We start from the raw sequence: 770,638 nt of genomic DNA, 5'->3' as shown, positions 1-770,638 counted from the left end.
TCCACGGGGTGGACAAGCCTGGCCAAAACAACCAATCAATAAAACAATTGGTATCAACAAACTTGGCACACTATTGAGTTCTCAAACAACAGACACATTCGAATATCTCTCGAAACAATTCATATTCAATGAATTCTTTTGTTTCGCTATTTCTTCGCTGCGATGTTTATAGCTTATTTCATTCTTATTCACTTTGCAAATCCGGGTTATTTTCCCGATATTCACTCTGTGGAACGAATCCGCCCATCAGAAAGTGAAGCTTTTCATCATTTTCGTGCTTGGCACACGATGAATCGCTTCTCTTGTGAAGGGGGTTTGTCGCCACTCAGCGGCGGCGACTCAGAAAACAATACACGCTCCCCCGCGGCCGTGCAAATCGGCTGCGGAGGAGCGTGAATTGGGGTCTGGGAAGGCTAAGGAACGAGCACTTCTACAGTCGCCAGATTCTTCTTGCCGCGGCGCAGGAGCAGGTATTGGCCATGCAGCAGCTCCGACTCGGGGATGACAGCTTCCGGGTCGGACACCTTCTCGTTGTTTACATAGGCGCCGCCTTCGCCGACAGTTCGCCGGGCTGCGGACTTGCTCTCCGACAGGCCAGACGCCACCAGCAGGTCAATGATCCCGAGGCCATCCACCTGGATACGGGCGGACGGAAGCTCGAATGTGGCTGCTTCCAGTGTTGGCCTGTCCAGGACGGTCAGGTCACCGTTGCCAAAGAGGGCAGCAGATGCCGCGATGACTTTCTCTGTGGCCTCCACACCATGGACCAGGGAAGTCACTTCGAACGCCAGCTTCCGCTGGCCTTCCCGCGCGAAGGGACGCTCGGCCACGGCGGCTGCAAGCGTTTCGATCTGCGCGCGGCTGAGGAAGGTGAAGACTTTGAGCCGGTCCACCACATCAGAGTCGGCGGTGTTCAGCCAAAACTGGTAGAAGGCGTACGGGCTGCACATGCCGGCGTCGAGCCAGATGGCGTTGCCTTCGCTCTTGCCGAACTTGGTGCCGTCCGAATTCGTGATCAGCGGTGTGCCCAGGGCGTGCACACTCTTACCCTCAACCTTGCGGATGAGTTCGGTGCCGCTGGTGAGGTTGCCCCACTGGTCCGAGCCGCCGGTCTGCAGCATGCAGCTGTAGTCGCGGAACAGTTGGAGGTAGTCCATGCCTTGCAGGATCTGGTAGCTGAATTCGGTGTAGCTGATGCCTTCGTCGGAACCGAGGCGGGAAGCGACAGCATCCTTGCGAAGCATGGTGCCGACCCGGTAGTGCTTGCCGATCTCGCGCAAGAAGTCGATGGCGCTCAACGGCGCGGTCCAGTCGAGGTTGTTAACCATTCGGGCCGCGCTGGGGCCATCGAAGCTGAGGAAGCGGCGGACCTGGGCCTGCAGGTAGCCCACCCATTCGTTGACGGTGTCCTTGGTGTTCAGCGTGCGCTCGGCGGTGGGCCGTGGATCGCCGATTAGTCCTGTGGATCCGCCCACCAGGCCCAACGGCTTATGCCCGGCGAGCTGCAGCCGGCGCATCACGAGGAGTTGGACCAGGTTTCCCAGGTGCAGGCTCGGCGCAGTGGGGTCGAATCCGCAGTAATAGGTGATCGGATCACCGGCAAGGAGCTTTTCCAGTTCCTCTTCATCGGTGGAGACGTGGACCAGGCCGCGCCACTTCAGCTCCTGCCACACATTGGCGAAGGTGGGGTCGTTCTGCTGGGATTCGAGATCGTTGAGTTCTGACACGACTTCTAAGTTAGCAGGATCGGCGACGCCCGGCGCCGAAATGAACAGCGCCAGGCGTCAACGGGTAAAGAGGACCGGGTCAGCCTTCGATCCCGGCCGGAATACCTTCGGCGGCGATCAGCCGGAGCCGCTGGGTGGGCCGGGTCATAGCAACGTACAAATCGCCCACGCGGCCGTGCTCGTGGTTGAGCATAACGGAGGGCTCGAGGACCACAACGCCGTCGAACTCCAGGCCCTTGGCCTCGCGCGGGCTGATGACCACGATGTCCTGTTCATAGCTGCCTGCCCCGTTGCCGATGCGCCGGCCGTAAACGGCACGAAGGGCTGACGTTGCTGCCGGCAGAAGGTCGCCGTCGGCAATCACGGCAAGCAGGCCGCCGTCGAGCGCTGCCAGTTCCTCAGGGAGTACGTCCACTAGGCGGCTCACCACCTGGCCGGGGCCAACCTTGTCTATCACCGGAGCCCAACGCCCCTCGCGGACGGCCTTCGGTGCGGAAACGACGAGTCCGGCGGCGTTGGCCATGCGGGCGGCGGCTTCGGCGATCTGGGAGGGGGTCCGGTAGTTGACTGTCAGCTCCTCCAGCTGCCAGCGGTCACCGAACATGGGCGCCAACGCTCCCTGCCAGGAGTTTGCGCCGGCAACAGAACTGGTCTGCGCGATATCGCCCACGATGGTGAAGGATTTCAACGGGCAACGGCGGACCAGCAGGCGCCATTGCATCGGCGAAAGCTCCTGCGCCTCATCCACCACGATGTGGCCGAAGGCCCAGGTGCGATCGCTGGTGGCGCGCTCTGCGGCCGTCTGGCGGTTCTCGCGCTCCTGGTTCTGGTCCGCGAGTTCCTCGGCGGTGATGAGTACGTCGACCCCCATGTCCCCCATATTCACCAGCGTCTGCTTGGCGTTGGCAAGATCGCGGGCGCGGTCATGCTCCTGCTGTGCAAGCCCGCGGCCGGCAGCCGGATCCAGATCGCCAAGGAGCTCGGCGGCTTCGTCCAGCAGCGGGACATCGGCCTCGGTCCAGGGAGCATCAGCGGGGCGCAGCAGCAGCGACTGCTCCTTAAGGGACAGCTGTGGCGTGCAGGCGGCCAGAACTGCGGGCTTGCTCAGAAGCTCCGTGATCAGCTTCTCCGGAGTCATCGGCATCCAGCACAGGTTCAGGATGGTCCGGACGTCGCGGGCCGTGCGGACATCTTCGGCCAGGTAGGAGCGGTCGGCATTGTTGCCGATGCTCCCGGCCTCCACGAGGTCCGTCATCTGCTCAGTCAGTTCGCGGAGCAGAATTTTGATGAACGTCAGGCGTGCCTCGTTGTGGGGCTTGCCGGTGGACCGTGCCCGTTCGCGCGCACGGCTTACCTGCCGGCGCGTCAGCACCAGCTTGCGGCCGTCGACGTCGAGGACGCGGTCTTCGGCAGGGATCCGCTGCCGGTTCGCCACGGCATTGGCCACAACCTTCACCATGTCCAGCCGCCCCTTGAGGGCCGCGACGTCTGCCTCGGGTTCAGCAACAGCCTTGATCCCCGGCATCAGGCGACCCACGCTGGCCATGACCACGCCGGTCTCACCCAGCGAGGGAAGGACACGTTCGATGTACTTCATAAACGACGACGACGGGCCCACCAACAGCACACCGGCAGTCTTCAGCCGTTCCCTGTGCGTGTAAAGGAGGTATGCGGCCCGGTGCAGCGCCACAGCAGTCTTGCCGGTACCGGGACCACCCTGTACCACCAGGGCACCGGAAATGGAGGACCGGATGATGCGGTCCTGCTCGGACTGTATGGTGCCGACGATGTCGGACATCCGGCCGGTGCGCTTGGAGTCCAGAGCCGCCAGCAGTGCGCCTTCGCCCTGCAGCGATGCATCGTCCGCGAGCATGTCCGCATCAAGGACGTCATCCTCGATGGCTTTGACTTCCCGGCCTTGCAGAATCAGGTGCCGCCGGCGGCGGACGCCCTGCCGGTCAAACGCCGTTGCCTGGTAAAAGTGGCCGGCTTCGGGCGCGCGCCAGTCCACCATGAGCCGCTGAAGGTCATCGGTGGTCAGGCCGATGCGGCCAATGTACTGGGCCTCACCGGAATCCAGGTCGAGGCGGCCGAAGACCAAACGGTCATCGACGGCGTCGAGCTGGGCGAGGCGGTCCTCGTACAGCGCGGCAAAGGCGTCGCGTTCGGAGACATTCTGCATGGTGCCCACGGCACCGGCCCGGCGGACCTGTGCCAACTGCAGGCGCTTTTCCGTGCGGAGCTCTTCCAGCCGCGCGTACAGGCCGGCAACATAGTTCCGTTCGTGGGCCAAATCGGCGTCGAGCATTAAACGTTCCCCTATCGCAAAAGACAGACCGTCCATTCTACAACCATTTCGGTTAACGCGCCCGCCGATCCCCGGCCCCGGAAGTCACCCACTGTTCATCTTCCGGCCGCCCACATCCGTAGCAGCGCCGCCCCGTGAGTGATTCAATGCTGCAATGCACCACGAAAGCGTCCTGACCGGGTACGGGCTGTCTCTCCTCCCGTTGGCTCCGCATCATGCCGAAGGGCTGTTTGACTTCGTGGACGCTGCGATGTGGGCAGGGATGGCGGCGCCTCTGCCGGCCACAGCGCACGAGCTTGCAGGACTGTTCGCGGCCAGGATTGAGGACCCGGCCAGCCTCGCCTTTGCCGTGACGGACCAGCGGACGGGAGCCCTCCTGGGCACCACCGCCCTGAATGCATTCGAGCCCGCCCAGCAGCGCGTGGAGGTGGGCGGCACCTTCTTTGGGCGGCAATTCTGGGGCACGCATGCTAACCCCGCCAGCAAGTACGCCCTGCTGGCCTTTGCGTTCGAAGTCCTACAGGCGCAGCGGGTTGCGTTCCGCTGCGATGCACGCAATGCGCGCAGTGCAGCAGCCATCGAACGGCTGGGGGCAACGTTCGAGGGTGTACTGCGCAGCCACCGCATGGCACCTGATGGCACACGCGCGGATTCCGCGGTGTTCTCGATCCTGGTGCAGGAATGGCCCGCGGTGCAGCAGCAACTCCAGCGTCGGCTGGCGCCGTTCGCACTGGCCGGAGACCTCACCGACAGGACAGACTATTCCCGGCGTACCTTCGCCGCCTTGTAACGGGACACGGTGGGATCGCCGGGCAGCCAGAAGCGCCACGGATACTCTGCGGAGCCGCCGTCGCCGGAGACGCCTACCCTTGGTCCGGAACTGAACGCGGGAACCGGTGCCGACGGCAGCCGCAGCTCGAAGGGGTCAGCCAGCGCGTCCCGGCCGCTGTCGGCAGTGGTGAGGGCAAGCGTGGTGGCCAGCCGGGCCGGGCCGCTCGCCAGGTCGTTGGCCGATTTCGACGTCGGACGCCGCACCAGCGCGAGGTGCTGCCCCTCCACCACCTCGCCCGCCCGCAGCAGGACGGCTGACGCGGCGCCCGCCGGGCCGCAGACGATGTTGGCGCAGTAGTGCATGCCATACGTGAAATAGACGTAGAGGTGGCCGGCCGGGCCGAACATGGGCGCGTTGCGTGCCGTGGGGCCGCGGAACGTGTGGGAGCCGGGATCGGGATGCAACGAGTCGCCTGGACCCATGTACGCCTCCACCTCGGTGATCCGCACCGCCACCGTTCCCTCGTGGCTGTGGTGCGTCAGGACGGATCCCAGCAGCTGCGGAGCGATCCCCCGGGCGTCGCCCAATAGCAGTTCGCGGAGCTGTTCCGGAGCCGTGGGGCTACTGCTGACGGTCATGGTCTGACTCTACCCAACGCCCACGGCCGTGTCCGATTTCCGCTAGCAGTCCCGGCGGCCGGCTGGCAGGATGGAGGACATGGACTTCTGGCAGCGCTACCGCGCGATTGACGCGCGGGACACCCGGTTCGACGGGCAGTTCTACACCGCTGTCCGGACCACCGGCATCTACTGCCGTCCGTCCTGCCCCGCCCGGACCCCTAAAGCGGCCAACGTCACCTTCTACGAAACCTCAGCGGCAGCCCACGACGCCGGCTACCGGGCGTGCAAGCGTTGCCTCCCCGAGGCGGTGCCCGGCACTCCTGCGTGGAACATCCGGCAGGACCTCGCGGGCCGGGCGATGCGCCTGATCAACGACGGCGTGATCAACCGGGACGGGGTGGAGGGCCTCGCCGCCAGGCTGGGATATTCCTCCCGCCAGCTCAACCGGATCCTCAGCCACGAGCTCGGCGCCGGCCCGCTCTCCCTGGCCCGGGCCAGCCGCGCCCAGACCGCCCGCACGCTGCTGGTGTCCACGACGATGAAGCTGGCGGACATCGCGTTCGCGTCCGGCTTCAGCAGCGTCCGCCAGTTCAACGACACCATGGTGGAGGTGTTCGCCATGACTCCCACTGCCCTGCGCGCGACCACCAGGCACCCCCACGCCCCCGCCGCCGCGACGTCCCTGACATTGAGCCTGCCGTACCGCGAACCGTTCGATCCCGGCATCTTTTCCTTCCTGGCTGTCAGGGCGATCCCCGGGATCGAGGCGGGGACACCGACGTCGTACGCGCGTACCCTGCAGCTTCCGCATGGTGGTGCCCGCTTCAGCGTGACGTACGACGGCGGCGCGCCGGGACGGCCGCTGACCCTCACCATCGGTGCGGTGGACCTCCGGGACCTGCCCGCCCTGCTGAGCAGGGTACGCCGGCTCTTTGATCTTGACGCCGATCCGGTGGCCATCGACAGTGCCCTGTCGCAGGAGCACCGCCTGGCCGCCTCGGTTGCCAGTGCGCCAGGAATCAGGATGCCCGGGGCCGTGGACCCGCAGGAGCTGCTCATCCGGGCGATGATCGGGCAGCAAATCACGGTGGCCGCGGCCCGGACCGCACTGACGCAGCTGGCCGCCGCAGGCAGTCCCAGCCCGGTCTCCGTCGAGGGACTTGACCGGATGTTTCCCACGTCGACCGAAATAGCCGAGGCCGGCTACTCGCTGCTGCGCGGGCCGCAACGCCGGATTGACGCCATCCGTTCAGCTGCTTCGGCCCTCGCTGGCGGCCACCTGGAGTTTGGCTACGGGGACGATCTGCCCGGGCTCGGCGCCAAGCTGCTTCCCCTTGCCGGTGTGGGCCCGTGGACGGTCGGCTACGTGGCAATGCGTGTGCTCGGCGCCCCGGACGTGTTCCTGGCCAACGACGCCGCGGTGCGCAACGGCATCCGGGCGCTCGCCCCAGCCCCCAGCCAGGACGGCCGCGGTACTGAGTTGCCCGGTGTGGCCGCCAGCCCGGACTTCCGCGAGGTCAGCCCGTGGCGGTCCTACGCCACCATGCACCTCTGGCGCGCCGCCGCGGCGCCCAAATCCACCCAACGTGCACAAGCCGTTCCAGAGAAAGCGATGCTATGAAAGCCCAGCTGTTAATGATGTCCACGCCGGACGGTCCGTTCACCATCCTTGCCCAGGACGGCGTGGTCCTCGCGTCGGGCTGGACCGCCGAGCCGGGCGAGCTGACGGGCCAGATCCACCCCGAGCTGCGCCCGGGCGACGTCGAAGCGGTGACGGATCTGGGCAGCATCTCCCGGGCCGTGGAATTGTTCTATGCCGGCGACCCCGTACCCGCCATGACCGTTCCGGTGCGGCAGAAGTCGGGGCCGTTCCGGTCGCACGCCTGGGATGTGCTGAGGACCGTCCGCCCCGGCTCGCCGGTGACGTACACCGAGTACGCCGAACTTTCCGGAAATCCGAAAGCGGTCCGGGCCGCGGCCAGCGCCTGTGCCTTCAACGCGGCAGCCTTGTTTGTGCCGTGCCACCGCGTCATCCGCACCGACGGTTCCCTGGGTGGTTTCCGCTGGGGCCTGGCCATCAAGGAGAGCCTGCTGGCCCGCGAAGCCGGCTAGGGGCTAACGCGCCGCGGGTGTCCCGGACGGTGTGGCTCCGGCTGCGGGTGTCCCGGATGGCCAAGGCAGCAGTTCCGGGAGGTCCACGCCGTCAGCGGCGGCTGTGGCACGCAGGCTGCCGAGCGACGGTTCACGGCCGGCCAGCCAGGCGGCGATGTCGGTGATCATGCCGCTGATGACGGTGGAGCGGCCGCCGCCAAGGGTCACGGGCGGCAACCCAAGCGGCTGCAGCACCAGTTTCTCCCCCGCCGGCACGCGGGCCGCCAGGAAGTCGAAGAGGTGCTCACAGAATTTCCGGCTCCACGTCTCGGGGCCGAGGCCAGTGTCCAGATCGGCAGTGTGGATCACCAGTTCCCGCCAGAGCGCCAGGCCGCCGTCGAAGACCACTCCGCCCCGGTAGGCAATGGGTGCCTGCCAGCCGGAGTCGGCTTCCAGCGAGTCAAAGGCCTGCAGCGCCCTGTCCAGGCCTGCCTGTACATCGGCCCGGTGGACATCCGCGGTGTGGCCTGCAGCCATCTCGATGGCCTTCGTGCGCCCGTTCTGGCCTCCGTCATACAGCTCAACGGTGGCACCGCGGGCAGCATATTCCAGCTGCCGGGCCATGGCGTTGGAGATGCCGGCAAGGTGCGCCAGGACGTGCCCACGGGTCCAGCCGGGGAGTCCTGACGGCGCCTTGACATCCCCATCGGTGAATTTAGCGGCGGTGGAGGCCACGGTGTGGGCGGCCTTATGCAGTTCGGCGAGCAGGTCAGCAGGTGCGGGAGCTGTCATGGCGCCCATCCTAGCGGAGCCAAGATGCCGTCCGGTCCGTAGCGGTGCCGAATGTGCCGGCGGTCGTGGCGGGCCTGCCAGAACTCCAGTTCCGTCGGCCTGACCGCGTAGAGCTGCCAGTCCGGATTGTCGCTGCCATCGGCTGCCGGGCGCCCCTGCCAGTCGCCCGCCGACGCTTCGGCGGACAGCTCAACCACCGGGCCGGCGACCCGGACCTGCCGGCCCTGCTGCGGCCAGTAGAAGTTCAGGGCCGCGCTCGGGTTGGCGGACAGCTCCCTGCCTTTCCGGGACGTGCGGGACGTGGCGAAGTGCCAGCCGTCGTCGTCGATGTTCTTCAGGATCAGCATCCTCGCAGAGGGCTGGCCGTTTCCGTCCGCAGTGGCCAGGCTGCAGGCATGCGGCTGCAGCACGCCGGCAGCGAGGGCCTCGTCCAGCCACAGTTTGAACAGGGCCACCGGGTCTGCCGGGGCTTTGGCCGGGTCGAAGTCGGGCAGGTCGGCGGGAAAGTCGGGCAGTGCCCGGAGTTGGCTGCGGAAGGCATCGCTCATGTGCCCAGCCTAAACGCACAACGCTCTCTCAGTTATTGCATGGATATCGCCAACGCTCTCTCACTTTCTTGAGGAAAGTGAGAGAGCGTTGGCCGAAATCGCCTCAAAAGTGAGAGAGCGTGCGGCTGTTAACCGGCGTATCCGCGCACCCCGGCAAGCTCGCCTTCGAGGGCAAGCAGCTGGCGTTCGACGGCGGCGGGCGCGGTGCCGCCCTGGGAGTTGCGGCTGTTGAGCGACCCCTCCGTGGACAGCACTGTGCGGACCTCCGGCGTCAGGTGCTCGGAGATGGCAATGTACTCCTCATCAGTCAGGTCCCACAGTTCTACGCCGCGGCTTTCGGCCTGCTTCACGGCCGCTCCGGAGAGCTCGTGTGCCTCGCGGAACGGAACGCCCTGACGGACCAGCCATTCGGCGATGTCCGTGGCCAGCGCGAAGCCCTGCGGTGCCAGCGACTCCATCCGTTCCGTGTTGAACTTCAGTGTCGCGATCATGCCGGACACTGCCGGGAGCAGGACCTCCAGCGTGTCGGCTGCGTCGAAAACCGGCTCCTTGTCCTCCTGCAGGTCGCGGTTGTACGCGAGCGGCAGGCCCTTAAGCGTGGCCAGCAGCCCGGTCAGGTTGCCAATTAGGCGCCCTGCCTTGCCGCGGGCCAGCTCGGCGACGTCAGGGTTTTTCTTCTGCGGCATGATCGAGGAACCGGTGGAGTAGGAATCGTGCAGGGTCACAAAGGAGAACTCCTTGGTGGCCCACAGGATGACTTCCTCCGAGACTCGGGACAGGTCCACGCCGATCATCGCCGTGACCCACGCAAATTCGGCGAAGACATCGCGGGAGGCGGTGCCGTCAATCGAGTTGTGCGTGGCGGAGAAGAAGCCCAGGTCCGCCGCGACGGCCTCCGGGTCGAGGCCCAGCGACGAGCCCGCGAGGGCGCCGGAGCCGTACGGCGAAACCCCTGCGCGCTTGTCCCAGTCCTGGAGCCGCTGCACATCGCGCAGCAGCGCCCAGGCGTGGGCCAGCAGGTGGTGGCTGAGCAGGATGGGCTGGGCATGCTGCAGGTGGGTGCGGCCGGGCATGGCCACACCCTGGTGTGCCTTGGCCTGGTCCACCAGCGCCTCGATGGTTGCCAGCACGCCGCGAGCGATGATCCGGGCGTGGTCACGCAGGAACATGCGGCCCAGTGTGGCCACCTGGTCGTTGCGGGACCGGCCGGCGCGGAGCTTGCCGCCCAGCTGGGTGCCGGCGCGCTCGATCAGGCCGCGTTCCAGTGACCCGTGCACGTCCTCATCGGATTCCGCCGGCAGGTACGCGCCTGAGGCGACATCGTCATCCAGCCGGCTCAGGGCATCCAGCATCCCGTCGAGTTCGGCGTCGTCCAGCAGCCCGGCCTTGTGCAGCACACGGGCGTGCGCTTTCGAGCCTGCGATGTCGTAGCGGGCCAGCCGCCAGTCAAAGTGCGTGGATTTGCTCAGCGCCGCGAGGGCATCCGCGGGGCCGCCGGCGAACCGGCCGCCCCACAGTGCGCCGGTGTTCGTCGAGCCGGTGGTTGAGCCTGTCGAAACCGGGGTCTGCTCAGCCAACGGTTTACTTTCCTGCGACGCGGATATCGCGGCCGGAGGCAACCTTGGCGGACATGCCCCACAGTTCGATGAAGCCGCGCGCCATGGACTGGTCGAACGTGTCGCCGGTGTCGTAGGTGGCGAGGTCGAAGTCGTAGAGCGAGGTCTCGGAGCGGCGTCCGTTGACGATCGCCTGTCCGCCGTGCAGCACCATGCGGATATCACCGGTGACGTACTGCTGGGTGTCTTCGATGAAGGCGTCCAGGGAGCGCTTGAGCGGTGAGAACCACTGGCCGTCGTAGACCAGTTCGGCCCAGCGCTGGCCAACAGAGGCCTTGAAGCGGGCCTGCTCGCGTTCGACGGTGATGTCCTCGAGGTGCTTGTGCGCGGTGATCAGCGCCATGGCACCCGGGGCCTCGTAGATTTCGCGGGACTTGATGCCCACGAGGCGGTCTTCGACGACGTCGATGCGGCCCACGCCCTGCGCACCGGCACGGCGGTTCAGTTCCTTGATGGCCTGCAGCGGGGTGACCCGGACGCCGTCGATCGCTACCGGCACGCCGGCTTGGAAGGAAATGGTGACCTCATCGGGGGCCGGCGGGAATTCCGGCGTGGCCGTGTAGTCGTAGATGTCCTTGGTGGGCGCGTTCCAGATGTCCTCGAGGTAACCGGTTTCGACGGCGCGTCCCCAGACGTTCTGGTCGATCGAGTACGGGTTCTTCTTGGTGGTCTCGATCGGCAGTCCCTTTTCCTCGGCGAAGGCGATGGCCTTGTCGCGGGTCAGGGCGAGGTCACGGACGGGTGCGATGCACTTCAGGTCCGGGCCGAGGGTCTGGATGCCCACCTCGAAGCGGACCTGGTCGTTGCCCTTGCCGGTGCAGCCGTGGGCCACGGTGGTGGCGCCGAATTCACGGGCGGCCTTGACCAGGTGCTTGACGATGACCGGCCGGGAGATGGCCGAAACCAGCGGGTAGTGGCCCTGGTAGAGGGCGTTGGCCTTCAGCGTGGGCATGCAGTATTCGTTGGCGAACTCGTCGGACGCGTCGGCCACATAGGCCTCGACGGCGCCGCAGCCCAGTGCACGCTGGCGGATGGTCTCCAGCGACTCGCCGCCCTGTCCGACGTCAACCGCCACGGCGATGACCTCGGCACCGGTGGCTTCACCGATCCAGCCGATGGCTACGGAAGTATCGAGGCCACCGGAGTAGGCCAGAACAATGCGCTCAGTCACGAGAATGCTCCTAATTGGGGTTATAGATATTGTCGGGGGAAATTCTTCAGGGAAAAACGTTCTGGGGAAAGCCTGTCACACCGGGAGGGTGTTATGGCGTGGGCTTACTGGCTGCCGCCGGCTTCCTCGGCAAGCTGCAGGAACCGGACGGCGAGGTCCTGCCCGCCCTGCGGATCCCGGGAGACCAGCAGCACGGTGTCGTCGCCGGCGATGGTCCCCAGGATGGATGGCATCACCGAGTGGTCGATGGCCAGTGCCAGGAAGTTGGCCGCACCGGGCGGGGTCCGGAGCACGGCGATGTTGGCCGAGGCTTCCGCCGTGACCAGCAGCTCGCTGCACAGCCGGGCAAGCCGGGCATCCAGGATCTCCTGGCTGACGCCGGTCTTGGCCGCACGTTCGCCGCCTTCGCCGGGGACGGCGTAGACCAGTACGCCTTCCTTGCCGCGGACCCGGACCGCGCCGAGTTCCACGAGGTCCCGGGACAGCGTGGCCTGGGTGACCTGGACGCCGTCGTCCGCCAGCAAAGCGGCAAGCTCTGCCTGGGAGCGCACCGATTCACCCGTCAGGATCGCGGTGATGCGCGCCTGGCGGGCTGTTTTGGTGGCCGGGCTGGAGCTCGGCGATGCCGGCGGGACGGACACTAGTTGCCAACCTCCGGCGCCAGCCCGTCCACGGGCTGCAGTCCTTCCACGACGGCGAGTCCGGAGCGGTGCATCAGCCATGCCATCAGGGCCTTCTGCGCATGCAGCCGGTTCTCGGCTTCGTCCCACACGATGGATTGCGGGCCGTCGATGACGCCGGCAGAGATCTCGTAGCCGCGGTAGGCGGGGAGGCAGTGAAGCACGACGGCGTCGTCCGCCGCATGCGCCATGGCCGCCTCATCGACGGAGTACTCCCGGAACAGCTGCAGCCGGGCTTCCTTTTCGGCCTCCTGGCCCATGGAGACCCAGGTGTCCGTGGCCACAACGTCAGCGCCCTTGAGGGCCTCGGCGGCGTCGGTGGTGACCAGTACGGAACCGCCGGTCTGGGCAGCGCGTTCCTCGGCCGCGGCAACGATCTCTGCTGCCGGGAGGTAGCCTTCCGGCCCGGCGATGCGGACGTGCATCCCGGCGGTGACGCCGGCCAGCAGGTAGGAGTTGGCCATGTTGTTGGCGGCGTCGCCGAGGTAGCTCATGGTGAGGCCCGCCAGTTCGCCCTTGTGTTCCTTGACCGCGAGCAGGTCCGCGAGGAGCTGGCAGGGGTGGTAGTCGTCACACAAGGCGTTGATGACGGGCACCTTGGAGTTCTCCGCCATCGCCACCAGGCCCGAGTGCGCGCCGGTGCGCCACACAATGGTGGAGACCATACGTTCCAGGACCTTGGCGGTGTCCTCGACAGACTCCTTGTGGCCGATCTGGGCCTCGCCCGGGTTGATGATCAGGGCGTTGCCGCCCATGTCCGCGATGCCGGTGGCAAAGGAAACCCGGGTACGGGTGGAGGTCTTGTCGAAGATGACGGCCACGGTCTTGCGGCCGTTGCCCTCTGCGGCGAACGGCTGCACGCTGTAGGGCGCGGCCTTCATCCGGACGGCCAGGTCCAGGACCTCCGCCTGCTCGGCGGGGCTGAGGTCCGTGTCCTTCAGGAAGTGGCGGGTGGTGCTGGCTGTGCCGGCGGAAGAAACTACGGGTGTCACTGCGCGTCCTTAGCTGTCTGGAGGATTGCCGGGAGGGCGGCGAGGAAGGTGCCGGCCTGGTCCTTGGTGAGGACCAGCGGCGGGGCAAGCCGGATGGTGTGCGGGCCGGGGCTGTTGACGATGAAGCCGGCGTCCAGGCCTGCGGTCACCACGGCGGGGGCCACATCGGCGTCCAGGTCGAAGCCGATGAGCAGGCCTTCGCCGCGGACTTCGGTGACGCCGTCGACGGCGGCAAGCCCGGTGCGGAGGTAGTCCCCCACAGCTGCAACGTTGTCCAGGACCCGCTGGCTTTCGATCGCGTGCAACGTGGCCAGCGCGGCCGCCGTCGCCACCGGGTTGCCGCCGAAGGTGGTGCCGTGCTGGCCTGCGCTCAGGAGCGACGACGTCTGCTCACCGAACGTGAGCAGTGCGCCAATGGGGAAGCCGCCGCCGAGGCCCTTTGCCAGGGTGATGGCATCCGGGACAATCCCGGCGTCCTCCGTCGCGAGCCATTTGCCGGTACGGCCGATTCCGGTCTGGACCTCGTCCAGGATCAGCAGTGCGCCGGCCTTTGTGGTCGCTTCGCGGGCTGCCTTCAAGTAACCAGGAGGCAGTGGACGCACCCCGGCTTCGCCCTGGATGGGCTCCAGGAAAACGGCGGCCACCGTTTCGTCGATGGCTGCTTCCAGGGCCGCGACGTCGCCGAACGGGATGTGCACCACGCCGCCGGGCAACGGCTCGAACGGAGCGCGGTAGGCTTCCTTGGCGGTCAGGGCCAGGGCACCCATGGTGCGTCCGTGGAAGGCTCCTTCCAGGGCGATGATCTTGGTCCGTTTGCCCGTGGTGCCGTCCGGGCTGGCTCCGTTGCGCCGTGCCAGCTTAAACGCGGCTTCGTTGGCTTCGGTGCCGGAGTTCGTGAAGAACACCTTGGAACCCGCCGGGGCGTGCGTCAGTGCCAGCAGCTTTTCGGCCAGTGCGATCTGGGTGGGGCTGGTGAAGAAGTTGGAGACATGGCCAAGGGTGGCCAACTGGCTCGAAATCACGGACGTGACAAACGGGTGGGCGTGGCCCAGGGCGTTGACGGCAATACCGCCGAGCAGGTCCAGGTATTCCTTGCCGTCGGCGTCCCAGACCAGGCAGCCGGCACCGCGGACCAGGACCCGCTGCGGGGTACCAAAAACGCCCATCAGGGACGTGGAGTAGCGCGTGAGCCAGTCCGCGCCGCTGGTGTGGCCTTGGGTTTCGACAAGCTCAACCACCGGGCTCTGGTGATCGAGCTTGTCCAGATCTTCAACGTTAGTCATGATGCGTTCACCTCTTCATCAGGGACGACCTGCGTGCCGATGCCCGCCGTCGTGAATGTTTCCAGAAGCATCGAGTGCGGCAGGCGGCCGTCCACGATGTGCGCGCGTTCCACTCCGCCGTCAATCGCCTTGAGGCATGCCTCCATCTTGGGGATCATGCCTGATTCCAACGACGGCAGGAGCTGGCGCAGCTCCGAGGCCGTGAGGGAGGAGATCAGTGAGGACCGGTCCGGCCAGTTGGCGTAGAGTCCTTCGACGTCGGTGAGGATCACCAGCTTGGAGGCCCCCAACGCTTCGGCCAGGGCCGCCGCGGCAGTATCCGCGTTGACGTTCAGGACCTGGCCCGTGGTCTGGACCTCTCCGGCTGCCGTCTCGACGCCGTCGGACTCGATTTCCGGGGCCACTGTGGAGATGACCGGGATGCGGCCGGCCGCCAGGATGTCCAGGATGCCCTCGGGGTTTACGCCGACGACTTCGCCCACCAGGCCCAGATCCACTTCCACGCCGTCAATGACGGTGCCGGTCCGGACGGCGCGGAGCAGGCCGCCGTCTTCGCCGGACATTCCCACGGCGTAAGGTCCGTGGGAGTTGATCAGGCCCACCAGTTCGCGGCCCACCTGGCCGGTGAGGACCATGCGGACCACGTCCATGGCTTCGGGGGTGGTGACGCGGAGGCCACCTTTGAACTCGGACTCGATACCCAGCCGCGCCAGCATGGAGTTGATCTGCGGACCGCCGCCGTGGACCACCACGGGGTGGATGCCCACATGGTGCAGGAACACCACGTCTTCGGCGAACGCACGGCGCAGTTCGTCATTAACCATGGCGTTGCCGCCGTATTTGATCACCATGGTGGTACCGGCGAACCGCTGGATCCAGGGCAGCGCCTCGATCAGGGTGCCGGCCTTGCTTTGGGCGTCACTCATGGACGTCGTTTCACGGGTCTGGGTGTTCATGCGTGCAGTATCTCCAGGGTTGCTGGTGGGATCCGGCGTGAGGATCAGCTTGAGTAGGCGCTGTTCTCGTGGACGTAGTCGTGGGTGAGGTCGTTGGTCCAGATGGTGGCTTCGGAGTCACCGGACCGCAGGTCAATTTCCACCCGGACTTCGCGGGGTTCCAGGTCCACGAGGTTGCGGTCGTCACCGATGCTTCCGTTGCGGCAGATCTGGATGCCGTTGATGGCCACATTGAGCTGGTCCGGTTCGAACACGGCGTCCGTGGTGCCCACGGCGGACAGCACGCGGCCCCAGTTGGGGTCCTTGCCGAAGATGGCCGCCTTGAACAGGTTGGACCGGGCCACGGAACGGCTGACCGTTTCGGCGTCCCGCTCGCTGGCCGCGTTGAACGTGCGGATGGCGATGTCGTGGCTGGCGCCTTCGGCGTCCCCGATCAGCTTGCGCGCCAGTTCGGCGCACACCTGGGTGAGCCCGGCACCAAAGGTCTCCGCGGACGGGACGGCGCCGGACGCGCCGGACGCCAGCAGCACCACGGTGTCGTTGGTGGACATGCAGCCGTCCGAGTCAGCCCGGTCGAAGGTGACACGCGTGGCGTCGCGGAGGACGACGTCGAGCATTTCCGCTTCGACGTAGGCGTCAGTGGTGAGGACCACCAGCATGGTGGCCAGGCCGGGTGCCAGCATGCCGGCGCCCTTGGCGATGCCGCCGATGGTGAACTCCTGGCCGTCGGCGTCCGTGCCGATGAACAGCGCGGACTTGGGCACCGAATCTGTTGTCATGATGGCGTTGGCCGCGTCCGGCCCGCCGTCCATGCTGAGCGCTGCCGAGGCAGCTTCGACGCCCGGGAGGATCTTGTCCATCGGCAGCTGCTCGCCGATCAGGCCGGTGGAACAGACAAACACGTCCGTCGCCGAGATGCCCAGGACAGCGGCCACTTTTTCGGCCGTGCTGTGGGTGTTCTGGAACCCCTGGGGGCCGGTGCAGGCGTTGGCACCGCCGGAGTTGAGGACCACTGCGTCCACGCGGCCGTCCGAGACCACTTGGCGGGACCAGTGGACGGGAGCCGCGGCCACCCGGTTGCTGGTGAAGACGGCGGCCGCGGCCTTGGACGGGCCATCGTTGACCACCAGGGCGAAGTCCGGCTTGCCGGAGGTCTTCAGGCCGGCGGTGACGCCGGCGGCGCGGAATCCCAGAGGGGCGGTAACGGTCACGGTGCAACTCCCTGCAGGTTGAGGCCGTTGGTTTCCGGCAGGCCTAGGGCAATATTCATGGACTGCACGGCGCCGCCGGCAGTTCCCTTGGTGAGGTTGTCAATGACGCACGTCACAATCACGCGGCCGGTGTGTTCATCCAGTGCCAGCTGCATGGCCGCGCGGTTGGAGCCCTGCACGGACTTGGTGGCGGGCCACTGCCCTTCCGGCAGGAGGTGCACAAACGGTTCGTCGTCGTAGGCATCCGCCCACGCCTGGCGGAGGTCCGCCGCAGTGGTGCCGGGTATGACCTTCGCGGTGGCGGTGGTGAGGATGCCGCGGCTCATCGGCGCGAGAGTCGGGGTGAAGGACACGGTGACACTCTCGCCGGCAGCATTGGAGAGGCCCTGTTCAATCTCGGGGGTGTGGCGGTGGCCGCCGCCCACGCCGTAGGGGCTCATGGAGCCCATCACCTCAGAACCGATCAGGTTCACCTTCGCAGCCTTGCCCGCACCCGAGGTGCCGGAGGCGGCAACGATCACGACGTCGTCGGGCTGGAGCAGTTTGGCGGCGAACCCGGGCGTCAGGGCAAGCAAGGCCGACGTCGGGTAGCAGCCCGGGACGGCGATCCGGGTGGCGCCTTTGAGGGCTTCGCGCTGGCCGGGGAGTTCCGGCAGGCCGTAGGGCCACGTTCCGGCGTGGGCCGAGCCGTAGAACTTTTCCCACGCGGCAGGATCTTCGAGGCGGTGGTCCGCGCCGGCGTCGATCACTACGGTGCCCTCCGGAAGCTGTGCCGCGATCTCGGCGGAAGCGCCATGCGGGAGCGCCAGGAACACCACATCATGCCCGGAAAGATTCTCCACCGTGGTGTCTTCCAGGATGCGGCTGGCCAGTCCGTGCAGATGCGGCTGCAGTTCGCCGAGGCGGGAGCCCGCATTGCTGTGCGCTGTGATGGCACCGATGGTTACGTCCGGATGTCCTGCCAGGAGGCGCAGGACTTCTCCTCCGGCGTAGCCGCTGGCTCCGGAGACGGCAACAGAAATAGTCATGCCCTGAATCTTACAGCAAAAGTATTCAGTGTGCCCGATATTTATGCATCTGGCGTTTCGTCGTTTCCCAGATCCGCTGGACAGGCAGGCGTAAGCTGGGGTGAGGGTGATCCTGACCGTGCAGTCCGAATGTCGGCTGCAGCGTTGCCCGAAACAGTTACGAGGCCCCGCTCCATGACCACCACCCTCCCCACGTCAGAGCGCCCCAAATCGCGTGTCCGGCAGCCCAACGCCGTTGTCCTGAGCTATTCGGAGCTGTTGAAGAGCGTCAAGGCTGAAGGCCTGCTGGAACGCCGCGTCGGTTTCTACATCACTCTCTTTGCCAGCCTGGTGCTCCTGATGGCCGCCACATGGTTCGGCTTTGCCCTGATCGGCGACAGCTGGTTCCAGCTCCTCATTGCCGCAGCTGTCGGGGTTCTTTGCACGCAGCTGAGTTTCCTGGCCCACGAGGCCGGGCACCGCCAGATCTTCGCGTCGCGCCGGGCCAACGACTGGACCGCCCGGATCCTGGCCACCTCGGTGGCAGGCATGAGCTACTCGTGGTGGGAGCAGAAGCACGGCGCCCACCACAACCACCCCAACGTCATTTCCAAGGATCCGGACATTGCCACCGGGGCCATCGCCTTCCACCCCGAAGGTGCCGCCACGCGGCAGGGCCGGTTTTCTTTCCTGACCCGCAAGCAGGGCTGGTTCTTCTTCCCGTTGCTGTTCCTTGTTGGCCTGGGCCTGCAGATCGACTCGGTGAAGTTCGTCTTCCGCCGGGCCAAGGTGACGCACCGCTGGGTAGAGCTCCCCATCCTGTTGGTCCGCCTCGGCGCCCTGCCCGTCCTGGCCTTTACGTTCCTGCCCCTGGGAATGGCGTTCGCCTTCATCGGCGTGCAGCTTGCCGTCTTCGGTTTCTATATGGGCGCTTCCTTCGCACCGAACCACAAGGGCATGCCGGTCCTGCCCGCGGACAGCCGCGTTGACTTCTTCAGCCGCCAGGTCCTGACGTCACGGAACATCTCCGGCGGCCGGTTTATGGACATCCTGCTCGGTGGCCTGAACCGCCAGGCTGAGCACCACCTCTTCCCGGACATGGCACGCCCCCAGTTGGACAAGGCTGCCAAGATCGTTCGCGAGTACTGCAAGAAGCACCAGGTTCCCTACACGGAGACCACGCTGCTGCAGTCCTACGGCATCATCGTCCGCTACCTCAACGACGTGGGCCTTGCCGCAGGGCGCCACTTCGAGTGCCCGATGGCAACGGTCACCCGGCGGTTCTAGCCCACACTGCTGGACAGGCGTCCCACGCGGCTCCCCCCGCATGATTCTTCCCCCCTGTGACCCGAAGCGACGGCCGGCTACCGGCCGTCGCTTCGTCGTCAGCGGCGGTATCCCTAGGATGGTCAGGGAGACCGGCTGCGGGAAATCCCCGCCCGGAGAGGAGACCCTCTATGCAAGCCATCGTTGTCCGTCAGCCCGGAGGCCCGGAAGTCCTTGAGCTTTCCGAGGTGGACCGACCGACGCCCGGCCCCGGCCAGTTGCTCATCAAGGTGGCGGCTACGGGCGTCAATTTCATTGAGACGTACCAGCGCGGCGGCATGTACAAGGTTGCCCATCCGTTCATACCGGGCGCCGAGGCAGCGGGCATTGTCGAAGAAATTGGCGAGGGTGTTGAGGGTTTCTCCGTAGGGAGCCGGGTTGCAACGGCCGAGGGCCAGCAATGCTACGCAGGCTACACCGTGCTGGACGCTGCGAAGGCCCTCCCCGTGCCGGATGGCGTGGACCTTCTAACGGCCGCGGCGTTGCCTCTCCAAGGCATGACCGCCCACTATCTGATCAACTCATCCTTCAAGGTGGAGCCCGGCCAAACCGTCCTGGTCCACGCCGGTGCCGGCGGCGTGGGCCTGCTGATTACCCAGCTCCTGAAGGCCCGCGGAGCCCGGGTTATCACCACGGTGTCCACCGACGAGAAGGAAGCCCTGGCCAAGGGAGCCGGCGCCGACGTGGTGCTGCGCTATGAAGGATTCGCCGAAGCAGTCCGCGACCTCACCGACGGCGCCGGCGTCCAGGTGGTGTACGACGGCGTGGGGAAAGACACGTTCGACGGCTCGCTTGCCAGCCTGCGCACCCGCGGCTTCCTCGTCCTGTTCGGGGCGGCCTCCGGGGCCGTGCCGCCGGTGGATCCGCAGCGGCTCAACGCGGGCGGGTCACTTTCCCTCACACGGCCAACACTGGCGCATTTCCTCGCTAATCCGCAGGAACGGCGGTGGCGCTCCAGCGAGGTCTTTGGGGCGGTAGCCGACGGAAGCCTGAAGGTCCGGATCGGCGCCACGTACCCCCTGGCCGAGGCGCGACGTGCCCACGAGGATCTCGAGGGCCGGCGCACCACGGGCAAGGTCCTCTTGGTTCCCTGAGACCCTCAACGAGTCCGGATGAACAGAATATGAAGCTTCAACCAATCTTGGACACCTTCCGTTCACCTTGCCGGGGCAGAATCCGACCGTGAGTGAGCACCAGTCGAACGTCGTAGCATCCCCTCCGGATGCCGTATACCGTCCCCAGCTGGCCGGTTTGCCCCTGGCCCCGCCTGAGCGGACGCTTATGGCCATCCTGGCGGAATCGGCCACCCGCTTCCCCGAGGCATCGGCGCTCGATGACGGCCGACGGTCCCTGAGTTACGCCGACCTGATGGCCGCGGTCCGGGCCAAAGGGCGGGAGCTCCAGGCCGCCGGACTGGGCGCCGGCGACAGGATCGGCGTGCGGATTCCGTCTGGGACCAACGAACTGTACATCTCGATTCTTGCGATCCTGGACATCGGCGCCGCCTACGTGCCTGTGGACGCCGATGACCCCGAGGAACGTGCACGGCTCGTCTTCGGCGAGGCAGGCGTGGCCGCAGTCCTCACCGGTGGGGACGCGGTCGTTGTGCCGGCCTCCCGGCCCGCCGAAGAACACCGGCCCGCGGAGGACGGCCGTGCCGCCGAGCACCCTTCTGCCGCGCACCGTAAAGCCGAAAGCCGTGCTGCCGAGCCCGCCGATGATGCGTGGGTGATCTTTACCTCCGGGTCCACCGGAACGCCCAAGGGCGTCGCCGTCCAGCACCGCTCCGCCGCTGCCTTTGTCGACGCCGAAGCCCGGATCTTCCTGCAAGAGGAGCCCCTCGGCCCGCAGGATCGGGTGCTGGCGGGGCTCTCCGTCGCCTTTGATGCCTCGTGCGAGGAAATGTGGCTGGCCTGGCGCCATGGCGCCTGCCTGGTGCCCGCGCCGCGTGCCCTGGTCAGGACGGGAACGGACCTCGGCCCGTGGCTTATCAGCCACGGCATCACCGCGGTGTCCACTGTTCCTACCCTTGCGGCCCTCTGGCCGGCCGAGTCCTTGGAAAGCGTCCGGCTCCTGATTTTCGGCGGCGAAGCCTGCCCGCCCGAGCTCGCCGAACGGCTTGCCGTCCCGGGCCGGGAAGTATGGAACACCTACGGCCCCACGGAGGCCACGGTGGTGGCCTGCGCGGCCCCTTTGGGTGGTCCCGGTCCCGTCCGGATCGGGCTGCCGCTGGACGGCTGGGACCTGGCCGTGGTGGACGCTGAAGGACTGCCGGTCGGCGAAGGGGACATTGGCGAGCTGATCATCGGCGGGGTGGGACTTGCCCGTTACCTGGATCCGGACAAGGACCGGGAGAAGTACGCGCCGATGCCGTCCTTCGGCTGGCAGCGCGCCTACCGTTCCGGCGACCTGGTCCGCTATGAAGCCGCCGGCCTGATCTTTATGGGCCGCGCCGACGAACAGGTCAAGCTCGGTGGACGCCGGATCGAACTGGGCGAAATTGACTCCGCCCTGCAGGCCCTCCCCCACGTTGCCGGAGCTGCGGCGGCCGTGCGGACAACAGCGGCGGGCAACCAGATCCTGGTGGGATACCTGGCCGCAGCTTATGCGGACCTGGATCTGGTGGCAGCCCGCGAACTCCTGGCGGCGAGCCTTCCCGCTCCCCTCATTCCGCTATTGACCGTCGTCGACTCCCTCCCGACGAAAACCAGCGGCAAGGTGGACCGTCACGCCCTGCCCTGGCCGTTGACCGGGACCGGCGCGGCGGAGGCCGACGCAGCTCCGTTGAACCTGCCGGAAGATGCCGCCTGGGTGGCCGAACAATGGACGGCCGTCCTTGGCAGCCCCGTATCAAGCCTCGACGCCGACTTCTTCGCCTACGGCGGCGGCTCGCTTTCCGCTGCCCAGCTTGTCTCCGCTCTCAGGCGCCGGTACCCCACCATCACGGTCGCTGACATCTATGCCACTCCCAGGATCGGGGCCCTGATTGACGCGGCCCGCCAGACGCTTCCCGACGGCGTGGCCGCCGGACCGGCGCCGTCCAGGACTGTGCGCCCCACCGCGTTCAAGTCCCAGGTCTTCCAGACGCTGATGGGCATTCCCTTGCACATCCTGGTGGGGATGCGCTGGCTGACCTACCTCATGGCGGCCAACAACGTGCTGGCCTCCTTGGCAGGGTTCAGCGCCGCCCCCACCGTTTCCTGGTGGTGGGTGGCCGCGTCCTGGCTGGTCTTCGTCTCCCCGGCCGGCCGGATGCTGATATCCGTGGCCTCGGCCCGGATCCTGCTCCGGAAGGTTGGCCCGGGAACGTACCCGCGCTCCGGGCGCGTGCACCTGCGCCTCTGGCTGGCGGAACAGATCCAGGACCTCGCCGGTGCTATCAGCCTCGCCAGCGCACCGTGGGTGCCGTATTACGCCCGCGCGCTGGGCGCCAGGATCGGCAACAACGTCCAGCTGCACTCGCTGCCGCCTGTCACCGGGCTGCTTTCCCTCGGCAGCGGCTCCAACATTGAGCCTGAAGTGGACCTTTCCGGTTGGTGGATCGACGGGGACATCGTCCACATCGGAGCCGTCCACATCGGGGCAGGAGCCAGCATCGGGGCGCGCAGCACGCTGATGCCCGGCGCGTCCATCGGCGCCGGAGCCCAGGTGGAGCCGGGCTCGGCCGTCCTCGGCAAGGTGAAGGCCGGCCACCACGTGGCAGGGTCCCCGGCCGAGCGCCGGGGCAAGGCCAAACACTCGCTGCCGGACACTCCCGCCGAACATCGGCTGATTGGCCGGCTCTGGTTCGCCGGATTCGCCGTGGCTTCGGCCGTGCTGGCCCTGATCCCTTACGCCTCGGCGGCCGCCGCTGCACTGGTGGTCTTTGGCTTCATCCGGGGCAGTGAATCGCTCGCCGCCGCCGTCCCGCAGATCCTGCTCGCCCTCGCACCCGCGGCCTTTGTATGGTTTGTCGTCAACCTGCTGCTCATTTTGGTCACCACCCGGTTGCTCGGCATTGGCCTGGCCGAGGGCTACTACCGCGTCCGGAGCCGGATCGGCTGGCAGGTCTGGGCCACGGAACGAGTACTGGACCTGGCACGCGACCTGCTCTTCCCGGTCTACGCCAGCCTTTTCACCCCGGTCTGGCTGCGCCTCCTCGGCGCCAAGATCGGCAAGAACGTCGAAGCCTCCACTGTCCTCCTCATCCCCAAGATGACCACCGTGGGAGAGGGCGCCTTCCTGGCCGACGACACCATGGTGGCCTCCTACGAGCTCGACGGCGGGTGGCTGCGGATCGCGCCAGCAAAGATCGGCAAGCGCTCCTTCCTCGGCAACTCCGGCATGACCGCCGCCGGCCGGAACGTCCCCAAGAACTCGCTCGTGGCCGTCCTGTCCGCCACACCGGCCAAGGCCAAGTCAGGAACCTCGTGGCTGGGCAGCCCGCCTGTTCGGCTCCGGCGCACCGCCATCGCCTCAGATGACACGCGCACCTTCCAGCCGCCGCTGCGGCTCAAGATTGCGCGCGGCCTCTGGGAACTGGGCCGCTTCGTCCCCGTGGTGGCAACGGTAGCGATCGCCGCAGGCGTGATGCTTGCCTTCGACCGGCTGGCCGCCATGTACAACTACGGAATTGCCGCGGCCCTGGGCGGCGTCGTGATGCTGCTGGCGGGCGCGGTGGCCGCGGGCAGCGCCGTCGTCGCCAAATGGGTCCTCGTGGGCCGGATCCGCGCCGGCGAGCACCCGCTCTGGAGTTCCTTTATCTGGCGCAACGAAGTGGTGGACACCTTTATCGAAATGGTCAGCGCCCCCTGGTTCGCCCGCGCAGCAACCGGCACTCCGGCCCTGGTCTGGTGGCTCCGGGCGCTCGGCGCACGGATCGGTCGCGGGACGTGGTGCGAAAGCTACTGGCTCCCCGAAGCTGACCTTGTGTCGCTCGGACGGAACTCCACCGTCAACAGGGGCTGCGTGGTCCAGACGCACTTGTTCCACGACCGGGTCATGAGCCTGGACACTGTTACCCTCGAAGACGGAGCAACCATGGGGCCCCACGGTGTCATCCTGCCGCAGGCGAGCATCGGCAGCGGCGGCACGGTAGGACCGGCCTCGCTGGTGATGCGGGGCGAATCGGTTCCAGCCGCGACCTATTGGATGGGCAACCCGGTGAGCCCCTGGAGCGGTCCGGCAGCGTCCGCTCCCAAACCACGGTAGCCCCGCACCAGCTGTCCTGCCGCCCTACGCTGATCGGAAAGACCGTCTTATGAGTTCCCCCGCACCGAGCCCGACGGCCGCGAATAACGGCCCTGCCCGCACGTCGGAGCAGGATGCCTCGGCACCTGATCCCTACATGCCGGGCCATGGCACGAACGCGTACAGGGTCAGCCGCTACGAACTGGATCTCGACTACAAACTCAGCAGCAACCGGCTGAGCGGGCGTGCCCTTCTTCATGCCGTTACCCGGTACGCGACGGCGGCCCTGGTGCTGGACCTGATCGGGCTCCGGGCCACGAAGATCCAGCTCAGTGGGCGCCGGGTTAAGAAGTTCAGCCAGCGCGCGGGACAGCTGGTCATTGTGCCCGAGGCCGCACTGCCGGCGGGCGAGGAATTTACCCTGGACATCCGGTACGAAGGCAACCCTGGTCCCCGGCGCGGGTTCTGGGGTGATGTGGGCTGGGAGGAACTCACCGACGGCGTCCTCGTGGCTGGCCAGCCGAACGGTGCCGCCTCCTGGTTCCCCTGCAACGACCATCCCGGCGACAAGGCCAGCTACAAAATCAGCGTGACCACCGACGCCAACTACCGGGCCGTGTGCAACGGCATGCTGATCTCGCACACCAGCAGGGCCAGCCGCGAGACCTGGGTCTACGAGCAGGCCGAACCCATGGCCACTTACCTTGCCACGGTCCAGATCGGCCGGTATGAGTTCCTCGCCCTGACTCCCTTCCCCGTGGATGGGCAGGTTCCTCAGTTCGCCGCCGTCCCTGCCATGTTGGTCGATGCTGCCCGCGACGGCCTGGCCAGGCAGCCTGAGATGATGCGCGCCTTTGCCAACTGTTTCGGACCCTACCCGTTCCCGGAATATTCCGTGGTGGTGACCGAAGACGAGCTCGAAATACCGCTTGAGGCGCAGACGCTTTCCATTCTGGGCCGGAACCACCTGACGCAGGAGTGGGAGTCCCAGCGGCTCATCGCCCACGAGCTTGCGCACCAGTGGTTCGGAAACTCCCTCACTGCCTCATCCTGGGCGGACATCTGGCTCCACGAGGGCTTTGCCTGCTATGCGGAGTGGATCTGGTCCGAGGAAGCGGGCGTCCTGCCTGTCGCGGACCGGGCCGCCGCAGCCTGGCGGAAGCTTGCTGCCGGCAGGCAGGACATCATCGTGGGCGACCCCGGGCCGGAGCTGATGTTTGATGACCGCGTCTACAAGCGCGGAGCCTTGGCCCTGCATGCCCTGCGGGTCCGCTGCGGCGACCTGGCATTTTTTGCACTGTTGCATGAGTGGACGGATGCCCACCGCCACGGTTCGGTGTCCACGGCGGCCTTTATCCTCACCGCGGACCGGGCCACCGGCCTGGACACTGAGGCCCTGCTGCACCCGTGGCTGCTCGAGGCAGCCCTTCCGCCGCTGCCTGTGCGCTAGCTGCCGGCGCGCGAAACCGCGACGGCGGCGCGGAAGTTGAGCGGGAGGCCCGCCTCGCCGGAAGCAAGGTCCCTGATCTCCGGGCGGGACAGCACATCGAGGGTGTCCGGGGCGGTAGCGAGGCCGTCGCCCGTCATCTTGAGCCAGGCTTCCTTGCGCGCCCAGAGCCGTGCCCGCTCCTGCAGCAGCTGAGGCCCGGCCAGCCCGGCGAGGGCCGCGCGCTCGGCGGCGGTGAGGGCCACACCGTCGAACCCTTCAAAGGCCATTCCGGAAGGGTCCGCCAGGTCCACGCCCATGGTGACTCCGGCCGGCGGCTCCATCACCGCGCCCAGCAGGATCCAGCCCGAACTCCGGGACAGGCTCAGCGCGAGCGGCACCGGCTCTCCCCTGAGCGTGTAGCCCGGCCTGCCGTGCGATAGCCCGGCGCCGGCACCGCACCGGGGGCAGCTGAAGTGTGTGGTGAGGTCCGACGCCGGGACGTCCAGCAGTTCTGCCGCGAACGTTCGCAGGGCACGCCGGCCCGCCAAAAAAAATGCCCGGGGGCCAGGCGCCAGGGCCGCGGCACGGACGAGCTCGGCAGGCCCGAGCACTACTGGCTGTCCACCCGCCGTCGGATCCTGCCCTCCCGGTAATCCGGGAGAGCAGGAACGCAGGACGGGCACCGAAGAGCCCGGCCCCGCCATGCCTGGTGCTGGCCTTGCCCCCACCGGCCCCGCCACCCCGGATCCGGGCTTAGCGCTGGACGGCGCCGAAGCGCTCTGCAGCCAGGGCAACTGCGCTTTCGCGCGCAGCCGAGGCTTCATCGGCGGTCAGCGTCCGGTCCGTTGCCCGGAAACGCAGGCCGAAGGCGAGCGATTTTTTGCCTTCTTCAATGCCCTTGCCGGCGTAGACGTCGAACAGCGCCACATCCTCCAGCAGCTCGCCGGCGCCTTCGCGCAGGGCCTCAAGGACCTGGTCCGCCGGAATGTCCTGCGGCACCACCAGGGCGACGTCCTGGGTGGCTACCGGGAACGTGGAGATGTGGCGGGCCACAATCACATCCGCGGCTGCCTCGAACAGCGCATCGGCGTTGAATTCCAGCGCCACCGAACGGGCCGGCATGTCGTGCGCGGCCAGCAGCTTCGGGTGCAGCTCGCCGGCGTAACCCACCACCTCACCGGTCCGCAGCGAGAGCTGTGCGGCGCGGCCCGGGTGGAACGCCTGGTGCGCACCCTGGCTGACCACGATCTCCACGCCCAGGACGTCCCCGGCGAGCCGGGCAATGTCCAGCGCGTCGGACCAGTCCCACAAGCGCGGTGTGTGGCTCGCTGCAGCGGGTGAATCGTGGCCCGTGAGGACAGCGGCGACATACAGCGGCTGGTCCGGAACGCCGTCGTACAGTGCATCCAGCACCTCGTCGGAAGGCCTGACGCCCAGCGGCGGGATGGACGGCGTACCCACAGTCCCGCTTGGCAGGAACACCAGGCCGGACTCGAAGAGTGCCAGATCGCGGAAGCCGCGGGAGTGGTTCCGTTTGGCCACCTCGATGAGCCCGGGGAGGATGGACGTGCGCAGGAAGCCGTGTTCCTCGCTGATCGGGTTCGCCAGCTTGACCGCGCTCCGGGCAGCACCTTGCTCGGCGACGCCGAAAGTGTCGTTGGCGGCCTTGGAGACGAACGGGTAGGCCAGGACTTCGGTCAGCCCGGCGTCAGCCAGTGCCTGGATGAGCCGACGGCGCTGCTGCTGCACGCGGGTCAGGCCACGTCCCGGAGGGGCCACCGGCAGGGTGGCGGGGATGTTCTCGTAGCCCACCAGCCGCGCGATTTCCTCGGAGAGGTCTTCCTTGGTTTCCAGGTCGTTGCGCCAGCTGGGGGCGGTCACGGTCCAGCCGCCGTCGGATTTTTCCACCGCGGCACCGAGGTCCACCAGCGCGGTGGTGATCTGTTCTTCGGTGAAATCGATGCCGATCCGCTGGGCGGCGAAGGCTGCAGGCAGCGCGATGGTTACGGCGTCCGGCGCAGTCCCGACGTCGGTGCCCGCCTGGTCAGCAACCCCGCCGGCGAGTTCCACCAGGAGGTCAACAACACGCTGGGCGGCGATGTCCGCCACGTGCCAGTCGACGCCGCGCTCGAAGCGCTTGGACGCTTCGGACGGCAGCTTGTGCCGGCGGCGGGATCGGCCAATGGACACCTCGTCGAAGTGCGCCGCCTCCACCAGGACGTTCGACGTCGAGTCGCTCACCTCTGTGGCTGCACCGCCCATGACGCCGGCAATGCCGATCGCGCCGGAACCGTCGGTGATAAGGAGGTCCTCGACGTCGAGCGTGCGCTCCTTGGCGTCCAGGGTGGTGATTTTCTCCCCCGCCACGGCGCGCCGGACCACGATGTCTCCGGACAGTTTGTCCAGGTCATAGCAGTGCGTGGGCTGGCCAAGCTCGAGCATCACGTAGTTGGAGATGTCCACCGGCAGGGAGATGGAGCGGATCCCGGCGAGCCGGAGCCGCGAGGTCATCCACGGGGGCGTCGGCTTGGTGGCGTCGACACCGCTGACGGTGCGGGCCACAAAACGGTCGCAGCCGGGCTTGCCGTAGATGGGCGCGTCGTCGTTGAGCTTGACGCCGTAGCCGCCGGAAAGCTGCGCCGGGGCCAGGACCTCTGATGCCGGGTCCGTGAAGGAAGTTCCAGTGGCGTGGGCGTATTCACGGGCCACACCACGAATGGAGAACGCGTAGCCGCGGTCCGGAGTCACGTTGATCTCGGCTGCCTGGTCATAGAGGCCCAGGAGTTCCATGGCGTCGGTACCGATTTCCGGATCCAGCCCGATGCGGGACAGAACCAGGATGCCGTCGTGGTCTTCGCCGATGCCCAGCTCGCGGACCGAGGCGATCATGCCGGCGGACAGGTGGCCGTAAGTTTTCCGGGCGGAGATGCGGAAGTCGCCGGGCAGGACCGCGCCGGGCAGGGTGACCACTACTTTGTCGCCTTCAACGAAGTTGTGGGCGCCGCAGATGATCCCCTGCACACCGGATGGGTCGATGCCTTCACCGGTGAGGGGCTGTTCCTGGCCCTCGGGGACAACCCGGACCTGGCACCAGTTGATGGTTTTGCCGTTGGTCTGGGGTTCCTTGACGATGCTCAGGACCTGGCCCACCACAACCGGACCCTGCAGGGTGTCCGTGGGGCGGTGGACGTCCTCTTCTTCAAAACCAACCTTGACCAGTTCGGCCATCACGTCTTCGGCCGTTGCTCCGGCCGGTACTGCTGCGAATTCACGCAGCCAGGAAAGTGGGATACGCACTGTTAGATCTCCATCCCGAAGTGCTCGCTGAAACGTACGTCGCCTTCGATCATGTCGCGCATGTCGCCCACTTCGTTGCGGAACATCAGCGCGCGCTCGATACCCATGCCGAAGGCAAAACCTGAATAGATGTCCGGGTCGATGCCGGCGGCACGGAGGACATTGGGGTTGACCATGCCGCAGCCACCCCATTCGATCCACCGCGGGCCGCCCTTGGCGCCCGGGTGCCAGATGTCCAGTTCCGCGGACGGCTCGGTGAAGGGGAAGTAATTCGGACGCAGCCGGACCGACGCCTCTTCCCCGAACATCTGCCGGGTGAAGTGCTCCAGCGTGCCCAGGAGGTCGGCCATGCTCAGGTTCTTGTCGATGGCCAGGCCCTCGAACTGGTGGAACACCGGGGTGTGGGTGGCATCGAGCTCATCGGTGCGGAACACCTTGCCGGGGCACAGCACGTAGATGGGTACTTCGCGTTCCAGCATGGAACGGACCTGCACCGGGGACGTGTGCGTACGCATCACCAGGTGGGCCTCGGGCGGCTCCACGAAGAACGTGTCCTGCATTTCGCGTGCGGGGTGGTCCGGCTTGAAGTTCAGGGCGTCGAAGTTGAACCACTCGGATTCCACCTCGGGGCCTTCGGCGATTTCCCAGCCCATGCCAACAAAGATGTCCGCCACGCGGTCCTGCAGCGTGGAGAGCGGGTGCCGCGCTCCTGCCCGACGACGGCGGGGCGCGGCTGTGACGTCCACTGTCTCTTCCAGCAGGATCCGGGCGTCGTTCTCGGCTTCCAGCTCGGCGGTGCGGTCCGCGAGCGCCTTGTTGACCCGGCCCCGGGAGGAACCCATGAGCTTGCCGGCTACGGCTTTCTGGTCTTTCGGCAGTCCGCCGATCTCCCGGTTGGCCAGGCTGAGCGGTGACTTCTCACCAGTGTGCGCCAACCTCACCGCCTTGAGCTCGTCAAGGGAGCCTGCGCCGGCAATGGCGGCGATGGCCTGGTCTACAGCGGCAGTGATGGCGGCTTCATCCGTAGGGTTCGGGATGGCGGCGCCCGGCAAAGTTTCAGTCATCTACTGTTCTTAGCTACGAGTAGGGGCTGCCGGTGAGGGGTGCAGCCGCGCGCGGTTTCCCGGCAGCGCATCCGTCACTGGCAGGTCATTCCGTGAATCCATGCTTGATGTATGCACTCGATGACCAGGTCAGGGCACACCGGTCAAAACCGGCGGCCACTATCCTCCAGTCTAAGTGAAGGCTCCGGCTACCATGGCCTCATGACACAAGGGCAGGGCCGGGCAGCAGCGCAGCTGTTGACGGCAGGGCAGTTGGGGGCCGGGCCGTTGAGGGCCGGGCCGTTCGCGGCGGGGCAGGTGACGGCAGGGCAGCGGGTACGGCAGCTTGCCAACCTGGCCAACGGCACCACCCTGCTGGGCCTGGCCGTTGCCGCAGCGGCGGGGACAGCCGTCAGCCAAGGCCCCCGTGGACTGGTCATAGCGTCCGGCTACCGGTGGCGTATTCCGTATGCCGGGGCCTTCACGCTGGGCAACGTAGTTATCTGCAGGATCAGGACTGAGGATCTGAACGCCAATCCGGCGCTCTTGGGTCATGAGGAAAAGCACTGCAGCCAGTACGCCTACTGCCTGGGCCTGCCCTTCCTTCCGCTGTATTTCCTGGCTGCAGGCTGGTCGCTGCTCCGGACCGGCAATCCGGCGTCGGAGAATTTCTTCGAACGGCAGGCCGGCCTGGCGGCCGGCGGCTACGTTGACATCAGGACAACAAGGCCGGCGCCAACTGGGGCCGGCGGAATCGAGGGCTGACAATGACGGACGAACCCAACACCAGGACCAACAACAGGACCCTCACCGTGACCGGAACGGGGACGGCCGAGGCGCCACCTGACCTGCTGACCATTTCCGTGGGCGTCGAGTGCCGGCGTGACACCGTAGTCGCTGCCTATGCGGACGCGGGAACAGCGTCCGCGGCTGTATCCGGCGCGCTCCGCCAGCACGGCGTGGCCGACGCGGACATTCGGACCTCCGGTCTGAACGTCCGGCCGGAGTTCGTCTGGCGCGACGGCGGCGGCCAGCAGGTGACCGGCTATGTGGCCTCCAGCGTGCTCACCGTGCGCCTGCGGCAGCTGAGCGCAGTGTCCGGTGTTATTGCCGCCGCGGTTGATGCCGGCGGCGATGACGTACGCCTGAACGGACTGGACCTTGGCTTCGCGGATGAGTCAGCCGTCGCCTCCCTTGCCCGGGAAGCTGCCTGGCAGGATGCCGTTGACAGGGCTGAACAGTTTGCATCCCTGGCGTCCGCGCGGCTCGGCGCGGTGACCTCAATTGCCGAACACTCCGATGCAGCCGGGCCTGTTCCGGTGGCCCGGATCCAGCGCGCCGCCGCCAGCGAAGCCATCAGCGTGGAAGCGGGCCACGCCACCATTAGCACCAGCGTCACCGTGGTCTGGGAACTGCAGGCCTGACGGTTTCCGCAGCCCGCACCGAGCCCGTACCGAGCCCGGCGCGCGGACTTCCCAAGTGTCCGGTCCTTGACTTAAGTTCGAACATATCTTCGAATAGAGGACATGAGATGGGATGCACAAGCACTGATGCCCCGGCCCGCCGATGACCTCGGAAGTGGCCCGTCACCTGCCCTGCTCCCCCTTGCCGGGTTGGTCCGTTCGGTCACCACCCCCGAATTCGCCGGCATCACCTTTCATGAGGTCACCGCCAAATCGGTGCTCAACAAGGTGGTGGCCGGGTCGCGGATGCCGTTTGAGTGGACCGTGAACCCGTACCGCGGCTGCAGCCATGCCTGTGTTTACTGTTTTGCGCGCAAGAGCCACACGTACCTGGATTTTGACGCCGGGCTGGATTTTGACAGCCAGGTGGTGGTGAAGGTCAATGCCGCCGAGGTCCTCCGGAAGGAGTTGGCTAAGCCGTCCTGGGGGCGCCACCAGGTGGCGCTTGGCACCAACACGGACCCCTACCAGCGGGCCGAGGGCCGCTACCAGCTGATGCCGGGAATCATCACGGCGCTGGCTGACTCAGGAACGCCGTTATCCATCCTCACCAAGGGGACGTTGCTGGCCCGGGACATTCCGCTCCTGAAGCGCGCTGCCGCCCAGGTGCCGGTAGGAGTTGGCATTTCCCTGGCCATGACGGACGAGGCACTCTCGGAAGCCGTGGAACCGGGCACGCCAGGACCGCGTGCCCGGCTGAAGCTGGTCTCCCGCTTGCGCGATGCCGGGCTCCCGTGCGGTGTGATGGCGATGCCCATCCTGCCCTGGCTGTCCGACAGCGACGAAGCACTCGATGCCCTCTTCGGCTCCCTGGCCGCCGCAGGAGCCACCGGGGTGACGGCCGGCGCCCTTTACCTGAAGCCGGGTACCCGGGAATGGTTTATGGAGTGGATTGCCAGGAACCACCCGGAACTGGCCGGCCGCTACCGGAGGCTCTACGGCACAGGCTCCTATGCCTCCAAGGAATACCGCACGTGGCTCGCCGCGAAAGTCCGCTACTTCAAGCAGCGGCACGGCTTCACCAGCGGCCACGGTTTCAGCCACCGCGACCTCGAGGACGATCCCCGCGGCGAGGAAGCCCAGTATCCGGCCGGGAGTATCCCGTCCGTCCCCGGCGCACAGGAACGCCCGGCTGGGGAATCCCAACCGGCCGCCGCCGGGCCGCGTCAGCAGCCCACCCTGTTTTAGTGGCAGTTTCCTAGCTGGCCGGAATAACCAGGCCCACGTACTTCTCCTGCAGGAAATCCTTCATGTCCTGTCGTTCGAGTACAGGGCCATCGGCGGCAGGTAGACCTTGCCACGCTGACCAGGTTTTTGCCGGACGTTGGGCCGCCCCAAAACTCAGCGCGGAGCAGTCGAAGCAACGGGCGTGCCCAAAGATTCAAGGAGTGCCCGGACAATCGGGAAGTCGGCCGGGATCCACGGAAGGCTGAGAGCTTCATCACGGTTCGTGGTGCTGATCCATTTTAGCTGGTCGTGGTCTTCGAGCGGCTGGGGATCACCGCTGGAAATCTCCGCCAACCACACCCGCATACTGGCCCGCTCGTTCAGCCGCCAGCCAGCCGCCATCCCGGCGGGAATTTCCGGCCCCAGGCGAACCTCTACACCCAGTTCCTCCCTGAGTTCCCGGTGCAGCGCAGCCTCGCATTGCTCCCCCGCCTCCACCTTGCCGCCGGGGAACTCCCAGAGCCCCGCGAACTGCTCGGGAGCAGTCCGCCTGGCCACCAGCATGCGCACAGGGTTTGCCAACGAGTCCACTATTGCTCCGCCAACTACCTGTATCTGTCCACTCACCGCACCAGTCTATGAGGGAGAATGGTTTGCGGGCATTCCCCCAGCATCCCTTTGAAAAGCAGGCACATGAGCAGCGTCATCCATACATCCACCGCGTCCAAAGCGAAGACTCCGCACGTTGGCGCCGCGATCTTCGCACTGGCCATGGGCGGCGTCGGAATCGGTGTCACGGAGTTCACCATGATGGGCCTGCTCAAAGAGGTGGAACAAGGACTCAGCATCAGCACCCCGGAGGCGGGGCACCTCATCTCCGCTTACGCCCTCGGAGTGGTGGTGGGCGCGCCGCTGCTCGCAGCAGTCGGGGCCAAACTGCCGCGCAAATACCTCGCGCTCGGCCTCATGCTGTTCTTCACGCTGGCCAACCTGACGTCCTATCTTGCTCCCGATTACGGCAGCATGCTGGTTTCCCGGTTTGCGGCCGGGTTGCCGCACGGCGCATTCTTCGGAGTCGCGGCCGTAATCGCCGCTTCCCTGGTTTCCCCCACCCGCCGCGGCTGGGCAATTTCCATGGTGATGGCGGGCCTGTCCGTTTCGAACGTTATCGGCGTGCCGGCAGCCACCTGGGTTGGCCAGACCTTCGGCTGGCGGCTCCTGTTCCTCCTCGTGGGAGGTATTGGTTTACTGACCCTGGTCCTGCTGTGGCGCTATGTTCCCTACCAGGCACCTCATCCTGACGCGAGCATCCGACGCGAACTCGGTGCGCTCAAGCGGCTTCAGGTGTGGCTGGCCATCCTGATCGGCATCGTGGGCTTTGGCGGCTTCTTCGCAACCTACACCTACATTGCGCACACCATGACCCTGGTAGCCGGGATTCCGGCGTCGCTGCTGCCCATTGTGGTCGCTCTCTACGGACTGGGCATGGTCGCGGGAACCGTCGTGGGCGGCAGGCTCGCCGACAAGTCGGTGATGGGCACACTGTACTGGGTCCTGCCCGGTATCGCTGTCGCCCTGGTGGTTTATGCGGTGGCTGTGCACTGGCCCTGGTCAGCCCTCGTGATGGTCTTTGTGGTGGGGGCGTCGGGCTCCATGCTGATCCCGGCCCTGCAGACCCGGTTGCTGGATGCCTCGCCGGACGCCCCCTCCCTCGCCTCTTCGCTCAACCACGCCGCACTCAACGTTGCCAATGCCTTAGGCGCCTTCCTGGGCGGCGTAGTGATCGCCTGGGGCTGGGGCTTCGTGGCGCCTGCGCTCGTGGGGGCCGTGTTGGCTGTCCTGGGCTTTGGCATCGCCGTGGCCAGCGGCCTCCTGGAACGCAAGAAGCCGCTGTCCGCCTGATCCTGGGGAACGGGCGGTCAGCGGCTTCACCGATGCATCCGGTGCGCCGGGTAAGCACAGTCAGGCCTGCGGGTCCTGAACACCGGCCTCAGCGGAAACGTGGCCCGCGCTTGAAACCTCTCCTGCACCTGAAATCTCGTCCGTGCGACCGTCTTCGCGGTGCAGATCCGGTTCGAGGTAGATCACCCGGGCCATCGGAACGGCCATGCGGATACGGGACTCGGCCCCGTCAATCGCCGCGGCGATCTCCCGGCCGGTTTCGGCGGCACCCACGGAGATTTTGGCGGCCACCAGCAACTCCTCCGGTCCGAGGTGAAGGGTTTTGAGGTGGATGATGCGGTTGTGCCCCCCGGCCTCGATGGCCTCGCTGATGCGGGCAACGTCATCCCGGGTGGCAGACTCGCCCAGCAGCAGGGATTTGGTTTCGATAGCCAGGACCACCGCGATGGCCACGAGCAGCAGGCCGATCATGCCGGTGCCTGCGGCGTCCCAGATCCCGTTGGCGGTGACAAGGGTCACGCTCACACCGACGAGTGCAAACACCAGGCCGAGAAGGGCCCCGAGGTCCTCCAGCAGGATGACCGGCAGTTCCGGTTGTTTGGCTGTCCGCACAAAACTTACCCAGCCTTGCTTGCCACGGACGTGGTTGGACTCCATGATGGCCGTCCGGAACGAGTACGACTCAGCCGCGATGGCGCCGATCAGCACAGCCAGGGGAACCCACCAGAAGTCTCCTTCGATGGCGTGCGGGTGCTGCAGCTTCTCCCACGCTTCGAAAAGAGCAAAGAGCCCGCCCACACTGAAGAGCACGATCGAGACGATAAAGGCGTAAATGTAGCGTTCCCGGCCATAGCCGAACGGGTGCTCCGCGCTGGCTGCCTTCCTGGCGCGCTTGCCGCCGATCAGGAGCAGCAGTTGATTGCCGGAGTCGGCAACCGAGTGGATGGCTTCGGCCAACATCGACGAGGAAGCCGTCAGAAAAAAGGCCACGAATTTCAGGACAGCGATGGTCAGGTTTGCGGCTAGGGCCGCCACAATCGCCTTGGTACCGCCATTAGCAGCCACGGAGGCTTCTCCTCTTCACAGGGTTCAGGAACAAGCAGGGATATTCGCGGCGCCGCAGTCGGCGCCGCCCACGAACACCGTACCTTTACGGCCATAAAACACGCACCTCTGACATGCACTAAGCCTGCTGACATTGGGGGAACCGTATGTTAGCTTGAACACTAATCGGGACGTTTAATCCCGACGAATATGAAGGAGGAGACATGGGTTTTCTTGCTTGGATTATTCTCGGCCTCATCGTAGGGGCCATCGTCAAAGCGGTAATGCCCGGCAGGGTCGGCGGCGGCTGGGTGACGAGCCTCGTGCTCGGCGTGGTCGGCGCAATTGTAGGCGGCTGGATTGGCAGCCTCCTGTTCGGCAAGGGTGACCTTGCCTTCTTTGATCTGGGTACCTGGATCCTGGCTATTGTAGGCGGCCTGGTGGTTGCCGGCGTGTACGGCGCCATCACGGGACGCAGCAAGAGCACACGGGCACCCTGATTACCCCTACCTCATCTGATTCATACAGCAAGGGCCCCGGAGAACTTCCGGGGCCCTGCCTTTTAAGTCTTATGTCCGGGTAAGTCAGACGTCCGGATGAGCCAGCTCGGGAGGTCCGTCATGCCTTCTGGGACCTGGCACTCGCATAGAGGCACACCGTAGCCGCCGTGCCGAGGTTCAGGCTTTCCGCGTCGCCGTAAACGGGCACGGCCACCCGGTGGTCGGCCAGGGACAGTTCATCTTCCGAGAGCCCCTGGGCTTCGTTTCCGAACAGCCAAGCTGTAGGACCCTCCAGGGCGAACAGCGATTCGACGCCGGGTCCTGCGATCCGGCGGGCGGCGTTTTCGTCCTGAAGCGTGTCCAGGTTGACGTCACCGGCGCCGTCGGCGGCCAGCAACCCAATCCCCCGCGCTCGGCAGGCCGCCGCTACTTCCGCAAGATCGGCGCCCAGGACCACGGGCAGATGGAACAGGGAACCGGCGGTGGATCGGACCGCCTTGGGGTTATAGATGTCAACGCTGGATGCAGTCAGGATGACGGCGTCCGCCCCGGCCGCGTCAGCTGCCCGGAGCACGGTGCCGGCGTTGCCGGGGTCCCGGACCTGACACAGTACTGCGAGCAGCCGCGGCCCGGCGTCGAGGACCTGCTCAAGACTCACGTCCAGGAAACCGCAGACGGCGAGAATGCCTTGCGGGGTAACGGTGTCCGCCATCGCGGCCAGCACTTCATCGGTAGTGAGGTATGCGTCGATGCCCTCCGCGAGTGCCTCCAGGTCCGGGTGCCGGTCCAGGCATGCCTCGCTCGCGTAGACCTCGTAGACGACGCCGGGCTCCCCCGCGGCAACCCTTTTCTGGTGCAGCGTCAGGGCCTCGCGGACAGCCTGCGGACCCTCTGCCAGGAACTCGCTGCGCTTTAAACGGGCCGGGCGCCCGGCAAGTTGTGCCACCTTCCTCACCCGATCAGCTCGGGGATTGGAGAGTGGAAAGTCTTGCGGGCGCCCGGTTTCGTTCATATAAGAACCTTAGTGGCTTCAGCCACCAGTCCTCGAACTGGCGTGGGTGCTACTTGGCAGCCACGTCAGCGGCAGGCTTTGCAGCCTTGGCCTTCGGTGCCTTGGCAGCCTTGGGGGCTGCGGCTTCAACGGCCGGAGCGGACGTGTCGGCAGGCAGGGAATCCTTGGCGATCTTCACCAGCGCGGCGAATGCGTTGGCATCAGAAACGGCCAGCTCGGCAAGCATACGGCGGTCAACCTCGACCTCAGCGGCCTTCAGGCCCTGGATCAGACGGTTGTAGGTCAGGCCGTTGGCGCGGGATGCAGCATTGATGCGCTGGATCCACAGGCGGCGGAAGTCGCCCTTCTTCTTCTTGCGGTCGCCGTAGCTGTACACAAACGAGTGCAGCAGCTGCTCTTTGGCCTTGCGGTACAGGCGTGAACGCTGTCCGCGGTAGCCCTTTGCGCGTTCAAGGATAACCCGGCGCTTCTTGTGGGCGTTGACCGCCCTCTTCACACGTGCCACGTGCGTACTCCTTAGAAAATTCTGATCCCAAGCATCTACTGCCGGAACAACCGGCTGGCCTGAGAAGCCTTTTTGGTAGTTGACTGCTGCCAGGTGGCATCAGTCAGAGAACTTGGAACTTAGATGCCGAGCATCTTCCGGATGACCTTGGCGTCACCCTTGAAGACGATCTTGTCGCCGGCGAGGCGACGGGTCAGCCTGGAGGACTTGTGCTCAAGGTAGTGGCGGCGGTTGGCCTGCTGGCGGCGCAGCTTGCCGCTGCCGGTCAGCTTGAAGCGCTTCTTAGCACCACTGTGGGTCTTCATCTTCGGCATGGGAACCGATCTCCTTACGTGTCCACAGACATTGTCTGCAGTTCTTTCGAGCAGCCACCCCTGCAGGCGGCATGCTGGTTGCGTACTGCAGGAGGATAACCTCCCGCAGCTGTGAACTAGGTAGTCTTCTTGGCAGCCGGCTTCGGAGCTGCCTTGGGGGCAGGCCTTGCAGCAGGCTTCGGAGCTGCCGGCCGGGCGATCGGCTTGGGCATAGGCACCGGGGGCCGCGGAGCTGCCGGAGCAGCTGCTTCAGCGGGCTTGACGGCGGCAGGAGTCTTGACCGGCGCCGGAGCCGCCTTGGGGGCCTCACGCTTGGGAGCAGCGGTCTTCGGGGCTGCCTGCTTGGGCGCCTCCTGGACGGCTGCTTCCTTGACGGGCGCTGCCTTCGGGGCGGTTTCCTTAGCAGGAGTCTCCTTCACCGGAGCTTCCTTGACAGGGGCTTCGGCTTCCGGAGCTGCTTCAACAGGCGCTTCAACCTCCGCCGGAGCTTCGGTTTGCGGCTCTGTCGTGATGGCGAAACCTTCCGGAAGAAGGTCAGCCAGCGACTGCGTCAGCGGTGCCTGGTCGTCGCCGGAGACGTCGATGCGGCCACCGCCCGAAGCCTTGGCTTCGTTCTGCGCCTTTGCATCTGCACGCTGCGATGCGCGGCGTGCCTCAGCCTTGGCTTCGGCCTTGTTCTTCAGCGGGCCCACAACCATGACCATGTTGCGGCCATCGATACGGGGACTGGACTCAACGACGCCCACTTCGGCGACATCGTCAGCGAAGCGCTGAAGCAGTCGGATGCCCATTTCCGGACGCTGCTGCTCACGACCGCGGAACTGGATCATGGCCTTGACCTTGTCACCGGCACCGAGGAAGCGCAGTGCATGGCCGCGCTTGGTCTCGTAGTCGTGGGTGTCAATCTTGAGGCGGAAACGGATTTCCTTCAGAACAGTGTTCGTCTGGTTCTTCCGTGCTTCACGTGCCTTGACGGCGGCCTCGTACTTGTACTTGCCGAAGTCCATCAGCTTGCACACCGGAGGCTTGGCCTGCGGTGCAACTTCAACGAGATCAAGATCGGATTCCGCAGCCAACCGCAAGGCATCGTCAATACGGACGATTCCTACCTGTTCACCTGCAGGACCGACCAACCGCACCTCGGGGACGCGGATACGCTCATTGATTCTTGGCTCGCTAATGTTAAAACTCCTGTGATTGATGTGGTATTCCACCGGCAAATAGAGAAGGCCCCCAATTGCCGGAGCAATCGAAGGCCTCGATGATCGGATACACGGTCCTCAGTAGAGGCTGTGCGCACTTCCCCAGGCTTGACGCCTGAAAGAACTGTCCGACCGGTACCCGGCAACCTTGCTTCCTCAGGAATGACTTCCAACGGGAAAACGGCTGACGCGGGTGGGAGAGATCTCCGCTTGCAAACTGCATGTCATTCTACAGAACAAATCCCGCCAAACGCTGCTAGGCATTGGTGGGACCTTCCACAGCGAATAACGACATCCAGTCGGTCTGTGACAAGCTTACCAGTATGAGCACCCCAGACAGCAATTCACACGTTTTCGAGGCCCCTGCCGCCAAGGCTGACGTGACCCAGCAAATCCGCGATATCTCGGAGGTGCCGGCCATCGAGGTCATCACCACGGCCGCAGTGCACCTGATGAGCGCCGCCGCGGTCAAGCTGGGCCTCGCCGCCGAGGACAACGCGGAGGAACTCAAGGATCTGGACGAGGCCCGCAAGCTCATCACCGCCCTTGCCGGACTGGTGACGTCAGCGGCTCCCGAAATCGGATCCCAGCACGCCGGCCCGTTGCGCGATGGCCTGCGTTCCCTGCAGCTCGCATTCCGCGAGGAGTCCATCATCCCGGATGCTCCGGGCAAGGGCCCGGGCGAGAAGTACACGGGCGCCGTCAACTAGACCCAAACAGCAACTTCACAAAGTACGACGACGGCGGCTGACGGTCCACACGGACCTCCAGCCGCCGTCGTCGTTCAGGCAGCGGCGCGGCGGCGCCGGAAGGCCTGAAGCAGGAGTCCCACGACGCAGAGCAGAACACCTGCCACGCCCACGGAGACAAACCCGCCGGACGGACCCATCCCGTCGATGAAAATTCCGGCAAGTGGTGCCCCGAGCGCAACGCCGGCAGTCAGCGCAGAGCCGTACCAGCCCATTGCTTCGCCGCGGCGGTCCTCCGCCACCAGGTCTGCCACCTGTTCGGAGGCGGCAGACAGGACGGGGGCGCACAAAAGGCCCGGAAGGATCGAGACAATAGCCAGCGTCCAGGTGTCTTGGGCGAAGCCCATCGGGATGGTCAGGGCCGCCATGCCCAACAGCAGCAGGATCGGCGAAACCTGACGGTGCATGGCCCCGTACAACAGCCCGCCAACCACCGATGCGGCGCACCAAAAGAGGAACACAATGCCGATTTCGGCCTGGTGGCCGCCGGTTTCCAGGGCGGCAACAATGCCAACGTCGGTGCCGCTGAGCACCATGCCGGTTCCAGCAGCCACGGCGAAGACGGCCGCGACAGTGGCCGTGAACCAGCCGAAGTTGTGGGCCACCTTGCCGCGCAGCCCCGCCGGCCCGCTTCCGACGCGTTCTGCCGCGGCCGGGACGAGGTCTGCGGCCGCTTCCTGGAGATGGGCCGGTGCGGCGGAAACCACAGCCACTTCCGCGGCATGGCGTTGGTCCGCCCCGCCTTCTTCAGTCTGCGTGGCACTTCGCGTGGGCGGGTTAAACCACATGAGGAACAATCCGGCCAGTGACGTGGAAACACCCACCACTGTGAGTCCCAGAATGGTGAAGCCACTGGTGGCCACAACGGCTCCGGCGGCGGGCCCGATCATGAACACCATCTCCGTGGCAATCGAGTCCAACGCAAAGGCGGTCCGCCGCTGGTCGCCGTCCGCGAGGACGCCCAGTGACTGTCGCACAACGCTGAAGATGGGCAACGTGAGGAGGCCGCCGACAAACACCAGCGGAAGCAGCCACTGGTAGGACACGTGCGGCACCACGGACCAGATGACCGCCTCGGACACCACCGATGGAATAAGCGCGCGGCGCAGGCCTACAGTGTCAACGCGCCGGCCGCGCCATGGTGCGCCAACTGCGATGCCGATGGTCATAACGGCCGCCGCGGCACCGGCAGCTGCATAGCCCTGGTCCAGGGTGAGGACGATGTGCAGGGTCAGCAGCATGCCGGCTGCCGAGTGGGGAATGCGGGCAATCATGCCGACCAGCAGCAAGCGCCGGATGGGCTGGACGGCCAGCAGCTCCCGGTACAGAGCGAAGTTCACGGAAAAATCCTTAGGGTCTGCCCACGGCAGCCGGGGATCTCCCGCGCCAACCGTCAGCTAATGTGCTGCGCGCCGCAACTTGATTTCGATCGAGTCAACACGCTCTCCAAACAATACATTCCGGGACCATGCCTGTTGGAGACCGGACACCAAGTCCTGGACTGCCGGGGCGTCCAGGCCATCCTCAAGGTGGAGAAGCACTTGCAGTTCCGGTCCGGCACCGCCACCGGGGAGCCTGACACCGGTACGGGAGACGGTCGCGATGCCGGAACCCGGGAGGACGGCAAGCCGGCGTACCGCGGGGAATGCGGCCGTTGCCTCAGCCATCTCGGCTGCCAACGCGGCATCATTGTAGGAAGGGATCCAGTCCTGTTGCTTGGCCAGTGCCCAGACGGCGGGCCGCCGGACAACAAACGTTACCTCCGAGCCCGGATCGAGGACCAGCAGCTCGGCTCCCTCGGCCACGGCCGAGAGGGCAGCCCGGGCGGCGTACACTGCCACCGGCCGGGCTTCGGGGTGCCAGGCGGATAAGGCATCCGCCGAGGTGAAGGCCGGCATTGCCGTCCGTCCGTCGGCAGCTTTCAGAGTGACCAACGCCATGTTCGCCTGCTTGTCCGCCGTCAGGCCATCGACGCCTGCCGCTTCCTCGCCAACCTGCGCGATGATCGGGATAAACACGCGGGCGCTGGCCAGCGAGGCCACCACAGCCGCTTCGTCACCGGCTCCTTCAACCAGGGCTGCGACGGCGGCGAGGTAGCCGGCGTCGGCCGTTCCGTCATCGTCCTCGAAGTTGTGGATTTTACCGTCGTCCCCGGCAAGGCTCCGGCCTTCCCACGGCCGGCCGGCCGAGTCAGTACGGCCACCCGCGCCCGCCAGTGCCGCGGCAATGTGCCCGGGCAGATGGCGCGGTGCTGGGGATTCCGCAGCCGGACCGGCGCTGTGCGTGCTGTCCACGGAACCTGCCTAGCGGCGTCCGGCGACGTCGAGGGCTTCGGGGAGCGTGAAGGCACCCGCATACAGCGCCTTGCCCACGATCGCGCCTTCCACGCCCAGCGGCACCAGGGAGCGCAGCACTTTCAGGTCATCCAGGCTGGAGATTCCGCCGGAGGCGACCACCGGCTTGCCGGTTTTCTCCACCATCTGGCGCAGAAGTTCTACGTTGGGGCCCTGCAGCGTGCCGTCCTTCGTGACGTCAGTGACAACATACCGGGAGCACCCGGCTTCTTCGAGCCGGCCCAGGACTTCCCAGAGGTCGCCGCCTTCTTTGGTCCAGCCGCGGCCTGCCAGCGTGGTTCCGCGGACGTCGAGGCCGACGGCAATCCTGTCACCAAAGCGGTCGATGGCACTGCGGGTCCACTCGGGGTTCTCCAGCGCCGCCGTGCCGAGATTGACGCGGGCCACGCCGAGGGCCAGCGCCGCCTCGAGGGATTCGTCGTCCCGGAGTCCGCCGGAGAGCTCAACTTTGATGTCCAGCCGGCCCACGACCTCGCGGAGCAGTTCGGCATTCGAGCCTCGGCCGAACGCGGCGTCAAGGTCCACCAGGTGCACCCATTCGGCGCCCTGCTCCTGCCAGTTGAGGGCCGCCTCCAGGGGCGTGCCGTAGCTCGTCTCACTACCGGCCTCCCCTTGGACCAGCCGCACGGCCTGTCCGTTTACGACGTCGACGGCGGGCAGCAGTTCAAGAACCGGCAGATCGGTTGCGGTGGTCATCTCAAATCCTCTTGGGTGTTGGGTTGCTCGTGGAAGCGGAACTTGTGAATGCGTGGGCTAGGTTCCAGGAAGCGTCAGCAGGTAGGCGGCCAGCAGCGCCATGCCGGCCAGGATGTAGAAGCCCACCTGGGTCCACAGCGGTTTGTGCTGCTGCCTGAACGACAGTGCGCCGCCCACCAGGATGCCGGCCAGGCCCATCAGGACAATCGACCACATCTAGGCGGCGTCCGTGGCAGCTGGCTTGCGAAGGCCGTCTACCCAGTTGCGCAGCAGCCGGGCACCGGCGTCGCCGGATTTTTCGGGGTGGAACTGGGTAGCGCAGAGCGGTCCGTTCTCCACTGCGGCGATAAATCGGGCGCCGTGCTCTGACCAGGTCACCAGCGGTGCGGTCATCCGCGGCTGGATCACGTCGAAGTTCCACTCCTGGACGCCATAGGAGTGAACGAAGTAGAAGCGCTGATCCGCGACGCCGGCGAAGAGTTTGGATCCTTCCGGAACGTCCACTGTGTTCCAGCCCATGTGTGGCACCACCTCGGCGGGAAGGAGTTCCACCTTGCCCGGCCACTCCCCCATGCCTTCAGCCTCTGTCCCGTGCTCAACCCCGGCCTCGAACAGGACCTGCAGGCCGACGCAGATTGCCAGCACAGGCCTGCCTCCGGCCACGCGCCTGCCGATCAGCCGGATGCCGTCCACGGCCTTGAGTTCGCGCATAACAGTTTCGAACGCGCCGACGCCCGGTACTACCAGGCCGTCGGCGTTAAGCACGTCCTCAGGCTTGGAGCTGAGGATAACCTCGGCCCCTGCCCGTTCCAGGGCGCGCACGGCCGACCGGACGTTTCCGGAACCGTAATCCAGGACAGTGACCGTGGGCTTGCCTTCGGGCGATGCAGGCTTCATACCGGCGGCCGGATCTATGACGGCTCCGTCCCGGAGGATTTGGCCGCTCACAGGGCACCCTTGGTGGAGGGGATTCCCTCCACGCGGGGATCGGGTTCAACTGCAGCACGCAGGGCGCGGGCGAAGGCCTTGAACTGCGCTTCCACGATGTGGTGCGGGTCCCGGCCTGCTACGACGTTCATGTGGAGGCAGATGCCGGCATGAAGCGTGATGGCCTCAAAGACGTGGCGGGTCAATGACCCCGTGAAGTGGCCGCCGATGAGGTGGTACTCCTGACCGGCAGGCTCGCCGCCGTGCACCAGGTAGGGGCGGCCGGAGACATCGACGACGGCGTGCGCCAGGGCTTCGTCGAGGGGCACGGTGGCCTCACCGAACCTGCGGATCCCGGCCTTGTTGCCCAGGGCGGTTCGCAGCACCTCGCCGAACGTGATGGCGACGTCCTCCACGGTGTGGTGGACGTCAATGTGGGTGTCACCGGTGGCCTTGACCGTCATGTCAATGAGCGAGTGCTTGCACAGCGCCGTCAGCATGTGGTCGTAAAACGGGACGGATGTGTCGATGTCCGATACTCCCGTGCCGTCGAGGTTGATCTCCACGAGCACTGACGATTCACTGGTGGCACGCTCCATGCGTGCGGTCCGGGGCGCGGCAGCGTTCGATCCGGTGGAACTCATGGTCATACGTCCTTTAGGCGAAGTCAGTGATGCGTAAGCGAAGGAGATGTGACGGCGCGCGGCGGCGCCGATACTTCAAGTTTAGGCGGGCAGCTTGGCTTGGCTGGCCAGGATGCGTTCCAGCGCCGTCAGGAACGCTGTGGTCTCCGTCTCAGTTCCTGCCGTGACACGCAGGTGGCCGGGGATGCCGACGTCACGGATCAGCACGCCCTCGTCCAGCAACTGCTGCCAAACGTCATGCGGGCTGTCGAGGCCGCCGAAGAAGACATAGTTCGAATCGGAGGCGGCAGGCTTGAGGCCCATGCGGGTCAGCTCGGACACAATGCGGTCGCGCTGCTCCTTGATGTCCTCGACGTCGGCCATCAGTGCCGTGCGGTGCTGGAGGGCGGCGAGGCCTGTCGCCTGGGTGATGGCCGAAAGGTGGTACGGCAGCCGGACCAGGCGAAGTGCGTCCGTGACTTCAGGAGCGGCGGCCAGGTAGCCCAGACGGGCGCCCGCGAGGGCGAACGCCTTGCTCATGGTGCGGGACACGATGAGTCGTTCCCGGCCGGGCAGCAACGTCAGTGCGCTGGGCGTCCCGTCGTGGGCGAACTCGTGATAGGCCTCGTCAACGATCACGATTGTCTGGCTGGCCTCGCCAGCCGCGTACACGGCCTCGACAACATCCAGGCCCAGGCCGGTGCCGGTGGGGTTGTTCGGTGAGCACAGGAAAACGATGTTGGGCTGAAACTCTTTGACCTGCAAGGCAGCCGATTCGGCACTGAGCCCGTAGTCATTGGCGCGCTGTCCGGTGATGTACCCGGTGTCCGTGCCGCTGGCAAGGAGCGGGTACATGGAATACGTGGGCGGGAATCCCAGAGCCGTGCGCCCGGGTCCGCCGAAAGCCTGGAGAATCTGCTGGAGGACCTCGTTGGATCCGTTGGCTGCCCAAATGTTGGTGGCGTCAAGGCCGTGGCCGAGGTATTCGGCCAGCGCTTCGCGGAGTTCTGTGAACTCACGGTCCGGGTAGCGGTTGAGACCTGCCGCCGCTTCCGTCACCGCGGCACTGATCGCGGCCCGGACGTCTGCCGGGACCCCATGGGTGTTTTCGTTGACGTTCAGCAGGATGGGCACATCCAGTTGCGGGGCACCGTACGGGGTCAGCCCGCGGAGGTTGGTCCGGAGGGGGAGACTGTTCAGACGCTCTAGCTGGTCATTCACCTGAACAGTTTAGGTCCGAACCAGACGGCCGGAAAATGTGACGGGCTGCGGCGGCACGTGTCTGGGCCTGAATTCTCCCTATTTGGTAGGGACGAAGAGCTGCTGTCCGGGGACCACGCCGCCGGCGGAAAGGTTGTTCAACTGAGCAATATCTGCGATGACATCCCGGGGATCACGCTCGGGCGCAACGGTACCGGCGATGGCCCAAAGGGACTGTCCTGCCTGCACGGTGAACGAGACTGTTGGCGTCAACGACAGGTCTGCGGCAGAGTCGGCAGCCTTGGCTGGGGCGTTGAGGAAACCTGCCAGCGAAAGCAGGATTGCGGCAAGGATCACCAGCGGGATGCCGATGAGGACAATCCGGCCCCGGCGGGTCAGACGCAGCGGCGGCAGGGATTCCCTGTGCTGCCTGGGCGCCGAACCCGACGTTGGCCCGGGCGCGGACCACTGCCGCGAGGTGAGGTCCTGCACGGAAACGAGCTGCGGACGCGAGTCCTGCGAAGCAGATATAGCTGACATGAAATGAGCCCTCCTGGACCATACTGTGCTGCCCGGCGCGCCCTCCGCGTCCACTTGCCGGTGCCGGCCTGGGCCGTCCATGAATTCGAATATTCGAATCCGCAAGCAACGAGTAGAACACATGTTCGAACTTTGCTTCTTCAGTTTTAGCACTTATCAACGAATATTGTCGAGACTCGCTAGAACAAATGTTTGAAAAAGCCTTATGGCTGGCCTACGTTTGGATCAAAGAACAACCACCTCTGTAGTTGATCAGCAGGGTCTGACAATCAACTCCGACACCAGCCCCGGGGCGTTCCAGGCACCAGCGGCCGGAGCGGATCCGGGCAACCGAAAGGCATTGGCGAACATGGCAGCACCAGCCGCCGAGGGCAAGGCGACACCGCGCCGTCAGCCCCAACGGACCCCCAAGGGGCTCACCGCCCGCCAGAAGAAGATCCTTGAAACCATCCAGCGCTCGGTGAATGACAACGGCTATCCGCCGTCGATGCGTGAAATCGGCGACACCGTGGGCCTGGCGAGCTTGTCCAGCGTGACCCACCAGTTGTCGCAGCTGGAGAAGCTGGGATACCTGCGCCGGGACCCGAAGCGTCCGCGCGCCATGGAGGTCCTGATGCCGTTGACGCTTGACGGCGGGTCGGCCAAATCCAACGGGGCAACGAAGCCCTCAGTCCTGCACAGCATCGGCGGAACGGTCACCGAGCTTCCCTCTGCCATGGACACCGCCATGGTGCCGTTGGTGGGCCGGATCGCGGCCGGCGGGCCCATCCTTGCTGATCAGGTGGTGGAAGACGTGATGCCCCTGCCACGGCAGCTCGTGGGCCAGGGTGAGCTTTTTATGCTGCGCGTGGCCGGCGACTCCATGGTGGACGCGGCCATCTGCGACGGCGACTGGGTAGTGGTCCGCCGCCAGGCCGACGCCGCCAACGGCGATATCGTCGCGGCCCTGCTGGACGATGAAGCCACCGTCAAGACCTTCCGCCAGCGCGATGGCCACACGTGGCTGCTGCCGCAGAACACGCAATACGAGCCCATTCTGGGCGATCACGCCACGATTATGGGCAAAGTCGTCTCAGTCCTGCGGTCTTTGTAGTACCGCGCTTCGTCAGGCGCTCTTCCCGGCAAGCCTTTCCAGGGCAGCAAACGCTGTCTTGCGGTCCGTAGTTGGCCAAAACGGCGGCAGCGCGGCGCGGAGGAATCCGGCGTAGCGCTCGGTGGCAAGCCGGGAATCAAGCACGGCCACCACGCCTTTGTCTCCGGTGGAACGGATCAGCCGGCCCGCGCCCTGCGCCAGGCGGATGGCCGCGTGGGTCGCCGATACCGCCATAAAGCCGTTTCCACCGGCCTGTGCAACTGCGCGGGACCGTGCGGTCATCAGCGGATCATCCGGCCGCGGGAATGGAATGCGGTCGATCACCACGAGCCGGCATGATCCGCCTGGAACATCAACACCCTGCCAGAGGGACATGGTTCCGAAGAGGCAGGTATCGGGCTCGTCCGCGAACTGCTTTACGAGGGCAGTCATGGTGGAGTCGCCTTGGCAAAGAATGCTGAGGCCGAGCCGGGGACGCATTGCCTCCGCGGCCTCCTCGGCGGCACGGCGCGATGAAAAGAGACACAGGGCGCCGCCACCGGACGCCCGGATCAGCGCTTCGAGTTCATCGAGTGCCTCCGGCGACGCCCCGCGGCCCGGCTTGGGGAGGTGCCCTGCGACGTAGAGGATCCCCTGCTTGGGATAGTCAAAGGGCGATCCGACGTCGATCCCGGTCCAGCTTGGCGCCCCCTCCCCCACCAGACCCAAGCCGCCGGCCGCAGGTTCAAAGGCCGAGCCGACGGCAAGCGTGGCCGACGTCAGCACCACGGTGTGGCCCGCGAAAAGCCCTTCCCGGAGCTTTCCGGCAACGCTAAGCGGCGCGATGTTCACCAGTGCGGGCGCAGACTCATCGGGCTGTGCATAGCCCTGTTGCGGATCGAAGGAACTCGCACGGGAAAACCACACCACTTCACGGTTTTCCCGTGCCACGATAAGCCGTTCACAGAGTTCCAGGATCAGCATCAGGCGTGAGCGCGCGAGCTGCCGCCCGCCGTCGGCCGTTTGGCTGCCGTCCCCCTTGGAGTCGGACAGGGCAGCGCGGCAGGCTTCACGCAGCTGGTCCACGCAGTCCAGCTGTTCGTCGTTGAGGCCATTGGGGAGTAACCCGTTGGGCACCCCGGCCAGGGCGAGTTCCAAGTTGGCGGCCGCCGCGTTGAGGGCATCCACGGTAATGGCCGTGTGCTTCCGCGCGCCCGATGCCGCAGCGTGGACCATTGCCACGGAAAGTTGCCCCGACACCGCGCCGGTGACGCGGTCCTGAAGTTCGTGGGCCTCGTCCACCACCACAACGTCGTATTCGGGAAGCACTGCGAGGCCTTCAAAGGCGCTGACGGCGAGCATGGCATGGTTGGTGACCACAACGTCGGCCTCGGCGGCGTCGTGGCGTGCCAGTTCGCTGAAGCATTCGGCGGCCATGGGGCATTTTTGGGCCCCCAGGCATTCCATGGACGTCACTGAAACCTGCCGCCAGGCCCGGTCCGTTACCCCGGGAAGCAGTTCATCACGGTCACCCGTTGTGGTCTTTTCCGCCCACTCGCGCAGGCGCACCACTTCCTTCCCCAGCTGGGACGAGGGCCCGCCCAGGGCGGCGGCGAAATGCGGAACACTGGTGTCCTCGCCGAGGGAGAACAGCTGGCCCTCGGCAGGTTCCTCAGAAGGGAACCCGCCTACGAGCTTGTGCTGGCACACATAGTTGGAGCGGCCCTTGACCAGGGCCACCTTGACCGGGCGGTCCAGGGCGGGGGTGATGGTCTTCAGCAGCCGGGGAAGGTCGCGCCCCACAATCTGGGTCTGCAGCGCAAGCGTGGCTGTGGACACCAGGGTGGGCTTGTTGCTCACGAGCGAGTGCGCAATGAGCGGAATCAGGTAGGCCAGCGATTTTCCGGTCCCCGTCCCGGCCTGCACCAGAAGGTGGTCGCCGGTTTCGATGGCCCTCGCCACCTGCCGGGCCATCTCGTGCTGCCCGCTGCGGCTTTGACCGCCCATGCCGGCCACGGCGCGGTCGAGCAGTTCGATCACGAACTGCTCGCCGGCCGTACCTTTGACTTCCCCCGCCACAACCTCAGTCATGGTTGATGAAGGATTCCAATTCAGCCGCAAGGCCCTCGCGCACCATCACCAAAGCGCGGGTACCGTGCTCGCCGTGATCCAGGCTCAGGATCTCGGCATCGGTCTCGTGCAGTTTGCTGATCAGGTCACCGCGGTCGTAGGGAATAAGGAGCTCCAGCTTCACGCCGGGCCGGGGAATCCCGTCACTGATGGCCTGCAGCAATTCGGCGATGCCTTGGCCTGTACGGGCCGAGACCACCACGTGGCGCGGCTCGCGCTGCTTAAGGCGCTCCACCACAAACGGATCAGCGGCATCTGCCTTGTTCAGGACAATAATCTCCGGCACCTTGCGGGCATCCACTTCGCTGAAGACCTTGCGGACTGCAGCAATCTGGCCCTCCGGGTCCGGATGGGACACGTCCACCACGTGCAGGATCAGATCCGCGTCAGCCACTTCCTCCAACGTGGAACGGAAGGCCTCCACCAACTGCGTGGGCAGCGAACGCACAAAACCCACGGTGTCTGCCAACGTGTACCCGAGGCCATCGGAGGTCTCGGCCTTTCGCACAGTGGGATCCAGGGTGGCGAACAGTGCGTTCTCCACCAGCACACCGGCGTCGGTCAGCCTGTTCAGCAGCGATGACTTCCCGGCGTTCGTGTACCCGGCAATCGCAACGGACGGCACTGAATTACGACGGCGGTTGGCCCGCTTGGTTTCCCGTGCCGGCTTCATCGCCGCAATCTCGCGCCGCAGTTTGGCCATGTGGGTCCGGATCCGGCGACGGTCCAGTTCGATTTTCGTTTCACCGGGTCCGCGCGAACCCATGCCGGCACCGGCGCCGCCCACCTGGCCACCGGCCTGGCGGGACATCGAGTCACCCCAGCCGCGCAGGCGCGGCAGGAGGTATTCGAGCTGCGCCAGCTCCACCTGTGCCTTGCCCTCACGGCTCTTCGCGTGCTGGGCGAAGATATCCAGGATCAGGGCCGTGCGGTCAATGACCTTGACCTTGACGATGTCCTCAAGGCTTCGGCGCTGGGACGGTGCCAGCTCGGCGTCCACCACAACGGTGTCAGCCCCTGTGGCCATCACGATTTCCTTGAGCTCCAGGGCCTTTCCGGAACCCAGGAACGTGCCCGGATCCGGTTTGGCACGGCGCTGCACCATCCCGTCCAGGACTTCCGAGCCTGCTGTTTCGGCAAGGGCGGCGAGTTCACGCAGGGAATTTTCCGCGTCCGCCAAGGTCCCTTCGGACCATAGCCCGGCCAGGACCACACGTTCGAGCCGCAGCTGCCGGTATTCGACTTCGGTGACGTCCTCGAGCTCGGTGGACAACCCGGCCACGCGCCGCAGTGCCCGGCGTTCCTCCCGGTCCTGCTGGTCGCCGTCGTAGCTGGTGTGTTCGTCGTCCAAGCGGGAAATCGCCTGAGCCCTGCCGAACACGGCCTTGTCACCGTCAGCGGCGGTGACATTCCTGGCCGGTACGTCCTTGGCGAGAATCCGGTCGATGACAGCTTGGATCTCCTCGGGACTCATGTCCTGGGCTGCTGGATCGGAACCGGTGTTGGGCTGGCTGGTCATGGTCTCCTTTGAAGATTCGGCATTTTCAGAATAGTGCTGATCGTTGGTCTGTGGTGAAGTATTCGCGCTGGGCTGACGGCTTGCAGTCATCCGGGCCTCCTGGTCTGCTGCGCGCGCTGGTCGGGACCGTGGCGTGCAGGGAGTCTTCGCATCCGGGAGATGCGTGGAGTGGTGGAAAGCGCGGGCAAATAGCAAGGGACCGGCGTCGGCAGATCACTCGAGTATTGCCCGGCGGCATAACAGCTACGAACACCTGTTATGTGGCGCACTTGCGGAAGGTTGATACCTGCATCGCTGCGGGGCACGGCTTCGGGACAGGCGGCGTCGCGGGCCCTGTCGGGCAAGACGCTGCCCGTGCCGGCTACTCGAAGATCAGGAACATGGTTTCAAGATTAGCAGAAGCGGTGGCCGCGGTTTCGCATTGTCCACCCCGGCCAACTAATCTGGCCAGTTATGGAGTCCGCACACTATTTCAGCGCATCGCCCGCCGGGCCGTTCACCCGCAAACCGCTCACCGTGGAACTGGCCGGAGAGACGCGCAGGTTGCAGACGTCCGGCGGCATCTTCAGTCCCGACGGCATTGACAAGGGGACGGCGGTGCTCCTGGCCGAGGTCCCGGCCCCGGACCCCACAGGCAACCTCCTTGACATCGGCTGCGGCTGGGGGCCCATTGCCCTGACTCTCGCACTGCGCGCGCCGCATGCCAAGGTGTACGCCGTGGACGTCAACGAACGCTGCATCACGCTGACCAACGAGAATGCTTCCCTGCTGGGCTTGGACAACGTGCAGGCCAGCACTCCTGACGCCGTGGACCCGGAACTGCGCTTCGACACGATCTGGTCCAACCCGCCGATCCGGATCGGCAAGGATGAACTCCACAGCCTCCTGAAGATGTGGCTGCCGCGGCTGGCGCCGGGCGGTTCCGCATGGCTGGTGGTCCAAAAGAACCTGGGCTCGGATTCGCTTCAACGCTGGCTCTCGACGGAGCTGGATGCATCGTTCACCGTCAGCCGGGAGTCCACGTCCAAGTCTTTCCGGGTCCTTCGGGTCAGGAAAGCGTCCCAGTAGCGACAATTACGGCGGGCCCGCTAAGCTCGACGTGCTCGTGCCCGCCGGCCCCGGCGAAGAACTTAACGCCGACGACACCGCCCGGCACGTTGACCTGCCAGGAGTCCGGAGCTTCTGCCCCTGCCCAGTGCCGGATGGCCACTGCGGCCGCGCACGCGCCTGTACCGCAGGACTGGGTTTCACCCACGCCCCGCTCGTGGACGCGCATGGTGACGGTGCCGATCCCGTTGTGGACCAGCGGTTCAGCAGGCACCACGAATTCAACGTTGGTTCCATTGGCGGGCACCGGATCGACCTGCGGAGCCGTGTAGAGCCTGGTGGACTCCAGCTCGGACAGTTCAGCCAGCGCCACCACGGTGTGCGGGTTGCCCATGCTGACGGACAGTGCCGGGCGGGGCACCTCCAGGCCGTCCGCGGTGACCAGCGAATCCATGGCCTTGGCGGTCGCGTCGCCGGGGAAAATAAACTCCCACGGCCCCATGTCCACCGCGTAGCTGTCCCCGGTCCGGACCACGGTCTTGACGCCGCCGCGCGTCCCGATGGTGAGTGCGCCGCCGTCGGGCAGGTGTACCAGTCCCTCGGCACGCAGGAAGTGCACAAAAACGCGGACCCCGTTGCCGCACATTTCTGAGAGCGAACCGTCGCCGTTGCGGTAGTCCATGAACCACTCCGCCTCGGGGCTGCTCAGCAGCAGCTCGCGCCCTTCGGAGAGGTACCGGGAGGGGACGGCACGGATCAGGCCGTCGCCACCGATTCCGCGGTGACGGTCGCAGAGGGCGGCTACCTGGCCGGCATCGATGGTGTGGACGCCGTCGGGGTCAGCGATCAGCACAAAGTCGTTGCCTGTGCCGTGTCCCTTGGAGAAGCGGAGTCCGCCCAGGGTGCGGAAGGCGGGCTCTGTGGTCTCTGCGGGAGTTACGTCCATGGTCCTAGATTACCGGCTGAGCGCCACGGACTGGGCCGCAAGGTCCGGCGCCTGCCAGTCCAGCCAGCTGATGCGGGGATCGGCACGGAACCAGGTGAGCTGGCGCCTGGCGAACTGCCGGGTGGCCACGATGGTGTCCTCGGCTGCCTCGGCAACTGTTGAGCCGCCGTCGAGCACTTTCAGGAACTGGGCATAGCCCAGGGCCCGCGGGGCAGTTTTACCGACACGCAGACCGGCCGCATCCAGCCGGCCCACTTCCGCCAATAACCCCTGGTCCACCATGGTGTGGACGCGCTGGGCCAACCGTCCACGGAGGACGTTGCGGTCCACCGCCAACCCGATCTGGACAGCAGGCTGGAAATACTCGCGCTGGGGCATAAAGGAGCTGAACGGCCGGCCGGTGAGCTCGTGGACTTCGAGCGCCCTGATGATCCGGCGCGAATCGGAGACACGGGCCGCTGACACCGGGTCAACCTCCCGAAGCCGCGCCAGGAGGGCATCCAGGCCGGCTTCCTCGAGCTCCGCCTCAAGCTGCCCCCGGAGGACAGGATCCGTGCCGGGAAATTCGAGGATGTCGAGGGCAGCCCGCACATAGAGACCCGAACCGCCTGCCAGAATGGCGCGCTTGCCGCGTGCGTGGATATCGCTGACGATGCTCCGGGCCTGCTGCTGGAAGTCTGAAACGCTGGCCTCCTCCGTGACGTCCAGGATGTCCAGGAGATGGTGGGGAACCCCCTTGCGCTCTGCCTGCGTGATCTTGGCGGTGCCTATGTCCATCCCGCGGTAGAACTGCATGGCATCGGCATTGATGACCTCGCCGTCCAGTTCCAGGGCAAGGTTCACGGCCAGATCGGACTTACCGGACCCCGTGGGACCAACAACGGCAATAACCGGAGGCCGGACCACCGGTCAGCGGCTCCGGACCGGCAGCGTGGGCATACCCAGCGAGACTCCGCTCCGGCCGGGGCCGCCTGCGGCAGCCGGCACGGGAGCACCGCACGAGTCGGCCTGGGACCTGTCCCAGGCATCCCCCGCGCGGGAGCGCCGCAGGCTGTAGTCCTGCACCGACGGATCGGCCACGAGGTGGAAGGCTGCGGCTTCGGTGATGGTCACGGTGACCAGGTCCCCGGGACGCGGCGTCTCCGCCCCCTCGGGAACAGAGAAGTGCACCAGCCGCTGGTCCTGGGACCGGCCGGACAGCCTGTGGGTTTCTTCGGACTTGCGCCCTGAATGGGCAGTGACCATCACCTCTACCCGGCGGCCAAGCTGCGTGGCGTTTTCCTCGGCGGCAATCCTGTCCTGCAGTGCGGTCAGGCGTTCAAAACGTTCCTGGACCACGGCTTTGGGAAGCTGGTCCGGCAGGTCGGCAGCCGGGGTGCCCGGACGCTTCGAATACTGGAAGGTGAAGGCGGTGGCGAAGCGTGACTTCTCCACAACGTCGAGGGTGGCCTGGAAGTCTTCCTCAGTCTCGCCGGGAAAGCCGACAATGATGTCGGTGGAGATGGCGGCGTGCGGGATCTTCTCGCGGACCTTGTCCAAGATGCCCAGGAACTTGGTGGACCGGTAGGACCGTTTCATGTCCTTCAGCACTTTGTCGGACCCGGACTGCAGCGGCATGTGCAGCTGCGGCATCACGTTGGGGGTTTCGGCCATGGCGTCAATGACGTCCTCGGTGAAGGCGGCGGGGTGGGGGCTGGTGAAGCGGACCCGCTCCAGCCCGTTGATTTCGCCGCAAGCGCGCAGGAGCTTGGAGAACGCCTGCCGGTCACCGAACTCCACGCCGTACGAGTTCACGTTCTGGCCCAACAGGGTGACTTCGATGGCGCCGTCATCCACAAGGGCCTGGATTTCCGCCAGGATGTCCCCCGGGCGGCGGTCTTTTTCCTTCCCGCGCAGGGCCGGGACAATACAGAACGTGCAGGTGTTGTTGCAGCCGACCGAGATGGACACCCAGCCGGAATACACCGAATCACGCTTGGTGGGCAGGGTGGAGGGGAAGACGTCCAGGGATTCGAGGATCTCCAGCTGGGCTTCATTGTTGTGCCTTGCCCGGTCCAACAGTGCCGGCAGCGCCCCGACGTTGTGGGTGCCGAAGACAGCGTCCACCCAGGGAGCCTTCTTGAGGATGGTCTCGCGGTCCTTCTGGGCCAGGCAGCCGCCGACGGCGATCTGCATCCCCGGGTTGGCCGCCTTGACCGGCGCCAGCATGCCCAGGTTCCCGTAGAGCTTGTTGTCCGCGTTTTCCCGGACCGCGCAAGTGTTGAAGACCACGACGTCGGCCTGCTCACCGATAGCCGGCACGTAGCCCGCGGCCTCGAGCATGCCGGCCATCCGCTCCGAATCATGCACGTTCATCTGGCAGCCGAACGTGCGTACCTGATAGGTACGGGGCTGCTGCAGGGCAGGGTCGGTTGACGGGGCGGTACCGGATGCGGGGGAAGGAATGGTCAAACTCACCTGTTAAGGGTAGCGGGTCGCCCAGGTTGCTGAATCGCTCTGGTTGCCGGATCGGCGAGGTCGCCGCTTCGGCGGGCCTATGGATCCAGCAGGTTGTCCGGTGCGTCTGCTTGGGTCTCCGTATGTGCGTCCAGCACTTCACCGACGATCCGGAACGCCTGCGACGGCTGATAGCCCTTGCGGGCCAGCATGGACGCCAACCGCCGGGTGATCTTGTCCCGCTCGGCGCGGTCGGACAAATCCGTGCCTGCCCGGAGCTTGCGTTCCACCAGGAGCCGGGCAGCCACTTCCTCGTCCGCGTCAGAAAGCTGTTCCAGCGCGGCGGCGGCGGTGTCCGCGTCAATCCCCTTGTCCGCCAACTCGCGCCGGAGGGCCCCTTTGGCGAGCTTCCGGGACTGTGACCGGCTGCGCACCCACATGTCGGCGAACTCGGCGTCGTCAATGAGGCGGACCTCCTGGAAGCGGTCCAGGACGGCTTCCGCCACATCATCCGGGATGTTCCGCTCGGCCAGTTTCCGCGCCAGCTGTAGCCGGCTCTTGGCCGAAGTGGTCAACTGCCGGAGCACGATGGCCCGCGCCACGGACGCGGGATCCGGTTCGGCATCTGCGTTTGCGCCGGCTGCGATGGCAGCCTCCGGATCGGGTCCGTCCGGCCCGAACCCGGGGCGTCCGCCGCCCCGTCTCTTCTGCCGTCGGCCCGATCCGGCGTCCTGCCCGGCCGCACGCCAGCCGGCGCTCCGCCCGGCCGTCAGGTCAGCGGCGTCCCTAGAAGCCGTCAACAGCCTTCAGCTTCGGGGTCTCTTTGGCATCGTCTTCGGCGGGCTTGACTACCCCGACACCAAGCTTCTCCTTGATCAGGCGTTCCAGTTCGGTCGCCAGCTCGGGGTTGTCGCGCAGGAACCTGCGGGAGTTCTCCATGCCCTGGCCCAGCTGGTCTCCGTCGTACGTGAACCACGAACCCGACTTCTTGATGATGCCGTGCTCCACGCCCATGTCGATGATGCCGCCCTCGCGGGAGATGCCCTGGCCGTAGATGATGTCGAATTCGGCGATCTTGAAGGGCGGGGCCATCTTGTTCTTGACGATCTTGGCCTTGGTGCGGTTACCGACGGAGTCGGCACCTTCCTTGAGAGTCTGGATCCGACGGACGTCGATGCGGATAGACGCGTAGAACTTCAGGGCCTTACCGCCGGTGGTGGTCTCCGGGGAGCCGAAGAACACGCCGATCTTTTCACGGAGCTGGTTGATGAAGATGGCAGTGGTTTTGGTCTGGCTCAGGCGGCCGGTGATCTTACGCAGCGCCTGGCTCATGAGGCGGGCCTGCAGGCCCACGTGGCTATCGCCCATGTCGCCCTCGATTTCCGCACGCGGCACCAGGGCAGCAACGGAGTCAATGACGATGACGTCCAGCGAGCCGGAGCCGATCAGCATGTCCATGATTTCCAGGGCCTGCTCGCCTGTATCCGGCTGCGAGACCAGGAGGGCGTCCGTATCCACGCCCAGCCGGGCGGCGTATTCGGGGTCCAGTGCGTGCTCGGCGTCGATGAAGGCGGCAATGCCGCCCAAGCGCTGCGCGTTGGCAACAGCGTGCAGGGCCACGGTGGTCTTACCCGAAGATTCCGGACCATAGATCTCCACTACGCGGCCGCGGGGCAGGCCGCCAATTCCCAAAGCCACGTCCAACGCAATGGATCCGGTGGGGATGACCTCGATGGGGGCACGGACTTCATCGCCCAGCCGCATAACCGAGCCCTTGCCGAACTGCTTGTCGATCTGTGCCAGCGCTGCGTCGAGCGCCTTTTGCCGATCCGGGGCTGCCGCCATGGTTCACACCTCTAATGCTTTCTCGCTTTGGAGTGGCCTCAGCGGCCATTTCTTGGTCATCTCTGACGCTAATGGCACCCGCTGACATTCTGGCCGGATGACATCGCCTATGTGGATAACCCACTACGAAAAGCATAGCTTTACCCGAACAGATATTCGAACAGTTCCGGCGGCGTGTCAGCCCAGAAAGGGGCGCACATGAGCCTGGAGAACGCGGACGCGTTGGTGGCGGCGTCAGTCGCGCAGGGGTTTGACGTCGCGTCCCAGGCGCCGCTCCGGCGGCACATCCTGGACGTCGCAGACGGCCAGCCACACCTGTCGGGGGCTCAGCCCGGCCGCGAGGGCCTGGTCCGCGGTGCGCCCGCCGGCCCCGGCCAGGACCAGGGTGCTGCTCAAGACCCGGGAGTAGCCGGCCCCGAATTCGTCGTCCATAAGCCGCCAATAGTCACTGATCCGCACCAATAGAGTCTCTCACGGTCCCGGACCCTAGAATTGTTGCCATGAGCAACCCTGCCGACGGCCCCCCTGCGACAGGCCTTCCTGAGACCGGCGTTCCCGCGACGTCCCCTGCGGAGACAGGTGCCGCCAAGGACACCGTCGATGAAGCCCTGAACACCGTGGAACACCAAATCAGTCTCTTTTGGCGGCGTGCCCGGTCGGTGTCCCATCAGCTCTCGCGGCAGGTGCACCCGGACATGGAACCGGCAGCCTACGGGCTGCTTTCGGTCATCCGGCGCGAGGGACCCATCCGGTTGACGGACCTGGCCCTGAACATCGGTGTGGGCAAGCCTTCCGTCAGCCGCCAGATCGCTTTCCTGGAGAGCATCGGGTTGGTGTTCAAGGAAGCTGACCCCCTGGACGGTAGGGCGCAGTCGATCCGCCTGACCGAAAAGGGCGAGGAAAAGATGCATCAGGTCCAGGATGCGCGCCGCCAGGATTTCCGAGAGCGGCTGGGTGAGTGGCCGGTCGGGGAACTGCAGACCCTCGCCGAATACATGGCAAAGCTTAACTCCATGTTTGAGCTCGACGGCTTCGTGAAGGACCCGTCCGCCGGCGACACGGCAAAATAGCCACCACACAGCAAAGCCTCCGGCCATTGGCCGGAGGCTTTGTTGCACTTCCTGTCTGGCTCCTGCGGACGGCTTACCGTGCGCCGGAAAGCAGGCCCTTGGACAGTTCGTTGTTGAGTTCAGCGTTCAGATCGCGATCAAGGTCGCGGCCGTAGCGCTGAGAGAATTCCTGGGGAACGGTGTCCGGAACGGCTACGCCCTCGGCGACGGCGACACGGTCGCTGACTTCCCTGAGCATGCTGGACAGCGGCACGTCCAGGGCTGAGCAGATGGACGAGAGGAGCTCTGATGAAGCTTCCTTCTGGCCGCGTTCTACTTCGCTGAGGTAGCCCAAGGAAACACGGGCGCTGTGCGAAACTTCGCGGAGCGTGCGTCCCTGGCGCTGGCGTACATCGCGCAGGACATCACCGATTTCGTGACGAAGTACAACCATCTTGCGCTCCTTCTGTTCGCTCTTGGCCTGATCGGCGAGGCCCACATCCTTCCAGCGGACAACGCCGTTTATGGATACGGGCTGCTTTACCATCTGTATCGCCTTGCTCCCTCATAAGTGCGGTCCGCCGTGGAGCGAACCGTGCTGGTTTATTCATCCTAGGCGCCTCCGCTCTCCGGAAGCGACACAATGTAATAACTAATGGACACCGGGATTTGTTCCCGGCAACTTTACGCCCGGTAGCTTCAGGAAGACAGGGCCTCGATCAGGCTTTCCAGCGCCGCACCACAAGCCTGTCCGCGGATCTCTGCCCGGTTACCCGTGAAGCCGTACTCGACGTGGGACGCACCGGCCGCTGTGGCAATCCCGATGTACACCGTCCCCACCGCCTTGCCGTCGTGTTCCTCCGGGCCGGCAACCCCCGTGGTGGCGATACCGATGTCAGCCCGCAGCGCAGTCCGTGCCCCGGCCGCCATGGCGGCTGCGACGGCACCGTCAACGGATCCGGCAGCAGCCAGCAGCCCTGCCGGAACGCCAAGGACGTCCACTTTGACGGAGTTCTGGTAAGCCACCACGCCGCCCTGGAGCATGCCCGAAGCTCCGGCTGTGTCGGCGAGAACGGCACTGACCATTCCTGCAGTGAGCGACTCTGCGGTCGCTACGGTGCGGCCCATTTCCAAGGCCGTTTTGACTGCCTGTTCCGCCAGGTGGTGAAGGTTGGTCACGTCGGCTCCCTAGTTTCCAGCTGTAGTTGTTCCCGCCCGTTTGCCCTGTGACCGAATTCGCAGGGCTTCAATGACGTACTCGACGCCGGTCCATACCGTGATCAGCACAGCCACCATCATGACGGCGAAAGCCACCCACACAAGCCATGGCGCCAGTGCACCGAGTGGCAGGAGGTACAGGAAGATCGCGGCCGTCTGAACGACGGTCTTAAGCTTGCCTCCGCGGGAGGCTGGGATGACACCGTACCGGATGACAAAGAAACGGAGTGCGGTGATGCCCCATTCCCTGACGAGGATGACGATGGTGACCCACCACGGCAGTTCATTCAGGACGGAGAGCATCACCAGGGCTGAGCCGATGAGGAGCTTGTCGGCGATGGGGTCTGCAATTTTGCCGAAATTGGTGACGAGTCCACGGCTCCTGGCGATGTCGCCGTCGAGCTTGTCAGTGTAGATGGCGACGGCGAACGCCGCCACCGCGGCCCATCGCCAGGGCCCTGACTCGCTGCTCAGCCCTGGGGCATCGGCGAGGAGGAACCAGACAAAGAACGGCACCAGGGCGATGCGCAGCATGGTCAGGATGTTGGGAAGATTCCAGATTCCTGGGCTGCTGGAGCCAGCGGCAGTTGCTTCGGTACTAGTCACACTCCTAGGCTACCGTCCGGTGAGTGACCACGCGTCTTCGGAACCGTCCTCGTCGTCGCCCGACGTGCCGTCGGCGCCGTCGAAGTACTCAACCTTCTGGCTGCGCTGGTCCAGGTCCGCCTGCACGAGGTCCTCCGCGTAACCGCCCTGGGCGATGTTCGAGTTGGCGTTGTCGCTGAGCGCCGCAGTCTGCGAGTCAGCAACTGCGGGCGCGTCCTGGCCCTTCATGGCCGCGAGCACCGAAGCGAGGTCGTCCGGTTTTACCAGAACGTCGCGCGCCTTGGACCCTTCTGAGGGGCCAACCACTCCCCTGGACTCGAGCAGGTCCATCAGCCGCCCGGCCTTGGCGAAGCCTACCCGGAGCTTGCGCTGGAGCATCGACGTCGAACCGAACTGGGTGGTGACCACCAGTTCGGTGGCCTGCAGCAGCACTTCGAGGTCGTCCCCGATGTCGTCGTCGATCTGCTTTTTTGGCGCCTCGGGGGCGACATCGTGGCGGTAATCGACTTTGAGCTGGCCCTTGACGTGTTCCACGACCTTGTGGATTTCGGACTCCGTGACCCAGGCGCCCTGGACACGCATGGCCTTTGAGGCACCCATCGGCAGGAACAGAGCATCGCCCTGGCCGATGAGCTTCTCGGCGCCGGGCTGGTCAAGGACCACGCGGGAGTCGGTGACGGAGGACGTGGCGAAGGCCATCCGGGAGGGCACGTTGGCCTTGATCAGGCCGGTGACGACGTCCACGGAGGGCCGCTGGGTGGCCAGGACCAGGTGGATGCCGGCGGCGCGGGCCAGCTGGGTGATGCGGACGATGGAGTCTTCGACGTCGCGCGGGGCCACCATCATCAGGTCGGCGAGCTCGTCAACAATCACCAGCAGGTACGGGTAGGGCCGGATGACGCGCTTGGAGTCCACGGGCGGCTGGACCTTGCCAGCACGGACTGCCTTGTTGAAGTCATCGATGTGCTTGAAACCGTAGTTGGCGAGGTCGTCGTAACGGGCGTCCATCTCGCGGACTACCCACTGCAGGGCCTCGGCAGCCTTCTTCGGGTTGGTGATGATGGGCGTGATCAGGTGCGGGACGCCTTCGTAGGCGGTCAGTTCCACACGCTTGGGGTCCACCATGACCATGCGGACCTCATCCGGGGTTGCCCGCATGAGGATCGAGGTGATCATGGAGTTCACAAAGGAGGACTTACCGGCGCCTGTGGCACCTGCGACGAGCAGGTGAGGCATCTTGGCGAGGTTCGCCACGACGTAGCCGCCTTCGACATCCTTGCCGACACCCATCACCATGGGGTGGTCGGTCCGGCGCGCGTTCTGGCTGCGAAGGACGTCGCCGAGGGAAACGGTCTCGCGGTCCGTATTGGGAATCTCGATACCGATGGCGGACTTGCCCGGAATGGGGCTAAGGATCCGGACGTCGCTGGAAGCGACGGCGTAGGAGATGTTCTTGGACAGGGCGGTGACGCGCTCCACCTTGGTGCCCGGGGAGAGCTCGATCTCGTACCGCGTGACGGTGGGCCCGCGGCTGAAGCCGGTGACCTGCGCTTCCACATTGAACTGGTTGAGGGTCTCGGTCAGGGAAGCAACAATGGCGTCGTTCGCTTCGGTGCGCTCCTTGGGGATGGAACCCGGGGTCAGAACGTCCGACGGCGGCAGGGTGTAGGTGACGTCGCCCGCCAGTGAGAGTTGCTCTGTCCGCTGCGGAATCGGAGCCGGAAGGGGCATGGGCGTGACGGGCTTGGCCGGCACCTGCGCAACGGCGGCAGGTGCAGCGTTCAGTGAACCGGCGGCGACCATCCCGGGGGTGACCAGCGGGATGGCCTCGGTGGCGTTGTCCTCTGCCGGAGCCCTCCCTGCAGTGCCGATGCCCTGGGCGGCTTTGATTTTCTCGACGGCGATCTCCGCCTTCGTGGGGCGGCGCACGCCGGGAGCGGGGCGCGATCCACTGCCGGCGTTTGCGTCGGCCTCGTCGTCGTCGATAACGGCGTGCTCGAAGGCTTCGTCGCCCACGTAGCCTTCCAGACCGGCGTCGGACTCGTCGTCCTTGCCGAAGAAGCGCCGCTTCTTCTTCCGCGGCGCAGCGGCGGCCTGGGTTTCCTCGAGGTAGCTGCGGTCGTGGCTGTCCCCGTCATCGCCGGGTTCCTGCAGGTCCAGGCCCATGAGGTGCTCATAGGCCCCCCGGAGCCGGCGTGGAATGGCCCCGAAGGGGGTTGCGGTAATGATGAGCAATGAGATGAAGGCCAGCAGCCCGTAGACCACGACGGGCACTGCTGCATGGATGGCCGCGAGAGGTGAGGCGGCCAGGAAACCGAGCATACCGCCGGCCTGGCGGAGGCCGTCGAAGCCTTCGGCGACGGTGGGCTGCCCGCCCACAACGTGGGCAAGGCCGCAGCCCGCAAAGGTCATGATGAGGAAACCGATCCCCACCCGGTTGTTTCCCCGGCCATCGTCGGGTTGCCGGAAGAGCCGGAAGGCACAAACAAACAACATCAGCGGCAAAAGCAGCGACATCCAGCCGAAGGTGCCGTTGACCACGCTGTAGACGGCGTCGGGGAACCAGCCGGTCATTCCCCACCAGGCGAAGGTGGCAATGAAAACGCCCAGGGCAAGGTTGAACAGGGCAGCACCGTCGCGGCGTTCTTCTGCCGGCAGGTCGCTGACATCGGAGCCGATCCTGCGGACTCCACCGCCGACCAGATGGCCGACGCCCAACCAGGCGCCGCCCACAACGCGAAGGAGCCAGGGCTGCCGCTGTTCGACGGCGGGAAGCTGGCGGGTGCGTGCGGTGCCCGTCGATGAACCGGCCCGGCCGCCGGTGCGGCTGGATCCTGTGGCGCCTGCACCGCGGCCCGCAGGGCTGCCGGATTTGGCGCTGGACTTGCCGCCAGCGGTGCCCCGGGGCGCGGGAGTAGTACGAGTGGCCATACGTGCCACGGTACCGGAACTGACGCGGTTTTCCGCGGATTTCCGGCTGTTCCCGGCCTCATGTTGCAGATGCGAAAGGCCCGGTTCCAGAAGAACCGGGCCTTTGCCATTCCGCTTGCCTTCGGGGCTGTTACGCCTCGAGGACCACCGGGATGATCATGGGCTTGCGGCGCAGCTTGCGGTTGACCCAGGTGCCGACAACGCGGCGGACAACCTGCTGGAGCTGGTGCGTGGTGTGGTCCGTGCGGTTGAGCACGGCTTCTTCCAGGGCGGCGTTGATCTTGGGAATGATCTCGTCGAAGACCGAATCCTCCTCTGCCACGCCGCGGGCGTGGATCTCGGGTCCGGAGACCACCTTGCCGGTGGTGCGGTTGATGACGGTGATGATGGAGATGAATCCTTCATCGCCCAGCGTCTGGCGGTCCTTGAGGTCCGCTTCCGTGACCTCGCCGACACTGGAGCCGTCCACGTAGACGAAGCCCACTTCAACCTGGCCCACGACGTCTGCGCGGTGGTCCTTGAGGTCGATCACGGTGCCGTTGTCGGCAAGGATGACGCTGGCGGTGGGGACGCCGGACTCGATGGCGATCTTGCCGTTGGCGATCAGGTGGCGGGTCTCGCCGTGGACGGGCATGGCGTTGAGCGGCTCGAGGATGTTGTAGCAGTAGAGCAGCTCGCCCGCGGCCGCGTGTCCGGAGACGTGCACCTTGGCGTTGCCCTTGTGGATGACGTCCGCGCCGAGCTTGAGCAGGCCGTTGATGATGCGGAAGACGGCGTTCTCATTGCCCGGGATGAGGCTGGAGGCAAGGATCACGGTGTCGCCGTCGCCCACCACGACGCGGTGGTCGCCGTTGGCCATGCGGGAAAGCGCGGCCATCGGTTCGCCCTGGGAGCCCGTGGACATCAGGACCACGCGGTTGTCCGGCAGGTTGTCGATGTTCTTGATGTCCACAAGGAGGCCCTCGGGAACGTCAAGGTAGCCGAGCTTGGCGGCGATGGCCATGTTGCGAACCATAGAGCGGCCCACGAAGGCCACCTTGCGGTTGTGCTTGGCGGCGGCGTCGAGCACCTGCTGGACGCGGTGGACATGCGAGGAGAAGGACGCCACGATGATGCGCTTGGTGGCCTGGCCGAAGAGCCGTTCCAGCGTGGGGCCGATTTCCTTTTCGGCGGTGGTGAAGCCCGGTACGTCGGCGTTGGTGGAGTCGGACATAAAGAGGTCAACGCCCTCTTCACCCAGCTTGGCGAAGTGCCGGAGGTCGGTGATCCGGCCGTCCAGGGGCAGCTGGTCCATCTTGAAGTCGCCCGTGTGCAGGACAGTGCCGCCGGCCGTGCGGATGAACACGGCCAGTGCGTCGGGGATGGAGTGGTTGACCGCGACGAACTCACATTCGAAGGGGCCAAACTTTTCGACCTGGCCCTCCTCAACGGTCATCGTGTACGGACGGATCCGGTGTTCCTGCAGCTTGGCCTCGATGAGGGCCAGCGTCAGCTGTGAGCCCACCAGGGGGATATCGGCGCGCAGCCGCAGGAGGTAGGGAACGGCACCGATGTGGTCCTCGTGGCCGTGGGTCAGGACAACGGCCACGATGTCGTCGAGACGGTTCTCGATGTAGGAGAAATCGGGCAGGATCAGGTCAACGCCGGGCTGGGTCTCCTCCGGGAAGAGGACTCCACAGTCCACGATGAGCAGTTTGCCGTCGATTTCGAACACGGCCATGTTCCGGCCGATCTCCCCCAGTCCGCCCAGCGGAACGATCCGAAGGGTGCCTTGCGGCAGGCGTGGAGGCGTGACAAGGCCAGGAAGGGCGGTTTGGGTCATAGTGCACTACTTTCCAGGCGGAAGGTTGCTGGTCCCTCAGGGAAAGACCAGCCCCGCTTCCGCCAAATCCTCGCGGATGGATACGATCTCGGCTTCGTCCGGCTCCACGAGGGGCAAACGGACAATCGAGTTGGGCAGGACTCCCTGCCATTTAAGAATTAGTTTGGCTGCAACGGCTCCCTGGATGCGGGTCATCGTTGCCCTTACAACGGGCAGCAGCTCGAAGTTGATCTTACGCGCGGTTTCGAAGTCGTTCGCATTGATGGCGTCGATCAGTTCGCGGAAGCGGCGCGTTGCGATGTGGGTTGTGACACCCACGAGTCCGACGGCGCCCAGGGACATCCACGGAAGGGTCAGGCCGTCGTCGCCAGAGTAGAAGTACAGGTCCGTCTCTGCCATCACGCGGCTGGCTGCCACGAAATCGGCTTTGGCATCCTTGACCGCGACGATGTTCGGGTGCTGCGCCAGGCGGATCATGGTTTCGGGCTCGATCGCGATGGACGAGCGGCCCGGAATGTCATAGAGCATAACGGGCACATCGGTTGCAGACGCGACGGCCTCAAAGTGTGCCCGGACCCCGGCCTGGCTGGGCTTGTTGTAGTAAGGCGTGACGAGCAGCAGGCCGTCGACGCCGAGCGCTGCCGCCTGCTGGGAGAGGTGCACCGAATGTGCGGTGTCGTTCGTCCCGGTGCCGGCAATGATGGCGGCGCGGTCTCCCACGGCCTCCTTGACAGCGCGGAACATGCCAAGGTTTTCTTCATCCGACAGGGTGGACGTTTCGCCGGTAGTCCCGGTGACGACCAAGCCGTCGCAGCCATCGTCCACAAGTTTGGTGGCCAGTTCGGCTGCCTGCCTGTAGTCCACGGCGCCATCCTTGGTGAAGGGCGTGACCATGGCGGTCAGGAGCGTACCAAGGGCAGGAGCGGTGGCGGATTTGTGAGGCATGGAAAAAACGTTACCCTGTCGGCGGCTGGTTAGGACAATGGGGGCGGCGTGATACGCGTCAAACAGGGGGCCGGGATGCCACCGGGACCGCGGTCAACACGCACTGCGGATCGGCTCCCGGCAAGGTCAGCGGAATTTCCGCAATGCACTCCTCTGCAGGATGGCGGTGACTACTTCCGTGCCGGTTCCGGCCGCTTTTTGGAGCTCCAAGCCGTCCGGTCCCCAGAACCCGCTGAGGCCGCAGGAGGGACCCAGCGACGTGGATCCGCCGAGGTTCGCCAGGACGGCGAACATCCGGTTGTCCATGGCTCTGGCTCCGAGTTGCAGGCGAAGCCGCTGCTCTTCAGCCAACGTGTACAGGGCCGACACGGCATAGATATCCGCGCCGGCCTGGGCTGCCCCGGTGGAGTGGGCCGGAACCGCGGCGTCAAAGCAGATGGCTAGCGCGATCTTCCAGCCATCCAGCTCGATCATGACGGCCCCGTCGCCCGCGGTGAAGACCTCCCCCTCCGGTCCATGGAGGTGCGTTTTGAAGCCGAGCTCGGTGGTGCCGTTGGGATGGATCACGAGGCTGGCTAGTCGCGGCGTGCCATCCGGTTCCCGATAGGCAGCACCGGCCACGGCGGTGATCCCGGTCCGGCGGCAGATTTCGTGGAGATCGCCCAGGCGTGGGTCATCGCGTTGAAGCCACGGCTCGTCAGCAGCCAGTAGCGCCAGGTTGTACCCCGTCAACGACAGCTCAGGGAACACCACCAGCCGGGCGCCGTGGGATTTTGCATCTTCGATCAGCCGGATGTGTTCTTGTACATTCGGGACAATCCCGCCTTCCAGCGCCTGGTACTGCACGGCAGAGACGGTCAGGGCATCAGTCACCTCTTTATCCTAGGGATGCCGCCTAGCCGAGGGAACTACGCCATCCTGCTGATTCCCCGGCTGGCAGTACCGGTCCACTGCAGCCTCCCGCAGCCCCTCGGCCCAGGCTGCGAGCCGCTGGGCCGCCCGGACGTAGTGGAACAGTTCTGTGGGCGTCAAAGCGTCGAGGTCGGTGTCGGCCAATCTGCGGGCCAGCTCGGCCCCCGCCGGCTGGGCGGCGAGTGTCACGCCTTCGTCCTGCCACTGGATGTCCACGGGAGGCCGACCTGCCACGAGCTGCCGGAAAAGAAAGTCCACCACTCCTGGACTCATCGCTTTCATCAGCCCTGCAGGATGTGCCGGAGCTGCGTCCTGGGCATCCCGGGCGGGGCGCACAGATCCGCCGGCGGCTGGGGATTCCGGAAAGGGTCGCGGCTGGGATGGGGTTTGCATGGTGTCCATATTATTCGAACATATATTCGAACACAAGGACTTCAGGACCGTGTTTCAGGCCGGCCCTTGACTGCCGTCACAAAGCTTGGTGTGAGAACATCGCCTCATGACCTCCCGTGCCCCCGCAAGACCCTCGCGGGTGCCTCGAACCTCACAGGCCGCGGGCCGCCTCCGCGGTATTGACGCCGCCAGGGGGCTGGCGCTCCTTGGCATGATGGCCACTCACCTGCTCCCCACCTTCGAGGCAAACGCCGACCTCACGCCCACCTGGATCGGCCTTACCTTCTCCGGCCGCGCGGCCGCGCTGTTTGCCGTACTGGCTGGCGTGGGACTGGCACTGTCCACCGGAAAGCAGGTTCCGCCGGAAGGTACTGCCCTGAACGCAGCCCGCCGCGGCATCGCACTGCGCGCCCTGGTGATTGCCGCCGTCGGGCTCTCACTGGGCGGGCTGGAAGTAAACCTTGCGATCATCCTGGTCCACTACGCCCTGCTGTTCCTGTGCATCCTGCCGTTCCTTGGCCTGAAGCTGAAGGCGCTGTGCCCGTGGGCCGTCGGCTGGATCGTGGTTTCCCCGGTGCTCGCGTATCTTCTCCGCCCCTGGCTGATGGCGGCCAACCCGCCCCTTAACCTGGGGCACAACCCGTCCTGGGAAGACCTCTGGACCCCTTTCCCCCTGCTGGGAGACCTGTTCCTGACCGGCTACTACCCGGTGTTCCAGTGGCTGTCGTATCTGCTGGTGGGCCTGGTGATCGGCCGGCTGGCCCTCACCAAGGCGATGGTTCCCGTCCTGCTACTGTGCGGCGGGGCGGCGGTGGCCGCACTGGCCAAGGCTTTGGGTACCGCCGCGATGGAGAACTGGGGCGGACGGGCCGCGCTGGAGGCAGTCCTGAACGCCCCCGGCTACCCGCTGGACAGTGTCCTCCAGGTCAATCTCACGGGAATCCGGCAGGAAGGATCATGGTGGTGGCTGGCGGCCGCGGCGCCGCATTCGGCCACCACACTGGACCTTCTCCACACCTGCGGCGTGGCAGCCGCCGTGGTGGGCGTGTTCCTCCTGCTCGGCAGGCTGGCTGACTGGCTGGACCTGGACCTGTTGCTGCCACTGCGCGGCGCGGGTGCCATGACGCTCACGCTCTACTCAGCGCATGTCTGGGTGGTTTCGGCGTTCTACCTGAAGCCGCTGCCCGCGGGCTGGACCGAGGATGGGATGTACTGGGCGCATGCCGCCACGGCCATCATCGTGGGTGTTGTGTTTGTGCTCCTGAAGTGGCGGGGCCCGTTGGAGCTGGTGGGCCATGCGGCCAACCAGCTGGGGCGCGGCGACCGGGCCAGCCTCCGCTGACCCGGCCAGCCTGCGCTAGGCCGGAACGTTGCCGCGGAACAGTTTCTCGGCGTCGCGCATGGTCGCGCGGGCACGCTTGCGGTCCCCGGCAGCGTCATAGGCGCAGCTGAGCCGGAACCAGGAACGCCAGTCACCCGGCGCGGCTTCCGCCTCGGCCTTGTACTTTTCGAATTCCAGATCCGCCGCTGCGCGGACGATCCGGCCGGCGGGGGTGCGCGGCAGCTCGTCGACAGGGAGCCCACCTTCGGCTTCAAGGACCTTGGCCATCTGTTCCGTGCGTGCGCCGAACAGCAGTTCACGGATCATGGCCCAGGCGCCGATCGCCGGGAGGACCAGGTAGGCAGCTCCGATGGCCTTGGCGGCGGGATTGCTGTCCAGCAACAGGAGCACGGAGCGCTGGAAGGACACCACCAGGTAGAAGACCAGCAGGAGCGTTACGGCACCCACCCAGATCTTGGTGCGGTTCTTCCGGAACGCGGCAAAAAACCCGCCCACGGCCTAGAGTCCCAGGTCCAGGTAGCCGTCCAGGCCCACCGTCAGTCCCGGATGGGCGGCAACATTGCGCACGCCAAGCAAAACGCCGGGCATAAAGGAGGCACGGTCAAAGGAATCGTGCCGGAATGTCAACTGCTCCCCCGGACCGCCGAGCAGCACCTCCTGGTGGGCCACCAGCCCGCGCAGCCGGACGCTGTGAACGCGAACTCCCTCAACGTCGCAACCCCGCGCGCCGGCGAGTTCACTGGTGGTCGCATCAGGACTGGAGGGAACGTCCGCGGCCTTGCGCTCGGCGGCAATGAGCTGGGCGGTCCGGACAGCGGTCCCGGACGGTGCATCAACCTTTTCCGGGTGGTGCAGTTCGATGATTTCGACGGACTCGAAATATTTGGCGGCCTTGGCGGCAAAGGCTGAGGCCAGTACGGAGCCGAGGGCAAAATTGGGGGCGATCAGCACCCCGATTTCCGGGTTCTCTGCCAGCAGCGCTTCGAGTCCGGCGAGCCTGGTGGCATCCCAGCCGGTGGTCCCCACAATGGCATGCATGCCATGCTCGACGGCGTAGCGCACGTTTGCTTCGGTGCTTTCGGGAACGGTGAGGTCCACCACGATGTGGGCGCCCGACGCGGCCAGCTGGTCCAGCGAGTCGCCGCGTCCCAGGGCGGCTACGAGCAGCAGGTCGGAGGCAGCTTCAACGGCCTTAACGGCTTCGGCGCCCATGCGCCCGTTGGCGCCCAGGACCGCCACGCGGGTGGGCACGGAGAGTTGTTCGATCATGCCGTTAACCCTACCGTCGGGCCGGGTGCGGGATTGAACCGAAGGCTGTGCGTTACCTCGCACGCGCGCGGCACCACCCGGACTGGTCCAGGAGAAGGGAAACCGGTACTGCTCAGCTGCCTGCGCCGACCCACTCCACCGTGCCGTCGGCGAAGAACTGTTCCTTCCAGATGGGAACCTGCTCCTTGATGCGGTCCACCAGTTCGGAACACACGGCAAAGGCCTGTCCGCGGTGCGCAGCGGAGACCGCACAGACCAGCGCCGGATCGCCGATCTCCAGCATGCCGATGCGGTGGGCAGCCCAGATCCGTACGGGCTGCGTAGCGGATCCGTCGCCGGCATGTTCGGCGGCCAGGCGGGCGACGACGTCGGCCATTACCTGGTGAGCGGTGGGGTGCGCGCTGTAACTGAGCCGCTCCACTGCCTTGCCGCCGTCGTGATTCCGCACCACCCCGCTGAAACTGACCACGGCCCCCGCGGTGTCAGACTCCACGGCAGTGATGGCCTGGTCCACGGAGATGGGCTGCGGGCTGAGTACCGCGTGGACAACTTCGAAAACGGATTCAGTGCCCATGGCCGCCCTCCAGCTGGTCGCACAGATGCCCGATCAACGGGTCAAGCACGGACAGTCCGTCCATAACTCCCTTGGGTGAGCCAGGCAGGTTGACAATAAACGTCTGCCCCGCAGCTCCGGCGTGCCCGCGGCTGAGCGCCGCAAGCGGCGTCTTGGCCGCGCCTTCGCGCCGGATGGCCTCCATGATGCCCGGAATCTCCCGGTCCAGGAGGGGCAGGGTGACGTCGGGTGTGCGGTCGTCCGGGCTGAGCCCGGTACCGCCGCTGGTGATCACGACGGCGGGATGCTGGGTCAGGAGGGCGCGGATCGCCGCACCGACGGGCGCGCCGTCCGGCACCACCATGGCGGGGTACGCCTCGAAACCGTGCTCGGTAAGCCAGTCGATAATGACGGGCCCGGTTTCATCCTCATAGATGCCTGCGGCTGCCCGGGTGGAGGCAATGACAACCCCGGCCTTCCGGCCCTGCACCTCGCCGTGCGTGTGCGGCTCAGGCGCATGCGGTTGAGGCGCAAGCGGCTCCGTGTTGGGCTCCGGCAGGATAGTGCTCTCGGTGCTCATAGTGTCCAGTCCCCGCTCTTGCCGCCGCTTTTCGCCAGCACTTTGATGTCAGTCAGCACGGCGTGCTTGTCGACTGCCTTGATCATGTCGTACACGCTGAGGGCAGCCACGGAAACCGCCGTCAGTGCTTCCATTTCAACCCCGGTGACCCCGCGGGTTTTGACCGTGGCCAGGATGGCCACGGAATCGCTTCCGAGCTCGAAGTCCACGGTGACTTTCGAGAGCGGCAAGGGATGGCAGAGCGGGATGAGGTCGGGCGTCTTTTTTGCGGCCATAATGCCGGCGACCCGCGCCACGGCCAGGGCATCGCCCTTGGGCAGGCCGCCGGATCCGAGCAGGCCCAGCACTTCGTCTGTGGTGCGGACTGTGGCAGTGGCGGTGGCTTCCCTGGCGGTTTCGGCTTTCGCTGACACGTCCACCATCTGGGCGCTTCCGTCCTGGCGCAGATGGGTCAGCGCGGACGGGCTATGTTCTGGATTCACAGCATCCATACTTCCACCTCGTCACCCTCGGCGAGCTCCGAGACTCCAACGGGCACGTGAACCAGCGCGTTCGAGCCGGCGAGGGCGTGCATCAGGTGGGAGCTTTCGCCCCCTTCCAGGCGGACGGTTCCGTCCCCCTGGAGCGTTCCGCGCCGGACCTGATGCTTGTGTTCAGGCGACGACAGGCTGTGGCCCAGCCGTGCGCGGGCCGTGATCCGCGGGGCAGGTGAGCCAAACAGGTCGGCCAGCACGGGCCGCAGAAACATTTCGAAGGAAACGAGGCAACTGACCGGATTTCCCGGGAATCCCAGGAACGGCACGCCGTCGAACGTCCCGATGCCCTGCGGTCCGCCGGGCTGCATGGCGACATGCAGGAACTCGGTGGCCTGGCCCTCCATGGCTTGGCGGACAACTTCGTAGGCTCCCTTGCTGACCCCGCCCGTGGTGACGATCAGGTCCACCGCACCAACATGACTGCGCAGCAGTGCCCGGAATTCGTCAGGATGGTCGGAGGCAATGGCCGGGCGCACCACGGCCAGGCCCGCCTGCCGCATGGCGCTTTCGAGAAGGGTTCCGTTGGAATCGTAGATCTTGCCGGCTGGCAGGGGCTGGCCGGGTTCCACCACCTCGTCGCCTGTGGTGGCCAGGAGGACGGTCACCGGCCTGCGCACCGTGACCTCGGCGATCCCCAGGGCCGCCAGCAGCCCCAGCTGTGCCGGGCCCAGGAAGGTTCCTGCGGCCAGCGCCCGGTCCCCCGCTGCAATGTCGCTGCCAGCCGACCGCACGAAGGTGCCGGCCGCCGTCGCCGGCAACCACACAACGGTGGTTTCCCCCGGGGCGGGGAACCGGTCCGGAATGGCACGTTCCACGGGCACGACGGCGTCAGCACCGGTGGGAATCATCGCTCCCGTCATGATGGGGGCGGCGGTGCCACGGTCCAGGGCCGCCGGCACGGCACCTGCCGGAACAGGGACAACCACAGGCAGCTCCGCACCGCCGTCGGGGACGTCCGCGCTGTTGACGGCAAAGCCGTCCATTTGGGAATTGGCGAACGGCGGAAGGCTCAGTGGGGCCATCACGTCCTGGGCGAGGCCCTTGCCCAGTGCCTCGCGAAGGGACAGCGTGTCCGTCCTTCCCTGGGCCAGCAGGGGCGTCAGCAGCTCGGTGACGGCGGCCCGGTGCAGGGCAACGGACCGTGCCTGGTGGTGCGTGTGGCCTGGCGTTTGGCTGTGCCCGGCGTGGACGTCTCCGCTGCTGTTCGGAGTGTGGCCGTGCTGGTGCGGAGGGCTGTGCATGGTCCTGCCTTCGGTCCGGGCCGTCATGGATTCACGTCAACTCTAATCGTGTGGAAGCCGGTGGCCCCGTCGGGAGCAACCGGCCGGCGTTCCTCCACCTGCGGCTCGCCGTTGAGGTCCGTGGCGCGGACCTGGACCTCATACTGGCCCGGAGTCAGCTCGATGCCCAGCTGCCACTGGTACCACGTGTCCAGTGAAATCCCGGGTGCAAGGCGGGCCGCCTGCCACGGACCGCGGTTGACGCGGAGTTCCACCGCGCCAATTCCGGTGTGCTGGGCCCATGCCACGCCGCCGAATGTGACCGTTCCAGCAGCCACCCGCCTGCCGGTACGGGGCACGTCGATCCGCGAGGACGTCTTGATGGGGCCGCGGTCAGACCAGCCGCGCGGCGTCCAGTAGCCGACATCGTCCGCGAACCTGGTGACGCGGAGTTCCGTGAGCCATTTGGTTGCGGAAACGTAGCCGTAGAGTCCGGGCACGATCATCCGGACCGGGAAGCCGTGTTCCAGCGGCAATGGTTCGCCGTTCATCCCCACCGCAAGCAGGGCGTCGCGCTGATCAGTGAGAGCCTCCAGCGGGGTGCCCGCCGTCCAGCCGTCGGAGCTCCGGGACAGCACCATGTCGGCACCGGCCTGCGGCCGGGCAAGGGCCACGAGTTCCCGCACCGGCCAGCCAAGCCAGCGGGCGTTGCCGATCAGGTCACCGCCCACTTCATTGGAGACACAGGCGATGGTCACATGACGTTCGATCAGGGGCTTGGCCAGCAGATCAGCCAGGTTCAGCTCAATCTCCTGCTCCACCATTCCTGTGACGCGGAGAACCCAGGAGTCGGGGTCGAGGGACGGGACGATCAGGGCGGTGTCGATCCGATAGAAGTCACGGTTGGGTGTCACCAGCGGCTGCATTCCGTCCAGGCCCACCTCGGCGCCGGCGGGAATGGCGGGCGCTGCGGATACTGCGGCAGGCAGCTGCAGTTTTTCGCGGGCGGTGCTGATCCCTGCGGCCGCCCCTCGCCAGACCCCGGCGACAATGCCACCCACGGCGGTAGCCCCGGCGCTCGCAGCCAGGACTTGCAGGAACGTGCGCCGTCCGGCGGTCTTTGCTGTCCGCGCGGGAACTTGCGCGTTCGCGGCGTCTGTCCCCGCTGCTGTCCCCGCTGCGCCAGCCGGGAGTCCTTCGTGGAGCCGGCGGATCAGCCCTCCCAGCAGGAGGGCGCCAGCCAGGGCAGCGGCCGGCGGCACAACAGCCGCGGCCGGGGTCAGCTGGGCGCGGGTAAGCACGGCAGTGAGCCCGACGAGCCCAAAAACAGCAATCACCGCCACACCGGCAAACCGCCTGCGCTCTTCCAGGATCCCGGCCAATGCCCCGACGGCTGCGATGACCAGCAGCATCCCAGCCACGAACACTGTTTTGTCCGCAGTGCCGAACAGGGAGACTGCCCAGTCCTTCACACCTGGCGGAACAGCATCGATCATGACCCCGCCTACTGCCGTCAGCGGCGACAGGGATGGACTGAACAGGCCTGCCAACAACTCACCTATGACCACGGCGGCGCCGGCGGCCACGGCTCCCGATGCGGCGGCCCGGCGGCGGCTGCGTTGAGCGGAACCGTCGGTTCCCGGGCGCCCGGGAGAGGTGGCGCCGTCGTCGGACGATTCCTGCAGAGGCTGGGGGCTGTTCACCTCTCCAGCATAGGTTCGCCGGAGCCCGGCAGCGCCGGACTCCGTCACCGTTCGGAGGAACTTCCGGCGCCGTACCCGATCCCGGGCGTCGCGGGCGTGATCCCGGGGGTAAAGGTGGCGTAGCCTGAATTCATGAGTGTTCAGCTAGGCATGCCGCAACCCCGCGAAGGTGCAGGGCCGGGCCTGCCGCCTGCCCGCCCTGTCGGCACGCCGTCGGGGCTGCTGGACCAGTACGGCCGCCGGGCCACGGACATGAGGCTGTCGCTGACGGACAAGTGCAACCTGCGCTGTACGTACTGCATGCCAGCCGAGGGGCTTGAGTGGCTGTCGAAGCAGGCCGTGATGTCCGCCGAGGAGATCGTGCGGATTGTCCGGATCGGCGTGGACCTGCTCGGTGTCCGCGAACTACGGCTGACCGGCGGGGAGCCCCTGGTCCGGGCTGACCTGATGGACATCATTGCGGCCCTGCGCAGCAATCATCCGGAGCTGCCGATCTCCATGACCACCAACGGCGTGGGCTTGGACAAAAAGGCCGCCGCGCTTAAGGCTGCGGGCCTGACCCGCATCAATGTCTCGCTGGATTCGCTGCACGAAGAGACCTTCACCAAGCTGACCCGGCGCCCGTTCCTGGACCGTGTCCTGGCCGGCGTCGACGCCGCCTGGGCGGCCGGGCTGGGCCCCGTCAAACTCAACGCCGTGCTGATGCGGGGCATCAACGACACCGAGTCGCCGTCCCTGCTCGCGTGGGCGCTGGACCGCGGCTACGAACTCCGCTTCATCGAGCAGATGCCCCTAGACGCGGACCACGGCTGGACGCGGCGGAACATGATCACGGCGGCGGAGATCCGCGCCCTGCTCTCGCGCGACTTTGTGTTGAGTCCCGATCCCCGTGCCCGCGATGGAGCACCGGCAGAACGCTTTGAAGTACGACGCCGGGTGGCCGGTTCCGTGGGGCCGGATGGTGCCGTGCTGGGTACTGTGGGACTTCTGCCGGCCGATGACGGGCCCAGGCCGGAGGTCGTGGAGCCGGCGCCGGAAGCCCATGGCCCGGTGCTAGGCACAGTGGGGATCATCGCTTCCGTCACGGAGCCGTTCTGCGCTGACTGCCGTCGCACTCGGATCACCGCTGAGGGAAAGATCATGAGCTGCCTGTTCTCCCGTGAAGAGTTCGATCTTTTGGGTTTGCTGCGGGAGGGCGCCAGTGACGAAGCCCTGGCCGAACGCTGGCAGGACGCCATGTGGGTCAAGCCAAAGGCCCACGGTATGGACCACACAGGTCTCGGCGCAGCGGACTTTGTCCAGCCGGACCGCAGCATGAGCGCCATCGGAGGCTGAATTCTTGAACGTACGTTACTTCGCTGCCGCACGCGCCGCAGCGGGTCTGGACGAGGAGTCCTATGATCTCGCGTCCGGGACCACAGTGGCCGGCTTGCTGCAGGCAGTCCTGGCTGTGGACCGCGCCGAGCCACCAGCCGGCACTCCTCCCCTGCAACGGATCCTGTCCCGGAGCAGCTTCCTGCTCAACGAGGTGGCCGTCCGGGACCGCACGACTGTGTTAAATCCGGGCGATGTGGTTGACGTACTGCCGCCCTTCGCCGGCGGGTAGGACACGCTTCAGACAGCGCGAATGGTCAGTTAAGGCCCCGGATCTGAAGGCCACGGAAGTGTCCCCTCGTGCCGACTTGCAGGGCACCAAATTAGCTCCTCGCTCCGATACGGCCGGGCACCAAGCGGCTCCACGCTCCGATACGGACGGACCCTTCACGTTGATTCCTTCGATGGAGGCCAACGAGGCCGCAGGGTTATCCACATAGCCGTTCAGCCTCGCGGTCATTGTCATACCCTCGCGGGATGATTTGAGTATGGATAGCAGAGCAGCTGTGGCGACGGCGGAGGCCCTTTCGGCGTCTTTCGCTGAGCTTGCTGCGCGGCTTCGTGGCGGGTCAGGCTGCAATGGTTCGGGTGCTGATCCGCTGCGGCGGGCGGCGGATGATTTCCTGGACGGGCTGGCTGCGATCTCACGGTTGGACGCGAAAAGTGCCGCCCTGAAGGTCTGGCTGGCTGCCGGCTACAGCGCCGCTGCCGAGGCCCTGGCGGGCCCTGCTGAGTCCCCGCAGGACCACAGGGGCCAGGAGATGGCCGTGGTCGCCGAGGTCGCCTGCGCCATGACCGTCAGCGAACGCTCCGCAGGCGCCCTGCTCGCCGAAGCCCACTCCCTGACCACGGCTCTGCCGCTGACGTTGTCCGCGTTGCAGGCCGGAACCATTTCGTGGCAGCACGCCAGGATCATGGTCGACGAAACCACCAACCTGGACCCCGCCGGCTCGCAGGCGCTGGAAGCACATTTCCTGGACCCCGAGGTCGTGAATCCGGCACGTGGCCCGGCCGGGGAACTTATCCCCGGCCGGTTCCGGCACAAGGCCAGGACCTGGCGGGAACGCCACCACCCGGTCAGCATCGAAAAACGCCATGCACGTGGTGTCCAGGATCGGCGGGTGGAGTATGCCCCGGACCGGGACGGGATGGCCTGGCTCTCCGCCTACCTCCCCGCCGACCAGGCGGCAGGGATCTGGGACCGCACCACCACCGCCGCCCGAGCCCTCCAAGGACCGGACGAGGACCGGAACCTCACCCAGCTCCGCGCCGACACCGTTGCCACCTGGCTCCTCACCAACAACACCGCCGGTGCCGGAACCTCTGGCATGACGGGCATGGACGGGGTGACAGGCGGGATCGGCGAAATCGGCGGCACGGTTGTGGGCGAGGGTGTCCCCTCGCCGCGGGCCCAAGTCCTCGTGACCGTGCCGGTGTTCGCACTGCTGGGCCTCACCGACGAACCCGCCATGCTGGACGGGTACGGGCCGATCCCGCCCTCGATGGCCCGGCAGCTGATCGCCGGCGGTGCCGAGTCGTTCCACCGCGTCCTGATCGATCCGCGTGATGGGGCTCCGCTGGAGATCGGGCGGAGCAGCTACCGGGTCACGAAAGCCCAGCGCCAATGGCTCCGGCTGCGGGACGGGAAATGCCCGTTTCCGGGCTGCAGCAACCACTCCCTCGACAACGAAGCGGACCACCTCCTCGCCTGGGCCCACGGCGGCACCACCGGGATAACGAATCTCGGCCAGCCCTGCCACAAACACCACAGACTCAGACACACCACCGGCTGGACACCCAAAGCAGCCACCAAGAACGAACCACCCGGCTGGACATCACCCACCGGACGCCACTACACCAGCGAACACCCCGACTGGGAACCACCCCACTGGCCATCAAACCTCCCCATGCCCATGCCCGGCACTGCTATCAGCACCGGTTCGGTCTTAGACAAGCGCCCGGACCTGGAAGTGGCCCTGGCCCTGGACCTGGACCTGGACCTGGACCTGGACACAAGCCTGCCACCGGCACAGAGTTGAAGGCCGGTTCGATTACTGGGCCGTTCCCATTGCCATGGCCAACAACGTCGCGCGGCTGTGGACGCCGCACGTCTCAAAAATCTGTTTGAACTGATCCTGGACGGTGTAGGCCCCAATTCCCAAGGCGTCGGCCATGGCGTTGGTGTCGGCGCCGCTGGCGGCAAGCTCAAACAATTCCCGCTGCCGTGTTGTCAGCCCAAAGCTCCGGGCGAACATATCAAGCCTCGCCTCCGGAGGACATGCCTGGATGGTCACGGCCAATGGCGGAATGGCCGCTGTGCCGGCGGAGTCCATCCGGCTGGCCTGGAGTAAGGCCCACTGGCCCGACTCTATGTGCACACGGGCGGACGCAGGATGACGATCCACGCCCGCCTCATACGCCAGCAACTGGGCAGCGACGTTGAGGACCTCGGCCGGTACGCGTTGAAACGGACGCGGGCCAGCCTGAAGCAGTCCAAGCCACTCCTCCACTGATGCCGTTCCACCCACCACCGCCATATCCGCATCCAGAGTCAGCACAGCCTGCTGAGGCAACTCCGGCCTCGGACTTCCGCCGATGGCTGTTACCCCCGCACGGATAGCCTCGTGTCCTCCGGGGTCCCGTCCGCCGGGCAGCTCCACGAGAAACTGCCGGGCTATCGAACGACGCAGGGTGGGCGTGACCTCCCGCGTCACGGCAGCGATGTATTCCACTTCGTCGGCAGTAAAGGGATCGTTCGGCGCCGTTCGCCAGAGGTCAATCCAACCCCAGCAGCCGTGTTTGTCCGCCAGGACCGCGAACAGGACATCGGTCACTCCATAGCGCCCCATCACGCCATTCCACACCAGGCTCCGTGCTGGATTGCCAGCGGTTTCGCGGAGCAGCGTCGTCACTGGCGACGGACTCACCGCCAACTGCGTCCAGCGACCTGCCTGCGTCAGATACTTGAGCCGGATCAGCAACGGCAGTTCGTCCGGGCACGGAATCCGGGCAATGGGCGAAATGCCCGTCGCCGTGAGCGGATCTGAGAGCGGCCATACGAAGCCACTGAACGGCAGCACGCGGCCCAACTCAGCGAGCACTGCGGTGCGTAGCGAGTGGTGATCCGGGCCGGAATCGCCGATCAACCGGATCCGTTCAAGGCTCCGGTTCCAGGGCCCGCCAGCGGTCATTCCCCCAGTATGCGCTCTGCTGCCGGCGCAGGCGCTTACCGTCCCAGGGCTCCAGATTTCTGGGATACCGGCCACAGCGGCCAACAGTTACTGTGACGATACGCAACGCAACTGTGCCGCCGTCCCCGAAGTGGAGCAAAGGTTGGGGCACGGAGGCAACAAGTGCGATCAACTAACGCGATGAACTAAGGAGAATCAGCAATGTACACACTGCAGATAGAACATGGCATCAAGGACTTTGGCATGTGGAAGGCGGCCTTCGACCGGGATCCGGTGGACCGCGCGGCGTCCGGAGTCGTCGGCCACCGGATTTCCCAGCCTGTGGATGACACCCACTACGTGGTGGTGGAACTCGATTTCAAGGAACGCGGCCAGGCCGAGCAATTGCTGGCGAACCTGAAAGATAGGGTGTGGAATTCCTCCTCCGCAGCGCCAGCCCTGAACGGCGCGCCACGGACAAGGATCCTGGAATCAGCCGGCTGACGGTCGGAATTCTGCAGGGCCGCAAGTGCCCGCTCGCGCAGAGGCAGGGCCGGAAGTGCCCGTTCGCGCGTGGCAGGTGGAACGCACGACGCGATGGGGTCAGACGCGGCGGCACTCGGAGTTCATGAACGGGACAAAGTTCTGGCCGTCGCCGAGGCGCAACTCGGCGGTGTGGATCAGCACGTCATTGTCCACGCGGAAAGTATGGCGCGCAGTCCCCCGGTCATGGTGGCGCTCAACGCGCAGCACACCATCCACCCACGTGCACCGGGCCGGGGCTCCCGGCGGCAGTCCCATGCTGTCCACGTGGTACCAGAGGATGTCGTTGTGGTCACGGTCGACAGTGAAGACGCCGTGGCCTTCAATGTGCGTGCCATCGGCTTCGGTGTGCCTGTAACTTTGCACCACGGCGTAGCCTCCGGCGGCCCTGGTGTAACTGACTTCCGCCGAGGCCGTACGCTTGGGTCCCCAGGCCGACGCGTCCAGCCGGGTGGTGCCGCGCCAATGCCCCAGGAAGTTCTCGAGTACGGCCTGCACCGTTCCCGGCTGCGGAAGGTTCATAGGATCATTATGGCGGGCGCAGGCCTACCCGTCAGAGACCGAAGGTCTCGGTTTCCTCGAACGGACCCACCACAGTGACAGTCCGCGGCGCGGCTGCCAGTTCCCTGGCAAGGTCCTGGACCTCCTGCGCGGTAACAGCCTTGATCTGCCGCAGGGTCTCGTCGATGTCCTGGTATTCACCGGAGACCAGTTCAGCGCGGCCCAGGCGGGACATGCGGGAGCCCGTGTCCTCAAGTGCCAGGACAATTCCGCCGCACAGCTGGCCCACGGCCTTGCGCAGTTCGTCGTCGGAGATCCCGCCTTCGGCAAGCTTGTCCAGCTCCAGCCCCAGCAGGTCCAGCACCTGGCGGACCTTGGACGGAGTGCACCCTGCGTACATCCCGAAGTAGCCGGCATCCGCGTAAGAGGAGGCAAACGAGTACGTGGAGTACACCAGGCCACGCTTTTCGCGGATCTCCTGGAACAGCCGCGAGGACATCCCACCGCCGAGGACGGCGTTGAGGACACTCATGACGTAGCGGCGTTCATCGGTGGCCACAATCGTGGGGCAGCCCATGATGATGTTCGCCTGCTCAACGGCACGCTTAACCACATGCAGCCCGGCAGTGCCGGTGATGTCGGCCCGCGCGGTGGAGCGGCGATCCACGGGGGCGGCGTCCGGCTGAAGTGACCACCCTGCAGTGTGGAGGGCGTCCACCACAAGCCGGCAGACGACGTCGTGCTCCAGGCCCCCGGCGGCGGTGATGACCAGCTCATCCGGGCGGTAGTAGCGGCGGTAATGCTCCCAGACGGAGTCGCGGGCGACGGCGCGGATAGCGGCGGGAGTGCCGCCGATGGGGCGGCCCAGCGGATGGGTGCCCAGGACGGCAGCCACAAAGTTTTCGTGTGCAACGTCAGTGGGGTCATCGCTGTCCATGGCGATTTCCTCCAGGATAACGTCGCGTTCCTGCTCCATCTCGGCCGGATCCAGGACGGCACCGGTGATCATGTCGGCAATGACGTCGATGGCCATGGGCAGGTCCGTGTCCAGCACGCGTGCGAAGTAGCACGTGCTCTCCTTGGCCGTAGCGGCGTTGGACTCCCCACCCACTTCATCAAAGGCCGAGGCGATTTCCAGGGCGGTGCGGCGCTTGGTTCCCTTGAACAGGAGGTGCTCCAGGAAGTGCGTGGAGCCGTGCTGGCCCGGGGCTTCATCGCGTGACCCGACGCCCACCCAGAAACCGATGGTCGCCGAACGCTGGCCCGGCATCGCTTCGGTGAGCACCCGCACGCCGCCCGGCAGCACCGAACGCCGGACAACGGAGCCGCCGTCCGAGCCGTGGACCAGGGTGTCGCCGGGCTGGTTCTGCTCAAGCGGCAGGGGTACAACAGTCATTGAAGCCTTTCAGGAGCGGCAGCCGGATCTGGCTGCCATCGTAACAGCGGCGGGGCCGGTGGATCATCCACCGGCCCCGCCGATTCATGCTGAGTGACGGAGGATGTTGCTCCGCGTCAGTGGACTACTCCGCTTCGGAAGCGCCCTCTGCGGCGGAAGCGTCAACGAGCTCGACGCCCTCTTCTTCAGCCACTACGGGGGACAGCGACAGCTTGCCACGGTCATCGATCTTGGTGATTTCCACCTGGATCTTCTGGCCGACGGAAACCACGTCATCAACGTTGTCCACGCGCTTGCCGTTGGCCAGCTTGCGCAGTTCGGAGATGTGCAGGAGGCCGTCCTTGCCCGGGGTCAGCGAAATGAAGGCACCGAAGGTGGTGGTCTTGACGACCGTACCCAGGTAGCGCTCGCCGATGTCCGGGATCTGCGGGTTGGCAATGGCGTTGATCGCGGAGCGTGCTGCGTCAGCAGACGGACCGTTCGTGGCGCCAATGTAGACCGTGCCGTCGTCCTCGATGGAGATGTCAGCGCCGGTGTCTTCCTGGATCTGGTTGATCATCTTGCCCTTGGGCCCAATGACCTCGCCGATCTTGTCTACCGGGATCTTGACCGCGATGACCCGCGGCGCGAACTCAGAGAGCTCATCCGGGGTGTCGATCGCGGAGTTCAGGACGTCCAGGATGTGAAGACGGGCTTCGCGGGCCTGCTTCAGTGCTGCTGCCAGCACGGAAGCGGGGATGCCGTCGAGCTTCGTGTCCAGCTGGATGGCCGTCACGAATTCGGCGGTGCCGGCAACCTTGAAGTCCATGTCGCCGAAAGCATCTTCGGCGCCGAGGATATCGGTCAGGGCTGCGTAGCGGGTCTGACCGTCAACCTGGTCGGAGACCAGGCCCATGGCGATACCGGCAACAGCTGCCTTCAGCGGCACACCTGCGTTGAGCAGGGACAGCGTCGAGGCGCAGACTGAACCCATCGACGTCGAACCGTTGGAGCTGAGAGCCTCAGACACCTGGCGGATCGCGTAGGGGAATTCCTCGCGGGACGGCAGCACCGGCATGATGGCGCGCTCTGCCAGGGCACCGTGGCCGATTTCGCGGCGCTTGGGCGAACCCACGCGGCCGGTCTCACCGGTGGAGTACGGCGGGAAGTTGTAGTTGTGCATGTAGCGCTTGCGCGTGACCGGCGACAGCGAATCGATCTGCTGTTCCATCTTGAGCATGTTCAGCGTGGTGACACCCATGATCTGGGTTTCGCCGCGCTCGAAAATTGCCGAGCCGTGCACGCGGGGCAGAACCTCAACCTCGGCGGTGAGCTGGCGGATGTCCGTCAGGCCACGGCCGTCGATGCGGATCTGGTCCTTGAGGATGCGCTGGCGCACAACCTGCTTGGTGACCGAGCGGAATGCTGCGGACAGCTCCTTGTCGCGGCCTTCGAACTGGCCGGCCAGGGAAGAAGTGACTTCGTCCTTGAGCGCATCCGTTGCAACGTCGCGTTCCTGCTTGTCAGCGATCTGGAAGACAGCGGCCAGCTTCTCAGCGGCAGCGGACTCAACAGCGGCGTAGACGTCATCCTCGTAGTCCAGGAAGACCGGGAACTCAACGGTGGGCTTGGCAGCGCGTGCAGCCAGGTCAGCCTGGGCCTCGCAGAGTGCCTTGATGAACGGCTTGGCAGCCTCGAGGCCCTCGGAGACAACCTCTTCGGTGGGAGCGGTGGCACCCTGTTCCTTGATGAGGTTCCAGGAGTTGTCGGTTGCTTCGGCCTCGACCATCATGATGGCGACGTCGTCGTTCTTGACGCGGCCGGCAACGACCATGTTGAAGACGGCGTTCTCAAGCTGGGAGTGCTTCGGGAACGCAACCCACTGCGAACCGTGCTCGTCGGCGATCAGAGCAACGCGGACGCCGCCGATGGGGCCGGAGAACGGCAGGCCGGAGAGCTGGGTGGACATCGAGGAAGCGTTGATGGCTACCACGTCGTAGAGCTCGTCCGGATTAATGGACAGCACGGTCACCACGATCTGGACCTCGTTGCGCAGGCCCTTGACGAAGGCCGGACGCAGCGGGCGGTCCATGAGGCGGCAGGCCAGGATGGCCTCGGTGGACGGGCGGCCTTCGCGGCGGAAGAACGAGCCCGGGATACGGCCGGCGGCGTACATGCGCTCTTCAACGTCAACCGTCAGCGGGAAGAAGTCGAAGCCTTCGCGCGGGTGCTTACCTGCGGTGGTGGCGGACAGCAGCGCGGTGTCTTCGTCGATGTACACCATGGCTGCGCCGGCTGCCTGCTTGGCAAGGCGGCCGGTTTCAAAGCGGATTACACGCTTGCCAAAGCGGCCATTGTCAATGACTGCTTCTGAGAACTGGATTTCGGGACCCTCCAAGAGAGTCACCTCCGTTTCTTGTTTCACGGAGTCCAGCCGCATCAACCCAGTCCAGCATCTGTCTACTGGCCTGCACTGCACCCGGTCATCGATCGAGACCCACGGGCCGAGGGCTTCATTCTTCGAAGCCGTTCCCGGGGATCACTACCGAGGACCGCGAATGCGTGATGCGGTTGATCCTCCTGTTTAATTTTCGTCTGAAGAAGGCGGCCCCTTCCGTCACGGAAGGGGCCGCCCCTTAAAGCTGACTAGCGGCGCAGGCCGAGACGCTCGATGAGCGCACGGTAGCGGGTGATGTCAGTGTTCTTGAGGTAGGTGAGCATACGCTTGCGACGACCAACCATGGCCAGCAGACCGCGCTGGGTGTGGTAATCGTGCTTGTGCACCTTCATGTGCTCAGTCAGATCCTTGATCCGCTGAGTCAGGACTGCAACCTGGACCTCCGGCGAACCGGTGTCGCCCTCGGACGTTGCGAAATCCTGGATGATGGACTGCTTTACAGCGGCTTCAAGTGCCACAATAACTCCTAGAGATGTGCCGTGAGGCCCGAATCAGTACTTCACTGCCGGGTCTGCCCGCGCGAGAGTTCCCCGGAAACCAGGGACTTTCCACACATGGCAGGAACCAGCCGCCACGGACTGCAGCCGGAACCAACCCTTAGTTTACCGGCCCCGCCGCAATCTTGTCGAAACAGCCCCGCCGCCGCCAAGCCCCCTCACCAAAATGCCGCGCCCAAAGGCCGCCAGCAAAGGCCGTCAGCAAAGGCCGTCAGCTTAGCGGCGCAGCTGATCCCGAATGGCAGCCATCCCCCGGAACAGCTCAGCGAAGCTGGTGCTCAGAGGCGACAGCCCCACGCGGATCCCGTGTGGCGCGCGGAAGTCCGGGATGACGTCCTGTTCCCACAATGCCGCCGTCACGTTCCGGAACGCCGGATGATCCAGGGTGATGTGGCTCCCGCGAAGCTCCGGATCGCGCGGCGATGCCAGTTCCACGCCCGCCGGCTCCAGCCATTCGTTATACAGCTGCACGGCGTACGCGGTGAGTTTCAGCGACTTCTCCCGGATGGCAGCCATGCCGGCCTCTTCGATGAGGTCAAGGGTCCCGCGCATGGCCAGCATCCCGAAGATGGCCGGCGTGCCGCTGAGGAAACTCCGGATGCCGGGCGCCGGCTCGTAGCCCGCTGCCATCTCGAACGCGTCCTTGCGTCCCATCCAGCCCCAGATGGGTTGCTGCAGTCCGGGCAGGTGCCGGCGGTTGACGTAGGCGAACGCCGGCGAGCCCGGTCCCCCGTTAAGGTACTTGTACGTGCAGCCCGCGGCAAAATCCACGCCTGCCCCGTCCAGGTCCAGCTCCACCGAGCCGGCGGAATGGCACAGATCCCAGACCACCAGTGCCCCTGCGCTGTGCGCAACTTCCGTGATGCCCGGAAGATCGGCCAGGAAGCCTGAGCGGTAGGCCACGTGGCTCAGAAGTACGACGGCGGTGGCCGGGCCGGTTGCGTCCCGCACCTGTTCAACGGTGACGCCAGACGCTGGATCGGCTTCGATCCACCGCAGGGTCAGGCCTTCCTCTCGGGCGATGCCCTCGACCAGGTAGCGGTCCGTGGGGAAGTTGTCCGTGTCCAGGACAATTTCTGTGCGGGCCGGGTCAGCCACGGTGGCCAGCGCAGCACGAATCAGCTTGTAGAGCACCACAGTGGTGGAGTCGGCGATCACGGTCTGGCCCGGGGCTGCACCGAGGACAGCCCTGCCCAGTTGATCGCCGATGGCCTGGGGCAGGTCCAGCCATTCCTCGTCCCAGCCACGGATGAGCCGGCCGCCCCAGCCTTCCTCGATGAAGGCGCTGATGTCCCGTGGGGTCCGCTTCAGTGGGCGGCCCAGGGAATTGCCGTCGAGGTAGGAAAGGTCCGTGTCCGTCCCGATGAAGAGGCCGCGGTAGCGTGCCAGCGGGTCATCGGCGTCCAGTCGTGCTGCCTGCTCAAGGAGGGTGGCGTCGTCGTGATTTTCCATTTTCGCGTCCATCGCATTGCTCATTGGCCGATCTCCGTCCGTACCGCAAATAATTCGGGGAAGAAGGTGAGCTCGAGGGCCTTCTGCAGGAAGGCAGCCCCGCTTGATCCTCCGGTTCCCGATTTCATCCCGATGGTCCGCTGGACGGTGCGAAGGTGCCGGAACCGCCAGAGCTGGAAATTGTCTTCAAGGTCCACGAGTTCCTCGCAGGCCTCGTAGGCGCCCCAGTTATCGGCGGCGTTCTCGTAGATGTGCTTGAACAGCGGCACCAGTTCGGGGCAGAACTCGTGGGCGCGGGTGACATCCCGCTCCAGGATGGACTGCGGCACGTCAAAACCCTGCCGGGCCAGGTAGGCCAGGAACTCGTCGTAGATGCTGGGCGCGTTCAGCAGCTCCGCCAGCATGGCGTGCGCTTCCGGGTCCGATTCGAACACCGGCAGCATTTTGCGGTTCTTGTTGCCGAGGACAAACTCGACGGCCCGGTACTGACTGGACTGGAAGCCGGAGGAGTTGCCCAGGAAACCGCGGAACTGGGAGTACTCCGTGGGCGTCAGCGTGGCCAGGACGGACCACTGTTCCGTCAGGGTTTTCTGGATGTGCTTGACCCGGGCGATGCCCTTGAGTGCAGAGCCGAGATCGTCTGTGCGCAGCCAGGCCGCGGCGCTGCGGAGCTCATGCAGGACCAGCTTCAGCCACAGCTCGGTGGTCTGGTGCTGGATGATGAACAGCAGTTCGTCGTGGTGTTCGGGTGTGCTGACCGGCTGCTGTGCACTGAGCAGGGTGGGTAGCTGGAGGTAGGAGGCGTAGCTCATCCGGGAACTGAAATCGCGGACTATGCCTTTGTCCAGTTTGCGGGTGTTCTTCTCGACGGCCACTGTGCTGCCTCTCAGGCTGTTCGTTGCGGGTGGATCCCGGTCAGCGCCGTACCAGTAGATCGTGGGCCTGAACTACGTCCAGACGCATCTGGTCCACAAGCGCTTCCGGCCCACGGTATGCCACCATGCCGCGGAGCCGCGCCACAAATTCGACCACTACTGTCTGGCCGTACAGATCGAAATCCTCCACGGCCTCGTGCGGACGGTCGATCACATGGGCTTCGACCTGGCGGCTGACGCCGTCGAACGTGGGATTGGACCCCACCGAGATGGCCGCCGGCCAGCGCGTGCCGGCCTGGTCCACCAGCCAGCCCGCGTAGATTCCGTCGGCTGGGATGAACCCGCTGGCCTGGTGGGCAAGGTTTGCGGTGGGGAACCCGAGCACACGGCCGCGGGCGGCACCGTGGACAACCTCGCCGCGCATACGGTGCGGTCGCCCCAGCACCGCGGCGGCGGTGGCAACATCGCCCTCTTGCAATGCTTCGCGCACCCAGGTGGAGGAACAACGGCGGTCCGTGCCGCCGTCGTTATGCAGCGGGTAGCCTTCCGAACCGAACTCACTGATGACCTGGACGTCGAAGTCGAACTTTTCGCCCAGCTGCTTCATGGTGTCGAGGTCACCGGAGTTGCCGCGGCCGAACCGGGAATCGTGACCGATCACCACGTGGCTGGCGTGCAGGCTGTCCACCAGGACCTGGCTCACAAATTCCTCAGGCGTGAGGCTGGCCAGGTTCAGCGAGTACTTCATCACCAAAATGGCATCCAGGCCCAGCTCCCCCAAGGCCACCAGTTTGTCCTGCAGGCCCATGATCATTTCGGGCGCGGACTCCGGGCGGTGGATCAGGGCCGGGTGCGGGTCAAAGGTGACGGCAACGGCTTTTGTCTTGTTGAGCCGGGCCGAGCGGGTGAGCTCGGAGAGCACCTGCTGGTGCCCGCGATGGACGCCGTCGAAGTTGCCGATAGTGACAACGGAGGGACCAAAGTCCGACGGGACCTCGGACGGATCGTTCCAGATGTAGACCATCACCCTCGCCTTTTACTGCCTTTAACTGACATCTCTCCGGACGCACCGGCGCCGGAACTATCTAAGATTACCCGCATTCAAGATGGCTTCCGGACGGCGCCGGGCCAACTGGATGGCAGACGCGGACCTACCCGGAGGAGGCTCACGGCCGGTGCGGCCGGCGCCGGTAAAGCCACAGCAGTCCCAGGATCGGCAGCAGCAGCGGTATGAACGCGTACCCCCGGCCAAAAAGGGACCAGACGGTCTCATGCGGGAACGCCACCGAATCAAAGACACTCAATGCGCCCACCACCAGCACACCGACAAGTTCCACCAGGACGGCGGCCAGGGAGATCCTGAACCAGGTGCGGCCGGGCTTGGCCAGCGACACTGTTGCCACCACGTAGACCAGCGCCGCGAAGGCAGACAGCAGGTATGCGAGCGGAGCCTCGGAGAACTTCGTCAGGATCTGGTAGCCGGCGCGTGCGGTGGCCGAAATGGCAAACACTGCATAAACGGCGATGAGCAGGCGCCCGGGGCCGGTGTTCCGGGTGTCCTTGCCGCCGGCCTTGGCATCTGCCTTTGCCCGGGTTGCTTCGTCACGAGGTGCTTTCACGTTGCGTGCTTCTTCCATTTCAGTACCAGATCTGGTTCATGCGGGCGGCCATCACCAAAGCCGTGACACCGACGGCGGCGAGGACGAAGTTGCTCCAGCGGGTCCGTTCCAGGATGGACCAGTACACGGCAGCCGGCGGCAGGAGCATCGCAGTGGCCAGGTATCCCCAGAATTCCCAGGCTTCGCCGGCAATCGGTTCGCCCGCGATAACCCTCACAATCGAGCCCACCAAGTAAACCAATAGTGCCAGCTCGACGGCGGCAACGGAGAGGATGGTGAAATCGTTGGGGGCCTTTTTGAGGATGCCGGCACCGAGGCAGATTCCGCTGGAGAGCAGCCCGACTACCAGGATGATATAGAAATAGGCGTCCATGCCTACGCGTCCCCGGACGCGGCATCTTCGGGTGCGGCACTTTCGGACGCAGCACTTCCGGACACAGTTTTCCCAGCCGCAGTCTTTCCGGCCGCACCGTTGCCGGGCGCGAACACCAGGACGGGCTTGGCAAAGTTACCGGAGTCGGCCAGGAGCGCCACGAGGCTGCCGTCCGGCGCGAACGCTGCCGCGGGGTGTTCAGCGGTGGCGGCCGTGGGATCGCCTGCTTCCGCTCCGGCTGCAATCCGACGCCCGAAGGAAATCTCGGTGGTCTCCTCCACTGTGAGTTCGCGGTTAGGCATCAGCGCCCGGGCAGCCTCGGACATTTCCAGGACATTCAGTTCCTCGGCGAGCTGCTCCAAGGTCCGGGCCTGGTCCAGTGAGTACGGGCCAACGTGGGTCCGGCGGAGGGCGGTCAGGTGGCCGCCCACTCCCAGCCCGTCGCCGAGGTCGCGGGCGAGGGCCCGAATGTAGGTACCGGAGGAGCACTCCACCGTGACATCAATGTCCACAACGTCGCCGCCGGCTTCCCTGTTGATGCCGTGAACTTCGAAACGGTGGATGGTGACCGGTCGCGCCGCGAGCTTTACTTCTTCTCCCGAGCGGACCCGGGCATAAGCGCGTTCACCGTTGACCTTGATGGCGCTGACGCTGCTGGGCACCTGCTGGATTTGACCCGTGAGGGCGGCGACGCCGTCGTGGATTGCTTCGTCGGTGACGGCGGCGGCACTGACGGCGGCAATCACGTCACCTTCGGCGTCGTCCGTGATGGTGGACTGGCCCAGCCGGATGGTTGCCGTGTACGTCTTGGACGTGCCCACGATGTAGGTCAGGAGCCTGGTGGCCTTGTTGATGCCGACCACCAGGACGCCGGTAGCCATGGGATCGAGGGTACCGGCGTGCCCCACTTTCCGGGTCCCGGCGAGACGCCGCATCCGACCAACCACATCATGGCTGGTCCATCCCTGCGGTTTGTCCACTATCACCAGTCCAGAAAGCACGCTTCCCAGTATATCGGCGCCGGTCACCGCCCCTGCCCACAAGCCCTGCCCCAACTCCGGTGGCAGCTAGGATGGCATCCATGCCTGAGCTTGCGGCGCACGCGCGCGACGTCCCCGTCAACCAGATCCGCGAAATCACCGAGGCCGCCTGGCATACCCCCGGGGCCATTGTCCTGAGCATCGGCGAGCCGGGCTTCGCGCTCCCCCGCCACGTCCTGGAGGCCGGCATGGCGTGCCTTGACCGGGACGAGACGAACTACACGCCCAACGCCGGCATCCCGGCCCTCCGTGAAGCGTTCGCCGCCAGGTTCCGTGAACGAGCCGGACTCAGCGCCAGCTTCGGTGCCGAGCGCGTCTACGTGGTGGACGGCGCCCAGCAGGGCCTGCACTTCGCCATGAGCCTCCTGCTCTCCCCCGGCGACGAGATCCTGATTCCCAACCCCGGCTACCCCACATTCGCCATGACCAGCCGGCTCCTGAATGCCGTGCCCGTGGGCTACCCGCTGTATCCCGAACATCACTTCCAGCCTCGCATCCAGGACGTTGAGGCGCTCATCACGGACCGGACCCGGGTGCTCATCCTGAATTCTCCGTCCAACCCGCTGGGCGCCGTCCTCGGCGAGGACCTGACGCGCCAGCTGGTGGACCTTGCCCGCAAGCACGATCTCTGGATCATTTCCGACGAATGCTACGAGGCCTTCACCTACGATGTCCGCCATGTCAGCCCGGCCCGGTTCGACAGCGACGTCCCCGGCGAGGCGCGGGTGTTCACGTCACTGACTCTCTCCAAGACGTACGGCCTGACCGGCCTGAGGATCGGCGCACTGGTCTGCCCGCCGGGGGCTGGAACAGAAGATGAACAACGTGATGGAGGCGATTGTCTCCTGCGTTGCCTCTCCGTCACAGTATGCTGCCCTGGCAGCGCTGACAGGCCCGCAGGACTACGTCCGGCACGCCCATGCCCACTACCGGGCCAACCGGGACGCCGCCTCCGCAGTGCTGGATGCCAAAGGAATCCCGTACCTGAGTGCCCAGGGAGCCTTCTATCTTTGGGCCGACGTCTCCCACGTCAGCGACGGGGACGTGCGGAGCTGGACCCGACGGTTCCTCTCCGATTCCGGCGTTGCGCTCGCGCCGGGAACTGCCTTTGGCTCGATCGGCGAGGGCTGGGTGCGGATCGCGCTTTGCGGTGCCCGGGAGGATCTGGTCAACGGCATAGGCAGGCTGCCTGAACGTCAGGGTTACTGACCCGTCACCTGGTCAGTAATCCTTGCGTTTCGCGTTGCGGCGCCACGCGTCAAACGGAGCGTCCGACGCCGGCATGGCGGTTTGGGAGACCGGCAGCAGTTCCGGACGGGTGCCGTTGAAATACTCGTAGAACACGGCGTCGTCGAAGCCGGCCGCGGCTGCACCATGGCGGTCGGCCGCAAAATAGACACGATCAATCCGCGCCCACAGCGCGGCTGACAGGCACAGCGGGCACGGCTCGCAGCTCGTGTAAAGCACGGCGCCGCTCAAGTGGAACGTTGCGCCTGCGGCTGCCGCAGCGCGGATTGCCACCACTTCGGCATGCGCGGTGGGGTCGTGGTCCCGGGTGACCCGGTTTATGCCTTCGTGGATCCGGCCGTCCGGGGTGACCACCAGCGCACCAAACGGTCCGCCGCCGTCGGAGACGTTCCGGACAGCCAGCTCAATGGCCTGCGCCAAGTATCGCGTGGCCTCGTGGTTGTCGCTCGCCTGCGTCATAACTAGATCCTAGCCATGACCCGGGATTTCCGGTTCAAAAATAGGGGGCACACAAAGGGAAATTTCCGTCGACGCAGCCCGCCCGGAGGACTAGTCTGGCGCCCGGGGGGCTGTTTAAATTCATATCTACTTTGGTCTCATTGCCCAGCCCCGTCCGCGGGGTGGTGCACCTCAATTGCGGAGGATGCAATGAAGAAGAAGTTTTCCCTTGCCGCGTGCTTTGCCGCCGCGGCGTTAGTCATTCCTATCGGGCCGGCCGCGGCGGGCTCCTCATCGCCAGAGCCGAAAATCCTGGCCGACGGGCTGGTCACCCCCTTGAGCCTCGCCGTCGGCAGGGACGACTCCGTCCTGGTCACCCAGAATTTTGTGGGCCGGCTTGACCGCGTGGAAGAAGATGGCCAACTCGCCAACGTCTACACGAGAGCGGACTGGGACGTCGGCGGTGTCTCAACCACACGCGGGACGACCTACTTCGTGGAGAGCGTAGGCGCCGGCGGAGGTAATCCCGATGCGCTCGAGGGCTACCTGAAGTCCATCGACCGGTCAGGCGACGTGCGCACCATTGCCGACCTCGCCGCCTATGAAGGTGCGAATAATCCGGACGGCGACCAAGACTATGGCTTCGGTGACGCGGTCTCTGAAGAGTGCCTGAAGGACTGGCCCGTTTTCCCGCCCGCCCGGTACAAGGGCGCCCTTGATTCCCATCCCTATGCCACTGCAGTCAAGGCGTCCACCGTCTATGTTGCTGACGCCGGCGCGAATGCCATCCTCGAAGTCGACGTGGATTCCGGTGACGTCTCGACGCTCGCTGTCCTGCCTCCAAGGCCGGCCGCCATCCCTGCCGGCACAAAGATCCCCATCGATATGGCTGGAGGAACGGTGGATGCCCCTGCATGCGTCGTTGGCGAGGAGTATGCCTTTGAACCTGTGCCAACGGACGTGGAGATCGGCCCCGACGGCTGGCTGTATGTCTCCTCGCTCCCAGGCGGTCCCGAGGATCCGTCCCTCGGCGCCCGTGGTGCCATCTTCCGGGTCAATCCCTGGACAGGACACACACGCCTGTGGGCAGATGACATTCTGAGCCCCACCGGCATCGCAGTCTCCGACCACGGGGACGTCTACGCAGCCTCGATGTTCGGCAACGAGATTGTGAAGATCGACGCCTGGACCCGAGAGGCTTCACAGTTCCTGGCTGTCGACGGTCCTGCGGCGGTCGAGCTGAGCGGGGAAACCCTCTACGCCACGGCCGGCTTCAGCTTCGGGCAACCGACTGGAACCGTCCTCAAGGCCCACATCAGGTAGGTCCTGCCGGGAGTCCAACCCGGCAGACGAACGAAGGCCCGGCCCCGCAGGTCAGTTGCGGGTCCGGGCCTTCGCCTCGTGTCAGTTACTTGTTGGCGTCTTCGTCGAGGTCTTTGTCGTCGGTGAGGTCAATGTCCTCTTCGTCAAAGTCGTCCTCGTCGATCTCCACATCGGCGGGAACGTCGCTCTTGTACGGATCGGCGTCACCGGCGTGCTTGGCGTTTTCAGCCAGCGCAGCCACCTCGGCGTCGCGCTTCTTGGCGGCCCGGAGCAGTTCCTCCAAGTTCGAGGCAACGACCGGGATCTGGTCCGCGACAAATTCCAGCGTCGGCGTCAGGCGGACAGTCACGTTGCGCCCTACCTCCTGGCGGAGCACGCCCTTGGCCTTCTCCAGGCCCTTGGCAGCATCAGCCTGGATCGCCTGGTCGCCGAAAACGGTGTAGTAGATCGTGGCGTGCTGCAGGTCATTGGTCACCCGGGCATCGGTAACAGTAATGCCCTCCAGCCGAGGATCCTTAACCTTCCGGCCCAAAGCCTCCGCAACAACAACCTTAATCCGCTGCGCCAACTTGGCAGCCCGTGCGGGATCAGCCATTTCCACTCCTAAAAATTTTGGATGTACGACGGCGCGCTAGCGGCTTGCGTACACACGTTTGGTTGGTTGCCACGCGCCTAAGGCGAGTCTACGACGGACTCCCGTTGGGTTTTTTCCGGCGGCCTGGGAGTGGCATCGGGCCTGCCGAAGCTGGGCGGCAAAGGATCGCAGATCCTATGCCGCCCAGCGAAGGGGCGGGGCCGCCGGGAAAACCCAACGACCCCGACCCTGTAGAACTAAACCGACTTATACTCGCGGCTTTTCGCGCATCTCGAAGGTCTCGATGATGTCGCCCTCGGTGATGTCGTTGAACGAACCAAGACCGATACCACACTCGAAGTCCGTGCGGACCTCAGTGGCGTCGTCCTTGAAGCGCTTGAGCGTCTCAACGGTGAGGTTGTCACCGATGGTCTTGCCGTCGCGGCTGATGCGGGCCTTCGTGTTGCGTCGGATGATGCCCGAGCGAACGATGGAACCGGCGATGTTTCCGAACTTGGAAGAGCGGAAGACTTCGCGGACCTCGGCGGTGCCCAGCTGGACCTCTTCGTACTCCGGCTTGAGCATGCCCTTGAGGGCCATCTCGATGTCATCGATTGCTGCGTAGATGACGGAGTAGAAGCGCATGTCCACGCCTTCGCGGTCTGCCAGTTCGGCAACCCGCTCGGCAGGCTTGACGTTGAAGCCGATGATAACGGCGCTGTCGACCGTTGCCAGGTTGACGTCGTTCTGCGTGATAGCACCAACGCCGCGGTGGATGACGCGCAGCTGCACGCCTTCGCCGACGTCGATCTTGAGCAGTGCGTCTTCGAGGGCTTCCACGGCACCGGACACGTCACCCTTGAGGATGAGGTTGAGGGTGTCGATCTTGCCGTCGGCCACGGCCTGGTCGAAGTCTTCCAGGCTGATGCGCTTGCGGCGCTTGGCGAGGGCGGCGTTACGGTCGGCTGCTTCACGCTTCTCGGCGATCTGGCGGGCGGTGCGCTCGTCAGCGGTCACAAAGAAGGTGTCGCCGGCGCGCGGCACGTTGGACAGACCCAGAACCTGCACGGGGCGGGACGGGCCGGCCTCGGTCAGGACACTGCCGTCGTCGTCGAACATGGCGCGCACACGGCCGTGAGCCGTACCGGCCACGATCGTGTCACCGACACGCAAGGTGCCGGACTGCACCAGGACGGTGGCCACGGAACCGCGGCCCTTGTCCAGGTTGGCTTCGATCGCGATACCGCGGGCGTCCTTGTTCGGGTTGGCGCGCATGTCCAGGGCGGCGTCTGCGGTAAGCAGGACAGCCTCGAGCAGCTCGTCAATGTTGAGGTTCTGGCGGGCAGAGACCTCCACGAACATGGTGTCGCCACCGTATTCTTCGGGAACCAGGCCGTACTCGGTCAGCTGGCCGCGGACCTTCTCCGGGTTGGCGCCTTCCTTGTCGATCTTGTTCACAGCCACCACGATCGGCACATTTGCTGCCTGCGCGTGGTTGAGTGCCTCAACGGTCTGCGGCATAACGCCGTCGTCCGCTGCGACCACCAGGATGGCGATGTCGGTGACCTTCGCACCACGGGCACGCATGGCGGTGAACGCCTCGTGGCCCGGAGTATCGATGAAGGTGATCTTACGATCAATGTCTTCGTGGGTGTGCGTGACCTGGTAAGCACCGATGTGCTGCGTGATGCCGCCGTGCTCGCCCGCCATAACGTCGGACTTGCGGATGGCATCGAGCAGGCGGGTTTTACCGTGGTCAACGTGGCCCATGACCGTGACAACCGGAGGACGTGCCTCGAGGTCGTCGTCGCCTTCGGCTTCGAGCTCTGCTTCGAAGTCGATGTCGAAGCCGGAGAGCAGCTCGCGCTCCTCGTCCTCCGGCGACACAACCTGGAGCTTGTAGCCAAGCTCCTCGCCGAGCAGTGCGAAGGTCTCTTCATCCAGGGACTGCGTGGCCGTGGCCATCTCGCCGAGGTGGAAGAGGACCGTCACCAGTGCTGCCGGGTTTGCCTCGATCTTGTCGGCGAAGTCCGTGATGGACGAGCCACGACGAAGCCGGACTACGGTGTTGCCGTCGCCGCGGGGTACGCTCACGCCACCCAGCGACGGAGCACTCATCTGCTCGAGTTCCTGGCGCTTGGCACGCTTCGACTTGCGCTGCTTGCCACGGCCTGCGCCACCCTTACCGAAGGCACCCTGGGTGCCACCGCGACCGCGGCCACCCTTGCCGAAGCCGCCGCCGGCCGGAGCGCCGCCACCGGCACCCGGTGCGCCACCTGTACCTGGAGCGCCACCCGGACGTCCGGGGCCACGTGCGCCGCCACCGGGACGTCCTGCACCAGCAGGTGCGGGACGCTCAGTGCGGTTGGGCATCATGCCCGGAGTAGGCCGGTTTCCACCGGCACCCGCGGGACGGGGTGCACCCGGGCGGGGTCCACCTGAGCCAGCAGCCGGACGGGGGCCACCAGCACCGGCTGCGGGACGCGGACCACCCGGACGGGGGCCACCTGCACCGGCCGCGGGACGCGGACCACCGGGACGGTCGCCGTCGGGACGGCCACCGGAGCGGGGCATGCCCTGCGAAGGAGCGAACGGGTTGTTACCCGGACGGGGAGCGCGCTCGCTGTCGCCGCCGCGGCCGCGGGGCATGCCCTGGGACGTGGCGAACGGGTTGTTGCCCGGACGGGGACCGCCGGGACGCGGTGCGGAGCCGCCCTGTGAACCGCCCTGCGCTGATCCGCCGGAGCGGGTCGGTGCAGCCGGGGCTTCAGCCTTCGGTGCCGGACGGGCGCCGGGCTTGGCGCCGGTGGACGGTGCACTTGCAGCCGGAGCAGCTGGTGCCGCCGGGGCTGAAGGAGCTGCGGAAACGGGAGCGGGTGCAGCCGGAGCCGCAGCAGCTGGTGCTGCCGGGGCGGAGGGAGCTGCGGGACCCGGAGCAGGTGCTGCGGGTCGTGTGTCGGCCGACGGGGCAGGCGCCTTAGGCGCGGCTGCCGGAGCTGCGCTCTTAGCAGCGGCGTCGGGGTAGGCGTTGCGGAGTTTCCGCACCACCGGGGCCTCAATGGTTGAAGAGGCGGAGCGAACGAATTCGCCCAGTTCCTGCAGTTTGGTTACTGCATCTTTGGAAGTAATACCGAGCTCTTTAGCAAGCTCATGTACGCGGACCTTGGCCACATTTCTCCTGTCTCGGTCCGCACCGAGCCAGGCACGAACCGTCTACTTCTTACTGCGGGCCCCAGCCGCGGGTGCAACTAAAGGGCCCATTGCAGAGCGCAACAAAGTTGTCATCGTTGCGCACTCATCGCTGGGAACTCATCGGGTTTCCATCAGTTTTCTGACCCGCTTTCAGGTTGGACGGTTTTTGCTGCATCTGCCAGAGGCAAGTGCTGAGGTATTTGCAGCGGGCCGGCGTCCTGCTTGCCTGCCATGATCCGGCGTTCGACGGCGGTGGACCCGGTTGCGCCGTTGAGGGCCCTTCCGAATGCTCGCCGTTTGACCGCCAGGGCCAGGCACGCTTCGCTGGGGTGCAGCCATGCACCCCTGCCAGCCATCCGGCGTCGTTCGTCTACCAGCACTGCGGTGGAACCGCTGCCTTCGGCGACGAGCCGGAGTAACTCAGACCGCGCAGCCTTTTTCCGGCATCCGATGCAGGTACGCTGCGGTTGATCCTCGATGTGAAGCACTTCTGCCACGGTGAGTATCTTCCTCACGTTCATAACTGCCGGCCCTAAGGTCCCAACCGCACATCGGCGGAACGGGAATACTCAGGGCACACGAATACCGGCCGTTAGGCGCGGTCTTGTCTATTCTAGCCCCTCGGGGCAGTTCTGCCCGAAACCGGGGCATCGGCCGACAGTGTCCGCCGTTGGCCGTTGCCCCGGAACGGGTTCAGCTTTCGCGCGCCGGGGCGGCGTCAGAGACAATATCGATCCGCCAGCCGGTCAGCTTGGCCGCCAGCCGGGCGTTCTGGCCCTCTTTGCCGATGGCCAGCGAGAGCTGGTAGTCCGGGACCACCACACGCGCGGAGCGGGTGGCTTCATCCACGATGGTGACGGAATTCACACGCGACGGGGAAAGTGCGCTGGCAATAAACGTTGCCGGATCCTCGCTGAAGTCGACGATATCGATTTTTTCGTCGTTGAGTTCCGTCATAACAGCGCGGACGCGGGAACCCATTTCACCGATGCAGGCGCCCTTGGCGTTGATGCCCTGGGTGTTGGCCTTGACGGCGATCTTGGTGCGGTGACCGGCCTCGCGGGCCAGGGCCACGATCTCCACTGAGCGGTCCGCGATCTCCGGGACTTCCAGTTCGAAGAGCTTCCGGACGAGGCCCGGGTGTGAACGGGACAAAGTGACGGACGGGCCCTTGGTGCCGCGGTGAACATCGATAACGATGGCGCGGAGCCGGTTGCCGTGGATGTACTTCTCCCCCGGCACCTGTTCGGGCGGCGGCAGCAGGGCCTCCACCGAACCCAGGTTGACCTGGATCATGTGCGGGTTGTTGCCCTGCTGGATCAAGCCGGCCACAAGTTCGCCCTCGCGGCCCTTGAACTCACCCAGGATGGCGTCGTCCTCGACGTCGCGCAGGCGCTGCAGGATGATCTGCCGTGCGGTGCTCGCTGCAATACGGCCGAACCCGGCGGGGGTGTCCTCGAACTCGCCGATGGGGTCGCCGTCGTCGTCGATCTCCACGGCCCAGATGGTCACGTGGCCGCTCTTGCGGTCCAGTTCGGCCCGGGCCTTCTCGAAGGCGCCGGGTGATTTGTGGTACGCCACCAGGAGCGCCTGCTCGATGGTGGGGATCAGGAGGTCCAGCGGGATTTCGCGCTCACGCTCCAGTAGTCTCAGCGCGCTCATGTCAATATCCATCAGGCCTCCTCAGAAGGTCCATTGTGCTCAGGTTCCAGACCAGCTTCTTCGAGGTGGCTGAATTCGATCTCGACTTTTCCGTTGCGGATCCTGTCGAAAGGAAGAATCTGGGGCTCGCCCTGCTTGGGCTTCATGCCCTTCTTGACGGCGATCTCCGGGATGATGGTGACGCCGGAATCGTCCACGGACTGGACCCTGCCGGTGACATTTTCGCCCTGGATGACGTTGACCTTGACCATACGGCCCCGGGCACGGTGCCAGTGCCGGACTTCGGTGAGGGGACGCGCGACACCCGGGGAGGAAACCTCGAGGTCGTAGGGGCGCCCGTCGTCCGCTGGATCGTTGTCCAGGACATCGGAGAGGACCCTGGAGATGTCCGCAATGACATCAAGGTTTACGCCGCCGGTTTCCTCCTGCGGCAGGTCAACCACCACGTGGACCACGCGATGCGAACCCGCCATGATGGATACGTCCTCGAGGTACAGGCGGTTGGCCTGAACTGCCGGTTCCAGCAGCGCCCGAAGCCTGATGGCTTCGGGATTGTTGGCGGGCGCAGCAGCAGCGGTACCCGTTCCGGTAGCGTCTGATGAAGTCGTGGCTTCTGCATTACTCACGATGCCGGCCGCCTTCCAATAGATGATGTTGTGACTACTAGCGTAACGATTTTCCGGCCGCAGTGGTGCACGTAGATTCGCGTCAGGCGTGAGAACATGGTCTGTTGTGAAAGACGACACGCAGGAAACAGGCCGCCGCAGGCGCTATTTCCAGTACGCCGTTTTTGCGCTGGCCGCCCTTCTGGTGGTGAGCCTGGGAGTGGTGCTCATACCCCGCGAACCGTCCCCGCCTGCGGCGCCGCCGTTTTCCGAGCAGGCAAGGGCATCCGCGTTCGCGGATTCCCTGAGCCTTCGGGCCGCGGGCTTGGACCTGCAAGGCGCTGCCGACGCCACTGCGCCGGCTTCGCAAGCCTCCGCCCTGGCCCGGATTGTGACTTTGCTGACTGTCCAGGCCCGGGCGTTAATCCTGCCGGCTGGTAATTCTGCCCTGGACAGCGCGGCTGCTTCGCCGGCCACGGCGCTTGCCACCGTCACGCCGCCCTCGACCACCGCGGACTTGGCCGCTGCCCTCCAGGCAAGCGGGGCTCAGCGGCTCCAGGACGCGGAAACGGCCGACGGCGGCATGGCCCGCCTTCTCGCCGGCGCTGGCACTGCCCAGCTTCTGGCCGCGGAGGACCTGGCCTCGGCGACCGGGATCTCGTTGGCACCGCTTCCAGGGGCTGGCTCCTCCACCGCATCGCTGGCACCCACCCCGCCTGATACGGCTTCAGCCGCCGTCAGCTGTGCCAGCAAAGCGGCGGTCGCCGACGCAAGCACTGGCGCGGACCTCGGCTCGGCCTTTGCCTCAGCCGTTGCCGCCGAGCTGGAACTGGTCTATGCGTACCAGGCCGCACTGACCAGGCTTAACTCCGGGTCAGCTGCTCCGGCGTCGAACTTCCTGGCCCAGCATGGCATCCTCCGAAACGAAGCGGAGGCCATGGGCAGGTCCCACTGCGCCGCGGTACCCCAGAGGCAACCAGGTTATGCCCTGAGCGAGGTGTTCCTGGCGGACCCTGCAGCCGGGCTCCGAACCCTGGAAGCGGGGACACTTCCGGTGCTCGGCGATCTGGTGGCCCTCAGCGAGGGGCGCGAACGTGAATGGGCACTCTCGGCCCTTCAGTCGGCGGCCCGGCGGACCGCCCATTGGGGTGCATCGCCGGGCCCGGTTCCCGGCATGGTCCTGGACGAAGCTCTCCTGCCTCCGCTGCCGGAGCCTGTACCAAGCCCGGGACCTTCCACAACCAGCGCCCGTCCCGGCAATTCGTAGCCAAGGCCCGGCATACTGGCCAGCCGCAGGCACTAATGCTTTGCTGTAGGCATGGACAGTGCCGGCGCTCCCGCCCTTCACGAGAATGAGCCCCACCAAAACGACATAGCGCAGCGCCTGAACTGGCTTCGCGCCGGCGTCCTGGGTGCCAATGACGGCATCGTCTCGGTCGCCGCAATCGTGGTGGGCGTCGCCGGTGTCACCACACAGGCCGGCCCGATTCTCGTCGCCGGCACGGCCGGGCTGGTGGGTGGTGCAATATCCATGGCCTTGGGCGAATATGTCTCCGTCAGCAGCCAGAAGGACAGCCAGGAGGCCTTAATCGAAAAGGAACGCCTGGAACTGCAGGAAGAACCGGAGGAAGAGCTGGAGGAACTCACTGCGATCTACCAGGGCAAGGGCCTAAGCCTGGACACAGCAAGGAAAGTGGCCAGGGAGCTGACAGCCCACGACGCCCTGGGCGCACACCTCTCCGCCGAACTGAACATCGACGAGGCAGACATCGTCAGTCCTTGGCACGCCGCTATTGCCTCCGCCGTCGCGTTCCTCATCGGCGCCATCCTTCCGATGCTCGCCATACTGCTGCCGCCGGAGAACATCCGGGTTCCCCTGACCTTCGCGGCCGTGCTGGTGGCCCTTGCTGCCACCGGGGCTCTGGGTGCCTGGATCGGTGGCGGCTCGAAGCTGCGGGCCGCCGTCAGGGTGGTGGTGGGCGGGGCCTTGGCCCTGGCTGCCACGTACTCCATCGGCAACCTGCTCGGCGCAAGCGGCGTCGTATGAGTGTCCAGATTGGCGTGCCGATCCCGCCGGCCCTCAGCATGCGTTACAGCCACAGCAGTGCGGGACGGGCCTGGCTTTCCTCCCTCCCGGGACTGGTCCAGGGGCGGCTGGAGCATTGGGGGCTGGCCGTTGACCTGGCAGTCGGCGCGCTCCCCTGGCATGGCCACGGCGGCGTTGTGGTTCCGGTCCGCCGGACGGACGGGACTCCGGCGGCGCTCAAGATCGCCTTTCCGCACGACGAAGCCCGGATGGAACGCCATGCGCTGACACTCTGGGGCGGATCGGGCGCCGTCCGCCTTTTGGAATCCGACGCCGGAACGTGCGCCATGCTGCTCGAACGGCTGAATGCGGACTGCTCGCTCCAGACCATCCCGCTGGATCAAGCGGCGGTGGCCTGGGGCAGCACCATGCGGCAGTTAGGCCTGGTGCCGGACGGACGTCCGCAGTGGCACGAATTCGACCACATCGCCGCGCGGGCCGAACAATGGAGCGATGACCTGCCCGCCGATTGGGAACAGCAGGGCCGCCCGTTCCCGCGCTGGCTCCTGGAGGCGGCCCTGGAAGTCTGCCAGACCCGCGGTGCCGTGGGCCGCCGCTCGGGCCGCGATGTCCTGGTCCACACGGACCTGCATTTCCTGAACATCCTGGCCCGGCCCCAGACCAACAGCGGAGCCCTGCCCGGGCAGGGCTTCGTCGCCATCGACCCGCAGCCCATGATCGGCGAACCGGAATTCGCGGTGGCACCGCTGCTGTGGAACCGTCTCGGCGACCTGCCCCGGAGCGATCCGGCCGGAGGCTTGCGCCGGCGCTGCCAGGAGTTCAGCGTCGCGGCCGGCCTCGATGCCGAAGCCGCGCGCCAGTGGGCCGTGGCACGCGAAGTGGAGAACGCCCTTTGCTACGCCGCTGTGCCGCGCCACCAAGGAGATCTGGCCCGCTCCCTCTGGGTGGCCAGCACCCTTGCCGGGCGGACCCTCGACGGTCTCCCCTCGGCGCACGCCCTGCCTGAGCCGGGTCAGGGCGACAGCTGAGCGACAATGACTCCCGGTCAGGACGGGCCCCTGGGCGGCGACGGCTGCCTTCCGGGCGGGAAGGCGCCTCCCCGGTGGAACGGTGCCTCCCCTGTGGAACGGTGCCTCCAGGTGATCAGCCGGCAGCCCGCACAGCCGCCAACGCCGAACTGACCGCCTCGACGGCAGTGCCGACGTCGTCCGCGTCCGTGCTCCAGTTGCTGACCGAGACCCGCAGGACATCCCTGCCCTGCCAGCGTGAACCGGACATCCAGACCTTGCCGTCCTCGATCACCCGGGCTGTCACGGCGCGCGTGGTGGCGTCGTCCCCGAAGGCGAGCGACACCTGGGTGTAGTCCACCGTGTTGAGCACCTCGACCCCGTCCACGTCGGCGAGGCGGCTGCCGATCTTCGACGCAGCGTCGGCGAGCCCGCGGACCTGGGCCGCCACGCCGTCCCGCCCCAGGTAGCGGAGGGCGGCCCACACAGGCACGCCGCGGGCCCGGCGCGAGAGCTCCGGGACTTTTTCAAGCGGGTCGGCCGCACCGTCAGCGGCCCGGATGAGATAGCTGGCATGCACGCCCATGGCAGAGCGCAGGGCGGCTGGGTCCCTGACCACTACAATCCCGCAGTCGTAGGGAACATTTAGGGTCTTGTGCGCGTCGCTTGCCCAGGAGTCCGCCAGGGCCATCCCGGCGGTAAGCGCGGCAAGCTCGGGCACTGCCGCAGCCCAGAGCCCAAAAGCCCCGTCCACGTGGATCCAGGCGCCGTGAGCCTTCGCGATGCCGACGGCCTCGACGAAAGGATCGAAGGCGCCCGAATGCAGGTTTCCGGCCTGCAAACATACGAGGGCCGGACCGGAGCCCGCGGACAGCTGCCGGTCGAGCTCGCCGGTTCGGATCCTGCCCTGCCGGTCCGACGGCACGGCCTCCGGTCGGCCCAGCCCCAAGTATCGCAGAGCCAGATCCACTGAGTCGTGGCGTTCCTGTCCGACGAGGCAGCGAATGCGCGGTGCGCCGAATAGCCCGTCGCGCTCCAAGTCCCAGCCGGCGTCGGCGAGCAGGCTCCAGCGGGCAGCGGCCAATCCGGCGAAGTTAGCCATCGTCGCTCCGGTGACAAAGCCCACGTCGGATTCGTCCGGGAGGCCCAGGAGGTCCACGAGCCAGCGCCCGGCCGCGTCCTCGATGGCCGCCATGGCAGGTGCGGAGACGCGGAGCACCGCGTTCTGGTCCCAGGCGCTGACCAGCCAGTCCGCGGCCAGGGCGGCAGGGAGCGTCCCGCCGATGACCCACCCAAAAAAGCGCCCGGAGGGCATCGCCATCAGGCCCGGCTCGGCTTTGTCCGCCAGGTACTCAACCACAGCTGCGGCCGGCATGCCCTGCTCGGGAAGGGGACCGCCGAAGTCAGCCGCGAGATCGTGGGCGCTTTGGGCGGGCCCGACGTGCCTGCCCGGCAGGCTCGCCAGCCACTCGGCGGCGCGCCGTGCCGCGGCTGACAGTGCTTCCGAATAGGGTTCCCCGCCTGCGGACATACCTGCATGGTACGCCCGGCCGGCCGGGCCTGCGAGGGATAGTGCTGCGAGGGTTTCCGCTGCCCTGTCAGGCGAAGTTGTCCTGCCAGACGTCGGCGCCGAGTTTGATGATCAGGACTCCCACCACCAGCAGGAATACAACGCGGATGAAGCGGCTGCCCTGCTTCACGGCGGTCCGCGCGCCCAGGTAGCCGCCAGCCATGTTGGCCAGGCCCAGCAGCAGGCCAACACCCCACAGGATTGACCCGTGGGGCAGGAAAAACAGCAGGGCACCGGCGTTGGTGGCCATGTTCACAATCTTGGCTTTGGCGCTTGCCTCCAGGAAGGCGTAGCCCATTGCCGAAACGAGCGCGATGATGAGGAAGGACCCGGTGCCCGGACCGATCAGGCCGTCATAGAAGCCGATAACGGCCCCGATCAGGCACGCCACCACGTAGTGCGTGCGGCCATCGTGCCGTAGCACGGTGATCTCACCGACATTGGGCTTCAGTGCCGTAAAAAGCGCGACGGCGACCAGCGCGGCCACGATGATGGGCTTGAACACGCTGGCGGGGAGGTTGGCCGCCAGCACGGCGCCGCCAAAGCTCCCGGCCAAGGCGATCACCGCCATGGGCACAGCTGTCCGAAGGTCCGGCTTCACCCGCCCGTAGTACGTCACAGCACTCGTGCTGGTGCCGAAAATAGACCCCATCTTGTTCGTGGCCAGGGCCTGGACCGGCGTGATCCCCGGTACCAGCAGCATGGCCGGAAGCTGGAGCAGGCCGCCGCCGCCCACCACGGCGTCCACCCAGCCGGCAGCAAATCCAGCCACCACAATCAGGATGATGGTGGTGAGCTGGATCGACTCAAACCCGGAAATCATCACCTAGAACGGCGCAGCATCAGCTGCGGACGGCGGTGACCACATAGTCAACAGCCTTGTCCACGGCCACGTTCTCCGCCTCGCCAGTGCGGCGGTCCTTGATTTCCACAACGCCATCCACCAGGCCGCGGCCGACGGCCAGGATGGTGGGAACACCGACGAGTTCCGCGTCGCCGAACTTTACGCCCGGGGAGACCTTGGGCCGGTCGTCGTAGATGACGTCCAGGCCTGCGGCCTCAAGTTCCAGGGCCAACTGCTCGGCGGCGGCAAAGATCTCCTCGCCGCGACCGACAGCCACCACATGGACATCCGCCGGGGCGACGGCGCGGGGCCAGATCAGGCCTTTCTCGTCGTGGTTGGATTCGGCCAAGGCCGCGACGGCGCGGGTGACACCGACGCCGTAGGAACCCATGGTCACCACGACCTGCTTGCCGTTTTGGTCCAGGACCTTCAGGTCCAGGGCCGCGGCGTACTTGCGGCCCAGCTGGAAGATGTGGCCCATTTCGATGCCGCGGGCGGTCTCCAGCGGACCCGAGCCGTCCGGAGCCTCGTCGCCGGCGCGTACGTCGGTGCACTCGATGACGCCGTCCCACCCGAAGTCGCGTCCGGCGACGAGGCCGAAGACGTGCTTGCCGGCCTCGTTGGCACCGGTGACCCAGGCGGAGCCGCTGACAACGCGGGGATCCACGAGGTAGAGCAACTTGGCGGTGCCCTCAGTGCCAAGCAGTGGTGCGTCCAGGGACATACCGGGGCCGAGATAGCCCTTCACGATCAGGGGCTGCTTCTTGAGGTCGTCGTCATTGGCGGCTTCGAGCGTGATTTCGCCGGCAACCGGCAGGAAGGACCCGATGTTCGCTTCGACGCGCTTGAGGTCAACGCCGCGGTCGCCGGGGAGCCCGATGACGACGAGCTGGCGCTCGCCGGTGGGCAGCGTCACGGCAAGAACGACGTTCTTGAGCGTGTCACCGGCAGTCCAGGCGCCGCCGTCGGCCGCTGTCCGCGGAGCGAGCTGGTTGGCAGCTTCCACGAGCGTATCGATGGTGGGGGTGTCCGGCGTGTCACGGACCTCCGCGGCAGGGGCGCCGGTGAAGTCGATGTCCGCGGGAACCACCGTGGTGACGGCTTCAACGTTGGCTGCGTACCCTCCGGCGGAGCGCACAAACGTGTCCTCACCGATCTCGGTGGGGTGCAGGAATTCCTCGCTCTTGGACCCGCCCATAGCACCGGCGGTGGCCGCAACGGGAACAACTTCCAGGCCCAGGCGCTCGAAAATCTTGAGGTAGGCGACGCGGTGGGCGGCGTAACTGGCGTCCAGGCCGGCGTCGTCCACGTCGAAGGAGTAGGAGTCCTTCATGATGAATTCGCGGCCGCGGATCAAACCTGCCCGGGGGCGTGCTTCGTCGCGGTATTTGTTCTGGATCTGGTAAATGCTCAGCGGCAGGTCCTTGTAGGACGAGTACAGGTCCTTGACCAGCAGGGCGAACATTTCCTCATGTGTGGGTGCCAGCAGGTAGTCGTTGCCCTTGCGGTCCTTGAGCCGGAAGATGCCCTCGCCGTATTCCGTCCAGCGGTTGGTGGCCTCGTAGGGCTCTTTGGGCAGCAGCGCCGGGAAGTGGACTTCCTGGGCGCCGATGGCCGCCATCTCCTCGCGGATGACCTGCTCCACCTTGCGCAGCACACTGAGCCCCAGCGGCAGCCAGGTGTAGATACCCGGAGCGGCCCGGCGGATGTACCCCGCCCGGATCAGGAGCCGGTGGCTGGCCACCTCGGCATCGGCGGGATCTTCACGCAAGGTGCGCAGGAAAAGCTGGGACATTCTTGTGACCAAGGGTGGGTATCCGTTTCTGGGACTAGCTGCTGGAAATGCAGGACAGGGCAATTCTTCTGGGTACTAATCTACCGGCAATCCACGCCCCGCCCGGCGGCGGAACCTGAGCCGGGCCAGAGGCAGGGGCCAGCGACAGGCGCGGAGCCGGATGCGGGGTTCTGCTGAGGCCTTGACGGGGCGGAACGCAATAGAGCCACGCCCGGCGTGCAAAGCCCCTGGCCGTAAACGGCTGGTCATTACATGCGGACGTGGCTCCATGGCCATTGACGCCTAGGTACTGGTGAGGACTGGTGAGACCGCCCACCCACTCCAGCGCAGCTAGATTGAACCTATGTGATAGGCGACACATCCACAAGGGTTTTTTCCGCTCGAAGTTGTTGACGGTCACCTCCGGCAGGTCTAGGTTGAATTCATCATCTGGTGAATTCAACGAGGACTTCCAGCATTTCGGAGGGCACATATGTCCCATTCAGCAGCAACTGCCCCGGCCGGCGCTGACGTTGCCGTCGCCGCCAGCTCCCTGCACGTCACCAGGGGAAAGGTTCCCGTTCTTCGCGGCCTGGACTTTTCCATCCACGCAGGCCAGATCACCGGGCTGTTGGGTCCGTCCGGCAGCGGCAAGACCACCCTCATGCGGGCCATCATGGGCGTCCAGCTGCTCACCTCCGGCTCCGTCCAAGTACTGGGGCTGCCCGCCGGACACCCTGACCTGCGGCACCGGGTGGGCTACGTGACCCAGTCCCCCAGCGTGTATCCGGACCTCACTGTCGAAGCCAACGTCCGCTACTTCGGCGCCATGCACCGCAAGGGCCGCGCCGGAGCCGCGGAAGCGATCGCCGCCGTCGGGCTTGAACCGCAGGCCAGGCAGAAAACCGGCGACCTCTCCGGCGGACAGCTGAGCCGGGTGTCGCTAGCCTGCGCCCTGGTGGCGCGTCCCAGCCTGCTGGTCCTGGACGAGCCCACTGTGGGCCTTGATCCGGTGCTCCGGGCTGACCTGTGGGACCGGTTCCGGTCCATGGCCGAATCCGGGACCACCCTGCTGGTTTCCAGCCATGTGATGGAGGAAGCCAGCCATTGCGGCTCACTCCTCCTGCTGCGGGAAGGGAAGCTCCTGGCGCAGCTGACGCCGGCCGAATTGAGTCAACGCGGGCACAGCGCCGATCTGGAGAAGGCCTTCCTGCACATCATCCAGGACACTGCCGCAACGGAGTCCACTGAAAGGACGGTACGGTCATGAACCTGATGATGCTGGTGGCCACCACCCGGCGCGTCCTGGACCAGCTCCGGCACGACCACCGAAGCATCGCGCTGATCCTGGTGGTCCCCGCGCTGCTGCTCACCGCCGTGTACTTTCTCTATGAGAATGAAACGCTGCCGCCAGGCGTACCCAGGACTTTTGACCGCGTTGGCCTGATGATGCTGGCGATCTTCCCGTTTGTGGTGATGTTCCTGGTTACGTCCATCACGATGCTGCGCGAACGCACCTCCGGGACCCTGGAACGGCTGCTGACCACTCCCATCCACAAGGCGGACCTGCTGTTCGGCTACGGGCTCGCATTTTCCATCATGGCCGCGCTGCAGTCGCTGGTGGCTACCGCCGTGGCCTACTGGATTTTCGGGCTCGACATCCAAGGCAGCCCGGGTCTGGTGGTCATGATTGCCGTGATCAATGCGGTTCTTGGAGTCGCCCTGGGGCTGCTCTGTTCGGCCTTCGCCCGGACGGAATTCCAGGCCGTGCAGTTTATGCCGGTGGTGGTGGTCCCGCAGATCCTGCTCTGTGGCCTCTTTGTGGCCCGCGAGAGGATGAACGAGGCCCTGGAGGCTGTGTCGAATGTCCTGCCCCTGACCTTTTCGGTGGATGCGCTCCAGGAGATCGCCACCAACACCGAGGCCACAGGCCAGCTGTGGATGGACGCCGGCGTCATGGTGGCCATTGTCCTGGCGGTCCTGGTCCTCGCGTCGTTGACCCTGCGGCGGCGGACTGCGTGAACGGACAGTATGATCCGGCGGGCGCTGGTGATCCGGCAGGCGCGCAGGGTCCTGCGGGCGCCGCGGATCCCGCGGGCGGCGCGGCCGGTCCGGGCCGGCGGGGCAGACGCGGCGGGGCAAGTGAGTCGAGGGACCAGATCCTGGACACAGCCCGGAGACTGTTCGCCGAACACGGTTTCGAGGGGACCAGCCTGCGCCAGATCGCCCGGGAAACCGGAGTGGACCCCGCCATGGTGCACCACTTCTTCAAAGGCAAGGACGAGCTCTTTGCGCTGAGCGTGGCACTGCCGGCCGACCCGGAGAAGGTCCTGGCGGGCGTCAACGGCTACTCGCCGGAGGACCGGGCCGAGGCGATTGTGCGGGCGGTCCTGCACTTGTGGGAGAGCCCGGCCCAGCACAGCCTGGTGGCCTTCCTCAGGGGAACCATCGGTTCGAAGGCGAAGACCCTGCTGCTGCGGGAACTGGTCCAGCGCACCATCCTCAGCCGGATCATGGCAGGAGTCCCCGGACCACCCGCAGAAGTGGCCATGCGCGGAAATCTTGTGGCCACGCAAATGGTGGGCGTGACGCTGGTCCGGTACGTGATTCGGCTGGAACCGCTCGCGTCCGCCTCCGCCGACGACGTCGTGCGGCTTGTGGCGCCTAACGTCCAGCACTACCTGACGGGTGACCTGAAAGCTGAAGGGGTGACCTGAATGCTGAGGGGGTGACCTAAGGCGACGTCCTGGAGGCTAGAACAGCACTGTGGCGAAGGTGCCGACCTGGCGGAAGCCCACGCGCTCGTACGTGGACCGTGCCCGCAGGTTGAAGCCGTTGACGTAGAGGCTGGTGACGGGGGCAAGCGTGCGTGCCTTCTCCACTACAGCAGCCATGTAGCCTGCGCTCAGACCCTGTCCGCGGTAGCCGGGGTTCATCCATACACCCTGGATCTGCGTGACGTCCGCTGTCACAGCTCCCAGCTCGGCCTTGAACACAACATCGCCGGATTCGTTGACGTGCGCCAATGAATGGCCTTGCCGGATAAGGCCTTCCACCCGGCGGCTGTAGAACTCTTTGCCTCCGAGGAACGGCGAATAGCCCACTTCCTCTTCGAACATGGCCGCGCAGGCGGGAAGGATCCGGTCAAAATCGGCCAGCCGGCCAAGCCCCAGGTCCGCGTTCGGCTCCACCAACGGCGGCCCGCACAGGGTCATCAGCGGCTGTTCATCCCGTACCTCATGGGCCGCATGCCCCAGTTCGGCCAGCTCAGCATGAAGCGCAAGGACGGCATCTGCGGGGCCAAAGGCGGAGGCGAAGCGGCGGCCGGACGTGCTTGCTGCCGCAGCGACAACCCCGGCGAATTCGGGGTCAAGCTGGACGGGGACCAGGTTGGCGCCTGCCCAGCACGCGCCCGCCAGAACGCCGTCGTCGAAAACTCCCAAGACGCCGGCACCACCACTGGTGGGCGCTGCGGAACCAGCCGCCCGGAGGTGCGCCAGGATAAAGACATTGGCTACGGGGTCCTGCGACGCGAGGCGCCGCAGGGCAGCGGTATCCGCGCCCGCGAGGGTCCTGACGGATATCCCCGCCGGCGCGGCGTCCTCTTTATGAGACGCTAACCACGGGGCTACCCTTGACAGCATCTTCGCCATCGGCCTCCCCCATCTCTTCAGCTATGCGCATGGCCTCTTCGATCAGTGTCTCAACAATCTCGCTCTCAGGCACAGTCTTGATGACTTGGCCCTTCACAAAGATCTGGCCCTTGCCATTGCCGGACGCCACACCAAGATCGGCTTCGCGGGCTTCTCCCGGCCCGTTCACAACACAGCCCATCACTGCCACGCGGAGGGGAATTTCCATGCCTTCCAGCCCTGCGGTGACCTGCTCGGCCAAGGTGTAAACGTCCACCTGGGCACGGCCGCATGACGGGCAGGAGACGATTTCCAGTTTGCGCGGGCGCAGGTTCAGTGACTGGAGGATCTGGTTGCCCACCTTGATTTCCTCGACGGGCGGCGCCGAGAGGGAAACCCGGATGGTGTCGCCGATGCCCTTGGCCAGCAGCGCCCCGAAGGCCGTGGCGGACTTGATGGTGCCCTGGAAGGCAGGCCCGGCTTCGGTCACGCCCAGGTGCAGGGGCCAGTCACCCTGCTCGGCCAGCATTTCGTAGGCAGCAACCATGATGACCGGGTCGTTGTGCTTGACCGAGATCTTGAAGTCGTTGAAACCGTGCTCTTCGAACAGCGAGGCTTCCCAGACTGCCGATTCCACGAGGGCCTCGGGGGTGGCTTTGCCATACTTCTTCAGGATTCCGGGCTCCAGCGATCCGGCGTTGATGCCGATCCGGATGGAGGTTCCGTGGTCCTTCGCGGCGCGGGCGATTTCCTTAACCTGGTCATCGAACTTGCGGATATTGCCCGGATTCACGCGCACTGCCGCGCAGCCGGCCTCAATCGCCGCGAAGACGTATTTGGGCTGGAAGTGGATGTCCGCTATGACGGGGATCTGGGACTTGCGCGCGATGATGGGCAGGGCCTCCGCATCATCGGCCGACGGGCAGGCAACGCGCACTATGTCGCAGCCTGAGGCGGTGAGTTCCGCGATCTGCTGCAGGGTGGCGTTAATGTCCGTGGTGGGCGTGGTGGTCATGGACTGCACGCTGATGGGCGAGTCCGAGCCGACCCCGACGGAACCCACTTTGATCTGCCGCGTCTTGCGGCGGGGGGCGAGGACGGGCGGCGGTGCTGACGGCATTCCCAGGCTGACCGAGGTCACGTGGACTCCTTGGATAGGTGTTTCAGTAGTGAAAAAGGTCCGGGAATCAGGATGCGTGTGCGGCCAGGAGGCCGATCACGGGAGTCCACTCAGTGGTCCGGATCCCGGCAATGGCGCCAGCGATGGCGAACGGGTCCTGCTTGAGGAGTTCGTTCAGCTCGGTTTCGTCCTGGACCTTGAAGATCAGCAGGGCACCAGCCCCGTCACCGTATGGTCCGCTGGTCAGCAATTGGCCCTCGTCGGCGAGACCAGCCATCCAGGCGCGGTGCGCGGGGCGGTGCTCATCACGGACGGCGGAGGAATCGGCGGCGTACACATACTCAACGGCAAAAACAGTCATAAGGACACCCTATCCCCAGGCGTGGGCTGGCGCCGATCCGGGCAGGCAGCAAGACTCACTGCAGGAACACGACCTTGATGACTGCCGCCGTTCCCGCGGCCCACAGCATGGATGTGAGCGTTCCGATGATGAACCGCTCCGCAGCCACGGGGGTCTCCTTCAATTCTGCGAACCTGCCCAGGCCTTTGATGGCCACGATGTAGGCAATGGCCACTGGCTGTCCGGTCAGGATAGCCAAGCAGACGCCCAGGCGTTCCAGGACTCCGATGATTGCCCCGCCGCGCAGGATCCGCTGGGCCGGCAGTGCGGGTGCCGGCTGAGGAGCGCCCGACGCCGGCTGACCGCCACTCGCTGTCAGCTCGCCGTCAACGGTTTGGCCGCCTTTGTTGTGATCCGTACCGGCCCGTGGGGCTTCCAGAACGGTGTCCACCGTGACATCGGCTGAGGGATCCTGGGCTGACGCGTCCTGGTCCGACTTGGTCGCCGCATCCGCTTTGTCGTCGATGGTCCTGGCGAGCCGGAACACCAGTGCGGTCACGGGCCATCCTGCGAATCCGGCCACCAGCAGGGCAACTGCGATCCATAGTGCGTTCACCGGTCTCCTTCAATCTGGGAATGCGCGTACTCGAGGAGCATTGCAGCGGCGGGCCTGGCGGCCCATTCTTCCTGCCAGCCGGACCTGAGCACAGCACGGCTCACCGACTGCTCCGTGATTCCCAGTTCCTGGGCTACGTGTTTCTGGCTGCCGTGCTTTCCATCGCCGCCCTGGAGCGCGCGCAAGCGGTCCACCACCCGCCACTGGGCTGGTGTGCGTTGCTGCACCAACCGTCCGATCAGGCGCAGCACCGCCTGGGCATTTGCGCTGGTCATGGCTCCTTCCTTGGCGTGGGTAGGCATCTCCCGTCCACGGCCAATACTGCCGGACACCACCGACAACGGCACCTGGCCAGCCGCGCCCTTGGCGAGTTCCACGGCCTTTCGCGCTGCCACAAAGCCACTCCCTGAACCTTCCCGGGGGCTGCCGCCCGGGGCAAGGTGCACGGCACCGATCCCGACCCCGACGTACCAATGCCCGCTCCGGAGTGCGTACAAGGCGACGTCCACCACGTCCTCAGCATGTTCCACCACGCCCTGGAGTTCATCACCCACCGAGCGCTCAAAGGGCGCCGGCGTGAGGCTGCGCAGCGCGGCGATCAGATCGGGAACGCGGTCGACGTCGGCAGTGCTGCCTCGTTGATCGATGGTCAAAACGTACATGCCTTAACCGTACGCGGATGATCACGTATAATCAATCAAAAATAGCTGATTATTAAATATCAGCCAATAAGGGCTGATCGATGAGAATCACCCGGTCCTGTCCGGCACTGCCGTGGCCTGCCGGGATCCGCTCCAGGCGATCCATCCAGCGGCGACTGCCATCAGCAGGGCGCCGGCGGTCTGGGTGGGCAGGCTGCTTCCGGTTGTTGCCAGCCCAAGGACCACGCCCAGGACGTAGAACACCACAGCGCCGGCCGCCCAGAGTATCCCGGCCCAGCACGGCAGCACGTGGGAACGCCATACCGTGATGCCCAGGAGCACGCTGCCAACGAATGCGAGCAGGAGGCCCAACAGGAACGCCCCGGTCATGGACCCCGGGAATTCCAGCTGCATCACGTCCTGGTTTCCGCCGAGGTATGCCTTTCCGATGGCGGGGGTGGCAAACGTGGAAATCACGGCAGGCACCAGCAGCAAAGCCGTACCCGCAACGGCGATGACCATCGAGGCCAGCGCCAGGCGCCCCGACCGGCTGTTGGCGATGGAGCAGCCCAGTGCGAAGAGACCGAACAGGGCCAGGATGGTGCCTGCGGTACTGCCGAAAAGATGGCTGAACTGGTACGAATCGGAGCTGACAAAACGGGCCCACGCCGCCGGGTCCTTCACCTGATCCGGCTGCGGCTCGAGCGTGGACAAGGCGGTGATGAGCCACGCGACAGGCAGCGCCCACAACCCTGCCCGGATCCAGCGGCTGATGCTCTGCGATTGGACTGCGAACGTGCCCATGGTTCATGGTAGATCCGGGACGTCCGTCCAGCCATGCATCCGCAGGAGTCAGCCGAACAGGTTCACCGGTTTGACGATGTCGGCGTAGATCAGCAGCGCGCTCATGCCCATCAGCAACGCGGCCACCACGTAGGTCACGGGGAGCAGTTTGGCGATGTCGAAAGCACCCGGGTCCGGTTTGCCGAACAGCTTGGCCACCCGCCGCCGCGCCCCCTCATACAGCGCTCCGGCTACATGGCCGCCGTCGAGCGGAAGCAGTGGGATCAGGTTAAATACCGCGAGCGCGAAGTTCAGGCCGGCGAGCAGCCCTACCAGGGCGCCAATCCTGGACTGGAGCGGCACTTCCTCCATGGCCGCCACTTCGCCAGCCACGCGCCCGACGCCCACCACGCTGATGGGGCCGTTGGGGTCGCGCTCTTCTTCGCTGAACGCAGCCTTGGCAACGCCCACCACCCTCGCGGGCAGGTTGAAGACGACGCCAGCCACTTGTTTGATGTTTTCGCCCGCCATGGGCAGGACGGACGACGCCGGTTGGGGAACCAGTTCGGTCTGCGCACCGATGCCCAGGAAGCCGACGTCCTGGTAGAGGAGGGTGCCGGCGTCGTCCTTTGCCTGGCGTCCGTCCACGCCTACGACGGGGCGGGCGGACAGCACCGGTGTCACCGTGGTGGTGACGGGCGCGCCGTCGCGCTGCACGGTGATGCTGACTTCCCGGCCGGCGGAGGCACGGATCCATTCGGTCATCTGGTCCCAGCCGGTGACAGCTTTCCCGTCAAAGGAGGTGACCACGTCGTTGGGCAGGAGACCGGCAGCGGCCGCGGGCGTCAGCTGGCAGTCCGGGGAATCGGGATCAACCGTTTGGCCGGCCGCCACCTGGCATTTGGAGACGTCCGCGATGGTGGTGGTGGCTGTGGCCATGCCGAAACCCATCAGCAAGACGGCCGTCAGGACCACGCCAATCAGCAGGTTCATGGCCGGACCCCCCAGCATCACGATGATTTTCTTCCACACCGGCAGCCGGTAGAACACGCGGTTCGCGTCCTCCGGGCCCACTTCCTCGTGTGCCATGGACCGGGCTTCCGTGGCCAGGGTCTGGAACATCCCGGTGCTGGAGGGACGGACGGTTCCGTCGTCCTTGTTGGGTGGATACATGCCGATCATGGACACGTAGCCACCCAGCGGGATCGCCTTCACACCGTATTCAGTTTCGCCCTTCCGCTTCGACCACAGGGTGGGGCCGAAGCCGATCATGTACTTGGTGACGCGCACCTTGAACAGCTTGGCGGGCAACAGGTGCCCCACTTCGTGCAGCGCAATGGACACGGCAATGCCGAGCGCCACAAAGACGACGCCGAGGATAAAAAGGAGGACGGGGCTCATGCGTGGATCTGCTGCTTCCTAGAGACTGCTGACTGCTAAACGTTCGTGGGCGCGCGTACGTGCCCAGTTTTCAGCATCCAGTACCGACTCCAGCGTCAGCCCGGAGGATCCTGAATGTTCGCTGAGGACAGCATCGATGGTGTCCACGATTTCGGTGAAGCGGATGCGCCCCGCGTGGAACGCCATGACCGCTTCCTCGTTGGCCGCATTAAAGACGGCTGGAAAGGTGCTCCCCTGCTTGGCGGCGTCCTTGGCCAGGTCCACCGCTGGGAAGGCTACAGTGTCCAGCGGTTCGAACGTCCAGCTGGTGGCCTTGGTCCAGTCGCACGGGGAGGCCGCCTTGGGGACTCTGTTGGGCCAGCCCATCCCCAAGGCAATGGGGAGGCGCATGTCCGGCGGGGATGCCTGGGCGATGATGGACCCGTCAATGAACTGGACCATGGAATGGACCACCGACTGCGGGTGGACCACAACGTCGATCCGGTCCAGCGGCACGTCGAACAGCAGATGGGCTTCGATGAGCTCCAGGCCCTTGTTGACCAGCGTGGCCGAGTTGGTGGTGACCATCAGTCCCATGTCCCAGGTGGGGTGGTCCAGGGCCTCTTTTGGCGTTACGTTGTGGAGCTGCTCCCGCGTCCGGCCGCGGAACGGCCCTCCGGACGCGGTCAGGATGAGCTTGTCGACCTCGGCCGCGGTGCCGGAGCGCAGGCACTGCGCTATGGCTGAGTGCTCGGAGTCCACCGGCACGATCTGCCCCTCACGGGCGGCCGCCTTCACGAGCGCTCCGCCCACGATGAGCGATTCCTTGTTGGCCAGAGCCAGTGTTGCACCTGACTTCAGGGCGGCGAGGGTCGGGGCGAGCCCGATGGACCCGGTAATGCCGTTGAGCACCACGTCCGCCTCCACTGCGGCGATGCGGGACGAGGCGTCCGGGCCGGCGATGATTTCGGGGCGGTAGTCCTGCCGTCCGGCGAGCCGGGCGGCCTCGGAGATCAGGTCCCGCAGCTGCCGTGGATCCCCCGTTGCGATGCCCACGGCGGCGGCACCGGTGTGGACAGCCTGCCGGGCAAGGAGCTCCAGGTTTCCTCCGCCGGCACTGAGCGCCACCACCTCAAAAAGGTGGGGAGCGCCGTCGACGACGTCAATCGCCTGGGTGCCGATGGAACCAGTGGATCCGAGGAGGACGATTCTGCGCTGCATTGGTTAAGTATCCCGCACCTGGCCCGCGGTCCGCGGCCCGCGGTCCGGTCAGGCTTCAGGTCAGGCCGCTGCCAGCTCGATGAAACCCTTGGCCAGCGTGGACACGGCTCCAATGTAGGCGATGGCCACAACGATCCGGCGGACAGCGGCCGGTTTGACCTTGCCGGAGAGCAGATCGCCCGCGATGATTCCGGTCACCATGGCGGCCAGGATGCTGAGCCATTGCCACCCGTCCAGGCCGGGAACATGTCCACCGGAGAGTATGTATTTGCTCACCAGCGATGAGAGTCCGGTGGTGACGAAATAGGGCTGGAGTGTGGCGCTGAAGCTCTTCTGCTCCCAGCGGGTGGCGATGGCGTAGGCAGTGATGGCCGGTCCGCCGACGCCTGCAGCCGCGTTCATCAGTCCGCTGGTGAAGCCGAGGGAGACCATGGGGACGGGGCCACTGGCACGCCATGAGCTGCGGGTCAGCCGCTGCGAAGCCAGCAGGGCGACGATGAGGAGGATGCCGATGCAGATCTCCAGCGGGGCTTCGGCCACGTTGCTGGCGAGCCAGGCGCCCGGCAGTACCCCTGCGAGGGCGGCGAGCGCCAGGCCAAAGTAGCGCTTCCAGTCCACATGCCGCCAGACCCTGGAAAGGATCAGCAGGGACGAGGCTGCGCCGCATAGGTTGATGATCATGACGCCGTCGAATGGGCCGAGCAGCACCACCAGGACGGGAGAGACGAGGAGGCCGAATCCGAGGCCGGCCAGCCGCTGGGCCAGTGCCCCTGCAACCACGACAATGAGCACGAGTGCAAACACCATCCGATCCTAGTGGGCGGACTGCGTCGCCGGGCGTAACGTGGATTGCGTGGACTGGGTTTCCTGGTTCGATGCGCCGGAGTACGGATTCGCCCGGCAGGTGCTGCAGCGAGGTGTGGCGGCACTGTTCTTTGTTGCGTTCCTGTCCTCCCTGAACCAGTTCCCTGCGCTGCTGGGCGAACGCGGCCTGTTACCGGTTCCGGACTATCTGGAAGCGTCCAGCGCGCGCCGACGGCCCACCCTGTTCCGTTGGCGCTATTCGGACCGGCTGCTACGTGGTGTCTGTGCCACCGGACTGGCAATTTCAGCCCTCCTTGTGGCCGACATCCCCCAGCTCGGCCCGCCGTGGGTTCCGCTGATCGCGTTTCTGGCCCTGTGGCTGCTGTACATGTCGATCGTCAACGTGGGGCAGACGTTTTATGGCTTCGGCTGGGAGATGCTGCTGCTGGAGGCAGGGTTCACGGTGGCGTTCCTTGGCTCGGACCAGACGGAGCCTCCCCGCACCATCCTGATCCTGCTGGCGTGGCTCGTGTTCCGGCTGGAGTTCGGCGCCGGGATGATCAAGATCCGCGGCGGCCGGGAGTGGCGTGACCTGACCGCCCTCTTCTACCACCATGAAACGCAGCCCATGCCGGGGCCGGTGAGCCGCCAGGCGCACCTCATGCCAAAACCCTTCCATCGGCTGGAGGTCCTGGGGAACCACGTCGCCCAGCTGGTAGTGCCGTTCTTCCTCTTTGCACCCCAGCCCCTGGCAAGCGCCGCGGCCGGCATCATCATCTTCACGCAACTGTGGCTGGTGGCCAGCGGTAACTTCGCATGGCTTAACTGGATGGCCATTGTGCTGGCCTTCGCCGCGGTCAGCGACTCCGCGGCCCACGCCGTAGTGCCGTTCCTGCCGCTGGCTGGGAATCCCCTGGAAGGCAGCCGCGGCAATCCCCCGTACTGGCTCGCCATCACCATGGTGGCCACGTTCCTGCTGTTGGTCCTCAGCTACTGGCCGGTGCGCAACCTCCTTTCAAGGGGGCAGCTGATGAATGCCAGCTTCAACCGCTGGCAACTGGTCAACACGTACGGCGCATTCGGCACGGTAACGAAGCACCGAGTCGAGATCGTGGTGGAAGGCACCCTGGACGAGGCACCTGGGGACTCGGCGGACTGGCGTGAATATGGGTTTAAGGGCAAACCCGGAGACGTGCGCCGGCTGCCGAGGCAGTGGGCGCCGTACCACCTGCGGCTGGATTGGCTGATGTGGTTCCTGCCGTTGCGCACGGTCCACGAGGTTTGGTTCTACACTTTCCTCACCAAACTGCTCGAAGCGGACCAGCAGACGCTGCGGCTACTCCATGCCGACCCGTTCGACGGCGATCCGCCGCGTTGGGTGCGTGTCAGCAGCTACCTGTACCGGTTCGCCACCCGGGCTGAGTTCCGGGAGAACGGCGAGCGCTGGGTCCGGATGCCACTCTCTGAGGTCATCCCGCCGCAGTCCCTCCGCGGTTCCCGCGGGCGGCAGCCGTAGTCCCTGAGGTGATTCCTGCCCGGTAGCCCTAGGAGGGGATGCCGGCCCGGCGGATGGTGGCTTCCGCGTGTTTGAGGATGGGGCCATCGATCATTTTGCCCCCGTGCTGGAACACGCCGGATCCGGCGGCAGCTGCGACCCGCAGCAGTTCCGTGGCGGCGGCGACGTCGGCCTCTGACGGGGCGTAGGCTCCCCTGACAACCGCCGCCTGCGTGGGGTGGATGCAGGCTTTGGAGCCGAATCCTGACGCTGCGGCATCGGCTGCCTCCAGCGCCAGCCCGTCAAGGTCCGGGATGTTGACGTACACAGCGTCCACGGCTTCTTTTCCGAAAGCCCGTGCGGCGAGCAGCACCGCTGACCGGGCGTGCAGGGCCACGGCGCGGTAGCCGCCGTCGTCCGTTCTGCTGGACGTGCCGCTGAGCGAGGCCAGGAGGTCCTCCGCGCCCCACATCAGGGCCACCACGTTGGGGGCTGCCGCGATGGCGGGCGCGTTGAGGACCCCGGCGGCCGTCTCGCACAGGGCGATGACGTGGTAATCCGCCAGGGCTTCGAGCTGGGCCGCGCTCTCCGCCTTTGCCAGCATCACCGTGCGGTACGGCGTGTGGGCCAGGCAGTGCAGGTCCTTCTCGAATTCGTCGGTTCCGGCCGGGTTGATCCTGATGATGGTGCGGCTGGGATCGAGTTCCGGCCCTTCCCCGGCGCCGCCCAACTGGGCCAGGATCGCGCCGCGCGCCCGCTGCTTGTCCGCGGGTGCCACGGCATCCTCGAGGTCAACGATGACGGCATCCGCGCGTTGGGCAGCCTTGGGGAAACGCTCGGGACGGTCTGCAGGGCAGAAGAGGAGGGCGGGACCCATCACAAATGTCATACGGACATTGTCCTCTTTTCGGGGCCCTGATTGCTCCCCTTTTCCGCTCCTGCTGGCGGCACCTGTTGTCCGGCAGACTGCGCCACATGGGCGTCCCGGGTCCACATCAGGCAGCTCCGGGTGGCCAGCGCCACCACTGTCCCGTCCTGGTTCCTGCCGGTGTGCTGCATGGTCACGATCCCCTGCCCGGGACGCGATCCCGAGAGCCTTTTCGCGGTGATCACGGTCTCGGTGTAGAGCGTGTCGCCGTGATACAGCGGGTGCGGGAAAGAGACGTCCGTCAGCCCCAGCTGGGCGATGATGGTGCCCTGGGTGAGCTGCGATACGGACTGTCCCACCAAGGTGGACAGCGTGAACATGGAGTTGACCAGCCGCTGGCCGTACGGCTGCCCTGCGCTCCAGGCGGCGTCCAGGTGCAGGGCTTGGGTGTTCATGGTGAGCGTAGTGAACAGGACGTTGTCCGCCTCGGTCACGGTGCGGCCGGGCCGGTGCGCATAGACAACGCCTGCTTCGAGCTCGTCAAAGTACAGGCCGCGCTGTTCTATGACCCTGGGGGCGTTGGCCGTTGGGCCGGGGGCATCGGGGATCGGAACCCCGCTCATACGGTGAGCTCCTGGTCTTCTTCGAACAGTTCGGCCCCGGTGGCCGCCGCCACGTCCTCCACGGAGACGTTGGGGGCCAGTTCGCGGAGCACCAGCCGGGACCGCCCGCCTTCGGTGACGACGTCGATCACGGCGAGGTCGGTGATGATCCGGTCCACGCAGGCCTTGCCGGTCAGCGGCAGCGAGCAGTTCTCCACGATTTTCGGGTTGCCATTGCGGTCCACGTGCTCCATCATCACGATCACGTTCTTGGCGCCGAAGACCAGGTCCATGGCCCCGCCCATGCCTTTGACCATCTTGCCCGGGATCATCCAGTTGGCCAGGTCGCCGTTCTGCGCCACTTCCATGGCGCCGAGCACCGCCACATCCACATGCCCACCGCGGATCATGCCGAACGACGAGGCCGAATCGAAGAATGCGGCACCCTTGTTAACCGTGACGGTTTCCTTGCCTGCGTTGATGAGGTCCGGATCCACTGCATCCTCGCTGGGGTACGGTCCAACGCCCAGTATTCCGTTCTCCGAGTGCAGCACCACCTCCACGCCTGCCGGGATGTAGTTGGGAATGAGCGTGGGCATGCCGATGCCGAGGTTCACGTACTGCCCGTTGCTGAGTTCCCGGGCCACCCGGGCGGCCAGTTCGTTGCGCGTCCACCCTTTGGCTTCCGGGTTGGCGCCTTCCGGATGCCCGACGGCGGCACGCCGGTATTCCGGCCGGACGGCTTCGGGGCGGGGAGGGGCTCCCTGCGTGCTGCTGGACTCCATGGCTACGCTCCTGCCTGTTCGGTGGCGCTCTGGGTTCCGGCGGCCTGGGTTGCGGCGGCCTTTGCAAGGGCAACTGTCCGCTTTTCGATCCGCTTCTCCCCGGCGGGCACAACCACCACCCGCTGGACAAAAATGCCGGGCGTATGGACGTGCTCCGGGTCCAGTTCCCCCGGTTCCACAAGCTCCTCCACCTCGGCGATGGTGATTTTCCCAGCCATGGCGCAGAGCGGGTTGAAGTTCATGGCCGTGGCATGGAAGACCAGGTTGCCGTGACGGTCGCCTTTCCAGGCGTGGACCAGCCCGAAGTCCGGTGTCAGGGATTCCTCCAGGACGTAGTCCACGTTGTTGAACGTCCGCACTTCCTTGGCGGCGGAGGCAATGGCGATGCCGCCGTCGGCGTCGTACTTCTGCGGCAGGCCGCCGTCGGACACCTGCGTGCCGACCCCCGCCTTGGTGTAGAACGCGGGGATCCCGGCGCCGCCGGCTCGCAGCTTCTCCGCAAGCGTTCCCTGCGGGGTCAGCACCACCTCAAGTTCACCGGACAGGTACTGGCGCGCGAACTCCTTGTTCTCACCGACATAGGAACTGACGGTCCGCCGGATCCTGCCGTCGCGGAGCAGGACGCCCAGACCCCAGTCGTCCACGCCGCAGTTGTTGCTCACGGTTTCGAGGTCCCTGGTACCGTGCCGATGCAGGGCATCGATCAGCGCTACCGGGATTCCGCAGAGGCCGAACCCTCCCACCGCGAGCGACGCGCCGTCGGGAATGTCCGCAATGGCTTCCTCGGCGCTGGCAACAACCTTGTTGATCATCGTTGGTCCTTTCAAGGGACTCGACAGGCTCGACCACCGCGCAGCAGACTCGACCACCGCGTGGCATTCCCGACCAGCGGGCTTGTTACAGTCCGAGTTCGCGGGCGATCAGCATCAGCTGGACCTCCGTGGTGCCCTCCCCCACTTCAAGGATCTTGGAGTCGCGGTAATGGCGTGCCACGGTGAATTCGTTGATGAAGCCATAGCCGCCGAATACCTGGGTGGCATCCCGCGCGTTGTCCATGGCCGCCTCGCCTGCGACCATCTTAGCGATGGCGGCCTGCGTCTTGAACGGCTTCCCCGCCAGCATCCTCGACGCGGCGTCGTAGTAGGCCAGACGGGCCGTATGGGCCCGGGCCTGCATGCGGGCGATCTTGAACGAGATGGCCTGGTACTTGCCGATGTGGTGGCCAAACGCACTGCGTTCCTTGGCATATTTCACCGACAGATCAACACAGCCCTGCGCCGCCCCCGTGGCCAGCGCGGCGATGGCAATCCGGCCCTCGTCCAGGATGGAGAGGAAGTTCGCGTAGCCCCTGCCTTCCTCGCCGAGCAGGTTCGCCTCCGGCACCCGGACGTCCTTCAGCGTCAGCGGATGCGTGTCCGAGGCGTTCCAGCCCACCTTGTTATACGCCTTCTCCGCCCTGAAACCCGGAGTGGTGGTGGGCACCAGGATGGTGGAGATCTCCTTCTTCAAGCTCCCGTCCTTGCGCTCCTTCTGACCCGTCACGGCGGTGACCGTGACCAGGCGGGTGATGTCCGTGCCGGAGTTGGTGATGAATTCCTTGTTTCCGTTGATCACCCACTCGCCGTTCTCGCGATGGGCGTGGGTTTTGGTCCCGCCGGCGTCCGAGCCTGCTTCCGGTTCGGTGAGCCCAAAGCCGGCGAGCGCCTCGCCCGAGGCGAGCACCGGCAGCCACTCCTGCTTCTGGGCTTCGGTGCCGAACCGGTAGACGGGCATCGCACCGAGGGAGACGCCGGCTTCCAGCGTGATGGCCACGGACTGGTCTACCCTGCCCAGCTGTTCGAGGGCGAGCGCGAGCGCAAAGTAGTCACCGCCCATCCCGCCGTATTCCTCCGGGAACGGCAGCCCGAAGAGGCCCATGTCTGCCATCTGCTTCACGATTTCGTAGGGGAAGCTGTGTTCCTCATCGTGCTTGGCGGACACCGGGGCCACCACGTTGTCCGCGAAGTCGCGGACGGTGTCGCTGAGGTCCTGGTATTCCTCGCTGAGTTCAAAATCCGTCATGGCTAGGCTCCCTTGCCTGTGGTGTTGGAATCGGTGTTGGAATCCCTGTTGGAATCCTGAAGTGAATCCGCGGGTGAATCCGCGTCTGAATCGGTGGGTGAAGGGTGGATGGTGGCCAGAACCTGGTCCGCCTTGACCGGCTGACCGGCCTTGATGCTGATGTGGACCGTGCCTGCCACCTCCGCCACGAGCTGGTGTTCCATCTTCATGGCTTCCACGGAGAGGAGGACCTGGCCGGTTTCCACGGTGTCGCCGTTGCCCACGGCAACGGAAACCACCGTGCCCGGCATGGGCGAGCGCACCTCCGGGTCCGCGGTGCCTTCCTCGCGCTCGACGGCGGCGAGCACCCGGACGAGCCGCGACTCCCGTGTCAGCATCTCCAGCCGGCAAGCCCAGCCGCCGTTGCCGAGGAACAGTTCCGCGGGAACTCCGGGGGCGGGGTTGCCCGGCGTGAGGTTGACCGGTCCCGCGTCCGCCAGCAAGTACTCCGTGGTTTCGCCGTCGAGGGTAAGGACCAGGCTCCCGCGGCCCGGCAGCCGCAGCGAAGCCGTCCGCCATGGCCCCTCGCCGACGCGGACCTGGACCGGGCCGGCGGCCACTCGGCCTGTGAGACTTACTGTTGCGATACCGCCGTCGGGCGTTCCCAGGCTGATCCGGCGGGGCGCCGGCGCTCCGATCCGCCAGCCGTTGCTTGCCTGCCACGGACCGGAGGGCGTCACTGTACTGTCCTGTTCGCCGCTCACGACGGCGTACAGGGCGGCCGCGACCAGTTCGGCGTCGTCAGTCCGCCGGAAGGCTAAGTCCGGCATCCTGCGCTCGATCAGGCCGGTGTCGAGACGCCCGGCGCGGACGTCGGGGTCATTGATCAGCAGCCGCAGGTACTCAACATTCGTGTCGATGCCAAGTGCGGTATACCCGGCGAGCGCCGCGTCCAAGGTGTCCAGGGCAACGGTGCGGTCCGCGCCCCACGCGATGACCTTGGAAATCATGGGATCGTAGCTGGAGGAGATCTCCAGTCCCTCCAGCAGGGCCGAGTCCACGCGGATCCTGCCGGCTGAGTGATCCGGCATTTCGTCCAGCAGGAGCACGGTCCCGGTGGACGGCATGAAGTTCCGCTCCGGGATTTCCGCGTAGACGCGGGCTTCGACGGCGTGCCCGTTCAGTTCGACGTCGGCCTGGCGGACGGTCAGTTCCTCACCGGCGGCGATGCGGACCTGCCATTCGACCAGGTCCACGCCGGTGACCATTTCCGTAACCGGGTGCTCCACCTGGAGGCGCGTGTTCATCTCCATAAAGAAGAACTCGTCCGGGGCCTCGTCGGAGACCAGGAACTCCACAGTTCCCGCGCCGCTGTAGTGGACGCTGCGCGCGGCGTTGCAGGCGGCCTCGCCGATCCGCGCCCGGGTGGCGCCGCCGTCGTTCAATGCCTCAAGCAACGGCGACGGCGCTTCCTCAATGACTTTCTGGTGGCGGCGCTGCAGCGAGCACTCGCGCTCCCCCAGGTGGATGACGTTGCCGTGGTTGTCGGCCAGGATCTGGACCTCGATGTGCCGCGGGGTGCGGACCAGCCGTTCCAGGAAGAGGGTGTCATCGCCGAAGGCGCTGGCCGCGACGCGGCGGGCGGTGGCCAGCGTGGCTTCGAGGTCCTCGTGGCGTTCCACGATGTGCATGCCCTTGCCGCCGCCGCCCGCCGAAGGTTTGATGAGCAGCGGGAATCCGACGGCGTCCGCGGCCTCGATCAGCTGCGCGTCCGTCATGCCCGGCTCGGCGATGCCCGGCACCACCGGAACCCCGTAGCCTGCCACGTGGTTCTTCGACCGGATCTTGTCACCCATAACGTTCAGGGACTCGACGCCCGGGCCGATGAAGGTGATGCCGGCCGCTTCGAGGGCGCGGGCAAAATCGACGTTCTCGCTGAGGAAACCGTAGCCGGGGTGGACGGCCTCCGCGCCGGTGTCGCGGCAGGCCTGGAGGATGGCCTCGATCTTCAGGTAGCTCTCTGCGGCAGCGGCAGGGCCGATCCGCACGGCCGTGTCAGCCTCGCGCACGTGCCGCGCCCCGGCGTCGGCGTCGCTGTAGACGGCAACGGAACGGATGCCCAAGGCACGCAGGGTGCGGATGACGCGGCAGGCGATCTCGCCGCGGTTGGCGACAAGCACGGTGTTGAACAGCGGCTTGTGCCGGGTTGTTGACGGAACGGCGGGCAAGGAAACGGTCATCGCTGGCTCACATCCGGAAAAGACCGAAGGAGGTCTCCGGCAGCGGGGTGCGGGAGACGACGTCGAGCGCCAGTCCCAGGACGGTGCGGGTATCGGCGGGGTCGATCACGCCGTCGTCCCAAAGGCGGGCGGTGGAATAGTACGGGCTGCCCTGGTCCTCATACTGCTGTTTGATCGGGGCCTTGAAAGCTTCCTCATCCTCTGCGGACCATTCCTGGCCGGCCGCTTCGAACTGGTCACGCTTGACGGTGGCCAGGACGCCGGAAGCCTGGTTCCCGCCCATCACGGAGATACGGGACGCCGGCCACATCCACAGGAAGCGCGGCGAGTAGGCCCGCCCGCACATGGAGTAGTTGCCCGCGCCGAAGGACCCGCCGATCACCACTGTCAGCTTGGGCACCCGGGCGGTGGCCACCGCGGTGACCATCTTGGCGCCGTTCTTGGCGATACCGCCCTGTTCCGAGTCCTTGCCCACCATGAACCCGGAAATGTTCTGCAGGAAGACCAGCGGAATACCGCGCTGGTCGCAGAGTTCGATGAAGTGCGCGCCCTTGAGCGAGGACTCGCTGAAGAGCACTCCGTTGTTGGCCACGATCCCCACCGGGTGCCCGTGCAGCCTGGCGAACCCCGTGACCAGGGTGGTGCCGTACTCCTTCTTGAACTCGTGGAACCGGCTGCCGTCCACCAGCCTGGCAATGACTTCGTGCACGTCGTACTGCGCGTTGACGTCCGTGGGCACTGCCCCATACAGCTCGGCGGGGTCCGCAACGGGTTCGACGGCGGTGTCCACATCCCACGCGGGGGCGGCCGGCCTCGGCAGGGTGGCCACGATGTCGCGGACGATCTGCAGGGCGTGTTCGTCGTTCTCGGCGAGATGGTCCGTGACCCCCGAGATCCTCGAGTGCACGTCGCCGCCGCCGAGCTCCTCCGCGGTCACGATTTCACCGATGGCGGCTTTCACCAGCGGCGGACCACCCAGGAAGATGGTGCCCTGGTTCCGGACGATGACTGTCTCGTCGCTCATGGCCGGCACGTAAGCGCCGCCGGCGGTGCAGGAGCCCATGACGGAGGCGATCTGGGGGATCTTCGCGGCAGACATCTTCGCCTGGTTGAAAAAGATCCGGCCGAAGTGCTCCTTGTCCGGGAACACCTCGTCCTGCTTCGGAAGGAACGCCCCGCCCGAATCCACCAGGTAGATGCAGGGCAGCCGGTTCTCCAGGGCGATCTCCTGGGCGCGGAGGTGCTTTTTCACCGTCATCGGGTAGTAGGTGCCGCCCTTAACGGTGGCGTCGTTGGAGATCACCAGCACCTGGCGGCCGTGCACCAGGCCGATCCCGGCAATGACCCCGGCACCCGGCGACTCATTGTTGTACATACCGTTGGCCGCTAGCGGAGCGATCTCCAAGAACGGGCTGCCGTCATCGAGCAGCCGGTCGATGCGTTCGCGGGGCAGCAGCTTCCCGCGGCCCACATGTCGCTCCCGCGACTTCTCCGGCCCACCCAACGCGGCGTCAGCCAGCCTGGCCCTGAGTTCGGCGGCTAGCGCGAGCTGCGCAGCATTGTTTGCAGCAAACACTTCACTTGCGGCATCAAGCCGGCTGGCGAGGGTCTCCATCGACTGCGTCCGTTCATTATCTTCGTGAAAGCCACCAAGGCTCCGGCGAGAGCTGCAAAAGCCGTGCTCGGTTAATGCTTTATAACTGGAAATCAGGTTAGTCTTTATTAACTGTGATGTCCAACACAACAGGACGTTGCTAGAATTTGCTGGTCCTAGGAGGAAAAGCGTGCCCACCACCCGACCGGTCAAGCCGTCCACACCGGCCATGGCAGCCCAGCCGGATTCAGCAACGCTGCCCGTTCCCGGTACCCCACGGAGCCAGGCGAAGGAGATCCGACGCCAAGCGTTGCTGGCTGCCGCTGCTTCACTCTTCGCCGTGAACGGATTCAACAAAGTGTCGCTGGAAGACCTGGGCGCCGCGGCAGGCGTCAGCGGCCCGGCCGTCTATCGCCACTTCCAGGGCAAGCAGGCTGTGTTGGGGGACCTGCTGCTCACCGTCAGCCGTGATCTGCTTGACGGCGGCCGGCGCGTTATTGCCGAGACCACGGACCCCCTCGCAGCGCTCCGCAGGCTGGTGGGGTTCCAGGTGGAGTTCGCACTGGGAAAGCCGGACGTGATCCGCGTGCAGGACCGGGATTTCAGCAACCTCAGCCAGAAGGACCAGTCCGAGGTCCGTGCGCTGCAGCGGAACTACGTGGAGATTTGGGTGGAGGTCCTGGCTCTGCTGCATCCGGGCACCGACGCCGTCGAACTGCGGATGCGGGCCCACGCCACATTCGGTCTGATCAACTCCACGCCGCACTCGGTACGGAACCACGGCCGCAAGATCGCGCATAAAACGGCCCGGCCGCTTCTCGAGAGTATGGCGCTGGCAGCACTGACGGTGGACGTTCCCGAGACCGCCCCCCAGTAGTTTTGTCCAGATACAGCGAAGTATGCCGCCTCCCAGTCGCTGTACCTGGACAAAACTCAGGTGTTAGACCATGGTGAGCACCATGCCGGGTTCAGCCAGGATGGCACCAATATCGGCAAGGAACCGAGAGCCCTGCTCCCCGTCCACCAGGCGGTGGTCAAAGGACAGGCTCAGCGTCATGACCTGACGCAGCGCCACCTCATCCTGGAATTCCCACGGCATCTTCCGCACGGCCCCCATGGCCAGGATGGCGGCCTCACCGGGGTTCAGGATGGGCGTGCCCGCGTCGATGCCGAAGACCCCGATGTTCGTGATCGAGATGGTGCCACCGGACAGGTCGGCCGGGGCGGTCTTGCCGGCCCGCGCCGTCTCGGTCAGCCCGGTCAGGGCTTCCGAGAGTTCCAGCAGCGACAGGGTATCCGCGTCCTTGATGTTCGGCACGGTGAGCCCCCGGGGTGTCGCTGCGGCGATGCCCAGGTTCACGTAGTTGAACTGCACGATCTCCTGGCTTGCCTCCTCCCACCGCGAGTTCAGCGACGGGTTCCGCCGCAGCGCGATCAGCACCGCCTTGGCCACCAACGTCAGCGGCGTGAGCTTGTAGCCGGAAAAGGCCCGGCTCGTTTTCAGCTTGGCCAGCAGGTCCATGGTGGGCGTGACGTCCACCGTGAGGAATTCCGTCGCATGGGGAGCCGTGAACGCACTCGCCACCATCGCGGCCGCCGTAAACTTGCGGACGCCCTTGATGGGAGTGCGTACTTCCCGGCCGCCCTGTGCCGCCAGTCCCGCGCGGGACGGCGTATCCGAAACTGCGGATAGGTGGCGCACCGGCGCCGACCGCCCGCCGCCAACAAAATTCTGGACGTCCTCCCGCGTGATGAGTCCGCCGGCTCCGGTGCCCGCCACCGCGTTCAGTTCGACGCCGAGGTCCTTGGCCAGTTTCCGGACCGGCGGCGTGGACCGTGGCCGCTCGGAGGTGTCGGCGGGATTGGTTTCGACCGGCAGGGTTTCGAGCGGCAGGGTTTCGACGGGCTCAACCATCGAACCACGTACAGGCTCAAACACCGGGGTTGTGAAGGTGCGGGCCCGGCGGGCGGGCCGGCCTGAGCTTTCGACGACGGCGCCGTACCCCACCAGGTTCGGCTCGCGTTTTGCGGCGCCCGCCACAGCAGTGGCCGCCCCCGCGGGCGCAACCCCAGCGGGCGCAACCCCTGAAGGTGGGGCGCCGCCGTCGTCCGCTACTTCGAAGGAGACGATCGGCTTGCCGACCTCCACGATTGTTCCGGGTTCTTCATGGAGCGCAGCGATCACGCCCGCGAAAGGTGAGGGCAGCTCCACTACGGCTTTTGCGGTTTCCACCTCGGCAATGACCTGGTTCAGGGTCACGGTGTCCCCCACGGCCACTTTCCAGCTGAGGATTTCGGATTCCGTGAGGCCTTCGCCGAGGTCCGGGAGCCTGAATTCCTTGATCATGGTGGCGCTCATCCTTCCAGCCCGCTGAGGGAGTTCGGGCGTCCGAGAGCGCGGTCCACGCCGTCGAGGATCCTGTCCAGGCCAGGCAGGTGGTGCATTTCGAGTTTGGAGTACGGGTAGGGAATATCGAACCCGGTGATCCGGACGGGGGCGGCTTCGAGGTGATGGAAGCACCGCTCCGTGATGCTGGCTGCAACCTCGGCGCCCGGGCCACCGGACTGGCCGGCTTCATGGGTGACTACCAACCTGCCCGTCTTCCGGACGGACGCTTCAACGGTGGCGTAATCCACGGGTGCCAGCGAGCGCAGGTCGATGACCTCGATGGAGATGCCTTCGTCGGCGGCGGCGGTTGCTGCGTCGCGGGCCGTCTTCACCAACGGGCCGTAAGCCACGAGCGTCACGTCAGTGCCCTCGGTGACAACGCGGGCGGTGTCCATCGGCAGCGCGGTGCGCGGATCGATGCCCTCATCCACTTCACCCTTGTCGTGGTAGCGGCGCTTGGGTTCGAAGTACAGCACCGGGTCATCGGACAGGATGGCCTGCTGGATCACCGTGTAGGCGTCCTGCGGGTTGGAGACACTGACCACGCGAAGCCCCGATGTATGTGTGAAGTACGCCTCGGGCGATTCGGAGTGATGCTCGGGCGAGCCGATGCCGCCCCCGAACGGGACCCGGATGGTGATGGGCATCTTCACGGCCCCCTGCGTGCGGTAGTGCAGCTTCGCCACCTGGCTCACGATCTGGTCGAAGGCAGGATAGATGAAGCCGTCGAACTGGATCTCCACCACCGGGCGGTAGCCGCGGTACGCGAGGCCGACGGCGGTGCCCATGATGGCCGACTCGGCCAGCGGCGTATCCACCACACGGTGGGTGCCGAAATCCTTCTGGAGGCCGTCGGTCACCCGGAAAACACCGCCGAGAGTGCCGATGTCCTCGCCCATGAGGATGACTTTCGGATCATTTTCGAGGGATTTGCGCAGGCCGGAATTGATGGCACGGGCAAAGGTCATCTGGGTCATCAGCGTGCACCTTCTTGTGAGGTGGCTCCCGCGGGATCGCCGAAGGAAGCCAGGTAACGGGCGTAGTGGTCCTGCTGCCGGTCAAGCCACGAGTTGGGCTCGCTGTAGACATGCTTGAAGATGTCCATCGGCTCCGGATCCGGCATGCCGATGCAGCCCGACCGGATGTCGCGGGCCACGGCCTCTGCCTTGTTGTGAACGTGCTGCTGGACCTGATCCGTGAGCAGGCCCTTGCGTTCCAGCAGGGCCTTGACGCGCTGGATGGGGTCCTTCGCGGCCCAGTCCTCCAGCTCGTTGGCGTCACGGTAGCGGGTGGGATCATCGGCAGTGGTGTGCGGTCCCATGCGGTACGTGACGGCTTCGATGAACGTGGGTCCGCCGCCATGCCGGGCACGGTCCAATGCCACGCGGGTGGCTGCCATAACGGCCAGGACATCATTGCCGTCCACCCGGAGGCTCGGAATGCCGAAACCAATGGCCCGGTCCGCGATCTGGATGTGGGACTGCAAGCGCACAGGCTCCGAAATGGCCCAGTGGTTGTTGGAGCAGAAGAAGACCACGGGCGCCTGGAAGCTGGCGGCAAAGACCATGGCCTCGTTGACGTCGCCTTCGCTGGTGGCACCGTCGCCGAAGTACGTCACCGCCACCGAGTCCGCGCCGTCGTTCTGGATGCCCATGGCGTAACCGGTGGCATGCAGCGTCTGCGCGCCGATAATGATCTGCGGGGTGGCCATATTCACGGTGTACGGATCCCAGCCTGAGGAGGCCGTGCCACGCCATACCCGGGTGATGTCCGTCAGGTCCACGCCGCGGCAGTACGCCACACCGTTTTCCCGGTAGCTGGAGAACACAAAGTCGTCCTCGCGCAGGGCCCTGCCGGAACCGACCTGCGCCGCCTCCTGCCCCAAGAGCGGGGGCCACAGACCGAGCTCGCCCTGACGCTGGAGGGCGGTGGCTTCAACATCGATCCGCCGGATCACCGTGAGGTCCTCGTAAAGGGAACATAACTGCTCATCCCCGATGTCCTTTACCCAGGGATCGAACTCCGGGTGGCTGATCCGCTCCCCTGCCGGGGTAATGAGCTGGATCAGGTTCCTGTCTGTAGACACGATGGCACGCAACCTTCTCACGTCGTTTGACCGGAGCCTGGGGACTTGTGGTCCCGCCCGCCGCCGGCCGCCCGGGCGCCGTTGCCCCGGATATTTGTGACCCTACTCACAATGCTCAATGGGTACAACCACCGCGCCGGATACTGCGCATAATGCCCTGTCTGGGCGGTCCCCATCGTGCTAACGTTGCGCATTATGCAAGCTTTGGATGGCACAGACACGCGGCTGCTCTCGGCCCTGGCCCGCGACCCCCGGCGGACGGTGGTGGCGTTGGCCCAGAAGCTGGGGCTCTCCCGGAACACCGTGCAGGCGCGCATGGCCCAGCTGGAGAAGAAGCACGTCTTCCTGTCCTTCGAACGGCGGATCAACCCGGTGTCACTGGGCTATCCGCTGATGGCGTTCATTTCCGTCCATGTCCAGCAGCAGAAACTGGGGCAGCTGGCCCATGACCTCGCCGGCATACCGGAAATCCTGGAAGGCTACGGCCTCACCGGCTCCGCTGACCTCCTGCTCCGCGTGGTGGCACTGGACGCCGAGGACCTCTTCCGGATCAACGGGAAAATCCTGGCGTGCGATGGAGTGGAACGGACGGACACCGCACTCGCCATGGGCGAACTCATCCCCTTCCGCATCCAGCCGCTGCTTGAGCGGGGATCCGGAGACGCCTAGGGCCGGCAGCCCTTATTATTACTCCGATACCCAGCCCCGGCGGGGTGGGTTATAGGCTGTTCCAAGGTGAATCCATGGGTGCCGTTCAGCGGCTCCCAACAATAAGGCAGTGCCAGTGCGTTGCCGGAAAGGCTCCATCGTGAGCAATCCTCAGGAACCGTACCAGCCGGTCCAGCCGGCGGCCTGGCCCGCACAACCAGCAGGGCAGCCCGGCAACCCCGGACAGCATGGCGCCCCACCACTGCCCGGTAACCCGCCACATTGTGCGCCGGGGCAATACGGTCCCCCGTCGCAGTTCGGGCCCCCCGCACAGTACGGGGCACCTGGCCAGTACTCGTCAGAGGGGCCGTTCGGCCTGCCCGGACAGGAACCCCCGGCGCGAAACCGCCGGAGGCTGTGGACCATCCTCGGCATTGTGGGCGGCGTCCTGCTGCTGGCGGTCGTCGGTATGCTCATCCTGGTCACCGTTGTCAACGGAGCCACCAACCATGCACGGGGCCTGGCTGACGGCTTCACGAAGCTGGTGATTGCTGGCGACAGTTCCAAGGCCTACGACGACTATCTTGACCCCGCCCTCCACGAACAGCTGACCAAGGAAGAATTCATCGCCGGCATCAAGACGCTGAAAATGGACAACACCTGCAAGCCGGCCTACAACGAGGTGAAGGCCAGCACCGAGAACGGCACGAAGGCGGCCGATGTGGCCGGCCTCATCACCTGCGACGGCGACAAGAAGATCGACCTCGCCTACCGCTTCGAAGGCGCCGACGAGCTGAAAATGATCAACATCAAACTCAAGCCCCAGGCCTAGGACCGGGGACCAAGACCGAAAAGAGCCCCCGCAGGTGCGGGGGCTCTTTTCGTTGCCACGATCAGCTGCGACGATCGGCAGCAGGATCGGCCTCAGCGCGTCAGTGGTCCATGGCCTTCTCCGCACCCACACCGGTCAGGGACCGTACTTCCATTTCCGCCTGCTTGGCGGTGTCTTCACGCTTCTTGTCCAGGACCGTACCGAGCCAGCCCAGCAGGAACGCCAGCGGGATGGACACAATGCCCGGGTTGCTCAGCGGGAACAGCGCGAAGTTGGCGTCCTTGATCATGGAGGTAGCCCCGCCGGAAACAACCGGCGAGAAGATGATCAGGATGATGGCCGAGCCCAGGCCGCCGTACATGCTCCAGACCGCGCCCTGAGTGGTGAAGCGCTTCCAGAACAGGGAGTAGACAATGGTGGGCAGATTGGCCGACGCCGCCACGGCGAAGGCCAGGGCCACCAGGAAGGCGACGTTCTGGCCGTTGGCGAAGATGCCGCCCAGGATGGCCATGACGCCGATGACCACCACCGTACGCCGCGCCACCTTGACCTCGGTGTCGGCGTCGGCCTTGCCCTTGGAGATGACGCTGGCGTAGATGTCGTGGGCGAAGGACGCTGCGGCTGTAATGGTCAGCCCCGCCACCACCGCAAGGATGGTGGCGAATGCAACTGCGGAGATGAAGCCCAGCAGCAGGGGCCCGCCGAGGTGGAAGGCGAGCAGCGGGGCCGCGGAATTAACGCCACCCGGAGCCGACTTGATGGTTTCGGCACCCACGAGGGCTGCGGCGCCGTAACCCAGTACCAGGGTGAACAGGTAGAACAGGCCGATCAGCCAGATGGACCACACCACGGACTTGCGGGCTTCCTTGGCGGTGGGCACGGTGTAGAAGCGCATCAGGACGTGCGGCAGGGCAGCGGTACCCAGGACCAGTGCCAGCCCAAGGGACATAAAGTCCAGTTTGGAGGTCCCGGTCTTGCCGTACTGCAGGCCGGGGTTCAGAACCGCCGGGTTGCCGGAAGTCTCCACGGCTGCACCGAGCAGGCTGGAGAGGTTGAAGCCGTAAATTGCCAGGACCCAGAAAGTCATCACGGCCGCGCCGGCGATCAGCAGAATTGCCTTGATGATCTGGACCCACGTGGTGCCCTTCATGCCGCCGATCAGCACGTACGTGATCATCAGGGCGCCGACGACGATGATCACCAGGGCCTGTCCGCCCCAGTCGCTGATACCAAGGAGCAGGGAGATGAGGCTGCCGGCTCCGGCCATCTGCGCGAGCAGGTAGAAGAAGCAGACGGCGAGGGTGGAGATGGCCGCCGCGATGCGGACCGGGCGCTGCTTGAGGCGGAAGGACAGGACATCGGCCATGGTGAACTTTCCCGTGTTCCGGAGGAGTTCGGCCACCAGCAGGAGCGCCACCAGCCAGGCCACCAGGAACCCGATGGAGTACATAAAGCCGTCATAGCCGTTGATGGCGATGGCACCGGTGATCCCCAGGAACGACGCGGCAGACAGGTAATCGCCGGCAATGGCCGTTCCGTTCTGGGAACCGGTGAACGATCGGCCGGCCGCGTAGTAGTCCGCGGCGGTCTTGTTGTTCCGGCTGGCCCGCAGCACAATCACCATGGTGACGGCGACAAACAGGCCGAAGATGCCCATGTTGAGCAGCGTGGTTTCTTTCAGGTCCGCAACGTCTACGGCCGTGGCAATCCCGATCATTTGGTCACTCCAGTCACGGGCTTGCCGTCCTTATCAAACTCATGGCCTTCGATTTCGTGGCGGATCTCGGCCGCGATGGGGTCCAGCTTCCGGTTGGAGTAGCTGACGTACCAGCCTGTGATGGCGAATGTGGAGACGAACTGCAGCAGGCCCAGGATCAGGCCGATGTTGATGTTGCCCCACACTTTGGTGGACATAAACTCGACGGCGTAGTCAGCCAGCAGGACATACGCGAAGTACCACAGCAGGAATGCCACGGCCATGGGGAACACAAAGCTGCGGTGACGTTTGCGCAGTTCCTGGAACCGCGCTGTCGACTGGACCTGTTCGAAGTCCACGGACGCGGCTGCGTCCGGACTGTGGGCATCGTTACCCATCGTTCCTCCTCATTGAGAGTTGATGGCCACACCGGCCGGGTCCTGCAGGCAGGATACGGACACTGTGACTGCAATCACTCTGCGCTGCGGTAGGCGTCCATTCCAGAGCCATGGCCGGAACGGTCGCTCAACGGTTACGATGCTGCGACTAACGGCACCCGGCGCTACGCTGGGCACCATGCCGGACTCCCCCCTCCTGACCGCCGCCGCCGTTGCGGTAATCACCCTGGCGATCGCCGTCGTCGTCGGCGCTGGCATCAAGCTGCTCCGGTCCTTCCGTGAGTTGGGCACCGACGCCGAGCGGGCCACGTACAAAACCCTCCACGCGGCATCGAGTGCCGGGCAGCACCTGCGTACGGGCCTCAATCCGGCAGGCGCCGCCAAAGCGAGCCGGCAGCTAAGGACCTTGCTGGGCTGTGATGCGCTGGCCATCACCGATACGGCCGGCGTGCTCGCCTGGGACGGTGCCGCCGAGGAACTGAAGCCCCTGTTGATGGACCTCGCCGCCGACGTCCTGCTCGGCGGCCGGACCGCGGTACTCCAGGCGCGGGACCTCGGTGCGGGCTTTGCCTCCGGAAACCTCGGGGCCGTCATCGCTCCGGTCCGGGCCGGGTCACGGGTGGTGGGCGTCGTGGCGGCGTTTGCCCCGTCGGCGGGCGCAGGCCTTGTCCGGGCCACCAGCGAAGTGGCGGACTGGGTGGCCGTCCAGGTGGAGCTCGCTGAGCTGGACGCGTCCCGGACGCTGCTGATGGAAGCCGAAGTGCGGGCTCTGCGTGCCCAGATCAGTCCGCATTTCATCTACAACTCACTGAACGCCATCGCCTCGTTCATCAACACGGATCCGGAGCGGGCGCGCGAACTCGTGGTTGAGTTCGCCGATTTCACGCGGTACTCGTTCCGGCGCCACGGAGACTTCACCACTCTGGCGGAGGAACTGCGCTGCATTGACCGGTACCTGCTGCTGGAGCGTGCCCGATTCGGTGAGCGCGTCCAGGTCAGCCTTCGGATTGCGCCCGAAGTCCTGAGCACCGTCATCCCGTTCCTGAGCCTGCAGCCGCTCGTGGAGAACGCCGTCAGGCACGGCCTGGAGGCCAAAGAAGGGGCGGGCCACATCACCATCACCGCCAACGATTCGGGCGCCTACGCGGAAGTGACAATCGAGGACGACGGCGTGGGGATGGACCCTGCCGAGCTCCAGTCGATGCTGGCCGGGCACCACGACGGCGACCACGTGGGGCTGCGCAACGTGGACGCCCGGCTCCGGCAGGTCTATGGGGACCAGCACGGCCTGGTGATCGAGACGGCGCCGGGCGAGGGCACGTTGATCACCATGCGCGTGCCCAAGTCCCAGCCCGGCCACGACGCCTGAACGACGCAGCCTGATCCCCTCCGACTGATCCCAACCGCCTGATCCCAACCGCCTGCGGCGGCTAATGTAGGACCATGATTAATGTCCTCGTCGCCGACGACGAGCTACCCGCCGTGGAGGAACTGGCCTACCTGCTGGGCAAGGACGACCGGATCGGGGTCATCCACCGGGCTACTTCCGGCGCCGAAGCATTGCGGGCCCTGAACACCGAAGCGATTGACGCCGTCTTCCTCGATATTCACATGCCCGCCGTGTCCGGCCTTGATGTGGCACGCGCCATCACGCGCAGCAGCAAACCTCCGGCAGTGGTGTTTGTGACCGCGGACGAGGACTGTGCCCTGGAAGCCTTCGAACTCGCCGCCGTGGACTACCTGCTCAAGCCTGTACGGGCGGAGCGGCTGTCCCGGTCGGTGGGCCGGATCAGCGAGTTGCTGCGCGACGGGGGCGGCGCCGCCCCTGAGATGATCACCGTTGACCAGGGCGGCACCACCAGGATGATCAGGCGCGACGACGTCACGTACGTCCAGGCGCAGGGCGACTACGCCCGGCTGCACACCGCGGATGCCAGCTACCTTATCCGCGTGCCACTGGCAGACCTTGAGCAGCAGTGGGCGGAAGCCGGGTTCATCCGGACGCACCGGTCCTACCTCGTGGCACTGAAGCATGTGCAGTCCATGAAGCTGGCGGCGGACAAGCCCAGCGTCTCGGTGGCCGGCGCCGGTCTTCCCATCAGCCGCCGCCATCTTCCCCTGGTCAGGGTAAAGCTGGAAGCCACCCGTATCCGGCCGCAGGCATGACCCGGGTCCGCGTTACCGCCCCGCGCTCTGCGCCCCGGCCCGCCGGGGAGTCCCGCGAGGCGGCCGAGGATTCAGACGTGGGACAGGTCTTCGTTCGCTCCCTGATCCGTTCCCAGTTACGGCTGGCCCTGGTGGTGGCCATCGGGTTCCTGCTGATCCTGTCTGCGTTCCCGTTGCTGCTGGCTGCCATCCCGGGCCTTGCCGAAACCCGGATTGCCGGTGTCCCGTTCGACTGGATCCTGCTGGGTGCCGGCATCTATCCCGTCATCGGCCTCAGCGCCTGGCTTTTCATCCGGTCCGCCGCACGGAACGAGGCCCGCTACCGCGACCTGGCCGGGGACAAGTGACGGCCTGATGAATCCCGCTGTGGGTGTGATAGCTCTTGTCATTGTTTCGCTGGCAACAGCCGCCATCGGGTTCTATGGGCTGCGGATTTCCCGGACCACCGGAGATTTCTATGTGGCCTCCCGGACGGTCAGGCCATGGTGGAACGCCTCGGCCATCGGCGGGGAGTACCTCTCCGCGGCGAGTTTCCTCGGCGTAGCCGGGCTGATCCTGCTTTCCGGTACCGACGCGCTGTGGTTTCCGGTGGGCTACACCGCCGGCTACCTGATGCTGTTGCTCTTCGTGGCCGCACCGCTGCGCCGGTCCGGCGCCTACACGATCCCGGACTTCACCGAGGCCAGGCTGGATTCGCGCGCAGTCCGCCGTGTGACCAGTGTGGTGGTGGTTGTGGTGGGCTGGCTCTACATCGTGCCGCAGCTCCATGGTGCGGCCCTGACCATCCGGATCGCCACGGGGCTGCCGGCCTGGGTGGGTTCCGCGGCCGTGGTGGTTGTGGTGTGCCTGACCGTTGTGGCCGGCGGCATGCGCTCCATTACCTTTGTGCAGGCCTTCCAGTTCTGGCTGAAGCTCACCGCCCTTGCCGTGCCCGTCCTGTTCATCGTGTTTACACTCGCCGGTGACGGGACAGCCGCCGTGGCCCCCGCCGTAGTGAATCCCACCGGGCTGGCCCCGGCCGGGCCCTACCAGAACATCTCGCTGCTGGTGGCGCTGCTGTTCGGCACGCTGGGGCTCCCCCACGTCCTGGTCCGCTTCTACACGAACCCGGACGGACATTCGGCCCGCCGGACCACCCTGATCGTGCTCGGGCTGCTCTCGGTGTTCTACCTGTTTCCCACCGCCTACGGGCTGATGGGGCGGATGTTCGCGCCCGAACTCGCCCGGTCAGGGCAGCCGGACGCCGTGGTTCTCCTGCTGCCGGGGCAGCTGATCGGTGGAACCGCCGGCGACCTGCTCTCCGCATTGGTGGTGGCCGGAGCGTTTGCCGCCTTCCTGTCCACCACCTCCGGCCTGGTGGTCTCCCTGGCGGGCGTGATCAGCCAGGACGTGCTGGGCGGCGGCGTGCGGGGATTCCGGCTCGCCGCCGTCGTCTCCGCCGTGGTTCCGCTGGGATTTGCCGTGACGACTGATTCCCTGGCGCTGGCCGGCAGCGTGGGCCTGGTGTTCGCGTTTACCGCCTCCACCGTATGCCCGGTGCTCCTGCTGGGCATCTGGTGGCGCGGGCTCACCGATGCCGGCGCCATCGCCGGCATGATGACCGGCGGCATCCTCTGCGGTGGCGCCATGGTGTGGGGAACCGTCCTGGGCGCCGCCGGCACGCCGTTCTGGCTGGCCCAGCCGGCGGCGTGGACGGTCCCCACCGCCTTCGCCGTGACAGTGCTTGTCTCCCGGGCGACAAAACATCGGATTCCGCGGACCATGGCGCGGGTCATGACCCGGCTTCACACGCCGGAGCGGCCGTTGGCCACCGAACGCTGATCCTGCCCGCACGTGCGGTCCGGGCTCTCGCGCCCGGCGGCTGGAGGGAGGACAATGACGGCATGTCCATGCAGGAGGGAAGCATCCCCAACGAGGCGGGCGGGGTCCCGTCGTCGGTCCGGGCGCAGTTGCTCGCCACCGAGCACTGGAGCCTGCTTGCATCCCGTAGCACCACACAAGGGGAAGTACTGACCCGCATCAGCATGTTCCTGATGTTCACTTCTGCCAGCCTGGTGAGCCTTGCGCTGGTGGGCCAGGCCACCAGGTTCACGGACATGTTCCTGGTCCTGGCCGGAGTGGTGCTCTTTGTGGACGTGGTCATCGGCTGCCTCACGCAGGTCCGGGTTTTCAACGTTGCGTACGAGGACCTGATGTATGTGCTCGCGATGAACCGACTGCGGGCGGCCTACGTTGACCTTGACCCAGGCATCGCCCGTTACTTCATGGCCTCCGTGCACGACGACATGGCAGGTTCCGTCCAGACGTACGACTTCCTGGGGAACCGCAACCCGCGGAGCCATGTGGCGGGAAGCAGCATGACCTTCATCAGCACAGCGAACTCGGCGCTCATCGCCATCATGGCAGGGCTGCTGACATCGTTATTCGGGACCGGCCTCGCTGCTGCGGCCGCCGTAGGGGCAGTGTTCGGACTGGCTTTTTTCACCGGTTCGTCCGTCTACGGCTACAGGACGTACATGGCAGTTTGGCGCCAATTCACGCCTGTGTGTCCCACACCCCGGGAAAGTCCCTAGAACCTGGTATGTGGACTGTGCCGGAACCTGTCAGTCGATGGCCGCCATGAGTTCAACCACCCGGTCCAGGAAGGCATCAACCTGGGTCTCTTCGTAGCCGTCCTTCCCGACGGCGGGACGGAAGACCACCCTGCGGACGTTGTCCACGCTGAGCGGCTTGTCCTCTTCGAGGTAGCCGATCAGGTCGTAGCAAAGGTTGTCCACGTCCAGGATGTTGTAACTGCGTGCCTTCTTTTTTGACGGGCGCCGGAAACGCTCGCCGTCAGGCCGGTGGAGGCGGCCGCGGAGGATTCCGCTGAGGCTGCCGATCTCCCGCAGCCAGGCATCCTCGCCCTTGGCAGCGATCAGTTCGTCGCGTTCGCGGCGCGCGAAGGCGTCTTCGAGCCGGTCCAGGGCTGCGTCAACGACTGCGGCAGCGTAGCCGCCCTTAACCGGATCAAAGGAGACGCCCCGAACATCGGCGCTGGTGACGGCGTGGATGGCGGCCTTCGGCGTTTCGAGTGCCACCTTGGCCCGCTGGAGGAACTGGTCCACCTGTTTGGCGTTGTACCCGAATTCGTTGCCCCGCACGCGCTCAAACGACGCGGGAATTTTGCGTTGAAAGTCCAATGCCACTGTTGTTCCTTTGTTGCTGTTCAGCTGGGTCAGGTTACGCACCAGTCTATTGGCGCTGCCGGCTCTCCGGCGGAGATGGGCCGTAAAGGTCGAGTCAGACGCCCGCAACCAGTGCGAACAACACAAATGCGACGGGACAGGCGAAGACGATGGAATCCAACCGGTCCATGACGCCCCCATGTCCGGGCAGGATGCTGCTCATGTCTTTGATCCCAAGTTCACGCTTGACCATTGACTCGGCCAGGTCTCCCGCGGTGGACGCTGCAACGACGCCCACAGCGAGGATCACACCCACCCACCAGGGTCTGTCCAGCAGGAAAATGCTGGCAAGAATTCCGATCAGCATCGCACCGGCAATGGACCCGGCGAAGCCCTCCCATGATTTTTTGGGGCTGATTTTCGGGGCCATGGGGTGTTTGCCCAGCGACGCGCCCACGAGGTAGCCGAACGTGTCGTTCGAAACCACCAGCAGGAGCATTACCACCACCTGCCAGGCCCCGGGCGGCACGGTTCCGCCAGGCCACAGACCCACGGGGGTGGCCACTCCGACGGCGTGTAGCGGCAAGGCTGCGAAACTGATGAAGAACGGCACCCAGCCCAACGTGAAAACACCGGCAAAGATGCTGTTCGCCGATCCGGCAGGGCTTTCCACTGAACGCCAGAGGAGAACCGCCACACAGCTCAGGAGCATGGCGAAAAGCAGGCTTTCCAGGCCGCCGAAATAGGCGGCGAACGGCATGCCGATGGTACCCACCATGACCGGGACAATGGGCATCCTGGTTCCGTTAGCCTCCAGGGCGCGGAAGATCTCCCAGACTCCGAAGACCGCGAACCCGGTGGTGACCGCCACGAATCCGAGCGGGAGGAACACGAGGCCGCCCAGCACGCCGATCAGCATGGCCAGGCCCACCACGATGGCGGCCGGAAGATTCCGGCCGGCCTTGGGTGTCGGATTACTCCGCAACTGTTTCCCCCTGGTGCGCGCCCTTTGGGTGGGGGCCTGCTCTGCCTGGCTCATCAGACTTCGAGCAGCTCTGCTTCCTTGCGCTTGAGCAGCTCGTCAATGCCGTCCACATGCGATTTGGTCAGGCCATCCAGTTCCTTTTCAGCGCGGCTGCCTTCGTCCTCGCCGGCTTCGCCGTCCTTGACCAGCTTGTCCAGCGTCTCTTTGGCCTTGCGCCGGATGTTGCGGATGGAGATCTTCGCGTCCTCGCCCTTGGTCTTGACGATCTTGACGTATTCCTTGCGGCGTTCCTGGGTCAGGTCCGGGATGGTGATCCTGATGACGTTGCCGTCGTTTGAGGGGTTGGCACCCACCTCGGAATCACTCAGGGCCCGCTCGATGTCGCGCAGCGCGGTCTTATCGAACGGCGTGATGAGAATGGTGCGCGCGTCCGGAATAGCGAAGGAAGCGAGCTGCTGCAGCGGGGTGGGCGAACCGTAGTAGTCCACCAGGACTTTGTTGTACAGGCCCGGGTTTGCCCGCCCGGTGCGGATCGAGGCGAAGTCTTCCTTGGCTACCTCTACTGCCTTGTCCATCTTCTCTTCGGCTTCGAGCAAGGTTTCTTCGATCACGGTCTCTCCTCAGAAATCAGTGCAGTCCGGATACCGGTTCCCTGCACAATCTTGGTTCAGTGTTCCTGGTTCCATTGATCCCGGCCGCGGGCATGGAACCGTGCTCAGATCATCCTAGCTGCAGCTACGGGGTCACCAGGGTACCGAGCTTTTCGCCCAGGATGGCGCGGGTGACGTTCCCTTCGCCTTCCATCCCGAAAACCACCATGGACAGGTTGTTGTCCTTGCACATGGTCATCGCCGTCTGGTCCATGACCCTGATGTCGCGGCGCAGGGCGTCGTCGTAGCTCAGGGTGTCCAGCTTCTCGGCAGTGGGGTCCTTCTTTGGATCCGCAGTGTAGACGGCGTCCACGCCGCTCTTGGCCATCAGGACAACGTCCGCGTGGACTTCCAGGGCCCGCTGGGCCGCCACGGTGTCCGTGGAGAAGTACGGCAGGCCGGCACCGGCACCGAAGATGACCACGCGGCCCTTTTCCATGTGGCGGATGGCCCGGCGCGGAATGTACGCCTCGGCGACCTGGCCCATGGTGATGGCGCTCTGCACGCGGGTTTCCACGCCGGCCTGCTCCAGGAAGTCCTGCAGCGCCAGGCAGTTCATGACGGTTCCGAGCATGCCCATGTAGTCCGCGCGCGAGCGGTCCATGCCGCTCTGGGACAGTTCCGCGCCGCGGAAGAAGTTACCGCCGCCGACGACGATTGCGACCTCGACGTCGGGGACCGCCGCGGCGATCTGCTTGGCGACATCGCGGACGGTGTCGGGATCAACGCCCAGCTTGCCGCCGCCGAAGACCTCGCCGGACAACTTCAGGAGGACGCGGCGCCTGCTTTTCTCTGGCTGGCTTGAAGAATTGACGGCTTCCATGGGTGCCTTCCCGTTGGTGAACTCTGAAAAAGGTTATCGTGCCGGGTGGCCAAAGGTCTCATCGGACGTTTAGCCGGTGCATGCAAAAGGGGCGGCCACCGAAGTGGCCACCCCTTTGCGGATTCGACTAGGAGCCGACGCGGAAACGTGCGAAGGACGTACCCTTGACGCCGGCCTCTTCGAGGACCTGCGCCACAGACTTCTTGGCGTCCTTGGCGAAAGCCTGGTCAACCAGGACTTCACCCTTGTAGAAGCCCGTTACGCGGCCTTCAACAATCTTGGTCATTGCAGCCTCGGGCTTGCCTTCAGCCTTGGCAGTCTCTTCGGCAATGCGACGCTCGGACTCGACCAGGTCGGACGGAACGTCTTCACGGGTCAGGTAGTTCGGGGACATCGCTGCGATGTGCACTGCAATGTCGTGTGCGGCGGTGGCAGCTGCTTCGCCTTCACCGTCAACAGCGAACAGGACGCCGACCTGGGCCGGGAGATCCTTGGACGTCTTGTGCAGGTAAGCGTCAACCGTGCCGCCTTCAATGCGGGACAGCTTGCGGACAACAACCTTCTCGCCGAGGATTGCGCCTTCTTCGACAACAACCTCGGACAGCGGCTTGCCGTCAACGTCGATGGCCAGGAGGGTGTCGAGATCGGCAGCGCCGGACTCCACAGCCACGGCCAGGACCTTGTCAGCCAGCTGGATGAACTTGTCAGCCTTGGCGACGAAGTCGGTCTCGCAGTTGACTTCGATCATAACGCCGACGCCGTTGCTGACCTTGGCGGCCACCAGGCCTTCAGCGGTGGAGCGGCCTTCGCGCTTCGTAGCGCCCTTGAGGCCCTTGATGCGGATGATCTCGATGGCCTTTTCGGCGTCACCGTTGGCTTCGTCAAGAGCCTTCTTGACATCCATCATGCCGGCGCCGGTGCGCTCGCGCAGAGCCTTGATATCGGCGGCAGTGTAGTTCGCCATGGGAACCCCTCTGTCTAGAAAATGTATGTGGTGTACGGACCGACAGGACAGCGGCTCACCTGGTGAGCCGCCATCCTGTCAGGTACTCCGGCGCTGCGGGCAGCGCGGAGAATCCGGATTTACTTGTTTTACTTGTCAGCGTCGGCGGCGGGAGCCTCGGCGGCTGCCGGAGCTTCCTCGGCAACCGGGGCCGCTTCTTCGGCTGCCGGAGCGGCAGCTTCTTCAGCAGCCGGAGCAGCCTCAGCAGCAGGAGCTTCTTCAGTCTTGCTGCCTTCGAGGAGTTCGCGCTCCCACTCAGCCAGCGGCTCTTCCGGAGCTTCCGTGGTGCCCGTAGCGCGGTTGTGGCGGGCGATGAGGCCCTCCGCAACGGCGTCGGCGACAACGCGGGTCAGCAGGTTGACGGAGCGGATGGCGTCGTCGTTGCCCGGGATCGGGAAGTCGACTTCGTCAGGATCGCAGTTGGTGTCCAGGATGGCCACAACCGGGATGTTCAGCTTCTTGGCTTCGTCAACGGCCAGGTGTTCCTTCTTGGTGTCCACGATCCAGAGCACGGACGGTGCCTTGGTCAGGTTGCGGATACCGCCGAGGTTGGTTTCCAGCTTGGTGAGTTCACGGCGAAGGAGCAGCAGTTCCTTCTTGGTGTACGCGGAACCGGCGACGTCGTCGAAGTCGATCTCTTCCAGTTCCTTCATGCGCTGGATGCGCTTGGAAACGGTCTGGAAGTTGGTCAGCATACCGCCGAGCCAGCGCTGGTTCACGTAGGGCTGTCCAACGCGGGTAGCCTGCTCAGCGATGGATTCCTGGGCCTGCTTCTTGGTGCCGACGAAGAGTACAGTGCCGCCGTGTGCAACGGTGGCCTTGACGAACTCGTAGGCGCGGTCGATGTAGGACAGCGACTGCTGAAGGTCAATGATGTAGATGCCATTGCGCTCCGTGAAGATGAATCGCTTCATCTTCGGGTTCCAACGGCGGGTCTGGTGTCCAAAGTGGACGCCGCTGTCAAGCAGCTGGCGCATAGTTACGACGGGCATGCCGGCGCTCCTTCCGGCAGGTCATTCATGAGAGAGCCTTTTCAGGCGCTCTTACCCTGCCAATAGTTGACGGTTATTTAGCGTGGCCCAAGGCGGGCCGTGCTCCTGGCATCCATTGTGACTCTTACCAGGACCGCGAGGCCCTGACCGCAAGAGACACAATCCTCCGCATACAAAGCCGGGGCTTCGGATTTGGAGGGCTGGATACGCGTAGTCAGTTGCTGCTCCCCCGCATTCCTGAATGAGGCGTGCCGACGCAAGCGTTGAGGGCACAGCAAACTGCTCCACCTAGTGTACTACAGGAGCCAATAACCTCTGGACTACCAGGGGACCTTCGGCGGGCGTTTTCCACATGGCCAAAGCGGGGACTCCCCATCAGGGATCCGGCACGTAAAGCTGGGGCTATGAAAGCATCACTTGTCCTCGCCGCCGTGCTTCTGCTTCCGGCAGCGGTGGCTCCAGCGGATACGGCGCCGCGGGCTTCCTGGGAGTGGCCACTGTCCCCCGGCCCCGCGGTGCTGCGCGCCTTTGACCCTCCGGACAAGCCGTGGATGAGCGGGCATCGGGGCGTGGACCTGGAGGCAACGCACGACGGCGTCCCGGTCACCTCGCCGGAGTCCGGCACCGTCAGTTTTGTGGGAGTGGTAGTGGACCGCCCCGTGATCACCATCGATCACGGGGGCGGTCTCCGCAGCAGTTTTGAGCCGGTCGAAAGCCCACTCACGGCCGGAACCGTGGTGGCGAAGGGCGAAACCGTGGGAACGCTGCAACCCGGGCACTGCGGCGCCCTTGCCTGCGTCCATTGGGGCGTCCGGCGCGGGGACGCCTACATCAATCCGCTGGAATTCGTCACGGACCTCCGCCCGTCCATCCTGTTGCCCCTGGGGCCGGACACCGGCTGACGGCTGACAGCTCTAGACGATGGCCGAGATCCCGGTGATGGCGCGGCCGGTTACGAGGGTATTGATCTCGTGGGTTCCCTCGTACGAGTAGATGGCTTCAGCGTCTGCAAAAATCTTGGCCATCTCGAAGTCCGTCACGATGCCGTTGCCGCCCAGGAGGCTGCGGCCGATCGCAACGCTCTCGCGCATCCGGGCGGTGGTGAAAGCCTTGGCCAGGGCGGACTGCTCATCCTTGGCCTGGCCGGCATCCTCCAGCTGGGAAAGCCGGACCATCATTCCCATCGAGCTGACGGCATTCCCGAGGATCTGCACCAGCTGGCTTTGGACGAGCTGGAACGACGCCAGCGGACGGCCGAACTGGTGGCGCTCCACGGCGTAGCGGCGGGCCACGTCGAAGGCTGCCAGTTGCTGGCCAACAGCCTGCCAGCCGACGGACAGCCGCGTGACCTTCAGGACCTTGTTGGTGTCGCGGAAGCTGTTGGCGCCTGCCAGCTTGAAGAAGTCCGGAACCACGACGTTCTCCAGGGTGATGTCTGCGTTCTGGACGGTCCGGAGGGAGATCTTGTTTTCGATCTTGGTGGCGCTGAAACCGGGCAGCGCCGTATCCACGAGGAAACCCTTGACCTGGTTGTCGGCGAGATCCCGGGCGTAGATAACCACCCAATCCGAGAAGGTGGCGTTGCCGATCCAGCGCTTGGCTCCGTTGAGGATCCAGGTGTCGCCGTCGCGCCGTGCTGTGGTGCGCGTGCCGCCGGCTACATCGGAACCGCCCAAAGGTTCGGTGAGCCCGAACGCGCCGATCTTCTTCAGCGAATAGATGTCCGGGAGCCAGGCGTCCTGCTGTTCCTGCGAGGCAAGGGCTTCGATGGAGCCGGTGAACAGTCCGTCGTGCACGCCCATGAAGGTGGCGATGGAGGTATCGGCGCGCGTGGCCTCGGCGTGAACCAGGCCGGCGAACAGGTTGGAGTAGCCCTGGCGCCGGACCGGGCTCACCAGATCGATTTCGGCCAGCTTGGGAATGAGTTCCATCGGGAACTCGCCGCGGTTCCAGCAGTCCACGGCAATCGGCCGGACTTCGCGGGCCAGGAAACCCCGGATCTCGGCCAGCCGGTCCTGCTCCTTGGCGGTGAGAAGCTGCTCGAAGGCGAAGAAATCGCCGTCGGCGTACGGAAGGTTGTTGATGTCAACAGAGGCTTTGGACATTGGTTCCCTCACAAAGATCAGCAGCGCCGGCGGGCCCGCCATGGCAGGACAGGCCGGGACTCAGCGGCAGCGGTAAGTTACTGGTGAGTAACATACCGCAGATGGCAGGAAAACGAAAGAAACCGCGGCCGACGATCTTTCGTCGGCCGCGGTTCCACGATGGTTTGGTTCCTGCAGTGTCGTGCTTCGGTAGGGCTACTCGGACTTGAACCGAGGACCTTAGGATTATGAGTCCTTGGATAGTTCAGCGCCAGCACTAAGAAGTAGCAGGGATAACTATCCACCAGCTATCCATCAGCTAGAACGACAGGATGGCATCCAGCCTCGCCGCGCTCTCGTGCAGGTCATCGTCAAAGAGCCCCGCGTAGGTATCCAGCGTAAGGACGGCCGTAGCGTGGCCAGCTATCCGCTGCACCACTTTCACGTTTGAGCCTACGCGGATATGCAAACTGACGGCAGTGTGCCGCAGGTCATGCGGAGTCAGAACCGGGAAGCCCTTTAGATCAGCGCGTGCTGCCTTGACCAGCGGAGCGAACACGTCACGGCGGAAGTTCTCAGCGCGGAGTGTCAGCCCTCGCGGCGACGTAAACACGCGCTCGTCAGGCCTGCGGCCTTCCACCGCAACCTCTAGACGCTTGGCCAGCTTGGCAGGCAACGGCACAACCCGCGCCTTGCCACTCTTAGGCGCTTTCTCAACGCGGCCGCCTAGATCCTTGGGCACGTCCGAGATGGACGCCTCAACGCTCATGGACGGGTTGCTGCCTAGGGTGAGGTTTCCGACCCGGAGCGCTGCCAACTCACCGAACCGCAAGCCACAAAGGCCAGCCGTCAGAATCATGTCCTCATACGGACCCGCCTTTCCGGCGAAGGCGGCTAGCTGCTCCAGTGACAGGTAGACGTGATCCGTCCGCTTCTCCACCCGGGGCATGTAGTCGATGGAACCATCGCGGAGCTTGGCGGGATTGGCTGGCAACAGGTTCAGCCGCACCGCATAGCCGAGTAGCTGGGAAAACATCTTGGCCACCTGGCGCTTAGTGCTGGCCCCTGCGGGGCCGTCGTCAGACTCGAGGCCGTTGATCCAGTCAGAGACGTTCACATAGCGAATGCTGGCCAGCGGAGTGTGGCCCCAGCGTGGCTCCACGTACTTTGCGTACTGCGCACGGTGCTTAGCATGCGTGGCCGGCGCCCAGGGCTTGCCGCGAGCGCTGACACTGAGCTTGAACGTCACGAACTGCTTATTGAGCTGGTCAACGGTCATTACCTTAGCTCGCGACATATCAACATGCGTGCCGCTGGAAACGGCGAGCGTCTGCTCCCGGTAGTGAGCTTCAGCCTCCTTCTTGGTCCGGAACCTCGGCTGCCGCCGAGCCCCGGAGGTGTCGCGGAAGTCAGCAACCCACGGCTTGACGGTGGGCTTGTCGGGGAATCGTTCGCGTGCGTCGTAGACGGCCATGGACGCTATCCTACGGGGCGAATATCCAAAAGGCCTGCCGTCATTGCCAGTTTCCGGCCGTTTGATGCGTCTAGTAAGACCGATACGCGTTTGCAGCCCATTTCACAATAAAATGCTCTTATCACGCTTTGCGTTCCCTAGGATGCCTAAGCGTGCATTCCCTTCCTAATCACCTGGAGTTATTTTGACGCTCGACATCACCCCACCGCGCAGTAGACACAACGCATTCCGCCGTTGTGCTACACCGCAAGGCCCTATGGCCCTGCATGCGCACTGGGAGTCCGATGAACGAGGAACTGCTCGAACCTGAGTACCTGAACCGCAAGCAGGTTGCTGTCCTGCTTGGCGTATCTGAGAAGTGGCTTGCCCAAACCGGCAAGGAATCAGGCCCGCCCCGCTTCCGCTTCGGCGGAATGATCCGCTATCACGTGGCCGACGTCAGGAACTGGGCGAAACAGCAGCGGGTGGCCGCATGACCGGCCCGGTCAGGGAACGCTCTGTACAAGCAGAGACGGCGCCGGCTGCAGCTCTGGAGGGCGTACGTCAGGCAGCGGCGCGGCGGGAATTGCCATACTTCCGCAAGGACACCTACCTGTCAGCGATAGCCGCTGCTCCCCTGCTGGATTCCGAGAAGCGCACGATGGCGGCGCTGCTGGAGACAGTGAACCCCGACGGCTTCACCACAGTGGACCGCGATACAGTGGCCGTCGATACGGGGCAGACCGTCAAGACGGTCACGCGGCACTGGCAGCAAGGCAGGGCTGCCGCCCTGCTGGCCAGTAAGGCCCGGTTCAACAACTCGAGCGTGCACCTAGCGACTGTGCCGGGTTCGGGCGCTGCGTTCCCTCAGGGCTGGGCAGTTGCCCCGCCGCTGCAAGGGCACTTCTGGACGGAAAGCGAGGTCGCATGGTGGGACTCTGACGCCTCCCTCGACGGCAAGAATGCGCCGTGGGGAAGCAATCATCCACCCTTCTAGCAAATGTCCTTCTATATAAGGGCTAGCTGCTGAACACGGCTCCGCCGGTTCAGCTCCAGAGGGGACGAACTAGGGAAGTTGCAGAACCACCCCTCCAACTACTTCACATGTCGCCAAGCAACAGGCGGCAGGCTCCGGCCCTTTAGGGGTCCGGCTTGCCGATAGTTGCCGGGCGAATATCTGACTCCATTGAATCGCTACACGTCAGGGCGTCGGCGCAAGCCGTAAGCCCCTTTGCCTCATTCGACGAGCCCGCCCTTATCCTCCGCCGCAAATATCCTTGGCTTCGGGGCTTCAACTTCGGCCACGCCAGCGCACTGGGCCACAGCCGTGTGGCGCCGCGCTCATTCCCAGACTTGAATCCCCTAACGGTTGGGGCTTACGTGCGTTGACGTATGATCGACCGGTGCAGGCAGAATCTAGGGAGGCCCTCGTAGCGCGGGGAGGAATCAATCGAGATGCTGCCAAACTGCTGGAACACATCTTGGATAATATCTACTCCAGCAACAAGGCCGTTGTTTCTGTATGTTGCAGTGACCGAGAACCTGACGAAACGAATGAAGACTGGCAGGTGCGAGTCTGTCGGGCGGGTTGGCTGAAAAACGGACAAATACAGTGGACAACTCTCGGAAGGCTGAGAGCTCTCGGATTCTCCGTGGTGTCGGAGGTGGCGAGTGGTGAGGCCCCCAATCATCATCATGTTTATTTTCAGGAACCTGTGACAGAATCACAGGTCAGGGCGTTTGTCGAGTGCTTCAGCGAGCCTCAACCAAACCCCGTACCCAAGGAGGAGCGAGGGAAATGATTACTATCCCAGTGGACACGAACTCAATTGCCCACGACGGGCTTGTTGTGGCGTCGACTCGGAGAGTCAAGGGCACTGTGCGGGTCGGGGACAAGGTTCGTGTCGACGATTCTGCTGAGGGGGCATTCTTTGATGCTGTAGTCGCAGCAGTCGAGGATCGACGCATCTACCTCGAAATTGACTGGGAATCTCAATTCCGGGAAGTGAAACTGCACGGCACTGTACTCGCGTGGCCGACGTTCAAAGATTACGTGGCGTCCGCGTACACTTCGGTAACTTCCCTAGCCCCGACGTATTCCGCCCCACCGCTACGCCATATGGGAAATGCTGACTTCACGTTGACGGGCGTCCCGGTTTGAGCGCCTTAGATCAAGTCATTTCCGCGGATATCATCTTGGCAGATTATGTAGGTATAGATGGTGCAGGAAAGCTGAATATCATTGGCGGTGGCATAACGGCGCTCGGGAGCAGCCCCGACGGCATGAGTTCCCCCTTCTCCGTTCTTGCCATTTTAGATTTTAAGCCGGAGTTTGACGGACAGGTGTTTCAGTTTGGGCTGGAGTTAGTCGACCAAGCCGGCCTGCCTGTTGAGCTCGAAGGACCGGAAGGCAAGTCACGCGTTCAATTATTCCATGAGCAGACGGCAGGAATTGAACCAAATTCTCCCGAGATTCAGCGTCGACAAGGCGTTCCCCCCGGAGTGCTTCCAGTAGGGGTGCGTTCCGTCGTAAACCTGGCGACTGGACTGCCCTTGGTTCCCGATAACTTCTACTTTTGGCGTTTAACCGTCGATTCTCAAGAAGTGCCCGGAGGGAGCCGGTTTTTCTACGTGAAGAGCCCAGAGCAGTCGGCCTCCTAATCTCAGTTGAGCCTGCGGTAAGGCCGTCGCGGATAGTTCTCTGACCGCGACGGCCTTACCTCTTAAAATCCCTTGCAGTACGTCCTCAGCCCGCTTATGGCGGGCTTTTTCGTACCCGGAAGGTGACCGGGAATCAGCGAGTGTACTGAGCGCGCCTTTGGGAAGCCGCTGGTTAGTCATTCGTTCTCGTCGGCCGTCATCCCCCCAGATAAGTACTCCCTGCCCCGTGCGGTCGCCGGTCCTCTTAGGAGCGTCTACGAAAAGAGAGCCAGGCGGACGACGGATTACGGCGCGAGCGGGGCCGCCAGCCAAGCCCTCGAAGCGTCCAACGCGGATCGAAGTGGGTGGTTGATCCAATGGGACCGCCTGCATGCGCCGTCATCCCTTCGGGTAGGGAGTTATACCCTTCTTGCAGGCTTCCGGTGGAATCGTGCGTGATGTGGTCATTCCGCGTGACTTGGCGTCTGCGGACGCCGAATTGGTCCGTCCACTCGATATGTATGTGCGGGTCCTTAAGACTCACGGGATCATGCACGGTCCCCAGCGTCCTTGCGTTATGGTTCAGGATTGCTCGCAGCGCCTGACCGGGTTGCACGGGCCCCGAAGCGGTTTCCCTGAAACCCAACAGCCGGCCAGGATCGCCGCTCAGCATCACACTGAGGTCATAAGCGCCAGCGGTGCCCGCGTTGTGAAGAATCAGGATGCCCCAGTTACTGCCGCCCACGAGATCTGAGCTGAACCACGACAGTTCGAAGCGCGCCTGGTCCTTCAGAAGAGCTTGGTGATGATTTAGATGCCCTCGGACTGCTTGGAAAACTGAAATCAAGGCCGCGAACGAGGCTATTGAAAACGTCACCCAGTCCTGCTCTTCGAAATGGCTAAAGAATCCCACTATGCCGTCAAACAAGAATCCCCCTACGTCGTCCTACGGGCTTGCCACGCAACTCTATCCGTCGGGATAGCGGTCCTTCGACGGGAGGGCTGCTCCCTGATCGAGACCGTCGAGGCCACGGGGCTGTGCCCCTGGCCATATACACACTCGAGACTACGGGGACAGCAAACCCCGCTAGGCCTCTTCTTCTTTCGCCGCCTGAGCCTGCCGCTGCTGCGCAGCCTTCTTAGCAGTAAACTTCTCAGCGAGCACGGGCGGCTCAAAGTCGCCGCTATTCCTTGCGGGAGCCTCTTTGTCCCACTGCTCCAAGATCGCTGAGTCTTCCGTTTGTTTCGTCTTGCGCTCGTCATTAGTCATGAGAGATATCGTGCCATGCCCTCGGCTATGCCAACGGTTCGTCAGGTGTCTCGCCGGCAGCTATCAGGACGGTCTACTTAGAAACGCCGCCATGCCAAGAACAGGCGCCACGTTTGCCCCCAGACTGGGACACGGTGCCGTCGTTGCACATGGTGGAATATCCGGAACCGGAGGACCCGCCCGTGTAGCCGCCGGAACCGGAACCGGATGATCCGCTGCCTGAGTAGCTGGAGCCAGGGTCCGATCCACCGTAAAGCGCGCTGGCCCCCGAGCTGGGAGAGGCAAGGCCCGCGGCCGTTAGGCGACTCTGGTACTCGGGGGCGAGCTCCACCAGGAAGTCAACCATGGCTTCCATGTCCGCATCACTGTGAACGTAGGCATCCGGGTAACACGACTGAGCGAAGACCAGCCACGTGGACCTGGCGAGATTTTCCTTGCCGGACTCCGACAGGCGACTTACGTCCCCAATGGTGAAATACCCGTCGCCGCCCTTCCTCATGTCCGTGCAGACATCGTCGCTCAGACGGTCGTAAGCGCCTCTGTCCAAGGGCACGCCAACAGCTCCATATTTGGCACTTATGGTTTCGAACATGAGGTCGTCCAGGATGCTGAAGCTGGTCTTCTTTGCCGGCGGAGTCACTGCAATACGGGAAGGAGCTTCAGCTTTGAAAGTTGGTGCGGCAACAAACCCCGACATCGCGGGAGCCGTTGAGGGCGTGGTGGCATATGTGCTGTTCGTGCCCTGCTGGACGCTACAGCCGGACAACAGGAAGGCCGCTGCCAAAGCGACCGTCAGGCTACGCCTCACGTGATCTCCCAAGTTGATTCAGTAGGCGAAACCTATCAGAACCAAAAGGCAGGACCAATACGCACGAGGTGTGAGGGCTTGTTAGCGCCCTGAGGGGGCCTGTGGTTGCGGCGGATAGTGTCCCTGCCACTGAACAGCCTGGGGCTGGGGCAACGGAATCACCAGTGCGTCGATCTTGGATAGCGCCCTATACACGGCAACCGATATCAGGACACACCCAGCAATAGCCGCAGCTGCCGAGACGAGTGCCAACAATACGCTGAACCCGCTTGGCCCTGAGGAGTAGAGCGAAGATGAGGAAGACCCCATACTGGCAATACCCACAAAGCCAACCGCCGAGCCCCCAATGGTCAGCCAAGCTCCAGTAACGAACAGTCCCGCTGAGCGGCTAAAGCGCATTTCTCCCCCTACTTTGCAATGTCTAGGTCAGACTACACACGGGATGCCCATTGTGAAGAGCCTTTAGAGTGTCCCAACCACGTAAAAACGAGCAAAAGTTGAAAACGGGATGCTTTCGACTGATTTGTCGCCTTTGCGAGTAGCAAAAGGGGTCTCCGACCCCGCATTTGGCGAAATTACTCCTCAGCACATGCTTTTCGGCTCTCAGTGCCCTGATGGGAGCAAACAAAGCGCCAGCAAGCCGTTTTAAGAGCCTCTGGTCGCGGGAAGCTCCCAGCCTCAGCCTGGAGCCTTTTATGGCCTTAAAAGCTTGATTACCGTCCTTTAGCAGGCATCCAGCGGCAGTGACCCCCGCTATCAATGCGGCTGGGCGACGATCTTGGCGCTATTTCGCTTTTGAATCAGAGAATTCTCAATCCTCGTAGGCGTGACCCTAGGAGAGCTTCCACTCGAGTATCGAATTTGACCCGGTATACCGAATCTTGGTCATCGCGGTTCCGGTCTGGCCCTGAATAATGACCCACCCTCTCACACAGTCACCCCAGGCGAGCTTTTCTTGAAACGGGTACGCCGGCTGCGCGCCCTCGTGTCGCCAAGTGGTTGATGCCGACGTATATCTCCGGTTCTCGGCATCGAGAAGAGCCCACGGCTGATTGCTGACAACCGGCGCTTCGGCCATCGCCGAAGGCGGTGTTGCCGACGTGCATACCTGCACGTCGATTGCTTCCTGGTTGGGGTCCTGAGGCTCAACATTTTTCCGATGCTCAAAAACGGTGACAGCGGAGCCATTCTTTGCGGTTTGCGCTTCGCCCATAACGGCAGGGGCCGTGCCCGGAGTGGGGGCTGGCGGAGTGGCCGTTACGGTGACAGCCGGCTGTGTAATTGTCATTGTGACAGTCGGTGAGGCACTGCCCTCGCCGGGAGTGCTGCACCCCGCTAGAGCTAGTGCCGTGACCGCGAAAACGGCAAGATTCTTTCTCAAGTTGTCCCCCAAATAACAGTCGGCGCCATTGGCGCCAGAGCAGGTAGTTATTGGAACTTAGCAGGACTACCTTCGATGCGAACAAACGTCACCGCCCGTCCGCGAACAGGCTTGCAGCATTTTTCCGGAGGTCCACGAACTATCTAGTCAAATGGCGATTCACTAGAAGATGCCGGCAAATGTTCCAGCGGACTAGAACTGTTCGGGGCAAAGCGTAACGTAAACGTACTCCAAAATGGCATCCTGGTCAGCCTTGGAGAGGTCGGCGGCGCTGGCACGGACAGCCATTCGAGTCATCGCGCTTTTGTCGCTCATTGAAGCCAGATCGTCGCAATATTGCTTGGCCATTGTGCGGCCTTCCGATGCGCTGATGCTGGATACCTTCAGGACGGGCGGCGCTGCCTTCGGCGCGCCGCATCCAACCAGACAGCAGGTGGCAATCAGCACAGCGACGGCACCGCGCTTCACGTTGAGAGTCATGCGCTGAAATCTACACGCGCCAGCATTCCCACCGGGCAAATGCTGCTAACAGCCCTAATTCGTCTCACTATGTGGGAGCTTTCCCGCTGACGTCCGGTTTCAGGCGATACGACACCCTTATGAGGGTGAGGGACAAAATAGTTCAGATGTCCACCTATCTAAATCCGAAAAGATAGCCCCTTTACAATCTGAGACCACGTTTAGAAATGCCTGCCTTGATGGCGGGCCTTTCTGCGTTCCGGCACAGCGTCACCGTCTCAGTATCTGAGATTTTCTGACGCGATTGGACGAACGCGGGATATTTACACCCTCTCCTCTATTGAGAAGAAGTTTTTGAAACGCCGAGTCCCCCAGGCCGCATTTCAGAACGCCTCTCCAAGCAAGGCATCGACCACCACCCCGGTCGATGCCTTGCTCGTTCCCTGCATCAGTTCACATCAGGCCATATCAGGCCATATCAGGCCACATGAAAGGCCCACTCCATGTCCCGACTTCGAGGGGAGCAGCATCCCCGGCACAAACTGACCGATGAAGACGTGCTGACCATTCGTGCCAGCTACGTTCCCGGTGCCACTCGCATGGCCGATCTGGCCAGGTGCCATCACGTTTCCAAGACGACTGTCAGCCTCATCCTCAATGGCAAAACCTGGCAGCACCTCTACGAAGGGATTTCCTCATGACCGAATCCGTAGCCAACCACTTCAAAGCCCACTGGCTCGCCGCCGTGCGGGCAACTCCCGGCCTCTCGCAGGATGACCACCGCGTAGCCCATTGGCTCGCGAACCAGCTTGAGGACGGCGGCACGATGGCACGTGGCATGTGGTCCCAGCTACGCCGGGAAGTGAGTCTCGCCGATCACGCGGCGGGCGTGCACCTGACAACCCTTGTCCGCCTCGGACTCATGGGCGAGCGTATCCGTACCGGACCTGACCAGGGCTTCCCACTGGTGATCCCGGTAGCTGATCGCTCGGCACCCACCTACGAGACGCGAGCTCACTTAGAGGCGAAGAACGCGCGCCGCGCTGCCGCAAGACGCGCTGCAGACCTCGCGGCCGACGCCAAGTGGCTGGCCAGCAAGTAGTGGAGTGCGGGTTAGCCGCCAACGACTACGGCCACGACCGATATTCCGACCATGACAACCTGCGGATTGAGATTGATCTGCATGCGGTAGCCACCCATGAATACCTATGAGCCCTTCGCCTTCGGCAGGGCTCTTTCTGCGAGTGAGCTAACCACTAAAGCCAAGATCACTGGCTTCTGTCTGTCTGTCCATGCGGACGGTAAGACAGGCTACTGCTACCCCACGCAAGAGCAATTGGCAGCCGCCACTTCGCAGAGCGTGCTGACGGTTACTCGTGCCCTCGCAGAGCTGGCAGCGGCGGGGTTTGTGACAGTGGCCAAGAACGAGCGCAAGCGGTTCAATCGCAACAATCTCTATTGGCTCCGCGTCCCGAAGGGAACGCGTACGCCCGCCAGGGCAGTGGATGAACAGCCGCCACCAAAGCCAGAGCCGCAACCGCCCAAGGTCGACGAGCCAATGCCACTGCCCACGGTTCCGCCGCCGATCAAGAAGCCACCTGAAACAAATGCTTCACCTGCTCCGGTGCCACCCCTGCCTGCCTTCCCGCAGGAACCAGCGTGGCTACGTGGCTAGAAAAACACTACAACCTCTGAAGGGTATTTATTGCTCGATGGTCCAAACACCTATCAGAGGTTGTAGCAACACCCTTCAGAGGTTGCATCTAACAAACCAATACCTACTAGTGAGAGGCCGTGGGCGGAGCCCGTAGGCCTCTCTACGTAGCTGGCCATTGATAGCAGTAATGAAGCCGTTGAGCTGGCGCTCACGGCTTCTTCCTTTTCCCTCGCAATACCCACCGCCGAACGGCTGCCGCCGTCGGCATCTTCTATTTAAGGATTCGTCTTGACTTCCTCCGCACTTACCGCCGCCAAGGCCGCTGCTACCGCTACCGCTGCTGATCTTGAAGCCGTTGCGCACAAGCTCGACGTGGCTACCGCTGCCCATGCTGACACCTCCGCTGAGCTCTCCATCGTCCTTGCGAAGGACGCGGCCGGCGAAGCCGTGGCCGTGGCCCATGACGTTGCCGTACTGCGGTCTGAGCTTGACCTCCGCGCCTCACGCGTGGCCGCGCTGAAGGCGAATCTTGCCAGCGCCACAGCCGCCAATACTCAGGCCAGCTTCCGCCTGCGTGCCGAGACGCTGAAGGCTGACCGCTCCATCCTGTCCACTACCGCCGTGGATGCCCTTGTGGCCGCCGCAAGCAACGAGGTAGCGGGAATCCTCCGCACTCTGGGCGCGAAGTTGACAGAGGGCAACGAGGCGAACGGGGCTGCACTCGCAGAGGCAAAGGCTTTGAACGAGGCCGGCTTCAGGGTCGATGGCATTCAGGTTTCCGGCGCCACGATGTACCCCACTGTCGCTATCAATCACGTGCAGCTCGTGGACTTCATCAACGTCACGCCACGGCTTGAAGCTGTAGGCCAGACCGCCGCTGCGGCGATCACAGACGAACTACTGGCACCGTCCCGCGCCGCCCGTATCGCCAAGGAGCTCGCACAGGAGGAGCGGGACGCCAAGTACAAGGCGGACCTGCGCGACATGCAAGCCAGGAACACCACCCGCGTGGATTTTTCCGCGCTATAACCCACCACCATTTAGGGGTGACAGCCAATGGCTGATCTCAAACTGATAGGGGCCGTCGCAGTCAAGGTGCGGCCCGATGCCAGCGGATTCAAAGAGAGCACAAAGCGTCAGGTGCTCAAGGAATTGGCTGGCCAGGAGTACGACGTAGTCGTAAACCTGGACCTCGACGCTACTGGCGTCAGGGAAAAAGCAAAGCGGATAGTTGCTCAGGTCAAGCGTGAAGCCGACGAGTCAATCGGCCTGAAGGTAGGCGTTGACCCCGACGCACTGCGCAGAGCGTCTGCTGACATCAACAAAGTCCTGAAGGACTTCAAGATGGGCGACGTCAAAGTCGTGATGGACCGCGAGTATCTGCGGAAGGCAGGGGCTCAGCTCAACTCGGCGTTGAATGCCGCCGCCTCAGCTGGCCTGAAGGTCGACGTGTCGACCAGCGAAGGACTTGAGCGGGCCAAGCTCGACATAGACAAGTTCCTGCAGGGCGAGAACGGCCAGGAAGTCAAGCTCAACACCTTTCTAGCTGGCCTCCAGATTGCCGCTGCTCAGCTGAAGTATGCGACCCGTGACCGTCAGGTGAACTTCTTTGTCAACGTGAACCAGAAGAGTCTGGCAGTTGCCGAGGGTCTGATTAAGTCGCTCGCTGGCCTGGGCGTACTGACCACCGTAGGCCAGCGCCTTGAGTCACTGATCACCAACTTCGACAAGTTCAGCCTCAAGTCTGCTGGCTGGGCAACTGCCATTGCCGCCGTCGCTAACACGCTGGCATACGTTGGCACTGCCGCATTCACTGTTGGTGAAGGTGTCGTGCAATCTGTCGGGCTATTGGCCGCGCTGCCCACTGCGCTGGCGGCGGTTGCGGCAGGCGTCATCATCAACGTCGCAGCATTCAAAGACTTCAAGGCAGCCATGGACGGAGACGCCGAAGCGCTGGCGGCTCTGCCGCCACAGGCGCGCGCAGCAGCCAGGGCGCTGCAGGGCACGTGGACCTCTATCCAGCGACCCGTGCAAGCGGCCTTCTGGGAGGGCATGGGCGACTCCATACAGCGGTTCGCGGCCACAGCCATTCCAGTTCTCCGCAACGGCCTTACGCGGGCGGCTGACGACGTTGGCCGCTTCAATGCTGGCATTCTTGACAGCTTTGATGAGATTGCCCGCAACGGGACCATGGGCAAGATGTTCGCCAATCTGGAGGGTTTCTTCCAGCAGGCAACCGCAGCAAGCAAGCCCTTCGCCGACGCACTGAACGTGCTGGGGCTGCGCGGCTCCGACTACCTGCCCCGCTTCGGTGGCTTCCTGGCCGACATCAGCCAAGGTTTCCGTGACTGGATTGTTGAGGCCGACAAGGCCGGCAAGATCAACGTCTGGATCGAAGACGGCGTCCAGTCGCTCAAGGACATGGGTTCCGTAGGTGGCTCAGTCATTGACATGTTCAAGGGGATTACCAGGGCGGTCAATGACGCTGGCGGCGGCGGACTCCCCGAGTTCCGTGACAACATGCGCTCGATTGCAGACGTGATGCTTGCCGAGCCCTTCCGCTCGCGCATGGCCACCATCTTTGCTGGAGCCCGTAAGGGCGCGTCTGAGTTGAACGTCGGTGTCAAAGACCTTGGCGAGACGATTGGCGCGTCGGCTGGCTACGTGAGCCAGCTGCTGACGGGTCTGGGCAAGCTGGGCGGCGGCCTTCTCTCGGGTCTGGCCAAGACCATCGGGCAGCTGCAGTTCCAGGCAGGCACGCTCGAGGGTATCCGCGACATGCAAGACGCTTTGGGTAACCTTGGCCCCAGCTTTGAAGGTCTCGGGCGCATCGTCGGCAACATGAGCCGCGTAGCTGGCGAAATCTTCAAGGGTGTTGCTCCGGTAATCAATACCGTTGTCGGCTTCTTGGATAAGAGCGTGGCCAAACTCGCCGGCAACCTTGAGAAGGTGGCTGGGCCACTGACTGGCTTGGTTAATGCTCTCGTTACGGCGGCCTCCGGCCCCCTCACGATGGTTGTTGACCTGCTCAGCGCCACGCTGGGCTTGTTTGGTGACCTACCTCAGCCGGTGCAGATTGCAACGGGTGCCTTCCTGGGCTTCCTGGCAATGCGCGGCCAGTTGGGCGGCTTTCTGACTACGGTTCAGGGCTCACTGGGCAAGATTGCAGGCGCGTTCACTGGCGCTGCCAGTGCTGCCGAGATTGGCAGCAAGCGCATCGGCGACATGGTCTACTACGCGGACGGAACCGTGCGCCGGTTCGATGCGCGGCCAATGGTCAAACAGCTTGATTCCATCGGGGACAAGGCGGCCGCCGTTGGCAAGTGCGTAGGCGGCGGGCTGCTGGCTCTGGCTGGCGGTCCCTGGGGTCTGGCCTTGGCCGGCGCTGCTGCTGCAGTCGCCCTCATGGGCGAAGCCGCTGCCAAGCAGAAGTCAAAGCTTGACGACTTGCGCACGGCAATGGACGGCCAGAACGGCATCAACGCGGCGACGCAGAACGTCATCGCCGCTCAGTTGCGGGCCAAGGATTCGTTCCTCTGGATGGAATCTGACTCCACCGTTGATTCTGCAAAGAAGATCGGCATCAGCCTTTCGGAACTGCAGAAGGCCGCCGAAGGCGTGCCGGATTCGATCAAGGCCGTAAATACGGCGCTCGACAATGCGTATGGTGCGCGTAACCCGTTCGAGAAGATTACCGACACCCTGAAGACGTTGGGTTCGACGGGCGTATTCGGCAACATTCTCGGTGGGCTGACCGACATCCTGCAGTTCTCCCCCGGGGCGAACGTAGCCAAGGGGCTGCAGGAACAGGCCGCTGCACTGGCTGCGATCCGCACGGAAAACGGCTTGATCGCCAAGCAGTTCGGCGTTCCGGTGAACACGTCAGCCGGCCTTGTCGCGGCCATCGACACGCTGGTAGACAAGGCGTCCACCGCCGAGCAGAAGCTGAAGAGCATCAACGACATCATTCGCATCATGAACGGTGCAGATGGTGCTGCAGCTGACGCTGCACAGCGGGCCAATGACTCGGCGCGTGACCTGCGTGGCAGCCTGAAGGAAATCTTCGACGCGGCCACCAAGGACGGCGCGGCCCTGCCTGACCTGTTCAACGAGACCACGGGGCAGATGGACACCGTTACGAAGACAGGCTCTGACCTGCGCACGGAGTTGAAGCGCGTAGCTGAAGATGGCCGCACGTCGGCCATTGCCCTGGCATTGGCGCAGAAAGACCCGCAGAAAGCTGCGGAGACACTGCACGCGGAGATGAAGAAGACCCGCGAACTCATTGCCGAGGAACTGAAGATTGGCAAGGTTCCACAGGAAGAGATTGACGCGATTCTCGCGTCGCTCCAGCTGGACCCGGCGAAGATTGACATGCTGCTGAATCCTGAAACACGGGACCAGGCACTAAAGGATCTGAGCATTGCCAACGGGCTGGCACAGGCAGAGGTCAAGCCCATCGGGCTCGACGTCGATGCATCCAAGGCGAGCGACAAGCTGAAGGGTGCCACCTTCGAGATTGGCACGTTCAGCAATCTCAAGCCGACACCCAAGCTTGACGCTGACAAGGGTCCGTTTGACGGCGTCATTGCGCAGGCTAAGGGCACTGGTGCCGGGCTGGAGGGTACGACATTCAAGCCAGCACTCGACGCTGACAACGGCGGATTCAATGACGTTGTGAATACGACCAAGGCCGCTGGCGAAGAACTCGGCCGCAAGATATGGACCGCCCAGGTCAACGCAACTGGCAACGCGCTCGCCAACGTGACAAGCATCGTGGAGAAGCTGTTCAGCATTGACGGCAAGGTGTTCAGCGCAGGTATCAACGTCCTGGGCAAGGTGCTGGGCGGCTCTGCTGACGGCTCCATGCATGACGGCCTCAACTGGGACCGGCGTTTTCAGCCGAAGTTCTACGCGAACGGTGGGATTGAGAACCACGTTGCACAGATTGCCAAGCCGAGCGCAACGTACCGCGTCTGGGCGGAGCCCGAGACGGGCGGTGAAGCGTACATACCGCTAGCCGCCTCCAAGCGGTCACGCTCCACCGCAATCCTCGATGAGGTTGCCGGCAAGTTCGGATACGAACTGTATGCCAACGGTGGGACGCGCGGCGGCGCTGGCGGCGAAAGCTCACCCGGTGGCATTCACTACCACAGCCACGTTGACGCAGCACCCGGCGTCAACTACCTGTACGCGCAGGACATTGCCCGCGAGGCAACCCTCAGGCAGAAGGACATGGCCGCCGTCTTCGAGCTCGTCTAACCCCAACCCCGGCAACAACCAGCGCGGCGCTTTCGGGCGCCGCGCTGCACCCCCTGCTACACCCCACCCTCAGCAGCCCCGCCGACGTTCCTCGACGTCAGCGCCCGAAAGTGAGCAACCCAATGGCCGACCATCCATACCCAGACGTACTGTCCGTAATCCTGACCGACGGATCGGACTTCCCAGTCCTCGCCAAGGAGGGCATTACCGACATCTCACTGGACGAAGACGGAACTCCGTTTCTCGATCCGGGGTCAAGTGCCGTCCCGCTTCTCGCCGACACAGATGGCGAACCCTACTTCAACTCTTAGGAGCAACATATGACACAACCCACTAACCGACGCATCGTCACCGAGGCGGCCATCGCCGGTCACGTTGCGGAGGAAATCTCCACGCCAGGCAGCGCAGCTGCGGTGGCACTTACTTCCACTTATGGTCGCAAGGTCTACACCTCCCCGGTGGAGCTTTTGGCGGTGGGCGACGGGGTAGCGAACGATTACGCGGCGCTGGCTGCCACCATGACGGCGGCAGTTGCGGGTGACGTGATCGACCTTGGCGGACGGACATTCAAGGTTGGTCAGACGTGGAGCGTCAGCAAGGCCGTGACGCTCCGCAACGGCACGCTCACGTCGTCCGTGGACAGGGTTGCTATCGTGTCGGCTGCCGGGGTTCGCCTGGAGAACGTGAAGTTCATCCGCACCGGCCCGGCCACAGCAAGCAGTGGAGCGCTAACTCTGAATGCTGCGGGCTGTGTCCTTATCGACGTTACTGCGACCTCCACCTACGGCGAGGGCCTGCGGATGGGTAACGGCACCTGCAACGGCACCCTTGTCCGGGGCGGTTACTACGCCAGCTCAGACCCGAACGAATCGTTCGCTATCCAACTACTGTCAGGCAACGCGCACACCTACGACGTGAAGATCAGCGGAGCGACGATCCGGAACAGCGGCTACGGCACTGGCGTAGGCCTATACAACTGCTCACGCTCCACCGTCGAGAAGTGCGACGTGCGCGGCATCCGCCGCTCTCCGCTTGTTACGGTTACCGGCTGGTCGCTGGTGTCTGGCACTGTTTACCGGGCGTTGGACCGCACGGATGTGACCAGTAACGCGGTCTACGTCAACGATGTGGAGTTCAGGAAAAACGCAGACGCCGCCACGACCGCACCGGCTCTCAATTACTACACCACCCCCGGCGACGGCTTCCTCTACATCAACACTGGCACGAACCCCTCGACCCAAACCGTGAGGACCACCCGGACCAACGGCTACGGCATCATGTTCTACTCCACAAGCTCCGAAGCACTCGGCATGCGTGACAACCTGGTGGCCCACAACTACGTGGAAGACACTGACGGGTTCGGGATCTACTACCAGATGCTCATGAACGTCCCCCGCAATAACCGCACCCTGCAAAACACCCTGCGCAGTGTCTGCCTGACAGGTGTCACCGTGAATGACCTGCCCTTCGCGGGCATCGGCGTGTTCGGTGGGTTGGATGTTCAGCTTGATGGCGATCTGATCGATGGCGTCGGCTCTGCAGCAACCCCCGCACCTGGCATTGACATCAAGGCGAGCGTTGGCGTTCCCAGCGTGACAGGTTCCATTCGGGGCGTGTCTGTTCTGAACGCCAAGGGCCACGGCATTAGCCTGTGCGTTGGCACCTGGAAACTCTCTGACGTGTCAGCGAACTACAACGCCGGCTCGGGGATCACTCACGGGACCATCGTCAACTCCACGGACATCATGGACGTGACCCTGACCGGGTGCGTGGCGACGTACAACACCCTCAGCGGCGCATCGTTTGACACGTCCACAGGTGATGCTGAAGTGCAGATTCTTGGCGGGCGGTACACCAACAACACCGTCAGGAACATCAACCTCGTCCGGTGCCGCAACAGCTTCATCGGTGGTGGCGTACTCAGCGGCTGGGCCGGAAACACTGGCATCAACATTGGCGGCACCAACCAACGTGTAATTGTCGATGGGGTGTTCCTCCGCTCAGGCGTTGGCATCAACGCAGGCGCCGGCATCTCCGACCTGACCATAAACAACGTCATCAACGACGCGTCATCCGGAACCAAGCTGAACGTGAACGGCCAAGCCTACAAGACGGGCGGCAACACCGGTTACGGCACCCGATGGGTATGCGCAGGCACCCCTGAGGGGCAGGTTGCGGCCGTAGTCGGTTCACGGTGCGCCCGCACGGACGGCGGCGCTGGGACCTCGTCCTACGTCAAAGAGTCGGGGACAGGAAGCACCGGGTGGGTCGCGAAGTAGGCTAGCGCTCCGTCGCAGCGGAAGCGCGACCTAATCGCCTTATCGCAAGCTGCTCCAGATTTTCTTTCGATGGACCCCCAGGGCGCCAGGCCGCTTCGGCTATCTCCTTGGGGGTCATCGAATTCAGGCGTGTCGTTGCCAGCGCATGAGCTCTCCCGGCCCTAGCTATGCACGCGTCGAAGATTGGGTGCTGATCTTCCGATAGGTCATCACGGTATGCCATGGCCTCTTACTTTAGGTCTAGGGATGTGACCACCTTGAACACGCCTGGCCATTGCTGGTGACGGTCAATGATCCGCGCCAGCTCGAAGACCTCGTCCGCCGCCGCTTGGAGGTCCATGTGCGCACCAAACACTGACGCCCTTTTGGTTGCCGGGTCAAACCTGCGGGCTATATCTCCGGACCCGACGCCTCCGAAGTCTTCTGCAGATCCTATGTAACGATCCACGATTATGCCCCGCGCCGAGGTTCGGTGCCATGAATCCAGGCGTTCATCGAAATGAACAAGGCCGTTTCGAACATCATGCAAAGCCAGCAGACTGGTCTCTCCGACCCCCAGTATCTCGCGAAGCAGGGCCGCTCTTTGTTTTGACATCTTCCTCGCCTGGGCGGGCCAAAGAATATTACCGATGTTAGCCATGGCGCCCAGCGCTGCCGTGCTCGCGTACCAAAACCGGACCATGCCGACATTCGTCTCTGGATTCTGTAGGCACTCGTTCATGTCATGAATCGCGAGCTCCACAAGCGCGCTCTGGAACTTGATTTCTCGAAAAAAGACTCCCACTAGGTGCTGGTCTAGTGCCGGCGCTTGCTTCAATGGGCCCCCAATTAGTACAGGTCGAGTAACCGCGCAATATTCTCCCTTTGCGTGCGCGGTTGGTGAGTTCAGCAGCAGAGATCAGCTTCTCATGTTCCTCCATCCACCGAGCGCCATAATGGGCGCCGCACTGGGCAAGTCACGTCCCAGCGCGGAAGCATACTTCGCTGCTCTGGAGGTAGGCGCAGAGCGCCGAATCAAGGGCCGATAAGACCGGTGCCGTCAATCGAACCACCGACCCCCAACCCATTGGAGACATCATGACACGCGATCAACTTGAGGAAGCCCGGCGCTTAGCAATTGCGGGGTGGGTGGCCGCATCCTCCCTTGAAGCGGCCGAGGTTGGCAACGGATCGACCATCGAAGAACGCGACCTATGCATCCCGATCAAAGCCCCAGCGTGGCTGGTTGAAGGCATCAAGGCTTGCGTGGGAAGTCACGTCTCGGATGTTCCCATCGGCAAATACGATCACGCCTTGTAGGTGCCCGAGAGACCGGCCTTCTTCACTAACTGAGTTGTGCCCGTGGCAGCTTTCTCGGAGGCTGCCAGGGGCTTTCTGTATTAGTCGTTCGCCTTGTCCGTGGGGGGCTTTCCCACTAGGCCCGAAGCGCTTCGCCGTAACCACCCTTTAGCCAGATGTCCTTCTAGATAGACAGCTAGCTGCTGAACACGGCTCCGCCGGTTCAGCTTCAGAGGAGAAGAACTAGGAAACCAGAGGGGTTACATAGCAATCTGCTCGCATTCGCACTTCGCGATACGGCGGCGGGCGCGGCCCTCCTGGCGTCGGCCTTCCGTGCGTCGCCCTGTGCAGAGGCGACATTATTGCCCCCTGACCGGGCAGGCGTCGGCCGCCGCCAGCCGTAAGCCCTGTTGCTCAGTCTGACGTGCCCGACTCGGCATGCGTGCCCACGTTCGACCCTCCGCATTACCCCTACAGCACAGCCCTTTTCGGGCGCGCGCATTACCCTGCCACGACTACCAAGGGATTGCCCCACATGACCACACAAGCCGAATGGCTCTCCACTGTCTGCACCGTCGACGGATGCGAGCGTAAGCGCATCGGCGTCTACCACACGTGGTGCTCCACCCATTACGAGAAGCAGCGGCGGGCTAGGCAGACAGAGCTTGCCCCGCTGGGCTATGGCAAGCGCTGCAGCGTAGCGGACTGCGAGCGCATGCACCACGCCAAGGGACTCTGCCGCCTGCACTACAACCGCAAGATCACGACGGGCTCAACGGAGTCGAAGCCCAGGGCACGCAAGCCGGCGACTCCACGCGGTGAATGCGAAGTCGATGGATGCACGGTGCTGAAGAAGTCACCAGCCGTTGCCTACTGCGGACGGCACTACTCCAATTTCCGCAGGATTGGCGCACCCGTCGCCCCAGGCGATCACGGCCCGCGTAATGAACCGAAGCTAGACAAGTTCGCGCGGCATCTGACGGCAGACGATGAAGTGGGCTGCTGGATTTACACCGGCATCCTGACCTTCGACGGCTACGCGCGGTTCAACCTGGGACAGGGGCGCGGCGAAGTCCGCGCACACCGCTGGCTGTACGAGCAACTGACGGGCAAGACGCTGACGCCAGACATTCAGCTGGACCATGACTGCATGAACTGGGACAACGACCCCAAGCGCAGGCGCTGTGTCCGCCCGAGCCATCTGCTGGAAGTTGACCAAGCGCAGCACACGGCCAACACGGCGGCCCGCAAGGCAGCGCCCGAGGGTATGTGGCACCGGCCTAACGAAACGCCGCGCTCGATGTCCGAGATTGAGTACGCGATCACTCACAAGCTGCCCATGGTCTGGAACCAGTAGAAATTAGCGACACGGGGAGGCCTTCGGGCCTCCCCTTTTCTATAGCAACCGAGTTACTCTGACGGGTTCATGGACCTGACAACCCGAGAGCTACCTCACGCGCTGTTACGCCCGGGGAGAGGGCCGTGCAAGATCGGGGGGCACCCCCCACCCCCTATGCCTTGGCAGCGCTGCAAAGCCCTCACTGTCAGCCCTGCGGCTTAGTGTGCGGGGCATGGTGAAGATAGACGTTGATGCAGTGGGCAAGATGTTGGATGAGTTACTGGCACCCATTGAGCAGTCCTCCTATGAGGACTGTGAGCCCGACTATGACTTCCTAATGCCGGCGGCTCACTGCACCTGCTCATGCCACTAGGCAGCCAGCTACAGCCCTGCGCCTGACCACCTGCATGACAAGAGGCCAGGTGCGTAGCTACCTGGCCTCTTGATCAATCGGTATGCGGTTGTGTGTGGCTTGCGTCTAATCGTCTGCCACGTCAGTGAAAGCCACGGCCCGCAATGGACGCCTTGCACCCTGACTAGTCGAGTCCGCCTCTTTCACCTGTCCAGTTCGCGTGCGCCTCGCAAGCTCTTCGACAAGTGCGGTGAATGGAATCTCCGCGAGCGCGGCTGTAGCTGGCTTGCTGGCACTCTGCGCTCTTGATGACGCCCCAGCTCCGCCGGCCAGCTTTTCTAGCATGACTAGACGAGCATCGGGCATCGGCGCATAGCCGTGCTCATACTTGCGAAGCATGGCCACGGAGACCCCCAGCGACTCGGCCACTATTTGTCGAGTGACGCCGGTCCTCTCGATTAGCTCGGAAATCTTTTTTGCTTCCATAAACCCCTACTTTACGCGCTACTAGCGCAACTATGCAGGATGACCTGGAAAGAACTTTCGGTCGCAGGTTGCGCTAGTAGCGCTATTTATGTAATAGTTGATTTATCAGCACGGCGCAGCAGGTAGACGCTAGCTGAATAACTGAATACCAACTGAATAGGAACTAACGAATATGCGGTATCCAACGAATCGCCGGCTTGACCGGTTGTTATTAGGCGGCAGGTGGGGCAGTGAGAGTTGCCCCACCGCGCCGGCCTAGAGGTCCAGAAAGGACACAAAGCCATGTTTGATCTTGTAGATTTCGGCGGCCACTACATCTCCTTGAGCAGCATCTACGCAGTACAGGATGAGACGGAAGATGGGGAAACCACTGGCGTGGTTTCCATTGAGTACGGCCCGCACGGCGCTCGAGCTAACTTTGAGGGAACCGCGAAGGACGTCATGCGAGTTATCGCGGCATGGCAGCGGGACAACGCGCCACGCGCCGCCGGTCAGCCCCTCTTGGCAACGGCCTAAGCCAAGTGACCACAGAAGAGTTGCCCGCCCACGCGAAAACACCGTGGAGCCGGGACGATGAATTGAATTGGGCCGCTGACCGGACGGCACTCCGCCGGCTGAAGAGGCGCGACGAGCAGCCGTCCGAGTGGCTGACGAACGAATACCGCGAGCTAAGCGCACGCCGTAAAGCGGCAGCACTGGAGAAGGCGATACGAGCCCACGCAGAGAGATCGGTGGCCCTGATGGCTACTCAGCTCACCGCTGAGCATTGCCAGGAGATAGCTGACATTCTGAGGCCTCAGCCGGAGCGATGGAACGCGAGCCGATGACTAAAGAAGAACTGCGGGCCTATGCACAAGCAAAAGTTGCCCAGCTCCCCAAGCTGACCGAACAGCAGTGTCGGCTGATTGCCCAGATACTAAGGAAGTAGGCCGCCATGCCGAAGATCACCAACGAAGAGCTACATGCCATGGCTCAGCGCATCGTAGATGCAATGCCTGACCCTTCACCGGAGCAGTGCCGCAAGGTTGCCGCCGTTCTCAATGCGGCTAGAGTGCCGCAGATTGCGCCCCATGAGGATGCCCGCGTGATGGCCGAAGAGGAATTACGCGCCGATGCAGAGGCGTGGCTGGCGAAGCCGCCGCCTCTGACTGAAGAGCAGAGTCGCATCATCTATGAAGCACTGCGGAAGTAGCCGGCTATGGCGAAGGTAACCACCGATGAGCTGCAGGCCATGGTAGACCGCGCGGTTGACGAGCTCCCAGAGCTCTCTGCCCAGCAGTGCCGCAGGGTCGCCGCCGTCCTGCATGCGAGTGGAGCGCTGCGCTGATGGCCGATAACGCTATGCTAAGCCGCCAGGAAGTCGCAGACAGGCTAGGAGTCAGTAAGCAGTGGCTCATTCGCAACGCGGAACAGGGACCGGATTACTACAAACTGCCTGGCGGAACCATTCGGTACGGCGAGGCTGATCTAACTGCCTGGCTAAAGCAGCGGAAGGTGAGCAGCTAATGACCTTGCTGACAAGGCAGGAGGTAGCGGAGCGCCTAGGAGTCAGCACGAGATGGCTTATCCGCAACGCCAGCGACGGTCCGACCTACTACAGGCTGCCAGGCGGGATGATCCGCTACCGTGAAACCGATCTGGAGGACTGGCTAAAGCAGCGGCGGGTTGCCGACTAGCTCGCGTTTGGAGCTGAAGACAGGGGACCCGACCAACAGTCTGGAATGATGAAAGGCATGGATAGCTTAATCACTTGGGAAGGCATCGTTGCCACAGCCGCACTGGTCGTCTCCCTATACAACTTGAGACAGGCGAAGCGCGCTCCGCTAAGAGCCCGACAGCGGGAACTGCGAGACCAGCTCCGGCTTATGCTCGAGGACTTTGCAGCGCAGGTGAAACTGCTGATGAACGGCATCCGAGCCGGCCAACCCGACCTCCCCAACGGTGTGGAGATACACGCCTCCACACAAAAGATGACAGAGCTCGCCAAGCGAATGACCAATAACCACGATGGCAGGATCGGCATGGTTGTCGCTGAACTAGTTTCGGTATCGGCTGGATTGTCCGTACTAGCCTCAGCGCGCGTGCTCCACGCTGTCCAGGAACACAGTGCGCCACCGCCTGCTGTCAGCGTGGATATGGCAATTAAAGACCTCGACGACGCGTGCAAGGCCGCTGCAGCCGTGATCGCCAAGGAGATCAAAGAACTGAACCGTCTTGAATCGGCGTAAGTGACGGAACGACAGAACGCTCCACTACTCCGCTAGCTCGTTAGCTGGAGCCTCGCTGTTTCACAGGCGCTTAGAACGGCTGCGTCAAGCATGCGAGCGCCGTCACAACTCGGGGCCGAGCCCCGGAGTTGAAAATGATCACGGGCAGCCTGAGGACCATTCTTGCCGCGTCCATGTACCCGCTGAATGTGACGCTGTTCATGTAGAGACAGTCTCATGAAGCTCGATGACCAGTGACACCGCATGCACCGCATCTTTCGGATGCGCTGTGCGCCGTTCTAACGGCCTTAGAATCAATAAGGCTCCAACTACCCGCCTAGGGCCTCCTGAGCCGTCAGGGGCCATTTAGGCGGGCTAAGGGCCAAGACTCCTGCGTCAGGCTCAGGTCACACTCGACTTCGCCCCTACAGCCCCAGGCAAAATGCGGCGCTTCGAGCCTCTGGCATGCGCTGAACGAAGTATTGAGCGCTGCATGCGTAGCCCATGGCCGACAATTCGTCTATATGACGCGGCGGAAGGCGTCTGCCTCCCCTTGCCCCCGCTATCCAATAACTATCCACTATCCGAGGAATCGCTAAGAAAAGCAGGGAATGCACAGCGGCTGATTTCTGTCAATCAGCCTCTTCTGACTGTCAATGAAATAGGCCCGATTCCCTTTGTTTGCAAGGGAACCAGGCCTATTTGTACAGGTAGGGCTACTCGGACTTGAACCGAGGACCTTAGGATTATGAGTCCCGCGCTCTAACCAGCTGAGCTATAGCCCCCCGCCCTTGCCAGCGTGGTCCGAAGAGGACTTCAGCTTCAGCAGGGCAAAAACACTCTAGCAAACAGTGGCGGGCATCAAGACCACGCAGCCAGGACGCCGGACCCCGGCCAGGCTGGAGCGGGCAGCCGCCAGATCGCTGTCAGACGGCCTTGTCGTCGTAGGTTGCACCCCGGTAGAGGTCCTCGAAGGTCTGCAGCGTTCCCTCGATGCTGTGCGGTTCAACCATCCGCCGGCTGGCCTGGCCCATGGCCGCCCGTTCGTCGGCCGGAAGCTGCAGGATCCGGGTGATCTTGGCTGCGAGGTCGTCGCTGTCGTTGGGGGTGAACAGATAACCGTTCTCGCCGTCGCGCACCAGGTGCGGCAGCGCCATGGCATCCGCCAGCAGGACGGGCGTGGAGGCAGACATGGCCTCAAGGGTCACCAGGGACTGAAGCTCGGCGGTCCCCGGCATGCAGAACAGATCCGCCTTGATGTAGGCCTCTCGGAGGTCTTCATCGCTGGCCAGTCCCAGGAATTTAACCCGTTCCCCCAGTCCGAGCCGTTCTGCCTGCGCTTCAAGAGCCGCGCGGACTTCGCCGCCACCCACGATCTGAAGGTGGACGTTGAGCTCCGCGGGCGTCTTGGACACGGCATTGATCAGCACGTCCACGTGCTTTTCCTCGGCCAGGCGCCCCGCGAAGACCACTGTTGGATGGGCGTGCGGTTCGATAACTTCGCCTGGCTGCAGCTCGTAGGCTGCGGAGTCGATGCCGTTGGAGAGGGGCAGTACCTTATGCAGGAAAGCGTGCTGGTGCATGGCCTTGGCAGCCAGGGGTGTGGGCGTGGTGACCACGTCAGCCTGGCCCATGACCTTGCCCATGTCCTTCCAGGAGATCTTGCCGATGATGTCCTTGAACCACTGCGGGAACGGCAGGAACGGGTTGAGGTTTTCCGGCATGAAGTGGTTGGTGGCCACAATTCTGATGCCCCGCTTCGCCGCTTCGTAGAGGACGTGCTCGCCGATCATGTAGTGGCTCTGGATGTGCACTACATCGGGCTTGATCCGATCGAAAAGGAGGCCGATTTCCTTCTTGATTTCCCAGGGGAAGCAGATGCGGAAGTATTCGTGGGTGAAGACCCCGTGCGAGCGGAGCCGGTGCACGGTCGCCTCGGAGCGGAACTCGGTGAAGCTCGCGCCGTTGTCCGCGCGGCAGGCCAGCACATGCACATTGTGGCCTCGGGCTGTCATACCCTTCGCGAGCCGGTAGCTGAACTGGGCGGCCCCGTTGATGTGGGGCGGATAGGTATCCGCGGCAATCAGTACCGTCAAGGGTCGCTGGTCAGAGGGCGTTGTCACGTGGAGAGCTCCTGAAGGTCACGGTGCGGGCAGCTGTCGCTGGCTTCACCGGTGGGCCGCCAGCGCGGTAGCGCGGGGCCTCTTAGTGAAAATCGGCTGGTCATAAACATGGTCTAGTCGGGAAAACAGGCTAGTGGGACGCCCTGCCCGCCGCCTTCCGCGCTTCTTTCCTGCGCTTGGTGACCTCGGGATGGTGCCTGGAAAGGGCGATCACCCCCACGATAGCAAGCGAAGCAGCCGTGGCCATGGCAATCGCCATCACGGCGTGGACGTCCGGGCGCAGCTCACCCAGGATCACGATGCCGATGGCGATGCCCACGATCGGGTCGATGACCGTCAGCCCGGCGATGACCAGGTCCGGCGGGCCGCCCGAGTAGGCGCTCTGCACAAACCAGGAACCCAGGCCGCCGGCCGCCACGATGGCTACCACCGAATACCACTGGACATTGAGCAGTGCCAGCCCGTTGGGATCCAGCAGGTGCTTGCCGATGATGCGTGTCAGCACCGCGACGAAGCCGAAGAGAACGCCGGCGCCGAGGATGTAGACAAACGCGCTCATCCGGTTCCGGAACATGGCTGCCAGGGTGCCGAAAACGCCGACGGCCAGTGCCAGCAGCAGCACAATGGTGAGTTCGTCCTCCTGGCTCACGTGGTGGTTTTCCTGGGTCACGTTGACGGCGAGGAGAACAAAAAGTGCGGAGCCGGTAACACAGCCGGCAATGGACACCATGGTGGCCCGGTTGATGGTGATGTCCTGGTCCCGGGCGTTCACTACGGTGGTAATGACCAGGGCAATGGCACCGATCGGCTGCACTACCGTCAGCGGCGCGGAGACCAATGCCACCGCGTTCATTCCCATCCCGACGCACAGCAGGAGAAGTCCCAGCACCCACCGCGGATTGCGCAGCAGACGGAGGAAGCCGTTTGAACTCAGTGCCAGCCCGCCGGTATCGGCTTTGACTGCACTCCCCTGCTTCTGCGCTCCGAAGGCAAGGCAGAACGCACCAAGCACCGCTAGCAGAACCGCCACCCACACCATCAGGCGGTGCCGCCGTTGTGATGGGACTGCTGACGGCCCTTCCGCAGAATGGCCCAGAAATAGTTGTACGCGGCAATCCAGTGGCCGGCGAGCCCAAGTCCCAGCACGATCCAGGCCGCAATGTACAGCGGCCCGGCAAAGGGGGTGTCCAAACGCGACAGGACCAGCAGTGGAGTGCCCAGAAGCAGGAGTCCGGTGCGGACCTTGCCCACGCGGCTCACCGGCAGGTCCGGATGGCCGCCGAAGTAGGTGAGGGTCAGTACCAGGAGCACGGCGTCGGGCACCAGGAGTGCGGCCAGGTACAGCCAATGGACGACGCCGGCAATCACCAAGGTGACCGCCACCGCGATCAGGGCAAGCCGGTCAGCCAGCGGGTCCATGACCCGTCCCAGCTTGGACGCCTGGTCGAAGCGGCGGGCCACATAGCCGTCGATCCAATCGGTTCCCGCCATAACCACCAGAACCACAACGGCGGTCCCGTACTCCTTCTGGGCCAGGACCAGCCAGACAAAAAGCGGCACGCCCATAAAGCGCAGCACCGTCAGGGCATTGGGAATTGTGAAGACGCGGTCATGATCAATCTGGGGGCGGCCGGGCCGCGCGCCAGCGCCGATGAACCTCAATCCGTCCCCCCTTCCATAGCGCCCAGTGTGATGTGTGTGTTGTTAGGGGTTCCGCAGCAGCCTGCGCAGGAGCACCACAAAGATCGTTGCGGAGGCCGCAAGGGCGGCAAGCGGCTTCCAGCGCGCACCCGCGCCGTCCGGGGAGCCGGAGAAGGCAGCGAACTTCTGGCCGGCCGCGGCCGCGCCGTGCTCAACGGCGGCCTTGCCTTCCTCCAGTTTTTCCTTGGCAGCGCCCAGCAGGAACATGGCCTGCGGCTTGAGGTCGAGTTCGGTATCCAGTTCGTCGCGGACCTGGGCCAGGTGGCGACGGCGCTGGTCCAGGCGGCGGTGAAGCTCGGGCTCGGACGCATGCGGGAATTCCTGCTTGTGCGCCGCGGCCTTGGCTTCCTTCTCGGCCTTGGCCTTCACGGCAGCTTCGTCCTTAGCAGCCTTGGCGGCCTTGGCCTCCGGGCTTGCCGGATCGAGCAGCGCGACGTTAAAGTCAGAGCCTTCCTTGGCGATGCCGAGATCGTGTTTGATCCCGCGGATGGTCTCTGCAGGCAGCAGGGGCATGGCCTGCTTGAATTTACGGAGGCCGATCAGGGCACCGATGAGGGCGATGACCAGGAACAGGGCGCAAACCAGCAGTGCGGCCAGCCACGACGGCATGATGGTGGCCAGGCCCATAATGGCGGCCACGATCAGGCCAACCACCAGGAATGCCACAAAAATAAGCGCGACGGCGAAGAAAGCGGCGGCGACGCCTACCTGGACGCCCTTGCGCTTAAGCTCGATCTTGGCAAAGGCGATTTCGTCGTTGAGTTGGCGGGGGGCCAGGCGAAATAGCAGTTTCAGCGTCCTGGGCAGCGCGGTGATCCGCAATCCCTGGCTGGTGCGCCCGGTGTGACGTCCGCTCATCGGTTCCCGCCTAACTTGTTGCGTAGTCTGCTGCCTGGTCGATTCGGCATTCGTGTGTTGCGGGAGCCCGCGGCAGCACGGTCCCGCCCTCAAAACTATCATTCAGGGTCCGGGCAAAGTTCCGGGTTGGCCGCACGGCGCGCCCGCAACCCGGGAAAGTTGGTACTTCCGGGCCTAGGATTGATCTCCGTGACCATTCACTCGAATCCGGGCGATGCGCTGACTCGCCGCCGGAAACTGCTGTACATCCTCCTCCTCGGTGCGCTCACCGCATTGGGCCCGTTCACGATCGACCTGTACCTGCCTGCGTTCCCGGCCCTGGAAGCGAGCCTCGGGGTCACCGAGGCCCAGGTCCAGCTGACCCTGGCCGGCACCACCGTGGGCTTTGCCCTCGGCCAGCTGGTGGTGGGCCCGTTCAGCGACAAGTTCGGCCGCCGGCTCCCGCTGATCCTGGCGACGGCCCTGCACATCGCCTCCTCCGTGGGAGCAGCCCTGTCCACAGACATCTCCACACTGGGCCTCTTCCGTGTCCTTATGGGCGTGGGCGCTGCCGGCGGCGGTGTGGTGGCCATGGCAATGGTGCGGGACTTGTTCTCCGGCTATGCCATGGTCCGGATGTTCTCGCGTATGGCCCTGGTGAACGGGCTGGCGCCTATCCTTGCCCCAGTGATCGGCTCGCAGCTGCTCCTGGTAATGCCGTGGCCGGGAATCTTCGTGTTCCTGGCCGGCTACGGCACCCTGGTGATCATCGCGGCCCTCGTCCTGGTCCGCGAAACGTTGCCACCGGAGAAGCGCGGCCTGACCGGCATGACCGCCGGCCAGCGCTACAAGGTTCTGTTCACAGACCGGATCTTCGTGGGCCTGCTGGTGGTGGGCGGCATGAACTTCGCAGGCCTCTTCACGTACCTGTCCGCGTCACCGTTCCTGTTCCAGGACATCTTCGGGTTCTCGCCGCAGGAATACGGCCTGTTGTTCGGGATCAATTCCCTGGGCATTGTGGCCGGCGTCCAGATCAGCTCCAGGCTCATCCGCGTTGTCCCGCCCCAGTGGATCCTTGCCTGTTCCACTGCCTGGATGTTCCTCATGGCCCTGCTGATTGTGGTCTTTGACCAGGCCGGCCTGGGTCTTTGGGGCGTGATGGTCCCGCTCTGGTTCTACATCATGGGCGCAGGCTTCACGTTCCCCTGCGTCCAGGTGCTGGCTTTGAGCAGCCACGGCGCCCAGGCCGGGACAGCGGCATCCCTCCTGGGTGCCGCGACCTTCCTGATGGCCGGCCTGGTGTCACCGGTGGTGGGGTGGCTGGGCATCACCAGCTCCACCCCCATGGGCGCCGTGCAGGCCGCATGCATACTGGTGGCGATAGCGGGGCTATGGCTGGTCGTCAGGCCCCGCACCGTGCCCTCGATCCATTGAACCCCTTCGGTCACTGATGAAACGCATGCAACGCAAGCCGCACCGCAACCCCCGGGGACTGTTCCTCGGGGCGGTGCTTGGCGGCGTCGCCGGTTACTTCCTTGGGCGCGTGTTCGGCAACGGTGCCATCGGCATCATCCTCGGTGCGCTGGCGGGTGCTGCCCTGCTGTACCGGGTTAATCCGGGGCCCTGGAACCGCCCCTAGCTGCAGGCACTAAGACCCGGCGCCAAATCCCGGGCCACAGGGAGGGGCCCTCCCCCTCCCGCCCTGGAGCTTTCCCACGATAAAATAAATCTGTGCCCAGCTGGCAGTTCTCCTCGCCGCCCCCGGCCACATGGCAACGTTGCGACTCAGGCATTTTGCCCATGTGGTGGGACCGGTTGTGCGCCCAAACCGGCCAGCAGTCTGCGGCCCTCTACGCTGCCGGACTCTTCACGGAAGACCGGCGGCGGCCCATCGCGCAGTGGTTCAACGCCGCCTTCAACGCTGCCCTGCTGGTGGCCCCGGAGACGTCGCCTGAATGGCCGGTGCAGCGGTTCGGCATCTTCTACGCGCCGCCGGCCTCCGGCTTCGTCCGGGTGCACTCAGCACCCCATGAGTGGCATCCGCGGGAACCCCGCAAGTTCCCCACCGAACAGGACGCCTTCCGCGCGGCCATTGCCGAGGCTGAGTGCTTCCTACAAGTGGAAATGGACTTTGTCTGAGTGCAAAAGATCCCCGCCCTCACAGAGAGGACGGGGATCTTTTGTTTGTTTGCTCCTCCTGCTGGACTTGAACCAGCAACCCTTCGATTAACAGTCGAATGCTCTGCCAATTGAGCTAAGGAGGAATGAAGCAGGTATGACCTTAGCAAAGGTTTCCCGGGAATGGGAAATCGGCGGCAGCACAGTCTCAAATACCCTCCCCGGGTATAAAAAAATCCCCGTTCCGGAGACCCGGAACGGGGATTGTGCGCTCCTCCTGCTGGACTTGAACCAGCAACCCTTCGATTAACAGTCGAATGCTCTGCCAATTGAGCTAAGGAGGAATGAAGCGGGTACCAGCCTAGCAAACACCCAGCGGGGAAACGAAATCGGAGTGAAGTCGGCGCGTTCTAGGCGTCCGAGCGCAGTGCCCGGCGCTCCATTTCGAGCATCATCAGTTCACGCTGCAGCTGCTGGATCCGTTCGTGTTCGGAGCCTGGGTCAAGGCGCTGAAGCTGGCTCATCTTGTCCGCCTTCACGCGCGTAATCTGGAGTTCAAACAGCGCCGTGAGAATGCCTTTGCCGTACTTCTGGACTCCCTCGACGGTGCTCGCGGGCAGCGGCACCACGGACAGTTCGGACACCAGCGGCCGCAGGGGTTCCGGGACTTCCTCCATCACCTGGCTCACCCAGCGCGCGGGGTCGCCGATCAGCTCGGGGCCGGAGGCACGCATCGCATCGTGCACGGCCAGGAAGGCGGGCGTGATGAACCGGGCCCCGGAAAAGCGCTCCCAGATGCCGCCGCCCAGGAGGGCGGGCTCCTGCAGCGCCACTTCCAGTGCCTGCCGCTCCATGGAGGCCACAGGGTCCCGGGGGTCGGGCCGCTGGTAGGAAGGGACAGCACCCGACGTCGGGCCGGCAGCCACGCCGGGCCCGCCCGCCTGCCCGGACCCCGGCTGGGCGGACCCCAGCTGAGCCGCCGTACCGGCTCCTGAGGGCGTCCCAGGTGCAGCCGGCCCGCCTGCGGCGGCACGCTTCATGGCGACGCCAACGGCCCGGCTGACATCTTCAACCGAGATGCCCAGCCAGCCGGCCAGTTCCCGGGCATACTCGGGCCTGATGGCTGCGTCGCGGATCTGGGCCACCACCGGAGCCGATTCCCGCAGCGCGGCCACCCGGCCCTCCACGGTGTCCAGGTTGTGGCGCCTAAGCGTGGCCTTGATGGCAAACTCGAACAGCGGCCGGCGCGTGGCGATCAGGTCCCGCACGGCGGCGTCGCCCCTGCTTTGGCGAAGGTCGCAGGGGTCGGCCCCGGTGGGCTCCACAGCCACATAGGTCTGGGCAGTGAAGCGCTGGTCTTCCTCGAAGGCGCGCAGTGCCGCCTTCTGACCGGCGGCGTCACCGTCAAAGGTGAAGATGACCTCTCCCCCGCTGCCGTCGTCGGAGAGCAGGCGCCGGGCGATCTTAATGTGCTCGGTGCCGAACGCCGTCCCGCAGGTGGCCACCGCCGTCGGGATTCCCGCCAGGTGGCAGGCCATCACGTCCGTGTATCCCTCCACCACCACGAGTTGGCGGTCCTTGGCGATACTGCGCTTGGCGAGGTCGATCCCGTAAAGCACCTGGGACTTCTTGTAGAGCGTGGTCTCGGGGGTGTTGAGGTATTTGGGGCCTTGGTCGTCCTCATATAGCTTGCGGGCGCCGAAGCCGATGGTGTCGCCGGCGATGTCGCGGATGGGCCAGATCAGGCGGCCCCGGAAACGGTCATAGATTCTCTGCTGGTTACCGGGTCCCCCGGCGGAGAACATCCCCGTCAGTTTCAGCTCCTGGTCCGTGAAGCCACGTCCGCGCAGGTGCTTCAGCAGCGCGTCCCAGCCCTGCGGCGCGTAGCCGACGCCGAACTGCTCCGAGGCGGCGCGGTCAAAGCCGCGGCCGAACAGGAAGTTCCGGCCTTCGGCGGCGCCGGGCGTCAGCAGCTGGGCGCGGAAGAATTCATCGGCGATTTTATGGGCGTCCAGGAGGCGCTGGCGCTTGCCTACTTCCTCGCGGTTGGGGCCGGTGCCGCCATCTTCATAGCGCAGCTCGTAGCCGATGCGGGCAGCCAGCTTCTCCACAGCCTCATGAAATGAGGTGTGGTCCTGTTTCTGCACAAAGGCGATGACGTCGCCGTCTTCGCCGCACCCGAAGCAGTGGTACCTGCCCACCTGGGGGCGCACGGTGAACGACGGCGACCGTTCGTCGTGGAAGGGGCACAGGCCCTTGTAGGTTCCCAGCCCGGCACCCTTGAGGGTGACGTAGCCGTCAACCACTTCCTTGATGTCCGTGCGCTGGCGTACTTCGTCTATGTCTTCACGTTTGATCAGGCCAGCCACAGAGCCATCCTAGTCCCGGGGCATAACAGTGAAGGCCGCCGTATGGCGTCCGTCACCACAGCGACGGCAGGCTCCCCACGAGTCGCTCGTACATTGCCAGCGCCGACCCGTCTGTCAGCGACGCCACCTGGTCGATGACCACCCTGAGGCGTGCGCCGTCGTCGGGCGCGTCCCGCCAGTCAGCCGCGAACATCGGCTCCAGATGACGGTCCCCCGTGGCGCTCAGGGCCGTGACCAGCGCGTGCAGCACCTCGCGCTGGCGCTCGTAGATGGGCTGGCGGTGCTCAGTGGTCATCACAAACGTGGTGGCCAGGCCCTTCATCACCGCGATCTCCATGACCGTCTCGTCCGGGACCATCAGCTCGGCGCTGTACCGGGTGAGGTTTTCCGGGCCGTAGACGGCGCGGGTGCTCTCCAGGGCGCTCTGGCAGAACCGGCCGATCAGCTGGCTGGTCATGTTCTTCAGGGCCGCCATGGATTTGCGGCTGCCGTCGGCCTCGCGGACCCACACGTCGGTGGCTTCCAAACGGGCCAGGGCGGCGTCGATCGCGGCGGGGTCGTTGTGCGGGAGGTACCACTGCTTGGCGTAGCCCACCACACGGGCCCGGTGGTCCGGGTTATCCATCCAGCGCAGCTGGAAGTGCCCGGCCACGATCGCGTCCTCGACATCGTGCACGGAATAGGAAATGTCGTCGGCCAGGTCCATGACCTGCGCCTCCAGACACGAGCGGCGCTCCGGCGAACCCTCCCTGATCCAGTTGAAGATGGGCAGATCGTCCTCGTAGGCGCCGAATTTACTGGTGCGCTGCCCGTGGATCACCGGCGCGTTCAGCGCGGACCAGGGGTATTTCGCCGCCGCGTCCAGGCTGGCCCTCGTGAGGTTCAGGCCGGCCGGGCGTCCGTCGGCGGCAAGTACCTTGGGCTCCAGCCGGGTGAGGAGCCGGAGGGTCTGGGCGTTGCCTTCGAAACCGCCGATGGCATGTGCCACCTCGTTCAGGGCGGACTCGCCGTTGTGGCCGAAGGGCGGGTGTCCCAGGTCATGGCTCAGGCAGGCGGTGTCCACCACATCCGGGTCACAGCCCAGGGCGCGGCCCAGTTCCCGGCCCACCTGGGCAACTTCGAGGCTGTGGGTCAGGCGGGTGCGGACGAAGTCATCCGTATCCGGGGCCACCACCTGCGTTTTCGCGCCGAGCCGGCGCAGTGCCGAGGAGTGCAACACGCGGGCGCGGTCCCGCTCAAAATCGGAGCGGTAGTTGTTTTTGGGTGGTTCCTCCACCCAGCGGGCGGAATCGTGGGCCTCGTAGCCGGGCAGGGCCTGTGCCGTGGTGCGCGTCTCAGCCACCGGAAACATCCAGTTCCGCGGCGGAGATGTCCTGGGACTGCGCGGCGTTCAGCGCACGGGATTCCAGCCAGTCCTTGGGCAGCGCCGGCTTCTTGGGCGATCCTGCCCTGCCGCGGGGGCCTTCGGCATCCACCCCGGGGTACGGCGAGTCCAGGTCCAGCTGGTCCAGGGTCCCCCGCAGCACCTCCAGGCTGGTCACCATGGCCAGTTTGGTCCGTAATTCGCTGCCCACCACATACCCTTTGAAGTACCAGGCCATGTGCTTGCGGATCTCCCGCAGGGCCTTGCCCTCATCACCGAAGGTTTCCACCATCAGCTCAGCGTGCCGGTAGACGCTCTCGGCCACCTTGTGCAGGTCCGGTTTGTGGCGGACGTCGCTTCCTTCGAAGGCCGCCATGAGGTCGCCGAACAGCCACGGGCGTCCCTGGCAGCCGCGGCCCACCACCACGCCGTCCACGCCGGTTTCCCGGACCATGCGGACGGCATCTTCAGCGGACCAGATGTCGCCGTTACCCAGGACGGGGATGTCCGGCAAGGCTTCGCGCAGGCGGGCGATCGCAGACCAGTCGGCCTGGCCGGAGTAGAACTGCGCCGCGGTGCGGCCGTGAAGCGCGACGGCGGCCACCCCGGCATCGCGGGCGATCCGGCCGGCGTCGAGGTACGTCAGGTGGTCATCGTCGATGCCTTTGCGCATCTTGATGGTCAGCGGGACATTGCCCTTGGACGCTTCCTTGACCGCGGTCTGGACGATCGAGGTGAAGAGATCGGTCTTCCAGGGCAGGGCGGACCCGCCGCCGCGCCGGGTCACCTTGGGGACGGGGCAGCCGAAGTTCAGGTCGATATGGTCGGCACGGTCTTCCTCCACCAGCATCCGGACGGCGGCGCCCACGGTCACCGGGTCAACGCCGTACAGCTGGACGGAGCGGACTTTTTCGTCGTCGCCGTGCGAGATGATGCGCAGCGATTCGGGGGTGCGTTCCACGAGGGCGCGCGAGGTGACCATCTCCGCCACGTACAGGCCGCCGCCGTATTCACGGCACAAACGACGAAAAGCGGAGTTGGTGATGCCCGCCATAGGAGCCAGGATCACGGGGGTGTCCACCGTGATGGGGCCCAGCTTCAGGGGCGGGAGTTCCAGCTTGGGGGCGGGAGGCGTTGCGGTAACAGTCACCTGTCCATTGTCGCAAAGGCGGGCAAATCGGCGGGCCACACGGTTCTTGGGTCCCTGGCTTCGGCCAGCTGCGGTTCAGCCGCGGTCTGCCCGGCGTCCCCTCCGGGTGATGGCGGGATCGGCGGAATCCTCCGTGGACTGCCGTGACCGCCTCTCGAAGGCGGCCGCTGCCAGCGCACCGGTATCGCCGACGTCGTCCGCGTTGATGGCGGCGGCGCCCGAGGTGCCTCCGGGGCGGGGGCGGTCTTCGTCCGGGACGCCGACGGCGGGCTGACCCGCCGTCCGGACGCCGGTGGCCTTGACCACCAGCACGGCGATCAGGGTGGTCACAGGGATGGCGAGGACCAGGCCGATGGAGCCGACGAGCGTGCGGATGACTTCCTCGGACAGCTCGGCGCTGGTCAGGGTGTCCCCCAGCGGCCGGTCATACAGCATCACAATGATCAGGATGGGCAGGGCTGCGCCGGCGTAGGCGAACGCGATGGTGTAGACCGTGGAAGCAATGTGGTCCCGGCCGATCCGCATGGCGGAGGTGAAGAGCTTGCGGGCGCTGGTGCCTGGAGCCAACTCGTAGAGTTCCCAGACGGCGGACGATTGCGTGATGGTGACATCGTTCAGGACACCGAGCCCGGAGATGATGAGGCCGCAGAGGATTACCCCGGAAATGGAGATGTTGGCCGAGGTATTGATCAGGGTGGTTGCATCGTGGCTGCCCACGCCGGCCAGGTTGGCGGCGTCGGTGGCCCAGGCCGCGAGCAGCGCCGTGATGCCCAGGCCGAACATGGTCCCCAGCAGCGCCGTTGATGTCCTGGCGGAGAAGCCGTGGGCAAAATACAGGACCCCGATCATGATCACCGTTGATCCCACCAGGGCCAGCAGCAGCGGAGGCTTGCCCTCCACCAGCCCGGGCAGCATAAAGCCGGCAAGCACGAAATACGCGCCCACCAGCCCCAGCAGTGCCCGGAGTCCACGCCAGCGCGCCACCGCGATGACCACCAGGGCGTAGAGGAGCGCCAGGAACACGATGGGCAGGGTCCGGACGAAGTCAACGAAAATGAAGGCCGGGGAGCCTTGCGACGCCGCGGCGCCCGGGGCGTTGGAAAGGTTCAGGTACCTGATCTGGTCACCCGGTTTCACGCCGTGGGATTGTGCCACTTCCGGGTTGATCACCACTTTGACGGGGCTGCCGCCCTGGTCCGGCTGCGTAAAGGCAAACATGCACTCGGAGCCGGCCGGGGCGGGCTGGCCGCTGGTGTCCGGGGACTGGCCGGGGGCGGTGGTGCCCTGCATGCAGCTTTCTTCCACGACACTCTGGATCTTGCCGGTATCGAACGTGACGCCGGGGGCCGCCGAATAGGGGCTGGCTAGGGAGATGCCGTCCCTGGACCCGGACGGCCACAGCATGGCCATGCCAACCAGGGTCAGAAGCGTCAGCGGCACCAGCACGGCTGCCAGGATGCGGTTTGCTTTCCGCCGGGCAGCAATCGCCTGGGCCGTCGGCTCCGAATGATCTGTTGAAACGTGGGTGTGACCGGAGCCCATCAGCAGTTGAACCTCATACGTTGAACTCTACGTCCGGCGCCTTAGGGTTAATAAATGGCAGGAACCGGGAGGAACTACGCGTGACGGACCGCAGCACTGAATTCCACACCAACGAACCTGCTGCGAGGCGGGAGGCGGCGCTCACTGTGCTGCCGGCCGCCGGGCCAACGCGGGGCGTGGCGCTGGTCCTGCACGGGGGCAAGGCACACAGCTTTGAGCCCGTGGAGGCCCGCCATCTGAGCCCGCTGCGCATGGTCACGTTCGCCCGGCACCTGCACCGTGCCGGCAAGGACCATGGGCTCGCCGTGTGGTCCTTGCGGAACAGCGTGCGTGGCTGGAACGGGCCGGACATGTCTGCGCTGCAGGATGCCCGCTGGGCCCTCCAGCAGATCAGTGCGCAGCACCCTGGGGTTCCGGTGTATCTGGTGGGCCACTCCATGGGCGGCCTCACCGCCGTGACTGCCGCGGACCATCCGCACGTGGACGCCGTAGTGGCGCTGGCCCCGTGGCTCAGCCCGGAAACCCCCGCCACCACGCTCACGGGACGCAAGGTCCTGATTGTCCACGGCACCGGAGACCACATGACCAGCCCGTCCCAGTCCTTGGCGTTCGGGCGCCGCGCCGCGGGTGTGGCAGCGTCCATGCAGTATGTTTCGCTGCACGGCACCGGGCACTTTATGGTCCGCCGCGGCGGGCTGTGGCACGCGTTGGCCACCGGTTTCGTGATGAAGGCTTTCGCCGAGCGCACCGGATTCACAGAATCGGCCTCGGGCACGCTGGCCGAACTGGTGCCCCGCTCCGCCGCTGAAGTGGCCCTGTGAGCACTTTTCCCTGGCCGGAGTTCGCCGCGTCACTTCCCTGGACGGCGCTGGCGGTCCTGGCGGTCCTGGGGCTGACGTTTGGTGTGGCCGTGCGGCAGGGCCGGCATTCGGTGATGGACGTCGCGTGGGGCCCGGGCTTCGTCGCCGTGGCCGTGGTGTCCTGGTTCCTGTCCGCCGGATCTGGCGATGACACCCGCAGGTTCCTGTTGCTTCTCCTGACGGCCGTTTGGGGGTTGCGGCTCGGTGGCCACATTGGGTGGCGGGCGCGCGACGGACACGAGGACCCGCGGTACAAGGCCCTGCTGGATCCTGCGCCCGGATCCAGGAACGCCTATGCGCTCCGCCGTGTCTACCTGCCCCAGGGTGTGGTCATGTTCTTTGTGTCCCTGACGCTGCAGGTGGGTATGTTTTCCACCGGCGCTGTGGGGTGGGTGGCCGTGCTCGGCATCCTGCTGTGGGTGACGGGGTTTGTGTTTGAAACCGTGGGCGACTGGCAGCTGTCCCGGTTCAAGAAGGACCCGTCCCGCCGCGGCACGGTGCTGGATACCGGTTTGTGGCGGTACACCCGGCATCCCAATTATTTCGGTGATGCAGCTATCTGGACGGGGCTGTTCCTCATCGCCGCAGACTCCTGGCCGGGCATCCTGACCATCCTGGCACCGGCGCTGATGGTGTGGACGCTGGCGGGGAAGACCGGGAAGCCCTTGACGGAAAAGGCGATGTCCGGCCGGCCCGGTTACCGGGAATATGTCGAAGCGACCAGCGGCTTCATCCCGTGGCCGCCCAAACGCCGGTGACCGCCTCCGACCAAAACTGGGTCGCAGAAGGTGTCGTTATGAGCGCTCAAAACGACACCTGCTGCGACCCAGTTGGGAGGGGCTGTGCGTCAGTCCGAGACGACCAGCGTGTCAGCGCCGGCCTGGCGAGCCTTGCCGGATTCCAGCAAGGGCTCGACGGCGGCGCGCAGCGCGGCCATCGAATCGTCCAGTTCCAGCATCACCGGGTGCTGGTACGCGAGGAGCGAGAGCAGATCACGGACCGCGGCTGCGGCGTCCTCCGCTGCCAACGCGGGTTCGTGGCCGACAAACACATCCGTGGCCTTGGCGCCCTGGGCCGAGGCGTCCGCCGCCGGGTCCTGAGCCGCTTCCGCATAGCTCACCGCAAAGGCGCGGATCCGGCCCTTCTTGCTGGGCGAAACCCCGGCGCCGAAGGCGGATCCGGGCTCGGCGCGCAGCACAAGCGCACCGTGAGCGCCGGTGAGGTCATCCAGGAACAGCTTCTGGACCTGCCCCACCGACAGCACACCCGGCGAATCCCAGCCGTGGATCGACGTGTAGTACCGCCCCACAACGTCTGTCAGCTCAACCGAGCCGGTAGCGAGGTCCATCACGACGTCGGAACCGGCGTTTTCGTCGTTGGCCAGCCCGCCGCCGTCGTTCTTCGCAGGGAACACCGGCAGTTTCAGGGCTCCCGGCTCCACCACCACGAGGCGGGAACGCTGGATGGGCGCGAGCCCGAACGCCTCAGCGAACGCGGCGCCGGGAGTGCCTGGCTGCACCTTCGCGCGGAGCCTGGTAGCGCCCGACGGCGCCTGCTCGGCTTCGCGGCGCAGCATGGTCAGTAGCGTGGCACCGATGCCGGCGCGGCGGTGATCGCGCGCCACCTCGATGTAGGTCCACAGCCGCTCCGGGTGCAGCGAGGCTTCGTAGACGACGCCCGCCGCCACCGGAATGCCGACGCCGTCAACGACGTCCTCGGCCACGATGCAGCGGCGCCACGGGGTGCCGTCCGTACCGGCCGAGGAGACGGCCAAGGCGCCGCGGAACTGCCGGGCCTGTTCGGTCTCCGGGCCGCCCCAGACTTCCAGCAGTGTCAGGTCATCGCCCTCAAGCCATTCGCGGTATTCGATGGCCATGCTCAGGCGCCGATCAGGCGGGCGGCCAGGTAGCCTTCCACCTTGTCCAGCGAGACGCGTTCCTGGCTCATGGTGTCGCGTTCGCGGATGGTCACGGCCTGGTCCTCGAGGGTGTCGAAGTCCACGGTGATGCAGAACGGGGTGCCGATCTCATCCTGGCGGCGGTAGCGGCGGCCGATCGCGCCGGCGTCGTCGAAGTCGATGTTCCAGTTCTTACGCAGCTGCGCGCCCAGGTCCTTGGCCTTCGGCGAGAGGTCCTCGTTGCGGCTCAGCGGCAGCACCGCAGCCTTGACGGGAGCCAGGCGCGGGTCAAGGCGCAGGACGGTACGGACGTCGACGCCGCCCTTGGCGTTGGGTGCCTCGTCTTCGGTGTACGCATCCACCAGGAACGCCATGAAGGAACGGGTCAGGCCGGCGGCCGGCTCGATCACGTACGGGGTGTAGCGCTCGTTGGTGGCCTGGTTGAAGTAGCTCAGGTCCTGGCCGGAAGCCTTGGAGTGCGTGGAGAGGTCAAAGTCGGTGCGGTTGGCGATGCCTTCGAGCTCGCCCCATTCGGAACCCTGGAAGCCGAAGCGGTATTCGATGTCCGTGGTGCCCTTGGAGTAGTGGCTCAGCTTTTCCAGCGGGTGTTCGAAGAAACGCAGGTTCTCCTCACGGATGCCCAGGCCGGTGTACCAGGACATACGCTCCTTCATCCAGTACTGGTGCCAGTCTTCATCCGTGCCAGGCTCAACGAAGAATTCCATTTCCATCTGCTCGAACTCACGGGTGCGGAAGATGAAGTTGCCGGGCGTGATCTCGTTGCGGAAGGACTTGCCGATCTGGCCGATGCCGAACGGCGGCTTCTTGCGGGATGTGGTGAGGACGTTGCTGAAGTTCACAAAAATGCCCTGGGCCGTTTCCGGGCGCAGGTAGTGCATGCCTTCCTCGTTGGCCACCGGGCCGAGGAAGGTCTTGAGCAGGCCGGAGAATTCCTGGGGTTCGGTCCATTCGCCGCGGGTGCCGCAGTTGACGCAGGCAATGTCCTTGAGGCCGTTCTCGGCGGGGCGGCCCTTCTTTTCCTCGTACTCTTCCTCGAGGTGGTCCGCACGGTACCGCTTGTGGCAGGAAAGGCACTCAACGAGCGGGTCCGAGAAGACGTCAACGTGCCCGGAGGCCTCCCATACCTGGCGGGGCAGGATGACTGAGGAATCCAGGCCCACCACGTCCTCGCGGCCGCGGACCATGGACTGCCACCACTGGCGCTTGATGTTTTCCTTCAGCTCAGCGCCGAGGGGTCCGTAGTCCCAGGCAGAGCGCGAGCCTCCATAGATTTCACCGGCCTGGAACACAAAACCCCTTCGTTTGGAAAGGGAAATGACCTGGTCGAGTACGGATTTTGCTGCCATGGTGGACTCCAATTTCTACAGGGCCGCTGGGTGCGGTCCGCGGGTATCTGGCCCCGCTGCACGTGCGTGCGTCACCGCTGGGTGCGGGCGGGGCGGGCGAAGGAACAAGATGCAGAGAACTGCGTGTCCTAGCCTACCGGCCGCTGCCTCGGGAAGGCGCCCGGCGAAGGCGCTTACCTCCGGAAGGCTCCCCGCGGCCACGGCAGTGTGGCCAGGATGATGGCCGCCAGGGTAAGCATTGTGCCCAGGACGGTGGCCGGGGCCACGATGCTCCCGGGGGCCGGCACCAGGAGGTCCAGCCCCAGCGAGCCCAAAAGCTGTCCGGCGATCATGCCGAGCCCGGTCACCAGCACTCCCAGGCTGCGCACCAGCAGCGCACCCAGGCCGATGAACACGCAGCCCATGGGCCCGCCCAGGTAGTACCACCACTCGGCCGGCAAGGGATTGCCCGGCCCAAACGCAGCCACCTTGATGGCCAAGGCAATCCACAGGAACACCGCGCCGGCCACGAAGTTCACCAGCGTGGCTGCGATCGGCGACCCGTAGTGGACCGTTGCCGTCCCGTTCATGGCCTGTTGAAAGCTCATCAGGAACCCCGCCAGGACAGGGAGGATCAACGGCAAGATCAAGGTCTCCACCCCTCCGCCGCCCCCAGCAGAAGCGCCCGGGGAACCCGGCGAGCCGGCCAGCCGCGGCGAAACCGCCCAGGCGACGGCGGCAACCGTCAGCACGCAGCCAATGACCCGCATGGGAGTCACGGCCCTCTTGCCGGCAGGCCCGATGCCCAGCCGGTCCACCAACAGCCCGCTCAGCGTTTGCCCGGTCACGGCGGCGACGGTAAACAGCGCAACGCCCAGGATGCCCACTGTGAAGGACTGCGCGAAGACAAAAAGGGCACCGATGCCGCCTGCCAGCACATACGCGGGCGGGAACGCCCGGGTCCGGACCGCCGGCAGGATCCTGGCCAGGCCGGCACGGCCGCTGGGCAAGATCAGGGAGATCAGGATCATCACTACCAGGCCGGTACTGAACCCCACCACGGCCGCGGCGATGCCGTCGTTGAGCCGGACGCCCAGGGCGCCGTTGATCCGGCCCTGGACCGGAATTGCCAGCCCCGCACCGACGGCCAGCGGGAGCCCCGCGAACCGCGGCAGCCGTGGGGTGTGGGTCATTGGATTCACCTTCCGTCAGGCATTATTACTTGTATGAGCAACCAGGACATTCAAGAGATCCCCATCCGCGACAGCATGATCCGGCTCGGCCAGCTCCTGAAGCTCGCCAGCCTGGTGGAGGACGGCGTGGAGGCCGCTGAGCTGATCAAGAACGGACTCGTCAAGGTCAACGGCGAGATCGAGGACCGCCGCGGACGCCAGCTGCACAACGGCGATACCGTCACCGCCAACGGGCAGACCGTCAAGGTCGTGGCCCCCGAAGCCTGATCCTCGGGCCTGACTCGGCGAGTACAACATCAGCGGCCGGCGGCACTGTGGCGCCGGCCGCCGTCGTACGTTTATTTGTTCAGCACCTCGTGCGTCAGGAACTCGGAGACGTGCCCGATTTCCTGCTGGTTGATGCCGTGCCACATGCCCGCGTAGAGCACCTTGGTGAGCTTGACGTGCCCACGCACCCAGCCCATGGTGTACTCGATTTTGTCCGCGGTGATCACGGGGTCCTGCTGGTCCCGGCCCCAGAAGAGCGGCACTGTGCCGTCCAGTTCGCCATCCTTGAAGGTGGGGTCGCCGTCCGCGTTGACCACAAAACCTGAAAGCCCTACGACGGCGGCATAGCCAGCGGGGCGCTGCCGGAGCAGCGTGGTGGCCATGGCCATTCCCATGGAAAAGCCGAGCAGCGTCACCGTCGGGTGGTCGGCTTTGACGGTGTCAATCCAGTCCTGCACGTACACGGCTGCGGCTTTGACGGCACCGAGCGTGTATTCGATGGAGGCCGTCAGGGGGAACCACATAAATCCGGGGCCGGTAACAAGGGGCGCCCGGAGTGAGGCAACAACAAAATCCTCGGGAAGCATATCCGCCAGGCTCAGCAAGTCCTGCTCGTTGGCGCCGTAGCCGTGCAGCAGCACCAGCAGCGGCTTTCCGGAGCGCTGGTCCTCCGGCCGGGACCACAGGACAACAGGGGCGGGAAATACTTCGGCGTCAGTCATGGTTTCCATTCTTACAGCTACCCGGTGGTAACTACCTACGGTGGCGTAGCTTGTGAGGGAAGAGGCAGGATAGGACCGTGAATGACGTGAAAGCCATGCAGAGTCCGCCCACGGCCACGGAAGCCCACCCCTGGAGCCGCTACGTAGCGATGGGAGATTCGTTCACGGAGGGCATCGGCGACCCGGACCCAACCAGCCCCGGCGGTTTCCGTGGCTGGGCAGACCGTGTGGCCGAGGAACTGGGCCGGGGCCAGGCAGACTTCGCCTACGCCAACCTGGCCGTCCGCGGCCGGCTCCTTCAACAGATCGTGGACCAGCAGCTTGCCCCGTGCCTGTCCCTTAAACCGGACCTGGTCACCCTGTCCGCCGGCGGCAACGATCTCATCAGGCCCGGCGGCGACCCCGACGCCCTCGCCGAAAAACTTGATTCAGTGGTCCAGATCCTGGCCATGGGCGGCGCCACGGTGGTGCTGTTCAACGGTCCGGATACCGGTTCCTCGGTTTTGGGACGGATCCGCAGCAAGGTAGCGATCTACAACGAGAACCTGCGCACCGTGGCGGCCCGCCATGATGCCATCATCGCCGACATGTGGTCGCTCAAGCAGCTGAACGATCCGCAGATGTGGGGCGAGGACCGCCTGCATTTTTCGCCGTTGGGACACCACACCATCGCCGCCATGGTGCTGGAATCGCTTAACGTGAACCACACGCTCGAACCGCTACGGCCCAAGCCGGTGCCGGTCCGCACCTGGCGGGCAGCCCGCTCCGAAGACCTGGTGTGGGCCCGTGAGTATTTCGTCCCGTGGGTGGTGCGGCGGTTGCGCAAGCGTTCCTCCGGCGACGGAATCACCGCAAAACGTCCGACGCCGGGCCCCGTGTTCGGCCCGGGCGTTCCGTTGGGTTCCGGCGAGGGGCCGCTGGGCACCACCGACGCCCGGCGCTAGGGGTGCCGCGGCGTGAGCGGCGGCCCGGCGTGACACACGGACAGCTGCCCCGGACGGCCATGGATCCGGATGAGGTCGTGCGGCGGCGGCTTCACGCCCAACAACTGCGCGGGCCCGGATTGGACTCCCCGGCGGACGCCGTCCGGCACCTCCTGGCTGTCCAGGCGCAGGAGTTCCCTTACGCCCGCTGGAGCCTGGCGCAACGGACCGGCCTTGGTTCTGCGTCCAAGGCCTCCGCTGATCGTGGCGCTGCCGCTGCTCACGTGCCCACTGCCATGGACGTGGAGCAGGCGGTGTCCGACGGACTCATCCTGCGCACCCATATCCTGCGGCCTACCTGGCATTTTGTGCATCGGGAGGACCTTCGCTGGCTGACGGCATTGTCCGCGCCGCGGCTTCACCAGGGCAACGCCGGCATGTACCGGCGGACCGGGATTGATGCCGACGCCGCTGACCGGAGCGGGCAGGTCCTGGCCGAAGCCGTCCGGGGCGGGCGGCACCTGACCCGGGAACAGCTGGCCGTGCGGCTTCAGGACGAAGGGTTCGCGGCCACCGGCTTCGGGCTGGCCTACCTGATCATGCACGCCGAGATCGGCGGTGTCCTGGCCAGCGGGACGCCGGTACACAGCCGGGGTGGTGCCCTGAAGCAGACCTACGCCCTCTTTGACGAGCGCGTTCCTCCCGGCCCGGCCATGCCGCCCACCCGGGCCGAAGCGCTCGGCGAACTCGTCCGGCGCTACTTCACGAGCCGCGGGCCGGCCACGGTCAAGGACTGCGCCGACTGGTCCGGACTCACCATGGCCGACGTGCGGCTCGGCCTTCAACAGTCCCTGGCGGCGGCTCCCGAGACGCTGGCGACGGTGGTGATCGACGGCGTCGTGCATTATTTCGACGCCCCGGCGGACGGCGGCGATGCCACGTCAGCGGCAGGACCGCGGATCGACCTGATCCAGTGCTACGACGAATACGTGATGGGCTATTCAGCCACGCGGCATTATCTGGGAGGCACCGCCCCGGCGTTTCCGGTGGCCGGGGCGCCGATTCATGTGGTGCTGCTCGACGGGCGGATGGCCGGCTGCTGGAGGCACACCATGTTCGCCGGCCGCTGTGAGCTGGATATCCGTCTGTTCGCTGGCGCGGACCCGGCTCTGGACGCCGCCGTGCAGGACGCCGTGGACCGGTACGGGGCCTTCCTGGGGATCCCGTCCGTCCGTGTGGGCGCCGGGGTTAAGCTGGAAGGACACATATGAGAGGCGCTACACCGTGAACAGCTTGTTTTTCTGGATCATCATTCTGTCGTTCGTGGTACCGATGGCGATGCGGATGTACCGGAAATCCGTGAACAAACGGAACCAGGACCAGAGCTTTTCCGGGCGCTACCCCGAGCAGTTTCCAGGCGGCGGGCAGTACCCGGGCAGCGAACAGTACCCGGGGCCGCAGAGCAAGCAGCCCCGTGACGGCTACACGCAGCAGGACTACATGAGCGGCGGCTACCGCGAGATCATGAGCCCGCAGCCCCTGCCGCCGAGCCAGCCGCTGCCGCCCATGCAGCCGATGCCGTCCGCGGACCAGCAGTTCCCGCCGTATGGCCAGCCGCAACCTGACGGCCAGCCGGCGCCGGAGCAGCGCGCGGAAGCACCGCAGCAGCCTGCCGCCCCCGGCATTCCCCTGCCGCCGTCGGGCCCGCAGGGGTACCGCGCCCGGAAATTGGCCGAACTCGACCAGCAGTACAGCAACGGCGAGCTGGCCATGGAGGACTACATGAAGCGCCGCTCCGACATCATGAACGGCTGAACGCCTAGCGCGAGAGGACATTTGTGGCCCCGGACCCAAGAGGGCCACAAGTGTCCTCTCGCGCTTAAGGGCAGGGGCTCGCGCTTAGACCAGGAAGGTGTTCCGGAGCTGGACGCCGAGCTGGCCGATCTCGGTCAGGAAGCCGTCGTGGCCGATCGGAGCCTCGATAACGTGCACATCCACGTTACCCGGGAGCGCGTCAGCCAGCTCACGTGACTGGGACGGGAAGTACAGCCGGTCGCTGTCCACCGCAGCCACGAAAAACCGGGCGGTGGCACGGCCCAGGGCCTCGTTGAGGGAACCCCGCCCGCGGCAGACGTCGTGGCTCATCAGGGCATCGGTGATGGCGATGTAGCTGTTGGCATCAAAACGCCGCACCAGCTTTTTGCCCTGGTGGTCCAGGTAGCTTTCCACCTGGTAGCGGCCCCGCTCCCCCAGCGCTGCCGCCTGGAGCGGCGATTCCGGGTGCTGGGCCGCACGGCCGAAGCGGCCATCGAATTCCTCGGCGGAGCGGTAGGTAATGTGCGCAATGCGGCGCGCCAGGGCCAGTCCGTCCTCCGGCAGCGGACCGCCATAGTAGTCGCCGTCGTTAAAATTGCTGTCCTGGCGGATGGCGAGCGTCTGAGCCTGGGCGAATGCGATCTGTTCGGCCGTGCTGGCGGCACCGATCGAGATAATGGCGCACCGCTGGACCCGTTCCGGGTAAGTGACCGCCCATTCCAGCGCCCGCGCGCCGCCCATGGATCCGCCCAGCGCGGCGTACCAGCTGGGGATACCCAGCTGGTCAGCCAGCCTGGCCTCAGCCGCCGTGGTGTCCCGCAGTGTTACCAGTGGGAACCGTGACCCCCACGGCTTGCCGTCCGGGGCAACCGAGGACGGCCCGGTGGAGCCGTAACAGCCACCCACTATGTTGATGGAGACCACAAAGAACCGGTCCGTGTCCACCGGCGCCCCGGGTCCGGCCAGCTGTTCCCACCAGCCGGGCTCGTCACTGTCGCCGCGTGTCACGTGCGTACTGCCGGTCAGGGCGTGCTCAATCAGGACCGCGTTGGAGCCGTCCGCGTTGAGGGTTCCCCACGTTTCATAGCCAAGGGTGACGTCCGGGAGGTAACCGCCGGCTTCGAGCTCGAGGCCACCAATGCTGGCGTAACGGACCACGCCGTTTCCGGGTGCTGCAGTACGGGAAATGGTAATCGTCATGGAAGGACCTTTTCTGTGCGCTTGCCCACCGTCAATTGACCGGCAGGCCAGGTCCTCACCCGGGGCACCCCGCCGCAAAAGAGGGTTGCCGGCCAGCAAGCCGGGGCTGTCGCTGGCACTCATGACCTGCTTCGAGTGTACGAACAGCCCCGGCCTATCGCTAAGCGTGTGACTGGTTGTGACTTCGCGGGAGCCCTACTGCTGCTGGCTTGCCGCGTCTTTGTCAGGTTCCGCCGTGCCCTTCGCCGCCCGGAACCCGGCCTCAAGGTCGGCGAGAATGTCATCGATGTGTTCGATGCCCACAGACAAACGGACGAGTCCCGGGGTGACCCCGGCGATAGCCTGCTGCTCGGGCGAGAGCTGGCTGTGCGTGGTTGATGCCGGGTGGATGACCAGTGAACGGACGTCCCCGATGTTGGCCACATGGGAGTGCAGCTCCAGGGCATCCACGAAGCGCTTCCCTGCCTCTGCGCCCCCGGCCAGGTTGAACGCCACCACCGCACCGGTGCCCTTGGGGCCGTATTTGCGGCCGCGCTCGTACCATGGGCTGGAGGGCAGCCCCGCATAGGCGACGGATTCGACGTCGTCCCTTGCCTCAAGCCACTGGGCGACGTCGACGGCGTTGGCCACGTGCCGCTCCACCCGCAGGCTCAGCGTCTCCAGGCCCTGGGCGATCAGGAAGGCGTTGAAGGGTGACACGGCCGAGCCGAGGTCGCGCAGCAGCTGGACCCGGGCTTTCAGGATGTAGGACAGGTTGGCGCCGAGGGCTCCGTCTGCCCCGAGGTCACGGGCGTAGACCAGCCCGTTGTAGGTGGGGTCCGGGGTGTTGAAGCCCGGGAAACGTTCCGGGTCCGCGCCGAAATCGAAATTGCCGGAGTCCACAATCACGCCGGCAATGGCCGAGCCGTGCCCGCCGAGGTACTTGGTGGCGGAGTGGACCACAATGTCGGCGCCCCATTCGAGCGGGCGGATGAGGTAGGGCGTGGAGAGGGTGTTGTCCACCACGAGGGGCACGCCGGCGTTGTGGGCGGTCCGGGACACACCCTCGATGTCCAGCACGTCCTGGCGGGGGTTGGAGACCACTTCGGCGAAGAAGAGCTTGGTATTGGGCTGGACGGCGTCGCGCCAATGGTCCAGGTTGTCAGGGTCGGCCACGAACGTAACGGAAATGCCGAACTTCTTGAGGGTGTGCGCCAAGAGGTTATACGTCCCGCCGTAGAGGCTGGGGCTGGCCACGACGTGGTCACCGGCTTCGGCGATGTTCAGGATGGCAAACGTTTCAGCGGCCTGTCCCGAGCTCAGCAGCAATGCCGCGAGCCCGCCCTCCAGGCTGGCAATCCGCTGCTCCACAGCATCCTGTGTGGGGTTGCCGATGCGGGTGTAGATCGGTGCGAGCTCGGCGAGGGCAAACCGGTTGGCGGCACTTTCGGCACTCGGGAAGACGAACGACGTCGTCTGGTAAATCGGGAGCGCCCGCGCGCCGGTGGCGCTGTCCGGTTCCTGGCCTGCGTGGATCTGGCGGGTTTCGAAAGACCATCCGTTCGACATTCAATGCTCCTTGACGTGGCGTGGCACTGCTCGGTTGCGTTCAGTGTAGGAAGACTTTCCCTGACGGGAACAGGATTGTGACGAACGTGGTCAGCCGGCCGCTTCTTCGCCCTGCTTTCCTGCGGAATGTCCACTCGTGACGCGACAGATTCCGGTAAGGCTACCCTTAGCTGAGAGCCGGATCACAAAGTGCCAAGATGAGGGCATGCGCATGGATCACGTCTCTTACGCCTGTGAACAAGATGGCCTAGTTGCCACCACCGAACGTATTTCGTCCGCCCTCGGCGTTGAAGCCGTGAAGGGTGGCGTGCACCCCCGGTTTGGAACCCGGAACATGATTATTCCCCTAGCCGGCCACAAGTATCTGGAAGTGGTGGAGGTTCTCAACCACCCGGCATCGGACAAGGCTCCCTTCGGGCAGGCTGTCCGGGCGCGGTCCGAAGCCGGCGGCGGCTGGATGGGCTGGTGCGTCGAAGTGGACGACCTCGCTCCGTTTGAAAACCGCCTGGGCCGTGCCGCCGTCAACGGCAACCGCAAGTTCCCGGACGGCCGCGAGCTGGTCTGGAAGCAGATCGGCATCCTGGGCCTGATCGCGGACCCCCAGGTCCCGTACATGCTCAAGTGGGAGGGCGACCCCGCCCTCCACCCGTCCAACGCCTATGAGAGCCACGTTAAGATGAGCTGCCTGACCATAGCCGGTTCCGCTGAACGCGTGACGGAATGGCTGGGTGAGCCCGTCGAGAAGCCGTTGGAGGATGTAGCTGTTGACTGGGTGGCTCCGCATGGAACCCCGGGCATCCTGTCAGTGACCTTCGAAACCGCTTCCGGAGCAGTCACCATCTGATTGCACCTTCAATAGCTTCGGCCGCCATCAGCGGGTGCCAATGATGCCACCCACCGATGGCGGCCGAATTCTTTTAAGTCTGACTTGCAGCCGGACCCGACTGAAGACACCTGTGCTGCACGGGAACCATAGCCGTCTTACCCCAGGCCCACCGCCCGGCCAAAGAGGCTGAAGCCGACGAAGGCAACAATGTCCAGCAGGGCATGCGCGATGACCAGCGGCATCACCCGCTTGGTCTTTGTATAGAGCCAAGCAAACACCACCCCCATCACGGCGTTGCCGATGAACGGCCCGAAGCCCTGGTACAGATGGTAGCTGCCACGGAGCATCGAGCTGGCGAAGATGGCCAGCGGCATGCTCCAGCCGAACTTGCCGAATCGGTCCAGGAGGTAGCCCACCACGATGACTTCCTCCACCACGGCGTGCCGCAGCGCGGACAGGATCAGGACCGGAACGGTCCACCAGTACGAGTCGAGTGCGCTGGGGATGATGGCGGTGGTGATCCCGAGGGCACGTCCCGCGGCGTAAAGGCCCAGCGACGGGACCCCGATCAGGGCAGCGAGGCCAAAACCCTGTAGCAGGTCACGGCCCGGCCTGGCGAAGTTGAACCCCAGCTTCCGGAAGGCCGAACTGCCGTGGGCACTCACGCCGGCACCGGATTGCCGCTGGTCCGTGAGGAAGTAGATGACCAGCAGCACTGGCACCAGGGCGAAAATAATGTCGAGCAACTGATAGGTGAGGTCGAAATATTCGCGCGGGCTCTGTGACCGGTTCAGGGTTGACGTGCCTTCGGCCAGCGGTGCACGCGTCATCTTGTCCAGCAGCTGCACCACCGAGTAGACGGCGGACTGCCCCAGGGAAAGACCCAGCACAATCCAGACTTCAATCCGCAGCCGACGGCGGGAGGGAACCAACATGGTTCCATCTTGCCTGTAGTTTCTGGTTCTTCGCTGATTAGGGTGGCCAGCTCGCCGGAACTCATCAATAGTGCGAGAGCGTCCGCCAAAAACGCACCAAAAGTGAGAGAGCGTCCGGGGTGGGGCACCTATGCTTGGGGCTTATGAGCGCGCCAGGGAAAATCTTCATGATCCGGCACGGCCAGTCCGCGGCCAATGTTGATACGTCCATCTACAACAGGGTCCCGGACTACCGGATTCCGCTGACGCCCCAGGGCCTGGCGCAGGCCACGGCGGCCGGGGAACGGATCCGCCGCGAGCTGGACGGGCGCCAGGTCTGCGTCTACGTTTCCCCCTACCTTCGGGCGCACCAGACACTGGAGGCGCTCAACCTTGGCGATCTCACGGAACGGGTCATCGAAGAGCCGCGCCTCCGTGAGCAGGACTGGGCCAATTTCCAGATCACCGGCGACATCGAGGACCAGAAGGAACTCCGCAACGCCTACGGCCATTTCTTCTACCGGTTCCGGGAAGGGGAATCCGGCTCCGACGTTTACGACCGGATCTCTTCCTTTATGGAGACGCTCTACCGCCACTGGTCCAAACCGGACTACGCCCCCAACACCTTGCTGGTAACCCACGGGCTCACCATGCGGCTGTTCTGCATGCGTTGGTTCCACTGGTCCGTGGAGTATTTCGAATCCCTCAACAACCCGGACAACGCCGCCGTGCGGACCCTCCACCGCACCGACCTGGGCAAGTACGAACTCGATATACCGTTCAGCCAATGGGTGGACCGCCGGGTGGACGAGACCGTCCTGGACGCGCCGCCAGTGATCTTCTAGGGGTTGTGGCTGGTCACCTAGGGCGCTTAGTGCGGGGCCACAATCACTTCGGTGCCGTTGGCTTCGAACGCGGCTTTGTCCTCGGCGGAGATACCGGAGTCGGTGATCAGGCGGTTGAACGCGTAGCCGTCCATGGTGGCGAACGCGCGAACACCCACCTTGGAGGAGTCAGCCAGCACATAGGAGATCCGGGCCCGGCTGGCCAGCAGGGCATTGACGGACGCCTCGCCCTCCCCCGTGTTGGTGGGACCGACCTCGGGGTCGATGCCGTTCACGCCGATAAAGGCAATGTCCATGACCACCTTCTGCATGATGATGTCGGTGTACGGTCCCACCAGTTCGTACGAGCGTGGGTTCAGGATGCCGCCGGTCACCATGACTTTGATGTTGGGCCGGACAGCCAACTGCGCAGCGATGTTGATGGCATTGGTGACCACCGTCAGGGTGGACTGGTGGGCGGGAGCATTGAGGTCCTCGCGCGTGGCGAGGATCTGCGCCAACGCCGTGCTGGTGGTGCCGCCGCACAGCCCGATCACCGCGCCGGGAAAAATCAGTGCCGAGGCGGCCTGGGCAATCTGTTCCTTGGCGTCGGCGTGGTCGTCACGGTTGTACCGCCCGGGGAGGTCGTAGGCCAAGGCCCCGGTGGTGGCCCCGCCCCTGGTCCGGGTCAGGAGCCGCCGCTTGGCCAGGCTGTCCAGGTCCCGCCGCGCCGTGGCCGGCGAGACCGCAAGCTGCGTCACAATTTCGTCCACCTCCACCTGACCGGTCTTGGCCAGGATGTCCAGGATGGCCGTCAGGCGGTCAGTGCGGGTCATGGGGGGCCTCTCAGCATCGATCAGTAAAGCGTCAAACAGTCACCAAATATGACGCGATTTGATCATAGCAGGCACAAGTGATCACTTTACGATCACCAAGCGCGTTCCCTGCTAGCGTGCCCTCGCGCCGGCCCGCCACACGGCGTACGTGAGCGGCATGCCCGGGCGGTAGGCGAGATGCGTTGCCGAGGGGGCGTTGAGCATGTGCAGGTCAGCACGGTGCCCGACGGCGAGCGAACCCACCGCCCGTGCGCCGTCGGCGTCGTGCCCTGTCTCCCGGTGCAGCGCCAGCGCGCCGCCATACGTGGCGGCACGCACCGCTTCGTGGACGCTGAGCCGCATCTGCAGCACGGCCGTCGCCACGTTGAACGCCATGGAGCTGGTGTACGAAGTACCCGGGTTGCAGTTGGAAGCCAGCGCCACCTGCGCCCCGGCATCCAACAGTTCACGCCCCGGGGCCAGCGGCTGCCGGGTGGAGAGATCGCAGGCCGGGAGGCAGGTTGCCACGGTGCCACGGGTCCCTGTGCCGGTTCCCGGGTTCCAGCCGAACCAGCTGTCCGCCAGGGCCGCCACGTCACGGGCAGACAGGTAGTTCACGTGGTCCACGCTGGCTGCCCCGAGTTCCACCGCGAGCTGCACACCGGGACCTTCGCCGAGCTGGTTGCCGTGGACGCGGATCCCCAGTCCGGCGGCCCGGCACGCCGCCAGCACACGGCGGGACTGCTCGGCAGTGAAGGCGCCTTCCTCGCAGAACACGTCCGCCCACCGGACGTACGGGCGGACGGCGTCAAGCATGGGCCCGCAGACGAGATCTGTGTAGGACTCCGCGTCCGTGCCCGCGGGGACAAGGTGGGCGCCCAGGTAGGTGACTTCGTCTGCGACCGTGGAGGCGATCCGGGCACTCCGGGCCTCATGCTCAATATCCAGTCCATACCCGGTCTTGGTTTCGAGGTAGGTGGTGCCCTGCGACACCGCTTCGGACACGCGCGCCATCGCCAGCCGGGTGAGGTCGAAATCGGACGCGCGCCGCGTGGCGTCCATGGTGACGGCGATACCACCAGCCGAATAGGACTCCCCGGCCATCCGCGCCTCGAACTCCGCAGTGCGGTCGCCGGCGAAGACCAGGTGCGTGTGCGAATCCACCCAGCCCGGCAAGACGGCCCGGCCGCCGGCGTCCACGGCGTCATCGGCCGCCGGCGCATCCGCGGCGGAACCGAGCCAGGCAATCCGTTCGCCCTCGATCACCACGGCGGCCTTCTTCAGGACGCGGTGGTCCAGGTCCTGGGTCATCAGCTCGGCGATGTTGGTGATCAGGGTGCTCATGGGTTCCATTGTTCAGCGCCGGATGGACCAGCGCGTGGCCGCCAGCGCCTCCGCTGTCCGGGATGCCGGACGGTGGGCCGGAGCGGGACCGTGTCCCGCGCTGTGCCCGGCACTGTGGCCGGCACTGTGGCCGGCGCCCTGTCCGGCCAGGATCTGCGCGGCGGCCAGCTCCGCCATGGCCGATGACGTCTGGAAGCCATACCCGCCCTGACCGGCAAGCCAGTAGAACCCCGGGGCTTCGGCGTCGAACCCGGCTACCGGGACGCCGTCAGCCGCCTCGGTCCGGAGCCCCGTCCACGCACTCCGGACTCCGCGGATTCCCAACGTGGTCAGCTCGTTCAGCTTCACGATCAGCCGCTCGACATCGCCGGGCCGCGGCCGGGCGTCCTCGGGCCCGCTGGGCACCGTTTCCGACGGCGAGATCAGCACCTCGGTGCCTTCCCGGCGGAAATAGAACGTATTGTCCGCTGCAGCCACCATGGGGCTTTGCTCGGGAAGGGGATGTTCGACGTCGACAATCGCCGCGGTGCGCCGGTACGGCTGGAGCCCGAGCTTCTCCACGCCGCTGATCACGGCGAGTTCGTCGGCCCAGGCGCCGGCGGCGTTGACCAGCACACCGGTTTCGAAGGCTTCCTGCCCGGCGCCGATCTCCCAGCCGGAGCCGAGCCGCTGGGCGGAATATACGCGGGCGCCGGTGATGATGTCGACGCCGGCGGCCGCAGCCCGCTGCCGGTGGTCGGCAAGCAGCAGCGGGGCGTTGCAGCCGAAGGATCCGGTGTCCAAGCCTGCTGCGGAGAAGGCCTCCGGGACCAGGGCGGGGCACAACTCCAACGCCCGTTCGTGCGGGATGGCACGCATGTGGCCGCTGGCCTCGGCGCGGACGGACTCTTCCGTGCCGATGAGCATAAAGCTCCGCGGTGTCAGGACAGGTTCGGGCAGTTGCGCGTCCCGGGCCGCCATCAGTTCCAGGGTCCGGACTGTGAGCTCCTGGACCACCTCAGGGCCGTAGCTTGGAATCAGCTGGCGGGCGGAGCGGGAGGACGTGTGATACGCCAGCTCCTGCTCCGCCTCCACCAGCGCCACGCTGCAGCTCCCCGCGAGCGCGGATGCCAGGGACAGGCCGGCGATGCCGCCGCCCACAATCAGGACGTCGTAGTGTGCTGCCATGGCTCCATCCTTGCAGAGTTGACCTGCGGCCGCGCCGGGCACCCGCCAGGGGGTTTAGCCGCGCTGGTTTAACCCGGCTGGGTTAGCCTGCTACCGCCGTGCGGCTGGCGACGAACGCACCCACGCACGCTTCGACGTCGTCCGCTGAGTGCGACGCCGAAAGCTGCACGCGGATCCGGGCGGCGCCGCGCGGGACCACCGGGAAGCTGAACGCGGTGACGAAAACGCCGTGCTGGAGCATTTGGTCCGCCACCTTGGCGGCCATCACGGCATCCCCGAACATCACGGGAACAATCGCGTGTTCGCCGTCGAGGAGTTCAAAACCCTCTTCGGTCATCCGGCGGCGGAACAGCCGGGCGTTCTCGAACAGCCGGGTCCGCAGGTCACCGGAATTCTCCACGAGATCAAGGGCCTTGATAGTGGCGGCGACAATCGCGGGGGCCAAGGAGTTGGAGAACAGGTACGGGCGGGCCTTCTGGCGGAGCATGGCCACCACTTCGCTGCGGCCGGACACATAGCCGCCGGACGCTCCGCCCAGGGCTTTGCCGAACGTTCCGGTGTAGATGTCCACACGCTGGGACACGCCGGCATGCTCGGGGGTTCCGGCGCCGGTGGCACCCATAAAGCCGACGGCGTGGGAATCGTCCACCATGACCAGGGCGTCGTGCTTCTCGGCGAGGTCGCAGATGGCTTCCAGCGGTGCCAGATAGCCGTCCATGGAGAATACGCCGTCGGTGACGATGATCTTGCGCCGTGCGGGCTTGTCCTGTGTCGATGCCTGCACCAGCTTGGCCTCGAGGTCCGCCATGTCCCGGTTGGCGTAGCGGAACCGCTGTGCCTTGCAGAGCCGGATACCGTCGATAATGGAGGCGTGGTTGAGGGCATCGGAGATGATGGCGTCCTCGGGGCCGAAGAGGGATTCGAAGACGCCGCCGTTGGCATCAAAGCAGCTGGAGAACAGGATGGTGTCCTCGGTGCCGAGGAACCTGGATACCCTGGCTTCCAGTTCCAGGTGCAGGTCCTGGGTGCCGCAGATGAAGCGGACGCTGGCCATGCCGAAGCCTCGTGAGTCCATGGCCTCTTTGGCCGCGGTGATGATGTCCGGGTGGTCCGCGAGGCCCAGGTAGTTATTGGCGCAGAAGTTTAGGACGGTGGCGCCCGGTTCCCCAATCTGCCCGGCCGTGATGTGGCTGGACTGGGCGGAGTTGATGCTGCGTTCCGTTTTGAAGAGACCGGCAGTGCGGATGTCGTCCAGCTCAGCCTGCAGCTGGTCCTTGATGGAGGTGTACATGGTGCTCCTTAGAGTTCGGTCCAGTCGAGGACAACTTTTCCGCCGACGCCGGCGCGGGCGGTGGCAAAGCCTTTTTCCCATTCTGCGGCGGGAAGCTTGTCCGTCACTACAGCTGAAATGCCGGCGTGCAGCACGGGGTTGGAGGAGAGCATGGCGCTCATGGCGTACCAGGTCTCGTACATTTCCCGGCCGTAGATGCCCTTAAGCGTCAGCATGTGCGTGACCACTTTGCCCCAGTCGATGGTGATGTCCTGGCTGGGCAGGCCGAGCATGGCGATGCGGCCGCCGTGGTTCATGTTGTTGATCATCTCCGGCAGGGCGGTGGGGTGGCCGGACATTTCCATCCCGATGTCGAAGCCCTCCCGCATGCCGAGTTCACGCTGGGCATCCTTGACGCGCGTGGTGGAGACGTCGATGGCCAGGTCCACGCCGAGCTGGCGTGCCAGGTCGAGCCGGGGCTGGGAGACATCAGTGATGGCAATCTTGCGCGCACCGGCGTGGCGGGCCACCGCAATGGCCATCAGGCCGATGGGACCGGCCCCGGTGATCAGCACGTCCTCGCCCACCAGGGGAAAACTGAGGGCGGTGTGCACGGCGTTGCCGAACGGATCGAAAATCGCGCCCAGTTCCGGGGTGATGGAGGGATCGTGGTGGACCCAGACGTTGGTCTCGGGGATGACCACATACTCGGCGAACGCGCCGTCCCGCTGCACGCCGACACTGACGGTGTGAATGCACATCTGGCGGCGCCCCGCGCGGCAGTTCCGGCAGATCCCGCAGACCACGTGGCCCTCGCCCGATACGCGGTCCCCTACCCTGACGTCGCGGACGCCGTCGCCGATTTCCACTACTTCACCGTAGAACTCGTGGCCGGCGATGAGCGGCGCCTCGATCATGCTTTGTGCCCAGGCGTCCCAGGACTGGATGTGCAGGTCCGTGCCGCAGATCCCGCTGGTCATGACCCGGATCTTGACGTCGCTGGGGCCGGCCTCGGGCTCGGGGCGGTCAACCAGCTCGAACCCGGCGTGTGCACCGGACTTGTAGAGTGCCTTCATTGGCTTCCTGACTGTTGGCAGCGGCCCGCGGCCTGCGGGTGTGGTCTCCCTTTATTAGAGCCATTCCGAAGCATTAGCACAAGGAGAATTCTCTCAATCGACGATGAAGCATTCGCTTATGCATAGACTGGGCGGATGGAAATTCATCAGCTGGAAATCCTCCGCGAACTGGGCGCCCTGGGCAGCGTGAAGGCGGTGGCGGAGACGCTCATGGTCACGCCGTCCGCGGTGTCCCAGCAACTGGCCCTGCTGCAGCGCAACATTGACGTTCCGCTGACTCGGAAAGAGGGCCGCAACCTCGTGCTGACGGAGGCCGGCCAGGTGCTCGCTGACGCAGGTGCCGCCGTCGTCAGTGCCATGGCGGACGCCCGGACCGCGATCGGCGCCTATCACGGCTCGCCCGTTGGCCCCGTGACCATCAGCGGTTTCCACAGTGCGGGCCAGGCGCTGTTTGCGCCCCTGGCGCGCATGCTGGACGCGCCCGGCCAGCCGCGGGTCCAGCTCTCCGATGAGGACGTGGCGCAGCACGATTTTCCGGCGCTGACGGCGCGGTACGACCTGGTGCTGGCACACCGGATGGACCACAGCCCGCGCTGGCCCGAGGAGCGTGTGGCGGTGATCCCGCTGGCACACGAACCGCTGGACGTTGCCTTGCCCGCCGGGCATCCCCTGGCGGACCGGGACACCGTTACGGCGGCCGACGTCGTGGGCGAATCATGGGTGACCAGCCACACCGGTTACTCCCCCGCGGACGTCCTCTCCGCCGTTGCGGCCGTCTCCAGCAGGGAACTGAACATCGTCCACCGGATCAACGACTACTCCACCGTGGCCGCTCTGGTCGCGGCGGGCGGGGTGGTGGGCCTGCTGCCACGGCATACGGCGCGGCCCGTGCTCAACCCGGGCATTGTGCTGCGGCCGCTTGAGGGCATCAGCACCCGGCGGCGGATCGACATCCTGGCCCGCCCGGAGAACCTGAAGCGCCGCTCGGTGATGATTGTGTGCGAGGCGCTGCAGGCGATCATGACCGGACTGGTGGAGCAGGGCTAGGTGGCGCTTACTTGGGGGCAAGCCGCTTGGCGTGGCCGAGGCCCTTGCCCAGCCCCTGGCCATGTCCCTTGCCAAGGCCTTTCCCTAGGCCCTTGCCCGGGCCGGTGCCGGCGCCCTCAACGATCTGCCGGGCGGTGGTGTTGTCGCCGCTCTTTACACCGGAGACCCTGACGGCCTCACCCGTGGCGATTTCCGCGATGGTGACCTCTGACCGCTTCAGCCGTTTGCCGTCGTCGCCCGTTGCCGGCGAACCGTCCGCCGCCGGGGCAGGGAACTTGATGATCTTCGTCTCCGCGTTGACTGCGTAGGTCTGGGAGAAGCCGTCCTCGCTCTTGACGGTGACCGAAGTTTCACTGACGGCATCCACCGTGCCCTGTTGCGTCAGCACGGTTTCGAACGTCCCGTCGGCCTTCTTCACCACACTTTCACTGTGCAGGTGCTGCGGGCGCTGGGCCTTGGCCGGCTTCTCCTGGCCCGGCGCCTTGTCCGATTTCCCCGGTGCGGAGTCCGACGGCGACGGGGACGGCGTGTCCGTCGCGGACCAGGCGATGGCGACGCCGGTGCCGGTCAGTGCCAGCGCCACAACGCCGGCCAGCAGGACCTTGCGGAATCTCAACGGTTCTTGGACCGACATGGCCATTCCTCCCACAGCACCGGCAGGGCTCGGGCGCCCTGGATCTTCAGTCTAGATCCGGCAGGCCACACTGAACACGCGTACTTTGCGGGCGGGAAGTGAGTACTGAAAGACCAACTGGGTCGCAGTAGATGCCGTTATGAGCGCTCATAACGGCATTAACTGTGACCCAGTTGGGTTAAATCAGGCGGCTTAGCCTGCGACTCGGCTCTCGGCTAGCCCTCAACGCCGAGCTTCGCCAGAATCAGCTCCTTGACGCGGCCGGCGTCGGCCTGCCCGCGGGTGGCCTTCATAACGCCGCCCACGATCGCGCCGATCGCCTGGAGTTTGCCGGCTCGGATCTTGTCTGCGACGTCCGGCTGGGCGGCGAGGGCCGCGTCGATGGCTTCCAGCAGGGGGCCGTCGTCGGAAACGACGGCGAGGCCGCGCTTCGCCACGATCTCCGCCGGGGTGCCTTCGCCGGCGAGCACGCCGTCCAGGACCTCGGTGGCCATCTTGTTGTTGATCTTGCCGTCCTCCACCAACTGGTTCAGCTCCACGATGGTGGCGGGCTGCACGCCCAGCTGGCCGGGATCGACGTCGGCGTTCTTGGCACGGCCAACGATCTCGCCCATCCACCACTTGCGGGCGACAGAGGCCGAGGCCCCTGCGGCGATGGTTTCCTCGATCTCGTCCATCACGCCGGCGTTGACCACGTCGCGGAATTCCAGGTCCGAGTAGCCCCAGTCGGCCTGCAGGCGCTTGCGGCGGGCCGCCGGCGGCTCGGGCAGGGTGGCGCGGAGTTCCTCCACCCATTCGCGGGACGCAACGATCGGAACCAGGTCCGGCTCCGGGAAGTAGCGGTAGTCATCGGCGTCGGACTTGGGCCGGCCCGAGGTGGTGGTGCGGGTGTCCTCGTGCCAGTGGCGCGTTTCCTGGATGACCGGGTTGCCGGCGTCCAGGACGGCTGCGTGCCGCTGGATCTCGTAGCGGACGGCGTGTTCGACGGCGCGCAGCGAGTTGACGTTCTTCGTTTCGGAGCGGATGCCGAAGCGTTCGCGGCCGTGCGGGCGCAGCGACACGTTCGCGTCGCAGCGGACGTTGCCGCGTTCCATCTTCGCGTCCGAGACGCCCAGGTTCTTGACGATCTCCCGGACAGCGGCCACGTAGGCCTTGGCCAGTTCCGGGGCACGGGAACCGGCACCCTCGATGGGCTTGGTGACAATCTCCACCAGCGGAACGCCGGAACGGTTGTAGTCCACCAGCGAGAAGTCGGCACCCTGGATACGGCCGGCGGACCCGCCCATGTGGGTCAGCTTGCCGGCGTCCTCTTCCATATGGGCGCGCTCGATCTCGACGCGGAAGATGGTCCCGTCCGAGAGTTCGATGTCCAGGTAGCCGTCGTACGCGATCGGGTCCTCGTACTGTGACGTTTGGAAGTTTTTGGGGGTGTCCGGGTAGAAGTACTGCTTCCGCGCGAACGTGCAGGACTCAGCGATTTTGCAGTTCAGGGCAAGGCCGATTTTGATCGAGGACTCGATCGCGATCCTGTTGACCACCGGCAGCACGCCGGGCATGCCCAGGTCCACCTCGTTGACGTTGGTGTTCGGCTCGTCGCCGAAGACGTTGGGCGCGGAGGAGAACATCTTGGTCTTGGTGTTGAGCTCCACGTGGACCTCGAACCCCAGGACGGGATCGTACTTCTCCATGGCCTCTTCGAAGCTCAGGGTTGCGTCAGTGCTCATTATTTTGCCTCCTTGGCTTCAACAAGGGTCTCAACCAACGCCGGTGCACGGTCCAGGAGCGGTCCGCCCCACTGTGCCTCGAGCAGGGATTCCAGGACAGCACCCACGCGGTAGAGCCGGGCATCCTCGCGGGCCGGAGCCAGCAGCTGGATGCCGACCGGAAGGCCGTCCTCGTCAGCCAGGCCACCCGGCAGGGTCAGCCCGGGCACGCCTGCCAGGTTGGCGGGGATGGTGGCGACGTCGTTGAGGTACATCGCCAGCGGGTCATTCAGTTTCTCGCCGAGCTTGAACGCCGTGGTGGGCGCCGTGGGCGAGATCAGGACGTCGGCCTGTGCGAACGCGGCCTCGAAGTCACGCTGGACCAGTGTGCGCACCTTCTGGGCAGAGCCGTAGTACGCGTCGTAGTAGCCGGCGCTCAGGGCGTAGGTGCCCAGGATGATGCGGCGCTTGACCTCGTCGCCGAAACCGGCGGCGCGGGTCGCGGCCATAACCCGTTCGATGGTGAGCGGCGGGTCGGTGGGCAGGACGCGCAAACCGAACCGGACGCCGTCGAACTTGGCCAGGTTGGAGGAGGCCTCGGACGGCATGATCAGGTAGTAGGCACCGAGGGCGTACTGGAAGTTGGGGCAGGACACCTCAACGATTTCCGCACCGGCCTGCTTCAGCAGCTCCAGGGATTCGTTGAAGCGGTTCTCGACGCCGGCCTGGTAGCCCTCGCCGTGGAGCTCCTTGATGATGCCGATCCGCATGCCTTCGACATTGCCCACGCGGGCAGCGGCGACGAGGTCTGCCAGGGGGTCGGGTAGTGACGTGGAGTCAAACGGATCATGGCCGCCGATGACCTGGTGCAGGAGCGCCGAGTCCAGGACGGTGCGGGACACCGGGCCGATCTGGTCCAGCGAGGACGCCATGGCGATGGCACCGTAGCGGGAGACACCGCCGTACGTGGGCTTGACTCCCACGGTGCCGGTGACGGCGCCGGGCTGGCGGATGGATCCGCCGGTGTCCGTGCCGAGAGCCAGCGGGGCTTCGAAAGCGGCAACGGCCGCAGCCGAACCGCCGCCGGACCCGCCCGGAATCCGGTCCAGGTCCCACGGGTTGCGGGTGGGGCCGAATGCAGAGTGCTCGGTGGAGGAACCCATGGCGAATTCGTCCAGGTTGGTCTTGCCCAGGATGGGCATTTTGGCGGCACGGAGGCGTTTGACCACCGTGGCGTCGTAGGGGCTGTGCCAGCCCTCGAGGATCTTGGAGCCGGCCGTGGTGGGCTGGCCGATGGTGACGATGAGGTCCTTGACCGCGATGGGCACACCGGCGAGGACGTGGAGTTCCTCGGCGGCGGCACCGCCGGCGGCACGGATGGCGTCCACCTCGGCGGCGACGGCGAGCGCTTCTTCGGTGTTGACGTGCAGGAACGCGTTCACACCGCGTTCGCCGCCGTCGACAGCTGCGATTCGGTCCAGGTAAGCCTGCGTGACCTCGACCGAGGTGACCTCGCCGGCGGCCAGCATGCCGGCCAGCTGCGCGGCGGACATGCGGATGAGTTCGTTGGTGTCAGTCATGGTTATGCCTCATCCAGGATTGCCGGGACCTTGAAGCGGTTCTCATCGGAATCCGGAGCTCCCGAGAGTGCCTGCTCCGCGGTGAAGGTGTGGCCCACAACGTCCTCGCGGAACACATTGGTCAGCGGGATCGGGTGGGAGGTTGCCGGGACGTCGTCACCGGCGGCTTCACTCACGGACTTCACTGAATCAACGATGACGGCGAGTTCGCCGGCCATCCTGTCCAGCTCTTCAGCACTCATCTCGATGTGAGCGAGCTGCGCGAGGTGCGCAACATCGTCACGGTTGATCGCAGCCATGGATCTCCCCTGCAGGTTCGGATTGTTTTCCGAACCAGTCTAGTGGGGAAACGTCAGTGCCCGTCTGACGACCCCCAGCGGGCGTCAGACGGGCACATCGGTGCCGTGGTCCCGGCCACAAGGCCAGCCACAGGCAGCTACAGACTAGCCGATCCCGATGGCTCCCGTCAGCATTCCCACACCCAGCATGACGAGGCAAACGACGGCGGCCCGCCACAGGACCTTTTTGTGGTGATCGCCCAGGTCAACCTTGGCCAGGGAGACCAGGAGCAGGATGGCGGGCACCAGCGGGCTCTGCATGTGAAATGGCTGTCCGGTAATGGAGGCACGGGCCATCTCTGCGGCACTGATGCCGTAGTGCGCGGCCGTCTCGCTCAGGACGGGAAGCACACCGAAGTAGAAGGCGTCATTGCTCATGAAGAATGTCATCGGGATGCTGAGCACGCCGGTAATGACGGCCATCAGCGGGCCCATGTTGGACGGGATGATCTGCACCAGCCACGCGGACATGGCCTCAACCATGCCTGTGCCGGTCAGGACGCCGGTCAGGACTGCGGCAGCCATGACCATGCTGACCACTGCGACGATCGACGGTGCGTGGGCCACGATCTGCGCGGCCTGGTCCTTGACGTGGGGGAAGTTCACCAGCAGGGCGATTGCGGAACCCACCATAAACACGTAGGGCAGGGGAACGAGATCGGCGATGAGCATCGCCATGACGGCCACGGTGAGGCCCAGGTTGAACCACTGCAGCTTGGGTCGAAGGGTCTTGCGGTTGGGGTCCAGGGCGGTGTCTGCCATGGCAGTGTCGTTGTCGTCTACGAGGTCTTCAGTGCGCTCCAGCACAGCGACGCCAGTCATCGAAGCTGTACTTCCGACGGCGGGGCCTCCCGTTGCGGGAACAGGTGCGGAACCTCGGCCGGAAGCATTGCCGGAGCCGCCGTTGCCGCCAGCCGGAGTGCCGCCGTCGAACGCTTCAGCGGTAAAGGGTTCTGCCGAGGACGGCACTCCCCAGATTTCCGGCGCCGTGGCCCGGAGGCGGTTGCGCTCCTGCAGGCCGAGCACCCAAGCAAAGACCAGGACGACCGCCAGGCCTGCGATGAGGGACGGGATCATGGGGACAAAGACGTCATTGACGTCGATTTTCAGGGCGCTGGCGGCGCGGGCGGTGGGGCCGCCCCACGGAACGATGTTCATGGTGCCGTTGGCCAGGCCGGCCACGCAGGTGAGGACAACCGGGCTCATCTTCAGGCGGAGGTAGATCGGCAGCATGGCTGCGGTGGTGAGGATGAACGTGGTGGAGCCGTCACCATCCAGGGACACCGCGGCTGCCAGGATGGCAGTGCCGAGAACCACCTTGGCGGGGTCGTTGCCCAGCTTGCGGAGGATGAACTTCACCAGCGGGTCGAACAGCCCGACGTCGATCATCAGGCCGAAGTAGATGATGGCGAACATCAGCAGCGCCGCGGTGGACGTCATGGCCTTCATCGAATCCAGCACCATGTCTCCGATGCCCAGTCCGGCGCCGGCAAAGAGGCCAAAAACGGTGGGGACGATGATCAGCGCCAGTACTGGCGTCAACTTCTTCGTCATGATCAGCACCATGAATACCGCGATCATTGCGAATCCAAGTAATACCAGCACGGCCGGCTCCTTCATGTGAACAACGCCACCGCAGTGTGACGCGTGCTACAGACATTAGGGTGGTGGACGTCACGGCAGTGCCTTTGCCTCAATTGATTGGCATACTGCTTATTCGGAGCATTTTGCGCATTGTGCTCACACTCAGGCCCAAGGAAGGGAGGACCATGCCGCGTTCGTCACGCACACGGGCATTGCGGTTCTCCACCCAGACGCTCCTCCTTCAGTTGGGCGTAGTCCTGCTGGTGGTGCTGCTCAGCGCCACTGTCCACGCCTGGCTGACGTACGACCGGGTGGGCCGAGAGGCGGAAAACCAGGCACTGACGCTGGCCCGCGCCGTCGCTGCGGACCCTTCGGTGCAGGCCAATGTCCTGGCCATCAGCGAGGGCGCGGGCACTCCCCCGCCCGCCGTGCTCCGCGCCGGACCGCTGATGGCGGCCGCCGAGTCGATCCGGACCCGGACCGGGGCACTGTTTGTGGTGATCACCGACGAGACCGGCCTGCGACTGGCGCACCCAGACCCGGACCGGCTGGGCGAGAAGGTCAGCACCGATCCGTCAGAGGCCCTCGCCGGCCAGGAGGTCACCACCAGGAACACCGGGACACTGGGCCCGTCGGCCGGCGCCAAGGTTCCTGTTTACGCGCCCGGCACCGGCACCAGCACCAGCACGGGCACCGTCGTGGGCGAGGTCAGCGTGGGCTACTCCATGGAGAGCGTGGGCCAAAGCGTTGCCCGTGACGTCGGACCCGTGGGGTTGACCGCCGCGGGTGCGCTGCTGGCAGGCGTGCTGGCCTCGTTCCTGCTGCGGCGGCGGCTCCAGCGGCTGACCCTGGGGCTGGAGCCCGAGGAAATCAGCACGCTGGTGCACGACCAGGTGGCCGTTTTGCAGGGCGTGGACGACGGCGTCATCGGCGTTTCGGCCGACGGCAGGATCAGCGTGTTCAATGCAGCCGCGCAGCGCCTTCTGGAGCAGCCGGACCTTTCGGGGACGCCGTGGGCCGACGCTCCGGTACCCGGGCAGCTCAAAGCACTGACCCGGCCGGACGCCGCGGAGGCGGACGCCATTGAGCTGGTGGCCGGCGGCAGTGTCCTGGTGGCCAGCGCGCGCAAGGCCCTGCACCGAAGCGAGGACCTGGGCTGGGTGGTGATGCTCCGGGACCGCACCGAACTCCAGCAGCTCACCCGGCAGCTCGACGCCGTCGGCACCATGTCCACGGCCCTGCGCGCGCAGCGCCACGAATTCGCCAACCAGCTGCACACCATCGCCGGCCTGATGAGCATCGGGCAGCACCAGCAGGCCCGCGATTACCTGGCCGGCCTGGCCGCCACGGGGCCGCTGAAGTTCCCGGTGGACCAGGCGGAACTGTTGCAGGACCCCTACTTGCAGGCCTTTGTGGGTGCCAAGGGGGTGGAGGCCGATGAGCGCGGCGTCACGCTGCGGATCGGGCCCGAAACCCTGGTCCGCGGCCAGGTCACCGAGCCGCAGGACGTGACCACGGTGCTGGGCAACCTGATCGACAACGCGGTCAACGCCGCCGTCGCCGGCTCCTCCCCGGACCGCTGGGTGGAGCTGGAGGTGCTGGATGAACCGCACGACGACGGCGGGACCCTGCACATCGTCGTCGCCGATTCGGGTGACGGGCTCGCCGCCGGGACGGTTCCGGAAGGGGTCTTTGCCGAAGGATTTACGACGGCAGCTGGCCCTGGACTGGCGGCTCCGGCTACTGCCGGCGGACGGACTATTGGTGCACGGACCAGTGGCGGGCAGGGGCTGGGCCTTGCCCTGGCCCGGAAGCTGGCCCGGCGCCGCGGCGGGGACGTCCGATTGCTGGAGCCGGGGACACCGGGCGGACCCGGGGCCGTGTTTATGGCGTCCCTGCCACGCACAACGGCGGGGACAACCGCCGGGACACCAGCGGGGACCACGGATTTGGTTGGAAAGGACAAAGATGCCTGAAGATTTCAGGGTGCTGATTGTGGATGACGATTTCCACGTGGCCAAGCTCCACGCCGCCTACGTGGATTCGGTGGCGGGGTTCCTGGCGCTGGCGCCGGTGGGGTCGGCCTCCCTGGCCCTGCAGGCGATCCACAGCCTCCGCCCGGACCTGGTGCTGCTGGATGTTTACCTGCCGGACGCGTCAGGGCTCGACCTGCTGCAGCAGCTCGACGTGGACACCATGATCCTCAGTGCCGCGTCGGACGCCGAGTCGCTGCGGAAAGCATTCCGCCGCGGTGCCCTTGGCTACCTGTTGAAGCCCTTTACAGCCGAGTCGCTGTCGCAGCAGCTGCGTTCGTATTCCCGGTACCGCAGGCTGCTGGCCCAGCCCGGGGCCCTGGACCAGGGCGCCGTGGAGCGGGCCAAACGGGCACTGATCCCCGGGGACGTGGCGCCGTCGGTCAAGCCCCGCTCCGCCACCGAGGCCGCAGTGCTGGAATCGCTGGTCGCCGGCGAGCAGTACTCGGCGGTGGAAGTGGCCACCCGGGTGGGGGTTTCCCGGGCGACGGCGCAAAGGTACCTGTCCTCGCTGGCCGACGACGGCGCCGTCGACATCCAACTGCGCTACGGAACCACCGGACGCCCCGAGCACCGCTACAGCCTCCCGGCCCAGTAGTCCCCCACCCCTTAAGCGCGAACGTACACTTGAGGCCCCAAATCCACCGATTTTAGGGCCTCAAGTGTACGTTCGCGCAGGCTGCGGGCGGATGTCTGTCCCGCGCGAGGCCTTCTAGCTGGCGCTCTTCTGGGCCACGAGCTCGATTTCGACGAGCATCTTCGGGTCAAGGAACGGCAGGACGTGCACCAGGGCAAGGGTGGGGCGGATCTCGCCGAAGACCTCGCCATGGGCGCGGCCGGCCTCTTCCCACTTGCTGATGTCCGTCAGGTACAGCTTGGACTGGACCACGTCTTCGAAGCTGAAGCCGGCCTCGGCCAGGACCACGCCGAGCTTCTGCAGGATGTACTGGGTCTGCGCGTAGAAGTCCTCGCCCACAATGCCGTCCTCGCCGCTGGCGGCCGTGGCGGAAATGTACAGCGTGTTGTCCACCTGGACGGCGCGGGAGTAGCCGAGGGTCTGCTCCCAGACGGAGCCGGTGCCGAATGTTTTGCGCATGGTGGGCCTTTCAGTGCCGAAAATGAGTCGGCACCACTTTAGGTTGGCTGGACGTCAAGCCGGTAAACCAGCAGCTTTATGTCGGTACCCGGAATCAGCCAGTCGCGCTCGGGGACACGTTTGAAGCCTGTCTTCCGGTAAAGGCCATGGGCACTCTCCCAGGTCCCGCCGGTGGTGAGGGCCACGCCGGTGATTCCCGCCAGCGACTTGGCATGCTCAATGATGGCTTCCACCATGGCCTTGCCGGCGCCGCTGCGCTGCACCGCGGGATCCACCACCAGCATCCGGAACTCCAGCTCATCCGGAAGGGCAATATCGGCGAACGGTTCGCCGGCGAGGGCCAGCGTCACGGAACCCACCACTCGCCGGTCACGCTCAGCAACCCAGATGGTGGCCTTCGCCGCCCGGGCGGCAACATCCTGGATCTGCTGCATATAGGGATGGTCCGCGCTGCCGAAATACCCTGCTGCCAGGTACGAGTCCACGGTGATCCTGGCTATGGCCTGGAAGTCTGCCTCAACGGCCGGTCGGATGGTTATTTGCGATTGCACCTGACAATGCTAGTGGCGCAACGGAGTCACAGCGGAAACTTGCCGGACAGCGCCAAAGTCCCCGCGCAGGTCCACGCGGCGAGCCTGTCCTCGTCGGCGGGTCCACCGTCCAGCGGACTGGCCAGCCGGGGACGCCGGACCCAGCAACCGGCTTCCTCTGCAATCAGCGCACCGGCGGAGAAGTCATGTTCGTTAAGCCCGCGTTCTCCGTAGGCGTCGTGAGTCCCGTCAGCCACCATGCAGAGGTCCAGCGCTGCGGAGCCCAGCCGCCGGACGTCCGCGAATCCGTCCATCAGGCTGCCCAGCAGTGCAGCCTGCTCGGAGCGTATGGCGGGGTCGTAACTGAAGCCGGTGGCGAGGATCTGCCCGGCACGGTCCGGCGCCGGTCCCTCGAGCTGGGTCACCCGGCCGCCCTCTTCCAGCCACGCACCCTGGCCGCGGGCAGCGTAGTAGACGCGGCCCAGCGCCGGGGCGTTGACGACGCCCGCCAGCCAGACGCCGTCGGAATCCGCCACGGCCACGGAGGTGGCGTAGTAGACAATGTTCCGGATGAAGTTGGTGGTACCGTCCAGCGGGTCGATGGACCAGCGATATCCGGTGGGGGCAGCGGGCCGTGTGGTCCCATGCTCCTCGCCCGTGATGGTGTCCTGTGGACGGGCGGCCATGATGGCATCCCGAACCGCGTTCTCCGCGGCGACATCAAAGGCCGTAACCCAGTCGCCGGCGTCGCCTTTGTTGCTGACGTCCAGCGCTTCGCCATTGCGGGACGCCAACACGGCGGCGCCGGCGGCGGCTGCTTGCCGGGCCACAGCAAGCAGCTCGGTGTTGAGATCCGGATGGCTCATTCGGCTGCCTCTTCTGATTCCGTGGACGTCGGTATGGGCGTGGCTTCGGCAGCGGGCGCCGGGCCGTTGGCAAGCAGCTCGCGGAACCCGTCCTCGTCCAGGACGGGAATTCCGAGCTGTTCGGCTTTGTCCAGTTTGGTGCCTGCGCTTTCGCCGGCGATGACGTAGCTGGTGTTTTTGGAGACTGATCCGGCCGCTTTTCCGCCCCTGATGAGGATGGCTTCCTTGGCCTCGTCCCGGCTGAAGTTCGGCAGGGAACCGGTAACCACAAGGGTCAGCCCTTCCAGTGTCCGCGGCATGGAGTGGTCGCGCTCGTCCTCCATACGGACTCCGGCGGCGGTCCAGCGGTCAACGATTTCCACGTGCCAGTCCTCGGCGAACCACTCCTTCAGTGCGGCCGCGATGGTTGGGCCGACACCGTCCACGTGGGCCAGATCTTCCTCGGAAGCGTTCCGGATGCCGTCCATGGTGCCGAACGCTGTGGCCAGGGCCCTTGAGGCGCGGGGACCAACGTGCCGGATGGACAGGGCAACCAGCACCCGCCACAGCGGCTGCGCCTTTGCCTTCTCCAGCTCCACTAAAAGCTTCGCGGTGGTCGCCGTAGGCTTGGACGGCGTCTTGGCGGTTGCCTTTGTCCAGAAGTACGGGACCAGCTCGAAGACACCGGTGCCCACGCCCTTGGAACGTTTCTCGCGCAAGATCCGCACGTGTTCCAAGTCCGCCGCGGTCAGGGAGAAGAGCTCAGATTCGCTCACCAGCGGGCCCGGCTTAGGCTCGGCCGGATCCGTAAGTGCAACAGCAGCTTCCCCGCCGAGGGCCTCGATGTCGAAGGCACCACGGCCGGCCAGGTGCGCGACGCGCTCCGTCAGCTGGATGGGGCAGGATCTGGAATTGGGACAGCGGATGTCGATGTCGCCCTCTTTGGAGGGGGCAAGCTCCGTGCCGCAGGACGGACATACAGCGGGCATCACGAAGTCACGCAGTTCATCCTCGCGGCCTACACGCAGCGCCATCACCGGACCGACGATCTCCGGGATGACGTCCCCGGCCTTGCGCAGCACCACGACGTCGCCGATCAGCACGCCCTTGGCCTTGACCACGTCCTGGTTGTGCAGCGTGGCACGGGCAACGGTAGACCCTGCAACCTTCACCGGCTCCAGCACCCCGAACGGGGTCACACGGCCGGTGCGGCCCACCTGGACCTGGATGTCCAACAGTTTCGTGTGGACTTCCTCCGGCGGGTACTTGTAGGCCACGGCCCAGCGGGGAACGCGTGAGGTGTAGCCGAGGGCACGCTGCGTTGCGAAGTCGTCGATCTTGACCACAATGCCGTCGATTTCGTGCATCAGGCTGTGCCGTTGCTCACCATAGCGCTTGATGAAGGCGAGGATCTCCGGCAGGCCGCCGAGAACCTCGAAGTACGGGCTAATGGGAAGTCCCCACTGTTCCAGCACGGCATAGGTCTGGGACTGGCTCAGGGTTTCCAGCCCTTCGCGCGCACCGATTCCGTGGACAAACATCCGCAACGGACGCTTGGCGGTTTCCGCAGGATCCTTCTGCCTGATCGAACCGGCGGCGGCATTCCTGGGGTTGGCCAGCGGCGCCTTGCCGGCTTCGATCAGTGCCTCATTAAATTCCGCGAAGGCCTTGGACGGGATAAAGACCTCGCCCCGGATTTCCACCTCGGCGGGAAATCCAGTGCCCGTCAGTTCGGTCGGGATTTCCTTGATCGTCAGGACGTTGTGGGTGATGTCTTCACCGGTGGTTCCGTCACCCCTGGTGGCAGCCCTGACCAGTTTCCCGTCTCGGTACAACAGGTTGACCGCGAGGCCGTCAATTTTCAGTTCCGTGAGCCACGCCAGCTGGGCGGTGTCCCCCAGCTTGCTGACGCCGGCCTCGGCCTTGGTGATCCAGGCTTCCAGTTCCTCCAGGGAAAAGACGTCCTCGAGGCTGTACATCCGCTGCAGATGTTCGACGGCGGCGAACGCGGCTGAGACTTCCCCGCCAACCTCCTGCGTGGGCGAGTCATTGGCTACCAGCTCCGGATGCAGTGCCTCGATCTCCTCCAGGCGCCGGAACAATTCGTCGAATTCAGCGTCCGATACCAGGGGTTCGTCCTCCTGGTAATACGCAAACCGGTACTTCCTGACCTGATCCGTCAGGTTTTCGTATTCTTCGCGCACTGACCCGGCGGGGACGGCGTCCGGCTCGGTAAGTTCCTCAGTGCTGTTTTCTGTTTCCTCTGCGGGGACCGGTGCTGTGCTCACAGACCTATCTTGCCCTACCGCCCCGACAATGCGCCCAAACGCCCACTGCGCCGCCTTGGCCCCTGTTGTTAAATGCCGCGGGGGCCCGGACACTGTGATGTGTCCGGGCCCCCGCGTCAGAGCTTCCGCGGTTAGCGTGAAGCCTGGTCCTGCTCGTTGGCGTTCTTGGTGGCCTTCTGGCCGGCATCCTTCAGCGCCTGGATGACCTGGTTCAGCGCCGCGGTGTGCGTGCCTGACCATTCGCCACGGAAGTGGGTGGCGTCCGGGCCTTCCCAGTTGGTGCTGTCCAGCACGCGGGAGAGGTTGGATCGCTGCTGCTCAATCTCGCCGGCACCGGCCTGCAGCTTGCTGCCAAGAGTCCTGAGCTGTTCTACATCTGCGCCCCAAATAGCCATCAGTTTTCTCCTCGTTGTCTTGGATCCGATCCAGATCGGCATCCCCAGTGGCCTCCGGCTGATCCGGAAGATCCATTACCTAGAACCTATCCCGGCCCAAAAATACTGTCGATGGGCACCGCTGCCCATGCACCACTCCCCACGCCGCGGAACCTGGTCAGTGTGAGGCGAGGCGGTTCCGGCTCCACCACGCGAAGGCCAGGCCGGCCACGCCCACCAGCAGCACGCCTCCCATGATCGCCAGCAGTCCGAGCCCGCCGAAGAGGCCTGAGTCGTCGTTCCGGGTAACGGCGGCGGCCTGGGTGGGCTTGGCCGACTTGGTGATGGGCTTGTTCCAGTTCGATTCCGTGGAGGCAGTCGCGGACGACGACGACGGCGGGCTGGGGATGGTGGTGGTGGGCGCGGCCGACGTCGATTCCTCAGTCGGCGAAACGCTTGGTACCGGGGCGAGGGTGGGAACCGGTTCCGGGGCGGGCACCACGGGCGCGGGCGGCGGGGCCGGAGGCTCAATCACCGGGGCCGACGGTGAGGGCGTCTCCGTTGGTTTGACCGGACGGGACGGCGTCGGGTCATCGTCCGGGCCGCACAGCACCACACAGGGCATTTTGCTACTTTGACCGTCGTCGGCCTGCGCCGGAGCCGCCGCCGAAAAGCCAACCAGGAGCGCCAGCACCGCAACGGCCGCAGCAGCGGACACGTCGCGGAGCACGGATGAAGATCGGATCATGGTTACCTTTTCGACAGCACGCGGCACCCCCTTGCCACAGCGAACAGTGTTTCCGGTAGTCTCCTACAACGCGCCACGGGCCCGCAAATCCCTTGGATCTACGGGCCCGTGGGAAGCAACGGCTCAGCCCCTGTTTTCCGGTGGCAAGGCAATCTGCAGTTTGCGTGCCTTGCCGCGGCCCACAATGTAGCCTCGGCCCGGTATGAACTCAGGACTGACGCGCCCCAGCGACGTGTTGAGCAGGCTGTCCCCTTCGATGTCGCCCGGGTTGATGAGCAGGCCCCGGCGTCCGGATTTGAAGGGCTGGGCGAGAGACCAGGCCGAGGACCAGGTTGACGTTTCCGATTCGCCGACGACCCACTGGTCGGCCTTGATGGACGCCGTCACGAGCTGCGAAACGCCAGATTCCGCAACGGTATCCGTGAACTCGGTCAGGCCTTCGATGAAGATCGCCAGTTTCCCGGGGTTCCCGGAGGAGTGCTCCGTGAGGTCCTCGATGATCTCGGCCAGGTCATCTGCACCCACCACCGAGCGGTTCCAGAGCGGCAGCGAAGCCACTGCAGAGCGCCGCGAGCCGATGTACACCAGCTCCGTGTCCGGATTGGATCGGCGCAAGGCGTAGGCCAGGGTCACCAACGCCACTGTCCTGCCCGCCCCCGGCGGACCGGCCAGCAGCAGCGGGCCCTGGGCCATGATCTCGGCCGGCTGCAGGGTCTCGTCGTCGACGCCGATGACGGGAAGGTCCGGGCTGCCCGCAGGCAGCACGTCCAGGTCCACCTGTTCGGGAAGCCGCTGGATTTTCGGAGCCGATTCCAGCCCCTGGCGCAGCATCGCCTGGCTGAGCTTGTGGACCTCGCGGGCCTGCAGCGCCAGGTTGGAGTTGCCGCCCAGGACGGCCAGCTGGACCTCGTAGCCGCCCAGCATGCCGCGCCCCGGCGGTGAGGAGCTGGTGAGGACATCCTTGGCGACGTCCATGGACATGTAGTCGTCCTCGGACGTCAGCCGCAGCACCAGCCGGCGCTGGATGGAAGCCAGCAACGTCGCGGGTACGGCATTGGGCCGGTCACCGGTAACCACCAAGTGGATCCCCAGGGGACGGCCGTCGGTGGCCAGCTGCAGGAAGATGTCCCAGAGCGCGGACAGGCGGCTGAATTCATACGTCTCGCGGAACGCCGACATGCCGTCCAGCAGCACGAAGATCCGCTTCTCGTCCGGGCGGTTGGCCAGGGTCCGGTACTCGACGATGGTGGAGGCCCTGACTTCGGCGAACCGGGCGGACCTCTCGTCGGCGATGTCCCGGAGCAGGCGGAGCAGGCGGCCGACGCGTTCAACGTCGTCACCGTTGATGATCTCGCCGACGTGCGGCAGCTCTTCGAGCATCTTCAGTCCGGAGGAGCCGCAATCTATCCCGTAGATGTGCACCGGTCCGCCCCGGGGCGTGACGGCGGCGGCAATCGCAATGCCGCGCAGGGCAGCGGACTTGCCGGAGCCGCCCGTGCCGTAAATGGCCATGTTGCCGTCCTGGTCCGGCTCGTAGAACACCGTGGGCTGTTCCTGGCGGGCAGGATCATCCGCCACGCCCAGCAGCAGCCGTTCGTCCGTCCGGGGGTTCGGGAGCTTGGAGAAGTCGTACGTCTTGGCCAGCTCGTCCAGCCACGGTTTGCGCGGCGGCCGGATGGCCAGCGACTCCGCTGCCCTGACGATGTTGGTGGTCATCCTGGCGATGTCGTTGGGTCCGGCGGGGGCTTCCTTGACGGGTTTTTCCGGGGCCGGCGCCTCCCAGCTGGGTCCTGACCCGAAGGCCATTTCCACGATGTCGATCTGTGGACGCTGGGGCTTCTCCGTGGTCCAGCCGCCGGCATAGCCGGTCTGGAACCCCTGGATGCGGCCGGGCCCGGTCTTGGCGGCGCCGCGGCCCGGGATGGACGGGTCGAAGTATGCCGCATCAGGCACGCCGAGAATGTCGGTGGCGTCATCCTCGTCCGCCATGCGCAGGGCAACCCGGAGGTTGGTGTTGGCGCGCAGGCTGTCCTTGATGACACCGGCTGGCCGCTGCGTGGCAAGGATCAGGTGCAGGCCCAGGGAACGGCCACGGGCCGCAACATCAACTACGCCGTCCACAAATTCGGGGACTTCGGTGGCCAGCGCCGCGAATTCGTCCACAACGATGATGAGGTACGGCGGTGCTTCCGGGTCGGCTTCGCGCTGGAGCCCGAGCAGGTCTTTGGCTTTCTTGCGGTTCAGCAGGTGCTCGCGGTAGTGCAGCTCTGCACGGAGGGAGGTCAGGGCGCGGCGGACCAGGTGCTGGGACAGGTCGGTGACCAGGCCCACGGTGTGGGGCAGGCTGAGGCAATCGGCGAACGCCGCCCCGCCCTTGTAGTCCACAAACAGGAAGCTCACGCGGTCCGGGCTGTACGCGGCAGCCATGCCCATGACCCAGGACTGCAGGAACTCTGATTTGCCGGCGCCGGTGGTGCCGCCGACCAGGGCGTGCGGGCCCTCGTTCTTCAGGTCCAGGTAGAGCGGCTCGATGCCCTTGGAACCCACCAGCGCCCGGAGGGTGCCGTTGTCCTTCCGGTTGGGAACCGCGGAGGCATGGACTGAATTGTTCTCGACCCACCGCTCCGCCACGGCCTGCGGGTTGTCCAGGAAGTCCTTGCCGATCAGGGTGGCGTAGGAGACCGCACGGGGCAGGTCGGAGTCGTCGCTGACCGGCTTGCCAACGTCCACCACGGGCGCCAGCATCCGGGCCAGCTGGGCGGCCAGTTCGGCGTCGAGGCTTTCGCAGCTCACGGGGTAGGTGTGCCGTCCCAGCCGCACCTGCCCGGTGGTGGTGCCGTTTTCGCCGTCCACCACCATAAAGTCCCGGCAGGCGGCAGGCAGTGCCTGGATGTCGGTGGCCACCCACATCACGTGGACGCCGGAATCCGGCCCTCGCTCGGCAAGGCGGGTCAGCCTGCCCCGGTCCACCGGAGCGTCGTCCTCGACGATGACCAGGACCGCCGGCAGCACCGGCGACGGGATCTCGTCCTTGGCCGGGTCCACGGATCCCCGGTGTTCGGGAGTGGAGCGCTTGGCCATGGCTTCCCGTGCGTCGAGCAGGTCCTCGAGCCTGGCCACCAGGGAGGAGCCGCTGGCTGAACCGGCGGCGAGGTGGTCGCCGTTGAGGGGACTGTGGCCGGAGCCCACGTGGGGCAGCCACTGCAGCCAGTCCCAGCGCTGCCGGGACTGCGCCGACGTAATGGCTGTCACCACGGCCTCCGCGGGCGAATGCAGCCCCACAAACTGCAGGACCATGCCGCGGGCAACGTCGTCCACCAGGCCCCGGGCCCCGGCCACGCCGAAGGACCCGGCGGTGCGCAGCTGGGAGACCACCGGGACACCCTCGATGTCCCTGAACTGCTTCAGGCAGTCCTGGATCTCGCGCATGAATTCAGCTTCGGTGTCGTTGCTGTTGGGTTCCTCGAACAGGATGCGTGACGTTCCGGTGCCGAGCCCGAACCGCAGGCCCAGGAAACCGGTGTGCTCAGGGCGGTGGGTCCACAGCAGCGGACCGAGTTTGTAGATGGAATCCACGGTATCACTGACCGACGGCGCTTCCTGCAGGCGGACCGCGCGTTCCACGTGCTGCAGTTCGGTGATGTCCTGCCGGAACGCGGCCATGGACTCCCGGAACTGTTTGAGCTGTTCCTTCTGCTGGCGCCTGGTCTGCATCTTGTGGTCCACATAGTGACCCACAATGAACAGCGGCATCATCATCATGAACACCACCGACAGGATGTTCCGCGTGACCGCGAACATAATTCCGCCCATCAGCAGCGGCGCCATCAGCATGATGTACGGGAACGGCTGGTGGTCCGGACGCTTGGGTCCGGCCGGTGGCACGCGCTTGGGCGCCTCAAAGCGGGGAACCACCCGCGGGGAGCGGTTGAAATCGACAAGGGGCGACGTCGGTGCTGCCGCCTGGTTGCGGCCCAGCGGCACCACGGTGACGGTGGTCTCCCCCAGTGTCACCGTGTCGGAGGAGTTCAGGGTGGCACGGGTGACCGGCAGGCCGTCCATCAGGAGGCCGTTGGCGGAGTTCGTGTCCACGATCTCCACGCTCTCGCCCACGGTGATGCGGGCGTGGCGCTTGGAAGTCAGGGGGTCCGTGAGCCGGATGTCAACGTCCCGGTCGCGGCCGATGTAGCTGGTGCCGGAAGGCAGCGAAAATTCCTGGCCGACGTCGGGCCCGGAAAGGATCCGCAGGGTGGCTGCGGCGGGTCCGCGGTTGGCGCCGGGGGCGTCGAAAAGTTCGCTGACTTCGGTCAGTGACACCACGGAACCGGGGCGCAGGCCCGATTCCAGGAGGTTGTCCGCGCGGGTCAGGACGCTGCCGCGCATGCCGCCGCCCACAAATGCCTCGTCGATGCGGAGCGATAGGTTTTCCGGTGCCGGCGATCCCTTGCGGTCGGGGTCCGCGACCCAAAGCTGGGTGGCGATATCCGCCACAGTGGCCAGGCCGTCGACGGTCACGGCCAGGTCCTTGGTTTCCGCCGGGTCCCGGCGGAGTGTCAGCCGGATCCTCATCCTTCGTCCACACCCCTCATCTTTTCCAGTAAGTGCAAATCGTCGGGCGTGACCAGGTGGGACGTGACGGCGTGTTCGACGAGCCTCGCCCGCCGGTTCGTGGCCAGTTTCCCGCCGCCGCCGCGGAGGCCCACCACGCCCACACGGTCAAGTTTGTCGCAGACGTTATCCAGCTTCCGGTTAAACCGGGTGAGTGCCCAGCCCAGGGTCTTGGCCGCTGCAGCGGAGGACGGGATGGCGCTGAACCCGGTCCCTTCGCGCCGGAGCATGGGTTCGGCCAGAGCCACGATGAGTGCCCGCTGGGAGTCGGTGAAGACCACGGGCCCGATGGTGGTGTCGCCGTTGCTGTCGTCCTCGCGTGATTCCTGGCGGAAGGACGGCGTCTTAAGGTGCACGGCGAACTCATACGTGGTGGGCCCGGCGGTGAAAATGACGTTCGTGTGGCTGAACACCAGCGGGATACGCGCTCCCGGCGACAGCCAGGCCTGCATCCCGCCGGAACCGTCGGCGACGGTGGCGGACAGCATCCCGCCCACATTGCTTAGCCACCAGATCCCGTCGTAGCGGGCCACCTGCAGGAACTGACGGTGAAGGTATGGGTTGTCGTCCACTTCCAGGTCGCCTTCGCGGCCGATGTTGAAGATTTCCTCATCGGACGGTTCGTACCACTCACCACAGAAATCTATTGCTAGATCCCCCATTTTCCGTGCCTCCTCGTCGGGCGGTGCCCGCGTTCACTAACGATTCCGGTCTGCTCTGCCGTCACTTGCGGATGCAGGCGATCGAGTCTTCTTCCAACGGTGAGAACGCGCCGTCGCTCCTGACGATCATCACCTGGATACAGGTGGGTTCCGTCGGATTCAACGCCACCTGGGCGGTTGGCTCGGCAGTGGACTGGTACTCGCCGTTGCTGCCCAACGCGTAGACCCGCCACTTATAGGCGTCACCCGATTTTGGCTGCGGATTGGTCCACGTGAAGGTCGCCTTACCGGAGGCATCCACTCTCCCCGCCAGATCCGCGACGTCGGGAACTGTCCCGTTGTCCAGGGCATCCACCGGGGGTTTGCTGACTTGGCCGGTCTCTTCGACCTTTGGCGCCGGAGCCGAGGACGCCAGCACGATTCCGACAATGATGGCGAGGACCAGCAGCGTTCCGCCCGCGGCGGCGAGCCACACGTTGCGCTTGCCGTGATCGGGCGCCACTTCAGGGGCGGTTTCCGTGACCGGGGCGGGACGGCTGATCGTCGCGTCGATCTCGGGCTCGGCCCCCGCCGCCTGGTTGCCCTGCGCGCCGGGGCGGCCGGCCTGCTGGCCGGACTGTGCAGGAAGGAGCCCTGGGCGCTGGACAGTTGCGTCCGGCGCTGACCCGTACTCCGCCGCCGGTGCACTGCCGCGGAGCATCGTGGCATGGGCCCACTCCCCCGTGGGGCTGTTGCCGTCCTGGCTGCCGCCGACGCGCTGGCCGGCCTGCTGGCCGGCAAAGAGGTTGCCCGGAACCTGGGGCCGGGGCCCTTCCGAGGCCGCAGTGGCCGGGGGAAATCCGACGGCCGGAATGCCCGACGGCGGCGCACCGGTTCCGGGCCGTTGCGGCCGGGTGCGCGCCGGGAAAGTAGGGGCGCTGCCGGTCCGCTCCGGATCGATGGCCGCGATACTCCGGACGCGGGTTTCCTCGAAGCCGTCATCGGGGTGGTTTTCTTCCAGTTGCTGCTCTTCGAGTACCTCGAAGGGCGTGACCGAAAGGTTCAGTTCGGCCTGGATCCGCTGCAGGGCGAGGGCAAACGCGTGGGCTGAGGAGTACCGGGACGCCGCGGACTTGGCCATTGCCGTGGAGAGTGCCCGCTCCAGTGACTCCGGAACGTCGGCCCTGCCCAAGCGCGGCAGCGCCGCGCTTGTTATCCGCGAGATCAGTTCGCGCTGGGAGTTATCAGTACCTGGCATCACAAACGGCGACCTGCCGGCCAGCAGGGTGTACAGCGTGGCGCCCAGTGCCCAGACATCCACCATCACGCCGTCCACGGGGCCGTCCGCGAACTGTTCCGGCGGGGACCACGGAATGGACATCCCGGCGTCGTCGTCGGCGTCGCCGCCCAAGGTGCCCGAGATCCCGAAGTCCGTCAGTGCCGGCCGGTTGTAGTCGGTCACGAGGATGTTTGCGGGCTTGATGTCCCGGTGGGCGATGCCGGCCCGGTGTGCGGTCTCGACGGCGGAGGCCACCTGGATGCCGACGGCCAGGACCTCATCAACGCTGAAGCGCTGACGGCGGTACCGGACGTCCAGGCTGGGCCTGGAGCAGTACTCCATGGCCAAGTAGGAGTGGCCGGCCTCGGTCACCTCGGCCTCGAAGATGGTCACGATGTAAGGGTGGGAGGAGAGCTGGGCCATCAGGTTGGCCTCGGACTCGAACCTGCGCCGGGCACCCTCGGTCTTCAGGTCCGACAGCAGGACCTTGACCGCCACTTTCCGGCGCGGCCGGTCCTGTTCGTAGAGGTAGACGTCGGAGAACCCGCCGGAGCCGAGCAGGCTGATGTACGTAAACCCCGGGATGGGGGGCGGCGGCGCAACAGGCCGTTTGGAACTCAAAGAATCTCCTCAAAACGCAATGAGATGTCGTCACCCAATTCGGCGATGTCGCCGTCGAGCAGGATGGCCATCTCATTCTGGGCCAGGCGGCGGGGCGGCTGGCCCTCGCGGACCAGGACCGTGCCGTTGGTGGCCTTCAGATCGCAGAGCATCACGTGCCAGCCTTCCAAACGCACTTCCACGTGGGAGCGCGAGATGTCGCCGCTGGGGCTGGCCACCTGGACCAACCTCGGCATAACTCCACCGTGAACCCGGGAAACAGACGGCTGCCGCCCAATGACCAGCGACTGGTCCAGGTCAACCAGTGCACCCGTCGAGACCCGCATCCGGCCCAGCCGTGGCCGGGCCACCTGGACAGCATCGGCGGGCAGCGGCGAGCCGCAGGCAGCGCACTGTGCGTGGGTGGGCGGGTTGGCGTGTCCCTGGTCGCAGACCCGGGCCAGCACCAGTGGGCCGGCTGCGGAATCCGGCTCGGGAGCGGGGGCCGGATGCGCGGCCATTCCGGCGAGGTCGCTCTTCATGATCGTGTGTCCGTCATGGTCCCCATCCACGGCGTCCGGGTCTGCTGCATTTGCTTCTGCCGGCACGTCCGCCGGGGGCGGATTCGAAGGGGGCAGATTCGACGGCGGCAGATTCAACTCCGGCAGCCCGGACGACGGCGCCGCCTGGGCCGCAGGTGTGCTCCCGCCGGTCCGCCACGGGACCGAGTCGATGAGTCCGCCGATGGTCCGGGCGGCCGCCGCGGCTGCAGGCGTTGGGGCGGGTGCACCTGCCAATTCGGGGGCAGGTGAAGCCGGGGCCAGGCCGGCCGCTGCGTCCGGCTTCCCGTCAGCGTCCGCATCTGCCGCACCGACCGGCGCCTGAGCAGCGTCGATTGGTGCCGCAGGGGCGCCGTGATCTTCCTCGGGTTCGTCCCGGACCGCCGCGTCCTCGATGCGGCGGACCACAGTCCGTTCCCAGAGGTGGTCATAGCTGCCGGTCATTTCGTGGGCCGGGACCTGGTCAGGATGGGCGGTGGGCTCCGGATCCGGCTCGGGTTCAAGGTCTGTGTGGGGCTCCGGCGCTTCGGCGGCAAAGCTGGAGTCATCGTCCATAACCCCCATCACCGTTTCGTCCGAGACCTCCCGGTCCGGTTCCGGTTCGGGTTCAGGTTCAGATTCAGGCGCGGGTTCCGGTTTAGGTTCAGCTTCCGGCGCGGGTTCGGGTTCTGCTTCAGTTTCAAGGGCCGGTTCAGGGTCGGCTGCCAGGACGGCACCGACAGGCTTAGGTTCGGCGTCCGCCACGAGGACGACGGCGGCGGCAGGGGTGGGTGCCTCATCCTCAACGGGCAGGCCGGACGAGGCCATAACCTCGTCCACCGGACTGGCGGTGAGCGACACTGTCAGCGACTCCAGCAGGACCACGCCTTCGCTGAGCGGCAACACTTCTCCGTGCTGGCCGTTCCCGGCTACGGTGAGGCGGTACCACTCGGGGGTGTCAAGGCGTCGCTCCGTCCAGGTGGTGACGTCCCGCCCGTTCAGGTCCAGGGGGCCGCCGGGCAGCTGCACGGTCAGGTCCAGGTCGCCGCGGAGGAAGACCCGGAGCGCGTCACCGGAATCGACTATCCCGAACGACGGTATCTGAGCCAGCGAAACGCCGAAACTGCTGGTGACGGCGTGGAGTACTTCGTGGACTTCCGGGGCATGCTCCAGCAGTTCCCACAGGGACTTGACCAGGGCGGGCGGGGTTCCGGGCCCAAGGAGGACTACAGTGTTGGCCCGGACAACACCGAGCCAGGTGCCCGCGGCGTACGTTGCGATGGCCATGTCAGCGTTCCCCGCTTCGATCGTCCTGGCCGGCCGGCCGGCTGGCGTCAACAATCTGTCCCCTGGGCAGTGTCACTTCCTCCGCCGCGTCAGCGGCGGGGCGGGGCGCAGTGACGGCGATGCCGCCGTCGTTCATTACGTTCCTGGCGTCCACCACAATGACGGTGACGTTGTCCCGTCCACCGTTGCGGAGCGCAGCCTGGATCAGGGCATCCACGGCGTCCTGCGGGTGTCCGACGGTGCTGAGGATCCGGGAGATGTGCTCGTCCGTAAGTTCGCCATTGAGTCCGTCGGAACAGACCATGATCCGGTCGCCCTCTTCAACGGGCAGGAGCCAGTAATCAGCTTCGATCTCGTCCCCGGTCCCCAGCGCCCTCGTCACGACGTGGCGGCGGGGATGGACGGCGGCTTGCTCCGGAGTGATTTCACCGGCGTCCACGAGTTCCTGGACCTCCGAATGGTCCACGCTGACCTGCTCAAAGCGCCCTTGGCTCAGCCGGTACGTGCGAGAATCCCCGATGTTCATGACCAGCCAGTACGGCATGCCCATCTGTTCCACCACAACGGCACCGGTGAGTGTGGTCCCGGCGCGGGCGCCGGTCACCTCCCGGATGGAACTGTCGGCGCGGAGCAGGTATTGCTGGAGCACTGCCGCCGTGACACTCCGCTCCCCGGTGGCGAGCTGTGGCATGGCAGCGAGGGCGCGCACGCACATGCCGCTGGCTATCTCGCCGGCTTCGTGTCCGCCCATGCCGTCTGCCACGGCGAAGACGGGGTCGGAGGCGATGAAGGAATCCTCGTTCAATTCGCGGCGCAGCCCACGGTCCGTGCCGTAGCCGTAACTCAGGCTGAGGCCGGTTCCGTGGTCTGCGTCAGCTGAGTCGCTGGCGGGCTGGGAGTTCATGCCTGTCCTAGGTGGAAGGAGCGGTCACCAAAGTGGACAGTGGATCCCGGGCTGACAAAAGCGGGCACGCCCGGCTGCAGCGGCGTGCGCAGGCCGTCCGGCGTGGTGACGGCGCTGCCGTTGGTGGAGTTCCGGTCAGTCACCCAAATACCGGCACCGTCGGTCAGCACGTGGAGGTGCGTCTTGGAGATCGAGCGGCCGGGATCAGTGATCGCCAGAAGCTGGGCCTGCTGCTCCCCCGCCTGGCCCAGGGGGTTCCGGCCCACCAGGACGTTGCGGTCGAGCTGGAAGTCCCGGCCGTCGTCGAGCTTAATCCGCAGCACTGCGACGGGCGCCGCATACGCTGCGCCGCCGCGCATCTGCGTACGGTCGAGGTCGTCATCGGGATGGGACTGGGTGCCCGGCGCGGGAACCGCCGGGGCTGCGGCCTGCGCCTGCGGCGCCTGAAAAGGAGCGGACGACGGCGGCACGTACGGCTGGGGTGCAAACGACGTAGGTGCGGATGCCGGCGGCGCGTCCGGCTGCGGAGCGTCTGGCTGCGCGGGCTGTTGTACCGGCGGCTGCCACTGCTGCGCCGGTGGCTGGGCCACGGGCGCCTGGGCGTTCCCAACCTGCGGCGGCTTCGCGGCCCCCGCCACTGGCGAGGCGACCTGCTGGACAGGCGGGAGGTCCAGGGGCGCGAAACTGTACGGCCCCTGGATGCCGCCGGAGGTGATGGGGTTGCGGCCGTCCTTAACGTCGAACACCAGTGTTTTCGCCGCGGTGTCATGCCAGCCGCGGAGCCTTCCATTGCGGTCCCAGGTGTTGGAAACCACCACCAGCACAGCCCACACGGTGCCGATCAACAGCAGCGGGCCGAGGATGAAGACGGCCACATCAAACCATTTGAAGATGACGACGGCCACGGCGGCCAGGAGCGCCAGGATGATGCCCGCGCCCGTGATGAGGCCGCGCAGGAACACTCCTCCGCCGCCGGGGGCGTAACCATCCTTGTCAGCGCTGCGGATGCCCATGACATGGTTGCCGAGGGTCTTCCCGGAGCGGCCTTCCATGCCCGACAGCACCACCAGATACACCAGCGTCAGCCCCAGGCCGATGCTGCCGAACAGGACCAGCGAACCGGTGTCATAGATGATGAAGCCGCCGCTTTGCGTGCGGGTGATGCCCGCGAACCCGATGGCAAAAGTCACCACCAGGACCGCGACGGGGGCCAGCCAGTCGAGCACTGCTGCGCCGAGCCGTTTTCCCGCCGTGGCCGGAACAAGCTCAAGATTGGCTGCCATTCCCGTTCCTCCCCCTGGAGCCGTTTGTACTACCGGGATAGTACCGGGATTCTGGCTGGCGTGCGCCGCCGCACGGTCCATCACAGCCCGCTGCGCGTGGTCCACGTTGCGTCCGCTGCGTGCTGCCCTGTTGGGCAGCGGAGCACCGCATGCCGTACAGAACGTGGCGCCGCCCCGGATCAGTTGCTGGCACCGCTGGCAGCGCTCGGCCTCGTTCATCATGATTCAGTGGGATTCTTCCTGCCAGGGTTCCGCAGAACGGTGGACTCATCAGGCTCCGACGCCGCCGTCCCGGTTCCGCTTTCCTGAGTTGCCGGGTTCGGGGTTCCGGCAGCGTCCGGGCCGGTCTCCACCCTACCGGGGGCCGACCGCCATCCGGCGGAACCCTGGCCCGACGGACGCACCAGCGGACCCAGCCCGAGCCTGGCGCCACGCAGCTTAAGGGCGTTCCGGCCATCGGCCAGCAGCGACCGGGGCGAGAAGCGGGCCTGCTGGCGCCGCCAGAACCCTACAGTTCCGGTCATCTCCTTCAGCGAGCCGTCCACGATGGTCCAGTACTCCCGGACCTCCTCCTCGCTGGGCTGGCCGGCACCGAAGATGGAGGCATCCGCCCGGTGCGCGAGCATGGTGGTGGTCTGACCGGTTGCGGGGAACGAGTCAGCGAGCACCACTGCGCTTTCGCGACGGGTGGCGCGCGTGTCAATGCCGGCACCCATGTCCGTAGCGAGGCTCACCACTTCGTTCCAGCCGCCTCCCACACGCTGTGCGGGGTGCCCCTCCGTGAGGCGGGCCTTCCGGCGCCGTGATTTCAGGAGCGCGATCAGCAGCAGCGGCAGCGCCAGGATGGACAGCGGGATCAGGGCAATGCCAAGGGCACCGAGGAGGGCACCCCAGAAGAGCCACGGATTATTTTTCTTGTCGTCGGCGTCCAGGGCGTCCGGGGAGGAATCCGGCGGAAGATCGGCCGGTTCCTGCGGCGGGGGCGGCGGCTGCAGCACCTGTGGCTTGGGTTTGGACTTGTTCTCAGGGTCCGGCGGGATGGGGACGTTGTCCTTGGGCGGCGTAGGGTCGAAGCTGACCCAGCCCACCCTGTCGAACGCCACCTCAACCCAGGCGTGGACGTTTTTGCCCAAGATCTTTACCTCGCCTGCGCCGTTCTCCGGGCTAGTCGGATCGGGGTAGAAGCCCATGACCACGCGTGACGGGATCCCCAGGTGGCGGAGCATCAGCGACATGGACACGGCATACTGCTCGTCATCGCCGAGCATCTGCTTGGCGGTCAGGAGGTTCCTGATCCGCGACGAGCTGTGGCCGGACACGCTGGGCAACTGACCGTCGGCGACCAGGCCGTTGCTGAAGGCACCCGTCTTTTGGAAATGTGCCTCAACCTGGCGGACCCGGTCAATCGCGGTGGGTGCATCGGCTGAGAGGTCGTTGGCCTGTGACCCCACCACCGGCGGGACCTCGACAGCGTCCGGCAGCGTAACTTTCGCGAAGTCGTACTGGGTCAGCTGGCCGTGTTCTAGCTTCACGGGATCGGACACCTGGACACTGTAGGAATCGCCCTTGGAAAGGCCCTGTGTGGTCACTGCGGTATCGGTGCCCGCGTTGAAGTACAGGCCCGACGCCGCCGCGGAGGCACTCTGGTCAAAGCTCAGGCCGGTGGTCTTCCGGCCGCCCGGGACAAAGTAGCCCTGGTAGTCCTCGATGGTGATGTCGATGGAGTAGTCATTTGAGGGGACGATGCCCGAGGTGTCGGCCAGGGTGTTGATGGATTCGGTGTCCCCCACCTTGCTGAAGCTGCCGGAGCCGTTGGGGTCCATGTTGTAGTTGGTGCCGTTGAAAGCATCCAGGGCCCCCAGCCGGACACGGCCGTCCCGGGGCAGTCCTTTGACCACAAACAGGGTGTCGTCCTTCTTGTCCTTGACGAACGTCCGGAAGCTTGCCAGGGGCGTGATGTAGTCCTTGGGATCGAACGGCGGAACCACTACGTTGCGCAGGACCTTGCGGTCACCGCCGGCGGTTACCAGGGGCGCCGCCACCGCGGTGATGGCGACGCTGGCGGCGATCACGGCGGCGGCGGTGCCCAGCCGGCGGAGCTTGGCCCGCTGGGCTGTGGCGGCATCGGTCTGAGGACGGTTGACTGACACTTTGCGGGTGTCGCTGCGCCGCAGCGCGTCGCGGCGGAAGGTGGCCCAGGTGATCGCTATGACGGTGAGCCCGATGCCGCGCTCCACCGTGAGGAAGGCTGCATTGGTGCTGAAGGCGATGCCCGTGACGAACAGCACCAGCACCGGAAGCAGCGGCCAGTAAGGGGTTTTCAGCCGCCAGGTGAGGATACCGCCAACCAATGCGGTGAGCAGCGAACTCAGGAAGGGGACGATCAGGACGCCGCCTGCAGACCCCACCGGAACGCCCACCGTCAGCATGTCCTTCCAGGCGAACACCACGCCCAGGAGCAGGGTCCGCAAGGAGTCAAGGCTGGGCGCAAAACCGGCAATCGCCGCGTCCGGGACTGCGAGGAGCGTGCCGAGCACCAGGTAGGCCCCCAGCGCGAGGGCTGTGGTGATCAGCAGACCCAGCCGAAGGTGCGCGTTGGCGGCGGCGATGCCGAGGCCCAGAAGGATACCGCCGAAGCCCGAGACCAGGTAGTACGGGTCGCCGCCGAAGCTGAGGCTGAAGCCGAGCAGGCCCAACCCCAGCAGGACGGTGAGTGCGCCGGCGTCGAGCACAAAATGCCAGACGGGCTGGCCGTCGGCGAACGAGGATTCATGCTGCCGCTGCTGCGGGCGGGGCCGGAGGCCCGGTGCGGAGCTCATGCGGCCGCCTTTCTGAGGACGATGGCGAGGTCAGCGAGGTCGCCGAGGGTCAGCACGGTCAGGTCCGCGATGTTGGCGCGGCCCGGTGCGGCACCGATCTGGAGGCGCACTGCCAGGCTCCTGACGCCCAGCGGCACGGAGGCCGCGGCCGAACGGAGCTGGGCGGGTGTCACGTTGCTGCCCACCACAAAAAAGACAACTGACGCGTTGGGAACCGTGTCGGCCAGGGTGCGGGCGAGGTCGACGGCGGTCCGGCGCATGGGTGCCCCGGCGATCCGGGTCATGTCGTCCAGCATGTTCCGCCCGGTTTCGCAGCGCAGCGGGCCCTTTTGGGTCAGGACGTCCAGTTCGCGCTGCTCGCGGATGGCTTGCCGCCCGATCGAGGCAGCCGCTGAAATGGCCATTTCGAATTCCTGCTCTGACGCGTACTCGTCCGTGTTGATGGACAGCGAGATGGCCAGGTGGGCGCGCCGGGTCTCCTCGAACTGGCGCACCATCAGCTTGTTGGTCCGCGCGGTGGTCTTCCAGTGGATGTGCCGCCTGTCATCGCCCGGTACGTAGTCGCGCAAGGCATGGAAGGACACGTCCGCGCTGGAAAGGTCAGTGGTGGGCATGCCCTCGAGGTCGCGGATGAATCCGGCGGCGGAACCGGCCAGGGCCACCGTCTTCGGGTGCACAAAGAGGTCCTCCGGTTCCGTCCACAGCACCTGGCGGCGGAGGAGGTGAAGGGGGTCGGCCCGGACGGAGCGGACAGGGCCCACCACGATGACGGCGCGGCGGGCGGTGGGAATGGTGAAAAGGTCCTCGTGCACCTGTGCAGGCTTCATCCTCGGCAGGTGGAACACGGCGGTGGCGTTTCCCACCGGCAGCTCCAGGGCAGCCGGCAGCAAGGGCCGGGCCGACGTGTTGGAGACGGCGATGCTTCCTACCGCGCTGTCCCCCACCGCAACCCGGGTCCGGGCAAGGTCCAGGACCACGCCGTAGGAGGACCGGCCCAGGATGAACCCGATGGCGATCAGGAAAAGGACAAAGGCTGCGATGGCAGCGGCTTTGGCCTCTTGCCAGCCGAAGGCCTGGCCGGCGGTCCACAGCAGGATGGAGGCGGCCAGGACAGACCAGCCAAGGACGCTGACCACCGACAGGACAGGCCACACGTAGCGCAGCCACAGGCCACGAACCTTCTCCCACGCGGGTGTGAGGGCGAGGGCGGCCGTGCTCGTGGCCTCGGCCCACACTGACGAAGGATGCAGCCTGGTGGGTCTGCCGTTCCGGTGGAAAGGTTGCCGGAGACGTTCAGCAAGCCGGGTCAACGGAGTGCTGGTGGACATAAATGTGCCTTTGTTCGCGCTGGTCAGTGGTGGTCTGGAACTCCGTCGGAGCGTCAGACGGCGGCGCGCTGCTGCGGTGCCGCGATGTCGGACAGGACCCGGGCCAGGACAGCCTCGGGGGTGGCGCCGGAGAACTCAGCCTCCGGGTCCATCACAAACCGGTGCGTCCACACAACGGCGGCCAGTTCCTTGATGTCGTCCGGCAAGACGAAGTTCCGTCCTTGCCCCGCGGCCCAGACCTTGGCGGCGCGGACCATGGCGATGGCGCCACGCACGGAGACGCCCAGCCTGGTTTCAGGCGCACTGCGGGTCTCTTCGCAGAGCCGGGAGATGTATTCGAGGACCGCCGTGTCCACGTGCACGGTGGCAGCGAGGTCGGCCATGTCCGCCACGGCCTGGGTGGTGATTACTGCGGAGATCTCTTTCGAGCGGTCCTTCAGGTTCGAGCCGCCGAGCAGCTGGACCGTGGACGCGTGGTCCGGATAGCCGATGGAGGTCTTGATCAGGAAGCGGTCCAGCTGCGCCTCCGGCAGGCGGTACGTACCGGCCTGCTCGATCGGGTTCTGCGTGGCCATCACCATAAACGGCCGGCCGGCCTCGTACGTGACGCCGTCCACGGTGACCCGGGATTCCTCCATGACCTCCAGAAGTGCCGACTGGGTCTTCGGCGATGCACGGTTGATCTCATCGGCCAGGACGATGTTGTTGAAGATCGGGCCCTTGTGGAATTCGAACTTCTGCGTTTTCTGGTCGTAGATGGTCACGCCCGTGACGTCCGAGGGCAGGAGGTCGGGGGTGAACTGGATGCGGTTATTTGAGCCCTGGACCGTGGCGGCCATGGCCCGGGCCAGCATGGTTTTACCGGTGCCGGGAGCGTCCTCGAACAGCACGTGCCCCTCCGCCAGCATCGCGGTGAAGGTCAGCCGGATGACGTGGTCCTTGCCCAGGACGGCTTGTCCCACGTTTGCAACGAGCTTGTCGAAAGTGCCTGCAAACCATTCGGCCTGCTCGGTGGTCATGGTCATGAAGTTAAGTCCTTTTCTGTTCTTGGTGGAAAATCATCGCGGCCCCGGTTCCGGTCCCGCAGTGTCCGTCGGTCAGCCCGGTGGCCAGTATCAGCAGCCTCCGGGCCGCGGTCCGTAGATATCCACGGTGGTGGATTTCACGAACCAGCCGGGGTGGCTGCCTTCGGTTACCCGGAACCAGGGCGTTCCGTTGCCGTAGATGTCCTTGGTGCAATTGATAGTGAGCCGGCCCTCGGTACTTTTCACCCAACCCGCGCCACATGATGGACCGCTCGGATTGTACGTATCCGTTTGGCCGGGTTTACCGGGGCACGTACTGTTGTGCGCCTGGATCTGGGATGCCGGCGGCGGGGGTGTGGGGTCGGCGCCGGACGTGGAGGTGGCAGGTCCGCCAACGGCACCAGCCACTACAGTCACGGCACGGACCCGCAGGTTGTGGCCATTGCTCCAGCCTCCAGCGCCGGCATCGAAGCTGTTGGCCTGGCCCACGTTCTGCCAGCCACCACCGTTCATGCTCACTTCATAGCGGTTGAGCGGACGGCCGTTGGTGTTGGGGTTGTTCCAGGTCCAGTGCACCTGGCCATCACCCTTGGCTGAGGTCCGGCCGTCCACGTTGGGCGCGTTCGGCGGACCGTAGGGGTTTCCGGAGCCAATGTTCTTGGCATCCCCGGAGACGTTGTTCTTGGTGGACGTCGCGATGATGGTGACCGTGATGTCCCGGCCGTTGGTCAGGCCACCGATGGTTCCGCCGCCGGCCGGAATGCCTCCCGACTTGCCGTCCGCGTTGTACGTGTACTGGATTTCGGTGACCGTCGAGCCATTCCGCTGGGCCTGGGTCAACGGCGTAAACGTCACGCGGAGCTGACCGCTGGTGCCGGTGTCTGCCACAGTTCCGCTGCTCACCTGGCCTGGCTTGCCGGCAGCCCGGATCTGGGCTGACGGGCTGCTGGTGCCGCTGGTGCCTGCCTTGTTGGTGGCGGAGACGGTGAAGGTGTAGTTGCTCTCGGAGTTGTCCACGGTGACGTTCTGCGTGGTGCCGGAAGCTACCGGCTGCGTGGCCACCACGGCCCCGCCCCGCAGGGTGTTGAGGGTGTAGGAGGAGATCGCATCGCCGTTGTTGTTCGGCGCGGTCCAGCTGACACGCAGCTGGCTTTGGGTCCCCACCGAACCGGCATCTGCAGCGGCGGGCGCAGCAGGGGTGGCAGGTACACCGGCAGGCACTTCCGCCGAAGAATACGGGCTCCACTCGGACGGATCCTTGGCATCATTTCGGGCCAGGACCCGCACCTTGTAGGACACGCCGTTCTGGAGGCCCTTCCAGACGTAGCTGACGGCGGTGAGGTTCTGGATCTGGGCGTTCTGTCCCGGCGGGGCCGGTGAGATCTCAAGATCGTAGGTTTTGACGGGTGAGCCCTTGCTGGCCGGTGCCACCCAGTTCACGGCAAGCTGTTTGTCGCCGAATTTCAAGGTGGGCGCCAGCGGCGTATCCGGTTTGACGTCCGGGCGGACCTCGGCGGAGGCCGGGGAACGGTCAGATTCGCCGAATTCGTTCGTGGCGGTCACTTCGAAGTGGTACTTCGTATTGTTGACCAGCCCGGTCAGCGTGCAGGTGTTCGCGGGGCAGTCCTGCCTGAAGCCGGATTCGCCGTAGACCGAGTACTTGGTGATGGGCGCGCCACGGTCTGCCGGGGCAGACCAGGTGAGCAGCGCGGTCTTGTCTCCGACACTCTGCGCCTGCGGAGTTGTCGGCGCGAGGGGCTTGTCCTTGACGGTAAGCCTGATGCGGGCCGTCGCATTGCGGGAATCGTCCCCGGTCTTGTCTGCCACCGTGTAGGCAACCACCATGGTGCCGGTGAAACCGGCCGACGGCGTCACCGTCACCGAATCCCCGGACACCGTTGCGCCGCCCTGGCCCGTCTCGGTTGACGCGGAAATAATTTTCAGGGCGGTCTCGGGGAAGGGGTTCGAGTCGTTGGCCAGGACCTTCACGGTGACCGGTTTCCCCGCCGCCGAGTTCGGTTCGAGGTCGTCGTTCGCCACCGGTTTGGGCCGGTTGGAGGCCGTGACGGCCATCTGGTAGGTGGCCGTGGCCTCAAGTCCGCGCGAATCCTTAGCCTTGATCTGGACCGCACCGGAAGTGCCGGTGGCAGTGGAGCCGTCCACGGATGTCTTAAGGACCTTGCCGTCTATCCGGGCATTGAAGCCGGCCGGGCTACCGCCCACCAGTTCGTATTTCATGTTGTCCAGATCGTCCCTGTCGGGGTCCGAGGTCAGCCGGCTCAGGTCCAGGTCTGCAGACTCGCCCTTGGGTACCTCAACGTTCGCGCCCAGCAGGGTGGGAGGGTTGTTCCGGTTAGGGTCCGGCAGAACTTTCGTGCGGATGCTCAGGGTGGATTTCAGCCCTGCAGGATCGTCGACGGCGGTGCCGTCGGTAACCTCGAAGCTCAGGGAGCCAGGGCCCACATAGTCAACGCCAGCCGTGTACTTCAGCGCCGTTCCGTCACCGGAAACCGGGTTGCTGCCATCTGAACCGATGAGCTTGATCCGGTCCTTCTGGGTCAAACGGGGTGAGCGGGCTTCCCGGACTTTAACCCACTCCTTGAGGTCAACGTTGACGGATTGTCCGGCGATGACCTCAATGACCTCGTCTTTGGCCAGGGTGGGAACCTGCTGTCCCAGACCCGGCGCCCAGATGATGGCTGTAGACTTCTGGCCGTCCACGTCTTCGACGGTGTATGGGATCAGCTGCGGCTGTTCGGTCAGGTCTACAAGGATGGTACCGTCAGGCCCCGGGCGGGCAGTGAGGGCCTCGGTGCTCAGCTTAAGGTTCTCGCCGACGCCGTCGGGGTCTTCATCGTTCTTCAGAACCGGTACGTCCACCGCAGTCTTGCCCATCGCCTGGGCTGAGGTCACCCGGTCATCGCGGGCAATGGGTGCCTTCAGTGGAACCTCGTTATCCACTACCACGCGGATCGTGGCTTGGGCGATCGCGTCGCGGTCGTCGGCGATCGAGTACCGGACGTTGACCGTCCCGGCAGCGCCGGGAGCGGTCAGGATAATGCGGCCGCTGGTCCTGCTGACGGTGGCCTGGAGGGCGTCATCTGCCTCGATACCGTCCGTGAGGATGCGGATGATGTCGCCGTCGGGATCAGTGTCGTTCCCGGTGGCGTCGACGGCGATCTGCCGTCCCGGCCGGACCTTGACCTCATCATCAACGGGGGTGGGGTTCTGATTGGTCTCACCCCGCGGGGCGATGCCCACCGTCACGGTTCCGGTATTAACCGCGCCCTGTCGATCCACCACCTTGTAGCGGAATGTATCGGTTCCGGCGCCGTTACCGGCAGCGGTGAAGTCGATGAAGTTGCTGCCCACCGTGGCGGTTCCCATCGACGGGCTGCTGTCGATACCGGTCAGCTGCACGGAGTCGCCGTCGGGATCGATGCCGTCCAGCGGGACCGGGATACGAACGGAGCCCGCGGCCACCACCCGCGCCGTAAGGTTCGGGGGCTGCGGCCGGGAGTTCTCGGCGCCTTCCAGGGGAAGGATGTGGATGGTGACGGCGGCTGCGCTCTTCTGGCCCTGGGGGTCCACCGCGTTGTAGATGGCGCGAACGGTCTTTGGCTGGGGCCCGGCGATGAAGCGCAGGGTGTTTTCGGAGACGAAGCTCTTGCCGTCCAGTTCATCCACTCCCTGCGGCAGGACCGGGTCCACCGTCAATTGCTGCCCTTGTGGGTGGGTGTCGTTGTCCAGCACGGGGATGGTGACGACGTCGTTGACCCGGACGTTCACTTCGTCCGGCTTGGGCTGGGGTGCTTCGACGACGGCGGGGGCCGGGACGGGGACCACTGAGACGCTGCCGGTGGCTGACTTCTTGCCGTTGGACATGGTGTATTCAAAAAGGAACGGGTCCTTGGTGCCGAGCACATCAGTGATGCGCAGGACGCTGTGGTCGATCACGCTGACTGAGGCCGTGGTGTTGTCCGGGAGTTTCACGGACTGAAGCACCAGCACGCCGCCCGACGGATCCGAGTCGTTGGCCAGCGGATCCAACAGAACGCTGCCGCCGGTGGGCATCAGTGCCACATCGTGCACGGCCACGGGATCACCGGCGTCCTTGCCGGATTCCACGTCAACGCGGATCAGGCCCTGGCTGCTCTGCGGGCCGTTGCTGGCAATGTAGGTCAGGTAGACGGGACCGGGTGTGGTGCTGCGGAACGTGAAGGTTCCGCCGTCGGTGACGGGGCCCAATTCGGCGGGACCGTTGGCCTCCACCTGCGCCAGGCGGAGGGCACCGCCGTTGGGATCGACGTCGTTCTTCAGGGGCGCGATGACGAGGTCCTGGCCCACCACGGCAGTGACGTGGTCGGCGTTGACTACCGGGGCCAGGGCACCCGGCGGCTGGACGTTCACCACGACTTTTCCGGTGACGGTCGCCCGGCCGTCCCAGATGGTGATTTCCACGTTTTTCTTGCCGGCGGTGGCTCCGGAGTCCTGGAACGTCAGCAGTCCGTCACGGCGGACTTTGACCTGGTCCTGGTCATTGTCTGCCTTGGCGTCCAGCAGGACGAGGTCGTCTCCGTCGGGATCCACCCAGTCGGTGAGGATGTTCTGGCTGACCGTTTTGCCCTGCTCCACCAGCATGGTGGTGGAATCTCCGCCGCGTTTGAAGACAGGGGCCCTATTTTCTTCAGGCCTGACGACATTGAGGGTGACCTGCCCGCCTGCTGAAAGTCCCCGGCCGTCGGCGGCGTTGTAGCTGAACGTCTCGGTCCCGGGCCGTGCGTCCGCGGGCACGGACATCTGGAACGCGGTGCCGCCGTAGATGCTCTCCAGAGTGCCGGATTTAGGCCCTGAACCACCAACGGCGGCGGTCAGGACGTCGCCGTCGGGATCTGAATCGTTGTCCAGGACGCTGAGGATGGTGGTCCGTCCCGGGCGAACGCCCAGGGTTTCCGGTTTGGTTTCCGGCGGCCGGTTCGGTTTGGTGCGGTCCGGCAGGACATTGACTGTGTTGTTGTCCGCCGATTCCTGGTCCTGCTCATCGGATTCGTTTTTGGGCGGAACCACGTCGTCCCAGTTGTTCACCAGCTGCATGTTCTGGTTCACCAGCCACACATTCCCGGAATTCACATCGTTCAGGACCACCAGGTCCCGGTTCACCCGGAAAACATACGACGGCGACGCACTCGCCTTAGGCACGTCAACGTTCTTATCATCAGCATCATTGACACAATCCCGGACGTACTTATTCGCCCCGGACCACGCCGCATGCACACACCCGGCCAACTGCACCGGCGCCGCCGGAACACCCTCACCATCAAAGGCCACCGTCTTCGCCGTCGAACCATCCAACGGCTGCTTCAACAACGCCTTCTGCGTCGACACCGCCACAAAATCACTCGCCGGACCACCCTGCTGCAGCTTCGCATCCCGCGCGTTCTCCAACTGCAACCGCTTACCACCGGGCAGGAAAAGCTTCCCCGCAGCAGCATCCAACACCACCGGCTTATCCCCCATTACCGTGATCTGCAGGTCCCCGGCACCCTTCAACTCACCCCAGGTGCTCGAATCGCTGGACACAACTGCCCCGTCCGCGTTCACCGCCGTGACAGTCACCGCGCCGGATTTGGGGTCCGCACTGTAGATCCGGTCATCGGTACCCACCGCGGAGACCAGGCCTTCGGACCCCACCATCACGGGCTCAGATGCTTCCTGGTCGAAACCATTAACGGTGGAGGGCGACACGGCCCAGACCTTGCCGGATGCTGCGTCCGTCACTGAGATGACGCTGGCGCCGAAGCTCACCTCCGCTGAGCCCGGAAGCTGTTTGTCGCCGCCCAGGCGCATGTTCGCGGGTGAAACCTGGTTCAATGTTGAACCCGTCTCATCATCCACAAACACATCCCCGGCGTTCTGGAGAATATCGAAAGTGGTACTCGCCGGCGTGACCGCACCATCCAAAACCCGCGACGGATAATTCAGCCGACCCACCGCATTCTTGGACTTCGACACCACCCACACACCGCCGTCGTTCAACTCCACCTCAGTGGTCTTAAACCCCGGATAGATGATCGCACCGGCGACCAACACGGCGCCGGCCGCGGCAAAGGCCGACCCGGTAACGATCTTGTTGTGGCGCTTCTTGAGACCGAACTTCCCCAGCAGTGATGTCACAGCGTTACTTGTCCCTCAATTGTGTGGCTGCCCCCGTGGCGACCCCTCCAAAGACCCGATACCGGGCTCTCTGTTCCCCGCGCCAGCCTACCCAACCCGAGCCAGCACCGCGATGGGGAGCGCTCCCCTGCGGCCTGACCTGCACTTTCTTCTGTCATCCAGCTCAGCACGGCGGCACTCCCGAGTTCCCAGGCTCCCCAAGGGTGGTGGATCCTGCCACCACGTAGCGGCCCACGTTGCTGGCGGAGCCTGCCTCGATCCGGTACCAGGTCCGGATAGGGCTGGGGGTCCAGTGGTCGCTCTGGACGATGTAGCAGCGCACGATCAGGTTGTGGTTGTCGGCAACGTAGAGCCATGGCTGGCGGTGCGCATTGACGCCGTCGCAGTCGTAGTAGGGCGCTGGCCGGTAGTTCGCCCCGCCCAGGGTGTAAGTACAGGACCGGACAAAGTTCGGGTCTGCCGAACTGAGCCGGGTGGTCCACTCGCCGCGCTTACCGGAGGTGGCGCTAGCGCTGACCTGCGCGCTCCCGGTGCCTAGAGAGTTGAAGGTCTGCACCGTGATGGTGCGTGACTGTTCCCACCCGCCGGTGTTGATGGTGCGGCTTCCGGACGGCGCAACACTTTCCCACCCACCACCGCTAATGAGGATGCGGGTTTCCGCGACGTCGTTAGTGGACGTGGACGGTGAGGACCAGTTGAGGGTCACAGTCTGGTCGTTGAGGGCACCGTTCCGGCCGCTGGCCGACGGCGTGCCAGGCGAGCCATAGGGGGTCGCGGTTGCCCGGGCACTGGCATCGGAGCTGGGGGCGACGCTGGAGTTGGCCACGACCGTGATGCTGACGGCGGAGCCGTTGGCAAAGCCGCCCACCGTCTGGCCCGGGACAACCGGTCCGGTGGTCCCGTTGCTGGCGTTATAGCTGTAGCTGACTTCTTCCCTGGCAGAGCCATTGCGTTCGGCCGCTGTGAGCTCCCGAAAGTCGATCGTCAACTGCCGTCCTGCTCCGCCTGTGCTGGCAGGTGTGGCGCTGACGCCCGAGACGGTGGCGAGTTTTCCGGTGGCGCGGCGAGGGGCCGAGGGTTGGCTGACGGCGCCCTTGCCGGCCTTGTTTTCAGCTTGGACAGTGAAGCTGTATCCCGTTTCGGAGTTGTCGGCCGTGAACGTCGCAGCCCGGAGAGTACCTGCAACGGCCTGTGTCTGGGGCGCCCGTCCACCGCCGGTCATCGTGACGTAGTACTTGCTAATGGGATCGCCGTTGGTGTTCGGCTCGGTCCAATTCACGCGGAGCTGGTTCTGGGTGCCCACCGAGGATGCCACAGCCGAAGTGGGGGCTGCGGGGGCTGCAGGAACACCTGCAGGGTTGTCTTCCGCTGAGTATGTTCCCCAATCGGAGGGACCCAATTCATTGACAGCCTGAGCACGGACCTTGTACTTCACGCCGTTGGTCAGTCCGGGCCAGGTGTAGTTCAGCCCCGCTACCTCGTTCTTCATGGCGATGCCGTTCGCGGGCGGAGGGGAGATTTCAAGGTTGTAGTGCTTGACGGCCGAGCCCTCGGATTTGGCGGCCTGCCAATTGATCACCATGTTCTTGTCGCCGGCCTTAACATTGGGAGCCTCCGGTGGGGATGGCTTCTCGTCGGGCCGGATTTCGTTGGACTGCGGGGAAGCCTGGGAGTCACCCACCTCGTTCGTCGCAGTGACCGTAAAAACGTACTTCACATCGTTGGTCAGCCCGGTCAGTGTGCACGTGGTGGTGGCACATTTTTGCTCGAAGCCGGTGTTGGACCGGACGGTGTAGCCGGTGATGGCCGCGCCGTTGTCCGACTGTGGTGCCCATTTGAGCACAGCAGTCCGGCTCCTGACGTCCGTCGCGGACGGGGCTGACGGCGCGTCCGGTGCGTCGCGGACTGTCAGCCGGATCCGGCCAGCGGTCTGCCGGGACACGTCGCCGGTTTTATCCACCACGGTGTAGCGGACAACCATCACACCCTTGGAACCCGCGGCTGGGGTGACGGTGACCGAATCGCCGGCGAACGTCGGCGAACCGGCAGCCGATCCCGTTTCCACAGTGGCCGCCACGATTTTGAGCGCGGTATCGCTGAAAGGATTGACGTCGTTGCCCAGTACGTTGACGGTCTCCGTCTGTCCTGCGTTGGCCTTTTCAACGATGTCGTCATTGGCCACGGGCATTGGCCGGTTGGAAGCGACGTGGCGTGCGGCGATTGTGGCTTTGACGGCGGGTGATCGTCCGTCGGTCACGCGCACTGGGATGTTCCCCGTAAACCCTGCCGGTACCGTGTTTTCGGCACTGACCTTCAGAGTGGTTCCTTCGAGGCTTGCGGAGAACCCGGAGGGAAGTCCGCCGTCGAGCTCAAACTTGAGGTTTCCCTGGTCCTTTTCATCCACGTCCGCAGCGAGGGGCCGCAAATCCAGGGCTGCAGTTTCTGCCTTCGGAACGTCCAGGGATGCACCGCTCAAGGTGGGCGGGTGGTTTGCGTTGGGATCGGGCAAAACCCGGGTCATGATCACCAGTGTGGATTTCAGGCCCTCCGGGTCATCAGGCCCGTTGCCGTCAGTGACTTCAAAGGTCAGCGAACCGGGGCCAACGTAGTCGGCCTTGGCCGCATACCGTAGCGCTGTCCCGTCACGGCCGATCACGCCTTCCGGAGATGCGCCCTGGACTTTGACGGAGTCCGCCACGGTGATGCGGGGACTTTTGCCGTCGCGGACGCGGACGTACTCGTTGAGGTCCAGGGTAATTTCCGTGCCCGCCATGATGTCCACGGTGTCTGTTCTGGCCAGCGTTGGGTACGGCGCACCCTGGCCTGGAATCCACATGACCGCACTGGAGGCCAGTCCGTCCGCGTCAGTGACGGTGTAGGGAATGATCTGATCACCGGGAGCGAGAGTCACCACAACGTTTCCCGAGCCGCCGTCGCGGGCATTGGGGTTGCCGTCGGGCAGGGTAATACGCAGCTCTTCGGCCACGCCGTCGGGATCAGAGTCGTTTTTCAGGACGGGAACGTCTACCGCTGACTTGCCCAGCGTTTCAGCCAGGGTGACCGTGTCGTCCTTGGCAATGGGGCGCTGAAGTTGGGCATCGGGGCTGACCCGGATGCGGATGACCGCACTCCCCTGGGCCTCCTTGTCGTCCCGGATTTGGTAACGGATGCTCTCGTTGCCCGTCACCGCAGGGGCTCGGAAACGGACCTTGGAAGACTCTGTGGCTTCAACCTGAAGCTCCGGTTTTGCTTCAAACGCATCCGACAGCAACGCAATGGGGTCACCGTCCGGATCGGAATCATTGGATAGCGCCTCCACCGCCACGTTCCGGCCGGGCCTGATGTCCACGGCGTCGTCAACGGCGATGGGCTTCTGGTTATTGGGTTCAGGCGGTGCGATGCCGACAATAACGGTCCCGGTGTTTTCCGCCCCGATCCGGTCACGGACGCGGTAAGTGAAGGTGTCAGTTCCCGCTCCGTCGCCGGCAGCGGTGAACTCCAGGTAGCCGTCTTTGACCACTGCCGTTCCCATGCCGGGCGCTTTGTCGATGCCAAGGAGCTGGACGGAATCGCCGTTGGCATCGATACCGTCCATTGGCACCGGAATCTTCACCACCATGCCGGCCACAACCCGGGCCGTCAGGTTCCGCGGCTCCGGCCGGGAGTTGCGTTCATCATCGCGGGCCTGGATGCGGATAGTGACCTGTTGTGAGTCCACCTGGCCGGACTCGTTCTGGACTTTATAGATGGCGTAGACGGTTTTTGGCTCCGCACCCGCCACGAACCGCAGGTAGTCCCCGGAAACGAACATCCTGCCGTCCGCGGTGTCCGGCTGCTGCGCGAGGTCGTGGACGAGCGTGAGCTTGCGGCCGCTAGGGTCCGTGTCATTGGCGAGCACCGGGATGCTGACCACGTCGTTTGTCCGAACGGTGGCTTCGTCCGGTTTGGCCTGGGGCGCCTGGAGCTTCGTGGGCGCCGGGACCACCAGGACGGAGATCTCCCCGGTGGCGGAGGAACGCCCGTTGGAGACGGCGTACTTGATGCTCAACTGGCCTTCGGCACGGACATCCGTGATCCTGACCACGGAGTGGTCCAGTACGGCCACACTCACCGGAAGGTCTGCATCCGCGGTCACGGACTGCACCACCAGGACTCCGCCGGAAGGATCCGAATCGTTGCCCAGCACGTCCACCAGGACATTGCCGCCGGTGGGGAGAAGTGCAATGTCACGGACTGCCACGGGCGCGCCCTCATTGTTGCCGGCGACGACGTCCACGCGAACCAGTTGTTGGGCGCTGGCGGGCCCGTTCGTCACAAGGTAGGAGACGTAGTGGGCACCGAGGGAGCTGGAATTGAAGGTAAAGGTCTGCTGGTCAGGATTCAGGGTCGCCGACGACTGGGCATCCGGCGTCGCCTGGGCCAGCCTCAGCACTCCGCCTTGCGGGTCCGAATCGTTCTTCAGCGGCGTGATCACGGTGTCCGCACCGGCGACGGCAATGACGTGATCCGCGTTGGCGATCGGCGGCAGCGCGCCCGCGGCACGGACATCAACGGTGATCTTGCCTTCGGTGGCGGCCTGCCCGTCCGAGACTGTTACTGTCAGGACTTTGCGTCCCGGCGCGGTGCCTGAGTCCTGGAACGTCAGTTGGCCGTCCGGGCGGATCCTGACCTGGTCCTGCGGGTCCTGGCTCGTGGCGGATACGGCGAAGAGGTCGTCGCCGTCGGGGTCAATCCAGTCGGTGAGGATGTTCTGGGTGATGCTCTTCCCGGCCTGCAGCACCAGTGTGGTGTTGCGGTTCGGCTTCTGCCGCGGAGCAGAGTTCTCCCCCGGCGGCACGATGTTCAGGGCAACGTCCGCGGTCCCTGACAGGCCGCGGCCATCGTCCACCGTGTATTTGAAGGTCTCAGTACCGGTTTTGTCAGCCGGCACCGCGATCTGGAAGCCGGTGGCACCGTAGATCGGCGACAGGGACCCGGACTTCAGGTCCGCGTCTGCACGAACCGTCAGGATGTCGCCGTCGGGATCGGTGTCGTTGTCCAGGACCGGGAGGATTGTGGTCTTTCCGGCGCGGACGCCGAACGCATCGGGGTTGGCCACCGGTGCGCTGTTGGGCTTGGTGCGGTCCGGCAACACTGTCTGCTGGACTTCGTCGGCGGAGTCCTTGTCCGCATCGTCGGAGGTTTCCTTCGGCGGGATGACGTCGTCCCAGTTGTTCACCAGCTGCATGTTCTGGTTCACCAGCCACACATTCCCGGAGTTCACATCGTTCAGGACCACCAGGTCCCGGTTCACCCGGAAAACATACGACGGCGACGCACTCGCCTTAGGCACGTCAACGTTCTTATCATCAGCATCATTGACACAATCCCGGACGTACTTATTCGCCCCGGACCACGCCGCATGCACACACCCGGCCAACTGCACCGGAGCCGCCGGAACACCCTCACCATCAAAGGCCACCGCCTTCGCCGTCGAACCATCCAACGGCTGCTTCAACAACGCCTTCTGCGTCGACACCGCCACAAAATCACTCGCCGGACCACCCTGCTGCAGCTTCGCATCCCGCGCATTCTCCAACTGCAACCGCTTACCACCGGGCAGGAACAGCTTCCCCGCAGCAGCATCCAACACCACCGGCTTATCCCCCACCACCGTGATCTGCAGGTCCCCAGCACCCTTCAACTCACCCCACGTACTCGAGTCAGTGGACACTACTGCGCCGTCCGCGTTCACCGACGTGACAGTCACCACGCCGGATTTGGGGTCCGCACTGTAGATCCGGTCATCGGCACCAACCGCGGAGACCGTGCCCTGCGAAGCAGCCAGCACGGGCTCGGTGGACTCCTCGTCGAAACCGTTCACTGTGGAGGGTGAAAGCGCCCAAACTTTGCCCTTCGCCGCGTCCGTAACGGAAATGACTGCCGCGCCGAAGCTCACCTCCGCCGACCCCGGCAACTGTTTGTCGCCGCCCAGGCGCATGTTCGCAGGAGAAACCTGGTTCAACGTCGAACCCGTCTCATCATCCACAAACACATCCCCGGCGTTCTGGAGAATATCGAAAGTGGTACTCGCCGGCGTGACCGCACCATCCAAAACCCGCGACGGATAATTCAGCCGACCCACCGCATTCTTGGACTTCGACACCACCCACACACCGCCGTCGTTCAACTCCACCTCAGTGGTCTTGAACCCCGGATAAATGATCGCACCGGTCACCAGGAGGACGGCGGCAGCAGCAAGCGCCGTGACCGCAACGGCGCGGGAACGCAGAATGCCGCGGCGGGTGGTCCAGCCACCGCCGTCTCCTGCGGGCAGGTTTGTGGCGCGCGGATTTGTGGCGCGCGCCGTTCGGCGAAGCTTCATGGCCGGTTTCTCCCCCAAGTAATACTCCGGCCGGGCCGATATACGGTCCGCTGCAGCCGGGCACAACCGACTATAGCGGCATTCACCATCAAGTGGATAAATACGTGGCGACCGTAACGCCCTAGTCGAGGACCAGGCCTTTTCCTTGTCCGCGGGCCAGGCGTACCGGGTGGATTTCGCCGAACCCCCGGACATTCTCCGCGGGCTGCGGAACGAGAACGAATCGCTTGTCCTGGTCCAGTGCGGAAGCAGTCATTGAGTCGATCAGGACCGTTCCCGGATCCGCCAGCGTGGTGAGCCTGGCGGCGAGGTTGACGGTGGGGCCGTAGATGTCCCCCAGCCGGGACAGGATCCTGCCCCAGACCATCGCTACCCGCGCTTCCGGCAGGATCTCGTCTTCGGTGAACGCCTGCGCCAGGGCCAGCGAGATCTCGGCTCCGGCAGCCGGCGTTTCCGCGATATACAGGACTTCGTCGCCTACTGTTTTGACCAGCCGCCCTCCCCCGACGGAAATGATCTCTGCGCATTTGTTCTCAAAGCGCTGGACCAGCCGGGCGAGGGTCTTTTCATTCATCCGGCGGGAGAGGCTCGTATAGGAAACCAGGTCGGCAAAGCCGACGGCGCGGGCCAGCGGCAGGGGGGCATCGTCTTCATCGCCGTCGCGGCCTTCTTCGCTGGCCTGCAGGCCGGCCTCCGCACGCACGGCAAGGCGTTGAACGCCGGCATTGAGTTGCCGCCGCCACGAATAGACGAGCATCTCCTCCAGCGCGTCCAGCAAGGACGGCAGTTCCTTCACGAGGCGCTTGCGGGCCACAGCGTCAGTGACGCCCTGTTCGTGGACCATGTCCTCCACCAGGGCCTCGATCTGCCAGACCACCATGCGGTCTGTCATCTGTCCGATGGACCGGGTCACGGAGATGGCGGCTTCTTCGGTGAGCACCCCGGTGCGGACCAGGTCAACCACGGTGGACAGCGCGGCCTGATCCCTTTCGGTGAAGGCGACGTCCTCGTCACCGAAGTTGGGGAAACCGAGGGCACGCCACAGCTTCCGGGCCGAAAGGAGGGACAGCCCTGCCCCGGCGGCCACCTCACGGCGGCGCAGCTTCCGCTCGCCGCCCAACAGGCGGGTTTCGAGGGCCTTGGCAGCTACCCGCTCGGGAGACAGTGTGCCTGTTGCCGGGTGGGCCGTTTCGGGCACGGCGGGAACCGGCAGGTCCATTTCTTCCCGCTGGTCCTCATCGTTCATCGTCTCCACCTTCTCTCAACTCCCACGGCAACGCTTCGTCTGTGTAATCCGGTATCTCATCATTCTCCGGGCCCCCGCCGGCAGGCAGTTCATCGATTGCATCAAGCACGAAGTCCCGGAACCGTACGGCTTCCGGGACGTCCTGGATGCCCATCACGCCTTGGTACCCGGTTTCCAAGGATATATTCCCGGAGCGCAATATGCGCTGCAGCACCGACTGGTGGACCGTCACGTTGCGGATCGCGGCGAGATTGACCTGCTCATCCCGGCGCCGCACCATGCCGTAGCGGGCGATAATCCGCCTGCTCGTGAGGATGTACCGGGTTGCCTGCCACCGCAACAGCCGAGGCAGGCAATACGCCAACCATATCCACGCAGCGGCCAGGACGCATGCCAGGACGATCCACGGCGTCCAGTCAGCGGAAGCCAAAGGCAGCAACCGGGTAGCCTCGCCCCGCACGGTCCAGGCACTGACAAAGGCTGCAGCGGCGGGCGCCGCAATAAAAGCTGCGGCCGGGCCGGCCAGCTTCCTCGGCTGCGGGCGGGTAATCGTAACGACCTGCTCGCCCGGCACGAGGCCTTTACGCATAGCCGCTTTCAGCGCCCTGGCCGGGCGGGGTCCACGGGCGCAGGTGGACCACATCGCCGGCGGTGACCACATGCTCCCGGCGGTCCTTGTCCACCACCAGGAGTGAGCCGTACTCGTCCAGCCTGGATGCGTGCCCAATGATCTCGTGGTCACCGGGCAGCTGGGCGCGCACTTGTTTCCCCAGCGTCACCATGGCGGACTCCACCCGCTTGTGGAGCGACGCACCACCGGCCAGCCCGGTGGTGGGGTCGCCGTCGGCATTGCAGAAGCTACGGTAGAGCACCGTGAAGTGGGCAAGGTAGCTCTTAAGCAGCAGGGTCCGATCCACCGTCAGCGGCTCTTCCAGCGCAACGGAAGTCGCTGTGGGCACCGGGAGTTCTGATGCGGTCAACGTCACGTTCAGGCCGGTCCCCAAAATGACCGGCGGAACGGAACCGTCCTGCATAGGCCCCAGCTGGGCCAGGATCCCGGCGATCTTGCGGCCACGGACCAGCACGTCATTGGGCCACTTGAGCTCGGCCGGGATGCCCGCGGCCTCAAGCAGTGCGTCCCGCAGCGCGAGTGCGCCCAGCAGTGACAGCCACGAATACGTTTGGGTGGGCAGGGGCCTGCCCTCTGCGTTGGCGGGCCGCAGGACCAGCGACACCGACACCGAGCTCATCGGTGGCGCTTCCCAACGCCGGTCCAGGCGTCCCCGGGCGGCGGTCTGGTACTCGGCCGTCAGCACTGACAGGTCCGGCCACTCTTTGGGCTCAACGGTCACCGAGCGCAGGAGGTCGGCGTTGGTGGAGCCGGTGGAGTCCACCACCACCACCTTGGCGATGCCCGTGGCGGCAAGGAAATCCTGGTCCGCCAAAGCTCCGCGATTCAAAGGATTTCCTGGGGTGTGTGAGTCATCCATGGTTGAATCCTATCGACCCGGGCGCCGCCGCTGGCTGTTCCCGAAGCCACATGACTGGAACCGCGGCTCAGAGGAAGATGTCCGGAACCAGCCGATCCTCCGCCGCCCCGAGGCTGTACGGACGGAAGTCGGTGACACCCGCCGCGCGTAGCACCTCTTCGTCCGTGTAGAAGTTGCCGCTGGGCGCCCCCGCGCTGTCCCCGCTGCTTCCGGCCGGGTGCGCGCCGGCGAGGTTGCTGCCGGTCAGGACGGCATGGGCTGCGTCGGCCATGATCTGCGGTCCGCGGGCAGCCTGGACAATTTCCTGGCCGCCGGGCATATTCCGGATGGCCGCGGTATCGATAAGGGTGCACGGCCAGAGTGAGTTGACGTGGATGCCGTCGGCCTTGAGTTCTTCGGCAAGGCCAAGCGTAGTGAGGCTCATCCCGTATTTGGCCATGGTGTACGCCAGGTGCCTGCCCGCCCAGTGGGGGTCAAGGTTCAGTGGCGGCGACAGCGTCAGGATGTGGGCGTGGGCCGATTTGCGCAGGGCGGGCAGTGACAGCTTGGACAGCAGGAATGTCCCGCGGACGTTGATGTCCTGCATCAGGTCGTAGCGTTTCATGTCCACATCGTCTGTGGTGGACAGATCGATGGCGGACGCGTTGTTGAGCACGATGTCGATTCCGCCGAAGCGTTCGACGGCGGCCGCCACGGCTCCTGCGACGTCGTCGTCATTGCGCACATCACCCACGATTGCCAGGGCATGGCCCCCGGCGGCCTCCACCAGCTCGGCGGCGCTGAAGACAGTACCTGCCAGCTTGGCGTGCGGCTGGCCGGTCTTGGCCATCAGGACAATATTGGCACCGTCCTGTGCCGCCCGGGTGGCAATGGCCAGCCCGATGCCGCGGCTGCCGCCGGACATCAGAATGGTGCGGCCCCGAAGGGACCCGGTGGCCTGGTAGGGGGTTGCGGCGGCGGCCCGGTACGGAGTCGCGGGATCGTTGCTGGAAGTCATGGGACCACTGTAGCCGAGCTATGTTACTGGCGGGTAACATAGCTCAGCTCGCTGGAAAGTGCGGAAAATTGTAGGTTTTCTACAGTCGTCCCACGCAGATGCGTCATTAGACTAGCCAGCAGGGTTCGTCCTTTGTGTGGAATCTACTTAAATCCCGCACCTGACCTACCAGGCACCACCGCACGCAGCACCACATTGTTACAGCACCAATCTGCTACAGAGCCGGAGACAATTGATGAGCCACGATCTGACAACGACAGCGGGAAAGATCGCCGATTTCCGCGACCGCCAGGCCCGTGCAGAACAACCCTCCGGCCCCGAAGCCATCGAAAAGCAGCACGCCCGCGGCAAGAACACCGCCCGCGAGCGCGTGGACCTCTTGCTGGACGAGGGCTCGTTTGTGGAGCTTGACGCTCTGGCCGTGCACCGCTCCACCGCTTTCGGGATGGAAAAGAAGAAGCCGCTGGGCGACGGTCTGGTCTCCGGCTACGGCACAGTGGACGGGCGTCCCGTCGCCGTCTACAGCCAGGATTTTTCGGTGTACGGCGGATCGCTGAGCCAGGTCAACGGCGAGAAGATCGTCAAGGTCCAGGAATTCGCGCTGCGCAACGGCTGCCCGGTCGTGGGCATCCTCGATGGCGGCGGTGCCCGCATCCAGGAGGGCGTGGCCTCCCTGGCCATGTTTGCCGACATCTTCCGCAATAACGTCCACGCGTCCGGTGTGGTGCCGCAGATTTCGCTCATCATGGGACCGTCCGCCGGCGGCGCGGCGTACTCCCCCGCCCTCACGGACTACGTGGTGATGGTGGACAAGACCTCGCACATGTTCATCACGGGACCCGACGTCATCAAGACCGTTACGGGCGAAGACGTGGACATGGAAACCCTGGGCGGCGCCCGCCAGCACAATGCCAACACGGGCACGTCCACGTACCTGGCCTCCGACGAAGCCGATGCCATCGAGTTCGTCCGCGAACTGCTGGATTTCCTGCCGTCCAACAACCTCGCCGAGGCCCCGGTGCTGGAGCACCAGCAGGAGCTCGAGATCAACGACGACGACCTCGCGCTGGACACGCTCGTCCCGGACTCGGCCAACCAGCCGTACGACATGCGTACGGTCATCGAGCAGATCGTTGACGACGCGCATTTCCTGGAGATGCAGTCCCTCTATGCACCCAACGTCATCATCGGCTACGGCCGGGTCGAGGGACACACCGTGGGGATCGTGGCCAACCAGCCGCTGCAGTTCGCCGGGACGCTGGACATCGCAGCTTCGGAGAAGGCCGCCCGCTTCGTTCGGAACTGCGATGCCTTCAACGTCCCCATCATCACCCTGGTGGATGTCCCCGGCTTCCTGCCGGGCAAGGACCAGGAGTTCCAGGGCATCATCCGCCGCGGCGCCAAGCTGCTGTACGCCTACGCCGAAGCCACCGTCCCCAAGCTGACGGTCATCACCCGCAAGGCCTACGGTGGCGCGTACATCGTGATGGGTTCCAAGAAGCTCGGCGCGGACCTGAACCTGGCGTGGCCCACGGCGCAGATCGGCGTGATGGGCGCCCAAGGCGCCGTTAATATCCTGTACCGCCGCGACCTGGCCGCAGTTGCCGAGGCCGGCGGGGACGTTGAGGCACGGCGCACCGAGGTCATTCGGCAGTACGAAGACGAGCTGCTGAACCCCTACCAGGCCGCCCAGCTTGGGTACGTGGACGCGGTCATCGCACCGTCGGACACCCGGGGCCAGATCATCAAGGGCCTTCGCGCCCTCCGCGACAAGCGGGCGAGCCTGCCCACCAAGAAGCACGGGAACATCCCGCTGTGATGGCGCCGGATCCGGCGGTCGAAGCCGCGTTGGTTGAGCCGGGGAGCGAAACCCTTGTGCCCGCACTCCCGGTACTCTCTGTGGTCAAAGGGCAACCGTCGGCCGAGGAGCTCGCGGCGCTGACCGCCGTCGTGCTTTCCCTGGGCAGCGCGGACTCCGTGGCCGCCGGAAAGCCCACTGGCCGCGACTGGATACGCCGCCAGCAGCTGCGGCTCGCCCCGACGCCCGGTCCCGGCGCGTGGAGGCGGAGCCGGGGTTAGGCTCGTGGGGTGACTATCGAAGCCGCTCCTGCCGCCCGTCCGCACTCCGCCATCGATGCCGTGTCGGATGACTACACCGACACACTCATCCGACTTGACCCGTCGCTTGCCACCACGTTGGGGCTGCCGGGGCACGAGAGCGAGTACCCGGATTACTCCCCCGCCGGCATCGCCGCCTTCGCAGCAGCGGCCCGGAACGCCCTTGCTGCCCTGGAGGGCCTGGCGCCGCAGGACGGCGTGGATGCGGTCACCCTGGACGCCATGCGGGAACGGCTGGGCCTCCAGCTGGAAATTCACGAATCAGGCTGGGACGCGGCGTCGCTGAACAACATCGCCTCGCCCGCACAGGACATCAGGGCCATTTTCGACCTGATGCCCACCGAAACCGATGAGCATTGGGAGCACATCGCCGGCCGTGCCCTGAACGTCCCCGGCGCTCTCCGCGGCTACATCGAGTCCCTACGCCACGCCCGGGACGCCAGCAAAGTGGCGGCCGAACGCCAGGTCTCCATCGTCATCGAGCAGACCACCAAATACGCCGCCGACGACGGTTTCTTCGCCAAGCTCGCCGCCGGAGCCCGGAAGGCCGGTAGTCCCCTGCCGGCTGAAACGCAGGGAAGGCTCGACGCCGGTGCTGCAGCCGCCCGGGGTGCCTACCGGGAGTTCGCGGAGTTCCTCCGCACGGAACTGCTGCCTTCCGCCCCGCAGCAGGACGCCGTCGGCCGGGAACGCTACGCACTGGCTTCGCGCTCCTTTCTGGGCGCCGCCGTCGACCTCGAGGAGACCTACGCCTGGGGCGTCCAGGAACTGGACCGGCTCATCGCCGAGCAGGAAAAGGTCGCGTCCGCGATCAAGCCAGGGGCCAGCATCGCGGAGGCCAAGGAGGTCCTCAACAATGACCCGGCCCGCCAGCTCAAGGGCACGGAGGCCCTCAAGGCGTGGATGCAGGAACTTTCGGACAAGGCGGTTGCCGAGCTTGCCGGGGTGCACTTCGAGATCCCGGACGTGATGAAGAAGCTCGAATGCCTCATTGCCCCGACCGACGAGGGCGGCATTTACTACACCGGCCCCTCTGATGACTTCTCGCGCCCGGGCCGGATGTGGTGGTCGGTTCCGGCCGGCGAAGACACTTTCACCACGTGGGCCGAAACCACCACGGTGTTCCATGAAGGCGTTCCCGGGCACCACTTGCAGGTGGCCACCGCCACGTACCGGCGGGAACTGCTGAACAAGTGGCGGCGCAACATCTGTTGGACGTCCGGCCACGGCGAAGGCTGGGCCCTCTACGCCGAAAAGCTTATGCAGGAACTCGGCTACTTGGCCGATCCCGGCGACCACATGGGCATGCTGGACATGCAGCGGATGCGGGCAGCCCGCGTGGTATTCGACATCGGTGTCCACCTGGAACTTGAAATCCCCGAACGCTGGGGCACCGGAACATGGACCCCGGACGCGGGCTACGAATTCCTCAAGGAGAACCTGCCCATCAGCGAAGGCCAGCTCAAATTCGAGTTCACCCGCTACCTCGGCTGGCCCGGCCAGGCCCCGTCCTACAAAGTGGGCCAGCGTCTCTGGGAACAGATCCGCGCCGACCTCGAAACCCGGCCCGGCTTCGATTTGAAGGCCTTCCACACCAAGGCACTCAATGTCGGCTCCGTAGGCCTCGACACCCTCCGCCGGGCACTGCTCAGCTAACCAGGCCTGGGGCCCGGGGTGAGGTTTGGCACAGTGCCGGTGGGAATAACTTCACAATTGCCTTGTCTGACGGCGGATTTGCGCGGATTTACGGTCTTTGACCGTACGGGGATCGCGTAACATTTCTCAACATCCGTTCGCCGTGATACAAAACCCCGGCCTAGCGTGTTCTGGTGAGCACTCAAACCCGCACCCCCGAATCCGCAGGAAAGACCGGCTTCCAGCTGCCCAAGTGGGCTGGCTCGTTCGGTTTCCAGATCATCGCCGCCCTCATTGTTGGGCTGGGCCTCGGCCTGCTGGCCAAATACACGGGCAGCACCAAGGAGGCCCCCAACGGCCTTGGCGCCACGCTGCAGACCATTGGCTCCAGCTACGTTTCGCTGCTGCAGACCGCGGTGGTTCCGCTGATCTTCACCGCCGTGGTGAGCTCCATCTCGAACCTGCGCCAGGTCTCCAACGCCGCCAAGCTGGCCTGGAACACCCTGCTCTGGTTCGCCATCACCTCCCTGATCGCCGTGGTGATCGGCATCGGCCTCGGCGTGCTCCTGCAGCCCGGCGCCAACACCGGCATTACCCAGGAAGCCAAGTACGCCGGCAAGTCCGGTGACTGGTGGTCGTTCCTAATCGGACTGTTCCCCAAGAACTTCCTTGGCCTGGGTGCCAGCTCCACCGTGACCGAAAGCGCCACCGCGGCTACCACCGTCAGCACCTCTGTGAGCTTCAACGTGCTCCAGATCCTGGTGATTGCCATCGCCGTCGGCGTCGCCGCGCTCAAGGTGGGCAAGGCTGCTGAGCCGTTCCTGAACCTCAACGCCTCGGCGCTTGCCGTCATCCAGAAGGTCCTCTGGTGGATCATCCGCATCGCCCCGCTCGGCACCGTGGGCCTGATCGGCAACGCCGCAGCCGTCTACGGCTGGGACACCATCGGCGCGCTCGGCAAGTTCACCTTCGCCATTTACGTGGGCCTGGCCCTGGTGCTGTTTGTGGTTTACCCGACCCTGATCCGCTCGCACGGCCTGTCCGTGAAGCAGTATTTCTCCGGCGTCTGGCCGGCCGTGCAGTTGGCATTTGTGTCCCGCTCCTCGATCGGAACCCTGCCGCTGACCCAGCGCGTCACGGAGCGCAGCCTGGGTGTTCCCCGCGCCTACGCATCCTTCGCTGTACCGCTGGGCGCCACCACCAAGATGGACGGCTGCGCCGCGATCTACCCCGCGATCTCCGCCATCTTTGTGGCCCAGTTCTTCGGCGTCCAGCTGGACGCCAGCCACTACGTGCTCATCGCCCTCGTCTCGGTCCTCGGATCCGCCGCAACGGCCGGCACCACCGGCGCCGTGGTGATGCTCACCCTGACGCTCTCCACGCTGGGACTGCCCCTGGCCGGCGTCGGACTCCTGCTTGCGATTGACCCGATCCTGGACATGGGCCGCACCGCGGTAAACGTCGCGGGCCAGGCCCTCGTGCCCACCATCGTGGCCAAGCGCCAGGGCATCCTCGACGAGACGCTCTACAACGCACCCCGCAACGGAACTCCGTTCGTGGACGACGACGCCGACTCCGCCGCTGCGGATCCCTCCGCCATCGCCGGAGCTACTGACGCACCGGAAGCCGGACGCACACTGGCCGATGCGAAGGCCTGACGCACAGGCCTGACGCCGGCGCGCGAACAGCAGACAGGGAAGTCCCCGGGAAGTGCTCCCGGGGACTTCCCCTGTTCTGTGCCGCATGGCGCTCAGCCCAGCCTTTCGTTAGCGGCCGCCACCTCCAATGACTCCGTTCTGGACAGCTTTGGTCACGGCGTCCGCCTCGGCCTGGGTCAGCTTGCCGTCAGTGACGGCCGCATCCAGGCGCGTCTTCAGAGCCGCGGCGCGATCCGCCTGTTCAGCCGTGCGCAGCTCTTCGAGCGCCGCCGTGACCTTGGCCTCGTCAATGCCCAACGTCGCCGCGAGGGACTTCGCGAGTTCAGCCTGCTTCACGGCCGGGTCCGGCCGGGTTCCTTCAGTTTTTGTTCCGTCGGCCGGCGGAGCGGCGGGCTTGTTGGCGTCGCGGTAGGCCTTCAGGGCCTCCGTCACCTTGGCCTCATCCACACCCAGCTTGGTGGCGAGTGCCGCGGCGTCCGTACCACCGAAACCTCCGTAGCCGCCGTCGCCGTGACCGCCTCGCATGCCCTTGCCGTCGGCGGGCGCGGTGCTGGTGCTGCCGTCCGCGGAGGCGCTCGAGCTGGCGCTGGGTGTGGGCGTCGTGGTTGCCGACGCCATCCCGGCGACGCCGATCCCGGCGCCAAGTGCCAGCGCAGTGGCCGTGAGGCCAACCGCAATTCTCTTTGTGCGTACCATTCTTGTCTCCTGGATCTGCCGCCCGGTGACGGCTGGTCAAGATGTCCCAGACGGGACTCTTTCAGTCTCCGGCGGCAGCCTCAGGCTCAGCTGTCGGGAACCTTTCATCTTCCTGTGAATCAACTTGCGCGGCGTGCAAACTTGCACGTAGTGTAATTTTATGCCGGAACTTCTCTCGCGCCGTGAGCTGAACAAAGCCGCCACGCGCCAGGCCATCACCGATGCCGCGTTGACCCTGCTGCGCGCCCAAGGACCCGGGAATTTCACCGTGGAAGACATTGCCGAATCAGCCGGGATCTCGCGCCGCACCTTCTTCAACTACTTCAGCAGCACCGAGGCCGCACTGGCCTCCATGACCCACGGGTTTCTGGACAACGCCCTTCAGCAGTTCCGGCAGCGGCCAGCCGACGAGCCCATCCTCGAGTCCGCGCGCGCAGCCCTGATGCAGCTGGCCGACCCCATGACGGTGGCTCCGCTGGCCGAACTCTTCACCCTCACCCAGGACAACGCCGTCCTGTCCCGGTCCGAACTTGAGGCGTGGGACCACTGCACCGAAGAGATCATCAGCGCGGCCCGGGAACGCTTCGCCGGAACCCCCGGCGCCGCCGTCGACGAACTGTACCTGCGCGCCCTCGCCGGCTCCGTCATCTCCTGCGGGAAGGCGGCCATGGACGTGTGGTTCGCCCAATGCGGCGCCGATCTCTCCCCCGCATCGCTCGCCGTCCTGCGGCAACTGCTCATTGACGCCATGGGCCACCTCGGCTCCGGCTTCGGCAGCCCACTTCCAGCAGCCGGCCCCACCCCTACTCCACTAGCTGCCACCACCCACCCCCTCAAAGAACGGCTCTGACATGGCCCTGCTGCTCTACCGCCTCGGCAAGTTCTCCTACCGCCACCGCTGGCTGGTCGTTTCCCTCTGGCTCGCGGTACTGGTGGCTGTCGGCGGCTCCGCAGCAGCCTTCCACGGCACACTGTCCAACAACTTCCAGATCCCGGGCACCGAGACCCAGCGCATCGCGGACAAGCTGAAGCAGGAACTGCCGGCAGCGTCGGGCGGCTCTGCGACCATCGTCTTTGAAGCCCCGGACGGCGGCTTTACGGACGGGAGCCGCGCCGCCGTCACAGCCGCGCTGACCAAGCTTGGTGACCTGCCGGACGTCAAGGCCACGGTGGATCCGTTCGCCACACAAGCCCAGCTGGACCAAGCCGGGCAGGCCATCGCCGACGGCGAGCAGCAGCTTGCCGGTGGCCAGGCCCGCCTAGATGCCTCACGCGCCGAGCTCGACGCCGGCGCGGCGCAGTTGGCAGCCGCGGAGCAGCAGATGGCCGCCGGCGGCGCAACCCCAGCCATGATCGATGCCCGGCTCGGAGCCGAGAAGGCCGCCCTGGCCCAGGGCCAGGCGCAGTTCGACGCCGGCACCCACGACCTGCAGGCGGCCAAGGCCAAGCTGGACCTGGGCAAGCGGCAGGCCGAAGCTTCCGCCGGAATCCGCTTCGTCTCGACGGACGGACAGGCAGCGGTGGCACAGGTGCAGTTCAACACCTCCATCAATGCCCTGACCCCCGCAGTGCGCCAGCAGGTGCAGGACGTCGCGCATGAGACATCGTCCGCGGGTGTGACGGCACTGGCCAGCAAGGAAATCACCGAAGACATTTCAGAACTCTTCGGCACGGCCGAAATCATCGGCATCGGGGTAGCGGCCCTGGTCCTGATCCTGATGCTCGGCACGCTCATCGCCGCGGGCCTGCCGCTGCTGATGGCCGTGATCGGCGTTGGCGTCGGCGTGGGCATCACGTTCGCCCTGTCCGGCGCCTTCGAGATGAGCTCCATCTCCCCCATGCTCGCGCTGATGTTGGGCCTCGCCGTGGGCATCGACTACTCGCTCTTCATCGTCAACCGGCACCGGACCCAGCTGCTTGCCGGCATGGACCCCGAGGAATCCGTGGCCCGCGCCACCGGAACCTCGGGCAACGCGGTGCTTTTTGCGGGTCTGACGGTCATCATCGCCCTCGCCGCCCTGGTGGTGCCCGGGCTGCCGTTCCTGAGCGTGATGGGCCTGGCCGCGGCCGGCACAGTCGCGGTGGCCGTCATGGTGGCGCTCACCCTGACACCCGCCATGCTGTCCCTGATCGGCCGGCGCATCATTTCCCGGCGGGCCTGGGCCAAAGCCGATGCCCACAACGCCGAGGCCGGCCACGAGGTTGCCGACCAGGCCAAGGACGAGGAAAAGAGCACCCGTGGCTGGGGCGGCCTGGTCACCAGGCACCCCGTCGTGGCACTCGTCGCCGGTGTGCTCCTGTTGGGGACGCTGGCCCTGCCTGCCGCTCAGCTTCAGCTCGCGCTGCCCGACGGCGGCTCCGAACCTGTGGACTCCGAGGCCTACCAGGCCTATGACGTCACCGCGCGCAGCTTCGGCGAAGGCGTCACCGGACCCATTGTGGTGGTGGGCGAATTCCCGGCCGGGCTGGACGAAACCCAGGCCCAGGAACTGCAGTATGACGTCGCGGACCTCATCCGTGGCGTGGACAACGTGGTGGCAACAGTGCCGGTAGCACTGAGTGCAGATCGCCGCACGGCCGTCTTCCAGGTCATCCCGGAGGAGGGGCCCGCCAAGGCCGGCACGGTGCAAGTGGTCAGCGAACTCCGCGAACGCGGCATGCAGATCCAGGCCGAAACGGGGGTGACCATCGGCCTGACCGGGCAGACCGCCGGCAACATCGACGTCTCTTCAAAGCTTGGTGACGCCCTGCCGCCATATCTGGCGATCGTCGTCGGGCTTTCCCTCATCCTGCTGCTGCTGGTGTTCCGCTCCATTGTGGTTCCGCTCCTGGCAACCGGCGGTTTCCTGCTGTCACTGGCCGCCGCGTTCGGCCTGGTGGTGGCCGTTTACCAGTGGGGCTGGCTAGGCGGGGTGTTCGACGTCGCCAACCCCGGCGCGGTGCTGAGCTTCCTGCCGATCATCCTGATCGGTGTGCTGTTCGGCCTGGCCATGGACTACCAGGTATTCATCGCCTCCGGCATGCGCGAGTCCTACATGCACGGTGCTCCCGCCAAAAAGGCCGTACGCATCGGCTTCAGCCACGCCGGTGCCGTGGTGACCGCCGCCGCGATCATCATGGTCAGCGTATTCGCCGGCTTCATCTTCAGCCACCTGACCATGGTCCGGCCGCTGGGCTTCGCCATGGCGTTCGGTGTGCTGCTGGACGCCTTCGTGGTCCGCATGACCATCGTCCCGGCCGTGATGTACCTCCTCGGCGAAAAGACCTGGTGGCTGCCGACGTGGCTGGACCGGATCCTGCCGGATGTGGATGTGGAGGGCGCCCGGCTGGAACGCCACGAAAACAAGCCGCAGAACCTGACCGAGCCCGTCCATTAGGCTGAAACGGTGACCCGCCTCATCCTCGCCTCCCAGTCCCCCGCCCGCACCAAGCTCCTGACCGACGCCGGCATCCGGCACTCCGTGCTGGTCTCCGACGTGGACGAGGACGAGGTCCAGGCACGCTACGGCGTCACGGATCCGCACGATACCGCGCTGCTGCTGGCACGCGCCAAAGCCGAGGCGGTGGCCGCGTTGCCGGAAGCCGAGGGCGCGCTGGTCATCGGCTGCGACTCCGTCTTCGAGTTCGACGGCGAGGCGCACGGCAAGCCGTACACGGCCGCCGTCGCCCGCGAACGGATGCTCCGAATGAGCGGCAACAGCGGGGTCCTGCACACCGGGCACTGGCTGGTGGACTGCCGCGCGACGGCAGCCGATGACGAACCGGCCGCCGCGGAAGGGACCGAGGCAGCGCCCGACGCCGGCATCACGGCCCTGGGATCCGGCGCCACGCTCGGGGCGGTCGCCTCAGCCGAGGTCCACTTCACGGACATGGATCCCGAAGAGATCGACGCGTACATCGCCACCGGCGAACCGCTGCACTGCGCCGGCTCCTTCACCATTGACGGCCTGGGCGGCGCGTTCATCCTGAAGGTGGACGGGGACCCGCACGCCGTTGTGGGCCTGTCAGTCTCCACGCTGCGCAGTCTCCTCGGGCACGCAAACGTACGCATCACGGAGCGGTGGTCCGCCGAATAATTCCGGCGATTTTCCGGCCAGTTGTAGGTTCCCTACAAAGCCGTGCCCGTTTACACGCGGAAACCGCAAGTAATATCGGCGGAACCCACAAAATCGCGCTAGGCTCCCTGAAGGAAAGAAGGAGACGCCTTGTCAGCAAATTTGGAGCAGTCCGCTAGTCCCGTGCAGTCGAACCTCACCAAGGTGCTGATCGCAAACCGGGGCGAAATCGCCGTGCGCATCATCCGCGCGGCACGCGACGAAGGCATTGCCTCCGTGGCCGTCTACGCCGATCCGGACCGCGACGCGCTCCATGTCAGGCTTGCCGACGAGGCCTACTCCCTGGGTGGCAACACCGCCGCGGAGTCCTACCTGGTGATGGATAAGATCATCGACGTCGCCCGCCAGTCCGGCGCCGACGGCATCCATCCCGGTTACGGCTTCCTCGCCGAAAACGCCGAGTTCGCTGCCAAGGTCATTGACGCCGGGATCACCTGGATCGGCCCTTCCCCTGCCGCCATTTCCGCGTTGGGCGACAAAGTCCAGGCCCGGCACATCGCCGAGAAGGTCGGCGCGCCCCAGGTCCCCGGCACCGCCGATCCTGTGCAGTCTGCCGAGGAAATCCTCGAGTTCGTGGACAAGTTCGGCTTGCCGGTGGCCATCAAGGCAGCCTTCGGCGGCGGCGGACGCGGCATCAAAGTGGCCCGCACCCGCGAAGAAATCCCGGAGCTCTTCGAGTCAGCCGTCCGTGAGGCCATCGCAGCCTTCGGCCGCGGCGAATGCTTCATTGAGCGCTTCCTGGACGCCCCGCGCCACGTCGAGACGCAGTGCCTCGCGGACGCCCACGGCAACGTCGTGGTCATCTCCACGCGTGACTGCTCGCTGCAGCGCCGCAACCAAAAGCTCGTTGAAGAAGCACCGGCACCGTTCCTCACCGAGGAGCAGAACCGCCGCCTGTACGAATCCTCCAAGGCGATCCTGAAGGAAGCCGGTTACCTCGGCGCCGGAACCTGCGAGTTCCTGGTGGGCCAGGACGGCACCATCTCCTTCCTCGAGGTCAACACCCGCCTGCAGGTGGAGCACTGTGTCTCCGAGGAAGTCACGGGCATCGACCTGGTCCGCGAACAGTTCAGGCTGGCTCGCGGCGAGGAGCTCGGCTACGGCGATCCTGAGGTCCGCGGCCACTCGTTCGAATTCCGCATCACCGGCGAGGACCCGGGCCGCAACTTCATGCCCGCCCCCGGGACTATCACCACCCTGAAGAACCCCACCGGCCCTGGCATCCGGATCGATTCCGGCGTGGAGGAGGGCGATGTCATCAGCGGCAACTTCGACTCGATGCTCTCCAAGCTGATCGTCACCGGCGCCACCCGAGCCCAGGCCCTGCAGCGTTCCCGGCGCGCCCTGGAGGAAATGGTGGTGGGAGGCATCCCCACCGTTATCCCCTTCGACCTCGCCGTTGTATCGGACCCCGCCTTTGCGCCCGAGGAAGGGCCGTTCAGCATCCACACCCGCTGGATTGAAACCGAATTCGTCAACAACATCCCTGCCTGGACGCCGGACGGAACCGCTGACGCCGGCGGCGACGCCGGTGAACGCCAGCGTGTGGTGGTTGAAGTAGGCGGCAAGCGCCTCGAGGTTGTCCTGCCTGCCTCCCTGGGTTCGATCGGGGCGGGTTCCGCCGCCGGGTCCGGAGCTAAGTCGGGCAAGTCCAAGAAGCGCGTCCGTTCAGGCGGTGCGGCCGCGGCCGCCGCCGGGGACGCGCTGACCTCCCCGATGCAGGGCACCATCGTCAAGGTTGCCGTGGCCAACGGCGACGTTGTGGCCGAGGGCGACCTTGTGGTTGTGCTCGAAGCGATGAAGATGGAACAGCCCCTGACCGCTCACCGTTCCGGAACCATCACCGGACTCAGCGCAGCGGCCGGTGAGACGGTTTCGGCCGGCGCCGTTATCGCCACGATCGAAGACTAGACCCTGCCGGAGGCACCCCATGCTTGCACCCAGTTTTGAAGAAGAAGTAGACCGCTACCACCTGGCGGTTCCGGAAATCACCCGCGGGAATCCCGGTGCCGTCAAGGACCTGTATTCCAGGCTCGACGACGTCACGCTGGCCAACCCGTTCGGCGGCATCGCACGCGGTTGGGCCCAGGTGGAGGCCCGGCTGGACCAGGCGTCCCGCCAGTTCCACGACGGCGAGATGCTCGGGTTCGACACCATCACGTCCTACACCGCACGTGACACGGCCTTCCTGGTGGAAACGGAACACTTCCGGGCCCGCCTGGAGAGCGCCGCGGCGCCGGAGGAATTCGCGCTTCGCGTGACCAGCATCTTCCGGCGCGAAGAAGGCTACTGGAAGCTGGTCCACCGCCACGCGGATCCGGCCGCACAGCCGCAGTCCCGGCGATCGCTCGCGCAGCCGGCCGGCCACTGACATCAGTGCCGGTGCCGTTTTCCGTCATGATTTGCACGCCGGCGTCGGACAGCGCTCTGGCGCTGGCTGCACTCTGGCGCTGGGCTGAAGCCAACGGCACACTTAGCGTGTGAAGCCTTTCCTGCTCCTGGCCTCCCGGGCCGAAGATGCCGCCGCTGACGACGAGTACGCCGCGTACCTGAGGTATGGCGGCCTGGCACCGGAACAGCTCCGGCGCGTCCGGCTTGAGGCCGCTCCCCTGCCGCACCTGGACCTGGCCGACTACTCGGGCGTGATCGTGGGCGGCAGTCCCTTCACGTCCAGCGACCCGGCAGAGAAGAAGAGCGACACCCAGCACCGGGTGGAGCGTGAGCTTGCCGGGCTGCTGGACCGGATCGTCGCTGAAGACTTCCCGTTCCTTGGCGCCTGTTACGGGGTTGGGACGCTGGGAAGGCACCAGGGCGCCCTCATCGACAGGACCTTCGGCGAACAGTTGGGCGGGGTGGAAATCGAGCTTACGCAGGAAGGGCTCGCGGATCCGCTCCTGCGCGGGATGCCGCGCCGCTTCACCGCCTTCACCGGACACAAGGAGGCCTGCACTAAATTGCCGTCCCACGCCGTGCTGCTGGCATCCTCCCGGGCTTGCCCCGTCCACATGTTCCGGATCAAGCAGAACATGTACGCCACGCAGTTCCACCCGGAGCTGGACGCGGAGGGCCTGGTCACCAGGATCGACATCTACCGGCACGCCGGCTACTTCCCGCCGGAGTCCGCCGAGGAACTCATGGCGGACGCGCGGCGGTTCACAGCCACGGAGCCCATGAAGATCCTGGCGAATTTCGTGGAGCGCTACGCCAGCTGAGCCTGCGCACGGGTGGCGGGCGCCGCCGTCGTACGTTCCACTGTGTCCTGCGCAGGTGCGCCTCCCCCGGACACAGCAATGCCCGGCGCGCTCCCCGGAATTTCGGGGAACACGCCGGGCAGTTCTGTCAGCAACCGGGCTGGAACGCCCGACGGCGGAGCGTCAGGCTACGTTGTTCTCGTAGTCCAGGTCGCGGGTTTCCTTGCTCACGAACAGCGCGATCAGCGTCAGCACCGACATCGCGGTCAGGTAGACACCCACCAGGACCGGGCTGCCGTCAGCCAGCTCCCACAGCGCCACGGCAATGAACGGGGCCACCGCAGCACCCAGGATGCTGGACACGTTGTAACTGACGGCGGAGCCCGTGTAGCGCACATTGGTGGGGAACAGTTCCGGCAGCAGCGCACCCATAGGACCGAAGGTGAGTCCCATCAGCGAGAAGCCGATGATCAGCAGCGCCATGGTGCCCACGAAGCCGCCGCTGAACAGCGGAACGAACAGCAGGCCAAAGACGAAGATGCCGCCGGTAACAGCCAGCAGCATCTTGCGGCGGCCGTACTTCTCCGCCAGCGGTCCGGAAACCAGGGTGAAGATGCCGAAGAAGACGACGCCGGCAATGAGCATCCAGAGGAAGTCGTTGCGGGTGAAGCCCAGGCCGGGAACAAACGCGGCGGCGGCTGCCTCGGACATCGGCTTGCCGGCCTTCTCGGCGGCAGCCTTGGCTGCATCCAGGCTGGAGGCGCGGGTGCCGTAAGTCAGCGTGAACGTGGTCATCAGGTAGAAGAGCACGTACGTGGCGAGCATGATGAACGTGCCGAGGATGAGCGGACGCCAGCTGGTGTTGAAGACCCGGGCCAGCGGCAGCTTGGCCACCTCATTGGATTCGAGCACCTTGGTGAAGGCCGGGGTTTCGATCAGCTTGAGTCGGACATAGAGGCCGATGATCACCATAACGGCGCTGAGCAGGAACGGCACGCGCCAGCCCCAGGCCAGGAAGTCCGCCGGCGTCAGCGCGTAGCTGGCCACCAGGAAGATCACGTTGGCGATAATGAAGCCGATGGGCGCACCCAGCTGCGGGAACGTGCCGTAGATGGCGCGCTTGTTGGCCGGGGCGTTTTCGGTGGCCAGCAGGGCCGCGCCGCTCCATTCGCCGCCAAGGGCAAGGCCCTGGGCGAAGCGCATGACCACCAGCAGTGCCGGGGCCCAGAACTGCCAGCCCGGGACAAGCGCCGTGGGCAGGCAGCCGATCAGGAAGGTGGCAATGCCCATAGTCAGCAGCGAGGCCACCAAGGTGCCCTTGCGGCCGAACTTATCGCCGAAGTGGCCAAAGACGATGGATCCCAGCGGGCGGGCCACAAAGGCCACCCCGAAGACAGCGAAGGAGCTGAGCAGCTGGGTGGTCTCGTTCTGGTTGGGGAAGAACAGGGACGGGAAGACCAGCACAGCGGCGGTCGCATAGACGTAGAAATCGTAGAACTCAACGGTGGTGCCGATCAGGCTGGCCACAATCACGCGGCCGCGTGAGTTCACCGCCTTGGGGGATTCTGACTCCGCGGTGGTTTGACTGGATGACATATGAACACTTTCCTGAGGACCGGCCGGGCCCGGTAAGGTCCGGCATGCAGTAGTTAGAGTTCAATATTAGTTCCGGCCGTCCAGTCAATGGACAAAAGGTCCACCATGCGGACCTGTGGGATATGTCCCATCCTTCGGTACGTTAACTCTCCTCACGCCGCCGGCGGGCTGCCGATAGGCAAATGTCACAGCGCGTTAACAAACCGCGACCGTCCACGAAACGCACCTTCTCTACCTTGGAAGAACAACATCCCCCATGAGGAGGTCCACCGTGACTGTTGACCGCAGCGCAAATGCCGGCCCCGGCAATTCCGTAGATATTGACACCGACCCGCTGCACGGAGGCATGTCCTCATCCGCCAGCGCTCAGCCCTCCACCGGGACAACCGACGCCCCGGCCCTTGAATTCCGTCCCGGCCGCTGGATCGCCAACTGGAACGCCGAGAACAAAGAGCAGTGGGAGTCTGGCGGCCGGGCCATCGCCCGCCGCAACCTGAACTGGTCCATCTTCGCCGAGTTCCTCGGTTTCGTGGTCTGGCAGCTCTGGTCCATCGTGGTGGTCCAGCTCCCCGCTGCAGGCTTCACGTTCAGCACCTCGGAAATCTTCTGGCTGATCTCGATGCCCAGCCTGGTAGGCGCCACGCTCCGCATCCCCTACACCTTTATGGTTCCCCGCTTCGGCGGCCGGAACTGGACCATCGTGTCCGCGCTGCTGCTCCTGATCCCCTCCGTCGGTTTGGGACTCTGCGTCTCCAACCCGGAAACCCCGTTCGGTGTCATGCTCTTCGTGGCAGCACTCGCAGGCTTCGGCGGCGGCAACTTCGCCAGCTCCATGGCCAACATCACGTTCTTCTACCCGGCCCGGGAAAAGGGCTGGGCCCTTGGCCTGAACGCTGCCGGCGGCAATATGGGTGCCGCCGTCGCACAGCTCGCCGTCCCGATTGTGATCACCCTGCTTGCCGTCGGCAGCGTCAACCTGCCCATGGCCGGCTGGATGTGGATCCCCTTCATCCTGATCGCCGCGTTCGGTGCCTGGAAGTACATGGACAACCTCACCAGCGCCAAGGGTGATGTGGCCGGTTCGGTCGCAGCACTGAAAGAACCGCACCTGTGGATCATGGCACTGCTGTACATCGGTACCTTCGGTTCGTTCATCGGTTTCGCCGGCGTGTTCCCCAAGCTCATCAAGGACTACTTCCCGGCGTTCTCCTCCATCGGAGTCGGCACCGTGGCACTCTCGCTGGCCTTCCTCGGCCCGCTGGTCGGCTCGCTGGCCCGCCCCTACGGCGGACGCATGGCGGACCGCATGGGCGGCGCCCGGATGACTGTCGCAGCGTTTGCCGCCATGGCCGTTATCACCCTGACCATGATCTGGACCCTGCCGCTGAAGAACTTCTGGCTCTTCCTGGTCCTGTTCCTGATGCTCTTCACCGCCAGCGGCTTCGGCAACGGGGCAACCTACCGGATGATCCCCATCATCTTCGCCACGTCCAGCCGGGCAGCAATGTCCGGTGCCAGCACGGTCCAAACCCAGCGGCTCGCGTCCTCGGCCCTCGGCCTCATCTCGGCCATCGGCGCCTACGGCGGCTTCGTTATCCCGCAGGTGCTGAACGCCTCCAACACCGCCAGCGGCTCCTACACCCCGGCCTTCTACGGTTTCGTCGGAGCCTACGTCGTCATGCTGGCGGTCTGCTGGTTCTTCTACATCCGCAACGCCAACCGAAACGCGATGGGACACGTCTAACATGACCAAAAGCGCCGACACGCACTGCCCTTACTGCGCCCTGCAGTGCGCCATGACGCTCACGTCACCAGCGGAACTGACCCCGGCTTCCGAGCCGGGGTCAGTCCCCGTGCCGGCTGAATCCGCAGCGCTGGCCGCTGCGGATGCCACCCTGAAAGCCCCCCTCCTCGAAGTCAGCGGACGCGATTTCCCCACCAACCGGGGCGGCCTCTGCCGCAAAGGCTGGACGTCAGCCACGCTCCTTAACCACCCCGGACGGGTCACCGAACCGCTCCTCAAGGGCTCCGACGGCGTCCACCGCCCCATCGGCTGGGACCAGGCCCTGGCGCTGGTCACCACCGCCGTGAAGGACACCCAGGCACGCTACGGCAAGGACGCCGTCGGGGTTTTCGGCGGCGGCGGCCTCACCAACGAGAAGGCCTACATGCTGGGCAAGTTCGCCCGCCTGGCACTGGGCACCTCACGCATCGACTACAACGGCCGCTTCTGCATGTCCTCCGCCGCGGCCGCCGGGATGCGCGCGTTCGGCCTGGACCGCGGCCTCCCGTTCCCGCTTACGGACCTGGACACGGCCAGCACCATCCTGATGCTCGGCTCCAACGTGGCCGAAACCATGCCGCCGTTCGTGCAGCACCTCCAGGGCGCGCGCGACGCCGGCGGGCTGATCGTGGTGGATCCCCGCCGTTCAGCCACGGCAAAGTTCACGGCCGACGGCGGCGGCCTTCACCTCCAGCCCCTTCCGGGCACGGACCTCACCCTCCTGCTGGGGCTCTCGCACGTGATCATTCACGAAGGCTTGGCAGACGAAGACTTCATCGCAACACGCACCACCGGCTATGACGCCGTGGTCCGCAGCGTCAACTCTTTCTGGCCCGAGCGCGTCCAGTCCCTCACCGGCGTCCCGGCGGAGCTCATCCGGGAAACCGCCCGCAGGCTCGCCGACGGCGCAGGCAAGGGCGGCAGTTACATCCTCACCGGCCGCGGCGTGGAACAGCACGTGGACGGCACAGACACCGCCACCGCTGCGATCAACCTTTCCCTGCTGTTGGGCCTTCCCGGCTCACGCCGCAGCGGCTACGGCACCCTCACCGGCCAGGGCAACGGCCAGGGCGGCCGCGAGCACGGCCAGAAGGCCGACCAGCTCCCCGGCTACCGCAAGATCACCGACCCCGCCGCCCGCGCCCACATGGCCGGCGTCTGGGGCGTCCCGGAGGAAACCATTCCCGGGCCCGGACTGCCCGCCGTCCAGTTGCTGAAGTCGCTGGGACAGCCCGACGGCGTCCGGTGCCTTTTTGTGCACGCCTCCAATATCGCCGTGGCCTCCCCGGACGCGAACGCCGTCATCGCCGGGCTCCGCAGCCTGGACTTCCTGGTGGTCTGCGACTTCTTTATGTCCGAGACCGCCGCCGAGGCCGATCTCATCCTCCCGGTCCTGCAGTGGGCCGAGGAGGAAGGCACGCTCACCAACCTGGAGGGACGCGTCCTCCGCCGCCGCCGGGCCCTGCAGCCGCCCGCCGGCGCACGGAGCGAACTGTGGATCATGGCCCGGCTCGCCGAAGCGCTTGAAGCCCCGTCCACATACAGCGAGGATCCGGAAACGGTCTTTGAGGAACTGCGCCTGGCTTCGGCCGGCGGGCACGCCGACTACTCCGGCATTGACTACGCCATGCTGGACCGCGGCGAAGCCGCCTACTGGCCCTACCCCGCGGGGAGCACCGGCACGCCCCGGCTCTTCCTGGATGCGTTCGCCCACGCCGGCGGCAAGGCGGTCATGACCCCGGTGACGCCCCGCCGTCGTCGTACGCCCGAGGCCAATCCGGACCCGGCGGCAAAAACCATGACCCTCATCACCGGCCGCCTGCTGGAGCACTATCAGTCCGGGGCGCAGACCCGGCGGGTATCCGAGCTGTTGGCCACCCAGCCCGAGGCGAAAATGCAGATCCACCCCGCTGCTGCGGCCGCCATGGGCATCACCGAGGGTGCGTTTGTCTCGGTGGCCAATGAACGCGGCGAGGTTTTCTGCCGGGCGGAACTCAGCACCGAGATCCGTCCCGAAACCGTCTTCCTGCCGTTCCATTTTCCGGAACTCGAAAGCGCCAACCGCCTCACCGAGGCGGCAACGGATCCCATTTCCGGGATGCCCGAATTCAAGTTCAACAAGGTGTGGGTCCGGGCGGTCGCAACCGGACTTCAGAACAGTGTTCTTCAGACATCGGAGGCCTCATGAGTGAGCAGATTGTCGTTGTTGGTTTCGGTCCCGTGGCTGCCCGCCTGATCGATGAGCTGCTGCCCGCAGTCCGCGACGGGCACGTCAGCCTGACTGTGGTGGGCGAGGAGGCCGAGGCCGCGTACAACCGTGTGCTGGTGGCGGATCTGGGGGTCGGCCGCACCACTGCCGAGGCGCTGGCGCTGTCCGACGCGGCAGCCCTGGCCGCCGACGGCGTGGACGTCCGGCTTGGCGTCCGGGTCCGCCGCGTGGACCGCGCCCGCCAGCAGGTGCTCCTCACGGACGGCACGTCCGCCCACTATGAGCGGCTGGTCTTCGCCACCGGTTCCCGGCCGGTCATCCCCAACCTGACCGGCATCAACCCGGACCCCGCCTCCCCCGTCCTCCCGGCAGGTGTGACCGCGCTCCGCGACCTTCGCGACGCTGCGGTCCTGCGCGCAGCGGTCGACGGCGGCAAACGCGTGGTGGTGCTGGGCGGCGGTGTGCTGGGCCTTGAAACTGCCCTCGCAGCGGCCGAGGAAGGCGCCACCGTCACGGTGGTGCACAACGGGCCGCACCCGCTGGGCCGCAACATCGACCGCGGCGGCGGAGCGGTCCTCGCGGCCAGCCTGCGCCGGTGCGGCGTCCGGATGGCCGGCAACGCACGGTCCACCGGCGTGGAACACAACGCGCCCGACGGCGGGTTCTCGGCGCTGCTGCTCAATGACGGTTCGGCGATCGACGGCGATCTCCTGGTCCTCTCCTGCGGTGTCCGTCCCCGGACCGAGCTCGCCGAAGGCTGCGGCCTGTCCACGGGCACCGGCATCCTGGTGGACCACCGGCTGCGGGCCCACCACGAGCCGCACATCTTCGCGATCGGCGACTGCGCCGAGGTCCGCTGCCCGGACCCCGCCTGCGGTGAGTGCCGCACGGCAAAGGGCCCGTCCGGCCTGGTGGGTCCCGGCTGGCGGCAGGCCGAATGGCTGGCCGAATACCTGACCCTGCTGGCCTCCGGCACACAGGAGGACGCCGACGCGCTGCAGGAACTGCCCCAGGAACAGGCCGGCGTCATTGTGCTCAAGGCCCGCGGCATGAACATGGCTGTGGCCGGTGACAACGGCGCCGAGCCGTGGGATGAGGAGGCGCTCACCGCGGGTGCCGTGAACGGCCGGCCGCGGCTGCAGATCGCCCAGTGGGCCGATCCGGAACACGGCCGCTACGTCAAGATGACCACCCGCGGCGGAGTGCTGGAAGGCCTGGTGTCCGTGGGCATGCCGCGGACCGCCGCCGAGCTCGTAGGCCTGTTTGAGCGCGGCGCGGAACTCCCGGCCGACAGGTCCCTGCTGCTGCGCCTGGACGGTCCGGACCAGCTGGCCGCTCCCGGTCCCGCCGATCCTGCGGGAACGGTATGCCGCTGCGCCGGAGTCAGCGGCACCAAGATCCAGGGTGCCGTGGAGGACGGCTGCTCCACGGTGGCCGAGGTGTCCAAGGCAACCCGCGCCGGCACCGGCTGCGGCGGCTGCCACGAGGACATCAAGGGGCTCATCGAAAAACACTTCCAGGCGGCTCCCGCCGCCTGAAAATGCCGTTGGTTGAGCCCGGGCCCACGGCCGCAGGGTCCCCTGGCCGAGCTTGCGAGGTTAGGGAGCGGTTGGGGACGAAACCGGAAACCCGGAGTTGTGCTCGTAACGCGAATCGGGCCGGAGGCTTGCGGCAGGTAGCATCGGGGCCATGAATGCCGACGAAGAAGACGACATCACCGAAGACCTTCTGGCCGACGCCGGGAAACTGACGGGACTGAGCCTGGAACTGCTGGGCCTTGACCCGCACCCGGAGGACATGACTCCGGAACAGCGGCTGCAGTTCGAGCCCGAAGACCTGGAAGAAATGGCCGCAGTCTCGCCGGAAGACCGGAAAACAGCTGTGAGCCAGACACTCCTGCTGGCAGGACTCCTGTGGAACTCGTCGGGCGTTCTCGTAGACCAGCTCTTCCGCGATCTGGGGACCCTGACCGCCCTGGATGTGGTTACTCCGTCGGACGTCGCCGGTACCTCTGTGCTGTCCTCGCTGCCGCCTCAGTTCGCCGCCAGTTACGACGCGACGTTCACCCGGAAGTTCCTCGTGGTCGCTTCCGACGTGACGGCATCGCTGGTCCGCGGCTGGACAGCCCCCGGATGCCTCGCGGCCGAACTCGCCGTCCGCTGCCTGCTCGATCAGGCGGAAATCACCGAGGACATCTATGAACTCGATCTCCCCGAAGACTGGCGGGCACAGGTCGAGGACATCCTGTTGGAAGAAGCCGAGAGTCCAGCTCTCTACTCCGACAGCCCCGACCTTCCGGAAATCGGCGCCAACAAGCTGAGTATCGAGGGCTGGTTCACCCCGTTTACGGCCGGGAGCACGGTCCCGCCCTACGCCCTCGCTTAGGCGTTGAGCCCGCGAATCCGGGCGGTCCTTAGGCCGGGGCCTTGGGGATCATGATCCACAGCGCGATGTAGACCAGCTCGCCGATCCCCACCAGGCCAAAGATCACAAAGCCAAGCCTGACCAGGAACTTCGGGAGCCCGAACCGGGCTGACAGCGCGGCACAAACGCCGCCGATGATTTTTCCGCTGCGTGGCCGCTCAAGTGCTGTAGTCATGCGGCCACGCTACCCGAGATTGCCGGTAGTTGGGCATGATCCCCCGGGATTCGCTCCCCAACCACCGGGCAACCTACATGTGGACGTGCAGGCGCCGCGCGGCTTCCGAGATGGACCCGCTCAGCGACGGGTACACCGTAAAGGTGTTGGCTACGTCGTCGACGTGGAGCTTCTGGGTGACCGCAAGGGAGATGGCGAAAATCAGCTCGGAAGCGTTCGGCCCCACCACAACACCGCCAATCACGGTGCCGGAGCCCTTACGGGCGAAGATCTTGACGAAGCCGTCCTTGTGATTGCGCATTTTGGCGCGGGCATTGCTCTTGAGCGAGAGCTTGACGATGTCGCCCTGGTATTTGCCGGACTGGATCTCGGCTTCGGAGACGCCCACGTTCGCGATCTCGGGTGAGGTGAAGATGTTGGACGCCACCTGGTGAAGCTTGAGCGGCATAACGCTGTCGCCCAGGAAATGGGCGATCGCGATCCGGCCCTGCATTGCGGCAACCGAGGCCAACGCCAGTACACCGGTGCAGTCGCCGGCGGCGTAGATGTTCGGCGCCGTGGTGCGGGAGACGCCGTCGACCTTTATATGGCCGCTCTCGGTGAGGGCCACGCCGGCCTCTTCAAGGCCGATGCCGGCGGTGTTCGGGATGGACCCCACGCAGACCAGGCAGTGGCTGCCGGTGACTTTCGATCCGTCACCAAGGGTGACCACCACGCCGTCGTCGGTCCGCTCGACGGTCTCAGCGCGGGCGCGGGACAGGACCCGCACACCACGGCGCTCGAAGACTTCCTCCAGCACCTCCGCGGCGTCAGTGTCCGAGCCGGGCAGCACCCGGTCCCGGCTGGAAATCAGGGTGACTTTGGAGCCCAGGCCGTTGTAGGCGGAGGCGAACTCGGCACCGGTCACGCCGGAGCCCACCACAATCAGTTCCTCGGGAAGCTCGTCAAGGTTGTAGATCTGCGCCCAGTTCAGGATGCGTTCGCCGTCCGGCCGCGCCGTGGGCAGCTCGCGGGGGTGCGCGCCGACGGCCAGCAGAATGGTGTCCGCTTCCACGATTTCGGTGCCGTCAGCGGTCAGCACTTCGATGGTGTGGTTGTCCAGGAGCCGGCCGGAACCCAGCAGGATGCGGACGTTCTGGTGCTCCAGCCCCGTGGAGATGTCGGTTGACTGTTGGCGGGCCAGGCCCAGCAGGCGGTCGTTGATGTGTTTGAGATCGGCGCGCATCGCCGGCACAAAGTCGCCGCCGTCGACGTCGAACTTCACTCCCAGCTCGCCCGCCTCACCGACGCGGGTCATCAGATCCGCCGTCGCGATCAGGGTCTTGGAAGGCACGACGTCGGTCAGCACGGCCGAGCCGCCCATACCCGCGCGTTCGATGATGGTGACCTGCGCTCCCAGCGAGGCAGCGACCATAGCGGCTTCGTATCCGCCGGGGCCACCTCCGAGGATTGCGATCCGGGGTGAGCTGAAATCAGGGTGCGTAGTCACAATCAACTATTCTCCCGCATCTGCACAGGGACCACCAATAAAAGAGTGGCCCGTCACGATGCGGGCCGCGGCCCGGAGTGACTCCGTTGCCACTGTGCACAGCAGCAACGGCACGATAACTTGTACCAGTGAGTAATACAGATTTCCAGAACATGGACCCCTTCGCCGCCGCGCGCTCCGCCGCTGACTACATCGCCCAGGAGACCGGGGTGGACAGCCACGATGTCGCCCTCGTCCTGGGCTCAGGCTGGGCCGAAGCCGCCGACCTCATCGGCGAGACCACCGCCACCCTGACCGCTGATACCGTCCCGGGCTTCCATGCCCCGGCCGTGGAAGGTCACGTGGGCACCATCCGCTCCGTCCTGACCAAAGAGGGCAAACGTGCGCTGGTCCTGGGTGCGCGGACGCACTACTACGAGGGCAAAGGCGTCCGCGCCGTGGTCCACGGCATCCGCACAGCCGCGGCCGCCGGCTGCAAGACCCTGGTCCTCACCAACGGCTGCGGAGGACTGAACGAAAACTGGACGCCGGGCACCCCGGTGCTCATCAAAGATCACATCAACCTCACCGCCGCGTCCCCGCTGGAAGGCGCAACGTTCGTTGACCTGACAGATCTTTACAGCTCGCGCATCCGTGCCCTCGCCCGTGAAGTGGACGCCTCGCTGGAGGAAGGCGTCTATGCCCAGTTCAGCGGGCCGCATTACGAAACGCCGGCGGAGGTCCAGTACGCCAAACGGATCGGCGCGGACCTGGTGGGCATGTCCACCGCATTGGAAGCGATCGCCGGCCGCCACGCAGGCATGGAAGTGTTCGGAATTTCGTTGGTCACCAACCTCGCGGCCGGCATCAGTGCCATGCCGCTCAGCCACCAGGAAGTCATCGAGTCAGGCCAGGCAGCCGGACCGCGGATCTCCAAACTGCTGGCGGGCATCATCGCCAAGCTTTAGGTCAACGCGGGGTCACTTAGCGCCCGTCCGAGGCCTTCCAGCGGGCGCTAAGTGACCCCGCGTTGCCGATGGATTGGTCAGGATTTGGTGCCCACGAGCTGCAGGACGGTGGCCTCCCTGGCCTCGGGAAACCGCTGCTCGATGGACTGGGCGATCCCGGCAATGCTCTGCCGGGACAGCTCAGTCCGCCAGGTGACTTCGGCGTGGCGCATGGTCTGCGAGATAAGGCACGTGCGGGCGTAGTCGGCATCCATGCTCCCGCCCGGGGCGTCCTTGGCGATGCCTTCGCACCGGAAGGCATGGTCATTCCCTTCGATGGCGAGGACCACGTCGAGGACGGAAATCCGGTCAGGACGCCTGGCCAGCGAGAAGCCGCCCCGCGGACCGGACACCGATGTCAGGATCCCGGCCCGCACCAGCGCTTGGAGCTGTTTGTTCAGGTATGCGGCGGGAAGCTTGTAGAACTCAGCCAGCCGTGCACTGCTGACGGCCTCGCCCGGCGCGGTCCAGGACATGTTGACGCAGCTATGCAGCCCCCACTCGACCCCCTGCCCCAGTTTCATATTCGCGACATTACTTGTCCAGAAAATTTCCTGCAAGGATTTCGCTGTTTTCCCCTGTCACAGGCGAGTGTTCAGGCACAGTTCCTGAAGCAATGACGATAGCGTTGACCGCATGACGTCCCCCGATGCCGCTTCCTTGTTCAGCCAAGCCCGCGAATGGGCGGCCAAAGATCCGGATCCCGCCACAGCCGCAGACCTCACAGATCTGCTGCGACTCGCGGAGGAGGGCTCCCCCGCAGCGTCACAGGAGCTGGCCGACAGCTTCAGCGGCACCCTGCAGTTCGGCACCGCAGGCCTCCGCGCCGCCCTGGGCGCCGGGCCGAACCGGATGAACCGTGTGGTGGTGCGTCGCGCCGCCGCCGGTTTCGCCGACTTCCTGGTTGCGGCGGTGGGTGCGGCCTCACCCGGCACCCGGCCACGCGCCGTCGTCGGCTATGACGCCCGCTATAACTCCGACATCTTCGCCGAGGAAACAGCGGCCATCTTCACGGCCGCCGGGATTGAAACCTTCCTGATGCCGTCCGCGCTGCCCACCCCGCTGCTCGCTTTCGCCGTGCGTGCCCTCGATTGCGACGGCGGCGTGATGGTGACTGCCAGCCACAATCCGCCGCAGGACAACGGCTACAAGGTGTACCTGGGCCGTCATGCTGTGGAGGACAGCGGCCGCGGAGCGCAGATCGTGGCGCCCTACGACGCCCGGATCGCCGCGCGGATCGATGCCGTGGGCGCACTGGAATCCATCACCCTTGCCGCGGACGGCTGGACGGTCCTGGGCCCGTCGGTGGCGGCGGATTATGAACGCGCGACGGCGGCACTCGCCGATGCGGCCCGCTTCCCGTCCCGTGACCTGCGGATTGTCCTGACGCCCATGCATGGCGTCGGCGGCGAAACTGCCGTGGCCGTCCTGACTGCTGCCGGCTTTGCCGATGTCACCCTGGTGGCCGAACAGGCTGAGCCCGATCCCGACTTTCCCACGGTGAACTTTCCCAATCCGGAAGAACCCGGTGCGCTGGACCTGGCCCTGGAGACTGCCGTTCGCGTCGACGCCGATATTGTCCTGGCCAACGACCCGGATGCGGACCGCGCTGCCGTGGCGGCGAAGGATCCTGACACCGGCGCGTGGCGCATGCTCCGGGGCGACGAGGTAGGTGCGCTGCTGGGAGCACACATTGTGACCCGGCGGGCGGCCGGCACTGACGGCGCATCGGGCAGTGCTGACGAAACCGCCAGTGGTGCGGGTGCCGGCGTCTTCGCCAATTCGATTGTCTCCTCGCGGCTGCTCTCCCGCATCGCCGCCGCGGCCGGATACGAGCATGAGGAAACGCTCACCGGGTTCAAATGGATTTCCCGGGTGCCGGGGCTGGTCTACGGTTACGAGGAAGCCCTGGGGTATTGCGTTGCACCGGGTCTGGTCCGGGACAAGGACGGAATCTCTGCCGCGGTCCTCATTGCGGAAATGGCTGCCGCCGCCAAGGCGGACGGAAAAACCATCTTCGACACCCTGGACGAGCTCTACCTTCAGCACGGGCTCCACGCCAGCGACCAGCTGAGCATCCGGGTGGCGGATCTGGGCCTGCTGGATGCCATGATGAACCGGCTCCGGGTGAGCCCGCCCGATTCGTTCGGGTCCTCAGCCGTTGAAACACTTGTGGACCTGGCCGAAGGGAGCGAGCACCTGCCGCCCACCGACGGCCTGCTGTATCTGACCCGGGACGAAACCCGGGTCATCATCCGGCCCAGCGGCACCGAGCCCAAGCTCAAGTGCTACCTGGAGGTCATCCTCCCGGTTGAGTCGGCGGCCGAACTGCCGGAAGCCCGGCAGGCAGCCCGGACCGCCCTCGACAATGTGCTCAGCGACGTCCGCGAGGCCCTCGGGCTCTAGCGGGACACTAAACCTCGACTTCGACGAAACCGTCGGAAATGCGGGTGCTGAACGTTTCCAGGCGCACCGCGGCGGTTCCGAAACATTCACCGGTTTCCAGGTCGTAGACCTCTTTGTGCAGCGGCGAAGCGATGGTGGGGCGCGTGCCGCGTGAACCCAGAATGCCGCGTGCCATCACGTGGGCGCCGGTGGCCGGATCTTCGTGGGCCACTGCAAAAACCTCGCTGGGCCCGGTCCGGAAGAGTGCCACCTGGCGGCCCGAAATGAGTGCTGCTTCGCCCCAGGCAAGCTCAAGCTCGTCCACGGCGCAGACCCGGTGCCAGGTAGCGGTGTCGGCGGCGAGCGCCCCAAGTTCCAGTGTTGCCGTCATGTCCGGCTCCTCTCCCCGTGTTTGATTGGCCACCTCTATGGCCGTACTAAACAACTTAGGGAACGGGTGTTTCAAAGGCGTGCAGTGAATGTGTCCGGCGCGTAAAAGAGACCTCACCCGATCGGAAACGCGTTCGTGATGCAGAAGTTAAGCCTACGAAACAAAAGGGAAACTGAAGCGAAACTGCGGCTACCTAGTCTGAATGGACACACCTCGTCAGAGAAAGCCGCAGAACACCGTCTGCGGCGCATGCGAAAGGCCCACAGTGACCGAACAGACTTCACGCCAGACGGCACCGCGCCGGATCGTCGTCGCCGGTGGCGGCCCTGCTGCCCACCGCTTCGCCGATGCCATGCACACCCGGGGCCTTGAGGGCTGGGACGTCACGGTCCTCACGGAAGAAGCCCACCTCCCCTACGACCGGGTGGCGCTCTCCAAGGCACTGACGGATAGCAGTGTGGACCTCACCTTGGGTTCTGCCTCAATGTGGGATCACGCTTCCCTGTCATTGAAGACCGGCGAGCGCGTGGTCAAGATCAATGCCCAGGCGAAGACGGTTGAGACCGCCGCCGGCAGCACCTTTGAATACGACGACCTGGTGGTCGCCACGGGATCGAATGCCGCACGCCTGCCCATCCCCGGTGCCGAGCACACGCACGTCTACCGCACGCTCGAAGACGTCTGGGCCATCAACGAGGCCATTACCGGGCTCACGGAGAAGCTGGGCCGCAAGGTCAACGCCGTCACTATCGGTGGAGGCCTCCTCGGACTCGAATCGGCCGCCGGCACGGAGCAACTGGGCGCCAACCCGATCGTCATCGACGGATCGCAGTGGTTGATGGCCACACAGCTGGACGAAGGCGCTGGCCAGGCAATGGGCCGGCTCATCAAGGCCAAAGGCTTCGCGGTCCACGGTGGCGTGTTCCCTTCGGAAGTATTGTCCGACGACGACGGCCAGGTCACCGGTGTCCTCATGGCAGACGGCCGCATCATCGACGCCGACCTCGTGATCGTCGCCATCGGCGTCCGGCCGCGCGATGAACTCTTCCGCGCAGCTGAAGGGGAAGAGCAGGTGTTCAGCCTGGGCCAGCGCGGCGGCGTGGTCATCAACGACTTCTGCGCCACCGAGGTGGAAGGCATCTGGGCCATCGGTGAGGTCGCCAACTACGGTGGCATGTGCCTGGGCCTCGTTGCGCCGGCCAACACCATGGCGGAGATCGTGGCAGACCGTCTCCACGGCGGCCAGGCCACGTTCCCCGGCTTCGACACTGCCACCAAGCTCAAGCTCTCCGGCGTGGACGTTGCCAGCTTCGGAGACGGGTTCGCCAAGACCGAGCACTCGCTCGAGATCGTCTATGCCGACCCCGCCCGCGGCGTCTACCAGAAGATCGTCACCACCGATGATGCCAAGACCCTGCTCGGCGGCATCTTCGTGGGCGACGCATCCCCCTACATGAGCCTGCGCCCGCTCCTCGGCCGCGAACTCAGCGCCGAGCCCGGCGCTTACTTGAGCGCGGCAGGCGGCGGCGACGCTCCGGATTCTGAACTGCCGGACGACGCCATCCTGTGTTCCTGCAACAACGTGTCTGCTGGCACCATCCGCGACACCGTCAACGGCTGCGGCGCCTGCGACGGCAACGCCCCCGTCCAGGAGCTCGGCGAGCTCAAGGGCTGCACCCGCGCAGGCACCAGCTGCGGTTCCTGTGTGCCGATGCTCAAGAAGCTGCTGGAGACTGAACTCACCAAGTCCGGCGTCGAAGTCTCCAAGGCACTCTGCGAACACATCGAACTGTCCCGCCAGGAACTCTTCGACGCCATCCGCGTCCTGGAACTGACCTCCTTCGAAGAGATCATGGCCAAATACGGCACGGGCGCCGGGTGCGACATCTGCAAGCCCACCATTGCCAACATCCTGGCCAGCCAGAACAGCGCCTACGTCCTGGACGCCGGCCGCGGCACCCTGCAGGACACCAACGACCGTGCCCTCGCCAACATGCAAAAGGACGGCACCTACTCGGTGGTCCCCCGCATCGCCGGCGGCGAAATCACCCCCAAGAAGCTCGGCGTCATCGCCGCCGTGGCCGAGAAGTACAACCTGTACACCAAGATCACCGGCGGCCAGCGGATCGACATGTTCGGTGCCCGGCTGGAAGAGTTGCCGGAAATCTGGAAGGAACTGGTGGACGCCGGCTTCGAATCCGGCCAGGCGTACGGCAAGAGCCTGCGCACCGTGAAGTCCTGCGTCGGCTCCACCTGGTGCCGCTTCGGGGTCCAGGATTCGGTGGCCATGGCCATCCAGCTTGAGCTCCGGTACCGCGGCCTCCGCAGCCCGCACAAGCTCAAGATGGGCGTCTCCGGCTGCGCCCGCGAATGCGCCGAGGCCCGCGGCAAGGACGTCGGCGTGATCGCCACGGCAGACGGCTGGAACCTATACGTCGGCGGCAACGGCGGCGCCACCCCGGCCCACGCCCAGCTGCTGGCCAAGGACCTCGACGACGAAACCCTGATCAAGTACATCGACCGCTACTTTATGTACTACATCCGCACCGCCGACCGCCTGCAGCGCACCGCGCGCTGGCAGGAAGAGCTCGACGGCGGCATCAAGCACGTCGAGGACGTGGTGGTCAAGGACACCCTGGGCATCGCCGAGGAGCTCGAAGCCGCCATGGCTAAGCACGTTGACACCTACGTGGACGAATGGGCGGACACCCTCACGGACCCCGAGCGCCTGCGCAGGTTCCGTTCCTTCGTCAACGCCCCTGACCAGAAGGATGACTCCATCACCTTCGTCTCCGACGAGCGTGGCCAGATGCGCCCTGCCACTCCGGAGGAAAAGGCCCGCGCCAGCGAACAGCCGGTCCTGATCGGAGCCTCCATCCCCATGCGGCCCCGCGCCGAGAACGAGGTATAGCCATGCAGCTCAGCATCGATCTCACTGGCCGCGAAGTCCTGATCACCGGCTCCGACCACGCGGCCCGCCAGGCGGTCCGCCGCTACGAGGCCGCGGGCGCCGTCGTCTACCGCCTCAGCACCCCTGCGGGAGCAGCGCATGACGGCCCGCTCCCCGAGCGTCCCTTCCTGGTCGCAGCGGTCGACGACGGTCAGACCGGCTGGGAGTCCCTGCTCGAGCGCTGCGACGCCACCGGCATCCCGGTGGCGGCCGAGCCGGCCGCCGGACCGGTGGGCCATGTCACCCTGGTGGGCGGCGGGCCGGGCACCACGGAACTGCTGACGGTCGCCGCCGTGAAAGCCCTTCGCGATGCTGACGTGGTGTTCTTCGACCGGCTGGCTCCCTGCCAGGACCTGCCGGACCTGACCTCCGCCGAGCTGGTGGATGTGGGCAAGAAGCCCGGCCACCACAAGGTGGGCCAGGCCGACATCGAGAAGCTGATGGTCGAAAGCGCCCTCGCCGGCAACAACGTGGTCCGTCTCAAGGGCGGTGACCCCTACGTCTTTGGCCGCGGCGGCGAGGAAGTGGCCTCCTGCGTGGCGGCGGGCGTGCCCGTCCGTGTCATCTCCGGTGTCACCAGCGCGATCTCCGTGCCGGCGGCCGCCGGCATCCCCGTCACCCACCGCGAGGTCAGCCACATGTTCACCGTGGTCTCCGGCCACGCGCCGCTGACCGAAAAGGAACACACCCACCTGGCCGGACTGGGCGGCACCATTGTGGTCCTGATGGGCATCGGCACCCTGCACCAGCTCGCCGCCGGACTCCGTAAAGCCGGCATGCGCCCCGACATGCCCATGGCCGTCGTCGAACGCGGTTACCGCCCCGGCCAGCGCACCACCATCGCGGACCTGGGCACCATCACCTCCGCCGCTGCCGGGTGCAGCAATCCCGCTGTGCTGGTCATTGGCGAGGTGGTTCGCGTGGCAGAAGCCAACCGCGGCCATGCTGAGGCCGCCGCAGACCTCGACCGCCTGGCGGCCTCGCTGCTCGGTTCATGAAAGGATTGACCCCCATGAACGCACTGGCACCAGCTGAACCTGCCCAGCTTGAAGAGACGCCCGGGCCGGAGGCAGCTGACTCCCCGCTGGAGGGCTTCCGCATCGGAGTCACCTCGCACAGGCGCTCCCGGGACCTTATCGAGGCCCTGGAACGGCGCGGCGCGGAAGTTCTGCACGCGCCAGCACTCAAGATCGCCCCGGTGCAGGAAGACATCCGCCTGATCGAGGACACGAAGGCCATCATCGACGCGCGCCCGGACTTGTGCATCGCCACCACGGCGTACGGCATGCGACGCTGGTGCGAAGCTGCCGATTCCTTTGGGATCGGTGAGCAGCTGCTGGAAACCCTCGGCGCATGCCGGATGTTCGTTCGCGGCCCCAAAGCCCGTGGCGCCGTCCGCGCGGCCGGACTGGCCGACGTCGGAATCAGCAGCGACGAAACCACCGCAACGCTGGTGGATATGCTGCTCGCCGAAGGCGTGCGCGGCAAGACCGTAGCCGTGCAGCTGCACGGCTACACGGATGTCCGGCAGCTGGAACGGCTCCGCATGTCCGGCGCCACCGTCCTGACGGTCACCCCTTACCGCTGGGTAAAGCCCGACGGCGAAGACCGGCTTCCGCGCCTCATTGAGGCTGTGTGCAGTGGCAACCTGGACGTCCTCACCTTCACCAGCGCCCCCGCGGTCGATGCTGTGTGGAGCACCGCCCACGAAATGGGCGTCTACAAACAGCTCATCGAAAGCCTGAAAACCAACGTCACCACGGCAGTGGTGGGGCCAGTCACGGCCCAGCCCCTGCTCGATGCCGGTATCTCACCGCTTATTCCGGAGCGGTTCCGGATGGGTGCCCTCATCCGGCTGGTGTGCGAGCACCTCGCCCTGAACCACGTGCGGCGGCTGGACACCGCATCCGGCAACCTTGAGCTGCGGGGACGCAGCCTGCGGGTAGACGGAGCGCAGGTCGAGTTGGCGCCTGCACCGCTGCTGCTGCTGCGTGCCCTGTTGGGAGCAGGTGGCGCGGTACTCTCCCGGGAATCGCTGTCGGAGCTGCTCGAGCTCAAGGGCTCGGTCCACGCCCTGGACATGACGGTCAGCCGCCTGCGGTCATCGCTGCCGGACGGCCGCCTGGTGGAGACTGTGGTTAAGCGGGGTTACCGGATCCGCGTCTAGTGACGCGGGCTCCGGCCGCCTTTGTGTCATTGCGGAGCGCAGTGAGAAGTGCGTCACAGGTTTTGTTACCGGCCGGTGAACGTTGGCGAACAAAGGGCTTTTTCCCAGCAACAGCGGGGAAACACGCCTGAAAAGCCCGCCGCCTACGCTGGGATTCATCACGAATTCCCGGCCGCTCCTGCGGCCGCCAGCGAAAGGGCCAGCACATGTCCGCTCCGGCACCGTCCACCTCAGTTTCCCAGGCTCCGCGCATCGTCATTGCCGGAGCAGGGCCCGCCGCACAGGCGCTGGTCCGCCAGCTGGACGGTGCACGCTTCCGCGGCACGGTCACCGTCCTCAGCAACCGGGACGACGCTCCCGCTGAACTCCTTGACCTCGCAGAGCTGCCCCAGGTATCAGTCCGCTTCGGCCAGCCAGCCAGCTTCATCGACACGGAGAACCGTTCCGTCACCACCGCCGACGGTATGGAACTGAGCTACGACGAACTGGTCATCGCCACCGGGTCAGCGCCCGTCGCGTCCCCCGTAGCGGGCGCCGGCCGCTGCCTGAGCTACTCCACAATCGACGACGCCGCCAGGATCGGCGACGCCGTGAAGGAAGTAACGCGGGAACTGGGCAGGCGGCCACTGGGGATCCTCGTGGGAACCGGCGCGGCAGCGGGCCAGGCCGAAGCGGTGCTGCGTGCCCGCGGCGTCCGGCCCATCCGCACAACTGTCCGGCCGGCCGCCGTGGTGCACTCCATCGCCGGCTCGGGCCTGACCGCCTCCGGGGTTGTCTTCGAAGACGGCAGCAGCATGAACGGGGACCTCGTTGTCCTGGCCGAAGAGCGGGTTTCCCGCGATGGACTCGCCGCCAGCGCCGGACTCGCCACCGCCCCCAACGGCGGAATCGCCATCAACAAGGACTTCAAGACGTCGGTCGCCGGCGTCTGGGCCATCGGCGACGCCGCCGCGTTCGACGGCGTGCGGCTGGGACTCTTGGTCGCAGCGGCCTCTGCCGCTGGCGCCTGCGCCGCGCAGCTGATGACCGCTACATCAGCTGCGGAAGGTGTGGCTGCGGAACAACGCGTTGCCGTGGCTGCCTGACCTCCTGCTCACAGCAACGCGGGGTCACATCCGGCCCAATATGGCAGGTTTTTTGGGCCGGATGTGACCCCGCGTTGGCCTGGTCTGCTGGCCCATGGAGGATGCGGCTGTGACAGGATGGTCACCTGAACAGCCACGCACCACGTGGCTCCGGCGGCCCACAAGGCCACATGGAAAGGACCATCATGAGCAACGCAGCCACTCCTGTCGACCAGACTGGAGCCGGTACGGTCTCAGCGTCAGGCAACATCGCCTCCTACATCGACCACACACTCCTCAAGCCCGAGGCCAGCGAAGCGGAAATCCTCAAAGTGTGTGCCGAGGCCGCTGAGTACCACTTCAAGTCAGTCTGCGTGAACCCCCTCTGGGTCAAGACAGTCAAGACCGCGCTCAAGGGGTCCGGTGTTCTGACGTGCTCGGTGATCGGCTTTCCCATGGGTGCCACGCCCAGCGACGTGAAGGCCTTTGAAGCCCGCGGCGCAGTCCTGGACGGTGCGGACGAAATCGACATGGTCATCAACATCGCGGCAGCCCGTGCCGGTGACAAGGGCGCGCTGGTGGACGACATCTCCACCGTCGCGGAGGCGGTCCACGCGAGCGGGGCCATCCTGAAGGTCATCATCGAAACCGGGTTGCTCAGCGACGACCAGAAGGTCCTCGCCTGCCAGGCGTCCGTTGAAGCGGGGGCAGACTTCGTCAAGACGTCAACGGGGTTCAATGGCGGGGGTGCCACGGCCGAGGACATCGCCCTGATGCGCCGCACTGTAGGCCCAGATCTCGGCGTCAAGGCGTCCGGCGGCGTACGTTCCCTAGCCGACGCGCAGGCTATGATTGCTGCAGGTGCAACACGTATTGGTGCCAGTTCCGGCATTGCCATCGTCAAGGGTGAACAGGGTTCAGCCAGCTACTGACGCCGGCCCGGAACCGCCACAGTTTGAGCCCCGCGGGGCCGAGGAGGAAACAATGTCCAGCAAGACCACCGAGTCCGGCAACGCCACGGTACAGACCCCCCAGAACGAGAACAGCCTCCTGGGCAGCATCCTTCTGTTTGTCCCCATGATGGCGCTGTTCCTAGGCTCCATCTACTCCCTGTCCTTCCTCACGCTCGGCAACCCGTGGCCCATGGCCGTCTGCCTGGGCCTGTTTTTCTTGGCGTTCTGGATCCCGCAGACCATCACCGGCCGCTCCGATTCAGCCGGCGGCAAGTAAGAACCCTCAGTAACTTAAGAGGCTGCGGCCCCGGATATTCCGGGGCCGCAGCCTTTTAAGCCATGGACTGCACCAGCCGTGTCAGCCCACGCCAAGCAATCGGCCGACCGTGGTCTTTCCGATCGCAATCGCGGCGGGGAAATGTGCCTTCGCCAACGACCACGCCGCTACGCACATGCCCACCATCGCGTAGGCGCTGACCGGGATCAGGACCAGCCACTCGCGCTTGGAACCGGCGCGGCCCAGCAGCGGCAGGGAAAAAGCGCCGTTGGCTTTCCAGATGTCGTTGAGCCCTGGCAGCTTCCGGAGGAACTTCGGTGGCTTGATGACGATCGGCCAGAGCAGCGGCACACCTCCGGTGGTGATCATGTCCCCCACGATGTGGACCACTACCCCGGTCAGCATCGAGACGGGCAGCCAGGTCCACTGTTCCGGCGCGAACCAGGTCACCAGTCCGGCCATGGCCAGGGCAAAGATCCAGTTGCTGATAAATCCGGATTTGGGAAACAGCTTCAGCGCCTTGGCCGCAATGTTGATCATGAACATACACAGCAACCCGGCGCCCACCGACAGCAGGCCCCAGTCCGTCTGCAGCTGGAACTGCCCGGCCATCATGGCCAGCAGCACAAAGCACACCGCCCCGAGCACCGAGTGGGTGCCTTGCCGGTGCCCGCCGCTGGCGTTTTCAATACCCACGGCAATCAGGTTGGAGAGCGGCGGCAGTGAGTTTGCCACCGTGCTGTGGCGGTGGTCCCAATCGCAGACAAGCGCCGTCCCAGCCGTCGCCATCCCGCCGATGAGGATCCCGGTGGCGTCCAGCGGATACCAGCCCAGCGTGTACGGTCCCGTTGAAGCAATAGCTACCCACGCCGCGGCTCCCGACGCGGCGTGATGTCCTCCCATCAAGCTCTAACCTCTTACTGCCGGAGCGGCGAGAGGCGCGTCAGAGAAAATGTTGCGGATGACCCCGTTGGCCCATTCAAGGATTTCGGCATCCTGCAGGTCGCGGCCGCCGATCCTCGCTGTCTTGGGCTTCGGAATCAGCACCGCGTCCAGGGCAGGCTTGGACTGGGAACCCGGGTACATCCGGGTTAGCCGCATCAGTTTCGATTCCGGCAGCTGCGCCGGCGAGAACTTGATGAAGTTCCCTTGCAGCGCGACGTCGGACAGGCCGGCTTCGCGGGCGCCCACCCGGAAGCGGGCCACGGCGATGAGGTTCTGTACCGGCAGCGGCGGTTCGCCGTAGCGGTCCACAAGCTCGGCCAGGACCTCGTCGATGGCCTCATAGGTCACCGCGGAGGCCAGCTTCCGGTAGGCCTCCAGGCGAAGCCGCTCCCCGGGCACAAAATCGTGCGGGAGGTGGGCGTTGACCGGCAGCTCGATCTTCATTTCGGCGGCCTTTTCCTCGGCGTCGCCGCGGAAGTCGGCCACTGCCTCACCCACCAGGCGGATATAGAGATCGAAGCCAACACCCTGGATGTGGCCAGACTGCTCGCCGCCCAGCAGGTTGCCGGCACCGCGGATTTCAAGGTCCTTCATGGCCAGCTGCATGCCGGCGCCGAGCTCGTTGTGGGTGGCGACGGCTTTGAGCCGTTCCAGGGCCACCTCGCCCAGGGGCTTCTCGGACGGGTACAGGAAGTAGGCATAGGCGCGTTCACGGCCGCGGCCCACCCGGCCGCGGAGCTGGTGCAGTTGGGAGAGGCCGTATTTGTCCGCCCCGTCCACGATCAGCGTGTTGGCGTTGGAGATGTCCAGGCCGGTTTCGATGATGGTGGTGCACACCAGGACGTCGAAGCGCTTCTCCCAGAAGTCCACAATGATCTGCTCCAGCCGGCTCTCTGACATCTGCCCGTGTGCCACCTCCACGCGCGCTTCCGGAACCAGTTCACGGATCTTCGCGGCCGTCCGTTCGATGGTGGACACCCTGTTGTGGACAAAGAACACCTGGCCTTCGCGCATCAGCTCACGCCGGATCGCCGCCGAGGACTGCTTGTCCGTGTACGGGCCCACATAGGTCAGCACGGGGTGGCGTTCCTCCGGCGGCGTGGCCAGCGTGGAGGTTTCGCGGATGCCCGTCAGGGACATCTCCAGAGTCCGCGGAATCGGGGTGGCGCTCATGGCCAGCACGTCCACGTTCGTCCGCATCTTCTTCAGGGCTTCCTTGTGCTCCACGCCGAAGCGCTGTTCCTCGTCCACAATCACGAGGCCCAGGTCCTTGAACGCGAAGTCCTTGGACAGCAGCCGGTGGGTGCCTATGACCACGTCAACGGAGCCGCTCTTGACGCCCTCCACGGTTTCCTTGGTTTCCTTGGTCCCCTGGAACCGGGACAGGGCCTTGACGCGCAAGGGGAAGCCGGAGAAGCGCTCGGTGAACGTTTCGTAGTGCTGCTGGGCCAGCAGGGTGGTGGGCACCAGGACCGCCACCTGCTTCCCGTCCTGGACCGCCTTGAACGCGGCCCGGACGGCGATCTCGGTTTTGCCGTAGCCCACGTCGCCGGACACCAGGCGGTCCATGGGGATTTCCCGCTCCATGTCCGCCTTGACTTCGTTGATGGTGGTCAGCTGGTCCGGCGTCTCCACGTACGGGAAGGCCTCCTCCAGCTCACGCTGCCACGGGGTGTCCGGCCCGAAGGCATGTCCCTTTGAGGCCATCCGCGCGGAGTACAGCCGGATGAGTTCGCCGGCGATCTCCTTGACGGCCTTGCGCGCCTTGGATTTGGTGCTGGCCCAGTCGGAGCCGCCCATCTTGCTGAGCACCGGGGTGTCTCCGCCGACGTAGCGGGTCACCTGGTCCAGCTGGTCCGTGGGGACAAACAGGCGGTCCCCGGGGGCGCCTCGCTTGGACGGGGCGTATTCCAGGACCAGGTATTCGCGGACGCCGACTGAATCCTTCGAGCCGCCGACTGCGATCTTACGCTGGATGAGTTCGATGAAGCGGCCAATGCCGTGCTGTTCGTGCACCACGGAATCGCCGTTGACCAGCTGCAGCGGGTCCACGGCGTTCCGCCGCTTGGACGGCATGCGCCGCATGTCCTTGGTGGAGCCCGCGGACGTCCGTCCCAGCAGGTCCGCTTCGGTGAGCAGCCCCAGCTTGAGGCTGTCCAGGACAAAACCGCGTCCGACGGCGGCAGTAGTCACCTCGATGATGCCCGCCTGCGGCTCCTTCTCAAGGGTGTCCACCCTGGCACAGGGGATGTCGGCGTCGTGGAACAGTTCCGCCAGGCGCTGCGCCGGTCCGGGTCCCTCCGTGGCCACCACGATCCGCCACTGGTCCCGGACGTGGGAGCCGATGAAGTCCATCATCTCGGCCACATCGCCCTGGTACCCGCGCGGTTCCCGGGCGCGGAGGTTGAGGACGTCGATCTCCGGCAGCAGCTCCTCGTCCGTGGCCAGTGACGAGATGGACCACCAGGACACCTCGTGCTCCAGCGAGAAACTCCGGGTTTCGGCCAGGGAACGGAAACTGGCGGAGTGCAAGGCTTCTGACGCCTGCGAGCTGAGGTCCAGTGGGGCCGTGCCCCCATCGGATGCCGTGGACCAGGCAGCTTCCAGGAACTCCTCGTTGGTGGCCGCAAGATCATGTGCGCGCCGGCGGACCTTTTCCGGTTCTATGATCACCGAGATGGACCCGGCGGGCAGCTGCTCCACGAACGGGACCATGGCATCCACCAGCACCGGGGCCAGGGACTCCATCCCTTCCACGGCGATGCCGCCGGCGATTTTCTCCAGCATGTCCGCGGCCGCGGGAAGCTGCGCCTTCAGCGTGGCCGCGCGCGACATCACTGAAGGCGTGATCAGGATTTCGCGGCAGGGCGGGGCATGGAGTTCTGTGGGGTGATGCAATCCGGGCGCCGACAGCGAGCGCTGGTCGGCCACCGCGAACCAGCGCATCTGGTCCACCTCGTCGCCGAAGAACTCCACCCGGATGGGATGGTCCTCGGTGGGCGGGAAAACGTCGATGATGCCGCCGCGGACGGCAAACTCGCCACGGTGGGTGACCATGTCCACGCGTGCGTAGGCCGCGTCCGCGAGGCTCCGCACCACATTGGAGAACGGCATGTCCTGTCCCACCCTCAGCGTGACCGGAACCAGCTCACCCAGCCCGGCGACGATCGGCTGGACCACCGCCCGCACCGGCGCCACCACCACACGCAGCCGGCCCGCCGTCGAACTTTCCGGGTGCGCCAGGCGGCGCAGGACGGACAGCCGGCGGCCCACCGTGTCCGAGCGGGGTGAGAGCCGTTCATGCGGCAGTGTTTCCCAGCTGGGGAACTCGGCCACCGAATCGGCCGGCAGGTAGGCGCGCAGGGCGGCCGTCAGGTCCTCTGCCTCGCGTCCTGTCGCGGTGACTGCCAGCACCACTGGGGGGAGCCCGCCGTCGGGAGTTCCTTCTTCGGCAGCGGCGGCCAGGCCGTCTGCCATTTCCGCCAGCAGGACGGCGCGGAGTCCTGCCGGCGCGCTGATCTGGTAATCCTGTCCCCGGACGTCAAACCCCCTGGCCGCCTCCGCCTGCACCCTGGCGAACGTCTGGTCTGCTGCCAATACACGGCGCAGTCCGGCAAGCGAGGGACCGGCGTGGGGCGGGCCAGGATGGGACGGGCCAGTGGGGCTCATGGCGGAAACTCCTGTGGGTTCAAGGGATCGCAGGCAACACGAAAGCCCGAAATTCTCTTCGAATCCCGGGTCTTCCCAGCCTACCCCCGCGGCACGGCAGATTAGGCTTTCAGGACCAGGGCCGTCCGAACACCCCGCCGCTCCGAATCTCAGTATGACAAGAAGGAGTCAACATGACCGGCACACCCGAGACATCCCAGCCCGGCGCAGCCAAAACTGTCCTGGTGACCGGCGCCACCGGCTACATCGGTGGCCGCCTGGTCCCCCGACTGCTGGAGGCCGGCCACACCGTAAAGGTCATGGTCAGGACACTGGCCAAGATCGCCGGCGTGCCGTGGCTGGGCAAAGTTGAGGTGATCCAGGGCAGTCTCGACGACGGGGCTTCCCTGCGCCAGGCCCTCGGCGGCGTCGACGTGCTGTACTACCTCGTCCACTCCATGGCCGCCGGCGCCGGGTTCGAATCCAAGGAAAAGGCCATGGCGGAAACGGCCGCGAGGGCTGCTGCCGCCACCGGCGTGAGCCGGATCGTCTACCTGGGCGGCCTGCACCCTGCCAACGTGGAACTGTCCACCCACATGCGCTCCCGGGAAGCCGTGGGGAAGGTGTTCCTTGACAGCGGGGTGGACGCAGTGGTGTTCCAGGCCGGGGTGGTGATCGGTTCCGGGTCGGCGTCCTTCGAAATGATCCGCCACCTGTCCGAGACGCTCCCGCTGATGCCGGCACCGAGCTGGGTGCGGAACAAGATCGAAGCGATCGCCGTCCGGGACGTGCTGCACTACCTTGTGGGCGCTGCCTCCATGGACGGGCCGGTCAACCGCACGTTCGATATCGGCTGCCGGCAGATCCTGAGCTACGCGGGCATGATGAAGGAATACGCCGCCGAGGCCGGGCTGCCGTATCGGGTGGTCCTGGCGCTGCCCATTCCTGCCCCGAAGCTTGCTGGCATGTGGGTGGCCCTGACCACGCCTATCCCGCTGTCCATGTCGCTGCCCCTGGTCGAGTCGCTGCAGCACGATGCCGTGTCCCGCGAGCACGATATTGATGCCCATATCCCCGTACCGGCCGGCGGCCTGACTCCGTACCGGCGGGCGGTTGCCCTCGCCCTGGGCAAGGAGCGCGACGGCCAGGTGGAAACCACGTGGTCAAATGCCGGGGCGGACGCCGATCCGCTGCCCAGCGATCCGGACTGGGCAGGCCACACGGTCTACGTGGATGAGCGGACGTTCCACGGGGATGTTGACCCTGCCCATGTGTGGACCATCATCGAAGGGATCGGCGGCCGGAACGGCTGGTATTCCCTGCCGCTGGCCTGGCGCGTGCGTGGCTGGCTGGACAAGCTCACCGGCGGCGCGGGCCTGCTGCGGGGACGCCGGCATCCCGGCACCCTGGCCTCTGGTGAAGTGGTGGACTGGTGGCGTGTGGAGCGGATAGAGCGCGGAAAACTGTTGCGCCTCCGCGCGGAGATGCGTGCCCCCGGACGAGCCTGGCTTGAGCTGTCCGTGGAACCTGACGGGACGGGCAGCCGCTACCGGCAGCGGGCCATTTTCTTCCCCAAGGGCCTCAGCGGAAAGCTCTACTGGCTGGCCGTACTGCCGTTCCACAGCCTCATTTTTCCGGCAATGGCACGGAACATCACCACGGCGGCGCAGAAGATCGCCAGCGCCGACAGCGCGGGGGCCGGTTCCAACAACCAGCAAGGCTCCCCGTAGGATGTGGGGAGCAAAAGCGTTCTGACCTACACATCACTGGAGGACCCATGGCACTGAGTGCAACCACCACCCTTCCGCACGCCGTCGGCAGCGTCGCTGCTGTCTTTATCAACGAGGACTTCCAGCGGCACACCAGCCAATTCGTTGGCGGCACCCTGGAGTCCTTCGAAGTGGCCGGAGACGTTGACGGAGCATTCAGCACCACCTCGGTCCGCACCCTGCCCACCACGCGACTCCCGGAGATCGCCCGTAAGTTCGTGGGCGAAAAGCTGACCGTGACGCAGGTTGAGAACTGGGAGGCCCCCGCGGCCGACGGTTCCCGACAGAGCAACATCACGCTGAAGATCGCCGGTGCCCCGCTTGATGTGACCGCTGTCCAGCGGCTCGTCGCCGAGGGCAGCAGCACACGCATTGAACTCGAAGGCAACGTCACGTCCTCTGTTCCCTTCCTGGGCGGCAAGATCGCCGAGGCGGCCGAGCCCATGGTGTCAAAAGCCCTGAACATCCAGTCCCAGCAGGCCCAGGCCTGGCTCGAAAGCCACTAGGCCGTGCAGCTCCCCTTGATTGCGGGCTGCCTGCTGATCGTTGCCGGCGTCTGGTCCCTTGTGGTCTGGCCGCAGTTCCTGCGCCGCGTGATGAAGGACCCCAGGGCGCGGGACGCCGCCGGCAAGGCCACAAAGTTCCTCACCGTCCACGTGGTGCTGGTCAGCATCTCGATGGTGTTGGGAGCTGCCACCGCGGTGATCGGGGTTATGGGCCTGCTCGGGTAGGCTGGTAACAGGTGCGCCGGGAAGTCTGGTCGGCAATATTTTTGTCGACCCCTTAATTCCAGGAGCCAGTCATGGCCAAGCACCCTTCCCGCCCCGCCTTCGCCGCTAAGGTCCTCAGCCGCTCAAGCTACCCTGAATTCCTACGGATCTCCGCGATCCTCAGGCTGGAAACCGCCGGCGGCGCCCTCCTGTTGTTGGCGACTGCTGCGGCACTCCTCTGGGCCAACTCGCCGGCGGCTGAGGGCTACTTCGCACTGCGGGACCTGAAAATCGGATACGAACCCTGGCACCTCCGGCTCTCCCTGGGGCATTGGGCCTCCGACGGTCTCCTGGCCATCTTTTTCTTCCTGGCCGGCCTGGAACTCAAGCGGGAGTTTGTCTCAGGCGAACTCCGCAAGGTGTCCAAGGCGGTGGTTCCCGTGGCCGCGGCCGTCGGAGGGGTTGCAGTTCCGGCTCTGATCTACACGCTGGTGAACCTGGGCCAGGGCGCCGAGGGCCTTCGTGGCTGGGCAATTCCGACAGCCACCGACATCGCCTTTGCCCTGGCCGTCCTGGCCGTCATTAATACGCACCTGCCTGCCGCCCTCCGGACCTTCCTGCTGACCTTGGCCGTGGTGGATGACCTGCTGGCCATCGGCATCATCGCTTTCTTCTACTCGTCCGGGCTGCAGCCGCTCTTCCTGTTGGCGGCACTGGTTCCGCTGGGGCTGTTTACCCTGCTGGCCCAGCGGAGGGTCCGTAGCTGGTACCTGTTGGTGCCGCTGGCCGCCGCCACTTGGGCACTCGTGCACGCCTCCGGCATCCACGCCACCGTCGCAGGTGTGCTGCTCGCCTTTGCCGTGCCGGTCCTGGCGTCACGGAAACGCGGTGAGTCGGGTTCCGGCATGGCTGAGTCCTTTGAACACCGGCTCCGCCCGCTTTCGGCAGGTTTCGCCGTCCCGGTCTTCGCCTTCTTTTCCGCCGGAGTAGCCGTGGGCGGCCTCGACGGCTTCCGGTCGGCTCTGGCGGATCCGGTGGCACTGGGAATTGTGGCTGCCCTGGTAGCCGGCAAGACGATTGGTGTGTTCGGCACTACCTACCTCATCACAAAGACCACCAGGGCAAAGCTCGACGACGGCCTCGCCTGGATCGATGTTGCAGGCCTTGCAATGTTGGCCGGAGTGGGCTTCACGGTGTCGCTGCTGATCGCCGAGTTGAGCTTCGGTGCAGGCTCGGCGCACGATGACCACGCGAAGGTGGCCATCCTCACCGGATCACTGGCGGCAGCCCTCCTGGCCACCGTGGTGCTCCGGCTGCGGAACCGGCATTACCGCGCAACGGAAGAGGCGGAACGACGTGATGCTGACGGCGACGGCGTCCCGGACGTTTTCGAGCAGCGGGGCTGACGGCCGCTGCCCGGCCTCGCACGGGATCCGAGCCGGCTTCGGACCGTGCCGGCCTAGGTTGCCTGGTTCAAAGCGTCCTCGGCAGCCACCCAGGAAATCATGGCGCACTTAACGCGCGCGGCGTAGCGGGCCACACCTTCGAAAGCCGCGGCGTCGCCGAGGATCTCGGGATCGGCTTGGATCTTCCCGCGTGAGCGGAGCAGTTCGCGGAAGTTGCCGATGACGGCGCGGAGTTCGTCCACGGTCATTCCCTCCGCGAGCTCGCTGAGGACCGACGCCGACGCCATCGAGATGGAACAGCCTTCGCCGTCCCAGGAAATCTGTGCCACCTTGCCGTTTTCCACGGCCACCCGCAGCGTGACTTCGTCGCCGCAGACCGGGTTGAGCTGGTGGGACTGGCCCGTGGACGCCCCCGCGGGCGCTGCGACTCCCGCCAGTCCACTGCCGTGGCGGACCTTGGAATGGTCAAGGATGATCTGCTGATACAGCTGGTCAAGGCTCATGGAGGTCTACCTTTGGTGATCGCGCTAGACGCGGAAGTAGGAGCGGACGCCGGCGACGGCTTCCAGGAAGGCGTCGACGTCGTCCGTGGTGTTGTACAGGTAGGCGCTTGCCCTGGTGGTGGCAGTCAGGCCCAGGCGCCGGTGCAGCGGCTGAGCGCAATGGTGACCCACCCGGACGGCGATGCCCCGGGAATCCAGGAACTGCCCGACGTCGTGCGCGTGCACCCCGTCGACGTGGAACGCGGCAAGGCCGATCCGTTCCTGTCCTGCGGCGGGCCCCAGGACCCGGATGCCGGGAATGGACTCCAGCCCTGCCACCATCCGCTGGCCGAGCTCCGATTCCCAGCGGTGCACGCGGTCCAGGCCGGTTTCCGTGAGGTAGTTGGCCGCGGCGGCCAGGGCAACGGCCTGCGAGATGCGCTGGGTACCGGCCTCGAAGCGCTGCGGCGCGGGCAGGTACTCGGCCCGTTCCATGGTCACGGTGGTGATCATGGAACCTCCGGTGAGGAACGGCGGCAGGACGTCCAGGAGGTCCTGCTTGCCGTAAAGGACACCGATTCCGGTAGGCGCCAGCATCTTGTGGCCGGAGAAGACGGCGAAGTCGACGTCAAGCTCCTTGACGTTCAACGGCATGTGCGGTGCGGACTGGCAGGCGTCCAGGACCACCAGGGCCCCTGCCTGCCGCCCCAGCGCGACCAGTTCCTGGACGGGATTAATGGTGCCCAACACGTTGGAGGCGTGGGTGAAGGCCAGGACCTTGGTTTTGCTTCCCAGGATTTCGGCCGCAACGTCCATCCGCAGGGTACCGGAGTCGTCGATGGGGATGTAGCGCAGTGTGGCGCCGGTGCGGAACGCCAGTTCCTGCCAGGGGATCAGGTTGGCGTGGTGCTCCATTTCGGTGACCACGATCTGGTCACCCGGGCCCACTGCGAGGTCTTTCAGCCGGGCGTCACCGCGCCCGTGCGCGGCCCAGAGCGCGGCGTTGGACAGTGCGTAGCTGACCAGGTTCAGGCCTTCGGTGGCGTTGGAGGTCCACACCGTTTCGGTGTAGTCGGCACCGATGTAGTCCGCGATGGTCTGGCGGGCATCTTCGAAGACTTCTGTTGCTTCCACGGCGAGGTAGTGGGCACCGCGGTGTACCGCAGCGTTGCGCTGTTCGTAAAACTCCTGCTCAGCTTCGATGACGCTCAGCGGGTTTTGCGAGGTGGCGCCCGAATCGAGGTACACCAGGGGCTGGCCGTTGACCAGCTGGCCAAGTACGGGGAAGTCGTTTCGAATCCTGAGGACTTCGGCGTTATCCATGGCCGGCACTGCGCGTTCCAGCGTGGCAGGCGTTGATACTAGGGCCAAAGCTAACTCCTTGAGATGCCAATGGATTGACACTCAATTGTCCCACAACACCACTGTGGCGGCGGCCCGATGGGCTACCGCCACAGCAGCTCCGGGCTTCAGCCCGCGGAAGTGAGGGCCGGCGACGGCTGGGGGGAGAGTCTCGGTCTCAGAAGACTCTGACGTCGCCGACCCCGTTTCGATCCGGCCGCGAGGGCCGGAAGCTTGCGTCAAAAAGAGGCCTAAATGCCTGGCCGGTCCGCGGTTCGGTGATTCCGGGTTTTCCTGCCGTACTAAGTCAACCGCATACGCAAGCCCCGCACACGAGTAGGCAGTACTCTACTTTTTTGCGCCTGGGCTACGGGTTACGCCCCGCGGCTACGCGTATCTGGAAGTCTGTACGCAGGGGCCCGGACGGACGGCGTCGGTGCGCAACGTTCCAAATGCACGACGTCCGCACGCAGGCCTAGTGCGGAAGGGCTGTAGCCAGTTCGTCGCGGCTCCGCACGCCGAGCTTGACGTACGTGCGGTAAAGGTGGCCCTCCACAGTGCGCACGGACACCATGAGCTTTTGTGCGATCTCCCTGTCGGTGAGGCCTTGCACAGCAAGCTCTACGATGTCCTGTTCCCTGCGTGTGAGGTGCACGCTGGGGGCTGCCGCGATGAAGTGGCCTTCCCGGAACCGTTCCCCCAGTTCGTGGTCGCACTTCTCCCGCAGGGCCACTGCCTGCCGGGCCCGCCGGCGCTCCCCAGAGCTCTCAAGGACGGTGCTCGACCGGGCATAGGCTTCCCGCGCAAGGTTGACGAATCCCGAGCCTTCGAGCATTGCCGCCGTGTCCATGATGGAATCCGCGTCAGCGGACTCCCAGTGCTCCGCCAGGGTCAGCATGGCAGCGGCCCACCGGCCTTCAACGTTCCCCGCCAGGGTGTGGACCAAAGGGATCACGGAATGATCGCCGAGGTCCCAACAGAGAGCCAGGAGCTCCAGAAGTGTCCCGGCTCGGCTGGTCACCCCGGGCGTGGTGGACAGTGTGTGGAGGGACGCCAGGCCTTTCCCGTCATGCGCCACATACTCTGATGCTGCAGCGGCGTAGGCCGTCGCAAGGAGTCCGAAGCCGGTGGAGCCCAACGGTGAATCCTTGTAATCCAGCTCAAGCCGGCCGGCCTGGGCGGAGTCACCGAGCCTCGCCGCCACATAGAAGGCCAGCCCGGAACCAAACCGGAACAGCTGCAACGGGTCGTTGAGCCGCAAGGTCTCCACAGCTGGCAACAACGTTTGGTAGGCGCGTTCCATCCGCCCCTGCCGCAGCAACGAGTAGCCACGGAGTACCTCGAGGCTGCCGCTGAAATACGCGACACCCCGCGGCTGTCCGGCGGCGTAGTTCGCCAACTCCCGTTCCGCCGAGTCCCACTCCCCCATGGCCAGGTAATCCGCCACCAGGCGGCCGAGGACAAATTCATTGAAGAAAAACACGCCACCCTGCAGGGCCGGAAGTTCCGAGGCCGCCAGCAATGCCGCTTCCAGCCCCTGGACGGCACGTCCGGCCGAGGCGTGGGCATGGGCCAGCAGCGCGAGTCCCACAGCACGCAGGGCGTCCTCCGTGGCATCACCGGCGCGGCTGCTACGAAGTTCCTGGACCTCGGCCTCCAAAGCCTGGAGGTTGCCGGCTTCGCCGAGTTCCAACAGGCGAAGCAAGCACTCCTGCCAGAGCTTGGCAGGAGCACCTGGTACCTGTTGTGAATCCGGCGGGACGGCCAAGGGGCCGGCCGTCATGGCGCCGGCGCTCATAAGCGCTTCGCGGGAATCGGCCGCGAATACTGTCAGCGGCGTCCCCAGAGCCTGGTGAGCCATCGCCCTGAGCATCAGGACCGGTACAGCCCAGGGCCCCTTCCCCAGCTGCAGCCAGCACCCGTCCAAGAGCCTGGCCGCACCACCGAAGTCGCCCTCATTGAATAGGGCCCTTGCCTGGACAGCCTGTGCCTGCGGCACGAGGTCCGGATCTGCGACCTTTGCCGCCATCATCCGGGTGCTCCAATTTCGGGAGTGGACCAAGGCGGTGCCAGCGGCCTCGAGCAGCTCGGGATCGGATACTTTCAATCCACATTCGAGGGCCCATTCCACGGCCCTCATCCTGCCCTCAGACCCATCGGGTGCGGTTCCCAGCTGATCCCTGATCTTTTCAAGCAGCTGCAGGCTCCGCGACACCGAGATGCTGGTTCGGAGCGCCTCTCCGAAGACGGAGTTCCAGATCCGGAGTTCGGCCGGACTGCCGGAATCTTCGACGATCATCTGCTGGTCCAGAAGCGTCCGTACCAACTCGGCGCCAAAGGTATCCTCGATCACCTTCCGGCTCACCGGCCCGGCGAGGGCAACAAGTTTCAAGACTTCCTGCTCTTCCGGGCCGCGGCGGATCATATCCTTCACCACTACCTCGGTGAGCCTGGGGCCGTCGGCAGGCAAGGGGCCCAGCAGCATCCAGATCCCGTTCCGCTTCGCGAGTTGGCCCCGTTCTGCGGCATCGTGCAGCAAGGCATCAAGAATCCGCGGATTTCCGCCGGATGCACTCCAGATAGTGTCAATGGTTCCAGCGGGGACTGTTCCATCTAGTGCATGGGAGAGGACTTCCTCGATCTGCTCCCGGTTCATGGGACGCAGATCCACACGGTCAGCCAGGCCGTCGTACCAGAGCTGCGCGAGCGGCTGCGGCAGCCCGGGCCGCGGCCTGCCGGCAGCAAGCACCGTTGCCCAGCCGGCCGAGATCATGTCGGCCACAATGCTGGCCGTTGCCTCGTCCAAGTGATGGGCGTCATCCATCATCAGAAGCAACGGGGTCTCTTTGCCGCCTTTCAGCGTCTCGAAGTACCTCCACACCGACCGCAGCACAGCCACCGGAGACACCGAGTCCTCGGCTGTGAGCTCCGCGGTATAGGGTGCCAGAACTCCAAAGGGAACGCCGGACAGCGACGAGCTTCCATGGATCTGAACAATAATCATCTCCTGGGCAAGCCGCTCGGTGACGGCCTCGGTCAGCGTTGACTTCCCGATGCCCGGGCCAGCCATGAGGAACACTGCCTGGCTCGTGCGGCTGCGGATGATGTTGCAGATCCGGTCCAGCGGTTCACGCCGGCCCGTGAGCAGTCGGTACGGCGGTCCAGGTTTGGCTGCGTGGCCGTTATACGAGTCCAGTCAGATCACCCCTGGATGTCACTCCGAGCTTGGTAAAGACCTGGTAAAGGTGTCCTTCCACAGTGCGCACGGACACTCCCATCTCTACGGCAATATCACGGTTGGACGCGCCCCGGCCTGCCAGCCGCGCGATCTGCCTCTCCCGGGCGGTCAGGAGCGGGCTGCCGCTGCTCGGTACGATCGGCAGGCTTGCAACGGTGGCCGCGAGGATGTCGAGCCGGGCCTGTGCAGTCCTGGCGGAGATCGAGTCACCGGCCTGCCGGGCGTAGTCAACGGCCAGCGCCATGCAACGGGCCTCAACGGCATCCAGTTCAAGGGTGGCCGCCAGTTCCCCGCCAGCAAGCAAGGTTTTGGCATCGCGGGTCCGGCTGCCCACGGCGATCAGCCGAGAAATTTCCGCCAAGGGGCCCTGGCGATGCCCGGCCACTTGTTCCATCAGCCGGAAGTCAGCTTCGGTGCCGTTGACTGTGGCTCCGAGCAGGCTGATGCCGGCAAGGGTGAACGTGCCTGTTGAGATGTCGCGGCGGGCGGACTGCTTAAGTCGGGCGGCTGCGTCGCTGTCCCCCAGCCAGCGGGCGGCCATATGAGCACAGAATTCAGTGCGGCTCCGGGTGGCATGGTCAGCGGCACCTGCTGTCCGCTGCAGCCTGTCAAGATACTTCCGGGACTGCCCGGCATTGCCGATCTGCGCATATGCCAAGGCGATGGCAGCGTAGGCTGCGCGGAGCATGCTCTGGACGGGCCGCAACTCCAGCTGCGCGGCGGCCGAGAGCAACGAATCGAGGGCCACGGCGCCGCGGCCCGAGTACACGTAGGCGATACCGGCTGCGAGCTCCGCGGCGGCGCTCCGGTAAGGGAGCCGGTGGAATTCGCGCGCGGACGGCGGATCCAGCAGGTCGATGCACCGGCGCCACTGCCCTGCCATCAGGAGCACGTTGTACGCCCTGCCGGCGAAGTTCTCACGCAGCCCCACGATCTCGGCGGCGTCCGAGATCTGCCCGCCCAGCTGCCTCATCAGGCTCAGTGCGTCCATTTCCCGCCCCGTCATGGACAGTGCGCTCATAAGGATTACCGCTGAGTTCATCCTGAACCAGGTGTCCGGATTCTGCCCGGGGTCCGCCGCGGCTTCCAGCGCCGGCAGGGCGGCGGCATAGTCCCCCACGAAGGCCTGGAACTCGAATTCGCTCAGGCTGATCCGGTTGGCCGCAGCAGCCAGCGGCTCCGGCCAGCCCTTGGCGATTCCCGGTTCCACGCCCAGCCGCTCCCGTGCCGCCTGCAGTAGTGCCGGCACCCGGGCGGTGTGTTCGGGGAGCCAAACCATAACCCGTGATTTGGCCGCGACCACCCGGGCGAACTCCTCAACGTCCAGGTTGTCCAGCTGGGGCTGGGAAATATCGTCCAGTGCCGCCATGGCCTGCACCGGGAGGTCCAAGAGCAGGTACGCTGCCGCCTTCTGCCGCTGGGCTGGCACCCACTGAGGGTCATTCCGCTTAAGTGCGTCGGCGTACTTGAGGGCAAAATGAGGGTCAAAGAGCTGCACTGCGGCTGCGGCAGCGGCCAGCGCCATGACCGGACTCAACTCAGCCTCGCATTCCTGGGTCCAGGCGGCGAACGCCATCAACTCCTCCACCGTCATCACGGCAGGGTCAGGCTCGTTGCCGCCCAGGAGGAGGCTCCGCAACTCCCGTCGCCGAGTGATGCTCAGCCAGGACCGGACCACGTCGCCGAGGTATTTTTCGCGCAGCGAAACCCATCGGTGGTCCGAAGAATCGATCTCCAGCAGGCCAGAATCCTCCATGTCCGCCACCACACTGGCACCGTAGACAGTGGTCAGCCTGGACAGTTCCACGCTGCGGGCGCAGGAGAGCATCTCAATGACATGCCGTTCCTCCGGAGACTTCCGCGTCCACTGGGATCGGACGATGTCGTCAAGGCTGGCCGCGCCGTCGAGCACCACCTTGTCCCGAAGCGTCCAGACGGAGTCCGAAAGAACCAGGTTCCCCGAATGCTGCTGCTCTGTGACAAGCGCTTTCAGGAGCAGCGGGTTTCCGCCGACCATGGTGTGGAAGGTGCTGACCAGGGAGGCCGACACCCGGTGTCCCAGCAGGGAGAGCAGCACCTGGCGGGTCTGCAGTTCATTGAGGTTGTCCAGCCTGACCTCGGTGAGCCGGCGGTCGCTGAGGAGCCAGTGGAAGTCGGCCGGAAGGTCGCTGATCGAGGGTGCCACGGCCACCATGCGGGCTGTACCTGTCAGAAGGATGTTAAGCAGGACGCCTGCGCTCATGTCATCAATGCCGCCGGCGGTGTCCAGGGTGATGACACACTGGCGCCCCGCGGCATCACTTTTGATGAGGGATGTAATGCCGCGGAGGATTGCTGTGGGCGAACCCATGTACGCCTGGGGAAGGCGGGCCAGCAGGAAGGCCAGGCAACCGTAGGGCGTTGTTCCGGACGACGGTCCGCTGCGCAGCTGCATAGTCCAGATATCCGGGCCCAGCTCGGACACGGCTGTCCGGGCCAACGAGGACTTGCCGACGCCGCGTCCGCCGGTGATGACGACCCCCAGGGAGTCGAGGCTGGTCAGGGCCGTACGAACCGCTTCGAGGTTGGCGCTCCGCGCAGGCACGGACCATCGCTGCGGCTCTGATACGCCAACAGTGTCGGTGCGCAGCTCAACGTCGTTGAGCGGTGACCCACGTCCCCAGCTGAGTGGCTCGATTGACATGAACTTGTCCCCTACATCCCACTAAAGCGGGATAAGCCCCATCGCTCCCCCGCTTAGGAAGAAGACTACCCCTTGGCACACGCAGGTAAACAGGGACAGGCGGTTTTAAGTTTTATTGCTGAACGTCTGACCTGGCCGGATGGAACTTCTGCTGGGCCGCGGTCAGGCCCTCCCTGACCAGTAATTCCACAGCATCGGCCGCCTCATCGAGCAGGAACGGAAGGTCCTTGCGCTCTGCAGTGCCAAAATCGCGCAGGACATAGTCTGCAGTGTCCATCCGTCCTGGCGGACGGCCCACACCCACCCGTACCCGCAAGTAGTCCTTGGTAGCCAATGCCTTGGACATGTCCCGGAGTCCGTTGTGGCCGCCCTCGCCGCCACCGCATTTCAGCTTGATGGTGTTGAACGGGATATCAATCTCATCGTGCACCGCAACAACATGGTCAGGAGCAATGCCGTAAAAGTTCGCCAAGCCTGCCACCGGGCCGCCGGAAACGTTCATATAGCTCATCGGCTTGGACAGCACCACCCTGGGGCCGCCAATCCCCAGCCGCCCCTCGAGCACCTGGGCGCGCGCCTTGTGTGTTTTGAACTTGCCGCCCATCCGGGCCGCGAGTTCGTCCAGGACCATCTGGCCGACGTTGTGCCGGTTGCCCTTATATTCAGCCCCGGGGTTTCCGAGGCCAACGATCAGCCAGGTGTCAGTCATTATTCAATCCTAAGGTGGTCCGGACATGGCTGTGGCCGGACCCTGACAGGGTCCGGCCACAAATCAAACTGTGCCGTTATTACTCGGCTGAGACTGCGGCTGCGGAATCAGCCTGTGCCTCTTCGTCAGAGACCTCAGTGGCCTCGGAGATGTGGACAACCAGTGCGTCGGCGTCGGCCAGCAGGACCGAACCCTTCGGCAGGACCAGGTCGGAAGCGTGGATGTGCTGTCCGGCGGAGCGGCCTTCGATGTCGACCTCGATGGCGGTGGGCAGGTGGGTTGCCTCGGCCTCAAGGGAGATGACGGTGAGTTCCTGGTTGAAGACGCTGCCCGGAGCCAGTTCGCCAACGATGTGGACCGGGATGTCCACGGTGACCTTCTCGCCCTTGATGACGGTCAGCAGGTCGATGTGCTCGATGATCTGCTTGATGGGGTCGCGCTGGACGTCCTTGACCAGGGCCAGGTGCTCTTCGCCGTTGACGTCCAGGGACAGCAGGGCGTTGGCTTTACGGACTGCCAGTGTGGTGGCCTTGGCCGGAAGCGTGATGTGGAGCGGCTCTGCACCGTGGCCGTAGATGACGGCCGGGATCAGGTTGGCCATGCGGGCGCGGCGGGCGAAGCCCTTGCCGAATTCGGTGCGGATTTCTGCTGCGAGCTTCTGCTCAGACATGTGTATCTCCTCGAAAGACTAAATGGTGTTCAGCAAGGGCGGAGGTCCGTTACGACCTTCAACGCCGGGCGGCCGTGAGGCGGCCCTTCCAGAAGGGAGATTCAGACCCAGTCGATAACGGAGACCTGCAGTCCGGTTTTCCGGTTGCTCTCCCTCGCCAAGGTGTCGTCAAACAGCTTAGCAGCGCCGGGCCCAATTATTGAAAAGAGCGGTGGTTGAGCCTGTCTGGTTTCGACGGGCTCAACCACCAAGAGCGTCAAAAATCAGGCGTTGCCGTCGAACAAGCTGGTGACCGAACCGTCGTCGAACACTTCGCGGATGGCGCGGGCAATCAGCGGCGCGATGGACAGCACCGTCAGCTGCGGGAACTGCTGGTTCGCTGTGAGGGGCAACGTGTTGGTGACCACCACTTCTCGGGCGCCGGACTCTGACAGCCGCTGTGCCGCGGGCTCGGAGAACACAGCGTGCGTCGCGGCGATGATGACGTCCTTCGCCCCGGCGTTCTTCAGGACCTGGACCGCTCCGGAAATGGTGCCGCCGGTGTCGATCATGTCATCGATGAGGACGCAGGTCCGGCCCTCGATCTGGCCCACGACAGTCTTGGAGACGGCCTGGTTGGGAACGGTGAGGTCACGGCTCTTGTGCACAAATGCCAGCGGCGCTCCGCCCAGGCGTTCGGCCCACTGCTCCGCGACGCGCACCCGGCCGGTGTCCGGGGACACCACGGTGACGTTGTCCGCGGCGACGCGGGTGCGGATGTAGTCCGCCAGGAGGGGGATGGCCATAAGGTGGTCCACGGGCCCGTCGAAGAAGCCCTGGATCTGCGAGGTGTGCAGGTCAACGCTCATGATGCGGTCAGCACCGGCGGTCTTGTATAGGTCCGCTACCAGGCGGGCGGAAATGGGTTCGCGGCCGCGGCCCTTCTTGTCCTGCCGCGCGTACGGGTAGAACGGGGACACCACCGTGATCCGCTTGGCGGAGGCCCGCTTCAGCGAATCGATCATGATCAGCTGTTCCATGAGGTGGTTGTTCAACGGCGCCGGGTGGGCCTGGATGACGAACGCGTCCGTTCCCCGGACACTTTCGCCGGCGCGGACGTAAATCTCCCCGTTGGCGAAGTCATAGGCATCAACCGGCAGCAGCTCGGTACCCAGCTCCTTGGCGATTTCCCGCGCCAGTTCGGGGTGCGCCCGCCCAGCGGCAAGCACCAGCTTCTTCTCGCCGCGTGCCGTAATTTCGCTCATTATCGCTGGTCCTCTTCTGTCGATGCTGGGGTATGTGAGGAATCTGAGGCGGCCGCCTGCGCCAGTTCAGCCGAGCGTGAGCCGGGGCGGTTGGCCACAACCCATCCCTCGGAGTTGCGCTGTGCTGCAACGGACAGGACGAGTGCCCCTGCCGGGACGTCCTTGCGGATCACCGCGCCGGCGCCGCTGTAGGCACCGTCCCCCACGGTGACCGGTGCAACAAAGACCGTGTTGGAACCTGTGCGGACGCCCGAGCCGATCACCGTGCGGTGCTTCTTCTCGCCGTCGTAATTGGCCGTGATGTTGCCGCAGCCAATGTTGGTGTCCTCGCCAATTTCGGCATCGCCGGCGTAGCCAAGGTGGGAAAGTTTGGAGCCTCGGCCAATCGTGACGTTCTTGGTTTCGTAGAACGCACCGATCTTGCCGGTGTCACCGAGCACGGTGCCGGGACGCAGGTACGTGAAGGGGCCGACGGCGGCGTCCGCACCGATCACGGCACCGGAACCGTGTGTGCGGGTCACTTTGGCACCCTCGCCGATGCGGACATCGGTGAGGGTGGAGTCGGGGCCGACGACGGCGTCCCTCGCCACGGTGGTGGCTCCGTGCAGCTGCGTGTTCGGCAGGATACGGACGTCCTCGTCCAGTATCACGGTGGAATCGATCCAGGTGGTGGCAGGGTCAACTACGGTGACCCCGGCGCGCATCCAGGCTTCAACGGTGCGGCGGTTCAGTTCCGCGCCAAGGGCGGAGAGCTGCACCCGGTCATTGGCGCCCTCCACCTGCCAGCGGTCCTCGGTGACGACGGCCGCAACGCGGCCGCCCGACTGCCGCGCGAGGCCCAGTACATCGGTGAGGTACTTCTCGCCCTGCGAATTGTCAGTGGTGATGTGGACAAGCGCGTCACGGAGGACATCGGCGTCGAAGGCGTAGATCCCGGAATTCACCTCGCGGATCAGGCGTTCGGTTTCCGTTGCATCCTTGTGTTCGCGGATGCCCGTCACGGACCTGTCATCACCGCGGAGAATGCGCCCGTAGCCTGTGGCGTCATCCAGCAGGGCGGTGAGCACCGTGACGGCATTGGCCTCCCGCTCATGCGTGGCCACCAGGTCCGCCAACAGGCTGCCGGTGAGGAGCGGAACATCGCCGTAAGTGACCACCACGGTGCCTGCGAGCTTTTCCTGGGCATCCAGCGCTTGCACGGCCACCTCGACGGCGCGGCCGGTGCCGGGAACGTCGTCCTGGTCCACAATCAGGGCTTCGGCGTCCAGCTCGTTCAGGTGGCGGGCAACCAGGTCCCGCTCGTGGCGGACCACCAGGGCCAGCCGTCCGGGATTAATGCTGCGGGCCGCCAGGAGGGCGTGGCCCACCATGGACCGGCCGCCGATCTCGTGCAGGATCTTCGGGGTACGGGATTTCATCCGGGTACCGGCGCCTGCTGCCAGAACAATGACGGCGGCTGGGCCGGTAGTCTCGGGGATCACGTACGGGTTCTCCTTGCTTGGTTGCGCGTTGCGCTGGGCGCGGTGCCTGCCCGGCCAAATCGCTGGCGGGGCACCGTGTTCATCCTACTGGACGGTCTTCGCACAGCAGTTCCGCCCATAGGATTCGAACCTATACTCCACGGCTCCAAAGGCCGGGGTGCTGCCATTACACCAGGGCGGACCATGCCAGAGGCGCAAAGGCCAAGGCACAAGTATTTATTTTGCCATGCCTTCAGGGCAGCCCGCGACATTGGCAGGAATCACGGCCGCCGGGCCTCTGTCCCGCCACCGGTTCCAACCGTTTCAGCGGCGCTAGGGCATGATGGAAAATGTGAGCAATAACCCTCCCCGGACCCGGATGACCGGCGTGCAGCGGCGCAGCCAGCTCGTCGACGTCGGCCGCGGCCTTTTTGCCGCGCGCGGGCTCGACGGGACCACCATTGAGGAAATTGCGGCCTGCGCCGGTGTGTCCAAGCCCGTGATCTACGAACATTTCGGGTCCAAAGAGGGCCTCTACACGCAGGTGGTGGACTTCGAGTTCCACATCCTGCTGGACTCGATCACCGCTGCCCTCACCGAAGAAGGAAAACCACGGGTCCTGGTGGAACGCGCCGCCCTGGCCCTCCTCACCTACATCGAGGACCGGGCGGAGGGTTTCCGGATCCTGATGCGCGACGCACCGCCGTCGCAGCCCGAAGGCGCCTTCTCCACCCTGCTGTCCCAGGTCACCGCACGCGTGGAACACATCCTGTCCGACGAATTCCACCGCCGCGGCTTCAGCGCCCAGGACGGCGCCATGTACGCCCAGATGCTCGTGGGCATGGTGGCCATGACCGGCCAATGGTGGCAGGACAGCCGCCAGCCCGACAAACACACCGTGGCCGCGCACCTGGTCAACCTCGCCTGGAACGGCCTCACCGGCCTCCAAAAAGACCCGGAGCTGAAGTCCGAGGTCTGAGCCTGGTTGCGGTCCTTGTGGTTACCTTCGCGGCGCAGGAGCCCTTCGCCGTCGCTTAGCGCGTAGGTCCCTTCCCAACACTCGCAAGCTCGCGTCGGGGCCCTCGGGACGACGCTTACAGCGCAAAGGTGACGCTACGGTCGCTGGGCGACCTACACGCCACGATGCGCCGCAATGCGCGACTACGCGAAGGCCCCCCGCACCGCTATTGCCGCCACCTCTGTTCGAGCGTCCTCGGCCGCGCCGCCATAGCCGACACCTCTGTTCGGGCGCCTCCACAAGTTACCCTGCCGAACGTTCCGCTAGTTGCCTGCTGTTCCACGGCGGGAGGTGAGGTACGTTGCCGGAGGTGGTCTATCGGGAGGTGACGTACCTCGCCGGAGGCGGTCCTTCCGAAAGGAGCGCATCGCAGGGCATCGGGGCGCGGAGGTCGCCAAGCGACCGGAGCGGCCCATTTGCCCTGTGTCTAAGCGACGCGGAAGGGCCGGTTCCGGCGCCCAAGCCGCGCAAACAACGAAGGGCCGGCTCCGGCACCCAAGCCGGAGCCGACCCCTACTCGACAGGTTACTCGCCGAGGACTTCCAGGGCTTCCATCCATTCGAGTTCCAGGGCTTCGCGGTCGGTGGCGAGGTCCTTGAGTTTTTTGTTCTGGTCCGCGAGGGCGTCGAAGTCGGATTCTGCGGTGCTCTTGACCATCTGGTCGTGAACCTTTTTTTCCTGCTGCTCCAGTTTGCCCAGCTGGCGCTCGATCCGGTTCTTGGCCTTGCGGGCGTCGCGCTTTTCGGCTTCCGAGGAGCCGGAGGTTGCAGGGGCGGAGCTGCCGCTCGGGCCGGTGACGGGGTTGCCGCCGCCGGTGATGGTGGAGCCGGCAAGTGCGCCTTCGCGGAGTTCGAGGTACTGGTCCACGCCGCGGGGCAGGGCGCGGATCTTGCCGTCGCCCAGCAGTGCCATCTGGTGGTCCGTCACGCGCTCCAGCAGGTAACGGTCGTGGCTGACCACCACAAGCGTGCCGGGCCAGCCGTCAAGGACGTCTTCGACGGCGGCAAGGGTGTCGGTGTCGAGGTCGTTGGTGGGCTCATCGAGCATCAGCACGTTCGGCTCCCCCACCAGCAGGCGCAGCAGCTGGAGGCGCCGGCGCTCACCACCGGAGAGGTCCCTGACCGGGGTCCACTGCTTTTCGTTGGTGAAGCCGAGCTGCTCTACCAGCTGGCCCGCCGTGAATTCCTTGCCGCCCACGTTGAAGGACCGCTTTTCGCGCTCGATGACTTCGATCACGCGCAGGTCCGAGACGTCGTCGAGTTCTTTGACTTCCTGGGTCAGCACGGCGGTGACCACGGTCTTGCCGCGTTTGACCTTGCCGGATGACGGCTCAATCTCGCCGTTGAGGAGTTTCAGCAGGGTGGTCTTGCCGGCGCCGTTGACGCCCACGAGGCCCAGCCGCTCACCGGGTGCAAGCCGCAGGGTGATGTTGTCGAAGAGTTTCTGTCCGGGGTCGCCGCCGAGGAAGTCCAGTGAGAGGTTCTCGAGGTCCAGGACGTCCTTGCCGAGCCGGGCGGTGGCCATCTTGCTCAGGGCTGTGGAGTCGCGCGGCTCGGGGACGTCGGCGATGAGGGCGTTGGCGGCCTCGATGCGGAACTTCGGCTTGGCCGTGCGGGCCGGAGCGCCGCGGCGCAGCCAGGCGAGCTCCTTCTTCACGAGCATCTGGCGCTTGCCTTCCATAACATTCGCCGCACGGTCACGCTCGGCACGGGCCAGGACGTAGGCCGCGTAGCCGCCGTCGAACGGGTCCATGATGCCGTCGTGGATTTCCCAGGTCTTGGTGCAGACTTCGTCCAGGAACCAGCGGTCGTGGGTGACCACCAGGAAGGCGCCCTGGTTGGCCCGCCAGCGGGTCTTCAGGTGCCTGGACAGCCACGCGACACCTTCGACGTCGAGGTGGTTGGTCGGTTCGTCGAGCATGATGACGTCGTGGTCCTCGATCAGCAGCTTGGCCAGCGCCACCCGCCGCTTCTGCCCGCCAGAGAGGGCGTGGACGTTGGCATGCCAGTCGACGTCGGACACAAGCCCGCCCATGACTTCGCGGATCTGGGGATTGCGGGCCCATTCGTAGTCGGCCTGGTCACCGACGATCGCAGCGCCGACCGTGAGGTCGCCGTCGAGCACGTCGCTCTGGTCCAGGTATCCGATGTTGACTTCGCTGCGCTTGGTCACCCGGCCGGAATCCGGGGTTGAGCGCATCGCCAGCAGGCGCATCAGAGTGGACTTGCCGTCGCCATTCCGGCCCACCATGCCGATCCTGTCACCTTCCTCGAGTCCGAGGGTGATGCCGTCCAGGACGGTGCGCGTTGCGTACGAAACCGAAAGGTTTTCGCCGCCAAGAAGGTGTGCCAAGAGGACTGCTTTCTGCTGCTCTGTAAGGAAGGGGGCTCTTAAAGGAGGGTATCGGAGATGATGCGGGCGCCGTGCACTGGCCCGTGGACAGCCAGCGCTGTCAACCCGTAGTGCCGCAGGTCCTCCGCCAGGTTTTCGGCGGCAGCGGGATTGTGGGTCAACAGCGCCACGGTGGGTCCGGAACCGGACACGATTCCGGCCAGGGCGCCGAGCGCTTCACCTCGTCCCAGCGTATCGCGGAGCGCCGGGGAAAGTTCAATAGAGGCCCGCTGCAGGTCGTTCACCAGGACCCGGCCCAGGGCATCCGCGTCCCCGCTCCGCAGCGCCTGCAGGATCTTGGGATCCACGGCCGTAGGCTCGGCGACGTCCAGTCCTTCGGCCTCGCGGAGCCGGTCCAGGGTGCGGAAGACTTCGGGGGTGGGCAGTCCATAGTCCGCGGCCACGAGGACCCAGTCGGTTTGGGCTTTGGCCAGGGCCGGCGAAAGGTCGTCGCCAACGCCGAGCCCGACGGCGGTTCCGCCGAGGAGGGAGAACGGGACGTCGGCACCCAGTTCAGCGGCCAGGTGAGCCAACTCGTCCCGCGACAGCCCGCTGTTCCACAGCGCATCGCAGGCCAGCAGGGTGGCCGCGGCATCGGCCGAGCCGCCGCCCATGCCCCCAGCCACGGGGACCCGCTTGGTGATTTCAAGGTGCACCCCGGTGGAATGCTCGGAGACATCGGCCATGATCGCTGCGGCCTTGTAGGCGAGGTTCCTCTCGTCCAGCGGAATATCCACGTCGTCCAGGTCCAGGGTGCTGTCAGGGCTGATGCTGACAGTGATTCCCGGCGTTTCGGTGCTGGTGGCAGCCACCTCCTCATAGAGGGAAACGGCTAGGTAAACGCTGGCAACTGAATGGTAGCCGTCCGCGCGCAACGGTCCCACATCCAGGGAAACGTTGACTTTGCCGGGTGCCTTCACGCGGACCGTCCGTGCGGGAAACTTCCCGGCGGCTGCCTTCACGACCCGGCCTCGCGGGCTTCGGCAATCCGGGCGAAGGCGTGGATGTCAAGGACTTCACCCCGGGCTGACGGAGCGACTCCGGCGGCGATGAGGCAGCGCTCGGCCTCGGGTGCGCCGCCGGCCCAGCCGGCCAGGGCGGCGCGCAGCGTTTTCCGGCGCTGGGCGAAGGCGGCGTCGATCACAGCGAACACCTGTTCACGGGTGGCGGTAGTTTCAGGCGGTTCCCGCCTGGTGAAGGACACGAGTCCGGACTGGATCTTCGGCGCAGGCCAGAAGACGTTCATGCCGATCACGCCTGCCTTGCGCATGCTGCTGTACCAGGCCGCTTTGACGGAGGGCACCCCGTAGGTCTTTGATCCGGGCCCCGCAGCCAGGCGGTCGGCAACCTCGTCCTGGACCATAACCAGACCGTGCTGCAGGCTGGGGAAGTGCTGAAGCAGGTGCAGGACCACCGGCACGGCAACGTTGTAGGGCAGGTTTGCCACAATGGCGGTGGGCTCAACCGGGAGGGACGTCACCTTCATGGCGTCCGCCTGGACCAGATGGAATGAGTCCGCCGCTTCAGGGCGCCAGGCCTTGACGGTTTCGGGCAGCTTCGCAGCCAAGACGGGGTCGATTTCAACGGCGACCACCGTCTGCGCGGCGTCCAGAAGGCCCAGAGTGAGGGACCCAAGTCCGGGCCCGACTTCCAGCACGGTCTCGGTTGGCCCGATGTTGGCAACCGAGACGATCCGGCGGATGGTGTTGCCGTCGATGACGAAGTTCTGGCCCAGGGTCTTGGTGGGCCGGATTCCGATTTCTTCTGCCAGCCGGCGTATGTCGGAGGCACCGAAGAGGGGTGCGGGCGCGGCGGCAGTCGGTTCAGTCACCTAGGTATCCTATCCCGCTCGCCGCGGCGGGCCATCCGCTTCCCGGGCGGATCATGCGTGTTACGCGGCGCGTATTTCCGCTTAACGGCAGCGGCCGGCCCCGGGAAAATCCGGGACCGGCCGCTGCCTCACTGCTCATCTGGCGGTCGTGGTCAGCTGCCGCCAGCGCAGATGCGAACTGGCGCCTAGCTTGTAGCGGCCCAGCCACAGCCCCAGGGCTGGAGGCCTCGCTGTGCGTACACGCGGTTGGCGATGTCGATCTGCTGCGCCTTGGTGGCGAGGCTGGCGTTGGGGGCGTAAGCGCCGCCGCCGGAGCCGATCCAGGTCTGGATGTTGAACTGGAGGCCGCCATAGTAGCCGTTGCCCGAGTTGATGGACCAGTTTCCGGTGGACTCACACTGGGCGATCTTGTCCCACATGGCCTCGTTCATCATGGCCGGGGCTGCGGCGCCGGTGTTCACAGCGGCCGCGGCCGCGGCCGCTGGCTTTGCCTTGGTGCCTACCGTGACCTTTTCCGTCACGGGCTGCACGGAGACTGTTTCAGAGACCAGGGTCCGCGAGGCTTCACGGCCGTCAACCATCACCAGTTTGAAGCTCTTGTCCACCTTGCCGGCCACGCCGGCCTGGGTGACCTCTTTCTCGCCCTTGAAGAGCTCGGCGCTCTCGGTGGTCAGGCTGTCGAAAGCAACATCTTCAGTGGTGGCTGCGGTCTGGCTGGTATCCACCCGGGAGACCTTGACCACCATGTTGTTGACCACGTGCGCGTTGCCCGGCTGGGAGGTGCGATCGTCGACGCCGAGGGTGATGCCAGCGTCCTCCAGGACCTGGGCTACGGTTCCAGCGGTGGTGGTGGCCGTGGCGGCCTTGCCGTCGGCAACAATGCTGACGGTCTTGGGCGTGGAGATGGAAACAAAGGATCCGGCCACCGCGAGCTGGGCGTCCTTCGGGACGGAAACGGAGGAGGAGCTGGCTACCCCGAGTTCGGTAACGAGGCCGGCAACATCCGGCGCCGTGGTGTTGATGGTCTTTTCGGAACCGTCCAGGCTGACCTTTACGGCCTTGGCCATGTTGACGTTGATCACGGTGCCGTTCTCCACTTTGGCGTCCGCCGAGGGCGAGACGCGGTCAGCCGACTTCAGTTCTACGTTGGCGCTTTTCACTACCTGGCCCACGGTGCCGCCGAAGGACTGGAGTGAAGTCACTTTTCCGTCGACGTTGAGGGTAACGGTTTTGTTATTTCCGACGAAGGCCACGAGGCCCAACACCAGCGCACACAGCACCACCAGTTGGGTGCCCACCTTGATAAAACTGAACTTGCCGTCCGTTGTGAAGAGCTTGACCACGATTGCCCGTAACTTTAGATCGATCCGGGCACGGGGAAAAACGCAGTGAAATAGCCGGCGCGTGACCCTGGGGACAAGCTCCGGGCACCGTTGCGCCGCCACACTCCGCGCGGCAGGCAGGCGGCATCAAAGCCCTGCTTGGTCCTGCTGCGAATGAAGTGAAATTATCCGAAGGCCTTCCCCGACCCCGGCTAATAGTTCTCCACTGTAACCGTAGCGTTATAAAGCGGCCAAGAATTTTACATACGTGGTATGCGTAGCAAGCATTCCGACGAGACCCAAATCACTCCCACGATCCGTACGCCCGCACGGTATTTTCGCTGATCCGGGTGCAGAGTTCGGCGAGGTCAGTTCCTGTCAATTCGGCCATGGCACGGACGGTGTACGGCACCATATAGCTGGCGTTGGGACGGCCACGATGCGGGTGCGGTGTCAGGAACGGAGCATCCGTTTCCACCAGCACGAGGTCCGGGTCTGCCACCGCCAGCGCGGCGCGGAGGTTGGCCGCATTCTTGAACGTCAACGTGCCGGCGAAGGACATGTTCCAGCCCGCCGCGTTGCAGATCCTGGCGAGCGCCTCATCACCTGAGAAGCAATGAAACACCACCCGCTCCGGAGCCCCCTCCTCGCGCAGGACCTGCACCACGTCGTCGTGCGCGTCGCGGTCGTGGATCTGCAGCGTCAGGTCCAGGCGCTTGGCGATATCGATATGCCGCCGGAACGAATAGCGTTGGTGGGCCAGCCCTTCCCCTTCTGTGCGGAAGAAATCAAGGCCGGTCTCGCCGATGGCCCTGATCCGGGGATGGGCGGCCAGTTGCTCGATCTCCGTCAGCGCATCCTCCAGCTCGCCGCGCCTGGCATAGTCCGGGGCGTCGTTGGGGTGCAGGGCCACGGCTCCCAGCAACCTGCTGTCCAGGTCAACGGCCCGGACCGTGAACCGGGAAGACTCCAGGTCGCAGCCCACCTGGACGGCCCCCTGCACTCCGACGGCCTGGGCCGCATCCATCGCCGCGGCGATGCCCACGGGGCTCTCGCCGTCGGGGAAATCCAGGTGCGTGTGGTTGTCCATCACGGGGACCGGCAGCGGCTCCGGCACCGGCGGATAGTCCGGCCGCGCCTGCCGCCCGGAGCCGGCTGGGGTGCCGGCTGCAGCCTCAGCGTGGTCGGCATCTGCAGGGTCCGCCCCGACTGCGCGGTAGGCGGCGGGAATCAGCGAATTGCACATCCCTCCAGCCTAGCGGCGGCCGATCCTGTGCAGAATTCCCGGAACTCTCTGTCAGCCAGGGCAGTTGTGTTAGTAGGCTGGTATGAACAGATGCGAACGCCCACCGCCGGGCGAAGGCAGGCCTGCTGTCCCGTTCCGGGTGATCCCCGGGCTGAAAGGTTGCAGATGGACTCCCACCGCCGCACCGCCGTCAACGAGGTAACCCCTGCCAGCCGGAACCTTACCGCTGTGACGGGGCCGGTGGGCCACCTCAACGGCCACAAGGCAGCTGCCATGGACGCCGAAGCGTTCCACGCGGCCAGCCAGCGGATCCTGGCCTCGATCAACACTGTCATCGACGGAAAGTCGGATGCGGCCAGGCTCGCACTTACGGTGTTGCTGGCCCAGGGCCATCTGCTCCTGGAGGACGTGCCAGGTGTGGGCAAGACCCTCCTGGCCAAAACCCTCGCCCGGACCATCGACTGCACGGTCAGCCGCATCCAATTCACTCCCGACCTGCTGCCCTCGGACGTAACGGGCGTGTCCATCTACAACCAGGCATCGCGGCTGTTCGAGTTCCGCCCGGGTGCCGTGTTCGCCAACATCGTCATTGGCGATGAAATCAACCGCGCTTCAGCCAAGACCCAATCCGCCCTCCTGGAGTGCATGGAGGAACACCAGGTGACCGTGGACGGGGACTCATACAAACTCGACGAACCGTTCATGGTGGTGGCCACCCAGAATCCGATCGAGATGGAAGGCACCTATCCGCTCCCGGAAGCACAGCGCGACCGTTTTATGGCGCGGATTTCCATGGGCTATCCGGACAAGGACTCCGAGATCGAGATGCTGGAGACCCATCAGGCAACGTCCCCGTTGGCCAAGGTCTCCCCCGTGGTCACCGCGGCGGACGTCGCAGCGATGATCGCCACCGTCCAGCAGGTTTACGTATCCCAGGCCATCAAGGAATATACCGTCTCAGTAGGCCGCGCAACTCGCGAAAGCCCCCTGCTGCGGCTGGGCGCCAGTCCACGCTCCATGCTCCAGCTGCTCCGTGCTGCGAAGGCCACGGCGGCCCTGGACGGCCGCGATTTTGCGCTCCCCGACGACGTCGTCAGCGTGGCGGAATCCGTGCTGGCCCATCGGATCATCCTGGACCGCAAGGCGGCCGGTGCCGGCGAGACCCCACACAGCGTCATCCGGGGCATCCTCTCCCGGCTCCCGGTGAACCAGGACCCGAACAGCCCGGCCCGGGCATCGGCCCCGCCGGCCGGATTGCGCCGGAACCACTAGGCAGGGCTGTCACATGGCGCTGCGTGACCGACTGCCCCGGCATCTGTTCAGCCAGCGCGGCTGGGGGCTCCTGGCCGCAGGCGCCGTCTGCCTGTTGTCTGCGCAGATCATGGGGCGGCGGGATCTGCTGAGTTTGAGTGTCCTGCTCATCGTCCTTCCCCTGGTTTCGCTCGCCGGAATCAGGCTCCTCAAGCCCCGGTTCCAGGTTTACCGCGAGTTCAACCCGTCCCCGGTTGAGACTTCCGCTGCCACCACGGTTCGGCTCGCCGTGGCACGGACGGGTTCCGGTGGCGGCCGGGCCATCATGGAGGAACGGCTGCCGCCACGGTTCGGCGAATCCCCGGCCTTCCACTTTCCCGCCCGCTCCGCCAAGGGCGGGACCAGCAGGTACGAATACCATTTACGTTCCACCAAACGCGGCCAGTACCTGATCGGCCCGGTAACAGCTGAGTTCACTGATCCGTTCGGGTTGTCCCTGCACCGGCGGTCAATTGACGACGGCGACACCCTCACCGTAACTCCGGCCGCCGTCGAGCTTCCCGTGACGGGCCTCGCGGGAGCTCGCGGGAACGACGGCATCACAGCTACGCGTACCCGCGCCAACCCCAGCGACGATGACGTCATGACCCGCGAGTACCGCCCCGGCGATCCCATGCGCAGGGTGCATTGGGCGGCCACCGCCCACCACGGCGCCCTGATGGTACGCCAGGAGGAATCTGTCACGACGCCGGAGGCCACCCTCATCCTGGACCAACGGTTCGCGGCGTTTTCCGGGGGACACGGTTCCGGTTTCGTGGGCAGTGCGGCCGTGGACGGACACGAGATGATCACCAGCGGCACGTTCGAGTGGGCCGTGGTGGCCGCGATCTCCATCTGCACGCACCTGTCGGAGCGGAACTACGCCCTCCGCCTCCTGGACCCCCGCGGCGAACCCGCATTCCTCCGTTCCCCGTCCGCACCGGAACCGGACGCGGAAGAGTTCAGCGGAGTCTCCGGGCTCCAGTCGATCGCGGAAAGCCTCGCTGCCATCCACCTGTCCGGTCCGCACCACGTTGCCCGGGACCACGGTGGCCAGGATGCCGGACCGGCCGATTTCGACGATCACCTGATGGACAAACTCTCCGCCCACCGGATGCGGGGGCCCCTTATTGCCGTGCTCGGCAGGATCTCGCCGAGCGAGGCCAGAGCCCTCGCTCCGGCGGCAGGTTACGGCGCGAATGCCTTCGCCATCATCGTTTCCGACAGGCCGGCGGATGCCGAGGACTCTTTGGAGGCCCTCCGCCGGGGCGGCTGGAGGGCAGTGGCCGTGCCAGCCTCTGTTTCAGTCCCGGATGCCTGGACCCATTTCGACCAGGGTGGTGCGGCGCCTGCCACTGCTGCGGCAGACGTGCGCCGAGGTGCGGGGGTGGGGCGGTGACGCTGGCACCGGAACGCAACGCTTCCCGCGAGAAGGCAGCCACTGGTACCCCGGGACAGGTCCCGGTACGGATGCGGGTCGGGGTGTACCCCTGGGCCATGGCCGGTGCCGTAGCCCTGTCGGTGGCGGGCGCCGCGATTTCCCTCAACGGCGTCCTGCGCGGTTGGGCCTGGTACTTGCCCATCCTGACCACGGTGGTGATGGTCTGCCTGTCCATTGCCACGCTCCGCGCGCTGCGGGCCCAGCCTCTTGTGGTGGCTGTGGGCGGCTTTGCGTCCCTGATCGCGGTTCTCACACTGACGTTCTTCCGGAGCACAGGCATTGCCGGATTCATCCCGTCCGGGGCAACCCTGGGTGAAGTGGACAGGTTGGTCCTCCGGGCTAGCGAGACGGTCCTGGCGGAAAGTGCCCCGGTGGCTCCGAACGCAGGAATCGTGATGGTGAGCTGCGCAGCCCTGGGCCTGACCGTCATCCTCATCGATGCGCTGGCAGTGCCGCTTGGCATGCCGGCAACAACCGGTCTGGGCCTGCTGGCGATCCTGGTGGTCCCCGCCACCGTGAAGCCCCAGAGTGTGGGGATTTGGGGTTTCATTGCCACGGTGGCCGGGTATCTGCTGATCCTCGCGTGCAGCCAGTGGTTTGCACCGGATTCCCGCACATCAGCCGACAGCGGCCGGAATCCCGGCCAGCTGCGGCGGGCCGCGCTGACGGGAACCGTGGCGCTGGTGGCAACACTGGCGGTGCCGGCGGCAATTCCCGGTTTCGACCACGGCACGTTTCCGCAGGGCTCCCGGCTGAACCCTTGGGGCTCCGGTACCGGCCTGAATCCCATGATTACCTTGGGAAACAGCCTGCGGGCGCCAGCCGGAAGCGGACGGATCACCTATGCCACCAATGCGGCCGGGTCGCTGTATCTGCGGTCCGTGACTGTTGACAATTTCGACGGCGAATCTTGGGGACCTGATGACCGGGACGCCGAGCGCCGCCCCTTGGCAGGGCAGCTTGAGACGGGCTACGAGATCGTCGCCGAGGAGCAGCTCCGCCAGGTGACTGCCGTGGATACGGGGACGTTCACCAGCGCGTACCTGCCGTTGCCGTATGCGCCCGAGTCAATCCGCGGGCTCAACGGTTCCTGGACGTGGGACCCGGCCACGCTGGCCGTCAAGGGATCCAACACTAACTCGCGGGCACAGCAATACGTTGTGGTGTCCTCCGCCCCTAAACTCACGGCCACCCTGCTTCAACAGTCTTCGCAGGCCGTGCGGGGAATCCGTGATGATTTCACCAGGGTTCCCGGCAACGTCCCGGACATAGTCCGAAGCACCGCTGACACGGTAACGGCTTCCAGTGACACGCCCTTTGCCAAGGCCATGGCCATCCAGAAGTACCTTCGGTCTGGGGAGTTCACCTATTCCCTCCAGTCACCTGTCCAGGGCGGCTACGACGGTAACGGACTCTCGGTGCTGGCCGATTTCCTCACCCAGAAGAGCGGATACTGCATCCACTACTCGTCCGCGATGGCCGTAATGGCCCGCTTGGAGGGAATCCCCAGCCGCATCGCGGTGGGCTATGCGCCGGGCCGCACCACCGGTTCCACGGTTTCCGTGGCCGGGCAAGGTGCACTGCCGGAGTATGAGGTGGACGCCCGGGATGCCCATGCCTGGCCCGAACTCTACTTCCAAGGACTGGGGTGGGTGCCGTTCGAACCCACGCCGTCACGTGGTGTAATACCCGCGTACGCCACGGAAACCAGCACCTCAGGTAGCCCCGGATCGCTTGAAAACAACGACGACCTCCTTCCGGGCACAACAGCCCCGGCCCCCACACCAAGTGCCACGGCCGCGCCCCTCCCCGGTGCAGGTGGCGGCGAAGGGGACGTGGGGCAGGTGCTTCTGCCGTGGCTGCTCGGGACAGGGGCCGCGCTTGGCCTTGTCCTCCTGGCGGCATCGCCACGGCTGGTGAGGATGGGGCGGCGTGCCCGGAGGCTCCGCACAGAGGACCGGTCCCGGGAGGACGCGGTTCCGCTGGCGTGGGCTGAAATCCGCGACCTCGGAACCGACTACGGCCTGCCACCGGAATCCAGTGAAACAGCACGGACATACTCCGCACGGCTCCGCCATTCATTCCTGCTCGGCGAGAGTGGCGGCATGGACGACGCCGGGCACCAGGCCATCCGCAGCCTCACCTCCGACTTCGAACGCCGGCACTACGGGCCGCCTGTCCAGGACACAGCAAGCCGCGGCAGGACTGGGGCGATTGCCCCGCGTGTCGCGGCGGTACAGCAGTCCTTGCGTGCCAACGCCTCACTCCCCCGACGCCTCCGGGCCGACTGGCTCCCGCCGTCGGTTCTGGGCCGGTGGGCATGGCTCCTGACTGCCCCGTTTAGGGGGCTCAACAAGCTGGCACGCCGAACGGCAAAAGCCGCCGCACGCTCCGGGTCGAGGGCGCGCGACGGCTTGTTCCGGCCACGGGGTAGCCAATAGCGGCTCGCTGCAGTGGCTACAGGCAGGCGCTGCAGGAACCGGCTGACCGGAGGATGATCCTGTCAGCCGGAGGACTGTCCGTTCAGCCGGCGTAGGGGTCCGCGATGCCGATGTACTGGGTGTAGAGGTATTCCTCGATGCCCTCAAGGCCGCCTTCACGTCCCAGGCCGGACTGCTTGACGCCGCCGAACGGCGCGGCGGCGTTGGAGATGACGCCAGCGTTCAGCCCAAGCATGCCGGTCTCGAGGCGTTCGCCCATCCGGATGCCGCGGTTCAGGTCCCTGGTGAAGACGTAGGCCACGAGCCCGTATTCGGTGTTGTTGGCCAGACGGATCGCTTCGTCCTCGGTGCCGAAGGTGATGATCGGGGCGACGGGGCCGAAGATTTCCTCGGACAGGATCCGGGTGCCTTCGGTGACGCCGGTGAGGATGGTGGGCGGGTAGAAGTAGCCTGGACCCTCGGCCGGGGCGCCGCCCAGGACAGCCTTGGCACCGGAGGCCACGGCGTCGGTGACGAGCTCGTGGACCTTGTCCCGGCTCTTCGCGTCGATCAGGGGGCCCACCTTGGACTCCGGCTCGGTGCCGCGCGCCGTGGTCATGTCCGTCATTTTCGCGGCGAACTTTTGGGCGAATTCGTCGGCTACGGATTCGTGGACGATGAACCGGTTGGCTGCGGTGCAGGCTTCGCCCATGTTCCGCAGCTTGGCCAGCATGGCCCCGGCGACGGCGGCATCAATGTCGGCGTCCTCGAAGACCAGGAACGGGGCGTTGCCGCCGAGTTCCATGGAAGTCCGCAGGACGGTTTCGGAGGCGTCGGCGAGCAGGCGGCGGCCCACTTCGGTGGAGCCGGTGAAGGAGAGTTTGCGCAGGCGCTGGTCTTTGATCAGCGGACCCGTGGTGGCTCCCGCTGTGGACGTGGGAATGACGTTCAGGACTCCGGCGGGCAGGCCGGCTTCCTGCATGACCGCGGCGAACAGCTGCGAGGTCAGCGGCGTGAGGTTGGCGGACTTGAGCACCATGGTGCAGCCGGCCGCGACAGCAGGGGCGATCTTGCGGGTGGCCATGGCCAGCGGGAAATTCCACGGCGTGATGAGCAGGCACGGTCCCACCGGCTTCTTGGTCACCAGGAGGCGGGACTTACCGTCCGGTGAGACCGAGTAGCGGCCGAACGCACGGACGGCCTCCTCGGAGAACCAGCGCAGGAACTCCGCGCCGTAGGTGACTTCGCCCCGGGCTTCGGCCAGAGGTTTGCCCATTTCCATGGTCATCAGCAGTGCGAAGTCCTCGGCACGGGCCGTGACCATCTCAAAGGCACGGCGCAGGATTTCACCGCGCTCCCGGGCGGGGACCTTCGCCCAGGACTCCTGGGCCGCGGCGGCCGCGTCCAAAGCAGCCCTGCCGTCCTCCGGGCCCGCGTCGGCAATGCTCAGCAGCACTTTGCCCGTGGCGGGGTCCTCGACGTCGAACGTCTTGCCTGAAGCCGCCGGGCGCCATTCGCCGTTGATCAGCAATCCGGTGGGAACAGAGGCCAGCAGCGCGCTTTCGCGCTCCGCGGTAACAGCTGGCAGTGCGGTGACAGTCACGTTGACTCCCTCGTCAGTAAGGTTTGGTTCAGCCACGTCACAGGCCTCGTGGCCTGCCTTCCCGGCTGATTAACTGTCAGACTACTGCCGTGGCCGCCAGAGGGTCTACGCCTGGACGCACTACAGCTACCGGACAACGTTGTGCAGCTGCACAGCAGAGATTTACGCTCGCTCAGCGTGCCGCGAGGACCGCGGAGTACAGCTCCCGCTTGCTGACGCGGACGTCCTCAGCGACGGCGGCCACGGCTTCCTTCAGCCGGATTCCCTGGGCCACCAGCTCGTTGACGGCCGCTACGTGGTCTTCGGGAGTGCCCGGCGCCTGCTCGGGGGCGCCGCCGAGCACCACGGCAATCTCGCCGCGGACCTCGTTGCCTTCGGCCCACAGCAGCAGTTCCCCGACCGTCCCGCGGATGACTTCTTCGTAGGTCTTGGTCAGTTCGCGGCACACAGCGATCCGCCGCTCGGCACCGAAACGCTCGCGCAGCGCCCGCAGCATCGATTCCAGTCGGTGCGGCGCCTCAAAAAACACCATGGTCCGGCGTTCGGCCGACAGGTCCGCCAACCGTGACGCCCGTTCGCCGGCTTTCCGGGGCAGGAATCCCTCAAAACAGAAACGGTCGGTGGGCAGGCCGGACAGTGCCAGTGCGGTCAGTACGGCGGACGGGCCCGGGACGGCGGTCACGGTGAGTCCTGCTGCCACAGCCCCTTCCACCAGCCTGAACCCCGGGTCCGAGACCGAAGGCATTCCGGCGTCTGTGACCATAACCAGGGTTTTGCCGGACCGGACGTGCTCCAGCAGCTCCGCGGTCTTGGTCGCCTCGTTGTGCTCGTGGTAGCTGATGACCCGCCCGGCGACAGTGACTCCAAGGTTCTGGACAAGGCGGTGCAGGCGCCGGGTGTCTTCGGCGGCCACGATGTCTGCGGTCCCCAGGAGTTCGATCAGGCGGGCCGATGCGTCGCCGGCATTCCCGATGGGCGTTGCGGCCAACACAATCCGGCCTGGCCCCGCGGCAACCGTTGCCGCTGCGTCCACTGTCACCGGCGACTTTGTCACTGGCCCCTCGTCGGCGGCAACGGAAGGTTCTGCAGGGCGGGAATCGGCGAAGGTGCTGGGGTTAGGGTCCACTCCCCCAGCGTACTGCTGGCAGGAGGCCCAAGCTGCAAAAGGTAGCATGGGGCTCGTGACGCAGACCTCCATGCGGCCTGCGGAGGCCGGCCAACCCAACCCGCCGGCACGAGGCCCCTGGATCGCCCGTCCGGCCGTGGCCTTCTCTGCTGCAGTCCTCCGCGAGCGCCTGATCGGAAGCACCCGCAGCTGGCGGGATTACCCGCCGTCGCTCCGTCTATGGTTCTGGCTGGTACCTGCCCTGACCACGGCGATCGGCGGCGTCCTGCGGTTTGTCCGGCTGGACACGCCGCACAGCCTGGTCTTCGATGAAACGTATTACGTTAAGGACGCTTACTCCTACGTGGTCAGCGGCTACGAACGGGGCTGGCCGGACAAGGCCAACGATTCCTTCAACGCAGGCAACCCGGCCATCCTCCTGGACACACCCGAATACGTAGTCCATCCGCCCGTGGGCAAGTGGATGATCGCGGGTGGCATGTGGCTGTTCGGCGCCGATAATCCATTCGGCTGGCGGTTCGCGGCCGCACTGACCGGGACCCTGTCCATCCTGCTGCTCACGCTCATTGCGTTGAAACTGTTCCGCTCACTGCCGCTGGCTGCCGCCGCGGGCCTGCTGCTCGCCGTCGACGGCCACCATCTGGTGATGTCACGGACATCACTCCTGGACATCTTCCTGATGTTCTGGATCCTGGCGGCCTTCGGGGCATTGCTGCTGGACCGCGATGACGGTCGACGGCGGCTGGCAGCACGGCTGGGACGGCTCGCAGTCGCGTCCCGGAACGGCATGCCCTCAACCAGCCAGCTACTGGCGGGACCGTGGCTGGGTATCCGCTGGTGGCGCCTCGCCGCGGGCGTATGTATGGGCCTCGCTGTGGGCACCAAATGGTCGGGCCTGTTTTTCCTCGTCGGCTTCGGCGTGCTGACGGTCCTCTGGGACCTCAATGCACGGCGTGTCGCGGGAATCCGCGGTTGGGTCAGCGCCGGAATCATCAAGGATGGACTGCTCGCCTTTGCCAGCATGGTTCCGGTTGCAGTGGTGGTCTACACCGCCACCTGGACGGGTTGGTTCCGTTCCGAGGGCGCCTACTTCCGGCGGTGGGCCCAGGCCAACCCATCAGCGGAATGGGGCTGGCTGCCTGACTCCCTGCGTTCCCTGGCGCATTACCACCTGGAGGCCTACAAGTTCCATCAGGGACTGGGCTCCGAACACCCCTACGAGGCAAGTGCCTGGAGCTGGCTGGTCATGGGCCGGCCGACGTCGTTCTTTTACCAGAAACCGGAGCAGGGCGTTCCTGGCTGCGACGTGCCCAACTGCGCCTCAGCCATTCTCTCGGTGGGGAACCCGATGATCTGGTGGGCAGCGGCCATCTCGCTGGTGGTTCTGCTGTTCTGGTGGGCCGGGCGCCGTGACTGGCGTGCTGGGGCGATCCTTGCGGGTGTGGGCGCCGGCTATCTGCCGTGGTTCCTGTACCCGGAGCGGACCATGTTTTTCTTCTACGCAGTCTCCTTTGAGCCTTTCCTGGTGCTCGCGCTGGTGTATTGCCTGGGCCTTGTCCTGGGCCGGGACACCGACCCGCTCTGGCGCCGGCGCTCCGGTGTCTACCTGGTGGCACTCTTCGTCGCCGGGGCAGTCCTGTTGTCCGCTTTTTTCTACCCGGTGTGGACGGCGGAGATAATCCCCTACCAGGAATGGCGCTTCCGGATGTGGATGCCATCCTGGATCTAGGGCAGGATTGCATCAGACCCTGACCAGCCGCGAACTGCGTTGAGGCAGCGGAACGGAGAGGCCACCCGTGCGAGAAGCAAGCACAAAACTCCTGGTGGAGCTTGAGCCCGGCAGCAATGTCACCGATCTCCTGCGCCGTCGGGAGGCCGCCAACCCGGCTCACGCCCTCTACGCGCGCAAAGGTCCCAACGGCTGGACCGACGTTCCGGCTCGAAAGTTCCTGCACGATGTATGCGCCCTGGCCAAAGGACTGATCGCCGGCGGCCTTGAGCCGGGCGACACCGTGGCCGTGATGTCCGCCACCCGCTATGAGTGGGCGCTGGTGGACTTCGCCATCTGGTTTGCCGGCGGCGTGAGCGTTCCCATCGAGGAGACTTCGACGCCCGGCCAGGTGGAGTGGATCCTGCACCACTCCGGCGCGCGGCGGGTGTTCGCCCAGGACCGCGGCAAGGTGGCAATGGTTGCAGCCATACTGGAGACGTCCGCCCTGCTCCGGGACCGGCTGGTCGCCGTGGTGCGGATGGATAACGACGGCGAGGCCCCGGACCTCGCCAGCCTCTCGGCTGCCGGAATGGGCGTCACAGATGCCGAGCTGGAACGCCACCGCTCCGCCGCGGGTCTGGACGACGTCGCATCCTTGGTCTATACCTCCGGAACCACCGGACGTCCCCAAGGCTGCGAGATCACGCACGGCAACTTCGCGCTCGTGGCCGTCAACGTCGTCGCCTTTCTCCCGGAGATCCTCAGGGGGCAGAATGCGCGCACGCTGATGTTCCTGCCGCTGGCCCAGGTGTCCGCACGCGCCGCCCAGGTGGCGTGCCTCCATGCCGGCGCCACCCTTGGCCATGTCACCCGGCCTGCTGATCTGCCGGTGGATCTGGGCACGTTCAAACCCACGTTCCTCGTGGCGGCGCCCCGGATCTTCGGGAAGGTCCGGGCGGACGCCGCGCACCAGGCTGCCGGGTCAGTAAGAGCCAGGGTCTTCACGGCAGCGTCGGCCGCTGCCGTCCGCTTCTCCACAGCACGGGACCATGCTGCCCGCGGCCGGGGCAGCGGACCGGGACTGGCGCTGCGGGCGCAGCATGCCGTCTTTGACCGGCTGGTGTACCCGAAGCTCCGCCAGCTTCTGGGGGGCCGGGTCCGCTACGCGGTATCGGGGCAGGGCACCCTGGCGCCTGAGGACGCGCACTTCTTCCGCGGCGCCGGGATCCGGGTTCTTGAGTGCTACGGGCTGAGCGAAACAACGGCACCGTGCACATCCAACACGCCGGCCCGGACCAGGGTGGGCAGCGTGGGCATTCCCCTGCCGGGCACCACTATCCGCGTGGCCGAGGACGGCGAAGTGCTGGTCAAGGGGATCGGCGTGTTCAAGGGTTACCATTCCAACGAGGCCGCCACCGCCCGGGCCTTCGTGGACGGTTTCTTCAGGACCGGAGACCTCGGGGAGCTGGACCCTGAGGGCTTCCTGACCATCACGGGCCGCAAGAAGCAGACCGCTAAAGCCAAGGACTGAACAGCCGCTTAGGGCTGCACTTCAGTGGCGTCCTGGTCATCCTTGGCCAGCCCGCGACGGCGGCGCGTGGGCCAGGTGAGGATGAGCGTCACGAGTGCTGCCAAGACGACCAGCGCGGCGATGACAATGCCGGCATCGATCCAGAACTGGCCCGGGAACAGCCTGATCAGGGTGTCTTCCAGAGCGAACGTCCAGGAACCGCTGGCGAAGAAAATCCGGTGGAACTCGGTGAAGAACTGCTGCCAGCCCAGAACGGCCAGAGCGCCAAGGCCCAGGATGATCGCCAGCGCAACAATGGATCCTGCGAACAGCCCGCGGCGCACTCCGCCGATGCTCCGGCGGCGCAGGTACGCGATGGCCACGAGGCTGAGGACAATCAGGAGGGCTCCCCCGCCAAAGGCCGAGAGGATGACAATCTTCACGTCGGCCATGTGGCTGACTTCGCCGTCCTTGAAAAGGTCCCCGCCGCTGCGGTTGACGAGGTCGCCCAGGTACCGCGGCCCCGCCCAGTTGCTGAGGTAGTCAACCGCGTAGGAGCCGTACGTCATCCGGTCGTCGGTGCTGAAGCCGTACCCGTCGCCGGGGAACCCCGGCCGGTTGTACTCGGCCCACAGGAACAGCGGGCTGGTAACCGCGCGGACGGCCAGCACCAACAGGATCACCGGGTAGAAAAGGGCCAGCAGGACTTGCCAGATGCGCGGAGCCACGGGCTTGGCGTTGGCTGCGCTTTCGCGCTCCGCGTTGCGGCGTTCCACTTCCTCCTGCGGCGGACGGACCTGCAGGGCTGACGTGGGGAGCGGCTCACTGAAGTGCGCACCGTTTCGGGTGGCGCCCTGCGCGGACGGTTCTTTGCGGAGTGACTCTTCTACGGAAGGTACGACGGCGGGGGGTTCGACGGCGGCCTCGGCGGCTTTGCGGTCGGCGCGGCTTTCGGGCTGGGTGACACCGCCCTGGACGGAACCGGAGCCACCGGCCGGGGACGCGTCGGGAGTGCTGGAGCCGGAATCATTCAGCCAGGCAAAAGCCGGTTCGTCCGTGTCCGATGAAGTATCCAGGTCCGGATCCGGCTGCGGCTCCGTGCGTTTGGCAGGGGTCGGCGAATTGTCGTTCACAGCAGCGTCACTTCCGTTGGGGTCCGCGCTGCCGGCTCTGATCCGGGCAGCGCCGTGTATCTGATATTGAGCCTACCGCCCGCTCCTCCGAGAGGGCGAAGAGCCACCCCGGCGCCAGCCGATTCATGCGGCGATTTCGCTGTATCCGGCGTCGCCGGCCACCAAATCGCCGCGTTCACCAGCGTCATAGGCCCGCCGTCCCCACACCAGGACGTAGCCCCAGTAGGCGGCCAGGACTGCCAGGCCGATGCCGATCTTGGCCCATACGGGAAGCGGGCTGGGCGTGACAAAGCCCTCCACCAATCCGGAGACGAACAGAACCAGCACCAGCCCCAATGCCACGGTGATCAGCGACCTGCCTTCGTCCGCCACGGCCCGTCCCCGCGTCCGTGGTCCCGGGGATACCATGGCCCAAAAGATCCGCAAGCCCGCAGCACAGGCAATAAAAACAGCTGTGAGTTCCATCAGGCCATGCGGCAGGATGTAGCTGTAAAACACATCCTGTTGGCCCACCGCGGCGAAGACTCCTGCGGCAATCCCGACGCCCTGGGCGTTCGTGAACAGGATCATGGGCACCCAGATGCCGGTCACGCCCAAGGCCACCGCCTGGGCGCTGATCCAGGCATTGTTGGTCCAGACAGCCCCCGCAAACGAGGCCGCAGGATTCTCCGAATAGTAGTCAATGAAGTCTTCCTCGACGTACTGCCGGACCGCAGCCTCCGAGGCAACGGACCGCAAGGCATCCGGGGACGTCCCGATCCAGAGCGCGTAAGCGCCTGCCACCAGCACAAATGCGGCGCCGCAGGCCACCGTCAGCCACCGCAGGCGATACAGGGCGGCGGGCAGGGCGGCCACGAAGAAACGGGCCAGGTCCGCCATTACGTTGGACCGTGCGCCCGTGAAACGGGTCCGGGCCTGGGCCAGGGTGGCGGACAAGGAGGCGGACAGGCCGCTCTCCGGGGCAATGGACCGGATGAATGAAAGGTGCGCCGACGTCGACTGGTAGAGCCGCAGCAGCTCGTCGGCTTCGCCGCCGCTGAGGCGCCGCTTATGGGCGAGCTGGTGCAGCCTTGACCACTTGTCCCCGTTGGCGGCGGAGAAGGCATCCATATCCACGGCAACAGCCTAGCCGCCATAGACTGTGAGCGTCCGCAGGATGGCTGGCAAGGGATTGGGGTATCCGTTTGAGTTCGATAATCACCGGCGAGGCCGTGGTCCTGGAACTGCGCCCCGCATCCTTCGCCGCCCGTGCCCTTGGCCTGCTGCTGGATGTCCTCCTCAACATCATCCTGCTCGTCCTGATCCTGCTGGGCATCGCGGCCGCCGGCCAGGACCTTGACGAGGCAGCCCTCCGGGCGCTGACGCTGGTGAGCGTGGTCTTCTGCTTCGTTATTTTCCCCGTGGCGGTGGAGACCCTCACCCGGGGCCTTTCGCTCGGAAAATTGGCCACCGGCCTGCGGGTGGTCAGGGACGACGGCGGCGCTATCCGGTTCCGCCACGCGGTGATCCGGGGGCTGACCGGATTCCTGGAAATCTACCTGACCCTGGGAGGCCTCGCCATCGGCGTCGCGCTCTTCAACAGCCGCTCCAAGCGGCTTGGAGACATCCTCGCCGGCACGTATGCGCTGCGCCGGCGCGTGCCGGTTGAGGCGCCGGTCCGTGTCTTTGTTACCCCACACCTTCAGGCCTGGGCAACAGCTGCGGACATCGGACGGATTCCGGATGCCACCGCACGGCAGGCTGCCCAATTCATTCGGCATGCCGGGCTTATGTCACCGCTGTCCGCCGCCGGCATGGCCGCGTCGATCGCCACGGAACTTGCCGGGCATGTGGCCCCGCCCCCGCCACCGGGAACCAGCCCGGACCAGTACTTGGCGGCCGTTACGGCCGAACGCCGTCACCGCGAACTTGCGCGCCTGCAGCAGGCCCGGCGCCGGAACTCGGCCACGGCAGAGCGCTTGGAGCGCCTGCCATTTGACCCTTAGTTGTTGTACTCCGCCCAGGGGATGTTCCAGTCGCCATAGCCATCGTCGACGGCGGCGTAGTCGCCTTCGGTGTTAATGATCTGGACCACATCGCCAGTGGTCATGTGCTCAAATACCCAGGCGGCGCCGTCGGGAGCGAACCCGATGCAGCCGTGCGAGACGTTCGTGTTGCCGATGTACGGGAAGGCAGACTCGAGCGCCTGGTGGATGTAGGCGCCGCTCAGCGTGAGGCGGATGGAATACTCCACGTCCACTTCGCCGTAGTAGGCCGGATCGCCGGGCTTAAGTCCAATGCTTGCCGCCCGGAAGTGGTCATAGCGGTTCTTTTCCATCAGGACCGCGTAGCCGCGGGCTGACGGGAAGCGCTTGTCGCCCATGCTGACCGGGAGGGTTTTCACCACCTGGTCGTTGACACTGAGCGTAAAGGTGTGTGCGGCGGCGTCGGCGATGGCCACCCGCTTGTCACCGAAATTGACAGTGACTTTTTTGTTGAAGTTGGCGATCTGGCCGTTGCCGAGGTCCACGCCGAAGAGCTGCATGTCCATGGTGACGGTGGAGTTCGCGGCCCAGAAGGCCTCGGGGCGGTACCGGACCATGGTGTCGCTGAACCAGTGGAAAGCTCCGGCCTGCCCCGCGCTGGAGGTGATTTTGATGGCCTTCTCCACGGCATCCCGGTTGACCACCGGTTCGCTGAAGATGACCTGCAGTGGCTGCCCGACGCCAACTTTCATCCCGTCCAGGGGATAGATGGCGGCGTCCGCCTCGTGCGTGCTGGAAACCGTACTGAAGGAGTTTGTGGTGCTGGTTTCCCGCCCCGCACCGTCGGTGACCACGTATGTGTAGCTGTATTCGGTGTTGAATTTCAGGGGGTCGGTAGCAGTCCAGCTGCTGCCGTCCCCTGCGAAGGTGCCGTGGACTGCTTCGCCGGCGGTGGTGGTCAAGGTGACACTCTCGATCCGGCCGTTGCCCACCTTGAGCGACACCGGCGTGGCCGGGTTCACCTGCTTTGCGGCGTTGACCGGTGTGACATCGACCTTGACCGGGGCCACCACGGGCGATGCGACTCCGGGTGCGGACCGGACCGCGGAACTGGCTTCGGACTCCAGGCCACCGCGCGCGAAGCCCGGCGCGACGGCTGCGAAAACCCCGCCCGTTGCGGCAAGGACACAGACGGCTGCCACCAAGAGAATCTTCTTGGCGGTCCCCCGCCGGCGTGGCTTATCAACAGGTTCCATAGTCCGATCTTAATGCTTGGACGTAACAGCCCCGGGCGCGATCGGCACCCGGGGCGTCACACGTCAGTAACGATAGTGCTCGGGCTTGTACGGTCCGGCGATGTCCAGGTCCAGGTACTCGGCCTGTTCCTTGGAGAGTTCCGTGAGCTCCACGTCGAGGGCGTCGAGGTGCAGGCGGGCAACCTTTTCGTCCAGGATCTTGGGCAGGACATAGACCTGGTTGTTGTATTCACGTTCGCCTTCGGGCTGGTCCCGCTTGGTCCACAGCTCGATCTGGGCGATGGTCTGGTTGGCGAACGAGTTGCTCATCACGAAGGACGGGTGGCCGGTGGCGTTGCCCAGGTTCAGCAGGCGTCCCTCGGACAGGACGATGATGGAGCGCTCGTCCGCAGTCCCGCCGTCGAGCACCCATTCGTGCACCTGGGGCTTGATTTCCACCTTTTTGATGCCGGCGATCCGCGCCAGGCCGGCCATGTCAATCTCGTTGTCGAAGTGGCCGATGTTGCCCACGATGGCTTTGTCGCGCATGCCGGCCATGTGTTCGGCCAGGATGACGTCCTTGTTGCCGGTGGTGGTGATGAAGATGTGGCCTTGGCTCAACACCGACTCAAGCTTGGCCACCTGGTATCCGTCCATGGCTGCCTGGAGGGCGCAGATGGGATCGATCTCGGTGACGATGACACGCGAACCCTGGCCGCGGAATGCCTCGGCGGCCCCCTTGCCGACGTCGCCATAACCGCAGACCACGGCCACCTTGCCGCCCATCAGGACATCGGTGGCGCGGTTGATGCCGTCAGGCAGCGAGTGGCGGATGCCGTACTTGTTGTCGAACTTGCTCTTGGTGACCGAGTCGTTGACGTTGATGGCAGGGAACAGCAGCTTGCCCTGCTCGGCCAGCTGGTAGAGGCGGTGCACGCCGGTGGTGGTTTCCTCGGTGACGCCGCGCAGCCCGGCCCCGATCCGGGTCCACCGCTGAGGGTCTTCCTGCAGGGAGGCGCGAAGCACGTCCAGGAAGATCCGGCCTTCTTCGGACTCGTCCTCGCCTGTCGCCGGCACGGCGCCGGCCGCTTCGAATTCAACGCCCTTGTGGACCAGCATGGTGGCGTCGCCGCCGTCGTCGAGGATCATGTTCGGGCCAAGCTCCGGGTTGGTGTCCGCGCCGGGCCAGGCCAGGATCTGCTGGGCAGTCCACCAGTATTCCTCCAGCGTTTCGCCCTTCCAGGCGAACACCGGGACACCTTGCGGGTCCTCGACCGTTCCTGCGCCCACCACGACGGCCGCGGCGGCATCGTCCTGGGTGGAGAAGATGTTGCAGGAGGCCCAGCGGACCTCGGCACCAAGGGCCGTGAGGGTTTCGATCAGCACGGCGGTCTGCACCGTCATGTGCAGGGATCCGGCGATCCGGGCGCCCTTCAGCGGCTGGGTGGGTCCGAACTCCTTGCGGAGTGACATCAGGCCGGGCATCTCGTGCTCGGCCAGGCGGATCTGGTGGCGGCCGGCTTCGGCCAGCGAGATGTCGGCTACTTTGTAGTCAAATGTCATGGGGGTTCCTTTGCTTTGTCCGATGGCGGCGACGGCGTTGAAGCGTCTGCGCAAAATTCGCCTGCTGGTGGTGGGGCGGGTTGTCCAGGCGCTGCCTGGACAATACCTGCGGTTTTGTCCGTGGCCGGGGTTTAGTCCGCGGCCGGCCCGACAGCGGGATCGTGCTGGTCCGAGCCGGCAGCGGTTGCGGCCTGGAGAAGTTCCGGCGGCAGCAGCAGCGGGATACCGTCCTCTATCGGGTAGCGCAGCTTCACGCCCGAGTCACCGGCCGCCGTCGACACCAGCTCTTCGCCTTCCTGGACCACGGGCGAACCGGTCACGGGACAGCGAAGGACGGACAACAGTTCAGGACTGATCTTTGGCATGATGGGTGCTCCCGACAGGGCGCGCGTTCGCGCCGTTGGCTGACTGATTAGCAGGTTCAAGCCTACCGCCAGATCCGCCTCAGGAAGGTTCGCGCAGTGCGCGCAGATGCCCCCGGCGGACGCCTTCCGTGCCGGCTGGGGCCTCCAGCGCTGAATGCGAGACCCGCTGGCCCGGCGTGGTCTGCGGCTTCGGCGGTTGTGCCGCCGCTTCGCGGACGGCGTTGGCAAGGGCCAGGAGGTCGTCCGGTCCCGGCTGCTGCGGGCTGGTCGGCATGGCCAGCCGAAGCACTTCCCAGCCGCGGGGCACTGTCAGGGACCCGGCGTGCTGCTCGCACAAATCGTAACAATGCGGCTCGGCGTAGGTGGCAAGCGGACCCAGGACGGCGGTGGAATCGGCGTAGACGTACGTCAAAGTTGCCACCGCCGACTCACGGCAGGCTGACCTTGAACATTGACGGATAGCTCCCACGACATCACAGACTACTCCGTATCCTTGCCCGTTCGGAGTATTTGCCGGAACGGGCGCCGCGCCCTGGCACTCAAACCGGGGTTATGTCGCGTAATTCTGCGCCCGGGTTTACAGTCAAGGTATGCAGTCATCGAACCAAGATTCAGCTTTTTCGGTCCGTTTGGCTGACCCGGATGTCCGCGCCGCAGAAGCGGGCCCGGGTTCGCCCGGCCGCAGCTTTGCGGTGCGCCGCCGGAACCGCCACGGCCGCGGCCTGCGTGGGGAACTGATGTTGCCCACACTCCCCGGTTATCGGACGCGCTCGGACCGCTTTGATGAGATGGTGCTGGATTCCGCGCAGCGGCTCCACGACATCTGGGGCAAAACGCTCGACGGCGTCCGGTTTGCCGTTGACGAAATACCCCCGCAGTTGGAGCAGCTGGTGGCCGACGCCGCGCAGCCCCCCATGGGCGCCTACACTCCCGCCACAGCCGAAGAGGGCCCCGTGATTACCCTGTACCGCCGCGTGGTTGAGCAGGGTTGCGGCAGCCGGGAGGAACTCCAGGACCTGGTGCACGACGTTGTGGTGGAACACACCGCCGAAATGCTTGGCGTGGCGCCGGAAACGCTGGATCCGGTCTACCGCCGCCGGTACTGACCGGTCAGTACCCCAGGGACACCGGCACCTTTTCGTGCCCTGAAGCGGCTGGTGCGAAGGCTACCGTGGAAATGTCGTCCCGGCCCTCCTGCTCCAGTAGGAGCGCGCCGTAGGCGGCGTCACCCGATGCGGAGACAACGTAGGCCACCACTTCAGACTCGTCCACCTTCTCGGGGACCTTGATGGAAGTTGTGGTGCCGCCGGCGACGTCGGCAGTGGCGGCAGCGCGGATCTTGCCGTCCGCGGTGACGGCAGCGTAGGTGACCGTAGCCCGGTTCTCGAGGACGCCGAACACCAGGATCCGGTCACCGCCCTGGGGCACGGGTACCACGTGCTGGCTTCCCAGCCGGACACCGGAGGCAGCCCAGGCCACGTCCGAAGCCTTCTCGTTCGTGACGCCCCGCGTGACCCGGACCGCAGCCACAAAGGACACGTCCGAACTGGTGGACACCGTGTAGTGGCCGGCGGGGACGCCCGCCAGCGAAATCTCGGTGACGGCCCCGGCTTTTGCCGTGACCACGCCGCCGTTGGGGAGGGCTTTCTGGCCGTCCCGGCCGAAGAGCTTGACCTCCACCACGGCATCCGACGGTCCGGGCACCGTGATCGCCAGCGCAGGGCCGGCGTCGTTGTAGCCACTGTTTCCCGTGAGGGCGGAGATGGCGCCGGCATCCTGGATGTCTACCCCCGTCATGACCTGCCGTGCGGCAGGAGCGGCCCCCGGAGCAATGAAGTCGATGCCGCCGGGCGTCAGGCCCCTCAGGACACTCTGCTGGATGGCCGCGGCCACCGGACCACCTACGCTCCGGACATGAACCGTGAGGCGGGCTTCACCAGGGGCCAGGCCGGCCAGGACTATTGAGCGGGTACCGCCCGGTGCGACGAGCAGACCCCTGCTGCCCGGGGCCTGGATCTGGCCCTTGCTGCCGAAGAGCTCCAGGCTCACGGTGGCAGGTGTGCTTGAGGCGTTGCTGAGCACGAGGACGGAAGTGCGGCCCACGGTGGTGCTTGCGCCCGAGAGCCAGTGGTCGTTGGCGGGCGGCTGGCAGTTGGCGGCGGCCGAGCCCCGCAGGTCACCGTCCGTGGCAGTGAATTTCATAACACCGGCGGCGGAGGGTTTCTGGCCGGCCTGGGCGTCGGCACTCAGGAGGGTGGCGTCGTCCACGCCGTGCCCGGCGAGGACGCCTGCGGTCAGGTCCTGGGGACCTGACCCCTGGCCGGGCTGTGTGCCGTCCTTGGCGATTTCGACGGCGGGCGTCCCGTCAAGGGCGGCGAGCCGGCTGCCGGGAAGAACCCCGCCGGGGGCGCTCAGGACGGCGCCCGTGACGGTGCTCCTCGCCGTCGCGGATTCGGGGCTGAACTGGGGATCGGTGCCCGCCTCAGTCCCTTCGAGCAGGCGGGCAGGCCCGGCACATACCCCTGCACTGGCGCCGGCGGGAACAGCCGCCAGCACGGCCGGAATGCTGCGGCTGCCCGCCGGCTGCGGAGCAACCGACGCGGCAGCGAGCACCGCACCGGCCGCGGCCACAATCGCCACAGCCGAGACCAGGCCTGCCAGCATCTGCTTGCGCGGGGTCCTGCGGGCGGCGTCCTTATGCATTCTGGTGTTCCTTACGCAAAGATCCTTCGTCCCTGGACAGCCCGGTGTTGGGCCGGCGGGCGGGCATGGGAATGGCGAGCATGACAGTGAGTCCGATCACCGTGATCTGGGCGATTCCGGACCACAGGGCCCAGGGGGCGTCGTAGCGGATGGTCAGCTGTCCGGCGGAGGCCGGCAAGGTGAACGCCTGGGCCGAGCCGGACGTCGTTGCCGTGAGCTTCCGCCCGTCAAACCAGGCGCTCCATCCCGGGTCCGCCCGTTCAGCGAGCACCACCAGCCGCCCTTCAGGTCCCCCGGCGACTGCGGTGTCGACGTCGTCGTACTTGGAAGGCACCAGCGCCACGGTGGCTCCGGCCCCGTCCACAATCCTGACGCGGTGGGCGACGTCGGCGGGCTGCAGCACAGGCTGGTTCAGCGGCGTGATCCGCCAGAGCCAGCCGACATCCGTCTGGCCGACGGCAACGAGCCCTGGCACGGCGTCCATTCTGCTGGCCGTAAGCTGGGCGGCCGTATCTGCCGAGCGGAGCACCACAAACCCGGCACCCAGGCGCTCGAGCTCCGGCCGGGGATCCACACCCTGCCCGGCCACCAGGGTGGCCACGACGCTTCGGATGGACGCCGTGACGTCGTCGTCGTCCCTGACCGTCTCCTGGCCGGGTGCGCCCAGAATGTTCCGGGCTGCGGCAATCGCAGACATGCTGTCCAGCGTGGTCCCGGCGCCGCGCATCAGGGCAGCGTCATAGGCACCGTTTTCCTGGGTGCTGATGAGTAGCGTTCGTGTCTGCTCCGGTCCGGTGCCCCGGTCGATGGCGGTGGCCGGAAGAGTCCGTGCACTGCCTGCCTCCACCAGGCGCGGCGTCCCCAGCGCAGGCCCGGACGGCACCTCGGCGGGGAGGGCTGTGGCTGTGGACCGTAGCAGGTTCTGCGCCGACCACACCGCCATGCCGGCAAGCGGACCGGCCAGCAGCACCACCATGGCAAGCGCCGTGGCGGCGCGGAGCGCCACGTTACGCCGAACACTGGGCGAGGCCGCCCGGTCTGCGGCATCAAGCAACCGCTCGGCACCGATCAGGGCTGCCCCGAGCAGGGCGAACCCGGCGGCGGAGATGGCGGGACCGGTGAACGGTGTCACCAGGGTGTCGGCAGTGGCACCGGTGGCAACGTGCCCGGCCAGCCAGCCGCCGGAGAAGATCACCAGTGCGGCCACCCAGAGGACACGTGCGGTCCTGCTGCGCTTACCCGGGAGGAAAAGGGCGGCAACGGCCAGTAGCAGGACGGGAACAGCCAGGAGCAGTGCGAGCACCAGTGCCCACGGGATGGCCTGGCCGCTGAAGAACGGAAGGCCTGACAAGCCACCTTCGGCGGAGAAGAGCAGCGGCTGGCCCAGGAACTGCTGCCACAGCGGGGCTGCCTCGAACCCCAAGGGAACACCCGGGTCTGCCAGCAATGCCCGGGGCCGGTCGATGACGGACAGGCCGAAGGGTAGAAAGAGCGCGGCGCTGGGCAACAGGGCCCACCACACGGTGCGGCCACGGCGGCCAAGCATCAGGCCGCAGAGCACAATAAGCACCGTGGCGGGAATCAGCAGTGAGGGTGCGGACGCGGTCACAACGCCCAGCGCCAACCCTGCGGCGGCGGCAGCGGTCCAGGACGGCATGCCGTTGATCCCCGGCCGTGCAGGCGGTTTTTCGCTGAAACGCCGGTCATCCGGGGACGGGACAATGAAGCGTCCGTGGCCCACGGCCGAGCCAGTGGCGCGTAAGAGCGCCAGAACCAGCAGCGGAATCATGATATGCGCCACCAAGGCACCCGCGCGGCCTTGGTTCAGCGCTATCTGCAAGGCTGGAGCGGCTGCCCAGAAGAGCGCGGCAACGAGGCGGAAGCGGCGCCGGATGGTCAAGCCACCGGCTGCAAACCACGCCGTCAGGCCAGCCAGCGGAGCGGCGAGCAGCAGGAGCCACGCCATGGCCGCGTTGGCATCTCCCCCGCCGAGCAGGCCAAGGATCCACAGCACATAGCCGAAGGGGTCTCCCTTGCCCGGAAGCCCTGCTCCCAGGCTGATCCACCAGCTGGACGCGTGGTGCCAGATTTCGCCAAGGGTGGAGGACACCGGAATGAGGCCTCCGCCCGAAACTGCTTCGGCCCGGAACAGCCCGCTGAGCGCCGTGAGGGAAGCCGCGGACGCGATAAGAACAGCGGCGAGGGCGCCGGTCCCCACCCAACCCCGTTCGCTGGTGGTCAGCGCAGCGAAGTCATCTGATGAGTCCCCCGTGGGCTGGTCCGCCAGGGGGTCCTGGACCAGGCCGTCGGCCGTGGAGTTGTCGGCGCCGAGGGCCTCCATGAGGGAGCGGCGGTGGTTCCAGACCTCACGCCGCGGCGTCTGCAGCTTCTTGATGACCGACCGCCGGATCCGCCGGCTGCTGGCCGCCGTCCTGCGTGCCTTAGCGACGGCACCGGGCCGGGCCAGGGCAGCGAACGTGGCCACCAGTTGGGAGAAACCATGCCCGGGATCCTTGACTGCAACACTGAGCACGAGTTTGAAAAGGCTGCCCAGCAGCGCACCGGCTGCATGGACAGGCACCTTCCAGAGCGGGGCATGCTTGAGGCGCAGGTGGACCTGGGCCTTCCGTGCTGCGGAGGCGTTGCCCTGGGCATGGGGCCGGTGGGCTACGTGGAACATCCGCGCAGTGGGAACGACCACCACGCGGTGCCCCGCGAGGCGGTTGCGCCAGCAGAAATCGACGTCGTCGCCGGTGCCCGGGAGCGCGGGGTCGAACCCCTTCAGGAGCTCCCAAATGTCCCGGCGGACCAGCATACCGGCCGAGTTCACCGCAAAAGTGTCAGTGCGGCCGTTGTACTGGCCCTGGTCCAGTTCGTCGGCGTCGATCAGGGTAAGCCGCTCGGCCCAGCGGCTGGTGGAGAGTCCGACGTCGATCAGCCGGCGTTCGGTGTGCCAGTCCAGTTGCTTGCAGCCGGCCACGGTCACGGATGGTGCCCGTTCCACGGCACTGAGCAGTTCTGCCAGCGCTTCCGGCGCCGGGGCCGCGTCGTCGTGAAGCAGCCAGATCCACTCTGTGGCGGCGCGCTGGGACTGTCCTTCCCAGGGCGCGTGCGCGTTGAGTCCGGCGCGTACAGCGCCTCCCATACCGCTCTTGCCATGCGGGAAGGTGCTCACATTGGTTGCGCCGAAGGCCTGTTCCAGGAGGACGGCGGAGTCGTCGCGAGATCCGGTGTCCACCCCGATATGGGAATCCGCGGGCCGGGTCTGGTCCGCGAGGGCAGCCAGGGTTCTGGGGAGATAGGCACTGCCGTTGTGGGACACCACAACGGCAGTGACGTGTACTTCCTGAAGAATTAGATTGCTCGCTTCCTTAGCCGCCGGCGCTCACGCTCGGAAAGGCCACCCCAAATGCCAAACCGTTCGTCGTTTGCCAGCGCGTATTCCAGGCACTGTGACCGGACATTGCATGCCCCGCAGACCTTCTTGGCGTCGCGCGTGGATCCGCCCTTCTCCGGGAAGAAGGCCTCCGGATCCGTCTGCGCGCACAATGCATCAGTCTGCCAGCCAAGTTCGCCTTCGTCGTCGAAGTCCTGCCGGAATGGCAGTCCGATCCACACCGGCTGGGTGATTGTCCCCTGTGCCGGGCTGCGCAGTTCCATGGGCGGATCCAGGTCGTCATCGTCCTGGTCATGTCCGCCGTCAAGGAGCGCTTCGTGCGCCGCCAGGAAGGCCGTGGCCTGATCCTGGAGGGAGTCTTTGGTGTTGCGGTTGTAGCGGTCCGCGGCGTCAGGATCGGCAGGATCCACATACCAGTCGCTCGGCACCCCACGTGCGCGGTATTTAGCCGTTGCCTGGCCGGCGACGACGGCATCTTCATGGATACGCTCTGCTTGCCCCACGGCGACCCTCCTGAAAGTTGCAGTCACTGCTTGGATCCTTGGACACTCGGTTGTGTGCCTGAATTTATGCAGCGACTTTCGATATCTAATTACACGTGTGTAACTAGTGGGGAGTCAAGCCGTGGCCGGGATAATAATCAACTTTCCGGGCCAATCGCTGGCACGCCACGCCCGGGAGTTTTCCAAAGGTTCGGCACTCCGGATGCCTGACGGCCCACTTCCGCAGCCAAAATGGTCCCATTTCCGCTGAATACCGGCCAAAAATACAGGCGCAGCCCGGATAAGACAAATAACCTGACAAACTCTTGTGAGTAACATCACAGCGCTGCTGGACCCTCCTGCGCCCTGGAGGGACTCCGCGTGGGGCACCCTCGTCAAGGCCGCCACACGGCGTCCGTGACAAGATAAAGCCATGAGCATCCCGGCGATAGATCTGATGACCACCCTGCGTTCCGGCCACGCCACCTCGCCCCGCCTGACCTGGTATGGACCGGACTCCGAACGTGTGGAACTCTCCGGCCGCGTGCTGGACAACTGGGTGGCCAAAACCAGCAATCTGCTGCAGGACGAACTCGACGCCGAGCCCGGCATGCGTCTGAACCTGGATTTGCCAGCCCACTGGAAGTCAATGATCTGGGCGCTGGCCGCCTGGCAGCTGGGCATGGAAACAGTGCTCGACGGCGGGGAGGCGGCGCTCCTCGTCACCGACCGGCCAGGAAGTGTTGAGGGAAAGTACGACGCCGTCATTGCCGTTGCGCTTCCGGCGCTGGCGATGCGGTGGCCGGGTGAGTTGCCGGCCGGAGTCCTCGACTACGCCGCCGAGGTGCGCTCCCACGGTGACGTCTTTATGGCGCACACGGACCCGTCGGCCACCGCCTGCGCCATTAGGGCACGAGCAGGCCAGCAGCACATCCATGAAAGCCTGATCACTGGTTTTGCCGCGTCCCATGAGGAAGGCGTCAGGCTTCTGGTGCCAGCCTCTGAAGGGCTGGAGCCGGCGCTGGCGGACGCGCTCGGCGCGTGGCACAGCGGAGGTTCCGTGGTGCTGGCGCACCCCGATGTGGAACTTACGGACAAGCTGCTGGCTGCGGAACGCATCCACGGCAAATAGCCGCCTGCGTCAGGGCTGCCGGCGGCCTTCCGGTGAGTCCCCGCCCGGCTGCTCCCCCAGTAGGGCGGCGGCGGCCTTCTCCTGATGGTGCCGCTCGATGAGCTCGTGGTCGTGTGAGAACTCCGGCTCCTGGTCCAGTTCTTCGTTGAAGACCCAGAACCGGTAAGCGAAGAAGCGGAAGATGGTGCCCAGAACCAGACCCACCACGCTGCCGGCAATAAAGAGCGAGGGTTTGTCGTTCAGGTCCAGGATGTACTTCGCGAACCAGACGCAGCCTGAGGCGATCAGGAGTCCCACCAGGTTCATAATGGCGAACAGCACGGCCTCGCGGGCCACATTGGCCTGCTTGCGGTGGCGGAACGTCCAGAAGCGGTTGGCAACCCACGAGAAGATGCTGGCCACGATGGTTGCCACGGCCTTGGCCCACACCTCGCTGCCATGCATCGGACCGGTGAACAGCCAGATGAAGATTGCCGAGTCAATGACGAAGGCCACACCGCCCACGGCTCCGAACTTGGCCACTTCACGCCAAAATAGCGAGGCGAGCCCCCGGATACGATCTGCAAGTGCGCTAAACATGACCCTCCATGGCCGTCCGTACAATGGGCCACACGGCCAGAGGTCTATTTTAGACCCGAAAACGGTGAACCAGCCCCCGCGGAGTGCAGAGTGGTGACGGAAATACCCGAAAAGCGGCCCCCTCGGCGTCCCAAAGCCCGGATCCGGTGAGCTTTTCTGTAGGCTGGCACATGTGACTTTTCCAGTAATCGGCGTGGTTGGCGGCGGCCAACTCGCGCGCATGATGGCCCCGGCCGCTACCGCCCTCGGCTTTGAACTCCGTGTATTGGCTGAGGCGGAGGACGTTTCAGCCGTATCTGCCGTGTCCACTTCACCGGTGGGTGACTACAAGGACCTCCAGACGCTCCTCGACTTCGCGGACGGCCTGGATGTTATGACGTTCGATCACGAACACGTCCCCACGGACCACCTCCGGGCGCTTCTGGCCGCCGGCGTGAATGTCCAGCCCGGTCCGGACGCCCTCGTCAATGCCCAGGACAAACTGGTGATGAGGGCTGCCATCGACAGCCTGGGGCTCCCAAATCCCGTTTGGGCTGCCGTGGCTGACGTAGCCGCGCTCGTGGCCTTCGGCGACGAAACCGGTTGGCCCGTTGTCCTCAAGATGCCCCGCGGCGGCTACGACGGCAAGGGCGTTCGGATCATCGACTCCGCCGAGGCCGCAGGCGAGGCTGCTCCGTGGTTCGAGGCCATGAGCCCGCTCCTCGCCGAAGCCAAGGTTGAGTTCAGCCGCGAATTGTCCGCACTGGTGGCCCGGACACCGGGCGGCGAAGCGAGGGCGTGGCCGGTGGTGCACACCATCCAGGTGGATGGCGTCTGCGACGAAGTCATTGCCCCTGCCCTGGATATCCCCCTCGAGGTGGCCGCGGCCGCGGAAGACGCGGCGTTGCGCGTCGCCTCGGAACTGGGCGTCACCGGAGTGATGGCGGCGGAACTCTTTGAAACGCCGGGTTCAGGCGTCGGCTTCCTGATCAACGAGCTCGCCATGCGGCCCCACAACACCGGCCACTGGACCCAGGACGGTTCCGTCACCAGCCAGTTTGAGCAGCATCTGCGGGCGGTCCTGGACCTGCCGCTGGGTGCCACCGACATTCTTGGTCCGGTAGTGGTCATGAAGAATTTCCTCGGTGGCGACAACCAGGACCTGTTTTCCGCCTACCCTGCCGCCCTTGCCAGCGAGCCGGCCGCCAAGGTCCACTGCTACGGCAAGTCAGTGCGTCCGGGACGCAAGATTGGCCATGTCAACCTGGTCGGGACCTCCACGGATGATGTGGACTCGGTCCGGCAACGCGCAACCCGGGTGGCGGCCATTATCCGCGACGGCCGGGTTCCCACCGAAGATTCAGTACGGATTTCCGAGGAGAACGCATGACCACCGAAACCACCACCGGCAGCGCCGGCACCGGGCCCCGTCCCATCGTTGGGCTGGTCATGGGCTCAGACTCGGATTGGCCGGTCATGGAAGCCGCCGCGGATGCACTGGCTGAGTTCGGCATCCCCTTCGAAGCCGATGTGGTCTCCGCTCACCGGATGCCCACCGAAATGATCCGGTACGGCCAGACCGCCCACGAGCGCGGGCTGCGGGTCATTATCGCCGGCGCTGGCGGAGCCGCCCACCTTCCCGGCATGCTGGCAAGCGTGACGCCCCTGCCCGTCATCGGCGTCCCGGTCCCGCTGAAGACGCTGGACGGTATGGATTCCCTGCTCTCCATCGTGCAAATGCCGGCCGGCGTCCCCGTAGCCACCGTGTCCATTGCCGGTGCCCGGAACGCAGGCCTGCTCGCGGTCCGGATCCTCGCGTCGGGAACGGATGAGCTGGCAGCCTCGCTCCGCGCCGGCCTCGTGGACTTCGCCCAGGAACTCAACGACGTCGCCACCCGCAAGGGAGCCAACCTCAGGCAGAAAGTCAGCGAAGTTTTCGCCGACGGCAATGGTGTTCTCCGGGGCAGCCGTTAAGGAACCCGACATGTCCAGAAGCGAACCGCAGCAGCCAGCAACCGGCGCAGTCATGACTGATCCCGTCCGGTATCCGTCCAGCGCCTCCGTGCCAGTCCGGACCAAACGGGGCTTTGCCCTGGTCCTGATGACTCTCCTGGTGCCCGGCAGCGCCCAAATTGTGGCCGGCGACCGCAAGCTCGGCCGCATTGCCCTGCGCGTCACCCTCAGCGCCTGGGCTTTGCTGGCGGTCACCCTGCTGATGCTGGCAGTGAACCGGTCGCTCGTGATCAACATCCTCACCAACCAGTTTGCCTCGCTGGTGATCATCCTGGTCCTGGCGGCACTAGCGCTCGGATGGGCGTTCCTGTTCATCAACACACTCCGGCTGATCCGCCCCGTCCTGCTGGCACCGGCGGCGCGTCCCGCCGTCGGAATCGCCCTGGTCCTTGCCCTGGTCCTGAGCAGCGGCACCCTTGGGTATGCCGCGTACCTGCTGAACGTGGGCCGCAACGCCATCGGCAGCATCTTCGCGGGGGGACCAACCATCGATCCTGTGGATGGCCGCTACAACTTCCTGATGATGGGCGGTGACGCGGGCGACGACCGAACAGGCAGACGCCCGGACAGCCTCTCCGTGCTCAGCGTGGACGCCAAGACCGGCCAGACTGCCATCATCTCAGTGCCGCGCAACCTGCAGAACGCCCAGTTCAGCGAAGGCTCGCCCATGCGCAAGATCTACCCGGACGGCTACGACTGCGGCGACGCGTGCCTCATCAACGCCATCAACACCGAAGTGACGAACGAGCACGCTGACCTGTACCCAGGCGTCGCGGACCCCGGCGCGCAGGCGACACTGGAGGCGGTGTCGGGAACCCTCGGCATCACCGTCCAGGCCTACGTGCTGGTGGACATGGACGGCTTCGCCAAACTGATCGACGCCATGGGTGGAATCCGGATCAAGGCCGGCGGGTGGGTGCCCATGAGCGGGGAAATGATCGACGAAGCCAACGGCATCCACGGCATGCCGCTCGGCTGGATCCCGGCCGGCGACCAGCACCTCGATGGCTATCACGCGCTCTGGTACGGACGCTCCCGCGAATTCGTCGACGACTACGCCCGGATCCAGCGGCAGCAGTGCGTCCAGCAGGCCATGCTCAAACAACTGGACCCGGCAACCCTCCTCTCGAAGTTTGAGGACATCGCCAATGCGGGAACCAAGGTTGTTGACTCAAACATCTCCTCCTCCCAGCTGGGCAGTTTCGTGGATCTCGCCATGAAGGCGAAGGGCCAGGAGGTCAAACGGCTGACCATCGGGCCGCCGGATTTTGACGCGTCCTTCTCCACCGTCCCCGACTTTGACATCATTCACAACAAGGTGGACCAGCTGCTGGCCTCAGCCTCGGGACCCAAGGCCGCCGCGCCCGTCGACGGCCTTGTGGAGCCCGCAACGGCCGGCGGACGTCTGCAGGCGTCCGCGCAGGTGCCCATGGCTGCGTTCCCGGCAGCCGGTGGAACCCCCGCGCAGACTGCCCCGCCGTCGTCGGACTTCACCCCGGTAACCACAACACCCGACGGCGAGCCGATCACCGAGGCGATGCTGAACCAGCTCAAGAGCGAAGGCAACGAACAGGCCCTGCGTGAACTGGTGGCCACCAACGGCCAGTGCGCGCCACTTTAGGCCCTGCGCCTTCACCGGAGTCCCGGCGGCAGCACCCTGACTGCAAGAACACGTAGACCTGAAGACCAAGAATGGACACCGGCTGTGTACGAAATTGAGAACGTCCTCCGCGACTACGCCTGGGGATCCACCACCGCCATCGCAGGGCTGCTAGGACGCCCGGAGTCCGGCCGGCCGGAAGCCGAACTCTGGATCGGAGCCCATCCCGGTGCCCCTTCCATGGCCCGCCGGGCGGACGGCTCCATGGCAGCGCTGGATGCCTTGATTAGCGAAGATCCAGAACATTTCCTGGGCAGCGAATCTGTGGCCGAGTTTGGCCCGCGGCTCCCGTTCCTGACCAAGATCCTTGCTGCCGCCCAGCCGTTGTCGCTCCAGGTCCATCCAAGCTTTGAACAGGCCAAAGTAGGATTCGCCCGGGAGAATGCCGAAGGCATTGCGCCCGATGCCGACCATCGCAACTACCGCGATGACAACCACAAGCCCGAAATGATCTTTGCGCTGACGCCGTTCGAAGCGTTGTGCGGGTTCCGGGCGCCGGCTGAGACCCGGAAGATCCTGCTCCACCTGGCCGCCTGCTTCGACCGCGTGGAAACCGGGATCCCGCCCCTGCTGGTGGAGCTGCTCGACGCCTTGGAAAACCCGGATGAGGATGCCGGCCTCAGGAGTGCCTTCGAACGGCTGATCATGGGCGGCGAAGACGTCTCGCACACCACAGCGTCGGTGGCGGCCGCCCTGGTCTCTGGTGCTCCGCTGGCTCCGTACCAGGCGGAATTGTCCACGGTCATCAGCCTCAACGAGAAGTACCCGGGCGATCCGGGGGTACTGATTTCGCTGCTGCTGAACAGGCTTTCGCTGGCCCCGGGTGAGGCCGTCTATCTCCCCGCGGGCAAAGTGCATGCTTACCTGCACGGCATGGGTGTCGAAGTCATGGCGTCCTCGGACAACGTGCTCCGTGGCGGGCTGACGCCGAAGTACGTGGACGTGCCCGAGCTGCTGCGGACCGTGGAATTCCAGTCGGTGGCCATCCCCAGGCTCACGCCGGAATTCTCCGGCCTTGGCCAGGAGCTCTATCAGCCGCCCTTCCGGGAGTTCCAGCTTCAGCGGATCGAGCTGGCACCCGGTGCAGAGCCGGTCCCGCTGGCACAGTCGGGAGCCGTCGTCGTAATTGTTGTTGCCGGATCGGTGTATCTCGATTCGCCCAAGGGCGACCTGCAGCTGGCGCGCGGCGGCAGCGCCTTCCTGCCCGCCGCGGAAGTACCGGTCAATGTCCACCCGGTGGCCGGGGCCAAATCTCCGGCCATTGCGTTCGCCGTGACCACGTCGCTGAAGGCCTGAGCCGTGGAATTCTTCCTGCAGACGCCCGCCTGGGCGGATTTCCAGTCGTCGCTGGGCCGCACCGTCCATCAGCAGTCCGGCCCAGGCTGGAGCTTCCTGGCGGTAGAGGAGAAGAACCCGGCTGGCAAGGTCCTGTACGCCCCCTATGGACCGGTGGCATCCACCGCGGAGGCGTTCGACGCCGCCCTGGCCGCCCTGGTGGCAACAGCCCGGTCGTGCGGGGCCGTGTTTGTCCGGGTTGAGCCGGTGTCCGCCGGACTCGAGATGCCGGCCGGCGCGGAGCTAAGCCGGCGCGGCCTGCGGCCGGCACCCGTGAACCAGCAGCCTGAACTCAGCTGGATCGTTGACCTCGAAGGCGACTTCAAGGATGTCCTGGCCGCGATGAAGCCCGTGAACCGGAACCTTTACCGGAACATCCACAAGAAGGGCGTCACCTTCCGGACGTCACAGGAGCCGGACGACATCAGGATCCTGCTGAATTTCCTGCACATGACAGCCCGGCGGAACGGATTCAAGCCGCAGAGCGACGAGTACCTGACCCAGGTGGCGGCCTCCCTGATGCCCGTGGGCGCTGCGACGCTGTTCATCGCCGAACTGCACGGCGGCCCGATCGCTGCGGCCTTTGCCTACGATTCCGCGGACACCCGGACGTATGCCCATGCAGCCCTGGATGACACGCACCGCAAGCTCAGCGCTGGCATACCGCTCCTGGTGACCCTGATGGCGGACGCCAAGGACCGGGGCCTGAAACACGTGGACCTGTGGGGCGTTGCGCCCGCGGACCAGCCCAACCACAAATGGGCGGGATTCACCGCGTTCAAGAAGTCCTTTGGCGGCCATGAGGTGGCGTACCCCGGCACCTGGGACCTCCCGGTGCAAAAGCTCCGGTACAACGCGTACCAGCTGGCCCGCAAGCTGCGCGACAAGCTCCGCGCCCTCCGCTCCCCCGCCTCAACGCCTGCGCGAACGAACACTTAAGCCCTCCCCCCTGGCGCGAACGTACACTTGGGGCCCCAAAAAGCTCCGACTTAGGGCCTCAACTGTACGTTCGCGCGGAGGTGTGACGCTGGCCTGTGGATAACAGCCTCGGCCCCTCGCGTTTCCTGCACACTGAAGCATGGCTCTCTCACCGCTCCCTGACGAGCTGCTGGCAGGTTCCTTCACCCCGGCCATCGCGGCCGGCTCTGGCGTTTCGCGCAAACGGCAGCGGCAACCCGACGTCAGCATTCCATCCCACGGCATCCGCATACCTCTGCATGGGAATTCGGCCGCGCCCGCGAACCTTCGTGCGTACACGGCGCTGGACAACTCGTCGGCCCTGACGCATCACTCAGGAGCGAGGATATGGGCACTCGGGCTTCCGCCTTGGCTTGAGGAGGACTGGCGGATCCACATCGCCCGCGGCCGGTCAGACGGAAAACCCAGGCGCAGGAACGTGGTTGGCCACCGGTTGACGTTCCAGCCGGGTGAAGTTGTGATGTACGACGGCGTCCGCGTCACCTCGCCTGCGCGGACGTGGTTGGATCTCGCGAGCCTCTTGACCGTCGATGAATTGATCGCCGCGGGAGACTCAGTTGTCGTGGCACACGGGCCTGACTTCCCCCGGCCGAAGGAGCCTCTGGCCAGCATCGGCGATCTGCGGCGGATGATTGCCTCCCATCCAGGCATGCGGGGCATGAAGACCGCACGGCTGGCCATCGACGAGATACGCGTCGGGGCCGATTCGCCGCAGGAAACAAAGATGCGTTTGGCCCTGTCCCGGACCAGCCTTGGCGAGCCGGTCCTTAACCGTGTGATTCGCAACAGCTGGGGTCAGCCAGCCGTTTGGCCCGACGCCGCCTACCCGACCCAAAGAATCTCCCTGCAATATGACGGCTTCCATCACTCCGACCCCCGGCAGGCCCGGCTTGACGCTGCCCGACGCGCAACGACCGAGCGCCTCGGCTGGAATGAAATCAGGGTCTTCAAGGACGACCTCGAGGGCGACAAGCCCTTTCTGCTGGAAAAGATCAGGGCAACACTGAGGCGGCCGGGCGTCCAGTCTGAGGGCCAGTCCGGCAGCAGGGCGTGATCCCTTGCGCGAACGTACAGTTGAGGCCCCGATTCCACTCGAATCGGGGCCTCAACTGTACGTTCGCGCGTCCCCGAGGGGGCGCCGGGGCGAACCTAGTTCTTGCGGGCGTAGCCTTCCCACTTGCTGGCCTGGTGCTCGCCGTCAACAAAGCGGATGGTGCCGGACTTGGAACGCATCACGATGGACTGGGTGAGGACCTTGTCCTTGGAGTAGCGGACGCCCTTGAGGAGGTCGCCGTCGGTGATACCGGTAGCGGCGAAGTAGCAGTTGTCGCTGGACACGAGGTCATTGGTGGACAGCACGCGGTCCAGGTCGTGGCCGGCGTCGATCGCCTTCTGCTTCTCGTCGTCGCTGGTGGGCCACAGCCGGCCCTGGATGACGCCGCCGAGCGACTTGATGGCGCAGGCTGCAACGATGCCTTCCGGCGTGCCGCCGATGCCCATGAGGGCGTCGACGCCGGTGCCGGAGCGGGCTGCGGCAATCGCGCCGGCAACGTCGCCGTCCATGATGAACTTGGTGCGCGCACCGGCTTCGCGGATCTCTTCGACCAGGGGGCGGTGGCGGTCGCGGTCAAGGATCATGACGTTGAGCTGGTTGACTTTCACGCCCTTTGCCTTGGCGATCAGGTGCAGGTTCTGCTTGACCGGCAGGCGGAGGTCCACCATGTCGGCGGCTTCCGGGCCCGTAACGAGCTTCTCCATGTAGAACACGGCGGACGGATCGAACATGGAGCCGCGCTCAGCCACGGCGAGGACTGCCAGGGCGTTGTTGATGCCAAGGGCGGTCAGGCGCGTGCCGTCGATCGGGTCAACAGCAACGTCGCACTCAGGACCGGTGCCGTCGCCAACGTGCTCGCCGTTGAACAGCATCGGGGCTTCGTCTTTTTCGCCTTCGCCGATGACCACAACGCCGTTGAAGTGGACCGAGTGAAGGAAGGAGCGCATGGCGTCAACGGCCGCGCCGTCGGCTTTGTTCTTGTCGCCGAAACCAACCCAGTGGCCGCCGGCGATGGCCGCAGCTTCGGTGACGCGGACAAGCTCAAGGGCGAGGTTGCGGTCTGGCTCGTCGATGCCCACGGCCAGGGAGGGGGAAATCGTGGAGTACTGCTGGGTCATAGGCGCTGGTGACACGTGAACCTCTTCTTCGAGTGGCGATCATTGGACCCGCGCGGCCGGATTCAGCCGGTGCGGTGATTCCTCTGGTACTGATCATAGTCGTGGCGGCGCCTAAGAAGCGTGGCATGACGCAGCCCTGCAACATGGGCCTTCCGTCTCGGGCAATCCTCCGGCTGTGAGTTGCGCCTGAACATGGGCGACTATAGAGGGGTGAGTGAAATGCAGGAAAAGACCAGTCCCGGGCCCGACCCCTCCGACTCCGGAGCTGAAGGCGACGGCGCAGGGACGGCCGAACCAGCCCCCGTCCGCCCAGTGATCCCGGCCGCAGCGGCAAAACGCGCCAATGCCTCCGTGATCGGCATGATCGTTGCCTTGGTGGTCAGCATCGCCGCCTTCCTGCCCGTGATCCTGATGAATCCCCTCCCCAAGAGCGAGGGATTCCGCCCGGACATCGATGTCAGTGCCGTGGCCCGGAACGCCACGGATGTGGCGGGATTCACACCGGTGACACCGGACACCGGCAAGTCGTTTACCTCCAACTACGCACGATGGGAGTCCGGCAGCGGCAGCGGCGTTCCCACCTGGGAAGTTGGCTACCTGACCCCGAAGGATTCCTTCATCGGCCTGGTCCAGACCAGCCAGTCCAACCCCACCTGGCTCGTCCAGCAGACCAAGAGCGCTCCCGTGACGGGAACGCGCGCGGCCGGCGGACAGGAGTGGGAGCTGCGTGACACCGGCAAAGGCGAGAAGAGCATGGTGCTGAATTACCGCGGAACCACCGTTGTCCTGACGGGAAGCGCACAGCTGGACGAATTCGCCGAACTCGCCACCGCCGTCGTGCAGTCCATGGATGCCAACCCGGCCGTCACAGTTTCACAGTCACCCAGCACAGCCCCGTAAAGTAATCCCGTGGCTACCTATCTCACCCCTGCCCTTGCCTGGCGCCGCATGCGCGAAGGCAACGAACGTTTTGTTGCCGGCGAATCGTCGCACCCGAACCAGGACGCGTCCCGCCGGTCTTCGCTGGTGGAGAACCAGCACCCGTTTGCCGTGATCTTCGGCTGCTCGGACTCCCGGCTCGCGGCGGAGATTATCTTCGACCTGGGCCTGGGGGACGCCTTTGTGGTGCGCACCGCCGGCCAAGTGATTGACGACGCCGTATTGGGCTCCCTGGAGTACAGCATCAGTGTGTTGGGGGTTCCGCTGCTCGTGGTGCTGGGGCATGACAGCTGCGGAGCCGTCAGTGCCACCAAGTCCGCAGTGGACACCGGCAACATGCCGGTGGGCTTTATTCGAGACCTGGTGGAGCGCATCACGCCCTCGGTACTGACGTCCATGCGGAACGGCGAGCACGAGGTGAACGACATGGTGGTGGAGCACGTCAAGCAGACGTCCCAGCGCCTGGTGGACAGCTCCCGTGTGATTTCCGCCGCAATCGAGAACGGCCGCGCCGCGGTGATCGGCCTCTCCTACAGCCTCGCCGAGGGCCGGGCGAACGTGGTTTCCGGGATCGGCGACGTCTAGGTCCGGCCGGATTCGATGCCCGTAGCATGCGGTTCACGGTTTTAGTCCGGGCCCCGAATCGCCCTAAGCTAGCCCCATGACTTCCACTGAAGAATTCCGCATTGAACACGACACGATGGGCGAAGTCCGCGTCCCCGTGAACGCCCTGTACCGTGCACAGACGCAGCGTGCAGTTGAAAACTTCCCCATCTCCGGCAAGACCCTGGAGCGCGCGCACATCGAGGCGCTCGCCCGGGTAAAGAAGGCGGCCGCCCAGGCCAACGCAGAACTTGGGGTGCTCGACGGCGAGCTGGCCAAGGCGATCGCTGCGGCCGCCGATGAGGTAGCTGCCGGCAAGTACGACGGCGACTTCCCCATCGACGTTTTCCAGACCGGCTCCGGCACGTCCTCGAACATGAACATGAACGAGGTCCTGGCCGAGCTCGCCACCCGCGCTCTAAAGGCCGCCGGCAGTGACAAAATTGTCCACCCGAACGACCACGTCAACGCCTCGCAGTCCTCCAACGACGTCTTCCCCACCTCGGTCCACGTTGCCGCCTCTTCGGCCCTGATCAACGACCTCATCCCGGCGCTCGGCTACCTGGCCGAGTCGCTGGAGCGCAAGGCCGTGGAGTTCAAGGACGTCGTCAAGTCCGGCCGCACGCACCTCATGGACGCCACCCCGGTGACGCTCGGCCAGGAGTTCGGCGGCTACGCAGCCCAGGTCCGTTACGGCATCGAGCGCATCAACGCAGCACTCCCCCGTGTTGCCGAAGTTCCGCTTGGCGGCACCGCGGTGGGTACGGGTATCAACACCCCGGCAGGCTTCCCGGAGCGCGTCATCGAACTGCTCGCCACGGACACCGGCCTTCCGCTGACCGAAGCCCGCGACCACTTCGAAGCCCAGGCCAACCGCGACGGCCTCATCGAAGGCTCCAGCCAGCTGCGCAACATCGCGATCTCCTTCATGAAGATCAACAATGACCTCCGCTGGATGGGCTCCGGCCCCAACACCGGCCTCGGCGAAATCGCCATCCCGGACCTCCAGCCGGGCTCCTCGATCATGCCGGGCAAGGTCAACCCCGTCATCTGCGAGGCATCCATCATGGTCTGCGCCCAGGTCATCGGCAACGACACCGCCATCGCCTGGTCCGGCACCAACGGCGCCTTCGAGCTCAACGTCGGCATCCCCGTGATGGCCGCCAACCTGCTTGAGTCCATCCGCCTGCTGGCAAACACCAGCCGGGTCATGGCGGACAAGATGATCGACGGCATCACCGCGAACGTGGAGCGCGCCCGCTTCCTGGCCGAGGCCTCCCCTTCGATCGTGACGCCGCTGAACAAGTACATCGGCTACGAAAACGCGGCGAAGATCGCCAAGAAGGCCGTGGCCGAGGGGCTCACTATCCGTGAGACCGTCGTCGCCATGGGCTTCCTGGAGCGCGGCGAGGTCACCGAAGAGCAGCTCGATACTGCCCTGGACGTTATGTCCATGACACGTCCGCCGCACAAGGCCTAATTACGTAAAGCACGACGGCGGCCGGCACCTTCCCCACGGAAGGCGCCGGCCGCCGTCGTTCGTGGGCCTGCATTCTTTTTGCACTCCTGATGATTTAGTGCAAAACTTTACTTTGTGGATAATAGTGCAAACATCGACGGCGGCCTCCGGGAACGCAAGCGCCAGCAGACGCGCCAGGCCGTCACCGCCGCCGCGCGCTCGTTGACCGCAGCCAAAGGACTCAACGGCTTCACGGTGGAAGAGGTCTGCGAAGAGGTGGGAATCTCCCGCCGCACGTTCTTCAACTACTTCCCCACCAAGGAAGACGCCATCCTCGGCCACCACGACGACGAGCACCCCGGCGAACTCATGGCCGACTTCCTGGCCGGCGGCGGAGAACCAGGAACCATTTCCGAGTCCCTGCTGGCCGACCTCATCCAGCTCACCCTGGACATCTGGGCGTCGAAAGTGGACTCGGAGTCAGAGACCGATGTCCGCCAGCTCATCGCCGCCATCAAGAAAGAGCCCCAGCTGGTGGCAAAGATCGTCGGCATCAGCGCCGAACGTGAGGCCGCGTCCCGCCAGCTCATCGCCCAACGTGAAGGCGTCCCCGCCGATCACCCTGTGGTGGTCATGGCCGTCACAGCGATCACCGCTGTAGCCCACCACGCGCACGAAACCTACTTCTCGGCCTCGAACATCCGCAGTTTCCCCGAACTACTCCTCGAAGACGCCCAGGCCCTCAAATCCCTGTTCGCGCAGAAGCTCCCCACCACCTCCGAAGGATCATCATGACCACTACCGTCGGCCCTAAGGCAGCAGCAGGCCCGCTGCTGCTGACCCAGAAACGCATCTGGATCATCTTTTCGGCGCTTATTGCCGGCATGCTGCTCTCCAGCCTCGACCAGACCATCGTCTCCACCGCCATGCCCACCATCGTGGGTAAGCTCGGCGGCGTAGAGCACCAGGCCTGGATTACCACCGCCTACCTGCTGGCCACCACCATCGTGATGCCCATCTACGGCAAGTTCGGTGACGTCCTGGGCCGCCGGAACCTGTTCCTTGTAGCCATCGCCCTGTTTACCCTTGCGTCCGTGGGCTGCGCCCTGGCCACCGATTTCTGGGGCTTCGTCATTTTCCGAGCCATTCAGGGCCTGGGCGGCGGCGGCCTGATGATCCTCTCGCAAGCCATCATCGCGGACATCGTTCCTGCGAAGGACCGTGGCAAATACATGGGTCCCCTGGGCGCCATCTTCGGCCTCTCCGCCGTGGCCGGCCCGCTGCTCGGCGGATTCTTCGTGGACCACATGACCTGGGAATGGGCTTTCTACATCAACATCCCCATCGGCATCGCCGCGTTCGTCACAGCCTGGTTCACGCTGACGCTGCCGAACAAGAAGGCCGAGAAGCGGATCGACATCCTGGGCGTGATCCTGCTGTCCGCAGCCACCACTTGCCTGATCTTCTTCACCGACTTCGGCGGCAAGAAGGATGAGGGCTGGGATTCACCGCTGACGTGGGCCTTCGGCGCCGGAATGCTCATCTCCGCCGCAGCCTTCGTGATGGTGGAACGCCGCGCGGAGGATCCCATCATCCCGCTCAGCCTCTTCAAGAACCGGATCTTCGTCAACGCCACGGCCATCGGCTTTACACTCGGCCTGGGCATGTTCGCCGCCATCGCCTTTGTCCCCACCTTCCTGCAGATGTCTTCCGGGACCTCTGCCGCTGAATCCGGGCTTCTGATGCTGCCCATGATGGTGGGCCTCATGGGCATGGCCATCTACTCGGGGATCCGGATCTCTAAAACCGGCAAGTACAAAATGTTCCCCATCCTCGGTGCCTCCCTGACCATCGCGGCGATGCTGTGGCTGACCACCCTGACCGCCGAAACGCCCATCTGGGTCATCTGCGTCCAGCTGTTCGTGTTCGGCGCAGGACTGGGATCGATCATGCAGGTCATCGTCCTGGTGGTGCAGAATTCTGTCCCCGCCGATCAGATCGGCACGGCAACCAGCACCAACAACTACTTCCGCGAAGTCGGTGCGTCCCTGGGCGTGGCAGTGTTCGGCGCGATTTTCACCAACCGGCTTTCGGAGTCGCTGACGAACGCGTTCACCGGCGCCGGAGCATCCGCGGAACAGGCGTCGCAGTCCACGAGCACCCTGGATCCGCAGGCCCTGAGCCAGTTGCCGGACCAGCTGCGCGACGCAATCGTGAACGCCTACGCGGACTCGCTGGCGCCGGTCTTCTGGTACTTGGTGCCGTTCATCGCCGTCGCGCTGATCCTGGCCATCACCTTGAAGCAGATCCCGCTCTCGGACACCGCCGGCATGGTGGCCCGGGGCGAGGCCATCGGCGGCGAGCAGGCGGAACGGCTGGAGGCAGAGCACCTTGCCCTGCTGAAGGACGGGACGCTGAAGGAGCCCGCCGTCGCCGGCGCCCCGGACAGCCTCAAGGACGACGACGGCGAGCTGGCCTCCCAGCGCCGCTGACCGACGTCGTACGGCTGTAAGCCGAAGCGGCGGACGCCGCAACCATAGCCTGCAGGGGCGCCGCGACCTTGGGGGTCGCGGCGCCCCTGTTGTATGTCACCGAAGAGCTGCTCCGGTCACGGCTCGAAGTGAGCCGCGCCCTCCGGCGACAAGGCACGGTGGATGCTGGTGAGGTGGCCCGGCATCAGCTCAGGGAGGCCGTCCAGGCTGAACCATCCGACATCCAGCGACTCGTCGTCGTTGACGCGTGCCGTTCCTGAGACATACCGGCAACGGAACACCACATCCAGGAATTCGCAAACGTCGCCGTTGGGATAGGTGAACGGTCCTACGGTGCCCACCGAGACAACCCGTTCTGCCTCCGCCACCACCGCGGTTTCCTCGAAGATTTCACGCACGAGTCCCCGGGCTGGTGGTTCGCCCGGGTCGAGCATGCCGCTGATCAGTGCCCAGTGGCCGTTGTCGGCGCGACGGGCCAGGAGAACACGGCCGGAGTCGTCAAGGACCACCCCGCGGACACCCGGGACCCACAGCGGGTCATGGCCGATTTTTTCGCGGAGCTTGAGGACGTAATCAGGAGCAGGCATTCTGCCAGCCTAGCGGCCGATTGCGGCACTGGCCGCGCGAACTGGCAGGGCACTACGGACCGCGTCAGGCAGGCAGCAGCATGGCGGCAGCGGCGCCGGCGAGCATAAACGGGCCAAACGGGATGGAGGATTTCAAAGTGCCGCGGCGGGCCGCCAGCAAGGCAATCGACCACAGGCCCCCCAGCAGGAAAGCGGCGAAGGTCCCGGCAAAAAGGTGCGCCCAGCCGAGATAGCCCAGGTACATCCCCAGGACCCCGGCCAGCTTCACGTCGCCAAAGCCCATGCCGGGCGGGTAAACCATTCGCAGGACGAAGTAGAAGGCCCAGAGAGCCGCTCCACCGGCCAGGATGCGCAGCGCCGGGATTCCCAGGAGCTCGGCAGCCCCGTCAGGGGACCCCAGGAGCGCGGCAGGACCGGCAATCACGTGCACCAAGGCCGCCGCGAGCAGCAGGACCCCGGCCACGCCGTAGGACGGGAAGACAATCCGGTTCGGCAGCAAATGATGGCGCACGTCGATCACCGTCAGCCGGACGGCCATCACAATAAAGTAGGCACATGCAGCCAGCACCAGCCAGAACGCCAGCGGGGTGGCGTCCCACAGTCCATCGAGTCGTCGGATCACCTCTCGGATGCTACTGGATTCGCGCGCCGCACCGCAGAGCCCACGCGTAAACTGTGGATATGTCGACATGGGACACTAGGCGCCGGCCGCATCCGGGGGGCAGTGCCGCCGCTGCGGACCTGAGCACCATGTTCCCGAACCTTTGCCGGTCGTCCCCCTGGAAGTGGCAGTCACTGCGCTTTGAATACTGGGATGAACCGTTTTCCGACGTCCCCGACCCGTCCGCACCGATGGTCCGCGCTTGGCTCCGCCGGCCCGGTGCGCTTCGTCTGGAAACCGCTGACCGGCTTGTCCTCCACAGCACCACCGGGATCAACGATTCCAAGGACGGGTTGTACGTCAGCGCCACCCGGAAGTCCTGGCTGTTGCCGCCCCACCTGGTTGCGCCCGTTTACGACGACGGCGGCCTGGTCAGGCGCCGTCCGGAGGCCGCATACGGCGAGCCTGGCTTCGGAAACGGCCGCTTCTCGGCCGCCCTGGATCCCGTGGAACTCGCCGGGAGCGCTCCTGTCCCGATCGAGTTTCCTGGGACGAACGCCGTGGAGGTCAATGCTGTTAGCCGCGTGGATCACGACGGCCGGCCGGCACTGGAGGCAATTGTGACGCCTTCGGCGTCCTACCGTCCTGCGGATCCTGCCGCTTCGCTCTGCCTGCCCGGCAGCAACCGCGTGCGGATCGACCTGGAGACCGGCGTCTGCGTTGCCACCCAGTCGCTTGAAGCGGCCACCCCGGATTATGGTCACTGGATCCGGATCCTCGCCGTGGACGAATACATGCTGGACGACCTGTTCGTGGCCGAGTCCATGAACCTTACGGACGTACGCCGCCATATCAGCTGGGACATCCGGACCTGATCACAGTTCCTCCTCCGGCCTTCACCGGCGGTTGACAGGCTCCGTGGCCCGCCCTGGGCTAGGCTTCCCTGATGACCGCGCTGACTTCCATCTGGCCCCTCTTCGGCCTCGAGCTGACCACACCGCGCCTCGTGCTGCGCCCCATCGCTGACGCGGACATCCCAGCCGCGGTTGCAGCCGCGGCGAGCGGGGTCCACGAACCCGGCCGGAACCCCTTCAGCACCCCTTGGACAGAGCTGCCGGCGGAAACTCTGGGGCACAACATGGCGCAGTGGTACTGGCGCTGCCGCGGCCAGGCTACGCCCGAGGACTGGACCCTGCTCCTGGGCATCTGGTACCAGGACGAATTCATCGGCTGCCAGGACATCGGAGCCAAGGACTTCGCCACCCTCAAGACCGTCAGCACCGGCTCATGGCTCAAGCAGTCCCTCCACGGCCAGGGGCTCGGCACAGAGATGCGCGCCGCCGTCGCGCTCTACGCGTTCGACTGGCTCGGCGCCGAAGTGGCCGAGTCCGAAGCCGCCGCCTGGAACGCCGCCTCCCTGGGCGTGTCCCGCTCACTCGGCTACGAACTCAACGGCGTCTACAGGCACTCCTGGGGCGGCAAGGCCGTGGAAGTCCAAAAAGTCCGCCTCACCCCCGCAACCTTCAAACGCCCCGACTGGACCCTCCAAGTCAAGGGCCACGAAGCAGCAGCCAAGTTCCTCGGCGTCGGCTGAGGGAGGCTCAGGAGCACCAAGTCGGGCCCCGGACCTTCTCGTAGGAGCGCATCGCGGCGCATCGGGTCCCGGAGGTCGCCCGCGACCGATGGGGCCCCTTTGCGCTGTGTCTAAGCGACGGAGAAGGGCCGTGGTCCGACGAACCGGACCACGGCCCTTCACACACCGAGAGGCTAGATTTCGGCGCCCTCCAGCAGTTCTGTTACCAGGGCTGCGATCGGGGAGCGTTCGGAGCGGGTCAGGGTGATGTGGCCGAAGAGCGGGTGTCCTTTCAGGGTTTCAACGACGGCGGCGATACCGTCGTGCCGGCCGACGCGTAGGTTGTCACGCTGGGCGACGTCGTGGGTAAGGACGATCTTGGAGTTCTGGCCGATGCGGCTCATCACGGTGAGAAGGACGTTCTTCTCAAGCGACTGGGCCTCGTCGACGATCACGAAGGCGTCGTGCAGGGAGCGGCCGCGGATGTGGGTCAGCGGCATGACTTCCAGCATGCCACGGTCTATGACTTCTTCCACGACTTCCTGGCTGACCAGGGCGCCGAGCGTGTCAAAGACCGCCTGAGCCCAAGGGCCCATCTTTTCCGACTCCGAGCCGGGCAGGTAGCCGAGTTCCTGGCCGCCCACGGCGTAGAGCGGCCGGAAGACGATCACCTTCCGGTGTTCGCGGCGTTCCAGCACCGCTTCCAGGCCGGCGCACAGGGCCAGCGCGGATTTTCCAGTGCCGGCGCGTCCGCCGATCGAAACAATCCCGACGGCGGGATCCATCAGCATGTCGAGGGCGAGCCGCTGTTCGGCCGACCGTCCGTGGAGCCCGAATACGTCCCGGTCCCCCTTGACCAGCCGCACCTGCTTGTCGGCGCCTACCCGGCCCAGGGCTGAGCCCCGGTTGGAGAGGATCACCAGCCCGGTGTTGACCGGCATTTCCGCGGCTGCGGGGATGAAGACCGGCTCGTGGCCGTACAGGGTGGAAATTTCGTCGTCGCTGGCTTCCACCTCCGCAACACCGGTCCAACCCGAATCCTTCACGAGCTCGTTGCGGTATTCGTCGGCAGTAAGTCCCATCGCGGAGGCCTTGACCCGCATGGGGAGATCCTTCGAAACCACCGTGACGTTGCGGCCTTCATTGGCCAGGTTCTTGGCAACAGCAAGGATGCGGCTGTCGTTGTCACCACTGCGGAATCCCAAGGGAAGTACGTCAGCAGAAATGTGGTTCAGCTCCACCAGCAGGGTGCCGCCCTGATCGCCGATGGGTATGGGCCGGCTCAGGCCACCGTGTTTCACCCGGAGGTCATCGAGCAGCCGGAGCGCCTTGCGTGCAAAGTAGCCCAGCTCGGGGTCGTGCCGTTTCCCCTCAAGTTCGGTGATAACAACGATGGGAACAATGACCTCGTGCTCGGCGAAGCGCAACAGCGCCCGTGGATCCGAGAGCAGGACGGAGGTGTCAATGACGAAGCTGCTGATGGTGGCGTCCCTTCCGGAGACAGCAAAACCGGCCGCAGAGTTTTCGTCTGCTGCACCGGTGTTTGAGGTAGCTCGCGTGGTGCGAGAGGTAGCTTTCTGTCCCTGGTCAAGAACGGCCTCGGGCAGTTGCTCAGAAATAGCCACATCGACTCCAGCCCCGGGCAAGCCCGGAATTGTTATTGGTGAGGCGGCTCGGCCTGGAGGCCGGGCACGGCCTCCCATACAACCGGTGCGAAACTTCGCTCCATGTACTGGCCTCCCCGATCAGCCGGCGGTTTTGCCTGCTGATAGCTACAACGTAATTCCATAGCAACTAATTTCCGGCTTCATCTGTCGGCGATTCCTGTTGCGGCCGTGTGAATTCCGCGTGAACGGAGCTGACGGGTCAGGTGCCGAAGCGCCGCTGCCGGCCGGCATAGTCCCGCAGGGCGCGAAGGAAGTCCACTTTGCGGAAAGCGGGCCACAACGCCTCGCAGAAGTAGAACTCGCTGTAGGCACTTTGCCACATCAGGAACCCTGACAGCCGCTGCTCCCCGGACGTCCTGATGACCAGGTCCGGATCCGGCTGGCCACGCGTGTACAGGAAACGGGAAATATCGTCGACGGACAGAGTGTCAGCGAGTGCCGAAATGTCCGAGCCCTTTGCGACGGCGTCGTGAAGCAGCTCCCGCACGGCGTCGACGATCTCGCGGCGTCCGCCGTAGCCCACCGCAACGTTGACATGGATCTTTTCGCGTACCGGTGTGCGTGCTGTGAGCTTATTGAGCCGTTCCGCCAGGTAGTCGGGCAGGAGCTCGGGGGCACCCATGGCGTGGACCGAGATGTTCGCGTCCTCGTCCAGGCGGTCCAGGGTGTTGGCAATGATCCCCATCAGAAGATCCAGCTCCTCGCTGGACCGGCTCATGTTGTCCGTGGACAGCATGTACAGCGTGACCACCTTGACCCCAAGTTCCTGACACCAGCCGAGGAATTCATGGATCTTGTCCGCGCCGGCCTGGTGTCCCTGGCTGGTGGGTGCATTGAACTGCTTGGCCCAGCGGCGGTTGCCGTCCACCATCACGCCGATGTGCTTGGGAATGCGGCCGCCGGCAAGCTCGCTGAGCAGCCGCCTCTCGTAGAAGCCATAAAGGAACCCGGGCAATTCCACGGGGAGACTCACCTGACTTCCGTTGCTGTTCGACGGCATTGCACATCCTAGGCTACCGTCCGGGACCGGGGCGGGTGTGCCGGGATGTGCCCGGCTGGCCTGCAATGATCGTTACCCATGAGTAACTTAGGCAAACAGAGGATATTCTGAACCCATGAACAGCCAGACTCCTGACGGCCCCCGCGCGCCCTCCGCGGACCACGGCCACAGCCCCCTGGACGACGCAGCCGTCCGGCTGGCCGAGCTCCTGATGATCAAACCCAAGTGGCGCGGGTGGATCCATACCGTCACGGCGCCGCTGGCCCTGGCCGCAGGGATCGTCTTGGTGGTCCTCGCCCCCACTACGGACCGGAAGATCACCTCGGCCATCTACGCCGCCACTGGCGTCCTGCTATTTGGCATCAGTGCCATCTACCACCGCGGCAACTGGTCACCCGGCGTAAAGATTGTGCTCAAGCGTCTGGACCACACCAACATCATGCTGGTCATCGCCGGCAGCTACACACCCTTGGCCTGGTCGCTCCTGGAGCAACCCAAGGCGGTCCTGCTGCTCTGGGTAATCTGGTCCGGGGCCATCCTCGGCGTGCTGTTCAGGCTGCTGTGGACGGACGCCCCGCGCTGGCTGTACGTGCCGATCTACATTGCCCTTGGCTGCGGGTCACTGTTCTACCTGCCCGAATTCTTCGCGGCCAGCGTCCCAGCGGCCGTTCTGATCTGTGTGGGCGGAATCCTGTACATCACCGGCGCAGTGTTCTACGCACTCAAGAAGCCCAACTTCAGCTACGAGCACTTCGGCTTCCACGAACTCTTCCACGCACTGACAGTCCTGGCGTTCGCGGCACACTTTACGGCGATCGCCATCGCCGTCCTGAGTTGACCGGGCGGGATCCGTGGAACTGGCCCGACCGGTGAATTGGCGGGGCCCGGCGGGTGCGCGGGAGTTCGGCCCGCTTTAGTCGCGGGGCCGGGACCGATCTGCGGACTGGCCCTGCCCGTTTCCTTCGAGGCCAGCCTCGCCGACCCCAGCATCCGGCTCCCCGGCAGCAACGAGGCCGTCGTGGTCGTCGGCCGCTTCAATGTCCGCGGCCTCGGCCGCTGCCTGGCGCTGTTCTTCCGCCTGCGCGCGGTAGCGGACACGGCGGATGCGGCGGACCATGTCCACAATCAGCAGCGTGGTTGCCAGCACAAAGAAAGCCGTCATGATGAAGCCCCACAGCCCAGGGGTGATCTGGTCCTCGGAGATGCCCTCACGCAGGCCGGGCGTCGGCAGCGGTGAGGGCGTGGTGGTCAGGGCGAGGAGCAAGTGATGCACTGTTCAAACCTTCTGTGGAAACTGATGGGCAGCCGGCCGGGGATTCCGGAGGCGGGTCCGCGGGGACCGGGACCAGCCCACTGCTTTTCTACACGGCATAGAATATGCTGCCACCTCTATCTTAGCCCGGCGAAAAGGTCCTTTTCAGGCAATTCTGCGGGGACCCTGGACTCGATCAGGGAGTAGTCTTCCCACGGCCACACGCGGCGCTGCATCTCGGCGGACACGGCAAAGAAAAACCCCAGCGGATCCACCTGCGTGCGGTGCGCGCGGAGGGCGTCGTCGCGGGCCTCAAAAAAGTCCCCGCAGTCGATCTGCGTGGTGGTGGCATGGGCACCCCGCGGCGGGGTGTGGCCCTCCGCGTCCGTTTCCAGCCAGGCGGCAAGCCGCTGGGCGTACGGGGACTGCAGGCCTGCTTCCTCCAGGGCAAAATGCAATGCGCGGAACCGGTCCGGACTGAAGGCCCTGTCGTAGTAGAGCTTGCTGGGTTCCCAAGCGGCTCCGGCGTCCGGATACCTGTCCGGATCACCCGCAGCCGCAAATGCCTCCACTGCCACCCGGTGCGCCATGATGTGGTCCGGGTGCGGGTAGCCACCGTTTTCGTCGTAGCTGACGATCACCTGCGGCTTGAAATCCCGGACCAGCCGCACCAGCGGCGCCGCGGCGCGCTCCAGCGGCTGGACGGCGAAGGACCCGGCCGGCAGCGGCGGCAGCGGATCACCTTCGGGCAGCCCGGAGTCCGTGAATCCCAGCCAGCGCTGCTGGATGCCAAGCACCTTGGCCGCCTGGTCCATTTCCAGTCGGCGCGCCCCGGCCATGTCCCGTTTGGGACGCGGCTCGCCTTCCACGGCAGGGTTCTGGATGTCGCCGCGGGATCCGTCGGTGCAGGTGGCCACCATGACTTCCACTCCGGCTGCAGCGTACATGGCCATGGTCGCCGCGCCCTTGCTGGACTCGTCGTCCGGGTGCGCATGAACGGCTAGCAGCCGCAGCGTTGCCGGGGTATGGGTGGACGCTGTCATCGGGGACGGCTCCTTATTCTTCTGCGGCTGTTGTGACGGCCACTGGACTTGAAGGGACTGCATGACTGGACGGACGGGATAGCTGTGCGAGGGAGGGGTGCTGACCCGGACCGGACGGCCACGGCCTGGAACCGAACTAAACTGGACTGGTGACTACCCAGGATCAGCCCGCCGTGTCCCCGCCTGCAGACACTAGCCTAGCCAATCGTTATGGCAGTAAAAAGCAGCCCCTCACCCGTGCGGTCAAACGTGGCATCGCCATAGCGGCCCTGGCGGCCGGAGTGGGGTTTATGGCCTGGGTCTCCACGTCCTCAGCCGTTTCCGACGTGACTTTCAAGGACGTCGGTTTCAGCACCGTTGATGCCACTGCGGCAGAGGTTGATTTCCAGGTCACCAGGGACCCGGGAACGGCCGTCAAGTGCGCCGCGAAGGCCCTCGACTCCAAGTTCGCCGTGGTGGGTTGGAAAGTGGTGGACATCCCGCCCGGAGAAGCTAACGGAACGGCCGACGGCGGCAGGACAGTTTCGCAGCGCGTGACCCTGCGGACGGAGTCCTTGTCCGTTTCCGGCGTCGTGGACGACTGCTGGATTCCGGGCGCCGGGACGTAGCACCATGTGATCTGTGCCCCATCCCGGTTGGGTATGTCCAGAGTATTGACTACAATGGGTCAATACCTTTACCCCGCTGAGCTGGTTGCTGAGTTCCACAAGTGGCCACCGTTGCGGGGTCTTTTGCATGTATGACCATTAGGAGAAGTCCGTGTCTACCACCAACAGCGCGCCTGCAGCCTGGCTCACCCAGGAAGCTTTTGACCGCCTGAAGGCAGAGCTGGACCACCTTTCCGGCCCTGGCCGTGCGGAGATTGTCCAGAAGATTGAAGCTGCCCGGCAAGAGGGCGACCTGAAGGAAAACGGCGGCTACCACGCTGCCAAGGAAGAGCAGGGCAAGATCGAGGCCCGGATCCGCCAGCTGACCGCCCTTCTGCGCGATGCCCACGTAGGCGAATCGCCCGCTGACGACGGCATCGTCGAGCCCGGCATGCTCGTTGTGGCCCGGATCGCAGGCGACGAAGAGACCTTCCTGTTGGGGTCCCGCGAAATCGCCGGTGATTCTGACCTGGACGTGTTCAGCGAGAAGTCACCCCTCGGCGCCGCGATCGTCGGCCACAAAGAGGGCGCGAAGCTCAGCTACACTGCGCCGAACGGCAAGGACATCACGGTGGAAATCATCTCCGCCAAGCCTTACGCAGGCTAACGCGTCACACTTAGCGCGCTAGGCCCGGCAGGCCTGGCCAAACGCCGGCTCCCGTCAGGGGGCCGGCGTTTTTGCGTGCTTGGGGCGCAGCAACAGGGCAGCGACAACTCCTCCTGCCGCCCCGCCAAGATGCGCCTGCCAGGAGATGTAGCTTCCCATGATCGGCAACACACCCAGCAGGATGCCGCCGTAGACCATAAACAGCACCACGGCGAGCAGGATCTGCCGCCAGCTGTGGTTGAAGAAACCCCGCACCAGGAGGAAGGCGAACAACCCGAAAACCAGGCCGGAGGCGCCAACGGTGATGCCGCCGTCGCCAATCAGCCACACGGTCAGCCCGGAGCCCAGCCAGCTGGATCCCAGGGCAGTCAGGAACACCCGCACGCCGGACAGGAACACCAGGAAGCCGAAGACAACCAGGGGCAGGGCATTGGACAGCAGATGGTTCAGGTTGGCGTGGAGCAGCGGGAACGTCAGGATGTCCAGCAACCCGTCAGCTGTCCGCGGCCGGAGCCCGAAGGTCCGGTTCAAGGCGTGCAGGGTCAGCATGTTGAACAGTTCGATCACAAAGAGCAGGGCCACAAAGCCGCCGGCCACCAAGAGACCGCCCTTCGCCCGCGAGGCTGTGGTTTCCCGGTCCCGCGGCTTTCCGTCCCCCATCGCGTCAAGCATGCTGCTCCTAATGCACCACAATGGGCTGGAAGCCCTCGGCACGCAGGGCGCCGAGGACCTGCTCACAATGTTCGTGGCCCTTGGTTTCCAGGTTCACGGTGATGGAAACGTCGCCCATGCTGATAGAGCCGCCAACACGGGTGTGGTCCAGGCCCGTGACGTTCGCATCGTTTTCGGCGATGATGCGGGCGATGGTGGCCAGCGAGCCCGGCCGGTCGTCCAGCATCATCCGAACTGTCATGTAGCGCCCGGCGGCGGACAGGCCCCGCTGAATGACTTTAAGCATCAGCATCGGATCGATGTTGCCGCCGGACAGGATTACGGCCGTGGTTCCGGGGTTCTCGATTTTGCCGTCCATCAAGGCGGCAACGCCAACCGCCCCGGCGGGTTCCACCACCATCTTGGCCCGTTCCAGCAGGAAGATCAGGGCCCGCGCGAGGGAATCCTCGCTGACCGTGACAACATCATCCACGAGCTCGCGGATGATGCTGAAGGGCAGTTGTCCAGGCCGGCCCACGGCGATGCCGTCAGCCATGGTGGACACTTTCTTCAGCGGAACCAGTGCGTCGGCGGCGAGTGACGGCGGATATGCCGCAGCGTTTTCGGCCTGGACACCGATGATGCGGATTTCCCGCCCAAGTTCCCTGGCCCGGGCCTTGACGGCTACAGCGACTCCGGCCAACAGGCCGCCGCCGCCCACACCCATCAGGATGGTGTCTACGTTGGGGATCTGCTCGAGGATCTCCAGGCCGATGGTTCCCTGGCCGGACACCACATCCACGTTGTCAAAGGGGTGCACAAACACCATGCCGGATTCGTCGGCGTAGCGCTGCGCCTCGGCGAGGGCCTCATCCACGTTGTGCCCGTGGAGGATGACTTCTGCGCCGTGGCTGCGGGTGGCCGCCAGTTTCGGAAGGGCTACACCCAGCGGCATGTAGATGCGGGCTTTGATGCCCAGGCTCTTGGCAGCCACGGCCACGCCCTGGGCATGGTTGCCGGCCGACGCGGCCACAACACCGCGTTTTTTCTCCTCAGCCGAGAGCTTGGCCATCCGGACGTAGGCACCGCGGACCTTGAAGGAGCCGGCCCGCTGCAGGTTTTCGCACTTGAAGAAGACGTCGCCGCCTACCATCCCGCCCAGCGCCCGTGACGATTCCACCGGGGTCCGCATGATAATCCCCTCGAGCAGCTTCTGCGCCTCCAGGACATCGTCCAGCGTGACGGGAAGGGTTTCAAGGGTGTTCACGGACTTATTCTCCTTGGGTGGATACGGCTCCGGCGCCTTGGCTCAGGCCTGGGCGTCCAGATTGGCTGATTCTGTGCTGGCTGCGGCGTCCTTGCCGCGCTTGGGCCTGCCGCCCGGCAACCGGACATCCCTGATGGAATCATCATGGTCCGGGCCTGGCGTCACTGGCCCTCCGGGGGTTGCCAGCACCTGTTCATGTTCCCACGTTCTGGCCGCGATGTAGCGAATCGCGGAGTTTGCTACGGCGAGGATGGGAACTGAGAACAGCGCGCCGGGGATACCCGCAAGGTACGAACCCGCCGCCACCGAGAGGATCACCGCCACCGGATGCAGGGACACCGCCTTGCCCATCACGAGGGGTTGCAGGATGTGGCTCTCCAGCTGCTGGACCAGCAGGACGATACCCAGCATGATCAGGGCGTTGACCGGCCCGTTGGCCACCAGGGCCAGAAGCACGGCGATGGCACCGGTCACCAAGGCACCCACCACCGGGATAAAGGAACCGATGAACACGAGCACACTCAGCGGCAGGGCCAGCGGCACACCGATGATGGCTGCGCCGGCGCCGATCCCTACGGCGTCAACAAACGCAACAAACATCTGGATCCGTGCGTAGCTGACCATGGAAGCCCAACCCTTGCGTCCGGCACCGAAGGTTGCCGCACGCGCTTTTTTCGGGAGGAGGCGGACCAGGAAGGCCCAGATCCTGTCGCCTTCGAGCAGGAAAAAGATCAGGATGAACAGGGCCAGCACCAATCCCGCGGCGAAGTGTCCCGCGGTGCTGCCGAAGGACAATGCACCGCTGAGGATGCTACTGCTGTTGTCCTGGAGTGCGGTGGATGCTTCCTTAAGGTACTGGTCGATCTGGTCGGCCGTGAGGTGCAGGGGTCCGTCGGCCAGCCAGTCCTGGATCTGCTTCACGCCCGTCAGCGCCTGGGACCACAATTCGCCAAAGCCTGAAGCCAACTGGCGTCCCACCAAGGCCAAGGCGCCAACAATCACCCCAATGAACCCCACCACCGTGATGGCCACCGCGGCGCCGTTTGGCAGGCGCCGGCTCCGCAGCCAGCGCACCACGGGGCTCAGCAACCCAGCCAGCAGTGCGGCCACCATGACGGGGATAATCAGCAAGGTGATCCGGCTGAGCAACCAGATCAGGGCGCCGGACATCAAAAGAATGAGGCCGAGCCGCCAGGCCCACGACGCAGCGATCCGGATACCGTACGGAATGTCCTGCTCAATCTCCCGGTCTGCACGCACGCCAGCCGGGCCGACAGTTTCCACTGGCCGGACCGTATCCGGTCCAGTGCCTGTGGGTGTTGAATCGGATGGGGTGGCGTCCTCGGCTGGCGTCATAGCCTAATACTTCCTCAGCACCACCCCTTATGCGAAACGGCTACCCGGCCTCGCCCAGCAAAGCTTCGATCCCCCAGGCCATCGTGAACGCTTCCCCGGCCGGGAGCCAGCGCAGCCCGTCACCGGAGTTGAAGGCGTTGGCCGGACCGGTCATGGGTTCGATGGCCACCGCCTTGGGCCTACCGGGCAGTTCAGTTGTCACAAAGATGTGGACGTAGCCGCAGGATTCGTCCTGCCACAAGGTGACGCTGCGGCCGTCAGGTGCGCTGAGCACATGGCGGGCCGCCCCGCCGTCGAACGTCAGGTCAGTCAGGGCGACGTCGACCTCGAGGTCCCCCAGCCGTTGGCCGCTGCGGAAGTCACTGTCCCCGCTGACGGGCTCCGCGCTGCGCGGGATCAGGCGTTCGTCCGCCACCAGGCGGGTGCCGGCGACGACGGTCAGGGTCAGCTGGTCAACGTCCACGTCGCCCAGCCGCAGGTAAGGGTGGGCGCCCAGGACGAACGGCGCCGGGGCACTGGAGTCGTTGACCAGTGTCTGGCGGACTTCCAGGCCAAGGTTCTCAGCGAGAAGGTACTGGACCCGGTGCCGCACCAGGAAGGGGTAGCCATGCTGCGGGTAGACCGTCGCCTCGAGGGTCACTGAGTATCGCGATTCATCAACCAGGCTGTAGGCGGAGTTGCGGAGCAGTCCGTGGCTGGCGTTGTTCCGTGAAACCTCCGTGATGTCCAGCTGCTGCTTCTTTCCATCGAGGTACCAGACCCCGTCCTCCACCCTGTTTGCCCAGGGCGCGAGAGTGATCCCGGCGGCGCCGGGGGAAATCTCGGCGTCCCCATAGGTCTCGGTGAGCAGGACACCGGCACGGCTGTACAGCCGCAGGCCCGCCGCCAGCTCAGTCACAACGGCCAAGGCGTCACCCCTGCGGAGTTCGTACTGCCGGCCGGTGGCGTAGGTCTGGAATCCGGCGGGAATGCCCGCGTCCGGGGTTGCACTCGAAGTCATGAGCACCACGGTAACAGGGGGCACGGCCAGCCTGGCTTTTCCCGTAAATGTTATCTTTTGTGTGAAACTATTCTTTTTTGAGCGGAATATGGGATAATCGAGGCAACGGACGCCCGCCATCTGCCGGCACCAGCACGCAAAGGACCCCGCCATGACAGGTATCACCACCACCACGCTCGCCGATGGCCGGGAGCTGATCTATTTCGACGACGGCGCAACCGCCCAACCCCGCACAGCGTCCACCACCACCGATCACCGATCCCTGCCGGAGCGCGGTGAGCCCGGCGAAGTCCGGTTCGATGCCCTCACCGACGAGTGGGTGGCCGTCGCGGCCCACCGGCAGTCCCGCACGCACCTCCCACCCGCCGACCAGTGCCCCATCTGCCCCACCACGCCGAACAACCCCTCCGAGATCCCTGCGCCCGACTACGACGTTGTGGTGTTTGAAAACCGCTTCCCGTCGCTGGGTCCGGCGGTGGGATCCGTGCCGTCCGCGCCGGCCTGGGGCACCGCGGGCCCCGCCTACGGACGCTGCGAAGTAGTGGCATTCACGCCCGAGCACACGGGATCCTTCAGCGGCCTGAGTGAGTCGCGCGCCCGGACTGTTGTAGAGGCGTGGGCGCACCGCACCGAAGCCCTCAGCAAACTGCCGGGGATCAAGCAGGTGTTCCCGTTCGAAAACCGCGGGGCTGACATCGGCGTCACGCTTCACCACCCGCACGGCCAGATCTATGCGTACCCTTACGTCACACCCCGCGCTGGGGTCATCGGAGCGGCCGCACGCAAGTTCTATGATGGGTCCGACGGGCGCCAGACGCTCACTGGATCGCTGCTGCAGGCAGAACGGGAGGACGGGAGCAGAATGGTGATGGAGGGCGAAAACTTCAGCGCCTACGTGCCATTTGCTGCCCGCTGGCCGCTCGAGATCCACCTGGTGCCGCACCGGCAGGTACCCGACCTGGCCGCCTTGAGCGGGGAGGAAAGGGACGAACTGGCGCATGTCTACCTTGACCTGCTCAAACGGCTCGATGCGCTGTATCCGACGCCAACACCGTACATTTCAGCCTGGCACCAGGCCCCTATTGACGACGTCCTGCGCCCCGCCAGCTACCTGCATCTCCAGCTGACATCGCCCCGCCGGGCAGCGGACAAGCTCAAGTTCCTGGCCGGCTCCGAGGCCGCCATGGGTGCCTTCATCAACGACACCACCCCGGAAAGCGTCGCGGAGCGGCTCCGTGCCGTAGTGGTGCCGGCGTCCAGCCATTCCCCTGCCCCAACGTCCCCCGCCCCTCTGGGGGCACTGCCTGAAGGAGCACACGCGTGAGCGCCTCCCCTGACCCATTGACTGCTCCGCTGGCCAGCCCGCCGAAACCCGGCACCGCGAACCCGCGCACGGCACAGCCCGGCATGGCGGATCTGGCCGCCCGTTTCGAGCAGGCGTTCGGCAGGCTGCCCGACGGCGTCTGGCAGGCGCCGGGACGTGTTAACCTCATCGGCGAGCACACCGACTATAACGAGGGTTTTGTGCTCCCGTTCGCGATCGACAAGACCGCACGGGTGGCTGTCGGAGTCCGTCCGGACTCCACGGTCAGGCTCCTATCCACTTACGGCGACCACGGCATGGTCACCGCCGACCTCGGCTCTTTGGCCGCGGCTTCCGCCAAGGGCTGGACGAAGTATCCGCTCGGTGTCATGTGGGCACTGCAGCAGCAGGGCATCACCGTTCCCGGGGTGGATCTGCTGCTTGATTCCAACGTTCCCCTGGGTGCCGGCCTGTCGTCGTCGCACGCAATCGAGTGCGCAGTCATCTCGGCGCTCAACGACCTGACGGGCGCCGGGTTGGAGGCGGAGGAGATGGTCCTGACCACGCAGCGCGCTGAGAACGATTTTGTCGGCGCACCCACTGGCATCATGGACCAGTCAGCGTCGCTGCGGGGATCAAAGGGGCACGCCGTGTTCCTGGACTGCCGCGACCAAAGCGTTCAGCTGGTTCCCTTCGAAGCAGAACCCGCGGGACTGGTGATGCTGGTCATCGACACCAAGGTCTCCCACTCACACTCCGACGGCGGCTACGCCTCCCGCCGTGCGTCCTGCGAACTGGGCGCTGAGGTTCTGGGCGTCAAGGCACTGCGTGACGTCCGGTTGGAGGACCTGGAAGAGGCCGCCGGCCTCCTGGACGAGGTCACTTACCGGCGGGTGCGCCATATCGTGACCGAAAACGACCGCGTGCTGCAGACCGTGGAGCTGTTGGCCAGTGCGGGCCCGGGTTCCATCGGTGCCCTGCTGGACGCCAGCCACGTTTCCATGCGGGACGACTTTGAGATCTCCTGCCCGGAGCTGGATCTGGCGGTATCCACCTCCCGCGCCAACGGCGCAATCGGCGCCCGGATGACTGGCGGCGGCTTCGGCGGTGCAGCGATTGCGCTCACCCCGGTGACATCGGAGCAGCAGGTGCGCGCCGCCGTCGTGCGTGCATTCTCGGACGCGGGCTATACGGCACCTGACATTTTCACCGTGACCCCGGCGGCTGGAGCCATGCGCATTTCGTAGCGCGGATACCCGCAAAAAGAGGGCCCTACCCGATGCGAAATGCATCGGCGGGGCCCTCTTCTATTTGGTCGGAATTACGACGGCGGAGGCCGGGTTCTGCTGTCAGTCCTCGCCGCGGAGGATGGCCAGGACGCGGATGATCTCCACGTAGAGCCAGACCAGGGTGACGGTCAGGCCGAAGGCTGCGGTCCACGAGAAGCGCTGGGGTGCACCGCTCTGCACACCTGCTTCGATGCTCGTGAAGTCCATCACCAGGGAGAACGCGGCCAGACCGATAGCCAGGATGCCGATGACAACACCAATAATGCCGCTGCGCATTCCGAACATCCCGGTCTGCAGGCCCGTCATCATCATCACGAGGTTGACCACGGAGAACAGGCCGTAACCCACCATGGCGATCATAAAGAACTTCATAGCCTTGGGCGAGGCACGCACCTTGCCGCTCTTGAACAGGAGCAGAGTCACCGTGAACACAGACAGCGTACCGATGACAGCCTGCAGCCCGACGCCCGGGTACATCAGGTCGAGCACGCGGGTGAGTCCGCCGAGGAACAGGCCTTCGAGCCCGGCGTAGGCCAGGATCAGGGCGGGTGAGGGCTGCTTTTTGAACGTATTGACCATCGCCAGGACGAAGCCGCCCAGTGCGCCGACGATCATCAGGATGCTGGCGAGCCCCATGCTGACGAACATCGTCACTGCGGCACCTGCCAACAGGACGCCGAGGCAGGCAGCTGTCTTGACGATGACGTCGTCGTACGTCATCCGGCCGGTGTCCGCGGGGCCTGCAGCCGGCTGGTTGTACATCTGGCGTAGCTGCTCATCGGTCATGTTCTGCTGCTGGCCCCAACCGTTCTGGGGATCCATGACCTGGCCGGGAGCCCGCTGGCCGTAAGGCTGCTGGCCGTACTGGGCCTGTCCGTAGGGTGCCTGCGGGACACGCGGTGCCTGCGTTGCTCCACGGAAATTCTTTCCGTTGAAGATCGGGTTTCCGCCAAGTGCCATTGCTGGTGTCCTCCAAGTAAGGGTTGAGTCGTGATTTACGAACCACGCTACCAATATCTACGCGCTCACGCCCCAATAAGTTCCCCGTCCACGGCGCCGAAACGCAACCGTGATGCATCCGCAGGGACAGTCGCCCGCCTCGCGGGCCGCGCGCAAGCCACGACGTCGCCTGCGGAATACCGTTGATCAACAGAAGTTGATTCGCGAACACTTCGCCAAGGCGCCAGAGCTGTAATGCAGTTGTTATGCGATTGCTACCGGACGGCCTCCTCTCAGTCTAAAATTTGCCCCTGACGAGCTGTAACATAAACCACACGCGGTGACGGATATCACAATCAGGCCCCCAACCCGTAGAAACACCACCATCCGTCCCGTGACGTTTGCAGCGGTTGCAATGGCGCACCCCTGGCCACCCCACCCAAGTGGAGGATTTGAACTTGAGAAGTACACCCAAAGGCTTGCCGCACAGACGGCCGGGCGGATTGCTGAGAATGATAGGGGCCGTCTTTGCCTCTGTCGTGGCAATACTGCTCGTCGTCGCCCCGGCATCACAGGCCACTTCGCCGTCTCCGACACCATCCCCGTCGATTACGACCTTCCAGAACAACATCAGCGGCTTCCTAAGGGATGACGCTCGCGCCCCCATCGCCGACGTCACCATAACGGCCAGGAGCGGGGACTTCGAAGGGACCGCCAAGTCCGCGGCCAACGGGTCCTGGAGCATTGGGGTCCCGGTCCAAGGCACTTATGAGATCGAGCTGGACGAATCGACCCTGCCAGAGGGCATCAAGCTCGCGGACGGCCAGGAAAACCCCCGCAGCGTAACGTTCAGCCAGACCTCTAACCTCTCCGTGATTTTCGCCTTCGGTAAGGGGATCGTGGTCCAGCAGCAGGACTTCGGCCAGAACCTCCTCAACCGGCTCGTAGCGGGGTTGAGCTTTGGGCTCTTGCTGGCGCTGGCGTCCGTGGGGCTTTCCCTGATCTTCGGAACCACGGGGCTGACTAACTTCGCCCACGGGGAAATGGTCACCCTCGGCGCTGTGCTGGTCTTCGCCTTCAACGCTATCGGCCTTCCTTTCTGGCTGGCGCTGATCCTTTCGCTCCTCGGCGGCGGCCTCTTCGGCTACGTCCAGGACGCCGGACTCTGGAAGCCGCTTCGCCGCCGCGGAACGGGCCTGGTGCCCATGATGATCGTCAGCATCGGGCTCGCCCTCGCCGTCCGGTACGTCATCCAGTTCTACTTTGGCGGCGCCACGCAGCAGCTTCCGTTTGCCCAGAGCACCGAGATTCAACTGGGTCCGGTGTCAATCTCTCCCAATAATCTCTGGTCCCTCGTCATCAGCGCTGTCGTGATCGCCCTGATCGGAATCGTCCTCTTGAAAACCCGGCTGGGCAAAGCCACCCGCGCGGTGGCCGACAACCCCGCCTTGGCGGCTGCCTCGGGCATCGACGTCGATTCCGTCATCCGGATTGTCTGGGTTACCGGCGGCATGCTGGCCTCCCTCGGCGGAATCCTTTGGGCCTACTACCGGCCAGGCGTGACCTTCGACATGGGTTCGCAGATCCTGCTGCTCATCTTCGCCGGTGTGACCCTGGGCGGCCTCGGCACCGTCTTTGGCGCCCTCATCGGATCCATCATCGTCGGCATCTTCGTAGAGCTGACCACCGTTTTCGGCCTCGCTGCCGACCTCAAGTATGTGGGAGCACTGTTCATCATGATTGTTGTCCTCTTGTTCCGGCCCCAGGGCATCCTGGGTCGTCGCGAGCGCGTGGGTTAGGAGACAGCCATGGACTTCGGATTCATTCTCTCCAGCGCTGCCGGCGAGCTCTTCAGCCCGACCACCGCGGCCTACGCACTTGCTGCCCTCGGACTGGCCGTCCACTTCGGCTACTCAGGCCTGCTGAACTTTGGCCAGGCCGGGTTTATGGCGGTAGGCGCCTACGGTTTCGCCATCTCGACGCTCACATTCGGTGTGCCCTTCTTTGTGGGACTGCTCATCGCCGTGATCTGTTCCGCCATCTTCGCCTTGCTGCTCGGCATCCCTACCCTGCGGCTGCGAGCTGACTACCTGGCCATCGTCACTATCGCGGCCGCGGAAATCGTCCGCTACATCGTCACCACCAATCAGCTGACCGCGGTCACGGGGTCAGCAAACGGACTGGCCGCCTTCGAAGGCAGCTTCTATGCCATGAACCCGTTCCCGGCGGGCTCGTACGTTGGCATGAACAACCGGGACTTCTTCATCCGAGTTGTTGGCTGGGGCCTGGTCATCATCTGCTGCACCCTGGTGTGGCTGCTGATGAGGAGCCCCTGGGGCCGCGTACTCAAGGGCATCCGCGAGGACGAAAACGCGGTCCGGTCCTTGGGCAAGAACGTATACGCCTACAAGATGCAGGCCCTCGTCATCGGTGGCGTGCTCGGCGCCCTGGCGGGCATGATCTTTACGCTCCCCCGTGGCGCGGTCCAGCCGGCCAACTACGGCACCGAATTGACGTTCTTCCTCTACACCTGTCTGCTGCTCGGCGGCCTCGGCACGGTGTTGGGACCCGTCATCGGCGCGATGATCTTCTGGGTGGTGCTGTCCCTCACACAGGGCATCCTGTACGGCCTGATCGAATCCGGCGCAGTCACCTGGCTGAACACAGTCCAGGCCGGCCAGCTGCGTTACATCCTTGTGGGTGTCGCACTGATGCTGCTGATGATCTTCAGGCCCCAGGGCGTCTTCGGCAACAAGAAGGAGCTGGCGTTCGCATGAGCACGCAAAGCGAAGAACCCCGTCCGTCGGAGGAAATTGACTTCATGACGGACACGCGTCCGATCGCCGCCGGGGACACCGCTCCCGGCTGCAAGAAGCGCGATCCGATCGTGGTGGCGGAAAACGTCACCCGCAGCTTCGGCGGCATCAACGCCGTCGACGTCGAATACCTGGAGATCCCGAGGCACAAGATCACAGCGCTGATCGGCCCGAACGGTGCAGGTAAGACCACCCTTTTCAATCTGCTGACCGGATTCGATATGCCGAACTCCGGCAAATGGGAGTTCGAAGGCAACAGCCTTGCAGGGGTTTCACCCTACAAAGTGGCACGGATGGGGATGGTGAGGACCTTCCAGCTGACCAAGGTCATGGGAAAGCTCACCGTCATGGAGAACATGCGGCTCGGCGGTTCGGAACAGCCCGGTGAGCGCCTCTCCAAGGCGCTGTTCAAAGGCCTCTGGGGCGGACGGGAGAAGGAGATCACTGCCCAGGCGAACGTCCTGCTTGAGAAGTTCAAGCTGGACGCCAAGAAGGACGACTACGCTGCCTCGCTTTCCGGAGGCCAGCGGAAACTCCTGGAAATGGCACGTTCGCTGATGGTCAGGCCCAAGCTGGTCATGCTGGACGAGCCCATGGCAGGCGTCAACCCGGCGCTGACCCAGTCCCTCCTGGACCACATCAAGAACCTCAAGGCGGAAGGCATGACCGTGCTTTTCGTGGAGCACGACATGAACATGGTGCGCCATATTGCCGATTGGGTGGTGGTGATGGCGGAAGGACGGATCGTTGCCGAGGGCCCTCCTGGCGAGGTTATGAAGAATCCGGCAGTTATCGATGCGTATCTGGGAGCCCATCACGACGTTGACCTTGGCGACGCCGAGGGCATCAAGGAACTTGCAGCCGAGCTGGTGGCGGACGAAGAATCGATTGTCGGTACTGAGAACGCGGGCATCATCGCCATCGATGTCGTCGCAGAATCAGACGAACCCCGCCATAAGACGAAGGACAGCGAATGAGTGCCACGAGCGCGGCTCCGGCCGCAAGCACCGCAGACTCCCACGACTCCGTAGTTAAGGTGACGGACCTGGTCGCCGGGTACCTTCCGGGTGTGAACATCCTGAACGGCTGCAGCATCGAAGCCCGCAAGGGTGAACTGATCGGCATCATTGGCCCTAACGGCGCCGGCAAATCGACGCTCCTCAAGGCCATGTTCGGTCTGGTCAAAGTCCATTCGGGCACCGTTGTGGTTCGCGGCCAGGACATCACCGGGTTGAAGGCGAACAAGCTGGTGACGAAGGGGGTGGGATTCGTCCCGCAGAACAACAATGTGTTCGCCGCGTTGACCATCGAAGAGAATATGCAGATGGGCATGTTCCAGCGCCCCAAGGACTTCGCCGAGCGCTTTGATTTTGTGACCAGCCTGTTTCCCGAGCTCGGCAAGCGCCGGGCCCAGAGGGCAGGGTCGCTCTCCGGCGGCGAACGTCAGATGGTGGCCATGGGACGGGCGCTGATGATGGAACCCGCCGTCCTGCTCCTTGATGAGCCCTCCGCAGGCCTCTCCCCTGTCAAGCAAGACGAAACGTTCCTGCGGGTGCACGAGATCAACCGGGCAGGGGTTTCCGTGATCATGGTGGAACAGAATGCCCGCCGCTGCCTGCAGATCTGCGACCGCGCCTATGTGCTGGACCAAGGCAGGGACGCTTACACCGGAACCGGGCGGGAACTGATGAAGGACCCCAAGGTCATCCAGCTCTACCTCGGCACCTTGGCGGACGAGGTCTAAGCCGCCTCGTCCAGCCACCGTCCAGGAGCTGCAGAAGGGCCGTCACCGTCAGGTGGCGGCCCTTCTGCGTGGCTGGCATGGTTCCCCTGGTGTCTCCCTTCGCGCACCCAAAAAAGAACCCCCGCCCGGTGCAATCCGGGCGGGGGTTCTTTGTGCAGGAAGCGGCTTTACAGCTTGCCGAATTCTTCCTTGGACGGTGCGTACTTATTGTCGTCCTGGTACTCGTAGATGCCGATGTAGGCTTCCGTCGGGTCGCCGGCGTCGGAGAAGGTCACCGGACCTGACTGGCCGTCGTAGTCGATGTCCTTGCCGTTGCGGAGCAGAGTGACGCAGGAGGCGAAGTCGGTGCACTTTTCACCGGACTCCGAGACTGCCTTGAGCTGCTTGGCAATCTCAACGCCGCTGGTGCTCTTGGCGGCTTCGGTGGCGAGGGCAATCAGGTTCACAGCGTCGTAGGACTCACCTGCGTAGCTGTAGTCCTTCAGGGCCGGATCGACGGCAAGCAGTTTCTTCTTGAACGCATCCTTGGCGAACGTGCCCGGGATGGTTCCCTGGGCGCCCTTCAAGGTGCCGGCCTGGAAGTCCTTGCTGTAGTCGGAGGTGTTGCCGTCTACAAGGAACATCTGGGTGGGCTTGACGCCCTTGCCTGTCATCAGCGGCACGATGCTCTTGGCCTGGTCAAATGTGATCAGGGCAATTGCGTCGGGCTTGGCCGCGATGACCTTGTCCACCTGACTGCTGAACTGGGAATCGCCCTCGTTGAACAGCTCTTCCGCAACCACTTTGCCACCGGCCGCTTCGAAGGAAGACTTGACGTTCTTGGCAAGGCCGGTTCCGTAGGCGTCGTTGAGGACGATCATGCCCACCGTCTGCGCACCACAGGTGGCCATGTAGTTGCCCAGGACCTTACCCTGCAGGACATCTGAGGGTGCTGTGCGCCAGTAGAGGCCCTTATCATCCCAGGTGGTGAAGTCCGGGGAAGTGTTGGCGGGCGAGAACTGGATAACACCGGCACCGGTGATCTGGTTGATGACCGTCTTGGAGACACCGGACGATGCGGCGCCGATGATGGCGCTGACGCCCTGGCCGAGGAGGGCGCTGGTGGACTGCGTGGCGATATCTGTCTTGGTGTCGCCGGAGTCGCGGTGGATCACTTCCACAGGCTTACCCAGGACGCCCCCGGCATCATTGACTTCCTTGACGCCAAGGTTGACACCAGCGATCTCGGGCGGCCCGAGGAACGCCAGGGAGCCGGTGGTGGGGAGCAGGGAACCCAGCTTGAGCGGCGTCTCCGTGACGGTGGTTGCAGCCGGAACAGCGCCGCCGGCGCTGGCCTGTGCTGTGCTTCCGGGAGCCGCGCCGGGAGCGGGGCAGGAGATCCCAGTTGCTGACGTGGTGGTTTCTGTCGAGCTCGGGGTGGAGGTACCACCACAGGCTGTAACCAGAAAGGCGACGCCGACGCTAAGCGCTGTGAGCTTGGCAAGACGGGGTGCCGCCGGGGAAAGTGAAATCATTGACAATCTCCTGGATCGAAAGGTGCGAACGGCCTTTGACGCGGATGATCAGGTGTTCCTGATTTAACTTCAAGCTAATGCAAATCCGCGGAGGATATAAGTGACTGAGGTCACATCCTTATAACAGTCGTTGCATATGCGGAATCAACGGAGACGGTGCTCCGTCCGAGGTCATGCGGGAGCCCGCCAGGCGCCGCGGGGGAGAAATTTGTACCCCAGGTGGGACTCGAACCCACAACACGCGGATTTTAAGTCCGCTGCCTCTGCCAATTGGGCTACTGGGGCGCCCGGTCTATGCTATCCCGTCATTCGCCCGCAAGCGGCTCGGCATACCGGAACGTCCCGTGTACACCGCCGGGCCATAGTGCCAGCGGGAGGAGCTGGAAGTGGTCACCCCAGCCTTCGTCGGGCGCCAGGACGCCGAAGGACGCGGCCGGGACAAAGCCGAAGCGCGGGTAGTATTCGGGGCTGCCCAGCAAGGCAATCCCACCCTCCCCTGCTGCGTTGGCCCGGGCGATGGTGTCGTTCATGAGGGCTGTGCCGATCCCATGGCGCTGGAGCCTGGGTGTCACACCAATGGGTCCGAGCCCCAGCAAGCCGTAGTCGCCCACCCAGCCCCGTGTGCTGATCACATGGCCGACTATTTCGTCGTCGAGCACCGCCACCACGCTGAACCCGGGCAGATAGTCGTCGCATTCGAAGAGCTGGCGGAGCACTTCGACTTCCCCAGGCTCCCCATCCACCGGCAGGCCTGTGACCGGCGAGACTGCGAACGCATCGGCCGTCAACGCAAGGATCTTGTCCCTGTCCGCAGCCGTCTCGTTCCGGAGCACCAGCTCGGGCCGCGGCACGTGCCGGCTGGCCGCTGACAGCTCGGCGAGTGCTTCGACGGCGCGTGGTGCGTCCGCCACCGGCACGAGCAGGTGGTCGTGGTGGAAACCGGCCAGCACATTACAGCTGATCCTGGCGTCGGTCAGGGCTTTCCCGACGGCGGCGGTCAAGCCGACAGCTTCCAGCGCAGAGTGCACCTCCAGGGTGATCCACGCCGCCACAAAGTCGTAGTGCAGCCCCAGGCTGTCCGCCCTGTCCCGCGGCAGGACCACAGTCAGGCCCTCGGCCTCGCGCACGGCAGCTTCGATGCCCGGCTCGAGCGGCCTGCCGTGCGGCCACAGGACGTAGACGTACTCCCCCTCCCGCAGTACCGGTTTCAATGTTGCCAGCAGGGTCTGGAGGTTATTTTCGCCAGTCATGCTGACAGTCTAGAAGGGACTCACGGCGGGATACACAAAACGGCGGCCATCCCCGCATGGGGACAGCCGCCGTCGGGCGTTACAAATGCTCGGTCAGGATGCCGGTGTTACTTGGCGTCCGCCGTGACCGACTGCTTGGGGTCCACGCTGGTGGCCTCCGCAGAGCCCGGCGTTGCCGCTCCTGCGGATGCTGCCGGCGTGCTGGCCGCCGGAGCAGGCGCAGCCGCTGCAGGCTTGGGCGCCGGCGTGGCAGCGGCCACGAAGGCGCCGCGCGGGTTATCGAGATCGATCAGCTGGGTGGTGTCGCGGCCCATGAAGAACGCGAGGATCCAACCCATGATGACGCGGACCTTGCGCTCCATGGTGGGCATGGCCATGCCGTGGTAGCCGCGGTGTGCCAGCCAGGCGAGCGGGCCCTTGAGGCCGATGCGGCCCAAGAGGTTGATGTTGGCGACGCCCTTCCACTCGCCGAAGCCGGCCACAGCACCCAGGTTCTTGTGCTTGTAGTCCTTCAGCGGCTTGTCCCAGCGCGAAGCCCACAGGTTCTTGGCGAGGCGCTTGGCCTGGCGCAGTGCGTGCTGGGCGTTCGGGACGCAGGTGCCGTCCGGCAGGCCGCTGCCCGTGAGGTCCGGCACTGCGGCGATGTCGCCGGCAGCCCAGGCGTTGTCGATGATGCCTTCATCGCCGGCAATGCGCAGGTCCGGCAGGACGCGGACGCGGCCACGCGGTTCCAGCGGGAAGTCGGAGGAGCGGATCATCGGGTTGGCCTGCACACCGGCAGTCCAGACGAGTGTGTCGGCTTCGAATTCCTGGGCCAAGGACTTGTCCGGGAGGTTGATGAGCTTCAGGGAACCCTCAGCGCTGTCCAGGGATGTGTTCAGCAGGACCTCGATGCCGCGGCTGCGGAGGTGCTCCACAACCCATTCGGCCTGCGGTGCCGTGACCTCGGGCATGATGCGGCCCATGGCTTCAACCAGGACGAAACGTAGTTCTTCCTGGCGGATGCGGGGGTTGTTCTTGACCGCGGCGCGGGCCAGGTCTTCCATTTCGGTGATGCACTCGATGCCGGCGAAGCCGCCACCAACAACCACGAAAGTCAGTGCCTTGGCGCGCGCAGCCGGATCCGCGATGGTGGACGCCGCCTCGATGCGCTCGAGCACCTTGTTGCGAAGGGCCACAGCCTCTTCGATGGTCTTCAGGCCAATGCCCTTATCCGCCAGGCCCTTGATGGGGAATGTGCGGGTGATGGCGCCTGCGGCCACCACGATGTCGAAGTAGGGGATCTCGATGTGCTCTCCGCCGTCCGCCGGCGCCACCACGGCGGTGCGGTTGGCGTGGTCGATCGAGGTGACGCTGCCCTGGATGAGTTCAGTCTGCTTCAGGTGCTGGCGGTGCGAGACCACTGCGTGGCGGGCCTCGATGTTGCCGCCGGCCACTTCCGGCAGGAAGGGCTGGTAAGTCATGTAGGGCAGTGGATCCACGAGGGTGACGATGCCACCGGCATTCGCGATCTTCTTCTGCAGTTTGAGTGCTACGTACAGGCCGACGTATCCGCCGCCGACGACGAGTACCCGGGGACGGTCCTGGAGCTCTGGGGTGGTTGCCATGATTTAAGGATACAACAGTTTGTGAAAATCTTCACTAACTACGTTTTGCCGCCGGAATCCACGGTTTGGAAGGCTCCGGTATCGGGTTCTTCGCGCGCCGTTCCTGGGTTTCGGGCCGCCCGGCGCAGCTGGATGACGGCCGCTGCGATGATCGCCAGGAATAGTGCCGCTGAACCGATCACGACGGCGGCGCCAACGGCACTGTCACGCTGTGAAGGCGCCTCCGCCGCGGGCACAGTGGGCTCGGGCAGCGTGGGAACGGCACTGGCCACTTCGTCGGTGGGCACCGGCGCCGGCGCACCAAGATTGCCCCTGCGGTGTACCCGGATCCAGTCCGAGATGGAGCCGAGCGGGTTGACGGCGACTTCCGGGACGGAGTCCTTCAGGGCAGCCTCGGCGTTCAGCACGCCAAAGCCGTACAGCGGGTCTTTGCCGGCCGGACCGGCGTCCTTGGCTGTGCTGACGATTCGGTTGATGACCTGCTTGGCGCTCATCTCCGGCCATTTGGAACGGATGAGTGCGGCCACGCCGGCAACGATCGGGGCAGCTCCGGACGTTCCCGCCCATTCTGCGTAGCCTCCGCCGGGCATCCCGCCCAGCAGGTTTTCGGCCGGGGCCGCCACGCCGATGCTGATCCCCTGGGAGGACGAGTCGACGCTTGCTATGCCCTTGCGGTCCAGGCCGGCGACCGTGAGGACACCCGGGATGGTGGCGGGCGCCCCGACCTGGAGGTTGCCGCCCACGCGGTTGCCTGCCGCGGCCACGATCACCACATCTTTCTGCTCGGCATAGAGGAATGCCGCATCCCAGCTCTGGGGCCACTGCGGTGTGGCGCTGCCCAGTGAAATGTTGATGACTTTGGCCCCGTTATCCACGGCCCACCGGACAGCTTCCGGGATCTGGTCCTGATCGCTCTTGCCTGCGGGGTTGGCGGAGCCGAGCCATGTTGACACGGACAGGATCTCAGCTTCAGGAGCCACGCCAATCATGCCGTCCGGACCGCTGGCCGGTGCCTTGCCGGGACCCGGCGAAGCAGTGGCGCCGGCGGGCTGGTGTCCGCGCCCGGCCAGTATGGTCGCTACCAGGGTCCCGTGTTCCGGCTTCACCCCCAGGCTTTTCTGCCCGTTGGGCGTGCCGGCCCCGGACACGTCGAAGCCTCCGGTGACGGCGCCTTTCAGGTCAGGGTGCTGGGCATCCACGCCGCTGTCGATCACGGCGATCTTGACACCGGCGCCCTTGGAAACCTCCCAGGCCTTGGTGATTCCGGATTCGCCAAGCCAGTACTGTTTGTCGCGGTCAGCGTCGGCCGTGGCCGCAGGCGCCAGGGTGAGCCCGGCGGCCAGGCTGACGCCTGCCAGGGTCATCGCCAGGAGAGCTGACGCGGCCCGGCGGAACCGTGCGGTTGCTCTGGTCATGTGGGTTCCCATACGTGGTTGGCTGCTGGCCTGGTTAGTGGATGCTCAGGGCAATTCCGTCAAGAATATCGTGTTCGCTGGCGGTGGCAGTCACTATCCGGCCCGCGGTGATTTCATTCAGCCGTTCGAGGATGCGCCGCCACACCAGCCCCCCGGCGCCCATCACGTCGACCCGGCCGGGGTGCATATACGCCAGTTCGGCACGTTCTCCCCTGGTCATGTGGAGGAGGTCGGTGGCGGCTTCGGTGATGGTGCCAAGGGACAGTTCCGCCCCGTGGATGGCCGCCGGCGAATACGCCGGAAGCCGCAGGGCGTGGGCGGTGATGGTCGTGATCGAGCCGGCCACCCCGACGACGGCGGTGGCGCGTTCGAGTGGAACGTCCAGTCCCGCCAGCGCAATGGCGGCGTCGACGTCGGCTTCCGCGGCGGCGATCTGTTCCGCCGTGGGCGGATCGTCCTTCAGGTGCCGTTCGGTCAGCCGGACGCAGCCGACATCCACCGACTTCGCGGCGGTGACACCGCCGGCGGTACCGAGGACGAACTCGGTGCTTCCGCCGCCAAGGTCAACGACCAGCACGTGCTCGCCGTCAAGGACCGGCAGGACGCTGCTGGCCCCGGCGAAGGACAAGGCAGCTTCTTCATCGCCCGAGATGACCTCAGGCTCAACGCCCAGCAGGTCCCGGATCCCGTCGACAAAAACCTGGCGGTTGCGTGCGTCCCGGCTGGCCGACGTTGCCACAAAACGGATGGACTCGGCACCGTGTTCGCGGATCATTGCCGCGTAATCCGCGGTGGCCGCGAAGGTGCGCTCCAGCGCTTCAGGGGCGAGTTCGCCGGTGGCGTCCACGCCCTGGCCCAGCCGGACAACCCGCATTTCCCGGACAACGTCGGTGAGCTTCGGCGCCCCGTTGCTGCGGTCGATGTCGGCGATGAGCAGGCGGAGGGAGTTCGTGCCGCAGTCGATGGCGGCGACGCGGGTCATGCCCCTGCCCCGTCGGTTCCTGCGGTTTTGCGGACCGGAGCGGGCCGGCCCACGATCTCCGGCAGGCCCTGGGGTCCGTGTCGGCTGAGATCCTTCGACGGAGCCTCCCCCGCGGTGTCCCAGGCGCCGTCGCAATAGCAGCGGTCCGTGGTCCACCATTCGCTGATTCCGGCGATGGCCTCATCTCCCAGCGGATTCACGCCGGGCCCGGCCGCGAGCGAATGGCCCACCAGGACGTGGAGGCATTTGACCCGGGTGGGCATGCCGCCGGCGGAGATGCCGTCAATCTCGGGGACGGACCCGATGCCGGAACGCTCGCCGATGGCCGCGCGGGCTCCGAGATAGTCTTCGTGTGCTGCACGGTAAGCGGCCGCGAGCGGCTCGTCGGCGCTCAGGCGTTCATTCATGTCGTTCATCAGCCCGGCTGCTTCCAGCCGGGAAACCGCCGACGTGACGACTGGGTGCGTCAGATAGAACGTGGTGGGAAACGGTGTCCCGTTGCTCAGCCGCGGCGCCGTGGCGGCGACGAGGGGGTTGCCGCAGACGCAGCGCGCCGGGATTTCCACCACATCGCGCACGGGCCGTCCCAACTGCCTGCTGAGTACTTCAAGATCGTGTGCTGATGGCTGGCGGGACTTCTCCGGCGCAGTCGCCGTGTTTTTTTCCACTGGCGCGGGCCATCCTTCCTCTAGCTGTTCAGTCTGTGGCCGCACGCCTGATGGACTCCCACAGGGAATCCACCCACGGCAGATCGGCGGGGTCTTGTGCTGCTGTGGCGGTCAGGCTACTGCTAGTTCCAGCCGGCAGATCGCTGCCGAAGACCCAGTAGCCGGATTCACCCGGCATAACCATGTTAATGCGGTCGCGGGCCTGCTGTTTCACGTAGTTCGGGTCCTGCCACCGTGAGATCTGCTGCCGCAGGCCGTCCTGCTCGGCCTGGCGGGCGGCGATATCGGCGCTGAGGGCCGCGAGTTCGGCGCGTTTGTCGAAGAAAATCTTCACGGTAGGTGCCAGCATGATGGTGATGGCAATCATGACCACGGCCAGTGCCAGCATGCGCCCCGAGAACGCCTTGGCGGGGACGGGCTGGGTTTCGTCCGGCGTGGTGTCAGGCTTCGGCGTCTTGCCCGCGGCGATACCGCCGTTGCCCTTCCCCTGGCCTGTGCTGGCCGTGCGCCCGGTGTTCGTTGTGGACGCTCCGGCGTTCAACGCCGTGCCGGTTTTACCCTTAGTCCCGCCCTTTGCGCTGCCGGATGTACCGCCAAAATCGGCGCGGATGACGCCTGCTTCTTCCTTGGCTGGGTCCGTGGCGGCCTGATGCCTCGAAGCGGCCTTGGGAACTTTGGGACGGCGGGTAGCCATGACACTCCTGAAACGTGCGGCCTGCCTCTGGCCGCAACTCTGCGCTTGATGCCGGCTCAATCAATGCCGGCTAAAACAAAAACCGGTGGCTATGGTCTTTCAACCATAGCCACCGGTCAGAGGTTTATGCGGCTACTAGCCCTTGAAACGCGGGAAAGCGCTGCGGCCGGCGTAGCGGGCGGCGTCGTCGAGTTCCTCTTCGATGCGCAGCAGCTGGTTGTACTTGGCGACTCGCTCGGAGCGTGCCGGGGCACCGGTCTTGATCTGGCCGGCGTTGGTGGCCACCGAAATGTCGGCAATGGTGGTGTCCTCGGTCTCGCCGGAGCGGTGCGAGGTGATCGTGGTGTAACCGGCGCGCTGGGCCAGGCTGACGGCGTCCAGCGTTTCGGTCAATGAACCGATCTGGTTGACCTTGACCAGCAGCGAGTTGGCGGTCTTGGTGTCGATGCCGCGCTGCAGGATGGCCGGGTTGGTGACGAAGAGGTCATCGCCCACGAGCTGGACTTTGTCACCGATACTGTCGGTGAGGGTCTTCCAGCCGTCCCAGTCGTTCTCATCCAGGGGATCCTCGATGGAAACCAGCGGGTAGTCGGCCACAAGCTCTGCGTAGTAGGCGCTCATCTCGGTGGCGGACAGCGCCTTGCCTTCGAACTGGTAAGCACCGTCCTTGAAGAACTCGGAGGAAGCGACGTCCAGGGCCAGGGCGATGTCCTTGCCCGGGGTGTAGCCGGCGTTGGTGATGGCTTCCTGGATCAGGTCCAGGGCTGCACGGTTGGACGGCAGGTTCGGCGCGAAGCCACCTTCGTCACCGAGGCCGGTGGACAGGCCCTTGGCCTGAAGGACGGACTTGAGGTTGTGGTAGACCTCAACGCCCCAGCGGAGGCCCTCGGAGAAGGTCTCGGCGCCGATCGGGACAATCATGAATTCCTGGATGTCCACGTCGGAGTCGGCGTGCGAGCCACCGTTGAGGATGTTCATCAGCGGAACTGGCAGCACGTGCGCGTTGGGGCCGCCCAGGTACTTGTACAGGGGCAGGTCTGCGGAGGCGGCAGCTGCATTGGCAACGGCCAGCGAAACGCCCAGGATGGCGTTGGCGCCGAGCTTGGCCTTGTTGGGCGTGCCGTCCAGGTCAATCATGGCCTGGTCGATGCTGCGCTGGTCGGTGGCGTCGAAGCCGGTCAGTGCCGGAGCGATCTGGTCGATGACAGCGTCAACGGCCTTCTGGACACCCTTGCCCAGGTAACGTCCCTTATCTCCGTCACGGAGCTCAACAGCCTCGTGCTCACCGGTGGAGGCACCGGAGGGTACTGCCGCGCGGCCGATCTGGCCATCTGAGAGCAGTACTTCAACTTCTACGGTCGGGTTTCCGCGGGAATCGAGGATTTCGCGGGCGTGGATGGCATCGATAAGCGCCATGGATGTGCTCCTTATGGGCGATTTTGGGGGAACGAACAGCTGGAAAAAGCGTTAAATCTGGGACGTCCTCGTCAGGACCAAGCCTAGTCGAGAGTGGTACAGGTTACGGAACCCTATCCATCACCCGGACGTCATGATGGTGCCACGAACTGCCGCCGGATGGCGCCCCGGAGGGCACGTTCGGCGTCGAATCCACTGGCACGAGCAGAGCCGACGACGGCGAGCAGCAGGTCGCCGAGCTCCTCCTCTGTCGTTGCGGTCTCCACTTCCGGGGTTTCGGCAAGCTCAACAGCGGATCCGGCCCGCGAGGCCCGGTCAAGGAACTTCTGCGCCTTCGCCAGTGCCGGCAGGGCGTCCGGGATCCCTTCAAAGGGCCCCGTCCGCTCCGGGCGTTCCGCAGTCTTCACGGCGTCCCACTTACGGACAATCTCCGCCACCGAGGCAGGGAAACTGTCCTGCAGCGTGCCGTCGGGCCGGAAGACATGCGGATTGCGGCGGACCATTTTGGCACTCAGCCCGCGCGCGACGTCGTCGAACGTGAACGCACCGCGCTCCTCGGCGAGCCGGGCGTGCAGCACCACCTGAAGCAGCACATCTCCCAGTTCGCCGCGGAGCTCGGCGTCATCCGCGCCGGTCTCGACAGTTTCGGCAAACTCGAAGGCCTCCTCCAGGAGGTATTCCACCAACGAGGCATGGGTGAGGGCGGCCATCCACGGGCAGTGCTCGCGCAGCTGGGCCAGGACGGCGACCAGCCGATCGATGGGAGCCGGCTCAGCCAAGGTTGTCGTAGGCGTCGTTGATGTACTCCACCAACGCTTCCTTCTCTTCAAGCGGCAGGAAGGATGCCTCGGCAGCGTTGAGCGTGAGCTCCAGCAGGTCGTCGAGGTCGTAGTCGAAGGTTTCCACGAGGAGCTCGAACTCGTCCGTCAGGGTGACGCCGCTCATCAGCCGGTTGTCGGTGTTGATGGTGACGTTGAAGCCCAGCTGGTACAGCATGTCCAGCGGGTGGCTCTCGATGCCCTCGCCGAAACCGGCGATCGCCCCGGTCTGGAGGTTCGATGACGGGCAGATCTCCAGGGCGATGCCGCGGTCGCGGATCCAGCTGGAAAGGTCGCCCAGGGTGACCAGCCCGATGCTGTCCTCGTCGCTCACGGCGGCGTCGTCTTCGTCGTCGTCGAACTCCACCATGATGTCCTCAGCGATGCGGACGCCGTGGCCCAGTCGAAGTGCCCGGCCGTCAACGAGGGCGGACTGGATGCTTTCGAGTCCGGCGGCCTCGCCGGCGTGCACCGTCGCGGGGAAGTTGTGCTCGGCGAGGTAGGTGAAGGCGTCCTTGAACCGGGACGGGAGGAAGCCGTCTTCAGCTCCGGCGATGTCGAACCCCACAGCGCCTTGGTTGCGGTGGCGGACAGCCAGTTCGGCGATTTCCTGGCCACGGTCTGCGTGGCGCATGGCGGTGATCAGCTGGCCCACCTGGATTTCGCGGCCGCTTTCGGTCACGGCGTCCACGCCGGCTTCGAGGCCTTCCTGGACTGCTTCAACAACCTCGTCCAGGGACATGCCCTTCTGGAGGTGCTGCTCCGGTGCCCAGCGAACTTCGCCGTACACCACGCCGTCGTCCGCCAGGTCCTCCACGAATTCCCTGGCGACGCGGATGAGGCCTTCCTTGGTCTGCATCACGGCGACTGTGTGGTCGAACGTCTCCAGGTAGCGGACCAGCGAGCCTGAATCGGCGGACTCGCGGAACCACTCTCCCAGGGCTACAGGATCGGTGGAGGGCAACGTGTGGCCAACGGCCTCGGCCAGTTCGATGATGGTGGCTGGACGGAGACCACCGTCCAGGTGGTCGTGAAGCGAAACCTTCGGCAGGCTCTTCAGGTCGAAATCGATGGCAGGGGCAGCGTCAACAATAGGCTCAGTCACCTTCCAACCTTAGGGTCGGCAGGTGACTTATGCCAGCCGCTACGTTCCGAGCTGCTCCGCCTCAGCCGGGGCAGACGCCAGCAGCGGGGAAGCCGCGGTGTGCGCGGGCAGGGAACCTTCCGGGCCACCGTCGAGCCATTCATCCACAGTGTCCGCGTCGTTGCGGGCCAGGTGGTTGTGCCACCAGCGAAGCAGGTGGTCTATCAGGATGCCCAGCACGATGGCGAACACCACGGCAATGCCGGCGCTGAGCAGCGGGTTGTTGTGGAGCCAAGGGAAAGAACTGGCCAGGATCCCGATGCCGATGGAGTACCCCACCCAGGTGATGCAGGCGAAGGCGTCCAGCAGGAAGAAGCGGCGGTGCGCAAAGCCGGTGCTGCCGGCTACATAGTTGACCGCCACCCGGCCCCAAGGGATGTAACGCGCAGTGAAAATCAGGACGGCGCCGCGTTTTTCGAGTTCGTACCGTGCCCAGCCGAAGGCCTTCTGCACTTTGGGCCGGCGCATCCACTTCCAGCGGTCCAGGCCGATCCTGCGGCCGAGCATAAAAGCCATGTTGTCACCGGCGATGGCGCCGACCAGTGCAGTCGCGCCCAGAATCCAAAGATTCGGTTCACCGCTGTGCCGGGAAAACGCGGCCAGCGCCACAATCAGTGTCTCGCTGGGGACCACCATGGCAAAGCCGTCAACAAAGAAGAACACAAGAAGGACCGGGTAGATCCACCATTGGCCCGCTGCATGGAGCACGGCCTCATTAATAAACTCCACGCGGGTCTTGCTCCTAGACGAAATGATGCAGCCGGAAGTGACGTAAGTCGCTCTTCAGTGTCCCATGCCCGGGACCCCGCCCGCTACGCAACAGACGGCGCAAACCCTAGGCCTCCGGATCTTTCAGCCGCTCCACCACAGGAACCTTTCCCCGGATGCGGTTAATGACCAGGTCCACCAGGATTCCAAGGCCCACGGCGCAGACAATGGCGATGGCCGCCCCGAGCAGGTGGTTGTTTTCGAACCACTGGCCGAAGAACAGCCCGATACCCACAGAGTAGGAGGCCCACAGAGTGGCAGAGAGCACCGTCAGGCCAACGAAACGCACGTGCGAATAGTGGGTCACGCCCGCGGTGAGATTCACGGCAACCCTGCCGATAGGAATGAACCGCGCCACCAGGATGAGCGACGCCGGCCGCTTCCTCAGTTCGTCTCCTGCCCAGCGGAACGCGGCTTGCATACGCGGTCCGCGCATCCAGTGCCAGCGGCGGGTACCCACCCGGCGCCCGATGAGGTAGGCGATATTGTCGCCTGCGAAGGCCCCAACGCCCGCGACGGCCATCAGCAGCCACGGATTGGGGACGTCCGCGGTGGCGGCCACTGCGGCCAGGCCCACCACCACGGACTCGCTGGGGATCGGCGGGAAAAACCCGTCAATCAGGCAGCAGGCCAGCACAAGGAGGAGCACCCACGGCTGCCCGGCGGCAGCGAGGATGAATTCGTTGATGGCCTGCATTGTCCCTATGCTATTCGGTCGATGATGAGCTGCTGGGCCGGGCGCGACCCTTCCGGGGCAACCGTGACGGCGTGTGCAAGGGCTTCCTTGGCGCGCGCGAACTTTTCCGGCGTGTCCGTGAGCAGCGTCATCAGCGGTTCACCGGCACGGACCATGGCACCGGGCTTTGCGTGCATGCGGATCCCGGCACCGGCCTGGACGGCGTCTTCCTTGCGGGCACGGCCTGCCCCGAGGCGCCACGCCGCGACGCCCACCGCCAAGGCATCGAGCTCTACCAGGACACCGTCGGCCGGGGCGTAAATGACCTCGGATTCCCTGGCGACCGGCAGCTTGGCGCGCGGATCTCCGCCCTGCGCTTCGATCATCCGGTTCCAGACGTCCATGGCCCGGCCGTCCTTCAACGCGGCGCGCACATCTGCGTCGTGGACGCCCGCGCAGGCCAGCATCTCTTCAGCCAGCCGGACGGTGAGTTCGACGACGTCCTCCGGGCCGCCGCCGGCCAGGACCGCCACGGATTCTTCTACTTCGATCGCGTTGCCCGCAGTAAGGCCGAGCGGCGTGCTCATGTTGGTCAGCAGCGCCACAGTGTTGACGCCTGCGTCCTTGCCGAGGGCCACCATGGTTTCGGCCAGTTCGCGTGCCTGTGCCTCGTCCTTCATAAAGGCGCCGCTGCCCACCTTGACGTCCAGGACCAGGGACCCCGTGCCTTCGGCGATCTTCTTGCTCATGATCGAGGACGCGATCAGCGGAATTGCTTCCACCGTTCCGGTGACGTCACGCAGTGCGTAGAGCTTCTTGTCCGCTGGCGCCAGCCCCGCCCCGGCAGCGCAGATCACGGCGCCGACGTCCTGAAGCTGCGCCATCATTTCGTCGTTGCTCAGGGCCGCCCGCCAGCCCGGGATCGATTCCAGCTTGTCCAGGGTGCCGCCGGTGTGGCCAAGTCCCCGGCCGGACAACTGGGGCACGGCAACACCGAACACTGCTACCAGGGGTGCCAGTGGCAGTGTGATCTTGTCCCCTACTCCCCCGGTGGAATGCTTGTCACTGGTAGCCTTCACGCCGCCGTCGGGCCGCCGGAGGCCGCCGAAGTCCATCCGTTCACCCGAGGCGATCATCGCGGCCGTCCAGCGCGAGATTTCGGCGCGGTCCATGCCGTTGAGCAGGATGGCCATGTTCAACGCGGCCATCTGTTCGTCCGCGATGACCCCGCGGGTGTAGGCATCAATGGTCCAGTCGATCTGCTCCGGGCTCAGGACGCCCCGGTCCCGCTTGGTGCGGATAATGTCGACGGCGTCGAATGCCTCAGTTGCCTGTGTCACCGTGGATCCTCCAGGTTTTGGGGACCGAATGCGTCGGGCAGCACCTGGTCCATGGTTTTGATTCCTTGGGTAGTCATGAGTTCCATGCCGGGCGCGCGGAATTCATAGAGCAGCTGCCGGCAGCGGCCACATGGCATCAGCACGTTGCCTGCGGAGTCCACGCAGTAGAAGGCCCGCAGCAACCCGCCACCGGTCATCTGCAGGTTTCCCACCAGGGCGCATTCAGCACACAGAGTGAGCCCGTAGCTGGCGTTTTCCACGTTGCAGCCGCTGACCAGCCGCCCGTCCTCGGTGAGGGCCGCGGCCCCCACCGGGAACTTTGAATATGGGGCATAGGCGTTTTTCATGGCGTCGACGGCCGCAACCTCCAGTGCCCGCCAATCGACGCTGAGCGAAGCCCGTTCCTGTTCCATGGCCGTCACCCCTTGACGTACGGGATGCCGCTGGCCGCCGGTGGCCTGGACCGGCCCACCAGCCCGGCCACGGCCAGCACGGTCACCAGGTAGGGCAGCATGGCCATGAACTGGCTGGGCACCGGGGTCCCGATGATGGTCACGATGCTCTGCAGGTTGTCTGCGAAGCCGAACAGCAAGGCGGCAAAGAACGCTCCGATGGGGTTCCAGCGTCCGAAGATCAGCGCCGCGAGCGCGATGAAGCCCCGTCCGCCGGAGATCTCCTTGGTGAAACTGTCGATGGCCACGAGCGTGAAGAACGAGCCGCCGATGCCGGCGATGGCGCCACCCAATGTGACGTTCCAGAAGCGGGTGGCGTTGACCTTGATGCCCATCGTGTCGGCGGCCTGCGGGTGTTCACCCACCGCGCGGACCCTAAGGCCCCACTTGGTCTTGAACAGGCCAACCCACACAACGATGACGGCGACGTACATCAGGTAGCCCACCACTGACTGCTTGAACAGGATGGGGCCCAGGATCGGGATTCCGGAGAGGACGGGAATCTCGACGATGTCCAGGCCCGGCGGTGAGTTGAACTTTGCTTTGTCCGCCTGCATAACGGTGCTGAACAGGAAGCCGGTGACACCCGAAACCAAGACGTTGAGGACCACTCCGACGATGATCTGGTTGACCAGGTACTTGATGCTGAACGCTGCCAGCACCATGGACACCGCCGCGCCGGCCACAGCAGCCGCGAGCAGCCCCACAAAGGGGTTCTGGGTAACGCTGGCCACTATGGCCGCCGTAAAGGCGCCGCCCAGGAGCTGGCCCTCGATGGCGATATTGACCACCCCGACGCGCTCACACAGGACACCGGACAGTGAGCCGAACACCAGCGGGACAGCCAGGGTGACCGATCCGGCTATGAGTCCGGCCAGCGAAATGCTGGGCGTCCGGGCGCCGCCTACCACCCAGAGGAGGAAGGCTGCCACAAACAGCACCGTAAAGGTGATGGTCAGCCATGCCGGGACGGGCCGGTCCTTAATCTTCAGGTAAACGGCATAGGCCGCCAGCCCGAGCATCAGGACCGAAAGGGCGATGCCGCCAGCCATTGCGGGAATTTCCAGCGCAGGAAGCTGGAAGAAATCCTCGCTGGTGGAAATCCCGAACCTTGCGGTCTGCCCTGATCCCATCAGGCCAAAGAAAATGAATGCGACGATTCCCAGCGCCGAGAGCAGGACCGGTGTTTTCCAGAACACCGGTTTGCCGGATGTTGCCTGGGCTTCCTCGGCCTGGGGCGCTGCTCCGGGCGTGCCGCGTCCCGGCAGGGGCGATGTTGCTGTTGCGCTCATGCTGCGCCTCCGGTGGTTGCTGCCTGCTGGGTTTTTCCGGCCTTGGCCGGCTTCTTGCGGCGGGGGTTGAGCCCGAAGACTGCCCGGACCAGCGGCGGTGCCGCGATAAAGAGGACAATCAGCGACTGGACCACCAGGACAATGTCGATGGGAGTTCCGGTCTGGATCTGCATCTGCACGGCACCGGCGCGGAAGGCGCCGAACAGCAGGCCGGCAGCGAAGGTGCCCCACGGCGACGAACGTCCCAGCAGGGCCACCGTAATGGCGTCAAAACCGTAGGTTGCCGCGACGCCGTCCGTCAGAACTTTCTCTGTGCCCGCCACCTGGGCCACGCCGGACATGCCCGCGAGTGCGCCGGCTATTGCCATGACCAGGATGGTGGACCGCGAGACGTTGATTCCGGCGGTCAGCGCGGCCTTGGGATTGGCACCAACGGCCCGGAATTCAAACCCGACGGTGGACCGGTTCAGCAGCCACCACACCAGGATGGTGGCCGCGATGGCCAGGACGAAACCTAAGTGCAGGCGGTACTGGGAGCCGAAAATCTGCGGGTAGATCGCGGTGGGATCCAGGATGGGCGAGATCGGGTTGGACTCCCCCGGGCGCTGGAATGCCGGCGTGTTCAGCAGGTACCGCAGGAAGTAGAGCGCGATGTAGTTGAACATGATGGTCAGGATGACTTCGTGGGCACCTGTCCGGGCCTTAAGAAGGCCAACGAGGCCGCCCCACACGGCACCGCCCACGATGCCCGCAACCAGCACCAGCAACAGGTGCAGGCCCAGGGGAAGGTGCAAGGCAAAACCAACCCAGGCCGCCAGGATGCCGGCCATGATGATCTGACCTTGGGCGCCGATGTTGAACAGTCCTGCCCGGAATGCGAGCGCAACGCCCAGGCCAGCCGTGATGAGTGGGGTGGCGATGGTGAGGGTGTCCATCAGCGGCGCGAATCGGACGGCCAGGCTGGCACCTCGCGGGTTGAAGACGGACCCCTGGAACAACGCCACGTAGGACCGGGTGGCTGCGTCCCAGACCGCAGAAAGGAAATCGGTGGGCCGGGCGAAAAGGTACCCCGCGGTGGCGCTGACGCGTTCGTCCGTGGCGGCAATCAACAGTCCGCCGATGACGAGGGCCAGGAGCACCGCCAGGACTGAGACCATGCCGCTGCCGGTGAAGATCTTCCGGACCAGCGTGTCCGGTCCCCCGGGCAGCTGCCCGCTTTGGGCGCTGGCGGGAACGGCTGAAGGGCTGATGGCGCCGCCGGCCGTGTCCACAGCCACCCCTGCGGCTGTTTCGTCAGCGGCCGGGGTGGGCTGGTGCGGCTTCGCATGCTGGTCCGCATGCTTAGGGTGACGCTCTTCAGGCATGATCGCCTCCTTCGGCGCTGGAGGTTCCGCGGCTTTCTGCGGCGGCGGAGCCGGTCCTGTCAACGGACGGTGTGACAGCGCCGGTCGTGTTTGAGCTCGTCTGTTCAGCGCTGGTCCTGTCCACGCTGGCAGCCTCTTCCGGTGAGATGCCGGCCATCATGAGGCCCAGGACGTCGCGCCCGGTTCCTGCGGGAACGATGCCCACGAGTTTGCCCTTGTAGAGCACAGCGATACGGTCAGCCAGTTCCATGACCTCATCCAGTTCCGTGGAGATGATCATGACAGGCGTGCCCTGGTCGCGTTCCGCCACGATCCGTTTGTGCAGGAACTCGATGGACCCTACGTCCACACCCCGGGTAGGCTGCGACGCGATGAAGAGGCGCAGCGGCCGGGACAGCTCCCGTGCCATAACCACTTTCTGCTGGTTTCCGCCGGACAGCGTGCCGGCGGCCAGGAGGCCCGACGTCGTCCGCACGTCGAACTCATCGATCCGCGATTTCGCGTTCTCCAGGACCTTCGCCGGACTCATGCTGATGCCCTTGGCAAACGGCGGCTGATCGTAACGGTCAAGGACCAGGTTTTCGGCAATCGAGAACGTGCCGATGAGGCCATCAACGGACCGGTCTTCCGGGACGAAGCCGACGCCGGCGTTCAGTACGTCCTTCACGCTACGGCCAACGAGTTCTACGTTGTCCAGCAGAATGGAGCCCTGCACGCGCTCCTGCAGGCCAAGGATGGCTTCGGTCATCTCAGTCTGGCCGTTGCCCTGGACGCCCGCGACGGCCAGGATCTCTCCGCGCGCAATGTCGAAGCTGATGCCGTCCACAGTGTGCTGCCCGTTCGGAGCTATGACTGTGAGGTCCTTGACCTGGAAGGTCTTCTCTTTGGGGTTGGCGGGGGCTTTGTCGAGCGTGAGGCTGACAGCACGTCCCACCATCATGGACGCCAGCGCTGTGGTGGAGTCGCCGGGATCGGCCGAACCCACCACCTTGCCGCGCCGGATCACGGTGATGGTGTCCGAGACAGCTTTCACTTCGCGCAGCTTGTGCGAAATGAAGACAATTGAGGTCCCGTGGGACTTGAGCTGGCGCATGATGTCCAGCAGTTCGTCCGTTTCCTGAGGCGTCAGTACGGCCGTGGGCTCATCCAGGATCAGTACCCTGGCGTCGCGGACCAGTGCCTTGATGATTTCCACCCGCTGCTGGACACCCACGGGGAGGTCTTCCACCAACGCGTCCGGATCGACGTCGAACCCATAACGGTCCGAGATCTGCTTGATCTTTCGGCGGGTGTCTTCCAGGTCGAGGAAGCCGCCGGCCTTGGTGGTCTCGGCCCCAAGGGCCACGTTCTCCGCGACGGTGAAGACAGGAACCAGCATGAAGTGCTGGTGCACCATGCCGATCCCGGCCGCCATTGCGTCGCCGGGTCCGCGGAAGGAAACGGGTTTGTCATCGATGAGGATCTCGCCCTCAGAGGGCTCGTAGAGCCCGTACAGCACATTCATCAGGGTGGACTTGCCGGCCCCGTTCTCACCCAGCAGACAATGGATCTGTCCGGGTTCAACCACCACGTCAATGTGGTCGTTGGCGAGCAGGGAGCCGAAGCGTTTGGTGATCCCTCTGAGTTCAAGTTTCAAAACTCTGACCAATCTCGAAGCGTCCGTACATGAACCGGACGGGATATGAGGCTGCAGCACCAGCCTAGTGCCTGCAGCCCCGGGTGGGCGGTAGCGCGGGGGCATGCAAGGCAACGCAAAGCGCCACCGCCCGGGCAGTCGATGACCTTCCGGGGGCGGCGCTTGGCGAGGATGACTATACCTTGGGGCTTGCCCCTGACTCGACCTTCAGCTTGCCGTCTACGATGTCCTTCTTGAGCTGGTCCAGCTCGGACTTGAGATCCGCAGAGACCTGGGAATCGAAGCTGTGGAACGGTGCCAGCTGGACGCCGTCGTTCGACAACGTGCCAACGTAGGGCGTGTTGGTGAACTTGCCGTCCTTGTCTTCCTTCACCACGGTTTCCACGGCCTCGCCCATGAGCTTCATGACCGAGGACAGCATGATGTCCTTGTATTCCGGTGCAGTGAGGAAGCCGTCGGAGTCGACCCAGATCATCTTGACGTCCTTGCCGGCCGCCTTCGCTTCGTTCAGGGCCGCGCCGGCGCCCTTGCCCACCGGACCGGCGACGGGCATCACAATGTCCGCGCCCTGGTCCAGGAAGTTCTGCGTGAGCTGCTTGCCGACGTCCTGCTTTTCGAAGTCGCCGGTAAACGAGCCGTCCTGTGTGGCCTTGTCCCAGCCGAGGACCTTGACGCTTGTGCCCTTCTTCTCGTTGTAGTACTTCACACCGTCGGCATAGCCGTCCATGAAGATGGTGACCGTGGGGATCTTGATGCCGCCAAAGGTGGCCACGGTTCCGGTCTTGGTGGTGCCTGCAGCGAGGTAACCGGCCAGGAACGCAGCCTGGGCGGTGTCGTAGATGATGGGCTTGACGTTACTGATGGGCGTTTCGTAGCCGAAGTCGATGATAGCGAAGTGGCGGTCCGGGTTGTCCGTAGCCTGCTTCTTGGTGGCGTCACCCAGCAGGAAGCCGACGGTCAGGGTGAGGTCGCAGTTGGCGGCCACCATAGCCCGGAGGTTTGGCTCGAAGTCGTTGTTGGTCTTGGACTCCACCTGGTTGACCTTGATGCCCAGGTCGGTCTCAGCCTTCTTCAGCCCCTCGTAGGAGGACTGGTTGAACGACTGGTCATCGAATCCACCGGAGTCAGAGACGATGCAGCCGGTGTAGTCACTGGCCGTCGCGCTCGGGCCGCCCGCTTCGGGAGGAGCGCCGCAGCCGGTCAGCAGGAGTGCTGTGGCACCCACTGAGGCCATGCCTGCCATTGAACCGCGCTTGAATTTAGCGCGCAGTGTGTTCTTCAATTTTCCTCCAGGGAGAGAGTGGCGCTACGACTCGAATTCAATGAGTGTCCGTTTCTACACTGAAATTCTGTTTTCACTGAGGGCTTCGCAGCACTGCGCCGAAGCGCACTGATACAAGCCACATTAGTGGGCTGCAACACATCCGCTACCACATTGGGGCCGGATCCCGAAGATTGTTGAGAATTTGTTACCAACCAGTAGCTGCCGGCCTGGCCGCACCCCTCCCCTTAAGCGCGAACGGACACTTGGGGCCCGCCGGGAGGGCCTCAAATGTCCGTTCGCGCTGGTGGGAGCTTAGAGGCGCACCAGCATCTTGCCGGTGTTGGCGCCGTCGAGCAGGTCCATGAAGGCCTGGGGTGCATTCTCCAGTCCATCCACCACGGTCTCGTCATACTGGAGGCTTCCGTCAGCGAGCCAGCCTGCAGCCTTTTCGGCGAATTCACCCATGAGGTGCCAGTAGCTGCCCACCAGGAACCCGCGCAGGGTGAGCTGCTTGCCAATGACCAGCATGAGGTTCCGTGGGGCCGGCGTGGGCTCGGTGGAGTTGTACTGGGCGATGGCGCCGCACATTGCCACGCGGCCACCCACGTTGAGGACAGCCAGTGCAGCTTCCAGGTGCTCGCCGCCCACATTGTCGAAGTAGACATCAATGCCGGCTGGCCCTGCGGCGTTGGCAAGCTGCTCCCGTACTGGCCCGTCGTTGTAGTTAAAGGCCGCGTCGAAGCCCAGTTCCATGAGCCGCGCAACCTTGTCCGGCGTGCCTGCGCTTCCGATCACCCGGGAGGCACCCATCGCCTTGGCGATCTGGCCCACGAGCGAGCCCACGGCTCCCGCCGCACCGGAGACAAATACGGCGTCTCCGGGCTTGAACTCGGCCACCTTCAGCAGGCCCGCGTACGCAGTGAGGCCGGTCATGCCCAGCGCTCCGAGGAACGCCGACGCCGGCGCGAGGTCCGTGCGGGCAACCGACGTCGCCGCCGCATCCAGGACAGCGTATTCGCGCCACCCCAGCTGATGGACGACGGCGTCCCCCACCGTGCGTCCGTCGGCCCTGGACGCAATAACCTCACCCACGGCCCCGCCGTCGAGCGCTGTATCCAGCGCGAAGGGCGCTGAGTAGGACTTGACATCGTTCATGCGGCCGCGCATGTAGGGGTCCACGGAGATGAAGAGATTGCGGACCAGGATCTGGCCGTCCTGAAGCTCCGGCAGTGGCGATTCGGCCAGCCGGAAGTTTTCCGGGACGGGGCGTCCTGTGGGGCGCGACGCCAGGCGGATTTCACGGGTGGACGTGGGCAGTGCGGTTATTGTGCTCATGCGGCGAACTCCAGGATCTTGATGTCCACGGTCATGTTTCCGCGGGTGGCGTTGGAATAGGGGCAGATCTGATGCGCTTTGGCCACCAGGGACTCGGCCGTGGCGAGATCCAGGGCCGGCACGGCGATCTCCAGTTCAGCGGCGAGGCCGTAGCCCACGCCGTCCGCCAGCGCGCCAAAGTGGATCTTGGCCGCCACGGCTGAGTCGGTCAGGTCGGCGCGCTCCTTGCGCCCCACGAGGCGGAGCGCCGAGTGGAAGCAGGCCGCGTAACCGGCGGCAAACAGCTGCTCCGGGTTGGTGCCCTGGCCGTCACCGCCCAGCTCCACGGGGCTGGCCAGGCTGACATCCAGCTTGCCGTCGTTGGTGCGTGCGTTGCCGTCGCGGCCTTCACCGGAAGCCAGGGCCTCGGCAGTGTAGAGAGTTTTCATAGGCGGTCCGTCCTGTTGGCTGTGGATAACGGAAATCTTGGGCGCTCAGTGCGCGCGGTGAAGGGCTTCGGTGAGCCTTTCCAGAGTGGTGCGAAGCTGTTCCAGCTCATCGGCGGACAATCCGGCGGCGTCCGCGAGGTGCCGTGGAATCGCATTGGCTTTGCTGCTGAGCGAGCGTCCGGCCGGGGTCAGGTGGACTGCAACGCGGCGCTCGTCCTCCCCGGACCGGCGGCGTTCCACGAGCCCCATGGCCTCGAGTCGCTTGAGCAACGGCGATAGTGTGCCGGAGTCAAGGCCCAGCTCCTCGCCGAGCTCCTTGACGCCCTTCGGCTCCGATTCCCAGAGGACCAGCATCACCAGATACTGCGGGTACGTCAGGCCGATATCTTCCAACACGGGGCGGTAGACCGCTGTTGCCGCGCGAGAGGCGGAGTACAGGGCAAAACACACCTGGCGGTCGAGTCGGGGGGCTTCAGTCATGATCTAAACGATAGTGCACAATTCAGTTGTGCGCAACTTACCTCGTTGGGAAAGCGCGAACGTACAGTTGCGGCCCGGCTGTTGGGGCCACAACTGTACGTTCGCGCTTTATTTGGGGGCTTAAGTGTACGTTCGCGCGGGTGGGAGGGCTTGGGCCTAGAGGTCGCGGATGGTCCGGAGGGCCGCTGCCGTGAGGACCTGGACACCCAGGCCCAGGGCACGTTCGTCCAGGATGTAGTCACCTCGGTGCAGGTCATACTCTTCGCCGCCCGGGGTTTTGGTGCCCAGGCGCATCATCGCGCCGGGACGCTCAGCCAGGAACCAGGCGAAGTCCTCGCCGCCCATGGACTGCGGCGTCAGCACAACGGCACCCTCACCAATTTCGGCGCGGGCTGCGGCCTCTATAAGCGCGGTTTCGTGCTCCGAGTTGACCACCGGCGGCACTCCCCTGGTGTGCTCCAGGCGTACTTCCACACCGTAGGGCGCGGCCACCTGATGTACCACTTCGTCCAGGAGCTCGCCGGCGGCTTTCCAGGCATCGCGGTCCAGGCAGCGCATGGTCCCGGCCATGAAGCCGGTGCCGGGAATGGCGTTTGGCGCCGATCCGGCGGAGATATGGCCCCACACCACAGAGACACCGCTGCGCACGTCAACGCGGCGGGACAGCACAGCCGGAACATTGACGGCTATCTGTGCCAGGGCGAACACGAGGTCCTCCGTCAGGTGCGGACGGGAGGTATGGCCGCCGCGGCCGCTCAGCTCGATCCTGATGGTGTCCGAGGCGGAAGTGATGGCACCGATGCGCGTACCGATGCGTCCGACGTCGATCCTTGGATCGCAGTGCAGCGCCAGGATGCGGGGCACACCGTCCAGGACACCCTGTTCGATGCAGGACAGCGCACCGCCGGGCATGGTTTCCTCGGCGGGCTGGAAGATGATCCGGACGGATCCGCCCAGCGGCGACTCCTGGTGCATGCTCTGGAGGACCAGGGCAACGCCGAGCATGGTGGCGGTGTGGACATCGTGGCCGCACGCATGAGTGACGCCATGGTTCTTGGAGGCAAACGGCAGGCCGGTTTCCTCGATGATGGGCAGGGCGTCAATGTCACCGCGGAGCGCAGTGGCGATCGGACCCTCGCCGATGTCGACGGTAAGGCCGGTGCCTTCAAGCCGACGCGGGGACAGTCCGGCGGCTTCGAGCCGCTCCACCAGCTTGTCCGTGGTGCGGAATTCCTTGAAGGAAAGCTCGGGGTGCGCATGCAAATCCCGGCGGAAGTCGATCAGCTCCGGCAGGAGGGGTTCCAACCATGGCCGCACTAATGCGGTGGGCTCGGCTTCAGTAGTGTAATTACGCACTCATTTACTCTAGCGAGCGTCCACGGAATAGCGTCATCAGGGCGGGCGCGTTACAGACTGTGCCGCGGCTGAACATTCCCGACCGGCTACAGAACGTCGGTATCGCCGCTGGCCTTGAGCGCGTCAACGGCTCCCTTGACCCGCTGCGCATGCTGTTTGGTGGTCACCAGGAGGGCATCACCGGTATCAACGATGACCACGTCCTTGATCCCGATCAGGGCGATCACGCGCTTGGTGTCCGAAACCACCACACCGCTGGCGTTTTCGGTGAAAACGCGGGCGCCTTCGCCGATAACGGTGACGTCATCGACTTCCCGCGCACTGTTGAGCCGGCCCACCGAAGCGAAGTCCCCGACGTCGTCCCATCCGAAAGTGCCCGGGACAACGGCCACATCACCGGCGGCGGCGGCAGGCTCGGCCACCGCATAGTCAATGGCGATCTTGGGCAGTGTGGGCCAAACACGGGCGGTGACGGCATCGCGTTCGGGAGTATCCCAGGCCTGGGCGATCTCCTGCAGGCCCTTGAACAGATCCGGCTGGTTGGCCTCAAGGTGCCGCAGCATCAAGGCGACAGGAGCCACGAACATTCCTGCGTTCCAGACATACTCGCCGCTGTCCACATACTGCTGGGCAACTTCCTCGTCCGGCTTCTCCACGAACTCCACCACGGCCTGTGCGCTGGGCGCACCGTCGATGTGGAGTTTCTCGCCGGCGCGGATGTAGCCGAAGCCGGTGGACGGGTGGGTCGGCTTGATGCCGATAGTCACTATCTTGCCGGCGGCGGCCGTGTGGATGGCCTCGCGAACGGCCTGCTGGAACAGGTGGTCAGGACTGATGACCTGGTCCGCGGCGAACGAACCCATGATGGTGTCCGGGTCGCGCTCATACAGGATGGCGGCTGCAAGGCCGATGGCGGCGCCGGAATCCTTCGGCTCGCTCTCCAGGACCAGGTCCGACTCCTGGACCTCGGGCAACTGCCGGCAGACGGCGGCCCGGTGCGCAGTGCCGGTCACCACCAGGACGCGCCTACCTGCGAGCGGCTCGAGGCGGTCGTAGGTGGCGCGCAACAATGTACTGCCGGACCCCGTGAGGTCGTGCAGAAATTTGGGAGCGGCTGCTCGTGACAGGGGCCAGAGGCGGGTCCCCACTCCGCCGGCCGGAATCACCGCAATAAAGCGGTTCAGGGGTGAATCCGGGCTTGTCACTTTGTCTGTACTCATCACGGCCTACTTTAGCCGACGAGCCGTGAACTGCCCTTTCAGGTCCCTCCGCCAACTCCCGCGGGCGCGCCATAGTGTGGTGTTCGTCTCATCTGCAGGCAAAATGCGGGCATTGCGGGGTCACCAAGGAGTTCCTAAATTGAATAAGCTGTGAGCGAAGCCTAGATTTAGGCCTGAGCTACGAGTTGCTCTCGCAGCAGGCGTTCCCCCCGCGTGGATCTCATGCCAGCGCCGCTGTGTTGCAGGGAGGTTTATCAGTGCCGACAAAACCAGCTGGCACCTTGTACCGCGGCCGTGAAGGCATGTGGTCCTGGGTAGGACACCGGATTACCGGTGTAGTGATCTTTTTCTTCTTGTTGGTCCATGTGCTGGACACCTCATTGGTGCGTGTGTCCCCGGAGGCCTACACGGCTGTCATCGGTGCCTACAAGAACCCCCTTATGGCCCTGGGTGAAACGGGCCTGGTTGCCGCGATTGTTTTCCACGCCTTTAACGGCCTGCGGATCATCGCCGTCGACTTCTGGAAGAAGGGCGCCAAGTACCAGCGCCAGATGCTGTGGACCGTCCTGGCCCTGTGGGTAGTTGTGATGGTCGGCTTCTCCATCCGCCACCTTTCCCTCGCACTCGGAGGTCACTAAGCCATGACTGCAACTATCGAAAGCCCACGCAGTGGGAAAAACAGTAGTGGGAAAAACAGCACCGGCAAGATTTCCCCCCAGTACCGCCGGACCGGCAGCAGCCGGGGCAACTTCGAAATGCTGGCGTGGCTGTTCATGCGCCTGTCCGGCATTGTGTTGGTGGTGCTTATCTTCGGCCACCTCTTTGTGAACCTCCTGGTGGGCGAAGGCATCCACGCCATCAACTTCGGCTTCGTCGCCGGCAAGTGGGCTGACCCGTTCTGGCAGGTCTGGGACCTCGCCATGCTGTGGCTGGCCATGCTGCACGGCACCAACGGCGTACGCACCATCATCAACGACTACGCCGAGAAGGATTCCACCCGTCTCTTGCTCAAGATCGTCCTCTACGCGGCCACCACCGTGATCATCGTCCTTGGCACCCTGGTGATCTTCACCTTCAACCCGTGCCCCGTGGTTGACGGTGTTCCGCTGCCCGGCGGCTTCTGCCCCGCGTAGCCAGTTCATCCGCTGCCCGCGGTGAGCCGCAGGCTGTATTTTGCGGTGCAGGCAACGCCCGCCCGTTGTTTTATAGCGAATTTTGAGAGAAAGAGCGCCCAAGTATGCAGGTCCATAAGTACGACGTCGTCATCGTCGGTGCCGGTGGCGCTGGCATGCGCGCCGCGATCGAGTCCGGTCAGCGCGCGCGAACAGCAGTACTGACCAAGCTCTACCCCACCCGCTCGCACACCGGTGCGGCGCAGGGTGGCATGTGTGCTGCCCTTGCCAATGTCGAAGAAGACAACTGGGAATGGCACACGTTCGACACCATCAAGGGCGGCGACTACCTGGTTGACCAGGACGCCGCCGAGGTCATGGCGAAGGAAGCCATCGACGCCGTGCTTGACCTGGAAAAGATGGGCCTGCCGTTCAACCGCACGCCCGAAGGCCGGATCGATCAGCGCCGCTTCGGTGGCCACACCCGTGACCACGGCAAGGCGCCCGTCCGCCGTGCTTGCTACGCAGCAGACCGCACCGGCCACATGATCCTGCAGACGCTGTACCAGAACTGCGTCAAGCACAACGTGGAGTTTTACAACGAGTACTACGTCCTTGACCTCCTGACGGTCGAGGAAGACGCCGTCCGCGAGGACGGCACCCCTTACAAGCAGAAGCGTGTTGCCGGCGTTGTGTCCTACGACCTCGCTTCCGGTGAGCTGCACGTGTTCCAGGCCAAGTCCGTGATCTTCGCTTCGGGCGGCGCCGGCAAGGTCTTCAAGACCACCTCCAACGCCCACACCCTGACCGGTGACGGCATGGGCATCGCATTCCGCAAGGGCATCCCGCTGGAAGACATGGAGTTCTTCCAGTTCCACCCGACAGGCCTCGCCGGCCTGGGCATCCTGCTGTCCGAGGCCGCCCGAGGCGAGGGCGCCATCCTGCGTAACTCCGAGGGTGAGCGCTTTATGGAGCGCTACGCCCCCACCATCAAGGACCTGGCACCGCGTGACATCGTGGCCCGCTCCATGGCCAACGAAGTCCGGGAAGGCCGCGGCTGCGGCCCGAACAAGGACTACGTCCTCCTGGACCTGACCCACCTGGAGCCGGCGCACATCGATGCCAAGCTCCCGGACATCACCGAGTTCGCCCGCACCTACCTGGGTGTGGAACCGTACACGGAGCCGGTTCCGGTGTTCCCCACGGCGCACTACGCCATGGGCGGCATCCCCACAAACATCACCACCGAAGTCCTGCAGGACAACGACACCGTCATCCCGGGCCTTTACGCCGCCGGTGAGGTTGCCTGCGTTTCGGTCCACGGCTCCAACCGCCTGGGCACCAACTCGCTGCTGGACATCAACGTGTTCGGCAAGCGCGCCGGCATCGCGGCCGCGGAGTACGCCAAGACTGCTGACTTCGTGGACCTTCCGGAGGACCCGGAGGCCTACACCATCGAGCTGCTGGATATTGCCCGGAACGGCAACGGCGACGAGAAGGTGGCGGTTATCCGCAAGGAACTCCAGGACACCATGGACGCCAACATGCAGGTGTTCCGTACGGCTGACACGCTGAACCAGGTCCTGAGGGACATCGAGTCCTTCGAGGCGCGGTACAAGAAGATCAGCGTCCAGGACAAGGGCAAGCGCTTCAACCTGGACCTGCTTGAGGCCGTTGAGCTGGGCTTCCTGCTGGAACTGGCCAAGGTCATGACCGTGGCGGCCCTGCACCGGGAGGAATCCCGCGGCGGACACTTCCGAGAGGACTTCCCGGAACGCGACGACGAAAAATTCATGAAGCACTCCATGGCGTACAAGGATGACCACGCCCCGGCCGACGGATCTGCAGAAGCCATTGCGGGCATCCGGCTGGGCACCAAGCCGGTTGTCTTTACCCGCTACGAGCCGATGGTGAGGAAGTACTAAGATGACTGCTGAACTTGCTGAGCCAGCCTCAAAGATCGAACTGCCCGCACACATCGGAGGCGGCGGAGAGATCCCCACGTTCGACGTCACCCTGCGCGTCCGCCGTTACAACCCTGAGGTGTCCGAGGACGCCACGTGGGACGACTTCAAGGTGACCATGTACGGCACCGACCGCGTGCTGGACGCACTGCACAAGGTCAAGTGGGAAATTGACGGCAGCGTTTCGTTCCGCCGTTCCTGCGCCCACGGTGTCTGCGGTTCCGATGCCATGCGCATCAACGGCCGCAACCGCCTTGCCTGCAAGACGCTCCTGAAGGACTTGGACACCACCAAGCCCATCACTGTTGAGCCCATCAAGGGCCTGCCGGTGGAGAAGGACCTGATTGTGGACATGGAGCCGTTCTTCCAGTCCTTCCGCGAAGTCATGCCGTTCCTGATCAACAAGGGCCACGAGCCCACCAAGGAACGCCTGCAGTCCGCCGAGGACCGTGAGCGCTTCGACGACACCACCAAGTGCATCCTCTGCGCGGCGTGCACGTCCTCCTGCCCGGTGTTCTGGACCGACGGCCAGTACTTCGGACCGGCGGCGATCGTCAACGCCCACCGCTTCATCTTCGATTCCCGTGATGACGCCGGCGACATGCGCCTGGAAATCCTGAACGACAAGGAAGGCGTGTGGCGTTGCCGCACCACGTTCAACTGCTCCGAAGCATGCCCCCGCGGCATCCAGGTGACCCAGGCAATTGCCGAAGTCAAGCAGGCAATTCTCTCCCGTAAGATCTAAGTCAGGTTCTTGCTTACGACGGCGTCACCCACCTCAGGTGGGATGGGCGCCGTCGTTGTTTAACACCTGACGCCATCAACGAAAGCAGCACGCGATGTCCCGCTCCGAAAAAGTCAGTTTCGAAGGATCCACCGGCGAGCTCCTGTCCGGCATCGTCGACGTCCCGGAGGGGCCGGTGCGGGGCTGGGGTGTGTTCTCGCACGGCTTCACCCTGGGCAAGGACAGCCCCGCGGCGTCCCGGATGTGCAAGGCGCTGGCTGACACCGGCATCGGGATGCTTCGTTTCGACAACCTGGGTCTGGGCGAGTCCGGCGGCTTTTGGTCGGAGGGTTCCTTCAGCCACAAGGTGGCTGACACCGTTGTTGCGGCCGAGTTCATGCGCAACCAGGGAAGGGCCATCTCCCTGCTGGTGGGCCATTCCTTCGGTGGCGCGGCGGTGCTTTCGGCCGCCCGCCAGATCCCGGAGCTCGACGCCGTCGCAACAGTTGGGGCACCGTTCTCCCCCAAGCACGTGGCCCACGTCTTTGACGCCGCACTGGATAAGATCCTCAGCGAGGGCAGCGCGGAAGTGGACCTCGGCGGGAAACGCGTGGAGATCCGGAAACACTTTGTGGAGGACCTGGAGAACGCGGACCTCACTGACTGCATCCGGCAGCTGCACAAGCCGCTGATGGTGCTCCACTCCCCCACGGACAACACCGTGGGCATCGAGAACGCCAGCACCATTTTCCAGACGGCGCGCCATCCGCGGAACTTCGTCTCCCTCGAGGGCAGCGACCATCTGCTGACCGGGAAAGGCCAGGCAGCCCGGGCGGCCAGGATTATTTCTGCCTGGGCAGACCAGTACCTCGACGCCGGGAAGTAGCAGCCGCACTGCCTGGGTGCCCGGCACCGGGGCGCTTCCCATCGCTGTGGCCCTCCACGGGTACCTTGCCTGGCTGGACCTGCCGGGAGCCCCACAGGGCTTTGTCGTGGCCAGCGGGCGCGTGCCGGAGGTCCACTTCGCGGATGGTGGACCAGCCGGCGGACACCAGGTAGACCTGGCTGACCAGGTTGAACCAGATCAGCAGCCCGATGATGATGGCAAACGGTGCCAGGATGGGGTTCCGTCCCGCACCGGCCAGCAGTTCGGTGCTGAACACCTGCAGGACGGTGGTGCCCACGGCGGCAAGGATGGTCCCCTCCAGGAGCGCCCGCCGCGAAAGCTTGAGGCCACCGGCCAGCCGGAACATGATGACCGCGGTGACCCAGTTGAGCGTTAGCGGCACACCGATCTTGATCAGGGTGGTCAGCGGACCGGCCACTGCCGGATCCAGCTGCAGGAAGTCCGTGACCCAGCCGGCCGCCGTGCCGAACACCAGGGACGCTCCGGCGCTGATCACCAGGGCCACTCCCAGGAGCAGGAGCGTGCCGGCGTCGCGCAGTTTGAGGACAATCGGATTGATCTTAAGGGGCGGCAGCTGCACTACACCGCGCAGGCCGTCGCGGACCCCGGCGATCCAGCCCAGTGACGTGATGACTGTAACCACGGCCGCAACCACGGCGGTCCAGCCGAGGCCGTCCGGGTTCAGGAGGTCCTTCGGATCAACGAGCCCTTCTCCCCCGCCCACCTTCAGCAGTCCGGGTGCGCTCTGGGCCACGCTGCGGATGATGGTGTCCAGCAGGGCGGGCTGGCCTCGCAGCACCAGGCCGGCAACGGAGAAACCCGTGGCCAGCAGGCCCGTGATGGAGAAGAACATGTTGAAGCCGATACCGGCGCTCATCAAGGGGCCGTGCTGGAGGTTGTAGTGCCGGAAGGCGCGCATCGGCCGGAAGGCATTAAGCCGGGCAAGCAGCCACTGGAGCATCGCGAGCAAGCCGGCCACCGGGCCGCCGTCGGACCTTCTGGCTTTGCCCCACTCCATCCGTTTCTGGATGACGGCGAGCAACAGGTGCGCCTGATCAGTGGGGAGCGGTGGCTCCGTTTGCGTCGGCGTCCGCTGCGAATGACCCGCCGTCGTCGTCAGTTTCGGTCCCAAAGTCCAACTCTTCCCGTAGCTGCCAAATGCCGTCGGCATCGTGCTCGTAGAGTCCCATGCTAACCACCGGGAAGGTCGCCCGGTAACTTTCAAGCACCGTTTCGGCTTCGTCCAGGCTTTCGGGGGCGACATCGTGGGCGATGGTGACATGCGGGTGGTACGAGAACGGCAGGTCGCGTTGCAGCGGGCCCGTCTGGAGTTTTTCGTGGAGCTCCACACAGGAGTCGAATCCGTCCTCCACGTTGATGTAGACCACCGGCGATACCGGGCGGAACGTTCCGGTGCCGGCAATCGTGACCATAAACGGGGCCTGCTGGCGCGCCACCTCGCGGACGTGCGCCTCAGTGGCCGCCCAGTCCTGGGTAGGAGTGGTGGTGACCAGCGTGATGTGCGCCGGCACCACCCCCGCCATGGGGTCCCCGAAGGAGGCCCGCCAGCGTTGAAGTTCCTTGGCGATGGCAGGGGGAAAGCCCAGAATGACGCCTACGCTCATTCCTTCGCTGACATTGCTGGCGGCCGACATCGAGCTAGCGGACTCCTGCAAGGCTGAGTGACGGCAGGAAGCCCATGCGCTCATAGACCTGGCCAAGGGTCACTGCGGCGATTTCCCTGGCCCGCTCAGCGCCCTGGGCCAGCAACCGGTCCAGCTCGGCCGGGTCAGCCATCAGTTCATTGGTGCGGTTCCGCAGCGGCGTGATGAAGTCCACCACGACCTCCGCAAGGTCCACTTTCAGGTGGCCGTACATCTTGCCCTCGTACGCCGCCTCCAGCTCAGCCACGGACTTCCCGGTGAGCGAGGAGTAGATAGTGAGGAGGTTGGAGACCCCGGGCTTGGCTTCGGCATCGAATCGGACCTCGGATCCGGTGTCGGTGACCGCGGACTTGATGCGCTTCGCCGCGAGCTTGGGGTCCTCCAGCAGCTGGATGGAACCGTTGGCCGACTCGCCCGTCTTGGACATCTTGGCGCTGGGGTTCTGCAGGTCGTAGATCTTGGCGCTGGCCTTGACGATGGTGGCCTCCGGCACCGTGAAGGTGTGGCCGAAGCGGGTGTTGAACCGCTGGGCCAGGTTCCGGGTGAGCTCCAGGTGCTGGCGCTGGTCCTCCCCCACGGGCACGAGGTCCGTCTGGTACAGCAGGATGTCGGCTGCCATAAGCGTGGGGTACGCGAACAGGCCAAGAGTCGCGGCGTCCGCACCCGACTTCTGGGTTTTGTCCTTGAACTGGGTCATCCGGGACGCCTCGCCGAAACCGGTGATGCAGTTCAGGGCCCAGGCCAACTGGGCGTGCTCAGGGACATGGGACTGCACAAAGAAGATGCTTTTGTCCGGGTCGATGCCGGCGGCAATGTACTGCGCGGCAACCACCCGGGTGCGCTTGGCGAGCTCGGCGGGATCGAAGTCCACGGTAATGGCGTGCAGGTCCGGGATGAAGAACACGGCATCAAATTCGGCCTGCATGTCCACCCAATTGCGGACAGCGCCAATGTAGTTGCCCAGGTGTAGGGAGTCGGCCGTGGGCTTGGCACCTGAGAGGATGCGTTTTTTGGTCACCGGGGAAGTCGGGCTAGTCATGGGGGAAGAACCTTCGGGGCTTAGAGCCGGTAGTCCACTACCAGCGGGGCATGGTCAGAGAAGCGGGTGTCCCACGACGGCGCCCGGTCAACCACCGCCGAAAACGCGGCGGCGGCGAGGGCCGGAGTAGCCAGGTGGTAATCAATGCGCCAACCGGTGTCGTTGTCGAACGCCTGGCCACGCTGCGACCACCAGGTGTAGGGGCCGTCGACGTCGCCGGCCAAGCCACGGTGAACATCCATCCAGCCGATGTCCTCGCCGAAGAAGCGGTCAAAATAGGCACGCTCGTCAGGCAGGAAGCCGGCCTTCTTGACGTTGCCCTTCCAATTACGGATGTCCCGCTCAGTGTGGCCCACGTTCAGGTCGCCCACCACGAGGGCGTGGTCGCTGTGCTTGGTGAGTTCCGGCAGGCGGGTGCTCATGACATCCAGGAACCGGTACTTGTCCACCTGCTTCTGCGTGCCCACTTCACCGGAATGCACGTAGGCGCTGGCAACCGTCAGCTGCGTGGGGTTCCCCGCGGCGTCGGCCACCCTGAAATCAGCCTCAACCCAGCGGCCGGCAGTGGCAAAGTAGTCATCGCCGATGCCGTTGCGGGTGTCCAGCGGCTCTTCACGGGACGCGATGGCGACGCCGGCGCGGCCTTTGGCCTCGGCTTCGGCGTGCAGGATGTGCCAGCCGTCACCGAGCAGCTGGCGCACGATAGCGTCGGGCGCACGGACTTCCTGGAGGCAGAGAATGTCCACCTCGCGGGGCTCCAGCCATGCCGCCATACCGTTCTTGTAGGCAGCCCGGAGGCCGTTGACGTTGACTGATGCGATGCGAAGGTGGTCCTTCTTCAATGCCGAGATCACCCGCACTACTCTAGTCGATGATGGTTCCACTGACCGGGTCGCCGGTGCCGCCGCCGGCTCGGATCATGTCGCGGGCGTTGGTGGCCGTGATCTCTATGGTCTCCAGCGCGCGGCGGATCGTATCCTGGTCCGCTGCCTCACCCTTGCCGCGCTCCTTCTCCACCACCTGGATCTGCACCTGGACGATCTTGAACGAGTGGTCCAATTTGAGATCGCGGACCTCGTCCGCTTCGGTGCGTTCGTACACCACCCGGGTGCCGCCGTGGTCGGCCGAGGACGACGACGGCGCACGGCCGGCCGCGCTGTTGAAGGCGTTCTGGGCTTCCGTCAGCTTGGCACCGGCTTTTTTGGCGGCCTTCTGGATGCTGAACACCACAAAGGCCGCGAGGGCCAGCCAGAAGGCGGCGATGATCGCCACAACCCAGCCCACGACGTCGTTCTGGTTGGCCGCGAAGATCACGGCAACCAGGAAGGCGATGACAAAAACCATCATTCCCGGGCCGCTGATCCGGAGCATGGAGAAGCCGCTCTTGGACCGGCCGGACGGGGATTGAGGGTTACCCAGTGATTGCATGGGTCCATTGTCTCAAACGCTGCGGCGCACCAAGGCACCTTCTTCCGCCGGCGAACACCACGCCCTGCCGTTAAAGCCCGACGGCGGCCCGCGCCTTCCATAAGAAGGTGCGGGCCGCCGTCGGATGTTACGTGTTCCGCGCCGGGACTAGGCGAGGCCCGCCTGGCGTTCGGCGGCTTCGACCACGTTGGTCATCAGCAGCGCCACCGTCATGGGACCAACGCCGCCGGGGTTCGGGGAAATCCAGCCGGCCACCTCTGCCGCGGCGGGGTCGATGTCGCCGTGGACCTTGCTCTTGCCCGTGGCAGGGTCGGTCTCACGCGTGACACCGACGTCGAGCAGTGCAGCGCCTGGCTTCACGTCCGAAGCCTTGACGATGTGCTTCACGCCGGCCGCGCCCACGATCACGTCGGCCTGCCGGAGCAGCTCCGACAGGTTGGTGGTGCCGGTGTGGGTCAGGGTCACGGTGGCGTTGATCTCGCGGCGGGTGAGCAGCAGGCCAATGGACCGGCCGATCGTGACGCCACGTCCAACCACCACCACATGTTTGCCTTTGAGGTCATAGCCGTTGCGCAGCAGCAGCTCAATGACACCCCGCGGTGTGCACGGCAGGGGCGTGTCGATGGGGCCGTTGACGTTGAGCACCAGACGGCCGAGGTTGGTCGGGTGCAGGCCGTCAGCGTCCTTGGCGGGGTCGATCCGCTCGAGGATGGCGTCCGTGTCAATGTGCTTGGGCAGCGGCAACTGCACAATGTATCCGTGGCATTCGGGATCCGCATTGAGTTCGTCAATGAGGGCCTCAACCTCGGCCTGGCTGGCGTCCCCGGGTAGCTCACGCTGGATCGAATTCATCCCGATCGCCACCGACTGCTTGTGCTTCATGGACACGTACAGCTGCGAGGCCGGGTCCGCACCCACGAGCACGGTCGCGATGCCGGGAACGATGCCGCGGGCCTTTAGGGCCGCCACTCGTTCGGTCAGTTCTGCCTTGATGGCTGCGGCGGTGGCCCTGCCGTCAAGGATCTGTGCGGTGGACTGTGTCATTCCATCTGCTCTTTCTGGTGGTGAGCGGTATTGGTGGGCTCATGCCGACGGGATCCGCTGCCGTTTGTGCGGCAGTGGATCCCGTCGGCTGTTCCGGATCAGTTTCCGAGCGGTCCTGTCAGTGCGGCGCCACAGGCGTGAGGGCCGCGGTTCACCACTGCTCGTGCTGCGGGTACAGCGGGAAATCGGCGGCGAGCTTGTCCACGCGGGCCTGAAGGGCGTCCACGTCCGTGGCGGAGCCGGCCTTGAGTGCGGTGGCGATGATCTCGGCCACCTCGGTGAACTCCTCGGCACCGAAGCCGCGGGTGGCCAGGGCCGGGGTGCCGATGCGCAGGCCGGAGGTGACCATCGGCGGGCGCGGGTCGAACGGAACCGCGTTGCGGTTCACGGTGATGCCTACTGAGTGCAGGAGGTCCTCGGCCTGCTGGCCGTCCAGCTGCGAGTTGCGCAGGTCCACCAGGACCAGGTGCACGTCCGTGCCACCGGTCAGGACGGAGACGCCGGCTTCGGCGAGGTCGGCCTGGTTGAGGCGGTCAGCAATGATCTTGGCGCCTTCGAGGACGCGCTCCTGGCGCTCCTTGAATTCCTCGGTGCCGGCGATCTTGAAGGCCACGGCCTTGGCCGCGATGACGTGCATCAGCGGGCCGCCCTGCTGGCCCGGGAACACGTTGGAGTTGATCTTCTTGGCCCACTCCTGCTTGGCCAGGATGACACCGGAGCGGGGTCCGGCGAGGGTCTTGTGCACTGTGGAGGTGACGACGTCGGAGTACGGCACCGGGCTCGGGTGCAGGCCGGCTGCCACCAATCCGGCGAAGTGGGCCATGTCGGTCCAGAGGAGCGCGCCCACTTCATCGGCGATGGAGCGGAAGGCCGCAAAGTCCAGGTGGCGCGGGTAGGCGGACCAACCGGCGATGATGACCTGGGGCTTTTCGGCGATGGCCTGCTCGCGCAGCTTATCCATGTCAACCCGGAAGTTGTCCTGTTCCACCTGGTAGGCAGCCACGTTGTAGAGCTTGCCGGAGAAGTTGAGCTTCATGCCGTGGGTCAGGTGTCCACCGTGGGCCAGTGACAGGCCCATAATTTTGTCACCGGGGGTGATCATGGCTGACAGTGCTGCGGCGTTGGCCTGTGCACCGGAGTGCGGCTGGACGTTGGCGTACTCGGCACCGAACAGTGCCTTGACGCGGTCGATGGCCAGCTGCTCGGCGATGTCCACATATTCGCAGCCGCCGTAGTAACGGCGGCCCGGGTAACCCTCGGCGTACTTGTTGGTCAGGACCGAGCCCTGGGCTTCCATCACGGCGCGCGGGGCGAAGTTTTCGGAGGCGATCATTTCCAGGGTGCCGCGCTGGCGGCCAAGTTCCTGGTTGAGGACTGCTGCGATTTCGGGGTCAAGCTCGGCCAGCGACTGGTTGCTGACGGCGGCTGTTGTGGTGGCGGTAGTAGTCACGAAAAACTCCTGGCTAGGGATACGGGCACTGCTAAGGTCAGGCTACCGGCTGGCGCACCTCACCGCCCCTTGATGACAGGGCGTGAAAATGAACCACATCCTTGAAAGGGTGCAGCTCCGGTAAGACTTGACCCTCGGCCCAGGCGTACGATCCGTGGTCTTCGTGATTGCCGCTCCCTGGTGGTTAGCCACCCAACGCCAGTTGCGACCCCACCAGACTACCAAACGCGGGCGTACCGCGCGGGTAGGCTTGTAGGCGTGACTGAAGAACAGCTGAACCGAGCCTACGTATTGACCCTGTCCTGCCCGGACCGCCCCGGAATTGTCCACGCCGTGGCCGGAGCGCTGCTGGTGGCCGGATGTAATATTTTGGACTCGCAGCAGTACGGCAGCCCCGCAACGGGCAACTTCTTTATGCGGGTGGAAGCGACGACGACGGCTTCCCGGGCCGAAGTCCAGGCGGCCCTTGAGCCGGTGCTCCACTCCTTCGGCATGCAGTGGAGCCTCAACCCTGTGGGCCAGAAAGTGCGCACGCTGCTGATGGCCAGCACGTCCGCGCACTGCCTCAACGACATACTGTTCCAGCAGCGTTCCGGCACCCTGCCCATCGAGATCCCCGCCATCGTTTCCAACCACCGCGACCTTGCCGGGCTGGCCGAGTTTTACGGCATCCCGTTTCACCACATCCCGGTCACCCCGGACACCAAGGCCCAGGCCGAGGACAAGCTGCGCGCCCTTATGGCCGAGCATGATGTCGAGCTGACCGTCCTGGCCCGGTACATGCAGATCATTTCGGATGACCTGTGCGCGGACCTTACGGGCAAGGCCATCAACATCCACCACTCGTTCCTGCCGTCCTTCAAGGGCGCCAAGCCCTACCACCAGGCCCACGCCCGCGGCGTCAAGCTGATCGGCGCGACGGCGCACTACGTCACCGCCGCCCTCGACGAAGGGCCCATCATCGAGCAGGAAGTCATCCGCGTGGACCACGCCCGCACCCCTGAGCAGTTCGTGCAGATGGGCCGGGACGTGGAGGGCCGCACTTTGACGCAGGCCGTTCAATGGCATGCCGAGCACCGGGTGCTGCTGGACGGCAACCGGACAGTGGTTTTCAACTGACAGGCGCTTACCTGAGGCGCTTACCTGGGGCGCTTCAACTACCGGACGGGGGACCAGCATGGACGCAGCATCTGAGGTTGGAATGGAGGAACCCGGCAGCGAGCAGCGCCTCGCCGAGTTCTACAACCACCGTGCCGCATCCGGCTGGGATCATCCCCTGTCTCCGCGGCGGGGGGAACAGCGCGAACGGTTCATCAGCCTGCTGAAGTCCGAAGGCCGCCACGACGTCCTGGAGGTCGGCTCCGGCACAGGCCTGGACGGGCTGAAGTTTGTCCAGGCCGGCATCCACTACACCGGCGTTGACCTCTCCGAGGGGCACGTCCGGCAGGCCCGGTCCAAAGGCCTGCCTGTCTCAGTCGCGAGCGCCCGGAGGCTGCCTTTCGCCGATGGCGCATTTCCCGCGGCCTGGTCCATGAGCACGCTGCTGCACATCCCCGCCGCTGATATCGACGGCGTCCTGCGCGAGCTGGTGCGCGTCACGGCACCCAACGCACCCATCGCCGTCGGCCTCTGGTCCGGTGACGACGAAGAAGTGCTGAACCCGGAGGACGACCTTGTACCTCGGCGGTTCTTCAGCCGGCGCAGCGACGAAACCGTGCGGCAGGTTTTCGGACGGCACGGCGTGATCGAGGATTTTGTTACCTGGCCGGAAGGCGCCGGCGAGGAATCCGGCCCGGGCGCCGGCAACTGGACGCAGCACTACCAGTTCCTGATCCTCCGCACCCCCGCCTCCCCAAGTAAGTAGCAGTAGATGCCGTTTTCGGGGCTCATAAGGACATCTACTGCTACTTACTTGGGCCAGGACCGGATGTCCTAGGCTTGGCCCATGGCTCCTCTTTACGATTTCGCCGGCGAATCACCGGCCGTTCATGCATCCACCTTCATCGCCCCGACGGCGTCGATCATCGGCAAGGCCACGCTCGCGGAGAACTCGAGCGCGTTCTACGGCGTCTCGGTTCGCGCTGACACCGCCGCGATCACGGTGGGTTCCGGCAGCAACCTGCAGGACAACGTGGTGCTGCACGCGGACCCGGGCTTCCCCTGCACCGTCGGGGCAGGGGTCAGCGTGGGGCATGCCGCCGTCGTCCACGGCTGCACCGTGGAGGACGACTGCCTGATCGGCATGGGCGCCACTGTCCTGAACGGCGCCGTGATCGGCACCGGCTCGCTCGTGGCGGCCGGCGCCGTCGTCTTGGAGGGCACGGTGGTGCCGCCCCGGTCACTCGTGGCGGGCGTCCCCGCGAAAGTGCGGCGGGAACTCACCGACGAGGAGTTCGACGGCGTGAAGCAGAACGCCGCCCGCTACGTCGAACTGGCCCGCGCGCACCGGGAACTGCACGGCTAGTCCCCACCCGCCCCCTAACCCTCAGTCCAGGCTGATGGGCCCGATGGCGTCCAGGAGGTCGCCCGGCCCTGCGTTGCCCGGCGCCGCCGAACCGCCCAGGTGGTTCACCACACCCCACACCGCATTCAGGCCCGTGGTCACGGCTCCTTCGGCCCAGCCTGCGGTGAAGGACACATCGTCACCGGCGAGGAAGATCCCGCGCTGGGATTCGGGCAGCTTGTCCTGCTTGAAGTGCGTGAACAGCCGCTGTTGGTACCGGTAGTGCCCCGGCAGGTTCGCCTTAAAGGCACCCATGAAGTTTGGATCGGCTTCCCAGGAAACGGTGATGGGCTGGCCCACGATGTGGCTGGCGATGTCCACGTTCGGGTAAATCTGCTCGAGGGAGTGCAGCATCAGCTCAACGCGTTCGTCGGCGTCCAGCGACAGCCATTTGAGCGCGTCATCGTTCCAGGTATAGGACAGCAGGATCACGGCAGGCTTGTCCGGGCCGTCATCGAGGAGGTACGTGGCCCTGTTGAGCCGGTCCGTCAAGGTCATGGACAGCACCTCGCGGCCGGTGTCCGGATCGATGTCCTTCCAGAACGGACGGTCCACCATCACAAACGTCTTGGACGACTGCATGTAGTGCGAGCGCTCAATGGCAGTCCACAGCTCGGCCGGGAACAGCGCCTCCTCGGTGTGGATGCGCGTTGACAGCAACCAGGACTGGCACGTGGTGACCACGGCAGGGTAGCTGGCCTCGCGGCCCCAGCGCTCCCTGATCCGGAGGTCGCCGTCGGCATCGCGGCTGATCTTGCCGACAGCCCCGCGGGGCGATCCGGAGTGGAGCGACGCCAGGGACGTTCCCTCCGGCCAGTGCGCCATGCCCGACGGCGCGTGCTGCCACAGTGCCTCGGGCAGCCGCTGTGCTCCCCCGCTGATGAGCCGGTGCTGGTCATCGGCGTCGGTGTAGACCACGCGAAGAATTTCCAGGATGGAGTTGGGGAAGTCGGTGTCCCAGCCGCCGGTACCGAAACCCACCTGGCCAAAGGCTTCACGGTGGGCAAAGCCGGCTTCCTTGAACGACTGGCTCCCGGCGATGAACCCATAGAAGGTCTGCTCGTCCATGAGCGGCAGCAGTTCGTTCCAGAGCTCCTTGATCCGGCCGGTGTCGCGGGCCCGGATGGCCTCCTGCATTTCGACGAACTTCGCGCCGTCGTTCACTGCCGCCTTCCAGGCATCGGCCACCTCGCGGAAGAACGGCGGCAGGTCCTGGGCGGTCTCTGCGTAGTACTTCTGGCCGGCCAGTTCGATCACGGTGCTTGACGTGACGGGTGCCAGCGGGTTGGGGAAATCCTGCGTGTCCAGCCCCAGCAGGTCCACGTAGTGGTAGAAGGCCCTGCCGGACACGGGGAACCGCATGCCGCCAAGATCGGCCACCACGCCGGGAGCGGACGGAAAACCGGCCGTCCGCAGGCGGCCGCCGATCTGGTCCGCTTCGTAGACGACAGGGCGCAGGCCCAGCTTCATCAGTTCGTACGCCGTGACGAGGCCCGAAAGCCCCGCCCCAACAACGGCCACTTCGGTGCCGTAAAGCTCCGGCGGAACCGAGCCGAGCCCTGCCGGGTGGGCCAGGTAGTGGTCGTAGCTGAACGGAAAATCGGGGTTCAGCATGGTGATGGGGCCAGCCTTGGTGCTGGCCGGGTCGGAAGCCGGGAGTTCGGTGGCGACGGTCATGAAAGCTCTGCCTTCGTTCGTTCGGTGTTGGACAGCGGTGAAGATTCTGGCCTGCTCAGCTCACGGTATTCCTCGTGGCTCAGCGCCGCCACCCTGGAGTTCCGGCGCCCGTAGCCGAAGTAGGCCGCCAGGCCCACCAGCATCCAGATTCCGAAGGTCACCCAGGTGTCGGCGCCCAGGTTGGCCATGAGGTAGGCGCACATCAGCGCGCCGAGGACCGGGGTCAGAGGGAAAAGCGGTACGCGGAACGTACGCTCCAGCTCCGGCCGGGTGCGGCGCAGGTAGATCACGGCCACGTTGACCAGGGCGAAGGCGAACAGGGTTCCGATGCTGGTGGCGTCGGCAAGGGCACCGAGCGGGACAAGCCCGGCGGTGAGGGCGACGGCGGTGCCTACCAGCAGCGTGCCGGCAGCTGGAGTGCCGGTCCGGCGGGAGACGCGGCCGAAGATCTTCGGGATGAGCCCGTCGCGGGACATGGAGAGCAGGATGCGGGTCTGGCCGTAGAGGACAGTCAGCACGATGCTGGCGATGGCGAGGACGGCGCCGACGGCGAAGACGAGGGCGATCCAGGGCTGGCCGGTGGTTTCCTCCAGGATCTTCACGAGGGCCGCTTCGGTACCGTCGAACCAGCCCCAGGGGCGGGCGCCGATGGCTGCGACGGCAACCAGGACGTAGATGGTGGTGACGATGACCATGGAGAGCAGGATGGCCCGGGGCAGGTCGCGCTTGGGGTTGCGGGCTTCTTCGCCGGCGGTGGAGGCGGCGTCGAAGCCGATGTAGGAGAAGAAGACCCGGGACGCGGCGGCGGAGACTCCGGCGGCTCCCATCGGCAGGAGCGGTTCGAAGTTGCCCGCGTTGAAGGCGGTGAAGGCAACGGCGCAGAAGAAGAGGAGGATACCCACCTTTATCACCACGATGGTCGTGTTGATCCAGGCGCTTTCTTTGGCTCCCCGGACCAGCAGGATGGTGGCCAGCACCACGATGACCATGGCCGGGATGTTGACCAGGCCGCCGTCGCCCGGGGGCTGGGACACAGCATCGGGCAGGACCTGACCGAACACGGCCAGGGCCTCGTTCACGTACTGGCCCGCGCCCACGGCAACGGCCGCTACGGAGACGGCATACTCGAGGACCAGGCACCAGCCGCAGATCCAGGCCATGCCTTCGCCCATCGTGGCGTAGGTGTAGGAATAGCTGGACCCGGAAACGGGGACCATGCCCGCCATTTCTGCATAAGAGACAGCCGAAAGCAGCGCGGCGAACCCGGCGATGGCGAACGAGATCCAGATGGCCGGGCCGGCGAGCGGAACGGATTCGCCGAGGATGACCAGGATCCCGGTCCCCAGGGTGGCGCCTACGCTGATCATGGTCAGCTGCAGGACTCCGAAGCTGCGGACCAATGTCGTCCCGCCCTGGCCGCTTTCCGCTTCGCTGACCATCTGTCCGATCGGCTTTCGGCGCAGCAGTTGCGCGCCCAGCCCGGGACGGCCGGCAGTCCGGCCCGTGGCAGGTCCGGAGAGTGTTGGCACAGTCATCGTTGACGTCCGTTCGTGAGTAGTTGTCGGTTTCCCTCATCCAGCCTAGAGGTGTGAGCCGTATCTCAGTACTGTGCAAAGTGACCTATAGTTTTCAATCATGAGACGTAATGCACCAACCGTGGCCAGCGCTGAACACATCGGTCAGGGGTTCCGCCGTGCAGCCTGATGCCGCGGAACACCTGGATGCCGTAACTCTGGGCCAGTTTCTGGCGGCACTCCCCCGGGACGTCGCCGTCCTGCATGATGCAGGCAACTTCGGCGCACCGCTGCGTTGGGTGGAGCCCAGCGAACTGGAGGATCCCACGCCCTACCTGCTGGACGGGGAGTTCGTCCTGACCGCGGGCCTGCCTTTCCTGGACGACGGCGGCACGAAGGAGAGGGCGGAAGCGTACGTCCGGCGGCTGGTCGGCGCCGGCGTCGCCGCCCTGGGGTTTGGCCTGGAGCCCTATTTCGACGCCGTCCCGGACCACGTGCTCTGGGCCTGCCGGAAACATCAGCTCACGCTGGTCCAGATTCCCCACAGTGTCCCCTTCGCCGCCATTGGCCTGGAATTCTCCCAGCTCCTGGAATCCGGCAACGCCCGCGTCTTCCGTCAGCTGGCAGACACCAACCGGCAACTGATGCGGGCGGTGCTGTCGGCCAGGCCCGAGCACGAGCTCCTGTCCGCCCTGGCGCAGCGCGTTCCGGTCTGGGCCCAGCTTTTCGGGGCGGACGGCCGGGTGCGGGCCCGGGCGGCAACCGCCGGGACCGGCGGGACCAGCGGGACCGGCGGGACCAGCGGGACCGGCGGGACCAGCGGGACCGGCGGGACCAGCCCTGCGACCGCCGTCGAACCGTCCGCCCTGCAGCCCATGCTGAAGCGGCTGCTGGCCGGCAACGGCCCGCGGGTGGAAACGGACTCATTGCCCGCGAACGGGTCAGCCCTGGTGTTCGGCCACCCGCTCCGGAGCACCAAGGACGCCACCCTCGGGGCACTCATCCTGGGCACGGACAGGGCGCTGACCCCGGCCCAGAACAGTGTGGTGTCGTCGGTAGTGGGGCTGCTGGAACTGCTGGTCCGCCAGCGCACCAGCGGCTCGCTCGCCCCCAGCCAGCTGGCAACGGCACTCCTGCTGCATCCGGAGAGCCTGGCCTCCGGCTCAACCCGGCAGCTGAATGTCCTTAGGGACCTCCTGGCCCAAAGCGTTTCCGGAACCCGATCCGGTGCCCTGCGGGTGGTTCAGGGAGTCCGCGCGGATGCTGCGCCGACCGCGTCGGCGGATGGCCCGGTCAGGGAGTTGCTGCAGTGGCGCAGGCTTTTCGACACGAAGATGGTGGAACTGACGGACTACGGGTTTGCCGCCGTCACGCGGTTCAAAGTGGACGACACGCTGTTGAATGAGGTGGAAGCACTGGGCTGGCGCCTGGTGGTGGGCGTCCCCACCGAAATGGCCGGCCTCCCGGCCGCTTACCAGCGCGCGGCGTCGCTGCGATCCCGCGTCCAGGCAAGCGGAGAAAGCGTGCGGGTGGATGAGGTCACGTGGTCGGTCGCAGGCCTGTTGGGGCGCAGCGCCGGCACCATGCTTGCCGCCCGGCTGCTGGAACCGGTCCTGGCGCAGGAGCCTGACCGCCGGAGCTCCCAGCTGCTTGTCCTGAAGTCATGGCTGGCTGAAAACGGCAACTGGGATGCCACAGCCAAATTGCTGGGCCTGCACCGGAACAGCGTGCGGCGCCAGATCAATGCACTGGCCGAGCTGCTGGCCATGGACCTTGGCTCCGCCCAGGTGCGGGCTGAACTGTGGATTGCCCTTCAGTACGTGGACGGCGTGGAGGGCGGGGTGCCTCAGATACCCCAGGACCGGTAGAGGTCGGGGCGGCGTTCACGGAGATAGGGCACCACGTCACGGGCTTTTCGGGCGGCGTCCGGTTCCACCTCGGCGTACAGGATTTGGGTTCCGGGACCCGCCGCGGCCAGCAGTGAACCGTCCGGTCCGGCGATGACGCTGCCGCCGAGGAACTCGCAGCCGTCCTCGGTTCCGGAGTGGTTGGCATAGGCGATGGTCAGCTGGCTCTCCAGCGCGCGGGCCCGGAGCAGCACCTGGGGGACGGTTTCGAAGCCGTGCGCCAGCGCGGTCGGCACCAGGAGGAGCTCTGCGCCGCCCAGCGCCGCGGCCCGGACCGTTTCGGGGAATTCCACGTCGTAGCAGATCACCATGGACGTCCGGAAACCGTTGAAGTCGACGACGGCGGGACCCGCCTCTGCGGGGCTGAACGCCGCGCGTTCGTCATCACCAAAGAGGTGCACCTTCGCGTAGTTGAGAAGCTCGGCCCCACTGGCGTCCACCAGCGTGGACGTGATGTGCCAACTGCCTCCGTCGCCAACCGACGGAAGGCTATACACCAAGGCGATCCCGTGACGACGCGCGATGCCACGCAACGTCTCCCGGATGGCGGGAAGCTTGGCAGAGTCCAGCTCCGCACGGAGCCGTAAAGGCGCGTAGCCCACGGGAAACAGCTCCGGGGTCACCAGAACCGATGCGCCCTTCCCGCGGGCCGCCCGGGCAGCCGCATCCAGGGCGGCGCAGTTTGCATCCACGTCGAGTACGCGGGCGTTCGCCTGCATCAGGGCCAGCAGCACCGTTTCCACCTCACATGATTGGGACGGCCACAGGAAGTCTGCGTCCGCTTTTCCAGCCTAACCATGGGCGCTGAAGGGTTCCGGGGCCAATTGCACCGGCCAAAGCCACAGGCGGACGGATCATCCCGTCATTTTGTCTCAATCGGCAGGCCTATTGCGTTAACTTCTTGACTACAAGAGTCAAAGTAGGGCAATCTTCTTTTCATGTCCGCCACACCGCGCCCGACGAGGAGCAAGCCAAAGAATCCTGGATCCCAGTCAGCCCTCCGGCAACTGAACCAGCAACGGATCATCGAGACCCTCATGAGCGGGCCGTCCACCCAGGCCGAGCTTGCACGCCAGACCGGTCTGTCGACTGCAACGGTGTCCAACATCGTCAAAATCATGCAGGATGCGGGCCTGGCGTCGACGGAACCGATCACCAGTTCCGGCCGCCGGGCGCTCAATGTGCGGCTCAACAGCAACGGCGCGGTGGCAGTGGGAATCGACTTCGGCCGGCGGCATCTCCGTGTGGTTCTGGCATCCCTGAGCTATCACGTGATCGCCGAGGAATCCGTCCTGCTGCCGCTTGGCCACCAGGCCGAGGAAGGCATCCGGGCAGCCGTCGGACTGCTGGAAAAACTGCTGCAGCAAAGCGGCGTGGACCGGACCCTGGTGGTGGGCGCCGGCGTCGGAATTCCCGGCCCCATCGACCGCCGCACCGGCACCGTAGCGCAGGGCGCCATCCTCCCCGAATGGGTGGGCATCAACATCCTCCAGCATCTGGAGGAAAAGCTTAATATCCCCGTGTTCGTTGACAACGACGCCAATCTTGGAGCCTGGTCCGAGGTCACGTGGGGACCGCATACCGGAGTCAGTAACCTGATGTTCCTCAAGATCGGGTCGGGCATCGGCGCCGGCCTGATCCTCAACGGCGCGCCCTACTACGGCACGGTGGGCATTACCGGAGAAATCGGCCACGCCACCATCCATGAGCACGGACTCGTGTGCCGGTGCGGCAACCGCGGCTGCCTGGAAACCATTGCCTCCACCACCACCATGATGGAGCTGCTGGGCCGAGGAGAAGACCCGCCTCTGACACCTGCCGACATCGTGCGCAAAGCCCTGGAGCGCGACTCCGCAACGCTCAGGGTGGTGGACGATGCTGGCCTGGCAGTCGGACGTGCCCTGGGCAACGTGGCAAACCTGATCAACCCTGAAGTCATCGTGGTGGGCGGTCCCCTCGCGGGCCTGGGCGACCTGCTGCTTGATCCCATTCGGCGGGGCCTTATCCGGCATGCAGTGCCGGTGATCGGCGAGACCACTACGCTGACGATGTCCTCACTCGGGGACCGCGCGGAGGCCCTGGGAGCAGCCGCCCTGGTGTTCCAGCACGCCGGGATCCGGCGCTCGTAGACCAATTCGTTATCCGGCAATTGCGTTAAAGACTTGACGACAACCGGTGTGATCAAGTTTACTTTTTCATCAGACGACCCGGCGTTTGCTGGGCGGACAACGAAGTCATGCATTGGAGGCGTAAGGGCAAATGACGTCCTACACCACGCACACTGACCCGGTCATCCTGGAGATGCGCTCCATCACCAAGGAGTTTCCCGGCGTCAAGGCCTTGTCGGAAGTGAGCCTTAGGGTCAAGGCCGGCGAGATCCACGCGATCTGCGGCGAAAACGGCGCCGGCAAGTCCACACTGATGAAGGTGCTCTCCGGCGTTTACCCGTTCGGCAGCTACGAGGGCGACATCGTGTACCAGACCGAGGTCCAGCAGTTCAAGGACATCCGGGCGAGCGAGGCGGCCGGCATCGTGATCATCCACCAGGAACTGGCCTTGATCCCGGAGCTCTCCATCATGGAGAACATCTTCCTGGGCAACGAACCGACCAAGCGGGGCGTCATCAACTGGGCGGAGGCGCGCCTCCGGTCTACCGAACTGCTGGCCCGGGTGGGACTCAGGGAAAACCCGGACACCCCCATCAAGGAGATTGGCGTCGGCAAGCAGCAGCTGGTGGAAATCGCCAAGGCGCTGAACAAGTCGGTCAAGATCCTCATCCTGGACGAGCCAACCGCAGCGCTGAACGAATCCGATTCCCAGCACCTCCTGGACCTGATGCTGGGCCTCAAGGGCAAAGGCATCACGTCGATCATCATTTCCCACAAGCTCAACGAGATCGAACAGATCGCCGATTCCATCACCATCATCCGGGACGGCAAGGCGATCGAAACCCTCGATGTCAAGGCCGACGGCGTCGACGAGGACCGCATCATCAAGGGCATGGTGGGCCGGGCCCTGGAGTCCCGTTTCCCCGACCACACCCCCAAGATCGGCGACGTGTTCTTCGAGGTGAAGGACTGGACCGTGGGACACCCCGCCATCCAGGACCGCCTGGTCTGCAAGGGTTCGAATTTCCATGTCCGCCGCGGCGAGATTGTCGGGTTCGCCGGGCTGATGGGCGCCGGACGCACCGAGCTGGCGCGGTCGGTGTTTGGCCGGTCCTACGGCCGGTTCATCAACGGGCGCATCTACAAGGACGGCAAAGAAGTCACGCTCAAGTCAGTCCGCCAGGCCATCGATGCCGGCCTGGGGTACGTCACCGAGGACCGGAAGTCGCTGGGACTGAACCTCCTCGATGACATCAAGACCACCACTGTCTCGGCCAACCTGAAGAAGATCAGCCACAACAGCGTGGTGGACACCAATGCGGAATTCACTGTGGCCGAGCAGTACCGGAAGTCGCTGCGTACCAAAACACCGTCCGTCGAGGAAGGCGTGGCCAAGCTCTCCGGCGGAAACCAGCAAAAGGTGGTCCTGGCGAAGTGGATGTTCACGGACCCGGACCTGCTGATCCTGGACGAGCCCACCCGCGGCATCGACGTCGGGGCCAAGTACGAGATCTACGGCATCATCCAGGAGCTCGCCAACCAGGGCAAGGGCGTCATCGTGATCTCTTCGGAACTGCCCGAACTGCTGGGCCTCTCGGACCGGATCTACACCATCTTCGAAGGCGCCATCACCGGTGTCCTGAACAAAGAGGAAGCGAGCCAGGAAAGCCTGATGAAACTTATGACCTCCGCCCGCAAAGCCGCCTGACCCTCTGGAATTCTCCAGATCCTTCCAGATACGAGGACTGAAACAATGAACGCGCTTAAGAAGCTTTTTGGCGGCAACACCCGCCAATTCGGGATGATCTTCGCCCTGGTCGCGCTGATCGTCTTCTTCCAGATCACCACTGAGGGCCGCACGCTCACCCCGGGCAACGTCATCAACCTCTTCAACGGAAACTCCTATATCCTGATCCTGGCCATCGGCATGGTGTTGGTCATTATCGCCGGCCACATCGACCTCTCCGTCGGTTCGGTCGCCGCATTTGTCGGTGTCACGGTCGCCCTTGCCATCCGGGACTGGGGCATCCCCTGGTACGCGGGCGTGCTTCTCGGCCTGCTGCTCGGGGCGCTGATCGGAGCCTGGCAAGGGCTATGGACGGCGTATGTGGGCATCCCCGCGTTCATCGTCACACTGGCAGGCATGCTGCTGTTCCGCGGCTTTAACCAGTTTGTGGGCAAGTCCAACACCATCCCGGTGCCCAATGACTTCCAGTTCCTCGGCTCCGGCTACCTCCCGGAGGTGGGACCGAGAACCGGCTACAACAACCTGACGCTTCTGATCGGCCTCGCTGCCGTCGCCTTCGTGATCGTCAGTGAAATCCGCAGCCGACGCACCGCGAAGGCCCTGGGCGCCGAAGTGCCGGAGACCTGGGTGGTTGTCCTCAAGCTCGTCCTGGTCTGCGCCGCGATCCTGTACGCAACGTACCTCTTCGCCACCGGCCGTCCGGGCACCTCCTTCCCCATCCCCGGCCTGATCCTCGCCGTCCTGGTCATCATCTACGGGTTTGTTTCCGCCAAGACGGTGGTGGGCCGCCACATTTACGCCGTGGGTGGCAACCGCCACGCGGCCGAACTCTCCGGCGTCCAGTCCAAGAAGGTCAACTTCCTGGTCATGATGAACATGTCCATCCTTGCCGGCCTCGCCGGCATGATCTTCGTGGGACGCTCCACGGCTTCAGGCCCGTTCGACGGCGTGGGCTGGGAACTGGACGCCATCGCGGCTGTGTTCATCGGCGGCGCCGCTGTGACTGGCGGTGTGGGCACCGTGATCGGGTCCATCATCGGAGGCCTGGTCATGGCAGTCCTGAACAACGGCCTGCAGCTCCTGGGCGTTGGTGCGGACCTCACCCAGATCATCAAGGGCCTGGTCCTGCTCATCGCCGTCGCGTTCGACGTCTACAACAAGACCCAGGGTAAGAAGTCCATCATCGGCATGATGACCAAGAACTTCAGCCGCAACTCCGGCACCGGCCCGTCGAACCCCCTCCAGCCCGACGAGACCACTTCCACCAAGGAAGCCATCTCCAGGGAAGCCTGACCGTCAACACCTTTGCAACTCACACCACATCAAAGAAAGAGAAACAACAATGCGAATGATTGGTAAAGCAGGAAAGGCTGCAGCTGTTGCTGCTATTGCGGCACTGGCGCTGACAGCCTGCGGCCGCTCCGACACCGGCACCACCGGCGGGTCCAGCGAGGGCGCCGGCGGCTTCGAACAAAGCTCGTCCATCGGCGTCGCACTTCCCCAGAAGACCAGTGAAAACTGGGTCCTGGCGGAGAAACTGTTCAACGACGGGCTCTCCAGCGCCGGCTTCAAGGCGGATGTACAGTTCGCCAACGGCGGCGTCTCAGAGCAGCAGAACCAGATCAGCGCCATGATCACCAAGGGCGCCAAGGTCATCATCGTTGGTGCCATCGACGGCGCGCAGCTGGGAACGCAGCTGAAGCAGGCCAAGGACTCCGGCGCGACGATCATCGCCTATGACCGCCTCCTGCTGAACACCGCGAACGTGGACTACTACGTGGCCTACGACAACTTCAAGGTCGGTGTCCTCCAGGGCCAGGCCCTGCTCGACGGGATGAAGGCCAAGAAGGCATCCGGACCGTACAACATCGAGTTGTTCGCCGGGTCCCCCGACGACGCCAACGCCAAGGTCTTCTTCGACGGCGCCATGAGCGTCCTGAAGCCGAAAATCGACGACGGGACACTCAAGGTTCTTTCCGGCCAGGTTTCCTTCGAACAGGCTGTTACCCAGGGCTGGAAGGCTGAGAATGCCCAGCGCCGTGCAGACACGCTGCTCACCGGCAGCTACGGCACGGCTTCCCTGGACGGCGTCCTGTCCCCGAACGACACCCTGGCCCGCGCTGTCCTGACGTCAGTCAAGGCTGCCGGCAAGCCGCTCCCGATCATCACCGGCCAGGACTCCGAAGTTGAGTCCGTGAAGTCCATCCTTGCCGGCGAGCAGTACTCCACCATCAACAAGGACACCCGCAAGCTCGTTGAGCACGCGATCGTTATGGTCAAGGACCTCCAGGCGGGCAAGAAGCCTGAAGTCAACGATGACAAGTCCTACAACAACACGGTGAAGACCGTACCCGCCTTCCTGCTGCCGCCGGTCATCGTGACCGCCGCCAACGTGAAGACGGCCTACGCGGACGATCCGGTACTGGGCCCGCTGACCAAATAACGCGGACTAAGCACGCGGTCCAAGCAACGCGGTCCACCGGTTTACAAAGAATGCCCCGGCTCCCCACAGGGAGCCGGGGCATTCCGCGTCCCAACGCTCTCTCACTTAATGCAGGCTTTTAGCCAACGCTCTCTCACGTCCCGCGGCGTTTCACAGCACAAACACAGCTTCGGCCGTCGTCCTGCACAGGCCCGGACGCGAGGGTAGGAGCAGATGCCGGCCTTCCGCCGGCCCCAGATCCTAGGAGTACAGTGAGCGTCCTTGCCCGGAGTGTTGGCAATGCCTTCAGAAACAAGGTCCGAACAGCTGCGGTGGTGGCAGTCCTGGCCGTCGCAATCGGACTTGCCCTGGCCATGCTGGTGGCCAACCAGGCCGTCGGAGCCAAAGTCCAGGAGCTGAACGCGTCCGTCGGGACCGTCCTGACCGTCAACCCGGCCGGCGGCCAAGGCTTTGAAGGCGGCGGCGAACCCCTGACTGCCGAGCAGGCCGCCACCGCTGCGGCCGTCCCCAACGTCAGTTCCGTCGTCGGAACCAGCGCACTCAGGCTGCGGAACGCTGCCGAAGCCGCCGCGCAGACGGCGGCCGGCACCCAGGCTGGCCCCGGCGGCGGCCAGGGCGGTCCCGGCGGACAGAATGCCACTACGTTAACCACCAGCCTCACGGCGGCTATCGATGCGGGCACCCTCGGTGGCCGGAACCAGGCCGCGAATGGCACCACCTCAACCACCACCGCGCAGCCCGTGCGCTCGCTTCCCATCACCGCAACCGGAATCGGCGGCGAGGTGGACAGCACCGGCAAGGCACTGACCATCACCGAAGGCACCGGACTGGGCGACTACATGGCTGAGTCAGACAGTGCCCTCCTGGGAACTACGCTGGCAGAGAAGAACAACCTGGCCATCGGTTCCACGTTCACCATCAAGGACCAGACGTTCACGGTGAGCGGTCTCTTCGATTCAGGTACCACGTTCGGCAATAACGCCCTGTACCTGACCCTGCCCACGGCGCAGACCGTCGCTGCACTGCCGGGCGAGCTCTCATCGATGATCGTCACCGTGGACAGCATGGAAAACCTCCAAACCGCCAAGACCGCGCTCGAGTCCGCCCTCGGCACGGACAAGGCCGACGTCACCCAGGGCCAGAACCTGGAGTCCGCCGTCAGCTCCCTCGGCAGCGTCAAGAACATCTCGTTCATCGCCTTCGTCGCAGCCCTGGGCACGGCCGGTCTGATCATCCTGCTGATCATGGTCATGCTGGTCCGCGAACGCCGCCGGGAAATCGGTGTCCTGAAGGCGATCGGAGCCCCCAACCGCACCATCGGCCTGCAGTTCGTGCTGGAGGCGCTGGTACTGGTAGCCATGGGCAGCGCGGTGGGCGCCGCCGTCGCGTCCTTTGCCAGCGGAGGCATCGCTTCCGCACTGATCAGCACTAACACCACCACGACGGCGGCCACCACCACCGGTCGCGGGGCCGCTGTGGCCGGGGGTGCTGGCTTCCCGGGCGGCGGTACGGGCTTCCCCGGCGGAGCTGGCCTTCCCCCCGGGAGCCCCTTCGGCGGCGCTTCCCAGCTGCTGACATCGGTCACCGCCAGCGCCTCCCCCGGCGTCATCGCCGCCGGAATCGCAGCGGTGTTCGGCGTGGCCATCATCGGCGCGCTGGTCCCTGCACTGCTCACGGCACGCATCCGTCCCATCGAAGTCCTGCGAGGAGAATAGCCATGATTGAAGTCAAGAACCTGGTCCGCACTTTCAACTCCGGTGACCGCACCATCAAGCCGGTCAACGACGTCAGTTTTGTTCTGGAGCAGGGCACTACGGCGTCCATCGTCGGCAAGAGCGGCAGCGGCAAGAGCACACTGTTGTCCCTCCTGGGTGCGCTGGACAAACCCACCAGCGGCGACGTCGTCGTCAACGGCGTGAGCCTGGCCGGGATGCCGGACGGCAAGCTGACCGAGTACCGACGCCGGGACATCGGGTTCGTTTTCCAGCAGTTCAACCTGATCCCCAACCTTTCGGCGATGGACAACGTCATGCTGCCCATGGAGTTCGCTGGCGTGCGCAGGGCTGAGCGCCGGCGGCGGGCGATGGACCTGCTGGAACAGGTGCAGCTGGACCCGGAGAAACAGGTGCGGCGCGTCAACCGGCTGTCTGGCGGCGAGCAGCAGCGTGTGGCGATCGCCCGGGCGCTGGCCAACGAACCCAAACTGATCCTTGCGGACGAGCCCACCGGCAACCTGGACGAACAGACCGGCGACCACATCATCGAACTGCTCAGCTCGCTCAGCCGTGACCACAACACCACCATCCTCGTGGTCACCCACGACAAGGCGCTGGCCAACAAGACGGACCGCCGCTTCAGGCTCCAGCAGGGCAGGCTGACGGAAGAACCGGCGCGCGTCCGGGTCTGACGACCGAAGTAGTACTGGATGAGAGGATGGTCACCATGAGTGCGCCCATTGCCACACCGTGGCTGTCCAGTCAGTCCGACCAGGATCCCCGGTCCGCCACGGGAAAACGCCTGCGGTGGGGCCTCATAGCCACCGGCGGGATCGCACGGTCGGTCTCGCAGGACCTGGCCCTGCTTTCTGACGCCGAGCTCTACGCCGTCAGTTCCCGCTCACAGGGCACAGCGGAGAGTTTCGCTACGGACTACGGTTTCGCCAAGGCATACGGGGACGACGACGGCGTGCCCGGCTACCAGCGGCTGCTCACCGATGAGTCGGTGGACGTCGTCTATGTCGCCACGCCGCATGCCCAGCACCACGAGATTGTGCTCGCTGCGCTCAATGCGGGCAAGCACGTCCTGTGCGAAAAGGCGTTCACCATCAATGCCAGGGAAGCGAGCGAGCTCGTCGATCTTGCCCGTGAACGGAAGCTCTTCCTCATGGAGGCCGTGTGGTCCCGCTTCCTCCCGGGCATGCAGCGGGCGTTCGAGATCGCCGCGTCCGGGGAGCTCGGGGACGTGCACTGGGTGACCGCTGACCTGGGCTTTCCCGCGCCGTATTCCCCGACGTCCAGGCTGTGGGCCCGGCAGGATGGTGGCGGCGCCCTCCTGGACATCTCCGTTTACCCGCTGCTGTGGGCAGTAGGAACGCTGGGGTTCCCGCAAACGGTTAGTGCCACGGGCTTCATCAATGACGACGGCGTTGACGCGCAGAACGCACTGACCCTCGGCTACCACCATGGCGCCCAGGCCCAGCTGACGTCCTCGCTCCTGGCCTACGGTCCCCGGACGGCCACCGTGGCGGGCAGCCTGGGTTATCTCCAGAGTGTTGGTTCCATTAACAACCCGCGGGAGCTGGTGATCGGCATCGGCCGGGAAGGGCTACGCACCGAGACGTTCGACGTCGTCGGCCTCGGCTACACCTACGAACTGCGCGAGGTGACCCGTTGCATCCAACAAGGTCTGACCGAGAGCCCTGTCATGCCGCTGGAGGATTCCATCAAAACCATGCGGCTCTTTGACGGAGTACGCGGGCAACTGGGCGTCAGCTACCCGAACGATGCCCACTGAATTGCCGGATTCTTCCCGTTTCGGGACCATGACTTTTTGTAAACGAGATTGACACTTGCCATTCGGTTATCGATGGGTGAGTGACAAATTAGTAAGTATGCTGGATTTATTTTCCATTTCACTAGACTTGCTCCACGCAGGAGTCTTACGCTGATGAAATCGTAGGTCTCAACGGTACTGGGGGTGGTACGCATGGCTAAAGTTCGATCGCCGTGGCGTGCGCTCCGGCCGCTGCTCCTCGCAGGTGCGGTAACCGCTACCTGGCTGACACTTTCCGCGTACGCCGCAACGGCAGACACTTCGAGGGATTCCGGGTCCCTTCAGGGCGGCGTGAATTCATCGGTTTCGTCCCTGACCGCGCCGTTGACCGGTGCCGTCTCTCCCATTCTTGAGGCCGCTTCGCCGGCTCCTTCACCCACCGGACTCCTCCAGCCCGTAGTGGGCAACGTGGCGGGCACAGCGGATCAGCTGATCGCCGCGGTCCCTGTGGTGAAGAGCGTGGTTCCGGCGGGCACCGTCACGTCCGTGGCTGTCCCGATTGCCGCAGTGGTGGATACCGCTGCAGATGACCTGGTTGAGACAGTCACCCCGCCCCTCACCGACGCTGCACCGGTTCTTGAGCCTGTCCTGAAGCCCGTAGTGGACCTGGTAGATGCGACCGTTCCGTCCACACCAGTCACGCTGCCCGGGGTGCTGCCGCTTGAAGAGATTGCCGTTGCCGGCGATATCTCGGCGGTCACGCACGCCCCCGCTGCAGCAGGGCACGTCACAACGGATACCGTCACGAACTCCCCCGGCACTGCCGCCAACTTGCATGCCGTCACGGGAACGTTGTCGCTGCCGGTTCCCGCCGGTACAGAAATGCAAGCAGTCCCGGCAGAAAGCCCTTGGACCACCGATCCTTCCACGCCCGCGGCTCCGGCCCCGGCAGGACCTGTTTCGGGCGCAGGGAGCGGCGCCTCGCCCTCCGGCGCCTCAGGCTCTGCCGCCTTGTTGGACGAGATCGTTTTCAACGTGCCGCTCCTGGGGGCCTTCCCCGTCAGCGGATCACCTGATCATGCCCCGTCACCGGTGTCGTTCGACCCCGGTTCCTCACCTGACTAGTTGAGCCCTCCTGCCCTTCTTCATGGGCAGAACACGGCCTCCAGGCGCTGACCGGCGCCCCAAATCAACTTCTCAGGAGAAAACATCATGAATTGCAACCTTCGCAGGGGGCTGCTCAGCACCCTCTTTGCCGGCGGGCTACTCGCCTTCGGCGCCACCGCAGCCAGCGCCGCGGACACAACGAACGGACCGGACCTTTCCGCATCCGCCCTGGTCTCAGCCGCGGCATCCGTTGACACGACGTCGTTGGGTCTGCTGGGTGGCCCAACGCAGCCGGATACTGCGGATGTCGCTGCTGTAGTCGACGTCAATCTTGGCCTCGGCGACGGACTTCTCGGCGACACCAACGGCAACGGCACCGGCAACACCACCGCCGACGTCGCCGCAGTGGTCGACGTCAACCTCGGGGACAACCCCCTCGGCAACACCAACAGCAACGGCACCGGCAACACCACCGCCGACGTCACCGCAGTGGTCGACGTCAACCTCGGGGACAACCTCCTCGGCAACACCAACAGCACCGGCACCGGCACCGCCGACGTCGCCGCAGTGGTCGACGTCAACCTCGGGGACAACCCCCTCGGCAACACCAACAGCAACGACACCGGCAACACCACCGCCGACGTCGCCGCAGTGGTCGACGTCAACCTCGGGGACAACCTCCTCGGCAACACCAACAGCAACACCACCTCCGACGTCGCCGCAGTGGTCGACGTCAACCTCGGGGACAACCTCCTCGGCGGCACCAACGGCAACGGCACCACTGCCGTCGTCGTAGCCGACATTGACCTGGGCCTCGGCCTCGGTGATGGCGTCCTCGGCGGCACCGACGGCGTCCTTGATGACGTGAATGTTGATCTTGATGCATGCGTCGTCATCGGCGGCGGCACCGACGGCTGTGGAACCCCGGGTACTGAAACGCCGGGTACTGAAACCCCCGGTACCGGAACCCCGGGCACTGAAACGCCAGGTACGGAAACGCCCGGCACTGACACGACGGATCCGGGAACTGGCACAACAGGGAACACGGACACCACGGACCCGGGAACGGGAACTGACGGCACCACGGGATCTGGCACGACCGGCATCACTGTTCTTCCCGCCGGCACCACCACCGGTTCGGTGTCTTCAGCGATGAACACCAAGGGCAGCACCACAGGCAACACCTCGGGCCAGGGCGGCACCGCCACACTGGCCAAGACGGGCATGGATGCGTCATTGCTTCCGCTCGCCCTGATCCTGCTGCTTGCCGGGCTGCTGATGCTCAAGCGTCGCCGGAAGGCCTAAGTGGACGCCGCCCTCAACGGGCGGCGACAACTAAAAACGCATACGCACCGGCTCGGCCGTTGGCGGCATAGCCAGCTTCGAGAGAAGGCGGCCACCGGAGAGCTCAACTACCAGCACTTGTCCCTGTGACCGGAGGTCCGGCCGGGAAGGTCTCCATGACTTCCCAGCCGGGCCGTCGGCGTGCCGGCAAACGGCTTAAGGAACGCCCTACCGGCCGTTATTATTGGGGAAGAATAGTGCCGCAGCGCACCGGGAGGAACTGGTCATGGTGGCGGATTCGCCTAGCTCCATTGAGAATGAAGTGCTCGGCGGACGCTATCGGCTGGCGGACATCATCGGCCGCGGCGGCATGTCATCCGTCTACCGCGCCCGGGACGAAAACCTGGGCAGGGATGTCGCCCTGAAGCTCTTCGCCCCACAGGAACCGGATGCCAATGAGCTCAGGCGCCAGGAATCCGAAATCCAGCTGCTGGCAACGCTCAACCATCCCAGCCTGGTCACGCTGTTCGACGCAGGGATCGATACCCGTGTCCTGGACGAACCTCGCCTGTTCCTGACCATGGAACTCGTGGAGGGCCAGGACCTCCGCAGCCGGATCAGGCACAGTGCGGTGCCCCTGGACGAGCTTGCAGTCATCGGGGCGGGCGTAGCTGACGCGCTGGCCTACGTGCACAGCCTGGGCATCATCCACCGCGACATCAAGCCCGGAAACATCCTGCTTGTGCAGATCCGTCCGGGCGAGCCTTTGCGCCCCAAACTCACGGATTTTGGCATCGCCAGGATCGCGGACGCAGCCCGGCTGACCGCTACGGGAACCATGGTGGGGACGGCCGCTTATCTCAGTCCGGAGCAGGCCATGGGTTCTCCGTTGTCGCCCGCCACTGACATCTACTCGCTGGGTCTGGTTCTCCTGGAATGCGTCAAGCAGACCGTTGAGTTCCCGGGCAGCGCAGTTGAATCCGCAGTGGCCAGGTTGCACCGGACACCCGAGATCCCTGCTGACCTTCCGGCGGAGTGGGCCGATCTGATCCGTTCCATGACTGCCATCGACCCGCTGGAACGTCCCGTCGCGACCGACGTTGAATCCGTTCTGCGTCAGGCCCTGGTGTCACCCGTGTCAGCACCGGGCGAGCTCGAACCGGAGGCAACCCGAGTACTCCCCGCCATGCCATTCAGGGCGCCGTCCATCGTCATCACCGCGAAATCAGACCTGCCGGTAGTCCGGGCCAGCAAGACCCAACGGGACGCCACACGCCATTCCGACCCGCGCAGCTGGGTCCCGGACGTGTCCCGTCTCCGCCACACCGGACGGCGGTTCTGGACGGTCGTCGCCTTGGGCGTTCTCGCCGCCGGAGCAGCCGCAACGGCGCTGACCGTCAGCCTGGCACCTCAGCCAACGCCCGACGTCGTTCCTTACCCAGCCGTCACCGGCACCCTGGGCGACCACCTCAAGGAACTTCAGGAGAGCGTAAAACCATGAGCAGTGCACAGAATCACCCTTGGCGTTCCGCGGCAGCCCACAGCCTCACAGCTGCCACAGCGGTTCTGCTTGCCGGTTCGTTGGCAGCGTGCGGCCCGGCTGAGACCGGCCTTCAACGTGATGCCGCCCGCCAACTCCAGCAACGGGTCCTCCTCGTCAGCCAGGCCGCGGCCGTCAACGACTTGCCCGGCGGACTGGCAGCCTTGGATAGCCTCGAGGCCGATCTCGCGTCCGCTGCGGGGAGCGGACAGGTTACGGAGGAACGCCGGCGCAGCATCACCACGGCCGCTGCTGCTGTCCGCGCAGACCTGACGGTGGCCAAGGCCGCGGCCGACGCCGCAGCAGCGAAGGCTTCAGAAGACGCGGCCGCGGCACAAAATCAGGCAGAAGTGGATGCTGCTGCGTCTGAGGCCGCCAAGGTGGCCCCCGCACCTGCATCTCCGTCGTCTGATGAAGGCAAGGGAAATAAAGGCAAGGGCAAGGGCGACGACTGACGGACGGGCGGCCCATTTGGGTTATTAACCCACTTGTGCTTCATCCCGTGCGATCGAGTAGACGAAAGAGGCGGCGCTCCGGTTTCCCGGGGCGCCGCCTCTGTGGTTCGGTTCCGCTTAGTTCAGGGTCGCAATGACCTTATTCAGCGTGGCGGACGGGCGCATCACGGCCGAGGCCTTGGCCTCGTCCGGACGGTAGTAACCGCCGACGTCCACCGCTGAGCCCTGTACCGCGGCCAGTTCGCCGACGATGGTGTCCTCGTTGGAGGAAAGCTCCTTGGCCACAGCATCGAACGATGCCGCCAGTTCTGCATCCTCGGTCTGCTTGGCCAGCTCCTCGGCCCAGTAGCGGGCGAGGAAGTAGTGGCTGCCACGGTTGTCCAGCTCGCCGGCGCGGCGGCTCGGGGACTTGTTTTCCAGCAGGAAGGTTCCCGTGGCCTTGTCCAGGGTGTCTGCCAGGACCTGCGCACGGGCGTTGTCCGTGGTGGTGGCCAGGTGTTCGAAGCTGACGGCGAGTGCCAGGAATTCGCCCAGGCTGTCCCAGCGCAGGTGGTTTTCCTTGAGCAGCTGCTGGACGTGCTTGGGGGCAGATCCGCCGGCTCCGGTCTCGAAGAGTCCGCCACCGTTCATCAGTGGAACAACCGAAAGCATCTTGGCGCTGGTGCCCAGTTCCAGGATGGGGAACAAGTCCGTGAGGTAGTCGCGGAGCACGTTGCCGGAGACGGAGATGGTGTCCTCGCCCTTGCGGATGCGCTCCAGGGTGAAGGCCGTTGCCTTCACCGGGGACATGATTTCGATCTGCAGGCCCTCGGTATCGTGGTCCTTGAGGTATTCGTTGACCTTGGCAATGAGGTTGCGGTCGTGCGCGCGCGTCTCGTCCAGCCAGAACACTGCGGGCGTTTTGGAGGCGCGGGCGCGGGTGACGGCCAGCTTGACCCAGTCGCGGATGGGGGCATCCTTGGCCTGGCAGGCGCGCCAGATGTCACCGGGTGCAACCTCGTGTTCGATCAGGACGGCGCCGGAACCGTCAACGATCTGGACCGTGCCGGCTTCCTGGATCTCGAATGTCTTGTCGTGGCTGCCGTATTCCTCGGCCGCCTGGGCCATCAGGCCGACGTTCGGGACGGTGCCCATGGTGGTGGGGTCGAAGGCGCCGTGGGCGCGGCAGTCGTCCAGGACAACCTGGTAGATGCCGGCGTAGGAGCTGTCCGGAAGGACTGCCAGGGTGTCGGCTTCCCTGCCGTCCGGGCCCCACATGTGGCCGGAGGAGCGGATCATGGCGGGCATGGAAGCGTCAACGATGATGTCCGAAGGCACGTTGAGGCTGGTGATGCCCTTGTCCGAGTCCACCATGGCCAGGGCGGGGCCGTCGTCGAGGCCCTTCTGGATGAGCGCCTGCACTCCTTCACGCACGTCCTCCGGCAGCTCCTCGAGGCCACTCAGGATGGCGGCCAGGCCGTTGTTGGGGCTCAGGCCGGCGGCGGTCAGCTGCTTGCCGTAAGTCTCGAACAGTTCGGAGAAGTAGGCCTTCACCACGTGGCCGAAGATGATAGGGTCCGAGACCTTCATCATGGTGGCCTTCAGGTGGGCGGAGAAGAGAACGCCCTCTTCCTTGGCGCGTGCTACCTGGGCTGCCAGGAACTCGTCCAGCGCTGCGGCGCGCATGACGGTGCCATCAATGACTTCGCCGGCCAGCACGGGGAACGGCTTCTTCAGGACCTTGACCGAGCCGTCTTCGCGGACCAGCTGGATGGCTATGGTGCCGTCGGACGCGATGACCACGGACTTCTCGTTGGCGCGGAAGTCGTCAGCCGTCATGTATGCAACGTTGGTCTTGGAATCAGCGGACCAGGCGCCCATGGAGTGGGGGTTCTGGCGGGCGTAGTTCTTGACGGACAGCGGTGCACGGCGGTCCGAGTTTCCCTCGCGCAGGACCGGGTTCACAGCGGAGCCCTTGATCTTGTCGTAGCGGGAGCGGACGGCCGTTTCCTCGTCCGAGGAGGGGTTGTCCGGGTAGTCGGGCAGGTTGTAGCCCTGGCCCTGCAGCTCGGCGATGGCGGCCTTCAGCTGCGGAATGGAAGCGCTGATGTTGGGCAGCTTGATGATGTTGGCATCCGGCGTCTTCGCCAGTTCACCGAGTTCAGCTAGGGCATCACCGATCTGCTGTTCCGGGGTGAGGTAGTCACCGAACACGGAGATGATGCGGCCTGCGAGCGAAATGTCACGGGTCTCCACCTTCACACCTGCGGTCGAAGCAAACGCCTCGATGATCGGCAAAAACGAATAAGTAGCCAGCATCGGCGCTTCGTCGGTGTGGGTATAGATAATCTTGGACATGCGCGGGCGTCTCCCTGGAGGTCGGCTGATTTTTTGGAAATTTGTTCTATTTCACCTCCCTTAACTTACCCGAGGACAGGGCTTTGGACCGTACCGGGGCGGCCGGACGGCCCTGCATTACAGCGGATTGGGGCATGGTGGAACTCCCGACGGCGGTGCGCACCCGTGGCGGCAGGCCGCCGTCGCGCTTCACCTCCGGGAGCCACCGGCGCAGGTGAGGATCCAGTCAGCGCCGCTTGCGGGGTATGTCACTGGGCCACAGCTGTACGTATTTGAGGTCCTGGCGGCGCAGCTCCTCCGTCGCCGTGAACGAATGCACAGGATCTACGTCACGCAGTTGCACGGCTGCGGCGTAGGCCTCAACATCCGGGGAAGCACTTTGTCCACCCGCGGCTGTTACATGCCGGCCGTTGACGGCGGACCTTTGGGCGGACTTCCAGAAAACAATCACGATGGGACCCCAATTCGCTGAGAGTCCGGAGCCCAGATCGGACGTGCTGTATAGGAAAAATACCCTCCGGCCGCCGGTTTTGCCAGAGCTGCGGCACAAGTCTGCGGTCATCCACATCCGCCGCGGGTCCTACCGGCGGGCATCACTACTATGTACAAATTTGTCATGCGTGGATAAGTTCTAGGGGTCACGCCGCGGGCCGTCCCTGGCCCCCATCCGTTTTAGACAGGACCACAATGACGCGAACCAGCTCCCTGTCCACAAGCTTCCTGAGCCTTTCGGCAGCTGCCATCATTGCGCTGGTTGGCGCCGGGGGCGCACATGCTGCCCCCTCGGCGTCGGACGAAAAACCTGTAACTTCGGTTGCCCGAGCCGCAGCGGACAGCACTGGAGCGGCCGACTACTGGACATCAGACCGCATGCGCGCCGCGATTCCCGGTGATGTCTTGGCCGGCAGGGCGCTGGAACGCGGTAAGTCGTCCAGCGCCGCGAGCGTGCTGAAGGGGCCCAAAACCACGGTGACGGGCACCAAGGGCAAGCCCACGCTCGCGCAGCCTGCGGACCCGGTAGCCCACATCGGCAAGGTGTTCTTCACCCTCGGCGGCCAAAACTACGTCTGCTCCGGAAATGTCGTGTCGGCGTCGAACAAGAGCACAGTTGCCACGGCCGGACACTGCCTCAACGAGGGTCCCGGCACGTTCGCCACCAACTTCGTCTTTGTCCCCCAGTACAAGGACGGGGTGGCCCCCTACGGCGCGTGGACCGCCGGCGAGTACTTCACGCCTACCCAGTGGAGCAAGGATGGGGACATCAGCTACGACACCGGGTTTGCCGTGATGGACCCGCAAGACGACGGCACGTTGCTGGAGGACGCCGTTGGTGGCTCGGGCGTGGCATTCAATGAAGCCCGCGGCCTGCGGTACACCGCCTACGGCTACCCCGCCGCCAACCCCTTCAACGGCGAGCGGCTTTGGAGCTGCACCGGCACCGCTACCAATGACAAGACCAACCCGCAGTTCGGCACGCAGGGAATCCCGTGCGATATGACCGGCGGCTCTTCGGGCGGCCCGTGGTTCATTGGCAGCGGCTCCGACGAGTTCCAGAACTCCATCAACAGTTACGGCTACAGCCCGAAACCCGTGATGTACGGCCCGTACTGGGGCAGCGTCATCAAAGAGGCCTACGTCAGTGCCGCAGCAGCCTAGGAAAACCTCGCCCGACGACGCATCCGGGAACGGATCCGTCAGCCACAGCAAATCGGCCCAGACCCGCGAGGAGATCCTCGAGTACTGGACCAAACAGCGAATGGCCGCCGCAAAGCCCCGGGAGCTCCGGCTTCCGGAAGGGGGTCCGCGCCTCATGCAGCGGGGCGCGGACCCGATACAACGTCCTTCCTAAGTGCCCGTTAAAGCCCGACGGCGCCTGTCCCCTTGGTGGGGACAGGCGCCGTCGATGTTGGGCCCACGCCGGCAGGGTTCCCTGACCGGGCTTGCGAGGTTAGGGAGCCGGTGGGGATTAGTGGAAGAAGTGGCGGGCACCCGTGAAGTACATGGTGATGCCGGCCGCGTTGGCTGCGGCCACGACTTCCTCATCCCGGACGGAACCGCCCGGCTGCACCACGGCGCGTACTCCCGCGTCGATCAGGATCTGCAGCCCGTCAGCGAACGGGAAGAACGCGTCGGAGGCGCCGACGGCACCGTGGGCGCGCTGCGGTGCGCCGCTGGCGTTGGCGTTTGACGCACCGCCGGGGGCATCGCCCCCACTAGCGCTCCCGGACTCCACCGAAACGCCCAGCGTGTTGGCCCGCTCAACGGCCAGCTTGCAGGAATCGAGGCGGTTGACCTGGCCCATGCCGATGCCCACGGCCGCACCGTGGTTGGCAAGCAGAATGGCGTTGGACTTTGCGGCGCGGCAAGCGGTCCAGGCGAAGGCGAGGTCCGCGAGGGTCTTTTCATCAGCGGCTTCGCCGGCGGCGAGGGTCCAGTTGGCGGGGTTGTCGCCGTCGGCGTCCACCCTGTCGCTCATTTGTACCAGGACACCGCCGGAAACCTGGCGCATTTCGGCCGGGTAGCGCCCGTAGCCCTCGGGCAGGGCCAGCAGGCGGATGTTCTTCTTCTTGGCGAGGATCTCCACGGCCTCCGGCTCGAAGTCCGGGGCGATGACAACCTCGGTGAAAATGCCGGCAACGGTCTGTGCCATGGCGGCGGTGACCGTCCGGTTTGCAGCGATGACGCCGCCGAAGGCCGAGACGGGGTCGCAGGCGTGGGCCTTCGCGTGGGCATCAGCGATCGGGTCTGCAGCATCAGCGGAACCAACGGCGACACCGCACGGGTTGGCGTGCTTGATGATGGCTACGGCCGGCTCGGCGAAGTCGAACGCGGCGCGGAGGGCGGCGTCGGCGTCAACGAAGTTGTTGTAGCTCATGGCCTTGCCGTGCAGCTGGTCGGCCTGCGCGATGCCCGCCGGGGCTGCCTTGTCCACGTACAGCGCAGCCTGCTGGTGCGGGTTTTCGCCGTAACGGAGGACCTCGGAGCGCTCCAGCGACAGGCCGGCGTAGGCAGGCCAGTCGATAATGCCGTCGCCGTCTTCGTCCAGGAACTGGCTGGCAGTCCAGGTGGCCACGGCGTTGTCGTAGGACGCGGTGTGGGCGAACGCCTTGGCGGCCAGCCGGCGTCGGGTCTTCAGGTCAAAGCCGCCCTCAGCGGCGGCGGTGACCACGGAGCCGTAGAACGTGGGGTCAACAACAATGGCGACGGCGGCGTGGTTCTTCGCTGCCGACCGCACCATCGCGGGGCCGCCGATGTCGATCTGCTCAACGACATCGTCCTGCGCGGCGCCGGACTTCACGGTCTCAACGAACGGGTAGAGGTTCACCACCACCAGGTCGAAGGTTTCGATCTCCATGCCGGCGAGGGTTTCCATGTGCGCGGGGACGCGGCGGTCCGCCAGGATGCCGCCGTGGACGCGTGGGTGCAGTGTCTTGACGCGGCCGTCCAGCATTTCCGGGGACCCGGTCACTTCTTCCACTTCCTGGACCGGAATGCCGGCCGCGGCGATCTTCTTGGCTGTAGAACCGGTGGAGACGATCTTCACTCCGGCTGCGTGCAGGCCCTTGGCGAGCTCCTCCAGGCCGGTCTTGTCGTAAACCGAGATCAGCGCCCGGCGGATGGGAACACGGTCAATGGATACACGGTCAGGCTGCGTGACGCTCACAAAAAGTCTCCGTCTGATCTCGCGGAACAGTGCCGCGGTTGGTGGGGATAGGCCCAGTTTATCGTGTTGCACGGGTTGCCCCGATTGCCGGCAGCAGTGTGAACGTCAGTGGGCACGGTTAGAGTTTTCATAGGAGGCTGCGATGAATACTTACACCACTGTGCCCAGCGGCGAACAGGTGGTCCAGGAACTGCCCTGGCGTTGGAAAGTCCAGGGCAGGATCTTCGTGATCGGCGGCCTCGGCTTTATGTTTGATGCGTGGGACGTGACGCTCAACGGCATCCTCATCCCGCTGCTCTCGACGCACTGGGCCCTGGCTCCCGGCGAAGTGGCCTGGGTGGGTACGTCCAATCTGATCGGCATGGCCGTAGGCGCGTTTGTGTGGGGCACCGTCGCGGACACAATCGGGCGGAAGAAGGCGTTCACGGCCACGCTGCTGATCTTCTCGCTCTTCACCGTGCTGGGCGCGTTCTCCCCCGATTTTATCTGGTTCTGCGTGTTCCGCTTTATGGCCGGCTTTGGTCTGGGCGGCTGCATACCGGTGGACTACGCGCTGGTGGGTGAGTTCACCCCACGCAAGCAGCGAGGGAAAGTCCTCACCGCGATGGACGGCTGGTGGCCGGTGGGCGCGGCCCTCGCCGGCTTTGTGTCGGCCGGCCTCGTGGCGGTATTCGGCGACTGGAGGCTGACCATGCTGGTGATGGTGCTGCCTGCGCTCCTCGTGTTCTGGGTCCGGCGCAGCGTTCCGGAATCGCCGCTGTTCCTCATCCGCAAGGGCCGCCGCGACGAAGCGTCCAAGGTCATCGACGCCCTCGTGGCCGCAACCGGTGCCGAACCGCGCGCCTACAGCCTTCCCGACGCGCAGGAAGTCCCGCGGCTCTCCGCCGGCAGCGCCTGGCACCAACTACGGCTCGTGTGGCAGTTCAACTGGAAGATCACTGCCACCGCCTGGGCTCTGTTCTTCAGCATCCTGATGGTCTACTACCTGTCCCTGACGTGGATGCCACGGATCCTGATCGGCGCGGGATTCGCCGAATACAAGGCGTTTGTAACCACCGCGTCCATGGCGGCGGTTGGGCTTTTGGGCGTGGTTGTGGCCGCGCTGCTGGTGGAGCGTGTGGGCCGCAAATGGATCCTTGCCATCACGGGCCCGCTCTCTGCGCTGACCCTGGTGATCGTGGCGATTGTAGTGGACATCCCCACGGCGGCGGTGTTCTGGCTACTGGTGTTCGGCTTTGTGGTGCAGATAGCGATTCCGGTGCTCTACGCGTATGTGTCTGAGCTGTACCCGACCGAGCTCCGCGGCACGGGTTTCGGCTGGGCGTCAACATTCTCCCGGCTGGGGGCAGGTTTTGGGCCGCTCATTTTCGCGAACTACTTCTGGCCCGAGCTGGGCCTGGCCACGTCCTTCGCCCTGGCCGGCGGGCTGGTGCTGGTGGCTGTCCTGTGGATGGCGTTCTTCTCCCCCGAGACCAAGCAGCGCCGGCTCGAGTAGTCCCGGCGCCGCGCTCTCCCCCTTCCCCCAACTGAGTAGCAGCAGATGTCGTTCTGAGGGTTCAAACCGACATCTGCTGCTACTTACTTGGGCTCCCAGCCGCGGCTGAGCAAGGCTGAACGGACTTTGGCTACAGCGGCATGTGCCTCGCTCTCCATATGCCGTTTGGAGATCCTGACCATCACCCACCTGGCCCTGGCAAAGTCCTCTTCGCGCGCAATGTCGCGGACGATCTGCGCCGTCTCGGAATGGCCTTCGCCGTCGTACTCCACTGCAACTTTTTGTTTCCGATAGGCGAGATCGGGTTGACGTACGACGCCGCTGCCCAGTTCCACGGAAACGTTCAGTTGCGGTTCGGGCAGCCCGCGGTACTCCAGTGCCAGCCTCAGTTTGGTTTCCGGAGCGGAGTCGGACCCGATCCGCGCCTGTTCAAGGGCAAGCCGGGCCTTCTGAATTCCGGGCGTTCCTTTGTGCCGGTCGAGCATGTCTGCAAGGCCGTCCGGTGTTGCATACGGTTCCGCCCGGCCTTCGAACTCCGGCCTTGGAATCCGCAGCAGGTGGTCGGCCACCACTGTCAGCTCGTCAATGCTCATTTTCCGGGCACAATCCAGCCATGTCCTTGTCCGGGACGTGATGAGCAGGCCGTTGAGACTCACGATTTCATCGGCAAAGAACTGGCCGCGGTGGCCCCGAACCCCCGCCCGACGCGGAATGGCCATGGTGTCCGGCCTGGAGACGTGTGTGACGGGATCGTCCGTGCACGGTAGGAAACCTGGGAATGACCACAACGTGAAGGCTGTGGCGTGGGAAGCGGCCGAGAATTCCGTGACCAGGGTCAACGGCCGGACCACTGACGATAGTTCGACGACCGGCTGGTGCAGCGGCTGTCTGATCCCCCGGCTCGGCGCCCCCAGCGAGCGGTGCCGCAACCGCCCGACCGTTACCCCGGCGTCGGCCGCTTCCTGGAAGGTGAACGCGGCGGAACCCAGTGGTTCCGGCAGCGGCTGCGGAGTCTTCATTGGCCCATGGTGGCAAATTTCGTGCCGTCCCGCGGAAGTTATCCACAGGCATACCCCCACCGGCCCAACTGGGTAGCAGCAGATGTCGTTCTGAGGGTTCAAACCGACATCTGCTGCTACTTACTTGGGAGGGGCGTCCGCGGCGAGGGCCAGTTCTGCCAGCGTGTTGACCAGCAGGCGGCGCTCCACCACCTTGATGCGTTCGTGCAGGGATTCTTCGGTGTCGCCCGGTTCAATCGTGACGGCTTCCTGGGCGATGATGGGCCCTGTGTCCACTCCGGCGTCGGCCCAGTGCACCGTGCAGCCGGTGACCTTCACGCCGTAGGCCATGGCATCGCGGACGCCGTGGGCGCCGGGGAAAGCTGGCAGCAGGGCCGGGTGCGTGTTGAGGTACTTGCCGTTGAACGCCGCGATGAAGTCGGCGCTGACGATGCGCATAAATCCTGAGGAGACCACCACGTCCGGGGCGTAGGAAGCCACCCGGGCGGTCAGCGCGGCATCCCATTCGTCGCGCGTAGGGAAGGAGTTGAAGTTGACCACAAAGGTCTCCAGCCCGGCTTCCGAGGAGCGTTCGACGCCGTAGGTCCCCTCCCGATCGGCACCCACCGCCGCTATTTCCACGTCCAACTCCCCTGCCTTGACGGCGTCGATGACTGACTGGAGATTGGACCCGGTACCGGAAACGAGGACTACGATGCGCATGGGTCTAGCTTATGGGCACGCTCGCGTAGGCTGGAAAACATGAACAACACCCCGGAACCGGCTGGCCAACAGCGGACCAAAGAGCCTCTCAGCGAGGCCGCCAAGGGCTCGCTCGCCAAAACCCGCAACCTGTTCCGGATCTTCATTGTCACCGTGCTGGGCGCCTTCTTCGTCTACCAGCTCGACGTCAGTTACCTGTGGCTCACCGGCATCCTGACCGCCGCGAGCTTTGTGCTGGGTATCCTCCTGCTGGTCCGGTCGGCCACGCTCAAGGAGTCCAAGCTGGTCCTGTTCGGCACCATCTCCGGACTGGTGGTGTCGTTGATCCTGCTGCTGGTCATCCTGGCGACGGCCCTGTTCTTCCGCCAGGTCCAAGACTTCCAGACCTGCTCGCGGCAGGCTCTTACGGACCAGGCGCTCTCCAATTGCCGGGTCCAGCTGGAAGGCTCGCTGCCGGGACTCCGGTAGCAGCCACATAGGCACCACACCAGCCGCAGCACCGAAAGACTAGCGGCTCAGTTCCGCTTCCTCATCCACGTGCTGCTGGCGTTCCAACCACGGTCCGGCCGCGTAACCGATCACGACGCCGATGCCCACCTCCGCGGCAATCCAGAGTCCCATCCACAAGGGGTCGGGTCCGATGGAGGTGAGGCGGCCCAGGCCGGCAGAGCCGCGGGCCAGCCAGGCCAGCCCGGCAGCAAGCAGCCCGGACGCCACCCCAACCAGCGCGCCGAGGGCAAGCGTGGACACGGTGGCCGTGAACCAGCGCGCGTCCATCTTGATGGAGAGCCATTCGTCAAAGTGGTTTTCGCCTTCGCGCAGGAACCACCAGCCGGCCAGGACACCCGCCAGGACCGGTACCGCCAGGGCCACGAACCCGTAGTCCAGCGGACCTGACGGGATGGCAGCGAAGACTGGGATGGAGGGCAACGGCCCGGTGGCGGTGCCCAGCGGGCCCACCTGCGAACCCACGCCCAGGGCGAAGCCCGAGCCCGAGACCCACGCCAGCGCAAAAACCACGAGGTTGGGGAGGTACCCAAGTTGCGCGATGGTGAGCGCCGCACCCCCCACGGCGCCGGCGTCGAGCGCTTCATAGACCGAAATCACCAGGTTCCAGTGGATAAAAAGGTCCACGGCCAGGAGCACACCTGCGAGCGCAAACGCCGCCAGAAGGGCCACACACCCGGCCTTCGCCGCGGAACCCAAATAGGAGCCCGCCCAGCGCGAATGCTGGCTGGTGCGTGAGATCCAGTCCACGGCGTCGACGCCGATCAGCCGGCTCCATGAGCCTGCCTCGCGGCGGGCGCCGATCACCATGCCCAGGGCGAACGGGATCAGCGGGATAAGCATGGCGAACCAGATGTTTATGACGACGTCGGCGGTGCGGCACACAAAGGCGGTGGCCGCGCCGAATGCCGAGTAGACCACCCAGGACCCGAGCAGCGCCTGCCACAGCTGGTCCGTATAGGAGGCACGGGCCAGGCGCCGTCCCGCACGCCAGGCGAGCAGGAACGGAATCAGGGTCAGCCCGAGGGGCACCAGGGTCAGCAGGCCGGAGCCTGAACGGCCGGCCGCGCCAGCCTCACCGGAGACAACTGCGAGCTGCAGCGGCACCCCGTGAATCAGCAGCCAGCCCTGGCCGGCGAGACGGGCCAGGGCATCAAAGGCGGTGTTCTGGAAACCCGCCGTGGCCCATACGGCCACAATGGGAACCACCGCCAGGAGCGCGGAGATGATGGCGGCCTGCGCCGTTTCGAGGCCTCCCTGCAGCCACAAGGGCATGGGAAGGCCACGGTCTCCGGTCTGATCAGCGCGCAGTTTCATCGTGTCCCATGGTGTCACGGCCGGGCCGTCGGACCGGGCTTCGACAGGCTCATTCTCCCTGCGAGACGTGCCTCACCAGAGTTCGTAGTCCGCCGCGCTGAGCATAAAGCCGCTCCCGGTGCGGAGGTGCGCGCAGTCCATCCGGCCCGGCTCCCGCGAACACACCATGTTGCCGATCCGGACCGTCTGCCCGTCCTCGATCCACGGTCCGGGAAACGTTGGCCCGGCCGCCGCCTCCGCTTCCATCGGCGAGACGCCGTCCCCGCACAGGCCGTACTGCGCGCCGCCGTCCACCGTGACCACCGCATAGCCGCCGAAGTACTGGCTCAGCCCGGCGCACTGGCCCTTGATGTCGCCAGGACGCGGCGCCACGTCGCTAAGGAGGTGGCACGCCGCACCTTCGGCCCCGATGGAACACTGCATGTCCTTGTTCAGAGACTGCAACACCACCGGCAGTGTGGCCCGCCACGGCTTCACATTCACCTTGGGCAGGAGCTCCTCCGCGCGGTTCAGGGGCCGGCCGGCAGGCGTTCCCGGCGAAGTTCCCGGCGGAGTTCCCGGCGAAGCAGCGGGCGACGACGGCGGGACGGCCGCCGCCGGTGATGGCGCCGTCGTCGGGCGTTCAGTGTGTCCGGGCGCCCCGTCCGGGTCGCTCACCAGCAGCGCGCCGACGGCCGGCGCCCTGCCCTCCGGGACCGTGACGCTGCAGGCCGCGGCGAGGAGCACAAGTGCAGCCGCTAGCACGGCACGGGCGAGGAGTGGAAAGGATGGCATAGTGCTCCCAGTCCAGCAGAAGTCCCCCATTCTGTCGCTGGGCAGAAGTCCCCATTCGGTCTTGTTCCGGCGCTTTTTCCACAGGTCCGCCGTAAAATTGGAATGTCCGCAATCACGGTTGGAGGCAGAAAAATGACTACCGCATCCCCACATGCACACGGCGTTCATTTCGGGCGCGCAGACGTCCAGAACGCCGGCCTGGGAGCAGGTATTGTCTTGTTGTTGGTGGGTATCCTGGGCTTTATCCCCGGCGTCACCACTCAGTACAGCGAATTGATGTTCCTGGGACCTGATTCCCATGCAATGTTCCTTGGCCTGTTCCAGGTGTCCATGTTGCTCAATATTGTGCAGCTGGCCATCGGCGCAACGGGCGGGGCGATGTCCCGGACCGAACATGGTGCACGGAACTTCCTCATCGGAGCAGGCGCGCTGTACATCGTCCTCGCCATTTTCGGTCTCAGTGTCGGTGTGGGTTCGGCGGCCAATTTCCTGTCGTTCAACATGGCTGACAACTGGGCCCACTTGGTTCTGGGCGTCGTAATGGTTGCCTGTGGCTGGCTGTTCTCACGGAACATGTCCGGCGAGAGGAAATAGCCCGGGAATGACAAGCCGGGAAACAGGAGCCGCGAATGAGAAATGATCCTTAAGTTCTGAATTTTCGTCCTACTCGCCGGTGCAGTTGCCGCGTTCCGCGAACGGCTGCACCGGCTTCTTTGTGCCCGACGGTGCGCGAAGCTCCGGCGGTGCGCGGCTAGGGGCCGCACAGAGTATGGAGCCTGCAACAATGGCCCCATGAGCGACATCATCATGGGCTGGGACCCGGCCCGCCGGAACCGCTGGAACTACGCGGCTGTTGTTGAACAGGTCGCCATGACAGGGCTGCGACTGGAGCCCTGTCGCGTGAACCGTAGCGTTGCCGCCGGCACTAGCGTGTGGCTGGTCCTGCTGGGAGCGCACGGTCCCGGTTTGATGGGCCATGGCGTAGTCCTGTCGGAGTCCGAGCCCACCCCGGATCAGCCCGGATTCACCGTGCCGGTGGCCTTCGATGCGCTCCTGCCTCTGGGCGACCACGTGCCCGCGGCGGTCCTCGACGAAGCGGTGCCTGGCGTCGCGTGGGACACTGCCGAAACCGAGGGAATCGCGCTCGGGCCCGGCGATGCGGCGGCCATCCGCGGCGTTTGGGCCACTCACGGGCCGGTGCAAGGACCGGACCCCACCCAGCCTGTGCCCGGCACCTACCCCGACAACGCCGTCGTGCGTGTCACCGCCAACCGCTACGAGCACGACCCCGTGGCGCGAAGGGCCTGCATCGCGCACCGCGGCACCAACTGCGCGGCCTGCGGGTTCTCCTTCGAGCTGGCGTACGGGGACCTCGGCAAGGACTTTATCGACGTCCACCATGTGGTGCCAGCGTCCCAGCTTGGCGGCGGCTACCTGCTGGACCCGCTCACGGACCTGGTCCCGCTGTGCCCCAACTGCCACGCTATGGCACACCACGGGGTGAACCCGCCGCGCACGGAAGCCGAGCTGCGGCACATCATGGCCACCGCCGGTTTCCTCCGCGGAACCACCGTTGCCCCTGAGGAGATCGAGGCCCAGCGGGTTGCCCGCGAGATCCTCGGCAAATAATCAACAGCCCATACTCTGGACTCTTGGGCAGGTGCGAACGAGACTGTCTACAACAGCTGGCCACGCTGACCGGAATTGCACGCACGCAAACCGGCAGGGCCTGATCAGCTGCATTTATTGGGGCTGTGCGGCGAGGCCTTTTCCGCACCCGTGAAAGGACCTCGTCATGCCGGACCTGTCAGCATTCTTCCCGCTTCTTGCTGCGATTATCGGGGCAATACTGGTGGTCGGTGTGGTGTGGGGAGCCATCAAACTGATGTGGAAGGTGGCGGAGCCCAATGAGGCCCTGATCATCTCCGGCCTGACCCGCGGAACCCTGGAAACCCGGGCCGGTATGGACTTCAAGATTGTCACCGGAAAGGGCGCCCTGGTATTTCCGGGCCTGCAGACCGTCCGCACGCTTTCCCTGACGCTGAATGAAACAGAACTCAAGGTTTCCTGCGTGACCTCCCAAGGCATCGAGGTGATTGTTGAAGGCGTTGTGATTTACAAAATCGGTGACGCACCGCCGTTTATCGCAAACGCGGCCAGGCGTTTCCTGGGCCAGCAGCCCAAAATGGAAAGCCAGGTGTACAACGTCTTTGAGGGCCACCTGCGCTCCATCATCGGCAGCATGACCATGGAAGAGATCATCCGCGAACGGGACAAACTCGGTTCCCAGGTCCGCAGCGCCAGCGGGGTGGAAATGGAGAAGCTGGGGCTCGTGGTGGACTCGCTGCAGATCAAGGACCTGCAGGACCCCACGGGGTATATCCAGAACATCGCCAAGCCCCACATAGCCCAGGTCAAAATGGAGGCCCGAATCGCCGAAGCCACCCGGAACCGTGAGGCGGCTGAGAAGGAAGCCGAGGCGGCTGCCCTGATCGCGGACGCGCAGAGCCTTTCGGCCATCCGCCAGTCGGTGGCGCAGGCGAACGCCGAGCGGGCCAAAGCCGAGGCCGCCCAGGCGGGACCGCTGGCGGATGCGACAGCCAGGCAACACGTCGTCGTCCAGGAAACGGAAGTGGCCAAACTTGAGGCGGACAGGGAGGAGCAGAAGCTCCAGACCACGGTCCGGAAGCCCGCCGATGCCAAGGCGTACGCCAAGCGGACCGACGCCGAGGGCCAGAAGGCGGCGGACATCAGCGCCGCCGAAGCGCTGGCCCGCCGCACGGAACTTGAAGCCCAGGCGAATGCCCGCCGCACGGAATTGACTGCCCAGGCGAACGCCACTGCCGCGGCGGCTGCGGCCGGAGCCACAAAGGTCACCGGCGAGGCCGAAGCCGCTGCCACCCGGGCCCGCGGTGACGCCGCGGCCTCCGCCATCAAAGCCAAGGCGCTGGCCGAGGCGGACGGCATCAAGGCGCGGGCCGAAGCGCTCGGGACCAACCAGGACGCCGTCATTTCGCAGCAGCTGGCCGAAAACATGCCGGCCATCATCGCCGCAGCCGCCGAGCCTTTCTCCCACGTAGGCCAGATGACCGTGCTGAACGGCGGCGAGGGGGTCAACAAGATGCTGGGCGGCATCCTGGCCCAGGTGGGCGATTACCTTCCGGCATTGTCCTCGGCGCTGAAGAACAACCGGGAAGGTAAGCGCCCCGAGAAAGCCCCCGATGCATAAAAACGTTGACCGGAGCCTGACCGGCAAGATCGGCCGCGTGACGGGTCGCATTGGGCCCGGAACGCTTGGCGAGGTCATGCTGCCCTACCTGGGCGGCACCAACGCGTTCCATGCCCGCCCCTTCGACAAGACGAGCGTCTTCGCAGTGGGCGACGAAGTGCTGGTCATCTATTTCGAGCCACCGCAAACCGTCTATGTGGACGAACTCCCGGACGTGCTGCGGCACGGCGAGGGCGGCTGACCCCTAACGCTGATCTGTTAACCAAACCTTTCCCTCGACTCAACCCGGGTGACCCCGCACCGACAGGCGCCGCACCCACCGTGGAGGGGTGAGGATCGCAATTGTTGCCGAGTCATTCCTGCCGCTGATGAATGGGGTGACCCACTCCATCCTGAGGGTGCTTGAACACCTGGAGGACCAGGGCCACGAGGTCCTGGTCATCGCCCCTTCCACCCATGCGGTGGCCGAGTTCGCGGGACCGGCCGAGGTAGTTCACGGCGCAAAAGTGCACCGGGTTCCGGCCGTTCCACTGGCCGGCTACACCAACGTGCGAGTGGCGATGGGCGGTGTGTACCGGGTCAAGCGAATCCTTGCCGACTACGCACCCGACGTTGTCCACCTCGCATCGCCGTTTATCCTCGGGTGGCGGGCAGTGCAGGCCGCGCATCAGTTGGGGATCCCCACCATAGCCATCTACCAGACCGAGGTTCCCAGCTACGCCGCCCGGTACGGTGTGCCGTTCCTGGAGAACTGGGCGTGGAACCGGGTGGAGAACATCCACCTGCTGGCCACCCGGACCCTGGTGCCGTCCACTTTCGCGCTGAACCAGTTGCGCGGCCGCGGGATTCCGCGGGTGGGCATGTGGCGTCGCGGTGTGGATACCGCGCGGTTTTCGCCGGAACGGCGCGACGCCGGGTGGCGGGCAACGGTTGCCCCCGGCGGTGAGCGGATCATTGGCTACGTGGGCCGGCTGGCCATCGAAAAACAGGTGGAGGACCTCGCCGCGCTCGCCAACGTCCCGAATTCCAGGCTGGTGATTGTGGGCGACGGACCCCAGAAGTCCGCCCTGCAGGAGGCCTTGCCGGACGCCGTGTTCACCGGTTTCCTGGGCGGTGAGGAGCTGGCGAAGGCGGTGGCGTCCTTCGATCTTTTTGTCCATCCCGGCGAGTTCGAAACGTTCTGCCAGACCATCCAGGAGGCCATGGCATCGGGGGTACCGGTGGTCGCTACAGGCCGCGGTGGGCCCCTGGACCTGGTGGAAAACTCCCGCACCGGCTGGCTGTACCGGCCCGGCGACCTGGCCGGGCTGCGTGCGCACGTCATGGACCTGATGGGCGACGACGCCAAGCGCCGCGCGTTCGCCACGGCAGCGCACGCCTCGGTCCAGGCCCGGACATGGCCGGTGCTCAGCGCAGAACTGGTCCGTCATTACGGATCAGTAATCGCCGGCGAACCAGTGCTTGAGCCTGTCCTCCCGGTGGTAGGGCCTGTCGAAACCACAAGCCGTCGCAGCACGGTGGTTGAGCCAGTCCAATCCAGAAGTGGAGCATCCCTGTGAAAATTTCGGTGATCGGCTGCGGCTACCTCGGCGCGGTGCACGCCGCCACGCTCGCATCCATGGGCCACACCGTGGTGGGTATCGACGTGGACGCCACCAAAGTGGACCAGTTGGGCCGCGGCCTGGCCCCCTTCTTCGAACCCGGCCTGGACGAACTGCTCCGCGACGGACACAGCACCGGCCGCCTCAAGTTCTCCACCGACGTCGCCGCTGCCGCCGGCGCCCAGGTCCACTTCCTGTGCGTCGGGACACCGCAGTCCAGAGTGTCCGACGGCGCCGACCTCACCTTCCTCGTTTCAGCCACCGAGGCGCTGCTCCCGCACCTGGCGAGGGGCGCCGTCGTCGTTGGTAAATCAACGGTGCCCGTGGGCACGGTGGACATGCTCCAGGGCGTCCTCGCGGGGCGGCCGGACGTGCAGCTGGGCTGGAACCCGGAGTTCCTGCGCCAGGGCACCGCGGTGAAGGACTCACTGGTGCCGGACCGGCTGGTCTACGGCGTGCCGGGCGGACGCACTGCGGCCTTTAACCCCAAGACCGGGGCGCCGCGTGCGGTGACGGCTGCGCTGGATGCCGTGTATGAGCCGCTGCTGAACGCCGGCATTCCGCGCCTGGTGTGCAACTTTGCCACGGCGGAACTGATCAAGTCGGCCGCCAACGCTTTCCTGGCCACCAAGGTCAGCTTCATCAACGCCATCTCCGAACTGTGCGACGCGTCCGGCGCGGACGTGGGTGAACTCAGCGAGGCTATGGGCATGGACCCGAGGATCGGCAACCGCTACATGCATGCCGGGCTGGGCTTCGGTGGAGGGTGCCTGCCCAAGGACATCCGCAGCCTCCGCAGCCAGGCCGCCGCGCTGGGCGTGGACCTGGTCAACGACTGGATGGGTGTGGTGGATGCCATCAACGTCCGCCAGCGGACCCGGACAGTGACCCTGGCCGCGGAACTGTGCGGAGGCGGGCTCTCCGGACGCGCCATCACCATCCTCGGCGCCTCCTTCAAACCCGAGACCGACGACATCCGCGACTCCCCCGCTCTGGACGTCGCGGCCCGGCTGGCAGCCGCCGGCGCGCACGTAACGGTGACCGACCCGAAAGCCGTGAACCACGCGTGGCTGCGGTATCCGCAACTGCGGTTCGAAGCCTCCGCAACGCGGGCTTTGGAGGGTGCGGAGCTGGTCTTGCTGCTCACCGAGTGGGACGAATACCAGCGCCTGAGCCCCATTGCTGCGGGAGACCTGGTGCGGCGGCGCGTGATCCTGGACGCCAGGAACGTGCTCGATGCCGGCGCCTGGCAGGCAGAGGGATGGGTGGTCCGCGGGCTGGGCACCAACGCGGGTGCCAGTCAGGTTTCCGGGGCCCGCCTCACGGGAGTGCGTAACTATTAGCCCGTTTTCGTACCGCGATCACAACGGGCACTTTATGATGTGCGTGGGGGTGGTAGCGCATGGGGGGTTCCAGGCGGCAGGACAAGGATCTGGGGGCGCGGAGTTTCGGCGCGTTTCTTGATGCCAGCCCGGATGCGCTTCTGGCCGTCAACGCGGACGGCACCATCAAAATGGCCAACGCGCAAGCCAGCAGGCTGTTCGGCTACACACGCGATCAGCTGATCGGAAGCGACCACTGGCGGCTCCTCTCAGACGGCTTCCGGAATGAAACGCGGCTGCTTCACGAGCACCTGCAGGCGAAGCCGGATGAACCGCAACCGCCGCGGGAAATCTTCGGACTGCATCGGGACGGCACAGAGTTCGCTGCCGAGGTGGCAGGCTCGCTGCTGGAGCACGGCGGTTCGCAGGTTTTGCTGGTCTCAGTCCGGAGCACCGAACACCGCAAAGGAGCTGACGCCGACCTCCGCGAGGCCATGTCGCTGCTGACGGCCACCCTCGAATCCACGGCGGACGGCATCCTGGTGATCAGCTCCGATGGCAGTATTGCCGGATCCAATGACCAGTTCCTGAAAATGTGGGGCATTCCGCCCGAGTTACTGGACGGCGAGACTGAAGACCCCATCATGCGCCTCATCGTCTCCCAGGTTGCGGATCCGGAGGCCTTTTTGGCCCGGCTCGCAGAGGTTGCGGAAAACCCGGGGGCCGAAAGCCACGACGTGCTGGACTTCAAGGATGGCAGAACCTTCGAACGGTATTCCCGGCCCCAACGGGTGGGCGAGAGGATCGCGGGCCGGGTGTGGAGCTTCCGCGATGTCACGCCGCGCAGGCTGGCGCAGGAGTAAGCCGAGCAGGCCATGACTGATTTGGCGGCCCAGGCGGAACAGCTGCGGGCCCTGGCTTTCCAGGATCCGCTCACCGGGCTGGCCAACCGGGCGGTGTTCAACCAGTCCCTCACAGCGGCTCTCGCCGAGCCACGCCTTAAGACTGTGGATGTCCTGCTTATTGACCTGGACGATTTCAAGGAAGTCAACGACATCCTTGGCCACCAGGCAGGCGATGACATGCTGATGGAAGTGGGACGCCGGCTCCGCGGCTGCGTGCCCACCGCGGACGTGGTGGCCCGCCTCGGCGGCGACGAGTTTGTGGTGCTGCTGACGGCCTGCCCCGACGCCGATGCCATAGCAGCGTGCATCGTCCGCTGCCTGCACGTGCCCGTGACCATCAACGGCACGTTGCTGCGGCCGAGCCTCAGCCTGGGGCTCGCCTCCATTGGCAAGGAGCCAATGGTCGCCTCCGAATTGCTTCGCGAGGCGGACATCGCCATGTATGCGGCCAAGGCTGCCGGAAAGAACCGCTTCCTGCGCTTCCATCCGGACATGATGACTGCCCTGGTGCAGCGCACGGAGATGGAAGCGGGACTGCAGCTCGCGGTCACCCGGGGCGAGATCTCCGTGGCCTTCCAGCCGATTGTCTCCCCGCGGACCGGGCAAACGGTCCAGTTCGAGGCCCTGGCCCGGTGGGACCACTACGGCGAGCGGATCCCGCCGTCGGATTTTATCCCGATGGCGGAGCGCAGCGGCCTGATCGGCGAAATCGGCAACGAAGTGATGGGGCTCAGCCTGGTGCAGCTGGCGCCGTGGCTGTGCGAGGACCCATCGCGGTCGCTCGCGGTGAACGTGTCCGGCATGCAGCTGCAGGAACCGAATTTTGCCGACGGTGTCCTTCACCTGGCAGCGGCTTGTGGCGTGGGCGCGTACCAGCTGGTCCTGGAAGTCACCGAAAGCGTGTTTTTCGACCCCGACAGCGGCCTGATTCGCCAGCTCAGCAGCCTGCGGGAGGCAGGCGTTCGGGTGGCCCTGGATGACTTCGGCACAGGCTATTCGTCGCTGGGACGGCTGCAGGACCTGCCGGTGGACACCGTGAAAATCGACCGCACCTTTGTGTCCATGGTGCGGACAGGTCGGGAACGGCTGCCCATCCTCAGCTCCATGATCAACATGGCCCACAGCCTGGGCCTGACCGTCACCGCCGAGGGCGTCGAAACGGCGGTGCAGGCTGACTACCTCACAGCTCTGGACTGCGACTCGTTGCAGGGGTACCTGTTCTCGCTGCCGGAGTCCGGCCACCGGTTGGAGCTAGCCGGCCGGCAGGCCGAAGACGCGCTGGCAGCCCTGGCGGCCCGGCGGCCAAAGACCGGCTGAGCTGAACATGCATCCCACTGCGCGAGGACAATGAACCTATGGACGTCGTTGTCATCGAAACACGGCCGCTCGGGGACCGCAGCTACCTGGTCCACGACGGCGAGGTGGCCCTGGTCATCGATCCGCAGCGGGACACGGACCGGGTGGAGGCCGCGGCCGCGGAGGCCAACGTGCGGATCACACACGTTGCCGATACCCACCTGCACAACGACTACCTCACCGGCGGGCTCATCCTCGCCCGCTCGCACGGTGCCGAGTATCTTGTCAGCGCAAGCGAAGACGTCGGGTTTGAACGCACACCAATGGCCGACGGCGGGACGGTCCAGGTGGGCCGGCTTACCGTGAAGGCCGTGGCCACTCCCGGCCACACCCACCACCACCTCAGCTATGTGGTCAGCGACGGCGGGCAGCAGGCCGTGTTCTCGGGCGGCAGCCTGCTGTACGGGTCGGTGGGCAGGACGGACCTGGTCAGCGACGAGGACACGGAACGGCTCACCCACGCCCAGTACTCCTCGGTCCGCAGCCTGGCCGCCGAGGCCAAGCCGGACGCTGCCCTCTACCCCACACACGGGTTCGGTTCGTTCTGTTCATCCGGGCCGGCGTCGAGCGTCCACGCCTCCACCATTGCCGAACAGCAGGAAACCAACCACGCGTTCACCGACGCCAGTGAGGACCACTTTGTCCGGGAGCTCATCAACAACCTGACCGCCTACCCGTCCTACTACGCACACATGGCCCCCGCGAACCGGACGGGGCCGGAGCCGGCGGACCTCACCGTGCCGGAATCCGTGGAGCCGGCGGAACTCAGCCGCCGGCTCGCGGACGGCGAATGGGTGGTGGACCTGCGCCACCGGGTGGCCTTCGCCAGCAGCCATCTGCAGGGCTCGGTGAGTTTCGAGTACGGCCGCGGCTCCAGTTTCACCGCTTACCTGGGGTGGGTCCTGCCCTGGAACCAGCAGCTCACTCTGGTGGGATCAGTAGAGGACGTCGAAAAGGCCATCCGGGACCTGTCCCGGATCGGCATCGACTCCCCCGATGCCGCCCTCGGAACGGAACCGTCGGCACTCGCCCCGGGCACCGCCGTCGTGCATTATCCGCGTGTCAACTGGGCCGAAATGCTGTACGGACGCGGGCCCGGGGACGTAGTACTGGATGTCCGCCGGACAGATGAGTACGACGCCGGCCACCTCGCTGGGGCGGTGAACATCCCGCTGCATGAGCTGCTGCAGCGGATGGCCGAAATTCCGGCCGGCACGGTGTGGGTGCACTGCGCCACCGGATACCGCTCCGGGGTGGCGGCAAGCCTGCTGCAGCGCGCGGGCCGGCAGGTAGTTCATGTGGACGCGAAGTACGGCCCTTCTTGAGTTGTGAGGGATATCATAGGGATGCGTCTCTGCCCAGGTCTCGGGCGGGCCCAGGTCTCGGTTTTTTGTGGGTGACGGGCGCGCCTATGGGGAGGGATCCGCGTGTCTCAGACCGGTTTTCTGGAGAAACGTCCCGCCATCAGCAGGAGCACGGCCAGGCTGGGTTGGCTGATCGTGCTTGGTGCTGTGGTGCTGGGCGTACTTGGACTGTATTTTGTCGCCAACAGCGGCACGCCCGCCGCCGTCGTCGCGGGTGATTTCGCCATCCTTATAGCTGCCATCCTGGCGGGCCGCAGCTGCGCCCACGCCGCCTGGCACGGCGGGGTGAACGCCCGGGCCTGGACCCTGATGTCGGCGGCCGCCTACGTATGGGCGGCCGGGCAGCTCGTCTGGACCTACTTCGGCCTCGCCAACAACCACGTCTACCCGTTCCCCTCCCTGGCCGATGCCCTGTTCCTCGCGTATTCGGTGCCGGCCGCCATAGCGCTTTTCAGCTTCAAGCGGCCCGGCGGCACCACCCGGGTGGGGCTGGCCCGGACCGCATTGGACGCGGCGGTGATCGCCGGCGCAGTCCTGGTGATCAGCTGGTATACGGCGCTGGGCCCGGCGTTCAGCGCCGAAGGCGACCTCCTGACCCGGCTCACGTCCATGGGCTACCCCGTGGTGGACGTGGTCATCACGTCGCTGGTGCTGGTCCTGGGGATGCGCCGCCAGCCCGGCGAACGGCTGCCGTGGCTCTGTTTCGGCGGCGGCCTGCTGGTCCTGACCATCACGGACAGCACCTATGTGAGGCTGACGTTCGACGGCGTCACCGGCGTCACCGGGTCCCCGCTCGCATTGGGCTGGATCGGCGCCTTCCTCCTGATTGCGCTGGCACCGCTGCTCCCCTACGCGGAGAACCCCCGGCCGGACCGTAAGGCGTTTGCGCTGGCCCTTGAACTGCTCCCCTACGCGCCGATCTTGGTGGCCATCATGATGATCGCCCAGCCGCACGTCAGCGAGATGAGCGCCTTCCTGCTGGCGGTGGCCAGGATCACTGTGGCCCTCATCCTGGTCCGCCAGGTGCTGATCATCATCGAAAACCTCACCCTCACCACCGGGCTGGAGCAGGAGGTGGCTGCCCGGACGGCGGAGCTGGAGGGACTCGGCGCGATCGTCAACTCCTCCTCGGACGCCATCCTGAGCACCACGCCGGAGGGCGTCATCACCAGCTGGAACCCGGGAGCGCAGCATCAGTACGGCTACACGGCCGAGGAAGCGATTGGCCGCGACGCGCGGTTCCTGCTGGCGCCGGGCAGTATCGCCGCTGCCGCCGAGGTGTTCGACCAGCTCCGCGCCAGCGGCCAAGCGATGAGCTTCGAGATGGAGCACCTGACGAAGGACGGCGCCGCCATTCCTGTATCGATGACCGTCTCCCCCATCCGGGACGAGACCGGCCGGCTCACCGGGTTGGCCACCATCGCCCGGGACATTACCCTGCGCCGGGCCGCCGAGCAGGAGCTGAAAGCGGCGCGGGAAGCAGCTTTGGAATCCAGCAGGCTCAAGTCCGAGTTCCTGGCCACCATGAGCCACGAGATCCGCACCCCCATGAACGGTGTGGTGGGGCTGACCGCACTGCTGCTGGAGACGTCGCTGGACCAGACGCAGAAGCAGTACGCCCAGGGCGTTAAGGGCGCCGGTGAGGCGCTGCTGTCCCTCATCAACGACATCCTGGACTTCTCCAAACTGGAAGCCGGCAAGGTTGACCTGGATATCCGCGCCTTCGATCCCCGCGTCCTCGTGGAGGAAGTGGCGGGCCTGCTGACCGAGCCCGCGCAGGCCAAGAGCCTGGAGCTGATCGCCTACTGCGAACCGGACGTTCCGGCCAGGCTGCACGGTGATTCTGGCCGGATCCGCCAGATCCTGCTGAATCTCGCGTCCAACGCCGTGAAGTTCACGGCGGCCGGGGAAGTTTCCATCCGCGTGACCACCGGTACGCCGGACGCGAAGCCCGGGTCCACCGCCATGCTCTCCTTCGAGGTCCGCGATACCGGCATCGGCATCGACCCTGCGCACCACGCGCGGCTGTTCGAATCCTTCTCCCAGGCGGATGCTTCCACCACACGGCGCTACGGCGGCACCGGACTGGGCCTGGCCATCTGCAGCCGGCTCACTGAGGCCATGGATGGCGAGATCGGCGTGGACAGCGCTCCGGGCGAGGGCAGCACATTCTGGTTCCGCATCCCCGTGCCGGTGGCCCCGCCGTCCATGGATCCTGTGCCGGCCGCCGGTTTCCTCACCGGGCTGCGCGTCCTGGTGGTGGACGACAACGCCACCAACCGCCTGGTGCTGGAGTCCCAGCTGCGCGGCTGGAAGCTGCAACCGGAGGCGGTGCCGGATGCCCGCGCCGCGCTGGCCCGCGCCCACGAAGCCGCAGCAGACGGAGTGCCTTTCCACCTGGCGGTGCTGGACCTCTGCATGCCTGATACCGATGGCCTGGAGCTGGCCCGCGAACTCAAGGCCGACGCCGCGCTGGCGGACATCGAACTGATCATGCTCACGTCCACCATGCAGGTCAACGCCGCCGAGATCGCCAGCGCCGGAGTCCGCGAATGGCTCATGAAACCGGTCCGCAGCTCCGAGTTCTACAACCGGCTGGTCCGGCTGATGTCCACGAGTGAACACCATGCCCCGGCGTTTTCCGCGGTTGGCCGGCCTTCCGATGCTGACCTGTCGGCTGAGTCGTCTGAGTCGTTCGCCGGCTCCTCTGCCGGGCTTTCCCTTGAGGGGAGGCCCCCTGAGCCGTCACGGGGCCGCATCCTGGTGGTGGAGGACAATGAAGTGAACCAGCTGGTGGCCAGGGCCACGGTGACCAAGTTCGGCTACGCGGTGGACGTGGTGGCCGATGGCGCCGAGGCCGTGGCCGCCACCGCCAGCACCCGGTACGCCGCCGTTCTGATGGACTGCCACATGCCGGTGATGGACGGGTTCGAGGCCACCCGCGTCATCCGGCGGCGCGACGGGGCCAGCCATCTTCCCATCATCGCTATGACCGCCGGCGCCCTGGACGGGGACCGGGAACGCTGCCTCGCCTCAGGCATGGACGATTACCTCTCCAAGCCGGTGGACGCCGCCGAACTTGAAGCGGCCCTCGCCCGATGGGTCCCCGAACAGGCGCCGCTCTCTTCGCCGGAAGAGCTGGAGGCTACTCGGCTGGACGACGCTCGCCAGCTTGAGGCGCCTCAGCTGCTGGCTGTCACCGGTGGAGGTGCGCCGGCGCTGGACGCGGACCGGCTCGCCATGTTGCGTGGCCTCGGCCCGGAGGACGGCCTGGGATTGCTTCCCGCAACAACGGAAGCCTTCCGGAAGGACGTTCCCGGACGTCTCGCGGCGTTGCGCGAAGCGGTGGCCGCAGGCGGCGGACCGGCCCTGGCTCAGGCGGCGCACGCACTGAAGGGTGCGGCGGCCAACATCGGCGCCACCGCCGTCGCAAGCCTCTGCGGCGAACTGGAAGACCTAGGACGCAGTGGAGCGCTCGACGGCGGCCCGCAGCTGGTCAGCCGGCTGGAAGCTGAGCTGGTGCGGGCGGACTTTGAACTCGATCTAGCGCTGGCGGTGGCACAGTGAAAGTCCTCGTGGCAGATGACGATCCGGGCTCGCTCCTGGTGGCACGCGCCGCCGTCGAACGTTCCGGCCACGACTGCCTCACGGCAGCCGACGGCGACGAGGCGTGGGCCCTGTATCTGGAACACCAGCCCGATGTTGTGGTCACGGACTGGATGATGCCCGGGATGGATGGACTGGCATTGTGCCGGGCCATCCGGGCACGCGAGGCTGACCTGTACACGTATATCGTGCTGCTGACGTCGCAGGGATCCAGGGACGATGTGCTCGCCGGACTCGAAGCCGGGGCTGACGACTACGTCACCAAGCCGCTGGACCCGTTCGTCCTGCATGCGCGGCTGCTGGTGGCGCTCCGGGTGACCACGCTGCACGCGGACCTGGCCCATTACCGGAAGGTGCTGTCGCAGCAGGCGCGGACCGATCCGCTCACCGGCCTGCACAACCGGCTCAAGCTCTCCGAGGATCTCGAGCAGCTGCATGCGCGCAGCCAGCGGTACACGGAGGGGTACTGCGTGGCCATGTGCGACGTGGACAACTTCAAGAGCTACAACGACATCTACGGGCACCAGGCGGGCGATCTTGCACTTCGGGCCGTGGCGAAGGCACTGGTGGGCGCGGCGCGGAAGAGCGACGGCGTGTACCGGTACGGCGGCGAGGAGTTCCTGCTGGTGCTGCCGAACCAGTCGCAGCTGAACGCCAAATCCTTTGTGGAACGGGCGCTGGACAGTGTGCGCGAGCTGGAGATTGCCCACTCCGGGGATCCGCTGGGCCAGCTGACGCTAAGCGCCGGCATTTCCGCGTTCAGCGCCCAGCACCGGGCCGACGCCGACACGCTCCTGGGCGAAGCCGACGCCGCCCTCTACGCGGCCAAGGCGGCCGGCCGGAACCGGGTGGAGCTGGCACTGTAGCGTTTGGGCCTGACCTGGATTGGCCGGTGGCTATGCGGCTTTTTTGCGCTGCTTGGTTTGAGCCGGCTGCGGCTTACCTGGCTGGTTGTTGCCGGGCTGCTGCTGTTTGCCGGGCTGCTGCTGCACCGGATGGCGCTTGACGGGCTGCTGCTGGGTTACCGGGTGGTGCTGTGCGGGCTGCTTCGGGGCGGACTGCCTTGGGGCTTCGGGCGCAACGGGCTGCGCCGATGCCGGTGCCGAGTTGTCCTGCGCCGTTTCGTCCTCCGCGGCGTCGTGCTCGGCGTTCCAATCGTGCTCCAGCTCAACCAACGCGTACATGCGGTTGCGTCGCCAGCGGCGGACCAGGTCCACACCGGCCAGGATGCCGGCCAGCGGTGTCAGGACTGCCGCGGCGTAGACGAACAGCATCCACGTCAAGGTAGCCATGGGCGGCTGGTTGTTGTTCAGCAGCGAGAGCCCGCCGAACATGGCGATGATCCAGAACAGCAACACTGCCGTCAGCACCGCGGCCGCGGGGAAGTACTGGTTGCGTACGATCTTCTTCAGGGTTTCCATGCATTTTCCTCCTGCCTGGCCGGGGTGCGGTGAGAGGCCGCATGAACACCAGTATGCGGCTGCCGGACCGTGGATTTGTGCAACACGCAGGAGTGGTGACGAACGTAACTGCGGCCAGGTTTCGACAGGCTTAACCACGGGCAGGGGTTCCCTACTGAGGGCACAGCCAATAGCGTGGATGCCAACTGCCCCTGACCTTGGAGGACCCCATGCGCAAAGTCACGTCCGGCCTGTTCCACTCCGTTGACGGCGTCGTCTCAGACCCGTTCCTCTGGCAATTCGACAGCTTCGACGACGGCCTCGGCAAGGGCCTGACCCGCATGATCGAACGTGTGGACACCGTGGTGCTTGGCCGGGTGAGCTACCAGGAGTGGGCCGGCTACTGGCCAACAGCATCGGCGGACGATGACTTCGCGGGCTTCATTAACCCGGTGGAGAAATTCGTGGCCTCCCGGACGCTGACGGAGCCGCTCGAGTGGCAGAACTCCCACCTGATCGAGGGACCGTTGGAAGAATTCGTGGCTGGCCTGAAAGAGCGCGACGGCGGCGAGATCGCCGTCACCGGCAGCATTTCCGTGGTTCGCCAATTGCTGTTTGCCGGTCTGCTGGATGAGCTGACCCTGATCACCCACCCAGTGGTGGCCGGCAGCGGCCGGAAGCTGTTCGAGGACGGCGACCCCGTGACGCGGCTCGGCTTGAAGGACCAGTACCGGACCACAAAGGGCAACGTCGTCAGTACCTACGGGCTGCTGGGCGAGTAGGGACCGCCACTCCCGTCAGTCCCCGTTCCGCTCTATGCACTGGCCAATAATCCGGGCGCCCTCCGGGAATGCGCCCGGATTCGTCCCCGAGTAGTTGAGCCGGATGAACGGGCCTGCCGGTTCGGCCGGGAACCACTCGTTTCCGCCGGCGATGATCACCCCGGCGGTTTCGCAGTCGCGGGTCAGCCGCTCCAGGTCCGTCCCGTCGGGCAGCCGCGCCCACAGGTTCAGGCCGCCCTTGGGCACCTGCTCGATGTGCGCCTGCGGGGCGTGCTGGCGCAGGCTGCTGACCAACAGGTCCCGGCGCGACTCGAGCTGGTGGCGGAGGCTGCGAAGGTGCGTCTGCCACCCGGGCTGCGTCACGACGTCGAGCGCTGCAGCCTGGAGCAGCCCGCTGACATACATCGATTCGGCCGCCCGGTCCGCCAGGATACGCTCCCGCGCCGGGCCGCGGGCGATGACCGCGGCGACGCGGATGGACGGCGAGACACTCTTGGTCAGCGAGCGCAGGTAGACCACGTGGCCGGAGTCGTCGCGGGAGGCGACAGGCACGGGGTTGGAGGTGATGCCGAAATCGTGCGCCCAGTCGTCCTCCACAAGGAACGCCCCCTTTGCGCGCACCACGTCCAGGACCTGTTCGCGCCGTTCAGCCGACCACTGCGCACCGGTGGGGTTGGCGTAGTTGGGCTGCGCGTAGAACAGCCGTGCGCCGGACTCGTCAAAGGCGCGGGCCAGCTCCGCCGGGTCCGGGCCGTCCGGTCCGCTGGGCACCGGGACAACACGCACGCCACCCTGCGCGGCCGCCAGGATGGCACCCCAATAGGACGGCGATTCCATCAGCAGGGGCTGCCCGCGGCCCGCGAGCGCGGTGAAGATGGAGCTGAGCCCGCTTTGGCTTCCGGGAAGTACGACGACGTCACTCGGGTTCGGCGGGGTGGTCCCGGCTGGCGTGGAGGCACCGAGTTCGTGCGCGAACCACGATTGCAGTTCGGGCATTCCGGCCGCGGGCGGACGGGACAGGGCGGCGTCGCCGCGGGCTGCCCGGGCCAAGGCGGCCCGCACCAGCCGCTCCGGCAAGAGTTCACGGTCCGGGTAGCCGGAGTGGAAGGAGATGGCATCGTTGGCCACGCTGCGCATGGTGCTGGAGGCCGGGGGCGGCGGTGCCAGCGGAGAACGGAGGGCCGCCGTCTGCCAGCCGTAGTCCGAGGGCCTGGCGCTCCGGACGGCGCGCACAAAGGTCCCGACACCGGGCCGGCTCTCGATCAGCCCCTGGGCCGTGAGCGTCTGCAGGGCCTTCTGCACCGTCACGGGACCGGCCTGGTACTCGGCCACCAGCGACCGCGTGGACGGCAGCTTCGCACCGGGCGCGGCCGAGGAAATCCAATTCTTCAGGTGCGCCACAATTCGGGAACTGCTATCGTTATTCATGAGAGACAATAGTAGCGCTACTACACTTTTACCGCCAGTGATACCGTCCCACCAGTCCACCGGACTCTGGTGGGGTCTCCTCGGAGTAGCGGCGTTCTCGTTCACGGTTCCGTTCACGAAGGTGGCCGTCGAGTCCCTGTCCCCGCTGTTCATCGGGTCAGGCCGTGCAGTGGTGGCCGCCATCCTCGCCGCCTTCGCCCTCGCCCTCACCCGGCAGCGGCTCCCCCGCGGCACGCAGTGGGCCCGCCTCGCCGTGGTGGCCGGCGGCATTGTGGTCGGGTTTCCCCTGCTGACGTCCTTCGCGCTCACCACCACTCCGGCCAGTCACGGCGCAGTGGTGATCGCCCTGTTGCCCGCCGCTACGGCAGTGGCTGCAGTTCTTCGGGGGCGCGAGCGTCCACGCCTGGCGTTCTGGCTCATCACCGGAGTGGGGGCGCTGGCGGCAATCGCTTTCGCCTCCATGCAGTCCGGCGGATTCGGGCAGCTGCACTCGGCCGATCTGCTGCTTCTCGGCGCAGTGGTGGCCGCGGCCATCGGCTACGCAGAGGGTGGCCTGCTGGCCCGTGAGCTGGGCGCCTGGCAGACCGTGTCCTGGGCGCTGGTGCTGGCGTCACCGCTGATGGTGTTCCTGGTGGCGGTGTCCGTGGCCCAGCAGCCGCCGTCGGGCACACCGGTGCAGTGGCTGGCCTTTGCGTACCTCGGCGTGGTCAGCATGTTCCTCGGCTTCTTCGCCTGGTACCGCGGCCTGGCCATCGGCCCCATAGCCCAGGTCAGCCAGATCCAGCTTGTCCAGCCGGTACTGAGCATCTGCTGGGCGGGCCTCCTGCTCGGTGAATCGCTGACATGGAGCACTATCGTGGGCGGCCTGGCCGTCATCCTCTGCGCGGGCGCCGCGGTCCGCGTCCGGCTCAAGCCGGCACCCGTCCAGCCCGCCGTTCTGCAAGCTGCCGTAACTCACGCCACAAAGCACCTCGAACCCGTAAAGGACTAGCACCATGTACACACCAGCCCATTTTGAAGCCAGCCCCGACGCCATCCAGGAACTGCTGACCAGGCCCGGCGCAGCGAACCTGGTCACCCTGACAACAGGAGGCATGCTCGCCACGCTACTGCCGTTCGTGTACGACCCATCGGTGGGCGAACACGGCGCCCTGCACACGCATGTCGCCAGGAACAACCCAATATGGTCCGAACCGGCCAAGGGAGAGTCCCTGATGATCATCCAGGGCGCGGACGCCTACATTTCGCCGTCCTGGTACGCGTCCAAGGCCGAGCACGGACGCGTGGTCCCCACCTGGAACTACTCGACGGCGCACGTGTACGGCCATCTCGTGATCCACGACGACCCGGAGTGGATCGCCGGCCAGGTCAGGCGGCTCACCGGCATCCACGAAGCGGATTTCGAGCACCCCTGGAGCGTGGACGATGCCCCGGAACGCTACATCTCGGGCCAGCTGCGCGCCATCGTGGGCCTCGAACTGGTTATCACCCGGATCGAGGCGAAGACCAAACTGAGCCAGAACCGGTCAGCGGCGGACGTGGACGGCGTGGTTGCAGGTCTCAGCGCTCGGGGTCAGTCGGACAGCGCCGCCGACGTAGAGCGGGCACGGCCTGAGCGCCCATAGTGTCTGGCCCAACCAAGTAGCGCCATCAGTCGCTTTGGGGCGTCAAAACGACAGATAGCGCTACGTAGCTGCCTCAAATTTGGCGTTTCCTCAGCACTGCTACAGGGCGCTCCCGGCATTTCGGGGGATTGCGTGAGTCGAAACTGATCTCCGTACATTGTCACGAGTTCTGTGCCGGAGGAGACTTGAGGCGACGGCACCCCATCGCGGGCCGCCCGCGGGGCCACCCGGCTGCGGGGCCTCACAGCACCTTGTAGCGGCTGGTGGATCAATGAGTTCTGTGACACAGCTCGAAAAGGCCGGTCAGCGGTCGCGCCATCTCTTGCCCTTGGTGACTGCCGCCCTGATTGCATGTCTCTGCGGGTGCCAGTATGAGCCCGATAACGTCCCCCTCCCGTCCACCAGTTCTCCGACTACTGAGACCCGCACGACCCCGCCACTGCCGGACCGAAGTGGCACCCGCACGGTCCCACCGCTGCCGGAGACTGGAGACATCGTAGCCGGCAAGTACTTCGTCCCCGTCGCCGGCTACACGGAACCTTTCGAGATCACCGTCCCAGACGGCTGGTTTGCTCTCGACGGCGGAAGCCTGGGCAAGGACGACCCGGATCATCCGGCTGAATGGGCCGTCTACATAACTCTTTTGCCTGTCAATTATGTGGCGAAGGACGCATGCACCTGGAGAGGCGCCCTTGCCGATGACGGTCCGTCGGCCGAGGCCTTCGTTGACGCGATGGCGGCTCAGTCGTCAACGGCAAGCACCCCTCCCGTCAACGTCATAATGGGCAATTACTCCGGCTTCGAGTTCGACCACTTCGTCGAGGGCAACGTGGACATGAACGCCTGCGATGGCAGCAAGTTATGCATTTACTCAGAACATACACAAGCCTGCTCACGCTGGTACTCGACTCGGGGCGAACGCGAAACCTACCGGGTGGTCGACGTGAACGGCAAGCGGGCTGTCGTCGCGGTGGGCCATATCGACGAATCGATCAATCCGGAGCTGATGAGAGAGGCGCGCGCCGTCTTCGACTCGATCGTGTTCTAGTCCGACAAGTGACCAGCTGATCCGATAGGCGATCCCGCCCGCGGACGCCGACTCCTTCTCTGGGCCACCGGGGTGTCTGTGGTTCTGGCTAGTGAGTCGCGCCGAGTTCGATGAGGAGGACGCCGGCGATGATGACGATGATTCCGATGCCCATGAGGGCGGTGATCGGTTCTCTGAAGAGCAGGAGGGAGCCATGCGCACCACACGCGGATGCAACCATCACCATTGGTCAAAGCTGGCGAGCCTGCAGCGCAGGTTGCCCGAGATCTCGGAATGTCCCGAACAACCTTCTACAGACGGTCACGAGCACTTAAGGACCAGCAGAGCGACATTTAGCGCCGTAAAAAGACCGCCATTTACCGCTGACATTCACAGGTTAGTCGGCAGCCAGGGAGTCGGCCAGCGCGGCAATGTCCCGGGGCGTGGTGCGGCAGCAGCCTCCGATGATGCGGGCGCCGAGGTCCCGCCAGGCACCGGCTCCGGCTGCAAGGCCATCGGGCCGGGACCTGACCGGCTCAGCGGCACTCTCTGATGAGGGTGCCCACGTCTTGGTGGCGGCGTCGTAGTTTTCGCCGGAGTTCGGATATGTGACCAGCGCCTTGGATCCCGCCTTGCGGAGGGCGGTCAGGGCGGCCGGGACCAGGTGCAGCGGAACGCAGTTCACGCCCATGGCCACAACCCGCGGCTCGGACCCGCAAAGCTCCGCAACCGCAGCCAACGGAGTGCCGTCGCTGATGTGCGCGCCGTCCCGCAGCGAGAAGGAGCACCAGGATTCGACGTCGAGCTCCACGGTCAGTGCCAGCAGCGCCTCTGCTTCGGCGAAGGACGGCAGCGTCTCGCAAGCCAGGAAGTCGGCTCCGGCCTCCACCAGTGCCGCGATGCGGGGGCGGTGGAAATCCTTGAACGCCTCGGCGTCCAGGACGTAGTCCCCGCGGTATTCCGAACCGTCCGCGAGGTAGGCGCCATACGGGCCCACGGAGCCGGCGATCAGCAGCGGCCCGGCCTGAGGATGGACGGCCAAGTGTTCGCGCCGCGCGTCGTCCGCCAGCCGGACCGAGAGCCTGACCAGGTCCAGTGCCGCGTCCTCGGAAAGCCCCCGCCGGGCGAACCCCAGCGGGGTGGCCTGGTAGCTGGCGGTGGTGGCCACGTTGGCGCCGGCCTCGAAGTAGTCCCGGTGCACGTCACGGATCAGCTGCGGCTGCTCCAGCAGGACCTTGGCGGACCATAACGGGTCATCCAGGCTGCAGCCTCGCGCCTCAAGTTCGGTGGCGAGGGCGCCGTCCGCGGTCAGGTGCGCTCCGGCATCAAGCAGGCGGGACAGCGTGGTGTTGCTGGGCATGGCAAGAACTCCGGAGGTCGGTGGCAGGACGGGCGCCGCTTGTTCATCATAAGCAATTGAAGATGCTGTTAAAGAGCATAGCGAACTGTGACCTACCTGGATCGGACAGCTCCATTAGACTCTGGCCTATGTCGAAAACCTCCAGCATGGGCCGCGGCATGCTGGCCATCCTGGCTCTGGGTGCACGGCATGAGGCCGGACTTCCGGGTGGGACCGTGGCGGGGATCGCTGCGGACCTGGACAAAGACCGCAGCCAGGTGTCCCGGAACCTCCGCACCGGTGAACAGGAAGGTTTCCTCGGCCGGACCGGCGAGCGAACGTACACCCTGGATTGGTCCATCCTGACCGATGCCCAGCAGCTGACAACGCAGCGGCTGCACACCGACGGCGCCGTGGCACTGGACCGGCTGGCCCGCGGCACCGACGAGGGGTGCTTCTTGGGCGTGCTGCACGGCGCGAGCACCGTAACCATCGGCGAAAGCGTTCCGGCCAGCAGCAACCTGGTGGGCTCATGGCTGGGAAGGCCCTACCCCGCGTACTGCAGTGACGCCGGCCAGGCTGTTCTGTGGGAGTCGTCGGAAGCGGAAGTGCGAACCGTTTTCGCTGACGTGGATTTTGTACGGCACGGCCCCAATACCCCGTCCGACGTCGGCGATTTCCTCGTGCGGCTGGCTGCGGCGAGGGTGCGTGGTTACTCATTGGTGGATCAGGAAGCGGAGCCCGGGCTCTATCCGCTGGCCGCCCCCGTCCGGGATTTCAAAGGGGACGTGGCGGCGGCGCTGCAGATCGTGGGGACCAAGGCCCGCCTGGAGCCGCGCCGGACCGAGTTCGCGACGGCGCTGATGGAGCAGGGACGTTGGCTTGAAGCCAGGCTTGCCTACCTGCCCTAGGAAAGCAGCCGGCGGCTCAACGCCGCTGGCCGAACGGATCATCGGCGGAGCGATTTCCGCCCGATTTTTCCCGAGTATTACGGCGACCCCACGGCTCCGCGGTGGTCACTCAAGGCATGCCGGCGAGTTCGTCAGCGCCCAGCGGGGAGCTGGTAGATCGCCACGTGGATCTTTCCCGGGTCTTTCGGCGGGATGACTACCCGGAATGCCGGCCCCCGTCCTGAGTCTGTGTCTTTGGAACACAGGGTGGAACCCGGCTCAATCCCGACGCCGCGCAGCACCTTCGCGTCCGGGGCAACGATCTCCGCATTGGGGGCCACCATCGAACCCGCCGACACACAGATGGACTTCATCTCCTCAGTGTTGGCCGTGAAACTCGTCAGGGAAGCAACGGCAAAAGGCTCAAGCGGAGTCTGGTCCACCGCAATGCCGTCGGCACTCGCCGGAAGGCTGAGGTCCAGCGGTGCAAAAAGCGCTGCCGCCAGGCTGCTTGCGTCGCCGGGGGCAGGGGACTCCATGGTCACGTCAGGTCCTGTCGTCGTAGTGCCGGAGGCTTCCAAACGGGTGTCTGCCGGTGTCGTGCCTCCCGGCCGCGCGACACCGGGGGCGGCGCATCCGGCCAGCAAGATGCCGGTCACTGCCAGGGCCGCCGTCGCCATTCCTTTGCGCGCCATCACTTGGGGAGTGCGCCCAGGCGGTCCGCGGCATCGTGCAGGGCAGCGGCAATGCCGCCAGCATCATGGCCCACTTCGGCCCGGGGTCCCAGCACACTGAGGGCGGCCAGGACGTTGCCGCCGGCGTCGCGGACCGGGACGGCGAGCTCCAGGATGTCGTGCTCAAATTCCTCGTCCGCGGTGATGTAGCCGCGTGACAGGTCACGGACCATCAGCTCCCGGACCTCATCGATGGAGTGCGCGGCGCCGGGGCCTCCCACCCCGATGAAGTTCACCTCGCGCAGCAACTCGTCCAGGGCGGGCCGGCCATGGTCGCAGAGCAAAGCCCTGCCGGCGCCGGTGCACCACACCGGTGTCACCATGCCGGGCGCAACGAAACTGCCCAGGCCGGCATCGTTGCTGGAGGCGCGCAGCAAGATGGCCCGGAAACCGTCCCGGACGGAGAGCCGCGCCCGCAGCCCCCGGGACGAAACCAAGGACTCGAGTTCGGACTTGGCTTCGCGCACCCAGCCCGTGTTGAGTGAGGCGGCAACGCCGAAGTACCGGGGCCCGGTCCGGAACGGTCCCCGGTCCACCCGCTCCAACAGGCCCAGCTCGCACAGTTCCTGCGTCAGCCGGGACACCCGGCTCTGGTCCATCTCCAGCTCGGCCGACAGCTGGGAAACGCCCAGCAGCTGCCGCCCGCGTTTCTCCCGGTCAACCACCAGCCGGACAACCCGGAGCCCTTGCGCCAATGATGACGCTTCAGCGGACGAATCCACGCGTATTACCCCTCACTGCCGGTGCCCGCCCCATTCTTCCACGGCTGCAGGGCGCGTTGTCAGCGGTGACCTGAACTGGTTACTGGACTGCCGTCGTCGGCCGTTTCCGGCCGTGCCGGAAGTAGAAGTAGGCGTAGCAGGCGGCAACGAACGGGATGCCGAAGTAGAGGGCGGCCACCTGGTTGGGGTCCAGGGCGATGCCCACGAGCGAGATGACGCACATGCTGAACGCCAGGATGGGCACCAGCGGGAACAGCGGGGCCTTGTAGGCCAGTGCCGAGACGTCGCCGCCGCCACGCACAAAGGCGCGCCGGTGGAAGAAGTGCGAGGCCGTGATGGACATCCACACGCCCACCACGGCGAATCCGGCCACGGACACGAGCACCAGGTACACCGTTTCCGGGGCCACCACGCTGCTGATGAGGGACGCAATGCCGCCCACCATACTCACCGACAGGGCGATCAGCGGGATGCCCCGGCGGGTGAGGCGCTTGAAGGCCTGGGGCGCGTGGCCCTCATCGGCCAGGGAGTAGAGCATTCTGGCGCAGGAGAAGAGGCCGCTGTTGCCGGCGGAGAGCAGGGCTGTGATGATGACGAAGTTCATGATGTCCGCTGCGAACGGGATCCCGATGGCGGAGAAGACCGTAACGAAGGGGCTCTCGTCCAGGCCCACGTCGTTGTAGGGGATGGTGGCTGCGATGACGGCGATGGCGCCGACGAAGAAGATCAGCAGCCGGATCACTGTGGTGCGCATGGCTTTGGGGATACTGGTGGCGGGGTCCTTGGTTTCGCCCGCTGCCACGCCGATCAGTTCCGACCCGGAGAAGGCATAGAAGACAGCGAGCACGGTGACCAGCACGCCGGTGAAGCCGTTGGGGAAGAGCCCGCCGGCCGTGTTGAAGTTCTCGAAGAGGAACGGGTGGCTGCCGCCGTCGCTGAGCGGACGGAAGCCGAACAGCGCGGCGCTGCCGAGGACGATCAGGCCGATGATGGCGCCCACCTTGACGATGGCGAACCAGAATTCGGATTCGCCGAAGAACTTGGCGGACACCGCGTTAAAGGCGAAAAGCACTGCCGCGAAAACCAGGCACCAGATCCACACGTCAACGTCCGGGAACCAGCGCTGCATAAGCAGCCCGGACGCGGTGAATTCGGAGCCGATGGCCACTGCCCAGCAGAGCCAGTACAGCCAGGCGGTGGCGAATCCGGTGGCAGGCCCGATGGAGCGGGCGGCGTAGATGTGGAACGCGCCGGAAACCGGATAGGCGATTGCCAGCTCACCCAGGCATGCCATCACCAGGTACACCACAAACGCGCCCACCAGATAGGCGAGCACCGCGCCCAGCGGACCGGCCTGGGAAATGGTGTAGCCCGAGCTGAGGAACAGGCCGGATCCGATGACGCCGCCCATGGCGATCATCACCAGGTGCCTGGTGCCCATGGATCTGCGGAGTCCGGGTTGGGCCGGCGGAGGTCCGGCGGGCTTCGAGTCGGGCGTCGCGTCGGGCGTCGCGTCGATCGTCAGGGGTGATGGGGTTTCCACGGGCGTCTCCAGGAGGCATGGTCGGCAGGTGTGCGGGCGCACTCCCCTGTCCCGTCCCGGGTACCGAAGATATGCGCGTCAACAGAGAGAAATTAGCACAATCACCGAATTACGCTCGCTAAAATCATGCGAACTTGTTCATATTGCACACTTGTTACCTCGGGTGACCCGCCGGCGGTTGGAAACTCAGGCTGCGACGAGTGCCTCGCTGGCCTCCCACAAACCCTGTGCCAGCTCGGCGTCGTACGCCTGGGCGTTGGCCTTGGCCAGTGCGCGCTTGGCGTAGTAGGCGCCGGAGATCCAGTCGGTCCCGGCGGTGCCGTTGATGAGCCAAAGCAGGGTGTCGGCGCCCTGGTCCGGGGTGAGCATAAAGCGGTTGAGCAGCGTCTTGTAGGCGTGCCGCATAGGGCTGGTGGACTCCGCCGCGAAGTTGGTGCGGACCACGCCGGGGTGGAACGCCGCCGTCGTGATTCCCTGCTCGCCGAAGCGGCGGTGGAGCTCGGACGTGAAGAGGATGTTGGCGAGTTTGGCGGTGCCGTAGGCGCGGTTGGTGGAGTAGGTGTGCTCCGACTTGAGGTCGAAAAGGTCCATTTTGCCGAAGCCGTTGGCCGCGCTGGCAGTGTTGATGACCTTGGCGTTGCTGGCAGTGAGGACGTCCATCAGCTCGGTGGTGAGCAGGAAGGGCGCCAGGTGGTTGATCTGGAAGGTGGATTCGTTACCGTCCACGGTGAGCTGGCGCTTTCCCATGATGCCGCCGGCGTTGTTGGCCAGGACGTCGATACGTTCGTAGTCGTCCCGGAGCTGCGCGGCGAGGGTGCGGACCTGGTCCAGCTCGGCGAAGTCGCTGACGAAGTAGTCGGCGTTGAGTTCCTTCGCGATGGCCTGCGTTTTCTCCTCGGAACGGCCGACGACGACCACCCGGTCGCCTGCCTGCGTCAGTGTCCGCGCGGCTGCCGCGCCGATGCCGTCGCTGGCGCCGGTGATCACAATGGTGCGTTGGGTCAAGGGGTGTCCTTTGGTTGAGGCAGAACGGGATGGGCTGCCTCTGGCACAACGACGGCGGGACGGCCGGTGTTCCCCGGGCGCTGCCGTCGGGTAGCTCACGCTTCCTGTTCGGGCTTCAGCTCCCGGACAACGGGGCTGTTCGCCGCGGGCCGCCGCCCCAGCGCCAGCGTCACTTTTGCCAGCCAGCGCCGCCCAACGGCCTGATTTACACCCACCAGGACGAATATTCCGAGCCAGACGATCAGCGCAATATCCTTCGACGCCTGGAACTCGGCGTAGCTGGGATGGCCGGGGCCCACCCTTCCCGTGAGCAGGGGGAACCACAGATCGATGGCCCGGTACGTGGCCAGGCAGAAGCCCGCGATGAGGATCCATCCGACGATGCTGAAAAGTAGGCCGATGCGCCTCAGCCTCTTACATCGGCTGTCCCAGGATGCCGGCGATATTTCGGGCATCCGTGTTGTCTCTTCCATATGGCCCCCAAGTTCCTGTCACGCGCATCCAAGGTGTTCGCGCCTGCAATATTGTCCACCATCAGGCGCGGAGCCAAGGGGACCTCCGGAGTACGACGACGGCGGGGCGCCCAGAATTTCTCTGGACGCCCCGCCGCGGTACTTCAGTCAGCCGTGGCTGGCGGATGCAGCGCGCTAACCTGCCACGCCGGCTAGCAGGAAGATGACCGCCGCGATTGCGAAGCCCATAACGCCGATGAGGGTTTCCATCACGGTCCAGGTCTTCAGCGTGGTCTTGACGTCCATGCCGAAGAACCGTCCCACCATCCAGAAGCCGGCATCGTTCACGTGTGAGACCACCACGGAACCTGCGGCCGCGGCGATGACCATTGCGGCCACCTGCATGCCGGTCAGCCCTGCGGCGGCAACAGCGGGGGCGATCAGGCCCGCGGTGGTGGTCAGGGCCACGGTGGCGGACCCCTGGGCGATGCGCAGGATGGACGAGATCAGGAAAGCTGCCAGGATCAGCGGGATGCCCAGGTTGCCCAGCACTTCGGCCAGGGCCGCGCCAATGCCTGAAGCCCGGAGCACGCCGCCGAACATGCCGCCCGCGCCGGTGATCAGGATGACAGAGCAGACGGGGCCCAGCGAAGATTCGAGGAGGTCTTCCAGGACGCCGTTGTGGACCCCGCGGCGGGCCCCGAGCACATACATCGCCACGAAGACGGTGATGAGCAGCGCCACCGGGGTTTCGCCCAGCGTGCGCAGCAGCTGGAACCATTGTTCGTTTTTGACGGCGTCGGACAGCACGCCGGAGGAAGCCAGGGTGTTCAGGCCGGTGTTGATGAAGATCAGTGCCAGCGGCAGGAGCAGCAGCCCGAGGATGGTGCGGAACCGCGGTGGGTGCGATTCGGCTTCGGCGGTGGCGTGTCCCAGGAGTTCGGGAACCGGGAGTTCCAGCTTCTTGCCGGTCCACAGGCCGAACAGGTAGGCGGTGATGTACCAGGTGGGGATGGCGGTAAGCAGGCCGGCGATCGTGACCAAGCCGATGTTCGCGTCAAAGAAGGCAGCAGCGGAGACCGGGCCCGGGTGCGGCGGCAAGTAGATGTGCATAACGGAGAACGCGCCGGCGGCCGGCAGGCCGTAGCGCAGCACTCCCCCGCCCAGGCGGTGCGCCACGGCGAAGACCACGGGAAGCATAACCACCAGGCCGGCGTCGAAGAAGATCGGGAAGCCGAAGATCAAGGAGGCCAGGCCCAGCGCGAACGGTGCACGCTTTTCACCGAAGATGCCGATCATGTAGTCGGCCAGGACCTTCGCGCCGCCGCTGGTCTCAACGATGCGGCCCAGCATGGCACCCAGGCCCACGAGCAGGGCTACGGTTCCGAGGGTCACTCCGAACCCGTCGATCAGCACCGGCACCACCTTGTTGGCAGGGATACCGGTGGCAAACGCCGTGGCGAGGCTGACCACGATCAGCGCAAGCAGCGCATGCATGCGCATCCTGATAATCAGTACCAGCAGTACGGCGATTGCCGCAGCCGCGATGAGCAGCAGGGGGCCTGCGCCCAGCGTCTGGGTCCATCCTTCGATGACCATGGTTCTCCTTTGAAACAGAACTTCTTGGGGATTGGGGGGATTGGGCCGGCTCAGCAGCCGGGCCAGGTGGCCCGGCTGCTGAGCCGGGATCAGGCGGCGCCGGGTTCAGTCGGCGCTGGGCTCCATGCGGGCGCTCGGCGCCAGTCCGACGGGAAGCTTGAGGCCAGCCAGCACGGCGGTGACGATCTCCTCCGGGGAATTGGAGATGTCCAGGCGGAGGCTGCCGGCGGCAAGTTCGTTGCGGGTCAGCGGTTCCAGGGTGGCCAGCTGGCTGGGCAGGAGCGTGGGTGGCATGAAGTGGCCTTCGCGGCCCTGCATACGCTGGCCGATCAGGTCGGCGCCGCCGTCGAGGTGGATGAACAGGACCCGGCCCTGCGCGCCGGAGAGCAGCTGACGGTAGCTCTGCTTGAGCGCGGAGCAGGTGAGCACTGTACTCTTCCCGGCAGCGGCAGTTGCAGTCATCCACTCCTGGATTTCCCGCAGCCAGGGCCAGCGGTCCTCGTCCTGAAGGGGAATGCCCTGGGTCATCTTGTCGATGTTGGACTGCGGGTGGAACTCGTCCGCTTCGGCGCAGGCCCAGCCAAGCTGCTGGGAAAGCGCTGCCGCAATGGTGGACTTGCCGGAACCGGCAACGCCCATCACCACCAGGTGCGTGGCTGGATACTGCATGTTTTACCTCCGAAGAAGACGCCGTTGGCTAAATGAAGAAAAGCTCGTTACGCATCTCACAAGGAACTGCGCCGGGAAATAAGGTATCACCATTCCGGGCTATAGATACTATCTTTTCGTGTCACAAGTCATACCTTTGAGACTTTTTTGGGTACGATTGGTGGACGCACAGGCGCGGACGAAAGCAGGAAAGATGTCGACGGCGACACCACCGGACGCGGATAACGCGCACGACGGCGGGGCCTCCCCTGCCATGCATGAACGCGTTCTCGAGGCGGTTGGCGTTGCCATCGCGGCCGGGAGCCTTCCGGCGGGCAGCCGCCTGACCCTTGACGGCCTCCAGCAGGAGTACGGCATTTCCCGCACGGTTGCGCGGGACACCATGAAGGTCCTCGAGTCTATGAACCTGGTGTATTCGCGCCGGCGGGTGGGCATTGTGGTCCAGGAGCGCCGGCGGTGGAACGTCTTCGATCCCAAGCTGGTGCGCTGGCGCCTCGCCTCAGCCAACCGCGCCGAGCAGTACAGCAGCCTCACGGAGCTGCGCATCGCCGTCGAGCCCATTGCAGCTGCCGGTGCCGCCCGCCGGGCGAGCGCCGCGGAACGGGCCAGGCTGGGTTTCCTGGCCGCGGAGCTGCGGCGACTGGGCGAAGCGGGCGAACTCGAGGCGTTCCTGGCGGTGGACATCGAGTTCCACTGCCTGCTGCTCGAAAGCTGCGGCAACGAGATGTTCACAGCGCTCGAAGGCATGGTGGCCGAGGTGCTCACCAGCCGGACCAAGCAGGGGCTGATGCCCTTCAAACCGCGCGCCGAAGCGTTGCAGGCCCACGAGGATGTTGCGGCGGCAGTGGCCCGCGGGGACGCGGTGGCGGCGGAGAATGCCGTCCACCACATCCTGGACGAGGTCCGGAACGCGATGGGCCTGCACTAACTCTTTCCGGACGCCTCGTTCCTGAGTAGCCTGCATGTAGGGGCTCATGCAAAGGGCCCAAAGCTGCCGTGCAGAACTATCTGTGAGGTGAAAAATGGCCATCGCCGGACATTCACGACTAGGGACCGCATCAACCGCTGCTCCCCCGGTAGTACCCCTGCGCAAAGGCTCCAAGGTGGTCGGCTGGCTCACCTCCACCGACCACAAAGTCATCGGGTACATGTACCTGATCGCATCCTTTGTGTTCTTCATGATGGCCGGAGTTATGGCTCTGCTGATCCGGGCCGAGCTCTTCGAACCCGGCATGCAGGTCCTGCAGACCAAGGAGCAGTACAACCAGCTGTTCACGATGCACGGCACCATGATGCTGCTGATGTTCGCCACCCCGCTGTTCGCCGGCTTCACCAACTTCATCATGCCGCTGCAGATCGGCGCCCCCGACGTCGCGTTCCCGCGGCTGAACGCCCTGGCCTTCTGGTTCTTCCTCTTCGGCTCCACCATCGCCGTGGCGGGCTTCATCACCCCGCAGGGCGCGGCGGCGTTCGGCTGGTTCGCCTACGCGCCGTTGAATAACACCACGTTCACCCCCGGGGTGGGCGGTGACCTGTGGGTCTTCGGCCTGGCCCTGTCCGGCTTCGGGACCATCCTGGGTGCGGTCAACTTCATCACCACCATCATCTGCATGCGCGCTCCGGGCCTGACCATGTGGCGGATGCCCATCTTCACCTGGAACGCCCTGGTGACATCCATCCTGGTGATCATGGCCTTCCCGCCGCTCGCAGCGGCACTGTTTGGCCTGGGAGCCGACCGCAAGTTCGGTGCCCACATCTATGATCCGGAAAACGGCGGCGCCGTACTCTGGCAGCACCTGTTCTGGTTCTTCGGCCACCCTGAGGTGTACATCATCGCGCTGCCGTTCTTCGGCATTGTGTCCGAGATCTTCCCGGTCTTCAGCCGCAAGCCGATCTTCGGCTACAAGGGCCTGGTTTACGCCACCATCGCCATTGCTGCCCTGTCCATGACCGTGTGGGCGCACCACATGTACGTGACCGGTTCGGTGCTGCTGCCGTTCTTCTCCTTCATGACCATGCTGATCGCAGTGCCTACGGGAGTGAAGTTCTTCAACTGGATCGGCACCATGTGGCGGGGTTCCCTGACGTTCGAGACTCCCATGCTTTGGAGCCTCGGCTTCCTCATCACGTTCCTCTTCGGCGGCCTGACCGGCATCATCCTGGCCTCGCCGCCGCTGGACTTCCACGTCTCCGATTCCTACTTTGTAGTGGCACACTTCCACTACGTCGTCTTCGGCACTGTGGTGTTCGCGATGTTCGCGGGCTTCTACTTCTGGTGGCCAAAGTTCACCGGCAAAATGCTCAACGAGCGCCTCGGAAAGATCCACTTTTGGATGCTGTTCCTCGGCTTCCACGGAACGTTCCTGATCCAGCACTGGCTAGGGGTCATGGGCATGCCCCGCCGCTACGCCGACTATCTGGTGGAGGACAACTTCGCCTGGCTGAACCAGTTCTCCACCATCGGTTCCTACCTTCTGGGCGCCTCAATGCTCCCGTTCTTCTGGAACGTCTACATCACATCGCGCAGCTCCGAGCGCGTCGAGGTGGACGACCCCTGGGGCTTTGGCGCCTCGCTCGAATGGGTCACGTCCTGCCCGCCGCCGCGCCACAACTTCACTTCGCTGCCCCGGATCCGTTCTGAGCGTCCCGCACTGGACCTCCACCACCCGGAGCTCAGTATCCGCGCGCACGAAACCGTGCACAGCCCTGCCGCGGCCGCCCTGGGCGCTGCCGACATCGGCGAACAGGACGTACGCAATCCAAACCCGGACCAGTGACAGTTGGTCGGCAAGGAATCATGAGCGAACGCGACGATTTTCTGGCTTGGGTAAATTCATCGCTCTACCAGGCGGAACGGGCCCTGCACAACGGAGACTCTGCCCCGCGCCGGGGGCTCTGGTCCCGCAAGGAACCCGTGAGCATCCTCGGGGCCTGGCGCAATGCCCACGGGCAACAAGAACTGGACGAACTCTTCACGGCGTTGGCGAACAGTTTCTCCGACTGCACTTCCTACGCTTTTGAAGTGCTGGCGTACGACGTGGTGGGCGACATGGCCTACACCGCCGGGCTGGAACACACGTCGACCTCTGTCGAAGGCACGGCGCGCACGTATTCGCTGCGGGCCACGCAGGTCTACCGGCGCGAAAAGGCGAATGGAAGGTAGCCCACCGGCACGCCGACACTATGACCGAGTGAAGAAGGTAGAGCGCGGGGCTTGCGACGCCTGGCAGCACATCCGGGTTAACAAAAAGCAGGGCCGGTCTAACGACCGGCCCTGCTTTGAAAATGAAACCCTAAGGCCCCAGAATCTCTAATGAATTAGAGTGCCTGGATGTTGACGGCCTGGGGACCCTTGGGGCCCTGCTCGGTTTCGAAGGAAACCTTCTGGTTCTCTTCGAGTGAGCGGAAGCCGGAGGAGGCGATCGCGGAGTAGTGAGCGAAAACGTCCTGTGAGGAGTCATCGGGGGAAATGAAGCCGAAGCCCTTTTCAGCGTTAAACCATTTGACGGTACCAGTAGCCATTATTTTTGTCCTTCGTGAAGGTAGAGGAAAAGTCCCGACTTTCGGGTCCTCCGGTGTGGGGTGTTCAAAACCGCTACTTCAGAAAGACGCGGACTTTCGACCGCGCGTACTGCCTGAACTACCAACTGCATAAACACAACAACAGGATCAACAGTACAGGAGATTTTCCGAACCATTTACCACCGGCCACTCAGAGGGGTGTTTGAGGCCTTCGAAAACCTGCAAACCCCGCTGGTTGAGCCAGGACTCATTGCAGCGCTCTGGCCGGACGGAGTTGCGGAAGCCAGCGGTGGTTGAGCCTTACCTTCGGATGCAAGGGTTGCTACGATTGCTACGGAGGCAATCATGACAACCATTCCTCACCGGGAACTGCGCAACCAGAGCAGTAAGATCCTGGAGCGAGTTAAGAACGGCGAAACGATCGACGTCACGAACAACGGAGAAATAGCCGCTACTCTAATCCCGCCTTCGGCATCACCTTTTGAGCGGCTGCTGCTGGCGGGCCACGTACGTCCTGCCGCCAAAGGACCGGTCGATTTCCAGGCACTCCCGCGCGTCACGTCCGACGCCGGCACGGCCGAGATCCTGGCTGAAATGCGCGGGGACCGTTGATTATCTACCTGGACACATCTGCTGCCATCAAGCTGGTGGTTGAAGAGGTGGAATCATCCGCGGCCGCCCAATACGTCTCAGCCGCGGCAGCCCAGAGCCACCAGCTGGTGGCTTCGATGCTGCTCTATACGGAACTCCATTGCGCGGCCCACCGCCGCGGATTTCCCGGAGAGTCCGTCAATACGGTGTTGGGAGCCACAAACCTGGTCGATGTTGCCCGTTCGGACCTTATGTACGCGGCAGCCGTGCCCGGCAAGCTCCGGAGCGCCGACGCCATTCATCTGGCCGCAGCCATCCGGCTGCAGTCGGACGTGATGGTGGCGTATGACGGCGAGCTACTGGCCGCCGCCGTTGAGGCTGGCCTGAACGTGCTGTCTCCCGGCCGTTGAGCCTGCAGGCCTCCACGGAAATTGTCACCGGCCCCGTGTAACTTAGAAACAACAGCCCCCTGCAGAGGACGCCATGGATTTCTACGCCATCAACGCACTGCGTGAGAACCACGCCGGGTGGTCCCTGCTCCGAGCCCAGAATGCCCCGCTGGCCATCAGTTTCTTCATCAAGGCCTTCACCGGGCCCAACCAGCGAGACATCGGCCGGCAGGAGCTCATCGACCACCTCGATGATGTTCTGTTCGGCCTCCGGGAAGTCTACGGCGAGGACAAGTACCCCCGGCTGGCCGGGGAGTATCTGGACGAGTGGGCCGCCCCGGAACGGGCCTGGCTGCGGAAATACTATGTGCCGGGCCAGGACGAGCCGCGCTACGATCTCACGGCCGCCGCCGAGGACGTGGTCCGCTGGGTGGAGAGCCTGAGCGGGCGGGACTTCGTGGCGACCCAATCCAGGCTGACCAGCATCTTCGCCGTGCTGAAGGCCCTGGTCCAGCAGTCCGAAACCGATCCGGAGGTACGGCTGGCCGAGCTTCAGCGCCAGCGGGACGGGATCGACGCCGAGATGCAGCGCATCAGGGACGGCAACATCCGAGTCATGACCGCACCGGAAGCCCTGGATCACTTCCAGCAGCTGACCACTCTGGCCAAAGACTTGCTGTCCGATTTCCGCGAGGTCGAACAGAACTTCCGGAAGCTGGACCGGCAGATCCGCGAACAGATCGCCACCTGGCACGGCACCCAGGGCGAGCTGCTGGCCTCTATCTTCGCCAACCAGCAGGACATCAGCGGCTCCCTTCAGGGCCGAACTTTCCAAGGCTTCTGGGACTACCTGATGTCCCCGCAGCTGCGCACCGAACTGCGGGACCTGCTGCAGCGGGCCACCCAGATCGACGCCCTCGCCAAACTCGACAACCTGCACGCTGTAACCAATCTGCATCAGGACTGGCTGCCCGCCGTCGAGCAGACCCAGGCCACAGTCCGCCAGCTTTCACAGCAGATGCGCCGGCTCCTGGACGACAAGGTGTTCCTGGAGAACAAGCGCATTATGCAGCTCGTCCGGAGCATCGAATCCGGGGCGCTAAGCACCCGGGAGGTGCCGCCGTCGGGCGTCTTTGCGGAGATCGCCGCGCAGTCCGTCGACGTCGTGCTCCCCTTCGAACGGCCACTGTATGAGCCGAGCCGGCGGATCATGGTGGACGACGTCGTGGTGGCGGCAAACGATGCCGACGTGGACGCCGGCGCCCTCTTCAGCCAGTTCCATGTGGACACGGAACGGCTCAGGTCCAATATCGACGACGTCCTCGCCGTCGCCGACCAGGCCACCCTCGGCGACGTGGCAAACGCCCATCCGCTCTCCCAGGGACTCGCCGAAATCGTGGCCTACTACCAGCTCGCCACAGAATCGGACTGGGCATCCATCAACCCGGACGAGTCACAGCAGTTGTCCTGGCAGCTCCCGGACGGCAGCATCCGGGAAGCCACCGTCGAACAGATCATCTTTGTGAGGCCCGCATGACCACCACAGACGCATCCGAAACACACACGCCGGAGGAACTTCCCGGCGTCGTCACCAGACTCTTCAAAGGCGTGGTGTACGCCGAGTCCGACGAGAAGATCTGGCAGTCGCTGCTGGGACTGTCCTCCCACGTCCGCGACTACGTGGCCGTCCTGGGGCTCGACCTGATCCTGGACGAATCCGAGGGCTACGCGTTCCTGAAATCGCGCGAGGACCCTGACGGCACACTGCCGCGCCTGATCCCGCGCCGCCCGCTCACCTTCAACGTGAGCCTCCTGCTGGCGCTGCTCCGCGGCCGGATGCTCGAATTCGACACCAACAGCAGCGAACTGCGCCTCATCATGACCGAGCAGGACATCGCGGACATGGTGGCCGTTTTCCTGCCCGAATCCAGCAACGAGGCGCGGATCCTGGACCAACTCGGCACCAACATCAAAAAGGTGGTGGAGCTGGGCTTCTTGCGGAAACTGCGCGGCCAGGTAGGCACTTACGAGGTGGCCCGGATCCTGAAGGCTTATGTGGATGCCCAATGGCTGGAGGAGTTCGACGCGCGGCTGGCGGACTACCGCGCCTCTCTCGCCGGAACCGGCAGTAAGGAAGAGGACCGCACATGAGCACCGAGACGGCCTCGGCGGTTAGTGACGGGGCTGACCAGCAGGAGATGCTGTTCAGCCTGGATGAAAAAGCTGACGACGCCGGCACTCCCCCTGGCTTCCGGCTGCAGCGTCTGGAGCTGCTCAACTGGGGCACCTTCCATCAGGAGGTGCGCACGTTCCGGCTTGACGGATCGAACAGCTTGCTCACCGGCGACATCGGCTCCGGAAAGTCGACGGTGGTGGATGCCATCACCACCCTGCTGCTGCCAGCCAACAGGATCGAGTACACAAGGCGGCGGGCGCGCAGAAGAAGGAACGCACGCTTATGAGCTACGTGCGGGGCTTCCACAAGAGCACCCGGAGCGTTGGCGGCGAATACTCCAAGCCGGTGGCACTGCGCGGGACCGGCAAGCTCACGGTGGTCCTTGGCGTTTTCCACAACGCAGTCCTGGGCAAATCAATCACGCTGGCCATCACCCTCTGGGCCACCCAGGAAGCCGGCCAGCCGAACCGCTTCTACTCGCTGACGGAGGGCGAGCAGTCCATCGCCGGGGACTTCGCCAACTTCGGCCAGGACCCCGCGAAGCTGAAAAAGCAGCTGCGGGCGGCGGGGGCGTCCATCCATGAAACCTTCGAGCCGTACGCGGCGGCGTTCAAGCGGCAGTTCGGCATCAGCGGCAACCAGGCCATGGAGCTCTTCCATCGCACGGTGTCCATGAAGCAGGTGGAGAACATCACCAACTTCGTGCGCACCAACATGCTGGAGGAAGACGACGTTGAGACCCGGATCAACAACCTCATCCACCACTTCGACGACCTGAAAAAAGCCCACGACGCCGTCCTCCGCGCCAAGGACCAGATCGCACTCCTCACCCCCATCACCGAGGGCGCCGCCCAGCACGCTGCCCTGAGCCGCGACGATGAATTCGCCCGCCAGCAGCGGGACCAGCTGCACCCGTGGTTCACGGACCAGAAGCTTCGGCTGAGCATCGAGCACCAGAGCGAACTCAAGGACACCGGACTCCGGCTGCAGGAGGACAGCGGCAAGCTGGCCACCGAGATCACCCAGCTCCGCCTGGACCTGGCCGCCGTCAAGGAGGACATCCGCAGCAACGGCGGCGGCCGGCTAGCCGCCATCGAGGCCGAGGCCGCCCGGCTGGGCGAGGAGTCCCGGTCGCAGCGGGTGCGCTTCGAAAAGTACGCCGAGGCTGCGGCGGACCTCGGCCTCCCGGCGCCGGCGGACCGCGTCCAGTTCGACGCCAACCGGGCCCGGCTCCCCGACGTCGAAAAGGAACTCGCCGCCACCGCCGATAAAGTGCAGGACAACCGCACGGACCTGACCATGAAGCGGACGGTGCTCACCGGCCGCGCGAGCGATCTCGCTGCGGAGCTGACCAGCCTGCAGGCGCGCCCCAACCTGCTGCCGCGGCCCCAGGTGGAGCTCCGCCGTCGGCTGTGTGACGGGACCGGCATTGCCGAGTCCCGGCTGCCGTACGCCGGTGAACTTCTGCGCGTCCGCGACGACGAAGCGGCCTGGGAAGGTGCCGCCGAACGTACCCTGCGCGGCTTTGCTTTGTCTCTGCTGGTGCCGTCGGAGCATTACGCCGCCGTGAGCGGCTGGGTGGACGGCAACAACCTGCGCGGCAGGCTGGTGTACCTGAAGATCGGCGACTCGGAAGCCGGTTTCGACAGGCTCAACCAGCGGCAACCCGAGCCCGGCACCCTGGCGACGAAGATTGCCATCAAGCAGGGCACGCCATTCCGCAATTTCCTGCTGGATGAGCTCAGCAGCCGCTTCGACTATTTCTGCTGCGACTCCCTGGAGGACTTCCGCCGCCGTTCCAAAGCGCTGACCGCCAACGGCCAGCTGAAGGGCGGCCGTGGCCGGCACGAGAAGGATGACCGGCAGGACCTCGCGGACCGGCGGAACTACGTCCTGGGCTGGGACAACCTGGACAAGATCAGCCGTTTCCGGGCCGAACAGGACGAGGTCCAGGGCCAGCTCAGCGTGCTGGCCGGCCAGCTGTCGCGGGTCAACGATTCACTGGGCGCCATCGGCCGGCAGAACCAGCAGCTCGGCATCGTCGGGGCGGCGTCCGACTTCGCCGAGCTCAGCTGGCAACTCACCGCACGCCGCATCGAGGAGCTCAAGGCAGAGAGGGCCCAGCTGGAGTCCACCAGTGATGTGCTGCGGCAACTGACTGCGAAGGAAGCTGAGCTCGCCGGAAAGCTGGAACGCCTGCAGGTGCGGGCCGATGACGTCCAGCGCCGGATAGGTTCCAACGAGGGCGCCGCCAAGGACATCGTGGAGGCGATCGCGGACTGCCGCGAAGTCCTGCGGGAGACCCCCTTGACGGACGACGGTGGTGTGCTGGCCGCCGTCGCCCGGTTTGCCGCCGCGGAACTCGGCGGCAAACCGCTGACCTATAAGAACACCGGCACCGTGGAAAGCGTCGTCCGGAGCGGTCTGACCGACACCATCGACGCATTGTCCAAGCAGATTGCCCGGGCAGCCGAGAAGACTGTCCGGCTCATGGCCGAGTTCCGGAACAAGTACTCGAACGAGACTACGGAGATCGACGCCGCCCTGGAGTCCGCCGGCGACTTCGGCAGACTCCTGGAGCAGCTCGTCAGCAACGATCTCCCGCGTTTCGAGGCCCATTTCAAGGAGTCCCTGAACCAGAACACCATCCATGAGGTGGTGGCGTTCAATGCGTTCCTGGACAGCCGGCGGCAGGACATCGTGAACCGGATCGGCGAAATCAACCTGTCCCTGGCCGGGATTGAGTACAACTCCGGCCGGCACATCCAGCTGGAGCACCAGAACAGCTCCGACCTGGACGTGCGGCAGTTCGGGATTGACCTGCGGGCCTGTTCGGAGGGCACCATCGGCGACGATGACCAGTACTCCGAGCAGAAGTACCTCCAGGTGGCGCGCCTGATCGAGCGCTTCCGGGGCCGCGACGGCTTCACCACCCTCGACGAGCGTTGGACCGCAAAGGTCACGGACGTCCGGAACTGGTTCACATTTTCCGCTTCGGAGAAGTGGACCGAAACCGGCGAGGAGTTTGAGCACTTCACGGATTCGGGCGGCAAGTCCGGCGGCCAGAAGGAGAAGCTCGCCTACACCATCCTCGCCGCCGCCCTGGCGTTCCAGTTCGGACTGGCGTCGGGCAAAGGTGCGGGCAAGAACGCCGGCAGCGGACGCAGCTTCCGGTTTGTGGTCATCGATGAGGCGTTCGGCCGCGGCTCCGACGAGTCCGCGCGGTACGGCCTCGAGCTGTTCCAGCGCATGAAACTGCAGCTGCTGATCGTCACTCCCCTGCAGAAAATCCACGTGATCGAACCCTTTGTGTCCCATGTGGGGTTCGTGGCCAACACCAACGGCGACGATTCGCAACTGCGGAACATGACCATCCAGGACTATCGCGACGAGCGGGCCCGGCGTGCCTGAGCGGCTTTCGGGTTCGGCACCCGGGCAGGCCCAGGGCTGGACCTCGTTGACTGATCTGCGGTCGCAGTCGCTGAAGGCCTGGGGCAGCGGTGCGTTGCTCCGGGAGGTGCTGGAACCCGGCGGTCTATACCCCCGCCGTCGTCCGTTAAAGCGCCCGACAGCGGCGACGCTCCGGAGTGACTATGCTGCGGCCCGGGCGTGGGCAGCCGAGTTGTTTGCCGCCGTCGGGCCGTTCAGCCTGGAGACTGCCGAGGTAGGACGCACGACTGTCGGCTCCAACCAGCTGCCGGCGGCGGCGGTTTTTGAGTCCGCCGACGCGGAGGTCACGTTTGTGGGCAAGGCTCGAGAGGCAGCGCGGTTCGTGGAGCTCACCGCGGGTCTGACCGCGCTGCACTCGTCGTTCAGAGGATGGGCGCTGAAGCGGCCGCTCAAGCTGTTGGATCTCGGGGGCGACGCACTGACGGCCGCCCGCGTGGCGCTGTGGCTGGCGGACAATGCCGAGCCAGGCATCTACGTGCGGCAGCTGAGCCTCCCCGGGGTGCACACGAAATTCATCGAAAACCACAGGGCGGTGATCAGCGAGCTGGCGGTGGGGCTACAAGCGGATGCCGCGAGTGCCGCCGTTGAAGAGGTCGAAGACCCTCTGCCTGACTCTCCCGCCGAGCCCGGTTCGCTGCTGGGGCTGGCGCCGGCCCGGACGCCGGCAGCGCGCTTTGCCGCCAGCCACGGCTTCCTGCATCCACCGGAGCTGGTCAGATTCCGCATGCTGGATCCCGCCGTGCCACTGCTGGGCCAGTCCCGCGATCTCACCGTGACCGCCGAAGCCTTCAGTACGCTGAGCCTGCCGGTCACCACGGTGCTGATCACGGAGAACCTCGTCAACTTCCTGGCCCTTCCCGACAGCCCGCACACGCTGGCGATTTATGGCGGCGGTTATGGTTTTTCGTCGCTGCGGGATGCAGGGTGGCTGCGCGACTGTGAGGTCCTGTATTGGGGCGATCTGGACACTCACGGGTTCCGGATCCTGGACCAGCTCCGCGCGGTCCACCCGCATGTGGTGAGCGTGATGATGGACCAGGCCACCCTGCTGGCCCACCGCGAGGCCTGGGTCAGCGAGCCGTCGCCATCGAAGGCTTTGCTGAGCCGGCTGACGTCTGATGAGTCCGCACTGTACCTAGGACTCCGCGATGACGCCTTCGGGACGGCGGTCAGGCTGGAGCAGGAGCTGATCCGCTGGGACTGGGTGCTGTGCCGCCTCGGTGGCTGAGCCTGCCCAAGGCGAGTCGAGAGTGCGGCTGAAATAGAACTGGAACGGTTGCGAGCCATACTGGCAGTGCCAGCATCATTCGTCAGGCGACAACCAGTATTCTTCCGTGCTGGTGTTGACTCGTGGAGGGATCCGTACCCAGTGACGCAAAGATGGCACCAATCGTCGACGACGCATCGAGACCCAGGTCAGATAGCCGGCGCCCACGAAAATCACTTGTCACGCTAAGCATGCCAATGTAGTGGACAGAACCGTCTGCAGTCCTCATCCCGATCGTGAGCGGCGCGTTATCATCGGCACCTTCCATCACGTCGTGAATGCGGTCGCTGGGTAACGTTGCAACGACAACGGCGTCGTCAAAGCGATCAGCGTCTACATAGGCCTGCAGCCCTGGATCATGAGCAAGTTCCTGGCCGATCTGACTGGCGAGCTTTCCACGTTCATCTTGGCGGTGATCGTGCCGCGCACGAACAAAAAACTGTTTGCCAGCAAATTCCATTGCCTGCTGAATGTGGACATCGATGCTCCCGTCAGGGCTAAGTCCAGCATCCACAGCTAGCGTAAAGAGCTCCATGGCATCCGGATGCTCGTCATAAGCAGCCACGATTCCAGGCAGTTGTGGGCTAGCGACGGAACATGCAAAATCGTCGCCCCAATTGGTGACAATCATTTGAGCGTTATCAACATCAACCACGTAGCACCTCCAATGCCTGTTCCTTACTGAGGCCTACTTGCTTCATCAGTATCTGTTTAACGAGTCCACCCGATATTTCCTTCCCGGCATGAAAGCTCCACGTCAGTGTGGGACGTCCGGGACACACAAGTCTCTCATGGCTTCCCTTACCGTTTCCAGAGGGGGCGTAGCCAAGCCGCTCAAGTACGCGGCGAAGCTTCTTCGGGTCCATGGAGGGAAAGTCGCTACTTCCCACTTGCATCTCCAAGCGAATGCCTACGCCGCAAACCAGGATCCCTCGCCATGAAGGTCTTCACCCTACGCGCATGCAAGCGTCTCATGGCCGGACAACACAGATCCGATAGCCCCGAGCCCGGGCGTGATTGGTTCTTCGTGTGGCAGTCGCACAGATGTGCGCGCGTCACTTCATTTGGCCGAGTGAACACCGGCGGCATGATCTCTGTTATCGGCTTTAACCGCACGGAGCGCACTTAGGATGTTCTGTGCCAGCATCACTGCAGCCACAGAGAACGCTGCCACGGCCACAACCACCGCAAATGGAATGGAGCCGGGGAAGGACCCCGTCATGCTTTCCTCTCCCAACGCCAGCAATATCTTCCAATCTGTCGTCGCTTGAGCTGCAAGCTCAACGGGGTCTTCGGGTAAGAAAACGGACTTTCGGATGAGTGCCAAGGCATAGTCTGCATTAGCTGCCGGGTTGACGCCGGCTAGCGAAGCACCTGTTGTGAAGACTGAGATTGTCAAGACCGGCAGACTCAACGCAGCTAAGCGGTTCTTCATGGTGGCTGTACATGCGAAGATGACACCGAAGTGAGCCGCGATGAAGCCCCCCACAGCTCCAGCCAAAGACAAATCCGCGAGAATGGATAGTGAAATCGGTTCTTGCTCTACGCCACTTCTCGCCATGAACCGCAGAGGTAGGAACGAAAGCGCTCCCGTCAGCAGGCCGATAACACCGCCGATAGAAACCCAGTTTGCCACGATCAAAAGCGATGACCGCAAGGTGATTCTGCATTGGATCGCTCCAGTCGCGGAAGCATGCTTCAAAGCCAGCCACGAGAGCGTGAACGACGGGGTCAGCGAAACAGCGACCATGAGAACCCAAAAAACTGACCAGGTTCGGACAACCTGAGTCGGAGCACTTTGGCCCGTTCCGATGTGGGTGAACACACTCGTGGCGCTTAAAACTCCCAGGGAAAGATAGAGCACCCCGAACGCCCTGTATTCGTTCCTAAATGGAAGTCTTCCCAGCTTCCGTGGCCGAAGATCTCGAAAGCCATCCGGTAGAAGCCGCTGTTTGAGCGGCTCCATCGCCTGCTTGAACTCGGACAATCGCGAAGCAAGCGCGCGTGCCAAGAGACTTTTGAGCGGAAGGGCGACCAGCTCCGGACGATCATAGGGCTCCAAGAACCTGGCGGCTCCCCCTCCGGCGATGTGGATGACAAAAGACGCAAGGACCATAAATGCCAGGCAAATTATCGTCCAGTGGCCTTCCGGAAGAATGTCTTCAGGAAGTGTCATCCAAAATAGTGGGCCCAAGAAAAATGAGCAGATCGCGATGCCGAGAAACGCGCCGCTTATTCCTCGGAGTCGGTTCGTCCACGGCTCTGATCGATCGCGAACATTGCGCGCAACTCGCCGAATACAAACTATGAAGAAGACCAAAAAACCGACGAAAAGGATCGCAATGCCGAGTCGATCTTCAAGGTTGGCAGCAACTGCAGTTGTCGTCATAAAGACATTCATACGTGATGGCACTGACAATTCGAAGTCAGACCGCTTGGGTTCCCGCCCAGGGCCTACTCGAAAACAAACCTGATCAGAACGGACGATGGAACTCCATGCCGGAGGCTTACGGATCGCCGATCAACAGCCAGTAAGCACGCTCCCCTGGTGTAGAACCGGCGGTTGACCCTGGGGCCACGACCAGTTCGCCACCACGCCGGGCCACTGGATCTCGCCAAACTGGACACCGGCGCTGACAGCTCGATTCAGCGGCGCTCAGTCGCACCGGAGGTGACGGCCACCGGCGCCGGCGCCGGGGCGATGTGCAGCCGCGTGGAGAACGCGGCCACGAGGGCGAAGAGGAAAGCTGCCACCGCGATGGCCAGCGCCATGGCGGCGACGGTTCCGTAGCCGCTGATCCGGGGGTCCAGGAACGGGTAGGGGTACCAGTCCACGATGGGACCGCGGATCAGGCTGTAGACCAAGTACAGCAGGGGGAATCCGAGCCAGACCAGCGAAGTCCGGACGGGGACCCTGGTTCTGGGCAGGTCAACAAGCCAGTCGATCACCATGATGGTTGGGATTGTGTAGTGCAGGACCACGTTGATCCACGGAATGGGCGTGTTGACGTCGATGTTGCTCAGCAGGAGGTTGTAAACGATCCCCGTGATGGTCATATAAATGGTCGCAGCACCGCGCAGAAGTTCAAGCCAGCGGGGGCTTTCGCCGTTCCACGCGTACCACCCGGAGATCGCCAGGCTAATGACGGCGATGATGTTTGACTCGATGGTGAAGTAGCTGAAGAAGTTCGCCGCAGACGCGCCGGGAACGTTCTGGAGCAGGTGCGTCAGCTGGAAAAATACGGCCAGGAATCCGAGCAGGGCGAACCAGAACCTGAAGAGTGCGAGACCTCGATTGGGTGTCATAGGGAAATCCTATGGGCCCAGGAAACGCCAAGTCCCCAGCTGGAGGGCGTTTGAGCGTGTCGAAACCCGGTGGCCGGGCCCGTCGAAACCCGGGATCTCGACAGGCTCGATCACCGATGCGTGTAATTTAGGCATAACACCACCCTGGTCCGAGGACGCCCATGAATAGAGCTACCACTACGCCGCGCTCCTTTAGCCTGCAGCGTGAATGGTCCGGGGCCTTCACACTGATGCTCCTGGCCCTGTTCGTTGGCGCGGCCGTCACTGTTGTGGGAGTCCGGTTCGTGGTGAACGAGATGGAAGCTGCGAACGGCCGGCTCCAAGAGGAGTACGGCAGCGTCGCTGAGCTGGCCGCCGCCCTCGATACTCATGAGCAGCTGGGACACCAGTTACTCGCGGCAGCGCCCGTGAACCGGGAGGCTTTTGTCCTGGAACAACACGACATTGAGGCGCTCTTCCGTGCGGCCGCCGCCGTCCAGGCTGCGGACGAAGGCCGGCCAGAAGCCCTGTCCTCGGCGCAGCAGGACTGGCAGGCCGGGCTGGAGAACGCTGGCCTCTGGGGTGACCAGGTCCTGAACCTCTCGGGAAACAACGTTACTGACGTCCCTGCCTTCGCGGCCGCGAGCTCCGCCGGGCGGGCGCAGCTGGCCGCCGTCCAGCAGTCCTCCCTTCAGGCGCTGAACAGGGGGCTCGTAGACACGCGCGAACTCGAAGGGCTTCTGGTGATTGGCCGGTTCGGGCTGTTCGTTGTGGCCATCGGTGCCACCCTGTACTTCCGCCGCCGGATGGTCAAGGACCTGATGCGGCCCGTCAACAGCCTCCGCCGGGGCGTCCTGAAACTGCAATCCGGCGATTACAGCCACCGCCTGGACGTGGCCCGGCGTGACGAGCTCGGCGAGGTGGCGGTGGCGTTCAACGGCATGGCCGTCGCACTCCAGGACAGCCATCAGGCCCTGATCTACCGGGCCACGCACGATGACCTCACCGGTCTGGCGAACCGCGCGGCACTGGCCGAGCGCCTCCTGGCGTCCTTCGAACCAAACAGCGACCGTCGGACCAGGCACGAGGGCCTGCTGTTTATCGACATCGACGACTTCAAGGACGTCAACGATTCCCTCGGCCATGAAGGCGGCGACGCGCTGCTGGCCCAGCTGGCCGAGCGGCTGCGGGCCAGCGTCCGCAGCCACGACCTGGTGGCCCGGCTGGGCGGCGACGAGTTCGCCGTCGTCGTTTTGGATAACGACGACGGCACACCGGCAACGGGGCCCGTTGCCGAGCGGATCTACGAGGCGCTCAGTGAGCCGTTCCTGATCGGTGACCGGTCACTGCGGGTGTCGCTAAGCATGGGCGTGGCGCAGCGGACCTCGGACACGGCGGACGTGACGGAACTGCTGCGGCAGGCCGATTCGGCCATGTATCGGGCCAAACACGGCGGCAAAGCCCGGTACGAGACCTTCAAGAACTAGGGCCACAGACTAAAGCGACGCCCCGCCGCAGACCTTTCCGCTCCCCGAGCCCCGCTGTTATTGCGGGAAACTCCCGGCCTGCTCTGGACAGTGGAGTACGCTCGGAGCATCAGCGCCGCACCGCCGGATTGATGTCTCTCTTGAACGTTTCTTAGCCCGCCGCTCATGTGAACGTTAGGAGGCCCCTGTGTCACAGTCCACTCGTGCTCATGACTTTCCTGCCATTGCGGGTAGGTCCGCTGTCGTGAAAATACTCTTCGGGGCCTTCCTCGGCCTGCACGCGCTCATCCATCTGCTTGGAGCTGTCAAGGGCTTGGGGTTCGCGGACGTTCCACAACTGACGCAACAGATACCGTTTCCATTGGGTGTTCTCTGGGTATTGGCGGCGGCACTCTTCCTGGCCGCCTCGGTTTCCATCTTCGCCCTGCCGGGACGGTGGTGGGTGTTCGGCGCCGGGGGCATCGTCATCTCCCAGATCGTGATCATTGCGTCCTGGGCAGACGCCGCCTACGGGACGATTGCCAACGTCATTGTGCTCGTCGGCGTCGTATACGGCTACCTCTCGGACGGGCCCCGGAGCTTCCGCGCCGAATACAACCGCGACATCTCAGAGGGACTGGCCCGCACCGTCGAGTCCCCGGTACTTACCGAGACCGATCTCTCGCGGCTCCCCGCCGTAGTGCAACGCTATGTTCGTCTCAGCGGCGCTGTAGGTCTTCCAAAGGTTCAGAATTTCTCTGCCCGCTACCACGGGCAGATCCGCATCGGACCGTCAGCGCCCTGGATGCCGTTCACCGGACGGCAAAGCAACTTTTACGACCGGCCATCACGCCTCTTCCTCATGGACGCCTCGCGGGCGGGCATCCCGTTCCAGGCGTTCCACCGGTTCGTCGGACCGTCCGCAACCATGCGGGTGAAACTCGCATCAGCCGTAACCGTGGTCGACGCCAAAGGCCCGGAAATGGACCAGGCCGAGACGGTGACGCTGTTCAACGACCTCTGCGTATTCGCGCCAGGCGCGCTGGTCGATCCGGGGATCCAGTGGCGCGAGATCGATCCGTACACGGTCAGTGCATCTTTCACGAACGGTAGCCACACCGTCAGTGCGGTCCTTTCGTTCAATGATCAGGGCGAGTTGGTGGATTTTGCGGCTGACGGACGCGGCGCGGCGTCGGCGGACGGAAAGTCGTTCACCAGGATGCGGTGGTCCACCCCACTGAGTGACTATCGGCAATTCGGTCCGCACCGGCTCATGGAGCGCGGCGAGGGGATCTGGCACGCCCCCTCCGGAGACTATTCCTACCTGCGTTTCGTCCTCGACTCGATCGAGTACAACGTCGCCGCGCTGCCCAGCGGACGGCGCTGACGAGTTTGGAGGAACGCGGCATGCTACTCAAAGCAGTGAAGGCTTTTCACACGCTCGCATGGTTCACCATCGAGGCCTGCATGCTCTACGTCCTGTACACCGGCGTCCGGGGGCAGTCGGATCGGCGGGCCGGGATGGCTGCCGCCGTCGTGGCACTGGAAACGTTAGTGTTCGCGGCCAACGGATTTCGCTGCCCCCTAACCGCGATAGCCCGAAACCTGGGAGACAGCACAGGATCCGTCACCGACATCTACCTTCCGCATTGGCTGGCGAAAAACCTCCCGGCAATCCACGTTCCGCTCATCATCGCCGCCGGAGTCCTTCACTGGCGAAACCTAGCAACTGCGAGACAGAACCTTCGATCCCAGCCGTTACCCTCTTTGGATCGCGGCTTCGAGGACCTGCCGCAGGCCCGTGATGGGAATGTCGGGGAACTCCGCGCGCGTTGGCGCCCACTCGAAGCCGGCGGCTCCCGATTCTTCCCAGATCCCGGCCCCCGCGACTCGGGCAAGGAAGGGTGAGAAGGGCCTCGCTGCAATGGACAGGACGCGCTCGGCGGCGGCCGGGATCCGCTGAACGGACCCGTGGCCAGCCTGGCTGAGCAGGGCTTCGGCAAGCTCGTTGGCTGTGAGTGTCTGCGAACCCCAGTCGAGGACTCGGTTCCGCAGCGCCGGGTCAGAAAGCGCACGGCTCACAAGGGCGGCAGCGTCCCGGACAGATGTATAGGTGACCGGGGCTGACCCCGAGCCGATCACCAACACCTTGCCCTTCGACTCGAGCGGGGCGGCCATGATTTCGAGGCGCTGTTCAAGGAGCGCCCCTATCCTGATGACTGTCCAGGCCATGCCGGACGTGCGGACGGATTCCTCGGCCGCGGCCTTGCAGCGCAGGAAGTCGATGGCGCCGTCAGGGGCGGCACCGTGCATGGACATCATGACCACGTGCTCAGCTCCGGCATCGGACGCCGCTGAGACCAGCCGGATGGCGCCGTCGCGGTCAACGGTGCGTGGATCGGAGTCCTTGATGCCGAATCCCGAGGCCGCGAACACCACCGCCGTGCAGCCCGCCGCCGCTTCCCGGCAGTCCGCCTCGGAGCCGAGGTCCCCGCGCAGGAGCTCGACGCCGTCGCCCGCCGTTTCGGGGAAAGGCTGGGAAGCGCCTCGGGCCATGACGCGGACCTGGTGCCCGGCTCCCACGAGCATGGGAACCAATGCGCGGCCAAGCCGGCCCGTTCCGCCGGCGACCAGGATCATGACCTCTCACCGCTTCCGGCTGCCCCGCGGACGGCCAAGCTCACCGCCGCGTTCACATCCCCGGACTCGTGCTCCACCGGTTCGAGGTAGAAGTGCGCCGCGGCGATCCTGTCATCACGGACAGTGAAGATGGCCACCCCGGCGGACTGCGTCACCGAGCCATCCGGCCGGGTGCCCCGGTTGCTCCATTCCATCCAGACCGTGTTGCCGGGTCCCGTGGTCGCATCGTGCACGGTGAGGCTCAAATCCGGCAGCCCGGCGAAGAGCGCTGCCCAGTTCTTCCGCACCTGGGCTGAGCCGGTGAAACTGCGGGCAGGGTGGGCTGGGGTGGTGTTCTCGTAGTCCTCCGCGAACTCGGACACCATCGCCTCGAGGTCGTGACGGTTCGCGGCGGCCATCATGCGCCGCACCGGGCCCTCGGGAAGGTGATCGATTCCGGAAGCGTCCATGATCTGCTCCTTAATCCCGTCGCAGGAGGCGGGAGCACGGGTCTGCTTAATTTGATACAGTCAGCTGTAATCAACCGATACAAGGAGCTTACGCCCAGTGGGACCCGGGGTCAACGAATCACACCGCCAGGCTCCCCGTTCCCGCGCCTACGATGCCCGGCGCCGCCAGGAGGCAGCCGAGGAGGCGAGGACGCGGGTACTCGAGCAGTCGCGCGAACTGTTCCTGACAGGTGGATATGGCCGGACCACCATTGCCGCAATCGCCCGGGCTGCCGGCGTCTCGAAGGAGTCCGTCTACAAGGGATTCGGCGGAAAGCCGGGGCTCGTCCGCGCCATCTATGACCAGAGCCTGCTCGGAGCCGGCGGCTCCCCGGCTGAGGAGCGGTCGGACCGCGCCCAAACTACAGTCAAGGACCCCCGTGAACTTATGGAGCAGCTCGGCCGGTTCACCACCGAAGTCAGTCCGCTCGGATCCCCGGTCTTCCTACTGATTCGGGACGCCGCCGCCAGCGGGGATCCGGACATGGCCGTGCTCCTGCTCGACGTCGACGACGCGCGGTACGGCCGGATGCTGCACAACGCCCGGCAGGTCCTCGGCAGGGGATTCCTGAGAACGGATCTGACAGAGGCGGAGGTCGCCGATGTCATGTTCACGTGCACCTCGGCTGAGCTTTACGAGAACCTTGTCCTCAAGCGCGGCTGGAGCGCCGAGCGCTATGGCCGCTTCATCGCCCGGACGCTCGCAGCCAACCTCCTGCCCGAGCCTCCCGCCTAGCACCACACCTGTCGAAACCGAGCCCGTCGATGGCGGTCACGGCAGCATGCGGCGCCGGTGCCGCGGCGCGGCCACGGGCACCGGTGCACTGAAGCGGAACGCGCGGCGCGCGATGTGGTGGTTTTCCGGACGACGGCGGACCTGGACCGGTCCGGCGGGAAGCTGCTGGGCATCGCGGGAGAAGAACCAGGCCTTGGCGAATTCCACCAGGACCAGGTACACCACGATCATGCCCAGCAGGGCCAGGAAGAACGGGACCGGGAGCGGGTCGAAGCCCAGCAGCCCGTCCAGCGGTGAGAGCGGCAGGAAAATACCCAGCGCCACCACCCCGAGCGAGGCAACGATCAGACCGGCCGAAGGCCGGCTGCGCAGGAACGGCACGCGCCGGGTCCGGATGGCGAAAATAATGAGGGTCTGGGTGGCGATGGATTCGATGAACCAGCCGGCCCGGAACTCCCCTGGCACGGCGTGGAAGGCCACCAGCATCAGGGCGAAGGTGGCGAAGTCGAAGAGCGAGCTGATGGGCCCGAACAGGAACATAAAGCGTCGGATGAAGGCGATGTTCCAATGCGACGGGGCCCGCAGCTGTTCCTTGTCCACGCGGTCGCCCGGGATGGCCAGCTGACCGGAGTCGTACAGCAGGTTGTTGAGCAGGATCTGGCCAGGCAGCATCGGCAGGAAGCTCAGCACCACTGACGCTGTGGCCGCGCTGAACATGTTGCCAAAGGCTGGACGTGCCCATCAGTACGTATTTGATGGTGTTCGCGAAGATCCGCCGGCCTTCCATCACGCCTTCGGCCAGGACCCCCAGGTCCTTGTCCAGGAGTACGACGTCGGCGGCGTCCTTGGCGACGTCGGTGGCACTGTCCACGGAGATGCCGATGTCCGCCTTGTGTAGTGCCAGAGCGTCGTTGACGCCGTCGCCCATAAAGCCCACCGATCCGCCGCTTTGGCGCAGCAGGGCGATGATCCGCGCCTTCTGCTCCGGCGAGACCCGGGCAAAGATGGTGGCAGTCCGGGCGGAGGCGGCGAGTTCGGCGTCGGACAGGTTCTCGATGTCTGGGCCGGTCAGTGTCCCGCCGGACAGCACGCCGAGGTCGGCACAGACTTTTTCGGCGACTTTGGCGTTATCGCCCGTGGCGATTTTCACGGCAATGCCCAGGGCTGCGAGCTGGTCCAGGGATGCTTTGGCGTTGGCTTTGGGCCGGTCCAGGAAGATCAGGAAGCCGGCCAAAACAAGGTCGCGCTCGTCGGCGGGGACGAGCTGACCCAGCCCCGCCGCGGAACGGGTGGCCACCGCCACCACCCGGGAGCCGGCGTCGAACTGTTCATCCAGCATCGCCTGTACGGCAGGCGGGGTGGCCCCGCAGAGTGCCAGCACGTCCTCCGGGGCGCCCTTGGTGACCAGCCGCGCCGGGCCGCCGCCCTCACGCACCAGCACGGTGGTGCGGCGGCGCTGGTGGTCGAAGCCGATCAGGTCCAGGCGCTCGTAGCCGGCCGGGTCGAACGCGGCCGCGCCGGGGCTGTCCCAGAGGGCGGCGTCCAGCGGGTTCTGCCCGGCGGAGGAGAGCTTGGCCTCCGCGTAGTCGGTCTCGGTGGCAAGCAGTCCCAAGGTGAGCAGGCCGCCGTCGGACGTGTCAGGGGTGACCGGAAGCGCGCGGGTAAAGCTGATCCGCCCCTCGGTCAAGGTTCCGGTTTTGTCGGTGACCAGGATGTCCATGTCCCCCAGGTCCTCGATGCAAACGAGCCGTTTGACCAGCACCTTCCGCTTGGCCAGCTGGCGGGTGCCGGTGGCGAGGCTGGTGCTGACCACTGCGGGGAGCAGCTGCGGCGTGATGCCCACCGCGATAGCCAGCGAGAACAGCAGGGATTCGATGATCGGGCGCTGCAGCAGCAGGTTGGCGATGAAGATCAGCGAGGTGAGCCCGATGGCCACCTGCAGAAGCAGGAAGCTGAACCGTTTGAGCCCGAGCTGGAATTCGGTCTGCGGCTGCCGTTCGCCCAGGCCCAGCGCGATCCGGCCGAATTCAGCGCGCCCGCCGGTTGCCACCACCACGCCGGTGCAGCCGCCGGACTGGATGACGGTGCCCATAAACACGCATGAGGCGAGGTCGGCCAGGGCCGAGCCGGCCGGGACCGGCGTGCGGTCCTTGGCGGCGGGCATCGACTCCCCCGTGAGGATGCTTTCGTCGCAGAGGAGGTTATTGGTGTCCAGGAGCCGGAGGTCGGCGGGGATGATGGCGCCCAGGGAGAGATGGACGACGTCGCCGGGCACCAGTGCGGTGACGTCCACGTCGCGGGTGGTTCCGCCGCGGAGCACCACGGCGCGGTGGGTGACGCGGGAGTGGAGGGCTTCGGAGGCGCGTTCCGCACGGAATTCGTTGGTGAAGCCGAGCCCCACGCTGACCAGCAGGATCACACCGATCACAGCCGAGTTGGTGGCGTCGCCCAGGAACAGGGACAGCCCGGCCGTAATGATCAGCAGGATGAGGATGGGGCTGCCGAACTGCCGGCCCAAGACCGCCCAGCCGTTGGCCCGGTGGGTGCGGACGGCGTTGGGACCCAGGTCCGCGAGGCGCGTGGCGGCTTCCTGGTCGGCCAGGCCCCCGGGGTGCGAGGCCAGGCGCTCCAGCACCTCTTCCGCGGTAAGGCTTGCGGCATCGGTGATGGGCAACTGGAGGGAGCTCCGGTCCCGGACGTTGAGCTCTGCCATGCGGATCCGTTCGGACGCGTCGAGGTTCGGAGAGTCGGGTTACGGCTAAGCGTACGGCGCGGAACTGAAACGCCCGACGGCGGCGCTATCTGCCTCCGCTTTCCTCCCTTGCGCCGTGGCTACTTAGTGTTACTATTTAGTGGTAGTCAGTAACACTGAGTAGTTGAGGGAGAAGAGTTCCATGGGCAATCAGACCACCGAGATGCTCAAGGGCACGCTCGAGGGCATCGTCCTCGCGATCCTGGCCACGCGGCCGGAGTACGGCTATGAGATCACCGCCAAGTTGCGCGATCAGGGCTTCTCCGACATCGCCGAAGGCACCATTTACGCCCTGCTTGTCAGGATCGAACAGCGCGGCCTCGTCGACGTCGAGAAGGTCCCGTCAGAGAAGGGGCCGCCGCGCAAGGTCTACTCGCTGAACGCGCTGGGCGGCGAGTACCTCGAAGAATTCTGGAGGACATGGAGTTTCCTCGCAGAACGGATCGAACACCTCCACCACAACATCAAAAGCACGCAGGACGAAGGAGAGTAACCATGGCCGCAAAGTGGATCGAGACCCTCACCGGGTCGCTCGAGCAGAAGAAACAGTACAAGAAGGACAAGGCCCGCATTGAGGCCCTCCCCGAGCCGTACGCAACCGCGGCGAAGGCCATGCACCGGTACTTCATGTACTTCGGGGGCATCACCGACGGCGAAACGCTCATGACGATGTTCGGCGACCTGGCCGACCTGTGGGAGCGGGCCGCCATCGATGGGACGCCGGTGCGCGCGATCGTCGGCGACGATCCGGTGGAGTTCGCCGAGACCTTTGCGCAGGCATACTCCGGCAGGCAGTGGATCGACAAGGAGCGCGAGCGCCTCACGAAAGCGATCGATGCCGCCGCCGACGACACCCGAGAGGGGAAATGACCCATGACCACTGACCAGGCCCTTGGACCCGCGATCCGGGTGCAGGGCATCGAGAAGTCGTTCAAGGACCTGCACGTGCTGCGGGGGGTCGACTTTGACGTGAGGGCGGGGAGCATCTTCGCGCTGCTCGGCTCGAACGGTGCGGGCAAGACCACGCTGGTGCGGATCCTGTCGACGCTGCTGAAGGCCGACTCCGGCACGGCAACGGTTAACGGGTTCGACGTCGGCGCGAAGCCCGGCGACGTGCGCGAGTCGATCAGCCTGACCGGCCAGTTCGCCGCCGTTGATGAAGTGCTCACCGGCCGGGAAAACCTCGTGCTGATCGCCAAGCTGCGTCACCTGAAGAACCCCGGCGCGATCGCGGACGGCCTGCTCGCCCGCTTCGCGCTCACCGAAGCAGGGAACCGCAAGGCGGCGACATACTCGGGCGGCATGCGCCGCCGGCTCGACATCTCGATGAGCCTGATCGGAAACCCGCCGATCATCTTCCTCGACGAGCCCACCACAGGACTCGACCCCCAGGCGCGCATCGAGGTGTGGCAGACCATCAAGCAACTTGCCAGCCAGGGCACCACGGTGCTGCTCACCACGCAGTACCTCGACGAGGCCGAACAGCTCGCCGACCGGATCGCGATCCTGCATAAGGGCACCATCATCCAGAACGGCACCCTCGCCGAACTCAAGCAACTCCTCCCGCCCGCCAAGGTCGAGTACATCGAGAAGCAGCCCTCCCTTGAGGACGTCTTCCTCGCCCTCGTCGGTGACGCCGGAGAGACCGACATCGCCGACCAGAGCCGCACCCACGGCACGTTCCCGGCAGGAAAGGAAATCCGATGACCACCCATGTCCTCGGCGACACCGGCGTCCTCACCGCCCGCTCGCTGCGCCACATCCTCCGCAGTCCCGACACGATCATCACCACAGCGGTCACCCCGATCGCGCTGATGCTGCTGTTTGTTTACGTTTTCGGCGGCGCGATCAACACCGGATCCGACGAGTCATACGTCAATTACATGCTCCCCGGCATCCTGCTCATCACCATCGCATCCGGCATCGCGTACACCGCTTACCGACTGTTCCTGGACATGCAGGGCGGCATCTTCGAACGCTTCCAGTCCATGCCGATCGCGAGGTCGAGCGTGCTCTGGGCGCACGTGCTCACGTCCCTGGCCGCGAACCTGGTCTCGGTCGCGTTGGTCATCGGCGTCGCCCTGATCATGGGTTTCCGCACCGGAGCATCCGTGGGCGCCTGGCTCGCGGTGGCCGGCGTCCTGGTCCTGTTCACCCTCGCGCTGACCTGGATCGCCGTGATCGCCGGGCTCTCGGCGAAGACCGTCGACGGCGCGAGCGCGTTCAGCTACCCGCTGATCTTCCTGCCGTTCATCAGCTCGGCGTTCGCGCCCACCGACTCCATGCCCGGCCCGGTCGCCTGGTTTGCCGAGAACCAGCCCGTGACCTCCATCGTGAACACCATCCGGGCACTGTTTGCCCAGCAGCCGGTGGGCAGTGACATCTGGATCGCCCTCGCCTGGCTCGCCGGCATTCTGGCGGTGGGCTACGCCTTCGCGATCGCCATCTACCGTCGCAAGATCAGCTGAGGCCGAAGGCCTTCACCCATGAGCTTGCGGGTGGTGCAGTCGATGGCGGCGATATAGTCCACATCGAACGCGTGGCGCATGCCGAGCAGATATGCCGCCACACCGATCCCCAGCCCGAAGACCTGGCTGGAACGGGAGCCTGGATGCCCATGGCTCTTCCCGTCAGCCCATCGGCGGAGTCAGCCCGTACCGGGCGATGATGCCCGGCAGCCACGGCGCCTCGCCGAATTGGAGGCCGTACTGGGCCGCCAGTTTGCCGATGGCCTCCGGATCCGGCGGTCCCCCGGCTTCGAGCTGATCGGCCAGCCCCCAGAAGAAGTGTTCGAACCCGGCAGGACTGATCACTTCGATCATGCGCGCGGGAACTTTGCCTGCGTTCCACATGGTGTGCAACTCGCCGCGGGGCTTCGTAATGTAGCCACCAGCGCCCAGCACTGCCTCGCGCTCACCGGAGCGGAATCCGATCTCACCTTCGAGGACAAACGAATACTCATCCTCACGGGTATGCATGTGCGGCGGAACCAATGCCCCTACCGGGAAGGGGTGCTCCACGATGGAGATCTGCTCTTGGGTGTGTTCACCGAACAGTTTGAAGACAACCCCGATACTTCCGAGACTGCCCTGGCGTCCTTCCCCTGGCTGCACGACAGTGAGCCGTGGAGCCCCCGAAGCGCCCATGACAGGCCATCCTTCCTATTTCGCTATACAATGGTGTATATCGAATTATCCAGCCGACCTGGGACCGGTGTCAACACTTTGAGTGAACAGGCTCGTTCAACCAAACCCCGTCATTACAAGATGGACAAACGCGCCGAGCAGGTGGAGACCACCCGCCAGCGGATCGTGGACGCGGCGGTGATCCTGCACGGATCAGTCGGCCCTGCCCGGACCACCATTGCGGGCGTCGCCGAGCAGGCGGGGGTGACGCGCCTGACGGTCTACCGGCATTTCGCCGACGACGAAGCATTGTTCGCTGCCTGCTCCTCGCATTGGCTCTCACAACAGCAACTGCCGGACCCTGCCGCGTGGTCCGGGCTGGCGGACCCGCTGGAGCGCCTGCACGCGGGCCTGGCAGATCTCTACCGGTTCTATCGTGACGGCGAGCCGATGCTCACACGAATCTATGCCGATTTGGCTGCAATTCCGGAGACGCATCGCACAGGACTCGAAATGCGCGATACGTCATTCCGCGACCGGCTCCTGGAGCCGTTCCCGGCGCCATGCAGGAGCGGGCGGCTGCGCGCCGTCGTCGCCCACTCGGTTTCGTTCTGGACCTGGCGTTCCCTCTGCCATGACAACGGACTCTCCAACCGGGACGCCATCCAAGCCATGACGGGCTTGGCAGCAATGACGGCCGGACTCCCCCAGCCGTAGCCCGTTCACTGCGATGGTTGAGCCTGTCGAAACCGCCAAAGCCCGGTGGTTGAGCCGGTCGAAACCCGGCCTGCCGCGCTCTTGATTCACTTAGCCCTTCCGCTTAGCATTCCCGTGTGATACTTTGCCATATGGCTAAGTATCCACAGCTGAATGGCGTCTTTCAGGCGCTTGCTGACCCCACTCGCCGTGCCGTGCTGGGGCGGCTGGGTCAAGGCCCTGCAAGCATCAGCGAACTGGCGAAGCCCTTCGATATGGCGTTGCCCTCGTTCATGAAGCACATCCACTTTCTTGAGGAGAGCGGATGGATCCGGACACGCAAGGAGGGGCGGGTACGCACCTGCGTCATCGAGAAGAAATCGTTCGCCGTGGTCGAGGCATGGCTGTCCGAACAGCGCGACATCTGGGAGGGGCGCTCTGACCGGCTCGAGCACTTCGTCACCACCACCCATAAAAGGAACAGGAACAATGAACTCAGCCACACGCCCGGATCTCGATCTGGCAATTTCGCGAATCATCAGCGCGCCCCGCTCCGTCGTTTGGGGGGCCTGGACGGACAGGGCGAGCTTCGAGCAATGGTGGGTGCCTGCACCTGCCGCCTGCAAGGTCCTGGAAATGGATCTCCGGCCCGGTGGATCATTGCTCACCCAGATCAGTGAGAACGGCGGCGAGTTCACGCCGCATATGAAGGGCTGCTTTCTCGCAATCGATGAACTCGAGCGAATCGTCTTCACGAATTCCCTGGTCGGTGGCTGGCGGCCGGCTGAAGAGCCGTTCATGACCGCGATCATCACGCTGAAGGACCACCCGGAGGGTACCGAATACGTCGCCAACGTGATGCACCGCAACAACGCAGATCGAAACATGCACGAAGAGATGGGCTTCTATGACGGGTGGGGCACCGTCACGCAGCAACTCGCCCAGCTAGCAGAACACCAGGCACACTAGGCCGCGACCGAATTACGGCCGCGACTCGCGAGCACCGAGACTCCTTGGCCGATGTACGGAAGATCATCCCGTCCCGAGCTTGTCCTGGATCCGGGGCCGATCCAAGGTCCTTGGCTGTCGAGTCCGCGGTGTGTGCGGCGTCCGCGTCCTGCCCGGGGTCTGGTCCGAGAGGTCGGCAACCAGGCCCGTGCCCGCACATTCCCGTACGGCATCGATTCCGGCGACGGCTGCTAACTTGTCATCGAATCCGGACGACACAGCCAAAACCAATCCACTGCCGTCGAGGAGCCGGAACCTGAACTGTGATTGCGCATCAACGAATAACTCAAAACGACCAGCCATGGTGTTCCCCCCTGAAGACGGGGAGCACCCCGCCCAACAGCCCTCGGTAAGGGCCTGCGAAACCGCCTGCTGCTGGACGGATCCGGACTGATCGAACGCGCGCTGCGTCGGAAATGGTCCGTCAAAAGAATCGGTGACACTGTGCCGTCACCAGTCCTCATCCAACCATGCGGTTCAGGCTTCAACAAGGGCCACGGGTTGACGGCTTCCCGCGAATCTTCTGCGAATTGCGGTGCACTAGATGGTGCTCAGTGCGGGCTGTTCACGGTTGGATGGAGTCAAAAAACCGGTATTCCGGCGGAGCGGTCCGGGCCTCGTGCGCCTTGGCCTGGATGAAGTCGCGGTCTTCCTGGGAGAGTTCGCTCTCCCCGTGCCGGTCACCCACGTTCGCCCCGCCAGTCTCCTTGCAGATGGTCGCCGTGATAGTCCTTGGCAGGATCAGGCACCCCGGGTTGTCGATGAGCCACTGCTGTGTGGTGTGATCGAGCCGGTCCCATTGGTCCTTGATGTTCATCCCCATGACTGCTGCCTTCCCAAGCGAACGCACGTGTTTAACGGGCCCCGGCATCGAGTCGGTGACCAAGTGTGCGCTCAGCCTACGCGTGCCAGAAAGAGAAGAACAGAGGCCGCCCGGTACGGAACGGCCGCGTACCTGGCCGGGGGTGACGCTGCCGCTGGCCAGCTGATTTGCTTCGCTGCAGACCTGCCGGATCCTGGAGGTTGATTTGTCGAATCAAGTACAGAATTGACCTGATCTAATCGAGGGTCAGGAAGGTAAAATGGACCATGTTGGTCTTCCCAGCCATCGGACTCCTGCTTTGGATTGCCTTCCTTTTTGCCGTTCTGGTCCTAAGCGGCATTGTTTGGGCCGTGTACCAGCTGGCGCTCGGGATCCTGAGCCTCATAGAGCGGCCCAGCCAGGCGAAAGTTGCCGGCGTCAGGCGGGAGTCACCCCGGGTCCAACGCCTCGTCCCGGGCCCGGCTCGGCCCCCGGCAGCACCCCCGGTTCGAGATCGGGCACCAGCACAAGCCCCAGCCTCGCCCGACATCTGGCCCAAATGGACTCCTGCCCACAGGCGCTACGTCGATGAGGAGTTGGCCCTCTGGCAGGAGCAGTTCGACGCACTGAACTCCCGCAGGTAGAAAACTCCTCCAAATCGACAGGTCTTGTCACGCAGTTAACCACCCATTCATACCGCTCTCACAACCTGTCCAACCGGCCGCAATACGGTCGAAGCCATGGACAACATTTCACGCAGATCCCTCCTTTCCGCCGGCCTCGGGGCCGGGCTCGTCGCCGCCTGGCCGGGTGCCGCCGTCGCCGTTTCAACAGCGGACGACGCCGGCCTCCGCACCGATCCGTTCCTGCTGGGCATCGCCTCCGGCGAGCCGTGGCCGGACGGGTTCGTGATCTGGACCCGGCTGGCACTGGACCCGATCGCCGAAGACGGGCTGGGCGGCATGCCCTCCCGCAACGTCGCGGTGGCATGGGAAGTGGCTGAAGACGCCGGTATGCGCAAAGTAGTAGCCCGCGGCGTCGAGCATGCCCGGATCGAAACCGCCCACTCGGTGCACGTGGAGCTGAACGGTCTGCGGCCGGGGCGTGAATACTTCTACCGGTTCCGCACGGGCAAGCACGTCAGCGTAGTGGGCCGCACCCTCACCAGCCCGGCACCGCACGAGACGCCGGCGGCGCTGGCCATGGCCTTCGCCAGCTGCTCGCAGTACGAGCACGGCTACTTCACCGCCTACTCTCGGCTGGCCCAGGACCACCCGGACCTGGTCCTGCACCTGGGCGACTACATGTACGAGTACAAGAAGGGCGGCTACGTGATCGGCGGCGGCAACCCGCGCGACCACCAGGGCCCGGAGACCTCCAGCCTGGCCGGATACCGGCAGCGGCACGCGCAGTACAAGTCCGACGCCGATCTGCAGGCCGCGCACGCGATCGCGCCGTGGCTGGTGGTGTGGGATGACCACGAGGTGGACAACAACTGGGCGGACGAGGTCCCGGAAAACCAGGACGCCGCGCAGCTCAACGACACCACCGAGCGTTTCCGGCAGCGCCGCACCGCCGCTTTCCAGGCGTATTACGAGAACATGCCGCTGCGGGCCTCATCCGTGCCGGCCGGGTTCGACATGAAGATCTACCGCACCATCCAGTGGGGCCAGCTGGCCAACTTCCACATGATGGACACCCGGCAGTACCGCGACGACCAGCTCGCCGGCGACGGCTGGCGGAAAAACGTGGCCGAGCGCCTCGCGGAGGACCGGACCATTACCGGCGCCGAGCAGGAGAAGTGGCTGCTGGACGGCTTCAAGAACTCCACCCAGCGCTGGGACATCCTGGGCCAGCAGGTGTTCTTCGCCGAGCGGGACAGGGATAAGGCGCCGGAGATCGACGACGTCTCCATGGACGGGTGGGACGGCTACGCCGCCTCACGCCGCCGCATCACCCAGGGCTGGGTGGACGCGAACGTCCGCAACGCCGTGGTCCTCACCGGCGACGTGCACCGCAACTGGGCCAACGACCTCAAGGTGGACTACAAGGACCCCGCCTCCCCCGTGGTCGGCTCCGAACTGGTCTGCACGTCCATCACCTCCACGGGTGACGGCACCGGCTCCACCACGGACCCCACCATGGCCTGGAACCCGCACCTGAAGTTCTACAACGACTCACGCGGCTACGTGAACACAAAAATCACCAAGGACGCGATGACCGCGGACTTCCGGATCCTGGATTACGTCACGACGCCGGGCTCCCCCGTCAGCACGAAGGCCACCTTCGCGATCCAGGACGGCGTGCCGGGCCTCGTCGGTGGTTGAGCCTGTCCGTCGGTGGTTGAGCCTGTCGAAACCTCGGCGGACACGGCCGCGTCGGTTGGTTAGACCTCCGGCTCCCCGGGGTACGAGGAGCTAGGGTCAACCAAATGAGACTCGCATCTTGGAAGTCTCCTTACTTGGGGGTATCAGTAGTGAACATCATGAAGAAGACTGGGTTGGTCCTCGCCACCGCGATGGCTCTAGCAACGGTGGGCGTGGCCACTGGACCTGCGCCGTCGGCGTCAGCGGCCGACTGCTGGTCCGGTTCCATCTGCCACCAGGAGGTTGGCGGCCCGTACCCGAACAGCCTGGAGAACTGCAAGAACGATCACTGGGCCCGGTACGTCAGGGCCCAGAATCTCTGGCCAAACAAGTCGATCAGTGCCAGCGGCTGTTACAGAACCAACGTGAACTGGGGCTGGAACTATGTCATCACGGTGTGGAATTGACCTGAGAACCACTAGCTAGCCGGAGAACCCCAGCGCTGGGGGCGGACGACGGCGGGCGCGTGCCCGCCGTCGTCTGCCCACGTTCCCGAGGGGTTTGTTGCGCCCATGGCCACGCGCGGCGCAGGTGTGACAGCATGAGTCCACTATCCATCCGCGCCGTGGAAAGGCAGCAATGGGCGGCAATTCCAAGAGCAGCACTGACTACGAATTCTTGACCGTCTGGCGCGTTGCGGGGACCGCTCGTGAAGTCGTGGATGTTTTGGGCGATGCCGGGAGGTTGGCCCGTTGGTGGCCCTCGGTGTATTTGAGCGTCGTACCAGTGGATCCGGGGTATCCGGACGGCACGGGAAAGGCATTCTCCCTACATACCAAGGGTTGGCTGCCGTACACCCTGCGCTGGAGGCTCACGGTCACCGAGCCCGTTACGGAGCAAGGCTTCGCAATCTCAGCGCAGGGTGACTTGAACGGTACCGGGCGCTGGACGTTCGAACAGGACGGGCCGGAGACCGTGATCACGTACCACTGGCAGGTCAGCCCGTCGAAGCCGCTGATCCGGCGGCTGAGCTGGCTGCTCAAGCCCGCCTTTTCCGCGAACCACGTTTGGGCGATGGCCCGCGGTCAGGAAGCTCTCGCCCTTGAATTACGGCGACGGCGCCCTGGTGCGGACCTCTCCACGATCCCCCGGCCGGCGCCGCCCACGTTTGCGGCCCGCTACCGCTGGCCAAGGAATACGACACATGCCTGACGAAAAGAAGGCCGAGGTCCGTTGGTTGCCGCAGCCGGAGGAGCAGGATTATCCGGGCGCGGCGGACTATCTGTCCCTACTTGAATCCGACGACGTCGTTGCCACCATTGTTGCGTCTCTCACGGTCGCCCCCATCCGGCATCGCAAGGCAAAGGACATTCTGCGGGCCGCGGGGCTGGTGCTGCTCCCTGAGGACAACGCCCACGTGGCATCGGACCTGAAGAAGATCAGGGAAGGCAAGAAGCTCTCGCCTATCCTGATGGTCAGAGGTGACTTGGCCAGGGGGATTCCCGCCCAGGTGGCCGATGGCTACCACCGGGTGTGCGCAAGCTACTACACGGACGAAAACACCGATATTCCGCTCAAACTGGCTGACGCGCCCCGCTAACCAGCGCAAACGAACCGCAACGCCGGTAGAAGGAGGGACGTGTCGTTCTTTCAGCTTTCGCTGATCGCCGCGGTGGCGCTCCTCGGTCCGCTGCTGGCGCTGTCCCAGAAATGGCACGTTCCCGTGGTGCTGGGGCAGTTGCTGGCTGGTATCGCCATCGGGCGCACGGGTCTGGGACTGGTGGACTCCTCGGATCCCACGTTCACCTTTGTGGCCGACGTCGGGTTCGCCCTCGTTATGTTCGTCGCCGGGACGCATGTCCCCGTGCGGGACCAGGCCATCCGCCCCGCACTGGGTGGTGGCGCCCTGCGTGCCGGCATCGCCGCAGTGCTCGCGGCCGCCGTCGGAGTCGTCATTGCCTTTGCCTTTGGCACCGGACATGCTCCCCTTTACATCGTTCTGCTCGCTTCCTCATCGGCAGCCTTGGTCCTGCCGATCATCGATTCGCTGCGGCTGACGGGACCAAAGGTCCTGACGACGACGGCGCAAGTGGCGGTAGCCGACATCGCCTGCATTGTGGCGCTTCCGCTTGCTGTGGACCCGCCCAATGCGCCGAGGGCAGCCGTCGGGGCTGCCGTGGTCGCGGTGTGCGCTGCGGTCCTGTTCTTTGTCCTTCGCTGGCTGGAGCGCAGCGGCACGCGCGGACGGATGCATGACGTGTCCGAGGACCGGAAGTTCGCCCTGGAACTCAGGATCCAGCTTGCCTTGCTCTTCGCGCTCTCCGGGCTGGCCGTCGCGGGCCACGTGTCCATCATGCTGGCCGGGTTCTCCTTCGGCCTGGTGGTCGCAGCGGTGGGAGAACCCCGGCGGCTGGCTCATCAACTCTTCGCCGTCAGCGATGGCTTCCTAGGGCCGGTGTTCTTCGTCTGGCTGGGCGCATCCCTCGATCTGCGCACCCTCGCGGGAAGCCCCAGCATGATTCTCCTCGGGATTTGCCTGGGGTTTGGAACGCTGCTTGTCCATGGAAGCCTGCGGCTGCTCGGCCAGCCTCTGCCGCTCGCGGTGCTGGCAGCATCCCAGCTGGGCGTGCCGGTTGCCGCCGCCACTATCGGCTCCCAATTGCAGTTGCTGGAACCGGGAGAAGCCGCGGCCATTATCCTCGGGGCCCTCATCAGCATCGGGGCGAGCACCATCGCGGGCTCACGGGCCGCCCGCACGTTTGCGCAGCCCGCGCCGGCCCACAAGCCATCCGGGGGCGGCCCGGCCGTGGCTGCGTAGAGCAAGGACAACCAAGCTGCCGGAGGGGTTGTTGTGCCCATGGCCAGACGCGGCGCAGGTGTGACAGCATTCCTTGTGGGCCGGTCACCGACGCCCGTCATCAGAACTGGGGGAAAATGAACGGCCGAATGAAACCGCCACCGTCGCCCCGCGTCGTGGCAGCTCTTATGCTCCTCGGGGCAACCCTCATGGCCGGCTGCACGGCACCGGCGGAGCCCACAGTGGTGAGAAGCAGCGCCCCGCCGGTCACCGAGGCGCCCGCTCCACTGGCGGAAAGCTTCCCCAAATACGATGCCCTGCGTGCAGAGCTCATTGCTGCACTGGAAGCGAAGATGCCGGACATCAGCTGGACCGTGGACAAGCCAGCCACCCTGGCCAGGCTGAAGGACGGCAGATGCATGCTCTACCCGCAGACCATGAAGAGCAGCGCCGACGTGGTGGAGCCCTCCAACCGGTTCGCTGACATTTTTGCCGCTGGTGATCCCGTTCTAAAGCAGTACGGATTCCCCGCCTTCGATGGAACGGACGCCGTTCCCGGGGGCTGGGTGGTTGCCCGCAGCACGGACGCCGCCGGTGCCACGCTGACCATCGAATCAAAGAGCCCGGCCTCCCTGCGCATCAGCGTCCCGGTGGACTCCCCCACCTGCAACGCGGTCGAGCTCCCACCAAGCTGACGGCGGCATTTCGTCACCCGAAATGACAACCTTTTACAACTCGGAGACACCGTGGACGGCAGCGGCAAGAATTCGCGAGTTAGTCGCTATTCTTACCAAGAACCCTTGGGCATCCAGCCCTGGACGCCCAAGAGGGCGACGTCGAATGGAGCCTTCTTGTCGAACGAACCGATCTTGCTGTTCCTGCACGGAGTTGGAGACGGCGACCACGATGGCAACTGGAGCGCCGCGCTAGCAGAGAGCCTGGGTCGCCTTGGCTACCCTGTTCTGGACACCGTGCAAGTTATCGCGCCCAAGTACGCGCACGCACTAAGGGGTTCGGACGACAACGAACCATTGCCGGGATTGACGATCAAACAACCTCCCCGCGAGGCCGCCAAGGAGAACCGCCGGGACTTCGAGCGCCAAATCGGTGCCGTCGAGTTCAGACTGGGACGTCATGATCGGGGTGACGGCTGGGTGGGTGGTGCCGCCGTCGTCAATCTTGCCGTCGGGCTGCCGCCATTCGGCCAGGTAAGCAACTACATGAACAAAACTCAAATTCGCGCCCAAGTCCTGAACCGCATCCTGAAGGCGCTCCCCGAGTCTGGGCGGCTCGTGATCGTCGGCCATAGCCTCGGCTCCGTGATCGCCGCTGACCTAGTGCGTCGGTTGCCGGTTGGCCTCGACGTGGCCGGCATGGTGACCATCGGAAGCCCCCTGGCGAACGGAAACTTCGACGTCGAAAGACTGCGGGAGTCGCTGAAGGAGCCGCCGACCAACCTGGCCTGGTGGGTAAACTTTTGGAACGTCCACGACCCTGTGGCGGCCCACCGTGGCGTCTCCTCTGTCTTCCCTTGGATGATCGATTTTCGTATTCAGACGAAACTAAGCCCCCGCGTCCACGATGCGGTTGAGTATCTCAACGATGGGAGCGTGGCTGCGGCCATCGGCTTCGCGCTGTTCGGGTCCAAATCGAAGGAACTCGCGGGCATTGACAAGGGTTTCGACATCGAATTGGATTTCCCGGAGCGACTCGCCCTTACGGCACTGAGGTACGCGTACCTCATGAAAATGAGACTGGAAGGCGACCAGCAGGACCGTTTCGCCGGGGCGCTTCGACAAGTGCAAGCGGCCGTTGTCGACGACATCAGAACACGGAATGCCGCTGAGGACATACGGATGCCGTCAGCGATTGCACGCCTCGAATTCGACCTCGCCGATCCACACGCAACTGTGCCCGAGCCACTCCCGAGCAGCCATATGGCGAAGGACGACGCCGTTGTACTGCTAACGGTCCTCGCGGCAGAGAACGTCATTCGACCTTTCGAGATCTCGATCTCGAAAGACAAATGGCAAGAGGCAATGAAAGACCTCACCGCCGAGATGGGATTGGGAAGCCAGTATGGCGCCGATGTATTCATGGCCGCCAAACATGCGCAGGAGGCACTGAGCGGTGGCCCCGGAGTGAACTGGATCAAGTGGGGTGCATTGGGTGCCGGCGCCGCCGCGATCGTCGTTGCGACCGGCGGTTTGGCACTTGCTGCTGGTGCCGGTCTTGCCGGAGCCGCAGTGATCACCAGCGCACTGGCGGCCTTTGGGCCAGGCGGTATGATCGGGGGCCTGATAACGGCGGGCACACTCGTCACTGCAGGGGGCGGTGGCATCGCGTTCAGTCTTGCCAGTCCTGGAACCACCGCGGAAACCCTCGAAGCGGTTGTTGAACGCCGGCTGGCCGCGGCAATTCTGCGGCAAAAGCAACGCCTCGAACCGGATCCGGCCCTGTGGAGCGTCCTCGTTGAGATCGAAATGGAGGTGCGGCGTGAGCACGAGCGGCTCGACGAGTTCTCCGATGAATCGGCCACGGCGCTTAAGGAATTGAAACGGAAGATCGAAGCCATCGAGCGCGCGCTGAAGTATCTGACGGACAACGGCCTCGAACCAGTCGTCCCTTCCGGCAGCCCAGACGAGATGGACTAAGCCTGCCGGAATCAACCATCAGGGGTGGAGATTCAGCGATTACGAGGGACGTTGAGGCGAACGTCGGCGGCCTGGACTTCATCGAGCACCCACCGCTGGTACTTGGTGTGGTCCGGGTATTTCCTGCGTAGATAATCCCGGACGACCTTCCCCGGTCGTTGCTCGTTGGTATACCCGAGTTCTCGAGCGAGTTGGGCAGGTTCGTAGGTAGTCACGAATCTGAGTGTAGGCCCTGGCGGAGCCACGCCAGGCGACCACATATCGGGCGGCGCTTTCTAGGGAACGCCGGCCGCCAATTCCGCCGCTGCCAGGGTCTGCGAAAAGCTGTCGACCGCCAGCTTATAGTCGGCCGCATTACCTGTGGTTCGCTCGTGATCGGCGGGGCGCAATGCCCTGATCATGGCCGGGCTCGACGGTAAAGAGACATCAGACATAGCGGGAAAATCGAACTGCAACTGAGGGTCCATCTCGTAGCTGAGCCATCGCCGTTTCAGCAGATCGTGACGGTCGGCGGTCCCTTTGTATTTCTTTACCTCCACGAGGGACAGATGTGCTAACTAACCGGCGTCAGCGCCTGCGGCCAGGGACACCGTCCGGACTGCCTCAGTTTGGCGGCCAAGAGCCGGCACATATGTACCGGCTCTCCGCCCTCGTAACGCTTTCGTGTGAGGAGTCTTGGGACTTAGTTCCGGACGGACACCCTGTGGAGTTGATTATCCCTCAAGCCGAGCCTAAGCGGTTAGGTGGTCCGCACCCGCCGTGCAGGCGTCAACATGGCCGCCCTGGAGAACGATGCGACGGCGCCGCGGCGCTTCGCACCCAACGGGTCAGTAGAAGTCGGCTGCTGTAGGGGGAGGTTTGCGGGCACTGCTTAGCGGTTTGTCTCCGGGATAGGGCAGGCCGAAGGCAAGGCAAAAGAAGGCAGCCTTGAGGTCGGCATTACGGAAGTGGCTGACGAGAGCCTTGTGAGACTCGGCTCCGATTCGGGGGTGTCGCTTGATATCGTCTACCGCGCCCTTCAAGTAGTTTTCGGCCCGTGAGAGCCTGTCTTTACTCTCCCCGTATGTTTCATGGAGGGCCCGCCTCGCGTCGTTGGCGCCGTAGTTGGCCTGCGTCTTGCGGACGCGGTCGGTGACGGATTTGATGTAGTCCGTCACCGGGGCGTCCTCGCCTCCTGTGCCGAGCCCCCGCGGCGGGAGCGGGCGACGGCGGCCTCGTCTTCAGCGATGATCTCCCCGCACGCCTCGCGCTGGTGGAGGCGGGATTCGGCGCGCGGCTGGGGCGGACGGCCGACGCCTAGCTTCCTCGACGTGCCGGTGCTCGACGAGTGGAGTGGAACTACCCGCGGCACAGCCGCGGCGTCACCGAGGTCCCGGGTCTCTACGCCGCGGGCCTCCCCTGTCACGAAGCACCTGTCCGCCACGCTGTCCGTGGTGGGCGAGGATGCGGAGTTCGTGGCGGGGCACATCGCAGCCCGGGGAGCTTTAAGCAATCGGCGACCCCAAGTGGATGTTCTCTTGGGATCGCAACCGTCGAAGGTACTTCGACAAGACCCCCGCGAGCCTGTCGCCCGTAGTCACGAGCCACTCGACGAGTTCTTGCGACTGAGCCTCGTCTAGGAAATCACCGGGACGACTGATAACGAGTTTGGATGCCTTGCGGTCGGGCTTGTCATCCCACTCGAGGACCAAACCGAGGTCTGCCTCGATGGCGTCGCGCTCGGCCAACAACTTCGCATAAAGCTCTTTGTCGTGGTTGATCCAGAAGAGTGCGGTGACCGTCTTCTTCTGGGAGTTGGCCTGAAGGGAGATCAAGCCACGTGAGTCTCCTATGCTGACGTCATACCAGTGTTGTGGAAAGGGCTTGCGCCAAGTTTCAATGTTGGTCGCGTTTGCAGTGCCGTGGTCCCTGACCCTCTCGAAGAATTCAAGCTGAGCGTCCTTCAGAGATGTCCGGCTGCCGGCTTTGGCTTGGGGTTTGACCTTCTTGCGGCGTGCGGAGATCGCGTCCTCGTCTACGTCCAGGCCGGCGGCCTCCGCGAGTTCTTCTGCACGCATGAACTGCTCAGGATCCGCATGGTCCTGTGCATCAAATCGGAGGCCCTCCGCCTCAAGGACCAGGCGTGGGTCATCGTTGCGGCCGGGTTCGGTCCAGCGGAAACCGGGCGAGATCGTCCCCCCACTCTGCAAGACCCGCCAGGCGTTGGCCACTGGGTAGTTCGCGATAATCGTGGCCAGCGGCTGGGCCCAGGTGCCGGCCACGATCGCGACGTCGCCGTAAGATGTCCAGCGCCCGGCCGGAATCTCCGCGATGATGGCAGCAACTTGGCTGCGCAGCGCTGACGGCTCGTCGCCGTCAGCGCTGATGCCCTCGTCTGGCCCCGGCCACAGTTCAATGATTTTTTCAGCTAATTCGGCGCTGCGGGTATTGATCTCGTCGACGCCCCATGTGGAGTGCTCGGCGATTGCTTGGTTCATCGATACGCCGCTCTTAGCTAGCATCTCTCGCTTCTCTTCGAACGGCTTATTGCTGAGCTCGCTGTTGTACCCGCTCAGGGTGAGGTTGCCGAGCGTATGCACGACCCGCTCGTGTTCGTAGTCGATGTCCGCGTCGGCGCTGAAAGCCGTTGCGAAAGTCTTGCGTACGGACTCGGTCATCGTCTGTGGCAACACATGCTCTATCGTCAGATGCCGTGGGTCGAGGTCGACGATCTCCTTAGGGCGGTACGCCTCTTCTAGCCACTGCAGGATCAGCTTTTTTTGCGGTCCGCGGCCCTGCCAGTAGAACGCGATCGTGTTGACAGCGTCGCGTACCTGGAGGTCCGTCGCGAAGTGTTTGCGACCGCGGGATAGGTAGTCGCGCAGCGCGACGTCGATGCGCTCCGCATCACTGATCGCACCCACAGCCTGCAGAAGCGTTCGGTTCAAATTTGCTGTGGCACGCCCTATCACGATGCGTCGCACGAAGTACGATTCCAGGTACGTCAGCGCGCGCACAACTTCATCGTCAGCAACGGTGCCGGAAGCACGTCGAGCAAGGATCTGCATCACCACCGGATATGCTGTCGTCGAGCCCCAAGCTCTGATTCTGGTAAGGCGACGGCGAATCTCAGGGTGCTTCTCCTCCGCAGGTTTGAGAATCGTCGCGAGCACGTCGCCCAGGTTGGCGATGCGGAACACCTCATCCTCGACCTCGTCGGTGGTCTTTAGTTTCTCGAGCCGGTGTTGCTGTCCAACGTAGGTGTCCGACTGCTTCGCCCGTTCGTCGCGCTGAGCGAGGTCGAGCCAGAACAGCAGCTCGAGATTCTCAGAGTCAAGTTTCCTCTCTAGCGGAAGCCAAATGTTTTCGTAGACCATCTCTGCCCGGTCTCCGAGCCGCATGAACAAGTAGTTCTTAAGCAGGTCACTCTGTGTCAGGCGAAGGCCGGTGTTGTTCAGCGACTCGAAGATGCGGTGTGCGTTGTCGGAGGGCTCCGCCGTCACAACCACGAGCGCAAGACCGCGTACGATGGCGGCTTCGAGCAGCTCCAGGTCATGTGGATCGTCCGGGTCACCAGCCGCAGCGATCTTCGAGCGGAAGAACCGATACGCGTTGCCAATGGCATCCTCCCCGCCAGCCTGCGGCGCACGATTCAGCACCGCCTTGTAGGCAAGCCGATCCGACTGGGTCGGCATGACTTTAAGCGGTTTGCCACTGTCGAACACATTGATCAAGTACTGGGCGTCAATGCCACTCGCCCGCTCGGTATGCCCAGTCTCGATCAAGTGGTCACGGAGCGCAGCCAGAAGGAGAGTAAGCGTGGTCAGGCGCTGCTGGCCGTCCACAACGAGGAACTTGTTGACGCCGATGGCGCCGAAGTCCGGGCTGCTCGCCAGTACGAGGGAGCCGATGAAGTGCGTCGATTTTGGGTCCTCACCAAGAGTGCGCTCCAGCTCGACGACGTCCGACCACAGCTGGTCGAGCTGCTTCTTTCCCCACGAGTACACGCGTTGGTAAAGCGGAATCTGATACTGCTTCTTGCCTTCTAGAACACCCGCAAGCGTCCCGTTCTCCGCCCGAACCACACATGCCTCCTCTGGATCTCAGTGGTGATGGAACCGCCTGCCATCGTTACAGGGTAACCGCGATTCTGGGGTTATCTATGCGGCAGAGGAGTTCGAGGCCCGAGAATTCGCCGGAGACAGGCAGACAGCTGTCCCGGTCCTACATGCCCTGGATAATTGAGCCGGCCGAAGCCCGGCGCCCATGATCTTCGAGGGGCTCGAACAAGCTCCAGCCCCTACGGATGCACCAGCACCTTCACCGCCGTCTCCTTGTGGTTGATCAGGGTGTCGAAGCCTTGCTCCACCAGGTCCTCCAGCGCTATCCGGCCGGTGATGAACGGCTTGAGATCCACCTTGCCCTCTTGCACCAGTTTGATGGCAGCAGCGTGGTCCCGGACGTAGGCGATGGTCCCGCGCAGGTCGATCTCCTTGAGCACCAGCTTCTGCATGTCCACCGTGGCCGGCGCACCCCAGATGGACACGTTGACCACCACACCCGCGGGCCGGACGGCGTCGAGCATGGTGTCCAGCACCGCGTTCACGCCCGCGCATTCGAAGGCGACGTCCGCCCCGGCACCGCCGGTGAGTTCCAGCACCCGCGCCGGGACGTCCTCCTTGCTGGGGTCCAGCACATGGTCCGCCACGCCGCTGGAAACCGCCTTCTCCTTGCGGGCCAGGGTCAGTTCGCTGACGATCGTGGTCACGCCCATGCCCTTGAGGACCGCGGCGGTGAGCAGCCCGATCGGGCCCGAACCGCCCACCAGTGCCACGTCGCCCGCCTTCACGCCGCTGCGCGCAACCGCATGGTGCGCCACGGACAGCGGCTCGATCAGGGCCGCCTCATCCAGCGGGATGTCCCCGATGGGATGCACCCACCGGGCGTCCACCACGATCTTCTCGCTCAGGCCTCCCCCACCGCCGGAGAGCCCGATGAACCCCATCTTGCGGCACAGGTGGTAATTGCCCGCCTGGCAGGAATCGCATTCGTCGCAGACAAAATAGGGTTCGACGACGACGTTGTCCCCCTTCGCGAGGCCCGTCACCCCGTCGCCGACTTCCGAGACAGTCCCGGAGAACTCGTGCCCCAACGTCACCGGAGCTTCCTCCCCCGAGAGCGGGTGGGCATGCCCCGGGGCGGGGACGAAGATGGGGCCTTCGAGGTACTCGTGCAGGTCGGTTCCGCAGATGCCGCACCAGGCGACGTCGATCTTGACGGTCCCGGCGCGGAGCTCCGGCTCCGGCACATCCTCGATGCGGATATCTTTCCTGCCATGGAAACGTGCTGCCTTCATGATTCCTCCTCATTGAACGGGTTTCGACAAGCTCAACCACCGGGTTTCGACAGGCTCAACCACCGGCGTCACCGCGTGTGGTGAGTCGGCTGCAGTTCGTACACCGGCGTTTCCAGGCCTTCCATCCGGGCCTTGAGCTGCAGGGCCAGGTATGAGGAGTAGTGCCGGCTCTGGTGCAGGTTGCCGCCGTGGATCCAGAGGTTGGGCACGTTGGTGGGCTTCCACATGTTGCGCAGCTCCCCTTCCCAGGGGCCCGGGTCCTTCGGGGTGTCCGAGCCGTACCCCCAACATTTTCCTACTTTGTCCGCGATTTCGGGAGAGACCAGGTCCGCCAGCCAGCCGTTCATGGAGCCGTAGCCGGTGGCGTACACAATCAGATCCGCCTCCAGCTCGGTGCCATCACCAAGCACCACCGCGTTGCCGGTGATCTTGGAAACTTCCCCCGAGCGAAGCTGCACGCGGCCGTCAATGATCAGCTGGGAGGCGCCCACGTCGATGTAGTAGCCGGAGCCGCGCCGCAGGTACTTCACGAACAGGCCGGACCCGTCCACGCCGAAGTCCAGGTCGAACCCGGCGGCCTCCAGCTGGGAGTAGAACTCGGCATCCCGTTCAGCCATCGCCTGGTACACCGGCACCTGCGCCTCGGGCAGGATCCGCATGGGCAGCGACGCGAACAACAGGTCGGCCTTCTCCGTGGTCACCCCGGCCGCCAAAGCCTTCTCGGAGTACAGGTCCCCCAACGCCAGGTCCATCAGCGACTCGCTGCGGGCGATGTGGGTGGAGGACCGCTGCACCATGGTGACGTCGGCGCCGTGCTCCCACAGGTCCGCGCAGATATCGTGCGCGGAGTTGTTGGAGCCGATCACCACGGCCTTCTTCCCGGTCCAGTCTCCGCCGCCCGGGTGCTGCGACGAATGGCGCTGCTCCCCTAGGAAGGACCCCGCGCCGTCGAACGCGGGGATATTCGGGTAGCCCGAGACGCCCAGGGCGAACACCAGCTGCTTGGGCCGCAGCGTCACAGGCACCCCATCGCGAACGACGTTGACCACCCATTCCTGCGTGCCGTCGTCGAACTCGGCGCCCACGCACTCCGTGCCGCCCCAGTAGTTCAGCTCCATGATCCGGGTGTAGTGCTCCAGCCAGTCACCGATCTTGTCCTTGGCGGCGAAGACCGGCCAGTCGTCGGGGAACTTCAGGTAGGGCATGTGGTCGTACCAGACGGGGTCGTGCAGGTGCAGGGACTTGTAGCGGTTCCGCCAGGAGTCGCCCGGCTTCTCGTTCTTCTCGATGACGAGCGCGGGGACGCCCAGGCGCCGCAGCCGGGCCGCCAGGCCGATGCCGCCCTGCCCGCCGCCGATGATGACCGTGTAGGGCTGCTCCTCGTAGCCGAGCCGCGCTTCGCTCTCCTCCTTCTGTTCCAGCCAGGAGCGCCGGCCCTTGATGATCTCGTGCGCCACGCTCTTCTCGCGGCGGGTCCCCTTCTTCTCCTCGAAGCCCTTCAGCTCCTGCATGGTGGTGAGCAGCGTCCAGCATTTGCCGTTCCGCAGCCGGAGGTGGCCGTAGCCGCGGGCGGCGGCGGTTTCGAACGTGATCCAGGCTTCTGTGGTGCCGGCGTCGCCCGTGGCGTCCTCGGAGAGCGTCCAACCAGAAGGCAGCACGTGGTCCAGCGTTGCGTCGAGCATCTGCCGGATGTCCGCCTTGCCTTCGAGCGTTTTCAGGTTCCAGGTGAACGCCACGAAGTCGCGCCAGTAGCTGTCGTCCTCGAAAAGCTCCAGCGCGGCGTCCACGTCGCGCCGCTGCAGGGCGGTATCCAGTTCCGTCAGCCAGGCCTGCGCGGCTGCGGTGGGTGTTTCGGTCATGTCCACTCCTTTGTGTCGTATGGTCCGTGTGTCTGGTGGTCCCGGCGGCCCCGTCCCGCCGGAATCCCCTGCGATATGCTGGGACGGTCGTGAGCTGCATCACCATTGCAACGCAGTGGGGGTTTCAACCGCGTTACACGGGCACTGCCGGCAAGGACGCCGCCGGTGAGGAGGACACTGTTTTGGACTACGGCCTGAGGTTTTCGGACCCGGCGAAGTACTCGCGCGCCCTGCGCCGCGCCCACGAACTGGTCATCTCCGGCGTCCCGCGCCCGGAGATCCCCAACGACCTGGCGGATTCCTGGCGCCGCTCCATGGCCCTGGGCATCAGCCCGGACCAGCACAGCCCGCGGCACCTGCACGACGTTGCCGACGTCCTGGAGCTGCGGCGGGAGCACCGGCTTCAGCAGGTCATGCCAGCCTTGAACGACCTGCTGGCCGACGATTCCAGTTCCGGACGGCACCTGCTGGTGCTTACCGACGCCCGCGGCGAGATCCTGTGGCGGGTGGGCAGCCCGGAGGTGCTGCGGCGGGCGGACCGGCTGGAGTTCTCCGAAGGGGCGGACTGGTCCGAGGCCGGGATCGGCACCAACGCCATCAGCGAAGCATTATTCACCGGCCGGCCGGTGCAGCTGTTTTCCGCCGAGCACCTGGTCCGCACCCACCATGAATGGGCCTGCACGGCGGCGACCATCACGGACCCTTTGACGGGTGCTTTGCTGGGTGTGCTCGACGTCTCCGGACCGCTGGACACCCTCAGCGCGGACACGCTGCGCATGGTGCGGTGCGCGGTCCGGGTGGCGGAAGCGCTGTTGGGAACGCCCGACGGCGGGACTTCCTTGGGTGCCTCACCTGCCCGGGGTGCGTCCCGGCAGGCTGCCCGCCGGCCGGTTGCTGCAGTGGAGTCGCTGGAGCTGCTCGGCGACAAACCTGCAGCGGTGTTCCGGGAGGGCATCCGGGTGCCGCTGACGCTGCGCCGGGCGGAGATCCTCGCGCTGCTGGATTCCCGAACCCAGGGCTGGAGCGCCGAGGAACTGGCCTACGAACTGTACGGTGATGCGGGTACCACGGCGGCCATCCGCACCGAGATGTTCCGGGTCCGGTCGATGCTGGGCGACGCCGTGGAGTCGAACCCTTACCGGTTTGTCACAGGCCTGACTGGACGTTCGGATTCGGGGAGGGTGCTGCGGCTGCTGCGCGAGGGGCGAGTGGCTGACGCGCTGGAGGCCTACCGGGCTCCCCTGCTCAGCCGCTCGGGCGCACTGGCCGTCCAGCTGCTCCGGGACCAGCTGGACCTGGCCCTCGGATCGGCCGTGCGGTCAAGCGGCGACGCCGGGCTCCTGATCCGTTGGCTGTCCACGGATATGGGTGCCGCAGATTTTGAGGCGGTGGAGGCACTGGGACTGCTGGTGGGTCGCGGGGATGCGCGGTACTTGGCGTTCCGGGCAGCCGCCGGGCGTTGAGCCTGCCCCCGGTAGTAAGGCCTGCCCCTTGGTGGTTGAGCATGTCGAGACCCCAAACTCCATAGATCGACAAGGTCTCCATGGACGGGTGAGACGGCTACGCCTCGTCGCACCGCCGCATCACCCAGGGCTGGGTGGATGCGAACGTCCGCAACGCCGTGGTCCGCAACGCCAAAAAATCTTCTACCCGCCCGTCACGCCTCTACAAGAAGCTCCCCGAAATACGGCCAGCGCTCGAGCGCCCAAGTTTCAATCTTCTTGGATCGGCTCGCGATGGTGTCAGCGTTCCACGTTCCATGGTGCATATAGACCTGCTTTGTTGTCGAGAAGACCGTCTCGGACTGAAGGAGGTTGCGGGCCTCAGCCCAAGACTTACAGCCCTTCGTGGAGTTGGCATCCGGTGACAGCGGCACGAGGTTGCCCCACGTATTGAGCAGTCGTTTGTGGTCCTCAGCCGAAACCTCCTGCTTCCATTCATCCGTGTGGTTCTGCGGCATTAGGTGATCCACCGTAACGGGAGGAAAGGTTTCAAGAACGTCCCCGCTAGTGAAATCACGCTCATATTCCAGCATCACGTAATTCTTTATCTTTCGGTGGTACAGGTCTCCCACGGCGATCGCCTGGGCGACAGACGAGTCATTGGGAAAGCTGACCGTCGACGAGACAATCCTGCGTCTAACTGTTGCCGGGTCGGAGCCTGCTTCCTTCCAAAGTTTCTTGAAGATGGCGTGCAACCCGGTCGGCTCAATGCCCTGAAGCCCACGACGGACCAGGAAGGATTCCATAATGCGAAGACATTCGATCGCGTCTGTGGTGCTGCACTCGCCGCTGCTGGCGCTGGTGAGGAGCTGCATTATGTAAGGGTATGTCGAGCCCGGTCTGTTCAGGTCGACTAGACGGCGGACGTACTCCGTAAGTTCGGTTTCAACCTGGTCCAGGCGACCCGAGTGGATGGCATTAAACGACGCCTGGTGCGAGCGAAGGTCACTCATGAGTTCCAAGAGTTCAGCGCGCGCATCCAGGTTCTTGTCGTGCAGTAACTCGGCCCATCGCCGGGAGAGGGCAGTGAATGTGGATGCTTTCGTGACGGTTGAATCGACCGTCAACGCAAATGGGAAGAAATAGCCGGTCTTGGCGGCGTTGTCCGAAAAGGCCTCTTCAAAGGGCTTCCATTCGTTTTGGTACAACTTGAGGGCCTGCTTGCCGTCCTTGTCCAGCCGCTTAAGTACATCGTTTCGGACGAGGTCGATGATGCCAAGTTTTACTCCCTCGTTGTTGAGACGATCAAACACCTCGTTGGGGTCGTGGCTTGAACCTAGTCGAATCTCGACAAATTCGAGGCATTCTAGCAGTACGTCGCGAAGGTTCTCTATGTTTGCCACCGCTTCATCATCATTCAGTTCCACATCGTCCTGGGGCTTGGAGGTTCGAATAACGATGTGCTTAAGGATAATCTGATACGCCTTAGTCATATCGCCGTCTGGGTCACCGGCCTCACGGGACATATCTATTTCCAGATCGAATTCATACCCGAAGGCGGAGCGCATAATGTCGTGAAATTGACGTGTGTCGGTCAGAGTAGGGCAGAGCTTGGGCTGGTTCTTGCTGTTTTTCTTGCGACTAACCAAATACTGCTCGAAGACATCCTGCGCAACTTCCTTACCAGCATCCCCAAAATGCTGCGCATGTGCGGCCAGCGCGACGAGAGTTAGAACCATGGTCGTCAATCGTTGCTGCCCATCAATAATCCAATAACGTCCAGCCTGCGTGGCCGTGGCGGGCAGGTCCTCATTGAACACGAGGGCACCAAGAAAGCGACGAGGGTAAGTCTCGTCCCGGACGGTGTCGATGTCGTCCCAGAGTCGATCGATCTGCGCTTTACCCCATACGTAAGGCCTCTGGAACAGCGGGCAATAGAGCTGCACATCATCTCCGAGCCGGACATTCAGCGTAACCGGATCGGCCCCGAGCTTCTGTTCAGTCGACATCCATTGCCCTACACTCTCTCAATTCACGCTTTTGCCCATCTAAGCACACTGGACACATGCGCAACGGCTAATGGGCGGGTCGCGCGGCTCATACAACCCAAGTAGGACAATTTCGATTAGACACGGAACTTTCTCGTTCCAAGTGAAGTCAAGCCATGACGTCTCACCTCTTGCGCAACGCACGATGTTCCGGCACTGTCCAGGCGCCCCTGCGCGGCAGGGGCGAGAGACAGCTCTTGACACCCACTGTGTCCGTCCAACATCCCAAGGACCCGGCCGGTGTCCAGATCAACAACCGTGGTCATCCATGGCACGTAGCACACTCAAGCCCTGGTAGCGGGGTCGCGGAAGAACAGCACGGACCGTCAGCGGCGCCTGTTCTGCAAATGAAAATGTTGAAACCGAAGCCGTGGGAGTACGACAGAAGCTGTGCGAACGCCACGCTGACTGAAAAACGTACGACCGCCGACGAGATGCAAAGCACCCCTTGAGTTAATGCAGATCTGGTTTGCGCAGTCAACACCGCGCTGTGGCTTTTCAAAAGACGAATACGCCGAGTGAACCAGGCGGCAGGAAGTACAGATTATCGTCAAGCACGGCGCCGCATCGGCTGGCCTTACCATGGCAAGAATTAGTAACATGCCAGGTGAGCATCGCGACACGACAGAAATTGACTACTTCGGGATGCATGATCCCGTACTGTGGCAGCGTGTCTATTGCTGAAGTAAGTATTGCCTTTAATCTCCTCAGGAGTTCTCGCCGTCAACATCCCGCCGAAGCCCTTAGAATAATAAGAAAGGTGACTGAAGCGTCCCTTTCATCTTTGCACAGCATCGCAACCCTGGAGCCCATAGCGTTTCGCGGTACTGGTAATAAGTCATACAGTGTTGCCCGGCTCAAATCTTCCACCGCTGTGGATTTTTCGCGCGTCCTTAACAACGATTTGTTCATTTCTGATCCTGATGACTTTTCAGCGCGTTGGAAGTTATTTGAGGAAGCAATTGATGGCTCTAAGGGAAAAAACCACTTACTGGATTACGAGGCGCGAGAAGCAAACCGCCTCATATATTCGGCCGTGATGAGCTTCGCCGTAATGACAGACTTATTTCAGCCGGGAAATCGCGGAGGCCCCGGTACATTCTTCGAAATGGCGCTCGGACCGATCCTTAGCCTCCTAAGCGGCAGGACCGAAGAGTCGACAATAACAATCCCTATTGCTGGAACGAATGAGGTAGAACGCATCACAGTGGATCTTTCGTTCTCAGATCGTGCCCAGCGGGAAACCTTAGTGGTTCCGACGAAGATTTCCACACGCGAAAGGATATCTCAGGCGTACGTTCATCAACTGATCTTGAGTTCCTCAAGTTCGGTAAGCGGTGAAAAGTACCGAACGGTCCTTGCTATTGCCAACGAAAACAACGTCATGTTTCAAAAAGGACGAGGAGCGACCCTGCGGACCATTCAAAATGCATGGGTACAAGAGACTCTCGTACCTAACACCATCATTCTTTATCAGAAGTACGTATCACAACTCGACGGCCTCTACTACTTAGATCCACCAAATCGATACATTCACAATGCTCCAACCAACTTCCCCGTAGTCGGCGACGTCGGCCAACTCCTAACATCTGACCTGCAACGCCTTCTTTAGCTAGAAGAGCGAGAGCTGCTTGAGGTTCTCGTCTTCTAAAGGCGACGATTGGCCGGTCAGGGCATCTAGGATGGCGGCGCCTATGTGTTGCGCCAGGGGTGGCGGAACAGCGTTTCCTATCTGGTGCCGCACTTCATGACGACTTCCAAGAAACTGGTACCAATCAGGGAATCCTTGCAGTCGGGCTGCCTCCCGGGGCGTTAAGGATCGGTTCTGTACTGGGTGACCGTAGCGTCCCCGAGTGAAGCTATCAAAGCCCCCAGTGATAGTGGGGCATTGCCCATCCCATTCGAGCCGCCCATACACATCGGGCCACCCACCTTTTTGCGAGTCCACTTTTTGATGGCACGCCAACCTCAAATCGAAAGGTATGTCTTTCCACCCTCCGCCCTGAGGAACATATGAAAACCGTTCCAAGTTTTTTGCGCTCGGCTTTGAAGCCTGATGATTCGTGACTGACTCGTGGACGGAACCGTCCGCGGGTGGTTCAGGCAGGTCCCCGATAATCTCGCCTACTGTGCGCCAGTCCGGCCGCGGCGTAGGAGGCTTGGGAACTCTGAAGCTACCTGGCTGGTCTTTGCGTATGCCGACCAGAACGAAGCGTTGGCGGGTTTGGGCAAGACCATAGTCAGCTGCCAAGTAGAAATGTCCAGTCAGTGCGTAATCTTCCAGACTTTGAAACTGGTCGACGAGGTGGGCGCCCCTCACCTGAGCCATCATTGCGACGTTCTCCATCAGGAAAGCTTTTGGCCGCGTTTCCTGAACTAGACGCAGGTGTTCAAGCACCAGCGCATTGCGTGGATCCCCCAGGTGCGCCCCACGCCGCTGCTTGCTGAATCCTTGACAAGGCGGACCTCCCGCCAGTAAATCTAGCTCCTCAATTCCGGCTCGCTCAAGAAGTTCGTGACCTGTGACCTTGTTGGCATCGCCTACAAATCCGTGTTGTCCCAGGTTTGCGCGATAAGTTTCGACCGATGCCGAGTCTTTGTCAAAGGCTGCCCCCATGCGAAAGCCAGCGTTTGAGAGTCCCAAGCTCAAACCCCCGGGTCCGCTGAAAGCGTCAACTGCAACGGGCTGGTCTGTAATAGACGACACAATAACTCCAAGTTCCGACGGGTGTACTGACAACGACGGGAGCGAACGCAGTTCTCGACTCTTAGCGGTCGCGCTCCGAAGAGCCATCTCCCAATTTCAACTTATCGCTCAGCACTGACATCAAGCATAACGCGGCCCGCAGCCGCGGGTTGGAGGCTCTCCAGACACTGATGGCATCCACTGGCCTGGGTGCCAGGTGCATGCCGACCGGGCCTGGCACACAAGGGTCAGGCTATGGGCGAAGCTGCAGCTTGTGTTCGGTCGCTACCCATTCCCGTACCCACAACCGCGACGGCCTCCCCCGCGTCCCGTCGGACATCTGCCCCGTCCTGGCCAGCTTCGGCTCCATGTACCGTCGGAACGTGTCCCGCATCAGCGTCTGCCCAGCCACCGCCTCATGCAGCTCCCGCAGGTCCTTCAACGTGAACGGCTCACCCAGCAGCGCCCCCGGATCCGGCGCTTCCGCATAAGCGGCCTGCAGCCACTCCACCGCCTTCGCCACGATATCCGCGTGCCCATAGGGCAGCCCGGCGATCAGCTTCGGTTCCCCTGCTAGGGAAGCCAGCCTGACGCCGTCGGACTTTAACGCCTCCTCCAAAGCCGCCAGCGGCACCACGTCCACGTGCGCCACTGACAGCACCCATCCGCGGTCGTCGCGGCCCGGCTCATCGAACACCTGCAACTGCCGCGGCACACGCCCGGAGATCCCCGCCTTCTCGCGCAGGCAGCGCAGCACCGCATCCGCCAGGGTCTCGCGTTCGCGCAGGAACGTTCCCGGCAGCGCCCACTTTCCGTGCTGATGGTCCTGCGCGCGGCGCACCAGCAGCACGCCCACGCTCCCTTCCGCAACGGTCAGCACCGCCGTATCCACCGCCACCGACGGCCGCGGGTAGTCGAGCAGGGACGGGGAAGCGCTGTTCTTGGAATCCTTCACACCATTATTTATCGCAGTATTGCGTTAAAGATGCAACCGGTGCATACTGGGGTTAATTAGCGCAGAAATGCATTAAATCAACTGGAGGTCACCATGAAAGTCCCACAGCTCCACGTCGGTGCCGGCAGCAGGCTCGGTCCGGTCAGCATCTTCCCCGTCTGGACCTCCGGGATCCGGCAGTCTCGGCATCAGCACCGGCACCCACGCCGACGTCGCGGTCACCGAACTCGCCAGCGGCCCACAGGTCGCCCGACTCACCGTCACCAACAACGGCCCGCACCCCGCGCTGCTGCTGGAAGGCGAGTTGCTCGAAGGCGGACAGCAGCACCGGACCTGTGCCCGCGACGTCGTCCTCGGCCCGGGCGAAACCCTCGACATCGACACCTTCTGCGTCGAAGCCGGCCGCTGGGAAGCCGGCGAAACCAGCCACCGCCGGCAGGCCCGCCGCGCCCCGCTGAACGTCTCGTCCGAGCTGGCCAACGGCCTTCACGGCGAGCGCGGCGGCAACCGGCAGGACCGCATCTGGGAGCGGGTCAGCCGGTTCGACAACGCCCGGGGCGCCTCCGCCACCAGCTCCCTGCTCCAGCACATGGACTGGTTCAAGGACGACAAGGCGGAACGGAACCGCTTCGACGCCTCGGACGCACCGAAGCCCCTGGAAGGCCAGCGCGGGGTGGTAATCGGCCTCGGCCAGCAGCCGCTGCTTCTGGAGGTCTTCGGCACCAACACGCTGTTCCTCCGCCACTACCGCCAGCTGGTTGAGGCCGCGCTGCTGGACCTTGAGCTCCTCTCACCCCAGGTGCTGGCATCCAGACCGATGCCCGGCCAGCGCGCCCGCGACTTCGCCGCGCACGTCCAGGCGATCGACTTCGGAACGTTCGACGGCGGCCAGGCAGCCGTGGAGGTCCGCGACCACGGTTCCCTCCGGAGCCGCAATATTGCCCGGGCCGCCGGAGCGGTCACCGCCGCCGGCATCGCCGTCGCGCTCCCCCAGCGCCGCCCCCAGCTGGCCCACCTGACCGGCTGGAACACCCAACACCCCCTGATGGAGATGGCATGGAACTGAACCCCCTGCAGAATGACCGCGCGGCCGGTGTCCTTGTCGCTCTGGCCGCCGGCGACGCCCTCGGAGCCGGCTACGAGTTCGGCGCACCGCTGCCGGACGGCGCCGAAGTGACCATGAAGGACGGCGGCCCGTTCGGGTTCGCACCGGCCGAGTGGACGGACGATACGTCCATGGCCATCCCCATCGCGCAGGCGCTGCTGGAGTCCGCCTCCGGCGCCGGGTCTTCCTCCCCCGCGGCGCTGACCATGGTGGTCCGAGCCTGGACTGCGTGGGCGTCGGAGGCGAAGGACGTCGGCGCGCAGACCAGTTCCGTCATAGCCGCTGCCCGCCGGCTGGCTACGGCCGCCGGGCGGAGCAAGGTCCACGCGGCCGACTTCACCACCGCAGCTGCGGACTTCCATGCCCGCACCGGCCGCAGCGCCGGCAACGGCTCGCTGATGCGCACGGCCCCGCTTGCCCTGGCGTACCTGGACCGTGGGCCGGCCGAACTGATGGCTGCCGCCGGGGTGATGAGCGCGCTGACCCATGCCGATCCTGATGCGCAGGAGGCGTGCGGGCTCTGGTGCGTAGCCATCCGCAGCGCGGTGCTGACGGGCCAACTCGATGTCCGGGTGGGGCTGCCGCTGCTGCCCGCCGAACGCGCTGCCGCGTGGTTGGAACGGATCGATGTTGCGGAGCGGTCCCGTCCGCGGGACTTCACCCGCAACGGCTGGGTGGTGGAGGCTTTCCAAGGGGCATGGAGCGCCATCCACTTTGCGGGCTTGTCGGCGTCGGCTCCGGCGCACTTGCGGGCCGCTCTTGAAGAGGCCGTACGCGGCGGGCGCGATACCGACACAGTTGCCGCCATAGCCGGCGGTCTGCTTGGTGCTGCGTACGGCTACACGGCGGTGCCCTTCGAATGGCGGCAGCGACTCCACGGCTGGCCAGGGATGCGCGCCCGCGACCTGATGACTCTCGGCATGGAGCTTGGCCGAGGCGAGGGCCGCCGGTCGACGTCCTGGCCGCGCGCCGAGCGCCACGACTACCGCATGTGGAGCCGCACCGACGTGTTCGTCCAGCACCCGCACGACGACGGCGTGTGGCTGGGCGGGGTCGGCTCCCTGGCCCGTGTGCAGGAGCTGGGGATCGATGCCGTGGTGTCGCTCTGCCGGCTGAGCACGCTGGATGTGCCGGGGGTTGCTCCGGAAGACCACGCCACGTTCTGGGTGGTTGATTCTCCTTTTGAGGAGGACAACGCTCATGCCGGTTTCGTGCTGCAGGAGGCCGCGGCCGCCGTCGAACGCTACCGGCGGAAGGCAAGACGGTACTGCTGCACTGTGTCAGGGCTGAGTCGCGGACACCAGCTGTAGCCGCGCTTTATGGCGCGGCGGTTGCCGGGGTATCTCCGATCGAGGCGCTAGAGGATTTGCGGCGCGTGCTCCCCGGGGCGCGGCCGAATCCCCTCTTCATGAACTTGCTCATGCGTGGCGTTAGCCGATGTCAGGTCACAAATGCCGACCGCACGTAGGAGGTACCGAATAAAGTCCGCGGGTGCTGATAAGAATGACTTGGCATCACCGGTGATGCCACTAGGCGCTCAGGATGGGGAGAGTTGCATTTGGGGGAAGAACAGCCCGCGTTTCGCGGACGCCAGCTCAATCGGCAGCAGCTTGCTGGCCGGGCAGTGAAGGCCTACCAGGCAGGTGACCCGCTGCAGCGGATAGCAGCCGAGGCGGGTATGCGAACTTATGACATGCTGCGTCTTCTCAGCACGCGGGTAGCTGATCGGAGCGAGCATCAGCGATCCGAAGCTCTTCGCAAGCGGTGCCCTGCAACTGCAGATGGATTGCGTAAAGATGGCCACCGGATCGTCCAGCTTTTAGATGCTGGAATTGAAGGCTCTGACATTCCAAAAGTTCTGGCCGCTCTCGGCGCCACGATCGACATCGACGTAGCTGCAGAGCTGTTGAAGAACCCCGACCCTTTCGTATTTCCCGATCGTCGTCGAAGACCATTTATGGTCACCGACATGATGTGGTTGCGGTACGTGACGGGGTATCACCGAGGGCTGGAGCCTGATTACGAGCTGGCGCTGGGCAAGATTCCGTTGTCAGCTATCCACGATTTTCGAATGACCCTAGTTGATCAGCTTGCGCTCCGGCAGGTAGCTCAAGTTATTGCCCTTATTGAAACAACAGCTGAGTCGATTAGTACGGGCGAAGAGGAAGGCATCTCATTCTCCGAATACGAAAACGCTCGGGAAGCGATAATCCTGGGATCAGGTGCTGAGCGGTGCCCGTTGCGTCCGCCATCGGCCGCTTTGATCCGTGATCGAACCGAGGGAAGGTCTTGGTACGAGGCGCTGGAATCGGTGGGCTTGGAGTCTCCTGCTGTGCGCGGCGGATTTACCGCGGCCGACTACCAAGAAGCTTCTGAGGCATACGGCGCCACAGGCACTCCCTTCGGATCGCCCAAAGATGTCGCCAGTTATGACAGCTGGATGATCGCCGAAGCAGCCATGAACCGGGACCGACCATCGGCGGTGGCCATCGGTCGGCACTTCGGAGCTTGGGAATCTGTGATCGGCGCCTGCCTTCCATTGGAAGAAGAAGAGCTCCGCGGGATCGTCGGTCATCTGAGAACCGAGGCAGCGGCAGACTACGCCTGGGCACGAGCGGGAGAACTCATCAGCGAAGTGCTCGGAACCATGCCGTGGAATTCGTTCCTCAGCATCCAGTACGGGGACGGCACGGACGGAGGACCTCAGCCGTACGCGCAGATCACTCCAGGGCCCGACGGAGCTTGGTGCGAGATCGTCGCCGAGGAATTCCTGCAACCGGACGATTGGCCGATTTATCCCGAGCATCTGCTGGCAGATGGTTGGACGAAGCCCGATGTGGAGATCCCCAACTGGTACAAGGAAGCTGTCCAGCTGGATGAGGCCGGGCACATTGTCCTTGAGGGTTTGAGACGCGGCCGGTCTTGCCGTGACGCTGACGAGCTTCGATGGCACACCGGGAGTTTCCCCACCGGAACCAACCCGGACGGCGGCGTCACCGCTGCAGACGTCCTTGGCGGCGCCGTGCAGATGCTCCGAAATGCCAGCTGACACCCCATTTCAACTAGATAGGACCAATGTGACGTTCCCTGAGATCCTCACCGCAGTCAATGAAGAAAAAGCGGCCAGTCTCTTGGCCGCCTATTACCGGACACTGACAAACGGCCTTCCGGCCTACACTGGCAGCTATTTCAACTCATGGGCCGGAGGCGGGGACACAAATGACAATGCCGACACCATTACAGCCGACGACCTTATCGCCGTTTCTTTCCTCTCGGTAAAGATCCCGGGCGAAGCCGCTATTGGCATCTTGGACACCCATAACGAGAAAATTTCTGGTCTCCTAGGAAAGATCCCTGCCGACCGAGATCTTGCCGACGTCTCCCCGGCTGAGTTTGCGGAAATGTACGGCAAGAATAGCGCCGCAGTGGAGCTGTGGCGAGTCATTCGCGGCAGTGATACTGGCCGTTGGGGCGTAGGGCCTACTAAAGCCAGCAAGATCCTGGCCCGCAAACGTCCCCGGCTAATTCCGATTTATGACTCCGCAGTGGCCCCTTTGATGGGGCTCAAAGATTCCGACACCCAGTGGACAGCCTGGCATAGCGCTTTCTTGGAAGACCCCGGGTTGTCCGAGCGCTTGCGAAGGATAAAAGCGATGTCGGGAATCGAAGAATCAATTTCCGACCTCAGAGTTATGGACATCGTCCTTTGGATGCACGGCAAGCAGATAGCCACGTCGGCGCTCGCCGGCACCGCGAACTAAGAAAACCGGAGTCATCATGCCCCTTTACATCGACGAACTCGCACTGAGCGTAGCCCGTTGCAGTGAGCTCGTACGTGTGGACAAGGTGACGGATGAGGGCCTCCGTCACCCATGCCGAAAGATAGTGCATTCCCAGGATGCGTTCGCCGGGCCTTTTCAGGTGCCCGAAGCCTGGGCCGGAAACTTGGCGTCCGCCCGCATCGTCTATTTGTCGTCGAATCCGGCCATCAGCGCTGGCAACCCTGCTTCCAAGTGGCGTGCAAAGCGCATCGCCGAGAAGTATCCCACCGTTGACTGGCCCGATTCGGGCATTGCCGATTTCATGATCAACCGATTCAACCCGGAACACGGATGGGTCCTGGATCGCCGGCATCGAAAAGTGGATACGAACGATGGGCCTGCATGGGGAACTCCCGAACCCTACTGGGGGTGGGTTGAGCAGCAAACTGTGGCTCTGCTGGGTTCCGTGAACCCGTGGTACGAACAGGCAGTCATGACGGAAGTGGTCCACTGCAAGTCCAATGGCGAAGAAGGCGTCTCCGAGGCAGCACCACTTTGCGCCTCCAAACACATGGACCGCATTCTGGCCGCGTCCCCGGCCGGGCTAATCGTCGTTGTCGGCAGCAAAGCCGCGCAGACACTGAGGCTTGCCTATCCGGACGTCTTCCAGGAGCGCCCGATGTTCGGGAAGTACACCGAGGTCGGCACGCCATATCGGGAGCATAACCTCGTCCAGATGACGCTTGGAGGCCGGGATAGGCTGATCTGCTTCCTCAAGCATCCAAGTGCGCACGGCACAAGGCCATCGCTTTCAACGAGCTACCCCGAGGACATCGAGCGGCTACGAAGCGCTGCTGAGGGAAGCGCATGAGATGCATACCGGAGGAACCGGAATTCGGTGAGGGACAGCTGGCCGAAAAGGCCGTCTGGGACGCCCTGAAGAGAAGCCTCCCGGACGAGTGTGTGCTCGCCCATTCCGTCCAGGTCCGTGACGGACGCAACGAATACGAGATCGACCTGCTAGTCCTCTGGCCCGGCTTGGGTATGGCCTCCATCGAGGTCAAAGGCGGCCAGATCAGCATCTCCAACGGCCAGTGGTACCAGTCGGACCGCAGCGGCGGGCATAAAATCCAGAGCCCGGTGGCGCAGTCGCAAAGCTCACTACATGCGCTGAAGAGCTGGCTCGAGGACCAGCTCGGGTCCCGCGTGAGCAGCCGCTGCGTCTACATGGTCAGCTTCCCATACACGGATGTGCCGCGGGACTGGACCATGGCGGGGTGCCCCCGCACCCTGATCCTTGATCAGGCTGAAAGCCAATCCCCCGCTGATCTTGTCCGCCGTGCAATAGAAAACGAAGGCGGCGGAGCATCACCGCTGGCCCCGGCTTTCCTGGAGCGGATCGTCCGCAAGCTGAGCGGAAGCCTGGACACCGCCGTCGGGCCCTCCGGCAATCCCCAGGAAGATGAAGACGTCCAGGACCACCTCACGGAGCGTCAGTCCGTATTGCTAAGGGCAACCCGGTCCCTCCCACGGATTCGCTTTACCGGTGGTGCCGGCAGCGGGAAGACTTGGCTGGCCGTGGAGAAGGCCCGACTGCTCAGCAGGCAGGGAAAACGCGTCGGCCTCTTCTGCTACAACAAGGGGCTCGGGCAGTACCTGCAGGATCGTGTTTCCACCTGGCGCCAGGCCAAGCCCGTGTTCACCGGCGAGTTCCACGAATACGTGCGCGGGCTGGGCGTTCCGGACGGGTCCGGACAGGACTACTTCGACGTCGAAATGCCCCGTCTGCTCAAAGAGTTGGCCGCTGGAATGAAGCCAGAGGACAAGCTCGACGCCGTCATCGTCGACGAGGCCCAGGACTTTGCCCCGCTGTGGTGGGAGGCACTGCTCGCCTGCACCAAAGACCCCGATACGGCCGAGGTGTACGCTTTCATGGACGACCGCCAGGACGTCTACAGCCGGTGGGGAGGCTCGACGGCGGACCTCACCTTCGGACCCACCGCTACGTTCCTTCCCATCCACATAGATGAGAACCTCCGGAACACGCGCAGAATAGCCGAAACCTTCAAGCCGTTCGCGGGTGATTACTTCACTCCGCGTGGCAGCACAGGCCTGCCTGTCCGTCGGGTCGAATGTTCCACCGGGGAGGCGCTCGACGTTGCCGGAGACTGCGTGGACGCGCTCATCGCGGAGGGCTGGGCCAACAACCAGATCGCCCTCCTCACCACCAAGGAACGGCATCCGGTGCACCTGGACTTCTTCGAGCGCGGCGCCACCGAAGACTACTGGCGCGAATTCCACGCCGGTGAAGCCGAATTCTACGGCCACGTCCTGGGCTTTAAGGGGCTGGAACGGTCCGTGGTGGTCCTCTGCGTCAACGGCTTCAAGGACATGCACCGGGCTGCCGAACAACTCTACGTCGGGCTGTCCCGGGCAAGGAGCCTGCTGGTGGTTGTTGGCGACTCGGGCTTGCTGGAGGAAGCCGGAGGCCGGGAGCTGAAGCTCGCACTGTCGCGTACGCAGGCGTGGGATCCACCGAACCTGGTTTTAGAGTGAAAGCCGGTCCTGACCGGGCGACAACGTCAGAGCGGAGAGAGGCCGGGCCATATTTGTCGGCGAGGCAGCTAACGCCTGTCCTAGCAGTTCAAACAAGCAGGAACGGCGGCCCGACACCCATGGAGAACTCTGCAACGTTCATTGACCAGTCGCTGCTCCGTGGCAGCAAACGCGTCACACCGTTCTTTGTCAGACCCTGCCCATATGATCTAGGAACTGTCGCTCCAACACGTCCCGGGGGATGATGTGAACGTTTTGTTTGGCCTGTACTTGGACCGCGCTCCATGGACCTATCGTGATTCCGCACTCGGCACGGTCCGGCTCGGTCCCCTGGGGTTGGCGCAGCTCCTGCAGACCCGCCTCGGGCTCACCGGACCCGACGCGCGGCATTCCACTAGGATCAGGCAGTACATGGCCCGGCTCGCGGAGCAGGACAGCCCGGAGGCCTGGTTCCACGGTTCCTTCTCTGTCGATCCGTGGTCCACGGCCATCGACCTGTTGAACATGCGCGACGAACTTGTCGTCAACGGATGGTCGGGCCTCGCCCCTGACGGTTCAACCGCCAAGCTCAAAGCCCTCGCTGCCCTGGAACAGAGCCGGCTCCCCCTCGACCGGGCGTTCGCCGACTACCCGCTTGAACTCATCCATGAACTCGAGAGCGAAGCCACAGCCAACTGGCCGCTCGGAATCTCGTGGCTGGAGCTCCAGCACCCCCGCGGCTCGTTCCCGGCCATCTGGAAGCGCCTTATTGGCGCTTTGGAGCGTCGCGGCGTGAAGGTCCTGGAGCCGGCGGTCCCGACGGAGCCCGTGGGCGAAGTAACCGCTCTCATCGCCAGGACAGAATGGGAAGCCGCGGAGCACACGGCACGTTGGCTCGCGGCTGCCGTGACAACCGCAGGTGAACCCGCCACGGATCGCTCCGCCGTCGTTGCCTCCGCGAGCACTGCGTTGCTGGATCAAGAACTGCAGCGCCGCGGACTGCCCCGAATCGGTGTCAGCAGCCGCTCTCGCTGGCGAGCCATCGACCAGATCATTCCCTTGTTCTTCACCGTCATCTGGGGACCGGTGGACGTCCAGCTGCTGGGCGAGTTCCTCAACCTCCCCGTCAGCCCCGTCCGGCGCGCAGCCGCCCGGCATCTCCTCCACGCCCTCGCCGCCCAGCCGGGCACCGGCGGCGATGAATGGCTCAGCGCCCTGCAAAAGATCAGCGGGGACGAGAGCCTCGGCCCCGCCGTCGCGGCAGAGCTGGACCAGCTTCTTGGCACCGGGCTGTTGACCGACGACGGAACTGTCACCGGCGCCGCCGTCGTCGAACGCGCACAGTGGCTGCGCACCCAGCTCAGCCGCCGCGTGCAGCTCTACCCGCAACTCGAATCCGTCCTCAGCCAGCTCAATGAATTCACGGCCCTGATCGACGGTCCGGAACCGGTAACCCGCAAAACCATCGCGCGGATCCTGGAATCCGTCATTCCCGCCAGTGCCAGCCCCCTGGCCGGCGGCGAGGCGGCGCCGTGGGTCACGTTGCGCAGCCTCGGTGAACTGTGCGACGACGTCGACACGCTCGTCTGGTGGGGGTGCCAGGATGACGGCCAGGCCCGGTCCCGTCACTGGGACGACGCCGAACGCCAGGCCCTGCTGGGCGCCGGCGTCGTCCTGCCTGATCCTGCTGCCCTGGCAGAGCTGGAACTCTCGGTGGCGGTGAACGCCGCACGGCACTGCCGGCGGCTGCTGCTGGTGCGCGCCGCGGAGATCAGCGGGGAGCCCACCAAGGCCCACCCGATGCTGTCCTCACTGGCCTTCAGCACCCTCCCGACGCCCCTACCGGGAACCCCGGAGGAGAACAAGAAGGCGGTGGAGCACGCCATTTCGGCCTTCAGCACCACACCCGCCGAGCTGGTGCGCGACGGTGTCTGGCGCCTGGCGGGCCGAACCGCCGCGTTGACACCAGTGCAGCCCGCCCAGACTAGGCCGGTGCCGGCATCCCATGAGCTGGGTCCCCGGCCGGAGTTCATGCCGGACAAGCTCTCCTACTCGCAGCTCAACACGTTGATTGGCTGCTCGATGAAGTGGGTTCTGGAGAAGAAGGGCCGGCTGAAGGTAGGCGACGCGCAGTCCGTGCCCACCGGGAACACCATGATCGGCACCCTGGTCCACCGAGTCGTCGAAGAACTCTTCGGCGACCTCTACGTCGCGAACCGCGCCGTGCCCCAGCCGGCGGAAGTCCAGGCCAAACTGGACCAACTCGTGCCGCACTACGCCTCGGAGCTACTCCTGCCCGGCCACGGCAGCAAACTCGCTGGCCTCCGGCCCATTATCGAGAACTCGGTCATCAAGCTTTTCCAGACCCTGCAGACGCAAGGGGTCTACATCCGCGCCACTGAGCACGAGTTCAGCAAGCCGGCCCTGTTCAACGTCAACGGGACGCAGATCGAAGTCAAAGTCTCCGGCTACATCGATGTCCTGGCCGCGGACCAGCAAGCCGAACCCGTCGTGATCGACCTCAAGTGGACCAACCGTTCGAAGTACCGCCGCGAAGAAATCACCCAGGGGGACGCCATGCAGCTTGCCCTCTACCACTGGGCCCTGGACGACGGTCCGGACCCCATGTCCACCGTCGCCGAAGACGCAGCGATGTCCTACTACATGCTCAAGCAGGGCGAGTTCGCCTCGACCAGCACCCTCTTCGGCCCGGCCCTGGCCAGCCCCACATCCAGCCGGAGCACCTGGCGGCGTTCGGTCCGCGCCGCCGAATTCTCCATCTCAGAAGTGGTCGGCGGCCGCGTCCTGGCGGCCGGACGTCAGGAACTGGGCTCGTCTGCCGAGCAACGGGACACGGCAACGGCAGACGGCCGGCTTTACCAGAAGCCGCCCTGCAACTTCTGCGACTTCTCCGCACTCTGCGGCCTCAAGGGGGACCCGTCATGAACCACGCCCTGAACAACGTCAGCATGATCACGGCCAGCGCCGGCACAGGCAAAACTTACAGCCTGATGGGCGAGATTGCCCGGGCCATCAACAACGGGACGAAGCCCAGCCAGATCCTGGCCACCACCTTCACTAAGAAGGCCGCCGCCGAACTGATCGACCGGGTCCAAGCCGAACTCTTCGGCCAGGAACGCCCCGACGCCGCACGCCAAATGTCCGTCAGCATGGTGGGCACCGTCAACAGCGTCTGCGGCCGGCTGCTCCGGGAATACGCGGTCGACGCCAGGCTGTCGCCGGCCCTGCAGGTTATCGCCGAAGACGAACAGTTCCGGATCTTCCAGCTCGCCACGGACGCCGTGTTCGCAGAGTTCACTCCGCGGATCCAGCCTCTCGCCCGCCGGCTGGGACACGACGGCGAAGCCGACATCCGGGGCACCGACCCCGACTGGCGCAAGGTCGTCCGGGACATCACGGATGCCGCCCGCAGCAACAGGATTGCCCCCTCGGCGCTGACGCACTCCGCCGCGGCGTCATGGCAGGGACTACAGCAGGTCTTGGGTCCGGCCGGTCTCGACGACCGCGCAACTTGGTTCAACCAGCTCCTCCAGGGGCTCATGAGCCTTCGCGGGCTGGCTGCGGAGATCGCCGAATCCGGCAAGACTCCACCAAAGAACCTCCTGGCCTCGATCGCCCTGCTGGAGCCGGTCCTGACCCATGCCTCGCCAGAGGAAGCTCCTTGGCGTTTCTGGATCGAGGCGGCCGGCGTCCCCAACGCACAGGCCAAACGGCACCTGGAGAGCTACATTTCTGCGGTCGACGTCGATCTGGCCTCCAACCCGGCCTTCCAGACCGAGCTGCGGGAGTTCACCGAATTGGTGTTTGCCTGCGCCGCTGCCTGCCTGGACCGGTTCGCGGACTTCAAGCGGCAGTACGGACTCATCGACTTTGTCGACCAGGAAACGCTGGTGCTGGACCTGCTGGAGAACAACCAAGGGTTCCGCGACTCCATCACCGGCCGCATCAAGTTCATGGTGGTGGATGAGTTCCAGGACACGAGCCCGCTGCAGCTCCAGCTGTTCACCAAGTTCGCCGAGCTGGTGCACAAGGTGGTCTGGGTAGGCGACTCGAAGCAGGCCATCTACGAATTCCGGGGCACTGATCCGGAGCTGATGAAAGCCGTGGCCGCCCGGGTTGAGAGCAAGACCCAGCTTCATGATTCCTGGCGGTCCAAGGAAGCCGTCATCGACCTCTCCAACGCGATCAGCCTCGCCATGTTCCCGGAGCTCGGCGAGGACGAAGTCCGTCTGACGGTCCCCGAAGCCCGCCGCGATGAGTCCCATCCCAAGAATGCCCTGGGCGGCGCCCGGGAGGCGTGGACCCTAGCAGCGAAAACCGTGCCGGAGCAGCGGCGGGCCGTCGCCGCCGGCGTCGTGGATCTCATCCAGCGCCGGGGCTTCAAGGGGTCCGACGTCGCGGTCCTCGCCCGGACGAATGTAGACGTGGCTGCCATCGCCGGAGAACTGGCGGCGCTAGGTGTTAAGGCAACCACCAACACCTCCTCGTTGTTCGCCGCACGAGAAATCCAGCTGGTCCGCGCCGGGATGGCCTTCGTCGCGTCCGACGACGACACCGTGGCCCTGGCTGAGCTGGCACACCTGCATCCAGATCATCCCCAGTTCGGCCGGTGGGTCCCGGCCCTGTTCGACGCCGAAGAGCCGACCACAGAGCTCCAGCGCTGGGCAAGCGACCCGCTGGTGTCCGGCTTGGTTGAGCTCCGCCACTTGGCCAAGCTGTGCACGCCGACCGAGATCATGGAAGAGGTCACAGCGCGCCTCGGGCTGGCCCGGCTCATCAAGACGTGGAGCAACCCGGGAACCCGGCTCAAGAATCTGGACGCGCTGCGCTCGCTGCTGGAGCAGTACTACGAATCGTGTGCCGCACTCAGCAAGCCCGTAACGCTGAGCGGCTCGCTCAATTTCCTCGCAGACGCCGACAGCACCGGCAGCGAGAACTTCGGCGACGACGTCGTGAACCTACTGACCTACCACAAGGCCAAGGGGCTGGAGTGGCCGGCCGTCGTGCTGGCGAGCCTCGACACCGATATCACCGCGAAGCTGTGGGTCGTGGCTGTCGAAGGAGTCGATGAGATCGACGTCAGCAACCCTCTCTCAGGACGTTGGATTCGTTTCTGGCCGTGGCCCTTCGGTAAAAAGGGGTTCAAGCCGCTGTCCGGAGTGGCCGACTCCTCGGCTGTAGCGCAGCGGGTCCTGGCACGGCGCCAGTCCGACTCGGCGCGGGTGCTGTATGTGGGCCTGACCCGCTCCGTCAGCGTGACCTGCCTGGCGGCCGCCAAACCCGCGCCGGCTTCGTTCAACTCGCTGGGGACCGGCCCGATTGTGGAGTGGACTGAGGGAGCCGGTAACCAAGCAACCTTGACGGTCCAAGGGCGAACCGGCGAAAACACTCTCTCCATGGAGGCGTTCGGCTACGAGCCAGCAGATGGACCCGCCGACACAGACGGCGGCCCCACTGTCGAGTACGAGGACTGCCTCACCGCTGATGCGCCGGTTTCGCATAAAGCCGCCCGGCTGACCGCTAGCTCCTTGGAGAGCTTCGGCTTCGCAGCCGACGTCACGGAGGCGGCAGCCCTTGGTCCGCAACTGATTCCGCACGGCGCGGCCAACTGGGACCAGGTGGGTTCCGCCATCCATGGTTACTTCGCCCTGCCTCTCGGTGAGATGGGGGACTCCGCCCGGCTCTCGGCAGCACAGCGTTTGCTGGATCGCTGGGGCGCGGCCACGGCCGTCGAGCCCAGTGTCGTCGTAGAAGCGGGTGAGCGGATGTTCGCCTTCTTCGCCCGGCACTACCCCGGCGCGACAGTCACCACGGAGCAGTCGGTTGCTTGGCGGAATGCTGACAACCAGCTCATGGAGGGCTGGATCGACCTCCTGCTGGAGACGCCTGCAGGATATGTGCTGGTAGACCACAAGTCCTATCCGGGCAAGGACCCTGTCGGCCATATCAAGGACAAGTACATCGGCCAGATGCGTGGGTACGCCCAGGCCATCGAGTCCATCACCGGGCGGCCCGTCGTCGAAACCCTGATCCATATGCCGGCGATCGGGAAGGTGTACCGGATCAGCTAATCCTCACCACCAGCGGTGATGGCACTCCGGGTTCTGACAGGCCCATTTGGGCGTACCCCATTCGGCTTTGCCCGTGGCGGGGTAGATGCGCTCTTCTAGCACGATCATGCAACCAGCGAACTCGGATTTCGGCATTGTTTCGCGATCCCAGGGCATGATCATCCCGTAGACAATCCGCCAGGCCTCACTGCCACACACCGGGCACTTCCGCGACACTGCACGTTTCTTCTGCTGCTCGATGGGGGCCGTTTCGTCGGGAGTCATGGGAGCACTGTAGGCCCGAGCCCTGACAAATAGCTCATCCTGGGCGGATTACAGAATCTTCTTAGGGCTAAAAGGTTTGTGTAACTTAGCGCCGGCGCCGTTCAAGCGTGGATTGATCGTTCGCCGGGAGGACCATGGTGTCGTTTAGAGGTGCTTTCAGCTTCTCCGTGAGCAATTCATCCGGCGAGGAGGGGACGCTGCAAGCATCTATCCTATGAACTCAAAGTCGATGGTAACTTCGGGAGCGACGCTGGCAATTATTCCCCGGTAGAACACCTTGGCTTGATCTTTCAAGGCTTCTTCATTTTGGGCGATGTACTTTTGCTTGTTCTCATCGCTGAGAATGTTGTTGACCATCCGCGTTTGGACGGCCGGCTCAGCCAGCCAGCTGAGAGGGTTGTTGCTCTCAAGGGGGTCCTCGAACTTGGGATTGTCAAAGCCGATGAACTTGGATCCAGGGATGGTTACGCGCAACGACTCTGGACCGGTGCGTTCGATCTTCACCTTCGAGCCATCAACGCCTAATTTCGCGTCAAACTTGTACTGGAGCAGAGTGGTTTTCTCGCTCGCGGGGATGGTAACGCCGAAAATTTCCCTATTGCTTTCGTACCTATCGATGCCCTCGATGTGAAGGCTGAGCAAGGCGACCTCTTGCACGCGCGTAACGGCCTGAACCACCTGGGAATCACGTTCGCTGGAGCCGCTGCTGAACAGGGACTTGAGGGCGAGTGCGTTAAGTCCGCCGGATGCGAATGCGGCGACCGCTCCCCCACCCAGCAGCACCACGAGCAGCAAGGCCGGCCAGAGCAGAATCCGTGCCTTGAAGAATTTCATAACTGCTTTGAAAAAGTTCACGACGATTGAGTCTCCAGTTCCGTTCGACGTCGATACCCTCTAAATTCCGCGGGGTTGGACAGCCACAACAGATCGCCATGTCAAGTCCTCTCGAACCATATATGGATGCGAGGGGCGGCCGACTACGGCACGCCCCACCGGTCCTGGAAATTGCGGGGGGAGCTTATTCGCGCGCCCTCCACCCCGGGACGCTCCGCAGTCGCGAAACCACCGAGTTATTTCTCGGCCGCCTCCTCACTGCCGGTTTCAGACCCGCCAGACGTCTCCTCGCCGCGCTTTTTCCGCTTGAACAAACCTGCGACGCTCCCGCCGACCGAGCCCGCCGTACCGGCGATGGCGCCGCCGACACCCTTGATCGCGCTGAGGGCCTGGGGCTCATCTAGGATTCCGTCCCCGTCGATGTCTACGCTCCGGAACGCGCGCGATACCGTGTCGGCTGCGGTGGCTACGCCGGCGCCGACGGCCACAGCGCCCGTTGCAACCCCGCCTCCGACTGTGCTGGCCGTGCCAGCAATCCAATTTCCCGTCATCTTCGCGGCATCTTCCATGGCTGCAAGAGCTCGGTTCTGGTCGGCGTCGCCGTCCTCTGCCTCAGGTTCGGTAGGAATGGCAAGATGTTTGGGGAACGTGTCCGGCGCTTCGGCGAACGCGGCCCGGGCTGCGGTCACGACTTCGCGGCCGAACACGAAGCGCGTGACGCCTCCAGTTAGGGCTCCAACCCCATATTCAATCGTTGCCTGTTGCTTTCCGCTCAAATTTTGGCGCACGGTGTCCAGCTCCCCGGTCTCCATGGTCCGAACCAAACTCTGGGCGGCGCCTCCAGGGAGGGTATCCGCGAGCGTGTTCGCCCAGTGCGACCAATCCGCGCGGCCAGCAGCAATCGTATTGCCAACACCGACGACACCTTCAGCCGACGCGCCCGATAGGTCTGTGGCCATCGTCGCGATCTGTTTCTGGCTAACGCGTTCATTCGAAAGCCCGTAGACAAGGGCGAGTGCCTGGTCTTTGTCCAGATCCATTCCGTGAATGTCGGCAATAGCGAGCGCGAAAACCGCCGTGATCTCGAACTGCAACTGCTCGTCGCCCGCGGGAAGGAGTGCAGCAGCTCGCTGTGCACCGTTTTTCGCAGTACCCATCGCCATGTTCTTTGCGGCCTGTTTCGCAGCGCTCTTAGCGGCAAATTTGACGGCTTCCTTGCCGGTTTTCTTGGCGGCCTGTTGTCCCGCACTCTTCATGCCGGCTGCTGCGGCCCCTACTCCAGGAATCATCGCGATACCAATATCAGCCGCGATGGCGCTGGCGCTGATAAGAGCACCAGCAGTGGTGATCGAGGTTGCGTAGTGACGCTCCAACATCTGGATTACCTCAGCGGGCGTCGCGTCCGGATGCCGTCGGCGGAGCCTCATGACGTACTTGCGAGCAATAGTGTGACGGGCGCTGACCGCCTTCGCAATGTCACGCGTGGCGTCCTCTCCGACGAGCTCCGCCTCCAACGTGATGCTATCGATATCGGCCATCGCTTACTCCTTTTGGTAGAACCTCTCAGGAGGCGTGAACGCGGCATACAGGCGAGAATCCGACAGTGCCGCACTTGGATCCATGGCGATTCTATTCATGGATCCAGGCCCAGTAGGTCCCGACGCGTGCAAACTCTCGATCAAGTGAATTGCGAATGGACAAGTCCGGCTCTCCAGCGGGGTCATCGACGACGAACAGGCAGCCTACGACGCCACCCTTCACCGGCCGAATTCGTGCCCGACATGGCCAGCTCGGCAAAACAGGACGGAAGGGCGCGCCCGGCCAAAGCCTGACGCGCACTCCGCATGGACTCAACCCACGAAGTGATTCAGGCCGCTAGTTCAGTCGACGAGCGCCGGCTGCTTGGCACCGTCCGAAGATTCAAGGGGACCCGCAACCTTGCCAGACCGGTGGTGCAGCCAGTTCGCCACCGCAAGCACCGCCACGAGTCCGAACGTGCTCAGGAGCTGGGGACGGGAATCCTCGCCGATGAAGCCCACCGTGAAGATGGCAGCGAGGATGAGGAGACCGAAGCCCGTGAGCCACGGGAAGCCGGGCATCCGCAGGGGAAGCTCCGTTCCCTCGCGGTCGGCCCGGAGGCGCAGCGCGAGCTGGGCCAAGAGCGCGGACGTCCACACCAGCAGGCAGGTCGAGCCCACGATGTTGAGCAGGACGGGAAGGACCATCTCCGGGAAGACCAGCTCCAGCACAACCGTGACAACGCCGAAGGCGACGCTGGCCAGGACCGCCACAACCGGAACCCGGGCCTTGGACACCGAAGCAAGCAGGCGTGGCGCTTCGCCGCGCTCCGCGAGGGAGAACGCCATCCGGGAGGCGCCGTAGAGGTTGGCGTTGAGGGCGGAGAGCAGTGCCGCGACGGCTACCAGTGTGATGGCCGTGGCCGCACCGGGCATGCCGGCGGCGTCCAGCACGGCGGCAAACGGGCTCTTCAGCCCCGCCGAACCCACGGGAACCACCGCCGCGATCACGAAGATCGCACCGATGTAGAAGACCAGGATGCGCCACAGCACGGTTCGGACTGCTGTCCGCACGCTGCGGGCCGGCTCGGCGGTTTCAGCTGCCGCCACGGACACAATCTCCGTGCCGCCGAACGCGAATGCCACCACGAAGAGTGCCGTGGCGATCCCGGCGAAACCGTCGGGTGCGAATCCGGCACCGGTGAAGTTGGACAGGCCCGGCGACTGCACGCCCGGCAGCCAGCCGAAGAGCAGGGCAGCGCCCACCAGGAGGAACCCGACGATTGCTGCCACCTTGAGCAGGGCAAACCAGAACTCGAACTCGCCGAAGTTCTTGACACTGGTGAGGTTCACAGCGGTGAGCACCACGATGAACACGAAGGCCATCAGCCACACCGGCAGGGCCGGGAAGATGGTGGCCAGCAGGCCTGCCGCACCCAGCGCCTCGGCCGCGATGACCACCACAAGCTGCAGCCACCAGAGCCAGCCCACCGTGGCACCGGCCACCGGCCCGTAGGCCTTGGCGGTATAGACGGAGAAGGCACCGCTGTCCGGATTGGCGGCGGCCATCTCGCCGAGCGCCCACATCACCAGGATGATGAGGGTGCCGGCCACGAGGTAGGAGATCAGCACGGCCGGGCCGGCGGCCTGGATGCCAGCGCCGGAGCCGATGAAGAGGCCCGCGCCGATGGCGCTTCCGAGGCCCATCATGGTGAGCTGGCGGGGTTTGAGTGCGGCGCCCAGTGCGCGGCCAGACGTCATTGTCTGTTGTTCCATGGGGAGTCCTCTGGTTGTAGGTGGAACGGATGGGGGTTTCAGGTCAGTCGATTGTCGAGGCTGCGTGGGCTTCCAGGAGCCGAAGTACGCGGTCGTTGGAGGCGGGGCCGGCAACGGTGATCCGCACGCCGTCTCCCTGGTACGCCCGGACCAGGATGCCTGCGCGGTCAAAGGCGTCCACCAGCCTCGCGCAGAGATCGTCATCCGCACGGATCCACAGGAAGTTGCCCTGGCTCGGCTGCAGTTTCCAGCCCTGGGCTTCCAGTTGTGCGGCCATCCGGGCGCGCTCCTGCCTGACGGCGGCCACCCGCGTTTCCATCTCGTCCGCGGCGTCCAGCGACGCGATGGCCGCCTTCTGGGCCAGCGCGCTCACCGAGAAGGGAAGGGCGGTCCGGCGCAGTCCCTCAGCGATGCCCGGCGCCGCCACGGCGTATCCCACACGCAGGCCGGCGAGTCCGTAGGCCTTGGAGAAGGTGCGCAGGATGCAGACGTTCGGGTACTGGCTGTAGAGCGCCAGCGAATCGGGGCCGCTGCCCGCTTCGGCGTATTCCACGTAGGCCTCGTCGATCACCACGAGGATGTCGGACCGGACGGATTGCAGGAAGGCCTCGATGGGTTCGTGGCTGATCGGCACCCCGGTGGGATTGTTGGGGGTGCAGAGCAGGATGACCTTCGTGCGGGCAGTGACGGCCGCGGCCATAGCCTCGAGGTCGTGGCCCTCACGGTCGTCCAACGGGATGCGGACCGGACGGGCGCCTGCCAGCTCAACCAGGATGGGGTAGGCCTCGAAGGAACGCCACGCGAAGATCACTTCATCCCCAGCGTCGCAAAGGCCGGTGATGATCTGCTGGAGGACACCGACGCTGCCGGGCCCCACCGCGACCTCCGCGGCCGTGACGCCGAGGTGTTGCGCAATCCGTTCACGGAGTTCGACGGCGGCACTGTCAGGGTAGCGGTTCATCGTACCGGCCGCTGCGGCCACCGCGGCGGCGGCAGCGGGCAGTGGCTCGTAGTGGCTTTCGTTGCTGGCGAGGGCTGCAATGTCCAAGCCGGCGCTGCGCCGGCCCGGGACGTAGGGCGGGAGGCCGGACACCGCGCCGCGAAGGGTGGGGAGCGCGGTGTCCGGTGCGGTTAGGAGCTGATCACGGGTCATGAGGAACGATCATGTTGTGACCCGGCCCACAATGCAAGATACGCTCAACCCATTGGGACTTCTGCTCAACTTCAACTGTCTGTGGTGAAAATATGACCATCCCGAACCCCCGTACCGTGGATTCCCTCGACGGCAGGATCATCCTGGCCCTCGACCAGGATCCGGAAGCCAGCGCCCTGGCACTCTCCCGGACGCTCGGCGTCGCACGGAACACGGTCCACGCCCGGCTGGCACGGCTCGAGCGCAGCGGCGCCCTCCGCTCCTTCAGCCGGAGGCTGGATCCCGCCGCGCTTGGCTATGACCTGATGGCCTTCCTCTCACTGTCCATCAGCCAGACCCGAACAGGTGCAGTGGAAGACGGGCTCGCCGCGATTCCGGAGGTCATCGAGGTGCACGCCACCACCGGGGACGCGGACCTCATGGCCAAGGTGGTGGCCCGCAGTACGGCCGATCTCTACCGCATCACCAACCAGATCCTGGAAATCGCGGGCATCCAGCGGACCAGCACAGCCATTTCCGTGCTGGAACTCATGCCGCCCCGCTACGACGGCCTCCTCAGCCGGCTCTCGGAGCAGGAATCCCGCCCTTCGACCTAAAACTCGGGTGACGCGCACCACAGTGGGCATATTTTCACTTAGTCCAGCACCCTCCTGCCAAATATCCCAATCGAACTCGACTCTCTTGCCTATCTGCTGACCAGCCCACAAGCTTCCTGCATGACTACTCTCACCGTTTCCGGCCGCGTGGCGCAGGTTCTCAGCAGCTACCTCAGCGATGTATTCGGCGTTATGGGCAACGGAAACGTCTACTTCCTGGACGCCGCGGAAAAGCTGGGCCTCCGCTTCTCCCCCGTCCGCCATGAAGGCGCCGCCATCGCCGCGGCCGACGCCTACTACCGGACGTCAGGTCGCCTCGCAGCGGGCACCACCACCTACGGCCCCGGCTACACCAATGCACTCACCGCCCTCGCCGAGGCGGTCCAGGCCCAGATCCCCGTGGTGCTGGTCACCGGGGACGCCCCGAGCAGCGGCGCCCGGCCCCAGGACGTGGACCAGACGGCAATCGCGGCGGCCCTCGGCGCGGCCACCTTCACCGTCACCCGCGACGCCGCGGGCGCCATCACGCAGCAGGCGGTGGAGTACGCACTCACCAAGCGCACCGCCGTCGTCATTGCCATTCCCTACGACCTCGCGGCACTCGAGGCTGCGGACGAAGAGCTTCCGGCGCCGTTGGCACCTCAGGTGATGGACGACGTCGACGGCGGCCTTGGGCAGGTGGCCCGCCTGCTCGCCGGGGCGAAGCGGCCGCTGATCCTCGCCGGCCGCGGTGCCCATCTCGCCGGAGCCGGCCCGGAGCTCCGGGAGCTCGCCGACCACCTCGGCGCACTGACCGCCGGAACCGCGCTGGCGCTCAACCTCCTCGAAGGCGACGGATACCTCGGCGTCGCGGGCGGCTTCGGCACGGACACCGCGGCCGGCCTCATGGGTGAGGCCGATGTGGTCCTCGTGGCCGGGGCGAGCCTGAGCCCCTTCACCATGCGGTTCGGGCACCTGCTCGGCCCGGACAGCACCGTCATCCAGATCGACACCGCCCTGCAGCCGACGCACCCCCGGGTGGATACGTTCGTCAGCGCGGACGTGAAGTCTGCCGCGGGACGCATCCTGGCGATGCTGGATGGCCCGGCCTCGACGGACGCCAGCCGCGCAGAAGCCTGGCGTGCCGAAGCCCGCAAGCGCCTGGCCGGAGGACCCGCCCATCGTCCAGGCTCCGATGAGACCCCGGACGGCCGGCTGGACCCGCGCGCCCTGGCCAGGGCACTGGATGCCGTGCTGCCGGAGCGCCGCACGGTGGTCCAGGACGGCGGGCACTTTGTCGGCTGGGCACCCATGTACTGGCGCATCCCGAGGCCGCAGGACCTGGTCATGGTGGGGACCGCCTACCAGGCCATCGGGCTGGGCCTTGCCAGCGCTGTCGGGGCTGCCCGCGCGGTGGAGGACGGCCGCACCCTGGTGTTGGCCTCCGGCGATGGCGGCTTCCTGATGGGCCTGTCCGACCTCGAATCGCTCATTGGGGCGGCCAGCAGCGCCGTCGTCGTGATCTACAACGATGCCGCCTACGGAGCCGAAATCCACCAGTACGGCTCCCAGGGCCTGACCCAAAAGCCCATGCTGATCCCCGAGGTGGACTTCAGCGGCATCGCCCGCGCGCTCGGTGCCGAGTCGGCGATCATCCGCTCACTGGCAGACCTTGCCGCGCTCACGGACTGGATCGACGCCGGCGCGAAGGGAACCTTCGTGGCCGACTGCCGCATCACCTCGAGCGTCCGGGCACCGTGGCTGAGCGAGTGGATGGCGGCCTCGCAGGCCGCGAAGGCGGCGGTGGCAAGTTAAGGAGACTAAGGGAGTAGTCCGCAAAACAGTGACATCTAAGCCGCCGCTGTCGGAACATCGGGAACCACTCCCGTATCCGTCCACTGTCGTTGAGCTGCCCGAGGACCGCCTTCTCAGGACTGAGTATTGGCCCATCGCATCCAGCAGATGGGCCCGGCGGCCAACGCGGCGACGTCGTAAGAGAACTCAACAAGCCCTGCTAAGCGGCCTTGCCACCTTCATCAGAACCCGGTTCTTGTTCGTCGTCTGGCTCACTGAAGAAGATCTCCGTGATACGGATGGCCCTCAGTAGTTCCGGGAAATTTGCCGCCCAAAGAAGTAGATGTGGGAGCGGTCCACCCTTGTCTCTCCACTCTTCCGGCTTCCACTTATTGTCCCTGTCACCTCGTGCAGCATCCTTGTCCCAACGAGCCCGTCCCCCCAAAAGTCGAGGCGCCCATTCGAACAGGAGTGGGCGGTCCTTCTTCGAACCATTGCAGGGCCCACAGGCTGCCGTTATGTTGGACAGTCGATGCGGCCCCCCTCGCCTGAGCGGCACGATGTGTTCTATCTCGAGGCTGTTGGCGTCAAACTGACCACCGCAGTAGGTACAGCGATATTCGAGCGTCTCCATGAGGTCGATCCACTCTTGGATCCCGAACTCCTGATATCCAGGGTTCCCGTACTTGGCAGCTTTCCGTTTTCCCTCACTTATGCGCGAACGGAGGCGAACAAGGTCGATGTTCGCGGCGACCCATGCCGAAGTCTGACATCGGGTACTGCAATACACGGAATTCCGTCTCGCCGTCGACATGTCGACGCCGCATTGCGGGCAGAGCCGCACTCCCAAATCGCTGGCTCGCGATTCTCCACGCCGTATCCTCAAGTAGTGCATATTGCACATGCCCGCCTTGAACTGACCTGAAGGGTCAGCGTCGCTCGAGACGCCACATCCGAGAATGCTGCAAACGATTGGCTCAAGGGCGCCAGTGAGCTTCAGGCGGTCAAAATGCTTCCGGCACATTTCGGCATACAGCCGCTCTGCTGGCCCACAGTCTCCTCGGCTAGCGGCTAAACATGACCGCCCCTCACGTGCCCGTGCAGCCCGTAGACCTTGATAGTGCTTGTCACACCTTCCGCCGACGAACTTATTTCGCTCGGGGCCTGGAATCGCACTACAACCTTCCTCGAGGCAAGGGATTGCATCCCCGTAAAAGTGATGGGCCCGGCACTTCCCTTCACCGTAGAGCCGAATGCCACGGCCGCACGCCTCACCGTCAACAACACAAAGGGGGTCGTAGCTGCCCCAGCGCTGCATCCTCTTGTGGTGTTTCGGGCACACTCCGTCCGGACTATACAGCTGACGAGGCTGCCCGCAATCACTGCCGCCGTACGAGCAAATCTTCATGTCGTTTCTCCTTCGATCTTGAACACGCTCCAGTGTGCTGACCGAAGAAAATTTCGTCAAGTCGTGCTTTATGGCCTAAGACGTAACTATCATGGCGTATATGCCGAATAAGTAACTGATTAATGAAGTAACTGAATAACTTTGGTGTCGTACGTGCTGGGCTTGGCCCGTGTGCAGTGGTGGTAGTTCGCGCCGTGGAGAACGGCCGCACCCTGGTGCTGGCCTCCGGCGACGGCAATTTCCTGATGGGCCTGTCCGACCTCGAATCGCTGGTTGGGGCGGCGAGGAGTGCCGTCGTCATGATCTACAACGACGCCGCCTACGGAGCCGAAATCCACCAGTACGGCTCCCAGGGACTGACCCAAAACCCATGCTGATCCCCGAGGTGGACTTCAGCGGCATCGCCCGCGCGCTCGGCGCCGAGTCGGCGATCATCCGCTCACTGGCGGACCTGGAGCGTAGGCGGCTGTCAAGGTCAGCTCGGCTACGTCGACCAAGCCGAAGGCGCAACGTACAAGGCAGTCAAAGCACAAGTCGAGCAGGAATTCGTCGAGGCCAGATTCGGCCGGTCGTTGGACTACAGACCACAACCTAGACCGCGAATTTCCGGATCTTCTGCACTTACCTCGGCCGGTGGCGCCGCGGGTGATCGGGTCAGCTCCCGTGAAGGGGATGGCCTCGCGACAGGACGGCCGTTGCTGCTGCTCCCAGCAGGACACAGTTTCGGACAGACCCACCCACTTCCTGCGGCGCATCGTTAGTAGCTCCTGATTCGTCGCCACCAAGGTGCACGCGCAGGGGCGAACTTGGGTCGGTGAGCTCGCTGGTCACGTCCGAGAGCGGTTTTGGTCGCCGCAGCATTCATATTCCGAAGCCACACGACTTGGTTGCGCTCGATGCAATAGTGCGATCTGCAGGGGAACTGGCCGTTGCCGACAGAGTGGTCGAGGGACACCGTGCCGTCGAAGGTAAGCGTCCAGTCGTTGGGACCAAACGGTGTGACCACCTTGTGAGCGCAACCACAGGCGCATAGGTGAACAGCGGTTTCGTACGCCATTGAGATGTAGAGGTTGCCGGGGTCTGGTTCAGCGGGGATGGACACGACGAACGCCGGGGTGAAATGCCGGTGTTTCATCCGGCACCTTCCGCCTCGCGGTTGCCGAATCGGTGGCTGAGGTTGCCAGAGTCGATGTCGAACACGGTGTGGTGTTCGCTTTCGAGGTCGGCGTAGAACGCGAGCAGCTTTTTGTAGCGGAGCACGGCGAGGTTCGCCGTCAACGCGTTGAGTTCGTCGACCTGGAGGTTGGTGTCGTACTCAGCGTCTTCCCCGACGAAGTAGGACACCACCTTGTCGATGTGCTCGCCGTGCCCGGGGGTGAACGTGGTGACCCGGAGGGTGCCGTTGACCCCGGTCGAGTCCTTCCCGAGGCCGATACCGGTATCGACGAACGGAATACCGGCCACCACGAGCGCGTCGATGATGACCTTCTTGTCCGGACCGGCGTCCATAGCCAGGAACACGAAGTCCGCGTCCAACAGCTCGTCGACATTCTCGACCGTCACGTTGAACGGGTGGGTATGGATGCCGCGTCGCATGGCCGAGTACAGACGCTCGTAGTACGCCACCTTGGTCAGCCCAGCCCGCAGGTCCTCGATGCTGGCGGCCCCTGGGGCCCGGAAGGCGTTGTGACTGAGGAACACGTCCCCGTCGTACAGGTGGAGGTTCTGTACCGGCGTCTTCACGAGCGCATCGAGGATGTGGGCACCAGTGCCGCCCAGCCCCACAATGGCGACCTTGTTCAACACCAGCCGGTTATTGAGTTCGGTGATGCCGTAGCGGGGCGAGAACGTGTCCATGTACCTGAACACCCCGTCGCCCTCGTCAGTCTCGACCGGCTTGAACGTATACGGCGTCACCGACGGGTCTACGGCCTGAGCGGGCCCGATCACCATCTGCGTGTAATAGGTGACTTTCTCGTAGAAGTCCGGGTAGCCATCAGCAGGTTTCTGGGAGAACCCACACGCCGCGGTGAGGTCAGGCCCGGCCGACCACTTGTCCACCCCGTCGTTGACGAGCCCATCCATGGGCGCACCCGTCTTGTCGCGCGGAACACCGCCAACAAAGCACATGACGTGGGTCGCCGGGGTGACGGTGTTGAGGCCGTTGTTGTCCAAGGGGCAGAGGAAAGAGCCCCACTGAACCTGACCGGCATCGTTGACGAACGGAATATCGTCGACAACGAGGTAGCCACTGACGATGCGGACCGCGTACCCGTCCGCCACGAGGGCGGACAGGTCGCGGCTATCACGAACGAGTCGAGAGCCGGACATTGAACGTCGTCCCCTTCTTCTTCACGGTGACCGACTCGCCAGCCACGAGGGTGCCGTCACCGCCGCGCGGGCCCACCGCGTGCCTATACGTGACAGTGAACATCGCCGCCGGGTCGTGCCCGGGGAAGGCGAGGTTACCGAGTTCCTCGTAGGTGACCGTGCTGTGGTCGAGGACGGTTTCGGTGCCATTGATGGCAACCTCCACGGCCCCGTGGGTTACTGCCGGCATGGCGGTACCTCCTGATGCGATGGCCGCCGCTTTGACGACCTACTTGAAGACTAGCATATAGGTAATCACCCCTACACTGATTCACAGTTAACGAGTTAAGACTGCGCGCCGTAATCGCTCCGAGTAAGGACGCGCGGTACCTTCATAGGAGCCCTGATACTGTGAATCAGCGAAAGGGTGATGGATAATAAGCAACGTGGAACGGGAGTATCTTGATGAGGAGTTGCGTCAGCTGGCGTCAGACTTCGATTTCCGTCCACCCGCATGGAGCAGCGAAGACATCGAAGGCTTCCGCCGCCTCATCCAGTGCGTGCACGCCGCAACCATCGAAGATGATTTGCGGAACACGCGCTTCCTGCGAATTCAGGCGTCCGACCATGGCGACCCCGCTCGGGCACAAGCGCGGTTGTCATCAGGACGCCAGATTTCCTTGACATTCAAAGGAACCGATGACCACTGCACTGTGGTCATCGGGGACCTCTCTGCACATATGGAGCCACCCAGATGAGCACCTCGACACACGATGCGCTACCCATCAACCAACAACCAGTCGGTGACCTCTTGGCCCTCGAGCTTAAGGAACTGGGCTGGTCACAGGCCGACTTCGCAGCCGTCTTGGGCCGTCCCACCCAATTCGTGTCCGAAATCATCACCGGCAACAAGGAAATCACCCGCGAATCAGCGGCCCAGATTGCTGCTGCCCTCGGCCACACGGCCCAGTACTGGCTCAATCTGCAAAACCAGTACCTCCTCGCAGAGCAGGCCGGGAACCAGAGGACGCAGACCAAATTGGACGATGTTCGTCGTCGGGCGCGCCTCAACATGAAGGCCCCGATCGCGCTACTGAAGAAGCGCGGGGTACTTACTGGTTCGACGCTCTATGCACTCGAAGCTGAGGTGCAGGAGCTGTTTGGCCTGGCCTCCATGGACGATGAGCCATATATCGCGATGGCCGCAAAGCGTGCCAACCACGATGAAGACGTCAGCCTCCTCCAAAAGGCGTGGGGTGCCTGTGTTGGACGTGAAGGATCGAGAGATCTACCGAAGGTGCCGTATGCTGCCGACAAGCTGGCTCGTATAGCGGCCGATTTACCTCGGGCGGTTCACACTGAGGGCGACTTCGCGAACCTCCCTGCGGTCTTCGCTGAAGCTGGCGTCCGCCTTGTGTTCGTCGAGGCCTTTGCTGGCGCGAAGATTGATGGCTGCTCCATGTTCGTGGGCAAGCATCCCGTGATTGGATTGTCCGGACGAGGGCAACGGCTCGACAAGGTCTTCTTCACTTTGCTCCACGAAGTCGGTCACCTCCTTCGAGGTCACGTCACCGAGGAGTGTGCGATCATCGAAAACCTTGACGACAAGGACCCACGCCTCGCCGATCGCGAAACCGAAGCCAACGACGACGCTGTCAACTGGATCTTCCCTAAAGGGTTCCCCAAGGTTCCGGCCCGGATCAGTGGACCTTGGGTAGAAGAAACGGCCAATCAATTAGGCATCGCGCGCATCCTGCTTGTCGGTCAACTTCAAAAGCGCGGCCGCCTCGACTGGCGCACCACGCTCGCCAAGGGGGCCACAACCGTCACTGAGGCGCTAAACAACTGGTAGCCGGACGGTTTTCTGCACGGGAAATGCCCACGGCGAGTCTGCCTGCTCGCCACGGCCAACCTCGCCGCAGCGACCATCACCGAAACGCCAAGACGGTGACTTTAGAAGGCAAACTCCCACGATGTGTTTCGTTCGTTTGAGATATATCGGCTTGAGCAGACCGGCTAGAACAACAGGGCAAGCGTGAAAAGGCCGAGGGTCGACGCCTATGGGAATTTACGATGGCCTCAGCGAACGAACAGTACGTTGAAAACGCCCCTTGGAAAAACTTCACCGAACGGTCACGGGCCTGGGCTACAGTCACCCAGCATCGCGAGTTCCTCCGCGCCGCGTAAGCGGACGAGGAGCTTCCCGAGCCGTTGGCACCCCAGGTGACGGACGACGTCGACGGCGGCCTTGGGCAGGTTGCCCGCCTGCTCGCCGGGGCGAAGCGGCCGTTGATCCTCGCCGGCCGCGGTGCGGATCTCGCCGGAGCCGGCCCGGAGCTCCGGGAGCTCGCCGATCGCGTGGGCGCGCTGATCGCCGGAACCGCTCTGGCGCTCAACCTCCTCCAGGGCGAGGGGTACTTGGGCGTAGCCGGCGGTTTCGGCACTGACACCGCGGCCGGGCTCATGGGCGAGGCCGACGTCGTCCTGGTGGCCGGGGCAAGCCTGAGCCCCTTCACCATGCGGTTCGGGCACCTGCTCGGCCCGGGCAGCAAGGTCATCCAGATCGATGCCACCCTGCAACCCACGCACCCCCGGGTGGACACGTTCGTCAGCGCGGACGTGAAGTCTGCCGCGGGACGCATCCTGAAGACGCTGGATGGCCCGGCTTCGCCGGACGCCGGTCGCGCAGAAGCCTGGCGCGCGGAACCACGCGCGCTCGGTGCGGAGTCGGCGATCATCCGCTCACTGGCGGACCTTTCCGCGCTCACGGACTGGATCGACGCCGGCGCGAAGGGAACCTTCCTGGCCGACTGCCGGATCACCTCGAGCGTCCGGGCCCCGTGGCTGAACGAGTGGATGGCAGCCAAGCAGGAGTCTAAGGCGGCAGTGGCGGGGTAGCCGCCAGGCTGGCACGAAAAGGGAGGCCGACGACGACACCCTGTGTCGCCGTCGGCCTCCCTTTTTACCCGCCGTGGTGTTATCCCGCGCAGGGCGCTGGGGCTCTATGCCGCCATTGGAAGCGATACGTAACTGCCCTCGACGACGCTGGCGGCAACAACGGGAGTGCCGTCTACCGTGACATAGCTGCCACGGGCGACGGGGGCCAGGGTTCGGCCGCCAGCGACGGTGACATAGCTGCCCTCGACGCCGGCGGGGACGCTGCCGGTGAGGAGAGTCACGTAGCTGCCGCCGCGCACCGCGGTGTCAGCGGCAGTGATCCGGGTGGCGTTCGTGAGAGTGGTTTCGGTGATGGATGAGGAGGTTGCGGGGCGGTCGGTCAGCAAAGTCATGGGTTCTCCTTGGAGTTTCAGAATGAGGGGCCATTCGGGTTCTTGTGCCGCCCAAGCAGGAGGGCGGTTTCGCGTCGTGTCGCTTGCCCCGCTGGCCCGGGTATGTTCACCGGTGCGGTACTCAAGGGCTACGGTGGCCTGTACTCAATTTTACGGCTTAATGTGAGCTACTCAAAATAAGGTGGGAAGGCTCACGTTGTAGGCCAGCCCTGTTCGCCATCCGATGCGGGGACTAGTCTGATCCGCATCAACGTCCACCGCCGTCAAGGAGCCGTCATGGCCGGGTTTGTGCAGATCATCGAATTTAAGACCTCCCGTATCAAGGAGATTGAAGAACTGGGCCGTCCCTCAAGAACCGAGGGGGGCGCTCCGGCCACGTTCCGCCGGATTGTTGCCACGGCGGACAGGGACCACCCGGGCACCTACTTCACCATCGTCGACTTCGAATCCTTTGACTCGGCGATGGAGAACTCCGGCCGGCCGGAAACGTCGGAGTTCGCTGCCAAAATGGCGGAACTGTGCGACGGACCCGTGATCTTCCACAATCTGGATGTCATATGGGAGGACACCGGAGACGGCGCGGGCAACCCCTAGCCTTGGAACATCGGATACAAAGCCTCAACTGCTGTTTCCAGGCTCCTGTGTCCGGTTAATCCTTGAAAACTACCCCCGGAAGGTATGCACCCATGCGGATACTCGTCGTCGGAGCCGGAGCCACAGGCGGGGCGTTCGGTACGCTCCTGCAGGAAGCGGGGCGGGATGTCACCTATTTGGTGCGGCCGCGCAAACAGGAGGTCCTTCGCCGCGACGGGTTACGCTTCATCTCCCCCACCGCTGACCGGACGCACCCGGTAAAAACCATCACCGCACCGGACGGGTCAGAGGCCTTTGATCTGATCCTCGTCACGGTCAAAGCCACCGCGTTCGAGGGCGTACTTGGCGAGCTTGGCGCTTTCGTGGGGGCTGGAACCAGCATCGTTCCCATCCTCAACGGCATGGCCCACGTGGACCGGCTTGAGCAGTTGTACCCGGGGCAGGTGCTCGGCGGCCTGGCCCGGATCGTCGCCACCCTCGACGGCGATGTGGTCCGCCAGCAGATGCCCCTCACTTCCCTCACGGTGGGCGGGCTCAACGGAAACCCTGTCCCCACGGACGTTTCCGAGGCTCTGGACGTGCCCGGCGTCGACTTCTCGGTAGTGGACGACGTAGTCGGCGCCCTGTGGGAGAAATGGGTATTCATCGCTGCCGCAGGAATCATCAACTGCCTGTTCCGGGCTCCGGTTGGACGGATCATCGAGGCCGGCGGGCGGTCCAGGATCCTGGAGGCCATCAGTGAAACCGAAGCGGTGGCGGCGGCGGCAGGACATCCCGTTTCCGACGCCGGTCACGCACAGGCGGTCGGCATCCTGACGCAACCGGGGTCGGCGTTCACTTCCTCCCTGTATCGGGACCTCAGCGCAGGGCTCCCATCGGAAGCCGAGCACATCCTCGGCGACCTCGCCGGCAGAGCCCGCAGCCTCAACGTCCCTACGCCTCTGCTGGACCTCACCCTCATACAGATAAGGGCCGGACTTCCAACCTGAACCACGGTGGCGGGCTGACTCACAGGTCTACCACCTAACATGGCCCACATGAAGGCTGCCCGGGACGCACGCTCTGCCGCCGTTGTGATCAACGCCGGATCACGCCGAGGGGCGGCACACGAACTTGCCGTGGACACGATGCGAAAGGCAGGCGTGCCCATCTCCGCCGTGCACCACGTGCTGTCCGGGGCAGACCTAGCCGGAACGCTTGACCGGGTGCTTGCGGACGGGCACGACCTGGTGGTTGTCGGCGGCGGCGACGGGACTGTGTCCTACGCCGCCGGTCGGGTTGCCGGCACCAATGTTGTGCTCGGCGTCCTTCCGCTGGGTACCGCCAACGACTTCGCCCGCACGCTGGAGATACCGAACAACCTTGCCGAGGCGTGCGCTGCCATCGCCGAAGGGAAGGTGGTGGACATCGACCTCGGCCGGGCCAACGGTGAGCCATTCCTCAACGTCGCGTCCGTGGGCCTGTCCGTGTCTGTGACCGAGGCCCTGAGCCCCCGCTTGAAGCGGTTTATCGGGCCATTGGCGTACAGCGTCGCCACGCTAACGGCTTATGCCCGGCACAAGGCGTTCCGGGCCCGTCTCGAGTTTCCCGACGGGGACCACGAGCCGATGGAATTCGACAGCCTGCTTCAGGTGGCCGTCGGCAACGGCCGGCATTACGGCGGCGGCAACACAGTCTCTCCCACGGCAGGGATCGACGACCACACCCTCGACATCTACGCGATCCTGGCGGGGCCACTCCGGGAGCATGTGAGTATCGCGCGGTTGCTCAAGGACGGAAGCTTCATCAAACACGACCGGGTGCACCACCTGACCACCAGATGTGTCCGGCTGGTCACCGACCAGCCGCTGCCGGTGAACCTCGACGGCGAGATCGCCACCACCACGCCCACCGACTTCACCGTCCAGCGCAACGCCGTCCACGTGGTGGTGCCCCAGAGCAGCACCAGCGCGCTGTTCGACGGACCGGGCGCCGCGAACTGACCGTCCATTTCAAAGCCGCGCCCCTTGAGGAGGCTGCCATGATCGGCGGCTCCACTACATGGCAGGCGTTCCGCAGCGTGCGATCTCGCAGCACTAACGGCCCGGCTGCACGTCAGGCATGCCAAGCGATTGCGTTGCGCACAAAGGCCGCAATGCGCTGAACGGAGCCATCTGCGGAGGGGTGTGCCGCCACATACGTCCTCGCAGCGTCAGCGATACAACCATCCAATTCCGACCAGGAAATCCAGCAGAAGATCTCTGGAATACGTTCCATCAGCTCGGACTCAGAAGGCAGCCCTTCTGCCCCCGCGCGCTCGAGGACGGGACCAAGGAATCTACCAACTGCTTCGGCAATTTCTAGCTGGCCGGCGCCTTTGACTCGAACCGGGGGCGTTGCGCCGAGAAGCAAGAGGATGGGGCTAGCCGAACCGGCGTGCGCCATAAGCGCTAAGTATTCACGAGCAAGTTGCTCGGGTTGAAAGCTGCCGTAGCGAATCCGCTTGGCCTCGACCAGGGTGTAGGTGCTCGGCGTTTCAAAGACGGCGTCAGGCTGAACCACCAGCTGCGCGTTGCGAGCACCCGAGCCGAACCTGAAATCGCCCGGTAGGAAGTGCATCTGCACGTCCTCGGCTTCAGCGGCGAGCTGGAGCCTCGCGTCGTCAGCACCGTGTGCCGCGCGGATGACACTCCCGAAGAAATCGGTTCGCGGCAAGAAGTCCAAGCCAACCAACACCTCGGCCGTCAGCACGTTTTCACGTCCTTGGCCACCGGCCCTGTAGTCTCGCGCTTTTTCCCATGAGATCTCTTCGAGCAGCTTTCCGACAATCGAGCTGGAGGCCGTAGTTGAAGTGTCCATCTAATTCCTTGCATCGACGGGGCTGTTTACGTGTTGTCGCGACAGTAACCTGACCTGCCGCCGCCTGCCCACAAACACGCCCACGCGGCGGTCAAACGAGTGCCGCCGTCGTGCGCTACATCATCCAGATTTGCGTCACATCCCGCACGTAACAACCCCGTTCACCCGGTAAACTTATGGAGGAATTGTTCGGCCCGCAGAGCCCGGTTCCATCCCCCTCCTCCTTGAATGGAACTACTCCCCCATGTCCTCCGCGACTTCCGCGCCGGCGGCCCAGCGTTTCCCTCTGGCCGCCATGATGGTCCTGGCCACCATCGCCTTCACCGCCATCACCACCGAACTGCTCCCCTCCGGCCTACTCCCCCAGATCAGCACCGGCCTGAACGTCTCCGAACCGGTGGCCGGCTACCTCGCCGCCGCCTACGCCGCCGTCATCGTGGTCACCGTGGTGCCCGCCGCACGGCTGCTCGGCAAGGTCCCGAAGCGCCCGCTGCTCGTGGCGCTCGTGCTGACGTTCGCACTCAGCAATGCCATGGTGGGCCTCGCGCCCAACTTCACCGCCGCCATGATCGCGCGGCTGGTGGGCGGCCTGGCCCACGGACTGCTCTGGACCACCATGGCCCCCTACGTCGCCCGCGTGGTCCCGGCTGCCAAGGTGGGCAAGGCCCTGGCCATCGTCTTCAGCGGCAACAGCCTGGGCCTGGCCATCGGCGCCCCGATCGGCACCGCCCTAGGCGGTTTCCTCGGCTGGCGCGCGTCGTTTCTGGCCCTCGCGGGCTTCAGCCTGCTCCTGGCCGTCCTCGGATTCTTCCTGCTCCCGTCCGTCCGGCGCGCCGCCGGCGAGGCCCGCCCCTCCCTGCGCGCGGCCATCGCCCAGCCCGGCGTGAAGCCCGTGGCCATCGCCTGGCCACTGCTGGTCCTGGCCCACTTCGCACTGTTCACCTACATCGCCCCATACATCCGCGACGCCGGCCTGCCCGGCTACGCCATCAGCCTCTCCCTCACCGTCCTGGGCGTCTCCGGCCTCCTCGGCATCTGGATCGCGGGGCTCACCGTTGATTCCCACCCGCGCCGCTCGCTTTTGATTACGACGGCGGCAATCGCCGTCTCGATGCTGCTGTTGCCGTTCGTGGGCGGCAGCCTTGCCTTCGCCCTGGTGCTGATGTCGGTGTGGGGCGCCGGCCTGGGTGCCATCGGCATCTACAACCAGTCGGCCATCCTCCGCGCCGGCCGCGAGAACAAAGACGCAGCCAACGGCCTCACGGTCCTGACCATCCAACTGGGCATCACCATCGGCGCCCTCTACGGCTCCGCCGCCCTGGTGTTGGCCGGACCGCTTCTGGTCCCAGCCGCCGCGGCCCTCCCTGTCATCGCCGCACTGGTGATCGCCTGGGCCGGAAAGACGGCCGCGTACCCGCCCGGCCCGCGCGAGTCAGTCTGGAAGAGCCCGCGGCCCATCGAGGAGCGGGCGGGCACGCACTAACTGGGCCGCCGCCTGCTATACCTAGATCTGCTATGGTCGATGCCTTACAGTTCTAGGTATAGGAGGTGCCATGCGCATCGATAAGGACCTGGTCGCCGCGTCGGCAACCCCGCTCGTGCTGGGGATACTGACGGAGGGCGATCTGTACGGCTACGCGATCCTCAAGCGCGTGAGTGAGCTGTCGGGCGGGGGCATGCAATGGACCGACGGCATGCTCTATCCGCTGCTTCACCGGCTGGAACGGCTCGGCTACGTTTCATCGTTGTGGGGCACCTCCGAGGCCGGGCGCCGGCGCAAGCACTACGCGATCACACCTGCGGGCCGGGATGCACTCGCCGACCGGCAGGAGCAGTGGTCCGTCGTCGCCGCGGCACTGCGCCAGGTGTGGCAGACGGCCCAGCAGCCGCCCGCCACGGCCGCGGGATGGGCATGATGGAGCCGCACGCGGAACTCGAGGCCCAGATCGAACAGTGGCGCGGATATGTCCAGCGCCGCCAGGCGATCTCCGCCGCCGACATCGACGAACTCGAGGACCACCTGCGCGGGCAGATCGCCGACCGCCAGGCCACCGGGCTCGATGACGAGGAGGCCTTCCTCGTCGCGATCAAGCGCCTGGGCAACCTGGACGCCGTCTCGCGCGAATTTGCCCGCGAGCACTCCGACCGGCTCTGGAAGCAGCTCGTGCTTGTCCCGGAGGGCTCCGACGACGGCGGGACGCCACCGTGGCGGGAGCTGGCGGTGGTGCTCGCGTTCGCCGTCGGGGCCGGCATTGCGGTCAAAGCCGGACTGGCCTGGCTCGACGACGGCGCGGCCCAGGCGCGCAACCTCGGCCTGCTGGTCTTCCCGTTCCTCGCCGGGTACTTCGTGTGGACCCGCCGGCTCACGCCGCGCGTGGCGGCGATGCTGCTCGTCCCCTTCGCCGCCCTGGCGGTGGTAGTCAACGTCTACCCCTTCGCCTCCGGCGGTTCCACCGAGCTTCTCGCCATCCTGCACGCCCCCATCGTCCTGTGGCTGCTGGCCGGGGTGGCGTATGCCGGCGGTAGCTGGCGTTCCGACAGCCGGCGCATGGACTTCGCACGGTTCACCGGTGAGCTCGCGATCTACTACACGCTCCTGGCGCTGGGCGGCGCCGTTCTGGTGGGGCTCACGTTCGCGGCCCTGCAGGTTGTCGGCGTCGACTTGGAGCCCATCCTGGCAGAGTGGATCCTGCCCTTCGCGATGCCGGGGGCACTCATCATCGCCGCCTGGCTCGTCGAGGCCAAGCAGAACGTCGTCGAGAACATCGCCCCCGTCCTCACCCGGGTGTTCACGCCCCTGACGATCATCATGCTCCTGACCCTCCTGGGCGTCTTCGCGGCTGCCGGCGGACTCACCGACGTCAACCGGGACCTGCTGATCCTCATGGACGCGATCCTCGTGTTGGTCCTGTGCCTGCTGCTCTACTCGATTTCCGCCCGCGATCCGCTCGCACCGCCCAGGCTGCCGGATGCGCTGCAGCTTGTGCTTGTGGTCGCGGCCCTTGCAGTTGACGCCGTGATGCTGACCGCGATGCTGACCCGCATTGCCGAGTTCGGTTTCAGCCCCAACAAGGTCGCCGCCCTCGGCCTGAACCTCCTGCTGCTGGTGCACCTTGTCCGGGCGGCCTGGCTCGCCGTCGGATTCTTGCGCAGGCGGCGCGCCTTTGCACAGCTCGAGCGCTGGCAGACGCAGTACCTGCCGGTCTACGGGGCCTGGGCCGCGATGGTGGTTGTGATCTTCCCGCCTGTCTTCGGCTTCTCCTGATGTTGGCTAGGAGGCGGGTTCCTCGTCGCGTTTCGTGGGCCGATAGCCGGCAAGTTCGGCACGGATGTCGCCCTCCTCGTGCCCGCCCTTCTTTTTTCCGAACGGCAGAGCCTTGAGCAGCGGATGCACGATGGCCATCACCACGAGGCCCCAGGCGAGTCCGACGACGGCCGAGCATAAGGTGTTCACGAGCCAGGCAAGGAAGCCGGCCACCACAGCGATCCCGGCGAAGGGGTGCTCGAGGACATGGACCAGGTCATAAGGTGCGTGCCAGCCGAGGTCGTGCGCACCTTGCAGCATGATGTGGCCACCCACCCAGAGCATGGCGATTGTCCCGATAAAGGTTATCGCAGCCAGCACGGCGGGCATCCCCTTGACGAGCATCTCACCGGTGCGCTGGGAGCCGGCGGAATCTTTTGCGGCCAGGTGCATCCCGATGTCGTCCATCTTGACGATGAGTGCGACGGCACCATAGACGGCCACCGTGATCACCAGGGCCACGACCACCAGGATTATCGCCCTGGACAACAGGGAATCCTGGGCCACCTCGTTCATGGAGATGACCATGATCTCGCAGGAGAGGATGAAGTCGGTGGTGATGGCGCCCTTGATGACTTTGGCCTCGGCCTCCGGGCCGCGTTCAACCGCCGGCGTATCTTCCTCCGCGGTGTGGTGTCCGCGGAGCTTGTGCCAGACCTTTTCGGCGCCCTCGTAGCAGAGGTACGTGCCGCCCGCCATGAGGATGAACGGGATGGCCCAAGGGACGAAAGCGCTGATGAGCAGCAGTGCCGGCAGGATGATCAGCAGCTTGTTGCGGAGCGAGCCCCAGAAGATCTTCTTGATCATCGGCAGTTCGCGCGACGGGTCCGCCCCGGACACGTACTGCGGGGTGACGGCGGCGTCGTCGATCACCACACCGGCGGCCTTGACCCCCGCTTTGGCGGCTCCGGCCGCGACGTCGTCCACCGAGGCGGCCGCTATGCGAGCCAGGGCTGCGATGTCGTCCAGCAGGGCGACGAGACCGCCGCTCACAGATGGGCCCCGAGCAGCTCGAGGGCGGACGGCTGAGTGTGGATACCTAGGTCAAGGCGCGAGATTGGCATGCTCCGAGTCTATTGTGGCGGACAGCCTAGCCTGGACTTCGCCGCCCTGCGGCAGCTTTTCGAAGCTGCAGCTAAGCACGCTTCCGCTTCCACGCCACCGCCAACCCCAGCACCACCGCGCCCAGCCCCAGCATCACCAGGACCATCAGCCCCCAGTTCGCCTGGTTCACTCCGGGCCCGTACAGCACACCGATCAGCACCGTCGCCGTGATGGCGCCGAGGTAGCGGCAGGTCTGGAAAATGCCGGCCGCCACTCCCCTCTCCTCCGGCCGGGCGGACACGTACAGGCCCTGGTTCGACGCCGTACTCACCACGCCGTACGGCACACCCATCAACGCGGTCAGCGCAAACACCAAGGGCGGCCACAGGGACAACGTCAACGCCCACAGCCCGGCCGAGGCAACCAGCAGAATCAGCGCACCGGTGATCAGCACCGGACGCACGCCGAACCGCTCAATCAGCCGTACCGTCACCGGGGTGACCAGCACAGACATCGCCGCCAGCGGAAACATCAGGAGTCCCACCAGTCCGGCGTCGTAATGTCCCGCCTCCTGCAGCAGCTGCGGCAGTCCGAAGAACGCAAAGTAATACACGCCGCTGAAGACGACGAACACCAGATACACCAGCAGTAGCGGCCGGTTCCGCCCGAGCAGCCGCAGGTCCAGGAACGGCGGGCGGAAGCGCAGCTCCCGCCACGCGAACAGCGCGGCAATGACGGTCGCCCCGCCCAGGAGCCACCAGCGGTATCCCGGCATCACGTTTAGCAACGCCATCATCGCGAGCATCAGTGAGGCGACGAAGGCCAGGATGCCGGGGATGTCGGAGTCCCGGATCAGGGTGGAGAGCTTCCCGGTTTCGCGCCCGGCATCGGCCGGCGCCGCCCGGTGCACCACAATCAGCGCCAGCAGCGCGAGCGGCACGTTGACGGCGAACAGCGCCTGCCAGCCCAGCAGGCTCACCAACAAACCGCCGACGACGGGTCCCACCGCGGCCGCCGACGTGTTCGCCATCTGGATCCGGCCCAGCGGGCGGGTGGCCGGCAGCTTCGCCAGCCGGCTCAGTTCGGTGACCATCACGACGGCGGACGGGTACGCCGTCGCGGTCCCCACGGCCATGAGGGCGCGGGCCACGCAGACCAGCGCGAAGTTGGGCGCGAAAGGCGCCACTGCACAGGTCACTGCCACCAGGGCCATCCCGAACGTGAACAGGCGGCGCGGCCCGAAACGGTCCGCAAGCCTGCCCATCAGCGGCTGTCCGGCCGCGGACGCGAGGTAGAACGAGGTGATCACCCAGGTGACCGTGGCGACGTCGAGCGCGAAATCCTCCCGCAGGACCACCAGCGCGACGGCGATCATGGACGAGTTCAGCGGGTTCAGGGAGGTGCCGAGGCTGAGCGCGGCGATCGCGAGGCCGGGACGGGGTTTGTTCGTCACACCCCCAAGTCTGGTGCATGGTTGCTTGGGGTCACGAACCTACTCCGCGGCGCGTGGCGAATCGAGTTCGCCGGCAATCTTCACTTCCAGCGCTGCTACCGTCGCTTCGGGCAGGACGATCAGTCCGTCCAGTTCCCGCCGGGCACGCTTGTATGCGGTCTGCCGCTCAGCCGGCGTGGCGGCATTGTCCAAGGCGATGTTGAGCAGCTTCCTGGCCGTTGACAACCGCTGGCGTTCCAGCTCAGTGAAGTTGTGGTCCTTGATCCGCTTGGCTTCGCGCTCTGCGACGTCGAAGGCCAGCTCAAAGCCGTGCACAGCCGTCCGGTACTCAGCCTGCCCGGCCGCCGTCGTAATGTCCCCCGGGGCGGCTGGCCGCAACCCGTCCGCCGCTTTCTTCGCCCGGAGGAATGCGACAGTAAGAGGCTCCCGTACATCCGTCATGACCGGGAAGTCGATCAGTTTCCCCACGTCCAGCTCGTAGTCCAGCCACCGCCGGTTCACGGCGTCGTGCGCTGACATCAGCGCGGCAACCTGGGCTTGGCTGGCTTGCTCCGCCTGCACCGCCTGGTTCTTGACCTTGTACAGCTCAATGCGGCGACGGTGCCGGCGTTCGCTGGCCTTGGACCATGACCTTGCCCAACCTCCGGCGATTCCGCTGAGAGGGAAGGCGAGCCACCAGTAATGGCGAAGGAAGTCAAAGAATTGGTCCACGGATTCATCCTCCCACTGCCCCCGTCACACCCCAAGGGGAGGCCCTCAGCCCGGCTCAAGCCGTCAGTTCGTTCAGCCGGGTCCGGAGGTAGCGCCGTTCGGCGTCGTTCTCAGTGAGGATCAACGCCTCTTCGAAGGCGACCCGGGCCTCGCCGAGACGGCCCAGCCGGGTCAGGAAGTCGGCGCGTGCGGCGGCCAGATAAGGATAGCGGGCCAGCTGAGGAACGGCTCCGAGAGCATCCAGCTCCGCCAAACCTTCCGCCGGGCCCGCCGCGAAGCCGAGGGCGATGGCCCGGTTGAGTTGGACTACGGGAGAGGGCCACGTCTCCATAAGCACGTCGTAGAGCCCCAGGATCTCCTGCCAGTCAGTGCCGGACCACGTCTCGCTCTCGTCATGGACGGCCGCGATGGCCGCCATCACGGCGAAGCGGCCCGGGGGCCGGGAGTTCAACGCCTCGCGCAGGAGCGCCACCCCTTCGTCGATGGCCGGGCGGTCCCATTTCGTCCGGTCCTGGTTCTCCATCAGCACCAGTTCGCGGTGCTCATCGAGCCGGGCGCCCCTGCGGGCATCGGTGAGCACAACGAGTGCCAGGAGCCCGGCGACATCGCGGTTCTGCGGAAGCAGGAGCCGGAGCATCCTCGCGAGCTCAAGGCCGCGTTCCGCGAGATCACGGCGCATCAGGTCTGCTCCTGACGGGGCGGTGTGCCCGGTGGTGTACACCAAATAGACCACGGACAGCACGCCGTCGACGCGCTCGTGCAGCTCGGACGCCGCCGGCACACGGTAGGGGATGTGCGCGGCCGCGATCTTCTTCTTCGCCCGGGTGATCCGCGCCGCCATGGTGGCCTCGGGCAGCAGAAACGCCCGCGCCACATCAGCGGTGGACAGGCCACAGAGGAGCCGCAGCGTCAGGGCCACCTGGGCGTCCAAGGCCAGGGCCGGGTGGCAGCAGGTGAAGATCAACCGCAGCCGGTCATCGGCAATGTCTTCGGAGTCCCGGCCCGGCTCGTCCCCTGTGTACTCCTCCGGCTCGAACAGCTTGGGGAGCGCCCGCTGCGCCGTCGCGGCACGGCGATGCATGTCCAGGGCCCGACGGCGGGCCGTCACCGTGAGCCACGCGCCAGGGTTCTTCGGGATGCCGCGCGGACCCCACGTGGACAACGCACTGGCGTACGCGTCCTGCACGGCTTCTTCGGCGGTGTCGATATCACCGGCAACACGGACGGTGGCCGCCAGCACGAAAGCCCACTCCCTGCGGTGCGCATCGGCAACCGCGGCAGCAACCTCCGAGCTGGCGGCCGGCGCCATCAGCTGACCATTCGCACGGGCCGGACCTCTACCCCGATGCCGGCCGGCACCTCCTTGGCGATCTCCAGCGCCTCATCCAGGTCGCCTGCCTCGATCAGGTAGTAGCCGCCCAGCGTTTCCTTCGACTCGGCGAAAGGACCATCGGTGACCGAGAATCCGCCCGCTCCGTCGCGCCGGATGGACGTCGCCGTCGAGGGTGGCTGCAGTGCGGCCCCGTTGAGCAGGGACGCGCCGCGGCGCTGCTGGAACTCCTGGTAAGGCGCGCTCATGTCCTCGCCGTCGGATTGTTTCGCCGCTTCATCCTGGAAGATCAGGACCAGATACTTTGACATTTTTGTGCTCCCATCGTGGTGACACTGCTTTGAGCTTTCACTGCCTCGACGCCGATCACCTCGCCGTCGTCAGGGCCGTACGTTCTGGCCCTTACTCATACGACGCCCGCCGGAAGCCCGTATCGACAACTTCTGCCAGAATTAAACCGGACAGTTAGCTGCCCTTCGCCGCCTGCACTTCGATCGTTTCGAGGTCGCGGACGGCGAAACGGTGGTGTTCCCATTCCTCGTGGAGGATGACGTGCAGGCAGTCAAGCGTGGTCACGCTGTAGCGCGGATCGTTGGGAGCCTCGTGAGGCTTTTGCAGGTCCTCGGTGGTGACGGCGCCGAGGAAGTCCCGCACCATTTTCACGCGGCCGGCCCGAACCTCGAGGACCTCATCGTAGGATGGCTTGGCCGTTTGAAACACCGACATGTCCAGGCCGTCCGTTTCGTACTCAACATTCGGCTCCCCTATCGGGTGGTACGGCTGCTCCAGCCCCATAGCCGCCCCACCCAGCCACTTATCGGTGGCCATCACCAGATGCCGCAGCGTCTGCGCAAGCGACCACTCGCCGTCGACCGTTACATCCTCGGTGCCTGGCGGCAGCGCAGCCGCCCGCCGCAAAGTGGCCGCCCAGGTATCCTCGAGCCGGGTCCAGGCCTTCCCCAGGCTGTTTGGATCACCGGCGTGCCGCAGCTCCCGGCCAGGAAAGCGCCGGTTGAGTTCGGCGTCAACGAGCGGGGCCACGTCCACGCCGTTGACCAGCATCGATCCTTCGTCCTCGAGGAGCCAGGGAGCGTCGATGTCCACGCGCTCAACATAAACGCCGCGCATCACCGCACCGGACAGGTCGGAGCGGACGAACCTGGACCCGCTCAAATTCACATCGGAAAACTGCGCGCCCCGCAGGTCATCGGACTCGGTAAAGGTTGCCATGCGCGCCATCTTTCCCGGAGAACCGCCGTCCATCAAGGCCTGCGGGACGTCGGGACCCGGAAAATTCGACGGGGTAGCAGAGCCCGCTGACTCGTGATTCGCCGCGGGGGTGCAATTGAAGTGGCTTAGGAGCTTGAACGCGGGTGCATGATCCGCATCTGGTCCCAGGTCCGTTCGGACGCGGCGATGTTCTTGTTTGACCGTTCACGGTCCAGGGAAGCCAGTTCGACGGCGATCGCCTGGACCGCGGCGACGGCACCCGTCAGCGACGGGAAAAACCCCGCCCCTTCGGTGGGAACGACGATCCGCTGCTCGGCGTGCTGGGCCACGGGCGAGCCTGCGCTGTCCGTGATCGAAGCGATGGTTGCGCCCACGTTGTGGGCGATCTCCACGGCGCGCATGGTGCTGTCGTAGACCCTCCACAGGCTGATCACTATCACCAGGTCTTCGGAAGTCACCCGGGCGAGGGTATTCGTCAATGCGGCCACGTCAGCGTCGAGCAGGCGGACGTTGTAGCCGGCAATGATTGCATTATGTTCCAAGGCCTTGCCCGGGATCGCGTAGCTGCCTGCGGCAACAATCAGGGTCTGCCGTGCCTCGGCGATTGCTTCGGCGATGGCGCGGACAGTAGCCGGATCGAGTGTGCGCTCCAGATGCGCCAGATTGGCCCGATCCGTGGAGACGGCGGCCTGGGCAGGACTGCTGACGTGGCCGTTATGCTCAGCGGCGACTTCGAGGGCACTCAGCGACGCCAGGAACCTTGAACGGAGCTCAAACTGGAAATCGGACCAGCCCTTGAATTCCAGTGCCTGCGCCGTTCTGGTCACAGTGGAAGCGTTCGACGCCGCTGCTGCCGCAATGTCGCTGACTGAGCCGTAGGAGGCGAGGCGGGGCTGTGACCGGAGGACGCCGATGACCTGCATCTGCCGGGCGGCCAATTTCCGTCCCTGCACGCGGCTGTCCAGCCACTCGGTCACCGAGGAGGAGTTAATTTCTTGTTTCACCTATTGACCTACCTCACACTCTGGCCGTAACTTCTATACATCGCATCTGCACAGACTTGTGCATATTCCTAAAAAAGTACAACTTGGCCCACTTTGGCAGGAATCACCATGTCTCTTACAGCACGCTTGGATCGCCTGGCTCTCAGTCGTCCACATTACAAGCTTCTCCTCATCGGAGGCCTCGGCTACTCGTTCGACGGCATGGACGGGGCAGTGGTCGCATTCCTGCTCCCGCGCATCCAGGAACTGTGGGGCCTCAGCAACGCAAGCCTTGGCCTGGTGGGTTCCGCCGCCCCGCTTGGCTTCTTCTTCGGAGCCATCCTCTCCGGATGGATGGGCGACCGGTTTGGCCGCAAGAAGGTGATGCTCTGGGCGCTTGCCTTCTACTGCCTGATGTCCATAGTGGCCGCCATGGCTCCCAACTTCGAAGTCTTCTTGATTGCACGGATCTTTGCAGGCCTGGGTGCCGGCGCCGAAAGCGTCATCATCGCGCCGTTCCTGTCTGAGTTCATTCCTCCGAAGCGTCGCGGCTGGTTCATTGGAACCCTGGCCGGGTTCTTCTCCTTTGGCTTCGTGGGCGCGGCACTCATTGGCCGCTTCATTGTTCCGATGGGCGAGGACGGCTGGCGCTGGGCCCAGGTGGTCACGGCCATCCCCATCCTCCTCCTGCTGTGGTGGCGCCGAAGCCTGCCCGAATCCCCCCGTTTCCTCATCAGCCGTGGCCGGATCGCTGAAGCAACACAGGTGGTTGAGCGTTTTGAGCAGAGCGTTGTGACGGCAACCGGCAAGCAACTCACTCCGCTCGCCCCCGGGAACGAAGAGATCACCAAGCATGAGCAGAAGATCAACATCTGGAACGCCCTCAAGTTCATGTGGTCCAGGGCCATGCGCCGCCGGACCGCCGTCGTCTGGCTGATCTGGTTCGTGATCACCTTCTCCTACTACGGCTTCTTCTCCTGGATCCCCACCCTGCTGGTGGGCCGCGGGTTTACCGTCACCAAGAGTTTCGAGTACTCGATCATCATTTACCTAGCGCAGATTCCCGGCTATTTCTCCGCTGCCTGGCTCAACGACCGGATCGACCGGAAGAACACCATCGCCCTGTACCTGGCCGGATCGGCGCTGAGCGCGTTTTGGCTGAGCCAGTCCAACGACTCGGGGATGATTTTGGTGGCCGCGGCAACCTTGTCCTTCTTCCTGAACGGCACCTACGCCGGTGTCTACGCGTACACGCCGGAACTGTTCCCCACCTGGATGCGCGCCACCGGCGTCGGCCTGGCCAGTGCCGTGGGCCGGATCGGCAGCATCCTGGCACCGTCCATCATCGGCATCTTCTCAGTGGCCCTCGGCTTCGGCGGAGTGTTCGTTATGACAACGGTGGTCCTGACCATCGGCGTCCTGGGGGTCGTCATCTTCGGCGCATCCACCGCGGGCAAATCCCTGGAGGACATCAATGCCCGCTCCGAAAATGATCCGGCACCGGCAGGAACGGGACAAAAATGAACGGCATAGCGGACCCGATGAAAGCGGAAGCAGTGTTTCGGGAGACCTTCGAGGAGATGAGGCGGGATCCCGGCGTCATCCTCTTTACAGCCCTCCAATGGATTCCCGAACGGTCCAGCCTTCGGCGGCTCTTCACCAGCCACCCGGACGATTACCCGGTGGGTGGCGAGAAAACCGTTGAAATCTCCCCGGGCTGGCTCGGAACAGTCATCGAAGACAAGGAGCCGTTCCTGGCCGCCGACCTGAACGCGCTGCGTGAAGTCTTCGCCGATTCCGAACTCATCCAGCGGCTCGGCTGCGGTGCGGTCATCAACGTTCCCGTTCTCGACGACGGCCGCAACGTGGTGGGCGTCCTCGCCCTGCTGGACGCCGAAGGCCGCTTCACGCAGCACAGCGTGGAAACCGCCGTCGACGTCGTCACTCGGCATTTGGCGGACCTCACCGATGCCTTTGCCGCCCACCCCACCGAAGCCCGAGGAAGGACAACGTCCAAGTGAGCACCACCCCGAACACCAAGACTCCCACTGACGAGATGGCAGGCAGCGCTCCCCTGGTGATCCGTAACGCCAGCGTCCTGGACGTCGAGGCGGGCACCTACTCCGTTGCCGACGTCGTCAGTATTGACGGAACGATCAGCAGCATCGCACAGGAAGCCGAAGCGCCCTCTGGAGCCCGTGTGATCGACGGCACCGGCAAGTTCGTCATTCCCGGGCTCATCGATTGCCACGTGCACGTGGTCGCCGCCAGTGCCGACTTCCGGTCGCTGACCTGGACACCGGCCTCGTACGTGTACGCGCAGACTGCCCGGATCATGGGCCAGATGCTGCGCCGCGGCTTCACCACTGTCCGGGACCTCTCCGGGGCTGACTTTGGCCTGGCGATGGCACAGCAGGAAGGCCTGCTGGAAGGGCCCAAGATCCACTTTTGCGGGCACGCGCTCAGCCAGACCGGCGGCCATGGGGACATGCGCCTCCCGGGGGAAGACCATGATCCCAACGGCCGCGGGTGCTGTGGGATCGGCCGCGTGGCCGACGGCGTGGACGCGGTCCGGGCCGCGGCGCGGGATGAACTGCGTAAGGGCGCCCACCACATTAAGATCATGGCCTCCGGAGGAGTTTCCTCGCCCACGGACCGGGTGGACTCCACCCAGTATTCGATGGAGGAGATGCGGGCGGCCGTGGAGGAGGCCGAGGCTGCCAACCGCTATGTCGCAGCCCACGCCTACACCGCCCGTGCCATAAACCGGGCTCTCGAGGCCGGCGTCCGTTCAATCGAGCACGGCAACCTGCTCGACGACGAAAGCCTCCGCCTGTTCCTTGAAAAGGACGCCTTCCTGGTGCCCACCCTGGTGACCTATTGGGCGCTCAAGGAGGAAGGCAAGAGCTTTGGCCTCACGGAAGAAATGTGGGCGAAAGTTGACTCAGTGCTCACCAGTGGCCTCGACGCCATCGCCCGCGCACACAAAGCCGGCGTAAAGATGGCTTTCGGAACTGACCTCCTTGGCGGCATGCACCGCCACCAGAACGAACAGTTCCGGCTTCTGGGGAAGGTCCAGCCTGCCCTTGACGCCATCCGCTCGGCAACCACGACGGCGGCCGAGCTGCTGGGGCGCGAAGGCCAGATCGGCGTCGTCGCACCGGGTGCCGACGCCGACATGCTGGTACTGTCCGCTGACCCGCTTGCCGATATCGCGGTGCTGGCCGACATCGCCGACCACCTGGACCTATTGATTCAGAATGGGCGGGTGGTCAGCCCCTAACGCGAGCGCCGGCGTCACGGGCGCTCCGTGGGTGGGTGCGCTGCTGAACTTCCGAATAAGCCGACGCAACCCTAGACATGTGACCAATCAGTCACCTATTCTAGAACCATGGACGCTGTGTTCAAGGCCCTCGCCGACCCCACCCGCCGGGACCTGCTCGATGAGCTCTTCCGGGAGGACGGGCAGACCCTGCACGCACTCGAGGCCCGCTTCGAAATGACCCGCTATGGGGTCATGAAGCACCTCAAGCTGCTGGAGGACGCCGGCCTGGTCATCACCCGCCGTCGGGGCCGGGAGAAACTCCACTTCCTGAATCCGGTGCCCATCCGCCTGGTCCACGACCGCTGGGTCAGCAAATATGCACAACCATGGGCCGCTGCCCTCAGCGACCTCAAAACCAGATTGGAAAGTCCCATGGAAAAGATCTTCGAAATCTATATCAAGACCACCCCGGAACGGCTCTGGGAAGCCATCACGGACAGCGAGATCCGAAGCAAGTACCAGTTTGGCAACAGCATCAAAGCGGACTGGACACCGGGCGGCCGCTTCGAAATGGGCAACCCGAAAGCCGGCGAACTCCTGGGCGAAGGCGAAAACATCGAAGTGGACCCGCCCCGCAAACTCGTCCAGACCATGACTGCACTCTGGGGCGAGGACGTCAAGGCCGAAGGCACCTCCCGCATCACCTGGGAAATCGAACCCGTGGGCGATTCCTGCCACCTCACAGTCACCCACGACCAACTTCGCGACGGCGCCAATGACCAGCTCTACGGCGGCTGGCCCATGATCCTCTCCGGCCTCAAGACCTGGCTGGAAACCGGCGAAAAGCTCACCACCCCCGGCTCACTCATGTACACCTGAGGCGACCGACCCCTACGGCGACCTGCGGCGCCCAACCCGGGCGCCGCCGTCGTACTCCCCCGCGCTACTTTTCAGGTCCTGTGTGCCCCGCCTTGGCGGCCTCATAGCTGGTGCCGAAGGGCAGCGTGGCCATGTCCAGCATGGGGTTATCGTCCTGGGTTGCCACCAGTTCGCGGGCAGCTTCGTCCGAGTCCACGCTGGGCATTGACCCTGGCAGGTGCCTCCGGGCGGATTCGGGCAGGAAGTAAATGGTGACCGCAGCATCAGCTGGCATACAGACACTTTGGTTCCTCCGATGGAGGTCACCCGCCACCGACGGATGGCGCCGTCTTTGGCGCTGGACTCGCCGCGATGGCGAAGCCCAGGTGTCCGGCAATCGTGCCGGCTGTCGAGAAGAGCCGAAGGTCCGATCGTGGGGAAAGCGCCCTGCGTTGGGTCCTGTCCCCTGGGTCATATCGGCTCAATTATGGTGCTCCGACCATTTTGGCACCGCCGCCCGGGCACATCAATGCTGTTCAGATTGAGCAACAGTAAGCGTTCCTCGCGCTGGGCCGCCGGCGCAGCTGCTGGGAGTGGCTGCGGACTTCCCCGTTTATTCGCCCGCCTACAACCTCCGCTGCCGGAACGTCGGGAACGCCTCCCGCACCCGGGCCACCGCTTCAATCGAAATATCAGCTGCCCGGACGCCAGGTTCGAGTCCGAGATCGGCTTCAACGACGCCCATGGGATCCACCAGAATGCTGCGGCCTACGGAGACCGGCGGGGCCTGGCACACCCCTGCCACGTAGACGGCGTTCTCGATGGCGCGCGCGGCATTGAGCGCCAGCCACTGCTCGGTCTTGTGGGTGCCCGGCACCCAGGACGAACAGACCAGCAGGACCTGGGCGCCGGCGTCGGCCAGTGACCTGGCCAGCTCCGGGAACCGCAGGTCGTAACAGGTCATCAGGCCAAAGCGCGCTCCCCCGGACTCGAACACCACCGGGCTGGTGGACGGACCCGGCTTGATGAACGTCGATTCCCCGAAACCCTGGGCGTCGAACAGGTGGATCTTGCGGTAGAAGGCCAGCTGCTTCCCATCCGGCCCGAAAGCCACCAGGGTGTTGTACGCCTTGCCCAGATCCCCGGTCGCTTCCACCACGCCCGCCACCAGCGCGATGCGGTGGCGGCGGGCGGTGCCGGCGAGTTCCTGGCAGATAGGGCCGTCCAGCGGCTCGGCCATCTCGGGGAACGACGCGTCCACTTTCTTCTTCTCGTACGTGGCGTATTCCGGGAAGGCGACCAAGGTGGCGCCGTCGGCAGCGGCTTCTCCGGCGAACCGGTCGATCACGGCAAGGTTGGCCCGGATGTCGGTGCCCGATTCCAGCTGCCCGAGCGCTATCCTCACGGTTCTTCCTCCTCGGTTAAGCGGCCTGATACAAACTGCCGGGTCTAGGCAGTCGCCTCAACGGACGCCTTTTCCGTGGCCGTCATTTCCGGCGGTGCCGCCTTGAAACCGCGCGTGATCAAGGCCAGGACCACCACGCCCAGCACCAGCCAGGACACTCCCAGCGTAATGGCGTTGTTGTCCAGCTGTGAGAGCAGGTAGGCGCAGACGATGGCTCCCACCACCGGGACCACCACGTAGGAAACGGGGTTCAGCTGGTGCCCGGCACGGCGCTGGCGCACGTAGTGGAACACCACCGAGGCATTGACGAGGGTGAAGGCGGTGAAGGCACCGAAGTTGATGAACGAGGTGGAGGTGGCCACGTCCAGGAAGATCGCGATCAGGCCGACGATGCCGGTGACGATCAGGTTCACTACCGGCGTGTGGAACTTCACGCTGAGCCGGCCGAAGACCGCCCTGGGCAGAACGGAGTCACGGCCCATGGCGTACAGCAGGCGCGAGGCACTGGCCTGCGCCGCGAGGCCGGACGCGAACTGAGCCACCACCAGGCCGGCAAGGAAGACCGCGCCGAACAGCTGCCCGCCAATCTGCAGCGCGATGGAGCTCGCGGCGGAGGCCGAGTCCTCGAATACCCCGCCCGGGTGGACCAGCTGGGTCACGTAGGACACGGTCACGAAAATGCCGCCGCCGATCAGGGCGATGAGCATGATGGCGCGGGGCATATTCTTGCGCGGTTCAATGGTCTCTTCAGTGAGAGTTGTGACGGCGTCGAACCCAAGGAACGAGTACGCGGCGATGGCCGCGCCGGCGGAGGTGGTCGCGAAGCTGGACGTGTCGTTGAAGAACGGCTGGCTGCTCACCAATCCCCCGGCGCCGGAGGTGCCCACCACGTTGCCGATGGACAGCGCCACAAAGAACACGATGACCAGCAGCTGGAACGCCATCAGCACGTAGTTGGCCTTGTCCGCCACCTTGATGCCCAGGATGTTCAGCAGTGTAGTGATGACGATGAAGCCCACGATCCAGACGAAGATGGGGATTGCCGGGAACTGCGCGCTCAGGTACGAGCCGCCGATAAGCCAGATGACCATCGGCAGGAACAGGTAGTCCAGCAGGATGGCCCAACCGACGAGGAACCCCACCCGGGGATCGATGGACTGGCGGACGTAGGTGTAGGCAGAGCCGGCGACCGGATACGCGATGGCCATCCGGCCGTAGCTGTGCGCCGTGAACAGCATGGCGACGAGTGCCACCAGATAGGCGGCCGGCGAGGCCCCGCCCGTGGTTTCGGCAATGATGCCGAAGATCCCCAGGACGATGAGTGGGGTCAGGTACGCAAGGCCGAACAGGACCAGCGAGGGCAGTTTCAGCGTGCGGGTGAGCGTGGGAGTTGTCACGGTGTTTCCTTAGGCGTTGAAGGACTGGGGAGCCCAGGTGGCCGGGCTGATCCGGCCCTGGTAAACGGGCAGTTCGACGGCGTCCTCGCCGTCGCGGAACTGGGACCAGGGGCGGTTGAGGTTTTCGGTGCCGTGGGTTCTGACGTGCTCGACGGCGGCAAGGTCCAGTTCCGCGGTGAGTAGGACCGGGGCGTCGTCGGGGGCCTCGGCGAGGGTGTTGCCCTCCGGGTCCACGATGATGCTCTGGCCTTTGCCGGTGGGGCCGGCGCAGTTGACGCTGACCACGAAGACCTGGTTCACGATGGCGTTGGCCTTGGCTAGTACCAGCTCCTGCCGGCGGTCCGGGGTGGTGGTTTTGACGACGTTGAGGATGACCTCGGCGCCCATCCATGCGAGCTGGCGGGAGACCTCGGGGAACCACGCGTCGTAGCAGATGTTCAGGCCCACCCTGCCGATGCCGGCCAGGTCCACGGTGGTGAACCGGTCGCCGGGGTCGTAGGGCTCGAACGGGCGCCACGGGAAGACTTTCCGGTAATAGCCGGCAAGCTCTCCCTCCGGGGACAGGACCAGCTGGGTGTTGAACAGCTGCCCTTCCGGACCGCGCTCGCACACACTGCCCGGGACCAGCCAGATGCCCAGGTCCGCGGCAAGCTGCCGAAGCTCCTTGACCCGGGGGCCGTCCAGCGGCTCCGCCGAAGATTGGAGCATTGCCGTGCGCTGCTGGTCCGGATCGGAATCTCCGAACAGGTGCAGCTCGGGAAAGACCACCACCCTGCTGTGCGGCTGGACGGCCAGGGCGGCGGTGACCTCGTCCGCGAACGCCGAGACGGGTTCGCCGATGAGCCGCGGCCGGGCTTGGGCGGCGATGAGGGGAAGAGTGCGTTGCATGGTGTTCTCCACGTTGGGAATGTGATCTGGACTATATTAGATCAGAATGATCCATTTATGGGAAGAGGGGCAGATGGGCCGTAAAGTAGCGGATATGACCCGCCAGTTGGAAGACACCGCCGACACCTCGCCCTTCGGCGCAAGCAGGCTGGCCGGCATTGACCGCCGTAGCGCCATCGACGCCGTCCGGCTGCGGATCGGCATGGCGATTTCGCTTGGGCTGCTGAAACCCGGCGAGCGCCTTCCCGACCAGGAGGACGTGGCCTTGGGTCTCTCGGTCAGCCCGATCACGGCCCGCCGTGCCCTGGCGAGCCTGGCGGAACAGGGCGTCGTGGTCCGCCGCCGCGGCCGGGCCGGTGGAACGTTTGTTGCGGATGATCCTCCGCAGAGCGTGCTGGCCGAACTCTCGGCGTCGCCGGCTGAGTCCCGGGCCGTGAACCGGCTGGTGGATCGGCGGCTGCTGTTCGAATGCGCCGTCACGCAGTACGCGGCACTCAACGCCACGGCTGAACAGCTAGATGAGCTCGACCGGCTGACCCGCGACATGGCTGGATCCGCGGACTGGTCCGACTACCACCAGGCGGACGAGCGGTTCCATCAGCTGGTGGGAACGGCGTCAGGCCTGGGTACCGCCGTGGAAGTGTACCACGAGACGCTGGCGGAGCTCTACGCCTACTTCATCCCCTACCCCATCGAACTGCTGCACGAATCGAACTGCGACCACGTCGTGCTGGTGGCAGCCCTGCGTGCCGGTCGCGTCCAGGAAGCGGTGGAGGTCTCCCGCAAACACGTGGACATCCTTCACCGGACGATGTTCATGGGCCTGACGGACGGCGGAGAGGCCCCGTTGCGGTGAAGCCTGTGACTACCGGGGAACAAGCCGCCACAGGGACGTGACCTCGGCCGAGCGCGCCTCAAACAGAGGATCATTGCGGTCCGACGCCTTCGGATGCGTTGGCTTCGTGTCGAGCCGTTCCATCACCTTCAGTCCAGCCGCCTCGATGGCGGCCAGCAGATCGCTACGCGAGCGCAGGCCCAGGTGCTCGGCCAGGTCGGAAAGCACAAGCCAGCCCTCACCGCCCGGCTCCAGATGGCTGGGGAGTTCGTTCAGGAAGCGGAACAGCATCCGGCTCCCGGGGTCGTAGACGGCGCTGTCCAGGCTGGAATGCGGCGTTGCCGGAATCCAGGGCGGGTTGCACACAATGAGCGGTGCCCGTCCGGGCGGGAACATGTCGGTCAGGACGGCCTCCGCACGGTCCTGTACACCGAGGTTCCGGAAATTCTCAGCGGCGCAGGCGATGGCACGCGGTTCATTGTCTGTCGCCACCACCCGGTGGACGCCACGGCGCGCGAGGACGGCCGCGAGCACCCCGGTGCCGGTTCCGACGTCGAACGCCAGCGTGTCAGCGGGCAGCGGAGCGGCGGCGACCAGATCCACATACTCACTCCGGGTGGGGAAGAACGTCCCATAGTGCGGGTGGATGAGGCCCTGCAGGGCATCGACGTAGACGCCATTCCGCCGCCACTGGTGGGCGCCAATTGCCCCCACAAGCTCGTGCAGGGAGACAACGGAAGATTCGCCGATTTCGCCGTACGCTTCAGCGGCGGCCTCACTGATATCCGGTGCGCGGCGCAGCGGAACCACCGGGCCCGGATCAAGGGGAATCAGCAGCAGGCCGAGAATGCGTGCACGGTGCGAGCGGGACTGGCGATGCCGATAGAATCCGTCGGCCGGAGTTTCTGCAGGCTTTTTCTTTCCGGCGCCTATCCGCCGGTCCAGGGCGTTGAGGATCTGCCGCGCGTTGTGGAAGTCACCGTGCCAGAGCATCGCAACCCCCTGTGACGCCATCCGGTACGCCTCATCGGCGGTGAGGGAGTCGGTGACCACTTCGACGCGCGTTGGCGCCGGCCTGCCGTTCGCCGAACGCCATCGCGCGGACTTGGTCTCACCAGCCTCGGCCCACGTCACGAGGACAGGCTCATCCACCTCAGCTGTGCGCGAGGGCTGGAGGGCCGACGTCGGAATTCCCACGGGAGCTGGCATGTCGGTATTGATAAATGATCCATTCCAAGAGTCCGGGGCCGGATCGGAAACTGACGATTGCGGGCGGCGATTTCCACGACGCGCATTGTCAGGATACAGGGGTGCCATGGCCGCCCCCGCCGCCGGGCCCGGGGCACCCAACCGACGCTCCGCCGTCGTAATTCCCGACGGCGGCCGCTGGCCAGATGACCCGTTGAGCCGGAACCTATTGCCCCGGGGCTCGATATGAAGGTGTCTTCTTGGCGGCTTCGTCGATATCCTCCACAGTCAGGAGCGGCTTCAGGCGCACGTTCACGTTGCCCGTCGAATTGATCATCAGTGAAAGGGCTGCAGCGCCCGCCGGGTCCGGCACATCAAAGACGCCCAGGACGTCGGTGTCCCCAAAGGCGTAGTAGAAACACTCGAGGGATCCCCCGACGGACTTGAGGGCATCCACCAGCGCGTCACGCCGTTTTGTGCCGCCTTCACGCATGAGCCCCGTGATTCCCTCGCCCACATAATTCGCTTCAAACAGATATTTGGTCATGGTCTTTCCTGTCCCGTGATGTCCAGGACGCGGGCATCCCAGCGCGTGCCTGGCACCCAGTAAGGGAGGATCCTGGACGGTCCCCGAGTGGGGCCGTGGCCACAGCATAGGCTCACAACCGTGCACTGACAACAACTTTTGCAAGCGCCACGAACTCCGGTCTCGGGGTCGGCGTCGGCGTGGCATCATGACATCAGCTACCCTTCCCCGTTCCCGCCAAAACCCCCGGACCAGGTGGCTTGTTCCGGCCTCCCTGATCCTGCTCAGCCTCGTCCCGATCATCGCCGGAGCCGTGCGCCTGACCGAATTATCGGGAGGTCAGATGACGCCGGATAATGTGCGGTTTTTCGATTCGCCGGTCCCCGTGCTGATCCACATCCCCGCTGTCACGATTTACCTGGTGCTGGGGGCGTTCCAGTTCGTTCCCTCGCTCCGCCGGGGCAAGCGCGGCAAGGCAAGCTGGCACAAGATTGCCGGACGCATTCTTGCCCCCACCGGTCTGCTCGCCGCCCTGTCCGGTCTGTGGATGGCAGTCTTCTATGACCTCCCGCCCCTGGTCGGGCCGCTGCTGCTCGTCCTTCGGCTGGTCTTCGGGTCCGCCATGGTGGCGTCCATCATCCTTGGATTCATCGCGGTGCGGCGGCGGAACTACGTCCGGCACAGCGAGTGGATGTCCCGGGCGTACGCCATCGGCATTGCCCAGGGAACCATCGTTGTGGTGACCATTCCTTGGATTCTTGTGGTGGGACCGGTGGACCAGCTGACCCGGGCCCTCCTGATAGGCGCATCTTGGGTCCTCAGCCTGGCGGTGGCCGAATACTTCATCTACCGGCGAGCCCAAAGACCCGCACCAAAGCCCCGCCCCGCCGTCCAGGCTGCCTAGGTCCGGCCGGAAGCTGCCGGAAGCTGCCGGTAGTCGGATACGTCAAAAAATTAGTAAGTGCACTTACGGATTCGGCACTACAATTAATCATGGACACGATCCCGGCGGTTATCCTCGTATTCGGGGCAGCGTTCGTCTGGCTGGGCCTGCCCGTGGTGCTTATTCTTCGCTCCCGGCGCCGCGGGGGTGGACCGAGGCCGGTGCGTCCAGCGGCGCAACCCACTGATCAGGCTCACCACCCTGCCGGCGTGCGCTGGCGCCGCCTCCGCCGGATCGCAGACCAGAACAGTGGAACTCCGGTGCGACGCCACAGCATGAAAGTCAGGAAGGTCCACGGTAAGGGCCTTCCGCTATAACCTCAAGCGCCGCCGTCGGACGCTCTGCGGTCGCCTTCCGCGGCGTCAGGACACGCGGCGGAATTGCCCTGACTGGAGCTGGACATGGATCGGCAAGACCAGCTGAATGTGTGTAGCGCCGATCGGCTCATCGAGGAGCTCATTGATGGAGGTCTGCCCTTCCAACTCGACGATCTGTTCCATGCCCATCAATCGACAATATGTGAACCACGGCCGGCGTGAATCCTAAGACACGGTTGTCGCAGCAGACAGACTCCGTTTCCGTGCCGCGGAGAGGTGCGGCACGGGCATGGTCAGCCTCGGAGTGGGCGGCCGGGTGGTCTGGTGTCCGCGGCTAGGCTATGCATGTGTCTGCAGCCCAGAGATCGGACCTGTCGTTCGGCGTGATGGTTCATGCCGGTCGTTTCGCCGTCATTATGCTGGCCCTTTGGGTAGCCCCGGCCCTGGGGATTGGTGGCTGGTACATGGGCCTCTTCGTCAATATCGTCTGCTGCGCCTATGCAGTGGCTCTGGTGAGCTATTACCGGCTATGGCACGTCATCGGCGTCGGCGTACCGTGGCGCGGCCGGACGGCGGCCTTACTGCTGCTGGTCCCACTGGCGGAAGCCTTGATGTGGGTCCTCCCCCGGGGACTGGTAGAGCAACCTCCCGGCTGGGGGCTGTGGGCGCTGACGCTGCTCTTGGTGGGTTTCAACGAAGAACTGATCAGCCGCGGAGTGGTTTTGAACAGGCTGGGGCGCAGCTTCAGGGCCTATTCGGCGGTGATCCTGACTGCTGCATTGTTCGGCCTGCAGCATCTGTCCGCTTTCGCCACCACTGGACGCGGCACGTGGGACATCCTTTCGAATGTCGCAGTCTCGGCCTGCTACGGTTTCGCGCTGGCGGCATTCCAGTACCGCTTCGCTTGGATCTGGCCGCTCATGCTCATCCATGCCTTGGCGGATTTCACTACCATCCTTGCTCGGGACCAGCATGGCGACGCCGTAGTGGTCATTACCCTTATGGTCTTCATCGGCTTCGGTGTTGCCCTGCTGCGTTTTCGTCAAGCAGAGGCCACGCTCCCTACTGATACGTCCGACGGAGAGCGGGCCAGTTCGGGCCATCCGCATCCCGGGTAGTCGGTTCCAGCCGGGCGACAGCAGGCGGCGTTGCCGTCGCGACGGAAATCAGCGCTGGCCGGTTGGCATGAGCTTGTATGCGAAGTTGCCCTCCGGGTCTATGGCCTCTTGCCTGCGGCAGTGCGAGTATGTTGAGCATCAGGTTCGCTGCAGGCGCCCCAACCCGGGCAGTAAGGACGCGCGCTCATGACCTATGTCAACAGCCTGGCGGATGTGGGAGCAGGCGACATCGCCGTGGCTGGCGGCAAAGCCGTGGGACTGGGCGGCCTCATCCAGGCCGGGCTGCCGGTCCCCCCGGGGTTTGTGCTGAACACCGCAGCCTATTCTCACTTTGTGGAAGCCAACCACCTGGAGGCCGGCATCCAGGAACTGGCAAGCGTGCCGCCGGATGCGTCGCCACAGGACTACGAGGACGCCTCGGAGCAGCTCCGTGCCCTGTTCACAGGTGGCACCATGCCGGCCGAGATCGCAGCGGAACTCGCCGCTGCCTACGGGCATCTCGGCGGACGTCTCGACGGCGGGAATGCGGCTGTTGCGGTGCGCTCCTCTGCCACGGCCGAGGACCTCGCCTCCGCCAGCTTCGCCGGGCAACAGGAAACATACCTGAATGTCCGCGGGGCCGCGGCCTTGTCCGTGGCCGTGATCGATTGCTGGGCTTCGCTGTGGACGGCACGGGCCATGGCATACCGGGCCCGTGCAGGCATCGGACCTGGCTCGGTTCGCCTCGCCGTCGTGGTCCAGAGAATGGTCCCGGCCGATGCATCCGGGGTGATGTTCACCGCCAACCCGGCCAACGGGCGCCGCGACCAGACGGTGATCAGTGCCGCGTGGGGCCTGGGCGAGTCAGTGGTCAGCGGTACGGTCACCACTGATGACGTGGTTGTCGACGCCGGGACGGGTTCCGTGCTGTCGCGACAAACCGCCGACAAGGCGGTCATGACTGTCTATGCCGAGCACGGCACCCGGGAGCAGCCGGTGCCGGGCGAGCGCCGTCGTCGGCCCGTCCTCGACGACGGTGCCGCAGCCGCGCTCGCCGGGTATGGCACACGGAGTGCGGATCATTTCGGGGCGCCGCAGGACATCGAGTGGGCGCGGGCCGCTGACAGGTTCTTCATCCTGCAGTCCCGGGCCATCACCGCGCTGCCCGAACAGGCGGCCGACACCCCGGAAACCTGGCCAGTGCCCTTCCCCAAGGGGATGTACTTCCGGGCGAGCATCGTGGAACAGCTCCCCGACCCGCTCTCGCCGCTGTTTGCCGACCTCATTGACGGCTCGGTGTCCCGCTCGCTGCGAGCCTTGATGAACGAGGCCGTGGGTACGAACGTCATCCGCGAAGACGACGTGGGCCTGCCCACCATCAACGGCTACGCCTATTACTACTACCGCACCTCGGGAATGTGGCGGGTTATGGGAAAGGCACTGACGGCGGTGCGCGCGCTGGCACGCGGTCAGGCGCACATGGGAGTGGCCGGCTGGCGCGAATTTTCGCATCCCCGGTACGAACAGGTGATCAAAGACTGGTCTACGAAGCCGGTCACCGAGCTCTCCGGTGCGCAACTGCTGGAAGGTGTGCAGGCGCTGCTGGACGCCGGCACCGTGTACTACACAGCCGTGCAGTCCATCATTCCGCTCGCCGCCACCAGCGAGCTCTCGTTCCGGGCGTACTACGACAAGTTCGTCCGGCGCGACGGCGATCCCCCCGCCGTGACGTTCATCCTCGGCTACGACAGCGAACCGATCCGGGCGGAGAAGTCGCTGTACGGCCTGGCAGCCTGGGCCCGCGGCGTCCCCGGGCTCGCCTCGGCGATTCTCCACGAACCGACGACGGCGTTGGCCGAGTCCCAGCGCACGGGCTTCCCGCCTGCCGGGTTCGCAGAGTCGTTGTGGCAGCTGTGGCGTCTCCGCTTCCAGGACCACCTCGGCCGGTTCGGCCACGCGGTTTACAACCTGGACTTCGCCAGCCCGGTACCGGCCGACGATCCGTCAGCGCTGCTGGACGCGGTCAAGTTCTACCTGCGGGGGCAGGGCACTGACCCCCATGAGCGGCAGCGGCTGTCCGCCGAGCGGCGGGAGGACGCAGCCGGCCGGATCAGCACGCGGCTCGGGCCGCGCCGCCGGGCCGCATTCCTGCGTCTGCTCCGGTGGGCACAGAACACCGCGCCGATCCGCGAGGACGCCCTGGCCGACGTCGGCCTGGCCTGGCCGCTGTTGCGGCGGATGCTGCTCGAACTCGGCCAGCGGCTGGTGGACTCCGCTGTCATCTCCGAGCCCGGCGATGTGTTCTGGCTGCGCCACCAGGAGCTGCGCAGCGCCGTCGAGTTTGGGCTGGCCGCGCCGGGAGCCCCGGAGGTGGCGATAGCCGGAGCTTCCCAGCCTGTCCGCGCCGCCGCCGTCGAGGAGCGCAAGATGCTGTGGCGTGGCCAGGTGAAGGCCGCCGCCCCGCAAATGCTGCCGGAGAGCCGGTGGATGGAAAAGGCCTTCGGGTCCATGATGCCCGCAGGTTCGCAGCACCAAACCGGTGACGTCATCAAGGGCACCGGCGCGAGCTCGGGCCGGGTCACCGCTCCGGCCCGCGTCCTCCGCGGGCCCCAGGACTTCGCCCTGATGGAGCCCGGAGAGGTGCTCGTCGCCCGCATCACCACGCCCGCCTGGACCTCGCTGTTCGCGATGGCCTCTGCGGTGGTAACCGACGTCGGAGGCCCGTTAAGCCACAGCTCCATCGTGGCCCGGGAGTACGGCATTCCCGCTGTGCTCGGCACCGGAGTGGCCACCCAGCGGCTCGCCAGCGGCCAGCAGATCCGCGTGGACGGCGACGCCGGCACCGTCACGATCGATCGTCCCGGCCCTACCTAGGGGCCGGACCGGGTGGCATGATGGGCGCATGAGCCGAGTCACGTGCGACCTGACCATCTCCCTCGACGGCTTCCTCGCCGGACCGAACCAAAGCTCTGCTGACCCGTTGGGCGAGGGCGGCGAACTCCTCCACCGGTGGATGTTCGAGGAACCCGAGTCCAACGCTGCGGCGATCGAAGGCATCCTCGCGGCGGGCGCTTTCATCATGGGACGGAACATGTTCGCCGGCCCCGGTCCCGGCGCGTGGGATGAGGACTGGCGGGGCTGGTGGGGCGAGGAGCCCCCGTATCACGCACCGGTGTTCGTCCTCACCCACCAGCCACGCGCGCCCCTGGAGATGCAGGGCGGCACCACGTTCAACTTCGTGACCGACGGGATCGAATCGGCGCTGGCCCAGGCACGGGAGGCCGCCGGCAGCAAGGACGTGGCCATCGCCGGCGGAGCGGAAACCGCCCGGCAATACCTCGCAGCGGGGCTCATGGACGAACTGCGGCTCCATATCTCGCCCATCATCCTGGGAGCAGGCGAACGGCTGCTCGACGGCGTCGGCAACGTCACGCTTGAGCCGACCGAAGTGAGCGGTACCGGCCTCGTGACGCACGTGCGGTACCGGGTCACCCCGCCGAAGCGCTGACGCTTTCAGGGCTCCCGCGGTGACCACCATCGTGCGGACGGATCGATGGCAAACTGGCGTCCAGTGATTTCCGTCGGCGTAATGCGGAACAGATAGTCCTTGGACCCTGGTTCCCAGGGAGACAGGCCCTCATCCAATTTGCCGTGATCAACTCCGCTCTCCGGAAGAGCTTCAGGACGGCCTTTAACCACGACGCTCCATGCAATGGTTCCGTAAGGGTTGAGGCCGTCAGCCTCCAGCGCGACCGGTCCACCTTCCAGCAACGCGTCCAATTTGGTCCCTGGGCCTGTCCGGAAAAGCAGCGATCCATCCTCGGGCAGGTAATTCACCGGAAAGATTTCCGGTCCGGTGCTGCCGATTAACGCCAGTCGGCCGACGGAAGTGGACCGGAGGGACCTCCAGCACGCGTGTGTGCCAAGAACCTTTGATACTGGTGACTCTTCGAAGTTGTTCATGTGCCGAGCATACATACGTGACGGTTCAAGGCGGTGGAGCTCTCTCAGGGGGCCCTACCCGGCCCTCGACGTTGATGCTCTGAGCTGGCACTAAATGGTGGACGTCGGATCAGCGTTGAGACGCCGGCGGTGGAAGCGAAACAGGAGTTCGACGGCGAGGACGCCAGCGAGGGCTACGAGCACCGATGCTGTCAGGCGCTCCTGGCCCAGCACGGTGAACTCAAAAAAGTCCTGGAGGAGAGGCACGGTCAGCACAAGCGCGAGGGCGGCATACATGACACCAATGATCAATACCCGCCAACGGTTCAGGGGCCGCGAAAGAACGACCAACACCCACAATGCGATCAGCGTCAGCACAAGAACGGAACCGGTCCGCGCCGCGGCGCTGGTGCCGGACTCCGCCCATAGGAAATACGCGTTGATGGCGAGGACGGCAAGAGCGATGATGAGCCCGGCCGGGACGGCGAAGGACAGCGAGCGCTTCAGGAAGCCTGGCCGGTAGCGGCGGGCGTTCGGCATCAGCGCCAGGAAAAACGCAGGGATTCCTATGGTGATGCCGTCCGTCGCGGATAACTGGCGGGGCAGGAACGGGAAACCCCACAGCAGAGCGCCGAAAATTACCGAGAGGATGACCGCGTAAGCCGTTTTGGCGAGGAACAGCATGGAGACTCGCTCGATGTTCGCGATGACGCGTCGGCCTTCGCCGACGACGCCCGGGAGTCTGTCGAATCGACCGTCCAGCAGCACCAGCCGCGACACGGCTTTCGTCGCGGCAGCAGCCGAATCCATGGCGATGCCGATGTCTGCTTCCTTCAGTGCCAGGGCATCATTGACGCCATCACCGGTCATGGCCACGACGTGGCCACGCCTTTGCAGCGCGCGGACCATGTCCTTCTTCTGGGCGGGCGTGACCCGGCCGAACACGTGATGGTGCTCCATCACGTCAGCCAACTCTTCAGGATCTTCGGGCAGTTGGCGGGCGTCGAAGCCGCCGTCCGTGTCCACACCGACCTCCCGCGCAACCGCTGCGACGGTCCGGGGATCATCCCCGGAGATGATCCTCAGCCCGACGCCCTGATCCCTGAAATAGGACAGCGTCTGGGCTGCGTCCGGTCGGACCTGTTCACGGAAGGTGAGCAGAACGGCGGGAGCCAGGGTGGCGGGGAGCACGGCGTCGTCCTCGTCCCGGGCGGTGGGGAGCTCGGGTGTGTGGGCCAGGACGAGTGTTCGCAGACCTGTGGTGGCAAGTCCGGCCGCTGTCGCGAGTGCGTGGTCCGCGCCGATGGTCCGTGGGTCCAGGACAATCTCCGGGGCCCCCAACAGCCACGTCCCGGCAAGGGGGGTGCCGGCGGGAAAGCTGACCGCGCTCCACTTCCTTGCGGAGGAGAACGGAATTGAGGAGAGCGGACGGGTGGCCCCGTCATAGGCAAAGGCGTTGGCCAGGCACCGGGCGGTGGCGTTGGCATTCTGGTCTGCACCGAACCAGCCCAGCACCTGCTTCCACCCTGCGGGCGGTTCGGTGCCGGAGTCGTGGCTGGCGTCGAAAACGATCCTGCCCACGGTGAGGGTACCTGTCTTATCCAGGCACAGCACGTCAACCCGGGCGAGCCCCTCCACCGCGGCCAATTCCTGAATGAGCACTTTTTGACGCGCCAACCGGACGGCGCCTACCGCGAAGGCCACACTTGTCATGAGCACCAGGCCCAGCGGAATCATGGCGATGACGCTTGCGACGGCACCGACTGCCCCGGCTGTCCAGGTTCCGGTGGCGATGGCGTGCTGCCATCCGCCCTGGCCTTGCATCTGTCCGTTGACGACCACGGCCATGATGGGCAGCAGTGCCACCGTAATCCATCGAAGGATCCGGTTGAGCCCATGCCGGATCTCTGAATGGACCAGGGTGAAGCGTTTGGCCTCGGCTGTCAGGCGGCTCGCGAAGGACTCCGCCCCTACCCTGGTAACCGATGCCCGGCCATGGCCGCTGACGATGCTGGAGCCGGACAGCACTTCGGCGCCGGCACCCTTTTCCACGGCATCCGATTCGCCGGTGAGCAGGGACTCGTCGACCTCCAGGCCTTCTGCGTCCAGCATCACGGCATCCGCTGGGACCTGGTCTCCGGCGCGGAGGACCAGGATATCGTCCTGAACAACGTCTTCAACGTCGATCTCCTGAACAATGCCATCCCGCAGCACCCGTGCCCGTGGAGAGTTCAGGACAGCAAGGCGATCCAGTGACTGTTTCGCCCTGTATTCCTGGACGACACCGATCAAGGCGTTACTGACAGCTGCGAATCCGAACAACGCGTCCCGCCACTGTCCCAACAGCAAGAGCAGCACGAAGCTACCCGCGACGATGCCGTTGAAAAGGGTCAGGACGTTGGCCCTGAAGATTTCCCACAGGCTCCGGCTTGAACGGTCGGGCGCAATGTTGATCGAACCGGCCTGGACGCGTACGGCAACCTCGTGCGCCGAAAGCCCCGTCCTCTCGGGCGTTTCAGTAGGACCGTGTGCTGCGTGCCCCTGCCCGGTCACGTCGCTCCCACGGCGGTCGATCTTTGGAAATTCATCTTAACCCTCCTGTATCCAGGGATCCGGATGTGCCGGTCAGGGGGCTGCATCCCTGGAGCATCTGCTCAAGCGTTGAGTATTACCTTGAGCGCCTTGGTTTCGGCGGCCCGGGAGAAGGTGTCGTATGCCTTTTCGATGTCATGGAGATCGAAGGTGTGGCTGACGAATTGGTCCACCGCTAGTTTTTGTTGGGCGACGAGCTTGAGTAGCGTGCCGGTCGTGTTGGTGTTGACCAGGCCGGTGGTGATGGTGATGTTCGAGATCCAGAGTTTGTCCAGCGGCAGGTCCACACCTCTGCCGTGTACCCCCACGTTGGCGACGTGACCGGCGGGCCTGACCATCTCGAGGCCCATGGCGAAGGTCTCCGGTATTCCCACAGCTTCGATGGCAACGTCGACTCCGAGGCCGTCGGTGAGGGCAAGCACCTGGTCCTTCCAGCCAGGATCCGTCGACACAACGCCGTCTGTGGCGCCGAATAGTTTCGCCTGCTCCACACGGTTCCGGTCGACGTCGATTGCGATGATTCGTGCGGGACCGTAGAGCTGCGCTGTGGTGATAGCGGCGAGCCCGACAGGACCGGCACCAATCACCGCGACGACGTCCCCGGGCTTGACGGCCCCGTACTGCACGCCGATTTCGTGGCCGGTGGGCAGGATGTCGGAAAGCAGTGTTCCCGCTTGGGGGCTGACGCCGTCGGGGATTTTGTAGACGGAAGTCTCGGCGTACGGGACGCGCACGTACTCGGCCTGTGTCCCGTCGATGAGGTGCCCGAGGATCCAACCGATCCCTGCCACTCCCTCTTCCCCCAGGCAGTGGGAGAAGACTCCCTTTTTGCAGTAGTCGCAATGCCCGCATGCGGAGATACACGAGATGATCACACGGTCGCCGATGCTAAGGCCAGTAACGGCGGACCCGATCTCAGTGATCGTGCCGACGCCCTCGTGCCCGAGAATGCGACCGACTTCGACAGCCGGAACGTCGCCTTTGAGGATGTGCAGGTCGGTGCCGCAAATGGTTGTGGTTTCGATCTTCACAATGATGTCGGTGGGCTTCTGAACCTTGGGATCCGGTACGTCTTCCCAGGCCTTTTGGCCGGGACCGTGGTAAACAAGCGCTTTCATCGTCGTTCCTTCGATCGGCCAAGGCGCTCTCACCTGAGGGCTGCGTTCGGCGGCATCGCTGTAATCCACGAGTTGCGCTAAGCGTATACGTCCTGTTGCTTGGCCACAGCGTGACCAAGCCAATAGCCGCCATGGTCAGGAGGATTCCATGACTTGTGGGCACTATCGCCGGTTAGCGGCGCACACTGGGAGAGGAGGGGTTCGTCGCCTCACCGCCGTCGAGGACGCGAGATGACATGCAATTGCCCCGAAAACACCCAAGCACCCACCTTCGGCAGCAGTCGTTCGGTCGCGACCACGCTGGCGACGTCGGCATGAAGGGCTCATTCATGCGGCGATGGGTGCTGACAGTCACGGTAGGGGAAACGATCGGATTCATGATCCCGGCTGCGGTGGGTGGAGTATTGGCGCTGGCCGTCGTACCCGGCTTTGTCGTCTACCCGCTGATGATTGCCGCCGGCGCATGCGAAGGGGCCCTGCTCGGAGTCGCGCAATCGATCGGCTTTGGTCCATCGGCCGTCCGGCGTTCCTGGTGGGTCATGGCTACCGCAGGGGGTGCCGCAGTCGCATGGTCCATCGGTATGCTGCCCAGCACGATCGCCGGCTTCGATCCGGGCTCTCCGTCAGCTCTGCCCTGGATTATCGGGGGCGCGGTGCTGCTCTTGGTGTCGATTCCGGCCCTCCAGTGGCTTGTCCTGCGTCGCCTGATCCCGCGTTCCTACTGGTGGATTCCCGTCAACTCTCTTGCGTGGGCAGTCGGCATCCTCTGGACCATGGCGCCGTCGCCGTTCATCGACGAAAAGACACCGTTTCCGGCGCTCTTTATGACCTACTTGCTGGCGGGCATGCTTATGGCTGCCACCGTGGCTTCACTGACCGGCTTCGCTGCGCGGCGAGTTGTGGAGTCCGCAACCGGCAAGGGAGCAGGAAGTACTGAGGCCGTCGCACCCGGGTAGCAGAAACGACCCTTCGAATGGCCCTCAGCCAACTGGTCACTGATCAGCGGAACGTCAGGTCCTCATGCATGCCCCGCACGTCGCACGTCGACGAACTGCCCCCTTCGGGGTTCGTGCGTAGCACTTAGTCCCCGGTCAGGCGTTGGACTTCCGCTTCACCCAACCCCATACGCCCGTAGCGACGAACAGGATGAGGCCGATGATCGCCAGCCAAATAAGGCCCTTGACGGCAAAGCCAACGATCGAAAGAACAAGCCAGATGACCAGAAGCCCAATTATTAGTCCCATAGCGGCATCCTACGCCCTCGCTGGATCCGGCCGTCTATAACGTGGGCTCGTTCAGGTGTGCATCCCGGACGTCCGGTGATGTTGCGCCCTGGATGACCCAGCGGTTGCCGTCCGGGTCAGCAAAGTGGGAGAAGTGCACTCCCCCCATGTCCTGTATCTCGCTGACATCCGCGCCACGGCGGACGAGCTCGGCATGGACCGCACCAATGTCGGGTACCACAAGCTGCAGCCCCTCGAGGCTGCCCGGCGTCATGCTGGTCATTCCTGTTCCTATGACGATCGAGGCAGCCGAACCTGGCGGCGTCAGCTGCACGACTCGCATCCCAGGGATGTGCTCCACGTCGTGGTCAAGGACAAAGCCCAGTTTCTCCGTATAGAACGACTTCGACCTGTCGACATCGGCCACGGGTACTTGGACAACTTCAAGGCGCATCTCCATGCGCCTCAGAGTACCGCCCCCGGATGTGATGTAGGCAAGAAACACTCAACAATGTGCTTCGCCCAGGGATACCGAAAGATGATCATCATGCTTACTATTGACTGGCGTTAGGCACGTCGGCGTAGAGACTGCTCACTGGGGGCAGCGGCGACCGTGCCGGAACTGGAGTTTCGCATGAGCACTGAACAGGGACTAAACCCGCTGAGCGACGAAGAACTGATGGCACAAGGCGGCACGGCACTCCCCGACAAGGAAGTTGCCTCCGTCCTGGACCTGAACGCCGATTTGGACCTGGGCATCAACGCCGCTGCACCTATCGATCTCGCTGTCGCGGCCAACGCCAACGTCGCAGCCCCGATCGACGCAGCTGCCTCCGCAAACATCCTCTCTTTCGGATCCGAGGCCCAGGCCCTCGCCGACCAGGGAGTCATCATCGACCAGGGCATCACCGCGGATGCCACGGCTGACTCCACGCAGGACAGCATCATTGACCAAGGTTCAGACACGGCCGACGAGGGAACGGTTGACGGCGGGACTCCTGCGTCTCCGGGCGACGGAGCGGTGGACGGCGGTCAGGTACTCGACGGCGCACTTCCGGATGTTGGAGCGGTGCCCGTGGATCCTTCCGCGGCCCTGGACGGGGACCTCCTGAACGTCAATGTGGACCTCGCTGCCGACGCCGACATCACGGCCCCGATCAACGGTGCCGTAGCTGCCAACGCCAACGTTGCCGCACCAATCGACGCGGCTGTTGCCGCGAACATCGGTTCCATCGACAGCGACGCTTTCGCTGTGGCCCAGCAGGACGCCATCATCAGCCAGCACATCGACGGCGAAGCCACCGCCTCCGCCGATCAGCAGTCCGATCTCCGGCAGTAGTCCGGCCACCACCTCCCCCGTGAGCACCCCTAAATGAGCACAGTGCACGGCGGGCCGCCCAGGATGGACGGCCCGCCAGCTTCCCCTGCCACGGCCACGGCCGGCGCCGTCGGCCTGCCCGCCTCCTCCCTTCCCGCCTCCTTTCTGCCCGACGTTCCCGTGCGGGCCGATGGCGTGGAACTGCTCGGTGAACCGAAGGGTTCGGGCTACCGTGAGCCGCCCTCGCTGGTCCGCAGGTCAGATGGCCAGGCCATCGCGCTGACACGCCTGCTGTACCTGGTGCTGGAAGCCGTGGACGGACGGCGAACCACCGAGCAGGTCGCGGCCCACGCCAGCGGCCGGTTCGGAAAGCTGGTCAGCGCGGACAACGTCCGCACGCTGATCACATCCCAGCTGCTGCCCTTGGGGCTGCTCCGGCTGGCGGACGGTTCGCAGCCGGAAGTGAGGAAAGCTGATCCCCTGCTGGGCATGCGCTTCCGCTACACCGTCACGGATCCGGAGGGTACCCGCAAGCTCACTGCTCCCTTCACGGTGCTCTTCCACCCGCTCATCGTGGCGGTTGTGTGCGCAGCCTTCATCGCGGCGTGCTGGTGGGTGCTCCTGGTTAAGGGACTCGCCTCCGCAACCCACAATGCGTTCGCCAACCCGGCGCTCGTTTTGCTGGTCCTGGCGGTGACTGTCCTGTCCGCCGGCTTGCACGAGTTCGGCCACGCTGCCGCCGCACGCCGTGGCGGTGCAACACCGGGAGCCATGGGGGCCGGCCTCTACCTGATCTGGCCAGCGTTTTTCACCGATGTCACCGACTCCTACCGGCTGGGCCGGGGCGGCCGGCTGCGCACCGACCTGGGCGGGCTGTACTTCAACGCGATCGTGGCTGTGGCCATCATGGGCGTCTGGTGGGCCACCGGCTTTGACGCACTGCTGCTGGTGGTGGTCACCCAGATCCTCCAGATGGTCCGGCAACTGCTGCCGCTGGTGCGGTTTGACGGCTACCACATCCTGGCCGACGCCACCGGCGTTCCGGACCTCTTCCAGCGCATCAAACCGACCCTGCTGGGGCTGCTGCCGTGGCGCCGGACAGACCCCGCGGCCCAGGTGCTCAAGCCATGGGCCCGGGCAGTGGTGACGGCCTGGGTGCTGGTTACCGTGCCACTGCTGGTGCTCAGCCTGGTCATGATGGTGCTCTCGCTGCCGCGGCTCCTGGGCACGGCGTGGGCCAGCGTCCTGAAGCAGCAATCGGAATTGTCCGGAAGCCTGGCGGCCGGGGACATCGCCGGAGCCGCGGTGCGCGCCCTGGCGATCGCCGCCGTCGGCCTCCCCATCCTTGGCATTGGCTACATCCTGCTCCGGCTGGTCCGGCAACTCACCACCGGGCTCTGGCAGCAGACCCGCGGCAAGACGCTGCAGCGGACCGTGGCGATGGCCGCCATCGCAGCGGTCACCGCCGGGCTGGCCTGGGCATGGTGGCCCGGAGCAGACACGTACCGGCCGGTGCAGCCGTACGAACGCGGCACTCTGGCCGACGTCACCACAGCGGTATTTCCGACGGCGGCCCACTCCGCCCTGCGGGAAGGCGGGACCGGGACGACGGTGGCGCTGTGGCCCGCAGGAGCAGCGAAGCCGACGCGCGAAAACCCCCAGCTCAGCATGGTCCTGGTGCCTCGGACCGGCCCTACGGGGACCGGCACAGCGGCTGATACCACGGCCAGTGCCGCCCCGGCGCCGTCGTGGGTGTTCCCGTTCAACCAGCCCGCCGCCCCGGAGCAAGACGGCAACCAAGCTCTGGCGGCGAACACAACGGACGGCTCCGTGGCCTACGACGTCGCCTTCGCGCTGGTGTGGGCCGAAGACGGCGCACCCGTGGACACCACCAACGAGGCCTACGCGTTTGCCAGCTGCGCCGATTGCGCCGCCGTGGCCGTGGGCTTTCAGGTGGTGCTAATCGTGGGTCAGGCGGATGTGGTCGTGCCGGAGAATCTGTCCGCGGCCGCCAACTACAACTGCCTCCGCTGCCTGACGTATGCGCTGGCCAGCCAGCTCGTTCTCACGCTCGACGGGCCGTTAAGCGACGGTGGCACGGCCAGGCTCAACGCGCTGTGGGCCGAAATTGCCGAGTTCGGGCGGAACCTCCAGAACGTCCCATTGTCCGAAATCCAGGGACGGCTCAACGCATTCAAAGAGCAGATCAAGGAGGTCCTCCAAAGCGATCCCAGCGCCACGAAGGGCACCGGCACCTCCGCGACGCCGTCGACATCAGCTACTCCGGTTCCCGGCTCGACCTCCGGATCGAGCGCGGCACCCACCCCGGGAGCCACCGCGCCGGCGCCTGTGCCGTCCGTAACCACGACGGCGGCACCGCCTCCAGCAACGCCTGTCACCGGTGGAGCGGCCCCGGAGAGCAGTCCCCCGCAAGAAGCTGCCACCACGGCGCCAACCGAAGCAGCACCGGTCGCTCCCACGCCGGTTCCGACCTCAACCACGGGCTAAGCGCTCGATCAGGAGGACGGGCGCGTCACGCAGCGGATCCGACGCGGCTCCTCGAGGGGACGGTCAGACCAGGGTCGGCTGGCTCGACAGGATGTAATCCACGGCTGCCGGGCCGGTCATGCGCAGCCCCGGCCTGAAATAGCGGTCGGCGGCGAGCCAGCGCTGATCATGCCCACTCCGCGCCATGGCGGTCCAAAATACAGCCGGCACCCGGGGATCGATTCGGTTCAGGATGCACCAGCTGACGTAGACGCCGTACATTTCATCTTCGGTAAGCCCAAAATGATTCTCTGGTTCGACCATGATGCAGTCGGCAAGGAAGCGCGTGTACTTCGAGTCGGTCATTGGAAATCCTTCGCCTGCCGGAATCATTTGTGACAGCGCCGCTCCCAGGCGGGAGACATCGCTTCCGACGTAATTCGTAGCCACTGAGCAAGCGGATGGGTCTTATTTCGCGCGGTCGTGATTCGACGAGGTTTTTGCATATAGTAAGGTGCCTTATGATTTAGGTACACGTTGCCGCAGCGCACCGGAAGGAACGGGTATGTTGGCGGAATCGCCGGGCTCCATCAGAATTGACGTGCTTGGCGGACGCTACCGGCTGGGTGAGGTACTCGGCCGCGGCGGCATGTCGTCCGTCTACCGTGCAAGGGATGAAAATCTGGGCCGGGACGTGGCTCTGAAGCTCTTCGCACCCCAGGCCCCCGATGCGGACGAGCTTCAACGGCAGAAAGCTGAAATCACGCTGCTGGCGACGCTGAACCATCCCAGCCTCGTGACATTGCTCGATGTCGGCGTCGACGAACGCATCCCGGATGAACCCCGGCCGTTCCTGACGATGGAACTGGTGGAGGGGCAGGATCTGCGCAGCCGGATCAGGCACAGCGCTGTTCCCTTGGACGAGCTCGCCGTCATAGGAGCCGGCATCGCTGACGCGCTGGCCTATGTCCACGGCCTTGGCATCCTCCACCGCGATATCAAGCCGGGCAACATCCTCTTGGTGCAGACCCGGCCCGGGGAGCCACTGCGGGCCAAGGTCGCAGACTTCGGCATAGCTCGAATCGCTGATGCAACACGCCTGACCGCTACTGGAGCCATGGTGGGCACCGCGGCGTACCTCAGCCCTGAACAGGCTATGGGCTCGCCGCTCACCCCTGCCACAGACATCTATTCGCTGGGGCTGGTCCTGCTCGAATGCATCAAGCAGACGATGGAATACCCCGGCAGCGCTGTGGAATCCGCCGTGGCCCGGCTGCACCGCGCGCCCAAAATTCCGGCGGAGCTCCCGGCCGAGTGGGCCGACCTGATCCGCTCCATGACGGCAATCGAGCCGTTGGAACGCCCTATAGCTGCGGACATAGAGACGGCGCTGCGGCGGGCCCTTGTCTCGCCGACGTCCACTCCCGGCGAACTCGCACCGGAAACCACGCGCCTTATCCCGGCCATGCCGTTCAGGACGCCGTCCGTCACAGCAGAATCTCCCTCCCTTAACCTGCCGGCCAGGCTCCCTAATGTAAGCGCCGACGGCGGGTATTCCGCCACCGCCGCGATGTCAAGGCTGGTGCCCGATGCCGATCAGCCCATCGGCCCCCGGGGAACGCGCCGAAGGAGGTCAACCCGTGCGGGAAAGAAAATGCGTCTCCCGGTGGCGGCCATCCTGATCCTTCTTGCGCTGGCAGGCGGGGCCGCGGCACTGACCGCGGGCCAGGCGCCAGAGCCCACACCCGACGTCGTGCCTTACCCTGCGGTGAGCGGCACGCTGGGTGACCACCTTCAGGAACTTCAGAAGAGTGTGGAACCATGACCCGCTTCCATTCCACGGGCCACCGCACCGGAGCCCGGGGAGCCGGCCTTGCCGCCACCCTGGTGCTGGCGGCATCGCTCGCTGGCTGCAGTCCGGCCGATACCGGTGTGCAGCGCGACACTGCCCAGCACCTTCAGGAACTCGTGCTCGGCGTGAGCCAGGCAGCGGCCGCAACCGATCACACGGCCGCGCTCAAGACGCTGGACAGCCTGGAAACGGACGTGGGGTCCGCAGCCGGCAGCGGCCAGGTTTCCGAGGAACGGCGCCAGAGCATCGTGGCCAGGATCGCCGCGGTCAGGGCAGACCTCCATGCCGCCGTAGAAGCCGCAGCGGCAGCGAAGGCAGCTGAAGAAGCAGCGGCTGCCGCGGCAACAGCGGCAGCAGCGGAGAAGGCCAAGGCCGATGCAGAAGCCGCCGCGCAGGCCGCCCAGGTAAACATGGCGCCCGCCGCGCCGGCCGTAATACCGGCCCCAGCCCCTGCCCCTGCCCCGGAGCAGGGAAAAGGCGCCGAGGGGAAAGGCAAGAACAAGAAGGGCTGAGGATTTGGCGTCCCTGGCGGACCCATCGACTACCATCGTGTGATGCCAGTTCTTATCGCTCCGGACGTCAGCTATCACGCCTCCTGGCTGGAAGGATCCGCTGAATTTGAGGGCGCCAACCGGGACGGCGGAGGCCCGGCGGACTGGTCCTTGGCAGAACTCACCGATGCCCGGACGTTCCGCCGCTTTGTCGATGCCCTTGTCAACGATGCCCTGCCGGAGAGCCCGCGCAAGCCGGAGCACGTACCCTGCACGTACTTATGGATTGTGGAGGGTGACACGTTCCTTGGCTCGCTGGCCATCAGGCACGAGCTGACCGATTTCCTCCTCAACGAGGGCGGGCACATCGGCTACAGCGTGAGGCCTTCCGCCAGGCGTCGCGGCCACGCCGCAGCCGCTTTGGCCGATGCCCTGCCGATGGCCCGGGAACTGGGAATCCGCCGGGTTCTTCTCACCTGCGATGAGAACAACGCCGGTTCCCGGGCCATCATCGAAAAGAACGGCGGGGTCTGCGAGGATACCCGCAACGGCAAACGACGCTACTGGATCAATATCGTCTGACCGGCTGAAGGCCGCCTGCACGTAGCCTTATTCCATGGACTCCGAAGTCCGGTATCTCAGGCTGCGCACGGGCATCACGGTACCGTGCCTGATCCACGGCGACGCCGGTGCGAAGCCGGTGCTGCTCCTGCACGCCTGGGGCGAATCAAGCGGCAGCTTTGACCGCCTGATACCCCTGCTGACCGGCTGCAGAATCTACGCCCCGGACCTCCGCGGGCAAGGCGAGGCGGACAAACCGGAGCGCGGCTACTCCCTGGCGGAGCAGGCTGAGGATGCCGCCGCGATCCTGGACGCCCTCAACGTGCCGAGCGCCGTCGTCGTCGGCTCCTCCAGCGGCGGTTACGTTGGGCAGCAACTGGCCATTGTCCATCCCCAAAAGGTTGCGGCGCTGGTGCTGGTGGGCGCCCCCTTGAGCCTCCGGGGACGGTCCGCTTTCGCCGACGAGGTGGACCGCCTGACCGACCCCCTCGACGAGGGCTGGGTCCGGGATTCCCTGGCCTGGTTCCCCCTGCTCCACCACGTTCCGCCGTGGTTCCTCGAGGACCGCGTGCGCGACGGCCTCAGGATGCCGGCCCACGCCTGGAAGGGCATCCTCAACGGACTGTGCGAGGTCACCCCACCCACCGAATCGGGAACCATCCACGCCCCCACGCTGATCCTGTGGGGCGCCGAGGACGGCATATTGCCTCGCGCCGATCAGGAAACCCTGGCCGCCCGGATCCACGGTTCCGTGCTGAAGGTGTACCCCGACGTGGCGCACTTGGTGCTGTGGGAGTGCCCGGAGCGGGTGGCGGAAGATACAACGGCGTTCCTCGCTGGCCTCGCCATGGTAGGCGCAAGTCGTTGGAGAAAAGGCCGAAGACACGGCTGGCCACTGATGTAGGTTTGAGCTGACCTCAGTTGTCAGCGACAAACGAATCGCAGGTACCGGATGGATGCGGACGTCATCATCATCGGCGGCGGCCTGGCCGGGCTGGTAGCCAGCAATGAACTGGTCCGGGCGGGCAAGCGGGTGGCCATTCTTGACCAGGAGAACGCCGCCAACCTTGGCGGCCAGGCCTTCTGGTCCCTCGGCGGCCTCTTCCTGGTGGACACCCCCATGCAGCGCCGGCTCGGCGTGAAGGATTCCTTCGATCTGGCATGGCAGGACTGGCAGGGCTCGGCCCAATGGGACCGGCTCGACGGAGAACATCCCGACGACGAGTGGGCACAGCGGTGGGGACGCGCGTACGTCGAGTTCGCGGCCAGCGAGAAACGGTCGTGGCTGCGGGAACAAGGCGTGAAATTCACCCCGCTCGTCGGCTGGGCTGAACGCGGCGATGGCCGGGCCGGCGGTCACGGCAACTCCGTCCCGCGCTTCCACGTCCCTTGGGGAACGGGCACCGGAATCTCCGAACCGTTCGCCAACAAGGCCCGGGCGGCGTCAGAGGCGGGCCAGGTCAGGTTTCATTTCCGTCACCAGGTGGACGGACTACTGTTCGACGGCGGGACAGTCACCGGAGTGCACGGGAGCGTGCTGGCACCCGATCCGGCGCTGCGCGGCATGGCCTCGAACCGCGAGAAGATCGGCGAATTTGAGCTGCATGCCGACGCTGTGGTCATCGCCACCGGCGGGATCGGTGGAAACCACGAACAGGTGCGCCGCTGGTGGCCAGACCGCCTTGGCACCCCGCCGAGGAAGATGATCACCGGAGTCCCGGAGCACGTGGATGGCCGCATGCTGGGCATCGCGGACCTGGCCGGTGTCCGGCTGGTTAACCGCGACCGTATGTGGCATTACACCGAGGGCATCCAGAACTGGAACCCCATCTGGCCGGACCACGCCATCCGGATCCTGCCCGGGCCGTCGTCGATGTGGTTCGACGCCCTGGGCCGCCGGCTTCCCGCCCCGGGGTTGCCCGGCTACGACACACTTGGCACCCTCAGGCTGCTCCGCACCACCCCGGACATTCAGCAGTATGACCACTCCTGGTTCATCCTCACCCAGAAAATCATCGAAAAAGAGTTCGCCCTGTCCGGTTCCGAGCAGAACCCCGATATCACCAACCGGGACCTTAAACTGTTGCTCCGGAGCCGCCTTGGCCGCGGCGCGGGGGCTCCAATCGAAGCCTTCAAGGACCACGGTGCCGACTTCGTCGTCGCCGACAATGTGGCCAGCCTGGTCAGCGGCATGAACGGCCTCACCGGCGAAGCGTTGCTCGATCACAGGCTGGTCGAGCGGCAGATTGCCGAACGGGACGCGGAAATCCAGAACCCCTACTCCAAGGACGCGCAGGTCATCGGCATCCACAACAGCCGCCGCTTCCTGGGCGACAGGCTGTTCCGCACGGTGAAACCGCACCGGATCCTGGACCCCGCCGCCGGCCCGCTGATCGCCGTGCGGCTCCACATTGTCACCCGCAAAACCCTCGGCGGCATCCAGACCGACCTCACCGGGCAAGCCTTCAGCAAGGACGGGTCCCGCATCCCTGGCCTCTACGCCGCCGGGGAAGCTGCCGGGTTCGGTGGCGGTGGCGCCCACGGCTACAACGCGCTCGAAGGCACCTTCCTGGGCGGTTGCCTCTTCACCGGCCGCACCGTGGGCCGCACGCTCGCACGCCTGCTCTAGCCTCCCGCCGGAAGGAACGAACAGCACTGGGCGATCAAAGGAGCTAGCGGTCGGTCTTGACCACCGTGAAAAGCACCGCCGAGTCCTCTTCCGCTTCCAGGCTGTGCAGCCCGTCCGGCACGATCAGGAGGTCCCCCGCCTTGCCCTGCCACGACTCCGCGCCAGCCCGCAGCCAGACAGATCCCTTCAGCACGTAGACCGTGGCTTCGCCAGGGTTCTGGTGCTCACTGAGCTGCGTGCCGGCACGGAAGGCCATGACGGTCTGGCGCAGTTTCTTCTCATGCCCGCCGAACGCGGTGTCGGCTGCCCGACCGCTGGGTGCCGCAACAGCTGCAGTGATCTGCTGGCGGGCCAAAGCCTCAATCGATATTTTTTGCATGACGCCACCGTACCCACGATTGCCGGCGTTTCCGAGGGGGCTGGCAACCCTTATCCGGCAACGACCCGGTCCGCATGATCACTACCCGCCCCGCGCCGCGCCGGACGGACCATGCGGATCTCGGGAAGTTCTTCCCACTCGGGTGGCAGCTGCCCGCGCCCGCCGTCGGGCCGAAAGCCGTGTTTGAGGTAGAAGGCGAGCGCTCGGGAATTGTTCTCCAGCACCCAGAGATAGGCCGGGCTTTCGCCGATGGCCGCTTTCAGCAACGCGGCCCCCAGCCCGGTGCCGTGCGTCCGCCGGAGCGCGTACAGCGAATACAGTTCCAGCGCCTCCGGGCCGTCTTCATCCCGGCGAGGACCCGAGTCGGCGAGACCCACCACCTCGTTGTTGGCATCCACGGCGATGATCCGCGGGTCGCTGCTGGCCAGATATGGTCGACGACGTTCCACCCGTTCGGGAATGCTGGCCCGCCGGGCGTTGAAGAACTCCGCCGACAGCCGGTCCCCGTAGGTCTCCTCGTGGGCCTGGGTGTGCATATGCACCACGGCTTCAGCGTCGTCGGGAGTGGCCTGCCGGATAAGAAAGTCCATGGCCCCAGCGTAGCCACTGCTACTTGATCCAGTCCGTCCTCTACCCGGCGTTCAGCCCCTTGGCGTACGCGGCCTGCCCCACGTGCTGGAGGCAGTCCGCAATGGTGCTGACCAGCCGCACGCCGAGGGTAACGGGCGGATCCCAACGTTTGTCAACGATGCGGTCCAAGTCCTCATCGGTGAGGGTCTCCAGGAAACCCATGGTCTGCCGGTGGACGGCGTCGTAGTACTCAAGGAGCAAATCCGGCCTGGCCCGCACCGTGTCGACCTGGTGGGTTGAATGTCCGTAGCCGGTGTCCCGGTCTGTCAGCGGCAGGCCAAAACGGCTGGCAAAGTCATGTGACGTCCAAACCTGGTCCAGGCCAGCGGCGGAACCCACCTGGGCGTCCTCCACGCGGGCGAGGTGCCAGATCAGCCATGCAATAGAGTTCCCTGTGCCCGCCGGCCGCCGTGCCAGCGACCCGTCGTCGAGCCCTTCAAGCGTGGCCTCCACCGTCTCCCTGATCCGGCCGAAGGTGTCCAGCAACAGTTCGTTGGATTTCATCAGGTCCTCCTCAACGTGCCATTTTCACTGAGCCCCATGCTTACACGCTCGCCCCACCGCCGGATAGCGCGGGATAATAGGACCGTTACCCATCCGCGCTGTGGTACTGCAAGGAAACCACCATGAGAAAAGTGAGCGTCACCATTAGCCTGTCGCTGGACGGGGTCATGCAGGCGCCGGGCCGTCCCGACGAGGACACCCGCGGAGGGTTCCAGCGTGGCGGCTGGGCGTTGTCCTACAACGACCCCGTCATGGGACGTGTAATGGGTGAGGGGATGGCGCAAACAGGTGCCCTGTTACTGGGGCGGCGCACCTATGAGGACTTCGCCGGCTACTGGCCGCACCAAACGGACAACCCCTTCACCGAGGTCCTGGACAACATCCGGAAATACGTCGCCTCAAGGACCCTGGCCGAACCGTTGCCCTGGAAAAACTCAACACTCCTCCAGGGCGATGCAACAAACGCTGTGGCCACCCTCAAGAAGGAGCCGGGGCCGGACATCGCCATCCTGGGCAGCGGTGAGCTGATCCAGTCGCTGAGTAGCGGGAACCTCATCGACGAGTACGTGCTCCTCATCCACCCGCTGGTTCTCGGTTCGGGCCGCCGCCTGTTCCCTGACGGCGGCCCTTCGTCAGAACTCCGGCTCGCCAGTAGCGTGACCACAACGACCGGCGTCGTGATCGCTACCTATCGCGCGGTCTCAGCGGCTCAGTAGGAACGCCGGCCGGTTAAGGCCTTACTTTCCCTGAAATTTCAGGGCCGGCACGAAGATGGCGCGTCGATTCCTGAGGGCGCGCGAGAGGGGGGCGCACCTGCCTGCGCGGCAAGTGCAGCCCCTTCGTGCGCCAATGAGCCCCGCGGCCGGCTACTTGCGCTGGGAGATGTTGAGAATGTTCCCTTCGCTGTCCAGGAACCAGGCGGACTTCCCCCAGTCATTGTCGGCAACGCCGTTCTCCGTCTTCAGACCGGGGAAATCGTAGTCTTCAAAGACGACGCCGCGGCCCCTCAGTTCCTCCATCTCGCCTTCAAGGTTGTCCGTTTCCCAGCCCATCTGGGTGTTCTTGGCCGTCCCGGCATTCTCCGTCTGGTAGATCAGGAAACCCGTTCCGTTGCCGCCGCTGTAAAACAGGCTGTCGTCCTCCATGGAATCGGACGGTTCCAGGCCCAGCTTGTCCCGATAGAAATCCTTCGCCCTGTTGATGTCCTTCGCAGCGAGGACAGCCATGATGGTTGAATCCTTGAGCATGATGATTTCCTTTGTGCCTTGCTTTCGCGTTGGTGGCGATGCTCTCCCCCGGTGGCGGATCCGGAACCACCCTGTCCGGTGCCGCGTGGCCACCCCTTGCGCCAAGTGCCGGGGCGGCCACCTGGGACTCTCCTGCGCCGCGCCAGCCATCATCGGCACGAGGGTCCCCGAAGCCTATGTGGCCATTATGGAACTGAAAGGGCACCCGCGGATATAGGGGATTTAAACCGCTTCAGGCGGCCCTCGCGGATGCCCCACTGTGCCTTCACGGATGCCGTGAACACGTGTGGATCTGGGGCTGCTTTTGGTGCCGCACACTTAGGTAGTGCGTACCTTTGGTGTAGAAGAAGAATTCCTGATCGTTGATCCCTCCAACGGCAGTCCCCTGCCGCTAGCCGCAGACCTGCTGCGCCTCCAGGACCCGGGCGAACCCCGGGACCTTTCCACGCACCCGATGCTCGCCGTCGAGCTTCACCAGGAACAGATCGAAGTGATCACCCACCCGCACAGCACCCTGAGCGGACTCTCCGCCGAGATCCTGTCCGGCCGAGCCCTCGCGGACTCGCTTGCCCGGAAAGCGGGCGCCCGGATCGCCGCCCTCGCCACCTCCCCGCTGGCGGTGACACCCCATTCCACCAGCAACACCCGCTATGACGCGCTGCTGGAAAAGTTTGCGGTAACGGCCCGTAAACAGCTGACCTGCGGCTGCCACATCCATGTCTCCGTGGACTCCGACGAGGAAGGCGTCGCGATCCTGGACCGCATCAGGTCCTGGCTGCCGCCACTGATGGCGTTGACCTCCAACTCCCCGTTCTGGGACGGCGCTGACAGCGGCTATGCCAGCTACCGCACCCAGGCCTGGAACCGGTGGTCCTCCGCCGGGCCGACCGAAATCTTCGGCTCTGCCGAGGCGTACCACCAGCAGGTAGCCGACCTTGCCGCAACGGGGGTAGTCAACAACCCTGATTTCGATGCCCGCCTCTCCGCCCGCCACCCCACGGTGGAGATCCGGGTGTCCGACGTCTGCCTCGATCCCCGCGACACCGTCCTGATCGCCGCCCTGGTGCGGGGTCTGGTGGAGACCGCGGCCCGTGAATGGAAATCGGGCCAGGGGCCGGACATGGTTTCGGCCATCATCCTGCGTCAGGGGTCCTGGCTGGCCAGCCGGTGGGGAATCCAGGGCGAACTGCTGAACCCGCTGACCCACAAGCCGGAGTCTGCACGCAACGTCATCGCCGCACTCCATAACCATGTCCGCGACGCCCTGGTCGAAGCGGGCGACGACACTTACGTCGAAGCATCCCTGCACCGGATCTTCAGCAACGGAACCGGTGCCCGGCTTCAGCGGCAGGCCTACGCCCGCCACGGCAGGCTGGCTGACGTGGTGAGCGACGCCGTCGTGGTTACCCACCAGGAGCCGGCCTGCTGCGACCCGAGCACCCCGAATGATCTGTCACTTTTGGTCCCCGACCCCGTGGTTTAGCAGCCGTACCTGATCGAGCAAACCCGGGGGCTCCGGCGTCGGCGGCGGGTGGCCAGGGAACGGCGGGATAATGGAGGTATGAGCAATCATGACCCGGACCCCTGGGCGGAATTCGACAAGCTCAAGCCCGCAGTGCCGGACCGCGTGGCCGGCCACCCCGGCGGCGAACCGGTGGGCTTTGGCTTCCAGACGGGTGTGCGCAGCGCCAAAGTGGCCCTCGGCTTCGCCGTGTACGCGCTGGCGCTCGGAACCACGCTGGTGCTTACCGGCGCCGTGGTGTTCATCGCCCAGGGGCAGTGGCTGCTGCTCGGGCTGATGGTGCTGATCGAAGCCGTGTTCATCTACGGGTTCATCCGGCTGGCGCGCCAGGCGCGCAGCCGCCGCGCGTCCGGCTAGTCGGGCTTCTGGTTAGGCAGGCTTCTGCCCGGGCACCGCTAGGACCGCGCGGCGCGGATGGCCCGGCCTGCGGCGGCTTCACCATAGGCTGCGGCGCCGCGATCACCATGGTGAGCGGCCGACGTCGGACCCTCCTCCAGCGAGCCGCGCATCGCCGCGGGGCCCTGCCTGCAATACTTCGGGGATGCCTGCACCCTCAGCCACGTTCGCCGAGAACGCCATCCACCAGCCCGCGCGCGCCCAGTTCGAAGCGTTCATTGACGACCACCGGAACATGCTCAACGCCTGTCTGGACGGCCTCACCGAGGAGCAGGCGCGCCTGACGCTCGTGGCATCCCGCACCACGCTGCTGGGCCTGGTGAAGCACGCGATCATGGTGGAGAAGGTCTGGTTCGACGAGGCCATCACATGCCGGTCGCGCGCCGAGATCGGCATCCCGGCCACGCCGGACGAGTCGTTCATCCTCACGGACCGGGACACCATCGCCAGCGTCCGGGAGGCCCACCGCGAGGCTTGCGAGTCATCGCGCCGGGCGACGTCGTTGTTGGATCTCGACGACGTGCTCCGCGGCAACCGCCGCGGCCCGCTCCCCCTGCGCTGGGTATACCTGCACGTGCTGCGTGAGTTCGCCCAGCACTGCGGGCACGCAGACATCCTCCGGGAACAGATCCTCAACGGCTGACGCCGGGCAGGTGCCGGACAGGCGCCGACCCCCGGCGTCAAGCCCGGGTCAGGCTTTGTTGGCCGTCGCGGCGATGGAAAGCGCGGCCAGTCCTCGCTCGAAATCAGCGCCGATGAACTTGTCCATGTTCATGAACAGGGCGAAAACCTTCGCGAGCCCCTTGTTCTCGCCGGTCATTCGCCACGTGACCTGGGTTCCGCCGTCCGCCGGCGTGAACGTAAAAGTGGTGGGATTCACAGCCTTGAACGGCTTTGTGAACTCAACGCGGACCTTAATGGTCCGGGGAGCGTCCGACTCGACGATCTCCATGTTTCCGCTGCCCGCTTTGCGGTTGCCGCTCCAGGCATACTTGGCCCCCACACCGGTGTCACTGCCCGAATACGAGCGGTTCAGTTCCGGATCCACGTTCTCCCACGGCGACCATTTAGTCCACTCGAGAAAGCTGTTGACCAGCGGAAACACGTCTTCCGTAGGGGCAGGAATGAGGGCGCTGCGGGTGACTTCGTAAGATGACATGCGGCCATCATAGGCGGATGGGCCGGTGAGTCCGCCAGCCCCCGCGGGCAACAGCCGTTGTGTTCACCACCTGTTCCGGCGCCCGCTACCTGGCTGGCCTACAGTCGCAGGGTCCACGGCCGGAACTGCGGCCGCACCAGTGAAAGAGGCAACGATGACCACCGGACTCCACCAGCACAACCTCAGCCGGAGGGCCGCGCTGGCTGCTGCCGGAACGATTGGCGCGCTGGGACTCACCGTGGCGGCGGCCGCCGGAAGCAGCGCGGCCCCGGGTCCGAAGACACCCAAGCCCAGCCTCGCCTTCCGGACCGACGGCGGTTTCAAGGTGGTCCAGTTCAACGACACCCAGGACGACGAGCAGACGGACCGCCGCACGATCGAGCTCATGGACAAGACCCTGGACGCGGAAAAGCCGGACTTCGTCCTGATCAACGGCGATGTGATCAACGGCGGCTGCGACTCCGAGCTGGAGGTTAAGCAGGCACTCAACCACGTGGTCCAGCCCATGGAGCGCCGCCAGATCCCGTGGGCCGTCACGTTCGGCAACCACGACGAGGACTCCGTGGCACGGACGGGCATGACCGAGGCCAAGATGCTGCAGTTCCTCCAGACCTACGAATTCAATATGAACGGCGACTCCACGCCGGGCCTGACCGGGACATCAAACTCGCTGCTGCTTGTTCAGTCCGCCAAGTCCAAGGCACCGGCCTTCGGCCTGTGGCTTATAGACACCGGCCGATATGCCCCGGACGCTATCAACGGACAGGATTTCGAAGGCTACCCGGACTGGGACTGGGTACGTATGGACCAGGTCACCTGGTACCGCAACCTGTCGATCGCTACCGAGCAAAAGTACGGCAAGAAGGTCCCGTCCCTGATGTGGGGCCACATCGCGCTCCACGAGCACCGCAACATGTGGTTCTCCAGCCTCGACTCGCGGACAGACTCGGATCACGCCCGGGCCCTCACGAAGCACAACATCATCGGCGAACGGAACGAGGACGAGTGCCCCGGACCCATCAACTCCGGCCTGTTCAGTGCCTTCCTGGAGCGTGGGGACGTCCTGGGTTACTTTGTGGGCCACGACCACGTCAACACGTACGTGGGCAACTACTACGGTGTGCAGCTCGGTTACGCGCCCGGCACCGGATTCGGCGCCTACGGGCTCCCTGGCGCCGAGCGGAACCGCTTGCGCGGGGCACGGGTCTTCGAGCTGGATGAGAACCATCCCGGAATCTACAAGGAGACCCGGCTGGTCTTCGCCAAGGATCTGGGCATAGACCTGACGGCCAACGACCAGCCGATCGCTCCGCAGCCGCTGAATCCGGCGCAGCTCTAGCTCGGACCTACACCGGCTGAGGCGGTGCCCCCACTTGAGGTGGAGGCACCGCCGCTGTGGTCAATCACCCGGCGTCAGGTCACCCGGCGTCGGCGCACTGCCCGAAAGTGACCGGGGCCTTGTCACTTTGCGCCGCCGCATCCAACCCGGCAGGGGCTCAGCTGAGGTATCCGTTCGGGTTGAGGACGTACTTGGTGGCCGCGCCGGCGTCGAACTCGGCGTAGCCCTTGGGGGCATCCTCGAGGCTGATGGCTTTGGCGTTGACGTTCTTGGCGATGTTCACCTTGTCGTTCAGGATGGCCATCATCAGCTGACGGTTGTACTTCATTACGGGACACTGCCCCGTGGTGAAGCTCAGTGATTTCGCCCAGCCAGTGCCCAGGCTCAGGCTCAGCGACCCTTTCTTGGCCGCCTCGTCAACACCGCCGGGATCACCGGTGACATAGAGCCCGGGAATGCCCAGAGCCCCGCCGGCCGCGGTGATCTCCATTAATGAATTCAGCACCGTGGCGGGCGCCTCCTTGGCGTCGTGGCCGTGGCCGCGGGCCTCGAAACCCACTGCGTCCACGCCGCAATCCACTTCCGGAACACCCAGGATCTGCTCGATCTGCTCCGCCGGCCCGCCCTTGCTCAGGTCAATGGTTTCGCATCCGAAACTGCGCGCCTGCTTCAGCCGGTCCTCGTTCAGATCCCCCACAATCACGACGGCGGCACCCAGCAAATGAGCGCTGGTGGCCGCTGCGAGGCCAACAGGTCCGGCCCCCGCTACGTACACCGTGGAACCCACGCCCACCCCGGCCGACACCGCGCCGTGGAAGCCGGTGGGGAAGATGTCCGAGAGCATGGCCAGGTCCATGATCTTCGCCATGGCCTGGTCCTTGTCCGGGAACTTCAGCAGATTCCAGTCCGCGTACGGGACCAGTACGTAGTTGGCCTGACCGCCCACCCAGCCGCCCATGTCCACATAGCCATAAGCGCTGCCCGGACGGTCCGGATTAACGTTCAGGCAGATCCCGGTTTTGCGTTCCTTGCAGTTCCGGCACCGGCCGCAGGCGATGTTGAAGGGCACGGAACAGATGTCCCCGACCTTGATGAATTCGACGCCAGGACCCACCTCCACAACTTCGCCGGTGATTTCATGCCCCAGCACCAGGTCGGATGGTGCCGTGGTGCGTCCGCGGACCATGTGCTGGTCCGAACCGCAGATGTTAGTGGCCACGGTCTTGATGATGGCCCCATGAGGCACGGTGCGCCCCACGTTCGCCGGGTTGACGCCCGGTCCGTCTTTGAGTTCGAAGGTGGGGTAATCGATATCGATCAGTTCCACCTTGCCGGGTTCCTTGTAGGCAACGGCTTTGTTCCCTGACATCCTGCTCTCCTCGCGTCGGCACGGCACGCCTTCGTGGGGCAGCCGTGAGCTGTGAAGTGTTGCAATGGATCCCCCACGTGCAGGGCCTGCCCGTTGCTTGAGCAGCTGGATGTTTTCCTGGCGTCGGGGGTCCGGTCAGTCTAAGCGCGGCTGCTGCGAGGGGTCTAGGGTCAGGAGCCCTAAGGTTTCGGCTTCCGTTGCTGCCGCATCACGCGGGGCAGGGTCCCGCCAGTGCCGGGCTATGCCCGGGCTCGCGGGGCCAAAGCCGCGTTCAGGAACTCCAGGTGCGCGGGCGTAGTAGCCACCGCGGCTGCGGCGTATTCCGGGTGCTTGCGGAGGTACTTCTTGATGAACGGGCAGACCGGGACGATGGCGCGCCCCTCATCAGCTGTTGCCTGGAGCGCCACCTCGGCGAGCTTGCCCGCGAGCCCCTGGCCGCCGTATTCCTCGTTGATCACGGTGTGGTAGAAAATCCGCTGCGGCGAGCCACCGTCGTCGTACTCCTTGTACACGGCTTTACCAATAACGTTCCCGCCGGTCAGCACTTCGAAGCGCTGCCGCTCCGGGTTGTGGCGGATGGTGACATCGTGCATGGAATCTCCTCGGTTCGGCTTCTCCTACAGCCTAACCACGGTACCCCGGCCCTTATTTCGTCTCCCGCTAACAGGCCAGGTTGAGCGCATTCACGGCTGCTTCGGCCATCTCGAGCGACTGCGGGTCATCAAAACCAGTCATGTCCGGGACGGGATCCCGGGCCACCGCCATGGCCACCTGCCGGGACCCGTCCGCGCTGATCAACGCAAGCGCCGCATATCCCCGCACCACCCCGACATTGCCGAAGTAATCATGGTTTGAGCACGAGTCGTACCGTCGGACGACACCAAGGCCGAACGTATCGTATTTTGGCTGATGCATCTCCGCCACGCTTTCGAGCGTCAGCAGGCTCCCTTTCTGCAGGGCGGCGAAATAGGTGTTGAGTTCGGGGACGGAGGAAATCATGCCCGTATCGGGGGAACCCTTATGGAAGGGCACCAGCGCGTTGTCCTCCAGCCCGCCGGTTTCCGTCCGGGTGTAGCCGTGGAGCAACCTCCGCGGGCCAGGCTCGTCCCCCGTCATCAGGGTGTCCTTCAGCCCCAACGGCTCCACGTTGTCGGTGTGGATGACCGCTCCTATCTCCCGGCCCCGCAGCTTCTCGACGAGCAGGGCCAACGCCGAATAGTTGGTGCCGGAGTAGCTGTACAGGCTTCCGGATCCGCCGGTCCAAGGCATGCCCGCCACGAACCGCACACGTTGCGCATGGGTGAAGGGCCCGTCCGCTATCTGGAGGGGTGTTACCCGGTAGTCGGGCATCCCGGACCGATGACTGAGCAAGCTGCGTACGGTGATGGGTCCAGGCGCCTTGATAAGGCTCTCGAAGTCCGGCAGATACTTCTGGATGGGGTCATCCAGCCGGACTTTCCCTTCCTCCACCAGCTTCATGACCGACACCGCCACCATGGTGGTGGTGATGTCGCCGATATGGGTCTGGTCGCTCAGCTGCACAGGCTCCTGGGTCTCAAGGCTTCGGACGCCGACGGCCGAGGACCATTCGCCCAGCCTCGATTTCAACTGGATGATGACTGCTGTGGCTCCCCCTGCGCGCACTTCCTCGCTGTACTTTTCCAGCACGGCAACAAAGGCCCGCTCCTTCGGGGCAGTGGCGGACGCCGCCGTCGTGGATTGAACGGTCGGGGACTGCTGATCCGGCGGATCGGGGGCCCTGGTGCAGCCTGCGAGGGAAGCTGCCAGCGCGGCCGCTGCCACGGCGGCCGCAAGGCGGGAGGGGCTGAAACCAACCGCGGCTGCCTGCATCCCATATCCCTTCACGGGCCCGGACAGCAGCTGGACTCCCAAGAGACCCGCCAGCTGCCCCGGCACCTTCGATGTTCCTCATGGCCAAAGGGAGTGTCAAGGAAGGCTTCGCCAGACCGGTGACGCAGCCGCCCAGGCCTTGTAGTGTCGTGGGCAATGGGCACGGACTCCCCTGCCGCCCACTAGCAGCGAAACCGGAACCTAGGAGCGAACATGGCTGTTGACGAGACCGAAGCACAGGTTCTGGACCAGTGGACCCACCGGCTGGCCCAGGCCCTGCAGATCCTAGACCTGGAGGTGGATCAGGAACTCCTCCTTGACCTGGCCAGGAAATCCGCCGGCTCGGTGATCCATGCGGCCGCACCGGTCACCACATTCCTGGTGGGCTACGCTGCAGGGCTCGCCGCCGGCAACGGCAGCGGGGCGGCCAGCGGGACCAAAGCCGAGTCGACGGCGGCAGTCACCCAGGCGGCCGACGTCGCCTTCCGGCTGTGCGAGGACGGGCACGACGGCGGCCCGGCCGCTGGGGGATGGGCAGACACCGGTCAGTAGCGGGTCCCGGACCCCCATCAAGGGTCTGCCCCGAATATCATCTATCCCGCGGCGGGCGGTTCCTCAACCAGCTCGGCTACCGGCTCCAGCCTGACGATCACAGCCTTCGACGCCGGCGTCTGGCTGCCTTCGGCCACACTTTCCAGCGGCACCAGCACGTTGGCCTCAGGGTAGTAGGCCGCCGCACAGCCGCGGGCCGTTGGGTACGAGACCACGCGGAAGTTCGGCAGCACCCGCTCCACGTTGTCCGGGTACACGCCGTAGATGTCCACGTGCTGACCGTCGCTGAGACCGAGTTCGGTGAGGTCCTCGGGGCTGACAAACACCACTTCGCGGCCCTTCTTGATGCCCCGGTAACGGTCGTTGTTGCCGTAGATGGTGGTGTTGAACTGGTCGTGCGAGCGCATGCTCTGCAGGATCAGCGTTCCTGCGGGCCGCTCCACGTGTTCGAGCTCGTTGACCGTGAGCATGGCCTTGCCCGTCGGGGTGGTGAACGTCCGCGAATCCCGCGGCCCGTTCGGCAGCACAAAGCCGGCGTCCTGGCGGATCTTCTTGTTGTAGTCCTCGCAGCCGCTGACCACGTGCGAGATGTGGTCCCGGATGAGGTCATAGTTCTTCTCGAACCCGGCCCAGTCCGCCTGCACGGAGTCACCCACCACTTTGTGGGCCAGCCTGCTGACGATGGCAACCTCGGAGAGCAGGTCCGGCGCCACCGGTTTCACGGTTCCGTGCGAGGCGTGGACCGCGCAGACTGTGTCCTCCACGGACACAAACTGCGGACCGGACTCCTGCATGTCGATCTCCGTGCGGCCCATCGTGGGCAGGATCAGAGCCTCGGATCCGGTGATGGTGTGCGAACGGTTGAGTTTGGTGGAAATCTGGACCGACAGCTCGGTGTTCTCCATCGCCGCGAACGCCGCGTGCGTGTCCGAAATGGCGCCCACGAAGTTGCCGCCCATGGCCACAAAAACCCTGATGCCGCCGTCGCGCATTTGCCTGATGGTTTCCACGGCGTCCACGCCGTGTTCGCGGGGCGGTTCAAAGCTGAACTCCTTGCCCAGGGCGTCCATAAAGGCCGGCGGCATCTGCTCCCAAATGCCCATGGTGCGGTCGCCCTGGACGTTGCTGTGCCCGCGGATGGGAGAGGCGCCGGCGCCGGGTTTGCCGATGTTGCCTCGGAGCAGCAGGAGGTTGATGATCTCCTTGATGGTGGCCACCCCCTTCTTGTGCTGGGTAATGCCCATGGCCCAGGTGATGATCACCTTCTCCGCCCTGAGGTAGCGATCCGCGAGCTCGTCGATCTCCTCGGACTGCAGGCCGGTGGCCGCCAGCACGGCAGCCTCGTCAAGCTGGGAAAGATGCTCGCGGAGCTCCTCGAGGCCCTGGCAGTGTTCGGCGAGGAATGCATGGTCCAGCACGGTCCCCGGATTCGCGGCCTCCGCGTCCAGGACCCGTTTGGAAACGGCCTGGAGCAGGGCCATGTCCCCGCCGATGCGGACCTGCAGGAACTGGTCGGCGATCTCCGTGCCGCGGCCAATGATCCCCTTCACCTTCTGCGGGTTCTTGTAGCGCATCAGGCCCGCTTCCGGCAGCGGATTCACGGCCACGATGCTCGCTCCGGCCTCCTTGGCCTCTTCCAGCGCAGTCAGCATCCGCGGGTGGTTGGTGCCCGGGTTCTGGCCCATCACAATGATCAGGTCCGCCTTGGCGAAGTCATCGTAGGAGATGGTGGCCTTGCCGATCCCGATGGTCTGGCCCATCGCCCAGCCAGAGGATTCGTGGCACATGTTGGAGCAGTCCGGCAGGTTGTTTGTCCCGTAGGCACGGACAAACAGCTGGTAGAGGAACGCGGCCTCGTTGGAGGTCCGGCCGCTGGTGTAGAAAGCGGCCTGGTCCGGGCTAGGCAGCCCTTTGAGCTTGTCCGCCGCGATGGTGAAGGCCTGCTCCCAGCTGACCGGGCGGTAGTGGTCCTCCCCCGCTGGCTTGTACACAGGCTCGGTGAGGCGGCCCTGCATGCCCAGCCAGTACTCGGACCTCTGCCGCAGCTCACTGACCGGGTTCTTAGCCCAGAAGTCGGAGCCGATCACCACCGGCGTGGCTTCCCAGGTGACAGCCTTGGCGCCGTTTTCGCAGAACTCAAATGTCTTGCGGTGCCCGGGGTCCGGCCACGCGCAGCTCATGCAGTCGAAGCCGTCCTTCTGATTCAGTGCCAGCAGGGTCTTCCCGGTCCTGAGTACACCCATATGCTGCACGGCCGGCTCCAGGGAATGGTAAACGCCTGGCACACCGGCGGCCCACGTCTTGGGGTGGCCGCTGACTTCGATGTCAGCTTCGTTGACCTCTTCCACGTGCGGGTTCTTTCGCGTCACGCTGCATTCTCCTCGTTCAGACTGACCCTGGCATTAGCGCCGGATTTCAGCGCCGGAACGGTCCCTTCCACAGTTGTTCAGGGAGTGCCCGAAGTCAAGGAGTAGGCACCGCCGCCGGAGGACAGGCGCCGCGGGCGAGCGCCGCCGTCGTGGTTTCACCATTGATTACGCTCCGTTGGAGCTGGACCGTCTGGTTCCGTCAGCGCGATGGCGCAATCTGGTAGAGGTAACACAGCCAGGCGGCCGCGGCCCTGTCCTCCTTCGTACCGGCGTCGTGAATAGCCTTCAGTTTCGTCTGCAGGTCCTTGGTGGCGGAGACGAACGAATTCGCCTGGCTCTGACCCAGACCCACAACGGACGAAGCCAACGACGCTGAAATTTCGGCGTCATTGTGAATTTTTCCGGCGAGTCCGTCACACGCCACGCCAACACCCACGGAGGCCGTCTTGCCCTTGGCCACGGTGTAGATCCGCTCGAAGCTCGGCAAGGGGTCGTGCCAGCCGGCCTGGCGGTTTGCCGTCTCGGCGACCACTGTCATGTCATCGGTAGTGACGGCGTATTTTGCGGCCTGATTCGAAAGGACGTCACCCTCGAGCGTGACTTCCCGGGATGCCTGGCCCATGGACCGGAGAACATCATCCGCCCCATTCTGCACAAGTTTTGCGGAGTTGCCGCCGCAGGACGCCCCGATGCATAGCAGGCCGGTCAGAACTGCACCAAGCAAGGCAAGTTGGCGACGGCGCATGGGAAACATCCTCTCCATTGAGCAGGATCCCCGGCCGTCCGCCCTTGCAGTGTCGCACCATTGGGAATTCGCGGCAAGGCACGGCGAGTGCGGCGGTAGTCTGGACAGATGGACGTCCCTCCCTTTGTCTGGACCCTGACCATCGCGGGAATCGTGGGCCTACTGGCTTTCGATTTCTTCTTCCATGTGCGGAAGGCCCACACCCCCAAACTCAAGGAATCGGCCATTTGGTCCTCCATCTATGTGGGGATCGCCCTCCTCTTCGGCCTGGGGGTGCTGTTGTTCGGCGGCACCACCATGGGTACCGAGTACTTCGCCGGGTACGTCACGGAGAAGGCACTCTCAGTCGACAACCTCTTTGTGTTCCTCATCATCATGGCCAGCTTCAAGGTCCCCCGCGCGGACCAGCAGAAGGTGCTGCTGTTCGGCATTGTCTTCTCGCTGATCGCCCGGACGGCCTTTATTTTCCTCGGCGCCGCCCTGATCAACAGCTTCGCGTGGGTGTTCTACATCTTCGGCCTGATCCTGCTGATCACCGCGGGGAACCTGCTCAAGCCGGACAATCACGACGACGACTCCGAAGGTTTGGTGGTCAGGCTCGCCAAAAAGTACCTCCCGGCGTCGGCCCACTACGACGGCGACAAACTGTTCACAATGGAGAACGGCAAGCGCGTCCTCACCCCGATGCTCCTGGTGATGGTGGCCATCGGCGGCACCGACATTCTGTTTGCGCTGGACTCCATCCCCGCCATCTTCGGCCTCACCCAGAACGTCTTCATCGTCTTCACCGCCACCGCGTTCTCGCTGATGGGCCTGCGCCAGCTCTTCTTCCTGATCGACGGGCTGCTGGACCGGTTGATCTTCCTTGCCTACGGCCTCGCCGCCATCCTCGGCTTCATCGGCGTCAAGCTCATCCTGCATGCCTTGCACGAGAACACCCTGCCCTTTGTCAACGACGGCGAACACGTCAACGTGGTGGAGGTCAGCACCGGCGTGTCCCTGACTGTGATCCTGGGCGTCCTGGTGATCACCGTGCTGGCCTCGATCTTCAGCCCCAAGGGCAAGGCCAAAAACGCGGTGTCCGGCGCCAAACGGCACGCCACCGAGTACCTGGACCTCAACTACGAAACGGACATGGCGGAGCGGGACAAACTCTTCGCCCGGATGGTCCGGGAGGAAAACCAGCTCCGCAGCCTGCCGGAGAAGTACAAACGGCTCATCCGCAACGAAACCGAATTTATGGACCTCCTCCGCAAAGCCCACGCCGAGCACGACCAGGCCCAGGTTCGGGCTGCGAACCCCTAAAGCAACGCGGGTCGCTTACGGCCCATTCAGAGGCCCGTGATGGGCCGTAAGTGACCCCGCGTTGTCAGTGGCTATTGCTAGATTCAAACCAGCGCCAGGGGAACCGTCCCCCGGCCAGGCACGTCACCAGGCACGTCAATGGGGAGGCCCCGTGTTTCTGCTCGATCCAGCCAGTGCTGATCCGGGGCGCGCTGATCCGCGTAGCGCGGATTCCAGCCCCGGCGCGCCGCTGGACCTGGTGTTTTCCGCCAGCGATCTGGTGGCCGCAAGCGAATGTGAGTACCGCACGCTCCGCATCCTGGACGAGAAACTGGGCCGGTCCCCCAAAGCGCAGTTTCCCGACGACGAAATGCAGCGCCGTGCCGGGGCGCTCGGTGACAAGCACGAGGCCAAGGTCCTGGCCGGCCTGATCGCGCAATATGGCGAGTGGGACGCTGGCCGCGGCGGCGGGGTGTACTCGATCGAGCGGGGCGAGAACACGCGCGGCGAGCTGCTGGCCAAGCACGCTGAAACGGAACTCGCGCTCCGTGCCGCGGCCGACGTCGTCTTCCAGGCAACGTTCTTCGACGGCGAGTTCCTGGGTTACGCGGACTTCATCGTCAACGAGGCCGCGGGCACGGGAGACCCGGGCCGCTACGAGGTCTGGGACACCAAGCTGGCCCGCCACGCCAAGGTGGGCGCGCTCCTGCAGCTCGCCGCCTACGGCGACCAGCTCATCTGCATGGGCCTGGACCCGTCGCCCCGGGTCACGCTGGTGCTGGGCGCCGTGGTGGACGGCGATTACGTCCGCAGCCACCACTCCCTGCCGGACCTGCTGCCGGTCTTCCGCGAGCGCCGCGACCGCTTCCGCGCCCTGGCCGCCGCCCACCGGGACACCGGTTCCGCGGTGCAGTGGCAACAGCCCGGCGTCGCGTACTGCGGGCGGTGCAACTACTGCGCCGAGCAGGTCCAGTCCCACCGCGACCTCCTGATGGTGGGCGGCATGACCACCCTCCGGCGGAAGAAACTCATCGCCGATCACATCACCACCATCGACGCCTTGGCTGATCTTCCGCCGGGCAAGGCCACAGGCTCAGTGGCCCGGCTCCGCGACCAGGCCAGGATGCAACTGGGCCGGGACGTTCCGGACGGTTCCCGCACCTTCGCCAAGGACGGCGAGGAGCACACCGTCGCGTTCAAGGTGCTGCCGGAGAATGCCTTGGCCGAGATTCCCCGGCCCAGCCCCGGCGACATCTTCTTCGACTTCGAGGGCGATCCCCTCTGGCAGGACCCCGCCACCAGCAAGTGGGGGCTGGAGTACCTGTTCGGCGTGATCGAGGCGCCAGCGTTTGACGCTGACGCTGACGCTCTCGATGCTGGCAAGCCCGTGTTCCGGCCCTTCTGGGCGCATTCGCGCAACGAGGAGCGGCAGGCCTTCCTGGACTTCCTCGCCTACGTGGAAGAGCGGCGCACCCGGTACCCGGACATGCACGTTTACCACTACGCCGCCTATGAAAAATCCGCGCTCCGGAACCTGTCCGTCACTCACCTGGCCGGCGAGGACATCGTGGACAACTGGCTCCGCGAAGGCGTGCTCGTGGACCTCTACGCCACCGCCCGGCATTCGCTGCGGATCTCAGAGCCGTCCTACTCCATCAAGAAGCTTGAGCCCCTGTACATGGGCAGCAACCTCCGCTCCGGGGACGTCAAGGACGCCGGAGCCTCCGTGGTGGCGTATGCCGGCTACTGCGCCGCCCGGGACGACGGCGACGCGGCCACCGCCGCACACATCCTGGCCTCCATCTCCGACTACAACGAGTACGACTGCCTCTCCACCCTCCGCCTCCGCGACTGGCTGCTTGGTCTGCGAGAGGCGTCCGCCTCAAGCGCGGCGCCCACCGGAACGTCCGACGGCGGTGTGCACCTGCCGCCGCAGCCTGCAGTACCCGAGGTTGGGGCCAGTGCCGCCGTACCTGAGCCAACACCGGAGGAGCGCCGCCTGCAGGATTACCTGGCCGGCCGCCCGGACAACCGGCCGTGGACCAACGACGAACGGGCCATCGCCATGGTGGCCGCGGCCACGGGGTACCACCGCCGCGAGCGCAAGCAGTTCTGGTGGGAGCACTTCGACCGCACCGAGTCCGAGATCGACCACTGGTCCGAGCACCGCAACGTGTTTGTGGTGGATACGGCGGAAATACTGACGGACTGGGAGCTCGCAAAGCCCACGGCCCGGATGCGCACCCGCACGCTGAGGCTGACCGGAGTTATGAGCGAAGGGTCGGAGTTCAAGCCCGGGAGCACCTGGTGCCGGCTCTACGATTCGCCGGTCCCTGATGGCCTGGAGGATCCTTTGGGCACAACCCCGGGCCGCGGATTCACCTTCGGCACGCTCGTGACGGCTGTGGAGGACCACCCGCGGGTTACCGGCCAGACCATAATCACCATCGAGGAGCGCGAAACCGGCAAGGTCCCTGCTTACCCGCATATTCCGGTGGCGCTCACCGAGGACCAGCCCATCCGCACCGTGAGCATCGAAGCCGCCCTGGCCGAGCTGGCGCAGAGTGTCGGCGCCTCGGTGCCCTCGCTTCCGGAACACCCCGGCGTCGATATCCTTCGCAAGGCACCGCCGCGCTTCCATTCGATGCCAGGTCCTGCCGTCGTGGGCAAAGACACCACCGGTGCAGCGGACTACGTCACGGCGATCACCGCCACACTGCTGGACCTCGATCATTCATACCTTGCCGTGCAGGGCCCGCCCGGGACGGGCAAGACCTACGTCGGCTCGCACGTCATTGCCCGGCTGGTGGAGCAGGGCTGGAAGATCGGCGTGGTTGGGCAGTCCCACGCCGTGGTGGAGAACATGCTCTGCACCGCGATCGAAACCGCGGGAGTGGATCCTGCGCGGGTGGCGAAGAAGCTGGCCGCCCCGCACCCGGTGCTGTGGCACCGCACGTCCGACGACGACGTCGCGTCACTCATCGCCTCCCCCGGCGGCTGCCTGGTGGGCGGCACCGCCTGGACCATGACGGGCAAGTCCGTCCCGGCAGGATCCCTGGACCTGCTGGTCATTGACGAGGCCGGCCAGTTCTCGCTGGCCAACACCCTGGCCGTGGCCCGCGCCGCCAAGCGCCTCCTGCTCCTCGGTGACCCGCAGCAGCTGCCACAGGTCACGCAGGGCTCGCACCCTGAGCCCGTGGACGAGTCCGCCTTGGGTTGGCTTGCTGCCGGGCACGCCACCCTCCCCGGCGAACTCGGCTATTTCCTGGCGGACAGCTGGCGCATGCACCCGGACCTGTGCCGGGCCGTGTCCGTCCTCAGCTACGACGGAAAGCTCGAAGCGGCGCCGGCTGCATCCCTCCGCAGCCTGGCGGACCTGCCGGCCGGGGTGGAAACAGTCTTTGTGGACCACAGCGGGAACGCCAAGTCCTCGGCAGAGGAAGCTGCCGAGGTAGTCCGTCAGGCCCAGCGGCACATCGGGCTAAAATGGCTTCCCGGCGACGACAAGCCAGCCAGGCCCCTTAGCCCGGAAGACATCCTGGTGGTGGCCGCGTACAACGCCCAGGTCCAGCTGATCACGCAGGCCCTGCACGACGCCGGCCTGCCCGGTGTCCGGGTTGGCACAGTGGATAAGTTCCAGGGTCAGGAGGCGCCGGTAGTCCTGGTGTCCATGGCCTGCTCCGCGGTTGCCGAAGCTCCCCGCGGGGCCGAATTCCTGTTGAACCGGAACCGGATCAACGTGGCCGTGTCGCGGGGGCAGTGGCGGGCAGTAATCATCCGCTCCCCCGAACTTACGAACTACATGCCGGCCAAACCGGCGGCGCTTGAGGAACTTGGCGCTTTCATCGGCCTCAGCGCGGGTATCCACGGCTCTGGTACCCAACACCGGGCAACAACCTGAGAACCGGGCAACAACCTGAGAAACCGTGTTCTCACCACTGAACCACGGTAAGTTCGTGGGGTGACTTCCCAGAGCAACAGGCTGCCTGTCGGCGCCCTGATCGTCCTTGCCGCCATCGGCTTTACCGCCATCACCACCGAACTCCTACCCTCCGGCCTGCTGCCCCAGATCAGCGCCGACTTCCGGGTCTCCGAGGCGACCGCCGGATACCTGACGGCCGGCTACGCGGCCATCATCGTGGTCACCGTGATCCCTTTGTCGCTGCTGCTGTCGCGGGTACCGCGGCATTACCTTCTCATTGCCCTGATCCTGTTCTTCGCGGCCAGTAACGCCCTGGTGGCTATCGTCACCGATTTCGGCGCCGCAATGGGTTCACGGTTGGTTGGCGGCGTTGCCCATGGCCTGCTGTGGTCCGCCATGGCCCCGTTTGTGGCGCGGATCGTCCCTGCGCACAAAGTGGGCAAGGCGCTGGCCATCGTGTTCAGCGGCAACAGCCTGGGACTGGCCATCGGCGCCCCGGTGGGCACCGCCCTGGGCAACCTCGTCGGCTGGCGCGCGGCCTTCCTGGTCCTGGCGGCCTCCGGCGTGCTGCTGGCGCTCTTGGCCGTCTGGCTGCTTCCCCCGGTGCGGCGCATCCCCGACGCTCCGCACCCATCAATCCGCAAGGCGATGAGCCAGCCGGGAGTTAAGACTGTTGCCGTTGGCTGGCCCCTGATGCTCATGGCGCATTTCGCGTTGTTCACCTACATTGCGCCGTTCCTGCGCGAGGTCCGGCTGCCTGACTTCAGCATCCCGCTGTCCATCAGTGTTCTTGGTGTTGCCGGGCTGGTGGGTATCTGGATCGCCGGCATCACGGTGGATTCCCGGCCGCGGCGCTGGCTCCTGATCACCGTCGCCGGCGTTGTGGTGTCCCTGGTCCTGCTTCCACTGGTGGGAAGCGTCCTGCCGGCCCTGGCGCTGCCAACCACTCTGGTCCTGATGTTGGTCTGGGGCACGGGCATCGGCGCGATGGGGATTTACAACCAGTCCGCCATCCTCCGGGTCGGCGGCGAATACAGGGACGCCGCCAACGGACTGACGGTGCTGACCATCCAGATCGGGATCATGATCGGCGCGATGTTCGGCGCCGCCGCCCTCACCATAGCGGGGCCGCTCCTGATCCCGGTTGCCGCCGCCATTCCCGCGGTCGTCGCGTTTGTGCTGATCCTCGCCGGACAGCGGCACGCCTACCCGCCGGGACCGAAAGAGCGCGTCAGCGGGCCCTGAAATCCCGGTACGAGCCGTCGGCAGCGGAGATGGACTCCTCCACCCGTTCCACCCGGCCTGGGGCATTCTCCGACTTCAGCCAGTCCAGGAGCTTCTGGATCTGCTGCTGCGGCCCTTCGGCAACGATGGCCACTGAGCCGTCGTCGAGGTTTCTCACCACACCCTTGAGGGCCAGTTCGTCGGCCTTGCCCATGGTCCAGAAACGGAATCCGACCCCCTGCACCACACCAAAGACGCGGGCAGAGAGCCGGATGTCGCCGTTCTCTCGGGCAGAGTTATCCCGGCCAGGGTTATCCCGGCCGGAGTCATCCAGGCGCCCGGAAAAACCCATGACAGTCAGGACTGCTTAACCAGCGCCGCTTCGACGTTGATCTTGACCTTGTCGCTGACCAGCAGGCCGCCGGCTTCGAGAGCGGCATTCCAGGTCAGGCCGAACTCCTTGCGGCTGATCTCGCACTCCGCAGAGAATCCTGCGCGGGTGGCACCGAACGGGTCCACGGCTACGCCGGTGAACTCGACCTCCAGCTCCACCGGCTTGGTGATCCCGCGGATGGTGAGATCGCCCGTGAGCGTGTAATCCTCACCGTCGCCCTCCACCGCGGTGGCGCGGAACGTCATCTCAGGGTACTTTTCCACATCGAAGAAGTCTGCCCCCTTCACGTGTCCGTCGCGGTTGGCGTCGCCGGAATCGAAGCTGGCCGTCTTGACCGTGGCGTGGAGCGAAGCGTCTGCCAGGGACGCGCCAACCCGGGCTTCGGCCGAGGCGTCCGTGAAACGTCCGCGGACCTTACTGATGCCCGCGTGCCGGACAGTGAAACCAATCTCGCTGTGCGACATGTCCAGGGTCCAAACGCCTGAGGTAAGGCCTGAAGGAAGGGTCACTTTGCATCTCCTTTGTGGGAAACAGTGGTGTGGAAACCGGCCAGGACGACCGGTTTCCACACTGCTTCACTCCGGAGTTTTTGTCCAGATACTGACCCTGAATCCGCCCGGGAGATGCCATGATCTGGACAAAACTCGGCAGGCGGCTGCGCCGAACGGTCAGTTGATGGTGATGTCCCGCGTTCGGTGGTCGTAGCGGATGGTGACCGTGCCGCCGTCGTGGTGCAGTTCGTGGTTGGGGCCATCGAACGTGCCGAACGCGCCGTAGTTCTCGTCCCACGAACGGTTCAGGGCGATCTTGAAGGTGTAAGAGCCGGCGGGCAGGTCGGCACTGATCTTCCACAACTGATCCAGGGCGTCGAGCGTCAGCTGGGCTTCGTCGTACTGCGGGGCCCAGTTTTCCGGCGCGCCCAGGATGGTGTTGAAGTCGCCGGCAACAGCTACGGCCTCAGGCTGCGGGAAAGTCTCCACAGCAGGCGCCTCCGCCTTTGCCTTGGGCGCAGCCTTTGTTGCAGTTTTGGGTGCTGTCTTAGTTGCAGTTTTGGGTGCTGCCTTGCGTGAGCGGACGGCCTTGACCACGGGCTCCACTACATCCTCGATGGCGTCTTCGATTGCCTTTGCGGCCTTCCCGACGGCGTCGGCGGCCTTCTTGGCGGGAGTCCGCTTCGCCGGAGCCTTTTTGGCGGGAGCCGCCTTGGCTGCCGGCGCGGGTGCCGGTGCCGGCGGAATGGCGACGTTGGCAGGAACCGGAGTGCCGGCGTCGAGCGCTGTGGCGAACGAACCCGCATCGGGGAAGGCCACCGTGGCGCGCATGCCGTCATCGGTGATGCTCCAGCCGGAACGGCCCTTGACCAGCCAGCCGGCCTTCACCAATTTGGCCGTGGCGGATGTGAGCGTCTTGTGTCCACGCGGGATGCCGCCGCTGAGCAGCGTGGCCTCGTGATCACTGAACGGCACGCGCGCGGTGGCTTCCGCCAGCACCTCGCCGGCGTTGAGTGAACGGCCGGACCAGACGCCTTCGGTCAGGACGTGCAGCACGGTCTTGAGCCGGAGGTCGGTGTTATCTGCGATGGACTTAGCCATTTTTCCCCTTGCATAATGCGATCTGTCACTAGGCATCCTGCCAAGACCCCGTTAAATCGCGCGACTTGAATTGGTTAACTCTGCGTGTCGTGACCGACTATGACGCGGATTACAACACAAGTGAGGCAGGAGTCTCGGCTAGGGGGCTGTTTACTCAACCCTGGAGCACAGAGTCCCCGTATCGCCGGACACTTCCCGGACGCGCTCGCGCACCAGTGTAGCGAGCGGGCGCGCGGGGAGCTAACCGCCGTTCAGCTCGTCCAGGAGTTCGGCTTTGCGCTCCTCGGAGGCGAAAGACGAATGGATGGAATTGGCCGCCAGCCGTGCCCTGTCGAAATCTGAAAGGTCAAAAACGGCCTTCAGCTGAGAGAAGTTGTCGTCCACGTACCCACCGAAGTAGGCCGGATCATCCGAGTTCACGGAGACATTGAGCCCGGCGGCCAGCATGGCTGGCAACGGATGGTCGGCCAGGGTGTCCACAGCACGCAGCCGGACGTTCGAGAGCGGGCAGACAGTCAGCGGAATCCGGTCCGCAACCAGCCGCTCCACCAGTTCGGGGTCCTCCATGCAGCGGATGCCGTGATCAATCCGTTCCACTCCGAGGATGTCCAGCGCGTCGATGATGTACGACGGCGGCCCCTCCTCGCCTGCGTGGGCGGTCAGCCGCAGGCCCGCTTCGCGGGCTTTGACGAACAGCCGCTCGAACTTGGCCGGCGGGTTGCCCACCTCGGCGGAATCCAGGCCGATGGCCGCGATGGGGGCGTTCATGGCCAGTAGGGCGTCCAAGACTTCCAGCGCGGATTCCTCGGGCAGGTCCCGCAGGAATGCGGCGATCAGCAGGGTGGACATGCCGAAGTCCTCCTGCGAGGTGGCCAGGGCCGATGCCACCCCATTGACGCAGGTTTCGAGGCTGACACCGCGCGACAGGTGGGCCTGCGGGTCCATCATGATCTCTGCGTGCCGGACCCCGGCGGCGGCGGCGCGGGCCAGGTAAGCGCGGGTCATGTCGGCGAAGTCCTGTTCGGTCTGCAGCACCGCCATGTTGGCGTAGTAGAGGTTCAGGAAGGACTGCAGGTCAGTGAACTCGTACAGCCCCTGAAGCTCCTCCAGGCCGGAGTACGGAAGGGCGATGCCGTTGCGCTCGGCCAGTTCGAGGATCAGTTCCGGCTGCAACGTGCCCTCAATGTGCAGATGCAGCTCCGCGACAGGGAGGAGTCTCGCATCCTCTTCGGTCTGGGGCAGATCCGTCTCCGAAGGTTCTGCGCTTGGTAGTTCTGTGCTTAGCAGTTCCGTTTCAGGCACTTCCGTGGCTGGTAGTCCCATCTGTGGCAGCGGATCGGCGGCATTGTCCCGGTTGTTGTCCATCGGGTCAGGATATCGCCCGCCGGCCGGTTCGCGGCTAGAGTCGGATCGATGCGGAACCCTCAACAGGCTGACGATCTTTCCCTTCCCACTCCCGGCCATCTGGCAGACGGCTTTGTCCGCGTCCGGGGCGCGCGGGAGAACAACCTGCGGAACGTGGATGTGGATGTGCCCCGTGACTCCATTGTGGCTTTCACAGGGGTCTCCGGCTCGGGAAAGTCCTCCCTCGCTTTCGGCACCATCTACGCCGAAGCACAGCGCCGCTACTTCGAATCCGTGGCCCCGTACGCACGCCGCCTCATCCAGCAGGGCCACAACCCCAAGGTGGAGATGATCTCCGGGCTGCCACCCGCCGTCGCACTTCAACAGCGCCGCGGCGCACCCAGCAGCCGCTCCACCGTGGGCACTGTCACCACGCTCTCCAATTCGCTCCGCATGCTGTTTTCACGGGCGGGCACTTACCCAGCCGGCGCTGAGCAGCTGGACTCCGACGCGTTCTCACCGAATACGGCGGCCGGCGCCTGCCCCGAATGCCACGGGCTAGGGGTGGCGCACACCGTCAGCGAGGAATCCCTGGTCCCGGACTCGGCGTTGACCATCCGGGAAGGCGCCATCGCGGCGTGGCCGGGCGCCTGGCAGGGCAAGAACCTCCGCGACATCCTCAGCCACCTGGGCTACGACGTAGACGTACCCTGGCGGAAGCTGCCCAGGAAGCAGCGCGACTGGATCCTGTTCACGGACGAGCAGCCCGTCGTGGAAGTCACACCCGAGCGGGACCGCGTGGCCAAGCCGTACAAGGGCCGTTTCTGGAGCGCGAAAAGCTACGTCCTGCACACCCTGGCGGACTCCCAGAGCGCCGCCATGCGCGAGCGTGTCCTGGCGTTTATGGAGTCCGGCCCCTGTCCGCGCTGCGGCGGCACCGGGCTCCGGCCCGAAGCACTCGCGGTCTCCTTCGGCGGCCGCAACATCGCCGACCTCAACGCCACACCGATGGCCGAGCTCGCCGAAATCATCCGCCCCACCGCCGGGCTCAAACAAGCCGGTACCGCGTCACGCCGGCAGTCCTCCGGCGAGGAAAACGAGGTGGCCGTGGCTATCACGGCCGACCTACTGCAGCGCATCACCGTGCTCCTGGAACTGGGCCTCGGCTATCTCGCGTTGGGCCGCGCCACCCCCACCCTCTCCCCCGGCGAGATGCAACGGCTCCGGATCGCCACCCAGCTCAGGTCGGGACTGTTCGGCGTGATCTATGTGCTCGACGAACCGTCCGCCGGCCTGCATCCGGCCGACGCCGAACCGCTCCTGGCGGTCCTGGACCAGCTCAAGGCCTCCGGCAACTCGGTGTTCGTGGTGGAGCACAACATGGACGTGGTCCGCCGGGCCGACTGGCTGGTGGACGTGGGTCCCCGCGCCGGGGAAGGCGGCGGCGAGGTGCTCTACAGCGGCCCGGTCGCCGGGCTCGCGGCCATAGAAGCGTCGGTCACCCGCCCGTTCCTGTTCGACGACGACGGGGCGCGCGGGAACGGGGCGCTCGGGAGCGGGGCGCGCGTCAGCGGCGGGTCCGGACGCGGCGGGACTTCCGGCGGGACTTCCGACGGGGGTTCCGACGGCGGCGGCGCCCCACGTCCACGCACGGCACCTCGTGCCGCCCGGGTCCGCGAGCCCGACGGCTGGCTGGAGCTCGCGGGGATTAGCCGGCACAACCTCAAGGACCTGGATGCGCAGTTCCCGCTGGGCGTCCTGACGGCAGTCACGGGGGTGTCCGGCTCCGGCAAGTCCACCCTGGTGACGCACGTCCTCGGCGAAGTTGTGGGATCCGGGCTGAAGAACCAACAGGCTCCGCAGCTATCCGAACCTGATGATGCGGGTCCGGCCACCGCGTTGTCTGTGGGACCGGTCAGCGGCGCAGAACGGATCGACAGGCTGGTCACAGTGGACCAGAAACCCATCGGACGAACCCCCCGCTCCAACCTCGCCACCTACACGGGCCTCTTCGACGCGGTGCGCAAGGAATTCGCGGCTACGGAGCAGGCCAGGGCACGCGGGTTCGGCGCCGGGCGGTTCTCCTTCAACGTGGCCGGCGGCCGCTGCGAAACCTGCCTGGGCGAAGGCTTTGTGGCGGTTGAACTGCTCTTCCTCCCGGGCAGCTACGGTCCGTGCCCTGAGTGCGACGGGTCCCGCTACAACCCCGAAACCTTGGAGGTGACGTACCGGGCTAAGAACGTGGCGGAAGTGCTGCGCATGACGGTGGATGCGGCCACCGCGTTCCTGGCCGACATTCCGGCCGCGGCACGCAGCCTGAAAAGCCTCGGGGATGTGGGCCTGGGCTACCTCCGCCTGGGCCAGCCCGCCACGGAGCTTTCCGGCGGGGAGGCCCAGCGCATCAAGCTGGCCACCGAGCTGCAGCGTGCCCAGCGGGGACATACCCTCTATCTCCTGGACGAGCCAACCACCGGGCTCCACCCCGCCGACGTCGAACTCCTGATGGCCCAGCTCCACGGCCTGGTGGACAGCGGCAACACCGTGGTGGTGGTGGAACATGAAATGGCCGTTGTGGCGGCGGCGGACTGGGTCATTGACCTGGGCCCCTCCGGCGGGGACGCAGGCGGCCGGATTGTGGCCGCCGGCACCGCCGCCGACGTCGCGGCTTCCACAGCCAGCCGCACCGCTCCCTACCTGGCAGCCGCGCTGCCCCAGCCGGTCACCAGCTGACCACCAGAAATCATCTCGGTTTGATAACGGGCCAGCGATGTCCTAGCGTGAAATGCAAGCCCGTTCTTCGGGCGACATGAATGCCCGGTGCTGCCTCCACCAGAACTGCCCGGCCGGCAGACACCGAAAATTGACCTCTATATCGTCAGGGGCGGGCAGTGGCGCAATAACCTCCGGGGACGGACCGAGCGCTGGTGGCCTTCAGGAGCATCACACCATGAACAACACCACCATCCGTACTGCCGCACGCCGTGGAGTAGCCGTCGCCGCCATTTCCGCAGCTGGCCTTGCCCTCTCCGTCACCGCAGCAAACGCGGCCACCGACGGCGCAACCTGGGATTCACTGGCGCAGTGTGAAAGCGGCGGAAACTGGGCCACAAATACCGGCAATGGCTACTCGGGCGGCCTGCAGTTCAGCGCCACAACCTGGGCTGCTTATGGCGGCACCGGTTCCGCGGCCGACGCCAGCCGTGAGCAGCAGATTGCTGTCGCCGAGCAGATCCAGGCATCGCAGGGCTGGGGAGCGTGGCCGTCCTGTGCCGCGGAGCTTGGCCTGAGCGGCGGAGGGGGTACGACGGCGGTGACTCCGCAGAGCGTGCCGGTCCAGAGCGCGCCGGTCCAGGCACCGGTGGAGACGCCGGTGGAGAGCATGCCGGTCCAGGCCCCTGTGGAGAGCGCGCCGGTCCAGGCACCTGTGGTGCAGGCACCAGCCGTGCCGGCCGCGACGGATGCCGTAACGGCTCCGCAGCACGCCGCGCCCGTCGAACTGAGTGGCGAGACCTACACGCTTGAGCCCGGCGACACACTGAGCACCGTCGCTGACAAGCTTGGCGTTGAGGGCGGCTGGCAGAGCCTGGCGGACGCCAACCTGGATACGATTGCCAACCCGGACGTCGTGTTCTCCGGGCAGGTCCTGCAGCTTCCCGCCTAAACTTCAACACTTTCCGCGGGAACCGCCCCTTTCCCCAAGAACGACGGCCCGCGGAAACCGGAAAACCGGGCAGCAACAACCCCGGGAAACAGCGACGCCGGAGTTCCCCTCATTGGGGAGCTCCGGCGTCGTCCGTTTGTGTGCTGAATGATTGGCAGGCACCTGATCTTCCTGCCTGCTGTGTTGCTCGCTTAGGCTGCTGCCTTGGCGGACGGAATCTCGCGGATGATGCGAACCTTCCACGCGGCGTCGTCGGTGGTGTCCAGCAGGGCCACTGTGCCGTGGGCGAGATTCAGTGCCACACGCTTGGCCGCCAGCAGTTCGAGGTAGAGGTGCTCGTTCATGCGGCTGGGGGTGTCAATCATGTACTTCACGGCGTCGCGGACCTTGCGATAGTTGGCGCTCTTTTCGCGGTGCAGGTGAAGTTCCAACATCTGGCGCTGGCGGACCTTGGGCTCGTGCTTGTTGAGCCAGGAGACGGCAAGATGTACACCGATCACCAATGCGAGGGAAACGGCGTAGATCCACCAGCCGCTGGACATCAGGAACAGAGGCAGGTTGCCGATGGCCACGAGCGCGATCACGATCCGCAGTGCGACGATCCGGCGCAGGGTCAGTGCCACGGAGGCCATCGCCGCGCGAAAACCGTGCTGCTCGGTCCGCGCCGCGGCCGGGTCGAGGGTGAATTCATCAAGGACCAGGATGCCCTTGGCCTCCGGATCCAGCATCTGCCCGAACTTGGGCACAAACAGCTGCGTTGAACCGGTGGTCACTTCAGGAGAAATTGTCATTGGGGGCTTCCAGGACGGTGGGGCGTTTCGGTGATCTTAGTGGTTAGCGCTACGCGCTGTATGTATCGGTCCACTATGTGAACTATTTTGCTGCACCGTTGTGGTTGAGGGACCCCGCCACCGGACCCCGCGCGTGTGGCGCCCGGCACTGCAATTGGCACATCCGCCGCATGCCGTCAGACTGAAGGGATGCAAACCTTCCTTCCGTATCCCGATTTCCGGCAGAGTGCCGCAGCACTGGACACCGCCAGGCTTGGCAAGCAGCGTGTCGAGGCGCTGCAGACCCTCCGGGCTCTGGTGATTCCCGAGTACGGCTGGCTGGACCACCCCGCCGTCCGCATGTGGATGGGCCACGTTCCGGCGCTCACCATGTACGGCCTGGCGATGGTGGACGAGTGGACCTCCCGCGGCCATGAAGACAACACGCGCGCCAACATCACCGAGTTCGCGCCCCAGGCTGCACACCCGGACTACGCGGCCAAGATCCCGCTGCCGGAGTGGCTCGGAAATCCTGATTTCCACTTGAGCCACCGCGCGAAGCTGCTCCGCAAGGAACCGAAGTTCTACAAGACGGTGTTCGCTGACGCCGATTTGGACCTGGACTTCATTTGGCCTGAGCCCAAGCACGAGTTCTACCCGGCAGAACCCGAGGGTGACATCCTGTGGATCCTCCGCGACCCGCACACGGAAATCGATCCGCAGACGCTGGATACCGTGGCACTGCCTCCGATCCGCCGTGCCGGCGCTGTTGCACCCACTGCTCCTGAGGATGGCTACTCCCCCGTGTACGTCGACGACGGCTCCCGCCGCCCGTCCAAGCAGCCGCGCAAGCTGCCGCCCAAGCAGCTCGTGAAGAAGCCCACCCGCAAGCGCCAGGCGCAGGAGGAAGCATTCGCCACCCTCCCCGGCAAGACCGCCGTTGCGGTTTCATTAGAGGACGGCACCAAGTTCGCCGTGGGGCAGGTGCTGGGCCGTCCCATCACGCTCGACGACGGCCGGTTCGGCCGCACCTTCAGCGTCACCGAAGTGATCGACCGGTCCGCCTTCGACTACCCCGCACTCCTGCAGGACCCCCGGGTGTTCTTCCCGGTTCCCACTCCCTGAGTCCGTGACCATCCTCCTGGCCGGCTGCGGCGATCTGGGCACTGAAGCTGGCCTGCGCTTCGCCGCGGCCGGACACCGAGTGGTGGGTTGGCGCCGTTCACCCGGGAAACTGCCGTCTGCGATCGAAGGCGTGGCGGCGGACCTGAGCTCTACGGACCTGCCAACTGTCCCGGCGGACACCACCGCCGTCGTTGTGGCAGTTGCCGCCAATTCGCCCTCCGAAACCGCCTACCGGGCCGCCTATGTGGACGGGCTGACGCACGTCCTGGACGCCCTGGAGCGCGACGGCGTGACGCCCCGCCGGGTACTTTTTGTGTCCTCCACCGCTGTTTACGGGGACGCCGGCGGCGGCTGGGTTGATGAGAGTACGACGGCGGCACCTGGCGGTTTCTCGGGACGCATCCTCCTCGAGGCGGAGGAACTCCTGGTTTCTCGGTTGCGCGGCACCGGTACCTCGCCCGTTGTGCTGCGGCTGGGCGGGATCTACGGCCCGGGCCGGACCCGTTTGATTGATCAGGTCCGCAGCGGTGCTGCTGTGGTTCCCGACGAGCCGCGCTTCACCAACCGGATCCACCGGGACGATGCGGCTGCGGCGATCGTTCAATTGGCCACTATGGAAGCTATGCCTGCGCCGGTATATGTAGGAGTGGACAACTCTCCCGCTGAACTTGGGGACGTGCTGCGTTTCCTGGCCGCCGAAATGGGCTATCCGCAACCGCCAGTCGGTCCAGCAGGCAGTCCGGCAGGCGAGGCCCGCGAGGCCCGCGGTGGCAACAAACGCTGCAGCAATGCGCTGCTCCGCGCGACCGGGCTCGAGTTCACCTACCCAACGTTCCGGGAAGGTTACCGGGCGGTCCTGGCGCGCACCGGAGTCCGCCACCCCTGACCCCCGGCTCGCGCAGCGCGAACGGACACTTGAGGCCCCGCACTTGGCGCGAACGGACACTTGAGGCCCCTGCCTCACGGTCGCTTGCGGCCCGCAGGCACTTCACAAATGATGTCAGCGGAGTTATCCACATAGCCGTTCAGCCTCGCCGTTAATGTCATACCCTCACGGGATGATTTGAGTATGGATAGCAGAGCAGCTGTGGCGACGGCGGAGGCCCTTTCGGCGTCCTTCGCTGAGCTTGCTGCACGGCTCCGTGGCGGGTCAGACTGCAATGGTTCGGGTGCTGATCCGCTGCGGCGGGCGGCGGATGATTTCCTGGACGGGCTGGCTGAGATCTCACGGTTGGAGGCGAAAAGTGCCGCCCTGAAGGTCTGGCTGGCTGCCGGTTACAGCGCCGCTGCCGAGGCCCTGGCGGGCCCTGCTGAGTCGCCGCAGGACCATGCCGGCCAGGAGATGGCCGTGGTCGCCGAGGTCGCCTGCGCCCTGACCGTGAGTGAACGCTCCGCGGGCGCCCTGCTCGGCGAAGCCCACTCCCTGACCACGGCTCTGCCGCTGACGCTGTCCGCACTGCAGGCCGGAACCATTTCCTGGCAGCACGCGAGGATCATGGTCGACGAAACCATGAACCTGAACGCCGCCGGGGCGCAGGCGCTGGAGGCGCATTTCCTGGACCCCGAGGTCGTGAATCCGGCACGTGGCCCGGCGGGTGGGCTCATCCCCGGCCGGTTCCGGCACAAAGCCAGGACCTGGCGGGAACGCCACCACCCGGTCAGCATCGAAAAACGCCATGCACGCGGTGTCCAGGATCGGCGGGTGGAGTACGCCCCGGACCGCGACGGGATGGCCTGGCTCTCCGCCTACCTCCCCGCCGACCAGGCGGCGGGGATCTGGAACCGCACCACCACCGCCGCGAGATCCCTCCAAGGACCGGGCGAGGACCGGAACCTCACCCAGCTCCGCGCCGACACCGTTGCCACCTGGCTCCTCACCAACAGCAGCGCCGGTGCCGGAACCGATGGCATAACGGGCCTGGACGGGGTGACAGGCGGTAGGGGCGAAACGGGCGGCATCGGCGAAACGGGACTGGCAGTCGCCGACGGTGTTCCGTCGCTGCGGGCGCAGGTCCTGGTGACCGTGCCGGTGTTCGCGCTGCTGGGCCTGACCGATGAACCAGCCATGCTCGACGGATACGGGCCGATCCCGCCCTCCATGGCCCGCCAGCTCGTCGCCGGCGGTGCCGAGTCGTTCCACCGCGTCCTGATCGACCCGCGTGATGGGGCTCCGCTGGAGATCGGGCGGAGCAGCTACCGGCTCACCAAAGCCCAGCGCCAATGGCTCCGGCTGCGGGACGGGAAATGCCCGTTTCCGGGCTGCAGCAACCATTCCCTGGACAACGAAGCAGACCACCTCCTCGCCTGGGCCCACGGCGGCACCACCGGAATCAGCAACCTCGGCCAGCCCTGCCACAAACACCACAGACTCAGACACACCACCGGCTGGACACCCAAAGCAGCGACAAAGAACGAACCACCCGGCTGGACATCACCCACCGGACGCCACTACACCAGCGAACACCCCGACTGGGAACCACCCCACTGGCCAGATGGCTTACAGGCAATGGCCGAGCAAATGGCCAAACATCCCGACCCAGCGATACCCGGATCGGGTCCTGTCCGAACACTGTGACCTCGCGAGGCGCGAGTCGCTGTCTGACGATGACCTCCCTCGGCCAGCATTGTCGTCTGACTGAGCCGGTTATTTCGTGTGGGGCCAATCTGCACGGGGCTATTTGCCGAGGCCAGCCCTACGGAGCGCCTCGGCCATGGCGGTGTTTGCGGGCGCGGGGTTCGGCGCCGGCGGCCGACTGCCGGAAGACTTCGGATCGGGCTTCGGATCAGACTTCGGATCAGGCTTCGGATCAGGCTTCGACGACGATACGTTCTTGTTCCCTGGGCCTGGTGCCCCGGATCCGCGCTGCCCACCCGAGTCCCGCCCACGCGGGTTGCGCCCGCCGGCGTCACGCTGCGGATTTCCCGGATGGCCCGCTTCCGGACGGCCCCCGGCAGGGCGTCCCCCAGCAGCCCGCCCACCCGAGGGCGACGGCTCGTCGTCGAGCCTTAGCGTGAGCGAAATCCGTTTCCGCTCCGGATCGGCTTCCAGTACTTTCACCCGGACAACCTGCCCGGACTTCACTACCGCGCGGGGATCGGAGACAAAGCGGTTGGCCAGCGCCGACACGTGAACCAAGCCGTCCTGGTGCACTCCAACGTCCACGAACGCACCGAACGCGGCCACATTGGTGACGGTCCCCTCCAGCACCATGCCGGGCCTGAGGTCGGAGATCTTCTCGATCCCCTCCGAGAACGTCGCCGCGGCAAAGGCAGGCCGTGGATCCCGGCCCGGCTTGTCCAGTTCGGCCAGGATGTCCTGGACCGTGGGCAGGCCGAAGGTTCCGTCAACAAAAGCGCGGGCATCCAGGGATGATGCCGGCGCAGAGCCCGCGGCCACCAGGATTTTCCGGGCAATCGGATACGCCTCGGGGTGCACGCTCGATGCGTCCAAAGGTTCTGCTCCCCCGGTGATCCGCAGGAAGCCAGCGCACTGTTCAAACGCCTTCGCACCCAGGCGGGGTACCTTCTTCAGTTCGCTGCGCTTGGCAAATGGCCCATGTTCGTTCCGGTACGCCACAATGTTCTCGCTCAGCAACGGCCCGACGCCGGCCACCCGGCTCAGTAGCGCGGGCGACGCCGTGTTAACGTCAACGCCCACGGCGTTCACGCAGTCCTCGACTACCGCGTCCAGGCTGCGGTCCAGCTTCGCTGCAGTGACGTCGTGCTGGTACTGCCCCACGCCAATGGACTTGGGATCAATCTTCACCAGTTCTGCCAGCGGGTCCTGGAGCCGCCGCGCGATGGAGACAGCTCCGCGCAGGGAAACATCCATGCCCGGCAGCTCCGCCGAGGCCAGCGCCGAGGCGGAGTACACCGACGCCCCGGCCTCGGAAACCACCAGTTTCTGCGGTTTCGCCTCCGCGGCCGGCAGTAACTTGATCAGTTCCGCAGCAAGCTTGTCCGTTTCCCGGGACGCCGTGCCGTTGCCGATGGCCACCAGCTCTACCTTGTGCTTCTGGGCAAGACGCACCAGGGTGGCGAGGGCCTCGTCCCACTTCCGGGCCGGCGCGTGCGGGTACACGGTGTCGGTGGCCACCACCTTGCCTGTTCCGTCTACGACGGCCACTTTCACGCCGGTCCGCAGTCCCGGGTCCAGCCCAAGCGTGGCACGGTTTCCGGCGGGTGCGGCCAGGAGTACGTCGCGCAGGTTCGCGGCGAACACGCGGACGGCTTCGTCTTCGGCGGCAGTGAACAAACGCCCGCGGAGGTCTGCAGTCAGCCGTGCCAGCACACGCGAGCGCCAGGCAAGCTGCGCGGTCTGGATCAGCCACGCGTCGGCAGGCCGGCCGCGGTCGGCGACCCCAAGGCACCTGGCCACGGCGGATTCATAGCGGGAACGCGCGGCGGCCAGGGCGTCGTCGTCGTTCGGATCCGCCTCGGCGAGATCCAACTCCAGGACGCCATCCTTCTCACCGCGCAGCAGCGCAAGCACACGGTGAGAAGGCATCCCAGTGGGCGCCTGGGCGAACTCAAAGTAGTCGGCGAATTTCTGCCCCTCGGACTCCTTGCCCTTCTTGACCCGCGACACCATCCGCCCCTGCGTCCACAGCCGCTCGCGCAGGGTCGCTGCGAGGTCCGGATCCTGCGCAACCCGCTCGACCAGGATGGAACGGGCGCCGGCGAGCGCGGCGGCCGCGTCATCAATAGAGTGTTCGGCGTTCAGGTACCTGGCAGCCTCACGTTCGGGATCCAGGTCGGGCCGCTTCAGCAGGGCATCGGCGAGCGGCTCCAAACCGGCTTCGCGGGCAATCTGGGCCTTGGTGCGGCGCTTGGACTTGAACGGAAGATAGATGTCCTCCAACCGGGACTTGGTGTCCGCGGCAAGGATCGCTGCCTGCAGTTCGGGCGTCAGCTGCCCCTGCGCGGCAATCGCTTCGAGGACAGCACGACGGCGGTCCTCGAGTTCGCGGAGGTAGCGCAGGCGTTCGTCGAGCTCGCGCAGCTGCGTATCATCCAGCGTCCCAGTGGCTTCCTTGCGGTACCGGGCGATGAACGGAACGGTGGACCCGCCGTCGAGCAGGTCCACTGCAGCCTTGACCTGCCAGGTCTTCACGCCAAGCTCGGCGGCGATCTGGACATGGATGGCGCTGTCCGGAGTTGAGGCAGACTTTGGGGCGGACGGGACGTGCGGCAGTTGGGTCACCTAAACATTTTGCCCTACGGGCCTGATGGTCTCCAGCGACGCCAGCCGGGCGGCCTGCCGGGGTATTCCGCTCCGGGCCACGAAGTGCTGTAGTTGATATGCCGTCACAGGCATTCACTTCGAGGAAGAGGCCACCATGCGGGAACTGCTCATCGTCTTTCAGGAAGGATTCGACGAGGCCAACATCACCGTTATGGTCAACGGCAAGGAGGTCCGCCGCGATATGGGGGTGTCCACCAACCCGCTGCTGGGAGAAGCCTACGAAGCGTCCGTGGAACTGCCCGCGAAAGGGGCGCAGGTGGGTGTGGAAGTCACCAACCGGGGCCTGAAAGCCATTGCCAAAGTCAGCGGAAAGCCCAAAAGCCTGCTCGTCTCCATACAGGACGACAAGCTGGTGATGCGCGAAGGGACGGGCCGGGAGGCATACCTGTAGTTTTTCCTAGCAATAATCCATTCGCTGGAGTATTCTAGAGTTACCGCTCAGCACTTGTGAATCTGGGCGGGCCAACGTTGAAAACGAGCCAAAACAGCCGTCGGATGGCTAATTGGCGCCGGCTGCCGGGACAGCACACCGAGCAGCCAACGACGGCGGCACCCAAGCCGGGTGCCGCCGTCGTCGTTGTCTCTGGTCAGGGCGAGAATTGACCGCTAGGCCGAGTACGCGGGGTAATCCGTGTAGCCCACGGAGCCCTCTCCGTAGAACGTGGACGCGTCCGGTTCGTTCAGGGGAAGGCTTTCCTTCCAGCGACGCGCGAGGTCCGGGTTGGCAATAGCGGGGCGCCCCACCACCACGGCGTCCGCATGACCGTCGGCCACCAGCGCGGTTGCTTCCTCACGGGTGGTGATGGTGCCGAAGCCAGAGTTCACCAGGAATGTGCCGTTGAAGCGCGCCCGGAGATCCTGGACGAGCTCACTGGTCGGCTCGTGGTGCAGGATGCTGGCATAAGCGAGGTTGAGCGGCGCAATACTGTCCACCAGCACTTCATACGTGGCGCGGACATCGGCCGCATCCGTTTCGGCGATGCCCTGGACGCTATGCTCGGGCGAGATGCGGATACCCACGCGGTTCGCACCCACAGCGGCCACCACGGCGTTGACCGTTTCAATTACAAAGCGGGCTCGCTTTTCCGGCGAACCGCCGTAGCTGTCGTCCCGGACATTGGAGTTCGGGGCCAGGAATTCGTGGAGAAGGTAGCCGTTGGCCGAGTGCAGCTCCACGCCGTCGAATCCCGCTTCAATGGCGTTGACCGAGCCGGTGACGATTTCCTGCATCACAACGGGCAACTCGTCGGTGGTCAGTGCGTGCGGGACGGGGTATGGCTGCTTGCCGGACGGCGTGCGGACCTCACCCTCGATGGCCACGGCACTCGGACCCACGATGGTGTGCCCGCCGGTGATGTCCGCATGGGATACCCGTCCGCCGTGCATGATCTGGGCGAATATCCGGCCGCCTTCAGCGTGTACTGCGTCCGTGACCTTCTTCCAGGCAGCAATCTGTTCCGTGGTAACAAGACCGGGCTGACCCGGGTAGGAGCGTCCTGCGGGGCTCGGGTATGTGCCTTCGCTGACGATGAGTCCCAGGGATGCGCGCTGCCGGTAGTGCTCCACGACCAGGGGACCCGGAACACCGTCCTCGCCCGAGCGGAGGCGGGTCAGGGGCGCCATGACCAGGCGGTTGGGCAGTTCAAGCTCGCCAAGAGTTAAGGGGGAAAACAGCATGCGCAGTTCCTTTCGAGATGAATTGATACTGCTGTGCCCAACTGCGCGGCGCGTGCAAGTATTCCGATGGAGGCACGGATCACTCTCGGTTGGGGTGGCCTGGTCTGGATTTCAGGCGTTGCCTGCCGTCATATACGCGCCGTCCGATGCTTTCTAGCGAGGCGGCGCGACGCCGGGGCAACCTTGACCCTGCGGGTTCTGGTTGCAGTCGTCCGCGTAGTTCCGTGTGATGGAGCGCCAGACGCTAATGGTCTGCGGCGGTGCGCTGAACTGGCCTTGTCCCGGTATGGGCAGTGGCGGTCCGCTGTTCACGGAATAGGTGCCTTGAAAGGACGTAGTGAGGACGACCTGAAAGTCGCCCGTGTCCGCATAGACGTGGCTCGTCCGTGTCTTTTCACCCCAGCGGTCCTGTGGCAGCGGCCCGCCCATGGAAGGCTGTGGGCCGAAGACGGTTCCGTCGCCGTAGTTCCAGGTGTACTGAACCGGCGTTGCCACAACATGCACCTTTTGCCCGAACATCGTCACGTCAAACTGTTGCTCTGACGCGTCGGCGTAGAAGTTGGTCTCAGCACCGCGGAGTGTATGCGGGCTGGGCTGAGCGACGACGGCTCCCGCGTTGATCGGGAGGCTCTCAAACTGCCGTTGAATTTGAGCGGCTATTCGCGGCAGGAGGTCCTCGGGTCTGGCGTCGTAGAGGCAGGTGGGTCCGGAGTGGATTGCCCAGACAGCTCCAGGAACTCCTCTCGGCATGGAATACCAGATGACCGGGATCCCGACTTCGCCGTTCGGCCCGGTTGTACATTCAATCTGATTTTGTATGCAAGCCGAGTCGAAGTCACCCCCGCCAAGGTGGCACTGCAGTTCGTACTTGTAGTTGTTGGGATCCAAAATCGGGGTCCCGGGTGCTTGCTGAACAAAGTCGTTGGCCTCGGCGTCCCACACATAACCGCCGACTCCGGCTGAGTCCGGTGTCCAAGCGCCGTTAAATTCTGGATCGTCATTACCGGCACCATGAGCTGGTGATACAAAGAGGGTTACTAGCAGCCCCGCGACAAGTACCATTCCGTGATGTCCGAGCGGTCGACGGGTAGGCACTGTTATCCAACGATGCTTCCGACTTCGTCCAGCCGCCACGAATCGGAGCTGTACGAAATGATCAGCAAGTTGCCTTGGTCTGCAGCCTGTGGGTCGGTATGCGCGACTGTCCCATCTGCGCGGACATATGACAGTGGAGTCTGATGCACTTGGACGGAGACTTTGTATTTCCCAGCTTCATCCCGTGAGAACGTCGTATCTACCGCGGGCGTGCTGATCTGCCCTCCGACCATCCACCTGCCTTCGGAATGCCAAGCCCTTATCGCCTCCGCGGACTTTTGGCATGGCGCGCATGTTTGAGGTGTCAGGCTTTCATGAAGCGAAAGCTCTCCCGTCTCATAGGAATAGCTAAGTACCTCGAACCAGTAGCGGGCAAACGCGATAGCCCCCTCTTTCGTCTCCGTCTTCGCGACCTCGGGAAGTACCGGCACCGGTACATTCTGAGCCCGGCCGCTAGCCGAAGCGGGCACATAAGCAGCAGTCGCCGTCGGGGTTGGGCTGGGGCTGGCCGTCGAGCTCGCAGTCGGAGGCGCAGACGATGTACCACCACTGTTGGGATCGCCACCCGAGTTGCATCCGGTCAAGAGCAAAGCGGACGCGGCAACAGCAGCAACAAAGTGCATGCGCGAACGCCTGGACGTGGAAGTAATGTGCGATGTCATGGGCAGCTAATCCCCCGATAGTTTCAAGACGTTTCGCTCCGAACAATGACCTTAAGGGTAGCCCAGGACACATTTGAGCGATAAAAGTTATCCACAGCCACCCGCCTTCGGTTGTACCACCGCCAAGGACCAATAAAAAGTCACACGGACAATCGCCCTCCCAGCCCCTCGCGCCCAGAATTTCCGCGCCGAATACCTAGAATTCTTCTACCGGACGTAGAAGAATAGGCTGCATGATGTTTACCCACGCAGATGGCAACCCCGTTCTGGAGCTCGACGACGAGCAGTCCTGGCAACTCCTGGAATCAACGAAACACGGCCGGCTGGTGGTCTCCGTTGCCGGCGAACCGGATATTTTTCCCGTCAACTACCTGTCCTCGGACCGGAAAATTTACCTCCGCACCGCTCCGGGCAACAAGCTGGCACAGCTCACCATCAACTCCAGGGTGTTGCTGGAAACGGACGGGATCCTCTCGGACGAGGCCTGGTCGGTAGTCCTCCGCGGTACGGCGCGCGTTCTGGTCAACTCAGCCGAGCTCGCCGCCGTCGAAGAGCTGGGCCTGAAATCCTGGGTGCCAACACTGAAGGATTTCTACGTGGAGATCGTGCCCACGTCCGTCAGCGGCCGCCATTTCGAGCTGGGCGACCAGCCGGAGCGCGAAATCTAGGAGCTCCTGGACTGGAACCATGGCGGACAGGCTCACTCCCGAGCAGCGCAGCTGGAACATGTCCCGCATCCGGGGCAAGAACACCAAGCCGGAACTGCTGGTGCGCCGCCTCCTCCATGCCAAGGGTTACCGCTACCGCTTGCACGGCAGTGCCGGCCATAGCCGGCTGCCCGGCCGCCCGGACCTTGTATTCGCGGGCAGGCGAAAGGTCATCTTCATCAACGGCTGCTTCTGGCACTTCCACGACTGCCGGGTAGGCCAGCATGCGCCCAAAGCGAACGCCGCCTTCTGGGAGGCCAAGCGCTCCCGCACGAAAACCCGCGACGCCGACCAGCGCCAAAAGTTGATGGCCGCCGGCTGGGAGGTGCTCACCGTGTGGGAATGCGAACTGAAGGACGGCTCCGCCCTCGAAGCCCAACTCGTAGATTTCCTCGGCGCGCGGCAAACCGGCGCCCGGCAAGCAGGCACCCGGCATACCCACAGCACGCAAACTCACGGCAGGTAGCCAACGCCAGCCGGAAGTTGAGTCAATCTTGAGCATTTGCCGCCTCCCGAATTGATCGGCGCCAGCAAAGATGAACTCCTATGAAAAACCCGCAGTCTCCTCAGGAATCCCGCAGTCCTTGTCCCGAACGGCCGTATCTCCAGGGAAAAGATTTACTCTGAAAGTGGACACAAACCCAAGTCACCGCCCCCTACACGGGCGGCAGACGAGAGCGGAAGGGAAGGAAATGGCTCCATCCGACGACGCAGGGCGCCCACTGGTCGATCCCTCCGTTCTTGACCGGCTACGCGTCGAACTCGACGAAGACGAGGGCTATTGCAGCGTCTTTGTGGGAAACTTCATCGACTGCCTGCCTTTGCGGATCGGCAAGCTGCGGCTCGCCCTGACCACCGGAGACCTGGACGGGGCGGTAGATGCGATCCTGAGCCTCAAGACATCGAGCCAGATGGTGGGCGCCGAACGGCTGGCGGGGCTGGCCATGGACCTTGAACGTTCCATCCGGGATGAGTCACCGCGTGCGGAACCGTCCGTTGCACTGCCGCAACTGGCCGTCAACTATCTCCGGCCGATCAACCAGTGCTGCCGCCAGACCCTGCACCGCCTGCAGGCTCAGCGTTCCTCAGGCGCCAACCGGTAACCCACGCCGCGGACCGTCTGCAGCCAGCGCGGTTGCTGCGGTGAATCACCGAGCTTCTTCCGGAGGTTGCCCATGTGCACCTCCACCGAACGTTCATCCGCTTCGCTGATGTAACTTCCGACGTCGTAATCCTCGTCCCGGAGCCGACGCACCAAATCCGATTTGGTCCGGACAGTCCGGCCCGCCTCCAGCAGTGCAAAGAGGAGTTCGAACTCCGTCCGCGTCAGGTTGAGCTCCTGGCCGTCCACAGCGACAGACCGTGAGGCGTAACTCAGATCCAATCCATTGTGGCTGTAATGACCGTTTCCGCTGCCGGTGCCGACGTCGGCCGGGCGGTCAGATACGGGAGCAGCGTTCTCCCCCGCGTCCGGAAGCGCTCGGGGGCGGCGCATCATCGCCGCGATCCGCGCGCGGAGTTCCCGTGGGCGAAAGGGCTTGGTGAGGTAGTCGTCAGCCCCGGACTCGAGGCCGATCAAAGTGTCCAGTTCTTCAGCCCTTGCCGTGAGCATCACGATGTAGGCATCCGAGAACTCGCGGATCTGGCGGGAGACCTCGAATCCGTCGATATCCGGCAGTCCCAAATCAAGCGTTATGACGTCTGGATTCAAGATTCTGGCAGCCTTGACCCCTTCGGAGCCGCTGCCCGCCACGGTGACGTCAAATCCCGCTTGCGTCAGGACCGCGCGTACCAATTCCCGGATATCCTGGTCATCTTCGATGACCAGGCCAACTCGTGCTTCACTCATACCAGTCCCCTCAACCAGCTTGACAACGTGAGAAGTATAGCCCGCTGCCGATATCCTGCTGGTATGTATTCCCCTATCCTCCCACTTCAGGCTGACGTTCATGAGTAAACCCGAAAAGTGGGCCACCGGTCGCCTCAGGTTTTTCCGGCGACCCTTCCACGAGTACCGGCTGACGGACAGGGTGGGCCTCAGCCAGACGCCACTGTTCGTCACCACCCTCCTGACGGCACTGCTGATGTGGGCATTTTTTCCGGGGACCTTGAACAACCCGCTTTTCGTGGCCTTCCTGGCTTCCCAGGCGGCCATCATGGCCCTGTGCTACCTGGTGCCCTGGGACCGCCTGCCCTACACCAGCTTCCTGATCATCCCGCTCCTAGACTTCGTCTCCATCGCCCTGGGCAGGGAGGGCGGGCAGGAAGGCCTGACCGGCATCAGCCTGTTGGCGGTGTTCCCCGTCATCTGGCTGTGCGCCTCCGGCTACTACCCCCGGGCTTCCCTGTGGTTGTCGTTCTTCGGACCCTTGGCCATCATCTGGGTTCCGCTGTTGATTCGCGGGGATGTATCGGGGCCCAGCTTGGCTAAATCACTGCTCGTCCCGGTCATGATGCTGGGAATCGGCGTGTCTGTCAGCGTCCTGACCCTGAGCATGACGCGGCAGCAGCGGAGCCTGGAGGAGAAGGACGAGCAGCTCCAAGCCAGCCTGCTCAGCACCAGGCGCCAGGAAGCCCTGCTCAACTCCGTTCTGGAAACCGTGCACCTGGGCGTCCTCGCCGTCGACGCAGGCGGCCACGACATTCTCATGAACCGGAAACAACGCGCCAACCACGAGCTGGCACGCCCAAAGGACATCGACGATCCGAACGAATCCCAGCTGCTGGTCGTCGGCGCAGACCGCACCACCCCCGTCCCGGTGGCGGACCGACCCGTGCGGAGGGCTGTCCTGGGCGAGACCTTCACCGACTACTTGGTCTGGCTGGGCGCAGGCAAGGAACAGCGGGCCTTCACCACCAGCGCCCGGGCCATGAAGGACCCCGACGGGTCTTTCGCCGGCTCGGTGATCGTGTTCAGCGATGTGACCGACCTGGTGGACGCCCTGGCCGCCAAGGATGATTTCGTCGCCAGTGTCTCCCACGAGTTCAGGACTCCCCTGACCTCCATCCTGGGCTACGTGGAACTTCTCCTGGAGGACGACCCCGGCAACGACCAACTGGAGCCACTGAAGATCATCAAGCGCAATTCAGAACGGCTTCTCACCTTGGTGTCCGATCTCCTTGCCACCAGGAACGGGCAACTGATCGTGACCCCGCACGCCGTCGACGTCGCGGAACTGGTGCGCGCCAGCGTGTCCGCCGCGATGCCCCGGGCTGATGCCTCCCGTGTGGCGTTGAAAGCCGAAACCCCAGCCAAGCTGGAGGCCCATGTGGACGGCCCCCGCATCTCCCAGGTGCTGGACAACCTGGTCTCCAACGCGATCAAATACTCGCCCGACGGCGGCAACGTGGTGGTGTCCTTGGAGCACGACGGCGGCAACCTCGCGTGCCGTGTCAGCGATACCGGCATGGGCATGAGCCCCAACGACCAGGCCCAGGTGTTCGCCAAGTTTTTCCGGACCAGTAACGTCCGCCGGACAGCCATTCCCGGCGTGGGCCTTGGCCTGCCCATCAGCAAGGCCATCGTGGAGGCCCACGGCGGAACCATCCAAGTGGAAAGCAAACTGGGCCAGGGCACCACGTTCACGTTCCGGATGCCGGTCTAGGTTCCCGCGCGGGCGGCACGGACCACTTCACCCCAGGACTGCCGTGCCAGGTCCGCCACCGCTGCCAGAATGTCCGACGGCGGCACCGACAGATCCAGCGGAAACTCCACAATGTCGATGTCAGTGTTGAGGATCCGCCGCAGCTTCATCTCGCCCGCCCCCGCATAGACCAGCCAGGCGGTGGGCACGCCCAGGGCGGTGCAGTGGGCGAGCATCTGGTAGTGGTCGGCGGTCAGGGATGCGCCGAGGTCGGCGGCGGCCTTGTACTTTGCGTTGTAGACCACCACCGGCCTGCCGCCCAGCAGATGCACAGCGTCCGGGCGAACGGAGAGCCGGTCGGCATCATGGACAGCTTCGCTGAGGAGCGCGTTGTACTGCAGCCGCATCTCCCCCGGATACGCCGCCATGGCCTCCCGGAGCGCCATGCCCACAAAATCCTCGAACACTTGGGCCATGTCCACCACAAACGACGCCGTCTGCTGCTTCCCCTCGCCGGCCTCGGCGGAGGCATTCTTCAGGATCAGCTCAGAGAGGCGCAGCACTGGCTGGTAGCGGACGTTCATCCGGCTCGGCGTCCACGGCGGCAGGGGCGCGCCGGCCGGAAGGCGGGTGACGGCGTCGAGCTTTCCCTTCAGCTGCCGCAGGCGGCTCAATAGTTCGGGGCGGACCCGCGGCACCTTGCCCATCCGTTCCAGCGCGGCCCGAAGTATCCGGTTTTCGGCGATATCCTCGGTGAACTCGTCATATGACACCTCCAACGGCACCAGCATGCCGGGACGGCGGGAAATCTGGTCGGAAATCCGGATGCGGCCCTTGACCGTGCGGAGGGACTCATCAACGGTCAGGTAGCCCTGCAACACGCCTCGTCCCAGGGCACGCTCTGCCATTTGCGCCAAGGATTCGGCCAGAGCGCTCCAGAGTTCGCGGTCCTCGGTTGCGGCCACGGAATCGGCTCGGAAGCCCTGGTTGCCGGCGTAGCTGAGGAGGAAGAGCAGCCGGCTCAGGCCCAGCCGGTCTTTTGGGCGCACATCCAGCTGCAGGCTGGCCGTACGGACCGACCCCACCTTGCCCGCGGGCTCGATCCGATACAAGCCCATGCCCATCGGGGAGGCCTTGGCCAGCCCACTGGCGTTCACGAAGGCCGCGCTGGGGGCATCCAAGCGTTCCACCGTGCCCTGGGACAGCTCGTCAAGGACCACGTGGCGCGCTGTGGGGCCGCGACCGCGCTGCAGTGCACCACCCTGTGCCGTGTCACTCAATGCTGCGCCTCCCAATGCTGCGCCGGCATGCACTGCTCCTCCATGTACGGGGGTGTGGGTCGGCTTAGCTGGTAACAAGGCGTCCCAGCAGCTGCTCCAGCCCGAACCGCTCCTCCAGCTGCCCGCGGGTCAGCTGGCCGTGGTAGTGCTCTTCCAGCAGTGGCATCAGCTCGTATTTCCAGATCCGGCGCAGCCCACTCGGCGTCTGGGCTGCGGACTTCATGAAGTACGACGGGCCGATCATCAAGTCCCGGTCCCACTCGTCGATGGCCCCGTTGAGCGCATCCAGCAGCAGTGCCGGCGTGGTGTCCAAGTCCCGCGCCTGCAGGAAGCGCAACAGCGACCCCTTCACCGGCTCCGTCTGCGGGTGCAGTTCGATGAACGCGAACCGGCGCCGGATGGCGGCGTCCATCATGGCGATGGACCGGTCCGCGGTGTTCATGGTGCCGATGATGTACAGGTTGTCCGGCAGCGTGAACGGCTCGTTGGGGCTGTACTGCAGGTAGATCCGGTCGTCGCGGTATTCCAGCAGGAAGTACAGCTCGCCGAACACCTTGGCCAGGTTGGCGCGGTTCATCTCGTCAATGATCAGGAAATAGGGTTTCGTCTCGTTCCCGGGCTTGGCGGCTTCCTCGGCCAGCCGGCGCAGCGGCCCCGCCACGAGCTTGAAGGCCACCTGGCCCTCGTCCGTCTTGTCTGGCCGGTAGCCTTCAAAAAAGTCCTCATACGCGTACGACGGGTGGAACTGCACCAGCTTCACCCGCTCGTCCGTGCTGTCCTGGGCCAGTTCCGCCGCGAGGTGCTTGGCCAGGTACGTCTTGCCCGTTCCGGGCGGCCCGTACAGGACCAGCTGGCGGTTCTCCTCCAGCAGTTCCGCGATCTCCTGCAGCGGCTCCAGGTCCATGTGCAGCGACTCCGCGAAGTCGCGGCTCAGCGGGCGGAAGCCCTCCTGCACGGGGGGCACGACGGCGGCAGGTGCGGCGTCGTCGTTGTCCTCCGGTTCCGCCTCGGCCGGCACAAGCGCCTGGAGCGCATGCACCACTTTGGTGACGTCAACAACGATCCCCGAAGTGGCCAGCTGCCGCTGGACGTGACGGGGCAGGTCTGTTGTGGCGTGGCCGTCGTCATCCAGCCAGCGCACCTTGCGCCGCAGGCGGCGGTTGTCATCGTTGTGCTCGGGCTCGCCGAGCACCACTGCCAGCCGCACGGTGCCGGCGTGCTGGAACAGAACCAGGTCGCCGGGCTTCATAACGGTGAGGAAGGCGAACACCGCCGTTTTGGTGTCCTCCCGCTCCACGTAGCCCAGGTGCTTGTAGTCCTCGTCCACGGCGTGCTGAACCAGCCCGGCGGTCACGCCGGGGTCCAGGTGGCGGAGATGTTCGACGTCGAGCGTCACCTTCTCCTCTTCCTGCCACGCGGTGAGGAGCTCGGCGTTATCGCTGTGGGTACGCAGCAGCCACGCGCGGCGCCCGGGGTCCCCGACCTTGCGCCACTGGCTGACCAGCTGGCGGGCGTACCAGTCGATGCGCTGGCCGGCCTGTTCATCCAAATGCAGGCGGATCCGGTTGATGTCCGCGGTGATGTCTTCGTCACTGTCGCCCTTGGCCCCGCCCACCAGGGAGGCGAACGCGTCCCGGATTTCCTGCCGCTCCACGTCCGCCACAACAGGCTCGAAGTAGCTTGGCCACGCCAAATACTCGATGCTGCGGCGGATGGCGGGCTGGTCCCCCGGCGTTCCCGCTGCGAGCTCGTGGAACTTGAGCGGGTCCTTCAGCGCCTTGGTGATGGCGGCCGGAATCTGCTGGTCCACGTGCTGCACAAACCGGCAGAGCCATTTGAGGTGGTCCCAGATGGTCCAGTTGAATTCGGCGGTGCGGTCCCTGATCACGCCGTGGTCCGTCATGCCCTTGTAGAGTTCCTCGGGCAGCTCCAGCGGTGCTTCCAAGGGTGTTTCCAGCCAGGACGCGGCCTCGGCCACGCGGGCTCGTTTGACCTTGAGTGACTTCACCTCGTGCGCCAGGGGCAGCGACTGCAGGAACAGCAGCTCGACGGCCAGCTGCTTGGCCTCCCGGGAAGCGCCTTCGAGGTTCTGCCGGAGGTTTGTCATCATGGGCGCCTTGGCATCCGCGGTGCCCCGGTCCAGGCGGTCCAGCAGCTCTGCCGCAGCCTCCGCAGTCCAGGTCAGGGTGTTCCCGTCCAAGGCTGACGGCTTGCCCTGCAGACCTGGTCCCAGCACAAACCAGGCCGCGTCCTCGATCTCCTTTGAGACACCGAGGGCGCGGTGCATGGCAGTCTTGGGGTTTGGGGTCATGGGTTCAAATTTACAGGCTCAAGCTGGATGCCCGCTCCGAGGTCCCTGGTGGTCTGCAGTTCTCAGGCCTGCTATTTGACGGCTCCGGCCCCGGCTCCGGGCCGCTTGCGCCCCAGAATGAAGTAGCCCATCGGCCCGATGAAATTGATCAGGGCCGCCACGCGCCAGGCCGCCTTTGGTCCATTGATTTGCGCCGCCGGACGCTTGGAAATGTCGCGCTGGGCGGCCAACATCAGCGCCACCTGCCCTATCCCGATGACCACAAATCCCGCCCGTGCCGCCGGTGACATCTCTTTCCAGGTCTTTTTGTTTTTCTTGGCCATGATCAACGCTCCCTTAGTGGATACTTCCAGTTTCCGGTGTGCGCCGTGCCTGCGCAACGGGTGCGCTGGCACGAAGGCGCACGGTTCAAAATGTAAACGGCGCCAGCCGCTCCTTCTGCTTCGGCGTCAGGCGCAGGACGCGGCCGGAGGCCTCGTCCACAAACGCCAGATGGCTGCTGGCCCGGACGCATTCCTCACGGGTGACCGGGTCCTGCACCACGTAGTGGATGTCAAAACTGGCGCCTTTCACCGCGCCGATCCACAGTTGGACCACGGCCGGGATGTTGCGGTATTCGAGGGTCTTCACGTAGCGGATCCTGTGGTCCACCACCAGCGCCAGGGTCCCCTCTGGAACATCGTTGAAGAGCGAGACTTCCGGCTCAATGCCGGGCAGGCCGGTTCCCCGCGGAGGCCCGAACGCTGTAATCCGCGCCTCCTCCAGCATCCGGACGATCTGGACGTTGTTGATGTGCCCATAGGCGTCCATGTCGCCCCAGCGCATCGGGACCAGCACCTCGATGCGCCGGGGATCGGGGACGCCTGGACCGCGGCCGGACGCGGGCTCGGACGCGTGGACGATACCCAGCGTGCTCAGCTGTGGACCGCCGTCGAATCGTCCACAACGGTTTCCTCAACGTCGGAACCGGCGAACTGGGACATGTACAGCCGGTAGTAGGCACCTTCCTCCGCCAGGAGCGCCTTGTGGTTGCCCTGCTCCACGATCTTGCCGTTCTCCATCACCAGGATGGTGTCGGCGTCGCGGATGGTGGACAGCCGGTGGGCGATCACAAAGCTGGTGCGGTCCGTCCGCAGCGCCGCCATGGCCTTCTGGACCAGCAGCTCGGTGCGTGTATCCACCGAACTGGTTGCCTCATCCAGGATGAGCAGCGACGGGTTGGCCACAAATGCGCGCGCGATGGTGATCAGCTGCTTTTCACCGGCGCTGACGTTGTTGCCTTCCTCATCGATTACGGTGTCGTAGCCATCCGGCAGGGCGCGCACAAAGCGGTCCACGAAGGTGGCCTTGGCCGCTGCCATAACCTGCTCCTCAGTGGCGTCCAGGTTGCCGTACCGGATGTTGTCGTAAATGGACCCTCCAAACAGCCACGCATCCTGGAGCACCATGCCCACCTTGGACCGCAGCTCGGAGCGGCTCAGGTGCGTGACATCCACGCCGTCCAGGGTGATGGACCCGGAGTTGAGCTCGTAGAAGCGCATCACAAGGTTCACCAGGGTGGTTTTGCCGGCCCCCGTGGGACCGACGATCGCCACGGTGTTCCCGGGTTCCGCCGTGAAGGACAGGTTTTCGATCAGCGGCTTGTCCTCGGTGTAGCTGAACGTGACGCCCTTGAACTCCACATGCCCGTCGGTCTTGGCCGGCAGGTGCTCGGTAGCGGTCTCGGAGTCCTGCTCATCGGCGTCGAGGAATTCGAAGACCCGCTCCGAGGAGGCGACGCCGGACTGCAGCATGTTGGCCATGCCGGCCATCTGGCCCAGCGGCTGGGTGAACTCGCGCGAGTACTGGATGAATGCCGTTGCATCGCCCAGGGACATCGAGCCCGAGGCCACCCGGAGGCCACCCACGACGGCGATGCCCACATAGCTGAGGTAGGAAACGAACTGCATGACCGGGAAGATCATGCCGGAGACAAACTGGGCTCCGAAGCTGGCCTTGTAGAGGGCCTCGTTCCGCTCTTCGAAGCGTTCCAGCATGTCAGCGTCACGGCCGAAGACCCGCACAAGATCGTGCCCGGAGAAGGATTCCTCGATCTGGCCGTTCAGCTCGCCCGTGTTCTTCCATTGGGCGGCAAAAAGCTTCTGGCTGCGGGAGCCGATCAGGCCGGCCGCCACGCCGGACAGCGGCAGCGCCACCAGGGCGATGAGGGCGAGCTGCCAGGACACGATGAACATCATGATGACGATGCCGATGACCGTCAGCAGCGAGCTGATCAGCTGCGCAAAGGCCTGCTGCAGCGCCTGCTGGACGTTGTCGACATCGTTCGTCACCCGGGAGAGGACGTCGCCGCGCTGGCGGGTGTCGAAGTAGTTAAGCGGGAGCCGGTTCAGTTTCTTTTCGGTGTCGTCCCGGAGCCTGCGGATCACCTTCATCACGATGCGGTTCAGCACGTAGCCCTGCAGCCAGAGGAAGATGTTGGCCACAAAGTACATCAGCAGCACGATGGCGATCAGGACCGAGAGCTTCTGGAAGTTGATCCCGGTGCCGGGAACCAGCTCCATCCGGGACACCATGTCCGCGAAGTTGTCCTGGCCCTGCTGGCGCAGGCCTTCCACGAACTGGTCCTTGCTGGCGCCGGCGGGGAGCTGCTTGCCCACTACGCCGCCGAAGATGACGTCCATGGCCTGGCCCAGGATCTTGGGGGCGATGACGTTCAGGACCACCGAGACAACCACCAGTCCCACAACCGCGTAGATGCCCACAGCTTCAGGCTTCAGGAGACCCAGCAACCTTTTGGCAGACGGCCAGAAGTGCTCAGCCTTCTTCGCGGGCATGCCGCCGAACATGTCGCCGTCGGCTTCGGAAGGTTTGTATTCCTCCTCGAAGAACTCGTCGTCCTCCAGGAGGTCTTCGGGGGTAGTAGTGCCTGTTTGCTTGACCTCAGCCGGTGTTGCGTCCTTCTTGGCGGCGCTCATGCCATTTCCTCCACGCTCAGCTGGGATTCAACAATTTCCTGGTAGGTGGGTGAGGTTTCCAGGAGTTCCTCGTGCGTTCCGCGGTCCACGATCCGGCCGTTGTCCAGGACCAGGATCTGGTCTGCGTCGGTGATGGTGGAGATCCGCTGGGCCACGATGATCACTGTGGCGTCGGCGGTGGTCTGTTTCAGCGCGGCGCGGAGCCTGGCGTCAGTTGCCACATCCAGGGCCGAGAACGAATCGTCGAAGAGGTAGACCTTCGGTTTGGTGATCAGCGCACGGGCGATGCAGAGCCGCTGCCGCTGGCCGCCGGAAACGTTGGTGCCGCCCTGCGCGATGCGGGCGTTCAGTCCGTTTTTCTTCTCGCGGACAAAATCCCCGCCCTGGGCGATCTGCAGCGCGTCCCAGAGTTCCTGGTCCGTGGCTTCGGTCTTGCCGAAGCGCAGGTTGCGCTCGATGGTGCCCGAGAAGAGGTACGGCCGCTGCGGGACCAGTGCCACGCGCTTGGTGATCTCGGCCCGGTCCAGGTTGCTGACGGAGACGCCGTCCAGGAGGACTTCACCCTCGGCGATGTCGTAAAGGCGCGGCAGCAGGGCCAGCAGCGAGGTCTTGCCTGCACCGGTGGAACCGATGATGGCCACGGTCTCGCCCGGCTTGGCGGTGAAGCTGATGTTACTCAGCACCGGCGTCTCGGCACCGGGGTAGGCGAAGGTGACGTTCCGGTACTCCACCACCCCAGCCAATGTGGCGGGAGTTTCGGGACGTTCGGGATCGTGGATGGAGGGTTCGACGTCGAGCACTTCACCGATGCGGTCCGCGCAGACGGAGGCGCGCGGGATCATCATGGCCATAAACGTGCCCATCATAACGGCGACCAGGATCTGGAGCAGGTACTGCAGGAACGCGGTCAGTGAGCCCACCTGCATGTCGCCTGATTCCACGCGCTGGCCACCGAACCACAGCACCGCGGCCGTGGAAAGGTGCAGGATCATGCCGATGGCGGGGAACATCAGGACAAACAGCGCACCGATCTTCAGGGAGACGTCGGTCAGGTCCTTGTTGGCAACGCCGAACCGTTCGGTTTCGTAGGGTTCGCGGACAAAGGCCCGGACCACCCGGATGCCGATGATCTGCTCGCGCAGGACGGCGTTGATGCGGTCGATCTTCTTCTGCATGGAACGGAACAGGGGCATCAGCCGCACCACGAGGTAGCCCACCACCACGACCAGCACGGGCACGGAGACCCAGACCAGCCAGGACAGGCTGATGTCCTCGCGCAGCGCCATGATGATGCCGCCGATGCACATAATGGGGGTGGCCACCATGAAGTTCAGGCCCATCAGCACCAGCATCTGCACCTGCTGGACGTCGTTGGTGCCGCGGGTGATGAGGGTGGGGGCGCCGAACGTGTTCACGTCCTTGGCGGAGAAACTGGTGACCTTGCGGAACACCCCGCGGCGGAGGTCGCGGCCCACGGCCATGGCCGTTTTTGAGCCGTAGTAGACGCCGGCAATGGCGGTGCCCACCTGGACAATGGCCACCAGCAGCATCACGGAACCGGTCCGCCAGATGAAGTCCGTGTCCCCGCGGGAAACACCTTCATCGATGATCTGGGCGTTGAGGCTGGGGAGGTAGAGCGCTGCGATGGTGGACGCCAGCTGGAACACTACGACGGCCACGATGTATGGCATATACGGTTTGGAGTAGCGCCGTATGAGGGTGAGGAGCATGCCCGTGAATCCTTAGGAAGAGAGCGCGAAATGATGAGGATAAGTAGTAACAGACGGGGCTGACATTTCTCAGCCTACCTACTCTACGAAATCCGTTGCCCGGGCGAAACATCCACGGCAAATATCATCCGATCGGCGTACTCCCCCACGCGGTTAGCCGGCCACCCACCTGCGCGAACGGACACTTGTGGCCCCGCCATCCCAGGGGGCCTCAAGTGGCCGTTCGCGCGTTCGTAAGTAGCCGTGCTTAGGTCAGCGGTTCGCGGAGGCGAGTTCCGGCGTCGTGCTTTCAGCATTGGCGTCTGCCCTCGCCTTGGCGCTTTCCGCGGCGTCTGACCCGGCCACCACCCCTGATTGCGCCTCCGGCTGGATGTCGACGGTGCGCCGCAGCGGGCGTTCCTTGATGAACAGGACCGAGACCAGGGCTATTACCGCAACGGCGGCGGAGATCAGGAAGACCTCGGCGGTGGCGTCGCCGTAAGCAGCTCGCATGATTTCGCGCACCGGGGCGGGCATATCAGCAAGGTCCATGCTGGCTCCGGCGGACCCGCCCGCCACCGGGATGCCGGCGGCAGCCAGGCCCTGCGTGGCGAGTTCGCTGACCCGGCTGCTGAGGATGGCGCCGAGCACGGACACGCCGATTGCGCCGCCCACCGAACGGAAGAATGCCACCGACGCACTGGCCGAACCGATGTCGGACGCCCTGACGGTGTTCTGCACCGCCAGGACCAGGTTCTGCATCAGCATGCCGAGGCCTAGGCCCAGGATTGCCGTGAAGATCCCGGCCTGCCACAGTTCGGTGGTGTGGTCCATGGTGCCGGCTAGTCCGAGGCCGCCGATCAGCAGGATGGACCCGCCGATCAGGTAGCCCTTCCATTTTCCGGTGCGGCTGATGAGCAGACCGGAAACGACGGAACCGGTCAGGTTGCCGGCGATCATCGGAAGCGTCAGCAGCCCGGCTTCGGTGGGAGTGGCGCCGCGGGCCACCTGGAAGTACTGGCCCAGGAAGGTGGTTGAACCGAACATTGCGATGCCCACGGCCACTGAAGCGATGATGGCCAAAGCGGTGGTGCGTTCGGAGATGATCTTCAGCGGGATGATGGGCTGCTCAACCTTGGACTCCACCAGCACCAGCAGGGCCAGCAGGACAACGCCGCCGCCCACCATGGCGGCCGACTGCCAGGAAACCCAGCCGTAGTAGGCGGGGTTGCCGGCGAAGGAAACCCAGATCAGGAGCAGGCTGACACCGGAGGTCAGCAGGATGGAGCCAAGCCAGTCGATCTTGACGTGGCGTTTGATGTGCTCGATTTTCAGGGTGATCTGGAGCAGGATAAGCGCGACGACGGCGAGCGGCACGCAGACGAAGAACGTCCAGCGCCAGCCCAGCGGGCTGTCCACGATGAATCCGCCCAGCAGCGGGCCGCCGGCAGTGCCTACCGCCATCACGGCGCCCATGTAGCCGGAGTATTTGCCGCGGTCCCGCGGCGGGATCATGGTTCCGATGATGGCCTGCGCCAGCGCGGTCAGCCCGCCCATGGCCACGCCCTGGATAACGCGTGCGGTGAGCAGCAGCGGGATGGTCTCGGAGAGTCCGGCCATGACCGAGCCGGCCACGAAGATGACGATGCTCAGCTGGACCAGGATCTTCTTGTTAAAGAGGTCGGACAGCTTGCCCCAGATGGGGGTGGTGACGGCGTTGGCCAGCAGCGCGGCGGTGATCACCCAGGCGAAGTCGGTCTGGGTGCCGTGCAGATCGGACATGATGGTGGGCAACGCGTTGGCCACGATGGTGCTGCTGAGGATGGCGGTGAAGAACGCCGCGAGGAGCCCGGTCAGGGCTTCCATGATCTGGCGGTGGGTCATCGCCAAGGGTGGTGCGGCCGGTTGGCTCGACATATCAGTGCTCCTGGAGGGTATGGGTTGCGGCGGATGGTGCCGCGGTTGGAAGTACCGGGACTGCATGTGCCCGGGCTGAATGCTTGAGTGACTCCGAGAGTTTTGTCAGGATCCGTGCCGTGTCTTCGGCATCCTCCTGGCTCCAATCGCTGAGGTAGTCCTGCAGTGTGGCCGTGCGGTGCTCCTCGATCTCCCGGAGCTTGTCCGCGCCCGCCGGCGACAGGGCAACCAACTGGGCGCGGCCGTCGTCGGGGTCCTGCCGCCGGATGACGTAACCCTGCTCTTCAAGGTCCGCGATGTGGCGGCTGAGGACTGGGGCGCTGACACCGAGCCGCTCCGCAAGCTGGGTGGCGCGGGACTCCCCCTCGCCCACGAACCTGAGGACGCCCTGCAGCGCAACCCCGGTTTCCTGTCCGCGGAAGCTCGCCGCGGCCACGCATCGGACCACCCTTTGGAGGTCGAAGATGCGGTAGACAAGGTCCGCTGCGGTGTCCGGGGCGACTGCCATGATTGAACTCTCCTCTTTTGTTTGCCTAAGGCAACTATATCTCCAAATGGTTGCTTTGGGAAACTAAAGGAAGGATGGCGGGGTTCCAGGGGCCCTTAAACGCCAGGCGCGAACGTACAGTTGAGGCCCCAATTCCTCGCGGAAATGGGGCCTCAACTGTACGTTCGCGCCGGGGGGTGGTGCTGGGTGTTCAGTCGTCCAGGTGGGTGGGGCCGAACATCTTGAGCAGGGTTTCGACGACGACGACGTTGGGTCCGTCGGCGGCGAAGCCCGCTTTGAGCGCGTCCCCGACGTCCCCGGGGGCCACTCGCGTGGCCGGCACACCGAATGCTTCGGCGAGCTTCACGAAGTCGGGGCGCGCGAGCTCGGTGGCCGTGGCTTTACCGAACGCCCCCACCATGTATTCGCGCAGGATGCCATAGCCGCCGTCGTCCACAATCAGCCAGGTGACCGGGACGTTGTGCTGCTTGGCGGTGGCGAGTTCGGAAATGGAGTACATGGATGAACCGTCACCGGACACGGCAAGCACGCGGCCCGGTTTGCCCACTGTTTCCAGCCCGACGGCGCCGCCGATAGCTGCCGGGAAGCCATAGCCCAGACCGCCGGCACCCTGGGCTGAGTGGAACTGGCCCTGCCGCGCATCCCAGCAGCTCCAGCCCCAGTACGCCGAGATAGTCATGTCCCAGAAGGTCTGCATGTCCGCGGGGACGGCTTCGCGGATGTCGGCCATGAACTTCAGCTCTTTGCCCAGGTCCTGGGACTCGAGCCGTGCCTTGACCTTGGCGAGGGATTCCTTCACCAAGTCTTCGGGGGCGGTCCCGTGCCAGCTGCGGTTGTTATCGATGGGCGCGACCAGGGCCTCGTCTAGGGCGGCGAGCGCCTGGCCGGCATCGGCGCGGATACCCAGGCCGGGGCTATTCGATTCAAGGACGCGCGGCTCGGCATCGATCTGGATGATGCGGCCGCGGGGCGCGAACGTGAAGTAGTTGGACGTGACTTCACCGAGGGACGAGCCGACGACAATCAGGACGTCGGCGTCCTCCAGGAGGTCCGTCATGTGGCGGTCCTCGATCCAGGACTGCAGCGAAAGCTCATGGGTCCACGGGAAGGCGCCGTTGCCGCCCGGGGTGCAGATGACCGGCGCCCGCAGCTTCTCGGCAATCGAGAGCAGCGACTTTTCGGCCCGGCCGCGCCGGGTACCGCCACCGGCGATGATGGCGGGACGTTCCGCCGTCGACAGCCATTTCACCGCTTCCCGGACCAGCTCCACGCGGGGCGGGTTGTCCGCCGCTTCCGCGAGCGCATCCTCCACCGGGGGCACCATGATGGGATCCAGCAGCACGTTCTGCGGGATTTCCAGCCAGACCGGGCCCTGCGGCGAGGAGATGGCTTCGGTCCAGGCATCCTGGATGGCCGATGGGATGCCCGACGCGTGCTGGATCAGGCGCTGGCTCTTGGTGACGTTCGCGGCCGAGGCCTTCTGGTCATCGAGCTGGTGCAGCATGCCCTTGCGGCGGGCGCCGAGTCCTTCGAGCGGGATCTGGCTGGCCACCACCACCATGGGCACACCCGTGGCGTAGGCCTCCTGCAGGCCGGCGAGGGACGTCAGTGCGCCGGGTCCGGTGGACAGGAACAGCACGCCCACTTCACCGGTGGCGCGGGAGTACCCGTCCGCGGCGAAGGCGCTATTGTTCTCCACGCGGGAGGACACAAAGTGCAGGTTGCCGCGGCCCATGGCGTCAAACAGGCCCAGCGCGTGCTGGCCCGGGATGCCAAAGACGGTCTTGGCGCCGAGCGCCTCAAGGGTTTCGACGACGAGGTCCCCGCCGTTGCGCTGGCTGGTACCTCTGCTGTCACCTGCGGGCGCAGCTGCTGTGCCCGGATCGAAATCGATCATTTGGCTACTCCTTGGTCCCGGCGGCGAAACCGGCAGGTTGGCGGGATTCTTGGCCGAGAGCTTGGGCGGCGTAGCCGTTGGCGGTCCCGAACCGGTCACCTTCAACAGCATTGTCCGCCATCAGGGTAATCAGCTCATAGGCCACATGGCTGGCTGCCACACCGGTGATTTCGGCGTGGTCGTAGGCGGGAGCAACCTCGACGACGTCGGCGCCTACCAGGTTCATGCCGCGGAAGCCGCGGATGATCTCCAGGAGTTCACGGCTGGTGATGCCACCGGCCTCCGGGGTCCCGGTACCGGGCGCATGCGCGGGATCCAGGACGTCGATGTCCACGGAAATGTACAGCGGGCGGTTGCCGATCCGGTCGCGGACCTTGGCCACGGTCTCCAGGACGCCCTGGTAGTAGACGTCAGCGGAGGTGACGATACCGAATCCGAAGCGGTGGTCGTCGTCGAGGTCTTTTTTGCCGTAGAGCGGGCCGCGGGTGCCGATGTGGCTGATGGCCTCGGTGTCCAGGATGCCTTCTTCAACGGCCCGGCGGAACGGGGTGCCGTGGGTGTATTCGGCGCCGAAGTAGGTGTCCCAGGTGTCCAGGTGGGCATCAAAGTGCAGCATGGCAATGGGTCCGCCGGCCCGCTCGGCCGCCGCGCGGAGCAACGGCAGGGCGATGGTGTGGTCGCCGCCGAGCGTCACCAGCTTGCTGCCGGCCGCGGTGAGGTCCAGGGCGTTCTGCTGGATGGTTTCGATGGCTTCGTTGATGTTGAAGGGGTTGACCGCCATGTCACCGGCATCAGCAACCTGGATGTTTTCAAACGGACTGACGTCCCAGGCGGGGTTGTACGGGCGGAGCAGGCGGCTGGCCTCGCGGATGTGGTTGGAGCCGAAACGGGCACCCGGGCGGTAGGACACGCCGGAGTCGAAGGGCACGCCCACCACCGTCACGTCGGCCTTGGCCACCTGGTCCAGGCGTGGCAGGCGGGCGTAGGTCGCAGCGCCGGCATAGCGCGGGATACGGGATGAATCGATGGGGCCAAGGTTGCCGTTGGCTTCGATGCGCAGCTCTTTCAAAATGAGCCTCTCCTTCGAGGATTGATCGGCGGGTGTGACAGCCATCATAGCCTGAAGTTTTCTTATGCGCATCAGTTGTTTACAAGAAACCAGCAAAAACCCCGAACGCGGCCCAAGGAAGCCCGCACGCAGCTCTTGACCGGCAAAAATGTTAGAGACTAACATTCTTGATATGCGGAAAGCTGCTGCCACCAGGGCGCTCCTGCAGGAGCATGCCATGGCATTATTCGTTCAACAAGGTTTCGACGAGACAACCGTCGCGCAGATCGCCAGGGCGGCCGGTGTCTCGCAGATGACCTTCTTCCGGTATTTTCCGACGAAAGACGCCGTGGTCTTTGATGACCCCTACGATCCGGTGATCGCGGACCTCGTGGCCGCCCAGGACACCGGGCTGCCCTCGCTGGAGCGTGTCCGGCTGGGCCTGCTGGCCGCGTGGAGCTCGGTGCCCGACCCCGCAGACGGTGCGACCAGAGAGAGGATCAGACTGATAGCAGGCCATACGCGGCTTACAGCCGGCATCTGGGCGAACAACCGCAGGACCGAGGACCTGATCGTTGAAGCCCTGACGGGGACCGGCGTAGGCCGCGTTGAAGCGCGGGTTGCCGCCGGAGCCTGCCTGGGCGGGTTGACGGCCGCACTGCTGGATTGGGCATCGGCACCGGACGGACACGAACTGCGGGACCGGATGACTACGGCCTTGGACCTGATGGGCGATTCAGGCAGGACAATGCGGCGTACCCAATGAAAACATCAGCGGCCATTAAGGCGGAGCGGGTATCGAAAGCCCTGGCCGGACTCCCCGTCCTGGACGACGTTTCCCTGGACGTGGGGCCGTCGGAAATCCACGCCCTGGTGGGTCTGAACGGAGCAGGAAAGACGACGTTGATGCGGATCCTGCTGGGCATGCTCAAACCGGACCGGGGCTCGGCTCACCTGACGGGGCTCCCGGTATCCGGTGCAGGAGCGCAGGTATGGTCAAGGGTCGGGCAGATGCTGGAGACCCCCTTCGCATACCCGGAGCTGACCGCGCGCGAGAACGTCTACTGCTCCGCCCGGTTGCACGGGATGGACCGGGACTCCGCCAGGTCCGCCTCGGCACGGGCAGTATCCGATCTGGGCCTGGAGCCATATGCCACCCGGCGCGCCGGGACGCTGTCACTGGGAAACCGGCAGCGCGTAGGCCTGGCCGCGGCCCTGGTCCATGGACCGGACGTGCTCGTCCTTGACGAACCGACCAACGCACTGGACCCCCGCGGTGTCATCGTCCTCCGCCGGCTGCTCCAGGAGGCTTGCCGGAACAGGGGCGCCGCCATCCTGGTCTCCAGCCACCACCTTGATGAAGTCGCACGGATGGCAGACACGATCAGCGTGCTTCACCGGGGAAGGATCATCGGTTCGCTGCAGCCCGGGACCGTGGACCTTGAACGACGGTTCTTTGACCTTGTGCTGCAGTCCGACATGCGCGAACAGGAACAAGGGCAATGAAGAGCACTTCGGGGCAGGCGCGGGAATTCGAGGCCCTGAAATTCCGCCGGGCGCCCGTGGTGCGGACGGTGTCCGTCCTGATCGGTGTGGGCCTGCCGGTCCTCGCAGCGGCCTTTATGATCGCCGCGACCTCCGACGGGTCCAGCCAGATCGGCCTCAAAGCCGCGGCCATGCTGACAAGTGCAGGCTGGGCCGGGTATTTGGCGATGGTGGGAATGCTTCTGTCCGTCGGTGTACTGATGGGCGTCGGTTTCGTGGTGTGTTGGTGCTTCGGCCGCGAGTTCACTGAAAAAACCCAGGCCTGCCTGTTTGCCCTGCCGGTCAGCCTGCGGCAACTTGCCTACGCGAAGTTTACGGTGACCCTGTGCTGGGCCCTGCTGCTCTGCTTGGTCAGCGTAGCGGTCGCCTTTTTTGCCGGTGCCGTCATCGGACTGGGCGCGCCAGGCCCTGAGGACTTGGTGGCCGCAGGCCAGGCATGGTGCGGCGGTGCCCTGGCAGCCCTGCTGGCTTGTCCGCTCGCCGTCGTAGCCAGTGTTGCCCGCGGCTATCTTCCCGGCGTCGGCGCACTGGTTCTTCTTGTCGTCACCACCCAGGTCGTCACGGCGTTCGGGGCCGGGGCGTGGTTTCCCTATGCAGCGCCCGGGCTATGGATGGGCATGGGCGGCCTGGCTGCCGCCGAAACAGTTAACCCACTCCAGCTCTTCCTTTGCATCCCGGTCTCCGCAATCGGCATCGTCACGACCGGTCACTGGTGGAAGAACATGCAAATCAGCTCCGGCTAAGAAAGTCCGCAACCAGATGAGTACCGTCCGGGGTGGGCTCCAATCAGATTGACATGGTCAGCGCCCCGGAAAACCCGCCTACCGGCTGGCGGCTGGGACCAGGACCCAGAGAACCTCGACGGCCTCGTCGGTGGGATTGACCCACGTATGCGGTTCGCGGCCCGGGAACGTCACGGTATCGCCGGTGCTGAGCTCATATTCCTCGTTGGTCAGGATCAGCCGGATGCTTCCCTTGATCACATGGAGCACGTCCACGTCACAGTCCACGGCGTACAACTCAGTCTCGCCGCGGCCATGCGGCTCGATGACGGCCTGGATGATCTGGATGCGCCGTTCGGAACGGGCCGTCAGCAGCCGCTCCACGATGCCTTGGCCGCCGAGGGAGATCCGGGGGCCGTCGTTCCGCTTGGTCAGGTGTGTTTCCGGGGCAGCGAACAAATCGCCGATGGAGATGGACAGGACTTGACAGAGTGTCACCAGGGACGCGACCGACGGCGATGTGAGGTCACGTTCCACGCGGCTGAGGAAGCCTTTGGTCAGCCCGGTGGCGTCCGCAACCTGCTCGATGGTCAGCCGCTGGGACTGCCGGGCGGCACGGATTCGGGAACCGATGGCAACAGGAACGTTGCTCGGCTCAACTGGCAGTGCCTTCATGTGCGGACCTTTCATGGCCGGCGGTGCGGCCCCATCTCTGGAGCAATCCTAATGGCCAACCGCTGACCTGACGCCGCGAACGCGGCAGCGAACAACAGATAGGGCGGGCGACCTTGACTGTTGCGTCGGTCACAGCATACGCTTTTAGGCAACAAGTGTTGTCTCTGAGGCAATATTTGAGGAACTCTTCCTCCCAACTCAACAAAAGCAGCGGAAAACCGGCTTCCCCAGCAGCGCCGCCGGAATACCAGCCAAGCTGCAGATCAGCTCCAAGGAGCCCCAAATGGACGCTAACTTCGTCAACATCGCCATCGTGGTGGTGTACCTCCTCGCCATGCTGGCCTTCGGCTGGTGGGGCAAGTCCCGCACCAAGAACAACAGCGACTTCCTGGTGGCCGGCCGCCGGCTCGGCCCGCTGCTCTACACCGGCACCATGGCCGCCGTCGTCTTGGGCGGCGCCTCCACCGTGGGCGGCGTCGGCCTGGGCTACAAGTTCGGCATTTCCGGCATGTGGCTCGTGGTGGCCATCGGCGCGGGTGTGCTCCTCCTGAGCCTGCTCTTCGCCGGCACCATCCAGCGGCTGAAGATCTACACGGTCTCCCAGATGCTCAGCCTGCGCTACGGCCAGCGCGCCACCCAGACCTCAGGCATCGTTATGCTGGCCTACACCCTGATGCTCTGTGCCACCTCCACAGGCGCCTACGCCACCATCTTCGTGGTCCTGTTCGACTGGGAGCGCTGGCTCGCCATCGCCGTCGGCGGCGCCATCGTCCTGGTCTACTCCACCATCGGCGGCATGTGGTCCATCACCCTGGCCGACCAGGTGCAGTTCATCATCAAGACGGTCGGCATCTTCTTCCTGATGCTCCCATTCGTCCTCAACGCTGCCGGCGGTTTCGACGGAATCCGCGCCCGCGTTGACGCCAGTTTCTTCCAGCTCGATGGCATCGGGATTCAGACCATCATCACGTACTTCGTGGTCTACACCCTGGGCCTGCTCATCGGCCAGGACATCTGGCAGCGCGTCTTCACCGCGAAGACTCCCACCGTGGCCCGTTGGGGCGGCGCCACCGCAGGCGTCTACTGCATCCTGTACGGCGTCGCCGGCGCCCTGATCGGCCTGGCCGCCCGCGTGGCCCTGCCCGACATCGACGTCGCCAACCTTGGTAAGGACGTTGTTTACGCCGAGGTCGCTACCCAGATCCTGCCGATCGGCATCGGCGGCTTGGTCATGGCCGCCGCAGTCGCAGCTATGATGTCCACCGCCTCCGGCGCCCTGATCGCGGCCGCCACGGTGGCCCGTGCCGATGTGGTGCCGTTCGTGGCCAGCTGGTTCGGCAAGACGATCAACACCGACGACACCGAAAACCCCGAGCACGACGTCAGGGCCAACCGTTTCTGGGTCCTGGGCCTGGGCGTCGTTGCCGTGCTGATCTCCATGGCGGCGCAGGACGTCGTGGTGGCACTCACCATCGCCTACGACATCCTGGTGGGCGGCCTGCTGGTGGCCATCCTCGGCGGCCTGGTCTGGAAGCGCGGCACCGGCATCGCAGCGGCCTGGTCCATGGCCGTCGGCTCGGTGCTGACCCTGGCACTGCTGATCGCGTACGCCACGGGAATCATTCCCAGCGAAGACGGCGTTTACGCCAACGATCCCATCTACTGGGGCCTGGGCGCGTCACTGGTTTCCTACATCGTGATCTCGCTGCTCACGCCTCCCACGGACCCCGAGGTCCGTGCGGCCTGGGACAAGCGGGTGGCGGGAGCGGTCACCGACGAGTTGCCCATGGAGGCCCACCCGGTCGCCAGCCACCGGACCCCCTAGGGATCTCGACAGCCTCGATCACCGGAGAGGCTCGAATCACCGGAGATAAAGGCTCAATCACCGCAGAGTACGACGGCGGCACTCCCCTTCGCTTCCCCGGCGAACCGGAGTGCCGCCGTCGTTCGTTTCATTCCGTTCCGCGGAACTCGTCCTCATCGAGTGGGACCAAGCGCTCCTCGGCGTCGACTGCTACCGGGGGCGTGGGAACCACCGCTTCTTCGGCGTCCCAGTCGTCCACGCTGATAGGGACGTCCTCGGCGTAGTCATAGGCAGGATCCGCTTCAACGGATTCCAGGTGCGGCATGTCCGGGTGCTGTCCGGTGGTACTCATGATTCGACCTCCGTTTGTTAGCCTCGACGTGCTTTCTTGACGTGCTTCGTGAGTGGGCGCGGGCGGACGCCACTCCTTCATCACAGCACCGCCCGTGGGCCCGGTCAAGAGCCCCAGCAACCAGGCCGGGCCCACCTGGCGGACCTCCATATTTTGAGGGAAACCTAAACTCCGCAGTGAGGTCAGCCAGCCGAAAATCCGCGTCATTCCGCGGTAAGCTGGGCGGTGCAATGGGGCCGAACCTTCCCCATCCAGCACAGGAGCCTTGCGTGTCTCAGCACCCCAATACCCACCAAGCCAGGCCCGCGGAAACCAGTCCGTCCGCGCCGCAGCCCTCCCCGGCCGACCTCCGCAAGTGGCGCCAGTACCTGGCGGACGAACGGGCAGAGGCCGCCGTCTACCGCGATCTCGCCCAGAACCGCGACGGCGAGGAGCGCGCCATCCTGCTTGCCCTCGCCGAAGCCGAAGGGCGGCACGAGGCCCACTGGCTGCGGCTCCTCGGCGACCACGCCCAAAAGTCCCGGCCGGCATCGCTCCGCAGCCAGTTCCTGGGTTTCCTGGCCCGCCACTTCGGGTCCGTTTTTGTCCTGGCCCTCGCCCAGCGCGCCGAAGGCCGCTCCCCCTACGCCCTGGATCCCAACGCCACGGAAGCCATGGCAGCGGACGAGCAGATCCATGAGGAAGTGGTCCGCGGCCTGGCAACGCGTGGCCGCAACCGGCTCGCCGGAACCTTCCGCGCCGCCGTTTTTGGCGCCAACGATGGCCTGGTCAGCAACCTCTCACTGGTGGTGGGCATGGCTGCTTCCGGAGTGGCGAGTGGCGTGGTGCTGCTCAGCGGTGTGGCAGGGCTCCTCGCCGGCGCCATGTCCATGGCCGCGGGCGAGTTTGTCTCCGTCCGGTCCCAGCGCGAGCTCCTGGCCGCCACCCGCCCCACCCAGATCACCCTCGCCGCCGCCCCGAAACTGGACATCGAACACAACGAACTGATGCTCGTCTACCTGGCACGCGGTATGTCCCACGAAGCAGCCGAGCATCGCGTGGCCGAGCGCATGGGCCTGCTGAGTTGCGACTGCGATCCCAGCTTGTCGCTGCAGCCCGAATTGCCGGAGCCGGAGGACCAGCACGAGGCCGTAGGCACCGCGTGGGGGGCGGCAATGTCCAGCTTCTGCTTTTTCGCGTCCGGCGCCGTGGTCCCCATCCTGCCGTTCCTGTTCGGCCTGACCGGCATGGCCGCCCTGGTGGTGGCCGCAGTGCTGGTGGGGCTGGCGCTGCTGGCCACCGGCGGAATCGTGGGCCTGCTGTCCGGGACGTCGCCCCTGACGCGCGGGCTACGCCAGCTGGGCATCGGACTGGGCGCCGCCGCCGTCACCTACGTGCTGGGGCTGGCCTTCGGCACTGTGGTGGGCTAGCAGAAACATCGCACGGCACCATTCGCATGGCGCGCCTGGCTGTTGCCTATTTGCCGATGGCCGCCTTGCTTTCACTGATCCACTGCTCGGCCGCCTTCTCCGGCGTAAGCCGTTTGAACAGCACATCGGTGTTGACGCGGGCCGTGATCTCGGAGACCGCGGTTGAACCGGTGGGACCGATGAAGGTGGGTGCGAACTCCATTTTGCCGATCTGGTCGACGTAGGCGGCTTCAACTTTGCCCTGCGGCGTCAGCATGTCCTGGATGGCGGTCCGCAGGCCTGCGTTGCTGGGGACACCGCGGTCGCTCTGGATGGTCTTGGCCGCGGCCTCGTTGTTGACGAGGAAGTTCACCAGCTTTGCGGCGGCATCGGTGTGCTTGCTGCGCGCGGAAATGGTGTAAAACTGCGAAGACTGGAGCCAGATCCCAGGTGTAGGGGTTTCCCCGGGGAGCTTGAGTAGCTTCAACTCCGCTCCCGAGGCCTTGCTGAGAGCGGACAGTGAGTTGCTCCAGGTGAGCATCATGCCGGCCTGGCCCATGCCCATGAGCGTCTGCTCAGTGCTGACGCTGAGCTTCTCCACAGTCTCGGAAGCACTCGGCGCGGCCCCCGACTCGCTCAGCTTCAGGGAGAAGTCGAAGTAGTCCTCCACCGATTCCTTGCTTAGACCGAGCTGGCCGTCCTTGGTATACAGGGACTCGCCGCGCTGGCGGGCGAAGGCGTCCAAGGAATCATGGGTGAGGACTGTTGCCGTTCCGTAGGTGCCTTTGGGACTCTTGGCGGTTACGTCACCCGCAATATTGGCGAAGTCGTCCCAGGTCCACTTGCTGTCGTCGGGCAGTGCAATGCCGGCTGCCTGGAAGACGGCGGGGTTCACGACTATCGCAAGGGCATTGGCACCGGTTGACACACCGTACTGCTTGCCCTGGACTTGTCCGTTTTCCAAGGCTCCTTGGTCCAGTTTGGACAAGTCCAGCGGGCCGTCCACCTTTGACAGGTCTAGCAGTGCGCCTCGGTTGGCGTATTCGGCAGGGTATGCGCCGCCCATGGTGATGACATCGGGGGCGTCGTTGGCGGCCATCTGGGTGGCCAGCTTGTCGAAGTAGCCACCAATATCGCCGTACTCAGGCTTGACCTTGATGTTGGGGTTGGCGGCCTCGAATTCCTTGATGGCCTTGTTGGTCGACTCGGCGCGGCCAGCGTTACCCCACCAGGAGAATCGGATCTCGACGGGGCCGTCCTGTGGCTGGTTGGCGGACGGGCTGGAACAAGCTGCGGCCACACCGAGCAAGCTCACCGCCGAAAGTACTGCGATTGTTTTACGGAGGCTTCGGATAGCGATACGCGTCACTGGGTAGGCTTCTTCCATCTGAGAAAGCGGTTTCCTGAAACGTATCAAAGGGCGGTTACAGCGTCAAGGGTTCTCCGCTGGCCAGCCGCTTGGCGACCTGCCAACGGAAACAAGTCCACGACGGCGCCATGATGGCCCGACGCCTCAGCCCCGACGGGCGCAGCGCGGTGGGCTCCCAAGAAGACTCCGACGATTCGGCCATGAATGGCCAGGGGTTGACACAACCCGGCGACAGCACGAGGATTGAATCGTTTCGGAAAGCGGTTTCTTAGGCCCGCCTCCTTTGACGCGATGGCTTTCCGTACGGCCGCAACCGAGACTCCTAAGACCGGATTATCCCCAGCAGCAGTCAAAGCAGACAGCATCAGGAGGGCGTGCATCGTGCACAGCCAAAGCACCACCCATCGTTCGGCACTCCCTGCCCCTGGCACCGACATCAACGCCAGCACCATCAACAGGGAAGAACTGGTCCGGCGGCACAATGTCCGGCAGCAGATCCTTGATCCCAGAAGCCCTGTATCCGTGGGCAACGGCGAGTTCGCCTTCACTATGGATCTCACCGGGCTCCAAACAATGCCTGAGGCCTACCCTGTTGGCGCGCGCGATGACCTGCCGCCGGGAACCCTCCTCGGCACACAGGCCCAATGGGGCTGGCACGCCGTACCGCCGGCCGACACCTATGAGCTCGCTGGTTCCACGGTGCTCTACGATTCACCCCGCGGACCGGTTCCATACGTTGACATGGTGGGCAACATCGTCAACGACCGCGAGACCGACACCTCCCGGGCCGAAACGTGGCTGCGGTCAAACCCGCACCGCCTCGATTTGGGCCGCGTTGGCTTCCGCCTGGTGGAGAACGGAGCCGAGCGGGCAATCTCCGAAGCCGACGTGTCCGGCACAGAGCAAATCCTCGATCTCTGGACGGGCGCGGTGACCAGCCGCTTCACGCTGGCGGGCCAGCCGGTGACGGTCACCACCGCGTGCCACCCCGGCCAGGACGAAATCGGCCTTCGCGTGGAGTCGCCCGCCCTGGGGACGGGCCTGGTGATTGGCATCGGCTTTCCGTATGGGTCAGAGGCCTGGCACGACGCCGCCGACTGGCACAATCCTGACGCCCACACCACCTCGCTTGGGGAGCAGGAACCTTCCAAGCTGCATGCCGGATCCACCAGCTGGACCGTCCGCCGCGAGTTGGACCGCTCCCGCTACCAGGTGGTGATCACAGGGAAGAACCTGAATGTTGAACAGACCGAACAGCACCGCTTCCGGATAGCCCCCGAAAACAGGGCGGGACAGGCTACCCCCGCGGTTCTCGATTTGTCCATTGCCTTCATCTCCGCCGGAGACGGCGACTGCGTCCCCCGGGGTGACAACAGGCTGACACGGGAGGAAACCACGCCAAGCCGGGGCTCAGAAGCCAGCACCGCCGTCGGGCTTTCCGCAGCCTTCGTCCCTGCAGGCAGCAGAGTTGCCGCCGTCTCTGAGGGCTCTTGGCAGGAGTTCTGGTCCTCGGGCGGTGCTATCGAGCTCAACGCGACCGACGATGCCCGCGCGAAGGAGCTGGAGCGCCGGATAGTCCTGTCGCAGTACTTGACGGCCATCAACTGCTCCGGATCGTTACCCCCGCAGGAAACGGGACTCGTGTGCAATTCCTGGCGTGGCCGCTTCCATCTTGAAATGCACTGGTGGCACGCTGCACATTTTGCCCACTGGAACCGTATGGAGCTCCTGCTGCCATCGTTGCGGTGGTACGCCACAGCGCTGGAAACCTCGCGTCAAACAGCCAAGGCGCAGGGCTTCGACGGCGTGCGCTGGCCAAAGCAAGTGGGCCCGGATGGCAGGGAAAGCCCCAGCCCCATCGGGACGTTCCTCATCTGGCAGCAGCCGCACCCCATCCACTTGGCCGAGCTGGTGTACCGGGCCAACCCGAGCCGGGATGTGCTGGAGGAGTTCGCCGGAATCGTCTTCGAGTCCGCCGAATTCATGGCCAGCTTTGCGCATCCCACCGCACGCGGATTCGAGCTGGGACCGCCCCTGATTCCTGCGCAGGAAAGCTACGGTTCCATCCGGAGCACGGTCACGAATCCTACGTTCGAGTTGGCGTACTGGCAGTGGGGTCTCCGGATCGCGGCTGCGTGGCGTGAACGGTTGGGATTGGAACCCGTCGGGGCATGGTCGGAGGTAGCCGATGGCCTGGTCCGGCCGCGCGTGATTGACGGCGTCTACGCCGCGATCGATGTTGAACCTTTCACTATCCGCACTGACCACCCCTCGATGCTGTGTGCCCTCGGCGTCCTGCCGCAGACAGACCTGATCGATAAGGACATCATGCGGGCAACGCTCACGGACGTCCTGGCTGATTGGGATTGGGACAGCACGTGGGGCTGGGACTATCCGGTGATGGCCATGACTGCCGCGCGCCTCGAAGACCCTGAGGCTGCCGTCAACGCACTGCTGCTGGACGCGGGAAAGAATACCGTGCTGCCCAACGGACACAATCGCCAGACGGACTCCTTGCCGGTCTACCTGCCCGGCAACGGCGGACTACTGGCGGCCGCCGCGTTGATGGCCGCCGGATGGGACAACGGACCGGACCGGCACGCCCCGGGGTTCCCGTCCAACTGGACCGTGGCCTGGGAGGGATTGGTGACTAGCCCCTAGCTAGCCGCCCAGCACTGCGAGCGCCTCGTCCACACTGTCCACCAGGAAAATCCGGTCCTCCATGGCCCGTCCAGCGGCAAGCCGTTTGAGCAGGGGCCACGCGGGATACTCGTGCTCCCAGTGCTGCCGTCCCACCAGCACCATCGGCGTCACGGCTTCGCGGGCGCTGTAGTAGTTCTCGCAGGCGTCCTGGAAGATTTCCTGTACGGTCCCGGCCGCTCCCGGCAAGAAGATGATGCCGCCGTCGCACAGTTCCAGCAGGATCGCCTCCCGGACGGCGTTGGCGAAGTACTTGGCGATGTGGGTGGCAAAGTAGTTGGGCGGCTCATGCCCGTAGAACCAGGTGGGGATGCCCAGCGACGGCGTTCCGCCCGGATAACGTTCGACGACGGCGGCTGCCTCGCGTGCCCACGCGGACACCGAGGGGCGGAAGCCGGGAACGGATCCAAGTCCGGCGATGGCCGTCGTGAACTCCGCGTGCGGAACGTGGCTGAGGTACGCGCCGAGGTTGGCCGCTTCCATGGCACCAGGGCCGCCGCCGGTAGCCACCATCCGCCCGGCCTGTGCCAGGCGCCTGCCCAGCTCGGCTGCCTGGGCGAAGTCCGGGGTGCCGCGCTGGGCGGCATGGCCGCCCATCACGCCCACGGTAGTGCCGCCGGCGTGGAGCTCCGAGTGCATGAACTCGTCCAGGGCGTCGCCGATGGCGTGGTCATGCAGTGCCGAGGCCAGGGTGGCGTCCAGCCGGTTGCGCTGCTCCGGGCTGATGCTCCACTGGTACACGAGGGCGTCAGGCAGCTCCTCATAAGGCGAGCTGTCCAGGCCCGCATACAGTTCCTGCGGCGTGTAGAGCCGGGCCCGGTAGGGATCGAATGGCACACCCTGCAGCTTGGGGAAGATCAGGGCGCCACGGCGGCGAAGCCCCTCTTCGACGCCCTGGTCAAAGGTACACCCGAGGAAAATGGCACCTTCCACGTCCAGGGTTTCCAGCGCCGCGTTCCGGCCGCGCAGATCCAGGGACTGGGCGTGCCAGCCATGCATGGCCACCGCGCCGGCAGCGACCAGCCGGTCGAAGGCGTCCAGGCTCTCAACCTCTAGGGTCCGCGGGCTGGGGACCAGGCCGCCGGAGGGGTTCACGCCGCGTACCTAACGGGCAGCACCGGCCGTGCCGGTGACGTGCTCTTCCAGCCGGACCAGCGTCTTTTCAATGCTGACGGGGTGGCGGCGCAGGTAACCTGCCAGCCGAAGGAAAATCTTGCCGCGGACCGCAGTGGCGTCCCATTGTTCGGTGACGCGTGTGCCGGCAGCACCGTCGGCGCCGGTGGCAGGTTCGAGGATGTAACGCCAGACGTGGCCGTAGAAATGGCGCCAGGCGATGCGCCGGCCTTCCTCGAACTCGGAGACCGTGTTCAGTATTTTGTAGTCCACCGCCATGTTCATTTCCATGCCGAAGCGGGCTCCGAGGCTCAGCCGTTCAGGGCCGCGCGGCTGAGCGCCCTTCACTGTGCCGGAACCGTCGATCGCGCTGTGCAGCGCCGGTCTGGCCAGGATTTCAAAAATCGCTTCGGGCGGAGCGGCGATGAAGCGTTCGCGGGACACGAGGTATCGGTTGTTCATCCCCCCAGCCTAGGACCACGGGCACGAATGGAGGGCCGCCCACCAGTGGCAGCCTTGACCGCCGAACTTCGGCTGATATTATCGACAAAGGCAGTATGTCCTATCAAGCGAACATACTAGGACATGGATACCCTTCCGAGCCCCGGGCGGGCACCAGCTTCCGGCATGGAACGAGGAATATCTAGTGGCGAATCAACTGGGTCTCATCATCGACCGCTCCTCGCCCGTACCCCTGTATCACCAGGTGGTCCAGGGCATCGAGGCCGCCATCCACAGCGGAATCCTGGAACCCGGCAGCAGGCTGGAGAACGAAATCGATCTGGCGGCCCAGCTGAACCTCTCCCGGCCCACCATGCGCAAAGCCATGGATGAACTGGTCCGCTCGGGGCTGCTGGTCCGCAAACGCGGCGTGGGCACGCAGGTGGTCTCCAGCCAGGTCCGCCGCCCCCTGGAACTCTCCAGCCTGTTTGATGACCTCTCCAACAACGGCAAGAAGCCCACCACCCAGGTGCTGACCTTCTCCCATATGGAGGCCGACGCGGCGACGCTCGCCACCCTCGAGCTGCCTGCCGGCTCCAAGGTGTACCACTTCACGCGCTTGCGGAAAGTGGGCGGCAAGCCCCTGGCCCTGATGGAGAACTGGGTCCGGGACGACATCGCCACCATGGACGAAGCCATGCTTGCCTCTGAGGGCCTCTACGCCATTCTCCGCCGCGGAGGAGTCAACTTCCGCCTCGCCTCGCAACGCATCGGCGCCATGATCGCCAACGACTATCAGGCGGGCATGCTTGAGGCCGAGGTCAATTCCGCCCTGGTCACCATGGAGCGCACCGCGACAGACGACGCCGGCCGCCGGGTGGAAACCGGACACCACGTGTACCGGGCGGATTCGTACAGCTTTGAAATGACACTCGTACAGCGATAGCGCAAGGAATACATCAATGACTAACTGGGTCTACCCCCTGGGCAGCGCCGCCGACGGCGCTTGGGACATCTCGCTCGGAACCTCCGATTCATCCGTGGCCGTGGACGGCTGGGCCCATACGGGCCTGAAGGTGGCCACCTTGACCGCAAGTGCCGCCGTCGTTCTCCCGGCAGCGGATGAGGAGCGGATAGTGGTTCCCCTCAACGGCTCCTTCACCGTCTCCGTGGACGGTGAAGACTATGTCCTGAAGGGGCGGGCGTCCGTGTTTCACGGCCCCAGCGATGTGCTGTATTCGGGAACGGGCCGCGCCGTCACCATCAGCTCGTCCGACGGCGGACGGGTGGCGGTCGCCACCGCGCCGGCGAAAGCCTCCTATCCCACCCGCCTGGTTACGGCCGCGGAGACGCCCGTGGAACTGCGCGGGGCCGGCAACTGCTCCCGCCAGGTCCACAATTTCGGTACGCCAGCGGCCCTCGAGGCTGACCGTTTCATCGTGTGCGAAGTCCTCACGCCCGCCGGAAACTGGTCCTCCTACCCTCCGCATAAGCATGACGAGGAGAAGGACGGCGAAACTAACCTCGAGGAGATCTACTACTTCGAAACGCAGGTGACTGCCGGTTCCGGCGCACCCGACCCTGCCCATGCAGATGCAATCGGATACCAGCGCGTCTACGCCTCGGATGAGCGGCCCATCGACGTGGCAGCCGAGGTCCGCACGGGCGACGTTGTTCTCGTCCCCTACGGCTGGCACGGCCCCGCCATGGCAGCCCCGGGCTACGACCTCTACTACCTGAACGTGATGGCCGGCCCAGGCCCCGTCCGCGAATGGCTCATCAGCGACGACCCGCACCACGGCTGGGTCCGCCAAAGCTGGGACGGGCAGGACGTCGATCCCCGGCTGCCGTTCGGCGCGTAAAAATTAAGAAAATGCCCCTCCGGAACAGATTCCGGAGGGGCATTTTTCATGGCAACGGGTCTGGTCAACGGGCCACGCTGATGGCAACCTTGACCGGGACGCCCGTCGCCAGCGATTCCTGGGCCGCGTCAGCCACGCGGGAAGCCGCCACCGCGTCCTCCGGGGTGCAGGGATTCTCCCGCCGGCCCAGGATCAGCTCCACAAACGCTGCCATCTCGGATCGGTACGCCTGGTCAAAGCGCTCGGCGAAGGTCCGGTGGGGTTCCCCGGCGGGGAAATCGACCCCCGCTTCGGCCGACGCCATGGCCGTTTGCTCATCGAGCCCAACCATCAGCGAACGGCTGGAGCCCTGGATTTCCAGGCGGACGTCGTGGCCGGCCCCGTTGTAGCGGGTAGCTGACACGGTACCGACCGTGCCGTCGTCGAACGTGACCAGTGCCAGCGCCGTATCCACGTCGCCCACCGCACCAATGGCCGGGTCTCCGTTGTTGGAGCCCTTTGCGTAGACCTCCACGATCTCGCGGCCGGTCAGCCAGCGGAGGATGTCGAAATCGTGGACGGAGCAGTCGCGGAACAGTCCCCCGGAGCTGGCGAGGAACTCCACAGGCGGCGGCGCCATATCGCAGGTGACGGCGCGCAGGGAGTGGATCCAGCCCAGCTCGCCCGCCTGGTAGGCGCGCTTGGCTTCGAGGTAGCCGTGGTCAAAGCGGCGCTGGTGGCCGATCTGCACCACGCCGTTGTTGTCGCGGATGTAGTCCAGCACCGGCAGGGCGTCCGCCACGTTCATGGCCACGGGCTTTTCGCAGAAGACCGGGATTCCGGCGTCCACGCCGGCCTTGATCAGCTCGGGGTGGGTTCCGGTCCCTGTGGCGATGACCAGTCCGTCCACACCGGCGGCGATGAGCTCCGTCACCGAGGGCAGGAAGCCGGCACCGAGGCCGGCAGCAATCCCCCTGGCGTGGTCCACGGCCACGTCGGTGAGCAGCAGCTTGACGTTAACGCCCTCCGGGTTGAGAACTTCGTTGAGCGCGGCGATATTGTTGGCATGCATCACGCCGATGCGCCCCACTCCGACCAGACCGAGAATGACATCCTTCATAGTGTTCCTTCCTTCGAAAAAGTTGTAGTGGCCTGCACCGTGAACGCCGCCCGGAAGGCCGCAAGGGCTTCCTCGTCGTCACCGCTGGCCCAGGCTTCCATACCCACGGTTCCCTCGTAGCCTGCGTCCGTGAGCGCCCTGGCCACGGCCGGGTAGTTGATCTCCCCGGTTCCGGGCTCGCAGCGGCCCGGTACGTCGGCCACCTGGACTTCGCCGATGTGCGGCAGTGCGGTCCGGACAAGCTCGATAAGGTTCCCCTCGCCCAGCTGTGCGTGGTAAAGGTCCAGCATCAGCTTCACGTTGGGGTGCCCGGCTGCTTCCACAAGCGCCAGGGTGTCCTTGGCCCGGGCGAGCGGGATGCCGGGGTGGTCCAGGATCGTATTGAGGTTCTCCAGGCAGAAGGTCACCCCATACCTCTCCCCCAAGTTGCCGAGCCGTTCCAGGGTCCGCGCCCCGGTGCTCCACATGCGGCCGGTGGACCGGTAGAGGGGGCGGGCCGCCTGGCCATCGATGAGCTCCGCGGAGTGCACCACCATGCGGCTGACGCCGAGTTCCAGGGCGGTCGGGATCAGCGACTCGGCCGTCCGCACCACGTCGTCGGCCGTGTCGGGGTCCACCACGCTTCCGGAGGTGTACCCGGTCATGGAGGAGAACACCGCGCCCGTGGCCTTGAGCGCGGCCAGGTCTTTGCCCCTGGCGTCCCACATCTCGACGTCGAATCCGGCGTCGTGGATCCGCTGCACCCGTTCCACAAACGGCCGGTCGGTGAAGACCATTTCCGCGCAGACGGCCAGCCGCATCAGACGCCGGCCCGGGCGTCGTCGCGGAGCGCCACCGGGGCAGCAGCCACAGCCACCGGACCGCCCTGTTTGACCGATTCGATGCACGCCAGTGCCATGGCCAGCGCGCGGCGTGCGTCTGCGGCCCCGGGGGTGAGGGTGAATGCGCCCGACGGCGGCGGGGTGCCGTCCCGCTGCGCGCGAACCGTGGCGGCGAAATCGGCGAGTTCGTCCGTATAGGCCTGCCGGAAGAGTTCCACGTTGAGGCGCGGCGTGTCCGCGGACATTCCCTCCGCCGTGTAACGCCGGGCCGCCGTCTCGGTGGCACGGCCGGCCTGGACCATGCCCTTGGAACCGAAGACCTCTCCGCGGATGTCGTAGCCATAGAGGGCACTGAAGTTTGCTTCCGCCACGGCGATGGCGCCGTTGTTGTAGCGGATAGTCACCACCGCGGTGTCCAGGAAACCCTGATCGCGGAGTTCCGGTTCCACGAGGGCGTCGGCCACAGCATAGACCTCCACCGGCTCGGCGCCTTCGTTGAACCAGTTCAGGGTGTCGAAATCGTGAATCAAGGTTTCCAGGAAGACCGTCCACGCGGGGACCCTGGCCGCATTCGGGATGCTGCCGTTGCCCGGATCGCGGGTCAGCGAGCGCAGGAGCTGCGGCTGGCCGGCGATGCCGGCCGCAAGGTCTTTCTTGGCGGCCTGGAAGTCATCCGCGTAGCGCCGGTTGAAACCGATCTGGAAATGCACCCCGGCTTTCTCAACGGCGGCCAGCGCGGCGTCGAGCTCTTCCAGGCCCTGGCCCGCGGGCTTCTCGCAGAAGACGTGCTTGCCCGCGGCGGCGGCCTGTGTAATCAGGGCCGAGTGGAAACGGGCCGGGCTCGCGATCACCACGGCGTCGATCTCCGGATCGGCCAGGATGTCCGCGGCGTCGGCAGTGACCTTTGCGGTGCCCAGCGATTGGGCCAGGGCCTGGGCGGATTCCACATTGGGGTCGGCGATGGCCGCCAGGATAGCGCCCGGGACGCGGCGGGCGATGCTTTCGGCATGAAACGCCCCCATCCAGCCGGAGCCGATGAGCCCGACCTTCACGGGTGCCGAGAGTCCTGCGGAGTGCTGTTCGATGTAGGCCATTGGCCCGTCCTTTCGATGGTCAAAACAAAAATGAATCAGAGCCGTGCCGCGTCCTCGTCCGCCGACGTCTCTTCGCCTGGGAACACCACTCCCAGCTGGCGGCGGATCTCGTCGGCCACGTCCAAGGTGCGGATGGACGCTGCCAGGGTCCGCTGGCCGGCCTGCGCCTGCCCGGCGGCCACGGCACGGGCCACGGCCGCCGCTTCGTAGTGCAGTCCCTCGAAGTGGCCGCCGGCCGGTTCCTCATAGCGCAGCCGGGCCCCGTCCGGGAAACGGACCTCGAAGCCACCGGGCATGTTGAAGGGACCGTCGAAAGTCAGCGTGGCCTTCGAACCGACGATCGTGGCCGAAGTGGGCGTGAAGTTGTGCAGGTGGGTGTTCACCACGGCCTGCGCGCCGCCGGCGAACTGCATGATCGCGGACAGCTGGGCGTTGACCCCGGATTCGTGGGGCTGGCCGATGGCATGCAGCTCTTCCGGCAGGCCCAGTACCTCGGTGATTAGGGCCAGCGGGTACGTGCCGAGGTCCAGCAGCGGGCCGCCGGCCAGCGCAGGATCGAAGATCCTGTGGCCGCGTTCGAAGTGTTCGCCGTATTCGGCGAAAACCGTGGTGACGGTGCCCAGGGTCCCGGCGTCGAGGATCTGCCGGATCACGTCGAACTTGGGCAGGAAGAAACTCCACATGGCCTCGGCGGCGAACACCCCGGCGGCTTCGGCCCGTTTGGCGATGTCCCGGGCCTGCGCCGCGTTGAGGCCGATCGGCTTCTCGACCAGAACGTGTTTGCCGGCGTCGAGGGCGAGCACCGCGGCCTGGTGGTGGAAGTTGTGTGCCGTGCAGACGTAGACGATGTCGATGTCCGGGGCGGCGGCCAGCTCCTCGTAGCTGCCGTAGGCCGCGGGCACGTCGAAGGCGTCCGCGAATGCCTTGGACCGGCTGAGCGAACGGGACCCGACGGCGGTGATCACCTGGTCCGTGTGCGCCTGGACGGATTCGGTGAAGCGTTCGGCAATCCAGCCCGGCCCCATGATCCCCCAGCGCAGCACCGGCGCATCCCGCGGACCGGGCACGCGGGAGACCGGCAGGGCGGAAAAGCTCACGAGTAGCTCACTTTCGTGTAGGCGCCGTCGCTGTGCAGGGACTGGATCATGGCCTGGGCCACGAGCGAGGCGTTGAGGCCATCCTGTGCCCCGGCCAGGGGTGGTTGTTCCCCCTGGGCCAATGCCGAGATCCAGACCTGAAGCTGCAGCCGGTACGCGTCGGCGAAGCGCGGGCGCCAGTCTGCGGGTATTGCCGTCTGGCTGAGGCCCGCCTGCTGGACGCCCAGCAGTGCGAAATCATTCAGGCCGGTGGTGCCTCGTTCTGAGACAACCTCGCAGCGCGTGGTGTAGCCGTACTGGGCATTCAGGAACAGCTCCAGCGTGGTCACCGTGCCGTCGGCGGTGCGGAGCATCATAAAGGCGGGGTCCCGCAGCCCGCCGTCGGCATGGCGTGAGCTCCGCCCGGCCTGCCATGACACCTCCATGATGGGAGAGTCCAGCAACCAAGGGATGATGTCCAGCTCGTGGATGGCCGAATTGGTGATGGCCGATTCCGAGGTAGTGCCGGGGCCCGCTGCGGCGTTACGGCTGATGCAGTGGACCAGCAGGGGCTCGCCCTGAGCCCGGTCCTGCACGGCCTGCCGCAGAGCAACGTAGCCCGGGTCGAAGCGCCGCATAAAGCCCAGTGAGAGCAGGGACGCTCCAGTGGCGGCCACAATATCGGCGTCCGCCGCTACCACCTCAAGGCTTTCCAGGAGGGTGGGTGCCAGCGGCTTTTCGCACAACACCGGGGTCGTTGCCTCGAAGCATTCCAGCACCAGCCCGGCGTGCGTGGAATCGTGCGAGGCAACCACGACGGCGTCCACCTCGCTGGAGTTGATCAGCTCGGAGGGATCGGTGGTGATGCGGGCGGCTGGCGGTGCAGCGGCCGCGGCACGGCCGGCGTCGAGGTCTGCCACAAAGGTGACTTCGGCGCCGCCGATAGTGGTGGAGAGGTTCCTGATGTGGTCGGCGCCCATGATTCCGGCGCCGATGACGCCTACCCTGATCGGCATGTTGGTCCTGTCCTGTCCATCGTGATTCTGTACGTCGTTAGTGGCTGCCCCCATGGCAAGGCAGGGGCCCGCCGGCAGTCCGCCGGAGGGCCCCTGCGGGCCGGCTCGGCTAGGCGTGTCTTGGGGCGCCGGCCTGGACGGCGTCAGCGACGTCGGCCACTTCGGCTTTGACTTCCTTGAGGGCTTCGGTGTGGCCGCCGAGCTGTTCGAGCTCGTGCGCGAGTTCGGCGAGTTCGGCGCCGCCGGCCATCTGGGCGGTGAGCTCGTCGAGGGTGATGTCCTTCTTGTCGTAGTAGCCGATCGACTTGCCGCGTTTGAGCAGCAGGAACCGGTCCCCGACGGGGAATGCGTGATGCGGGTTGTGGGTGATGAAAATGACCCCGAGGCCGCGGTCGCGGGCTTGCAGGATGTACCGCAGCACCACGCCGGACTGCTTGACGCCGAGTGCCGCCGTCGGCTCGTCCAGGATCAGCACCTTGGCGCCGAAGTACACGGCGCGGGCGATCGCCACACACTGGCGTTCACCGCCGGAGAGCTGGCCGATGGGCTGCTCCACATCGCGCAGGTCAATGCCCATCTCGGCGAGTTCCTTGAGCGTGATGGCTTTCATCTTCTCGACGTCCAGGCTCTTGAACGGGCCAAAGCCGCTGGTCAGCTCCGAGCCGAGGAAGAAGTTCCGCCAGATCGGCATCAGCGGCACCACGGCGAGGTCCTGGTAGACCGTGGCGATGCCGGCGTCGAGGGCGTCACGGGGGGACGTGAACTTCCGTTCCTCGCCCATGATGTTCAGGACCCCGGCGTCGTGCTGGTGCAGGCCGGCGATGATCTTGATCAGGGTGGACTTACCGGCGCCGTTGTCGCCCAGGACGCAGGTGACGCGGCCGTTGTCCACGGCCATCGTCACGTCGGACAAGGCGATGATGTTGCCGTAATGCTTGCCCACTCCCTCGAGGGAGAGCAGGTGGACGGGCGTGTGGGTGAGGGGATCTTTTTCATTCTGGAGCAGCGTTTGCTGGTCGATTTCGTTGGCATTCATTTCTCCGGCCCCTTTACTTGAGTTCCGCGCGGCGTTTGACGATGAGGTTCACGATGGTGGCCAGCAGCAGCATCAGGCCCAGGAAGAACTTGAACCAGTCCGGGTTCCACTGCGCGTAGACGATGCCCTTGTTGGCCATACCGAAGATGAACGCGCCGATCGCGCCGCCGATGGCCGAGCCGTAGCCGCCGGTCAGGAGGCAGCCGCCGATGACCGCGGCGATGATGTAGAGGAACTCGTTGCCCACACCTTCACCGGACTGCACGGTGTCGAAGGCGAAGAGGTTGTGCATGCCCAGGATCCAGCCGCAGAAACCCACTCCCATGAAGAGCCCGATCTTGGTGGCCTTGACCGGGACGCCCACGGCGCGGGCTGCGTTCTCGTCCCCGCCGACGGCGAAGATCCAGTTGCCCACCCGGGTCCGCATGAGCACCCAGGTGGCCACGGCGACGAGGGCGATCCAGATGAAGACCGTGATTTTGACGTCGATGCCTGCGATCGTCACTGAAGACGCGAATACGGCGCGGGCGGAGTCGAAGCCGTCCATTTCAGAAATCGAGGGGGAAGACACGCCGCCGCCGATCATCCGCGTCAGGCCCAGGTTCAGGCCGGTCAGCATCAGGAAGGTGGCCAAGGTGACGATGAAGCTGGGTAGCTTGGTCTTCATCAGAATCCAGCCATTGATGTAACCAATGGCCAGGGATACCAGCAAGGCCAGAGCCACACCCACCCAGACGTTGGTGCTGAAGTACCAGCTGAACATCGACGCCGTCAGCGCCGAACTGATCACGGCGACACCGGTGGAGAGATCGAACTCACCGCCGATCATCAGCAGAGAGACCCCGACGGCCATGATTCCGATGGTGGAACTGCCGTACAGCACGGTCGCGAACGACGCCGGCTGCAGGAACGTCTGGGACACCACCGAGAAGAAAATGAAGAGGACGATTGCGCCCACCAGGGCGCCGACCTCCGGGCGGCCGAGTAGCTTCTGGAGGGGATTTCGTTTGCCGATACGTTCGTCGGCCACGGGGAGGGGGGACTTGGATAGTGTCTGGGTCATGGGATTACTCCTGCTAGGGCGGGTTCCGGAGCCCCGAGGGCTCCGGAACCCGGCTTCGAGCATCCTTAGCGGATGCCTTCCTTGGCGAATTTGAGGACGTCAGGAGCCGCTGCCTGATCAATGATCGACGGACCGGTCAGCACCGGAAGTCCGCCACCCACGTGGTATCCGCCGCGCTTGACCTGCCACAGCGCGTCGATGGCGCCGTAGCCCTGAAGCCACGGCTGCTGGTCAACCGTGAAGGCTACCTTGCCGTCGATGATGGCCTGGGCAAGGTCACCATTCATGTCGAAGGAGGCAACCTTGACTTTGCTCTGCAGCCCCAAGGCTTCCACTGCTTTGTTTATGGTCAACGTGAATGGCGCGCCGAGGCCGATGATGGCGTCTGCATCCGGGGTGGCCTGGAGCTTTGCGGTCACGGTGGATGAAACCTGGGTCATATCGGTTCCCTGGACAAACAGGTTTTCCGTTCCCGGGATCTTCGACTTGACGCCGGCGCACCGGGAGTCCAGTGCGACGTTGCCTTGTTCCATAATCACGCAGATCGGGTGCTTGGCTCCGAGCGACAAGAGCTTCGTTCCGACGGCGGCGCCGGCCAGATTTTCATCCGAGCCGAAGTGGGTGAAGGCACCTACTTGCTTCCAGACATCCGCACCGGAGTTCAGGCTGACGACAGGGATACCGGCGTCAGTGGCTTTCTTCAGGACGTCCTTGAGCGCGTCCGGCTTGGCCAGGGTGACAGCAATGCCTCCCACCTTCTGGTCAATGGCCTGCTGGATAAGCTGAGCCTGTCGGCCGCCTTCGGGATCTGAGGTGTAGAGCAGTTCCACGTTGTCCTTCGCGGCCGCTTCTTCGGCACCTTTGCGGAGAATGTCCCAGAACGTGTCGCCGGGAGCGGCGTGGGTGATCAGTGCGATCTTTATACGCTCCGTCGTGGCCACCTGGCCGCCCCCGGCCGCGTTGCCGGAGTCTGCGGACTTACCGCCGGTACTTGAACAGGCACTCAGCGCCAGCATCGGCACAACCGCCGCTATCAGGGCCGCCTTACGCCAGGAAAGTTTTACCACGATGAATCTCCTTTGATTTCAGCTCCGGGCTGCTACATTGCAGCCTCCGGAATGCGCCTATATCGATGATGGTGATTTGGTCCACAGATGTCAATAGTTTGTCCTGACATTAGGATGTTTTAACGTGAACAAGCGCCCGATTGAGCGTAAATCGAGGCGCTGACGGCCTTTTCCACCGACCGTCCCTGCACTCATTGCGGAAGTTGGCGGTCGAAGACATAGGGATCTCCCGTCGGGTGCCGGGCACGCAAAAGCCCCTTCGAGCGGATCAAAGGGGCTTTTGCGGCGGCAGGGTTTGACAGGTCAGGGGGCCGGGCTGCCAGCCAGGGCTTTTGCGGCGGCAGGGTTTGACAGGTCAGGGGGCCGGGCTGCCAGCCAGGGCTTTGGTGCCGGCAACGTGCTTGAAGTAGTGCTCCACGTCTTCCAAACTCTTATCCTTGGTCTCCGGGACGTACTTGGCAGCAAAAGCGATGGCGCCAACGCCCAGCACTGCGAACACGAAGAATGTGTTGGAGAGTCCGATCGCGGCGAGTAACTGCGGGAAGCCGAAGCCCACCAGGAAGTTCACGATCCACAAGATGAATGCCGACGCTCCCATCCCGAGACCACGGATCTTCAACGGGAAAATTTCGGACAGCATGAGCCAGGTGACCGGCGAGATAGCACCCTGCTGGAAGGCCAGGAAGGTGACGGTCAAGGCCAGGATCACGAAGCCGCGGCCTATTCCTTCGGGCAGGACGAGCGAGAAGAAGCCGATCAGCAGCAGGGCGGCCGTGGTACCGATCTGGCCGGTGATAAGCATCTTTCGGCGACCCACCTTGCCAAGCAGCCAGATCCCCACGAAAGTTGCCAGCACGGAAATGACGCCGGTGCTTGGCGCGAAGGTGCAGGCCAGCGTCCCGATCAGGAAAATGATGGCCAGAACCATGATCATCTTGCGGCGCCCGTTGCGGTCTGCGAGGCGGCCGCCGAACAGGGCACCAAAGGCGGCACCGAATAGAAGCGAGGACGTGACAAGGCCCTCAGTCAGCGGTGTGAGACCCAGGTCCTCCTGCATGTAGGGCAGTGCGCCGTTGATGACACCGGTGTCGTAGCCGAACAGCAGCCCGCCGAAAGTGGAAATGATGGTGACGGTCCGCAGGGCGCGTTTATGGTTGACGGTCGGTTTCCGGGCGACGTCCGCTGAAGCACCCGGCGCCGTCATACGCTCACTTTCTGGATATGCTGCGTCATCGTCTCCAGCTGGTAACGGGAGACGTCCGCAGCGTTGTCGTCCTCGGCGAAAACACTGGAAACCATCACGGTATCGGCGCGGTCGAGGAAGCCGATTTCCTGGAGCCCGCCAAAGAACTCGTCCCAGTTGACGTCGCCGTCGCCGATCTTCAGGTGCTGGTGCACGCGAACCGGGTTGCCCGGCGGGTTCGTGATGTAGCGCAGGCCGTGGGAGGCGTGGTGGTCCATGGTGTCGGCAACGTGGACGAGGCGGAGCTTGTCCCCCGCCGCGCGCATGATGTCCAGCGGCGGGTTCTTCATGTGGAAACTGTGCGAAGCCACGTACACCAGGCCCACGTTCTTCGAATTGAGGCCGCGGATCACGCGGATGGCGGCGAGGCCCTCTTCGACGAAGTCGTCAGGGTGCGGGTCGATCAGGAGGTCGATGCCTTCACGCTCGATGATCGGCAGCAGCTCCTCCATGGAGCGGTAGAAGGCGCGCTCAGACTCTTCGGCCGTTTCGGGGCGGCCGCTGAATTCGGTGTTCATGGTGCTGACGCCCAAGTCCACGGTGATCTGGATGGCACGCTTCCAGTAGCGGACCGCCGCCTCGCGGGCGTCCTCGTCCGGACCGGACCAGCGGAGAACCGGCAGGACGGACGCGATCTCAATGCCGGCGTCCCTGCTGGCCTTCTTCAGCTGGCCTACGAGCTCGTCGTCGGCCTTCGGGTGGTTGTAGAACGGGATGAAGTCGGCGTGCGGGGTCATCTGCATGTACTTATAGCCGAGATCCGCCACCACCCGGGGGAATTCGAGCAGGCTGTGCGAGTGGTGGAACGGCGTTGGATCAAGTGCGATTTTCACGAGGAACACTCCATTGTGGATCAGTCAGGTTGTGCGCGGGACGGGACAGAACGGGAAGGGGGCCACGGCCCCTTCCCGTTCTTCCTAGCTGTAGAGGGCCGGCTTGTCGTTCAGCTTCACGGCGACCTTTTCGCCGTTCTTCTGCGCTTCGACGCCTGCTTCGCAGCATGCCGCGGTGGCGTAGCCGTCCCAGGCGGTGGGACCGCCGATTTCGCCGCGGACCGCAGCGTCAACCCAAGACTGGATTTCGACGTCGTACGCCGCGCCGAAACGCTCTTCGAAGCCGGGGGTGACGTTGCCGCCCCAGCGGCCGGCGCTGCGGGTGTACGGTCCCTTGTCACCGCCGATGCTGACCACACCTTCTTCGAAGGAGGCCTGGGTGGCCACTTCATAGCCAAACTTGGCGTTGACGTAGATTTCGACGTCGGCCAGGACGCCGGACTCGGTCTCGATCAGGACGTGTTGGGGATCGTGCTGGCCGGCCGGGGCGTTCTTCGTGGCCTTGCCCAGACGGACCTGGACGCTGGTGATTTCCTCGCCGGTGAAGAAGCGGATGGCATCGAACTCGTGCACCACAGAGTCGTTGATCAGCATCTCGTTGGTGAAGCCGGCAGGTGTGGTGGGGTTGCGGTGCTGGTGGTGAAGCATCAGCAGCTCGCCCAGTTCACCGTCGCGGATGACGGAGCCCAGAGCGGCGTATTCGGCGTCGAAACGGCGCATGAAGCCCACCTGGATGCGCTTGTGTCCCAGCGCCGTTTCGGCCTGGACAACTTTCCACGCACTTTCGGCGTCAGGGGTGAGCGGCTTTTCGCACAGGATAGGGAAGCCCTTCTCCAGTGCCTTGTACAGGATATCCTCGTGCAGGAAGCCGGGGGTGGCGATCAGCACGGCGTTGACGTCTCCGTTGTTGAGCGCCTCTTCGGCATCGGCCAGAGCCACTGCACCTGGGATGCCTTCGATGGCAGCCTGCGCACGGGCAAGGTCCACGTCCACGACGGCGGCAACTTCAGCGCCGTGGATGCGCTTGCTGAGGCGCTGGATATGGTCCGCGCCCATGCGGCCGGCGCCGATGACGGCGACGCGAAGGGTTTCAGTCATTGTTCTTTCCTTACGTTTCGGGATGCCTGGGCGGCTGTTAGTTGACTGCCGTGCGGGAGCCGCAGGACAGCAAGTAGTTACGGGTGCGCTTGGCGATCGGCATGGGAACGTCGAAGGCCACCGGGTACATGTCCTGCTCCACGATGCCGAAGATGGGGCGGTTCAGTGCCTCCACTGCTTCGATCACAGCGCGGAGGTCGGGCAGCCCGTTCGGTGGCTCGGTCATAACGCCGGCAAGGTTTGCGGCAGCCCATGTCATGTTTTCCTCGTTGACCTTCTTGAGGATGTCCGGGTTGATCTGCTTCAGGTGCAGGTAGCCGATGCGGTCCGGGTAGTTCTTGATGAGCTCCAGGCTGGAAGCTCCGCAGTATTCGGCGTGGCCGGTGTCCAGGCACAGGTTCAGGTACTTCGGGTCCGTGGCGGCCAGCAGGGTTTCGATGTCTTCCTGCGCTCCGACGTGGGAGTCGGCGTGGGAGTGGAACTGCTGCTTCAGGCCGAAGTCTTCCAGCAAGGTCTTGCCCAGGCGGTTGTGGCCGGCGAACAGGTCGCTCCAGGCCTTGTCCGTGAGCTGGCCGCTCTCCAGGGCTTCGCCGGTGACGTCATCGCGCCACATGGCCGGGATGACCACAATGTGCTCTCCGCCCATGGCAGCGGTTAGTTCCGCGACCTTGCGGGCAGGTTCCCAGGCGGTCTCCCACTGGTCGAGCCCGCGGTGGAAGGCGGTGAATACCGTTCCGGCGGTGACCTTCAGGTCGCGCTGCTTGAGCTCCTCGGCCAGCCGGGCGGGGTCGTTCGGCAGGTACCCGTACGGACCGAGTTCGATCCACTTGTAGCCGGACTCGGCCACTTCGTCGAGGAAGCGCTCCCATGGGGTCTGCTTCGGGTCATCCGCGAACCACACACCCCACGAGTCAGGGGCGGTGCCGATGATCAGCTTGTTCTCAGTCATGACAGCGGTGTCTTTCTTGTATTGGGTGGGCCCACGCCGCCAGGGTTCCCTGGCCGAGCTTGCGAGGCGAGGGCGGCGGTGGGGATTAGTTGGAGGGGAAGTTGTAGGAGGCACCCGAGGCGTGGGTGGGTTCGGGCCAGCGGGAGGTAACAACCTTGCCGCGGGTGTAGAAGGAGACGCCTTCGGGGCCGTAGATGTGCTTGTCGCCGAAGAGGGAGGCCTTCCAGCCGCCGAAGGAGTGGTACGCCACCGGCACGGGCAGTGGCACGTTGATGCCGATCATGCCCACGGTCACGGAGCGCTGGAACTTGCGGGCGTTCGCGCCGGAGGAGGTGAAGATTGCCGTGCCGTTGCCGTAGGGGTTGGCGTTGATCAGGGCGATGCCGGCGTCCAGGTCCTCGACGCGGACCACCACGAGGACCGGTCCGAAGATTTCCTCGGTGTAGGCGGTCATTTCGGTTTTGACGTGGTCGATGACCGTGGGGCCCACCCAGAAGCCCTCCTCGTGGCCGGGGACCACAAGGTCGCGGCCGTCAACGACCATAGCGGCGCCGGCGGCTTCGGCTTCGGTGACGATCTTCACGATGCGGTCCTTGGACGCCGGAGTGATGACCGGGCCCATTTCGGCGTCGGGCGCGGTGCCGTTGTTGACCTTCACAGCGAGAGCCCGCTCTTCGACCTTCTGGACGATCAGGTCCGCGGCGTCACCGACGGCGACGGCCACGGAGATCGCCATGCAGCGTTCCCCGGCGGAGCCGAACGCGGCGGCGGCGAGGTGGTCGGCGGCGTTGTCCAGGTCCGCGTCCGGCATGATGATGGCGTGGTTCTTCGCCCCGCCGAGCGCCTGGACCCGCTTGCCGTGTTTGGTGGCGGTTTCGTGGACGTACTGGGCGATCGGGGTGGACCCGACGAAGGAGATGCCGTCCACGTCCGGGTGGGTCAGGAGACCCTCGACGGTTTCCTTGTCGCCGTGCAGGACCTGGAAAACGCCGTCCGGGAGGCCGGCCTGCTTCCACAGCTTGGCCAGCAGCATCGAGGCGGACGGGTCACGCTCGGAGGGCTTGAGGATGAAGGCATTGCCGGCGGCGATGGCCATCGGGGCCATCCACAGCGGCACCATGACAGGGAAGTTGAACGGGGTGATCCCGGCGACCACGCCGAGCGGCTCGCGGAAGGAGAAGACGTCGATCCCGGTGGAGACCTGGTCGGAGTAGTCGCCCTTGAGCAGGGTGGGGATGCCGCAGGCGAACTCGATGACCTCCAGGCCGCGGCCGATCTCGCCCTTCGCGTCGGAAAGGACCTTGCCATGCTCAGCCGTGATCAGTTCGGCGAGCTCGTCCACGTGGGCCGCGACGAGTTCACGGAACTTGAACAGTACATTGGTGCGCTTGGCCAGGGAAATATCACCCCAGGAGTCGGCAGCCTTACGGGCCGCGGCGACGGTGGCGTCCAGGTCCGCACGGTTGGCCAGCCGCAGCTCCGCGGAGACGGCACCGGTGGCTGGGTTGTAGACAGGCTGCGTGCGGGTGCCCTCACCGGCGGTTTCGGTGCCGTTGATGAAGTGGTTGATGGTGGTGGTGACGGTCGTCGTTGACATGGTGTTGGACTTCCTTGGTCTGTGGGGGCTGTGTGTCTGGGAAATCAGCCGAGCAGTTTGCGCTGGCGGTTCTTGTGGTCGGTGTAGGTCTTGAAGGCCTGCTGCGTGGAATCGAGGTCTGAGACCTGGGAGACGGGAACGTCCCACCAGGACTCCGAGCTGGGAGCGTCCAGCAGGGGGTCGGATTCAACGTGGATCAGGATGGGCCCGCCGCGTTCCGGCGCGGCCTTCGCGTCCCGGATGGCCTGCTCGAGTTCGGCGATGACCTTCTCCCCCGGTTCGATCCGGATCACCTTCACACCGAGGGACTCGGCGTTCAAGGCCAGGTCCACCGGAAGGGTTTCGCCTTCGTCGAAGCTGTGCTGCTCCGCGTTCAGGACCCGGTACTGGGTGCCGAAACGCTGCGAACCGAGGGATTCGGAGAGCGAGCCGATGGAGGCGTAGCCGTGGTTCTGGATCAGGACCACGATCAGCTTGATGCGTTCGGCGACGGCGGTGACCAGTTCGGTGTGCATCATCAGGTAGGAGCCGTCCCCCACCATCACCACGACGTCGCGCTGCTCGCCACCGCGTGCGGCTTCTGCCAGCGCCGCACGCTTAACGCCGAGCCCGCCCGGGATTTCGTAGCCCATGCAGGAGTAGGCGTATTCCACGTGGTAGCCGAACGGGTCCCGGACACGCCACATCTTGTGCAGGTCACCGGGCAGGGAACCCGCAGCGCAGATAACGACGTCAGCCGCGTCCATGGCCCGGGACGTGGCGCCGATGATCTCGTTCTGGGCCGGCAGCGGCGTGAAGCGGGTGTCGAAGGCCTCGTCCACCGTGGCGTCCCAGCGCTTCTTCTCCGCGGCGATCGTCACTTCGAGGTCCGCGCCAACGCGGTAGCCGCCCAGCGCCTGGTTCAGCTTGACCAGCGCTTTGCGGGCATCTGCAACGATCGGCAACGACGTGCCGTGCTTGTACGCGTCGATCGCGGCGACATTGATATTGATAAAGCGCACGTCGGGGTTCTGGAACGCGGTCCGCGAGGCAGTGGTGAAGTCCTCGTAGCGCGTACCGATACCGATGATCAGGTCCGCCTCGGCAGCGAAGGCGTTGGCCGCCGTCGTGCCCGTGGAGCCGATCGCCCCGAGCGAGAACTGGTGGTCCCACGGCAGGACGCCGACGCCGGCCTGGGTATTGCCCACCGGGATGCCCGTCAGCTCGGCAAATGCAGCAAGTTCGTCATTGGCGTAGGCGTAGAGGACGCCACCGCCGGCGATGATCAGCGGGCGCTTCGCGGCACGGATGGCCTCGGCGGCGCGGCGGATGTCCTCGTCGTCGGCCTCAGGGCGGCGGATGCGCCATTCCCGTTCGGCCAGGAACTCCTCAGGCACGTCGAAGGCCTCGGCCTGGACATCCTGCGGCAGCGAGATCGTGACCGCGCCGGTTTCGGCCGGATCCGTCAGGACCCGCAGGCCGTGGTGGAACGCCGAGAACAACTGCTCCGGGCGGGAGACCCGGTCGAAGAACTTGGACAGCGGGCGGAACGCGTCGTTGACCGTGATGTCGTAGGCGTAGGGCTGCTCGAGCTGCTGCAGGACCGGGTCCGCGGCGCGCGTGGCAAAAGTGTCACTCGGCAGCAGCAGCACCGGCAGGCGGTTGGTCGTGGCCAGCGCCGCACCGGTCAGCAGGTTCGAAGATCCCGGACCGATCGAGGTACTGATGGCAAAAGTCTGGCGGCGGCGGGTATGCCGTGCGTAGCCCACAGCCTGGTGCACTTGGGCCTGCTCGTTGCGGCCCTGGTAGTACGGCATGATCGCCGGATCCAGCTGCTGGTACTGCTTCAAAGCCTGCCCGACGCCGGCAACGTTGCCGTGGCCGAAGATGCCGAACGTCCCAGGAATCAGCCGCTCCCGGTAGTCCTCGGTGCCGATGCGGTCCACCGTGTACTGCTTGGACAGGTACTCGACGACGGCCTGGGCGACCGTCATTCTGCGTGTTGCTGTTCCCATGTGAGTTACTCCGATACTTTCGCTGATGACTGCAGCGCGGGCGTCTTGAGCAGCGAGGCGGCCGTGGCGACAGCCCCGGCCACATCGCCGTCGGCCGGGTACAGCAGCGTCCTGCCCACGGTGAGGCCTTGGACGCCGGGCAGGGCCAGTGCGGCCTGCCAGCTGGCGAAGACCTCATCCTGGGTGCCTTCCGGGTCCCCGCCGAGGAGCACGGTGGGCAGCGTGGTGGCCGCCATAACGCGCTCCATCTCTGCCACCACGGGCAGCTTCATCCAGGTGTAGGCGCTCGTGGAGCCCAGGCCCTGGGCGATCGCGATGGACTTGATGACGGCGTCCGTGCTGAGGTCGTTGCGGACCTTGCCGTTCTGCCAGACGGAGAGGAAGGGTTCCACCATGGCGATCAGCTTGCGTGCGGCGAGGGAGTCGACGGCGCGTGCCGTGGCTTCCAGGGCGGAGACGGTGTCCGGGTCGCCGAGGCAGATGCGGGTCAGCATCTTGCCGCCGTCGGCGCCCAGTGCTTCCAGGGCCGCGGCCGTGTGGCCGGTGAAGCGGTCGTCGATTTCATTGACGAGCCCGGCCAGGCCACCGCGGTTCATCGAGCCGAAGACAAGCTTGCCTTCCAGGGCCCCCAGCAGGAGCAGGTCATCCATGATGTCCGGGGACGCCAGGACACCATCGACGGCGGGATTTGCCAGGGCAATCTGCAAGCGGTCCAACAGATCGCGGCGGTCCGCCATGGCCACCGGAGCGTCTCCCACGGAGAGCGCGCCGCGGGCCGGGTGGTCTGCGGCAACGATGAAGTTCTGCACACCATACTTCAGCCCCGGATGGCGGCGACGGGTGGTTGCCGCGCGGGCAACGGCGTCGGGGTCTTCGAGCCGGAGGGCGCTCAGGTGCTGGTAGCGGCGGGGATCATCGTTGGCGCTCAAGACGCTGCTCCTTCGGAAACTGTGGTGTGGGACGGGCGTGAGGCGGCACCGGCCAGGGCGGGTGCCAAGCGGCCGCGTTCGGCCAGCAGCGAGGTGACTTCCTCCGGCGTCGGCATGGCGTCGGCGCAGGAAAGGCGGGAGGCCACAATGGCGCCTGCGGCGTTCGCGTAGTCCAGGACCTGGGCCAGCGGCCAGCCGGACAGCAGTCCGTGGCAGAAGGCTCCACCAAACGAGTCGCCGGCACCGAGGCCGTTGAGGGTTTCCACCGGGACGGGCGCCGAGACAACGCGTTCGGTTCGGGTCTTGGCCATCACGCCTTCGGGGCCAAGCTTGACGACGGCGATCTCGACGCCGGCGGCCAGCAGCCGGTCCGCCTGCTCGTCGGGGGTTCCTTCGCCCACGGCGACGGCACATTCCTTGTCGTTGCCGATGGCTACCGTGACGTGCGGCAGAATCTTTGCAACCTCGGCCCGGGCGTCCTCTTCGGATGCCCAGAACATGGGCCGGTAGTCCAGGTCCAGGATGGTGTACTGGCCTTCCTTGAGACCGGTCCGGGGACGGGCAGTATGGGCGGCCAGGTGGGCCTCGCGGCTGGGCTCCTGGCACAGGCCAGTCACCGTCGACCAGAAGATCCCGGCTTCACGGATGGCGTCCAGGTCCAGCTCCGCGGCCTTGATCTGAAGGTCAGGCGCCGTGGGGAAACGCCCGTAGAAGTAGAGCGGAAAATCATCCGGCGGCATAATGGCGCGGAACGTCACCGCGGTGGGCCATTCTTTCACCGGTGTAACGAACGTATCGTCCACGTTGAATTTGCGCAGTTCACGGTGGAGGTATTTTCCGAAGGCGTCGTCACCGGTGCGCGTGATCACGCCTGCCTTGCGGCCATGCCGCGCCGCGGCCACGGCCACATTGGACGGGGAACCTCCGAGGTATTTTCCGAAAGACGTGACGTCCTCCAGACCCACCCCGATGTCGTTCGGGTAGATATCGACACTGATGCGCCCGATCGTGAGCAGTTCGTGGGTCACGGTAATCGCGGACCTTTCTGGTTTGAGCTCCATACCCTGTACAGCAAGAGCTAGAACTCCGGTTCCTGGCCGGGCCCCCGTGAGCGGGGCCACAACCACTACCTTGCCCTAGAATCATTGTCCTGTCAAAGGTTTGTACTGACATATTTACAACCTGCATAAGGCTCCGAATTGGCGCCCTCGGGATTACTTCCGGGGGACCGCCAGTTCGCCCGTGACGTACTGCGCCCGCCCGAAGCCGAACGACCAGTCGCCGGCAGCATTCTCCACATATCCGATAAACACGTCCTCACCGGCAATATCAAGTTCCGCCAGCCGGGCGGCGATCGCAGCAAAGAGGGATTGCTTGGCCGCCTGGCTCCGGCCCCCTTGGGTAAAGATCTGGATCATCACCACACCGGCAGTGCGCTCGAAGCCGAGCCCCGCATCCTGGGCGACAATCTGGCCCTGCGGATGCTCCGTAAGGACGTGGAAGTAGTCGCGTTCCGGGATGGCATACTCCGCGAGGATGGCATCGTGGATTCCGCGGCTTAGGCGCTGCAACTGTTCGGAGCTGCGCCCTTGATTAACATCGATTCGAACCAGTGGCATTTTCATCTCCTTTTGAAATTTGTCCTGACATACTAACAAACCATCGGGATCGGCGGCAAGGAAATCCGAGAAACCCCTTCCGCACGGGCAGTGTCGGGGGTATGGTTAAGCAACCAAGTAGTTGATCAATGAATTAGTTGATTAATGATCAAGAAAGGCCTGCACCACGATGGACCCCGACGACGGCACTCTGGACGCGGCCTTCATGGCCCTGGCCGACCCCGTGCGGCGGCGGATCATCGCCCGGCTCAGCCGCGGGCAGGCAACAGTCAACGAATTAGCGGAACCCTTCGCGATCACCAAACAGGCGGTCTCGAAGCACATCCAGGTCCTCGAGCAGGCAGGGCTCGTCACCCGCAGCAGGGAAGCCCAGCGCCGGCCCGTCCACCTGAATCCCGCACGGCTGGAGGCACTCACAGCGTGGATCGACCAGTACCGGCTGGTCCGCGAAGAGCAGTTCCGCAGCCTGGACGCCGTGCTCAGATCCAATGCCGCCAACGGCGGCACCCACCTCAAGGAGTCATCATGAGCAATTCCCTGAAACTCAGCGTTCCCGACGGCCTTCCTTTTATCGACTACGAGCGTGAGTTCGATTTCCCCGTTGCGGACGTGTTCCGCGCGCATAAGGACCCTGACCTGATCGTCCAGTGGCTCGGCCCGCGGGGACTGAAGATGGACATCGACCACTACGATTTCCGCACCGGCGGCACCTACAGCTACCTGCACACGGGGCCGGACGGCGTCGCCTATGAATTCAGCGGGGTCTTCCACACCGTCCGGGAAAACGAATTCGCCATCCAGACCTTCGAGTTCGGCGGCTACCCGGATGTTGTCAGCCTTGAATTCATGACGTTTGAGGACCTCGGCAACGGACGCACCCGCCTGCGGGGCCACTCCGTCTACCCCACCCAGGAGGCCCGCGACGGCATGGCGCAGTCGGGCATGGAAGGCGGCATGACCGAGGGCTACGAGCGGCTCGACGAACTACTCAGCGGCGCCAAGGTCTAGGACAGACCTTAAACGAGTACGACGGCGGCCGGTTACCTTGCTGGAGAAGAGGTAACCGGCCGCCGTCGTACTGGTAGGCAAGACCCGGTGGTCGAGCCTGGCGAGACCCGCTGACGCTCCGGTGGTCGAGCCTGTAGAGAGCTGAGGAAGGCCTAGCCGTTGAACTCCGCCGGGTGCGGACCGGTGCGGCCGTCCCGCTCCAGGCCGTCGATGACCGACAACTCATCCGCGGTCAGGTCGAAGCCGAACACGTCCAGGTTCTCCCGGATCCGCTGCGGGGTGACGGACTTGGGGATGATGATCCGGCCCTGCTGCAGGTGCCAGCGCAGAATAACCTGCGCGGGACTCACACCATGCCGTGCGGCGATGTCCGTCACGGCCGGATCCGCCAGCACCGCACCCTGGGCGAGCGGGCTCCAGGCCTCCGTGGCGATCCCATGGTCAGCGTTGAAGCCGGCAATGTCCCGCTGCTGGAGTGCCGGGTGGAGTTCAATCTGGTTGATGGCCGGGACCGTGCCGCCCAGGTCAATGATGTTCTGCAGGTGTTCGGGGAGGAAGTTGGAGACGCCGATGGCCTTGGCCTGGCCGCTGGCCAGCAGGTGCTCCAGCGCCCGCCAGGACTCGAGGTACCGGCCGGTTGCCGGCGCCGGCCAGTGGATCAGGTAGAGGTCCAGGTAGTCCAGCCCCAGTTTGTCCAGGCTGGCGTCGAACGCGGCCAGCGTGGCGTCGTAGCCGAGGTCGGCCACCCACAGTTTGGACGTAATGAACAGCTCTTCCCGGCCGATGCCCGACTCGGCGATGGCGCGTCCGGTACCTGCCTCATTGCCGTAGATGGCGGCGGTATCGATGCTCCGGTAACCGGCTGCCAGAGCGTGGCTGACCGCGGCGGTGGTGTCGTCGTCGGACACCTGGAAAACGCCGAACCCCAGCTGCGGCATCCTTACGCCGTTATTGAGGGTGATCTCGGGGATGGACGTGGTGATGGGGGTGGAAGTCATGGGTTCTCCTGTTGCAGGTTGAGGATTGTGGCACGAAGGTTTAGTGCAGGACGGTGACGGGCTCGGCAGCCACGCGTTCGCCGGGGGCGGCGTTGGCGTTGGCGGCGGACGTCTGCCGGACGGACCGCTTGGCGCCGACGGCGGCGATAATCATCACCACGAGCCCCAGCAGGGTGATGCCGGCCCCCGCCCAGATGGGCGAGGTGTAGCCGAGTCCCGCGGTGATGGTCACTCCCCCGAGCCAGGCGCCGAGGGCGTTGCCCACGTTGAAGGCGCCGATGTTGGCGCCGGAAGCGAGGGTGGGGGCGCTGGAGGCGTACTTCATCACACGCATCTGCAGGCCCGGGACGGTGGCGAAGCCGAAGCCGCCCATCAGGACGATGGACGCAATAGTGAGCACCTGGTTGCCGGCGGTCAGGGCAAAGCCGGATAGCACAACCACCAGCACGGAGAGCACCACAACGAGCGTTCGGTCCACGTTGCGGTCCGCGGCCTTCCCGCCGATGGTGTTGCCGACAAATAGGCCCACACCGAAGACGATCAGCAGCCACGGCACGGTGGAGGCGGCGAAGCCGGTGACCTCGGTGAGAGTGAAGGCGATGTACGTGAAGGCGCCGAACATACCGCCGTAGCCGAGGATCGTGACGAGGATGGAGAGCCAAACCTGGCCGGAACGGAAGGCGCGCAGTTCACTGCGCAGGGTTCCGGGCGTGGTGTCCCCATGGCCGGTCTTCGGAACCAGCGCGAGGATTCCCGCCAGGGCGATGACCCCGATGACGGTGATAGCCCAGAACGTGGAGCGCCAGCCTGCGGCCTGTCCCAGCATGGTGCCGAACGGCACGCCCAGGACGTTGGCGGCGGTGAGCCCGGTGAACATGATGGCGATGGCGCCGGCCTTTTTGGTGGGGGCAACCATGTCCGCGGCCACCACGGCTCCGATCCCGAAGAAGGCGCCGTGCGCCAGGGCGGCGATGATCCGTCCGATCATCATCATCCCGTAATCGGGAGCGATCGCGGAGACCAGGTTCCCGGCGATGAACAGCACCAGCAGGACAGCGAGAACGGGCTTGCGTTCGAAGCGGGTCACCGCCGCGGTCAGCACCAAGGCGCCGACCACCACGGCGAGGGCGTATCCGGAGATCAGCCAGCCTGCCGTGGCCTCGCTGACCTGGAAGTCGGCGGCAACCTCGGGCAGCAGGCCCATGATCACGAACTCGGTGAGTCCGATGCCGAACCCGCCGAGGGCGAGGGCTATCAGGCCAATGGGCATGTGGATGCTCCTTTGAAAACTGTACGGAACGAGATAGGACGCGTAAGCTAGTAGTTGCAGACGCGTTATTTATTGTTGCACAAGCAGATACACCGCGCAAGCAACTATTATTGATTGTGCTTCGCCTCACGCCGCCAGGCGGCCGGAGCACCCGCGAGAGGAAAAAGACAGATGGGCATCAAGGACGACGCCGTGGAGGTCCGGGCACAGGGTTGGCGCACGCTCGCGGCGCTGCATGGCCTGATCGAGGGAGAGCTGGAACGCTCCCTGCAGGCCGAATCAAAACTGTCAGTGGTGGAGTACACCGTGCTGGATGCGCTCAGCCGCCAGGACGGCTGGCACATGCGCATGCAGCAACTCGCCCGTGCCACCGCGCTCAGCGCCAGCGCCACCACCCGGCTCGTCAACAGGCTTGAGGACCGCGCCCTGCTGACCCGGATCCTCTGCGCGGACGATCGCCGCGGCATCTACACCGAACTCACGCCCAGCGGCATCGCCCTGCTGGAGGAAACCCGGCCGGTCCACGACGCCACCCTGGAACGCGCCCTGGCGGCGGCCCAGGAGATTCCCGAGCTGGCCGCGCTGGTGGACGCGCTCCCCCGGCTCCACGCGAACGCCTAGACGTCCGTCGTCGTACTTTAAACAGCAACGCGGGGTCACTTACGGCCCATCCCGGTAGTGGGAATGGGCCGTAAGTGACCCCGCGTTGTCGTGCTGTATGTGCCTAGAGCGCTGCGTAGACTTCGCGCAGCAGCTTGGCGGTCTCGGACGGCGTCTTGCCGACCTTCACGCCTGCAGCCTCGAGGGCTTCCTTCTTGGCCTGGGCGGTTCCGGCGGAACCGGAGACGATGGCGCCGGCGTGGCCCATGGTCTTGCCTTCAGGAGCGGTGAAGCCGGCAACGTAGCCAACAACCGGCTTGGTGACGTGTGCCTTGATGTAGTCGGCTGCACGCTCTTCAGCGTCGCCACCAATTTCGCCGATCATCACGATCGCCTTGGTCTCGGGGTCGGCCTCGAACGCGGCCAGGGCGTCGATGTGCGTGGTACCGATGACGGGGTCGCCGCCGATGCCGATGGCGGTGGAGAAGCCCAGGTCGCGCAGTTCGTACATCATCTGGTAGGTCAGGGTTCCGGACTTGGAAACCAGGCCGATGGGGCCCTTCCCCGTGATGTTGTTCGGCGTGATGCCAACCAGCGCTTCGCCGGGGGTGATGATGCCGGGGCAGTTCGGTCCGATGATGCGTGTGACCTGCTTGCCGTCGGCGTCAACGGTGGACTGGGCCAGTGCCCAGAACTCGGCGGAGTCCTGGACGGGCACGCCTTCGGTGATGACAACGACCAGGCCGATGCCTGCCTCGATAGCTTCAACCACGGCGTTCTTGGTGAACGCCGGCGGGACGAAGACGATGGAGACGTCGGCGCCGGTTTCGGCAATGGCTTCCTTGACGGTGCCAAAAACGTTGATCTCGGTGTCGCCGTGCAGGACCGTAGTGCCGGCCTTACGGGCGTTGACGCCACCAACAATGTTGGTGCCGGCCTTCAGCATCAGGGCGGTGTGCTTGGTGCCTTCGCCGCCGGTGATGCCCTGGACGATGACCTTGGAGTCCTTGTTCAGATAGATAGACATGGTGCGTCCCTTTACTTAGCTGCGTTGGCGAGCTCGGCGGCCTTGTCGGCGCCCTCGTCCATGGTGGCGGCCAGGGTAACCAGCGGGTGGTTGGCCTCGGCCAGGATGCGGCGGCCTTCCTCAACGTTATTGCCGTCGAGGCGGACTACCAGCGGCTTGTTCGCGGAGTGGCCCAGCTCGGCCAGCGCACCAACAATGCCCTTGGCCACGGCGTCACACGCGGTGATGCCACCGAAGACGTTCACGAACACGGACTTGACCTGCGGGTCACCCAGGATGACGTCGAGGCCGGCAGCCATGACCTCGGCGGAAGCTCCACCGCCAATGTCCAGGAAGTTGGCGGGCTTGACGTTGCCATGGTTTTCACCGGCGTAGGCAACAACGTCCAGGGTGGACATGACCAGGCCTGCACCGTTGCCGATGATGCCCACTTCACCGTCCAGCTTGACGTAGTTCAGGTCCTGCGCCTTGGCCTTGGCCTCGAGCGGATCTGCAGCGTCCTTGTCCTCAAGGAGGGCGTGCTTGGCGTGGCGGAAGTCGGCGTTCTCGTCGAGCGAGACCTTGCCGTCCAGTGCCACGATGTCGCCCGCGCCGGTCTTGACCAGCGGGTTGACCTCCACGAGGGTGGCGTCTTCCTTCTTGAAGACGTCCCAGAGCTTGAGGATCACGGCGGCGACTTTGCCGCGCAGTTCCTCATCGAAGCCTGCAGCTGCAACGATTTCGTCAGCCTTGGCCTGGTCGATGCCCACAGCGGGGTCGATGGCGATCTTGGCGAGCGCCTCAGGGCGTTCGACGGCGAGCTGTTCGATTTCCATGCCGCCTTCTACCGAGCACATGGCCAGGTAGTTGCGGTTGGCACGGTCCAGCAGCACGGAGAAGTAGTACTCCTCGGCAATGTCGGCACCCTGGGCAATCATCACCTTGTTAACGGTGTGGCCCTTGATGTCCATGCCCAGGATGTTGGTGGAGTGCTCAAACGCCTCATCGGCGGTTTTGGCAACCTTGACGCCGCCAGCCTTACCGCGGCCACCGGCCTTAACCTGGGCCTTAACGACAGTTACGCCGCCGATTTTCTCGGCAGCTGCCTTTGCTTCTTCTGGGGTGTACGCCACGATGCCGGCAAGCACGGGTACACCGTGCGCCTCGAACATATCGCGCGCCTGGTATTCAAACAGGTCCACGGTTTAGTGTCCTTCTACGTCGAAGTAGTTTCTGTACAGTCGGGCACCGTCGAAGACGATGACCGGGCTGCGGATTGCCTGCACCTGCGGCCAGTTCGGAAACGGGCCCCACTGCGCAATGCTCCATTCGGAACTCTAGTCCTCTCTGAGGACCGGCCCGTTCCACAGTACCGCTTATGTGAGTAACGACACTATTCTATGGACCGTAGAAAAACGCCTAGATTACGGGGTTTTTGAGGCCTCTGTGGGTGCCGGGGAGGCCGTTCCCGCTGCCTGGGAAATAAGTTCGTAGTGGTCCCGTGCCACAAAGAACCCGACGCCGGCCGAGACGTTTCCGCACGCCACGCCGCCGTTGTAGGCGGTGCAGCGCAGCCCGTTCCGTTCCAGGTTCTGGCCATCGGCCAGGACCGCCAGTTCCGTCAGCGGGCCGCTTTTATTTCCTTTGGGTCCGTAGGAAGCCTCCATTTGTGTGACGCCGGAACGGCACTCCCCGTACGTTGCCTTATCCGGGCTGAGCAGTGCCGTGCCGCCCAGGTAGCCCAGGCCGGTGCCGGCGCAGTCGTCCTTAACGTCGGCCGCGGCGGGTTTGGGGTATCCGGCAAGCTCACAGTGCGCCACTGGGACGGTGGCGAGCTTGTTGTTGGCCCCGTCGGTGAAGCTGTTCGACTCATACGGGAGGTTAAGGTGTTCCCCACGCGCCGACGTCAGGGAGCACACAATATTCCGGTCCTCCGTGATGAAGGACAGGACGTCCCCGCTGGCCCTGTACGCGGCGGGGTCAGTCAGTGCTGCCTGTTCGAGTTGCTTCATAGCCGGCAGCGGGGGTGGCGCCACATAGCCCGGGTCCTCGGTGGTGATGCTGCAGCCAGTGCCCGCCAGCAGGAAGAGGGCGGCCAGGATCCCCAATACAGTCCGTCGCATGGCCTCCATTATGCCCCGGCAGCGGCCTCATCCCGGCGTACGCCTGCCCGCGGCCTCCACGACTGCGGCGGCGGCTTCAGCGGGATCCTCACCCTCGAACTGCTCCTGCATCTTACGTGCGCGGCTTTTCCAGCCGGGATCCGTCAGGATCTTTCCCACTGCCGCGGCAATGTCGGCGGGTTTGGGTGCTTCCGTTCTGAGGTTTATGCCGACGCCGGCGTATTCCACCCGGGCGTTGACGTCACTTTTGCCCTCATTGATGCCCGACACCACCAACGGAACACCCTTGGACAGGCTCAGCTGCACACCGCCAAATCCGCCGTTGGTGATAAAGACATCCGTGGAGTCAAAGACGTCCGCGAAGTCCACGTAGTCCCGCACCATCACGTTGGGTTGCGCATAGCGGGCTGTCAACGCCTCTGTGCCGTGCCCGCCGGTTGCGACGATGACCAACGCATCCATGTCTTTGACCGCTTCCAGCGCCGGAACGATGAGTTTGTCCTGGTCGAGGTTGTCCACGGTTCCCTGGGTTATAACGAGTGTTGTGGGGTAGGACCGGGGAAACGCGCCGGAACCTGTGGTGGCATGGCCAGGCGCCCGGTATGGCAGGAGCGCACCAACATAGTGCACTTTGGGGTTGACTTGGCGCCGCGGGAAATCGAGGGATTCCGGGCCGGTCTGGATGATGGCGTCCGAGCACCGGTAGGGCTCGTCCGTCAGCCGCCCTTCCCGCGGCACAGCCTGGCCGTAGGCGGCGTGCTGGCGGCGGTAGCTTTGGCTGGCAGGGCGAAGGATGACATTGTCGGACAGCAGGCCCGCCAGGCCTTGGACCGCCTTCTCCACCGGATTGCGGGGCGGCCTGAACCCGAAGAAGAGCGGGGGTACCTGCGGGTCGCTTTCCATGTTGGGGATCGCGACAAAGTTCACCACCGGCATGCCCATCAGATGGGAGACGAGGCGATGAATGAACATGGAGCTGTCCGCCACGACAACGTCGAACGGATACTGCTGCGCGACTTCACGGATGTCTTCGAAGAAGTGGCTGACGTTGCTGGCGAAAATTTTCTCGCCGTCGAAGCCGATGGCCCGTGGGCCTTTCAGCTTGGCCCGCTCCGGATAGAGCTCATTGAGGTTGTCAGCGCGGTGCTCTGTGGCTCTGCGGAAGGGGAAGTGCTGGATTCCCATTCCGCTGAGCCTGTCTGCATAGACGGGACCCGTGTACCAGGCCACCTCGTGGCCGTGGTCCTTGAGCCGCATCGCCACGCCCGTCATGGGGTTGAAATGGCCGTCAATGGCCTGGCTGGCAAAGAGGATCTTCACGGTGGCGCCCCCGAATCTGCTGTGCTCAAGATCTGCTGTGCTCACGTGGCCTGCGCTGCACCGGTTCCCCGGTTACGGGCGCGTTCCCCGGCTACGGGCGCGTTCCTGAACTGTAAGCCAGCCGGCGTGCCCGGACAAGGGCCAGCCTGGGGCTAGGCGTCGAGCTTCGTGAGCGGCGCGTAACGGAGCAGGAGACGCTTCTCTCCGACGTCGAACTTCACCTTGGCCACCGTTTTGTCCCCCGCGCCTTCCAGCGCCAGCACGGTGCCGTTGCCGAAGCTGGTGTGGTTGACCTTATCGCCCACACTGACGGCGACAATCTCCTTCTGCGGCTGGACCCGGTTCTTGGCGATGGCTGCGGGGACGTCCGCGTTGAAGCCTGCCGACGAGTCAGCGGCCGCACCGCGGGACGTGCCGGCGCCCCAGAAGGATCCGCCGTAACGGCTGGAGCCGATCGCCGCGCTGCTCCCCCACCCGCCGGACTGCTTGCTGGTGCCTTCGCGTTTCCACTCCACCAGTTCGGCGGGGATTTCCTCGAGGAATTGGCTGGCCGGGTTGTATTGGCTTTGGCCCCACATGCTGCGGACTTCGGACCGCGTGACGTAGAGGCGCTTGCGAGCGCGGGTCAGGCCCACGTAGGCCAACCGGCGTTCCTCGGCGAGTTCCTTGGGGTCCGTGGCCGAGCGCTGGTGCGGGAACAGCCCGTGTTCCATGCCGGTCAGGAACACCACCGGGAATTCGAGCCCCTTGGCGGTGTGGAGGGTCATCAGCGTGACCACCCCGAGGCGTTTGGCTTCCGCCACGGCGGCGTCGATGTCCGCGCCCGGCGCGTCCGGGATCTGGTCCGCGTCTGCCACCAGGGAGACCTGTTCCAGGAAGGCGCCCAGGGACCCTTCCGGGTTCTCCTGTTCGTATTCACGAACGACGGCGACGAGTTCCGCCAGGTTCTCCACGCGGGACTCGTCCTGTGGATCAGTGCTGGAACGCAGCCCGGCAAGGTAGCCGGTCTGTTCCAGGACGGCCTCCAGCGCGGCGGCGGCACCGGAACCGGAGGCTACCTCTGCGAGGTCGTCCAGCAGTTTAACAAACCCGAGGACAGCGTTGACGGAACGGGTGGCCATGCCGGGGGCTTCGTCAGCCCGCCGGGCGGCGGCCATAAACGACATCCGTTCGCGCGCGGCCAGCGCGGCCACGGCACCTTCGGCGCGGTCACCAATGCCGCGTTTGGGTTCGTTGAGCACCCGGCGCAGGTTGACGTCGTCGTCCGGGTTCACCAGAACCCGGAGGTACGCGAGGGCGTCCTTGATTTCCTTGCGGTCGTAGAAGCGGGTGCCGCCCACCACCTTGTACGGCAGGCCGACCCGGACCAGCACGTCCTCAATGGAACGGGACTGCGCGTTGGTGCGGTAGAAAATGGCGACGTCACCGGGGCGGAGGTTGTCCTCGTCCTGGAGCCGGTCAATCTCCTTGGCTATGAACTGGGCCTCTGCGTGCTCGTTCTCGCCCACGTAGCCGATGATCTTGTGGCCCTCGCCTTCGGCGGTCCACAGCCGCTTGTCCGGGCGGTTGGGGTTGCGCGAGATCACGGAGTTGGCCGCGCTGAGAATGTTCTGGGTGGAGCGGTAGTTCTGCTCCAGCTTGATGGTGCGGGCGTCCGGGTAGTCCTTCTCGAACTCCACGATGTTGCGGATGTCAGCACCGCGGAAGGCGTAGATGGACTGGTCGGAGTCGCCGACGACGGTGAGCTCGGATGCTCCGGGGCCCTCACCCACAATCTCACGGACCAGGGCGTACTGGGCGTGGTTGGTGTCCTGGTACTCGTCCACGAGGACGTGCCGGAAACGCCGCCGGTAGGACTCGGCGAGCGCAGGGAAGGCCCGGAACATGTAGACCGTCTCGGCAATGAGGTCATCGAAGTCCATGGCGTTGGCCTGGCGCAGCCGCTGGGTGTAGCCCTTGAAGACGTCGGCCACGGCGGACTCGAAGGGATCGTTGTGGTTCGCGGACGACGCGTAGGAATCGGCGTCGATGAGCTCGTTCTTGAGCGCGGAAATCTTGTGCTGGATGGCCTTGGGCGCGAACTTCTTGGGATCCAGGTCCAGGCTCTTGGAGACCTGGACGACCAGCCGCAGCGAGTCCGCGGAGTCGTAGATGGAAAAATTCGACTTCCGGCCCACGTTGGCGGCCTCCTGGCGCAGGATACGAACGCAGGACGAGTGGAACGTGGAAATCCACATGATCTTGGCACGTCCACCCACCAGCGCAGCGATGCGCTCCCGCATCTCGGCGGCGGCTTTGTTGGTGAACGTGATGGCCAGGATCTCACCGTGATGCGCGCGGCGGGTGGCAATGAGGTACGCGATCCGGTTGCTGAGGACGCGGGTTTTGCCCGAGCCGGCGCCGGCCACAATAAGCAGGGCGCCGCCGGCGTGCTTGACGGCCTCCTCCTGCTGCGGGTTCAGTCCCTGCAGGAGTTCCTCGGCATTGGGCCGGTGGTGGGCCGGCTCGCCGTTGCTGTCATAAGCAGGCTGCTGGTTCGCCCAGCCGGCCGTGCGCTGGGCGCCTTGTCCTGCTGCGTGTTCGGGGCCGTTGGCGGACCCTCCACCGGGCCCGCCGCCACCGAATTCGGCGGCCGCGGCAAGTCCTTCCGGGCGCGACTTGGTGCGGGCGGAGGCTGGCGCGGCGGCCTTGAACGGTCCGTCAGAGTACGGGTCAAACAACATATCCATGGTGCCTACAAGTCTAGGCGGTGGGGCTGACAGTCAGGTCCAACCCTGTGGATAACACCGCGAGACCACCCCCGGAACCGCGCAAAAGCGGCCCGGACTCAGGCCACGGAGCCCGACTCGAGGGCCGCACGCAACTCGCGTACCGCCGTCGTGCCTCCCGCCATAAACCAGTCCAGTCCGTTGATCCGGACCGTGTCGGTGGCACCGCCGGCGGCCCGGACGATTGCCTTACCTGGCAGCCAGTCCCATTCCGGGCAGCTGTGCTGGAACCAGCATCCCAGCTGGCCATCGGCCACCCGGCCCAGGTCGCAGGACCCGGAGCCGAACATCCGTAGCGCCGCGGCGGATGTGGCGGCAGCGTGCCACGGCATGGCGCAGAGCGGATCCATCAGCCAGGTGGGGTGGATGTAGGTGGCTGCGCCGAGTTCGGCGAGCGCCGTTGCGTTGCGCGCGGTGCTGTCCTGGCCGGCCCCCGCGTCCCGGTAGGAGGTCAGCACCTCGCCATTCAGGGTGGCCGCGTGGGCCGTGCCGCCGAGCCAGAGTTTGTCCTCCTCCGGCTGGAAAATGGCGCCGAGCAGCACATCGGAGGAATCCTTCAGCGCGAGGGCCGAGCACCAGTACGTGGATCCGTGCAGGAAGTTGTAGGTGCCATCCACGGGGTCGATCACCCAGGTGCGGCCGCTGGTGCCGGCCACAGAGGCGCCTTCCTCCCCCAGGATGCCGTCCTCCGGCCGGCAGCGCTGCAGCTGCCCCAGCACGTATGCTTCCGCTGCGTGGTCCGCGGCGGTCACCACGTCAGAGATGGAGGTTTTTTGCTGGGACTGCAGTCCGGCCATGCGCATCAGGAGCGCCAGTTGCCCGGCTTCGCGCACCAGCGCGGAGGCCAGTTGGTAATCGTCCAGGGCGGGGTCAAGTTCAAGGGCGCTGTGCCTGCCAGTGGTCATGGACCCAGTTTAGGCGGCGGGATAATGGTGCCATGGCCAAAACCCCAGCGCAGCGGATCAAAAAGCACGGCTCCAAGGCGGCTGTTCCGCAGCACAGCCTTCCGCCGGTTATCAACCCCACCACCAGCCGTTCGCCGCAGAAGGCCCAGAACAACACCAACCTGATCCTCATCGCGGGCGTCGTTGTCAGCCTGTTCCTGTTCTGGTACGTCCACCTGCTCACGATGCAGCAGCTCACCCAGCTCTCCACCGGACTGGCCATGCCGGACTCACTGGTGGGCGGTTTCGACGCCGGCTACGTTGGCCAGCTTAACGCCGTCATGAACGACGACGCCCGCGGCCAGCTCAACTACGTCCACAAGACTGCCGGTACGCTCTTCCCGCTGATCTTCGGCTTCACCTGGCTGCTGCTGATCGGTACCAACGTCGCCAAGAAGTCCCTTCGCTGGGCGCTCTGGGCCGTCCCGCTGCTGTTTGTGGTGGTCCGGCTGTGGGGCAATGTCGCCATCGACGCCGCGCTGGGATCGGAAACGGTCGACGCCGGCCAGGTCGCCTTGGCATCCGGGCTCACCGTTGGCGGGTGGGTGCTGTTCGTCCTCAGCTTGCTGGCCGGGGCAGCGGCGGTGTTTCTGGGCAAACGGCCGCGCCAGCAGTAGGCTCCCGCCCCTACCTCCGGAGAGTTCTCCCCATACCGTTCCTGCCGGACACCCCGATAGTGTGTCCAGTGCTGGCATTTGATGCCGGATCTTAAACACTGGGGGAATCCATGGGGGAATCACGGACGGATCCTGCTCTCAATATCTTTGAGATCAGAAGACTGGCCTGGGCATTAACTGTCCACAAGGCGGCGGAGGTTCTGGCGGGTGAGCCGAAGTGACCTTGCGCAGATTTTCTAAACCGTTCGCTTCGGCCATGCTCCTGGGGCTTATTCTGTTTGCCTCTCAGCATGCGGCGTGGGTGGACCCGCACCGGCTGACCGCCTGAAGACCGCCATGCAGGACGCCGCGATGTTCGTTCCGGGGGGCACCTCGGCGCAGCTCCACGTGAACATGAACACCTCGGGAAACTTCATCACCGCGAAGCTGGTGGGGACAGACAGCGACGAGGCAGTGCTTGCCCGGGCGCTGGAGGGAGCCCTTCCGGCGATGCTGGAGGAAACCGAAGACCTTAAGACCGGCACCTTCTCGGTCAGTATTTTTTCACCCGACGACGCGGTGTCGGTGGGCGCCGATGCACTCGGCTACCCCGGGGGTGCTTCGCTCACCGATTTCCGGGATTTCTTCCTCGACCGGCCCTGAGTCCGCCACGTCTGGAGCACTGGGTCAGCGGCCACCTGCAGACCGCACCGAGCGTACTTCCTTCCGGTGCCGGTGGACCCGCTGTGCGATCACCAGGCCCGCCGCTGCCACACCCACAGTGACGGGGTAGCCCATCAGCCTCTCAAGCGTGCCCGGCTCCGGAACGTCCATGCCCGTCAGCCCCCCGGTCGCCAGCGCGGCGAGCGACACCACGCCGCACGCCAGGACAAACCACCCCAGCGGCGTCTGCCGCAGCCACAGGGCGCCCAGCGCCACGAGGGCCGCCGCGCCGGCGAGGAAATACACCACCGCGCCGATGAAGTGGAAGGCGGAGCCGGCATCCTCCGGCACCAACCCCACGATCATGGTCCCGGCACCGGCGGCGCCGGTCAGGATGCGAACGCAGACCGCCGCCAGCCAAGGCTTCCGGCGCGCCGGCTGGACGCGCGCTCCGGCACGGGCGGCCACACACAGCAGCCCCGAGCCCAGCAGCAGCGCACCGAGCAGCATGCCCAGCCCCTGGATCACAAACGAGGCGTTCATCAGCCAGTGCAGCGGCGAACACACGTCCCGGCCGTCATAGATCCCGCAATGAAGCGCGCCGAGGTCGCTGATGTATCCGGTCCGGCGGTCATAGGGCTGCGGGCCGCCCCACGCCCCGATCACCGCAGTTTCCGCCACAAAATACTGCAGGACACTCAGCACGGACCAGGCGCCGATGTACTGGCGGGCGGAGGCGGTGTCCGGGAGGTAGGCCACGGCGGGGGCGGACGTCAGGGCTGATCTCATGCCAAGAGCGTAGTACGGCCTCCCACCTTGTATGCTTGTATCCGTGTCCGGACGGACCGGCCCTGCCGGAACAGCGGACACGCGCCCTCGTAGCTCAGTGGATAGAGCACGGCTCTCCTAAAGCCGGTGTCGTTGGTTCGATTCCAATCGAGGGCACTTGAATCTTCCGTCACCGGAGTTTGGCCTCCGCGCCTACCTGCTCGGCCCCTCACCGGCCGGGGAGTTGCCCGTTCACGGGAAATGGGCCGTTGAACGGCAACTGCTGGACCGGTCCACCGGCACTCACGGAACCTTTGCCGGCGTCGTACGTTTTTCCCCAACGGACGACGGCGGTCTGGCCTTCCGTGAAGAAGGCACCATGCGCTGGCCCGCCTTTACCGGCCCCGCCTCGCGTGACTACGTCCTGAAACCCGCAGACCGGATCGACGCCCTGGACGTGTTTTTTGCCGACGGGCGGCCCTTTCACCGGATGAGTTTCACGCCGGAGGCCAGCCAGGACCAGCACTGGTGCGATCCCGATACGTACCGGGTGGCCTACACCTACGACGGCCCGGACAACTTCCGTTACACGTGGGATGTGACCGGCCCGCGCAAGGACCTGCTGCTGACATCCGCCCTGAAGCGTCAGGTCTGAATCGACTGGCCTGAAGCGTCAGGTCTGAACAGGCTAGGCTCGGAACCGTGAAAGCCCGCATTGTTGTCTCCGCCGTCTGTGTCTTCGACGACGCCGGCCGGCTCCTGACGGTCCGCAAGCGCGGCACCAGCATGTTTATGCACCCCGGCGGCAAGCCAGAAGACGGTGAAACCGCCGTCCACGCCGCGGCGCGGGAACTTCAGGAGGAAGTGGGGATCGTGCTGGACCCGCAGGATCTGAAGCTGATGGGCGTCTGGATCGCCGACGCCGCCAACGAGGCCGCCACGGACATCGAAGCCACCGTATTTACCGCGCCCGGAACCTGGACGGCGCACCCCTCCGCTGAGATCGCCGAGATCCGCTGGCTGGACCTGGCTGCGCTGGATCGGGGCGCGCCGCCACCCGCGGACCTCGCCCCGCTGCTCACGGACCACATCCTGCCGGAACTGGCCGCGCTGCGCCGCTAGGGGCAGGGTCTAGTACTCCGGAACGGCTTCCGCTGCCACGGCCGAGGCCTCGGCGAACTGCGTCTGGTAGAGCTCGGCGTACCGGCCATCGGCGGCCAGCAGTTCCGTGTGGTTACCGCGCTCCACGATCTGCCCGTCCTCCACCACCAGGATGACGTCGGCGGCACGGATGGTGGACAGCCGGTGGGCAATCACGACGGCGGTGCGCCCCTCGAGCGCGGCGCCCAGGGCCGCCTGCACGGCGGCTTCGTTCGTCGAATCCAGTGCGGCGGTAGCCTCATCGAGGATGACCACCCGTGGTTGGGAGATCAGGAGCCGGGCGATGGTGAGGCGCTGGCGTTCACCGCCGGAGAGCCGGTAGCCGCGCTCCCCCACCACGGTGTCCAGGCCGTCGGGCAGGGACCGGATCATGGTCTCAAGGCGGGCCTGCCGGATGGCGTCCCACATGTCCTCTTCGGTGGCGTCCGGCCGGGCGAGCCGGAGGTTGGACGCGATCGACTCGTGGAACAGGTGCCCGTCCTGGGTGACCATGCCCAGGGTGTCGCGCAGGGAATCGAAGGTGACGTCACGGACGTCCAGTCCCGTCCCGGGAAGGGTGCCGCCGAGCCGCACTGCCCCGGAATCGACGTCGTACAGCCGGGAAAGCAGCTGCGCGATAGTGGACTTTCCGGCACCGGAGGAACCCACCAGGGCGACGGTCTGGCCGGGTTCCACGCGGAAACTGATGCCGTGCAGCACCTCTTCGCCGCCGCGGGTGTCCAGCGTGGACACTTCCTCGAGCGAGGCCAGCGAGACCTTGTCCGCGGAGGGGTAGGCGAAGCGGACGTCGTCGAACTCCACGGACACGTGTCCCGGCGGGATGGCCACGGCGTCGGGCTTCTGCTGGATCAGGAGCTTGAGGTCCAGGATCTCGAAGACCCGCTCGAAGCTGACCAGCGCACTCATGATTTCCACGCGGGCGTTGGACAGGGCGGTGAGCGGGGCGTAGAGGCGGGTCAGCAGCAGTGCCAGCACCACCACGTCACCCGCGGCGAGCTGCCCGCCGATGGCCAGCCAGCCGCCCAGGCCGTAGACCAGGGCCAAGGCGAGCGCGGAGACCAGCGTCAGCGCGGTGACGAAGGTGAACTGCAGCATGGCCGTGCGGACGCCGATGTCCCGGACGCGGCCGGCCCGGACGGCGAACTCGCGGGATTCCTCATCCGGCCGGCCGAAGAGCTTCACCAGCGTGGCGCCCGGAGCGGAGAACCGTTCGGTCATCTGGGTGCCCATGGCTGCGTTGTGGTCTGCGGCCTCACGGCGCAGGTCCGCGAGCCGGGAGCCCATCCGGCGGGCGGGGATGAGGAAGATCGGCAGCAGGATCATGGCGAGCACGGTGACCTGCCAGGACGTCCCGAGCATCACGATCAGCGTCAGGATCAGGGCCACCACGTTGCTGACCACGCCGGAAAGGGTTCCGGCGAAGGCGGACTGGGCGCCGATGACGTCGTTGTTCAGGCGGCTGACCAGGGCCCCGGTGCGGGTACGGGTGAAGAACGCGATGGGCATCTTCTGCACATGGTCAAAGACCCGGGTGCGCAGGTCCACGATCACGCCTTCGCCGATGTTGGAGGACAGCCAGCGGCTGACGAGTCCCAACCCTGCTTCGGCTACGGCCACGACGGCGATCAGCATCGCCAGCCGAATCACTTCGTCGGTACCCGCCTTGGCCACGATGGCATCAACCACCTGACCGGCCAGGACAGGGGTTGCGACAGCCAGGAACGCCATCACAATCGACAGCGCCACAAACGCGATCAGTTTTGTCCGGTGCGGGCGGGCGAAACCCATGACCCGTTTCAGGGTGGCCTTGGAGAAGGGCTTGGAGCCGTTCTTGGCCCGGGAGATGTTGTACAGGGAGTGCCAGGCGACGCCGTCCATGCTCATCGCTGGTGCCCCGCCTGTGAAGAGTCGTCTGCCATCAGTTCAGTTACCATTCCGTTGTCCACGTTCCACCGGACATCCAGCTGAACATTCTCCAGCAGCCTCCGGTCATGGGTTACTAACAGCAAAGCGCCCTCATAACTTCCCAGTGCCTCTTCCAGCTGCTCGATGGCGGGCAGGTCAAGGTGGTTAGTGGGTTCGTCCAGGACCAGCAGGTTCACGCCGCGGGCCTGCAGCAGTGCCAAGGCGGCGCGGGTGCGTTCCCCCGGCGACAGCGAATCCACCGGGCGTGAGGTGTGGTCCGCCTTCAACCCGAACTTGGCCAGCAGGGTGCGGACCTCCGCCGGATTCAGGTCCGTGAGCACAGCTTCGACGGCGTCGCCAAGGAAGAGGCTCCCGGCCAGCAGTCCCCGGGCCTGGTCAATTTCGCCCACGGCCACCGAGGCACCCATGGCCGCGTTGCCGGCGTCCGGCGCCTGCACGCCCAGGAGCAGGCGCAGCAGCGTCGACTTGCCGGCTCCGTTGGGGCCGGTGATCCCGATCCGCTCCCCCGCGTTCAGCTGCAGGTTCACCGGGCCCAGCGTGAAGCTTCCCTGCTTCACGACGGCGTCACGCAAGGTGGCCACCACTGCACTGGAGCGGGGCGCCTGGCCAATGGTGAACTGCAGCTGCCATTCCTTCCGCGGCTCCTCCACCACGTCCAGCCGGGCAATCCGGGATTCCATCTGCCGGACCTTCTGTGCCTGCTTTTCCGATGACTCGGTGCTGGCGGCCCGGCGGATCTTGTCATTGTCCGGGCTCTTCTTCATGGCATTCCGCACCCCTTGGGAGCTCCATTCGCGCTGGGTCCGGGCACGGGAGACCAGGTCTGCCTTGGTGGAGGAGAACTCCTCGAACTTTTCCCTCGCGTGGCGCCGCGCCACGGCGCGCTCCTCGAGGAAGGCCTCGTAGCCGCCGTCGTACACGGCCACGGAATTCTGCGCCAGGTCCAGTTCCACAATGGTGGTGACACAGCGGGCCAGGAACTCGCGGTCATGGGACACCAGCACCACACCGCCGCGCAGGCCCTGGACAAAAGCTTCCAATTTGGCCAGGCCGGCCAGGTCAAGGTCGTTGGTGGGCTCGTCCAGCAGCACAACATCGAAGCGGCTGAGCAGGAGCGCAGCGAGGGCCACACGGGCGGCCTGGCCGCCGGAGAGCCCGGTCATGGGAGCGTCTGCTCCGGTGTCCAGGCCGAGGTCGGCCAGGACGGGCGGAATACGTTCGTCGAGGTCTGCCGCGCCGGAGGCCATCCAGCGGTCAAAGGCCAGCGAGTAGGCGTCGTCGGCTCCCGGTGCGCCAGATCCCAAGGCCTCCGCGGTGGACTCCATCTCCACGGTGGCCTGGGCGCAGCCGGTCCGGCGCGCGATGTAGCCGGCCACGGTCTCGCCAGCGACGCGCTCGTGTTCCTGGGGCAGCCAGCCCACAAAGGCATCGGCGGGGGCGAGGCTGACGCTGCCGCCCTGGGGCTGGTCCACTCCGGCAAGCAGGCGCAGCAGGGTGGATTTTCCGGCGCCGTTGGCGCCCACCACACCCACCACGTCGCCGGGGGCCACCGTGAGGGAAAGATTGGCGAACAGTGTCCGGTGGTCGTGGCCGCCGGAAAGATCTTTGGCAACAAGGGTTGCAGTCATAGGTTGGTCCGTCCTCTCGCCGCCCGGCCGGAGGAGCCCGCCTGAATCGGCCGAAACTGCGGGAAATCCGCAATGCGACGCCCCGAAAAGTGCTAGGGCACTAAAGAGCCCGCTGGTCCGGACTTGGGGGGTGTACGGACCAACGGGCTCGACCATCAAGCATAGTCGAATCGGGATGCTGCACCAAACCGCCTGCGCAAGAACAGGCTAAAATCAAAAGGCAATCATCCGTTCAGCAGAGAGCCGATATGCCTATTCCTGCCAAAGCGTTCCAGCGCTGGCTGCACGGCATCGCCCCGCACACGAGCACGTCAGACATCTGCCGGGTGTCCGGCATCAAGCGCACCACGCTGGCCCAGCAGCTTGTCCGGGGCAAGGTGGCAGAGGCAACAGTGGTCAGCATCAGCCGGGCGTACAACGTCAACCCCGTCTCGGCGCTGGCGTCGTTCGACGCTTACAGCCAGCTCGCGGACACTCGACCGCCCATCGGGTCCGAACTGGTCAGCCAGATCTCCACCCCGGACCTCCTACGGGCAATTCTGGCCCGCTCCGCCGCGGACCCGGGCGGTGTGCCGACAGCCGAGGCGCCGGCCGGTTCGTCTGCGTTGGAGCCGGCCCCGCACGCCACCTCGGTCAAGAACTGGGTGGAAGCCATCGACGACGGCGAACTGCGGCACCGGGTCTCTGCCGCCACCGGCATCGCCCCGCAGAACTACTCGGCACAACTGACCGCAAACCGGCTGGCTCCCGAACTGGCGGTTGCCACTTCCGTTGCCGCCGGCGTCGGCCCTGCCAGCGGCCTGGTGGCCACCGGGCTGATCACGGAGGCGGAGGCCGGCTGGCCTCCCGGAGCCCGGCTCGCCGCGCTCGACAGCCTGTCCGACGGCGAGCTGACCACGCTGGCCGGCGACAGGCTGCAGACTCTCGGCAGGGCCCTCCGCCGGCAGGAACATGATCACGAGACAACCGAAAAGATTTGGGAGAACCTGGGATGATCGAAATCCTGCAGTGGTCCACGCTGACCGTCTGTGGTCTGGTGGCCATCGCGCGTGTTCCCAGTGCCGTGCGGGGGAAGAACAGGACGATCTTCTACATCTTTACGCTGATGACGCTCGCCACCCTGCTCAGCATCCGGGGGCCGTACCTTGCCATTGACCAGGCGCTCGGCGGGGTTAACGTGGCGAACCTCCTGCTCCGTTTTGTCATCTTCGCCGCTATTTTCTGCGTGGGCATGCGCGTCACCAAGGGCTTTGGAGCCAACGACGCCTACCGGCTGCTCACCGGACGGATCGGGATGGCTGTCCTGGGCCTGACTTCCCTGACCGTGCTTGGTGTGTTCCTGATGATGGACACCGGCGGCTCAACCGTGGGATTGGTTGCCGTGGCAGGCCAGGATGACAAAGATCGGGACCTGGTCCAGTACTACGGGTCCGCTGGCCGCACCTATCCGGCCTACGTTTCGCTGGTCCTGCTGCCGGCCATGGTGCGCGCGGTCCGCAGTACGCTGCCCACCCTGGTTCGCATCGCCGCCTTCCTGCTTGGCACAGGCTCGGTGGCCATCACGCTATCGCTGCTCTTCCCCTTCTATCCGCCCAACTGGGGAGCGGCGACATTCCTGATCAATTACACCGCAATTCTTTGCTTTGTTGTTGGCCTGGCTTTGATCGCGGTGGCCAGGCTCCGGCACGGGCGGGGCGGCCCTCGGTCAAGGACTTCTACTGCAAAGTAGCCTTCACACTTTCACAAAATCATTAGACATGGCACAATCATGAATGTGTGAAGTTAGGTGCCGGTGTTCGCGAACGGGGATAGATTCCCGGACGCCGGGCCTGTTGAGTCTTTGCATCCTTTGGGGGGATGAGTGGTGGCGGGCCGTTGGGGACCGCCCCCACTCAGCCATTTAACGGCCAGGTACCCTTACTGCTCCGCCCGAGTGCTGACTCACCCAAGTGCTGGCGGAACAGCTGCATCCATGCCGCACCTACCGCGCGAACCTCAGGGTCACCAGCTGGAATGGGCGCAGCGAAAGGTCCACTGATTGCTCTCCTGCGGCAGTGCTGACCCCCGGGGCGTCGGTGGCCCGCTCCAGCAGATCCGTGGCCTGGACGGCTGTGACCGGGAAGTTGGCCCTGAGCACGCCTGCGGACCGCTGCCCCAAGGACTCGTAGAGGCGGACCACAACATCGCCTGAAGCGTCCTCGGCAAGCTTGACCGCCTCGATGACGATGGCGGGGTTGTCCACGGCGAACAGCGGCTCCACGCCGTGGGCGCCCTTCACCAGCCGGGGTGCAAGGTTGGTGCGGTACCCCTCCTCCACGGCTTCGGCGATTCCGGCGCCGGGGCGGATGGTCACAATCAGTTCCTGGCGGCCGCGGTCCGCCGTCGGGTCCGGAAACTTCGGTGCGCGCAACAGCGAGAGACGCACCGAAGTGGTAGTCCCGCCGTCGGAATCGCGCACGCTCCTGGTGACATCGTGTCCGTAGGTGGCAGCGTTGGAAATCGCGACACCGTAGCCGGGTTCGGCCACATGGATCCAGCGGTGCGCGCAGATCTCGAACTTGGCGGCTTCCCAAGAGGTGTTGACGTGGGTGGGACGGAAGACATGGCCGAACTGGGTCTCCGACGCGGAGCGGTCCGCTCTAACGTCCAGCGGGAAGCCCAGCTTGAGCAGTTTCTCGCTCTCCTGCCACTCAACAGTGGTGGTGATGGTGAGGGAGCCGCTGCCGGCATCCAGACTGATCCGTTGGGTGAGCGGTGACGAGCCGGCAACCCGGTCAACCACCACAACGGCACTGGTTCCGGCATGCTCCAGCCGGATGGCCTGCGCCGCAGTGAGGGCCGTGACGTTGCGGCGGTAGAACTCATCGATGTCCCAGGCGTCCCACTGGTTGGGCGTGTCCCGGTGGAGTTCCAGCAGGTTGCCGCGGGCACCTGGAGCGATGGCTTCGCGTCCAGTGGCGTAGTCGGTCAGGGAGGCAAGCAGGCCATCGGCATCCAGGACCGCCCTGATGATGCCGTTGTCCAGCACATAACCGCCATCCACAGCGGTTGCCTGAACCGACTGGCCGGTCGCCGAAAGCTCCGCGGCCGCCAACGCTGGAACCCCGTTGCGCGCGTGCGGTGCGGCGTTGAGCAGGAAGGTCTGCGACCCCTCGCCGAGGAGCGCGGCCGCTGCCTGCCCAATCAGGGTTTCGAGGCTGGCGCTGATGGCGGCGTAGTTACGTTCCGCGTCCTGGTGGACCCAGGCAATGGAACTGCCGGGCAGGATGTCGTGGAACTGCTGCAGGAGCACCAGCCGCCAGAGTCGCTTCAGCTCTGCTGCCGGGTACTCGAACGAACCGGGGCTGCGGACGGCAGCGGTGGCGCACCATAGTTCGGCCTCGCGGAGCAGGTGTTCGCTGCGCCGGTTGCCGCGTTTGGTCTGGGCCTGGCTGGTGTACGTGCCGCGGTGGAGCTCCAGGTACATCTCCCCCACCCAGACGGGCAGGGAGGGGTACTCTTCCTCAGCCTGTGCGAAGAAACTCTCGGCGGAACCCACACGGACTTTAGGCGAACCTTCGAGGTCCGCGGTGCGGCTGGCGGCCGCCAGCATTTCCCGCGTGGGTCCGCCGCCGCCGTCGCCGTAGCCGAACGGGACAAGCGAGGTATTGCCGCGCCCGTGGTCGCGGAAATTCCGTTCGGCGTGCGCCAGTTCGCGTCCGCTGAGCTCGGCGTTGTAGGTGTCAACGGGCGGGAAGTGCGTGAACAGCCGGGTGCCGTCGATGCCTTCCCAGTTGAAGGTATGGTGCGGCATGCGGTTGACCTGGTTCCACGAGATCTTCTGCGTCAGGAACCAGCGGCTGCCCGCCGACTTGACGATCTGCGGCAGGGCCGCGGAATAGCCGAAGGAATCCGGAAGCCAGGCTTCGCGGCATTCGACGCCGAACTCGTCGAGGAAGAAGTTCTTGCCCTCAATGAACTGCCGGGCCATGGCCTCGCCGCCGGGCATGTTGGTGTCCGACTCGACCCACATGCCTCCCACCGGGACGAACTGCCCGGCCTTGACCTTTTCCCGGATCCGGCTGAAAAGCTCCGGGTAGAACTCCTTCATCCAGGCCAACTGCTGGGCTGACGAGCAGGAAAACACAAAGCCCGGATCCTCATCCATCAGCGCCACCACGTTGGAGAACGTCCGGGCACATTTGCGGATGGTTTCACGCACCGGCCAGAGCCAGGCGGAATCGATGTGGGCGTGGCCCGTAGCCACCAATTGATGGGCGGAAGCGTAGGCGGGCCTGGACAGGACTTCGGCCAAGGTTGCCCGCCCGGCGGCGGCGGTGCCTGGGACGTCGTCGGGATCCATCTGGTCCATCATCCGTTCCAGCGCACGGAGGATCTCATGGCGCCGCGGCTGCTCCGGGGAGAGTTCGTGCATGAGCCCGGCGAGGGTCCAGATGTCCTGCTGGAGTTCCCAGACGGTCTGGTTGAGTTCGGCGATGGCGATCCTGCCCAGCCGGTACTGCGGCGCCGTTCCTGCTGTTGCCTTATCCCCGTAGGGTGTGGCGGCGAAGGTCCAGCCCTGTGCCATGTCCGGGTTGGCGGCCGCCTCAACGTAGAAGTCAACGGACATGCCGCTGCCCAGGAGCTTCAGCGGAATGTACTGGTTCCGGGGCGAAATCGCCTTGATGATGGTGCCGTCAGGTCGCCAGGCGATTCCCTCGCACTGGAATCCGGGGGCCTCGTTGATGAAGCCAAGGTCCACCACGATTTCGACGGCAGTGTCCGGGCCGGTGCCCCAGGCCTCCGGGACGTCGCCCTGCAGGCGCAGCCACTTGGTCCCCCACGGCTTGCCCCAGGCAGCACCGTGTTCCTGCGGCTCGAAGCGATTCCGCAGCGCATCCAGCACGGACACCGGTTCGCCGGGCGCATCCCAGCTGCTTAGGTTCAGCGGAACGGTGCGGGCGTAAACCGCGGGAATGATCCGCTCGCGGACAAACCGGTCCAGGCGGACTTCGGTGATCCGGCGGTCGTCATGCAATGTAAACCCTCTTAGTGCTTGAACTGGAGTACTCAAAGCCGGACCAAACGCGTCCAATCGATGGATAAAATCTACCGGCTAGTAGCTCAATAACCAAGCGTCACGGGAAATCTCCGCCGAAGGTGCCGGCGCCGTTTTATCCCGGCGCGTTCGCGCTTAACTTGGCCGGGTCCGCCCCGGAGCATCGCCAGCAACGCCAGCAGGAACCGGCGCTGCTGGCAGCGTGATCCTGCCATGCCCGGCGTAGATATTCAGGCTCGTGCCCCGGCTGAATCCTGCCAGGGTCATGCCGCTGGCCTCCGCCAGCTCCACAGCAAGGCTCGATGGTGCACTCACTGCCGCCAGTACGGGAATTCCCGCCAACGCTGCTTTCTGCACGAGTTCGAACGATGCGCGGCCCGAGACCTGCAGGACCAGCCCGGTCAGCGGAAGCAACCGCTCCCGCAGGGCCCAGCCCACTACCTTGTCCACGGCATTGTGGCGTCCCACGTCCTCGCGGAGGCACAAGAGCTGCACGCCGCCGTCGTCAGTTATGCGGAAGAGGCCCGCGGCGTGCACTCCGCCGGTGACGTCAAAAACGTCCTGGGCTTCGCGGAGCCGTCCGGGAAGGGAAGCCAGCACGTCGGCGGGCACGGTCAAAGGATCCGCCGCCGGGCTGAAATGGGAAGACTTGCGCACTGCCTCAATCGAGTCCGTGCCGCAGATACCGCAGGAACTTGAGGTGAAGACGTTCCGTCCCTTCGCCGGGAGTTCGACGTCGGGCCGCAGCTGGGCCTCCACCACATTGAACGTCTGGACGCCGTCTTCGTCTTCGCCGGCGCAGAACCGCAACGACACGAGGTGCTCGGGCGCCCAGATGATCCCCTCGGACACCAGGAAGCCGGCCACCAGGTCAAAGTCGTCCCCGGGAGTCCGCATGGTCACCGAAAACGACAGCGAACCGATCCGGATTTCCAGCGGCTCTTCGACGGCGAGGACGTCCTCGCGGTGGCGGACCGGGAACTCAAGGGCACTGGGCGAGCCATCCAAAACATACTTGTGCACCTTGCGGCGCTGCGTCACGCGCCCCATCAGCGAACCTCCGGACTGTCTCGAAGGGCCCCGTGGACGTTCCGGACCTGCCGGCTGGCGCTGTTCATGGGTCCATCATTGCACCACTGGCCGGGCCGCGGCGTACGGGATTCCGCAGCACGTCGCTTATCCCAGCAGTGCACTCCAGTCCACCGGGCCGGCGGGCTTCGCAGCGTCCTTGCCAGCTGCCCGGGTGGCCGGCTTCGCGGCGGGCCGGCCCTTGGGCTTGGTACCCGGCTCCGTGGGCGCGGGCACGGGCGGCCCCCACGGCAATGCGAACGCCGGGACTGGTTCGCCCAGCTGTACCCCATGCGGCGGAACAACCAGCACTCCGTGCGCCGACGCCAGTCCGCGCATCATCCCGGGACCTGCGTGCTTGGCCGGTGACGCCATCCCGTACAGAAGCCGGAAGGGCATCAGCCTGGTCCGTCCCGGCTCAGGCTCGATGGTAGTCCCGCACGGGACCTCCTGCACCGGCGGCATACTGCCGTGGCCCAGCGCCGCCAGCAGCGGTTCGCCCACCGTGGACAGTGCCATCATGGCCGCCAGCGGGTTTCCGGGGAGACCCAGGACAAATCGACCGTCGGGGAGCTCGGCCAGGACAGCCGGATGGCCGGGGCGCATGGCGATGCCGTCAATAACCAGCCGCCCGCCCAGTTCCGCCACGGCCCGGCGGAGGTGGTCGGTATCTGAGACGCCCGTACCGCCGGTGGTGATCACGACGTCGGCTGGCAGCGCGGAGGGGTCCGGCACCTCGGGTGGGAGGTCCGCCAGTCCGTCCAGCCACTCAGCGTAAGAGTCGCCGATCCGTTCCTGGCCGCCGTTGATGCCGCCGAGCATTCCCACAACGGCCGCGAGCTGCGGACCGAAGGTGTCCCGGACCTGTCCTGGGACCGGCAGCCCCTGGGCAACAACTTCGGAGCCGGTCAGCAGGAGTTTAACCACGGGCTTGCCCTGGACCAGCAGGTCATCGTGCCCGGCCAGGGCCGCCACCGCCAGATGGGCCGGGTTCAGTGTTACGCCGGCTTTGACCAGCACCTCTCCCGCGGCGGCTTCTTCGCCGGCCTTCCTGATGTGCTGGCCGTTCCCGGGCTCGCCGGGGCGGGCGGTGCCGCCGGTCATCAGCAGCGGAAGGCCGTCGTCGTCCGTTCCAAGCACGGCAGCTTCGCTGCGCAGGACAGCTTTAGCACCGGGCGGGATCAGTCCGCCGGTGACGATGGGGCTGGCCTGGTGGGGTGCCAGCCGCTGGCCGGGTTCTGCCACGATCCAGGGACCAGTGCCGTTGACGGCCCAGCCGTCCATCGCCGATGACGCGTAGTGCGGCATGTCGTGCAACGCAGTGATGTCGCTGGCCAGGACCCTGCCCAGGGCCTGGCCCAGGGGAACCTGGCCGGGCGGAATCGGCGTGGCGATATCAAAAGCGGCCTTGCGCGCCTCATCCCAGGTGTGGGCGAGGTGCTTTGACGGGGCTGACTGCTGCTCAGGATTTTCGGATACGTCGCCGGTGGCGGCGGTCACTGAACGGGAGTCATTCGACGGGGGTCCCGGCGGATTCGGCGTCATAGTCAGCAGCCAGGCTGCGGGCACGGTCCATGGCAGCGGTCATGGCGGCGCCGTTCGAGGCCTGTCCCGATCCCGCAGCCAGGCCCGCGGCGAATCCGGCAATAAAAGTGGTGAGCGGGGCAGCCGGGCGGACCACTGAGTGGGCTGCCACGCCGGCCAGCGACAGAATGGTGTTGACGTCGATCTGGACGTCCTCCAGTTCATACGCCTGGAGCAAGGACCTGCACCACTCTTCCAGCGTCTCTTCCTGGCTTTTCACGCTCTGCCTCCCAAATCGTTCGCGGCCGTGTTGCCCCGGAGCCCGCTCAGGGGATCCGGACCGGCCACTCCAAGTGCGGCGGCATCGTCCCAGGTATCCACGTCTGCCGTGGAGCCGGCCGGAACGGCGACAAGCTGCACGTCCAGACTAGCAAGGAGTGCCCTCACCGACCCGTTGATTAAGCGTCCTGTGCTTTCCAGTTCTGCCACGGAACGTTGTAGCGCGGCTGTGCTATAAAAACCAATGAGCGGCTGGCGGCGGCCATCCTCCGAGACGGCCACCACGCCGTCCGGTTCCAGGCCCGCAGGACTGCCTGCGGCAGGTCCTGCGCCGGGCCCTCGTGAACGCAACGCAGCCTTCAGCGCCGCCACCGCCTGCCCTACGTTGGGCATATCGCAGGCCAGCACCAGCGTCAGCCCGGGACGGCTGCCGCCCGCAGCGGCCAGTGCCGCGAGCCCGGCCGCAATGGCAGCCGCGGGGCCGCTGAACGGAGGGTCCTCGCGGCAGCGCAGAAACCCGGCCGGGACCTCCCCGCCAGGCACTTCCGGGATATCCGGCCCGACCACTACGGCGGCTCCGGCACCCCCGGCAGCGGCCACCGAGCGGCGCAACAGGGAGTCGCCGTCGTACGTCAGGCTCTGTTTGGGCACGCCACCGAGCCGCGACGAACGGCCGCCGGCGAGGATGACGGCATCGAATTCGAGGGGGTCAGCGTCCACCCACCCAGCTTAACCGTGCAGGCCGGAATACTGCTCGGGGCTGCAATACTGCTCGGGGCCGGGATGCTGCGCGGGGCTGAAGCAGCGGCGCGAAATCAGGCAGCCCGTTCCGGCAGCAGGAATGGATCCCAGGCCGGCGTTGGCTTCTCAAGTTCCTTGATCTGCCAGATGGTGCCGTGCGGCGGTTCCGGGACAAACCTGAGCTTCCAGCCCATTTCAGCCGGGGTGTGATCGCCCTTGCTGTTGTTGCAGCGGAGGCACGCGGCCACCAGGTTTTCCCAGGAGTCGGCGCCGCCACGTGATTTGGGCTGGACATGGTCGATTGTGTGGGCCCCTTTGCCGCAATAAGCGCAGCGGTGGCCGTCCCGCCGCAGGACGCCGCGGCGGCTGACAGCGGTGCTCTGGTTGTATCTGGGGCGGATGTAGCGGTTCAGGAGTATCACGGACGGGCGGCCCATAATCTCCTGGGGCCCCACCACAGGGTCATCGCCTTCGGCAATAACGCTGGCCTTGCCCGTGAGCACAAGCACCAGCGCCCGGCGGAAGGTGACTACCGCCAGCGGTTCATATCCAGCATTCAGAACGAGAGTGCGCATGCACGTACCTCTTTGTGGCCGCACCCGTCAGGGGCACGAGGGCCGGCTGCCCCCGGCATATCCGGGCTATGGATCGACACCACAAGAGTAAACAAAGAATCCCGGGATCAACTAATCCGGAAGTATCCGGGATCCCGTGTCGGGCCTGGCCGCCCGTCCGGATTTGTGCGACAGCCCGCAGACAGCAAAGGACCCCCGCCGTGAGGCGGGGGTCCTTTGAACACTCAAGCAGCTGCTAGGACACGCGGATGAAAACCGGTCCTGAACCAACATTGGCGCTGAATACAACGGTCTGGTTGCCGTTGTAACCGCCGTGGACTGCCTGGCCGTTGCCCGCGTACACGGCAATGTGGGCCATGCCCGCGCCGCCGTCTGCGTAGTAGATCAGGTCGCCGGGCTGGGCCTCGGCGGCGCTCACGGTCTTACCCAGGGACAGGTAGCCGGCGGGCCAGCCGTGGTAGTTGATGCCCACGGCGGCCAGGGCGTTGGTCACCAGCATGGTGCAGTCCTGGCTGACGCCGAGCTGCGCGTACGCAGCGGACAGGATGGCAGCACCCTTGCCGCTGGCAGCGACGGGAGCCGAGGGAGCGGCAGGGGTTGCCGACGCTACCTTGATAGTGGCCGCGGCCTTGGCCGGAGCTGGAGCCGGAGCTTCAACAACCGGCTCGGGAGCCTCAACCGGAGCCGGAGTGGTGGTCACGGCCGGCTTCTCGTAGGAGATGGCAATGGTGGAAGCAGCGGAAATAATGGCCGGGGCCGAAACCTCAACCTCAAGGTTCGAAGCGGAAGCACCTTCGTGCTGCACTCCGGTGTCTGCCGCGTTCGCAGCGATACCACTGGTCAGGACAAGGCCGGAAGCGGCAGCGATAACCGCGGCCTGACGGCCCATGCCGCCGGCGTTGTCGCCGACAGCCTTGGCAATGACAGCCAGCGAGTTGGTCTTGGCGACCTCGGCGCGGTGCCGTGCAACAGTTGCACGTGTAGTCATTAATTTCTCTCTTTCGTTTTCCTCAGGACCGCGTGGGCAGCACGAGGGCTTTGGACGCGCCGGCATCTTGGGGGTACGCCGGCACGCCCCGAACGGGGATTTAGCGAAAAGTTTCCAGCGAAGTGCGGTTCTTCTACTTCATGGTGTAGAAGGATCCGCCGCCTGTGGAGGCCACGGAGTGCAGCAGCGTGCCCTGTGACGGGTTAAGTGCGCTGATCATCATGCCGTTGCCGACGTAAATGCCAACGTGGGCGCCGCCATTCTGCATGACCAGGTCACCGGGAGCCGGTGTGGCGGTGGGCCGCATGGCTGTCCAGGCATTGGTGCGGGGAATGCTGATGCCGGCCTGGGCGTAGACCCACTGCGTAAAGCCTGAGCAGTCCCAGCCATTGGGAGTGGTGCCGCCCCAAACGTAGGGGTGGCCGATACCGGTGTAGGCAAGTGCTGCCAGACCCGAAGCGGCAGCGGAGGAGACAGTGTCAGCGAGCTTGGAGGCCGCGGCCTCGGTTGCGGCAGCACCCTGAGCCCCGGTTTCGGAGGCCGTGGACTGCGCACGAACCGTCTCAACCTTCGGTGCCGGCGTGGTCTTGATCACGGGGCGCTCGAAGGAAACGGTAGCCGTGGGCGCCGCAGTTACGGCGAGTGCCGTCTGCGCGGAACCGGACTCGGTAGAGGCGGAAACGCCGGCGGTGGTATCCGCGGCGTTGGCCGGAAGCCCCATGCTCAGGATCAGACCTGATGCAGCTGCGATAACGGCAGCCTGGCGACCTACGGTCCCGGCATTAGCACTGACTGCCTTGGACACGGAGTCCAAGGGGTTGGTGCGAACCGGTTGTGCGCGGTGGCGCGCAGAATTATGGCGTGAAGACACGAAGGTAGCCTCTCCCAATGCCTACGAGGTGAGCTGTCGGATTCGGATGGGAGTCACCCGGCCACGCTGCTTCACAGTGGAAGCTTTGCGACTTAACCCCAAGGCCTTCAGAATCGAAGACCAAAATTGGTTCCCCCGCCCCTGCCAGACGATGTCATGCGAACGGACCTTGAGCGGTGGCAGAGCTAGGCAATCCACTCAAGAACGTCAACTTCGGAAAAGTTGACGCGCTTTAGACGTTACAGGAGTTCCTGGCCAATGTCACATTCAGGTCACGGCACGTCGCTGCGATCCGAGAGTTTGCCATCATTTGAGTCAGAGCCAGCCGGTGGGGTCGACGACTTCGCCGTTGATCTGGACCTCGAAGTGGAGGTGGCAGCCCGTGGACGCGCCCGTGGTGCCACTGAGGGCAATTACGTCGCCGCGGCTGACCGTCTGGCCTACCTTGACGCTGGCGGACGAGAGGTGGTTGTACGTGGTTTCAAGGCCGTTGCCATGATCCACCACCACGCGGTTGCCGCCACCATACTGGTGCCAGCCGACGAAGGTCACGGTGCCGCTGGCAGCGGCCATGACGGAGGTTCCGCACTGTGCCACGTAATCCTGGCCACGGTGGAAGTCGCCGGTGCCGCCGGTGATGGGGCTGACCCGGAATCCGAAGGGTGAGGCCGTAACCAGCTGGGCCAGCGGCGAGCCCAGGCTTCCGGCCGAGGCGGCGCGGGTAATGGATCCCGCGGACTGGGCGCTCAGCAGCTGCTTCAGCTTGCCGTCGGGATCACCCTGGGTAACCACTGATGAGCGGCTGAAGTCAATTTGGGCGGCGGCTTCGGCGGTAACTTCGGGCTGCGGGGCGGCGGAAACGGACGACGCCGGCTGGCCGGGCGCCGGGGTGGCCATCACGGGGCCGGTCACGGGAACCGTCACCGTGAGAGCCAGGCCTGTTGCTGCCAAGGCGATGCCGGCCTTCTGGCCGAGGCCACTGGCAGCGGCGAAATCCGTCATCTGCCGGAAGGGTCCCCGGCGGCGGCGTGCTTCCCGCTGTGGGTCGCGGGGCCTTTCCGCGGTGAAATCCTCGGCCACTCTGGGCGCCGAAGCGGGACCCGCCGCGCGACGGCGGCCCCTGGAGTATTGCGTGGTCAAGAATGTTCCTCTCTGGGTAGCCTGCGAAGTTAGCTGTCGGATTCGGGTCAGAGAGTTCAAAGACCCGGTCCGCCGTGACAAGCACTTGGCGCAGAGATATCCCGTGAGGATCCTTCGCTGGAAGAGGCTTGCTGCTGACGGACTTCACCCCAAGGCAGTCTCGCGACTGCCGGTTGTGGTTCCCCCGCCTCTGCCAGTTGGTGACTCGTGCACCTGATCCGCTGGCAGAGCTCGGCTTCGGATCAGGTAACGCTTTTGTATCGACGCTGAGTTTCAACTATAGGTGATTAAGTTGGACAGTAACAATTCCGTTATCTTTGCGGAACGAGTCGTCATTGCGCTATCCCGCGGCCCCACGCGGGGGGACCGCCGTCCCGTCAGCGGACGGAAACGAAGACGTGCGATGCCACTTCCGGGGGCAGCTCGAGCGCCCCTTCTATGCCCGGAACCCGCACGGAGATGTACTCCCCCACGCGTTCCAGGGACACCGAGGCACCTGGCCTGATTCCGCCCTCGTCCAGCTGGACCAGCAGCTCAGGTTCCACCTGGATGGGCTCGGCCAACCGGCTGACCGTCACGTTCGACGCCGGCCCGTAGCCCTGCATCGCATCCAGGAGATTAATCACAGCGGCGTCAGGCAGCGCGGACGCCGGCCCGCCCAGTGCGGCCAGCCCGGGGATGGGGTTGCCGTAGGGCGACTCGGTGGGGTGGTTGAGCAATTCGTAGATGCGCTGCTCAACGCGTTCACTCATCACGTGCTCCCAGCGGCACGCTTCATCGTGGACGTAGGCCCAGTCCAGGCCAATCACATCCGCAAGGAGCCGTTCGGCCAGCCTGTGCTTGCGCATCACTTCCGTGGCGCGTTTCCGCCCGGCTTCGGTCAGCTCCAGATGGCGGTCTCCGGAGACCACTACCAGTCCGTCGCGCTCCATCCGGCCGATGGTTTGGGACACCGTGGGGCCGGAATGCCGCAGCCGTTCGGCGATGCGTGCGCGAAGAGCAACGATGTTCTCTTCTTCAAGCTCCAAAATGGTCCGAAGATACATCTCCGTAGTATCGATCAGATCCGTCATCCAGCTCAGCTCCTCGAGCGCAGTACCTTGCGTTGTCCCACCGTATCGCGTCCCGCTCAGCGGCGAGGTCCGCTAAAAAGCTTAGCCTATTTTGAATTTGTCTGGATAATCACGGGCAGGAAGAAACGGTCTCATTGGCCGGACTATGACGGCGCCAGTTCCCGCCCAATCAAGGGTTCAGGCAGAATAAAGGAGGTCCTTATCCAGTCACTGCCGACTACCGGCCACCCCACCGTCCGGACGTGAGCGACGTCCATGCCGAAATTGGAGCCCCCGTGAGCGAAACCAGCATCACTATTCCTGCCGACCTCCTGCCAAAGGATGGACGGTTCGGCGCAGGCCCGTCCAAGGTCCGGCCGGAGCAGCTCGAGGCGCTCTCAGCGGCGTCCAAGACCATCCTGGGGACCTCCCACCGTCAGGCTCCCGTCAAGAACCTCGTAGGCTCCGTCCGCGAAGGCCTCAGCCAGTTCTTCCGCGCCCCCGAAGGCTACGAAGTGGTCCTCGGCGTCGGCGGCTCCACGGCTTTCTGGGACGTCGCCAGCTTCGGCCTGGTGGAGAAGAAGGCCCAGCACCTGTCCTTCGGCGAGTTCGGCTCCAAGTTCGCCTCAGCCACCAACAAGGCCCCGTTCCTGGACGCCTCCTCCATCATCAAGTCCGAGCCCGGCACCCGCCCGGTATCGGCCGCCGAGGCAGGCGTGGATGTCTACGCCTGGCCGCAGAACGAAACCTCCACCGGCGTCGCGGCTCCGGTCAAGCGCGTTGCGGGCGCCGACGCCGATTCCCTGGTCCTGGTGGACGCCACCTCAGCAGCCGGCGGCCTGGACGTGGACGTCTCCGAGGCCGATGTCTACTATTTCGCCCCGCAGAAGAACTTCGCGTCCGACGGCGGGCTGTGGCTGGGCCTCTTCTCCCCCGCCGCGCTGGAACGCGCCGCGAGGATCAAGGCCAGCGGCCGCTGGATCCCGGACTTCCTGGATCTCCAGACCGCCATCGACAACTCCAAACTGAACCAGACCTACAACACGCCGTCGCTCTCCACCCTGGTGACCCTCGACGCGCAGGTGCATTGGCTGAACTCCAACGGCGGCCTGGACTTCGCGTCCGCCCGCACCGCTGACTCCGCTGGCCGGATCTACGCCTGGGCGGAGGCCTCCGAGTACGCCACCCCGTTTGTGGCCAAGGCGGAGGACCGTTCCAACGTCATCGCCACCATCGACTTCGACGACTCGATCGACGCCGCCGCGATCGCCAAGGTGCTGCGCGCCAACGGAATCGTGGACACCGAGCCGTACCGGAAGCTGGGCCGCAACCAGCTCCGGATCGCCACGTTTGTGGCCATCGAGCCGGCCGACGTCTCCGCACTGCTGGCAAGCATCGAATTCGTGGTGGGCGAACTGCGCAAGTAGCTTTACCGCGCGAACGTACACTTGGGGCCCAAGAACCGGGGCCCCAAGTGTACGTTCGCGCTGTTTTGTGGTGACGTGAGCGTGTCAGCGTCCGACGGCGTCGTCCGGGTTTTCATCCCGGGCGGCGCCGTCTGCGTTGTCCCCCGGTTGTTGGACGCCCAGATGCGACACGACGCCGAAGTACCTCAGGCCGCGGGCGCGCCGGTTGAAGGTGAGCCGGAGCTGCTGGGCGCGGATGATCCAGATCATTCCGATCACGGCGGCGATGATCCCGGAGGCGGCCGCCACCGAAAGCGACCACCGGGGGCCGGCGACGTTGGCCACCCATCCCACCAACGGCGCGCCGATGGGGGTACCGCCCATAAAGATGGCCATGTACAGGGCCATGACCCTGCCCCGCATGACGGGATCGGTGGTGGTCTGGACGTAGCCGTTGGCGCTGGTCATCATAGTGATCGCGAACAGTCCCACCGGCACCAGCGCGACGCCGAACCAGAAGTAGTTCGGGGCAAGCGCGGCCAGCCCCGCCGTCACGCCAAAGGCAGCCGCCGCGCCGAAGATCATCCGCAGGCGGGGTTTGCCGCGGCCGGCGGAGAGGAGCGCGCCCGCCACGGAACCGATGGCCATGATGGAGTTCATGAGCCCGAAGGCGCTGGCGTCCAGCCCGAATTCCGTGCCCACCATCGCGGCGATGAACAGCACGAAGTTAAGCCCGAGTGTGCCCACAATGAACACGGCGACGAGGACCACCAGAATGTCCGGCCGGAACCGGACGTAGCGCAGCCCTTCCCTGATGCGGCCCTTGCCCGGGGCCGCCCGGGGAAGCTGCCGTAAGGACGCCGTCGGGATCTTCCACAGGCTCAGGAGCATGGCCAGGAACGTGGCCGTATTGATCAGGAAAACCCAGCCGGGGCCCACAGCCACCGTCAGGATCCCTGCCACAGCGGGCCCGATCATGCGGGCCACGTTGAAGGAGGCGCTGTTCAGGGCTACGGCGTTGGGCAGGTAGTCGTCCCGCACGAGTTCAGAAACGAAGGTCTGGCGGACCGGGGCGTCGAGCGCGGAGACCATGCCCAGCAGCAGGGCAAAGCCATAGACGTGCCACAGCTGGCCGGCGCCGAGCACCACCAGGATGCCCAGGCCGGTGCTGAGGAGGGCCATCATTGACTGCGTCATGATCAGCAGCTGCCGGCGGCTGTACCGGTCAGCGACCAATCCGGCAACGGGCGCCAGGAAAAGCTGTGGCCCCAACTGCAGTGCCATGGTGATGCCCATGGCTCCGGCGTCGTGATCGGTGAGGTGGTCAAACACCAGCCAGTCCTGGGCCGTCCGCTGCATCCAGGTTCCGATGTTGGAAACCAGCGCGCCGATGAACCAGATCCGGTAGTTGAGGATGTGCAGGGATTTGAAGGTGGACATCAGTGCCGGCCTTCTTGGTTCTCAACCCCGCGCATTTTCAACTGCTAGTCAGCCTCGCCGGCAGGCTCGTCGTCTTCGGATTCTTCATCCTGGCCTTCGGACCCGGGAGCGTGAGCCTCGGCCGGCGAAGCGTCCGGCTCCGAAGCGGAAGCAACAGCAGCGCGCGGCTCCTCTTCCTCCGCCGCCTGTGCATCCTCGGGGCGGACACGCTCGGCCCACGGCACCCACTCCGGGGAAAGGATGGAATCCTCCGACGGCAGGAGGCCAAGCTCGCTGACCGTGACCACCTTGGAGCGGGAGTTCCTGGTCAGGACCGCATACCACTGCCAGCCGTCGTAACCGGCCATTTTTGATTCGAAGAGGTGGGTGACCAGGCGGTCGCCCTCACTTTTGGCAGCCAGGTGCGCGCCGATGTCCGACGCTGCCGTGATGCCTTCGATGGCTGTCCTCGCCTCGCCAACGGCAGCAGCGAGGAAGGCGTCCGGCTTGCCTGTCCGCCACACGGGCACGCCGGTACGGCGCTTGGCTTCGGCTTTGGCGCCCAGCGTCTCCGGTGCCGTGGTGTCCGGCTGTTCAGCTTCCGCGTTCATGGCCAAGACCTAAACGTCCAGCTCGTCGGCAACCTTACGCAGGGCAGCCGCGATGGCCTTGCCCTTGTTGCCTTCCGGGTACTTGCCCGCGGACAGGGTTCCGGAGAGGTTGTCCAGCACGCTGACCAGGTCCTGGACAAGCGGCGCGAGGTCCCGGGCGCTGGGCCGCTTGGCCTTGGCGATGGACGGCGTTTTGTCCAGGACGCGCAAGCCCAGGGCCTGTGCACCCTTGCGTCCGTCGGCAACGCCGAACTCAACGCGTGTGCCTGCCTTCAGCTCCGTGATGCCTTCGGGCAGCGACGATTTGGGCAGGAAGACTTCCTGGCCGTCCTCGCCCGCGAGGAATCCGAAACCTTTTTCCTTGTCATACCACTTGACCTTGCCGGTAGGCACGTAATCAACCTTCTTCGTTCTGACGTCTTCTGACACGGCCTGCAGTCACCGCATCCGCACTGATGTGCGGGTTCAGGGTATGACAGCAACGGACCGTGTTGGTCTGTTCCTCAAGGTTACCGGTCGCCCGGCTGTTAGCGTTACCTGCATGACACCCTCGCGATACCGGCGCCCACTGATGATCTGCGCAGCGGTCGTTGCCATGCTTTCCCTCGTTGCGGTGGGCGCAGTCATGGCGCTGGCCTTCGCAGGCTCCACTGCTCCGGCCTGGGTCACCGCCACTGCCCTGTACGGCTTGCCTGCGGCGTTCCTGCTAATGCTCTTCCTGGTGCTGGACAGCGTGGCCGGCCGGCGCCGGGCAGGAAAGTCCAGCGGGCGGTAACGTTGGACTGATGTCCCTTATCCGCGCGCTCAGCAAAGAACTGGAAGCACGCAGCGATGACTCGTTGCGGGCGCTCTTCGCAGCGCGGCCGGACCTTATGTCCCCCGCGGTTCCTGACTTTTCAGCCCTGGCCGCCCGGGCAAGTGCGCGGGTCAGCGTCCAGCGTGCGCTCGAACGGTTGAACAGGCCCCAGATGCAGGTGCTGGAAACCCTGCATCTGTGCACCAACACGGACACTGAACACAGCGCATCGGCGGCGGGCCTCCGGAAACTCATTGCCGGATCCACGGTGGCGGCACTGGAACGCATCCTGGCCTCGCTCCAGGAACTGGCTTTGGTGCACCGGGCCGAGCCGCCGCATGGAACGGCGGTTTCGGGCCACCGGCAGCGCTACTACCTGCCGGTGGGATGCCTCAAGGACGTGGTGGGAATCTATCCTGCGGGGCTGGGGCGCAGCTACACCGAGCTGGTCAGGCTTCAGCCCGCGTTTGCCCAGCGGGTGGTCCAGCTCGTTGCCGAGCTGCACCGCAGCGGCGTCTCCATCCAGAACGCCACCACCCCCATGGAGGCAGCCCTGGCGCTGCAGCACTGGACGTCCTCGCCCGAGGCACTCAAAGAGGCACTGGCCGGAGCCCCGGAACGCACGACGGCGCTGCTCGCCAAATTCCGTAACTGGGCCATGGGTGCCGTCCCCCAGGCGCAACGGAAAGCCTCGGTCTCGACCCAGGGCGCCGACGTCGGGCCTGTGGACTGGCTCCTGGCCCGTGGCCTGCTGGTCCCCTTGGACGCCGCGCACGTGGAACTGCCGCACAGCGTAGGGCTGTCCCTTCGCGGCGGTGCCATCATCAATGACTTCTCCCTTTCCCCGCCGGTTCCGGAGCTGGGCAGCACCACCGCCGCGCTTCGTCGGAACGCGGCGCTGGGCGCCATTGCTGAAACCCTCCGGCTGGTGGGTGATCTCCTCCACGCCGTCCGCGAACAGCCTCTGGCTACACTGCGCAGCGGCGGCGTAGGCGTCCGGGAAATGAAACGGCTGGCCGAGACACTGCGCATCGACCAGCACCGGGCCGGCCTCCTGCTGGAGATCAGCGCCCTCTCCGGCCTGTTGCGCCTTGACGTGGACTCATCCTCCTGGGTGCAGCCCCCGCCGCTGGAGTGGCTGTCCCTCCCCCGCCAGGAGCAGTGGCTGTGGCTGGTCAACGCCTGGCTCGCCAGCGAGCGTGTGCCTTCACTCGTGGGTCAGCCCATTACCGGTCCCGGCGGCGTTCCCGCCGCGCACCGCGCCGTGGCCGGAAATACCGTCAATGCCCTTTCAGCGGAAGCGCAGCGGCCGGACGCCCCGGTGGTCAGGAAACGGATCCTGGAAATTCTCGAGGAGCTCACGCAGGAAGCTGCCGCTGCTGACGGCACGGCGCCGGTCCTCGATGCCGTGGCAGTGCTCCAGCGGGCTGAATGGACGCAGCCGCGGATGGCCCGCCGGTTCAGTTCCCTGATCAGGGGTGTGCTGGCGGAAGCGGAGCTGCTGGGACTGATCGGCTCCGGCGCGTTGAGCCAGCTGGGCAGCGCCATTGCCGAAGACAACCCGGACGAAGCCTTGGACATCCTCGGCGAGCATCTGCCTGCGGCACTGAACCACGTCCTGCTCCAGGCGGACCTGACCGCAGTTGCCCCCGGTTATCTGGCTCCGGAGCTGGCCGAAAAGCTGCTGGTGATGGCCGACGCCGAGGGGCAGGGACCCGCCACGATCTACAGGTTCTCCGCCAACTCGGTTCGCCGGGCGTTGGACGCCGGTCATGACGCGTCGAGCCTGCTGGAGTTCCTGCGTGAGCACTCGGCCACGGCAGTGCCCCAGCCCTTGGAATACCTGGTGGAGGACACCGCGTCCCGGCACGGCCGGCTCCGCGTGGGAACGGCCGCCAGCTTTATCCAAAGCGATGATGAGGCAACAGTGCTGGAACTGGCGGCGGAGTCCAGGGCCGCTGGCCTGGGGCTGGCCCGGATTGCGCCGACGGTGCTGATCTCCACTGCTCCGCCGCGGGAAACAGCGCAGGTCCTGCGCGGACTGGGCCTCTCGCCGTCTGTGGATCAGGCCGAGCCCGGCGTGGTCCGGCTCCGCCGCACCACAAGTATTCCGGGCAGTGCCCGGCCCGTCTACACGGCGCCGAGGACCGCGCCCGCCGACGACGACGTCGCCGCGCAGCTGGCCGTCCTGCGGAACAGGCGCGCTGAAGCCTCCGGAAACGGAAACCACGTGGGCCCCGCGCCTGGGTCCGGCGAAGCTGCTACCCAGCTTGGGCTGGAGACCCTGCAACGGGCCATCCGGCTCAAGCAGCGCGTGAGCATGAACGTGGTGGACAGCCAGGGGAATTCCTGCCTGGAGACAGTTGTTCCCCTCTCCGTAAACGGCGGACGCGTCAGGGTCTTTGATCCTGCCAAGGAAACCGAGCGCGTGCTCTCCATCCACCGCATTATCGATATTGAGGCCGCAGAAGAACTGCGCCAGTGAAGGACTCCACCGCGTGAACGACGGCCCGCTGATCGTCCAAAGTGACAAAACCATCCTGCTCGAAGTGGACCACGAACTGGCCACCGAGGCGCGCCACGCCATCGCCCCTTTCGCCGAACTGGAGCGCGCACCGGAGCACATGCACAGCTACCGCCTGACGCCCCTGGGCCTGTGGAACGCACGCGCCGCCGGCCTGGACGCGGAGAAGGTCCTGGACACGCTGCTCAAATACTCGCGGTTCCCGGTGCCGCATTCGCTGCTGATCGACGTCGAGGAGACCATGTCCCGGTACGGGCGGCTGCGGCTGGAGAAGGACCCGCAGCACGGCCTGGTGATGCGCACGGACGACTACCCGGTGTTGGAAGAGGTCATCCGGGCCAAGAAAATCCAGCCCCTGCTGGGGCCGCGGATCGACGGCGAAACCATTGTGGTCCATTCCTCACAGCGCGGCCAGCTCAAGCAGCTGCTGCTGAAAATCGGGTGGCCGGCGGAGGACCTGGCCGGCTACGTGGACGGGACGCCGCACCTGATCGCCCTGAACGAGGACGGCTGGAAGCTCCGTCCGTACCAGCAGCTCGCCACCGAGAATTTCTGGGCCGGCGGCAGTGGCGTGGTGGTGCTGCCCTGTGGGGCCGGGAAGACGCTGGTGGGTGCCGCGGCCATGGCCACGAGCTCCACCACCACCCTCATCCTGGTCACCAACACGGTGGCAGCCCGGCAGTGGAAGGACGAGCTGCTCAAGCGGACGTCGCTGACGGAGGATGAAATCGGCGAGTACTCGGGATCAGTCAAGGAGGTCCGCCCGGTCACCATCGCCACCTACCAGGTCCTCACCACCAAACGCGGCGGCCTGTACGCGCACCTGGAGCTCCTGGACGGCCACGACTGGGGCCTGATCATCTATGACGAAGTCCACCTCCTGCCGGCGCCGATCTTCCGGATGACCGCGGACCTGCAGGCCCGCCGCCGGCTTGGCCTCACCGCCACCCTGGTCCGCGAGGACGGCCGCGAAGGCGAGGTCTTCAGCCTGATCGGGCCCAAGCGGTATGACGCGCCCTGGAAGGACATCGAGGCGCAGGGCTACATCGCCCCCGCGGACTGCGTGGAGGTCCGGATTGACCTGCCCCGGGACGAACGGGTGGCGTACGCCATGGCCGAGGACGCGGACAAGTACCGTCTGTGCGCCACGTCCGAGTCCAAGACCCTGATTGTGGAACAGCTGGTGGCCCGGCACCAGGGCGAGCAACTGCTGGTGATCGGGCAATACATTGACCAGCTGGACGAGATCGGCGAGCGCCTGCAGGCTCCCGTCATCAAGGGCGACACCTCGGTCAAGGAACGGCAAAAACTCTTCGATGCCTTCCGCGCCGGCGACGTGAATACCCTGGTGGTGTCCAAGGTGGCCAACTTCTCCATCGACCTGCCGGAAGCCTCTGTGGCCATCCAGGTCTCCGGTTCTTTCGGGTCGCGGCAGGAGGAAGCCCAGCGGCTGGGCCGGCTGCTGCGCCCCAAGAAGGACGGCCGGGCGGCCCGCTTCTACTCGCTGGTGGCCCGGGACACCCTGGACCAGGATTTCGCGGCGAAGCGGCAGCGCTTCCTGGCAGAGCAGGGGTATGCCTACCGGATCATGGACGCCAAGGATGTCGGCGCAGCCTAACGGTCGCCCGGTGTTCCTGTCCGGCGAGGTGGGCGGCCACGGCCACTATGGCTCCCCATGGAACACCCACCTTCCATCCAGAAAACTCCCAGATTCTGGGAGCATGATGGGAACATGAAGAAGACCGGCCCGGAAGCCAAGCTGCTAGTTGTTGATGACGAACCCAACATCCGCGAGCTACTGTCCACCTCGCTTCGCTTCGCAGGCTTCGAGGTGGTCTCTGCCGCCAACGGCCGTGACGCGCTGGCCGCCGCCGAGCTCCACGCGCCTGATCTGGCGGTCCTGGACGTGATGCTGCCGGACATGGACGGCTTCACCGTCACCCGCAAGCTGCGGGCGTCGGGCAAGCACTTCCCGGTCCTGTTCCTCACGGCGAAGGACGATACCGAAGACAAGGTCACCGGCCTCACGGTAGGCGGGGATGATTACGTCACCAAGCCGTTCAGCCTCGATGAGGTAGTGGCCCGCATCCGCGCTGTCCTGCGCCGCACGCAGCCCCTGCTCGACGACGACGATGCGGTGATCCGGGTAGACGATCTGGAGCTCGACGACGACGCCCACGAGGTACGCCGCGGCGGCACTGTGATTGAACTGTCCCCCACGGAATTCAAGCTCCTCCGGTACCTGATGCTGAACCCGAACAGGGTGTTGTCGAAATCCCAGATCCTTGACCACGTCTGGGAGTACAACTTCAACGGCGACGCCTCGATTGTGGAGTCCTACATCTCCTACCTCCGGCGCAAGGTGGACATTGATCCGGACGCACCGGCCCTGATCCAGACCAAACGCGGAGTGGGCTACGTGCTCCGGACGGCAGAGAAGCGCTGACCTTGCTGCAGCGGTGGAAATCGGCCTCGCTGAGGTCCCAGCTGGTGGCCATGATCATGGCACTGCTGATTGTTGCGCTGACCGCGACCGGCGCCGGCACCCTGGCATTGCTGCACAGCTACCTCCAGGCACAGGTGGATGACAAGCTGATCGCCGCCGTGGACCTCGCCAGCAAGCAGCGCTCGTTCACCCAGCTGCAGGCACCCAATCCGATGATCCCCACCGAGTACTCGCTGGTCCTTTACACGCCCGGTGAGGACCCCCAGCTGATGGGCGGCGATCCGGATGAGCGCCCGGACATCTCAACCATCTCCGTTCAGGACGCCCAGGACAGGGGCGCTCGTCCTTACCAGGTGCGCGGCACGGACGGCCATAACTGGCGGGTGGTCGCGGTGAACGTGCTCTATGTCGGCCAACCCGCCGTTGTTGTCATCGGATTGCCGCTGCAAAGCGTCGACGATGTCCTCAAGCACGCCACCCTGGTGGTCACCGGCGTCGGCCTGCTCACCCTGCTGCTGGCCTCCCTGATCGCCAGTTGGACCGTGTCCCGGTCGTTCCGGCCACTGGCCAAGGTGGAAAAGACCGCGGCGGCCATCGCCGCCGGCGATCTTTCCCGGCGTGTGGACGTCGAGAATCCCGGCACCGAAGTGGGGCGGCTCGGCAGCTCGCTGAACGCCATGTTGGCGCACATTGAGACGGCCTTCGCCGCCAGGACAGCCTCCGAAGGCAGGATGCGCCGGTTCGCGGCCGACGCCTCCCACGAACTGCGTACCCCCCTCGTGACCATCAGGGGTTTCTCCGAGCTCTACCGCCATGGCGCGCTGGCCACCAACGAGGACGTGGCCACGGCCATGGGGCGGATCGAAAGTGAAGCCAAACGGATGGGTTCAATGGTGGAGGACCTCCTCCTGCTGGCGCGCCTGGACGAACAGCGCCCGCTCCAGCAAAAGCCGGTTGACCTGCAGCTGATCGCACACGATGCGGTGGTGGACACGCAGGCAAGCGACCGCTCCCGTCCCGTCTCCCTGACCGGCCTTGGTGACCACCGGGCCGCACCCGCCCCGGTGCTCGGTGACGAAGCAAAACTGCGACAGGTCGTGGGGAACCTCGTGGGGAACGCCCTGCGCTACACCCCGGACGGCAGCCCGATCGAACTCGGCGTCGGGGTCCGGACCTCCGACGGCGGGCAGCCGCTCGCGGTGATCGAGGTGCGGGACCACGGCCCTGGCATCTCGGAAGAGGATGCGTCCAAGGTATTCGAGCGTTTCTACCGGGCGGACACGTCCCGGACGCGTGAGACCGGCGGCAGCGGCCTGGGGCTCGCGATTGTGGCTGCCATCGTGGGATCGCACGGCGGGTCCGTCAGGGTGGAAACGACCGACGGCGGCGGGGCTACCTTGGTGGTCAGCCTGCCTGTCAGGGACGACGCCACCAACGAGGCTCCCTCCGGCGATGAGCACCTAGTGGAAGCGCCTTCGGGCCGATCGGCCGGGCAGGATGGCGATCCCCTGGACGGAGGCCACGGAGGAGATGGCAAGGTTATCCACATATAGCCAGGGAGCGTGGCGCGGGGGCAGTGCCCGTCCGTAGGCTCGCTGTAGTGGCCCGGAGCAGCCGGGCGGGCAGCAGATGCTGTCTCACTACTTCGAGAGGCAGCAAGCCATGAGCATCATTTCCGTCGACACCGAACTCCTTCAGCTCAAGTCGGCCAACGTCAAAGCAACCGTGGACCGGATCAGCTCGGACGTCCAGGCCATGAAGCGCGGCCTGGACGAACTGCAGTCCACCTGGCGAGGCTCGGCTGCCAACAACTTCCAGGCCCTGGTGACCGAGTGGACACTCACGCAGGGCAAGGTGGAGGCGTCGCTGGCATCCATCAACATGGCGCTGGCATCGGCAGCGTCCACCTACGCCCAGGCCGAGCAGGGCAACACCCAGCGCTTCAGCTGAGTCCGCGGCCGAAAATGCCCCCTAGGCCTCCGGCGTTCCCTGGCGGAACCGGAGCCGCCACCTGGTGCCGTCCAAGACCCACAATGAGCTATGGAGAGCCGTGCCTGAGCGCGAGTAGCTTCGGCACGTCAGCAGGATCGCGCTGGTGCCGATGCGATCCGCACCCAGGATCTCCAGTTCAGTGTGCTGGGCCGGTTCCTCTTCGAGCGCCATCATGGTGGCGTCACGGGTCCAGACTCTGCCCGACGTTCCGATTTCCATAAAATCTGGGTGGAGGAGGACGCCGGTACGGCCGATGTCGCCACGGATGTCGGGGCCGGACAATTCGCGTTCCAGGGCCTCGACCATCGATTCGGGGCCCGTCTCAGCCCCGGCGGACTCCGCCGTGATGAAGGATTCGCTCTCCAGTTCACTGAAGAGGTCCGGCTCGTCGTAGGGGTCGTGACTAAAGAGGTCCTGGCCGGAAGAGCCCTGACCGGACGAGTGCTGACCGCCGGAGCCAGCACCGCCGGCTGTGGTGGCGGCCCGCAGGCTGGCTGCAGTGACCGCGTCGGGGCTGGCCAGCGCAGTGCCTGTCCCGGAGCTGACGGCAACCCGGCTATCAGCCTCCGGACCAACAGCCTCCGGGGCTCCCGCGAAGCCTGGGCCTGAACGCGCTGCCACCCCCTGCTGGTACGCGGTGGCGGCCGCACGCGCGCGGACATCCGCTGCCTCATTGAGGTCGTGGCCTGCGTGGCCCTTAACCCATTCGAAGGTGTACTTCCGCCCGGCGATTTCCCGGTCCAGTTCCTTGAGCAGCTCCACGTTCAGGACGGGCTTGCCGTCGGCCTTCCGCCAGCCCTTGCGTTTCCAGCCCGGCATCCACTTTGTGATGGAGTTGATCACGTACTGGCTGTCGCACAGGACCCTCAGGTCCTCCTCCGGGACGTGGGCCGTGGCGCGGAACAGGTCCAGGACGGCCATCAGCTCGCCCTGGTTGTTGGTGCCGTGCGGCCATCCCCCGGCGCGCCAGCAATCGTCGTTCACATACCAGGCCCAACCGGCCGGGCCGGGATTTCCTAAAGCCGAACCGTCGGCCGCTGCAGTAATTGTCACGGAACCATCCTGCCAGACACCGCTGACAACCCGCTCAGCCAGCGTCTGAGAAACCGCTTACCGAAAAGTCTTGACGCCGAAGTCGAAGCGCGGAAGAATCGGAATCCTGACTGGGAAAGCGCTTTCTCAGTCGAAGCTTCCCCACCGGCACCGATGCCGCCACGGGGACCCGCGTGGGGTGGACCTCCACCTTTTTGAGGAAGGCACATCAATGAAGATTCAGGCCATCAGCCGCAGGAGATTCCAGTTCGGCGCAGTCGCCGTCGCTGTCTCGCTGCTCGCCACAGGCTGCGGCGCACCCACCGGCTCCAGCGAAAGCAGCGAAGTCACCCTGCGGTTCGCCTGGTGGGGCAACGAGTACCTCAACGCGCAAACAGAGAAAGTCATCGACGCGTTCGAGGCCGAACATCCCAACATCAAGATCGAATCCGAGCCGGGCGAATGGGCCAGCTACTGGGACAAACTGGCCACCACCACCGCTGCCAATGACGCACCGGATGTCATCCAGATGGACCAGAAATACATCGCGGAATACGGTGGCCGCGGGGCGCTGACGGACCTGTCCAAACAGAGCGGGATCGACACCTCCAAGCTGGATCCTGGATCTCTGGCGTCCGGCCAGTACAACGACGCACAATACGGGCTGAGCACCGGGAAGAACGCCTACGTCATCATGGCCAATACCAAGGTCTTCGAGGCAGCAAACGTCCCAGTCCCCGACGACACCACCTGGACCTGGGACGACTTCATGGACACCGCCGCGAAACTCAGCGCCGCCGGTGGCGGGAAGAGCTACGGCGCAGCGTACGGCACCAACGAGGCGGACCTCATCATTTGGCTTCGGCAGCACGGCCAGAACCTGTACTCCCAGGAAGGGAAACTGGATTTCGACACCGCTACGGCCGCTGCGTTCTGGGAGAGACTGAAGGAACAGCGCGATTCCAAGGCAAGTCCGCCAGCTTCTGTGGCCACCGAGGACTCCGGCGCAGGGCTTGAGGAGAGCCTGTTCGGCACCAACCGGGTGGGCATGGCCTGGTGGTGGACCAACCAGCTGGGATCGCTGGAAACCACCACGGGCAGCAGCATCAAGATGCTCCGCGCCCCCAGCACCGACGGGAAGACTGCGGACAACGGCATGTACTTCAAGCCCACCATGTTCTGGTCCGCGTCCTCACGGTCCAAGCACCCGGAAGCAGCCGCAACATTTATCAATTACCTGGCCAACAGCCCCGCGGCAGGCGCCATCCTCATGACAGACCGCGGAGTCCCCAGTAACTCTGAGATCGTCAAGGGCATCACCCCGGCCCTCAAGCCGGCGGACACCACAGTGGTGGCCTTCCTGAAGCACATTGCGCCGGACATCGCCGACGCGCCTCCCGTCCCGCCAGTGGGTGCCGGCAGCGTCCAGAACGTCATCAAGCGTTTCACCGATGAAGTCCTGTACGACCGGATGACCCCGCAGGCGGCCGCCGAAGCGTTCAAGAAGGAAGTCGAAGGAATGCTGGCCACGGCCCGCAAATAGTAGAAACAAATGCGGCCCCCTCCAGTGGAGGGGGCCGCATTATGGTTTGCGCGGAACGTAGTCCGGGCGCTGGGGACTAGAAGCCGCCCATACCGCCCATGTCGTCGCCGCCACCCATGGCCGGAGCGTTCTTCTCCGGCTTGTCAGCCACAACGGCCTCGGTGGTGAGGAACAGGCCGGCAATGGAAGCCGCATTCTGCAGGGCAGAGCGGGTTACCTTGACCGGGTCGTTGATGCCGGCAGCCAGCAGGTCGACGTATTCGCCGGTTGCTGCGTTCAGGCCGTGGCCTGCAGGCAGGCCGCGGACCTTGTCGACAACAACGCCAGGCTCGAGGCCGGCGTTGAAAGCGATCTGCTTCAGCGGGGCGTCGATGGCAACGCGGACGATGTTCGCACCGGTTGCTTCGTCACCTGTGAGGTTCAGGTTCGCGAACGCCTTGGCGCCGGCCTGGATCAGTGCAACGCCACCGCCGGCGACGATGCCTTCTTCAACAGCAGCCTTCGCGTTGCGGACAGCGTCCTCAATGCGGTGCTTGCGTTCCTTGAGCTCAACTTCGGTTGCGGCACCGGCCTTGATGACTGCAACGCCGCCGGCCAGCTTGGCCAGGCGTTCCTGCAGCTTCTCGCGGTCGTAGTCCGAATCGGAGTTTTCGATCTCGGCACGGATCTGGGAAACGCGGCCAGCGATCTGGTCGGCGTCGCCGGCACCTTCAACGATGGTGGTCTCATCCTTGGTGACAACAACCTTGCGGGCGCGTCCCAGGAGTTCCAGACCGGCGGTCTCCAGCTTGAGTCCGACTTCCTCGGCGATGACCTGGCCACCGGTGAGTACAGCGATGTCGGCCAGCTGGGCCTTGCGGCGGTCGCCGAAGCCCGGAGCCTTGACGGCTACGGACTTGAAGGTGCCACGGATCTTGTTGACGATCAGGGTGGCCAGGGCCTCGCCCTCGATGTCCTCGGCAATGATCAGCAGCGGCTTGTTGGACTGCATGACCTTTTCCAGGACAGCAACCAGTTCCTTGACGTTGGAGATCTTGGAGTTGACGATCAGGATGTACGGGTCCTCAAGGACCGTTTCCTGGCGCTCAGTATCGGTTACGAAGTAAGCGGAGATGTAACCCTTGTCGAAGCGCATGCCTTCGGTGAGCTCGAGCTCCAGGCCGAAGGTGTTGGACTCCTCGACGGTGATGACGCCTTCTTTGCCCACCTTGTCGAGGGCTTCAGCGATCAGGGCGCCAATTTCGTCGTCACCGGCGGAGATGGAGGCGGTAGCCGCAATCTCTTCCTTGGTTTCGATTTCCTTGGCGGAGGCCAGCAGCTCAACCGTGACGGCCGCTACAGCCTTCTCGATACCGCGCTTAAGGGACAGCGGGTCAGCGCCGGCCGCGACGTTGCGCAGGCCTTCCTTGACCAGGGCCTGCGCCAGCACGGTAGCCGTGGTGGTGCCGTCGCCAGCGACGTCGTCCGTCTTCTTGGCAACTTCCTTGACCAGCTCGGCGCCGATCTTTTCGTAAGGGTCGTCCAGCTCGATCTCCTTGGCGATGGAAACACCATCGTTGGTGATCGTGGGGGCGCCCCACTTCTTTTCGAGGACGACGTTGCGTCCACGCGGGCCGAGGGTGACCTTGACGGCGTCGGCGAGGATGTTCAGGCCCCGCTCAAGACCGCGGCGTGCCTCTTCATCAAATGCAATGATCTTGGCCATAACGGCAGTAGTCCTTTCGGGACAGTCGTTAAGAATGAACCTCACTGCAGTGCCCGCGACGGACGATCCTTCACCGGTGGCCTCTGTATGCCGCGGCTGGGGATCTCACTCCAGCTAGGTATTTCTCTCGCTCCACGACCGCCGCCAAGCTTCGCTGCCGGAAAACCGGACGTTGCTTTAGCAGTCGGTACGTAAGAGTGCTAACTCAATAATTAGCACTCCCTAGGTGAGAGTGCAAGCGAAAGACCTCGCAAATCGCGCCGTCACAGCGGCCCGTTCGCCACCGGCGATCAGCTTGCGGCCCGGCCTGCAGTCTCACGGCCGGTGAGCACCGCCCTGTTGTCTGCGCCGTAGGTGAACACCATGTAGTTGGCCGTCGTGATGTCACCGTTGGCGTCGAAGGCAACCGGCCCGGACTCGCCGTCGTAATTAATGCCCGCCCCGGTCTTCAGGACCGTGAGGCAATCGGTGTAGGACAGGCACGGCTTGGTGGCCGGCCCAGAGGCCTGCGCGGCGGGCTGCCCGCCTGCTGTCCCGCCGGACACGGCGATCAGGTTGGCGGCAATGGAGCGGCCGGCGTCGTCGTCAGCCTTCGCGGCCGCCAGTGCCGCAAGATTCACGGCGTCGTAGGTCTCTGCTGCGAACGAAAGGTCTTTCAGTGCAGGATTGACCGCCACGAGTCGGGCTTGGAAGTCCGCGGACGGCAACAGACCCGGTGCCACGGCACGGGCGCCGTCGAGGGCCTTGGATCCCAGCCCCGAACCGTACTGGGCGAAGGCGCCGTCGCTGAGGATGATGCTCTTGCCCGAGAGCCCTGCGTTGTTGAGCTCTGCGAGGGCGCCCTGGGCGTCGTCCCTGGCGATCAGCACTACCGCGTCCGGCGTGGCGGCCTTGGCAGCGGCAGCCGCGTTTCCGGCGTCGCCGGGCTTGAAGGCGGTGGTGGAGACTGTGTCCAGGCCGGCGTTCCTGGCGGCGCCGGCCACCGCGGCGGCTACGTCTTTTCCGTAGCTGGAGTCCTGATGGACCACGGCAAGGCTCTTGGCGCCGCCATCCTTGGCCAATTTCACCAGCACCGATGCTTGGGCAACATCCGCAGCTGACGTCCTGAAGTAATAGCCGCCGCTCTTGTAGCGGGACAGGCCGGCAGCGGAGTTAGCCGGCGAGACGAGCGGGACGCGCGCAGCCGAGAGGACGTCGATGGCGGCCGCGGCGTGGCTCGAATCGGTCGGTCCGATCACCGCATCAACTTTGGCTGAGGCAAGATTCCTGGCCTGGGCATCGGCGCCATCGCCGGCGCCCACCACCAGGTCAACAGGCCTGCCCTTGTGACCTCCGGCCGCATTGATTTCCTTGATGGCCAGTTGGGCCGCGGCGAGCTGCGAGTCGTTGAGGAAGGCCTGCTTCCCTGTGCTGTCCTGGATCAGTCCGATCCGCAGCGTGCCGTCACCGGATGCTTCGGCGGATTCAACGCGGACGTTGCCGCCTGCACCGCCGCAGCCGGCCAGGGCCAGCAGGAGTGCCGCCCCTGTAGTTGTGCGGACGATTGTTGAGCTCAAGCTGCGGAAGATCACTGAGCGGGCCGGACGTTTTCTGCCTGGGGGCCTTTCTCGCCTTCGCCAACCTCAAGCTCGACGCGCTGGCCTTCATCGAGGGCCCGGTAGCCTTCGCCCTCAATGGCCGACCAGTGCACAAAGACATCATCCCCGGAGCCGTCCACCGTAATAAAGCCGTAGCCCTTTTCGGCGTTGAACCACTTAACCGTTCCCAATGCCATGATGTCCGCTCTTTTCCGTCGTGCCGTCGGTCCCCGTCGGAAGTGTGCCGCTTGTTACGGACCGAAGCCTGAAATCACTCTAGCGACAAGCCATCCGGCGGGCCGAGCCACACGGCCGCTCCGGTGCCCAAAAGTTATTCAGGCGTGATGGCGAGGCACTACTGGTAGCCCGGCCCCAGGACAACAACCAAGGGCACCTGGAATTCCTGAGTCTCTACCAGCGTGGGAATGTTCAGGAGTTTGGACACTGCTTCTGCGTTGGCTTTCTGCGCCGGGCCTGCATAGAAGATTGCGGATGTCTGCTGCGGAGCGCCGCCCCAGTTTCCCACCTGGCCCAGCGTCCAGCCATCGGCCTGGACCATCGAGCTGATGCGTCCGGCGAGCCCGGCCGTACCGGCCGCGTTGTAGATGGCAACGCCCCGGGTCTTGTCCAGCACAGCCGCGGAGGGAACGTTACTGGGCGAAGCGCTGGGCTCGGCGTCCGGGCTCTTAGAGGGCTCCGGGTCCGCGGAAGATTCAGCGGTGACTGACGGAGCCGCGCTTGCCTCGGGCGCTGCTGTTGATTCCAGGCTGGTGGAGGCTTCGCTGCCGGCCTGGAACCCGAGCTTGGGGAGGATCAGGAAGGACACCACTCCGATGGCCAATGCCACAATCCCCACAGCAAGGATGGGCCACAGCTTGCGGCGGGCAGGCGCCGAGGCCGCACGGTGGACGCCCTGCCGCGAGGCGGACTCCGGAACCTTGTCGAATTCATCCCGAGCGTATTTGGTCATGGTGGGAGACGTCCTTGTTGATTGCTGCTGATGGCTCAGCACGAGCTTGGTCAGGCGTCGGAACCCAGGCGTCGTGCAGTGCGTGCCCGGTGACGCGACGTACGTAGTCTACGCAATCTCTTAACCAGCATGGGGTCGTGGGACAGTGCGGCCTCGGTGTCAATGAGGGCGTTGAGCAGCTGGTAGTAGTGGGTCGCGGACAGATCGAACAGCTCCCTGATGGCCTGTTCCTTGGCCCCCGCGTACTTCCACCACTGCCGCTCCAGTGCCAGCATCTGCTGGTCGCGCTCGATCAAAGCTGAGTCACGGAGCGTAAAATCCGCCAGCAAAGAGCTGCGCTCCTCTGGCTCCGGCACGTACTCCCGAGCAGGTTCCGCCACGGCACACCCCTTCGCTGGTCTTGCTGAATCACCGGTTGGGTTTCAAAATCTCTTCCCCATGTTACGGCGTGAATAACACCCATGTCATTTACGGCCCGGCTGCAGTGGCCGGTAACCCTGCGAGAATGGGAGCGTGTTTGATTCTGACGCGCTGTTCGAACTGACGGCGAACCCGGCGGAGGACGTTGGCTTTGCACAGATGGCCGCTTTGCCGCTCAGTGAGCTGATGGCGGCTGACTGGGCGGAGGCGCTGAGGCCGGTTGAAGCTGAGCTGCGCGACGTCCTAAATTTCCTGGCCACCGAAGTTGCCGCGGGCCACCAGGTGCTGCCGGCGCCGTCGAACGTTCTGCGCGCCTTCCGGCAGCCGCTGGCCGGCGTCAAGGTCCTGGTAGTGGGCCAGGACCCCTACCCGACGCCGGGCCATGCGATTGGCCTGTCCTTCGCCGTTGACGGGCGGACCCGGCCCATCCCGCGGAGCCTGGCGAATATCTACCGCGAGCTGGAGGCCGATCTTGGCCTTCCCGCACGCGTCCACGGCGACCTGTCTGCCTGGGCCGGCCAAGGGGTTCTGCTGCTGAACCGGGTCATGAGCGTACGCGCCGGGGCTGCCGGCTCCCACCGGGGCAAAGGCTGGGAGGCCATCACGACGGCGGCAGTCACCGCCGTGGCCGGCCGGCGCACGTCCGACGGCGGGCCGGCGCCGTTGGTGGCGGTGCTGTGGGGCAGGGACGCGGAGAGTGTCCGGCCCCTTCTGTCCGAAACGGCGGTCGTGTCCAGCGCCCACCCCAGCCCGTTGTCGGCGTCGCGCGGATTCTTCGGCTCCCACCCCTTCAGCACCATCAACCGGCTGCTGCAGGACCAGGGCTGCCTTGGCGTAACGTGGGAACTCCCTCCGGTCCCTTAGCTTAGGGTTACCTTATGAGCACCGTTCCGGCCGCCACCAGCGCCACAAAAAATACACGTCCGCAGATCGATCTCACGGTCATTCGGCGGGAAGAACTCTCGCCCCACATGGTCAGGATCGTGGCCGGCGGCAAGGGTTTTGCCGCCTACGTGAACAACAGTTTCGTGGACCGCTACGTCAAGATTGTCTTCCCGCAGCCCGGCGTTGACTATGCCCGGCCGTTGGACCTGTGGACCATCCGCGAAACCATGCCCCGCGAGCAGTGGCCCTTCACCCGCACGTACACGGTCCGCTGGGTGGACCTCGAGGCGCAGGAACTCGCCATCGACTTTGTGATCCACGGTGACGAGGGGCTGGCCGGTCCGTGGGCGGCTGCTGCCAGGCCCGGCGACACCTTCACCTTCACCGGGCCGGGCGGTGCCTACAACCCGGCGCCCGACGCTGACTGGTACCTCTTTGCCGGTGATGAAGCCGCGCTTCCGGCGATCGCCGCCGCCATTGAATCGTTGCCGGCTGAAGCGGCCGGCCTGGCATTTATCGAGGTCGACAGCGACGCCGACATCCAGCCCGTCGCGTCCCCGGCGGGGGTTCAGGTGACCTGGCTGCGCCGCAACGGCGCGCCGGCCGGCGTCGGGGACCTCCTGGTCTCAGCGGTGGCTGGCGCCGAGTGGCCCGCTGGGCGGGTCGACGTTTTCGCCCACGGTGAGAGGGGCTACATGAAGGGCCTGCGGGACGTGCTTTTTGTCCAGCGCGGCCTTGAACGGAGCCAGGTTTCGCTGTCCGGCTACTGGGCCCAGGGCCGGGTGGAGGACGACTTCCAGGCCGAGAAGAAACTCCCCGTGGGAAAGATCTGAGCAGGGAAGATCTGAGCATGGAAGATCTGACCGGGATATTCCGACGCCGGCGCTAGCTAGCGCCGGCGGGCGCGCCGCCGCTCGTTGCTGGCCAGGCTGCGCGTCAACGGCCGGGCCAGGGTGTCGCCGAGGACAATGCCGGCCGCTGTTCCCAGGACTATCGCGCCGGCGTTGAGCATGCCGCCAGCGCCGAGGAGGACATCGGCTTCCTCGATAGTCAGCACATACATGGACCGGAAAATGGTCAGCCCGGGCAGCAGGATCAGGGCCGCCGGGACGGCCACCACCAGCTGGGGAGCGCCCATCTTCAGCGCCACCACCCGCGCCAGCAGCCCAATGACGACCGCGGCGAGCGCCGGGGAGAACCGGTCACCGACGCCGAGGGACCCGGCACCCAGCAGCACAAAATAGCCCACCACGCCCACGCCCGCGGTAGGCAGCAGCAGCTCCCACGAGGTCTGTTCCGTTATGCCGATGGCCATCACTGCGACGGCGATAAAGACCACCAGGACCCAGAGGTCGTAGGCAGGCGGGAACGTCTCCGTGACGCTAATCGGCTCCATCCCGGTCATGGAACCCATCACAAAGGCCACCGCGATCCCGGCCACAATCGCGCCGAATGTCAGCAACGTGGACAGGAACCGGCCCGCGGCGGTCACGGGGAAGCCGTTGATGGCGTCCTGGACCGAGGAGACGAGGCGTCCGGTGGGCAGGAGCAGGAGGATGCCTCCCACCACCACAATCGCCGGCGCATTGGTGAGGTGAAAGCGCCACAACAGCAACGCGGAGAGCGTGACAGCGAAGGCGCATGCCGCCGTCGTAAAGAAGTCCGGAACCCGCCATCGGCCCAACTGGCGGGCGAGCAGGCTGATTCCGATGTTGGCCACGAAGGCGATGCCCGAGGAGACCGGCCCTCCACCGAGCACGCCCACAAAGACTGCCGCGAACACGCCGAAGGCTACGGTGACCATCCAGCGTGGAAACGGTTTGGGACTGGTGATGGCCTCGTCCAGCCGGCGGATCGCCTCATCGCGGCCCACTCCTCCGGCCACGATGTCCGTCACCAGCCTGTGTACCTTGGCCAGCCCGGCATAGTTGTTTGTCCATGACCGCACCACGCGAAGCAGCGCGATGGGCGTCTGGTCCTTGGGCGCGTAGTTGATGCCCACCGACTGGTTGGTGATGTCCACTTCGATGTTTTTCAGCCCCAGCGCCGCGGTAACGGCAATGATGCTCGTCTCCACCTCCAAGGCGCCTGCCCCGTACCGGAACATGGTCTCGGCCAGGTGAAGGGCAAAGTCCAGGGTCTTGCGTGCGGAAGTGTCCACGCCGCTCACCTGGATCATGGGGTTGGCGTAGGGGCTTCCGGCGAGCCTGTCCACAATGCTCATCGGCGCCGTCGGAGGGTTCTCCCCCCGGACCAGTCGCCGCAGCATCTTCTTGGCCGCAGCGTCCTGGCGGAGCTGGGACGCCGTAAGCGGCTCTGTTTTGGGCAAGCCGCTGGTGGGAGGCCTGCTCCGTGGGTTTTCAGGTCGATCGGTCACCTTGGTGCTGACCCTCTCTTGCACTTCGTGGTTTGGTGTTAGGCCGGACGTTTCAGCGGCAGTTTGCCCAGCAGAGTGCGGGCTGCGGCGGTGGCAGCACGGACCAGGCGATTGGTCTGGAAGGCTACAGGCCGCACAGGCATCACGAAGTCCCCCAGCAGTTGGACCACGTCGCCGCCGAAGCCCTTCTTGAACTCGTAACCGCCATGGCCTTCCTCGTCCTGCCCCTGGATGCCGAAGGTGCCGTAGAAGTTGTAGCGCGAGTAGCCCTTGTCCAGGGCGTGCAGCAGCATCCCCCAGTACAGCGAGGTGGCGCCGTTGAAGTAGATGTAGTCCTGCTTCGTGCCACCAATGACGCAAACCACCTCGTCACCGAAGCAGACGAAGTGGATGGCGGCCACCGTTGCCACTCCTACCGAGTCCGGGAAGCGCTCGATGTCCTTGAGGCTGCGCTCGTAGCTGTCCACGAGGTCCTGGACCACCTTGAGCCGGTTGGCCTTCTTTTTGCTGCCGGTCTCCTCCACTTCACGGCGGAGTTCGGCGGCGGACGCTGATTCCGCTTCCAGGCGCTCGGTGATGGACTTCCGGTACTCGGGGATGTCGATCTTGGCCATCATGAGTTTGGTGAACTCGCCGGAGGTGGTCCGCAAGAGCTGTTCGTAGTATTCGCGTTCCCGGTAGAAGAAGCCCTTTTCGTCTCCCGCGGTGCTCAGCGCGTCGTAGAACTCGTCAAGGGTCTCCAAGGTGGCCTGCTCCAGGAACACGCCGTTCTTTTCGGCCTTCCGGATGGCCTTCCGGGTCCGGTAGCTGGTGCCCATGATGAGCTCCTCGGCGTCGTTAATGCCGTCGAGCTGCTTGATGAACATCCAGTTCACGTTGGCGAAGTTCATCTCCGAGCCCTGGTGTTCAAGACCCAGGGCCGCCAGTTCCGCCACGAGCGGCCTGTTGTCCACGATCTCGGGGTGTTCGGCGCCGTCGGCGTCGCGGGCGATGTAGGTCAGGTTCGGGGAAATCCGCAGTTCGGCAGCCTTGCGTTCCGCGGCACGTTCCTTGAGGAGCCCGACGACGTCACGCACCAGGGCGGCGTCCGCGTAGTCCAGGAGGGGGCCCTTGGCGCACTCGCACACCTTGTAGCCCCAGCGGTTGGTGGTGTAGTTCAGCTTCCCGGCGGCGACCAGTTCGCCGTCGCGCCTGACACCGAACAGTTCCACCACCTGGCCGCGGGCGCGCTGGAAGCGGGTGAAGTCAGCGGACTGGATGAAGTTGTTTTGCGCGTGCTTGAGCGAGAAGGCCTCAAACTCTGCATCGCTGAGGACGCTGAGCTCGAGCCCGGCTCCGGCCTTGGTTGGATTCACAGAAGTAACCTCATCTATGGCTGCGCTGCCGTGGGGCATGCGCGGGCGTTCGTGGTGTGGATGGTGTGCGTAGCTGGTGGTGGTCTGTCAGTAGAACTGCTGGCCGGTACGTGCGGTTTCGAGCCGGCGGAAGATCCGTTCCGCGCCCCTGAGCCACAGGGCGTGCCTGACGGGTGACAGCACGTAGTCGTAGCAGCCGACGAAATCCGTGACCGTCTTGGTGAAGCTGGTCTTGAACATGCCCATGCCATACAGGTGGTGGGTCTTGTCCTTGATCAGGGCGGAAGGCGGTGTGCCGCAGAAGTCATACTCGGTACAGCCGAGTTCCTGCATTCTCCGGATGGCCTGCCACTGGACCAGGTGCGAATCGCCGTATTGCTTCCTGTTCTGGGTGGAGCCACCGTCCTTGTAAGTCGCCTTGGATCCGTAGTTGATCACAAAGGCGCCCACACTGGGTTTGCCTTCTTCATAAACAAAAAAGAAGCTGCCTTGGCCGCGGTTGCAGAATTCGTCCCAGAACCGTGTGTAGTAATCGAGGCTGCGCAACGGCATGGAGCCCTTGGCGTTCACGGTGTCAGCCATCAGGTCATACAGCGCCCGGTACGTTTCCGGACTCGGCTCCGGTTGCACCACTGCGCAGCCTTCGCGTTCCGCCCGGCGGATCGCGTTGCGGGCGCGGGAGGAGATGAACCGGAACACCTGGTTCTCCGGGGCTGCGATGTCCAGCAGCGCGGTGGAGTCATTGGATTGGATGTTCGGAGTCTTCACCAGGCCGGCGGCGGCAAGCTGCGCCCGGGCTTCCGGGGTGGATGTGATGTCAGGTTCAATCTTGATGGTGAAGACATTGAGCTTCCGGCTTCGGGCGAACGCAGCGCACGCGTCCAACACCGGCTTGAGGTCCTCGACGGCACCCAGGTCGGGGCCCTTGATCAGGTACCACAGGCGGCCCAGCACGGGGAATTTCTTCTCCAGCACCAGGTTGTAGCTGGCGGTCCCGGCAGATTCCAGGACCAGGAAGCGGGCGGTCCAGCCGCTGCCGTTCTTCACGGACGCGTAGGCGGCGGACTGCAGCATGTTGCCGCCGTTCGGGTTGGCCGTGACGTGCTTGTCCCAGTTCTCAATTTCCTCCGCTGTGGCAAAGCGGGCGGTGAATTCTCGCAAGGCGGCCGTGTCCAATCTCAGGGTTTCGTGCGCGGTTCTGTACTCGTGGCTACGTGCGGACATGTAGCCACAAGTCTAAAGCCTCCGGTCAGGGCGGTAGGTCCCCGGCATCCTCTGGGCCCACACCGGCAGGGTCCCCTGGCCGAGCTTGCGAGGCTAGGGTGCCGGTGGGGCGCAGCACGCGTGAAAACTCCGGCTTGCCGGGTCCGGGCCCTGACTCTAGTTCGCGAATTCCTCGATGGGCGGGCAGGAGCAGATGAGGTTGCGGTCCCCGGCGGCGCCGTCGATGCGGCCGACGGGCGGGAAGTACTTGTCCTGCTTGAGTGAGGCGAGGGGGAAGGCGGCCTGCTCACGCGGGTACTCCCGGGTCCAGTCGGAGGATACGACGGCGGACGCGGTGTGGGGTGCGTGGCGCAGCGGGCTGTTCTCCACGGTGAAGTCACCGTTGGCGACCTGGTCGATTTCCTTGCGGATGGTGATCATCGCATCGATGAACCGGTCGATCTCCACCAGGTCCTCGGACTCGGTGGGTTCCACCATCAGCGTGCCCGCAACCGGGAACGCCAGGGTGGGGGCGTGGAAACCGTAGTCGATCAGGCGCTTGGCCACATCCTCGGCGGTCACGCCGGTCTTCGCCGTCAGCTCACGCAGGTCCAGGATGCACTCGTGCGCCACCAGACCACCCTCGCCCGTGTACAGCACCGGGAAGTACTCGTTCAGCCGTGCCGCAACGTAGTTCGCCGCGAGCAGCGCCGACTTCGTCGCCTCGGTCAGGCCCTCGGCGCCCATCAGCTTCACATACGCCCAGGAGATCGGCAGGACACCGGCGGAGCCGTAGTTGGACGCGCTGATGGCCACGCCTGTTGATCCGGCGGAGCCGGACTCGTGGGCTGCCTTGTTGGCATCACCGGGCATAAACGGTGCCAGGTGCGCCTTGGCTGCGACCGGGCCAACACCCGGGCCGCCGCCGCCATGCGGGATGCAGAAGGTCTTGTGCAGGTTCAGGTGCGAGACGTCGCCGCCGAACTTGCCCGGCTGCGCCAGACCCACAAGCGCATTCAGGTTGGCGCCGTCCACGTAAACCTGGCCGCCCGCCGCATGCACGGCGTCACAGATCTCAGTGACATCGGCGTCGTACACGCCGTGGGTGGAAGGGTAGGTGATCATGATGGCCGAGAGGACATCCTGGTGGGCCTCGATCTTGGCGTTCAGGTCCGCATGGTCAATGCTGCCGTCCGGTGCCGTGGCCACCACAACCACCTTCATGCCCGCCAGGACGGCCGAGGCGGCATTGGTGCCGTGCGCCGAGGCCGGGATCAGGCAGACCGTGCGCTGGTCATCGCCCCGGGAGAGGTGATAGCCACGGATCGCCAGCAGGCCCGCGAGCTCACCCTGGGAGCCCGCGTTCGGCTGCAGGGACACCTGATCGTAGCCGGTGATTTCCGCGAGGTCAGACTCCAACCCGCCAATGAGCTCGCGCCAGCCCACCGTCTGGGAATCCGGGGCGAACGGGTGGATCGAGGCGAACTCCGGCCAGGAAATGGCTTCCATCTCCGCGGTGGCGTTCAGCTTCATGGTGCACGAACCCAACGGGATCATGGTCCGATCCAGCGCCAGGTCCCGGTCACTCAGCCTGCGGATGTAACGCAGCAACTGGGTCTCGGAACGATGCGTGTTGAACACCGGATGCTGCAAGTACTCGGAGGTGCGGAGCACGGCGGTATCCAGTGCGAACTCGGTGTCTGTGCCGGCGGCCAAGTCCACCACGTCGGCGCCGAAGACTTCCAGGACACCGGCGACGATGGCCGGGGTTGTGGTTTCGTCGGCCGAGACGCCGATGGTGTCGCCGTCGATGTGGCGCAGGTTGATGCCTTTGGCTTCGGCTGCGGCAACAAGAGCCGAGGCCTTGCCGGGCACGGAAACCGTGACGGTATCAAAGAAGGTTGTGTGCAGTACATCCAGGCCGGCCGCCTTCAGCGATGCGGCGATGACTGCAGCGTGGCGGTGGACGCGCTCGGCGATTGCCTTGAGGCCGTCGGGGCCGTGGTAAACGGCGTAGAAGGAGGAGACGATGGCCAGCAGCGCCTGCGCTGTGCAGATATTGGACGTGGCCTTCTCACGGCGGATGTGCTGCTCACGCGTCTGCAGCGCCAAACGGTACGCGGGAGTCCCGGCGTCGTCCTTGGACACCCCGACAAGACGGCCCGGCATGGACCGCTCCAACCCCTTCGCCACGGCCATGTAGGCCGCGTGCGGGCCGCCGAAGAACAACGGCACCCCGAAACGCTGGGTGGAGCCGACGGCGATATCCGCGCCCTGCTCCCCGGGAGGGGTGATGAGCGTCAGCGCCAACAGGTCAGCCGCGACCGTGACGAGCGCACCGCGTTCCTTGGCGGCTGCGATGACCTCGGCGTGGTTGAAGACCCGGCCGGACACGCCCGGCTGCTGCAGCACGATGCCGTTGATAACACCCTCGGGCAGGCCGGCGGAGAGGTCAGCGACCTCCACCTCGAACCCGAGCGCCTCGGCGCGGCCCTTGACGATGGCGATGGTCTGTGGCAGGCAGTCAGCATCCAGGACGGTCTTGCCGTCCCGGGCCTCCTTGTTCTTATTTGCCCGGCGCATCATCAGCACGGCCTCGGCCACGGCGGTGGCTTCATCCAGCAGGGAGGCGTTCGCGATGGGGAGGCCCACGAGGTCCTGGACCATGGTCTGGAAGTTCAGCAAAGCCTCGAGCCGGCCCTGGGAAATTTCCGGCTGGTACGGGGTGTAAGCGGTGTACCAGGCCGGGGCCTCGAGGATGTTCCGGCGGATCACCGCGGGAGTGACGGTGTCGTAGTAGCCCTGGCCGATCATCTGCACAGCCGTCTTGTTCTTCGCCGCCAGCTTCCGCAGCTCCGCAAGAACCTCAACCTCGCTCAGGGCGTCCTTGAGGGCCAGCGGCTTGGCCTGCCGGATGGAGTCGGGGACGGCAACGTCCACCAGTGCGTCCACCGTGCCGTAGCCGACAGCCTTGAGCATGGAGTCGATATCGGCCTGGCGGCGGGCGCCAATATGCCGGTCAACGAAAGTGGCCGAGGCCGAATTAACACTCACAAGGAACTCCATTACTAAGGCGGCGCAAGGTACGCCACATCGACTCGGGTTCCTCCCCGCTCTGTCTGGGACCTGAGGGTTCCGCGCAGCCTGCTTCCGCAAAGCTGGCGCTTGCACCGTCGGCGGGCACAGCGGTCCTGACATTCCGGAGTGATCCGGGATATTTCAGGCGGACGGCCTGCCACTTTCCAGAGTTGCCTGGCCGCGGCGGTACGTGGGCCTGAGAGATTCCTGGGGAGGATTTGCTCCTACGGCGCCTGTTGTACCTACTAACAGAACTCTCCCGCCGCAGATCAAAGGCATATTCAGATTTCGTGCCGGCCACAGATGACCGCCACGAGGTCCAATTCTCCTACGCCCCGCGCCACCGGGCAAATGAGGTCTCCGGGGTTCAGTCCCGCAGCCGCTCCACGGCGGCAAGAAGCTCCTCGATGTCTCCATGGCGGACCCGGCCGTCCCCGGTGGTGCCGCTTTCCCACATGGCGTTGAAATACAACCCGTCCCCCATATACAGCACGGCTTTCGCCATGGCCGGGCCGACGTCGGCCGCGATCAGGTCCAACCACTGCTGCTGGATGGCGGCAAAGCGGCGCCGGGCCTCTTCATGGGCCACTTCGGCCAGCCGAGTGGCGGCCACGAAGGAGCGGTCCATCGGCGAATCGGACCAGACCGAGGAACGGATGAAGTAGGTGGCTGCACCATCGGCTGCTGCCGCCATCAGCGCCAGATCCTCGACGGCCAGGCGGTCCAACCGTTCCAGTACCGCAGCGATCAGCGCTTCCTTGTTGGGGAAATGGTAGAGCAATCCACCTTTGGACACGCCGGCCCGTTTGGCCACGGCGTCCAATGTGGCAGCCCGCTCCCCCACATCGATCAGGAGTTCTTCAAAAGCATCAAGGACTGCATCGCGTGCGACGGGATTTCTGGCCATGGCTTCAATCATGCACGCTCCGGGTCCCGTTTCTTAACTATACCGTCTGGACGGTATAGTTATTAGCATGACGTTGTCCGCACAGTTCAACCAGACCACCCCAAGCACCTCCGCGTCCGCAGCCGAGGTCCAGCCGTCAGGGCCCGCCAAGGCGCCCTGGCGCGACTGGCTCGCGCTGGCCCTGCTGATGTTTCCGGTGCTCCTGGTTGCGGTGGACAACACTGCGCTGACGTTTGCGCTTCCGGCCATCGCGAGCAGCTTGGAAACGACCGGAGTCCAGTTGCTGTGGATTGTGGACGCCTATCCCCTGGTGCTCGCCGGATTGCTGGTTGCCATGGGCAGCCTGGGTGACCGGATCGGGCGCCGACGGCTGCTGCTGACCGGCAGCGTTGGATTCGCCGCGGTCTCAGCAGCAACAGCCTTTGCCCCCAGCGCGGAGTGGCTGATAGCCGGACGGGCGTCGCTGGGATTCTTCGGCGCCATGCTGATGCCCTCAACCCTGTCGCTGATCCGCAACATTTTTCCGGACCCGAACCGGCGCCGGCTGGCCATAGCCATTTGGGCAGCCGGCTTCTCCGGCGGCGCCGCCCTGGGTCCCATCTTTGGCGGCTGGCTGGTGGAGCAGTTCTGGTGGGGCGCCATCCTGCTGGTCGCCGTGCCCATCATGCTGCCCCTGCTGGCGTTTGGTCCCGCGTTCATCCCGGAATCAAAGGATCCGCGGCCCGGACGGGTGGACGTGCCCAGCATCGCCCTGTCCCTGCTGGTTATGGTGCCTGTTGTGTATGGCATCAAGGAACTGGCGACCGAAGGTTTCGGGGCCGCTCCGTTGGGGCTTGTTGTCTTTGGCCTGGCCATGGGGGTCGTCTTTGTTCGCCGCCAGCAGCGGCTGGCCAGCCCCCTGCTGGACATGTCCCTGTTCGGCAACCGGGTGTTCAGCACCGCCATCACGGCAAACGTGCTGGCACTGTTTTCCTTCAACGGCTTCATTCTCTTCCTCGCACAGCACCTGCAACTCCTGGACGGGATGACACCGTCGGCCGCCGGAATAGCAATGATCCCGGCCCTGGTGGCCACGGTGCTGGCCGGCCTGGCAGTGGTGCCGCTGGTCCGGAAAGTGCGTCCGGGCTTTGTGGTGGCGGGTGGCCTGGCGCTGAGTGCCACCGGCTACGGAATCGCAGTCTTTGGTGATCACGGCTCCGGCCCGGCCCTCCTGCTGGCCGCGCTCCTGATCCTCGCCCTGGGGGTGGGCACGGCGGAGACCATTTCCAATGACCTCATCCTGGGGTCCGTACCAGCTGAGAAGTCAGGAGCGGCGGCCGCCATTTCGGAGACGGGCTATGAGGTGGGGTCCCTGTTGGGGACTGCAGTGCTGGGCTCTATCCTGACCGCTTCCTACCAGCGAAATCTCGTGCTGCCGGCCGGGGTGGAGGAAACGGCGTCAGGCACTGCCGTGCACCAGGCCGGCGAAACTTTGGCAGGGGCAGTGGAGCTGGCCACCAGCCTGCCTGCGCCGCTGGCTGAAGCGCTCCGCGGTGCAGCTCGCCTGGCGTTTGATTCGGGCGTCCACACCACTGCGGCAATTGCGCTGGTACTGATGGCGAGTGCGGCAGTCCTCGCCGCCGTCGTACTCCGGAAAGTTCCGACGGCGGACTAGGGCACCCGCCGCCCGCAAGCCGGCGAGCGCACAAAAAGCGCCCGGGGTCGGAAGTCATTCCGGCGCCGGGCGCTTGTGGCCTCACTATCGGCCGGGTCCTACTTGGCGTCAGGGGCGGTGACGCTGGCGGAGGCCTTCAGGGTCTCGGCGTTCACCATCCACGCATACTGTTCCAGCTTGGCGATGAATTCGTGGAGCAGGTCCGCGGTGGTGGGATCCTCTTCATCCACTTCGTCATGGACCTTGCGCATGGTGCCCACGGCAGCCTCAAGCGCAGCAACGATCCGCTCGATGGCGTCCTTGGTGTTGATGAGGCCCTCAGGGAACTGGGCCAGGCTGGTGGACTTTGCCACCGTTGCGCTGCGGCCGTCCGGCAGGGCGTGGAGGGCGCGCATCCGCTCGGCCAGATCATCCGCGAACTGCCGGGCGGCATCCACGATTTCGTCCAGCTGCAGGTGAAGGTCCCGGAAGTTGGTCCCCACAATGTTCCAGTGGGCCTGCTTGCCCTGGATGTGCAGCTCAATCAGGTCCGCAAGTACGGCCTGCAGATTGTTGGTCAGGGTCGGTGAAGCTTTCATGAATCCTCCTCGATTGGTCCAGTAGTCCCGACGCTATCAGCCACAGGATCGATCGCGCCGGGCCGGAAGCAAATTTTCTCAGTGAGCTTACTAAGCCGGCCGGAGCGTCACAAAAGAATGGGATTCATTTAAACCATTGCGCGAAAGCCGTCCACCCCTCATACTAAATGAACGTCATTCATTTAGTGACGGTCGTCTCACTGGAAGTAAGCCCATGATTGAAATTTCCTGCCTCGACTCACCCGCCTCCCTGGCCCGGACAACGCCGTCCGATCGCCCTGCCCTTCGGGTGGGCGTCGTGCAGCACCGCTGGCGTGCAGACACTGCCGTCCTGCAGGCCGAACTCGATGAAGGAATCGGCCGGGCCGCCCGGCTTGGTGCCTCGGTGGTATTCCTGCCCGAGCTCACCCTCTCGCGCTACCCCGCGGACACCTGCCCCGAAAATGACACGCCCCGGCACGGATCGGTGCGGCACGGCGCGGCCCAGCCCGGCGCCGTGCGGCCCCGGCCGTCGGACACAGCTGAAGACCTGCTCACCGGACCCACCTTCCGCTTTGCCGCCGAATCGGCCCGCCGCCACGGGGTGGCTGTCCATGCCTCGCTGTACCAGCAGGCGCCCAACCCGGACGGCACGGACGACGGCTTGGGGCTGAACACCGCCATCTTGGTGTCGGCTGAAGGTGACCTGCTCGCCCGCACGCACAAGCTCCACATCCCGGTCACCGCCGGCTACTACGAAGACAAGTTCTTCCGCCAGGGTCCCGCGGCCGCGGATGCCTACGAAGTCCACGCGCCGGCAGAACTGGGCGGCGCCCGGCTGGGCATGCCCACCTGCTGGGACGAATGGTTCCCGGAAGTGGCCCGGCTTTACTCCCTCGGCGGCGCTGAGATCCTGGTCTACCCCACCGCCATCGGCTCCGAGCCGGACCACCCGGATTTCGACACCCGGCCGCTGTGGCAGCAGGTCATTGTGGGCAACGGCATCGCCAACGGCCTCTTTATGATCGCCCCCAACCGCTGGGGCAGCGAGGGAACGTTGAACTTCTACGGCTCCTCCTTTATCTCCGATCCGTACGGCCGCGTTCTCGTGCAGGCCCCGCGCGACGCCTCCGCAGTGCTGGTGGCAGACCTCGACCTGGACCAGCGCCGGGACTGGCTCACACTCTTCCCCTTCCTGGCCACCCGCCGCCCCGACACCTACGGCCGGCTCACCGAACCGGTGCGCCGCGACCAACCGCTCGGCGGCGAAGAGGCCGGGTTCCCGACGTCGGCAGTAGACACCGGGGTGACCGCATGAGCACGTGGCGCATGCCCGCCGAAACCGCGCCGCAGGAGCGGCTCTGGATGGCCTTTCCCACTGGCGGCTACACGCTGGGCGAGACGGAGGAGGCTGCCCACGCTGCCCGTTCCATCTGGGCAGCGGTGGCAAACGCCGCCGTCGAATTCGAGCCGGTCACCGTGGTGGTGGACCCCGACGACGTCGGCATCGCCGCCCGCTATCTGCACCCGAACGTCGAGGTACTTGCCGCCCCGCTCAACGATGCGTGGATGCGGGACATCGGGCCCACCTTCGTGTTGGACCAGGACGGAAGCCTCGGCGCCGTCGACTGGGTCTTTAATGGCTGGGGTGCACAGGACTGGGCCAGTTGGGACAAGGACGCGCTGATCGCCGGTGAAGTCTCCGGCCGCGCCGGCGCCAGGCATCTTGTGTCCGCGCTGGTCAACGAAGGCGGCGGCATCCAGGTTGACGGCCAGGGAACGGTGCTGGTGACCGAGACCGTGCAGCTGGATCCGGGCCGCAACCCGGGACTCAGCCGGGCCGACGTCGAAGCCGAGCTTGCCCGGACCATCGGGGCCACCCACGTGGTCTGGCTCCCCCGCGGACTGGCCAGGGACTCGGAACGGTTCGGCACGCGCGGTCACGTGGACATCGTCGCCGCCATTCCCTCCCCCGGCACCCTGCTGGTGCACTCCCAGCAGGACCCCCGCCACCCGGACTTCCAGGTGAGCCGCGACATCATCGATCACCTCCGCACCACGAAGGACGCGGCCGGCCGGGAGTGGACCATCGTCGAAGTCCCGGCCCCGGAAGTGCTCTGGGATGACGAGGGTTTTGTCGACTACAGCTACATCAACCACGTCGTGGTCAACGGCGGCGTCATCGCCTGTACTTTCGGGGATCCCAACGATGACAAGGCGCTGCAGATCCTGGCGGAGGCCTACCCGGGCCGGCGGGTGGTCGGCATTGACGCCCGTGAGCTCTTCGCCCGCGGCGGCGGCATCCACTGCATCACCCAACAGCAGCCTGCTGCCTCGTAGAAAGCGCTGGACCATGACCCAAACCATCCGCACGAACACCCCCGCGGGCCAGCCTTCCGGGACCGACACGGCAGGCTCGGCGCACGGCATCACCGCCAAAGGACTGAAGGGCGGGCAGCTGGGCCTCCTCGCCGTCGTCGTTCTTGGCATTTCCACCATCGCGCCCGCGTACACGCTGACCAGCGCCCTCGGCCCCACAGTGAATGAGGCGGGGCTCCAGCTGCCCGTCATTTTCCTGATCGGGTTCATCCCCATGATCCTGGTGTCGCTCGCCTACCGGGAACTGAACGCCGATTCCCCGGACAGCGGCACCACGTTCACCTGGGTCACCAAAGCGTTTGGCCCGTGGGTGGGCTGGATGGGCGGCTGGGGACTGCTCGCGGCCAACATCATCGTCCTGTCCAACCTGGCGGGCGTGGCGGTGGACTTCTTCTATCTGTTCCTGTCGCAGCTGACGGGGGCGCCTGAACTCGCGGACCTCGCGGCCAATAAGCCGTTGAACGTTTTGACGTGCTTCGTTTTTGTGGCCCTCGCCGTGTGGGTGAGCTACCGCGGCCTGCACACCACCAAGCTGGTCCAGTACGGACTCGTCGGATTCCAGCTGCTGGTCCTGGGACTTTTTGTGGGCATGGCGTTCGCGAACTGGTCCACGTCGGAAACGGCCATCCCGTTCAGCTGGGAGTGGTTCGACGTCACCAGGATCGAGACGTTCGGGCAGATCGCCGCCGGAATTTCACTGTCGATCTTTGTCTACTGGGGCTGGGACGTGTGCCTGACGGTGAATGAGGAAACCGCCAACGGCAAAAAGACCGCGGGCCTCGCCGGCACGCTGACCGCCGTCGTTGTCCTGGGGATCTACCTGCTGGTGAGCATCGCCACCATGATGTTCGCCGGCGTCGGAGACACGGGGGTGGGGCTGAACAACCCTGAGAACCACGAGAACCTCTTCACGGCGCTTGCGTCACCCATCATGGGGCCGTTCGCCATCCTGATGTCGCTCGCCGTGCTGTCCAGTTCGGCCGCGTCCCTGCAGTCCACGTTCACGTCGCCGTCGCGGAGCCTGCTGGCCATGGCCCACTATGGTGCGCTGCCCGCGCCGTTCAGCCACATCAGCAAGCGCTTCTCGACGCCGGGCTTCGCAACAGTGGCGGCGGGCGTCCTGTCCGCCGGGTTCTACGCCATCATGCACGTCATCAGCGAGAACGTCCTCAACGACACCATCCTGGCGCTGGGCCTGATGATCTGCTTCTATTACGGCCTGACCGCCATCGCCTGCGCCTGGTACTTCCGGAACAGCATGTTCAGCAGCGTGCGCAACTTCGTGCTGCGGCTGCTCTGCCCGGTGCTGGGCGGCGTCGGCCTGTTTGTGGTTTTCCTGCAGACAGCTGTTGACAGTTGGGCGCCGGAGTTCGGCAGCGGCTCCGAGGTCTTCGGGGTTGGGCTGGTGTTTGTCCTGGGCATCGGGATCCTGGCGCTCGGGGCGGTGCTGATGGTGATCATGGCACGCCTCGCCCCTGGGTTCTTCCGCGGCGAAACCATCCGCCGGGACACCCCTGCGCTGGTGGTCCCTGAGTAGTTGTGCCACCCACCGTCCACAGAACGGCGCCCTGTCCGGAAAGTCTCCGGAGCAGGGCGCCGTTCTTTGGTTTTCCTGATCTTGTCTCAACTGCGGTTCAGCAGCGAACCGTGGGTCACCAGAAGTGCGCCACATCCACCACCAGGCGCGATCCGGATCCGGGGCCGTCCAGGGTGAACACCCGGAACGGGAGCCGGGCACGAACGCCCAGTCCGATGCTGGTGTAGCCCTCAAAGCTGCCCGCGTAGGCAACCTGCCGGAAGGTCTGGTATCCCGACACGTCGGACAGTTCGGCCTTTGCCGCCGGGCTGTAGGTGACGTTGCCGTTGCTGTCGTAGGACGGCGCGTTCACAGTTACCTGGAGGAATGCCGAGCCAAGCAGCGGGATTTCAAAACCTGAACCGTCCTGGACCACGGCCGGAACGTACTGGACCGTGTAGCCGGCCACTGGGCCGTTGAGGTCAACCACCATCCGGTCGAAGCAGTAGTGCTGCCCCGTCCTGACGTTGGTGACGGATGCGGTGCTCATGGCCGGGTCTGATTCGGCCAGCGATCCCCAGACGAGCCCGCAATAGGATGTGGTTGCCGAGGCGGGCCCCGGAGCCAGGAAACCCAATCCAACAGCCATCAATATGACTGTCAGCCACGTATGAATCTTTTTCATTGTGGGCCACCCTTCGAGTGATTAGGTAGCTCAAGCGTAGGAGTCTCCGGGGCCCCTCACCAAGGGTTGTTGCCGCTTCGGCGCGGAACCGTTAGCCGGCCTCGGTTCCGGTCACGCGGGCGTAATTCTGCAGCACTTTTCGGGGCCATCGAAACGCTATTAACGCCGTTTCTGCACCCTGCCGTTATGCATAATAACGACGCCGGCACACCCCACAACAGTGCCGCCGTCGGGCGTTCAGCCCTCGCACTCGATGCAGTACTTCAGGCCGTTCTTTTCGCGCGCAACCTGTGACCGGTGCCGTACCAGGAAGCATGATGCGCAGGTGAATTCATCGGACTGTTCAGGAACAACAATGACGGTCAGTTCTTCGCCGGAGAGATCGGCTCCGGGCAGGTCGATGCCTTCGGCGGTATCGGTCTCCTCGACGTCGATGACTGCGGTCTGGGCATTGCCGCTGCGGGATGCCTGCAGGGCTTCCAGCGACTCGGCAGATGCCTCGTCGTCAGTCTTGCGTGGAGCGTCGTAATCGGTAGCCATGGCATGTTCACTTTCGTCGCTGCACGGCACCATTTCAGGCACCTCAGTGAAGCAGTTTAGGTCATTATGCCGCTACGTGGGCAATAGTGTGGCCGACCAGACAAATTTCGTTGCTTCGCCCTCTGCGGACGTGGTAATTGATGCAACCTTGACGGTATCCGGGGGCCAAATCTGAGAAGGCGCCTGCAGGATGGATTTGCGGGCCGCTGGGGTCTGCAAAACCCACCCGAGGAGGCCGCCATGGACACTGTCCTGTCCCTGCCCCCGGCCCACGTGATGCGCCCATCCGCTGTTCATCCCACCAGGCGGGCGGCCCGCGTCGCTTCCGATCCTGACCAGCCTATCCCCGCATCACTTGGCCTGCGCGTGGTGGTGCTGGTGCCCGCTTACAACGAGGCCGGCTCGATCGGGGCAACCCTCGATGGCCTGATGCTCCAGTCCCGTCCCGCGGACCTCATCGTGGTCATCCCCAACGGTTGCACCGATGCGACTGCCTGGGAAGCGCGGAAGTATCCGGTGACCACCATGGAGCTTCCCCGATTGCAGCACCGCAAATCCGAAGCCCTGAACCGGGCCTGGACAAAGTATGCCCACGACGCCGACGTGGTCATCTGCCTGGACGCGGATACGGTCCTGCCGCCGAACGCCGTCGAAGCCTGGTCCCGGGAGTTCAGCGCCGAAAAGGGCGCGCTCCTCGGTGGCTCGTCGTCGAAATTCACGATGCAGGACCCCGGATTTCTGAGCCGGCTGCAGAAGGCTGAATTCGCCACCTGGACCGATACGGCCCTGAGACGGGGCCGGACCAGCGTCCTGGCAGGAACCGGCTGCGCCATCAATAACGCCGTCCTTCGGCAGATCGCGGCCCGGGACGACCGTGAAGGGCCGTGGGTCTACACCTCGCAGGTAGAGGACTTCGAACTGACTTATCGCATCCGCGAACTGGGCTACATCTGCCAGGTATCCCCGGATGTCCGTGCCTACACCGACTCGATGAAGACAGTCAAAGCATTGTGGGGCCAGCGGATGAAATGGCAGGTGGGCACCGTGGAAGACCTGCTGGACCTCGGAATCAACCGGCTGACCCTACGCGACTGGGGCCAACAGGCCATGGGTCTGCTGGGCGTGTTCCTGAAGCTCCTGTGGATTGCCGTGATGGTCCTATCTCTCACGTTGGGAGTGTTTCACTTCGTCCTGTTCTGGTGGCTGGTGCCAATCCTGTTCGTGGCGCTGGACATCAAACGGGCGCTTCGGATTCCGCACCGCGACTGGAAGGACGTCCTGATGGCAGCCCTGTTCTTCCCTCAGGAATTGTTTATGTGGCTGCGGTCTGGCTGGTTCCTGGCCTCCTGGTGCGCAGTCCTGACCACAAAGATCACCCGGCGGCGGATAGACCGCTGGGAAGCGCAATACACAGCAGAGGAAATCAACTAACAATGTACGGAATGAACACCGCCCTACCCGCTTCCGGTGCAGCTCTCGGCGCAGCCGGATTGGCCTACACCGGCCTGGACGTCATGTCTGCGCTGCTGACCGCGCTTGGCGTGATGCTCATAGGTATGGCCCTACTGGGACTGGTGCGCCGGGACAACAAGGCGCGTCCGTGACAACCGGTCCCTGACTACCGGGAGATTGAGCATTGCGTCAGGGAGTCCGCCGCGCCTCAAGTGCGGACTTGAATGCGGAGGCTGAGGTGGCGCTGCTGTTGATGCGCCAGTCGGTTTCTTTCTGGAGATGGAACCACACGAAGCCCACCACATCGGGCTGGGCGGCGAGATAGGACACGAGCTCAGTGTTCCAGGCAGCTTTGTTGCCGCCTGCTTCGCTGGAAGCCGTCTCGCTGATCAGGATGGGAACTCCGGGTGCCAGAGCACGCAACTGGGCTATACCCGGAGCGAAGAGATCCTGCGGCGATATCCAGCCACTCCAAGAGGCGGAGGTGCCCCAGTTGTACCCGTCGAGTGCTACAACATCCACGTATCCGACCCCGGGAAAGAGGCCGGCGAGATCTGTGGAACCGTAGTAAGGAACGTTCGGGCTCCAGACCCAGGCCACGTTGCCGGCGCCGGTGGCAGCCACAACGTCGTGAACGTGGCGCCAGGCATTGACGTAGTCACCGGCCTGATTTCCGTTGATGCCTTCAGCCCACGGATACCAGTTTCCGTTCATCTCATGGGCGAACCGGAGCTGGACCGGGTAGCCCCAGGCAGTGAGTGCCTGGCCCCACTGCGTGATGTGGGCGTCAAAGTCGCCGGCGGCAATTCGGTCCAAGGAGTAGGCCGGCTGTTCCGTGCCACCGCCCCATGCCCAGGGTTCCCAGGTAATGAGTGGAACGGCGCCTCGTGCCCGGACGGAGTTCATTTCTGCGATGGGGGGCGCCTGGAGGAAGTCCTTGTAGAAAAGAATGCTGGACGGGCTTTCGCCGGCCAGCTGCGCCACGTCATCCAGTTCGCCGCTAGCCAGCGGGCCGCCGGCTGTGGCCACCCCGAACCGAAGCGCGGCCGTGCTGACCGGAGGGAGCGTCGGGACCGGCGCCGTCACCGTGAACACGGACGAGGCCTGAATGGAAGAGGTCTTGGCAGTGATGGTCAATGATCCCTTGGCCGTGGAAGGGATGGTGATCGAGGTAGTGAAAGCACCCGAGGCGGCGGTTTTGAAGGGAAAAGTCGTGGCACCGGCAACCACCGTCCCCGTCGTGGAGGCTTTGAATCCCGTTCCGCTGACTGTGACAGCGGAACCTGCCAGCCCCGTGGCCGGGCTGAGGGAAATCCGGCCTGTGACAGGCGCTGCCTGGGCTGCCTGGGCCGGCATCAGTCCCAAAGCCAGACCCAGGCCGACCACTGCCGCGATGGATTTCAAAGTTCTGAGCATGGCGATCGGTCCCCGCAATCGGCAAGGCGGGTGGAAACCCGCCGGTCAGGTGGTGCCTAGCGGCACTTTCCTGATCCTAAGGGCTGAGGGCCCAAACCAGACCGGATTTTTTCGAATATTTTCTGTCGAACTTACGGGCGACGCCCGCTTCCCCGATTGATCCTCAGTCACCGGCCAGTCCGCACGCAGGTCGACGCCGGTCGCAGCCGTTACTGACCGATGCCCGGCAGGCAGGTGTCTTGGCTACAGCTGCATCAATATCCTCGGGTGTCATGAACGAGGTGAGGCGAAGGTCCACGGCATAGGTGGAATTAATCATCAGGGAAGGGCAACAGCACTCGGTTGATCGGGAATGTCGAAGACCCCAGGACATCCGTCTCGCCGAACGCGTAGTTAGCCCCACGGGCCGGATCCATACGAATAAACCCGCAGGTCAGCATAAAAATCGGAGCCTCCTGTCGGATTCGAACCGACGACCCCCGCTTTAGGTCCGGGCGCCTGTTGCGGGTAAAGAAAGTGCCCGCTTTGCCCGGATTCTAGGGGCTTTCTGCGAGCTACGATGACTGATGAATATTTGTCCTTTGTCGTTGATTGGGGTGGGTAAAGGGTGAGTCGGTTGCAATTGCCGGTTGACTTCCGGTACGTCCTGAGCCCAAAGAAGTGTCCTCCTCCTGTTAACAACTGGCGTCTTGGATATCTGTTCTTCAGGGACAAATGTGCCCGCCAAGCGCATGACCGACGTCAGGTCCTTTTAGGAACCGGCCAGCCCCTGTCCCATGCCGCCCGTTCCGCGGTCAGAGAGGCAGCAATTTCGCCACGACATCCCCCCGAACAGGGCGACTCCCTTCTAGTTGACGAAAGGGTCCTTATCGGCGTTTGAAAAACCTTGGAAACGCAGGGGATCTCGCTACGGGTTGAACCACTTGAGGAGCAGTCGGGCTGTGGCAGCCGCGTTAGGAGAGTGGTTCTTCTTTACTTGCCTTGTGGCTTCGGCCGCGTCCACATTGATGTAGAAGGCTCAGGCAGGTCGAGGCGGCTTTGGCCGGCGCCGCTTCCGCATGCGACTTGGGAGCTTACGTCGTGCGTCGCGAAACAGCGGCACCCAGTCCGCGGGATACTCCTCTGCCTGCGGCGACCAAAGCGGGTACGACTGAGTTTAGGTTGCCATTCTGACTCAAAAAGTCCCTGACGGGCCCCGGCTGAGACGATTTATGGTGCGACGTGTTTGCAAGACAACGGGGTGCCCGGCTTCTCAGCCGTCCGTTACCCCTCCTCAGGGCAAGAACAGTGTCTTGAAAAGCTCTTGTTTTTCGAGGCAGCCTGTCATCGGTTGGAGATCGATCGATGTGTCGGGACAGTTCGGGAGCGGATGCTTTCGATTGCCCATTGATGGTTTTCGTCTCGTGGATGCAGTCCATGTCGGAGTAGTATTCCGAGAAGTTTCCGGCGGGGTCTTTGAGGTACCAGAAGAAGTTGGATCCGGCGTGGTGGCGGCCGAGGCCCCAGATGTGGCGTTCGGGGTTGTTCTCCAGCATGGCTTTCGCTCCGCGTCCGACGTCGTCACCGAACTCGGGATCACCCGCCAGACCCTGTACCGACACGTCTCGCCCATCGGTGAGCTGCGTCCCGACGGCCAAAAGCTCCTGTCACGGTAGATGCACGGATGTGACAGTCAAGGAAAATGGCGGTCAGCTGACCGGATGATGGGCGGCTTGTCGCCCGGCGTCTTGCCTTGACGGGTAATTTCACCGCTAAATTTGAGGTTGTCTTCCCTCCTGGCCGGACGGGTTTGTTAGCCTCATGTCACGCCTTGGGAAAGAGGATAGATGGCAGACAGCATGATCCTGGTGACGGGGGCTACGGGAACCATCGGCCGTGTCGTGGTCGAACAGTTGCTCGCCTCAGGACGAAGGGTCCGTGCTGCCGGCCGGAGCGTCGAATCCGTGACGCGGGTGTTCGGGGACCGGGTCGAGCCGGTGGCCCTTGACTTCACCGACGAGCTGACCTGGCCGGCGGCCTTTGACGGCGCCGAGCAGATGTTCCTGATGCGCCCCCCGCAGCTGGGCAAGCCAAAGACACAAATGATCCCGGCTCTTGAGTACGCGCGCCGTCTGGGTGCTCGGCAGATGGTGTTCCTCTCCCTCCAGGGCGCCGAGAAGAACAAAGTCGTTCCGCACGCCGCCATAGAAGCATGGCTGCGCACTTCCGGTGTTCACTGGACGTTCGTGCGGGCCTCGTTCTTCCACCAGAACCTGTCCACCACCCACCTGACCGACATCCGGGACCGTGACGAGATCATGGTCCCCGCCGGACGCGGCGCGACCGCGTTCGTTGACGGGGAGGACGTCGGCGCCGTGGCCGCGGCCGCCCTGCTGGACCCGGCGCCGCATCGGAATACCGCCTGGACGGTGACGGGGAATGAAGCACTGACCTACGATCAGGTTGCCCGGATCCTGAGCACCGAGCTCGGCCGTCCCATCCGGTACACACGCCCCGGGTTGCTACGTTACCTCCGGCACGCGCGGCGCACCCTTGGCATGCCGTGGGGCATGGCAGCGGTTACGGCGGCCATCTACACCACGGCCAGGCTCGGGCTGGCCGGGTCCCTGACCGGCACCGTCCGCCAGGTACTGGGCAGGGACCCTGTCAGTTTCGCCCAGTTCGCCCATCGGGAACGCGACATCTGGAACCCGTCCACCCCGTCAAAGGAGCCGGCATGAGAATCGCGCTGCTCGGAGCCGCCGGCCGTACCGGTGCCCTGGTCCTGACCGAGGCGCGGACCCGCGGACATCAGATCACAGCCCTGGTCCGGACGCCCGGCAGCCTTGACGGTGTTGACGTCGGAAAGGTCCCAGGCGACGTCCGCGACCCCGAAGCCCTCGCCCGTGCCCTGTTCGGGGTTGATGCCGTGATTTCGGCCGTGGGCGTACGGGGCCGGACGTCGGATCTGCATACCGTGCTCGCCAGGAACACCATCACGGCGATGACACAGGCGGGCGTGGGCCGGTTCGTCGGGGTCAGCGTCGGCGGGCTCGATGTCCCGGGCGACCGCAAGGGTTTCCGGGACCGATCCATCGGCGCCCTGGCACGGACACTAGCCGGTGCAGCGTCGGTGGACCGGGAACGGGAATACCAGGCCTGGCAGGCCAGCGGATTGGAGTGGACATTGATCCGGGTTCCCCGGCTCGTCAATGGCGGGACCGGCACCCCGCCGGTCCTCGACCCGCACACGCCACCGCGCAAAACGACACTGCACAGAGCGGCACTCGCGGCGCTGCTGGTGGACTGCGCCGCCACCGACCGGTACGCACAGCAGGCACCATTCGCCGCAGACAGCTAACCTAAGGTTTCGAGCTCTTGCCTGCGCTAAGTGGCGGCGTTGCAGTGGGACACTGCGAGCCCACGCCAGTGTGGGGCGACAGGGCGACTTGTCAGAGACTCTCGAAGATGTCCAGGGCGATCGCTGTCCCATGATCGCACTGCAGTCTGTTGCCAACATCTTCCGCTCGTTGCCTCATAGCAGTGTCTGTGAGTGCGCACTCGAGAGCGGCCGTGAGTGCAATCTCATTGAGTCGGGTCCGGCGAAGCGGGGCTGGAGAAACCCCGAGTTGGTGTGCCCGGGAAGCCCAGAAAGGCTGGTCTGCGCCGAAGGGGATAACTACGGTGGGTTTTCCCGCGGTAAGTGCTGCGCCTGTAGTTCCCGCACCGCCGTGGTGGACCGTAGCCGCGACCCTCGGGAACAGCCAACTGTGCGGCGCTGACGGCAGAGTCAGGACATCTTCGCCCAGATCCTCGGAGGGGTCTAGCGCGCCCCACCCGGTGAGCATCACGATACGGGTGCCCGCGCGGCGGGCGGCACCGATCACGATGTTCCGGAGCGCACGCGGATCAGCGGTGACCATGCTGCCGAATCCGACGCTGACGGTGGGGCCAGGCTGGTTCAGAAAATCACGCAGGCGTGGATCGATCGTGGCGGGAGTTGGCGTGGTCCAGTATCCGGTAGGGATGCGAATAGTGTCAGCGTCAGATGCGACCGGGACGACGGCGCTGCTGAATCCGTAGACAATCGTGGAGAGAGGAGCGCTGGAGGTGCGGTGCAGGCGCAGACTGGCTCGGGCGGCGCGTTCAGGCGCGCGCGAGAGTAGTGAAATCCCTGCAGCGGTGACCGTGTGGGAGAGTCGTCGACCGGCTGGACCGAATCGAGCCAGCCCGGGGGCAAGCGGGCCAGGGTACAGGGTGCTGGGTGCATCGAGGGGTTGCAGGTGAGCGCGGAGAAGTCTCGCTCCGACCGCCTCGGCGATTGGCCCCGCAATGGAGAGGCCCCCGATACCGGAGACCACAAGATCCGTTCCCCTCGCACCCTCCGCTGCGTCCACTGCCCACCGGGCGGTCAGATCAACGACCCGCCGCCCCATCTCGCGAAGCGAAACCCGACCTTGTGCAGCGATGGCCTGCGCTTGCTCTGCCCCGTGTAACGGAATGAACTGAGCCCCGATCGCGCGAAAATCGGGGTCGTATTGGGGTGGCGCGACAGCACGTACCGTGTGCCCTCGCGCGGCCGCTTCGCCAGCCAGGGCGAGGTAGGGTTCGACCCCGCCGCGGGTGTCGTTGGCGACAATAGTCAAATCCATTCCCGCATCGTATCCGCAGAGCCGTGACGGACTTCAGACCTAAAACCCGATTCGCTTGTGGCCACATGCTGCCGACCGATCGGGTCCTGAAGTAGTTCAGGTTCGCCTTTGCCGTGCTAACAACTGTCCGGCGACGCTGACTAAGGTGAGTTAAAGGTGAGTCCCGGCGGGAACGGGCCCCTTCCAGGTCAGCACCGGACGTAAACCTGCAGATCAGCGCCCAATTTGGTTGGGCGGAGGATTCGAACCGAAGATCCGCACCCTACTCCCTCCGCGGATCGCGACGTAGCCTAAAAGACATCTGGAGTAAGACCGCAGGTCAGGGCCGTTTGCCAAGCTCGCGGTGGGATTAGAACTGGCGAAAACCTACCAACACCTCGGCAGAATCCGCGCTTGGGCCTCGCAAACTCCGGAATAAACCCGCAGGTCAAACACACAACTGGAGCCTCCTGTCGGATTCGAACCGACGACCCCCGCTTTACAAGAGCGGTGCTCTGGCCAACTGAGCTAAGGAGGCGCGCCCTATACAGGGCGTGCGCCGCAACGGCGCTAGATAAGGTTAGCCCAAGTCCGCCCGCTCGTAAAAACGCGCGGCCAGGGCAACCCGGAGCAAAAGAGAGGACCTGCTTCCGGAATCGATCCGGAAGCAGGTCCTCTACGCGTAAGAAGCCGCTAGCCCTTCGCGGTGATCGCTGCCTGCAGGAAGTCCGGGAACGGGGTCTGCGCGCTGGCACCCTTGCCCCACTGCTGGCCGTCCACGAACACGGTGGGCGTGCCGGTGACGCCGATGGCGGCGGCCTGCTTGGTTGTGAACTTCACGAACGGACGGTAGGTCTTCTCATTGATGCAGGTGTCAATGTTCTTGGCGCCGATGTCCGTGGCCATGGTTTTGAGCTTGTCGTCAGAAAGACCGGCGCTGCCTTCCGCAGGCTGGTTGGCGAACAGCGCGTCCACAAACTCCGCATACTTTTCCGGAGACTCATTCACAACGCACGCGGCAGCGTTGGCTGCTCGGGACGAGTAGTTCGTGGAGGACCGGCTGTCCAGGAACCCGAGGGCCCGGTATTCCACCGAGATCTTGCCCTCGTTGCGCAGCGACGTCAGCTGCTCGTTGTACTGGGTCTCGAAGTTCTTGCAGACCGGGCAGATGAAGTCAACGTACAGGACCACCTTGACCGGCTTGCCTGCCTCAGCCTCGGCGCCCGGCGCCACGACCGACGCCGGCGCGGTTTCCGGGGGTTCCCCCACGGCGGCAGCGTCAACGGTGGCCGGGTCCAGCTTCGCGACGTCGGTATTGGCCAACAAGGTGACGCCACCGTTGGCGTTTCCGTTGGCCGGCGTCGGACCCTGGTCAGCGATAGGGGCGTTCTGCCGCATCGTTGTGGTCACCACCAGACCCACCACCACAAGGATGGCCACCACGGCCACCACAATGCCCCAGCCGATCAGCAGCTTGTTGCGCTTGTCCTTCTTCAGCTGCGCCTCACGGATCAGGCGTGCCTTCTCGCGCGCCTCCGAGGTTCGTTCAGCCTTGGACTTGCGTATTTCATTTGCGGGGCTCATGTGTTCCTTGGGTCGATCGACATAGGGGGACCACTCTGTGGCGACTCCACCATTTTAGGGGACAAACCTGAGAGCTTGCGCTCTCAAGTATTCAGCCCGAATAACCAACGGACGAATAGCCGCGAAGATTCCATCCTATTAAGGTGGTTTAAAGGCACAAGCAACCCCAGGGGGCCGCAATGCAAACATCAGTCCAAGAAAAACCATCAGCTGTACCTGCCGCCGGCGCCGCCGAGAGCAGCCACAGCACCGCCGCCACGTACGATTTTATGGTTGTCTCCAACAGGCTGCCGGTGGACCGCTGCGCGCCAGGTGAGAGCGGCGATGACGGCTCCGGCTGGCGCCGCTCCCCCGGCGGCCTGGTGACCGCCCTCGCTCCTATGATGACCAAGACCGACGGCGCGTGGGTGGGTTGGCATGGCGCCCCGGACGAGACCGTCGAGCCTTTCAGCCATGGAGGCATGGACCTGGTTCCCGTCCAGCTGAGCAACGACGACGTTGAGCTCTACTACGAGGGTTTCTCCAACGCCACCCTGTGGCCCCTGTACCACGACGTCATCGCCCCGCCGGAGTTCCACCGGACCTGGTGGGACGCCTACCGCAAGGTCAACCAAAGGTTCGCCGACGCCGTCGTACGCCATGCCGGCCAGGGCGCCACGGTGTGGGTCCAGGACTACCAGCTGCAGCTGGTGCCGCGCCTGCTGCGCCAGGCGCGGCCAGACCTGCGGATCGGCTTCTTCAACCACATCCCCTTCCCCCCGCCGGAAATCTTCGCGCAGCTGCCGTGGCGGCATGCCATCATCGATGGCCTGATGGGCGCTGACCTGGTGGGCTTCCAGCGCCCCAGCGACGCCGGCAATTTCATGCGCTCCGCCCGCCGGTTCCTGGGCGCCAGCGTCAAGCAGCAGCAAGTGCACGTCAAGGGTAAAAACGGCGAAATCACGCACATCGCCAGGGCCCAGGCCTTCCCGATCTCCATCGACGTCGCCCAGATCAGCGAACTGGCCCACAACCCCGAGATCATCGAGCGTGCTCGCCAGATCCGCCAGGACCTCGGCAACCCCAAAACCATCCTCCTGGGCGTGGACCGACTCGATTACACCAAAGGCATCCGGCACCGGCTCAAGGCCTTTGAAGAACTCCTCAACGAAGGCAAGCTGACGGTCGGCGACGCAACGCTGATCCAGGTTGCCAGCCCCAGCCGCGAACGGGTGGAGCAATACCGCCTCCTGCGCGAGGAAATCGAAGGTACCGTCGGCCACATCAACGGCACCTACGACACCATCCAGAACACGGCCGTCCGCTACCTCCACCACAGCTACCCCGTGGAGGAAATGGTGGCGTTGTACCTCGCCGCCGACGTTATGCTCGTGACCGCCCTGCGGGACGGCATGAACCTCGTGGCCAAGGAATACGTCACCGCCCGCAAGGACAACGACGGCGCCCTGGTCCTCAGCGAGTTCGCCGGGGCCGCGGACCAGCTCAAGCAGGCGCTGCTGATGAACCCGCACGACATCGACGGCCTTAAGGACACCATCATGCGGGCCGTCGATTTGCCTCCCAAAGACGCCGCGCGCCGTATGCGCTCCATGCGCAAACAGATCCTGGAGCACGACGTCGACCACTGGTCAGCTGACTTCTTGGCCGCCCTGAACGAGAAAGTTGTGCGCGATGACTCCTGACGCCAACCCCGCTAAGGGCCCACTCGCCTTGTCCCCCGAACTCCGGCAGGCTGCCCGCCGCATCGCCCAGACGGAACACCTGCTGGTGGCCCTGGACTTCGACGGCACCATTTCCCCGCTGGTGGACCGCGCGGACCAAGCCCGCCCTCTTCCGCGCTCTGCCGCCGCTTTCGCCGGGCTCGCCGCCCTTCCACGCACGACGACGGCACTCATCTCAGGGCGGGCCCTCGCCAGCCTGCGCGCGGTCGCCTCGCCCCCGGTGGACACGCTGCTGATCGGCAGCCATGGCGCCGAGGCGTGGCTGGGCCCCGGCTCCGCTGAACTTACGCTGGACGAAGCCCAGCGTAAGTTGCTGGCCGAAGTCCGCGGCCTCCTCGAGGAGATCGTTGACCAGGCACCGGGCACGCTGCTCGAAGACAAGCCCGCGGGCGTGGTCCTCCATACCCGGCTGGCCACGGACGACGTCGCCGAGGACGCGGTAGCCGCGGCGCGTTCAGTTCTCCAGGACCGCAAGGGCGTTTTCCTGAAGAACGGCAAGCGTGTCCTGGAAACATCGGTGGTCAACGCCTCCAAGGGTGAGGGCCTGACCTTCCTGCGCCAGATTACCGGGGCCACTGCCGTTCTCTTCGCCGGTGACGACGTCACGGACGAAGACGCCCTGGGACGCCTGGAAACCGGCGATGTGGGCGTCAAAGTGGGCCTGGACTTCACCCAGGCCGAGTTCCGGGTGGAAGCGCCGGCCCACGTGGCGGAACTGCTCGAAGCGCTCCTGCAGGAACGGAGCCTGGCGGTTGCCGAAGAAGAGCCCAGCACTGACTGATCCTCGGGACATGTCCAACCTCACATGTGACCTCCGTAACATTTGCACCAATACGCCATTCGTCTGACATACTCTTGTTTGTGATGTGGCGCACAGGAACCGTGCGGCGTCACGTGATACTCCTCGGCCTTCGGCCGGGGAGTACACGGCTGCAATGCCGTGGATAACTGAATTACATGAACCATTCACAACGGATCGTCCGGCACGTACCTGCCGGTGAAGGGATTGATAACTGTGGCTACAGTTACTTTTGATAACGCTACGCGTCTGTACCCGGGCACAGAGAAGCCCGCTGTTGACAAGCTCAACATCGAAATCGCCGACGGCGAATTTCTGGTCCTCGTAGGACCCTCCGGCTGCGGTAAGTCCACCTCCCTGCGCATGCTCGCAGGCCTTGAGGACGTCAACGCCGGCCGGATTCTTATTGGCGACCGCGATGTCACCGATGTTCCGCCGAAGGACCGCGACATCGCGATGGTTTTCCAGAACTACGCGCTGTACCCGCACATGACGGTTGCGGACAACATGGGCTTCGCGCTGAAGATCGCCGGCGTTTCCAAGGAAGAGCGCGCCGAGCGTGTCCGTGAAGCCGCCAAGCTTCTTGACCTCGAGCCGTACCTGGACCGCAAGCCGAAGGCACTCTCCGGTGGCCAGCGCCAGCGTGTTGCCATGGGCCGCGCCATCGTGCGTAACCCGCAGGTGTTCCTCATGGATGAGCCGCTTTCCAACCTGGACGCCAAGCTCCGTGTCCAGACGCGTACGCAGATCGCATCCCTGACCCGCCGCCTCGGCGTCACGACCGTTTACGTCACCCACGACCAGGTCGAGGCCATGACCATGGGTGACCGCGTAGCTGTGCTGAAGGACGGCCTGCTGATGCAGGTTGACACCCCGCGCAACCTCTACGACAAGCCCAAGAACGTCTTCGTTGCCGGCTTCATCGGCTCCCCTGCCATGAACCTGCTCGAACTGCCCGTGGTGGACGGCGGCGTCCAGTTCGGCGGAACGGTTTACCCCGTGCCGCGCAACATCCTCGAAGAGGCCCACGGCAGCACCGTCACCCTGGGCTCCCGCCCCGAGGACCTGGAGCAGGCCCCGCAGGGCGAAGGCCTCCAGGTCGAGGTCGACGTCGTTGAAGAACTCGGTGCCGACGCTTACATCTACGGCCACACCACGCTGGACGGCAAGGACCACGACATCGTGGCACGCGTCGACGGTCGCCGTCCCCCGCTGAAGGGCGAGACCATCTACTTCCGTCCGCAGTCGGGCCACGTGCACCTGTTCGACACCAAGACCGGTCTGCGCCTGGGCGACTAATCCCCACCGCATAACTAACCGACGGCGGCCCTCCTGACTGGAAGGGCCGCCGTCGGCGTTTAAGCCGATGTTTAGGCCAGCAGCCCCTCCGTACGAAAGAATTGATCCATGACCGATGAAAACAGCGCACAGTGGCACGACGAGCCCACGGACTACGCGCAGGTCGGCAAGCTGCCGCGGTTCGAGGCAGCGAGCGCCAAGGATGACAAGGTCCTTGCCGCTTCCAGCTCACTGAACATCACGGCGGCGTCCGCGGATCCCGAACTCCTGGATCTGCCCTGGCACATCGCCCTGGAGGATTGGCCGGCCGAGAACCTCGCAGCGCTCCCCCGCGGCATCTCGCGGCATATCGTGCGTTTCGCGCATCTGGGCGGCTCCGTCATCGCCATCAAGGAAACGTCCGAGCACGTTGCCCGCCACGAATACCACATGCTCCGCAAGCTGGCCCGCCTGGACGTCCCGTGTGTTGTCCCGGTGGCCGTCATCACGGGCCGGACCACCCTGGATGGACGGCCACTGAACCCCGTGTTGGTCACCCGCCACCTGAAGTTCTCCATGCCGTACCGGGCCCTCTTCTCGCAGATGCTGCGCAAGGATACGCTGACCCGGCTCATCGATGCCCAGGCCCTGCTGATGGTGCGGCTGCACCTCATCGGGTTCTACTGGGGCGACGTCTCGCTCTCCAATACTCTCTTCCGCCGCGACGCTGGCGCCTTCGCGGCCTACCTGGTGGACGCCGAAACGGGTGAGCTGTATCCCGACCTTTCCACCGGCCAGCGCGAGTACGATCTCGAGATTGCCCGGGTCAACATCGCCGGTGAGCTGATGGACCTCCTGGACGGCGGCCTGATCGAGGAGAAGGTGGACCCGGTGGCCACCAGCGAACTCATCATGGAGAGCTACCGGCGCCTGTGGACGGAACTGACCGAGAAGGAATCTTTCGAGATCGGCGAACGCTGGCGCGTGGCCGCCCGGATCCGGAAGCTCAACGAGCTGGGGTTCGACGTCGAGGAATACGCGATTAAGACCACCCAGAACGGCTCCACCATCCAGCTCCAGCCCAAGGTGGTGGACGCGGGCCATCACCAGCGCCGGCTGCTGCGCCTGACCGGACTGGACGCCCAGGAGAACCAGGCCCGGCGCCTGCTCAATGACATGGATTCGTTCCGGGCGGACAACAACCCGGGGATGGACGAGGAATACAGCGCCCACCTCTGGGTCAGCCAGGTCTTCGAGCCCATTGTGCGTTCAATCCCCCGCGACCTGTCCCGCAAGCTTGAGCCGGCGGAGGCAGTCCACGAGGTGCTGGAGCACCGCTGGTACATGTCCGAGGAGCAGGCCCGCCACATTCCGCTGGCCGAGGCAGTGCAGTCCTACATCGAGTCCGTCCTGCGCCACCGCCGGGACGAGGCCGCCATCATGCTCAACCCGGACACGGCAATGCTGAAGATCCTCGAAGTGGAAACCGAGGAGTCCCGCTACGGTGCCGATGAAAGCACCGAAGAGTACCCGGACGTCGACGACTGACACGGACCAGGACCGGCCGCGGTTGCAGCACGGTTGGGTTAAAACACGCCCAACTAGGTCGCAGTAGATGTCGTTATGAGCGCTAATAACGACATCTACTGCTACCCAGTTGCGAGGCCAGGCCGTTAGATGGCCTTGCCCGGATTCAGGATGCCGGCCGGGTCAAAGAGCTCCTTGATCCTTCGCTGGAGCTCCCTGACGGGTTCCGGCTGCTCCAGGCCCAGCCAGCGCAGTTTGTACTGCCCGATCCCGTGCTCTCCGGTGATGGTGCCACCCATTTCGAGGGCAGCTTCGATGGAGGCGTCCAGGGCAAGGTTCAGCCGGCCCATGGCGTCAGCGTCCACCGCCCTGTCCTGGCGGTCGATCCAGAACGTGGGGTGCAGGTTGCCGTCCCCGGCGTGCGCCACCACTTTCAGGCTCACGCCGTGCGTTGCCGCGAGGTCTTCCAACGCCGCCACGTAATCCACCAGGCGTGAGCGCGGCACGGCCACGTCCTCGCCTACGCGGTATTCGTCATCCACTTCGGCACCCCGGCTGTTCCGGCGGAGCTCCACGAGCTGCTCGGCTTCCTCCGTGGATTCCGTGCTCACCGTTGCCCCGCCGGCGGCGAGGACGGAACGCACGACGTCGGCCTCCGCCGCTGCCCCGAACCCGTCAGTCTGGATGAGGAGCAGCGAACGGCCGCGTGAACTCAGGTCGGAGCCGTGGAGATCATCCAGCTGGGCCAGCGTGCCGCCGTCGAGCAGTTCCATGATGGCCGGCTGCACCCGGGCCCGGCCCACCGCCAGGACGCCCGCAGCGGCCTGCCTGAAGTCCGGGTAGAACGCGGCGATGGTGTGCACGTCACGGGGCAGGTACTTGAGCCTGACGGTCGCCCCCACCACGATCCCCAGGGTGCCCTCGGAACCGACAAACAGCCCCGTCAGGTCGTAGCCCGCAACGCCTTTGAAGGTCTGGTGGCCGGTGTGGATGAGGGACCCGTCGGCCAGCACCACATCAAGAGCCAGCACCGAGTCCCGGGTAACGCCGTACTTGGCGCAGCGCAGTCCCCCGGCGTTCGTGGCAACGTTGCCGCCGATCGTGGAGGTACGGAAGCTTGCGGGATCCGGCGCGTACATCAGGCCATGCTCAGAGGCGGCCTCGTTGAGGGCCGCGTTGACCACGCCCGGTTCGACGACGGCGGTCTCGTCGTCCGGGTTCAGGTCAAGAATGCGGTTCATCTGTTCCAGGGACAGGACTACGCAGTTCCTGCTCGCGTGCGCGCCGCCGGAAACGCCGGTTCCCGCTCCGCGGGCCACTACCGCAACGTTGTAGACGGCACAGAGCCTGACCACGGCCTGCACGTCCGTGACTGACCTGGCGAAGACCACCGCTTCGGGGAGCTGGAAATCCAGGACGGGGGCCTGGTCCACGGCGTACCTCGCGAGCAATTCCGCCTCGGTGCTGACCTGCCCTGACCCGAGGGTGCCCTCAAGCTCTTCAACCAAGCCGCCCACGCAGCCTCCCGTCCCGTCGTCGCAATTGTTGTTACCAGTGTAGAACCGCGGATCGTTACGCTACTCCGCAGTAGTGTGTCTCTGGCACCGTCTGCAAACGTTTCCACAGGTCACACGCATAAGGGCCCCACATGAGCGGCAGGACCCCCGTAATCGACATGGAAGCGTTTGCAGTATCACGCTTGTTTGGGTCTAGGCTGTCCTCCATGTCTGTAGATACAGCGTTTACCGCCACCGCCCCCCTGATGGGCCGGCTGTCCCATATCCACGATGCCGACAACGCCCCCGGCTGGTGGCGCTCGGCCGTCATCTACCAGGTGTACCCGCGGTCCTTCCGAGACCTCAACGGCGACGGCATCGGCGATCTCGCGGGGATTACTGCGGAACTTCCGCAGCTGGCCGAGCTGGATGTGGACGCCGTCTGGCTGTCCCCCTTCTACAAATCGCCGCAGCGCGATGCAGGCTATGACGTCAGCGATTACTGCGACGTGGATCCGATTTTCGGCACCCTGGGCGACTTTGACGTCATGATTGCCGAGGCCAACCGCTTGGGGCTTCGGGTCATCGTGGACCTGGTTCCCAACCACTGCTCGGACCAGCACGTGGCTTTCCAGGCAGCCCTGGCTTCCCCTGCAGGGAGCCCTGAACGCGACATGTTCATCTTCCGGGACGGCGCCGGTCCCGAAGGCCACGAACCGCCTAACAACTGGCAGTCCCACTTCGGCGGCCCGGCCTGGACCCGGGTCACCGGTCCTGACGGCCAGCCAGACCAGTGGTACCTGCATCTGTTTGATTCCTCCCAGCCGGATTTCAACTGGGACAACCCCGCCGTCCACGCCGAATTTGAGCGGGTCCTCCGTTTCTGGCTGGACCGCGGCGTCTCCGGCTTCAGGGTGGACGTGGCGCACGCTTTGGTCAAGGCGCCGGGATTGCCTGCCTGGGGCGGCCGTGCCGACGGCGGAAGCTCGGACGGTTTCCCCGGCCATGAGGCTCCGATGTTCGGCCAGCCGGCCCTCCACGACATCTTCAGGGCCTGGCGCCTGATCCTGGACGGGTACGGGCCGGACCGCATTCTGTGCGCCGAAGCCAATGTGGACCCGCTCCCACGCCTCGCCGACTGGGTGAGGTCCGATGAAATGCACCAGGCCTTCAATTTTCCCTACCTGCACGCCGGCCTGGACGTTTACCGGCTGCGCAGTGTCATTACGGACTCGCTGACCGCCCTGGACGCCGTCGGAGCGCCCAGCACGTGGGTGCTGTCCAACCACGACGTGGTCCGCCATTCCAGCCGATTCGGCTACAACGGGTATGGCCCCCGCGATGGCGACGGCATCGGACCGGCCGATCCGCAGCCGGACACAGCCCTGGGTCGCCGGCGTGCAGCCGCCGCCTCCCTGTTTATGCTGGGACTGCCCGGGGCCGCCTACCTCTACCAGGGTGAGGAGCTAGGGCTGCCGGATGGCATCGATATTCCGGAGCACCTGCGGCAGGATCCCACGTTTGCCCGCACCGGAGGCGCCCGGCTGGGCCGCGACGGCTGCCGGGTTCCCCTCCCCTGGCGCAGCGCCGAACGGCACCTCGGCTTTGGCTCCGGCCAGGATCCCTGGCTTCCTCTGCCGGCGAGCTTCACGGAACTGGCACGGGACGCACAAGCCGCATCGCCGTCGTCGCACCTTTCCCTGTACCGGAACATGCTGGCCCTGCGCCGTGAACTGGGTCTGGGCAGCGGGTCACTGGCCTGGGCAGAAGACTGGTGCAGCGGTTCGTCCCTGGCGTACCTCAACGGCGATACGCTGGTGATTATGAACCTCAACCACGAACCCCTGGAAATGCCGGCAGGCAGCCTCCTCGTGCGCAGCGCTGACTCCGGCTCCGGCTTCGGCTCTGACTCCGGCTCGGATGCAGCCCACTTCCTGGCTTCCGGAGAAACCGCGTGGCTGCGGATTGGCGGAGGCGACGCAGCATAGTGGGACTTGCTGGCATCAAGGACGTTGCCGACCGTGCCGGGCTGTCGATCGCCACCGTGTCGCGGGCGCTGAGCGGCAAAGCGAATGTGTCGGCCAAGAGCCGGCAGCTGGCAAAGGCAGCAGCCGACGAACTGGGCTTCGTCCCGTCCTACCATGCGTCCAGCCTGGCCTCAGGCCGTAACCACAACGTGGGGCTGGTGGTCCCGTCCATCCACCGCTGGTACTTTTCGTCCGTCCTGGAGGGCGTGTCCGGCACCTTGCTCGACGCCGGCTACGACCTCACCCTGTACAACGTGGGTGACCGGCCGGAACGCCGCCGCAGCGTCCTGAGCGACTTCCTGCTCCGTAAGCGGCTGGACGCGGTCATCGCCGTGGCACTCGTCCTGAGCGAAGCCGAAATCAAGCAGCTGCTGGCCATCCGCCGTCCGATCGTGGGCATCGGCGGCGCCCTGGAAGGTGCGTCCACGATCAGGATTGATGATGCCCGCCTCGCCACGACCGCCACCGAGCACCTCCTCGGGCTGGGCCACACCCGGGTCGCACACATCACCGGTGATGCCGAACTGAACCAGGATTTCAAACTGCCAGGGATACGCCGGGCGGGCTTTGAGGCAGCAATGCAGGCCGCGGGGCATGCTGTCCGCCCCGAATGGGTAGTGTCAGCGGACTTCACTATCCAAGGCGCCTACACGACCGCCCGCAAGCTCCTGGCCTCCGCGGCCGGGCGGCCCACAGCAATTTTTGCCGCCTCCGATGAAATGGCCATCGGCGCCATCCTGGCCGCCCGCGACTTCGGCCTGCGGGTACCGCAGGATCTCTCCGTGATCGGCATGGACGGGCACGAACTCGGTGAGGTCTTTGGGCTGACCACCATCAACCAGGATGCGCGCGGCCAAGGCGCCATGGCGGCCCGCATGCTATTGGAAACGCTCGACGCCGGCGCGAAGCGGCCTGCCAAGGGCACGTCACCCTCGGCGGCGGCCACTGACCGGGAGTACCCTACAGAGTTCCTGGTCCGGAACAGCACCGCTGTACCACCAGCCTGACCTTCAGGCTTGAGCTTCCCCGCCCATGAACCGCACGAAACGGTCCAGCACCTTCGGCCAGCCGGCAGCATAGTCGGCGCGCGTGGCGGCAGGTGCCTCAGCACCTTCCCAGCCATTGTGGACCAGGCGAAGCTCCGTCCCGGACTCAACCGCCCTGAACGCGACCCGCAGCTCAGTGGACCAGATAGCAGTGGTCCCGGGGTGCCAGGATGCGTGGAACGAAAGGGGCGGCTGCCAGTCATCTATGGAGCCCCAGACGGCGGTCCTGCCGTCGTCAGCCGTTTCCACAATGAGGTTTTCTTCAAACTCAACGTAAGACCCTGCACCGTACACACCGTGAGAATCCAGTGGCCACCACAAGTGCGTGTGATCCGTGAAGCCGGCGAACGCCTGAGCCACTGGCCCCGGCACGATGACGGTGCAGATGACAGGCTCTAGGCTTTCTGGCGGCTCAACGGGGCCGGGGAGGGTGTCGTCCGCGTGGCTGAAAAGGTTATCCATGGACGTCAACTCTACGCGGCTCCACAGGGGTGCCGGACTGGTCCCGGTTCCGTGGTGTTTTGGTGTTTGGTGCTGGTGGTTATGCTCAGATCGGTCAACGGCGCACCCGATAGCGCACGTGGAGCACCCGGTTGCCCTGAATCACCACGTCGGGATCCTCCAACAGGTGCTGTGCGTGGACCGACCCGAAGTAACGCTTGCCGGACCGAACACCACGGGTGCGACGTCCATGCGCATCTCGTCGACCAGGCCTGCGGCTAGCACCTGGCCACCGACGTCGCCAGCGGCGACCTCGACGATGCGGTCACCTGCGAGCTCCTGCGCCTTGGCCACGGCTGCCTCCACGCCGTCGACGAAGTGAAACGGCGCCCCGGGGGCCCAGAGCCGCTCTCGCCCAACGGGACGTCACCGCTGGATAACCCAGTCGAACAGCGGTCCGGGCTGGTCGTTCGCGTCCGCGACGAAGCCGTCCACCACTTCGCCGGGTGGAGCCTGTGTGGCGTACGACGGCGGCGGGGTGGGGCGTTGCGCGCTTCTTCACTGGTGTGCGGGTTGTGTGGGTCCGTGGCTTTGAGGTGCTTTGGTGCCGGGTGTGGTTCGGCCTGGGCGGTTTTTGTGTGTGGTGCCCGGGGTGTTTGGGTGGTTAAAAGGGAGTGCCCCCCAACACGTGTGTGTTGGGGGGCTCTCGACCGTTAATGATGTTCCGGCGGTGACCTACTCTCCC

At 65.2% G+C, this 770,638-nt stretch carries 690 protein-coding genes, 7 tRNA genes, 7 pseudogenes and 5 riboswitches; of the genes and pseudogenes, 298 read left to right on the top strand and 406 right to left on the bottom strand.

Annotated features, from left to right (window positions below; genetic code table 11):
• Nucleotides 1–413: 413 nt before the first annotated feature.
• Both tyrS and ACZY1F_RS07575 read right to left on the bottom strand, forming a co-directional pair.
• Nucleotides 414–1,727 (bottom strand): tyrosine--tRNA ligase, encoded by a 1,314-nt coding sequence (gene tyrS, locus ACZY1F_RS07580; protein ID WP_463941123.1) that lies wholly within the window; start codon nucleotides 1,725–1,727, stop codon nucleotides 414–416.
• Nucleotides 1,728–1,806: 79 nt separating this feature from the next.
• Nucleotides 1,807–4,035, bottom strand: a complete 2,229-nt coding sequence (locus ACZY1F_RS07575) for a HelD family protein (RefSeq protein WP_463941122.1) — start codon at nucleotides 4,033–4,035, stop codon at nucleotides 1,807–1,809.
• Between the two features lie 154 nt (nucleotides 4,036–4,189).
• Here ACZY1F_RS07575 and ACZY1F_RS07570 point away from each other — a divergent pair, with 154 nt between their 5' ends.
• A complete protein-coding gene (locus tag ACZY1F_RS07570; protein ID WP_463941121.1) occupies nucleotides 4,190–4,825 on the top strand; it encodes a GNAT family N-acetyltransferase in 636 nt (211 codons plus the stop codon).
• On the opposite strand, the gene ACZY1F_RS07565 is transcribed toward ACZY1F_RS07570, so the two are convergent.
• The gene (locus ACZY1F_RS07565; RefSeq protein ID WP_463941120.1) at nucleotides 4,795–5,445 is read right to left on the bottom strand and encodes a DNA-3-methyladenine glycosylase; all 651 of its coding nucleotides are present in this window, start codon (nucleotides 5,443–5,445) and stop codon (nucleotides 4,795–4,797) included. The two genes, ACZY1F_RS07570 and ACZY1F_RS07565, sit on opposite strands and share 31 nt — an antisense overlap.
• Nucleotides 5,446–5,524: 79 nt before the next feature.
• Between ACZY1F_RS07565 and ACZY1F_RS07560 the strand changes: the two genes are divergently transcribed.
• Together ACZY1F_RS07560 and ACZY1F_RS07555 are read left to right on the top strand one after the other, a co-directional pair.
• Nucleotides 5,525–7,048, top strand: a complete 1,524-nt coding sequence (locus ACZY1F_RS07560) for a DNA-3-methyladenine glycosylase 2 family protein (protein WP_463941119.1) — start codon at nucleotides 5,525–5,527, stop codon at nucleotides 7,046–7,048.
• Nucleotides 7,045–7,539, top strand: a complete 495-nt coding sequence (locus ACZY1F_RS07555) for a methylated-DNA--[protein]-cysteine S-methyltransferase (RefSeq protein ID WP_463941118.1) — start codon at nucleotides 7,045–7,047, stop codon at nucleotides 7,537–7,539. Before ACZY1F_RS07560 ends, ACZY1F_RS07555 begins: the two co-directional genes overlap by 4 nt.
• Nucleotides 7,540–7,542: 3 nt before the next feature.
• Here ACZY1F_RS07555 and ACZY1F_RS07550 read toward each other — a convergent pair whose 3' ends face one another.
• The 10 genes from ACZY1F_RS07550 to argC all read right to left on the bottom strand — a co-directional run bounded on the left by ACZY1F_RS07550 (nucleotide 7,543) and on the right by argC (nucleotide 17,795).
• Complete coding sequence (locus ACZY1F_RS07550) at nucleotides 7,543–8,310, bottom strand: maleylpyruvate isomerase family mycothiol-dependent enzyme (protein ID WP_463941117.1); 768 nt, start codon at nucleotides 8,308–8,310, stop codon at nucleotides 7,543–7,545.
• Nucleotides 8,307–8,858 carry a pyridoxine/pyridoxamine 5'-phosphate oxidase gene (locus ACZY1F_RS07545; RefSeq protein ID WP_463941116.1) on the bottom strand — a complete coding sequence of 184 codons (552 nt, stop codon included), beginning with the start codon at nucleotides 8,856–8,858 and terminating at the stop codon, nucleotides 8,307–8,309. The genes ACZY1F_RS07550 and ACZY1F_RS07545 overlap by 4 nt, the downstream gene beginning before the upstream one ends.
• 128 nt (nucleotides 8,859–8,986) lie before the next feature.
• Nucleotides 8,987–10,435 (bottom strand): argininosuccinate lyase, encoded by a 1,449-nt coding sequence (argH, locus tag ACZY1F_RS07540; RefSeq protein ID WP_463941115.1) that lies wholly within the window; start codon nucleotides 10,433–10,435, stop codon nucleotides 8,987–8,989.
• Between the two features lie 4 nt (nucleotides 10,436–10,439).
• Nucleotides 10,440–11,645, bottom strand: a complete 1,206-nt coding sequence (locus tag ACZY1F_RS07535) for an argininosuccinate synthase (RefSeq protein WP_463941114.1) — start codon at nucleotides 11,643–11,645, stop codon at nucleotides 10,440–10,442.
• Between the two features lie 104 nt (nucleotides 11,646–11,749).
• Complete coding sequence (locus ACZY1F_RS07530; protein ID WP_463917531.1) at nucleotides 11,750–12,286, bottom strand: arginine repressor; 537 nt, start codon at nucleotides 12,284–12,286, stop codon at nucleotides 11,750–11,752.
• Complete coding sequence (gene argF, locus ACZY1F_RS07525) at nucleotides 12,286–13,317, bottom strand: ornithine carbamoyltransferase (protein ID WP_463941113.1); 1,032 nt, start codon at nucleotides 13,315–13,317, stop codon at nucleotides 12,286–12,288. The genes ACZY1F_RS07530 and argF overlap by 1 nt, the downstream gene beginning before the upstream one ends.
• The gene (locus tag ACZY1F_RS07520) at nucleotides 13,314–14,600 is read right to left on the bottom strand and encodes an acetylornithine transaminase (protein ID WP_463941112.1); all 1,287 of its coding nucleotides are present in this window, start codon (nucleotides 14,598–14,600) and stop codon (nucleotides 13,314–13,316) included. The genes argF and ACZY1F_RS07520 overlap by 4 nt, the downstream gene beginning before the upstream one ends.
• Nucleotides 14,597–15,556: an acetylglutamate kinase gene (argB, locus tag ACZY1F_RS07515; protein ID WP_463941111.1), complete on the bottom strand. Its 960-nt coding sequence runs from the start codon at nucleotides 15,554–15,556 to the stop codon at nucleotides 14,597–14,599. Before argB ends, ACZY1F_RS07520 begins: the two co-directional genes overlap by 4 nt.
• Nucleotides 15,557–15,600: 44 nt before the next feature.
• Nucleotides 15,601–16,767, bottom strand: coding sequence for a bifunctional glutamate N-acetyltransferase/amino-acid acetyltransferase ArgJ (gene argJ / locus ACZY1F_RS07510; protein WP_463941110.1), 1,167 nt, complete (start codon nucleotides 16,765–16,767; stop codon nucleotides 15,601–15,603).
• Nucleotides 16,764–17,795 (bottom strand): N-acetyl-gamma-glutamyl-phosphate reductase, encoded by a 1,032-nt coding sequence (gene argC / locus ACZY1F_RS07505; RefSeq protein ID WP_463941109.1) that lies wholly within the window; start codon nucleotides 17,793–17,795, stop codon nucleotides 16,764–16,766. The genes argJ and argC overlap by 4 nt, the downstream gene beginning before the upstream one ends.
• 174 nt (nucleotides 17,796–17,969) lie before the next feature.
• Between argC and ACZY1F_RS07500 the strand changes: the two genes are divergently transcribed.
• The 4 genes from ACZY1F_RS07500 to ACZY1F_RS07485 all read left to right on the top strand — a co-directional run bounded on the left by ACZY1F_RS07500 (nucleotide 17,970) and on the right by ACZY1F_RS07485 (nucleotide 25,719).
• Nucleotides 17,970–19,061 carry a fatty acid desaturase family protein gene (locus ACZY1F_RS07500; protein WP_463941108.1) on the top strand — a complete coding sequence of 364 codons (1,092 nt, stop codon included), beginning with the start codon at nucleotides 17,970–17,972 and terminating at the stop codon, nucleotides 19,059–19,061.
• A gap of 170 nt (nucleotides 19,062–19,231) precedes the next feature.
• The gene (locus ACZY1F_RS07495; protein ID WP_463941107.1) at nucleotides 19,232–20,194 is read left to right on the top strand and encodes a quinone oxidoreductase family protein; all 963 of its coding nucleotides are present in this window, start codon (nucleotides 19,232–19,234) and stop codon (nucleotides 20,192–20,194) included.
• A 187-nt stretch (nucleotides 20,195–20,381) separates the two neighbouring features.
• Complete coding sequence (locus tag ACZY1F_RS07490) at nucleotides 20,382–24,290, top strand: Pls/PosA family non-ribosomal peptide synthetase (RefSeq protein ID WP_463941153.1); 3,909 nt, start codon at nucleotides 20,382–20,384, stop codon at nucleotides 24,288–24,290.
• Between the two features lie 49 nt (nucleotides 24,291–24,339).
• A complete protein-coding gene (locus ACZY1F_RS07485; RefSeq protein WP_463941106.1) occupies nucleotides 24,340–25,719 on the top strand; it encodes a M1 family metallopeptidase in 1,380 nt (459 codons plus the stop codon).
• On the opposite strand, the gene ACZY1F_RS07480 is transcribed toward ACZY1F_RS07485, so the two are convergent.
• From ACZY1F_RS07480 to pheS, 3 genes are all read right to left on the bottom strand, one after another.
• Entirely contained in the window at nucleotides 25,716–26,309 is a 594-nt protein-coding gene (locus tag ACZY1F_RS07480; protein WP_463941105.1) for a 4'-phosphopantetheinyl transferase family protein, read from the bottom strand. The two genes, ACZY1F_RS07485 and ACZY1F_RS07480, sit on opposite strands and share 4 nt — an antisense overlap.
• A gap of 142 nt (nucleotides 26,310–26,451) precedes the next feature.
• Entirely contained in the window at nucleotides 26,452–28,995 is a 2,544-nt protein-coding gene (gene pheT / locus ACZY1F_RS07475; protein WP_463941104.1) for a phenylalanine--tRNA ligase subunit beta, read from the bottom strand.
• A 2-nt stretch (nucleotides 28,996–28,997) separates the two neighbouring features.
• Nucleotides 28,998–30,059, bottom strand: a complete 1,062-nt coding sequence (pheS, locus tag ACZY1F_RS07470; protein WP_463941103.1) for a phenylalanine--tRNA ligase subunit alpha — start codon at nucleotides 30,057–30,059, stop codon at nucleotides 28,998–29,000.
• Between the two features lie 297 nt (nucleotides 30,060–30,356).
• Here pheS and ACZY1F_RS07465 point away from each other — a divergent pair, with 297 nt between their 5' ends.
• The 3 genes from ACZY1F_RS07465 to ACZY1F_RS07455 all read left to right on the top strand — a co-directional run bounded on the left by ACZY1F_RS07465 (nucleotide 30,357) and on the right by ACZY1F_RS07455 (nucleotide 32,689).
• Nucleotides 30,357–30,803, top strand: coding sequence for a hypothetical protein (locus ACZY1F_RS07465; protein WP_463941152.1), 447 nt, complete (start codon nucleotides 30,357–30,359; stop codon nucleotides 30,801–30,803).
• Between the two features lie 2 nt (nucleotides 30,804–30,805).
• The gene (locus ACZY1F_RS07460) at nucleotides 30,806–31,462 is read left to right on the top strand and encodes an SIMPL domain-containing protein (RefSeq protein WP_463941102.1); all 657 of its coding nucleotides are present in this window, start codon (nucleotides 30,806–30,808) and stop codon (nucleotides 31,460–31,462) included.
• A 102-nt stretch (nucleotides 31,463–31,564) separates the two neighbouring features.
• Nucleotides 31,565–32,689 carry an Rv2578c family radical SAM protein gene (locus tag ACZY1F_RS07455; RefSeq protein ID WP_463941101.1) on the top strand — a complete coding sequence of 375 codons (1,125 nt, stop codon included), beginning with the start codon at nucleotides 31,565–31,567 and terminating at the stop codon, nucleotides 32,687–32,689.
• Nucleotides 32,690–32,842: 153 nt separating this feature from the next.
• On the opposite strand, the gene ACZY1F_RS07450 is transcribed toward ACZY1F_RS07455, so the two are convergent.
• Nucleotides 32,843–33,232, bottom strand: a complete 390-nt coding sequence (locus ACZY1F_RS07450; protein WP_463941100.1) for a (deoxy)nucleoside triphosphate pyrophosphohydrolase — start codon at nucleotides 33,230–33,232, stop codon at nucleotides 32,843–32,845.
• A 129-nt stretch (nucleotides 33,233–33,361) separates the two neighbouring features.
• Here ACZY1F_RS07450 and ACZY1F_RS07445 point away from each other — a divergent pair, with 129 nt between their 5' ends.
• Complete coding sequence (locus ACZY1F_RS07445) at nucleotides 33,362–34,570, top strand: MFS transporter (protein WP_463941099.1); 1,209 nt, start codon at nucleotides 33,362–33,364, stop codon at nucleotides 34,568–34,570.
• Nucleotides 34,571–34,630: 60 nt separating this feature from the next.
• Here ACZY1F_RS07445 and ACZY1F_RS07440 read toward each other — a convergent pair whose 3' ends face one another.
• A complete protein-coding gene (locus ACZY1F_RS07440) occupies nucleotides 34,631–35,635 on the bottom strand; it encodes a cation diffusion facilitator family transporter (RefSeq protein WP_463941098.1) in 1,005 nt (334 codons plus the stop codon).
• Between the two features lie 203 nt (nucleotides 35,636–35,838).
• On the opposite strand from ACZY1F_RS07440, the gene ACZY1F_RS07435 reads away from it, so the two are divergent.
• On the top strand, nucleotides 35,839–36,114 hold the full coding sequence (locus ACZY1F_RS07435) for a GlsB/YeaQ/YmgE family stress response membrane protein (protein WP_463917502.1): 276 nt from the start codon (nucleotides 35,839–35,841) through the stop codon (nucleotides 36,112–36,114).
• Nucleotides 36,115–36,232: 118 nt separating this feature from the next.
• On the opposite strand, the gene ACZY1F_RS07430 is transcribed toward ACZY1F_RS07435, so the two are convergent.
• The 3 genes from ACZY1F_RS07430 to rpmI form a co-directional block, all read right to left on the bottom strand.
• The gene (locus ACZY1F_RS07430) at nucleotides 36,233–37,126 is read right to left on the bottom strand and encodes a TrmH family RNA methyltransferase (protein WP_463941097.1); all 894 of its coding nucleotides are present in this window, start codon (nucleotides 37,124–37,126) and stop codon (nucleotides 36,233–36,235) included.
• A 49-nt stretch (nucleotides 37,127–37,175) separates the two neighbouring features.
• Complete coding sequence (gene rplT / locus ACZY1F_RS07425) at nucleotides 37,176–37,631, bottom strand: 50S ribosomal protein L20 (RefSeq protein WP_056342954.1); 456 nt, start codon at nucleotides 37,629–37,631, stop codon at nucleotides 37,176–37,178.
• 119 nt (nucleotides 37,632–37,750) lie between these two features.
• Complete coding sequence (rpmI, locus tag ACZY1F_RS07420; RefSeq protein ID WP_009358635.1) at nucleotides 37,751–37,945, bottom strand: 50S ribosomal protein L35; 195 nt, start codon at nucleotides 37,943–37,945, stop codon at nucleotides 37,751–37,753.
• A gap of 129 nt (nucleotides 37,946–38,074) precedes the next feature.
• Between rpmI and ACZY1F_RS07415 the strand changes: the two genes are divergently transcribed.
• The gene (locus ACZY1F_RS07415; RefSeq protein WP_463941151.1) at nucleotides 38,075–38,719 is read left to right on the top strand and encodes a pentapeptide repeat-containing protein; all 645 of its coding nucleotides are present in this window, start codon (nucleotides 38,075–38,077) and stop codon (nucleotides 38,717–38,719) included.
• Here ACZY1F_RS07415 and infC read toward each other — a convergent pair.
• Nucleotides 38,683–39,084: pseudogene (gene infC, locus ACZY1F_RS07410) on the bottom strand (translation initiation factor IF-3); the annotation flags it as partial. The gene ACZY1F_RS07415 and the pseudogene infC sit on opposite strands and share 37 nt — an antisense overlap.
• Nucleotides 39,085–39,470: 386 nt before the next feature.
• Between infC and ACZY1F_RS07405 the strand changes: the two are divergent.
• Nucleotides 39,471–39,857, top strand: coding sequence for a DUF1844 domain-containing protein (locus tag ACZY1F_RS07405; protein WP_056342948.1), 387 nt, complete (start codon nucleotides 39,471–39,473; stop codon nucleotides 39,855–39,857).
• 74 nt (nucleotides 39,858–39,931) lie between these two features.
• Here the strand turns inward: ACZY1F_RS07405 and ACZY1F_RS07400 are convergent, their stop codons facing one another.
• The 8 genes from ACZY1F_RS07400 to ACZY1F_RS07365 all read right to left on the bottom strand — a co-directional run bounded on the left by ACZY1F_RS07400 (nucleotide 39,932) and on the right by ACZY1F_RS07365 (nucleotide 46,236).
• Nucleotides 39,932–41,236, bottom strand: a complete 1,305-nt coding sequence (locus tag ACZY1F_RS07400) for an MFS transporter (RefSeq protein ID WP_463941096.1) — start codon at nucleotides 41,234–41,236, stop codon at nucleotides 39,932–39,934.
• A gap of 57 nt (nucleotides 41,237–41,293) precedes the next feature.
• Entirely contained in the window at nucleotides 41,294–42,190 is an 897-nt protein-coding gene (locus ACZY1F_RS07395) for an SseB family protein (protein ID WP_463941095.1), read from the bottom strand.
• Between the two features lie 9 nt (nucleotides 42,191–42,199).
• Nucleotides 42,200–42,946 (bottom strand): bifunctional 1-(5-phosphoribosyl)-5-((5-phosphoribosylamino)methylideneamino)imidazole-4-carboxamide isomerase/phosphoribosylanthranilate isomerase PriA, encoded by a 747-nt coding sequence (gene priA, locus ACZY1F_RS07390; protein WP_058929461.1) that lies wholly within the window; start codon nucleotides 42,944–42,946, stop codon nucleotides 42,200–42,202.
• 57 nt (nucleotides 42,947–43,003) lie between these two features.
• Nucleotides 43,004–43,162, bottom strand: coding sequence for a CG2302 family histidine operon protein (locus tag ACZY1F_RS07385; RefSeq protein ID WP_248761743.1), 159 nt, complete (start codon nucleotides 43,160–43,162; stop codon nucleotides 43,004–43,006).
• Entirely contained in the window at nucleotides 43,163–43,894 is a 732-nt protein-coding gene (hisH, locus tag ACZY1F_RS07380; protein WP_463941094.1) for an imidazole glycerol phosphate synthase subunit HisH, read from the bottom strand. It abuts the gene before it with no gap.
• Entirely contained in the window at nucleotides 43,891–44,517 is a 627-nt protein-coding gene (gene hisB / locus ACZY1F_RS07375; protein ID WP_463941093.1) for an imidazoleglycerol-phosphate dehydratase HisB, read from the bottom strand. Before hisB ends, hisH begins: the two co-directional genes overlap by 4 nt.
• Nucleotides 44,518–44,598: 81 nt before the next feature.
• Nucleotides 44,599–45,717: a histidinol-phosphate transaminase gene (locus ACZY1F_RS07370; protein WP_463941092.1), complete on the bottom strand. Its 1,119-nt coding sequence runs from the start codon at nucleotides 45,715–45,717 to the stop codon at nucleotides 44,599–44,601.
• 78 nt (nucleotides 45,718–45,795) lie between these two features.
• Nucleotides 45,796–46,236, bottom strand: coding sequence for a LysM peptidoglycan-binding domain-containing protein (locus tag ACZY1F_RS07365; RefSeq protein WP_463941091.1), 441 nt, complete (start codon nucleotides 46,234–46,236; stop codon nucleotides 45,796–45,798).
• A gap of 349 nt (nucleotides 46,237–46,585) precedes the next feature.
• Between ACZY1F_RS07365 and lexA the strand changes: the two genes are divergently transcribed.
• Nucleotides 46,586–47,329 (top strand): transcriptional repressor LexA, encoded by a 744-nt coding sequence (lexA, locus tag ACZY1F_RS07360; RefSeq protein ID WP_463941090.1) that lies wholly within the window; start codon nucleotides 46,586–46,588, stop codon nucleotides 47,327–47,329.
• Nucleotides 47,330–47,341: 12 nt separating this feature from the next.
• Here lexA and ACZY1F_RS07355 read toward each other — a convergent pair whose 3' ends face one another.
• Both ACZY1F_RS07355 and hflX read right to left on the bottom strand, forming a co-directional pair.
• On the bottom strand, nucleotides 47,342–49,399 hold the full coding sequence (locus ACZY1F_RS07355) for an ATP-dependent DNA helicase (RefSeq protein ID WP_463941089.1): 2,058 nt from the start codon (nucleotides 49,397–49,399) through the stop codon (nucleotides 47,342–47,344).
• The gene (gene hflX, locus ACZY1F_RS07350) at nucleotides 49,392–50,957 is read right to left on the bottom strand and encodes a GTPase HflX (RefSeq protein WP_463941088.1); all 1,566 of its coding nucleotides are present in this window, start codon (nucleotides 50,955–50,957) and stop codon (nucleotides 49,392–49,394) included. The genes ACZY1F_RS07355 and hflX overlap by 8 nt, the downstream gene beginning before the upstream one ends.
• Before the next feature lie 453 nt (nucleotides 50,958–51,410).
• On the opposite strand from hflX, the gene ACZY1F_RS07345 reads away from it, so the two are divergent.
• On the top strand, nucleotides 51,411–52,025 hold the full coding sequence (locus ACZY1F_RS07345; protein ID WP_463941087.1) for a class I SAM-dependent methyltransferase: 615 nt from the start codon (nucleotides 51,411–51,413) through the stop codon (nucleotides 52,023–52,025).
• Here ACZY1F_RS07345 and dapF read toward each other — a convergent pair.
• From dapF to ACZY1F_RS07315, 6 genes are all read right to left on the bottom strand, one after another.
• On the bottom strand, nucleotides 52,006–52,950 hold the full coding sequence (gene dapF, locus ACZY1F_RS07340) for a diaminopimelate epimerase (protein ID WP_463941086.1): 945 nt from the start codon (nucleotides 52,948–52,950) through the stop codon (nucleotides 52,006–52,008). The genes ACZY1F_RS07345 and dapF overlap by 20 nt on opposite strands.
• 9 nt (nucleotides 52,951–52,959) lie before the next feature.
• Nucleotides 52,960–53,856, bottom strand: coding sequence for a tRNA (adenosine(37)-N6)-dimethylallyltransferase MiaA (miaA, locus tag ACZY1F_RS07335; protein ID WP_463941085.1), 897 nt, complete (start codon nucleotides 53,854–53,856; stop codon nucleotides 52,960–52,962).
• A gap of 3 nt (nucleotides 53,857–53,859) precedes the next feature.
• The gene (gene miaB / locus ACZY1F_RS07330; protein WP_463941084.1) at nucleotides 53,860–55,407 is read right to left on the bottom strand and encodes a tRNA (N6-isopentenyl adenosine(37)-C2)-methylthiotransferase MiaB; all 1,548 of its coding nucleotides are present in this window, start codon (nucleotides 55,405–55,407) and stop codon (nucleotides 53,860–53,862) included.
• 77 nt (nucleotides 55,408–55,484) lie between these two features.
• Nucleotides 55,485–55,988, bottom strand: a complete 504-nt coding sequence (locus tag ACZY1F_RS07325; RefSeq protein ID WP_463941150.1) for a regulatory protein RecX — start codon at nucleotides 55,986–55,988, stop codon at nucleotides 55,485–55,487.
• A gap of 184 nt (nucleotides 55,989–56,172) precedes the next feature.
• Nucleotides 56,173–57,231 carry a recombinase RecA gene (recA, locus tag ACZY1F_RS07320; RefSeq protein WP_463941083.1) on the bottom strand — a complete coding sequence of 353 codons (1,059 nt, stop codon included), beginning with the start codon at nucleotides 57,229–57,231 and terminating at the stop codon, nucleotides 56,173–56,175.
• Nucleotides 57,232–57,465: 234 nt separating this feature from the next.
• On the bottom strand, nucleotides 57,466–57,690 hold the full coding sequence (locus ACZY1F_RS07315; protein WP_463917474.1) for a DUF3046 domain-containing protein: 225 nt from the start codon (nucleotides 57,688–57,690) through the stop codon (nucleotides 57,466–57,468).
• A 41-nt stretch (nucleotides 57,691–57,731) separates the two neighbouring features.
• Here ACZY1F_RS07315 and ACZY1F_RS07310 point away from each other — a divergent pair, with 41 nt between their 5' ends.
• The gene (locus ACZY1F_RS07310) at nucleotides 57,732–58,301 is read left to right on the top strand and encodes a MarR family winged helix-turn-helix transcriptional regulator (RefSeq protein ID WP_463941082.1); all 570 of its coding nucleotides are present in this window, start codon (nucleotides 57,732–57,734) and stop codon (nucleotides 58,299–58,301) included.
• A gap of 73 nt (nucleotides 58,302–58,374) precedes the next feature.
• On the opposite strand, the gene ACZY1F_RS07305 is transcribed toward ACZY1F_RS07310, so the two are convergent.
• The 8 genes from ACZY1F_RS07305 to ACZY1F_RS07270 all read right to left on the bottom strand — a co-directional run bounded on the left by ACZY1F_RS07305 (nucleotide 58,375) and on the right by ACZY1F_RS07270 (nucleotide 66,987).
• Nucleotides 58,375–58,827, bottom strand: coding sequence for a helix-turn-helix domain-containing protein (locus ACZY1F_RS07305; RefSeq protein ID WP_056342905.1), 453 nt, complete (start codon nucleotides 58,825–58,827; stop codon nucleotides 58,375–58,377).
• Between the two features lie 152 nt (nucleotides 58,828–58,979).
• Nucleotides 58,980–59,459 (bottom strand): CinA family protein, encoded by a 480-nt coding sequence (locus ACZY1F_RS07300; RefSeq protein WP_463941081.1) that lies wholly within the window; start codon nucleotides 59,457–59,459, stop codon nucleotides 58,980–58,982.
• A gap of 9 nt (nucleotides 59,460–59,468) precedes the next feature.
• Complete coding sequence (pgsA, locus tag ACZY1F_RS07295; protein WP_463941080.1) at nucleotides 59,469–60,104, bottom strand: CDP-diacylglycerol--glycerol-3-phosphate 3-phosphatidyltransferase; 636 nt, start codon at nucleotides 60,102–60,104, stop codon at nucleotides 59,469–59,471.
• A gap of 9 nt (nucleotides 60,105–60,113) precedes the next feature.
• Nucleotides 60,114–63,035 (bottom strand): FtsK/SpoIIIE family DNA translocase, encoded by a 2,922-nt coding sequence (locus ACZY1F_RS07290; protein WP_463941079.1) that lies wholly within the window; start codon nucleotides 63,033–63,035, stop codon nucleotides 60,114–60,116.
• 130 nt (nucleotides 63,036–63,165) lie between these two features.
• Nucleotides 63,166–64,857 carry a ribonuclease J gene (locus ACZY1F_RS07285; RefSeq protein ID WP_463941078.1) on the bottom strand — a complete coding sequence of 564 codons (1,692 nt, stop codon included), beginning with the start codon at nucleotides 64,855–64,857 and terminating at the stop codon, nucleotides 63,166–63,168.
• Between the two features lie 36 nt (nucleotides 64,858–64,893).
• Nucleotides 64,894–65,802 carry a 4-hydroxy-tetrahydrodipicolinate synthase gene (dapA, locus tag ACZY1F_RS07280; protein ID WP_463941077.1) on the bottom strand — a complete coding sequence of 303 codons (909 nt, stop codon included), beginning with the start codon at nucleotides 65,800–65,802 and terminating at the stop codon, nucleotides 64,894–64,896.
• Between the two features lie 126 nt (nucleotides 65,803–65,928).
• Nucleotides 65,929–66,675, bottom strand: coding sequence for a carbon-nitrogen hydrolase family protein (locus ACZY1F_RS07275; protein WP_463941076.1), 747 nt, complete (start codon nucleotides 66,673–66,675; stop codon nucleotides 65,929–65,931).
• Between the two features lie 9 nt (nucleotides 66,676–66,684).
• Entirely contained in the window at nucleotides 66,685–66,987 is a 303-nt protein-coding gene (locus tag ACZY1F_RS07270; protein WP_463941149.1) for a hypothetical protein, read from the bottom strand.
• Nucleotides 66,988–67,213: 226 nt separating this feature from the next.
• On the opposite strand from ACZY1F_RS07270, the gene ACZY1F_RS07265 reads away from it, so the two are divergent.
• Complete coding sequence (locus ACZY1F_RS07265; protein ID WP_463941075.1) at nucleotides 67,214–68,449, top strand: heparan-alpha-glucosaminide N-acetyltransferase domain-containing protein; 1,236 nt, start codon at nucleotides 67,214–67,216, stop codon at nucleotides 68,447–68,449.
• Between the two features lie 15 nt (nucleotides 68,450–68,464).
• Here ACZY1F_RS07265 and ACZY1F_RS07260 read toward each other — a convergent pair whose 3' ends face one another.
• The 7 genes from ACZY1F_RS07260 to ACZY1F_RS07230 form a co-directional block, all read right to left on the bottom strand.
• Entirely contained in the window at nucleotides 68,465–68,944 is a 480-nt protein-coding gene (locus ACZY1F_RS07260) for a hypothetical protein (protein WP_463941074.1), read from the bottom strand.
• 3 nt (nucleotides 68,945–68,947) lie between these two features.
• On the bottom strand, nucleotides 68,948–69,718 hold the full coding sequence (gene dapB / locus ACZY1F_RS07255) for a 4-hydroxy-tetrahydrodipicolinate reductase (RefSeq protein WP_463941073.1): 771 nt from the start codon (nucleotides 69,716–69,718) through the stop codon (nucleotides 68,948–68,950).
• 112 nt (nucleotides 69,719–69,830) lie between these two features.
• Nucleotides 69,831–70,292 (bottom strand): molybdenum cofactor biosynthesis protein MoaE, encoded by a 462-nt coding sequence (locus ACZY1F_RS07250; RefSeq protein WP_463941072.1) that lies wholly within the window; start codon nucleotides 70,290–70,292, stop codon nucleotides 69,831–69,833.
• Entirely contained in the window at nucleotides 70,282–70,851 is a 570-nt protein-coding gene (locus ACZY1F_RS07245) for a MogA/MoaB family molybdenum cofactor biosynthesis protein (protein ID WP_463941071.1), read from the bottom strand. The genes ACZY1F_RS07250 and ACZY1F_RS07245 overlap by 11 nt, the downstream gene beginning before the upstream one ends.
• Nucleotides 70,848–71,342: a cyclic pyranopterin monophosphate synthase MoaC gene (gene moaC, locus ACZY1F_RS07240; RefSeq protein WP_463941070.1), complete on the bottom strand. Its 495-nt coding sequence runs from the start codon at nucleotides 71,340–71,342 to the stop codon at nucleotides 70,848–70,850. Before moaC ends, ACZY1F_RS07245 begins: the two co-directional genes overlap by 4 nt.
• Nucleotides 71,330–72,628 carry a molybdopterin molybdotransferase MoeA gene (locus ACZY1F_RS07235; protein ID WP_463941069.1) on the bottom strand — a complete coding sequence of 433 codons (1,299 nt, stop codon included), beginning with the start codon at nucleotides 72,626–72,628 and terminating at the stop codon, nucleotides 71,330–71,332. Before ACZY1F_RS07235 ends, moaC begins: the two co-directional genes overlap by 13 nt.
• 23 nt (nucleotides 72,629–72,651) lie before the next feature.
• Nucleotides 72,652–74,193 (bottom strand): molybdopterin-dependent oxidoreductase, encoded by a 1,542-nt coding sequence (locus ACZY1F_RS07230; RefSeq protein ID WP_463941148.1) that lies wholly within the window; start codon nucleotides 74,191–74,193, stop codon nucleotides 72,652–72,654.
• 249 nt (nucleotides 74,194–74,442) lie between these two features.
• On the opposite strand from ACZY1F_RS07230, the gene moaA reads away from it, so the two are divergent.
• From moaA to ACZY1F_RS07215, 3 genes are all read left to right on the top strand, one after another.
• Nucleotides 74,443–75,645 (top strand): GTP 3',8-cyclase MoaA, encoded by a 1,203-nt coding sequence (gene moaA / locus ACZY1F_RS07225; protein ID WP_463941068.1) that lies wholly within the window; start codon nucleotides 74,443–74,445, stop codon nucleotides 75,643–75,645.
• Nucleotides 75,646–75,649: 4 nt separating this feature from the next.
• The gene (locus ACZY1F_RS07220) at nucleotides 75,650–75,916 is read left to right on the top strand and encodes a MoaD/ThiS family protein (RefSeq protein WP_463941067.1); all 267 of its coding nucleotides are present in this window, start codon (nucleotides 75,650–75,652) and stop codon (nucleotides 75,914–75,916) included.
• A 256-nt stretch (nucleotides 75,917–76,172) separates the two neighbouring features.
• Nucleotides 76,173–77,723 (top strand): HNH endonuclease signature motif containing protein, encoded by a 1,551-nt coding sequence (locus tag ACZY1F_RS07215; RefSeq protein ID WP_463941066.1) that lies wholly within the window; start codon nucleotides 76,173–76,175, stop codon nucleotides 77,721–77,723.
• A 12-nt stretch (nucleotides 77,724–77,735) separates the two neighbouring features.
• On the opposite strand, the gene ACZY1F_RS07210 is transcribed toward ACZY1F_RS07215, so the two are convergent.
• Entirely contained in the window at nucleotides 77,736–78,875 is a 1,140-nt protein-coding gene (locus tag ACZY1F_RS07210) for a helix-turn-helix transcriptional regulator (RefSeq protein WP_463941065.1), read from the bottom strand.
• A gap of 201 nt (nucleotides 78,876–79,076) precedes the next feature.
• Between ACZY1F_RS07210 and ACZY1F_RS07205 the strand changes: the two genes are divergently transcribed.
• Nucleotides 79,077–79,358: a hypothetical protein gene (locus tag ACZY1F_RS07205; RefSeq protein WP_463941064.1), complete on the top strand. Its 282-nt coding sequence runs from the start codon at nucleotides 79,077–79,079 to the stop codon at nucleotides 79,356–79,358.
• 99 nt (nucleotides 79,359–79,457) lie between these two features.
• On the opposite strand, the gene ACZY1F_RS07200 is transcribed toward ACZY1F_RS07205, so the two are convergent.
• The 10 genes from ACZY1F_RS07200 to truB form a co-directional block, all read right to left on the bottom strand.
• Nucleotides 79,458–79,919, bottom strand: a complete 462-nt coding sequence (locus ACZY1F_RS07200; protein ID WP_463941063.1) for a DUF1579 domain-containing protein — start codon at nucleotides 79,917–79,919, stop codon at nucleotides 79,458–79,460.
• A 31-nt stretch (nucleotides 79,920–79,950) separates the two neighbouring features.
• Nucleotides 79,951–81,294 (bottom strand): M16 family metallopeptidase, encoded by a 1,344-nt coding sequence (locus ACZY1F_RS07195; RefSeq protein ID WP_463941062.1) that lies wholly within the window; start codon nucleotides 81,292–81,294, stop codon nucleotides 79,951–79,953.
• 124 nt (nucleotides 81,295–81,418) lie between these two features.
• A complete protein-coding gene (locus tag ACZY1F_RS07190) occupies nucleotides 81,419–83,671 on the bottom strand; it encodes a polyribonucleotide nucleotidyltransferase (protein WP_463941147.1) in 2,253 nt (750 codons plus the stop codon).
• Between the two features lie 248 nt (nucleotides 83,672–83,919).
• Nucleotides 83,920–84,189, bottom strand: coding sequence for a 30S ribosomal protein S15 (gene rpsO / locus ACZY1F_RS07185; RefSeq protein ID WP_104063120.1), 270 nt, complete (start codon nucleotides 84,187–84,189; stop codon nucleotides 83,920–83,922).
• Between the two features lie 255 nt (nucleotides 84,190–84,444).
• A complete protein-coding gene (gene kynU, locus ACZY1F_RS07180) occupies nucleotides 84,445–85,692 on the bottom strand; it encodes a kynureninase (RefSeq protein WP_463941146.1) in 1,248 nt (415 codons plus the stop codon).
• Nucleotides 85,693–85,700: 8 nt separating this feature from the next.
• Nucleotides 85,701–86,555, bottom strand: a complete 855-nt coding sequence (gene kynA, locus ACZY1F_RS07175) for a tryptophan 2,3-dioxygenase (RefSeq protein WP_463941061.1) — start codon at nucleotides 86,553–86,555, stop codon at nucleotides 85,701–85,703.
• Between the two features lie 40 nt (nucleotides 86,556–86,595).
• Nucleotides 86,596–87,579 (bottom strand): bifunctional riboflavin kinase/FAD synthetase, encoded by a 984-nt coding sequence (locus tag ACZY1F_RS07170; RefSeq protein WP_463941060.1) that lies wholly within the window; start codon nucleotides 87,577–87,579, stop codon nucleotides 86,596–86,598.
• 142 nt (nucleotides 87,580–87,721) lie between these two features.
• A complete protein-coding gene (locus ACZY1F_RS07165) occupies nucleotides 87,722–88,192 on the bottom strand; it encodes a hypothetical protein (protein ID WP_463941059.1) in 471 nt (156 codons plus the stop codon).
• Between the two features lies 1 nt (nucleotide 88,193).
• Nucleotides 88,194–88,547 carry a hypothetical protein gene (locus ACZY1F_RS07160; protein ID WP_185263109.1) on the bottom strand — a complete coding sequence of 118 codons (354 nt, stop codon included), beginning with the start codon at nucleotides 88,545–88,547 and terminating at the stop codon, nucleotides 88,194–88,196.
• 2 nt (nucleotides 88,548–88,549) lie between these two features.
• On the bottom strand, nucleotides 88,550–89,548 hold the full coding sequence (gene truB, locus ACZY1F_RS07155; protein ID WP_463941058.1) for a tRNA pseudouridine(55) synthase TruB: 999 nt from the start codon (nucleotides 89,546–89,548) through the stop codon (nucleotides 88,550–88,552).
• 80 nt (nucleotides 89,549–89,628) lie between these two features.
• Here truB and ACZY1F_RS07150 point away from each other — a divergent pair.
• Nucleotides 89,629–90,796 (top strand): annotated as a pseudogene (locus ACZY1F_RS07150) (pyridoxal phosphate-dependent aminotransferase).
• 12 nt (nucleotides 90,797–90,808) lie between these two features.
• On the opposite strand, the gene ACZY1F_RS07145 reads toward ACZY1F_RS07150, so the two are convergent.
• Nucleotides 90,809–91,294, bottom strand: a complete 486-nt coding sequence (locus ACZY1F_RS07145) for a nucleoside deaminase (RefSeq protein WP_463941057.1) — start codon at nucleotides 91,292–91,294, stop codon at nucleotides 90,809–90,811.
• A gap of 189 nt (nucleotides 91,295–91,483) precedes the next feature.
• On the opposite strand from ACZY1F_RS07145, the gene ACZY1F_RS07140 reads away from it, so the two are divergent.
• Nucleotides 91,484–92,596, top strand: a complete 1,113-nt coding sequence (locus ACZY1F_RS07140) for a ScyD/ScyE family protein (protein WP_463941056.1) — start codon at nucleotides 91,484–91,486, stop codon at nucleotides 92,594–92,596.
• Nucleotides 92,597–92,681: 85 nt separating this feature from the next.
• Here the strand turns inward: ACZY1F_RS07140 and rbfA are convergent, their stop codons facing one another.
• The 5 genes from rbfA to rimP all read right to left on the bottom strand — a co-directional run bounded on the left by rbfA (nucleotide 92,682) and on the right by rimP (nucleotide 98,650).
• Nucleotides 92,682–93,191, bottom strand: coding sequence for a 30S ribosome-binding factor RbfA (gene rbfA, locus ACZY1F_RS07135; RefSeq protein ID WP_463941055.1), 510 nt, complete (start codon nucleotides 93,189–93,191; stop codon nucleotides 92,682–92,684).
• A 246-nt stretch (nucleotides 93,192–93,437) separates the two neighbouring features.
• A complete protein-coding gene (infB, locus tag ACZY1F_RS07130; protein WP_463941054.1) occupies nucleotides 93,438–96,341 on the bottom strand; it encodes a translation initiation factor IF-2 in 2,904 nt (967 codons plus the stop codon).
• A 152-nt stretch (nucleotides 96,342–96,493) separates the two neighbouring features.
• Nucleotides 96,494–96,883 (bottom strand): YlxR family protein, encoded by a 390-nt coding sequence (locus ACZY1F_RS07125; RefSeq protein WP_463941053.1) that lies wholly within the window; start codon nucleotides 96,881–96,883, stop codon nucleotides 96,494–96,496.
• A gap of 172 nt (nucleotides 96,884–97,055) precedes the next feature.
• The gene (gene nusA, locus ACZY1F_RS07120) at nucleotides 97,056–98,036 is read right to left on the bottom strand and encodes a transcription termination factor NusA (protein WP_185263102.1); all 981 of its coding nucleotides are present in this window, start codon (nucleotides 98,034–98,036) and stop codon (nucleotides 97,056–97,058) included.
• Nucleotides 98,036–98,650, bottom strand: a complete 615-nt coding sequence (gene rimP, locus ACZY1F_RS07115) for a ribosome maturation factor RimP (RefSeq protein WP_463941052.1) — start codon at nucleotides 98,648–98,650, stop codon at nucleotides 98,036–98,038. Before rimP ends, nusA begins: the two co-directional genes overlap by 1 nt.
• Nucleotides 98,651–98,738: 88 nt before the next feature.
• Between rimP and ACZY1F_RS07110 the strand changes: the two genes are divergently transcribed.
• Genes ACZY1F_RS07110 through ACZY1F_RS07100 form a run of 3 tightly spaced genes read left to right on the top strand, consistent with a single transcriptional unit; the run spans nucleotide 98,739 to nucleotide 101,704 of the window.
• Nucleotides 98,739–99,896 carry a DUF4439 domain-containing protein gene (locus tag ACZY1F_RS07110; RefSeq protein ID WP_463941051.1) on the top strand — a complete coding sequence of 386 codons (1,158 nt, stop codon included), beginning with the start codon at nucleotides 98,739–98,741 and terminating at the stop codon, nucleotides 99,894–99,896.
• A 51-nt stretch (nucleotides 99,897–99,947) separates the two neighbouring features.
• Nucleotides 99,948–100,676: a VIT1/CCC1 transporter family protein gene (locus tag ACZY1F_RS07105; RefSeq protein WP_463941050.1), complete on the top strand. Its 729-nt coding sequence runs from the start codon at nucleotides 99,948–99,950 to the stop codon at nucleotides 100,674–100,676.
• A complete protein-coding gene (locus tag ACZY1F_RS07100; protein WP_463941049.1) occupies nucleotides 100,673–101,704 on the top strand; it encodes an aminoglycoside phosphotransferase family protein in 1,032 nt (343 codons plus the stop codon). Before ACZY1F_RS07105 ends, ACZY1F_RS07100 begins: the two co-directional genes overlap by 4 nt.
• A gap of 115 nt (nucleotides 101,705–101,819) precedes the next feature.
• On the opposite strand, the gene ACZY1F_RS07095 is transcribed toward ACZY1F_RS07100, so the two are convergent.
• The 3 genes from ACZY1F_RS07095 to ACZY1F_RS07085 all read right to left on the bottom strand — a co-directional run bounded on the left by ACZY1F_RS07095 (nucleotide 101,820) and on the right by ACZY1F_RS07085 (nucleotide 105,904).
• On the bottom strand, nucleotides 101,820–103,214 hold the full coding sequence (locus ACZY1F_RS07095) for a pyridoxal phosphate-dependent decarboxylase family protein (protein ID WP_463941048.1): 1,395 nt from the start codon (nucleotides 103,212–103,214) through the stop codon (nucleotides 101,820–101,822).
• Between the two features lie 67 nt (nucleotides 103,215–103,281).
• On the bottom strand, nucleotides 103,282–104,076 hold the full coding sequence (locus ACZY1F_RS07090; RefSeq protein ID WP_463941047.1) for a sulfite exporter TauE/SafE family protein: 795 nt from the start codon (nucleotides 104,074–104,076) through the stop codon (nucleotides 103,282–103,284).
• A gap of 19 nt (nucleotides 104,077–104,095) precedes the next feature.
• Complete coding sequence (locus ACZY1F_RS07085; protein ID WP_463941046.1) at nucleotides 104,096–105,904, bottom strand: proline--tRNA ligase; 1,809 nt, start codon at nucleotides 105,902–105,904, stop codon at nucleotides 104,096–104,098.
• A gap of 460 nt (nucleotides 105,905–106,364) precedes the next feature.
• Between ACZY1F_RS07085 and ACZY1F_RS07080 the strand changes: the two genes are divergently transcribed.
• The 3 genes from ACZY1F_RS07080 to ACZY1F_RS07070 all read left to right on the top strand — a co-directional run bounded on the left by ACZY1F_RS07080 (nucleotide 106,365) and on the right by ACZY1F_RS07070 (nucleotide 108,588).
• On the top strand, nucleotides 106,365–107,141 hold the full coding sequence (locus ACZY1F_RS07080) for an ABC transporter ATP-binding protein (protein ID WP_463941045.1): 777 nt from the start codon (nucleotides 106,365–106,367) through the stop codon (nucleotides 107,139–107,141).
• Nucleotides 107,142–107,149: 8 nt separating this feature from the next.
• The gene (locus ACZY1F_RS07075) at nucleotides 107,150–107,893 is read left to right on the top strand and encodes an ABC transporter permease (protein ID WP_463941145.1); all 744 of its coding nucleotides are present in this window, start codon (nucleotides 107,150–107,152) and stop codon (nucleotides 107,891–107,893) included.
• Nucleotides 107,894–108,030: 137 nt separating this feature from the next.
• A complete protein-coding gene (locus ACZY1F_RS07070; protein WP_463941144.1) occupies nucleotides 108,031–108,588 on the top strand; it encodes a TetR/AcrR family transcriptional regulator in 558 nt (185 codons plus the stop codon).
• Nucleotides 108,589–108,624: 36 nt separating this feature from the next.
• Here the strand turns inward: ACZY1F_RS07070 and ACZY1F_RS07065 are convergent, their stop codons facing one another.
• The 9 genes from ACZY1F_RS07065 to ACZY1F_RS07025 form a co-directional block, all read right to left on the bottom strand.
• Nucleotides 108,625–109,515 (bottom strand): GNAT family N-acetyltransferase, encoded by an 891-nt coding sequence (locus ACZY1F_RS07065; RefSeq protein WP_463941143.1) that lies wholly within the window; start codon nucleotides 109,513–109,515, stop codon nucleotides 108,625–108,627.
• Complete coding sequence (gene ispG, locus ACZY1F_RS07060) at nucleotides 109,478–110,644, bottom strand: flavodoxin-dependent (E)-4-hydroxy-3-methylbut-2-enyl-diphosphate synthase (protein ID WP_104063099.1); 1,167 nt, start codon at nucleotides 110,642–110,644, stop codon at nucleotides 109,478–109,480. The genes ACZY1F_RS07065 and ispG overlap by 38 nt, the downstream gene beginning before the upstream one ends.
• Before the next feature lie 46 nt (nucleotides 110,645–110,690).
• A complete protein-coding gene (locus tag ACZY1F_RS07055; protein WP_463941044.1) occupies nucleotides 110,691–110,984 on the bottom strand; it encodes a YciI family protein in 294 nt (97 codons plus the stop codon).
• Nucleotides 110,985–111,039: 55 nt separating this feature from the next.
• Nucleotides 111,040–111,579, bottom strand: a complete 540-nt coding sequence (locus ACZY1F_RS07050) for a hypothetical protein (protein ID WP_463941043.1) — start codon at nucleotides 111,577–111,579, stop codon at nucleotides 111,040–111,042.
• Nucleotides 111,576–112,241 (bottom strand): MarR family transcriptional regulator, encoded by a 666-nt coding sequence (locus ACZY1F_RS07045; RefSeq protein ID WP_463941042.1) that lies wholly within the window; start codon nucleotides 112,239–112,241, stop codon nucleotides 111,576–111,578. The genes ACZY1F_RS07050 and ACZY1F_RS07045 overlap by 4 nt, the downstream gene beginning before the upstream one ends.
• Before the next feature lie 87 nt (nucleotides 112,242–112,328).
• Entirely contained in the window at nucleotides 112,329–113,024 is a 696-nt protein-coding gene (locus tag ACZY1F_RS07040) for a hypothetical protein (RefSeq protein WP_463941041.1), read from the bottom strand.
• Nucleotides 113,025–113,072: 48 nt separating this feature from the next.
• On the bottom strand, nucleotides 113,073–114,404 hold the full coding sequence (locus ACZY1F_RS07035) for a M50 family metallopeptidase (RefSeq protein WP_463941040.1): 1,332 nt from the start codon (nucleotides 114,402–114,404) through the stop codon (nucleotides 113,073–113,075).
• Nucleotides 114,405–114,422: 18 nt separating this feature from the next.
• Nucleotides 114,423–115,604 (bottom strand): 1-deoxy-D-xylulose-5-phosphate reductoisomerase, encoded by a 1,182-nt coding sequence (gene dxr / locus ACZY1F_RS07030; RefSeq protein ID WP_463941039.1) that lies wholly within the window; start codon nucleotides 115,602–115,604, stop codon nucleotides 114,423–114,425.
• A gap of 60 nt (nucleotides 115,605–115,664) precedes the next feature.
• A complete protein-coding gene (locus tag ACZY1F_RS07025; protein WP_463941038.1) occupies nucleotides 115,665–116,411 on the bottom strand; it encodes a TSUP family transporter in 747 nt (248 codons plus the stop codon).
• Between the two features lie 46 nt (nucleotides 116,412–116,457).
• Between ACZY1F_RS07025 and ACZY1F_RS07020 the strand changes: the two genes are divergently transcribed.
• A complete protein-coding gene (locus ACZY1F_RS07020) occupies nucleotides 116,458–117,924 on the top strand; it encodes a lipase maturation factor family protein (protein WP_463941037.1) in 1,467 nt (488 codons plus the stop codon).
• A gap of 28 nt (nucleotides 117,925–117,952) precedes the next feature.
• On the opposite strand, the gene ACZY1F_RS07015 is transcribed toward ACZY1F_RS07020, so the two are convergent.
• The 7 genes from ACZY1F_RS07015 to ACZY1F_RS06985 form a co-directional block, all read right to left on the bottom strand.
• Nucleotides 117,953–118,792 (bottom strand): HpcH/HpaI aldolase/citrate lyase family protein, encoded by an 840-nt coding sequence (locus tag ACZY1F_RS07015; RefSeq protein ID WP_463941036.1) that lies wholly within the window; start codon nucleotides 118,790–118,792, stop codon nucleotides 117,953–117,955.
• Nucleotides 118,789–119,394, bottom strand: coding sequence for a MaoC family dehydratase (locus tag ACZY1F_RS07010; RefSeq protein ID WP_463941035.1), 606 nt, complete (start codon nucleotides 119,392–119,394; stop codon nucleotides 118,789–118,791). Before ACZY1F_RS07010 ends, ACZY1F_RS07015 begins: the two co-directional genes overlap by 4 nt.
• Nucleotides 119,391–120,158: a CoA transferase subunit B gene (locus tag ACZY1F_RS07005; RefSeq protein ID WP_463941034.1), complete on the bottom strand. Its 768-nt coding sequence runs from the start codon at nucleotides 120,156–120,158 to the stop codon at nucleotides 119,391–119,393. Before ACZY1F_RS07005 ends, ACZY1F_RS07010 begins: the two co-directional genes overlap by 4 nt.
• Nucleotides 120,159–120,160: 2 nt before the next feature.
• Nucleotides 120,161–120,970: a CoA transferase subunit A gene (locus ACZY1F_RS07000; RefSeq protein WP_463941033.1), complete on the bottom strand. Its 810-nt coding sequence runs from the start codon at nucleotides 120,968–120,970 to the stop codon at nucleotides 120,161–120,163.
• A gap of 85 nt (nucleotides 120,971–121,055) precedes the next feature.
• Complete coding sequence (locus ACZY1F_RS06995; RefSeq protein WP_463941032.1) at nucleotides 121,056–122,219, bottom strand: acyl-CoA dehydrogenase family protein; 1,164 nt, start codon at nucleotides 122,217–122,219, stop codon at nucleotides 121,056–121,058.
• 2 nt (nucleotides 122,220–122,221) lie between these two features.
• Nucleotides 122,222–124,438 carry an acetyl/propionyl/methylcrotonyl-CoA carboxylase subunit alpha gene (locus ACZY1F_RS06990; protein ID WP_463941031.1) on the bottom strand — a complete coding sequence of 739 codons (2,217 nt, stop codon included), beginning with the start codon at nucleotides 124,436–124,438 and terminating at the stop codon, nucleotides 122,222–122,224.
• Nucleotides 124,439–124,445: 7 nt separating this feature from the next.
• Entirely contained in the window at nucleotides 124,446–126,053 is a 1,608-nt protein-coding gene (locus ACZY1F_RS06985; protein ID WP_463941030.1) for a carboxyl transferase domain-containing protein, read from the bottom strand.
• 208 nt (nucleotides 126,054–126,261) lie between these two features.
• Here ACZY1F_RS06985 and ACZY1F_RS06980 point away from each other — a divergent pair, with 208 nt between their 5' ends.
• Nucleotides 126,262–126,909, top strand: a complete 648-nt coding sequence (locus ACZY1F_RS06980) for an SACE_7040 family transcriptional regulator (protein WP_463941142.1) — start codon at nucleotides 126,262–126,264, stop codon at nucleotides 126,907–126,909.
• Between the two features lie 63 nt (nucleotides 126,910–126,972).
• On the opposite strand, the gene ACZY1F_RS06975 is transcribed toward ACZY1F_RS06980, so the two are convergent.
• The 3 genes from ACZY1F_RS06975 to pdhA are packed head-to-tail and all read right to left on the bottom strand — an operon-like array spanning nucleotide 126,973 to nucleotide 130,507.
• Nucleotides 126,973–128,391, bottom strand: coding sequence for a dihydrolipoamide acetyltransferase family protein (locus ACZY1F_RS06975; RefSeq protein WP_463941029.1), 1,419 nt, complete (start codon nucleotides 128,389–128,391; stop codon nucleotides 126,973–126,975).
• The gene (locus tag ACZY1F_RS06970) at nucleotides 128,388–129,398 is read right to left on the bottom strand and encodes an alpha-ketoacid dehydrogenase subunit beta (RefSeq protein WP_463941028.1); all 1,011 of its coding nucleotides are present in this window, start codon (nucleotides 129,396–129,398) and stop codon (nucleotides 128,388–128,390) included. Before ACZY1F_RS06970 ends, ACZY1F_RS06975 begins: the two co-directional genes overlap by 4 nt.
• The gene (pdhA, locus tag ACZY1F_RS06965; RefSeq protein ID WP_463941027.1) at nucleotides 129,398–130,507 is read right to left on the bottom strand and encodes a pyruvate dehydrogenase (acetyl-transferring) E1 component subunit alpha; all 1,110 of its coding nucleotides are present in this window, start codon (nucleotides 130,505–130,507) and stop codon (nucleotides 129,398–129,400) included. The genes ACZY1F_RS06970 and pdhA overlap by 1 nt, the downstream gene beginning before the upstream one ends.
• 195 nt (nucleotides 130,508–130,702) lie before the next feature.
• Here pdhA and ACZY1F_RS06960 point away from each other — a divergent pair, with 195 nt between their 5' ends.
• Both ACZY1F_RS06960 and ACZY1F_RS06955 read left to right on the top strand, forming a co-directional pair.
• Entirely contained in the window at nucleotides 130,703–131,176 is a 474-nt protein-coding gene (locus tag ACZY1F_RS06960; protein ID WP_463941026.1) for an Lrp/AsnC family transcriptional regulator, read from the top strand.
• A gap of 139 nt (nucleotides 131,177–131,315) precedes the next feature.
• Nucleotides 131,316–131,987 carry a hypothetical protein gene (locus ACZY1F_RS06955; protein WP_463941025.1) on the top strand — a complete coding sequence of 224 codons (672 nt, stop codon included), beginning with the start codon at nucleotides 131,316–131,318 and terminating at the stop codon, nucleotides 131,985–131,987.
• Between the two features lie 100 nt (nucleotides 131,988–132,087).
• On the opposite strand, the gene ACZY1F_RS06950 is transcribed toward ACZY1F_RS06955, so the two are convergent.
• Together ACZY1F_RS06950 and ACZY1F_RS06945 are read right to left on the bottom strand one after the other, a co-directional pair.
• Nucleotides 132,088–133,704: a monocarboxylic acid transporter gene (locus ACZY1F_RS06950; protein ID WP_463941024.1), complete on the bottom strand. Its 1,617-nt coding sequence runs from the start codon at nucleotides 133,702–133,704 to the stop codon at nucleotides 132,088–132,090.
• A complete protein-coding gene (locus ACZY1F_RS06945; RefSeq protein WP_463941023.1) occupies nucleotides 133,701–134,081 on the bottom strand; it encodes a DUF485 domain-containing protein in 381 nt (126 codons plus the stop codon). The genes ACZY1F_RS06950 and ACZY1F_RS06945 overlap by 4 nt, the downstream gene beginning before the upstream one ends.
• Before the next feature lie 178 nt (nucleotides 134,082–134,259).
• Here ACZY1F_RS06945 and ACZY1F_RS06940 point away from each other — a divergent pair, with 178 nt between their 5' ends.
• From ACZY1F_RS06940 to ACZY1F_RS06920, 5 genes are all read left to right on the top strand, one after another.
• The gene (locus tag ACZY1F_RS06940) at nucleotides 134,260–135,450 is read left to right on the top strand and encodes a sensor histidine kinase (protein ID WP_463941022.1); all 1,191 of its coding nucleotides are present in this window, start codon (nucleotides 134,260–134,262) and stop codon (nucleotides 135,448–135,450) included.
• A gap of 74 nt (nucleotides 135,451–135,524) precedes the next feature.
• Nucleotides 135,525–136,247, top strand: coding sequence for a LytR/AlgR family response regulator transcription factor (locus ACZY1F_RS06935; RefSeq protein ID WP_463941021.1), 723 nt, complete (start codon nucleotides 135,525–135,527; stop codon nucleotides 136,245–136,247).
• The gene (locus ACZY1F_RS06930; protein WP_463941020.1) at nucleotides 136,244–136,594 is read left to right on the top strand and encodes a DUF485 domain-containing protein; all 351 of its coding nucleotides are present in this window, start codon (nucleotides 136,244–136,246) and stop codon (nucleotides 136,592–136,594) included. Before ACZY1F_RS06935 ends, ACZY1F_RS06930 begins: the two co-directional genes overlap by 4 nt.
• A gap of 7 nt (nucleotides 136,595–136,601) precedes the next feature.
• The gene (locus ACZY1F_RS06925) at nucleotides 136,602–138,068 is read left to right on the top strand and encodes a sodium/solute symporter (RefSeq protein ID WP_463941019.1); all 1,467 of its coding nucleotides are present in this window, start codon (nucleotides 136,602–136,604) and stop codon (nucleotides 138,066–138,068) included.
• Nucleotides 138,069–138,130: 62 nt separating this feature from the next.
• Nucleotides 138,131–138,820: a hypothetical protein gene (locus ACZY1F_RS06920; RefSeq protein ID WP_463941018.1), complete on the top strand. Its 690-nt coding sequence runs from the start codon at nucleotides 138,131–138,133 to the stop codon at nucleotides 138,818–138,820.
• Between the two features lie 30 nt (nucleotides 138,821–138,850).
• On the opposite strand, the gene ACZY1F_RS06915 is transcribed toward ACZY1F_RS06920, so the two are convergent.
• From ACZY1F_RS06915 to rpsB, 6 genes are all read right to left on the bottom strand, one after another.
• Complete coding sequence (locus ACZY1F_RS06915) at nucleotides 138,851–139,435, bottom strand: DivIVA domain-containing protein (protein WP_463941017.1); 585 nt, start codon at nucleotides 139,433–139,435, stop codon at nucleotides 138,851–138,853.
• 94 nt (nucleotides 139,436–139,529) lie between these two features.
• A complete protein-coding gene (locus ACZY1F_RS06910; RefSeq protein WP_463941016.1) occupies nucleotides 139,530–140,453 on the bottom strand; it encodes a phosphatidate cytidylyltransferase in 924 nt (307 codons plus the stop codon).
• Nucleotides 140,453–141,010, bottom strand: a complete 558-nt coding sequence (gene frr / locus ACZY1F_RS06905) for a ribosome recycling factor (protein ID WP_056348274.1) — start codon at nucleotides 141,008–141,010, stop codon at nucleotides 140,453–140,455. The genes ACZY1F_RS06910 and frr overlap by 1 nt, the downstream gene beginning before the upstream one ends.
• 124 nt (nucleotides 141,011–141,134) lie before the next feature.
• Complete coding sequence (pyrH, locus tag ACZY1F_RS06900) at nucleotides 141,135–141,872, bottom strand: UMP kinase (RefSeq protein ID WP_193340142.1); 738 nt, start codon at nucleotides 141,870–141,872, stop codon at nucleotides 141,135–141,137.
• Between the two features lie 127 nt (nucleotides 141,873–141,999).
• The gene (gene tsf / locus ACZY1F_RS06895; RefSeq protein WP_463941015.1) at nucleotides 142,000–142,836 is read right to left on the bottom strand and encodes a translation elongation factor Ts; all 837 of its coding nucleotides are present in this window, start codon (nucleotides 142,834–142,836) and stop codon (nucleotides 142,000–142,002) included.
• Nucleotides 142,837–142,964: 128 nt separating this feature from the next.
• A complete protein-coding gene (gene rpsB / locus ACZY1F_RS06890; RefSeq protein WP_056348267.1) occupies nucleotides 142,965–143,867 on the bottom strand; it encodes a 30S ribosomal protein S2 in 903 nt (300 codons plus the stop codon).
• A gap of 404 nt (nucleotides 143,868–144,271) precedes the next feature.
• On the opposite strand from rpsB, the gene ACZY1F_RS06885 reads away from it, so the two are divergent.
• Nucleotides 144,272–144,769, top strand: a complete 498-nt coding sequence (locus ACZY1F_RS06885) for a peptidoglycan DD-metalloendopeptidase family protein (RefSeq protein WP_463941014.1) — start codon at nucleotides 144,272–144,274, stop codon at nucleotides 144,767–144,769.
• A 12-nt stretch (nucleotides 144,770–144,781) separates the two neighbouring features.
• On the opposite strand, the gene ACZY1F_RS06880 is transcribed toward ACZY1F_RS06885, so the two are convergent.
• Both ACZY1F_RS06880 and ACZY1F_RS06875 read right to left on the bottom strand, forming a co-directional pair.
• Nucleotides 144,782–145,972, bottom strand: a complete 1,191-nt coding sequence (locus ACZY1F_RS06880) for an acyl-CoA dehydrogenase family protein (RefSeq protein ID WP_463941013.1) — start codon at nucleotides 145,970–145,972, stop codon at nucleotides 144,782–144,784.
• A 298-nt stretch (nucleotides 145,973–146,270) separates the two neighbouring features.
• Nucleotides 146,271–147,425 (bottom strand): tyrosine-type recombinase/integrase, encoded by a 1,155-nt coding sequence (locus ACZY1F_RS06875; protein WP_463941012.1) that lies wholly within the window; start codon nucleotides 147,423–147,425, stop codon nucleotides 146,271–146,273.
• Nucleotides 147,426–147,709: 284 nt separating this feature from the next.
• On the opposite strand from ACZY1F_RS06875, the gene ACZY1F_RS06870 reads away from it, so the two are divergent.
• The 4 genes from ACZY1F_RS06870 (at nucleotide 147,710) to ACZY1F_RS06855 (ending at nucleotide 150,065) form a co-directional block, all read left to right on the top strand.
• Nucleotides 147,710–147,901, top strand: coding sequence for a helix-turn-helix transcriptional regulator (locus tag ACZY1F_RS06870; RefSeq protein ID WP_463941011.1), 192 nt, complete (start codon nucleotides 147,710–147,712; stop codon nucleotides 147,899–147,901).
• Entirely contained in the window at nucleotides 147,898–148,401 is a 504-nt protein-coding gene (locus ACZY1F_RS06865) for a hypothetical protein (protein ID WP_463941010.1), read from the top strand. Before ACZY1F_RS06870 ends, ACZY1F_RS06865 begins: the two co-directional genes overlap by 4 nt.
• Nucleotides 148,402–149,202: 801 nt before the next feature.
• Nucleotides 149,203–149,565 carry a hypothetical protein gene (locus ACZY1F_RS06860; RefSeq protein WP_463941009.1) on the top strand — a complete coding sequence of 121 codons (363 nt, stop codon included), beginning with the start codon at nucleotides 149,203–149,205 and terminating at the stop codon, nucleotides 149,563–149,565.
• 35 nt (nucleotides 149,566–149,600) lie between these two features.
• The gene (locus ACZY1F_RS06855; RefSeq protein WP_463941008.1) at nucleotides 149,601–150,065 is read left to right on the top strand and encodes a hypothetical protein; all 465 of its coding nucleotides are present in this window, start codon (nucleotides 149,601–149,603) and stop codon (nucleotides 150,063–150,065) included.
• 244 nt (nucleotides 150,066–150,309) lie between these two features.
• Here the strand turns inward: ACZY1F_RS06855 and ACZY1F_RS06850 are convergent, their stop codons facing one another.
• From ACZY1F_RS06850 to ACZY1F_RS06830, 5 genes are all read right to left on the bottom strand, one after another.
• Nucleotides 150,310–150,972 (bottom strand): hypothetical protein, encoded by a 663-nt coding sequence (locus ACZY1F_RS06850; RefSeq protein WP_463941007.1) that lies wholly within the window; start codon nucleotides 150,970–150,972, stop codon nucleotides 150,310–150,312.
• Nucleotides 150,973–151,131: 159 nt separating this feature from the next.
• Nucleotides 151,132–151,314, bottom strand: a complete 183-nt coding sequence (locus tag ACZY1F_RS06845; protein WP_463941006.1) for a hypothetical protein — start codon at nucleotides 151,312–151,314, stop codon at nucleotides 151,132–151,134.
• Between the two features lie 73 nt (nucleotides 151,315–151,387).
• Nucleotides 151,388–151,954 (bottom strand): DUF3761 domain-containing protein, encoded by a 567-nt coding sequence (locus ACZY1F_RS06840; RefSeq protein ID WP_463941005.1) that lies wholly within the window; start codon nucleotides 151,952–151,954, stop codon nucleotides 151,388–151,390.
• Between the two features lie 1,000 nt (nucleotides 151,955–152,954).
• Nucleotides 152,955–153,410 (bottom strand): hypothetical protein, encoded by a 456-nt coding sequence (locus ACZY1F_RS06835; protein WP_463941004.1) that lies wholly within the window; start codon nucleotides 153,408–153,410, stop codon nucleotides 152,955–152,957.
• A gap of 285 nt (nucleotides 153,411–153,695) precedes the next feature.
• Nucleotides 153,696–153,983 carry a hypothetical protein gene (locus ACZY1F_RS06830; RefSeq protein ID WP_463941003.1) on the bottom strand — a complete coding sequence of 96 codons (288 nt, stop codon included), beginning with the start codon at nucleotides 153,981–153,983 and terminating at the stop codon, nucleotides 153,696–153,698.
• A 482-nt stretch (nucleotides 153,984–154,465) separates the two neighbouring features.
• Between ACZY1F_RS06830 and ACZY1F_RS06825 the strand changes: the two genes are divergently transcribed.
• The 6 genes from ACZY1F_RS06825 to ACZY1F_RS06800 all read left to right on the top strand — a co-directional run bounded on the left by ACZY1F_RS06825 (nucleotide 154,466) and on the right by ACZY1F_RS06800 (nucleotide 163,160).
• Nucleotides 154,466–154,663, top strand: a complete 198-nt coding sequence (locus ACZY1F_RS06825; RefSeq protein WP_463941002.1) for a helix-turn-helix domain-containing protein — start codon at nucleotides 154,466–154,468, stop codon at nucleotides 154,661–154,663.
• Nucleotides 154,660–155,064, top strand: a complete 405-nt coding sequence (locus tag ACZY1F_RS06820) for a hypothetical protein (protein WP_463941001.1) — start codon at nucleotides 154,660–154,662, stop codon at nucleotides 155,062–155,064. Before ACZY1F_RS06825 ends, ACZY1F_RS06820 begins: the two co-directional genes overlap by 4 nt.
• 96 nt (nucleotides 155,065–155,160) lie before the next feature.
• Complete coding sequence (locus ACZY1F_RS06815) at nucleotides 155,161–155,637, top strand: helix-turn-helix domain-containing protein (RefSeq protein WP_463941000.1); 477 nt, start codon at nucleotides 155,161–155,163, stop codon at nucleotides 155,635–155,637.
• Between the two features lie 270 nt (nucleotides 155,638–155,907).
• Nucleotides 155,908–156,648: a hypothetical protein gene (locus ACZY1F_RS06810; RefSeq protein WP_463940999.1), complete on the top strand. Its 741-nt coding sequence runs from the start codon at nucleotides 155,908–155,910 to the stop codon at nucleotides 156,646–156,648.
• A gap of 27 nt (nucleotides 156,649–156,675) precedes the next feature.
• Nucleotides 156,676–160,881, top strand: a complete 4,206-nt coding sequence (locus ACZY1F_RS06805; RefSeq protein WP_463940998.1) for a hypothetical protein — start codon at nucleotides 156,676–156,678, stop codon at nucleotides 160,879–160,881.
• A 320-nt stretch (nucleotides 160,882–161,201) separates the two neighbouring features.
• Nucleotides 161,202–163,160, top strand: coding sequence for a hypothetical protein (locus ACZY1F_RS06800; RefSeq protein ID WP_463940997.1), 1,959 nt, complete (start codon nucleotides 161,202–161,204; stop codon nucleotides 163,158–163,160).
• 229 nt (nucleotides 163,161–163,389) lie between these two features.
• Here ACZY1F_RS06800 and ACZY1F_RS06795 read toward each other — a convergent pair whose 3' ends face one another.
• Nucleotides 163,390–163,944, bottom strand: coding sequence for a hypothetical protein (locus ACZY1F_RS06795; RefSeq protein ID WP_463940996.1), 555 nt, complete (start codon nucleotides 163,942–163,944; stop codon nucleotides 163,390–163,392).
• A 293-nt stretch (nucleotides 163,945–164,237) separates the two neighbouring features.
• Between ACZY1F_RS06795 and ACZY1F_RS06790 the strand changes: the two genes are divergently transcribed.
• The 8 genes from ACZY1F_RS06790 (at nucleotide 164,238) to ACZY1F_RS06755 (ending at nucleotide 168,843) form a co-directional block, all read left to right on the top strand.
• Complete coding sequence (locus ACZY1F_RS06790; protein WP_463940995.1) at nucleotides 164,238–164,459, top strand: hypothetical protein; 222 nt, start codon at nucleotides 164,238–164,240, stop codon at nucleotides 164,457–164,459.
• 514 nt (nucleotides 164,460–164,973) lie between these two features.
• Nucleotides 164,974–165,795, top strand: a complete 822-nt coding sequence (locus ACZY1F_RS06785; protein ID WP_463940994.1) for a hypothetical protein — start codon at nucleotides 164,974–164,976, stop codon at nucleotides 165,793–165,795.
• 1,102 nt (nucleotides 165,796–166,897) lie between these two features.
• Nucleotides 166,898–167,131, top strand: a complete 234-nt coding sequence (locus ACZY1F_RS06780; RefSeq protein WP_463940993.1) for a hypothetical protein — start codon at nucleotides 166,898–166,900, stop codon at nucleotides 167,129–167,131.
• 418 nt (nucleotides 167,132–167,549) lie between these two features.
• Nucleotides 167,550–167,807 (top strand): hypothetical protein, encoded by a 258-nt coding sequence (locus ACZY1F_RS06775; RefSeq protein WP_463940992.1) that lies wholly within the window; start codon nucleotides 167,550–167,552, stop codon nucleotides 167,805–167,807.
• Nucleotides 167,808–167,813: 6 nt separating this feature from the next.
• On the top strand, nucleotides 167,814–167,942 hold the full coding sequence (locus tag ACZY1F_RS06770; RefSeq protein ID WP_463940991.1) for a hypothetical protein: 129 nt from the start codon (nucleotides 167,814–167,816) through the stop codon (nucleotides 167,940–167,942).
• A complete protein-coding gene (locus ACZY1F_RS06765; protein ID WP_463940990.1) occupies nucleotides 167,942–168,121 on the top strand; it encodes a helix-turn-helix transcriptional regulator in 180 nt (59 codons plus the stop codon). Before ACZY1F_RS06770 ends, ACZY1F_RS06765 begins: the two co-directional genes overlap by 1 nt.
• A complete protein-coding gene (locus ACZY1F_RS06760; RefSeq protein WP_463940989.1) occupies nucleotides 168,121–168,291 on the top strand; it encodes a helix-turn-helix transcriptional regulator in 171 nt (56 codons plus the stop codon). Before ACZY1F_RS06765 ends, ACZY1F_RS06760 begins: the two co-directional genes overlap by 1 nt.
• A gap of 57 nt (nucleotides 168,292–168,348) precedes the next feature.
• Entirely contained in the window at nucleotides 168,349–168,843 is a 495-nt protein-coding gene (locus tag ACZY1F_RS06755) for a hypothetical protein (RefSeq protein WP_463940988.1), read from the top strand.
• Between the two features lie 690 nt (nucleotides 168,844–169,533).
• Here ACZY1F_RS06755 and ACZY1F_RS06750 read toward each other — a convergent pair.
• The 5 genes from ACZY1F_RS06750 to ACZY1F_RS06730 form a co-directional block, all read right to left on the bottom strand.
• A tRNA-Ile gene (locus tag ACZY1F_RS06750) sits at nucleotides 169,534–169,607 on the bottom strand.
• Nucleotides 169,608–169,748: 141 nt separating this feature from the next.
• Nucleotides 169,749–170,945, bottom strand: a complete 1,197-nt coding sequence (locus ACZY1F_RS06745; RefSeq protein ID WP_463940987.1) for a glycosyltransferase — start codon at nucleotides 170,943–170,945, stop codon at nucleotides 169,749–169,751.
• Nucleotides 170,946–171,075: 130 nt separating this feature from the next.
• Nucleotides 171,076–171,984, bottom strand: a complete 909-nt coding sequence (locus ACZY1F_RS06740) for a DMT family transporter (protein ID WP_463940986.1) — start codon at nucleotides 171,982–171,984, stop codon at nucleotides 171,076–171,078.
• The gene (locus ACZY1F_RS06735) at nucleotides 171,984–172,607 is read right to left on the bottom strand and encodes a CDP-alcohol phosphatidyltransferase family protein (protein WP_463940985.1); all 624 of its coding nucleotides are present in this window, start codon (nucleotides 172,605–172,607) and stop codon (nucleotides 171,984–171,986) included. Before ACZY1F_RS06735 ends, ACZY1F_RS06740 begins: the two co-directional genes overlap by 1 nt.
• Nucleotides 172,608–172,649: 42 nt before the next feature.
• Nucleotides 172,650–173,504, bottom strand: coding sequence for a phage holin family protein (locus ACZY1F_RS06730; protein ID WP_463940984.1), 855 nt, complete (start codon nucleotides 173,502–173,504; stop codon nucleotides 172,650–172,652).
• Nucleotides 173,505–173,693: 189 nt separating this feature from the next.
• On the opposite strand from ACZY1F_RS06730, the gene ACZY1F_RS06725 reads away from it, so the two are divergent.
• The 3 genes from ACZY1F_RS06725 (at nucleotide 173,694) to ACZY1F_RS06715 (ending at nucleotide 175,622) form a co-directional block, all read left to right on the top strand.
• Nucleotides 173,694–174,917 carry a multidrug effflux MFS transporter gene (locus ACZY1F_RS06725; protein WP_463940983.1) on the top strand — a complete coding sequence of 408 codons (1,224 nt, stop codon included), beginning with the start codon at nucleotides 173,694–173,696 and terminating at the stop codon, nucleotides 174,915–174,917.
• A gap of 25 nt (nucleotides 174,918–174,942) precedes the next feature.
• Nucleotides 174,943–175,122, top strand: coding sequence for a hypothetical protein (locus ACZY1F_RS06720; protein ID WP_463917333.1), 180 nt, complete (start codon nucleotides 174,943–174,945; stop codon nucleotides 175,120–175,122).
• A 92-nt stretch (nucleotides 175,123–175,214) separates the two neighbouring features.
• Nucleotides 175,215–175,622 (top strand): hypothetical protein, encoded by a 408-nt coding sequence (locus tag ACZY1F_RS06715; protein WP_463940982.1) that lies wholly within the window; start codon nucleotides 175,215–175,217, stop codon nucleotides 175,620–175,622.
• Between the two features lie 52 nt (nucleotides 175,623–175,674).
• On the opposite strand, the gene ACZY1F_RS06710 is transcribed toward ACZY1F_RS06715, so the two are convergent.
• The 6 genes from ACZY1F_RS06710 to ACZY1F_RS06685 all read right to left on the bottom strand — a co-directional run bounded on the left by ACZY1F_RS06710 (nucleotide 175,675) and on the right by ACZY1F_RS06685 (nucleotide 182,025).
• Nucleotides 175,675–175,747: transfer RNA gene (locus ACZY1F_RS06710), tRNA-Asn, on the bottom strand.
• Nucleotides 175,748–175,872: 125 nt separating this feature from the next.
• Nucleotides 175,873–175,945 (bottom strand) — tRNA-Asn (locus ACZY1F_RS06705).
• A 66-nt stretch (nucleotides 175,946–176,011) separates the two neighbouring features.
• Nucleotides 176,012–177,970 (bottom strand): DNA primase, encoded by a 1,959-nt coding sequence (dnaG, locus tag ACZY1F_RS06700; protein WP_463940981.1) that lies wholly within the window; start codon nucleotides 177,968–177,970, stop codon nucleotides 176,012–176,014.
• 52 nt (nucleotides 177,971–178,022) lie between these two features.
• Nucleotides 178,023–179,321, bottom strand: a complete 1,299-nt coding sequence (locus ACZY1F_RS06695; RefSeq protein WP_463940980.1) for a deoxyguanosinetriphosphate triphosphohydrolase — start codon at nucleotides 179,319–179,321, stop codon at nucleotides 178,023–178,025.
• Nucleotides 179,305–180,483: a tRNA dihydrouridine synthase DusB gene (gene dusB / locus ACZY1F_RS06690; RefSeq protein ID WP_463940979.1), complete on the bottom strand. Its 1,179-nt coding sequence runs from the start codon at nucleotides 180,481–180,483 to the stop codon at nucleotides 179,305–179,307. The genes ACZY1F_RS06695 and dusB overlap by 17 nt, the downstream gene beginning before the upstream one ends.
• 75 nt (nucleotides 180,484–180,558) lie before the next feature.
• Complete coding sequence (locus ACZY1F_RS06685) at nucleotides 180,559–182,025, bottom strand: YibE/F family protein (protein ID WP_463940978.1); 1,467 nt, start codon at nucleotides 182,023–182,025, stop codon at nucleotides 180,559–180,561.
• 80 nt (nucleotides 182,026–182,105) lie between these two features.
• On the opposite strand from ACZY1F_RS06685, the gene ACZY1F_RS06680 reads away from it, so the two are divergent.
• Nucleotides 182,106–182,846 carry an alpha/beta hydrolase gene (locus ACZY1F_RS06680; RefSeq protein WP_463940977.1) on the top strand — a complete coding sequence of 247 codons (741 nt, stop codon included), beginning with the start codon at nucleotides 182,106–182,108 and terminating at the stop codon, nucleotides 182,844–182,846.
• Nucleotides 182,843–183,643, top strand: coding sequence for a DUF1295 domain-containing protein (locus ACZY1F_RS06675; RefSeq protein WP_463940976.1), 801 nt, complete (start codon nucleotides 182,843–182,845; stop codon nucleotides 183,641–183,643). The genes ACZY1F_RS06680 and ACZY1F_RS06675 overlap by 4 nt, the downstream gene beginning before the upstream one ends.
• Nucleotides 183,644–183,732: 89 nt before the next feature.
• Here ACZY1F_RS06675 and ACZY1F_RS06670 read toward each other — a convergent pair whose 3' ends face one another.
• The 3 genes from ACZY1F_RS06670 to ACZY1F_RS06660 form a co-directional block, all read right to left on the bottom strand.
• Nucleotides 183,733–184,761, bottom strand: a complete 1,029-nt coding sequence (locus ACZY1F_RS06670) for a GNAT family N-acetyltransferase (RefSeq protein WP_463940975.1) — start codon at nucleotides 184,759–184,761, stop codon at nucleotides 183,733–183,735.
• A gap of 2 nt (nucleotides 184,762–184,763) precedes the next feature.
• Complete coding sequence (locus ACZY1F_RS06665; protein ID WP_463940974.1) at nucleotides 184,764–186,149, bottom strand: glycine--tRNA ligase; 1,386 nt, start codon at nucleotides 186,147–186,149, stop codon at nucleotides 184,764–184,766.
• Between the two features lie 173 nt (nucleotides 186,150–186,322).
• Complete coding sequence (locus ACZY1F_RS06660) at nucleotides 186,323–187,321, bottom strand: DMT family transporter (protein WP_463940973.1); 999 nt, start codon at nucleotides 187,319–187,321, stop codon at nucleotides 186,323–186,325.
• 33 nt (nucleotides 187,322–187,354) lie between these two features.
• On the opposite strand from ACZY1F_RS06660, the gene ACZY1F_RS06655 reads away from it, so the two are divergent.
• Nucleotides 187,355–187,588: an RNA-binding S4 domain-containing protein gene (locus tag ACZY1F_RS06655; RefSeq protein WP_463940972.1), complete on the top strand. Its 234-nt coding sequence runs from the start codon at nucleotides 187,355–187,357 to the stop codon at nucleotides 187,586–187,588.
• A gap of 71 nt (nucleotides 187,589–187,659) precedes the next feature.
• Here ACZY1F_RS06655 and ACZY1F_RS06650 read toward each other — a convergent pair whose 3' ends face one another.
• Nucleotides 187,660–188,310, bottom strand: coding sequence for an alpha/beta hydrolase (locus ACZY1F_RS06650; protein ID WP_463940971.1), 651 nt, complete (start codon nucleotides 188,308–188,310; stop codon nucleotides 187,660–187,662).
• Between the two features lie 95 nt (nucleotides 188,311–188,405).
• Here ACZY1F_RS06650 and ACZY1F_RS06645 point away from each other — a divergent pair, with 95 nt between their 5' ends.
• The 3 genes from ACZY1F_RS06645 to ACZY1F_RS06635 are packed head-to-tail and all read left to right on the top strand — an operon-like array spanning nucleotide 188,406 to nucleotide 191,048.
• Nucleotides 188,406–189,254 carry an SGNH/GDSL hydrolase family protein gene (locus ACZY1F_RS06645; protein WP_463941141.1) on the top strand — a complete coding sequence of 283 codons (849 nt, stop codon included), beginning with the start codon at nucleotides 188,406–188,408 and terminating at the stop codon, nucleotides 189,252–189,254.
• Between the two features lie 29 nt (nucleotides 189,255–189,283).
• A complete protein-coding gene (locus ACZY1F_RS06640; RefSeq protein WP_463940970.1) occupies nucleotides 189,284–190,504 on the top strand; it encodes a winged helix DNA-binding domain-containing protein in 1,221 nt (406 codons plus the stop codon).
• A 13-nt stretch (nucleotides 190,505–190,517) separates the two neighbouring features.
• Nucleotides 190,518–191,048: a hypothetical protein gene (locus ACZY1F_RS06635; protein ID WP_463940969.1), complete on the top strand. Its 531-nt coding sequence runs from the start codon at nucleotides 190,518–190,520 to the stop codon at nucleotides 191,046–191,048.
• A gap of 84 nt (nucleotides 191,049–191,132) precedes the next feature.
• Here the strand turns inward: ACZY1F_RS06635 and metX are convergent, their stop codons facing one another.
• Nucleotides 191,133–192,248: a homoserine O-acetyltransferase MetX gene (gene metX, locus ACZY1F_RS06630; RefSeq protein WP_463940968.1), complete on the bottom strand. Its 1,116-nt coding sequence runs from the start codon at nucleotides 192,246–192,248 to the stop codon at nucleotides 191,133–191,135.
• A 12-nt stretch (nucleotides 192,249–192,260) separates the two neighbouring features.
• Nucleotides 192,261–192,375, bottom strand: a riboswitch (SAM riboswitch).
• A gap of 68 nt (nucleotides 192,376–192,443) precedes the next feature.
• Nucleotides 192,444–193,796 carry a bifunctional o-acetylhomoserine/o-acetylserine sulfhydrylase gene (locus tag ACZY1F_RS06625; protein ID WP_463940967.1) on the bottom strand — a complete coding sequence of 451 codons (1,353 nt, stop codon included), beginning with the start codon at nucleotides 193,794–193,796 and terminating at the stop codon, nucleotides 192,444–192,446.
• Between the two features lie 205 nt (nucleotides 193,797–194,001).
• Between ACZY1F_RS06625 and ACZY1F_RS06620 the strand changes: the two genes are divergently transcribed.
• A complete protein-coding gene (locus tag ACZY1F_RS06620) occupies nucleotides 194,002–194,640 on the top strand; it encodes a VOC family protein (RefSeq protein ID WP_463940966.1) in 639 nt (212 codons plus the stop codon).
• Nucleotides 194,641–194,777: 137 nt separating this feature from the next.
• Here the strand turns inward: ACZY1F_RS06620 and ACZY1F_RS06615 are convergent, their stop codons facing one another.
• Nucleotides 194,778–195,557, bottom strand: coding sequence for a CPBP family intramembrane glutamic endopeptidase (locus ACZY1F_RS06615; RefSeq protein WP_463940964.1), 780 nt, complete (start codon nucleotides 195,555–195,557; stop codon nucleotides 194,778–194,780).
• Between the two features lie 143 nt (nucleotides 195,558–195,700).
• Between ACZY1F_RS06615 and ACZY1F_RS06610 the strand changes: the two genes are divergently transcribed.
• Complete coding sequence (locus tag ACZY1F_RS06610) at nucleotides 195,701–196,381, top strand: histidine phosphatase family protein (RefSeq protein WP_463940962.1); 681 nt, start codon at nucleotides 195,701–195,703, stop codon at nucleotides 196,379–196,381.
• A 26-nt stretch (nucleotides 196,382–196,407) separates the two neighbouring features.
• On the opposite strand, the gene ACZY1F_RS06605 is transcribed toward ACZY1F_RS06610, so the two are convergent.
• From ACZY1F_RS06605 to tdh, 5 genes are all read right to left on the bottom strand, one after another.
• Entirely contained in the window at nucleotides 196,408–197,196 is a 789-nt protein-coding gene (locus ACZY1F_RS06605; RefSeq protein WP_463940961.1) for a DeoR/GlpR family DNA-binding transcription regulator, read from the bottom strand.
• 111 nt (nucleotides 197,197–197,307) lie between these two features.
• Complete coding sequence (hutI, locus tag ACZY1F_RS06600) at nucleotides 197,308–198,519, bottom strand: imidazolonepropionase (RefSeq protein WP_463940959.1); 1,212 nt, start codon at nucleotides 198,517–198,519, stop codon at nucleotides 197,308–197,310.
• A gap of 12 nt (nucleotides 198,520–198,531) precedes the next feature.
• Nucleotides 198,532–199,686, bottom strand: coding sequence for an NAD(P)/FAD-dependent oxidoreductase (locus ACZY1F_RS06595; RefSeq protein WP_463940957.1), 1,155 nt, complete (start codon nucleotides 199,684–199,686; stop codon nucleotides 198,532–198,534).
• An 82-nt stretch (nucleotides 199,687–199,768) separates the two neighbouring features.
• On the bottom strand, nucleotides 199,769–200,977 hold the full coding sequence (locus ACZY1F_RS06590; RefSeq protein ID WP_463940955.1) for a glycine C-acetyltransferase: 1,209 nt from the start codon (nucleotides 200,975–200,977) through the stop codon (nucleotides 199,769–199,771).
• A gap of 8 nt (nucleotides 200,978–200,985) precedes the next feature.
• Nucleotides 200,986–202,032 carry an L-threonine 3-dehydrogenase gene (gene tdh, locus ACZY1F_RS06585; RefSeq protein WP_463940954.1) on the bottom strand — a complete coding sequence of 349 codons (1,047 nt, stop codon included), beginning with the start codon at nucleotides 202,030–202,032 and terminating at the stop codon, nucleotides 200,986–200,988.
• A gap of 135 nt (nucleotides 202,033–202,167) precedes the next feature.
• Between tdh and ACZY1F_RS06580 the strand changes: the two genes are divergently transcribed.
• A complete protein-coding gene (locus tag ACZY1F_RS06580) occupies nucleotides 202,168–203,079 on the top strand; it encodes a LysR family transcriptional regulator (protein WP_463940952.1) in 912 nt (303 codons plus the stop codon).
• Nucleotides 203,080–203,086: 7 nt separating this feature from the next.
• Here the strand turns inward: ACZY1F_RS06580 and ACZY1F_RS06575 are convergent, their stop codons facing one another.
• The 5 genes from ACZY1F_RS06575 to ACZY1F_RS06555 form a co-directional block, all read right to left on the bottom strand.
• A complete protein-coding gene (locus ACZY1F_RS06575; RefSeq protein WP_463940950.1) occupies nucleotides 203,087–203,713 on the bottom strand; it encodes a hypothetical protein in 627 nt (208 codons plus the stop codon).
• A 215-nt stretch (nucleotides 203,714–203,928) separates the two neighbouring features.
• The gene (gatB, locus tag ACZY1F_RS06570) at nucleotides 203,929–205,437 is read right to left on the bottom strand and encodes an Asp-tRNA(Asn)/Glu-tRNA(Gln) amidotransferase subunit GatB (protein ID WP_463940948.1); all 1,509 of its coding nucleotides are present in this window, start codon (nucleotides 205,435–205,437) and stop codon (nucleotides 203,929–203,931) included.
• Nucleotides 205,437–206,996 (bottom strand): Asp-tRNA(Asn)/Glu-tRNA(Gln) amidotransferase subunit GatA, encoded by a 1,560-nt coding sequence (gene gatA, locus ACZY1F_RS06565; protein ID WP_463940946.1) that lies wholly within the window; start codon nucleotides 206,994–206,996, stop codon nucleotides 205,437–205,439. Before gatA ends, gatB begins: the two co-directional genes overlap by 1 nt.
• Before the next feature lie 2 nt (nucleotides 206,997–206,998).
• Nucleotides 206,999–207,295 (bottom strand): Asp-tRNA(Asn)/Glu-tRNA(Gln) amidotransferase subunit GatC, encoded by a 297-nt coding sequence (gatC, locus tag ACZY1F_RS06560; protein WP_056348187.1) that lies wholly within the window; start codon nucleotides 207,293–207,295, stop codon nucleotides 206,999–207,001.
• A gap of 144 nt (nucleotides 207,296–207,439) precedes the next feature.
• Nucleotides 207,440–208,939, bottom strand: a complete 1,500-nt coding sequence (locus ACZY1F_RS06555) for a CitMHS family transporter (RefSeq protein ID WP_463940944.1) — start codon at nucleotides 208,937–208,939, stop codon at nucleotides 207,440–207,442.
• A 164-nt stretch (nucleotides 208,940–209,103) separates the two neighbouring features.
• Here ACZY1F_RS06555 and ACZY1F_RS06550 point away from each other — a divergent pair, with 164 nt between their 5' ends.
• Complete coding sequence (locus tag ACZY1F_RS06550) at nucleotides 209,104–210,894, top strand: sensor histidine kinase (RefSeq protein ID WP_463940942.1); 1,791 nt, start codon at nucleotides 209,104–209,106, stop codon at nucleotides 210,892–210,894.
• Nucleotides 210,887–211,549 carry a response regulator gene (locus ACZY1F_RS06545; protein ID WP_463940941.1) on the top strand — a complete coding sequence of 221 codons (663 nt, stop codon included), beginning with the start codon at nucleotides 210,887–210,889 and terminating at the stop codon, nucleotides 211,547–211,549. Before ACZY1F_RS06550 ends, ACZY1F_RS06545 begins: the two co-directional genes overlap by 8 nt.
• A 114-nt stretch (nucleotides 211,550–211,663) precedes the next feature.
• Here the strand turns inward: ACZY1F_RS06545 and ACZY1F_RS06540 are convergent, their stop codons facing one another.
• The 21 genes from ACZY1F_RS06540 to ACZY1F_RS06440 all read right to left on the bottom strand — a co-directional run bounded on the left by ACZY1F_RS06540 (nucleotide 211,664) and on the right by ACZY1F_RS06440 (nucleotide 249,416).
• Complete coding sequence (locus tag ACZY1F_RS06540; protein ID WP_463940939.1) at nucleotides 211,664–212,047, bottom strand: RidA family protein; 384 nt, start codon at nucleotides 212,045–212,047, stop codon at nucleotides 211,664–211,666.
• Nucleotides 212,048–212,085: 38 nt separating this feature from the next.
• Nucleotides 212,086–212,598, bottom strand: a complete 513-nt coding sequence (locus tag ACZY1F_RS06535; RefSeq protein ID WP_463940938.1) for a GNAT family N-acetyltransferase — start codon at nucleotides 212,596–212,598, stop codon at nucleotides 212,086–212,088.
• Nucleotides 212,599–212,624: 26 nt separating this feature from the next.
• Nucleotides 212,625–213,443, bottom strand: a complete 819-nt coding sequence (locus ACZY1F_RS06530; RefSeq protein ID WP_463940937.1) for an inositol monophosphatase family protein — start codon at nucleotides 213,441–213,443, stop codon at nucleotides 212,625–212,627.
• On the bottom strand, nucleotides 213,440–215,710 hold the full coding sequence (ligA, locus tag ACZY1F_RS06525) for an NAD-dependent DNA ligase LigA (RefSeq protein WP_463940936.1): 2,271 nt from the start codon (nucleotides 215,708–215,710) through the stop codon (nucleotides 213,440–213,442). Before ligA ends, ACZY1F_RS06530 begins: the two co-directional genes overlap by 4 nt.
• Nucleotides 215,711–215,841: 131 nt before the next feature.
• Nucleotides 215,842–216,105, bottom strand: a complete 264-nt coding sequence (locus tag ACZY1F_RS06520) for a WXG100 family type VII secretion target (RefSeq protein WP_111908407.1) — start codon at nucleotides 216,103–216,105, stop codon at nucleotides 215,842–215,844.
• Between the two features lie 157 nt (nucleotides 216,106–216,262).
• On the bottom strand, nucleotides 216,263–216,832 hold the full coding sequence (locus ACZY1F_RS06515) for a hypothetical protein (RefSeq protein ID WP_463940934.1): 570 nt from the start codon (nucleotides 216,830–216,832) through the stop codon (nucleotides 216,263–216,265).
• Between the two features lie 123 nt (nucleotides 216,833–216,955).
• Entirely contained in the window at nucleotides 216,956–221,401 is a 4,446-nt protein-coding gene (locus ACZY1F_RS06510) for a type VII secretion EssC family protein (protein WP_463940932.1), read from the bottom strand.
• Complete coding sequence (locus tag ACZY1F_RS06505; protein WP_426987062.1) at nucleotides 221,398–222,102, bottom strand: hypothetical protein; 705 nt, start codon at nucleotides 222,100–222,102, stop codon at nucleotides 221,398–221,400. The genes ACZY1F_RS06510 and ACZY1F_RS06505 overlap by 4 nt, the downstream gene beginning before the upstream one ends.
• A gap of 61 nt (nucleotides 222,103–222,163) precedes the next feature.
• Nucleotides 222,164–223,981 carry a serine/threonine-protein kinase gene (locus tag ACZY1F_RS06500; RefSeq protein WP_463940929.1) on the bottom strand — a complete coding sequence of 606 codons (1,818 nt, stop codon included), beginning with the start codon at nucleotides 223,979–223,981 and terminating at the stop codon, nucleotides 222,164–222,166.
• Nucleotides 223,978–225,786: an FHA domain-containing protein gene (locus ACZY1F_RS06495; protein ID WP_463940928.1), complete on the bottom strand. Its 1,809-nt coding sequence runs from the start codon at nucleotides 225,784–225,786 to the stop codon at nucleotides 223,978–223,980. Before ACZY1F_RS06495 ends, ACZY1F_RS06500 begins: the two co-directional genes overlap by 4 nt.
• Before the next feature lies 1 nt (nucleotide 225,787).
• Entirely contained in the window at nucleotides 225,788–226,690 is a 903-nt protein-coding gene (locus tag ACZY1F_RS06490) for a PP2C family protein-serine/threonine phosphatase (protein ID WP_463940926.1), read from the bottom strand.
• A complete protein-coding gene (locus ACZY1F_RS06485; protein ID WP_463940925.1) occupies nucleotides 226,687–227,973 on the bottom strand; it encodes an RDD family protein in 1,287 nt (428 codons plus the stop codon). The genes ACZY1F_RS06490 and ACZY1F_RS06485 overlap by 4 nt, the downstream gene beginning before the upstream one ends.
• 218 nt (nucleotides 227,974–228,191) lie before the next feature.
• Complete coding sequence (locus ACZY1F_RS06480; RefSeq protein WP_463940924.1) at nucleotides 228,192–230,792, bottom strand: transglutaminase TgpA family protein; 2,601 nt, start codon at nucleotides 230,790–230,792, stop codon at nucleotides 228,192–228,194.
• A complete protein-coding gene (locus ACZY1F_RS06475; RefSeq protein WP_463940923.1) occupies nucleotides 230,789–232,120 on the bottom strand; it encodes a DUF58 domain-containing protein in 1,332 nt (443 codons plus the stop codon). The genes ACZY1F_RS06480 and ACZY1F_RS06475 overlap by 4 nt, the downstream gene beginning before the upstream one ends.
• Before the next feature lie 53 nt (nucleotides 232,121–232,173).
• Nucleotides 232,174–233,145 (bottom strand): AAA family ATPase, encoded by a 972-nt coding sequence (locus tag ACZY1F_RS06470; protein ID WP_282329195.1) that lies wholly within the window; start codon nucleotides 233,143–233,145, stop codon nucleotides 232,174–232,176.
• Nucleotides 233,146–233,235: 90 nt separating this feature from the next.
• Nucleotides 233,236–239,319, bottom strand: a complete 6,084-nt coding sequence (locus tag ACZY1F_RS06465; protein WP_463940921.1) for an Ig-like domain-containing protein — start codon at nucleotides 239,317–239,319, stop codon at nucleotides 233,236–233,238.
• 163 nt (nucleotides 239,320–239,482) lie between these two features.
• Nucleotides 239,483–245,683, bottom strand: a complete 6,201-nt coding sequence (locus ACZY1F_RS06460) for an Ig-like domain-containing protein (protein WP_463940920.1) — start codon at nucleotides 245,681–245,683, stop codon at nucleotides 239,483–239,485.
• 121 nt (nucleotides 245,684–245,804) lie between these two features.
• Nucleotides 245,805–246,902 carry an adenylate/guanylate cyclase domain-containing protein gene (locus ACZY1F_RS06455; protein ID WP_463941140.1) on the bottom strand — a complete coding sequence of 366 codons (1,098 nt, stop codon included), beginning with the start codon at nucleotides 246,900–246,902 and terminating at the stop codon, nucleotides 245,805–245,807.
• A gap of 16 nt (nucleotides 246,903–246,918) precedes the next feature.
• Nucleotides 246,919–247,518, bottom strand: coding sequence for a PH domain-containing protein (locus ACZY1F_RS06450; RefSeq protein WP_463940919.1), 600 nt, complete (start codon nucleotides 247,516–247,518; stop codon nucleotides 246,919–246,921).
• Nucleotides 247,511–248,419: a biotin--[acetyl-CoA-carboxylase] ligase gene (locus tag ACZY1F_RS06445; RefSeq protein ID WP_463940918.1), complete on the bottom strand. Its 909-nt coding sequence runs from the start codon at nucleotides 248,417–248,419 to the stop codon at nucleotides 247,511–247,513. Before ACZY1F_RS06445 ends, ACZY1F_RS06450 begins: the two co-directional genes overlap by 8 nt.
• Nucleotides 248,420–248,486: 67 nt before the next feature.
• Nucleotides 248,487–249,416 carry an SDR family oxidoreductase gene (locus ACZY1F_RS06440; protein WP_463940917.1) on the bottom strand — a complete coding sequence of 310 codons (930 nt, stop codon included), beginning with the start codon at nucleotides 249,414–249,416 and terminating at the stop codon, nucleotides 248,487–248,489.
• Between the two features lie 235 nt (nucleotides 249,417–249,651).
• Here ACZY1F_RS06440 and ACZY1F_RS06435 point away from each other — a divergent pair, with 235 nt between their 5' ends.
• The 4 genes from ACZY1F_RS06435 to ACZY1F_RS06420 all read left to right on the top strand — a co-directional run bounded on the left by ACZY1F_RS06435 (nucleotide 249,652) and on the right by ACZY1F_RS06420 (nucleotide 254,827).
• On the top strand, nucleotides 249,652–251,235 hold the full coding sequence (locus ACZY1F_RS06435) for an acyl-CoA carboxylase subunit beta (protein WP_354153855.1): 1,584 nt from the start codon (nucleotides 249,652–249,654) through the stop codon (nucleotides 251,233–251,235).
• Complete coding sequence (locus ACZY1F_RS06430; protein WP_463941139.1) at nucleotides 251,235–251,495, top strand: acyl-CoA carboxylase subunit epsilon; 261 nt, start codon at nucleotides 251,235–251,237, stop codon at nucleotides 251,493–251,495. The genes ACZY1F_RS06435 and ACZY1F_RS06430 overlap by 1 nt, the downstream gene beginning before the upstream one ends.
• A 9-nt stretch (nucleotides 251,496–251,504) precedes the next feature.
• Nucleotides 251,505–253,190, top strand: coding sequence for a DUF885 domain-containing protein (locus ACZY1F_RS06425; RefSeq protein ID WP_463940916.1), 1,686 nt, complete (start codon nucleotides 251,505–251,507; stop codon nucleotides 253,188–253,190).
• Nucleotides 253,191–253,363: 173 nt separating this feature from the next.
• On the top strand, nucleotides 253,364–254,827 hold the full coding sequence (locus tag ACZY1F_RS06420) for a dicarboxylate/amino acid:cation symporter (protein WP_463940914.1): 1,464 nt from the start codon (nucleotides 253,364–253,366) through the stop codon (nucleotides 254,825–254,827).
• Between the two features lie 108 nt (nucleotides 254,828–254,935).
• Here ACZY1F_RS06420 and ACZY1F_RS06415 read toward each other — a convergent pair whose 3' ends face one another.
• On the bottom strand, nucleotides 254,936–255,523 hold the full coding sequence (locus ACZY1F_RS06415; RefSeq protein WP_463940912.1) for a hypothetical protein: 588 nt from the start codon (nucleotides 255,521–255,523) through the stop codon (nucleotides 254,936–254,938).
• A 160-nt stretch (nucleotides 255,524–255,683) separates the two neighbouring features.
• On the opposite strand from ACZY1F_RS06415, the gene ACZY1F_RS06410 reads away from it, so the two are divergent.
• From ACZY1F_RS06410 to ACZY1F_RS06385, 6 genes are all read left to right on the top strand, one after another.
• Nucleotides 255,684–256,373, top strand: coding sequence for a TetR/AcrR family transcriptional regulator (locus ACZY1F_RS06410; protein WP_463940910.1), 690 nt, complete (start codon nucleotides 255,684–255,686; stop codon nucleotides 256,371–256,373).
• Nucleotide 256,374: 1 nt separating this feature from the next.
• The gene (locus ACZY1F_RS06405) at nucleotides 256,375–258,900 is read left to right on the top strand and encodes an MMPL family transporter (RefSeq protein ID WP_463940909.1); all 2,526 of its coding nucleotides are present in this window, start codon (nucleotides 256,375–256,377) and stop codon (nucleotides 258,898–258,900) included.
• Between the two features lie 9 nt (nucleotides 258,901–258,909).
• Nucleotides 258,910–259,599: a Maf family protein gene (locus ACZY1F_RS06400; RefSeq protein WP_463940908.1), complete on the top strand. Its 690-nt coding sequence runs from the start codon at nucleotides 258,910–258,912 to the stop codon at nucleotides 259,597–259,599.
• Between the two features lie 129 nt (nucleotides 259,600–259,728).
• A complete protein-coding gene (locus ACZY1F_RS06395) occupies nucleotides 259,729–261,549 on the top strand; it encodes an acetyl/propionyl/methylcrotonyl-CoA carboxylase subunit alpha (protein ID WP_463940907.1) in 1,821 nt (606 codons plus the stop codon).
• A gap of 19 nt (nucleotides 261,550–261,568) precedes the next feature.
• On the top strand, nucleotides 261,569–262,009 hold the full coding sequence (locus tag ACZY1F_RS06390; RefSeq protein ID WP_463940906.1) for a YybH family protein: 441 nt from the start codon (nucleotides 261,569–261,571) through the stop codon (nucleotides 262,007–262,009).
• 109 nt (nucleotides 262,010–262,118) lie between these two features.
• Nucleotides 262,119–262,850, top strand: a complete 732-nt coding sequence (locus ACZY1F_RS06385; RefSeq protein ID WP_463940905.1) for a glutamine amidotransferase — start codon at nucleotides 262,119–262,121, stop codon at nucleotides 262,848–262,850.
• Between the two features lie 162 nt (nucleotides 262,851–263,012).
• On the opposite strand, the gene ACZY1F_RS06380 is transcribed toward ACZY1F_RS06385, so the two are convergent.
• Entirely contained in the window at nucleotides 263,013–264,425 is a 1,413-nt protein-coding gene (locus ACZY1F_RS06380) for an MFS transporter (protein WP_463940904.1), read from the bottom strand.
• 271 nt (nucleotides 264,426–264,696) lie between these two features.
• Between ACZY1F_RS06380 and ACZY1F_RS06375 the strand changes: the two genes are divergently transcribed.
• From ACZY1F_RS06375 to ACZY1F_RS06360, 4 genes are all read left to right on the top strand, one after another.
• Nucleotides 264,697–266,169: an MFS transporter gene (locus ACZY1F_RS06375; protein WP_463940903.1), complete on the top strand. Its 1,473-nt coding sequence runs from the start codon at nucleotides 264,697–264,699 to the stop codon at nucleotides 266,167–266,169.
• A gap of 1 nt (nucleotide 266,170) precedes the next feature.
• Entirely contained in the window at nucleotides 266,171–268,396 is a 2,226-nt protein-coding gene (locus tag ACZY1F_RS06370) for a molybdopterin oxidoreductase family protein (protein WP_463940902.1), read from the top strand.
• A complete protein-coding gene (locus tag ACZY1F_RS06365) occupies nucleotides 268,393–269,955 on the top strand; it encodes an FAD-dependent oxidoreductase (RefSeq protein ID WP_463940901.1) in 1,563 nt (520 codons plus the stop codon). The genes ACZY1F_RS06370 and ACZY1F_RS06365 overlap by 4 nt, the downstream gene beginning before the upstream one ends.
• A 151-nt stretch (nucleotides 269,956–270,106) precedes the next feature.
• Nucleotides 270,107–270,802 carry a hypothetical protein gene (locus ACZY1F_RS06360; RefSeq protein WP_463940900.1) on the top strand — a complete coding sequence of 232 codons (696 nt, stop codon included), beginning with the start codon at nucleotides 270,107–270,109 and terminating at the stop codon, nucleotides 270,800–270,802.
• 28 nt (nucleotides 270,803–270,830) lie between these two features.
• On the opposite strand, the gene ACZY1F_RS06355 is transcribed toward ACZY1F_RS06360, so the two are convergent.
• Both ACZY1F_RS06355 and ACZY1F_RS06350 read right to left on the bottom strand, forming a co-directional pair.
• Nucleotides 270,831–271,016: a PspC domain-containing protein gene (locus ACZY1F_RS06355; protein WP_463940899.1), complete on the bottom strand. Its 186-nt coding sequence runs from the start codon at nucleotides 271,014–271,016 to the stop codon at nucleotides 270,831–270,833.
• Between the two features lie 73 nt (nucleotides 271,017–271,089).
• Complete coding sequence (locus ACZY1F_RS06350; RefSeq protein WP_463940898.1) at nucleotides 271,090–272,505, bottom strand: NAD(P)H-quinone dehydrogenase; 1,416 nt, start codon at nucleotides 272,503–272,505, stop codon at nucleotides 271,090–271,092.
• Nucleotides 272,506–272,633: 128 nt separating this feature from the next.
• On the opposite strand from ACZY1F_RS06350, the gene ACZY1F_RS06345 reads away from it, so the two are divergent.
• Nucleotides 272,634–273,452, top strand: a complete 819-nt coding sequence (locus tag ACZY1F_RS06345; protein WP_463940897.1) for a purine-nucleoside phosphorylase — start codon at nucleotides 272,634–272,636, stop codon at nucleotides 273,450–273,452.
• Nucleotides 273,453–273,529: 77 nt separating this feature from the next.
• On the opposite strand, the gene ACZY1F_RS06340 is transcribed toward ACZY1F_RS06345, so the two are convergent.
• The gene (locus tag ACZY1F_RS06340; RefSeq protein ID WP_463940895.1) at nucleotides 273,530–274,015 is read right to left on the bottom strand and encodes an RrF2 family transcriptional regulator; all 486 of its coding nucleotides are present in this window, start codon (nucleotides 274,013–274,015) and stop codon (nucleotides 273,530–273,532) included.
• 112 nt (nucleotides 274,016–274,127) lie between these two features.
• Here ACZY1F_RS06340 and ACZY1F_RS06335 point away from each other — a divergent pair, with 112 nt between their 5' ends.
• The gene (locus ACZY1F_RS06335; RefSeq protein ID WP_463940894.1) at nucleotides 274,128–275,897 is read left to right on the top strand and encodes a phospho-sugar mutase; all 1,770 of its coding nucleotides are present in this window, start codon (nucleotides 274,128–274,130) and stop codon (nucleotides 275,895–275,897) included.
• Nucleotides 275,898–275,904: 7 nt separating this feature from the next.
• Here the strand turns inward: ACZY1F_RS06335 and nirD are convergent, their stop codons facing one another.
• Nucleotides 275,905–276,267, bottom strand: a complete 363-nt coding sequence (gene nirD, locus ACZY1F_RS06330) for a nitrite reductase small subunit NirD (RefSeq protein ID WP_463940892.1) — start codon at nucleotides 276,265–276,267, stop codon at nucleotides 275,905–275,907.
• A 265-nt stretch (nucleotides 276,268–276,532) separates the two neighbouring features.
• Between nirD and nirB the strand changes: the two genes are divergently transcribed.
• The 6 genes from nirB (at nucleotide 276,533) to ACZY1F_RS06300 (ending at nucleotide 283,678) form a co-directional block, all read left to right on the top strand.
• Nucleotides 276,533–279,178 carry a nitrite reductase large subunit NirB gene (gene nirB / locus ACZY1F_RS06325; protein WP_463940891.1) on the top strand — a complete coding sequence of 882 codons (2,646 nt, stop codon included), beginning with the start codon at nucleotides 276,533–276,535 and terminating at the stop codon, nucleotides 279,176–279,178.
• Between the two features lie 2 nt (nucleotides 279,179–279,180).
• Nucleotides 279,181–280,215, top strand: coding sequence for a uroporphyrinogen-III C-methyltransferase (gene cobA, locus ACZY1F_RS06320; RefSeq protein ID WP_463940890.1), 1,035 nt, complete (start codon nucleotides 279,181–279,183; stop codon nucleotides 280,213–280,215).
• A 14-nt stretch (nucleotides 280,216–280,229) separates the two neighbouring features.
• Nucleotides 280,230–281,384 (top strand): uroporphyrinogen-III synthase, encoded by a 1,155-nt coding sequence (locus ACZY1F_RS06315; protein ID WP_463940889.1) that lies wholly within the window; start codon nucleotides 280,230–280,232, stop codon nucleotides 281,382–281,384.
• 206 nt (nucleotides 281,385–281,590) lie between these two features.
• Nucleotides 281,591–282,469 carry an FAD-dependent oxidoreductase gene (locus tag ACZY1F_RS06310; RefSeq protein ID WP_463940888.1) on the top strand — a complete coding sequence of 293 codons (879 nt, stop codon included), beginning with the start codon at nucleotides 281,591–281,593 and terminating at the stop codon, nucleotides 282,467–282,469.
• Between the two features lie 185 nt (nucleotides 282,470–282,654).
• The gene (gene deoC / locus ACZY1F_RS06305; protein WP_463940887.1) at nucleotides 282,655–283,380 is read left to right on the top strand and encodes a deoxyribose-phosphate aldolase; all 726 of its coding nucleotides are present in this window, start codon (nucleotides 282,655–282,657) and stop codon (nucleotides 283,378–283,380) included.
• Nucleotides 283,381–283,432: 52 nt separating this feature from the next.
• Nucleotides 283,433–283,678: a hypothetical protein gene (locus ACZY1F_RS06300; protein WP_254747855.1), complete on the top strand. Its 246-nt coding sequence runs from the start codon at nucleotides 283,433–283,435 to the stop codon at nucleotides 283,676–283,678.
• A gap of 81 nt (nucleotides 283,679–283,759) precedes the next feature.
• Here ACZY1F_RS06300 and ACZY1F_RS06295 read toward each other — a convergent pair whose 3' ends face one another.
• A complete protein-coding gene (locus ACZY1F_RS06295) occupies nucleotides 283,760–284,581 on the bottom strand; it encodes a metal-dependent hydrolase (RefSeq protein WP_463940885.1) in 822 nt (273 codons plus the stop codon).
• 6 nt (nucleotides 284,582–284,587) lie between these two features.
• A complete protein-coding gene (gene mfd, locus ACZY1F_RS06290; RefSeq protein ID WP_463940884.1) occupies nucleotides 284,588–288,292 on the bottom strand; it encodes a transcription-repair coupling factor in 3,705 nt (1,234 codons plus the stop codon).
• A 173-nt stretch (nucleotides 288,293–288,465) separates the two neighbouring features.
• On the opposite strand from mfd, the gene ACZY1F_RS06285 reads away from it, so the two are divergent.
• The 4 genes from ACZY1F_RS06285 to nhaA all read left to right on the top strand — a co-directional run bounded on the left by ACZY1F_RS06285 (nucleotide 288,466) and on the right by nhaA (nucleotide 292,156).
• A complete protein-coding gene (locus ACZY1F_RS06285; RefSeq protein ID WP_463940883.1) occupies nucleotides 288,466–290,001 on the top strand; it encodes an SDR family oxidoreductase in 1,536 nt (511 codons plus the stop codon).
• 47 nt (nucleotides 290,002–290,048) lie between these two features.
• Entirely contained in the window at nucleotides 290,049–290,546 is a 498-nt protein-coding gene (locus tag ACZY1F_RS06280) for a DUF2505 domain-containing protein (protein WP_463940882.1), read from the top strand.
• Nucleotides 290,547–290,549: 3 nt separating this feature from the next.
• Complete coding sequence (locus ACZY1F_RS06275) at nucleotides 290,550–290,771, top strand: SCO4848 family membrane protein (RefSeq protein WP_463940881.1); 222 nt, start codon at nucleotides 290,550–290,552, stop codon at nucleotides 290,769–290,771.
• 71 nt (nucleotides 290,772–290,842) lie between these two features.
• A complete protein-coding gene (gene nhaA, locus ACZY1F_RS06270) occupies nucleotides 290,843–292,156 on the top strand; it encodes a Na+/H+ antiporter NhaA (RefSeq protein ID WP_463940879.1) in 1,314 nt (437 codons plus the stop codon).
• 53 nt (nucleotides 292,157–292,209) lie between these two features.
• On the opposite strand, the gene sufU is transcribed toward nhaA, so the two are convergent.
• From sufU to ACZY1F_RS06225, 9 genes are all read right to left on the bottom strand, one after another.
• Nucleotides 292,210–292,659 carry a Fe-S cluster assembly sulfur transfer protein SufU gene (sufU, locus tag ACZY1F_RS06265; RefSeq protein ID WP_463940877.1) on the bottom strand — a complete coding sequence of 150 codons (450 nt, stop codon included), beginning with the start codon at nucleotides 292,657–292,659 and terminating at the stop codon, nucleotides 292,210–292,212.
• Between the two features lie 24 nt (nucleotides 292,660–292,683).
• The gene (locus ACZY1F_RS06260) at nucleotides 292,684–294,009 is read right to left on the bottom strand and encodes a SufS family cysteine desulfurase (protein ID WP_463940876.1); all 1,326 of its coding nucleotides are present in this window, start codon (nucleotides 294,007–294,009) and stop codon (nucleotides 292,684–292,686) included.
• Between the two features lie 445 nt (nucleotides 294,010–294,454).
• Nucleotides 294,455–297,127 carry a LuxR C-terminal-related transcriptional regulator gene (locus tag ACZY1F_RS06255; RefSeq protein ID WP_463941138.1) on the bottom strand — a complete coding sequence of 891 codons (2,673 nt, stop codon included), beginning with the start codon at nucleotides 297,125–297,127 and terminating at the stop codon, nucleotides 294,455–294,457.
• Between the two features lie 34 nt (nucleotides 297,128–297,161).
• Nucleotides 297,162–299,900, bottom strand: a complete 2,739-nt coding sequence (locus tag ACZY1F_RS06250; RefSeq protein ID WP_463940874.1) for a LuxR C-terminal-related transcriptional regulator — start codon at nucleotides 299,898–299,900, stop codon at nucleotides 297,162–297,164.
• A gap of 112 nt (nucleotides 299,901–300,012) precedes the next feature.
• Nucleotides 300,013–300,609: an aminoacyl-tRNA hydrolase gene (gene pth, locus ACZY1F_RS06245; RefSeq protein ID WP_463940872.1), complete on the bottom strand. Its 597-nt coding sequence runs from the start codon at nucleotides 300,607–300,609 to the stop codon at nucleotides 300,013–300,015.
• 79 nt (nucleotides 300,610–300,688) lie between these two features.
• Complete coding sequence (locus ACZY1F_RS06240; RefSeq protein WP_463917201.1) at nucleotides 300,689–301,279, bottom strand: 50S ribosomal protein L25/general stress protein Ctc; 591 nt, start codon at nucleotides 301,277–301,279, stop codon at nucleotides 300,689–300,691.
• 263 nt (nucleotides 301,280–301,542) lie between these two features.
• Nucleotides 301,543–302,523, bottom strand: coding sequence for a ribose-phosphate diphosphokinase (locus ACZY1F_RS06235; protein ID WP_056348072.1), 981 nt, complete (start codon nucleotides 302,521–302,523; stop codon nucleotides 301,543–301,545).
• Nucleotides 302,523–304,004, bottom strand: a complete 1,482-nt coding sequence (gene glmU / locus ACZY1F_RS06230; RefSeq protein ID WP_463940871.1) for a bifunctional UDP-N-acetylglucosamine diphosphorylase/glucosamine-1-phosphate N-acetyltransferase GlmU — start codon at nucleotides 304,002–304,004, stop codon at nucleotides 302,523–302,525. Before glmU ends, ACZY1F_RS06235 begins: the two co-directional genes overlap by 1 nt.
• Before the next feature lie 109 nt (nucleotides 304,005–304,113).
• Nucleotides 304,114–304,185, bottom strand: a tRNA-Gln gene (locus ACZY1F_RS06225).
• A gap of 150 nt (nucleotides 304,186–304,335) precedes the next feature.
• Here ACZY1F_RS06225 and ACZY1F_RS06220 point away from each other — a divergent pair.
• Complete coding sequence (locus ACZY1F_RS06220) at nucleotides 304,336–304,962, top strand: TetR/AcrR family transcriptional regulator (RefSeq protein WP_463940869.1); 627 nt, start codon at nucleotides 304,336–304,338, stop codon at nucleotides 304,960–304,962.
• A gap of 564 nt (nucleotides 304,963–305,526) precedes the next feature.
• On the opposite strand, the gene ACZY1F_RS06215 is transcribed toward ACZY1F_RS06220, so the two are convergent.
• From ACZY1F_RS06215 to ACZY1F_RS06195, 5 genes are all read right to left on the bottom strand, one after another.
• Nucleotides 305,527–307,353 (bottom strand): ABC-F family ATP-binding cassette domain-containing protein, encoded by a 1,827-nt coding sequence (locus tag ACZY1F_RS06215; protein WP_463940868.1) that lies wholly within the window; start codon nucleotides 307,351–307,353, stop codon nucleotides 305,527–305,529.
• Between the two features lie 38 nt (nucleotides 307,354–307,391).
• Complete coding sequence (locus ACZY1F_RS06210; protein ID WP_463940867.1) at nucleotides 307,392–308,354, bottom strand: 4-(cytidine 5'-diphospho)-2-C-methyl-D-erythritol kinase; 963 nt, start codon at nucleotides 308,352–308,354, stop codon at nucleotides 307,392–307,394.
• Nucleotides 308,351–309,223 carry a 16S rRNA (adenine(1518)-N(6)/adenine(1519)-N(6))-dimethyltransferase RsmA gene (gene rsmA / locus ACZY1F_RS06205; protein WP_463940866.1) on the bottom strand — a complete coding sequence of 291 codons (873 nt, stop codon included), beginning with the start codon at nucleotides 309,221–309,223 and terminating at the stop codon, nucleotides 308,351–308,353. Before rsmA ends, ACZY1F_RS06210 begins: the two co-directional genes overlap by 4 nt.
• A 185-nt stretch (nucleotides 309,224–309,408) precedes the next feature.
• Nucleotides 309,409–310,566 carry a resuscitation-promoting factor gene (locus tag ACZY1F_RS06200; protein ID WP_463940865.1) on the bottom strand — a complete coding sequence of 386 codons (1,158 nt, stop codon included), beginning with the start codon at nucleotides 310,564–310,566 and terminating at the stop codon, nucleotides 309,409–309,411.
• Between the two features lie 283 nt (nucleotides 310,567–310,849).
• Nucleotides 310,850–311,791 (bottom strand): TatD family hydrolase, encoded by a 942-nt coding sequence (locus ACZY1F_RS06195; RefSeq protein ID WP_463940864.1) that lies wholly within the window; start codon nucleotides 311,789–311,791, stop codon nucleotides 310,850–310,852.
• Between the two features lie 165 nt (nucleotides 311,792–311,956).
• On the opposite strand from ACZY1F_RS06195, the gene ACZY1F_RS06190 reads away from it, so the two are divergent.
• From ACZY1F_RS06190 to ACZY1F_RS06180, 3 genes are read left to right on the top strand one after another with little or no spacing between them, the layout of a single operon-like run.
• Nucleotides 311,957–313,063: an AAA family ATPase gene (locus ACZY1F_RS06190; RefSeq protein WP_463940863.1), complete on the top strand. Its 1,107-nt coding sequence runs from the start codon at nucleotides 311,957–311,959 to the stop codon at nucleotides 313,061–313,063.
• A gap of 13 nt (nucleotides 313,064–313,076) precedes the next feature.
• On the top strand, nucleotides 313,077–314,480 hold the full coding sequence (locus ACZY1F_RS06185) for a DUF58 domain-containing protein (RefSeq protein WP_463940862.1): 1,404 nt from the start codon (nucleotides 313,077–313,079) through the stop codon (nucleotides 314,478–314,480).
• Entirely contained in the window at nucleotides 314,477–316,963 is a 2,487-nt protein-coding gene (locus ACZY1F_RS06180; protein ID WP_463940860.1) for a transglutaminase TgpA family protein, read from the top strand. Before ACZY1F_RS06185 ends, ACZY1F_RS06180 begins: the two co-directional genes overlap by 4 nt.
• Nucleotides 316,964–317,045: 82 nt before the next feature.
• Here the strand turns inward: ACZY1F_RS06180 and ACZY1F_RS06175 are convergent, their stop codons facing one another.
• Both ACZY1F_RS06175 and rsmI read right to left on the bottom strand, forming a co-directional pair.
• Nucleotides 317,046–318,545: an NAD-dependent succinate-semialdehyde dehydrogenase gene (locus tag ACZY1F_RS06175; protein WP_463941137.1), complete on the bottom strand. Its 1,500-nt coding sequence runs from the start codon at nucleotides 318,543–318,545 to the stop codon at nucleotides 317,046–317,048.
• A gap of 172 nt (nucleotides 318,546–318,717) precedes the next feature.
• On the bottom strand, nucleotides 318,718–319,671 hold the full coding sequence (rsmI, locus tag ACZY1F_RS06170) for a 16S rRNA (cytidine(1402)-2'-O)-methyltransferase (RefSeq protein ID WP_463940858.1): 954 nt from the start codon (nucleotides 319,669–319,671) through the stop codon (nucleotides 318,718–318,720).
• Between the two features lie 46 nt (nucleotides 319,672–319,717).
• On the opposite strand from rsmI, the gene ACZY1F_RS06165 reads away from it, so the two are divergent.
• A complete protein-coding gene (locus ACZY1F_RS06165; protein ID WP_463940857.1) occupies nucleotides 319,718–321,400 on the top strand; it encodes a dolichyl-phosphate-mannose--protein mannosyltransferase in 1,683 nt (560 codons plus the stop codon).
• Nucleotides 321,401–321,467: 67 nt separating this feature from the next.
• A pseudogene (locus ACZY1F_RS06160) lies at nucleotides 321,468–322,889 on the top strand (AMP-dependent synthetase/ligase); the annotation flags it as partial.
• A 32-nt stretch (nucleotides 322,890–322,921) separates the two neighbouring features.
• Here ACZY1F_RS06160 and ACZY1F_RS06155 read toward each other — a convergent pair.
• Nucleotides 322,922–324,025 (bottom strand): TIGR01906 family membrane protein, encoded by a 1,104-nt coding sequence (locus ACZY1F_RS06155; RefSeq protein ID WP_463940855.1) that lies wholly within the window; start codon nucleotides 324,023–324,025, stop codon nucleotides 322,922–322,924.
• 123 nt (nucleotides 324,026–324,148) lie between these two features.
• Nucleotides 324,149–325,141: a stage II sporulation protein M gene (locus ACZY1F_RS06150; protein WP_463940854.1), complete on the bottom strand. Its 993-nt coding sequence runs from the start codon at nucleotides 325,139–325,141 to the stop codon at nucleotides 324,149–324,151.
• Nucleotides 325,142–325,209: 68 nt separating this feature from the next.
• Between ACZY1F_RS06150 and ACZY1F_RS06145 the strand changes: the two genes are divergently transcribed.
• Entirely contained in the window at nucleotides 325,210–326,010 is an 801-nt protein-coding gene (locus ACZY1F_RS06145) for an RDD family protein (RefSeq protein ID WP_463940853.1), read from the top strand.
• On the opposite strand, the gene ACZY1F_RS06140 is transcribed toward ACZY1F_RS06145, so the two are convergent.
• From ACZY1F_RS06140 to ACZY1F_RS06125, 4 genes are all read right to left on the bottom strand, one after another.
• Nucleotides 326,007–327,245 (bottom strand): L,D-transpeptidase, encoded by a 1,239-nt coding sequence (locus ACZY1F_RS06140; protein WP_463940851.1) that lies wholly within the window; start codon nucleotides 327,243–327,245, stop codon nucleotides 326,007–326,009. The two genes, ACZY1F_RS06145 and ACZY1F_RS06140, sit on opposite strands and share 4 nt — an antisense overlap.
• A 63-nt stretch (nucleotides 327,246–327,308) precedes the next feature.
• Complete coding sequence (gene ahcY, locus ACZY1F_RS06135) at nucleotides 327,309–328,787, bottom strand: adenosylhomocysteinase (protein WP_463940850.1); 1,479 nt, start codon at nucleotides 328,785–328,787, stop codon at nucleotides 327,309–327,311.
• Nucleotides 328,788–328,918: 131 nt separating this feature from the next.
• Nucleotides 328,919–329,152, bottom strand: a complete 234-nt coding sequence (locus ACZY1F_RS06130) for a Trm112 family protein (RefSeq protein ID WP_463940848.1) — start codon at nucleotides 329,150–329,152, stop codon at nucleotides 328,919–328,921.
• Nucleotides 329,153–329,231: 79 nt separating this feature from the next.
• Nucleotides 329,232–329,621, bottom strand: a complete 390-nt coding sequence (locus ACZY1F_RS06125; protein ID WP_463940847.1) for a DUF3499 domain-containing protein — start codon at nucleotides 329,619–329,621, stop codon at nucleotides 329,232–329,234.
• Between the two features lie 121 nt (nucleotides 329,622–329,742).
• On the opposite strand from ACZY1F_RS06125, the gene ACZY1F_RS06120 reads away from it, so the two are divergent.
• Nucleotides 329,743–330,258, top strand: a complete 516-nt coding sequence (locus ACZY1F_RS06120) for a metallopeptidase family protein (RefSeq protein ID WP_463940846.1) — start codon at nucleotides 329,743–329,745, stop codon at nucleotides 330,256–330,258.
• Between the two features lie 4 nt (nucleotides 330,259–330,262).
• On the opposite strand, the gene ACZY1F_RS06115 is transcribed toward ACZY1F_RS06120, so the two are convergent.
• From ACZY1F_RS06115 to ACZY1F_RS06105, 3 genes are read right to left on the bottom strand one after another with little or no spacing between them, the layout of a single operon-like run.
• Nucleotides 330,263–331,855, bottom strand: coding sequence for a DUF5719 family protein (locus ACZY1F_RS06115; protein ID WP_463940845.1), 1,593 nt, complete (start codon nucleotides 331,853–331,855; stop codon nucleotides 330,263–330,265).
• Nucleotides 331,848–335,180: a glycosyltransferase family 2 protein gene (locus ACZY1F_RS06110; protein ID WP_463940843.1), complete on the bottom strand. Its 3,333-nt coding sequence runs from the start codon at nucleotides 335,178–335,180 to the stop codon at nucleotides 331,848–331,850. Before ACZY1F_RS06110 ends, ACZY1F_RS06115 begins: the two co-directional genes overlap by 8 nt.
• A 29-nt stretch (nucleotides 335,181–335,209) precedes the next feature.
• The gene (locus ACZY1F_RS06105; protein WP_463941136.1) at nucleotides 335,210–335,755 is read right to left on the bottom strand and encodes a WhiB family transcriptional regulator; all 546 of its coding nucleotides are present in this window, start codon (nucleotides 335,753–335,755) and stop codon (nucleotides 335,210–335,212) included.
• Nucleotides 335,756–336,167: 412 nt separating this feature from the next.
• Here ACZY1F_RS06105 and ACZY1F_RS06100 point away from each other — a divergent pair, with 412 nt between their 5' ends.
• Nucleotides 336,168–336,866 (top strand): TIGR03089 family protein, encoded by a 699-nt coding sequence (locus ACZY1F_RS06100; protein ID WP_463940842.1) that lies wholly within the window; start codon nucleotides 336,168–336,170, stop codon nucleotides 336,864–336,866.
• A 9-nt stretch (nucleotides 336,867–336,875) separates the two neighbouring features.
• On the opposite strand, the gene ACZY1F_RS06095 is transcribed toward ACZY1F_RS06100, so the two are convergent.
• Nucleotides 336,876–337,445 carry a GtrA family protein gene (locus ACZY1F_RS06095; protein WP_463940841.1) on the bottom strand — a complete coding sequence of 190 codons (570 nt, stop codon included), beginning with the start codon at nucleotides 337,443–337,445 and terminating at the stop codon, nucleotides 336,876–336,878.
• Between the two features lie 172 nt (nucleotides 337,446–337,617).
• On the opposite strand from ACZY1F_RS06095, the gene ACZY1F_RS06090 reads away from it, so the two are divergent.
• The 6 genes from ACZY1F_RS06090 to ACZY1F_RS06065 all read left to right on the top strand — a co-directional run bounded on the left by ACZY1F_RS06090 (nucleotide 337,618) and on the right by ACZY1F_RS06065 (nucleotide 344,464).
• A complete protein-coding gene (locus tag ACZY1F_RS06090) occupies nucleotides 337,618–338,814 on the top strand; it encodes a 5-(carboxyamino)imidazole ribonucleotide synthase (RefSeq protein ID WP_463940839.1) in 1,197 nt (398 codons plus the stop codon).
• On the top strand, nucleotides 338,811–339,398 hold the full coding sequence (purE, locus tag ACZY1F_RS06085; RefSeq protein ID WP_463940838.1) for a 5-(carboxyamino)imidazole ribonucleotide mutase: 588 nt from the start codon (nucleotides 338,811–338,813) through the stop codon (nucleotides 339,396–339,398). Before ACZY1F_RS06090 ends, purE begins: the two co-directional genes overlap by 4 nt.
• Nucleotides 339,399–339,408: 10 nt before the next feature.
• Entirely contained in the window at nucleotides 339,409–341,058 is a 1,650-nt protein-coding gene (locus tag ACZY1F_RS06080; RefSeq protein ID WP_463940836.1) for an LCP family protein, read from the top strand.
• Between the two features lie 84 nt (nucleotides 341,059–341,142).
• A complete protein-coding gene (gene manA, locus ACZY1F_RS06075; RefSeq protein ID WP_463940835.1) occupies nucleotides 341,143–342,393 on the top strand; it encodes a mannose-6-phosphate isomerase, class I in 1,251 nt (416 codons plus the stop codon).
• 3 nt (nucleotides 342,394–342,396) lie between these two features.
• Nucleotides 342,397–343,371, top strand: a complete 975-nt coding sequence (locus ACZY1F_RS06070) for a lipid II:glycine glycyltransferase FemX (protein WP_463940834.1) — start codon at nucleotides 342,397–342,399, stop codon at nucleotides 343,369–343,371.
• A 139-nt stretch (nucleotides 343,372–343,510) separates the two neighbouring features.
• The gene (locus ACZY1F_RS06065; RefSeq protein ID WP_463940832.1) at nucleotides 343,511–344,464 is read left to right on the top strand and encodes a putative endonuclease domain-containing protein; all 954 of its coding nucleotides are present in this window, start codon (nucleotides 343,511–343,513) and stop codon (nucleotides 344,462–344,464) included.
• A gap of 95 nt (nucleotides 344,465–344,559) precedes the next feature.
• On the opposite strand, the gene glpX is transcribed toward ACZY1F_RS06065, so the two are convergent.
• Nucleotides 344,560–345,582 carry a class II fructose-bisphosphatase gene (gene glpX / locus ACZY1F_RS06060; protein WP_463941135.1) on the bottom strand — a complete coding sequence of 341 codons (1,023 nt, stop codon included), beginning with the start codon at nucleotides 345,580–345,582 and terminating at the stop codon, nucleotides 344,560–344,562.
• A 219-nt stretch (nucleotides 345,583–345,801) separates the two neighbouring features.
• Between glpX and ACZY1F_RS06055 the strand changes: the two genes are divergently transcribed.
• The 5 genes from ACZY1F_RS06055 to ACZY1F_RS06035 all read left to right on the top strand — a co-directional run bounded on the left by ACZY1F_RS06055 (nucleotide 345,802) and on the right by ACZY1F_RS06035 (nucleotide 351,075).
• A complete protein-coding gene (locus ACZY1F_RS06055; protein ID WP_463941134.1) occupies nucleotides 345,802–346,482 on the top strand; it encodes a DUF4245 domain-containing protein in 681 nt (226 codons plus the stop codon).
• A gap of 9 nt (nucleotides 346,483–346,491) precedes the next feature.
• A complete protein-coding gene (locus ACZY1F_RS06050; RefSeq protein WP_463940830.1) occupies nucleotides 346,492–347,106 on the top strand; it encodes a carbonic anhydrase in 615 nt (204 codons plus the stop codon).
• A 76-nt stretch (nucleotides 347,107–347,182) separates the two neighbouring features.
• Entirely contained in the window at nucleotides 347,183–348,604 is a 1,422-nt protein-coding gene (locus tag ACZY1F_RS06045) for a class II fumarate hydratase (RefSeq protein ID WP_463940828.1), read from the top strand.
• Between the two features lie 114 nt (nucleotides 348,605–348,718).
• Nucleotides 348,719–349,378, top strand: coding sequence for a TetR/AcrR family transcriptional regulator (locus tag ACZY1F_RS06040; RefSeq protein ID WP_463940827.1), 660 nt, complete (start codon nucleotides 348,719–348,721; stop codon nucleotides 349,376–349,378).
• Nucleotides 349,375–351,075 carry an MDR family MFS transporter gene (locus ACZY1F_RS06035; protein WP_463940825.1) on the top strand — a complete coding sequence of 567 codons (1,701 nt, stop codon included), beginning with the start codon at nucleotides 349,375–349,377 and terminating at the stop codon, nucleotides 351,073–351,075. The genes ACZY1F_RS06040 and ACZY1F_RS06035 overlap by 4 nt, the downstream gene beginning before the upstream one ends.
• Before the next feature lie 116 nt (nucleotides 351,076–351,191).
• Here the strand turns inward: ACZY1F_RS06035 and ACZY1F_RS06030 are convergent, their stop codons facing one another.
• Nucleotides 351,192–351,662 carry an NUDIX hydrolase gene (locus tag ACZY1F_RS06030; RefSeq protein WP_463940824.1) on the bottom strand — a complete coding sequence of 157 codons (471 nt, stop codon included), beginning with the start codon at nucleotides 351,660–351,662 and terminating at the stop codon, nucleotides 351,192–351,194.
• A gap of 64 nt (nucleotides 351,663–351,726) precedes the next feature.
• On the bottom strand, nucleotides 351,727–352,284 hold the full coding sequence (locus tag ACZY1F_RS06025) for a prepilin peptidase (protein ID WP_463940823.1): 558 nt from the start codon (nucleotides 352,282–352,284) through the stop codon (nucleotides 351,727–351,729).
• 59 nt (nucleotides 352,285–352,343) lie between these two features.
• Between ACZY1F_RS06025 and ACZY1F_RS06020 the strand changes: the two genes are divergently transcribed.
• Together ACZY1F_RS06020 and ACZY1F_RS06015 are read left to right on the top strand one after the other, a co-directional pair.
• On the top strand, nucleotides 352,344–353,138 hold the full coding sequence (locus tag ACZY1F_RS06020; protein WP_463940822.1) for a hypothetical protein: 795 nt from the start codon (nucleotides 352,344–352,346) through the stop codon (nucleotides 353,136–353,138).
• Nucleotides 353,139–353,209: 71 nt separating this feature from the next.
• A complete protein-coding gene (locus ACZY1F_RS06015) occupies nucleotides 353,210–353,857 on the top strand; it encodes a GNAT family N-acetyltransferase (RefSeq protein WP_463940820.1) in 648 nt (215 codons plus the stop codon).
• A gap of 173 nt (nucleotides 353,858–354,030) precedes the next feature.
• Here the strand turns inward: ACZY1F_RS06015 and phoH2 are convergent, their stop codons facing one another.
• Nucleotides 354,031–355,461 carry an RNA 5'-3' helicase PhoH2 gene (phoH2, locus tag ACZY1F_RS06010; protein ID WP_463940818.1) on the bottom strand — a complete coding sequence of 477 codons (1,431 nt, stop codon included), beginning with the start codon at nucleotides 355,459–355,461 and terminating at the stop codon, nucleotides 354,031–354,033.
• Between the two features lie 241 nt (nucleotides 355,462–355,702).
• Nucleotides 355,703–356,464: an isoprenyl transferase gene (locus ACZY1F_RS06005; RefSeq protein ID WP_463941133.1), complete on the bottom strand. Its 762-nt coding sequence runs from the start codon at nucleotides 356,462–356,464 to the stop codon at nucleotides 355,703–355,705.
• 154 nt (nucleotides 356,465–356,618) lie between these two features.
• On the opposite strand from ACZY1F_RS06005, the gene trhA reads away from it, so the two are divergent.
• Nucleotides 356,619–357,341: a PAQR family membrane homeostasis protein TrhA gene (trhA, locus tag ACZY1F_RS06000; RefSeq protein ID WP_463917135.1), complete on the top strand. Its 723-nt coding sequence runs from the start codon at nucleotides 356,619–356,621 to the stop codon at nucleotides 357,339–357,341.
• A 75-nt stretch (nucleotides 357,342–357,416) separates the two neighbouring features.
• Here trhA and ACZY1F_RS05995 read toward each other — a convergent pair whose 3' ends face one another.
• Together ACZY1F_RS05995 and mca are read right to left on the bottom strand one after the other, a co-directional pair.
• Nucleotides 357,417–357,776, bottom strand: a complete 360-nt coding sequence (locus tag ACZY1F_RS05995; protein WP_463940817.1) for a hypothetical protein — start codon at nucleotides 357,774–357,776, stop codon at nucleotides 357,417–357,419.
• Between the two features lie 116 nt (nucleotides 357,777–357,892).
• The gene (gene mca / locus ACZY1F_RS05990; protein ID WP_463940815.1) at nucleotides 357,893–358,798 is read right to left on the bottom strand and encodes a mycothiol conjugate amidase Mca; all 906 of its coding nucleotides are present in this window, start codon (nucleotides 358,796–358,798) and stop codon (nucleotides 357,893–357,895) included.
• 149 nt (nucleotides 358,799–358,947) lie between these two features.
• Here mca and ACZY1F_RS05985 point away from each other — a divergent pair, with 149 nt between their 5' ends.
• Together ACZY1F_RS05985 and greA are read left to right on the top strand one after the other, a co-directional pair.
• Nucleotides 358,948–359,406, top strand: a complete 459-nt coding sequence (locus ACZY1F_RS05985; RefSeq protein ID WP_463940814.1) for a DUF4307 domain-containing protein — start codon at nucleotides 358,948–358,950, stop codon at nucleotides 359,404–359,406.
• A 151-nt stretch (nucleotides 359,407–359,557) separates the two neighbouring features.
• Nucleotides 359,558–360,052 (top strand): transcription elongation factor GreA, encoded by a 495-nt coding sequence (greA, locus tag ACZY1F_RS05980; protein ID WP_463940812.1) that lies wholly within the window; start codon nucleotides 359,558–359,560, stop codon nucleotides 360,050–360,052.
• Between the two features lie 54 nt (nucleotides 360,053–360,106).
• On the opposite strand, the gene ACZY1F_RS05975 is transcribed toward greA, so the two are convergent.
• From ACZY1F_RS05975 to ACZY1F_RS05960, 4 genes are read right to left on the bottom strand one after another with little or no spacing between them, the layout of a single operon-like run.
• Nucleotides 360,107–360,724 (bottom strand): rhomboid family intramembrane serine protease, encoded by a 618-nt coding sequence (locus tag ACZY1F_RS05975; protein WP_463940810.1) that lies wholly within the window; start codon nucleotides 360,722–360,724, stop codon nucleotides 360,107–360,109.
• A gap of 7 nt (nucleotides 360,725–360,731) precedes the next feature.
• A complete protein-coding gene (ilvA, locus tag ACZY1F_RS05970; RefSeq protein WP_056343503.1) occupies nucleotides 360,732–361,970 on the bottom strand; it encodes a threonine ammonia-lyase in 1,239 nt (412 codons plus the stop codon).
• 42 nt (nucleotides 361,971–362,012) lie between these two features.
• The gene (locus ACZY1F_RS05965) at nucleotides 362,013–363,326 is read right to left on the bottom strand and encodes an AI-2E family transporter (RefSeq protein WP_463940809.1); all 1,314 of its coding nucleotides are present in this window, start codon (nucleotides 363,324–363,326) and stop codon (nucleotides 362,013–362,015) included.
• 40 nt (nucleotides 363,327–363,366) lie between these two features.
• Entirely contained in the window at nucleotides 363,367–364,326 is a 960-nt protein-coding gene (locus ACZY1F_RS05960) for an aldose 1-epimerase family protein (RefSeq protein ID WP_463940807.1), read from the bottom strand.
• A gap of 151 nt (nucleotides 364,327–364,477) precedes the next feature.
• Between ACZY1F_RS05960 and galT the strand changes: the two genes are divergently transcribed.
• Nucleotides 364,478–365,650, top strand: coding sequence for a galactose-1-phosphate uridylyltransferase (gene galT, locus ACZY1F_RS05955; RefSeq protein ID WP_463940805.1), 1,173 nt, complete (start codon nucleotides 364,478–364,480; stop codon nucleotides 365,648–365,650).
• An 83-nt stretch (nucleotides 365,651–365,733) separates the two neighbouring features.
• On the top strand, nucleotides 365,734–366,876 hold the full coding sequence (gene galK, locus ACZY1F_RS05950) for a galactokinase (protein ID WP_463941132.1): 1,143 nt from the start codon (nucleotides 365,734–365,736) through the stop codon (nucleotides 366,874–366,876).
• Nucleotides 366,877–366,978: 102 nt separating this feature from the next.
• Here galK and ACZY1F_RS05945 read toward each other — a convergent pair whose 3' ends face one another.
• Nucleotides 366,979–367,878 carry a Bax inhibitor-1/YccA family protein gene (locus ACZY1F_RS05945; protein WP_463940803.1) on the bottom strand — a complete coding sequence of 300 codons (900 nt, stop codon included), beginning with the start codon at nucleotides 367,876–367,878 and terminating at the stop codon, nucleotides 366,979–366,981.
• Nucleotides 367,879–368,369: 491 nt separating this feature from the next.
• On the opposite strand from ACZY1F_RS05945, the gene ACZY1F_RS05940 reads away from it, so the two are divergent.
• From ACZY1F_RS05940 to ACZY1F_RS05925, 4 genes are read left to right on the top strand one after another with little or no spacing between them, the layout of a single operon-like run.
• The gene (locus ACZY1F_RS05940) at nucleotides 368,370–369,656 is read left to right on the top strand and encodes a branched-chain amino acid ABC transporter permease (RefSeq protein ID WP_463940802.1); all 1,287 of its coding nucleotides are present in this window, start codon (nucleotides 368,370–368,372) and stop codon (nucleotides 369,654–369,656) included.
• A gap of 9 nt (nucleotides 369,657–369,665) precedes the next feature.
• Entirely contained in the window at nucleotides 369,666–370,634 is a 969-nt protein-coding gene (locus ACZY1F_RS05935; RefSeq protein WP_463940801.1) for a branched-chain amino acid ABC transporter permease, read from the top strand.
• A complete protein-coding gene (locus ACZY1F_RS05930; protein WP_463940800.1) occupies nucleotides 370,631–371,650 on the top strand; it encodes an ABC transporter ATP-binding protein in 1,020 nt (339 codons plus the stop codon). The genes ACZY1F_RS05935 and ACZY1F_RS05930 overlap by 4 nt, the downstream gene beginning before the upstream one ends.
• The gene (locus tag ACZY1F_RS05925; protein WP_463940799.1) at nucleotides 371,647–372,417 is read left to right on the top strand and encodes an ABC transporter ATP-binding protein; all 771 of its coding nucleotides are present in this window, start codon (nucleotides 371,647–371,649) and stop codon (nucleotides 372,415–372,417) included. Before ACZY1F_RS05930 ends, ACZY1F_RS05925 begins: the two co-directional genes overlap by 4 nt.
• Nucleotides 372,418–372,584: 167 nt before the next feature.
• Here the strand turns inward: ACZY1F_RS05925 and ACZY1F_RS05920 are convergent, their stop codons facing one another.
• The 24 genes from ACZY1F_RS05920 to ACZY1F_RS05805 form a co-directional block, all read right to left on the bottom strand.
• Nucleotides 372,585–373,931: an ABC transporter substrate-binding protein gene (locus ACZY1F_RS05920; RefSeq protein ID WP_463940798.1), complete on the bottom strand. Its 1,347-nt coding sequence runs from the start codon at nucleotides 373,929–373,931 to the stop codon at nucleotides 372,585–372,587.
• Between the two features lie 211 nt (nucleotides 373,932–374,142).
• Nucleotides 374,143–374,216 (bottom strand) — tRNA-Leu (locus ACZY1F_RS05915).
• 20 nt (nucleotides 374,217–374,236) lie between these two features.
• Nucleotides 374,237–375,181 carry an N-acetyltransferase gene (locus ACZY1F_RS05910; protein WP_463940797.1) on the bottom strand — a complete coding sequence of 315 codons (945 nt, stop codon included), beginning with the start codon at nucleotides 375,179–375,181 and terminating at the stop codon, nucleotides 374,237–374,239.
• 107 nt (nucleotides 375,182–375,288) lie between these two features.
• The gene (locus tag ACZY1F_RS05905; RefSeq protein ID WP_463940796.1) at nucleotides 375,289–376,788 is read right to left on the bottom strand and encodes an NAD(P)/FAD-dependent oxidoreductase; all 1,500 of its coding nucleotides are present in this window, start codon (nucleotides 376,786–376,788) and stop codon (nucleotides 375,289–375,291) included.
• A 38-nt stretch (nucleotides 376,789–376,826) separates the two neighbouring features.
• Nucleotides 376,827–378,203 carry a S8 family serine peptidase gene (locus ACZY1F_RS05900; RefSeq protein ID WP_463940795.1) on the bottom strand — a complete coding sequence of 459 codons (1,377 nt, stop codon included), beginning with the start codon at nucleotides 378,201–378,203 and terminating at the stop codon, nucleotides 376,827–376,829.
• 34 nt (nucleotides 378,204–378,237) lie between these two features.
• Nucleotides 378,238–379,185, bottom strand: coding sequence for a Ppx/GppA phosphatase family protein (locus tag ACZY1F_RS05895; RefSeq protein WP_463940794.1), 948 nt, complete (start codon nucleotides 379,183–379,185; stop codon nucleotides 378,238–378,240).
• Nucleotides 379,182–379,853, bottom strand: coding sequence for a DUF501 domain-containing protein (locus ACZY1F_RS05890; RefSeq protein ID WP_463940793.1), 672 nt, complete (start codon nucleotides 379,851–379,853; stop codon nucleotides 379,182–379,184). Before ACZY1F_RS05890 ends, ACZY1F_RS05895 begins: the two co-directional genes overlap by 4 nt.
• A 28-nt stretch (nucleotides 379,854–379,881) precedes the next feature.
• The gene (locus tag ACZY1F_RS05885) at nucleotides 379,882–380,547 is read right to left on the bottom strand and encodes an FtsB family cell division protein (RefSeq protein WP_463940792.1); all 666 of its coding nucleotides are present in this window, start codon (nucleotides 380,545–380,547) and stop codon (nucleotides 379,882–379,884) included.
• A 135-nt stretch (nucleotides 380,548–380,682) separates the two neighbouring features.
• Nucleotides 380,683–381,963, bottom strand: coding sequence for a phosphopyruvate hydratase (gene eno, locus ACZY1F_RS05880; RefSeq protein ID WP_056343550.1), 1,281 nt, complete (start codon nucleotides 381,961–381,963; stop codon nucleotides 380,683–380,685).
• A gap of 131 nt (nucleotides 381,964–382,094) precedes the next feature.
• Nucleotides 382,095–382,673, bottom strand: coding sequence for a MazG nucleotide pyrophosphohydrolase domain-containing protein (locus ACZY1F_RS05875; protein ID WP_463941131.1), 579 nt, complete (start codon nucleotides 382,671–382,673; stop codon nucleotides 382,095–382,097).
• Between the two features lie 61 nt (nucleotides 382,674–382,734).
• Complete coding sequence (locus ACZY1F_RS05870) at nucleotides 382,735–383,886, bottom strand: adenosine deaminase (RefSeq protein WP_463940791.1); 1,152 nt, start codon at nucleotides 383,884–383,886, stop codon at nucleotides 382,735–382,737.
• A 39-nt stretch (nucleotides 383,887–383,925) separates the two neighbouring features.
• Nucleotides 383,926–384,654 (bottom strand): DedA family protein, encoded by a 729-nt coding sequence (locus tag ACZY1F_RS05865; RefSeq protein ID WP_463940790.1) that lies wholly within the window; start codon nucleotides 384,652–384,654, stop codon nucleotides 383,926–383,928.
• A 106-nt stretch (nucleotides 384,655–384,760) separates the two neighbouring features.
• Complete coding sequence (locus ACZY1F_RS05860; RefSeq protein WP_463940789.1) at nucleotides 384,761–385,390, bottom strand: DedA family protein; 630 nt, start codon at nucleotides 385,388–385,390, stop codon at nucleotides 384,761–384,763.
• A gap of 5 nt (nucleotides 385,391–385,395) precedes the next feature.
• Nucleotides 385,396–386,709, bottom strand: coding sequence for a thymidine phosphorylase (locus ACZY1F_RS05855; protein WP_463940787.1), 1,314 nt, complete (start codon nucleotides 386,707–386,709; stop codon nucleotides 385,396–385,398).
• Nucleotides 386,706–387,122 carry a cytidine deaminase gene (locus ACZY1F_RS05850; RefSeq protein WP_463940785.1) on the bottom strand — a complete coding sequence of 139 codons (417 nt, stop codon included), beginning with the start codon at nucleotides 387,120–387,122 and terminating at the stop codon, nucleotides 386,706–386,708. The genes ACZY1F_RS05855 and ACZY1F_RS05850 overlap by 4 nt, the downstream gene beginning before the upstream one ends.
• A 5-nt stretch (nucleotides 387,123–387,127) precedes the next feature.
• Nucleotides 387,128–388,453, bottom strand: a complete 1,326-nt coding sequence (locus ACZY1F_RS05845; protein WP_463940783.1) for an ABC transporter permease — start codon at nucleotides 388,451–388,453, stop codon at nucleotides 387,128–387,130.
• Nucleotides 388,450–389,817, bottom strand: a complete 1,368-nt coding sequence (locus ACZY1F_RS05840; protein WP_463940781.1) for an ABC transporter permease — start codon at nucleotides 389,815–389,817, stop codon at nucleotides 388,450–388,452. The genes ACZY1F_RS05845 and ACZY1F_RS05840 overlap by 4 nt, the downstream gene beginning before the upstream one ends.
• Nucleotides 389,810–391,453: an ABC transporter ATP-binding protein gene (locus ACZY1F_RS05835; protein WP_463940779.1), complete on the bottom strand. Its 1,644-nt coding sequence runs from the start codon at nucleotides 391,451–391,453 to the stop codon at nucleotides 389,810–389,812. Before ACZY1F_RS05835 ends, ACZY1F_RS05840 begins: the two co-directional genes overlap by 8 nt.
• Before the next feature lie 175 nt (nucleotides 391,454–391,628).
• Nucleotides 391,629–392,735 carry a BMP family lipoprotein gene (locus ACZY1F_RS05830; RefSeq protein WP_463940778.1) on the bottom strand — a complete coding sequence of 369 codons (1,107 nt, stop codon included), beginning with the start codon at nucleotides 392,733–392,735 and terminating at the stop codon, nucleotides 391,629–391,631.
• Between the two features lie 294 nt (nucleotides 392,736–393,029).
• Entirely contained in the window at nucleotides 393,030–394,052 is a 1,023-nt protein-coding gene (locus tag ACZY1F_RS05825) for an NADP-dependent oxidoreductase (protein WP_463940776.1), read from the bottom strand.
• A complete protein-coding gene (locus ACZY1F_RS05820) occupies nucleotides 394,049–394,480 on the bottom strand; it encodes an organic hydroperoxide resistance protein (protein WP_463940774.1) in 432 nt (143 codons plus the stop codon). The genes ACZY1F_RS05825 and ACZY1F_RS05820 overlap by 4 nt, the downstream gene beginning before the upstream one ends.
• A 45-nt stretch (nucleotides 394,481–394,525) precedes the next feature.
• On the bottom strand, nucleotides 394,526–394,960 hold the full coding sequence (locus ACZY1F_RS05815) for a MarR family winged helix-turn-helix transcriptional regulator (RefSeq protein ID WP_463917067.1): 435 nt from the start codon (nucleotides 394,958–394,960) through the stop codon (nucleotides 394,526–394,528).
• Between the two features lie 156 nt (nucleotides 394,961–395,116).
• A complete protein-coding gene (locus tag ACZY1F_RS05810) occupies nucleotides 395,117–396,316 on the bottom strand; it encodes an amidohydrolase (protein ID WP_463940772.1) in 1,200 nt (399 codons plus the stop codon).
• Between the two features lie 86 nt (nucleotides 396,317–396,402).
• Entirely contained in the window at nucleotides 396,403–397,536 is a 1,134-nt protein-coding gene (locus ACZY1F_RS05805) for a mannose-1-phosphate guanylyltransferase (protein ID WP_463917062.1), read from the bottom strand.
• A 257-nt stretch (nucleotides 397,537–397,793) separates the two neighbouring features.
• On the opposite strand from ACZY1F_RS05805, the gene sdhC reads away from it, so the two are divergent.
• The 5 genes from sdhC (at nucleotide 397,794) to ACZY1F_RS05780 (ending at nucleotide 402,222) form a co-directional block, all read left to right on the top strand.
• On the top strand, nucleotides 397,794–398,174 hold the full coding sequence (sdhC, locus tag ACZY1F_RS05800; protein ID WP_082576094.1) for a succinate dehydrogenase, cytochrome b556 subunit: 381 nt from the start codon (nucleotides 397,794–397,796) through the stop codon (nucleotides 398,172–398,174).
• A gap of 3 nt (nucleotides 398,175–398,177) precedes the next feature.
• Entirely contained in the window at nucleotides 398,178–398,669 is a 492-nt protein-coding gene (locus ACZY1F_RS05795; protein WP_463940771.1) for a succinate dehydrogenase hydrophobic membrane anchor subunit, read from the top strand.
• Between the two features lie 104 nt (nucleotides 398,670–398,773).
• Nucleotides 398,774–400,573 (top strand): succinate dehydrogenase flavoprotein subunit, encoded by a 1,800-nt coding sequence (gene sdhA, locus ACZY1F_RS05790; RefSeq protein WP_463917057.1) that lies wholly within the window; start codon nucleotides 398,774–398,776, stop codon nucleotides 400,571–400,573.
• Nucleotide 400,574: 1 nt separating this feature from the next.
• On the top strand, nucleotides 400,575–401,357 hold the full coding sequence (locus ACZY1F_RS05785) for a succinate dehydrogenase iron-sulfur subunit (protein WP_058929685.1): 783 nt from the start codon (nucleotides 400,575–400,577) through the stop codon (nucleotides 401,355–401,357).
• Nucleotides 401,358–401,451: 94 nt separating this feature from the next.
• Complete coding sequence (locus tag ACZY1F_RS05780; RefSeq protein ID WP_463940769.1) at nucleotides 401,452–402,222, top strand: alpha/beta hydrolase family protein; 771 nt, start codon at nucleotides 401,452–401,454, stop codon at nucleotides 402,220–402,222.
• Here the strand turns inward: ACZY1F_RS05780 and ACZY1F_RS05775 are convergent.
• The 7 genes from ACZY1F_RS05775 to glyA form a co-directional block, all read right to left on the bottom strand.
• Nucleotides 402,179–403,261, bottom strand: a complete 1,083-nt coding sequence (locus tag ACZY1F_RS05775; RefSeq protein ID WP_463941130.1) for a YihY/virulence factor BrkB family protein — start codon at nucleotides 403,259–403,261, stop codon at nucleotides 402,179–402,181. The genes ACZY1F_RS05780 and ACZY1F_RS05775 overlap by 44 nt on opposite strands.
• 37 nt (nucleotides 403,262–403,298) lie before the next feature.
• On the bottom strand, nucleotides 403,299–403,898 hold the full coding sequence (locus ACZY1F_RS05770) for a 2'-5' RNA ligase family protein (RefSeq protein ID WP_463940768.1): 600 nt from the start codon (nucleotides 403,896–403,898) through the stop codon (nucleotides 403,299–403,301).
• A 4-nt stretch (nucleotides 403,899–403,902) separates the two neighbouring features.
• Nucleotides 403,903–404,946 carry a tryptophan--tRNA ligase gene (gene trpS / locus ACZY1F_RS05765; RefSeq protein WP_463940767.1) on the bottom strand — a complete coding sequence of 348 codons (1,044 nt, stop codon included), beginning with the start codon at nucleotides 404,944–404,946 and terminating at the stop codon, nucleotides 403,903–403,905.
• A gap of 20 nt (nucleotides 404,947–404,966) precedes the next feature.
• Nucleotides 404,967–405,800 carry an exodeoxyribonuclease III gene (locus ACZY1F_RS05760; RefSeq protein ID WP_463940766.1) on the bottom strand — a complete coding sequence of 278 codons (834 nt, stop codon included), beginning with the start codon at nucleotides 405,798–405,800 and terminating at the stop codon, nucleotides 404,967–404,969.
• Between the two features lie 10 nt (nucleotides 405,801–405,810).
• The gene (locus ACZY1F_RS05755) at nucleotides 405,811–406,374 is read right to left on the bottom strand and encodes a hypothetical protein (protein WP_463940765.1); all 564 of its coding nucleotides are present in this window, start codon (nucleotides 406,372–406,374) and stop codon (nucleotides 405,811–405,813) included.
• A 147-nt stretch (nucleotides 406,375–406,521) separates the two neighbouring features.
• Entirely contained in the window at nucleotides 406,522–407,418 is an 897-nt protein-coding gene (locus tag ACZY1F_RS05750) for a bifunctional methylenetetrahydrofolate dehydrogenase/methenyltetrahydrofolate cyclohydrolase (protein ID WP_463940764.1), read from the bottom strand.
• Between the two features lie 151 nt (nucleotides 407,419–407,569).
• Complete coding sequence (glyA, locus tag ACZY1F_RS05745) at nucleotides 407,570–408,868, bottom strand: serine hydroxymethyltransferase (protein WP_463940762.1); 1,299 nt, start codon at nucleotides 408,866–408,868, stop codon at nucleotides 407,570–407,572.
• 130 nt (nucleotides 408,869–408,998) lie between these two features.
• Nucleotides 408,999–409,084, bottom strand: a riboswitch (ZMP/ZTP riboswitch).
• Nucleotides 409,085–409,126: 42 nt separating this feature from the next.
• Here glyA and purU point away from each other — a divergent pair.
• The 3 genes from purU to ACZY1F_RS05730 all read left to right on the top strand — a co-directional run bounded on the left by purU (nucleotide 409,127) and on the right by ACZY1F_RS05730 (nucleotide 411,332).
• The gene (gene purU, locus ACZY1F_RS05740; RefSeq protein ID WP_463940760.1) at nucleotides 409,127–409,987 is read left to right on the top strand and encodes a formyltetrahydrofolate deformylase; all 861 of its coding nucleotides are present in this window, start codon (nucleotides 409,127–409,129) and stop codon (nucleotides 409,985–409,987) included.
• Between the two features lie 58 nt (nucleotides 409,988–410,045).
• Complete coding sequence (locus tag ACZY1F_RS05735) at nucleotides 410,046–410,732, top strand: class I SAM-dependent methyltransferase (protein ID WP_463940758.1); 687 nt, start codon at nucleotides 410,046–410,048, stop codon at nucleotides 410,730–410,732.
• An 81-nt stretch (nucleotides 410,733–410,813) separates the two neighbouring features.
• Nucleotides 410,814–411,332: a gamma carbonic anhydrase family protein gene (locus tag ACZY1F_RS05730; protein WP_463940756.1), complete on the top strand. Its 519-nt coding sequence runs from the start codon at nucleotides 410,814–410,816 to the stop codon at nucleotides 411,330–411,332.
• A gap of 21 nt (nucleotides 411,333–411,353) precedes the next feature.
• Here the strand turns inward: ACZY1F_RS05730 and ACZY1F_RS05725 are convergent, their stop codons facing one another.
• Together ACZY1F_RS05725 and ACZY1F_RS05720 are read right to left on the bottom strand one after the other, a co-directional pair.
• Entirely contained in the window at nucleotides 411,354–413,048 is a 1,695-nt protein-coding gene (locus tag ACZY1F_RS05725) for a flavin monoamine oxidase family protein (RefSeq protein ID WP_463940755.1), read from the bottom strand.
• Nucleotides 413,045–414,583, bottom strand: a complete 1,539-nt coding sequence (locus tag ACZY1F_RS05720; RefSeq protein WP_463940754.1) for an amino acid permease — start codon at nucleotides 414,581–414,583, stop codon at nucleotides 413,045–413,047. Before ACZY1F_RS05720 ends, ACZY1F_RS05725 begins: the two co-directional genes overlap by 4 nt.
• Nucleotides 414,584–414,693: 110 nt before the next feature.
• Here ACZY1F_RS05720 and ACZY1F_RS05715 point away from each other — a divergent pair, with 110 nt between their 5' ends.
• A complete protein-coding gene (locus ACZY1F_RS05715; protein ID WP_463940752.1) occupies nucleotides 414,694–416,430 on the top strand; it encodes a PucR family transcriptional regulator in 1,737 nt (578 codons plus the stop codon).
• Here ACZY1F_RS05715 and ACZY1F_RS05710 read toward each other — a convergent pair.
• A complete protein-coding gene (locus tag ACZY1F_RS05710) occupies nucleotides 416,409–417,203 on the bottom strand; it encodes a carbon-nitrogen hydrolase family protein (protein WP_463941129.1) in 795 nt (264 codons plus the stop codon). The genes ACZY1F_RS05715 and ACZY1F_RS05710 overlap by 22 nt on opposite strands.
• 204 nt (nucleotides 417,204–417,407) lie before the next feature.
• On the opposite strand from ACZY1F_RS05710, the gene ACZY1F_RS05705 reads away from it, so the two are divergent.
• The 11 genes from ACZY1F_RS05705 to ACZY1F_RS05655 all read left to right on the top strand — a co-directional run bounded on the left by ACZY1F_RS05705 (nucleotide 417,408) and on the right by ACZY1F_RS05655 (nucleotide 430,645).
• On the top strand, nucleotides 417,408–418,598 hold the full coding sequence (locus ACZY1F_RS05705) for an ROK family transcriptional regulator (protein ID WP_463940751.1): 1,191 nt from the start codon (nucleotides 417,408–417,410) through the stop codon (nucleotides 418,596–418,598).
• Nucleotides 418,599–418,728: 130 nt separating this feature from the next.
• Nucleotides 418,729–420,285, top strand: coding sequence for a multiple monosaccharide ABC transporter ATP-binding protein (gene mmsA / locus ACZY1F_RS05700; protein ID WP_463940749.1), 1,557 nt, complete (start codon nucleotides 418,729–418,731; stop codon nucleotides 420,283–420,285).
• Nucleotides 420,286–420,330: 45 nt separating this feature from the next.
• A complete protein-coding gene (mmsB, locus tag ACZY1F_RS05695) occupies nucleotides 420,331–421,617 on the top strand; it encodes a multiple monosaccharide ABC transporter permease (protein ID WP_463940748.1) in 1,287 nt (428 codons plus the stop codon).
• A gap of 49 nt (nucleotides 421,618–421,666) precedes the next feature.
• Complete coding sequence (locus tag ACZY1F_RS05690; RefSeq protein WP_463940747.1) at nucleotides 421,667–422,767, top strand: substrate-binding domain-containing protein; 1,101 nt, start codon at nucleotides 421,667–421,669, stop codon at nucleotides 422,765–422,767.
• Between the two features lie 251 nt (nucleotides 422,768–423,018).
• Nucleotides 423,019–424,482, top strand: a complete 1,464-nt coding sequence (locus ACZY1F_RS05685) for an ABC transporter permease (protein WP_463940746.1) — start codon at nucleotides 423,019–423,021, stop codon at nucleotides 424,480–424,482.
• A 2-nt stretch (nucleotides 424,483–424,484) separates the two neighbouring features.
• On the top strand, nucleotides 424,485–425,174 hold the full coding sequence (locus ACZY1F_RS05680) for an ABC transporter ATP-binding protein (protein ID WP_463940745.1): 690 nt from the start codon (nucleotides 424,485–424,487) through the stop codon (nucleotides 425,172–425,174).
• A 35-nt stretch (nucleotides 425,175–425,209) separates the two neighbouring features.
• Nucleotides 425,210–426,280: a Gfo/Idh/MocA family protein gene (locus ACZY1F_RS05675; RefSeq protein ID WP_463940743.1), complete on the top strand. Its 1,071-nt coding sequence runs from the start codon at nucleotides 425,210–425,212 to the stop codon at nucleotides 426,278–426,280.
• A 192-nt stretch (nucleotides 426,281–426,472) separates the two neighbouring features.
• Nucleotides 426,473–427,384: a hypothetical protein gene (locus ACZY1F_RS05670; RefSeq protein ID WP_463940742.1), complete on the top strand. Its 912-nt coding sequence runs from the start codon at nucleotides 426,473–426,475 to the stop codon at nucleotides 427,382–427,384.
• Nucleotides 427,385–427,471: 87 nt separating this feature from the next.
• Nucleotides 427,472–428,671 (top strand): LPXTG cell wall anchor domain-containing protein, encoded by a 1,200-nt coding sequence (locus tag ACZY1F_RS05665; RefSeq protein WP_463940740.1) that lies wholly within the window; start codon nucleotides 427,472–427,474, stop codon nucleotides 428,669–428,671.
• Nucleotides 428,672–428,936: 265 nt separating this feature from the next.
• Nucleotides 428,937–430,151, top strand: coding sequence for a serine/threonine-protein kinase (locus tag ACZY1F_RS05660; RefSeq protein ID WP_463940738.1), 1,215 nt, complete (start codon nucleotides 428,937–428,939; stop codon nucleotides 430,149–430,151).
• Nucleotides 430,148–430,645 carry a hypothetical protein gene (locus ACZY1F_RS05655; RefSeq protein WP_463940736.1) on the top strand — a complete coding sequence of 166 codons (498 nt, stop codon included), beginning with the start codon at nucleotides 430,148–430,150 and terminating at the stop codon, nucleotides 430,643–430,645. The genes ACZY1F_RS05660 and ACZY1F_RS05655 overlap by 4 nt, the downstream gene beginning before the upstream one ends.
• Nucleotides 430,646–430,762: 117 nt before the next feature.
• Here ACZY1F_RS05655 and ACZY1F_RS05650 read toward each other — a convergent pair whose 3' ends face one another.
• A complete protein-coding gene (locus tag ACZY1F_RS05650) occupies nucleotides 430,763–432,982 on the bottom strand; it encodes an NADP-dependent isocitrate dehydrogenase (RefSeq protein WP_463940734.1) in 2,220 nt (739 codons plus the stop codon).
• 226 nt (nucleotides 432,983–433,208) lie between these two features.
• A complete protein-coding gene (locus ACZY1F_RS05645) occupies nucleotides 433,209–433,544 on the bottom strand; it encodes a hypothetical protein (protein ID WP_463940732.1) in 336 nt (111 codons plus the stop codon).
• 125 nt (nucleotides 433,545–433,669) lie between these two features.
• Here ACZY1F_RS05645 and ACZY1F_RS05640 point away from each other — a divergent pair, with 125 nt between their 5' ends.
• Nucleotides 433,670–434,638, top strand: coding sequence for a trypsin-like serine peptidase (locus ACZY1F_RS05640; protein ID WP_463940731.1), 969 nt, complete (start codon nucleotides 433,670–433,672; stop codon nucleotides 434,636–434,638).
• A gap of 310 nt (nucleotides 434,639–434,948) precedes the next feature.
• Here ACZY1F_RS05640 and purH read toward each other — a convergent pair whose 3' ends face one another.
• The gene (gene purH / locus ACZY1F_RS05635; RefSeq protein WP_463940729.1) at nucleotides 434,949–436,646 is read right to left on the bottom strand and encodes a bifunctional phosphoribosylaminoimidazolecarboxamide formyltransferase/IMP cyclohydrolase; all 1,698 of its coding nucleotides are present in this window, start codon (nucleotides 436,644–436,646) and stop codon (nucleotides 434,949–434,951) included.
• A 142-nt stretch (nucleotides 436,647–436,788) separates the two neighbouring features.
• On the opposite strand from purH, the gene ACZY1F_RS05630 reads away from it, so the two are divergent.
• Complete coding sequence (locus ACZY1F_RS05630) at nucleotides 436,789–438,141, top strand: MFS transporter (protein ID WP_463940727.1); 1,353 nt, start codon at nucleotides 436,789–436,791, stop codon at nucleotides 438,139–438,141.
• An 83-nt stretch (nucleotides 438,142–438,224) separates the two neighbouring features.
• Here ACZY1F_RS05630 and ACZY1F_RS05625 read toward each other — a convergent pair whose 3' ends face one another.
• Both ACZY1F_RS05625 and purN read right to left on the bottom strand, forming a co-directional pair.
• Nucleotides 438,225–439,160, bottom strand: coding sequence for a hypothetical protein (locus ACZY1F_RS05625; RefSeq protein ID WP_463940726.1), 936 nt, complete (start codon nucleotides 439,158–439,160; stop codon nucleotides 438,225–438,227).
• A gap of 120 nt (nucleotides 439,161–439,280) precedes the next feature.
• Nucleotides 439,281–439,862 carry a phosphoribosylglycinamide formyltransferase gene (purN, locus tag ACZY1F_RS05620; RefSeq protein ID WP_463940724.1) on the bottom strand — a complete coding sequence of 194 codons (582 nt, stop codon included), beginning with the start codon at nucleotides 439,860–439,862 and terminating at the stop codon, nucleotides 439,281–439,283.
• A 39-nt stretch (nucleotides 439,863–439,901) separates the two neighbouring features.
• On the opposite strand from purN, the gene ACZY1F_RS05615 reads away from it, so the two are divergent.
• Nucleotides 439,902–440,330: a hypothetical protein gene (locus ACZY1F_RS05615; protein WP_463940723.1), complete on the top strand. Its 429-nt coding sequence runs from the start codon at nucleotides 439,902–439,904 to the stop codon at nucleotides 440,328–440,330.
• A 39-nt stretch (nucleotides 440,331–440,369) separates the two neighbouring features.
• On the opposite strand, the gene ACZY1F_RS05610 is transcribed toward ACZY1F_RS05615, so the two are convergent.
• On the bottom strand, nucleotides 440,370–441,686 hold the full coding sequence (locus ACZY1F_RS05610) for a cell division protein PerM (protein ID WP_463940722.1): 1,317 nt from the start codon (nucleotides 441,684–441,686) through the stop codon (nucleotides 440,370–440,372).
• Nucleotides 441,687–441,758: 72 nt separating this feature from the next.
• Nucleotides 441,759–442,460 carry a hypothetical protein gene (locus ACZY1F_RS05605; protein ID WP_463940721.1) on the bottom strand — a complete coding sequence of 234 codons (702 nt, stop codon included), beginning with the start codon at nucleotides 442,458–442,460 and terminating at the stop codon, nucleotides 441,759–441,761.
• A gap of 132 nt (nucleotides 442,461–442,592) precedes the next feature.
• On the opposite strand from ACZY1F_RS05605, the gene ACZY1F_RS05600 reads away from it, so the two are divergent.
• The 11 genes from ACZY1F_RS05600 (at nucleotide 442,593) to ACZY1F_RS05550 (ending at nucleotide 456,709) form a co-directional block, all read left to right on the top strand.
• Nucleotides 442,593–443,054, top strand: a complete 462-nt coding sequence (locus ACZY1F_RS05600; RefSeq protein ID WP_463940720.1) for a DUF4383 domain-containing protein — start codon at nucleotides 442,593–442,595, stop codon at nucleotides 443,052–443,054.
• A 198-nt stretch (nucleotides 443,055–443,252) separates the two neighbouring features.
• Nucleotides 443,253–444,089 (top strand): HNH endonuclease, encoded by an 837-nt coding sequence (locus tag ACZY1F_RS05595; RefSeq protein ID WP_463940719.1) that lies wholly within the window; start codon nucleotides 443,253–443,255, stop codon nucleotides 444,087–444,089.
• Between the two features lie 166 nt (nucleotides 444,090–444,255).
• Complete coding sequence (locus ACZY1F_RS05590) at nucleotides 444,256–445,689, top strand: flotillin family protein (RefSeq protein WP_463940718.1); 1,434 nt, start codon at nucleotides 444,256–444,258, stop codon at nucleotides 445,687–445,689.
• Nucleotides 445,682–445,930: an NfeD C-terminal domain-containing protein gene (locus ACZY1F_RS05585; RefSeq protein ID WP_463916962.1), complete on the top strand. Its 249-nt coding sequence runs from the start codon at nucleotides 445,682–445,684 to the stop codon at nucleotides 445,928–445,930. The genes ACZY1F_RS05590 and ACZY1F_RS05585 overlap by 8 nt, the downstream gene beginning before the upstream one ends.
• Nucleotides 445,931–446,018: 88 nt before the next feature.
• Entirely contained in the window at nucleotides 446,019–447,248 is a 1,230-nt protein-coding gene (locus tag ACZY1F_RS05580) for a glycosyltransferase family 4 protein (protein ID WP_463940717.1), read from the top strand.
• Nucleotides 447,245–448,633, top strand: coding sequence for a UDP-glucose dehydrogenase family protein (locus tag ACZY1F_RS05575; RefSeq protein ID WP_463940715.1), 1,389 nt, complete (start codon nucleotides 447,245–447,247; stop codon nucleotides 448,631–448,633). The genes ACZY1F_RS05580 and ACZY1F_RS05575 overlap by 4 nt, the downstream gene beginning before the upstream one ends.
• 59 nt (nucleotides 448,634–448,692) lie before the next feature.
• Nucleotides 448,693–449,475 carry a PAS domain-containing protein gene (locus ACZY1F_RS05570; RefSeq protein ID WP_463940713.1) on the top strand — a complete coding sequence of 261 codons (783 nt, stop codon included), beginning with the start codon at nucleotides 448,693–448,695 and terminating at the stop codon, nucleotides 449,473–449,475.
• Nucleotides 449,476–449,487: 12 nt separating this feature from the next.
• Entirely contained in the window at nucleotides 449,488–450,834 is a 1,347-nt protein-coding gene (locus tag ACZY1F_RS05565) for a putative bifunctional diguanylate cyclase/phosphodiesterase (protein WP_463940712.1), read from the top strand.
• A 38-nt stretch (nucleotides 450,835–450,872) separates the two neighbouring features.
• The gene (locus ACZY1F_RS05560; RefSeq protein WP_463940710.1) at nucleotides 450,873–452,198 is read left to right on the top strand and encodes a rhodanese-like domain-containing protein; all 1,326 of its coding nucleotides are present in this window, start codon (nucleotides 450,873–450,875) and stop codon (nucleotides 452,196–452,198) included.
• Between the two features lie 102 nt (nucleotides 452,199–452,300).
• Nucleotides 452,301–455,804 carry a PAS domain-containing hybrid sensor histidine kinase/response regulator gene (locus ACZY1F_RS05555; protein WP_463940709.1) on the top strand — a complete coding sequence of 1,168 codons (3,504 nt, stop codon included), beginning with the start codon at nucleotides 452,301–452,303 and terminating at the stop codon, nucleotides 455,802–455,804.
• Entirely contained in the window at nucleotides 455,801–456,709 is a 909-nt protein-coding gene (locus tag ACZY1F_RS05550) for a GGDEF domain-containing protein (protein ID WP_463940708.1), read from the top strand. Before ACZY1F_RS05555 ends, ACZY1F_RS05550 begins: the two co-directional genes overlap by 4 nt.
• Nucleotides 456,710–456,739: 30 nt before the next feature.
• On the opposite strand, the gene ACZY1F_RS05545 is transcribed toward ACZY1F_RS05550, so the two are convergent.
• A complete protein-coding gene (locus ACZY1F_RS05545; protein ID WP_463940707.1) occupies nucleotides 456,740–457,264 on the bottom strand; it encodes a hypothetical protein in 525 nt (174 codons plus the stop codon).
• A 209-nt stretch (nucleotides 457,265–457,473) separates the two neighbouring features.
• On the opposite strand from ACZY1F_RS05545, the gene ACZY1F_RS05540 reads away from it, so the two are divergent.
• A complete protein-coding gene (locus tag ACZY1F_RS05540; protein ID WP_463940706.1) occupies nucleotides 457,474–458,025 on the top strand; it encodes a dihydrofolate reductase family protein in 552 nt (183 codons plus the stop codon).
• Nucleotides 458,026–458,040: 15 nt separating this feature from the next.
• On the opposite strand, the gene ACZY1F_RS05535 is transcribed toward ACZY1F_RS05540, so the two are convergent.
• Nucleotides 458,041–459,453, bottom strand: a complete 1,413-nt coding sequence (locus ACZY1F_RS05535) for an aminotransferase-like domain-containing protein (protein ID WP_463940705.1) — start codon at nucleotides 459,451–459,453, stop codon at nucleotides 458,041–458,043.
• Here ACZY1F_RS05535 and ACZY1F_RS05530 point away from each other — a divergent pair.
• From ACZY1F_RS05530 to ACZY1F_RS05520, 3 genes are all read left to right on the top strand, one after another.
• On the top strand, nucleotides 459,452–460,444 hold the full coding sequence (locus tag ACZY1F_RS05530; protein ID WP_463940704.1) for a DMT family transporter: 993 nt from the start codon (nucleotides 459,452–459,454) through the stop codon (nucleotides 460,442–460,444). The genes ACZY1F_RS05535 and ACZY1F_RS05530 overlap by 2 nt on opposite strands.
• Before the next feature lie 4 nt (nucleotides 460,445–460,448).
• Complete coding sequence (locus tag ACZY1F_RS05525; RefSeq protein ID WP_463940703.1) at nucleotides 460,449–461,078, top strand: FMN-binding negative transcriptional regulator; 630 nt, start codon at nucleotides 460,449–460,451, stop codon at nucleotides 461,076–461,078.
• 271 nt (nucleotides 461,079–461,349) lie between these two features.
• Nucleotides 461,350–462,126, top strand: coding sequence for a hypothetical protein (locus tag ACZY1F_RS05520; RefSeq protein WP_463940702.1), 777 nt, complete (start codon nucleotides 461,350–461,352; stop codon nucleotides 462,124–462,126).
• An 88-nt stretch (nucleotides 462,127–462,214) separates the two neighbouring features.
• On the opposite strand, the gene ACZY1F_RS05515 is transcribed toward ACZY1F_RS05520, so the two are convergent.
• Nucleotides 462,215–462,352 (bottom strand): hypothetical protein, encoded by a 138-nt coding sequence (locus ACZY1F_RS05515; protein ID WP_463940701.1) that lies wholly within the window; start codon nucleotides 462,350–462,352, stop codon nucleotides 462,215–462,217.
• Between ACZY1F_RS05515 and ACZY1F_RS05510 the strand changes: the two are divergent.
• Nucleotides 462,352–462,462, top strand: a pseudogene (locus tag ACZY1F_RS05510) (helix-turn-helix domain-containing protein); the annotation flags it as partial. The gene ACZY1F_RS05515 and the pseudogene ACZY1F_RS05510 sit on opposite strands and share 1 nt — an antisense overlap.
• Before the next feature lie 40 nt (nucleotides 462,463–462,502).
• Here ACZY1F_RS05510 and mmuM read toward each other — a convergent pair.
• On the bottom strand, nucleotides 462,503–463,465 hold the full coding sequence (gene mmuM / locus ACZY1F_RS05505; RefSeq protein ID WP_463940700.1) for a homocysteine S-methyltransferase: 963 nt from the start codon (nucleotides 463,463–463,465) through the stop codon (nucleotides 462,503–462,505).
• A gap of 128 nt (nucleotides 463,466–463,593) precedes the next feature.
• On the opposite strand from mmuM, the gene ACZY1F_RS05500 reads away from it, so the two are divergent.
• Nucleotides 463,594–464,355: an IclR family transcriptional regulator gene (locus tag ACZY1F_RS05500; RefSeq protein ID WP_463940699.1), complete on the top strand. Its 762-nt coding sequence runs from the start codon at nucleotides 463,594–463,596 to the stop codon at nucleotides 464,353–464,355.
• 131 nt (nucleotides 464,356–464,486) lie between these two features.
• Here the strand turns inward: ACZY1F_RS05500 and ACZY1F_RS05495 are convergent, their stop codons facing one another.
• The 7 genes from ACZY1F_RS05495 to ACZY1F_RS05465 form a co-directional block, all read right to left on the bottom strand.
• A complete protein-coding gene (locus ACZY1F_RS05495) occupies nucleotides 464,487–465,032 on the bottom strand; it encodes a hypothetical protein (protein ID WP_463940698.1) in 546 nt (181 codons plus the stop codon).
• Nucleotides 465,029–465,790 carry an IclR family transcriptional regulator gene (locus tag ACZY1F_RS05490; RefSeq protein WP_463940697.1) on the bottom strand — a complete coding sequence of 254 codons (762 nt, stop codon included), beginning with the start codon at nucleotides 465,788–465,790 and terminating at the stop codon, nucleotides 465,029–465,031. The genes ACZY1F_RS05495 and ACZY1F_RS05490 overlap by 4 nt, the downstream gene beginning before the upstream one ends.
• Before the next feature lie 79 nt (nucleotides 465,791–465,869).
• The gene (locus ACZY1F_RS05485) at nucleotides 465,870–467,333 is read right to left on the bottom strand and encodes an amino acid permease (RefSeq protein ID WP_463940696.1); all 1,464 of its coding nucleotides are present in this window, start codon (nucleotides 467,331–467,333) and stop codon (nucleotides 465,870–465,872) included.
• Between the two features lie 186 nt (nucleotides 467,334–467,519).
• Complete coding sequence (locus tag ACZY1F_RS05480; RefSeq protein ID WP_463940695.1) at nucleotides 467,520–468,338, bottom strand: SDR family NAD(P)-dependent oxidoreductase; 819 nt, start codon at nucleotides 468,336–468,338, stop codon at nucleotides 467,520–467,522.
• Between the two features lie 95 nt (nucleotides 468,339–468,433).
• The gene (locus tag ACZY1F_RS05475; protein WP_463940694.1) at nucleotides 468,434–468,811 is read right to left on the bottom strand and encodes a hypothetical protein; all 378 of its coding nucleotides are present in this window, start codon (nucleotides 468,809–468,811) and stop codon (nucleotides 468,434–468,436) included.
• 174 nt (nucleotides 468,812–468,985) lie between these two features.
• Complete coding sequence (locus ACZY1F_RS05470; RefSeq protein WP_463940692.1) at nucleotides 468,986–470,389, bottom strand: GntP family permease; 1,404 nt, start codon at nucleotides 470,387–470,389, stop codon at nucleotides 468,986–468,988.
• Nucleotides 470,390–470,494: 105 nt separating this feature from the next.
• The gene (locus ACZY1F_RS05465; protein ID WP_463940691.1) at nucleotides 470,495–471,058 is read right to left on the bottom strand and encodes a gluconokinase; all 564 of its coding nucleotides are present in this window, start codon (nucleotides 471,056–471,058) and stop codon (nucleotides 470,495–470,497) included.
• Between the two features lie 193 nt (nucleotides 471,059–471,251).
• Between ACZY1F_RS05465 and ACZY1F_RS05460 the strand changes: the two genes are divergently transcribed.
• The 3 genes from ACZY1F_RS05460 to ACZY1F_RS05450 all read left to right on the top strand — a co-directional run bounded on the left by ACZY1F_RS05460 (nucleotide 471,252) and on the right by ACZY1F_RS05450 (nucleotide 474,221).
• Complete coding sequence (locus tag ACZY1F_RS05460; RefSeq protein WP_463940690.1) at nucleotides 471,252–471,986, top strand: FadR/GntR family transcriptional regulator; 735 nt, start codon at nucleotides 471,252–471,254, stop codon at nucleotides 471,984–471,986.
• A 94-nt stretch (nucleotides 471,987–472,080) separates the two neighbouring features.
• Nucleotides 472,081–473,835, top strand: a complete 1,755-nt coding sequence (gene ctaD / locus ACZY1F_RS05455) for an aa3-type cytochrome oxidase subunit I (protein WP_463940689.1) — start codon at nucleotides 472,081–472,083, stop codon at nucleotides 473,833–473,835.
• Nucleotides 473,836–473,855: 20 nt separating this feature from the next.
• Nucleotides 473,856–474,221 (top strand): nuclear transport factor 2 family protein, encoded by a 366-nt coding sequence (locus tag ACZY1F_RS05450; protein WP_463940688.1) that lies wholly within the window; start codon nucleotides 473,856–473,858, stop codon nucleotides 474,219–474,221.
• A 155-nt stretch (nucleotides 474,222–474,376) separates the two neighbouring features.
• On the opposite strand, the gene ACZY1F_RS05445 is transcribed toward ACZY1F_RS05450, so the two are convergent.
• On the bottom strand, nucleotides 474,377–474,580 hold the full coding sequence (locus ACZY1F_RS05445) for a cold-shock protein (protein WP_024365339.1): 204 nt from the start codon (nucleotides 474,578–474,580) through the stop codon (nucleotides 474,377–474,379).
• Between the two features lie 345 nt (nucleotides 474,581–474,925).
• Here ACZY1F_RS05445 and ACZY1F_RS05440 point away from each other — a divergent pair, with 345 nt between their 5' ends.
• The 7 genes from ACZY1F_RS05440 to ACZY1F_RS05410 all read left to right on the top strand — a co-directional run bounded on the left by ACZY1F_RS05440 (nucleotide 474,926) and on the right by ACZY1F_RS05410 (nucleotide 482,414).
• A complete protein-coding gene (locus ACZY1F_RS05440) occupies nucleotides 474,926–475,192 on the top strand; it encodes a type II toxin-antitoxin system Phd/YefM family antitoxin (protein ID WP_463940686.1) in 267 nt (88 codons plus the stop codon).
• The gene (locus tag ACZY1F_RS05435; RefSeq protein ID WP_463940685.1) at nucleotides 475,189–475,581 is read left to right on the top strand and encodes a type II toxin-antitoxin system VapC family toxin; all 393 of its coding nucleotides are present in this window, start codon (nucleotides 475,189–475,191) and stop codon (nucleotides 475,579–475,581) included. Before ACZY1F_RS05440 ends, ACZY1F_RS05435 begins: the two co-directional genes overlap by 4 nt.
• 73 nt (nucleotides 475,582–475,654) lie before the next feature.
• Nucleotides 475,655–477,097 (top strand): DUF3375 domain-containing protein, encoded by a 1,443-nt coding sequence (locus tag ACZY1F_RS05430; protein ID WP_463940684.1) that lies wholly within the window; start codon nucleotides 475,655–475,657, stop codon nucleotides 477,095–477,097.
• The gene (locus ACZY1F_RS05425; RefSeq protein WP_463940683.1) at nucleotides 477,094–477,711 is read left to right on the top strand and encodes a DUF4194 domain-containing protein; all 618 of its coding nucleotides are present in this window, start codon (nucleotides 477,094–477,096) and stop codon (nucleotides 477,709–477,711) included. Before ACZY1F_RS05430 ends, ACZY1F_RS05425 begins: the two co-directional genes overlap by 4 nt.
• Entirely contained in the window at nucleotides 477,708–478,022 is a 315-nt protein-coding gene (locus ACZY1F_RS05420; protein WP_463940682.1) for an ATP-binding protein, read from the top strand. Before ACZY1F_RS05425 ends, ACZY1F_RS05420 begins: the two co-directional genes overlap by 4 nt.
• Entirely contained in the window at nucleotides 478,019–481,147 is a 3,129-nt protein-coding gene (locus tag ACZY1F_RS05415) for an ATP-binding protein (RefSeq protein WP_463940681.1), read from the top strand. Before ACZY1F_RS05420 ends, ACZY1F_RS05415 begins: the two co-directional genes overlap by 4 nt.
• On the top strand, nucleotides 481,140–482,414 hold the full coding sequence (locus ACZY1F_RS05410; protein ID WP_463940679.1) for a Wadjet anti-phage system protein JetD domain-containing protein: 1,275 nt from the start codon (nucleotides 481,140–481,142) through the stop codon (nucleotides 482,412–482,414). Before ACZY1F_RS05415 ends, ACZY1F_RS05410 begins: the two co-directional genes overlap by 8 nt.
• Before the next feature lie 82 nt (nucleotides 482,415–482,496).
• Here ACZY1F_RS05410 and ACZY1F_RS05405 read toward each other — a convergent pair whose 3' ends face one another.
• The 4 genes from ACZY1F_RS05405 to ACZY1F_RS05390 all read right to left on the bottom strand — a co-directional run bounded on the left by ACZY1F_RS05405 (nucleotide 482,497) and on the right by ACZY1F_RS05390 (nucleotide 485,759).
• Nucleotides 482,497–483,108 carry a hypothetical protein gene (locus tag ACZY1F_RS05405; protein ID WP_463940678.1) on the bottom strand — a complete coding sequence of 204 codons (612 nt, stop codon included), beginning with the start codon at nucleotides 483,106–483,108 and terminating at the stop codon, nucleotides 482,497–482,499.
• Entirely contained in the window at nucleotides 483,101–483,319 is a 219-nt protein-coding gene (locus ACZY1F_RS05400; protein ID WP_463940677.1) for a type II toxin-antitoxin system HicA family toxin, read from the bottom strand. Before ACZY1F_RS05400 ends, ACZY1F_RS05405 begins: the two co-directional genes overlap by 8 nt.
• 194 nt (nucleotides 483,320–483,513) lie before the next feature.
• Entirely contained in the window at nucleotides 483,514–484,842 is a 1,329-nt protein-coding gene (locus ACZY1F_RS05395) for a hypothetical protein (RefSeq protein ID WP_463940675.1), read from the bottom strand.
• A 257-nt stretch (nucleotides 484,843–485,099) separates the two neighbouring features.
• Nucleotides 485,100–485,759 carry a Pr6Pr family membrane protein gene (locus tag ACZY1F_RS05390; RefSeq protein ID WP_463940673.1) on the bottom strand — a complete coding sequence of 220 codons (660 nt, stop codon included), beginning with the start codon at nucleotides 485,757–485,759 and terminating at the stop codon, nucleotides 485,100–485,102.
• 161 nt (nucleotides 485,760–485,920) lie between these two features.
• On the opposite strand from ACZY1F_RS05390, the gene ACZY1F_RS05385 reads away from it, so the two are divergent.
• A complete protein-coding gene (locus tag ACZY1F_RS05385; protein ID WP_463940672.1) occupies nucleotides 485,921–487,225 on the top strand; it encodes a diguanylate cyclase domain-containing protein in 1,305 nt (434 codons plus the stop codon).
• A 244-nt stretch (nucleotides 487,226–487,469) separates the two neighbouring features.
• On the top strand, nucleotides 487,470–488,591 hold the full coding sequence (locus ACZY1F_RS05380) for a DUF6544 family protein (RefSeq protein ID WP_463940670.1): 1,122 nt from the start codon (nucleotides 487,470–487,472) through the stop codon (nucleotides 488,589–488,591).
• 371 nt (nucleotides 488,592–488,962) lie between these two features.
• Here ACZY1F_RS05380 and ACZY1F_RS05375 read toward each other — a convergent pair whose 3' ends face one another.
• Nucleotides 488,963–489,844, bottom strand: coding sequence for an SDR family oxidoreductase (locus ACZY1F_RS05375; RefSeq protein WP_463940668.1), 882 nt, complete (start codon nucleotides 489,842–489,844; stop codon nucleotides 488,963–488,965).
• Entirely contained in the window at nucleotides 489,841–490,293 is a 453-nt protein-coding gene (locus ACZY1F_RS05370) for a nuclear transport factor 2 family protein (protein ID WP_463940667.1), read from the bottom strand. The genes ACZY1F_RS05375 and ACZY1F_RS05370 overlap by 4 nt, the downstream gene beginning before the upstream one ends.
• Nucleotides 490,294–490,390: 97 nt before the next feature.
• Here ACZY1F_RS05370 and ACZY1F_RS05365 point away from each other — a divergent pair, with 97 nt between their 5' ends.
• A complete protein-coding gene (locus tag ACZY1F_RS05365; protein ID WP_463940665.1) occupies nucleotides 490,391–491,068 on the top strand; it encodes a TetR family transcriptional regulator in 678 nt (225 codons plus the stop codon).
• A 36-nt stretch (nucleotides 491,069–491,104) separates the two neighbouring features.
• On the opposite strand, the gene ACZY1F_RS05360 is transcribed toward ACZY1F_RS05365, so the two are convergent.
• Nucleotides 491,105–491,740 (bottom strand): cation transporting ATPase C-terminal domain-containing protein, encoded by a 636-nt coding sequence (locus ACZY1F_RS05360; RefSeq protein WP_463941128.1) that lies wholly within the window; start codon nucleotides 491,738–491,740, stop codon nucleotides 491,105–491,107.
• Between the two features lie 127 nt (nucleotides 491,741–491,867).
• Nucleotides 491,868–493,781, bottom strand: a pseudogene (locus ACZY1F_RS05355) (cation-translocating P-type ATPase); the annotation flags it as partial.
• A gap of 181 nt (nucleotides 493,782–493,962) precedes the next feature.
• On the opposite strand from ACZY1F_RS05355, the gene ACZY1F_RS05350 reads away from it, so the two are divergent.
• From ACZY1F_RS05350 to ACZY1F_RS05335, 4 genes are read left to right on the top strand one after another with little or no spacing between them, the layout of a single operon-like run.
• Nucleotides 493,963–494,313 carry a PadR family transcriptional regulator gene (locus ACZY1F_RS05350; protein ID WP_463941127.1) on the top strand — a complete coding sequence of 117 codons (351 nt, stop codon included), beginning with the start codon at nucleotides 493,963–493,965 and terminating at the stop codon, nucleotides 494,311–494,313.
• Nucleotides 494,314–494,315: 2 nt separating this feature from the next.
• On the top strand, nucleotides 494,316–494,690 hold the full coding sequence (locus ACZY1F_RS05345) for a DUF1048 domain-containing protein (RefSeq protein ID WP_463940663.1): 375 nt from the start codon (nucleotides 494,316–494,318) through the stop codon (nucleotides 494,688–494,690).
• A 3-nt stretch (nucleotides 494,691–494,693) separates the two neighbouring features.
• Nucleotides 494,694–495,527, top strand: coding sequence for an ABC transporter ATP-binding protein (locus tag ACZY1F_RS05340; protein ID WP_463940662.1), 834 nt, complete (start codon nucleotides 494,694–494,696; stop codon nucleotides 495,525–495,527).
• Nucleotides 495,524–496,288 carry an ABC transporter permease gene (locus tag ACZY1F_RS05335; protein ID WP_463940660.1) on the top strand — a complete coding sequence of 255 codons (765 nt, stop codon included), beginning with the start codon at nucleotides 495,524–495,526 and terminating at the stop codon, nucleotides 496,286–496,288. Before ACZY1F_RS05340 ends, ACZY1F_RS05335 begins: the two co-directional genes overlap by 4 nt.
• On the opposite strand, the gene ACZY1F_RS05330 is transcribed toward ACZY1F_RS05335, so the two are convergent.
• Together ACZY1F_RS05330 and ACZY1F_RS05325 are read right to left on the bottom strand one after the other, a co-directional pair.
• Nucleotides 496,267–496,389, bottom strand: a complete 123-nt coding sequence (locus ACZY1F_RS05330; RefSeq protein ID WP_463940658.1) for a HoxN/HupN/NixA family nickel/cobalt transporter — start codon at nucleotides 496,387–496,389, stop codon at nucleotides 496,267–496,269. The genes ACZY1F_RS05335 and ACZY1F_RS05330 overlap by 22 nt on opposite strands.
• Nucleotides 496,390–496,450: 61 nt before the next feature.
• Entirely contained in the window at nucleotides 496,451–496,966 is a 516-nt protein-coding gene (locus ACZY1F_RS05325; protein WP_463940657.1) for a cupin domain-containing protein, read from the bottom strand.
• Between the two features lie 120 nt (nucleotides 496,967–497,086).
• Here ACZY1F_RS05325 and ACZY1F_RS05320 point away from each other — a divergent pair, with 120 nt between their 5' ends.
• The 3 genes from ACZY1F_RS05320 (at nucleotide 497,087) to ACZY1F_RS05310 (ending at nucleotide 498,610) form a co-directional block, all read left to right on the top strand.
• The gene (locus ACZY1F_RS05320) at nucleotides 497,087–497,662 is read left to right on the top strand and encodes a TetR/AcrR family transcriptional regulator (RefSeq protein ID WP_463940656.1); all 576 of its coding nucleotides are present in this window, start codon (nucleotides 497,087–497,089) and stop codon (nucleotides 497,660–497,662) included.
• A 131-nt stretch (nucleotides 497,663–497,793) separates the two neighbouring features.
• A complete protein-coding gene (locus ACZY1F_RS05315) occupies nucleotides 497,794–498,321 on the top strand; it encodes an ArsR/SmtB family transcription factor (RefSeq protein ID WP_463940655.1) in 528 nt (175 codons plus the stop codon).
• Nucleotides 498,245–498,610, top strand: coding sequence for an SRPBCC domain-containing protein (locus tag ACZY1F_RS05310; protein WP_463940654.1), 366 nt, complete (start codon nucleotides 498,245–498,247; stop codon nucleotides 498,608–498,610). Before ACZY1F_RS05315 ends, ACZY1F_RS05310 begins: the two co-directional genes overlap by 77 nt.
• A gap of 63 nt (nucleotides 498,611–498,673) precedes the next feature.
• Here ACZY1F_RS05310 and ACZY1F_RS05305 read toward each other — a convergent pair whose 3' ends face one another.
• The gene (locus tag ACZY1F_RS05305; RefSeq protein WP_463940652.1) at nucleotides 498,674–498,952 is read right to left on the bottom strand and encodes a YegP family protein; all 279 of its coding nucleotides are present in this window, start codon (nucleotides 498,950–498,952) and stop codon (nucleotides 498,674–498,676) included.
• 262 nt (nucleotides 498,953–499,214) lie between these two features.
• On the bottom strand, nucleotides 499,215–499,472 hold the full coding sequence (locus tag ACZY1F_RS05300; protein WP_463940651.1) for a hypothetical protein: 258 nt from the start codon (nucleotides 499,470–499,472) through the stop codon (nucleotides 499,215–499,217).
• Between the two features lie 266 nt (nucleotides 499,473–499,738).
• Between ACZY1F_RS05300 and ACZY1F_RS05295 the strand changes: the two genes are divergently transcribed.
• The 8 genes from ACZY1F_RS05295 to ACZY1F_RS05260 all read left to right on the top strand — a co-directional run bounded on the left by ACZY1F_RS05295 (nucleotide 499,739) and on the right by ACZY1F_RS05260 (nucleotide 507,208).
• A complete protein-coding gene (locus tag ACZY1F_RS05295) occupies nucleotides 499,739–500,095 on the top strand; it encodes a hypothetical protein (protein WP_463940650.1) in 357 nt (118 codons plus the stop codon).
• A 96-nt stretch (nucleotides 500,096–500,191) separates the two neighbouring features.
• Complete coding sequence (locus ACZY1F_RS05290; protein WP_463940649.1) at nucleotides 500,192–501,778, top strand: alkaline phosphatase D family protein; 1,587 nt, start codon at nucleotides 500,192–500,194, stop codon at nucleotides 501,776–501,778.
• Between the two features lie 158 nt (nucleotides 501,779–501,936).
• On the top strand, nucleotides 501,937–502,224 hold the full coding sequence (locus tag ACZY1F_RS05285; RefSeq protein WP_463940648.1) for a hypothetical protein: 288 nt from the start codon (nucleotides 501,937–501,939) through the stop codon (nucleotides 502,222–502,224).
• A gap of 172 nt (nucleotides 502,225–502,396) precedes the next feature.
• On the top strand, nucleotides 502,397–502,969 hold the full coding sequence (locus ACZY1F_RS05280) for an SRPBCC family protein (protein ID WP_463940647.1): 573 nt from the start codon (nucleotides 502,397–502,399) through the stop codon (nucleotides 502,967–502,969).
• Nucleotides 502,962–503,357: a hypothetical protein gene (locus tag ACZY1F_RS05275; protein WP_463940646.1), complete on the top strand. Its 396-nt coding sequence runs from the start codon at nucleotides 502,962–502,964 to the stop codon at nucleotides 503,355–503,357. The genes ACZY1F_RS05280 and ACZY1F_RS05275 overlap by 8 nt, the downstream gene beginning before the upstream one ends.
• A gap of 39 nt (nucleotides 503,358–503,396) precedes the next feature.
• Entirely contained in the window at nucleotides 503,397–504,575 is a 1,179-nt protein-coding gene (locus ACZY1F_RS05270; protein WP_463940645.1) for a cation:proton antiporter, read from the top strand.
• A 128-nt stretch (nucleotides 504,576–504,703) separates the two neighbouring features.
• Nucleotides 504,704–505,249: a hypothetical protein gene (locus ACZY1F_RS05265; RefSeq protein WP_463940644.1), complete on the top strand. Its 546-nt coding sequence runs from the start codon at nucleotides 504,704–504,706 to the stop codon at nucleotides 505,247–505,249.
• Nucleotides 505,250–505,405: 156 nt separating this feature from the next.
• Nucleotides 505,406–507,208, top strand: a complete 1,803-nt coding sequence (locus ACZY1F_RS05260) for an alpha/beta hydrolase family protein (protein WP_463940643.1) — start codon at nucleotides 505,406–505,408, stop codon at nucleotides 507,206–507,208.
• Nucleotides 507,209–507,240: 32 nt separating this feature from the next.
• On the opposite strand, the gene ACZY1F_RS05255 is transcribed toward ACZY1F_RS05260, so the two are convergent.
• The 7 genes from ACZY1F_RS05255 to ACZY1F_RS05225 form a co-directional block, all read right to left on the bottom strand.
• Entirely contained in the window at nucleotides 507,241–507,423 is a 183-nt protein-coding gene (locus tag ACZY1F_RS05255) for a hypothetical protein (RefSeq protein WP_463940642.1), read from the bottom strand.
• A gap of 60 nt (nucleotides 507,424–507,483) precedes the next feature.
• Nucleotides 507,484–507,747: a hypothetical protein gene (locus tag ACZY1F_RS05250; protein ID WP_463940641.1), complete on the bottom strand. Its 264-nt coding sequence runs from the start codon at nucleotides 507,745–507,747 to the stop codon at nucleotides 507,484–507,486.
• 288 nt (nucleotides 507,748–508,035) lie between these two features.
• The gene (locus ACZY1F_RS05245; RefSeq protein WP_463940640.1) at nucleotides 508,036–508,365 is read right to left on the bottom strand and encodes a hypothetical protein; all 330 of its coding nucleotides are present in this window, start codon (nucleotides 508,363–508,365) and stop codon (nucleotides 508,036–508,038) included.
• The gene (locus ACZY1F_RS05240; protein WP_463940639.1) at nucleotides 508,362–508,700 is read right to left on the bottom strand and encodes a hypothetical protein; all 339 of its coding nucleotides are present in this window, start codon (nucleotides 508,698–508,700) and stop codon (nucleotides 508,362–508,364) included. The genes ACZY1F_RS05245 and ACZY1F_RS05240 overlap by 4 nt, the downstream gene beginning before the upstream one ends.
• A complete protein-coding gene (locus ACZY1F_RS05235) occupies nucleotides 508,693–511,272 on the bottom strand; it encodes a DUF4268 domain-containing protein (RefSeq protein ID WP_463940638.1) in 2,580 nt (859 codons plus the stop codon). The genes ACZY1F_RS05240 and ACZY1F_RS05235 overlap by 8 nt, the downstream gene beginning before the upstream one ends.
• A 215-nt stretch (nucleotides 511,273–511,487) precedes the next feature.
• Nucleotides 511,488–512,543: a 2,3-butanediol dehydrogenase gene (locus tag ACZY1F_RS05230; protein ID WP_463940637.1), complete on the bottom strand. Its 1,056-nt coding sequence runs from the start codon at nucleotides 512,541–512,543 to the stop codon at nucleotides 511,488–511,490.
• A 68-nt stretch (nucleotides 512,544–512,611) separates the two neighbouring features.
• On the bottom strand, nucleotides 512,612–514,402 hold the full coding sequence (locus tag ACZY1F_RS05225; RefSeq protein WP_463940635.1) for an NAD(P)-binding domain-containing protein: 1,791 nt from the start codon (nucleotides 514,400–514,402) through the stop codon (nucleotides 512,612–512,614).
• 89 nt (nucleotides 514,403–514,491) lie between these two features.
• Between ACZY1F_RS05225 and ACZY1F_RS05220 the strand changes: the two genes are divergently transcribed.
• Nucleotides 514,492–515,865 carry a GAF domain-containing protein gene (locus tag ACZY1F_RS05220; RefSeq protein ID WP_463940633.1) on the top strand — a complete coding sequence of 458 codons (1,374 nt, stop codon included), beginning with the start codon at nucleotides 514,492–514,494 and terminating at the stop codon, nucleotides 515,863–515,865.
• 194 nt (nucleotides 515,866–516,059) lie between these two features.
• On the opposite strand, the gene ACZY1F_RS05215 is transcribed toward ACZY1F_RS05220, so the two are convergent.
• Nucleotides 516,060–517,853, bottom strand: a complete 1,794-nt coding sequence (locus ACZY1F_RS05215) for a DUF262 domain-containing protein (protein WP_463940632.1) — start codon at nucleotides 517,851–517,853, stop codon at nucleotides 516,060–516,062.
• Nucleotides 517,854–518,562: 709 nt separating this feature from the next.
• Between ACZY1F_RS05215 and ACZY1F_RS05210 the strand changes: the two genes are divergently transcribed.
• Nucleotides 518,563–519,504, top strand: coding sequence for a hypothetical protein (locus tag ACZY1F_RS05210; protein WP_463940630.1), 942 nt, complete (start codon nucleotides 518,563–518,565; stop codon nucleotides 519,502–519,504).
• Here the strand turns inward: ACZY1F_RS05210 and ACZY1F_RS05205 are convergent, their stop codons facing one another.
• Nucleotides 519,505–520,686 carry a DNA cytosine methyltransferase gene (locus tag ACZY1F_RS05205; protein WP_463940629.1) on the bottom strand — a complete coding sequence of 394 codons (1,182 nt, stop codon included), beginning with the start codon at nucleotides 520,684–520,686 and terminating at the stop codon, nucleotides 519,505–519,507.
• 145 nt (nucleotides 520,687–520,831) lie between these two features.
• Nucleotides 520,832–521,533 carry an NUDIX hydrolase gene (locus tag ACZY1F_RS05200; RefSeq protein WP_463940628.1) on the bottom strand — a complete coding sequence of 234 codons (702 nt, stop codon included), beginning with the start codon at nucleotides 521,531–521,533 and terminating at the stop codon, nucleotides 520,832–520,834.
• 118 nt (nucleotides 521,534–521,651) lie between these two features.
• Between ACZY1F_RS05200 and ACZY1F_RS05195 the strand changes: the two genes are divergently transcribed.
• The 8 genes from ACZY1F_RS05195 (at nucleotide 521,652) to ACZY1F_RS05160 (ending at nucleotide 535,026) form a co-directional block, all read left to right on the top strand.
• A complete protein-coding gene (locus ACZY1F_RS05195; protein WP_463940627.1) occupies nucleotides 521,652–522,599 on the top strand; it encodes an ARPP-1 family domain-containing protein in 948 nt (315 codons plus the stop codon).
• Complete coding sequence (locus ACZY1F_RS05190; RefSeq protein WP_463940626.1) at nucleotides 522,590–523,948, top strand: ADP-ribosylglycohydrolase family protein; 1,359 nt, start codon at nucleotides 522,590–522,592, stop codon at nucleotides 523,946–523,948. Before ACZY1F_RS05195 ends, ACZY1F_RS05190 begins: the two co-directional genes overlap by 10 nt.
• 248 nt (nucleotides 523,949–524,196) lie before the next feature.
• Nucleotides 524,197–525,687 carry a TY-Chap domain-containing protein gene (locus tag ACZY1F_RS05185; protein WP_463940625.1) on the top strand — a complete coding sequence of 497 codons (1,491 nt, stop codon included), beginning with the start codon at nucleotides 524,197–524,199 and terminating at the stop codon, nucleotides 525,685–525,687.
• A 28-nt stretch (nucleotides 525,688–525,715) separates the two neighbouring features.
• Entirely contained in the window at nucleotides 525,716–526,399 is a 684-nt protein-coding gene (locus ACZY1F_RS05180) for a DUF6308 family protein (protein ID WP_463940624.1), read from the top strand.
• 16 nt (nucleotides 526,400–526,415) lie between these two features.
• Nucleotides 526,416–527,270, top strand: a complete 855-nt coding sequence (locus ACZY1F_RS05175) for a hypothetical protein (RefSeq protein WP_463940623.1) — start codon at nucleotides 526,416–526,418, stop codon at nucleotides 527,268–527,270.
• Complete coding sequence (locus ACZY1F_RS05170) at nucleotides 527,267–528,955, top strand: nuclease-related domain-containing DEAD/DEAH box helicase (protein WP_463940622.1); 1,689 nt, start codon at nucleotides 527,267–527,269, stop codon at nucleotides 528,953–528,955. The genes ACZY1F_RS05175 and ACZY1F_RS05170 overlap by 4 nt, the downstream gene beginning before the upstream one ends.
• Nucleotides 528,956–529,201: 246 nt before the next feature.
• Nucleotides 529,202–531,880: a PD-(D/E)XK nuclease family protein gene (locus ACZY1F_RS05165; protein WP_463940621.1), complete on the top strand. Its 2,679-nt coding sequence runs from the start codon at nucleotides 529,202–529,204 to the stop codon at nucleotides 531,878–531,880.
• Complete coding sequence (locus tag ACZY1F_RS05160) at nucleotides 531,877–535,026, top strand: UvrD-helicase domain-containing protein (protein ID WP_463940620.1); 3,150 nt, start codon at nucleotides 531,877–531,879, stop codon at nucleotides 535,024–535,026. Before ACZY1F_RS05165 ends, ACZY1F_RS05160 begins: the two co-directional genes overlap by 4 nt.
• Before the next feature lie 3 nt (nucleotides 535,027–535,029).
• Here the strand turns inward: ACZY1F_RS05160 and ACZY1F_RS05155 are convergent, their stop codons facing one another.
• From ACZY1F_RS05155 to hisC, 5 genes are all read right to left on the bottom strand, one after another.
• Nucleotides 535,030–535,290, bottom strand: coding sequence for a hypothetical protein (locus ACZY1F_RS05155; RefSeq protein ID WP_463940619.1), 261 nt, complete (start codon nucleotides 535,288–535,290; stop codon nucleotides 535,030–535,032).
• Between the two features lie 207 nt (nucleotides 535,291–535,497).
• Entirely contained in the window at nucleotides 535,498–536,145 is a 648-nt protein-coding gene (locus ACZY1F_RS05150; RefSeq protein ID WP_463940618.1) for a DUF4230 domain-containing protein, read from the bottom strand.
• A gap of 215 nt (nucleotides 536,146–536,360) precedes the next feature.
• On the bottom strand, nucleotides 536,361–537,662 hold the full coding sequence (locus tag ACZY1F_RS05145; protein WP_463940617.1) for a hypothetical protein: 1,302 nt from the start codon (nucleotides 537,660–537,662) through the stop codon (nucleotides 536,361–536,363).
• Between the two features lie 342 nt (nucleotides 537,663–538,004).
• Entirely contained in the window at nucleotides 538,005–539,417 is a 1,413-nt protein-coding gene (locus ACZY1F_RS05140; protein WP_463940615.1) for an amino acid permease, read from the bottom strand.
• Between the two features lie 43 nt (nucleotides 539,418–539,460).
• Nucleotides 539,461–540,570 carry a histidinol-phosphate transaminase gene (gene hisC / locus ACZY1F_RS05135; RefSeq protein WP_463940614.1) on the bottom strand — a complete coding sequence of 370 codons (1,110 nt, stop codon included), beginning with the start codon at nucleotides 540,568–540,570 and terminating at the stop codon, nucleotides 539,461–539,463.
• A gap of 92 nt (nucleotides 540,571–540,662) precedes the next feature.
• Here hisC and ACZY1F_RS05130 point away from each other — a divergent pair, with 92 nt between their 5' ends.
• Both ACZY1F_RS05130 and ACZY1F_RS05125 read left to right on the top strand, forming a co-directional pair.
• Complete coding sequence (locus ACZY1F_RS05130; protein ID WP_463940613.1) at nucleotides 540,663–541,166, top strand: Lrp/AsnC family transcriptional regulator; 504 nt, start codon at nucleotides 540,663–540,665, stop codon at nucleotides 541,164–541,166.
• A gap of 120 nt (nucleotides 541,167–541,286) precedes the next feature.
• On the top strand, nucleotides 541,287–542,960 hold the full coding sequence (locus tag ACZY1F_RS05125; protein WP_463940612.1) for a thiamine pyrophosphate-binding protein: 1,674 nt from the start codon (nucleotides 541,287–541,289) through the stop codon (nucleotides 542,958–542,960).
• Nucleotides 542,961–543,159: 199 nt separating this feature from the next.
• Here the strand turns inward: ACZY1F_RS05125 and ACZY1F_RS05120 are convergent, their stop codons facing one another.
• Nucleotides 543,160–543,573, bottom strand: a complete 414-nt coding sequence (locus ACZY1F_RS05120; RefSeq protein ID WP_463940611.1) for an HNH endonuclease — start codon at nucleotides 543,571–543,573, stop codon at nucleotides 543,160–543,162.
• Nucleotides 543,574–544,520: 947 nt separating this feature from the next.
• Between ACZY1F_RS05120 and ACZY1F_RS05115 the strand changes: the two are divergent.
• Nucleotides 544,521–544,801 (top strand): annotated as a pseudogene (locus tag ACZY1F_RS05115) (thiamine pyrophosphate-dependent enzyme); the annotation flags it as partial.
• 303 nt (nucleotides 544,802–545,104) lie between these two features.
• Here ACZY1F_RS05115 and ACZY1F_RS05110 read toward each other — a convergent pair.
• The 3 genes from ACZY1F_RS05110 to ACZY1F_RS05100 are packed head-to-tail and all read right to left on the bottom strand — an operon-like array spanning nucleotide 545,105 to nucleotide 546,907.
• On the bottom strand, nucleotides 545,105–545,482 hold the full coding sequence (locus ACZY1F_RS05110) for a ubiquitination-like system serine protease family protein (RefSeq protein ID WP_463940610.1): 378 nt from the start codon (nucleotides 545,480–545,482) through the stop codon (nucleotides 545,105–545,107).
• Nucleotides 545,479–546,678: a ThiF family adenylyltransferase gene (locus tag ACZY1F_RS05105; protein WP_463940609.1), complete on the bottom strand. Its 1,200-nt coding sequence runs from the start codon at nucleotides 546,676–546,678 to the stop codon at nucleotides 545,479–545,481. Before ACZY1F_RS05105 ends, ACZY1F_RS05110 begins: the two co-directional genes overlap by 4 nt.
• Nucleotides 546,653–546,907 (bottom strand): multiubiquitin domain-containing protein, encoded by a 255-nt coding sequence (locus ACZY1F_RS05100; RefSeq protein WP_463940608.1) that lies wholly within the window; start codon nucleotides 546,905–546,907, stop codon nucleotides 546,653–546,655. Before ACZY1F_RS05100 ends, ACZY1F_RS05105 begins: the two co-directional genes overlap by 26 nt.
• Nucleotides 546,908–547,103: 196 nt before the next feature.
• Here ACZY1F_RS05100 and ACZY1F_RS05095 point away from each other — a divergent pair, with 196 nt between their 5' ends.
• The 3 genes from ACZY1F_RS05095 to ACZY1F_RS05085 all read left to right on the top strand — a co-directional run bounded on the left by ACZY1F_RS05095 (nucleotide 547,104) and on the right by ACZY1F_RS05085 (nucleotide 549,555).
• Nucleotides 547,104–547,415, top strand: coding sequence for a hypothetical protein (locus ACZY1F_RS05095; protein WP_463940607.1), 312 nt, complete (start codon nucleotides 547,104–547,106; stop codon nucleotides 547,413–547,415).
• The gene (locus tag ACZY1F_RS05090) at nucleotides 547,412–548,509 is read left to right on the top strand and encodes a HigA family addiction module antitoxin (protein ID WP_463940606.1); all 1,098 of its coding nucleotides are present in this window, start codon (nucleotides 547,412–547,414) and stop codon (nucleotides 548,507–548,509) included. The genes ACZY1F_RS05095 and ACZY1F_RS05090 overlap by 4 nt, the downstream gene beginning before the upstream one ends.
• A gap of 359 nt (nucleotides 548,510–548,868) precedes the next feature.
• A complete protein-coding gene (locus tag ACZY1F_RS05085; protein WP_463940605.1) occupies nucleotides 548,869–549,555 on the top strand; it encodes a hypothetical protein in 687 nt (228 codons plus the stop codon).
• Between the two features lie 104 nt (nucleotides 549,556–549,659).
• On the opposite strand, the gene ACZY1F_RS05080 is transcribed toward ACZY1F_RS05085, so the two are convergent.
• Nucleotides 549,660–549,947, bottom strand: a complete 288-nt coding sequence (locus ACZY1F_RS05080; protein WP_463940604.1) for a hypothetical protein — start codon at nucleotides 549,945–549,947, stop codon at nucleotides 549,660–549,662.
• A 276-nt stretch (nucleotides 549,948–550,223) separates the two neighbouring features.
• On the opposite strand from ACZY1F_RS05080, the gene ACZY1F_RS05075 reads away from it, so the two are divergent.
• The 3 genes from ACZY1F_RS05075 (at nucleotide 550,224) to ACZY1F_RS05065 (ending at nucleotide 552,523) form a co-directional block, all read left to right on the top strand.
• Entirely contained in the window at nucleotides 550,224–550,541 is a 318-nt protein-coding gene (locus ACZY1F_RS05075) for a hypothetical protein (RefSeq protein WP_463940603.1), read from the top strand.
• A gap of 92 nt (nucleotides 550,542–550,633) precedes the next feature.
• Nucleotides 550,634–551,530: a 2-dehydropantoate 2-reductase gene (locus ACZY1F_RS05070; protein WP_463940602.1), complete on the top strand. Its 897-nt coding sequence runs from the start codon at nucleotides 550,634–550,636 to the stop codon at nucleotides 551,528–551,530.
• Between the two features lie 48 nt (nucleotides 551,531–551,578).
• The gene (locus ACZY1F_RS05065; RefSeq protein ID WP_463940601.1) at nucleotides 551,579–552,523 is read left to right on the top strand and encodes a lipid kinase; all 945 of its coding nucleotides are present in this window, start codon (nucleotides 551,579–551,581) and stop codon (nucleotides 552,521–552,523) included.
• Between the two features lie 112 nt (nucleotides 552,524–552,635).
• Here the strand turns inward: ACZY1F_RS05065 and ACZY1F_RS05060 are convergent, their stop codons facing one another.
• Nucleotides 552,636–553,379: a hypothetical protein gene (locus ACZY1F_RS05060; protein WP_463940599.1), complete on the bottom strand. Its 744-nt coding sequence runs from the start codon at nucleotides 553,377–553,379 to the stop codon at nucleotides 552,636–552,638.
• Between the two features lie 244 nt (nucleotides 553,380–553,623).
• Here ACZY1F_RS05060 and ACZY1F_RS05055 point away from each other — a divergent pair, with 244 nt between their 5' ends.
• From ACZY1F_RS05055 to ACZY1F_RS05045, 3 genes are all read left to right on the top strand, one after another.
• A complete protein-coding gene (locus tag ACZY1F_RS05055; RefSeq protein ID WP_463940598.1) occupies nucleotides 553,624–554,862 on the top strand; it encodes an MFS transporter in 1,239 nt (412 codons plus the stop codon).
• Between the two features lie 70 nt (nucleotides 554,863–554,932).
• A complete protein-coding gene (locus ACZY1F_RS05050) occupies nucleotides 554,933–555,295 on the top strand; it encodes a PadR family transcriptional regulator (protein ID WP_463940596.1) in 363 nt (120 codons plus the stop codon).
• Nucleotides 555,292–556,644: a permease prefix domain 1-containing protein gene (locus tag ACZY1F_RS05045; protein WP_463940595.1), complete on the top strand. Its 1,353-nt coding sequence runs from the start codon at nucleotides 555,292–555,294 to the stop codon at nucleotides 556,642–556,644. Before ACZY1F_RS05050 ends, ACZY1F_RS05045 begins: the two co-directional genes overlap by 4 nt.
• A gap of 6 nt (nucleotides 556,645–556,650) precedes the next feature.
• Here ACZY1F_RS05045 and ACZY1F_RS05040 read toward each other — a convergent pair whose 3' ends face one another.
• The 7 genes from ACZY1F_RS05040 to ACZY1F_RS05010 form a co-directional block, all read right to left on the bottom strand.
• On the bottom strand, nucleotides 556,651–557,676 hold the full coding sequence (locus tag ACZY1F_RS05040) for a DUF808 domain-containing protein (protein ID WP_463940593.1): 1,026 nt from the start codon (nucleotides 557,674–557,676) through the stop codon (nucleotides 556,651–556,653).
• Nucleotides 557,677–557,818: 142 nt separating this feature from the next.
• Nucleotides 557,819–559,180: an MFS transporter gene (locus tag ACZY1F_RS05035; RefSeq protein WP_463940591.1), complete on the bottom strand. Its 1,362-nt coding sequence runs from the start codon at nucleotides 559,178–559,180 to the stop codon at nucleotides 557,819–557,821.
• Between the two features lie 39 nt (nucleotides 559,181–559,219).
• Nucleotides 559,220–559,891 carry a hypothetical protein gene (locus ACZY1F_RS05030; RefSeq protein ID WP_463940590.1) on the bottom strand — a complete coding sequence of 224 codons (672 nt, stop codon included), beginning with the start codon at nucleotides 559,889–559,891 and terminating at the stop codon, nucleotides 559,220–559,222.
• Between the two features lie 55 nt (nucleotides 559,892–559,946).
• Complete coding sequence (locus ACZY1F_RS05025) at nucleotides 559,947–561,200, bottom strand: RNA polymerase sigma factor (RefSeq protein WP_463940589.1); 1,254 nt, start codon at nucleotides 561,198–561,200, stop codon at nucleotides 559,947–559,949.
• Nucleotides 561,200–561,532: a YciI family protein gene (locus ACZY1F_RS05020; protein ID WP_463916689.1), complete on the bottom strand. Its 333-nt coding sequence runs from the start codon at nucleotides 561,530–561,532 to the stop codon at nucleotides 561,200–561,202. The genes ACZY1F_RS05025 and ACZY1F_RS05020 overlap by 1 nt, the downstream gene beginning before the upstream one ends.
• Before the next feature lie 154 nt (nucleotides 561,533–561,686).
• Nucleotides 561,687–562,451 (bottom strand): DinB family protein, encoded by a 765-nt coding sequence (locus tag ACZY1F_RS05015; protein ID WP_463940588.1) that lies wholly within the window; start codon nucleotides 562,449–562,451, stop codon nucleotides 561,687–561,689.
• 125 nt (nucleotides 562,452–562,576) lie between these two features.
• Entirely contained in the window at nucleotides 562,577–563,455 is an 879-nt protein-coding gene (locus tag ACZY1F_RS05010; protein WP_463940587.1) for a MurR/RpiR family transcriptional regulator, read from the bottom strand.
• A gap of 108 nt (nucleotides 563,456–563,563) precedes the next feature.
• Here ACZY1F_RS05010 and ACZY1F_RS05005 point away from each other — a divergent pair, with 108 nt between their 5' ends.
• The 4 genes from ACZY1F_RS05005 to ACZY1F_RS04990 all read left to right on the top strand — a co-directional run bounded on the left by ACZY1F_RS05005 (nucleotide 563,564) and on the right by ACZY1F_RS04990 (nucleotide 567,578).
• A complete protein-coding gene (locus tag ACZY1F_RS05005) occupies nucleotides 563,564–564,958 on the top strand; it encodes an MFS transporter (protein ID WP_463940586.1) in 1,395 nt (464 codons plus the stop codon).
• Nucleotides 564,955–565,455, top strand: coding sequence for a GAF domain-containing protein (locus ACZY1F_RS05000; RefSeq protein WP_463940585.1), 501 nt, complete (start codon nucleotides 564,955–564,957; stop codon nucleotides 565,453–565,455). Before ACZY1F_RS05005 ends, ACZY1F_RS05000 begins: the two co-directional genes overlap by 4 nt.
• Nucleotides 565,456–565,490: 35 nt before the next feature.
• On the top strand, nucleotides 565,491–566,717 hold the full coding sequence (locus ACZY1F_RS04995) for a metal-dependent hydrolase family protein (protein ID WP_463941126.1): 1,227 nt from the start codon (nucleotides 565,491–565,493) through the stop codon (nucleotides 566,715–566,717).
• A gap of 108 nt (nucleotides 566,718–566,825) precedes the next feature.
• Nucleotides 566,826–567,578: an ArsR/SmtB family transcription factor gene (locus tag ACZY1F_RS04990; protein WP_463940584.1), complete on the top strand. Its 753-nt coding sequence runs from the start codon at nucleotides 566,826–566,828 to the stop codon at nucleotides 567,576–567,578.
• A gap of 64 nt (nucleotides 567,579–567,642) precedes the next feature.
• On the opposite strand, the gene ACZY1F_RS04985 is transcribed toward ACZY1F_RS04990, so the two are convergent.
• The 4 genes from ACZY1F_RS04985 to ACZY1F_RS04970 form a co-directional block, all read right to left on the bottom strand.
• Nucleotides 567,643–567,852, bottom strand: coding sequence for a hypothetical protein (locus ACZY1F_RS04985; protein WP_463940583.1), 210 nt, complete (start codon nucleotides 567,850–567,852; stop codon nucleotides 567,643–567,645).
• 330 nt (nucleotides 567,853–568,182) lie between these two features.
• Complete coding sequence (locus ACZY1F_RS04980; protein WP_463940582.1) at nucleotides 568,183–568,962, bottom strand: carbon-nitrogen hydrolase family protein; 780 nt, start codon at nucleotides 568,960–568,962, stop codon at nucleotides 568,183–568,185.
• A gap of 44 nt (nucleotides 568,963–569,006) precedes the next feature.
• On the bottom strand, nucleotides 569,007–570,359 hold the full coding sequence (locus tag ACZY1F_RS04975; protein ID WP_463940581.1) for an APC family permease: 1,353 nt from the start codon (nucleotides 570,357–570,359) through the stop codon (nucleotides 569,007–569,009).
• 9 nt (nucleotides 570,360–570,368) lie between these two features.
• Nucleotides 570,369–571,247 (bottom strand): carbon-nitrogen hydrolase family protein, encoded by an 879-nt coding sequence (locus ACZY1F_RS04970; RefSeq protein WP_463940580.1) that lies wholly within the window; start codon nucleotides 571,245–571,247, stop codon nucleotides 570,369–570,371.
• A 94-nt stretch (nucleotides 571,248–571,341) separates the two neighbouring features.
• Here ACZY1F_RS04970 and ACZY1F_RS04965 point away from each other — a divergent pair, with 94 nt between their 5' ends.
• Nucleotides 571,342–572,103 carry a FadR/GntR family transcriptional regulator gene (locus tag ACZY1F_RS04965; RefSeq protein ID WP_463940579.1) on the top strand — a complete coding sequence of 254 codons (762 nt, stop codon included), beginning with the start codon at nucleotides 571,342–571,344 and terminating at the stop codon, nucleotides 572,101–572,103.
• Between the two features lie 9 nt (nucleotides 572,104–572,112).
• Here the strand turns inward: ACZY1F_RS04965 and ACZY1F_RS04960 are convergent, their stop codons facing one another.
• Together ACZY1F_RS04960 and ACZY1F_RS04955 are read right to left on the bottom strand one after the other, a co-directional pair.
• Nucleotides 572,113–573,291: a methyltransferase gene (locus tag ACZY1F_RS04960; protein ID WP_463940578.1), complete on the bottom strand. Its 1,179-nt coding sequence runs from the start codon at nucleotides 573,289–573,291 to the stop codon at nucleotides 572,113–572,115.
• 205 nt (nucleotides 573,292–573,496) lie between these two features.
• Nucleotides 573,497–573,817 carry a GYD domain-containing protein gene (locus ACZY1F_RS04955; protein WP_463940577.1) on the bottom strand — a complete coding sequence of 107 codons (321 nt, stop codon included), beginning with the start codon at nucleotides 573,815–573,817 and terminating at the stop codon, nucleotides 573,497–573,499.
• Nucleotides 573,818–574,004: 187 nt separating this feature from the next.
• Here ACZY1F_RS04955 and ACZY1F_RS04950 point away from each other — a divergent pair, with 187 nt between their 5' ends.
• Complete coding sequence (locus tag ACZY1F_RS04950) at nucleotides 574,005–574,700, top strand: DUF2306 domain-containing protein (protein ID WP_463940576.1); 696 nt, start codon at nucleotides 574,005–574,007, stop codon at nucleotides 574,698–574,700.
• A gap of 401 nt (nucleotides 574,701–575,101) precedes the next feature.
• On the opposite strand, the gene ACZY1F_RS04945 is transcribed toward ACZY1F_RS04950, so the two are convergent.
• Nucleotides 575,102–575,245 (bottom strand): hypothetical protein, encoded by a 144-nt coding sequence (locus tag ACZY1F_RS04945; RefSeq protein ID WP_463940575.1) that lies wholly within the window; start codon nucleotides 575,243–575,245, stop codon nucleotides 575,102–575,104.
• Between the two features lie 158 nt (nucleotides 575,246–575,403).
• Here ACZY1F_RS04945 and ACZY1F_RS04940 point away from each other — a divergent pair, with 158 nt between their 5' ends.
• From ACZY1F_RS04940 to ACZY1F_RS04930, 3 genes are all read left to right on the top strand, one after another.
• A complete protein-coding gene (locus ACZY1F_RS04940; protein ID WP_463940574.1) occupies nucleotides 575,404–576,174 on the top strand; it encodes a CPBP family intramembrane glutamic endopeptidase in 771 nt (256 codons plus the stop codon).
• A 186-nt stretch (nucleotides 576,175–576,360) separates the two neighbouring features.
• Nucleotides 576,361–579,027, top strand: a complete 2,667-nt coding sequence (locus ACZY1F_RS04935; protein WP_463940573.1) for a PEP/pyruvate-binding domain-containing protein — start codon at nucleotides 576,361–576,363, stop codon at nucleotides 579,025–579,027.
• Between the two features lie 28 nt (nucleotides 579,028–579,055).
• Complete coding sequence (locus ACZY1F_RS04930; RefSeq protein WP_463940572.1) at nucleotides 579,056–579,661, top strand: dihydrofolate reductase family protein; 606 nt, start codon at nucleotides 579,056–579,058, stop codon at nucleotides 579,659–579,661.
• 5 nt (nucleotides 579,662–579,666) lie between these two features.
• On the opposite strand, the gene ACZY1F_RS04925 is transcribed toward ACZY1F_RS04930, so the two are convergent.
• The 3 genes from ACZY1F_RS04925 to ACZY1F_RS04915 form a co-directional block, all read right to left on the bottom strand.
• On the bottom strand, nucleotides 579,667–580,116 hold the full coding sequence (locus ACZY1F_RS04925) for a pyridoxamine 5'-phosphate oxidase family protein (protein ID WP_463940571.1): 450 nt from the start codon (nucleotides 580,114–580,116) through the stop codon (nucleotides 579,667–579,669).
• A 90-nt stretch (nucleotides 580,117–580,206) separates the two neighbouring features.
• Nucleotides 580,207–582,648 (bottom strand): cation-translocating P-type ATPase, encoded by a 2,442-nt coding sequence (locus ACZY1F_RS04920; RefSeq protein WP_463940570.1) that lies wholly within the window; start codon nucleotides 582,646–582,648, stop codon nucleotides 580,207–580,209.
• Nucleotides 582,649–582,749: 101 nt separating this feature from the next.
• The gene (locus ACZY1F_RS04915) at nucleotides 582,750–583,805 is read right to left on the bottom strand and encodes a zinc-dependent alcohol dehydrogenase family protein (RefSeq protein WP_463940569.1); all 1,056 of its coding nucleotides are present in this window, start codon (nucleotides 583,803–583,805) and stop codon (nucleotides 582,750–582,752) included.
• Nucleotides 583,806–584,134: 329 nt separating this feature from the next.
• Here ACZY1F_RS04915 and ACZY1F_RS04910 point away from each other — a divergent pair, with 329 nt between their 5' ends.
• A complete protein-coding gene (locus tag ACZY1F_RS04910) occupies nucleotides 584,135–584,761 on the top strand; it encodes a hypothetical protein (protein WP_463940568.1) in 627 nt (208 codons plus the stop codon).
• A 135-nt stretch (nucleotides 584,762–584,896) separates the two neighbouring features.
• Here ACZY1F_RS04910 and ACZY1F_RS04905 read toward each other — a convergent pair whose 3' ends face one another.
• Together ACZY1F_RS04905 and ACZY1F_RS04900 are read right to left on the bottom strand one after the other, a co-directional pair.
• The gene (locus ACZY1F_RS04905; RefSeq protein WP_463916642.1) at nucleotides 584,897–585,049 is read right to left on the bottom strand and encodes an LPXTG cell wall anchor domain-containing protein; all 153 of its coding nucleotides are present in this window, start codon (nucleotides 585,047–585,049) and stop codon (nucleotides 584,897–584,899) included.
• 34 nt (nucleotides 585,050–585,083) lie between these two features.
• Nucleotides 585,084–585,488, bottom strand: coding sequence for a VOC family protein (locus ACZY1F_RS04900; RefSeq protein ID WP_463940567.1), 405 nt, complete (start codon nucleotides 585,486–585,488; stop codon nucleotides 585,084–585,086).
• 174 nt (nucleotides 585,489–585,662) lie between these two features.
• On the opposite strand from ACZY1F_RS04900, the gene ACZY1F_RS04895 reads away from it, so the two are divergent.
• Nucleotides 585,663–586,367, top strand: coding sequence for a peptidoglycan-binding protein (locus ACZY1F_RS04895; RefSeq protein WP_463940566.1), 705 nt, complete (start codon nucleotides 585,663–585,665; stop codon nucleotides 586,365–586,367).
• 33 nt (nucleotides 586,368–586,400) lie between these two features.
• A complete protein-coding gene (locus tag ACZY1F_RS04890) occupies nucleotides 586,401–588,854 on the top strand; it encodes a hypothetical protein (protein WP_463940565.1) in 2,454 nt (817 codons plus the stop codon).
• A 63-nt stretch (nucleotides 588,855–588,917) separates the two neighbouring features.
• Here ACZY1F_RS04890 and ACZY1F_RS04885 read toward each other — a convergent pair whose 3' ends face one another.
• Nucleotides 588,918–589,199 (bottom strand): hypothetical protein, encoded by a 282-nt coding sequence (locus ACZY1F_RS04885; protein WP_463940564.1) that lies wholly within the window; start codon nucleotides 589,197–589,199, stop codon nucleotides 588,918–588,920.
• A 199-nt stretch (nucleotides 589,200–589,398) separates the two neighbouring features.
• On the opposite strand from ACZY1F_RS04885, the gene ACZY1F_RS04880 reads away from it, so the two are divergent.
• Genes ACZY1F_RS04880 through ACZY1F_RS04860 form a run of 5 tightly spaced genes read left to right on the top strand, consistent with a single transcriptional unit; the run spans nucleotide 589,399 to nucleotide 594,366 of the window.
• Nucleotides 589,399–590,658 (top strand): serine/threonine-protein kinase, encoded by a 1,260-nt coding sequence (locus tag ACZY1F_RS04880; protein WP_463940563.1) that lies wholly within the window; start codon nucleotides 589,399–589,401, stop codon nucleotides 590,656–590,658.
• A complete protein-coding gene (locus ACZY1F_RS04875; RefSeq protein ID WP_463940562.1) occupies nucleotides 590,655–591,197 on the top strand; it encodes a hypothetical protein in 543 nt (180 codons plus the stop codon). The genes ACZY1F_RS04880 and ACZY1F_RS04875 overlap by 4 nt, the downstream gene beginning before the upstream one ends.
• A 42-nt stretch (nucleotides 591,198–591,239) precedes the next feature.
• Nucleotides 591,240–591,758, top strand: a complete 519-nt coding sequence (locus ACZY1F_RS04870; RefSeq protein WP_463940561.1) for a GNAT family N-acetyltransferase — start codon at nucleotides 591,240–591,242, stop codon at nucleotides 591,756–591,758.
• A gap of 34 nt (nucleotides 591,759–591,792) precedes the next feature.
• The gene (locus ACZY1F_RS04865; protein ID WP_463940560.1) at nucleotides 591,793–592,641 is read left to right on the top strand and encodes an alpha/beta fold hydrolase; all 849 of its coding nucleotides are present in this window, start codon (nucleotides 591,793–591,795) and stop codon (nucleotides 592,639–592,641) included.
• A 48-nt stretch (nucleotides 592,642–592,689) separates the two neighbouring features.
• A complete protein-coding gene (locus ACZY1F_RS04860) occupies nucleotides 592,690–594,366 on the top strand; it encodes an FAD-binding dehydrogenase (protein WP_463940559.1) in 1,677 nt (558 codons plus the stop codon).
• A 43-nt stretch (nucleotides 594,367–594,409) separates the two neighbouring features.
• On the opposite strand, the gene ACZY1F_RS04855 is transcribed toward ACZY1F_RS04860, so the two are convergent.
• From ACZY1F_RS04855 to ACZY1F_RS04845, 3 genes are read right to left on the bottom strand one after another with little or no spacing between them, the layout of a single operon-like run.
• Entirely contained in the window at nucleotides 594,410–594,745 is a 336-nt protein-coding gene (locus ACZY1F_RS04855; RefSeq protein ID WP_463940558.1) for a cupin domain-containing protein, read from the bottom strand.
• A gap of 50 nt (nucleotides 594,746–594,795) precedes the next feature.
• Nucleotides 594,796–595,335 (bottom strand): GNAT family N-acetyltransferase, encoded by a 540-nt coding sequence (locus ACZY1F_RS04850; RefSeq protein WP_463940557.1) that lies wholly within the window; start codon nucleotides 595,333–595,335, stop codon nucleotides 594,796–594,798.
• Nucleotides 595,336–595,375: 40 nt separating this feature from the next.
• Complete coding sequence (locus ACZY1F_RS04845; protein ID WP_463940556.1) at nucleotides 595,376–595,879, bottom strand: mycothiol transferase; 504 nt, start codon at nucleotides 595,877–595,879, stop codon at nucleotides 595,376–595,378.
• A gap of 122 nt (nucleotides 595,880–596,001) precedes the next feature.
• Here ACZY1F_RS04845 and ACZY1F_RS04840 point away from each other — a divergent pair, with 122 nt between their 5' ends.
• Complete coding sequence (locus ACZY1F_RS04840; protein WP_463940554.1) at nucleotides 596,002–596,595, top strand: dihydrofolate reductase family protein; 594 nt, start codon at nucleotides 596,002–596,004, stop codon at nucleotides 596,593–596,595.
• A gap of 150 nt (nucleotides 596,596–596,745) precedes the next feature.
• On the opposite strand, the gene ACZY1F_RS04835 is transcribed toward ACZY1F_RS04840, so the two are convergent.
• Complete coding sequence (locus ACZY1F_RS04835) at nucleotides 596,746–597,126, bottom strand: VOC family protein (protein WP_463940553.1); 381 nt, start codon at nucleotides 597,124–597,126, stop codon at nucleotides 596,746–596,748.
• 325 nt (nucleotides 597,127–597,451) lie between these two features.
• Between ACZY1F_RS04835 and ACZY1F_RS04830 the strand changes: the two genes are divergently transcribed.
• From ACZY1F_RS04830 to ACZY1F_RS04820, 3 genes are all read left to right on the top strand, one after another.
• The gene (locus ACZY1F_RS04830) at nucleotides 597,452–598,609 is read left to right on the top strand and encodes a glutamate--cysteine ligase (RefSeq protein ID WP_463940552.1); all 1,158 of its coding nucleotides are present in this window, start codon (nucleotides 597,452–597,454) and stop codon (nucleotides 598,607–598,609) included.
• A 78-nt stretch (nucleotides 598,610–598,687) separates the two neighbouring features.
• Nucleotides 598,688–599,005 carry a hypothetical protein gene (locus ACZY1F_RS04825; RefSeq protein WP_463940551.1) on the top strand — a complete coding sequence of 106 codons (318 nt, stop codon included), beginning with the start codon at nucleotides 598,688–598,690 and terminating at the stop codon, nucleotides 599,003–599,005.
• 184 nt (nucleotides 599,006–599,189) lie between these two features.
• Nucleotides 599,190–599,687, top strand: coding sequence for a DinB family protein (locus ACZY1F_RS04820; protein ID WP_463940550.1), 498 nt, complete (start codon nucleotides 599,190–599,192; stop codon nucleotides 599,685–599,687).
• Between the two features lie 48 nt (nucleotides 599,688–599,735).
• Here the strand turns inward: ACZY1F_RS04820 and ACZY1F_RS04815 are convergent, their stop codons facing one another.
• The gene (locus ACZY1F_RS04815; RefSeq protein ID WP_463940549.1) at nucleotides 599,736–600,203 is read right to left on the bottom strand and encodes an SRPBCC family protein; all 468 of its coding nucleotides are present in this window, start codon (nucleotides 600,201–600,203) and stop codon (nucleotides 599,736–599,738) included.
• Between the two features lie 154 nt (nucleotides 600,204–600,357).
• Here ACZY1F_RS04815 and ACZY1F_RS04810 point away from each other — a divergent pair, with 154 nt between their 5' ends.
• Nucleotides 600,358–601,542, top strand: a complete 1,185-nt coding sequence (locus ACZY1F_RS04810; protein ID WP_463940548.1) for a metallophosphoesterase family protein — start codon at nucleotides 600,358–600,360, stop codon at nucleotides 601,540–601,542.
• Nucleotides 601,543–601,699: 157 nt separating this feature from the next.
• Here the strand turns inward: ACZY1F_RS04810 and fdhA are convergent, their stop codons facing one another.
• From fdhA to ACZY1F_RS04795, 3 genes are all read right to left on the bottom strand, one after another.
• Complete coding sequence (gene fdhA / locus ACZY1F_RS04805) at nucleotides 601,700–602,911, bottom strand: formaldehyde dehydrogenase, glutathione-independent (RefSeq protein ID WP_463940547.1); 1,212 nt, start codon at nucleotides 602,909–602,911, stop codon at nucleotides 601,700–601,702.
• A 239-nt stretch (nucleotides 602,912–603,150) separates the two neighbouring features.
• Nucleotides 603,151–603,504, bottom strand: coding sequence for a GNAT family N-acetyltransferase (locus ACZY1F_RS04800; protein ID WP_463940546.1), 354 nt, complete (start codon nucleotides 603,502–603,504; stop codon nucleotides 603,151–603,153).
• 67 nt (nucleotides 603,505–603,571) lie between these two features.
• Nucleotides 603,572–604,762: a serine hydrolase domain-containing protein gene (locus ACZY1F_RS04795; protein ID WP_463940545.1), complete on the bottom strand. Its 1,191-nt coding sequence runs from the start codon at nucleotides 604,760–604,762 to the stop codon at nucleotides 603,572–603,574.
• 213 nt (nucleotides 604,763–604,975) lie between these two features.
• Here ACZY1F_RS04795 and ACZY1F_RS04790 point away from each other — a divergent pair, with 213 nt between their 5' ends.
• On the top strand, nucleotides 604,976–605,314 hold the full coding sequence (locus ACZY1F_RS04790; RefSeq protein WP_463940544.1) for a DUF6457 domain-containing protein: 339 nt from the start codon (nucleotides 604,976–604,978) through the stop codon (nucleotides 605,312–605,314).
• A 41-nt stretch (nucleotides 605,315–605,355) separates the two neighbouring features.
• Here the strand turns inward: ACZY1F_RS04790 and ACZY1F_RS04785 are convergent, their stop codons facing one another.
• Nucleotides 605,356–607,683 carry an FdhF/YdeP family oxidoreductase gene (locus ACZY1F_RS04785; protein ID WP_463940543.1) on the bottom strand — a complete coding sequence of 776 codons (2,328 nt, stop codon included), beginning with the start codon at nucleotides 607,681–607,683 and terminating at the stop codon, nucleotides 605,356–605,358.
• A 199-nt stretch (nucleotides 607,684–607,882) separates the two neighbouring features.
• A complete protein-coding gene (locus ACZY1F_RS04780) occupies nucleotides 607,883–608,428 on the bottom strand; it encodes a hypothetical protein (protein WP_463940542.1) in 546 nt (181 codons plus the stop codon).
• Nucleotides 608,429–608,536: 108 nt separating this feature from the next.
• On the opposite strand from ACZY1F_RS04780, the gene ACZY1F_RS04775 reads away from it, so the two are divergent.
• The 3 genes from ACZY1F_RS04775 (at nucleotide 608,537) to ACZY1F_RS04765 (ending at nucleotide 614,879) form a co-directional block, all read left to right on the top strand.
• Entirely contained in the window at nucleotides 608,537–609,733 is a 1,197-nt protein-coding gene (locus tag ACZY1F_RS04775; protein WP_463940541.1) for a TerC family protein, read from the top strand.
• A 151-nt stretch (nucleotides 609,734–609,884) separates the two neighbouring features.
• Complete coding sequence (locus ACZY1F_RS04770) at nucleotides 609,885–613,613, top strand: TM0106 family RecB-like putative nuclease (protein ID WP_463940540.1); 3,729 nt, start codon at nucleotides 609,885–609,887, stop codon at nucleotides 613,611–613,613.
• A gap of 60 nt (nucleotides 613,614–613,673) precedes the next feature.
• Nucleotides 613,674–614,879: an MFS transporter gene (locus tag ACZY1F_RS04765; protein ID WP_463940539.1), complete on the top strand. Its 1,206-nt coding sequence runs from the start codon at nucleotides 613,674–613,676 to the stop codon at nucleotides 614,877–614,879.
• Here ACZY1F_RS04765 and ACZY1F_RS04760 read toward each other — a convergent pair.
• From ACZY1F_RS04760 to ACZY1F_RS04745, 4 genes are all read right to left on the bottom strand, one after another.
• Nucleotides 614,866–615,210, bottom strand: coding sequence for an acylphosphatase (locus tag ACZY1F_RS04760; protein ID WP_463940538.1), 345 nt, complete (start codon nucleotides 615,208–615,210; stop codon nucleotides 614,866–614,868). The two genes, ACZY1F_RS04765 and ACZY1F_RS04760, sit on opposite strands and share 14 nt — an antisense overlap.
• A 5-nt stretch (nucleotides 615,211–615,215) precedes the next feature.
• Nucleotides 615,216–615,761 (bottom strand): YceI family protein, encoded by a 546-nt coding sequence (locus ACZY1F_RS04755; protein WP_463940536.1) that lies wholly within the window; start codon nucleotides 615,759–615,761, stop codon nucleotides 615,216–615,218.
• Between the two features lie 159 nt (nucleotides 615,762–615,920).
• Complete coding sequence (locus tag ACZY1F_RS04750; RefSeq protein WP_463940535.1) at nucleotides 615,921–616,844, bottom strand: pullulanase X25 domain-containing protein; 924 nt, start codon at nucleotides 616,842–616,844, stop codon at nucleotides 615,921–615,923.
• A gap of 240 nt (nucleotides 616,845–617,084) precedes the next feature.
• On the bottom strand, nucleotides 617,085–618,209 hold the full coding sequence (locus ACZY1F_RS04745; protein WP_463940534.1) for an adenosine deaminase: 1,125 nt from the start codon (nucleotides 618,207–618,209) through the stop codon (nucleotides 617,085–617,087).
• 48 nt (nucleotides 618,210–618,257) lie between these two features.
• Between ACZY1F_RS04745 and ACZY1F_RS04740 the strand changes: the two genes are divergently transcribed.
• Together ACZY1F_RS04740 and ACZY1F_RS04735 are read left to right on the top strand one after the other, a co-directional pair.
• The gene (locus ACZY1F_RS04740; RefSeq protein ID WP_463940533.1) at nucleotides 618,258–620,918 is read left to right on the top strand and encodes an excinuclease ABC subunit UvrA; all 2,661 of its coding nucleotides are present in this window, start codon (nucleotides 618,258–618,260) and stop codon (nucleotides 620,916–620,918) included.
• Nucleotides 620,919–621,135: 217 nt separating this feature from the next.
• Nucleotides 621,136–621,849 carry a transglycosylase family protein gene (locus ACZY1F_RS04735; protein WP_463940532.1) on the top strand — a complete coding sequence of 238 codons (714 nt, stop codon included), beginning with the start codon at nucleotides 621,136–621,138 and terminating at the stop codon, nucleotides 621,847–621,849.
• A gap of 191 nt (nucleotides 621,850–622,040) precedes the next feature.
• Here ACZY1F_RS04735 and ACZY1F_RS04730 read toward each other — a convergent pair whose 3' ends face one another.
• Complete coding sequence (locus ACZY1F_RS04730; protein WP_463940531.1) at nucleotides 622,041–622,640, bottom strand: hypothetical protein; 600 nt, start codon at nucleotides 622,638–622,640, stop codon at nucleotides 622,041–622,043.
• A 189-nt stretch (nucleotides 622,641–622,829) separates the two neighbouring features.
• Between ACZY1F_RS04730 and ACZY1F_RS04725 the strand changes: the two genes are divergently transcribed.
• The 3 genes from ACZY1F_RS04725 to ACZY1F_RS04715 all read left to right on the top strand — a co-directional run bounded on the left by ACZY1F_RS04725 (nucleotide 622,830) and on the right by ACZY1F_RS04715 (nucleotide 626,319).
• Nucleotides 622,830–623,744 (top strand): MSMEG_6728 family protein, encoded by a 915-nt coding sequence (locus ACZY1F_RS04725; RefSeq protein ID WP_463940530.1) that lies wholly within the window; start codon nucleotides 622,830–622,832, stop codon nucleotides 623,742–623,744.
• Between the two features lie 4 nt (nucleotides 623,745–623,748).
• Nucleotides 623,749–624,630, top strand: coding sequence for an SDR family oxidoreductase (locus ACZY1F_RS04720; protein WP_463940529.1), 882 nt, complete (start codon nucleotides 623,749–623,751; stop codon nucleotides 624,628–624,630).
• A 183-nt stretch (nucleotides 624,631–624,813) separates the two neighbouring features.
• Nucleotides 624,814–626,319: an HNH endonuclease signature motif containing protein gene (locus ACZY1F_RS04715; RefSeq protein WP_463940528.1), complete on the top strand. Its 1,506-nt coding sequence runs from the start codon at nucleotides 624,814–624,816 to the stop codon at nucleotides 626,317–626,319.
• A gap of 99 nt (nucleotides 626,320–626,418) precedes the next feature.
• On the opposite strand, the gene ACZY1F_RS04710 is transcribed toward ACZY1F_RS04715, so the two are convergent.
• Complete coding sequence (locus tag ACZY1F_RS04710; RefSeq protein ID WP_463940527.1) at nucleotides 626,419–628,947, bottom strand: Tex family protein; 2,529 nt, start codon at nucleotides 628,945–628,947, stop codon at nucleotides 626,419–626,421.
• A 136-nt stretch (nucleotides 628,948–629,083) separates the two neighbouring features.
• On the opposite strand from ACZY1F_RS04710, the gene ACZY1F_RS04705 reads away from it, so the two are divergent.
• Nucleotides 629,084–629,380, top strand: coding sequence for a hypothetical protein (locus ACZY1F_RS04705; protein ID WP_463940526.1), 297 nt, complete (start codon nucleotides 629,084–629,086; stop codon nucleotides 629,378–629,380).
• A 215-nt stretch (nucleotides 629,381–629,595) separates the two neighbouring features.
• Here the strand turns inward: ACZY1F_RS04705 and ACZY1F_RS04700 are convergent, their stop codons facing one another.
• The 3 genes from ACZY1F_RS04700 to ACZY1F_RS04690 all read right to left on the bottom strand — a co-directional run bounded on the left by ACZY1F_RS04700 (nucleotide 629,596) and on the right by ACZY1F_RS04690 (nucleotide 632,384).
• A complete protein-coding gene (locus ACZY1F_RS04700) occupies nucleotides 629,596–630,666 on the bottom strand; it encodes an alkene reductase (protein WP_463940525.1) in 1,071 nt (356 codons plus the stop codon).
• A gap of 153 nt (nucleotides 630,667–630,819) precedes the next feature.
• The gene (locus tag ACZY1F_RS04695; protein WP_463940524.1) at nucleotides 630,820–631,728 is read right to left on the bottom strand and encodes a PKD domain-containing protein; all 909 of its coding nucleotides are present in this window, start codon (nucleotides 631,726–631,728) and stop codon (nucleotides 630,820–630,822) included.
• A gap of 35 nt (nucleotides 631,729–631,763) precedes the next feature.
• Nucleotides 631,764–632,384: a DUF6318 family protein gene (locus ACZY1F_RS04690; RefSeq protein ID WP_463940523.1), complete on the bottom strand. Its 621-nt coding sequence runs from the start codon at nucleotides 632,382–632,384 to the stop codon at nucleotides 631,764–631,766.
• A gap of 272 nt (nucleotides 632,385–632,656) precedes the next feature.
• Between ACZY1F_RS04690 and ACZY1F_RS04685 the strand changes: the two genes are divergently transcribed.
• From ACZY1F_RS04685 to ACZY1F_RS04675, 3 genes are all read left to right on the top strand, one after another.
• The gene (locus tag ACZY1F_RS04685; RefSeq protein WP_463940522.1) at nucleotides 632,657–633,091 is read left to right on the top strand and encodes a pyridoxamine 5'-phosphate oxidase family protein; all 435 of its coding nucleotides are present in this window, start codon (nucleotides 632,657–632,659) and stop codon (nucleotides 633,089–633,091) included.
• Between the two features lie 19 nt (nucleotides 633,092–633,110).
• Nucleotides 633,111–633,596, top strand: a complete 486-nt coding sequence (locus tag ACZY1F_RS04680) for a very short patch repair endonuclease (protein ID WP_463940521.1) — start codon at nucleotides 633,111–633,113, stop codon at nucleotides 633,594–633,596.
• A gap of 226 nt (nucleotides 633,597–633,822) precedes the next feature.
• Nucleotides 633,823–634,233, top strand: coding sequence for an Hpt domain-containing protein (locus tag ACZY1F_RS04675; protein WP_463940520.1), 411 nt, complete (start codon nucleotides 633,823–633,825; stop codon nucleotides 634,231–634,233).
• Here ACZY1F_RS04675 and ACZY1F_RS04670 read toward each other — a convergent pair.
• Nucleotides 634,206–634,979 carry a response regulator transcription factor gene (locus tag ACZY1F_RS04670; RefSeq protein ID WP_463916526.1) on the bottom strand — a complete coding sequence of 258 codons (774 nt, stop codon included), beginning with the start codon at nucleotides 634,977–634,979 and terminating at the stop codon, nucleotides 634,206–634,208. The two genes, ACZY1F_RS04675 and ACZY1F_RS04670, sit on opposite strands and share 28 nt — an antisense overlap.
• A 100-nt stretch (nucleotides 634,980–635,079) precedes the next feature.
• Here ACZY1F_RS04670 and ACZY1F_RS04665 point away from each other — a divergent pair, with 100 nt between their 5' ends.
• Nucleotides 635,080–636,735, top strand: a complete 1,656-nt coding sequence (locus tag ACZY1F_RS04665) for an ATP-binding protein (protein WP_463940519.1) — start codon at nucleotides 635,080–635,082, stop codon at nucleotides 636,733–636,735.
• Here the strand turns inward: ACZY1F_RS04665 and ACZY1F_RS04660 are convergent.
• The 10 genes from ACZY1F_RS04660 to speB all read right to left on the bottom strand — a co-directional run bounded on the left by ACZY1F_RS04660 (nucleotide 636,732) and on the right by speB (nucleotide 650,380).
• Entirely contained in the window at nucleotides 636,732–637,994 is a 1,263-nt protein-coding gene (locus ACZY1F_RS04660) for a 5-methylcytosine restriction system specificity protein McrC (protein WP_463940518.1), read from the bottom strand. The genes ACZY1F_RS04665 and ACZY1F_RS04660 overlap by 4 nt on opposite strands.
• Before the next feature lie 64 nt (nucleotides 637,995–638,058).
• On the bottom strand, nucleotides 638,059–640,305 hold the full coding sequence (locus tag ACZY1F_RS04655; protein WP_463940517.1) for an McrB family protein: 2,247 nt from the start codon (nucleotides 640,303–640,305) through the stop codon (nucleotides 638,059–638,061).
• A gap of 71 nt (nucleotides 640,306–640,376) precedes the next feature.
• The gene (locus tag ACZY1F_RS04650; RefSeq protein WP_463940516.1) at nucleotides 640,377–640,628 is read right to left on the bottom strand and encodes a PLDc N-terminal domain-containing protein; all 252 of its coding nucleotides are present in this window, start codon (nucleotides 640,626–640,628) and stop codon (nucleotides 640,377–640,379) included.
• Nucleotides 640,629–640,713: 85 nt separating this feature from the next.
• Nucleotides 640,714–641,130 carry an acyl-CoA thioesterase gene (locus ACZY1F_RS04645; RefSeq protein ID WP_463940515.1) on the bottom strand — a complete coding sequence of 139 codons (417 nt, stop codon included), beginning with the start codon at nucleotides 641,128–641,130 and terminating at the stop codon, nucleotides 640,714–640,716.
• 89 nt (nucleotides 641,131–641,219) lie between these two features.
• Nucleotides 641,220–643,280 (bottom strand): ABC transporter ATP-binding protein, encoded by a 2,061-nt coding sequence (locus ACZY1F_RS04640; protein WP_463940514.1) that lies wholly within the window; start codon nucleotides 643,278–643,280, stop codon nucleotides 641,220–641,222.
• A complete protein-coding gene (locus ACZY1F_RS04635) occupies nucleotides 643,277–645,010 on the bottom strand; it encodes an ABC transporter ATP-binding protein (RefSeq protein ID WP_463940513.1) in 1,734 nt (577 codons plus the stop codon). The genes ACZY1F_RS04640 and ACZY1F_RS04635 overlap by 4 nt, the downstream gene beginning before the upstream one ends.
• 252 nt (nucleotides 645,011–645,262) lie before the next feature.
• On the bottom strand, nucleotides 645,263–646,906 hold the full coding sequence (locus ACZY1F_RS04630) for an MFS transporter (protein ID WP_463940512.1): 1,644 nt from the start codon (nucleotides 646,904–646,906) through the stop codon (nucleotides 645,263–645,265).
• Between the two features lies 1 nt (nucleotide 646,907).
• A complete protein-coding gene (locus tag ACZY1F_RS04625) occupies nucleotides 646,908–647,414 on the bottom strand; it encodes a MarR family winged helix-turn-helix transcriptional regulator (protein WP_463940511.1) in 507 nt (168 codons plus the stop codon).
• 190 nt (nucleotides 647,415–647,604) lie between these two features.
• Nucleotides 647,605–649,311, bottom strand: coding sequence for a thiamine pyrophosphate-binding protein (locus ACZY1F_RS04620; protein ID WP_463940510.1), 1,707 nt, complete (start codon nucleotides 649,309–649,311; stop codon nucleotides 647,605–647,607).
• A gap of 4 nt (nucleotides 649,312–649,315) precedes the next feature.
• Nucleotides 649,316–650,380 carry an agmatinase gene (speB, locus tag ACZY1F_RS04615; RefSeq protein WP_463941125.1) on the bottom strand — a complete coding sequence of 355 codons (1,065 nt, stop codon included), beginning with the start codon at nucleotides 650,378–650,380 and terminating at the stop codon, nucleotides 649,316–649,318.
• Nucleotides 650,381–650,597: 217 nt separating this feature from the next.
• Here speB and ACZY1F_RS04610 point away from each other — a divergent pair, with 217 nt between their 5' ends.
• The 3 genes from ACZY1F_RS04610 to ACZY1F_RS04600 are packed head-to-tail and all read left to right on the top strand — an operon-like array spanning nucleotide 650,598 to nucleotide 652,647.
• Entirely contained in the window at nucleotides 650,598–651,125 is a 528-nt protein-coding gene (locus ACZY1F_RS04610) for a TetR family transcriptional regulator (protein ID WP_463940508.1), read from the top strand.
• The gene (locus ACZY1F_RS04605; protein WP_463940507.1) at nucleotides 651,122–651,865 is read left to right on the top strand and encodes an ABC transporter ATP-binding protein; all 744 of its coding nucleotides are present in this window, start codon (nucleotides 651,122–651,124) and stop codon (nucleotides 651,863–651,865) included. Before ACZY1F_RS04610 ends, ACZY1F_RS04605 begins: the two co-directional genes overlap by 4 nt.
• Nucleotides 651,862–652,647, top strand: coding sequence for an ABC transporter permease (locus ACZY1F_RS04600; protein WP_463940506.1), 786 nt, complete (start codon nucleotides 651,862–651,864; stop codon nucleotides 652,645–652,647). Before ACZY1F_RS04605 ends, ACZY1F_RS04600 begins: the two co-directional genes overlap by 4 nt.
• 78 nt (nucleotides 652,648–652,725) lie before the next feature.
• Here the strand turns inward: ACZY1F_RS04600 and ACZY1F_RS04595 are convergent, their stop codons facing one another.
• A complete protein-coding gene (locus tag ACZY1F_RS04595) occupies nucleotides 652,726–653,301 on the bottom strand; it encodes a helix-turn-helix domain-containing protein (protein WP_463940505.1) in 576 nt (191 codons plus the stop codon).
• 283 nt (nucleotides 653,302–653,584) lie between these two features.
• Here ACZY1F_RS04595 and ACZY1F_RS04590 point away from each other — a divergent pair, with 283 nt between their 5' ends.
• A complete protein-coding gene (locus tag ACZY1F_RS04590) occupies nucleotides 653,585–655,126 on the top strand; it encodes a sodium:solute symporter family protein (RefSeq protein ID WP_463940503.1) in 1,542 nt (513 codons plus the stop codon).
• A 127-nt stretch (nucleotides 655,127–655,253) separates the two neighbouring features.
• Here the strand turns inward: ACZY1F_RS04590 and ACZY1F_RS04585 are convergent, their stop codons facing one another.
• Nucleotides 655,254–655,457, bottom strand: coding sequence for a hypothetical protein (locus ACZY1F_RS04585; protein WP_463940502.1), 204 nt, complete (start codon nucleotides 655,455–655,457; stop codon nucleotides 655,254–655,256).
• 269 nt (nucleotides 655,458–655,726) lie between these two features.
• Between ACZY1F_RS04585 and ACZY1F_RS04580 the strand changes: the two genes are divergently transcribed.
• Nucleotides 655,727–656,866, top strand: coding sequence for a VIT1/CCC1 transporter family protein (locus tag ACZY1F_RS04580; RefSeq protein WP_463940501.1), 1,140 nt, complete (start codon nucleotides 655,727–655,729; stop codon nucleotides 656,864–656,866).
• A 46-nt stretch (nucleotides 656,867–656,912) separates the two neighbouring features.
• On the opposite strand, the gene ACZY1F_RS04575 is transcribed toward ACZY1F_RS04580, so the two are convergent.
• A complete protein-coding gene (locus ACZY1F_RS04575; protein WP_463940500.1) occupies nucleotides 656,913–658,214 on the bottom strand; it encodes an ABC transporter substrate-binding protein in 1,302 nt (433 codons plus the stop codon).
• 381 nt (nucleotides 658,215–658,595) lie between these two features.
• Between ACZY1F_RS04575 and ACZY1F_RS04570 the strand changes: the two genes are divergently transcribed.
• Nucleotides 658,596–660,875 carry a hypothetical protein gene (locus ACZY1F_RS04570; RefSeq protein WP_463940499.1) on the top strand — a complete coding sequence of 760 codons (2,280 nt, stop codon included), beginning with the start codon at nucleotides 658,596–658,598 and terminating at the stop codon, nucleotides 660,873–660,875.
• Here the strand turns inward: ACZY1F_RS04570 and ACZY1F_RS04565 are convergent, their stop codons facing one another.
• Together ACZY1F_RS04565 and ACZY1F_RS04560 are read right to left on the bottom strand one after the other, a co-directional pair.
• Entirely contained in the window at nucleotides 660,876–662,009 is a 1,134-nt protein-coding gene (locus tag ACZY1F_RS04565; RefSeq protein ID WP_463940498.1) for an LOG family protein, read from the bottom strand.
• A gap of 9 nt (nucleotides 662,010–662,018) precedes the next feature.
• On the bottom strand, nucleotides 662,019–662,489 hold the full coding sequence (locus tag ACZY1F_RS04560) for an SRPBCC family protein (RefSeq protein ID WP_463940497.1): 471 nt from the start codon (nucleotides 662,487–662,489) through the stop codon (nucleotides 662,019–662,021).
• 184 nt (nucleotides 662,490–662,673) lie between these two features.
• Here ACZY1F_RS04560 and ACZY1F_RS04555 point away from each other — a divergent pair, with 184 nt between their 5' ends.
• Together ACZY1F_RS04555 and iolB are read left to right on the top strand one after the other, a co-directional pair.
• Nucleotides 662,674–663,414: a GntR family transcriptional regulator gene (locus ACZY1F_RS04555; protein ID WP_463940496.1), complete on the top strand. Its 741-nt coding sequence runs from the start codon at nucleotides 662,674–662,676 to the stop codon at nucleotides 663,412–663,414.
• Nucleotides 663,415–663,430: 16 nt separating this feature from the next.
• Nucleotides 663,431–664,330, top strand: a complete 900-nt coding sequence (iolB, locus tag ACZY1F_RS04550; protein WP_463940495.1) for a 5-deoxy-glucuronate isomerase — start codon at nucleotides 663,431–663,433, stop codon at nucleotides 664,328–664,330.
• Nucleotides 664,331–664,394: 64 nt separating this feature from the next.
• Here iolB and ACZY1F_RS04545 read toward each other — a convergent pair whose 3' ends face one another.
• From ACZY1F_RS04545 to ACZY1F_RS04465, 17 genes are all read right to left on the bottom strand, one after another.
• Nucleotides 664,395–665,429, bottom strand: a complete 1,035-nt coding sequence (locus ACZY1F_RS04545) for a Gfo/Idh/MocA family oxidoreductase (protein WP_463940494.1) — start codon at nucleotides 665,427–665,429, stop codon at nucleotides 664,395–664,397.
• Nucleotides 665,426–666,229: a TIM barrel protein gene (locus tag ACZY1F_RS04540; protein WP_463940493.1), complete on the bottom strand. Its 804-nt coding sequence runs from the start codon at nucleotides 666,227–666,229 to the stop codon at nucleotides 665,426–665,428. Before ACZY1F_RS04540 ends, ACZY1F_RS04545 begins: the two co-directional genes overlap by 4 nt.
• On the bottom strand, nucleotides 666,229–667,344 hold the full coding sequence (locus ACZY1F_RS04535) for a Gfo/Idh/MocA family oxidoreductase (RefSeq protein ID WP_463940492.1): 1,116 nt from the start codon (nucleotides 667,342–667,344) through the stop codon (nucleotides 666,229–666,231). The genes ACZY1F_RS04540 and ACZY1F_RS04535 overlap by 1 nt, the downstream gene beginning before the upstream one ends.
• A gap of 35 nt (nucleotides 667,345–667,379) precedes the next feature.
• Nucleotides 667,380–668,441, bottom strand: coding sequence for a Gfo/Idh/MocA family protein (locus ACZY1F_RS04530; RefSeq protein WP_463940491.1), 1,062 nt, complete (start codon nucleotides 668,439–668,441; stop codon nucleotides 667,380–667,382).
• Nucleotides 668,438–669,436, bottom strand: a complete 999-nt coding sequence (locus tag ACZY1F_RS04525; RefSeq protein WP_463940490.1) for a Gfo/Idh/MocA family oxidoreductase — start codon at nucleotides 669,434–669,436, stop codon at nucleotides 668,438–668,440. Before ACZY1F_RS04525 ends, ACZY1F_RS04530 begins: the two co-directional genes overlap by 4 nt.
• 109 nt (nucleotides 669,437–669,545) lie before the next feature.
• Entirely contained in the window at nucleotides 669,546–670,472 is a 927-nt protein-coding gene (locus ACZY1F_RS04520) for an ATP-binding cassette domain-containing protein (protein WP_463940489.1), read from the bottom strand.
• Nucleotides 670,473–670,485: 13 nt separating this feature from the next.
• The gene (locus ACZY1F_RS04515; RefSeq protein ID WP_463940488.1) at nucleotides 670,486–671,535 is read right to left on the bottom strand and encodes an ABC transporter permease; all 1,050 of its coding nucleotides are present in this window, start codon (nucleotides 671,533–671,535) and stop codon (nucleotides 670,486–670,488) included.
• Nucleotides 671,536–671,600: 65 nt separating this feature from the next.
• Nucleotides 671,601–672,602, bottom strand: a complete 1,002-nt coding sequence (locus ACZY1F_RS04510) for a substrate-binding domain-containing protein (protein WP_463940486.1) — start codon at nucleotides 672,600–672,602, stop codon at nucleotides 671,601–671,603.
• Nucleotides 672,603–672,957: 355 nt separating this feature from the next.
• The gene (locus tag ACZY1F_RS04505) at nucleotides 672,958–673,806 is read right to left on the bottom strand and encodes an MFS transporter (protein WP_463940485.1); all 849 of its coding nucleotides are present in this window, start codon (nucleotides 673,804–673,806) and stop codon (nucleotides 672,958–672,960) included.
• A complete protein-coding gene (locus tag ACZY1F_RS04500; protein ID WP_463940484.1) occupies nucleotides 673,803–674,678 on the bottom strand; it encodes a sugar phosphate isomerase/epimerase family protein in 876 nt (291 codons plus the stop codon). Before ACZY1F_RS04500 ends, ACZY1F_RS04505 begins: the two co-directional genes overlap by 4 nt.
• A gap of 84 nt (nucleotides 674,679–674,762) precedes the next feature.
• Nucleotides 674,763–675,776: a Gfo/Idh/MocA family protein gene (locus tag ACZY1F_RS04495; RefSeq protein WP_463940483.1), complete on the bottom strand. Its 1,014-nt coding sequence runs from the start codon at nucleotides 675,774–675,776 to the stop codon at nucleotides 674,763–674,765.
• Between the two features lie 37 nt (nucleotides 675,777–675,813).
• A complete protein-coding gene (locus tag ACZY1F_RS04490) occupies nucleotides 675,814–676,725 on the bottom strand; it encodes a sugar phosphate isomerase/epimerase family protein (protein WP_463940482.1) in 912 nt (303 codons plus the stop codon).
• A gap of 85 nt (nucleotides 676,726–676,810) precedes the next feature.
• On the bottom strand, nucleotides 676,811–678,322 hold the full coding sequence (locus ACZY1F_RS04485; RefSeq protein ID WP_463940481.1) for a CoA-acylating methylmalonate-semialdehyde dehydrogenase: 1,512 nt from the start codon (nucleotides 678,320–678,322) through the stop codon (nucleotides 676,811–676,813).
• Nucleotides 678,323–678,366: 44 nt separating this feature from the next.
• Nucleotides 678,367–680,316 carry a 3D-(3,5/4)-trihydroxycyclohexane-1,2-dione acylhydrolase (decyclizing) gene (gene iolD / locus ACZY1F_RS04480; protein WP_463940480.1) on the bottom strand — a complete coding sequence of 650 codons (1,950 nt, stop codon included), beginning with the start codon at nucleotides 680,314–680,316 and terminating at the stop codon, nucleotides 678,367–678,369.
• Nucleotides 680,317–680,321: 5 nt separating this feature from the next.
• Nucleotides 680,322–681,245, bottom strand: coding sequence for a Cgl0159 family (beta/alpha)8-fold protein (locus tag ACZY1F_RS04475; RefSeq protein ID WP_463940479.1), 924 nt, complete (start codon nucleotides 681,243–681,245; stop codon nucleotides 680,322–680,324).
• Nucleotides 681,242–682,273 carry a 5-dehydro-2-deoxygluconokinase gene (iolC, locus tag ACZY1F_RS04470; RefSeq protein WP_463940478.1) on the bottom strand — a complete coding sequence of 344 codons (1,032 nt, stop codon included), beginning with the start codon at nucleotides 682,271–682,273 and terminating at the stop codon, nucleotides 681,242–681,244. Before iolC ends, ACZY1F_RS04475 begins: the two co-directional genes overlap by 4 nt.
• Before the next feature lie 186 nt (nucleotides 682,274–682,459).
• The gene (locus tag ACZY1F_RS04465; RefSeq protein WP_463940477.1) at nucleotides 682,460–682,864 is read right to left on the bottom strand and encodes a tautomerase family protein; all 405 of its coding nucleotides are present in this window, start codon (nucleotides 682,862–682,864) and stop codon (nucleotides 682,460–682,462) included.
• A gap of 169 nt (nucleotides 682,865–683,033) precedes the next feature.
• On the opposite strand from ACZY1F_RS04465, the gene ACZY1F_RS04460 reads away from it, so the two are divergent.
• Together ACZY1F_RS04460 and ACZY1F_RS04455 are read left to right on the top strand one after the other, a co-directional pair.
• Entirely contained in the window at nucleotides 683,034–683,393 is a 360-nt protein-coding gene (locus tag ACZY1F_RS04460; RefSeq protein ID WP_463940476.1) for an ArsR/SmtB family transcription factor, read from the top strand.
• The gene (locus ACZY1F_RS04455) at nucleotides 683,390–683,872 is read left to right on the top strand and encodes an SRPBCC family protein (protein ID WP_463940475.1); all 483 of its coding nucleotides are present in this window, start codon (nucleotides 683,390–683,392) and stop codon (nucleotides 683,870–683,872) included. Before ACZY1F_RS04460 ends, ACZY1F_RS04455 begins: the two co-directional genes overlap by 4 nt.
• Nucleotides 683,873–684,024: 152 nt before the next feature.
• On the opposite strand, the gene ACZY1F_RS04450 is transcribed toward ACZY1F_RS04455, so the two are convergent.
• Complete coding sequence (locus tag ACZY1F_RS04450; protein ID WP_463940474.1) at nucleotides 684,025–684,870, bottom strand: aldo/keto reductase; 846 nt, start codon at nucleotides 684,868–684,870, stop codon at nucleotides 684,025–684,027.
• 40 nt (nucleotides 684,871–684,910) lie between these two features.
• A complete protein-coding gene (locus tag ACZY1F_RS04445) occupies nucleotides 684,911–686,140 on the bottom strand; it encodes an MFS transporter (RefSeq protein ID WP_463940473.1) in 1,230 nt (409 codons plus the stop codon).
• A gap of 171 nt (nucleotides 686,141–686,311) precedes the next feature.
• On the opposite strand from ACZY1F_RS04445, the gene ACZY1F_RS04440 reads away from it, so the two are divergent.
• Complete coding sequence (locus ACZY1F_RS04440; protein WP_463940471.1) at nucleotides 686,312–686,761, top strand: MarR family winged helix-turn-helix transcriptional regulator; 450 nt, start codon at nucleotides 686,312–686,314, stop codon at nucleotides 686,759–686,761.
• A 103-nt stretch (nucleotides 686,762–686,864) separates the two neighbouring features.
• Here ACZY1F_RS04440 and sucD read toward each other — a convergent pair whose 3' ends face one another.
• From sucD to ACZY1F_RS04410, 6 genes are all read right to left on the bottom strand, one after another.
• Nucleotides 686,865–687,767 (bottom strand): succinate--CoA ligase subunit alpha, encoded by a 903-nt coding sequence (sucD, locus tag ACZY1F_RS04435; protein ID WP_056346687.1) that lies wholly within the window; start codon nucleotides 687,765–687,767, stop codon nucleotides 686,865–686,867.
• Between the two features lie 11 nt (nucleotides 687,768–687,778).
• Nucleotides 687,779–688,948 (bottom strand): ADP-forming succinate--CoA ligase subunit beta, encoded by a 1,170-nt coding sequence (gene sucC, locus ACZY1F_RS04430; protein WP_058929952.1) that lies wholly within the window; start codon nucleotides 688,946–688,948, stop codon nucleotides 687,779–687,781.
• A gap of 222 nt (nucleotides 688,949–689,170) precedes the next feature.
• Entirely contained in the window at nucleotides 689,171–689,878 is a 708-nt protein-coding gene (locus ACZY1F_RS04425) for a hypothetical protein (RefSeq protein WP_463940470.1), read from the bottom strand.
• Between the two features lie 18 nt (nucleotides 689,879–689,896).
• The gene (locus ACZY1F_RS04420; protein WP_463940469.1) at nucleotides 689,897–691,234 is read right to left on the bottom strand and encodes a glycosyltransferase; all 1,338 of its coding nucleotides are present in this window, start codon (nucleotides 691,232–691,234) and stop codon (nucleotides 689,897–689,899) included.
• Between the two features lie 107 nt (nucleotides 691,235–691,341).
• On the bottom strand, nucleotides 691,342–693,918 hold the full coding sequence (gene pcrA, locus ACZY1F_RS04415; RefSeq protein WP_463940468.1) for a DNA helicase PcrA: 2,577 nt from the start codon (nucleotides 693,916–693,918) through the stop codon (nucleotides 691,342–691,344).
• 98 nt (nucleotides 693,919–694,016) lie between these two features.
• Nucleotides 694,017–694,862 (bottom strand): inositol monophosphatase family protein, encoded by an 846-nt coding sequence (locus ACZY1F_RS04410; RefSeq protein WP_463940467.1) that lies wholly within the window; start codon nucleotides 694,860–694,862, stop codon nucleotides 694,017–694,019.
• Between the two features lie 32 nt (nucleotides 694,863–694,894).
• Here ACZY1F_RS04410 and ACZY1F_RS04405 point away from each other — a divergent pair, with 32 nt between their 5' ends.
• Both ACZY1F_RS04405 and ACZY1F_RS04400 read left to right on the top strand, forming a co-directional pair.
• Complete coding sequence (locus ACZY1F_RS04405; RefSeq protein ID WP_463940466.1) at nucleotides 694,895–695,518, top strand: hypothetical protein; 624 nt, start codon at nucleotides 694,895–694,897, stop codon at nucleotides 695,516–695,518.
• A 297-nt stretch (nucleotides 695,519–695,815) separates the two neighbouring features.
• Nucleotides 695,816–696,160: a hypothetical protein gene (locus tag ACZY1F_RS04400; RefSeq protein WP_463940465.1), complete on the top strand. Its 345-nt coding sequence runs from the start codon at nucleotides 695,816–695,818 to the stop codon at nucleotides 696,158–696,160.
• 24 nt (nucleotides 696,161–696,184) lie between these two features.
• Here the strand turns inward: ACZY1F_RS04400 and ACZY1F_RS04395 are convergent, their stop codons facing one another.
• Entirely contained in the window at nucleotides 696,185–696,949 is a 765-nt protein-coding gene (locus ACZY1F_RS04395; RefSeq protein ID WP_463940464.1) for a DUF998 domain-containing protein, read from the bottom strand.
• 83 nt (nucleotides 696,950–697,032) lie between these two features.
• Here ACZY1F_RS04395 and ACZY1F_RS04390 point away from each other — a divergent pair.
• The 3 genes from ACZY1F_RS04390 (at nucleotide 697,033) to ACZY1F_RS04380 (ending at nucleotide 698,050) form a co-directional block, all read left to right on the top strand.
• Nucleotides 697,033–697,105, top strand: a tRNA-Arg gene (locus tag ACZY1F_RS04390).
• 1 nt (nucleotide 697,106) lies between these two features.
• Complete coding sequence (locus ACZY1F_RS04385) at nucleotides 697,107–697,583, top strand: DUF6314 family protein (RefSeq protein WP_463940463.1); 477 nt, start codon at nucleotides 697,107–697,109, stop codon at nucleotides 697,581–697,583.
• 47 nt (nucleotides 697,584–697,630) lie between these two features.
• On the top strand, nucleotides 697,631–698,050 hold the full coding sequence (locus tag ACZY1F_RS04380; RefSeq protein ID WP_463940462.1) for an NUDIX hydrolase: 420 nt from the start codon (nucleotides 697,631–697,633) through the stop codon (nucleotides 698,048–698,050).
• A 9-nt stretch (nucleotides 698,051–698,059) separates the two neighbouring features.
• Here ACZY1F_RS04380 and ACZY1F_RS04375 read toward each other — a convergent pair whose 3' ends face one another.
• Together ACZY1F_RS04375 and ACZY1F_RS04370 are read right to left on the bottom strand one after the other, a co-directional pair.
• On the bottom strand, nucleotides 698,060–699,973 hold the full coding sequence (locus tag ACZY1F_RS04375; RefSeq protein ID WP_463940461.1) for an ABC transporter ATP-binding protein: 1,914 nt from the start codon (nucleotides 699,971–699,973) through the stop codon (nucleotides 698,060–698,062).
• The gene (locus tag ACZY1F_RS04370) at nucleotides 699,970–701,643 is read right to left on the bottom strand and encodes an ABC-F family ATP-binding cassette domain-containing protein (protein WP_463940460.1); all 1,674 of its coding nucleotides are present in this window, start codon (nucleotides 701,641–701,643) and stop codon (nucleotides 699,970–699,972) included. Before ACZY1F_RS04370 ends, ACZY1F_RS04375 begins: the two co-directional genes overlap by 4 nt.
• Nucleotides 701,644–701,891: 248 nt before the next feature.
• On the opposite strand from ACZY1F_RS04370, the gene ACZY1F_RS04365 reads away from it, so the two are divergent.
• Together ACZY1F_RS04365 and ACZY1F_RS04360 are read left to right on the top strand one after the other, a co-directional pair.
• Nucleotides 701,892–702,638, top strand: a complete 747-nt coding sequence (locus tag ACZY1F_RS04365; RefSeq protein WP_463940459.1) for a hypothetical protein — start codon at nucleotides 701,892–701,894, stop codon at nucleotides 702,636–702,638.
• A complete protein-coding gene (locus ACZY1F_RS04360) occupies nucleotides 702,635–703,372 on the top strand; it encodes a hypothetical protein (protein WP_463940458.1) in 738 nt (245 codons plus the stop codon). Before ACZY1F_RS04365 ends, ACZY1F_RS04360 begins: the two co-directional genes overlap by 4 nt.
• A gap of 252 nt (nucleotides 703,373–703,624) precedes the next feature.
• Here the strand turns inward: ACZY1F_RS04360 and ACZY1F_RS04355 are convergent, their stop codons facing one another.
• The 10 genes from ACZY1F_RS04355 to ACZY1F_RS04310 form a co-directional block, all read right to left on the bottom strand.
• Complete coding sequence (locus tag ACZY1F_RS04355; RefSeq protein ID WP_463940457.1) at nucleotides 703,625–706,660, bottom strand: alpha-mannosidase; 3,036 nt, start codon at nucleotides 706,658–706,660, stop codon at nucleotides 703,625–703,627.
• Nucleotides 706,661–706,816: 156 nt separating this feature from the next.
• Nucleotides 706,817–707,731 (bottom strand): formate dehydrogenase accessory sulfurtransferase FdhD, encoded by a 915-nt coding sequence (fdhD, locus tag ACZY1F_RS04350; RefSeq protein ID WP_463940456.1) that lies wholly within the window; start codon nucleotides 707,729–707,731, stop codon nucleotides 706,817–706,819.
• A 126-nt stretch (nucleotides 707,732–707,857) separates the two neighbouring features.
• Nucleotides 707,858–709,249 (bottom strand): molybdopterin molybdotransferase MoeA, encoded by a 1,392-nt coding sequence (locus tag ACZY1F_RS04345; RefSeq protein ID WP_463940455.1) that lies wholly within the window; start codon nucleotides 709,247–709,249, stop codon nucleotides 707,858–707,860.
• 10 nt (nucleotides 709,250–709,259) lie between these two features.
• Nucleotides 709,260–709,553: a DUF6457 domain-containing protein gene (locus tag ACZY1F_RS04340; protein ID WP_463940454.1), complete on the bottom strand. Its 294-nt coding sequence runs from the start codon at nucleotides 709,551–709,553 to the stop codon at nucleotides 709,260–709,262.
• Complete coding sequence (gene mobA, locus ACZY1F_RS04335; protein WP_463940453.1) at nucleotides 709,550–710,272, bottom strand: molybdenum cofactor guanylyltransferase; 723 nt, start codon at nucleotides 710,270–710,272, stop codon at nucleotides 709,550–709,552. Before mobA ends, ACZY1F_RS04340 begins: the two co-directional genes overlap by 4 nt.
• A gap of 95 nt (nucleotides 710,273–710,367) precedes the next feature.
• The gene (locus ACZY1F_RS04330) at nucleotides 710,368–710,868 is read right to left on the bottom strand and encodes an HNH endonuclease (protein WP_463916402.1); all 501 of its coding nucleotides are present in this window, start codon (nucleotides 710,866–710,868) and stop codon (nucleotides 710,368–710,370) included.
• 235 nt (nucleotides 710,869–711,103) lie between these two features.
• Complete coding sequence (locus tag ACZY1F_RS04325; RefSeq protein ID WP_463940452.1) at nucleotides 711,104–711,856, bottom strand: NlpC/P60 family protein; 753 nt, start codon at nucleotides 711,854–711,856, stop codon at nucleotides 711,104–711,106.
• A gap of 133 nt (nucleotides 711,857–711,989) precedes the next feature.
• Nucleotides 711,990–712,661, bottom strand: a complete 672-nt coding sequence (locus tag ACZY1F_RS04320; protein WP_463941124.1) for a C40 family peptidase — start codon at nucleotides 712,659–712,661, stop codon at nucleotides 711,990–711,992.
• Between the two features lie 70 nt (nucleotides 712,662–712,731).
• A riboswitch (cyclic di-AMP (ydaO/yuaA leader) is annotated at nucleotides 712,732–712,894 on the bottom strand.
• A 148-nt stretch (nucleotides 712,895–713,042) separates the two neighbouring features.
• On the bottom strand, nucleotides 713,043–713,867 hold the full coding sequence (locus tag ACZY1F_RS04315) for a M23 family metallopeptidase (RefSeq protein ID WP_463940451.1): 825 nt from the start codon (nucleotides 713,865–713,867) through the stop codon (nucleotides 713,043–713,045).
• 3 nt (nucleotides 713,868–713,870) lie between these two features.
• Nucleotides 713,871–714,105: riboswitch (cyclic di-AMP (ydaO/yuaA leader) on the bottom strand.
• Nucleotides 714,106–714,244: 139 nt separating this feature from the next.
• Complete coding sequence (locus tag ACZY1F_RS04310) at nucleotides 714,245–714,940, bottom strand: iron-dependent transcriptional repressor DtxR (protein WP_463940450.1); 696 nt, start codon at nucleotides 714,938–714,940, stop codon at nucleotides 714,245–714,247.
• 275 nt (nucleotides 714,941–715,215) lie between these two features.
• Here ACZY1F_RS04310 and serC point away from each other — a divergent pair, with 275 nt between their 5' ends.
• On the top strand, nucleotides 715,216–716,346 hold the full coding sequence (gene serC / locus ACZY1F_RS04305) for a phosphoserine transaminase (protein ID WP_463940449.1): 1,131 nt from the start codon (nucleotides 715,216–715,218) through the stop codon (nucleotides 716,344–716,346).
• Nucleotides 716,347–716,430: 84 nt separating this feature from the next.
• On the opposite strand, the gene ACZY1F_RS04300 is transcribed toward serC, so the two are convergent.
• From ACZY1F_RS04300 to ACZY1F_RS04290, 3 genes are read right to left on the bottom strand one after another with little or no spacing between them, the layout of a single operon-like run.
• The gene (locus ACZY1F_RS04300) at nucleotides 716,431–717,765 is read right to left on the bottom strand and encodes an MFS transporter (protein WP_463940448.1); all 1,335 of its coding nucleotides are present in this window, start codon (nucleotides 717,763–717,765) and stop codon (nucleotides 716,431–716,433) included.
• A 44-nt stretch (nucleotides 717,766–717,809) separates the two neighbouring features.
• Complete coding sequence (locus ACZY1F_RS04295) at nucleotides 717,810–718,355, bottom strand: DUF3027 domain-containing protein (RefSeq protein WP_463940447.1); 546 nt, start codon at nucleotides 718,353–718,355, stop codon at nucleotides 717,810–717,812.
• A gap of 9 nt (nucleotides 718,356–718,364) precedes the next feature.
• Entirely contained in the window at nucleotides 718,365–718,748 is a 384-nt protein-coding gene (locus ACZY1F_RS04290; RefSeq protein WP_056347308.1) for a cold-shock protein, read from the bottom strand.
• 148 nt (nucleotides 718,749–718,896) lie between these two features.
• Between ACZY1F_RS04290 and ACZY1F_RS04285 the strand changes: the two genes are divergently transcribed.
• The 6 genes from ACZY1F_RS04285 to ACZY1F_RS04260 all read left to right on the top strand — a co-directional run bounded on the left by ACZY1F_RS04285 (nucleotide 718,897) and on the right by ACZY1F_RS04260 (nucleotide 726,071).
• Entirely contained in the window at nucleotides 718,897–719,130 is a 234-nt protein-coding gene (locus tag ACZY1F_RS04285) for a hypothetical protein (RefSeq protein WP_463940446.1), read from the top strand.
• 10 nt (nucleotides 719,131–719,140) lie between these two features.
• Nucleotides 719,141–721,636, top strand: a complete 2,496-nt coding sequence (locus ACZY1F_RS04280) for a helicase-associated domain-containing protein (protein ID WP_463940444.1) — start codon at nucleotides 719,141–719,143, stop codon at nucleotides 721,634–721,636.
• 13 nt (nucleotides 721,637–721,649) lie between these two features.
• Nucleotides 721,650–723,293 (top strand): DNA repair helicase XPB, encoded by a 1,644-nt coding sequence (locus ACZY1F_RS04275; protein ID WP_463940443.1) that lies wholly within the window; start codon nucleotides 721,650–721,652, stop codon nucleotides 723,291–723,293.
• Between the two features lie 114 nt (nucleotides 723,294–723,407).
• A complete protein-coding gene (locus ACZY1F_RS04270; protein ID WP_056346636.1) occupies nucleotides 723,408–724,121 on the top strand; it encodes a response regulator transcription factor in 714 nt (237 codons plus the stop codon).
• Between the two features lie 2 nt (nucleotides 724,122–724,123).
• Complete coding sequence (locus ACZY1F_RS04265; RefSeq protein WP_463940442.1) at nucleotides 724,124–725,674, top strand: sensor histidine kinase; 1,551 nt, start codon at nucleotides 724,124–724,126, stop codon at nucleotides 725,672–725,674.
• 109 nt (nucleotides 725,675–725,783) lie between these two features.
• Nucleotides 725,784–726,071 (top strand): WXG100 family type VII secretion target, encoded by a 288-nt coding sequence (locus ACZY1F_RS04260; protein WP_056347304.1) that lies wholly within the window; start codon nucleotides 725,784–725,786, stop codon nucleotides 726,069–726,071.
• A gap of 21 nt (nucleotides 726,072–726,092) precedes the next feature.
• Here ACZY1F_RS04260 and ACZY1F_RS04255 read toward each other — a convergent pair whose 3' ends face one another.
• Nucleotides 726,093–727,166 (bottom strand): RNase H family protein, encoded by a 1,074-nt coding sequence (locus ACZY1F_RS04255; RefSeq protein WP_463940441.1) that lies wholly within the window; start codon nucleotides 727,164–727,166, stop codon nucleotides 726,093–726,095.
• Nucleotides 727,167–727,377: 211 nt separating this feature from the next.
• On the opposite strand from ACZY1F_RS04255, the gene ACZY1F_RS04250 reads away from it, so the two are divergent.
• The gene (locus ACZY1F_RS04250; protein WP_463940439.1) at nucleotides 727,378–728,688 is read left to right on the top strand and encodes an ABC transporter substrate-binding protein; all 1,311 of its coding nucleotides are present in this window, start codon (nucleotides 727,378–727,380) and stop codon (nucleotides 728,686–728,688) included.
• Nucleotides 728,689–728,764: 76 nt separating this feature from the next.
• Here ACZY1F_RS04250 and groL read toward each other — a convergent pair whose 3' ends face one another.
• The 5 genes from groL to ACZY1F_RS04225 form a co-directional block, all read right to left on the bottom strand.
• Entirely contained in the window at nucleotides 728,765–730,393 is a 1,629-nt protein-coding gene (gene groL / locus ACZY1F_RS04245; RefSeq protein ID WP_058929984.1) for a chaperonin GroEL, read from the bottom strand.
• A 290-nt stretch (nucleotides 730,394–730,683) separates the two neighbouring features.
• On the bottom strand, nucleotides 730,684–731,949 hold the full coding sequence (locus ACZY1F_RS04240; protein WP_463940437.1) for an ABC transporter substrate-binding protein: 1,266 nt from the start codon (nucleotides 731,947–731,949) through the stop codon (nucleotides 730,684–730,686).
• Between the two features lie 11 nt (nucleotides 731,950–731,960).
• Entirely contained in the window at nucleotides 731,961–732,167 is a 207-nt protein-coding gene (locus ACZY1F_RS04235; RefSeq protein ID WP_141139551.1) for a cold-shock protein, read from the bottom strand.
• Nucleotides 732,168–732,325: 158 nt separating this feature from the next.
• Nucleotides 732,326–732,940, bottom strand: a complete 615-nt coding sequence (locus ACZY1F_RS04230) for a LytR C-terminal domain-containing protein (protein WP_463940435.1) — start codon at nucleotides 732,938–732,940, stop codon at nucleotides 732,326–732,328.
• A gap of 50 nt (nucleotides 732,941–732,990) precedes the next feature.
• Complete coding sequence (locus ACZY1F_RS04225; RefSeq protein WP_463940434.1) at nucleotides 732,991–733,320, bottom strand: DUF3263 domain-containing protein; 330 nt, start codon at nucleotides 733,318–733,320, stop codon at nucleotides 732,991–732,993.
• Nucleotides 733,321–733,453: 133 nt separating this feature from the next.
• Here ACZY1F_RS04225 and ACZY1F_RS04220 point away from each other — a divergent pair, with 133 nt between their 5' ends.
• Nucleotides 733,454–734,224 carry a uracil-DNA glycosylase gene (locus ACZY1F_RS04220; RefSeq protein ID WP_463940432.1) on the top strand — a complete coding sequence of 257 codons (771 nt, stop codon included), beginning with the start codon at nucleotides 733,454–733,456 and terminating at the stop codon, nucleotides 734,222–734,224.
• A gap of 14 nt (nucleotides 734,225–734,238) precedes the next feature.
• Nucleotides 734,239–735,078 (top strand): siderophore-interacting protein, encoded by an 840-nt coding sequence (locus ACZY1F_RS04215; protein WP_463940430.1) that lies wholly within the window; start codon nucleotides 734,239–734,241, stop codon nucleotides 735,076–735,078.
• Between the two features lie 56 nt (nucleotides 735,079–735,134).
• Here the strand turns inward: ACZY1F_RS04215 and ACZY1F_RS04210 are convergent, their stop codons facing one another.
• The 5 genes from ACZY1F_RS04210 to ACZY1F_RS04190 form a co-directional block, all read right to left on the bottom strand.
• The gene (locus ACZY1F_RS04210; RefSeq protein WP_463940429.1) at nucleotides 735,135–736,622 is read right to left on the bottom strand and encodes a threonine/serine exporter family protein; all 1,488 of its coding nucleotides are present in this window, start codon (nucleotides 736,620–736,622) and stop codon (nucleotides 735,135–735,137) included.
• A 38-nt stretch (nucleotides 736,623–736,660) separates the two neighbouring features.
• Nucleotides 736,661–737,977, bottom strand: coding sequence for a peptidoglycan bridge formation glycyltransferase FemA/FemB family protein (locus tag ACZY1F_RS04205; protein ID WP_463940428.1), 1,317 nt, complete (start codon nucleotides 737,975–737,977; stop codon nucleotides 736,661–736,663).
• An 87-nt stretch (nucleotides 737,978–738,064) separates the two neighbouring features.
• A complete protein-coding gene (locus ACZY1F_RS04200) occupies nucleotides 738,065–739,201 on the bottom strand; it encodes a lipid II:glycine glycyltransferase FemX (RefSeq protein ID WP_463940427.1) in 1,137 nt (378 codons plus the stop codon).
• Between the two features lie 156 nt (nucleotides 739,202–739,357).
• Nucleotides 739,358–742,234, bottom strand: coding sequence for an aminomethyl-transferring glycine dehydrogenase (gene gcvP, locus ACZY1F_RS04195; RefSeq protein WP_463940426.1), 2,877 nt, complete (start codon nucleotides 742,232–742,234; stop codon nucleotides 739,358–739,360).
• Between the two features lie 198 nt (nucleotides 742,235–742,432).
• A riboswitch (glycine riboswitch) is annotated at nucleotides 742,433–742,530 on the bottom strand.
• 95 nt (nucleotides 742,531–742,625) lie between these two features.
• Nucleotides 742,626–743,165, bottom strand: a complete 540-nt coding sequence (locus tag ACZY1F_RS04190) for a TetR/AcrR family transcriptional regulator (protein WP_463940425.1) — start codon at nucleotides 743,163–743,165, stop codon at nucleotides 742,626–742,628.
• 67 nt (nucleotides 743,166–743,232) lie between these two features.
• Between ACZY1F_RS04190 and ACZY1F_RS04185 the strand changes: the two genes are divergently transcribed.
• Entirely contained in the window at nucleotides 743,233–744,819 is a 1,587-nt protein-coding gene (locus ACZY1F_RS04185) for an MFS transporter (RefSeq protein ID WP_463940424.1), read from the top strand.
• A gap of 98 nt (nucleotides 744,820–744,917) precedes the next feature.
• Here the strand turns inward: ACZY1F_RS04185 and ACZY1F_RS04180 are convergent, their stop codons facing one another.
• Entirely contained in the window at nucleotides 744,918–745,397 is a 480-nt protein-coding gene (locus tag ACZY1F_RS04180; protein ID WP_463940423.1) for a Dps family protein, read from the bottom strand.
• A 214-nt stretch (nucleotides 745,398–745,611) separates the two neighbouring features.
• On the opposite strand from ACZY1F_RS04180, the gene ACZY1F_RS04175 reads away from it, so the two are divergent.
• Genes ACZY1F_RS04175 through ACZY1F_RS04165 form a run of 3 tightly spaced genes read left to right on the top strand, consistent with a single transcriptional unit; the run spans nucleotide 745,612 to nucleotide 749,292 of the window.
• Nucleotides 745,612–746,694, top strand: coding sequence for a nitrilase-related carbon-nitrogen hydrolase (locus ACZY1F_RS04175; RefSeq protein WP_463940422.1), 1,083 nt, complete (start codon nucleotides 745,612–745,614; stop codon nucleotides 746,692–746,694).
• On the top strand, nucleotides 746,691–747,716 hold the full coding sequence (locus ACZY1F_RS04170) for an agmatine deiminase family protein (protein ID WP_463940421.1): 1,026 nt from the start codon (nucleotides 746,691–746,693) through the stop codon (nucleotides 747,714–747,716). Before ACZY1F_RS04175 ends, ACZY1F_RS04170 begins: the two co-directional genes overlap by 4 nt.
• Nucleotides 747,717–747,729: 13 nt before the next feature.
• Nucleotides 747,730–749,292, top strand: coding sequence for an APC family permease (locus ACZY1F_RS04165; protein WP_463940420.1), 1,563 nt, complete (start codon nucleotides 747,730–747,732; stop codon nucleotides 749,290–749,292).
• Between the two features lie 115 nt (nucleotides 749,293–749,407).
• Here ACZY1F_RS04165 and ACZY1F_RS04160 read toward each other — a convergent pair whose 3' ends face one another.
• Together ACZY1F_RS04160 and ACZY1F_RS04155 are read right to left on the bottom strand one after the other, a co-directional pair.
• Nucleotides 749,408–749,956: an AMIN-like domain-containing (lipo)protein gene (locus ACZY1F_RS04160; RefSeq protein WP_463940419.1), complete on the bottom strand. Its 549-nt coding sequence runs from the start codon at nucleotides 749,954–749,956 to the stop codon at nucleotides 749,408–749,410.
• 237 nt (nucleotides 749,957–750,193) lie between these two features.
• On the bottom strand, nucleotides 750,194–750,496 hold the full coding sequence (locus ACZY1F_RS04155; RefSeq protein ID WP_463940418.1) for a DUF4193 domain-containing protein: 303 nt from the start codon (nucleotides 750,494–750,496) through the stop codon (nucleotides 750,194–750,196).
• Between the two features lie 240 nt (nucleotides 750,497–750,736).
• Here ACZY1F_RS04155 and ACZY1F_RS04150 point away from each other — a divergent pair, with 240 nt between their 5' ends.
• Nucleotides 750,737–751,927, top strand: a complete 1,191-nt coding sequence (locus tag ACZY1F_RS04150; protein ID WP_463940417.1) for a glycosyltransferase family 2 protein — start codon at nucleotides 750,737–750,739, stop codon at nucleotides 751,925–751,927.
• A gap of 11 nt (nucleotides 751,928–751,938) precedes the next feature.
• Nucleotides 751,939–752,100, top strand: coding sequence for a hypothetical protein (locus ACZY1F_RS04145; RefSeq protein WP_463940416.1), 162 nt, complete (start codon nucleotides 751,939–751,941; stop codon nucleotides 752,098–752,100).
• Nucleotides 752,101–752,137: 37 nt separating this feature from the next.
• Here the strand turns inward: ACZY1F_RS04145 and ACZY1F_RS04140 are convergent, their stop codons facing one another.
• Nucleotides 752,138–753,364, bottom strand: a complete 1,227-nt coding sequence (locus tag ACZY1F_RS04140) for a glycosyl hydrolase (protein ID WP_463940415.1) — start codon at nucleotides 753,362–753,364, stop codon at nucleotides 752,138–752,140.
• Between the two features lie 1,403 nt (nucleotides 753,365–754,767).
• Between ACZY1F_RS04140 and ACZY1F_RS04135 the strand changes: the two genes are divergently transcribed.
• The 3 genes from ACZY1F_RS04135 to ACZY1F_RS04125 all read left to right on the top strand — a co-directional run bounded on the left by ACZY1F_RS04135 (nucleotide 754,768) and on the right by ACZY1F_RS04125 (nucleotide 756,704).
• Complete coding sequence (locus tag ACZY1F_RS04135; protein WP_463940414.1) at nucleotides 754,768–755,019, top strand: hypothetical protein; 252 nt, start codon at nucleotides 754,768–754,770, stop codon at nucleotides 755,017–755,019.
• Between the two features lie 171 nt (nucleotides 755,020–755,190).
• The gene (locus ACZY1F_RS04130) at nucleotides 755,191–756,084 is read left to right on the top strand and encodes an NmrA family NAD(P)-binding protein (protein ID WP_463940413.1); all 894 of its coding nucleotides are present in this window, start codon (nucleotides 755,191–755,193) and stop codon (nucleotides 756,082–756,084) included.
• Complete coding sequence (locus tag ACZY1F_RS04125; RefSeq protein WP_463940412.1) at nucleotides 756,081–756,704, top strand: NAD(P)-dependent oxidoreductase; 624 nt, start codon at nucleotides 756,081–756,083, stop codon at nucleotides 756,702–756,704. The genes ACZY1F_RS04130 and ACZY1F_RS04125 overlap by 4 nt, the downstream gene beginning before the upstream one ends.
• A gap of 91 nt (nucleotides 756,705–756,795) precedes the next feature.
• Here ACZY1F_RS04125 and ACZY1F_RS04120 read toward each other — a convergent pair whose 3' ends face one another.
• The 3 genes from ACZY1F_RS04120 to ACZY1F_RS04110 form a co-directional block, all read right to left on the bottom strand.
• On the bottom strand, nucleotides 756,796–757,995 hold the full coding sequence (locus ACZY1F_RS04120; protein ID WP_463940411.1) for a glycosyltransferase: 1,200 nt from the start codon (nucleotides 757,993–757,995) through the stop codon (nucleotides 756,796–756,798).
• A gap of 440 nt (nucleotides 757,996–758,435) precedes the next feature.
• A tRNA-Thr gene (locus ACZY1F_RS04115) sits at nucleotides 758,436–758,512 on the bottom strand.
• A gap of 155 nt (nucleotides 758,513–758,667) precedes the next feature.
• A complete protein-coding gene (locus ACZY1F_RS04110; RefSeq protein WP_463940410.1) occupies nucleotides 758,668–759,558 on the bottom strand; it encodes a DsbA family protein in 891 nt (296 codons plus the stop codon).
• Nucleotides 759,559–759,737: 179 nt separating this feature from the next.
• Here ACZY1F_RS04110 and ACZY1F_RS04105 point away from each other — a divergent pair, with 179 nt between their 5' ends.
• From ACZY1F_RS04105 to ACZY1F_RS04090, 4 genes are all read left to right on the top strand, one after another.
• Nucleotides 759,738–761,240, top strand: coding sequence for an alpha,alpha-trehalose-phosphate synthase (UDP-forming) (locus ACZY1F_RS04105; protein ID WP_463940409.1), 1,503 nt, complete (start codon nucleotides 759,738–759,740; stop codon nucleotides 761,238–761,240).
• Nucleotides 761,230–762,060, top strand: coding sequence for a trehalose-phosphatase (gene otsB / locus ACZY1F_RS04100; protein ID WP_463940408.1), 831 nt, complete (start codon nucleotides 761,230–761,232; stop codon nucleotides 762,058–762,060). The genes ACZY1F_RS04105 and otsB overlap by 11 nt, the downstream gene beginning before the upstream one ends.
• Nucleotides 762,061–762,294: 234 nt before the next feature.
• On the top strand, nucleotides 762,295–763,377 hold the full coding sequence (locus ACZY1F_RS04095; RefSeq protein ID WP_463940406.1) for an ABC transporter ATP-binding protein: 1,083 nt from the start codon (nucleotides 762,295–762,297) through the stop codon (nucleotides 763,375–763,377).
• Between the two features lie 108 nt (nucleotides 763,378–763,485).
• Complete coding sequence (locus ACZY1F_RS04090; protein WP_463940405.1) at nucleotides 763,486–764,904, top strand: DUF4032 domain-containing protein; 1,419 nt, start codon at nucleotides 763,486–763,488, stop codon at nucleotides 764,902–764,904.
• A gap of 125 nt (nucleotides 764,905–765,029) precedes the next feature.
• On the opposite strand, the gene ACZY1F_RS04085 is transcribed toward ACZY1F_RS04090, so the two are convergent.
• Nucleotides 765,030–766,400, bottom strand: a complete 1,371-nt coding sequence (locus tag ACZY1F_RS04085; RefSeq protein WP_463940404.1) for an FAD-binding oxidoreductase — start codon at nucleotides 766,398–766,400, stop codon at nucleotides 765,030–765,032.
• Between the two features lie 206 nt (nucleotides 766,401–766,606).
• Here ACZY1F_RS04085 and ACZY1F_RS04080 point away from each other — a divergent pair, with 206 nt between their 5' ends.
• Entirely contained in the window at nucleotides 766,607–768,367 is a 1,761-nt protein-coding gene (locus tag ACZY1F_RS04080; protein ID WP_463940402.1) for a glycoside hydrolase family 13 protein, read from the top strand.
• Nucleotides 768,367–769,413 carry a LacI family DNA-binding transcriptional regulator gene (locus ACZY1F_RS04075; protein ID WP_463940401.1) on the top strand — a complete coding sequence of 349 codons (1,047 nt, stop codon included), beginning with the start codon at nucleotides 768,367–768,369 and terminating at the stop codon, nucleotides 769,411–769,413. Before ACZY1F_RS04080 ends, ACZY1F_RS04075 begins: the two co-directional genes overlap by 1 nt.
• Before the next feature lie 3 nt (nucleotides 769,414–769,416).
• Here the strand turns inward: ACZY1F_RS04075 and ACZY1F_RS04070 are convergent, their stop codons facing one another.
• Together ACZY1F_RS04070 and ACZY1F_RS04065 are read right to left on the bottom strand one after the other, a co-directional pair.
• Nucleotides 769,417–769,914 (bottom strand): SRPBCC domain-containing protein, encoded by a 498-nt coding sequence (locus ACZY1F_RS04070; protein WP_463940400.1) that lies wholly within the window; start codon nucleotides 769,912–769,914, stop codon nucleotides 769,417–769,419.
• Nucleotides 769,915–770,008: 94 nt separating this feature from the next.
• Nucleotides 770,009–770,391, bottom strand: a pseudogene (locus ACZY1F_RS04065) (dihydrofolate reductase family protein).
• Between the last annotated feature and the right edge of the window lie 247 nt (nucleotides 770,392–770,638).

This window comes from Pseudarthrobacter xylosi, from assembly GCF_055412765.1.
Note: the sequence above shows the minus strand (reverse complement) of the source record. Positions and strands in the feature narration are given on the sequence as shown.

Excerpts from the sequence above, each read along its gene's own strand:
- ACZY1F_RS07575 (WP_463941122.1), bottom strand. The coding sequence starts at position 4,035 with ATGCTCGACGCCGATTTGGCCCACGAACGGAACTATGTTGCCGGCCTG.
- ACZY1F_RS07570 (WP_463941121.1), top strand. The coding sequence starts at position 4,190 with ATGCACCACGAAAGCGTCCTGACCGGGTACGGGCTGTCTCTCCTCCCG.
- ACZY1F_RS07565 (WP_463941120.1), bottom strand. The coding sequence starts at position 5,445 with ATGACCGTCAGCAGTAGCCCCACGGCTCCGGAACAGCTCCGCGAACTG.
- ACZY1F_RS07560 (WP_463941119.1), top strand. The coding sequence starts at position 5,525 with ATGGACTTCTGGCAGCGCTACCGCGCGATTGACGCGCGGGACACCCGG.
- ACZY1F_RS07555 (WP_463941118.1), top strand. The coding sequence starts at position 7,045 with ATGAAAGCCCAGCTGTTAATGATGTCCACGCCGGACGGTCCGTTCACC.
- ACZY1F_RS07550 (WP_463941117.1), bottom strand. The coding sequence starts at position 8,310 with ATGACAGCTCCCGCACCTGCTGACCTGCTCGCCGAACTGCATAAGGCC.
- ACZY1F_RS07545 (WP_463941116.1), bottom strand. The coding sequence starts at position 8,858 with ATGAGCGATGCCTTCCGCAGCCAACTCCGGGCACTGCCCGACTTTCCC.
- ACZY1F_RS07520 (WP_463941112.1), bottom strand. The coding sequence starts at position 14,600 with ATGACTAACGTTGAAGATCTGGACAAGCTCGATCACCAGAGCCCGGTG.
- argB (WP_463941111.1), bottom strand. The coding sequence starts at position 15,556 with ATGAACACCCAGACCCGTGAAACGACGTCCATGAGTGACGCCCAAAGC.
- argC (WP_463941109.1), bottom strand. The coding sequence starts at position 17,795 with ATGACTATTTCTGTTGCCGTCTCCGGAGCCAGCGGCTACGCCGGAGGA.
- ACZY1F_RS07500 (WP_463941108.1), top strand. The coding sequence starts at position 17,970 with ATGACCACCACCCTCCCCACGTCAGAGCGCCCCAAATCGCGTGTCCGG.
- ACZY1F_RS07495 (WP_463941107.1), top strand. The coding sequence starts at position 19,232 with ATGCAAGCCATCGTTGTCCGTCAGCCCGGAGGCCCGGAAGTCCTTGAG.
- ACZY1F_RS07490 (WP_463941153.1), top strand. The coding sequence starts at position 20,382 with ATGGCCATCCTGGCGGAATCGGCCACCCGCTTCCCCGAGGCATCGGCG.
- ACZY1F_RS07485 (WP_463941106.1), top strand. The coding sequence starts at position 24,340 with ATGAGTTCCCCCGCACCGAGCCCGACGGCCGCGAATAACGGCCCTGCC.
- pheS (WP_463941103.1), bottom strand. The coding sequence starts at position 30,059 with ATGACTGAAACTTTGCCGGGCGCCGCCATCCCGAACCCTACGGATGAA.
- ACZY1F_RS07460 (WP_463941102.1), top strand. The coding sequence starts at position 30,806 with ATGACGGACGAACCCAACACCAGGACCAACAACAGGACCCTCACCGTG.
- ACZY1F_RS07455 (WP_463941101.1), top strand. The coding sequence starts at position 31,565 with ATGAGATGGGATGCACAAGCACTGATGCCCCGGCCCGCCGATGACCTC.
- ACZY1F_RS07450 (WP_463941100.1), bottom strand. The coding sequence starts at position 33,232 with ATGCTGGTGGCCAGGCGGACTGCTCCCGAGCAGTTCGCGGGGCTCTGG.
- ACZY1F_RS07445 (WP_463941099.1), top strand. The coding sequence starts at position 33,362 with ATGAGCAGCGTCATCCATACATCCACCGCGTCCAAAGCGAAGACTCCG.
- ACZY1F_RS07435 (WP_463917502.1), top strand. The coding sequence starts at position 35,839 with ATGGGTTTTCTTGCTTGGATTATTCTCGGCCTCATCGTAGGGGCCATC.
- ACZY1F_RS07430 (WP_463941097.1), bottom strand. The coding sequence starts at position 37,126 with ATGAACGAAACCGGGCGCCCGCAAGACTTTCCACTCTCCAATCCCCGA.
- rpmI (WP_009358635.1), bottom strand. The coding sequence starts at position 37,945 with ATGCCGAAGATGAAGACCCACAGTGGTGCTAAGAAGCGCTTCAAGCTG.
- ACZY1F_RS07405 (WP_056342948.1), top strand. The coding sequence starts at position 39,471 with ATGAGCACCCCAGACAGCAATTCACACGTTTTCGAGGCCCCTGCCGCC.
- priA (WP_058929461.1), bottom strand. The coding sequence starts at position 42,946 with ATGACCACCGCAACCGATCTGCCGGTTCTTGAACTGCTGCCCGCCGTC.
- ACZY1F_RS07385 (WP_248761743.1), bottom strand. The coding sequence starts at position 43,162 with ATGTGGTCGATTGTCCTGATGGGCCTGGCCGGCATCCTGGTGGGCGGC.
- hisB (WP_463941093.1), bottom strand. The coding sequence starts at position 44,517 with ATGAGTTCCACCGGATCGAACGCTGCCGCGCCCCGGACCGCACGCATG.
- ACZY1F_RS07365 (WP_463941091.1), bottom strand. The coding sequence starts at position 46,236 with ATGTCAGCTATATCTGCTTCGCAGGACTCGCGTCCGCAGCTCGTTTCC.
- lexA (WP_463941090.1), top strand. The coding sequence starts at position 46,586 with ATGGCAGCACCAGCCGCCGAGGGCAAGGCGACACCGCGCCGTCAGCCC.
- ACZY1F_RS07355 (WP_463941089.1), bottom strand. The coding sequence starts at position 49,399 with ATGACTGAGGTTGTGGCGGGGGAAGTCAAAGGTACGGCCGGCGAGCAG.
- hflX (WP_463941088.1), bottom strand. The coding sequence starts at position 50,957 with ATGACCAGCCAGCCCAACACCGGTTCCGATCCAGCAGCCCAGGACATG.
- ACZY1F_RS07345 (WP_463941087.1), top strand. The coding sequence starts at position 51,411 with ATGGAGTCCGCACACTATTTCAGCGCATCGCCCGCCGGGCCGTTCACC.
- dapF (WP_463941086.1), bottom strand. The coding sequence starts at position 52,950 with ATGGACGTAACTCCCGCAGAGACCACAGAGCCCGCCTTCCGCACCCTG.
- recA (WP_463941083.1), bottom strand. The coding sequence starts at position 57,231 with ATGGCGGCAGCCCCGGATCGGCAAAAGGCGCTCGACGCAGCGCTGGCA.
- ACZY1F_RS07310 (WP_463941082.1), top strand. The coding sequence starts at position 57,732 with ATGAGCAACCCTGCCGACGGCCCCCCTGCGACAGGCCTTCCTGAGACC.
- ACZY1F_RS07305 (WP_056342905.1), bottom strand. The coding sequence starts at position 58,827 with ATGGTAAAGCAGCCCGTATCCATAAACGGCGTTGTCCGCTGGAAGGAT.
- ACZY1F_RS07290 (WP_463941079.1), bottom strand. The coding sequence starts at position 63,035 with ATGGCCACTCGTACTACTCCCGCGCCCCGGGGCACCGCTGGCGGCAAG.
- ACZY1F_RS07285 (WP_463941078.1), bottom strand. The coding sequence starts at position 64,857 with ATGACCCAAACCGCCCTTCCTGGCCTTGTCACGCCTCCACGCCTGCCG.
- dapA (WP_463941077.1), bottom strand. The coding sequence starts at position 65,802 with ATGCCTCACAAATCCGCCACCGCTCCTGCCCTTGGTACGCTCCTGACC.
- ACZY1F_RS07270 (WP_463941149.1), bottom strand. The coding sequence starts at position 66,987 with ATGAGTCCAGGAGTGGTGGACTTTCTTTTCCGGCAGCTCGTGGCAGGT.
- ACZY1F_RS07265 (WP_463941075.1), top strand. The coding sequence starts at position 67,214 with ATGACCTCCCGTGCCCCCGCAAGACCCTCGCGGGTGCCTCGAACCTCA.
- dapB (WP_463941073.1), bottom strand. The coding sequence starts at position 69,718 with ATGATCGAACAACTCTCCGTGCCCACCCGCGTGGCGGTCCTGGGCGCC.
- ACZY1F_RS07250 (WP_463941072.1), bottom strand. The coding sequence starts at position 70,292 with ATGGGCACTGAATCCGTTTTCGAAGTTGTCCACGCGGTACTCAGCCCG.
- ACZY1F_RS07245 (WP_463941071.1), bottom strand. The coding sequence starts at position 70,851 with ATGAGCACCGAGAGCACTATCCTGCCGGAGCCCAACACGGAGCCGCTT.
- moaC (WP_463941070.1), bottom strand. The coding sequence starts at position 71,342 with ATGGATGCTGTGAATCCAGAACATAGCCCGTCCGCGCTGACCCATCTG.
- ACZY1F_RS07235 (WP_463941069.1), bottom strand. The coding sequence starts at position 72,628 with ATGCACAGCCCTCCGCACCAGCACGGCCACACTCCGAACAGCAGCGGA.
- moaA (WP_463941068.1), top strand. The coding sequence starts at position 74,443 with ATGAGTGTTCAGCTAGGCATGCCGCAACCCCGCGAAGGTGCAGGGCCG.
- ACZY1F_RS07215 (WP_463941066.1), top strand. The coding sequence starts at position 76,173 with ATGGATAGCAGAGCAGCTGTGGCGACGGCGGAGGCCCTTTCGGCGTCT.
- ACZY1F_RS07210 (WP_463941065.1), bottom strand. The coding sequence starts at position 78,875 with ATGACCGCTGGCGGGCCCTGGAACCGGAGCCTTGAACGGATCCGGTTG.
- ACZY1F_RS07205 (WP_463941064.1), top strand. The coding sequence starts at position 79,077 with ATGTACACACTGCAGATAGAACATGGCATCAAGGACTTTGGCATGTGG.
- ACZY1F_RS07200 (WP_463941063.1), bottom strand. The coding sequence starts at position 79,919 with ATGAACCTTCCGCAGCCGGGAACGGTGCAGGCCGTACTCGAGAACTTC.
- ACZY1F_RS07195 (WP_463941062.1), bottom strand. The coding sequence starts at position 81,294 with ATGACTGTTGTACCCCTGCCGCTTGAGCAGAACCAGCCCGGCGACACC.
- kynU (WP_463941146.1), bottom strand. The coding sequence starts at position 85,692 with ATGGACGCGAAAATGGAAAATCACGACGACGCCACCCTCCTTGAGCAG.
- ACZY1F_RS07170 (WP_463941060.1), bottom strand. The coding sequence starts at position 87,579 with ATGGTCTACATCTGGAACGATCCGTCCGAGGTCCCGTCGGACTTTGGT.
- ACZY1F_RS07165 (WP_463941059.1), bottom strand. The coding sequence starts at position 88,192 with ATGGAAGAAGCACGCAACGTGAAAGCACCTCGTGACGAAGCAACCCGG.
- ACZY1F_RS07160 (WP_185263109.1), bottom strand. The coding sequence starts at position 88,547 with ATGGACGCCTATTTCTATATCATCCTGGTAGTCGGGCTGCTCTCCAGC.
- ACZY1F_RS07145 (WP_463941057.1), bottom strand. The coding sequence starts at position 91,294 with ATGACGCAGGCGAGCGACAACCACGAGGCCACGCGATACTTGGCGCAG.
- ACZY1F_RS07140 (WP_463941056.1), top strand. The coding sequence starts at position 91,484 with ATGAAGAAGAAGTTTTCCCTTGCCGCGTGCTTTGCCGCCGCGGCGTTA.
- rbfA (WP_463941055.1), bottom strand. The coding sequence starts at position 93,191 with ATGGCTGATCCCGCACGGGCTGCCAAGTTGGCGCAGCGGATTAAGGTT.
- ACZY1F_RS07125 (WP_463941053.1), bottom strand. The coding sequence starts at position 96,883 with ATGAACGTGAGGAAGATACTCACCGTGGCAGAAGTGCTTCACATCGAG.
- nusA (WP_185263102.1), bottom strand. The coding sequence starts at position 98,036 with ATGGATATTGACATGAGCGCGCTGAGACTACTGGAGCGTGAGCGCGAA.
- ACZY1F_RS07105 (WP_463941050.1), top strand. The coding sequence starts at position 99,948 with ATGGACAGTGCCGGCGCTCCCGCCCTTCACGAGAATGAGCCCCACCAA.
- ACZY1F_RS07100 (WP_463941049.1), top strand. The coding sequence starts at position 100,673 with ATGAGTGTCCAGATTGGCGTGCCGATCCCGCCGGCCCTCAGCATGCGT.
- ACZY1F_RS07095 (WP_463941048.1), bottom strand. The coding sequence starts at position 103,214 with ATGTCCGCAGGCGGGGAACCCTATTCGGAAGCACTGTCAGCCGCGGCA.
- ACZY1F_RS07090 (WP_463941047.1), bottom strand. The coding sequence starts at position 104,076 with ATGATTTCCGGGTTTGAGTCGATCCAGCTCACCACCATCATCCTGATT.
- ACZY1F_RS07080 (WP_463941045.1), top strand. The coding sequence starts at position 106,365 with ATGTCCCATTCAGCAGCAACTGCCCCGGCCGGCGCTGACGTTGCCGTC.
- ACZY1F_RS07075 (WP_463941145.1), top strand. The coding sequence starts at position 107,150 with ATGCTGGTGGCCACCACCCGGCGCGTCCTGGACCAGCTCCGGCACGAC.
- ACZY1F_RS07065 (WP_463941143.1), bottom strand. The coding sequence starts at position 109,515 with ATGCTGTCAAGGGTAGCCCCGTGGTTAGCGTCTCATAAAGAGGACGCC.
- ACZY1F_RS07055 (WP_463941044.1), bottom strand. The coding sequence starts at position 110,984 with ATGACTGTTTTTGCCGTTGAGTATGTGTACGCCGCCGATTCCTCCGCC.
- ACZY1F_RS07045 (WP_463941042.1), bottom strand. The coding sequence starts at position 112,241 with ATGTACGTTTTGACCATCGATCAACGAGGCAGCACTGCCGACGTCGAC.
- ACZY1F_RS07040 (WP_463941041.1), bottom strand. The coding sequence starts at position 113,024 with ATGGGCACGTTCGCAGTCCAATCGCAGAGCATCAGCCGCTGGATCCGG.
- ACZY1F_RS07035 (WP_463941040.1), bottom strand. The coding sequence starts at position 114,404 with ATGAGCCCCGTCCTCCTTTTTATCCTCGGCGTCGTCTTTGTGGCGCTC.
- dxr (WP_463941039.1), bottom strand. The coding sequence starts at position 115,604 with ATGCAGCGCAGAATCGTCCTCCTCGGATCCACTGGTTCCATCGGCACC.
- ACZY1F_RS07025 (WP_463941038.1), bottom strand. The coding sequence starts at position 116,411 with ATGGTGTTTGCACTCGTGCTCATTGTCGTGGTTGCAGGGGCACTGGCC.
- ACZY1F_RS07015 (WP_463941036.1), bottom strand. The coding sequence starts at position 118,792 with ATGACATTTGTGATGGGTCCCGCCCTCCTCTTCTGCCCTGCAGACCGT.
- ACZY1F_RS07010 (WP_463941035.1), bottom strand. The coding sequence starts at position 119,394 with ATGAGCGGGGTTCCGATCCCCGATGCCCCCGGCCCAACGGCCAACGCC.
- ACZY1F_RS07005 (WP_463941034.1), bottom strand. The coding sequence starts at position 120,158 with ATGGAGTCCAGCAGCACGCAGGGAGCCCCTCCCCGCCCCGAAGCCGTC.
- ACZY1F_RS07000 (WP_463941033.1), bottom strand. The coding sequence starts at position 120,970 with ATGATCAACAAGGTTGTTGCCAGCGCCGAGGAAGCCATTGCGGACATT.
- ACZY1F_RS06995 (WP_463941032.1), bottom strand. The coding sequence starts at position 122,219 with ATGACGGATTTTGAACTCAGCGAGGAATACCAGGACCTCAGCGACACC.
- ACZY1F_RS06990 (WP_463941031.1), bottom strand. The coding sequence starts at position 124,438 with ATGACCGTTTCCTTGCCCGCCGTTCCGTCAACAACCCGGCACAAGCCG.
- ACZY1F_RS06985 (WP_463941030.1), bottom strand. The coding sequence starts at position 126,053 with ATGGAGACCCTCGCCAGCCGGCTTGATGCCGCAAGTGAAGTGTTTGCT.
- ACZY1F_RS06980 (WP_463941142.1), top strand. The coding sequence starts at position 126,262 with ATGGCAGCCCAGCCGGATTCAGCAACGCTGCCCGTTCCCGGTACCCCA.
- ACZY1F_RS06975 (WP_463941029.1), bottom strand. The coding sequence starts at position 128,391 with ATGAGCGCCACCATGATCAAGGAATTCAGGCTCCCGGACCTCGGCGAA.
- ACZY1F_RS06970 (WP_463941028.1), bottom strand. The coding sequence starts at position 129,398 with ATGACCCAGATGACCTTTGCCCGTGCCATCAATTCCGGCCTGCGCAAA.
- ACZY1F_RS06960 (WP_463941026.1), top strand. The coding sequence starts at position 130,703 with ATGCAAGCTTTGGATGGCACAGACACGCGGCTGCTCTCGGCCCTGGCC.
- ACZY1F_RS06950 (WP_463941024.1), bottom strand. The coding sequence starts at position 133,704 with ATGATCGGGATTGCCACGGCCGTAGACGTTGCGGACCTGAAAGAAACC.
- ACZY1F_RS06945 (WP_463941023.1), bottom strand. The coding sequence starts at position 134,081 with ATGGGTAACGATGCCCACAGTCCGGACGCAGCCGCGTCCGTGGACTTC.
- ACZY1F_RS06940 (WP_463941022.1), top strand. The coding sequence starts at position 134,260 with ATGCCGGACTCCCCCCTCCTGACCGCCGCCGCCGTTGCGGTAATCACC.
- ACZY1F_RS06935 (WP_463941021.1), top strand. The coding sequence starts at position 135,525 with ATGATTAATGTCCTCGTCGCCGACGACGAGCTACCCGCCGTGGAGGAA.
- ACZY1F_RS06930 (WP_463941020.1), top strand. The coding sequence starts at position 136,244 with ATGACCCGGGTCCGCGTTACCGCCCCGCGCTCTGCGCCCCGGCCCGCC.
- ACZY1F_RS06925 (WP_463941019.1), top strand. The coding sequence starts at position 136,602 with ATGAATCCCGCTGTGGGTGTGATAGCTCTTGTCATTGTTTCGCTGGCA.
- ACZY1F_RS06920 (WP_463941018.1), top strand. The coding sequence starts at position 138,131 with ATGTCCATGCAGGAGGGAAGCATCCCCAACGAGGCGGGCGGGGTCCCG.
- ACZY1F_RS06910 (WP_463941016.1), bottom strand. The coding sequence starts at position 140,453 with ATGAGCCAGGCAGAGCAGGCCCCCACCCAAAGGGCGCGCACCAGGGGG.
- pyrH (WP_193340142.1), bottom strand. The coding sequence starts at position 141,872 with ATGGAAGCCGTCAATTCTTCAAGCCAGCCAGAGAAAAGCAGGCGCCGC.
- tsf (WP_463941015.1), bottom strand. The coding sequence starts at position 142,836 with ATGGCGAACTACACTGCCGCCGATATCAAGGCTCTGCGCGAGCGCACC.
- rpsB (WP_056348267.1), bottom strand. The coding sequence starts at position 143,867 with ATGCCCGTCGTAACTATGCGCCAGCTGCTTGACAGCGGCGTCCACTTT.
- ACZY1F_RS06885 (WP_463941014.1), top strand. The coding sequence starts at position 144,272 with ATGAAAGCATCACTTGTCCTCGCCGCCGTGCTTCTGCTTCCGGCAGCG.
- ACZY1F_RS06880 (WP_463941013.1), bottom strand. The coding sequence starts at position 145,972 with ATGTCCAAAGCCTCTGTTGACATCAACAACCTTCCGTACGCCGACGGC.
- ACZY1F_RS06875 (WP_463941012.1), bottom strand. The coding sequence starts at position 147,425 with ATGGCCGTCTACGACGCACGCGAACGATTCCCCGACAAGCCCACCGTC.
- ACZY1F_RS06870 (WP_463941011.1), top strand. The coding sequence starts at position 147,710 with ATGAACGAGGAACTGCTCGAACCTGAGTACCTGAACCGCAAGCAGGTT.
- ACZY1F_RS06865 (WP_463941010.1), top strand. The coding sequence starts at position 147,898 with ATGACCGGCCCGGTCAGGGAACGCTCTGTACAAGCAGAGACGGCGCCG.
- ACZY1F_RS06860 (WP_463941009.1), top strand. The coding sequence starts at position 149,203 with ATGATTACTATCCCAGTGGACACGAACTCAATTGCCCACGACGGGCTT.
- ACZY1F_RS06845 (WP_463941006.1), bottom strand. The coding sequence starts at position 151,314 with ATGACTAATGACGAGCGCAAGACGAAACAAACGGAAGACTCAGCGATC.
- ACZY1F_RS06835 (WP_463941004.1), bottom strand. The coding sequence starts at position 153,410 with ATGACAATTACACAGCCGGCTGTCACCGTAACGGCCACTCCGCCAGCC.
- ACZY1F_RS06830 (WP_463941003.1), bottom strand. The coding sequence starts at position 153,983 with ATGACTCTCAACGTGAAGCGCGGTGCCGTCGCTGTGCTGATTGCCACC.
- ACZY1F_RS06825 (WP_463941002.1), top strand. The coding sequence starts at position 154,466 with ATGTCCCGACTTCGAGGGGAGCAGCATCCCCGGCACAAACTGACCGAT.
- ACZY1F_RS06820 (WP_463941001.1), top strand. The coding sequence starts at position 154,660 with ATGACCGAATCCGTAGCCAACCACTTCAAAGCCCACTGGCTCGCCGCC.
- ACZY1F_RS06815 (WP_463941000.1), top strand. The coding sequence starts at position 155,161 with ATGAATACCTATGAGCCCTTCGCCTTCGGCAGGGCTCTTTCTGCGAGT.
- ACZY1F_RS06805 (WP_463940998.1), top strand. The coding sequence starts at position 156,676 with ATGGCTGATCTCAAACTGATAGGGGCCGTCGCAGTCAAGGTGCGGCCC.
- ACZY1F_RS06800 (WP_463940997.1), top strand. The coding sequence starts at position 161,202 with ATGACACAACCCACTAACCGACGCATCGTCACCGAGGCGGCCATCGCC.
- ACZY1F_RS06790 (WP_463940995.1), top strand. The coding sequence starts at position 164,238 with ATGACACGCGATCAACTTGAGGAAGCCCGGCGCTTAGCAATTGCGGGG.
- ACZY1F_RS06785 (WP_463940994.1), top strand. The coding sequence starts at position 164,974 with ATGACCACACAAGCCGAATGGCTCTCCACTGTCTGCACCGTCGACGGA.
- ACZY1F_RS06780 (WP_463940993.1), top strand. The coding sequence starts at position 166,898 with ATGTTTGATCTTGTAGATTTCGGCGGCCACTACATCTCCTTGAGCAGC.
- ACZY1F_RS06775 (WP_463940992.1), top strand. The coding sequence starts at position 167,550 with ATGCCGAAGATCACCAACGAAGAGCTACATGCCATGGCTCAGCGCATC.
- ACZY1F_RS06770 (WP_463940991.1), top strand. The coding sequence starts at position 167,814 with ATGGCGAAGGTAACCACCGATGAGCTGCAGGCCATGGTAGACCGCGCG.
- ACZY1F_RS06765 (WP_463940990.1), top strand. The coding sequence starts at position 167,942 with ATGGCCGATAACGCTATGCTAAGCCGCCAGGAAGTCGCAGACAGGCTA.
- ACZY1F_RS06760 (WP_463940989.1), top strand. The coding sequence starts at position 168,121 with ATGACCTTGCTGACAAGGCAGGAGGTAGCGGAGCGCCTAGGAGTCAGC.
- ACZY1F_RS06755 (WP_463940988.1), top strand. The coding sequence starts at position 168,349 with ATGGATAGCTTAATCACTTGGGAAGGCATCGTTGCCACAGCCGCACTG.
- ACZY1F_RS06740 (WP_463940986.1), bottom strand. The coding sequence starts at position 171,984 with ATGGTGTGGGTGGCGGTTCTGCTAGCGGTGCTTGGTGCGTTCTGCCTT.
- ACZY1F_RS06730 (WP_463940984.1), bottom strand. The coding sequence starts at position 173,504 with ATGAGCGGACGTCACACCGGGCGCACCAGCCAGGGATTGCGGATCACC.
- ACZY1F_RS06720 (WP_463917333.1), top strand. The coding sequence starts at position 174,943 with ATGCAACGCAAGCCGCACCGCAACCCCCGGGGACTGTTCCTCGGGGCG.
- ACZY1F_RS06695 (WP_463940980.1), bottom strand. The coding sequence starts at position 179,321 with ATGTTTCCGGTGGCTGAGACGCGCACCACGGCACAGGCCCTGCCCGGC.
- ACZY1F_RS06685 (WP_463940978.1), bottom strand. The coding sequence starts at position 182,025 with ATGGGCTCCGGTCACACCCACGTTTCAACAGATCATTCGGAGCCGACG.
- ACZY1F_RS06670 (WP_463940975.1), bottom strand. The coding sequence starts at position 184,761 with ATGGCCATCGAATACCGCGAATGGCTTGAGGGCGATGACCTGACACTG.
- ACZY1F_RS06665 (WP_463940974.1), bottom strand. The coding sequence starts at position 186,149 with ATGGCAGCAAAATCCGTACTCGACCAGGTCATTTCCCTTTCCAAACGA.
- ACZY1F_RS06660 (WP_463940973.1), bottom strand. The coding sequence starts at position 187,321 with ATGACCCACACCCCACGGCTGCCGCGGTTCGCGGGGCTCCCGCTGGCC.
- ACZY1F_RS06655 (WP_463940972.1), top strand. The coding sequence starts at position 187,355 with ATGAGCAACCAGGACATTCAAGAGATCCCCATCCGCGACAGCATGATC.
- ACZY1F_RS06650 (WP_463940971.1), bottom strand. The coding sequence starts at position 188,310 with ATGACTGACGCCGAAGTATTTCCCGCCCCTGTTGTCCTGTGGTCCCGG.
- ACZY1F_RS06645 (WP_463941141.1), top strand. The coding sequence starts at position 188,406 with ATGCAGAGTCCGCCCACGGCCACGGAAGCCCACCCCTGGAGCCGCTAC.
- metX (WP_463940968.1), bottom strand. The coding sequence starts at position 192,248 with ATGACGATTACCATTTCCCGTACTGCAGCACCCGGAAACGGCGTGGTC.
- ACZY1F_RS06625 (WP_463940967.1), bottom strand. The coding sequence starts at position 193,796 with ATGTCGAACGGATGGTCTTTCGAAACCCGCCAGATCCACGCAGGCCAG.
- ACZY1F_RS06620 (WP_463940966.1), top strand. The coding sequence starts at position 194,002 with ATGCGCATGGATCACGTCTCTTACGCCTGTGAACAAGATGGCCTAGTT.
- ACZY1F_RS06615 (WP_463940964.1), bottom strand. The coding sequence starts at position 195,557 with ATGTTGGTTCCCTCCCGCCGTCGGCTGCGGATTGAAGTCTGGATTGTG.
- ACZY1F_RS06610 (WP_463940962.1), top strand. The coding sequence starts at position 195,701 with ATGAGCGCGCCAGGGAAAATCTTCATGATCCGGCACGGCCAGTCCGCG.
- ACZY1F_RS06605 (WP_463940961.1), bottom strand. The coding sequence starts at position 197,196 with ATGACCCGCACTGACCGCCTGACGGCCATCCTGGACATCCTGGCCAAG.
- hutI (WP_463940959.1), bottom strand. The coding sequence starts at position 198,519 with ATGAGCACCCTGATCACCAACATCGCCGAGCTGATGACCCAGGACCTG.
- ACZY1F_RS06595 (WP_463940957.1), bottom strand. The coding sequence starts at position 199,686 with ATGGCAGCACACTACGACGTCCTGATTGTGGGCGGCGGCATCGCCGGC.
- ACZY1F_RS06590 (WP_463940955.1), bottom strand. The coding sequence starts at position 200,977 with ATGTACACCTCCATCAAGGACCAGCTGCAGGCTGAGCTGGACGACATC.
- tdh (WP_463940954.1), bottom strand. The coding sequence starts at position 202,032 with ATGAAGGCACTCTACAAGTCCGGTGCACACGCCGGGTTCGAGCTGGTT.
- ACZY1F_RS06580 (WP_463940952.1), top strand. The coding sequence starts at position 202,168 with ATGGAAATTCATCAGCTGGAAATCCTCCGCGAACTGGGCGCCCTGGGC.
- ACZY1F_RS06575 (WP_463940950.1), bottom strand. The coding sequence starts at position 203,713 with ATGTCGGTCCAAGAACCGTTGAGATTCCGCAAGGTCCTGCTGGCCGGC.
- gatB (WP_463940948.1), bottom strand. The coding sequence starts at position 205,437 with ATGAGCACTGACGCAACCCTGAGCTTCGAAGAGGCCATGGAGAAGTAC.
- gatA (WP_463940946.1), bottom strand. The coding sequence starts at position 206,996 with ATGACTGACACCAACGAACTCATCCGCATGTCCGCCGCGCAGCTGGCC.
- gatC (WP_056348187.1), bottom strand. The coding sequence starts at position 207,295 with ATGGCTGCGATCAACCGTGACGATGTTGCGCACCTCGCGCAGCTCGCT.
- ACZY1F_RS06550 (WP_463940942.1), top strand. The coding sequence starts at position 209,104 with ATGCCGCGTTCGTCACGCACACGGGCATTGCGGTTCTCCACCCAGACG.
- ACZY1F_RS06545 (WP_463940941.1), top strand. The coding sequence starts at position 210,887 with ATGCCTGAAGATTTCAGGGTGCTGATTGTGGATGACGATTTCCACGTG.
- ACZY1F_RS06540 (WP_463940939.1), bottom strand. The coding sequence starts at position 212,047 with ATGCGCAAAACATTCGGCACCGGCTCCGTCTGGGAGCAGACCCTCGGC.
- ACZY1F_RS06530 (WP_463940937.1), bottom strand. The coding sequence starts at position 213,443 with ATGAGCCATCCGGATCTCAACACCGAGCTGCTTGCTGTGGCCCGGCAA.
- ACZY1F_RS06520 (WP_111908407.1), bottom strand. The coding sequence starts at position 216,105 with ATGGCTATTTGGGGCGCAGATGTAGAACAGCTCAGGACTCTTGGCAGC.
- ACZY1F_RS06515 (WP_463940934.1), bottom strand. The coding sequence starts at position 216,832 with ATGATCCGATCTTCATCCGTGCTCCGCGACGTGTCCGCTGCTGCGGCC.
- ACZY1F_RS06510 (WP_463940932.1), bottom strand. The coding sequence starts at position 221,401 with ATGAGGATCCGGCTGACACTCCGCCGGGACCCGGCGGAAACCAAGGAC.
- ACZY1F_RS06505 (WP_426987062.1), bottom strand. The coding sequence starts at position 222,102 with ATGGGGGATCTAGCAATAGATTTCTGTGGTGAGTGGTACGAACCGTCC.
- ACZY1F_RS06495 (WP_463940928.1), bottom strand. The coding sequence starts at position 225,786 with ATGGCCATCGCAACGTACGCCGCGGGCACCTGGCTCGGTGTTGTCCGG.
- ACZY1F_RS06490 (WP_463940926.1), bottom strand. The coding sequence starts at position 226,690 with ATGAACTCCCAGCCCGCCAGCGACTCAGCTGACGCAGACCACGGAACC.
- ACZY1F_RS06485 (WP_463940925.1), bottom strand. The coding sequence starts at position 227,973 with ATGGCAGCCAATCTTGAGCTTGTTCCGGCCACGGCGGGAAAACGGCTC.
- ACZY1F_RS06480 (WP_463940924.1), bottom strand. The coding sequence starts at position 230,792 with ATGAGCTCCGCACCGGGCCTCCGGCCCCGCCCGCAGCAGCGGCAGCAT.
- ACZY1F_RS06475 (WP_463940923.1), bottom strand. The coding sequence starts at position 232,120 with ATGTCCACCAGCACTCCGTTGACCCGGCTTGCTGAACGTCTCCGGCAA.
- ACZY1F_RS06470 (WP_282329195.1), bottom strand. The coding sequence starts at position 233,145 with ATGACCATGACCACCGAGCAGGCCGAATGGTTTGCAGGCACTTTCGAC.
- ACZY1F_RS06460 (WP_463940920.1), bottom strand. The coding sequence starts at position 245,683 with ATGAAGCTTCGCCGAACGGCGCGCGCCACAAATCCGCGCGCCACAAAC.
- ACZY1F_RS06455 (WP_463941140.1), bottom strand. The coding sequence starts at position 246,902 with ATGGACCTGCCGGTTCCCGCCGTGCCCGAAACGGCCCACCCGGCAACA.
- ACZY1F_RS06450 (WP_463940919.1), bottom strand. The coding sequence starts at position 247,518 with ATGCGTAAAGGCCTCGTGCCGGGCGAGCAGGTCGTTACGATTACCCGC.
- ACZY1F_RS06445 (WP_463940918.1), bottom strand. The coding sequence starts at position 248,419 with ATGGATGACTCACACACCCCAGGAAATCCTTTGAATCGCGGAGCTTTG.
- ACZY1F_RS06440 (WP_463940917.1), bottom strand. The coding sequence starts at position 249,416 with ATGACTTCCAGCAACGATCCCGCGACTCCGTACCGGGCCGCCGCCGCA.
- ACZY1F_RS06435 (WP_354153855.1), top strand. The coding sequence starts at position 249,652 with ATGAGCCACGATCTGACAACGACAGCGGGAAAGATCGCCGATTTCCGC.
- ACZY1F_RS06430 (WP_463941139.1), top strand. The coding sequence starts at position 251,235 with ATGGCGCCGGATCCGGCGGTCGAAGCCGCGTTGGTTGAGCCGGGGAGC.
- ACZY1F_RS06415 (WP_463940912.1), bottom strand. The coding sequence starts at position 255,523 with ATGGTACGCACAAAGAGAATTGCGGTTGGCCTCACGGCCACTGCGCTG.
- ACZY1F_RS06410 (WP_463940910.1), top strand. The coding sequence starts at position 255,684 with ATGCCGGAACTTCTCTCGCGCCGTGAGCTGAACAAAGCCGCCACGCGC.
- ACZY1F_RS06405 (WP_463940909.1), top strand. The coding sequence starts at position 256,375 with ATGGCCCTGCTGCTCTACCGCCTCGGCAAGTTCTCCTACCGCCACCGC.
- ACZY1F_RS06390 (WP_463940906.1), top strand. The coding sequence starts at position 261,569 with ATGCTTGCACCCAGTTTTGAAGAAGAAGTAGACCGCTACCACCTGGCG.
- ACZY1F_RS06380 (WP_463940904.1), bottom strand. The coding sequence starts at position 264,425 with ATGTCATCCAGTCAAACCACCGCGGAGTCAGAATCCCCCAAGGCGGTG.
- ACZY1F_RS06370 (WP_463940902.1), top strand. The coding sequence starts at position 266,171 with ATGACCAAAAGCGCCGACACGCACTGCCCTTACTGCGCCCTGCAGTGC.
- ACZY1F_RS06365 (WP_463940901.1), top strand. The coding sequence starts at position 268,393 with ATGAGTGAGCAGATTGTCGTTGTTGGTTTCGGTCCCGTGGCTGCCCGC.
- ACZY1F_RS06360 (WP_463940900.1), top strand. The coding sequence starts at position 270,107 with ATGAATGCCGACGAAGAAGACGACATCACCGAAGACCTTCTGGCCGAC.
- ACZY1F_RS06355 (WP_463940899.1), bottom strand. The coding sequence starts at position 271,016 with ATGACTACAGCACTTGAGCGGCCACGCAGCGGAAAAATCATCGGCGGC.
- ACZY1F_RS06340 (WP_463940895.1), bottom strand. The coding sequence starts at position 274,015 with ATGAAACTGGGGCAGGGGGTCGAGTGGGGGCTGCATAGCTGCGTCAAC.
- ACZY1F_RS06335 (WP_463940894.1), top strand. The coding sequence starts at position 274,128 with ATGACGTCCCCCGATGCCGCTTCCTTGTTCAGCCAAGCCCGCGAATGG.
- nirD (WP_463940892.1), bottom strand. The coding sequence starts at position 276,267 with ATGACGGCAACACTGGAACTTGGGGCGCTCGCCGCCGACACCGCTACC.
- cobA (WP_463940890.1), top strand. The coding sequence starts at position 279,181 with ATGCAGCTCAGCATCGATCTCACTGGCCGCGAAGTCCTGATCACCGGC.
- ACZY1F_RS06315 (WP_463940889.1), top strand. The coding sequence starts at position 280,230 with ATGAACGCACTGGCACCAGCTGAACCTGCCCAGCTTGAAGAGACGCCC.
- ACZY1F_RS06310 (WP_463940888.1), top strand. The coding sequence starts at position 281,591 with ATGTCCGCTCCGGCACCGTCCACCTCAGTTTCCCAGGCTCCGCGCATC.
- deoC (WP_463940887.1), top strand. The coding sequence starts at position 282,655 with ATGAGCAACGCAGCCACTCCTGTCGACCAGACTGGAGCCGGTACGGTC.
- ACZY1F_RS06300 (WP_254747855.1), top strand. The coding sequence starts at position 283,433 with ATGTCCAGCAAGACCACCGAGTCCGGCAACGCCACGGTACAGACCCCC.
- ACZY1F_RS06295 (WP_463940885.1), bottom strand. The coding sequence starts at position 284,581 with ATGGGAGGACATCACGCCGCGTCGGGAGCCGCGGCGTGGGTAGCTATT.
- mfd (WP_463940884.1), bottom strand. The coding sequence starts at position 288,292 with ATGAGCCCCACTGGCCCGTCCCATCCTGGCCCGCCCCACGCCGGTCCC.
- ACZY1F_RS06285 (WP_463940883.1), top strand. The coding sequence starts at position 288,466 with ATGACCGGCACACCCGAGACATCCCAGCCCGGCGCAGCCAAAACTGTC.
- ACZY1F_RS06280 (WP_463940882.1), top strand. The coding sequence starts at position 290,049 with ATGGCACTGAGTGCAACCACCACCCTTCCGCACGCCGTCGGCAGCGTC.
- nhaA (WP_463940879.1), top strand. The coding sequence starts at position 290,843 with ATGGCCAAGCACCCTTCCCGCCCCGCCTTCGCCGCTAAGGTCCTCAGC.
- sufU (WP_463940877.1), bottom strand. The coding sequence starts at position 292,659 with ATGAGCCTTGACCAGCTGTATCAGCAGATCATCCTTGACCATTCCAAG.
- ACZY1F_RS06250 (WP_463940874.1), bottom strand. The coding sequence starts at position 299,900 with ATGTCAATCGAGCCACTCAGCTGGGGACGTGGGTCACCGCTCAACGAC.
- pth (WP_463940872.1), bottom strand. The coding sequence starts at position 300,609 with ATGACTGACACCTGGCTGATCGTTGGCCTCGGAAACCCCGGGGCTGAA.
- ACZY1F_RS06240 (WP_463917201.1), bottom strand. The coding sequence starts at position 301,279 with ATGTCTGAGCAGAAGCTCGCAGCAGAAATCCGCACCGAATTCGGCAAG.
- ACZY1F_RS06235 (WP_056348072.1), bottom strand. The coding sequence starts at position 302,523 with ATGAGCGAAATTACGGCACGCGGCGAGAAGAAGCTGGTGCTTGCCGCT.
- ACZY1F_RS06195 (WP_463940864.1), bottom strand. The coding sequence starts at position 311,791 with ATGTGCAATTCGCTGATTCCCGCCGCCTACCGCGCAGTCGGGGCGGAC.
- ACZY1F_RS06190 (WP_463940863.1), top strand. The coding sequence starts at position 311,957 with ATGGACTCCCACCGCCGCACCGCCGTCAACGAGGTAACCCCTGCCAGC.
- ACZY1F_RS06185 (WP_463940862.1), top strand. The coding sequence starts at position 313,077 with ATGGCGCTGCGTGACCGACTGCCCCGGCATCTGTTCAGCCAGCGCGGC.
- ACZY1F_RS06165 (WP_463940857.1), top strand. The coding sequence starts at position 319,718 with ATGGGGCTCGTGACGCAGACCTCCATGCGGCCTGCGGAGGCCGGCCAA.
- ACZY1F_RS06140 (WP_463940851.1), bottom strand. The coding sequence starts at position 327,245 with ATGGAACCTGTTGATAAGCCACGCCGGCGGGGGACCGCCAAGAAGATT.
- ahcY (WP_463940850.1), bottom strand. The coding sequence starts at position 328,787 with ATGACATTTGACTACAAAGTAGCCGACATCTCGCTGGCCGAAGCCGGC.
- ACZY1F_RS06130 (WP_463940848.1), bottom strand. The coding sequence starts at position 329,152 with ATGCCAAAGATCAGTCCTGAACTGTTGTCCGTCCTTCGCTGTCCCGTG.
- ACZY1F_RS06120 (WP_463940846.1), top strand. The coding sequence starts at position 329,743 with ATGCAGTCATCGAACCAAGATTCAGCTTTTTCGGTCCGTTTGGCTGAC.
- ACZY1F_RS06115 (WP_463940845.1), bottom strand. The coding sequence starts at position 331,855 with ATGCATAAGGACGCCGCCCGCAGGACCCCGCGCAAGCAGATGCTGGCA.
- ACZY1F_RS06100 (WP_463940842.1), top strand. The coding sequence starts at position 336,168 with ATGAGCATCCCGGCGATAGATCTGATGACCACCCTGCGTTCCGGCCAC.
- ACZY1F_RS06095 (WP_463940841.1), bottom strand. The coding sequence starts at position 337,445 with ATGTTTAGCGCACTTGCAGATCGTATCCGGGGGCTCGCCTCGCTATTT.
- purE (WP_463940838.1), top strand. The coding sequence starts at position 338,811 with ATGACCACCGAAACCACCACCGGCAGCGCCGGCACCGGGCCCCGTCCC.
- ACZY1F_RS06080 (WP_463940836.1), top strand. The coding sequence starts at position 339,409 with ATGTCCAGAAGCGAACCGCAGCAGCCAGCAACCGGCGCAGTCATGACT.
- ACZY1F_RS06065 (WP_463940832.1), top strand. The coding sequence starts at position 343,511 with ATGGCTCTCTCACCGCTCCCTGACGAGCTGCTGGCAGGTTCCTTCACC.
- glpX (WP_463941135.1), bottom strand. The coding sequence starts at position 345,582 with ATGACCCAGCAGTACTCCACGATTTCCCCCTCCCTGGCCGTGGGCATC.
- ACZY1F_RS06055 (WP_463941134.1), top strand. The coding sequence starts at position 345,802 with ATGCAGGAAAAGACCAGTCCCGGGCCCGACCCCTCCGACTCCGGAGCT.
- ACZY1F_RS06045 (WP_463940828.1), top strand. The coding sequence starts at position 347,183 with ATGACTTCCACTGAAGAATTCCGCATTGAACACGACACGATGGGCGAA.
- ACZY1F_RS06035 (WP_463940825.1), top strand. The coding sequence starts at position 349,375 with ATGACCACTACCGTCGGCCCTAAGGCAGCAGCAGGCCCGCTGCTGCTG.
- ACZY1F_RS06030 (WP_463940824.1), bottom strand. The coding sequence starts at position 351,662 with ATGCCTGCTCCTGATTACGTCCTCAAGCTCCGCGAAAAAATCGGCCAT.
- ACZY1F_RS06020 (WP_463940822.1), top strand. The coding sequence starts at position 352,344 with ATGTCGACATGGGACACTAGGCGCCGGCCGCATCCGGGGGGCAGTGCC.
- ACZY1F_RS06015 (WP_463940820.1), top strand. The coding sequence starts at position 353,210 with ATGACCGCGCTGACTTCCATCTGGCCCCTCTTCGGCCTCGAGCTGACC.
- trhA (WP_463917135.1), top strand. The coding sequence starts at position 356,619 with ATGAACAGCCAGACTCCTGACGGCCCCCGCGCGCCCTCCGCGGACCAC.
- mca (WP_463940815.1), bottom strand. The coding sequence starts at position 358,798 with ATGACAGCGTCCACCCATACCCCGGCAACGCTGCGGCTGCTAGCCGTT.
- ACZY1F_RS05975 (WP_463940810.1), bottom strand. The coding sequence starts at position 360,724 with ATGCTTGACGCGATGGGGGACGGAAAGCCGCGGGACCGGGAAACCACA.
- ACZY1F_RS05965 (WP_463940809.1), bottom strand. The coding sequence starts at position 363,326 with ATGACGCCAGCCGAGGACGCCACCCCATCCGATTCAACACCCACAGGC.
- ACZY1F_RS05960 (WP_463940807.1), bottom strand. The coding sequence starts at position 364,326 with ATGACTTCGAGTGCAACCCCGGACGCGGGCATTCCCGCCGGATTCCAG.
- galT (WP_463940805.1), top strand. The coding sequence starts at position 364,478 with ATGACAGGTATCACCACCACCACGCTCGCCGATGGCCGGGAGCTGATC.
- galK (WP_463941132.1), top strand. The coding sequence starts at position 365,734 with ATGGCGGATCTGGCCGCCCGTTTCGAGCAGGCGTTCGGCAGGCTGCCC.
- ACZY1F_RS05945 (WP_463940803.1), bottom strand. The coding sequence starts at position 367,878 with ATGGCACTTGGCGGAAACCCGATCTTCAACGGAAAGAATTTCCGTGGA.
- ACZY1F_RS05940 (WP_463940802.1), top strand. The coding sequence starts at position 368,370 with ATGATAGGGGCCGTCTTTGCCTCTGTCGTGGCAATACTGCTCGTCGTC.
- ACZY1F_RS05935 (WP_463940801.1), top strand. The coding sequence starts at position 369,666 with ATGGACTTCGGATTCATTCTCTCCAGCGCTGCCGGCGAGCTCTTCAGC.
- ACZY1F_RS05930 (WP_463940800.1), top strand. The coding sequence starts at position 370,631 with ATGAGCACGCAAAGCGAAGAACCCCGTCCGTCGGAGGAAATTGACTTC.
- ACZY1F_RS05925 (WP_463940799.1), top strand. The coding sequence starts at position 371,647 with ATGAGTGCCACGAGCGCGGCTCCGGCCGCAAGCACCGCAGACTCCCAC.
- ACZY1F_RS05920 (WP_463940798.1), bottom strand. The coding sequence starts at position 373,931 with ATGATTTCACTTTCCCCGGCGGCACCCCGTCTTGCCAAGCTCACAGCG.
- ACZY1F_RS05910 (WP_463940797.1), bottom strand. The coding sequence starts at position 375,181 with ATGACTGGCGAAAATAACCTCCAGACCCTGCTGGCAACATTGAAACCG.
- ACZY1F_RS05905 (WP_463940796.1), bottom strand. The coding sequence starts at position 376,788 with ATGGCAACCACCCCAGAGCTCCAGGACCGTCCCCGGGTACTCGTCGTC.
- ACZY1F_RS05900 (WP_463940795.1), bottom strand. The coding sequence starts at position 378,203 with ATGACCAGAGCAACCGCACGGTTCCGCCGGGCCGCGTCAGCTCTCCTG.
- ACZY1F_RS05895 (WP_463940794.1), bottom strand. The coding sequence starts at position 379,185 with ATGACCCGCGTCGCCGCCATCGACTGCGGCACGAACTCCCTCCGCCTG.
- ACZY1F_RS05885 (WP_463940792.1), bottom strand. The coding sequence starts at position 380,547 with ATGGCTACCCGCCGTCCCAAAGTTCCCAAGGCCGCTTCGAGGCATCAG.
- eno (WP_056343550.1), bottom strand. The coding sequence starts at position 381,963 with ATGGCGCTTATCGATGCCATCCACGCCCGCGAAATCCTCGATTCCCGC.
- ACZY1F_RS05875 (WP_463941131.1), bottom strand. The coding sequence starts at position 382,673 with ATGGCCGCCCTCACCCATGCCTCGTTGGTGGAATACCTCCTGGAGGAG.
- ACZY1F_RS05860 (WP_463940789.1), bottom strand. The coding sequence starts at position 385,390 with ATGCAGGCCATCAACGAATTCATCCTCGCTGCCGCCGGGCAGCCGTGG.
- ACZY1F_RS05850 (WP_463940785.1), bottom strand. The coding sequence starts at position 387,122 with ATGGAACAGGAACGGGCTTCGCTCAGCGTCGATTGGCGGGCACTGGAG.
- ACZY1F_RS05845 (WP_463940783.1), bottom strand. The coding sequence starts at position 388,453 with ATGAGCGCAACAGCAACATCGCCCCTGCCGGGACGCGGCACGCCCGGA.
- ACZY1F_RS05840 (WP_463940781.1), bottom strand. The coding sequence starts at position 389,817 with ATGCCTGAAGAGCGTCACCCTAAGCATGCGGACCAGCATGCGAAGCCG.
- ACZY1F_RS05825 (WP_463940776.1), bottom strand. The coding sequence starts at position 394,052 with ATGAGCACAATAACCGCACTGCCCACGTCCACCCGTGAAATCCGCCTG.
- ACZY1F_RS05820 (WP_463940774.1), bottom strand. The coding sequence starts at position 394,480 with ATGAAAACTCTCTACACTGCCGAGGCCCTGGCTTCCGGTGAAGGCCGC.
- ACZY1F_RS05815 (WP_463917067.1), bottom strand. The coding sequence starts at position 394,960 with ATGACTGAAGCCCCCCGACTCGACCGCCAGGTGTGTTTTGCCCTGTAC.
- ACZY1F_RS05805 (WP_463917062.1), bottom strand. The coding sequence starts at position 397,536 with ATGAGTACAGACAAAGTGACAAGCCCGGATTCACCCCTGAACCGCTTT.
- ACZY1F_RS05795 (WP_463940771.1), top strand. The coding sequence starts at position 398,178 with ATGACTGCAACTATCGAAAGCCCACGCAGTGGGAAAAACAGTAGTGGG.
- sdhA (WP_463917057.1), top strand. The coding sequence starts at position 398,774 with ATGCAGGTCCATAAGTACGACGTCGTCATCGTCGGTGCCGGTGGCGCT.
- ACZY1F_RS05785 (WP_058929685.1), top strand. The coding sequence starts at position 400,575 with ATGACTGCTGAACTTGCTGAGCCAGCCTCAAAGATCGAACTGCCCGCA.
- ACZY1F_RS05780 (WP_463940769.1), top strand. The coding sequence starts at position 401,452 with ATGTCCCGCTCCGAAAAAGTCAGTTTCGAAGGATCCACCGGCGAGCTC.
- ACZY1F_RS05775 (WP_463941130.1), bottom strand. The coding sequence starts at position 403,261 with ATGGAGTGGGGCAAAGCCAGAAGGTCCGACGGCGGCCCGGTGGCCGGC.
- ACZY1F_RS05770 (WP_463940768.1), bottom strand. The coding sequence starts at position 403,898 with ATGTCGGCCGCCAGCAATGTCAGCGAAGGAATGAGCGTAGGCGTCATT.
- trpS (WP_463940767.1), bottom strand. The coding sequence starts at position 404,946 with ATGACTAGCCCGACTTCCCCGGTGACCAAAAAACGCATCCTCTCAGGT.
- ACZY1F_RS05755 (WP_463940765.1), bottom strand. The coding sequence starts at position 406,374 with ATGCAATCACTGGGTAACCCTCAATCCCCGTCCGGCCGGTCCAAGAGC.
- ACZY1F_RS05750 (WP_463940764.1), bottom strand. The coding sequence starts at position 407,418 with ATGACACAGTCCACCGCACAGATCCTTGACGGCAGGGCCACCGCCGCA.
- ACZY1F_RS05735 (WP_463940758.1), top strand. The coding sequence starts at position 410,046 with ATGGACGCAGCATCTGAGGTTGGAATGGAGGAACCCGGCAGCGAGCAG.
- ACZY1F_RS05730 (WP_463940756.1), top strand. The coding sequence starts at position 410,814 with ATGGCTCCTCTTTACGATTTCGCCGGCGAATCACCGGCCGTTCATGCA.
- ACZY1F_RS05725 (WP_463940755.1), bottom strand. The coding sequence starts at position 413,048 with ATGACCGTCGCCACCGAACTCCCGGCTTCCGACCCGGCCAGCACCAAG.
- ACZY1F_RS05720 (WP_463940754.1), bottom strand. The coding sequence starts at position 414,583 with ATGACTGTGCCAACACTCTCCGGACCTGCCACGGGCCGGACTGCCGGC.
- ACZY1F_RS05715 (WP_463940752.1), top strand. The coding sequence starts at position 414,694 with ATGCACCAACCGTGGCCAGCGCTGAACACATCGGTCAGGGGTTCCGCC.
- ACZY1F_RS05705 (WP_463940751.1), top strand. The coding sequence starts at position 417,408 with ATGTCCGCCACACCGCGCCCGACGAGGAGCAAGCCAAAGAATCCTGGA.
- mmsA (WP_463940749.1), top strand. The coding sequence starts at position 418,729 with ATGACGTCCTACACCACGCACACTGACCCGGTCATCCTGGAGATGCGC.
- mmsB (WP_463940748.1), top strand. The coding sequence starts at position 420,331 with ATGAACGCGCTTAAGAAGCTTTTTGGCGGCAACACCCGCCAATTCGGG.
- ACZY1F_RS05690 (WP_463940747.1), top strand. The coding sequence starts at position 421,667 with ATGCGAATGATTGGTAAAGCAGGAAAGGCTGCAGCTGTTGCTGCTATT.
- ACZY1F_RS05680 (WP_463940745.1), top strand. The coding sequence starts at position 424,485 with ATGATTGAAGTCAAGAACCTGGTCCGCACTTTCAACTCCGGTGACCGC.
- ACZY1F_RS05675 (WP_463940743.1), top strand. The coding sequence starts at position 425,210 with ATGAGTGCGCCCATTGCCACACCGTGGCTGTCCAGTCAGTCCGACCAG.
- ACZY1F_RS05670 (WP_463940742.1), top strand. The coding sequence starts at position 426,473 with ATGGCTAAAGTTCGATCGCCGTGGCGTGCGCTCCGGCCGCTGCTCCTC.
- ACZY1F_RS05665 (WP_463940740.1), top strand. The coding sequence starts at position 427,472 with ATGAATTGCAACCTTCGCAGGGGGCTGCTCAGCACCCTCTTTGCCGGC.
- ACZY1F_RS05660 (WP_463940738.1), top strand. The coding sequence starts at position 428,937 with ATGGTGGCGGATTCGCCTAGCTCCATTGAGAATGAAGTGCTCGGCGGA.
- ACZY1F_RS05655 (WP_463940736.1), top strand. The coding sequence starts at position 430,148 with ATGAGCAGTGCACAGAATCACCCTTGGCGTTCCGCGGCAGCCCACAGC.
- ACZY1F_RS05650 (WP_463940734.1), bottom strand. The coding sequence starts at position 432,982 with ATGTCCAAGATTATCTATACCCACACCGACGAAGCGCCGATGCTGGCT.
- ACZY1F_RS05645 (WP_463940732.1), bottom strand. The coding sequence starts at position 433,544 with ATGACCGCAGACTTGTGCCGCAGCTCTGGCAAAACCGGCGGCCGGAGG.
- ACZY1F_RS05640 (WP_463940731.1), top strand. The coding sequence starts at position 433,670 with ATGACGCGAACCAGCTCCCTGTCCACAAGCTTCCTGAGCCTTTCGGCA.
- ACZY1F_RS05630 (WP_463940727.1), top strand. The coding sequence starts at position 436,789 with ATGAATACTTACACCACTGTGCCCAGCGGCGAACAGGTGGTCCAGGAA.
- ACZY1F_RS05625 (WP_463940726.1), bottom strand. The coding sequence starts at position 439,160 with ATGAAGACTCCGCAGCCGCTGCCGGAACCACTGGGTTCCGCCGCGTTC.
- purN (WP_463940724.1), bottom strand. The coding sequence starts at position 439,862 with ATGCGCATCGTAGTCCTCGTTTCCGGTACCGGGTCCAATCTCCAGTCA.
- ACZY1F_RS05615 (WP_463940723.1), top strand. The coding sequence starts at position 439,902 with ATGAACAACACCCCGGAACCGGCTGGCCAACAGCGGACCAAAGAGCCT.
- ACZY1F_RS05610 (WP_463940722.1), bottom strand. The coding sequence starts at position 441,686 with ATGAAACTGCGCGCTGATCAGACCGGAGACCGTGGCCTTCCCATGCCC.
- ACZY1F_RS05605 (WP_463940721.1), bottom strand. The coding sequence starts at position 442,460 with ATGCCATCCTTTCCACTCCTCGCCCGTGCCGTGCTAGCGGCTGCACTT.
- ACZY1F_RS05600 (WP_463940720.1), top strand. The coding sequence starts at position 442,593 with ATGACTACCGCATCCCCACATGCACACGGCGTTCATTTCGGGCGCGCA.
- ACZY1F_RS05595 (WP_463940719.1), top strand. The coding sequence starts at position 443,253 with ATGAGCGACATCATCATGGGCTGGGACCCGGCCCGCCGGAACCGCTGG.
- ACZY1F_RS05590 (WP_463940718.1), top strand. The coding sequence starts at position 444,256 with ATGCCGGACCTGTCAGCATTCTTCCCGCTTCTTGCTGCGATTATCGGG.
- ACZY1F_RS05585 (WP_463916962.1), top strand. The coding sequence starts at position 445,682 with ATGCATAAAAACGTTGACCGGAGCCTGACCGGCAAGATCGGCCGCGTG.
- ACZY1F_RS05570 (WP_463940713.1), top strand. The coding sequence starts at position 448,693 with ATGGGGGGTTCCAGGCGGCAGGACAAGGATCTGGGGGCGCGGAGTTTC.
- ACZY1F_RS05565 (WP_463940712.1), top strand. The coding sequence starts at position 449,488 with ATGACTGATTTGGCGGCCCAGGCGGAACAGCTGCGGGCCCTGGCTTTC.
- ACZY1F_RS05560 (WP_463940710.1), top strand. The coding sequence starts at position 450,873 with ATGGACGTCGTTGTCATCGAAACACGGCCGCTCGGGGACCGCAGCTAC.
- ACZY1F_RS05545 (WP_463940707.1), bottom strand. The coding sequence starts at position 457,264 with ATGGAAACCCTGAAGAAGATCGTACGCAACCAGTACTTCCCCGCGGCC.
- ACZY1F_RS05540 (WP_463940706.1), top strand. The coding sequence starts at position 457,474 with ATGCGCAAAGTCACGTCCGGCCTGTTCCACTCCGTTGACGGCGTCGTC.
- ACZY1F_RS05530 (WP_463940704.1), top strand. The coding sequence starts at position 459,452 with ATGAGAGACAATAGTAGCGCTACTACACTTTTACCGCCAGTGATACCG.
- ACZY1F_RS05535 (WP_463940705.1), bottom strand. The coding sequence starts at position 459,453 with ATGAATAACGATAGCAGTTCCCGAATTGTGGCGCACCTGAAGAATTGG.
- ACZY1F_RS05525 (WP_463940703.1), top strand. The coding sequence starts at position 460,449 with ATGTACACACCAGCCCATTTTGAAGCCAGCCCCGACGCCATCCAGGAA.
- ACZY1F_RS05520 (WP_463940702.1), top strand. The coding sequence starts at position 461,350 with ATGAGTTCTGTGACACAGCTCGAAAAGGCCGGTCAGCGGTCGCGCCAT.
- ACZY1F_RS05515 (WP_463940701.1), bottom strand. The coding sequence starts at position 462,352 with ATGGTGATGGTTGCATCCGCGTGTGGTGCGCATGGCTCCCTCCTGCTC.
- mmuM (WP_463940700.1), bottom strand. The coding sequence starts at position 463,465 with ATGCCCAGCAACACCACGCTGTCCCGCCTGCTTGATGCCGGAGCGCAC.
- ACZY1F_RS05500 (WP_463940699.1), top strand. The coding sequence starts at position 463,594 with ATGTCGAAAACCTCCAGCATGGGCCGCGGCATGCTGGCCATCCTGGCT.
- ACZY1F_RS05475 (WP_463940694.1), bottom strand. The coding sequence starts at position 468,811 with ATGGAAGAGACAACACGGATGCCCGAAATATCGCCGGCATCCTGGGAC.
- ACZY1F_RS05470 (WP_463940692.1), bottom strand. The coding sequence starts at position 470,389 with ATGGTCATCGAAGGATGGACCCAGACGCTGGGCGCAGGCCCCCTGCTG.
- ACZY1F_RS05465 (WP_463940691.1), bottom strand. The coding sequence starts at position 471,058 with ATGCAGTATCCAGCCACGCACCTGGTGGTGATGGGCGTTGCCGGTTCC.
- ACZY1F_RS05460 (WP_463940690.1), top strand. The coding sequence starts at position 471,252 with ATGTCGACGGCGACACCACCGGACGCGGATAACGCGCACGACGGCGGG.
- ctaD (WP_463940689.1), top strand. The coding sequence starts at position 472,081 with ATGGCCATCGCCGGACATTCACGACTAGGGACCGCATCAACCGCTGCT.
- ACZY1F_RS05450 (WP_463940688.1), top strand. The coding sequence starts at position 473,856 with ATGAGCGAACGCGACGATTTTCTGGCTTGGGTAAATTCATCGCTCTAC.
- ACZY1F_RS05445 (WP_024365339.1), bottom strand. The coding sequence starts at position 474,580 with ATGGCTACTGGTACCGTCAAATGGTTTAACGCTGAAAAGGGCTTCGGC.
- ACZY1F_RS05440 (WP_463940686.1), top strand. The coding sequence starts at position 474,926 with ATGACAACCATTCCTCACCGGGAACTGCGCAACCAGAGCAGTAAGATC.
- ACZY1F_RS05430 (WP_463940684.1), top strand. The coding sequence starts at position 475,655 with ATGGATTTCTACGCCATCAACGCACTGCGTGAGAACCACGCCGGGTGG.
- ACZY1F_RS05425 (WP_463940683.1), top strand. The coding sequence starts at position 477,094 with ATGACCACCACAGACGCATCCGAAACACACACGCCGGAGGAACTTCCC.
- ACZY1F_RS05420 (WP_463940682.1), top strand. The coding sequence starts at position 477,708 with ATGAGCACCGAGACGGCCTCGGCGGTTAGTGACGGGGCTGACCAGCAG.
- ACZY1F_RS05415 (WP_463940681.1), top strand. The coding sequence starts at position 478,019 with ATGAGCTACGTGCGGGGCTTCCACAAGAGCACCCGGAGCGTTGGCGGC.
- ACZY1F_RS05400 (WP_463940677.1), bottom strand. The coding sequence starts at position 483,319 with ATGGACCCGAAGAAGCTTCGCCGCGTACTTGAGCGGCTTGGCTACGCC.
- ACZY1F_RS05395 (WP_463940675.1), bottom strand. The coding sequence starts at position 484,842 with ATGACGACAACTGCAGTTGCTGCCAACCTTGAAGATCGACTCGGCATT.
- ACZY1F_RS05390 (WP_463940673.1), bottom strand. The coding sequence starts at position 485,759 with ATGACACCCAATCGAGGTCTCGCACTCTTCAGGTTCTGGTTCGCCCTG.
- ACZY1F_RS05385 (WP_463940672.1), top strand. The coding sequence starts at position 485,921 with ATGAATAGAGCTACCACTACGCCGCGCTCCTTTAGCCTGCAGCGTGAA.
- ACZY1F_RS05375 (WP_463940668.1), bottom strand. The coding sequence starts at position 489,844 with ATGATCCTGGTCGCCGGCGGAACGGGCCGGCTTGGCCGCGCATTGGTT.
- ACZY1F_RS05370 (WP_463940667.1), bottom strand. The coding sequence starts at position 490,293 with ATGGACGCTTCCGGAATCGATCACCTTCCCGAGGGCCCGGTGCGGCGC.
- ACZY1F_RS05360 (WP_463941128.1), bottom strand. The coding sequence starts at position 491,740 with ATGCTGCCTGGCCAGATCCTGCTCAACAACCTGCTGTACGACTCCGGT.
- ACZY1F_RS05350 (WP_463941127.1), top strand. The coding sequence starts at position 493,963 with ATGGGCAATCAGACCACCGAGATGCTCAAGGGCACGCTCGAGGGCATC.
- ACZY1F_RS05345 (WP_463940663.1), top strand. The coding sequence starts at position 494,316 with ATGGCCGCAAAGTGGATCGAGACCCTCACCGGGTCGCTCGAGCAGAAG.
- ACZY1F_RS05340 (WP_463940662.1), top strand. The coding sequence starts at position 494,694 with ATGACCACTGACCAGGCCCTTGGACCCGCGATCCGGGTGCAGGGCATC.
- ACZY1F_RS05335 (WP_463940660.1), top strand. The coding sequence starts at position 495,524 with ATGACCACCCATGTCCTCGGCGACACCGGCGTCCTCACCGCCCGCTCG.
- ACZY1F_RS05325 (WP_463940657.1), bottom strand. The coding sequence starts at position 496,966 with ATGGGCGCTTCGGGGGCTCCACGGCTCACTGTCGTGCAGCCAGGGGAA.
- ACZY1F_RS05320 (WP_463940656.1), top strand. The coding sequence starts at position 497,087 with ATGGACAAACGCGCCGAGCAGGTGGAGACCACCCGCCAGCGGATCGTG.
- ACZY1F_RS05315 (WP_463940655.1), top strand. The coding sequence starts at position 497,794 with ATGGCTAAGTATCCACAGCTGAATGGCGTCTTTCAGGCGCTTGCTGAC.
- ACZY1F_RS05305 (WP_463940652.1), bottom strand. The coding sequence starts at position 498,952 with ATGGCTGGTCGTTTTGAGTTATTCGTTGATGCGCAATCACAGTTCAGG.
- ACZY1F_RS05300 (WP_463940651.1), bottom strand. The coding sequence starts at position 499,472 with ATGGGGATGAACATCAAGGACCAATGGGACCGGCTCGATCACACCACA.
- ACZY1F_RS05295 (WP_463940650.1), top strand. The coding sequence starts at position 499,739 with ATGTTGGTCTTCCCAGCCATCGGACTCCTGCTTTGGATTGCCTTCCTT.
- ACZY1F_RS05290 (WP_463940649.1), top strand. The coding sequence starts at position 500,192 with ATGGACAACATTTCACGCAGATCCCTCCTTTCCGCCGGCCTCGGGGCC.
- ACZY1F_RS05285 (WP_463940648.1), top strand. The coding sequence starts at position 501,937 with ATGAAGAAGACTGGGTTGGTCCTCGCCACCGCGATGGCTCTAGCAACG.
- ACZY1F_RS05280 (WP_463940647.1), top strand. The coding sequence starts at position 502,397 with ATGGGCGGCAATTCCAAGAGCAGCACTGACTACGAATTCTTGACCGTC.
- ACZY1F_RS05275 (WP_463940646.1), top strand. The coding sequence starts at position 502,962 with ATGCCTGACGAAAAGAAGGCCGAGGTCCGTTGGTTGCCGCAGCCGGAG.
- ACZY1F_RS05265 (WP_463940644.1), top strand. The coding sequence starts at position 504,704 with ATGAAACCGCCACCGTCGCCCCGCGTCGTGGCAGCTCTTATGCTCCTC.
- ACZY1F_RS05230 (WP_463940637.1), bottom strand. The coding sequence starts at position 512,543 with ATGAAGGCAGCACGTTTCCATGGCAGGAAAGATATCCGCATCGAGGAT.
- ACZY1F_RS05225 (WP_463940635.1), bottom strand. The coding sequence starts at position 514,402 with ATGACCGAAACACCCACCGCAGCCGCGCAGGCCTGGCTGACGGAACTG.
- ACZY1F_RS05215 (WP_463940632.1), bottom strand. The coding sequence starts at position 517,853 with ATGTCGACTGAACAGAAGCTCGGGGCCGATCCGGTTACGCTGAATGTC.
- ACZY1F_RS05205 (WP_463940629.1), bottom strand. The coding sequence starts at position 520,686 with ATGGCTCTTCGGAGCGCGACCGCTAAGAGTCGAGAACTGCGTTCGCTC.
- ACZY1F_RS05190 (WP_463940626.1), top strand. The coding sequence starts at position 522,590 with ATGGAACTGAACCCCCTGCAGAATGACCGCGCGGCCGGTGTCCTTGTC.
- ACZY1F_RS05175 (WP_463940623.1), top strand. The coding sequence starts at position 526,416 with ATGCCCCTTTACATCGACGAACTCGCACTGAGCGTAGCCCGTTGCAGT.
- ACZY1F_RS05170 (WP_463940622.1), top strand. The coding sequence starts at position 527,267 with ATGAGATGCATACCGGAGGAACCGGAATTCGGTGAGGGACAGCTGGCC.
- ACZY1F_RS05160 (WP_463940620.1), top strand. The coding sequence starts at position 531,877 with ATGAACCACGCCCTGAACAACGTCAGCATGATCACGGCCAGCGCCGGC.
- ACZY1F_RS05155 (WP_463940619.1), bottom strand. The coding sequence starts at position 535,290 with ATGACTCCCGACGAAACGGCCCCCATCGAGCAGCAGAAGAAACGTGCA.
- ACZY1F_RS05145 (WP_463940617.1), bottom strand. The coding sequence starts at position 537,662 with ATGGCCGATATCGATAGCATCACGTTGGAGGCGGAGCTCGTCGGAGAG.
- ACZY1F_RS05140 (WP_463940615.1), bottom strand. The coding sequence starts at position 539,417 with ATGGAACAACAGACAATGACGTCTGGCCGCGCACTGGGCGCCGCACTC.
- hisC (WP_463940614.1), bottom strand. The coding sequence starts at position 540,570 with ATGACCCGTGATCAGCTCCTAACCGCACCGGACACCGCGCTCCCCACC.
- ACZY1F_RS05130 (WP_463940613.1), top strand. The coding sequence starts at position 540,663 with ATGACCATCCCGAACCCCCGTACCGTGGATTCCCTCGACGGCAGGATC.
- ACZY1F_RS05125 (WP_463940612.1), top strand. The coding sequence starts at position 541,287 with ATGACTACTCTCACCGTTTCCGGCCGCGTGGCGCAGGTTCTCAGCAGC.
- ACZY1F_RS05120 (WP_463940611.1), bottom strand. The coding sequence starts at position 543,573 with ATGGAGACGCTCGAATATCGCTGTACCTACTGCGGTGGTCAGTTTGAC.
- ACZY1F_RS05110 (WP_463940610.1), bottom strand. The coding sequence starts at position 545,482 with ATGAAACACCGGCATTTCACCCCGGCGTTCGTCGTGTCCATCCCCGCT.
- ACZY1F_RS05105 (WP_463940609.1), bottom strand. The coding sequence starts at position 546,678 with ATGTCCGGCTCTCGACTCGTTCGTGATAGCCGCGACCTGTCCGCCCTC.
- ACZY1F_RS05100 (WP_463940608.1), bottom strand. The coding sequence starts at position 546,907 with ATGCCGGCAGTAACCCACGGGGCCGTGGAGGTTGCCATCAATGGCACC.
- ACZY1F_RS05090 (WP_463940606.1), top strand. The coding sequence starts at position 547,412 with ATGAGCACCTCGACACACGATGCGCTACCCATCAACCAACAACCAGTC.
- ACZY1F_RS05080 (WP_463940604.1), bottom strand. The coding sequence starts at position 549,947 with ATGACTTTGCTGACCGACCGCCCCGCAACCTCCTCATCCATCACCGAA.
- ACZY1F_RS05075 (WP_463940603.1), top strand. The coding sequence starts at position 550,224 with ATGGCCGGGTTTGTGCAGATCATCGAATTTAAGACCTCCCGTATCAAG.
- ACZY1F_RS05070 (WP_463940602.1), top strand. The coding sequence starts at position 550,634 with ATGCGGATACTCGTCGTCGGAGCCGGAGCCACAGGCGGGGCGTTCGGT.
- ACZY1F_RS05065 (WP_463940601.1), top strand. The coding sequence starts at position 551,579 with ATGAAGGCTGCCCGGGACGCACGCTCTGCCGCCGTTGTGATCAACGCC.
- ACZY1F_RS05060 (WP_463940599.1), bottom strand. The coding sequence starts at position 553,379 with ATGGACACTTCAACTACGGCCTCCAGCTCGATTGTCGGAAAGCTGCTC.
- ACZY1F_RS05055 (WP_463940598.1), top strand. The coding sequence starts at position 553,624 with ATGTCCTCCGCGACTTCCGCGCCGGCGGCCCAGCGTTTCCCTCTGGCC.
- ACZY1F_RS05050 (WP_463940596.1), top strand. The coding sequence starts at position 554,933 with ATGCGCATCGATAAGGACCTGGTCGCCGCGTCGGCAACCCCGCTCGTG.
- ACZY1F_RS05045 (WP_463940595.1), top strand. The coding sequence starts at position 555,292 with ATGATGGAGCCGCACGCGGAACTCGAGGCCCAGATCGAACAGTGGCGC.
- ACZY1F_RS05025 (WP_463940589.1), bottom strand. The coding sequence starts at position 561,200 with ATGGCGCCGGCCGCCAGCTCGGAGGTTGCTGCCGCGGTTGCCGATGCG.
- ACZY1F_RS05020 (WP_463916689.1), bottom strand. The coding sequence starts at position 561,532 with ATGTCAAAGTATCTGGTCCTGATCTTCCAGGATGAAGCGGCGAAACAA.
- ACZY1F_RS05015 (WP_463940588.1), bottom strand. The coding sequence starts at position 562,451 with ATGGCAACCTTTACCGAGTCCGATGACCTGCGGGGCGCGCAGTTTTCC.
- ACZY1F_RS05005 (WP_463940586.1), top strand. The coding sequence starts at position 563,564 with ATGTCTCTTACAGCACGCTTGGATCGCCTGGCTCTCAGTCGTCCACAT.
- ACZY1F_RS05000 (WP_463940585.1), top strand. The coding sequence starts at position 564,955 with ATGAACGGCATAGCGGACCCGATGAAAGCGGAAGCAGTGTTTCGGGAG.
- ACZY1F_RS04995 (WP_463941126.1), top strand. The coding sequence starts at position 565,491 with ATGGCAGGCAGCGCTCCCCTGGTGATCCGTAACGCCAGCGTCCTGGAC.
- ACZY1F_RS04990 (WP_463940584.1), top strand. The coding sequence starts at position 566,826 with ATGGACGCTGTGTTCAAGGCCCTCGCCGACCCCACCCGCCGGGACCTG.
- ACZY1F_RS04985 (WP_463940583.1), bottom strand. The coding sequence starts at position 567,852 with ATGCCAGCTGATGCTGCGGTCACCATTTACTTCCTGCCCGAATCCGCC.
- ACZY1F_RS04970 (WP_463940580.1), bottom strand. The coding sequence starts at position 571,247 with ATGCAACGCACTCTTCCCCTCATCGCCGCCCAAGCCCGGCCGCGGCTC.
- ACZY1F_RS04965 (WP_463940579.1), top strand. The coding sequence starts at position 571,342 with ATGACCCGCCAGTTGGAAGACACCGCCGACACCTCGCCCTTCGGCGCA.
- ACZY1F_RS04960 (WP_463940578.1), bottom strand. The coding sequence starts at position 573,291 with ATGCCAGCTCCCGTGGGAATTCCGACGTCGGCCCTCCAGCCCTCGCGC.
- ACZY1F_RS04955 (WP_463940577.1), bottom strand. The coding sequence starts at position 573,817 with ATGACCAAATATCTGTTTGAAGCGAATTATGTGGGCGAGGGAATCACG.
- ACZY1F_RS04950 (WP_463940576.1), top strand. The coding sequence starts at position 574,005 with ATGACATCAGCTACCCTTCCCCGTTCCCGCCAAAACCCCCGGACCAGG.
- ACZY1F_RS04945 (WP_463940575.1), bottom strand. The coding sequence starts at position 575,245 with ATGGGCATGGAACAGATCGTCGAGTTGGAAGGGCAGACCTCCATCAAT.
- ACZY1F_RS04935 (WP_463940573.1), top strand. The coding sequence starts at position 576,361 with ATGACCTATGTCAACAGCCTGGCGGATGTGGGAGCAGGCGACATCGCC.
- ACZY1F_RS04930 (WP_463940572.1), top strand. The coding sequence starts at position 579,056 with ATGAGCCGAGTCACGTGCGACCTGACCATCTCCCTCGACGGCTTCCTC.
- ACZY1F_RS04925 (WP_463940571.1), bottom strand. The coding sequence starts at position 580,116 with ATGAACAACTTCGAAGAGTCACCAGTATCAAAGGTTCTTGGCACACAC.
- ACZY1F_RS04915 (WP_463940569.1), bottom strand. The coding sequence starts at position 583,805 with ATGAAAGCGCTTGTTTACCACGGTCCCGGCCAAAAGGCCTGGGAAGAC.
- ACZY1F_RS04910 (WP_463940568.1), top strand. The coding sequence starts at position 584,135 with ATGCGGCGATGGGTGCTGACAGTCACGGTAGGGGAAACGATCGGATTC.
- ACZY1F_RS04905 (WP_463916642.1), bottom strand. The coding sequence starts at position 585,049 with ATGGGACTAATAATTGGGCTTCTGGTCATCTGGCTTGTTCTTTCGATC.
- ACZY1F_RS04900 (WP_463940567.1), bottom strand. The coding sequence starts at position 585,488 with ATGGAGATGCGCCTTGAAGTTGTCCAAGTACCCGTGGCCGATGTCGAC.
- ACZY1F_RS04895 (WP_463940566.1), top strand. The coding sequence starts at position 585,663 with ATGAGCACTGAACAGGGACTAAACCCGCTGAGCGACGAAGAACTGATG.
- ACZY1F_RS04890 (WP_463940565.1), top strand. The coding sequence starts at position 586,401 with ATGAGCACAGTGCACGGCGGGCCGCCCAGGATGGACGGCCCGCCAGCT.
- ACZY1F_RS04885 (WP_463940564.1), bottom strand. The coding sequence starts at position 589,199 with ATGACCGACTCGAAGTACACGCGCTTCCTTGCCGACTGCATCATGGTC.
- ACZY1F_RS04880 (WP_463940563.1), top strand. The coding sequence starts at position 589,399 with ATGTTGGCGGAATCGCCGGGCTCCATCAGAATTGACGTGCTTGGCGGA.
- ACZY1F_RS04875 (WP_463940562.1), top strand. The coding sequence starts at position 590,655 with ATGACCCGCTTCCATTCCACGGGCCACCGCACCGGAGCCCGGGGAGCC.
- ACZY1F_RS04870 (WP_463940561.1), top strand. The coding sequence starts at position 591,240 with ATGCCAGTTCTTATCGCTCCGGACGTCAGCTATCACGCCTCCTGGCTG.
- ACZY1F_RS04865 (WP_463940560.1), top strand. The coding sequence starts at position 591,793 with ATGGACTCCGAAGTCCGGTATCTCAGGCTGCGCACGGGCATCACGGTA.
- ACZY1F_RS04860 (WP_463940559.1), top strand. The coding sequence starts at position 592,690 with ATGGATGCGGACGTCATCATCATCGGCGGCGGCCTGGCCGGGCTGGTA.
- ACZY1F_RS04855 (WP_463940558.1), bottom strand. The coding sequence starts at position 594,745 with ATGCAAAAAATATCGATTGAGGCTTTGGCCCGCCAGCAGATCACTGCA.
- ACZY1F_RS04850 (WP_463940557.1), bottom strand. The coding sequence starts at position 595,335 with ATGGACTTTCTTATCCGGCAGGCCACTCCCGACGACGCTGAAGCCGTG.
- ACZY1F_RS04845 (WP_463940556.1), bottom strand. The coding sequence starts at position 595,879 with ATGAAATCCAACGAACTGTTGCTGGACACCTTCGGCCGGATCAGGGAG.
- ACZY1F_RS04840 (WP_463940554.1), top strand. The coding sequence starts at position 596,002 with ATGAGAAAAGTGAGCGTCACCATTAGCCTGTCGCTGGACGGGGTCATG.
- ACZY1F_RS04835 (WP_463940553.1), bottom strand. The coding sequence starts at position 597,126 with ATGCTCAAGGATTCAACCATCATGGCTGTCCTCGCTGCGAAGGACATC.
- ACZY1F_RS04825 (WP_463940551.1), top strand. The coding sequence starts at position 598,688 with ATGAGCAATCATGACCCGGACCCCTGGGCGGAATTCGACAAGCTCAAG.
- ACZY1F_RS04820 (WP_463940550.1), top strand. The coding sequence starts at position 599,190 with ATGCCTGCACCCTCAGCCACGTTCGCCGAGAACGCCATCCACCAGCCC.
- ACZY1F_RS04815 (WP_463940549.1), bottom strand. The coding sequence starts at position 600,203 with ATGTCATCTTACGAAGTCACCCGCAGCGCCCTCATTCCTGCCCCTACG.
- ACZY1F_RS04810 (WP_463940548.1), top strand. The coding sequence starts at position 600,358 with ATGACCACCGGACTCCACCAGCACAACCTCAGCCGGAGGGCCGCGCTG.
- fdhA (WP_463940547.1), bottom strand. The coding sequence starts at position 602,911 with ATGTCAGGGAACAAAGCCGTTGCCTACAAGGAACCCGGCAAGGTGGAA.
- ACZY1F_RS04800 (WP_463940546.1), bottom strand. The coding sequence starts at position 603,504 with ATGCACGATGTCACCATCCGCCACAACCCGGAGCGGCAGCGCTTCGAA.
- ACZY1F_RS04795 (WP_463940545.1), bottom strand. The coding sequence starts at position 604,762 with ATGCAGGCAGCCGCGGTTGGTTTCAGCCCCTCCCGCCTTGCGGCCGCC.
- ACZY1F_RS04790 (WP_463940544.1), top strand. The coding sequence starts at position 604,976 with ATGGCTGTTGACGAGACCGAAGCACAGGTTCTGGACCAGTGGACCCAC.
- ACZY1F_RS04780 (WP_463940542.1), bottom strand. The coding sequence starts at position 608,428 with ATGCGCCGTCGCCAACTTGCCTTGCTTGGTGCAGTTCTGACCGGCCTG.
- ACZY1F_RS04775 (WP_463940541.1), top strand. The coding sequence starts at position 608,537 with ATGGACGTCCCTCCCTTTGTCTGGACCCTGACCATCGCGGGAATCGTG.
- ACZY1F_RS04760 (WP_463940538.1), bottom strand. The coding sequence starts at position 615,210 with ATGGGTTTTTCCGGGCGCCTGGATGACTCCGGCCGGGATAACCCTGGC.
- ACZY1F_RS04750 (WP_463940535.1), bottom strand. The coding sequence starts at position 616,844 with ATGGCTAAGTCCATCGCAGATAACACCGACCTCCGGCTCAAGACCGTG.
- ACZY1F_RS04745 (WP_463940534.1), bottom strand. The coding sequence starts at position 618,209 with ATGGACAACAACCGGGACAATGCCGCCGATCCGCTGCCACAGATGGGA.
- ACZY1F_RS04740 (WP_463940533.1), top strand. The coding sequence starts at position 618,258 with ATGCGGAACCCTCAACAGGCTGACGATCTTTCCCTTCCCACTCCCGGC.
- ACZY1F_RS04735 (WP_463940532.1), top strand. The coding sequence starts at position 621,136 with ATGAACAACACCACCATCCGTACTGCCGCACGCCGTGGAGTAGCCGTC.
- ACZY1F_RS04730 (WP_463940531.1), bottom strand. The coding sequence starts at position 622,640 with ATGACAATTTCTCCTGAAGTGACCACCGGTTCAACGCAGCTGTTTGTG.
- ACZY1F_RS04725 (WP_463940530.1), top strand. The coding sequence starts at position 622,830 with ATGCAAACCTTCCTTCCGTATCCCGATTTCCGGCAGAGTGCCGCAGCA.
- ACZY1F_RS04715 (WP_463940528.1), top strand. The coding sequence starts at position 624,814 with ATGGATAGCAGAGCAGCTGTGGCGACGGCGGAGGCCCTTTCGGCGTCC.
- ACZY1F_RS04705 (WP_463940526.1), top strand. The coding sequence starts at position 629,084 with ATGCGGGAACTGCTCATCGTCTTTCAGGAAGGATTCGACGAGGCCAAC.
- ACZY1F_RS04700 (WP_463940525.1), bottom strand. The coding sequence starts at position 630,666 with ATGCTGTTTTCCCCCTTAACTCTTGGCGAGCTTGAACTGCCCAACCGC.
- ACZY1F_RS04695 (WP_463940524.1), bottom strand. The coding sequence starts at position 631,728 with ATGGTACTTGTCGCGGGGCTGCTAGTAACCCTCTTTGTATCACCAGCT.
- ACZY1F_RS04690 (WP_463940523.1), bottom strand. The coding sequence starts at position 632,384 with ATGCACTTTGTTGCTGCTGTTGCCGCGTCCGCTTTGCTCTTGACCGGA.
- ACZY1F_RS04685 (WP_463940522.1), top strand. The coding sequence starts at position 632,657 with ATGATGTTTACCCACGCAGATGGCAACCCCGTTCTGGAGCTCGACGAC.
- ACZY1F_RS04680 (WP_463940521.1), top strand. The coding sequence starts at position 633,111 with ATGGCGGACAGGCTCACTCCCGAGCAGCGCAGCTGGAACATGTCCCGC.
- ACZY1F_RS04675 (WP_463940520.1), top strand. The coding sequence starts at position 633,823 with ATGGCTCCATCCGACGACGCAGGGCGCCCACTGGTCGATCCCTCCGTT.
- ACZY1F_RS04670 (WP_463916526.1), bottom strand. The coding sequence starts at position 634,979 with ATGAGTGAAGCACGAGTTGGCCTGGTCATCGAAGATGACCAGGATATC.
- ACZY1F_RS04665 (WP_463940519.1), top strand. The coding sequence starts at position 635,080 with ATGAGTAAACCCGAAAAGTGGGCCACCGGTCGCCTCAGGTTTTTCCGG.
- ACZY1F_RS04655 (WP_463940517.1), bottom strand. The coding sequence starts at position 640,305 with ATGACCCCAAACCCCAAGACTGCCATGCACCGCGCCCTCGGTGTCTCA.
- ACZY1F_RS04650 (WP_463940516.1), bottom strand. The coding sequence starts at position 640,628 with ATGGCCAAGAAAAACAAAAAGACCTGGAAAGAGATGTCACCGGCGGCA.
- ACZY1F_RS04645 (WP_463940515.1), bottom strand. The coding sequence starts at position 641,130 with ATGCGCTGGGGCGACATGGACGCCTATGGGCACATCAACAACGTCCAG.
- ACZY1F_RS04640 (WP_463940514.1), bottom strand. The coding sequence starts at position 643,280 with ATGAGCGCCGCCAAGAAGGACGCAACACCGGCTGAGGTCAAGCAAACA.
- ACZY1F_RS04635 (WP_463940513.1), bottom strand. The coding sequence starts at position 645,010 with ATGCTCCTCACCCTCATACGGCGCTACTCCAAACCGTATATGCCATAC.
- ACZY1F_RS04630 (WP_463940512.1), bottom strand. The coding sequence starts at position 646,906 with ATGTCGAGCCAACCGGCCGCACCACCCTTGGCGATGACCCACCGCCAG.
- ACZY1F_RS04625 (WP_463940511.1), bottom strand. The coding sequence starts at position 647,414 with ATGGCAGTCGCCCCGGACACCGCAGCGGACCTTGTCTACCGCATCTTC.
- ACZY1F_RS04620 (WP_463940510.1), bottom strand. The coding sequence starts at position 649,311 with ATGATCGATTTCGATCCGGGCACAGCAGCTGCGCCCGCAGGTGACAGC.
- ACZY1F_RS04610 (WP_463940508.1), top strand. The coding sequence starts at position 650,598 with ATGGCATTATTCGTTCAACAAGGTTTCGACGAGACAACCGTCGCGCAG.
- ACZY1F_RS04605 (WP_463940507.1), top strand. The coding sequence starts at position 651,122 with ATGAAAACATCAGCGGCCATTAAGGCGGAGCGGGTATCGAAAGCCCTG.
- ACZY1F_RS04600 (WP_463940506.1), top strand. The coding sequence starts at position 651,862 with ATGAAGAGCACTTCGGGGCAGGCGCGGGAATTCGAGGCCCTGAAATTC.
- ACZY1F_RS04595 (WP_463940505.1), bottom strand. The coding sequence starts at position 653,301 with ATGAAGGCACTGCCAGTTGAGCCGAGCAACGTTCCTGTTGCCATCGGT.
- ACZY1F_RS04590 (WP_463940503.1), top strand. The coding sequence starts at position 653,585 with ATGGACGCTAACTTCGTCAACATCGCCATCGTGGTGGTGTACCTCCTC.
- ACZY1F_RS04585 (WP_463940502.1), bottom strand. The coding sequence starts at position 655,457 with ATGAGTACCACCGGACAGCACCCGGACATGCCGCACCTGGAATCCGTT.
- ACZY1F_RS04560 (WP_463940497.1), bottom strand. The coding sequence starts at position 662,489 with ATGAACAACCGATACCTCGTGTCCCGCGAACGCTTCATCGCCGCTCCG.
- iolB (WP_463940495.1), top strand. The coding sequence starts at position 663,431 with ATGACTAACTGGGTCTACCCCCTGGGCAGCGCCGCCGACGGCGCTTGG.
- ACZY1F_RS04545 (WP_463940494.1), bottom strand. The coding sequence starts at position 665,429 with ATGAAGGATGTCATTCTCGGTCTGGTCGGAGTGGGGCGCATCGGCGTG.
- ACZY1F_RS04540 (WP_463940493.1), bottom strand. The coding sequence starts at position 666,229 with ATGCGGCTGGCCGTCTGCGCGGAAATGGTCTTCACCGACCGGCCGTTT.
- ACZY1F_RS04535 (WP_463940492.1), bottom strand. The coding sequence starts at position 667,344 with ATGGCCTACATCGAACAGCACTCCGCAGGACTCTCGGCACCCGTGAAG.
- ACZY1F_RS04525 (WP_463940490.1), bottom strand. The coding sequence starts at position 669,436 with ATGCCGATCAGGGTAGGCGTCATCGGCGCCGGAATCATGGGCGCCGAC.
- ACZY1F_RS04520 (WP_463940489.1), bottom strand. The coding sequence starts at position 670,472 with ATGAATGCCAACGAAATCGACCAGCAAACGCTGCTCCAGAATGAAAAA.
- ACZY1F_RS04515 (WP_463940488.1), bottom strand. The coding sequence starts at position 671,535 with ATGACCCAGACACTATCCAAGTCCCCCCTCCCCGTGGCCGACGAACGT.
- ACZY1F_RS04505 (WP_463940485.1), bottom strand. The coding sequence starts at position 673,806 with ATGACGGCGCCGGGTGCTTCAGCGGACGTCGCCCGGAAACCGACCGTC.
- ACZY1F_RS04495 (WP_463940483.1), bottom strand. The coding sequence starts at position 675,776 with ATGACTGAAACCCTTCGCGTCGCCGTCATCGGCGCCGGCCGCATGGGC.
- ACZY1F_RS04490 (WP_463940482.1), bottom strand. The coding sequence starts at position 676,725 with ATGACTGAGAACAAGCTGATCATCGGCACCGCCCCTGACTCGTGGGGT.
- ACZY1F_RS04485 (WP_463940481.1), bottom strand. The coding sequence starts at position 678,322 with ATGTCAACGACGACCGTCACCACCACCATCAACCACTTCATCAACGGC.
- iolD (WP_463940480.1), bottom strand. The coding sequence starts at position 680,316 with ATGGGAACAGCAACACGCAGAATGACGGTCGCCCAGGCCGTCGTCGAG.
- ACZY1F_RS04465 (WP_463940477.1), bottom strand. The coding sequence starts at position 682,864 with ATGCCACTGGTTCGAATCGATGTTAATCAAGGGCGCAGCTCCGAACAG.
- ACZY1F_RS04460 (WP_463940476.1), top strand. The coding sequence starts at position 683,034 with ATGGACCCCGACGACGGCACTCTGGACGCGGCCTTCATGGCCCTGGCC.
- ACZY1F_RS04455 (WP_463940475.1), top strand. The coding sequence starts at position 683,390 with ATGAGCAATTCCCTGAAACTCAGCGTTCCCGACGGCCTTCCTTTTATC.
- ACZY1F_RS04450 (WP_463940474.1), bottom strand. The coding sequence starts at position 684,870 with ATGACTTCCACCCCCATCACCACGTCCATCCCCGAGATCACCCTCAAT.
- ACZY1F_RS04445 (WP_463940473.1), bottom strand. The coding sequence starts at position 686,140 with ATGCCCATTGGCCTGATAGCCCTCGCCCTCGGCGGGTTCGGCATCGGA.
- ACZY1F_RS04440 (WP_463940471.1), top strand. The coding sequence starts at position 686,312 with ATGGGCATCAAGGACGACGCCGTGGAGGTCCGGGCACAGGGTTGGCGC.
- sucD (WP_056346687.1), bottom strand. The coding sequence starts at position 687,767 with ATGTCTATCTATCTGAACAAGGACTCCAAGGTCATCGTCCAGGGCATC.
- ACZY1F_RS04425 (WP_463940470.1), bottom strand. The coding sequence starts at position 689,878 with ATGGAGGCCATGCGACGGACTGTATTGGGGATCCTGGCCGCCCTCTTC.
- pcrA (WP_463940468.1), bottom strand. The coding sequence starts at position 693,918 with ATGGATATGTTGTTTGACCCGTACTCTGACGGACCGTTCAAGGCCGCC.
- ACZY1F_RS04410 (WP_463940467.1), bottom strand. The coding sequence starts at position 694,862 with ATGACCACTGGCAGGCACAGCGCCCTTGAACTTGACCCCGCCCTGGAC.
- ACZY1F_RS04405 (WP_463940466.1), top strand. The coding sequence starts at position 694,895 with ATGGCCAAAACCCCAGCGCAGCGGATCAAAAAGCACGGCTCCAAGGCG.
- ACZY1F_RS04395 (WP_463940464.1), bottom strand. The coding sequence starts at position 696,949 with ATGAGATCAGCCCTGACGTCCGCCCCCGCCGTGGCCTACCTCCCGGAC.
- ACZY1F_RS04375 (WP_463940461.1), bottom strand. The coding sequence starts at position 699,973 with ATGAGCATGGACGGCGTCGCCTGGCACTCCCTGTACAACATCTCCCGG.
- ACZY1F_RS04370 (WP_463940460.1), bottom strand. The coding sequence starts at position 701,643 with ATGACTGCAACCCTTGTTGCCAAAGATCTTTCCGGCGGCCACGACCAC.
- ACZY1F_RS04365 (WP_463940459.1), top strand. The coding sequence starts at position 701,892 with ATGCCTATTCCTGCCAAAGCGTTCCAGCGCTGGCTGCACGGCATCGCC.
- ACZY1F_RS04360 (WP_463940458.1), top strand. The coding sequence starts at position 702,635 with ATGATCGAAATCCTGCAGTGGTCCACGCTGACCGTCTGTGGTCTGGTG.
- fdhD (WP_463940456.1), bottom strand. The coding sequence starts at position 707,731 with ATGGGGCGCGTGACGCAGCGCCGCAAGGTGCACAAGTATGTTTTGGAT.
- ACZY1F_RS04330 (WP_463916402.1), bottom strand. The coding sequence starts at position 710,868 with ATGCGCACTCTCGTTCTGAATGCTGGATATGAACCGCTGGCGGTAGTC.
- ACZY1F_RS04325 (WP_463940452.1), bottom strand. The coding sequence starts at position 711,856 with ATGACTACACGTGCAACTGTTGCACGGCACCGCGCCGAGGTCGCCAAG.
- ACZY1F_RS04310 (WP_463940450.1), bottom strand. The coding sequence starts at position 714,940 with ATGACGGATCTGATCGATACTACGGAGATGTATCTTCGGACCATTTTG.
- ACZY1F_RS04300 (WP_463940448.1), bottom strand. The coding sequence starts at position 717,765 with ATGTCCACCTTCAAATCCCTGCACATCCTCAACTACCGGATCTGGTTC.
- ACZY1F_RS04295 (WP_463940447.1), bottom strand. The coding sequence starts at position 718,355 with ATGAACGCGGAAGCTGAACAGCCGGACACCACGGCACCGGAGACGCTG.
- ACZY1F_RS04285 (WP_463940446.1), top strand. The coding sequence starts at position 718,897 with ATGACACCCTCGCGATACCGGCGCCCACTGATGATCTGCGCAGCGGTC.
- ACZY1F_RS04280 (WP_463940444.1), top strand. The coding sequence starts at position 719,141 with ATGTCCCTTATCCGCGCGCTCAGCAAAGAACTGGAAGCACGCAGCGAT.
- ACZY1F_RS04270 (WP_056346636.1), top strand. The coding sequence starts at position 723,408 with ATGAAGAAGACCGGCCCGGAAGCCAAGCTGCTAGTTGTTGATGACGAA.
- ACZY1F_RS04260 (WP_056347304.1), top strand. The coding sequence starts at position 725,784 with ATGAGCATCATTTCCGTCGACACCGAACTCCTTCAGCTCAAGTCGGCC.
- ACZY1F_RS04250 (WP_463940439.1), top strand. The coding sequence starts at position 727,378 with ATGAAGATTCAGGCCATCAGCCGCAGGAGATTCCAGTTCGGCGCAGTC.
- groL (WP_058929984.1), bottom strand. The coding sequence starts at position 730,393 with ATGGCCAAGATCATTGCATTTGATGAAGAGGCACGCCGCGGTCTTGAG.
- ACZY1F_RS04235 (WP_141139551.1), bottom strand. The coding sequence starts at position 732,167 with ATGGCATTGGGAACGGTTAAGTGGTTCAACGCCGAAAAGGGCTACGGC.
- ACZY1F_RS04230 (WP_463940435.1), bottom strand. The coding sequence starts at position 732,940 with ATGACCAAATACGCTCGGGATGAATTCGACAAGGTTCCGGAGTCCGCC.
- ACZY1F_RS04215 (WP_463940430.1), top strand. The coding sequence starts at position 734,239 with ATGAGCACCGTTCCGGCCGCCACCAGCGCCACAAAAAATACACGTCCG.
- ACZY1F_RS04200 (WP_463940427.1), bottom strand. The coding sequence starts at position 739,201 with ATGTCCGCACGTAGCCACGAGTACAGAACCGCGCACGAAACCCTGAGA.
- ACZY1F_RS04190 (WP_463940425.1), bottom strand. The coding sequence starts at position 743,165 with ATGGCCAGAAATCCCGTCGCACGCGATGCAGTCCTTGATGCTTTTGAA.
- ACZY1F_RS04185 (WP_463940424.1), top strand. The coding sequence starts at position 743,233 with ATGACGTTGTCCGCACAGTTCAACCAGACCACCCCAAGCACCTCCGCG.
- ACZY1F_RS04180 (WP_463940423.1), bottom strand. The coding sequence starts at position 745,397 with ATGAAAGCTTCACCGACCCTGACCAACAATCTGCAGGCCGTACTTGCG.
- ACZY1F_RS04175 (WP_463940422.1), top strand. The coding sequence starts at position 745,612 with ATGATTGAAATTTCCTGCCTCGACTCACCCGCCTCCCTGGCCCGGACA.
- ACZY1F_RS04170 (WP_463940421.1), top strand. The coding sequence starts at position 746,691 with ATGAGCACGTGGCGCATGCCCGCCGAAACCGCGCCGCAGGAGCGGCTC.
- ACZY1F_RS04165 (WP_463940420.1), top strand. The coding sequence starts at position 747,730 with ATGACCCAAACCATCCGCACGAACACCCCCGCGGGCCAGCCTTCCGGG.
- ACZY1F_RS04160 (WP_463940419.1), bottom strand. The coding sequence starts at position 749,956 with ATGAAAAAGATTCATACGTGGCTGACAGTCATATTGATGGCTGTTGGA.
- ACZY1F_RS04155 (WP_463940418.1), bottom strand. The coding sequence starts at position 750,496 with ATGGCTACCGATTACGACGCTCCACGCAAGACTGACGACGAGGCATCT.
- ACZY1F_RS04150 (WP_463940417.1), top strand. The coding sequence starts at position 750,737 with ATGGACACTGTCCTGTCCCTGCCCCCGGCCCACGTGATGCGCCCATCC.
- ACZY1F_RS04145 (WP_463940416.1), top strand. The coding sequence starts at position 751,939 with ATGAACACCGCCCTACCCGCTTCCGGTGCAGCTCTCGGCGCAGCCGGA.
- ACZY1F_RS04140 (WP_463940415.1), bottom strand. The coding sequence starts at position 753,364 with ATGCTCAGAACTTTGAAATCCATCGCGGCAGTGGTCGGCCTGGGTCTG.
- ACZY1F_RS04130 (WP_463940413.1), top strand. The coding sequence starts at position 755,191 with ATGGCAGACAGCATGATCCTGGTGACGGGGGCTACGGGAACCATCGGC.
- ACZY1F_RS04125 (WP_463940412.1), top strand. The coding sequence starts at position 756,081 with ATGAGAATCGCGCTGCTCGGAGCCGCCGGCCGTACCGGTGCCCTGGTC.
- ACZY1F_RS04120 (WP_463940411.1), bottom strand. The coding sequence starts at position 757,995 with ATGGATTTGACTATTGTCGCCAACGACACCCGCGGCGGGGTCGAACCC.
- ACZY1F_RS04110 (WP_463940410.1), bottom strand. The coding sequence starts at position 759,558 with ATGAGCCCCGCAAATGAAATACGCAAGTCCAAGGCTGAACGAACCTCG.
- ACZY1F_RS04105 (WP_463940409.1), top strand. The coding sequence starts at position 759,738 with ATGCAAACATCAGTCCAAGAAAAACCATCAGCTGTACCTGCCGCCGGC.
- otsB (WP_463940408.1), top strand. The coding sequence starts at position 761,230 with ATGACTCCTGACGCCAACCCCGCTAAGGGCCCACTCGCCTTGTCCCCC.
- ACZY1F_RS04090 (WP_463940405.1), top strand. The coding sequence starts at position 763,486 with ATGACCGATGAAAACAGCGCACAGTGGCACGACGAGCCCACGGACTAC.
- ACZY1F_RS04080 (WP_463940402.1), top strand. The coding sequence starts at position 766,607 with ATGTCTGTAGATACAGCGTTTACCGCCACCGCCCCCCTGATGGGCCGG.
- ACZY1F_RS04070 (WP_463940400.1), bottom strand. The coding sequence starts at position 769,914 with ATGGATAACCTTTTCAGCCACGCGGACGACACCCTCCCCGGCCCCGTT.